Source organism: Acidovorax sp. Leaf73, assembly GCF_916855635.1.
Lineage (GTDB): Bacteria > Pseudomonadota > Gammaproteobacteria > Burkholderiales > Burkholderiaceae_C > Acidovorax > Acidovorax facilis.
In genome coordinates this window covers 1-648,916 of the sequence record NZ_CAKASI010000005.1, presented here as the reverse complement: position 1 = coordinate 648,916, position 648,916 = coordinate 1, and the positions used below count along the sequence as shown (strand labels likewise).

Annotated in this window: 623 protein-coding genes, 9 tRNA genes, 1 rRNA gene, 2 other RNA genes, 4 pseudogenes and 1 riboswitch; of the genes and pseudogenes, 245 read left to right on the top strand and 394 right to left on the bottom strand. The window is 63.2% G+C overall.

Annotated features, from left to right (window positions below; translation table 11 throughout):
• Nucleotides 1-165: 165 nt before the first annotated feature.
• The 3 genes and pseudogenes from LPA35_RS19715 (at nucleotide 166) to LPA35_RS19705 (ending at nucleotide 2,056) form a co-directional block, all read left to right on the top strand.
• On the top strand, nucleotides 166-681 hold the full coding sequence (locus tag LPA35_RS19715; RefSeq protein ID WP_228898408.1) for a hypothetical protein: 516 nt from the start codon (nucleotides 166-168) through the stop codon (nucleotides 679-681).
• 136 nt (nucleotides 682-817) lie between these two features.
• A pseudogene (locus LPA35_RS19710) lies at nucleotides 818-976 on the top strand (DUF4148 domain-containing protein); the annotation flags it as partial.
• Nucleotides 977-1,252: 276 nt separating this feature from the next.
• The gene (locus LPA35_RS19705) at nucleotides 1,253-2,056 is read left to right on the top strand and encodes a DNA/RNA non-specific endonuclease (protein WP_228898406.1); all 804 of its coding nucleotides are present in this window, start codon (nucleotides 1,253-1,255) and stop codon (nucleotides 2,054-2,056) included.
• A 647-nt stretch (nucleotides 2,057-2,703) separates the two neighbouring features.
• On the opposite strand, the gene LPA35_RS19700 is transcribed toward LPA35_RS19705, so the two are convergent.
• The 5 genes from LPA35_RS19700 to tolB form a co-directional block, all read right to left on the bottom strand.
• A tRNA-Lys gene (locus tag LPA35_RS19700) sits at nucleotides 2,704-2,779 on the bottom strand.
• A gap of 44 nt (nucleotides 2,780-2,823) precedes the next feature.
• Nucleotides 2,824-3,645 carry a ThiF family adenylyltransferase gene (locus LPA35_RS19695; protein ID WP_228898404.1) on the bottom strand — a complete coding sequence of 274 codons (822 nt, stop codon included), beginning with the start codon at nucleotides 3,643-3,645 and terminating at the stop codon, nucleotides 2,824-2,826.
• The gene (gene ybgF, locus LPA35_RS19690; protein ID WP_228898402.1) at nucleotides 3,645-4,436 is read right to left on the bottom strand and encodes a tol-pal system protein YbgF; all 792 of its coding nucleotides are present in this window, start codon (nucleotides 4,434-4,436) and stop codon (nucleotides 3,645-3,647) included. Before ybgF ends, LPA35_RS19695 begins: the two co-directional genes overlap by 1 nt.
• Entirely contained in the window at nucleotides 4,436-4,975 is a 540-nt protein-coding gene (gene pal, locus LPA35_RS19685) for a peptidoglycan-associated lipoprotein Pal (protein ID WP_055393955.1), read from the bottom strand. Before pal ends, ybgF begins: the two co-directional genes overlap by 1 nt.
• A 44-nt stretch (nucleotides 4,976-5,019) precedes the next feature.
• Nucleotides 5,020-6,339 (bottom strand): Tol-Pal system beta propeller repeat protein TolB, encoded by a 1,320-nt coding sequence (gene tolB, locus LPA35_RS19680; protein ID WP_218299858.1) that lies wholly within the window; start codon nucleotides 6,337-6,339, stop codon nucleotides 5,020-5,022.
• A gap of 187 nt (nucleotides 6,340-6,526) precedes the next feature.
• On the opposite strand from tolB, the gene msbA reads away from it, so the two are divergent.
• Nucleotides 6,527-8,332 (top strand): lipid A export permease/ATP-binding protein MsbA, encoded by a 1,806-nt coding sequence (msbA, locus tag LPA35_RS19675; protein WP_218299859.1) that lies wholly within the window; start codon nucleotides 6,527-6,529, stop codon nucleotides 8,330-8,332.
• A gap of 64 nt (nucleotides 8,333-8,396) precedes the next feature.
• Here the strand turns inward: msbA and LPA35_RS19670 are convergent, their stop codons facing one another.
• The 6 genes from LPA35_RS19670 to mltG all read right to left on the bottom strand — a co-directional run bounded on the left by LPA35_RS19670 (nucleotide 8,397) and on the right by mltG (nucleotide 13,097).
• Entirely contained in the window at nucleotides 8,397-9,071 is a 675-nt protein-coding gene (locus LPA35_RS19670; RefSeq protein ID WP_055393961.1) for an ankyrin repeat domain-containing protein, read from the bottom strand.
• Nucleotides 9,068-9,874: a TatD family hydrolase gene (locus LPA35_RS19665; protein ID WP_228898401.1), complete on the bottom strand. Its 807-nt coding sequence runs from the start codon at nucleotides 9,872-9,874 to the stop codon at nucleotides 9,068-9,070. Before LPA35_RS19665 ends, LPA35_RS19670 begins: the two co-directional genes overlap by 4 nt.
• Nucleotides 9,875-10,028: 154 nt before the next feature.
• Nucleotides 10,029-10,388 (bottom strand): PilZ domain-containing protein, encoded by a 360-nt coding sequence (locus LPA35_RS19660; RefSeq protein ID WP_010465538.1) that lies wholly within the window; start codon nucleotides 10,386-10,388, stop codon nucleotides 10,029-10,031.
• 17 nt (nucleotides 10,389-10,405) lie between these two features.
• Entirely contained in the window at nucleotides 10,406-11,416 is a 1,011-nt protein-coding gene (locus tag LPA35_RS19655; RefSeq protein ID WP_228898400.1) for a DNA polymerase III subunit delta', read from the bottom strand.
• Nucleotides 11,413-12,090, bottom strand: coding sequence for a dTMP kinase (gene tmk, locus LPA35_RS19650; protein ID WP_218299861.1), 678 nt, complete (start codon nucleotides 12,088-12,090; stop codon nucleotides 11,413-11,415). The genes LPA35_RS19655 and tmk overlap by 4 nt, the downstream gene beginning before the upstream one ends.
• A gap of 20 nt (nucleotides 12,091-12,110) precedes the next feature.
• Complete coding sequence (mltG, locus tag LPA35_RS19645; protein WP_370641471.1) at nucleotides 12,111-13,097, bottom strand: endolytic transglycosylase MltG; 987 nt, start codon at nucleotides 13,095-13,097, stop codon at nucleotides 12,111-12,113.
• Between the two features lie 45 nt (nucleotides 13,098-13,142).
• Here mltG and LPA35_RS19640 point away from each other — a divergent pair, with 45 nt between their 5' ends.
• Complete coding sequence (locus LPA35_RS19640) at nucleotides 13,143-14,051, top strand: folate-binding protein YgfZ (protein ID WP_228898398.1); 909 nt, start codon at nucleotides 13,143-13,145, stop codon at nucleotides 14,049-14,051.
• Nucleotides 14,052-14,116: 65 nt separating this feature from the next.
• Here the strand turns inward: LPA35_RS19640 and LPA35_RS19635 are convergent, their stop codons facing one another.
• From LPA35_RS19635 to LPA35_RS19625, 3 genes are all read right to left on the bottom strand, one after another.
• Entirely contained in the window at nucleotides 14,117-14,974 is an 858-nt protein-coding gene (locus tag LPA35_RS19635) for a YbgC/FadM family acyl-CoA thioesterase (RefSeq protein WP_228898397.1), read from the bottom strand.
• 7 nt (nucleotides 14,975-14,981) lie between these two features.
• Complete coding sequence (locus tag LPA35_RS19630) at nucleotides 14,982-15,902, bottom strand: alpha/beta hydrolase (RefSeq protein WP_228898450.1); 921 nt, start codon at nucleotides 15,900-15,902, stop codon at nucleotides 14,982-14,984.
• A gap of 104 nt (nucleotides 15,903-16,006) precedes the next feature.
• A complete protein-coding gene (locus LPA35_RS19625; RefSeq protein WP_228898396.1) occupies nucleotides 16,007-16,876 on the bottom strand; it encodes a 2-keto-4-pentenoate hydratase in 870 nt (289 codons plus the stop codon).
• Nucleotides 16,877-16,973: 97 nt separating this feature from the next.
• Between LPA35_RS19625 and LPA35_RS19620 the strand changes: the two genes are divergently transcribed.
• Both LPA35_RS19620 and LPA35_RS19615 read left to right on the top strand, forming a co-directional pair.
• Nucleotides 16,974-18,110 (top strand): iron-containing alcohol dehydrogenase, encoded by a 1,137-nt coding sequence (locus LPA35_RS19620; RefSeq protein WP_228898388.1) that lies wholly within the window; start codon nucleotides 16,974-16,976, stop codon nucleotides 18,108-18,110.
• 270 nt (nucleotides 18,111-18,380) lie between these two features.
• Nucleotides 18,381-21,215, top strand: coding sequence for an EAL domain-containing protein (locus tag LPA35_RS19615; RefSeq protein ID WP_370641476.1), 2,835 nt, complete (start codon nucleotides 18,381-18,383; stop codon nucleotides 21,213-21,215).
• A gap of 3 nt (nucleotides 21,216-21,218) precedes the next feature.
• Here LPA35_RS19615 and LPA35_RS19610 read toward each other — a convergent pair whose 3' ends face one another.
• The 3 genes from LPA35_RS19610 to LPA35_RS19600 form a co-directional block, all read right to left on the bottom strand.
• Nucleotides 21,219-22,424 (bottom strand): phospholipase, encoded by a 1,206-nt coding sequence (locus LPA35_RS19610; RefSeq protein ID WP_228898384.1) that lies wholly within the window; start codon nucleotides 22,422-22,424, stop codon nucleotides 21,219-21,221.
• A 44-nt stretch (nucleotides 22,425-22,468) separates the two neighbouring features.
• Complete coding sequence (locus tag LPA35_RS19605) at nucleotides 22,469-23,296, bottom strand: HDOD domain-containing protein (protein WP_055393979.1); 828 nt, start codon at nucleotides 23,294-23,296, stop codon at nucleotides 22,469-22,471.
• Nucleotides 23,297-23,377: 81 nt separating this feature from the next.
• A complete protein-coding gene (locus LPA35_RS19600; RefSeq protein ID WP_228898382.1) occupies nucleotides 23,378-25,747 on the bottom strand; it encodes a Tex family protein in 2,370 nt (789 codons plus the stop codon).
• A gap of 163 nt (nucleotides 25,748-25,910) precedes the next feature.
• Between LPA35_RS19600 and LPA35_RS19595 the strand changes: the two genes are divergently transcribed.
• Together LPA35_RS19595 and LPA35_RS19590 are read left to right on the top strand one after the other, a co-directional pair.
• Nucleotides 25,911-26,321, top strand: coding sequence for a hypothetical protein (locus tag LPA35_RS19595; RefSeq protein WP_121420358.1), 411 nt, complete (start codon nucleotides 25,911-25,913; stop codon nucleotides 26,319-26,321).
• A gap of 42 nt (nucleotides 26,322-26,363) precedes the next feature.
• Nucleotides 26,364-27,470, top strand: a complete 1,107-nt coding sequence (locus tag LPA35_RS19590; RefSeq protein ID WP_228898380.1) for a DUF72 domain-containing protein — start codon at nucleotides 26,364-26,366, stop codon at nucleotides 27,468-27,470.
• Between the two features lie 173 nt (nucleotides 27,471-27,643).
• Here LPA35_RS19590 and LPA35_RS19585 read toward each other — a convergent pair whose 3' ends face one another.
• From LPA35_RS19585 to LPA35_RS19570, 4 genes are all read right to left on the bottom strand, one after another.
• Nucleotides 27,644-28,846, bottom strand: a complete 1,203-nt coding sequence (locus LPA35_RS19585; protein WP_228898373.1) for a multidrug effflux MFS transporter — start codon at nucleotides 28,844-28,846, stop codon at nucleotides 27,644-27,646.
• A 98-nt stretch (nucleotides 28,847-28,944) separates the two neighbouring features.
• Nucleotides 28,945-29,967 carry a diguanylate cyclase gene (locus LPA35_RS19580; RefSeq protein ID WP_228898371.1) on the bottom strand — a complete coding sequence of 341 codons (1,023 nt, stop codon included), beginning with the start codon at nucleotides 29,965-29,967 and terminating at the stop codon, nucleotides 28,945-28,947.
• A gap of 280 nt (nucleotides 29,968-30,247) precedes the next feature.
• Nucleotides 30,248-30,520, bottom strand: a complete 273-nt coding sequence (locus LPA35_RS19575; protein ID WP_228898368.1) for a cytochrome C — start codon at nucleotides 30,518-30,520, stop codon at nucleotides 30,248-30,250.
• Nucleotides 30,521-30,756: 236 nt separating this feature from the next.
• The gene (locus LPA35_RS19570; RefSeq protein WP_228898367.1) at nucleotides 30,757-31,005 is read right to left on the bottom strand and encodes a hypothetical protein; all 249 of its coding nucleotides are present in this window, start codon (nucleotides 31,003-31,005) and stop codon (nucleotides 30,757-30,759) included.
• An 881-nt stretch (nucleotides 31,006-31,886) separates the two neighbouring features.
• Here LPA35_RS19570 and LPA35_RS19565 point away from each other — a divergent pair.
• Nucleotides 31,887-32,750 (top strand): Crp/Fnr family transcriptional regulator, encoded by an 864-nt coding sequence (locus LPA35_RS19565; RefSeq protein WP_228898366.1) that lies wholly within the window; start codon nucleotides 31,887-31,889, stop codon nucleotides 32,748-32,750.
• A gap of 183 nt (nucleotides 32,751-32,933) precedes the next feature.
• Here LPA35_RS19565 and LPA35_RS19560 read toward each other — a convergent pair whose 3' ends face one another.
• Together LPA35_RS19560 and LPA35_RS19555 are read right to left on the bottom strand one after the other, a co-directional pair.
• Nucleotides 32,934-33,533, bottom strand: coding sequence for a PAS domain-containing protein (locus LPA35_RS19560; protein WP_228898365.1), 600 nt, complete (start codon nucleotides 33,531-33,533; stop codon nucleotides 32,934-32,936).
• A 43-nt stretch (nucleotides 33,534-33,576) separates the two neighbouring features.
• Nucleotides 33,577-36,141, bottom strand: a complete 2,565-nt coding sequence (locus tag LPA35_RS19555; protein ID WP_228898364.1) for a chemotaxis protein CheB — start codon at nucleotides 36,139-36,141, stop codon at nucleotides 33,577-33,579.
• 229 nt (nucleotides 36,142-36,370) lie between these two features.
• Between LPA35_RS19555 and LPA35_RS19550 the strand changes: the two genes are divergently transcribed.
• Entirely contained in the window at nucleotides 36,371-37,231 is an 861-nt protein-coding gene (locus LPA35_RS19550) for a GGDEF domain-containing protein (protein ID WP_228898363.1), read from the top strand.
• Between the two features lie 133 nt (nucleotides 37,232-37,364).
• Nucleotides 37,365-38,000 carry a BON domain-containing protein gene (locus LPA35_RS19545; protein ID WP_228898362.1) on the top strand — a complete coding sequence of 212 codons (636 nt, stop codon included), beginning with the start codon at nucleotides 37,365-37,367 and terminating at the stop codon, nucleotides 37,998-38,000.
• Nucleotides 38,001-38,099: 99 nt separating this feature from the next.
• Here LPA35_RS19545 and LPA35_RS19540 read toward each other — a convergent pair whose 3' ends face one another.
• From LPA35_RS19540 to LPA35_RS19430, 23 genes are all read right to left on the bottom strand, one after another.
• On the bottom strand, nucleotides 38,100-38,801 hold the full coding sequence (locus LPA35_RS19540; protein ID WP_228898357.1) for a Crp/Fnr family transcriptional regulator: 702 nt from the start codon (nucleotides 38,799-38,801) through the stop codon (nucleotides 38,100-38,102).
• 283 nt (nucleotides 38,802-39,084) lie between these two features.
• Nucleotides 39,085-39,759, bottom strand: coding sequence for a Crp/Fnr family transcriptional regulator (locus LPA35_RS19535; protein ID WP_228898448.1), 675 nt, complete (start codon nucleotides 39,757-39,759; stop codon nucleotides 39,085-39,087).
• Between the two features lie 192 nt (nucleotides 39,760-39,951).
• Complete coding sequence (locus LPA35_RS19530; RefSeq protein WP_228898446.1) at nucleotides 39,952-48,597, bottom strand: GH36-type glycosyl hydrolase domain-containing protein; 8,646 nt, start codon at nucleotides 48,595-48,597, stop codon at nucleotides 39,952-39,954.
• A gap of 59 nt (nucleotides 48,598-48,656) precedes the next feature.
• Nucleotides 48,657-48,899 (bottom strand): hypothetical protein, encoded by a 243-nt coding sequence (locus tag LPA35_RS19525; protein WP_228898349.1) that lies wholly within the window; start codon nucleotides 48,897-48,899, stop codon nucleotides 48,657-48,659.
• Nucleotides 48,900-49,061: 162 nt separating this feature from the next.
• A complete protein-coding gene (locus LPA35_RS19520; protein WP_121506158.1) occupies nucleotides 49,062-49,622 on the bottom strand; it encodes a methylated-DNA--[protein]-cysteine S-methyltransferase in 561 nt (186 codons plus the stop codon).
• A 124-nt stretch (nucleotides 49,623-49,746) separates the two neighbouring features.
• Nucleotides 49,747-50,652: an SDR family oxidoreductase gene (locus LPA35_RS19515; RefSeq protein WP_228898347.1), complete on the bottom strand. Its 906-nt coding sequence runs from the start codon at nucleotides 50,650-50,652 to the stop codon at nucleotides 49,747-49,749.
• Between the two features lie 176 nt (nucleotides 50,653-50,828).
• Nucleotides 50,829-51,761, bottom strand: a complete 933-nt coding sequence (locus tag LPA35_RS19510) for a glutathione S-transferase family protein (RefSeq protein ID WP_228898345.1) — start codon at nucleotides 51,759-51,761, stop codon at nucleotides 50,829-50,831.
• Nucleotides 51,762-51,791: 30 nt separating this feature from the next.
• Nucleotides 51,792-53,462: an isovaleryl-CoA dehydrogenase gene (locus LPA35_RS19505; RefSeq protein WP_228898343.1), complete on the bottom strand. Its 1,671-nt coding sequence runs from the start codon at nucleotides 53,460-53,462 to the stop codon at nucleotides 51,792-51,794.
• Between the two features lie 9 nt (nucleotides 53,463-53,471).
• The gene (locus LPA35_RS19500) at nucleotides 53,472-53,936 is read right to left on the bottom strand and encodes a GNAT family N-acetyltransferase (RefSeq protein WP_228898341.1); all 465 of its coding nucleotides are present in this window, start codon (nucleotides 53,934-53,936) and stop codon (nucleotides 53,472-53,474) included.
• Nucleotides 53,936-54,952 carry an NADP-dependent oxidoreductase gene (locus tag LPA35_RS19495; protein ID WP_228898339.1) on the bottom strand — a complete coding sequence of 339 codons (1,017 nt, stop codon included), beginning with the start codon at nucleotides 54,950-54,952 and terminating at the stop codon, nucleotides 53,936-53,938. Before LPA35_RS19495 ends, LPA35_RS19500 begins: the two co-directional genes overlap by 1 nt.
• Nucleotides 54,953-55,047: 95 nt before the next feature.
• Nucleotides 55,048-55,479 (bottom strand): PaaI family thioesterase, encoded by a 432-nt coding sequence (locus LPA35_RS19490; RefSeq protein ID WP_121420368.1) that lies wholly within the window; start codon nucleotides 55,477-55,479, stop codon nucleotides 55,048-55,050.
• A 227-nt stretch (nucleotides 55,480-55,706) separates the two neighbouring features.
• A complete protein-coding gene (locus tag LPA35_RS19485; protein ID WP_055394014.1) occupies nucleotides 55,707-56,498 on the bottom strand; it encodes an SDR family oxidoreductase in 792 nt (263 codons plus the stop codon).
• Between the two features lie 387 nt (nucleotides 56,499-56,885).
• Nucleotides 56,886-57,095 carry a hypothetical protein gene (locus tag LPA35_RS19480; RefSeq protein ID WP_228898336.1) on the bottom strand — a complete coding sequence of 70 codons (210 nt, stop codon included), beginning with the start codon at nucleotides 57,093-57,095 and terminating at the stop codon, nucleotides 56,886-56,888.
• Nucleotides 57,095-58,948: an acyl-CoA dehydrogenase gene (locus tag LPA35_RS19475; RefSeq protein WP_228898335.1), complete on the bottom strand. Its 1,854-nt coding sequence runs from the start codon at nucleotides 58,946-58,948 to the stop codon at nucleotides 57,095-57,097. The genes LPA35_RS19480 and LPA35_RS19475 overlap by 1 nt, the downstream gene beginning before the upstream one ends.
• 55 nt (nucleotides 58,949-59,003) lie before the next feature.
• Nucleotides 59,004-59,486, bottom strand: coding sequence for a hypothetical protein (locus LPA35_RS19470; RefSeq protein ID WP_121420371.1), 483 nt, complete (start codon nucleotides 59,484-59,486; stop codon nucleotides 59,004-59,006).
• Nucleotides 59,487-59,841: 355 nt separating this feature from the next.
• Nucleotides 59,842-61,017, bottom strand: coding sequence for an acetyl-CoA C-acyltransferase (locus LPA35_RS19465; RefSeq protein WP_055394022.1), 1,176 nt, complete (start codon nucleotides 61,015-61,017; stop codon nucleotides 59,842-59,844).
• Between the two features lie 40 nt (nucleotides 61,018-61,057).
• Complete coding sequence (locus LPA35_RS19460) at nucleotides 61,058-63,157, bottom strand: 3-hydroxyacyl-CoA dehydrogenase NAD-binding domain-containing protein (protein WP_228898334.1); 2,100 nt, start codon at nucleotides 63,155-63,157, stop codon at nucleotides 61,058-61,060.
• A 189-nt stretch (nucleotides 63,158-63,346) separates the two neighbouring features.
• Nucleotides 63,347-64,042, bottom strand: coding sequence for an ABC transporter ATP-binding protein (locus LPA35_RS19455; protein ID WP_121420373.1), 696 nt, complete (start codon nucleotides 64,040-64,042; stop codon nucleotides 63,347-63,349).
• A 1-nt stretch (nucleotide 64,043) separates the two neighbouring features.
• Nucleotides 64,044-64,838, bottom strand: coding sequence for an ABC transporter ATP-binding protein (locus LPA35_RS19450; protein ID WP_055394028.1), 795 nt, complete (start codon nucleotides 64,836-64,838; stop codon nucleotides 64,044-64,046).
• A gap of 2 nt (nucleotides 64,839-64,840) precedes the next feature.
• A complete protein-coding gene (locus tag LPA35_RS19445) occupies nucleotides 64,841-66,169 on the bottom strand; it encodes a branched-chain amino acid ABC transporter permease (protein WP_121420374.1) in 1,329 nt (442 codons plus the stop codon).
• A 4-nt stretch (nucleotides 66,170-66,173) separates the two neighbouring features.
• Nucleotides 66,174-67,127, bottom strand: a complete 954-nt coding sequence (locus LPA35_RS19440) for a branched-chain amino acid ABC transporter permease (RefSeq protein WP_055394032.1) — start codon at nucleotides 67,125-67,127, stop codon at nucleotides 66,174-66,176.
• Nucleotides 67,128-67,195: 68 nt separating this feature from the next.
• On the bottom strand, nucleotides 67,196-68,428 hold the full coding sequence (locus LPA35_RS19435) for a branched-chain amino acid ABC transporter substrate-binding protein (protein ID WP_055394034.1): 1,233 nt from the start codon (nucleotides 68,426-68,428) through the stop codon (nucleotides 67,196-67,198).
• A 187-nt stretch (nucleotides 68,429-68,615) separates the two neighbouring features.
• On the bottom strand, nucleotides 68,616-70,259 hold the full coding sequence (locus LPA35_RS19430; RefSeq protein WP_228898333.1) for a 3-(methylthio)propionyl-CoA ligase: 1,644 nt from the start codon (nucleotides 70,257-70,259) through the stop codon (nucleotides 68,616-68,618).
• 216 nt (nucleotides 70,260-70,475) lie between these two features.
• Here LPA35_RS19430 and LPA35_RS19425 point away from each other — a divergent pair, with 216 nt between their 5' ends.
• Nucleotides 70,476-71,162 (top strand): Crp/Fnr family transcriptional regulator, encoded by a 687-nt coding sequence (locus LPA35_RS19425; protein WP_121420376.1) that lies wholly within the window; start codon nucleotides 70,476-70,478, stop codon nucleotides 71,160-71,162.
• Nucleotides 71,163-71,202: 40 nt separating this feature from the next.
• On the opposite strand, the gene LPA35_RS19420 is transcribed toward LPA35_RS19425, so the two are convergent.
• The gene (locus LPA35_RS19420) at nucleotides 71,203-72,909 is read right to left on the bottom strand and encodes a carboxylesterase/lipase family protein (RefSeq protein WP_228898331.1); all 1,707 of its coding nucleotides are present in this window, start codon (nucleotides 72,907-72,909) and stop codon (nucleotides 71,203-71,205) included.
• Between the two features lie 194 nt (nucleotides 72,910-73,103).
• Between LPA35_RS19420 and LPA35_RS19415 the strand changes: the two genes are divergently transcribed.
• From LPA35_RS19415 to LPA35_RS19390, 6 genes are all read left to right on the top strand, one after another.
• Nucleotides 73,104-74,153, top strand: a complete 1,050-nt coding sequence (locus tag LPA35_RS19415; protein ID WP_207401887.1) for an AraC family transcriptional regulator — start codon at nucleotides 73,104-73,106, stop codon at nucleotides 74,151-74,153.
• Nucleotides 74,154-74,214: 61 nt separating this feature from the next.
• Nucleotides 74,215-75,699, top strand: coding sequence for a YdiU family protein (locus tag LPA35_RS19410; protein WP_228898329.1), 1,485 nt, complete (start codon nucleotides 74,215-74,217; stop codon nucleotides 75,697-75,699).
• Nucleotides 75,696-76,109: a peptide-methionine (R)-S-oxide reductase MsrB gene (gene msrB / locus LPA35_RS19405; RefSeq protein WP_055394045.1), complete on the top strand. Its 414-nt coding sequence runs from the start codon at nucleotides 75,696-75,698 to the stop codon at nucleotides 76,107-76,109. The genes LPA35_RS19410 and msrB overlap by 4 nt, the downstream gene beginning before the upstream one ends.
• A 25-nt stretch (nucleotides 76,110-76,134) precedes the next feature.
• Nucleotides 76,135-76,683: a septation protein A gene (locus LPA35_RS19400; RefSeq protein WP_055394047.1), complete on the top strand. Its 549-nt coding sequence runs from the start codon at nucleotides 76,135-76,137 to the stop codon at nucleotides 76,681-76,683.
• 13 nt (nucleotides 76,684-76,696) lie between these two features.
• The gene (locus LPA35_RS19395) at nucleotides 76,697-76,957 is read left to right on the top strand and encodes a BolA family transcriptional regulator (RefSeq protein WP_055394049.1); all 261 of its coding nucleotides are present in this window, start codon (nucleotides 76,697-76,699) and stop codon (nucleotides 76,955-76,957) included.
• Between the two features lie 67 nt (nucleotides 76,958-77,024).
• On the top strand, nucleotides 77,025-77,810 hold the full coding sequence (locus tag LPA35_RS19390) for a peptidylprolyl isomerase (protein WP_055394051.1): 786 nt from the start codon (nucleotides 77,025-77,027) through the stop codon (nucleotides 77,808-77,810).
• A gap of 150 nt (nucleotides 77,811-77,960) precedes the next feature.
• Here LPA35_RS19390 and LPA35_RS19385 read toward each other — a convergent pair whose 3' ends face one another.
• The 4 genes from LPA35_RS19385 to LPA35_RS19370 all read right to left on the bottom strand — a co-directional run bounded on the left by LPA35_RS19385 (nucleotide 77,961) and on the right by LPA35_RS19370 (nucleotide 80,714).
• Nucleotides 77,961-78,755 (bottom strand): DUF1624 domain-containing protein, encoded by a 795-nt coding sequence (locus tag LPA35_RS19385; protein ID WP_228898327.1) that lies wholly within the window; start codon nucleotides 78,753-78,755, stop codon nucleotides 77,961-77,963.
• 171 nt (nucleotides 78,756-78,926) lie between these two features.
• Nucleotides 78,927-79,003: transfer RNA gene (locus LPA35_RS19380), tRNA-Pro, on the bottom strand.
• Nucleotides 79,004-79,210: 207 nt separating this feature from the next.
• Nucleotides 79,211-79,462 carry a translation initiation factor IF-1 gene (infA, locus tag LPA35_RS19375; RefSeq protein WP_010465645.1) on the bottom strand — a complete coding sequence of 84 codons (252 nt, stop codon included), beginning with the start codon at nucleotides 79,460-79,462 and terminating at the stop codon, nucleotides 79,211-79,213.
• 226 nt (nucleotides 79,463-79,688) lie between these two features.
• Entirely contained in the window at nucleotides 79,689-80,714 is a 1,026-nt protein-coding gene (locus LPA35_RS19370) for an HPP family protein (RefSeq protein WP_370641475.1), read from the bottom strand.
• A gap of 689 nt (nucleotides 80,715-81,403) precedes the next feature.
• Here LPA35_RS19370 and LPA35_RS19365 point away from each other — a divergent pair.
• From LPA35_RS19365 to asd, 7 genes are all read left to right on the top strand, one after another.
• Nucleotides 81,404-82,591: an ABC transporter substrate-binding protein gene (locus LPA35_RS19365; RefSeq protein WP_228898323.1), complete on the top strand. Its 1,188-nt coding sequence runs from the start codon at nucleotides 81,404-81,406 to the stop codon at nucleotides 82,589-82,591.
• Nucleotides 82,592-82,746: 155 nt separating this feature from the next.
• Nucleotides 82,747-83,388 (top strand): LysE family translocator, encoded by a 642-nt coding sequence (locus LPA35_RS19360; RefSeq protein ID WP_228898317.1) that lies wholly within the window; start codon nucleotides 82,747-82,749, stop codon nucleotides 83,386-83,388.
• Between the two features lie 21 nt (nucleotides 83,389-83,409).
• Nucleotides 83,410-84,273: a branched-chain amino acid ABC transporter permease gene (locus LPA35_RS19355; RefSeq protein ID WP_121420385.1), complete on the top strand. Its 864-nt coding sequence runs from the start codon at nucleotides 83,410-83,412 to the stop codon at nucleotides 84,271-84,273.
• Nucleotides 84,274-84,346: 73 nt separating this feature from the next.
• Entirely contained in the window at nucleotides 84,347-85,345 is a 999-nt protein-coding gene (locus LPA35_RS19350) for a branched-chain amino acid ABC transporter permease (protein ID WP_228898315.1), read from the top strand.
• The gene (locus LPA35_RS19345; RefSeq protein WP_228898308.1) at nucleotides 85,338-86,111 is read left to right on the top strand and encodes an ABC transporter ATP-binding protein; all 774 of its coding nucleotides are present in this window, start codon (nucleotides 85,338-85,340) and stop codon (nucleotides 86,109-86,111) included. The genes LPA35_RS19350 and LPA35_RS19345 overlap by 8 nt, the downstream gene beginning before the upstream one ends.
• Nucleotide 86,112: 1 nt before the next feature.
• Complete coding sequence (locus LPA35_RS19340) at nucleotides 86,113-86,826, top strand: ABC transporter ATP-binding protein (RefSeq protein WP_228898306.1); 714 nt, start codon at nucleotides 86,113-86,115, stop codon at nucleotides 86,824-86,826.
• Nucleotides 86,827-86,888: 62 nt separating this feature from the next.
• Entirely contained in the window at nucleotides 86,889-87,740 is an 852-nt protein-coding gene (gene asd, locus LPA35_RS19335; RefSeq protein WP_228898304.1) for an archaetidylserine decarboxylase, read from the top strand.
• Nucleotides 87,741-87,800: 60 nt separating this feature from the next.
• Here asd and LPA35_RS19330 read toward each other — a convergent pair whose 3' ends face one another.
• From LPA35_RS19330 to LPA35_RS19200, 28 genes are all read right to left on the bottom strand, one after another.
• Entirely contained in the window at nucleotides 87,801-88,010 is a 210-nt protein-coding gene (locus LPA35_RS19330; protein WP_055394068.1) for a hypothetical protein, read from the bottom strand.
• Nucleotides 88,011-88,140: 130 nt separating this feature from the next.
• Complete coding sequence (hutG, locus tag LPA35_RS19325) at nucleotides 88,141-88,959, bottom strand: N-formylglutamate deformylase (protein ID WP_228898302.1); 819 nt, start codon at nucleotides 88,957-88,959, stop codon at nucleotides 88,141-88,143.
• A gap of 21 nt (nucleotides 88,960-88,980) precedes the next feature.
• Nucleotides 88,981-90,363 (bottom strand): formimidoylglutamate deiminase, encoded by a 1,383-nt coding sequence (locus LPA35_RS19320; protein WP_228898301.1) that lies wholly within the window; start codon nucleotides 90,361-90,363, stop codon nucleotides 88,981-88,983.
• A gap of 3 nt (nucleotides 90,364-90,366) precedes the next feature.
• Entirely contained in the window at nucleotides 90,367-91,206 is an 840-nt protein-coding gene (locus tag LPA35_RS19315; protein WP_228898300.1) for an alpha/beta fold hydrolase, read from the bottom strand.
• Nucleotides 91,203-92,486 carry an imidazolonepropionase gene (gene hutI / locus LPA35_RS19310; protein ID WP_228898299.1) on the bottom strand — a complete coding sequence of 428 codons (1,284 nt, stop codon included), beginning with the start codon at nucleotides 92,484-92,486 and terminating at the stop codon, nucleotides 91,203-91,205. The genes LPA35_RS19315 and hutI overlap by 4 nt, the downstream gene beginning before the upstream one ends.
• 89 nt (nucleotides 92,487-92,575) lie before the next feature.
• Nucleotides 92,576-93,184: a HutD family protein gene (locus LPA35_RS19305; protein ID WP_228898444.1), complete on the bottom strand. Its 609-nt coding sequence runs from the start codon at nucleotides 93,182-93,184 to the stop codon at nucleotides 92,576-92,578.
• Nucleotides 93,185-93,226: 42 nt separating this feature from the next.
• Nucleotides 93,227-94,117 carry a phytanoyl-CoA dioxygenase family protein gene (locus tag LPA35_RS19300; protein ID WP_228898292.1) on the bottom strand — a complete coding sequence of 297 codons (891 nt, stop codon included), beginning with the start codon at nucleotides 94,115-94,117 and terminating at the stop codon, nucleotides 93,227-93,229.
• Nucleotides 94,118-94,178: 61 nt separating this feature from the next.
• Complete coding sequence (locus tag LPA35_RS19295) at nucleotides 94,179-94,973, bottom strand: amino acid ABC transporter ATP-binding protein (protein ID WP_304505259.1); 795 nt, start codon at nucleotides 94,971-94,973, stop codon at nucleotides 94,179-94,181.
• Nucleotides 94,970-95,638 (bottom strand): amino acid ABC transporter permease, encoded by a 669-nt coding sequence (locus tag LPA35_RS19290; protein ID WP_228898286.1) that lies wholly within the window; start codon nucleotides 95,636-95,638, stop codon nucleotides 94,970-94,972. Before LPA35_RS19290 ends, LPA35_RS19295 begins: the two co-directional genes overlap by 4 nt.
• A 29-nt stretch (nucleotides 95,639-95,667) precedes the next feature.
• Nucleotides 95,668-96,417, bottom strand: coding sequence for a glutamine ABC transporter substrate-binding protein (locus LPA35_RS19285; protein WP_228898284.1), 750 nt, complete (start codon nucleotides 96,415-96,417; stop codon nucleotides 95,668-95,670).
• A gap of 32 nt (nucleotides 96,418-96,449) precedes the next feature.
• Complete coding sequence (locus LPA35_RS19280; RefSeq protein ID WP_228898282.1) at nucleotides 96,450-97,196, bottom strand: IclR family transcriptional regulator; 747 nt, start codon at nucleotides 97,194-97,196, stop codon at nucleotides 96,450-96,452.
• 105 nt (nucleotides 97,197-97,301) lie between these two features.
• Nucleotides 97,302-99,026, bottom strand: a complete 1,725-nt coding sequence (gene hutU / locus LPA35_RS19275; protein WP_228898280.1) for a urocanate hydratase — start codon at nucleotides 99,024-99,026, stop codon at nucleotides 97,302-97,304.
• Nucleotides 99,027-99,065: 39 nt separating this feature from the next.
• Nucleotides 99,066-100,607, bottom strand: coding sequence for a histidine ammonia-lyase (gene hutH, locus LPA35_RS19270; RefSeq protein ID WP_228898278.1), 1,542 nt, complete (start codon nucleotides 100,605-100,607; stop codon nucleotides 99,066-99,068).
• Between the two features lie 65 nt (nucleotides 100,608-100,672).
• Nucleotides 100,673-101,485, bottom strand: coding sequence for a histidine utilization repressor (hutC, locus tag LPA35_RS19265; protein ID WP_228898276.1), 813 nt, complete (start codon nucleotides 101,483-101,485; stop codon nucleotides 100,673-100,675).
• 22 nt (nucleotides 101,486-101,507) lie between these two features.
• Nucleotides 101,508-102,287, bottom strand: coding sequence for an ABC transporter ATP-binding protein (locus LPA35_RS19260; RefSeq protein ID WP_228898274.1), 780 nt, complete (start codon nucleotides 102,285-102,287; stop codon nucleotides 101,508-101,510).
• Complete coding sequence (locus LPA35_RS19255) at nucleotides 102,284-103,120, bottom strand: ABC transporter permease (RefSeq protein WP_121506125.1); 837 nt, start codon at nucleotides 103,118-103,120, stop codon at nucleotides 102,284-102,286. Before LPA35_RS19255 ends, LPA35_RS19260 begins: the two co-directional genes overlap by 4 nt.
• Before the next feature lie 22 nt (nucleotides 103,121-103,142).
• The gene (locus LPA35_RS19250; RefSeq protein ID WP_228898267.1) at nucleotides 103,143-104,108 is read right to left on the bottom strand and encodes an ABC transporter substrate-binding protein; all 966 of its coding nucleotides are present in this window, start codon (nucleotides 104,106-104,108) and stop codon (nucleotides 103,143-103,145) included.
• Between the two features lie 395 nt (nucleotides 104,109-104,503).
• Nucleotides 104,504-105,916: a HAMP domain-containing sensor histidine kinase gene (locus LPA35_RS19245; RefSeq protein ID WP_228898265.1), complete on the bottom strand. Its 1,413-nt coding sequence runs from the start codon at nucleotides 105,914-105,916 to the stop codon at nucleotides 104,504-104,506.
• The gene (locus tag LPA35_RS19240) at nucleotides 105,913-106,641 is read right to left on the bottom strand and encodes a response regulator transcription factor (protein ID WP_228898263.1); all 729 of its coding nucleotides are present in this window, start codon (nucleotides 106,639-106,641) and stop codon (nucleotides 105,913-105,915) included. The genes LPA35_RS19245 and LPA35_RS19240 overlap by 4 nt, the downstream gene beginning before the upstream one ends.
• A gap of 17 nt (nucleotides 106,642-106,658) precedes the next feature.
• Entirely contained in the window at nucleotides 106,659-106,985 is a 327-nt protein-coding gene (locus LPA35_RS19235; RefSeq protein ID WP_055394234.1) for a hypothetical protein, read from the bottom strand.
• A gap of 17 nt (nucleotides 106,986-107,002) precedes the next feature.
• Complete coding sequence (locus LPA35_RS19230) at nucleotides 107,003-107,470, bottom strand: Spy/CpxP family protein refolding chaperone (RefSeq protein WP_055394104.1); 468 nt, start codon at nucleotides 107,468-107,470, stop codon at nucleotides 107,003-107,005.
• Between the two features lie 151 nt (nucleotides 107,471-107,621).
• Nucleotides 107,622-107,897: a hypothetical protein gene (locus tag LPA35_RS19225; protein WP_228898261.1), complete on the bottom strand. Its 276-nt coding sequence runs from the start codon at nucleotides 107,895-107,897 to the stop codon at nucleotides 107,622-107,624.
• Between the two features lie 40 nt (nucleotides 107,898-107,937).
• Nucleotides 107,938-108,141 (bottom strand): hypothetical protein, encoded by a 204-nt coding sequence (locus LPA35_RS19220; protein ID WP_228898259.1) that lies wholly within the window; start codon nucleotides 108,139-108,141, stop codon nucleotides 107,938-107,940.
• A 165-nt stretch (nucleotides 108,142-108,306) separates the two neighbouring features.
• Nucleotides 108,307-108,618: a hypothetical protein gene (locus tag LPA35_RS19215; RefSeq protein WP_055394110.1), complete on the bottom strand. Its 312-nt coding sequence runs from the start codon at nucleotides 108,616-108,618 to the stop codon at nucleotides 108,307-108,309.
• Nucleotides 108,619-108,767: 149 nt separating this feature from the next.
• Nucleotides 108,768-109,028: a hypothetical protein gene (locus tag LPA35_RS19210; RefSeq protein WP_228898258.1), complete on the bottom strand. Its 261-nt coding sequence runs from the start codon at nucleotides 109,026-109,028 to the stop codon at nucleotides 108,768-108,770.
• Between the two features lie 1,087 nt (nucleotides 109,029-110,115).
• Nucleotides 110,116-110,328, bottom strand: a complete 213-nt coding sequence (locus tag LPA35_RS26200; RefSeq protein ID WP_370641474.1) for a helix-turn-helix transcriptional regulator — start codon at nucleotides 110,326-110,328, stop codon at nucleotides 110,116-110,118.
• A gap of 367 nt (nucleotides 110,329-110,695) precedes the next feature.
• Entirely contained in the window at nucleotides 110,696-112,036 is a 1,341-nt protein-coding gene (locus LPA35_RS19205; RefSeq protein ID WP_228898256.1) for a type II toxin-antitoxin system HipA family toxin, read from the bottom strand.
• Nucleotide 112,037: 1 nt separating this feature from the next.
• Nucleotides 112,038-112,301, bottom strand: a complete 264-nt coding sequence (locus LPA35_RS19200; protein WP_228898254.1) for a helix-turn-helix domain-containing protein — start codon at nucleotides 112,299-112,301, stop codon at nucleotides 112,038-112,040.
• Between the two features lie 313 nt (nucleotides 112,302-112,614).
• Between LPA35_RS19200 and LPA35_RS19195 the strand changes: the two genes are divergently transcribed.
• From LPA35_RS19195 to LPA35_RS19165, 7 genes are all read left to right on the top strand, one after another.
• On the top strand, nucleotides 112,615-113,751 hold the full coding sequence (locus tag LPA35_RS19195) for a hypothetical protein (RefSeq protein ID WP_228898253.1): 1,137 nt from the start codon (nucleotides 112,615-112,617) through the stop codon (nucleotides 113,749-113,751).
• 5 nt (nucleotides 113,752-113,756) lie between these two features.
• A complete protein-coding gene (locus tag LPA35_RS19190) occupies nucleotides 113,757-114,569 on the top strand; it encodes a GSU2403 family nucleotidyltransferase fold protein (protein WP_228898250.1) in 813 nt (270 codons plus the stop codon).
• Nucleotides 114,570-115,057: 488 nt separating this feature from the next.
• Nucleotides 115,058-115,915, top strand: a complete 858-nt coding sequence (locus LPA35_RS19185) for a WYL domain-containing protein (protein WP_228898248.1) — start codon at nucleotides 115,058-115,060, stop codon at nucleotides 115,913-115,915.
• Nucleotides 115,897-117,363 carry a Wadjet anti-phage system protein JetA family protein gene (locus LPA35_RS19180; protein ID WP_228898247.1) on the top strand — a complete coding sequence of 489 codons (1,467 nt, stop codon included), beginning with the start codon at nucleotides 115,897-115,899 and terminating at the stop codon, nucleotides 117,361-117,363. Before LPA35_RS19185 ends, LPA35_RS19180 begins: the two co-directional genes overlap by 19 nt.
• On the top strand, nucleotides 117,360-118,052 hold the full coding sequence (locus tag LPA35_RS19175) for a DUF4194 domain-containing protein (RefSeq protein ID WP_228898245.1): 693 nt from the start codon (nucleotides 117,360-117,362) through the stop codon (nucleotides 118,050-118,052). The genes LPA35_RS19180 and LPA35_RS19175 overlap by 4 nt, the downstream gene beginning before the upstream one ends.
• Nucleotides 118,039-121,491, top strand: a complete 3,453-nt coding sequence (locus tag LPA35_RS19170) for an SbcC/MukB-like Walker B domain-containing protein (protein WP_228898243.1) — start codon at nucleotides 118,039-118,041, stop codon at nucleotides 121,489-121,491. The genes LPA35_RS19175 and LPA35_RS19170 overlap by 14 nt, the downstream gene beginning before the upstream one ends.
• Nucleotides 121,488-122,669 carry a Wadjet anti-phage system protein JetD domain-containing protein gene (locus LPA35_RS19165; RefSeq protein WP_228898242.1) on the top strand — a complete coding sequence of 394 codons (1,182 nt, stop codon included), beginning with the start codon at nucleotides 121,488-121,490 and terminating at the stop codon, nucleotides 122,667-122,669. The genes LPA35_RS19170 and LPA35_RS19165 overlap by 4 nt, the downstream gene beginning before the upstream one ends.
• A gap of 58 nt (nucleotides 122,670-122,727) precedes the next feature.
• Here LPA35_RS19165 and LPA35_RS19160 read toward each other — a convergent pair whose 3' ends face one another.
• The 5 genes from LPA35_RS19160 to LPA35_RS19140 all read right to left on the bottom strand — a co-directional run bounded on the left by LPA35_RS19160 (nucleotide 122,728) and on the right by LPA35_RS19140 (nucleotide 129,906).
• Entirely contained in the window at nucleotides 122,728-124,929 is a 2,202-nt protein-coding gene (locus tag LPA35_RS19160; RefSeq protein ID WP_228898241.1) for a DEAD/DEAH box helicase, read from the bottom strand.
• A 14-nt stretch (nucleotides 124,930-124,943) separates the two neighbouring features.
• Nucleotides 124,944-126,248: an ATP-binding protein gene (locus LPA35_RS19155; protein ID WP_228898240.1), complete on the bottom strand. Its 1,305-nt coding sequence runs from the start codon at nucleotides 126,246-126,248 to the stop codon at nucleotides 124,944-124,946.
• Nucleotides 126,245-128,791 (bottom strand): TerB N-terminal domain-containing protein, encoded by a 2,547-nt coding sequence (locus LPA35_RS19150; RefSeq protein ID WP_255669875.1) that lies wholly within the window; start codon nucleotides 128,789-128,791, stop codon nucleotides 126,245-126,247. The genes LPA35_RS19155 and LPA35_RS19150 overlap by 4 nt, the downstream gene beginning before the upstream one ends.
• A 251-nt stretch (nucleotides 128,792-129,042) precedes the next feature.
• A complete protein-coding gene (locus tag LPA35_RS19145; protein ID WP_228898232.1) occupies nucleotides 129,043-129,495 on the bottom strand; it encodes a DNA-binding transcriptional regulator in 453 nt (150 codons plus the stop codon).
• A 99-nt stretch (nucleotides 129,496-129,594) separates the two neighbouring features.
• Nucleotides 129,595-129,906: an HU family DNA-binding protein gene (locus LPA35_RS19140; RefSeq protein ID WP_228898230.1), complete on the bottom strand. Its 312-nt coding sequence runs from the start codon at nucleotides 129,904-129,906 to the stop codon at nucleotides 129,595-129,597.
• Between the two features lie 108 nt (nucleotides 129,907-130,014).
• On the opposite strand from LPA35_RS19140, the gene xseA reads away from it, so the two are divergent.
• The 3 genes from xseA (at nucleotide 130,015) to LPA35_RS19125 (ending at nucleotide 132,995) form a co-directional block, all read left to right on the top strand.
• Complete coding sequence (xseA, locus tag LPA35_RS19135; RefSeq protein WP_228898228.1) at nucleotides 130,015-131,754, top strand: exodeoxyribonuclease VII large subunit; 1,740 nt, start codon at nucleotides 130,015-130,017, stop codon at nucleotides 131,752-131,754.
• Nucleotides 131,755-131,757: 3 nt separating this feature from the next.
• On the top strand, nucleotides 131,758-132,087 hold the full coding sequence (gene xseB, locus LPA35_RS19130) for an exodeoxyribonuclease VII small subunit (protein WP_228898226.1): 330 nt from the start codon (nucleotides 131,758-131,760) through the stop codon (nucleotides 132,085-132,087).
• Nucleotides 132,088-132,221: 134 nt separating this feature from the next.
• Nucleotides 132,222-132,995, top strand: a complete 774-nt coding sequence (locus tag LPA35_RS19125; protein ID WP_228898224.1) for a DNA/RNA non-specific endonuclease — start codon at nucleotides 132,222-132,224, stop codon at nucleotides 132,993-132,995.
• A gap of 458 nt (nucleotides 132,996-133,453) precedes the next feature.
• Here the strand turns inward: LPA35_RS19125 and LPA35_RS19120 are convergent, their stop codons facing one another.
• From LPA35_RS19120 to LPA35_RS19110, 3 genes are all read right to left on the bottom strand, one after another.
• Nucleotides 133,454-135,232 (bottom strand): UvrD-helicase domain-containing protein, encoded by a 1,779-nt coding sequence (locus tag LPA35_RS19120; protein WP_228898222.1) that lies wholly within the window; start codon nucleotides 135,230-135,232, stop codon nucleotides 133,454-133,456.
• Nucleotides 135,232-137,370 (bottom strand): AAA family ATPase, encoded by a 2,139-nt coding sequence (locus LPA35_RS19115; RefSeq protein WP_228898220.1) that lies wholly within the window; start codon nucleotides 137,368-137,370, stop codon nucleotides 135,232-135,234. Before LPA35_RS19115 ends, LPA35_RS19120 begins: the two co-directional genes overlap by 1 nt.
• Nucleotides 137,371-137,867: 497 nt before the next feature.
• Nucleotides 137,868-138,983, bottom strand: coding sequence for an SH3 domain-containing protein (locus LPA35_RS19110; RefSeq protein WP_228898218.1), 1,116 nt, complete (start codon nucleotides 138,981-138,983; stop codon nucleotides 137,868-137,870).
• An 819-nt stretch (nucleotides 138,984-139,802) separates the two neighbouring features.
• On the opposite strand from LPA35_RS19110, the gene yhhA reads away from it, so the two are divergent.
• The 5 genes from yhhA to LPA35_RS19085 all read left to right on the top strand — a co-directional run bounded on the left by yhhA (nucleotide 139,803) and on the right by LPA35_RS19085 (nucleotide 144,677).
• On the top strand, nucleotides 139,803-139,997 hold the full coding sequence (yhhA, locus tag LPA35_RS19105; RefSeq protein ID WP_228898215.1) for a YhhA family cyclophane-containing RiPP: 195 nt from the start codon (nucleotides 139,803-139,805) through the stop codon (nucleotides 139,995-139,997).
• Entirely contained in the window at nucleotides 139,997-142,144 is a 2,148-nt protein-coding gene (gene yhhB / locus LPA35_RS19100; RefSeq protein ID WP_228898213.1) for a cyclophane-forming radical SAM/SPASM peptide maturase YhhB, read from the top strand. Before yhhA ends, yhhB begins: the two co-directional genes overlap by 1 nt.
• Before the next feature lie 246 nt (nucleotides 142,145-142,390).
• Complete coding sequence (locus LPA35_RS19095) at nucleotides 142,391-143,125, top strand: hypothetical protein (protein WP_228898211.1); 735 nt, start codon at nucleotides 142,391-142,393, stop codon at nucleotides 143,123-143,125.
• Nucleotides 143,126-143,190: 65 nt separating this feature from the next.
• Entirely contained in the window at nucleotides 143,191-143,604 is a 414-nt protein-coding gene (locus LPA35_RS19090) for a hypothetical protein (RefSeq protein ID WP_228898209.1), read from the top strand.
• 11 nt (nucleotides 143,605-143,615) lie between these two features.
• Nucleotides 143,616-144,677, top strand: coding sequence for a glycosyltransferase (locus tag LPA35_RS19085; protein WP_228898207.1), 1,062 nt, complete (start codon nucleotides 143,616-143,618; stop codon nucleotides 144,675-144,677).
• Here LPA35_RS19085 and LPA35_RS19080 read toward each other — a convergent pair.
• From LPA35_RS19080 to LPA35_RS19070, 3 genes are all read right to left on the bottom strand, one after another.
• Nucleotides 144,662-145,243, bottom strand: coding sequence for a class I SAM-dependent methyltransferase (locus LPA35_RS19080; RefSeq protein ID WP_228898205.1), 582 nt, complete (start codon nucleotides 145,241-145,243; stop codon nucleotides 144,662-144,664). The genes LPA35_RS19085 and LPA35_RS19080 overlap by 16 nt on opposite strands.
• A 569-nt stretch (nucleotides 145,244-145,812) precedes the next feature.
• Entirely contained in the window at nucleotides 145,813-147,243 is a 1,431-nt protein-coding gene (locus LPA35_RS19075) for a hypothetical protein (RefSeq protein ID WP_228898204.1), read from the bottom strand.
• Complete coding sequence (locus LPA35_RS19070; RefSeq protein WP_228898203.1) at nucleotides 147,240-149,000, bottom strand: VPA1262 family N-terminal domain-containing protein; 1,761 nt, start codon at nucleotides 148,998-149,000, stop codon at nucleotides 147,240-147,242. The genes LPA35_RS19075 and LPA35_RS19070 overlap by 4 nt, the downstream gene beginning before the upstream one ends.
• Nucleotides 149,001-149,184: 184 nt before the next feature.
• Between LPA35_RS19070 and LPA35_RS19065 the strand changes: the two genes are divergently transcribed.
• The 4 genes from LPA35_RS19065 to LPA35_RS19050 all read left to right on the top strand — a co-directional run bounded on the left by LPA35_RS19065 (nucleotide 149,185) and on the right by LPA35_RS19050 (nucleotide 152,947).
• Nucleotides 149,185-149,358 (top strand): hypothetical protein, encoded by a 174-nt coding sequence (locus LPA35_RS19065; RefSeq protein ID WP_228898202.1) that lies wholly within the window; start codon nucleotides 149,185-149,187, stop codon nucleotides 149,356-149,358.
• Nucleotides 149,359-150,008: 650 nt separating this feature from the next.
• Nucleotides 150,009-150,590, top strand: coding sequence for a restriction endonuclease subunit S (locus tag LPA35_RS19060; protein ID WP_228898199.1), 582 nt, complete (start codon nucleotides 150,009-150,011; stop codon nucleotides 150,588-150,590).
• Nucleotides 150,583-152,079, top strand: coding sequence for an N-6 DNA methylase (locus LPA35_RS19055; RefSeq protein ID WP_228898198.1), 1,497 nt, complete (start codon nucleotides 150,583-150,585; stop codon nucleotides 152,077-152,079). The genes LPA35_RS19060 and LPA35_RS19055 overlap by 8 nt, the downstream gene beginning before the upstream one ends.
• Nucleotides 152,080-152,266: 187 nt before the next feature.
• Nucleotides 152,267-152,947 (top strand): hypothetical protein, encoded by a 681-nt coding sequence (locus LPA35_RS19050; protein WP_228898197.1) that lies wholly within the window; start codon nucleotides 152,267-152,269, stop codon nucleotides 152,945-152,947.
• Nucleotides 152,948-153,496: 549 nt separating this feature from the next.
• Here the strand turns inward: LPA35_RS19050 and LPA35_RS19045 are convergent.
• The 16 genes from LPA35_RS19045 to LPA35_RS18970 all read right to left on the bottom strand — a co-directional run bounded on the left by LPA35_RS19045 (nucleotide 153,497) and on the right by LPA35_RS18970 (nucleotide 168,241).
• Nucleotides 153,497-153,739: a DUF2274 domain-containing protein gene (locus tag LPA35_RS19045; RefSeq protein ID WP_055402799.1), complete on the bottom strand. Its 243-nt coding sequence runs from the start codon at nucleotides 153,737-153,739 to the stop codon at nucleotides 153,497-153,499.
• Nucleotides 153,736-155,022, bottom strand: a complete 1,287-nt coding sequence (locus tag LPA35_RS19040; RefSeq protein ID WP_228898196.1) for a TrbI/VirB10 family protein — start codon at nucleotides 155,020-155,022, stop codon at nucleotides 153,736-153,738. Before LPA35_RS19040 ends, LPA35_RS19045 begins: the two co-directional genes overlap by 4 nt.
• Before the next feature lie 2 nt (nucleotides 155,023-155,024).
• Nucleotides 155,025-156,032 carry a P-type conjugative transfer protein TrbG gene (trbG, locus tag LPA35_RS19035; RefSeq protein ID WP_228898195.1) on the bottom strand — a complete coding sequence of 336 codons (1,008 nt, stop codon included), beginning with the start codon at nucleotides 156,030-156,032 and terminating at the stop codon, nucleotides 155,025-155,027.
• Nucleotides 156,029-156,736, bottom strand: a complete 708-nt coding sequence (trbF, locus tag LPA35_RS19030; protein WP_228898193.1) for a conjugal transfer protein TrbF — start codon at nucleotides 156,734-156,736, stop codon at nucleotides 156,029-156,031. The genes trbG and trbF overlap by 4 nt, the downstream gene beginning before the upstream one ends.
• A gap of 11 nt (nucleotides 156,737-156,747) precedes the next feature.
• Complete coding sequence (gene trbL, locus LPA35_RS19025) at nucleotides 156,748-158,121, bottom strand: P-type conjugative transfer protein TrbL (protein WP_228898192.1); 1,374 nt, start codon at nucleotides 158,119-158,121, stop codon at nucleotides 156,748-156,750.
• Nucleotides 158,122-158,126: 5 nt separating this feature from the next.
• Nucleotides 158,127-158,417 carry an EexN family lipoprotein gene (locus LPA35_RS19020; RefSeq protein ID WP_228898190.1) on the bottom strand — a complete coding sequence of 97 codons (291 nt, stop codon included), beginning with the start codon at nucleotides 158,415-158,417 and terminating at the stop codon, nucleotides 158,127-158,129.
• A 13-nt stretch (nucleotides 158,418-158,430) separates the two neighbouring features.
• The gene (gene trbJ, locus LPA35_RS19015; protein ID WP_228898439.1) at nucleotides 158,431-159,162 is read right to left on the bottom strand and encodes a P-type conjugative transfer protein TrbJ; all 732 of its coding nucleotides are present in this window, start codon (nucleotides 159,160-159,162) and stop codon (nucleotides 158,431-158,433) included.
• 23 nt (nucleotides 159,163-159,185) lie between these two features.
• The gene (trbE, locus tag LPA35_RS19010) at nucleotides 159,186-161,612 is read right to left on the bottom strand and encodes a conjugal transfer protein TrbE (RefSeq protein ID WP_228898189.1); all 2,427 of its coding nucleotides are present in this window, start codon (nucleotides 161,610-161,612) and stop codon (nucleotides 159,186-159,188) included.
• 22 nt (nucleotides 161,613-161,634) lie between these two features.
• Nucleotides 161,635-161,913: a VirB3 family type IV secretion system protein gene (locus tag LPA35_RS19005; protein ID WP_228898188.1), complete on the bottom strand. Its 279-nt coding sequence runs from the start codon at nucleotides 161,911-161,913 to the stop codon at nucleotides 161,635-161,637.
• Nucleotides 161,910-162,242, bottom strand: a complete 333-nt coding sequence (locus tag LPA35_RS19000) for a TrbC/VirB2 family protein (protein ID WP_228898187.1) — start codon at nucleotides 162,240-162,242, stop codon at nucleotides 161,910-161,912. Before LPA35_RS19000 ends, LPA35_RS19005 begins: the two co-directional genes overlap by 4 nt.
• A complete protein-coding gene (gene trbB, locus LPA35_RS18995) occupies nucleotides 162,239-163,288 on the bottom strand; it encodes a P-type conjugative transfer ATPase TrbB (protein WP_228898186.1) in 1,050 nt (349 codons plus the stop codon). Before trbB ends, LPA35_RS19000 begins: the two co-directional genes overlap by 4 nt.
• The gene (locus LPA35_RS18990) at nucleotides 163,272-163,742 is read right to left on the bottom strand and encodes a CopG family transcriptional regulator (protein WP_218299951.1); all 471 of its coding nucleotides are present in this window, start codon (nucleotides 163,740-163,742) and stop codon (nucleotides 163,272-163,274) included. The genes trbB and LPA35_RS18990 overlap by 17 nt, the downstream gene beginning before the upstream one ends.
• On the bottom strand, nucleotides 163,739-165,739 hold the full coding sequence (locus LPA35_RS18985; protein WP_228898185.1) for a conjugal transfer protein TraG: 2,001 nt from the start codon (nucleotides 165,737-165,739) through the stop codon (nucleotides 163,739-163,741). Before LPA35_RS18985 ends, LPA35_RS18990 begins: the two co-directional genes overlap by 4 nt.
• A 258-nt stretch (nucleotides 165,740-165,997) precedes the next feature.
• The gene (locus LPA35_RS18980) at nucleotides 165,998-166,882 is read right to left on the bottom strand and encodes a LysR substrate-binding domain-containing protein (protein WP_228898184.1); all 885 of its coding nucleotides are present in this window, start codon (nucleotides 166,880-166,882) and stop codon (nucleotides 165,998-166,000) included.
• Between the two features lie 68 nt (nucleotides 166,883-166,950).
• Entirely contained in the window at nucleotides 166,951-167,436 is a 486-nt protein-coding gene (locus LPA35_RS18975) for a limonene-1,2-epoxide hydrolase family protein (RefSeq protein WP_228898183.1), read from the bottom strand.
• Between the two features lie 46 nt (nucleotides 167,437-167,482).
• Nucleotides 167,483-168,241: an SDR family NAD(P)-dependent oxidoreductase gene (locus LPA35_RS18970; protein ID WP_228898181.1), complete on the bottom strand. Its 759-nt coding sequence runs from the start codon at nucleotides 168,239-168,241 to the stop codon at nucleotides 167,483-167,485.
• Between the two features lie 227 nt (nucleotides 168,242-168,468).
• Here LPA35_RS18970 and LPA35_RS18965 point away from each other — a divergent pair, with 227 nt between their 5' ends.
• Nucleotides 168,469-169,278: an AraC family transcriptional regulator gene (locus tag LPA35_RS18965; RefSeq protein ID WP_228898179.1), complete on the top strand. Its 810-nt coding sequence runs from the start codon at nucleotides 168,469-168,471 to the stop codon at nucleotides 169,276-169,278.
• A gap of 6 nt (nucleotides 169,279-169,284) precedes the next feature.
• Here LPA35_RS18965 and LPA35_RS18960 read toward each other — a convergent pair whose 3' ends face one another.
• Both LPA35_RS18960 and LPA35_RS18955 read right to left on the bottom strand, forming a co-directional pair.
• The gene (locus tag LPA35_RS18960; RefSeq protein WP_228898177.1) at nucleotides 169,285-172,752 is read right to left on the bottom strand and encodes an indolepyruvate ferredoxin oxidoreductase family protein; all 3,468 of its coding nucleotides are present in this window, start codon (nucleotides 172,750-172,752) and stop codon (nucleotides 169,285-169,287) included.
• Between the two features lie 440 nt (nucleotides 172,753-173,192).
• On the bottom strand, nucleotides 173,193-173,870 hold the full coding sequence (locus tag LPA35_RS18955; protein ID WP_228898175.1) for a glutathione S-transferase family protein: 678 nt from the start codon (nucleotides 173,868-173,870) through the stop codon (nucleotides 173,193-173,195).
• 462 nt (nucleotides 173,871-174,332) lie between these two features.
• Between LPA35_RS18955 and LPA35_RS18950 the strand changes: the two genes are divergently transcribed.
• Nucleotides 174,333-175,346, top strand: a complete 1,014-nt coding sequence (locus LPA35_RS18950) for an AraC family transcriptional regulator (protein WP_228898174.1) — start codon at nucleotides 174,333-174,335, stop codon at nucleotides 175,344-175,346.
• 114 nt (nucleotides 175,347-175,460) lie between these two features.
• Nucleotides 175,461-176,258, top strand: a pseudogene (locus LPA35_RS18945) (acyl-CoA dehydrogenase family protein); the annotation flags it as partial.
• 73 nt (nucleotides 176,259-176,331) lie between these two features.
• On the opposite strand, the gene istB reads toward LPA35_RS18945, so the two are convergent.
• Both istB and istA read right to left on the bottom strand, forming a co-directional pair.
• Entirely contained in the window at nucleotides 176,332-177,135 is an 804-nt protein-coding gene (gene istB, locus LPA35_RS18940; RefSeq protein WP_015015105.1) for an IS21-like element ISThsp10 family helper ATPase IstB, read from the bottom strand.
• Complete coding sequence (gene istA, locus LPA35_RS18935) at nucleotides 177,125-178,651, bottom strand: IS21 family transposase (protein WP_228898173.1); 1,527 nt, start codon at nucleotides 178,649-178,651, stop codon at nucleotides 177,125-177,127. The genes istB and istA overlap by 11 nt, the downstream gene beginning before the upstream one ends.
• Nucleotides 178,652-179,783: 1,132 nt before the next feature.
• Here istA and LPA35_RS18930 point away from each other — a divergent pair.
• Nucleotides 179,784-180,701: a LysR family transcriptional regulator gene (locus LPA35_RS18930; protein WP_228898172.1), complete on the top strand. Its 918-nt coding sequence runs from the start codon at nucleotides 179,784-179,786 to the stop codon at nucleotides 180,699-180,701.
• A gap of 258 nt (nucleotides 180,702-180,959) precedes the next feature.
• Here the strand turns inward: LPA35_RS18930 and LPA35_RS18925 are convergent.
• The 6 genes and pseudogenes from LPA35_RS18925 to LPA35_RS18900 all read right to left on the bottom strand — a co-directional run.
• Nucleotides 180,960-182,408, bottom strand: a pseudogene (locus LPA35_RS18925) (carboxylesterase family protein); the annotation flags it as partial.
• Between the two features lie 299 nt (nucleotides 182,409-182,707).
• Nucleotides 182,708-183,058: a TfoX/Sxy family protein gene (locus tag LPA35_RS18920; protein WP_228898170.1), complete on the bottom strand. Its 351-nt coding sequence runs from the start codon at nucleotides 183,056-183,058 to the stop codon at nucleotides 182,708-182,710.
• A gap of 152 nt (nucleotides 183,059-183,210) precedes the next feature.
• On the bottom strand, nucleotides 183,211-183,624 hold the full coding sequence (locus tag LPA35_RS18915; protein ID WP_228898169.1) for an MmcQ/YjbR family DNA-binding protein: 414 nt from the start codon (nucleotides 183,622-183,624) through the stop codon (nucleotides 183,211-183,213).
• A gap of 214 nt (nucleotides 183,625-183,838) precedes the next feature.
• Entirely contained in the window at nucleotides 183,839-184,828 is a 990-nt protein-coding gene (locus tag LPA35_RS18910; protein ID WP_228898168.1) for a zinc-binding dehydrogenase, read from the bottom strand.
• A gap of 95 nt (nucleotides 184,829-184,923) precedes the next feature.
• Nucleotides 184,924-185,280 (bottom strand): MmcQ/YjbR family DNA-binding protein, encoded by a 357-nt coding sequence (locus LPA35_RS18905; RefSeq protein WP_228898166.1) that lies wholly within the window; start codon nucleotides 185,278-185,280, stop codon nucleotides 184,924-184,926.
• 97 nt (nucleotides 185,281-185,377) lie between these two features.
• A complete protein-coding gene (locus LPA35_RS18900) occupies nucleotides 185,378-185,809 on the bottom strand; it encodes a nuclear transport factor 2 family protein (protein ID WP_228898164.1) in 432 nt (143 codons plus the stop codon).
• A gap of 103 nt (nucleotides 185,810-185,912) precedes the next feature.
• On the opposite strand from LPA35_RS18900, the gene LPA35_RS18895 reads away from it, so the two are divergent.
• A complete protein-coding gene (locus LPA35_RS18895) occupies nucleotides 185,913-186,890 on the top strand; it encodes an AraC family transcriptional regulator (protein ID WP_228898162.1) in 978 nt (325 codons plus the stop codon).
• Nucleotides 186,891-187,226: 336 nt separating this feature from the next.
• On the opposite strand, the gene LPA35_RS18890 is transcribed toward LPA35_RS18895, so the two are convergent.
• The 19 genes from LPA35_RS18890 to LPA35_RS18800 form a co-directional block, all read right to left on the bottom strand.
• Complete coding sequence (locus LPA35_RS18890) at nucleotides 187,227-188,009, bottom strand: enoyl-CoA hydratase/isomerase family protein (protein ID WP_228898160.1); 783 nt, start codon at nucleotides 188,007-188,009, stop codon at nucleotides 187,227-187,229.
• A 273-nt stretch (nucleotides 188,010-188,282) separates the two neighbouring features.
• Nucleotides 188,283-189,287 carry an aldo/keto reductase gene (locus LPA35_RS18885; protein WP_228898158.1) on the bottom strand — a complete coding sequence of 335 codons (1,005 nt, stop codon included), beginning with the start codon at nucleotides 189,285-189,287 and terminating at the stop codon, nucleotides 188,283-188,285.
• On the bottom strand, nucleotides 189,284-189,970 hold the full coding sequence (locus tag LPA35_RS18880; RefSeq protein WP_228898156.1) for a nitroreductase: 687 nt from the start codon (nucleotides 189,968-189,970) through the stop codon (nucleotides 189,284-189,286). The genes LPA35_RS18885 and LPA35_RS18880 overlap by 4 nt, the downstream gene beginning before the upstream one ends.
• Nucleotides 189,971-189,996: 26 nt before the next feature.
• Complete coding sequence (locus LPA35_RS18875; protein ID WP_228898155.1) at nucleotides 189,997-190,932, bottom strand: nitronate monooxygenase family protein; 936 nt, start codon at nucleotides 190,930-190,932, stop codon at nucleotides 189,997-189,999.
• 47 nt (nucleotides 190,933-190,979) lie between these two features.
• Nucleotides 190,980-191,813 carry an enoyl-CoA hydratase/isomerase family protein gene (locus LPA35_RS18870; protein WP_228898153.1) on the bottom strand — a complete coding sequence of 278 codons (834 nt, stop codon included), beginning with the start codon at nucleotides 191,811-191,813 and terminating at the stop codon, nucleotides 190,980-190,982.
• A gap of 31 nt (nucleotides 191,814-191,844) precedes the next feature.
• On the bottom strand, nucleotides 191,845-192,411 hold the full coding sequence (locus tag LPA35_RS18865) for a DUF2889 domain-containing protein (RefSeq protein ID WP_228898152.1): 567 nt from the start codon (nucleotides 192,409-192,411) through the stop codon (nucleotides 191,845-191,847).
• 124 nt (nucleotides 192,412-192,535) lie between these two features.
• The gene (locus LPA35_RS18860; protein ID WP_255669854.1) at nucleotides 192,536-193,741 is read right to left on the bottom strand and encodes a CaiB/BaiF CoA-transferase family protein; all 1,206 of its coding nucleotides are present in this window, start codon (nucleotides 193,739-193,741) and stop codon (nucleotides 192,536-192,538) included.
• Between the two features lie 28 nt (nucleotides 193,742-193,769).
• Nucleotides 193,770-194,756: a tripartite tricarboxylate transporter substrate binding protein gene (locus LPA35_RS18855; protein WP_228898150.1), complete on the bottom strand. Its 987-nt coding sequence runs from the start codon at nucleotides 194,754-194,756 to the stop codon at nucleotides 193,770-193,772.
• Nucleotides 194,757-194,993: 237 nt separating this feature from the next.
• The gene (locus tag LPA35_RS18850; protein ID WP_228898149.1) at nucleotides 194,994-196,052 is read right to left on the bottom strand and encodes a dipeptidase; all 1,059 of its coding nucleotides are present in this window, start codon (nucleotides 196,050-196,052) and stop codon (nucleotides 194,994-194,996) included.
• 89 nt (nucleotides 196,053-196,141) lie between these two features.
• Nucleotides 196,142-197,110, bottom strand: coding sequence for a tripartite tricarboxylate transporter substrate binding protein (locus LPA35_RS18845; protein WP_228898148.1), 969 nt, complete (start codon nucleotides 197,108-197,110; stop codon nucleotides 196,142-196,144).
• A gap of 94 nt (nucleotides 197,111-197,204) precedes the next feature.
• Nucleotides 197,205-197,924 (bottom strand): nitroreductase, encoded by a 720-nt coding sequence (locus tag LPA35_RS18840; protein WP_228898437.1) that lies wholly within the window; start codon nucleotides 197,922-197,924, stop codon nucleotides 197,205-197,207.
• A 31-nt stretch (nucleotides 197,925-197,955) separates the two neighbouring features.
• Entirely contained in the window at nucleotides 197,956-199,155 is a 1,200-nt protein-coding gene (locus LPA35_RS18835) for a CaiB/BaiF CoA-transferase family protein (protein WP_228898147.1), read from the bottom strand.
• Nucleotides 199,156-199,224: 69 nt separating this feature from the next.
• The gene (locus tag LPA35_RS18830; protein WP_228898146.1) at nucleotides 199,225-199,491 is read right to left on the bottom strand and encodes a hypothetical protein; all 267 of its coding nucleotides are present in this window, start codon (nucleotides 199,489-199,491) and stop codon (nucleotides 199,225-199,227) included.
• A gap of 39 nt (nucleotides 199,492-199,530) precedes the next feature.
• The gene (locus LPA35_RS18825) at nucleotides 199,531-200,322 is read right to left on the bottom strand and encodes an enoyl-CoA hydratase/isomerase family protein (RefSeq protein ID WP_228898143.1); all 792 of its coding nucleotides are present in this window, start codon (nucleotides 200,320-200,322) and stop codon (nucleotides 199,531-199,533) included.
• A 47-nt stretch (nucleotides 200,323-200,369) separates the two neighbouring features.
• Nucleotides 200,370-201,509, bottom strand: coding sequence for an acyl-CoA dehydrogenase family protein (locus LPA35_RS18820; RefSeq protein WP_228898142.1), 1,140 nt, complete (start codon nucleotides 201,507-201,509; stop codon nucleotides 200,370-200,372).
• Complete coding sequence (locus LPA35_RS18815; protein ID WP_228898136.1) at nucleotides 201,506-202,600, bottom strand: acyl-CoA dehydrogenase family protein; 1,095 nt, start codon at nucleotides 202,598-202,600, stop codon at nucleotides 201,506-201,508. The genes LPA35_RS18820 and LPA35_RS18815 overlap by 4 nt, the downstream gene beginning before the upstream one ends.
• Nucleotides 202,601-202,631: 31 nt before the next feature.
• Nucleotides 202,632-203,546 carry an SDR family NAD(P)-dependent oxidoreductase gene (locus tag LPA35_RS18810; RefSeq protein ID WP_228898134.1) on the bottom strand — a complete coding sequence of 305 codons (915 nt, stop codon included), beginning with the start codon at nucleotides 203,544-203,546 and terminating at the stop codon, nucleotides 202,632-202,634.
• A 60-nt stretch (nucleotides 203,547-203,606) separates the two neighbouring features.
• Entirely contained in the window at nucleotides 203,607-204,785 is a 1,179-nt protein-coding gene (locus LPA35_RS18805; RefSeq protein WP_228898132.1) for a thiolase family protein, read from the bottom strand.
• Nucleotides 204,786-204,860: 75 nt separating this feature from the next.
• On the bottom strand, nucleotides 204,861-205,658 hold the full coding sequence (locus LPA35_RS18800) for a citryl-CoA lyase (protein ID WP_228898130.1): 798 nt from the start codon (nucleotides 205,656-205,658) through the stop codon (nucleotides 204,861-204,863).
• A gap of 188 nt (nucleotides 205,659-205,846) precedes the next feature.
• On the opposite strand from LPA35_RS18800, the gene LPA35_RS18795 reads away from it, so the two are divergent.
• Entirely contained in the window at nucleotides 205,847-206,620 is a 774-nt protein-coding gene (locus LPA35_RS18795) for an IclR family transcriptional regulator (protein ID WP_228898128.1), read from the top strand.
• Nucleotides 206,621-206,695: 75 nt separating this feature from the next.
• Entirely contained in the window at nucleotides 206,696-208,375 is a 1,680-nt protein-coding gene (gene leuA / locus LPA35_RS18790; RefSeq protein WP_228898127.1) for a 2-isopropylmalate synthase, read from the top strand.
• Between the two features lie 454 nt (nucleotides 208,376-208,829).
• Here the strand turns inward: leuA and LPA35_RS18785 are convergent, their stop codons facing one another.
• The 10 genes and pseudogenes from LPA35_RS18785 to LPA35_RS18745 all read right to left on the bottom strand — a co-directional run bounded on the left by LPA35_RS18785 (nucleotide 208,830) and on the right by LPA35_RS18745 (nucleotide 216,013).
• A complete protein-coding gene (locus LPA35_RS18785; RefSeq protein WP_370641467.1) occupies nucleotides 208,830-210,653 on the bottom strand; it encodes a DUF3363 domain-containing protein in 1,824 nt (607 codons plus the stop codon).
• Nucleotides 210,654-211,259: 606 nt separating this feature from the next.
• Nucleotides 211,260-211,772: a S26 family signal peptidase gene (locus tag LPA35_RS18780; RefSeq protein WP_228898124.1), complete on the bottom strand. Its 513-nt coding sequence runs from the start codon at nucleotides 211,770-211,772 to the stop codon at nucleotides 211,260-211,262.
• Entirely contained in the window at nucleotides 211,769-212,299 is a 531-nt protein-coding gene (locus tag LPA35_RS18775; RefSeq protein ID WP_370641466.1) for a DUF2840 domain-containing protein, read from the bottom strand. The genes LPA35_RS18780 and LPA35_RS18775 overlap by 4 nt, the downstream gene beginning before the upstream one ends.
• The gene (locus LPA35_RS18770; RefSeq protein ID WP_228898122.1) at nucleotides 212,296-212,559 is read right to left on the bottom strand and encodes a chromosome partitioning protein ParB; all 264 of its coding nucleotides are present in this window, start codon (nucleotides 212,557-212,559) and stop codon (nucleotides 212,296-212,298) included. Before LPA35_RS18770 ends, LPA35_RS18775 begins: the two co-directional genes overlap by 4 nt.
• Nucleotides 212,556-213,260, bottom strand: a complete 705-nt coding sequence (gene parA, locus LPA35_RS18765) for a ParA family partition ATPase (protein ID WP_228898120.1) — start codon at nucleotides 213,258-213,260, stop codon at nucleotides 212,556-212,558. Before parA ends, LPA35_RS18770 begins: the two co-directional genes overlap by 4 nt.
• 257 nt (nucleotides 213,261-213,517) lie before the next feature.
• Nucleotides 213,518-214,342, bottom strand: a pseudogene (locus LPA35_RS18760) (replication initiator protein A); the annotation flags it as partial.
• A 27-nt stretch (nucleotides 214,343-214,369) separates the two neighbouring features.
• The gene (locus LPA35_RS18755) at nucleotides 214,370-214,672 is read right to left on the bottom strand and encodes an AlpA family transcriptional regulator (RefSeq protein WP_228898113.1); all 303 of its coding nucleotides are present in this window, start codon (nucleotides 214,670-214,672) and stop codon (nucleotides 214,370-214,372) included.
• A 92-nt stretch (nucleotides 214,673-214,764) separates the two neighbouring features.
• Nucleotides 214,765-215,361, bottom strand: coding sequence for a DUF2285 domain-containing protein (locus LPA35_RS18750; protein ID WP_228898111.1), 597 nt, complete (start codon nucleotides 215,359-215,361; stop codon nucleotides 214,765-214,767).
• Nucleotides 215,318-215,497 carry a hypothetical protein gene (locus LPA35_RS26195; RefSeq protein WP_370641473.1) on the bottom strand — a complete coding sequence of 60 codons (180 nt, stop codon included), beginning with the start codon at nucleotides 215,495-215,497 and terminating at the stop codon, nucleotides 215,318-215,320. The genes LPA35_RS18750 and LPA35_RS26195 overlap by 44 nt, the downstream gene beginning before the upstream one ends.
• A 174-nt stretch (nucleotides 215,498-215,671) precedes the next feature.
• Complete coding sequence (locus LPA35_RS18745; RefSeq protein ID WP_228898109.1) at nucleotides 215,672-216,013, bottom strand: DUF2958 domain-containing protein; 342 nt, start codon at nucleotides 216,011-216,013, stop codon at nucleotides 215,672-215,674.
• Nucleotides 216,014-216,161: 148 nt separating this feature from the next.
• Here LPA35_RS18745 and LPA35_RS18740 point away from each other — a divergent pair, with 148 nt between their 5' ends.
• Nucleotides 216,162-216,452, top strand: coding sequence for a helix-turn-helix domain-containing protein (locus LPA35_RS18740; protein ID WP_228898107.1), 291 nt, complete (start codon nucleotides 216,162-216,164; stop codon nucleotides 216,450-216,452).
• A 45-nt stretch (nucleotides 216,453-216,497) separates the two neighbouring features.
• Here LPA35_RS18740 and LPA35_RS18735 read toward each other — a convergent pair whose 3' ends face one another.
• The 5 genes from LPA35_RS18735 to LPA35_RS18715 all read right to left on the bottom strand — a co-directional run bounded on the left by LPA35_RS18735 (nucleotide 216,498) and on the right by LPA35_RS18715 (nucleotide 222,000).
• Nucleotides 216,498-216,845: a DUF2958 domain-containing protein gene (locus tag LPA35_RS18735; RefSeq protein ID WP_228898105.1), complete on the bottom strand. Its 348-nt coding sequence runs from the start codon at nucleotides 216,843-216,845 to the stop codon at nucleotides 216,498-216,500.
• A 670-nt stretch (nucleotides 216,846-217,515) separates the two neighbouring features.
• A complete protein-coding gene (locus tag LPA35_RS18730; protein WP_228898103.1) occupies nucleotides 217,516-217,824 on the bottom strand; it encodes a DUF736 domain-containing protein in 309 nt (102 codons plus the stop codon).
• Nucleotides 217,825-218,328: 504 nt separating this feature from the next.
• A complete protein-coding gene (locus tag LPA35_RS18725) occupies nucleotides 218,329-218,793 on the bottom strand; it encodes a thioesterase family protein (RefSeq protein ID WP_228898101.1) in 465 nt (154 codons plus the stop codon).
• 235 nt (nucleotides 218,794-219,028) lie between these two features.
• Nucleotides 219,029-221,077: a ParB N-terminal domain-containing protein gene (locus LPA35_RS18720; RefSeq protein ID WP_228898099.1), complete on the bottom strand. Its 2,049-nt coding sequence runs from the start codon at nucleotides 221,075-221,077 to the stop codon at nucleotides 219,029-219,031.
• Nucleotides 221,078-221,172: 95 nt separating this feature from the next.
• Nucleotides 221,173-222,000, bottom strand: coding sequence for a DUF932 domain-containing protein (locus LPA35_RS18715; protein WP_228898098.1), 828 nt, complete (start codon nucleotides 221,998-222,000; stop codon nucleotides 221,173-221,175).
• Between the two features lie 687 nt (nucleotides 222,001-222,687).
• On the opposite strand from LPA35_RS18715, the gene LPA35_RS18710 reads away from it, so the two are divergent.
• Nucleotides 222,688-222,885 carry a hypothetical protein gene (locus tag LPA35_RS18710; RefSeq protein WP_218299976.1) on the top strand — a complete coding sequence of 66 codons (198 nt, stop codon included), beginning with the start codon at nucleotides 222,688-222,690 and terminating at the stop codon, nucleotides 222,883-222,885.
• 286 nt (nucleotides 222,886-223,171) lie between these two features.
• Here the strand turns inward: LPA35_RS18710 and LPA35_RS18705 are convergent, their stop codons facing one another.
• From LPA35_RS18705 to LPA35_RS18695, 3 genes are all read right to left on the bottom strand, one after another.
• On the bottom strand, nucleotides 223,172-224,410 hold the full coding sequence (locus LPA35_RS18705; RefSeq protein ID WP_228898097.1) for a hypothetical protein: 1,239 nt from the start codon (nucleotides 224,408-224,410) through the stop codon (nucleotides 223,172-223,174).
• Nucleotides 224,411-224,468: 58 nt separating this feature from the next.
• Nucleotides 224,469-225,278, bottom strand: a complete 810-nt coding sequence (locus LPA35_RS18700) for an NYN domain-containing protein (RefSeq protein WP_228898095.1) — start codon at nucleotides 225,276-225,278, stop codon at nucleotides 224,469-224,471.
• A gap of 337 nt (nucleotides 225,279-225,615) precedes the next feature.
• Nucleotides 225,616-226,044, bottom strand: coding sequence for a hypothetical protein (locus LPA35_RS18695; RefSeq protein WP_228898093.1), 429 nt, complete (start codon nucleotides 226,042-226,044; stop codon nucleotides 225,616-225,618).
• Here LPA35_RS18695 and LPA35_RS18690 point away from each other — a divergent pair.
• From LPA35_RS18690 to LPA35_RS18650, 9 genes are read left to right on the top strand one after another with little or no spacing between them, the layout of a single operon-like run.
• Nucleotides 226,043-227,503, top strand: a complete 1,461-nt coding sequence (locus tag LPA35_RS18690; protein ID WP_228898092.1) for an aldehyde dehydrogenase — start codon at nucleotides 226,043-226,045, stop codon at nucleotides 227,501-227,503. The two genes, LPA35_RS18695 and LPA35_RS18690, sit on opposite strands and share 2 nt — an antisense overlap.
• Nucleotides 227,500-228,015 carry a hypothetical protein gene (locus LPA35_RS18685; protein WP_228898091.1) on the top strand — a complete coding sequence of 172 codons (516 nt, stop codon included), beginning with the start codon at nucleotides 227,500-227,502 and terminating at the stop codon, nucleotides 228,013-228,015. The genes LPA35_RS18690 and LPA35_RS18685 overlap by 4 nt, the downstream gene beginning before the upstream one ends.
• Nucleotides 228,016-228,018: 3 nt before the next feature.
• Nucleotides 228,019-228,585: a thiamine pyrophosphate-dependent enzyme gene (locus LPA35_RS18680; protein WP_228898090.1), complete on the top strand. Its 567-nt coding sequence runs from the start codon at nucleotides 228,019-228,021 to the stop codon at nucleotides 228,583-228,585.
• Between the two features lie 35 nt (nucleotides 228,586-228,620).
• Entirely contained in the window at nucleotides 228,621-229,424 is an 804-nt protein-coding gene (locus tag LPA35_RS18675; RefSeq protein ID WP_228898089.1) for an ABC transporter ATP-binding protein, read from the top strand.
• A complete protein-coding gene (locus LPA35_RS18670) occupies nucleotides 229,421-230,131 on the top strand; it encodes an ABC transporter ATP-binding protein (protein WP_228898088.1) in 711 nt (236 codons plus the stop codon). Before LPA35_RS18675 ends, LPA35_RS18670 begins: the two co-directional genes overlap by 4 nt.
• A 1-nt stretch (nucleotide 230,132) precedes the next feature.
• Nucleotides 230,133-231,014, top strand: coding sequence for a branched-chain amino acid ABC transporter permease (locus LPA35_RS18665; protein ID WP_228898087.1), 882 nt, complete (start codon nucleotides 230,133-230,135; stop codon nucleotides 231,012-231,014).
• Complete coding sequence (locus LPA35_RS18660; protein WP_228898086.1) at nucleotides 231,011-232,090, top strand: branched-chain amino acid ABC transporter permease; 1,080 nt, start codon at nucleotides 231,011-231,013, stop codon at nucleotides 232,088-232,090. The genes LPA35_RS18665 and LPA35_RS18660 overlap by 4 nt, the downstream gene beginning before the upstream one ends.
• Entirely contained in the window at nucleotides 232,087-233,328 is a 1,242-nt protein-coding gene (locus LPA35_RS18655) for an ABC transporter substrate-binding protein (protein ID WP_228898084.1), read from the top strand. The genes LPA35_RS18660 and LPA35_RS18655 overlap by 4 nt, the downstream gene beginning before the upstream one ends.
• Nucleotides 233,329-233,330: 2 nt before the next feature.
• Nucleotides 233,331-234,479, top strand: a complete 1,149-nt coding sequence (locus tag LPA35_RS18650) for an ABC transporter substrate-binding protein (protein ID WP_228898082.1) — start codon at nucleotides 233,331-233,333, stop codon at nucleotides 234,477-234,479.
• Between the two features lie 169 nt (nucleotides 234,480-234,648).
• Here LPA35_RS18650 and LPA35_RS18645 read toward each other — a convergent pair whose 3' ends face one another.
• Nucleotides 234,649-235,623, bottom strand: a complete 975-nt coding sequence (locus LPA35_RS18645; RefSeq protein ID WP_228898078.1) for a tripartite tricarboxylate transporter substrate binding protein — start codon at nucleotides 235,621-235,623, stop codon at nucleotides 234,649-234,651.
• A gap of 106 nt (nucleotides 235,624-235,729) precedes the next feature.
• Entirely contained in the window at nucleotides 235,730-236,566 is an 837-nt protein-coding gene (locus tag LPA35_RS18640; protein ID WP_228898076.1) for an IclR family transcriptional regulator, read from the bottom strand.
• A gap of 279 nt (nucleotides 236,567-236,845) precedes the next feature.
• On the opposite strand from LPA35_RS18640, the gene LPA35_RS18635 reads away from it, so the two are divergent.
• The 11 genes from LPA35_RS18635 (at nucleotide 236,846) to LPA35_RS18585 (ending at nucleotide 246,430) form a co-directional block, all read left to right on the top strand.
• Nucleotides 236,846-237,322 (top strand): cupin domain-containing protein, encoded by a 477-nt coding sequence (locus tag LPA35_RS18635; protein ID WP_228898075.1) that lies wholly within the window; start codon nucleotides 236,846-236,848, stop codon nucleotides 237,320-237,322.
• Between the two features lie 844 nt (nucleotides 237,323-238,166).
• Complete coding sequence (locus LPA35_RS18630) at nucleotides 238,167-239,219, top strand: dipeptidase (protein WP_370641465.1); 1,053 nt, start codon at nucleotides 238,167-238,169, stop codon at nucleotides 239,217-239,219.
• Nucleotides 239,220-239,236: 17 nt separating this feature from the next.
• Complete coding sequence (locus LPA35_RS18625) at nucleotides 239,237-239,986, top strand: RraA family protein (protein ID WP_228898073.1); 750 nt, start codon at nucleotides 239,237-239,239, stop codon at nucleotides 239,984-239,986.
• A 14-nt stretch (nucleotides 239,987-240,000) separates the two neighbouring features.
• Nucleotides 240,001-240,813, top strand: coding sequence for an amidohydrolase (locus tag LPA35_RS18620; RefSeq protein WP_228898072.1), 813 nt, complete (start codon nucleotides 240,001-240,003; stop codon nucleotides 240,811-240,813).
• A gap of 5 nt (nucleotides 240,814-240,818) precedes the next feature.
• On the top strand, nucleotides 240,819-241,478 hold the full coding sequence (locus tag LPA35_RS18615) for a glutathione S-transferase family protein (protein ID WP_057270342.1): 660 nt from the start codon (nucleotides 240,819-240,821) through the stop codon (nucleotides 241,476-241,478).
• Nucleotides 241,479-241,498: 20 nt separating this feature from the next.
• Complete coding sequence (locus LPA35_RS18610) at nucleotides 241,499-241,681, top strand: DUF1508 domain-containing protein (protein ID WP_057270341.1); 183 nt, start codon at nucleotides 241,499-241,501, stop codon at nucleotides 241,679-241,681.
• Nucleotides 241,678-243,219 (top strand): CoA-acylating methylmalonate-semialdehyde dehydrogenase, encoded by a 1,542-nt coding sequence (locus tag LPA35_RS18605; protein ID WP_228898071.1) that lies wholly within the window; start codon nucleotides 241,678-241,680, stop codon nucleotides 243,217-243,219. The genes LPA35_RS18610 and LPA35_RS18605 overlap by 4 nt, the downstream gene beginning before the upstream one ends.
• 405 nt (nucleotides 243,220-243,624) lie before the next feature.
• Nucleotides 243,625-244,506 carry an AraC family transcriptional regulator gene (locus tag LPA35_RS18600; RefSeq protein ID WP_228898057.1) on the top strand — a complete coding sequence of 294 codons (882 nt, stop codon included), beginning with the start codon at nucleotides 243,625-243,627 and terminating at the stop codon, nucleotides 244,504-244,506.
• Nucleotides 244,507-244,542: 36 nt separating this feature from the next.
• A complete protein-coding gene (locus LPA35_RS18595; protein ID WP_228898056.1) occupies nucleotides 244,543-245,430 on the top strand; it encodes an SDR family oxidoreductase in 888 nt (295 codons plus the stop codon).
• A complete protein-coding gene (locus LPA35_RS18590; RefSeq protein WP_228898054.1) occupies nucleotides 245,427-245,837 on the top strand; it encodes a GNAT family N-acetyltransferase in 411 nt (136 codons plus the stop codon). Before LPA35_RS18595 ends, LPA35_RS18590 begins: the two co-directional genes overlap by 4 nt.
• Complete coding sequence (locus LPA35_RS18585) at nucleotides 245,834-246,430, top strand: AacA4 family aminoglycoside N(6')-acetyltransferase (protein ID WP_228898051.1); 597 nt, start codon at nucleotides 245,834-245,836, stop codon at nucleotides 246,428-246,430. The genes LPA35_RS18590 and LPA35_RS18585 overlap by 4 nt, the downstream gene beginning before the upstream one ends.
• A 69-nt stretch (nucleotides 246,431-246,499) precedes the next feature.
• Here LPA35_RS18585 and LPA35_RS18580 read toward each other — a convergent pair whose 3' ends face one another.
• A complete protein-coding gene (locus LPA35_RS18580) occupies nucleotides 246,500-247,018 on the bottom strand; it encodes a helix-turn-helix transcriptional regulator (RefSeq protein ID WP_228898433.1) in 519 nt (172 codons plus the stop codon).
• 301 nt (nucleotides 247,019-247,319) lie between these two features.
• Between LPA35_RS18580 and LPA35_RS18575 the strand changes: the two genes are divergently transcribed.
• From LPA35_RS18575 to LPA35_RS18565, 3 genes are all read left to right on the top strand, one after another.
• Entirely contained in the window at nucleotides 247,320-247,988 is a 669-nt protein-coding gene (locus LPA35_RS18575; protein WP_228898050.1) for a metalloregulator ArsR/SmtB family transcription factor, read from the top strand.
• A 118-nt stretch (nucleotides 247,989-248,106) separates the two neighbouring features.
• Complete coding sequence (locus tag LPA35_RS18570; RefSeq protein ID WP_228898048.1) at nucleotides 248,107-248,862, top strand: MBL fold metallo-hydrolase; 756 nt, start codon at nucleotides 248,107-248,109, stop codon at nucleotides 248,860-248,862.
• A 7-nt stretch (nucleotides 248,863-248,869) separates the two neighbouring features.
• Nucleotides 248,870-250,147, top strand: a complete 1,278-nt coding sequence (locus tag LPA35_RS18565) for an MFS transporter (RefSeq protein WP_228898046.1) — start codon at nucleotides 248,870-248,872, stop codon at nucleotides 250,145-250,147.
• A 223-nt stretch (nucleotides 250,148-250,370) separates the two neighbouring features.
• On the opposite strand, the gene LPA35_RS26095 is transcribed toward LPA35_RS18565, so the two are convergent.
• The 5 genes from LPA35_RS26095 to LPA35_RS26190 form a co-directional block, all read right to left on the bottom strand.
• Complete coding sequence (locus tag LPA35_RS26095; protein ID WP_255669814.1) at nucleotides 250,371-250,502, bottom strand: hypothetical protein; 132 nt, start codon at nucleotides 250,500-250,502, stop codon at nucleotides 250,371-250,373.
• Between the two features lie 383 nt (nucleotides 250,503-250,885).
• Nucleotides 250,886-251,173, bottom strand: a complete 288-nt coding sequence (locus tag LPA35_RS18560) for a YciI family protein (RefSeq protein WP_228898044.1) — start codon at nucleotides 251,171-251,173, stop codon at nucleotides 250,886-250,888.
• A 47-nt stretch (nucleotides 251,174-251,220) separates the two neighbouring features.
• Nucleotides 251,221-251,817 (bottom strand): TetR/AcrR family transcriptional regulator, encoded by a 597-nt coding sequence (locus tag LPA35_RS18555; protein WP_228898042.1) that lies wholly within the window; start codon nucleotides 251,815-251,817, stop codon nucleotides 251,221-251,223.
• Nucleotides 251,814-252,911 carry an alkene reductase gene (locus tag LPA35_RS18550; protein ID WP_228898040.1) on the bottom strand — a complete coding sequence of 366 codons (1,098 nt, stop codon included), beginning with the start codon at nucleotides 252,909-252,911 and terminating at the stop codon, nucleotides 251,814-251,816. The genes LPA35_RS18555 and LPA35_RS18550 overlap by 4 nt, the downstream gene beginning before the upstream one ends.
• A 61-nt stretch (nucleotides 252,912-252,972) precedes the next feature.
• Nucleotides 252,973-253,335 carry a VOC family protein gene (locus LPA35_RS26190; RefSeq protein ID WP_370641472.1) on the bottom strand — a complete coding sequence of 121 codons (363 nt, stop codon included), beginning with the start codon at nucleotides 253,333-253,335 and terminating at the stop codon, nucleotides 252,973-252,975.
• Nucleotides 253,336-253,604: 269 nt separating this feature from the next.
• Here LPA35_RS26190 and LPA35_RS18545 point away from each other — a divergent pair, with 269 nt between their 5' ends.
• The 3 genes from LPA35_RS18545 to LPA35_RS18535 are packed head-to-tail and all read left to right on the top strand — an operon-like array spanning nucleotide 253,605 to nucleotide 258,318.
• Nucleotides 253,605-255,320 carry an SIR2 family protein gene (locus LPA35_RS18545; protein WP_228898039.1) on the top strand — a complete coding sequence of 572 codons (1,716 nt, stop codon included), beginning with the start codon at nucleotides 253,605-253,607 and terminating at the stop codon, nucleotides 255,318-255,320.
• Nucleotides 255,317-255,892: a hypothetical protein gene (locus LPA35_RS18540; RefSeq protein ID WP_228898037.1), complete on the top strand. Its 576-nt coding sequence runs from the start codon at nucleotides 255,317-255,319 to the stop codon at nucleotides 255,890-255,892. Before LPA35_RS18545 ends, LPA35_RS18540 begins: the two co-directional genes overlap by 4 nt.
• Nucleotides 255,889-258,318, top strand: coding sequence for an AAA family ATPase (locus tag LPA35_RS18535; RefSeq protein ID WP_228898035.1), 2,430 nt, complete (start codon nucleotides 255,889-255,891; stop codon nucleotides 258,316-258,318). The genes LPA35_RS18540 and LPA35_RS18535 overlap by 4 nt, the downstream gene beginning before the upstream one ends.
• 311 nt (nucleotides 258,319-258,629) lie before the next feature.
• Here LPA35_RS18535 and LPA35_RS18530 read toward each other — a convergent pair whose 3' ends face one another.
• From LPA35_RS18530 to ompA, 5 genes are all read right to left on the bottom strand, one after another.
• Entirely contained in the window at nucleotides 258,630-259,889 is a 1,260-nt protein-coding gene (locus LPA35_RS18530; protein WP_228898033.1) for a site-specific integrase, read from the bottom strand.
• A gap of 218 nt (nucleotides 259,890-260,107) precedes the next feature.
• Nucleotides 260,108-260,494, bottom strand: a transfer-messenger RNA (tmRNA) gene (ssrA, locus tag LPA35_RS18525).
• 12 nt (nucleotides 260,495-260,506) lie between these two features.
• A complete protein-coding gene (locus LPA35_RS18520) occupies nucleotides 260,507-261,172 on the bottom strand; it encodes an HAD-IA family hydrolase (protein WP_176886246.1) in 666 nt (221 codons plus the stop codon).
• A gap of 10 nt (nucleotides 261,173-261,182) precedes the next feature.
• Nucleotides 261,183-261,893, bottom strand: coding sequence for a bifunctional 2-polyprenyl-6-hydroxyphenol methylase/3-demethylubiquinol 3-O-methyltransferase UbiG (ubiG, locus tag LPA35_RS18515; protein ID WP_228898031.1), 711 nt, complete (start codon nucleotides 261,891-261,893; stop codon nucleotides 261,183-261,185).
• Nucleotides 261,894-261,987: 94 nt separating this feature from the next.
• A complete protein-coding gene (ompA, locus tag LPA35_RS18510; RefSeq protein ID WP_121506111.1) occupies nucleotides 261,988-262,626 on the bottom strand; it encodes an outer membrane protein OmpA in 639 nt (212 codons plus the stop codon).
• 224 nt (nucleotides 262,627-262,850) lie between these two features.
• Between ompA and gyrA the strand changes: the two genes are divergently transcribed.
• The 16 genes from gyrA to mnhG all read left to right on the top strand — a co-directional run bounded on the left by gyrA (nucleotide 262,851) and on the right by mnhG (nucleotide 281,779).
• Entirely contained in the window at nucleotides 262,851-265,517 is a 2,667-nt protein-coding gene (gene gyrA / locus LPA35_RS18505) for a DNA gyrase subunit A (RefSeq protein WP_228898030.1), read from the top strand.
• A 107-nt stretch (nucleotides 265,518-265,624) separates the two neighbouring features.
• On the top strand, nucleotides 265,625-266,734 hold the full coding sequence (serC, locus tag LPA35_RS18500) for a 3-phosphoserine/phosphohydroxythreonine transaminase (protein WP_121506109.1): 1,110 nt from the start codon (nucleotides 265,625-265,627) through the stop codon (nucleotides 266,732-266,734).
• Nucleotides 266,735-266,788: 54 nt separating this feature from the next.
• Entirely contained in the window at nucleotides 266,789-267,886 is a 1,098-nt protein-coding gene (pheA, locus tag LPA35_RS18495; RefSeq protein ID WP_218300002.1) for a prephenate dehydratase, read from the top strand.
• Nucleotides 267,887-267,898: 12 nt separating this feature from the next.
• A complete protein-coding gene (locus LPA35_RS18490) occupies nucleotides 267,899-268,771 on the top strand; it encodes a prephenate dehydrogenase (RefSeq protein ID WP_055402512.1) in 873 nt (290 codons plus the stop codon).
• 135 nt (nucleotides 268,772-268,906) lie between these two features.
• Nucleotides 268,907-270,949, top strand: coding sequence for a bifunctional 3-phosphoshikimate 1-carboxyvinyltransferase/cytidylate kinase (locus LPA35_RS18485; RefSeq protein ID WP_228898029.1), 2,043 nt, complete (start codon nucleotides 268,907-268,909; stop codon nucleotides 270,947-270,949).
• Between the two features lie 191 nt (nucleotides 270,950-271,140).
• Entirely contained in the window at nucleotides 271,141-272,841 is a 1,701-nt protein-coding gene (gene rpsA / locus LPA35_RS18480; RefSeq protein ID WP_304439398.1) for a 30S ribosomal protein S1, read from the top strand.
• A 122-nt stretch (nucleotides 272,842-272,963) separates the two neighbouring features.
• Nucleotides 272,964-273,314, top strand: coding sequence for an integration host factor subunit beta (locus LPA35_RS18475; protein WP_228898028.1), 351 nt, complete (start codon nucleotides 272,964-272,966; stop codon nucleotides 273,312-273,314).
• 121 nt (nucleotides 273,315-273,435) lie between these two features.
• A complete protein-coding gene (locus LPA35_RS18470) occupies nucleotides 273,436-273,765 on the top strand; it encodes a lipopolysaccharide assembly LapA domain-containing protein (protein WP_228898027.1) in 330 nt (109 codons plus the stop codon).
• Nucleotides 273,755-274,912 carry a lipopolysaccharide assembly protein LapB gene (gene lapB, locus LPA35_RS18465; RefSeq protein ID WP_228898026.1) on the top strand — a complete coding sequence of 386 codons (1,158 nt, stop codon included), beginning with the start codon at nucleotides 273,755-273,757 and terminating at the stop codon, nucleotides 274,910-274,912. The genes LPA35_RS18470 and lapB overlap by 11 nt, the downstream gene beginning before the upstream one ends.
• Nucleotides 274,913-274,952: 40 nt before the next feature.
• Nucleotides 274,953-275,417 (top strand): helix-hairpin-helix domain-containing protein, encoded by a 465-nt coding sequence (locus tag LPA35_RS18460; protein WP_228898025.1) that lies wholly within the window; start codon nucleotides 274,953-274,955, stop codon nucleotides 275,415-275,417.
• A gap of 115 nt (nucleotides 275,418-275,532) precedes the next feature.
• Nucleotides 275,533-278,499 carry a monovalent cation/H+ antiporter subunit A gene (locus LPA35_RS18455; protein ID WP_228898023.1) on the top strand — a complete coding sequence of 989 codons (2,967 nt, stop codon included), beginning with the start codon at nucleotides 275,533-275,535 and terminating at the stop codon, nucleotides 278,497-278,499.
• Nucleotides 278,490-278,855 carry a Na+/H+ antiporter subunit C gene (locus LPA35_RS18450; protein ID WP_063460563.1) on the top strand — a complete coding sequence of 122 codons (366 nt, stop codon included), beginning with the start codon at nucleotides 278,490-278,492 and terminating at the stop codon, nucleotides 278,853-278,855. The genes LPA35_RS18455 and LPA35_RS18450 overlap by 10 nt, the downstream gene beginning before the upstream one ends.
• A complete protein-coding gene (locus LPA35_RS18445) occupies nucleotides 278,852-280,579 on the top strand; it encodes a monovalent cation/H+ antiporter subunit D (protein WP_228898021.1) in 1,728 nt (575 codons plus the stop codon). The genes LPA35_RS18450 and LPA35_RS18445 overlap by 4 nt, the downstream gene beginning before the upstream one ends.
• The gene (locus LPA35_RS18440) at nucleotides 280,576-281,106 is read left to right on the top strand and encodes a Na+/H+ antiporter subunit E (protein WP_228898020.1); all 531 of its coding nucleotides are present in this window, start codon (nucleotides 280,576-280,578) and stop codon (nucleotides 281,104-281,106) included. Before LPA35_RS18445 ends, LPA35_RS18440 begins: the two co-directional genes overlap by 4 nt.
• On the top strand, nucleotides 281,103-281,381 hold the full coding sequence (locus LPA35_RS18435) for a K+/H+ antiporter subunit F (RefSeq protein WP_055402533.1): 279 nt from the start codon (nucleotides 281,103-281,105) through the stop codon (nucleotides 281,379-281,381). The genes LPA35_RS18440 and LPA35_RS18435 overlap by 4 nt, the downstream gene beginning before the upstream one ends.
• Nucleotides 281,378-281,779 carry a monovalent cation/H(+) antiporter subunit G gene (gene mnhG / locus LPA35_RS18430; RefSeq protein ID WP_228898018.1) on the top strand — a complete coding sequence of 134 codons (402 nt, stop codon included), beginning with the start codon at nucleotides 281,378-281,380 and terminating at the stop codon, nucleotides 281,777-281,779. The genes LPA35_RS18435 and mnhG overlap by 4 nt, the downstream gene beginning before the upstream one ends.
• Before the next feature lie 57 nt (nucleotides 281,780-281,836).
• Here the strand turns inward: mnhG and LPA35_RS18425 are convergent, their stop codons facing one another.
• Both LPA35_RS18425 and LPA35_RS18420 read right to left on the bottom strand, forming a co-directional pair.
• Nucleotides 281,837-285,481 (bottom strand): hydantoinase B/oxoprolinase family protein, encoded by a 3,645-nt coding sequence (locus tag LPA35_RS18425; protein WP_228898015.1) that lies wholly within the window; start codon nucleotides 285,479-285,481, stop codon nucleotides 281,837-281,839.
• 112 nt (nucleotides 285,482-285,593) lie between these two features.
• On the bottom strand, nucleotides 285,594-286,130 hold the full coding sequence (locus LPA35_RS18420; protein WP_055402539.1) for a winged helix DNA-binding protein: 537 nt from the start codon (nucleotides 286,128-286,130) through the stop codon (nucleotides 285,594-285,596).
• A gap of 187 nt (nucleotides 286,131-286,317) precedes the next feature.
• On the opposite strand from LPA35_RS18420, the gene LPA35_RS18415 reads away from it, so the two are divergent.
• The 5 genes from LPA35_RS18415 (at nucleotide 286,318) to LPA35_RS18395 (ending at nucleotide 290,640) form a co-directional block, all read left to right on the top strand.
• Nucleotides 286,318-287,301 carry a TRAP transporter substrate-binding protein gene (locus tag LPA35_RS18415; protein WP_228898013.1) on the top strand — a complete coding sequence of 328 codons (984 nt, stop codon included), beginning with the start codon at nucleotides 286,318-286,320 and terminating at the stop codon, nucleotides 287,299-287,301.
• Nucleotides 287,302-287,319: 18 nt separating this feature from the next.
• Nucleotides 287,320-287,829 carry a TRAP transporter small permease gene (locus tag LPA35_RS18410; RefSeq protein WP_228898012.1) on the top strand — a complete coding sequence of 170 codons (510 nt, stop codon included), beginning with the start codon at nucleotides 287,320-287,322 and terminating at the stop codon, nucleotides 287,827-287,829.
• Between the two features lie 17 nt (nucleotides 287,830-287,846).
• Nucleotides 287,847-289,151, top strand: a complete 1,305-nt coding sequence (locus tag LPA35_RS18405) for a TRAP transporter large permease (RefSeq protein WP_228898010.1) — start codon at nucleotides 287,847-287,849, stop codon at nucleotides 289,149-289,151.
• A gap of 118 nt (nucleotides 289,152-289,269) precedes the next feature.
• Entirely contained in the window at nucleotides 289,270-289,656 is a 387-nt protein-coding gene (gene crcB, locus LPA35_RS18400) for a fluoride efflux transporter CrcB (RefSeq protein WP_228898003.1), read from the top strand.
• 120 nt (nucleotides 289,657-289,776) lie between these two features.
• Nucleotides 289,777-290,640, top strand: a complete 864-nt coding sequence (locus tag LPA35_RS18395) for a TIGR00730 family Rossman fold protein (protein WP_055402549.1) — start codon at nucleotides 289,777-289,779, stop codon at nucleotides 290,638-290,640.
• A 39-nt stretch (nucleotides 290,641-290,679) separates the two neighbouring features.
• Here LPA35_RS18395 and LPA35_RS18390 read toward each other — a convergent pair whose 3' ends face one another.
• From LPA35_RS18390 to LPA35_RS18360, 7 genes are all read right to left on the bottom strand, one after another.
• Nucleotides 290,680-291,876 (bottom strand): MFS transporter, encoded by a 1,197-nt coding sequence (locus LPA35_RS18390; protein ID WP_228898001.1) that lies wholly within the window; start codon nucleotides 291,874-291,876, stop codon nucleotides 290,680-290,682.
• On the bottom strand, nucleotides 291,873-293,399 hold the full coding sequence (rmuC, locus tag LPA35_RS18385; protein ID WP_228897999.1) for a DNA recombination protein RmuC: 1,527 nt from the start codon (nucleotides 293,397-293,399) through the stop codon (nucleotides 291,873-291,875). The genes LPA35_RS18390 and rmuC overlap by 4 nt, the downstream gene beginning before the upstream one ends.
• Nucleotides 293,400-293,480: 81 nt before the next feature.
• Nucleotides 293,481-294,473 carry a D-glycerate dehydrogenase gene (locus LPA35_RS18380; protein ID WP_228897997.1) on the bottom strand — a complete coding sequence of 331 codons (993 nt, stop codon included), beginning with the start codon at nucleotides 294,471-294,473 and terminating at the stop codon, nucleotides 293,481-293,483.
• A gap of 170 nt (nucleotides 294,474-294,643) precedes the next feature.
• Nucleotides 294,644-296,056, bottom strand: a complete 1,413-nt coding sequence (locus tag LPA35_RS18375; RefSeq protein ID WP_228897995.1) for a sodium:proton antiporter — start codon at nucleotides 296,054-296,056, stop codon at nucleotides 294,644-294,646.
• 115 nt (nucleotides 296,057-296,171) lie between these two features.
• Nucleotides 296,172-297,392, bottom strand: coding sequence for a nicotinate phosphoribosyltransferase (gene pncB, locus LPA35_RS18370; protein ID WP_176886269.1), 1,221 nt, complete (start codon nucleotides 297,390-297,392; stop codon nucleotides 296,172-296,174).
• A gap of 230 nt (nucleotides 297,393-297,622) precedes the next feature.
• Nucleotides 297,623-298,108, bottom strand: a complete 486-nt coding sequence (locus LPA35_RS18365) for a thioesterase family protein (protein WP_228897993.1) — start codon at nucleotides 298,106-298,108, stop codon at nucleotides 297,623-297,625.
• Nucleotides 298,105-299,046, bottom strand: a complete 942-nt coding sequence (locus LPA35_RS18360; RefSeq protein WP_228897991.1) for a histone deacetylase — start codon at nucleotides 299,044-299,046, stop codon at nucleotides 298,105-298,107. Before LPA35_RS18360 ends, LPA35_RS18365 begins: the two co-directional genes overlap by 4 nt.
• Nucleotides 299,047-299,245: 199 nt before the next feature.
• Here LPA35_RS18360 and LPA35_RS18355 point away from each other — a divergent pair, with 199 nt between their 5' ends.
• From LPA35_RS18355 to LPA35_RS18345, 3 genes are all read left to right on the top strand, one after another.
• On the top strand, nucleotides 299,246-299,794 hold the full coding sequence (locus LPA35_RS18355) for a phasin family protein (protein WP_055402564.1): 549 nt from the start codon (nucleotides 299,246-299,248) through the stop codon (nucleotides 299,792-299,794).
• A gap of 420 nt (nucleotides 299,795-300,214) precedes the next feature.
• Nucleotides 300,215-301,267, top strand: coding sequence for an extracellular solute-binding protein (locus LPA35_RS18350; RefSeq protein ID WP_055402566.1), 1,053 nt, complete (start codon nucleotides 300,215-300,217; stop codon nucleotides 301,265-301,267).
• A gap of 115 nt (nucleotides 301,268-301,382) precedes the next feature.
• The gene (locus LPA35_RS18345) at nucleotides 301,383-302,141 is read left to right on the top strand and encodes a 3-hydroxyacyl-CoA dehydrogenase (protein ID WP_055402569.1); all 759 of its coding nucleotides are present in this window, start codon (nucleotides 301,383-301,385) and stop codon (nucleotides 302,139-302,141) included.
• 204 nt (nucleotides 302,142-302,345) lie between these two features.
• Here the strand turns inward: LPA35_RS18345 and LPA35_RS18340 are convergent, their stop codons facing one another.
• The 9 genes from LPA35_RS18340 to folC all read right to left on the bottom strand — a co-directional run bounded on the left by LPA35_RS18340 (nucleotide 302,346) and on the right by folC (nucleotide 311,582).
• Nucleotides 302,346-305,228 (bottom strand): EAL domain-containing protein, encoded by a 2,883-nt coding sequence (locus tag LPA35_RS18340; protein WP_228897989.1) that lies wholly within the window; start codon nucleotides 305,226-305,228, stop codon nucleotides 302,346-302,348.
• A 144-nt stretch (nucleotides 305,229-305,372) separates the two neighbouring features.
• Nucleotides 305,373-305,449, bottom strand: a tRNA-Asp gene (locus tag LPA35_RS18335).
• Nucleotides 305,450-305,501: 52 nt separating this feature from the next.
• Nucleotides 305,502-305,577: transfer RNA gene (locus LPA35_RS18330), tRNA-Glu, on the bottom strand.
• 30 nt (nucleotides 305,578-305,607) lie between these two features.
• A tRNA-Ala gene (locus LPA35_RS18325) sits at nucleotides 305,608-305,683 on the bottom strand.
• Between the two features lie 67 nt (nucleotides 305,684-305,750).
• The gene (gene gltX / locus LPA35_RS18320) at nucleotides 305,751-307,172 is read right to left on the bottom strand and encodes a glutamate--tRNA ligase (protein WP_121420429.1); all 1,422 of its coding nucleotides are present in this window, start codon (nucleotides 307,170-307,172) and stop codon (nucleotides 305,751-305,753) included.
• 118 nt (nucleotides 307,173-307,290) lie between these two features.
• Nucleotides 307,291-308,796, bottom strand: coding sequence for an amidophosphoribosyltransferase (gene purF / locus LPA35_RS18315; RefSeq protein ID WP_055402574.1), 1,506 nt, complete (start codon nucleotides 308,794-308,796; stop codon nucleotides 307,291-307,293).
• Nucleotides 308,797-308,874: 78 nt separating this feature from the next.
• Complete coding sequence (locus LPA35_RS18310) at nucleotides 308,875-309,363, bottom strand: CvpA family protein (protein ID WP_055402576.1); 489 nt, start codon at nucleotides 309,361-309,363, stop codon at nucleotides 308,875-308,877.
• A gap of 26 nt (nucleotides 309,364-309,389) precedes the next feature.
• Nucleotides 309,390-310,223, bottom strand: a complete 834-nt coding sequence (locus LPA35_RS18305; protein ID WP_218300020.1) for an SPOR domain-containing protein — start codon at nucleotides 310,221-310,223, stop codon at nucleotides 309,390-309,392.
• A gap of 33 nt (nucleotides 310,224-310,256) precedes the next feature.
• Nucleotides 310,257-311,582 (bottom strand): bifunctional tetrahydrofolate synthase/dihydrofolate synthase, encoded by a 1,326-nt coding sequence (gene folC, locus LPA35_RS18300; RefSeq protein ID WP_055402580.1) that lies wholly within the window; start codon nucleotides 311,580-311,582, stop codon nucleotides 310,257-310,259.
• Nucleotides 311,583-311,630: 48 nt separating this feature from the next.
• Between folC and LPA35_RS18295 the strand changes: the two genes are divergently transcribed.
• From LPA35_RS18295 to argG, 4 genes are all read left to right on the top strand, one after another.
• A complete protein-coding gene (locus LPA35_RS18295; protein WP_228897987.1) occupies nucleotides 311,631-312,017 on the top strand; it encodes an ArsC family reductase in 387 nt (128 codons plus the stop codon).
• A gap of 134 nt (nucleotides 312,018-312,151) precedes the next feature.
• Nucleotides 312,152-312,808: a glycine zipper 2TM domain-containing protein gene (locus tag LPA35_RS18290; protein ID WP_228897984.1), complete on the top strand. Its 657-nt coding sequence runs from the start codon at nucleotides 312,152-312,154 to the stop codon at nucleotides 312,806-312,808.
• A 152-nt stretch (nucleotides 312,809-312,960) separates the two neighbouring features.
• A complete protein-coding gene (locus tag LPA35_RS18285; protein WP_055402584.1) occupies nucleotides 312,961-313,278 on the top strand; it encodes a pyrimidine/purine nucleoside phosphorylase in 318 nt (105 codons plus the stop codon).
• 84 nt (nucleotides 313,279-313,362) lie between these two features.
• On the top strand, nucleotides 313,363-314,700 hold the full coding sequence (gene argG, locus LPA35_RS18280; protein ID WP_055402586.1) for an argininosuccinate synthase: 1,338 nt from the start codon (nucleotides 313,363-313,365) through the stop codon (nucleotides 314,698-314,700).
• Between the two features lie 129 nt (nucleotides 314,701-314,829).
• Here argG and murB read toward each other — a convergent pair whose 3' ends face one another.
• Entirely contained in the window at nucleotides 314,830-315,903 is a 1,074-nt protein-coding gene (gene murB / locus LPA35_RS18275) for a UDP-N-acetylmuramate dehydrogenase (protein WP_055402588.1), read from the bottom strand.
• Between the two features lie 74 nt (nucleotides 315,904-315,977).
• Here murB and LPA35_RS18270 point away from each other — a divergent pair, with 74 nt between their 5' ends.
• From LPA35_RS18270 to LPA35_RS18260, 3 genes are all read left to right on the top strand, one after another.
• Nucleotides 315,978-316,463, top strand: a complete 486-nt coding sequence (locus LPA35_RS18270; RefSeq protein ID WP_055402590.1) for a YajQ family cyclic di-GMP-binding protein — start codon at nucleotides 315,978-315,980, stop codon at nucleotides 316,461-316,463.
• A gap of 142 nt (nucleotides 316,464-316,605) precedes the next feature.
• Nucleotides 316,606-317,253: a TIGR02281 family clan AA aspartic protease gene (locus LPA35_RS18265; protein WP_228897982.1), complete on the top strand. Its 648-nt coding sequence runs from the start codon at nucleotides 316,606-316,608 to the stop codon at nucleotides 317,251-317,253.
• Between the two features lie 23 nt (nucleotides 317,254-317,276).
• Nucleotides 317,277-318,299 (top strand): HD-GYP domain-containing protein, encoded by a 1,023-nt coding sequence (locus LPA35_RS18260; RefSeq protein ID WP_228897981.1) that lies wholly within the window; start codon nucleotides 317,277-317,279, stop codon nucleotides 318,297-318,299.
• Between the two features lie 72 nt (nucleotides 318,300-318,371).
• On the opposite strand, the gene plsY is transcribed toward LPA35_RS18260, so the two are convergent.
• The 3 genes from plsY to LPA35_RS18245 form a co-directional block, all read right to left on the bottom strand.
• Nucleotides 318,372-319,037, bottom strand: a complete 666-nt coding sequence (gene plsY / locus LPA35_RS18255; protein WP_121420437.1) for a glycerol-3-phosphate 1-O-acyltransferase PlsY — start codon at nucleotides 319,035-319,037, stop codon at nucleotides 318,372-318,374.
• Between the two features lie 48 nt (nucleotides 319,038-319,085).
• Entirely contained in the window at nucleotides 319,086-319,577 is a 492-nt protein-coding gene (locus LPA35_RS18250; RefSeq protein WP_228897979.1) for an aminoacyl-tRNA deacylase, read from the bottom strand.
• A gap of 70 nt (nucleotides 319,578-319,647) precedes the next feature.
• A complete protein-coding gene (locus LPA35_RS18245; RefSeq protein WP_121506081.1) occupies nucleotides 319,648-320,607 on the bottom strand; it encodes a LysR family transcriptional regulator in 960 nt (319 codons plus the stop codon).
• 178 nt (nucleotides 320,608-320,785) lie between these two features.
• On the opposite strand from LPA35_RS18245, the gene LPA35_RS18240 reads away from it, so the two are divergent.
• Nucleotides 320,786-321,784, top strand: coding sequence for a tripartite tricarboxylate transporter substrate binding protein (locus LPA35_RS18240; RefSeq protein WP_228897973.1), 999 nt, complete (start codon nucleotides 320,786-320,788; stop codon nucleotides 321,782-321,784).
• Between the two features lie 19 nt (nucleotides 321,785-321,803).
• The gene (locus LPA35_RS18235; RefSeq protein WP_228897972.1) at nucleotides 321,804-323,219 is read left to right on the top strand and encodes a M20 family metallopeptidase; all 1,416 of its coding nucleotides are present in this window, start codon (nucleotides 321,804-321,806) and stop codon (nucleotides 323,217-323,219) included.
• Between the two features lie 69 nt (nucleotides 323,220-323,288).
• On the opposite strand, the gene LPA35_RS18230 is transcribed toward LPA35_RS18235, so the two are convergent.
• The 4 genes from LPA35_RS18230 to LPA35_RS18215 form a co-directional block, all read right to left on the bottom strand.
• Entirely contained in the window at nucleotides 323,289-324,350 is a 1,062-nt protein-coding gene (locus LPA35_RS18230; protein WP_228897971.1) for an aldo/keto reductase, read from the bottom strand.
• Between the two features lie 122 nt (nucleotides 324,351-324,472).
• Nucleotides 324,473-325,693, bottom strand: a complete 1,221-nt coding sequence (locus LPA35_RS18225; protein ID WP_228897969.1) for a dienelactone hydrolase family protein — start codon at nucleotides 325,691-325,693, stop codon at nucleotides 324,473-324,475.
• A 42-nt stretch (nucleotides 325,694-325,735) separates the two neighbouring features.
• Nucleotides 325,736-327,283, bottom strand: coding sequence for an NAD(P)/FAD-dependent oxidoreductase (locus LPA35_RS18220; protein ID WP_228897964.1), 1,548 nt, complete (start codon nucleotides 327,281-327,283; stop codon nucleotides 325,736-325,738).
• A 10-nt stretch (nucleotides 327,284-327,293) separates the two neighbouring features.
• Nucleotides 327,294-328,094 carry an SDR family oxidoreductase gene (locus LPA35_RS18215; RefSeq protein ID WP_228897963.1) on the bottom strand — a complete coding sequence of 267 codons (801 nt, stop codon included), beginning with the start codon at nucleotides 328,092-328,094 and terminating at the stop codon, nucleotides 327,294-327,296.
• A 245-nt stretch (nucleotides 328,095-328,339) separates the two neighbouring features.
• Here LPA35_RS18215 and LPA35_RS18210 point away from each other — a divergent pair, with 245 nt between their 5' ends.
• A complete protein-coding gene (locus LPA35_RS18210; protein WP_228897962.1) occupies nucleotides 328,340-329,380 on the top strand; it encodes an AraC family transcriptional regulator in 1,041 nt (346 codons plus the stop codon).
• A 7-nt stretch (nucleotides 329,381-329,387) separates the two neighbouring features.
• On the opposite strand, the gene LPA35_RS18205 is transcribed toward LPA35_RS18210, so the two are convergent.
• The 10 genes from LPA35_RS18205 to LPA35_RS18160 form a co-directional block, all read right to left on the bottom strand.
• Nucleotides 329,388-330,485, bottom strand: coding sequence for a CDP-6-deoxy-delta-3,4-glucoseen reductase (locus LPA35_RS18205; protein ID WP_370641464.1), 1,098 nt, complete (start codon nucleotides 330,483-330,485; stop codon nucleotides 329,388-329,390).
• A gap of 17 nt (nucleotides 330,486-330,502) precedes the next feature.
• Entirely contained in the window at nucleotides 330,503-331,222 is a 720-nt protein-coding gene (locus LPA35_RS18200) for an ABC transporter ATP-binding protein (RefSeq protein ID WP_228897960.1), read from the bottom strand.
• Nucleotides 331,219-331,977 carry an ABC transporter ATP-binding protein gene (locus LPA35_RS18195; RefSeq protein ID WP_228897957.1) on the bottom strand — a complete coding sequence of 253 codons (759 nt, stop codon included), beginning with the start codon at nucleotides 331,975-331,977 and terminating at the stop codon, nucleotides 331,219-331,221. The genes LPA35_RS18200 and LPA35_RS18195 overlap by 4 nt, the downstream gene beginning before the upstream one ends.
• The gene (locus LPA35_RS18190; protein ID WP_228897955.1) at nucleotides 331,974-332,969 is read right to left on the bottom strand and encodes a branched-chain amino acid ABC transporter permease; all 996 of its coding nucleotides are present in this window, start codon (nucleotides 332,967-332,969) and stop codon (nucleotides 331,974-331,976) included. Before LPA35_RS18190 ends, LPA35_RS18195 begins: the two co-directional genes overlap by 4 nt.
• A 1-nt stretch (nucleotide 332,970) precedes the next feature.
• Nucleotides 332,971-333,891, bottom strand: a complete 921-nt coding sequence (locus LPA35_RS18185) for a branched-chain amino acid ABC transporter permease (protein ID WP_228897953.1) — start codon at nucleotides 333,889-333,891, stop codon at nucleotides 332,971-332,973.
• Between the two features lie 36 nt (nucleotides 333,892-333,927).
• Nucleotides 333,928-335,139: an ABC transporter substrate-binding protein gene (locus tag LPA35_RS18180; protein ID WP_370641463.1), complete on the bottom strand. Its 1,212-nt coding sequence runs from the start codon at nucleotides 335,137-335,139 to the stop codon at nucleotides 333,928-333,930.
• A 44-nt stretch (nucleotides 335,140-335,183) separates the two neighbouring features.
• Entirely contained in the window at nucleotides 335,184-335,507 is a 324-nt protein-coding gene (andAb, locus tag LPA35_RS18175) for an anthranilate 1,2-dioxygenase ferredoxin subunit AndAb (protein ID WP_228898428.1), read from the bottom strand.
• Nucleotides 335,508-335,539: 32 nt separating this feature from the next.
• A complete protein-coding gene (gene andAd, locus LPA35_RS18170) occupies nucleotides 335,540-336,025 on the bottom strand; it encodes an anthranilate 1,2-dioxygenase small subunit AndAd (RefSeq protein WP_228897946.1) in 486 nt (161 codons plus the stop codon).
• A 12-nt stretch (nucleotides 336,026-336,037) separates the two neighbouring features.
• Nucleotides 336,038-337,318, bottom strand: a complete 1,281-nt coding sequence (gene andAc, locus LPA35_RS18165; protein WP_055402630.1) for an anthranilate 1,2-dioxygenase large subunit AndAc — start codon at nucleotides 337,316-337,318, stop codon at nucleotides 336,038-336,040.
• A 189-nt stretch (nucleotides 337,319-337,507) separates the two neighbouring features.
• Nucleotides 337,508-338,512 carry an AraC family transcriptional regulator gene (locus tag LPA35_RS18160; RefSeq protein WP_228897945.1) on the bottom strand — a complete coding sequence of 335 codons (1,005 nt, stop codon included), beginning with the start codon at nucleotides 338,510-338,512 and terminating at the stop codon, nucleotides 337,508-337,510.
• Between the two features lie 319 nt (nucleotides 338,513-338,831).
• On the opposite strand from LPA35_RS18160, the gene LPA35_RS18155 reads away from it, so the two are divergent.
• The 6 genes from LPA35_RS18155 to LPA35_RS18130 all read left to right on the top strand — a co-directional run bounded on the left by LPA35_RS18155 (nucleotide 338,832) and on the right by LPA35_RS18130 (nucleotide 345,588).
• Nucleotides 338,832-339,740, top strand: a complete 909-nt coding sequence (locus tag LPA35_RS18155; RefSeq protein ID WP_228897943.1) for an alpha/beta fold hydrolase — start codon at nucleotides 338,832-338,834, stop codon at nucleotides 339,738-339,740.
• 201 nt (nucleotides 339,741-339,941) lie between these two features.
• Nucleotides 339,942-341,046, top strand: a protein-coding gene (gene prfB, locus LPA35_RS18150; RefSeq protein ID WP_121420455.1) for a peptide chain release factor 2 whose coding sequence is annotated in 2 segments (ribosomal slippage) — nucleotides 339,942-340,022 and nucleotides 340,024-341,046 — 1,104 coding nt in all. Because the reading frame shifts where the segments join, the coding sequence is not laid out codon by codon here.
• A gap of 9 nt (nucleotides 341,047-341,055) precedes the next feature.
• Nucleotides 341,056-341,730 (top strand): HAD family phosphatase, encoded by a 675-nt coding sequence (locus LPA35_RS18145; protein ID WP_228898427.1) that lies wholly within the window; start codon nucleotides 341,056-341,058, stop codon nucleotides 341,728-341,730.
• Entirely contained in the window at nucleotides 341,714-344,470 is a 2,757-nt protein-coding gene (gene pepN, locus LPA35_RS18140; protein WP_228897941.1) for an aminopeptidase N, read from the top strand. Before LPA35_RS18145 ends, pepN begins: the two co-directional genes overlap by 17 nt.
• Before the next feature lie 23 nt (nucleotides 344,471-344,493).
• On the top strand, nucleotides 344,494-345,501 hold the full coding sequence (locus tag LPA35_RS18135; protein ID WP_228897940.1) for a class 1 fructose-bisphosphatase: 1,008 nt from the start codon (nucleotides 344,494-344,496) through the stop codon (nucleotides 345,499-345,501).
• An 11-nt stretch (nucleotides 345,502-345,512) separates the two neighbouring features.
• Nucleotides 345,513-345,588: transfer RNA gene (locus LPA35_RS18130), tRNA-Thr, on the top strand.
• Nucleotides 345,589-345,747: 159 nt separating this feature from the next.
• Here the strand turns inward: LPA35_RS18130 and LPA35_RS18125 are convergent.
• The 3 genes from LPA35_RS18125 to nirB are packed head-to-tail and all read right to left on the bottom strand — an operon-like array spanning nucleotide 345,748 to nucleotide 350,036.
• Nucleotides 345,748-347,055, bottom strand: a complete 1,308-nt coding sequence (locus tag LPA35_RS18125; RefSeq protein WP_228897938.1) for a nitrate- and nitrite sensing domain-containing protein — start codon at nucleotides 347,053-347,055, stop codon at nucleotides 345,748-345,750.
• 59 nt (nucleotides 347,056-347,114) lie between these two features.
• Complete coding sequence (gene nirD / locus LPA35_RS18120; RefSeq protein ID WP_228897937.1) at nucleotides 347,115-347,480, bottom strand: nitrite reductase small subunit NirD; 366 nt, start codon at nucleotides 347,478-347,480, stop codon at nucleotides 347,115-347,117.
• A 12-nt stretch (nucleotides 347,481-347,492) separates the two neighbouring features.
• Entirely contained in the window at nucleotides 347,493-350,036 is a 2,544-nt protein-coding gene (gene nirB / locus LPA35_RS18115; RefSeq protein ID WP_228897936.1) for a nitrite reductase large subunit NirB, read from the bottom strand.
• A 644-nt stretch (nucleotides 350,037-350,680) separates the two neighbouring features.
• On the opposite strand from nirB, the gene LPA35_RS18110 reads away from it, so the two are divergent.
• Nucleotides 350,681-350,884 carry a hypothetical protein gene (locus LPA35_RS18110; RefSeq protein WP_082437674.1) on the top strand — a complete coding sequence of 68 codons (204 nt, stop codon included), beginning with the start codon at nucleotides 350,681-350,683 and terminating at the stop codon, nucleotides 350,882-350,884.
• Between the two features lie 98 nt (nucleotides 350,885-350,982).
• Here LPA35_RS18110 and LPA35_RS18105 read toward each other — a convergent pair whose 3' ends face one another.
• The 10 genes from LPA35_RS18105 to thrS all read right to left on the bottom strand — a co-directional run bounded on the left by LPA35_RS18105 (nucleotide 350,983) and on the right by thrS (nucleotide 359,598).
• Nucleotides 350,983-351,282 (bottom strand): single-stranded DNA-binding protein, encoded by a 300-nt coding sequence (locus tag LPA35_RS18105; protein WP_218300046.1) that lies wholly within the window; start codon nucleotides 351,280-351,282, stop codon nucleotides 350,983-350,985.
• Nucleotides 351,283-351,476: 194 nt separating this feature from the next.
• Nucleotides 351,477-351,553 (bottom strand) — tRNA-Pro (locus LPA35_RS18100).
• 30 nt (nucleotides 351,554-351,583) lie between these two features.
• Nucleotides 351,584-352,024, bottom strand: a complete 441-nt coding sequence (locus tag LPA35_RS18095) for a MerR family transcriptional regulator (protein WP_055402676.1) — start codon at nucleotides 352,022-352,024, stop codon at nucleotides 351,584-351,586.
• Between the two features lie 97 nt (nucleotides 352,025-352,121).
• Nucleotides 352,122-352,448 carry an integration host factor subunit alpha gene (locus tag LPA35_RS18090; protein WP_035198379.1) on the bottom strand — a complete coding sequence of 109 codons (327 nt, stop codon included), beginning with the start codon at nucleotides 352,446-352,448 and terminating at the stop codon, nucleotides 352,122-352,124.
• 34 nt (nucleotides 352,449-352,482) lie between these two features.
• A complete protein-coding gene (pheT, locus tag LPA35_RS18085; RefSeq protein WP_228897935.1) occupies nucleotides 352,483-354,930 on the bottom strand; it encodes a phenylalanine--tRNA ligase subunit beta in 2,448 nt (815 codons plus the stop codon).
• Nucleotides 354,931-355,055: 125 nt separating this feature from the next.
• Entirely contained in the window at nucleotides 355,056-356,108 is a 1,053-nt protein-coding gene (gene pheS / locus LPA35_RS18080) for a phenylalanine--tRNA ligase subunit alpha (protein WP_228897934.1), read from the bottom strand.
• A gap of 111 nt (nucleotides 356,109-356,219) precedes the next feature.
• Nucleotides 356,220-356,579, bottom strand: coding sequence for a 50S ribosomal protein L20 (rplT, locus tag LPA35_RS18075; protein ID WP_121420463.1), 360 nt, complete (start codon nucleotides 356,577-356,579; stop codon nucleotides 356,220-356,222).
• 24 nt (nucleotides 356,580-356,603) lie between these two features.
• On the bottom strand, nucleotides 356,604-356,807 hold the full coding sequence (rpmI, locus tag LPA35_RS18070; protein WP_055402683.1) for a 50S ribosomal protein L35: 204 nt from the start codon (nucleotides 356,805-356,807) through the stop codon (nucleotides 356,604-356,606).
• A gap of 182 nt (nucleotides 356,808-356,989) precedes the next feature.
• Nucleotides 356,990-357,598, bottom strand: a complete 609-nt coding sequence (infC, locus tag LPA35_RS18065) for a translation initiation factor IF-3 (RefSeq protein WP_082437675.1) — start codon at nucleotides 357,596-357,598, stop codon at nucleotides 356,990-356,992.
• Between the two features lie 80 nt (nucleotides 357,599-357,678).
• The gene (gene thrS / locus LPA35_RS18060) at nucleotides 357,679-359,598 is read right to left on the bottom strand and encodes a threonine--tRNA ligase (RefSeq protein WP_228897932.1); all 1,920 of its coding nucleotides are present in this window, start codon (nucleotides 359,596-359,598) and stop codon (nucleotides 357,679-357,681) included.
• A gap of 565 nt (nucleotides 359,599-360,163) precedes the next feature.
• Here thrS and LPA35_RS18055 point away from each other — a divergent pair.
• The 3 genes from LPA35_RS18055 (at nucleotide 360,164) to LPA35_RS18045 (ending at nucleotide 363,614) form a co-directional block, all read left to right on the top strand.
• On the top strand, nucleotides 360,164-361,117 hold the full coding sequence (locus tag LPA35_RS18055) for a glycosyltransferase family 2 protein (RefSeq protein ID WP_228897930.1): 954 nt from the start codon (nucleotides 360,164-360,166) through the stop codon (nucleotides 361,115-361,117).
• Nucleotides 361,118-361,223: 106 nt separating this feature from the next.
• Nucleotides 361,224-361,619: a GtrA family protein gene (locus LPA35_RS18050; RefSeq protein WP_055402691.1), complete on the top strand. Its 396-nt coding sequence runs from the start codon at nucleotides 361,224-361,226 to the stop codon at nucleotides 361,617-361,619.
• 111 nt (nucleotides 361,620-361,730) lie between these two features.
• Nucleotides 361,731-363,614, top strand: coding sequence for a hypothetical protein (locus LPA35_RS18045; protein ID WP_228897928.1), 1,884 nt, complete (start codon nucleotides 361,731-361,733; stop codon nucleotides 363,612-363,614).
• A gap of 160 nt (nucleotides 363,615-363,774) precedes the next feature.
• Here LPA35_RS18045 and aceA read toward each other — a convergent pair whose 3' ends face one another.
• Entirely contained in the window at nucleotides 363,775-365,106 is a 1,332-nt protein-coding gene (gene aceA, locus LPA35_RS18040) for an isocitrate lyase (RefSeq protein ID WP_055402695.1), read from the bottom strand.
• Nucleotides 365,107-365,370: 264 nt separating this feature from the next.
• A complete protein-coding gene (locus LPA35_RS18035) occupies nucleotides 365,371-365,793 on the bottom strand; it encodes a gamma-glutamylcyclotransferase (protein ID WP_228897926.1) in 423 nt (140 codons plus the stop codon).
• Between the two features lie 38 nt (nucleotides 365,794-365,831).
• On the opposite strand from LPA35_RS18035, the gene LPA35_RS18030 reads away from it, so the two are divergent.
• Nucleotides 365,832-366,794 carry a DMT family transporter gene (locus tag LPA35_RS18030; RefSeq protein ID WP_255669774.1) on the top strand — a complete coding sequence of 321 codons (963 nt, stop codon included), beginning with the start codon at nucleotides 365,832-365,834 and terminating at the stop codon, nucleotides 366,792-366,794.
• 20 nt (nucleotides 366,795-366,814) lie between these two features.
• On the opposite strand, the gene rraA is transcribed toward LPA35_RS18030, so the two are convergent.
• Entirely contained in the window at nucleotides 366,815-367,330 is a 516-nt protein-coding gene (gene rraA / locus LPA35_RS18025) for a ribonuclease E activity regulator RraA (protein WP_228897923.1), read from the bottom strand.
• Between the two features lie 402 nt (nucleotides 367,331-367,732).
• On the opposite strand from rraA, the gene LPA35_RS18020 reads away from it, so the two are divergent.
• The 9 genes from LPA35_RS18020 (at nucleotide 367,733) to hemP (ending at nucleotide 375,385) form a co-directional block, all read left to right on the top strand.
• Nucleotides 367,733-368,053, top strand: a complete 321-nt coding sequence (locus tag LPA35_RS18020) for an SWIB/MDM2 domain-containing protein (protein ID WP_055402700.1) — start codon at nucleotides 367,733-367,735, stop codon at nucleotides 368,051-368,053.
• Between the two features lie 348 nt (nucleotides 368,054-368,401).
• Nucleotides 368,402-370,570, top strand: coding sequence for a TonB-dependent siderophore receptor (locus tag LPA35_RS18015; protein WP_228898425.1), 2,169 nt, complete (start codon nucleotides 368,402-368,404; stop codon nucleotides 370,568-370,570).
• Between the two features lie 161 nt (nucleotides 370,571-370,731).
• Nucleotides 370,732-371,415: a Fe2+-dependent dioxygenase gene (locus LPA35_RS18010; protein ID WP_228897921.1), complete on the top strand. Its 684-nt coding sequence runs from the start codon at nucleotides 370,732-370,734 to the stop codon at nucleotides 371,413-371,415.
• Nucleotides 371,412-372,545: an alpha-hydroxy acid oxidase gene (locus tag LPA35_RS18005; RefSeq protein ID WP_228897919.1), complete on the top strand. Its 1,134-nt coding sequence runs from the start codon at nucleotides 371,412-371,414 to the stop codon at nucleotides 372,543-372,545. Before LPA35_RS18010 ends, LPA35_RS18005 begins: the two co-directional genes overlap by 4 nt.
• Before the next feature lie 116 nt (nucleotides 372,546-372,661).
• Nucleotides 372,662-372,934 (top strand): bacterioferritin-associated ferredoxin, encoded by a 273-nt coding sequence (locus LPA35_RS18000; protein WP_055402706.1) that lies wholly within the window; start codon nucleotides 372,662-372,664, stop codon nucleotides 372,932-372,934.
• A 98-nt stretch (nucleotides 372,935-373,032) separates the two neighbouring features.
• On the top strand, nucleotides 373,033-373,722 hold the full coding sequence (locus LPA35_RS17995) for an energy transducer TonB (protein WP_121420470.1): 690 nt from the start codon (nucleotides 373,033-373,035) through the stop codon (nucleotides 373,720-373,722).
• Between the two features lie 39 nt (nucleotides 373,723-373,761).
• On the top strand, nucleotides 373,762-374,481 hold the full coding sequence (locus LPA35_RS17990) for a MotA/TolQ/ExbB proton channel family protein (RefSeq protein ID WP_055398135.1): 720 nt from the start codon (nucleotides 373,762-373,764) through the stop codon (nucleotides 374,479-374,481).
• Nucleotides 374,482-374,484: 3 nt separating this feature from the next.
• Nucleotides 374,485-374,895: a biopolymer transporter ExbD gene (locus tag LPA35_RS17985; protein WP_055398136.1), complete on the top strand. Its 411-nt coding sequence runs from the start codon at nucleotides 374,485-374,487 to the stop codon at nucleotides 374,893-374,895.
• Between the two features lie 268 nt (nucleotides 374,896-375,163).
• Complete coding sequence (hemP, locus tag LPA35_RS17980) at nucleotides 375,164-375,385, top strand: hemin uptake protein HemP (RefSeq protein WP_228897917.1); 222 nt, start codon at nucleotides 375,164-375,166, stop codon at nucleotides 375,383-375,385.
• A gap of 290 nt (nucleotides 375,386-375,675) precedes the next feature.
• On the opposite strand, the gene LPA35_RS17975 is transcribed toward hemP, so the two are convergent.
• Nucleotides 375,676-376,083, bottom strand: a complete 408-nt coding sequence (locus LPA35_RS17975; RefSeq protein ID WP_121420472.1) for a heme-binding protein — start codon at nucleotides 376,081-376,083, stop codon at nucleotides 375,676-375,678.
• 251 nt (nucleotides 376,084-376,334) lie between these two features.
• Here LPA35_RS17975 and LPA35_RS17970 point away from each other — a divergent pair, with 251 nt between their 5' ends.
• Nucleotides 376,335-377,030 (top strand): Bax inhibitor-1/YccA family protein, encoded by a 696-nt coding sequence (locus LPA35_RS17970; RefSeq protein WP_055398139.1) that lies wholly within the window; start codon nucleotides 376,335-376,337, stop codon nucleotides 377,028-377,030.
• A gap of 117 nt (nucleotides 377,031-377,147) precedes the next feature.
• Nucleotides 377,148-377,522, top strand: a complete 375-nt coding sequence (locus tag LPA35_RS17965; RefSeq protein WP_055398140.1) for a hypothetical protein — start codon at nucleotides 377,148-377,150, stop codon at nucleotides 377,520-377,522.
• 61 nt (nucleotides 377,523-377,583) lie between these two features.
• Here LPA35_RS17965 and rlmD read toward each other — a convergent pair whose 3' ends face one another.
• From rlmD to LPA35_RS17950, 3 genes are all read right to left on the bottom strand, one after another.
• Entirely contained in the window at nucleotides 377,584-379,047 is a 1,464-nt protein-coding gene (gene rlmD / locus LPA35_RS17960) for a 23S rRNA (uracil(1939)-C(5))-methyltransferase RlmD (protein WP_228897916.1), read from the bottom strand.
• A 55-nt stretch (nucleotides 379,048-379,102) separates the two neighbouring features.
• On the bottom strand, nucleotides 379,103-379,414 hold the full coding sequence (locus LPA35_RS17955) for a hypothetical protein (protein WP_228897911.1): 312 nt from the start codon (nucleotides 379,412-379,414) through the stop codon (nucleotides 379,103-379,105).
• A gap of 109 nt (nucleotides 379,415-379,523) precedes the next feature.
• Nucleotides 379,524-379,997, bottom strand: coding sequence for an Lrp/AsnC ligand binding domain-containing protein (locus LPA35_RS17950; RefSeq protein ID WP_228897906.1), 474 nt, complete (start codon nucleotides 379,995-379,997; stop codon nucleotides 379,524-379,526).
• Between the two features lie 139 nt (nucleotides 379,998-380,136).
• On the opposite strand from LPA35_RS17950, the gene putA reads away from it, so the two are divergent.
• A complete protein-coding gene (gene putA, locus LPA35_RS17945; RefSeq protein ID WP_228897903.1) occupies nucleotides 380,137-383,883 on the top strand; it encodes a trifunctional transcriptional regulator/proline dehydrogenase/L-glutamate gamma-semialdehyde dehydrogenase in 3,747 nt (1,248 codons plus the stop codon).
• A gap of 100 nt (nucleotides 383,884-383,983) precedes the next feature.
• Here putA and LPA35_RS17940 read toward each other — a convergent pair whose 3' ends face one another.
• A complete protein-coding gene (locus tag LPA35_RS17940; protein ID WP_121506036.1) occupies nucleotides 383,984-385,054 on the bottom strand; it encodes a DUF6352 family protein in 1,071 nt (356 codons plus the stop codon).
• A 400-nt stretch (nucleotides 385,055-385,454) separates the two neighbouring features.
• Between LPA35_RS17940 and LPA35_RS17935 the strand changes: the two genes are divergently transcribed.
• Nucleotides 385,455-386,357, top strand: a complete 903-nt coding sequence (locus tag LPA35_RS17935; protein ID WP_121506035.1) for a hypothetical protein — start codon at nucleotides 385,455-385,457, stop codon at nucleotides 386,355-386,357.
• Nucleotides 386,358-386,422: 65 nt separating this feature from the next.
• On the opposite strand, the gene LPA35_RS17930 is transcribed toward LPA35_RS17935, so the two are convergent.
• The 5 genes from LPA35_RS17930 to guaB all read right to left on the bottom strand — a co-directional run bounded on the left by LPA35_RS17930 (nucleotide 386,423) and on the right by guaB (nucleotide 391,498).
• Nucleotides 386,423-387,424: an acyltransferase gene (locus LPA35_RS17930; RefSeq protein WP_228897902.1), complete on the bottom strand. Its 1,002-nt coding sequence runs from the start codon at nucleotides 387,422-387,424 to the stop codon at nucleotides 386,423-386,425.
• Nucleotides 387,425-387,455: 31 nt separating this feature from the next.
• Nucleotides 387,456-389,075, bottom strand: coding sequence for a glutamine-hydrolyzing GMP synthase (gene guaA / locus LPA35_RS17925; RefSeq protein WP_121420479.1), 1,620 nt, complete (start codon nucleotides 389,073-389,075; stop codon nucleotides 387,456-387,458).
• A 12-nt stretch (nucleotides 389,076-389,087) separates the two neighbouring features.
• Nucleotides 389,088-389,522 carry a type II toxin-antitoxin system VapC family toxin gene (locus LPA35_RS17920; RefSeq protein WP_055398149.1) on the bottom strand — a complete coding sequence of 145 codons (435 nt, stop codon included), beginning with the start codon at nucleotides 389,520-389,522 and terminating at the stop codon, nucleotides 389,088-389,090.
• On the bottom strand, nucleotides 389,519-389,776 hold the full coding sequence (locus LPA35_RS17915) for a type II toxin-antitoxin system Phd/YefM family antitoxin (protein WP_228897900.1): 258 nt from the start codon (nucleotides 389,774-389,776) through the stop codon (nucleotides 389,519-389,521). The genes LPA35_RS17920 and LPA35_RS17915 overlap by 4 nt, the downstream gene beginning before the upstream one ends.
• A gap of 246 nt (nucleotides 389,777-390,022) precedes the next feature.
• Complete coding sequence (gene guaB, locus LPA35_RS17910) at nucleotides 390,023-391,498, bottom strand: IMP dehydrogenase (protein WP_228897898.1); 1,476 nt, start codon at nucleotides 391,496-391,498, stop codon at nucleotides 390,023-390,025.
• Between the two features lie 108 nt (nucleotides 391,499-391,606).
• Here guaB and LPA35_RS17905 point away from each other — a divergent pair, with 108 nt between their 5' ends.
• Nucleotides 391,607-392,146, top strand: coding sequence for a DUF4124 domain-containing protein (locus LPA35_RS17905; protein WP_228898424.1), 540 nt, complete (start codon nucleotides 391,607-391,609; stop codon nucleotides 392,144-392,146).
• Between the two features lie 22 nt (nucleotides 392,147-392,168).
• On the opposite strand, the gene LPA35_RS17900 is transcribed toward LPA35_RS17905, so the two are convergent.
• On the bottom strand, nucleotides 392,169-392,531 hold the full coding sequence (locus LPA35_RS17900; protein WP_228897896.1) for an RnfH family protein: 363 nt from the start codon (nucleotides 392,529-392,531) through the stop codon (nucleotides 392,169-392,171).
• Complete coding sequence (locus tag LPA35_RS17895) at nucleotides 392,524-392,964, bottom strand: type II toxin-antitoxin system RatA family toxin (RefSeq protein WP_121420481.1); 441 nt, start codon at nucleotides 392,962-392,964, stop codon at nucleotides 392,524-392,526. Before LPA35_RS17895 ends, LPA35_RS17900 begins: the two co-directional genes overlap by 8 nt.
• A gap of 118 nt (nucleotides 392,965-393,082) precedes the next feature.
• On the opposite strand from LPA35_RS17895, the gene smpB reads away from it, so the two are divergent.
• The 4 genes from smpB (at nucleotide 393,083) to LPA35_RS17875 (ending at nucleotide 395,579) form a co-directional block, all read left to right on the top strand.
• A complete protein-coding gene (gene smpB / locus LPA35_RS17890) occupies nucleotides 393,083-393,556 on the top strand; it encodes an SsrA-binding protein SmpB (RefSeq protein WP_055398252.1) in 474 nt (157 codons plus the stop codon).
• Between the two features lie 145 nt (nucleotides 393,557-393,701).
• Entirely contained in the window at nucleotides 393,702-394,073 is a 372-nt protein-coding gene (locus tag LPA35_RS17885; protein ID WP_199726981.1) for a hypothetical protein, read from the top strand.
• Nucleotides 394,074-394,106: 33 nt separating this feature from the next.
• Entirely contained in the window at nucleotides 394,107-394,652 is a 546-nt protein-coding gene (locus LPA35_RS17880) for an RNA polymerase sigma factor (protein ID WP_055398154.1), read from the top strand.
• Between the two features lie 9 nt (nucleotides 394,653-394,661).
• Complete coding sequence (locus tag LPA35_RS17875) at nucleotides 394,662-395,579, top strand: anti-sigma factor (protein WP_370449743.1); 918 nt, start codon at nucleotides 394,662-394,664, stop codon at nucleotides 395,577-395,579.
• 51 nt (nucleotides 395,580-395,630) lie between these two features.
• Here LPA35_RS17875 and LPA35_RS17870 read toward each other — a convergent pair whose 3' ends face one another.
• The 12 genes from LPA35_RS17870 to LPA35_RS17815 all read right to left on the bottom strand — a co-directional run bounded on the left by LPA35_RS17870 (nucleotide 395,631) and on the right by LPA35_RS17815 (nucleotide 412,323).
• The gene (locus LPA35_RS17870; RefSeq protein ID WP_121420482.1) at nucleotides 395,631-396,725 is read right to left on the bottom strand and encodes an enoyl-CoA hydratase/isomerase family protein; all 1,095 of its coding nucleotides are present in this window, start codon (nucleotides 396,723-396,725) and stop codon (nucleotides 395,631-395,633) included.
• Nucleotides 396,722-397,597, bottom strand: a complete 876-nt coding sequence (locus LPA35_RS17865; protein WP_121420483.1) for a DMT family transporter — start codon at nucleotides 397,595-397,597, stop codon at nucleotides 396,722-396,724. The genes LPA35_RS17870 and LPA35_RS17865 overlap by 4 nt, the downstream gene beginning before the upstream one ends.
• A 91-nt stretch (nucleotides 397,598-397,688) precedes the next feature.
• Entirely contained in the window at nucleotides 397,689-399,515 is a 1,827-nt protein-coding gene (gene typA / locus LPA35_RS17860; RefSeq protein ID WP_055398157.1) for a translational GTPase TypA, read from the bottom strand.
• Nucleotides 399,512-400,504 carry a tRNA pseudouridine(55) synthase TruB gene (truB, locus tag LPA35_RS17855; RefSeq protein WP_121420484.1) on the bottom strand — a complete coding sequence of 331 codons (993 nt, stop codon included), beginning with the start codon at nucleotides 400,502-400,504 and terminating at the stop codon, nucleotides 399,512-399,514. Before truB ends, typA begins: the two co-directional genes overlap by 4 nt.
• A 3-nt stretch (nucleotides 400,505-400,507) precedes the next feature.
• Complete coding sequence (gene rbfA, locus LPA35_RS17850; protein WP_010458038.1) at nucleotides 400,508-400,879, bottom strand: 30S ribosome-binding factor RbfA; 372 nt, start codon at nucleotides 400,877-400,879, stop codon at nucleotides 400,508-400,510.
• Between the two features lie 18 nt (nucleotides 400,880-400,897).
• Complete coding sequence (gene infB, locus LPA35_RS17845; RefSeq protein WP_121506026.1) at nucleotides 400,898-403,771, bottom strand: translation initiation factor IF-2; 2,874 nt, start codon at nucleotides 403,769-403,771, stop codon at nucleotides 400,898-400,900.
• A 24-nt stretch (nucleotides 403,772-403,795) separates the two neighbouring features.
• Complete coding sequence (nusA, locus tag LPA35_RS17840) at nucleotides 403,796-405,280, bottom strand: transcription termination factor NusA (RefSeq protein WP_121420486.1); 1,485 nt, start codon at nucleotides 405,278-405,280, stop codon at nucleotides 403,796-403,798.
• A gap of 79 nt (nucleotides 405,281-405,359) precedes the next feature.
• The gene (gene rimP, locus LPA35_RS17835) at nucleotides 405,360-405,956 is read right to left on the bottom strand and encodes a ribosome maturation factor RimP (RefSeq protein WP_121420487.1); all 597 of its coding nucleotides are present in this window, start codon (nucleotides 405,954-405,956) and stop codon (nucleotides 405,360-405,362) included.
• A gap of 276 nt (nucleotides 405,957-406,232) precedes the next feature.
• The gene (locus tag LPA35_RS17830; RefSeq protein WP_228897894.1) at nucleotides 406,233-409,607 is read right to left on the bottom strand and encodes a DEAD/DEAH box helicase; all 3,375 of its coding nucleotides are present in this window, start codon (nucleotides 409,605-409,607) and stop codon (nucleotides 406,233-406,235) included.
• 170 nt (nucleotides 409,608-409,777) lie between these two features.
• Nucleotides 409,778-410,176 (bottom strand): thioredoxin family protein, encoded by a 399-nt coding sequence (locus LPA35_RS17825; RefSeq protein ID WP_228897892.1) that lies wholly within the window; start codon nucleotides 410,174-410,176, stop codon nucleotides 409,778-409,780.
• 57 nt (nucleotides 410,177-410,233) lie between these two features.
• Complete coding sequence (locus LPA35_RS17820) at nucleotides 410,234-411,514, bottom strand: cytochrome c (RefSeq protein WP_228897889.1); 1,281 nt, start codon at nucleotides 411,512-411,514, stop codon at nucleotides 410,234-410,236.
• Between the two features lie 14 nt (nucleotides 411,515-411,528).
• The gene (locus tag LPA35_RS17815; RefSeq protein WP_228897888.1) at nucleotides 411,529-412,323 is read right to left on the bottom strand and encodes a c-type cytochrome; all 795 of its coding nucleotides are present in this window, start codon (nucleotides 412,321-412,323) and stop codon (nucleotides 411,529-411,531) included.
• Between the two features lie 166 nt (nucleotides 412,324-412,489).
• Between LPA35_RS17815 and LPA35_RS17810 the strand changes: the two genes are divergently transcribed.
• Nucleotides 412,490-413,977: a PLP-dependent aminotransferase family protein gene (locus tag LPA35_RS17810; protein WP_228897887.1), complete on the top strand. Its 1,488-nt coding sequence runs from the start codon at nucleotides 412,490-412,492 to the stop codon at nucleotides 413,975-413,977.
• Between the two features lie 188 nt (nucleotides 413,978-414,165).
• Here the strand turns inward: LPA35_RS17810 and LPA35_RS17805 are convergent, their stop codons facing one another.
• On the bottom strand, nucleotides 414,166-415,965 hold the full coding sequence (locus LPA35_RS17805; protein ID WP_228897886.1) for a methyl-accepting chemotaxis protein: 1,800 nt from the start codon (nucleotides 415,963-415,965) through the stop codon (nucleotides 414,166-414,168).
• A 334-nt stretch (nucleotides 415,966-416,299) separates the two neighbouring features.
• Between LPA35_RS17805 and LPA35_RS17800 the strand changes: the two genes are divergently transcribed.
• On the top strand, nucleotides 416,300-417,106 hold the full coding sequence (locus tag LPA35_RS17800; protein ID WP_228897885.1) for a triacylglycerol lipase: 807 nt from the start codon (nucleotides 416,300-416,302) through the stop codon (nucleotides 417,104-417,106).
• Nucleotides 417,107-417,292: 186 nt separating this feature from the next.
• On the opposite strand, the gene LPA35_RS17795 is transcribed toward LPA35_RS17800, so the two are convergent.
• Nucleotides 417,293-419,128, bottom strand: a complete 1,836-nt coding sequence (locus tag LPA35_RS17795; RefSeq protein ID WP_228897884.1) for a methyl-accepting chemotaxis protein — start codon at nucleotides 419,126-419,128, stop codon at nucleotides 417,293-417,295.
• 273 nt (nucleotides 419,129-419,401) lie between these two features.
• Nucleotides 419,402-419,938, bottom strand: coding sequence for an inorganic diphosphatase (gene ppa / locus LPA35_RS17790; RefSeq protein ID WP_055398170.1), 537 nt, complete (start codon nucleotides 419,936-419,938; stop codon nucleotides 419,402-419,404).
• Between the two features lie 259 nt (nucleotides 419,939-420,197).
• Here ppa and LPA35_RS17785 point away from each other — a divergent pair, with 259 nt between their 5' ends.
• Both LPA35_RS17785 and LPA35_RS17780 read left to right on the top strand, forming a co-directional pair.
• Nucleotides 420,198-422,279, top strand: coding sequence for a sodium-translocating pyrophosphatase (locus LPA35_RS17785; protein ID WP_228897883.1), 2,082 nt, complete (start codon nucleotides 420,198-420,200; stop codon nucleotides 422,277-422,279).
• Between the two features lie 110 nt (nucleotides 422,280-422,389).
• A complete protein-coding gene (locus tag LPA35_RS17780; protein ID WP_228897882.1) occupies nucleotides 422,390-424,765 on the top strand; it encodes a DUF1631 family protein in 2,376 nt (791 codons plus the stop codon).
• Between the two features lie 307 nt (nucleotides 424,766-425,072).
• On the opposite strand, the gene LPA35_RS17775 is transcribed toward LPA35_RS17780, so the two are convergent.
• The 3 genes from LPA35_RS17775 to LPA35_RS17765 form a co-directional block, all read right to left on the bottom strand.
• Complete coding sequence (locus LPA35_RS17775; RefSeq protein ID WP_228897881.1) at nucleotides 425,073-426,500, bottom strand: sensor histidine kinase; 1,428 nt, start codon at nucleotides 426,498-426,500, stop codon at nucleotides 425,073-425,075.
• Entirely contained in the window at nucleotides 426,497-427,171 is a 675-nt protein-coding gene (locus tag LPA35_RS17770; RefSeq protein WP_228897880.1) for a response regulator transcription factor, read from the bottom strand. Before LPA35_RS17770 ends, LPA35_RS17775 begins: the two co-directional genes overlap by 4 nt.
• 125 nt (nucleotides 427,172-427,296) lie before the next feature.
• Nucleotides 427,297-427,674 (bottom strand): PepSY domain-containing protein, encoded by a 378-nt coding sequence (locus LPA35_RS17765; RefSeq protein WP_121508650.1) that lies wholly within the window; start codon nucleotides 427,672-427,674, stop codon nucleotides 427,297-427,299.
• A gap of 117 nt (nucleotides 427,675-427,791) precedes the next feature.
• Here LPA35_RS17765 and LPA35_RS17760 point away from each other — a divergent pair, with 117 nt between their 5' ends.
• The 6 genes from LPA35_RS17760 to LPA35_RS17735 all read left to right on the top strand — a co-directional run bounded on the left by LPA35_RS17760 (nucleotide 427,792) and on the right by LPA35_RS17735 (nucleotide 432,760).
• Entirely contained in the window at nucleotides 427,792-428,196 is a 405-nt protein-coding gene (locus LPA35_RS17760) for a DUF1924 domain-containing protein (protein WP_176886357.1), read from the top strand.
• Between the two features lie 10 nt (nucleotides 428,197-428,206).
• The gene (locus LPA35_RS17755) at nucleotides 428,207-428,731 is read left to right on the top strand and encodes a diheme cytochrome c (protein ID WP_228897879.1); all 525 of its coding nucleotides are present in this window, start codon (nucleotides 428,207-428,209) and stop codon (nucleotides 428,729-428,731) included.
• A 16-nt stretch (nucleotides 428,732-428,747) separates the two neighbouring features.
• Complete coding sequence (locus tag LPA35_RS17750) at nucleotides 428,748-429,512, top strand: cytochrome b/b6 domain-containing protein (RefSeq protein ID WP_228897878.1); 765 nt, start codon at nucleotides 428,748-428,750, stop codon at nucleotides 429,510-429,512.
• 31 nt (nucleotides 429,513-429,543) lie between these two features.
• Nucleotides 429,544-429,708, top strand: coding sequence for a rubredoxin (locus LPA35_RS17745; RefSeq protein WP_055398177.1), 165 nt, complete (start codon nucleotides 429,544-429,546; stop codon nucleotides 429,706-429,708).
• A 107-nt stretch (nucleotides 429,709-429,815) separates the two neighbouring features.
• On the top strand, nucleotides 429,816-432,356 hold the full coding sequence (locus tag LPA35_RS17740; protein ID WP_228897877.1) for a cation-translocating P-type ATPase: 2,541 nt from the start codon (nucleotides 429,816-429,818) through the stop codon (nucleotides 432,354-432,356).
• 17 nt (nucleotides 432,357-432,373) lie between these two features.
• A complete protein-coding gene (locus tag LPA35_RS17735) occupies nucleotides 432,374-432,760 on the top strand; it encodes a VOC family protein (protein WP_121420501.1) in 387 nt (128 codons plus the stop codon).
• A 4-nt stretch (nucleotides 432,761-432,764) separates the two neighbouring features.
• Here the strand turns inward: LPA35_RS17735 and LPA35_RS17730 are convergent, their stop codons facing one another.
• Nucleotides 432,765-433,382, bottom strand: a complete 618-nt coding sequence (locus tag LPA35_RS17730; RefSeq protein WP_228897876.1) for a TetR/AcrR family transcriptional regulator — start codon at nucleotides 433,380-433,382, stop codon at nucleotides 432,765-432,767.
• A gap of 136 nt (nucleotides 433,383-433,518) precedes the next feature.
• On the opposite strand from LPA35_RS17730, the gene LPA35_RS17725 reads away from it, so the two are divergent.
• Nucleotides 433,519-434,340 carry a metal-dependent hydrolase gene (locus LPA35_RS17725; RefSeq protein WP_228897875.1) on the top strand — a complete coding sequence of 274 codons (822 nt, stop codon included), beginning with the start codon at nucleotides 433,519-433,521 and terminating at the stop codon, nucleotides 434,338-434,340.
• 22 nt (nucleotides 434,341-434,362) lie between these two features.
• On the opposite strand, the gene LPA35_RS17720 is transcribed toward LPA35_RS17725, so the two are convergent.
• Complete coding sequence (locus tag LPA35_RS17720) at nucleotides 434,363-435,244, bottom strand: bile acid:sodium symporter family protein (RefSeq protein WP_228897874.1); 882 nt, start codon at nucleotides 435,242-435,244, stop codon at nucleotides 434,363-434,365.
• 16 nt (nucleotides 435,245-435,260) lie between these two features.
• Entirely contained in the window at nucleotides 435,261-435,785 is a 525-nt protein-coding gene (locus LPA35_RS17715) for a DUF962 domain-containing protein (RefSeq protein WP_228897873.1), read from the bottom strand.
• 133 nt (nucleotides 435,786-435,918) lie between these two features.
• On the opposite strand from LPA35_RS17715, the gene LPA35_RS17710 reads away from it, so the two are divergent.
• From LPA35_RS17710 to LPA35_RS17685, 6 genes are all read left to right on the top strand, one after another.
• On the top strand, nucleotides 435,919-436,623 hold the full coding sequence (locus tag LPA35_RS17710; RefSeq protein WP_228897872.1) for a Crp/Fnr family transcriptional regulator: 705 nt from the start codon (nucleotides 435,919-435,921) through the stop codon (nucleotides 436,621-436,623).
• Between the two features lie 104 nt (nucleotides 436,624-436,727).
• Nucleotides 436,728-438,161 carry an aldehyde dehydrogenase family protein gene (locus LPA35_RS17705; protein WP_218300166.1) on the top strand — a complete coding sequence of 478 codons (1,434 nt, stop codon included), beginning with the start codon at nucleotides 436,728-436,730 and terminating at the stop codon, nucleotides 438,159-438,161.
• A 91-nt stretch (nucleotides 438,162-438,252) separates the two neighbouring features.
• Nucleotides 438,253-438,879 carry a DUF2889 domain-containing protein gene (locus LPA35_RS17700; protein ID WP_228897871.1) on the top strand — a complete coding sequence of 209 codons (627 nt, stop codon included), beginning with the start codon at nucleotides 438,253-438,255 and terminating at the stop codon, nucleotides 438,877-438,879.
• A 56-nt stretch (nucleotides 438,880-438,935) separates the two neighbouring features.
• Nucleotides 438,936-439,697, top strand: coding sequence for an SDR family oxidoreductase (locus tag LPA35_RS17695; RefSeq protein ID WP_146872364.1), 762 nt, complete (start codon nucleotides 438,936-438,938; stop codon nucleotides 439,695-439,697).
• A 330-nt stretch (nucleotides 439,698-440,027) separates the two neighbouring features.
• The gene (locus tag LPA35_RS17690) at nucleotides 440,028-441,002 is read left to right on the top strand and encodes a hypothetical protein (protein WP_228897870.1); all 975 of its coding nucleotides are present in this window, start codon (nucleotides 440,028-440,030) and stop codon (nucleotides 441,000-441,002) included.
• A complete protein-coding gene (locus tag LPA35_RS17685) occupies nucleotides 440,999-441,679 on the top strand; it encodes a hypothetical protein (RefSeq protein ID WP_228897869.1) in 681 nt (226 codons plus the stop codon). Before LPA35_RS17690 ends, LPA35_RS17685 begins: the two co-directional genes overlap by 4 nt.
• A 28-nt stretch (nucleotides 441,680-441,707) precedes the next feature.
• Here LPA35_RS17685 and LPA35_RS17680 read toward each other — a convergent pair whose 3' ends face one another.
• Complete coding sequence (locus LPA35_RS17680; RefSeq protein ID WP_228897868.1) at nucleotides 441,708-442,559, bottom strand: type IV pili methyl-accepting chemotaxis transducer N-terminal domain-containing protein; 852 nt, start codon at nucleotides 442,557-442,559, stop codon at nucleotides 441,708-441,710.
• Between the two features lie 169 nt (nucleotides 442,560-442,728).
• On the opposite strand from LPA35_RS17680, the gene moaA reads away from it, so the two are divergent.
• From moaA to LPA35_RS17650, 6 genes are all read left to right on the top strand, one after another.
• Nucleotides 442,729-443,865 carry a GTP 3',8-cyclase MoaA gene (gene moaA, locus LPA35_RS17675; protein WP_218300171.1) on the top strand — a complete coding sequence of 379 codons (1,137 nt, stop codon included), beginning with the start codon at nucleotides 442,729-442,731 and terminating at the stop codon, nucleotides 443,863-443,865.
• A 66-nt stretch (nucleotides 443,866-443,931) separates the two neighbouring features.
• Nucleotides 443,932-444,315, top strand: a complete 384-nt coding sequence (locus tag LPA35_RS17670; protein ID WP_218300172.1) for a DUF6713 family protein — start codon at nucleotides 443,932-443,934, stop codon at nucleotides 444,313-444,315.
• A gap of 30 nt (nucleotides 444,316-444,345) precedes the next feature.
• The gene (gene mobA / locus LPA35_RS17665) at nucleotides 444,346-444,990 is read left to right on the top strand and encodes a molybdenum cofactor guanylyltransferase MobA (RefSeq protein WP_228897867.1); all 645 of its coding nucleotides are present in this window, start codon (nucleotides 444,346-444,348) and stop codon (nucleotides 444,988-444,990) included.
• 15 nt (nucleotides 444,991-445,005) lie between these two features.
• Complete coding sequence (locus LPA35_RS17660) at nucleotides 445,006-445,551, top strand: GNAT family N-acetyltransferase (RefSeq protein WP_228897866.1); 546 nt, start codon at nucleotides 445,006-445,008, stop codon at nucleotides 445,549-445,551.
• A 19-nt stretch (nucleotides 445,552-445,570) separates the two neighbouring features.
• Complete coding sequence (gene glp, locus LPA35_RS17655; protein ID WP_228897865.1) at nucleotides 445,571-446,929, top strand: gephyrin-like molybdotransferase Glp; 1,359 nt, start codon at nucleotides 445,571-445,573, stop codon at nucleotides 446,927-446,929.
• Between the two features lie 162 nt (nucleotides 446,930-447,091).
• Nucleotides 447,092-447,424 carry a thioredoxin family protein gene (locus LPA35_RS17650; RefSeq protein ID WP_121505996.1) on the top strand — a complete coding sequence of 111 codons (333 nt, stop codon included), beginning with the start codon at nucleotides 447,092-447,094 and terminating at the stop codon, nucleotides 447,422-447,424.
• Between the two features lie 85 nt (nucleotides 447,425-447,509).
• Here the strand turns inward: LPA35_RS17650 and LPA35_RS17645 are convergent, their stop codons facing one another.
• From LPA35_RS17645 to LPA35_RS17630, 4 genes are all read right to left on the bottom strand, one after another.
• Nucleotides 447,510-450,668, bottom strand: a complete 3,159-nt coding sequence (locus tag LPA35_RS17645; protein WP_121420516.1) for an efflux RND transporter permease subunit — start codon at nucleotides 450,666-450,668, stop codon at nucleotides 447,510-447,512.
• A gap of 22 nt (nucleotides 450,669-450,690) precedes the next feature.
• A complete protein-coding gene (locus tag LPA35_RS17640) occupies nucleotides 450,691-452,139 on the bottom strand; it encodes an efflux RND transporter periplasmic adaptor subunit (protein ID WP_228897864.1) in 1,449 nt (482 codons plus the stop codon).
• A gap of 203 nt (nucleotides 452,140-452,342) precedes the next feature.
• Nucleotides 452,343-452,792 carry a ribonuclease HI gene (rnhA, locus tag LPA35_RS17635; protein ID WP_055398194.1) on the bottom strand — a complete coding sequence of 150 codons (450 nt, stop codon included), beginning with the start codon at nucleotides 452,790-452,792 and terminating at the stop codon, nucleotides 452,343-452,345.
• Nucleotides 452,789-453,637, bottom strand: coding sequence for a class I SAM-dependent methyltransferase (locus LPA35_RS17630; protein WP_228898417.1), 849 nt, complete (start codon nucleotides 453,635-453,637; stop codon nucleotides 452,789-452,791). Before LPA35_RS17630 ends, rnhA begins: the two co-directional genes overlap by 4 nt.
• Before the next feature lie 179 nt (nucleotides 453,638-453,816).
• On the opposite strand from LPA35_RS17630, the gene LPA35_RS17625 reads away from it, so the two are divergent.
• The 4 genes from LPA35_RS17625 (at nucleotide 453,817) to LPA35_RS17610 (ending at nucleotide 456,354) form a co-directional block, all read left to right on the top strand.
• Nucleotides 453,817-454,857, top strand: coding sequence for a site-specific integrase (locus LPA35_RS17625; RefSeq protein ID WP_228897863.1), 1,041 nt, complete (start codon nucleotides 453,817-453,819; stop codon nucleotides 454,855-454,857).
• 193 nt (nucleotides 454,858-455,050) lie between these two features.
• Nucleotides 455,051-455,647 carry a GspH/FimT family pseudopilin gene (locus LPA35_RS17620; RefSeq protein WP_228897862.1) on the top strand — a complete coding sequence of 199 codons (597 nt, stop codon included), beginning with the start codon at nucleotides 455,051-455,053 and terminating at the stop codon, nucleotides 455,645-455,647.
• 10 nt (nucleotides 455,648-455,657) lie between these two features.
• Nucleotides 455,658-455,966, top strand: a complete 309-nt coding sequence (locus LPA35_RS17615) for a hypothetical protein (protein ID WP_228897861.1) — start codon at nucleotides 455,658-455,660, stop codon at nucleotides 455,964-455,966.
• Between the two features lie 157 nt (nucleotides 455,967-456,123).
• Complete coding sequence (locus tag LPA35_RS17610; RefSeq protein ID WP_228897860.1) at nucleotides 456,124-456,354, top strand: hypothetical protein; 231 nt, start codon at nucleotides 456,124-456,126, stop codon at nucleotides 456,352-456,354.
• 24 nt (nucleotides 456,355-456,378) lie between these two features.
• On the opposite strand, the gene LPA35_RS17605 is transcribed toward LPA35_RS17610, so the two are convergent.
• From LPA35_RS17605 to LPA35_RS17500, 22 genes are all read right to left on the bottom strand, one after another.
• Nucleotides 456,379-456,567 (bottom strand): hypothetical protein, encoded by a 189-nt coding sequence (locus LPA35_RS17605; protein WP_228897859.1) that lies wholly within the window; start codon nucleotides 456,565-456,567, stop codon nucleotides 456,379-456,381.
• An 82-nt stretch (nucleotides 456,568-456,649) separates the two neighbouring features.
• The gene (locus tag LPA35_RS17600; protein ID WP_228897858.1) at nucleotides 456,650-457,543 is read right to left on the bottom strand and encodes a hypothetical protein; all 894 of its coding nucleotides are present in this window, start codon (nucleotides 457,541-457,543) and stop codon (nucleotides 456,650-456,652) included.
• 45 nt (nucleotides 457,544-457,588) lie between these two features.
• Nucleotides 457,589-458,137 (bottom strand): hypothetical protein, encoded by a 549-nt coding sequence (locus LPA35_RS17595; protein WP_228897857.1) that lies wholly within the window; start codon nucleotides 458,135-458,137, stop codon nucleotides 457,589-457,591.
• Nucleotides 458,138-458,156: 19 nt separating this feature from the next.
• Entirely contained in the window at nucleotides 458,157-458,360 is a 204-nt protein-coding gene (locus LPA35_RS17590; protein ID WP_228897856.1) for a hypothetical protein, read from the bottom strand.
• On the bottom strand, nucleotides 458,360-458,566 hold the full coding sequence (locus tag LPA35_RS17585; protein ID WP_228897854.1) for a hypothetical protein: 207 nt from the start codon (nucleotides 458,564-458,566) through the stop codon (nucleotides 458,360-458,362). The genes LPA35_RS17590 and LPA35_RS17585 overlap by 1 nt, the downstream gene beginning before the upstream one ends.
• Nucleotides 458,563-459,111: a lysozyme gene (locus LPA35_RS17580; RefSeq protein ID WP_228897853.1), complete on the bottom strand. Its 549-nt coding sequence runs from the start codon at nucleotides 459,109-459,111 to the stop codon at nucleotides 458,563-458,565. The genes LPA35_RS17585 and LPA35_RS17580 overlap by 4 nt, the downstream gene beginning before the upstream one ends.
• Nucleotides 459,108-459,419 carry a hypothetical protein gene (locus LPA35_RS17575; protein WP_228897852.1) on the bottom strand — a complete coding sequence of 104 codons (312 nt, stop codon included), beginning with the start codon at nucleotides 459,417-459,419 and terminating at the stop codon, nucleotides 459,108-459,110. The genes LPA35_RS17580 and LPA35_RS17575 overlap by 4 nt, the downstream gene beginning before the upstream one ends.
• A gap of 51 nt (nucleotides 459,420-459,470) precedes the next feature.
• Nucleotides 459,471-459,815 (bottom strand): hypothetical protein, encoded by a 345-nt coding sequence (locus LPA35_RS17570; RefSeq protein WP_228897851.1) that lies wholly within the window; start codon nucleotides 459,813-459,815, stop codon nucleotides 459,471-459,473.
• A gap of 10 nt (nucleotides 459,816-459,825) precedes the next feature.
• Nucleotides 459,826-460,200 carry a hypothetical protein gene (locus LPA35_RS17565; protein WP_228897850.1) on the bottom strand — a complete coding sequence of 125 codons (375 nt, stop codon included), beginning with the start codon at nucleotides 460,198-460,200 and terminating at the stop codon, nucleotides 459,826-459,828.
• Complete coding sequence (locus LPA35_RS17560; RefSeq protein WP_228898451.1) at nucleotides 460,197-461,024, bottom strand: hypothetical protein; 828 nt, start codon at nucleotides 461,022-461,024, stop codon at nucleotides 460,197-460,199. Before LPA35_RS17560 ends, LPA35_RS17565 begins: the two co-directional genes overlap by 4 nt.
• A gap of 212 nt (nucleotides 461,025-461,236) precedes the next feature.
• Complete coding sequence (locus tag LPA35_RS26120; RefSeq protein WP_304505258.1) at nucleotides 461,237-461,650, bottom strand: hypothetical protein; 414 nt, start codon at nucleotides 461,648-461,650, stop codon at nucleotides 461,237-461,239.
• A 558-nt stretch (nucleotides 461,651-462,208) separates the two neighbouring features.
• Nucleotides 462,209-462,649: a hypothetical protein gene (locus LPA35_RS17550; RefSeq protein WP_228897849.1), complete on the bottom strand. Its 441-nt coding sequence runs from the start codon at nucleotides 462,647-462,649 to the stop codon at nucleotides 462,209-462,211.
• A gap of 62 nt (nucleotides 462,650-462,711) precedes the next feature.
• On the bottom strand, nucleotides 462,712-464,514 hold the full coding sequence (locus tag LPA35_RS17545; RefSeq protein ID WP_228897848.1) for a hypothetical protein: 1,803 nt from the start codon (nucleotides 464,512-464,514) through the stop codon (nucleotides 462,712-462,714).
• A gap of 2 nt (nucleotides 464,515-464,516) precedes the next feature.
• Nucleotides 464,517-464,954 carry a hypothetical protein gene (locus LPA35_RS17540; protein ID WP_228897847.1) on the bottom strand — a complete coding sequence of 146 codons (438 nt, stop codon included), beginning with the start codon at nucleotides 464,952-464,954 and terminating at the stop codon, nucleotides 464,517-464,519.
• On the bottom strand, nucleotides 464,951-466,924 hold the full coding sequence (locus LPA35_RS17535; protein ID WP_228897846.1) for a hypothetical protein: 1,974 nt from the start codon (nucleotides 466,922-466,924) through the stop codon (nucleotides 464,951-464,953). Before LPA35_RS17535 ends, LPA35_RS17540 begins: the two co-directional genes overlap by 4 nt.
• The gene (locus LPA35_RS17530; RefSeq protein WP_228897845.1) at nucleotides 466,921-468,084 is read right to left on the bottom strand and encodes a hypothetical protein; all 1,164 of its coding nucleotides are present in this window, start codon (nucleotides 468,082-468,084) and stop codon (nucleotides 466,921-466,923) included. Before LPA35_RS17530 ends, LPA35_RS17535 begins: the two co-directional genes overlap by 4 nt.
• A complete protein-coding gene (locus LPA35_RS17525; protein WP_228897844.1) occupies nucleotides 468,078-468,761 on the bottom strand; it encodes a hypothetical protein in 684 nt (227 codons plus the stop codon). Before LPA35_RS17525 ends, LPA35_RS17530 begins: the two co-directional genes overlap by 7 nt.
• A 3-nt stretch (nucleotides 468,762-468,764) precedes the next feature.
• A complete protein-coding gene (locus LPA35_RS17520) occupies nucleotides 468,765-469,835 on the bottom strand; it encodes a hypothetical protein (protein ID WP_228897843.1) in 1,071 nt (356 codons plus the stop codon).
• A gap of 9 nt (nucleotides 469,836-469,844) precedes the next feature.
• A complete protein-coding gene (locus LPA35_RS17515) occupies nucleotides 469,845-470,651 on the bottom strand; it encodes a hypothetical protein (RefSeq protein ID WP_228897842.1) in 807 nt (268 codons plus the stop codon).
• A 63-nt stretch (nucleotides 470,652-470,714) separates the two neighbouring features.
• Nucleotides 470,715-470,960 (bottom strand): hypothetical protein, encoded by a 246-nt coding sequence (locus LPA35_RS17510; protein ID WP_228897841.1) that lies wholly within the window; start codon nucleotides 470,958-470,960, stop codon nucleotides 470,715-470,717.
• Nucleotides 470,961-471,018: 58 nt separating this feature from the next.
• A complete protein-coding gene (locus LPA35_RS17505; protein WP_228897840.1) occupies nucleotides 471,019-471,849 on the bottom strand; it encodes a hypothetical protein in 831 nt (276 codons plus the stop codon).
• Nucleotides 471,846-472,055, bottom strand: coding sequence for a DNA-binding protein (locus tag LPA35_RS17500; protein WP_228897839.1), 210 nt, complete (start codon nucleotides 472,053-472,055; stop codon nucleotides 471,846-471,848). Before LPA35_RS17500 ends, LPA35_RS17505 begins: the two co-directional genes overlap by 4 nt.
• Nucleotides 472,056-472,227: 172 nt before the next feature.
• Here LPA35_RS17500 and LPA35_RS17495 point away from each other — a divergent pair, with 172 nt between their 5' ends.
• Both LPA35_RS17495 and LPA35_RS17490 read left to right on the top strand, forming a co-directional pair.
• On the top strand, nucleotides 472,228-472,476 hold the full coding sequence (locus LPA35_RS17495; protein ID WP_228897838.1) for a hypothetical protein: 249 nt from the start codon (nucleotides 472,228-472,230) through the stop codon (nucleotides 472,474-472,476).
• A gap of 195 nt (nucleotides 472,477-472,671) precedes the next feature.
• Nucleotides 472,672-472,932 carry a hypothetical protein gene (locus LPA35_RS17490; protein ID WP_228897837.1) on the top strand — a complete coding sequence of 87 codons (261 nt, stop codon included), beginning with the start codon at nucleotides 472,672-472,674 and terminating at the stop codon, nucleotides 472,930-472,932.
• 2 nt (nucleotides 472,933-472,934) lie between these two features.
• Here LPA35_RS17490 and LPA35_RS17485 read toward each other — a convergent pair whose 3' ends face one another.
• The 31 genes from LPA35_RS17485 to LPA35_RS17335 all read right to left on the bottom strand — a co-directional run bounded on the left by LPA35_RS17485 (nucleotide 472,935) and on the right by LPA35_RS17335 (nucleotide 494,585).
• Entirely contained in the window at nucleotides 472,935-474,794 is a 1,860-nt protein-coding gene (locus LPA35_RS17485) for a hypothetical protein (protein WP_228897836.1), read from the bottom strand.
• A 236-nt stretch (nucleotides 474,795-475,030) separates the two neighbouring features.
• Nucleotides 475,031-477,391 carry a hypothetical protein gene (locus LPA35_RS17480; protein ID WP_228897835.1) on the bottom strand — a complete coding sequence of 787 codons (2,361 nt, stop codon included), beginning with the start codon at nucleotides 477,389-477,391 and terminating at the stop codon, nucleotides 475,031-475,033.
• A 71-nt stretch (nucleotides 477,392-477,462) separates the two neighbouring features.
• The gene (locus LPA35_RS17475) at nucleotides 477,463-478,134 is read right to left on the bottom strand and encodes a DUF6682 family protein (protein ID WP_228897834.1); all 672 of its coding nucleotides are present in this window, start codon (nucleotides 478,132-478,134) and stop codon (nucleotides 477,463-477,465) included.
• Nucleotides 478,135-478,137: 3 nt separating this feature from the next.
• Entirely contained in the window at nucleotides 478,138-478,509 is a 372-nt protein-coding gene (locus LPA35_RS17470) for a hypothetical protein (RefSeq protein WP_228897833.1), read from the bottom strand.
• Between the two features lie 82 nt (nucleotides 478,510-478,591).
• Nucleotides 478,592-479,005 carry a hypothetical protein gene (locus tag LPA35_RS17465; RefSeq protein ID WP_228897832.1) on the bottom strand — a complete coding sequence of 138 codons (414 nt, stop codon included), beginning with the start codon at nucleotides 479,003-479,005 and terminating at the stop codon, nucleotides 478,592-478,594.
• A gap of 64 nt (nucleotides 479,006-479,069) precedes the next feature.
• The gene (locus LPA35_RS17460) at nucleotides 479,070-480,173 is read right to left on the bottom strand and encodes a N4-gp56 family major capsid protein (RefSeq protein WP_228897831.1); all 1,104 of its coding nucleotides are present in this window, start codon (nucleotides 480,171-480,173) and stop codon (nucleotides 479,070-479,072) included.
• 162 nt (nucleotides 480,174-480,335) lie between these two features.
• A complete protein-coding gene (locus LPA35_RS17455; protein ID WP_228897830.1) occupies nucleotides 480,336-481,331 on the bottom strand; it encodes a hypothetical protein in 996 nt (331 codons plus the stop codon).
• Nucleotides 481,332-481,369: 38 nt separating this feature from the next.
• Complete coding sequence (locus tag LPA35_RS17450) at nucleotides 481,370-481,699, bottom strand: hypothetical protein (RefSeq protein ID WP_228897829.1); 330 nt, start codon at nucleotides 481,697-481,699, stop codon at nucleotides 481,370-481,372.
• 28 nt (nucleotides 481,700-481,727) lie between these two features.
• Nucleotides 481,728-483,860, bottom strand: a complete 2,133-nt coding sequence (locus LPA35_RS17445) for a genomic island protein (protein ID WP_228897828.1) — start codon at nucleotides 483,858-483,860, stop codon at nucleotides 481,728-481,730.
• A 5-nt stretch (nucleotides 483,861-483,865) separates the two neighbouring features.
• Complete coding sequence (locus LPA35_RS17440) at nucleotides 483,866-485,386, bottom strand: terminase (protein WP_228897827.1); 1,521 nt, start codon at nucleotides 485,384-485,386, stop codon at nucleotides 483,866-483,868.
• Nucleotides 485,358-486,050: a hypothetical protein gene (locus tag LPA35_RS17435; RefSeq protein WP_228897826.1), complete on the bottom strand. Its 693-nt coding sequence runs from the start codon at nucleotides 486,048-486,050 to the stop codon at nucleotides 485,358-485,360. The genes LPA35_RS17440 and LPA35_RS17435 overlap by 29 nt, the downstream gene beginning before the upstream one ends.
• 348 nt (nucleotides 486,051-486,398) lie before the next feature.
• On the bottom strand, nucleotides 486,399-486,611 hold the full coding sequence (locus LPA35_RS17430) for a hypothetical protein (protein WP_228897825.1): 213 nt from the start codon (nucleotides 486,609-486,611) through the stop codon (nucleotides 486,399-486,401).
• 228 nt (nucleotides 486,612-486,839) lie between these two features.
• Nucleotides 486,840-487,331, bottom strand: coding sequence for a hypothetical protein (locus LPA35_RS17425; RefSeq protein WP_156358668.1), 492 nt, complete (start codon nucleotides 487,329-487,331; stop codon nucleotides 486,840-486,842).
• 74 nt (nucleotides 487,332-487,405) lie between these two features.
• Nucleotides 487,406-487,672: a hypothetical protein gene (locus LPA35_RS17420; protein ID WP_228897824.1), complete on the bottom strand. Its 267-nt coding sequence runs from the start codon at nucleotides 487,670-487,672 to the stop codon at nucleotides 487,406-487,408.
• Nucleotides 487,669-487,947, bottom strand: a complete 279-nt coding sequence (locus LPA35_RS17415) for a hypothetical protein (RefSeq protein WP_228897823.1) — start codon at nucleotides 487,945-487,947, stop codon at nucleotides 487,669-487,671. Before LPA35_RS17415 ends, LPA35_RS17420 begins: the two co-directional genes overlap by 4 nt.
• Complete coding sequence (locus tag LPA35_RS17410; protein WP_228897822.1) at nucleotides 487,947-488,462, bottom strand: nuclease domain-containing protein; 516 nt, start codon at nucleotides 488,460-488,462, stop codon at nucleotides 487,947-487,949. The genes LPA35_RS17415 and LPA35_RS17410 overlap by 1 nt, the downstream gene beginning before the upstream one ends.
• Before the next feature lie 265 nt (nucleotides 488,463-488,727).
• On the bottom strand, nucleotides 488,728-489,180 hold the full coding sequence (locus tag LPA35_RS17405) for a DUF1367 family protein (RefSeq protein WP_228897821.1): 453 nt from the start codon (nucleotides 489,178-489,180) through the stop codon (nucleotides 488,728-488,730).
• Nucleotides 489,177-489,530, bottom strand: coding sequence for a RusA family crossover junction endodeoxyribonuclease (locus tag LPA35_RS17400; protein WP_228897820.1), 354 nt, complete (start codon nucleotides 489,528-489,530; stop codon nucleotides 489,177-489,179). Before LPA35_RS17400 ends, LPA35_RS17405 begins: the two co-directional genes overlap by 4 nt.
• Nucleotides 489,530-489,727 carry a hypothetical protein gene (locus tag LPA35_RS17395; RefSeq protein ID WP_228897819.1) on the bottom strand — a complete coding sequence of 66 codons (198 nt, stop codon included), beginning with the start codon at nucleotides 489,725-489,727 and terminating at the stop codon, nucleotides 489,530-489,532. The genes LPA35_RS17400 and LPA35_RS17395 overlap by 1 nt, the downstream gene beginning before the upstream one ends.
• Entirely contained in the window at nucleotides 489,724-489,897 is a 174-nt protein-coding gene (locus tag LPA35_RS17390; RefSeq protein ID WP_228897818.1) for a hypothetical protein, read from the bottom strand. Before LPA35_RS17390 ends, LPA35_RS17395 begins: the two co-directional genes overlap by 4 nt.
• The gene (locus LPA35_RS17385; RefSeq protein WP_228897817.1) at nucleotides 489,894-490,133 is read right to left on the bottom strand and encodes a hypothetical protein; all 240 of its coding nucleotides are present in this window, start codon (nucleotides 490,131-490,133) and stop codon (nucleotides 489,894-489,896) included. Before LPA35_RS17385 ends, LPA35_RS17390 begins: the two co-directional genes overlap by 4 nt.
• A 255-nt stretch (nucleotides 490,134-490,388) precedes the next feature.
• Complete coding sequence (locus LPA35_RS17380) at nucleotides 490,389-490,616, bottom strand: hypothetical protein (RefSeq protein WP_228897816.1); 228 nt, start codon at nucleotides 490,614-490,616, stop codon at nucleotides 490,389-490,391.
• Nucleotides 490,616-491,989 carry a DnaB-like helicase C-terminal domain-containing protein gene (locus LPA35_RS17375; RefSeq protein WP_228897815.1) on the bottom strand — a complete coding sequence of 458 codons (1,374 nt, stop codon included), beginning with the start codon at nucleotides 491,987-491,989 and terminating at the stop codon, nucleotides 490,616-490,618. Before LPA35_RS17375 ends, LPA35_RS17380 begins: the two co-directional genes overlap by 1 nt.
• On the bottom strand, nucleotides 491,976-492,884 hold the full coding sequence (locus LPA35_RS17370; RefSeq protein WP_228897814.1) for a hypothetical protein: 909 nt from the start codon (nucleotides 492,882-492,884) through the stop codon (nucleotides 491,976-491,978). The genes LPA35_RS17375 and LPA35_RS17370 overlap by 14 nt, the downstream gene beginning before the upstream one ends.
• Nucleotides 492,884-493,078: a neutral zinc metalloprotease gene (locus tag LPA35_RS17365; RefSeq protein WP_228897813.1), complete on the bottom strand. Its 195-nt coding sequence runs from the start codon at nucleotides 493,076-493,078 to the stop codon at nucleotides 492,884-492,886. The genes LPA35_RS17370 and LPA35_RS17365 overlap by 1 nt, the downstream gene beginning before the upstream one ends.
• Nucleotides 493,075-493,356, bottom strand: a complete 282-nt coding sequence (locus LPA35_RS17360) for a hypothetical protein (RefSeq protein ID WP_228897812.1) — start codon at nucleotides 493,354-493,356, stop codon at nucleotides 493,075-493,077. The genes LPA35_RS17365 and LPA35_RS17360 overlap by 4 nt, the downstream gene beginning before the upstream one ends.
• Complete coding sequence (locus LPA35_RS17355; RefSeq protein WP_228897811.1) at nucleotides 493,356-493,604, bottom strand: hypothetical protein; 249 nt, start codon at nucleotides 493,602-493,604, stop codon at nucleotides 493,356-493,358. Before LPA35_RS17355 ends, LPA35_RS17360 begins: the two co-directional genes overlap by 1 nt.
• Complete coding sequence (locus tag LPA35_RS17350) at nucleotides 493,604-493,795, bottom strand: hypothetical protein (protein WP_228897810.1); 192 nt, start codon at nucleotides 493,793-493,795, stop codon at nucleotides 493,604-493,606. Before LPA35_RS17350 ends, LPA35_RS17355 begins: the two co-directional genes overlap by 1 nt.
• Nucleotides 493,792-494,187 (bottom strand): hypothetical protein, encoded by a 396-nt coding sequence (locus LPA35_RS17345; protein ID WP_228897809.1) that lies wholly within the window; start codon nucleotides 494,185-494,187, stop codon nucleotides 493,792-493,794. Before LPA35_RS17345 ends, LPA35_RS17350 begins: the two co-directional genes overlap by 4 nt.
• Complete coding sequence (locus tag LPA35_RS17340) at nucleotides 494,184-494,336, bottom strand: hypothetical protein (RefSeq protein ID WP_228897808.1); 153 nt, start codon at nucleotides 494,334-494,336, stop codon at nucleotides 494,184-494,186. The genes LPA35_RS17345 and LPA35_RS17340 overlap by 4 nt, the downstream gene beginning before the upstream one ends.
• Before the next feature lie 3 nt (nucleotides 494,337-494,339).
• Complete coding sequence (locus LPA35_RS17335; RefSeq protein WP_228897807.1) at nucleotides 494,340-494,585, bottom strand: helix-turn-helix domain-containing protein; 246 nt, start codon at nucleotides 494,583-494,585, stop codon at nucleotides 494,340-494,342.
• Between the two features lie 232 nt (nucleotides 494,586-494,817).
• Between LPA35_RS17335 and LPA35_RS17330 the strand changes: the two genes are divergently transcribed.
• The 5 genes from LPA35_RS17330 (at nucleotide 494,818) to LPA35_RS17310 (ending at nucleotide 496,678) form a co-directional block, all read left to right on the top strand.
• Nucleotides 494,818-495,228, top strand: coding sequence for a hypothetical protein (locus LPA35_RS17330; RefSeq protein WP_228897806.1), 411 nt, complete (start codon nucleotides 494,818-494,820; stop codon nucleotides 495,226-495,228).
• A 35-nt stretch (nucleotides 495,229-495,263) separates the two neighbouring features.
• Nucleotides 495,264-495,464: a hypothetical protein gene (locus tag LPA35_RS17325; RefSeq protein ID WP_228897805.1), complete on the top strand. Its 201-nt coding sequence runs from the start codon at nucleotides 495,264-495,266 to the stop codon at nucleotides 495,462-495,464.
• A gap of 157 nt (nucleotides 495,465-495,621) precedes the next feature.
• The gene (locus tag LPA35_RS17320; RefSeq protein ID WP_228897804.1) at nucleotides 495,622-495,924 is read left to right on the top strand and encodes an ADP-ribosyl-(dinitrogen reductase) hydrolase; all 303 of its coding nucleotides are present in this window, start codon (nucleotides 495,622-495,624) and stop codon (nucleotides 495,922-495,924) included.
• Between the two features lie 8 nt (nucleotides 495,925-495,932).
• On the top strand, nucleotides 495,933-496,259 hold the full coding sequence (locus LPA35_RS17315; protein WP_228897803.1) for a BrnA antitoxin family protein: 327 nt from the start codon (nucleotides 495,933-495,935) through the stop codon (nucleotides 496,257-496,259).
• Nucleotides 496,260-496,378: 119 nt separating this feature from the next.
• Complete coding sequence (locus tag LPA35_RS17310; RefSeq protein ID WP_228897802.1) at nucleotides 496,379-496,678, top strand: hypothetical protein; 300 nt, start codon at nucleotides 496,379-496,381, stop codon at nucleotides 496,676-496,678.
• A 9-nt stretch (nucleotides 496,679-496,687) separates the two neighbouring features.
• Here LPA35_RS17310 and LPA35_RS26185 read toward each other — a convergent pair whose 3' ends face one another.
• A complete protein-coding gene (locus tag LPA35_RS26185; RefSeq protein WP_370641462.1) occupies nucleotides 496,688-496,963 on the bottom strand; it encodes a helix-turn-helix transcriptional regulator in 276 nt (91 codons plus the stop codon).
• Nucleotides 496,964-497,529: 566 nt separating this feature from the next.
• Here LPA35_RS26185 and LPA35_RS17305 point away from each other — a divergent pair.
• The 34 genes from LPA35_RS17305 to LPA35_RS17145 all read left to right on the top strand — a co-directional run bounded on the left by LPA35_RS17305 (nucleotide 497,530) and on the right by LPA35_RS17145 (nucleotide 514,677).
• Entirely contained in the window at nucleotides 497,530-497,763 is a 234-nt protein-coding gene (locus LPA35_RS17305; RefSeq protein WP_228897801.1) for a hypothetical protein, read from the top strand.
• A gap of 47 nt (nucleotides 497,764-497,810) precedes the next feature.
• Complete coding sequence (locus LPA35_RS17300; protein ID WP_228897800.1) at nucleotides 497,811-498,152, top strand: hypothetical protein; 342 nt, start codon at nucleotides 497,811-497,813, stop codon at nucleotides 498,150-498,152.
• A gap of 252 nt (nucleotides 498,153-498,404) precedes the next feature.
• Nucleotides 498,405-498,665, top strand: coding sequence for a hypothetical protein (locus tag LPA35_RS17295; protein ID WP_228897799.1), 261 nt, complete (start codon nucleotides 498,405-498,407; stop codon nucleotides 498,663-498,665).
• A gap of 254 nt (nucleotides 498,666-498,919) precedes the next feature.
• Nucleotides 498,920-499,267, top strand: a complete 348-nt coding sequence (locus tag LPA35_RS17290; protein WP_228897798.1) for a hypothetical protein — start codon at nucleotides 498,920-498,922, stop codon at nucleotides 499,265-499,267.
• 8 nt (nucleotides 499,268-499,275) lie between these two features.
• Nucleotides 499,276-499,452 (top strand): hypothetical protein, encoded by a 177-nt coding sequence (locus LPA35_RS17285; protein WP_228897797.1) that lies wholly within the window; start codon nucleotides 499,276-499,278, stop codon nucleotides 499,450-499,452.
• Nucleotides 499,453-499,683: 231 nt separating this feature from the next.
• Nucleotides 499,684-499,881, top strand: coding sequence for a hypothetical protein (locus LPA35_RS17280; RefSeq protein ID WP_228897796.1), 198 nt, complete (start codon nucleotides 499,684-499,686; stop codon nucleotides 499,879-499,881).
• The gene (locus tag LPA35_RS17275; protein WP_228897795.1) at nucleotides 499,878-500,267 is read left to right on the top strand and encodes a hypothetical protein; all 390 of its coding nucleotides are present in this window, start codon (nucleotides 499,878-499,880) and stop codon (nucleotides 500,265-500,267) included. Before LPA35_RS17280 ends, LPA35_RS17275 begins: the two co-directional genes overlap by 4 nt.
• A complete protein-coding gene (locus tag LPA35_RS17270; RefSeq protein WP_228897794.1) occupies nucleotides 500,260-500,577 on the top strand; it encodes a hypothetical protein in 318 nt (105 codons plus the stop codon). The genes LPA35_RS17275 and LPA35_RS17270 overlap by 8 nt, the downstream gene beginning before the upstream one ends.
• Nucleotides 500,574-500,759 carry a hypothetical protein gene (locus tag LPA35_RS17265; protein ID WP_228897793.1) on the top strand — a complete coding sequence of 62 codons (186 nt, stop codon included), beginning with the start codon at nucleotides 500,574-500,576 and terminating at the stop codon, nucleotides 500,757-500,759. Before LPA35_RS17270 ends, LPA35_RS17265 begins: the two co-directional genes overlap by 4 nt.
• Nucleotides 500,737-500,946, top strand: a complete 210-nt coding sequence (locus LPA35_RS17260; RefSeq protein WP_228897792.1) for a hypothetical protein — start codon at nucleotides 500,737-500,739, stop codon at nucleotides 500,944-500,946. Before LPA35_RS17265 ends, LPA35_RS17260 begins: the two co-directional genes overlap by 23 nt.
• Nucleotides 500,939-501,310: a hypothetical protein gene (locus tag LPA35_RS17255; protein WP_228897791.1), complete on the top strand. Its 372-nt coding sequence runs from the start codon at nucleotides 500,939-500,941 to the stop codon at nucleotides 501,308-501,310. Before LPA35_RS17260 ends, LPA35_RS17255 begins: the two co-directional genes overlap by 8 nt.
• Complete coding sequence (locus LPA35_RS17250; protein WP_228897790.1) at nucleotides 501,307-501,561, top strand: hypothetical protein; 255 nt, start codon at nucleotides 501,307-501,309, stop codon at nucleotides 501,559-501,561. The genes LPA35_RS17255 and LPA35_RS17250 overlap by 4 nt, the downstream gene beginning before the upstream one ends.
• Nucleotides 501,558-501,686 carry a hypothetical protein gene (locus tag LPA35_RS26090; protein ID WP_255669763.1) on the top strand — a complete coding sequence of 43 codons (129 nt, stop codon included), beginning with the start codon at nucleotides 501,558-501,560 and terminating at the stop codon, nucleotides 501,684-501,686. Before LPA35_RS17250 ends, LPA35_RS26090 begins: the two co-directional genes overlap by 4 nt.
• 57 nt (nucleotides 501,687-501,743) lie before the next feature.
• A complete protein-coding gene (locus LPA35_RS17245) occupies nucleotides 501,744-502,907 on the top strand; it encodes a hypothetical protein (RefSeq protein WP_228897789.1) in 1,164 nt (387 codons plus the stop codon).
• Nucleotides 502,904-503,665: an ERF family protein gene (locus LPA35_RS17240; protein WP_228897788.1), complete on the top strand. Its 762-nt coding sequence runs from the start codon at nucleotides 502,904-502,906 to the stop codon at nucleotides 503,663-503,665. The genes LPA35_RS17245 and LPA35_RS17240 overlap by 4 nt, the downstream gene beginning before the upstream one ends.
• Entirely contained in the window at nucleotides 503,662-504,315 is a 654-nt protein-coding gene (locus LPA35_RS17235; RefSeq protein ID WP_228897787.1) for a YqaJ viral recombinase family protein, read from the top strand. The genes LPA35_RS17240 and LPA35_RS17235 overlap by 4 nt, the downstream gene beginning before the upstream one ends.
• A gap of 8 nt (nucleotides 504,316-504,323) precedes the next feature.
• Nucleotides 504,324-504,755 (top strand): single-stranded DNA-binding protein, encoded by a 432-nt coding sequence (locus LPA35_RS17230; RefSeq protein ID WP_228897786.1) that lies wholly within the window; start codon nucleotides 504,324-504,326, stop codon nucleotides 504,753-504,755.
• Nucleotides 504,756-504,804: 49 nt separating this feature from the next.
• Nucleotides 504,805-505,284 (top strand): HNH endonuclease signature motif containing protein, encoded by a 480-nt coding sequence (locus LPA35_RS17225; RefSeq protein WP_228897785.1) that lies wholly within the window; start codon nucleotides 504,805-504,807, stop codon nucleotides 505,282-505,284.
• Nucleotides 505,285-505,301: 17 nt separating this feature from the next.
• A complete protein-coding gene (locus LPA35_RS17220) occupies nucleotides 505,302-505,886 on the top strand; it encodes a hypothetical protein (protein ID WP_228897784.1) in 585 nt (194 codons plus the stop codon).
• Nucleotides 505,886-506,092, top strand: a complete 207-nt coding sequence (locus LPA35_RS17215) for a hypothetical protein (protein ID WP_228897783.1) — start codon at nucleotides 505,886-505,888, stop codon at nucleotides 506,090-506,092. Before LPA35_RS17220 ends, LPA35_RS17215 begins: the two co-directional genes overlap by 1 nt.
• On the top strand, nucleotides 506,089-507,612 hold the full coding sequence (locus LPA35_RS17210) for a hypothetical protein (RefSeq protein ID WP_228897782.1): 1,524 nt from the start codon (nucleotides 506,089-506,091) through the stop codon (nucleotides 507,610-507,612). Before LPA35_RS17215 ends, LPA35_RS17210 begins: the two co-directional genes overlap by 4 nt.
• Entirely contained in the window at nucleotides 507,605-508,138 is a 534-nt protein-coding gene (locus LPA35_RS17205) for a hypothetical protein (protein WP_228897781.1), read from the top strand. Before LPA35_RS17210 ends, LPA35_RS17205 begins: the two co-directional genes overlap by 8 nt.
• On the top strand, nucleotides 508,131-508,493 hold the full coding sequence (locus tag LPA35_RS17200) for a hypothetical protein (protein WP_228897780.1): 363 nt from the start codon (nucleotides 508,131-508,133) through the stop codon (nucleotides 508,491-508,493). The genes LPA35_RS17205 and LPA35_RS17200 overlap by 8 nt, the downstream gene beginning before the upstream one ends.
• Complete coding sequence (locus LPA35_RS17195) at nucleotides 508,480-508,845, top strand: hypothetical protein (RefSeq protein ID WP_228897779.1); 366 nt, start codon at nucleotides 508,480-508,482, stop codon at nucleotides 508,843-508,845. The genes LPA35_RS17200 and LPA35_RS17195 overlap by 14 nt, the downstream gene beginning before the upstream one ends.
• Nucleotides 508,842-509,081 carry a hypothetical protein gene (locus LPA35_RS17190; protein ID WP_228897778.1) on the top strand — a complete coding sequence of 80 codons (240 nt, stop codon included), beginning with the start codon at nucleotides 508,842-508,844 and terminating at the stop codon, nucleotides 509,079-509,081. The genes LPA35_RS17195 and LPA35_RS17190 overlap by 4 nt, the downstream gene beginning before the upstream one ends.
• 24 nt (nucleotides 509,082-509,105) lie before the next feature.
• Complete coding sequence (locus tag LPA35_RS17185) at nucleotides 509,106-509,612, top strand: hypothetical protein (RefSeq protein ID WP_228897777.1); 507 nt, start codon at nucleotides 509,106-509,108, stop codon at nucleotides 509,610-509,612.
• A complete protein-coding gene (locus LPA35_RS17180; RefSeq protein WP_228897776.1) occupies nucleotides 509,609-509,965 on the top strand; it encodes a hypothetical protein in 357 nt (118 codons plus the stop codon). The genes LPA35_RS17185 and LPA35_RS17180 overlap by 4 nt, the downstream gene beginning before the upstream one ends.
• A 174-nt stretch (nucleotides 509,966-510,139) precedes the next feature.
• Nucleotides 510,140-510,292, top strand: coding sequence for a hypothetical protein (locus LPA35_RS17175; protein ID WP_228897775.1), 153 nt, complete (start codon nucleotides 510,140-510,142; stop codon nucleotides 510,290-510,292).
• 34 nt (nucleotides 510,293-510,326) lie between these two features.
• Complete coding sequence (locus tag LPA35_RS17170; protein WP_228897774.1) at nucleotides 510,327-510,839, top strand: HD domain-containing protein; 513 nt, start codon at nucleotides 510,327-510,329, stop codon at nucleotides 510,837-510,839.
• A gap of 76 nt (nucleotides 510,840-510,915) precedes the next feature.
• Nucleotides 510,916-511,848, top strand: coding sequence for a radical SAM protein (locus LPA35_RS17165; protein ID WP_228897773.1), 933 nt, complete (start codon nucleotides 510,916-510,918; stop codon nucleotides 511,846-511,848).
• A 2-nt stretch (nucleotides 511,849-511,850) separates the two neighbouring features.
• Complete coding sequence (locus tag LPA35_RS17160; protein ID WP_228897772.1) at nucleotides 511,851-512,054, top strand: hypothetical protein; 204 nt, start codon at nucleotides 511,851-511,853, stop codon at nucleotides 512,052-512,054.
• Nucleotides 512,051-512,299, top strand: a complete 249-nt coding sequence (locus tag LPA35_RS17155) for a pyocin activator PrtN family protein (protein ID WP_228897771.1) — start codon at nucleotides 512,051-512,053, stop codon at nucleotides 512,297-512,299. Before LPA35_RS17160 ends, LPA35_RS17155 begins: the two co-directional genes overlap by 4 nt.
• 84 nt (nucleotides 512,300-512,383) lie before the next feature.
• Nucleotides 512,384-513,160 (top strand): hydroxyacylglutathione hydrolase, encoded by a 777-nt coding sequence (gloB, locus tag LPA35_RS17150; protein WP_228897770.1) that lies wholly within the window; start codon nucleotides 512,384-512,386, stop codon nucleotides 513,158-513,160.
• Nucleotides 513,157-514,677 carry a transglycosylase SLT domain-containing protein gene (locus LPA35_RS17145; protein WP_228897769.1) on the top strand — a complete coding sequence of 507 codons (1,521 nt, stop codon included), beginning with the start codon at nucleotides 513,157-513,159 and terminating at the stop codon, nucleotides 514,675-514,677. Before gloB ends, LPA35_RS17145 begins: the two co-directional genes overlap by 4 nt.
• A 51-nt stretch (nucleotides 514,678-514,728) precedes the next feature.
• Here LPA35_RS17145 and LPA35_RS17140 read toward each other — a convergent pair whose 3' ends face one another.
• From LPA35_RS17140 to dnaX, 6 genes are all read right to left on the bottom strand, one after another.
• On the bottom strand, nucleotides 514,729-514,881 hold the full coding sequence (locus LPA35_RS17140) for a DUF3096 domain-containing protein (protein WP_082437438.1): 153 nt from the start codon (nucleotides 514,879-514,881) through the stop codon (nucleotides 514,729-514,731).
• 201 nt (nucleotides 514,882-515,082) lie between these two features.
• The gene (locus tag LPA35_RS17135; protein WP_228897768.1) at nucleotides 515,083-516,138 is read right to left on the bottom strand and encodes an ABC transporter substrate-binding protein; all 1,056 of its coding nucleotides are present in this window, start codon (nucleotides 516,136-516,138) and stop codon (nucleotides 515,083-515,085) included.
• Between the two features lie 188 nt (nucleotides 516,139-516,326).
• On the bottom strand, nucleotides 516,327-516,752 hold the full coding sequence (locus tag LPA35_RS17130; protein ID WP_121420522.1) for an MAPEG family protein: 426 nt from the start codon (nucleotides 516,750-516,752) through the stop codon (nucleotides 516,327-516,329).
• A 102-nt stretch (nucleotides 516,753-516,854) separates the two neighbouring features.
• A complete protein-coding gene (gene recR, locus LPA35_RS17125) occupies nucleotides 516,855-517,445 on the bottom strand; it encodes a recombination mediator RecR (protein ID WP_228897767.1) in 591 nt (196 codons plus the stop codon).
• 249 nt (nucleotides 517,446-517,694) lie between these two features.
• Entirely contained in the window at nucleotides 517,695-518,027 is a 333-nt protein-coding gene (locus LPA35_RS17120; protein WP_055398201.1) for a YbaB/EbfC family nucleoid-associated protein, read from the bottom strand.
• A 230-nt stretch (nucleotides 518,028-518,257) separates the two neighbouring features.
• Nucleotides 518,258-520,249, bottom strand: a complete 1,992-nt coding sequence (dnaX, locus tag LPA35_RS17115) for a DNA polymerase III subunit gamma/tau (protein ID WP_228897766.1) — start codon at nucleotides 520,247-520,249, stop codon at nucleotides 518,258-518,260.
• A gap of 98 nt (nucleotides 520,250-520,347) precedes the next feature.
• Between dnaX and ffs the strand changes: the two genes are divergently transcribed.
• Nucleotides 520,348-520,444: signal recognition particle sRNA small type (ffs, locus tag LPA35_RS17110), an RNA gene on the top strand.
• 116 nt (nucleotides 520,445-520,560) lie between these two features.
• On the opposite strand, the gene LPA35_RS17105 is transcribed toward ffs, so the two are convergent.
• From LPA35_RS17105 to LPA35_RS17095, 3 genes are all read right to left on the bottom strand, one after another.
• Nucleotides 520,561-521,886, bottom strand: a complete 1,326-nt coding sequence (locus LPA35_RS17105) for a TIGR03862 family flavoprotein (protein WP_228897765.1) — start codon at nucleotides 521,884-521,886, stop codon at nucleotides 520,561-520,563.
• A gap of 107 nt (nucleotides 521,887-521,993) precedes the next feature.
• Nucleotides 521,994-525,509, bottom strand: coding sequence for an exodeoxyribonuclease V subunit beta (locus LPA35_RS17100; protein ID WP_228897764.1), 3,516 nt, complete (start codon nucleotides 525,507-525,509; stop codon nucleotides 521,994-521,996).
• Nucleotides 525,506-528,112 carry a PD-(D/E)XK nuclease family protein gene (locus LPA35_RS17095; RefSeq protein ID WP_228897763.1) on the bottom strand — a complete coding sequence of 869 codons (2,607 nt, stop codon included), beginning with the start codon at nucleotides 528,110-528,112 and terminating at the stop codon, nucleotides 525,506-525,508. Before LPA35_RS17095 ends, LPA35_RS17100 begins: the two co-directional genes overlap by 4 nt.
• A 109-nt stretch (nucleotides 528,113-528,221) precedes the next feature.
• Between LPA35_RS17095 and trxA the strand changes: the two genes are divergently transcribed.
• From trxA to LPA35_RS17070, 5 genes are all read left to right on the top strand, one after another.
• The gene (gene trxA, locus LPA35_RS17090) at nucleotides 528,222-528,554 is read left to right on the top strand and encodes a thioredoxin TrxA (RefSeq protein ID WP_008906761.1); all 333 of its coding nucleotides are present in this window, start codon (nucleotides 528,222-528,224) and stop codon (nucleotides 528,552-528,554) included.
• A gap of 261 nt (nucleotides 528,555-528,815) precedes the next feature.
• On the top strand, nucleotides 528,816-530,078 hold the full coding sequence (rho, locus tag LPA35_RS17085) for a transcription termination factor Rho (RefSeq protein WP_055398205.1): 1,263 nt from the start codon (nucleotides 528,816-528,818) through the stop codon (nucleotides 530,076-530,078).
• 272 nt (nucleotides 530,079-530,350) lie between these two features.
• Nucleotides 530,351-530,605 (top strand): type B 50S ribosomal protein L31, encoded by a 255-nt coding sequence (locus LPA35_RS17080; protein ID WP_008906759.1) that lies wholly within the window; start codon nucleotides 530,351-530,353, stop codon nucleotides 530,603-530,605.
• A gap of 106 nt (nucleotides 530,606-530,711) precedes the next feature.
• The gene (locus tag LPA35_RS17075) at nucleotides 530,712-532,412 is read left to right on the top strand and encodes a hypothetical protein (protein ID WP_228897762.1); all 1,701 of its coding nucleotides are present in this window, start codon (nucleotides 530,712-530,714) and stop codon (nucleotides 532,410-532,412) included.
• A 21-nt stretch (nucleotides 532,413-532,433) separates the two neighbouring features.
• Nucleotides 532,434-533,801 carry an MATE family efflux transporter gene (locus LPA35_RS17070; RefSeq protein WP_228897761.1) on the top strand — a complete coding sequence of 456 codons (1,368 nt, stop codon included), beginning with the start codon at nucleotides 532,434-532,436 and terminating at the stop codon, nucleotides 533,799-533,801.
• On the opposite strand, the gene phoR is transcribed toward LPA35_RS17070, so the two are convergent.
• From phoR to pstS, 7 genes are all read right to left on the bottom strand, one after another.
• Nucleotides 533,755-535,098 (bottom strand): phosphate regulon sensor histidine kinase PhoR, encoded by a 1,344-nt coding sequence (phoR, locus tag LPA35_RS17065; RefSeq protein WP_218300288.1) that lies wholly within the window; start codon nucleotides 535,096-535,098, stop codon nucleotides 533,755-533,757. The two genes, LPA35_RS17070 and phoR, sit on opposite strands and share 47 nt — an antisense overlap.
• Nucleotides 535,099-535,215: 117 nt before the next feature.
• Complete coding sequence (gene phoB / locus LPA35_RS17060) at nucleotides 535,216-535,923, bottom strand: phosphate regulon transcriptional regulator PhoB (protein WP_029412769.1); 708 nt, start codon at nucleotides 535,921-535,923, stop codon at nucleotides 535,216-535,218.
• 21 nt (nucleotides 535,924-535,944) lie between these two features.
• Nucleotides 535,945-536,646 (bottom strand): phosphate signaling complex protein PhoU, encoded by a 702-nt coding sequence (phoU, locus tag LPA35_RS17055; RefSeq protein ID WP_055398209.1) that lies wholly within the window; start codon nucleotides 536,644-536,646, stop codon nucleotides 535,945-535,947.
• 11 nt (nucleotides 536,647-536,657) lie between these two features.
• A complete protein-coding gene (gene pstB, locus LPA35_RS17050; protein WP_055398210.1) occupies nucleotides 536,658-537,440 on the bottom strand; it encodes a phosphate ABC transporter ATP-binding protein PstB in 783 nt (260 codons plus the stop codon).
• Nucleotides 537,441-537,497: 57 nt separating this feature from the next.
• Nucleotides 537,498-538,352, bottom strand: a complete 855-nt coding sequence (pstA, locus tag LPA35_RS17045) for a phosphate ABC transporter permease PstA (protein ID WP_055398211.1) — start codon at nucleotides 538,350-538,352, stop codon at nucleotides 537,498-537,500.
• A 42-nt stretch (nucleotides 538,353-538,394) separates the two neighbouring features.
• Complete coding sequence (gene pstC / locus LPA35_RS17040; protein WP_228897760.1) at nucleotides 538,395-539,384, bottom strand: phosphate ABC transporter permease subunit PstC; 990 nt, start codon at nucleotides 539,382-539,384, stop codon at nucleotides 538,395-538,397.
• A 111-nt stretch (nucleotides 539,385-539,495) separates the two neighbouring features.
• Nucleotides 539,496-540,518 carry a phosphate ABC transporter substrate-binding protein PstS gene (gene pstS / locus LPA35_RS17035; protein ID WP_121420530.1) on the bottom strand — a complete coding sequence of 341 codons (1,023 nt, stop codon included), beginning with the start codon at nucleotides 540,516-540,518 and terminating at the stop codon, nucleotides 539,496-539,498.
• Nucleotides 540,519-540,804: 286 nt separating this feature from the next.
• Here pstS and LPA35_RS17030 point away from each other — a divergent pair, with 286 nt between their 5' ends.
• Together LPA35_RS17030 and LPA35_RS17025 are read left to right on the top strand one after the other, a co-directional pair.
• Nucleotides 540,805-542,283, top strand: a complete 1,479-nt coding sequence (locus tag LPA35_RS17030; protein WP_228897759.1) for a Ppx/GppA phosphatase family protein — start codon at nucleotides 540,805-540,807, stop codon at nucleotides 542,281-542,283.
• Between the two features lie 58 nt (nucleotides 542,284-542,341).
• A complete protein-coding gene (locus tag LPA35_RS17025; RefSeq protein WP_228897758.1) occupies nucleotides 542,342-542,875 on the top strand; it encodes a hypothetical protein in 534 nt (177 codons plus the stop codon).
• A 39-nt stretch (nucleotides 542,876-542,914) separates the two neighbouring features.
• On the opposite strand, the gene LPA35_RS17020 is transcribed toward LPA35_RS17025, so the two are convergent.
• The 5 genes from LPA35_RS17020 to LPA35_RS17000 are packed head-to-tail and all read right to left on the bottom strand — an operon-like array spanning nucleotide 542,915 to nucleotide 548,374.
• Nucleotides 542,915-543,379: a histidine phosphatase family protein gene (locus LPA35_RS17020; protein WP_055398215.1), complete on the bottom strand. Its 465-nt coding sequence runs from the start codon at nucleotides 543,377-543,379 to the stop codon at nucleotides 542,915-542,917.
• Nucleotides 543,376-545,544 (bottom strand): polyphosphate kinase 1, encoded by a 2,169-nt coding sequence (gene ppk1, locus LPA35_RS17015; RefSeq protein WP_370641461.1) that lies wholly within the window; start codon nucleotides 545,542-545,544, stop codon nucleotides 543,376-543,378. The genes LPA35_RS17020 and ppk1 overlap by 4 nt, the downstream gene beginning before the upstream one ends.
• 39 nt (nucleotides 545,545-545,583) lie before the next feature.
• Nucleotides 545,584-546,672 (bottom strand): glycosyltransferase family 1 protein, encoded by a 1,089-nt coding sequence (locus tag LPA35_RS17010; protein ID WP_228898416.1) that lies wholly within the window; start codon nucleotides 546,670-546,672, stop codon nucleotides 545,584-545,586.
• On the bottom strand, nucleotides 546,669-547,538 hold the full coding sequence (locus tag LPA35_RS17005) for a UDP-2,3-diacylglucosamine diphosphatase (protein ID WP_228897756.1): 870 nt from the start codon (nucleotides 547,536-547,538) through the stop codon (nucleotides 546,669-546,671). The genes LPA35_RS17010 and LPA35_RS17005 overlap by 4 nt, the downstream gene beginning before the upstream one ends.
• Nucleotides 547,538-548,374 carry a GNAT family N-acetyltransferase gene (locus tag LPA35_RS17000; RefSeq protein ID WP_228897755.1) on the bottom strand — a complete coding sequence of 279 codons (837 nt, stop codon included), beginning with the start codon at nucleotides 548,372-548,374 and terminating at the stop codon, nucleotides 547,538-547,540. Before LPA35_RS17000 ends, LPA35_RS17005 begins: the two co-directional genes overlap by 1 nt.
• A 274-nt stretch (nucleotides 548,375-548,648) precedes the next feature.
• On the opposite strand from LPA35_RS17000, the gene LPA35_RS16995 reads away from it, so the two are divergent.
• Nucleotides 548,649-551,546, top strand: a complete 2,898-nt coding sequence (locus LPA35_RS16995; RefSeq protein ID WP_228898414.1) for an EAL domain-containing protein — start codon at nucleotides 548,649-548,651, stop codon at nucleotides 551,544-551,546.
• Nucleotides 551,547-551,681: 135 nt separating this feature from the next.
• Nucleotides 551,682-553,907, top strand: a complete 2,226-nt coding sequence (locus tag LPA35_RS16990) for a bifunctional diguanylate cyclase/phosphodiesterase (RefSeq protein ID WP_228897754.1) — start codon at nucleotides 551,682-551,684, stop codon at nucleotides 553,905-553,907.
• Between the two features lie 256 nt (nucleotides 553,908-554,163).
• Here LPA35_RS16990 and LPA35_RS16985 read toward each other — a convergent pair whose 3' ends face one another.
• From LPA35_RS16985 to LPA35_RS16960, 6 genes are all read right to left on the bottom strand, one after another.
• Nucleotides 554,164-555,201: an amino acid ABC transporter substrate-binding protein gene (locus LPA35_RS16985; protein WP_228897753.1), complete on the bottom strand. Its 1,038-nt coding sequence runs from the start codon at nucleotides 555,199-555,201 to the stop codon at nucleotides 554,164-554,166.
• Nucleotides 555,202-555,226: 25 nt separating this feature from the next.
• Nucleotides 555,227-555,787, bottom strand: a complete 561-nt coding sequence (locus tag LPA35_RS16980) for a GNAT family N-acetyltransferase (RefSeq protein WP_055398222.1) — start codon at nucleotides 555,785-555,787, stop codon at nucleotides 555,227-555,229.
• 89 nt (nucleotides 555,788-555,876) lie between these two features.
• Nucleotides 555,877-557,211, bottom strand: coding sequence for a phosphoglucosamine mutase (gene glmM / locus LPA35_RS16975; protein WP_055398223.1), 1,335 nt, complete (start codon nucleotides 557,209-557,211; stop codon nucleotides 555,877-555,879).
• Nucleotides 557,212-557,312: 101 nt separating this feature from the next.
• Nucleotides 557,313-558,140 carry a dihydropteroate synthase gene (gene folP / locus LPA35_RS16970; protein WP_228897752.1) on the bottom strand — a complete coding sequence of 276 codons (828 nt, stop codon included), beginning with the start codon at nucleotides 558,138-558,140 and terminating at the stop codon, nucleotides 557,313-557,315.
• 116 nt (nucleotides 558,141-558,256) lie between these two features.
• Nucleotides 558,257-560,176 carry an ATP-dependent zinc metalloprotease FtsH gene (gene ftsH / locus LPA35_RS16965; protein WP_055398225.1) on the bottom strand — a complete coding sequence of 640 codons (1,920 nt, stop codon included), beginning with the start codon at nucleotides 560,174-560,176 and terminating at the stop codon, nucleotides 558,257-558,259.
• A 175-nt stretch (nucleotides 560,177-560,351) separates the two neighbouring features.
• Nucleotides 560,352-561,014: an RlmE family RNA methyltransferase gene (locus LPA35_RS16960; protein ID WP_055398226.1), complete on the bottom strand. Its 663-nt coding sequence runs from the start codon at nucleotides 561,012-561,014 to the stop codon at nucleotides 560,352-560,354.
• Between the two features lie 47 nt (nucleotides 561,015-561,061).
• Between LPA35_RS16960 and LPA35_RS16955 the strand changes: the two genes are divergently transcribed.
• Together LPA35_RS16955 and LPA35_RS16950 are read left to right on the top strand one after the other, a co-directional pair.
• Entirely contained in the window at nucleotides 561,062-561,535 is a 474-nt protein-coding gene (locus tag LPA35_RS16955; RefSeq protein ID WP_055398227.1) for a YhbY family RNA-binding protein, read from the top strand.
• On the top strand, nucleotides 561,535-562,320 hold the full coding sequence (locus LPA35_RS16950) for a hypothetical protein (RefSeq protein WP_055398228.1): 786 nt from the start codon (nucleotides 561,535-561,537) through the stop codon (nucleotides 562,318-562,320). Before LPA35_RS16955 ends, LPA35_RS16950 begins: the two co-directional genes overlap by 1 nt.
• A 39-nt stretch (nucleotides 562,321-562,359) precedes the next feature.
• On the opposite strand, the gene LPA35_RS16945 is transcribed toward LPA35_RS16950, so the two are convergent.
• The 5 genes from LPA35_RS16945 to carA form a co-directional block, all read right to left on the bottom strand.
• Nucleotides 562,360-562,818, bottom strand: coding sequence for a DUF4149 domain-containing protein (locus LPA35_RS16945; protein WP_055398229.1), 459 nt, complete (start codon nucleotides 562,816-562,818; stop codon nucleotides 562,360-562,362).
• A gap of 11 nt (nucleotides 562,819-562,829) precedes the next feature.
• A complete protein-coding gene (gene greA, locus LPA35_RS16940) occupies nucleotides 562,830-563,306 on the bottom strand; it encodes a transcription elongation factor GreA (protein ID WP_055398230.1) in 477 nt (158 codons plus the stop codon).
• Nucleotides 563,307-563,486: 180 nt separating this feature from the next.
• Entirely contained in the window at nucleotides 563,487-566,753 is a 3,267-nt protein-coding gene (carB, locus tag LPA35_RS16935) for a carbamoyl-phosphate synthase large subunit (RefSeq protein ID WP_228897751.1), read from the bottom strand.
• A 10-nt stretch (nucleotides 566,754-566,763) separates the two neighbouring features.
• On the bottom strand, nucleotides 566,764-567,189 hold the full coding sequence (locus LPA35_RS16930) for a hypothetical protein (protein ID WP_055398232.1): 426 nt from the start codon (nucleotides 567,187-567,189) through the stop codon (nucleotides 566,764-566,766).
• Nucleotides 567,190-567,209: 20 nt separating this feature from the next.
• Nucleotides 567,210-568,382: a glutamine-hydrolyzing carbamoyl-phosphate synthase small subunit gene (carA, locus tag LPA35_RS16925; protein WP_228897750.1), complete on the bottom strand. Its 1,173-nt coding sequence runs from the start codon at nucleotides 568,380-568,382 to the stop codon at nucleotides 567,210-567,212.
• 288 nt (nucleotides 568,383-568,670) lie between these two features.
• Between carA and LPA35_RS16920 the strand changes: the two genes are divergently transcribed.
• Nucleotides 568,671-569,486, top strand: coding sequence for a hypothetical protein (locus tag LPA35_RS16920; RefSeq protein ID WP_228897749.1), 816 nt, complete (start codon nucleotides 568,671-568,673; stop codon nucleotides 569,484-569,486).
• Between the two features lie 58 nt (nucleotides 569,487-569,544).
• Here the strand turns inward: LPA35_RS16920 and LPA35_RS16915 are convergent, their stop codons facing one another.
• The 16 genes from LPA35_RS16915 to rpsB all read right to left on the bottom strand — a co-directional run bounded on the left by LPA35_RS16915 (nucleotide 569,545) and on the right by rpsB (nucleotide 584,884).
• Nucleotides 569,545-570,318: an RNA methyltransferase gene (locus tag LPA35_RS16915; protein WP_218300311.1), complete on the bottom strand. Its 774-nt coding sequence runs from the start codon at nucleotides 570,316-570,318 to the stop codon at nucleotides 569,545-569,547.
• A gap of 12 nt (nucleotides 570,319-570,330) precedes the next feature.
• The gene (gene rnhB / locus LPA35_RS16910; protein ID WP_055398236.1) at nucleotides 570,331-570,957 is read right to left on the bottom strand and encodes a ribonuclease HII; all 627 of its coding nucleotides are present in this window, start codon (nucleotides 570,955-570,957) and stop codon (nucleotides 570,331-570,333) included.
• Entirely contained in the window at nucleotides 570,923-572,086 is a 1,164-nt protein-coding gene (lpxB, locus tag LPA35_RS16905; RefSeq protein ID WP_228897748.1) for a lipid-A-disaccharide synthase, read from the bottom strand. The genes rnhB and lpxB overlap by 35 nt, the downstream gene beginning before the upstream one ends.
• A gap of 10 nt (nucleotides 572,087-572,096) precedes the next feature.
• Nucleotides 572,097-572,885: an acyl-ACP--UDP-N-acetylglucosamine O-acyltransferase gene (gene lpxA / locus LPA35_RS16900; RefSeq protein WP_176886401.1), complete on the bottom strand. Its 789-nt coding sequence runs from the start codon at nucleotides 572,883-572,885 to the stop codon at nucleotides 572,097-572,099.
• 21 nt (nucleotides 572,886-572,906) lie between these two features.
• A complete protein-coding gene (gene fabZ / locus LPA35_RS16895; protein ID WP_010457855.1) occupies nucleotides 572,907-573,347 on the bottom strand; it encodes a 3-hydroxyacyl-ACP dehydratase FabZ in 441 nt (146 codons plus the stop codon).
• A 16-nt stretch (nucleotides 573,348-573,363) separates the two neighbouring features.
• Entirely contained in the window at nucleotides 573,364-574,347 is a 984-nt protein-coding gene (gene lpxD, locus LPA35_RS16890; RefSeq protein ID WP_228897747.1) for a UDP-3-O-(3-hydroxymyristoyl)glucosamine N-acyltransferase, read from the bottom strand.
• A gap of 24 nt (nucleotides 574,348-574,371) precedes the next feature.
• Nucleotides 574,372-574,893 (bottom strand): OmpH family outer membrane protein, encoded by a 522-nt coding sequence (locus LPA35_RS16885; RefSeq protein WP_121505967.1) that lies wholly within the window; start codon nucleotides 574,891-574,893, stop codon nucleotides 574,372-574,374.
• Nucleotides 574,893-577,190, bottom strand: a complete 2,298-nt coding sequence (gene bamA / locus LPA35_RS16880) for an outer membrane protein assembly factor BamA (protein ID WP_121420548.1) — start codon at nucleotides 577,188-577,190, stop codon at nucleotides 574,893-574,895. Before bamA ends, LPA35_RS16885 begins: the two co-directional genes overlap by 1 nt.
• 45 nt (nucleotides 577,191-577,235) lie before the next feature.
• Nucleotides 577,236-578,600 carry an RIP metalloprotease RseP gene (gene rseP, locus LPA35_RS16875; protein WP_228897746.1) on the bottom strand — a complete coding sequence of 455 codons (1,365 nt, stop codon included), beginning with the start codon at nucleotides 578,598-578,600 and terminating at the stop codon, nucleotides 577,236-577,238.
• A gap of 26 nt (nucleotides 578,601-578,626) precedes the next feature.
• Entirely contained in the window at nucleotides 578,627-579,808 is a 1,182-nt protein-coding gene (ispC, locus tag LPA35_RS16870; protein ID WP_228897745.1) for a 1-deoxy-D-xylulose-5-phosphate reductoisomerase, read from the bottom strand.
• A complete protein-coding gene (locus LPA35_RS16865; protein WP_228897744.1) occupies nucleotides 579,805-580,659 on the bottom strand; it encodes a phosphatidate cytidylyltransferase in 855 nt (284 codons plus the stop codon). Before LPA35_RS16865 ends, ispC begins: the two co-directional genes overlap by 4 nt.
• Before the next feature lie 27 nt (nucleotides 580,660-580,686).
• Entirely contained in the window at nucleotides 580,687-581,418 is a 732-nt protein-coding gene (gene uppS, locus LPA35_RS16860) for a polyprenyl diphosphate synthase (RefSeq protein ID WP_228897743.1), read from the bottom strand.
• Nucleotides 581,419-581,707: 289 nt separating this feature from the next.
• A complete protein-coding gene (frr, locus tag LPA35_RS16855) occupies nucleotides 581,708-582,268 on the bottom strand; it encodes a ribosome recycling factor (RefSeq protein ID WP_055398246.1) in 561 nt (186 codons plus the stop codon).
• 51 nt (nucleotides 582,269-582,319) lie between these two features.
• Complete coding sequence (pyrH, locus tag LPA35_RS16850; protein ID WP_010457839.1) at nucleotides 582,320-583,042, bottom strand: UMP kinase; 723 nt, start codon at nucleotides 583,040-583,042, stop codon at nucleotides 582,320-582,322.
• A gap of 56 nt (nucleotides 583,043-583,098) precedes the next feature.
• Nucleotides 583,099-584,025: a translation elongation factor Ts gene (gene tsf, locus LPA35_RS16845; RefSeq protein ID WP_228897742.1), complete on the bottom strand. Its 927-nt coding sequence runs from the start codon at nucleotides 584,023-584,025 to the stop codon at nucleotides 583,099-583,101.
• A 106-nt stretch (nucleotides 584,026-584,131) separates the two neighbouring features.
• Complete coding sequence (rpsB, locus tag LPA35_RS16840) at nucleotides 584,132-584,884, bottom strand: 30S ribosomal protein S2 (RefSeq protein WP_055398248.1); 753 nt, start codon at nucleotides 584,882-584,884, stop codon at nucleotides 584,132-584,134.
• Nucleotides 584,885-585,071: 187 nt separating this feature from the next.
• Here rpsB and LPA35_RS16835 point away from each other — a divergent pair, with 187 nt between their 5' ends.
• The 3 genes from LPA35_RS16835 to LPA35_RS16825 all read left to right on the top strand — a co-directional run bounded on the left by LPA35_RS16835 (nucleotide 585,072) and on the right by LPA35_RS16825 (nucleotide 589,338).
• The gene (locus LPA35_RS16835) at nucleotides 585,072-586,427 is read left to right on the top strand and encodes an amidase (protein WP_228897741.1); all 1,356 of its coding nucleotides are present in this window, start codon (nucleotides 585,072-585,074) and stop codon (nucleotides 586,425-586,427) included.
• Nucleotides 586,428-586,479: 52 nt separating this feature from the next.
• Nucleotides 586,480-587,712: an FAD-dependent oxidoreductase gene (locus LPA35_RS16830; RefSeq protein ID WP_228897740.1), complete on the top strand. Its 1,233-nt coding sequence runs from the start codon at nucleotides 586,480-586,482 to the stop codon at nucleotides 587,710-587,712.
• 84 nt (nucleotides 587,713-587,796) lie between these two features.
• A complete protein-coding gene (locus tag LPA35_RS16825; protein ID WP_228897739.1) occupies nucleotides 587,797-589,338 on the top strand; it encodes an NAD(P)H-hydrate dehydratase in 1,542 nt (513 codons plus the stop codon).
• Nucleotides 589,339-589,341: 3 nt separating this feature from the next.
• Here the strand turns inward: LPA35_RS16825 and LPA35_RS16820 are convergent, their stop codons facing one another.
• Entirely contained in the window at nucleotides 589,342-590,082 is a 741-nt protein-coding gene (locus LPA35_RS16820; RefSeq protein WP_228897738.1) for a helix-turn-helix domain-containing protein, read from the bottom strand.
• 130 nt (nucleotides 590,083-590,212) lie between these two features.
• Between LPA35_RS16820 and LPA35_RS16815 the strand changes: the two genes are divergently transcribed.
• Complete coding sequence (locus tag LPA35_RS16815; protein ID WP_228897737.1) at nucleotides 590,213-591,205, top strand: alpha/beta fold hydrolase; 993 nt, start codon at nucleotides 590,213-590,215, stop codon at nucleotides 591,203-591,205.
• A 93-nt stretch (nucleotides 591,206-591,298) separates the two neighbouring features.
• Here LPA35_RS16815 and rnr read toward each other — a convergent pair whose 3' ends face one another.
• Nucleotides 591,299-593,626, bottom strand: coding sequence for a ribonuclease R (gene rnr / locus LPA35_RS16810; protein ID WP_055394778.1), 2,328 nt, complete (start codon nucleotides 593,624-593,626; stop codon nucleotides 591,299-591,301).
• 19 nt (nucleotides 593,627-593,645) lie between these two features.
• On the opposite strand from rnr, the gene LPA35_RS16805 reads away from it, so the two are divergent.
• Nucleotides 593,646-593,730: transfer RNA gene (locus LPA35_RS16805), tRNA-Leu, on the top strand.
• A 186-nt stretch (nucleotides 593,731-593,916) separates the two neighbouring features.
• A tRNA-Leu gene (locus LPA35_RS16800) sits at nucleotides 593,917-594,001 on the top strand.
• Nucleotides 594,002-594,152: 151 nt separating this feature from the next.
• On the opposite strand, the gene LPA35_RS16795 is transcribed toward LPA35_RS16800, so the two are convergent.
• Entirely contained in the window at nucleotides 594,153-596,909 is a 2,757-nt protein-coding gene (locus tag LPA35_RS16795; RefSeq protein ID WP_228897736.1) for a DUF349 domain-containing protein, read from the bottom strand.
• A gap of 921 nt (nucleotides 596,910-597,830) precedes the next feature.
• On the opposite strand from LPA35_RS16795, the gene LPA35_RS16790 reads away from it, so the two are divergent.
• The 4 genes from LPA35_RS16790 (at nucleotide 597,831) to LPA35_RS16775 (ending at nucleotide 601,857) form a co-directional block, all read left to right on the top strand.
• Nucleotides 597,831-598,670 carry a lytic transglycosylase domain-containing protein gene (locus LPA35_RS16790; protein WP_055394774.1) on the top strand — a complete coding sequence of 280 codons (840 nt, stop codon included), beginning with the start codon at nucleotides 597,831-597,833 and terminating at the stop codon, nucleotides 598,668-598,670.
• A gap of 93 nt (nucleotides 598,671-598,763) precedes the next feature.
• A riboswitch (ZMP/ZTP riboswitch) is annotated at nucleotides 598,764-598,918 on the top strand.
• A 35-nt stretch (nucleotides 598,919-598,953) separates the two neighbouring features.
• Nucleotides 598,954-600,198: a serine hydroxymethyltransferase gene (gene glyA / locus LPA35_RS16785; protein ID WP_121420559.1), complete on the top strand. Its 1,245-nt coding sequence runs from the start codon at nucleotides 598,954-598,956 to the stop codon at nucleotides 600,196-600,198.
• A 17-nt stretch (nucleotides 600,199-600,215) separates the two neighbouring features.
• Nucleotides 600,216-600,665 (top strand): transcriptional regulator NrdR, encoded by a 450-nt coding sequence (gene nrdR / locus LPA35_RS16780; protein ID WP_055394770.1) that lies wholly within the window; start codon nucleotides 600,216-600,218, stop codon nucleotides 600,663-600,665.
• A 289-nt stretch (nucleotides 600,666-600,954) separates the two neighbouring features.
• A complete protein-coding gene (locus LPA35_RS16775; RefSeq protein WP_228897735.1) occupies nucleotides 600,955-601,857 on the top strand; it encodes a DMT family transporter in 903 nt (300 codons plus the stop codon).
• Between the two features lie 15 nt (nucleotides 601,858-601,872).
• On the opposite strand, the gene LPA35_RS16770 is transcribed toward LPA35_RS16775, so the two are convergent.
• Nucleotides 601,873-603,690, bottom strand: coding sequence for a bifunctional UDP-sugar hydrolase/5'-nucleotidase (locus LPA35_RS16770; RefSeq protein ID WP_228897734.1), 1,818 nt, complete (start codon nucleotides 603,688-603,690; stop codon nucleotides 601,873-601,875).
• A gap of 103 nt (nucleotides 603,691-603,793) precedes the next feature.
• The gene (gene aroC, locus LPA35_RS16765; protein WP_055394766.1) at nucleotides 603,794-604,891 is read right to left on the bottom strand and encodes a chorismate synthase; all 1,098 of its coding nucleotides are present in this window, start codon (nucleotides 604,889-604,891) and stop codon (nucleotides 603,794-603,796) included.
• A gap of 173 nt (nucleotides 604,892-605,064) precedes the next feature.
• Here aroC and LPA35_RS16760 point away from each other — a divergent pair, with 173 nt between their 5' ends.
• Nucleotides 605,065-607,299: an EAL domain-containing protein gene (locus LPA35_RS16760; protein ID WP_228897733.1), complete on the top strand. Its 2,235-nt coding sequence runs from the start codon at nucleotides 605,065-605,067 to the stop codon at nucleotides 607,297-607,299.
• 33 nt (nucleotides 607,300-607,332) lie between these two features.
• Here the strand turns inward: LPA35_RS16760 and LPA35_RS16755 are convergent, their stop codons facing one another.
• Nucleotides 607,333-607,785 (bottom strand): CBS domain-containing protein, encoded by a 453-nt coding sequence (locus LPA35_RS16755; protein WP_055394762.1) that lies wholly within the window; start codon nucleotides 607,783-607,785, stop codon nucleotides 607,333-607,335.
• Between the two features lie 157 nt (nucleotides 607,786-607,942).
• Here LPA35_RS16755 and LPA35_RS16750 point away from each other — a divergent pair, with 157 nt between their 5' ends.
• Complete coding sequence (locus LPA35_RS16750; RefSeq protein ID WP_228897732.1) at nucleotides 607,943-609,253, top strand: O-acetylhomoserine aminocarboxypropyltransferase; 1,311 nt, start codon at nucleotides 607,943-607,945, stop codon at nucleotides 609,251-609,253.
• Between the two features lie 2 nt (nucleotides 609,254-609,255).
• Entirely contained in the window at nucleotides 609,256-610,074 is an 819-nt protein-coding gene (locus LPA35_RS16745) for an alpha/beta fold hydrolase (RefSeq protein ID WP_228897731.1), read from the top strand.
• A 30-nt stretch (nucleotides 610,075-610,104) separates the two neighbouring features.
• Here the strand turns inward: LPA35_RS16745 and LPA35_RS16740 are convergent, their stop codons facing one another.
• Nucleotides 610,105-611,346: a DUF418 domain-containing protein gene (locus LPA35_RS16740; protein WP_370641460.1), complete on the bottom strand. Its 1,242-nt coding sequence runs from the start codon at nucleotides 611,344-611,346 to the stop codon at nucleotides 610,105-610,107.
• Nucleotides 611,347-611,477: 131 nt separating this feature from the next.
• On the opposite strand from LPA35_RS16740, the gene LPA35_RS16735 reads away from it, so the two are divergent.
• Nucleotides 611,478-611,816 (top strand): Mpo1-like protein, encoded by a 339-nt coding sequence (locus LPA35_RS16735; protein ID WP_121505948.1) that lies wholly within the window; start codon nucleotides 611,478-611,480, stop codon nucleotides 611,814-611,816.
• A 96-nt stretch (nucleotides 611,817-611,912) separates the two neighbouring features.
• Here LPA35_RS16735 and LPA35_RS16730 read toward each other — a convergent pair whose 3' ends face one another.
• Nucleotides 611,913-613,208, bottom strand: a complete 1,296-nt coding sequence (locus LPA35_RS16730) for a YihY family inner membrane protein (RefSeq protein WP_228897730.1) — start codon at nucleotides 613,206-613,208, stop codon at nucleotides 611,913-611,915.
• Between the two features lie 21 nt (nucleotides 613,209-613,229).
• On the opposite strand from LPA35_RS16730, the gene LPA35_RS16725 reads away from it, so the two are divergent.
• Both LPA35_RS16725 and LPA35_RS16720 read left to right on the top strand, forming a co-directional pair.
• The gene (locus LPA35_RS16725; protein WP_121505946.1) at nucleotides 613,230-613,652 is read left to right on the top strand and encodes a DUF2069 domain-containing protein; all 423 of its coding nucleotides are present in this window, start codon (nucleotides 613,230-613,232) and stop codon (nucleotides 613,650-613,652) included.
• 46 nt (nucleotides 613,653-613,698) lie between these two features.
• A complete protein-coding gene (locus LPA35_RS16720; RefSeq protein WP_228897729.1) occupies nucleotides 613,699-615,117 on the top strand; it encodes an FAD-binding oxidoreductase in 1,419 nt (472 codons plus the stop codon).
• Here LPA35_RS16720 and LPA35_RS16715 read toward each other — a convergent pair.
• Entirely contained in the window at nucleotides 615,114-616,208 is a 1,095-nt protein-coding gene (locus tag LPA35_RS16715; protein ID WP_228897728.1) for a hypothetical protein, read from the bottom strand. The genes LPA35_RS16720 and LPA35_RS16715 overlap by 4 nt on opposite strands.
• Before the next feature lie 227 nt (nucleotides 616,209-616,435).
• Here LPA35_RS16715 and LPA35_RS16710 point away from each other — a divergent pair, with 227 nt between their 5' ends.
• Complete coding sequence (locus LPA35_RS16710; protein ID WP_228897727.1) at nucleotides 616,436-616,903, top strand: GNAT family N-acetyltransferase; 468 nt, start codon at nucleotides 616,436-616,438, stop codon at nucleotides 616,901-616,903.
• A gap of 185 nt (nucleotides 616,904-617,088) precedes the next feature.
• Here the strand turns inward: LPA35_RS16710 and LPA35_RS16705 are convergent, their stop codons facing one another.
• From LPA35_RS16705 to LPA35_RS16635, 15 genes are all read right to left on the bottom strand, one after another.
• Nucleotides 617,089-617,559, bottom strand: a complete 471-nt coding sequence (locus LPA35_RS16705; RefSeq protein ID WP_228897726.1) for a GNAT family N-acetyltransferase — start codon at nucleotides 617,557-617,559, stop codon at nucleotides 617,089-617,091.
• Nucleotides 617,560-617,576: 17 nt separating this feature from the next.
• Nucleotides 617,577-617,852: a hypothetical protein gene (locus tag LPA35_RS16700; protein WP_228897725.1), complete on the bottom strand. Its 276-nt coding sequence runs from the start codon at nucleotides 617,850-617,852 to the stop codon at nucleotides 617,577-617,579.
• 75 nt (nucleotides 617,853-617,927) lie between these two features.
• Entirely contained in the window at nucleotides 617,928-618,962 is a 1,035-nt protein-coding gene (locus LPA35_RS16695; RefSeq protein WP_228897724.1) for a PfkB family carbohydrate kinase, read from the bottom strand.
• A gap of 28 nt (nucleotides 618,963-618,990) precedes the next feature.
• A complete protein-coding gene (gene xylB / locus LPA35_RS16690) occupies nucleotides 618,991-620,475 on the bottom strand; it encodes a xylulokinase (RefSeq protein ID WP_228897723.1) in 1,485 nt (494 codons plus the stop codon).
• A gap of 127 nt (nucleotides 620,476-620,602) precedes the next feature.
• The gene (locus LPA35_RS16685) at nucleotides 620,603-621,538 is read right to left on the bottom strand and encodes an AraC family transcriptional regulator (protein WP_228897722.1); all 936 of its coding nucleotides are present in this window, start codon (nucleotides 621,536-621,538) and stop codon (nucleotides 620,603-620,605) included.
• Nucleotides 621,539-621,567: 29 nt separating this feature from the next.
• Complete coding sequence (gene dalD, locus LPA35_RS16680) at nucleotides 621,568-622,959, bottom strand: D-arabinitol 4-dehydrogenase (protein ID WP_228897721.1); 1,392 nt, start codon at nucleotides 622,957-622,959, stop codon at nucleotides 621,568-621,570.
• 19 nt (nucleotides 622,960-622,978) lie between these two features.
• Complete coding sequence (locus tag LPA35_RS16675) at nucleotides 622,979-623,725, bottom strand: SDR family oxidoreductase (RefSeq protein WP_228897720.1); 747 nt, start codon at nucleotides 623,723-623,725, stop codon at nucleotides 622,979-622,981.
• Nucleotides 623,726-623,730: 5 nt separating this feature from the next.
• Nucleotides 623,731-624,774 (bottom strand): ABC transporter ATP-binding protein, encoded by a 1,044-nt coding sequence (locus LPA35_RS16670; RefSeq protein WP_228897719.1) that lies wholly within the window; start codon nucleotides 624,772-624,774, stop codon nucleotides 623,731-623,733.
• 46 nt (nucleotides 624,775-624,820) lie between these two features.
• Entirely contained in the window at nucleotides 624,821-625,666 is an 846-nt protein-coding gene (locus LPA35_RS16665) for a carbohydrate ABC transporter permease (protein WP_228897718.1), read from the bottom strand.
• 15 nt (nucleotides 625,667-625,681) lie between these two features.
• Nucleotides 625,682-626,545 carry a carbohydrate ABC transporter permease gene (locus tag LPA35_RS16660; RefSeq protein WP_069105336.1) on the bottom strand — a complete coding sequence of 288 codons (864 nt, stop codon included), beginning with the start codon at nucleotides 626,543-626,545 and terminating at the stop codon, nucleotides 625,682-625,684.
• 157 nt (nucleotides 626,546-626,702) lie between these two features.
• A complete protein-coding gene (locus LPA35_RS16655; protein WP_228897717.1) occupies nucleotides 626,703-628,034 on the bottom strand; it encodes a sugar ABC transporter substrate-binding protein in 1,332 nt (443 codons plus the stop codon).
• A 389-nt stretch (nucleotides 628,035-628,423) separates the two neighbouring features.
• Entirely contained in the window at nucleotides 628,424-630,907 is a 2,484-nt protein-coding gene (locus tag LPA35_RS16650; RefSeq protein ID WP_228897716.1) for a TonB-dependent receptor, read from the bottom strand.
• 316 nt (nucleotides 630,908-631,223) lie between these two features.
• Complete coding sequence (locus LPA35_RS16645; RefSeq protein WP_228897715.1) at nucleotides 631,224-632,309, bottom strand: FecR family protein; 1,086 nt, start codon at nucleotides 632,307-632,309, stop codon at nucleotides 631,224-631,226.
• On the bottom strand, nucleotides 632,306-632,818 hold the full coding sequence (locus LPA35_RS16640; protein WP_228897714.1) for a sigma-70 family RNA polymerase sigma factor: 513 nt from the start codon (nucleotides 632,816-632,818) through the stop codon (nucleotides 632,306-632,308). Before LPA35_RS16640 ends, LPA35_RS16645 begins: the two co-directional genes overlap by 4 nt.
• A 96-nt stretch (nucleotides 632,819-632,914) precedes the next feature.
• Nucleotides 632,915-633,436 carry a hypothetical protein gene (locus LPA35_RS16635; protein WP_176886432.1) on the bottom strand — a complete coding sequence of 174 codons (522 nt, stop codon included), beginning with the start codon at nucleotides 633,434-633,436 and terminating at the stop codon, nucleotides 632,915-632,917.
• Nucleotides 633,437-633,547: 111 nt separating this feature from the next.
• Between LPA35_RS16635 and LPA35_RS16630 the strand changes: the two genes are divergently transcribed.
• The 4 genes from LPA35_RS16630 to xth all read left to right on the top strand — a co-directional run bounded on the left by LPA35_RS16630 (nucleotide 633,548) and on the right by xth (nucleotide 636,444).
• Nucleotides 633,548-634,387, top strand: coding sequence for a thymidylate synthase (locus LPA35_RS16630; protein WP_228897713.1), 840 nt, complete (start codon nucleotides 633,548-633,550; stop codon nucleotides 634,385-634,387).
• A gap of 100 nt (nucleotides 634,388-634,487) precedes the next feature.
• On the top strand, nucleotides 634,488-635,087 hold the full coding sequence (locus LPA35_RS16625) for a DUF4337 domain-containing protein (protein ID WP_218300360.1): 600 nt from the start codon (nucleotides 634,488-634,490) through the stop codon (nucleotides 635,085-635,087).
• Between the two features lie 17 nt (nucleotides 635,088-635,104).
• On the top strand, nucleotides 635,105-635,593 hold the full coding sequence (locus LPA35_RS16620) for a dihydrofolate reductase (RefSeq protein WP_055400409.1): 489 nt from the start codon (nucleotides 635,105-635,107) through the stop codon (nucleotides 635,591-635,593).
• Between the two features lie 74 nt (nucleotides 635,594-635,667).
• Complete coding sequence (gene xth / locus LPA35_RS16615) at nucleotides 635,668-636,444, top strand: exodeoxyribonuclease III (protein WP_228897712.1); 777 nt, start codon at nucleotides 635,668-635,670, stop codon at nucleotides 636,442-636,444.
• 205 nt (nucleotides 636,445-636,649) lie between these two features.
• On the opposite strand, the gene LPA35_RS16610 is transcribed toward xth, so the two are convergent.
• The 12 genes from LPA35_RS16610 to rrf form a co-directional block, all read right to left on the bottom strand.
• Nucleotides 636,650-637,588: a PA2169 family four-helix-bundle protein gene (locus LPA35_RS16610; RefSeq protein ID WP_055397175.1), complete on the bottom strand. Its 939-nt coding sequence runs from the start codon at nucleotides 637,586-637,588 to the stop codon at nucleotides 636,650-636,652.
• 193 nt (nucleotides 637,589-637,781) lie between these two features.
• Entirely contained in the window at nucleotides 637,782-639,452 is a 1,671-nt protein-coding gene (ntrC, locus tag LPA35_RS16605; protein WP_228897711.1) for a nitrogen regulation protein NR(I), read from the bottom strand.
• 53 nt (nucleotides 639,453-639,505) lie between these two features.
• Complete coding sequence (gene glnL, locus LPA35_RS16600; RefSeq protein ID WP_228898411.1) at nucleotides 639,506-640,528, bottom strand: nitrogen regulation protein NR(II); 1,023 nt, start codon at nucleotides 640,526-640,528, stop codon at nucleotides 639,506-639,508.
• Nucleotides 640,529-640,620: 92 nt separating this feature from the next.
• Nucleotides 640,621-641,139 carry a hypothetical protein gene (locus LPA35_RS16595; protein ID WP_055397181.1) on the bottom strand — a complete coding sequence of 173 codons (519 nt, stop codon included), beginning with the start codon at nucleotides 641,137-641,139 and terminating at the stop codon, nucleotides 640,621-640,623.
• Nucleotides 641,140-641,351: 212 nt separating this feature from the next.
• Nucleotides 641,352-642,767, bottom strand: coding sequence for a type I glutamate--ammonia ligase (glnA, locus tag LPA35_RS16590; RefSeq protein WP_121420585.1), 1,416 nt, complete (start codon nucleotides 642,765-642,767; stop codon nucleotides 641,352-641,354).
• Between the two features lie 174 nt (nucleotides 642,768-642,941).
• On the bottom strand, nucleotides 642,942-643,763 hold the full coding sequence (locus tag LPA35_RS16585) for a molybdopterin-binding protein (RefSeq protein WP_228897710.1): 822 nt from the start codon (nucleotides 643,761-643,763) through the stop codon (nucleotides 642,942-642,944).
• Nucleotides 643,760-644,698 (bottom strand): EI24 domain-containing protein, encoded by a 939-nt coding sequence (locus LPA35_RS16580; RefSeq protein WP_228897709.1) that lies wholly within the window; start codon nucleotides 644,696-644,698, stop codon nucleotides 643,760-643,762. The genes LPA35_RS16585 and LPA35_RS16580 overlap by 4 nt, the downstream gene beginning before the upstream one ends.
• Nucleotides 644,699-644,736: 38 nt before the next feature.
• On the bottom strand, nucleotides 644,737-645,747 hold the full coding sequence (locus LPA35_RS16575; protein WP_228897708.1) for a sterol desaturase family protein: 1,011 nt from the start codon (nucleotides 645,745-645,747) through the stop codon (nucleotides 644,737-644,739).
• An 83-nt stretch (nucleotides 645,748-645,830) separates the two neighbouring features.
• Nucleotides 645,831-646,649, bottom strand: a complete 819-nt coding sequence (locus tag LPA35_RS16570; RefSeq protein WP_228898410.1) for a polysaccharide deacetylase family protein — start codon at nucleotides 646,647-646,649, stop codon at nucleotides 645,831-645,833.
• An 11-nt stretch (nucleotides 646,650-646,660) separates the two neighbouring features.
• Nucleotides 646,661-647,644: a YncE family protein gene (locus LPA35_RS16565; protein WP_121420589.1), complete on the bottom strand. Its 984-nt coding sequence runs from the start codon at nucleotides 647,642-647,644 to the stop codon at nucleotides 646,661-646,663.
• A 270-nt stretch (nucleotides 647,645-647,914) separates the two neighbouring features.
• Nucleotides 647,915-648,667: a 16S rRNA pseudouridine(516) synthase gene (locus LPA35_RS16560; protein ID WP_121505928.1), complete on the bottom strand. Its 753-nt coding sequence runs from the start codon at nucleotides 648,665-648,667 to the stop codon at nucleotides 647,915-647,917.
• Between the two features lie 87 nt (nucleotides 648,668-648,754).
• Nucleotides 648,755-648,867, bottom strand: a 5S ribosomal RNA gene (gene rrf, locus LPA35_RS16555).
• Between the last annotated feature and the right edge of the window lie 49 nt (nucleotides 648,868-648,916).

The window sequence follows — 648,916 nt, the reverse complement described above, 5'->3', positions numbered from 1 at the left end:
AAAAAAAGGAGGACCTACCGAAGCATCCACCCTATAGTTATCCACAGTTGGCTTCAAATGGAACCAGCTCTAGCCCCTGGTCAATGTTCGACTGGCACTGCTGATCACGTTTGCACTGGCACTAACACAATAACAACTGAATGTCCCAAAAAAGGCAGGATTCTGATGAGCATAGAGCTGGTTATTGCGATTGGTGGGTGGGCATTCAGTGTGGTTACGGCGGTGATCGCATACAAGGCAAGCACGCGTGTTCATAGTGAAACCACACGGGACAGTGACAAGGACATTTTCGTCGCCTCGGTCACCAACGAGCGCGCAAAGTGGCGCGAGGATCTCCGAAAGAACGTTGCCGAGTACTTGAAGCAGTGCGTCAGCCCCACTCCTGACATGCCTGAGCTGATTCGACTGAAAACCGACATCATTTTGAGACTTAACCCACGAGCCAGAGACTCCAGCATGGCGGAGAAGCACAAGTTCGATCTGCAAATCATGCAAGCCGTGAATGCGCTGTTCAATCAGGTGGCTCAGGCGCCGATCTCGCTGGCGAACCCGACGTTGGCTGAGCTGGAAAAGGCGACTCAGGAACTGCTGAAGCAAGAGTGGCAGAAGTCAAAGGATGAGGCTGCTACTGGCCGCGAGCGCAGCAGGACTCGCTCCAACACCAGCGCCAACCAAGTCTGAGCCTGAAGTGCGTCAGGTTGAAGGCGGCAGCACGACGAGCCTTTTACCCTCGCACATTGCGCACTCCGTTGGCTTGCTAACGTTTTGCTCGACGGCCAACGCCAACGTTTGCGATCCATGCTGACGGAAAGCGCTGAGTGAAGCCTCTAACGTGGCCCAGACCCGCAGCCAAGAGCCTGCTGGTTCGCGCGTGGTGACCTACAAGTCCAACGCCGACCGCGCTGCAGTGCGTGCCCAGGCTGCCGAAGCCGTGCGTACCGGCCAGATCCCCCACGGCGAATTCAGCGCCATGTAATTCGTAGACCAACTGCTTGAGTTGGATTGAAGCAGTTGCGGGACTTCCCATGGTGGTGGCACTTTGCATTTGCGGGTGCTGTTGCCATGGGGAGTGTTAACTGAACCGCAGGGGCGGGCAGGCAGAAAGGGCTCCCTTCGGGAGCCCTTTCTGTTTGTGGGCCCTATCTCTGCAAGCAGCTGTAAAACCCTGCGGGATCCGAGCATTCGGGCCAGGAGTGAGAGATGAACGGTGCTCCAATCGGGCTCCGTCAAATTCGACTCGAATGCTACTTCTGTGAATCGCTTGTTCTCTTGGCCAGGTCGCGTACGCCTGGCAGCGGTGCTGGCCCTGTCTCTCGTCAGCGTTGCTCTCCCGAATCTTTCCTGGGCGCGGTCTCCGCAGTTCGACAGTGCGGCCCTGCTCACTCCCGAGCCCACTTCGTTTGCGCAGTGTCCGCAGTTCTTTGCGAATGGCACACCACCCGCCATCACGCCCCGGCCGCAGTTGCGGGAGCTTTGCTATGAAGCTTTTGCGGTGCTGCACTCCGGAACCACCAAGACACCGGTGTTCGTAGCCCAGCGCCTGAACCGCAGGCTCATCGAGGATGCCGATGAGAAGCGGGCCAAACGGTTCTTTGCGGATGCGCGACTCCCAAGTGGCGAACGGGCGGAGCTGGAGGACTACAAGAACTCAGGCTACAGCCGGGGGCATATGGCGCCTGCGGGAGACATGCCGACGCCAACGGCCATGGCGCAGAGCTTCAGCTTGGCGAACATGGTTCCCCAAAACGCTCAGCACAACGGTGGCGCCTGGAACAAGATCGAGCAGGACACGCGGCACTACGTGAAGCGGGCCAAGGGGGATGTGTTTGTGATCACGGGGCCGGTGTTCACGGATGCAGGACCACGCATCGGGGCCAATGGGGTGAAGGTGCCGACCTATCTGTACAAGCTGGTGTACGACGCAACCACCCAGAGGGCCTGGGCGCACTGGCAGGAGAACCGTGATGGGGAGACGGTGGGGCGGCCGATCAGCTACCAAGAGTTGGTGAAGAGAACAGGAGTGGAATTTTTGCCAAGAATCGCACTGCAGCATTGAGTGGCCTCGGTCTTCGACGCGAAGCAAGATCTGGCTGCCGGCGAAGAAGTCACCACGAAGCCTATAGTCGAAAAATGGGCACCTGCACGAGCAAGCAAGTCGGCAACATTTTCGGCGCCGATGCCTAAGGACTCGTGAATTGCGCCTTACAGGCTTGCAGCAACAGCTAACAAGGTATGCAGCGAAGCCACTGTGGGCATTCGCACAAGCAGATCGGACTACCAGATTGCGAACGCTTCCCCAGCAGACCCTGCCTTGACCTCCGTCGTGCCACGTCCCTCACTCGTCCGCTGCGAGATGTGTGCCACGACGGTCCTGGCAGCGGAGCGGTCACTTGGATCGCGAAATACAGAGAGTATTAGCCGCACCCATAGCTTCGCTAAAACTGAATGGCAGCAGTCAGCCCAAACAGCCTCACCAGACCATCCAAGAACGCTCTCCTCTTGGCCCAGGGACAAGTGGTGCTGCTCAAAAATCGGTGGAGCTTTCACGGATGGCCCGGCCATACAGTTTTTTGACCCTAAGCATGCACGGAAAGATCACCTGGCAATGCGTCAAATTCTGGCAACGATCTGGCAACGACGTAACAACAAAAAAGCCTTGCTACATTTTCTGCAGCAAGGCTTTCACTGTTCACAAGGTGTTGGTGGTAGGACGTACAAGATTCGAACTTGTGACCAACGGATTAAAAGTCCGCTGCTCTACCAACTGAGCTAACGTCCCAACCGGTTGCAATCAATCATGACTGACTGCTGCAAAGCCTTGGATTATAGCGTCGTTTTTTCAGTGATTTTGGAAGTTGCGGCAAGTTTGTCCAATACCCACCCTGCAGCGCACTGACCAAAGGTCGCCGTCACTGCAACGACCGAACCGTATCCATGGCAGTTCAGAGAACCATCGCCATCCACATTGCAGGACGCATCGGGAGGCACCACGGCTTCTCTGCTGAAGACGCAGGTCACTCCGATTTTTTTGCCATCACGGGCCGCCCGATGGTGCTTGCGCAAGCGATAGCGCAGTTGCGCCAGCAGAGGATCGTGGGTCGTCAAAGCAAGATCATCCACATCCACTTTGTGCGCATGGCGCTTACCGCCAGCCGCCCCGACCGTGATATGCAGAGCCTTCTGGGCTTGAGCCCAGGCCGCGATGGTCGTTTTGGCCTGCACCTGATCACACGCATCAATCACCGCATCAACGGACTGAGGAAGCAAACCAAGCCAATTGTCTGCATCCACGAATTCCTCCACGCAGTGGACGCTGCATTGAGGGTGTATTTGCGCAATCCGATCGCGCATTGCAAGAACCTTGGCCTGGCCGACGGTATCGGTAAGCGCATGGATTTGGCGATTGATGTTCGACTCAGACACGTGGTCGAGGTCAATCAATGTGATCTGCCCTACCCCACTGCGTGCCAAGGCTTCAGCAGCCCAAGAGCCCACCCCCCCGACACCCACCACCACCACATGCGCCCGGCGGATACGCCGAGCGCCTTGTACGCCGTACAGCCGTTCCAGTCCGCCAAAGCGACGCTCCAGCGCTGCATCTTCAACATTCCCTGCCGGGGCTTGCAAAGGCGCTTCGCCGACCATTACTTCAATCGGGAAAGGCGCTCTTTGGCCGCCACAGCCGCCTCGGACTGCGGGTAGGCGCGCACAAGGTCTTCCAGGGTCTTGCGGGCAGTTCGCGTGTCTTTGAGTTCAATCTGGCAGTTGGCAATGGACAAAGCCGCCTCTGGCGCCCGCGCATGAGCCGGGGCATCAGACAGCATCAGCTTGAAATTACCAATGGCTTCCTTATAGTCCCGGGTAGCGTATTGGGCATTCCCAAGCCAGAAACGCGCAGACGGTACAAAGCCGCTGCGCGGATACTGCCGCACAAAGGCTGCAAATGCTGCCCCAGCTTCTGGGAACTTGCCTGAACGAAACACAGCCAGTGCGGCTTCAAAGTCCTTTTTCTCAGCAGGATCTGCCTGGAACTCCTGGCCGTCCAAGGTCACCTTCACAGGTTCAAACTGACGCAGGCGCTCGTCTACCCCCTGGGCGATGTCTTTCTGGCGCCGTTGCAGGTCGGCAGCATCGCGCAACAGCTGTTCGTTCTGGCCGCGAAGTGTGGACTGCTCCGTGCGCAGCGTGTCAATCTGACCTTGCAGATCCAGCAGACTGCGCCGCAGCTGGGCGTTCTCTTCACTGAGCCTGCGCACTTCCTCTGCGGACCGTTGCTGAGACAGTTGCATGCCATCCACGCGCTGCCGCATTTCGAGAATGGCGCGGCGGGCTTCGCCATCCTCAAAAATTGCGGCATAGCCCGTGGGCAGCAAGGCCACGGACAGCATCACTGCCGCCAGCGCCTTGAGCGGGTAGGACAAAGAAATCGTGCGCATCAACGATAGGACAGTTCAGCCCGGCGATTTTGGGCGTGCGCGTCTTCAGAATTGCCTTGGGCTGCTGGTTTTTCCTTGCCAAAGCTCACAGCTTCCATCTGGCTGTCCTGCACGCCGAGCAGAGCCAGCGAACGGCGCACTGCCTCGGCGCGCTTCTGGCCGAGCGCCAGGTTGTACTCACGACCACCTCGGTCGTCCGTGTGGCCTTCAATCATCAGCTTGCGATTGGTGCCGGCCTTGATGAAACGAGAGTGCGCCTCGATCAGCGACTGAAATTCGGGCTTGATCACGTAGCTGTCGTAATCAAAATAAACGATACGGCTCACGCCCACTGGGCCTGCAGCATCGCGGCCCGACTGGCCGAGGTCCACACCAGCAACACCGCTCTGCGCGGTATTGCCAGAGTTGGCGCCAGTATTACCACCCATGGTAGACGTGGCGTTCTTGTCTTCGACCGGCACATCGTCCAGCTTCACGCCAGAGCTGCATCCGGCAACGAGGGCGACAACGGTAAGGGCAAGGGTAAAACGTTTGATCATCCAAAATTCTCCTGAAAACTTGATACTTGAAAGTGCTGATAAGTTCATTGCTTTTGAAACGGGCCCCAATCGGGCTCACGGATATCGCCCGCCTGCCCCGCGAGCCGGGCCTTGATCTTGCCGTCCAGCGTGGTGGTCATGAGCGCTTCACGCCCTTGCTGCTGGGTGGCATAAACGATAAGGCGGCTATTGGGGGCAAAGCTGGGGTTCTCATCTGCCGTTGTGTCGGTGACCGCATTCACAGTGCCCGAGGACAGGTCCATCACGTGCAGTTTGAAGGCCCCACCGACACGGGAGATGTAGGCCAGCCAGCGGCCATCGGGGCTGACGCTGGGGGAGATGTTGTAGCTGCCGGTAAACGTCACACGTTCCGCGTTGCCGCCAGTTGTGGAGACCTTGTAGATCTGCGGCGCGCCGCCACGGTCGCTGACAAAGTAAATGCTGCGGCCGTCACCGGAGAACATGGGCTCCGTGTCGATGCCAGCGCTTTGCATGAGGCGGCGCGGCTCGCCACCGTTGGCGTCGATGGTGTAGAGCTGAGATCCCCCGTCACGGCTGAGCGTCACGGCGAGGGATCGACCATCCGGAGCCCAGGCAGGGGCACTGTTGGACCCCCGGAAATTGGCAATCAGACGCCTGCGGCCGGAGGCCACATCATGCACATAGACCACCGGCTTGCGCGATTCAAACGACACATAGGCCAGTTGCCCCCCGTTGGGCGACCATGCAGGGGAAATGATGGGCTCCGGGCTCGACAGTGCCGATTGGGCATTCTCTCCGTCAGCGTCTGCCACCCACAGGCTGTACCGGGAGCCTGTCTTGGTGACATAGGCGATACGCGTGGAGAAAATGCCGCGCTCGCCCGTCAGCTTTTCATAGATGAAATCCGCAATGCGGTGCGACACCAGGCGCAGATCGCCTTGGGTGACCACAAAGCTTTGGCCACCAAGGTCCTGCCCCTTCACCACATCCCAAAGGCGAAAGCGCACATCGAAACGCCCATCTGCCAGGCGCGTCACACTGCCAGTAGCCAGGGAGTCCGCACTCTTCTGGCGCCACAGTGCGACATCCGGGCGCGCGGTTTCGTCCAGCACCGCGCCGGAGGCGTCTACCGCGCGGAACTGTCCGCTGCGCTCCAGGTCGGCCTGGACGATGGCCGATATTTTCTGGGGAGACTGCGCCTCGCCCCGGAACGGCGCAATTGCGATGGGCAACTGGGTCAAACCAACACCCGTGACCTCAACGCGAAATTGCGCGAGGGCGGGGAGTGCGGGGGTCGAGATCAGCGCAGCCAGCATGTGGCGGCGCAAGGGATGCGGCAAGGCCGCAGGGGATGGGTGTGTTGGGATTCGATCTGTGGTCATTGGCATCCAGCGGTGGCCGAACAAATGCCGAAAGGCAAACCCGAATGTTACACACAGCGGGGAAACCCCTGTGACAAAACGTGCGACCTCCAAACCTATTCGCACCGATTTCTTGCAGTCCACAACCTGCTGCGCAGAAATATCTCACCGGCACCTTGACCGCCCACAACCGTAGAATCCGGGCCACATGCAAGCCACAGATACGGGCGCCGCGCCTCCCAACACTCCCTCCCCGCCCGCTGCAAGCCTGGCCACACGCCTGCGCCGACTGTCTGTCTACTTTGGCAACCAGCGAATGGCCTGGAGCCTTGCCGTTGTTGCCACCCTCGTCGGCGCGATCACCGAGCCGCTGATTCCCGCATTGCTGCAGCCCCTGCTGGACCGGGGCTTCACGCAAGGCACCCTCCAACTGTGGATGGTGCCACTGGCCATCCTGGGCGTGTTTTTTGTGCGGGGCGTTGCCCAGTTCGTCGGCCAGTACGCGCTGGCACGCATTGCCAACGAAGGCATGCTGACGCTGCGCCAGTCGCTGTTTGACAGGGTGCTGGCTGCCGAGATGGGCCTGTTCTCGCGTCAGTCGGCCAGCACGCTGTCCAACACCGTGGTGTACGAGGTGCAAACCGGCGCAACCCTGCTCGTACAGGCACTGCTAGGGGTGTCGCGCGACGGATTCACACTGGTGGCGCTGCTGGTGTACCTGCTGTACCTCAACTGGCAGCTCACGCTGATCGTCGCCGTGGTCGTGCCGGGCGTGGCGTGGATCATGAAGACCTTGTCCCGGCGCCTTTACCACCTTACCAAAAGCAGCCAGCAGGCCACCGACGAACTCGCCTATGTGGTGGAAGAAAACGTGCTGGCCCACCGCATGGTCCGGCTGCATGGCGCGCAGCCTGGCCAGGCCGGGCGCTTCGCCGCCTTGAGCCAGAGCCTGCGACGCCTGGCGATCAAGTCCACCATCGCCTCCGCCGCCATGACGCCGCTGACGCAGCTACTCGCCGCTGCTGCGCTCTCCGTAGTGATCTGCATTGCCCTGTGGCAGAGCCGTGGCACCGTGGACGCCAAGGATGTCACCGTCGGCGGCTTTGTGTCATTCATCACGGCCATGCTGATGCTTATTGCGCCCATACGCCGCCTTGCCGATGTCGCCAGCCCGATCACGCGGGGTGTTGCCGCCCTGGAGCGGGGGCTGGCACTGCTGGGAGACACCGGAGCCGAAGCGGGCGGCCAGTTCCGCAAGGACCGCGCCCAGGGGGCGCTGGAACTCAAGCAGGTCACGGTGTCATTTGGCCCTGATCACGCCCCTGCACTGGACCACATCAGCTTGCGCGTGGAGCCTGGCGAAATCGTCGCCCTGGTCGGCCCCTCCGGGGCAGGCAAGACCACGCTGGTCAACCTGTTGCCACGGTTTGTGACGCCCGCTTCGGGTGAAATCCTGGTCGACGGGAACCCGTTGCCAGAGTGGGACCTCGGATCGCTGCGCTCCCAATTCGCCATGGTGAGCCAGGACGTGGTGATGTTCAACGACACCATTGCGGCCAACGTGGCACTGGGACACGCGGTGGATGAAGCACGCGTGCAGGCGTGCCTGGCGGCCGCCAACCTGGCCGAACACGTGGCAGCACTCCCCCAGGGCATGCACACGGTGGTGGGTCACAACGCCACGCAGTTGTCGGGGGGGCAGCGCCAGCGGCTGGCGATTGCGCGGGCGCTGTACAAGGACGCCCCCATCCTGATCCTGGACGAAGCCACCTCGGCGCTGGACACCGAATCCGAACGGCTGGTACAGGACGCCCTGCAGCGCCTGATGCAGGGACGTACCACCTTGGTCATTGCGCACCGCCTGTCCACCATCGAGCATGCCAACCGGGTCATCGTCATGGAGCGTGGGCGCATTGCCGAACAAGGCACACACGCTGAGCTGATGGCGATGGGCGGACTGTACGCACGCCTGCAGGCCCGGCCTGCCTCGGGCGAAACCGCCGCATTGCACTGAACACGCTATTGCGTGCTATTGCGCGCCAATCGGCGCGCGACAACGGCCGATCCCAGCGCTACATCTACCACCGGCCCCGGTTGGGCTGGCGCTTGCGGATGGCTGCGGCGATTTTGTCGGCGGATTCGGTACGACTCACCCGCAAGGCAAAGTCGGCGGCCGTGAGCCCCAGCTGGTTCTTGAGCGTGGGGTCCGCGCCCTCATCCAGCAGCAGCTGAACGGCCTCGTTGGAACCGTATTGCGCCGCCATCATGAGGGGCGTGGTGCCGTTGGGTGATGTGGCATCGATGTAAGCGTGGTTTTCCAGCAGCAATGCGATGATGGCTACATGCTGGCGCGAACCTGCAGAGGCCGCATAGTGCAAGGGCGCCCAGCCTGTCTTGTTCACATCCGCATCGCGTGCCAGCAGCGCCTTTACGGCTTCCAGATTGCCCTTGAGGGCCGCCATCATCAAGGGACTTTCGTCCTGCGCATTGCGGGCCTCCACGTTCACCTGGCTGGATGCCAGCAAGGCTGCAAACGCTTTGGACGACCCATTCTGTAAAGCGATGGTCAGGCCCACCTGCCCTTTCGGGTCGCGCGTATTGGGATCAAAACCCCTGCGCAACAGCGCGGCAATGGCAGCATCGTCATCACGCAGGATGGCGACAAAAAAATCCTCATAGGCTCCGGCCCAGATGCCGGGGGCGGCAAGCCCCAGCGCCAGGGTGGCCAGCGCATTGCGGCGATGGCAAATCATGCGGTCACTCCCTTGAACAGAATGTCGAAGTTGCGGCTGGTGGCGTCGGCCACATCCTCCAACGTCAGCCCCTTGGTCTCGGCCACCTGCCGGGCCACATAGGGCACATACGAGGGATTGTTGGTCTTGCCGCGATACGGCACGGGCGCCAGATAGGGGCTGTCGGTTTCGATCAGCGTGCGGTCCAGCGGCACAAAGGCCGCCACGTCGCGCAGCTCCTGGGCGCTCTTGAAGGTCACGATGCCCGAGAAAGAAATGTAGTAGCCCAGATCCAGCGCCGCACGCGCCACCTGCATCGACTCGGTAAAGCAGTGGAAGACACCGCCTGCACGGTTTCCGGGGCCGTCCTCGCCCTCTTCGCGCAGGATGGCGAGGGTGTCGTCCGATGCGCTGCGCGTGTGGATGACCAGAGGTTTCTCACAAACCCGGGCCGCACGGATATGGTTGCGAAAACGGTCGCGCTGCCACTCCAGATCAGCGATGCTGCGCCCGCCCTTGCGGTCTTCCATGCCGTAGTAGTCGAGCCCCGTTTCGCCAATGGCCACTACGCGCGGCAGGGCAGCACGGTCCAGCAGGTCCTGCACCGATGGCTCGGCAATGCCTTCGTTGTCGGGGTGCACCCCCACCGTGCTCCAGAAGTTGTCGTGCGCCATGGCCAGGGCATGTACCCCGTTGAATTCTTCCAGCGTGGTGCAGATGCAAAGAGCCCGGGTGACCTGTGCCTCGGCCATGGCCTGGCGGATGGCGGGCAGCTGGCTCACCAGTTCCGGAAAATTGAGATGGCAGTGCGAATCAGTGAACATGCGGTTTCAAATTAGTCGTTTCTGGGGCGCAACGCGGGCCGTCAAAGGCGGCGCAGCGCTCTGGAGCAAAGATACGCCATCCGCTCCCTCGTCGTGGGCGCCCATAAAAAATGCCGACCAGCCTGCGCAGGTCGGCACGGTGGCGGCGCCAAACTCAGATGGTCTGGGTGGGCCGGTCTGACCCCAGGGATGTGCCCAGCAGCTCCTCGATCTTGGCCTTCAGCTGGCGCGACTTTTCGTCCTTGGGAAACTGGATGCCCACGCCCTGGGTGCGGTTGCCCGCAGCCCGTGCTGGCGTGACCCATGCCACGCGCCCCGCCACCGGATAGCGCTGCGTGTCGTCCGGCAGCGTGAGCAGCACATAGACATCATCGCCCAGCTTGTAGTCCCGCTGGGTGGGGACAAAAATGCCCCCTTCGGCAAAAAAGGGAATGTAGGCCGCGTACAGGGCCCCCTTTTCCTTGATGGCCAGCTGCATGACGCTGGGGCGGGGGGCGGTGGATGGACTGCTCATGGATGGATGGGTGCGGCTCAGTGCTTGGAGTGTAGGGTGTTTCGCGCCTGGGCGACAAGCGCCTCCAGCATGAGGCCAGCATTGAAAGGATGGTCCGCCGTGCGTGCAGCCTTGGCCAGTGCGCGCGACCAGCGGGTCAGAGCACCTAACGGCGGCACCGTCTTGGGCAGGTCTGCGGGTGCAAAGTAGCGCGGCGCGCCGCCTACGCTGGCCGCCAGCAGGTCATGGCAGAGTTTTTGCAGTGCGTCGATCACCTGCGCGGGCGACCAGTCTCCCAAGGCAGTCGCATCGCCCTTGGCCACCGCCTGCGGCAAGGCCGACCAGGCTTGTGGACTTCGGCCCGAGCGCGCCAGTGCCAACGCATCGTCGGGCCGCCCGCCTGCGGCCCGCAAAAACGACACAGCGGCATCCGCAGCGATGCCCTGCCCTTGCAGCCACTGCAGCATCTGGTCCTGTGCGGGCCAGACCATGGTGTGACCCAGGCAGCGGCTGCGAATGGTGGGCAGCAATTGGTGCGCCGCCTCGCTAGCGAGTACAAAGCGCACGTCACCCGGCGGCTCCTCCAGGGTCTTGAGCAAGGCATTGGCCGTGATGTGGTTCATCTGCTCGGCCGGGTACACCAGCACCGCCTTGCCTTTGCCGCGCGCCGAGGTGCGCTGCGAGAACTCCACCGCATCGCGCATGGCTTCCACGCGGATCTCGCGGCTGGGCTTGCGCTTCTTGTCGTCGATGTCCGCCTGGGCCTTTTCCGACAAGGGCCAGCCCAGCGCCATCATCTGCACCTCGGGCATCAGCACACACAGATCGGCGTGGGTGCGCACGTCGATGGCGTGGCAACTGCTGCATTGGCCGCACGCGCCCTGCTCTGTGGGCGCATCGCACAGCCAGGCCCGCACCAGCTCCAACCCCAAGGCGTACTGGCCCAGGCCCGATGGCCCCTGCAACAACCACGCGTGGCCGCGCTGGGCCAGCAGGCTGGTGCGCTGCGCGGCAATCCACGGCGCCAATGCCACTGTGGCCTCGCTCATTGCGGCCCCCCCTGGGACGCCACCATGATCGCCAGCCACCCCTTGCGCACAAACACGCTGGTGAGCTGCTGCCACACGCGGTGGCGGTCTTGGGCCGCGTCCAGGCGTGCAAAGCGCTGCGGCGCTGCAGCGGCGCGGTCGGCATAGCCCTGCGCCACGCGGCGGAAGAACTCGACGGGCTGGGCCTCGAAGCGGTCGGGCACACGCGCACCGGCCAGGCGTTCGGCCGCCACCTCGGGCGCCAGGTCAAACCACACCGTCAAATCGGGTTCACGCATCAAATCTGCCTCTGGCGCAAGTCCAGTCTGCGCAAGACGCTCCAATACTGATAGCACACCAAGATCAAAACCGCGCCCCGCGCCCTGGTAGGCAAAGGTGGCATCGGTGAAGCGGTCGCACAGCACCACGTCGCCCCGCGCCAGGGCGGGCTCGATCACATTGCGCAGGTGATCCCGGCGGGCCGCAAAGATCAGTAGGGACTCGGTGAGCGCATCCATCGGGTCGTTGAGGACCATCTCGCGCAGTTTTTCGGCCAGCGGCGTGCCGCCTGGCTCGCGGCTGACGGTGACAGCACGGCCCTGTGCCCGAAAGGCAGTGGCCAACCCCTCGATGTGCGAGGACTTGCCCGCACCGTCGATGCCTTCAAAGGTGATGAACAGACCGGGTCGTGACATGAAAACCTTGGTGGAAGAATCTACTGCTGGCCGCGTTGGTAGCGGTTGACGGCACGGTTGTGCTCCTCCAGCGACGTGCTGAAGTGGCTGGCGCCATCGCCCTTGGCCACAAAGTACAGGGCGCGCGTGGCGTCCGGCTGCACGGCGGCCAGCAGCGACGCCTTGCCGGGCATGGCAATGGGAGTGGGCGGCAGGCCTGCGCGGGTGTAGGTGTTCCAGGGCGTGTCCGTCTGCAAGTCGCGGCGGCGCAGGTTGCCATCAAACTTCTCGCCCAGGCCGTAGATCACCGTGGGGTCGGTCTGCAGCAGCATGCCCACGCGCAGCCGGTTGGCAAACACGCCCGCAATCTGGCCCCGGTCGCTGGCCTTGCCCGTTTCCTTCTCCACAATGCTGGCCAGAATCAGGGCCTCTTCGGCGGACTTGAGGGGCGTGTCCGCCGAGCGCTGCGCCCAGGCGGCTTCGAGGCGGCGGTCCATGGCATGCATCGCCCGGCGCAACACAGCGATGTCGCTGGAGCCTTTGGCGTAGGTGTAGGTGTCCGGAAAGAAGCGCCCCTCGGGTGGCACACCGGGGCGGCCCAGTTGGGCCATCAGCGCTTCGTCGGTCAGCGTGGCAACGTCGCGCTTGAGCTGATCTTCCTTGGCCAGCGCCTGGCGCACCTGGCGCCAGTTCCAGCCTTCGACCAGGGTGATGGCGCGCAGGCTCTCTTCGCCGCGCACCAGCTTTTGCAGCAGGCTGCGGGGCGTGGTGCCAGGGGGGATTTCATAGTTGCCGGCCTTGATGGCACGGTCCTGCCCCGAGAAGCGGAACCAGGCGTAGAGCATGCGGGCATCCACGCGCGCGCCAGCAGCCACCACATCGCGGGCGACGCCCCGGGGTGTGGTGCCGGGCTCGATGGCCAGCTCCAGAGGCTCGCTGCCGGTCACCAGCGGCTGGTGCAGCCACCAAAAAGCCGCACCACCGGATGCGATCAAAACCAACGCGATCAAAGCCAGTAAACGTCGCACAACCCTGCCGTCTGTGTGTATGAAACAGGGCATCATAATTCAGCGATGACTTACCCCCTGAACGGCATTGCCCCCCTGTCCCACCTGGGCGTGATTCGCGTGGAAGGCGAAGACGCCGCCAAGTTTCTGCACGGCCAGCTCACCCAGGATTTCGCCCTGCTCGGCATGGACCAGGCCCGCCTCGCAGCCTTTTTGTCGGCCAAGGGCCGCATGCAGACCAGCTTCATCGGCTTCAAGCGCAGCGCTACCGAGGTGCTGCTGGTGTGCAGCCGCGACCTGCTGCCCCCCATGCTCAAGCGCCTGTCGATGTTTGTATTGCGCGCAAAGGCCAAGCTGACCGACGCCACCAACGACTTTGCCCTGTACGGTCTGGCGGGAGACACCGTGCCCGACGGCAGCCAGCCCGCCTGGACCAAGGCCGATATCGGCACCGCTTCGGTGGTCCACCTGTACCCCGCCGATGGCCAGCCCCGGGCCCTGTGGGTGGCCCCGGCCGTTGACCCAGCCCCCGCAGGCCCCGCGCTGGATGCCGCACTGTGGCTCTGGAGCGAGGTGAAGAGCGGCGTGGCAACCCTGACCACGCCCGTGGTCGAGGCCTTTGTGCCCCAGATGCTGAACTATGAATCCGTGGGTGGCGTGAACTTCAAGAAGGGCTGCTACCCCGGCCAGGAAGTGGTGGCGCGCAGCCAGTTCCGGGGCACGCTCAAGCGCCGGGCCTACATCGCCCATGCGGCAGCCGAAGTGGCAGTGGGAGCCGAAGTGTTCAACACGGCAGACCTGGAACAGCCCTGCGGCACCGTGGTGCAGGTGGCTTCTGCGCCGAACGGCGGATTCGACACCATCGTGTCGCTGCAAATCAGCGCCGCGCAGGAAGGCAGCCTGCAGGTGGGTGCCACGGACGGCGTAGCGTTGGCCCTGCTGCCGCTGCCCTACGCGCTGCTCGAAGATATTTGAATAAAAATGGGCTCCAGCGCCTATCCATCATGCGCAAGCAGCTCATTTATTAATAGCAAAATCAACTACAACCGCTGCGCCATCGCAATGTGCGCGATGCCAGCCTCTTCGTAAGGCTCACCTACCACGGAGAAACCGGCGCGGCGGTAAAACCCCTCAGCGCTGCGCTGGGCGTGCAATTGCACCTCCGTGTCGCCCCGGGCGCTGGCGGCGGCGACCAGCGCATCCAGCAACTGCCGCCCCCACTGCGCACCACGCACCGAGCGGTCCACGGCCATGCGGCCGATGCGGCCCACACCCGGTGACTGCTGCAGCAAGCGGCCTGCAGCAATGGGCATTCCCAGTCGGTTGTAGAGCACGGCATGGCGGGCCGAGATGTCGTGCACATCGGCTTCGATTTCGGCGGGAATGCCCTGCTCGTGCACAAACACCTCCGTGCGCACACGGCCTGCATCGCGGCCCAGGGTGTTCCAGTCGCCCGTGCGCACCTCGGCCATGTCGGCACCGGCCTCAAAGCCCTCGAAGATGGCACGCAGCGCGGGTGGCACCGGGCGCGAGGTCTGCGTGGCCGGGTCGGCAAACACATAGACCAGTTCGGCCGAGATCAGCAACCGGTCGCCACAGAAAATGCCCGCCGTGAACAGGCACGACGAGTTGCCGATGCGCGTGCAGCGCAGGCCCACATCCAGCGTGTCATCGAGCCGCGCAGAGGCGTGGTATTCCACAGTGGCCTTCTTCACATACATCTCACCGCCCAGCACATGCATGCTCGCCTCGTAGGGCAGGCCCAGCGCGCGCCAGTAGTCGCTCATGGCCGTGTCGATGTACATGAGGTAGTGCGCGTTGAACACGATCTTTTGCATGTCCACCTCGGCCCAGCGCACGCGCAGGCGGTGGAAACAGCGGAATTCGTTGCGTTGCATGTTGTCTTCACTCCATTCCAAAGGCCAATCGCAGCGCACGGGCTGCGTCAGCATGGGCCTTGCGCGCCTCGGGGATGGCGCGGCCCATTTTGATGAATTCGTGGGTCACGCCCCGGTAGATGTCCAGGTCCACTTGCACGCCTGCCAGGCGCAGCTTGTCGGCGTAGGCTATGCCTTCGTCCACCAGCGGGTCACACTCGGCCAGACCGATCCAGGCGGGGGCCACACCATCGACATCCGGGGCATGCAGCGGGGCAAAGCGCCAGTCTTCGCGCTCGGCGCGGCTTTGCACGTAGTTGCCGAAGAACCAGCTGATAGCAGGCTCTTCCAGCACCAGGCCGCGCGCGAAGGTGGTGTGCGAAGGCGTGTCCTGGTGCGCTGCACAGCCGGGGTAGATCAGCAGTTGCAGCGCCAGCGGCAGGCCCGCATCCCGCGCCAGGATTGCGTTGACGGCGGCCAGCGTACCGCCTGCACTGTCGCCGCCCACGGCCAGCCGCTGGGTGTCGGCCCCCAGGCGCTCAGCGTTGGCAGCCAGCCACTGCAGCGCATCCCACGCATCGTTGCTGGCCGTGGGAAAGCGGTGCTCCGGGGCCAACCGGTAGTCCAGCGACACCACCATGCAGCGGCCCAAGCGTGCCAGTTCGCGGCACAGGATGTCGTGCGTGGCAACGCTGCCGATGGTGAAGCCCCCGCCATGCGTGTACAGCAGCATGGGCAGGCCCGCGTCGGTGCTCGGCGCATACAGCCGTGCGGGCAGCATGGCGCCGTCGCGGGCCGGGATCTGCAGGTCCTCCACCCGCGCCAGCGCGGCCTTGGGCACCTCCAGCACATCCGCGCCCCCCTGGTAAGCGATGCGTGCCTCCTGCGGCGTGCGCGTGTGCAGCGGTGGGTGCCCCGCGCGGGCCATGCGTTCGAGAACGCTGCGCATCTGGGGGGTGAGACGGGTGTGGTGGATGTGCAGGTCGGTCAACGGGTGGGGTCTCGGCAAGAAAAGAAAACGGCCCGCAAGGCGGCGGGCCGCTCATCGGTGGTTTACTTGAAGGTCACGCGCACCGGTGCGGCGCCGGGCAGGCCATCGTAGGTGGCCGTCACCGACAAACCGGCCTTGGGTGGCAGCAGGGGCGAGAACGAGCCCAGGCTGATCAGATCGCCCGGCTGCATGGCCAGGCCTTCTTGCGCCAACGCGCCCGCCAGCCACACCACGGCATTGAGCGGATGCTCCAGGATGTCGCTGCCCTTGCCACCGCCCAGGCGCGCGCCCGCACCATCGGTCAGCGACACGTTCATGTCGGCCAGCGCCTTCAGCATGGCAAAACGCTCGCCGCGATAGGCTGGCACAGCAATGGGCGTACCCGCCACGCCCAGGCGCGCGCCCACGTTGATGGCCGTCACGCCTGCGCCATTGAGCTTGTGCGGCGCCTGCACCATCAGGTCGGGCAATTCCATGAACGGGATGATCTGGTCCACGGCATCCAGCACGTCCATGGGGGTCTTGGCCTGGTTGATGGCGGCGCTTTTCACGCGCACCAGCATGTCGGCCTCGTACAGTGGGCGGGCACCGAAGGCCGCATCCACCGTGGCGCCGCTGGGCAGCACCATGCCTTCGTAGAGCTTGCCCCACACGGGTTTGTCGGTGTTGAAGCGCTTTTGCACAGCGGGGTTGGTCAGGCCCGCCTTGTAGCCAATCACCTTGCCCATGCGCTGTGCCAGCAAGGCGTTGACCTTGCCGCGTGTGCAGGCGCCGTCGGCGTCAGTGAGGTTCTCGGGGTTGGCGGCGGGGGTTTTGGCGACATAGTTGGCCACCAGGTCGGCGGCCTGCGCATCGGTCAGGCACTGGGCCTGGGCGCTTGTCACAGATGCGACGGCTACCAGGGCCGCCATCAGGGTTTGCTTCGTTTTCACGCGTGTCTCCTCCTTATAAAGTGAGCTCAGAACTCGTTTCAAGGGCTGGCGAGCTATCGTAATCGCTGGCACTCCCATTCACACATCCTGTTGCACCATGGCTTTCATCTACTACGTCACCCAGATCCAGTTTGAATTCGGCGCCGTCAAGCTGCTGAAACAAGAGTGCGAGCGTGTGGGCATTACACGTCCGCTGATCGTGACAGACCCTGGCGTGAAGGCCGCAGGCGTGCTGCAAAAGGCGCTGGACGCGCTGCCTGGCATGACCGTGGCGGTGTTTGACCAGACGCCGTCGAACCCCACCGAAGCCGCCGTGCGCGCCGCCGTGGCAATGTACAAGGCCCAGGGCTGCGATGGCCTGATCGCCGTGGGCGGTGGCTCGGCCATCGACTGCGCCAAGGGCATTGCGATTGCCGCCACGCACGAAGGTCCCCTCACCCACTACGCCACCATCGAAGGCGGCTCACCCCGCATCACCGAGCGCGCCGCACCGCTGATCGCCGTGCCCACCACCAGCGGCACGGGCAGCGAGGTGGCGCGAGGCGCCATCATCATCGTGGATGACCACCGCAAGCTGGGCTTTCACTCGTGGCACCTGGTGCCCAAGACGGCCATCTGCGACCCCGAACTCACGCTGGGCCTGCCCCCCACGCTCACGGCCGCCACGGGCATGGACGCGATTGCGCACTGCATGGAAACCTTCATGTCCGCCGCGTTCAACCCGCCCGCTGACGGCATCGCGCTGGATGGCCTCACACGCGGCTGGGCGAACATCGAACAGGCCACCAAAAACGGCAGCGACCGCGACGCGCGCCTGCACATGATGAGCGCCAGCATGCAGGGCGCCATGGCCTTCCAGAAGGGCCTGGGCGCGGTGCACTCGCTCAGCCACAGCCTGGGCGGCGTGAACCCGCGCCTGCACCACGGCACGCTCAATGCCATGTTCCTGCCCGCCGTGATCCGCTTTAACGCTACGGCCGAATCGGTGCAAAAGGAAAAGCGCCTGGAACGCATGGCACACGCCATGGGCCTGGCCAGCGCGGGCGACATCCCCGAGGCCATCCGCGACATGAACGCCCGCCTTGGCCTGCCCACGGGCTTGGCGGCCATGGGAGTGACCGAAGCCCTGTTCGACGACATCATCAAGGGCGCCATGGCCGACCACTGCCACAAGACCAACCCGCGCATTGCCACGCCCGAGGAATACCGCGACATGCTGGCGCAGTCGCTGTAAGGGCCTGCCCAAAGCGTATTGGTGATCTCCCTGCGGCGGCGCCACAGCACCTGGCGTGCCGCCGCCTCCAACGCACATAGAAGCCTTCCTGCCGTGGCCGCTCCTGCGGGATTGCGCTGTCCAAACCCATCTCACGCGATTCACTACGCGCTAGACTCCGACTCGTCAACAATTAATTAACAATTCATTACCCTGGTGGAGAGCCAGTTCAATGTCGTTCTGGCGCTGCCCGGAGACTTTGATCAGGCCCTGGGGGGAGGGCCACTGTCGATGCGCACCGGAAATCTCAGCACCTGGCTCCTGCGGGGCACCTATCCCCGGCTGTATGTGCCTATCGTGCTGATCATCGTGCTGGTCAGCACGGTGCGCTACCACTACCTGGTGGCCACAGAAACCGACGAGGTGCGCCGCCATGCCGCCACCGAACTGCGCCGTGCTGGCGATGCGCTGCTGCCGTCGCTGGCGGCCCTGCCCGCCTCGGACCGCCAGGCCCAAGCCACGCTGCTCAGCGAAGGGATTGCTAGCTTCGGGCCGGGCATCCATTCGCTGAAATGGCAGGTGGACAGCGAGCCCGCCACCGAAGCCCGCGCGCCCCGCCTGCCCGCCACCGCGCCAGACTGGTTTGCCCAATGGGTCAACATTGCACCGCCCTCGCAGCAGTTCAGCCAGGCGTTGTCCAGCGGCGGGGCCTCCGGGCGCCTGACGGTGACGCTGCAGGCGGCCCCCCTCGTCGGCCAGGTCTGGAGCACGGTGGTGGTGCAGTTGCGCATCTCGGCCCTCAACATTTTCACCATCCTGCTGCTGCTCACCCTGCTGCTGCGGGCCAATGCCCGCATGCTGCGCCGCCTGGCAGAAGCCACCGATGCGTTCCGCCAGGGCCGCCTGGACACGCGCATGGAGGTGACGGGCACGCTCGAATCGCGCGCCATGGCGGCCACCTTCAATGACATGGCGGGCAAGGTCCAGTCGCTGGTGCTGTCGCTGCGCGAAACCCAGCAGCAGCAAAGCGAACAACTGCACTTCACACGCCAGCTGATCGACGCCCTGCCCCTGCCGGTGTTCGTGCGGGATGCGAAGGGTGTCACCCTCGAAGTCAACTGCGCCTGGCAGCGGCTTTTTCATGCCCCTGCCGGTGCTGGCAGCGCTCAGGCCTCGCCACCCGCGTATCCCCAGGAGCTGTCGCCCGAGCGCTCCACCCAGATCGCCCAGGCGCAGGACAACGAGATCCGCGTGCACCCGGCCAACCACCAGCCCCCAAGGGACATGGCCTACTACGAGGCCCCATTCACCACCACCCGGGGCACGCTGGCCGGCACCATTGGCACCCTGGTGGATGTGACCGAACGCAAACGCGCCCAGGAGGCCCTGCGCGCCGAGAAGGAACGCGCCGAGGTCACGCTCGCCTCCATCGGCGACGGGGTGATCACCACCGACCCCTCGGGCTGCATCGAAACCATCAACGAGGCTGCACAGCTCATGACCGGCTTCACCGCCGACCAGGCGCTGGGGCGGCAGCTGGACGACGTGTTTCGCCTGTATGAAGAGCTTGCCAGCCGCAACGCCAGTTCTGCGGCCGAGCGGGACACCGTGCCCGGCGCGCTGCAGCCGGTCACGCACGAGGTGCTGATCCACCGCTCGGGCGAACGCTACGCCATCGAGTACACCGCGTCAGCGATCCGCCAGGGCGATGGCACGGCCGCAGGCTGCGTGCTGGTGTTCCGCGACGTGACCGAGACCCGCAACCTGCGCCACCAGATTTCATGGCACGCACGGCACGATCCGCTCACCGGGTTGTACAACCGCGCCGCCCTGGCCGAGCGGCTGACCCATGCCATCTTCGTGGCGCGGCAAAAAGGGCTGCTGCTGGCGGTGTGCATGCTCGACCTGGACCATTTCCAGACCGTGAACGACGCCCACGGAAACCGCGTGGGCGACCGCCTGCTCAAGGAAACCGCGCGGCGCCTGGGCGCCTTCATCACGCCGCAGGACGCCGTGGCGCGCATGGGGGGCGATGAGTTTGTGCTGCTGCTGGGCGAACTGCCCGACATACCCGCCATCGAGGCGCGTGTGGACGTGCTCATGCAGCAGCTGGCCGCCCCCTACGCCATCGACGACCGCGTGCTGCACACCACCGTGAGTGTGGGCGTGGCCGTGTTTCCGCAAGACGACGCCAACCCCGACACCCTGCTGCGCCACGCCGACCAGGCCATGTGCCAGGCCAAGGGCTTCGGCCGCAACCAGATGCATGTGTTCGACGTGCAGCTGGACCACGCCGTGCAGACCCAGCACACCCGCCAGACCCGCGTGGCCCAGGCGCTGCACGCGGGCGAGCTGGTGCTGCACTACCAGCCCAAGGTGAACCTGCGCACCGGCGAAATCCTGGGGCTGGAGGCCCTGCTGCGCTGGCAACACCCCGAGCAAGGCCTGCTGGGCCCGCAGCATGTGCTGCCCCTGATCGAGGATGCCGAGCTGGAGGTGGAAGTGGGCGAATGGGTGCTGCGCCAGGCCCTGGCCCAGATGCGGCAGTGGACAGACGCCGGCATGCTGTGGGAGGTGAGCGTGAACATCTCCGCACCCCACTTTCATCGGGCCAATTTTGTGGAGCGGCTCAAGGACATCCTGCACACTTGCCCCGAGGTGTCGCCCACCCGCCTGGAGCTGGAAATCCTCGAATCTGCAGCCTTGCAAGACATGCAGTACATGCGCCACATGATGCAAAGCTGCCAGGCGCTGGGCGTGCGTTTTGCGCTGGACGACTTCGGCACCGGCTTCTCCTCGCTGTCTTACCTGAAGCGCCTGCCGGCTGAAACCATCAAGATCGACCAGTCGTTCGTGCGAGGCATTCTGGAAGACGGCGACGACCTCACGCTCGTGAGCGCCATCGTCGCGTTGGCCGCCGCCTTTCACCGGCATGTGGTGGCCGAGGGCGTAGAAACCGCCGAGCAATGCGCCAAGCTGCTGGAGCTAGGCTGCGAGCGCGCCCAGGGCTTTGGCATTGCTCGGCCCATGCCTGCGCACGAGGTGCTGACCTGGGCCCGGGAGCACGCTGCTCGCCATGCGGCCCGAGCGGTGCAGGAGGCGGCGCGGCGGCCTGCCTCAACCTGAGTACTACAGCGGTTGCACTGCGTTCATGTCGGGCCGCGCCAGCCACGCCTGCCACTCGTCCACCAGCTGCTGGCTGGCCCGCGTAGCCGCAAGCCAGGCCTTGGCACGCGCGGCGCTGTCGGTGCCGTAGTGGGTGAAATCGTTGCGGTCGGGCAGCTTGGCGTTGGGCAAGGAGCGCACCCAGTCGGGGCTGGGCGACAGCACCACCATGTTGTCCAGCGACGGGGTGGAACGGTGGCGCCACTTGAGCCCCTTGTCCAGCCAGCCGGGCACCACCTGGTGCTGGAAATGCGGGTACAGCACCAGGCCGGGCGAGGCAGTCGGGCCAGAATTTGAGTTTTTTTGGCCGCCAGCGCTTGTTGGATAAGCGCTACCAGCTATTAATTCAATAGCATTCTGTGATTGCTGACCGTAGGACAGGTGCAGGTGGTAGTCGGTGATGCCCCCGTCCCAATACGCTCCACGGGGCGCACCCGGAATGTTGTGCACGGCCTGCAGCACAAACGGGATCGAGCAGCTGGCTTGCAGCGCTGGCATGAAGTTGCCGCCGTGCAGCAGCACCTGGCGCGTGCGGTAGTCCGAGGTGCCAAACGGCAATGCAGCGCACGCAGCACCAACGCTCACACCAACACCATCGGCCGTGGCTGCATCGGACGAGGAAAACACCACCCGCTCCAGCCACGCCCCCATCGCCTTGCGGTGCACCGTGTTCGTCAGAAACGCGCCCAGATAGCCCAGCGGCGTGGCCACGCGGTGCTCGCGCCCCAGCAGGTGCCGCCCGCGCGAGGTGACGATGTGCAGGCGGTAGCGCGGGTGGTTCAGCACCTCGTCGATGCGCCCACCATAAAACGCCTGCAGGTTCTGCCCAAACCGCTCGCTCACATGCGCGGCCGTGGGGCGCTTCTTGCCCGCCGGCAGGTCGTAGTGCTGGTGGATGTAGTCGTGCTCCAGCCGCTCGAAAGCCGCCACCGATTGCTGCAGGCAGGCCGTGGCCATGCGCCAGGCGCCGATCGAGGCGCCCACCAGGTGCACCGGCTGGCTGGACTGGGGCAGCCACTCCCCAAAGATGAAACGGTCCAGCGGACCCAGGATCAGGCCCTTGGGGCCCCCTGCCGCCGCAGGGATCACGCCCACATCGCCGGGCTGCAGCCCGTGGTTTTGAAGGTGTTGGCGGGCACGGGGGCCGGCATGGATGCGCAGGGCTTTCATGGGCGGCATTTTCGCAAAGCCGCAAGGCGGCTCAAAACCAGCTCTCACACCACGTAATCAGCAGCCTCAGGCTTCGCAGTCCAGTCAATAGGGTCTTGCTGCAGCACCATGTCGATGTCCAGCCCCAGGGCCAAGCCCACTTCGCCAGGGAACGACACGGCCAGTTCCTTTTCGCCCAGTTCTGCCTCACGCGCTCGGGCGCGCCAGGACGCCAGGTGGATCACGCCCGCGAGGGGCTCGTAGGCATTGTTGTCAAACGGCGCGCTCTGGTGGTGCAGGGCATCCACCACCACCTCGGGCAAACGCCAGCGGCGCGCCAGCCCGGCCGTCACATGACCATAGCAGTAGCCAAAGATGCGCTGCTCGATCTTGCCGCGCCGCAGGTCAAACGGGGCCACCAGTGTGTTGACCGACTGGGCTTTGTCCGGGTCGGCCAGGTGAATCACAAGCTCGCCCAGCGCGTGCAGCAGGCCGGTGGTGTACGCAGCAGTCTGGTTCTGGTGCACGATGCCCGCCAGCGACCGTGCCAGCTTGGCCGTGTTGAGGCTGTAGCGCCAGAACTGCTGCATGTGCACGCCGGGCACCGAGCGCGACGCGGTGCCCAGCGGTGCCGACGTGACCAGTGTGCGAACCTGGGCAATACCCAGCAGTGCCAGTGCTTCGGGGATGCCGGCAATCTGGCGCGGTACCTGGAAGGTGTGGGAATTGGCCAGCTCCAGCAGCCGCCCGGCCAGGGCCGGGTCGGTGCCAAAAAGCTGGTTCAGACGCCGCAGGCTGGGCTCTTCATGCGCCAGCTCGCTCATCAGCAATGCCACCGTGCGCGGAAGGCTGGGCAGAGCTACGGGTTGGGCCAGCAGTGCGTTCAGCTCCATGGGGTCAGGCACCAGAGTTGGGGTTGCTGGCGATTATGGCCCCCAACCTGCCGCAAACCCAGGCCATCCCGCCGCAATCCGTCAACGGCCCTTGGCCTGTTGCAACTTGGCAAATGCCGACGCCATGGCCGACTGTTGCACGGGCTCAGGCGCGCGGCGCTGGGGTTGTGCATAGCCGCGGCCAGCCCCCTCAAAGCGGTTGTCGCGGGGTGCACCCCGGTCGCCGCCCTGGCGCGGAGGCGCGTCGCCCAGCTTCATCGACAGGCCGATGCGCTTACGCTCCACATCCACTTCCATCACCTTGACCTTGACGATGTCGCCGGTCTTTACCACCTCACGGGCGTCATTCACAAACTTGTGGGCAAGCTGGCTCACGTGCACCAGGCCATCCTGGTGCACGCCCAGGTCGATGAAGGCGCCAAACTGGGCCACGTTGCTCACCGTGCCTTCCAGGATCATGCCTTCCTTCAGGTCCTTGATGTCTTCCACGCCATCGTTGAAGCGCGCCACCTTGAAGTCCGGACGCGGGTCGCGGCCGGGCTTTTCCAGCTCGGCCAGGATGTCCTTGACGGTAATGACACCGAATTTTTCGTTGGCAAACAGCTCGGGCTTCAAGGTCTTGAGCATGTCGGCGCGGCCCATGATCTCGGCCACGGGCTTGCCCGTCTTCTCCATGATCTGCTCTACCACGGGGTAGGTCTCGGGGTGCACGCCGGTCATATCGAGGGGGTTGTCGCCCCCCCGGATGCGCAAGAAGCCCGCGCTCTGCTCAAACGTCTTGGCGCCCAGGCCTGCCACGTCCATGAGCTGCTTGCGGCTCTTGAACGCGCCATTGGCCTCACGCCAGCGCACCACCGCCTTGGCCACGCTGCCCGACAGGCCCGAGACACGGCTGAGCAAGGGCACGCTGGCCGTGTTCAGGTCCACGCCCACCGAGTTCACGCAGTCTTCCACCACCGTGCCCAACGTGCGCGCCAGCTCGCTCTGGTTCACGTCGTGCTGGTACTGGCCCACGCCAATGCTCTTGGGGTCGATCTTGACCAGCTCGGCCAGCGGGTCCTGCAGGCGGCGTGCGATGGATGCCGCGCCACGCAGGCTCACGTCCACATCGGGCATCTCTTGCGAGGCGTATTCGCTGGCGCTATAGACCGAAGCACCGGCCTCGCTCACCACCACCTTTTCAATCACGCGGTCCACCTTGGCCGCCAGCTTGATCAGGTCGGCGGCCAGCTTGTCGGTCTCGCGGCTGGCCGTGCCGTTGCCAATCGCAATCAGGTTCACGCCGTGCTTCTCGGCCAGCTTGGCCAGGGTGTGCAGCGAGCCCTCCCAATCGCGGCGCGGCTCGTGCGGGTAGACAGTCGCGGTTTCCACCAGCTTGCCCGTGGCATCCACCACGGCCACCTTCACACCGGTGCGGATGCCCGGGTCCAGGCCCATCACCACACGCGGTCCAGCCGGCGCAGCCAGCAGCAGGTCGCGCAGGTTGTCGGCAAACACCTTGATGGCGACTTTTTCAGCGTCGTCGCGCAGGCGGGCGAACAGGTCGCGCTCGGTCGAGAGGCTGAGCTTCACGCGCCAGGTCCAGGCCACACACTTGCGGATCAGGTCATCGGTCTTGCGGCCCTGGTGGCTCCAGCCCAGGTGCAGGGCAATCTTGCCTTCGGCCATGCTGGGCTTGCCGGGTTCGGGCTCCACGGGCAGCACCAGCTTGGCTTCCAGAATCTCCAGGCCCCGACCCCGGAACACCGCCAGCGCGCGGTGCGAAGGCACGCGGCCGATGGGTTCGTCGTATTCAAAGTAGTCGCGGAACTTGGAGACCTCGGGGTCGTTCTCGTTCTTGGACTCGACCCTCTTGCTGCGCAGCAGCCCCTCGGCCCACAGCCATTCGCGCAGGTTTTGCACCAGTGCCGGGTCTTCGGCCCAGCGTTCGGAAAGGATGTCGCGCACGCCGTCCAGCACTGCGGGCACGGTCGAAAAGTCCGCGCCCGTCTTGCCATCGTCCAGCACCTCGGGCGGTTTCGTGAAGGCGGCAGCCTCCACGGCAGGGTCCAGCGTGGGGTCGGCAAAGAGCTTGTCAGCCAGCGGCTCGATGCCGAACTCGCGGGCCATCTGGCCCTTGGTGCGACGCTTTTGCTTGAACGGCAGGTAGATGTCTTCCAGCTCCTGCTTCGTTGGAGCTGCGGCAATGGCAGCACGCAGCGCATCGGTCAGCTTGCCCTGCTCGTCAATGCTCTTGAGCACCGCAGCGCGGCGGTCGTCCAGCTCGCGCAGGTAAGACAGGCGGGCTTCCAGCTCGCGCAGCTGGATATCGTCCAGCCCACCGGTGACTTCCTTGCGGTAGCGCGCGATAAAGGGCACCGTGGCGCCCCCGTCCAGCAGCTCCACCGCTGCGCGCACCTGTTGTTCACTAACCCTGATTTCTGCGGCCAACTGCCGGATGATCTGCTGCATGTGTGGGCAAACTCTCTGAGACTCGGTCAAACAAACGAACAAAAACGCGAAGCGCGGGAGTTTGCCACAGGCACTATTGGTAACAACCCGAGGGAACAACCGGCCTTGCCATGAGGGCGGGGTGGGCTGTCTAGAATGCTCCAGCCTCCAAGACCGCCCCTTCATGCAGCCCCTGCCCTTCCCCATCCGCACAGAATGCCCGCCGGGCGCTTGTGTCTGCGACCGGGATGCCCTGCTGCAATCCCCCGATGCCGTGCTGGAGGCACGCATCCTGCAGCTCACCCAGGCTGAAGAAAAGAAGTTGCTGCAGCGGCTGGAGAACATCACCAGCCTGAGCGACCTGCGGCGTTTGCAGGAGCGCATGGAGCAGCAGCTGGGCCTGCGCCTGACCATTGCCCCCAGCCCCAACGAAGTGCGCACCCTGCGCGGCATCACCATCCTGGTCCACGAGCAGCGCGGGCTGTGCCGCAAGACGCGCCAGGCCATCCCGGCCGCCATCAAGAAGGGCATGGACCAGCGGCCGGAGATCACGTACGAGCTGCTGAACGAAGGCGGGTTGTTCTCGGGGTTGTGACCCCGCGCATCCGTCTCTTCGCCCACCCGCCCTGCCCGCCGCATGCAAGACGACCTGTTCGGCAGCCCCGAAGCCCCAACACCTCCTGTGCCTTCGCGGCATTCCACCCGGCCGACCAAAGCCGATGCGCCCGAAGCCGCAGAACACGCCGCGCCGCCTGCCCCGCGCAAACGCTCCAGCCAGGTAGCCGCCATGGCGCGCGACGATGCGCTAACCTCCCTGGCCGCCGCCCTGCCCCGGCAGTTGCGCCTGGGCACCTCCAGCTGGACCTACCCCGGCTGGAAAGGCCTGGTGTGGGAGGGCGAACATTCCGACACGCAACTGTCCAAGCAAGGCCTGGCGGTGTATGCCCAGCACCCGCTGATGCGCACCGTGAGCATTGACCGCAGCTTTTACCGGCCGCTCACCGTGAGCCAGTACGAACGCTACGCCTCGCAGGTGCCCGACGACTTCCGGTTTGTGGTGAAGGCACCAAGTGTGGTGACCGACGCCCTGGTGCGCAGCGAAGACGGCCGGGGCCGCCAGGCCAACCCGGCATTCTTGAGCCCCGAACTGGCCCGCAGCGAGTGTGTGGAACCTGCCCTGCAAGGCCTGAGGCACAAGCTGGGCGCGCTGGTGTTCCAGCTCAGCCCGCTCCCGCTGGCGCAGCTGGACCGCATGCCCCTCCTGCTGGAGCGCCTGCGCGCCATGCTGCTCGCGCAGCCCGCACTGGCGCCACTGGCACCCGATGGCGTCATCGCCGTGGAAGTGCGCGACCCCGAATGGCTGACCCCCGACTTTGCCGCCGTGCTGCGCGAAGCCGGTGCCACCTACTGCCTGGGCCTGCACGCCAAGATGCCGCCACTGCAGCAACAGCTGCCCATGCTGCGCGCGCTGTGGCCCGGCCCCCTGGTGTGCCGCTGGAACCTGAACCCGGTGCATGGCCCCTATGGCTATGAAGAGGCGGAGCGCCTGTACGCCCCCTACGACCGCCTGCACCACCCCGACCTGCCCACCCGGGCGGAGCTGGCCAGCGTGATTGCGGGCATCACGCGCCGGGGGCAGAACGCTTTTGTGACCATCAGCAACCATGCTGAGGGCTGCGCGCCGCTGACGGTGCGCGGTGTGGCCGACGAAGTGGCTGCGGTGCTGACGGCAGCGCCACGCTGATGTGCTCGCGCACCAGCGACGTCCCTGCGGGTGAGTCTGAGCGCGGTGTGAGCCGGATGCGATGTACCGCTCTGGAAGGCGAAATACTCACATATTCATAGCTTCTAGCGCTTATCCATCAAGCGCTAGAGGCACTTTTTATTCAAATTTTCTGCAAGCGCTTGCGGCACGGACTAGGCATGCACCATCGCCCCGCGCCTGCCGCCCAGCGTGATCCACGCCAGCGCCACGCCCACCAGCGCCCCGGTGGCCATGCCGACTACCATGGGCAAGGGCTTGCCGGTGGCAAACAGGCCGACCACGCCCATGGCCAAGGCGCCCGTCAGCATCTGCAGTGTGCCCAGCAGGGCCGATGCCGTGCCGGCGATGGCGCCGTGTTTCTCCAGCGCCAGCACCGAGGTGGTGGGGATCACCAGCCCCATGAGCGCGCTGGCTACAAAGTACAAACCGATCAGCACGGCCAGGTCATCGCCGCCCAGCAGGTAGTAAAGCAGCAACGACGCCATGACCGCGCCCGAGGCCGTGGCCGCCGCCTTCACCACCCGCACCATGCCAAAGCGCTCACCCAGCGTGGCGGTGAATTGGGAGGCGCCGATGAACGCTGCCGCGTTAACCCCAAAGGCCAGGCTGTACTGCGTGGGCGTCAGCCCGTAGTGGTTGATGAGCACAAACGGCGAGCCCGCCAGGTACACAAAAAACCCGGCCATGGCACAGCCGCCAATGAACACCAGGCCCAGGTAGTGCCAGTCGCGCAGCAGCAACGCATAGGCGCGCAGGGCGCCGCCCAGGCTGCTTTCCACGCGGTCGGACGCGGGGCGCGTCTCCTGCAAGCTGCCGTACACCAGCGCCAGCCCCGCCACGGCGGCCACGGCCACCACCCAGAAGACGCCGCGCCAGCCGGTCAGGGCAATCACCCCGCTGCCCGCCAGCGGCGCCAGGATAGGCGACACGCTGAACACCAGGATCAGCAGCGACATCAGCCGCGCTGCATCGGTGCCCGTGTGCAGGTCGCGCACCACGGCACGCGGTATGGCCATGCCCGCCGCCGCGCCCAGGCCCTGCAAAAAGCGCAGGGCCACCAGGGTTTCGATGTCACTGGCCAGCGCACACCCCACGCTGGCCACCGTGAACAGGCCCAGGCCAAAGTACAGCGGCGGCTTGCGTCCCACCATGTCAGAGATGGGGCCATAGAACAGCTGGCCAGCCCCCAGCGCCAGGAAAAACGCCGTCAGGCTCCACTGCACAGCGCCCACCGACGCCCCCAGGCTGGCGCCAATGTCGGGCAGCGCGGGCAGGTACATGTCGATGGCAAAGGGGCCGATGGCCGAGAGCAGGCCCAGGATGAGGGCCATTTTGAGGAAGCGGGAAAAATGCATAGCCGCCCATTGTCACCATTTCGGTGCATGGACTCGGGTAAACCCTGAATGAATGGCCAAAAGCGCTACCCGGGCACGGCAGGTACTGCGCCCACCCTTCAGTCCGGAGCCAGTTCGATGCGGTTGCGCCCGGCCTGCTTGGCGCGGTACATGGCGCGGTCGGCGCGGCGCACCAGTTCTTCGGGGGCCTGGTCACGCTGGGGCACAAGGCTGGCCACGCCAAAGCTGACGGTCACGATGCCGAAAGGCGCGCCCTCATGCGGCAAGGCCAGCGCCTGGATGGCCTGCTGGATCTGGCGGGCCACTTCCATGGCAGCCGGCGCGTCCGACGCCGGCAGCAGCACCACAAACTCCTCGCCACCAAAGCGCGCCGCCAGATCACCGTCGCGGCGCCCGCCGGTTTGCGCCAGGGTGAGGGCCAGAGCCTGCAGGCAGGCATCGCCCGCCAGGTGACCATAGTGGTCGTTGAAGTGCTTGAACACGTCCACGTCCAGCATGATCAGCGAGAGCGGCGTCTGCGCCCGCTGAGCGCGGGCCCATTCGTGCGCCAGGGTCTGGTCAAAATGGCGGCGGTTGGCAATGCCGGTGAGCCCATCGGTGTTGCTGATCAGTTGCAGCCGCTGGTTGGCCTGCGCCAGGGCCTGGGTGCGCTCTTCCACCAGCGCCTCCAGCTCCAGGTTGCGCTGCTGCAGGCGGCCTACCGGGTACACCTCGCCGTCACGCGCCAGGCCGTAGGGGATGGAAATGCTGCTGTGGGCAATCTTCCAGTCGCCCTCTTCATGGCGAAACACCAGCACCAGCCGCGCGGTCTCGCGGGCAAACAGTGCGTCAGGAATGGGCAGCCGGATGTGGAAAAACGCCGTGACGGCCACCACGTCATCGCACAGTTCCTGGGGGAAGAGGTCTACCACGTCAATGCCGATGCGGCCGGGCACCTGGGCAAAGTCCTGCAAGGTGACGTCAACCCAATCGCTACGGCTCTTGACCAGCTGGTCGCTGCTGCCCGCAAAGCCGCTGAAGTTGTCGCTGAAACGGGTGACCAGCCTTGCATCCCGTGCGGCATACATTTCGATGTATTCATCAAACAACAGGCGGATCAGTCGCTGGCGTTCCGGTGACATGGGCGGGTTCCTCTGGAGCAGCGTTGGGGTGGTGCGTGCGGCCTGCTGTGCAGGCGGGGCTGGGCGCTCTGATGAATGTAGCACTGCGTGCGCGTGCTGTGCCCCCTGGACGGCCCGGAACACCCAACACTCTGACGACGCGGTTGCAAGCGTTGGGTACACGTGAAGGGCCCGTTGGAGTCGAAATCCTCGGGACTGCGCTCGCACTAGACGCTCAAGGCCCGAGAGGCGCCAGGCTCGGAATGCGGCCTCGGTTGCGCGATCAGGGATGCAGTTCGGTTCAGCGCGCCCACATAGGGCCCACGGTCGGCGATGTGGTCATCGCCGTCGCGCTGGGGAGGACAAAGTGATAAATGTTGTCGTTCAGATAACGCGCAACCTCAAGCACGTCGTCCTCGCCCCACGCCAGCTTGGCCTCGCCCTGCCACTTGCGCACCTCTGACCGCAGGCTCGTCCAGTCTGTGACGGCCTTGCTGGCGCGCCAATGCAGCTGCACGGTGTGACAGGCGCTGCAATGTGTCGCGTAGAGCAATTCGCCGCGACCCTGGGCCATAGCAGGGTTTGCAACCACTGCGATGCAGAACACAGTGCCAACAACAACCCCACGCAAGACCAATAGCTTCGATAGGTACGCTGTCATTCATCTGCTTTCAAAGGGTGAATCCCGCAACACCCGCAATGCCGATGGGCTGGGCGCCGCAGCCTACCGACGCGGCCACCCAGAAGGTTGCAGTGGCCCCGAACGATCACACGATCTCGGAACCATGGCGAGCACACTGCGGGGCGGGTTCAGGCCGCCCACGCGAACGAAGCGAGTAACAGCAAAACCGCGATAGCAGCCATGGTCGTCCAAAACCGATTCGCGATGATTTCGTTCATGGCCTTGACCTCGCTTCGGAGTAAAAAAAGCCGCCCGCGCGCGCGCCGACACTCCTTCACGTGCGTAGACAATTCGGCCAGTTCTGCGGGCGTCGGGCTGGGCATTTCACCGAATGCCGACGTGCTCCACTGAAGTGTTTGACGGTGAGAGGTTTGCATAAACTGCTCCAATCTTTGGGCGCAGGGTGTCCACGCCCGTGGTCAATCAATATGCGGCAGACCTGGAAAGAACGCCCATGCCAGCGCCATCGCGCCGCACCATCCACTCACATGGTTGAGCACTTGAGGCGAGGTGTACCGAGGGCGCATCAAGTCGCGCCAGAAGTTCCAGATGCGTCCCCCTTGGGCATCAGCGGATGCTGAACGAAGGGTGCGGACCGACGCAATTGCTCCAGTGCATCCAGGCACCCGTCAAGTACATCGCCAGGGGCTTGTAACCGAGAGGCCGCGCCATCGGGCGGTGCCCTCCCGCATGCCACCCGCGACAAAGTTTCGAGCGCAGCCCTGAACAACAGATCCCAATCCTCCGTTTCAAGGCCTGCGGCTGCGGGCTGAGGATCGGGCGCATTGGGGGGCGTTCGCACCGGCAAACTGGTCTCCGTCAGGCTGGGGGAGGCATCCACAAGGGGCCACGGCCTCGATAGCCCTCCCTGCGTTTCTTGCCGTTCGGTCAGAGACTTCGTGGAAAACAATGGAAAGGCTGATTGAAACCTGCTTCGCAAGGTCATCGCCTTCGACATGTCGGGTTCAGTCATTGTCATTGGATTGCTCCTATCAAAATTCTTCGCACTCACCATGCGTGCCCGTTGGGGGTGCACTTGCCACTTGCGCCAGATGGACACCCCAACAGCTTGTTTTTAGAACGCTGCCGCCTTTGCGTCTGTACGGTCGCGCACTCTGCCGAGCGCCGCAGATGTGCAGCCTGCGCGGGTGTAGGCAAAGTCGTCGATCCGTCAAAGTCGAGCTTGATCGGAAACTGACAGAGATCAAACAAACAGCAGCTATTCGTGTGATTGCGGACAACTCTTACGTTTCGGAACATGACGTTTTCTTGTGGGGTCGGATTACCGTTCTCCTGGTCGGTTTTCGATCTTTGCCGCCAGGCATCACCCGAAAGGAAAATCGTGATCTTTGATGCCTACCCCGCAGAAAACCTCTTGGTGAGCTCGCTACCGGATTCAGACCAGCGCCGCTGGCACCATCTGCTCGAACCTGTTGATTTGCAACTGGGCCAGGTGCTCAGTGAGTCTGGGCGGACGCCCAGCCACGTCTACTTCCCGACCACAACCATCGTGTCCATACTTCACGTCCTCCAGGATGGCAGCTCTACCGAGGTTGCGATGGTGGGCTGTGAAGGAGTCGTGGGCATTTCGTCCTTCCTGGGGGGCGTGACCACTCCGAGCCGCAGCGTCGTTCGAAGTGCCGGTCAGGGTTTTCGGCTCCCGGCCGGCCTGATCCAGGAAGAGTTCGAGCGGCATGCAACCGTCAAGCAGCTGATGCTGAAGTACACGCAGGCGCTGATGTGCCAAATGCTCCAAAACGCAGTCTGCAACCGACATCACTCCGTTGATCAGCATATCTGCCGTTGCCTTTTGGAAAGTCTGGATAGGCTGGGAGGCAATGAGCTGGTGATGACACATGAACTCATTGCGCAAATGCTCGGCGTGCGGCGCAGCGGGGTCACCGAGGCAGCGCTGAAGTTGCAGGCAGCGGGATTGATCCGTTACCACTCGGGCCACATCACGGTGCTTGACCGCCGTGGCCTGGAGCACCGCAGCTGCGAGTGCCACGCCGTCGTGAAGGGCGAATACGCTCGGCTATTGCCAGATTTGAGGGCGGCTTCAGACAGCTTCTCTCCAAGGGATAGCGCCCTGGTCCCTGACCTCCGTCTTGTTCGCTCTTGAGGTTTCCAGAATTCGTCACATCCCGTCCGCCGCTCACACCATTCACTGTGCATGCCGTTTGCCCTGAGCCTGTCGAGCGGCTTTCACGCACGGTGGCCGAGTCAAAACCTGCGCGAACAAGCAGGGCTGGTGGGTGGCACTGAACCTCAACGCCCTGCGGTGCGCTGCACCGAAGGCACCGCCCTAACTAGACGGCGCAGGCGCCAGGAGCACCAGGATGAAACGACCCGAAGACACTTCCTTGTCGGCGCTGCACAGGAGCGTCCGAGAGACGCCGCCCTGTGGCAAAAAATGCAACTCGCACGTCTGAGGTGCGGCACCCGCGCGCGCTTGTGCGAGCATGCTCTGCAACTGTGCGTTGCTGGCCGTAGTCAGGAAACTGGCGAAAGACTGGCCCAGCACACCATGGCTGGCAGCACCCAGCAGCCGGACGCCAGCGCGGTTGATTTCGCACACCACAGTGGTCTCATCGATGACCAGGAACGCTGCGGGCGCGCGCTGGACAAGGTTCGTTTGGCGCGCCAAGTGGTTCTCCAGGTCGGCCCGCGAAAGCCGAAGTTCCTCGTGCTGCATATCGACCTCGACCTGGTGGACCTGAAGCTCGTGCAGCAGCGCCAGGGCGTCACCGGCAGTGGACGGCGAAGACGCGAGCTTGTACAGAACTGCCATGGCCTCTGATGTGCTGGTGCGTGCAAGGTCGCTTCGGACGCCACCCGTTAACTGCCCCGTCGCTCGCTCGCGCAAGCTCGACAGATAGGACGAAGATTCTGCGAGGTGTGACATGAATGCTCCTGAAAAGAGTGTGCTATCCGCAGTCGCTCCGACTCTACCCCTTGCGAAGGCGAGATTCGAGCTCTTTCGCCGTGGTGATGTCGATGAGGGTGATGACCACGCCCTGGATTACGTCGGCGAGCGTTCTGTAGGGCTTGATACGCACCAAAAACCAGAATCCATCGGTCGTCGTGATTTCTTTTTCCGTCAATGTCAGCGTCTTCAGGGTTTGCCTGGCGTCGTCATTGAGCGCAGGGTAGTTCAGCGTGCTGGCCAGATCGGTCAACGGTCGGCCGATATCCCCTTCTCGCAGGTGGATGATGCGTGTGATCTGCTCGGTATAACGGCGCACGTTCAAGGCGCTGTCCAGAAACAGGGTGGCGATGTCCGTGCTGTTGAGCAGGTTTTGCATGTCGCTCTGGGCCAGCGCCAGATCGTCCAGTTTGGTTTGCAGCTCCTGGTTCAGCGTCTGAAGCTCTTCGTTCATCGACTGCGACTCTTCTTTGGAAGTGGTCAGTTCTTCGTTGGCAGACTGCAGTTCCTCGTTGGTGGACTGCAACTCTTCGTTGGCCGCCTGCAACTCCTCTGCCGAGGCCCTCATCTCTTGGCGCAGGGCTTGGATTTCGTCTTTGCAGCGCTGCAGCTCCTCGACCATCTGCGGATCAGCGGCACCTGCAGAGGCCCGGCGCCTGCGCTTGGCCAGGACCGGCGCAGCCACATCGCGAAAAACGATCATTGCCAGGCCAGCCAAGGAATGGGGTTCCTGCATCAGTTTGACGATCACATCCACAGAAGGCTGCGTGGGCTCTTCGCTCAGGCGCAGCCCGCGCACCTCCACGCGGCCTTTGTCCTGAACGGCTTGCCGCAGCGCCGCTGCAATTTGCGCCCTGATGGCAGGACGGGCCATCACATGGATGTTCCAGTTGGCCTTGCCGGACGCTGGCTCCAGGTATTTGCCCACGCTGCCGTTGATATACACGACATCGCCTTGGTCGGTGACCAACACGGCGGCGGGAGAGAATTCTTGAAGCAGCGCTTGCTCGGCGTGGGTCTGCAAACTGGAGGGAAGCACAACAGCCGAAGGGGACACCTTGAACTCCTGGGGAAGCCGGTTGGTCGCCCGGCGAAGGCTGATCGGAAAGTACGCCGAGCCAGCGTTGATTGAATTTTCAGTGCGCCAATAGAGCCGGGATTTCTGGCTTATCGGCGTAAAAAGCGCTTGCCAGGTGCCAATGGTCTCTGAACCTCCGAGCAACAACGCGCCGCCAGGGCGCAAGCTGTAGCTAAAGAGCGGCATCAGCCGACTTTGCAGTGCGGCATTGAAATAGATCATCAAGTTGCGGCACGAGAGCAAGTCGAGCTTGGTGAAAGGTGGGTCGAGAATCACGTCGTGCTGCGCAAACAGCACCATTTCCCGAACCTCCTTGCTGATCAGGAATCCGCCGTCCTGGCGTGTGAAGAATCTGGCCAACCTGGCCGGCTCCACGTCGTCCACGATCTTCAACGGGTAAAGCCCCTTGCGGGCCGCAGCGATGGCGTCCGCGCTCAGGTCGCTGGCGAAAATTTGCAGTGAACAGCGCTCAGCGACGGGGTGCTCCTTCACCGCCTCCCTGAAGACCATGGCCAGGGAGTAAGCCTCTTCGCCCGTGGAGCATCCCACCACCCAGGCCCGCAGACGGGCGCCCGGCGCGCAGCGCGCCAGCAGGGCGGGCATCACCACGTCCTTGAGCTCTCGCCAGACCGAGGGGTCACGGAAGAAACTGGTCACGCCAATGAGCATTTCCTTGAAGAGCAGGTCCAGCTCCTGCGGGTTCTCCTGCACGAATTTTTCATACGCATCGGTCGTGGTCAGGCCGTGTACGCCCAGGCGCCGCTGGATGCGTCGGCGCAACGTGCTGGGCTTGTAGTCGGAGAGATCGTGTTTGCAGCGATCTCTCAGCAGGCCCAGGATGGCGCCCAGCGCGTGCCCGCTGTGGTTGCCCGCGTCGTCTTCGGGCGGCGGGGCAGTGCCATGCTTTTCGTCGATGTAGCGCCCGATGCGATCGGGCAATTCAGCCGCAAGACCGATGATGTCGATGCACCCTGCCGCGATGGCACTTTGTGGCATGGAGTCGAACTGCGCGGACGCAGGCAACTGGGCAAGGGTCAGTCCGCCCTGCGACTTGATCGCCTGCAACCCCAAGGTGCCGTCGGACCCCATCCCCGAGAGAACCACGCCAATGGCCTGTTCACCCTGATCGCGCGCCAGCGACGCAAAAAGCAGATCAATGGGCAGTCTCATGCCGCGAGGCCGAGCAGGCTCTGCAAGGTGCAGCAACCCTCCCGCGACTGTCAGCTCCTTGTTGGGGGGTATGACGTAGACCACATCGGGCTCCATGCGCATCGTGTCAGTCGCTTCGAGCACCTCCATCGCCGTGCAGCGCTGCAGCAGCTCTGCAAGCATTGCCTTCTGCGTAGGATCCAGATGCTGGACAACCACGTAGGCAAGGCCACTCGACGGTGGGACGTGCGCCAGGAACTGCTCCAACGCGATCAGCCCCCCGGCCGATGCTCCCAACCCCACGGCACGAACTGCGCTCGAAGTGCGCGCCGCGATCCCGTGGCTTGAAGGTTGGTTCATGCCCGATTATCGGGGTACCCCTGCAGGGGGCGCCTGCGGGGGCTCACGGAGCCATTCAGCGCGCATACCGCCAAGGCGGCGTCCCATTTATGTACGCTGGCAGACAGAAACAACGCCCCTTCACCGGCCACACTGCGCCCCAAGCTCCTGTAGCAGTGCGCCAGTTCCCACGCCGCCGCTGCCCAGATATCCCCTCCGGCCAAGACAACGGCACAGAAAGGACCAGCGCATGGGCATCCCCGAACGACAAATCCTGTTCAGCAAGACACTCACCACCTCGTGGCCCAGTGCCGCGCAAATCCAGCACTGGACCCAGGTCTTGGGGACACTGCGAGCGCGGCTTCTCAAGCGGGAACTGCCGGGAGAATCGCAGCTCCCCTTCCAGGCACCCGCCATAGTCCCCAAGCCGGGGCCGGATTTGAATCTGCTCGAATGTGTCGCGGCTCTGGAGGAAATGCACCAGGCGCTGCAGCGCGAGACCGCCCAGCGACAGGAGTTGGAGCGCGCCTACCGCGGCACCCACAAGGCGCTCGCTCAGGCGGAGGCCGACCTCGCCTTCGTGCGCAGCGGCGAGTGCAAGGCACGCCACGAGGCGCTTCATGACGAGCTGACGGCCCTGCCCAACCGCCGTCACCTGCTGGAGCAACTGGGCCATGCCCTGGCCACGCGCCGCCCCGAACACGTGGGGCCCACGGTGATCTACATCGACCTCGACCACTTCAAGGCCGTGAACGACACCCATGGACACGGTGTGGGTGACGAGGTGCTGCGCATTACCGCCGCACGGCTGACTGCAGCGGTGCGCCACGGCGACCTGGTGGTGCGCCTGGGGGGCGACGAGTTCGCCTGCCTGCTGCAAGGCATGGCCGACGCTGCGCCGTTGCGCCAGCTGTGCGCCAAGTTGCTGGAGGCCGTGTCCCGCCCCATGAAGGTCGCCGACCTGCAACTGCTGGTTTGCCCCAGCATTGGCGTAGCCATGTGCCCCCAGCATGGCACGACGGCCAAAGACCTGATGGCATGCGCCGATGCGGCGATGTATGCGGCCAAGCGCGAACGGCGCGGATTCGCGTTCTACGGCGAAGTCGCGTGATCCTGCAAGCGCCCTCCTTACAAAGTAAAACACGCCCATGGGTACGGTTACGAACAGACCGCCACAGCGCACCATGGGACAGTGCAAACAACGGCCACCACCATTGGTGGCTGTCTCTCCAAAGGACTGCTCCATGCGCCACCCCTCACCCCGCCAGCTTTCCGGCGCCCTTCTGGGGGCGCTTGCTGTGATGTCGCTGCAGGGCTGCAAGCGCATCGACATGGTCACCGACTGGACTCCCGCCAGCCCCTCCCCCACCGCCTACTTGGAAGACAGCGTGCTGGCGTCGCGGGTCCGCGCCGCACTCATCCTGTCGCCGGTGGTGAACAGCTTCAACATTGGCGTCGAATCGCACCAGGGGGTCGTGCTGCTCAGCGGCATGGCGGCAGACCCCACGCAGATCGATCTGGCCGTGTTTGTGGCGCAAACCGTGCCCGGTGTGAGTTCGGTGGACAGCTTCATGTTTTCCATGGGAATGCCTGCCGTCCACGCCACCGAGGACAAGGGCTATTCAACCGACCCCGCTGCCTTGCAAGGCAAGAGCCCGCTGGGCAGCTTCCCGCACCCTGAACCTACGGGCATGGAGAACGGCCGTTCATCCGCCGTCTCCACCCCCGCCCCTCTTGCCCTGGCGTCGTTGAGTCATCCCCTGGCTTCAGAAGGCGGCCCCACCGCTGGCACTGCACCTGCGCAAAGCCGCTGGGTGAGCATGGCCCACCGCGTACTGGGCATTCGCAGCATTCAAGAAGAACTGTTGATCAAGCAGTAGGCGCTGCCCTTCCCCAGAAAGGGGCACAGCCGTGCGGGCCCGGCGCCCTCAGAGCCTCCTGAGGGTCTTCTGAGGGTCTTCTGAGGGTCTTTTGGATGGTCAGATTTTGGCCTTCATCAATCGCTGGTAAATCTGTTTGTCCGCGGCGTAGCAGCTGCAGGCCTCGGCCTCCAGCGCCTTGCGGTCAAGCACCGTGAGTTCGCCCCGGTGGTAGGCAATCAGCCCGGCGTCCTGAAAATGGCCGGCCGCCTCGGTCACGCCCACCCTGCGCACGCCCAGCATCAGGGCCATGAACTCTTGGGTCATGTGAAAACAATCCGAGTGCGAGCGGTCCTGCATCATCAACAGCCAGCGCGCCAGGCGCGGCGCTATCTGGTGGTAGCGCTGGCATGCCGCCGCCAGCGTCTGCTGGTGCAGGCGTGCCAGCAGGCAGGCCTGGAGCAAGGCCTCCAGTTCGGGAATCGCGTCGATCTGCGTGCGCAGCTGCTGGGCGCCGATGCGCCAGCTGGACCCGGCCCCCTGCACCAGCGCCCGCCAAGGTGTGGCCGCCAGCCCCAGAATCAGCTCCGACCCCAACATGGCCTCTGCCCCCACCATGCCGACTTCGAGTGGCGGGTGGCTGTCCACATCGATCACCAAAGACAGGAAACCTTCGATGGGAAAGTGGGCATGCTGCAGCGGCTTGCCCCGCACGCTCAGCTCTGCGGAAAGCACCAGCTCGAACGGCTCGCAATGGTCTAGCAACCGCTGGCGCACTGCAGGGGGCAATTTGTGAAGAAGGGCGTTTTCGGGGTGGTGCATCGGGGTGTCTCACGGGTCGGCCAGCGCCACTCAAAGAAGCAACATCATGGCAACCGCGCGGGGCGTGCCCAGCGCAGATCTTTGCCCAGTGTGGGCGGCCCCATGTACCGTGACTGTCTGCCAGCGTACACAGCGCCTTGCCGGACTGCCCTTGCTTTTCGAACCGGCTTAGAGCTACTCACAAAACTCAGCGCAGCGGCCCTGGCTAGGCGTTCCGTCGCAGGCAGTACAAGCGATACGACAAGACGGAACAACAACGCCAGGGGAGTTTTGTGAGCCGCTCCTATTTGGCAACGCCCTTGGGCAGCAAGCGGTCGTACTCTTTCTTGACAACCTCGTAGCACTCGCAGGTGCGCCCTTCCAGCCCCGGGCGATCCAGCACATTGATGCACCCCCGGGCATAGCTGATGAGCCCCGCACGCTGCAGCTTGAGGGCCGCCTCCGTCACGCCTTCGCGCCGCACGCCCAGCATGTTGGCGATCAGCTCCTGCGTCATCACCAGCTGGTTGCATTGCAGGCGGTCCAGGCTCAGCAGCAGCCAGCGGCACAGCTGCTGGTCCAGCGAATGGTGGCGGTTGCACACGGCGGTCTGCGCCATCTGGGTAATGAGTGCCTGCGTGTAGCGCAGCAGCAGGTGCATGACCGGCCCGGAGCGGGCAAACTCCAGCTTCATGGCGTCGGCGCGCATGCGGTAACCCGAACCCGCGCTTTGCACTACAGCCCGGCTCGGGGTAGAGCCGCCGCCCATGAAGATGGAGATGCCCACCAGGCCCTCAAAGCCCACCACTGCAATCTCTGCCGAAGCTCCGTCCTCCAGCACGTACAGCAGAGACACGATGGCGTCGGTGGGGAAATACACATACGGCATGGTTGCGCCGGATTCGTACAGCACCTGCCCCAACGCCAGTTCCACCGTCTCCAGCTGCGGCAGCCAGCGCTGCAACTCCACCTCCGGCAAAGCGGCCAGCAATTGATTCTGAAGGGGAGAGTCGGATCGTTTGATGGTGGCACCTTGTGGAACGCGGGGCGCACCACCATCGCGGTTGTGCCTGCCACGCTGGGCAAGTGACCAGTTTGTGGGGCCACGCCCTTCGGGTCTGTACGGTATCGCACATACACACATTTACCAAATGACTTCTGCCCATTCGCGCTACACGGCGCCCGCAACAGTGTCTGGCTGCCCCCGGACAGGGATCACACAGCAGAGGTCTGAAGGGAGATCGACCCAGCGCAGCCGCTCTCCCACCTGGAGCCAGCGTGCGCCAGATGGGGCACCGTCCGGCAACGCGGCAGGCTCCGCCCCTGGGGCCATCCGCACCAGGATGAACCGCAGCGTGCGCCCACCGCGCACGAGCGTCAACTCTGCGCCCGGCCAGTGCGATGGCAGGCAAGGGGTGAAGAACAGCTCCTGCGCGCCCATCTGCAACCCCACGATGGACTCCACCGCCGCCCGGTGCAGCCAGCCCGCCGCGCCGGTGTACCAGCTCCAGCCGCCGCGCCCCACATAGGGTGGCTGGCTGTAGATGTCAGCCGCCATCACATAGGGCTCCACGGCGTACACCGGCCCCCACACCGGGTGCTGGGCCCGGTGCGGCGGGCTCAGGTAGGTGAAGTAGCGGTAAGGCACATCGAACGCACCGGGGTGCTCAGGCTCCTGCAGGGCCAGTTCTGCAGCGGCCATCAGCGCCCACACGCCGCCATGGGCATATTGCCCGCCGTTCTCGCGCACGCCGGGCGGGTAGGCCTGGATGTAGCCCGCACTGGGCTCGGCATGGTGCAGCGGGGGCGCCAGCAGCTGGATCAAGCCTGCTGCGGGGTTGACCAGATGCGCCTCGACCGCGTCCATCGCATGGCGCTGCCGCACAGGCTTTGCTGCGCCCGAGAGCACCGCCCAGGCCTGCGCGATCAGGTCAATGCGGCCCTCGTCCCGCGTGTGGCTGCCCAGGGCCGTGCCATCGTCAAAAAAGGCGCGCTGGTACCAATCACCGTCCCACGCCTGGTTTTCCAGTGCGGCGCGCCAGCCGGTCAGGGCAGCGTCCCAGCGCTGCACCCGATCCAGATCGCCCTGATCGCTGGCGATCGGAATCCAGTCGCTGACGATGGCGCACAGGAACCACGCCAGCCACACCGATTCGCCGCGCCCACCATCACCCACGCGGTTCATGCCGTCGTTCCAGTCGCCGCCGCCCATCAGCGGCAGGCCGTGCGTGCCGGTGCGCAGGCTGCGGTCTATGGTGCGGGCGGCATGCTCGTACACGCTGGCCGTGGTGGTGCTGGCGCTGGGCGCTTCGTAGATGTCTTCCGCCCCTTCGGGGATCGCAGAACCTTCCAGGAACGCCACCTGCTCCTCCAGCAAGCTGTGGTCTGCAGTGCGTTCCAGGTAATGCGCGCAGGCAAAGGGCAGCCACAGCAGGTCGTCCGAGAAATGCGTGCGCACCCCGGCTCCGCCCGGCGTGTGCCACCAATGCTGCACATCGCCCGCTTCAAACTGGCGCGACGCGCACAGCACAATCTGGGCGCGCAAGGTGCCCGGCTGCGCCCAGGCCAGCGCCATGGCATCCTGCAATTGGTCGCGGTAGCCCGTGGCACCACCCGCCTGGTAAAAGCCCGCTTTGGCAAACAGGCGTGAAGACACCGTCTGGTACAGCAGCCAGCGGTTGACCAACACGTCGAACAGCGGGTCGGGCGTGGTCACCTGCGTGGCACCCAGCAGTTCGCTCCACCGGTCCAGCGTGGCCTGCTCGCGTGTCCGGGCCGCCAAGGCCATGGCCTCTTGCGCCAGCGAGCGTGCTGCAGCCTCGGTGGGTGCGTAGCCCATCAGGTACACGCGCTCGAAAACCGCCCCGGCCCGCAAGGTCACCAAACGCGACAGGGCTGCACAGGGGTCCAGCCCAAACCCGCTGCGCTGCCCCAGTTGCAGGGGTACCACCAGATTGCCCTGCGCATCGAAGAACTCGCGGCGGTCGCAAGTCCAGTCCAGGCTGTCGTTGGCACGGTCGTCCGTGCCCGGCCCAGCCGAGGCTTCGCAGAAAAAGGCCGTGCCCCCGCCCAAGCCTGCGGCCGCCTCGGTCTGCGTGCACAGCAGGCCCAGCAAGCGGGCATCGGGTAGTGGTGCAAAACACGGGGCGGTGGCCAGCGTGGCACGGTCGCCTCGTTTTTCGCCCATCATCCACTCCACCATGCCCACCAGGCGCAAGTGCTCGCGCCGGTTGCCCAGGTTGCGCACCTGCACAAACACCTGCTTGATGGCGGTGACGGGGTCCACACACCAGCGCACCTCCACCTCCAGCGCGCCTCTGCGGTGGCGGATGGTGGTGGTGCCCTGGGCGTGCTCCACGCGGTACGCCACATCGGCCGCACCCCAGGCCGAGGGCGTCAGGCCCCACACCTCACGCGTGCGGCGGTCCTGCAGCAGCAGCCATTCGGCGGGCGGGTCGGCCACCGGGTCGTTCGACCACGCGGTGAGCTGGTTCAGGCGGCTGTTGAGCGCCCAGGTGTTGCCCGCGCCAGTTTCCGACACCATGGCCCCCAGCTGGGCATTGGCCAGCACATTGACCCAGGGTTTGGCGGGCCGCAGCGCGGCCGACACATCAAACCCAAAGGTGCCTGTCACCGGTGCAAAACCGCCCACCGGCGCGGGCACCTGGGTGCTGCCCTGGTGCGTGGGCACTTCGTCCGTGGCGCCGCCGCGCCAGGGGCCGGCCATCGAGACGCCATGGGCCGCCACCCAGGCCTTTACCTGGTGCATGAGCGCATGGCCATCGGCCTGCAGGGTGATGCGGGCCAGGCTCACCAAGGTGCCCAGCTGCGCAGCCGACAGCTCATCCAGCCGTAGCACCCGCAGGCTGGTCACCGCCGGGCCGGTGTGTGTGGCCAGGTCGGCATCGTGGTGCTCGCGCAGCAGCGTCAGCTCGCGCTGCAGGGGCATGTGGTACGAGTGCGATTCACTGCTGAGCACCACCAGGTCGCAGGCCACACCGCCATGCGCCCATTCGCGCAGCGCCTGGGCCAGCGTGCGCAGCAAGCCCATGCCCTGGGGCGATCCGGCCATCACCAGCACAATGGGCCGGTCGCCTGAGAGGCCCAGTTGCCACAACGTGCGCCGGTCACACACGGGGTGGGCGGCCTGGGCCTCGGTCAGCACGCCCAGGTAGGTGGTGTGGACCTTGGGCAGCGTGTACACCAGCGCCGTGGTCAGTGCCTGCAGCGCGGGCAGGTAGTCGCGGTGCGGGCGGTGCGACGCCCACTGGATGCTGGCCAGCGTGGCCGACATGGCCGAAGCGCGCTCCAGATAGGTGGGCTGGCGGTACTTGTCGATGATGGCCAGCAGCGTGGCCGGGTCTTGCGATGCCGCCGTGGCAAAAGTGACGCAGGCCTGCGCACCGGGCGCAATGCGCAGCATCACGCCCAGCGCCGCCACAGGGTCCAGGCCCGTGTCCAGCGATGCAGGCACTTCAGGCACGCGGCTGAGCAAAGCCAACGGCTGGCCGGGCGTATGGTTGCGCCCCAGCCAGAGCTGCCGGTCTGTCTGGCAACGCAGGCCCAGCACGTGCCCTTGGGTATCTGCGACAAAGTGGGCGGCTTGCAGGGTGGTCTCGGTCTGCAGGCGGGGCGTTCGGATGAACCTCAGCGCCTGCTGTGCGGGCAGCCAGTCGGCGGCGACGAAAAGGTTGGAGAACGCGGGGTGCGCCTCGTCGGCCGCGTGGGTGGCCAGGGTGATGTCCAGGGCCGAAATCAGCTCCAGCTCGATCACCTCATCACCCAGGTTGCTCACCACCACCTTGCGCAGTTCAATGTCGTCTTCCGGGCTCACCCACACGGTGGTGTGCACGCGCAGCCCCGGCCACAGTGCGTCAAAACACACGCGGTCGGTGTGGAAGATGCTGCCATACACCGCACGCGCATCGGGCGCGGGGTGGCTGGTGACGGACGCGGGCACGCTGGAGCCCATCTGCCGCACATACAGAAAGCTGCCATGTGCATCCCGCAGCGCATCGTCGCGCCAGCGGGTGATGCCCGTCTGGTGCCAGCGACTCCACCCTGCCCCGTTGGCGCGCAGGGTAACGCTGTAGCGCCCGTTGCCCAGCAGGTGCGTGGGCTCCAAGACCTGGGCGCCCGGGGTGACGGGGCGCACATGGTCGGGCGTTTTTTGTTGGCGCGCATGCAGCGGCAGGCGCGGCGGTGTGGCCTGCAAGGTGGGCAGCTCGCGCGGTGCGCGCTCCTGCAGCAGCGGCAGCACGGCTTCGATGCGGGCATGCGCCGTACCCCAGCGCTGCGCAACACCACCCAGCAGCACGTTGGCCAGCGCCACGATGGTCATGCCCTGGTGGTGGGCCATGTAGGTGCTGACCAGCGTGAGCCGCTCGCCATGGGTCTGGCGTTCGGGCGTGAAGTCCAGCGCCTCGTAAAAGCCGTAGCGCCCCCGCGCCGACAGTGCGGCCAGCGTGCGGAAGTTGGTGCAGGCTGCGCGGGCATCCACCTGGGTGGCCAGCGCCGTGGCATAGGGGGCAATCACCAGCTCGCCCACGGGCGTGCGGCGCAAGGCCAAGCGGGGCACGCCCTGCGGCGCGTACTGGTAGGCCAGCGTGTGGTCGCGCCCGGCATAGGCGCATTCGGAAATGCCCCAGGGCATGTCTTTGCCCAAGGCCTGCACCAGCGCCACATGCTCACGCAGGGCGGACCGCCCTGCCTCGCCCAGGGCGCTGTGATACGGCTCGTCCATGACCAGCGTAGGCATCAGGTACTCGAACATTGAGCCCGACCACGAGCGCAGCACCGCATGGTGGCCGCTGGCAAAGAACGGCCGCCCCAGGGCCGCCCAGTGCTTGACGGGCAAGTCGCCCTTGGCGACGGCCAGGAGGCTGGTGGTGCGCGACTCGGACGCGAGTAGGTCGTAGAACGAGGTGTCCAGCTGCTGCTCGTCCACCCGGTAGCCAATGTGCAACAGGTGCCGACGGGGGTGGTATAGAAACCGGAAGTCGGCCTGCCAGGCCAGGGCATCCAACGCCTCTGCCAGCCCCATGAGGCGCCGCGTGGCCTCGGGTGCGCCGCCGTTGTGTGCGGCCTGCTGGTCGCGGTCCACCGACTGCAGTGTGGCCAGGTGGTCGGCCAGCAGCCACAGCAGTTCGTCCTGCGCCGTGGGCGGGCTGTGCACGATGGCCGGGTGGCGTGGCTGGGCCATGCTGCGCAGCTCGTCCTGCGCCTGCGCCAGCAGCGCGCGAAACGCCGTGGCCTCCGGCTGGTGCGCCGGGTCCGGCAGACGCATTCCCAGCAGACGGCTCAAGGCGGACGAGGGCTGCATCCCACGCAAGCCCGGGTGGTGGACGCCCAGCCGGGGCTGCAGTCGAGCCAGCGAGGTGCGGATGGCCTGCGCACCCGCCAGCGGTGACAGTGGCTGCGCCGCCAGCGCGCTGCAGGCCTGCGCCACGGCAACCAGGTGCGCGCAGAGATTGCCGCTGTCCACCGTGGACACATAACGCGGGTGCAGGGGCTGCAGGGTTTCGGTGTCGTACCAGTTCAGGAAGTGGCCCCGGTGCCGCTCCATGGCCTGCAGGGTCACGAGGGTGGCTTCGAGCCGGTCGAGCAGCTCCAGCGTGCCGATCCAGCCGAACTGGCGCGCACAGCTGGCGCTCAGCAGGTACAGCCCGATGTTGGTGGGCGAGGTACGGTGCGCCACCATTTCATACGGGGCGGTCTGGAGGTTGTCGGGCGGCAGATGGTGGTTGGGGGCATCCACACAGCGCTCGAACAAACGCCAGGTGTCGCGCGCCACGCCGTGCAGCAGGTCCTGGTCTTGTGCCGACAGTGTTGGGTTGCCCAGGCCAGACGGAACGCGGTTGGCCAGCCACACCAGCAGCGGCGACAGCGCCCACAGCGCCAGCAGCGGCCCCACCAAGGCCCAGGGTGCCTGGGTTCCACCGGCCCACAGCGCCACGCCACAGCCCAGCGCCAGCAAAGGTGCAGCCTTGTGTCTGCGCAGCGTTGCCGCCAGGCCTGTGATCAAGGTGTTCTGCGCAGCCTCGGCCGTGGTCCACTCCAGCAGGTGCCAACGGCTCACGGCCTGCCGGTGCACGGTGCGCACCACGGCATCGCCCAGCAGCAGCGCTTGCTGTGGCAGCAGGGCCAAGTGCCACACACCACTGGCCAGGGCCCTCAACAGGTCGCCCGATGCTTCGTGCACAAAACGCATGCCGACCAGCCCAAAACGGCTGGGCACCCAGCCCGCCAGTGCCCCCATCAAGGGCGCAGCCGCATAGGCCGCAACCACCAGCGCCAGCGTGCTGGCCAAGGGCAGGCCCGGGCCCGCCAGGGCCAGCACCACCAGCACCAGCGATGCGGGCGCCACGAGCGAGCGGCGCAGGTTGTCCAGCAGCTTCCAGCGGTTGATGGGCGAAAGGCCCCAGCGCTGGGCCTGGGCCAGAAAGGGCCACAGCTGCCAGTCGCCCCGCGTCCAGCGGTGCAGGCGGGCGGCTGCGGTGTCACTGTGTTCGGGCTCCGCCTCCACCAGCGTCACATCGCTGACCACGGCGCAGCGTGCCAGCGCACCTTCGAGCAGGTCGTGGCTCAGCACCTGGTCGGCCGGCAAGCGCCCGCCCAGCACGGCGTGCACCGTGGCCACATGCAGCAGGCCCTTGCCGGTGAAGCTGCCTTCGGCAAAAAAATCCTGATACACGTCGGACGTCATGGCGCTGTACGGGTCCAGCCCCTGCTGGCCCGCAAACAGCCATTGCCACAACGAGGTGGTGGCAGCGGTGGGCAGTGGCGCCAGCACCCGGGGCTGCAGGATGCCGTAGCCCTGTACCACGCGCTGGCCTGTGGCATCCAGCCGGGGCTGGTTCTCGGGGTGCTCGGCCACCCCCACCAGGCTGCGCAGGCGGCCCGGGGGCAGCTGCGTATCGCTGTCCAGCGTGAGCACATAGCGGGTCTGCGGTGCCAGGTGCGAGAGTTCGCCCAGGTCCAGGAAGGCGCCTTGCCCGCCAGTGGCGAGGGCCGCCACCAGCTGTTCGAGCTTGCCGCGCTTGCGCTCCCAGCCGATCCACTGCTGCTGCGTGGGGCTGTAGGTGCGGGTGCGGTGCAGCAGCAAAAACCGCGGGGCACCGCCCGTGATAGACGGGTGCTGGGCATTCAGGGCCAACATCAAGCCCTCGGCATGGGCCAGCAGCACGCCGTCTTCGGGCAGGTCTTGCACATCGGCATCCACACCGTCGGTCAGCAGCGCAAATTGCGCAAAAGGCTCGGGGTTGGCCAGGTAATGCAGGTGCAGGCGGTGCACCAGCCGCTCGATGGTGCCGGTGCTGCTGAGCAGGGCCGGGATCGCCACCAGCACACGTGCCGATACCGGAATGCCCGCTGGCAGCAGGTAGCGGGGCATGTAGGTCGGCCGGACGGATTCGCCAATGAGCCGGTTGACCACGGCCACCACGATCTCGGACACGGGCAGCAGCAACAAGACGGCGACCAGCGCCAAGCCCGCAAGATGGGCTGCGCTGGTATCGGGCCCCGCCTGCACACCCCACAGGGGCGCCATCAGCCAGGCCAGCAGACCGAGCGAGCCCAGCAGCAATGCGCCCAGGTACAACGGCACACGCGACAGACCCACCGCAGAACGCCACAGGGACAACACATCGGTGGCATGTCGGCGCACGCCCAGGGCATGCTCCAGCTGGCCGCGCCCGGCGCCTTGCAGCCAATAGCCTGCCAAGGCCTGCGCAGCTCCCGGATGATCTGGAGGCTCGCCGTCGGCACCCGACATCAGCACCAGCAGCGCCTGCGCCACGGCGGCCTCGCCCTGCCCGCTGCGGGCCGACAGGTTTTCAATGCCGTGCAAGGTGGTGTTGCGCGTGGCCTCGTCTTCGGCTGCAAACACGGGCGACTGCAGCATGGCGCGCAGCACCAGGCTGGTCTGGCTGATGATGTCGGACCAGTCGGCCGCGCCCACCCGCCGCAGCGCCGTGACGGCATTGCCCATGCTCAGCTGGTCGGCGGCCTGGTTGATCTGCTGCTGGGCCTGCAACGTAACCAGGTCAGGCACAGCGGTCAGCAACCACTGCTGTACGGGCGTTGGCGTGCCTGCAGCGGCATGCCCGCCCACCACGCCGCGCCCCATCATCGACTGCGCCAGGTGGGCCAGGAACACCGGTGCCACGCCACGCTGCTCCATGGCTGCGCAGGCGGCATCCAGCGTCAACACGTTCAGGTCCTTGCTGCGGGCGGCGCACAGGCTGGCCAGCTCCTGCGCGGCCTTGTGGCTGGCCAGGCGCTCGGCCAAGCGGCGCAGGTTTTCGATGAGCACCACACGCAGCGTGGTGGGCAACGCCCACAGCTCGCCCTGGCTCAGCTCGCGAGCCTCCTGGTAGGCATTGAGGTAATGCACCAGCAGCGATTCGTCAAACGCGCTGTCGGTGTGGGCCACAAACGACCACGCCACACCGTACACACGCGGCAGGCCCACCAGCGGGGCGTCTTTGAGCACCGGCAGCGAGCGGTAGTAACGCGGTGGCAGCCCGGCCCGGATCTCCTTGAGCTGGCTTTCGATCAGGTGGAAGTTGTCAAACAGCCATTCAGCGGCGGGGCTGATGGCATGCTCGTCATGTGGTGCATCGAACAGGTAGCGGTATGCGGCCCGCAGCGCGCGGATGTTGCTCTGCAGGCGTGGGTAAAAGGTGGTGCGGCCAAACGGTGCCTTGCCTGCGTCGTGGGACGCGCCCAGGTGCCGGCCATGCTCTTCGAAGCGGGCCACGCCAAACACTTCGGCCCGCAAGGGGTCCAGCACCAGGCCTGCCCGGGCATCGAGCATGCGGTCCAGCGCGGAAGGAACCCAGGGCCATGGTGTGCGTAAGCCCATGCGTGCGCCCCCTATCGCACCAGCGATACGGCCCCCACCAGCAACGTGATCAAGAGTGCAACGGTCACCACATGTTCGGCCACCAGGGTCTGCAGCCATGCAGCACCAGCGAGCAACTGGTCCACCGGCCCGCGCAAGGCGCCGCAGTGCGCCAAGTGTTCACCCAGGTGGGAAAGCTCCAGCAGCGATACGTCTGCCGGCTGCCCGACGCAAGACGTGTCCCACGCAGAGGCAAGGGTGGATGGATGGGACATAGGCGGCTCCTGGTACACAAGTGAATGGCGCCACTGCGTTGCGGCAGCGCTCTGATCCTCTTGTACAAGGGGCTGGGGCCGCGAGTCTGTACGCTGTCGAACAGACCACCAGAGAGGCCTTTATCAGCCCAAAGGCAACCCACCAAGAACTGAAACGATCAGTTACCAATCAAAGAGCGATGGTGTTCCACCCGGGCACGCGCCTTCAATCTGCAGCATGCGCAGCTTGGTCAGCGCGCCGCCTCCGGCCGAAAAGCCGCCCGGCCGGTCACCCGCAGCCAGCACCCGGTGGCACGGCACCACGGGCGCAAACGGGTTCAGGCCCAGCGCCTGCCCCACGGCGCGCGACAGGCCCTTGCTGCCGATCTGTTCGGCCACCTCGCCATAGGTGCGCGTGCGGCCCGGCGGTATGGCCCGGGCAATGGCATACACCTGCTGGTGAAACGGCGAAATGCCGGACATGTCGAGCGGCACCTCGCACAGGTCGCGGGGTTGCCCCGCCAGCAGCGCCTGGATGCCTTCGATGGCGCTGCGCACGGGTGCGGGGGGCTCCCCAGACTGCGCGCAGTGTGAATGGCTGCGCAGCAAACGCGCCCGGGTCGCCTCGGCATCCGCCTCGGGCAACTGCACGGCCACGATGCCGCCCGGGCCCCAGGCAATGCCGCAGGTGCCGATGGCGGTGTCGAACAGCGCATGGCCGTGGCCAGGGGTGGCATCAGGCACAGTGCGGGCCCCTCCTTGCAGGTTTGGTGCTCACTACTCTTTTTATAGCTACCAGCGCTTACTGGATAAGCGCTAGAGGCTAATTTTTCTCATATTTTCGGCACCAAAGCATGCGCGTGCGCCATCAATCGGCCCGCAGCGCCGCGCGCAGTTGCGCGCCCAGCTCGGGCTTGGCGGCAAACGGGTCGGTGGGGTTGCGGCCCATCATCACGTCTTCCATGCGCGTCTGCACCGAAGCCAGGGCCTTGGGGTGGCTGTAGATGTAGAACTGGCCTTGAGCCGCTGCGTCGAACACTTTTTGCGCTACCTCGGCGGCGGTCACCTTGCCGCTGCCCACGGCCTTGTCGCTCATGGCCTGGCCGATGAGCTGGCTCTTGGTGGGCTTTTCGGCAGGCAGGTCGCCGGGGCGGTTGCGGTGGCTTTGGTTGATGCCGGTGGGCACAAAGAAGGGGCACAGCACGCTGGCGCCGATCTGGTCAGTGACCAGCGACAAATCCTGGTACAGCGTTTCAGACAGGCTGACCACTGCGTGCTTGCTCACGTTATAGATGCCCATGTTGGGCGCCGCCAGCAGGCCCGCCATGCTGGCGGTGTTGATGATGTGGCCGCGCCAGACCGGGTCGGCCTTGGCCGCTGCCAGCATCATGGGCGTGAACAGGCGCACACCGTGCACCACGCCCCACAGGTTCACGCCCAGCACCCATTCCCAGTCCTTGACGGAGTTCTCCCACACCAGCCCGCCCGCGCCCACACCCGCGTTGTTGAACACCAGGTTCGGCGCGCCAAAGCGCTGCTGCACATCGGCGGCCAGCTGCTCCATCTGCGCAGCGTTCGATACATCCACCTTGCGGGCCAGCACCTGGCTGCCTGCGGCCTGCATCTCGGCAGCGGCGGCGTCCAGCGCGTCCTGCTGCACATCCACCAGCACCAGGTTCATGCCGAGGCGGGCACCGATGCGCGCGCATTCCAGGCCAAAGCCCGAGCCTGCGCCAGTGAGGACGGCGGTTTTGCCGGAAAAGTTGTCGATCATGGTTTTTGTCTCCTTGAGTCCGTAACAATTTAGAGCGTTGGGTTGAAACTGGCGGGGCCCACGCCGGGGACGCCGAGCAAGGGCCGCCGAGCCGCGTATGCGGCGCCTCGCTTGCGTGCGAGGGCGTCGTCCCCCTTCCCGGCGAAGCCGAGAGAAGGGGGAAGCGGCGCAGCCGCTCAGGGGGATGGTCTTAGAACATACCCAATGCGCGGGAAGTGCACATGCACCGTGCCCGCGCGCGGGTCGGTACGGCGCAGCGTGTAGCGGGTGCGGGTGGCAGCAATCAGCTCGCCCTCGGTGGGCTCCGTGCCAAAGCTCTCGGCGGAAATCGTGACCTGGCTGCCCAGCGGGATGCCGTGTTCGTCCTGGAACACGTCGTCCATCAGGGGCAAAGGGTCCATGCCCGCAGCCACCGTAATGGCGTCCTGAGCGCTGAACTTTTCCATACGACCATGGCCCAGCGCTGCGATGCGGTCCATCCACTCCAGCACGGCGGGGGTGGCGGCAAAGATGTCGGCCATCACCGGCACACACTGGCGCGTGAACCACAGCGGGTGGTAGGCCGCAAAGTCGGCCAGGCAGGGCTCAGCACCAAACAAAAAGTCGTGCTCCTCGGCCATGTGGGCGATGCGGCGCAGGTACGAGCGGTAGGCAGCCGTCGCGTCGGCCGGTCGCAGGCGCTGCATGCCCGCGCTCATCTCACGGCGGTCTTCGCCAAACACTTGCGCGGCGGCAGGCGGCAAGTTGGCAAACAGCACCGCAGCGCCTTTGGGCTGCAGGTTGTAGGCCATGGCGGCCCAGAACAGCGTGCTATCCGCCCACTGTGCAAACACACGCGCCACGCCCTTGAGGTGCGGCGGGTACAGCACCGGCTCGGGCTGTTCATGCTCCAGCACATCGCAGATGAGGGCCGAATCGCAATAGATGTCGGCACCGATCTGCAAGAACGGCGTCTTGCGGTAACCCCCCGTGAGCGCCACCACATCGGGCTTGGGCATGACGCTGGGGATGATCACGGACTTCCAGGCCAGCTGCTTGAAGCCGAGCACCGCGCGGATCTTTTCGGAGAACGGCGACGAGGGGTAGTGGTGCAGGATGAGGTGGGACATGGGGTTCTCCGCAAAATTCTGTAGGGTGAATCAGGCCGGGAGCGCGCGGGCCAGGATGGCGTCAAGGTTTACACCCGCGCCCAGCGTGCCAAAGCTGTAGCCCCAGTCGCCGGAGAGGCGAGAGTCGCAAAACGCGCGGAACACGGCACCGGGCGCACTGCGCAGCAGCAGGGCCGCCTGCACGGCCAGCGCCACATCCTGCGCGAGGCGCCGGGCCTCGGCCTCGGTGGTCATGGCGTCCACGCGCAGGGGCAACGCGCCGGCCAGACGGTCCAGCGCCGGATGGGCGCCGCGTGCGGGTGCCAGTTCGGCGTCCAGCGCGGCAGCGGTGTCGGCGCGGCGCACGGCGCGCATCAAATCCAGCGCCATGATGTTGCCCGCGCCTTCCCAGATGGAGTTGAGCGGCATCTCGCGGTAGATGCGGGCCATCACGCCTTCGCCGCCCTCTTCCACATAGCCGTTGCCGCCCAGGCATTCCATGGCCTCCTGCGCAAACACGCTGCCGCGCTTGCACACCCAGAACTTGGCCACGGGTGTGAGCAGGCGGGCCATGATGGCCTCGTGCTCGCTCTTGTCTTTGTGGTCAAAGGCGTTCGCAAGCCTTATGGAGAGAGCGGTAGCCGCTTCACTTTCAAGAGCAAGATCGGCCAGCACATTGCGCATGAGCGGCTGGTCGATGAGCTTCTTGCCAAAGGCCGAGCGCTGGCGCGTGTGGTGAAGAGCGATGCTGAGCGCCTGGCGCATGAGGCCGCTGGTGCCCAGCGCGCAGTCCAGCCGCGTCATGGTGCCCATCTCCAGGATCTGCGCCACACCCCGGCCCTCTTCGCCCACGCGCCAGGCCATCGCGCCGATGAACTCGACCTCGGAGCTGGCATTGGCGTGGTTGCCCAGCTTGTCTTTCAGGCGCTGGATGCGAATGGTGTTGACCGCACCTTCGCCACCATCGGGCAGCACGCGCGGCAGGAAGAAGCAGGTGAGCCCGCCGGGCGCCTGCGCCAGGATCAGGAACGCATCGCACATGGGGGCGGAGAAGAACCACTTGTGCCCCGTGATGCGATAGCGCGCGCCCCAGGCATCGTCGCCGTCGTGGACAGCCTGTGTGGTGTTGGCACGCACGTCCGATCCGCCCTGCTTCTCGGTCATGCCCATGCCCATGGTGAGCGCGGATTTCTGCGAGAACAGCGCGAGGCGCGGGTCGTACTGCGTGCTCGCCAAACCCTTGCTCCAGTCCGCCCATACCGCTGAATTGCCTCGCAATGCCGGGGTCACGGCGTAGCTCATCGACACGGGGCACAGCACCGAGGGCTCGGCTTCGGTGAACAGCATGAAGCCTGCGGCCCGCTCGGTATGCGCGTGGCCCGTGTCCTGGCGCGACCACGGCGTGCCGTGCAGGCCGTGGCGCAGCGCAGCGCCGATGAGCGCGTGGTAGCTGGGGTGGAACTCCACCACATCCGTGCGGTGGCCGAAGCGGTCGTGGGTGCGCAGTTGGGGTTTGTAGGTGTTGGCGAGCCGAGCATGGGTCTGCATTTCGGCCGATCCCATCTCCGCGCCCAGCGCCGCGAGGCCCGCCAGCGGCAGGCTGGGGGCATGCAGGCGCAGCGCGTCCTGCAGGGGCTGGTTGGCGGTGAAGAGGTTCACATCGGCCCAGGGCGTGCTCTGGTTGAACACCTCATGGGTGGCGGCAGGGCTGGCAGCGGTCATGGCGGCTCCTCAGGCGACGGGGCTGTCACCCCGTCTCAGCATTTCGATGTGGGGGATATCGTCTTCCAGATACTCATCGGACACGGCCTCAAAACCCAGGCTGCCGTAGAAGCCCTGCAGATGGGCCTGCGCGCTGATGCGGATGCCCCGCCCCGGCCATGCCTGGCTGCAGCGAGCGATGCCCTCGGCCATCAGCGCCCTGCCCGTGCCGTTGCCCCGCGCTTCCTTGGCGGTGACCACGCGGCCGATGGAGGGCTCGGGGTAGTTCACGCCCGGGTCCACCACGCGCAGACAGGCTTGCAGCGCACCCGCCTCGTCGTAGCCCAGCAGGTGGTAGGACTGCTTGTCCGCCCCGTCCGGGTCCTGGTAAGGGCCCTGCTCCAGGATGAACACCTTGCAGCGCAGCGCCAGCGCATCGTGCAGGGCGTGCACGCCCAGGTCATCGAAGCGGGCCCAGGTCCACCTCAGCATCATCAGATCAGCTTCACCAGCTGTTTGCCGAAGTTCTTGCCCTTGAGCAAGCCCAGGAAGGCCTCGGGCGCGGCGGCGATGCCCTGCGCAATGGTCTCGCGTGGGCGCAGCTTGCCGGTGCCGACCAGCGTGCCCAGTTCCTTGAGCGCATCAGGCCAGACTTCCATGTGCTCGCTCACAATGAAACCTTCGACTTTCATGCGGTTGATGAGCATGAGCGCGGGGTTGGCCATGGGCAGCGGCGCGCCGTCGTAGCCAGCGATCATCCCGCACAGGGCAATGCGGCTGAAGGCGTTCATGCGCAGCATGACGGCGTCCATGATCCAGCCGCCCACGTTTTCGAAGTAGCCATCGATGCCGTTGGGGCACGCTTCCTTCAGGGCTTTGGACATGGCCTTCACGTCGCTGTGTTCCTTGTAGTCGATGCAGGCGTCAAAGCCCAGTTCTTCCACAGCGTACTTGCACTTGTCGGCGCCACCGGCAATGCCCACCGCACGGCAGCCCCGGGCCTTGGCCAAAGCGGCAAAGGCGCTGCCCACGGCGCCAGTAGCGGCGCTGACCACCACGGTGTCGCCTTCCTTGGGCGCAATGATCTTGACCAGGCCGTACCAGGCCGTGACACCCGGCATGCCCACGGCGCCCAGGTAGTGCGACAGCGGCACATGGGTCGTATCGACCTTGCGCAGCGCGCCGGGCTGGTCGGCATTGACCACGCTGTATTCCTGCCAGCCGCCCATGCCCACCACCTTGTCGCCCACCGCGTACTTGGGATGCTTGCTCTCGGCCACTTCACCCACGGTGCCACCGATCATGACTTCACCCAGCGCCTGCGATGCGGCGTAGCTCTTGCTCTCGTTCATGCGGCCGCGCATATAGGGGTCCAGGCTCAGAAAGTGGTGGCGCACCAGCACCTCGCCGTCCTTGAGCGCGGGGGTGTCCGCTGCCACCAGCTTGAAGTTGCTGGCCACGGCTTCGCCTTGGGGGCGGTTGTCGAGAACGATTTGTTGGTTGCGTGGCATGAGAGGCTCCTTCAGAATGTCTATAACTATGAATTCAATAGCTGCCAGCGCTTATGGATAAAGCGCTAGGGGCCAATTTGGCTTAAAAATCTGACTCAATCGGTGGAAATGACCTTGAGGTCATTCACATTGCGCCCATCGACTGGCAGGCGCCGCACGTACTTGAACGTGCCGGTGGCATGGCAACACACCTTGCCCTGTGCGTCATACACCGTGCCTTCGGTAAAAGCCATGGTGGCCGTGCGGTGAATGAGCCGCCCCTTGGCCACCAGCGGCCCGCGTGCGGGCTGCATGAAGCTGGTCTTCATTTCAATGGTGACCACGCCCATGTCAGGCGTCTCGCTGCGCGCCGCCGTGGCCATGGTCACGTCCAGCAGCGTCATCGACGCACCGCCGTGGGTCACGGCAAACGAGTTCAAGTGCTCGGGCTGGGCTTCGTAATGCAGCTCAGACTCGCCGCCTTCCATACGCTGCAGCGTAAAGCCCAGGTGGTGGACAAAGGGAATTTCGACACCGAAACTTTTCAAGGGATTTCCTCAGTACACGAACTCAAAAACTGGCGCGGCCCAGACCAGGGCAGCCGAGCAAGGGCCGCCCCGCGGCGAGGGCTGCGTCCTCCTTCCCGGCGAAGCCGAGAGAAGGGGCTGAGGGCCGCGGCTCCAAGCCTGCCTGCTCAGGCTTGGACGTGCCCGAAGAGCTGCCGCCTCTGGCGGCCGCACCGAGGCGCACAGCGCCTCAGGGGGATGTACCGAATTCACCCTCCCGTGACAATACTCACGCCCCCGTCCACCGCCAGCCATTGGCCGGTGATGTGCTTGCCCGCATCCGACGCGTACAACGCGCACAGGCCCTTCAGATCTTCATCATCGCCGAGACGGCCCAGCGGGGCGTGGGCGGCCAGCGCTTCCTCGCCCATGGCCTTGAGCGTACCCACCGTCATTTTGCTCGGGAAGAAACCCGGGCAGATGGCGTTGACGCGGATGTTGTACGCGCCCCATTCAGCGGCCAGTGCCCGTGTGAAGTTGATCACCGCGCCCTTGGAGGTGTTGTAAGCAATGGTGTTCATGCCCTTGGGGTTGCCGCCCAAGCCTGCGATGGACGCTACGTTGATGATGCTGCCGCTGCGGCGCGCGATCATGCTGTGCTTGGCGATGTGCTGACTCAAGATGAAGTAACCGCGCACGTTGAGGTTCATCACCTTGTCCCACGCGTCCACGGGATGGTCTTCGGCAGGGGCCCCCCAGGCTGCGCCTGCGTTGTTGACGAGGATGTCCACATGGCCCAGGCGCTCCAGGGTCTCGTCGGCCAGGCGCCGGATGTCGTCTTCCTTGGCGCAATCAGCGGCGATCCACCGTGCGTCGATACCCGCAGCCTGCAGGTCGGCGGCAGCCTCTTCCAGGTCAGACGCCTTGCGCGAGCTGAGCATGATCTTGGCACCCGCTTCGCCTAGCGCGTGGGCCAGTTGCAGTCCCAGGCCGCGCGAGCCGCCGGTGACCAGTGCGGTCTTGCCGGTGAGGTCAAACAGTTGTTGGATGGTACGGGTCATGCTGAAAGTCTCCTTCGGTTTTGGATGGATCTGTCGTTGGGTGTTTGCCCCACGCGCCCGAGGATTGTGCGATGCAATGCGGGCGCTTTGTGTCGCGGGGGTGTCGGGTGTTCAGCTAAGAGCCTGTTCAAAATTTTTCTGGAGCCGCACAAGTGCCTTGCCGGGATGGGATGCAAGGCGCGGTGCGCCGCCGATAGCCCGTGCTATCGGCAAGCGCCGCAACGCCGTAGACCGCCCGGCAAGGCACTTGCCCGAAGGGTTGGAGTGAAATCGGGCGATTGGACGCCCCGGCTGCTTGCATGGGCATGAGCCCATGCGGCGCATCCGAAGCATCCACTCATCCCGATTGCACTCCAATGCGGTCTCCAAAAAGACTTTGAGCAGGCTCTAAGGGCCGGGGTCGGTGTGCAACCGGGCCCGCACCGGGATCAGCACCACACCCACCACGGCCAGCACCCCGCCGCCCACGATGAGGCTCCAGCCCAGAGCCTCATCGGTGCGGGCGGTGGCGATGCCCAGTATCAGCGTGAGCAACCCGCCGTAAATCAGCACCCAGATGAGCTTGTGCAGGCGTTGCAGGGTTAGTTGCGCCGCCATCAAAACGCCTCTTCAGGGAAGGCCGCGCAGGTGGCATCGCGCGTGCTCACCACCTGCAGCCAGGCACCGATCTTGGGCAACTCGTAGTGGAAGAAAAAGCGCATGCCGCCCATGCGTCCCACGCTCGCGGGCTGGGCCAGATCGGCATCCCGGGCCAGCGTGGCCAGGGCCACGTCCAGCCAAACCCAGGCGAGCACCGTGTGGCCAAAGGCCTGCATGTAGGGCACGGCATTGGCCAGCGCATCGGCAGGCTGGCCCGTGGCCCAGGCGGCCTTGGTGGCGGCGCCCACGTCCTGCAGCGCCTTGCCCAGCGCGTTGGCATGTGCCGCCAGCGCGGGCACCTGGATCGCACGCTCGATGGTGGCATTGATGCGCCCGGCCAGCAGTTGCAGGCCGCGGCCGCCTTCCATCAGCACCTTGCGGCCCAGCAGGTCCATGGCCTGGATGCCGTGCGTGCCCTCGTGGATCATGTTCAGGCGGTTGTCGCGCCAGTACTGCTCCACCGGGAAATCGCGCGTATAACCGTAGCCGCCATGGATCTGGATGGCCAATGAGTTGGCCTCCAGGCAGAACTCGCTGGGCCAGCTCTTGGCAATGGGGGTGAGCACCTCCAGCAGCAGGCGGGCTTCGTCGGCCGTCGCCGCGTCGCCCGTGTGCTGCTCGTCCACCAGCTTGGCGCAAAACAGGTTGAGCGCGAGCGCCCCTTCGCCATACGACTTCTGGGCCAGCAGCATGCGCTTGACGTCGGCGTGTTCGATGATGCGCACCTGGGGCTGGGCGGCGTCCTTGACCACGGCAGCGGCGCCATCCTTGGGTCCCTGCACCGGGCGTCCTTGGGGCCGGTTCTTGGCGTAGTCCAGGCTGGCGTAATAGCCCGCCAGCCCCAGCATGGTGGCGGCCATGCCGATACCGATGCGCGCCTCGTTCATCATGTGGAACATGCAGTGCAGGCCCTTGCCGGGCTGGCCCACCAGGTAGCCCACGGCCCCGGCCTTGCCCTCAACCGGGAACTTGCCTTCACCGAAATTAAGCAGCGTGTTGGTGGTACCGCGCCAGCCCAGCTTGTGGTTGAGGCCCGCCAGCGCCACGTCGTTGCGCACGCCGGTGAGCTTGCCTTCGGTGTCCACCAGTTTCTTGGGCACGATGAACAACGAGATGCCCTTGGTGCCCGGCACCAGCTTGCCGTCCGGCCCCGGGATCTTGGCCAGCACCAGGTGCACGATGTTTTCGGTCAGCTCATGGTCGCCCGAGCTGATCCACATCTTGTTGCCCGTGAGGCGATACCTTGCGCCCAATGGGTCGGCCTCGAAGCCATCGCCATCAGGCACTGCGCGCGTGGCCACATCCGACAGCGAGGAGCCCGCCTGCGGCTCGGACAGACACATGGTGCCCGACCAACGCCCGTTGAATTCATTGAGTGCAAACACCTGCTTTTGCGCCTCGGTGCCATGCACCATGAGCAGGTTGGCGTTGCCCGAAGTCAGCAGGTTCGAGCCGATGCTGATGGACGCCACCGCAAAGAAGCTGTTGGCGGCCGCCTCGACGGCATAGGGCAGCTGCATGCCGCCGACCTCGTAGTCCTGCGCGGCCGACAACAGGCCGGATTCTGCGTAGGCCTTGCGCGCCTCGTAGGTCGCCTGGGGCAGGATGACCTTTTCACCGTCGAAGTGTGGCTCCTCGATGTCTACGGTGCGGTTGAAGGGCGCGTACTTCTCGCGAGCGATGCGCTCGCAGGTGTCGAGCACCGCATCGAAGGTTTCGCGCGAGTGGTCTGCAAAACGCGTGCGGACCGTGAGGGACTGGGCATCGAGCCAGTCATACAGCAGAAAGTCGAGCGTGGAACGCAGGGTCATCAGAAGGTCTCCTTGTGGCTGCGTGCATGCCCGATCTCCAATGGCCTGATAGGGCTCAGCGTGCAGGCAGCACGATGTTCTTGAAACACCAGTAGTCCATGTCCGAATCGGGCTTGGGCTGGCAATTGGCTTCTCCGAGCTGCAGGCGTGTGGCACCTGCAGGCAGTGGCGGGAACGTGATCTTGACGAGCTTGTTGCGGCCGGGCTTGACCACATCCATCTTCACGTTGCAGAAAGACAGGCCTCCAATCGACAGCTGCGGCAGCACAGTGCCGGTGCCCAGGTCCTTGAGCGTGAACGCATCGGGCGAGCCAGTGGGTTGCGCACAGGCCTCGAACGATTCATCGGTGGTGTTCTTGACGGCAAGCGTCACCCGCGTCTGTTTGGCGTCCACCACGATGTCCTGCAAAACCACGTCAGAGTCCGACTCCAGCGGCAGCTGGAGCTTGTAGGTCTGGCTCTGGGCATGGGCACCGCATGCAACGGCAAGGGCCGAGAGGGCGACACAGTGGCGAAAGGAAGGAAGCAGACAACGCATGGGAGGTACCGGGTTCGGGATGGAGAAAGGAGACAGGTTCAGTGCCACAGGCAAGCCAGTGGTCGCGCGGATTCTGCCCGCGCCAACCGCGCTGACGGGCGCATCACGCCCCGGCAAAGCAACAATTTGTAGCCAGCGCCTCTTCACCCCCCCCCCGGCCCTGCTCGGCCCTGGTGTCGTCCTCTCATCCCCTTCTACCGGCAGTTCAGGCATCCATCTGAAATTTGCTGTGCGGAGAGCCAACGCATGTGGTCCGCCCATGGGCCACACCACCGCTGCTTGCGCCACCCACAAAGGGGCAAGCGCACAGGAAACACGTGAAGGTGCCGCCTGTTGCGCCGCCCCAAGCCAAGTTTTACAGCACTTCGAAAATGCCCGCAGCGCCCATGCCGCCACCAATGCACATCGTCACGCACACCTTCTTCGCACCACGGCGCTTGCCTTCGATAAGCGCGTGGCCCGTGAGGCGCTGGCCCGACACACCGTAGGGGTGGCCCACGGCAATCGCGCCGCCGTTCACGTTCAGGCGGTCGGCCGGAATGCCCAGCTTGTCGCGGCAGTACAGCACCTGCACGGCAAAGGCTTCGTTCAGCTCCCACAGGTCGATGTCCTGCACCGTGAGGCCCAGCTTTTTCAGCACCTTGGGCACGGCAAACACGGGGCCGATGCCCATTTCGTCGGGCTCGCAACCTGCCACCGCAAAGCCGAGGAAGCGGCCCAGGGGCTTGAGGCCCTTCTTGCTGGCGTACTCTTCGCTGGTCACCACACAGGCGCCGGCGCCGTCGGAGAACTGGCTGGCGTTGCCGGCAGAGATCAAACCGCCAGGCAGCGCCGAGCGCAGGCCGCTGATGGCTTCTACCGTCGTGCCTTCGCGTGTGCCTTCATCCTTGCTCACGGTGACCTGCTTGGTGATCAGGCCCAGCGTTTTGTCGGCCACACCGGCCGTCACCGTGATGGGGGCGATTTCTGCGTCGAACAAGCCAGCGGCCTGCGCTGCGCAAGCCTTCTGCTGGCTGGCGGCACCGTATTCGTCCATGGCTTCGCGGCCGATGTTGTAGCGCTTGGCCACTTGCTCGGCGGTCTGCAGCATGCTCCAGTAGATCTCGGGCTTTTGCTTGGCCAAGGCCAGGTCCTGGATCATGTGCAGGTTCATCTCCTGCTGCACGCAGGAGATGCTTTCGACACCACCGGCCACGAACACATCGGCTTCGCCAGCGATGATGCGCTGGGCGGCCATGGCAATGGTCTGCAGGCCCGACGAGCAGAAGCGGTTGACCGTGACACCGGAGGCGGTGATGGGCAGGCCGGCCTTCAGGGCAATCTGGCGCGCGATGTTGCTGCCTGTGGCACCTTCGGGTGTCGCGCAACCCATGATGACGTCGTCCACGTCAGCGCCATCAATGCCGGCGCGCAACACGGCGTGCTGCACGGCATGGCCGCCAAGGGTGGCGCCATGCGTCATGTTGAAAGAACCCTTCCAGCTCTTGGCGAGCGGCGTGCGGGCGGTGGAAACAATCACTGCGGAGGTCATGTGAATTCCTTTGATTCTGTGGATGGGTGCACGCGGCTATTTACTGGAAGGCCTTGCCTTCGGCGGCCAGCTTGGCCAGCAGCGGAGCGGGCTTCCAGAACGCTGCGTCATCCAGCGGGTTCTTGGCAAAACGGTCCATGGCCTGCACCACGTTGAACAGACCCACTTCGCTGGCGTAGTGCATGGGGCCGCCACGGTGGATGGGGAAACCGTAGCCGGTCAAGTACACCATGTCGATGTCGCCGGACTTGCTGGCGATGCCGTCTTCCAGGATGTGCGCGCCTTCGTTGACCAGGGCGAACACCAGGCGCTGCACGATTTCTTCGTCCGAAATCTTGCGCGGCGTGATGCCCAGCTCCTTGCGGTGGTCTTCGATCATCTTGTTGACCAGGTCGCTCGGGATCGCGTCGCGCTTGCCGGCCTGGTAGTCGTACCAGCCTGCGCCGGTCTTCTGGCCGAAGCGGCCCAGTTCACACAGCTTGTCGGCCGTGCGGCTGTACTTCATGTCGGCACGTTCGACGGAGCGGCGCTTGCGGATGGCCCAGCCAATGTCGTTGCCCGCAAGGTCGCCCATGCGGAACGGGCCCATGGCAAAGCCAAACTTTTCAATGGCCTTGTCCACTTGCTGGGGCGTGCAGCCTTCGTCCAGCAGGAAGCCAGCCTGGCGGCTGTACTGCTCGATCATGCGGTTGCCGATGAAACCATCGCACACGCCCGAGACCACTGAAGTCTTCTTGATCTTCTTGCCGATGGCCATCACCGTGGCCAGCACGTCCTTGGCGGTCTCCTTGCCACGCACCACTTCCAGCAGCTTCATCACGTTGGCAGGGCTGAAGAAGTGCATGCCCACCACGTCCTGCGGACGCTTGGTAAACGCTGCGATCTTGTCCACGTCAAGCGTGGAGGTGTTGGAGGCCAGGATGGCGCCGGGCTTGGCCACAGCGTCGAGTTGCTTGAACACGGCTTCCTTGACGCCCATCTCTTCGAACACGGCTTCGATGATGAGGTCGCAGTCCTTGAGATCGTCGTAGCTCAGCGTGGTGCTCAGCAGGGCCATGCGCTGCTCGTACTTGTCCTGCTTGAGCTTGCCCTTCTTGACCTGGGCTTCGTAGTTCTTCTTGATCGTGGCCACGCCACGGTCCAGGGCTTCCTGCTTCATTTCCAGGATCTTGACGGGGATGCCTGCGTTCAGGAAGTTCATGGAAATGCCGCCGCCCATGGTGCCCGCGCCAATCACGCCCACCAGCTTGATGTCGCGCTTGGGGGTGTCGGATGCGACATCAGGGATCTTGCTCGCCGCACGCTCGGCCATGAACAGGTGGCGCAGTGCGCGCGACTCCGGCGTCCACATCAGGTTGATGAAGATCTCGCGCTCGACCAGCATGCCTTCTGCGAACTTCTTCTTGGTGGCGGCTTCAACAGCGTCCACGCACTTGGCGGGTGCGGGGAAGTTCTTGGCCATGCCCTTGACCATGTTGCGCGCGAACTGGAAGTACGCGTCGCCTTCGGGGTGCTTGCAGGGGAAGTTGCGCACCAAGGGCAGCGGGCGGGCATCCGCCACGCTATGGGCAAACGCCAGGGCTTCTGGGGCCAGCGATTCGGCCGACGCTGCCATCTTGTCAAACAGCTTCTGGCCGGGCACGGCGCCAATCATTTCACTCTTGACGGGCTCGCCGCTCACGATGAGGTTGAGCGCGGCTTCCACACCAATCACGCGGGGCAGGCGCTGGGTACCGCCTGCGCCAGGGATCAGGCCCAGCTTGACTTCGGGCAGTGCAATCGAGCAGCCAGGCGCTGCGATGCGGTAGTGGCAACCCAGGGCCAGCTCCAGCCCGCCGCCCATGGCAACGCTGTGCATGGCAGCCACGACGGGCTTAGCCGAGTTTTCAATGGCGGCAATCACCGACAGCAGGTTGGGTTCTTGCAGCGACTTGTCGGTGCCGAACTCCTTGATGTCGGCGCCGCCAGAGAACGCACCACCGGCACCGGTGATCACGATGGACGTGACCGCTGCATCGGCATTGGCACGGCCAAGGCCTTCGACGATGCCCTGGCGGGTCGATAACCCAAGTCCGTTGACGGGAGGGTTGGCCATGGTGATCACGGCAACGGAGCCGTGGACTTTGTATTCAGCGGTCATGGTGCTGTTGTTCCTTGGAAAGTGAAAAAGAACGATCGTGCGTTTTTATTGTAGAGACTTCAAACCCATTTGGCGTGTCAATTTGTCCCGGGCGGGACAAGGGGGTTTGCAGTGCAACATTTGGTAGAGCAAAAAAAGAGGCGCCTTCAGCTATCGGGCGCCTCTTTAGCCATGGTTTTTCAGAAATCGTCAGACTTCAAGCCATTCCTTGCGGATGTAGTTGTCGGCTCGCAGGCTGTCCGGTGTGCCCTGGAACACGATCGAGCCATGCCCCATGACCAACGCGCGGTCCGAGATCTTCATGGCGATGGTCAGCTTCTGCTCGATCAGCAGCACCGAGATACCCCGCGCCTTGATGGTCTGCAGGTACTGCCCCACCAGCTCGACAATCTTTGGGGCCAGGCCTTCGGTGGGCTCGTCGATGATGATCAGGTCGGGGTCGCCCATCAGCGTGCGGCATAGCGTAAGCATCTGCTGCTCCCCGCCCGACATCACGCCCGCCTCTGTGTGCTGGCGCTCCTTGAGGCGCGGGAACATCTCGTACATGTCGTCAAACGACCAGCGGCTGCCCTTGCCTTTGCCTTTCTGGCCCAGCAGCAAGTTCTGGTGCACGGTGAGGTTGGGGAACACATCGCGGCTTTCGGGCACGTAGCCCACCCCCAGGTGGGCGATCTCGTAAGCCTTCTTGCCGTTGAGGTCCTGCCCCTTCCAGTTCAGCGTGCCCTCCCAGTCCACCAGGCCCATGATGGCCTTGGCGGTGGTGGAGCGGCCCGAGCCGTTGCGCCCCAGCAGGGCCACGATTTCACCGGGTTGTACGTCGAAGGTCACGCCATGCAGCACATGGCTCTTGCCGTAATAGGCGTGGAGATTTTCGATTTTCAGCATGTCAATGTCCCGCCCCTTGCTCGTCCGCAACGACAGAGCCCAGATAGGCCTCCTGCACGCGCTGGTTGGCGCGCACCTTGTCGGGCGTGTCATAGGCAATGACCTCGCCATAGACCACCACAGCAATCTTGTCCGCCAGGCCAAAGACCACGCCCATGTCATGCTCCACCGTCAGCAGCGTGCGACCTTCGGTCACTTCCTTGATGAGGTGGATGAAGCGCGTGGTCTCGGTCTTGCTCATGCCGGCCGTGGGCTCGTCGAGCAGGATCACGTTGGCACCACCCGCGATGGTGATGCCGATCTCCAGGGCGCGCTGCTCGGCATAGGTGAGGTTCATCGCCAGCGTGTCGCGCTTCTTGTCGAGCTTGATCATTTCCATGAGCTGCTTGGCGCGCTCATTGGCATCGTGCAGGTTCGACAGGAAGCGCAGGAAGGTGTACTTGTAGCCCATGCTCCAGAGCACACCGCAGCGCAGGTTCTCGAACACCGAGAGCTTGGGAAAGATGTTCGTGATCTGGAAGCTGCGCGACAGCCCCTTGCGGTTGATCTCATACGGCGCCAGCCCGTTGATGCGCTGGCCGTTGAGGATCACATCCCCGCTTGTGGGCGCAAAACGCCCACTGATGAGGTTGAACAGCGTGGACTTGCCCGCGCCATTGGGGCCGATGATGGCCACGCGTTCACCCGAGGCCACGGACAGGTTCACGCCACGGATAATTTCCGTCTTGCCAAAGCTCTTGCGCAGGTCGCGCAGTTCCAGGGCATAGGTGGTGTTGGTTGGGTTGTCAGCTGCCATGTTTACAGCGCCTCCCCACGCTTGATTTCATGTTCGATCTCTTCCTGGATCGTGCTCCACTGCCGCAGGAACTGGCGGCGGCAGAGTTCAAAAAGTCCAAAGCCCGTGACCATCACGAAAATGGCGCCAAACCAGCTCGTAAAGCCCGCGGCATTGAGCGTGGCCCCCAGGAACGTCAGTTCTGGCCCCAGGGCCGCGTTGAGCTGCAGGTGGTAGGTCATCTCGATCATGCAGGCTGCGCCCATCACCCCCACCAGCGCCGTGCCGCCCAGCGCCAGGTAAGAACTCCAGAGCTGACGCAGCTTGCCGTACTTGGCCAGCCGCAGGTTCATCATGATCAGGCTGGCAATCCCTCCGGGCGCATACATCACCATGAACAGGAACACCAGGCCCAGGTACAACAACCATGCCTTGGACAGTTCGGACAGCAACACCGACGCCAGCACCAACAGCACCGCGCCGATGATGGGGCCGAAGAAGAACGTTGCCCCGCCGAGGAAGGTAAACAGCAGATAGCCGCCGGAGCGAATCACGCTCAGGCTGTCAGCTCCCGTGATGATCTCGAAGTTGATGGTGGCCAGCCCACCTCCGATGCCAGCAAAAAAGCCCGCGATGATGAACGCGAAGTAGCGCACACGCTGCGTGTTGTAGCCGATGAACTCGACGCGCTCGGGGTTGTCGCGCACAGCGTTCAGGATGCGGCCCAGCGGCGTGCCGGTGAATGCAAACATGGCGGCAGTGCAGACAAAACAGTACGCTGCAATCAGGTAGTACACCTGAATCGCAGGCCCGAAACTGATGCCAAAGAAGGCTTTGCCATACACCCGGTCCGTGGTGATGCCGCCTTCTCCGCCGAAGAACTCGGGGAACATCAGCGCCATGGAGGCCACCAGTTCGCCAATACCCAGCGTGATCATGGCGAAGGTGGTGCCGGACTTCTTGGTAGTGACAAAACCGAGCAGGATGGCAAAAAATGCCCCTGCTAGGCCGCCCACCAGTGGGATGAAAACCAGCGGAATGTGCACAGAGCCCTTGGTGGCCATGTTCATTGCATGAATGGCGATGAACGAACCCAGGCCGGTGTAGACCGCATGGCCAAAGCTCAGCATGCCGCCCTGCCCCAGCAGGATGTTGTAGGACAGGCAGATGATGATCAGGTAGCCGATCTGCGAGAGCATGGTCAGCGCCAGGCTGCTGCGAAACAGCATGGGCGCCACGATGAGCATGACCGCGAACAACGTCCAGATGATGAGGCGCCCGACGTTCCAGGGCTTGAACCGGTAGTGCGACGTGGCGCTGGAAGCGACAGTAGTGGTTGTAGTGGAATTCATGGCATCAGTCCTCCCGCGTGCCCAGCAAGCCCTTGGGGCGGAAGATCAGGATCAGCACGAGGAACAGGTAGGGCAGGATGGGCGCGACCTGGGAAATCGTGAGCTTGAGCAAGGGGTAGCCGAAGGTTTGGTCCGTCACCGCCACGCCCACGGCCTTGAAGACATGGATCAGCGAATAGTCCAGCGCCACGGCAAAGGTCTGCACCAGACCGATGAGCAGCGATGCCAGGAAGGCACCTGCCAGCGAGCCCATGCCACCCACCACCACCACGACAAAGATGATGGAACCCACTGAGGCCGCCATCGCAGGCTCGGTGACATAGGTGTTGCCACCGATTACCCCCGCCAGGCCGGCCAGCGCGGCACCACCGCCAAACACCAGCATGAAGACGCGCGGCACGTTGTGGCCCAACGCCTCGACCATCTCGGGGTACTTGAGGGCGGCCTGGATGACGAGACCGATGCGCGTGCGTGTGAGCAGCAGCCACACCGACACCAGCATCAGCAGGGCCACGAGCATCACAAACGAGCGCGACTTGGGAAATTGCGTGCCATAGAGCGAAAACAGCGGACCCTGCAATTGCTCGGGCAGGCCATAAGGCACGGTGGAACGGCCCCAGACCAGTTGCACCACTTCCAGAATGAGGTAAGACAGGCCGAACGTGACCAGCAGTTCAGGCACGTGGCCGAACTTGTGCACCCGGCGCAGGCAATAGCGCTCGAACGCGGCCCCCAGCGCAAACACGACGAGGGGTGCCAGCACCAGCGCTGGCCAGAAGCCCACCACCCCGGAGATGGTGAACGCGAAGTAGGCACCCAGCATGTAGAAGCTGGTGTGTGCAAAGTTGAGCACGCCCATCATGCTGAAGATCAGCGTGAGGCCGGAACTCAGCATGAACAGCAGGAGCCCGTAGCTCACGCCGTTCAGCAAAGAGATCACGAAAAACTCAGGATTCATTGGAATTTTTCACTGCAGGGGTAAAAAAAAGGCCCGAGTGGTCGGGCCTCGAAGCGATTGCGCAAGGCTTACGGGCGCTTCATCTGGCACGACGTGGGCGTGCTCGCCACATAGGGCTCGTAGTACTTCACAGGCACAAAGGTGTAACCCGTGTTTTCAGAGTCGATCGGGAACTTGCCGCCAGCCTTCTCCCACTTGGAGATGAACAGGCCCTGCTGCAGTTGGTGATCGGTCTTGCGCATCTCGACTTCGCCATTGAAGCTCTTGAACTTCATGCCCTCGAACGCAGCAGCCACCTTGACCGGATCGGTCGACTTGGCCTTGGTAAAACCTTCGGACAGCATCGTGAACGCGTGGTAAACCGCGCCCGTGTACATGTCGTCGTTGAACTTCTTCTTGTAGTCCACCACGATCTGGTTCAGCGGCCCGGGCAGGTTCATGTGGGCATAGGCCACCATGTAGACGCGCCCTGCTGCGGCCGAGCCCATAGCGGTGGGGCTGCCAGTGACGGAGCCGTAGTAGGTGTAGAAGTTGACGTTGTTCAGGCCCGCGTCGTTAGCGGCTTTGATCAGCAGCGCCAGATCAGAACCCCAGTTGCCGGTGATCACGCTGTCGGCGCCCGACTGCTTGATCTTGGCAATGTAGGGAGAGAAATCACGCACCTGAGCCAGCGGGTGCAGATCGTCGCCGACGAACTGCACGTCAGGGCGCTTGCGCTGCATCATTTCCTTGGCGAACTTGGAGACCTGGTGGCCGTGCGAGTAGTTCTGGTTGATCAGGTAGACCTTCTTGACCTCGGGCATGTCCTTCATGTACGTGGTCAGGGCTTCCATCTTCATGGAGGTGTCAGCGTCCAAGCGGAAGTGCCAGTAGCTGCACTTGCTGTTGGTGAGGTCTGGGTCCACGGCAGCGTAGTTCAGGAACAGGACTTCCTTGCCAGGGTTGCGCGCGTTGTGCTTTTCCAGCGCATCCATGATCGCCAGTGCGGGGCCGGAGCCGTTGCCCTGCACCACGTAGCGCGCACCCTGGTCCATGGCCGAGCGCAGGGCGCTGGTGGTTTCCTGGGGACTGAGTTTGTTGTCGATGCCGATGATTTCGAATTTGACGCCTGCAGGGTTCTTCTTGTTGAACTCTTCTGCGATGAACTGGAAGCTCTTGAGCTGGTTCGTTCCCACTGCCGCCATCAGGCCAGACAGGGGGTCGAGCCAGGCGATTTTCACCGTCTCGCCCTTTTGAGCGAAGGCCCCGCCAGCGCTTGCCAAGATTACCGAGGCTGCTACAGCCTTAATAGCGAACTTCATGCTTTTGTCTCCTTGTAAATCGACACAACGCAGCGTACCGCGTTGCAACAAAGCGATGCTCAGGGATTGCCCCTACCAGCGTCGCACACGTGACTGGCGCAGCACTCCCCCGAGCGCGCACCAGCGTGGGGCAATGCAAAAAATGGCGTTCGCAAGCGATGCGCGCATGTGCACTGCCCCACCCTGATCACAGGCCTGGAAGCTTGTAATCCTTGAGCTGCTCACGCAGCTTGGTCTTGAGCATCTTGCCGGTGGCGCCCAATGGAATGGCATCAACGAACACCACGTCATCGGGGATCTGCCACTTGGCCGTCTTGCCTTCGTAGAAGGCCAGCAGCTCTTCGCGCGTCACCTCGGTGCCCGGCCGCTTGACCACGGCGACGATGGGGCGCTCGTCCCACTTGGGGTGGGGCATACCCACACAGGCTGCCATGGCAATTGCGGGGTGGGCCATCGCAATGTTCTCGATGTCGATGGAGCTGATCCACTCGCCACCGGACTTGATCACATCCTTGCTGCGGTCGGTGATCTGCATGAAGCCGTCGGCGTCGATGGTGGCCACATCGCCCGTGGGGAACCAGCCCCGGCCCTGCGCGTCTTTGACGAGTGGATTGCCGCCCTCGCCCTTGAAATAGCTGCCGACGATCCACGGCCCCTTGACCAGCAAATCCCCATAGGTCTTGCCATCCCAAGGCAACTCGCTGCCGTCGCCCCCCACGATCTTCATGTCCACACCGTAGATCGCGCGGCCCTGCTTTTGCAGGATCTTCATCTGGTCATCCTTGGACATGGCCAGGTGCTTGTTCTTCAAGGTGCACAGCGTGCCCAGCGGGCTCATCTCGGTCATGCCCCAGGCGTGCAGCACCTCCACGCCATAGTCTTCCTTGAAGGCATGGATCATGGCGGGCGGGCAGGCCGAGCCACCGATGACAGTGCGTCGCAGCGTGGAGAACTTCAGACCCGCGGGCTTCATGTGGCCCAGCATCATCTGCCACACGGTGGGCACGCCAGCTGCGTAGGTGACCTTCTCGCCTTCGATCAGTTCGTAAATCGACTTGCCATCCATGGCGGGACCAGGGAACACCAGCTTGCAACCCGTGAGTGCCGCCGAGTAAGGAATGCCCCAGGCATTGACGTGGAACATGGGCACCACCGGCAGCACGGAGTCGCGTGCGGAAAGGCACATCACATCAGGCAGCGCTGCCGCATAGGCATGCAGCGTGGTCGAACGATGGCTGTACAGCGCTGCCTTGGGGTTACCTGTGGTGCCGCTCGTGTAGCACATGCTCGACGCGGAGTTCTCGTCAAACTCGGGCCAGGCGTAGTCGGGCGACTGCGCACCGATCCAGGCTTCGTAACTGGTGAGGCCAGGGATGCCTGAATCCACAGGCAGCTTGTCGGCATCACACAGCGCCACCCACTTCTTCACCGTGGGGCACCTGGCATGCACGGCCTGCACGAGGGGCAGAAAGGTCACATCAAAACACAGCACCTGATCTTCGGCATGGTTCATGATCCACGCAATCTGGTCGGGGTGCAGGCGCGGGTTCACGGTGTGCAGCACACGGCCCGAGCCGCTCACACCAAAGTACATCTCCATGTGGCGGTAGCCGTTCCAGGCCAGCGTGGCTACGCGGTCGCTGAACTGCAGCTTCATTTCATCCAGCGCATTGGCCAGGCGGCGTGCGCGGACAGCCAGGTCGCGGTAGGTGTAGCGATGGATGTCGCCCTCGACCCGGCGGGACACGATTTCGGCGTCGCCATGGTGGCGCTCGGCGAACTCGATCAGCGACGAAATCAGCAACGGTTGGCTCTGCATCAGGCCCAGCATGTGTGCTCCTTGGATGTTGTAGTGAAGGGAACGATCATCGTAGCGCGGGGGTTCTCATGGCGGTGTCGCCCAGGCAAGCGGCCCCGCCAGACCGACACCCCCAACAGGGGTTCAGTGTGCGCGTGTCCAGCGTGCCTGCCAACACCTGTCGTCCCGTTGACAAAGGGCAAGGGAATACCCTGAACGTACGGCTCCCGAACAACGACAATCACGCCCATGCTCAGCTCCGCGCCGTCCGCACAGCGATTCATCGAAGCCCAGCCCTGGTTTGCAGGTGTCCCCGTGGCCCTGCAGGAGAGGCTGCGCGACGAGGTGTCCGTGCAGCACGCCGACAAGGGCACAGTCATGATGCCGGCCGGCAGCGCAGTGCAAGGCTGGCATGCAGTGTTGTCAGGCTTGGTGATGCTGCAAAGCCCCGCCAGCCAGGGCCGCGCCTCGGCGTTCATTGGAGTACCCGATGGCGAGTGGTTTGGCGAAGGCTCAGCCATGAAACCCGAGCCCCGCCGGTACCACGTGGTGGCGCTGCGGCCCACCACGCTGCTGTGCCTGCCTCTGCCACTGTTTGTCACGCTGCGCGAGACCAGCCTGGGCTTCAACCAGTTTCTGGTGCAGCACCTGAACATGCGGCTGGGCCAGGCCATGACGATCATCGAGGCCGGGCGCACGCAATCCCCCGAACACCGCGTGGCGCTGTACCTGAGCCGCCTGTTCTGGCGCAGCACACGGCGGCTGAACCTCACGCAGGAAGAGCTCGGCCAACTGGTGGGCCTGTCACGCCAGACGGTGAACAAGGTACTGCGTGTGCTGGAAGGCCGGGGCATCGTGTCGCTGGACTTCGGCCGTGTGGCTATCGTGGACGACGAGGCGCTGAACGCGTACCTCGCCGCCACTGCGGCACGCTGACGCACTGCAGAGTGCACAAACACGTTCACCCTCATCCCTCTCACTGCACGCTCAGGCGCATGGCCTTCTGGTCGGCGTCGAACACGAGCCGACTGGGCCATGGCGTCCAGTTTTGGTTGACCGTTGCGTTGTTCGGGTTGCCCGTGTGCACAAAGGCACGCATGGTGTCCATCATCGCGCGCGACAGCGCAAGTCTGCCTGGCTGATTGGCCGTGCTGTTGGTGGCCTTGGCAAAGACCGAAGGTCCAAAGTTGCCGAACAGGAACGGCAGGTCAAACGCATGCGCCGCGCCGTACACATCGTTCCAGGGCGCGGGCTGCTGGGCCCAGTTGAACTGGTAGCTCCATACCGTGGATTGCTGACTGCGCAGGGTATTGAGCAGGTTGTCGCGGCTCGGATCGATGAACACGCTGCCCAGCAGGCGGGTGCGCGCGTTGTAGCCCGTGCCGGGCGCCGTGACCGGCAGGTAAGAGGCATCCAGGATGTCGCCAGCCGTGAGCGTGGTGGGAGCATCGGGGTTGAAGTTCTGCATCATCACAAAGCGCTCGGCGTCGGAGATCTTCATGCCCGGCTTGCCGCCCAGCAGCGCCAGGAAAGGCGCAAACAGCTTGCCCTCCTCGCCCGTGTAGCCAGACAGCACGGGCACCTTGTGATAGCGGCCAGCGCCCATTTCGGCGATCGGATCTGCGGGCACCACCACGCCATCAGGGATGGGGCCCGAGCCCGTGAGACCGTTCTTGAGCACCGTCTGCAGCACTACCCGCGCGTCCTTGCCACGCAGGTAGCTGGCTACCTGCGCAGGGGGCCATCCCGCAACGAGCGCCTGTGCATCGGCAAGCGCAGGCGCCAGGCCATCAGCCAGCGCCAGATGCGCCAGCAGCATGCCCGCCTGCGCGGTGTACCGGGAGGCCGGGTTGAGCGTGGGAATCGAACCGGGCGGCAGGTTCGTCGCCAGCGAAATTCCGCCACTGACCGGTACGAGCTTGTGGAACAACCCCGCGGCCTGGGGCGCGACCAGCAGCGCCAGCGCGTTGATGGCGCCCGCGGACTGCCCCATCAGCGTGACATTGCCAGCATTGCCGCCAAAGCTGGCAATATTGTTCTGGATGAAGCGAAGTGCCTGCACGTTGTCGAGCAGCGCGTAGTTGCCGGTGTAGGGCTGCGTGCCGGTGTGCAGTGGCGGCATCTGGAAGTAGCCCAGAACGTCGAGCCGGTAGTTGGCCGTGACCACCACGGCGTTGGCAGACCGTGCCAGCGCAGCGCCGCCGTAGACGGGATCTGCCGTATAGCCCGAGATGGCACTGCCGCCATGGAGGAACAGCAGCACAGGCAGCTTGTCTTGCGAGGTGGCTGGGCGCCAGATATTGAGGGTCAGGCAGTCCTCGCTGCCTACCGGCGTGCCCAGGGTCTCGCCAATCGTGTTGTCAAACCGGTTGTTGGCACCGGGGCCGTAGATGCGGCCCATTTGCAGGCAGGCACTGCCAAAACGTGTGGCGTCACGCTCTCCGGACCAGGCGGCTGGGGCTGCGGGCGGTTGCCAGCGCAGCTCGCCCACGGGTGGCTTGGCAAAAGGAACACCTTTCCACGCGTAGGTGCCGGTCACCGCACTGTCGTCCACACCGCGCAAGGTGCCGTACACCGTCTCGCGCACCTCGGGCGCAGAGCCGGAACCACCGCCGCAGCCCACCATTGCTGCGGCCGAAAACACCGCTCCCAACCATTGCAAACGCCAGCGCGAATCGACCATGTCTTGTCTCCTTGGGGGTTTTCAGGAATGGGCCGGGCCTCTGTCTGCAGTCACACTACGGGCAGGGCACCACCTCGGAGGCGATTGTGGGAACCGGGTGGCGTTTGGCTACTATCGCAACCTTGCCAAAACACTGACTTCAGGCCACCACCGCGCGTAAACCCTGATCCGCCATTTCTTCTATTCGCCACCCCATGACTCCCCGCACAAGCTCTGCCGCCTGGGTGCGCGGCATCACCGACATGATGGCCGCCGAAGGCTTGCCTGCTGCCGAGTTATGCGCCGAAGCGGGCATCGATCTGGCGGCGCTGCAACTGCCACAAACACGTGTGGACGTGGACAAGATCAGCCGCCTGTGGGAGCTGGCGGTGGCACGTTCGGGCAAGGTGGCGCTGGGGCTGTGCCCGCAGCTCACGGCGCGCTACGGCAATGTGGATGTGGTGGGCTACGCGCTGGCGTCCGGCCCCAACCTGCTGGTGGGTTTTCAGCACCTCACGCGCCATATGGCGGTGATCTCGGACTGCACCACCTTCGCGCTGGATCACGATGCACGCGGCTACTGGATCTCCATCGCGCACATCGGCGCCACCCGCCCCATTCCGCGCCAGCGTGTCGAATACGCCCTGCTCACACTGTTCACGCTGTGCTGCTGGCTCACACGCCGGGAGCTTCGCCCTCTGGCTGTGGAGCTGACCACACCACAACCCGCCGCTACCGGTGAGGCGCCCTACCATGTGGCGTTTGGCATGCTGCCCCGCTTCGGGCAGGCAGCCAACCGGTTTTTGCTGGCCGAGGCCGATCTGCGGGCCGACATCCCCACACACAACCCCAGCCTGTGGGCCCTGCACGAGCGGCTGGTAGAGACCGAACTGGACCACCTGGGCCAGTCTCTCACCAGCACACGCGTGCGCACCGAGGTAGCCCGCATCCTGCACCGGGGCGAGCCCCGCCGCGAAGACGTGGCCGCGCGCCTGCACCTGACGGACCGCACGCTGCAGCGGCGCCTGCAGGCCGAATCCGTCAGTTACCAGCAGTTGCTGGACGACACCCGCTGTGAACTGGCACGCCAGTACCTCAGCGACGAGCGCCGAAGCCTGGCCGAGGTGGCCGACCTGCTGGGCTTTGCCGACCAGAGCAACCTGTTTCGGGCCTGCAAGCGCTGGTTTGGCCTTCCGCCGGGCCAGTACCGCGCGCAGGTGCTGTACCCCGAGGCCGAAGGCCAAGGCTCTACCCAGGCCGCATAGGCCGGGCCGTGGTCAAGGCCCTGCAAGCGCCGGGGCATCCGGGGTGGGAGACAATCCACCCATGAACCTGCCCGCCGAAAGCGTGACCCCCACCGCCGATATCGGCCTGGCCTGGAAGCACGGATTTGCCGCCCTGGGACCGGACTTTTTCACCGAACTGCGCCCCACCCCGCTGCCCACCCCGCACTGGGTGGGCACCAGCACTGCCGTTGCACAGCTGATCGGCCTGGACGCTGACTGGCTGCAGCGCGACGAAGCCCTGCAAGCCTTCACCGGCAATACGCTGCTTGCAGGCTCTCGGCCCCTGGCCAGCGTCTACAGCGGCCACCAGTTCGGCGTGTGGGCCGGCCAACTGGGTGATGGCCGCGCCATCTTGCTGGGAGAAACTGCGGCGGGCCTCGAAATCCAGCTCAAGGGCGCTGGCCGCACCCCCTACTCCCGCATGGGCGACGGGCGCGCTGTGCTGCGCTCCAGCATCCGTGAATTCCTGTGCAGCGAGGCCATGCATGGCCTGGGCATTCCGACATCGCGCGCACTGTGCATCACCGGTTCGCCCGCACCCGTGCGCCGTGAAGAGGTTGAGACGGCCTCCGTAGTGACGCGGGTGGCCCCCAGCTTTGTGCGTTTTGGCCATTTCGAGCACTTTGCAGCCAACGACCTGCAAGCACAGCTCAAGACCCTGGCCGACTACGTTATCGACCGCTACTACCCCGAATGCCGGGACACCCACGACTTCGGCGGCAACGCGTATGCCGCCCTACTACAGGACGTGAGCGAACGCACCGCACACCTGATGGCACAGTGGCAGGCAGTGGGCTTTTGCCATGGGGTGATGAACACCGACAACATGAGCATCCTGGGGCTGACCATTGACTACGGTCCTTTCCAGTTTCTGGACGCCTTTGTGCCCGGCCATGTGTGCAACCACAGCGACAACCAGGGCCGCTATGCCTACAACCGCCAGCCCAATGTGGCGTACTGGAACCTGTTCTGCCTGGCGCAGGCCTTGTTGCCGCTGATCGGCGACCCGGAGCTGGCAAAAGGTGCCCTGGAGTCCTACAAAACCGTCTTCCCGGAAGCGTTCATGGCCCGCATGCGCAGCAAACTGGGGCTGGCGCAGGCACGCGAGCAAGATCCAGAACTGATCGACGGCATCTTGGTGCTGCTGGCCCAGAACGCCGTGGACTACACCATCTTCTGGCGCCGCCTGTCGCACGCGGTGCAGCAGAACGATTTTGAGCCGGTGCGCGACCTGTTCGCCGACCGAACCACCTTTGACCGCTGGTTGCTATCATATTCAGAGCTATTAGCGCTTGATAATCAAGCGCTAGCGGCCAATTTGATGCTAAAAAGCAATCCCAAGTTCGTTTTGCGCAACCACCTGGGCGAGCAGGCCATCCGCGCCGCGAAACTTGGCGACTTCAGCGAACTCCAAACCCTGCAGCGGCTGCTGGAGCACCCCTTTGACGAGCACCCCGGGCACGACGCCTACGCAGCCTTCCCGCCCGACTGGGCCTCTTCCATCGAGATCAGCTGTTCATCATGACCTACCCCGTTCAGAAGTCCGATGCCGAATGGCAAGCCATCCTCAAGGACAAGGGCGCCGAGCCCGTCGCGTTGCAGGTGACGCGCCACGCCGCCACCGAGCGGCCATTCACCGGCAAATACGAAGCCCATTGGGCCGATGGCAGCTACCACTGCATCTGCTGCGGTGCGAAACTGTTCGATTCCGTCACCAAGTTCGACGCCGGCTGCGGCTGGCCCAGCTTCTCGCAAGCCATCCCCGGCGCCATCACCGAGATCGTGGACCGCAGCCATGGCATGGTCCGCACGGAGACCGTGTGTGCACAATGCGGGGCCCACCTGGGCCATGTCTTTGAAGACGGCCCCACCCCCACCGGCCTGCGCTACTGCATGAACTCGGCCTCGCTGGACTTCGAATCCGGCAAGGACTGAGCCCCGAGACCCGCCCCCTGACCCCATGAAAATTCTGATCGACTTCTTCCCCATCCTGCTGTTCTTCGGGGCCTACAAGTTCTATGGCATCTATGTGGGCACTGCGGTGCTGATGGGTGCCACGGTCGCTCAAATGGCGCTGATCTACGCCATCGACCGGCGCCTGCAGACCATGCACAAGGTCACCCTGGTGCTGATCCTGCTGTTCGGCACGCTCACGCTGGTGCTGCAGGACGACCGCTTCATCAAGTGGAAGCCCACGGTGCTGTACGGCGCCATGTCAATCGCCCTCGCGGTGGCGGTGTGGGCCATGAAGAAGAACTTCCTCAAGATGCTGCTGGGCAGCCAGCTGACGCTGCCGGAGAGCGTGTGGCACCGGCTGAACGTCGCCTGGATCGTGTACTGCGCCTTCATGTCGGCCATCAACGCGTATGTCGTCGTCAACTTCAGCACCGAGGCCTGGGTGGATTTCAAGCTCTGGGGCTACGCCTTCCCGCTGGTCTTCCTGGTGGGCCAGGGCATCTATGTGGCGCCCCACATCAAGGGCGACGAAGGCGACGAGCCTGCTGCCTGAAGGACAACCTGCCATGACCTCCCTCGCTCAGCAAATGCACCAGACCCTGGCGGACCGTCTTACACCCACCGCCCTGGAAGTGCTTGATGAAAGTGCCGCCCATGCAGGGCACGCGGGCGCCAACGGCACCGGCTTTGGCACCCATTTTCGGGTGCGCATTTCGTCACCTTTGTTTACAGGCAAGCCCCGCGTCGCGCAGCATCGCCTTGTGTATGATGCGCTGCAAGAATTTATTGACCAAGGCGTTCACGCCCTCGCCATTGAAGTTCTCTGAACCGGCCCCCATATCCTCTGTTGCCGGAACTCAGCTGGCAAACAACCTCTCATTTTTTGGATTCCGCATGAAGAAACAGCTCCTGTCCGGCCTCGTGGCCGCTGCCGTGCTGGGCACGTTGGCCCTGCCCGTTTCCGCCCAGAATGTCGCCATCGTCAATGGCAAGGCCGTGCCAAAAGAGCGCGTTGAAGCCCTCAAGCAGCAGGTGGAACGCTCGGGCCGTCCTGTAACGCCTGACATCGAAGGCCAGATCAAGGAAGAAGTCATCACCCGCGAAATCTTCATGCAGGAAGCGCAAAAGCGCGGCCTGGAAGGCTCGGCAGACTACAAGGCACAAATGGATCTGGCCCGCCAGACCATCCTGATCCGCGAACTGTTCGCCGACTACCAGAAAAAGAACCCCGTGACCGACGCCGAGATCCAGGCCGAGTACGACAAGTTCGTGGCAGCCAACAGCGGCAAGGAATACAAGGCCAGCCACATCCTGGTGGAAAAGGAAGCGGATGCCAAGGCCATCATCGCCTCCATCAAGAAGGGCGCCAAGTTTGAAGACATCGCCAAGAAGCAGTCCAAGGACCCAGGTTCTGGCGCCAAGGGTGGCGACCTGGATTGGGCCAATCCTTCGAGCTACGTGAGCGAATTCACGGAAGCCCTGGTCAAGCTCCAAAAGGGCAAGATGACCGACGCTCCCGTGAAGAGCCAGTTCGGCTGGCACGTTATCCGCCTGGACGACGTGCGCCAGGCAGAACTGCCCAAGCTGGAAGAAGTGAAGCCCCAGGTGGCCCAGCAACTGCAACAGCAAAAGCTGGCCAAGTTCCAGGAAGACCTGCGCGCCAAGGCCAAGGTCGAGTAACTGGCAAGGCAACTGCGCATCTGCTTTGGCAATGCACTCAAAAAACGCGGCCCAGGCCGCGTTTTTTTATGGGCGGGTGGAAAGCGCCCCACGGCGACCGGAGCGGCAGCGGGGCCTATGGTTGCAGATCCCAAAGCGGTCCCCGGCCCACTAACCCCTCGATATCCAGGCTACCGCCATCAGCAGCCCAATCATGACCGGCTGGTGCACCATGTAGTAGCTCAGGCTCCACCGCCCCAGCAGTGCCAGTAGGTGTAAGCCTTGAGGGAGCCGCCACCCCAGCCAGTGGCCCCGACCCGCAGCCATGGCCCATTGGCCGGCAGCCAGCCCCCACCACAACACCCCCAACCAAGGCAGCACGGGTACGTAGTCTTCGGTAAAAGGCTTGCGCGACACCAGACCCAGCCAGTTGAGCGCGCGCCCATTGAACCAGGGCGCAGCGTCGGCCCATGCACCCACCAAAAGCTGGTGCGCTACCGATGGCAACGCCACAGCCACCAACCCGGCAAGCCACAACCACCGACCCCACCCTGCGGTACACCGGGCAATGAGCAGCATTACGGCCATGCCATGCAGCACGCCAAAATGGATGAAGCTGTGGGGAAACATCACGAACGACCCCGCAGACACCAGCAGCGCGCAACCAGCGATCTGCAACCACCGCCGACCAAACCGAGCCCACCCCTGTCCCTGGTGCAGCGCAATGGCCTGCCCCAGCCCGGCGCAGAACAGGAACAAGCTCACGATCACCGTCCGCTGCGAGGTCCAGAATGGGTCGGCGCGGAAATTCTGCGGCCAGAAGCCCAGATGGCTCAGGTCAAAGCAAAAGTGGAAGACCGTCATCCACACCATTGCCAGGCCGCGCAATGCATCTACGCTGTCGTAACGTGGTGACGGCTGGAGCGAGGAGAACGGGGCAAGCGGCAAGGGAAGCGCACGGTTCATGGCAATACCAGCGGAAGGTGTCGGTGCGGGCACTTGCCCGCCCTATGGGCCCGATGGTACGCAAATCCAACTCCGTCTTGCCACGCGGGTCGAACCATACATTCCAACAAGCAAAAAGAATGCGGGCAAGAAAAAAGGCCTTGCAGCATGTGCTGCAAGGCCTTCAAACATTGGTCGGAGCGGCGGGATTCGAACTCGCGACCCTCTGCTCCCAAAGCAGATGCGCTACCAGGCTGCGCTACGCTCCGACAGCTCGTATTCTAACCCGGCAATTTCCTTGTTTTTGGTTCAACGCGTGCTTTTTGTGATTTTTTTAAAAGCACGGTGCGAAGACCTGAACCGGGAAAGCACCGCCTCTGGGAGAAACAGTGCGCTGATGAAGGAACACAAGAAACCGTTTGCCCCAAGAGCCGGAACAAGCAAGCGCCAGTCCGTGTCTCCCCGGGGGCCGAATATCAACGATTGCCCGAAGGGCCGGGACCGCGACCGGCCAGATGGCGGAACGTGATGCGTCCTTTGGACAAATCGTAAGGCGACATTTCCAGCGACACCTTGTCACCCGCCAGAATGCGGATGTGGTGCTTGCGCATCTTGCCGCCCGTGTAGGCGATCAGTTGGTGACCGTTGTCCAGCGTCACGCGAAAGCGCGAGTCGGGAAGGACTTCCGTCACGGAGCCTTGCATTTCAATGAGTTCTTCTTTGGCCATGTTCTATCTTTTCAAAACAAATATTCTGTGATCGGCACCTGACGCTTGTGCATCCACCACGGCAGCTACGGCGTGGTCGGTGCTCGACACACGGTGCATTGCGGGCGGTGGGAGTCGCTGCACCCGGGGCGCAGATCAGGCAGAGGGCCGGGGGAGACGGCTTCAATGGACAGGCATAAGCACTGTGCAAAGCCTGTCAATTGTACCGCGATGTACCGTGTCTTGCCTATGGGACAGCTTGCTCTTCGGTCGGCGCACGCCCGCGCACCGAGGTGGCACCCGCAGAGCCTCCCTCGTCGCGCCCTTGCACAGCTGCTGCCAACGTCCGCACAAGGTCCGTCTGTGTGATCACTCCTACCAGACGGCCCTCGCTCTCCACAATGGGAATATGGTGGTGCCCGCCCTGGGAAAACAGAGGGACGAGATCCATGGCGTGCTGCCCCACGTGGGCCACCTGGACCGGGTGCGACATGATTTCGCCCACATTCTGGGGCTGCCCCGTACGCCCCATAACCAGTGTCCGCAAACGCTGCCCCAAACCTTCATGCATATCCAGGTTGGCCAGCCGCATGAAGTCCGCCACCGTCACGATACCTACCACCAGGCGTTGAGCATCCACCACGGGCAGCGCCTTGATCTGCTGGGCACGCATCAACGCCCAGGCGTCTTTAAGGGAAATCCCCGCCTCCACCGCAAACGGTGGCCTTGACATGATGTCCGAACAGCGAACCTCCCCCAGCGTCCGCTGGAAGGCTGCACGGCCCGCCAAGTGCAACAGCCCTTCCAGATCGGCACGGCTCACGTCCAGCACCTGGTTGTAGTGCGCCAACGCTGTATCCACATCCGAGGCGGTAAAAGCGCCCTGAGCCATATCGGTTCGGGCCGCCATCCGCTGAGGATGGGGGTACCGGCGCCCTGTCAGGACGTTGTAGACCACGGCCGAGACCAAGAGAACGATCACATTGAACAGGATGGGAAATGCGGCCAGGTGCCACCCGTCCCCCGCGGTCAGGACGACATACAGCGCCATTGCTCCTCCCGGTGGATGCAGGCAACGCAAGGGCACCATCAGCGCAATAGCCAACCCCACCGCAACCGCCCCTGCAAGTGCCGGGTCCGGGATGAACGCGGAGCAAACGGCGCCCACCAGCGCAGACAAAGTACTTCCTCCCAGGACCGGCCAGGGCTGGGCCAGTGGACTGGACGGCATGCCAAACACCAGGACCGCACTCGCCCCCAGCGATGCCACCATCCAGGGACCTGCGCTGCTTCCCCCTGCCCACCAGCGGCTGAGCAATCCCGTCAGCAGTACACCGATCACGGCGCCCACAATGAAGCGAAGCCTTTCGCGTCCGTCGATACCTAACGGTGCGGGCCAGAAATGGCGCAACCACCGGGCTAGACGCACCCGCATGGATTGGGAAGTGGACGATGAAGATGGGGCTGATGAAAGGGGCATGAAGCAATCGGAAACATGCGGTTTGCCCGCCTTCCGGCGAGACGGGGCGCAGCCCCTTCAAGAGCAGGCAACACCGGCCTCCAGAGTTACCCATGCCTCCATTTTGCAGGGCATTGAAGCACTCCCATCCAGAGAGCCCCCACACTCGCGGCCAAACAACCCGTCAGGGCTTTCAGAACCGTGCCTATGCTCGAAACTACTGATACCGGAGGCTCAAATAGCTGCCCACAGCAAAAATCACACGATCTATACTGCACAAAAAATACAAAACTGCACTTTAATTCATAAATCTGTTTCTATGTCCGTCAAGCAGCCCCTGGTAAACCCATCATCGGCGAGCCTCTGCCGCCGGGCCCGGTTGCAGTCCTCGGGCACCTCGCAATGCGGGAGCCCCTTGCCCAACGGTACGGGTAACCCATAGGTATTCACCACCGAATGCTTGCAGTAAATTACTTTAAGCCTAAACAAAGGAGACAAGTCCAATGACCACCCGCCGCCTCGTCATCAGCCGTAGCGCCGCCCTCGTGGGTGCCGCATCTACAGGGCTGTTGCTGCCCTCCATCGTGCGTGCGCAAAGCGGCAAGGTGCGCGTGGGCTTCATGCTGCCCTACACCGGTACCTTTGCACAACTGGGGGTCGCCATCGAGAATGGCGTGCGCCTGGCCATAGACCAGCAGGGTGGCAAGCTCGGCGGTCGCGAGATCGAATGGTTCAAGGTGGACGACGAGTCCGAGCCCAGCAAGGGTGTCGAGAACGCGAGCAAGCTGGTGCAGCGCGACAAGGTGGATGTGCTGATTGGCACCGTGCATTCAGGTGTGCAGATGGGCATTCAGAAGGTGGCGCGCGATACGGGGGTTCTCAACCTGATTCCCAACGCCGGCGTGCATGCCGCCACGCGCGCACTGTGTGCCCCCAACGTTTTCCGTACTTCGTTCAGCAATTCCCAGCCCACGCTGGCCCTGGGCAAAGCCATGGTCGAAAAGGGCCACAAGAAGGCTGTGTGGATCACCTGGAAATACGCGGCAGGGGACGAAGCCTTCGAAGGCTTCAAGCAAAGCTACACTGCAGCCGGCGGCACCATCGTGAAGGAACTGGGTCTGCCCTTCCCCAACGTGGAATTCCAGGCGCTGCTGACCGAAATCGCCGCTCTCAAGCCCGACGCCGTGGCCTGCTTCTTCGCGGGCGGCGGTGCTGCCAAGTTCATCAAGGACTATGCGGCCGCAGGCCTCAAGGACAAGATTCCGCTGTACGGCTCGGGCTTCCTCACCGAAGGCGTGCTGGACGCTGCCGGCCCCGCTGCCGAAGGCATCATCACGACCATGCACTACAGCGACTCGCTGGACACACCGCGCAACAAGCAATTCCGCCTGGAATACGCCAAGGCCTTCCGCAGCCAGCCCGATGTGTACGCGGTACAGGGCTACGACACCGGCCTGCTGCTGGTGCAGGGCGCCAACGCCGTCAAGGGCGACCTGTCCGCCAAGGCTGCCGTCATCAAGGCCATGGAGAGCGCCACCATCGACAGCCCACGCGGCAAGTGGACCATGAGCAAGGCACACAACCCCGTGCAGGACATCTACCTGCGCCGCGTCGAGAACAAGGAAAACAAGGTGATTGGCATTGCCGCCAAGGCCCTGGCCGACAGCGGTGCCGGCTGCCGCATGGGCTGACGCGCTCACCCCACTGCCCGGGGCACGGCGCGTGCTGGACTTCGGGTCCGGTCCGCCCCGCAGCTTTGACACAATGCATTGATGGACTGCCGCCATGGCAGGCCTGTCTGCTGTGCGCCCGGACTTTGCGGCCACCTTGCCTTCCACCCAATCCTATGTCGCTCAGTATCTACCTGCTCTACCTTGCCGCAGTGGCCCTGCTGGTTCTTTCGCCCGGCCCGACGATGCTCATGTGCATGACCAATTCTCTGCAGCACGGCCCGCGCAAGGCCCTCGCCGCTGCTGCAGGCAGCGTGACGGCAGTGCTGGGCACCATGTTGCTTTCGGCCCTGGGCCTTGGCGCATTGCTGGCGGCATCGGAAACCGCCTTCTGGGTGCTCAAGGCTGCCGGCGCGGCGTATCTGATCTGGCTTGGCATCAAGACGTTTCGCAGCCAGACCACGGTGTTTGACGAGATGCCCGCCAACGGCACGCAGACCAAGGCCGTGGTGCCCGCGCGCAAGCTCTACATCCAGGGTCTGATCGTGGGCGGCAGCAACCCCAAGGCCCTGCTGTTCTTCACGGCGTTCTTCCCCCAGTTTCTGGACCCGACCGCCGCATGGGCGCCGCAGTTTTCCGTGCTGGCAAGCACCTTTGTGGCTTTTGAATTCACGGTTCTCACGCTGTGTGCACTGGGTGTAGCACGGCTGGCACCCGTTTTGCGCTCTGGCGCACGCATGCGCTGGTTCAACCGCATTTCGGGCGGCCTGTTCACGTTGATGGGCACCCTTTTGCTAGCGACACGCCGCGCTACCTGATCCCCTGTCTGTTTGCCCACCATGGACTTCGCCACTTTCCTGATCCAGTTGCTCAACAGCGTGCAGTACGGGCTGCTGCTGTTCATGCTGGCCGCCGGCCTCACGCTGATTTTCGGAATCATGGGGGTGGTGAATCTGGCGCACGGCAGCTTTTACATGCTGGGGGCTTATCTCGGCTATTCGCTGTCGGGCCACTTTGGCAGCCTCACGCTGGCCATCCTGGGGGGTGCCGTGCTGGCCGTGTTGTTCGGTCTGGCGCTGGAGTGGCTGCTGTTTCGCCACTTCTACCACCGCGACCACCTGGACCAGGTGCTGCTGACCTTCGGCCTCATCTACATCTTTGAGGAACTGCGCTCCATCCTCTGGGGGGACGACGTGCACGGCGTCCCGATTCCGGCGATGCTGGACTGGTCCATTCCGCTCACCGACACCCTTTCCTACCCGGTCTACCGGCTGTTCATCTCCGGCGTGTGCATGGCGCTGGCGCTGGGCCTGTACCTGCTGATCTCCAAAACGCGGCTGGGCATGAAGATCCGCGCGGGCGCCTTCAACCGTGACATGGCCGAATCGCTGGGGGTGAACATCAAGCTGATCCACGCCATCGTCTTTGCGCTGGGCGTGGGCCTGGCGGCCGTTGCGGGCATGGTGGCCGCGCCGGTATCCAGCGTTTATCCCAACATGGGCTCGTCCGTTCTCATCATGTGTTTTGTGGTGGTGGTGATCGGCGGCATAGGTTCCGTGCGTGGCGCCCTGATCTCGGCCCTGCTTGTGGGGCTGGTGGACACCTTTGGCAAGGTGTTGCTGCCGTCGATGGCCGGAATGCTGGTCTACATGCTGATGGCGGCCGTGCTGCTGTGGAAACCCGAAGGCCTGTTCAAACAATGATGACCCCGATGCTTGCCACTGTCACCTCGCGCTCTTCCCACTCCATACACGCTTCACAGCCCGGCGCCCCCCTATGAGCACCCCCCGCGCCCATATCGAAGTGCTGCCCCGCAGTGTGCAGTTTGCCCTGGCACTCGGGCTGGCTGCGCTGCTGCTGTTCCCCGTGGTGGGCAGCGACTTCTACGTGCAGATGGTCACACGCATGATGATCATGGCCATCTTTGCGATGAGCCTGGATCTGCTGCAGGGCGTGACCGGCCTGGTGTCGCTGGGCCATGCCGCCTACTTTGGCGTGGCGGGCTACGCGCTGGCCTTTCTCACGCCCGCCGATACGCCAGTGAGCCTCTGGTGGTCGCTGCCGCTGGCCGTTGCCGGTGCTGGGCTGGTGGCGCTGGTCATCGGCTTCTTTGTGGTGCGCACGCACGGCATCTACTTCATCATGGTCACCATGGCGTTCGCACAGATGGTGTTCTACCTGTTCTTCGACAGCAAGGTGCTGGGCGGATCGGACGGTCTGTACATCAATTTCCGGCCCGACGCCTCCATCTTTGGCTGGCTGCCCTTCGACCTCGAAGGCCGAAAGACCTTCTACTACTTCACGCTGGCGCTGGTGATCTTGGTTTACGTGCTGCTGCGCCGCCTGCTCTGGAGCCCGCTGGGCCGTGCCCTGTCGGGCATTCGCATCAACGAGCACCGCATGCGCGCCATGGGTTTTGGCACGCGCAGCTACAAACTCACCGCGTTCACCATGGCAGGTTCGCTTGCCGGGCTGGCAGGCTACCTGTGGGGCGCGCAGACAGGCTATGTGAACCCTGAGCTGATGGGCTTTCACATGAGCGCCCACGCCATCATGATGATCATCCTGGGTGGCATGGGCAATTTTGCCGGGGCCATCGTGGGCGCCTTTGCCTTTGAGTATCTCCTGCATGTGTTCAAGGACATCACCAAACACTGGCAACTGCTGATGGGCAGCTTCATCGTGCTGGTGGTGGTGGCAGCACCGCGCGGGTTGCTGGGCATGCTGGGGCAGCGCCGGGCCACCAAGGCGCAGGAGGATTCTCACCATGGCTGATGCTCTGCTCTCGGCCCGCAAGCTCACCAAACGCTTCGGAGGCCTGGCCGCTGTCAACGGCGTATCGTTGGACCTGTGGCGTGGTCAGATCCATGCCGTGATCGGCCCCAACGGCGCGGGCAAGTCCACACTGACCAACCTGCTCTCGGGCGACCTTCCACCGAGCGCGGGCCAAGTGCAACTTGGCAGCACCGATGTGACCGGCTGGGCGCCCGAACGCATCTCGCGCCAGGGCCTGGGGCGCAGTTACCAAAAGACCAACATCTTTCTGCCGCTCACCGTGCATGAAAACGTGCGCCTGGCCGCGCAGTCGCGCGATGCGCAGCAGCCCTGGAACCCGCTGCGCTGGTGGCAGGACACACGTGCAAACTCTATCAAAAACAGAGCTACCAACGCCCGCCTGGAAAGCGCTATCGAGCTTTCTGGCTTGAAAGACCGGCGCATGGCGATTGCCGGTGCCATGAGCCACGGCGAGCAGCGCCAGTTGGAGATCGCCATGACCCTGGCCACGGAGCCCCAGGTGTTGCTGCTGGACGAGCCCCTGGCGGGCATGGGCGTGGCCGAAGCGGAACGCATGGTCGAGCTGCTGCAGCGCCTCAAACCCGCCCACGCCATCATGCTGGTGGAGCACGATATGGATGCCGTGTTTGCGCTGGCTGACCGTCTCACGGTGATGGTCAACGGCGAGGTTATTGCGCATGGCACACCGCCCGAGGTGCGCGCCGATGCCACCGTGCAGGCGGCCTACCTCGGAGAGGACCACTGAGATGACCACTCCATGGATCGATGCCAAGGGCATCCACACCTTCTACGGCAGCAGTCACATCCTGCACGGCATTGATTTCACCGTGGGCCAGGGCGAGACCATCGGCCTTATGGGCCGCAACGGCATGGGCAAGAGCACCCTGCTCAAGTCCCTGATGGGCCTGGTCAAGCCCCGCTCTGGCAGCGTGGCCGTGGCGGGCCGCGATATGACGGGCAAGCCACCCTATGAGGTGGCGCGCCTGGGCATCGCGTACGTGCCGGAAGGCCGTGGCATTTTTGGCAACCTGAGCGTGGTCGAGAACCTGCAAATGGCCGCGCGCGCCGGCACACGCGGCCAGCGCGATTGGACCTACGAGCGTGTGCTGGAGACCTTCCCGCGCCTGCAGGAGCGCCTAAGCCACGGCGGCCAGCAGCTCAGCGGGGGCGAGCAACAGATGCTGACCATTGGCCGCGCGCTGATGACCAACCCCGACGTACTCATCCTCGACGAGGCCACCGAAGGCCTGGCCCCGCTGATCGCCCGCGAGATCTGGCGCATCTGCAGCCTGATCAAGGACAGCGGCATCAGCAGCGTCATCGTGGACAAGAACTGGAAACACGTCACGCAGATCACCGACCGCAACATCATCCTGGTCAAGGGCCAGGTGGTGTTCGAGGGCAGTTCGGACGCACTGCACGCGCAGCCGCAGTTGCTGGACCAGTACCTCGGGGTATGAGCATGCGGTCGATGGCGCCCCGCCGATAGAATCGTTCGCTTTCGTCTTCGAGGGGTTCGCCCGTGTCCGATCGCCTGGCAGTTCTGCCGCAATACCTCCTGCCCAAGCAGGCACTGACCACCCTGGCTGGCAAAATTGCGTCGGCCCAGTTGGGCGGACTGACCACCTCGGTGATCCGCCGCTTTGTGGCCCGCTACAACGTCAACATGGCCGAGGCCGCCAACCCCGACATCACCAGCTACGCATCGTTCAACGACTTCTTCACGCGTGCGTTGAAACCCGGGGCCCGCCCGCTGGCGGCGGCAGACCTGATCTGCCCCGTGGATGGCGCCATCAGCCAGTTTGGCCCCATCGCGAAGGACCAGATTTTCCAGGCCAAGGGGCACACCTACTCCACAACCGCCTTGGTGGGCGGCGATGCGGAAGCAGCAGCCCGTTTTGACAACGGCCACTTCGCCACGCTGTACCTGAGCCCGCGCGACTACCACCGCATCCACATGCCCTGCGCGGGCGAGCTGACGCGCATGGTGCATGTGCCGGGCGATCTGTTTTCGGTGAACCCGACCACGGCACGAGGTGTGCCCGGCCTGTTCGCGCGCAATGAACGCGTGGTGTGCTTTTTTGAGTCGGCCCAGGGGCCTTTTGTGCTGGTGCTGGTGGGCGCCACCATCGTGGGCAGCATGGCCACCGTGTGGCACGGGCAGGTCAACCCGCCACGCACGGGCACGCTGCGGCAGTGGGACTACGCCAAAGGTCAGGTCAGCCTGCAGCAGGGTGAAGAAATGGGCCGCTTCCTGCTCGGCTCCACGGTGGTGATGTTGTTTCCCCAGGGGCCACTGCAATTCAACCCGCAGTGGGCTCCGATGCGGGCGATTCAGCTGGGCGAGGCCATGGCACAGCGCGGGGCGGTCTGAGCGACCGCAGCCTTGCGACAGGCAAAGGGTGGTAAGCACCCTGCCCTGTGCACCAGCCCGTCAGATCCGGTCCGGGACACGCGTCAGCTGAAACGCGGTGGGGGCCAGTTGCAGGGTGTCGGGGTGCACCGCAGTGTCATTGCCCACCAAGTAGATCATCAGCGCATTGCGGCGGATGACCACATGGCTGACCGTTTCGCGCTGCTGCTTCCACTGGACGGAAGCGCCAGGCTTGAAATGGGGCATGTAGTAATAGGCGGTTGGATCCATGGGGTGCGGCTCCTTCCGCTTGAGTGGACCAACAGGGAGCCCCCTCAGCGGCCTGGTGCCGACCGCTGAGCCATGGTAGCACCGAACCCCCATCAACAGTGAGAGGGTTAGCTCACAAGCTTGAGCAAGCTCAAGCCTTTGATGCTGACGTGGCGAAGGCCAGCGCCGCAGTCAACATGCGCTGCAGATGGGGCTGGACGCGCGCCGCAACCTCCGGCAGAAAGTCAAATGGCAAGGCCTCCTGCATGTAGCTGCACTGTGTCATTTCCAGCTGGATGGCATGCACGCCTTGCTCTGGCTGGCCGTAGTGGCGTGTGATGTGCCCGCCCTTGAAACGGCCGTTGAGTACGGCGGTGTAGCCAGTGGCTTGTTGTGCAATCGACAGCAGTTCTTGCGCCAGGGCGGGGTTGCAGCTTTCGCCATCGGCCGTGCCCAGGTTCAGGTCGGGCAGCTTGCCCTCAAAAAAGCGTGGCAGTACCGAGCGGATCGAGTGCGCGTCCCACAGCACCGCCACGCCATGCTGGGCCCTGATCCGGTCCAGCTCGGCACGCAGTTGTGCGTGGTATGGCACCCACACCGCCTCCCGCCGCGCCGCCACCTCTGCATCATCCGGCACATCCCCTTGGGCGTAGATGGGCGTGTCATCAAAGGTATCGACCGGGCACAGGCCGGTGACGCTCTGGCCGGGGTACAGGCTGGTGCCGTCGGGCGGGCGGTTCAGATCGACCACATACCGCGAATGCGTGGCCACAAGAACAGAGGCACCCAAGTCTTTGGCAAAGCCATACAGCCGCTCCATGTGCCAGTCGGTATCGGGCACCTGGCGGGCCTCGTCGGTAAAGCGGGCCGCCAGCGCCGGGGGCACATAGGTGCCCGCGTGGGGCATGGACACCAGCAGCGGTGCGGTACCGGGGTAGAGAACATAAGGTGGTGGAGAGGTATCAGTCATCACAAATCCAAAGGTATGGGTTCAATCTGGCGCGATGGTGGCGGAACGCGCGGTCACAAACGCATGGGCAGCACCATCGTGCAGTGCGTGCCGGCCAGCAGCGATGCGCCGCTGGCCCGCCACCCACACGCTGTCAATGGCAGAGGTGCGGTGGCTGCCAAACACATGGGCCGACAGCATGCTGTGCGCGGGCAGATCGCGCAGCGCCACATGCTGCGCATCGAGCGCCACCAGGTCGGCCTGCTGCCCCACCGCGATGCCGCCAATGGCGCGCCCTGCGGCCTGCGACCCGCCTGCAACGGCCTGCAAGGTCATGGCCGTCGCAACCTCGGGCTGCGCTGCATTGGCCAGCACATTGCGCTGGCGCAGCGACAGGCGCTGGCCGTATTCGAGCATCAGCAGTTCCTCGGCCGCGTTCACGCAGGCATGGCTGTCAGAGCCCACGCCCCAGCGGCCGCCGTGCTGCAGCCACAGCGGCATGTCGAAGATGCCGTCGCCCAGGTTGGCTTCCGTGGTGGGGCAGATGCCAGCCACGGCACCCGTGCGGGCAGCATCGGCGTATTCCTGCGGCGTCATGTGCGTGGCATGCACTAGGCACCAGCGCTCATTCACTGGCGCGTGCTCCAGCAGCCACTGCACAGGGCGCTGGCCGCTCCAGGCAATGCAGTCATCCACCTCCTGCGTCTGCTCAGCAATGTGGATGTGGATAGGGGCCTCGGGGTTGAGCGCCGTGAGGCCCTGCACCGCAGCGGCCAGGCTGTCGGGCGGCACTGCACGCAGCGAGTGCGGTGCAAGACCCAAAACAGCCCCTTGCGCCTGTGCAGCGGGCGTGAGCCGCTCCAATAATGAGAGCATGTTGTCCGTGCTGCGGATGAACCGGGCCTGGTCTGCACGCGGCGGCTTGGCGCCAAACCCGCTGGTCTGGTACAGCACCGGCAGCAGCGTGATGCCCATGCCCGCGTTGCGCGCTGCGCGCAGCAATGCCTGCGACAGCGTGGCATCGTCGGCATACGGTGTGCCATCCTGGTCGTGGTGCACGTAATGGAACTCGCACACCGACGTGTAGCCAGCCTCCAGCATCTCCACATACAGCCAGGTGGCGATGGCCTCCAGAGACTCGGGCGTGATGCGTGCGGCAAAGCGGTACATCAGCTTGCGCCAGCTCCAGAAGCTGTCCTGGCTTTCCCCCCTGTACTCGGTGAGGCCCGCAAACGCGCGCTGGAAGGCGTGCGAATGCAGATTGGGCATACCAGGCAGCACAGGCCCTGGGGCCACGGGAGTGCCCTGTGGCACAGCGGCTTCCGGTGTGACGGTGCAAAGGCGCCCAGCCTCATCCCATTGCAGCAGTACATTGCGCGCCCAGCCGGTGGGCAGCAGGGCGTTCGGGACAAACAGCTCATTCATTGATCACGCTCCAGAAGGGTAGGCGCTGCGCCAGAAGGCTTCCAGTGCGTCGCAAAAAGCCTGCGGCGCCTCGTCAGGCCACATATGGGTGGCCTGATGCACCACCAGATGGCGCGCCTGCGGCACGGCACGCGCCGCAGCGCTGGCGACTTCGCCAAAGACGGGGCGTGTGTCACCGCCCTGGGCAATGCACACAGGCAGCGTGATGGCCGCCAGGTCGGTGGCAGACAGCGGCAGCGGCGGCGTCTGCGACATGATGCGCGGCAGCGTGTGCGCGTTGTCCAGTTGCAGGGCACGCCGCTCTGCAGGCTGGCGGTCAAAGTACCCCGGCGACTGGCCTGAGGCATCCATGAGGATACGGGTAGCAGCGGCCAGATCGCCCTGCAAAACGGCCTCGGCCAGCGGGCCGTACATGAGCTGTGCATCGGCCTGAAAGCGTGCCAGCGCTTCCGGCTCCTGCAGATAGGTCGGAAAGCCTGGCTCGTACACGAACACGCTGCGCAGCCGCGTGGCGTGGTGCCGCGCCATGTACAAAGCGGCATGTGCTGAATACGACCAGGCCACCAGATGCACCGGGCCCTGGCCCCATGCGTCGATGGCACGCACCAGGTCATCCAGATGCGCGGCCAATCCAAAGGGCGGGCCATCGTCGGGCCAAGCCTCCGTACCAAAGTAGCGCAGCGTGACGGCCAGTGTGTTCCAGCGCGCAGCCAGATGGCTCTGGTGGGCCGACCACATCCGCGCATCGGCCAGCGCACCGTGCACCAGCAGCACGGGCGCCCCCTGCCCTTGCTGGCGCCCGGGCATGGGGCCCAAGCGCAGTTCCGATACAGCCATGCTCATGCCTCACTCCTTGCCCTTGCAATACGCCCTTGCCGCACGATGGTGCAGTCGGGCTTTTGGCCCAGCCAGTAGGCCAGCTCGGCCGCATCCCCCACGGGCCACAGCACAAAATTGGCGGGCCGGCCCGCAGCGATGAGGCCGTGGGAATCTTGCAAGCCCAGCGCGCGCGCGGCATGGGTGGTGATACCGGCCAGCGCCTCGGGCACCGTCAGGCGGAACAGCGTGCAGGCCATGTTGGCCATGAGCAGCAGGCTGAGCGCGGGCGAGGTGCCCGGGTTGTGGTCGGTGGACACCGCCATGGGCACACCGGCCTCGCGCAGCTGCGCAATGGGCGGCAGGTGCGTGTCACGCAGCGTGTAGTACGCACCGGGCAGCAGCACGGCCACGGTGCCTGCGGCTTTCATGGCGGCGATGCCGTCGGCCGACAGGTGCTCGATGTGGTCGCACGACAGCGCGCCGTAGCGTGCTGCCAGTGCCGAGCCGCCCATGTCCGACAACTGCTCGGCATGCAGCTTGACGGGAATGCCCAGCTTTTGCGCAGCCTGGAAGACTTGGCTTGTCTCGGCCAGCGTGAAGGCGATGCGTTCGCAGAACACATCCACTGCATCCACCAGGCCTTCTGCGGCCAGTGCGGGCAGCATCTCGTTGCAGACCAGATCGACATAGGCTTGGCTGCGGCCTGCGTACTCGGGGGGCAGCGCGTGCGCGCCCAGGAAGGTGGTGCAGACAGTCACGCCAAACACCTCCCCCAGGCGGCGGGCCACGCGCAGCTGTTTGCGCTCATGTTCCAGCGCCAGGCCGTAGCCGGACTTGATCTCGACGGCGCACACGCCTTCATCGAGCAAAGCACGCAGGCGTGGCGCAGCCTCGGCAAAAAGTTCATCTTCCGACGCCGCACGCGTGGCCTTGACCGACGACACAATGCCCCCACCCGCCTTGGCCACTTCTTCATAGGTGGCACCGGCCAGGCGCATGGCGAATTCGTTGGCACGCTGGCCACCGTAGACCAGGTGCGTGTGGCAATCCACCAGCCCGGGCGTGGCAAGCGCGCCCCGCGCATCGTAGCGCGGCAATGCCTGGTAAGCGGCGGGCAACTGCGCCTCGGGCCCCACCCAGGCCATCTGGCCTTGCTGCACCACCACGCAGGCGGGCTGGCCCTCGGGCACGGGCACATCGGCCACCCACAGGCCGGGCGCGGGTTTCAGGTTCTGCCACACGCCATCGGCGTTCTGGCTGGCGGCCCATCCGTTGGGGTGACTGGGGTTGTCCTTGTGTTGCATCTGCCTGCCCACCCGTGGGCTCCGTGTTGAATGCTATATAAATAATAGCTACCAGCGCCTATCTATCATGCGGTGGCGGCCATTTTTATTCAAATTTTGGGGGCTGCACCGCGCTGCAAGGCGATCCAGACCAGTGCGGGCGCATCGGCGTCGGCCCCCGCATGCAGCGGCTCCAGTTGGCCCGGCGTTGCACCGCCCTCACCCGCCCACCAAAAGCCCTGCCCTGCCGCCAGCCCACGCGGCACGGCGCCCTGCACCACCCATTGCCAATCGCCCTGCAGCACCAGGCACAGGCCTGCGGGCGTGTCGCCGGGCGACTGCGCATCGCTCACCACCTGCAGCGGGCTCTGCCACAGACCCCGCCGTTGCATGAGGTTGAAGTCCTTAGAGGTGCCGCCCAGCATGGCGCCATCCACCGCGTCATCGCCCGAGAACGCAAACGGTTGCCAGCGCTGCTCCAGCCGGTGCTCCCAGCCAGGGCTGCGCAGGTGCAGGCCGTCACCGCCCAGCAGCATGATCTGGCGATCAATGGCCGGGAAGACCGAGAACGGCCCGGGCCGGTCCACCGTGGCCAGGCTCACGCGCCACTCAAAGCTGTTCATGTCCGCGCCGGGGGGCCAGCAGGCCAGCTCCTGCGTGCTGCCGCCGCCGTTTTTCCAGGGCATGCTGGGCGTGGTTGCCAGATCAAAAAATTGCATTGCCATCGGTGTCGTTTTCGTTGTTGTCGTCGTGTTCATCAATCAGGATGTTGCGGTGGTCGGCTCTGCGCCCGTGACCAGCAGCGGGAACAGCGGATGGTCCATCTCAGCGCCGGCGGGCAGCTCATCGGCCAGGCCCGGGAACTCGGGCGAGGTCTTCCAAGGCCGGGGCGCATGGCGCGTGTCGTCGCCCAGAAAGCGCACCGAGAACACGCGGCGGCGATTGCTGCCCTCCACCCCACCGGCGGCATGCAGCGTGAGCATGTGAAAACACACCACATCGCCGGGCTCGATTTCCCAGCCGACGATGGGAAAAGCATCGCGGTTGGCCTCCACATTGGGAAGGTCCTGCAGGCTGCCTTCGGGGAACCACTTCGCCTGGTTGTCCATGAAGGTGCGCGGCATGAGCCACGGCCCTTTGTGCGAGCCAGCCACGAATTCGAGCGTGGCGGCGCGGGAAACCGGATCGACCGGAATCCACATGCTGATGTTCTGATTGCCGTCGATGTTGTAGTACGGCTGGTCCTGGTGCCACGGCGTACGCTGGCGCGTGCCAGGTTCCTTCACCAGCAGGTGATCGTGGTACAGGCGCACCGTGCGCGACTGCATCAGACGCTGCGCGGCGAGCGCCAGCGGAGTTTCGCGGACAAAGCGGCCGAACTGCGGAATGTCCTGCCAGTTGCAGAAGTCCTCGAAGAAACGGCCTGGGTCATCGGGACGACTGGCCACCTTGGCCCGAGGGCTGGGTGCGGCCAGGTTGGCATCGATGCCATCGCGCAGCAGTGCCACCTCATCGCGCGTGAGCAACTGCTTGATGCAGATGGCGCCATCGCGGTCAAAGCGGGCAATGTCGTCTGCGGTCAGGCGCTCCTGCAAGCGCTGCTGAAAGCGTGCTTGCAAGGGTGTGTCCAAAGCAGATGAAGGCTGGGGCATCGGGGTTGTCTCCTTGATTGTTATTGACCATGGTGCACCACGCCGCTCCCAGCCTCAGGCCTCAGGCGCGCGTGAGCACGGCTTGCAGGAAAGAGCGCGTGCGCTCCTGCGTCGGGTTGGTGAAGATGGTGGCAGGCTCACCGGCCTCGATGATGCCGCCGCCGTCCATCACCACCACCACGTCGCCCACCTCGCGTGCAAAGTCCATTTCGTGCGTGACCACCATCATGGTCATGCCTTCGCTGGCCAGCAGCTTCATGACCTGCAGCACCTCGCCCACCAGCTCGGGGTCCAGCGCCGAGGTGGGCTCGTCGAACAGCATCACGCGCGGCTCCATGGCCAGCGCGCGGGCAATGGCCACACGCTGCTTCTGTCCGCCCGACAGGCTGGCGGGCATGGCCGTGGCTTTGTGCGCCAGGCCCACCTTGGCCAGCAGGGCCTGGGCACGCTCCTCGGCCTCCTTGCGCGACAGGCCGTGCAGCTTGCGTGGGCCCAGCGTCACGTTGTCAAGCACCGACAGATGCGCGAACAGGTTGAACGACTGGAACACCATGCCCACCTCCTCGCGCAGCGCGTTGAGGTCATGGTCGGGCAACATCCGGCCATCTTGCACCAGTGTGCGGCCACAAATCTCGACCGTCCCGCCCTCGGGCTGCTCCAGGCCATTGCAGCAGCGCAAAAAAGTGCTCTTGCCCGAGCCGCTGGGCCCGATGACCACCACCACCTGCGACGGCAGCACATCAAAGTCGATGCCATTCAGCACCACGTGGCTGCCAAACGACTTGCGCAGTCCGCGAATGCGCACGATGGGCTCGGCGGACGGGCTTGCTCCGGTCATCACAGAATTTTTCTTCATTGCACCATCCCCCCTGCACGCAGGCGCAGCTCCATGCGGCGCAGCACCAACGAAGTGACACCCGTGAGGATGAAATACACCACCGCAATCGCCAGGTACACCTCCAGCGAGCGGTACGACACACTGATGATCTTCTGCCCTTCGTGCATCAGGTCGTGGATGGTGAGCAGCGACACCAGCGCCGAGTTCTTGATGAGCGCGATGAACTCATTGCCCAGTGGCGGAATCATGCGCACCACGGCCTGTGGCAGCACCACCGTGCGCATGGCCAGGCCCGACGCCATGCCGATGGAACGCGCGGCCTCCATCTGTCCCTTGTCAATGGACTGGATGGCGCCGCGCACCACCTCGGACACATAGGCGCCCGAGTAGATGCCCAGGCCGATCACGCCACACACGAAGGCAGGCAGGAGGATGCCAAACTGAGGCAGGCCAAAGAACAGGATGAACAGTTGCACCAGCAGCGGCGTGCCACGTATCGCGGCCACGTAGGCGGTGCACAGGGCGTAGACCACGCGGCGCTTGGGGTTCAGGCGGCCAATGCCCACCAGCAGGCCCATGACGCAGCCAAGCAGCAGCGAGGCAGCCGTGATTTCCACAGTGACCAGCGCGCCCGCCAGCAACTGGGGCAACCCGGCCCAGACAGAAGAAAAATCGAGTTCCATGGCTCAGTTCGGCAACGTTAGGCTGCGGTTTACTTGGCAGCGCTGTTGCTGAACCACTTCTTGACGATGGCCGCATAGGTGCCGTCAGCCTTGAGCTTGGTGATGGCACCGTTGACGGCCTTCGTCAGCTCGGGCGTGTCCTTGCGCAGGGCCATGCCGTATTCCTCGGTGGTGAGCTGCTCGTCGAGCACGCGCAGACCCGGGCGGGTGCGCACATACTGGAACGCGGCGGGCTTGCCGGTCACGGCGGCGTCGGCGCGGCCGATGTCCACCAGGTTGAACATCTCCTGGTTCTTCTCGACCTCAACGCGCTGCACCTTGGGGAATTTTTCGGTCAGGTACGCCACCGACTTGGTGCCCACCTGCACACTGACCTTCTTGCCGTCCAGGTCGGCCAGCTTGTTGATGACCTTGTTGTCGGCCTTCACCATCACCACCAGGCCACCGGCGTAGTAGGAGTCGGTGAAGTCCACCACCTTCTTGCGCTCATCGGTGATGTAGATGGCCGAGACCGCCATGTCAAAACGCTTGGAAATCAGGCCAGGAATCAGGCCCTTGAAGTCGATGTCCACCCACTCGACCTGCTTGCCCATGGTCTTGGCAATGGCCTCCACCAGCTCGATGTCGAAGCCCGTGCGTTTGCCGTTCTCGACAAACTCCATGGGGGGGAAAGTGGCATCGGTGCCCACACGCAGGACGTTGTCCTGGGCCTGTACACCGGTGGTGCAGAAGGCTGCGGCGGCCAGGCTGGCCAGAAGAAGGTTGCGGCGAAGGTTCATGGGGAAAGCTCCTTGGGAAGGGGTGAGGGAAATCAGGGAGAAGTGAGCTGGCGGGAGATGCGCGCTGCGGCGACGACGGCCATGCCGGTGAGCGCGGCCTCCTGCCCCTGGGCTCGCAAGATCGGGGCCATCAGGGTGATGGCCCCTGCAGCCTGCCGGGGAGATCCGAACACGGGCACGCTGACACCCCAGACACCGGCATCCACTTCGCCGGAGCTGACGGCGTAACCCGCCTTGGCAATGCCCTCCAGCTCGGTCAGCGCCGCCTGGCGCTCAGCAGTGTCTGCGCCGTAGTGCAGGTCCAGAATGGCATTGCGCGTGGCCGGTGCCACATGGGCAAGCAGGCACTTGGCGGAGGCACCCGCGCGCAGCGGCACGCTGCGCCCTTTTTCAAACGAGCAGCGCAGGGCCTGCGTGCTGTCCACCATGTCCAGGCACACCACGCTGTCATTCACGGCCACCACCAGTCCCACGCTTTCGTGGGACTGCCGGGCCAGGGCCTGCATGTCCGGCCGCGCGTGGTGCACCAGATGCGACGCCATATCAAAGCCCAGGGCCAGTTGCAGGCTCAGCGGCCCGGGCGCGTAGTGCCCGCTGCTCTCCAGCACAAAGCCCCACTGCTTGAGCCGCGCCAACTGGCGGTACAGCGTGCTGCGCGCCAGGCCCGTGGCCTCCATCAACTCGGCCGCCGACATGGGCTGCCCATGTTGCGCCAGCACCGCCAGCACGTGCAGAACACGGTCGGCGGCGGCAACGGAGGTTGGTCCACGGGTGGGCATGGACTCAGTATCAAAGGATTGCAGCGGCATTCAAACCCAACATTCCCAACGACTGGGAATGCAGTTCCCTTTTTTCACATTCCTGTCATTCCCTCCCTCGCCCCTTCACTTCACCATGGGCAGCTTCAGGCCCTGCTTCTTGGCCGTCTCCACCGCCAGTTCGTAGCCAGCATCGGCATGGCGCATCACGCCGCTGCCGCAGTCGTTGACCAGCACGCGCGCCAGGCGCTCGGCCGCGTCATCGGTTCCGTCGGCCACGATGACCATGCCCGAGTGCTGCGAGTAGCCCATACCCACGCCGCCGCCGTGGTGCAGGCTGACCCAGGTGGCGCCGCCTGCGGTGTTGAGCAGCGCGTTGAGCAGCGGCCAGTCGCTCACGGCGTCGGTGCCGTCCTTCATGCCTTCGGTCTCGCGGTTGGGGCTGGCCACGCTGCCGGTGTCCAGGTGGTCGCGGCCGATCACGATGGGTGCCTTGAGTTCGCCGTTCTTCACCATCTCGTTGAAGGCCAGGCCCGCAATGTGGCGCTCGCCCAGGCCCAGCCAGCAGATGCGCGCGGGCAGGCCCTGGAAGGCGATGCGCTCACCCGCCATGTCGAGCCAGCGGTGCACGTGCTTGTTCTCGGGGAACAGCTCCTTGATCTTGGCGTCGGTCTTGCGGATGTCTTCCGGGTCGCCGGAGAGCGCCACCCAGCGGAACGGGCCCTTGCCTTCGCAGAACAGCGGGCGGATGTACGCGGGCACAAAGCCGGGGAAGTCGAATGCGTCCTTCACGCCTTCGTCAAACGCCACCTGGCGGATGTTGTTGCCGTAGTCCACCACCGGGGTGCCCATGTGCTGGAAGTCGAGCATGGCCTGCACGTGCACGGCGCAGGACTTGGCAGCGGCCTTCTTCAGCACCTCGTGCTGCGTCACGTCCTGCTGCGCGGCACGCCACTGGGCCACCGTCCAACCTTCGGGCAGGTAGCCGTTGACGAGGTCGTGGGCCGACGTTTGATCGGTCACCAGGTCGGGCTTCAAGCCACCGGCCTTGGCGCGGCGCACCAGCTCGGGCAAAATTTCTGCGGCATTGCCCAGCAGCGCAATCGACACCGCCTCTTTGGCTGCGGTGTGCTGCTGGATCAGCTCAAACGCATGGTCGATGTCGCGCGCCTGCTTGTCCACGTAGCGCGTGCGCAAACGGAAGTCGATGCTGCTTTGCTGGCATTCAATGTTGAGCGACACCGCTCCCGCAAACGTGGCCGCGAGCGGCTGTGCACCGCCCATGCCGCCCAGGCCTGCGGTCAGGATCCACTTGCCTTCGAGTGACCCGCCATAGTGCTTGCGGCCCGCCTCGGCAAAGGTTTCGTACGTGCCCTGGACGATGCCCTGTGTGCCGATGTAGATCCAGCTGCCCGCCGTCATCTGGCCGTACATGAACAGGCCCTTCTGGTCCAGCTCGCTGAAGTGCTCCCAGTTGGCCCACTTGGGCACGAGGTTGGAATTGGCCAGCAGCACGCGCGGTGCGTTGGCGTGGGTCTTGAACACGCCCACGGGCTTGCCGGACTGGATGAGCAGGGTCTCGTCGTCGTTCAGGTCCTTGAGCGAGGCAAGGATCTGGTCATAACACTCCCAGTTGCGTGCGGCGCGGCCGATGCCGCCGTACACCACCAGGTCCTGCGGGCGCTCGGCCACTTCGGCGTCCAGGTTGTTCTGGATCATGCGATAGGCCGCTTCGGTGAGCCAGCTCTTGCAGGTGAGCTGGCTGCCACGCGGCGCGCGGATCACGCGGCTGGCGTCGTGGCGGGGGTCGGTGTTGGAGGCGGCGGCGATGATGGCGTCGTTGGCATTCATGGTGGGCTCCTGTGAATCAGTGGGTGTGCGTGGAAAAAATCAGGCGAAGCTGGGCAGGCACTGCGTGAGCGCGGCAGGCCAGGTGGACTGCTGGGCCCATGCGCGCATGGCTTCGATGTCGGTGGCAAGGTAGCGGTCTTGCTCCAGGTAGGCCACACGCTCGCGGATGGCGGCGAACTGTGCTTCGACGAGCGGAGAGGATTTCAAGCTGCGGTCGAACTCCATGCCCTGCGCAGCGGCCATGGCCTCGATGCCCACCATCACGGCCGCGTTGCGCACCATGTCGCCCAGTCGGCGTGCGCCGTAGGTGGCCATGGAGACATGGTCCTCCTGGTTGGCCGATGTGGGCAGACTGGTCACGCTGCTGGGGTTGGCCAGGCACTGGTTCTCGGCTGCCAGCGCGGCAGCGGTGACCTGGGCGATCATGAAGCCCGAATTCACGCCGCTGTCGCGGATCAGGAACGCGGGCAGGCCCGAGAGGCCCGGGTCCAGCAGCAGCGACAGGCGGCGCTCGGAGATGGCGCCGATCTCGGCCACGGCGAGCGCAATGATGTCGGCCACAAAGGCGACCGGCTCGGCGTGGAAGTTGCCGCCGGAGATCACGTCGCCGTTGTCGAACACCAGGGGGTTGTCCGACGCGGCGTTCGCCTCGATGGTGAGCACGCGCGCGGCGTGGTGCAGGTTGTCCAGGCACGCGCCCATCACCTGCGGCACGCAGCGAATGGAGTACGGGTCTTGCACGCGGCCGCAGTTGGGGTGCGATGGGTCGATGGCGCTGCCGTCGAGCAAGGCGCGCACAGCGGCCGCCACGGCAATCTGCCCGGCCTGGCCGCGCGCTTCGTGGATGCGCGCATCAAAGGGCTTGACCGAGCCCTTGATGGCTTCGAGTGACAGGCAGCCCGCGACCAGCGCTGCAGCGAACACGCTCTCCGCGCCGAACAGCCCGGCCAGCGCGAGTGAGGTGGACACCTGCGTGCCGTTGAGCAGCGCCAGCCCTTCCTTGGGACCCAGCACAAACGGCTGCAAACCGATGGAGCGCATGGCCTCCGCCCCCGACACCACCTTGCCATCCACCTTGGCCTGCCCTTCCCCAATTAGCACACAGGCCAGGTGGGCGAGCGGCGCCAGGTCACCCGATGCTCCGACGGAACCCTTGGCCGGAATAACAGGAAGCACATTGGCGTTGGCCATGGCCAGCAGCGCATCCACGATCTCGGGCCGGATGCCCGAATGGCCACGCGCCAGGCTGATGGCCTTGGTCGCAAGGATGAGGCGCACCACATCGTCCGCAAGCGCATCGCCCGTGCCCACGCTGTGCGACAGCACCAGGTTGCGCTGCAGCTCGGCCAGGCGCTCGTGCGCAATCTTGGTGCTGGCGAGCTTGCCAAAGCCGGTGTTGATGCCATAGACGACCTGGTCTTCATCAACGATACGCTGCACCGTGGCCAGCGACGCCTGCATGAGGGCCCGCGCGGACGGGTCCAGCGACAATTGCACGGGCGCGGCATAGATGCTGCGCAGCGAGGCCAACGACACATGGCAGGGGAGCAGGGTCAGGGAGGAAGTGGTGGCTTTTGTCATGGCGTTGATCCTGTATATACAAGTAGGTACAAGCGAAAAAATTCTGAGCTTTTGGCGAAAAACTTTCAACCGGCGACGGGGTTGCCGTCGGCTCGGAAACGGCTGCCCAAACGGTAGCGGGTAGCGGGGTGCAGGCAGCGCACCACGGTGATGGGTACGCCGCGCGACCAGGTGCGGCGGGTGAGCAGCAGGCAGGGCTCCTGCGGCGACATCTCCAGCAGCGTGGCCTGCTCCGCGGTGGGCATGACGGCATCGACCACATGCTCGATCTGGTCGAAGGGCACGTTGCGCACCAGGTACTCGGAGGGTTGCAGCAGCGTGAAGTCCTGCGCGGCGAACTGAGGCACCTGGCGCGGGTTCACATGGCGGTCTTCGAGCTGCACGGGCAGGCCATCTTCGCGGTGGATGCACAGCGAGTGGAACACCGACTCGCCGGTGCGCAGGTCCAGCGCGGCGGCCACTTCGAGCGTTGCCGAGATGCGCTCTACCGCCAGCACGTCGCAGCGGTAGTCGTGCCCGCGCTGGCGGATCTCGCTCGCGAGGTTGGCGATCTGCAGCAGCGTGGACTGCGGCTTGTCTTCGGCCACAAAGCTGCCCACGCCCGCCACGCGCACGATGCGGCCCTGCTCTACCAGCTCGCGCAGCGCGCGGTTCACAGTCATGCGCGAGATGCCGAACTGGGTGACCAGCTCGTTCTCGGAGGGCAGGCGGTCGCCCGCTCGCCAGATGCCTTCCTGGATCTTGCGCGAGATGTGGTCCTTGACCTGCTCGTACAGCGCCATGGCCTGCGCGGGCGCAGCCACTGCGGCCACGGCCTTGGCGGGCGTGGCACTGCGGGGTGCAGTGGCGGCGGTGCGGCGGGAAGGACGGGCGCTCATGGTAGGAGGCAGTCAGTCAGGCTCAATGCAGATCCGCCGCCATGGATTCGGCGCGGATCTCTTCGGTGAGGCGCGCCTTGAGGTCCATGAACTCGGGGCTGGTCTTGATCGTGTAATGGCGCGGGTGAGGCAGGTCCACCGCCAGCTCGGTCTTGATGCGACCGGGCCGGGCGCTGAACACGGCCACGCGGTTGGCCATGAAGATGGCTTCGTCGATGTCGTGGGTGACGAAAAGCACCGTCTTGCGCTCGGCCTCCCAGATGCCCAGCAGCAGCTCTTGCATGAGCACGCGGGTCTGGTTGTCGAGCGCGCCGAAGGGCTCGTCCATCAGCAAGATCTTGGGGTCGTTGGCCAGCGCGCGCGCAATGGCGGTGCGCTGCTGCATGCCGCCCGACAGCTGCTTTGGAAAATGCTGCTCGAAGCCGCGCAGGCCGACCTTGGCTAGAAAATAGTCGGCGCGCTCTTTCTGCTGCGCCTCGGGCATGCCGCGCTCGCGCAGGCCAAAGCGGATGTTCTGCTCAATGGTGAGCCAGGGGAACAGCGTGTAGCTCTGGAAGACCATGCCGCGCTCGGCGCCGGGGCCTTCGACCGGCGCGCCATCCAGCAGAACGCGGCCGCTGGTGGCATGGTCCAGCCCCGCGACGATCCGCAGCAACGTGGACTTGCCGCAGCCCGAGGGACCGAGGATGGTCACAAAGTCGTTGTCCCGCACTTCAAAGTCCACCGGTTGCAGCGCCTGCGTGCGCTGGCCCTTGGCAGTCTCGAAAACGCGCGAGACGGCTTGAATGGAAACAGAGCTCATCGCACGAAACTCCAGGCAAACAGCCGGTGGTTGAGGGCCTTGAAGGCGAAGTCGGACACCAGCCCGATCAGGCCGATGACGATGATGCCGAAGATGATCTGGCCGGTGTTGAGCAGCGACTGGCTGTCGGTGATCATGTGGCCGATGCCGCTCGACGATCCGATCAACTCGGCCACGATCACATACGTCCAGGCCCAGCCCAGTACCAGGCGCAGGGTTTCCGCAATGTCGGGGGCAGCACCGGGGATGAGCACCCGCGTGACGATGCCCTTGTGGCCCGCACCCAGGGTGTAGGCAGCCTCCACCAGGTCGCGCCGCGCGCCGCCTACGGTCACGGCCACCATCAGCGTGATCTGGAAGACCGAGCCGATGAAGATGACGAGAATCTTCTGCGCCTCGCCAATGCCCGCCCACAGGATCAGTAGCGGGATGAAAGCCGAGGCTGGCAGATAGCGGCAGAACGAAATGAAGGGCTCAAAGAACGCCTCGATGCCCTTGTAAGCACCCATGGCAATGCCCAGCGGCACGGCGATGACTGCGGCCAGGATGAAGCCGCCGAACACACGCCACACCGTCATGCCGATGTCCTTGTGAAAGCCATACTCTGCAAACAGCAGCCAGCCCTCCTTGGCCATCGTGACAGGGCTCGCCAAAAACGTGGGCGACACATAGCCGCCCAGCGTGAAAAACGCCCACACCAGCACAAACAACACAAAAAAACCAAAGCCCAGCAACCAACGGGCGCGGGCACTCACAGGCTCCAGTGGAGCCAGTGAACGCCGCCGCACAGGGGCTTTTGGCGCGGTAACGGACAGGGGTTGTACGGCAGACATGGCGCGTTCTTCTTCCCGTTTCTTACTTGATGAAGCTCGCGTCGAAGGTGACCGCCAGGTCTTCATTCGCCTTGCGAATGATGCCGGCCTCCAGCAGGATGGCCGTGGCGTCCTTCATAAAAGCCTGCAGTTCGCCCGCAAAGAACTTCTGGTTGGCAGCCTTGTCCTGCCAGCGCAGGAAGGACGACGACTTGGCGAACTGCTCGCCCGTCTGCTTGACCGCAGCGCCCATGATTTCGTTGGACTTGGTCGGGTCGGCCTTGATCATGTCGAGCGCCTGGAAGTACGAGTTGGCGAGCGCCTGCGCGGCCTTGCCGTTGGCCTTGAGCCAGGTGGGGTCGCAGCCCACGGTGTCCATCACCATGGGGTAGTCGAGCGTGGTGGCCAAAATCTTGCCCGAGGCGGGGTTGTCGCGCACGGTGGACAGGTAGGGCTCATACGTCATGGCGGCGTCGTTCTGGCCCGCCACGAAGGCCTGCGCGGCCGCCTGGGGCGACAGCGTGGTGGTCTTCACGTCCTTGAGGCTCATGCCGTTCTTGCTCAGCATCCAGGCCAGGCCGAAGTAAGGCGCGGTGCCGGGCGCATCCACGCCGATGGTCTTGCCTTTGAGATCTGCAAAGCTCTTGATATCGCCACGCACCGCAATGCCGTCGGCGCCGTAGGACTTGTCCATCTGGAAGATCTGCACGATGGGCACGCCGTTGGCGTTCCAGGCCACATGCGTCTCGACCGTAGTGGCAGCGCACAGGATGGACTTGGAGGCCAGGGCCAGGTGGCGGTCCTTCTGCGGGATCATCTTGATCTCCACATCAAGGCCGTTCTTCTTGAAGATGCCGGCCTTGTCGGCGAGGGTGAGCGGCGCAAAGCCCGTCCAGCCGGACATGCCCAGCACAATCTTGGTGTCCTGCGCCTGGGCCGGTGCGGCCAGTGCCATCACGCATGCCGTTGCCGCTGCCAGCGACGTCCATTTCGCAACCGATCGAGTCATCATCTGCTCCTGTGTGAAGAAAGTTCGTTGGCCCACCCAGCCGGGACGCCTGCGTGCCGGTTGCCATGATGACAGCCGGAGCATACCTGTATATACAGGGTAAACGCTAGGCCCTCACCATGTGCGGAGGTAGTGCCAGGGTTTAGCAAGATCGGGGCCAGCTGATCTGGCTTGGCGGCTTGGGTCTCCATGGGCCTGGCAATTTCAATATTAAAATGATAGCTATTAGCGCTTACCCATAAAGCGCTAGCAGCCATTTCAGGCATTATTTTGACACCTACCGCAAAGCACAGGGCTGCCAGGGCGGGTTGGAGCAGCACCCGTTGCGCCATCTCGATGCAGGCCACAAGCGCACCAACCGTGTGCGCCAGATATCGGCGTGGACTGCGCCGCGCTCAGCCTGGCGCGCCAGCAGTTGTCTGTGCCGCACCGTCAGGACACGGCAAGCGCGCCGTGACTCTCAGGCCCGGTTCCGCATTGCGCACCAGCAGGGTGCCGCCGTGGGCCTGCGTGACCAGGCGGCACAGATACAGCCCCAGCCCTACCCCCCCTGTGGTGCGCTGGCGCGCCGTGTCGGGGCGGTAGAACGCCTGGGCCAGATGCGGCAGATGCGCAGGCGGCACGCCGGGGCCGTGGTCCCGCACTTCGATCTCCACCACGCCTTCGTTCATTCGCAGTTCGATCTGCGGCGGCTGGGCTGCGGGGTCGTTGTGGCGCAGGCTGTTGTCCAGCAGATTGCGCATCAGCAGGCGCACACGGGACCGGTCGAGCATGCAGGTGGGCAAAGTGCCGGGCACCAGCAGCGTGATCGCTGTTGCCCCAGGGTGGCGCACTTCCAGTTCCGCCACCACCTCACGCGCCAGCTCGGCCAGGTCAGTGGGCTCGCGGTGCAGGGCCGCATGACGCCCGGCCAGGCGCTCGCTTTCGAGCAAGTCGGTAATGAGCCGTGCCATTTCACCCAGGTCGCGCATCAGGGCTGCGCGCTGGGCCAGCACATCGGGCGATTCGGGCAACAGCTCGGTGTTCAGGCGCGCCCTCGTGAGCGGGCTGCGCAGCTCGTGGCTCATGGCCAGCAGCAGCGCCCGCTTGGCCTCCAGCATCTGGTGGATGTCTTCGCCCATGGTGTTGATGGTGCCCGCCAGCTGTCCCAGCTCATCGGGCCGGTGCGCGTGGCGCACCGGAATAGGTTCGCCAAAGTCACCATTGCCAAAGCGCCGCGCACCATGCCGGATGTCGTCCAGGGGCCGCAACAGGTGGCGCACATACACAAAGGCCAGCGCTGTGAGCAACAGCAACACCGTGAGCGTGCCCCAGGCGATGCGCGGGCGCTTGTCCCACGACAGCGCGTTCAGCCCGAATTCGATGTGGTGGCCATCGGCCGTGGTGCGCTGCAGAAGGCGGTAGCCGGTGTCATCGCGGCTCCAGTGGTCCTGGCGCTGGACCTTGTCACTCATCCAGTCCGGGCGCGGCCGATCGGGGTGCGAATCCCAGTGGATCTGCGGCCCGTCGATGCGCAGCGTCACCGGAAGCCGGTCGGCAATGGCCTGTGCCCGCTCGATGCTGGGCGGACTGCCAATCTCAGCCGTGAGGCGGTCCACATAGTCCATCAGCAGCGGACGTGCGGCCTCCTTCCAGCCCAGGGCAACCACCTTCTGCATGCCACCCATGAAGACCACGGCCACGGTCACGGCCAGTGCCATGAACACCAGCACCAGGCGGATGCGCAGCGAATACCCGACGGCATCGCGCGCACGTCGGTGCCATGGGCAGGCGGGATCGTGCCCGAGCTGTGAATCGGAGGGCTTCATGGCCAGGTCGATGCCGAAGAAGGGGCGCCAGGCGGAGCACTGGCCGCCCTGCGCAGTGCCAGCGAATAGCCCGCGTTGCGCAGCGTCTTGATGCAGTCCAGCGGCTCCAGCTTCTTGCGCAGGCGGCTGACCACAATATCGACCGCGCGCGTATACAGCTCGGCCTCATGCCCGCGCAGCTGGTTGAGGATGTCGTCGCGGCTGAACACCTTGCCAGGCTCCCGGGCCAACAGGTGCAGCAGGTCGAATTCGGTGCCCGTCAGCTCCAACGCCACCCCCTGGCGCAACACGCTGCGGCGGGCTGCATCAATGCTCAGGCCTTCAAACTCCAACGCGGCACCCGAGCCGTTCCCGGGCGCGCTGGCCCGGCGGCGGCGCAGCACGGTCTGCAGTCGAGCCACCAATTCACGCGGCTCAAAGGGCTTGGGCAGGTAGTCATCGGCTCCCAGCTCCAGCCCCACCACCCGGTCCATCACCTCGCCCCGGGCGGTCAGCATCACGATGGGCAGATCGCCCTGCTTGCGAATGGTGCGGCACAGCTCAAACCCGTCCATTTCGGGCAGCATGACATCCAGGATGGCGGCATCAAATCCGCCTGTCGCCAGCTGGGCGAGCCCGTCGCTCGGTTTGAGGGCATGGATCAACTCCAGCTCGAACCGTTGGAAGTAGGTGGCCAGTGGCGGGCCCAGCTGCGCGTCGTCGTCAATAAGCAGGATGCGGTGCATGCGCAATTCTCACACCGTCAGGCATCCGCTCCGTGGGCGGGCCCCCGAGCGCTGTCCACCACACGCAATGCGCGGTGTCGCACGATAAGTTTGCGCAGGCGGCCCTGGGCGCCGGAATGCAGCGTGTCAAAGTGGTCGGCGGCGGCCAGCAGCGCCGGCAGGGTCTGCGCTGCGGCTGCAGGCTGGCGAGCGACCAAGCCCAGCGCATGTTCGCGGTCAAAACGCGGCCCCCAGACCAGCGACATCAACTCGTCGTGGGGGTCGGGCATGCCCGCCAGCAGCGCAGGCCCATGTTTGCGCACGCCCTGTGCCAGGCGGTGGATGGGTTCCAGCGTAGGAGACATGTGAACGCCCCCCGCCATCAGCCGCGCGCCATCCAGCCCTTGCGCCTCTGCATCATCTCGCGCACTTTCTGCTGCTGGTCGGGGTTCAGGCTGTCGTAGAAATCGGCCAGTGCGCTGATGACTTCGGGGCTGTTGGCCTGGACCGCGCGGGTTTTCTCATCCAGCAAGGTCTGCGCCCGCGCGCGGTCAAACTTGGCGCCCGCCACAATGGCCTGCATTTCGGTGCGCGGGTCCGCAGTCTTGCCGATGAAAGCTGCCCGCTGGGCTTCCATCTTGTCGGCCAGCACATTGAGCTTCAGCTTTTGCGCCTCGTTCAGGTCCAGCTTGCTGCTGACGCGCTCCACCACTTTGCCACGCACCTCGGTCATCTTCTCGGGGCTCATCGGGCCGCGGTGATGGTGGCTGCTGGAGCAGGCCGTCAAGCCGCCCACGGCAATGGAGGCGCCGAAGATGCCCATCAGGGTTTTCTTGATCCAGGGTTTCATGGTGCAGTCCTTTCATGGACAGTGTTGAACATGACCCTTATGGTGCCGACAGACCCCGCCGATGGGGTCTCGACGCAGTTTCGGTTTATTTCATTTTGTTTCACCCCCGTGCTATACCACCCACCAGCCTGCAACATAGCTGCGAGTGCACTTAACGGACCACGGCGGAAAGCACAGCAAGCCGATTTGCCAACTCGGCAGCCTCAGTCCGCATCCGGTCGAGTGGTATGGAGCCGACGCTCCAGCCGCCATACCAGATATGGAAGGCAATCACCCCCGCGAAGCCTTGGCCCAAGCCATACGCCTCTATCGCCTCCTTGATGCCGGGGTGCAAGGTCGGAACACCGAGCAGAATTTTTCTGTCGAACACCCTTGCCAGATACTGCTGGGCACCTTCCGGGCGGATGTGCAGTGTCAGCACCGACATCGCTTTGCTCCGCAACCACCCATTTGCAGGCGAAAAGTCATCAGCCCATCGCCTGCGGCTCTTGACAGTCCAGATCGGCAAACTGCAACTCCCGCTCCGGGCCGTGGCTGTCGCTGCGGCCCAGAGGCAGGTTGTCGGTTTGCTGGCGTTGCAAGAGCCTGTCTGCGGGCTGGCCCATCTGCAGAGAGGGAGCCTCTGGGCAAGCTTCCAGGTGGTGAGAAAGCGTGGGATCGTAGGACAACATTTTTACTCCTGAGGCCGGGCCGATAACGGCCGGTAAAAAGATTGGCACATACCCATGCACGAGCGCATGTCAGAGCCCAGAGAACACGGATGTGGGACAGCGCATACACGTCAAGTGCGGAATACCAAGAGGCCGGGTTTGCAAGTGCCCTTGTCCGGAAGAGGACTACGCCGCCTTTTTCAACAAAGGAGACTCCCCCATTCCGAGTGCATCGCCTTCACCGGCCAGCAGACCAATGCAGTCCAGTGCTGTCGGGGAATCACACGGCTGTGCATACACACGCAATGCGATGTCCTGCGCTGCCGGGGAAAAGTACAGCCAGAGGTTGTCGTTCGCCTTGTCGTAGCAAGAAAAAAGTGCCCTGCCAGAACCTGGAGGACACATCAAGAACTTCGACATGAACATCTGCTGGATTCGCAAGGCAGGCTCAAAGGCCTCATCGTCGTTGCCAAGCGCCAATTTGTACCAACTGCTCATATGCACCTTTCGTCTGGCCGTGCCAGCAATACAGATGCTTCATCGTATTTTTGGCCTGCGACTATGGCCCTTCTGGTGCAGCGCAACACTCTGTAGGACGATTTCTCCCGGTGCCTAGAGTTTTTCCAGGAATCCCCCCACCAGGGCCCTCAGTCGTAGGAAGACTCCAGATCGCAATGCGATTCCCGGTGGTGTGTCTTGACGCGGGCTCCACAGGCTCGCAGGGTCGCACAACCTAGGCCAGTGACATACAGCACCTGCGCTTTCTGATGGGGTGAATCGACGGGCGGAAGCTGCACCTCCACCATTCCAGCCGCGCGCAGGATACGCAGCTTGTCGATATTGACGACATCCGATTCAATCAGTGGAAGCGCGTCGCGCTCCAGCGCCCTCAAGTACTCCATTGGCATGGCGGCCTCCGGCGTGAACGAGCGTGCATTGTGCGGCGTGAGCCCCTGAGGCTCAAGAACTGATACACGAAGCTACAACCTCGCGATCTAATCAGGCTGCGTCGTCCAGTGACAACCTGCGCCGCTTGACGATACGGTCCGTAGACCCAAAACCCATCTACACAACGCTGCGATTGCGATGTATGAAACAAGCGGCACTGCAGCCAAGAGCGGCGAACAAAACCTAGCGCAGCGGCCCGGGCTAGGCGTTCCTTCACAGCCAGAACAAGCCGAACAACAAGACGGGCGGCCGCCAGGGGAGTTTTGTTCGTCGCGCTAGAACCTTCAAACCCTGCTGACACGTCGGAGGCCCGTGTAAACCGTACATATTTCACGATTCACTGACCGGCCCATCGCACACCAATCGGAACCGGACTTAGGATGCACCTACCGTCAAATCTGGCGGTTCGCCCCTCCCCTGTGCGAGTGATGCAATGATTTAGCCCGCCTCGTGCGGGCTATTTTTTTCGAACCTCGCGGCTCTTGCCGCAGGCAAACAGCCCCTGCCGACCAATCTATCGCACCCAATTGCCAATATTTCCCAGGACATCGATGGTCAGCACACCAACCCCTGGGAGGCAAACAAGGATCTTTCGGTGCAGCAGTTTCTGGAAAGAGTCTTGGAATGCAAGGATGCAATAGCCCCCGAAGGAAACGCGGGAACAACTAGGCGCAGTCGGTGATTTTTCAGGTTTGTTCCCCCATCCGTTCCCCGGTTTAGCTGCGGCTACCAGCGAACTACAGCGCATGTCCATGCACCGTAAGTACCTGTTTTACCAATGAAAAAGGGCGTTCGCTGGAAATCAGCGAACGCCCTTGGACGTTATGGTGGTGGGCTGGCGTCAATTGAATGAAAGCTGTAAACCCGCATAGAAGCTGGATTTCACTTTTTATTTTTTTGAGTTGTTCCCCCGTTTGTTCCCCCACCTTGTTCACCATAAGTTGCCGCGTGAAAAACTCTGGATGGAGACGGCCCCGTGACCGATCAATTTGGGCAACCTAAGATGCCATCGCCACATCGTCAGCGAGCTCTACATTGCCCCATCGGCTACAGACCATCCACACGCTGCGCTATCCAGTTTCGTACCGCCTTGGCTGACCATGAGGTCGCACGCTCCCCGATCTTGATGGAACCCGGAAACTGCCCTCGCGCCATTTGGTCGTAAAGGGCCGAGCGGCACATCCCCGTCAAGCGCAGCACCTCTGGCAACCGCAGCAGGCGGTCTTCAACGCCTCCATCTTCCAAAGGCGGCCTTCGCATCGACTCACCACTCTCCAGCAGCGACAACGCCTGCCTCATCAACTGGGCAGCACGGTCGGTGATTTCTCTATCGACAGCCTCCCGTTGGTTCCCGCGGTCCTTGCGATTCTGTGCGGCTGGTCTCATATGGCTCCCTTTCCGATCCTGCGACACCTGTCGCCGATTCCGTAGAGTGCCAGGGACATCCGACCCATTCCATCCATGCAAGCGCAGCCCAGCGCACCAGGGCAAATACTTCTATGGCTGTTCATCCGGTGGGATTTCTCCGTGATCCCGAAGCGTGGCAACTCCAGCTCCCACACCCATTCGGATGCAAAATCTATTGAGACACCACATCCACGCGCGCTTGCCCCCCCTCTTCTACCGCTTACGGCGGCATCCCATCGAGTGTTCGGGCCGCCTTCTCAAGCCCGCCCAGGATGGCGTCAAGAACACGCGGTGAGAAGTCCTGTGGCAATTCGGCTTGCACCTCGGCGATGGCCGCAGGAGTCCGGGCAAGGATTTCTTCGATGATCGGCTCGGCGGTCGAGGCATAGCCGACCTTCTGCACGGTGCTATTGAAGTGCCTTCGCTGGATACCTTGCATCTCGTAGTGCCGGTTCTTGCCGAGCAAGGCCATCGCCAACTTGATTTCATGTGGCGACCACTGGTTCGGAGCGTTGCCCAACACCGGATAGACCGACATGACGTCGTACAGCGGGGCCAACTGGAAACGCCCACGTGGCAGAAGCTGGATGCTGAAATTCTTGGCATGGCCATCGGGTGCTCGCAGCAACCAGAACAACACCTGAGCCGCCATCAGCGTTTTCATGTCGGCTTCGGCATTCACCGATTGCCGCAGCGTGCCAAACAACGCCTTGAGCCCTGGGCCGCCGTCGTTCTCATATTTGCGCAATGGCGAGCAGCCCTCGACCTGGCAAAAGTCTTCCTGCGGCAGACGCATGAACCACTGCCCATTGGGTGCGATGCGCCTATCGAATCGCTCCACCACCAGCACGCGCTGTCCGCCAAAGGTCGCTATGCGAGCATCGGCCACCGGCAAGCCATAGGCCTGCAGCAGCCGCAAGCACAGCCATTCGTTATCGACGGACGTGCTGAAATCCGCCTGCCGCCCGCCCATCAGGCCGAGCGGGAGCTTGAAGATGTGGCTTGTCGGCGTGGCGCCACGCGGCACGAGCCATTGCCCACCCCACCACAGGAAGGCCGTCTTCTCCTGCGCACCGGCCAGCGAGATGCGGAAGTCCGCATCCGGGTCTCGTCCCGCAGCAAAGGCCTGCGGAGAAACGGTTTCGATCAGGTGCCGCTCGATAGCTTCCTCCGACAGGGGCTCGCCCTCGATCCGATCGAAACCGGTGGGCACCTCATCTTCATCCAGGATCTGGACGGCGCCCACGCAATCGCGCCCGATGGCCTTCAGCAACTCAAACGGCTCGGTCGAACCCGTCCTGAATCGCTCGGCCACACGGCGACGGATCACGTCACTGTCCGGAAGCAGGTTGTCGAAGTAGTTGGCGACCTTTTCCCCCTTGGCCGGCAGGTTCTGCAGGTTGAACGGCAGGGACAACGACAGCGGCCGGCCGATATCGGCAGCAAGCCAATCCGCGTCGTACTGCAACACCATCTCCCCGCGAGCGGGAATCGTCCACCGGCCCACGCGGACACCGTTGGTCCAGATAGACAGGCTGCGGCTGTGCGATCGACGTCCCATGTCACCAATCCGTGGTCGGCGCCGCCGATACCGCCGCGCTACCCCGGTTCCCAACGGCCAGTTCCAGGCCCAGCGCGGCACACCATGCAAGGAGTTGCTCCACGCTCAGCTCATGGGCGTTGAGTTCCAAATGAGAGACCCGTGACTGACTCAGGCCGATACGGCTGGCCAACGCCGACTGGGTCAACCCCTGCGCCTTACGCGCGGCCTGCAGCATCGACCCCAGTTGGCCGGCAGTGACCAGCGAATGTGATGTCGACGCCATGGTTGATACCTGGAATTCAGATAAACGCAAAATATCTCAAAAACAGATATTAGTCAAATACCTGAAAGTCAACTAATTCTGGTAAGCACAATGCGCTTCAAGGTGCGCTGATGCAACCTGATGGATGCTCATCACTCGATGGTGCCCAAGCCATGCTTGATCAAAAATGATCAGCGAACTGCCCGGTGCATTTTTTGCACTGACGAGAAAACCAGCCCCGATGAGCTGATCAGCACAATTAGCTGATGAATAACATGGCCACGGTTGACAACATGGACATGTTAAATAAAATGGCCATGTTAAGAACCACCATATGCGCGCACCCCTTTCACCCAACAAGCACGTGCATGCAGAGCAGTACGTGGCCAACTTCTTCCGGTCCAACGGTTGGTCTGTGGAGATGCAGCAAGAAGACTCGCTCAGCGCCGACTTGCTCATTCGGCACGGAAAGCACCGATTCATCGTCGAAATCAAGGCACTATCCGAAGGTCGCCCAGACCGCGTGCTGCCGGTTCTCTCTATGGCGATTCTCCAAGCCAAAGCTGCAGCCGAGCAGTCCGGCAATGCCCTACCCCTCGCAATCATCTTCGTGCCGGAAGCATCTCTGTCTTTGGCTAAGCATGTGGAGGTGTTTGCGCAGAAGTTCGCCAAAGATGTGCCTGTCGGCGTGATCTCGGGACGCGGCGAACAGTATTTCAGTGGTGAAGCATTCCAACAGCTGAACCGATTGCCAGAGGAGCCCAGCCGCTCCTCAACCGGCCGTCCATCACAGGCCATCAACCTGTTCTCGGACCTCAACCAGTGGATGCTGAAACTTCTCCTGGCGTGGGAATTGCCAAACGGCTTGCTGAACGCCCCCAAAAGGCAGTTCAAGAACGGCTCCGACCTGGCCGAAGCTGCGCAGGTGTCCGCCATGAGCGCTTCCCGATTCCTGCAGCAACTGCGCAGCGAAGGATATCTGAGCGACTCATCGCCTAATCTGAAGCTCGTTCGTCGCGAAGAGCTCTTCCGCCGTTGGGGCGCCGCCGCGATGCGCGCGCGTCCGGAGATGCCATGCCGCTTTCTTCTACGAGCCCCTGCTGCTCAGCAAATTCGAGGCTTGCTAAGCCACCATTCCCAAAGCGCTTGTCTGGGACTTTTTTCCGCTGCCGATGAGCTGGGCATCGGGCACGTCAGCGGTGTGCCTCCGTATATCTATGTTCCCAAGCTGCCCAAAGTGGGGGCATCGGACTGGCCAGGGTTGATGGCGTATCCATCTGATCGATCAGACTTGATCTTGCGGCAGGCATCTTTTCCGCAATCCACCTTCAGGGGAGCCGTCAATCACGACGGAATCCTGGTCACGGACATCCTCCAAGTATGGTTGGACGTGATGAACCACCCAACAAGAGGATCTGAACAAGCTGGTCTGATCTACAAGAAATATCTCCTGCCACTCGTCGGCAACTGACTCTGATGAACGATCTAGAAGCTTTCGCGAAACTGGTTCAGGCCCTGGCAGCCTGGCGCCAGCAGCTGATCTTCATCGGCGGTTGGGGCCATCGTCTCCACCGACTGGATCCAAGGGCCAACCGGCCTGACTATCAGCCTGTGTTCACTCGTCACACGGACCTCGCCTTTGCAAATAGGGAGCCGATTGAGGGAGACATCAAGCAATCGCTCCTGCAGCATGGCTTCCAGGAAGAGTTGAGTGGCGACCATCGACCACCTGCGGCCCATTACACGCTTGGCGACGAGGCCGGCGGCTTCTATGCCGAGTTCCTGACACCTTTGACGGGAAGCGGCCGTAAACGAAGCGGAGACGCGGATGCAACCATGACAAAGGCTGGGATCTCGGCTCAGAAGATCCGCCACCTGGACGTCCTTCTGGTCGATCCCTGGATCATTAGTCTGGGACAACAAGAGGGCGTTCCGCTGCCGGAACGAATTGATGTCCAGGTAGCCCACCCCTTGTGCTTCATGGTCCAGAAGTTCCTGATTCAGCAATATCGACCGGCGAACAAACGAGCCCAGGACGTGCTGTACATCTACGACACGATCGAACTCTTCGGTGCACTGTTGGACGAATTCAATGTGCACTGGAAGGCGCGAGTTGCCCCGGCGCTTGGTGGTCTGGCCGATGGCGTGCGAAAGATCAGCACGCAGACATTCGCTGAAGTCAACGACATGATCCGCGACGCCGCACGTATTCCTGCTGATCGCGACCTACCCCCTGAACAAATCCAGGCAACGTGCAGCTACGCCTTCGAGCGCATGTTGCGATCGTAGATTGTTCAATGCACGCACCGTCCCAACGCGAGCACGGCCGCGCAAACCATCAACTGAACGTGTTCAGCAATGGTTAGGACAAGGCCTCTGGGTGTTGCTCTTGGGCCATGTGCGTCGGCCATCCGTGCAGGGAAAAACAAGCTGACGACTGGTGTTCAATTGACAGCGTGAGTTCGGTGGTGAATCGACCGGCGATTCAGTGGCGGATGAAGGACTGCAATCACTGCGAAGTTGAGTCCGGGCCGCGTGCCCCCGGTGACCTTACGGCCCTGAGCATCAACCGCCTCGTTCACCTGTCTTTCGAGGATGACAGGGTTGACGGCTGCAGCACATCCTCGGTATCCACTCAACATAGACCAGCCTGGCCACGCGTCGAAAAGTATCCCTTCTACCCAGAGCGAGTGGCGGAAGCCATTCCGGTAGCACACCATCTTTAGATGGTATATATTTCTACATGATATATTTTTATACATCATGAAACCGACCTGATGAGCCTAGCCAATCTTTTCGAGAAAAACCGCTACAAGGTCATGCGTCGCATGGCTCTATGGGAAGGGCGGCTGAGCCGAGGTCGACTCATGGATGTCCTCGGACTGAGCGGCATTCGAGTGAGTCAGCTTCTTCGAGAAGTTCGAGAAGAAACCCCTGACTGGTTTGAGTGGGATAGTAAAAGCAAATCCTACTTTGTCACCCCTGGTGCCTACAAGAAGGCACAGGCCGACCTCAAGGCTGGCACATCAGACCTCACCCTGGCTGCCTACCTTGCAGAAGCTGACATCCATGCTGACCTCGCCCCAGGTGCTGGACCCGTCACCGTTGCTCCGTGGGGCTTCTCCCAGGTCAACCCCAATACCTTCTCCCGCATCCGCCTGGCAATCGAGCAAGGCACGCGCCTGAGCCTGGACTACCGGTCCATGCGCACACCTGAGCCACACTCGCGCACCGTAGAGCCGCACAGCCTGGTGCTGGCCGGTCGGCGCTGGCACATGCGTGGCTACTGCCTGGAGACCGGTGACTTCCGGGACTTCGTGCTGGGGCGTATCGCGAAGCTTTCCATGCTGGACCAAAAGGCCGAATCCACAGTCGCAGAAGACACAAAGTGGAACGCTGTGGTGAAGGTGCGCATCCAGGCGCACCCCAAGCTGACACCTGGCCAGCAGGACCTGGTCCGCAGCGAGTATTTCGAGGGGACTGCGGCGCGCGTGCACAGCTGCCGCGGCGCCCTGTTGCCCTACCTGGTCCAAGAACTGCGGCTGGCCCTGGACGTGGCCAAGGAATTGCCGCCTGAGTACCAACTGGCGGTGGAGAACGTCGCGGAGGTGCGCAAATGGCTGTTCCCAGCGTAACCCCCGCCTCCATGGCGCTGTTCCAGCGCATTCCGGAGCGCCTCTTCGGGCCCCTAGCCTCGCAAAACCGCCACGGCTACTGGGCACTTCTGTGCCACCTGCACCGCCGGCGTTTCGGCCCCGACGCGCCACTGCCGCCCAGCTACGGTTTCCTGCAGCGCGATGTCATCCAGGAAATCGAGGACCACCTCAAATACGCCGACGAATGGCAACCCGAGTCTGGCGATCAGCCCGACACGCCACTGAACATCCGTGCCATTGGCATCTTCAATCGCCTGGTCGATGCAGGATGGTTCCGCTTGGAGAGGTATGGCATTGAGAAGACCGTCAACATGGCGCCGGCCGTGGGCCAGTTGCTGACCCAGCTGATCAACTTTGCGGAGACGGGCCCGGTGTTCGTTTCCGGCAAGATCCGCGCGATAGATGCTGCCGTGGCCCAGGTGCACAAGGGCGAAGCCAGTGGCGACCTGCTGCGCGAGGCGGCCGAGCAATGCCGCAACCTATTGGTCTACATCCGCAACACCAGCACCAATGTGCGCGACCTGATGGCCGCCATCGGCGCCGAGCCCACCACCGCCCAGTACGTGCGGTCCTTCTTCACCTCCTACGTCCAGGAGGTCTTCATTGGGGACTACCAGGAACTGCGTACCCGGGAGCACCCCTTGTCCAAGCGCCAGCAGATCCTGGACGCCATCACCGAAATCGACACGCAGCCCGAGCAGCGCAGCCGCTTGCTGGACTGGTATGTGAACCGACTCTCCAGTGGGGATGACAAGAAGGGCCAGGCCGCATTCCAGCGGGACCTACAGCGCCTGTACGAGCTGGACCGGATCGAGGAGTACCTGGAGCGACTGGACGAAGAGATCCGGGTCGCCAACCGGCGCGCGCTGGCCTTCCTGGAATACAAGCTGCGCGCGATCCGCCCCATCGACAACCTGCTGCGGCAGACCATGGACCGGTTGATTGCCAATCCCGACATCGATGTCGCCCCCGTGTTCCCGCCGGATACCCTGATGGGCGGTGCCCGTCTGGCCCAGCCACGCAAGGAGGTGCCGCGGCTGGCGCCCACACCTTTGCGCCAAGTGATCATCTCCGACCGCACGCGCGCGATCGGCAACCTGGTGCGCCGCGCCCAGGAGCGCCGATCCATCACGCCCATGAAACTGCGCGCCTATGCCGAAAAAGTGCTGCAGGAAACGGCCGCTGCCGGCAGCGACGCCCTGCCTTGCGGGTCCATTGAGGACTTGCGAGCCTTTCAGGTCCTGACCAGCGTGGCCATGGCCACCAACTCGCGGATCCCTAGGCTGGAGATGGAAGGCCGGGCATCGGCCCCAGGCATGGAGCTGCGCTACACCAGCGACGAAGCCGCCGAGCACCCGTACTTGAGCGGCAAGCCATTCACACTGAGTTGGCGTAAGCGCCAGACCAAGAACAGGGAGACCAAATGAGCAACCCACGGGACTGGGAAGATCTGGCCAGCAGGCTAGATGGTGTCTATACCGTCGAAGACTTCGAGACCGCCGCCTACCGACTGGTGGCTGAGCAGGTGATTTACCACTCCGACCGCAGCAGCCGGGTGACGTATGGAATCCTGGACCTCTACGAGCGCGAGTTCTCCAAAGTGCTGGCGCCGCTGGGTGTGTCACTGTCGATCAACCGGCAGCTGCGCTATGTCACCGCCCTCCCGCGGCACGCCAAGGCAGCTACCGCGACCGTGGCTCAGACACTGTTTGCCTTGGTGCTGCGCGGCTTGTACGACGAAGGCGTGCGCGCCGGCGGACTTACCGAAGACGGCGAGGTCCTGTGCGACTACATCGAGCTGCAAGAGAAGTTCCACCTTATGACCGGGCGTGACCTGCCCACCCGCGGCGAGCTCGACACACTGCTGCGCTCTGCCAAGCGTTGGGGCATCGCTCGGCGTCTGGAAGACGATGATAGCGGCCACCTGACGCCCCTGCAGGAGCAGTCAGCCGGCGGTGTGGCCATCCGCCCGGCCATCGTCGACGTGCTGGGTGAGACGGCCTTGATTCGGCTGGCGCAGTGGGGAGTAGCCAAGGATGAGGCGCATATGGAGGGGGCTGCTGGCGAGCCAGTGGTGATCGAAGACAACCAGGGAATGAACAATGAAACGGCTTGAGAGCGTCAAACTGGTGCAGTTCCTGTTGTACGAGCAGCAGGAATTCCGTCTAGAAGAAATCACTGGTCTATTCGGCCGCAACGGCAGCGGCAAGAGCTCGGCGCTCGATGCGGTGCAGATCGCCATGATGGGCGCCAACAAGAATCAGATGCACTTCAATGCACAAGCCGACAACAAATCGCACCAGCAAAGCCGCACCCTGCGTTCTTATTGCCTTGGCCAGTACGGAGACACCATTGAACAGTGCGCGCGGCCGCAGGCCACCACTTACATCACACTGGTCTGGCGGGACACCGAGACCAATGAGCCGGTCTCCTTGGGTGTGTGCATTGAGGCTTCGCTGAGCAACGAGGCGGAGAAGGTGTTGGGCCGCTATGTCATTCGCGGCGTAGAGCTCAGCATGTCAGAGCACCTGCAGACGGTGGACGGTGCCACCATGCCCCTGCCCTGGAGCAGTTTCCGCCATCGGTTGCTGGAGCAATCCAAGGTCACTGGTGAAGAACCGCTGTTTGACGATGGCGCCAGCTACGTCAAGCAAGTGCTGTTTATGCTGCGTGGCAAGGCTGGCCCTGCGTCCTACGACGCGTTTGCGCGCGCCTTCCGCTTCGCACTGCGCATGAGCTTCTCCAAGTCGGTGGATCAGATTGTTCGCAATGATGTGCTGGAGGACCGCCCCACCAACATCGCCAGATTCAAGCAGCTGGTGGAGACCTTCAAGCGGATCAACCTATTGGTCGAGGGCGTCGAGCTCAAAATCAAGCAAGGCCAGGAGGTCAGTAAGAACTTTGAAGCTGCACTGGCCGAGGCGCGCAAATCCGCCACGTGGACGGGACTACAGGCCTCCGCGGCGTACGAGCTCAGCAACGCGGCCCACGAAATGCTGACGGGGCAAAAGTTTGACCAAGAGGGCGTGTTCGAAGAATGCACCAAGGCCAGCACTAAAGCCGATCAGGTGCTGGAGGCCTGGACCCGCGAAGTGGCTCAACTGTCAGGCCTGCAGCAAGCCCATGCGGACCATGCCGAGAACGCGGGCGCTCAGCAGGATCTGGCGCAGGCGCAGATAAAAACCGCCCGCCAGGAACAAGAGCTGAAGGCGGAACTGCGTAGCTTCCGACAGCTGCTCCAAAACGCCAGTTCCAACGACTTGCTGGCCCAGTGGCAACCCGCGCTTGCGCAGGCCGCACAGCAGCTTGGTGCGTTCTCATGGGAGCAGAACCAAGTCGACCAGGATGCGCTGGGCCAGATCATCCGGGACCTTGGAGAAACGCTAAAGGCCGCTGGTGCACACCTGACTGAGGAGCACGACGTCATCAAGGAGCAGCTACGGATCGCCAAAGAGCGTCTCAATACCATCGGCCTGGGCATGGAGCGCGCCAATACCAACCGCGCGCAGGTCAGTACCCCGACGGCTTTACTGATGCATGAGTTCGCGGACCACGGATTGCACCCCACCCCCGTCTGTGACCTGGTGAAGGTGACCGATCCCAAATGGCAGCCAGCGATCGAAGCTTATCTGGCCAAGAACGTGGAGGCCATTCTGCTGCGGGACTCGCAGGAGGAGGAAAGAGCCTTTGGCATCTACCAGTCCTTGCAGGGCAAACGCAGTATCTACGGCGTCAAGATCGTGCGCTCCGACCGAGCCCGGCCTGGGCAGGGCCAGCCGGCCGCCGACACGGCGGCCAGCCTGATACAGGGCAGCAACCAGGTGGCCGTGGCCTACCTACGTGGCAAGCTGGGCAACCTCAAACGCGCGAATTCCGCCCAAGAGGCGCTGCGGGGCGAGCGGACCCTGACCCTGGACGGCATGCTGGTGGGGCCCGGAGACTTTGAGCGGCTACGCCTGGTGCCAGAGGCGGACCTGCAGATCGGCGCCGGCGCCAAAGGCCAGGTCGACGGACTCAGGGCCGAATCCCGCAAACTGAACCAACAGGTTGCTGACCTTCAAGGGCGCCAGGGCGACATTGATCGGATCCGCCTGGCGGTGCAAAGCTTGTCGTCCCCTGAGACCCTGCGCCTCCTACTTGGATCTGCCCGCCAGCTGGGCGAAGCGCTCACCGAGAGAGAACTCGCAGAGAAACGTATCGCTGGAAGCACCAGTGCCGAGTACCAGGCCCTGTCCGCCAAACTACGGGAACTGCAGGCGCGCAAGCCTCAGCTGGACACAGATTCCCGCAAAGCCCGTGATGCCGTTGTGCGGGCCGAGACAGAACTGGAGAGATTGACCAGGGAATGCGGAGCCAAGCTGCAGGAGCTCCAGGGCAAGCGCACGGTGCACGAAACCTGCCGCAGCCATGCCGACTATGACCCGGAATATGCTTCCGATCGCTGGGACGCGCTGCTGGAGCAATATGGCGACGACTACCAAGCCATGGCCAACCAGTGCGAAACCCAGTCCAGACGCTGTAACACCGCCATGACGCGGCATCTGGGCCCGGCCCAAACGCTGCTTGGGACCTTCCTCACGGAGCACCGCGAAGCTATCAGCGATGAGGTGACGTCCGACTGGCGCAAAGCCAAGGAATGGATGGAGCAGCAAGTCAGCAGGCTGCAGAACACGGAGCTACCCCAGTACAAGGCCCAGGCGCAGGAAGCTTACCTTGCCTCGCAGAACACCTTCCGCCAGGACGTGGCATTGGCCCTCCACGCCAACCTCAAGTACCAGACCACAACCTTCAAGCGCTTGAATGCTGCGCTAAAAGCCTCCCCCGCCTTCACCAATGGGGAGCGGTACCAGTTCCAGGCCAAGGTGCGCCCAGACCTAATGCCACTGAAGAAGTTCATCGAGAACATCGCCGACTTCGGCGCCGACGGCAGTCTGTTTGGAGATGCCGGAGAAATCCCCACCCAGTTCGCGGAACTGCTGCGCGAGAAAACCACCACCGGCAATGCCGCGGTCAAGAGCCCGCTCGATGACTACCGGGAGTTCTTCGAGTTCGATATCGAGATTGAGACCGACGACCCGGTCACGGGTGTCACCAAGACCATCGGGCACCTGAGCAAGCGCATTGGCCCCGGCTCCGGTGGCGAGCACCGCGCGCCGCTGTACGTGATCGCCGGCGCGGCGCTGTCCTCCGCCTACCGCATGGATGAGAACAACCAGGATGGTTTGCGGCTCATCCTGCTGGACGAAGCCTTTGACAAGATGGATACGCCCAACATCGTGGCCACCATGCGCTATCTCGAAAAGCTCGGTCTGCAGGTGCTGCTGGCAAGTCCAGGGGAGAACCTGCCCACGCTGACTGCATTCCTGCACCGCTACTTCGAAATCATGAAAGACGAAACCCGCCATGTGATCCACGTGGAGGAGCGCCGGGTTAGCGAAGCCATGCGGGAGCAGTTCCGAGAGGATATGTGGGAGTACCACCCTGAGCTTCTGGCAACTGAGCTGTTGGCCGTCCGCCAGGAGTCCATTGCACAACCTGCTGATGCCACCCCATGAGTGCGGGCACCATCGCCGATGACCTGTTGGCCAAACTGTTGGATGCCGGCGACAAGCACGCTGCCGGAGCCCGTGCGCGCGCACCCGCGCTGACAGCCATGCACCTGAAGCCTTACAGGGAACTGCGGAGCTGGCATCAAAAGCAGGAATGTGATGAGACCTTCCTGGCAGCGCGCGACGCCGGCGCCGTGACGTTGCAGCGTGACAAGCTGAATCCGAAGGATGGATTGATTGAGCGCATTGACCTAGTGGACGTCCAGGCACTGGCTCGGTTCCTGGGGCGCAGCACCTATGCGGACCAATTGTCAAAGACCATTGGGCAGCTGGAGCCGCTGAAAGCAGAGTTCCCAGTGATTTTGGACGTAATTGGACTCTGGGCTGGCATGGCAAAGATACGCGGCTTGGGCCCGCAGGACGCGGGCGCTTGGATCGATGCGGCCAAGACAGTTCGGGCCTGCGCTGCACGTAGCCAGGATGCTATTGCCGCCCCGGTGCGTGAATTCAGTGCTCGCCTGTTTCTAGACAGCAAGCGGATTGAGGCACTCACACCGCAACTTGACATCCTGCTGAGTGGCAGCGTTGAGGACAGCCCAAGGGCGGCGGCCCAGGTTTGGCAGGAACTGGGCCTGTTCCGGGAAGAGCATCCCGTACTACTGGCTGGGCACGTGCACATCGCACGGGATCGCTCAACCGGCTTGATTGACGCGCCCTACATGGGACTACCGGCAGCAACCATTCTGGGAGCACGCAGTTTGGTCACTGAGGTCATCACCATCGAGAACAAGACCACGTTTCACAGTGAGGCCAAACGCCGGCAAGACGACAAGGTACTTCTGATCTATACGGCGGGCATGCCTTCTCCAGCTTGGCGAGCTATGTACGGGCGTCTTCTGGAGAGCCTGCCGCTGACCACTCCGATCTATCACTGGGGTGACGTTGATGAGGGAGGTTTTCGAATCGCTTCGACGATCGCAGCTACAGCCAGAGGTATGGGTTTTTCCCTGCAGCCGTATGGAATGTCGCCGGAGGATGTGCCATTGGAAATGCGGGTCAAAGCCTCAGCACGGACCTTGGAGCGCATTCACCACTTCGCGTGTGCGGCAGGATGGCACGAATTAGGGCAGGCAATGCGTGAGGCCGGGTTCGTTGCAGAACAGGAGGCTCTCGAACGGGAGTAAAAGATGGCGCGACGTGAAGGGTCTCTTTCAACTTTGGGCCAAAGTAAGGGTAGTCCGTTCAAGTACCAGAGAAATTCAAAGCCACCCACTTCTTGGCTTCCTCAACGTCCAGGTTGAGACTCGCATACGCCTTCTTGAGCAATTCAGGAGGCAGTGCCCAGTCCCATTTCTCTCGTTCAAGATTTCTCGCGCCCTCAAGCAGTTCGCTCACGGATGGCTGCTCTACGAGTGCAGCGTCGAGGAGTGCGTCAAGGATGTTGTCAATGGTGTGACCGCCTTTCACCACCTCTATGCCAGGGCCAGAAGGTGCTGCAGAGAAGCCTCGCTGGCTCATGAAGCAAGCCAACGCCTCGTTAGCGGCATCCCCGAGCCATGTGACTACGAGGAGTTCGTGCCCCTGGTCGACCAGGCACTCTGATGTCAAATTCAGTGCTCGGAAACTGGACCGAGCCTCCTCCAAGAAGCGCTGAGCCACCTCATCGATAAACACGATTTTTTCGGCCGACTCCAGCAGCTCCCGCATCCGCTGCCTCACCTTCGTGTGAACCCGCCCAGATCCTCCTGAAAACAAAGGCGGTGCGCCGCCGCTGGCGCGTTTGACGGTGATGACCTTCTGCGGTTCATCCACCATTTCCACAATCCAGGTCTTGCCTGCAAAGAGAATCCGCTGCCCTATGGACAGCATCTGAGAAACCGGCAGCGTCCCAAGTGTCCGGGTCCCGGCGACCAATCGAAACTCCTCGTCCGACGCAAAGGCTGCATAGAAGGTGTAATGGTTGACGAATTTCTCACCGAGAGGGCCGTGCAGCAGCAACCCAGATGAGTCCTGAACCAAAAGCTCTTTTGTTCCCAGGTGACGTACCAGCGACATGAAGTCTTCTTTGGTCGTTCCCTCGAACGGTGTTCCCGTAGCGCACAGCAGTGCGTACAACTGACCAATCGTGGCGCCACCGTTCTGGGCTATGGCGGATAACATCTGCTGCACCAGCGTGGAGAGATGGGCGCCCTGCGTGACAGGCGGCTCAAACCAGCCTTCAAGCAAGAGAGAAATCATTGCAACGGTCTGCACCAGCCCCAGGCGCAATCTCGTGCCAAAGCCCGAGTGCACATCAATCGCGTCCTCGATGCAGTAGCCTCGCAGAATGGCGGGTTCGCCCTTTCGCCGCCCAGACCTTCCCAGTCGTTGACGCAAACTGGCGACTGAGGGCGGTGGTCCAATCTGCACAACGCTCTTGACAGCTCCGATGTCGATCCCCAGCTCCAGGGTATTGGTACAGATGGCGGTGGCAGGCACTTCCTTCTGCTTGAGGGCGGCCTCGGTCTCTGCCCGGATCTCCTTGGATAGGCTACCGTGGTGCGGCCAAAACTCCTGAGGCACTTTGTTGCGCTCGCAAAGGCCGTTTAGCAGATTGGTGTAGCGCTCGACCTCGCGCCGGGAGTTCGGGAACACCAGGTTGTTGGAACTTCTCAGCGCCTTGTACATGTGCGCCGCGATGAGTCCGGGCGTGGCAGGCTCGGGCGCCTCTTCCTCATCACCCTTCCGCACAACCAAAGGCTCCTCATATCCCTTTACGAGGATCTTGAGCTCGTTTCCCCCAGAGGCGGAAACGACCATGCTGACGCCAGTTCCAAGTCCTGGCCGAAGAAAATCAGCGGCAAGGCCCATGTCACCCAAGGTGGCCGAGAGGCCCACTCTAGGTACGTTGCGGCGCAGGACATTCTCGATGCGGTGCATTAAGGATTGAAGCTGCTTTCCTCGCTCAGATCCAATAAACGCATGCAGCTCATCGACCACAAAAAAAGCGGTCATCTGAAACACAGCCGCGATAGATGTCCCTCGATTGCACAGCAATGCCTCGAGGGACTCTGGAGTGATGAGCAGGACTCCGTGCCGCTGCTTCAAGAACTTGGTCTTGGACGTTGCACCAATATCGCCATGCCAAGGCCAAACAGGGATATCCAGTTGTTCGCAAAGCTTGTCGAGTCGACCAAACTGGTCGTTGATGAGGGCCTTCAGCGGGCTGATGTAGACGATGAGCCGAGGTTCCTCGCTATGCAACAGGTGGGTGAGCGCTGGCAAAAACGCCGCCTCTGTTTTGCCTGCTGCGGTCGCCGCTGCCACGATGACGTCGCGGTCGGCATGGATGAGCAAGGGGATGGACTGCTCTTGGGCATCCCGCAGAGACTCCCAGCCCTCCGCCCAAATGAATCGCTGAATGCGCTCATCAAGAAGGTGAAAAGACGAACTCGCCCCGGACATGCAGCGCTCAGCGTTCAGAGCTTGAAGGAGGCAAACTCGTCACCCTCCTCAACCTCCACAGCCAGGTCTCCTGTTGCGCCTGTATCAGCCGCCACCTCCAGGCCGCCAAGCAGCGTTTGCCATTCAGTGCCTGGGTTTTGCTCCAAGACCGCAAGAAGGTTGATGAAGGAAGTAATGGTGGTGCGAGGCGTGCGGAAGTAGGTTTCGCCGATGCGCTTGGAACAGTGTTCCATGAAGCTAGCAATGCCTTGGTCTGGCAACAGGTACTTCGCCGTATCTCCTGCCGCATAGACGTGGCGCAGTTTCTGGAGGAGTACGTAGAAGTCCTCGGGGCTCAGGCTCGAAAGCCGAACCGTCGGGCCGCTGAAGTCGACGAGCTCACTGCTGGCAAACGTGTTCTGGGCCAAGCGACTTTGAAGTGCGGGGTAGCTGTAGAGACCGCGCCGAGTGTCCAGGAGAAACTCGGGTGTTCCTCCGAGGGTGAAACCCAGTCCAACTGCCGTACCTTGCAGCGAGTCATTCAGGATACGCAGGATCTGTTCGTAGTTGGAGTTGCGCGCCTGCGCATTGGCAAGTTTGTAAAGGTTGACCAGCTCATCAAGGCTGACAAGCAGGCCACTGAAGCCCGCAAGCCGCACGAACCTGGCCATCAATTTGAGCTGGTCATAGACTGCGGCGTCGTCTACATAGGTGCGCACGCCAAGGGCTGCCTTCGCATCGGTCTTGGTTGTGAACTCACCGCGCAACCAGCGCACAGCGTCGGACTTCAGTTGCTCATTGCCTTCTTCGAAGCCGCGGTAATAGGCAGCAATGACATCCGCAAAGTCATACCCATTGACCAGCTCCGTCAGATGCTCCAGTTTGTGGCGAATGACATCTTCGGTCGACCTGCCTGCCTCCTTGGCCTCTGACTTGGCCGTGGCAATGAACTTCTCGACAATGCCTCCGAGAGCCCCGCCTTCGGGCTTGGTGCGAGTTGCCAGATTGCGCATCAACTCAGCATAGAGAGATCGGGCCTGCCCGCCACTGGCATGCAGCCGACGGTCAGGGTTCAGATCGGCGCTGGCCACGACCAGCTTCTTTTCCATCGCAATGGAGCGGACCAAATTCAGGAAAAACGTCTTCCCTGCTCCATATTCGCCGATGACTAATCGGAACGATGAACCACCGTCGGCCACGCGAACCATATCGCTCACCAAGGTCTCAATCTCACGGATGCGCCCTACCTGGATGAGGTGCTGTCCCGTCCGCGGGACGACGCCTGCACGCAGGGATTGAACAACTGCGTCACGCTCTTTGGGGCGAATGGGTGCGTTCATGCTTCCAGCTTCTCCAAAATTTCAGGGTTCACATCGATAGGATCGTCGCCCTCAGTGAACGGTATGTCATGGGTGTCAAACGACACTTCATTGATGTGCTCTAGGGCGCCATCCAACATCAGGTCCAAGTCTGAGGAGACATCCAAGAGCTCCTCGCGAGTCCATTGTGGCCGCGACAGCAGCATGCGTGCAAAAGCCGAATGCGCCTCGTCCAGGCCGAACAAACCCGTAGCCGCTGCTGCCTCGGAGTCCAGAGGGGGTGCCGCCTCGGGAACGGTTGCTATGACGGTCGGCTGCGGAGATTCTTCCTTGAAGATATCGGCCAGCAACGCGGATACGCGCTCGGAATCCTTCTGCAGTGCCGCAATCTTTGCCGTGTCCAGCTGAAACCCCTTGGCCGCAGGCTGCGCAGCGATGCTTGGCTGAGGGCTTGTTCCGGCCGCAACCGCATGCACGTCTGTGAAGACCCTTTTGGTATCAAGTCCCAGCGTTTTGTAGACCTTCTCCAGCATCTTCACTTCCGCCGGCGTCACGGTGCCATCCGCTTGGGCAACGGTTGCCATGAAGGCAGCGATCGTTTCCTTGGACTTCGCGTCAAGCGGATCCAGCTTCTTCTTCAAGGAAGTGAGAGACACGGGGTCCACTGCCAACAGGCGTAGATGTGCCAACAGCCTAGCTGACTCTCCAGCAGTCAGATGCGACCAAGATTGAACCTGCTGACTCAGATGAGTCATCTCATGCTCACTGAACTCCCCGTCGGCCCCGGCTACGGATGACGCCAACTGGAGTGTGAGTGTCGCGGCCTGATAGGCGGCCGTTCGAACCGGTGCGCTATTCGACTCTGCTGCCGAGTAAAGCACCACGTGATCTTCGCCCTTTGGTGTTCGTGCTCCGCCCAGTACATCGGGTTCCATGCCAATGCCAACGGACTCCAGAGTCTTGGCCAGCGTTACGGCGCGTTCCTTGTTCAAAGCAGTCTTCGCCTGGAAAAGATCAAGCAGCTCCTGAAGCTTCATAACAACGAAGCCTTCCGAGACCCTGTCCCGCAGAGCCTCTAAGGCATCCCCCGCCGCATCAGGCCAAACTGTTGGCGGCAGCAACAGCAGGCCTTCCAGCGCATTGGGACTGTCTGGGTTACGGCCGAGATATCGGCTGTAGGGATCCAACTGGTCAGTGACAGCGTCTACGATCTTTTTCAGCTGCTTTTGTGGAGCCGTCAGAACCGTCACGTCCGGCGTGTCTCCGAAGGTCAACTTGATTTCGTTGACGCCCCTGAAACCAGCAGATGCTGGTTGGTACACCAGCTTCAATTTGGTCTTGTTGCGGGGAAGAACAATGCCCGGCTTGAAGGTTTCCGCATAGCGCTGCTGAAAGAGCTTGTCGAACTGCTCTGCGCACCTGGTGGCGGAAGTTCGCAAATAGCTGGCCGGGTCCAGGCGTGCCCAAGCCAATGCGAGATGGGGCGGCACTGGCACTCCATCCACTGCGGCGAGGCCAAGTGCAAGGCGAATGTAGAGCGGCACCTCGAAGGTCGTCGGGAAAGACGGAACGGGCTCGTTGTAGAGCGTCTTGGAGTAATGGGATACCTCCAGCCAACTCAAAAGCTCGCTGGCATAGCGCTTGAAAGAAAAGGATTTTTCGCCGTAGATCTCAAGGAGTCTGCGGACCTCCTGCGCAATCAGGGGCCAATCTCTCTGCGCCTGCGCGTCCTTCAATCCCTCTGCAATGGCCCTGCGCTCCAGGCCATAGAAGAAGAGAAAGACGTATCCAATATCGGCTTCGGGGTCGCGCCTCCCATCTGCCAGCCAGCTCAGGTAGGCCCTGCGAGCGCGAGGCGTGATTTCAGAGTAGGACGGCCAATAGCCAAACTCACGTTCGCTGATGTTGGCGTGCGCAGCGATGGACAGCGCGGGATTGACAAGACACGGGTCAGTTGAGCCCGAGAGGGATTTCAGTTCTCTACCCACATAGATCATCCCCCCGCTGATTTGGCTACCGCCAATGACGACGTCTTCTCCCGGAGGTATCCAGCGCCCGGGCCCTGTGTAGGCCTGAGGCTGAGTTGGCGCAGGAGGTATCGCGTAGTGCGCTGGCTTTGAAGGTTCCTTTGCGACGACAGAAACCGGAGCATCGTCATCCACGAATCGCCGGGGGGCAGCAGGAGGTGCTGGGTGCGGTGGCACGGCAGCTGTCGACAAAGGTGCCTTCTGGGCCAATGACACAGGGTGGTCATCTGGGACGAACCTAGAGGTTGCAACAACTGAGGCGGGCGGTGAACTGGACTCTGACACTTCAACCGTCTCAGCGCGCGACGTTGCTCGAGCCGAGGCTTCCAATGTCTTCGTTGTGGTGGCCGTCTTGGCTCGAGAAGGTGTATCAGCAATCGGCTGTTTCGACGCGTTGGAAAAAAACACTCGATAGGCCCAAATACCGCCGACGATGAAAACGATGTAGCCCCATGTGCTTCGGGGGAAAACGATACAAAGAACCAATGCGGCTATGGCCGCAATAACGCCGCTGCTTGTCTTTGTCTTTTCCGCCATCCCGTTCCCTCGCACTTGAAAGGCGCATCTGCGCTGACCCAAAAGAGTGCATTACGGTAACAGATTGTCATCTGCAGAGCGAAAGATTTCGGGCATACGCAAGCGGTCCAACTGAATCGCCCCAACATTCCTAGACACTTTTGAGCCGTTGGGGGCAACGGGCAATCTGACATTCGTCCCCGATTCTCTGCACAAGGCTTCAAGCAATCCTAGGGCGAACCGCAGCTAGGTTCGTCCCCCTCAAAAAAGCCTCACTCCTGCAACTTGGCCAACGCCTCCCGCTTCCCCATCTTGAACACCACCTGAATGCGCTCAAGCTGTTTCGCCCGTGGCATCGCCTTCCCGCCCTCCCAGCGCGCCACGGAAAGCGTTGAGGCCTCCAACAACGAAGCCATGGCCTGCTGCGAGAGGCCCAACTGTTCCCGCTTAGTCGCCAGCGCCTCGGCCTTGAACTGAAAGCGACGTCCCTGGCGTGCCGGGACTTCGGCGTCCTGGGCCTGTGCCTTGCCCGGAGCCGCCTGACGCGCTGCCGCCTTGTGTATCCCTTTCACCTGTGACACCAGGTCCTTCACATCCCGCTTGAGCGCTGCGATCTCGGAGCGCTGCGCCGTGACGGTCTTGCGCAGGCAGCCCAGTTCGCCCTTGATCTCCTTGCGCGCCATGCGCAGAACTTCGGCCCGGAATGCGTCGGAGAAAGCTGTCATCGTTGAACCCCGTGTGTGGAAGGCGTGGAGCTTAGCGGCCCCAACAAAAAACCGCCCGGGGCCAGGGCGCGCGGGCGGCTTGCGGATCGGTCTGGCGGCTTACCTGCCGGCCTTTTCGGCCTTGCGCTTGGCAACCTTGGGGTCCACCACGGCCTTGAACTTCGCACCGGATACGAACTTGGGCACTGTGGATGCGGGGATCTTGATGGCAGCACCCGTGGAGGGATTCTTGCCGGTGCGCGCAGCGCGCTTAACTGACTTGAACGTGCCGAAGCCGACCAGTTGCACCGCATCGCCCTTCTTCACGGCGGTCTGGATGGTCTCGATCAGTGTGTCAAGCACGGCGTTGGCGGCCGTCTTGGAGAGGTCGTTCTTTGCGGCGAGGGTTGCCACGAGGTCTGCGCGGTTCATGGTGTGGATGTTTGTGAGAGGTGGTGAATTCCGGTTTATAGCCGATACGCTCCGTGGCCCAAGCCCCTTGGTCCACAATGGCGCTGCCTCGCAGCCCCTTCACTTCCCATGTCCCGGCAGTACCTGAACGTTCCCTTCGCGCAGAAAGACGCCGCCAAGTCGCTGGGCGCGCGCTTCGATGGCGCGGTCAAACGCTGGTATGTCGATGATGGGCGGGATCTGGCGGTGTTCGCCCAATGGCTGCCGACGCCCGTAGAGGCGCCCTCCTCGCTCTCACCTTCGTCCACAGATCTGGCCCTGCCCTTGTCTGAAGAGGCACTCGCCCTCCCCCGCGCCAAAGGAATTCCGCTCTCGCGTCTGCTCAATGGCGTGGCCAGTGCGGTGGCCCAGGCGTTTTCCAAAGGGGTTTGGACCTTGGTGGAGGTGGTCGAGGCGCGGGTGCGCGGCCATGTCTATCTAGAGCTGTCCGAGCGCGATGGCAACGGCCAGCCCGTTGCCAAAGCCCGGGCCATGATCTGGAGCGCGACGGCCGCGCGCATCTTGCCGGAATTCGAGAAGGCCACAGGCGCGGTCATCGGCGCGGGCATCAAGCTGCTGGTGCTGGCGCGGCCGGTGTTCCATGCGCAGTACGGTTTCAGCCTGGAGATCGATGCCATCGATCCCGAGTACACGCTCGGGGACCTGGAGGCGCGCAAGCGCGAGATCAGGGAGCGGCTGCAGCGCGAGGGGGTGTTCGAGCACAACCGGCGCCAGGAGCCGCCCTGGGACTACCGCTGCGTGCTCGTGGTGGCGCCCGAGGATGCGGCAGGGCTGGGGGATTTCCGGAAGGAGTCGGAGCGGCTGGAACGCTTTGGGGTCTGCCGCTTCGTCTATGCCCACAGCCGGTTCCAGGGGGAAGGCGCAGCGCGGGAGATCGTCTCCGCGATGGTGCAGGCCCTGGAAGCGTTTCCGAAGGGGGCGCCTCCCGATGCGATCGCACTGATCCGCGGCGGCGGCGCGGTCAACGATCTGGCCTGGCTCAATGACTACGACCTGGCGCGCTTCATCTGCGACCAAGACATTCCCGTGCTCACCGGCATCGGCCATGAGCGCGACAACACGCTGCCGGACGAGGTAGCCCACCAGCGCTTCGATACGCCCAGCAAGGTGATCGCGGGCATCGAACACCAGATCCTGCAGCGCACGCGCGAGGCCCGCATGGCGGCCGAGGCGGTGTTCACGGCGGCGGGCCGTCTCACCCAGCGCGTGCGAGCCGACGTCGACCGCAGCGAGGCCCAGGTGCGCGCCGATGCCCAGGCCCATCTCGCCCGAGCCAGGCATGGCAGCACCCAGGCCATGGGCCAAGTGGAAGTGGCATCCATGCTGCAAGTGCACGAAGCTGCGGCGCGCAGCCTGGCGCGGTGGAACGAGGCCCAGGGCGAGGCCCGGCGGCATCTGGCGGCGGCCCGGCAGCAGGTGCCGGCCCTGCTGCACGATGTGCGCGCCCGGGCCCAGGCCAGTGTGGCCGAGGCGCGTGGCGGGTCGGAGCTTGCGCTCCATGCCGTGGTGGACCGCGGCCGCGCCGCGACCCGTGCGGCCAGCCAGGCCGTGGAGGACCGGCTGCAGCGGGTGGCTGAGCGCGCCCAAGGGAGCCTGCAAACGGCAAGAAATCAAGCCGAGGCGCTCATGCGCGAGGTCACCGGCCAGGGGCCGGAGAAGACCCTGGCCCGCGGCTTTGCGATCGTGCGCACGCTCGAGGGGAAGCCCGTGACGGACCAAGCCCAGGCACGCGCCCTCCCCGCCCTTGAGATCCAGTTCCGCGACGGGGTGGTGCCCGCCCGTCCGGACGACAGAAACCGGAAGGAATGAGTGATGGAAAGTTTTCGTGAAGCCTATGGCGTGCTGCAGCGGCATGCCCAAACGCTGCGCAACCAGGACGAGCCCAACATCGATGATCTGCTGACCATCGTCACCGAGTCGGTGAATGCGTACAAGGTCTGCAAGCAGCGCATCGATGCGGTGGAAGCAGCGTTGAAGACGGCTCTGGACGGAGCGGGCGTGAATGAGGCACCGGACCCCGCACCGGCACCTCCAGAAGCCAAGACGCGAGCCAGTACGCGCCCGGCCCCTGCCCCGGCGACGCCAACCTCGCCGCCCACGGCCTCGGGCTTTGATGACATGGACGACGATATTCCGTTCTGAAAACCAGGACTCCCCAGGACGAGAGCAGGCTCGGGGAATTTTTGCCGTGCTTACACAAGGACACCTGCACACTGTGATTCAATCCACGGCTTTGCCTGTTTGCCGTGGGCTGCATTTCTTTTCGGGGGCGCACGTTGCGCCCTGTCTTCGCAGCACTGGTCGCTACCGTTGCTGCCGTCTTTCTTTTCTTCGCTGCTCCCTCTGCTGATGCACGCTCCAACCGGGGCGAGGCACCGCGCGTCGAGCTACCCACACGTTTCTCACAGTGCCCGCAGTTCTTTGCGAATGGCTTGCCGCCCCAGGTACCGAGTCAGCCCGCGCTGCGCGAGCTTTGCTATGAGGCCTTTGCAGTGCTGCACAGCGGCTCCACTCGTACCCCGGTCTACGTAGCCCAGCGGCTCAACCGGCGCCTGATCGAGGACGCCGACGAGAAGCGTGCCGACCGTTTCTTCTCCGATGGGAGGCTACCACGCAATGAGCGCGCGGAACTGGAGGACTACAAGGGATCGGGCTATTCGCGCGGGCATATGGCGCCAGCCGGCGACATGCCCACGCCTTCGGCCATGACACAAAGCTTCTCGCTGGCAAACATGGTGCCGCAGAACATCCAGCACAACAGTGGGGCCTGGGCCAAGATAGAGCAGGATACGCGGCGCTATGTATTGCGCGCTCAGGGCGAGGTATTCGTGATCACGGGGCCGGTGTACACACGTGAGAGCGAGCGCATCGGGCCCCATGGCGTGAAGGTGCCCACCTACCCTTACAAGCTGGTCTACGACGCCACCACAGGCCGCGCCTGGGCGCACTGGCAAGCCAACAGCGCGGGGGAGCGCGTGTCGCAACCAATCAGCTACGCGGAACTGATGCAGCGCACGGGAATTAACTTCTTGAGCCTGCGGGTAGATTGAATATGCAGCAGCACAGGTGGCCATCGCTTGCATGGCCGTCGTGATGGAACAGCACCAGTCCATCAGCTAAAGCTGCAAACGATCCGTCGCAGCCTTTTCTGGATCGCAAGTCCAAGACGGCTTTGTAGCACCTGCTGCCGTCCGCGGCCGCGCCGTCAGGTCACGTTGTCTGCCCCATACCGGTCTTCGCGATATCAGCGCCTCCGCAGACCGAACGGCGGGTATCAAGTGGACAGCTGACGCAGGTGCCCAGGATCACTCTACTTCGTGGAAGTCTGCTGACAGCAGGCGCGAATAGGTGCTGCCGACCCGATGCTGCCGTTCGTACCGCCAAGGCGCATCCCCCGATAGCAGCCGTTAGCTGACTTTTGAGCCAATCACCTCGCTGGCGCGAACTCAGGTGCTGCAGGGAATGGACACAGGACTAAACCGCTCTTGCGGTAGATGCGCCGCCCTCACTATCCGTTGTAATCGAATTCACAGCGGGCCAAAACCTCGGTGGGCTGGTAGCTCCCATATCTTCCGCGTGAGCGACCGGCCTCCGAGATGAGGTGCAAGTGCTTTCGAGCGCGCGAGGCCAGGACATACAGCAACTTGCTGGCGGCGATATCGCCGTCGGAATCACTGAAGTGGGGCACCATGCCCTGAAGAAGACCGAACGCGATGACCACGTCAAACTCGGCGCCCTTGACCCCATGAATGGTCGACACGGTGATCCCAGTGCGTTCGCGGAACACCTTTTTGAAGAACGACAGATCGGTGATGTAGCTGGCACCAGAGTTCTGCAGCCTCTCCAGCCGCGCCTGGGAACTCGCAAAGAATGCCTCGCGATGCTCCACCAGCGCGGGGAAAGCATTCAGCTCGATCAGCAGGCGATCCAGTAACGCTGCGAACGCCTGGTCCAGATACGCCAAGCCGTCTGTCTCGGCAATGGCGAGAGAGTTGGACTCCCGCAGCAGCGAACGCTGCGTGATCCTGGACGTGTCGATGCCGAAATCGCGGAGGTCGGCAATGACGTCCCTGGCCCATCGCATGCGTCGCACGAGCATTTGGGGCGACGACTCCGTCAGCAAGATCTTAGAGAGCTTGAACCAAAAGTTGTCGGGATCATTGCTGAACGGCACCAATCCCGGACCGTCGAACTGCTGGTCGGGGAGCTGTGCCACAAGTTTTCGGGTGGTAGACGCCAGCAAGATCCACCACGGCGCCAGCACGCATATCTCTTCGGGTGCATGTCCGTCGGCCAAGCTCTTTTGGATGAGCCTGACGAGCTCATCGTGAAGATCTTCGTGCGCAACGACGCGGTTGTAGGAGACTTGGCTCGGAAAGCCAACCATCTTGCCAGCTCCCTCAATGTCGGTAGCGTGCACATTAAAGTTGGAGAAGTGCCCGATGATCCTCGCACTTGAGCGGTAGTTCAAACGCAGCGCCATCTCCCGAATTGGAATGTCCGTGAGCGCGCGAAAGTCCGCCGCTGAAATGGCATACCCGCCAAGTGATCCGTAAATCGCTTGATTGGGATCTCCTACGATGAACGTCTTGGTGCTACCGGCACCCGCCCGCAGGATGGCCCCCACCAAGTTGTATTGGATCCGCTTCGTATCCTGGTACTCATCGACGAGGACATATGAGAAGACTTGGGAGAGCAGCGCCGCGATATCCGGCTGATTTCGGATCAGCACCTGGGAGTACCGTAGGATCAGTTCGAAATCGATTCGTCTCGTGTCCGCCAGTTCTCGAAAGTAGGCCGCCAGCACCCTGTGGATTGTTTCATGCTTCCATGTGTCGGCGCACCCCAGCCGGTAATCGTCCTCTTCGAAGTAATAGTCGCAGTCATACAAGGTCACGCCGCGGTACGGTGCGCAGAGTCGCTCGAGCATCTTCTCCCGGTCGTGTCGATCCAAAACCGCGTACCCACGCGCCAGCTCCGGAACATAGATCCCGTATGGCTTGAGGATCCATTCGAGACAGAACGAATGGATAGTTCCGATCCACAGGGCGGTGGTGTCGACTCCAAGAGCTTCAATTCGCTCCTGAATCTCGTCAGCAGCCCGATGGGTGTATGTAATGGCCACGACGATGCGCTTGTCCGTGCGTCGGGACAGTTCGTAGGCGATCTTGTAGGTCAGCGTGCGCGTTTTCCCGCTGCCCGGACAAGCGACCAGGAAGACGCTCGACGGTTCTTCTACTGCAGCCGCTTGCTCGGGATTGAGCTCAGTGGCACCCCAGACAAACATCAGACCATCCCCGCCAGGAATGCATGGACCACGTCACCTGGCAATGCTGCTGCAGACGCGGTGCGAAGGGTCGGTAGATCGATCTCTGAGCGGCCAAAACGCTCCACCTCAGCATTGAAGACCGCCAGGCGCGGACGCGCAGCGCGATCGATATCCGACAGGCAGTTCATCCGGTGTCGGAGGATTCGCATGATCAGCGGTCGAGAGAACAGGCCATGCGCAAACAGGACGGCCTCTCGGATGTAGCCGGGCACCACTGCTTGGTGATCCAGCGTTTGAGCGAGCAAGATAGCGAACCACCCTTTGCCTTCTTGCTCGGCCATCGTCAAGGTCCGGTAACCACTTTGATGAATTAGGCCCGAGCGAAGGTCGGCCATTGCCTGCGTGATCGTCGCCGGCGCCTTGTAGACCTTGTCGACGGTGCGCACAAAGGCTTCATGATTGCCCGAGCCGACAAGATCCACCTCGAAGGTATGCGTGGCGTAGAAGCTCTGTACCCAGGCATTGCCCGCGGCAAACGCGTCCAAATCGATCTTTCGCTGCGCCCCAGCCGTCTGCGAGCCAATCGCCTTTCGCTTCCTGGCGGCAAAGACGCCGTCATCCGCCGGATTTGGCGTGGTGTCGAAGAAGATCGCATCCAAGTCAGTGACGATTGCACACCGCTTGCGAATCCTGAGGTCATGGAACAGGACCGCGACGTTCTTGAAGCCCGTGCTGCGGATGTTGATGACACTGATCCCCAACTCGTCCACGCTCAGACCCAGGACCCGCTTTACAAGCACTGGGATCAGGATCTCTTCCGCGTCCCCCTCCACCAAAATCACGCTTTTGGCGAACAGCAGGTTGCTACGGACTGCATCCAGGTATCGCTGGATGCTTGTCACTTGGGCAGGATCCAGTCCGGTCGCCGGCTGGTATGCCTCACAGAATGCGCCGCGTCGACCTAGGATGTTGACGTTGCTCACGTTGCTCACTTCGGAGATGTGTGTGGAGTGCGTCGTGTAGATGACCTGAGCATCCTCGTAGGCGATGCGATCAAATAGTGTTTTCTGGATATGGGTGTGGATATGCGCTTCGGGCTCTTCGATAAGCAGGAAGTTCGCGATTGCCATCTTTTCTCGCTGGTATTTGAACTCCAGCAGTTTGAGCGTCAGGTAGATCAAATTAGCACCGCCCAGACTGAGCTCGTTGATCGTCCCTTCATATCCGTCCTCCGACTCCCCTACGAACAGGCGCAGTGATTGGAACAGCTGCTCCGCATCCTCGGGTAGGTCCGACCGGATCGACAGCGAGGTCGGGGAGTAGGTTTCGCCGGCAGTATCCTTGATGGTCTCTCGGATGTGCTTGCGCACCGCCTGCACATCCTCAAGCCCTTCGATGGCGCGATTGAGATCGCTCACCTTGCCAACTATGGGGACAAGGGCCGCCGCGTCGATCTCGTCGCTCTTGCTCTTGAGCAGGGTAAGCAGCGGATTGGTGCGGTTGTTGTGAAACTCGGCCACGACGTCGCGAAGCGCCTGGATGAAGGTGAGTGACACCTCCTTGGTGACCGACAGGAAGCCGGGCACCTTCGCCCCAAGTTCAGGGAATTCGGTTTCGTCGTCGAAGGAGCATAAGTCGAAGTCTCCGACAATCCGTTGATACGTCGCCGGGTCGCTGAAATCAGCGCTGCTTCGGCCGGTGAAGATGCTCTCGTAGTCGTCGATAGTGATGCCATCCCGGATCGCCTTCAACTCCGCGAAGTCAAAGTCATCGAGAGCCGCCAGCTTCAGCCGGATCTCCTTCTTGGGGCGGAAGATCAGGTTGTAGGTGGCCTTGGCAATCGGTCCAGCGTGGATCCCGGCCGTGCCGTGCAAGAACAGCGCCTGGACCGCCTCATCGGGGCTGAGGTCCTCGAACTCCATGCTGATGATGATCCAGTGGCCCTTCCACTGATCCAGCGCGCGGCTGAAATCGGACTCTTCCAGCCGATAAGCTGCGCGGACCATGTTATCGTCCAGGAGCAGCCGGATGGCACGGAGGATGTTGGACTTGCCCGCTCCGTTCTCTCCAATGATGGTATTGACGCCAGGCTGAAACGTCAGACTGGTGTTCTTGAAATTTCGGTAGTTGACCAGCGTGAGTTTGGAGATGTGCATGTCTTTGGCCTTCGTGGTCGCTGGGGCGTCAGCGGCTATTTGTAAGCTATCGTAGTGTTGCAGTATCGACAGAGCACTTTCTAATGGCCGGTTGCCCAAACCCGCGAGCAGAGAATATGTAGAGAATGTGTGTCCACACTAGAGGGTTCGGTCGGAACGGGCGTTGATAGTGATAGCTGGGGACTGCGCAACGCGAAGACGCCGTTGGACCATCGGCGCATGAACTGGCGGCACGTGGCCATGCGGCGAGTCTGGCAGGCATTTATCGAGGTGCGTCAACGTCGGAAAGTATTGTTGGCTCTGAGACGGCTTTTTTTGCTCGAAGACGAGGCCGACATTCGGGCGCTGGTGGTTGAGTGGCTGCAGGAATGCGGCTACGTCCGACCTGTCCACATGACAGAGTGGCGCCTGCGCTGGCTCAATGGCCACAGGTGCAGTGGGTCCGAGGTTGTGTCGCATCAAACTGGCAGCAATCCAAGCCTAACCCGCTTCGCGGTCTACTTGAACTTTTCCAGGTAGCGCGAGAAAACCCAGCCCTGAATCTCAACACCTGCGTGCTTGTCCGCCCACACCACAAGAGTGAAGTCCCGCTCGGTCTTCACCACGCGCACGACGTTGCCGAACTTCAGGCGTGCGAGTTCAGGCGATTTGGCACGCGGGTTCATGCGGACGCTGACCGCCTTGCCCGAGATGAACCGCTGGTCGGCCAGAAACTCCGGGACGCTCACCGCAGCCTTGGCGGCTTCCTTGACGCTCTTTGTCGCCTCCTGCGGGCTCTGAGCGGGCACAGCCGTCATGTAGGTCGTGACGGCAACACTTATCGCGGTGCTCACGACCCCAGCGTAGATGTGATTTAACAGGGTGCGGAAGTGCACCCACAGGAACAGCCGCACGAACGGGTTCGGGTGGGCTGCCACCGCCTTGGCAATTTGTTCCGTCGCCGCCTGGAGGTCCGCCTGTTCGGATGCCGTCTGGGCGATGTCCTCAACCTGCGCCTCGGCCTCACGTAGATCCTCTTCCGACTCGCCCATTTGGCTGAAGTCGATGTCTCGGAATGTGGCGAAGATGTTGTCGAAGGACTTGCGAGCAGCTTCTATAGTGCTCAGCGCAGGATTCGCCTGCTCTAGCTGGCGCGCGTAGTCGGCGGTGGCCATTCCGCCTAATGCCTGGCGCCGCATTTGCTCCAGCAGGCGCTCGTACGACGACGTCTTGGGCATGGCGTCATCGAGCATCTTTGCGGTCAAGCTGCCGCTGAGACCGATGGCCCGCTTGAACGCTTCCGTGTCTGAGCCGAACTGGCCGATGGCTGACATCTTAGGAAAGTATGCGTCCATCAGCCGCTGTACCTGTTTGGTCGCAGACTCTTGCTCCATCATCTGGTGGATAAGGCTTGAGCCGCCGATAGACTTCAGCATGTCGCGCAGTTGCTGGTCGGGCGAGTAACGCCGAATCTCCGCCTCTATGTCCTTGAAGTGGCTGTATCCACCTAGCTGGTTGAGCACATTCTGGATGTCCCGGAACGGGCTCATTTGCCGGTCCAAGTCCTCCTGAAGCTTCTGCAGGGCTGTTTTCCTTGGGCGCTCTGGCGGCTCGGCGAGGTTTGAGATGTCCATCGCAACATTCTGCCGAAAATGCGTTTTCCATGGCACGCCTTGCCGCCTCCCCGCGACTCGACAACCCCCATGGGCGAGCGGCTGATCTGCGCAAAGCGGCGGCTGCTTTCGGTTGGGAGTGTCACTTCGTCCATGCGGAAACCGGTCCTTCAACCAGGGCTTTGCTCCATCCAGCGGCGAGTGTCCGGTGTCGAGGGTGAAGCTGTCGCTTCTGTGGTCACTGCCTGTATGACTGCTGGCGGGCTTCGCAACGATGCGGCACCGCCATCACCGAGTGACTCAGTCCAGCCTAAAACTGCCGCGCCAGAGGTCGGTTCTGCAGCGATTTCGGTCGGACGGCGTCGTTGGTCATTCGCGCGATGGCGGGCACACTGCGGTCATTCGCGCCCGCTGGGGCAAGATTTGGTCGACCGGTCTGGCGGCCGGAGCAGCCGTTCACGCCAACCCAGGCACGTTGGACACAGTTCTTTCAATCGAGCCAGCAGCGGGAGCTTTGTCGCCTTGCTTCTTGCGCTCGTGCGACTATGCATCATGGGTGGCGAGATGCCGAAACCTGTCTTGGAACCACGTCTAGACCGGAGTGCCCTCGCAGGATAAAAATCAGCGCAGTGGGGTCCGTGTCGGTGGGATCACATGTGCTTGAGAGCGTTTGACGTGCAGGCTACATAGCCAAATGGCATCCCCCTGCGCATGGTTCAGGGCGCGTCGATTCAATGGATGTTGGTGGTGGGCACCATTGCCGCGCCGTACTCCCGCTGGCGTCGCATTGCGCGCGATCGTTACAAGCTTTAATATCTGCGACACATGGAGGACTGACTAATGATTTCGAACACGATGCAGCAACCGCAGCAAGAGGATCTCGATCAAAAGAGCGAGGTGCGTGACGCGATTGCGCGCGGCCAGCATGCCAACCCGGCGCTGCAGCGCCTCCAGACACGAATCCTGAAGGTCACCGACGCCAGCGAGGTCATCACGAGCTACGACCGGATGCACCATCGACACAACCGCTCATAGTGGCTGTTCGGGCTGACGGGGTTCAACTCACCTCGTTCCTAGTCAAGGTCGCCTCCAGGTGCAATCTGGATTGTGACTACTGCTACGTCTACCACCACGCAGATCAGAGCTGGCGGTCGATGCCGCGGCTGCTCTCGCCAGAAAACCGTGAGGCGTTTGCGTCGCAACTGGCGTCTTATCTGCAGCATGCCGGGATACGGCGTTGTGTGGTCGTGTTCCATGGTGGCGAGCCGTTGCTCATGGGAAGCACCGAACTCGTGGCCTTTGCGGCCCAGCTTCGCGGTGCGGTGGGTACTCATGTGCAACTCGACATCGGCATGCAGACCAACGGCCTCTTGCTAACGCAAGAGGCGCTAGACGCGTTCGCTAGTGCTGCCATCGGCATCTCCCTAAGCCTCGACGGTCCAAAAGAGGCGAATGATCTGCATCGCACCTCCCGGCGTGGTCGTTCTAGTTTTGAGCAGACTTACCAGGCCCTACAGCTGCTGCGAAGCGCGCCTGATTTGTTTGCTGGCGTGATCGCGGTTATCGACCCGCGAACGCAGCCGCGGCAGCTGCTCGAATTCTTTAGCGAGCAGCAGGTGCCGCGACTGGACTTCCTTTTGCCGGATGCGCATCACCAGCGCCCGCCGCCGGGGCGGGTTGAACAACCTAACCTGTACGAGAAGTGGCTGATCGAGGCCTTTGACCTTTGGTTCGATGAATACCCCACCCTACAGGTGCGGACCTTCGAGGCTCTACTCGACGCCGTGGCCGGCATGCCTTCGCAGACCGATGCATTTGGCTTCGGCGATGTGAGCCTCATTACCGTCGAAACGGACGGTTCGTATCACGACCTCGATGTGCTCAAGGTGGTGTCGCAGGATGCGACTCGGCTCAACGGCGCTGTCACTGACACACCCATCTCAGAGGTGGCCGCCTCACCCGCCCTGGCAGCACATCGTGCACTACTGACGAAGGAAGGCCTGTGCACCAGCTGCCGAAGTTGCGACGTGGTCGACGTGTGCGGCGGCGGGTCGGTGCCGCACCGATTTGGCCTGAACGGGTTCAAGAACCCGACGGTCTACTGCAAAGAGATGCGCGCCCTGATCCGCCATGTGCAGGCGCGGGTCGCTGAGTCACTCGAGTTGGCGAGACCCGTCAGTGCTGCGGCCGGCTACACCGGCGACCTGCGTGAGTTTGAGAGTGCGGAAACGTCGCGCGAAGCTGTTTCGGCGCTTTGGGCCAGCGCCACGTCGGCGCAGTCGACAGGACTGCGAAGCGCCTTGCTTTGGCTCGAAAGCAGTTGCAACGAGCCCGAGGGAACTGCGGTGGCCAGGACGTTGCTCGAGTCGCCGTCCGCCATCGATCTCCTCGCACAGAAGCCCGGCGCGGTCGCATGGAGCAACGCAATACTGGCGAGGGATGCGGGCCGTCCCGTCAGCGCCGTTGACGGTAGCGCACTCGACCCTGACGTGTCCTATGCTCAGTGGATGCTAGCCGGCCTACAAGGCTCGCCCGAGGCGTCGCCCGTGGTCCATGCGACAGATGTTTGGCTGCGTCGCCCATTCGGCGGCGCCATCCACTTTGAAGACCAAGATGTGCTCCCGGCCGCGCTGCCGCTGCTGCAAGAAGCGCTTGGCATCCTGGACGCGTGGCGCCCGGCACTTGTGCGAGAGCTGCGCATGATCTGCCGCGCAGTCCAGTTCATCCGGGACCCCGCTGCCGATCCGGACAAGATTGTGTCTTTCAGCGACAACGCTGTGCCCGGAACGCTTTACGTCTCGGTGATGCAACGAGGTGGACTTATCGATGCCTACGACTTGGCGGACTCTCTCCTCCACGAGTATCGCCACCAGAAGCTATACCTGCTGGAGCGGATCGCGCCGGTGGTCGAGCCGACCACCCGCAAGGTGGTGTCACCGTGGCGCCAAGACCTGCGACCGCCGTCAGGTCTCTTCCATGCGATCTTTGTGTTCGTCGAGCTGCGCCGTTTCTGGAAGTACGTCAATTCGTTGAACCTTGACCGGCTTAACATGCGGGCCCAGAATCAACTGATGGATACCGATACGCGTCTGAGGGAAGCGTTCCAGACTCTGGCCAAGTGCCCGCTGACAGGGGTCGGCCGTTCCCTGGCGGCCGTGTTGGAAGCTGCGGCGCGGGAGTAGCGCGTGCGAATACCGAGAGGGCGGCTTCCCCAAGATCCTGCCCTCTGGCACGGGTACCTGCGGGACTACTTCTGCGACAAGGACGCGGTGGCAACGGAATCCGGCGGCGACGTCGACCTCGAACTGAATTGGCCTAGCGGAGCCGATCGGCATGTCGACCCCGCCCTCAACACTGGCCTGCGTTGGTGGGGCCGAAGCGTCTCCTTGGGATCCATGTGGTCGGCACGCTGGCGCGAGGGCCGCATCATGACCTCGCTGTACGACCAGTGGACAGTGCTGAGCTGGTGCGAGTGGCTGGCACGGAGGCCGTCCGGCACTGTCGAGCCAACCGTCGTCCTGCACGTGGACGACCACCGCGACCTGGGATCGCCACGGCTGTACCTGGCCAACGGCACCCTCGTTGACGCCATCACCAACGATGAAGTGAAGCTGAACGATCCGCCGACGGTACTGCGTGCGATCGAGAGCGGCGCCATCGGCATGGGCAGCTTCATGACACCGTTTTTGTGGCACTGCCCAGAGGCGGAAGTCCGGCATCTCTGTCAGCCGCCCAAGATACAGGCTGACGTGCGTCGAAAGTTCAAGCACAACTTGGTGGCTGACACCCTGCTCAACCCGAACGCCCAGCGGCTTGCCATTGACCTGGTCGACGGCGCGAGCGGCACAGGGGACTATCTCGGAACCAATGACGTGCACAGGTGGTCGGATGGCATTGAAGGACGTTCAGCGCTGGTCCATATTGACATGGACTATTTCAACAACCGCTACGACGGCGATTCGACTTGGTTCGAGCGCAACCCTCGGCTCGATCCGGACCTTCCAACGATGCTCTTGAGAGTCGATGACCTCGTGGAGGCATTGGCGGCCTCCAAGGCGAACATCGAGGACGTATCCATTGCTTACTCCCCCGGCTTCTTTCCCGCCGAGTTCTGGCAACCTGTTGATCGGCGCCTGCGGGCCGGTTTGGCGCGAATCCTGTGACAGTTCGTACCGCGACCCCGTCTAAGCGCAGGCGACCGGCCAGGGAGACGCCCAAACCGCGGTCCGTGAAGCCGCGCACGGACGCGTCGAAGGTTTCGGCCAGCGATGTACATCTGATCTCTGTCGCAGGCACGCCTAACAAAGGCAAGGGGCCCGGCGGCGAAAAATGGCGCATTGAGGTTGGAGGCACCCGTGCTGGCGAAGTCTACATCAACGTGATTGACGAGCCGCCGCTCGGGTGCCATGCGTCGTTGCAGATCTATCTCAACATCAAGAGTCAGGGTCTTGGCATTGGCCGCGTCGGGTACGCAAAAGCCTGCCAGTTGAGCGCCCACGAAACGATCTACGCCCACATGCGCCGGTCCAACATCGCTTCCCGGAAAGCTGCCGAGGCGGCGGGATTCGTGGACGCCACCCCCCCAGGATTTACCCAGCTCATCCTCCGTTGGACACGGCCGATGACGACCCCACTCGCGTGAGCAATCTGGCCATGGAGACATTCATCGTCATCCCATGCCTGAACGAAGAAGACTGCATTGCGGCGACGTGCGCGTCACTCGGGTTTGGCGATGGGCTGGAGCCATTCGGGCGGCTGGTCCTCGTGGACAACGGCTCGAGCGATGGAACGCTGGGGGCCCTGTCTGCGATCCAGCGCACGTCACCGCCGGGGCGGGTTCTGATCACTCAGGAGCACAGACGCGGCTATGTCCCCGCGCGGCGGGCAGGAATGGCGACAGTGCTGGCAGTGGCACAACGCGAACAACTCCACGAAGACCTCGTGCTGATCCTCCAGGCGGATGCCGACACGATCTACCTGCCAGGCTATGTCCAAACCATGGGCAACGCCCACCGTGGCGGACGAGGCCAGCTGCTGGAAGCGAGCGCCGTGACGAGCCGCGATTTCAACCTTGAGTTCCCTGCGTTCGCGAGGCTGTGTCGGGAGGTCGACAGCGAAATGGAGCATTGGTTCGCCCCCGAGGCAAACCAAGTCGTGGTGGATGACAAAGTGTGTGCGTTCCTGCTGGCCGACTACCTCGCATGGGGTGAACATCAGGACGAGATCGATGACTGCGGCAATCCGGTCTTGGCGGAGACAACAAGACTCTTCCTGCGCGCTAAGAGCGGCAGTACGGTCTGGCGAGACAGGGTAGATAGCGCTGAGGCGCTGCCGTCTCGCCGACGACTCAGGACGCAGGCACCCGGGCATTTCGCCTGCTCGGGCTTTCCCCGTCAGCGCCAATGGATTGAAGCCTGGGGTGCGCCTGGCGAAGCACAGCCCTTCCTGCGATCACCGAAAAGCTGGTCTGCCCTGAGCCGTCTTGTGCATTCGAGGCAAAGACACCAGGTGGCGCTCTTCGCCCTACTGCCTGCGGTCTACGAAAAGCACCCCAAAATACACCAGGGGCTGGCTACGCTTGCCGACACAGTCCGAACAAGTTATGCCGCCACGTCACCGGGCTTCTTGCTTGGACTGATGCTCAGGTTGGCCGACGATGAGCAGGGGCCGCTTGCGGCACTGCTGCGCAACGGAAGACGTCAGTCGTCTGGATAGCAGAGCACCGCCGCGGCGTGCCCGCAATGCGTCCCATCGGCCATGTCAATCTTAGGAACCTTGAATCGCTCGAGGACGACAGTACGGAAGCCAGGCAAAACGCGCGGGGGACCGTCGCCGAAGTGTGGATGGCAGAGCGCGCCCCCGTTTCTCACAAGGTGTCGCAATAGACCAGCCTCTCGCACCGGATCATCCGGCTCTTCGGTGTAGTTGAAGGGGTCATAGAAGACCAGATCGAAAGGCGCAGCCAACGGCGCGCTGCGCCAGTCTCCGAGGCAGGCAACCACTCCTCGATGGTCGCCCGCGAACCGCACAAGGTCAGCGTAGATGCCTGTGTCGATCTCGACTATGTGGTGCTCTGTAGGCTGTAGGCGCCGTTGGATGAGGTCCGCAGATATACCTAGTCCAAACCCGATCTCCAGCACGCGCTCCGGTCGCACAACCTGCGCGACACGCTCGAACAACTCATCAAAGTAAGGGGCTTCCGAACGAGACATCACAACCTGACCTTGCCATATCAGGCGGTCAGCAGTTTTGACATCGAATGTCAGGCTGGTATTCGTCATGTCGCGCGTACCGCAGAGCAATCGTCGCAGCTTATCTGCTTATCCTGGCGCAGCTGTCGAACAGCCGGGAATCTGTGGCGACACCGCCACAGGCACGTGGCGTGGGCAATACGAGGGATGAAACATGCTGCCGACACAATCTTCATATTCCTGCTTGCAATAATGACGCCTGCAGTCCTACCGGTGCCGGTTCTGTCCCGATCTCACCGTCAACCCGCCTCGGCACGCATCAGTCACAGATGGCGAGCAGCGTGCGGGTCACCGATAACCACCTAGTAATTACGAAGCGAAGGGCAGCTGCCGAGTGACAAGCGGTCGCGCCTCTTGTCAGCTCCGAGTGGCTGGTTTCGGAACGAGGTGCCGGCCACCGGCCCAAACTGACTGGCAGCAGTCAGCCTAGAACAGACCTATCAGCTTCTCATAGCATCACAGCGGCAATAGAAAAACGCCTCAGCTAAGGTCCAAAAAAACGGTTCAGATCTGTTGTGTGGCAACCTTCGGCTGTGCTGGGCGCGCGGCAGTGAGACAGCGCGGGGTGGAGTACACGTGCGTCCCACCGTGCCAGCATCTCAGCGCGCAACGGTCCTAGCGATAGCTTCGTCGATATTGTGGTACCGGTAGCGCACCTCGGCGTACTCGCTATCAGCGCGAACCGGACCAGGCAAAGTATGATTTCCACCGGCAGCAAGAACTGCCCCATGACGGACTAGGCGCAAACGCGAGGCAAGGCGATTGCGCTCTGAGCACAGTTGCGACTCGTTTGCGAACCACCGCTGCTCGATGTTGGCGATTTCCTGCTGCAGCCGCACCTCTTCTGCCAGGCGCTGCTGCGCTGGCAAGCGCGCGTAGTACATAGCCACCGGGAAGTCAAATGAGCATGCGGTCGGAGAGCCCAGGAATTGGGCATGCGAGTTGCCGTAGCCCCAAGCATCCCAGCGGGCGAACGCAGCATCCCAGAAGGGTTGCATCTTGCTATACCCCAACTGGTCGGCAACCTGAATGAGAATGTCGGCCAATCCCTCAGGGGAGCCCCGCCACGTCGATAACGCGACTGCTTCGATGAAGTCACACCACTGCGGCTCGTCGAGTTGGACCAGCGCCTCGGCTAGCGTGGCCCTAGCTTGCGCGCTACGTGCCTCGGGATACGCATAGGAGGCGTTGAGCCAACCCTTCCAGTGTGACGTCTTGGCGACCTGCAGCAGCAGATCCTTGAGAACACCGCCAGCAGTCACCCCAGAATTGGCGTTGGTCAAGCGCTCAAGCCAAGGGATGCTCAGGAACTTGAACGTCACGGACTGAACCTGCAACGCAAACAAGGGCGACTGTGAGCCAAGGATCGAGCAAACCATCATGGCAAACGTGAAGTCTCCGCGCTGATCAAGAAGGCGAGCAAGTAGCGCCGCATCAAGCTTCCAAAGAAGAAAAACTGCCGACCAGATATCTGGGCCGAAGTTAAGCTGCATTCCAGGCAGTGACTGCTGAAGGCTCTTGAAGTCGCCCGCGCTAATTCGTTCGGTAAGATCCTTAAGGGTTGCCTTTGAGTTTTCGTCCAACTCGCCTGGCAAGAACGCTAGGCGGGTCACTAGCGATGCAACGCTTGCCACGACGTGCGTGCCAGCGAAACGGTCAATGACGGCACCCACGCCTTCTCCGCCGACGTCCAAAATGCCTAGCGCGGCCAGCATTACCTGGAACCGGATAGCGTCTAGGTCAGAGTCGGTACGCGTCGCAACTATCGCATTAATCAACCAGCGGACGGCCTGAGCCCACACCTCCCGCTCATCTGGGCCAGGCTGGCGAGACTGGAATACCAACTGATTACGCCACGGAAACTCTGCGTCCAGAGCCTCCTCCAGCGTAGTCATATCTATGCCGGGGGTTTCGCTTTCAGAAGCGAGCTTCGCCAACGCCGCAGCCACGGCAGCAGGCTCGCGAACTGGCCCAGGCTGCGCGGCCTTTTCGAAGATGTCTTTGACCAGCGGAGACGCATCCGGATTCATTTGGACGCCCAAACCTTAAATTGTTCATCGTCGAGGCGATCCCATAGAGTGAGAAACGCGTTCTGGACCAGCTCTGGGTTGCTGACCTTCTGCAAAATGTGGTGGCTCGCGCCAAGGCTGTTGACCGATGTTCCGAGCGACCACGCGAGAGCGCGGCCTTCCTGCTGCGGGAAAATTAGGAAGCGGTCATGGAACTTCCAGCCCGCGCCCCGACGTCGCAGGCGAAACTGGAGCGTCAACCCCACCCGATTGCCGCAGTTGGCCTCAAGCACCTCGCGCTGCTCCTTCAGCCAGATAGCAGACTTGTCAACAGGTGCGGTGGCCGCAGCCGTTCGCCGGAACCACCCCGTCAAGCAGCTCCCCCACCGCTCCCTGCTAGAAGCGCCCGTCACAAGAGCCGAAGCAGGCGTTTGTGCAATAGCGTCATCCTCCTCATCGTCCTCAGAAGACTCGATGCGGTTCCCGTTGGAGAGCGCCCTCAAATCAGCGCCCTTGTGAGGGCTGAAGAAGAGCGTCTGTAAAACATCATCGGACTTGAGGAAGGGGTCCCAAAGCCACGCACCCAACGCGCCGTGCATCTCGATCAGAAAGCGGATGTCATCCAATGCGTCCTTGCGACCACGGCCAGTGAACTGTCCGTACTGGACGAACTCTTTTCGCTCCAATAGTTGCCTGGCAGAGAGTTTGAAAATACGTTCCGTACGCCAAGGCTCGCGCGGCTGCTCTGGAAGGCTGCCGACGAAATTGGGCTTCATTACCCGCTTGAGTTCAACTTTTTCGGATTTGGGCGCCGTACCCTTCACCGGAATCGAGAACTCCCGCCATGGCTCACCTGGGTCGTCAATGCTGGTTGCATGTATTGAGATACCGGCCCTCAGGAGGAATGTCTGTACGGGACTGGCACTCAACAGGACTTGGTTCAAATCGTCCCAGATGTAAGTGCGCGCGCCCCCCCCTGGCGAGCGCATCTTCAAGGCGCTGGCCTCCGGAGCGATGGGATGAGTACCCACCTGCTTGGAGTCAAAGGCATCGACTGTCGAGTCTTTATAGATTTCGCCAGAAATACGCAATGGCCTCGGGGTTGCCTTCTCGTGCCATGCAAGACGCACACCTTGGTCACCAACCTCTGAGCCTCGCATCCCGGTCGTGATGACAGTTACGGGCAGCTGGATGACGATGTTCCCAAGACGATCAGACAAGCCGTCAATGTCCATCAGGACGGTTGTGCGTACCTGCTCGGCAAGCTCGATCAGTAGCCTCGAGTCATTCAGCAGGAATCGCGCGGCATCCTTGGTCGTGTCGAAGAGCTCCAAGACGTGCGAGCCTTCGAAGAAGTTGTTCTTCAGGACCGCGTTCCACGGGTGCGGGTCATTAAAGTCAGGATGGACAAACTGCGGCACCACAGGCGCGAGCTTGCCTACCTTCAGCGGTTTAGAACCAATCTGCCATTCACCAGTTCTGGCAAAGCTCTCGATTGTGTCAATCAGGAACTGCGTGGGAACACGAGACCTGAAGACACCAAACTTGTAGTTGCTTCCCTTGAGCTCGATGCGATTGGGAGTGAGGAACTCGGGCTTGACAGGTCCTTCAGGAGCTTTGCCGGACTCGGCAACGAACAGGGTGAGGAAGTTGGTTGCTGTCCCATCCTTCTGGAAACCAACGATTTCTGTGATCTCAAAGCTCTCGTAAAAACCGATGACATCCGGCTTGAGCAGCCGCTTGAGCTCCTGCAGGAACTGCTCGATAGTCCACTTCACGTCACATCCCTCCTTAGACCTAGCGCTGATGAGACAGCACGGGTCGAATCAGAAAATTGTTATCCAAATTGCCATTAACAAGTGTCTGCGATTTGAGGAAGGCAGGTTTACATCTTCAAGGCAATTTGAAGACAGCAACATGGACGCTTACGGGTGCCAAGATTGCCTTCTTCATACCGCTCTCATGTCTGCTGTGGACTGCTATCTTCAAGCACCAAGTACCACGATTGCGCGCATGGCGTCCAGATTCTGGGTTGGTCTGAACAACATCATGGCTTGCGCCGCGAACGTTCTCGGCGACATGCACGGGGATCCAGAGGAGCAAGCCGTAGTCATTTACCTTGATATCGCAGCCTGACAAGACGCCCGGGCGTAGCTGATTGATGCGGTGTGTAGGGGGCTTGATGGGGCCAGCGCTGAACATGGCAAGTTCGTGTCGGTTTTTGACATCGCTTCCACCCGGTCGATTCACGCGCTGCGCGGTTTTCGGCATTGGTCGACGCTGCCGTACGCGATGGCATCTTCAGCGGGCTGCTCTGCAGCGCAAGCGGACGGTGAATAATCAATCTCAGTTCAACTGCTTGCTTGCACTTTGCGGACGTGCTCAACGTCTCAAGTCCAAAGGTAACGCACACAGCGATCCAATCGCCGTTCTGCACGCGCCTCCTGTTTCATCGAGTAGAGCTTGCAGATTCACCCATTCCAGCGCATGCCATCGAGATGCGATGCTGAGATAGCCCCCTGCGTTCGTAGTTCCCCGCAGGACGATGCGACTTCAGCGTCGCGCCCAGAAAATCCCCTGCCTGCACAGTCCTGCACCTCGTGTTGCAGCTTTCGGCCTCCGATCCAGCGAGGTTAGCCGTCAGAGGCCATGACATCGGATACCGCAAGTGCTGCCTCGGCAAGTGCGCAAGCCGTGCACATGCATGTTGCCATCTATTGAAGTACAACATTACGATTTGCAATCATTCAACCAAAATTGTAGAATTACGCCAGAAGTAGAACATTATGAAACTCTCGAGACTTGCCACCATCCGCAGCGCCCCGGTCTTTCGGGACAAGGCTCCGCAGGAATCCCTGCAGGGCAATGTCCGTGCGCTGACCATTCGCCACATGGTGCGGGGTAAGTCCATCGACTGGGCGGAGTTGCGCAAAGTCGAGGTCGAACCGCGTTTCCTTGACCACTGCCTGGCGCCGGGCGACATCATCATCGTGTCGCGTGGTGACCAGAACCCGGTATGGCTATTCGAAGGTGCGCCAGAACCCGTGTGCCCGGTTGGCCAGTTCCATATCATCCATAGCGTCGAAAATGTCGACCCTCGCTACCTAACTTGGTACCTCAACCGGCCGGCCACCCAGGCGAAAATCAAAGCGCGCGCCACGGGCACCGCCATCCAGGCCATCAACAAGAATGAATTGCTTAGTCTGGAACTGGAAATTCCTCCGGTCATGACGCAACGGCGTATCGCCGAACTGTACGTCACCACGCAGCAAGCTGTGGCCGCGCGCCTGCGCCTCAACACGCTGGACGAAAAAGAAGCGGCACGCCTGTCCGAGCTGTGGCTGCATGCGGAGGGCGACCATGCTTGATGCAGCACGCACCGCAGCTGTCGACGCGGTGACCCAGCACGCGTACAGCATCCTACGCCAGGGATCGTTGGATCTGGAGGGCTATCGCGACGTCGTCATCGGCATCCTAGCGTTGAAGTTCCTCAGCGACATCCAGGCCCCCGGCTGGGTGCAGCTCGGCCACGGTGCGGATGCTGCCGTGCCCAGCCCCTTGCGCCACCTGGAGCTGCCGACAACGGTCGACTTCCACGCACTGCTGGAGAACAGCGAGATGCCTGGCATCGGCGATCGGCTGGATGCAGCCTTCCATGCGCTGGCGGCAGCCAACCGCATGCATCTGGACGGTATCCAAGGACTGCGTTTCAGCTCGACCCGCCTGGGCGAAACGAAGGAGCGTGACCGCACCCTGGGCCGCCTCATGGCTGTCATAGGTCATGACTCGGCGTTGGATTTCAGGCAGGCGGACGCAAGCTCCTTCGCGGCAGCGGCATATGCTTGCGACACCTTGCTGACCACCATGGCTGGGACTCTGGGCAAACGTGGTGTCGAGTTCTTCACGCCTCCAGCGATCAGTCGGCTAATGGCGGAACTGCTGGAGCCTCGGGATGGCGAGTCCATCATGGACCCCTGCTGCGGCACCGGCGGAGCGCTCATAGCAGGCAGTCAACGCGCACGCCAAAACGGTGACGACGCAGGCTGCGAACTGTATGGCCAGGAGATCAACGGCGAGACGCTCGCACTTGCGCGGCTGAACATGGTTCTGCACAACGAGAATCGCACCTATCTGGCATGGGGTGATGTCCTGCAGGATCCCAAGTTCATCGCGCCGAACAACAAGCTGCGCACATTCGACGTAGTTCTGTCGAGTCCCCCGTACAACGTGGCTGGCTGGCAGCGCGAAGCCGGGAATGTGGACCCGCTCGGACGGTTCTGGCGGGGCATCCCGCCGGCGACCTCGGCCAACTACGCCTTCATCAGTCACATGGTCGAGTCCATGTCTATGACACACGGGCGCATGGCAGTGGTAATGCCGATGGGCGCTCTTTTCCGCGGTGGCGCCGAAGCGCAGATCCGGCGCAAGCTGCTGGAGGAAAATCTGTTCGATGCGGTGATCGCTTTGCCAGCCAAGCTGATGCCCAGCACGGCTATCCCGGTTGCAATTCTGGTGCTGCGCCGCTGCAAGCAGGATGAAAAAGTGCTGTTCATCGATGGCAGCAACTTCTTCGAATATGGCAAGACCCAGAATACGCTGGGACCGACCAACCTGCAGCGCATCGTGCAGACCTACCGCCAGCGACAACAGGACACGGCCTATTCACGGCTGGTGTCGCTGGGGGACATCGCGGACAACGAATTCAACCTCAATGTGGGTCACTACATTCAGGTCCAGACGCAGGAGGAGCAGGTGGACCTGGAGGCCTTGCGCGCCGAACGCCTGAAGCTACAAGCCCAACTCAGCGAACTCGAAATGCACCTGGCGGTGCTCAGACAGGACACCGCCTATGGATAAACCCCGCCCAACAGCCCTGGCACAAGGCCCTGGCATGACCGCCGATCCTGCCGGGCGTTCCTCGATCTGGAGCTACAAAAGGAAAAGCCCACCATAGGCGGGCTTTCCAAACTATCGTCTGTCCACGGGGGGAGGCTCGCGCCGACAAGTCCCATGGCTAGTGCTGTAAGTATAACTCGAAGAAAAAATGTCTACAACGCCCCCCGAACTGGCCATCCTGACAACACTGTCGCGCGCGCGCATGGCCACCTACGAAATCGCGACCACGCGCATTCCGCAGCAGTCCAATCCGGCCGACGCCTTGGCGCTCTACGGCTGGAACGCCCAGGTGTCCTCTGCACTCCTACTGCCGCTGCATATGTGCGAGGTGGCCATCCGCAATGCCGTCTCGGATGCACTGGAGCTCGTCTATGGTGCCAACTGGCCCTGGTCTACTGGCCTCCTGCGCAGCCTTCCCATGCCGCAGACCGGCTACCGCGCGCGCAGCGACCTGCAGGCAACCGGCGCCCGTTTTAACACGACGGGCAAGGTCATACCGGAGCTGAAATTCATCTTCTGGCAGACCATGTTCACGCAACGGTTTGACAAACGGCTGTGGACACCACACCTGACGGCAGTACTACCCCACCACGGCCAGTCCAAAAGCATTGCCGACGTTCGGGATGAGGTCTACAAGGACCTCGAAGTCGTGCGCCAGTTGCGTAACCGCATCGCGCACCATGAGCCCATCTTCAAACGCAACCTACTCGACGACCTGAGCAAGGTCGAGCAGCTCATCGGACTGCGCTGCCCGGCGACCGCCGCTTGGATGCGGGCCCAGGAAGACGCCAGCCGCATTATTGCGCTCAAACCCTGGACTACGCCCTAAAAGCCTCACTCGCACGGCATAGGTCGGAAGCAAACAAACCTCAGGCCCCAGACACTGCGCGAGACCGCAGACGCTTTGCAGCAGCCAAAGCCCGCAAGGGCGAGTCGCGACCTTCGAACAGTAGCTCCACGGAAGATCTGCGCGAATCGGCGGGATTTGTGCAGACCATACCTAAACAGAATGCAACAGTGGCACCCTCAGAATGACTCACCAGATGACACAATTTAGAGCCACACTTTTGAGGTCTGCTTAACCTTTTGCACTGGACTTTCGGGCCAAGACTCTTGGAGAAACACATGGCCTCGCTCGACCGTGGTTGGAACCGGTGCCACACGCAAATTGCGTGATGCGTCACCAGCCAGACCAAAGGCAATGGCCAACGGTCCGGAGTTACTGATGTAAGTGGCGCGGCCGTAATCCACGAAGCAAAATCAGTTACCTCACGCGGCAAGCACGATGCAGCCAGCATGTTGAGATTTGAGAGATAACGCCTAAGCGGCTGCACGCCTCCTAGACTCGTTAGCCTGGCATCTTTATCGCCGAGGACTGCTACTTCGCGGAAGTCATCCCGCTGGACGGACCAACTCTGCGGAACCCCCGGTCCCGCGCCATGAACGCCTCCAGCATATGCGGGACCAGCGCCATGGCATCCACCGCCTCACCATAGGTTTGCGCATGCAGCGCCGCATACCGGTCCAGCTCCGCCTTCAGACTTGCCGTGCACGTGAAAGTCAGTTTGACGCTCTCCGTCCTGGGCAGCGGCCCCAGCCGCAATTTCCTCGGAGTGCTCATCGCGCTCCTCCTTTGCCGCCACTGACGAACAACGGCTGATAAACCCGCAGCACCAGATCCCGGTTCACGATCACCCGCACCGCCAGCCCCGGTCGCGCTGTGAGAGTCGGTTGCAGGTTCAGGTTGCGACGCGTCATCTCCTGCCCTACCTGGTTCACGCTGTCCTGCAGTCCATCGCGCCCCGCAATCACCACGCGGTTGCCGTTCTGCCGGTTCTCGGGAGCAGCCAGTTCGGCGCCCACCCCCAGCAAGGTCGTCAGCGCCGCCCCCGCGATCACCCGTCTCCAGTGCCAGTCCACCCCGTCCTCCAGTCCAGCGCGCCCCGCTGGATCGGTGCCCACGAGGTTGTCGAGCGTGAGCGACGACGTGTCTGGCAGGACGATGCGGTTCCACACCATCTGCAACCGGCTCTGCCCATAGCTCACCTGGCTGTTGTAGCGCCCCAGGATGCGCGAGCCCTGCGGGATCAGCAGGTGCCTCCCAGTGGCCGTGTCGTAGACCGGCTCGGTCACCGTGGCAATCACGTCGCCCGGCAGGTCCGACTGGATCCCAGTCACCAGGGCCGCCGGAATCACCGTCCCGGCCATTACCTGGTAGGGTGAGGCAGGCATCTGCAGGTTTCCTGAATTCCGGGTTTCCGTGGATCCGCCTTTCAGGAAGGCGTCCTTCTGCTCCTGCCGGTTCTGAACGGCCGTGGGGTCCGCAGGCTGCGCCGCCGTCGAGGCAGGCCCCGCCGCCAATGGATCGAACCCCGCCAGCCCTGATGCCGCCGCAGGTGCTGCCATCGCCACGGATTGCACCGCACCCTGACCCGCCTGCGCTCCCCCCGTGCGGAAAAACACCGGCGAGCCCGCTGCCGCCTCGGCCTCCTTGCGCAGCGCATCCGCCGGATCATGGCCTGGTGGCGCGTAGCCCGGCTCCACCGGCCCCTGCGCTTTCACGATGGCCGGTCCAAGGTCCCCCGGCAACGGAGGCCCGAGCCGGGGCACTTCTGACGGCCGAAATCCGCCGTAGTCGGCCGGCAAACGGTCCAGCCCTTCGGACTTCGACACCCGATCGACGTTGTAAAGGTCCGAGGGATTCGCGCTACGCCGGTGGCTGCCCTGCAGCGACCAGATGGTGGCGCCCAGCACGGCGGCAGCCAGAGAACCCACGAGAACTGCCAGCATGCGCCGGTTCAACCGCGTCACGGGTCGCGGCGCAGCACGCAGCGCCACCGATTCGGGTGTGACCTTGGCGGGTTGCGATGGGGTGGCGGCGTTGGAAGATTCGCGGCTGTCCATGGTCACAGCCGTCCACCAACACCGTCGGTGCGCTCGATGCGCACCACGTCGCCGTCCCGGCCCCCTGCCCCACCCAAACGCAGCTCAGCCGCGCCGAACAACCGGTCCACGATGTAGTACGGCGGCCGAAAGCGGTAGTTCACCAGTTGCCCATCCCCCTGCGCCCCGATCACGAACAAGGGCGGCAGCTCGCCCTGGGCGATGCTGGTCGGGAACTGGATGTAGACCTTCTCACCGTCATCAAAGGCACGCAGCGGCTTCCAGGCCGGGTTGCCACCACCGATGGCGTAGCGAAAACGCAGCTTCTCCAGCGCCAAGCCGCTCTCGATGGGGGCCGCGGCCTGGGCCGCCTGCGCCTGGCGCTGCAGGGCCAGCATCCTGTCCTTCGGGTACTCCCAGGACACCGAAGCCATCCAGGCCTTCTCGGTGGAGGTCAATTCGACCAGGTAGGTGCGCCGGTTCGTGGTGATGACCAGGTTGGTCTTGAGGTCCGAGCGGATGGGCTTGACCAGTACCTTCACGCGCAGCGTCTCACCGGTCCCGCTGGCCGTGTCGCCCACGATCCAGCGCACGGTGTCTCCGGCGGCGACCGTCACCAGCTCCTCACCGGGCTGCAGTGCGATGGCCGTCACCCGGCCCGGTGCCGCATAGACCTGGTACAGCGCCCCGTCGGTGTACGGCCAGACCTGGATGGCGTTGACATAGCCCTCGCGGGTGGGCGCCACACGGGCCTCGGCGTTGGCGCGCGCCACGCGGGCCTTTTCGTCGTTGGGCTCGGGGGTGGGTCGAGCCTCACCGCCCTTGGGCAGGGGTTTCATCTGCGCTGGCATAGGCAGCACCTCGGGCACGGCCACGACCTCGATGGGCTTGGGCGGCGCGGGCAAGGCCTGGGCCTGGATGGGCTCATCGAGCGCAATCGATGGGGGAGGCTTGCGCTGGGTTCCGCAGCCCGTGGCCAGGACGGCCAGCAGAACCAGCGGCAGCGCGCGGAAGGGATTTCGTGCATTCATGGTTTCTTTACTCCTTCGCTGGCATCGAGTTCGCGGCTCCAGGACAGGCCGTTGACGTAGATGCCCAGGGGGTTCTTGCGCAGCCGCTCTTCGGTGCGAGGGGTCTGCAGCACGATGGACAACACCGCCGTCCAGCGGTCCAGACCTGCAGCCTCGCCATTGACGTAGCGCCGCTCGGTCCAGCGCACCTGGAACGAGGAATCGCTGGCCCGCACCACGCTGTTGACCTGCACAGCCACCGACTGCTGCCCGATCCGAGAGAACGGATCGTTGCTGCGCGCGTACTCGTTGAGGACCGCCGCTCCCTTGTCCGTGGCGTAGTCATAGGCTTCGAGCCAGCTCTGCCGCACCACGATCGGATCGATGGACAGCGAACGCACACCGCCGATGAACCTCGCCAGGTGAAACGCAATCTGCGCGTCCGCCGGCTTGTAGGGCGTGGCCGCCTCGCCCACAGCCCGCACCTGTCCTGCCTGGTCCACCTCAATCACGTAAGGCGTCACGATGGACTGCGCTGAGCGCCAGACCAGACCGCCCGCCATCAGCAAGGCCAGCGACAGAGAACCAAAGGCCATCAGCCGCCAGTTCTTGGCTTGAACACGCGCACTGCCGATACGCTCGTCCCAGACCTGCCCTGCGGCCTGGTAGGGGGTGATGGGCTCGGGCGTTTCCGAGTACCGCACCCGGGGTCGTTTGAATCGCATGGAGGTTCTCCTCAAGAGTTCGAGTCATCGCGAAGGCTCGGCCCCGAGCCACTGCCCCCGTGGTCGCCCGAGCGCAGCGCATGCGCCGCTGTGGTAGCCGCGTGCGTGGCCTGCTGCCGGCGCCGCATGCGCTGTGCCCAGGCGGGTTCAGTGGCGGGTGGGGACGTACTGGCCTCGAATGCGGTGTCAGCAGCCGCAGTGGAAGTGGGTGCTGCAGCCTCGCGGACAAAGCCTGCGACGCTGTCCTTGACGGCCTTCGCACTGGAGGCAACGCGCTGACCCATGGCAGAGGCTCCAGCCTTTGCGACGCTCCTCACGCCAGCGCCAGCAGCCCGGACGCCAGTGCCGCCCGAAGCCGCGACGCCCGCCTGGTAGCCCGACTTCGCACCGCTGGCCAGAGCACTGGCAGAGCGCGCAGCCGAAGCACCGCCACCAATGGCCGCCTTGGTGGCGCCGGGTGCCATGCGTGCCCCTGCAGCCATGGCCGAGCCTGCGCCTGCCACTGCGGCGCCGCCGGCGACAGCCAGCCCGGTGGCTCCAATGGCCGTACCCACTGCAGCCCCGGCACCCAGCTGCGGGGCCCCTGAGACCAGCCCCGTCGCAATCCCCGGCCCAAAGATCCCCAAGCCCAGCATCGCCAGCGCCGCCAGCATGATCACCAGCGCACGGTCGATGGAGGGCTCCGCCCCTGCCGATGTCCTGAACTCCGCAAACAGCCCCGAGCCAATCCCAACGATAACGGCCAGCACCAACACCTTGATGCCCGAGGAGATCACGTTGCCCAGCACCTTCTCCGCCAGGAAGGCCGTCTTGTTCCACAGCGCGAACGGCACGAGTACGAAGCCCGCCAGCGTGGTCAGCTTGAACTCGATCAGCGTCACGAAGAGCTGCACCGCCAGCACGAAGAAGCTCACGATCAGGACCAGCCAAGCTAGGAACAGCACGGTGATCACATCGAGGTTCGCGAACACCTCCGGAAACCCTGTCAACTCGCTGATCTGCGCCATGATCGGTCTGCCCGCATCGATGCCTACCTTGGCCAGTTGCCCCGGCCGCAGGAACTGAGCCTGGGTCATGCCGGACCCTGATGCGGTCAACCCCAACCCTGCAAACGACTGGAAGACGATCCCGGCGAGCCGGTTGAAGTTGCCGATGATGAAAGCGAACGCCCCCACATAGAGCACCTTCTTGATCAGCCGCGCAATCACATCGTCGCCCTGCCCCGAGGCATGGCCCATGGCCCAGAACAACCCGGCCAACGTCACGTCGATCACGATCAGCGTGGCGCTCAGGAATCGCACCTCGCCACCGAGCAGGCCAAACCCCGAATCGATGTAGCGCGAGAACACGTCGAGGAAGCGGTCGATGACCGCCACGTCGTTCATGGCGCTCAGTCCTTGGGGATGTCGCTGGAGGCCGCGCTTGCGGGCGACGATGCGGGCTGGGACACAGCCGGTATATGCGCTTTCCCGCCACTCATGAAGCGCTGGCGCGTGGCCTCGGCCACTGCGTTGCACTGCGCATCACCCACCTTGGCGTGGTCAGCCTTGCACTGAGCGCGCAGCTCCCGGAGCCGATCGGGGTTGACCACCAGCGACTCGACGGACTCGATGGCAGGCCCCTTGTCGCACGCGGACACCAGCAGCGCGGCAGACATGATCAGAACGTACTTGGACTTCATGGTTGTCCCCTCCTCATTGACCATAGAAGCCGACCGGCGCCACCGTGTACGGCGTCCCCTCGCCCTGGAAGCGCCGACGCACCTCGCGCGCCCGCTCCTGCACCGCCACCTGGCGTGCCTGCTCCAGTGCCACAGCCCGGTCCTGGGTGATCTGCAGCTGTTGCGCCTGCATGGACTGCCGCGACTGCAGGGCCAGCAACTGGTTCGTCGCCTGCATGGCCTGCAGCGCACCCACGGCCGACTGGCTGCGGTTGACCAGGTCCGTGAGCGTGCGCTCGTCGCTCGCGAAGTTCTGCACCGCCTGCGACTGCACCTGAGTCGCAGTACGCAGCGCCTCCAGCGAGTTCTGCCAACGCTGGCGCGCATCCAGAGCCATCTGGTTGCCCGAGATCGAGGCGGTGTAGGCCTGCGGGTACAGCCGCCGGAACTCGCCTTCCATCTGCTGCACGTTGAACGCCAGCCCCTGCGCCTGGCGTATCAGCTGGCTGGTCGCCTCAAGCGCCGCCCGCAACTCGCCCAGCGCGCTGGAATCCAGCTTGGCCAGGTTCAGCGCATCGTTCTGCAGTTGCCGGATCTGGTTGTTGATCTGCTCCAGCGTGCGCGCCGCCGTCAGAATGTTCTGGGAGAAGTTCGATGGATCGAACACGATGCGGCCCCCAAACATCTGGGCCTGCGCGGGCACGGTCGCGCCGAGGGTCAGCGCCGCAATGGCCGCCAGTGCCACGCGCCGCAGTTGAGACTTCATCTTGCAGTTCATGAAAACCTCCTTCAGTGGTTTGAAATCGCAGGAAGCGGTGGAAACGAAGGGATGAGATCCGCAGCCCATTCCAGGCCACGATGGCGCAGCCAGGCGGCCGCGAAGTCCTGGCGGGTCGCCGAGGCCACCTCGTCGATGTCCCGCTGGTGCTCCTGAGACGAAGCCCCTGCAAACGCCAGAGCCACGGGCCCCAGCCCAAGGTCGAACACCCGGTTGCCCAAACGGGACTGGTAGTAGTAGTCGCGCTTGGGCGTGGCCTGCGCGACGATGTCGATCTGCCGGCCGTTGAGCCCGAAGCCCTCGTAGATCACCCGGATCTGCGGCTCGGTCGCCTGCGGGTTCGGCAGAAAAATCCGGCTCGCGCAGCTCTCCACGATGGCGGGCGCAATGCTGGAGCCCTGGATGTCCGCCAGCGACTGGGTGGCGAAGATGACCGACACGTTCTTCTTGCGCAGCGTCTTGAGCCACTGGCGAATGCGCGTGGCGAACACCGGGTCGTCCAGGAACAGCCAGGCCTCGTCGAGGATCAACAAGGTTGGTGCCCCATCAAAACGCCGCTCGAAACGCGCGAACAGATAGGAAAGCACGGCCAAGGTCGCCGCCTTGCTGTGCATCAGTTCTTCCATCTCGAAGCACTGAACCGACGAGGACCCCAGCCGGTCTACGTCCGCATCGAGCAGCTTGCCGTGGGCACCGCCGAGCACATAGGGCTGCAGCGCCTGACGCAGGGCATTCGACTGCAGCAGCACAGACAGTCCAGTAAGGGTGCGCTGTTCCACCGGAGCGCTGGCTAGGCTGTTGAGGGCGGACCAGACCGCATCCTTCTCGGCCGGGCCCACAGCCACACCCTCGTGGATCAACCGACCTTCGACCCACTCAGAGGCCCATGCGCGGTAGCCCTCCTGGTCGATGCGCGCCAGCGGCTGAAAAGCGATCTCGCCGTCAAGTCCTAGGTCATAGTGCTCACCGCCGAGTCCCAGGACGGTGGCCCGCATCGAGCGCCCCATGTCAAAGGCCAGGATGCGCGAGTTCGGGTAGCGCCGGAATTGCAGCGCCAGGGTGGCGAGCAGCACCGACTTGCCCATGCCAGTGGGTCCGACGACTAGGGTGTGGCCCACGTCGCCAATGTGCGTGACCAGCCGAAACGGCGTGGCGCCGTCCGTGCGCGTGACGATCAGCGGCGGCCCGTCGAGGTGCCTGTTGCGCTCTTGACCAGCCCAAACTGCCGACACCGGCATCATGTGCGCCAGGTTCAAGGTCGAGACGATGGGCTGGCGCACATTGGCGTACGCGTTCCCAGGGATCGAGGACAGCCAGGCTTCGACCGCGTTCAGGGTCTCGGGGATGGTCACGAAGCCCCGGCCCTGGATGGTCCGCTCCACCGCGCGCAGCTTCTCGTCGGCGGCGGTCGCGTCCGCATCAAGCACCGTCACCGTCGCGGTGACATAGCCAAACGCCACCTGGTCGCTGCCCAGAGCCTGCAACGCAGCATCGGCGTCTGCTGCCTTGTTGGACGCATCCGAGTCCACCAGCGGGCTCTCCTGCTGAAAGATGGTCTCGCGCAACAGCGCCACAATGTTCTTGCGCTTGGCGAACCACTGGCGGCGAAGTCGGGTCAGTCCCGTCTCTGCTTCCGCCTTGTCCAGGCAAAGAAAGCGTGTGCACCAGCGGTAGGCGAAACCCAGCCGGTTCAGGTCGTCCAGCACACCCGGCCACGTCGACGTCGGAAACCCCCGCACCGACAGCGTGCGCAGATGCATTCCTCCCAGCATCGGCGCCAGTCCACCCACCAGCGGCTCATCCGCCAACAGCGCATCCAAGTGCATCGGCACCTCCGGCACCGACACCCGATGCCGACGCGTAGACACGCAGTCGTGCAGATAGGTCAGGGTCTGCGCGTCGTCCAACCACCCGATCTCCGGCATCACGCCGTCCAGCAGGTCCAGAAAGCGCAACGACTCGGACACAAATGCCTCAAGGCGATCGCGCCAGTCCACGCCGTCGGTCTTGCTGTTCTCATAGAGCAGCTTGGCGGCGCGCGCACGGCCCTCTTCGGGTGGCAGGTAGACCAGCGTGACGTGGTAGCGGCTCTCAAAGTGGCTCGCGTCCTCTTCAAAGGCAGAACGCCGCTCTTCGTCGACCAGCCAGGACAACGGTTCAGGAAACACAGACCGCGGGTAGTCACCCGCCTCCCGGCGCTCGGCCTCCACAAACAACGCCCAGCCCGAGCCCAGGCGCCGCAGCGCATTGTTCAGCCGCGCCGAGGTGGCAATCAGTTCGCCCTGCGTCGCACTGTCCAGGTCCGGCCCCCGGAACCGCGCCGTGCGCTGGAACGCACCGTCCTTGTTCAGCACAACACCGGGCGCAACAAGTCCGGCCCAAGGCAGCCAGTCGGACAGCAACGCGGGGCGCCGCCGGTATTCAGCGAGGTTCAGCATGGGGTGTTCTCCATAACTGGCCTCAGACATCCAGCAGCACACGGTGCTTGATGTGCCGCGCAAACACCTGCATGAACTGCGCATCCATGCGAACACCCCAGACCGCCAGTGAATGCCCGGCGATCCAGAGCACCAGGCCAGGAATCCACAGTTGCAGGCCGAGGCCCACCGCGGCGGCCAGGGTGCCGTTGGTGATCGCCACCGTGCGCGGTGCGCCGCCCATCAGGATGGGCTCGGTCAGGGACCGGTGCAGCGGCACTTCAAAGCCCGGCATAGAGTCAGCGATGGTGCTGCTATTCATGCCAGCACCGCCCCACCAGCGAACGAGAAGAACGACAGAAAGAAGCTGGATGCCGCGAATGCAATAGACAGCCCGAAGACGATCTGCACCAGCTTGCGGAAGCCGCCCGACGTGTCGCCAAACGCCAGCGTCAGTCCCGTCGCAATGATGATGATCACCGCCACGATCCGGGCCACCGGCCCCTGGATGGATTCGAGGATGGACTGCAGCGGGGCTTCCCACGGCATGTTGGAGCCAGCGGCATGGGCCGGCACGGCAATGGCCAGCAGTACGGCCGCCACGGCGGCAGCCTGCCAGAGAGGTTTTACGGAAACACGGAAATGCGTCATGGCGGTTCTCCAGAGGTTGAGGAAGAGGAAGCAGGGGAAGAGGAAACCCAAGGCAGTGGCCCCAGCGTGGTGTCCAGCTGGTAGCCCTGGCTGTCGTGCCCGGTGACGCGAGCGATCTCGCGCACGCGCCTAGCCCTCCCCCGCCCCGCAATGAAAACGATCACATTCACCGCCTCGGCAATCAGCGCGCGCGGCACGGTGACGGAGACTTCCTGCACCAGTTGCTCCAGACGCGTGAGCGCGCCCAGGGCGGAGCCCGCATGCACGGTGGCGATGCCGCCAGGATGGCCCGTGCCCCAGGCCTTGAGCAGGTCCAGCGCCTCGGCGCCGCGCACCTCTCCAACCACGATGCGATCCGGCCGCAGGCGCAGGGTGGCGCGCACCAGGTCGGCCATAGTGGTCACGCCGGGCTCGGAGCGCATGCCCACGTGATCGTCCGATCGGCACTGCAGCTCCATCGTGTCTTCGAGGATCAGCACCCGGTCCCGGGTCTGGGCGATCTCGTCCAGCAGCGCATTGGCCAGCGTGGTCTTGCCGGTGCTGGTGCCGCCCGCCACCACGATGTTCAGGCGCTCGTGCACGGCGGCACGCAGGAAGGCAGCCTGGGTCTCGGACATCACGCCATCCGCCACATAGTCGGCCAGGGTCAGGATGCGCAGCGCCCGCTTGCGGATAGCGAACGAAGGCGCTCGCACCACGGGCGGCAGCACCCCCAAAAAACGTTCCCCCGTCTCTGGCAGCTCGGCCGAGAGGATGGGCAAGCCTGCATGTACCTCGGCACGCACATGCGCAGCCACCAGCCGGATGATGCGTTCGGCCAAGGGTGCGGGCAGCGCAGCGCCAGCGGGCTCTCGCCCCGAGCCCAGCCGATCCACCCACAAAGAGCCGTCCGGGTTGAGCATGACTTCGACCACCTCCGGGTCTTCGAGGGCTGCAGCGATCTCCGGTCCTAAGGCCGTGCGCAGCATGCGGACGCGCCGGTCCAGAGAAACCGCCGCATTGCTGACGCCCTCGCGGCCCGATTCCTGGTCAGGCCTGCGCGCCATCGGCACTCCCGGTTTCAGGTTCTGGATCCGGGTCCGCGCTACTGCCTGCCGGCTCGATCTCCTCGTGGACCTCCCGCACCAGGCTGCGACCGCGCTGCAGGTGGCGGGCCAGCTGCTCGATAAACTGTGCGAAACGCGCTCGCCCCTGGGCCCGGGCCGCCTCCTGGTGCCCCTCGGGCACCGGGATCGAAACCGTGAGGAAGTAGCGGACGTAGAGCGCCACGGTCTCGATCAGGATGTTCTGGTCGCGCTCCAGGCGATCAAACTGCCGGGAGAGTCGGTCCAGCCGCTTGGCCATCGCCGCTTCGCGCTGGTCGCCGCCATCGGGCGAGAGGAACGAAGAGAGTGCTGCCGCGACTATCGCGGACTTGGATACGCCTTTGTGCACGGCCAGTTGGTCCAGCCGCTTGGCGTGCGCAGGCTCGATGAAGATGTTCAGGCGGGCGCGGCTCATAGCGCAATCCCGTCGTCCGGATCCAGCGCCGCCAGCCGTGCGGTGCGCATGAGCTGCCGGTCCACGTCCTGGGGCCGCAGTGGCACATCGTCATCATCGTCCAGCAGCATCAGGTCACCGGTGGAGGGCTCCTCCTTATCGACAGGTGCCATCTCCAGCTCGGGCTTGAGCTGATGTCCGCCTTCGTCGGACCCCCTCCCCTCTCCGTCGACGATCTCCGCTTTGGTCGCCACGGGCGGAGCCAACCCACTCCAGTCATCTTCCCGCACTGCAGGCCGATCTGCATACGCCCCTGCGACCAGCACCGGCGCCTTCAACACCCTGCCCGTGAAATTGCGATCCAGGTAATAGCGCAGCTTCTTGGCCTTGATGGGAGGGTGGCCGGAGACCATCACCACCTCATCCTCAGGCGGTAGCTGCATAACCTCTCCGGGCGTGAGCAAAGGGCGTGCCGTCTCCTGGCGCGACACCATCAGGTGGCCCAGCCAAGGAGCGAGCCTGTGACCGGCATAGTTGCGCTGGGCGCGCAGCTCGGTCGCGGTACCCAGCGCCTCAGATATCCGCTTGGCCGTGCGCTCATCGTTGGTCGCGAACGCGATGCGCACATGGCAGTTGTCGAGGATCGAGTGGTTGGGTCCGTAGGCCTTGTCGATCTGGTTCAGGGATTGGGCGATCAGGAAGGCTCGCAGGCCGTAACCGGCCATGAAGGCCAGGGCCGATTCGAAGAAGTCGAGGCGCCCGAGGGCTGGAAACTCGTCGAGCATCAACAGCAGCTTGTGCCGGCGCTCGATTCCGTCCGAGCCATCCAGCGACTCGGTGAGGCGGCGGCCGACCTGGTTGAGGATCAGGCGAATCAGTGGCTTGGTGCGGCTGATGTCGGAAGGCGGCACCACGAGGTACAGCGAGACCGGGTGCTCAGCCGAGATCAGGTCGGCAATGCGCCAGTCGCAGCGAGAAGTCACCTCGGCCACTGTGGGGTCGCGGTACAGGCCCAGGAAACTCATGGCGGTGGACAGCACGCCCGAGCGTTCGTTCTCGCTTTTGTTGAGAACTTCGCGGGCGGCAGACGCCACCACGGGGTGAACACTCTCCGCCAGATGGCGCGTGGTCATCATGCGGTGCAGCGTGACCTCGAAGGGACAGGCCGGGTCGGACAGGAAATTGGCGACGCCGCGCAGGGACTTGTCTTCACTCGCATAGAGCACATGCAGGATCGCACCGACCAACAGTGCGTGGCTGGTCTTCTCCCAGTGGTTGCGCCGCTCCAGCGCCCCTTCGGGATCCACCAGGATGTCAGCGATGTTCTGCACGTCGCGGACTTCATGGTCGCCGCGGCGGACTTCGAGCAGAGGGTTGTAGGCGGCCGACTTCGCGTCGGTGGGGTTGAAGAGCAGACAGTGCGAGAAACGTGACCGCCAGCCTGCGGTGAGGTTCCAGTTCTCACCCTTGATGTCGTGGATCACGGTGGAGCCAGGCCAGGAGAGCAGCGTGGGCACCACCAGCCCGACGCCCTTGCCCGAACGGGTGGGCGCGAAAGCTATCACGTGCTCCGGGCCTTCGTGGCGAAGGTAGGACTCCCCCTTGCCGGGAGCCTTACCTAGGAAAACCCCGGCAGGGTCCGTCAGGCCAGCCTTTGCGATCTCGTCCTGCTCAGCCCAGCGTGCAGAGCCATAGGTTGTGACCTGCCCGACCATCCGCGCACGCCACACGGCCAACGCAATGGCAGCTCCCGTGGCAAACATCCCGCTCGATGCCGCGATGATTCCGCCTCGCTCGAAGATCTCCGGTGCATAGGCGTCGTAGAAGTACCACCACTCGAACACCTTCCACGGCTCGTAGAGGGGGATGCCGAAAACATCGAACAATTCAGGGCCGAGCCTGGACTGGTAGCCCAGCGCATTTGCAGTCCACTGTGTGGCTGCCCACACGCCACCCAGTGCGACACCCAGCACAAGGAAAATTTGTCCGAACAGGATGCCGGTCGATACAGTCGGCATAAGGGGCCACCTCCTTGGCGTATGGATTCCAGCAAGCACGCTCCAATACGGCACGCAGGCATAGAGTCTGGAATCGAAACGCTGTGGATCACACCCGCTGGAGCGTGAAGCGGCGTACGCTGGCGGGATAGTTGGTTCGCGACTATTGGCGACTCTCGGCGCAAGCCGCCAAGCGGACAGAGCTTCGCAGCAGATGCGAGCTAAGTCCAAAGCCAATATTGCGAGTTGCCGGTGTGGGAGAGCCCATCACCGTAACTCTCATTGCAAAGATGTAGCGTGAGTAACGAACCGATGCAGAACTGACCGAGAGGCCGACTTCAAGGACTTGTGAACCACGTAAGTGGTGAAGTGGATTGGCTCAGCAAGTCGAACCACCACTATGTCTTCGCGATTCAGCGTTCGCATGTGATCTGCTCCGGCAATTCCCACACCCAGGCCGGCTGCCACTCGGGTGAGATAGCCGGTCAACGTACGTGCCTCGGCAACTGGCGTATGAGAAACAGAATACTGCTGAAGTACATTTCTCACCTGCTGGCACAGCCCCGGATGAGAGGCCGCTTGGCAAGCAATTGCGGGAAACCGAAGGAGTTCCGCGAGAGAAAGCACTTGATGCCCAGCAAGCTCATGCGTCGGCGACAGGATCGCCACACCCGGACTAACCCAAGCAGGCTGTTGAGAAATGGTGTCGTCATGCGGTAGGCCGAAAGAAAACCCCACGTCAAGCTCCTCACTTCGCAGAGCGGTGAGCAATTCCACTGCACCCATTTCTGTGAGTTCCAAAGGAACGTCTGGAGAAATTGTCCGCCAGCGGGCCAGACACTCTGCCAGTTTCGGTTGCGAGTAGCTTTCATCCACACCTATGCGCAATGGCTCTCGGTAGCGCGCATCCGTCTCGCGCACAACGCGTTTCGCGCGCTCCAAGCGTATGACAAGCCTACGTGCATGATCGAGCAGTTTGTCTCCTGCGGGGGTGAGTTCGAGCCGACGAGGCCTACGGACAAAAAGAACTACACCCAAGCGCTCTTCCAAATCACGGATGGCGCGCGATAGAGGCGTTTGGTCGATATGAACACGTTCTGCCGCTCTACGAAAATTCAGCTCTTCAGCAACCGCGATGAAATAGAGCAAATGTCGGATATCCATCGTCTTACTCCGTCAGTACGCGCTAACAGCGCATATCCAATCTGCGGCTTATATCGCTTAAGAGAAACCTATCGGTGATCTTTCGATATTTTTTTGGCGAAGTTGACATCGAAGTAGTCTCGCCAGGCGACGATGCAATCACCTTCCACCTCAAAGATACCCATCACCTTCACTGCGACGATCGCGCTCCCGTCTGAGCGTACGAAGCGATCCAGTCGCTCGGTTAGAACCAGGTTCCCATCCGCAGCGATGGCAAGCATGTCGAAATGGACGGCAGCTATGTCCGGCGATCTGCCGGGCCGCTCTAGAAAGGCAATGGCCTCTTCAATGCCCGTAGTAATCGATACGCCTTCATTGACCCAGACGGTTCGGTGAGTGAACCATCGCCGAATTGCGGCTTTGCCGTTGTCAACAGAGAAGGCGGCGCTGAAGGCGGTGACAGTTTCGAGGGGTGTTGGATTTTTTTTGCCCTTTGCCTTGCTAAATGTGTCGCACGTCTGAGACCAGGCACACGTGGAGAGCAATACGGCGGCGATTGCTAGCGCATACTTCATTTGAAAGATCTCTAAGTGGTTTTGGAGTGCAATGGGATAGGTGGGGTTACAGCAGCTGCCCGCCCGACACATCAAACGATGTGCCATTGGCCCAGGCCAAGTCGCTGGAAAGAATGGCCGCAACGGCTCGCCCGATGTCATCCGGTTGGCCCACACGGCCTAGTGCGATGCCCTGGGCCACATAGGCATTGATCCCCTCGTTGTCACGCACCGCCCCCCCCATGAAGTCGGTCGCGATAGCACCCGGTGCAATCGCGTTCACCCGGATGCGACGCTCGCCCAGTTCGACCGCCATGTAGCGAGTCAATACTTCGACGGCAGCCTTCACCGCTGCGTAAACGCTGTAGCCGGGTAGTGTGAAACGCGTGAAGCCCGTGGACATATTCAGGATGCTGCCGCCGTCTTCGAGAAGGGGCAGCAACCGTTGCGTCAGGAACAGCGGTGCGCGCAGATGAGCGTCAACCAGGGCATCGAACTGTGCTTCCGTCGTATCGGTAAAGGGGGCGTGCAAACCAATGCCAGCGTTATTGACGAGGTAGTCGAAGCGCGCATGTTGAAAGTGCTCTTGCAATGCAACGCTCACGGCTTCGCCGAACTGGGCAAAGGAGGTGGTGTCTGCGACATCCAGCCGGAGCATCACCGCCTTGCCGCCCTTTGCCTCGATCTCTCGTTGAAGCGCCTCAGCTTCATTCTGGCCGGTGCGATAGGTTCCGATAATGCCGACACCTCGTTCGGCCAGATGGAGGGCCATGTTGCGGCCAAGCCCACGGCTTGCGCCGGTAATCAGAGCAATTTTTGTAGTCATCAATGACCTCACTTCATTTGCGTGCTTGAAATGGCGGACATCGCCAAGAGCGCACAATTTATGGCGAAGCGCCTTTCAGGGCTTGCCCGATGCACTTGTTCTTTTGCACGATCGACTCAACCACTGACATACCCGCCGAGCCACCCATGGAAACCCACCTTTCGAGCCCACTGGAAACTGTGTTGCACAGCATCCGACCCGGTACCTTGAGATCAAGCATTCCCCGCATGGAGCTGCATGTTGATCAAGGGCAAGAAGGCGAGAACGCTTGCCAGTACCGCGCCATGGCCTGCTTCGTCCTGCAAGGAAGCAAGCGCGTCTCCTTCAGTGACAAGGTGCTGCGTTACGAGGCGGGCCACTATCTGGTAAGTGCGCTGGATTTGCCGCTCATGGGGCAGGTTTACAGCGATGCGCGCCGACGGCCCTACGTAGCTCTGACGCTGGTACTGGACCCTGTGCTGCTCAATGAGTTGATCCTGTCCATGCCTGCCCCGCGCGACGGCAAAAGCAGCGAGTTTGGGCTATCGACCGCACCCATGACTCGGGAGCTTGAAGATGTCTTGGCCCGTGCCTTGGCGCTAATGGATCGGCCTCAGGACATCCCCGTCCTGGCTCCGCTGGTGGAGCGAGAGTTGCTGTACCGATTGTTGTCGGGCCCCCACGGAACGCTGTTGCGCCAGATTGCCAGTGCGAAAGGACCGCTGCCGAAGGTCCGAAAGGCCATCGGCTGGATTGGCCAGAACTTCAACCGGCCCATCAAGATCGATGACGTCGGTGCAGCATGCGGGATGAGCCGTGCGAGTCTGAATCGAAGCTTTCGGGAAATCACAGGCCTCAGCCCGTTGCAGTATCAGAAGCAGCTTCGGCTACTCGAGGCTCGCCGCCTGCTGATCGGCGGCGAGCACAACGTGTCCGGCGCGGCTTTCTCTGTTGGATACGAGAGTTCATCGCAGTTCAGCCGTGACTACCTGAGGCACTTCGAAGTCAGCCCCAGCCAGGACCTGCGACGCGCTACGCATGTTAACTCTGGTCCTTAAAACTCGTCATTGGCCTATTACGTTGAATTCTGCAAACAGCTCCAATTGGCGAGTTTGAGCCGCAATTGCATTGCGCTCTTTAACATGTCCATAGCCTTTGATGCTCTGAGGAAGCTTCGCCAACGCGACCGCCGTTTTTAGTCGGTCTGCGGTCAGCTCACGCACCACGGATCGGACCAGAGCCTCGAATTCGTGAACAGCCGCACGTTCTGCCCGGCGTTCACTCGTATAGCCGAAGATGTCGAAAGGCGTGCCGCGCAGCCGCTTGGCACACGCCAACCACTTGAAGGCGCTACCAATCCAGGGGCCGTAGGCGCGCTTCACGAGATGACCGTTTTGGTCCCTGCGGGACAGCACCGGTGGCGCCAGGTGGAAGCGCAGTTGGAAATCACCCTCAAATTGAGCGGCCACCCGATCAAAGAAGCCCGTCTCCACGTACAGCCGCGCGACCTCATATTCATCCTTGTAGGCCATCAACTTATATAAGCTCACCGCCACTTCGCGCGACAGGCGATCACCGCCAACACGCTCACGTTCGACGGAGGCAATCTCACGCACGAAGGCTTCATAGCGCGCGGCGTATGCGGGATCCTGGTACTTCGTGAGCCTGCCGACACGATCTTCCACGAGGCGTTGCAAAGAGGGCAAACGCTCGGGCATCATCACCACAGACATGGGGCGGCCCAGGCCAGCAGCGCGCAGCACAGCTGGCTCATCCAGAACCGCTTGCCGCCCCCAGGCAAACGCAGCCTTGTTCATCGCTACCGCAGCGCCGTTGAGTTCAATCGCTCGCAGTAGAGACGGCTCCTGTAGCGGAATCAAGCCCTTCTGCCATGCGTAGCCGAGCAGGAACACGTTGGTCGCCACAGCGTCACCCATAAGAGCGGTCGCAATGGAGGTGGCAGCCAGTGCTCCAGTTTCTTGCGTGGTGTCCCGCACCCGTTGCAGCATCGCGTCCGCAGACGTGGACCACTCCGGGTCCAGAGCAAAGGCACCTGTCGGTGCGACGTCCGTATTCATGACGGCCCGGGTACGGCCGGGTGCCATCGTGAGCAAGGCATCTTTGCCGGCAGCGACCATGAGATCGCAGCCGAGCACCACATCGGCCTGCTGGGCCGGTACACGCGCAGCGGTTACCTCGTCCGGACTGGCGCACAGCCGAACATGCGACATCACCGCACCGCCCTTTTGCGCGAGACCGGCCATGTCCAGTACAAGTACACCCTTGCCTTCGAGGTGAGCTGCCATGCCGATCAGCGCACCGATGGTCACAACGCCGGTACCGCCCACGCCGGTGACGACGATGTTGCACGCCCCGACCAACGGCAACAATGTCGGCGATGGCATATCTGTCGGAGGCAAAATCGCCATCTTGGCGGCCTTCCGCAGCGTCCCACCTTCTACAGTGACAAAGCTTGGGCAGAAGCCTTTGACACAGGAATAGTCCTTGTTGCACGAGCTCTGGTCGATCGCTCGCTTGCGGCCCAGCGGCGTCTCCAGCGGCATGATCGAAACGCAGTTGGACTGCACGCCACAGTCGCCACATCCTTCACAGACCTCCTCGTTAATGACAACACGACGGGCCGGGTCTACAAGCTTTCCGCGCTTGCGCCGACGCCGCTTCTCGGCCGCGCAAGTCTGTGCATAGACGATTGCCGTCACGCCACGCTGGTCGCGCAAGCTCTTTTGCACGGCGTCGAGTTCGTCACGGTGGTTGACCACGACACCTGGCGGCAGGTCTGCGAGGTCTTTGTATTCCTCCGGTTCATCGGTGACCAAATGGACGCGTTCGATTCCCTCCGCCATGAGCTGCTGAAGGATCTGCGATACCGACAGCGCTCCTTCGACAGGCTGCCCGCCCGTCATTGCGACCGCATCGTTGACCAGGACCTTGTAGGTGACATTGATGCCTGCTGCCTTGGCCGCTCGAATTGCCAGCGACCCGGAGTGGGTGTAGGTGCCATCACCGAGATTGACGAAAACATGTTCCGTGGTCGTAAAGGGTGACTGGCCGATCCAGGTGGCACCTTCACCCCCCATCTGGGAGAAAGTGGCTGTGCGGCGGTCCATCCACTGGGCCATGAAGTGGCAGCCGATGCCAGCTAGCGCCCGCGAGCCCTCAGGCACCTTGGTGCTTGTGTTGTGTGGGCAGCCAGAGCAGAAGTACGGAATTCGCTGCTGGGCCTCCGGTACGGCCAAGAGGGACGCTCCCAGAGTCTGCTTATCGGTCAGTCGCTGCAGTCCGCACTGCGCAAGCTGGGCGACATCGAAGACCTGCACGATTCGCGCGCGGATGATGGCAGCGATCGCGGTGGGGGTCAGGTCCCCATCCTGCGGCAGCAGCGGTCCGCCTGCCGCGTCAAACTTGCCGACGACTCGCGGACGCCGCCCCTGTGGCGCGTGGTACAGCTGGTCCTTGATCTGGTCCTCGATGACGGGTCGTTTTTCTTCAACCACCAGTATCTCGTCCAGCCCTTGCGCAAACTCGCTGACACACTGTGGCTCCAGCGGCCACGGCATGCCAATCTTGAGCAATCGCAGCCCTAGCACCTGTGCGCGTACCTCGTCGATGCCGAGCATGGCCAGTGCCTCACGAACGTCAAGGTAGCTCTTGCCTGCAGTCACGATGCCCAGCTTCGCGCCTGACGCTTCCCAAGGCTGACGGTTCAGCCGGTTCAATCTGGCGTACTCCAGCACTGCGGGCATCCGCTCGCGCACCAACCGGCGCTCCTGCTCCAGCGGCGGGTCGGGCCAGCGAATGTGAAGTCCTTCGGACGATACCGCGTCGGCGTCCGGCAGCCGGATCTCCAACGACATTGGATCGATGTCGAATGAAGTCGAGGTCTCGATGGTGTCACTGACGGCCTTGAACCCGACCCAGCACCCCGAATGGCGGGACATCGCGAAGCCATGCAGGCCGAACTCGATGAATTCCCGCACGCCACTCGGGTAGAGAACCGGAATCATCGCTGCGATAAGCGCGTGTTCACTCTGGTGCGGCAAACTCGACGATTTGCACAGATGGTCATCACCAGCTACAACGAGTACGCCACCGTGCTTCGAGCAGCCAGCGATGTTGCCATGCTTGAACGCATCGCCGCTGCGATCCACGCCCGGCCCCTTGCCATACCAGAGGGAGAAAACACCATCGACGGTAGCGTTCTCGTCGAAATTCACCATCTGCGTTCCCCACACCGATGTGGCTGCCAGCTCCTCATTGAGCCCGGGGACGAACTTGATGCCATGCGCGTCGAGATGCTTGGCGGCCGACCACAACTCCTGGTCGACGGCCCCAAGCGGCGAGCCTCGATAGCCGGACACGAAGCCTCCGGTGTTCAGGCCTGCGGCAGTGTCGCGCTGCTTTTGTGCCAGCAACAGCCGTACGAGCGCCTGTGTTCCCGTCATATACACGCGGCCAGATTGCAGTGTGTACTTGTCTTGGAGGGTAACTGGCGAACGGGAGGAAATATTCATCTTCAGGTCTCAAAGTGTCTTGTGGTCTTGTGGTCTTGGCGGAAAGGCGGATGGCGCGGTGATCGCAGGCAACGTCCACACGTCGCGATAAAGTGGGCTGCGGCGTCACGCAGGCCTGGGCTGCAGTAACCAAAGGCGGGCCATTCGTGCAGCAGGCGGTGAAAGGCAAGTTCACATCCCAGTGGCGCCATTCCGACGTCGATGCACCAATAAGGCCCAGAAGCGAAAGCCACGGGGCTCTGGGTTACCGTGAAAGGTCGATTTGGTCCGGGTGCTCGTAGCGGTGGCTGTCCTTATTGGCGGCCGCGGTCAGGCCAAGCACCGGGCATTCGCGTCGGCACATCTGTCCGACCAGCGCCAAGCCACTGCCAGGCGCACGGCACGCGGTGTACTGGACCGGGCTCTCAAAGGACCGCAGCTCTGATTCGCCTGTTTCTCTTTCAATGTCCATCGGGAACCGTTTGGGGGGCAGGCATTGTCGATATTCCCTGTACCACCGCCGCCGCTTCCTGCGAGCGCATAGCGCGCAGATAGGCGTCCCGCTGCTGCAGACGCTCCCAGTACGCTGACACTGCAGGTGTGAATCGCTCGGCCAACCCGAGGTACTGCGCCAACATCAGTGCATAGCCCACGGAGACATCGGCGGCGGTAAAGCGCTCTGCACACAGGTATTCGTGATCGGCCAGCCGTGGTTCGAGCGTCCGCAACCTGGCCAGGAACCACTTCGCGTAGTCCTCGGCGACCCCTGGTTGCCTGCGTGACGGAGGCTCGAAGCGCGAATAGCGGAGCACGAGTGTTTGCGGGAATGTGAGCGTGGCCTCACCGAAATGCAGGTAGTTGAGGTAGGCGCCGAAATCGCGTTCGGATGGCAAGACTTGCAGCGGAGTCGGCGCGGCTCGCGCGCACAGGTACTGACAGATCGCAGCCGATTCCGTCATGTGCGTTGAGTCGTCCATGAGCAGCGGAATCGTGCCCAGAGGGTTGATGCCGAGGTACTCGCGGGCATGCATACGTGGCGGGAAGGGCAGCATCACCAGCTGGTATTCCAGTTGGAGTTCCTCCAGCATCCACAGCGGACGGAATGACCTTGCGCTCATGCAGTGGTACAGGATGATCATCGTGAAGCTCGCTTTGCAAGAAGGGCGCGGGTAACGCGCGAATGTGTTGTGTGCCCCACCGTGGCGCTGATCCAGGCCGAGTGATCCACCAATCGTTGGAGGTCGATGCCCGTCTGGGCGCCCAGACCGTGGAGCATTCGACCAACTCGACACCATCGGCCACCTGATCGCCCGCAGCGCAATGGAAGGCGTTGACGAGACCCCGGGCAGGCGCCACTAACGTGTTCCATCTTCATTGCCTCCACCACCAGCAGCGGCGCGCCGTTGTCGTGCATGAGCATCACTACCGATGCCTGGGGGATGCCCTGGAAATCAGCCGAGCGCGGGTTGGGTTTACAAGGGACGATTTGCAAAGTGCTCCTCAGTATTTGCCTGGATGCCTGGGGGGTAGCTTAGACAGCCCGCACAGGCAGCCTCGCCAAGTTCTTTGCAAATCCTGCCAATGGGTTGGATAATTTGACCATGAAGCCCGCTGCCGCAGTTACGCCGATCGCGTTCGCTGATTCGATCATTCGTGCTTACAAGCGCTACGGAGTAGATCCACAACACGCTTTGCGCGCCGCACAAATACAGCCATCAATCCTGGCGCGACCCGAGGGGCGTATAACCGCCGATCAGCTGGAGGCCCTTACCGATATCGCAATGCGAGAGCTAGATGACGAGGCGCTCGGTTGGTTTTCTCGGCGCCTGCCCTGGGGCACCAACGGCATGTTGTGTCGCGCAGCACTGCCGTCGGCCAACTTGCGAGTGGCGTTGTCGCGCTGGTGCCGCCACTACGCGATGCTGATCAACGACGTCCGTCTCGAATTTCGTGTCGAGGCAGGCGTGGCCCAACTGAACGTCTATGAACAAGTGGACCTGGGACTTCAGCGAGAATTTTGCTTGGTAAGCACCTTGCGCAATATTCATGGCTTTGCCTGCTGGCTGATCGATTCGCGCATTCCGCTGGCAAGTGCAACGTTTCCGTTTCCTGAGCCTGTGCACTCCAAGGCCTACGACCTGATGTTTCGCGCGCCCGTGGCTTTTGCAGAGCACCACACAGGCTTCAGCTTTGATGCTGAGTACCTGAAACTTCCCATTCGCCGGGACGATCGCGACTTGCGCCAAATGTTGCTACGCCCCCTGCCACTGATCGTGCTGCAGTACCGGCGCGACCGGTTGCTGTCGCAGCGCCTTCGTGACCTGCTGCGCACCCGCAGCCTTGAGCTGTCGAATGCCGACGCATTGGCGTTCGAACTCAATCTGTCGACACGCAGCCTGTATCGGCATTTGGCGGAGGAGGGTGCCTCGCTGCAGCGCATTAAGGACGAAGTGCGACGGGAGGTAGCCACCCATCTCTTGACCCGATCACACAAATCGCTCAAGCAGGTGGCCGCCGCAGCAGGATTCAGCAATGAGGCAAGTTTCAACCGAGCATTTCGGCAGTGGACTGGCCATAGCCCTGGCGAGTACCGGCAATCCATGAGTGGCGGATAGAGCGAGCGAGGCCCGTTGAGGGCCTGACACAAATTGGAAGTACTTTGGCACTCATTGTTGTGATCATGGCGTTTACTCCGAAGGAGAAAAACCATGCGGCAAAGGAGACGCACAATGATTCAAGTGCCAGGACTCATGTTCGAACTTGGTGAAACCATCGCGAGTGCTGCGCGAAACGGTCCGCCACTTCGCCGCCAAAGAAATTGCAACCCACGCCGCCGCCATCGACCACGACAACCTCTTCCCCTCGGATCTGTGGAAGAAGCTCGGTGACCTGGGGCTGCATGGCATCACGGTCAGCGAGGAATACGGAGGCACGGCCTTGGGGTACTTGGCGCATATCGTCGCCCTGGAGGAGATTTCGCGCGCCTCGGCATCCGTGGGCCTCTACTACGCGGCCCACTCCAACCTTTGCATCAATCAACTACGTCGCAACGGCACAGCCGCACAGAAAGAACGTTACTTGCCCCACCTGGTCAGTGGTGAGCACGTGGGTGCATTGGCGATGAGTGATCTCAACGCAGGCTCGGATGTCGTGTGCATGAAGCTTCGTGCCGATAAGCTGGGGATCACTATCTGCTCAACGGCTCGAAGATGTGACTCACCAACGGGGGGGCGCCGAGACGCGAGTGGTCTATGCAAAGACCGACCCGGATGCGGGGCCGAAGAGCATTACCGCGTTCATCCTGGAGAGGGGTTTCAAGGGCCTTCCGAGGATTGCGAGGTGCCTGAGGAAAGCGTCCTCAGCGGTGTCACCAATGGAGTCAAGGTGCTGATGAGGGGGCTGGACTACGAGCGAGCGTTCTGACCGGCGGGCCGCTGGGGATCATGGCCGCCTGCATGGATGTCATACTGCCGTACGCTCACGATCGCAAGCAATTCGGCCATAGCACAGGCGAATTCCAACTCATCTGTTGATTTCCACGCAAACCTAACCCACCATTTCCATCTCGATCTGACCCACCCTGGTTCGTGAGCTTCACGCTCACGTTGTGGATAAGTTCTTGGTCGCCTTCTCCTTCTTGGTGGTCTGTGGTGGTTGCTGTGCGGAGCTGTTCTTGAACCTGTAGCTGTCGTTGCCGGTTTCCAGAATATGGCAGTGATGCGTGAGTCGGTCCAGCAGTGCCGTGGTCATCTTGGCATCCCCGAACACACTGGCCCATTCGCTGAAGCTCAGGTTGGTGGTGATCACAACGCTGGTGCGCTCGTACAGCTTGGACAGCAGGTGGAACAGCAAGGCTCCTCCTGACGTGCTGAATGGCAGGTAGCCCAGTTCATCCAGGATCACCAGATCGGCATAGGCCAACCGGTGGGCCAACTGTCCGGGCTTGCCGTTGGCCTTCTCCTCTTCCAGTGCATTGACCAGCTCCACCGTGGAGAAGAACCGCACCCTGCGGTGATGGTGCTCAATGGCTTGCACCCCGAGGGCTGTGGCGATGTGGGTCTTGCCCGTACCCGGGCCACCCACCAGCACCACGTTGTTGGCGTTCTCCAAGAATTCGCAGCGGTGCAGCTGGCGTACCAGTGCCTCGTTCACCTCACTGTGGCCGAAGTCAAACCCAGCCAGGTCCCGGTACGCCGGGAACCTGGCCACCTTCAATTGGTAGGCCACCGAGCGCACCTCCCGCTCGGCGGTCTCGGCCTTGAGCAGTTGGGACAGGATGGGCTGCGCTGCGTCGAAGGCCGGCGCACCTTGCTCAGCCAGTTCCGCAACCGCCTGGGCCATGCCGTGCATCTTGAGCTCGCGCAGCATGATCACGATGGAAGCGATGGCAGGGTCATGACGCATAGCGCACCTCCCTCAATTGGTCATAGCGAAGCACGTTGGCCTGGGGTTCTACCGCCAGCTTGAGGGCCTGGGGCGATGTGACCGGTGCTGGGGCGGGCTTGCCGTCCAGCAGGCGGTGGAGCACGTTCAGGATGTGGGTCTTGCTGGCAGCCCCTGACTCCAGAGCCAGTTCCACTGCGGCGAGCACAGCTTGTTCGTCGTGGTGCAGCACCAGAGCCAGAACCTCCACCATCTCTCGGTCGCCGCCTGGCTGCTTCAAGAGAGCGGCCTGCAGGCGCTTGAAGGCCACTGGCAGTTCCAGGAAGGGAGCGCCATTGCGCAATGCCCCGGGCTTGCGCTGCAGCACCGCCAGGTAGTGGCGCCAGTCATAGACGGTCTGCCCAGCGCCATGGTGGTTGCGCTCGATCAGGCGCTGGTGTTCACAGATGATCTGGCCTTCGGCAGCGACCACCAGGCGGTCCGCGTAGACCCGCAGGCTCACAGGCCGGTTGGCATACGGCGCTGGCACGCTGTAGCGATTGCGCTCGAAGTGGATCAGGCAGGTGGGCGAGACGCGCTTGGTGTGTTCCACAAAGCCATCGAAGGGCCGAGGCATCGGCATCAAGGTTGCCTTCTCTTGAGCCCAGACATCCGCGACGGAGCCAGCCAGCTTGCCATGCTCGATCTCGTGCCACAGGGCCACACAGCGCTCCTCAAGCCAGGCATTCAGATCGGGCAGGCTCGGGAATGGCGGCACCACCTGCCACAGGCGATGGCGGGCGTCGCGCACGTTCTTCTCCACCTGGCCCTTCTCCCAGCCCGAGGCCGGGTTGCAGAACTCGGCCTCGAACAGGAAGTGACTCACCATGGCCGCAAAGCGCGCATTGACGTCGCGCTTCTTGCCACGGCGCACGCGGTCTACGGCGGTGCGCATGTTGTCGTAGATGCCTCGGCGGGGCACACCGCCCAGCACGACGAACGCATGGTTGTGGGCATCGAACAGCATCTCGTGCGTCTGCAGAAGATAGGCACGCAGGTAGAACGCCCGGCTGTGGCTGAGTTTGAAGTGAGCCACCTGCAGCTTGGTGCGCACACCTGCGAGCACTGCCCAGTCCTCGCTCCAGTCGAATTGGAACGCCTCGCCGGGGCCGAAGGCCAACGGCACAAAGGTGCCGCGGCCGGTGGTCTGCTGGGCCACCAGGCGTTGTTCTTGCCAGAGACGGGCAAAGGCCGCTACGCGGTTGTAGGAGCCGGTATAGCCCAGCGCCTGCAGATCGGCGTACATCTGCTTGACGGTGCGCCGCTGCTTGCGGGATCGGCCGGCCTCCGTCTTGAGCCAGCCCGAGAGCTTCGATGCGAAGGGGTCGAGCTTGGAAGGACTGACCCGCTTGGCGTAGTGCGGCTCGGCCTCGCCTGCTCGTAGGTACTTGCGGATGGTGTTGCGCGAGAGGCCCGTGCGGCGGGCGATCTCCCTGATGGACAGCTGCTCTCGCAGGGCCCAGCGCCTGATGACACTCAGTGTTGCCACGTCTATCACTCCTGGTCTCCTGCTGCTCAACAAAGCAGCAGGTTAGGGTTAGTACGTGGGTCAGGTTTGGATGGAAATCCTGGGGGTTAGTGGGTCACTTCTGCGTGGAAATCAACAACCTCCAACTCAAATGCGGCAGAGGCACCCCAAGAAGAGCCTCCTCGGAAGCAACTGCGAGACTTGACCGACTCGGCGCAGCAGATTGAGAGGCGATGTTCGCCTCGTCATCCACGCCGACACCTACGCCTCGAAGACGGCGTTCAGCAAAGAAGGCCTCCTCCGCCAGAATCGATTCTTCCTGCAGCGCCTCAATAAGGTCCAGATAGGCTTCTTGCGCTTCTCGGCGAGGTCACTCAACGTGGACTGGCAAAAGCAAGTCGTTGATGGAATGGCTTTCAAGTCGGAGCGTGCTGTCGCCAACCCCACATTGACCATAAGCCAGCCGGTTTTGCACAAGTACAAACGCCTTGGAGCATGAGTCTGGCCATGGAGCGCCAAAGGCAGGGCGCCGTGCCTCAGGAAGGTTGCTGCGGGCACGATTGGACACGCGGGATTGAGTTCGCAGTCGAATTCTGCGATTCATGGCGCAGAGCACAGTAGAGAGGCCAGCGAAAAGGAGGCGGAAGAGCCGGCACGGAACCGCCCGCTGCGAGTCGTCGAATTCGAGACGATTAGGCAAGGCAATGATCCGATTGGGTGCATCCGAGATTGCGTACTGACATATCGTCTGTGACACCAGCCGAGCACCGGCTTCTCTTTTAGACGCCCACATCCATTGCAAAACACCGTGATAAGTCAGATCTCCCTCATTCCCTGCGCCAGCAGCAGCCTTGGCCACACGTGGCTTGCAGCTCACTCAACCCGGTATTCACTTTAATGGCGTGGAGGAGCGTAGCGACCAAATCCATACGAGACCAGCCCATCAACCTCGCTTGATTTTTGCTATTAGAACGAGACCAGTGCCGCCGAGCGAGATGTGAATTCAGCACGGTCGGTACGGCTGCTTCCCCTCATGCTTTGGTAGTTCCAAAGGTCTCACACTTTCCAATCAACACTATCTGCGTGCGTGGCGATCGCGTCAGGCAATGCTGCGCTGTCAATCACCACAAGCAAGTATTCAATGGTTAGCTAAGGAGAGCCTATGGACCAGATACAGGCGATGCGAATATTTGTGCGAGTGGTGGAGGCTGGCACATTCACGAAGGCAGCAGGCTCACTGAGCCTGCCGAAGGCGACGGTCACCAAGCATGTGCAGGGGCTGGAGGAGCGGCTGCGTGTAAAACTACTCAACCGCACCACGCGCCGTGTCACCGTGACCCCCGACGGCGCCTCCTACTATGAGCGCACGATACGCCTCTTGATTGACCTCGACGACATTGAAGCGAGCATGACCACCGCCCGCTCGAACCCACGCGGGCGGCTGCGCGTAGACGTGGGCGCATCCACAGCGCAGCTGCTCATACTGCCGAACATCGGAGAGTTTCATACACGCTTTCCCGACATCCAGGTGGACCTGGGCGTGAGCGATCGCATGGTGGACCTGATCAGCGACAACGTGGATTGCGTGATCCGCGGCGGCGAGCTGACCGACCAGTCTTTGGTGGCGCGACGCATCGGAAATTTCGAGTTCATCACCGTAGCATCGCCCGAGTACCTGGCGCGCTACGGCACACCGACGCATCCACTGGCGATCGAAGAAAACCACAACATCGTGGTCTATTTCTCGCCAAAGACCGGGCGCCACTATCCCCTGGAATTCCGAAAGGGCGAGGAGTCGATCAGCATCAGTGGGCCCTATAAAGTTAGCGTCAATGAAAGCAATGCCTATGTGACGGCGGCCGTCTCGGGCCTGGGCATCGCCCAGATCACAAGCGATCAAGCCATGCACCACCTCGAGAACAAGACACTGGTGCGCATTCTTCCCGAGTGGACTCAACCTCTGCTGCCGATCTACGTGGTGTATCCGCCGAACCGCCACCTGAGCGCCAAGGTACGCGCGTTTGTGGACTGGACGGCAGAACTGACGCAGCGTAGCCCCCACCTGCAGCGCGCTACTTGAACGGTGCGTGGCCGAACCATCGGCCTGCCCGCTGCCCAAAGGAGTGTAGATACGGCGGTATCCGAAGGATGAGGGCTTTTTGGTCCGCTCGGACACGACCTAACGAGAACCAGTGCTCGCGATCGCGTAAGAGGACAGCAGGCAGGTCTGCTGGGACTCGTTCCCTTGGTGGAGTCGCGTTGCAGCCGACCCCTGGCACGGCGCTGGCATCGCCTGCCGATCCGCCCGCCCCCCCCGCTCACGTCCTTTTGGAGCAGCTCAGGTCCGTTCGATGCCCGCGAAGGTGCGCAGGACCTCGGCCGCATGGGCGGTAGGGTCGTACGGCGGGTTTCCGATGCCGTGTGAGGTAGGTTCCGTGGTGACGGAGTTCCAGAGCCGGTCGTGATTGCCTGCGGCGAAGTCGAGAAGGGCGTTGCGGACAAAGGTGTCCCGGCTGGCTTGCTCGTCGCTTTGTCCGGGGCGTTGCTGGCCAACGATGCCGTACATCTCGGTGCCGTGTACCGCGTGCGCACCCTCGACAGGGCCCACGGTGAGTAGGCGGGCGTTTCCGCCAGCGGCGGCGTGGGCGAGCGCCGCACGGGCGGCGGGAAGGGTGAAAAAATAATCCGTGAAGAGTGCCCCGCGGACCTCGACCGGAGTGCGACCGTTGACGTCGTAGGCGGCAACGATGCGCCGGGCGCGGCTGCGGGGGATGCGCGACTTCTTGACGAGCTCGTCGACCAAGTTGTCGATGCTGCCCGGGTCGAATTTTTGGGACGCGTTAAGGACCCACCAGTCCGCCTCGTTCGTCGCCGTGCTGAAGAGGACGTCGACGTCGCGGTGACGCCCGGATGCGAGGACACACAGCGGCGTCTCGGCGAGAACGGCCCCGGTCTGAAAGTGGTCGTTCACGATGCCGATCGTCGTGTTGTCGATGCCGTGTCGGTCGCCGATGTCGCGCGGACTCACCTTGATGAGTGTCTCGGCGAGGAGCTTCGCATCCAGAGTGAGCAGTTGTTCAGGATCGTCCGCAATGCCGAGTTCGGTGAGGAGCGTGATCGCGAGTTCTTCAGCCCACCAGGCCGGAACGATCCGGGATGCTCCACCGGAGAACGCGGCGAGGCGCTGGTAGAGGCCGTCGGCGGCCGGCGCGGCAAGGAGCGCAATCGTGGAGTAAGCGCCGGCGCTGTGACCGGTGACGGTGACGTTCTGCGGGTCGCCGCCGAAGCGGGCAATATTCTGCCGCACCCATCTGAGCGCGGTGATGATGTCCTGCAGGCCGAGGTTGGTGGCGTCCGCGAACGCCCCCCCGTACTGGGAGAGCGAGAGCCACCCGAACGGGCCAAGCCGGTAGTTCAGGGACACCCCAATGGCGCGCCCGGTTGCGGCGAGACCGGAGGCATTCGAGGTTGTCTGGGTATTCGCGCCGAGTTCGAAGCCGCCGCCGAAGATATAGACGACCACGGGGAGCAGTTCGTCGCCAACGTCTTCAGGTACCCAGACGTTCAGGTTCAGGCAGTCCTCGCTCAGGCAGTTGTCGGCCTCGAGCCAGCTCGTGTCGCCGGCTTGCATCGGGGCCGGCCCCTTCTGGTCGTAGGGCAGGTCCGGGTTGAAGGGCAGCAGGCTGGGGCGGCGAAAGCGTTCTGCGGTAGCGTAGGGGATACCCAGCCAGGATCGGATCGAGTGGGCAGCGGTGTTAGCGTTAGTCATGTGTTCAGTCCTTCCAGTGCGCGCGTGAAGTTGACGATCGGATCGTCACGAGGCTTGTGATGCGCCGAGTTACCCTGGGGAGAAACTCGCCACGCTTTCCGAAAGAGCTGATCGATGGCTGCAAGAATGCAGCCAGCGTCTTTCCAGAGTGTGCCGACGCGATCATTAGTACGTCTTTGCTGGTGCCGACGGCCGCATCGGCCGCTGCCTGCAAGGCCGTGGCAGATGGGAGTGCCTCGTTGAGCCAAGGGCGTGGCTGGCACAAATTGTTGGAGCGAACAGCTTGCAGTGACTTTCGATAGCGCCACCCTCGCCGATCACCCCTTAGCACTTTTGACCGCCGCGCGGTAGGCCCGCTCAGCCCACCGCTGCAGTTGTTCATGATCCTCTACCACGTCGGCGGGCACTTCCCAATAGGACTTCAGCGCACGCTCTTCTCCTTCGCTCTCGTAACCCAGGGCATGGGAGCCTGCGGCGTCGTATTTCTTGCGCGAGTCGTCATCAACCTTGAAGTAGATGCCTCCATGCCAAGCCATGGCAAAGACATGATCTTGCCGATAGAGTGCAACGGCACCGAATAGAGGCCGTGTCGTGATCTTTGCCCAGGACGAAAGCTGATCTACGTAGTGATCTGCAAATGCTTGGGTCTTCTGGGATTGCTGGGTCATTGCTGGGTTCCTTTTGCAGAGATGGCTTTTCCGGCGCAGCCGAGCCCAAGATTGGGGTCCAAAGCTCAACAGGATCGATACGTCGATGCTGCTCAGGTGATGCGCCTAGGCGCCAAGCACCTCGATAGTTGGAATCATTCTCTGGGCCTCGCTCACGCCGTGTCCTTCTTTGGCCTGTCCCGCACCGGCATCGTTTCGATGACCAACCTATAAGAGGTCTTGACCAGTTCAGTGATCAACTGCGAGGTAATGCCCCGACCCGCGCCGATGGAGATCCAGTGTCCCTTGTCTAGGTAGCGTCCAAAAGTCACCGTTTGGAAGTGATCGCGCAGCGCACTCGCATGGTCTGGATCGGCTTTTAGTGTGATGATTCTCTCGTCGGGATCATCGGTCACGATCATGAAAACTCTGTCGCCGACCTTGTACACGTCCAGCTTTTGCACGAACGGGCGGCCACGGCTTACGCCTGGCAGCGATGCCGCAACTTCTCGAGCCAGCGTCTGAAGCCGGCGCTGCGAAAGGCTTCTTGTGCCTGCCCTCTGGTCGCCGGAATCGCGCACGTTCATATAAACGCCTTTCTCCATGATCCCGTGTGACCCGAGTGTTTTCGTCCGAGGAGCGCCTTGGCGCTGCTCCATGCGTCTTTTGCCAGGAGGTTGTCCTTCCCAATTTCAGCACCCAAATCCTTCATTCCGACGGCAATGCAGGTTTCGTGACAAGACGCGCGTCAGGACTGCTTCACCACCGGAGACCCAGCGGCCTGAGTATCGTCCTTGTCGTTTAGTCGAGCACGACGACATGCTTGCCTGGTGTGTTGCCGGCCTCCAGATCGGATTGCGCATCGCGCACGCCTTCCAACCCTTGATAGACTTTGGCGACGCTGACCTTCATCCGTCCCGCAGCGATGGCTTCGAGCTGGCTGTTGAACACATTGGCAGGAAGATCAGTCGCCCTACCCCCGTAGCAGGTCAGCCGGACGCCGAATGGAATGACGGAGAACGGGTCAAAATCAGGGATCGTCCATTGGTCGCCCAGAGCCCCGGTGAAGCAGGTGATTCCATGAACGCGGACCGCCTTCAGTGTGTCGGGCAAAACGCCACAGCCGACAAGCTCAAGGGCGGCATCGACGCCCTCGGGAATGATCTTACGCACGGCGTCAGCGATGTTCCCGCCATCGACGACCACATGACGAACGCCGACGTTGCGTAGCATCTCGGCCCGTTCGGAATTGCGTGTCGTGGAAATCACCGTGGCGCCCATGGCCGCTGCAATGGTCGCGGCCGACAGTCCTACCGTGGAGGTTCCGCCCCGGATCAGCAGCGTTTGGCCCGCTTTCAGATCAAGCCCCTTGGTCAGAGACCCATAGGCCGCCTGGAACATTTCCGGCAAGGCGCCGACGACGTCCCATGGCAGGTCCGTATCGAACGGAATGACCTGGCCGACCGGCACGACGACATACTCGGCATAGGAGCCATCAAACGACCGCCCCATGCCGCCCATCATGGTGGCGACCTTCTGTCCCGGCTTCAGATCACTGTCAGCGGGCGCTTCATCAACCTCGCCGACGCACTCGATTCCGGGAATGCGCGGCAAGGTGACATCGGGGGAGGACAGCCCTTTGCGGGTGGTGACTTCGGATTCATTAACCCCGAAGGCCCTGATCCGGATCCGCACCCAGCCGGGTTTGATTTCCTGGACGCGATGCTCCTCCAGAACGAGGTTTCCGACTGGCCCGGGTTTGGAAAGGACGATTGCTCGCATCGTTTTCATGATGAGCTCCTCAATAGACAGGTCTTGAGCCGGCCTGCCTGACCCCTCCAAAGTCGGACGCTGCAGCTTTGGGTGGGTATGCGTCAGCGCCGGGGCTATTTGGTGAGTTCGTAGCTCTCATCGAGAAGGGCAAGGACCTCTTCCTTCGATACCGAGCCGTCAAGAACGGCAGTGAGCCAGTGTTCCTTGTTCATGTGATAAGCCGGCCGGAAGCCGGGTCTGGTCTTGAGGTCCTCGACCTTCGCCGGATGGCATTTAATGTCGAGGACATCGACCTCGCCTTCGCCTTTCAGTCCCAGCTTGCCTCTGGAGACGTTCATCAACAGCCCGAACCATTTGTCATCATCTGAATGACGTAGCACTGCATAACGGCGGTACTTCTCGAAAGGGTAATCTGGCTTGGCGTTGTACTTCTTTTCGGCGTAGTCGAAGATTTCAGAACGTTTGATCATGATCGATCTCCGTTAGTTAGAAACGTCGTCATGTGTCGGGTGAAGGCCGCTCTCGCCGCTACCGCCGGAAAAGTGCAGAACAGAATTGCCCACTAAACTAGGATGCGGTGGCGACGGTCATCGACTTCGTCAGCCCCCAGTTCGAATGCACGATGCGCCACGCGCCCGCGATCTTGCGGTAGACCTCTGTCGCGTTCCAGGCGCGTAGCAATTGCTCTGCGCCGTTGGCATCCGCGATATAGGTGCGCAGGTTGTAGCTCAGTACGGCCAAGTCACCTGCCTCGCTGGTGATCACGTGTGGATTGAGATACTCACTGCGCACAATATGCGGGTTCTTGTACAGCTTTTGGATGTGATCGACGACGGCATCGCGCCCCACGAGCAGGCACTCGAGAGCAGGATCAAAGTAGCTGATGTCCTGATGGTAGTTGTCTAGATAGCCGCGGTTGTCCCCTGCGCTCCACCGCTCATTCAGCGAGCGCTCCAGCTCAAACACTTCCTGCGTGATCTGTTGAAGATTGGTGCTCATCGCCGTATCCTTGTTGCTCATAAAATGACATTTTTTCGCACCCCAGGCAAAACATAAAGGCAGAAAGTGGCATTTATCTGATACTTTTCGGACAACATCAGTCGTGACGACGCTCGAGCTGGTTGTATGGGGAGTAAATGAAATGACGGAAATATCAAGGAATCAGATCCATGAAATTCGTTATCGGCCCGAAGGTTCGTACCCCTATGGTCTGGAGGTGTTCCGAGTCTCAGACTTGCGTCGAAGGACGAGCCAAGAAGGCATGCGCCGGACGTACGGCTATACCTTCTACATGTTGATACTCGTGACCGAGGGTCAGAGCAATCAAATGCTGGACTTCGAGCCCTGCTTAGGCGCGGCTGGAAGTCTGCTCATGGTTCGCCCTGGGCAGGCGCATAACTTTGGAGAGAGCGAAGATTGGGATGGCTGGATACTCTTGGTGCGTCCGGATTTTCTTTGGCCCGCGTCATCGCGTGAGGACCTTCGCTCGGGATTCGATATAGAGCGCTTTCCAGCCTGCATCCATATCGATGCCATGGGCCTGGAGCGTGCAGAATCCGTCATCCAATGGATGAGGAAGGACGCGGCGTGCAATGACGAAAGCAGTTCAGAGCATCCGCCGCATGACCTGGGCCGATCTACGCAATTTGTCGAGGACATGCAGTCTCATCTGCGATATGGCTTTTATGCGCTGGTTTCATGGCTTGCCATTACCTACAGGAACACGCACTTTGATGATCAGCGGAGGCGACCGACTCTAATGCGTTTCCATCAGTTCAAGGACTTGGTAGAGCAGCATTTCGTCGAATGGAAAAGCGTCTGTACCTACGCGAGGGAAATGGGGTGCACCGAGAGAAGCCTCACGCGTGCCGCCCTCGATGCGGAAGGCATCAGTGCAAAGGAATACGTCTTACGACGGCTTGGTCTAGAGGCGAAGCGTCTCCTGATACATGCGGATTGGCCCGTAGGGGTTATTGCCGATCATCTCGGCTTCCAGGAGGCCACGCATTTCAGCAAATTCTTCCGGCGCATTGCCGGATGCACGCCTCAGCAGTTCCGATCCGTGAATGGACATGAATGACACGGGCGCTATTAATAGCACGCCAGATCGAGCTGCACAGACTGTTGACAGTGAAGGTCGGCGTCTCGACTTCGCAACCGGCGTCAATGGTGGCCACACTGCTGAGGCAGCGTCCTCTTCACGCCGCGGGCATAACGCCATGGCCAATGGCGTCGGCGGCGCTCTAGGGCGGCTTTCACGGGCCGTGGCGGCTAGTTGGTGTTGGGTACGTACTTGAGCGCCTCACCGAAGGTGCCAATGGCGGTGCGGGCAGTTCAGACCACAAAGATGTCGCGTGAGGTCGTTAGCCGACGTACCGGGATCAGGAATCGAAAGTAAGTGCAACTCCAGGCGGACTTAGCGACCGGTGAAAGACGGCGTCTTCCGATTTCGGAAAGCTTCAACACCGATGCGGAAGTCGTCGCTGACAGCACAGGCCTGAAACGCGGCCGCCTCGGCGTCGAGTTGGTCCGCAAAGTCGCGGTTCTGGGAGCCGCGCATCAACCGGCGCAGGTGACCCAATGCCAGGGTTGGGCCGCTGGCCAACCGGTGGGCCAGCGCTAACGCCTCGACCTCAAGCTCTGCGGCCGGCACCACACGGTTGATCAAGCCCATGCGCTCAGCGGCGTCAGCATCGTACGTGTCGCAAAGTAACGCCAGCTCTAGAGCGCGTCTGAGCCCCACCCGGCGTGGCAGAGCCCAGGATGCGCCGACGTCGCAGCTGGCGCCGATATTCGCGTACGCGAGGTTGAAGCGTGTACCAGCGGCGGCCAGCACGAAGTCGGCCTGAAGCATCAGGCTCAGCCCCGCCCCGGCCGCTACGCCATGGACCTGCGCTATGAGCGGAGCGTTCATGGTGTCCAGTACACGCACTGCCTCATGCAGAGGTCCGATCAGCTCTGCCGCACCAAGCTGCGGATCGGCGCCGAGCACAGCTAGGTCGCCGCCGGCCATGAATCCTTTCCCAGCGCCGCGCAGGATGATGGCGCGCACGCTCGCGTCGGCGGCCAGTTCGCGCGCGGCGCTGAGGAGCGCTCGCGCCATAGCCGGATCGATGGCGTTGAGGGCCGACGGCCGGTTGAAGCAGATGGAGGCTACCGCGCCGTCGCGCTCGAGCAAGAGGGGAATATCAGTGGTCATGATGGGCTTTCTGGTCGGAAAAAGTGCCACGCGATGAGCAAGCTACCTTGTCGCATCTGACCGTCGTGCCAACAGGTGACTCGGACTCCCTGGTCCGCCCGTTGGACTCAAGTGCCCAGATCATGCCCTTGTCTATGGTGATTGAGGCCAAGGCTGCGGCGAATACCTGCTTGCGACGTGTATGCCTACTCCTGGACCGAGCAGGCATTGGATCTCTGAAATTGGTAGTTTCTACACTGAGTGAACGGCCGACTGTAGATTTGAAGGCGAGCGTCAAATGGGCGCCGCATCACCGTAACGGAACTCGTGGGTGATCATCTCCAGCTGGCCCAGAACTTGGTCATCTAACTTCGCATCCCCCGCAAGTAGCACCTGCGATAGCTGGGAAGCCCGACTCACCCCTAAGACCGCGCAGGTAACGCCTCGTTGAGCGAGCAACCAAGCCACCGCCAGCCGTTCAGGAGGCATGCCCACACTCTGAGCGACTTTCATGATCCGACCAACCGCTTCGAACTCTTTTTCATGCCAGTACCGCTGCCTGTAAGCAGCCGCAGTGCTGCCCGCGCCGAAGCGCGTCGCCGCATCAGGCAGCTCCCCATTAAGATACTTTCCCGTCAGCAAGCCACCAGCCAGGGGGTTGTAGCAGAGCGTCGCGAGGTTCTCCGCCTCGCACATGGGGAACAGGTCGCGCTCGCACTGGCGGAACAGCAGGTTATAGCGGGGCTGCACGGTAACGGGCTTCACCAGTCGAAGCGCCTCGCACCGCCCAAGCGCACGCGCTATGCGCCACGCTTCCCAATTGGAGACGCCGACGTAGCGTGCCCGGCCGCTGCGCACGATCGTGTCGATCGCCTCCAGCGTCTCGTCCAAGGGTGTGGCGTGATCGTCTCGATGCAGTTGAAACAGGTCGACGTAATCGGTACCAAGCCTGGCCAAAGACGCGTCGATAGCTCCGAGCAGGTGCTTGCGCGACGTGCCCGCATTCCACGGTAACGGGCCCATCGGGCCTCCGGCCTTCGTCGTAAGAATGAAGCGTTCCCGGCGACCTTTGAGCCATCTGCCGATGATCTCCTCGGTCAAGCCCTTGCGCTCGTCCGGCGCGTCGCTTGGGTAGCGGTTCGCGGTGTCGATGAAGTTGACGCCTGCCTCCGTGGCAGCATCAAGGATTGCGACAGACTCGCTTTCGTCGGCACTGGAGCCGAACGTCATTGTTCCTAAGCACAAGCGCGAGACGTGCAAGCCGGTGTTACCGAGGCGGATCAGATTGCCAGCGCTCATACGTTCTGCTCCTCAAACCCAACAAAAATGCTCGCCTCGGCGACGCTCTTGCGCTCGGAGATCACCGCGTTCGCGGGGAAGGTCTCGTCTGGCCAGCCGAGCGCAATGCTCTTCACGATCACCTGGTCGTCAGCGATGCCGGCATGCTTTCGCACCACTGGCGATTGCATGATGCCCTGGCTGTTGATCACGCAACCTAAACCCCGCGACCAAGCGACGTTCACAAGCGCTGTGGCCACGGCCCCGCAGTCGAAAAATGTATCATCGCTCCCGTCAAGCACGCGGTCGTAGGTGACGATGATGCAGACCGGCGCGTCAAACTGGCGAAAGCCGCGCATGACCCAATCGTGGCGCTTCTCCTTGTCGTCTCGATCGATGCCCATGGCCGAGAAGAGCTGCTTGGCGACTTCGATCTTTCGCTCACGGTGGGCACCTTCAAAAGCTGGGCCGGTTCGAAACTCCCGAGATTGCGGCACACCGGCCAGCATCCTCTCCGTGTTGCCAGTGCGGATGCGGGCCAGCGGCTCGCCGGTGACGACATAGAAGTTCCACGGCTGGGTGTTATTGGACGATGGCGCCTGCATGGCTAGTGCAATGATCTCCATGATCAATGCCTTAGGAACTGGATCAGGCTTGTAGCCCCGGATACTGCGGCGGCCGAGGATGACGTCGTCGAACTCCATGGTGCCCTTCGGTCCTTGGCTGAGCATCACGTCCCGTGGCGCCCGCACGCAGCCTGATATTCACGAACGAGCCGCGCGACCAGCGTGGCGACGTCGGGGATGTCGTCGATGAGATCGATGCCCTGCCCGCCGCTCCAGATGTCCCGCCACGGCCGAATGTCGTTCGGCAAATGATCAAAGCGTTCTGCGCCGGGCTTCGCGAGCGTCTCGATGTCGATCCCGCACCGCAGCAGTGAGGGCTTCAACCAGTTGGCCGACACGCCGGTAACGTTGGGCGTGTAGACCAGGTCTTCCGAGGTCGAGTCGACCAGCATCTGTTTGTAATCGGCGGGCGCATCGGCTTCCTTCGTGGCCACGAAGCGCGTCCCCATGTATGCGTAGTCGGCGCCCAGAACCTCCGCGGCCCGTACACCGGCACCCGTCGAGATGCCTCCTGCCATCACCAAGGGTCCCTTGAACGTCGTGCGGATTTTTTCAATCAAGGTCAGATGCGACAGAAGCCCAGAATGGCCTCCGCCGCCCAGACCAATGGCGATTAGACCGTCGACTCCCTGGCCGATCGCTTTCTTCGCGAACTCCACACTGATGACATCGTGGAACACGCCCATGCTCTTCCCATGCGCGACGCGCACGACCTCGCGCGGCCCGCCGCCCACACTGATGACAGTCTCCACGCCGTAGCGACCTGCAAGCGTCAACGTCTCCTCGAGTTCAGCCTTGGGCAGCTTTGCGGAGACATTGACCACGAGCGGTCCCACCTTGGTGAAACGAATCAGCGCCTCCTTACGCGCGGCTTGGATCGCATCCAGCCATTCCTCGAATTGCTCAAGAGTCCTTGCGTTGTGGCGCGGCAAAACACCCACCAGTCCTGCAAGGCAAGCTTCCCGCACCAGGTTGGGCCCGGTGACGAGGAACATGGGTGCGCAGATGGCGGGAATCGAAAGGCTGGAGCGGTCGAACATGGCTGATATGTTTTTTGTGCTGGTGAGGGAATTGGATGGGCAGTTCGTTATTTCGGCTGCGTCGGCTTGCGCCAGTTCCGCTCACTGAAGCCCGTGAACAAGAGCGGCGATTTGCCGACGAAACGCTGAACAGCATCAGCGTGGTAATCGGTGCCGATAGCGACGGCCTGAGCGAGCGCTTCGGCCTGCGCCATCGCCGTCTGGCTCGACTCGAAGGTCTGATTGAGCAGCTGCTTCGTAAGCCCCACAGCGGCCATGGACGCCAGCTTCATCTTGCGTGCAAGCTCGGTGGCGGCTTCGATGGCTTCGCCTTCGGGCACCAGGTCGTAGACGATTCCCATCGCCTTGGCCTCTTCGGCACCCAGGGCCCGCGCCGAGAACATCAGTTCCTTCGCGCGCTGCAATCCCACGATGCGAGGCAGCATGAAGAGGATGGACGTGTCCGGCACCAGTCCCATGCGGCCGAACGCTGCACAGAAGCTCGTCTTCGGCGTCGCAATGATGAAGTCGGCGGCCAGCGCGATGCTGAACCCAGCCCCAAAAGCAGGCCCGTCAACCGCCGCGATGACGGGCATCTCAAGCTTGAGTAGGTCACGAAACCAGTCCTGGATGTCCGTCATGCGGCTGTGAATCATCTGGCTCGTCTTCTTCGTGGCCATACCCTTCACGTCACCGCCGCCGCAGAAGGCGCCGCCGCGCCCACTGATCACCAAGGCCCTGACATCGAGTTCCTTGTGGTCGATCCCCTTGCGCAAGCGTCTGATGACGTCAGCGATCTCCACCCGCATCACGTCATCGAGCGCGTTCTTGGCCTCAGGCCGGTTCAAATACAAAAACGCGATACCGTCATCTATGTTGAATTCGATTGCTTCATAAGTCATGAAATTGCCTCAGCGTTTGATGGGAAGGCAGTCAGATCGACGTCTCAGGCTTCTCGCGCTGCAGGCGTGGCAACAGGCGAATAACCACCTCGCGTTTGGCCGCAAACGCATAACAGCTGTCCACATGAAATCGGCGTTGCGCGTCCTTTTCAGGATCGTCACTTGAGACAATTCGTAGCGGCGCGATGCCTTGCAGCACGGTCGTGGCCATCGGACCCAACAGCTCCACGATGTGCGTGCAGGACGCCACTCCTCCAAGTAGTTCGCGTACGCGCTTGTTCCAGCCGGCCCCGATGCTGAGACCCACAAGCTCCCGCAGCGCGTTTGCTGCCTCAGGGCAGATGTCGAAAGGCGTCGCCGACATCTTTGCATCCGCAGCGTGAAGCTGGAGTTCAGAGTCAACGACGAGGCGAACTGTGATGTCGTGCAGGGGGTGCCCTGGCGGAGCGTCTTCTTCAGCCAGCAAGCGACGAAACGGGTGCGTTTTGGTGTCGACCAAACGGCCTTCGACTTCGAACAGGCCGTCACTGCGACGGTAAAAACGCATGTCTACGCCACGGTTGTGCAATTCCTCGCGGGTCACTGCATCTGTACTCATGAAGGTCTCCGGCCTTTGATTGACGATAGACATCCGGTCCACCGGTCAAAGTTTAATGAGGCGAGTACAGCGGCGCGCCCCATGCGTCCACAATGTGAACGGCTCGAGGAAAAAAGAGGAAGCTCTATGGCGCAGCACCACTGGTCCATGGCGGGTGGCTTTGCCCCGTTTTCGTAAAACCGGTAAGGGCATCCAACCCAGACAATTCTGTCCGGCCTTGCATCGTCCGCAATACCGTTTTCTCGAGCACGATGGGATTGCGAATTCCGAATCCGTCCGTCGTCGACTGGATGGCGCCGACCTCCTGTGTCAACTTCTCATTTGTCACCGCTGCATAGTCTTTTACGAGCCCAGCAAGTAGACCGTGAGCCTGCAGAAGCGAGACCCACTCGGCAGCCCCTCGCGCAGCCAACCTCTTCTCGATCATGGCTGTCAACGCGGCACGATTGAGAACCTTCAGCGGCCCCGTTAAGAAGCGCGGGTCCTCAAGCAGTTCCGGCGCTTCAATCAAGGCCACGAATTTTTGCCAATGCGCATCGATATAGGCGGAGATAACCACTTCTCCATCAGCGCATCGAAATGAATCCGCCGGTGCGGACAGCGGCGCACTGTTACCGCTTCGTTCAGGTTGCACACCTGTCATCAAGTATTCGACAATTGGACCAGTCTGCAGGTGAAGCGCCACGTCGTACAGGCTGACACGGACCACCTCGCCTCGGCCCGTGCGCTCGCGCCGCAACAGCGAGGCCAGGATCCCGTGGCATAGAGCGTGTCCGCATGCCGCATCCACCACCGTAAAGCCAACCTTCGTAGCAGGCTGCCCGGGAAATCCTGTGGTGGACATCATGCCGCTCTCGGCTTGTACGACCATGTCTACGCCACCAAGTTTTGCTCCAATTTCACCGCGCCCAAAACCGGAGACGGATGCATAAACGAGCCTGGGATTTCGGGCCAGCAACGTGTCAGCCCCCAAACCCAGACGCTCCATGACGCCTGGGCGCGCGGATTCGATAAATACGTCGGCCTCCTCAATGAGCCGAAAAACCTGCTCACGACCAGCTTCGGTGCGAATATCAAGCTGCGCGATGCGCTTGCCGCGGTTGTAGCCCACAAAGACCGGTGACTCAGCCATTGAGGCCGCAGCCGCAGAACGTAGTTTTCGGCACGTGTCGCCAGAAGGTGGCTCCAGTTTGAGGACATCGGCCCCATAGTCCGCGAGCAACAGGGCTGCCGATGGCCCAGCGATCATCTGGGCAAGCTCGACCACTCGAAATCCCTCAAGCGGTCGCTGCTCGCTCGAATCTTGCAGCCCCGCGCCATGCGAAGACATTGACGAAGGTGAATTTCTCATCACGGGGTCACTCGATGACAGTCCCGGACTTTATTATGATCGGCCCCCATTTATCAATTTCCGCCTTCACAAACTTGCGGAAATCCTCGGCATTCAATTTATTGGAAGCTCCTCCAAGCCTTACGATTTGCGCTAACACGCTCGGATCAGTCAAGCTTTCGGAGACTGTGGAAGACAGCTTTTGAACTACCGTCTCAGGCGTCCCTTTTGGTGCCATCAAGCCCTGCCACGAATAGGCCTCGAACCCGGGAAATCCAAGCTCGGCTACTGTTCGAATATCAGGAAGCGCGGGCGCTCGTGATGGACTCGTCACCGCCAAAGCCCTCAGCTTTCCGCTGGCAATATGCGGCAAAGCTGACGGCAAATTGTCGAAAATAGAATCTACCTGTCCTCCCATGACGTCTGTTAATGCAGGCGCACTACCAGGATAAGGGATATGCAGCATTTCGACTTTTGCCATTGTTTTAAAGAGCTCGCCCGCCAAGTGCTGAGAAGAGCCACTGCTTCCAGAAGCAAACGTCAGCTTGCCTGGGTTTTTTCTAGCGAAATTCAGGTAGTCATCAAACGTTTTAAACGGCGAAGACGCTGAGACAACGAGCACATTCGGAACAATTGCAATTCCGGCAATCGGAACAAGATCTTTCTGGATATCAAACGAAAGATTTTTGTAAGCGGTGACATTCGTCGCATTCGCCACAGTTGCTAGCAACAATGTGTAGCCATCGGAAGCCGCTCGCGCAACTGATGCCGTGCCGATATTGCTGCTGGCTCCTGGTCGGTTGTCAACAACAAAAGATTGGCCGAGACGAGCAGCTAATTCTTTCGCCATGAGTCGACCCATCATGTCAGTGGTTCCACCGGCAGGAAATCCCACAACAAGACGCACGGATCGATCTGGATAACTGTCTTGCGCAGATGCAGGCAGAACCTGCCACGCAGTTGCGCCAGTAACCGCGAAGCAAAAATTTCGTCTGGCAATCATCGATGTCTCCATCACAGGTGAGGTAGAGATGCAGAGCATCCCCAAAATTCTTGGAGGAAATCCATTTATCCACATTGTGATAATTTCGTATTAACCCCCGCGTTCAATTTCGACGCAGCCGCATCGGCAGTACTGTTGACCGGTCTTGATGAAAGATCCGGACTGGTTCTGGATCAAATATGCGGAACAATTGGTGATGCACGTGCCGTTGCGGGACTCAGCACAGTTCTTTGGAGCCAACAGAATGGGTCATCCCACCGCAGCGCGAAAGATGCGCGTGTAATTGCCCCCGGCAATCTTTCCGGCCTCTTCCGCCGTAAAACCCCCGCGCAACATTGCAGCGATGAGGTTGACCCACTGCGAATAGTCTTGCAACACGCCAGGGGCGACCTGTTGATCGGTCCCTACGCAGACATGGTCCACTCCTATGACATCGGCCATCTCCTTCAGTCCCTCGACGTATTTGTCGAGGTCAGGAAAGATGGCCCAGATCCCGATGACGCCGCCGGTATCTGCGATCGCCCTCGCATGATCCGGGCTCACGCACCGGGCCGCCAATCGGGTCGATGCCATGGCCCTTGAACCGGCGAGCGCTGTATGGGATAGCAGCAGCGGCTTGGAGGAGACTTTCGCCGCCGTCTTGGCCATTTTTTCGGAGGCATGCGCAACATCAACGATCATTCCCAACCGATGGCACTCGCGGATCACCTCGGCGCCGAATTCGGTCAACCCGTCGTGCGTCACCACGCCCATCTGAAAGTCACCAATATCGTTGGGGGTGAAATGAACAAGCTGAGCAGAGCGGATGCCGCGCTGGTGGGCTTCTTGCAGCCGCTCCAGTTGGCCTTCCATGAAGTCCAGGCCCTCAACGCCCCCGATCACCGACGGCTGACCTGCAGCGTGGGCCGATTCAAGATCGGCTGCCGTCAGTGCGCGCTGCAAGCCATGGTGCGCCACCAACTCGTCAGCCCAGGCGAGGCGTTCAAGATGGTGTCGATAGAGCTCACCCGGCCTCGGCAAGCGCGTGAGGCAGGCGACCCCGGCTGCATTCCTGCCAAGAAGAGGCTCGTCCGGGATTTCCGACAGGCACACGGCAGCAAGGGAGCCGGCTCGCATCCCGGCGGCAAGGCTGCCGTTGGGCGGCGCCGGAGAGTAGATACCCTGCGGACCGCCATGCGTGTGGACATCCACCGAGATGGATCTGCGCAGAACCTCAAGCGCTTTTGCACCATCCTCGGCGACCCTGGCAGCATCGGTTGAGCCGTGGGGTCCAACACCGCCACTCACCACGGCATGCACCGACGCCATCTGCGTGCTCCAGATCGAATGACGGCAAGAGGTGCCAAAGGTATGAAAATGACCACAGCACATAGCTTGTCAGGCGGTAACGGGCGGACTTAGCCGGGCTTGGCGCCGGAGATGTCGACCATCCGCTTCCATTTTGCAAATTCGCTCTGCATATTGCCGCGCATCTTGGCCGAGTCTTGCAGATCCATCACGTAGCCCAGCCTATCGGCTACTTCCTTGAACTCTGGCGTACTAGCGGCCTCAAGCATGATTCGCGAGATTTCCGAGACTGTGGCTGCTGGCGTTCCGGCACGCGTGACCGCGAATATGGGCGAGGTCACATCGTAGCCGCGCAGACCAGACTCATCCAAAGTAGGAACATTGCCGAGTGCCGGGACGCGTTTTGGGGTCGTGACGGCCAGGGCACGCAACTTTCCAGCTTGGATCATCGACATTGCTGTCGAGGTGCCGGTGAGTCCCATTTGAAGTTGCCCACCTATCACATCAGTCATCACTTGCGAGGCATCTTTATAGGGTATGTGAACGATGTCAGCTCCTGCCATGTGCCCGAATTGAGCGCCCGCCATGTGGGTGGGCGAGCCGACACCCGCCGAAGCAAAGCTAATCGTTCCAGGCTTGCGCTTGGCTTCGCTGATGAGGTCCTGAATCGTCTTGAACGGTGAATTTGTCGCCACTACGACTGCAAATCCGCCCTGAACGAATTGGGCGACTGGAACCAAGTCGTTTACGGGATCAAACGGCAATTTCGTGTAAAGGTAAGGGTAGGTGAAATGAGCACTCGTGGTTATCAGGATCACCGTACCGTCCGGCGGCGCCTTGGCGGCAAAGTCCGTCGCAATCTGGCCACCGGAGCCGGCCTTGTTTTCAACCACGACTGGGGAGTTCCACTGCTTCGCCATGTAAGACGCGAAGAAGCGTCCCAACACGTCAGTGCCTGGGCCAGGCGAATTCGGAACAATCACCTTGATGGTCTGTGACGTGAATGGCGCCGCCATGGCGAAGGGCGGCAATGCGAACGCGGCCAGGCCAAATTGGGCAAATTGACGACGAGAAATCATGTTGTCTCCAGTTATAAAAATTGAACCGACACTCTAGAAATTCCAAGAGACCTGCACTAGCCACATATCCATAATGTGGTCAGAGGCGCGTCAATCAGACCCAGTGCGTGAAGCTCTCCACCGTCTCTCGCGGCGTCCTGTATGCGTTCACTGGCGCTGACTCGTCTGCATAGCCAAGCGCCATGCCACAAACCAACATTTCACTAGGACTCGCGCCGACTAGCGGCATCACAATTTTTGCGTAGTTGTTCCACGCCGCTTGGGGGCATGTGTGCAGGCCAAAGGCGCGTGCCGCCAGCATTAATGTCTGCAAGAACATGCCGTAATCGATGAGAGAGCCTCGGCCCATCACACGGTCGATTGAGAACATGAGGCCCACGGGCGCGTCGAACAACCGATAGTTCCGCTGTGTCTGCGCGTGCATCTTGTCCTTGTCGCCCTTACCAATTCCGAGAGCACCGTACAGGCCCCAACCGTTGTCACGCCGCCTGTCGATGTAGGGCGAGATCCAAGTGGCTGGGTAGTAGCCGGCCACCTCTCCGTATTCGGCGGCAAGTGCGGGATCGGCCTGCGTCGCATCGTGCGCAGCACACACCTTCTCGACAAGTTCATCACGGCGCTCCCCCTGCAGCACATACACCCTCCACGGCTGGGTGTTCGTGCTGGACGCCGAGCAACTCGCGACCCGCAGAATCTCATCGATTTGATGGCGCGCGACGGGTTTGTCGCGCAAGAACGCTCGGCAGGAGAAGCGACTCTCGATTGCCGAGAGCACGCTCGCTGAATCCTGAATGACTGTCTTTACCTGGGACATGGTCATTGGTGCCTCCATGGAGTTCACTCCCTCAGACTGTGCCCGCTTGGCGCAGCTCGGCAATCTGCTCAGCCGAGAGCCCCACCAATTCACGCAGTATCTCGTCGGTGTGCGCACCCAGAGCGGGCGCCGGCTTGATCTGCGGCGACGGTGTCCCACTGAAGCGGGGCTGTACAGCGGGCATTTTCAGTTCACCGATCTTCGGGTGCTCGACGCTGGCGATGCTGCCCCTGGCTTCGTAGTGCGGATCGGCAACAATGTCCTTGATCGAGTAGATCAAGGAGTAAGCGAGACCCTTCTCTTCGAGGATGCTGCACACCTCCAGCACCGGCAGCGACTTGATCCATGCGGCGACGATGACGTTGAGCTCTTCAACGCAAGTCGTTCGTTTCGCGTGGGTCGAATAGCGCTCTTCCCGGCCCAGGGCCGGAATCACTTCGCACAAGCGGCCGAACATGCGGTCGTTGGACACGGTCATAACGATGTAACGTCCGTCGCAGGTTTCGAAATGGTCTCCCGGGGCTGCAGCGAAGTGCAGGTTGCCAGTGCGCTCGCGCGGTAGCCCCATCTTCTCGTACGCCGTCACCATCACGTCGGTGAAGCGGAACACCGTCTCGTACAACGAGAGATCGATCTGCTGACCTTCGCCACCGCGGGTATCGCGGTGGTAAAGCGCCACCATGATTCCGTAAGCGCCAAACAACGCGGTCGAGTAGTCCGCCATCGCCGTACCCAGCTTGACCGGCGCGCGGTCCGGATAGCCTGTAGCATTCAGCGTGCCGCCCATGGCAAGGGCAATTCGGTCGTATCCTGCGCGACTTGCGTAAGGGCCGGTCTGACCGTAGCCGGACACACTCAGCATCACGAGCCTTGGATTCACCTGCTTCAGGTGTTCCCACGACAGGTTCCATTTGCCCAGGATCCCGGGGCGGAAGTTCTCCACGAGCACATCCGCGTGCTTCAACATTTCCTTCAGGATCCGCTGACCTTCTGGATGGTGCAGATCGAGTGTCACGGACTTTTTATTGCGCCCCTCGACGTTCCACCAAAGACTCTCGCCTTCCACCGCCGGTCCGATGTGGCGCAGTGAGTCGCCTCGGCCCGGCTGCTCGATCTTGATGACGTCAGCGCCCAAGTCTGCAAGCAGAGTCGCGGCTACCGGTCCCGCCACCATTGTGCCGATATCGATCACACGCACGCCGGTCAGCGGCCCTTTGTCTTTCGGTTCCATACTATTAAATCCTTTAGTCGTCGGTATCAGTCGAACTGCCTCAAGCCAGGGCGGCGGGAGAAGACTGCGCTAGCTCAGTCGTCCCTTCGCCCGGACAAGGTTGACAACACGTCCCCACTTCGCCTGCTCCTGGTTCTGAAAGCGGACAGCGTCGGCAGGGGCCCCGGGGAGCGGCTCAAGTCCTTTGGCACGCATGGTGGAGGCATGCTTCGGGTCGCGCAGGTAGGCATCTTTTCCCTGCGCGCTAATCAACGCCGGAAGAAATGACGTGCCGCTCAGAGTCCGCAAAATAAGGTTCATTGCATCCCGCCGGACGCATTCCCAGTTAGTCTTCACAGTTGTCTCCTTCTTATTGGTGTCTCAAGTGAAGTAGGACTATTTGCCCGTGAACTGCGGAGGGCGCTTTTCCTTGAAGGCCGCCAGCCCTTCAATGCGATCCGCCGAGAAGTGGTGCAAGTTGCTCAGGGCGCGCTCGTAGCGCAACCCGACGGACACCGGCTGGTCCAGCGCGTCGTTGAGAGCCTGCTTCATGCGGCCCAACACGAGCGGGCTCTTGGTCCCGAGCTTCTTGGCCAGCGCGGTCACAGAGTTGATGAAGTCAGCATCAGCGACAACCATGTTGACAAGGCCAAGCGCCTTCCATTCGCTGGCCGGATGCATGTCGCCCGTGAACATCAGGAGCTTTGCGTTGTTCAGTCCCACCTTTCTGGGCAAGCGCACGGTGGCGCCTGCGCCAGGAAACAGGGCGTAATTCGAATGAGCATCGCCAATCCGGGCTGACTCGGTGGCGACAACGATGTCACAGGCGAGCACGAGCTCCAATCCACCGGCGACCGTAATGCCGTTGAGCGCGGCGATGACTGGCTTCGTCGAAGCCTCGATCAGTTCGGTTAGCGCGCCGATGGCCTTCACGAACTCGGCGCCACTTTCGGGACGGCTCCTGGCGGGATCCTTCAGGTCAGCGCCAGCGCAGAAGGCGCGGCCTTCGCCTGTCAGAACAATGACGCGGACTTCTGGGTCGCTCTGAGCATCTTCGATCGCTTGCGTCAATGCGCTGACGAGCGAAAGTGTCAGTGAGTTCAACGCCTGCGGTCGATTTAGCTTCAACCACAGTACGGCATCGCCCTGTTGTCGAATAAGTTCTTCTGTATTGATTGCAGTTTCCACTTGCGGCCTTTCGGAATATCTGTCTGTGAGTTGGATCAGGGGGCTGCTTACCGAAGTCCAAGGGACTTGGCGACTATGCCGCGCAGCACTTCCTTCGTGCCGCCGCGGATCGTGCAGGAGGGTGCATGGAGGATGACGTTGGCCAACGCCGCGCTGTACCCGTCGTTCGACCCAGGTTCAGGCTCGGTCGGCAGAACCAACCGAAGGGTTTCGGGAATTTCTTGCTCGAAGCAAGTACCGAGGTCCTTGAGCAGGGCAGCGTGCAAAGCAGCGTCCTGCTCTTCGGTGATCATGGTGGCGATCGAGCGCGACATACGACGCAGCGTCGACAGATGAGCGACCAACCGCCCCACCGTACGGGCTCCTTCCACAGATGGCTGCTGTTTGAGGGCGGTGACAAATTCCTCGACAGCGCCCATGTGGGACATGAACCGGTCAGGCCCGCTTCGCTCGAATGTCAACTCGCTCGTGACCTGCTGCCAGCCTTGGCCTTCAACGCCAATGAGGGCATCGTCAGAGAGGAATACGTCCTGAAAATGGACTTCGTTGAAGTCGTCGTCTCCGGCGATGTTGACGATGGACCGGCATGTGACGCCGGGTGTCTTCATGTCGACCAGGAACTGGCTCAAGCCGGCCTGGCGCACTTCACTGGTAGGCGCCGTACGGCACAGCAAGACCATGTAGTGTGTGCGGTGCGCGCTCGACGTCCAAATCTTGGCACCGTTCACGCGCCAGCCTCCGTCGACTTTGATGGCCCGGGTGCGTACTGATGCAAGATCCGAACCTGAGTCCGGTTCGCTCAAACCGATGCAGAAGTAGCACGTACCGGCGGCGATCCTGGGGATGATCTCTTCGCGCTGACGCTCATTGCCGAAACGTAGCAGCAGCGGCCCGCTCTGGCGCTCGGCCACCGCATGCGCAAAGATCGGCGCGCGAACGGCAAGCAGTTCTTCCAGAACGACGAGACGCTCCACCAGTCCGTACCCACCGCCGCCATAGCGCTTGGGAAAGCCCATGCCGATCCAGCCGCGCTTTCCAAGGGCTTCGCTGAAGGCGGGATCGAAGCCGCTGAAGGCAGCAGCGCCGTGCCGGTTGCCGTGCCAGCCGTCGATGAACTCGCGCACTTCGGCCCGCAACCGCTCACCGATCTCGGACGGCTGCGGACGCGCAAAAGAAAGATAGTTCATCGTGCTGCTCCTGCCTTTTCTTCGACTGCCGCAGCAGTGGTGGGCGCCGCCATCGGCACCATGGCGCGCCAGAGGGACTGCCCGGCGTCACCGACCAGGATGCGCTCACCCAGCTCACGCGACCAGAAAGCCTCGTTACCGCACTCGTCTCGCCAGGACCACAGCCGCTTGGTGAACTGGTGCAGTTCGTGCTCTTCGGTGAAGCCAATGGCGCCGAACACCTGGTGCGCGATTGCACAAGCCTGGCTTGCTGCTTCACCGGTTCGGATCTTGGCGCTGGGAGCCGCAATGCTTTGCGTAAGGGGCACTCCCGCCCCGCCCAGCCATTCGTCGATCGCATCGCTGCCAGCCTCGGCAGCTGCACGCGCGGCTGCTGCCTGCGTCGCAAGAAGGGCAATGTTCTGCTGCACCGCCTGAAACTTGCCGATCGGTCGTCCGAACTGAACGCGCAGGTTGGCGTACTCGACTGAAAGAGCGAGAGCGCGACCGATAGCTCCCGCCATGAGTGCACTGCGCAGGATGGCCGCAAGGGAAAGCAACTCGCGCGCATCGAAGGGCGCATTGACCACAGCCTGCGGCACCACGCCGTCAAGTACCAACGTGTCGCGCGGCTCGCCGGCGAGATTGCGGCCGGGTGTGATGGATACGCCAGCCGTTTCGCGGGCTACCACGATCAGCTGCGCGGCCGTGCCTGCGCCGACGATGAAAGCGACATGCGTGCAGAACTCACCCCATGGCACACGGCAAAGCTTGCCACTCACCCGTTTGCCGTCGTATCCCATGCCCACTCGGATCTCATCGGGCCGCACTGATGACGCTATGGTCGGCGTGCCCGCCCCCTCAACACCGGCATGGTCCAACAGCCAGTGTCCGACCATCGCCTCGGCCAGCGGAACAGCCGCAGCATGTTCGCCGGCGAGCGACAGCAGCCCACAGGCGTCTGCCCAGCTAACGCCAGCGCCGCCCTTGCTTTCGGCCAACAAGGCTTTGTCAAATCCGGACTCCTGCAGAACTGCCCACAGATTCTGGGGCTTGTCCGAGAATATCCGCAACGCCGCTTCATGCAGCATGTCACGCGTGTCATCACTCATCGCTAGTCTCCTGATGGTGGAATATGTCCCGTCAAACGGGGTCCCAGGTAAAGACATCCCGCGAGTTGTCCAGCGGGAAGAACGATGGCTTCATCATGGGCAGTGCGACTTCAAGGCAGGTGTCGACGGTCCAGCCCTCGCTGCGGTGGGCGGTGCGGATCGGGCGCGGCTGCGAAAACAAGTAGATCTCGTTGCTGCGAACGCCAAAGATCTGCCCGGTCACGCTAGCGGCTTCGTCGGTCAACAGCGCGCAGGTGAACGGCGCGATCTTGGCCACCTCCATGCGCTGGTTAACCAGCGTGCGTGCCATTCCCTCGGGCGTGTCGGTCGGGATCGAGCTCACCATGCGGGTGAACGCGAAGGGCGCAATACAGTTGGACCGCACGTGAAAGCGAGCCATGTCCAGCGCAATGGACTTCGACAAACCGACAACGCCCATCTTTGCGGCGGAATAGTTGGCTTGCGCAAAATTCCCGATCAGCCCCGAAGTTGAGGTCATGTGCACTATGGAACCCGACTCCTGACTCTTGAAGTGCGGCGCCACGGCGCGGGCCACATTGAAACAGCCCTTCAGGTGCACCTTCACCACTGCGTCGAAGTTTTCCTCCGACATCTTGTGAAAAATGCCGTCACGTAGATTACCGGCGTTATTCACCAGACCGTCGACCCGTCCGTACAAATCGAGTGCTTGCGTCACGATCTGTTGCGCCGAATTCCACTCGGCCACGCTGTCAGTGTTTGCGGTGGCCTCGCCGCCTGCAGCACGGATTTGATCAACCGTTTCCTGAGCCGGCCCAGCGCTGCCGCCGACGCCGTCCATGCTCACGCCTAAGTCGTTCACGACCACCCTCGCGCCCTGGCGCGCCGCTTCCAGCGCGATTTCCTTCCCTACTCCGGCACCTGCGCCGGTCACCACAATTACCTTGCCCAGCAGTCGCTGTGTCATGTCAGTCTCCAGATGTTTGTATCAATCGTGTGGATATGCGCGTGAGGATCACCCACCGACTTAGGCAGTGAGGATGGTCACCACCGCTGCGGCCGAGTCACCGCCGACCTGACCGCCCGAGTTCTGAGCCAATCCGACCTTGGCTGCCGGGCGCTGACGTTCGCCAGCCTCGCCGCGCAGTTGTTGCGCCAACTCGAAAATCTGAGCCGTGCCGGTAGCCCCAATGGGATGACCCCGGCTGATCAATCCACCGCTTGGATTGATTGAGACCTTTCCTCCAAGGCCTGTTGCACCGCTTCGAAGCAAGTGGACTGCTTCACCGGGTGCGCAAAGCTGCAAGGTTTCGCAATTGATCAGCTCGCTAGGCGCAGCCCCATCGTGCACCTCGACAACATGGACGTCGCGCGGATCGATTGACGCCGCTTCATAAGCAGCCTTGGAGGCACGGGCCGAAGCGTTTGGTCCTTCCGTATTTGCCGAGCCTGAAACCAATGTAGAAGCCGCCACCCATACCGGTCGGATGCCCGTCAGTTGCGCAGCAACGCGGCTCGAACACAGGATGATTGCAGCTGCACCGTCGCCAATCGACGAGCACATCGGAAGCGTCAACGGGGTGCTGATCATGCGAGCCGCCAGCACCTCTTCAACGGTTGTAGGCTTGCGGAACTGGGCAAATGGATTGAGGGACGCTGCATGCCGGCTCTTGACCACGATCTGGGCAATGTCAGCCGACGTCACACCCGTCGCTTCCATGTAGCGGCGCGTTCTTTCTGCGTAGATGTCCATGAAGATCGAACCGCTACCCGATCCAATGTGGTCGGGCAGCTTCTCTTCCATGTCCACCGCGGCTCCAAATGCGGCGAAAGACACCGCCTTGTCGGCGTGGGACAGCTTTTCAGCACCGACGACCAGGACGATGTCCGCTTGCCCGGCTTGCACGCACTGCCACGCCAGATGGAATGCGGTACTGCCCGTGGCACATGCGTTCTCGGTGTTGATCATCGGCTTGCCCATGAGCCCGGTGAATCTCAATGCCGCCTGGGCGCGGACCATTTCCTGGCCGGTGACGAGACCCGCCGCAGCGTTACCGAAGTAGACGCGGTCAACCCGGTCGGCGGTAATGCCGGCATCTTCCAGTGCGTTCTTTACCGCCTCCTCAGAAAGACTTCTGACCGAGCGATCGAGAAACTTTCCGAAAGAAGTCATGCCGATGCCAGCGATTGCGACGCGAGCGGTCATATGTCTCTCCAATTCATGCAAGTTTGAAAAAGGAAGCCGCAGCCAGGTTGCGGCGGCTTGGGATAGAACGATCCGTCAAATGGCGGGGCCGTCGTTGGTCCGGCGGGCGGGGCCGTCGTACTCAACCTGGTCCAGCGTGATCTGGCGCCAACCGGGCTCGCGCACCGACTCTTCGAAGGCGTGGGCGAACAAACCCGCCGTGCGTGGCACGACGATGAAGGCGCGTGCTAGCCGCCAGTCGATGCCAAGATCCGAGATGATTGCTCCGACCGCCGCGTCGATGTTGGCCAGCAGCGGCCGGTTCTTCTTCTTGATCAGCGCCTTCTCCAGCTCGCGGGTCATTCGGATGTGGTCACCCGCAAGCCCGTACTCTTCAGCCAGTGCGAACAGCCTCTTGCCGCGTGGATCGCCCTCGGGATGCTGTGGATGCCCGAAGCCATCTAACCTCTTGTGCTTGCTGACGTACTCGATTGCCACATCTTCATAGCTGCGTCCACTGGCGGCGGCATCGGACACCAGCTCCTGGATGTAGCGCGAGAACTCTTCGCCCGCGCCGCCATGCACGTCGCCGAACATCATGGCGCCAGCTGCCACCGAGCACTGGATCGGCACGCCGGCTGCCTGCACAAAACGTGTGACCGTTGACGACGGCGAGATGCCATGGTCCGCCACCGAGATGAACATCGCATTGATGATCTTCGCCTCGTTGCCCTTGGGCAGCTCGCCCTTGTAGAGCAGATAGACCATCGCTCCGAAGTCGATCTTGCCGACGAGATCCGTGAGGACGTCGTAGCCCCTGACCAGAGTACCTTCGTGCGGTGAGGGGTCAGCGATAGCGGTACGCCAGTATTTGCGGTCAGCCGTTTTGGTCATTCATTGCTCCGTGCAGAGGGGTATGGGCAATCGAGATAGGTCCCGAACTTGCGAGGACAAATCGTAATTCCGTGATTTGCGAAGCAATAGATAGACGTCCACAATATGGATATTTTTGAAATTTCAACGCCTAAAACATGGGGTTTCTACGGCTATCGAACCATTCACGTCCACACTATGATCAAAATATGATTCAAACGGATGGACGCGGGACGCAGAGCATTGACCGCACGGTTGGGGTTTTGAAGCATGTGGTTGCCAACGGCTCTCACGGATTGACAGTGGCCGATCTCGTGGCGCTCAGCGGCCTTGAACGCCCCACCATGCATCGGATAGTCCAGGCCCTGGAGAGGCAAGGGCTGTTGAAAAGACCCGAGGGTTCGAAGCGCTATGTGTTGGGCGACTACTGCCGCCAGATGGCGGCTGCTTTTGCTGACCGTGCAGACTTGAGGACGGTGTGTGAACCGGTCCTGAGGGGCGTTTCGGAGGACACCGGAAACAGTGCCTTTCTAATTGGCCGCATGGGTTTTGAGTCAATCTGTCTGGCACGTGTAATTGGCTCCTACCCAGTTCAAGTCCTCACCGTCAACGTCGGTAGCAGACAACCCCTGGGGACGGGAGCAGGAGGACTGGCCATTCTGTCGACACTGTCGGATACCGAACGAAATGAGTGCATCCGGGCAAACGCGAAGCGCATCGGTAGTTATGGGTCGCTGACCGAATCGACACTGCGCGCTCTCATTCGCTCAACCCAGGGCCGCGGACACGCCATCATCGGCCACTACAGCGTGCCTGGCGTCATTGGGATAGGAGTGGCAATGCGCAATGCGACCGGAGTAGTTATGGGCGCGATCACAACAGCTTCAATCGATAACCGAATGTCCAGGGAAGACCAACAGATTGCCGCTGCCTCCATAAAGAAGCACATTGCGCGCATTCAGCCATCGTTAGACATTCTTTGAGTCAATGTGGCACGGATGTCTGCCTCTACAGCCATTTCCCCCCGCGTTGACAATCTTTTCTCAATGGAATTCCCAATGCTTAAGAATCCTGAAACCAAGTACCGTCAATTCCCTCCGGTCGGACTCACCAGCCGGACTTGGCCCGATGCCGTTATTACTTCTCCGCCGATTTGGTGCAGCGTCGATCTGCGCGATGGCAACCAGGCCCTCATTGAGCCGATGAACATCGAACGCAAGCTCCGGATGTTTCAACAGCTGGTGGCCATCGGGTTCAAGGAGATCGAGGTAGGATTTCCTTCTTCTTCTCAAATTGAGTTCGACTTCGTGAGAAAGTTGATTGAAGAAGACCTGATTCCTCAAGATGTCACGATCCAGGTACTCACACAAGCCCGTGAGCCGCTCATCCGGCGTACGTTTGAGGCTGTTCAAGGGTGCGGAAATGCCATTGTCCACCTGTACAACGCAACAGCACCGATCATGCGCAAGGTGGTTCTTGGCCTTGATGAAGATGGCATTGTCGAACTGGCAACATCGAATGCTCGTCTGTTTTTGGAGCTTGCATCGCAACAACCCAGGACACGATGGACGTTTCAGTATTCGCCAGAAATGTTCTCTGGTACTGAGCTCTCCTTCAGCAAGCGTGTAGTGGATGCCGTTACGGCGGTATGGGCACCAACACCTTCACATAAGTGCATCATTAACTTGCCTTCAACTGTCGAGCATTCCACGCCGAATATCTTCGCTGACATGGTCGAGTGGATGCATCGGAATCTGGAGCGCCGTGAAAGTATCGTGCTGTCCATCCATCCGCACAATGACCGGGGTACCGGAGTGGCTGCCGCCGAGTTTTCGCTCATGGCAGGCGCGGACCGGTTGGAAGGGTGCCTCTTCGGCAACGGCGAGCGCACTGGTAATTTGGACCTCGTCAATGTGGCGCTGAACATGTATTCGCAGGGCGTCGATCCGGGGCTGAATTTTTCCGATATCGACGAAATCCGCAGAACTGTCGAATACTGCAATCAGTTGCCTGTCCACCCTCGTCATCCGTATGTGGGGGATTTGGTCTACACCTCCTTTTCGGGTTCTCATCAGGATGCCATAAAGAAAGCTCTTTCGGCTCGGCGCGAGGGGGATATCTGGGAGATGCCCTACCTCCCTCTTGATCCGAAAGATTTGGGTCGGTCCTACGAAGCTGTGATTCGAGTGAACAGTCAATCCGGTAAGGGAGGCATCACATACTTGCTGGAGAGCGAATACGGACTGGAACTTCCAAGACGACTGCAAATCGAGTTCAGCCAAGTTGTGCAGATGGCGATGGATGCCAGTGGCAAGGAATTCTCCGCGCATGACATATTTGATGTATTTCAGAGCGAGTATCAATTTGCCGCAGCTGCTCCGGTGTATACCGTAGACCAAGATAAGTCGAAAGGATTGGCTGCGAGGGAAGTGAAAGCTGATGTGGTGCTTGGTTCGATACCTGCAACGGTGACTGGCTCGGGCAACGGTCCCATAGATGCCTTCGTGAACGGGCTGGCGCAAGCCCTGGAGAAGGACATCCGAGTGCTGAACTATCACGAGCATTCGATCGGCTCGGGGTCAGACGCGCAGGCCGTCTGCTACATGGAGTTGCGCGTCGGCGAAAAATCACTCTTCGGTGTAGGTACGGATTCAAATATTGTCACGGCATCGATCAAGGCGATAGTTTCAGGCGTTACGCGGGCAACTGAGCGCGAGCCTATTCGGGAGCACAAATGAAGAGCCCAGAAGCTCGACAAGCACAACTGACGCTATCGCCAAAAGGCCCATCAGAAGGGTTCAAGCCCCAATAGATTGAATAACGTGCGAACTCGCAAGCTGGCTTTTGGTGTGCCTGAGGAGATCCCCGTAGCTTATCCCCACAGTCTTCGAAACGGTTCAGCCTGTCCGGTACGCGACTAGCCAATTCCCGGTTTGGAGATCCGGATTGAGCATTCATAGCTCAAACTAGACCAACTGAATCGCCCGGCGCGATTTGACCTTAACGACTGGCTTTTCAGTGCAGCACGGCAATGCCGGTTTGCTCATGTGCATAGATACTTGCCGACAAACTAAAGCAAAGGGTAGAAATGAGGACTTTTAGCCACTCGGCACGGAAATCTTCACAGACTCCTTTCTCTTGGTGCGCCCCTGACCCCTATCCGTGCAGTCGGAAGCACGGGTAGGCGCGAACTTATAGCCCCATTCCCCGCGGACGTGTCAAGTTCCAATTGACATTCGCTCCTCTAATTTCGGCGCTAAGTCGCTGGCCTAACCGCTGATCGATGACGGACCTCCACGGAACAAGACAAAACGCCGTTCCCTCATCCAGCATGGCAAACCGGCCACTGGCTAACTGGGTGGACCGGCGATAAATACCGCTGACGGTTTCGCCATGCCGTACAGGCCGCCACATCTTTCCAGTTTCCTCTTGAATTTTTTGGCCCACCAGAGCAAGTTCGCGATCCCGCAGCGTTGCCAACAAATCGCGCGCCAACGTCATTCGCTGCCCAATGCGCTCGGCGAGCCCCTCCTCCACAAGGAAATCAATTCGCCGAGACGTCGCGTCCCTCACCTGCGCCCCGAACCCTTGGGTGGATGGAAGGGGCCGACCGCTCGCCACCAGTCCTCGGTCCAGCCAGGTGGACCCCACGGCCTTGATCTGCTGCTCCAGGGGCAGGTGCGATCGCAAATCGGCGGTGTACTCAGCGTCCTTTTGCACCCCCTTTTGCTGAACCCTCTGCAGCAAGTCCGCCGGCACGGTCCAGACACCATCGGCTACGCGCTCCACAATCCCTTTGCGACGCAGCGCTTCCAGCCTGCGCACGTGGACCTCGACCATTGCCTGCGGATCCTCATTCCCGGCCTGCAATAGCTGTGCGAGATGATGGACCGTGGTGTAGACCCCGTCCTTTGCTACCGCCATCATCGTGCGGTCCACCGCACGCTCCAGCGCCTGCGGTTTGCTTTCAACAATACCGCCAACCGGCAGCTCCGCCAGATCGGTGTTTGCCTGCAGCCGGAGGTAATGCGCCCGACCGTCGATACCATCCACTACCAAGTAGGGCCGATCGTGCAGTTCGCCATCCAGCCCCTTGGCCGCAATGCGCCCCACCACGGTTACATCCACCGGCAAATCGGTCACCAGTTCCCTCTGCTCTCCCTTCATCGCCCGGTGCATGGTGCGCAGGATGTCGCCGCGATCCCCCATGGCCACGAGCGCCTGCTCCATCCGCGGCACCAGGCGCCACCGGTGGGCATCAAGGCGCTCGGCCAGTGCCATGGCTTCAAGGCGCTGCAGCCGGACGCGCAGCAGGTTGAGGCGCTGCGTTCCCAGGGGTACAGGGATACGGCCGAGAGTCTCCGTCAGGTCCACAACATCCGCCACAGCCTGGCGCTGCAGTTGCCGATCCAGCCCTGTCCATCGCTGCTGGTCCACTTCGCGCTGCTGGCTCTGCCGCATCTCCAGTTCGGTGCGCGGCCCCAGCCATTCCGTGGCCAGCTCGCAGGCACGCTGGCGCATCCCATGGGCCATGTAGTCGGGCGCGATGACTAGGTCCGCTCCCCTGCCCTCGCCCGAACGCCCGCGCAGCACGACGTGGGTGTGCGGGTTGTCCGTATCCCAGTGGTCTACGGCCACCCAGTCCAGGCGGGTTTCCAGATCGACGGCCATGCGCGCCATCAGCGTGCGCGTGTAATCGCGCAGGTCTTCAAGCTCCCCGGCATCCTCCACTGACACGATGAAGCGGAACTGGTGGCGGTCCCCTTGGCCCCGCTCCTCGAACGCCTGCAGGTCTGCGGCATCCGTGTCCGCCCCGTAGGCCTGCCCCTTCTGTCCATCTCGGGTCGTGCCGTCGCGTTCGATGTAGCGCAGGTGGGTGGAAACCGATCGAGTCCCCGCTTTCTTGAGCACAACAAAGCGTGACTTGATGACCACACGCCGTGCGTTCCTGTCCAGTCCCTGGCCCGCGATGCCGGCCGCCACGCGCCCCCGACCGAACGTGGACGCAGGACGCATGCCCTGTGTCCCTGACGCCTTGGCCCCGGCCCTGGAAACCTCCTTCAGCACCCGGCTGATCAGGCGCGGCGACCGTGGTCCAGGACGCGACTTCGGCGCGCCCGGCCGGACCCTGAACCGCCCCTCCTCCGGTCCGACCTTACGCGTGGCCATGGAGCCCACTCCAGCGCGCATGGGCGCAAGGGATCGGGTACGGCACGCGCCAAGCACCCGCTGCTGGCCGAGTCCTGCCCCGGCACGGCACTGCATGCGACCAGCCTGGTGCCGTGCCCAACCCACGTGCAGACTGGCTTGGGGGGCGCATACGTGCCGTCCCTTTTATCTTGCCCTCCGTCTCCGCCTCCCGCATCCGCTCCCGGCTCCGCCCCGCCGCCAGCCACGCGCCGAGTTCGAAACGCTGCCCCAAAGGCAGCGAAGGTGCAGCAGGCGCTGCACGCTGGCGGCAAAAATTTTGCACGGTGGTGTGCAACCCAAGCACGTGTGTCGGTGCAATTCGGCAGCATCTGCGGCGTAGTAAAGAGCACGCTCGCAATGCAGGCTGAGTACAGTCCCGCACCAGACGTGGACGCACCACACAGTTTGCGCAGACGCGAAAAATAGTACCGTTCATGGCGTACCCCAGGTCCACAACGGATGCGCGCTGCCAATCACTGCTGACGCATCGACAGGACCGAAGTAGCGGCTATCGAACGACGCCGGATGGACATTGCTGAGCAGGAAAAACTCCCCAACGGCAAGCGTTCGGCACTGTGCCCAAGGCGACAGCAGCCGGCCCGTACCATCCTCCGCAAGCACCGCCGCCACGGCCATGCCATCGATGCGCACACCCCCTGCCCTCACGCACACCGACTGCGGAGCCACAGCGCCTATCCGCTTGAGCAAAGGAACGTCCGCAGACAGGTATCCGCGCTGCGCCGCGAGGGCCGCCACACCCGCAGGAAGGCGGGCCAGCACGACGCCACCGACATGCAGCGAGTCAGGCGATCCAATGCGGTACCAGCCACGGGGCACGCTGTCGCTGGAGTTGTAGACCATTCGCAGCGGGAATTGCACCACCGCTGGAGCACACAGCGCAGCGACGCCGATGCTCATGCAGGCCAAGGCCATGCGGCGATTCATCGCAGCGCCTCGCGCGCAAGGTGCGCCGCATGCCGCTCGGTCGTATACACCGGCAGCGGTTGGCGTGCAGCCAATCGGTTGCCCACTGTGCGCCAGTAGGTGGCGGCAACGGTGCAGGGGTTTATGCCCAGTACCTCGATGGCATCAATGGCCGCAAGCACCGCCTTGACCTGCCTCTCGCCATCAGCACGCAGCAGTATGCGCGCGCCCGGCAGCACACCCGCTACGCGCTGCACGTCTTCGAAAGGCGTCGGCGCCTGCATCACCAGGAGCTGCCAGAGCACCGTTCCATAGATGTTGCCGATCCACTTCACACGACAGCACACGGTACCCGGCATGAACATGGCCACGCGTCGCCAGCGATCCAGCACGATCTCCACCGTCGGCTGACCAAACCGCAGCCAGACGTTCACCCGGTCCTCGACGAATGCGAGAGAAACGCGCATGCGGGTGGGGCGCTGCGGCACCCTCGCCTGCAGCGAAATCTGCCGGATAGCTGACACCGGATGGAATCCCGGCGCCGTCATGCCCCGTCCTCCGGATACTCGCGCTCCAGCAGCTCGCGCAGCATGTCCGCTGCTGTGATGCCGCGCCGGAACGCAACCATCTTGATGCGCCCGCGCAGCGCTGGCGTCACATCGATGGTGAGCCGCGCGGTGTAGATGGAGGCCTTGGCGGGGATCTCGGGAGCATCCGCCTGCCGCACCCAGGTTGATGCAGGATCCGCACCGGGCCTGCGTCCGATCGGTGCCCGGTGCGGCTTTGCCGCTGGCTGGGGGATGGTCATCGCAGTACCTCCCGCACGGCCTGAGCGAGCGCCACGATCTCGCGCGCAGCCGCGCACTGCGGCGCGACTTCGCATGCCAGCCGCCCTGCGGCCACGCTGTCGGCGAACACGATGCGCTGCGAGACTTGAGTCTCCAGTGCGGCGAAAGGCTGGTCCGCGAGCGCTGCACGCGCTTCACGCCCGATCACCGTGCCGACCACGCGCCGGTTGATCACGAAAGCCGCGCGCAGTTGCGGCCGGAACACCCGGGCCTCCGTGATGAGCTGCACCATCTCATCGCTGGCCCACACGTCGTAGGCGCTGGGCTGCACCGGGATCAGCACCAGGTCGGCAGCCAGCAGCGCGGAGCGCGCAAGCGCCGCGACCCTTGGCGGCCCGTCAATGACCACAAAATCCGCCTGCAGGGCGATCTGCGGGGCTTCCTGGTGCAAGGAGTCCCGGGCCAGCCCGAAGACGCCATAGAGCCGCTCCTGACCGCTCTGGAGCCGCCGTTGCGCCCAGTCGAGGGCGGAGCCCTGCGGATCGGCATCGAGCAGCGTCACGCGGTTGCCGTCCAGGGCCAGCTCGCCCGCCAGGTGGGTGGCGAGCGTGGTCTTCCCCGCCCCACCCTTCTGGTTGAGCAGGGCTATCACTTTGCCAGGGCGATTGCCTTGCTTTCCTGGTGGAAAGTTTTGGGGTTCTGGATCTGCCTGATTTGCCATCGCAGAACCATTGCTCAAATCTTGAGCACCTGCTGTTCGCGCGCGCGTGACTTCCATTTATGTATCCCTTTAGATGTTTAGGGAGCGCCCAAACCGTTGCTAGGCGTGGCTTTCCGGTCGATCGGTGCGGGCGATCCACCGATACTTTTGCGAGTGATCCCCCGAGTGCCGTGCGGGTGATCCACCGACCCCGTCCCCAAGCCATCCACAGGTTCTTCAACAGAATCTGTGGACAACTCGCTTCGGGGTCGGTGGTCCGGATCGGGCAGAAAGGCCAGCCACTCGATGCCACCACTGCGCTCGATGGACAGCCAGTAGCCCGGCAGCGCTTGGCGCCGCGCCAGGTGGCGTACCTGAATTGCAAAGTCGGAGGGGCGCTGCAGGCTCCCGGACTTCAAGTGCAGGTGGCGCATGTCGAAGCGCCATCCCGTCTGCTGTCGCCCACCGTGCTTGCGCACCAGTCGGTACAGCCAGCGCTCAATCCCCCCGGAAAGCCGGAAATACGTCGGATCGAGCGTGAGCACCAGCCCCTCGTCCATCACGCCGGTAAAGAACCAGTCAGCCAGAATGAGTTCGATGCCGTCGGAACGCCCCCCGGGCTGGACATACTCCTTCCACTCGTTGATCCAGGAGAAGCGGTGCACGCGCATGGCACCGTTCGGGCGCTCGCGCTGGCGCAGCGTCGTGGCGACGGTGGTGGACTGCAGCCGGTCCAACGCTGCGCGCAGCGCCAGGTAGTCGCTGCGGCCGGTTCCCCGTTGCGCGAAGCGCAGGATCTCGTAGGGCGTGGCCACCATCAGGCGCGAAGGCGCAATGCCTTCCTTCTTGGCCTGGATGATCTGGCTCGCAGCCCAGATCAGCACATCGGCATCCCAGATGGTGGCGATGCCGTGCTCGGGCACGCCCTCGACCGTGAGAGAATTTCCCCCCGCTTCAAATCGGATCGGCACAATGCGCGGCGACTTGGCAAGCGAGAAGAACGGATAGGCCATCAGGTCCTGCGCGTCGCGCAGCGCCATGTCGCCGCCCGGCAGCGCGCGGAACAGCGAAAGCTGCTCGCGTTCGTTCGGGCGCTTTGACATCCGTGGTGCCTCTCTCGTCCGGTCAGATCAACGGACGGAGTCACGCTGCACGTAGCCGGGGTCCGAGGTCATGCCGTAGGCACGGCCATCGGCCCAGGCACGCAGGTCAGTGGCCGCATAGACCACCCGTGCGCCGAACTTGCGGAAGCGCGGACCTCCCCCCAGAACGCGCTGCTTCTCCAAGGTACGCGGAGAGAGCCGCAGAAAGGCGCCCGCTTCTTCGGTGGTCAGGAACTCAGGATTTGCAGAAGCTGCAGGGACAGCCGCGGTAGTGGACTGCGGCGCAGCCAATGCAGCTGCACGGGACTGAAAAGAACTGCCAACGGCCATGACGGACTCCATCGCTGTCGATAGGCCGCAAACCATTCGCGGCCCGATGGAAGCAGTCTCGGAAATCGGACCCGATCCAGGCAGGGAGAGATTCAGCGCACCGGTTCGTCTCCGGGCGCCCTTGCAGCGGGATCCAGCACACCCGCCAGAGACAGGTACCCGCCGTTCATGAAAGATTCGGCCCGCCGCAGCAGGTGGCGCACCTGCGCACGCAGTTCGCCATCCTCGTGCCAGCGCAGTACGACGGCTTCGAGGCCGAACAGGGCCTGGGCGATGTCGCGATGCGACGCTCCTGACTGTGAAGCATCGAGCGCCTGGAGGGCGCGCAGGTGCAGCAAAGCGGCACGGGTGGCCGCCCGCACGTGCGAGATCTGAGGCGCATGGCCTTCCAGGGCCTGTGCCTGTTCGCGGTACCCGTCGAGCTGACCGCGAAGACCCGGAGTCAGTGGCACAGCGCCCGCATAGGCATCACCATCCTCCAGCATGCCTGAGAGCGACAAGCGCATGCGCAGCGCGCTGATATCTGCGGTGAGTGCCAGGTCGTGGCCGTCCATCGCCAGGCGCTTGCGCCCCGGGATGCGCCACAGATCGAACCGACGGGTTGCGGCACCGTGCGCATGCACGGCACGCACATGCAGCAGCCCGTCAGGGGACGACAGCCACAACGGGTGCGCAACCCGCCCGTCCAACGCAGGATCTTCGGCGACATCGCAACCCCCAGCGGGCAAAGGACACCACGCGCTTGCGTCGGGCCCAATCCGCGCTGTAGCCGGGGTGGCGACGCAGGTACTCCCACGCGAGGGCTGGAGCGTCGAGGTCCAGCACGTAGAGATATGCGGCTGACACACCCCACGGGGCATGGGGAAGATCTTCGGGGGTGGGTGTGGTCACGGAATCCTCCAGCAAAAAGGGGAAACCTGCCACAGAGGGAAAGTTACAGGGTCGCTATCTCGGCGACGTCACGTCGCGCACCGGGCGATCGAGAAAGGACTGTGTCAATCAGTCGTTGATCGAACCGTCGCGCTGCGCATCAGACAGGTAGCCAGAGAGCGTCTGGCGGGGCTTGAAATGTGGATCCACCACGATGCGCATGCCTCGTGGACCCCGGACACCCTCCAGGGAGAAGAGGCTGACATGCCCCAGTTCTGGACTCCCAGTGCCTGCATCGCACAGTCCGAACGCTCGGTCTCCATCGACATCCAGCTCGGTCAGCAACCACACGGCCCCAGCATCCAGCGTGTAGAGCTTGACGACCGGCAGGGGATCCAATGCCTCACCACGCGCACGCGCTGCGCCGTTGGTCAACATCTGGCTTTGCTGTTCGTTGGTAAGAAATGTCATTAGAGGTATCCGTATGGCGGAATACTACTTCGACTGTTCGTCGGCCCGAGTCGGTGAGAACGCAATTGAGTGCGCGCCCTGCAAAACTCATTTTAATGAGTTAAAGATAACGTGGTTTTAATTGCTGTGAAACACAAAGCTCCCTGGCATGCAAAAGCCAGGAGTACAGCGCGGGCGCCCCACCGGCGCGACGACGTTTGACGCAGGTCCCGCACGGGCCTTCGGCGACGCCGTGCGCCACCTGCGCACTCTGGACGGCACCGCTCAAGAAACGCTGGCACACCTTGCCGGTATTGAGCGATCGCACATGGGCAAGATCGAGCGTGGGGAGCACATGCCAACGCTGGCGTTGATCCTAAAAATCGCGCGGGCGCTAGGCCGTAGCGCCAGCGAACTGATGCAAGAAACCGAAGCCCGTTTGCCCATAAGCAAGGCATGAAGCGATATTGGCCGTTCGCACCCGCTGGCGGCCAACGCGTTCCGGCTACGCCACAATCCGCCCCGCAAGACCCGCCTCACGCGCGTAGACACTCAGCCGCTTCTGCGGAGTGAAGTGCAGGTCCCGCTCCACTGGAAGCCCCAACCGGCCGCGCACGGTCGCAAGTTCTGCCAGGCTGACCCAGCCCAACTCGGGATAGCCCAGACCCAGGTCGCACAGCCCAAACACATGGTCGTGATCGTCGGGGTCCATCTCGATCAGCAGCCAGGTCGCACCGGCGTCCGGGGTGAACAGCTTGACCACCGGAGCGGGGTCGAAGTTTTCCTGTTCGAGGGACTGCCGGCCATTGACCAGCAGTTGCGCGCGCTGTTCGTCCGTGATGAGCTTCGTCATGGTCTTCTCCTTGGAAGGAATCAGGGCGGGATTGCCCCAGACCGGAAGCAGCACGGCGCAGCGCAGCCGTCAGGGTTCGAAGACGGCCGCCAGGACGCCAGCGTGCACCGCACGCGCAGACCTTGACGACGAGAACGGCGTGATACGGTGAAGGGAACAGCAAGCCAGCCCCGCCCGCCAAACAAGTCGGTCATCGGAGACACCGTCCTCCCTGCCGATCCGGCGAGCCGGTTCGGCGGTATCGAAGGGGGCGCCAAGCCCGGCGCGGCGGGGATGGGCCGCAGGTCGATCCCCAGGAGGCAAGCACAGCGCGCAGCACCGCAGGGGCGAAGGCGTCAGCGATGAAAGCCCGTAGGGACGAGACGCCACCAGCGGCTCGGTGCACAGCACGCCAGCGCGGTCCGGCCAGGCCGGAGACGCACAACTCAGTAAAGCCACAAAGACACATTGACGCAAAACCCCAGTCCCGAGAACCCATAACGACGGATATACGGAAACCCGCAAAGCAGCAAATACACAGATCCAACAATGCGCCCATCCGCAAACACGGATGAACGCTTTGTCGTACTTCCGTACTTCCGTACTACCGGGCGAAACAACGCACGCACCGCCCTCCCCTCCAAAGAGACGGGACAAAAGCGCCCCGCTGCGCGGGGCGCCAAGGACGACGTCAGTCGCCCTTGCTGCGCGACCATATCAGGTTGTGCGCACCATCCTCGCCTTCGACCAGGCGGGCATAGAGGGTGGCAGGGAACGACGGATCATCCAGGGTCACGGACACGTAGGGGCGCTCCGCCTTGCTGAGTTTCTTCCACGCTGCGCCGATCTTCAGTCCGTTGCTGGCGACGACACGGTAGTCCGGAGCGTTCTCGCTGGCCTTGTCGCTGGGCACGAGCCGGACCTTGACGTTGAGCGTCAGGGTGCGAACCGTGCCGGTGTAGCTGCCGTTCTGTGTGGTGAAGGTGCCGATGTTGGCCATGATGAAGTCCTTTCGAGGTTGTCTAGGTCGCGCCCATCGCGGCCTTGGCGTGATCCGATGGGCGAGGGTCGGGCGCGCCGCATCCCGCAGCGAAGCAAAGGGGCCGCAGCGCAGCGAAGGACCGGGAGGCCCGAGAAATTTGCCGCGCGAGGAATCCGCGCAGCGGAGGGGAAATTTGTCGGGCCGGACGGTTGCGGCGAAGAAGCCCGAGGCGGTGCAAACGAAGTGCAGCACCGCCGTGCCCGAGCCAGGATTCAACGCAAATACAAGGCTGCTGTGGGTGTGATCCTGTACCGAAAGGGTTCATGGCCCCGGCACCTGATCAGTTCACAGTCGCGCAGCGCTTGCGGCACAGCGCCCGAAGCGATTCACGCCAGCCGTCACCGACGCTCAAGCGCCGGGCGATTCACGTTCCGAAAAACCCAGCAGCTCGTCCTGCGCACGGCCGCGGGAGAAGGTCAGGAAGTCGTCCTGGCAGTACGGACGCATGCTCGCATCCACGGGCTATCGCGCCATTCCCATGTGCAGGTGCACACGCTGAAGCGCCTCGACCTTGGCCGCAATGTGCGTCTCGATAGCCGCCCGCTGCACCGCCACCAGCGTGACAGTGGCCTCGCACACGACTTCGCCCGTGTCGCAGGCCTGCACACGGAACGTCGCGCTCCGCTCCCCCATCCGTTCCAGCCATCCGCGCAGCCGCACAGAGGATCCTGGCGGGATCGGTCCTCGGTGGTCGATGCGGATCGTTCGGCCCACCACCACCTCAGCCGCATCGACATGCTGCTGCATTTCCCGGATGCAGATGGATTCGATCACCGCCACCAGGTACCCCGTGGCAAGGCATTCAATCAGCCGCTCGGCATAGCCGCTGCCGTGTGGCAGCCGGGCAAAGAGCGACTTCGCCGTCTGGTCCGCCGGTACGGTATAGGACTCTTCAAAGAATATCTCGCTGACGCCTTGGTGGTTCATGGGTTGTCCGGGGTGTTGTCACAAGCCAGATCAGCGCAGGATTGCGAGTGATCGGTGCTGGTCGATGCTCCCTTGACCCGCAGACTCCTCCCACCCACCGCAGCAAGTTCTGGCGTACCCCGTCGCTCTGGGCGCAGCGGGCCTGGTGTGCCGGAAGTCCCAACGCGCGCGGCAGACCTGCCGCGCGCGTCGCGCCTATGCGAAAAGCCCCGGTCCACCGGCCGGGGCTTCATGCTCACGCCACAGCGTGTGCGTCCTCGTGGACCTCCGAATCGGCACTGCCGCTGGCATCGGCGCTGACATCGGCATCACCCCCGACCTCGCGCCCCGCCCCTGCCTCGACTTCGACAGCCGCTTCCTGCCCCCGGAACATCACCGGCAGCCACCCCGCCCCCGCAGCCAGCCGCTCGGCCTCGCTCGCAATCTCGGCCTTCCTGAGCTTGCCCAGCCGATTCACCTGATCGGGCGCAAACACCTGCACCGCTTCCAGCGCCTTGGCTTTCGAGACATGCTCGAAGTAGCCTGCGGCAGTCGGGGTCCACCAGTCGTGCATGTCGAGGTTCACCGCCTGCGCGAGCGCAGTGGCGGGAATTTCTCCCTCCTGCGAAGCCAGGGCACTGACTGTTGAAGCCACGCACACCGCCAACAATGACAGCAGTTCCTGCTGCGGGAAAGCCAGCAGTTCGGCGAACAGCGCGTCCGAATCGTTGGACAGGCGATGGGCCCAGGCCTCCCGCACCTTGCGCATGCCCACAGCTGCGGGGGCGTCGGCCATGTCGGGCGCATACAGTCCAAGCCCATCCTGCGGCGTCGCGGAAACATTGACTGCCGAGTCCCCCACCCCGTAGCTCTCCACGATCACCCGCAGCGCAAGGCGGTGCACCAGGGCCACCAGCGCAACGTGGGGATGCCGAGCCACCTCGGCCTGCAGCGCTGCCGTGCGGTGCGCGCTGAGGCGCTTGGCCAGCTTTTCCGAGATTCCTGACTTGGCGGGCTCGTCGGTGTCGGCATCCGGGTTGCCACCCGCCCCGCCCTCTTCCTGCCGAGCCTGTTCCCGCAGGGCCTTGGCCTGTTCATCCCGCAGCAGGCCACGGTGCACCACGACCCCTCCCATGTGATCGACCGACACCACGGCTCCGGCCAGCGTTACCACGGCAGCCGGGTATTCGACCAGTTGGCGTTCCACGGCCTCCAGCTCATTGCCGAGTGCGTCCATGGCGTCCTGCAGCGCCTGCGCCTGCTCGTCGGTCATGTCCTCGTTGTCGTCGTCCAGTTGCTCCTGCAACTTCGCCCGCTGGTCTTCCAGCTTGGCAATGCGCTTGGCCTCGGTCTTGGTGGGTTCCCGGCGTGTACAGCGCGCCCGCTGGAACTGGTAGAGGTCGGATGCGGTGGCACGCGGCGCCAGATCCACCCAGGCCCAGCCTTCGGCACGCAACTGCTCGGCCAGCGGAGCGAGTTTGTCCCGCGCCAGCGCCTCCAGCAGCGCGCCATCGGTCAGGAAAATGTCATTCTGCTCATCCGCGAACAGGTCACGCCGGATGGCACCGCCCGCCTGCTCGTAAGCCTCCAGCCCGACAAAGCGCGCCACCGCATCGCGGCTGGCGTCGATCTCTTCGCTGGTCAGGTGGTCGCGCAGCGCGTCCGGGCTGCGCTGCCATTGCGGCGAGTCGTAGAACGCAGCTTCCTGCGCCGCATGGTCGTCGGTGATGGCCAGCGCCATCAACTGCTCCAGCGTCACGGCCTGCGTCCCGAAGTCGGCCAGCAGCCGGGGCGACACATTGGCAAGCTTCAGGCGGCGCTGCACCACCAAGGGTGTCACACCGAAATCAGCAGCGATGTCCTCCAGGGGCCTGCCTTCAGCCACAAGGTCTTTCCAGGCAAACAGTTCTTCGATGGGGGACATGGCCTCACGCTGGACGTTCTCGGTCAGGCTCACGGTGCGCGCTGCATCATCCTGCACCAGCAGGCAATGGACTTCATGGTCCTTCGCCAGCTTGCGGCGCTTGACCAGCAGCTTGAGCGCTGCAAGGCGCCGCCGTCCGGCCACCACTTCGCAATGCTCGCCATCGGGCGCGGCCACCATGGTGAGGTTTTGCAGCAGGCCCACACGGGCAATGCTGGATGCGAGTTCGGGAATCGACGTGCCGCCACTCTTGCGGACATTGCGGCTGGAGGGCCGCAGCTTGGACAGTGGAATCAGCAGCAGTTCCTGCGAAGCCGCCATGGCGGCGGCGGTGCTGCCCGTGGCGATAGCTTGAGTTTCTTGAAAGGTAGCGGTGTTCATGATGAAGCTCCTATCGGTCAAAGAAAGGGAATGAGAAAAAGGGAAGCGAGAAAAACAAGGAATGGCAGGAGGGGCGGCGCCCCTCCGAACGAAGCTCAGGCCTTGAGCTGGCGCATGCCATCGGCCAGCAGCCACAGGGCGCGGTTCAGGCGCAGGTTCTGGTCAATGCCCTGCACGGGCCGGGTGCTCTGGCGGCGTCCGTTGGCGGCGCGGGCGCGCAGGCCGCCCTTGATGAGGTTTTCTTGGGTGCGGTTGAACACGCTCCACAGGTCGCGGCGGTCGTCGTCCGTGCGGCGCGGCATCAGGATTTGCGTTTCCGTGATGGGTGCGGGCTTGGCCGGGTCGTCGTACTTGAGGGTCAGCGCTGCGCGGGCGAACACCTCCGACTCCCTGGCGTCCAGGGTGATCGCCTGCATGGATTCGCGGGATTGCTGCGCCTGACCGAAGCCATTCAGGACTTCATACGCGCCCTCGATGACCTGCCCCGCCACATCGCCCTTGTGGGGCACGCGCACATCGGCAACTGTGTCGCCGCACACCAGCCCGTTCTGGCAGACGAAGCGGAACATGCCCGCAAGCATCTGGTAGCTGCTGGTCCCGTCATGGGAGTTGAGCAGGATGATTTCGTTGGCTTCGCGGCCATTGATCTGGCTGGCATGGCGCAGCCGGATCATGTGTTTGGTGAAGTCGCGCCGCCCTTCCTGGCGCACACGGGTCTGGCAGACCATGAAGGGTTGGAAGCCCTCCCCTCTCAATTCTTGCAGTACGGTGGCCGTGGGGATGTAGCTGTAGCGCTCGGAGCGACTGCCGTGCGGGGCCTGCGCAAAGATGGACGGGGCCACGGCCCTGATCTGGTCATCCGACAAGGGATATTCGGAGCGAAGTACCGGCGATTGCGGTGTGAAACGGGATGCGAGTTGCATGGTGATTTCTCCTGACGAAGTTGGCTGTTGAAAAAGCCTCACCGGATTCCTAGATTCAGAGCCCTCTTCGGGCTTCCGGTGGGGTCGGCACGAAGAACCCGGTTGGCCTCGTTGCCACCGTCTTTCCTGAGTTCATCGCCCGCGACGGTCAGGAGCGCGCGGCCGGGTGCCGTCAAGGAGACAAGCGCAGGGTTGGTGCGGCCCGCAGGCGCAGCCGAGGACACGGCCCTGCGCGCCTTGACGGCACCCGGCCGCGGGCTACAGTCGCGAGCAAGGTGATGGATTCAGGAAAGATGGCTGGACAGGCAACGGCCCGCTTTCCACGCCGACCCCACGCAAGCGAAGCGCGCAGCGCCGCAGGCGCGAAGGCCGATCCGGCACAGCCGGTTCGGCGGTGTCCCAGGGGCGCCAAGCCCAGCGCGGCGGGGATGGGCTGCACAGCCGATCCCCTGGAGGCAAGCGAAGCGCGCAGGCCCGGTTCAACGAGCCGGGCCGAAGGCGTCAGCCGAGCGAAGTGAGGGAACGATGGAAGCCCGTAGGGGGCGAGACGCCGCAGGTGGCTCGATGCGCAAGCACGACAGCGCGATCGGCCAGAGACGCACAGACCATGCATCCAGCTCCCTACGATATGGGACCATGGCCTTATGAGAGTCACTTGCTCTCCGCCTAGGCACAATGACACCTGCCATGGAAATACAAGAATTGCAGGACGATGAACTGATTGCCCAAGCCCAAGAATGGCGGCTGCGGGCACTGCGCGGGGAGAAGGAAGCACGCGGCATGGCGCACGAGCTGGAGCGCGAAGTGCGCAGGCGGTTCGGCAATCCCCAAGCCGAGACGCAGCACTCACTCAAAGAGGTGCGCGTGCTGGGAGAGCTACCGTAAGGACTGAGCAGCGCCGAGTGCCTTGAACCACTGCATCCCCCACATCAGCAAAAGACCAGCGCAGCCAGGAACAGCCGATCACCAGCCAGTCGATGCCTCGGCAATCATCAGGCTCGACGGGAACAGACTTCGCAGAGACCCGCCCCGTCACCTGAGAGCAACCCATCCAGGGCTTGCAACCAGGCGCCGGAGCAGGCGGATGCCCGGACCTCAGGACATCTCGTACGGGAGAGCACTGGACTCCAATCCGTTCCGCAGAGGTGCACAAGGAAAACCCCAGAAAACCTCACTCGGGCCACCACAGCGGCCGATCCGGCGCCGCGCCTTCGGCCCGCAACGCGTCGGCAAGCCCATGCACGGGATCCTTGAGACTGCCGCGCATCAGGGCGATCCATGTATGCAGGGCCTCGTCCTCTGACCTGTCGCCTGCGATCACCTCCAGGCGGGACAACATGTCCAGGACACGGTGATAGTCTCCAAGCGCCTCCACAACGGCAAGGGCGCGCGGTAGCTGGGATGCCCGGGCTTCCCGACGCTCGGCGCGGGCCTCTTCGGCAGCGGCCGTGATACGGCGCGCAAGATCGGCTTCCTGCTGCGCCTTCGCCCGCATCGCGGCTTCCTCGGCCACAAGCTTCGAGCGAAGCGCCTCTGCCTCAGGAAATGCGATCAGAGCCTGGGTGATCTCGGGGAGGCGTTTCTCCATCTGCTCCCGGGTCCCCGACCACTGGCGGGCAATGGCGCTCCAGTCTCGCTCCAGCTTCAGCTTGTAGGCATCAAGGGCCCTGTACTCCGCAGGCTCATAGAGGACGCCCTTGCGCGGGGGCTTGATGATTTTTTCCGCCTGCTCGGCGAAGTTCAGGCAAATCGAACCTCCCGCCCTGCGGATCTCAACCGTGTTACGAGAACCCTTGCCGCTGGCAACGATCTGGCAACCTCCCGCGATAAGTCTGCGAAGCAGCGCCTCGTGGAAACGAAGAATCCAGTCAATGTTGGCCGTCGTGGCGGTGATGCGCAGGCAACCTTCGTCGGTGATGTACCGTCCCATCGACATATGGTGTCCTGTGATGCCGCCGAAGAAAGGCCGCCCCTGAGCCGCAGCACGTTCCCTGTCCCGTGCCCGCTTCTGCTCCTCGCGCTCGATGGACTGGAAAAAGCGTGCCGTCTTGGCCACCAGCGGATGGCAGTTGTCGAGTGAGGTCGGTATTTCGATGGGCGACACGGCAATGCCGTGTTTCGCGCGTGAGAAGGTTTGCCGGACCTGCTGGAGTCTCGTCGCGTCCTCCGACCGTGCCACCGTCGCGCCCTCTTCCGGCAAACGGATCACGGAATCCACATCAGCCGGCGGCAACGGTGTGGGGAGACTGGGCTTTCCAGCCGCATGGCGGGTCCAGAAGCCGACAGGCGGCACAGGAATGTTGTACCTGCGGCAGAGCTTGGACAGGCCGACGTCCGACAGGCCCAATTGAGGCCCCAGATGCCGGAGCGGTGTTTTCCAGACCAGCCCATAAAGTTCTGAACGCTTCACCGATACCTCCTCGGTTACGACACGAAAGAACGCACCAGCGCTGACCCAAGCCAGAGCCCTACACGCGCGGTGCCTCCATCTCTGGGGCACTCTCCGTCTTGGGCTGCAGGCTCACCGACCAATGCCCTCCCGGCTCCTGCTGCGGCGCCAGCAGGTCGTACGTCTTGACCATGTTCAGCAACCCGGAGTGCCCGTACGTCTGTGGAGAGAAGGCCGGATCGGTGCGCTTGAGGTATTGGCCGAGGGCGCCAAGGCCCACCTTGCCTTCCGAGGTGTCGCTGGCAAGAAGCGCCACGGCCTCCACAAGGAAGCGTGGCCTCCGCTTGACCACGGACTTGGGAGGCTCCTGCTTGGACTGATCGGCGTGGGGCGGCTCTGGCTTCGCCGCGGGCTTTTGAGCAGAGTCGAGGACCTGCTCGGCGGGCGGCGCGGGACGTATCCATTCGAAGAACTGGTCGCTGGCATTGCGCAGCGCATCGGGCGTCTTGGGCTCACCGACGATGCACACCGTCGCTCCACGCTCTCGCAGCTTGCGGCACAGGTAGGCAAAATCGGAATCGCTGGTGACCAGGCAGAAGGTGTCCGCTCTTTCATCGAAGAGCGCTTCCAGCGCGTCCAGTGCCAGGGCGATGTCAGCGGTGTTCTTTCCGGCCGCGTACTGGTACTGCAGGCACGGCGTGAACGCCAGGCGCACCAAGGCATCCTGCCATTTGTTCGCCAGTGTGGCCTGGTTTCCATAGCCGCGACGCAGCACGACACGACCAAACTGGGCCACCATGCGCAGCGCGTGTTCAAGGATTTCAGGCGAGACGTTGTCGCAGTCGACCAGCACTGCAACGCGGGTCTCTGTGGTGGGGCTGTTACTCATCCGGAATGCTATGCAGGAATTTTGACCCCACACGGTAGCCGATTTCAAGCGCTTCCCCGTGAATGTTCGGTCTGATCTCTGGGTTGGAAATCGCATTTGAATTGGGCTCCCATTGATCTCAGCCGTCGCTTTCAGGCTGAGCTGAGTCATTCGCGGACGTAGGCCTGGACGACGGCGACCTTGAAACTGCGGTCATTGAACGTCGATTGGCTCGACCGACTGCATCTGCCTCAACACCTGCCGCTCGACCGTGGAGTTCGAGAGACGTAGTTCCATGAGGCTTCGATCTGCATAGGAAATCCTAGCCGACTGACTGCGGGCCCTACACGATTGCCCATCAAGCAATCCAAATACATGTGCGCAGACCTTGAATCAACACCGAAAAGGGATTGCAAGAGGCTTCGATCCATACGTACTTGACCTGGACGTGCAGCATTGTCTTGATCGCAAGCAGGGAGCTTCCGGCCTGAATGGTGAAGCCAGCGTCACGTGCGTTCCCACCCGACCGCTCGTTCCATCGACCGATAAAAACCGGCGCCTCATGGGTTTTCCAGAGTGGTTTCGTAGCAGTTCTTCGCTTGATGCTGTCGACGTTCCTGTCGAGCACAAGGTGCAAACATTGCGTGATTTCGTCCATGCAGAGCTTTCCACGCTCGGAAAAGCCTTCCACGTAGGTCCAATATTCGGAACAAATTTCATTCAGCTTGGAAGAGGTTGCCGGGTAAAGCACATTACCCGTCACCAAAAGTCCGAATGATGGAATCATGTCTGAACAAATCGAAGTAGTGCGATTCCCGATGCAGATCGGTGGAAAGGCGCACAACCCGTGCGGTGGAGAGTGGATCGGTTCGCTGAATCCGGCAACCGAAGAAGTCTGGGCAATGATTCCCCGCGCAGGAGCGGAGGATGCCGAAATGGCTGCAGCGGCCGCGCATGAGGCGCTGCGCGGCGCATGGGCGAAGCTGACGCCCACCCAACGCGGTGCCCTGATGTTCCGCCTTGCGGACCTCCTGGAACGGGACGCGGAGCTGCTCGCGCAACTGGATGCACGCGACAATGGCAAGCCCATATCCGAGCTGCGCAAGCAATACGCCTACCTGCCTCAGCATTGGCGTTACTTTGGGGGCCTGGTTGACAAGCTTGAGGCCCAAGTCATCCCGGTCGACCGCAATGGGGTTTTCAACTTCACGCGCCATGAGCCCGTGGGTGTGGTCCTCGCCATCACCCCCTGGAACTCCCCGCTTGTCATCGCCTCGTGGAAGATTGCTCCTGCCCTTGCTGCAGGCTGCACGACCATCGTCAAGCCATCTGAGCATGCGTCGATTTCCACGCTGCACTTTGCCAAGCTGGTGGCTGAGGCCGGGTTCCCGGCCGGTGTAGTGAATGTGGTGACTGGCTACGGGCACGAGGTCGGCGAGGCACTGGTCGCTCACGCGAAGGTCGCGAAAGTCTCCTTCACAGGGGGGGAAGCTGGCGGGCGCGCCGTCTCAACCCTCGCGGCGAAGCACCTCAAACCCACGGTGATGGAGCTGGGCGGGAAGTCGCCGGTCATCGTCTTCGACGATGCGGACCTTGACCGGGCGGTTTCGACGGTTGCCGCCGGCATCTTTTCTTCCAGCGGTCAGTCCTGTGTCGCAGGTTCGCGGCTCCTGCTGCAGGCGGGCATCTACGACGAGTTCCTTAGACGTCTCATCGACCGGGCTCGTGCCATCGTCGTCGGCGATCCTCTTTCGGCCGAGACGGCGATGGGACCGATCACGACCCGCGCCCAGTTCGAAACAATCCAATCGCACCTTTTCGATGCGCACGAGCAGGGAGCAATCTGCGCGTTCAAAGGGGACCGCTCTTCGAGTTTCCCTACTGGTGGCTTGTTTCTGCCCCCTCATATTTTTACCGGCGTTACCCCGCTGATGCGAGTGTGGCGTGAGGAGGTCTTCGGGCCCGTGCTTGCCGTAATGCGCTTCGAAACAGAAGCGGAAGCGGTCGCAATAGCCAACGATTCCCCCTTCGGTTTGGCGGCCGGATTGTGGACCCGCGATCTGGACCGCGCGTTGCGGCTGCACAAGGAACTCGAGGCGGGGACGGTCTGGATCAACAGTTACCGCGGGGTGAGCAGCATGACCCCGCTGGGCGGCTTCAAGAGATCCGGCTTCGGCCGCGAGAACGGGCAGGAGGCTGTGCGCGAGTTCCTGCAAACCAAGAGCGTATGGATGGAGTACCAATGAACGACACAACCCAGCTTCGGGGCGCATCCATCCTGAACGCCCTGAAGGGCGCAGGAATCGAGTACGTCATTTCTGTCCCCGACCTGACCACCTCCGAGGGTGTCCTGCGCCCGCTCGCCAAAGATGCACATCTCAAGCTGGTCCGGGTATGCCGCGAGGAAGAAGCCATTGGCATTTGCGCGGGGCTCCTGGCGGGCGGCAAGCGCGCGGCCATTTTGATCCAGTACACGGGATTCATGGCGTCGATGAACGCGATACGCGCCATCGCAATGGAGTACCGCCAACCAATCTGCATGTTGGTGGGCCTGCTGTTCGCGGACGCTCCCGAGGATCCCAGGCAGTCCGTGAACTACGGGGTCAACCGAATGATCCCGTTGATCGAAGCGCTGGGTATGCCGTATCAACTGGCGAGGAACGACGACGAAGCCGCCGCCATTGCACCGGCTCTCACGCAAGCTTTCGAACGCAGTGAACCCCTCACCGTCCTCATTACCCGCTATCCCAGTGCCTAAGCCATGAAACGTGACGCTTGCTTCCGGCTGCTTGCCGATCTTCTGCCCCACGACATAGTGGTGTCCACCTACTCGTCTGCCTTCGAGTGGCTCGCGATTCGGCCCCACCCTCTGAACTACGTGGCCGTGGGCGCGATGGGCTTGGCGTCCTCCCACGCGCTGGGCCTGGCGCTGGCCATGCCGCAGCGGCGCATCGTGGTGCTCGACGGAGATGGCAGCTTGCTGATGAACCTTGGAACGCTGGTCACCATCGCGGCGGCCGCGCCGAAGAACCTCATCCACTTCGTCTCGCGCAACGGAAGCTACGAAGCGAATGGTGGGCACCCCATCCCGGCACAAGGCGTTCTCGATTTTGTCGGGATTGCGCGCAGCGCGGGATACCGCCATGCCGAATCGTTCTCTGCGCTACCGGCCTTTGCAGCCAGGGCCGAGTCGCTGTTGAGCGCACCCGGTCCGACGTTCGTCGAGCTTCATCTCGAAGCGGGTGATACCTCACCTGCACCTGACTATGAGCACATTCATGGCGAACGCGCACGCCGCGAATTTGCTCAGGCCCTCAGAAGTAGCTGACCCATCTCGGCTTGACAAAAAGAAGGAGACAAAAAATGACATCACCGATAAATGCAGCAGCGGTGGCCCTGCCATCACCACTGCTGGAGGTGAGACAGGTCGGCGTGCGTTTCGGCGGCGTGCAGGCGCTTGCGGACGTGAGCTTGGCACTGCAGCCGGGCGAGATCTGCGGACTCATTGGCCCAAACGGAGCCGGCAAGACCACGCTATTCAATTGCATTACGCGCCTGTGCGGGATCGCTGGCGGCAGCATCCTCTTCGAGGGGCGCGACATCGTAGCGCTGCACCCGCGCCAGGTGATTGCAGCCGGCATAGCGCGTACTTTCCAGAACGTCGGCCTGTACCCCGGTATGACTGTTCTTGAGAACGTGATGCTGGGTGCGCACCACCACGCCCGCCAGGGCCTGATCACCAGCCTGTTCCAGCCGCGTCGCACGGCGCGCGCCGAGCGAGAACTGGCCGAGCGCTGCCATGGCATCCTTACTGAACTGGACCTGCAGGCGCTTGCGGCGGAGCCAGCTGACGCGCTTCCGTATCCCACCCAGAAGCGCGTGGAGATCGCGCGGGCGCTGGCCTCTGAACCGCGCCTGCTGCTGCTGGACGAACCGGCAGGCGGTTTGACGCACGGCGAGGTAGCGCAGTTTGGCGACTTGGTGCGGCGCATCTGTGCGAGCCACCGTCTCACCGTGCTGCTGGTGGAACACCACATGGGATTGGTGATGAACTTGTGCCACCGGATCGTCGTCATGAACCTGGGGCGCAACCTGGCCCAGGGTGACCCGGCGAGCGTCCGCGCCAATCCGCAAGTGGTGGCCGCGTATCTCGGGAGATCGGCATGAGCCTTCTGCAAGTCCGTGGCCTGCATGCGGGCTACGGTGCCACGCAGGTGCTGCGTGGCATCAGCATCGACGTGCATGCCGGTGAGATCGTCGCGCTGCTCGGTGCCAACGGCGCCGGCAAGACAACCACCTTGCGCGCACTGTCCGGGCTGCTTCCGACGCGCGGGCAGGTGCTTTTCGACGGTCTCGACATTGGCACTATCCCCCCGGCGCGCCGAGTTGCGCTCGGCCTGGCGCATGTGCCCCAGGGGCGTGGCACCTTTGGCGACTTCACGGTCGAGGACAACCTGGCGCTGGGTGCCTACACCGTGCCATCACGCCGCCAGATTGCCACCGACATGGAGCGTTGGTTCGAGGTATTCCCTCGGCTGCGCGAGCGGCGGCGGCAACGCGCCGCCTGGCTGAGCGGCGGCGAGCAGCAGATGCTGGCGATTGCCCGCGCCCTGATGTCGAGGCCGCGCGTGCTGATGTGCGACGAACCGTCACTCGGCCTGGCGCCCGCCGTCACGCAGGAAATGTTCCGTGTGTTCGATCGCATCAACCGTGAGCATGGAACCACGCTTCTCATCGTGGAACAGAACGCCGACCTCACGCTGCGCCTGGCACAGCGTGCCTATGTGATGGAAACCGGCGAGATCACGCTGCAGGGCAGCAGTGACGAGTTGCTGGTGTCGCCCGCCATCCAGCAGTCCTATCTTGGAGCCTGATATGCAGTTACTCATGCAACAGATCGTCGACGGCCTGGCTGTCGGCGCCATCTATGCGGCACTAGCGCTAGCGCTGGTGTTGATTTTCGGTGCCACGCGCATCGTCAACTTCGGACAGAGTGAGATGGCGACCTTCTGCGCCTTCCTGGCTTGGCAGCTGTGCGAGTGGGGCATGCCCGTCGCGCTGGCCCTGGCGGTTTCGGCGGTGCTGGCGTTCGTGCTCGGCGCTGCAGTGTTCCAACTGGTGGTGCGTCCGGTATCGCGCGCCTCGGTGGAAACCGTGGTGGTGGTGACGCTCGGCCTGTTTCTCGCGTTCCAGGCGCTGTGTCTGTGGCTGTGGGGGGCCGACCAGCGGACCTTTCCCGCATTGTTCCCGGCCGGTGGCTGGACAGTGGCGGGCGTGCGCTTTACCGCCTACAACCTGGGTGTGCTGGGCGTGCTGTGCGCCCTGGCGCTGTCGCTCGCCGCGCTGTTCCGCTTCACCCGCCTGGGTCTCGGGCTGCGCGCCGCGGCAGCCGATGCAGACAAGAGCACGATTGTCGGTATCCGGGTGGAGGCGATGCTGATGCTCGGCTGGGGCCTGGCCTGTGTGGTCGGCTTCCTCGCTGCCGTGCTCGTCGCGCCGCGCCTGTTCCTGAGCCCCATCATGATGGCTCCGGTGCTGGTGTATGCGCTGGCGGCCGCCACGCTCGGCGGCTGGACCAGCGCTATCGGAGCCGTGGTGGGTGGTCTCTTGATCGGGGTCGCCGAGAGCGTGGGTGCGACCTTTTTGCCCTTCATCGGCTCAGAGCTTCGCCTGCTGATCCCGTTGGTGCTCACGCTGGCAGTGCTGCTGCTGCGCCCGCAGGGACTGTTCGGTCAAGTGATGGCGGTGCGAGTATGAATACCTTGCGACCTGCTTCTGCCGCACGTTTCGATCCGACACGATCTACTCGCTTTGCCATGGCGCACTGGGCCAAATCTGCTCCGCTCGCGCTGGTCCTGCTCGTGATTGTGCTGCTCCCCCTGCTTCCGAACTTCTTGCTCATGCAGGTGAGCACGGCCCTGACTTTCGCGCTCGCCATCCTCGGTCTCAATCTGTTGCTCGGCTTCGCCGGCCAAGTGTGCCTGGCGCAGGGCGCGCTGTTTGCCTGCGGTGCTTACACCACGGCCATCCTGGTTGCGCAGGGGGGCTGGCCGGCGCTCGCGACGCTGCCTGCTGCAGCCGTCGTCACCGCGATGGCCGGTGTCGTGATCGGCCTGCCTGCATTGCGCCTGGGCGGGCTGCAGCTGGCCATAGTCACCTTCGGTGTCGCGGTGCTCACGCCGCAGCTGATTCTGAAGTTCGACCGCCTGACCCGCGGGGTGACCGGCATCACCTTCGATCCACCGGCGCCGCCAGCGTGGCTGCCGGTAGGGCCCGACCTGTGGCTGTATGCGCTGTGCGTGGCTGCGACCGCCGTTTGTACCGTGCTTGCGCTGCGCATGGCGCGCGGCGACAGCGGCCGCGCACTGCAGGCCCTGCGCGACAACCCGCTGGTCGCTACCTCACTCGGGGTGGACCTGGTTCGGGCGCGGCTGGCCGCTTTCGCCGTCAGTTCCGCCTTCGCCGGGCTGGGCGGCGGGCTGTTCGCCATTCTCAACGGCTACGTGAGCCCGCAGTCCTTCCTGGCCGCGCGCTCGATCGAGATTCTGATCGGCGCCATCGTGGGGGGCATCGGCAGCGTCAGCGGCGCTTTCCTCGGTGCACTGTTCGTGGTGTTCGTGCCGGAGTGGACCGCCGAACTCAGCCCGGCGCTAGGGGGGCTGATCTACGGCGCCTGCTTGATCGCGATGATGCTCGTTGCCCGCGATGGCTTGGTTGGCCTGGCACGGCGCATTGCGCCCACCGTGTTCTCACTCGCCCGTAAGGGCCTTCCCCCTCGGCCGGCTGCTACGGCCACCGCTCCCCACGACAACAACCAGGAGACATCCCCATGACCTCTCTTTCCCATGTGAATCGCCGCCGCGGCGCTCAGCGCATCGCAGCCGTCGTGTTCAGCTTGGCCGCTGCCGTGGCGCAGGCGGCCGAACCCGGCATCACCGACAAGACCATTCGCATCGGCATATCAGCGCCGCTCACCGGGCCGGTCGCTGGCGTCGGTGCCGTGTCGGAAGGCATACGCACCAAGGTCGCCGCAGTCAACGCAGCCGGTGGCGTCAAGATGGGCGACGGCATGGCTCGCACGATCGAACTGGTGATCCAGGACGACGCGATCGATCCGCAGCGCACGCTTGCCAACGTGCGCAAGATGGTGGAGCAGACGGAGGTGTTCGCGCTGGTAGGTGTGTCCGGCACACCGAACAACCAGGCGATTGGCCGTTACGTAGAGCAGCGCAAGGTGCCCAACCTCTTCATGTATTCGGGCGTGCAGGAGCTGGCCGAGGGACCCAACTGGATGATCGGGCTGGTGCCGTCGTTCACCACCGAGGCTGCGGTGTTCGCCGAGTACCTGAAAACAAGCAAGCCGGACGCCAAGGTGGCGCTGCTGTTCCTCAACACCGAGACTGGCCAGACCTTCAAGGCCGCCTTCGCCAATGCACTGAAGGGCTCGCGCGTGCAGATTACGGCCGAACAGGCGGTGACGCCGGTCGATCCCACCATCGACACCCAAATGATCAACCTCAAGGCATCTAGTGCAGACACGCTGGTCATCATCGCGCCACCGCGCCAGGGCGCGCAGGCGGTGAAGTTCGCCAGCGAGAGTGGCTGGAAGCCGGAGACACTGCTCTCATACATTGCCTCCTCGGTCGCTGCCCTCAGGCCTGCGGGCCTTGCCAATGCCAAGGGGCTGGTCACCAGCCAGTTCGTGAAGCCGGTGGAAGCAGCCGATTTTGCAGACGACGCTGGAGTCAAGCGCTACCTGGCCGACCATGCGGCGGCCAAGCCACGCTTCGACAGGACCGATTCGCAAGGACAAGTCGGCTACCTGACGGGCGAAGCGCTGGTGCGCGTGCTGGAGCTGATGCGCCAGCCGACGCGACAGGCCATGCTGGACGCCGCGCGCAACCTGGACAGGGTTGAACTGGGCATGCTGCTGCCCGGCATCACGCTGAGCACGCGCGCGGGCACCGATCCCTATCCCATCGAGAGCCTGCAGCTGATGCGCTTCGACGGCGAGACCTACCAGCCGTTGGGCAAGCTGGTTTCGTTCGAGGCCCGTACCCCCAAGCACTGAACATGGCCGCGTCTTTCACACGCCGCCATTGGCTGCAAGGCTTGGCGGCAGTTGGGTCCTGCACCGTGGCTCCAGCATTGCGGGCTGCGGACGATGTGGGCAACGCGATCCGGATCGGGCGCGTGCTGCCGTACGGAGTTCCGGCTTTCGCCAGCATGGCCCGGCAGCGCGCGCAAGGCGCCGACGCCTGCATGGCGCACACCAACGCGAGCGGAGGCATCGCCGGCCAGCGCATCGTTGTCCTCGACCGCGACGACGGTTACGACACTGCACGGGCCGCACGCGAGACGCAATCGCTGCTGTCGCAGGATGGAGTTTTCGCCCTGCTCGGCGCCTTCGGCACGCCGACCGTGCCGGCAGTGATCGAGGTGGCCGAACGCATGGGCGCGCCACTGGTGGGCGCCTCCAGCATCGCCAACGATGCACGCCAGCCGCCGCGCCGCTGGATATTCCCGGTGCGCGTCTCGGCCATCGAGGAAGCGGCCGCCACCGTGCGGCATCAGATGACGCTGGGCGCGCAGCGCTTCATGGTACTGACGAGTCGCGAGGCCTACGGCCCTTCCGGCGCAGCGGCGTACACGAGCGCGCTGCACCGAGCGGGCCGGAAGTTCGGCGAACTGGCGTTTGAAGCGAGCGACGATGCGAAGCGGGTGGCGGCGCAGTTGCTGCAGGCGCGACCCGAAGTCATCTTCATCTCGGTGCTGCCCAAGCCGTTCGCCGGTGTGCTGCGCGCCTACCGCGGGGGCGGCGGCGCGGCCCGCATCTTCGGCCTCTCGGTCATTCGCGCCGAGGACCTGCGGGCCGAGCTCGGTCCGCTGGCCGTGGGCATTGGGCTTTCGCAACCGGTTCCGGCGCCCACCAGCCCCACGTCGGCGCTTGCCGGCGAATACCGCGCGCATCTGGCCCGCCTCGATCCTGCGGCACAGCCGTCCTTCCACGGTCTGGAGGGCTATTTGGAAGCTCGTGTACTGGTGGAAGGCCTGCGGCGAGCCGGACCACGCGCCACACGCGAACAACTGGTGCGCGCGCTGGAGTCGTTCCGACCACTGGAGCTGGGTGGACTGTTGGTGCGCTATGGCGCAGGTGACCGTACGGGCAGCAACTTTTCGGAACTGGTGATGCTGGGTTCGGGCAGGTCCATCGTGCGCTAAGCCAATGGGCATAGCATCGCTCCGATCCACAATGTCGATCCCTCGGAATGGCCTGTTCTGACGCTTAAAAGCTTACAGTGCAGGTTGATCGGAAATACCTTTGTGCCAGACTATTCTCGCCCGGCGCAGCACCGACTGACGCGAAAACGCTCATGCGTCTGCGTCAGCATCAGCCCGCCTCCAACCTGATGTTCGCGTCGCTGATGATTCTGCGGTACAGCGCGATCTGCTCCTTCCAGTAGTGGGCGAACTCGTTCGGCGCCATGGGAGCCCCCTCAGCACCGAACTCCTGCAGCTTGGCCATCAGTTGCGCCGAGCCCGCCGCCTTGCGGATTTCCGCAGCCAGTCGGTCCACAATTGGCCCCGCAGTGCCGGGAGGCGCAAACACGCCGGTCCAGAAGGGCAGGTCGTAACCCGGCAGCACTTCAGCCATGGCCGGCACGTGAGGCAGCACGGTACTGCGCTGCTGCGATGTGACTACCAGCGGCCTGACCCTTCCGGCTTTGATATGGCCCGACTGTGGCGGCACGCCGTCGAACAGCATGTGAACCTGGCCGGACATCAGATCGGGCATCACCGAAGCCGTTCCTTTGTAAGGGATGTGCAGGATGTGCACTTTGGCGAGCAGCTTGAACCACTCGGCAGCCAGGTGAGTGCCTGTGCCGACGCCGGCCGAGCCATAGGTGTACTTCGTCGGGTTGGCGCGCAGCAGTGCGATGAACTCGCGCAGGTTGCCAGCCGGAATCGCGGAGTTCACCACCATGACGAGGGGGAAGCGTGCAGCCATGGAAACCGGCGTGAGCGCATTTGCGGCGTCGAACGGCAGTTTGGGCAGCGACGCAGCATTCACCGCCGCGGTTGTGGCTTGGAAGATCAGCGTGTAGCCGTCGGGCGCGGCCCGGGCGAGCATCCCCGAGGCGATGGTGCCGCCGGCACCGCCTACATTTTCAACCACGAAAGGCTGTCCCATCTGCTCGGACAGCCGCTGTGCGAACATGCGAGCCAGTTGGTCGATGCCGCCACCAGCTGTGGACGGCACGAGCAGGCGCACCGGCTTGCCAGGATAGGGCTCCTGCGCATGAACGGCCGCAGCTGGCGCGCAGCCGGCGGCTACCATGGCCTGGGTGAATTGGCGTCGCTTCATGTTGTGGGGCCCGGGTAAATTGAGGGTCCAAAAATATGGACCGTTAACGCGCCTCAATCTTCCCGCTCCTGGGACTTCAACGGCAACACTTCAGTTTATTGTTCCATTACTTGGACCTCTTGTGGGCGGTCTGCTTTCCCTCGGCGGCGCGGAAACGCCGTACGCTGCCAGTTCCCGTGCCACTTTCGGCAGTAGCAATGCGTTGCTCGACGTGGTTGGCATGGATACGAAGGATCCGCACGATCTCCGAAATGCGAGACGGTGGCAAGCGGTCGTTGATGGCTGCGGTTCCGATACCTGCGATGGGTCGGCCCGCGCCGTCGCGGATCACGACGGCAATGCCGCGCACACCTTTGAGCATAAGGCCGTCACTCAGTGCGTAGCCAGCCTGCTGTGCTCGCTGCATGGCCTCCCGAATCTGCCGCAGCCCCGCGTCGGGAAAGCGGGCCAGGCTCCCCTTGACGGCGTCCAGCACAGTCTCCGCCTCGTCCGGAGACAGCGCTGCCAGCAGGGCCACCCCGGTGGCGCCAATGCCCAGCGGGCGGCGAGTTCCTACCTCCACCGTGAAGGCCTTCACCGGATAGGCGCCGGCCTGCCGGTCGATGCAGACCGTCTCGGTACCGCTGCGGATCGAAAGGAACGCAGTGTCGCCGGTCTTCGCAGCGACCGCCCCAAGGTCCTCCGCGGCGAGCTCCTTGAGGTCGTAGACCGTGCGGTTGGCCGACCACCCCAGCACCGCCATCTCCTGGCCCAGTCGATAGCGCCGGCTGTCCTCCACTTGCTCGACCATCCCTTGTTGCTTCAGGGTGCCGAGGATGCGGTGCACCGTCGGCTTGGTCAGGCCGGAAGTTTGCTGCAAATCTACAAGACGGTAGCCTTCAGCGCCACCCGCTGCCAGGATGCGGATCAGCCCGATTGCGCGCTCGAGTGTCTGGGTGCTCATCAGTGGGTCCAATTTACGGAACAGTACCTGCGATTCTGCCTCATTGACCACCCATGCACCAGTCACCGCCGCCCATGAAATGGGTCCAAATAATGGAACATAGTGGCAAAGACTTGTAGCCCGTCAAGTTCTGACTAGCATGGCAACACCGAAGCGAATGCAGCAACGGTTGCGTGCGGTCGTGCGCATCCATCACCGTAGACGGGCCGTGCACCATCTTCCACTTGGTGCCGGGCTCATTGCGTAGTTCATATCAAAAATCTCAGGAGACAAATCACCATGGATCCCACCGATCGGTCCGCCTTCTTCATCGAACCTGCCAGTTACCCGCGTCCACTCCAGGTCGTCGGCGTGAGCGTGACGGTCCTTGCCTCGGCCAAAAAGACCGGGGCATATGAAGCCTTGTTGCAGGACGGTGTGGAAGGCAGTGGTCCGCCGCCGCACCATCACCCGTGGGATGAGACCTTCTATGTCACGCGCGGCGAAATCGCATTCAAGTTCGGCTCCGGCGATCAGGAGCAGCAGATTGTCGCCCGAGCCGGGACTCTCGTGCACTTGCCCGGGGGCACGGTTCACTCGTTCCGTTTTGGCGAAGGTGGCGGTCAGATGTTCAATATCGGCAGCCGTGAGGCGCTCGAGCCGTTGTTCGAGCATCTTGATCGTGAAATTTCACCTGCCTCGCCTGACTTTGAGCGCCTAGTGGCTATCTCGGCCGAACATCAGTCGATTTTTCAGGTACCGGGCAAGCATCCCTGAACGACCTGCTCGTCACGTTGGCTTAGCGGGTGAATGAATACATGGGCGCGGTGCCTGCGATGTCTGGCTCGTCGTGGCCTCTGACCCATGTCACTCTGCTGTGGGGCAGTCCACGGAGGCGATGAGCAGCGCCTCAATACCTACCCGTCCACTGTGTGTCGAACGTGAGGAGAACGACAGCGGGCGCGTCGGAATCGTATCGCTCACATGAAATCCGGCCTCGGAGAGGCATGAGCTCGAACGTGTCCATCGCAGCCAGCGCCACAGCAAAGTGCCGCTCGCGCAAGTGTGTGGACTCACCCGCTTGCGCCGCGCGCAGGCGTCGGCATTCTCGATAAGCGCGCGCCGACCTCGGCCTGCAGTTCGGCTCCTTTCTCGTGCCGAGGGCGCCTTGAGGCAATTGGAAAGTGCGCGAGTGCAGCCCGTCCCGCGCCATGGCGTTCTGCGTAACGAGCCGCCACTTCAGCAGCGCGTTGGCTAGGCGCGTCGGTTAGGCGCGTCGGCTAGGCGTCCAGCCCTCGCACCCTCGGCGAGGAAGTCCTCCCGCAAGCAGTAAACGACCACGCCACGGCCGGTTGGCAGCGGCACTAAGCCCATCGCCTACACGAACACCCAGACGGAACGCGGGCGGAGTGGTCTCGCGGCAGCACCAGGCGCCGGATCAAAGGGTGAAGCTCCACCTTGTGGCGCTGTGGCCGCGTCATTCTCCGCGCCCCGTGGCATAGCACAACTCGACGGGCCCTCCGCACCAGGCGATGGGCAAGGTAGGCCGTTGTCTTGAAGAAAAGCCATTGAAACTTCAAGGCAGAAAATACAGAAGGTTCACATAACGGACCATGCAAGCATGTATTTGCGTAGATTTTACGTGCCAATGAAAATTCTTTCGTCGCAAAGGTCCATTTGGTGGATCGACGACCTGAACCAACCCGAAACATCTATGTTCAAAATCTTCGATCTCCTCAATGGGTCGCGCCTGACAGCTCCATACGTCGAGAGTTGCCTGGCAAATGGCGTGGAAGCTATTCACGTCACGCTCAACAACTTCCAGGGCATCAACCCCGTTCCCGACCTTCGCCACTCGCTCAACCAGTTGGCCAACTACCGCGCGCATCTGCGTACGCTGGGCGGGTTGGTAAGGATGGTGGAGTCGGCCGACGACTTCGAACGCGCACGCGCCGACAAGAAACTCGCTGTGGTTCTGGGTTACCAGAACGTCCCTGGCGTCGAACGCGACCTGAACCTGCTGCGCCTGTTTCATGACGCCGGCGTGCGAGTGATCCAGATCGCACACAACATCCGCAACCTCTACGGCGACGGGTGCGCGGAACCTGCCGACGCAGGCCTGTCGTCCTTGGGGCGCGAACTTGTCGTGACCTTGAACGAGCTGGGCATCGTGATCGACCTGTCGCACGTCGGCGACCGTTCGGGCGTCGAGGCGACGAAGCTGTCCAAGCATCCCGTCGCCGTCACGCATGCCAACGCATTTACGGTCTGTCCGAACATGCGCAACAAGTCCGATGCCCTGCTCGACGCGCTGAAGGACAACGGCGGCGTGATCGGCATCACCTACCTCCCGCCGTTGGTGCGCATGCCCACGGAAGGCGCGCCCTCGGCCAAGGACGTCATCGCCCATATCACCCATTGTGCCCAGCGCATAGGCGCTGAGCACGTGGGAATCGGCTCCGACTTCATCACCGACCAGCCCGCGGAGCGCTACCAGGAGTTCATGAAAAAGCCCGAGGTGTATGGCACCTGGCCCTGGCGTTTTCCGGTGGACAACTTGCAACAGCAGCAGGAACTGCTTGAGTCCCTTCTCGCGCAGGAGTTGACCCGGGCCCAGGTTGAAGGCATCGCGCAAGGCAACTTCATGCGCCTCTTTAAGACCGTCCTTTCATAAAAAGCCAAGGAGCACACATGACGAAGCAACCCCTGGGAAAGATTCCGCGCGAAGCGATCCTGCAGCTGAGCATCCCGCGCTATGACCGGGAAATCATCGACGGCTTCCACCAGCTGGAAGACCTCACTGGCACGGTCTCCGATGCATTGGACGAAATGGGAATCGACACCGTGGTGCCCGGCTGCAACCTGCCGCCCAACTTCTCCTCTGCCAGGATCGTCGGTCCCGCCCTCACGCTTCGCAATGTCGAACAGCGGGACAACTCCTACCGCGGGGCGAAGGAGCGGGTCTCGAAGATGGCGGAGATCGAAGCGCACAACCTGGCCGAGCCTGGCGATGTCCTGGTGATCGAGGGCGTGGTGGGCATCTCCAATATGGGCGGACTCTCCGTCACCATCGCACAACGCCAGGGCGAGGTCGGCGCGATCATCGACGGCGGCATCCGGGACGTCCAGCACGCACGCGAACACCAGTTCCCAATCTGGTCGCGGGGGGCCAGCTCGATCACTGGGAAGTGGCGGCTGGAGACGGTGGCTGTGAACGGAACCGTAACCATTCTTGGCGTCCAGGTGCGGCCTGGTGACCTGGTGGTGGCTGACGAGGGGGCCGTCTGTTTCGTCCCACGGGATGCGGTGCAAGCCGTACTCCAGCGCGCCCACGAAATCGCGGCCGGCGAGGCCAAGCGGTACGCGGACATTCGCGCAGGCGTGCCTGTGCCGGAGCTGGCCCAGCGTACCAACGTCTACAAGTTCAACCCGCAGCAATGACGAGGACTGAAAGCATGACCGAGGTCACAGGCGTGGCGGAGCTGCCTTTGGTGGACACGCACGCCCATATCTATACCACCGCGATGCCGTTGGCCAAGGATGCGTGGCGCGGGGTCGAGAAGCCTGCCCTGGTCGAGGACTTCCTGTCCACGCTGGACGCGCACCACATCCCGTTTGGAGTGATTGCTGCGGCCAGCATGTTCGGTGAGTACAACGAGTACACGCTCCAGTCCCTGCGGGCGTCGTCGCGGCTGCGCGGCACGGTCATCGTTGCACCGACCGTCGATCCCTACATCCTGCGCCGGATGCGAGACGACGGGGTGGTCGGTGTCCGATGGGTGTGGTTTATGCAGCAAGACCTGCCGGACCTCCGTTCAGCCGAGTACAGGCTGTTCCTGACACGCCTGGCGGATCTGGATATGCACGTCCAAATCTTGCTGGGCGGCGAGCGCCTCGGACCGGTGCTGGAAGCGCTATCGGACTGCCCCGCGAAGGTGGTCGTCGACCACTTCGGATTCCCGGCCCCCGAGCTCGGAACCCAGTGCCCTGGTTTCCAAGCGGCGGTACGCGCCGTGGACAACAAGCGCACCTGGGTCAAGATGGCCGCCTGGCACCGCCTTGGGGACATCGGCCCGCAAGTTGGCGCCGCATTGCTCTCTTCCGTCGGCACGGAGCGCGTGCTCTGGGGCAGCGACTGGCCATTCGTCGCGGCGCATGAGGGCTACGCCTATGGCGAAGCGGTCAAGTCCTTCCTGGACGCGGTCCCCGACCCACTGCAGCGGCGGGAAATCTCTGAAACAGCCCTGCGGCTGTACTTTGGCCATTGAATCTCATGAACAAACTTTTCATCACCCCTGCCTCGCACTTCACGCGCAAGTGCCGCGTCACGCTCATCGAACTGGGTCTGGAAGACCGCTTCGAGTTGATCCCCACCAACTGGCCTCACAACTGGGGGACCGAGACCACCCCGTATCGGGAGGATTTTCTCGACGCATCCCCGATCGCCAGGATTCCAGCATTGCTGACCGAAGACGGATTGCGCTTGACCGACTCGTCAACGATTTGCGAGTACCTGAACGACGAACTCGGCAACTTCCGGTTGTGCCCTCAGACGGGAAGGGAGCGCTGGGAGATTCTCTCCGTTGTCTCCATCGCCACACATGGCTTGATGGAGGCCCAAGTGCTGCGGCGCGCAGAGATGCTGCGCAAGCGCGAAGGGTCGCCCAATCCGCAGGAATTTTCGGGCAGCTTCGTGCGCAAGATGATGGACCGACAGGACCGCTGCTACGAGTACCTCGACAAGATCTGCGGCGACTTTCGAGATGAGCCGGATCTGGGCCAGATCGCGGTGGCGTGCGCCTGCGCCACATCCGACTTCCGCTTCCCGGAGGACGACTGGCGCAATCCAGCGCCACACCTGGCCAAGTGGTACGACCAATTTGCCCAGCGGCCATCCATGCAGCAAACGATGCAGGGTGAGACCCCGCGCTAATCCCCAGGAGCAAAGACCCCATGAAATTCATCTATTACCGCGAAGAAAGCTCAAACCTCTGGCGTTGGACCCTTTACGGGGAAGACCGCCGCAAGGTCGCCGAGAGCGTCGAGAAGTACTACAACGCCACCGACTGTCTGGCCGCCATCGAGCTGGTCAGGAACTCCAAAAACGCAGAAATCACCCAACGCCAAACGCCATGACTCCAACCCGCAGTAACGCTGATACCCCAGTTGCGCATAGCGTCGGCCATTGGATCGACGGCCAGGTCACCCCGGTCGCTGACATCAAGACCTCGCCTGTTTTCAACCCAGCAACGGGCGCCATTGCCGCGCGTGTTTCGCTGGCGACGAGTGAGGATGTCGACCGCGCCGTCGAATCCGCCGTGCGCGCCTTTCCCGCCTGGTCGCAGACGCCTCCCATCCGCCGCGCGCGCGTGCTGTTCAAGTTCCTGGAGCTGCTGAACCGGCATCGTGACGAGTTGGCTGCTGCCATCACCCGCGAGCATGGCAAGGTGACGTCTGATGCCCAGGGCGAGGTGACGCGCGGAATCGAGATCGTTGAGTTCGCGTGCGGAATTCCTCAACTGCTCAAGGGGGATTTCACTGACCAGGTGTCTACCGGTATCGACAACTGGACCTTTCGGCAACCGCTGGGCGTCGTGGCCGGTGTCACCCCATTCAATTTCCCGGTCATGGTGCCGATGTGGATGTTCCCCGTCGCGATTGCGGCGGGCAACACCTTCATCCTCAAGCCCAGCCCGCTGGACCCCACTCCCTCGATCATGCTCGCGCAGCTGCTCAAGGAAGCCGGCCTGCCCGATGGGGTGTTCAATGTAGTGCAGGGAGACAAGGCAGCCGTGGACGCGCTCCTGGAACACCCCGACGTCAAGGCGCTGTCATTCGTCGGTTCCACTCCGGTGGCGCACAAGATCTACATCGAAGGCGCCAGGCAGGGCAAGCGAGTGCAGGCGCTGGGTGGCGCGAAGAACCACATGGTCGTCATGCCTGACGCAGACATGGAACAGGCAGCGGACGCCTTGATTGGTGCAGCGTTTGGCTCTGCAGGCGAGCGGTGCATGGCCCTTTCCGTCGCCGTCCTGGTCGGCGACGCAGCCGAACGCATCCTTCCGATCCTGACGCAGAAGACTCGTGCGCTGAAGGTCAGAAGCGGAACGGACCCTGAGGCGGAGATGGGGCCGATCATCACCAGCGCCGCGCGGGAGCGGATCGCCGGCTACATCGCGCTAGGACAGACCGAGGGTGCGAAGCTGCTGGTGGATGGGCGCGAGTTCACCCATGCAAGTGCGGGCGCGGGTTGCGACAGCGGGTTCTGGTTGGGTGGCACGCTGTTCGACCAGGTGACCCCTGAGATGAGTATCTATAAGGAAGAGATCTTCGGCCCGGTACTCGGCTGCCTACGCGTTGCGACGCTGAATGAAGCTGTTGATCTGATCAACGCCCATGAGTACGGGAACGGCGTGTGCTGCTACACCCGCGACGGTGGCACCGCCCGTGAATTCGCCCGCAGGATCGAAGTGGGCATGGTCGGGATCAATGTCCCGTTGCCCGTACCGATGGCCTGGCACGGTTTCGGTGGATGGAAGAAGAGCCTGTTCGGCGACATCCACATCTATGGCGAAGAGGGCGTGCGCTTTTACACCAAGCAGAAATCCATCATGCAGCGCTGGCCGGCGGGCAAACGCACGGGCGCTGAGTTCAGCATGCCAACGGCGGTTTGACCCCAGGAAAGGACGCGGATTTCTCCTCCGACGCCAGTGAGTACGGCTGGCGTCGAGGGACGCCTGGGCCAACAAGCCCCGGTGGGTTAGGTTTGTGTGGAAATCAACATACTGCGCCTCGTTTATTGGCAGCTGTGCGCTCCCAGGTCGTCAGGACCAGCGACCGCTTAGTGGCAGTCAGCGTGAGTACGGACTGCGGCAGCGAAGGACAGCAACCGCTGCTGAGCAGACTGTGCAGGGGCTGTTCGAGGCTAGCTTCAGTCGACTGAGCTGGCGTCTTGAACGCGCGGTCTGGGCCACGTTGGAGTCGTCCCGATTCTGGTCTTCATTTTCGACATCTTGCACTTGTCGATGCTGCGGCTAGACTGCCGCCACCGGTCGCCCCCATCTCCCATACTCGTTGTAGTGACCGAGCTGCAGATGCCTGAACGCCTATTCATCCGACTGCCAGAAGACCCGTTGTGCGCGCCTGGGACCACCGTCCCTGCGAGCACGTTGACTGAGTTTTCCGTGCCGGCCGCCCTGCAACCAGCGGTGGCCCATGTCATGGCCTACGAGGAGCGGTTCGCCCCTGATCGAGAGGTCGTCGAGCGTGTGCTGCCCGACGGGGCCTCCCGTCTGCTCATCGTGCTGCACGACGGGGCGGCATCCATTCACGTCGCTGGGGCACGAGCCAACCCAGTCTTGCTAACGATGAGTGGCCATATGCACGGGCTCTCGGTCACGCTTACCCCCGGGGCAACACTGGGCCTGTTCGGCATTCCGGCCAACGAATTGGCGGGTCTCACCGTGCAATGGGACGAGATCGCCACCAAGGCATATCGCGACGTACCCGAGCAACTGGTGGCCGCAAACGACGACGCCACGCGCGTTCAGCAGGTTCTGCAGGTTCTCCAGTCGCTACAGGCAATGCAGCGCCCCCCAGACTCCTCGCGCCAGTTGTTGGAGTACGCCGCGAGACGCCTTGGCCCCAAGATGGGCGATGTCTCTGTGCGGGAACTGGCCGCAGAGTTGAACCTCAGCGAACGGCGCGTACAGCAGCTGTTCGCTTCGCACATCGGTTTGGCGCCCAGTGTCTGGCGCCGCCTGCAACGCCTTCACGGAACGCTGCGCTTGTTGCGGACGGCCGAGACGCATCAATGGTCCGAGGTTGCCCTGCGTGCTGGGTACTACGACCAGTCACACCTGATTAACGAGTTCCGCGCCCTGTGCGGCCTGACGCCGAAGCAGCTTCTGCAACGCGCCGTTTCGGATTCTTCCAATACAACGAACCGCGACACGACCTAAAGTCGCGGATTACCAGAATCCACCTCCACCATGCACATGAACAGCCTCACCAATTGCGTCGCCGTTGTGACGGGCTCCAGCCGGGGCGCTGGTCGCGGATGCGCGACAGAACTGGGCGCGGCTGGCGCCACCGTGTACGTGACCGGACGCAGCCGACGCGAGCAAGCGGCACCGGGCTACGAACAGATCTCATCGCTGTCGAACCTAGAGCGGGTGCCGGGCAGCATCGACGAGACGGCCGAAGAGGTGACACGGGCGGGCGGCCAGGGCATTGCGGTGGCCTGCGACCACACGGATGAAGCGCAGGTCAAGGCGCTCTTCGAACGTGTGCGTCGCGAACAGGGTCGCCTAGATCTTCTCGTCAACAACGCCTGGGGCGGACACGGGTCCTTCGATGGTGTGTTTCAAGCGCCCTTCTGGGAACGCCCGATGGTGCACTGGGATGCGATGTTTGATCGTGGCGTTCGCAATCACCTCCTCTCCAGCAGGCTGGCCGCACCGATGCTCGTGCGTCAGGGCCGGGGACTGATCGTGACCACGACGTTTTGGGACCGCGACCGCTACATGCAGGGGAACCTGTTCTACGACCTTGCCAAGGCCGCGATGACGCGGTTGGCTTTCGGCATGGCGCAGGAGTTGATGCCATATGGGGTGGCCTCGGTGGCGGTGTCCCCGGGCTGGATGCGCACCGAGTTCGTCCTGGCCGGTCACCAGACCGACGAGGCCCATTGGCGCGAGCGACCGGAGCTCACCCGCACGGAGTCGCCCCGCTACCTCGGGCGTGCGGTTGTGGCCCTTGCCAGCGATCCCCGGGTGCTGGAGCGAAGCGGCCAAGTGCTTCGCGTGGGCGACTTGGCACGGGTTTATGGCTTCACCGACATCGATGGCCGTGTGGTGCCTCCATTTGAGCTGGGGACGCCATGACAGCCGCCGTCTGCACACGTGAATCGGACTTGCCCCTGGAGGCGTTCCGGCGCATATTGCTTGAGTCGGGGCTGGGGGCGACTCGGCCGATCGACGACGGACCGCGATTGCGGCAGATGCTGGCCGGTGCGAGTCTCGTCGTATCGGCCCGAGCGCCCGACGGGAACTTGTTGGGTGTGGCACGCTGCCTGAGCGACGGGGCCTGGGTGGCCTACCTGGCCGAACTGGCGATATCGCGAAGTGCGCAGGGCAAGGGCGTGGGCCGACAGCTCCTGCAAGCAGTCCGTGCCGAACTAGGCCCCCGCGTGACGCTGGTGCTGTCCTCAATGCCAGACGCGGTTGCCTTCTACGAAAAGGTGGGTATGCCACGAATGGCCGATGTTTTCTTCTACTCTCGCCAACAATGAATGCGATACAGAAAGACGTCCTTGCACCGCGAGGCAAAGGTGCTGAAGTCACACTCCGCCTGATGACCGAGGCCGATCTGGAGATGCTTCACGAGTGGCTCAATAGGCCACACATTGTCGAATGGTGGGGCGGAGAAGATGCACGTCCGAGTTTGGAAGAAGTCCAGCAACACTATCGCCCGAGTGCGCTCGCCGTTGAAGGAGTCACCCCATACATCGCGATGATCGGATCAGAACCGATCGGCTACGCGCAGTCCTACATCGCAATGGGCAGTGGGGATGGTTGGTGGGAAGAAGAGACCGATCCCGGTGTGCGAGGCATCGACCAATCGCTCGCAAACCCCGCTGACTTGAACCAAGGACTCGGGACCGCACTGGTGCGGGCACTGGTCAGCCATCTGTTCTCCGATCCGGCCGTGACCAAGGTTCAGACCGACCCATCACCGGACAACCCTCGCGCGATACGCTGCTATGAGAAGGCAGGCTTCGTTCAGAAAGGCACCATCGTTACCCCCGATGGTCCCGCCGTGTACATGGTTCAGACCCGTGAGGTCTACGAACTGGCACGCCGCTCTGCCTGTCGAGAACCTTAGGCAGGAGCTAGCCGCTCCGCGTACTGCATTTCGCCTTGAGTACTGATTTGGGTTAGGTTTACGTGGAAATCAACAGTGTCGGTTCAAAGGCTGATTGGATTCAGTCGTAGCCGAAGATTTGAACGACCGATGTGATCGTCGCCGATCGTTCCCCGGGTAGTTGCAGTTTGGCGGCTGTCCGTCTGCGCTACGTGCTCGCTGTCGAAATGCAGGAGCCAACATGTGTCCCGTCACCGCGCGGGGGACTGTCGATCCTGTGCACACGCGTGGAGCGCGTTGTTCACTTGAGCTCAACGGCTTGCTGGCTGTCCTGAGCACGTACTGCCTGGGCGACTGCCCCCCATGCCGACTGAAGGCCGTGCTGAACGTACTGGTGGACGCATAGCCGACCCGCTCGGCAACCTGGGCGATGCCCAGCCCCTTGCGACGCAAGACGTCCCGCGCAATCTCCATGCGCCAGGCAAGCAAGTACTCCATGGGAGCCACGCCGACGATTCGGGTGAACCGATCAAAGAACGCTGAGCGGGACAGCGCGGCCAAGGCTGAAAGCTGCGCCACGATCCAGGTGTGATCGATCCGGGCATGCATCTGCTTCAGGGCAGGCGCCAACCGCTCGTCACCCAGGCCCCGCAGCAGGCCCGAAGGCGCATTGCGCGAGGTCGTCGAACGCATGTCCTTCAGCGCAGCAACCTACAGCGTTTCATCCCTTTCGCCCTCCGATCTATTCACTTGCCCTGAAGTCGGAAACGACCAACCAGACTCTGCCAGTGCGCACACTCCTCTCGGGGTGTTCGCACTGTATGTGTCCAGGCTTTCAAAAACTCTGTTGCCTCCAAGTGGCCCAGTTTTGAAACTTCCCATTCATTCAAACAATCATTAGAATGAATGCATGAGAGAACTCAAGAACCAGCTCTACGAGCAAGTAGCCCGTATTGGCAAAGCCATTGCCAGCCCGAAGCGCCTGGAACTCATCGAATTGCTGTGTCAGGGCGAGAAGACCGTCGAAACCCTGGCGACCCAAGCCGATATCAGCGTCAAGCTCGCCAGCGCCCACCTGAAAGAACTGCGGTTGGCTCGTTTGGTGGATACCCGCAAAGACGGCAAATACGTTGTGTATCGCCTGGCTAGCACCAGCGTGGCCGACCTGTGGGTCACCCTGCGCACAGAGGCTGAGGAGCGTCTGGTCGATTTGCAGATGGCGCTGGCATCCATTTCAGAGCCAGGCGCCGACATTCAAGGCATTGACCGCAGCGAAATCCTGCGCCGGGCCGCTGCAGGAGAAATCACCGTCCTGGACGTTCGGCCTGAGGAGGAGTTCAGCGTGGCGCATCTACCGCACGCCCGCTCGGTTCCCCTCGAAGAACTCAAACAGCGCCTGGCCGAGCTGCCCAAGGATGTGCCCGTGGTGGCATATTGCCGGGGCCCGTTCTGCTTGATGGCCAAGGCCGCCACAGAACTGCTGCGCAAGAAGGGATACCAAGCTTTCCACCTGTCCGACGGGGTGGCGGAGTGGCGCGCTCGCGGACTACCCGTTGCCAGCCCGTCAGAGCTTGCGTGAAGAGATGGACTCCGGGGCGCATCAACCGACTCCTTGTCCGCGCCCCGGTCCGGGCTACTACTAAACCACCTTCCATATCCCCGACAGCAACGGCACGGGGCCCCTCCAGGAGACCACCATGTTCTTTCGCCAACGCCTTGCCGCTAACGCCACGTTGTCTTACTTCTTCGGCTGCGCCGGTCTTCAAAAGGCTGTCGCAGTCGATGTCGTAGCCGGCGATGAGAACTGGTTTCTCCAAGAGGCTGAAAAAGCTGGTGTACGCATCGCGCACGTCATCGACACCCACGTTCACGCCGACCATTTCTCGGGCGGGCCGGAGCTTGCACGCCTTGCTGGTGCCAGCTACCACCTTCATGAAAGCAACCTTGGGAGGACGGCCTTTGCGTTCTCCCCGCTGCGCGACGGGCAGCGGTTGGAGTCTGGCAACGTGCTGGTGGATGTCATTCACACCCCTGGCCACACGCCCGACAGCGTGTGCCTGCTGGTCCGAGACCTGCGACGTGGCGATGAACCCTGGTTCGTCATCACAGGCGACACGCTCTTTGTGGGGGCAGTCGGCCGTCCCGACCTGGCAGGACACGAGCGTGAAATGGCTGCGCAGCTCTACGACACGCTTCATACCAGGCTGCTGTCGTTGCCCGCCGAACTCGAAATCTACCCAGGCCACCAAGCAGGAAGTAGCTGCGGTGCAGGGCTGTCCGGCAAACCCGCATCCACCATCGGCTTTGAAAAGCGTTTCAATCCCATGCTTTCGATGTCCAGGGATGCCTTTGTCTCTGCATTGACTGCCGACATCCCACCGCAGCCCGCCGACATGGAGCACATCGTGCAAGCCAATCTGCGTGGCGCGGTTCCAGTCGCAGCAACTGTCTGAGCAGGCGATGAGTTTCGGTATCCGCGCCAATCTCGGTCAGTTTCTGCAGCAGCTGCTGCAGGTGCTGCTGGTGGGCATGACCATTGGCATGATGCGCAATGTCGTGCCCGCGCTGGCCGAGACCGAGTTCGGCGTTCCGCGCGGATCGTTCATGCTGCTGGTGGCGTTTGTGGTGGCTTTTGGCTTCGTCAAAGGCACGATGAACTTCGCCGCAGGGCGCCTGGCCGAGGAGCTGGGGCGCAAGCGTGTCCTTCTGTTCGGCTGGCTGGTGGCCTGGCCCATTCCGGCGCTGATCTACTTTTCGCAGAGCTGGTCCTGGGTGGTCTTCGCCACGGTTTTGCTGGGCATCAATCAAGGACTGACCTGGTCGATGACACAAACCGCCAAACTTGACTTCACCCGCGCCGACCAGCGTGGCCTTGTGATCGGCCTCAATGAGTTCTCAGGCTACCTGGGGCTTGCCATCGCCGGTGTTGCTACTGGCTATCTCGCCTCAATACTGGGGCCGCGCGTGGGCCTGCTGTGGTTTGGCGGGGCGGTCATCGGTCTGGCGACATTTCTGGCATGGACCTCCGTTGCTGAAACGCTGCCCTGGGCGCGCGACGAGGTGAAAAAGCACCAAGGAGCTGGCGCCACAGTGTTTCGACCACGGTATCCCGAGGCAGTGAGCGAGCATCCATCAACGGCAGAGATGTTTGCCCTGATGAGCTGGCGCGACCGGCGCATGGCGAGCCTTTGCCAGGCCGGACTGGTCGAGAAATTTGTGGATGCACTCGTCTGGGCCTTGTGGCCGATCTACCTGCACCAGCAAGGGCTGAGTCTGCCGGGCATTGGATGGATAGTGGGCGTCTACGGTTTCACCTGGGGCGCCGCGCAGTTCTTCACAGGCAGGCTCTCTGATCGTGTTGGGCGGCACCTGCTGAATGTATGGGGAATGTGGGTTTGCGGAGCCGGGGTTGCGCTCATGCCGCTTGGTAGCGGCTCGTTATGGTGGAGCCTGTCCGCAGCCATAGCCGGTCTCGGAATGGCCATGCTGTACCCGAATCTGAGTGCTGCGGTGGCCGATATTGCCCATCCTCGTTGGCGCGCTTCTGCCATCGGTATCTACCGGTTCTGGCGCGATCTTGGTTATGGCATCGGCGCGCTGGGCCTGGGCGCAGCCGCAGCATTGGGAGGTGGACTAGAAAACGCCTTCTGGTTCGTCGCCGTTGCCATGCTGGTCTCCGGTGGCATCCTTCTGCACTGGGGCGAAGAGACTCACCCAAGGCTCAACCCCGCAGTGTGAGGGCGATGAATACAGACTGACTCGGGCGCATCGGAACTCTGGTTTCACGAACTGGTGCCGTGATCGGGTCCGTCCCCACTGTGACGGTAGCCTCTGGGTTGCTGAACTTGTTTGGCCGTAAAGCGCTTGCGTTTTGGTCGCCAAACTCGCATGTCCTAGGAACAGAAAAAAGGGTCAGCATCCATGGACGCCGACCCTTCATGCAGTAGCTAGGTGCTAGCTATCAATCGCAGCAGCCCAACATTTCCAGGCAGCACTCAGCGAGTTCTGAGCAGCAATCGGTTTGGGCCATGGCCACGCCTGCAATCGATAGCAGGAGAGCGGCCACACTGAACTTCAAAAGTTTTTTCTTCATAGGAATGTTCCTGTTTAGGGTTGGATGGAAATTGAGAAATCAACCCAACCCTAGTCAGGAGGTCGCCACACCGATGCCCGCCAAGAAGCCCAGTCCTTCACAGAGCCGTCGGGCATGCCTGTGGACTGAGGTGAATCCGACATGCGGGACAGCGCGGAGGCCATCAGGTGCAAGCCGCAGGGTTGGCAGCCTGGAACGGCGCACCCATCCATATCACCGCATTCGGTAATGCAGCAATTCCCATAAGAAGAGACACTTGCCGATACCGTCTGGGTCAGGAAAACGCTACCCAGCAGTATCAGAAAAATGACGAGGATTTTTCGCACAACGGAACTGTACCGCAGGAGCCAACCGGCCACGAGAGACCCTCTGAAGTCCCAAATCTAGGCAAGCAGCGGAGCGAATTCCTCAGTCATTCGCGACGGCGCAATGCTGATGATCTCTGGCTCCACAACGTGGTGCTTCACAAAAGGGTCTTCTTCAACCCGAGCGGTCACCTCGGCCTTGTTGAGCTTGACTGCCAGCAGCGCACCGCCTTGCGAATTCTCCAGAGACCCGGCGAGCAAGAACACCCCATCGTTGATCCCCTTTTCAATCCACTCCTTGTGTCCGGCCATCCACTGCGCGGCTTGCGAACGATTGGGCCCGAACTTGAGCAAGACAATGTGCATGAGAACTCTCTCCTATTGATAGCGATATCAGAGTTGGAATCTGTAATCTACTTTTGCGACGCGCCTTGACCCGCTGCATCCAGCACCCAGGCTTCGATCTGCTTGACCTCATGACGGATGAAGGCCTCGTCATGGAAGGCGTTGGCCAAGGAAGCAATGCCTTGGCTTCGCGCCAACAGGTGCATGGCCAGAACATCGGCATCCTTGATGCGACCCAGCTCTACAAACTGCTGCGCCAGCCAACGTCGGAACTGGCCAAAGATCATTCCCGCCTCGCCTTGTGAGGGATGTTCGAGCTTTGCCAGTTCGGCGCACAGCGTTCCTACCGGGCAGCCGAAACGCTGAATGTCCTTGCGGTTGTCAATCAGCATCTGCGCAAAGCACTTCAGCCTATCGGAAGGCGTGCGCCCCTTGAGTGCCCAGGTGTCCAGCATCCCTTGCGTCTTGGTCGCCCTGTGGGCAATGACTTCTTTGAGAATGTCGTCCTTGGTTTTGAAGTGGTAGTAAAAGTTGCCGCGCGAGATACCCACTGCATCGGCAATGTCGGCAAACGAGGTGTTCTCAAAGCCGCGTTGATAAAACAGAAGATCGGCTTTCTCGACGATCTCCCGCCGTGTACTTGGTTTGGGGGCAGCGGATTTCATGCTGCCGCCATTGTTGAGAGCGATTGCTCAGTGGCCGTTTGATAGTCCGTGTATCCACGCTCGTCTCCGCCATAGAACGTCGCCGAATCAGGAGTTGCGAGAGGCAGATCATGTCGAAGCCGCGTGACCAGGTCTGGATTCGAAATGAACGGCTTGCCGAGGGCGATCAAATCGGCTGAACCTTGCTCAATGGCCGCCATGGCCCGGGCTCTGCCGTATCCATTGTTGGCAATGTAAGTGCCGCCAAAGCGGCGTCTCAGATCACCATAGTCCACCAGAGGCTCAGCGGCCGACATGTCGCCCTCCAGTACATGAAGATATGCCAAGTGCGATTTGGAAAGCTCTTCGGCGTAGTACCCAAAATGCGCTGCCGGGTCGCTGTCGCGCATGTCGTTGAAGCAGTTTTCTGGACTGAATCGCACGCCCATACGGCCCTTCGGCCAGATCTCGCCGACTGCCGCCACGATCTCCAGCAGAAACGTCAACCGCTTTGCGGGTGATCCTCCATATCGGTCGCCTCGTTGATTGCTTCCATCCCGAAGGAACTGATCAATCAGGTAGCCATTCGCTGCGTGGATCTCGACACCGTCAAAGCCTGCGGCTTTCGCCAGTGCGGCGGCCCTCTTGAACTGGTCCACCACTTGAGGGATCTCCGCGGTGGTCAGCTCTCTTGGCGTCAAGAACGGCTGCATTCCACCGTATGTGACCGCCAAGCCTTCGGGCTTGATCGCTGAAGGGGCGACGGGTAGCTCTTCGTCCACCTGAAGACTGGGGTGTGAAATACGACCACAGTGCTGTAGCTGAGCAAAGATGTGCCCGCCTTTGGCATGGACCGCGTCCGTGACCTTCCGCCATCCCTGCGCCTGCTCCTCCGTGTAGATCCCGGGAGTTCCGGGATATCCAACCCCCTGAGCCGACACAGGAGCAGATTCCGAGATCACAAGCCCGGCGTCTCCACGCTGTCCGTAGTGGATCGCCATGAGAGGGGACGGTATGCCATCTGGTGCTGCGCGGTTGCGCGTCATCGGCGCCATGACGATCCGGTTGCTGAGCAACATGTCACTCAGCATGAAGGGGGCAAAAAGCTCATGCATGCAAGACTCCGCAGATTTTGGTCATTTGTCCTAATATCCTAGGACAAATGACCTATTTATGTCAACACGCGCTTGAATGCTTGACCAGTTCAAGCCGGTAACCATCAGGGTCGGCCACGAATGCAATTTTTTTTGGAACCTGGCGTTGCCGGCCTGAATGCGTCATGTGACCAGGCGCGCGGACGACCTGCACGTTGGCCTCGGCCAGGTACTTGCAGGTCCGCTCAACGTTCGCAACCCTCAGGGCAACATGCCCAGAGCCCATAGACGGCCGGCCGTCGCCTAGGGGCGGAGTGGGTTCTTGGAAGTTTGCCGACTCGATCGTCGGGGCGGCTCTTACTGGGGTGGGGAGCTGTGGCTCCCATGTAAGAGTTCGCGCGAGCGTCCGATTCCTGGGCTGACCTAGAAATTTGCCTGCTAGCATCGAGAGGACGCAACCGCCGTGGACCAGCCGATTGCAACGGCTACGGCAGCACCAGGCTGGGAGCGGGCCTTCAGTCTTGCAGCGCAAACAGCAGCTTACGACCCTGAGCGGCCGGTCATGTTTCGCCAAAGCTGCCTTTCGCTCGGGCTTAAAGTAATTCGAGTTGCGCGACAAACGGGCAGCAAACGGCATCTCTCCCGCTGCAAGCGTTTTCATCGCTGTTCGAGCGGTCCATAATGAAATCAAATAGGAGAGAGGAGAGGCTACCAATGGCTGCCTTTGACATCAGCGTGCGTGACACGCTGAAACTGCTCGACGGCTCGTTCGAGCCCTTTGCAGCCGGCGTGTCGAACGGGCTCTACGCATTCTGGTTGGGGTCAGGGATTTCATTCGGACGCGCGCCGAGTCTGCGCATCCTCGTCGGTAAAGTCGTTGAGTTCGTACGCTCGCACATTGACCACGCGGATCCGAACTGCAAGTTCGCCCGTACCCTGCAAGAGATTCTCAATTTGGCCAGCGCTTCAGCGGAAGAACGTACGCGGTCGAAGTTGGATGAGCCTTTTGCCAACTGGCCGGATCAGGATGCCATCGCTTGGCGTTTGGTAAACAACTATTCCAAGCTGCTCGGCCTCACTGTTGATGGCGAGGACATGGACTATCTCTTGTGGAACGTCATCGACGTCGGCGCAACGTTCGCGGACCCCGCCATGACCCCCGACGTGGAGCATCTCTGCCTGGCGGCCTTGAGTCTGGAGGGCACGACCCCTGAGATGCTCTCGGCCAACTGGGATCCGCTGGTCGAAAGGGCCATGGACACGCTGACGGATAGCAATGCGGCGTTGAGCCCAACGGTCGTCGCCCGTCCCGCTGACCTTCAGTTACCCCGCAACAAGACCCGCCTCATTAAGTTCCACGGCTGCGCCGTCAAGGCTCAAGGTGACCCGGTCCAGTACCGCCAATGGTTGGTGGCGTCAAACGATCAGGTCGCCGCCTTCTGTACCCAGGCGAAAAATCAGGGGCTGGTCACTGCTTTGACTCACATCGTCGGGAGCAAGCGTACTCTGATGCTTGGCCTGTCAGCCCAGGATGCCAATATCCAAAGCATCTTTAACAAGGCGGCTAACGAGTTGACTTGGCAGCTTGGCGATTCACCTCCGAGCTACGTGTTCTCGGAGCAAGACCTGGGCATGGACCAGCGATCGCTTCTGAAAAACGTCTACCGTGACCAAATCACGCCAGCGAACCTGAAGGCAGTCTTTGAGGCGGCGCGCATCCAGGTATACGCAAAACGGTTGTTGACCGCGCTGCTGCTGGACGTGTGGTCGAGAAAGCTGCAGGCGCTCATCTCTCTCGTGCCAGGCCTGCTTCTGCAGGCGGAGCGTCAAAACCTGTGTTCTGGCATCGTGTCGCTTCGTAACCATCTGGCAGATGCGGCAGAGCCTACGCTTGAGTTCATCGATGCGCTCCTTGATCGATTTGGCCGCGCCTCCAAGCTGCTGCGAGACGGTCAAATCGAACACTCGAATGTCAGGTTTGAGCCGATCACAAGTGACGTCGTTACAGCGCTTGCTGGTAACCCCGCCCTGGGTGCCCTCGGATTGCGCGAGGCCGCTGTAGCACTGGGCCTGTTGGGGATGGGTTTGAGCCGCGGCCACTGGATAGTGGAAGCCGAGTCTCTGGATAGGGATTCGGGCGTGCTGGCGGTCACCGGGAAAGGGGCAGCAGCGGCCCGTACCAAGGTGTACCTGACGGCCAGCGCGTCCGGCGCCGCGCTGCTTCGCAGTGAGGGCCACCTGATGGAGGCAGAAAACCCTCTCTTGCTCCAGTCGCAGAAGCTGGCAGTACCAATGCCCCGATCTCCGAGAGGGGCAGCAGGGCGGACAGGGGTGCCGAAAGCACGCGAGGTAAGCATATCGACGCTGCTGCAAACCTACGCTACCGCTGACGATCTGTATGAAGCATTCCGACAGGAGCTTGCGCTATGACTGATTCAACGCCTGTAGGTCGGGTCGCGGTGGCGCTCGAGGATGCCGGGTACCAGCGTATCGCCAACGGCCTCCAAGTTGGCGCGCTGAAGTTCCAATTTCCAGCCGCATTCGTGAAAGCGAAGAGTTCGGCCGAACTGATTCTTGTCGCCGACATCGCGAGCGAGAGCGAGACGCAGTTGACACGTAAGGTCGACGGCGTGGCTCGCGCGCTTGACATCGCATCCTCAACACGGTCTCTTACCCTGGTGGTGACCGGTCCCCGGCCCAGTGCTTTCGCCCTCGAATCATTGGGCCGGGTCTGCCGAGTCCTCCCCACCGGCAACATCATGGGGGATGACGGCGACCAGGTCCTTAAGAACTGGCTGGCGGTGCTGTTGCCTCTGTCGTTGCCTCAACCCGAGTCGGTGGTGGGTAACTCCCTGGCCCGCATCCGCGCCGCCGCACAAGAGCTAGACGAAGCAACCAGGAGGCTGATCGATGCTGCGTCGTTGGGGGAGGGTGCTGTCAGCAAGGAGCTGTACTCGATCATTGACGCCGCTGCGGTCCAAGCCAAGGAGAAGACCATATGACACCGCGCATCGTGTCCCTCACGGCTACCGACTTCCGCAGTCTTCGTGGGACCGTCACTATCCCTATGGACAGTCCTGTTGTGCTGATCCATGGCCGAAATGGCGCTGGCAAGACCAGCTTGTTGACGGCAATGGAAGTTGGCCTGACTGGCAACCTGGCATCGCTATCTCGGCTGGACCCGCAGCTTCGGGAGCATCTGGTTCATAAGGAGGCGGTGTCCAAAAAGGCGTCGGTGTCGATCGGCGTCCACGGGCTTGGTGTCGAGTTTCCTGCAGGACATTTCGACATCCACGACCATAAGTTCACCGGCAGGGCGGCGCTCGATCCCATCCTGACAAGGCACTTTTCGGAGCGCTGTTACCTGGCGCAGTCCACCCTGGCCAGGCTGCTGGAGTTATACGAAGACAAATCGGCGAATGGCACGGCACTGACGCGATTCGTCAAGGAGCTGCTCGGGCTGGATGCGCTGGATGCCCTCATCGATGGCTTGTACGACGCAGGCGATGTCCGCCGGCTTCGCGGTCATGCCGAGACCTTCTGGGACATGCGTGAGCAACTCCCGAGCTTGGATGACGAATTGAGCCGCTTGGCCAATGAGCTCGCTGCCGCCGAGGGGCAGGCAACGCAGCTAACACAGTCCGCACTGGAACGACTCACACCACACTGGCCAGAAATCGCCAGTCTCTCGGTTCAGCCGATGCTTGAGCTGTTGAAGGAGCAGTCACAGGAGCCCGAGCTGCAGCGTTTGACGCAGCTTCGGCGGGAGCTTAATGACACGGTTTCGCAGAGCCAGCTAGCGGTATCCGCCATGGTTTCCGACCGGCGCGATGCGATCGAAACCGCCGCTGGCGCCGCGGACGCGGCACTACGCGGTTGGCTGGATACCAGCGGCAAGCGCATGACGGAGCTTTTCGACAAGCTTGGCGGCTACTTCTCCGATTTGCCGTCCCCCATTCAGAACCAACCTGAGTACGCTCGCGCCTATGCCTATCGGGCAGTGTCCAATGAGGTGGTGCGATGCCAGCAGATTCAAGCCAAGGATCAAACAGCGCAAAAGCAGGTGTCGACGCTTCTGGCTGATCGGAAAGGCCTCGCCACTCGGCTGGCAGATATCGACAAGCAGATCGTGCAGCATTCGGGCGAGGCCGGCCAGCTTGCGCAGGCGCTGTCCGCCCTGGTTCCGCATGTACACACTGATGAATGTCCGGTCTGCAGTCGGGACTTCGGTGAGGTTTCGTCTTCGCCTCTGCTGGGGCATCTCACGGCTCAGATTTCGTCTCTGACTCAGTCGGCTGGCCTTCTCTCAGCGTTGTCGCAGGAGCGGACGAACACCGTCAGCGCCGTCGCGGCTCGAGATCGAGAGATCGGTGTCGCTCAGGCGCAAGTGCTCACGGCCGAAGCGAGAACGGAATACGTGCAAAGGCTTGCAGCCCTTGAGCAGGTCTTGCAGGATTTGGCGTCTCTGGAAGGGCAAGCCAAGGCTGGCGAAACCCTTTTCGGGCAAGCGGCCAACGCCGCGCAAGCTCTAGTATCGGCTCGCGCCGTCGATCAGCAATCAGCGGCCATTCGGGACGCTGCTGGTCGGTATGCCAGGCTGCTCGCCGTGGACCCTATTGGCGTTAGCGAGCCTTTGCAAGCGGCGCTGCAGCGGTTCCTGGCTGAAGTCATTGCGCGGTTGGAGCAGCTGTCGGCGAAGGAGTCGGCACGCCGCGATGGCGAGGTAGCACTGAGGGAACTGCTGCTAAAGCAGCAAAACATTGAAGCCATCAAGGCGCGGCAGATGGAGCGGAGAACTGCGCGTCGAGGCCTGCACGCGGCGAAGCAGGCTGGTGAGCGCATGATGGAACAGGCGCGCGATCTTCTCAAGCTAGCTCAGATCGAGCGTTCCCGTGTTGTGGGCCAGGTGTTTAATGATTCCTTGAATGCATCATGGCGAGACCTCTTCGTCCGCCTGGCACCGGACGAGCCGTTCATCCCCGCCTTCGCTTTGCCCCAGGCGACAAAGGGCGACGTCGAAGCGAGGCTGGAAACCTACTATCGAGATGGCCGTAAAGGCGGAAATCCAAGGGCCATGCTCAGTGCTGGGAATCTCAACACGGCCGCGCTGACGCTGTTCCTTTCGCTCCATCTGTCCGTGAAACCGCAGTTACCGTGGCTGATCATCGACGACCCGGTACAAAGCATGGATGAGGTTCACATCTCGCAGTTCGCTGCTCTGTTACGAACACTCTCAAAGCAGCATGGCCGTCAGGTCATCATCGCCGTGCACGAGAAGCCGCTTTTCGACTACCTGTGCCTAGAACTCAGCCCCGCGTTCGAGGGCGACCGATTGATCACAGTAGAGCTGGGGCGTGCGCCGAATGGCGAGTCGGTGGCGAATACTGTGGTTAGAGACTGGAAGCAAGATCTTGCGATTGCAGCGTAGACGTTCGTAGTCCTTCTAGTAGACCCTTGATCTGGTGCGGCCGAGTGCGTGGTACGAGGTCTTTGCCTACGATACGAGCGGCTCGGCTTTGCCGTCGAACGACTGGTGTCAGCCAGTTCGGCGAAGGGCCGCTCCTGGCCGATGGTACGCATTCGCCAAAGATCGCTGGATGACCGCAACCGCTGCAGAACGTCCATTTACACCGCTAAGCTCACACGCTTTGCCGACAGGGTCTCAACATTCAATTGAAGAGAAACTGCCATCGATTCATGGCAAACCACCGCAATGACCAAGTCCAGCGAAATGGCAGATCAGGTACTTGCATCGTCAAGAGTTTTGGAAGTCGTCTTGCCTGCTGCGTTGCCTTCCCTCAGTCTGTCCAGATAGTCTGCCCACCGCTGCATCATTTTCGTTCGATGGGCTAGGTACTGTGTCCTGTTGTAAGCGCGCCCATTGGCGTCCTTCACGGCGTGAGCCAGCTGCGCCTCAATCACCAGCGGGTCCACATCCAATCGCTCCGCCAGCATTGTTCGCGCCGTGGCGCGAAAGCCATGCCATGTTTGGATCTCCGGCGTATAGCCCATGGTGATGAGCGCGGTTCGCACTGAGTTCTCTGAAATAGGTCGACTGTGGTTGCGCTCACCGGGAAACACCAAGGCACTGTGGCCCGTCAATGGATACAGCTCCCGCAACACTTTCACAGCCTGGGTTGAAAGAGGCACCAGATGTGGATCCCCGTTCTCCTTCCCGTCCTTGCCCCGCTTCATCCGGGCAGCCGGAATCGTCCAGAGGGCAGCATCCAGGTCAACCTCGGCCCAAGCTGCACCGCGCAATTCGCCGGGACGCTGAAACAACAAGGGTGCCAACTGTAGTGCCGCCCGCACGATCGGCCCGCCCTTGTAAGCCTGGATAGCACGTAGTAGCTCACCCAGCTTGACCGGTTGGGTAATGGCAGCGAAGTGCTTACCCCGGTACGGAGACAACGCGCCTTTGAGGTCTCCCGTGATATCCCGCCCCACCCTACCGGTGGCGACGCCATAGCGCCAGACCTGGCGAGCCAACATCAATCCACGATCGGCCGTCTCTACAGCCCCGCGCTCTTCCACCTTACGCAGGGTTGCCAGCAGTTCCACCGGCTCAATCTCAGCTAGGCGACGACCCCCTAGCCAAGGAAAGAGATCACGCTCGAACTGGCGCAGCGAGCGCTCGGCATGAGAGTCACTCCATAGAGGCTTCTGTTTGTCGTACCACTCCAGAGCGACAGCCTTGAAGGTATCCCCGGCACTGGCAGAAGCCTTCAGCCTTTCCACCTTTCTGGCATGCACAGGATTTATTCCTGTCGATTTCTGCAGCCTGGCGGTATCACGAGCCTTGCGAGCCGCCGTCAGGCTGACCGAGGGATAGCTGCCCAGAGCCATGCGCCCTTCCTTGCCCTCATGCCGATACTTCCAGAACCAGCGCCTCGATCCCCCGGGAGCGACTTCCAGGTACAAGCCTCCCGAATCCGATAAACGCTCCCGCTTCGATGTGGGGGAACAGACGGCGTTGCGGCACTGTGCGTCGGTCAACATGGGGGAACACCTCCAGAGGTTTCACTAGGATTTCCCCTCTGAAACGGGGGAACAAATGCCGCCAGTCTAACCTTTTCGGATTTTGTTCCCCCGTCTGTTCCCCCGCCTCAGCCTGGCTGCCAGGAGATCGCCCCGGACGTCTCCACACCGTAACCCATTGATTTACCAAAGAAAAAGGGCGTTCACCGGATGTTGGTGAACGCCCTTGGACGTCGTAATGGTGGAGCTGGCGGGAATTGAACCCGCGTCCGCAAGCCTTCATCGGGCAGATCTACATGTTTAGCGATCTGATTTGAGTCTCGCCGTCTGTGTCGCGCAGTCGCACGCTACACAGGCCGCCAGCACCCTATTTTCTCGCTCCAACCCAAGGTACCCGGATCAGAGCCAGCCCATGTAATTATCCTTGCAGCCGGGAGGCACTGATTGCTCAGAACCCCCTTGCCCAGCCCATCGGCCAACTGTTGCAAGGCTCACTGGCAATTAAGCAGCGAGTGCGAAACGTTCGTCGTTTGCAGTTAGTTTTTTAAATCGAGATTTACGAGCGTGACTCAAGCTCGACATGCACCACACCGATTCCGAACCCACGTCGAAACCAGGACAGCCCCAGACCCTCTATTTTAGGTGCGTACAAGCAATTGCAAGAGCTCGACCGGAGATTTAATTGCAGCATGGGCGCCCCACTCCGCCGGATTGGTCTTGGCCCCCAGGTATCCGTAGGTTGCTGCGACAGTTCCCATGCCCGCAGCGAGGCCTGCAAGAATGTCGCGCTCATCGTCCCCCACATAGATGCACTGCCCCGGCTCCAGTTTCAAGCGCGACGCCGCTTCGAGCAAAGGGGCTGGATGGGGTTTTGCATGGGGAGTGGTATCTCCGCTGATCACCGCTCCTGCGGTCGCAAACAGTGGAATGGCGCGGGTCAGAGGGTCCGTAAAGCGGGTCGCCTTGTTGGTCACCACGCCCCATGCCAAATTGCGGCGGAGGATCTGGGATACCAGCTCCGGCACCCCCTCAAAAATGCTGGTGCGTTCTGTCATGCACGACTCATAGTTCACGAAGAACTCCTCGCGCATGGTCAGAAAGTCGGGATGGTCGGGCGCCATGCCAAATGCCTCGCCCAACATGCCACGGGCGCCAGCACCGGCCATCGGACGATAGCGCTCCAGCGGCAGGGAGGGCAAACCACGGTCCGTGCGCATCTTGTCGGCAGCAGCACCTAAATCAGGGGCACTGTCAATCAGTGTTCCATCCAGGTCAAACAGCACCGCGCGGATATTCTGAAACATTGGCTGGGCCTCAGGCTGCGCGCCGCGTGGCAAACAGGTAGTTCACACTGGTGTCGCTGCTCAACCAGTAACGTTGCGTAAGGGGGTTGTACTCCAGGCCTCGGGTGGTCTGCACGTCAAGGCCCGCACTGCGGCAGCTGGCGGCCAGTTCGCTGGGTCGAATCATCTTGGCGTATTCATGCGTTCCACGGGGCAGCATGTTTAATACATATTCAGCGCCCACAATGGCCAGCATGAAAGCCTTGGCACTTCGGTGTATGGTCGAAAAGAATACCCATCCGCCCGGCTTCACGAGCTCAGAACAGGCTCGCACAACCGATGCAGGATCAGGCACATGCTCAAGCATTTCCATGCAGGTCACCACGTCAAAGCTGGCGGGTTGCTCTTTGGCGAGCGCCTCCACACTGACTTCCCGGTACTGGATATTGGTGGTCTGGGCCTCCAGCGCGTGCAACTGGGCCACTCGCAGCGCCTTGGAAGCCAGGTCAATACCCAACACGTCCGCGCCTTTGCGGGCCATGGAATCGGCCAAAATACCGCCGCCACAGCCAACATCCAGTACACGCTTGCCTGACAGGCTGCACTGCGCATTGATCCAGTCGAGCCGCAAAGGATTAATCTGGTGCAAGGGGCGAAATTCACTTTCGGGATCCCACCAGCGATGGGCCAATTCCGAAAACTTGGCCAGTTCGGCCGGATCTGCATTGACGATTTCACTCATGCACTGATTCTCCACGACGAAAGGCAATGGACAAAAAACCCCAGACGCAAAAAAGCCCCGATAACGGGGCTTTTTTTGGGAAGCAATCCGAGGATTACTTGGAAGCGCGGGTACCGACCACTTCGATTTCCACGCGACGGTTCTTCGCACGGCCTTCGGCAGTCTTGTTGTCAGCCACGGGTTGCTTTTCGCCCTTGCCTTCGGTGTAGACGCGGTTCTTTTCGATGCCCTTGGACACCAAGTAAGCCTTCACGGCTTCGGAACGACGCACCGACAGCTTCTGGTTGTAAGCATCGGAGCCCACGGAGTCGGTATGACCCACGGCAATGATCACTTCCAGGTTGATGCCCTTGACCTTGGAGACCAGGTCATCCAACTTGGCCTTGCCTTCTGGCTTCAGCACCGACTTGTCGAAGTCGAAGAATGCGTCAGCAGCGTAGGTCACCTTGGTGGCCACAGCAGGAGCTGGAGCGGCAGGAGCTGGAGCAGCGGCAGCAGGAGCTGGGGCAGCAGCAGGAGCGGCAGCAGCAGGAGCAGGAGCGGCGATAGCGCCATCGCAGCCAGGAGCAGCCGTTGCAGGCGTCCAGTTGGCATTGCGCCAGCAGTATTCGTTGGTGCCGTTCTTCCAGACGATGCCAGAAGCGTTTCTCCAGTTGTCAACGGTTTGTGCGCCAGCGGCGGTTGCGAGCGCTGCAGAGGCAAACAACATCGCCACTTTGTTCAGTTTCTTCATGGTTCTCCTCTTGGGGAAAAAGCCGCAGCCGCGCTGCGAATCAGGACGCTTGGAGTGACCATCACCCAAAGCGTTCAAACGATTGTGCCATACGTAACAGGGCAAAAGCGGGGGCACCCGCCTGGGGCCCGTAGGACAAAACCGGAATTGCTTCGATATGTTGCGTGGTCGCTACACGGTCTTACCTCTAAAATGGTTCTCCTTCGCCGCCACCGCAGTCCCCAATGACCCAGTTTGCCAAAGAAACCCTGCCGATCAGCCTCGAAGAAGAGATGCGGCGCAGTTACCTTGATTACGCGATGAGCGTGATCGTGGGCCGGGCCCTGCCCGACGCGCGCGACGGCTTGAAGCCAGTGCACCGCCGCGTGCTTTTTGCGATGCACGAGCTCAACAACGATTGGAACCGGCCTTATAAAAAGTCGGCCCGTATCGTAGGCGACGTGATTGGTAAATACCACCCGCACGGTGATTCCGCCGTATACGACACCATCGTGCGGATGGCACAGGATTTTTCGCTGCGCCATATGCTGGTGGACGGCCAAGGAAATTTCGGATCGGTGGATGGCGATAACGCCGCAGCGATGCGGTATACCGAAATCCGCTTGGCCAAAATTGCGCATGAAATGCTGGGCGATATCGACAAGGAAACCGTCGATTTCGGCCCCAACTACGACGGCAGCGAAAAGGAACCGCTGGTATTGCCCAGCAAGCTCCCGAATCTGCTGGTCAACGGTTCGGCCGGTATTGCCGTGGGCATGGCCACCAATATCCCGCCCCACAACCTCAACGAAGTGGTCGATGGCTGCCTGCACATGCTGCGCAACCCCGATGCCACGGTTGATGAGCTGATGGAGATCATTCCCGCGCCCGACTTCCCCACGGCCGGCATCATCTACGGCATCAACGGCGTCAAAGACGGTTACCGCACGGGGCGCGGGCGTGTGATCATGCGCGCCAAGTGCCACTTTGAGGACATCGACCGGGGCCAGCGCCAGGCCATCATCGTCGATGAACTGCCCTACCAGGTCAACAAAAAGACACTGCAGGAGCGCATGGCCGAGCTGGTGCACGAGAAGAAGATCGAAGGCATCAGCCACATCCAGGACGAGTCTGACAAGTCGGGCATGCGCCTGGTGATCGAGCTCAAGCGCGGCGAAGTCCCCGAGGTGGTGCTCAACAACCTGTACAAGCAGACGCAGCTGCAGGACACGTTCGGCATGAACATGGTGGCGTTGATCGACGGCCAGCCCCGCCTGTGCAACCTGCGCGACCTGATCAGCGTCTTTTTGCAGCACCGCCGTGAAGTGGTCACCCGCCGCACGGTGTTTGAGCTGCGCAAGGCGCGCGACCGTGGCCACGTGCTCGAAGGCCTGGCCGTGGCGCTGGCCAACATCGACGACTTCATTGCCATCATCCGCAACGCCCCCACCCCGCCGGTGGCCAAGGCCGAGCTGATGGCCCGCCCGTGGGACAGCAAGCTGGTGCGCGAGATGCTCACCCGCACGCGTGCCGACGGTGGCGTGATCAATGCTGACGACTATCGCCCCGACGGCCTCGAAAAAGAATTCGGCATGGGACAGGACGGCCTGTACCGCCTGTCGGAAACGCAGGCCCAGGAAATCCTGCAGATGCGCCTGCAGCGCTTGACCGGCCTGGAGCAAGACAAGATCGTGGCCGAGTACAAGGAGGTCATGGCGGTCATCGAAGACCTGCTGGACATCCTGGCCAAGCCCGAGCGCGTGTCGGTCATCATCGGCGACGAACTCACCTCCATCAAGACCGAGTTTGGTCAGCACAAGCTGGGGGCTCGCCGCAGCATCGTCGAGTACAGCGCGCAGGACCTCTCCACCGAGGACCTGATCACCCCCACCGACATGGTGGTGACGCTCAGCCACACCGGCTACATCAAGAGCCAGCCACTGTCCGAGTACCGCGCCCAGAAGCGCGGCGGGCGCGGCAAGCAGGCCACAGCCACCAAGGAAGACGACTGGATCGACCAGCTCTTCATCGCCAACACGCACGACTACATCCTGTGCTTCTCCAACCGAGGCCGCCTGTACTGGCTCAAGGTATGGGAAGTGCCCGCCGGCTCGCGCGGATCGCGTGGCCGCCCCATCGTGAACATGTTCCCGCTGCAAGACGGCGAAAAAATCAACGTCGTGTTGCCACTGACCGGCGACATGCGCACTTTCCCGGCCGACCGCTATGTGTTCATGGGCACCAGCATGGGTACCGTGAAGAAAACGGCGCTGGATGAATTCAGCAACCCGCGCAAGGGCGGCATCATCGCCGTCAACCTGGATGATGGCGACTACCTGATCGGCGCCGCCCTCACCGATGGCAAACACGACGTGATGCTGTTCAGTGATGGCGGCAAGGCCGTGCGTTTCGACGAAAACGACGTGCGCCCACTGGGCCGTGCGGCACGTGGCGTACGCGGCATGATGCTGGAAGACGGCCAGAGCGTGATCGCCATGCTGGTCGCCGAGGACGAAACCCAGAGCGTGCTCACCGCCACCGAAAACGGCTATGGCAAGCGCACCAGCATCACCGAATACACCCGCCACGGCCGGGGCACCAAGGGCATGATCGCCATCCAGCAAAGCGAGCGCAATGGCAAGGTGGTGGCCGCCACGCTGGTGCATGCTGACGACGAGATCATGCTGATCACCGACAAGGGCGTGCTGGTGCGCACCCGCGTCTCCGAGATCCGCGAACTGGGCCGCGCCACGCAGGGTGTCACGCTGATCGCATTGGACGAAGGCTCCAAGCTCAGCGGGCTGCAACGTATTGTTGAAAACGATGCCAATGTGGCTGAGGGCGAAATCGAAGGCAACGCCAACGACGGAAACCCGCCAGCCGCCGAAACCCCGGAACCACCAGACGCTTGAGTCAGACCAGCGGGTGCTGCCCCGACGGCGCAGCACCCATTGCGCTATTAAAACTGAAGCTGCTAGCGCTTATTTGATAAGCGCCAGCAGCCTTTTTGACCAAAAAAATGAAACGCCCATATAACTTCTCGGCCGGCCCGGCCGCCATACCCACCGAAGTCCTGGAGCAGGCCGCCGCCGAGATGCTGGACTGGCATGGCAGCGGCATGGGCGTGATGGAAATGAGCCATCGGGGCAAAGAGTTCCTGTCGATCTACGAACAGGCGGAAGCCGATCTGCGCGAGCTTCTGGCCGTGCCCGCCAACTTCAAGATCCTGTTCATGCAAGGCGGTGGCCTGGCCGAGAACGCGATCGTCCCGCTCAATCTTTCACGGGCCGGTGTGGTTGATTTTGTGGTGACTGGCAGCTGGAGCCAAAAGTCGCAGAAGGAAGCGCGCAAATACGCATCCGAAGTGAACATCGTGGCCTCCTCCGAAGACACCGGCTTCACCACCGTGCCCGACCCGGCCTCCTGGACGGTGAGCCGGGGCGCGAGCTATTTGCACATCTGCAGCAACGAAACCATCAATGGCACCGAGTTCCACGAGTTGCCCGACCTGAAGGCGCTGGGCAGCGATGCACCGCTGATCATCGACTTCTCTTCCCATGTCGCATCGCGGCCGGTGGACTGGTCACGTGTCGGACTTGCCTTTGGCGGTGCGCAGAAGAACCTCGGGCCTGCGGGCCTCACGCTGGTGATCGTGCGCGAGGACCTGCTGGGCCACGCCCTGCCCGCCTGCCCCAGCGCGTTTGACTACCGCGTGGTGGCAGAAAACCAATCCATGTTCAACACCCCCCCCACCTGGGGCATCTACGTTGCAGGCCTGACCTTTCAGTGGCTCAAACGCCAGACCGAAGGGGCCTTGAGCGGTGTGGCAGCCATGGAGCAGCGCAACATGGCCAAGGCGGATCTTCTCTACAAAGCCATCGACAGCTCGCAGTTGTATGTAAACAAGGTGGCTGCCAACTGCCGCTCGCGCATGAACATCCCGTTCTTCCTGCGCGACGAAAGCCGCAACGAAGCCTTCCTGGTCGGCGCCAAGGAGCGCGGACTGCTGCAGCTCAAGGGCCACAAGTCCGTGGGCGGCATGCGCGCCAGCATCTACAACGCCATGCCCCTGGCGGGCGTGCAGGCGCTGGTGGACTACATGCGAGAATTTGAACAAAAACACGCCTGAGCGGACTACGGCCCACCCACGTTTTCGCGACAGCGCACCGAAATTTTCCCATCCATGAACACTCCGCAAGCCTCACCCGACCTCGCCAGCCTGCGCGTGCAGATCGACAGCATCGACCAGCAACTGCTCACGCTGCTGAACCAACGGGCGCTCGTGGCCGAACAGGTGGGTGAAGTCAAGAAGCGCGAAGGCACGCCCTTTTTCCGACCCGACCGTGTAGCCCAGGTCATCGACAAGATCACCCATGCCAACCCTGGGCCGCTCAAGGGTGCGCACGTCGCTGCCATCTGGCGCGAGATCATGTCCGCCTGCCTTGCGCTCGAATCGCCCCAGCGTGTGGCCGTGCTCGGCCCCGAGGGCACGTTCTGCGAGCAGGCAGCGATCGAGTTCTTTGGCGGCGCGGCCGACCTGATGTACTGCGCCAACTTCGACGAAGTGTTCCACGCCACAGCCGCTGGCAGCGCGCAGTACGGCGTCGTGGGCGTGGAGAACTCTACCGAAGGCGTGGTCACCCGCTCGCTCGACCTCTTCCTGCACACCCCCACCCACGTGGTGGGCGAAGTCAGCCTGCTCGTGCGCCACAACCTGCTGCGCACCAGCAACTCACTGGATGGCATTGAGGTGGTACTGGCCCATCCGCAAGCGCTCGCACAATGCCAGGCATGGCTGTCCAAGCACCTGCCGCATGCCGAGCGCCGCCCGGTGTCCAGCAATGCCGAAGGCGCACGCCTGGCCACCACCAACCCTGCCTGGGCGGCACTCTCCAGCGAACGCGCAGCCACTCAGTTCGGCTTGCACATCGTCTCCCACGCCATTCAGGACGACGCCTACAACCGCACCCGCTTCGCCATCATCTGCCTGCCGCACACGCTGCAGACGCCACCGCCCTCGGGCAAGGACTGCACCAGCCTTGTGGTGTCGGTGCCCAACCGCCCTGGCGCCGTGCACGACCTGCTGGTGCCACTCAAGACGCACGGTGTGTCCATGACGCGATTCGAATCGCGCCCCGCCCGCACCGGCCAGTGGGAGTATTACTTCTACATCGATCTCGACGGCCATCCTGCCCAGCCCCATGTGGCCAGGGCGCTGGAAGAACTGCGCAGCCTGTGCGCGTTCTACAAGGTCCTGGGCACCTACCCTGTCTCGTCATAAGGAGCCGTCGCCATGTTCGAACAACTGGGACTGATCGGCTGCGGGCTCATGGGAGGCTCATTCGCCCTGGCCATGAAGAAGGCCGGCCTGGTCAAACGCGTGGTGGGTTACAGCAAATCACCTTCCACCACCGACCGCGCCCGTCAGCTGGGTGTGATCGATGTCGAGGCGCCGTCCGCCTTGCTGGCCGTTGCTGGCGCTGACATTGTGCTGGTGGCCGTGCCCGTGGCCGCCACCGAAGCCACGCTCAAGGCCATCAAGCACCTGGTCACCCCCCAGATGCTGATCATGGACGTGGGCTCGACCAAGGCCGATGTGGTGCAGGCCGCACGCCGCGCCTTGCGCGATCAGGTGGGCTCGTTTGTGCCCGCACATCCCATCACCGGGCGCGAAGTGTCGGGCGTGGAACACGCCGAGGCCGACCTCTACAGCGGGCGCCAGGTGATCCTGACGCCCACCGAACGCACCTTCACCGCGCAGCTGCAAAAAGCCCAGGACATCTGGACGGCCCTGGGCAGCCGTGTGACCAGCATGTCGCCCGAGTCGCACGATGCGGCGTTTGCAGCTGTCAGTCACCTGCCCCATGTGCTCGCCTTTGCGATGATGAACAGCATCACGGGCCAGGACACCGGAGACGACTTCCTATCGCTGGCGGGCCCGGGGTTCCGGGACTTCACGCGCATCGCGGCCAGTGATCCCAAGGTGTGGCGCGACATCCTGCTGTCCAACCGCGACGAGCTGATCGCCCAGTCCAAGCTGTTCCAGCAGGCACTGCACACCATCGAGCAGGCCATGCAAAAGGGCGATGCCCAGGCGCTGGAAGACATGCTGACGCTGGCCAGCGAGACCCGGGCGCATTGGCGCATGGGTGCGAAGAGAAAATAACCCCCTGAGTCGCCTGCGGCGCCTTCCCCCAAGGGGGACGCACCCAGTGGCCTGGCAAAGCCAGTTCCACGGGTGCACTGGGATGGGCCTGCGCCAGTAATGACGGGCGCTTGGACCAATGGACGAAAGATACCGATGTACAGCACCGCATTTATTGACCTGCCCCCCTTGCAAGCCGCTGCAGGTGAAGTCCACCTGCCGGGCTCCAAGAGCATCTCCAACCGGGTGCTGCTGCTGGCGGCGCTGAGCAATGGCACCACCACCGTGCACGACCTGCTGGCGTCCGACGACACCCGCGTCATGCTCGACGGGCTGCGCCAGATTGGCTGCACCGTGGACGAGGCGGGCAGCACCGTGCACATCACGGGCCTGGGCGGCCGCGCACCGCAGTCGCCGGCCAAGCTCTTCATGGGCAATGCTGGCACTGCCATGCGCCCGCTGACGGCCGCACTGGCCTTGCTGGGCGGTGAATTCGAGCTGTCGGGCGTCCCGCGCATGCACGAGCGCCCTATTGGCGACCTGGTGGATGCACTGCGCCAGCTGGGTTGCCAGATCGACTACCTGGGGAACGACGGCTACCCGCCGCTGCGCATCGCCCACGCCAATGGCGTCCCTGCGCTGGCACTGGCAGAGCCAATCCGCGTGCGCGGCGATGTGTCCAGCCAGTTCCTGACCGCTCTGCTCATGGCATTGCCACTGGCGGCTGGCACCCAGAACATCGTGATCGATGTGGTGGGGGAATTGATCTCCAAGCCCTACATCGCCATCACCCTCCAGCTTCTGGCGCGCTTCGGCATCGTGGTCGAGCACCAGAACTGGCAGCGGTTCACGATTGCGGCGGGCAGCCGCTACCAGTCGCCCGACACCATCCACGTCGAGGCCGACGCATCATCTGCTAGCTATTTCATAGCGCTTGGCGCAATCACATCAAGCGCTGACGGCCAGAATGGCATCAAAATTCAAGGCGTGGGCCTCGATTCGATCCAGGGCGACATCCGCTTTGTCGATGCCGCCCGCGCCATGGGTGCCGTGGTCACCGGTGGCCCCAACTGGCTGCACATCCAGCGGGGTGAACCGGGCCAGGGCTGGCCGCTCAAGGCCATTGACCTGGACTGCAACCACATCCCCGATGCCGCCATGACGCTGGCCGTGATGGCGCTGTATGCCGAGGGCACCACCACGCTGCGCAACATCGCCAGCTGGCGCGTGAAGGAAACCGACCGCATCGCCGCCATGGCCAACGAACTGCGCAAGCTCGGCGCCACGGTGGAAGAAGGGGCGGACTTCATCCGCGTCACGCCACCTGCCCAAGCCCAAGACTGGAAAGCGGCCAGCATTCACACCTACGACGACCACCGCGTGGCGATGTGCTTCTCGCTGGCGGCGTTCAACCCAGCGGGCCTGCCCGTGCGCATTGAAGACCCCAAATGCGTGGCGAAGACCTTCCCGGATTACTTTGAAGCCCTGTTCTCGGTGGCAAGCACTGCCACTGGCCACATCCCGGTGATCTGCATCGACGGCCCCACCGCCTCGGGCAAGGGCACCGTGGCGGCTGCGGTCGCGCAGCGCCTGGGCTACCGGTTCCTGGACTCTGGGGCGATGTACCGCATCACGGCCCTCGCCGCCCTGCGCGCTGGCCTGGCCATCAGCCCCGAGCACGAGGCCCGCATTGCCGCCTTGGCGCAGACGCTGCCCGTGCGTTTCGAAGGGGGCCGGGTGTGGCTGGGCAGCGACGATGTAACGGAAGCCATCCGCACCGAAGAGGCCGGCATGAACGCATCCCGCGTCTCTGCCCTGCCCGCCGTGCGGGGGGCGCTCGTGGATCTGCAACACAGCTTCCAGCGTCTGCCGGGGCTGGTGGCCGACGGCCGGGACATGGGCACGGTGATCTTCCCGGACGCCCCTTTGAAGGTCTATTTGACGGCCAGCGCCGCCTGCCGCGCCGAGCGCCGTTATAAACAGTTGATTTCAAAGGGTTTTTCGGCTAGTATCGCAGACCTCCGCGCAGATCTGGAAGCGCGCGACGCCCGGGACAGCACCCGCAGCGTTGCACCTCTCAAGCCCGCGCAGGACGCTCTGGTCCTGGACAACTCCGATTTGACGATTGAACAAGCCGTTGAAAAGGTGCTGGCCTGGTGGCAAGAGCGTCAACCTTTCGCAGGGTCTGCGCAGGGTTGAAACGTGTGGAGCCTTTTTTAGAACGGGCTCCACAGGCAATGCTGAAAGGCCTTGCCACAGGCCCACGCAACTCCTCTCGCGCGCCAGCGCACAGGTTGTGTGGATCGATAACCTAACCCGCGGTTCTACCGCAAAAAACCACCGCAAGCAGCTATAAAAACAGTAGCAATGGTGCTACTGGAATCCTGTTTGTGGCAAGGAAACACATGTCCGAATCTTTTGCCGCCCTTTTTGAAGAATCTTTGCAGCGCACGGAAATGCGCCCAGGCGAAGTCATCACCGCTGAAGTCGTGCGCGTTGAGCACAACTTCGTGGTCGTGAACGCTGGCCTCAAGTCCGAAGCCTACGTACCGCTGGAAGAGTTCAAGAACGACAAGGGCGAAGTCGAAGTCCAAGTGGGTGACTTCGTGTCGGTGGCCATTGGCTCCATCGAAAACGGCTACGGCGACACCATCCTGTCGCGCGACACGGCCAAGCGCCTGGCTTCGTGGATGAGCCTGGAAAAGGCCCTCGAATCCGGCGAATTCGTCACTGGCACGACCAGCGGCAAGGTCAAGGGCGGTCTGACCGTTCTGGTCAACGGCATCCGCGCATTCCTGCCCGGTTCGCTGATCGATACCCGTCCGATCAAGGATCTGACGCCGTACGAAAACAAGACCATGGAATTCAAGGTCATCAAGCTGGACCGCAAGCGCAACAACGTGGTGCTGAGCCGCCGCGCTGTGGTGGAAGCCTCCATGGGCGAAGAGCGCGCCAAGCTGATGGAAACCCTGAAGGAAGGCTCCATCGTTCAAGGCGTGGTCAAGAACATCACCGAATACGGTGCGTTCGTGGACCTGGGCGGCATCGACGGCCTGCTGCACATCACCGACATGGCATGGCGCCGTGTGCGTCATCCCTCCGAAGTGGTGACGGCTGGCCAGGAAATCACGGCCAAGATCCTGAAGTTCGACACCGAAAAGAACCGCGTGTCCCTGGGTCTGAAGCAAATGGGCGACGACCCATGGATGGGCGTGAACCGCCGCTACCCCCAAGGCACCCGCCTGTTCGGCAAGATCACGAACATTGCCGACTACGGCGCGTTCGTCGAACTCGAACCCGGCATCGAAGGCCTGGTGCACGTGTCTGAAATGGACTGGACCAACAAGAACATCGCTCCCGCCAAGCTGGTTTCGCTGGGCGACGAAGTCGAAGTCATGGTCCTCGAAATCGACGAAGACAAGCGCCGTATCAGCCTGGGCATGAAGCAGTGCAAGGCCAACCCGTGGCAAGAATTCGCACAGGACACGAAGCGCGGCGACCGCGTGAAGGGTCCTATCAAGTCGATCACCGACTTCGGCGTGTTCGTGGGCCTGGCTGCCGGCATCGACGGCCTGGTTCACCTGTCTGACCTGTCGTGGAACGAAGCTGGCGAAGCCGCAGTTCGTAACTACAAGAAGGGCCAGGAAGTGGAAGCCATCGTGCTGGCCGTGGACGTGGACCGCGAACGCATCTCGCTGGGCATCAAGCAGCTCGACGGCGACCCATTCACGACCTTCGTGACGGTGAACGACAAGGGCCAGACGGTGACCGGCAAAGTCAAGACCGTGGACGCCCGTGGCGCTGAAATCGACCTCGGCGAAGACATCGTGGGTTACCTGCGCGCTTCGGAAATCTCCCGCGACCGCGTGGAAGATGCCCGCAACGTGCTCAAGGAAGGTGACGAAGTCACGGCCGTGGTGGTCAATGTGGATCGCAAGACCCGCAACATCCAGCTGTCGATCAAGCAAAAGGACATGGCTGATGAACAAGGCGCCATGGCCAACCTGAGCCAGCAATCGAGCCGCGAAAGCGCCGGCACGACCAGCCTGGGCGCCCTGCTGCGCGCCAAGCTGGACAACTCGGAAAAGTAAAGCGCTGACCCGTTGAGGAGCCTCAGCGCACATTGCGCGGTAAGCTCCTTGTACGGTCAGACAGCGGGCGCCTCGGCGCCCGCTCTTTTTTCAGCAAAGACCTGCCCACCCGCAGCCTGCCCATGCCCCAAGATTCCATGACCCGCTCAGACCTCGTTGAAGAACTGGCCGCGCGCTTTGGTCAGCTCACCCATCGCGATGCCGAATACGCCGTCAAGACCATCCTGGACGCCGTGGGCGAGGCCCTGGTGCGTGGGCACCGCATCGAGATCCGGGGCTTTGGCAGCTTCTCGGTAAACCACCGCCCACCCCGCATGGGACGCAATCCGCGCAGCGGCGAGGCCGTGGCCATCCCTGAAAAACGGGTGCCCCATTTCAAGCCTGGCAAGGCCCTGCGTGAAGCCGTGGACAAGCGCACCGCCGAGATGGAAGAAAACTCGGGTGCCGCCAGCAGCACAACCGTTCAAAAATAATAGCTGCTCGCGCTTTACAGATAAGCGCTAGAGGCCTATTTGACTTGAATTCTTATCCTGCAAGGGCCATGCGGCCCAGCAGGCACAAGCTCTTAGAATCGCCCCACCACTGGGGAGACCGATGAAATACCTCCTGTGGCTGCTCAAGGCAGCCATTTTTTTTACGCTGTTTGCCTTCGCGCTGAACAACCAGCAGGACGCCACCGTGCACTTCTTCTTTGGCACGCAATGGCGCGCGCCGTTGGTGCTGGTGGTGTTGACCGCATTTTCAGCGGGCCTGGCCGTGGGAGTGCTGGGCATGGTGCCGCGCTGGTGGAGGCACCGCACCGCAGCGCGACGCGCCCATGCAGCGGTGGCAGCGCCTGCGCCCGTGGCATCCTCCGCAGCAGCAGGCTCCATGCCCCCCGCCCCGCCACCACCGCCCGACCTGCCTTCAGCCCATGGAATTTGACCTGACCTGGATCCTGCTGGGTCTGCCCGTGGCCTTTGTGCTGGGCTGGCTGGCTTCGCGTTTTGACCTGCGCCAACTGCGTGCAGAAAACCGCCGCGCGCCCAAGGCCTACTTCAAGGGCCTGAACTTCCTGCTCAACGAGCAGCAGGACCAGGCCATCGACGCCTTCATCGAGGCCGTGCAGAACGATCCCGATACGTCTGAACTGCACTTTGCCCTCGGCAATCTGTTCCGCCGCCGGGGCGAATACGACCGCGCCGTGCGCGTGCACGAGCACCTGCTCTCGCGCGGCGACCTCTCCCGCACCGACCGCGAACGTGCCCAGCACGCGCTGGCGCTCGACTTCCTCAAGGCCGGCCTGCTCGACCGCGCGGAAGAAGCCTTGCACCGCCTGGAAGGCACCCCCTTCGAGGCCCAGGCCCGCCTGGCGCTGCTGGCCATTTATGAACGCTCACGCGACTGGCCCCACGCAGCCAACATCGCTCGAAAGATGCACGACGCGGACCAGGGCGACTTCAGCACCCGCCAGGCCCACTACCTGTGCGAGCAGGCGCTGGCGCTGAGTGCCCAGGGCGACCTGCCCGGTGCCCAGACCTTGCTGGAACAGGCCGTGGCCGCCGCCCCTGAAGCCGCACGCGCGCGCATTGAGCTGGCGCGCCTGCAGCGCCTCATGGGCCAACCGGCGGCAGTGCTGGCCACGCTCAAGGCGCTGGGCGAGCGCAACCCCGCAGCGCTGCCCCTGGCCGCCCCGCTGATGGTCGAGGCTGCCACCGCTACCGGCCGCACCCAGGAAGTACATGCCCTTTTGCAGGCGCACTATGCGCAAGCGCCTTCGCTGGACGTGCTGGAAAGCATCGTGGCCATGGAAGCCGCCGACAAGACCACCCGCCCATCCGCCCGCCAGCGTTATGTGGAGCACCTGGACAAGGAGCGCTCGCTGGTCGCCGCTGCCAAATGGCTGGCCACCGAAAAGCTGGAGCACGAGGAGTTCCACCCCCAGGTCCAACGGGCGCTGGAGCATGCCGTGAAACCCCTCACACGCTACCGCTGCGCGGCCTGCGGCTTTGAGGCGCGCCAGCATTTCTGGCAATGCCCCGGCTGCCAGACCTGGGACAGCTACCCCGCGCGCCGCGTCGAAGAACTCTGACCCGCCATTCCAGCCCTCCACGCCAAGGACACCCGCCACCATGCTGAAGACACTGCTGACCCTGATCGCCACCTTGCTGCTGGCCACCACCGCCGCCTTCGCCGCCGTGGACGTGAACACCGCCACCGAAGCCGAACTCGACGGCATCAAGGGCATCGGGCCCGGCCTGTCGGGCCGCATCCTGGAAGAGCGCAAGAGCGCCCCCTTCAAGGACTGGGCCGACTTCATTGGCCGCGTGGGTGGCGTGGGCAACAAAAGCGCCGTGAACTTCTCCAAGGAGGGCCTGACCGTCAACGGCAAGAAGTACAGCGCAGCGGCCGCCGCCAAGGCGGAAGCCAAGAGCAAACAGAAAGAGAAAGAAAAAACCGCCAGCCACCAGGGCACCGAACGCAAGGCCCGCAGCAGCGCAGACAAGACCGCCGCAGCACCAGCCACACCACCAACAGCGGCACCTGCAGCCCCCGCCCCTGCCGCTACCCCAGCAGCCAGCGCTAGCAAAAACTAAGCAGACTTCACAAGCAGCAAGCCCGCTCCAGCGGGCTTTTTTTTTGCACCCACCACAAGCTCGGCAGCAAGGGCTGGTCAGGGTTTTTAGGGGCTGCCCCTAAAATTGTTCGCGCATGCCCCTGATCACCCTTATCCTCCTCCCCTTCATCGGCAGCCTGCTGGCGGCAGTGTTGCCCGCCAATGCCCGCAACACCGAGTCCACGCTCGCCGGGCTCATTGCCTTGTTCTGCACCGTGCAGGCGGCGCTCTACTTCCCGCAGATTGCAGACGGCGGCGTGCTCCGGCAAGAGCTGGCCTGGCTGCCCGCCTTGGGCCTGAACCTCGTCATCCGCATGGATGGCTTTGCCTGGATGTTCTGCATGCTGGTGCTGGGCGTGGGCAGCCTGGTGGTGCTGTATGCGCGCTACTACATGTCGCCCGCCGACCCGGTGCCGCGCTTCTTTTCGTTTTTTCTGGCGTTCATGGGGGCGATGGCGGGTGTGGTGCTGTCGGGCAACATCGTCCAGATTGCATTCTTCTGGGAGCTGACCAGCCTGTTCTCGTTCCTGCTGATCGGCTACTGGCACCACCGCAAGGATGCGCGGCGCGGCGCACGCATGGCGCTCACGGTGACGGGCACAGGCGGGCTGGCCATGCTGGCGGGCATGCTGGTGCTGGGCCACATCGTGGGCAGCTACGACCTCGATCACGTGCTGGCCGCAGGCGCGTTGATCAAGGCGCACCCGCTGTACCTCACCGCACTGGTGCTGATCCTGCTGGGCGCGCTCACCAAAAGCGCACAGTTCCCGTTCCACTTCTGGCTGCCCCACGCCATGGCTGCGCCCACGCCCGTGTCGGCCTACCTGCACTCGGCCACCATGGTGAAGGCCGGTGTGTTCCTGATGGCCCGGCTGTGGCCCGCACTGTCGGGCACGGAAGAGTGGTTCTGGCTGGTGGGCGGTGCGGGCCTGGTCACGCTGCTGGTGGGCGGTTACGCGGCCATGTTCCAGAACGACCTCAAGGGCCTGCTGGCCTACTCCACCATTTCGCACCTGGGCCTCATCACCCTGCTGCTGGGCCTCAACAGCCCGCTGGCGGCCGTGGCCGCCGTGTTCCACATCATGAACCACGCCACCTTCAAGGCCTCGCTGTTCATGGCCGTGGGCATCGTGGACCATGAAAGCGGCACGCGGGACATCCGGCGCCTGTCAGGCCTGCGCAGGATGATGCCCATCACCGCCACCCTGGCCATGGTGGCCAGCGCGGCCATGGCGGGCGTGCCGCTGCTCAACGGCTTCCTGTCCAAGGAAATGTTCTTTGCCGAGACGGTGTACGTGAACACCACGCCATTGCTCGAATGGCTGCTGCCGGTGGCGGCCACCGTGGCCGGCATGTTCAGCGTGGCGTATTCGCTGCGCTTCACGGTGGATGTGTTCTTTGGCCCACCCGCTACCGACCTGCCGCGCCCGCCCCATGAGCCGCCGCACTGGATGCGCGTTCCTGTCGAACTGCTGGTGCTGGCCTGCCTGGTGGTGGGCACGCTGCCCGCCTGGTCGGTGGGTGCCTACCTGGCCGCCGCCGCACGGCCCGTGGTGGGGGGCGAGCTGCCCACGTACAGCCTGGCGGTGTGGCATGGCTTTAATACCCCGTTTGTAATGAGCCTGGTGGCATTGGGCGGTGGCATTGCGCTGTATGCCCTGCTGCGGCGCCAGCGCGCGCGCGGCACGCTGGATGCACCGCCCCTCATGCACCACCTGAGCGGCCAGCGCATGTTCGAGCACCTGCTGGCTGCGCTCACGCTGGCGGGCCGCAACGGCCGCCGCCTGCTGGGCACCAGCCGCCTGCAGTGGCAGATGCTGTGGCTGGCCACAGCGGCCCTGGTGGCGGGTACCCTGCCCCTGTGGGCACGCGGCCTGCCGATTGGCGACCGGGTGCAGCTGCCCCTGTCGCCCGCCTTCGCCCTTTTGTGGCTGCTGGGCGCCGTGTGTGCCGTGGCGGCGGCCTGGCAGGCCAAGTACCACCGGCTGGCCGCCCTCACGCTGCTGGGCGGTGCGGGCCTGTGCGTGTGCCTGACCTTCCTCTGGTTCTCGGCCCCCGACCTCGCGCTCACGCAGATCGTGGTGGAAATCGTGACCACCATCCTCATCCTGCTGGGCCTGCGCTGGCTACCCCGCCGCGACGAAAGCCTGCGTGTGCCCACCCTGGCCGAAGAGCGCCGGACCCAGCTGCGCCGCTACCGGGACCTGGCACTGGCGTTGAGCGCGGGCGCAGGCATGGCACTGCTGTCGTTCGCGATGATGAGCCGCCCTTTCCCCGACAGCACCTCCACCTTCTTCCTGGAGCGCGCACTCACCGAAGGCGGCGGCACCAACGTGGTCAATGTCATGCTGGTGGACTTCCGGGGCTTTGACACCTTTGGCGAGATCGTGGTGCTGGGCATCGTGGCGCTCACGGTGTATGCGCTGCTGCGGCGCTTCCGCCCCGCGCGCGAAGTGATGGACCTGCCACCCCAGCAGCGCGCCCTGCCCGCCGATGTGGACACCGACCTGACCAACCCGCGCCAGACCGCCGACACCGCCGTCGGCTACCTCATGGTGCCTGCGGTGCTGGTGCGGCTGATGCTGCCCTTTGCCACGCTTGTCGCGGTCTACCTCTTCATGCGCGGCCACAACGAGCCCGGTGGCGGCTTTGTGGCGGGGCTGGTGTTCTCGGTGGCGCTGCTGCTGCAGTACATCGTCTCGGGCACGTCATGGGTCGAGGCGCATCTGCCCCTGTACCCACGCCGCTGGATCGGCGTGGGCCTTCTAGCCGCGCTGGCCACCGGGCTGGGCGCACTGGCCTGGGGCTATCCGTTCCTGACCAGCCACACGGCCCATTGGCACCTGCCGGTGGTGGGCGAGATCCATGTAGCCAGCGCGCTGTTCTTCGACATCGGCGTGTTCACCCTGGTGGTGGGCTCCACCATGCTCATCCTCACCGGCATTGCCCACCAGTCGGTGCGAAGCCACCGCTACAACAATGCGCGCGCCGACGACGAGGCGGCAGAACAGGCCGCTGCCGCCACGGTGCCCACCACCCGGGGAGAAACTGCATGGAACTGATACTGGCCCTGGCCATTGGCGTGCTCACCGGCTCGGGTGTGTGGCTGCTGCTGCGCCCACGCACCTTCCAGGTCATCATGGGCCTGTCGCTGCTGTCGTACGCCGTCAACCTCTTCATCTTCAGCATGGGCCGCCTGGGCCTGGCGATTGACAAAGAGCCCGTACTGCAGCCCGGCCTGCCGCAGGACCTGGCCCACTATGCCGACCCCATGCCCCAGGCGCTCACACTCACGGCCATCGTGATCGGCTTTGCCATGACGGCGCTGTTCCTGGTGGTGCTGCTGGCATCGCGTGGCATGGCGGGCACCGACCATGTGGACGGCACCAAGGGTAAAGACGTGCAGGAAATGCCATGACGGGAGGCACCAGCATCACCGCATCGATCACCGCGTGGTTGATGCCGCACCTGATCCTCGCGCCCATTGCGCTGCCCCTGCTCACGGCGGGGCTCATGCTGCTGCTGCGCGAAGAGCGCCAGCGCGCCAAGGTCACGCTCAACATCACCTCGACCTTTCTGGGCCTGGTGGTGGCCGTGCTGCTGCTGGCGCAGGCCAAGGACCCGAACCTGCCCGGCGGCCTGGGCGTGTACCTGCCCGGCAACTGGCCCGCGCCCTTTGGCATTGTGCTGGCCATCGACCGGCTCTCCGCGATGATGCTGGTGCTGGCAAGCACCGTGGCGCTGGCCACCGTGCTGTTCTCTGCGGCGCGCTGGCACCGCGCGGGCGTGCACTTCCACCCGCTGTTCCAGTTCCAGCTCATGGGGCTGGCCGGTGCCTTCCTCACCGCCGACCTGTTCAACCTGTTCGTTTTCTTCGAGATCATGCTGGCCGCCTCCTACGGGCTGCTGCTGCATGGCTCGGGGCGCCCACGCGTGTCTGCCGGGCTGCACTACATTGCCATCAACCTCGCAGCCTCCTCGCTGTTCCTGATTGGCGTGTCGATGCTGTATGGCATCACCGGCACGCTCAACATGGCCGACCTGGCGCAGAGCATTGCAGGCATCGCGCCCGCAGACCGGGGCCTGCTGCATGCAGCGGCGGCCATCCTGGCGGTGGCTTTTCTCATCAAGGCCGCTGTGTGGCCGCTCAACTTCTGGCTGGTACCCGCCTACAGCGCGGCCACGGCGCCCGTGGGCGCACTGTTTGCGCTGATGACCAAGGTGGGCGTGTACAGCGTGCTGCGGCTGTGGACGCTGTTGTTTGGCCCCGAGGCCGGTGAATCGGCCCAGTTTGGCAGCCAGTGGCTGATTGGCGGCGGCCTGCTCACCATGGCCTTTGGCGCCATCGGCATGCTGGGCTCGCAGCGCCTGGGGCACCTGGCAGGCTTCAGCGCCGTCCTGTCGTCGGGCACGCTGCTGGCGGCCGTGGGCTTCGGCCAGAACCTGCTCACAGGCGGACTGCTGTACTACCTGCTCAGCTCCACGCTGGCGGTGAGCGCCCTCTTCCTGCTGACCGACCTGATCGACCGCTGGCGCAACGACGGCTCCAACCTCGCACCCTACGAGCAGACCGACGACGCGCCGTTCCTGTCGGCCGATCTGGTGCCCACCGAAGGCATGAACCTCGACGACAAGGAGGAGGCGCTCATCGGCGAGGTGATCCCTGCGGCCGCTGCCTTCCTGGGCCTGGCCTTTATCGCCTGCACGCTGGTCATTGCAGGCCTGCCACCGCTGCCAGGGTTTGTGGGCAAGTTCGCCATGGTGCATGCGCTGCTCAACCCGCTGGGGCTGGGCGCATCCAGCGGGTTCCAGCTGGGCGCGGCGGGCTGGACGCTGGTGGCCCTGCTGGTGGCCTCGGGCCTGCTGGCGCTGGTGGCCTTGACCCGTGCAGGCATCCGCCATTTCTGGGCCGCACATGATCGGTCGGCCCCCAAGCTGCTGGTACTGGAAGGCTTGCCGATTGCCCTGCTGCTGGGTGCCTGCGCGGCGCTGGCCTGGCAGGCCGGCGCCGTGATGCGCTACACCCAAGCAACGGCCGACGCATTGCACGCGCCCGCTGGCTACATGCGCGCGGTGATGACCGCTGAGCCCGTGCCCAACCCGCCCCAGCCTGCCACCACACCGGGGGGCAACCTGCCATGAAGCCAGAGCCCCTTCCCACATCCACATCGCCCCGGCCCTTCAAGCGGCTGGTGCCCGCGCCCCTGCTGTCGCTGGCGCTGCTGGGCCTGTGGCTGCTGCTCAACCGCAGCCTGAGTGCCGGGCATTTTGTGCTGGGCACCGTGCTAGCGCTGGCGATTCCGCTGCTCACGGCCGGACTGCGCCCGCTGCCGGTGCGCGTGCGCAAACCGGGCGCCGTGCTGCGCCTGGCCTTCACGGTGGTGGCCGACACCACCCGCTCTAACCTGGCCGTGGCCCGCCTGCTGCTGGCGCCCGGCCGCAGGCGCCACCCTGCCGGGTTTGTGCACATCCCTCTGGATGTGCGCGACCCCAACGCGCTGGCCGTGCTGGCGATGATCGTCTGCATCACCCCTGGCACGGCCTGGGCCGAGCTGTCGCTGGACCGCAGCGTGCTGCTGCTGCATGTGCTGGAACTGGACGACGCGACCACCGTGATCGCCGACGTGAAGCGGCGCTACGAGGCCCCTTTGATGGAGATTTTTGAATGACCCCGATACTGGATTGGGCCCTCCCCATCGCCCTGTTCATGCTGGCCCTGGCCATGGGCTGCGCGCTGATCCGCCTGCTCAAGGGCCCCTCCGCACAAGACCGGGTGCTGGCGCTCGACTGCATGTACCTGAGCGGCATGCTGGTGATGCTGGTGCTGGGCCTGCTGTATGGCAGCAAGAACTACTTCGAGGCCGCGCTGCTGCTGGCGCTGTTCAGCTTTGTGGGCAGCATGGCCATGGCCAAGTTTCTGCTGCGTGGCGAGGTGATCGAATGACCGAAGCCGCTACCACTGCCGCCGCCGTGCTGCCGCTCTGGCTTGAAATCATCGTGGCCTTGCTGGTGCTGGCGGGCGCCGGGCTGGCCCTGCTGGGCTCCACCGGCCTGCTGCGCCTGCCCACGTTCTTCGAGCGTGTGCACGCCCCCGCCATCATCGCCACGCTGGGCTGCTGGCTGATCATGCATGGCACGGTGCTGTACTTCTCGGTGGCCGACCGCAGCCTGGCGCTGCATGCGCTGCTGATCGCCGTGTTTGTGGCGATCACGGTGCCGATCATGTCCATCTTCTTGATGCGCGCGGCGCTGTTCCGCGCGCGGCAGATGGGGCTGGATGTGCCTCCCAGCCTGAGCCAGCCCAAGGCATCTGCAGCGCCTGCAGATGCCAAAGACTCCTGATTTGGTAGCTGCTTGCGCTTGATGGACGCGCGCAAGCAGCCATTTTTAGCACCATTTTTAACCTGAAGACCCGAATCCGCCGCCGCCCGGTGTGTGGATTTCGAACACATCGCCCGACTGCATCTCGGCCTGGCCAATGTGGTCGAGCAGTTCCACCCGGCCATCGCTGCGCACCACCTTGTTGATGCCCACGGCCCCCGGCTGACCACCCGCCATGCCAAACGCGCCATGGTGGCGGCCGTTCGACAGGATGCTGGCCGTCATCGGCTCCAGGAAGCGCACACGGCGCACGCCGCCGTCGCCACCTTTCCACTGCCCGGCACCGCCCGATCCCTTGCGGATCTCATAGCCCTCCAGCCGCACCGGAAAGCGGAACTCCAGCACCTCGGGGTCCGTCAGGCGCGAATTGGTCATGTGGCATTGCACGACGCTGGTGCCTGCAAAGCCACCGGTGAGCTGCCCGTTGGAATCCCACACGCCGCCCGCGCCGCTGCCCCCCGAGATGGTCTCGTAGTACTGGTAGCGCGTGCTGCCAAAGGTGAAGTTGTTCATGGTGCACTGCCCCGCCGCCATCAGGCCCAGTGCGCCATACAGCGCATTGGTGATGCAGGTGGAAGTCTCCACATTGCCCGCCACCACCGAGGCTGGTGGGTTGGGGTTGAGCATGCTGCCGGGCGGAATGATCACGTTGAGCGGCTTGAGGCACCCGGCGTTGAGCGGAATGTCGTCATCCACCAGCGTGCGGAACACATACAGCACCGCCGCCATGCACACCGCCGTGGGCGCGTTGAAGTTGTTCGTCTGCTGCGCGCTGGTGCCGGTGAAATCGATGGTGGCACTGCGGCTTTGTGCATCCACCTTCACGGCCACGCTGATCTGCGCGCCGTTGTCCAGCGGCAGCGTGAACGCGCCGTCCTTCAGGCGCGTGATGACGCGGCGCACGGACTCTTCGGCGTTGTCCTGCACATGGCGCATGTAGGCCAACACGACATCGAGGCCAAACTCGGCCACCATGCGGCGCAGCTCCTGCTGGCCCTTCTCATTCGCTGCAATCTGCGCGCGCAGGTCGGCCATGTTCTGTTGCGGGTTGCGGGATGGATATTCGCCGCTTTCCAGCAGCGCGATCATCTCCGCCTCACGCAGCACGCCGCGCTCGACCAGCTTCACGTTGTTGATCTGGACGCCCTCTTCCTCGATGCGCGTCGAGAACGGTGGCATGGAACCCGGCGTGGTGCCGCCCACGTCGGCATGGTGGCCCCGGCTGCCCACATAGAACGTGGGTGTCGCTTCATCGGCAATGTAGACCGGCGTGATGACCGTGATGTCCGGCAGGTGCGTGCCGCCGTGGTACGGGTCGTTGAGCACGAACACATCGCCGGGCTGCATCTTGCCCGCGTTCTCCCGGATCACGGTCTTGATGCTCTCGCCCATCGAGCCCAGGTGCACGGGCATGTGCGGCGCGTTGGCGATGAGGTTGCCTGCGGTGTCAAACAGCGCACAGCTGAAGTCCAGCCGCTCCTTGATGTTCACCGAGTACGCCGTGTTCTGCAGCTGCAGGCCCATCTGCTCGGCGATGTTCATGAACAGGTTGTTGAACACCTCCAGCAGCACCGGATCCACCGTGGTGCCCACGGCGTGTTGCACGGCACGGGCCACGCGGCGGTTGAGCAGCAGGTGGTCCAGGTCAGTCAGCTCGGCCTCCCAGCCGGGCTCTACGATGGTGGTGGCGTTCTTCTCGGCAATGATGGCCGGGCCGGGAATCACATCGCCGGGGCGCAGATCCTCGCGCACCACCAGCGCGGCGTCGTGCCATGCCGCAACGCCATCGATGCCGCCGGTGTACATGCGCACAGTGCTGCGGCGCGGCACCTCGCGCGCAGGTTGCAGCGTGTGGCGCGGCTCCACGGGCGCATCGCCGGGCACCACGGCCTCGACGGAAACGGCCTCCACCACCAGGCCCTTGCCCTGCATGAGGAACGCAAAACGCTGGCGGTAGGCGTTCTCGAACGCGGCGGTGATTTCGGCCAGCGAGCCAAACGGCACGATGAGCGCCGAGTCGCTGCCCTCGTAGCGCACATGCACGCGGCGGTGCACCACGGCTGTGCCAACACCCACCTGCTGGCGCTCCAGCTCGGTGCGCGCGGTGGTGGCGAGTTGGTCCAGCGTGGCTTCGATGCCTGCGAGCGCTTCGGGCGCAAGCTTGGTTTCCACCGCCTGTTCGCGGATCACATTCTGGTCGGCGAGGCCCATGCCATACGCGCTGAGCACCCCCGCCAACGGGTGCACAAACACGCGCGTCATGCCCAAAGCATCGGCCACCAAACACGCATGCTGGCCGCCCGCGCCGCCAAAGCATTGCAGCGTGTAGCGCGTCACGTCATACCCGCGCGCTACGCTGATCTTCTTGATCGCATTGGCCATTTGCTGCACAGCGATCTGGATAAAGCCGTGGGCCACATCCTCCGCGCTGCGGCCAGTCTGCGTGGCGAGGTCGCCAAACTTCTGCGCCACGGCATCGCCATCGAGTGCCTCATTGGCCGCATGGCCAAACACCTTGGGAAAGTGCGCGGGCTGGATCTTGCCCACCATCACGTTCGCATCCGTCACGGCCAGCGGGCCGCCGCGGCGGTAGCTGGCCGGGCCAGGGTTGGCACCCGCGCTTTCGGGGCCGACGCGGAAACGTGCGCCATCAAAACCGAGGATGGAACCGCCACCGGCCGCCACGGTGTGGATGCTCATCATGGGCGCCCGCATGCGCACGCCCGCCACCTGCGTCTCGAACTCGCGCTCGAACTCGCCCGCGTAGTGGCTCACGTCGGTGCTGGTGCCCCCCATGTCAAAGCCGATGACCTTGTCGTAGCCTGCCAAACCGGCGGTGCGGGCCATGCCGACGATGCCGCCTGCGGGGCCCGACAGGATCGCGTCCTTACCCTGGAACACCTGCGCATCCGTCAGGCCGCCCGACGACTGCATGAAGAACAGCTTCACGCCTGGCATTTCGCTGGCCACCTGGTCCACATAGCGGCGCAGGATGGGCGACAGGTACGCATCCACCACCGTGGTGTCGCCCCGGCTCACCAGCTTCATCATGGGGCTGGTGGCGTGCGATGCACTCACCTGCGTGAAGCCCGCTTCGCGCGCAATGCGGGCGGCGGCTTCTTCGTGTGCGGTGTAGCGGTAGCCGTGCATGAACACGATGGCCGCGCTGCGCAGGCCTGCGTCGTAGGCCGCCCACAGGCGTTCTTTCAGGTGGGCTTCGTCCAGCGGCTCGATCACCTCGCCCCGCGCACCCACACGCTCCTGCGCCTCGATCACGCGCTCGTACAACAGCTCCGGCAGCACGATGTGGCGGTCGAACAGACGCGGGCGGTTCTGGTACGCAATGCGCAGCGCGTCCTTGAAGCCCTTGGTGGTGATGAGCAGCGTGGGCTCGCCCTTGCGCTCCAAGAGCGCGTTGGTGGCCACGGTGGTGCCCATCTTCACGCATTCCACCAGCTCGGGCGTCACAGGTTCGCCGGGCTTCAAACCGAGCAAGTGGCGGATGCCCGCCACGGCGGCATCCTTGTACTGCTCGGGGTTCTCGGACAGCAGCTTGTGCGTGACGAGCGTACCGTCCGGGCGCTTGCCCACCACGTCGGTGAAGGTGCCGCCCCGGTCGATCCAGAACTGCCAGCGGGACATGGGAGAGGGTTGGTTGGACATATAAATGCTACTCATTTGATAGCTATCAGCGCTTTACAGTCGAGCGCAAGAGCCGTTTTTTATTCAGATTTCCGGGCCATACAGGGCACCGAAGCCACTCAGGCCGCCAGCGTCACAGCGACGCGGCCGAGCGCGCCGCCTGGTCGTACATGCCTGAGAGCACACGCAGCAACCGGGCCAGCTCGCCGATGTCGCGGTTCAGCGCGTCGTCGGCTTTCAGGGCGTCGATCAGGCAGCTCTCGCGGATCTCGCGGTAGCGCTGCACATAGGCGCGGCCCACATCGGTGGCAGCGTAGGTCACTTCCTTGCCGTTCTTTTGCGAGGCCACGACGCCCAGGTTCTGCAGCTTTTTCAGCGCATAGTTCACCAGGTGCGTGTCTTCCACATTCATGATGAAGCAGATGTCGGCCAGGCGTTTGTCGCGCGCGCGGTGCGTGACATGGTGCAGAACCACCACGTCGAGCGGCGTCAGATCCTTGAGCCCCGCCGCCGCCATGCAGTGCACCACCCAGCGGTGGAACGCATTGCCCGCCACGATGAGACCGAACTCGAACTCACTCATCTCGGCACTTTGCGCCGACACCAGATGCGCCGAAGACACGATGGGGCCGGAGTCGGTTTTGGCCTTGGGCTTGGCGTCAGATTTCATGGCGGGTTCGGGCCTGTGGGTTCTGTCATTGGCACGGGATATGCATGGGGCATTGTAGGCAAGTCGATGGTAATTTGTTGGCAATTTGTCAGCGTTTAGGCAAAACACCTATCGCAATCGGGTCGGCTTCCGATACAGTGATTTGTTACATCCAACCTTGTACATCCAACCCTGCGGAGCAATATCCATGAAGCGTCGAATCTTCCCCGTGACCGCACTTGCCCTGACCCTGGCGGCAGGCCTGTCTGCCACCTCGGCATTCGCCCAGACCAAGTGGGATCTGGCAGCCGCCTACCCAGCCACCAACTTCCACACCGAGAACATGGTGCAGCTGGCCGGCGATGTAGACAAGGCCACGGGCGGCAAGCTCAAGATCACCGTGCATGCCAACGCCGCGCTGTTCAAGGCCCCCGAAATCAAGCGCGCCGTGCAAGGCGGCCAGGCGCAGATGGGCGAGATCCTGCTGGCCAACTTCCAGAACGAGTGGCAGCTGTTTGGCGTGGACGGCCTGCCCTTCCTGGCCGACAGCTACGACGCCTCCAAGAAGCTCTATGCCGCGCAAAAGCCTTTCCTTGAAAAGAAGCTGGCCGAACAAGGCATGGTGCTGCTGTATGCCGTGGCTTGGCCCCCGCAAGGTATCTACACCAAGAAGCCCCTGGCCTCGGCCGCCGACCTCAAAGGCATCAAGTGGCGCGCCTACAGCCCCGCTACGGCCCGCATTGCCGAGCTGGTGGGCGCCCAGCCCGTGACGGTGCAGGCCGCAGAGTTCTCACAAGCCCTGGCCACGGGCGTGGTCGAATCGACGATGACCTCGGGCGCCACCGGTGTGGACAGCAAGCTGTACGAGCACCTCAAGTTCTACTACGACACCCAGGCCTGGCTGCCCAAGAACGCCGTGCTGGTGAACAAGAAGGCGTTTGACGCGCTCGACAAGCCCAGCCAGGACGCCCTGCTCAAGGCCGGTGCCGACGCGGAAGCGCGCGGCTGGGCCAACAGTGCCAAGGTCAACACCGACACCATCGCCAAGCTCAAGGCCAATGGCATGGCGGTAGAAGCGCCGCCCGCAGCCCTGAAGGCCGACATGGCCAAGGTGGGCGAGACCATGCTCAAGGAATGGCTGGACAAGGCCGGCCCCGAAGGCAAGGCGCTCATCGACGCCTACCGCAAGTAAGCCAAGACACCCACGCACATGCGTCGTCTGCTGGACTTTCTGTACGACAGCGCCGCCGCCCTGGCGGCGCTTTTTATGGTCGGCCTGCTGGGGATGGTGCTGCTGTCCATCGCCAGCCGGCAGTTCCACTTCCACGTGCCGGGCACGGATGCCTATGCGGGTTATCTGATGGCGGCGGCGGGTTTTCTGGCGCTGGCCCACACCTTGAAGCGCGGCGAACACATCCGCGTCACGCTGCTGCTCAACTTTCTGAAGGGCGGCGCCAAGAAGGCCTTTGAGATCTGGGCCCTGGCCATTGCCTCGCTGCTGGCGCTGCTGTTTGCGGTGTACAGCTGCAAGCTGGCCTGGCAGTCGCACGAGTTTCACGACATCTCCACCGGCAGCGACGCCACGCCGCTGTGGATTCCACAAATCGCCATGGCCGTGGGCACGGTGATTCTGGCGATCGCGTTCGTGGATGAACTGGTGCTGGAGATGATGGGCAAGCGTGTGGATGCCCCATCCGGCGAAGCATTGCGCAATGAATAAACCCGGCACTACCTACCATGAGTGATCTCGCCATAACCGGCCTGCTCGTACTGTCGCTGTTCCTGATCCTGGGCAGCGGCGTATGGATCGGGCTCACCCTCTCCGGCGTCGCCTGGATCGCCATGCAGCTGTTCTCTGCGCGCCCTGCGGGCGATGCAATGGCGGTGACCATCTGGGGCAGCGCCTCCAGCTGGACGCTGACCGCCCTGCCGCTGTTCATCTGGATGGGAGAAATTCTGTTCCGCACCCGCCTGTCGCAAGACATGTTCAAGGGCCTGGCCCCCTGGGTGCAGGCGCTGCCGGGCCGGCTGCTGCACACCAATGTGGTCGGCTGCACCATCTTTGCCGCCGTGTCGGGCTCCAGCGCGGCCACCTGCGCCACCATCGGCAAGATGACGCTGCCCGAGCTGACGCGCCGGGGCTACCCCGAGCACATGGTGGTGGGCACGCTGGCCGGGGCCAGCACGCTGGGCCTGCTGATACCGCCCTCGATCATCATGATCGTGTACGGCGTGTCGGCCGAGGTGTCGATCTCGCAGCTGTTCATTGCAGGCGTGCTGCCGGGCATCTTGCTGGCGGCGCTGTTCTCGGGCTACATCATGGTCTGGGCGCTGCGCCACCCCGAGCAGGTGCCTGCCGCCGACGTGCGCATGACCTTCATGCAAAAGCTGTCGGAATCGCGCAGCCTGATCCCCGTGGTGCTGCTGATTGCGGCCGTGCTGGGCTCCATCTACACCGGCTTTGCCACCGCCACCGAGGCGGCTGCCGTGGGGGTGGTGGGCTCGCTGGTGCTGTCGGCCGTGCAGGGCTCCATGACCTGGGGCACCTTCAAGGACTCGCTGATGGGCGCCACGCGGCTGTACTGCATGATCGCGCTGATCCTGGCGGGGGCCGCGTTCTTGACGCTGGCCATGGGCTACATCGGCCTGCCGCGCCACCTGGCGGAATGGATTGCCTCGCTGGGCTTGAACCAGGCCCAGCTCATCGTGGCGCTGGCCATTTTCTACATCATCCTCGGCTGCTTCCTCGACGGCATCTCGATGGTGGTGCTGACCATGGGCGTGCTCATGCCCACAGTGCAAGCCGCTGGCATCGACCCCATCTGGTTCGGCATCTTCATCGTGCTGGTGGTCGAGATGGCGCAGATCACGCCGCCTGTGGGCTTTAACCTGTTCGTGCTGCAAGGCATGACAGGCCGTCAGCTCCCCTGGATCGCGAAAGTGGCCATGCCCATGTTTCTCCTCATGTGTGGTGCCGTGGCGCTGATCTACGTGTTCCCCGGCATCGTGACCTGGCTGCCGCAGCAGATGTCAGCGCGCTGAGCGGTCAGCATCCACAACGCGGGCGTGGTCCAGGCCAGGGCCGCCCCGCATAGCTCGTTGGGGGATGGCGCGCAACAACGCAGGGAGAGAGGGCTCCATTTGCTGTGACAATCCCCCCATGGTCAATGTTCTAGCCATCTGCATCGGCGCCTGTGTGGGCGCATTGGCGCGCTGGCGCCTGGGCCTGTGGCTCAGCCCCGGCGGCCTGATCCCCTGGGGAACGCTGGCCGCCAACCTGGTGGGCGGCTATCTCATCGGCGTGTGTGTGGCCGTTTTTCACGCCCTGCCCCAGATCGATCCTGTCTGGCGGCTGGCCTTGGTCACGGGTTTTCTGGGCGCACTCACCACGTTCTCCAGCTTCTCGGCCGAGGTGGTTGAAATGTTGATGGTGCAACGCTACGCCATGGCCCTGGGCACTACAGCACTGCACCTGTTCGGGTCGCTATGCCTGACGGCGCTTGGCATACAAAGTGCTTCATATTTCATAGCAGCTCGCGCATTGTAGACTTGCCCACGGGCCCATTTTCTCTACACCTCATCCTCCATTGCATTACGCTGCCCAAGCCGGTGGCCGCAGCATTCGCCCTACCCCTTTTCCCCTACAGACCGACACGAAGAGTCTCTTATGGACGCCAATACCCAACTCAACGAACGCCGCCTGGCCGATGCCTGGGCGGAACTGCAGAACCACGCAGTCAACGGAAACCCCTTGCACGCAGACGCTTATCGCCTCGCGTTTGCCGACCCGGAATTCCTGTTCCGCCGCGAGACACGCGGCATCCGCTTTCAGCTGGAAATGCTCAAGCCCGACCTGGGCCAGGCCGAGCAAGGCATCGAGAACACCGTGGTGGTCTACGGCAGCGCCCGGTTTGTGGCACCCGACGAGGCCGCAGCCCAGTTGGCCGAGGCCGAGGCCAGTGGCGACGAGGTGCGCCTGCAGCGTGCCCAGCAGGCCGTGCGCAACGCCCGCTACTACGACCTCGCCCGCCAGTTCGCCAAGGTGGTGGCGGAATACAGCGAGCACCAGCGCCCCGCAGACCGCATCTACATCTGCACGGGCGGCGGCCCCGGCATCATGGAGGCCGCCAACCGGGGTGCCCACGAAGCCGGTGCACTGAACGTGGGCCTGAACATCGCCCTGCCCCACGAGCAAAGCGGCAATCGCTTCATCTCGCCCTCGCTCTCCTTCAAGTTCCACTACTTCGCGCTGCGCAAGATGCACTTCATGATGCGCGCCAAGGCATTGGTGGCCTTCCCGGGGGGTTTTGGCACGCTGGACGAACTGTTCGAGGTGCTCACGCTGGTGCAGACCAAGAAAGCCAAGCCCGTGCCCATCGTACTGTTTGGCACCGACTACTGGAGGCGGCTGATCAACTTCGAGGTGCTGGTGGAAGAAGGCACGATCTCCGCCCAAGACCTCAAGCTCTTTCACTACACCGACGACCCGCAAGAAGCGTGGGAGCTGATCAAGTCGTTCTACCAGCTGTAGGCCTTTCTTTGCCTACTGGCTCCGCACGGCAAGCGGCACTCAGCGCGGCCCCTGCCCCGGCTGTTTTTTCTCGCCCCCGATGCGCCACGCCAGCCGGGCGCCGCCCAGGCCTGCGGCGCCCACCCCCCAGAACAGGCCGCTCACGCCAATCACCGCCCCGGCCGATCCGAACATCAGGGGCATCAGCACGCTGGATGCGTTGATGGCCATGAGGCGCAGACCCAGAGCTTCGCCCTGGCGATGTGAGGGCGTGATCTGGTGCAGCAGGCTCATCACCATGGGCTGCCCCGTGCCCAGCACCAGGCCTAGCAACACCGAGCACAGCCCCATGGCCCAGGCGCTTTGCAGCATGGGGTACACCGCAAACAACACGGCCGTCACCAGCATGGCGCCGGCCATTACGCCCCGCTCGCGCAAGTGCTTGGCCACAAAGGGCATGAGCACGCGGATCACGGTGGCCGCAATCGCAAACGCCCCGAAGATGGTGCCAATGACCGCCGCCGACAAGCCGCGCTCATGCCCCAGCAGCGGCACCGCAAAGGCATGCACATCCCAGCACGACGAGATGAGCCAGTTCACGATGAGCAGGCGGCGAAACGGTGGGTCGTTCAGCAGATCCCACGCGCGCTGTGGCGGGCCATCTTTGGCGGAGGCTGCAGCCGCAGCGGGCAGATCCTGCGTGCTGCGCACACACCACCAACTGACCAGGGGCAGCAACGCCAGCAACGCAAAGGCCGCGCGGTAGCCTTCCAGGCTGCCCGGGGTGGTACCCGCATGGTCGATGGCCAGCCCCGCCGCAAATGGGCCGATGAAGTTGGACACCGCCGGGCCTATCGACAGCCAGCTGAACACCTGCTTGAGTTCGGTGGCGTCATGCACGGCGCGGCCCGCGTGGCGCTGCACGGCAATGGTGGCGCCCCCTGCGCCCGCCCCTGTCATCAAGGCCGCAACGCACAAGACCGAATAGGTCGGAAACACCACCGCCAGCCCTGCGCCCATGCACGCCACAGCCACCGAATAAGCCATCGGACGCTTGAGGCCGTGGCGGTCTGCAAACCGGCCCGCAGGAAGGGCCAGAAACACCTGGGTGAGCGCGAACAGCGCCACCAGAAACCCCACCGCCGCCACACTGTAGCCCTCGCGCAGCGCGAGCAGGGGCGCGGCCAGCCGCATGCCAGCCATGCTGCCGTGCACACAGATCTGCGCGGCAATCAGCCGGGCCAGTGCCCAGTTCACAGCGGATCGTCCTCCGGGTCCAGCCCCGGCAACGGCACGGTGGTAGCCGCTGGCGCGGGCAGGTCCTGCACATCCCGCAGGCGTTTCTGGATGGCGCGGGTGCGCACGCCCACCTCGTCAAACTTCTTGGCGGCGGCGTCGATGGATTTTTTGGTGGCCTCGACCACGTCGCCAAACTTGGCGAACTCGGTCTTGACCATGCCCAGAAGGCTCCACACTTCTGACGAGCGTTTTTCAATCGCCAGCGTCTTGAAACCCATCTGCAGGCTGTTGAGCATGGCGGCCAGATTGGCCGGGCCGGTGATCATCACGCGGCAATCGTTCTGCACGGCCTCGACCAGGCCCGGACGGCGCATGACCTCGGCAAACAGGCCTTCGGTGGGCAGGTAGAGCACGGCAAAGTCGGTGGTGTGCGGGGGCGAGACGTACTTGGCGAAGATCTTCTTGGCTTCGAGCTTGATCGACGTTTCAAACGCATTGCCCGCAGACAAGATGGCCGCCTTGTCGGCCGCGTCCTGCGCATCCATCAGGCGCTGGTACTGCTCCACCGGGTACTTGGAGTCGATAGGCAGCCACACGGGGTGCTCGTCGCTCTTGCCCGGCAGGCGGATGGCAAATTCCACCAACTCATCGCTGCCTGGCACGGTCTTGACGTTGCGCGCGAACTGCTCGGGGGTGAGCACGTTGTCGATGATGGCGCCGAGTTGCATTTCGCCCCAGGTACCGCGCGACTTCACGTTGGTCATCACACGCTTCAAGTCGCCCACGCTGCCCGCCAGGGTCTGCATCTCGCCCAGGCCCTTGTGCACTTGTTCGAGCCGGTCGCTCACCAGCTTGAAGGATTCGCCCAGGCGCTGCTCCAGCGTGGCGTGCAGCTTTTCGTCCACCGTGCGGCGCATTTCCTCGAGCTTGGTGGCGTTGTCGGCCTGGATGGCGGCCAGGCGCTCGTTGAGCGCGGTGCGCAGTTGTTCGGCATTGTGCTGGCTGCCCTGCACCAGCCCGGTGAGCTGCTGCGACACCGCGTCTTGCAACACCGCAAACTGGTTCTTGATCTGAAAGCTGTTGGCTTCGAGCTGGTCTTTAAGCGCTTGCGACATCACCCCCAGCTGCGACTGGGTGTCGCTCTTGAGCGAATCGAGCGTGAGGCGCGTGGCTGCGTCCAGGGCCGTGAGGCGCTGCTCCAGCCGCGCCTCGAACACGCCAAAGGCGGCCAACAGCTCGGCACGGCCGTTGCGCGATTCGGCCACCGCCTGCGTCAAACGCTCATCGACCGCGTGGCGCAGCCCCTCCAGCGTGGTCTGCGTGGTTTGGGTGAAGCCGCGCAGTTGCTGGCCCATGCCATCCAGCGCGCCATCGTTCTTGGCCACGGCCAGCTGGGTGGCCTGGGTGGTGCGCTCCAGCGCCTGCAGGCGGGCCAGCCATTCGGGCGGCAAATCCACGCGGGGGCGGCGCAGCGCCAGCAGCGCGAGCGCGATGAACACCAGGGCCAGTGCGGCCAGCAGAACGAGGGTATCGGTAGTCAAGGAAGAATTACTATGGTTTCGATAGCTGCTAGCGCTTATCTATCAAGCGCTAGCGGTCAATTTCTCTTAATGAATCCGGCGTTACTCCGCCCGCAGGCCAGGCACGGGCTGGTTCACCGGAGTGAGGGGGGCACGCCCGCCCAAAAAGGCGATCAGGTTGTCCGCCGCCAGGTTGGCCATGGCGCGGCGCGTGGGCACCGTAGCGCTGGCGATGTGGGGCGTGAGCACCACGTTGGGCACGGTGAGCAGATCGGGGTGCACGCTGGGCTCACCCTCAAACACATCTAGGCCCGCCGCGGCAATGCGGCCTTCGCGCAGCGCCACGGCCAGCGCCGCGTCGTCCACAATGCCGCCGCGCGCAATGTTGATCAGGGTGGCCGTGGGCTTCATCAGCGCCAGCTCGGCCGCGCCAATGGTGTGGTGCGAGGCTGCGCTGTACGGCACCACCAGCACCACATGGTCGGCTGTGCGCAGCAAGTCTTCCTTGCCCACGTAAGTGGCCTTGCATTCGGCTTCCAGGTCAGCCGACAGGCGCGAGCGGTTGTGATAAACCACCTTCATGCCAAAGCCATGCGCGCCGCGCTTGGCAATGCCCTGCCCGATGCGACCCATGCCGATGATGCCCAGCGTGCTGCCGTGGATGTCGCTGCCCGCGAACATGTCGTAGCTCCACTTCGTCCACTTGCCAGCGCGCAGGTAATGCTCGCTCTCGGTCATGCGGCGGGCCGTGGCCATCAAGAGCGCAAAGCCAAAGTCGGCCGTGGTCTCGGTCAGCACGTCGGGGGTGTTGGTGCCCAACACGCCCACCGCCGTCATCGCGTCCACATCAAAGTTGTTGTAGCCCACGGCCATGTTGGCGCAGATTTTGAGGCGCGGCGCCGCAGCCAGCAGTGCGGCATCCACACGCTGGCTGCCGGTGGTCAGCACTCCGTCCTTGTCCGCCAAGCGCGCGGCCAACTCGGCTGGGGTCCAGATCACGTCGTCGGGGTTGTCCTCCACATCGAAGTGCGCGCGCAGGCGGTCCACGATGTCGGGGAAGATCGCTCGCGCGACCAGGATGCGGGGTTTGCTCATGAATCTTCAGTCTCCAATGTATCGATACGGCTGCCGTACCTTGCAACTGGCGCGGCCCGCACCAGCGGCCACCGTGCAAGGGCAGCCCCGCCGCACTGGTGGCGTCCCCCTTCCCATCGCGCAGCGATGAGAGAAGGGGGAAGCGGCGCAGCCGCTCAGGGGGATGGTCACTACCTAAACCAGATGAAAGTCATCACGATGAACAGCGGCACCAGGATGCCCCCCGACCACAGCATGTAGCCAAAGAAGCTGGGCATCTTCACGCCCCGGTCTTCGGCGATGGCCTTGACCATGAGGTTGGGCGCGTTGCCGATGTAGGTGTTGGCGCCCATGAACACCGCGCCCGCCGAGATGGCGGCCAGTGTGGGCGCCAGGGTGGTCATCAGCACCGCTGGGTCGCCGCCCGCAGTGTTGAAAAACACGAGGTAGGTGGGGGCGTTGTCCAGGAACGAGCTCAGGGCACCCGTGGCCCAGAAATACATGGCCGGGTCGGGCGAACCATCTGCGCGGGTCACGGCCGACACAACGGCGCCAAACGGGCCGTTGACGCCCGCCTTGAGCATGGCGATGACCGGGATGATGGTGAGAAAGATGCCCGCAAACAGCTTGGCCACCTCTTGCATCGGCCCCCAGCCGAACTGGTTGTCTTCATGCACCTTCTTGGGCGTGAGCCACAGGGATACAAAGGTGACGATGACCAAACCGACGTCGCGCACGATGCCAGGCAGGCCAACGTCGGTGCCCGCGATGTTGAACACCACCGACGACTTCCAGAAGCCGCTGACCAGCACCAGCGCCACCACCACGCCCAGCAGGGCAAAGTTGACCTTGCCATCAAAGCCGATGGCCCGGCTGTCGGGTGTGGGGTCGGCCGTGATCACTTCTTCGCTGCGGCGGTAGTACCAGGAATCGAGCACAAAGAAGATGGCCAGCAGCGCACCCACGAGGAAAAGCGTTTCCTGGAAGATGTGGCTCACCGTCCAGAAGAAATCCACGCCCTTCAAGAAGCCCAGGAACAGCGGCGGATCGCCCAGCGGCGTGAGCGAGCCCCCGGCGTTGGACACGATGAAGATGAAGAACACCACCACATGCGCCACATGCTTGCGGTTGTCGTTGGCGCGGATCAGGGGGCGGATCAGCAGCATGGACGCCCCGGTGGTGCCCATGAAGCTGGCCAGCACGGCGCCAATGGCCAGGATGGTGGTGTTGAGCCCCGGGCTGCCGTGCAGGTTGCCGCGAATGAAAATCCCGCCCGCCACCGTGAACAGCGCAGTCAGCAGGATCACAAACGGGATGTACTCCGCCACCAGCGCATGCACCAGACTCACGCCCGCCATGCCGGGGCCGAATGTGATGGCAAACGGCACCAGAAACGCCAGCCCCCAGGCTGCCGCCACCTTGCCAAAGTGGTGGTGCCAGAAGATCGGCGCCAGGAGCGGCATGAGGGCAATCGACAGCAGAATGCCCGCGAATGGAACGCCCCAGAGGACGGACAGCGTGCTGCCATCGATGTCGGCGGCCAGGGCCCAGCCGGGCAGTGCCGCCAAAAGACCGGCCACTGCCAGCCCGCGCGAGAGTTTCATGGGTTGTGTCTCCATCCAGTTATAAAAATCGGTGCGCCTCACGGCGGTTTGACGTACTTCACAGCACATCGTGGCACTTCACGGAACCTCTGGGCGCTTCCGAGCGCCAGCGCGGCTACGCTGTCGCAGGGATATCAAACACCTGCCGCAGGTAGGCGAGGTATTTCTCGTCATCACACATGCCCTTGCCCGGCGTGTCCGACAGCTTGGCCACAGGCTGGTCGTTGCAACGCGTCATCTTGATGACCACCTGCAGCGGCTCGTGCGCTGGCGGGCTGCCCAGGTCATTGGTGAGATTGGTGCCAATTCCAAACGCCAGCTGGCAGCGGCCCCGGAACTGCTGGTACAGCTCGATGGTGCGCGGCACCGTGAGCGCATCGCTGAAGATCAGCGTCTTGGTCAGCGGGTCCACGCGGTTCTTGCGGTAGTGGTCCAAAAGGCGCTCGCCCCAGGCGAACGGATCGCCGCTGTCATGCCGCGCGCCGTCAAACAGCTTGCAAAAGTAAAGGTCAAAGTCGCGCAGGAAGGCGCTCATACCGTAGACGTCCGACAGCGCAATGCCCAGGTCCCCCCGGTACTCCTTGGCCCACATTTCAAAGCCAAAGACCTGGCTGTCGCGCAGGCGCGGGCCCAGCGCCTGGCAGGCCTGCAAATATTCGTGCGCCATGGTGCCCAACGGCGTCACGCCCAGCTTCATGGCATAGAGCACGTTGCTCGTGCCCGCAAACTGGCCCGGGCCTGCCGGTGCGCCGGGGCGGCGGTCGCCCGTGCCCAGGCGGGCCACCAGCACACGCAGCACTTCTTCGTGCCAGGCGCGGCTAAAACGTCGGCGCGTGCCGTAGTCGGCAATCTTGAGGTCCGACAGGCCGTCACCCTGCAGCAGCGCAATCTTGGCATCCAGGCGGCGGCGGCCTTCCAGGAAGTCGGGCACTTTCTGCGTGTTGCGAAAGTAGACCTCATTGACAATGGCCAGCACCGGGATCTCGAACAGGATGGTGTGCAGCCACGGCCCCCGGATGGAGATTTCGATCTCGCCGTTGTGCTGGGGCGTGACGGTGATGTATTTCTCGTTGAGCTTGAACAGCCCGAGAAAATCCACGAAGTCGCTCTTGATGAAACGCAGGGATCGCAGGTAGGCCAGTTCGGCATCCTGGAACTGCAGGCAACACAGCGACCGGATCTCGTCGCGGATTTCGTTGGCAAACGGTGCCAGTTGCACGCCGGGGTTGCGGCACTTGAATTTGTATTCGACCTGCGCCCCCGGAAACTGGTGCAGCACGACCTGCATCATGGTGAACTTGTACAGGTCGGTGTCGAGCAGGCTGGTGATGATCATGGACAGGGCAAGCCTCAGAAATCGCGAACACGTTCCCAAGGCCTCAGACCGGGCAACGAAGCCACAAAGTGTAGGCCATCGGGGCCCCTGGCTCCGCGCAAGGCCAGCGGCGTCAGCCAGGTTTCAGCCGCCGCACAGCGCCTGGCCCGGTTGAGTGCCCTGTGGTGCGCCAGCGCTTATCTGTGTTGCGTTACGCGCTATCAAAACCATATCAGGCAATTTGTACGCGGTCAGCCGGGCACCACCAGAGCCTGCAGCACGGTGCGCAGCGCCTCGGGCACGGGCACCGGCCGGCGGGTTTCACGGTCCACATACACATGGATGAAATGGCCAGCGGCAGCGGTCAGTGGCTCACCTTGGGCAAACAGGCCCACCTCATACCTGACGCTGGAGCCGCCCAGCCGTGCCACGCGGATGCCCGCCTCCACCGTCTGCGGAAACGCCAGCGGGGCAAAGTAATTGCACTGGGTTTCGATCACCAGGCCAATGGTGCCGCCCGCATGGATATCGAGCACGCCCTGGTCGATCAGGTGGGCATTGACCGCTGTGTCAAACCAGCTGTAGTACACGACGTTGTTCACATGGCCATACACGTCGTTGTCGGCCCAGCGCGTGGTGAGGGAGCGAAAGGCCTGGTAGGCGCTGCGCGGCTGCGGGGACGGGCGGGCGGCCGGTGCGGACGCAGCGGCAGGGGTGGTGCTGGCGGCAGAAGTCATGGCCGCACATTCTGCCAGCGCTGGTGGTACTGCCAGGCCACGCGCCAGGTGTTGAGCTGGGCCAACACCGTGTCGTCCAGGTTGCGGCCGTAACCTCCGGCCATGGCAAAAACCAGGGGGATGCGCCGCTGCCACGCCCAGTCGAACACACGCCGGTCGCGCGCCTCCAGCCCGTCGTGCGTCACCGCCAGCCGCCCCAGGCGGTCACCCTCATGGGGGTCGGCACCTGCCAGATAGAAGATGAGCTGGGGCGCAAACCGCTGCTCCAGGGTATCGAGCGCCTGCTCCAGGGCCTGTAGATAGTCAGGGTCCGTGCAGCCATCGGGCAGCTCGACATCGAGGTCGCTGGGCTCCTTGCGGAACGGAAAGTTGCGGGCCCCGTGCAGCGACAGCGTGAACACGCTGTGGTCTCCCCGGAAGATGTGCGCCGTGCCGTTGCCCTGGTGCACATCCAGGTCAATCACCGCCACCTGAAGCGGCCGGGCGGCGCGCCCGCCGCCTCCCCGCGCCCATTCCACCTGCATCAACCGGGCGGCCACCGCCACGTCGTTGAACACACAAAACCCGCTGCCCTTGTCGGCATAGGCGTGGTGGGTGCCCCCCGCGAGGTTACCCGCCACCCCTTCGCGCAGCGCCACGCGGCTTGCGGCCACGGTAGCGCCCACAGAGCGCCGCGCGCGCTCGGCCATGGCCTCGCTCCAGGGGAACCCAATCTCGCGCTGGGCCAGGGGCGGCAGCGTGCCGTCGGCAATCGCATCGATGTAGTCGGGCGCATGGGCCAGCGCCAATTCGCGGTCGGATGCGGGCAAGGCCACCTGGAGCGAGACCCCGGGCAGGTGCTGCGCAATCCGGTCGCGCAGCAGTCTGTACTTGGCCATGGGAAACCGATGGCCTTCGGGCAAGGGCAGCACAAAATGGTCTGCGTAATAGGCGTGCATGACGCGATTGTGGCGAAGGGCGGATTTCTGGGTGGCCGTCCCTAATTTGCTGCACCGCAACAAAAAACCCTTGCAATCGCGAACGAAGCCCCTAAAATTCAACACATGCTGCACTGCAACATGACTTACCGAGTCAGGGCCAGCGCAGATGTCTGTGAACCACCTGGCCTTCAAGGCCCTCATTTTTAGGAGATATGACATGACGCTGACCGCTGAACAAATCCTGGCCTCGCACAAAGCCAACATCGAAACCCTGTTTGGTCTGACCACCAAGGCCTTCGAAGGCGTGGAAAAGCTGGTTGAACTGAACGTGACCGCTTCGCGCGCCGCTCTGTCGGAAGCCGCTACCCACACCCAGGCTGTCCTGGGCGTGAAGGACGCACAAGAACTGCTGGCCCTCCAAGCCGGCCTGTTCCAGCCCCTGGCTGAAAAGACCGCCGCCTACAGCCGTCACCTGTATGACATCGCTTCGGGCACCGGCGCCGAATTCGGCAAGGCTTTCGAATCGCAAGCTGCTGATGCTCAGAAGAGCTTCACCAACCTGGTCGACAGCGCCGCCAAGAACGCACCTGCCGGCTCCGAAACCGCTGTGGCCGTGATGAAGAGTGCCGTCTCTGCCGCCAACAACGCTTTTGAATCCGTTCAAAAGGCCGTCAAGCAAGCGTCTGACGTAGCCGAAGCCAACTTCAACGCCGTGGCAAATACCGCTGCCAACGCCGCCAAGACTGCAGCTCCCCGCAAGCGCTAAGTCCAGTACCTGCGGTCTGGAGTGCAAACTCTAGGCCGCATTCAGGGAATACCCTGATAATTCAACCACGCGCTGCGGACACCCTCCGCAGTGCACCAGTTGTCTCCTTGGATCCTCTCGAAACCCCCGTTTCAGGGATCCTTTTAAAGCCCGGTTCATGACCGGGCTTTTTTTTGCCTGGACCTTCGCGCAGCGCACTGGAACTGGCTCTGCGCTGCTTCAGTGGCCGGTTCGGCGGGCGGCGGGGCCCCGTTGTGGCGGCCTTGTCGGGAATTCCCGCCCCGTCCTTCTCGACGTGCAGACTCGCCTTTGCGCTGCATCAGACGCTCGCACCAAATCCCGCTCTCTCTTGGGCGTTTATTAAGAATAATTCGTGTTTGCTTTATCATTGGCGGAGTTACAACCCCGAAAGATGCATCCATGTCGAAGACTGTGAAAGCCTTGCTGAGTGCTTGTGCCCTGGCCGCCGCTGCAGGCGTTGTCCATGCCCAGGAACAAGTCGTCAACCTCTACTCGGCCCGCCACTACTCCACCGACGAAGCGCTGTACAGCGGCTTCACCAAGGCCACTGGCATCAAGATTAACCGCGTGGATGCCGACGACGCCGGCATCCTGGCGCGCCTGAAGGCCGAGGGCGCCGCCTCGCCAGCGGATGTGATCCTGCTGGTGGACGCCGCACGTCTTTACAAGGGCGAAGTTGACGGTCTCTTCCAGCCCATCCAGTCCAAGGTGCTAAACGACGCCATCCCCGCCAACCTGCGCAGCAAGCCAGCCGCTGACGGCGGCATTGCCTGGTTCGGCCTTTCCACCCGCGCCCGCGTGATCGTCTACAACAAGGTCAAGATGCAAAAGGCGGACATCGATACCTACGAAGAGCTGGGCGACCCCAAAAACAAGGGCAAGCTGTGCATCCGCTCCGGCTCGCACCCCTACAACCTGAGCCTTTTTGGCGCCGTGACAGAGCACATGGGCGAGCAGAAGGCCGAGGCCTGGCTCAAGGGCCTGGTGGCCAACCTGGCGCGCCCTCCCAAAGGTGGCGACACGGACCAGATCAAGGCAGTGGCTGCTGGAGAATGCGATATCGCCGTGACCAACAGCTACTACCTGGCCCGCATGATGCGTTCTACCAAGCCTGAAGATGTGGCTGTGGTGAACAAGGTGGGCGTGGTGTTCCCCAACCAGGAATCCTGGGGCACCCACCTGAACATCGCGGGCGGCGCTGTGGCCAAGCACTCCAAGAACCAGGCCAACGCGGTCAAGTTTCTGGAATACCTGGCCAGCCCCGAAGCACAGAACTACTTTGCCAACGGCAACAACGAGTGGCCTGCCGCAAAGGGTGTGACCCTGGACAACCCTGCCCTCAAGGCCATGACGGGTGGACAGCCTTTCAAGAGCGAGACCATTCCTATCAGCGCAGTGGGCGCCAACACCACGAAGGTGCAGCAGATGCTGGACCGCGTCGGCTTCCAGTAAGCCCGCCCGGCTCCTGACAAGCCCGGCCTGGCCGGGCTTTTTTTCGCCTGCAGAAAGTCGGCCTCGATGCGCCATAATTGACGTTTACGTTAACGTCACTTACAGGAGACAGCACATGGACATCAAGGGCAAGGTATTCATCGTCACCGGCGGCGCATCGGGCCTGGGTGAAGGTACGGCACGCATGCTGGCGGCCCAGGGCGGCACCGTGGTCATTGCCGACATGCAGGCCGAAAAAGGCGAAGCCGTGGCCAAGGAGATCGGCGGCGCCTTTGTGAAATGTGATGTGAGCAACGAGGCCGATGGCCAGGCGGTAGTGGCCAAGGCGGTTTCGCTGGGCAAGCTCATGGGCCTGGTCAACTGCGCTGGCATTGCCCCCGCAGAAAAAACAGTGGGCAAGAACGGCGCCCATGCCCTCGCGCTGTTCAGCAAGACCATCACGGTCAACCTGATCGGCAGCTTCAATATGATCCGCCTGGCCGCCGAAGCCATGAGCAAGAACGAACCCGAATCCACCGGCGAGCGCGGTGCGCTGATCTCGACGGCCAGCGTCGCGGCCTATGACGGCCAAATTGGCCAGGCAGCCTATGCCGCATCCAAGGGCGGCGTGGTCGGCATGACACTGCCGATCGCCCGCGACCTGGCGCGCAACGGCATCCGCAATATGACAATTGCCCCCGGCATCTTCGGCACACCGATGCTGTTTGGCATGCCGCAAGAAGTTCAGGACGCGCTGGCCGCTGGTGTGCCCTTCCCCAGCCGCCTGGGCACGCCGCAGGACTATGCCAAGCTGGTGCAGCACATCTTTGAGAACGACATGCTCAATGGCGAAGTAATTCGCCTCGACGGAGCCATCCGCTTGGCACCACGCTGAAACAATGGCCTGTGGCGCCGACAGCGTCACACCTTATTTGCTATTAAATATATAGCAAACAATGCTTTCATATAAAGCGCTACAGGCCATTTTCTTCAAACTTCCACCTTTCGCACCTCCTGAGGAGGAGGTTGTCATTGCCAGGAAGGTAGACGGCTGTCATCAGCAGCCTGTTCACGGTTTCGCACGGTCGTAAGCAGGCTCTCAAACCAGGGTGACGCGACGCTCTGTCATCCAGGCATCCAGTTGCGCCGCCGGAACCGGCCGACTGAAGTAATACCCCTGGCCGGTATTGCAACCCAAAGATAGCAAAGCTTCACACTGCGTGGCCGTCTCGACCCCTTCGGCGATGGACTCCAGGTCGAGGCTGTGCGCCAAGCCGATGATGGCGCGCACGATGTGTTGGGCGCTGCCGTCTTCGCCAAGATGGCGCACGAAGGACTGGGCAATCTTGAGCTTGTGAACCCGCAGGCGCTGGATGTAGCTGAACGACGAGTAGCCTGTGCCAAAGTCGTCAATGGACAGCTGCACCCCCAGGTCGAACAGCTGCTGGACAATGGCGATCACCTTTTCAGGGGCGTCCATGGCAATGCTCTCGGTCAACTCCAGCTCCAACATCTGAGGCGACACCCCGCTGTCAGCCAGTGCCTGCTGCACCATCTCGACCAAACCGGGATGGCGAAACTGAACCATCGACAGATTGACCGCCACCGTAAACCCGGTATGGCCCGCTTCGCACCACGCGCGTGCCTGTGCCAATGCCGTGCGCAATACCCATTCCCCAATGCCCAGAATCTGCCCACTGCTTTCCGCCACGGGGATGAACTCTGCGGGGCTGATCAAGCCGAGCTCCGGATGGGTCCAGCGCAGCAATGCCTCAACCCCGGTGAGCCTGCGGTCGCGCAAACGGATCTGGGGCTGGTAGTGCAACGCCAACTGGTTTTGCACCACCGCACTGCGCAACGCATTTTCTATCTGCAACACCCGCAATGAATGGGCTTGCATATCGGCAGAGAAAAACCGGTAGGTGTCACGCCCCGTCTCCTTGGCACGGAACATCGCCGCATCAGCACGCTGTGCCAGGGTTTCAAACTCACGGCCATCCTCTGGATACAAAGCAATGCCGATGGACGACGTCACCACCAGCTCATGGTGGCCCAACCTGCAGACCCGGCGCACCTCCGACTGCAGGCTCTCGGCCACATGGGCTGCATGCTGCGCATCCGCCAATGGCAGCACGATGATGAACTCGTCTCCCCCAGGGCGCGACACGGTATCCTCCTCGCGCAGCACCAACTGCAGCCGGTGTGCGATCTCCACCAGCAACTCATCGCCCACCTGGTGGCCCAGGGAGTCATTGACATTCTTGAAATGGTCCAGATCCAGGTACAGCAATGCAAGATGCTGTCCGCTGCGCTGGGTCAGCGCAAGCGCCTGGCTGAACCGCGACGCAAACATCGTACGGTTGGGCAAGCCCGTCAGCGCATCAAAGTTGACCAGCTTGCGGATACGCTCTTCATCGCGCTTGCGTTCGGTCACATCTTCTTGCACGGCCAGGTAGTGCGTGATCCGCCCTTGCTCATCGTGCAGCGGCGAAATGATGGCCGACTCATAGTACTCACGACCGTCCTTGCGGCGGTTGAGAAACTCGCCGCGCCAGGCACGCCCCGATGACAGATGCGCCCAAAGGTCGGCATAAACAGACAGCGGGGTTCCCCCCGCGCTGAGCAGACGCGGGTTGCGCCCGACAACTTCGGCAAGGCTGTATCCGGTGGTGACGGAAAAAGCCGGATTCACATATTCAATGTTGCCGTCGGCTCCAGCGATGAAGATCGAATTGGGAGCCTGTTCTACGGCATGGCGCAGTTTGCGCAAAGTATCGAGCGTCTGCACCCGCTGCGTGATGTCACGGGACAACACCACAAAATGCGCCTCTGACGCCTCATCCATCACTTTGCGGGCCACGGAGAGTTCGAACCAGTGCTTGCCATCTGGCAGATCGAGTGTGTACTGGAAATCACGGGCAACCCCGTGCTCGGCAGCCGCGTCAATGGCACGCTGTGCCACCGCAGCAGCCTGCGGTGGAAGAATGTCGTGAATGGTGCGCCCCAAAACCTGTTCGGCCGGCAACAGCAGCAACTCGGGCTGGCGCGTATGGATCTCGACATAACGACCACCGCGCGTCACCTCGAACATGAGATCGGGAACCGCGTCCAGCACCGCACGCAAGGCCTTGTCGGACTGCTTCAATGCGCGGTATGGCGCCTCAATAGTGCCCACAAAAATGGCCCGGTACAGATAGTAGTAACCCACCACCTTGTAGACATGGCCCAGCAGGTTGAAAGGATCCGTGGCGGTAACGTAGAAAGTGAAAAAGAACTCGCTCAGGGCCATCACCCAGACCGCAGCGAAAAGGCGAGCCACATCAAACGATGTACGCTCTCTCGCCAGACGCAACAAGAGAGCCAGCGACGCGGCATACAAGGCAATCACGCCATATTCAGCCGCAATCTTGAACGGGGTAAGGCCTGTTGATCCGTAGGTTTCGGGATACCAGTGCGGGTACCAGAAAACCAGCACGTGAACCGCTGCGACAACGCCCAGGACCAGCGCCAGCACGGCAAATCGCCCCGGCCCCGCAGATGCCGGATCCCCAGGCGCATGCCAGTGCAGCCCCAGCGCCCACAGCAGGCTTACAGCCACCAGGTAACGCGCAGGCAGCCAGAAATTGATGCCCTTGGCCACCGAATTGGCCGTGACGTAATCGGGCATGCCGGCATACGACAGCATGTGCGAAAAATCCAGCAGGGCCACACCCAAAAACCCGCAGGCGAGGATGAACACGTTCCGCTGAGGATTGATGCTGTGCGCCTTCCAGCCCACCGCAAAGACCAGTGCCGACACCACAATAGAGAGCGTTTCCAGCCCCTGGTGAAGTACCAGGAAATGCCGCACTCGTTCGGGAGTCGCCATCGAGAAATATGCCCAGGCGGCAATCGCCGCCCCGGTCAGCAGCCACAACACAGGAGCCACACTTCTGAAGCTGGCGATATGTTGGGAATGGATCTGCCACCGGGAGGGTGTCATGGGCACCTTGTCTCTTTGATGTGCCCCACCCTCAGTGCGGCCATATTGTTACACATTCTTGCACAACCCATTTTCAGCCACAAATGGGGGACCGCAGGCACAAAAAAAAACCGCTGCAGCCTTGCGACTGCAGCGGTTGATGACTGGCGGAGTGGACGGGACTCGAACCCGCGACCCCCGGCGTGACAGGCCGGTATTCTAACCAACTGAACTACCACTCCTGGCAGGCAGCTTTTGCTTGCATCTTTTCAACACAAGCCAAGCGCTACAACTTGGCGACCCTACGGGGATTCGAACCCCGGTACTCACCGTGAAAGGGTGATGTCCTAGGCCTCTAGACGATAGGGTCAAAACCTTGGAACTAACCGTTAACAAACTTTGGTGGAGGTAAACGGGATCGAACCGATGACCTCTTGCATGCCATGCAAGCGCTCTCCCAGCTGAGCTATACCCCCCCACTTAATGACCCCAACCACACTGTGTTTGTTGTCATCATCTGAGCCTTGAATTATAGACAGATTTTCAGCGGTTTCGCAAACGCGCTACAACTTTTTCACGTCCGACCAATTCCAGCACGGCATCCACCGAGGGCGTGTGGGCCGTACCCACGGTCAGCACCCGTGCGGGCATGGCCAGCTGGGGCATCTTCAGGCCCTGGCTAGCCAGCACCTGCTTAAACGCAGCGCTGATGGAAGCCTTGTCCCATGCACAGGCCGACAGCGCATCGGCCAAAGCATCCAGCGCGGGTGCAATGGCTTCGGTAACGTGCTGGCTGCGCTCCGCATCCACGGGCGTTACTTCACCGTAGAAGACATGTGCCCAATCGGCGAGCGCCACTGTGGTGTCGCAGCGATCCTTGAACAGGGCGCAAATCCGCGCAAGCCGTCCATCTGCCAGCGCTTCGGCAGATACACCCCGCTGCTGCAGCTGAGGCGCCACCAGCGCGGCCAGTGCATCGTCGGCCATGGCCTTGAGGTGCTGGGCGTTCACCCAACGCAGCTTGGCTTCGTCGAACTGGGCCGCACTGCGACCCAGGTGGTCGAGGTTGAACCATTGCAGGAATTGCTCGCGGCTGAAGATCTCATCGTCGCCGTGGCTCCAGCCCAAGCGCGCCAGGTAGTTCACCATGGCATCGGGCAGATAGCCTTCATCGCGGTACTGCGTGACGGGCTTGGCACCGTTGCGCTTGCTCATCTTCTCGCCTTGCTCGTTGAGCACGGTGGGTAGGTGGGCATACACCGGCGGCTCCTTGCCCAGAGCGCGGAAGATATTGATCTGGCGCGGCGTGTTGTTCACGTGGTCGTCACCCCGGATCACGTGGGTGATGGCCATGTCGATATCGTCCACCACAACACAGAAGTTGTAGGTGGGTGTTCCGTCTGGGCGCGCAATCACAAGATCGTCGAGCTCGTCATTGCTGATCTCGATGCGGCCTTTGACCTTGTCGTCCCACGCCACCACACCGCCTTGCGGGTTCTTGAAACGCAGCACGGGCAATACCCCCTCGGGCACGGGCGGCAGGGTTTTTCCAGCCTCGGGGCGCCAGGTGCCGTCATAGCGGGGCTTTTCCTTGGCGGCCATCTGCTTCTCTCGCAAGGCATCCAGTTCGGCCACGCTCATGTAGCAGGGATACACATGGCCTGCGGCCTGCAGCTCTGCCAACACAGTCTTGTAGCGGTCCATGCGCTGCATTTGGTAGAACGGGCCTTCGTCGTGGTCCAGCCCGAGCCATGCCATGCCTTCGATGATCACGTCTACCGCCGCCTGGCTGGAACGCTCCAGGTCCGTGTCTTCAATGCGCAGGATGAAATCGCCGCCCGTAGCACGGGCAAACGCCCAGGGGTACAGCGCAGAGCGGATGTTGCCCAGGTGGATAAATCCCGTGGGAGACGGGGCAAAACGGGTGCGCACGCGGCCCGCGCCGGAAGCAGTGGTATCAGTCATGTCAATAAGTTCTGGCCCTCGCGGGGCCAGTTTCAAGATTCAATCAATCCAGAGAGCGGGGGCAAAGCTTGCTGCCAGGTCGCCATCCAGGACAAGGCGACCTGCAACGATCCTATGCCTAAACCTCTTGGGCATTCGGCAGCGCCAGGCGGGAGGTGTCTTCCTCTCCCTCCTCCACCCCCACCCGCCCCTCGTTCAGGCTGGCGATGCCCTCGGCGGTAATGTCTCCGGTCACATAAACACCGTCAAAGCAGGACGCATCAAACCCTACGATGGCGCTATTGAGGGCGCCCACCGCCTTTTTCATGCCGTCCACATCCTGATAAATCAGTGCGTCGCAGCCAATTGCCTGGCGAATCTCTTCCACCGTGCGGCCATGGGCCACCAGTTCGCTGCTGGTGGGCATGTCAATACCGTACACGTTGGGGTAACGCACCGGCGGTGCAGCGCTGGCAAGGTACACCTTGCGCGCGCCGGCGTCGCGTGCCATCTGCACGATCTCGCGGCTGGTGGTGCCACGCACGATGGAATCGTCCACCAACAACACGTTGCGGCCCTTGAACTCGCTGCCGATCACATTGAGCTTCTGGCGCACCGACTTCTTGCGCACACCCTGCCCCGGCATGATGAAGGTTCGGCCCACATAGCGGTTCTTGACGAAGCCTTCGCGGTATGGGATGCCCAGCAGGTGAGCCAATTGCGTGGCACTGGGGCGGCTGGACTCGGGGATCGGGATGATGACGTCGATTTCGTTGGGTGGCACGGTAGACACCACGCGCTTGGCAAGGGCCTCGCCCAGGTTCAGACGCGCCTGGTACACCGAAATGCCGTCGAGCACCGAGTCCGGGCGCGCCAGATACACGAATTCGAAGATGCAGGGGTTGAGCTGCGGGTTTTCGGCGCATTGGCGGGCATGCACCTGTCCGTCGAGCGTGATGAAGATCGCCTCACCGGGGTCGATGTTGCGCTCGAACACATGCGATGTGCCCTCCAGGGCGACGGATTCGCTGCCCACCATCACAGTTCCATCCTGGCTGCGCCCCATGGCCAGCGGGCGAATGCCGTGCGGATCGCGGAAGGCCAGCAGGCCGTGGCCTGCGATCAGCGCGATCACGGCATAAGAGCCCTTGATGCGTTTGTGTACCGCACGTACCGCAGTGAAGACGTCTTCAGGCTGCAGCGGCACACCCCGGGTGGCGCGCTCCAGCTCGTGCGCGAACACATTCAGCAGAACTTCAGAATCGCTTTCCGTGTTCGTATGGCGGTGGTCCGTCAGGAACAGCTCGGTGCGAAGTTCGCGCGCATTGGTCAGGTTGCCGTTGTGCACCAGCACGATGCCGAACGGTGCATTGACATAGAACGGCTGCGCCTCTTCTTCGCTGTAGGCGTTGCCTGCGGTGGGGTAGCGCACCTGGCCCAGACCCACATTGCCAGGCAACGCGCGCATGTTGCGCGTGCGGAACACATCGCGCACCATGCCCTTGGCCTTGTGCATGAAAAACTTGCGGCCCTGCTGGGTCACGATGCCCGCTGCGTCCTGACCACGGTGCTGCAAGAGCAGCAAGGCGTCATAGATCAGCTGATTGACGGGCGCTGGACTGACGACGCCGACGATTCCACACATAGTTGTATTCCATCCGTTTGCGGGAACAGCCCCGCGGCAACCCAGCGGCAACGGCTTCTGGCCGCAACCGCATCGCTATCAGGAAGGCAGATGCCTTCCAAATTCTTCCGGCAGCGCCGGTTTCAAGCCCCGAAGCACTTCAGCCAGCACCGGGGCGCCTTGGGACTCCTGCCACCACAAGGCTTCGTGCAGGGGCGTGAGGCCCGCCACCACGGCCACCGCCAGCAGCAAAACCACCCCGCGCAACACCCCGAAGGCCGCCCCCAAAGTACGATCTGCAGGCCGCAGGCCGATGGCATCCACCAGCTTTTTTGCCAGCCATGTCAAAAAACCGCAGGCAAACACCGACGCAACAAACACCACCACAAACCCTGCGGCATAGCGCAATGCTTCGGCCGACTCGCCCATAGGCAACAACGCCGCCATGTCCTCGGCAAACCACTGCGCCACAAAAAAAGACACCACCCAGCCCACCAGAGACAGCACCTCGAACACCAGCCCGCGCCAGGCTCCTACGAGCATCGATGCCAGCAGCACCGCCGCAAAAATCCAGTCCAGCGCAGCCATGGATACAAAAACCCCTTGGCGCTGGCCTACAGAGTCAGCACAGAGGCCGACAGATCCAGCGCCTTGATGCGCGCCGCAGCCTTGTCCGCCTCAGCCCGGTTGGTGAAAGGCCCCACACGAACCCGTGTGCGCTTGCCCTCCTTGGTGTCCACCACCTGGGTGTAGGTTTTCATGCCCGCACGCTCCACTTTGGTACGCGCTTCACGGGCTTTGTCTGCGTCTGCGAAAGCACCCACCTGCACAATGAACCGGGCTTCCTCGGCGGTGGCAGCCGCAGCCGCGGGCTCTGCCGACCGGCCTTCCAGCAGCGCACGCGCGCGGGCAGCCTCGTCCGGGCGCTGCACAGGCTTGGGCTCGCTGGGCACCGGCGGCTTGGGCTCTGGCTTCGGTTCGGGTTTTACTTCCGGTTTGGCTGGCGCTGCAGGGGCGGGTTTGGAAGCCGCGGAACGCGATCCTTGCACCAGTTCCTCGCCATCCGCGAGGCCATTGCCCACCGCACTGTTGTTGCGCTGGGGCGTGGGGCGCGGTGCGGTGGCCACGTCCTGCGAAGACGGGGTCGAAGGCTTGGCAGCCGCTGGCGCCTCAGCAACCGGAGCGGGCACCACCAAGGGCGCCACCTTGTTGCGGTCGGGGATCTCGATGGGAATATCCACCGGAATCGGCCGGGGTTGGGTGTCAAACAGCATGGGGAAACCGATCACCCCAATCAGCACCAGCACTGCGGCGCCGATCAACCGATGGCGAGCACGCCGCCGCATCACCTCGATGCTCTCGGCCTGCGGGGTGCGCGGGCGCTTGGACGGCTTTTCGGCCTGAGCTTGTTCACCCTGACCGGGCCACCGAAACTTGAAAAATGCCATGGAGTAACGACTCGTTCGGACCTCAGAACCTGTCTATTGGCCCAGATGTTTGGCGTGCAGGCGAGGTGTTCCGTTGATCAGAACACCACCCACCGTGTAAAACGAGCCAAAGACCACGATTCTATCAGCGGGGTCTGCCGCAGCGACCGCCGCCTCCAGGGCCTCCATGGGGTCTGCGTGCAGACTGGAGGTCACATCGCGGCGCCCGCCCGCCACCATCTGCACGGCGTTCCACTTCTGCTGCAGGACGGCGGCAGTCTCGGCGCGTGGGGTCGGCAGGTTGGTGAAATACCAGCGATCCACCAGCGGGCCGACCTTGGCGAGCATAGGCCCCAGGTCCTTGTCGGCCATGGCGCCGAACACCGCATGCGTCGTGGGGAAAAACCCCATGGCATCCAGATTGGCAGTGAGTGCAGCCACTGAATGCGGGTTGTGCGCCACGTCGAGCACCAGCGTAGGCTGGCCTGGCACGATCTGGAACCGCCCCGGCAGCTCCACCAATGCCAGCCCGTTGCGCACCGCCTGAGCCGTGACGGGAATGCGCTCGCGCAGGGCCTCCAGCGCGGCCAGCACGCCCGAGGCATTGATCAGCTGGTTGGCGCCGCGCAGCGATGGATAGGCCAGCCCCGCATAACGGCGGCCCCGCCCTGCCCAGCTCCACTGCTGTTTGTCGCCCGAGAAATTGAAATCCTTGCCGAAGCGCCACAGGTCGGCACCGATTTCCAGCGCATGGTCGATGACACTCTGGGGAGCCATCGGATCGCCCACGATCACCGGGCGGCCCGTTCGCATGATGCCGGCCTTCTCCCGGCCGATGCTCTCGCGGTCTGGTCCCAGGAATTCAGTGTGGTCGATGTCGATGCTAGTGATGATGGCGCAGTCGGCATCAATGACGTTGGTAGCATCCAGGCGCCCGCCGAGCCCCACTTCGAGGATGGCCAAGTCCAGCCGCGCATGGCTCATGAGGCGCAGGATGGCCAGCGTCGTGAATTCGAAGTAGGTGAGGGAGATTTCATTGCCATTTTGGACCCTGGCGCTTTCCACAGCTTCGAAGTGCGCTATCAAATCAGAAGCATTGACAATTTCACCATGAACGCGGCAGCGCTCCTCGAAGTGCACCAGGTGGGGCGATGTGTACACGCCTGTGCGGTAGCCCGCCTGCTGCGCCACCGCCTCCAGCATGGCGCAGGTAGAGCCCTTCCCGTTGGTGCCGGCCACGGTGATCACGGGGCAGTCAAACCGCAGCACCATGCGGCGTGCCACTTCACGGACACGGTCCAGGCCCATTTCGATGTTGCGGGGATGAAGCTGCTCGCAGTGGCGGAGCCAGCCTTCCAGAGTGTGGATTTTGGTATGCATACAGGGCGGGATTGTCGCCCAGCCACAAGTTCGAGGATGATGCGCGGCATGACAACCTCACTCATCACCGTTTACGGTATACCCAACTGCGACACCGTCAAGAAATCCCGCACCTGGTTGACTGAACAGGGCGTGGACTACCAGTTTCACGACTTCAAGAAACAAGGGGTGCCCGCCCACCGCCTGCCCGACTGGATGGCGGCAGCAGGCTGGCAAAAACTGGTCAATCGGCAGGGGACCACATGGCGAAAGCTGGACGCGCAAACCCAGGCAGCTGTCACCAACGACGATAGCGCCAGCGCCCTGATGCAGGCCCAACCTAGCGTCATCAAACGCCCGGTGGTGGAGTGGCAGCACGGTGGCCAGGTGCACATTTCCGTGGGTTTTGCTCCCGACCAATGGCAGATGTGGTTAGGCCGGGCTGCAGGCACGTGAATCAATCGCCCGGACCGGAGAAATTGCACAAATCTTTACGCAGATTTACGGCGGGCAGGCCCTGAATTGACCGTGCGGGCCTAAACTTTTCTGCAGTCTGGTGCGTTATGTACCGACCCGAAAGGAGTTTCTCCATGAAAAAGATCGTCATTTTTTACGCCATGGCAGCCATCGCCACCATGGCCAGTGCCCAGGAACAGGGCCGCGTGCTCTCGGCCACCCCCATCGTCCAGCAGGTCGCCACGCCGCAGCAGGTGTGTGGCAACGAGACCGTCTATAGCGGTAACCGCACCACCGGAGCAGGCGCCGTGATGGGCGCGATTGCGGGTGGCGCAGCCGGCAACGCCATTGGCAAAGGCAGTGGCCGCGCCGCCGCCACAGCCATTGGCCTGATCGGTGGCGCCGTGATCGGCAACCAGATCGAAGGTGGCCAGCCGCAGTACCAGAACGTACAGCGCTGCACGACCGAGACATATTACGAGAATCGCACAGTGGGCTACGACGTGGTGTATGAATATGCAGGGCGCCAGTACACCACCCGCACCCAGAACGATCCAGGCCGCTGGATCCCGCTGAGCGTGCAGCCTGCAGGCCAGACCTATTCCACCCAGCCTGATCCTTACGCCTCACAAGGTGTGTACAGCCAGCCGGGCGTGGTGACCTCGACCTACCCTGCGCAACCGGTGTACCAGCAGCAGCCCACTTATGTGACGCCGCCCGTCACGGTAATCGAGTACGGCTACGACAGCCGTCCTTATTACCCGCACCACCGCAACCCCTACTGGCGCTAAGCCCGGGCATGCCAGCATCACCAAGAGCCCTTCGGGGCTCTTTTTTTTTGCGCCCAACGGCTGATGGGGATTTTTCAGAGGCCCGCTTTGGCGGCGCTCCCCGCCCCCTGCCCTAAAATCCCGTGTTTCCCTCTACCTTATCCAGCGCACCCATGACCACCGAAAAAATTGACGGCGTGTCCGTCACCACCCAGGCCAATGTGTACTTTGACGGCAAGTGCGTGAGCCACGGCATCACGTTTGCCGACGGCACCAAGAAGTCGGTGGGCGTGGTGTTGCCCGCAACGCTGACCTTCAACACCGGCGCGCCCGAGATCATGGAATGCGTGGCAGGGTCCTGCGAATACAAGCTCGACGGCACCGACGCCTGGGTCAAGTCTGCGGCGGGCGACAAATTCAGCGTGCCCGGCAACTCCAAGTTCGACATCCGCGTGACCGAGGCCTATCACTACATCTGCCATTTCGGTTGATCTGACGGCCGAAATTTGACTGTTTTTGGCTTCTAGCGCTTATCCAATAAGCCCGAGCAGCTATCATTTTTGAACAAGCATTCCATGGCAACCATCCTCCAGAACCTTCCCCTCGGCCAAAAGGTCGGCATCGCATTTTCCGGCGGCCTGGACACCAGCGCAGCCCTGCACTGGATGAAGCTCAAGGGCGCCGTGCCCTACGCCTACACCGCCAACCTCGGCCAGCCCGACGAGCCCGACTACGAAGCCATTCCGCGCAAGGCCATGGAATACGGCGCAGAGAAGGCTCGCCTGGTGGACTGCCGCACACAGCTGGCGCACGAAGGCATTGCTGCCCTGCAGGCCGGCGCCTTCCATATCAGCACCGGCGGCCTCACCTACTTCAACACCACGCCCCTGGGCCGCGCTGTGACCGGCACCATGCTGGTGGCTGCGATGAAGGAAGACGACGTCAACATCTGGGGCGACGGATCGACCTTCAAGGGCAACGACATCGAGCGCTTCTACCGCTACGGCCTGCTGACCAACCCATCCCTCAAGATCTACAAGCCCTGGCTGGACCAGCTGTTCATCGACGAGCTGGGCGGCCGCGCCGAGATGTCGGCGTTCATGACACAAGCCGGCTTTGGCTACAAGATGAGCGCCGAGAAGGCCTACAGCACCGACAGCAACATGCTGGGCGCGACGCACGAGGCCAAGGACCTGGAGTTCCTTTCCAGCGGCATCCGCATCGTGAACCCCATCATGGGCGTGGCATTTTGGAAGGAAGAAGTCGCCGTCAAGGCCGAGGAAGTGTCGGTCCGCTTTGAAGAAGGCCAGCCCGTCGCCCTGAACGGCGTGGAGTTCAACGACCCGGTGGAGCTGATCCTCGAAGCCAACCGTATCGGCGGCCGCCACGGCCTGGGCATGAGCGACCAGATCGAAAACCGCATCATCGAAGCCAAGAGCCGCGGCATCTACGAAGCCCCGGGCCTGGCGCTGCTGCACATCGCCTACGAGCGCCTGGTGACGGGCATCCACAACGAAGACACCATCGAGCAGTACCGCATGAATGGCCTCAAGCTGGGCCGCCTGCTGTACCAGGGCCGCTGGTTCGACCCCCAGGCCATCATGCTGCGCGAAACCGCCCAGCGCTGGGTGGCCCGCGCCGTGACCGGCACCGTGACGCTGGAACTGCGCCGTGGCAACGACTATTCGCTGCTGAACACCGAATCGCCCAACCTGACCTACGCGCCCGAACGCCTGTCGATGGAGAAGGTGGAAGACGCACCTTTCAGCCCGCTGGACCGCATTGGCCAGCTGACCATGCGCAACCTGGACATCTCGGACACGCGCGACAAGCTGGGTGTGTATTCGCGCGCTGGCCTGCTGTCGCTGGGTGGCAACGCGGCACTGGCGCAGCTGGAAAACGACCGCAAATAAACCTTGGACCCAGAATATGGGTTAAAATGGCTCTAGCGCTTACCCATCAAGCGCTAGCAGCTACATATATATGAGCAAAGCCACCGGAAACGGTGGCTTTTTTCTTTGTGGAGAAGGTTGGCTGCTGGTCTAAACCACCACCGGCTCGGGCTCCAGCCGGATGCCAAAGCGCTCGTACACGCTGGTCTGGATGGCCTTGGCCAGGGTCATCACCTCGCCGCCCGTCACGCTGTCGGCGCCGTGCCCCCTGTTGACCAGCACCAAGGCCTGCTTTTCGTACACCCCCGCCTTGCCGATGGACTTGCCCTTCCAGCCGCAGGCATCAATCAGCCAGCCCGCCGCCAGCTTGATGCTGCCGTCGGGCATGGGGTAATGCACGATCTTGGGCTCGCGCGCGATGATGTCGGCGCACTGGTCGGGCGACACCGTGGGGTTCTTGAAGAAGCTGCCTGCGTTGCCCACCACGGCAGGGTCGGGCAGCTTGGCGCGGCGAATGTCGCAGATCCAGTCAAAAATCTGCTGGGCACTGGGGTGCTCCACGCCCGCCTCGGCGCGGCGGCGCTCCAGATCGAGGTAGCCCAGCACGGGCTTCCAGGGCTTGGGCAGCCGAAACCGCACATGGGTGATGACCGCGCGCCCCGCCAGGCCCATGCCGCGCGGCATCCCGCTGCCGTCGGGTGCTTCAGACGGCGCATGCTTGAAGACGGAGTCGCGGTAGCCAAAGCCGCACTGCGCGGCATCCAGGCTGAACGACTGGCCGGTGGCCAGATCGAGGGCGTCGAGCGATTCAAACCGATCCTGCAGCTCCACGCCATAGGCACCGATGTTCTGCACGGGCGAGGCGCCCACCGTGCCCGGGATGAGCGCCAGATTTTCCAGCCCCGGGAACCCGTGCGCCAGCGTCCAGGCCACAGCATCGTGCCAGACCTCACCCGCACCCGCCTCCACGATCCAGGCCTTGGGGGTTTCCTCCACCAAGCGCAGCCCCTTGATCTCCATCTTGAGCACGATAGATTTCACATCGCCGGTCAGGATGATGTTGCTGCCCCCGCCCAGCACAAACTTGGCTGCGGGGGCCAGCTCCATATCGGCCAGAACGGCCTTCAGATCCGACACGGAGCGCACACGCACCAGGGTTTGGGCACGCGCAGCAATGCCAAAGGTGTTCCAGGGCTGCAAAGGGGCGTTTTTCTCGACTACCATTGGCCCGATTGTCGCACCCGCCCTTTCGGGCCCCTGCGATCTGTAGCTGTATTCCCTGAGATTGAGAGCCATCCATGCCATCTTTTGACACCGTCTGTGAAGCCAACCTTGTTGAAGTGAAAAACGCCGTCGAGAACACCGCCAAGGAAATCGCCACCCGTTTCGACTTCAAGGGCACATCGGCCAGCATCGAGATCAAAGACAAGGACATCACGCTGATCGGCGACGCCGACTTTCAGCTCACCCAGATCGAGGATGTACTGCGCAACAAACTCACCAAGCGCAACGTGGACGTGCGTTTTCTGGACATGGGCGATGTGCAGAAGATAGGCGGCGACAAGGTCAAGCAGGTCATCAAGGTGCGCAACGGCATCGAGAGCGAGCTCGCCAAGAAGATCCAGAAGCTCATGAAGGAAAGCAAGCTCAAGGTGCAGGCAGCCATCCAGGAGGACAAGGTGCGCGTGACGGGTGCCAAGCGCGACGACCTGCAGGCGGCCATGGCGCTGATCCGCAAGGATGTAACGGACGTTCCCCTGTCGTTCGACAACTTCCGCGACTGAGATGGCGCACCCCCTGAGTCGCTTCGCGCCTTCCCCCTCCAGGGGGACGACGCCCTCGCTGCGGGGCGGCCCTGGCTTGGCGTCCCTCGCCTGGGCCGCGCCAGTTCCGAGGTACGGGGGAGGCGCACAACGCCATCAACGAATGACGATCCACTCCTTTGCCCTGGCCGCGCTGGTTACTCTGTGCTTGGCTCCGTCCTGGGCTCATGCGCAGGCGGTGGCGCTGGCGGGCATGCTGGGCAGCAAGGCCTTGCTGGTGGTGGATGCCAACCCACCCAAGGCGGTGGGTGCTGGGGATGAGTACCAGGGTGTCAAGGTCATTGCCGTCACCAAAGAAGAAGCCACCATCGAAGTCAATGGCACGCGACGCGTGCTGCGGCTGGGCGAGGCCCCGGTGAGCGTTGGCGCCCGTGGCGGAAGCGGCAAGCGCGTCGTATTGATGGCCGACAGCCGTGGGCATTTCATCAACAGCGGCACCATCAACGGGCGTGTGATGCAGTACATGGTGGACACCGGTGCTTCCACCGTGGCCATCGGGCGGCAGGATGCTGAGCGCATGGGGCTCAACTACCAGAACGGCCAGCCCGTGCGCATGAACACGGCCAATGGTGTGGCGCAAGGGTGGCGCATGAAGCTGGACTCAGTGCGCATCGGCGATGTCGAGGTGTTCGGGGTCGAGGCCATCATCACCCCGCAGCCCATGCCCTACGTGCTGCTGGGCAACAGCTTTCTGACTGAGTTCCAAATGACACGCATCAACGACCAGATGGTGCTGGAAAAGCGCAACTGAGCCTGACCGCTGCACACACCACCATGTCTGCCCACCACTCCACCGGCACCCCACACCACGCCGAAGGCGAGTACGAGGACTTGCTGGGCCTGTGGTCAGACCTGGAATCAGCGCTGTCGGTGCTGCTGTCGCGACCTCTGCAGGTACAGGATTTTGCCGCCAAGGTGCGCCAGTTCGATGGCTGGATGCAGGACCTGGTGGCGCACGACATCGACGCAGCGCTGTACCTGATGTTCCAGCTGGCGTCCACATCCACCGTGGGCTATAGCGCCTCCCATGCGCTGGTGTGCGGCACCTTGTGCCACATCATGGCGCACGAACTGCAGCTGGCACCCCGCGAGCGCGACAGCCTAGTGCGCGCGGCCCTCACCATGAACATCGGCATGACGGCCCTGCAGGATGAGCTGGCCGAACAGCGTGAACGCCCGACACCGGTCCAACAAGAGGCCATCAAGAGCCACCCGGAAGAAAGCATGATGCTGCTGGAGCGCCTGTTCATCAACGATGCGCTCTGGCTGGACGTGGTGGGACAACACCATGCCACCGTGGCCGACCGTGTGCCGCTGGCCAACCAGGACCCCGTGGACCGGCTCACACGCGTCCTGGGCACCATCGACCGCTATGCAGCCATGATCAGCCCACGCAAGTCCCGTGCAGGCCGCAGTGCCACCGACTCGGTACGCGCCATCGTCGGGCAGGAGATCGACCAGCGCGATGAGGTGAGCTACACCCTGGTGCGCTCCATCGGCCTTTGCCCGCCAGGGACTTTTGTGAAGCTCGACAACGGCGAGACCGCCATCGTGCTGCGCCGCAGCGAAAAAGCCAATCATCCGCTGGTCGCCAGCCTTCTGGACCGCACCGGCACCCACCACGCGCAGCCCAGCCTGTACCAGACGGCCACCGGAAAACCCCGCATCCAGTCCGCTCTGGCCCGATCGGCCGTGAGCCTGGAGCTCAACCACCGCACCATGGTGCGCCTGGGCCTCTATGCCGCCCAGCACAGCGCCGGGCTCCGGGGGCTGATTTCAGGGCCAGGTTCGCTGTAGAACCTGTCCGTAGAAGAAGCTGAGCAGACGGCACGTGCACCGCAGTCAGCGCGGCGTGCCTTCCCCCTGCGTTTACTTTGGCGACTTGCCTGCACCCTCGGCGTTCGGCTTGGCCTTTTTGCTGCCCAGTCGCGACTCCTTGCCTTCGATCAGGCGCTGGATGTTCTCCTTGTGGCGCCAGGCCAGCAACATGGCCATCACGATGATGGAGCCCGCAATCGTGCCCTCGGCATACCACACCACCCCATCCACCAGCAGGTAATACACCGGCGCAAAGGCGGCAGCCACCAGCGAGGCCAGGGACGAGTAGCGGAAGAAAAACGCGATGATGAGCCAGGTCGCAGCCGTGGCTAGCCCCAGCCAGACGCTGATGCCCAACAGCACGCCCAGCGCAGTGGCAACGCCCTTGCCACCTTCAAATCGGAAGAACACAGGCCACAGGTGGCCCAGAAAAGCCGCCAGCCCCACCATGGCGACCGTGCCGTCGTCCAGCCCATAGGGCTGACCAAACCACATCACCAACGCCACAGGCAGCCAGCCTTTCATGGCGTCCAACAGCAGTGTGACGATGGCTGCCGCCTTGGAGCCCGAGCGCAGCACGTTGGTGGCGCCGGGGTTCTTGCTGCCATAGGTGCGCGGGTCGCTCAGCCCCATCACACGCGTCACGATGACGGCGAACGACAGCGAGCCCAGCAAGTAGGCGGCCACAGCGGCAAGGATGGGATACACGGCGGTCAAAGTAACTCCTCAAAAATCGGGGGACGGCGGACGGTCTGCCGTGGCGGCCTATTCTGCCAGCGCGCAGTGCACCGGTTTAGCACCCAGCAACTGCACGCACACCTGCGGATCGATCTGCACCAGAAAGCCCCGGCGCCCGCCATTAATGGCAATGCGCGGCAGCGCGAGGATGGTTTCTTCGATGTACACCGGCATGGCGCGCCGCGTGCCAAAGGGCGACGTGCCGCCCACCAGGTAGCCGCTGTGGCGGTTGGCGACCTCCGGCGCGCACGGCTCGACCGACTTGGCGCCGATCTGGCGCGCGAGGTTTTTGGTGGAGACCTTGCGATTGCCATGCATCAGCACCAGCAAGGGCTTGGCATCCTGGTCCTGCATGACCAGGGTCTTGACCACCGTGAGGGGGTCGAGGCCTAGCACCTCGGCGCTGTGCATGGCGCCGCCGTGCTCCAGGTATTCGTAGGGGTGCTCAGTGAATGCCACCTTGTTCGCCTTGAGCAACTGGGTGGCTTGGGTCTCGGAGACGTGTTCTTTCTTGGCCATGGTGCAATCTGGGTAGGGAACGAATGGTATCCAGTTGCGCGCCCCCACTGCGAACGGCAGGCAGCCCGAATCAAGGCACCTCGATCACCCGCGCTGCTGTCGTCTTGCGCCGCCCCACCTTGCGCTTGCCGTACTGCTCAATGGCAGCCACCAGCGCCTGCGTGAACTGCTGCACCAGCGCCGACGGTGCCCGCCCTTCCACGGCCAGCACCTGCAAGCGTCGCTGCTGCAGTTGCACCTCGTCAAACGGCCGGGCCGCCAGCAGGCCCGCCTCCACCCAGCGCGCCGCCGTGAGGTAGCTGGCCAGCACCACGTCCTGCCCGCTCAGCAGCGGCAGCAGCGCCGATGAAAAATTGCTCTCCACCGCCGGCACATACCGCAGGCCCTGCACTGCACAGCTCAGGTCAAACAGCTGCCGCCCGGTCGTGTTGCCCGCACCCAGCAGCAGCGGATAGCGCACTACATCGGCCACGCTCACGCTGCGCTGGCGGGCCAGCGGGTGCTGTGCGGGCATGATGGCGTAGATCGGGGCAATGGCCGAATGCAGCACCTGCAAACCTTTCTCGGGCGCCACGCTGTACTTCAGCGCCAGATCAACGTCTCCGCGCTGCACCAGGGCCGACACTTCCTGCGGCACGTCCACCAGCAACTGCAGCTGCACCTGTGGGTGCGTCTGCCGGAACACCGACATCACCAGCGGCATGAAGCTCGCGGCAAAGCCTTCGGTGCAGGCCACCCGCACACGCAAAGCCTGCTGGGCCGACAGCCCTTGCAGTTGCTCGACCAATTCTGTGGCCTGCGCATCGTGTGCCGTGGCATGAGCCAGCAGCCGGGTGCCCGCTTCAGTCAGCGCCATGCCACGTGCTTGGCGTTCGAACAGCGTCACGCCCAGGCTATCTTCCAGCTTGCCCAACTGGCGGCTCACCGCCGATGCCGCCACGTACAGGCGCTGCGCCGCCTGATTGACAGAGCCGGTGCGCGCCACCTCCAGAAAGTAACGCAAGGGCAGGCTGAGCAGTGAAATGGGCATCGTGTACCTACTAACCAAAAGGCAACGCTCAGTTGCCAAATCTCTATCCAGAGCAATGGTAAACCGGCTCCCATCTTGCATGGTTTAAGGCTCCAATTCACCCATGGCTGTGGGTTTCAGCGCTATCGCCTTTGCAGCAGTGCTACCACCACCCCTCGCATCAACCTCTGGAGCCTGCATGAAAAGCCTTGTCCGAGTCTCTTTGCTGTCCGCCGTCCTGGCCACCTTCGCCAGCGCCAGCACCTTGTCCCTTGCCCAGACGGCTGCGCCCTCGGAGGCGTGGCCCCAGCGCACTGTGCGCCTGGTCGCGCCCTTCCCCCCCGGTGGCGGCACCGACGCCGTAGCCCGCGCGCTGGGCCAAAAGCTGTCCACACGCCTGGGCAAGCCCGTGGTCATCGACAACAAGCCCGGCGCCTCCACCATCATTGGCACCGACAGCGTGGTCAAGGCCGAGCCCGACGGCTATACCTTGCTGGTGTCGGGCTCCACCAGCTACACCGTGAACGCTGCGCTGCGGCCCAAGCTGCCGTACGACCCGCTCAAGGACTTGGCACCTGTGGCCATCGTTGCCCGCGCACCTCTGGTGATCGTGGTCAGCGCTAGCTCACCCCACAAGGACCTCGCCACCCTGCTGGCCGCCGCAAAGGCAGCGCCCAAAACTATCAACTACGCCACTTTCGGCTCCGGTTCGGCCCCCCACCTGGTCGGCGCACTGTTGGAGCAGGCCGCTGGCGTGCGCCTGCAGGACGTGCCCTACCGGGGCAGCGCACAGGCCATGATGGGGTTGATCGGCGGTGAGATCCAGATGGCCATCGACACCGTGGCCAGTGCCGCACCGCATGTGCGCTCAGGCAAGCTGCGCGCACTGGCCATTGCAGGCAACGAGCGCGCCCGCGCCCTGCCCTCCGTTTCTACTGTGCGGGAACTGAAGCTGCCAGACGCAGCCTTTGACGGCTGGTACGCCGTGGCAGCCCCGGCGCGCACGCCCGCGCCCATCGTGGACAAACTGGTGAAAGAAGTCGAGGCCGCCATGCGCGATGTCCAGCTGCAAGACCAGATCCGCGCCCAAGGCATGGAGCCCGTGTTCGTGGGCCCCAAGGCCATGCACGCCGCCATGGAAGACGAGATCGGGCGCTACCGCGCGCTGGCCCACCGTGCACAGATCGTGGTGGAGTGACCCCAGCAAGGAGAAAACGATGAACCGAGAGCAACTGATCAACAACGTCCACCACTACTTCGATGACGGCCGCTTTGCCGATGACCTGCGCCGACGCGTGGCCTGGCGCACCGAAAGCGACACCGGGCAAGTCCCCCCCACGCTGCGCACCTACCTGACCGACGAAATCGTGCCTTGGCTGGAGCCGCTGGGCTTTGACTGCCAGGTGCTCGACAACCCCGATCCCAAGGGTGGCCCGCTGTTGCTGGCCCGCAGGGTAGAAGACCCCGCCTTGCCCACCGTGATGACCTATGGCCACGGCGACGTGGTCAACGGCCAGGACAGCCAATGGCGCGAAGGTCTTTCGCCCTGGGAGCTGACCATTGAAGGTGACCGCTGGTATGGCCGTGGCACCGCCGACAACAAGGGCCAACACACCGTCAGCCTTGCCGCGCTGGCGCACACGCTGGAGGCACGCCAAGGCCGTCTGGGCTACAACGTAACGCTGCTCATGGAGATGGGCGAAGAAGCCGGTTCACCCGGCCTGGCCGCATTCTGCGAACAGCACAGGGATGCGCTGAAAGCCGACCTCTTCGTGGCCAGCGACGGCCCCCGGGTGAACGCGGCGCGCCCCACGCTCTTTCTGGGTTCGCGCGGTGCCATCAACTTTTCGCTCGCGGTGCGCAGCCGCGACAAGGCCTACCACTCGGGCAACTGGGGCGGCGTGCTGGCCAACCCGGCCACCGTGCTCACGCACGCGCTGGCCACGTTGGTGGACGCCCAGGGCCGCATTCTGGTCGACGGCTTGCTACCGCCTGCCGTGCCCGACAAGCTGCGCACGGCACTGAAAGACGTGGTGATCGGCGCAGGTGCCGATGACCCTGCGCTCACGCCCGGATGGGGCGAACCCGGCCTCACGCCCGCCGAACAACTGGTGGGCTGGAACACTCTGGAAGTGCTGGCTCTGGGTGCGGGCAACGCCCAGCGCCCGATCAATGCCATCCCTTCCCAAGCGGTGGCCCATTGCCAGCTGCGCTTTGTAGTGGGCACCGACTGGAAGAACGTGCAAGCCACGCTGCGCGCGCATTTGGACGCGCATGGTTTCAGCCAGGTGGAAATCACCATGGGCATGGTGTGCGGCGCCACCCGGCTCGACCTGCACAACCCCTGGGTGGACTGGACGCTGGCGTCGCTGCAAGCCAGCGCGGGGCAGCCTGCCACCTTGCTGCCCAACCTGGCGGGCTCTCTGCCCAACGATATCTTTGCGGACCAGCTGGGCCTGCCCACCATTTGGGTGCCCCACTCGTACCCGGCGTGCGCGCAACATGCGCCCAACGAGCACCTGCTGGCACCTGTGGCCCGCGAAGGGCTGGCCGTCATGGCAGGGCTGTTTTGGGACCTGGGTGAGGCGCAGGGCACACCGTGGAAGGAAGGACGCATCACCGCCGTTGCATAGACACCAGCCGTTCTGAACGACGTAAAAAAAGGGGCGGTTCAGCCCCTTTTCGCTATCTGTGCACAGTGATCACAATGCCGGGTCGCGCAGCTCCCAGCGGATGGCGTCGATCTCCTTCAAAACCTCTGGCGACAGCGTGGTTCCCCACGCATTCAGGTCTTCATCCAACTGCGCCACCGACGTCACGCCGATGATGGTGCTGGCCACCTGCCACTTGGTGTAGCAGAACGCCAGCGCCATTTGCGTAGGCGTCATGCCATTGGCACGGGCCAGGGCGTTGTAGCGGCGCGATGCCGTGAGCGCCTCGGGGCGGCCCCAGCGCTGCTTGCGCACGGATTCATACGTGGCAATGCGTGCGCCCTGGGGTGCAGATGGGCCGGTGATGCCGCTTTCGTCGTACTTGCCCGTCAGCAGGCCAAAACCCAGCGGTGAGTAGGCGAGCAGCGACACGTTCAGCCGGTGGCAGGTTTCGTCCAGGCCGTTTTCCCAGGTGCGGTTGATCAGGCAATACGGGTTTTGCACCGTAGCCACGCGCGGCAGGCCGTGCTGCTCGGCCAGGCGCACGAATTCATGCACGCCATAGGGCGTCTCGTTCGACAGGCCGATGTACCGCACCTTGCCCGCCTTCACCAGCCCCGACAAAGCTTCGAGCTGCTCGCGAATGGGGGTGGTGGAGGTTTCTTTGGAAGGGTCGTAGTAAAGGTTGCCAAAGGCGGGCACATGGCGCTCGGGCCAGTGGATCTGGTAGAGGTCGATCACATCGGTCTGCAGGCGGCGCAGGCTGCCCTCGCACGAAGCAACGATATCGGCCGCAGCCATGCCCTTGCCCTCGCGCACCCAGGGCATGCCGCGCGAAGGGCCCGCCACCTTGGTGGCCACCACCAGTTTCTGGCGCGCACCGGGGTTCTTGGCGAACCAGTTGCCGATGATGGTTTCGGTAGCGCCAAAGGTCTCAGCCTTGGCTGGCACCGAATACATCTCGGCCGTGTCGATGAAGTTCACCCCCCTTGCCAGCGAGCGGTTGAGGATGTCGTGGGAATCAGATTCGTTGACCTGTTCACCAAAGGTCATGGTGCCCAGGCAGATGGGGGTGACGTGCAGGTCGCTCTGACCGAGTTGGATATTGTTCATGCGGACTCCGTTGGCAAGCCGCGCAGTTTACGGGTTGCCAGCAAAGTCTGCAGGCCTGGGCTTGCACACCCGCCTCACAGGGTTTGCTGCACGCGCCATGCGGCAAACCCTGCGGTGTTTTTCTACCGTTCCATCAGCCCGTTCGACGGCAGCGTTTCATCCAGCAGTTTGCGCGCTGTCTCCACCCCTGCCACGGGCAGGCCGTTGGGATCCAGCAACCCCACCTGCACAAGCACACTGGCCTGGTCCCAGTAGATATGCTCGTGGTAGAGCTTGTCGCCGCGAAACTTGACCACCGCCAGCAGCGGTATTTCTACACGCCGCCCCGTGGGCGCGACGCCGGGCAGCATCCAGGGGATCTCGGTGGTATGGGTGAAACAAAACAGCATTTCATCCACCACCTGCGTGGCGCCCACCGTGCGCGAGATGGGGGTCAGACTGGTATCCGGTGGGTTGCTGTTGACAAAGTGACGGGTGTAGAAGTCGTGCAGATGCCGGTAGCCCACACCGCCCGTCATGGTGGGGATGTGGTTCACATAGGGCTCCGCCACCATGGTGGACATGGTGGCGTCCACATCGCGCGTGGCGAACTCATATTCGCAGTGTTTGTCCCACAAAGCCGAGAGGTCGTAGTGTGGCCCCATTGCGCGTCGCAAGGCAGCCACGCTGCGCTGGTGTGCCATCAGGGCCGACGGCTTGTGGAAGTGGTCGCCACCCACGCGTGCAAACGCATGGTCGGTGCCGGGGTAGATGTACAGCTCCACATTCTCGCGGCCAGAAAGGGCCTGCACGATGGCCTCGCGCGCGGGCGGAGGGCAAAAACCGTCAAGCTCAGCGATGTGCAGCACCAGGCGGCACTGGATATCAGCGGCTTCAGCCAGCGCAGCTTCTATGCCGACGCCGTAGTAGCCCACCGCCACGTCGGCATCGGTACGGCAGGCCGCCAGGTAGGCCAGCTTGCCGCCCAGGCAGAAGCCCAGCACACCCACCTTGCCGCCCTGCGTGCGGACCTCGGGGCGCGCACGCAGCGCCGAGATGGCTGTCTGCAGGTCCTGCAGGCCCTTGGCTTCGTCAAAGCCCTGGTAGAGCACAAATGCGCGCGGCATATCCTTCGCTGCATCGAGTTCCACCGCCGGCTCCTGGCGCCAGAAAAGATCGGGTACCAGCACCACATACCCTTCCTCTGCGTAGTAGTCGGCGACGTCACGCATGGTGCCGTTCACTCCAAAAATTTCCTGTGCAAGCACCAGCCCTGGTCCGCCGCCACTGGCGGGTGTGGCGAGGTAAGCGCGAAAGCTGCCGCTGCCGTCTGCGGCTTCGAGGGTGATCCATTGTCCTGGCATGTTCGGGATCCTTGTAGAGGGTATTAGTGGTTTCAGGAGGGTTCAGGAAGCCGCAGCCCCCGAGGTGGCTTGGGGCGCTGCCACAGCCACGGTGGCATTCGCATGCCGCGCCAGCAGTTGCCGGGTGACCACCGCATAGTCCGACGGATCCACTGGCCCCAGCCACTGCTTGAAGCGGGTGAGCACACCAAGCGGCAGCCCCATGTCCTGCAGCAGTTCGTCAATGTTGTGCACCGAGAACGGGATGATGTTGGTGCCTTTGGAATGCTTGCCGTCGGTGCGCTCCTCCATCCAGGCCAGGCGCCGGTCGATCTGCGCGTTCATCTGGTCCGGCCGCGGCAGCTGCAGCCCACCGCGCAGGTGGTTGGCCAGCCACAACGCACCGATCTCGCAGTTGAGCTGGCTGAAGAACGAGGAGTTGTAGCCGTTGAACGCCAGGCGCGGCATGCCCACAGGCAGGATGGACCGGTACAGCCGGAAGTTGCCGCGCGCATCGGTCACACGCTGCACCACACTGATGTCGAAGAACGGCACCTGCTGGTGCCAGCCCGTGCCGCAGACCACGATGTCGGCAGGCACCGTTTCACCGTTGCTCAGCACCGCCTGTCCGGGCTTCAGGGTCTGGATGCTCACGCCTTTGCGCACGCCCAATTCGCCAGCGGCCACCTTCTCGTAGAAACCGTCGGTCACCAGGCTCACGGTGCTGCGGGCGATGGTTTCGAGAGGCGTGCCCGGGTGCAGGCCGATCTCGCGGAGCTTGAGTTGGCGCGTGACCACCGATTCCACGCTGCCCAGCATGGAGTTGCGCACCGGCAGGCCCGGGCCGTGCAGGAATTTCTCGAAACCCTTGGGCTCGATGTACTTGAACAGCGCCTCGCCCATGCGCGTGAGCAGCAGGAACTTGAAGTTCAGCACGTTCATGAACTTCTTCGGGATCTTCCAGATGAGGTGGCGCGCAAGTACCGTGGTGCTGGCACTGTCGGCCGCGATGGCATTGGCCACGTCGCACGACGACTTGCCGTAGCCCACCACCAGCACATGCTTGCCGCGCGCCTCGCCCGCATCGTTGAACTGGCTGGTATGGCACACACGCCCGCCTGCGGCCACAAAGGCATCCACCCCCGGGTACTGCGGCACTGCAGGCTCGCTGAAGATGCCGTTGCACACCACCAGGTAATCAAAGCGATACACCTCGGCCGGCAAGGCGCCGCCCTGCCCCGTCGCTGCGCGGCGCGCCTGCACGGTCCACACACCGGCCTCTTCATCGAGCACCGCGCTCTCCACCGTGGTGGACATGCGCAGGAATGGCACCAGTCCGAAGTGCTCGGCATATGACTGCAGGTAGGCCTGCACCTGCTGGCCCGAGGGCCACTCGGGGTAGCTGGCTGGCATCGGAAAGTCCGACAGCGCATAGGTGGTGCGCGGGTTCTGCGTGGTCAGGCCCGGGTAGCGGCGCGAGGCGGCCCACACGCCACCCACGTCAGGCTCCTTCTCGAACACCGTCACCTCAAAGCCAAAGGCGCGTAGCACCTTGGCGGTGGAAAGGCCGGCGAAACCGGCACCGATGATGCCTACAGATCGAATGGTCATGGCTGCTCCTTCACGACATGAGTTTGGGGATGGCCGGCTCGTACGACTCGGGCCCCATGGCCGAGTAGCCGCCGTCGCAGGCATAGTCGGCGCCGGTCACGAAGCTGGCCAGGTCCGAGCACAGGAAGAGCACCACGTTGGCCACCTCGGCCGGGTCGCCCACGCGGCGCAGCATGTGGAAGGGCGCGGCCACGCGGTCGGTCTTGGCGCGGTCGCCCCCGGTGAGCTGGTCCATGATGGCCGACCAGGTCCAGCCGGGCGAAACGCTGTTCACGCGCACACCCTCGCCCGCCAGGTCCATGGCCATGCTGCGCGTGAGCTGCACCATGGCCGCCTTGCCCACCGGGTAAAGCCAGCGCCCGGTCTGCGCCACACCCGAGGAGATGCTGGTGAAGTTGACCACCGCCCCGCCGCCCGCGCGCTGGAAATGCGGGCGCACGGCCTTGAGCACCATCACCGCGCTGACCAGGTTGACGTTGAGCGAGGCCAGCCAGTCCGCGCGCGGCGAGGCGATGCCGTCGTCCAGATAGGAACATGCCAGGTTCACCAGGTAGTTCACCCCGCTATGGCGCGCGGCGGCCAAGGCCACGCAGGCGGCCACCTGGGCGTCATCGGTGATGTCCGTGCGGCTGAACAGCACCCCATCGCCCAACTCGTCCGCCAGGGCCTGTCCGGCCTCGGCATTGATGTCGGCCACCACCACCCGCACCCCAGCCTGGTGCAGTGCACGCACCACCCCGGCACCGATGAGGGTGGCGCCCCCGGTCACGATCGCGCTCTTGCCGCGCATGCCTTCAAATCCCTGGACCATGCTGACTCCTGTGCTGACTGAAACATGTTGCGGCGCAGCAGCGGTAACACGCCGTCACATCCGCCCCCATGCACCCGGTGCTAACGCTCTTGCGCAGCACCCGGGGCATGCACAAGAATAGAAAAGCAGCCCGCGCATCCACATCCCGAAAGCGCAGGGCGTATCCCACAAACGCATGTTTTCGCGCCCCTGCCGTGGCGTGTTTCGTGCTTGCCCCAAAACCAACACACCACCGGCCAAATCGCATGCACACCGCCCAGCAGAACAGCACCGCGCACCCGCTACCGCTGGAGCGCTATCGCCTGTTCGACAGCCACGACCTGGACGAGGCGCGCGAATTCGTGGGCCGCGTGTTCTGCCCGCATGACCTGGCCACACTGCGCCCGGGCGCGCAGCTTGACGCCTGCCACCACAGCGTGCCCCTGCACCGCGACGCAAGCCTGAACTACGTGCAGTACGGGCCGGCGGTGCGCATTGAGCCTGGCCATTTGGGAGGCTTTTACCTGCTGCAGATTCCGCTGCGCGGTGGCGCCATGGTGCGGTGCGGCAGCCAGGCCGTGGAATCGCATGCACTCATGGCCTCGCTGCCATCGCCCACTGAAGCGCTGTCGATGCGCTGGCATGACGACAGTCCACAATTCATCGTCAAGATAGACCGAGCGGCTATGCAATCACGCTTGTCTGCACTGCTGCAGGCGCCCTTGCACCAGCCGCTGGTGTTTGACCTGGGGGTGGACCTGACCAACCCGGCGCTCTTGGGCATGACGAGCTTCATTGCCTACCTGCGCTCTGCGGTAGAAACCAATGCCATCCTGCTGGGACACCCGGTGCTGGCCGAGCAGGCCGAGAACCACCTGCTCACCAGCCTGCTGCTCAGCACGGGACACAACTACACAGCGGCACTGGCCTCAGGTGCATTCAGTTCTGGCGCAGTGCCCACGGTGCTGCCGCGCGTGGTCAAGCGTGCGCAGGAGTACATGCACAGCCAGTTGGAACAACCCATCACCCTGGCCGATGTGTGCGCGCATGTGGGCGTCAGCGCCCGCTCGCTGCAGCAGACCTTTGCGCAATGCACGGGTAAGAGCCCCATGGCATTCCTTCGGGATTTGCGGCTTGATGCCGCCCGCACGGCACTGCAAAGCAAGTTTGCAGAACGTACACCGCAGGTGTCGGATATCGCCGCGCGCTATGGCTTCTTCCACCTCGGCCACTTTGCAGAAGGCTACCGCCGGCGCTTCGGCGAGACGCCCTCAGAGACACGCCAGCGCCTGGGCCCACCGCACTGATCCCCGCTCACCCCGGCTGTGCCACGAAGGCATCTGCAAAGAACAGGGTGGACTGCATACCGGCCAAGGCCATAAAGTCTCGCCGCGCGGCATTCACCATGGCGGGCGCACCGCAGGCATACACCTCATGCTGCGACAAATCTGGATGGTCTTGCAACACGGCCTGATGTACCCAGCCCCTACGCCCCGTCCAACCATCGGCTTCGGAGGAGTCTGACAGCACCGGCACATAGGTCAGACGTCCTTTCCAGGCCTGTTCCCATTCCTTGCAGAGGTCATGCAGATACAGGTCCTGCCGCACGCGGCCGCCCCAGTACAGGGTGATTCGGCGTCCACTCCCCGCGACAAGGAGCTGCTCCACCAATGCCTTGATAGGCGCAAAGCCTGTTCCGCTCGCCAGAAGAATGGCCGGGGCATCGGTGGCGGTGTGCATGCCGAAGGTACCAAACGGCCCCTCAATGCGCAGCACATCGCGCATCTTGAGTTTGCCGAACACCTGGTCCGTGAAAAGGCCGCCCGGCAGGTGGCGGATGTGCAGTTCCAGCAGGTCAACGCCCTCACGCGCCGGGGTGGCCAGCGAATAACTGCGACGCCGGTTGCCAGGCAGCAGCACATCCACATACTGGCCCGCCGCGTAGTGCAGGCGCTGGCCTGCGGGCGGTTGCAACTGCACGCGCATCACATCGGGGGCAAGACGCTCCATGGCCGCCACCCGCACCGGTAGCTTGCGCACATCGATACCCGGAATGTGAGGGATCTCGGCACACTCCAGCTGCAGGTCACCCGCCGCTGCCGAGCAGCACAAAAGGCGTTGGCCCTGGGCCAGGTCTTCAGCCGTCAGCGCGGAGGGTAAGGCCCCAGCAATATCCTGGACCGGCCCATGCAGCACCTGCGCCCTGCAGGCGCCGCAGCTGCCCGTTTTGCACTGGTGAGGCAAGCGGATGCCTGCGCGCGCAGCGGCGTCCAGCAGACTCTCGCCAAGCTGCGCCACAAACATCTTGCCGGCCGGCAGCAGCGTGACGCGGTGCTCCTGCGCACGGAGTTCAGCGTATGCCTGCGCAGATGGCGATTTCTGTAGATCCAAGTCCACATCACAGTCCAGCATGGTCGGCCCTTCAACCCTTACACCGTAAGGTAACGCGCCCACAGGCTGCGGTCTGCATTGAGCGCAGCAGAGTCGCCCTGCCACACCACCCGCCCGCGCTCCAGGATCACATGGCGGTCTGCCAGGTCCACCAGGCGGTGCACGTATTTGTCCACCACGAGAATGGTCTGCCCAGCGGCCTTGAGCGTGGCCAGGCAGCGCCAGATCTCCTCGCGGATCACGGGCGCCAGGCCTTCGGTGGCTTCATCCAGGATGAGCAGGCGCGGGTTGGTGGACAGCGCTCGGCCAATGGCCAGCATCTGCTGCTCGCCCCCCGATAGCTGGTTGCCCAGATTGTTCTGCCGCTCCTTCAGGCGCGGAAACACGCCGTAGATGCGCTCCAGGTCCCACGCATCGCGCAGGCCATTGCGGTGGTCGGCAAAGGCCACCAGATGCTCGCGCACGGTGAGGTTGGGAAACACATGGCGCCCCTCGGGCACGATGGCCAGGCCCAGACGGGCGATGGCATCGGTCTTGAGCCTGCCGGTCGCCTCCCCCGCAAAGCGGATGCCACCGGCTGTAGGGCGCAGCGCACCGACCAGGGCTTTGATCGTGGTGCTTTTGCCCATGCCGTTGCGGCCGAGCAGCGAAACCACTTCGCCTGCCGCGATCTGAAGGTCAATACCAAACAACACCTGGCTCACGCCATAGCCGGCCTCCAGGGCCTGGCAACTCAACAAAGGCTCTGGCGTGCTCATGCAGTGGTCTCCAGGATTTCGGTGCCCAGGTACACAGCCTGCACCTCGGGATGGTTGCGGATCTCGTCGGGCGTGCCAGCGGTGAGCACGCGGCCATACACCAGCACCGAGATGCGGTCGGCCAGGCGAAACACGGCCTCCATGTCATGCTCGATGAGCAGCACCGCCATGTCCTTGCGCAGCGCCTCGATGAGCTGCACCATCTGTTGCGACTCATCTGGCCCCATGCCCGCCATGGGCTCATCCAGCAGCAGCAGCTTGGGGCTCGCAGCCAGTGCCAGCGCCACATCCAGCGCGCGCTGTGCGCCATGCGGCAAGGCACCCGCCGTCTCGGCAAGGCTGTGCTGCAGCCCTACGCGCTCTGCCAGTTGGTCTGCCTTGGCGTACAGCTCAGCGGCTTGCGAACGTGGCTGCAGGAAACGAAAGCTGGAGCCACTGTGCGCCTGCACCGCCAGCAGCAGGTTGTCACGCACGGTCTGCGCAGGGAAGATGCGCGTCACCTGGAAGCACCGCGACAGCCCGTGGGCCACACGGCGGTGCATGGGCTGCGGAGTGATGTCCACGCCGTCGAGCAGCACGCGCCCTGCATCGGGCTGCAGCAGGCCCGATATCTGGTTGACCAGCGTGGTCTTGCCAGCGCCGTTGGGGCCAATCAGCGCATGAATCTCTCCCCGCTCCACCGACAGGCTCACATGGTCGGTGGCCAGCAGGCCTCCAAAGCGCTTGACAAGGCCTTCGACTTGAAAAAGGCTCATCGGGCACTCCTTGCGCGCCGGTCTGCCAGCGCCGCCAGGCCCTGGGGCGCATACAGAGCGGTGACGATCAACAGCGCCCCCAACGGCATGTGCCAGTAGTCGGTATTGAGCTTGAGCACCTCTTCGAGCGTGAGCCACACCGCAGCTCCCACTGGCCCGCCCCAACGTCGGCCCAGGCCACCAATCACCACCATCACAATGAGCGTGGCCGATTGCGTCCAGTGCATCATCGACGGGCTGACGAAGCTGTTGCCAGTGGCCAGCAACGCACCAGCCAGTCCCGCCACCGCCCCCGCCAGCACAAATGCAGTCAGCTGCAGCAGATACACCGGGTAGCCTAACGCCCGCATGCGCGTTTCGTTGTCGCGGATGCCCGTGAGCGCTGCACCAAAACGCGAGGCCGTGGCCCGGTCAAGCCACCACAGCACCAAAGCCACCAGCGCCAGCACCACCCAATACAGCGTGGACTCATCGGCCCCGTTGAGGCCCAGGCCCAGCAGCGGCCGCATGGGCAGGGTGTAGCCGTCGTCGCCGCCATAACTGCGCAGTGACACAAACACGAAATACAGCATCTGCGCAAAAGCCAGCGTGATCATGATGAAGTACACGCCCCTGGTGCGCAGCGATACAGCGCCAATCAGCAACGCCGCCAATGCCGCCAATGCCATGGCTGCAGCCCACACAACCCAGGCCGATGTCACGCCCGCATCCGAGAGCATGACCACCGCATAGGCCCCCACGCCCGCGAACCCGGCATGACCCAAGGCCACCATGCCACCAAAGCCCATGATGAAGTTCAGGCTGGCAGCAGCCAGGGCCACCACCAGCACGCGGCGCACAAAACCGATGTAGAAATCCAGACCCAGGGCCGATGCCACCAGCGGGAACAGCGCCAGCGCCCCCAGCAAGGCCAGCGGCAGCAGTGCGCCACGCCAGCGCGGCGCCGCAGCGGGCTGCAGCACGGTAGATGAAGAAGTCAGAGAGGCAGACATCTCAGCCCTTGGCAGAAAACAGCCCCGCAGGGCGAAAAGACAGCACTGCGGCCATCAGCGCGTACATGGCCACCTCGGCACATAGCGGCCCCAGGTCGGCAGCCACGGCGGGCGGCAAGGTGGCGCGCAGCAGCAGCGGCAGGAAGGCTCGGCCAATGGTGTCCACCAGGCCCACCAGCAGCGCGGCCACAAAGGCGCCCCGCACCGAGCCAATGCCGCCGATGACAATGACCACCAGCGCAGGAATCAAAATGGACTCACCCATGCCCACCTGCACGGCCATGATGGGTCCCATCAGCGCACCAGCCAGTGCGGCCAGTGCAGCACCCAGCAGAAAGATGCCACTGAACACGCGCTTGACGCGCACGCCCATCAGCTCGGCCATCCACCGGTCGGATGCCCCCGCCCGCACCAGCATGCCCACGCGGCTGTGGTTGACCAGTAGGTACAAAAGCCCTGCCACCAACACCCCTGCGCCCAGCACCACCAGGCGGTACGAGGGGTAAGGCAGCCCGGCAAACAGCTCCACCGGCCCCGCCAGGGCTGTGGGCGTGGGGGCCATGATGGGGGACGGGCCCCACACCATCTTTACGGCATCGTCGGCCACCAAAATCACGCCGAACGTGGCCAGCACCTGGGCCAGGTGGTCACGCCCATACAGGCGGCGCATCAGCGTCACCTCCAGCAGCACCGCCACCAGCATCGTGGCCGCTATGGCCACCAGCACGGCGCCTGCCAGCGAGCCGCTTTGCACATGCACGGTGGCCGCCACATAGGCCCCCACCATGAACAGCGAGCCATGCGACAGGTTCATCACGTCCATGATGCCGAAGACCAGCGTGAGGCCCGCAGCGATGAGGAACAGCATGAGCCCATAGCCCGCGCCGTTGAGCAACTGCTCGAAGACAAGTATCGGATTCATGGTGCGCAAGGGCCTGTTCAAGTGGGCTGCCAACGATCACTTCAACGGGCACTGGCTGGCATAGGCATCGCCGTAGTTCTCCAGCACCGTCTTGATGGTCTTGTTGGTCACACGGCCTTCAGCGTTCTTGCCGATGGTGCGCAGGTAGAAGTTCTGCACCGGGAAGTGGTTGTTGGCGTATCGGAACGTGCCACGCACCGAGGGAAACTGCGCCTTGGCAAAGGCCTTGATAAGAGCCTCCTTGTCGCTCACCTTGCCGCCCACGGCCTTCACAGCGGCGTCCATGGCGGCAATCACGTCATAAGCCTGGGCTGCGTAGATGGACGGATAGCGGCCGCCGTACTCCTTGCGGAAAGCCGACACAAAGGCCTTGTTGGGCGCGTTGTCCATGTCATGCGCCCAGTGTGTGGTGTTGAACAGGCCCAACATCGGTTCGCCCACCGCACCGATGATGTCTTCGTCGGCCGAAAAACCGCTGGTGACCAGCGTGATGTCCTTGGACAGGCCTGCGCCCACAAACTGCTTGATGAAGTTGATGCCCATGGCACCTGGCAAAAAGAAATACACCGCATCAGGCTTGGCCGCGCGCAGCTGGGCAAGTTCGGTGGCGTAGTCGATCTGCCCGACCTTGGTGTAGATCTCGTCGGCCATCTGGCCCTTGTACTTGCGCTTGAAGCCGGTGACGCCGTCCTTGCCCGCCGGGTAGTTGGGCGCCATCACCACCATGCGGCCAAATTTCTGATCGGCAGCAAACTGCCCAGCTGCCTCGTGGAACTGGTCATTCTGGTAGGCCGTGCCGAAGAAATACGCGTTGCACTGGGCGCCTGCGAGCTGGCTGGGACCGGCGTTGTTCGAGAGGTAAGGCACCTTGGCCGCGAACAGCGAAGGCGCCACCGCCAGCGCCACGTTCGACGCGATGGGGCCGGTGAAAAGGTCGATCTTCTCGCGCTGCACAAAGCGGTCCACCAGCTGCTTGGCCTGGTCGGGGCTGCCGGCCATGTCGGTTTGCACAAACTCGACCGGTTGGCCGCCCAGCTTGCCCCCGAGCTGCTTGATCGCCAGGGCAAAGCCGTCACGCGCCTCGGCACCGGGGCCTGCAAATGGGCCCGAGATATCGAGCGCCATGCCGACCTTGATGGGGCCGGACTGCGCAATCGCAGATACGCAGCTGCAGGCCGCCAGGGCCACCAGAGCCGTCAGGCGTGCCACAACGTGCACGCGAGAGGATGAGCGAAATGTGAGAGACATCTTCAGTCCTTGTCTAACAACGTTCAAAAGAAAATCGGTGTGCACTACACGCCCACCTCGACCCGCCCCGCCACCACGCGCACCGGGAACGTGCGCACCGCTTCGGTGACCGGTGCCTTGCAGGGAGCGCCCGTGCGGATGTCAAAGGTGCCCTGATGCAAGGGGCATTCCACACAGCCGTCTTCCACGTAGCCATCGGACAACTTGGCGGCACCGTGGGTGCACAGGTCGTACAGGGCGTACAAGCCCTCTCCTTCGCGGAACACCGCCACGGGCAGTCCGCCCACCACCACGGGCCAGACGGCGCCGTCCGGGAAGTCATCGGGTTCGCCCACGTCGTGCCAGGCGGCGCAGGTGCGCCCGGTGATTTCAATGTCTGTGGTTGTTTGCATGGTGGATCTCAGATGGGGGTGGCCAACAAGGTGGGTACGCGCAAGGTGTCGTACACCACCCGCTTGCTGCGGTAGCGCCACTCGCCTTCGTGTTGCACCACCTCATCGAGGTAGGTGCCCGCCTGGTACACGGTGGAATCACCGGCCTGGCCGGTGATCACCACGATGTAGCTCGACTGCGTGCGCACCACGCCGTCCTCCACACTGGTGATGACCAGGCCCGACGTGGCGTGGCGATAGGCATGGTCCTCAAAGATGTTGGCGTGGCGCAGGGAGAGCACACGGTCGCGCAACATGCCGGCGTTGCGGCAGTACACGATGGGCGCAGGAAAACCCGCATCGAAGTTCTCCTTGGGGATGATTTCGTAGCGGCAGTCCTCCACAAAAAAGCCAGGCCAGTCTTCCAGCCGGTTGGTGTCCAGCGCGCTCACATAGCGGTGCTGCAGCTCCAGCAGCTCGGTCCACAGTTGCAGTCGTTGTAGTTGTGGTGTCATCTCGGTGGTTCCTCAATAGCCCATCAGCTTCTGGTAGCCCACCCAGAAGCGGCGGATCAGGTTTTCGGTGATGACGGTGTCTTGCTGGTCTGGCGCCTCGCGCGCCATGGCGATGTAGGAGTGCTTGTCGCCATCGCGCACCGTGCCCCGCTGCACCAGCTCGGTGGCCTCGGTGTCTTCCATCGAGATATAGCCCGCAGGCCCCACCAGGTTGGCCTGCAGCAGGCGCAGCTCGCGCATCTCGGGCGTGTCGTCCTCGTAGCCAAAAAAGTGAAACACCAGCTCGAAGTTGCTGGGCCCCTTGGGCAGCAACTGGCGCGCCACCAGCGTGTTGTGGATTTGCTGCACCACCAGCTGGGGAAAGATGGGCTGGATGTGGTTGGTGGTCATCTCATCGAACTCCTTGATCTGCCCCAGCAGCGTCGGGTCTTCGAGCGCAAAGCCTTCGTCCATCGAGCGGATGTTCTGCGCGCTGTAGGCCGCAGCGGTATCCGTCTCCACCTCAGGCTTGGTCACGGTGATGATGCTGTGCAGGCCATGGTTCGCATCGGGGATCGAGCGCGCCTTCATCCCCACGCGGAAGATGTTGAAGGTGGTGTGGAACAGGTGCAGCAGGCTCGCGTGGTACGGGTCCTTCACGTTCTCGAAGTACAGCTTCCAGTTCGACTTGGAGTACTGCCGCGTGCAGCCCAGGTAGACGATGGGCTTGTGGAAGATTCGGTCGATCCATGGGCGCATCTCGGCGCCCAGGTAGTCAGGCAGTGGTGGGGTTTCGCCGCTGAAGGTGGCAAACAGCAGCCCCTTGTAGCTGTCCACGCGCAGCTTGTGCAGGTTGTGTTCTTCGGGCTTGAAGTCCTTGGGCATGCCCACCATGCCCTTTTGGCCCCGGCGAAACGGCACACCCTGCAGGTCGCCATTGGCCGCAAAGCTCCACTGGTGGTACACGCAGGTGTGGCTGGCGGCATTGCCGCGCTTTTCGCGGCACACCATGGCGCCACGGTGCGCGCAGCGGTTGACCCAGCACGAAAGGCCTTCAGGGGTGCGGGTGACCACCACGGGCGTATCGCCAATGAACGTGGATTTGAAGTCACCCACATTGGGGATCTCAGCCTCCAGGCCCAGAAAGCTCCACACGGGGCCACGGAAGATGCGCTCCTGCTCGCGGTCATAGACCTCTTGCGCGCTGAACACCCGGTACGGCACGTTGGAGCCATCAGGCTGCGGGAAAAACACCTGACGCTGGGCCTTCAGCGAGGCGGGTGGTGCGACTTCAACAACCGGGATTTCAGACATGGGCAACACCTCTTGGATGGGGATACCTCCATGCTAAAAATCGAAGCACACTCGCGCTATCCAGTATCGGCACAGTGCGCGCAATGCCTGTCCGGTTCTTGCAAATCTGATGCGAGTTGTGCAACGCCGGAGCATGCGGCAGCCCCTGCGCCACGCAGGCGACTGCAGCAGTCGTGGTGGCCAGTGAAACTACGCGCCAGCCGTCTGGCTCGGCAGCTCGCCGAAGCGCTCTCGGTAGTAGCTCGAAAAGCGGCCCAAGTGGCCAAAGCCAAATTCCAGCGCGGTATCTGTCACGCAGTGGCCCGGCTGCTCCAGCAGCCGCGCACGCACGGCGTCCAGTCGGCGGTTGCGCAACAGCACCATGGGGGACTCGCCATGGTGGCGCTGGCACAGCATGTTCAGCCCGCGCACGCTCACGCCAGCGGCACGCGCCAGGTCTTCCAGCGCCACGGGGGCGCTGAGGCGGCTGCGCATGTAGTCATCCAGCCGCTCCAGGCGGCGCGGGTCGCCTGCGGCAGCGGCACTGGAAGGCAGTTCGATCTGTGGCACCGTAGGCTGCATAGGTACCGGCATGCCGTGCGCACACGATGCAAGGAACAGCGCCACACTACTCTCCATGTGATCCACCCAGCGCACATGGGCTGCGCTCTCCACCGTCTGCTGGCTCACGTGCAGCAGGGACTGCATCAGAAAATGCCACTGCTGCCCCTGCACCGAGGACAGCGCAACGATGGGGTGCACAAAACGGGTGTCGTTCTGCAGAGATTCGGGTGCCCAGGCCCTCAACAACTGGCACGGCACCTTGAGGATGAGCTGGCGCGCGCCCTGCTGCCAGCGCATGTGCAGGTCGCGGCGCGGCGCGATGAGCGCAGCGGCCCCCGCAGGCAGGCGGATCGGTACCCCATCCGACACCATCTCGGCCACGCCCGACAGCGACAGATGCACCAGGACAAAATCATCGAAAGGGCGCGGGCGGATTTCCACCTCTGCACCGTATTGCAGCATGAACATCTGCAACTGGCGGATGCGCACCTTGGACAACGCAGTGTCCACCGCACCACTGCACCATTTCAGGCCGTGGTCCGAAAACTCGCGGGCCACCAGATCATGGGAATCCACCCGCGCGTCCGAGGTGAACACCGGCCGCCGCTGCAGGGCGGACAGGTCCAGAGACAAGGCAGACGGGGACGCCATCGGATAAGACCTCTTCGTGGGAATAGGCGCAGCACATTCGACGATGCGCTGCTTGATATGCGTCAAAACAGCAATTTCCATACCCAAGGGGTCTTATCCGTCCTTTGTCCGTTGCAGGCCCTTTGCCTGGAGGGGCACATCCCATCGCGCTCCCTGGCTTTCGCTGCCTGCGCAGCCCTCACTACCTTGAGCCACCTAGGCGACAGGCCCCGCCCCACGGCTGGCTGGCACCCGACGTAACATTGCCGCCACACCGGATGCGTGCTTTGCAGCCACCTGCGCAGCCCCACCCCACACTGACCGCTCTGCCCTTCTCTCCATGTACCAAGCCCTCAAGCCCTCCCGCAGCAGCACGCTGCCATTGCGCCACCTCGATTACCACGTCCGCCACTGGGGCCCTGAGCAGAGCGATCTGCCCACGCTGGTGCTGGTGCACGGCTGGATGGACGTGAGCGCCTCCTACCAGTTCACGGTGGACGCGCTGCAGCAAGAGCGGCGCATCATCGCGCCCGACTGGCGCGGCTTCGGGCTCACGTCCAGCGCGCAGGCCGACCATTACTTTTTTGCCGACTACCTGGCCGACCTGGACCTGCTGCTGGACCACTACGCACCCGGCGAGGCCATCGACCTCGTTGGCCACAGCATGGGCGGCAACGTGGCCATGATGTACGCCGGTGTGCGGCCCGAACGCGTGCGCAAGCTGGTCAACCTCGAAGGCTTCGGCTTGCCCGCCACGCGGCCCGCGCAGGCGCCCACGCGCTATGCGCAATGGATCGACGAAATCAAGCAGCTGCACCAGGGCAACAAGGACCTCAAGACCTACGACAGCGCCGATGGCGTGGCGCGCCGCCTCATGAAGACCAACCCGCGACTGTCGGAAGACAAGGCGCAATGGCTGGCCCAGCACTGGGCTCGACCCAACGCGCAGGGCCTGTGGGAGATCCTGGGCGACCCTGCGCACAAGATCACCAGCGCCCAGCTGTATCGCGTGGACGAAGCCCTGGCCATCTACGAGCGCATTACCGCCCCCGTGCTGGCCATAGAGGCCAGCGGCGACAGCCTGGGCCAGTGGTGGAACGGCCGGTACACGCTGGACGAATACCACCAGCGCCTGACCCATGTGCGCAACTGCCGCACCGCTGTCGTCGCAGACGCGGGCCACATGCTGCACCACGACCAGCCCGAGCAGGTGGCGCAGCTCATGGAGCAGTTCCTGAACGAAGCGTAGCCCGAATTTGAGCCCAATTGGCCGCTAGCGCTTACCCAACAAGCGCCAGCAGCTATCATTTTTGAAATTTTGTCCCCACAGATTCTCCGTTTGGCAAGCCCTCTGTCAGTCCAGTTGCCCAGCCAGGGGGCATTGAGGGGGCCGTGGCCCATCCCATGAGAAAATCGCGGGTTATTCCACCGAACACTCAGGACAAGAATCATGGACGCAGAACGTATCAACCTTATCGGCACCACCCTCAGCGACCTGGCTCTGCGCACGCAAGAGTTACGGAGGTATCTTTGACTTCGATGCCAAATTTGAACGCCTGCGCACGGTAAACGCATCGCTAGAAGACCCTGCGGTCTGGAACGACCCCAAGAAGGCCCAGGAGCTGGGCAAAGAACAAAAGTCTCTCTCCAGTGTGGTCGTCACGCTCGACAAGCTCACGCGCGAGCTGGCCGACAACGCCGAGCTGTATGAGATGAGCAAGGAGGAAGGCGACGAGCCGGGCCTCATGACCATCGAGGCCGAAACCGCCAAGCTGCGCCCGCTGATCGAAGAGCTGGAGTTCCGCCGCATGTTCAGCAACGAGGCCGACCCGCTCAACTGCTTTGTGGACATCCAGGCCGGCGCCGGCGGCACCGAGGCCTGCGACTGGGCGAGCATGCTGCTGCGCCAGTACCTCAAGTACGCCGAACGCAAGGGCTTCAAGACCACGGTCGAGGAAGAAACCCCGGGCGACGTGGCCGGCATCAAGAGCGCCACGATCAAAGTTGAGGGCGAATACGCCTATGGCCTGCTGCGCACCGAAACCGGCGTGCACCGCCTGGTGCGCAAGAGCCCCTTCGACTCGTCGGGCGGCCGCCACACCAGCTTTGCCAGTTTGTTCGTCTACCCCGAGATTGATGACTCGATCCAGATCGACATCAACCCGGCCGATGTGCGCACCGACACCTACCGCGCATCCGGCGCGGGCGGCCAGCACATCAACAAGACCGACTCGGCCGTGCGCCTGACGCACATTCCCACGGGGATCGTGGTGCAGTGCCAGGACGGCCGCAGCCAGCACGGCAACCGCGACATCGCCTGGCAACGCCTGCGTTCGCGCCTGTACGACCACGAGATGCGCAAGCGCCAGGAAGAGCAGCAAAAGCTGGAAGACACCAAGACCGATGTGGGCTGGGGCCACCAGATCCGCTCGTACGTGCTGGACAACAGCCGCATCAAGGACCTGCGCACCAACGTCGAAATCTCGGCCACGCAGAAGGTGCTCGATGGCGACCTGGACGCCTTCATCGAAGCTTCGTTGAAGCAAGGCGTCTAAGCGATGCGGATGCGCACCGACGCCATCATCTTCGACATGGACGGCACCATGATCGACTCCATGCCCTGGCACGCCCAGGCGTGGGTCGAGTTTGCACGCCGCCGTGGCATGGACATTGACGTGCCCGATCTCATGGCACGCACCACGGGCCGCAACGGCACCGAGTGCATCGTGGAGCTGCTGGGGCGCCCCGTGTCGCAAGACGAGGCCGACGCGCTCACGCACGAAAAGGAAACCATCTACCGCGAACTGTTCGCCCCCCGCTTTTCTGAAGTGGCGGGTTTTCGCCAGTTCGCAACCCAGGTGCGCGCGCGCGGGCTCAAGGTGGCCGTGGGTACTGCGGGCGACATCGGCAATGTGGAATTCGCTCTGGGCCACCTGGACCTGGAACCGGCCCCACAGGCCATCGTGCGCGGCGACGAGGGCCTGCCTGGCAAGCCCCAGCCCGCCATCTTTCTGGAGGCGGCACGCCGCATTGCGGCAGCCCCCGAGCACTGCATCGTTTTTGAAGACGCGCCTTTTGGCATTGAGGCCGCACGCCGCGCCGGCATGCGCGCCGTGGCCATCTGCAGCACCCACACGCCCGAACAACTGGCCGGGCCCCATGTGCTGGCTGCCGTGCGCGACTACACCGAACTCATGAACACCGACTTTCTGGAGAGCATCCATGTTGCAACTGCATAGCGCAGACGGAAGCGGAGACGGCGCAGGCCCGGCCGCCGCCATCCGCCGCGAGGACTACAAGGCCCCCGCCTACTGGATCGACAGCGTCGAGCTGACCTTCGACCTGGACCCCAACAAGACCCGCGTGCTCAACCGCATGACGCTGCGCCGCAACCCCGACGTGGCGGCGCAGCCGCTCAAGCTCGATGGCGATGACCTGAACCTGGCACGTGTGCTGGTCAACGGCCAGGGCACCTCGTTCAAGATGGAAGGCGCGCGCCTGGTGCTGGAGAACCTGCCTGAAGGCTCCGAGCCCTTTGCGCTCGAAATCTTCACCACCTGCTGCCCCGCCAAGAACACGCAGCTCATGGGCCTGTACGTGAGCCAGGGCACCTTCTTCACGCAGTGCGAGGCCGAGGGCTTTCGCCGCATCACCTACTTCCTGGACCGCCCGGACGTGATGGCCAGCTACACCGTCACGCTGCGCGCCGACAAGGCCCAGTACCCGGTGCTGCTGAGCAACGGCAACCTGGTGGACAGCGGCGACCTGGAAGACGGCCGACACTTTGCCCAGTGGGTGGACCCGCACAAGAAGCCCTGCTACCTGTTCGCCCTGGTGGCGGGCAAGCTGGTGGCGCGCGAGCAGAAGATCAAGAGCCGCTCGGGCGCCGACCACCTGCTGCAGGTCTACGTGCGCCCCGGCGATCTGGGCAAGACCGAACACGCCATGAACTCGCTGATGTACAGCGTGGCCTGGGACGAAGCCCGCTTCGGCCTGCCGCTGGACCTGGAACGCTTCATGATCGTTGCCACCAGCGACTTCAACATGGGCGCGATGGAGAACAAGGGCCTGAACATCTTCAACACGAAGTACGTTCTGGCGAGCGAATCAACTGCCACCGACACCGACTTCGCCAACATCGAAAGCGTGGTGGGCCACGAGTACTTCCACAACTGGACGGGCAACCGCGTCACCTGCCGCGACTGGTTCCAGCTGAGCCTGAAGGAAGGCCTCACGGTCTTCCGCGACCAGGAGTTCAGCATGGACCTGGCGGGCAGCCCCTCTGCCCGTGCCGTCAAGCGCATCGAAGACGTGCGCGTGCTGCGCACCGCCCAGTTCCCCGAAGACGCGGGCCCCATGGCCCACCCGGTGCGGCCCGACAGCTACGTCGAGATCAACAACTTCTACACCGTCACCATCTACGAAAAGGGTGCGGAAGTGGTGCGCATGCAGCACAACCTGGTAGGCCGCGAAGGCTTTGCCAAGGGTTTGAAGCTGTACTTCGAGCGCCACGACGGCCAGGCCGTGACCTGCGACGATTTTGTGCAGGCCATCGCCGATGCCAACCCAGGCAGCCCGCTCACGCAGCATCTGGCCCAGTTCAAGCGCTGGTACAGCCAGGCCGGCACGCCCCGCGTGCGCGCCACGGGCCGCTACGACGCGGCCACGCGCTGCTATGCGCTCACACTGTCGCAAAGCTGTGTCCCTACGCCCGGCCAAAGCGAGAAGCAGCCTTTCGTCATCCCGGTCGAGCTGGGCCTGATCGATGCCACCACCGGTGCCGCCCTGCCCTTGCACCTCGCGGGTGACGGCGCTGCAGAAGGCGCAGCCCCCACCACCTCGCGCGTGGTGGTGCTCACCGAGGCATCGCAGACCCTAACCTTCACCAACCTGGACGCCGAGCCGGTGCCGTCGCTGCTGCGCGGTTTCAGCGCCCCGGTGGTGCTGGACATCGACTACACCGATGCGCGGTTGCTCACTCTGCTGGCGCACGACGCCGACGCCTTCAACCGCTGGGAAGCAGGGCAACGCCTTGCGCTTCGCACCGCTATCAATGCAATAGCTGATAGCGCAATGGGAACAAGCGCTAGCGGCCAATTTGACCATCAAATTCTTGCTGCGGAATTTGTGGATGCCATGCGCAGCGTGCTGCGCAACCCAGCGCTCGACGCGGCTTTCAAGGAGCTGGTGCTCACGCTGCCATCCGAAACCTACATTGCAGAGCAGCTGGCGGTGGTGGATCCACAGCGCATCCATGCCGTGCGTGACGCCATGCGCGAGCAGTTGGCCCTGTCGCTGCAGGCCGACTGGGAAGCGGCCTGGGAGCAGAACCAGGACACCGGTGGCTACAGCCCCGATCCTGTGTCCTCGGGCCGCCGCGCACTCAGCGGGCTGGCGCTGCACATGCTGTGCATCGCCGCGCAGAAGACGGGCGACGTGGTCTGGCCCGGCAAGGCGTACCAACGCTTCAAGGTGGCCACCAACATGACGGACCGCTTCAACGCCCTGACTGCCCTGGTGGCCAGCGGCAGCGAACTGGCCACACCCGCCCTCGCCCGCTTCCATACGCTGTTCAAGGACGAGCCCCTGGTCATCGACAAGTGGTTTGCGCTGCAGGCCGGTGCGCCCGACCGTGGCGGCAACGTGCTGCCCGCAGTGCGCCAGCTCATGGCGCATCCAGACTTCAGCCTGAAGAACCCCAACCGCGCACGCAGCGTGATCTTCAGCTACTGCAGTGCAAACCCCGGCGCCTTCCACCGGTCGGATGCCGCAGGCTACGTGTTCTGGAGCGACCGTGTGATCGAGCTGGACGCCATCAACCCGCAGGTCGCTGCCCGCCTCGCGCGCGCGCTCGACCGCTGGAAGAAGCTGGCAGACCCCTGGCGCAGCGCCGCCCGCGAAGCCATTGCCCGCGTAGCCGCCAAGCCGGATCTGTCCAACGACGTGCGCGAGGTGGTGACCCGCGCACTCGCCGAATAAACCACGACCGAGAAGAGACTGACATGGCAAAAAGCATCAGCCTGACCCGCTACCTTGTTGAACAGCAACGGGTGGACGGACTCATCCCCTCGCAACTGCGCCTGCTCCTGGAAGTGGTGGCACGCGCCTGTAAGAGCATCAGCCACGCCGTGAACAAAGGCGCGCTGGGCGGCGTGCTGGGCACGGCCAGCAGCGAAAACGTGCAGGGCGAGATCCAGAAAAAGCTCGACATCATCGCCAACGAGGTGCTGATCGAAGCCAACGAATGGGGCGGCCACCTGGCGGCCATGGCGTCCGAGGAAATGGACGGAATCTACCTGGTGCCCAACCGCTACCCGCAAGGCGAATACCTGTTGCTGTTCGATCCCCTGGACGGCTCCAGCAACATCGACGTGAACGTGAGCATCGGCACCATCTTCAGCGTACTGAAAAAGCCCGATGGTGACCGCGGCGTGGAGGAAGGCGACTTCCTGCAGCCCGGCACCCGGCAAGTGGCCGCAGGCTACTGCATCTACGGCCCGCAGACCACGCTGGTGCTCACCGTGGGCGATGGCGTAGCCATGTTCACACTCGACCGCGAACAGGGCTCCTTCGTGCTGACCGAAGAAAACGTGCGCATTCCCGAGGACACCAAGGAATTTGCGATCAACATGAGCAACATGCGCCACTGGGACGAGCCCGTGAAGCGCTACATCGACGAATGCCTGCAGGGCAAGGACGGCCCGCGCGGCAAGGACTTCAACATGCGCTGGATTGCCAGCATGGTGGCCGATGTGCACCGCATCCTGACCCGTGGCGGCGTCTTCATGTATCCCTGGGACAAGCGCGAGCCCAACAAGCCCGGCAAGCTGCGCCTGATGTATGAAGCCAACCCCATGGGCTGGCTCGTCGAGCAAGCTGGCGGCGCCGCTACCAACGGCAAGCAACGAATCCTCGACATCCAGCCCACCCAGCTCCATGAGCGCGTCAGCGTGATCCTCGGCTCAAAAAATGAGGTCGAGCGCGTGACCAGCTACCATTCCACGCTATAATTCGAGGCTAAGCCGGTGTAGCTCAGTCGGTAGAGCAGCTCATTCGTAATGAGAAGGTCGGGTGTTCGATTCATCTCTCCGGCACCAAACGAAAGCCCCTGATTCGCAAGAGTCAGGGGCTTTTTGCCTGCGCTTGCTGCGCAAATCCTTGTCGCACTACATCGTGGCGTAAACGTTGTGACACCGGTCAGCAACGCCACCGACAAGACCAGGCAGGGCTCGCAATCATCCTGCGCCCAGCCAAGGTCAGGGCTTGGGATCCCTCTGCCCCTGTTGCGCGAATGCGAGGTCCGGCAGCGACAACGTGGCCTCAGCCACCTCCAGCAGGCGGCGGTTCTGGTCCATCGAGGTTTTTTGCAACACCCTGAAGGCGACCTCCTCGTTCATGCCAAGTCGGGCCATCAACACTCCTTTTGCGCGCTCTATGACCTTGCGCTCGTTGAGCGTGCGGCGCGCAGCATCCAGCTCCGCTTCCATGCTGGCCATACGGGCCGTCTGGGTCTGCAGCAGCTCCATGAGAGATGCGGGTTCCCCCGCTTGGGCGCCACCCGGAGGTGCTGGCACTACAGTGGGCGCCAGTGCCATGTCAAAAAACCGATCCACGGCATGCGTACGCTGCGGCGGGTTGTCGCGCAGTCCGCGCAGCAGGCCTTTGGAGTCCTGAAGGTCTTGCTGAGCTTCGAGGATGCGCGCCTCGCAGTCCGCCCGCAAGCGTTTGACCAAATCGACCTGGAGGTGCCACAGCGCATTGATGCGCTCGGAACAAACATCGAACCAGATGTCACTGAGATCGCCGTCCAGCGCAGCGTCTGGCCGAGCCACACACAGCGTTCGGCGCAAGCGCTCCAACTTGGCCACACCGGGAGATAGCTGTTGTTGCTCCCATCGCACGCGCAGTTCTGGCTCGGCGAACTCGGCGAAGACACGCAGGCTACGCTCCTGCGCATCGATGAGGTGAATCACACGCTGCTGGTGCGCTTCGTTGCTGCGGCCGGAGGCATACAGCAAGGCTCCCAAAGCCCGCTCCTGGCCCGCCTCCTCCTCCGCTTGCACGAGGTGCAGCAACGCCACCAGCAGGCGAGACACGCTGGGCAAACCCGCCGCATCGGCTACATGGAAGACCAACTCGATCAGCCCTGCAATGAGGTGGCTGTATGCGGCGACAGAATCGTTGGCACTCATTGCCTGGCGTTCGATCTGGGTGCGCAGCGCTGGCAACGACTCCATCCCGAGCAGCGCCCATGCCATCAGCGACAGCGCCTTGGCAGTGGCGCCCTGTGCAGGCTCGATGTGCTGAGCAAACACTTCACGCAGCCGGGCCTCCAAGGGGCCCACCTCTTCGACCACCCGCAGGCGCATGTCGGCAAAACGCTTTGCCTTGGAGGCCAGGAAGGCCCCTGACGCGCCCCGCTCGCGCTGCAGGCCCTGGATCAGTTGCCCGATCACATCCACCAGTTCAGCCCGACTGGCCAGATGGCGCACAGCATCAATCTCCAGTTGCTTGGAACGCAGGACAAGGTTCGATACGGACAAGGGCGCCGCGAGGTCGGGCATGCAGGTTTCCTGGGTTGTTTAGGGCGCAGCCGGAGTGCCGCGACGTGGATGCGATTGTGTCAGGCTGCCGGCGCGCCAGCCACGCTGACACGACCACGTACGGCACGCACGCTGTAGGTGCGAACCGAATGCTCCGGCATTTCCAGGCATTCGCCCGTCTGCAGGTCAAAGTGGTTCTTGTACAGCGGTGAAGCCACCACCACGCGGCCGCTCAGGCTGCCGATCAGCCCGCGCGACAGCACACTGGCGCCTGACTTGGGATCCACATTGTCAATGGCGAAGAACTGGTCGCTGCCAGTGCGGAAAACCGCCACGTGGAGATCGGCGACCAGGGCGCAGACGCCGGTGTTGGGGAGGATGTCATCCACCGCACAGATGTCGGTCCAGTCGAGGGAATCGGTGCTGTTCATGGGGAGTGCACTCATGGTCTATTCCTTTCAGGCCGCCTGGCGGATGGGGATCACTCTGGCCGACACAGGGCCACGCTCATCGGCGCGCGCCGGGCGGATCTGGCCGCGCTCTTCGACGAAGAGCACGTTCTCATCGGCCTGGTCGCTGTTCACGAACGAGCGGAAGCGCTTGCGCGTCTCGGGGTCGGTCACGGCCGCCTTCCACTCGCACTGGTAGGTGTTCACCACGTTTTGCATCTGCGATTCAAGCTCGGCGCACAGGCCCAGGCTGTCTTTTTGCAGCACGTCCTTGAGATAGTCGAGGCCCCCTTCGAGGTTTTCGCGCCAGGTGCTTGTGCGCTGCAACCGGTCTGCCGTGCGCACGTAGAACATCAGCACGCGGTCGATCATGCGCACCAGTTCTTCCTTCGTCAGGTCGGAGGCAAACAGCTCGGCGTGGCGTGGCTTCATGCCACCGTTGCCGCAGATGTAGAGATTCCAGCCCTTTTCAGTGGCAATGACGCCAATGTCCTTGCCCTGCGCCTCGGCGCATTCGCGCGTGCAGCCCGACACGCCGAACTTGATCTTGTGCGGGGCACGCAGGCCCTTGTAACGGTTCTCCAGCTCCACGGCCAAGCCCACGCTGTCCTGCACTCCGTAGCGGCACCACGTGGAGCCCACACAGCTCTTCACGGTGCGCAGCGACTTGCCGTAGGCGTGGCCGGATTCAAAACCGGCGGCGATCAGCTCTTCCCAAATCAACGGCAACTGCTCCACCCGCGCACCAAACATGTCCACGCGCGCACCGCCCGTGACCTTGGTGTACAGCCCATATTTCTTAGCCACCTGGCCCACGGCGATCAGGCCGTCGGGTGTGACTTCGCCACCGGGCATGCGTGGCACCACCGAGTAGGTGCCGTCCTTCTGGATGTTGCCCAGGAAGTAGTCGTTGCTGTCCTGCAGGCCGGCCAGCTCCTTCTTGAGCACAAATTCGTTCCAGCACGAGGCGAACACACTGGCCGCCACGGGCTTGCAGATATCGCAGCCCATGCCTTTGCCATGCTTTGCCAGCAGGTCCTCGAAGCTCTTGATCTGGCCCACACGCACCAGGTGGTAGATCTCCTGGCGCGAGTAAGCGAAGTGCTCGCAGATGTGGTTGTTCACGGCCATGCCACGGCGCGCCATTTCCGCCTTCATGACCTGGGTGACCAGGGGCACGCAGCCGCCGCAGGTGGCACCCGCCTTGGTGCAGGCCTTCATCTCGGCAATGGTGCACGCCCCATTGCCCACGGCTTCGCAGATGCCACCCTTGGTGACGTTGTTGCACGAGCAGATCTGTGCCGTGTCGGGCAGGGCCTCCACGCCCAATCCGTGCTTGGCCTTGCCGTCGCTGGACGGAAAAATCAGGAACTCGGGGTCATCGGGCAGCGTGATGCCGTTCAGGGCCATCTGCAGCAACGTGCCGTATTCGGACGCATCGCCGATCAGCACGGCGCCCAGCAGCTGCTTGCCATCCTCGCTGATGACGATCTTTTTGTAGACCTGGCGACGCTCGTCCACGTACTGGCAGGTGCGGCTGTGCGGCGTTTTCCCATGCGCGTCGCCAATGCTGGCTACGTCCACGCCCATGAGCTTGAGCTTGGTGCTCATGTCCGCACCGACGAAAGCCGCGTCGGTCTCACCCGCGATGTGGCGGGCGGCCACACGCGCCATGTCGTAGCCGGGCGCGACCAAGCCGAAGGTCTGCTCGTTCCACGAGGCGCATTCGCCGATGGCGTAGACATCGTGGTCGCTGGTACGGCAGGCACTGTCAATGGCCACACCGCCGCGCGAGCCAATGGCCAGCAGGCTTTGGCGCGCCAGCTCGTCACGTGGGCGGATGCCAGCGGAGAACACGATCATGTCGGTCTCCAGCCAGGTGCCGTCAGCAAACACCATGCGGTGGCGTGCGCGGGCGCCATCGGTGATCTCCTGCGTATTGCGGCCGGTGTGCACCTGCACGCCCAGTTCTTCGATCTTGGCGCGCAGCACGCGGCCCCCGCCCTCATCCACCTGAACAGCCATGAGCCTGGGAGCGAACTCGACCACATGGGTTTCGAGGCCCATGTCGCGCAGCGCCTTCGCGCATTCCAGGCCCAGCAGCCCCCCGCCCACGACCACGCCGGTCTTCGATTTGGCACCCGAGGCCTGCATGGCCTCCAGGTCCTCGATGGTGCGGTAGACAAAGCAGTGATCGCGGTCGCGTCCGGACACCTGGGGCACGAAGGGATTGGAGCCGGTGGCCAACACCAGCTTATCGTAGGTGAGCACTTCGCCATCCGCCGTGGTCACGGTGCGGATGCGACGGTCCACCGATGCAGCGCGCGCGGCCAGGCGCAACGTGAAGCCGGTGCGCTCGAAGAAGCCGGGTTCGACCAGCGAAAGTTCATCGGCCGAGGTGCCACTGAAGAAGGCCGACAGATGCACCCGGTCGTAGGCAGGGCGCGGCTCCTCGCACAGCACGGTGACCTCGACACCAGTCATGCCGGTTTCGGCCAGACTTTCGAGGAACTTGTGGCCGACCATGCCGTGGCCAATGAGAACGATTTTCATGCTTGCTCATCCTGCAAGAACCCGGGGAACCGTTTCGAGGGGTGCAGGATGTGCCATGCCAGCGGCACAGCACACCCTCCGCGGAACCACGGGCGTGGGTTGGAACTACCAAGCGGGCGACTGCAAAAAAAGCCGCAACTCACTCGGGTGTTCCGCCATCATTAGCGGAGGGTATCGATCAGTCCGCAGGCAGCTTCACCAGCAGACACGGAAGGGGATCGCAATATTCATGCCGCACCATCCGAGGCCATGCCAAGCCCCTGTGGGCGGACCAGGTAGGGCTGACCGGATCGTTCTCTGGAGTACCGCCCGGTGGCGGAATGCATCAATGCAGTGCAGCACCTCACCAAATCAGGGCAATCACCCATACCGGTAGCGAGCTGCAAGGACTGGAGTCGCCAGGCTTTGGCAAAGGCTTGGGCGGTGGACACCTTGGAATCTTCCGATTCACCAAGGCATCTGCAGTGTCACCCTTGCAACCCACCTTGCCTTGCGGTCATCTTTTCATTTCCAAACAAAGCGAGCTCCGGCAGACTGGCACGGCAGGACGGAGGCGACTGACAACCACCGAGCATCACGTTCATGAAGCACCGACAGCCCCAGCCCCCATCAATACCCATGACCCCACCAGCATGAGCACCAGTATGAACACCGACCGGAGAGTCAACACCGACAGACGCAACGGGCAGGACCGCCGACAAACAGAAAAAGGCCCTCCCAGCAACTACGAACGCAGGCGTGCCGTGGAGGCACGGCAACCGGAATTGACGGAGCTGCATCTGGACGAAGAAGAACTCAAAGCGCTGGGATTTATAAAAACCACATCCATGCCACAAAGCCCGACTTGATATCTGCGGTGCCCCACAAGCGCCTGAAGCCGGTTGCCCAAACCCACAGGGATACACCGTTGCCCCGCTTCAGGTCCGCCACTCAGCAGCGTCCTGTTTCAATCTCCGTGGAGCGCAAGCAGACGGTGCGCCACCATGTCCAATGCAGGCCGGGTGTTGCCCTGCTTGTCCGTCCAGACTCTCGGTGTGATGCTGCCCGAAAGCGCGAGTGAATCCCCATCGCGCAGGTGATGAATGGCAGCGCAAACACCCACCTCAAACGCAATCACATTCACAAAAAGCAACTCGCCATCCGCCGTGTTTGCACGCACCTTGGCCACAGTGAAAGGCTTTCCAGCCTTGTCGGTACGCTGCTCGGAATCACCGTAAAGCCTTCCGGCCACGAGTCCATCGATCATGAAAGTCCTCCGCCCCGGCGGGCCATCACCTGTTTTCGATCAGCACACAGCGCGCTCCCTGGCGGCCAGCCCGCACAACAAGCCCTAAGAGTGCAGCGGTCAGGAGGCATGGCACAAATCATTCAGGGATACCTCTGAGCGCCCTCTCAAGCAAAAAAGCCCAGAACCTTTCGATTCTGGGCTTTTGCTATCAATGGTCGGCGTGGCGGGATTCGAACTCGCGACCCCTTGCACCCCATGCAAGTGCGCTACCAGGCTGCGCTACACGCCGACAAGACTTAGATTATATGCACAAAAAACCTCAGTTCAGAGAAAGCAGCGCACGAATCTCAAATAATTCTTTGCGCACCGCATTGGAGTCCAGGGTGAACCCCATCGCCTCGATGGAAAGGTCACGCGCGCTATCCACCAGCATGCTGGGCATCTGGGAATCCAGGCCATCACCATTCAATGCAGCGTCGGTTCCGGAATCATCGCGGGCCGGATGCGCAAGCTCCTGCAGACGATTGCGTGCACCACTGATCGTGAACCCCTGGTCGTACAGCAGATCGCGGATGCGGCGGATCATCAACACCTCATGGTGCTGGTAATAGCGCCGATTGCCGCGCCGCTTCATGGGACGCAACTGCGTGAACTCCTGCTCCCAATAGCGCAAAACATGGGGCTTGACGCCACACAACTCCGCTACCTCACCAATCGTGAAGTAGCGCTTGGCAGGGATGGAAGGAAGCGGGGTGCCCATGGGTTGTGGATTCAAACCGAACAGCCGACTAGCGTACTGCAGACGCGCACAGACCGCCAGCCATCGGCAACATTCTGGTCACAAAAAGCGCACAAATTCACGAGGCAGCGGCCGTCTGGATCTGCTCCTTGAGCTTGCTGCTGGCATGAAACGTCACGACCCGGCGTGCTTTGATCGGAATGGCCTCGCCCGTGCGCGGATTACGACCAGGTCGTGGAGCCTTGGTCCGAATCTGAAAGTTGCCGAAGCCCGACAACTTGACATCCTTGCCCTCCACAAGGCTCTGGGAGATCAGGTCAAAGAACGCATCGATCATGTCCTTGGACTCGCGCTTGTTCAGGCCGATTTGGTCGAACAGCAGATCGGCCAGCTGCGCCTTGGTCAGCGCTGGGGTCTCCAGGCTTTCGACGGCAAATTCGATCATGGCGTCACTCCCCTTTTGGGCAATATCGTTGTCATCAAACACGTAGTCGCGCACCGGTGCGCAGCACCAGCTGATCAGCGACGGCCTGTACGGCCGCCTCAATCTCAGCCTCGGTCAGGGTCGCCTCGTCACGAGCCAAGGTCAAGCGCACTGTGACGCTCTTCTCACCCTGCGCAAGGCCGCCGGCCGGTACTTCTTCGCCTTCGCGCAGAGGCTTGGGGCGGTACACGTCGTACAGCACCGCCGAGCGCAACATACCGCCGGGCACCGCCTGCTGCACTACCGAGATGATGTCGTCGTGCGTCACGCGTTCGGCCACAATCACGGCCCTGTCTCGTTCGACGGCCTGATGCTTGGCGACCGGTTTGAACTGTGGCACTACGCGTTGCAGTACAGCGTCCAGCTCCAGCTCGAACATCACAGGCGCCTGTGGCAAATCCCACGACTGGCGCCACTGAGGGTGCAACTCGCCCACAAAACCAATGGCACGCCCATTCACCAGCACGCGCGCACACCGGCCCGGGTGCATGGCAGGATGGATCGCAGGCTCAAACATGGCCTGCACAGGCGCCAGGAGCGCCTCCAGATCGCCCTTCACGTCAAAGAAGTCGATAGCCTGCTCTTTGCGGCCCCATTGCAAGGTGTCGTTCGGGCCATACGCCAGGCCTGACACTCGCATAGGCTGATGAAAGCCTTCCACGGTGGTGTCCGTGTTGCGCACACTCGCGTCGCGCAGGAACACGCGGCCCAATTCGAACATCCGCACACGCTGTGCTTTGCGGTCCAGGTTGAACTTCAAAACTTGTAGCAGAGAACCCAGCAAGGTAGAGCGCATCACGCTCATCTGGCTTGCAATGGGGTTCAGCAGCTTGATGGGTTGTGTGTTGGCGGCCAGTTCGTGCTCCCAACGCTCTTCCACAAAACTGAAGTTGATCGTCTCCTGGTACCCCAGGCCTGCCAATGAACGGCGCACCGCAAACGGGCTGCGCGTGGCCTCGGCCGGCAACTTGGGCGTAATGGGCGCCAGCGGTGGGGTGGTGGGGAGGTTGTTGTAACCCACCATGCGCGCAACTTCTTCGATCAGGTCTTCCTCGATCGTGATGTCGAACCGGAACGACGGTGGCGTGACGGTGAGCGTACCCTCGCCCTGCACCACGGGCAGCCCCAGACGCTGCAATGCATCAGCGCATTGCGCCTGGGTGAGGGGCATACCGATGACCTTGGCCGCACGTGCGACACGCAGTGCGACCGGCCGGGGTACCGGCAGATTCACCGCCTGATCATCCATGGGGCCACATACCGTGTCAGGCGTACCGCAGATATCAATCACAAGCTGTGTGATGCGCTCAATGTGCTCCACCGTCAGGCTCGGGTCCACACCCCGCTCAAAGCGATGGCCTGCGTCGGTCGAGAAGTTGAAGCGGCGCGAGCGCCCTGCCACCGCCTTGGGCCACCAGAAGGCGGCCTCAATGTAAATGTGCTGGGTATCGTCGGAAACTGCCGTGGCGTCGCCGCCCATGATGCCGGCCAGCGACTCGACTTGGCTGTCGTCGGCGATCACACCCACCTTGTCGTCCACGGTGATGGTGTTGCCGTTGAGCAGCTTGAGCTGTTCACCGGGCTTGCCCCAGCGCACATCCAGGCCGCCGTGGATCTTGTCCAGATCAAAAATGTGAGACGGGCGCCCCAGCTCAAACATCACGTAGTTGGAGATATCCACCAACGGCGACACACCACGCTGGCCGCAACGGGCCAGGCGATCCAGCATCCATTGGGGCGTGGCAGCCCGCGTGTTCACGTTGCGCACGATGCGGCCGGAGAAGCGGCCGCACAGGTCAGGAGCGCTCACCTTGACCGGCAACCGGTCGGCAAGCTTGGTAACAACGGCGGGGAACGAGGGTTGCTGCAGCGGCACCCCGGTCAGTGCGGACACTTCGCGCGCAATCCCATAGACGCTAAGGCAATGCGCCAGGTTGGGCGTGAGCTTGAGGGTGAACAGCGTGTCATCCAAGTTCAAGTGTTCACGGATGTCCTGGCCCACCGGCGCAGAAGCATCGAGTTCGAGCAAACCGCCATGGTCCTCGGACAGCTTGAGTTCGCGCGCCGAGCACAACATGCCCTGGCTTTCCACACCGCGCAGCTTGCCCACCTTGATGAGGAACGGCTTGCCGTCGTCACCCGGCGGCAGTTCGGCCCCCACCAGCGCACAAGGCACCTTGATGCCCACACGGGCGTTGGGAGCACCACACACGATATTCAGCAAGGCCCCCTGCCCCACGTCCACTTGGCACACGCGCAAGCGGTCGGCGTCCGGGTGCTGAACGGCTTCCTTGATTTCGCCGACCACAATTTTCGTGAAAGGCGGCGCCACGGGCCGCAATTCTTCAACTTCCAGACCCGCCATGGTCAGCGTGTCGGCCAGTTCTTGGGTGGTCAGCGGTGGGTTGCAAAATTCGCGCAACCAGGACTCAGGGAATTGCATAGTGAAGAGATTCTTTGGCGTTTGCTCTGAAAAAAATAGCTGCTTGCGCTTGTCTGTTCTTTATTTCAATGTCAAAAGGCGATGAAACCCATTGAAATCAAGCGCTAGCAGCTCACTTTTTTGCTTTATTGGAACTGCGACAGGAAACGAATGTCGCCGTCGAAGAACAGGCGCAGGTCGTTCACGCCATAGCGCAACATGGTCAGGCGGTCCGGTCCCATGCCAAAGGCGAAGCCGATGTACTTTTCGGGGTCGAGGCCCATGTTGCGCACCACGTTGGGGTGCACCTGGCCCGAGCCTGCCACCTCCAGCCAACGGCCGGCCAATGGGCCCGTCTGGAACTGGATGTCGATCTCGGCGCTGGGCTCCGTGAAGGGGAAGAAGCTGGGACGGAAGCGCAGCACGAGGTCGTCACTCTCGAAGAACGTGCGGCAAAAATCCGTGAAGATGACCTTCAGATCCTTGAAACTCACGTTTTCGCCAACCCACAGGCCTTCGCACTGGTGGAACATGGGCGAGTGCGTGGCGTCACTGTCCACCCGGTAGGTGCGGCCCGGCGCAATGACGCGGATCTCGGGCATCGCTTGGCCGGCATCCAGCGCGGCACGGTGCTTTTTGACATGCTGCACCGCGTGGCGGATCTGCATGGGGCTGGTGTGCGTGCGCAGCAGGTTGGGGGCAGTGGCAGTGCCGCCCTCGACATAAAACGTGTCATGCATGGACCGCGCAGGGTGGTCTTCCGGCGTATTCAATGCGGTGAAGTTGAACCAGTCGGTTTCGATCTCGGGGCCTTCGGCGACGTCAAAACCCATGGAGCCAAAGATGCCCTGGATGCGTTCGAGCGTGAGGGACACCGGGTGAAGACCACCCTGCCCGCGCTGGCGGCCTGGCAGGCTCACATCCAATGCCTCGGCCTTGAGCTGAAGCTGCAATTCTGCGTCGGCCAGCGCCTGGCGCCGTGCGGTCAGTGCGGCTTCAATGGCTTGCTTGGCCACATTGATGGCTGCGCCACGGGATTTTTTTTCCTCGACGGACAGCTGCGCCATGCCCTTCATCAGCTCGGTCACGCGGCCCGACTTGCCCAGAAACTGCGCCTTGGCGTTTTCCAGATCAGCGGGGGTGGCGCTTTGGGCAAACAGTTGCGTCGCGCTCTCGACCAGGGAATCCAACTCGTTCATACGACTCTTTATCGCTCGTGAAAAATAAACAAGGGCTAGCGCCTTTTCAAGCTCTAGCCCTTGCTGTTATTGCGCAAGCAGCTATCAGAACGATAGCCGCTCATCGTGATCTCAAGCAGCCAGCTTGGCCTTGACTTGGTTCACGATGCTGCCAAAGGCAGCCTTGTCGTGCACGGCGAGGTCGGCCAGCATCTTGCGGTCGATCTCGATGGATGCCTTCTTCAGGCCGTTGGCGAACTGGCTGTAGGTCAGGCCCAGTTCACGGGCAGCGGCGTTGATACGGGCGATCCACAACTGGCGGAACACGCGCTTCTTGGTGCGGCGGTCACGGTAGGCATATTGCCCAGCCTTCATTACCGCCTGTTTGGCGATACGGTAGACATTACCGCGGCGACCACGGAAGCCCTTGGCAAGGGCGAGAACTTTCTTGTGACGGGCACGGGCCGTTACACCACGTTTGACGCGAGGCATGTATGTACTCCTTGTTCGTCGTTATTAAAGGCCAGCACTGGGCAGCATTTGTGCGATCGAGCCCATGTTGGTCTCATGCACAGCAACTGCACCACGCAGGTGGCGCTTGTTCTTGGTGGTCTTCTTGGTCAAGATGTGACGTTTGAAGGCTTGACCGCGCTTGACGGTGCCACCGGGACGAACGCGGAAACGTTTTTTCGCGCTGCTCTTGGTCTTCATTTTGGGCATGTGAATGCTCCTTTTGTTTGTGCTCGTGAGGCGTTTGCAAACCGATCTGCAAACTTGTTGGCCCCGAGCCACTTTTATCGAAGGGTTCGCACCCTTCGCTCAGCAGTGCCGAAACACTGCCTTTTTGAACCCTGCTCCGGTAAAGGAGCAGCATTCAAAATCTCATACCAACCCGCACAACTTCAGGCTGCGGTGCCCGTTGCCGGAGCAACCTCTGCTGCTGGCTTGGCGCCAGCAGGCTTTTTCTTGCCCGGGGCAATCATCATGATCATCTGGCGGCCTTCCAGCTTGGGAAACTGCTCGATGATGATGCTGTCTGCCAACTCGTCACGAATCCGGTTCAGCAAAGCCAAGCCCAGTTCCTGGTGCGTGATTTCGCGCCCCCGGAATCGCAGCGTGATCTTGCATTTGTCGCCATCCGCCAGAAAACGGCGGATGTTGCGCATCTTGATGTTGTAGTCGCCATCGTCCGTGCCCGGACGGAACTTGACTTCCTTGATCTCAATGACCGTTTGCTTGGCTTTGGCTTCCGCCGCACGCTTTTGCTCTTGGTACTTGAACTTGCCGTAGTCCATGAGGCGGCACACTGGAGGGTTCGCCGTAGCGGCGATTTCCACCAGATCCACATCCAACTCGCCCGCCATGCGCAGGGCTTCCATCAGACTGACAACCCCCAAAGGCTCGTTATCAGGACCCGAAAGACGGACCTCCGGAGCCATGATTTCACGGTTCAGGCGGTGCTTGCGCTCTTCACGGTGGCGACGATCACGAAATTCAGTAGCGATGGCTATCTTCCTTCAATCAAAATACTACAAACTTTGTAGCTACAACCGTACACATGGCAGGCGCCGAAGCATGTTTTCACTAAAAATCAGGCTTTGGTGGCAATGTCTTGGGCGATCAGCTCAGCGAACGCTTCAACAGACATCACGCCGAGGTCACGATTGCCCCGGCCGCGCACTGCGACGGCTCCTGCGGCCTTTTCCTTGTCGCCCGCGACAAGGATGTACGGCAGCTTTTGCAACGAATGCTCGCGTATTTTATACGTAATCTTTTCGTTGCGCAGATCGACCGCCACCCTAAGGTCTTGATTCGGAAGTGCTTTTTGCAGTTTTGCGGCAATTTCGCGACAGTAATCGGCCTGTGCGTCGGTGATGTTGAGCACCGCAACCTGCACCGGAGCGAGCCAGACCGGGAACGCCCCGGCATAGTGTTCGATCAGCATGCCAATGAACCGTTCCATGCTGCCCACGGTTGCACGGTGCAGCATCAGTGGGCGCTTGCGGCTGCCGTCTTCGGCCACGTATTCGGCGTCCAGACGCTCGGGAAGGTTGGGGTCGATCTGCATCGTGCCGCACTGCCATTGACGGCCCAGCGCGTCCTTGAGCGTGTACTCGATCTTCGGACCATAGAACGCACCTTCGCCTTCGGCAATCTCGAACTCGCAACCCGAATGGCGCAGGCCATCCATCAGCGCCTTCTCCGCGCGGTCCCACGACTCGTCCGTGCCAATGCGTGCCTCGGGCCGTGTGGCCACCTTGTAGATGATGTCGGTAAAGCCAAAGTCCTTGTAGACCTTCTGCACCAGCGCCGTGTAGTTGGCGCACTCTTCCAGCACCTGCTCTTCCGTACAGAAAATGTGCCCGTCATCCTGCGTGAAGCCGCGCACGCGCATGATGCCGTGCAGGCCGCCCGTAGGCTCATTGCGGTGGCAGGCACCGAACTCGCCGTAGCGCAATGGCAGGTCGCGGTAGCTCTTGATCCCCTGCTTGTAGATCAGGATGTGGCCGGGGCAGTTCATCGGCTTGAGCGCGTACTCGCGCTTTTCCGACTCGGTCGTGAACATGTTGTCGCGGTACTTGTCCCAGTGGCCCGTTTTCTCCCACAGGCTCTTGTCCAGGATCTGCGGACCCTTCACCTCCTGGTAGCCGTTATTGCGATAGACGCGGCGCATGTACTGTTCCACCTCCTGCCACAAAGCCCAGCCCTTGGGGTGCCAGAACACGGTGCCGGGCGAATGCTCATCCATGTGGAACAGGTCCAGTTCACGACCCAGCTTGCGGTGGTCGCGCTTTTCGGCCTCTTCCAGCATGGTGAGGTACTGCTGCAGTTCTTCTTTGGAAGTCCAGGCCGTGCCATAAATACGCTGCAGCATCTCGTTGCGGTGGTCGCCACGCCAGTAGGCGCCCGCTACCTTCATGAGCTTGAAGAACTTCAGCTTGCCCGTGCTGGGCACGTGGGGGCCACGGCATAGGTCTTCGAAATTGCCTTCGCGGTACAGGCTCACGTCTTCATTGCTGGGGATGCTCGCAATGATCTCAGCCTTGTAGTGCTCGCCCAGGCCCTTGAAATAGGCCACGGCCTCGTCGCGCGGCAGAACGCGGCGTACCACGGGCTCGTCCTTGGCGGCGAGTTCGGCCATGCGCTTTTCGATGGCCACCAGGTCCTCAGGCGTGAAGGGGCGCTTGTACGAGAAATCGTAGAAGAAACCGTTCTCGATCACCGGGCCGATGGTCACCTGGGCTTCCGGGAACAGCTCCTTGACGGCATAGGCCAGCAAGTGGGCTGTGGAGTGGCGAATGACCTCCAAGCCATCGGCATCCTTGGCCGTAATGATGGACAGCGGGCTGTCGGCCGTGATCTGGTAACTGGTGTCCACCACCTTGCCGTCAATCTTGCCGGCCAGAGCCGCCTTGGCCAGACCGGTGCCGATAGAGGCCGCCACTTCGGCCACCGTGACAGGACCCTGGAATTCGCGCTGCGAGCCATCAGGAAGCGTGATGTGAATCATGGGAGTAACTCTTTCTTTTCAATCAGTGCAATGGATGCGGGCACGCGCCAGGCCCAGAAACAAAAAAGCGCGGAACGGGTCCGCGCTTTCTGGATGAGGAGTGCAATCTCGTGCAGGCGCGAACAGCCAGCCTTAACGGCCAGTCAACATCTCCGATGTAGTTCGCGGTGTCATAACCAGATTGCCTTTCTCGCTCTTGTAAGTGGAATTTTTGGCATTTTACCCCCGCCCCGGGATCGATTGCCCAGACAACGCGCTTGCGCACATCATCAAAGACGTTTCGCTTACACAACTGGAGCACCCATGAACACGCCCGCCCCATGAGCAAAACTGTGCGATGATTTTTGGCGGTAGTCAATCTGGCAACTACAGTCGGTGCGTCGAAATGTGAGAAAGTCCTGCACTAGGGCGTCACCAAGCCAGGCGTCCCGGTAACACGGGCGTCAAGCAACAGCACCCCGCTAGCACCGATTGCGCAGCCACACCCCAAGGCAGCACTTCGGTACACCCCCCCACACTGGCTCGTAGCTGATCTTCGGCCAGGATCGGCTTTATGAGAATGTTTATGCACCCTGAGATTTCCGTTGTCATCCCTGTCTATTGTGAAGAAGCCGGCATCCGCTTCACCTTGCGGGAGGTCGAGAAATTTCTGGCTGTGTCAGCCTCCACCTGGGAAATCGTGGTGGTGGATGATGGGTCCAAAGACAACACATGGAATGAAATTACCGCCATCTCTCAAACCATGGCCCGGTTGCGGGGTCTGCGCCTGAGTCGCAATTTTGGCAAGGAAGCGGCGGTGTCGGCGGGCCTGGAGGCGGCACGAGGCAAGGCGGTGATCATCATGGACGGCGACATGCAGCACCCTCCTTCCCTGCTCCCGACCATGATCGAAACTTGGCGCACTGGCGAGTTCGACATCGTGGAAGCGGTCAAAACCAGCCGGGGCGACGAATCCAGCCTCTCTGCTGCACGGGCAAAACTGTTTTATCTCATTTTGCGGGCGTTCTCCGGCCACGACTTGAACGGCGCGTCCGACTACAAACTGCTTGATCAACGGGTCATCGAGGCGTATCGCACGATGAAAGAACGCAACGTCTTCTTTCGCGGCATGATCAGCTGGATGGGGTTCCGGTCTACGCAGATCCCTTTCGAGGTGGAGCCCCGCATCGCTGGAGATTCGGGATGGTCTGTCTTTGGCCTGATTCGCCTTGCGGCCGTTGCCGTCACAAGTTTCAGCACTTTTCCACTGCACCTGATCACAATCTTTGGTGTGCTCTTCTTCGCATTTTCCGTCATGCTGGGGATGCACACGGTGTACATGAAGTTATCGGGAGCGGCGATCAACGGCTTTACCACCGTCATCTTGCTGCTACTGATCATCGGCAGCTCGCTGATGATTGGCCTCGGAATCATCGGGGAGTATCTCGCGCGCATCTATGACGAGGTCAAACAACGACCCCGCTACATCGTCTCCCAGAAGCTGCCTCTGAACCAACCCGACAACCCCGCTAGCCCTTGATCCGGCAACGCAGGCCGCACGCCTGAGCGCTCCATGGCGCACTGACCCTTCTTTCTCCACCACGCGGGGGTCACGGCACCGCTATTTCACATTCACCACTGCCCTCATGCCCTCCTTTTCCAAACTGCTTCGCTATGGCGTTGTGGGTGTTATCGGTGCCGTGGTGCACATGTCCACCCTGTTCCTGCTGGTGGAGCTTGGCTTAACAGGGCCGGTCGTTGCCACCACCACAGGGTTTGTATTTGCACTGCTGATCTCCTACGGAATGAACAGGATCTGGACCTTTGGATACGTTGGCAGCTACTGGGCTTCGCTGATCAGGTACTGCATCGTGTCGCTGATCGGCCTGGGGCTGAACATCCTCATCATCAAGCTGTTCACGGATTTTCTGGGCCTGTGGTACGGCTGGGGGGCGTTTGTAGCTGTGGGCGCCGTGGCACTGAACAATTTCCTTCTCAACAACGCCTGGACCTTCACGCACAAGACCTCGGACATGCCCTAAACAAGCTCTGGCAACGGCCCATCACACCCCGCGCAACAGGGGTCTTGGGCTCTCTTGCCCTTCGAGGAACAGGGCGCAGCCCCCGGCAACAAGACGATCAAAAGGGTAGACATGCAGACAGCCGCTTTGATGACCCGCCAGCGAACATCAAGCTACTGGATAGCGCTGATCTTTGTCGCCATCCTGGGGGCCATACAGGTCTACTTCTTTGACATTACATTCCACGGCCCTGACCAGATCCGCGACGTGGAAATAGCACGCAGACTGATCCATCACCGGGAATGGCCGCTCAACGGTCCTCCGCTGTTCGGGGAACGTTTCAACCTGCCGCCAGGTTTTTACTACCTGCTCGCCCTGCCCCTTCTGGTCAGGGACACCGAGGCTGCGATCTTCATCACATTCGGCGCTCTGTTTGCGCTGTCGGTCTGGTATCTGCTCCGCGTCATCCACGCACAGTTGGGTTCCAGATGTGCACTTGCCTATGCAGTGCTGGCATTCCCCGTCTTTGCGTCTTTCTACACCCACAGCGCCTGGAATCCTGCTCTGGTGATGACATTGAGCAATGTGGTCCTGGGGTTGTTCATCAGCCTTGCGCAACAGCACCGTCACGATGGGCTGTTGCTTCCGCTTGCGGCATTCCTGCTTGTACAAATCCACCCCTCTGCAGCGCCATTGTTGCTGGGCCTGGGAATCTACGCACTGCTGAACTACCAGGTTCTCCTGAACCGTAGAACGCTGGCTTCCCTGCTCCTCATTGCAGGGCTGACAGCCGTGTGGGGAAGTCAATCAGGGGCCGTCTCGAAGCTGTTGTCGCCCGCGCCTGCGTCGGCCGCCACAGCCTCCGGCCATGGCTGGCTCAGCAATCTGTTGGACATGGACAAATGGCGTGACGTTTTCCTGATGCCCTACAGCGCCATTGAGAGCATCCAGCCGGCCATCAGTGGACTGGGCGCACTGACGGCCTTTCACCTGACTCTGATGCTGGGAGGGGTGTTGCTGGGCATCGTCTTTGCAGCAAAAGAGCGGGCCCTCCGCTGGATATTGCTCACCACGGTGCTGTGGTTCATCGTTTCCATGGCTTTTCTAAGCCAGGGCGCTTTTTGGCACCTGGACGTGGTGCACCCGTGGCTTGCAGTATTGGCGGCCTATGGTTTGGCGCGCGCCAGCGAAAAAGCGTCACTTTCGACCGGGCACTTCAATGCCCTAGCCACAACATCCTTGGTCCTCGTTGTCGTCGCCCATCTGAACCTTTACCTTCAGTTCGAGAAAAGGGGCAAATACGATCTCCTGCTCGCGTCGCTGTTTTTCCCCAAACTCGAACCCCTGGAATACAAGATTCCGGGGTACACATTCAAGTACCTGCATGCGATGCGCGACGGCCTGTCGAGCCGAGGGATTTGCCAGGACCAAGTCATCGGCCTGGACCCCATGGTGATGGGCAACGCCGTCAACCGGACGCTCGACGCGCCTTGCCCCTCTCCGGCTACGACGGAGCAGGTTTCGCAGACCCTTTATTTCATCGCCAACGATCAGGATGCACTCCGGTTCGACTTCACCAAAGGCTTGCAGGCCATGACCACAGTGGGCGCCAGCGCGATTTATGCAGTCCGCAACACTGGTGCGCTGGTCAATGGCAAGGCAGAAAACAATGTCCTGTCCAACAAAAAGATCGACTACATGACCTTCCTGCCAGCACGACTCGCAGAAGGCCTGACCCTCACCCTCCCGCCTGCGCCAGAAACCATCGTGCGTGTTGCCTTGCGGTGCGGCAGGGACTACCCCATCGAACAACAGGCCCATTGGAAGGTGCAGGGCGCCGAGTACAAAAAACCCCTGACCACCGCGCACGCCCGGTACCTTGGTTCCAACTACTACGATCTGGAGTGGACACTGACCATGCCCGCAAGCCAAGTCTACGGCGCCACCATTTCGTCGACGCTGGGCCCACTGGACTGCGACGTTTCGGCAATTACCCGTCCCATCACTGCGCACTGAGGGGGCGAACTCCCCGGAAAGACCACGCAAAGCCCATGTGCGCGTACCGCCCGGCCCCGATGCGTCCCACACCAAACGAAAGAGAGAGATGAAAAAAGCCACCCCGCAGGGTGGCTTCTTGTCTTGCCGTAACTCCATCCCCTGTGCGGGGGATTTCAGATCAGTGGAACTGCTCTTCTTCGGTCGAACCCGTCAGGGCCTTCACGGAGGACGAGCCGCCCTGGATCACCGTGGTCACGTCGTCGAAGTAGCCTGCGCCCACTTCCTGCTGGTGCGACACGAAGGTGTAGCCCTTTTCGCGTGCTGCGAATTCTGGCTCTTGCACCATCTCGGTGTAGTGCTTCATCCCTTCGCCCTGGGCGTATGCATGGGCGAACTGGAATGTGTTGAACCAGTTGATATGGATACCGGCCAGCGTGATGAACTGGTACTTGTAGCCCAGGGCCGACAGGTCTTCCTGGAACGAAGCGATCTGCTTGTCGTTGAGGTTCTTCTTCCAGTTGAACGAGGGCGAGCAGTTGTACGACAGCAGCTTGCCGGGGCAGGCGGCGTGCACAGCTTGCGCAAATTCACGGGCGAAGCCGATGTCTGGCACGCCGGTTTCGCACCACACCAGATCGGCGTAGGGGGCGTAGGCCACGCCACGGCTGATGGCTTGCTCCAGGCCGTTCTTGACGCGGTAGAAGCCTTCTTGCGTGCGCTCGCCAGTCAGGAAGGGCTTGTCGTTGGCGTCGTGGTCGGACGTGATCAGGTTGGCTGCTTCAGCGTCGGTACGGGCCAGAACGATGGTGGACACGCCCATCACGTCGGCCGCGAAACGTGCGGAGATCAGCTTTTCGCAGGCTTCTTGCGTAGGCACCAGCACCTTGCCACCCATGTGGCCGCACTTCTTCACGGCGGCCAGTTGGTCTTCAAAGTGAACACCAGCAGCGCCCGACTGGATCATGTTCTTCATCAGTTCGAACGCGTTCAGCACGCCTCCGAAACCGGCTTCAGCGTCAGCCACGATAGGCAGGAAGTAGTCGATGAATTCCTTGTCGCCGGGGTTGATGCCACGGCCCCACTGGATTTCGTCAGCGCGCTTGAAGGTGTTGTTGATGCGGCGAACCATGGTGGGCACCGAGTCGTAGGCATACAGCGACTGGTCGGGATACATGGTTTCGCTGGTGTTGCCGTCGGCGGCCACTTGCCAGCCCGACAGGTACACGGCTTCGAGGCCTGCCTTGGCTTGCTGCATGGCCTGGCCGGCGGAGATGGCGCCGAACGCGTTGACGTAGCCCTTCTTGGCGCCGCCGTTGATCTTGTCCCACAGCTTTTCAGCGCCGCGCTTGGCCAGCGTGTGCTCAATGGGCAACGAGCCGCGCAGACGCACCACGTCGGCAGCGGAGTAGCCGCGCTTCACGCCCTTCCAGCGGGGGTTGGTCGCCCAGTCTTTTTCCAGGGCGGCAATTTGCTGTTCGCGGCTCAGTTGTTCGTTGAGGGATTGGGGCATGAGATCACTCCAGAGGTTGGTTGAAAACGCCGGGCTGCTTGTGCCGCCCTTGGAGACAACTTTAAGTCTTCTATAAGACTTGCGCAAGCTCTTATGTCTTATAGAAGATATAAATTTTCTCTTTGAAAAACAACAACTTAACCACAGCATTTCTCAATACAGAAATTGATTTCTCATATCGAGAAAAAATGCGGCAATGCAACATCTATCGTATTCCACATTGAGGAATTAAAATTCCGCATTACAAAAAGAACAGGCCAGCATTCACAACGCGGCCAAGGGCGGCGCTTGCAGCCAGTCCCCCCCGGCAATCCGGGGTGCAGAGACTACATGCCGGGGATTGATCTCATAGACCAGGCAAGGCACGCCCTGCCCGCCCACATCAACCACGATCTCGCGCTTCACATACTCGTCACTGGGGGTCGCCCCCAGGTCCTCGATCTCGTCCAGTACGGCTTCCAGCGCTGGCTCAATGGCATACACCTCCCCGTGCACCACCCCCAGGGGCCCGCCCAACGCCATGCCGGGATAGGCCCCCAGGTGGTAGAGCACCCCAGGCACCTGGGCGGCCCCCATGAATCTTGGCGCCGGGCGAAGGCGGGTGATGTCATTGGATCCGCCGCGCCGCAAGGTGCCATAGACAAAGACATGGCGTGCAGGGCTGGCGGGCGGGGTTTCGTCGGGCATGATGCGCACCTCATTTTCGTTGAGCGATCACCAGTCTAGTGAATACCACTCCCAGCCGCCCCTTTGCCTACCTGTGCCTGGCCCTCAGCATGGCGCTGGTGGGCAGCTACGTGGCGCTGTCCAAACCGCTGGCCGCCGTGCTGCCGGTTTTTCTGCTCGCATGGATGCGTTTTGGCATTGGTGGCATAGCCATGCTGCATTGGCTCCGCAAACCTGTGGATGAGCCGCCCCTCGCCCCACAAACCCGGCGGCTGTTGTTTCTACAGTCGTTTCTGGGCAATTTCCTGTTCACCATCTGCATGATCTATGGCGTGAGCCTCACCGATGCGGTCACGGCCGGAGTGACCCTGGCCGCGATTCCCGCCGCGGTGGCGGTGATGGGCTGGCTCTTTTTGCGCGAACGCGTGGCGCCACGCACCTGGGCCGCCGTGATCTGTGCCGTGGCGGGTATTGCCTTGTTTTCGCTATCAAAACAAGAGCATTCAGCGCATATTGGACAAGCGCTAGGCACCCAAAATACTCAAAACCTTGCATGGTTGGGGCCCTTGCTGCTGCTGGGCGCGGTGGTGTGCGAAGCTGCTTACACGGTGATCGGCAAGAAGCTCACCAGCAGTCTGGGCCCCAAGCGCATCACCTCGCTCATCAACCTGTGGGGCTTTGTGCTGTCCACGCCGTTCGGGCTGTACGCCGCCTGGCATTTTGACTTTGCCGCCGTAGGCTGGGGCACCTGGACGCTGCTGGTGTTCTACGCGCTGGCCGCCTGCGTGTGGACGGTGTGGCTCTGGATGACCGGGCTCAAGGCCGTGCCGGCTGCTCAGGGCGGCGTCTTCTCGGTCATGTTGCCAGTGAGCGCGGCCCTGGTCGGCGTGCTGGTGCTGGGCGAATCACTGACCGTCTGGCAATGGGCGGCGTTTGCCATCGCGCTGGCCAGCATGCTGCTGGCCACCCTGCCCTCACGCACAGCGCTGCGTGTCGGCCGACGCGACAATCAAGCAGGGTGACGATAGCCCGACCGCGATCGCTACGCAGCCAAGGGCTCTGTGCTGACCACGATGCCATCCGCATCGGCATACAGCCAGTCGCCCGGCCGCACCCAGACCCCCTGGATCTGCACGGCCACATCGCGCTGCCCCTCGCCACGGCGCTCGGTGGGCAATGGCATCAACCCCAGCGCACGAAGGCCGACGGCTGCGGCGTTCAGTTCGGCCACGTCACGCACGCAGCCATCCACCACCAGGCCGGCCCAGCCATTGCGCGCAGCGGCAGCCGCCAGATTGCCACCCACCAGCGCGCGGCGCAGCGATCCACCCCCATCCACCACCAGCACGCGGCCCTCACCCGGTGACTCCACAGCAGCCTTGACCTGCGTGTTGTCCTCATGGCACTTGACGGTGCTTACGGGGCCCGCAAACGCGGCCACACCGCCAAAACTCTGGAAAACGGGGGGAAAAACGCGGAAAGACCCGCTCATATCACCCTTGTGCTCGTCGCAAAAATCACAGGTGCTGAAGGGGGTGGAGGAAGGTGCAGCAGTCATGTTTCGAAAGCCTTTCAGGCGGAATGAACAACAGGGAAAGCGGCTAGGAGGCTGCGCGGCAGAAGGAACATCGGCTGCAACGTGCGATAAACCGGTCTCGCGCGGTTCGCTTCGATGCCTTCTACCGCGAAGCCTCCTAGCGCCGGGCCACGCAGGTTGCCCCGCATTGTCATACAGCCCCAGGGGCAGGCCCTCAAACGCGGCCCGCGCAGGCCGCTTTGTCAAGGCAGGAGCGCAGCGTGGGCAACTTATTGGCCTGCACGCGGCACCACGGCTACAAATCGAGGCAAAAAAAGCCGTTTCTCCCTTGGAAACGCGTTTTTTTCCCAGTAGCATCAGCCTGCCAGTGGGAAAGCCTAGTTTTCGCTGGTGAAAATTTACTTCCAACAAGGAAAACCCAACATGGCAACTGCAAAAAAAGCTCCGGCAAAAACAGCCCCCGCAGCCAAGACGGCTGCTGCCCCCGCCAAGAAGCGCACCCCCAACGCTGCTTTCATGAAAGCGCTCACGCCCAGCCCCGCGCTGGCCGCCGTGGTGGGCTCGGCACCGCTGCCACGCACGGAGATCATCAGCAAGCTGTGGGTCTACATCAAGGCCAACAACCTGCAGGACGCCACCAACAAGCGCAATATCAACGCCGATGCCAAGCTCAAGGAGCTGTTCGGCAAGCCCCAGGTCTCTATGTTTGAGCTGGCTGGCCTGATTGGCAAGCACGTCAAATAATCCCCGCACCTGGTGCACCAAAGAAGCCGGCTCAGCCGGCTTTTTTTCGCCTGTACTCCGGCAGACTGTGGCGCATTAACATCAATGCAAATGAGAATGACCCGCATTTGATGTAACATAATGAAGCAAGTCGAAGCACAGCCATGTTGACCTAGCCACTGCCTCTCGCCTGCGCCTGGCGCCCCGCGCGCCATCAGCACATCCCCACCGACGGAGGCCATCTTGGCAAAACCACGCGCTCAGCGCCGCAGCTCCGTGCTGCGCCCACAACAATCTTCTCCTTCCTTCGTGTCCACCACACCGCGCGGCCTGTCGTCCGACAAGGCCCTGCTCCCGCTGGGCGCACTCATGTTGGCTGCCTCTGTGGGCGCCATGGCACAGACCACCCCCGAGAAAACGCTGGCCCCCGTGGTCGTCAAAGAACGTGCCGAAGCCCCCGAGGGCAAAGACAGCGTGCGCGCCACCGAGACCACCATCGGCAAGGGCAAGCAGCAGCTGCGTGACATTCCACAGTCCGTCACCGTGGTCACCGAACGCCTGATCGACGACCGCAACCTCGACACCGTCAAGGAAGCCCTGAAGAACACCGCTGGCATCACCTTCCTGGCGGCAGAAGGCGGCGAGGAAGACATCCGCCTGCGCGGCTTTGCGCTGCAAAGCACGGGTGACATGTTCATCGACGGCATGCGCGACCCCGCGTTTTATGACCGCGACACCTTCAACCTGGACCGCGTCGAACTGCTGCGTGGCTCGGCGTCGATGCTGTTCGGCCGGGGCTCCACCGGCGGCGCGGTCAACCAGGTGAGCAAGGCCCCGCGGCTTATCGATTCACACCAGGTCGACCTGACCCTAGGCAGCCACCAGTACCGCCGCATCACGGGCGACTTCAACATCCTCACCGGCGAAAACGCTGCCCTGCGCCTGAACGCGATGAGCACCACGGCCGACAACAACGGCTCGGGCAGCAGCATCGAGAAGAAGGGCATTGCCGGCACCTACGCCTTTGGCATCGGAACGCGCGACGAGTTCTCCGTGAGCCTGTACCACCTGGACAACAAGAACGGCATGAACTACGGCATGCCCTGGATCCGCCGCAGCGCAGGCGCGCCCGCCAGCGACACCACGCTGCTGCCCCTGGACCCCAAGGCCTACTACGGCGCCGCCAGCGACTACAACGCCGGCAGTGCAAGCTTTGCCACGCTGGGCCACATCCACCGCTTTGACGGCGATGCCGAGCTCAAGACGCAACTGCGCGTGGGCCGCTTCGAGCGTGACCAGCGCGCCGGCGCCATCCGCCTGGCAGCGGCCGCCCAGCAACCCGGCGGCGTGGCTGCCACGCTGGAGAACTTCGGCCCGGCCACGCGCCTAACGCGCGGCACGCACCTGAAGATCCAGGACATGGACACGGTGCACCTGCAAAGCGACTTCAGCAAGAAATTTGAAGCCCTGGGCTACAAGCACGAATTGCTGGCAGGTGCAGACTTTTCCCACGAAAAGAAGACCGTGTATGGCGCACGCACTGCAGCGCAAGGGGGCGTCAATATCACGAAACCGCCAACCACCGTGGGCACACCGAACGACGGCGTCGGCGTGGACGAATCCCTGCGCGTGCTGCGCGACACCAGCAACTTTGAAGCCAAGGGCTTTGGCATCTATGCCCAAGACCTGATCCAGATCGCTCCGCACTGGAAGCTGCTGGCCGGCCTGCGCTACGACAACATGGACGGCCGCTACAACACGTTCGGCATTCCTGCCGATGCGCCAGGCCCCGTCACCACCACCAGCTACCGCCAGAAGATTTCCGAGTGGAGCAAGCGTGCAGGCGTGCTGTACCAGCCCAACGACCTGCAGTCGTACCACTTCTCGTACGGCACGTCGTTCAACACCTCGGGCGACACGTATTCGTACAGCGCCGCCACGGTGAACACGCCCCCCGAATCGAGCCGCAACATCGAAATCGGCGCCAAGCTGGACTCGGCCGACAAGCGCTTCACCACACGACTGGCCGTGTTCCACTCCACCAAGTACCGTGAGCGCAACACCGACCCCGACCTGAACATCGCCGTACTGTCGGGCAAGCGCCACGCCGCGGGTGCCGAGATCGACATCACCGGCCGCTTGACGTCCAAGTGGGAGATCTATGGCTCGTACATGTGGATGCCCAGCGCAAAGATCGACATCGGTGCTGAAGGCGCCGAAGGCCAGGGCACACGCCCCTCGCTCACGCCCCGTCACAGCGGCACGGTGTGGACCACCTACCAGATCACACCCGAACTGCGCGTGGGTGGCGGCCTGAACTTCCGCAGCTCGCAAACCCCCAACCGCAACCCCGGCTGGGAAGTGCCCGGCTACGTGACCGCCGACCTGATGGCCGAATACGCCATCAACGAGCGCTACACGATCAAGGCCAATCTGAGCAACGTGACGAACAAGCTCTACGCCGACTCGATCTACAGCGGCCACTACATTCCGGGCGCGGGCCGCGTCTTCCAGGTCACGGCAAGCATGAAGTTCTGACAGGGCTCACGCAGACATAGATGGCAACCTGCAGTTCCAAGGGGCAGGCAGGTGGCAAACCTCTGTTTTGCGCGAGTTATCTCTGACCGGCGTCACAACGTTTCTTCAAGGTATTTGCCGCCCCCTTACCGGGGCGGCTTTTTTGCTTTACAACCCCCGCCATGCTCCTCACGCTCCCCGATCTTCTCTCGCCGCATGACCTGCAGACCGCCCGCCAGCTGCTGCGCAACGCCCCCTGGGCCGATGGCAAGGACAGTGCGGGCACGCAGGCGCGCCAGGCCAAGAACAATGAACAGTTGCCCCGCGACTGCGAGGCTGCGCAGCGCATTTCAGCCCTGGTGATGGCGTCGCTGGACCGCAGTGCGCTGTTCCTGACCGCCACCCTGCCCAAGCGCGTCTTCCCCCCGCGCATCAACCGCTACGGCGGTGGGGCCAACCACTACGGCGACCATGTGGACAGCGCCGTGCGCCAGATGGCGGACCGGCGCGAACGCCTGCGCACCGACATCTCGTGCACCGTGTTTCTGTCCGAGCCCGACGAATACGACGGCGGCGAGCTCTGCATCGACGACACCTTTGGTGAGCAACGCGTCAAGCTGCCCGCAGGCCACGCGGTGATCTACCCCGGCACCAGCGTGCATCAGGTGAGCCCCGTGACCCGTGGGCACCGTATGGCCTGTTTCTTCTGGGTAGAAAGCATGGTGCGCAGCGACGAACAGCGGCGTCTGCTCTACAACATGGACATGGCACTGCTGCGCCTGCGGCAAGAGCACGGCGAATCGCCGCAGACCGTGGCCCTGACGGGGACATACCACAACCTGCTGCGCATGTGGGCGGATACGTGAGCCAGCCTGCCTCCGATCCCCGCACCGTCCTGCCGCCTGGTATCGTGAACCTGGCGGACCACGAAACCCATGCCGCCACCCACCTGGAGCCTGGAGCCTGGGCCTATTTCAACGGGGCTGCGGCCGACGAGATCACGCTGGCTGCCAACCGCCATGCCTGGGACCGGATGGGTCTGCTGCCGCGCGTGCTGCGCCCGCTGGCGGGCGGGCACACGCGGGTGGAACTGCTCGGCCGCACGCTGGCCCACCCCATCCTGCTGGCCCCCGTGGCCTACCAGCGCATGGCCCACCCCGATGGCGAACTGGGCGCCGCCTATGCCGCAGCCGCCCTGGGCGCAGGCATGGTGCTGAGCACCCAGGCAAGCACCCGGCTGGAGGCCGTGGCCAATGCCATCCGGGACGACGTGGGGCGAGGGCCATTGTGGTTTCAGCTGTACCTGCAGCACGACCGAGACTTCACCCGCGAACTGGTCGAACGGGCCGAGCGCGCGGGCTACGAAGCCCTGGTACTGACGGTAGACGCCCCCTGCCATGGCGCACGCGACCGCGAGCGCCGTGCCGGGTTCCGCCTTCCGACCGGCATCACCGCCGTCAACCTGCTGGGCATGCTGCCGGCGCCGGAAGTCCCGCTCGCCCCCGGCCAAAGCGCACTGTTCGACGGCCTTCTGCACCACGCCCCCACCTGGGCCGATGTGCAGTGGCTGCAGTCCATCACCCGGCTGCCCGTGCTGCTGAAAGGCGTGCTGCACCCCGACGACGCCCGCGAGGCCACCAACCTGGGCGTGGCGGGGATCATCGTCTCCAACCATGGTGGGCGCACGCTGGACACCACGCCCGCCACCGCCACCCAGCTGCCGCACGTGGTCGAGGCAGTCCGCGCGGTGAGCCCAGCGATGCCTGTGCTGGTGGACGGAGGCATCCGGCGCGGCACCGACGTGCTCAAGGCCATGGCCTTGGGAGCCAGCGCCGTGCTGGTGGGGCGCCCCGCCGTCCACGGCCTGGCCAATGCCGGCGCAGCTGGCGTGGCCCACGTGCTGCGTCTGCTGCGCGATGAACTGGAGATCGCCATGGCGCTCACCGGCTGTGCCACCCTGGCCGACGCGTCCCCGGCGCTACTGGTGCCGCGTTGAGGACCTGCTCGCTCCGTGGGCCTTGTCCCCGTTGCGGGAAATGATTTATTGCAAATGCGATAGATTCGTATTTATAATAAGATCACCTTCAACAGCCAGCCACACTGCCTGCCGCCATGATCGTCTGTGTTTGCCGCCGGATTTCCGACCGTGAGATTGCCCGCCACGCACGTGCAGGCATGAGCTTTGACGAAATCCAGTTCGAACTGGGCGTGGCCACCCAATGCGGGTGCTGCGAAAGCTGCGCCCGGGATGTGGTGGCGCAGTGCAGTGCATCGAGTCCGGTGGCCGCCCTGCACAATGAGGCAGCGCCGAAAACGATCCAGCTTGCCAGCTCCATCCTGGAAAGCAAGTCATGGAACTCCTCTCTACACTCGCAGGCAGCCTGATCCTCGTCGCAGGCTCGGCCTGGTGGATCTTTCGCAAATAATCGAGGTCTTTTAGGGCGCTAGCGCTTGATTTACAAGCGCTAGCTGCTATCATTTTTATGTCTCACCCAGATCGATTTGCCACCCCCGGGGGCCTCAGCCGCAATACCGTGATCGTGGGCTCCGTCGTCGCACTGCATGTTGCGGGCCTCTGGGCCCTGCAATCGGGCCTGCTGCGCAAGGCCGCCGAAGTCATCGTGCCAGCAGAACTGCTGACCGAATTCATCGCGCCCCCCGCTCCGCCCAAGGTCACCCCCCCGCCGCCAGCGCCACCCCCACCGCCCAAGCCCGCCCCCAAGGTGGCTCCACGCCCTGCACCCATGCCCGTGGCCATTGCCGACCCCACCCCGGCTCCCAACGCCCCCACGGGCATCACCACACCCCAGCCACCTGCGCCGCCCATTGAGGCGCCCGTCGCCCCGCCTGCGCCTGCGCCAGCCCCCCCGGCTCCGCCCGCACCGCCCAAGATCGAGCTGCCGTCGAGCGACGCCGCTTACCTGAACAACCCCAAGCCCAGCTACCCCGCCATCAGCAAACGCATGGGCGAACAGGGCAAGGTGGTGCTGCGCGTACTGATCGGCATCGACGGCACCCCGCAGAAGGTGGAAATCAACAAGTCCAGCGGCTTCGACCGCCTGGACCGGCAGGCCCAGGAGGCCGTCATGCGCTGGCGCTTCGTGCCGGGCAAACGCAACGGCGTGCCCGAGACCATGTGGAACCTGGTCCCTGTCAATTTCGTTCTCGAATAACCGCATTCACCACCAATCATCGCTTTAGGGAGTTTTCTCATGGAATCGCAATTCGGCATCGCCAACGTCTGGATCCAGGGTGACTTTGTCACCCGCGCCGTCGCCATCCTGCTGCTGGCCATGTCGCTGGCCTCGTGGATCGTCATCCTCATCAAGGCGCTGGACATCATCAAGTTCAAGAAACACGCCCGCGCCGCCCAGGATTTCTGGCACAGCGAAGACTTTGCCGCCGGGCTGACCAAGCTGGGCGCCGACCCCACCAACCCCTTCCGCCACCTGGCGCTGGAAGGCCGCGAAGCCACCGCCCACCACCGCAACACCAAGGCCCACCTGCACGACAGCCTGGACGTGAGCGACTGGGTCACCCGCTGCCTGCGCAACTGCATTGACGAGTTCACTGCACGCCTGCAATCGGGCTTGGCCATCCTGGCCTCGGTGGGTTCCACCGCCCCGTTCATCGGCCTGTTCGGCACCGTCTGGGGCATCTACCACGCACTGCTGGCCATTGGCACCTCGGGCCAGTCCACCATCGACAAGGTGGCCGGCCCCATCGGCGAGGCGCTGATCATGACCGCCCTGGGCCTGGCCGTGGCCATCCCTGCCGTGCTGGGCTATAACGCGCTGGTGCGTGGCAACAAGTCCATCCTGGGCGGCCTCAACAGCTTTGCGCACGACCTGCATGCCTACTTTGTGACCGGCGCCCGCGTGAATGCGCCCGGCGAGCAAGGCAAGGTCCTGCCCATGAAGAAAGGTGGCTAAGCCATGGCCTTCGGAACCCAAGACGATGCCGATGACGTGATGAACGAGATCAACATGACGCCCCTCGTGGACGTCATGCTGGTGCTGCTCATCATCTTCATCATCACCGTGCCGGTAATGAAACACTCGGTGAACGTGGACCTGCCCCGCGCCACCAACCAGCCCGAGAACATCAAGCCCGAGACCGTGCGCCTGTCGGTGTCGGCCGATGGCAAGTACTTCTGGAACGAATTCGAGGTCACGGAGGAAGAACTCTTCCCCCGACTGCAGACCGAGGCCGCCAAGGAACCCCAGCCCGACCTGCACATCCGGGGCGACAAGAACGTGCGCTACGAGTTCGTGGCCCAGGCCATGGCCGCAGCGCAGCGGGCCGGCGTGCGCAAGATTGGGTTCGTGACCGAGCCCCAGTCCTGAGTGGGTCGGGCTTTACAGGCGCAGTGAATCCATTTCGCCCGAATCAGCACCGCCTGCAGGTCACTTTCAAGAACGTTTTCACGCCTGTGCCCGGTGCAGCAACGCTGCCCGGGCACAGGCGTTGAAGGCCCTCAGAACCTGTTCAAAGTCTTTTCAGGGTCGCACAGGCCATAAAAAACAACAAAAAGAAACACCAAACCCGCTTGACTCGTAATTGCGAATCGTTATCATTAACAAAACGCACTGCAACGCAACAGGAATACTCTTCATGCAAGCCACACTGACCGCCGCCTCGCTCTTGCGTACTGCCCCTTCAGACTTGCCCGTGCCACGCACGGATCGGGACACGCCCCACCCTGCCGACACAGTGGCAGGCGCCGTGGACAGCAGTGCCCTGCTTCAGGGTCAGAAAGCGGTAGCGATCAGCCACAACGGCTCGGTGTATCGCCTGCAGGCCACCAAGCTGGGCAAGCTCATCCTCACCAAGTAATTGCACCAGGAACCAAGTTTCATCGTGGGGCGACTCCCGGGCTTGCAACAAGCTCGAAAGGGTCGTTTTTGCCAGCCAACGGGTTCGCCCGCGTAGCCAGGCTTTTTTTCTCCCCAGCTCTCCTCGCCCCAGGATTCATCGAACCCCATAAAAAAACCGGCCAGTGGCCGGTTTTTTTATGGGAGATGCTGGTTTGCAATGAAAGCTTAAAGCTTTTTTGGTTGCTAGCGCTTGATGGAAAAGCGCTAGCAGCTATTAAGTCTATAGCAATCTCCAGCAACCCGCGGGTATCAAAGCCCCAGCGCTGCAATCCCGGCGCGGGCAATCTGCGCATCTTCCGTGGACTTCACACCGCTCACGCCCACGGCGCCCAGGCACTGGCCGTCCTTGAGGATCGGCACGCCGCCTTCGAGCAGGCCGTCGATCGTGGGGGCGCTCAGGAAGGATGTGCGGCCACCGTTGATCACGTCCTCGTACACCTTGCTCTCACGGCGCCCCAAAGCGGCCGTGCGCGCTTTGGACGGGGCGATGTGGGACGACACCGCTGCGGCGCCATCCAGGCGCTGCAGCCACAGCAGATGGCCGCCGTCATCGACGATGGCGATGGTCACTGCCCAGTTGTTCTTGAGGGCTTCGGCTTCGGCCGCTGCGGCGACGGCCTTGACATCGGCCAGTTCGAGTTCGTGTTTGGTTTTCATGGTGCGATCCGAGAAATGGAAAAGTAGAGAAACAGAGAGATGAAATGGAGGCTGTGCGGGCTGCCAACGGGCCAGCCCGGCACAAGAAGCGGCAAGCATAGCGGCATCCCAACCGCGCTTCACCCCCAACCAGGGTGAAAGAACCCTTACCAAAAGTAGGTGACCGGATGCGGGTATTGCAGGGCCAAAAACCATCACCACCTAAAATTTGTCATGTCTGCGTTGTGCAGGCCAACAAGGAGAGACACAAGATGAATGACCAAGTCACCACCCTGGGCCACTCTGCGGGCTATGGCATCTCGCAGGAAGAGCGCCACAAGGTGCTTCGCAATACTTACTGGCTGCTCGCACTGAGCATGATCCCCACGGTGCTCGGCGCCTGGGTGGGCGTTGCCACAGGCATCACCCAGTCGCTGCGCGGCGGCGTGGGCCTGATCGTGTTCCTGGGCGGCGCGTTCGCTTTCATGTTCGCGATCGAAAAGACCAAGCGCTCGGCCGCTGGCGTGCCTGTGCTGCTCGCCTTCACGTTCTTCATGGGCCTCATGCTCTCGCGCCTGATCGGCATGGTGCTGGGCTTCAAGAATGGTACCGACCTCATCATGACGGCGTTTGCCGGCACCGCAGGCGTGTTCTTCGTGATGGCCAGCCTGGCCAGCGTGATCAAGCGCGATCTGTCGGGCATGGGCAAGTGGCTGATGGTGGGCGCTCTGGTGCTCATGGTCGGCGCTGTCATCAACGTGTTCGTGGGCTCCTCGGTCGGCATGATGGCGATCTCGGTGGCGGCCATCGGCATCTTCAGCGCCTACATGCTGTATGACTTGAAGCAGATCCTGGACGGCGGCGAAACCAACTACATCAGCGCTACTCTGGCTCTGTATCTGGATATTTTCAATGTGTTCCAGAGCCTGCTGGCCCTGCTGGGCATCATGGGCGGGGAGCGCGAGTAACCCGCGCACCTGCAAGCAGGTGATTTCCCTCAAAGGCTCCTTCGGGAGCCTTTTTTCTTGCGGCTTTGCACAGCCCGGGGCTCAATAGCGCGCACGGCGTGCCGATAATGCAAGTACATGTATCGCAAACCTTCCTCCACCGCACTACGGCTGCTGGCTCTTTCCAGCATCCTGCTGCTGACTGCCTGCGACAAGATTCCCGGCCTGGGCCCCGATCCGCGCGTCGCCCAGCGTGAGGAGGAAGCCAAGGCCATCGGCGGCGCCTGCCGCCACGCGCTGCGGGGCCTGGAAGACTGCTACACCTTGAACCCCAAGGCCCCCAAGGCCTCGGTGTTTGCCGGGTGGAAGGACATGGACGCCTACATGCGCGAAAACAAGATCGAAGGCGCACCGTCAGTGCTCGGCAAGGTCGAGAAACCCGAGCGCACCGAACGATCCAGCGACATCGAAACCGAGCCACGCGACCCGGCTGCCAGCCGCAATCGCAGCTAGTCCGTCCCGCAATCGACACCTGAGGAGGCAGGCAGCGCCGTTGTCGGCCTCCCCCCTTCGCTCAGTCGCGCTCGAACACCGCCATGCTCTCAACGTGTGCCGTGTGCGGGAACATGTTCACCATGCCCGCCGCCGTGCACCGGTAGCCTGCCAGGTGCACGAGCAGCCCGGCGTCGCGCGCCAGTGTGGCGGGGTTGCAGCTCACGTAGACGATGCGCTTCGGCGGGGCCCAGCCCTCCGCCCCTGTTGGCAGCGGGCCCGCGCCTTCGGCGCCGATGCGCGCCTGCTCGATGTCGGCAAGGGCCTTGGCCAGGGCAAACGCCCCTTCGCGGGGTGGGTCCACCAGCCATTTGTCGGCAGATCCATCGGCCACCAGCATTTCCGGGGTCATCTCGAACAGGTTGCGCGCTACAAAATCAGTAGCTGCTAGCGCTTTATGGTCAGGCGCCACGGCCTGATTCAATGCATAGTTTTCGCGCGAACGGGCTACCAGGGCCTCGCTGCCTTCGATGCCCAGCACCTCGCGCGCCTGTGTGGCCAGTGGGAGCGTGAAATTGCCCAAACCGCAAAACCAGTCGATCACGCGTTCGTGCGGCTGCACATCCAGCAGGCGCAGCGCACGCGACACCAGCACGCGGTTGATGTGCGGGTTCACCTGGGTGAAGTCGGTGGGCTTGAACGGCATGGTGATGCCAAAGTCCGGCAGCGCATATGACAGCAGCTCGCCCCCTTCGTCCAGCAGCTTCACCGTGTCGGGCCCCTTGGGCTGCAGCCACCATTGCACGTGGTGTTCGGCCGCAAAGGCGCGCAACCGGGCGAGGTCATCCGCACTCAGCGGCTCAAGGTGCCGCAGCACCAACGCGGTTACGGTGTCGCCGCAGGCCAGTTCGATCTGGGGGCAGGTGTCGCGCGCATCCATGCCGGCAATCAGCGCGCGCAAGGGCATCAGCATGGCGTCCACATGGGGGGGCAGCACGGGGCACTGCTGCATGTCGGCCACATAGTGGCTCTTGCGTTCGTGAAAGCCGATCAGCACCTGGCCCTTCTTGATCACATGGCGCACTGACAAACGGGCGCGGTAGCGATAACCCCAGGACGGGCCTTCGATGGGCCGCAGCATGGTCTGGGCCTTGACCTTGCCCAGGTGCCAGAGGTTGTCTTCGAGCACGCGCTGCTTGACGGCAACCTGGGCGCCCACGTGCAGGTGCTGCATCTTGCAGCCACCGCAGGCACCGGCGTGCAGGCCAAAGTGCTGGCAGCCGGGGCGCACACGCTGCGACGATTCGCGGTGAATCGCCACCAGGCTGGCCTGCTCCCAGTTGTTCTTTTTGCGGTGGGTGTTGGCGGTGACCAGCTCGAACGGCAGGGCACCGTCGATGAAGATCACCTTGCCGTCGGGCTTGCGGGCAACGCCCTGGGCATCCAGGTCCATGGACTGCACTTGCAGCCAGCCTTCGGGCAAGTCGCTCTGGGAATCCTGCGCGGTGGGTTCAAACGAGGGGGATAGTTCTTTCGGTTCGCTCATCCCCCGATTGTCTCAGGCCCGGGACAGCCCCCGCACGGGCCGCTGAACCGGGCGCTCAGCTGCGGTCTGCACGGGCGGGACGACCGCCCATGCCCATGGAACCCGTAGCCCCTTGAGCAGACGCCAGGGGCAGCTTGTTGATGGGGAGGTCGCAGTTGTGGTTGTCAGGCGAGAACACCAGTGTGGAGCCCGGGGCAACCTGTGGCAGGGTCTGGTGGATCTGGTAGGACAGGTCCACCGGTGGCTGGGGGGCGCGGTACACGATGTCCTGGTCGGGGCCGTAAACCACGTAGCACGAGGCTGCAGCCGACTGGCTGAAAAAGGCCGCCGCCAGCAGGGCAGCAGCAGCGTATGGAAAGCGGATCATGGTTCTTCTCCTCAATCTGACAGGTCTGCCGGGCATTATGCGGGCTTTGGCAGGCAACGCCAATGTGGCCGCTGGAGGCTGCGGCGCGGCATCACGAACCCCGTGGCATTCACCGCAGATGCAGATGGTTGGTGTGCTTGACCTCTTCCATCACCGCATAGGTCCGCGTCTCGCGCACGCCGGGCAGTTGCCACAGCACGTTGCCCGCAAACAAGCGGTAGGCATTCATGTCGGCGGATCGCGTCTTGAGCAGGTAGTCGAACCCGCCCGCCACCATGTGGCATTCCATGATTTCGGGGTGCACCTGCACGGCGGCCTTGAACTGGTCGAACACATTGGGCGTGGTGCGGTCCAGCAGCACCTCCACAAACACCAGCATGCCCGCGCCCAGCTTCAGGGGGTTCAGGCGCGCCTCGTAGCCGAGGATGAAGCCATCCCGCGTGAGGCGCTGCACGCGCGCCAGCACGGCCGTGGGCGACAGAGCCACCGCCTCGGCCAGCTTGAGGTTGGCAATGCGGCCGTCTTCCTGCAGGATTGACAGGATCTTGCGGTCAATCCGGTCGAGATCGGGTTCTGCTTGCATCTTGATTAGCGATTAATTTGGTGTAGAAGCCAATTTTCGACCATTTATTCACCACCAACCCAAGGATCATCGCCAATAACGCGCCCCACCAACACTTTCCCCCGTGTTGGGCCCCGCCAAACCTCTGAAAGACTCCGTCATGACGCAGCCCTCCGCCCCGTTTGCAGACTTCGCGCCCCGCACGCCGCTCTCCAACCCGCTGCGCGCAGCCATCACCGCCGCTACCCGCCGCCCCGAGCCCGAAGCACTGGCCCCACTCCTGGCCCAGGCCCGCCTGCCTGCTGATCAAGCAGCGTCGGCCCAGCAACTGGCCCTGCGCATTGCCAAGGCACTGCGCGAACGCAAGGCCAGCGCCGGGCGCGCGGGCATCGTGCAGGGGCTGCTGCAGGAGTTTTCGCTGTCGTCGCAAGAAGGCGTGGCGCTGATGTGCCTGGCCGAGGCCCTGCTGCGCATCCCCGACAAGGCCACACGCGATGCGCTGATCCGCGACAAGATCAGCCACGGCCAGTGGGATGCCCACCTGGGCAAGAGCCCGTCGCTGTTCGTCAACGCCGCCACCTGGGGCCTGCTCATCACCGGCAAGCTGGTGGCCACGCACAGCGAAGGCAGCCTGGGCAACTCGCTCAGCCGCCTGATCGGCAAGGGCGGCGAGCCCCTGATCCGCAAGGGCGTGGACATGGCCATGCGCATGATGGGCGAGCAGTTTGTGACCGGCGAAACCATCGACGAAGCGCTGCGCAACGCCCGCGCGATGGAAGCCGAGGGCTTTCGCTATTCGTACGACATGCTGGGCGAGGCCGCGCTGACCAGCGCGGACGCGCAGCGCTACTACGCCTCGTACGAGCAAGCCATCCACGCCATTGGCAAGGCCTCTGCCGGGCGCGGCATCTATGAAGGCCCGGGCATCTCCATCAAGCTCTCGGCCCTGCACCCGCGCTACAGCCGCGCACAGTTTGGCCGTGTGATGGACGAGTTGTACCCGCTGGTGCTCCGCCTCACGGCCCTTGCCAAGCAGTACGACATTGGCCTGAACATCGACGCGGAGGAAACCGACCGCCTGGAGCTGTCGCTGGACCTGCTGGAGCGCCTGTGCCACGAGCCCACCCTGACGGGCTGGAACGGCATTGGCTTCGTCATCCAGGCCTACCAAAAGCGCTGCCCGTTCGTCATCGACTACGTGGTGGACCTGGCCCGCCGCACCCAGCGCCGCCTGATGGTGCGCCTGGTCAAGGGCGCGTACTGGGACAGCGAAATCAAGCGCGCCCAGGTTGATGGGCTTGAGGACTACCCCGTCTACACCCGCAAGGTGCACACCGACATCTCGTACATCGCCTGCGCCAAGAAGCTGCTGGCCGCGCCCGAGGCCGTGTACCCCCAGTTCGCCACCCACAATGCCGAGACGGTGGCCACCATCTACCAACTGGCAGGCAGCAATTACTACGCGGGGCAATACGAGTTCCAGTGCCTGCACGGCATGGGCGAGCCGCTGTATGAGCAGGTGGTGGGGGCCATCACAGCGGGTAAATTGGGACGCCCGTGCCGCATCTACGCCCCCGTGGGTACGCACGAAACCCTGCTGGCCTACCTGGTGCGCCGCCTGCTGGAGAACGGCGCCAACACCTCGTTCGTGAACCGCATTGCCGACGAAACGATTGCACTGGATGAACTGGTGAAGAGCCCCGTGGAAGTGGTGGACCAGCAAGCTGCCGTGGAAGGCGCCGCTGGCCTGCCTCACCCCCGCATTGCAACGCCCCAGGGCCTGTACGGCGCGCACCGCGCCAACTCGCGCGGGCTCGACCTGTCGAACGAGAACACGCTGACCGAACTGACCGCCGCCCTGCAAGCCACGGCGGCCCATGCCTGGAAGGCGACTCCCTTGCTGGGCACAGATGCCCCTGCAGGCCCCAACCAGCCCGTGCGCAACCCTGCCGACCACAGCGACGTGGTGGGCAAAGTTCAAGAGGCCACCACTGCCGACGTGGACCAGGCCCTGGCCCATGCCGAGGCCGCCGCAGCCCCCTGGGCGGCCACACCGCCCGCCGAGCGTGCTGCCGCGCTGCTGCGCACGGCCGACTTGCTGGAGGAGCGCATCCAGCCCCTCATGGGCCTGCTGATGCGCGAAGCAGGCAAGAGCGCCAGCAACGCCATCGCCGAAGTGCGCGAAGCCGTGGACTTCCTGCGCTACTACGCAGCCCAGGTGCAAAGCACCTTCGACAACGCCACCCACATCCCGCTGGGCCCCGTGGCCTGCATCAGCCCCTGGAACTTCCCGCTCGCCATCTTCATGGGCCAGGTGGCGGCCGCGCTGGCCGCTGGCAACCCCGTGCTGGCCAAGCCGGCAGAGCAAACCCCGCTGATCGCCGCCGAGGCCGTGCGCCTGCTGTGGCAAGCCGGTGTGCCCCGTGCGGCGGTGCAACTACTGCCCGGCCAGGGTGAGACCGTGGGCGCGCGCCTGATCGGTGACGCCCGCGTTATGGGCGTTATGTTCACTGGCTCCACCGAAGTGGCGCGCATACTGCAGCGCACCGTGGCGGGCCGACTCGATGCCGCAGGCCGCCCCATCCCGTTGATTGCCGAGACGGGCGGGCAGAACGCGATGATCGTGGACTCGTCCGCGCTGGTGGAACAGGTGGTAGGCGATGCCGTGTCGTCCGCCTTTGACAGCGCAGGCCAGCGCTGCTCCGCCCTGCGCGTGTTGTGTGTGCAGGAAGACGCCGCCGACCACGTGTTGGAGATGCTGCAAGGTGCCATGGGTGAACTGCGCGTGGGCAACCCTGGCGAGCTGCGCGTAGACGTGGGCCCGGTGATCGACGCCGAAGCACAAGCGGGCATCGCCCAGCACATCGAGAAATTCAAGGCCCAAGGCCACCGCGTGTTCCAGCACCCGAATCATGTTGCTGCAGTCAGCGCACAGGGCACTTTTGTACCGCCCACCCTGATCGAACTGAACCACATCGGCGAGCTGCAACGCGAAGTTTTCGGCCCTGTGCTGCACTTGATGCGCTACGCGCGCAACGACCTGGATCGCCTGCTCGACCAGATCAACGCCACCGGCTACGGCCTGACGCAAGGTGTGCACACCCGCATCGACGAAACCATTGCCCGTGTGGTGAACCGGGCCCACGCTGGCAACGTGTACGTCAACCGCAACATGGTCGGCGCCGTGGTGGGCGTGCAGCCCTTTGGCGGCGAAGGCCTGTCGGGCACGGGGCCCAAGGCAGGTGGGCCGCTGTACCTGCTGCGCCTGCTGTCGCAGCGCCCGGCCGATGCGCTGGCGCGCACCTTTGCCGACGCCGACCGCACTACGCCGCCCGAGGAGGCAGTGCGCGAGCGCCTGCTGGCGCCTCTGGCCACCTTGCAGCAATGGGCGCAGCTCCAGGGCAATGCAGCCCTGGCCAACACCTGCCAACAGTTTGCCCTGCAAACCCAAAGCGGCACAGCCCGCACCCTGCCCGGCCCCACCGGAGAGCGCAATGTCTACACCCTGGCCCCCCGTGGCCGCGTGCTGTGCCTGGCGCAAAGTGTTAACGACCTGCTGGTGCAGACGGCCGCCGTGCTCGCCACCGGTGGCACCGCCCTGTGGCCCAACGCCCAGGCCCACCTGCGCACGCCATTGCCCACGCTGGTGCAGGCGCAGATCCAGTTGCAGGACAACACGCTGAACGACGGCACGCTGGAGCTGGATGCTGTGCTGCACCACGGCGACGCCCCCTCGCTGCAGGCCGTGTGCACCGCCCTCGCCCGCCGCGCGGGGCCTATCGTGGGCGTGACGGCACTGCAGCCCGGTACCACGGACATCCCGCTGGAGCGCCTGGTGATCGAGCGCGCGCTGAGCGTGAACACAGCCGCAGCTGGCGGCAACGCGAGCCTGATGACCATTGGATGAGGGCCCAGCATCGGGCCATCATCCAACCTGGAGAAATTTGAATAAAATTGGCTGCTAGCGCTTATTCATCAAGCGTTAATAGCTATTAATTTAATAGCACTCAAGATACCGATGCCAGCGGCAGATTGAGCAACAGGTTCTGCGGCTTGATGCGCACCACGCCCTCGGCGTTGGTCGCCAGCCCCAGGTACACCGGCTTGCCCGCCACATCGGCACGCATCTCGGCCGGGTTGGCAAAGGTCAGCGTGAACAGGCTCACCAGCCGCGCCATGCGCTCGCCATCCACCGGCCGATCCTGGTATAGGTCGTTAAGGATGGCGGTGGACTCCACATCCAGCCCCACATGCCAGCGCCACGCGCTGTCGGTGACCTGGTGCACAGGCTCGATCTGCACTTGCACGCCCAGCAAGTGGCCGACCCAGCGCTCCAGCACCCGCGCCAGCGCCTTCAGGCCAGAACGGGCGCGGGTCATCTTGAAGGTCAGGCCATGGCTCAGGTCCTGCGTCAGCTCATGGGTCAGGTCGAGCAGAAAGTGGTGGCGGTCGCTCTCCTGCCAATATTGCGCCGCATTGTCGGCCGACAGCACCTTGACCTGCGCCGTGGGCTGCAGTGCACCGCTTTGCAGCAGCAAGCGGCCCACCTCGCCCAGGCCCGCGGTCTCGTTGAGCATGTCGAGCGTCGCCCGGTCGCCTGCCAGCATTTGCCCATCTTGCAAGGTAATGCGCTGCGACCGAAACAGCATTTCGGCAGCGCGTGCTTCGAAGGCGTCGTTGCAGTTGTCCAGCAGGTTGCGCAGCAGGGCCTGCACCACGGCGTCGATGAACACGGCGGGCACGTTCACCACCCCACTGCGCATGAGCTGCAAGTAGTACGCCTCCAGCGTGCCGGCGGCCAGCAGGCCATCGCGAAAACGCAGGAACACGGTGTAGTTTTCGCGGGCGTCGTCGTCCTGCACCGCTGCCAGTTCGGCCGACAAAACCACCCGTGCAGGCGATAAGGCCAGAGATTCGTGCAGGGCGATCTCGGCCGCGCAGGACTCTGGCACCAGCGCCAGTTCAGGCCGGGCAAGCAGCCACTGCAGGTATTCATCGGAAGGCACCAGCCAGCCGCGCGCATCCCGGGCCAGCGCCTGAAAGCCACATCCGGGCCAGAAATCAGCAGCTGGCGTCATGTGAAGGACCTCTGCCCCAGGAAGAAGAACGTTGTGGCGGCGCGGTGGGAAGCGTCAAGGGTCGGACCATGGAAGACGGGAGGTGAATGCTGGGGTGAATGTGGGTGGGCAACAAGTGGCTTCACGGGAAGGTGCGACGCGGCGTTGACACAGTCCGTGAGTGTAGTTGTCGCACTCCTCACGCCTTACGCTGTGTGCGAACGCCTCTCGCTACCGATACCGCCCCATGGACGCAAAGGGGCCCCCTCCTCTCGAAAAGCACCGTTTTTCCGCTGCTTACCCCGGGATTGGCCTGATCGAATTCAGGGACTATCAAGGCAACGTCCACAGAACCCCCATCGGCCCGGTGATCCACCCGATGCCACACCATGGACTGCCAGATCACCCGAGGAGTCGCAACATGCTCGATATTTCACAAGCCACCAACATGCTGACGTCCCTGGGCGTCTCCAGTTCCATGGCGGCCAAGGCGGCAGAGCGCACGGCCCAGAACCACGCGGGCGCGGACCCTGTCACCTTTCTCAAAGAATTGCAGACCACGCTGGAACAACTGTCTGCCGAGGCTGCACAGGGAAAAGCGACTGGCACCAGCACCGCAGGGGCCACCACGGTGGACGCACAAACCAAACCCTACCAATCCACCGCCGCCCTCTACAGCACCAAAGATGCGGTGGACACCGGGACCACCGAGGCCGCAGTCAAGGCGCCCTTCAGCAACCTGGAAGAATTCCGCGCCTGGGAGCGTGGCCTGGGCGATACGTTTGCCGAAGACTACGAAGTGCCGGACTATGTGCGGATGACAGCGATGTCTTTGAGCGGAGGCGACCAGGAGGTGGTTGGCCGCTACATGTTCTTCAAGAACCACCCCGAGTTTGCGGCGGACTACGAAGCCATTCGCAGCGGCAAACTGTCGCAGTTCCCAACGGATGGCTCGACGCTCGTCAAAAGCGACCTGACCGCAATGCCGTCGGAGACCGCCTCGTTCTACAAGAAGAACCCCGACATGCTGCTGGCGGCCGAAGGGTTCAACATGGACCCGACACTCGCCAAGATGCGCACGGACGGGACCGTCGCAACGCCCGAGGGCGTGAACCCCTCTGAATGGCTGATGAGCAATAAATGGACGGCTGATGGGGTAGTCCCCCAAGACAACCGCTTGGTTCTGGCCCAAGCGCCCTACATCGGTCTGGACGGCAAAGGTGCCGACACCTACCGGCTGACCACTTACGACTCGGCCACAAACAGCATCATCAACTTCGACGGAACCGCCTACGACCCTGTCACCGGTGAAGCCAGGGCCTGACCGCAGCCTGGCCTGGGGTTTGCCGTCTTCCCAGGGCGGGGAAGACGTGGTCCACCATGATCTTCCTAAATGAGCCGTTTCAACCAGGGGGTACGGTGGAACACCAGCGCCACCACCAGCGCGCCACCAAACACCACAGCGGCCACAAGCGGCACCGTGAGCAGCGGCGCGTGGTCCTCAGGCTTGAAACCGTATTCCCTGAACGATTCCAGCAAAATCGGGTGCACCAGATAGACGCCCAGCGTTAACGGAGCAACCCTCTGAACGCACTGCGCCCATCCCCCCGCCAACGTGCATTGTTTGAGCATCAGCATCAAGCTGATCGACATGGGGATGACGGAAAAGCTCAGGTAGCCATAGAAATACAGTCCCCTGTCCAGCCCCTGCGCGCGGCCCAGCCAGTAGCAGCCCACGGCGGTGACCGCCACAGCCAACCCAAAGACCGCCATCAACACAGCCAGGGGGATTTTCCTGTCTCTGGTCTGGATCAGGTAGCCGCAGAGGAAATACGGCAGGTACGGCAGAAACCAATTGATGAAAAGGCCCGCCCCATCGCCAGAAAAGACGCGGGAAAACTCGTTCACGCCAGACAGCACAAACATCAAGGCCACAAGCCACCACAGATCGCGCCGGCTTGTGTTGCGCACCAGCGTCCTCAGGAAGGGAACGAACAGGTACAGGCACAGGATCATGTACAGGAACCACAGGTGGTAGTGAGGCCACCCTCTGGCAACGCTGTGCAAGACATCCATCGCGCGCAGCTCGGCCAGGGCACCCCGGTGGTTCCAAAGAATGTAGACAGCACTCCAGAAGGCAATTGGCAGCAGGACCCGTGCCGCCCGCTTGCGGTAGAACTCGGCCACGCCCTCGGTCTTGCGCGGGTCGAGCAACAACGCGCCGCTCACCATCACGAACACCGGCACACACCAGCGCACGAGGGCGTCGTACAGATTGCCGTACCACCAACCAGGGGAACCCAGCGCCGCCACGGTGACCACGCTGCCGACCACGTGCAGGACCACCACGGCCATGATGGAGACGACCCTCGCTACATCAAGCCAGATCATTGTTTCTAGGTCTTTGGCGTGACAGTGCTTGTTATTCCCACTCGATCGTCGCTGGCGGCTTGCTGCTCACGTCGTACGTTACGCGGTTGATGCCGCGGACTTCGTTAATGATGCGGCCTGACACCTTCTTGAGCAGCGCATAGGGCAGTTCAGCCCAGTCGGCGGTCATGAAGTCGCTGGTCTGTACGGCGCGCAGGGCCACCACGTAATCGTAGGTGCGGCCATCGCCCATCACGCCCACGCTCTTGACGGGCAGGAAGACGGTGAAGGCTTGGCTGGTGAGGTCGTACCAGGTCTTGCCACTGGCTTCGTCACGGAAGTTGCGCAGCTCTTCGATAAAGATCGCGTCGGCACGGCGCAGCAGGTCGGCGTATTCCTTCTTCACCTCGCCCAGAATGCGCACGCCCAGGCCGGGGCCAGGGAAGGGGTGTCGGTAGACCATTTCGGGCGGCAGGCCCAGGGCCACGCCGAGTTCGCGCACTTCGTCCTTGAACAAATCGCGCAGGGGCTCCAGCAGCTTGAGGCCCAGTTGCTCGGGCAGACCGCCCACGTTGTGGTGGCTCTTGATGGTGACGGCCTTCTTGCTCTTGGCCCCGCCGCTCTCGATCACGTCGGGGTAAATCGTGCCCTGCGCCAGGAAGGTGGCACCCTTGTGGCCCCCGTCGCCCGCCTTCAGTTTCGCGGCTTCCGCCTTGAACACGTCCACGAACAGGCCGCCGATGATCTTGCGCTTGGCTTCGGGGTCACTCACGCCCGCCAACTTGCCCAGGAAGAGGTCGCTCGCATCCACGCGGATCACTTTGGCGTGCAGCTTGCCGACGAACATGTCCATGACCATGTCGCCTTCATTCAGGCGCAGCAGGCCGTGATCGACGAAGACGCAGGTCAGCTGGTCGCCAATGGCGCGGTGGATGAGCGCGGCGGCCACGGACGAATCCACACCGCCCGAGAGACCGAGGATCACTTCTTCATCACCCACCTGCTGGCGGATCTGCTCCACAGCTTCGGCGATGTGGTCACGCATCACCCAGTCGGGACGGGTGCCGCAAATGCCGAGCACGAAACGGTCCAGCAACGCCCTGCCCTGCACGGTGTGCGTGACTTCGGGGTGGAACTGCACGGCGTAGAAGCGGCGATCTTCGTCGGCCATGCCGGCGATGGGGCAGCTGTCGGTGCTGGCCATGAGCTTGAAGCCCGGGGGCAGCTCGGTGACCTTGTCGCCGTGGCTCATCCACACGTTGAGCATGCCGTGGCCTTCAGGCGTGGTGAAGTCGGCGATGTCCTTGAGCAGTGCGGTGTGGCCGCGCGCGCGCACGGCAGCAAAGCCGAACTCGCGCTTGTGGCCCATTTCGACCTTGCCGCCCAGCTGCTGCGCCATGGTCTGCATGCCGTAGCAGATGCCCAAAACGGGCAAACCCAGATCGAACACCGCTTGCGGCGCGCGGTCGGTGGTGTCTTCGGTCACGCTGGCGTGGCTGCCCGACAGGATGATGCCCTTGAGCGAGCCGTCCTTGGCATAGTCGCGCACCCATTCGTCAGTCACATCGCAAGGGTGCACTTCGCAGTACACATTGGCCTCGCGCACGCGGCGGGCGATGAGCTGGGTGACTTGCGAGCCGAAATCGAGGATGAGGATTTTCTGGTGTTGCATGGTGGTGGTCCGTCAGAGGCGGGAGAGGTCGAGAAGTGGGACACCGCTGCGCCGTGCAGCAGCGGCCTGTTGGGGATCAAAGGTGGCCAGGGGCAAGCGCAGCGAGCGGGCGAGCCACAGATAGGCCGCATCAAAGGTGGGCAGGCCGGTCTCCAGTGCCACGTCGAGCACGGCCTTGTGCTGGGCAGGGGCCAATTCATGGAGCTCCACCCGGTGGCGGATGGCTTCGAGTACGCCCCATAGGCCTTCGACAGATGTGGCGGGGATGCGCCCGCTGTTCACGCCACTGGCCAGGATGTTGTGGCACTCCCAGTGCCAGAGGTTGGGCGCCTGGGGCTCCACCTCATCGCGGCGGATAAGGGTGTAAAGACGGCGGGTATGTTCGCTAGCACTGTCAGGCAGCAGCCAGGCGGCGGTGACCGAGGCATCCAGCACGAAGGCGGTCATGCAGTGCTCCGCCCTGTACGGCGCAGGCTATCCACCGTCGATGAACCTGCAGGTTGAATGCTGGCATGCAGCGCATCCATCTGGCCCAGCTCGCGCGCAATCTGCTCGTCAGAAATCACTGGGCGCCGGCGCACAGGAAGCATGCGCACCACCTCTTTGCCATGGCGGGTGATGCGCACTTCCTCGCCCTGCTCGACCAGTTCGATCAAGGCAGAGAACCTGCTTTTCGCTTCGTAGATGCCAACGGACTGCATAAATAAAAAAGTCTGGCCTGAATGGTGAATTCAGACCAGACTATATCAGTCTGACCAGATTTTTTCAATCAGGCCAGACTCGGTATCTCCCAAGGTAGATCAGACCCATGCCCTGCTAACGCCCGCGATCCAGGCTAGGGCAGCCGTGCAAGGGCCGCCCCGCCGCACTGGCTGCGTCTCCCTTCCCGAATGGCGCAGCCATTCGAGAGAAGGGGGAAGGCGCGAAGCGACTCAGGGGGTTGTCCCTTAATCAGCGCGGTAGTTCGGCGCTTCCTTGGTGATCTGCACATCGTGCACATGGCTTTCGCGGATACCAGCCGTGGTGATCTCGACGAACTCGGCCTTGTTGTTCATCTCTTCGATGGTGGCGCAACCGCAGTAGCCCATGGAGGCACGCACGCCGCCAGCCATCTGGTAGACGATGCTGACCATGGAGCCCTTGTAGGGCACACGGCCTTCGATGCCTTCAGGCACGAGCTTGTCAGCGTTGGGGTTGCCGGTGCTCGATTCCTGGAAGTAGCGGTCGGCACTGCCCTGCTGCATGGCGCCAATGGAGCCCATGCCGCGGTAGCTCTTGTAGCTGCGGCCCTGGAACAGGATGACTTCTCCGGGCGCTTCTTCGGTGCCTGCAAACATGCCGCCCATCATCACCGTGCCGGCGCCAGCGGCCAGGGCCTTGGCGATGTCGCCGCTGTAGCGGATACCGCCGTCGGCAATCAGTGGCACGCCTGTGCCCTTCAGGGCCGTGGCGACGTTGTCGATGGCCATGATCTGGGGCACGCCCACACCGGCCACGATGCGGGTGGTGCAGATGGAGCCAGGGCCGATACCGACCTTGACGGCATCCGCGCCCGCCTCGACCAGCGCCAGGGCCGCCGCGCCGGTGGCGATGTTGCCGCCGATCACGTCGATCTGCGGGTAGTTCTGCTTGACCCAGCGCACGCGGTCGATCACGCCCTTGCTGTGGCCGTGGGCCGTGTCCACCACGATAGCGTCCACACCGGCTTTGACCAGGGCTTCGACGCGTTCTTCGGTGCCCTCGCCCACACCTACCGCTGCGCCTACGCGCAGGCGGCCTGCGGCATCGCGGGCCGCATTGGGGAAGCTGGTCTGCTTGGTGATGTCCTTCACCGTGATCAGGCCCTTGAGCTCAAAGGCGTCGTTCACGACCAGGATGCGTTCGAGCTTGTGCTTGTTGAGCAGCGCCTTGGCTTCGGCCGGCGTGGTGCCCTCTTTTTCATTGACCGTGATGAGCTTCTCGCGCGGGGTCATGATCTGGTGGACCTTGACGTCGTAACGGGTCTCAAAGCGCAGGTCGCGGCCGGTGACGATACCCACCACCTTGCCGCCGTCGCACACGGGAAAGCCTGAGATGCCCAGTTGTTCGGACAGCTGGAGCACCTGCAGCACCGTGTGCTCGGGGGTGATGACCACGGGATCACGCAACACGCCAGACTCATAGCGCTTGACCTTGGCCACATGAGCAGCCTGCTCCTGCGGCGTGAGGTTCTTGTGCACGATGCCGATGCCGCCCTCCTGGGCAATGGCAATGGCCAGACGCGCCTCGGTCACGGTGTCCATGGCGGCGGACACGAGCGGCAGGTTCAGCTGGATATTGCGGGAGAGTTTCGTCGCGAGGGACGTGTCCTTGGGCAGGACCTGGGAGTACGCTGGCACCAGCAACACATCGTCGAAGGTGAGCGCTTTTCCAAGAAGGCGCATGAGAAAGCTCCAAAAGACGGATTGTACCCGCGCCGCGTGTGGTGAAAACGCGCCCGCCCGTCTTCAACGCACTGGCGGGGGGTGAGTCACATGGATAAACTTGTCCGCATGAAAATGCACAAGCTTCTCCTGCTGGCCGTGGCCTGCACCTGGGCCATGGGCGCGGCGGCGCAATGGCAGTGGATCGACAAGGACGGCCGCAAGGTCTTCAGCGACCGCCCTCCACCCCAAGATACCCCGGAAAAGAACATCCTGAAGCAGCCCGGTGGCGGGGTTCCGCGTTCAGCACCCGCTCCAGTGGCAGCCGCGCCAGCGGAAGGAACCCCTGCGGCCGCAACCACCGCTGCCGCCTCGGCCACCAAGCCTGCCGCCAGCGCGCCGGGTACCGGCAAAGATAAAGCCCTGGAAGAGAAAAAAGCCCAGGCAGAAGCGGCCGAAGCGGCCAAGAAAAAAGCAGACGAAGAAAAGCTGGCCAAGGCCAAGGCAGACAACTGCACGCGCGCGCGCCAGGCCAAGGCAGCGTTTGACTCGGGCAAACCCATCACCCAGTCCAACGCACAGGGCGAGCGCATCTTCCTCGACGAAGCTGGCCGGGCGGCGGAATCCAAACGCATCGACGGCATCATTGCCGCCGACTGCAAGCGCTAACCCGAGCCCCCCCAAGGCGACCTCAGTAGCCCGACTTCCCCCCGGGCCGCTGGCGTGCAAAAAGCCCCGTGGTCCGCGCGCCCTGCCGTGCAAAACGTTCACGGCGGGCCACCTTGGGGTCCACTTTCAGTGGGCGGTAGACCTCCACACGGTCCAGATGTCTAATTGCGGCGTCAGGCAACACTGCACGCCCCCAGATGCCCAGGGTCGGCCGGTGGTCTGCACTGCCCTGCGGCCCCAGTGCGCCATCCGCCCCACACGCCCGCAACGCATCAGCCACGGTGGCACCTTCGGGCAGTTGAAGTACCCATTCCTGCGTTTTGCGAGGAGCAATACAGACCACCACCGTGACCTGCACAGTGCTCCCCGGCACCCGCTCAGCCATACACCTGCTCCGCACGCTTCACAAAGGCATCGACCATGCTGCCAGCGATGCGGTCAAACACCGGGCCTACGAGCGCCGCGAGCGTGGCACTGTCAAAACCGTAGTTCAGCAGCAATTCCACCTTGCATGCGCGCTGCGAACCGTCGCCCACCGGGTGGAAGTGCCAGTCGCCATCCAGGCGGGAGAACGGCCCTTTGATGAGATGCATCTGCACGCGCCGACCTGCCTCGTGGGTATTGCGCGTCACAAAGGTCTGGCGGATGCCGCTGAACGCGATGCCCACTTCGGCGGTCATGCCGTCCTCGGTCTGCTCAAGCACGCCCGCGTGATCGCACCATGGCAGAAACTGGGGGTAGTGTTCCACCCCGGTGACCAGGGCAAACATTTCTTCGGGGCTGTACCAAATGAGGACGGACTTGTGAACGGTTTTCATGCAGACTGTGCCTGGCATCGGTGTGCGCCAAGCGGAGGAAATTAGAATCGCTGCCAGCGACACCCACACATTGTAGGGAGGCCTTTTAACTCCCGGTTTGTGCCGCATCTACCTCTTCATGGCCAAAAAACCCGATCCTACGTCCCGCATTGCCGACAACAAGAAAGCGGCTTACAACTATTTCTTCGAGGAACGCCACGAGGCGGGCATGGTGCTGCACGGCTGGGAGGTCAAGGCCCTGCGCGAGGGCAAGGTGCAGCTGACCGATGGCTACGTGCTGATCCGCGATGGCGAGCTGTATCTGCTCGGCTGCCTGATCCATGCGCTCAAGACCGCCTCCACCCACGTCAACCCCGAATCGGCGCGCACCAAGAAACTGCTGCTCAAGAAAGACGACATCAAGCGCCTGATCGGCAAGGTCGAGCAAAAGGGCTACACGCTGGTGCCGCTCAATCTGCACTGGAAAAACGGCTTTGTGAAATGCGAAATTGCCCTGGCCAAGGGCAAGGCTGAGCATGACAAGCGCGACACCATCAAGGACCGCGAAGGCAAGCGCGAGGTGGAACGCGCCATGAAAAGTCGCAGCCGCTGAGGCATGCGTGCGATGCGGTCTGCGCTCACCCCGCCCAGCCCTTGAGATTTTTTTGTGACGCCGTGGAATAAACCGCTGCGCCCATGTGTTTGTCCTGGTGCAAGGCAGCATTCGCCTCCGCCTGCACCACACCCTGGAGAAACCCATGAAAAAACTGATCTCGATGGCCGCCTTCGTCGCAGCAGCCGCACTGGCCGGCTGCGCCACCATGAACGACTCGCCCGTGAAGACCATGGACGGCGTACTGGTCGGAGCGGGCGGCATGACGCTGTACACGTTCGACCGCGACGCGGCAGGCAGTGGCAAGTCGGTGTGCAACGGCCCCTGCGCCACCAACTGGCCACCGCTCATGGCCAGCAAGGCACCCGGTGGCGACTACAGCGTCATCACCCGTGACGATGGCAAGACCCAACTGGCCTACAAGGGCAAGCCGCTCTACTACTGGATCAAGGACACCAAGCCCGGCGACAAAACCGGCGACGGGGTGAACCAGGTCTGGCGCACCGCACGGCCCTGAGAACCCTTCAACGCCGCACAGGCCCCACACGGCATGAACCGCACCCAGGTCATCGAACAACTGCCCGGCCTGCGCCGGTACGCGCGGGTGCTCACAGGCGATGCCTGGGCGGCCGATGATCTGGTGCAGGACACGCTGGAACGTGCCTGCAGCAAGTGGTTGCTGTGGCGCACGGGCAGCGACCTGCGCGCGTGGTTGTTCACTCTGATGCACAACCTGTACCTCAACCAACGCCGTGCGCTGCCCGCGCTGGCGCAGGTGGACATCGACGACATTCACGACCAGTTGCCGGGTGCCCGCGCTCCCTCGGATGACGCCCTGGATCTGGAGCGCTGTCTGCAGCGCCTGCCCGCCGACCAGCGGGCCGTGCTGCTGCTGGTGGCCATGGAGGACATGAGCTACGAGGACACCGCGCGCATTCTGGGCATTCCGGCAGGCACTGTGATGTCACGCCTGTCCCGCGCCCGCACGCGCCTGCGCGCGCTGATGGACCGAGAGCCCGCGCCCAGCCCTATACCGGCTGCCCACGCAGACGCACCCGCAGCAGGCGCTGTGCCTGTGCTGCGTCGCCTCAAATAAAAAAGAGCCATGACCCGCCCCCCCACCATGGACCCGATCCACCCTGCCCCCCACCCACGCGCTGGCGAAAGCAGCACCTGGCACGCCCTCGTGGACGGCCAATTGCCGCCCGCACGGGCGCAGGCGCTGCGCGAGCAATTGCAGGATGATCAGGAAGCGCAGGCCACACTGGCGCACTGGCAGGCACAGCGAGAGCAGCTACACGCCCTGCACCAGGACCTGCTCCACGCCCCCGTGCCCGATACGTTGATGGCCGCAGCATTGCGGGCCACGGACCGCCGGGAGCAGCAGGCGCAGTGGTGGCGTTGGAGTGGCATGGCCGCCTCCGTGTTGCTGGCCTTTGTGCTGGGGTGGACGGGACGCGGCCAGTGGCCCGCCGTGGCGCCCGGCAAAACGCTGGCGACGGGCAACGGCACCACGCTGCTAGCTGCCGAACCGGCACAACGCTTCGCCCAGCAAGCCGCAGTCGCCCACGCGGTGTACCAGCCCGAAGTCCGCCACCCCGTGGAAGTTACAGCCGCCCAGCAGGACCACCTGGTGCAATGGCTGTCCAAGCGGCTGGACCGCCCGCTCAAGGTTCCCGCGCTGGGCGCGCAGGGTTATGAACTGGTGGGCGGTCGCTTGTTGCCTGGCGACACCGGGGTGCGCGCGCAGTTCATGTACCAGAACAGCGCAGGCCAGCGCATCACGCTGTACCTGGGCGCCTTGGCTGCGGCATCCACCAGCCCTGGCCCCGCCAGCGACAACACGCCCCGTCCACAGCCACCGACCACCGCAAGCGCGACCGCATTCCAGTTCACGCAAGAAGGCCCGGTGCCAGGCTTTTACTGGACGGACGCGGGCTTTGGCTACGCCTTGAGCGGACAGCTGTCGCGCACCGAGCTGCTGAGCTTGGCGACAGCGGCGTACCAACAGCTGAACCCCTGACGCGCCGCCAGGGACTCTCCGGGTGGACTGCCCGGCTACAACCTTTGCCGATCAGGACAAATGGGCCAGCGGGTGGGCGTGTGCAGGCCAGGGACTGGTGAAGAACTGCGCCACCATATCGGGCGTCACGTCTTCGATGCGGCCAGGGTTCCATTGGGGCGCATGGTCTTTGTCCACGGCCAGGGCTCGGATGCCCTCCACCGTTTCGCTCTGGCCGGGGCGCAGAAAGAAGCAGTGGCGCACCATGTCGCGCTCCATGCGCAGGTCGTCGGCCAAGCCCATGTCCCGTGCGCGGCGGATTTGTTCCAGCACCACGTGCAGCATGAGGGGCGAGCGCTTGCGCAGCGTGGCCGCCGTGGCGCGTGCCCAGTCACTGTCGGCCGCTTCAAGCGCCGCCACGATCTCGCCCACGCTGCCCAACGAAAAATATTGGTCAATTTGGCCCCTAGCGCTTTTCTGCAAAGCGCTAGCAGCTACAAATTTAGAAGCAACATAGTCTTTGACGGCAGCACCGCTGGCAAAGCTCTGGGTGCCCAGCGCCTCCCACACGGCCGCTTGCTGGTCAACAGGCAGACAACCGTCCGCCAACCGGTTTTCGATGGCATCACCGGCGCCAATGGTGTCGCCGGTGAGCGCCAGCCATTCGCCCACACGACCGGGACACCGGCTCAGAAAATAGCCGCCCCCCACATCCGGGAACAGGCCAATGGCCGTCTCCGGCATGGCCATCTTCGTGCGCTCGGTCACCACGCGCAGGGCGGCGCCCTGGCTGATGCCCATGCCGCCGCCCATCACGATGCCGTCCATGAAGGCGATGTAGGGCTTGGCGTAGTTGTGGATCAGGTGGTTGAGCGCGTACTCCTCGGTGAAGAAGTCCTCGATCAGCGGGTTGCCCTGGCTGCCCGCCTGGTGCAAAAAGCGGATGTCTCCACCGGCGCAGAAGGCACCAAACGGGCCTTCCTTGTTGCTGCCACGGATGGCCACGGCCAGCACCCGCGCATCGTTTTTCCATGCCAGCAAGATGCCCATCAGGTCACGCACCATGCCCAGCGAGAGGGCATTGAGCGCACGCGGGCGGTTCAACGTGATGAAGCCCACCTGGCCTCGCACTTCACTCAACACATCAGGCAATACCGTCTCCGTCATTTTTGTTCCTTCCAACCCAACAGTTCATTAAAAACCAGCGCGCCGATCACGAGCACGCCTCCCGTCAGCACCGCCGGAGCAGGCTTTTCGCCTGCGCCCAGCCAGGCCAGCAAAATTCCAAAGATGACTTCGAGCAAGCCGAGCAACGCCATCTCTGGTGCCTTGAGCACCCGGCCGCAGCGCACGGCCAGCACACAAGGGATGGCCAATTGCACCACGCCCAACAGCGCCAGCAGGGCCAGGTCATGCCCTGAAGCCTGAAAAGGCAGCGCCAGCGGCAACGTAGCCACCACCGAGATCACCGCGCCGACCAGCACCGCAGGCACCAGGTCCACCGCATGGCCGTGGCGCTGCGAATGCTGCACCACCGTCCAGTTGATGGCGGCTGCCACCGGCACACACAGCGCCACCAGCGTACCTGCCAGGGGCAGGCCCGCCATCTGCGAACCATACATCCACCCAATGCCCAGCCCCGCCACGGCAATCGCGGCCCAGGTGCGCGGGGCGATGTGGTGGCCAATGAAAACCCTTGCAAACAGCGCGGTGAGCAGCGGCCCCACAGCCATCGTGACCAGCACATTGGCCACCGGCATGAGCACCAGCGCCACCATGAATGCCGTGAACATCACGCTCCAGCACACGCCAGAGATCCACAGCGCACGGCCGCTGTGGCGCATGGAGGCGAACACCGCCCTGCCCTGCAGCGCAGGCAGGATGACCAGCAGCGACAGCAGCGTGAAGAAGCTGCGCCAGAAGGTCACCTCAAAGCTCGCCGCATGCTCCAGGTGGCGCGTGACCACACCGGCAATGGACCACATGAGGGTCACGGCCACCATCAGCGCCACGGCACGGGAATGTGTCAATTTCAACAGAGGCTCCAGGATTCAGACGGCAAAAAGGCCACTGCGTCGCAGTGGCCCCTTTTTGAACGTGCTCTGAGCGCTTCTCTGAACGCTCCGCCGATCAGGACCGTGCAGCGCGCTTGCGCTCGTTCTCGGTCAGGTGGCGCTTGCGCAAGCGCACAGACTTGGGCGTGATCTCGACCAGTTCATCGTCCTCGATGAATTCCACGCCGTATTCCAGCGTCAGGTCGATCGGGGGCGTGATCTTGATCGCGTCTTCCTTGCCAGAGACACGGAAGTTGGTCAGCTGCTTGGTGCGCGTGGCGTTCACGATCAGGTCATTGTCGCGGCTGTGAATGCCCACGATCATGCCTTCGTACACGGGGTCGTTCGCCTTCACGAACATGCGGCCACGGTCGTCCAGCTTGCCCAGGGCGTAGGTGAAGATTTCACCATCGTCCATGGAGATCAGCACACCGTTCTTGCGGCCACCGATGTCGCCCTTGTGCGGCTCGTAGCTGTCGAAGATGTTGGAGATCAGGCCGGAACCACGTGTCAGGTTCAGGAATTCGTTGGTGAAACCGATCAGGCCACGTGCGGGGATGCGGTATTCGAGGCGTACGCGGCCACGGCCGTCGGACTCCATGTTCACCAGCTCGCCCTTGCGCTCGCCCAGGGCCTGCATCACGCCGCCCTGGTGGCCTTCTTCGATGTCCACCGTCACCAGCTCGATAGGCTCGTGCTTCACGCCGTCGATGTCCTTGAACACCACGCGGGGCTTGGACACGGCCAGCTCGTAGCCTTCACGGCGCATGTTTTCCAAGAGGATGGTCAGGTGCAGTTCACCCCGGCCCATCACTTCGAAGATACCTTCTTCATCGGTCTCGGACACGCGCAGGGCCACGTTGTGCTGCAGCTCCTTTTGCAGACGGTCCCAGATCTGGCGGCTGGTTACGAACTTGCCTTCGCGGCCGGCCAGGGGCGAGGTGTTCACGCAGAAGTTCATGGTCAGCGTGGGCTCGTCCACCTTCAGCATGGGCAGCGGCGACGGGTTGGCGGGGTCGGTAACGGTCACGCCGATGCCGATGTCTTCGATGCCGTTGATCAGCACGATGTCGCCAGGGCCCGCCAGCGGCGTCTGCATGCGATCAAGGCCCTGGAAGGTCAGCACCTGGTTGACACGGCCCTTGACGGACTTGCCATCAGGGCCTTCCATGACGAGCACATCCTGGCCGGGCTTGATGGTGCCCTGGCTGATGCGGCCCACGCCGATGCGGCCCACAAAGGTGGAGAAGTCCAGCGCCGAAATCTGCAGTTGCAGCGGAGCGGCTGGGTCACCCGTGTTCGGTGGAACGTGCGAGAGGATCGTGTCGAACAGGGCCGACATGTCGGGACCCCACTGCTCGCCCGGCGCGCCTTCTTCCAGCGACGACCAGCCGTTGATGCCCGAGGCGTACACCACGGGGAAGTCGAGTTGTTCGTCGGTGGCACCGAGCTTGTCGAACAGGTCGAAAGCGGCATTCACCACCTTGTCGGGGTTGGCGCCGGGCTTGTCCACCTTGTTCACCACCAGGATGGGGCGCAGGCCCAGAGCCAGGGCCTTCTTGGTCACGAAACGCGTCTGGGGCATGGGGCCTTCTTGCGCGTCGATCAGCAGCACCACGCTGTCCACCATGGACAGCGCACGCTCCACTTCACCGCCGAAGTCCGCGTGGCCGGGGGTATCCACGATGTTGATGTGTGTGCCCTTCCAGCTCACGGCGCAGTTCTTGGCCAGGATGGTAATGCCACGCTCTTTTTCAATCGCGTTGTTGTCCATCACGGTGTCAACGACCTTTTCGTGGTCGGCGAAGGTGCCGGACTGGCGCAGCAGCTGGTCGACCATGGTGGTTTTGCCGTGGTCAACGTGGGCAATGATCGCGATGTTGCGGATTTGTTTCGTCGTCATAGTTTTTCCAATGTGCCGCTGGCTTGAGGGTGCGGCATGCCTTCCAAAATTTGTTGAATTTCCAGCGGACTCAGGAGCCTGTCCGGCACCAGCTCCCCGCCCACGATGTGGCCCACCCCCAGCAGTGCCGGAGGATTCTCGCCGAACACCGCCACGGCACTGGCATCGGGCCAGGTGCCACGGCGACGCACGCCCGACAGGAATCGGGCTGCATTCTCGCCGTCCAGCGTGACACGCACGTGTTGTGCCAGCAGCGACTCGGGCGCCTCCAGGCTGGCCAGGCGCTCCGCCTCCGGCATGGCTTCCAGCTGGGCAAGCGTGACGCAGCGCTCCACACCGATTCCACCCGTGTCGATGCGGCGCAAGAAGGTCAGGTGCGCGCCGCAACCCAGCGCCGCCCCGATGTCTTCGCCCAGCGTTCGGATGTAGGTGCCTTTGCTGCAAGTTACTATAATTTTAATAGCTGCTTGCGCTTTATCTGTCTGCGTCAGGGTCAGTTTTAATGCATGAATGACGACATCGCGCGCTTCACGCTCTACCGTGACACCTGCTCGCGCGTACTCGTACAGCGCCTTGCCGTCTTTCTTGAGCGCACTGTGCATCGGCGGCACCTGGCGAATAGGGCCGGTGAACTGCTCTTGCACGGCCGCAAGACGCTCAGGGGTCAGCTGTGCCAAGTCCACATCACAGCGTTGCACCACATCGCCTTCGGCGTCGCCGGTGGTGGTGGTGGTGCCCAGCAGTGCAACGGCTTCGTAGGTCTTGGGCGCATCCAGCTGCAGCTGGCTGAACTTGGTGGCCGCGCCAAAACACAGCGGCAACACGCCGGTGGCCAAGGGGTCCAGCGTGCCGGTATGGCCCGCCTTTTCGGCGCGCAAGAGCCATTTCGCCTTTTGCAAGGCGTCGTTGCTCGAAAGGCCGAGCGGTTTGTCGAGCAGCAACACCCCATGCACAGGGCGCCGCTGCACCCTGGTGCGAGGCGCGTGCATGGACTACTCCTCTTTTGCGCGGGAAGAAACTGCCTTGGCGATCAAGGCGTTCATGTCGGCCGCACGCTCGGAGGTGCGGTCGAACACAAAGTGCAGCGTGGGCACCGTGTGGATGTGCAGGCGCTTGAACAAGCCGTTGCGCAGGAAACCCGCAGCCTGGTTGAGCGCCGCCTGTGTCTCCACAGGGTCGCCCGTCAACAGGCTGAAGAACACCTTGGCATGTGCGTAGTCTGGAGTGACCTCCACACCCTGCAGCGTCACCATGCCCACACGCGGATCTTTCAACTCGCGCGCGATCAACTCCGTCAGATCGCGCTGGATCTGATCGGCGACCTTGAAGGCGCGGTTAGGGGTGGAAGATTTCTTCGCAGCCATGTCGTCGTCACCGATGCCTTACAGCGTCCGCGCGATTTCCTTGATGTCAAAGAATTCGAGGTGATCGCCTTCCTTGATGTCGTTGTAGTTCTTGAGCTTGATACCGCACTCAAAGCCTTCCTTGACATCCTTGACATCGTCCTTGAGGCGCTTGATCGAATCGACTTCGCCGGTGTAGACCACCACGTTGTCGCGCAGCAGGCGGAAGCGTGCGTTGCGATGGACCATGCCCGAAGTGATGTACGAACCGGCAATCGTGCCGATCTTGGTCGCAACGAACACCGTGCGGATCTCGGCGGTGCCGATGATCTCTTCGCGCTGCTCGGGGGCCAGCATGCCGGACATCGCCACACGCAGCTCGTCCACAGCGTCGTAAATGATGCTGTAGTAGTGCAGATCGACGCCATTGCCCTCGGCCAGCTTGCGCGCACCGGCATCGGCCCGCACGTTGAAGCCGATCACGATGGCCTTGGAGGCGATCGCCAGGTTGATGTCGGACTCGCTGATGGCGCCCACGGCGGCGTACACCAGCTGCACCTTGACTTCGTCGGTCGAGAGCTTGAGCAGCGACTGCGCCAGCGCTTCCTGCGAACCCTGTACATCGGCCTTGACGATGATGGGCAACATCTTCACTTCGCCCGCCGTCATGTCGGCAAACATGTTTTCCAGCTTGGCGGCCTGTTGCTTGGCCAGCTTGGTGTTGCGGAACTTGCCGGCACGGTAGGTCGCGATTTCGCGGGCACGGCGTTCGTCCGTGAGCACCATGAATTCGTCGCCGGCCTGCGGCACTTCCGTCAGACCCTGGATTTCCACCGGGATCGACGGGCCTGCTGTCTTGGCGACCTTGCCGTTTTCGTCCAGCATGGCGCGCACGCGGCCATAGGTCTGGCCAGCCAGCACAATGTCGCCCACCTTGAGCGTGCCGGACTGCACCAGCACCGTGGCCACAGGGCCGCGGCCCTTGTCGAGCTGGGCTTCGATCACCAGACCCTTGGCCAGTGAATCGACCGGTGCCTTGAGTTCCAGCACTTCGGCCTGCAGCAGCACTTGCTCCAGCAGGGTGTCGATGCCCATGCCGGTCTTGGAAGACACCGGCACGAAAGGCGAATCGCCACCGTACTCTTCAGGCACCACCTCTTCGACCACCAGCTCCTGCTTGACGCGGTCGGGGTTGGCATCGGGCTTGTCGGCCTTGGTGATCGCCACCACGATAGGAACACCAGCCGCCTTGGCGTGCTTGATGGCTTCCTTGGTCTGGGGCATGACACCGTCATCGGCCGCCACCACCAGGATCACGATGTCCGTGGCCTGGGCACCACGGGCACGCATGGCCGTGAAGGCCTCGTGGCCCGGGGTGTCAAGGAACGACACCATGCCGCGTGGTGTTTCCACGTGGTAGGCACCGATGTGCTGCGTGATGCCACCGGCTTCACCCGCAGCCACCTTGGCGCGGCGAATGTAATCGAGCAGCGAGGTCTTGCCATGGTCCACGTGGCCCATGACGGTCACCACAGGAGCACGTGGCAACAATTCCACGTTCTGCTGGGTCGTATCGTCGTCGGTAAAGGCTTCTGGATCGTCCAGCGCTGCCACCACCGCCTTGTGGCCCAGCTCTTCCACCACGATCATGGCGGTGTCCTGGTCCAGCGGCTGGTTGATGGTGACCATCTGGCCCATCTTCATCAGTGCCTTGATCACTTCAGACGCCTTGATCGACATCTTGTGTGCCAGCTCTGCCACCGTGATGGTTTCGGGCACATGCACTTCAATGATGCGCGCCTCGACCGGTGCAGACTGCTGGTGATCGTCGCGATGGTCGCGGCTGTCGCCACGGCGGCCACGCGGGCCACCACGCCAGTTGTTGCGACCGACACCGCCGCTGCTGTCGCCACGGGTCTTGATTTCTTTTTTCTTGGCGGTGTCGTTGGCCCAGCTGGAGGACAGCTTGGCCGACTTCACTTCCTTGCCAGCGCCTGGCGCACCTGCGCCTGCCCCGGCAGTGGCGGGAGCGCCTGCGCGCGCCACACCGGTGCCAACAGCCGGCTTGTGCAGGGTGCCCTTCTTGGCATCCCCCACGGCAGCGGGCTTGGCCACTGGCTTGGGTTCTTCTGGCTTCTTGGCCACCATGACCGCCTTCTTGGGCGTGGCCATCATGGACCGGATCGCAGCAGCTTCCGCTTCGGCCTTGCGGCGACGGGCGTCCAGGTCAGCAGCGCGCGCGGTTTCCTCGTCGGCGCGTGCCTTGGATTCAGCGGCAGCCTTTTCGCGGGCTTCGGTTTGGGCTGCATTGCGTGCAGCGGCTTCGGCCGCTTGCTCGCGGGTGGCCTCCTGCTTGACAGCAGAGGCTTGTGCCTTCTTCTCGGCTTCCTGGGCGGCATAGGCGGCAGCGCGCTCTTCAGCTTCACGCTCGCGCTTCTCACGCGCTTCGCGCTCGGCACGCTTTTCGGCCAGCTCCGTCTCCTGGCGGCGGATCAGCTCGGCCTGGCGGCGCGCTTCTTCCTCGCGGCGGGACAGTTCCAGGTCTTCGCTGGAAACAGCGGCCTCTTCCGCAGCGGCGGGCGCGTGGGATTCGGCAGATGCCTCGGCACCTTCGTCGCGCTGGATGAACGTGCGCTTCTTGCGCACTTCCACCTGGATCGTGCGGGCCTTGCCCGTGGCATCCGCCTGCTTGATCTCGCTGGTGGACTTCTTCACCAGCGTGATCTTCTTGCGGTCGGCCGAAGCCGTGCCGTGGCTGGCCTGCAAATAAGCAAGCAGCTTTTGCTTGTCCGACTCGGTCAACGCGTCGGAAGGGGCGGCCTTGCCCACGCCCGCAGCTTTGAGCTGGTCGAGCAGGGTTTCAGGCGATTTTTTGAGTTCGGTTGCAAACTCGGCGACAGTATTACTGGACATATGTGGTTCGTGCCTCCCTGACCTTTACTCTTGCCCCGCGAACCAGTGTTCGCGCGCCTTCATGATCAAGGCTTTGGCATCTTCTTCAGACTGTCCGGTCAGGTCGGTCAGTTCATCAATGGCCAGATCGGCCAGGTCGTCACGTGTGTGCACACCGCCTTCAGCCAACTTGGCAATCAGCTCGGGGGTGAGGCCTTCGAGGTCGCGCAGGTCCTGGGAGACCTCTTCCACGCTTTCCTCACGGGCGATTTCCATCGTGAGCAGCGCATCCTTGGCACGGGCACGCAACTCGTTGACGGTGTCTTCGTCGAAGCTTTCGATCTCCAGCATTTCCTGCAGCGGCACATAGGCCACTTCTTCGAGGCTGTTGAAGCCTTCGGAGATCAGGATGTCGGCGATTTCCTCGTCCACATCGAGCTTTTCCATGAACAGCTTGCGGGCCGTGTCGGTCTCGTTGGCCTGCTTTTGCGCGCTTTCGGCGGCGTCCATGATGTTGATCTTCCAGCCGGTCAGATCGGACGCCAGACGCACGTTCTGACCACCACGGCCAATGGCGATGGCGAGATTTTCCTCGTCCACGACCACATCCATGGCGTGTTTTTCTTCATCGACCACGATGGAGGACACGTTGGCCGGGGCCAGGGCTCCGATCACAAACTGTGCGGGGTCTTCGGACCACAGCACGATGTCCACGCGTTCGCCAGCGAGTTCGTTGGTCACCGCATTGACGCGGGTGCCACGCACACCGACGCAAGTGCCAATGGGGTCCACGCGCTTGTCATGGCTCAGCACGGCGATCTTGGCGCGCGAGCCGGGGTCACGGGCGCAGGACTTGATTTCCAGCAGGCCTTGTTCGATCTCAGGCACTTCGTTGCGGAAGAGTTCGATCATGAACTCGGGGGCCGAGCGCGACAGGATGATGGGAGCGCCGCGCAGCGTCAGGTCCACTTCCATGATCATGGCGCGCACACGGTCGCCACTGCGCAGGTTTTCCTTCGGGATCATCTCGCCACGGCGCAGACGTCCTTCCACACGGCCGGATTCGACAATGATGTCACCCTTGTCCATGCGTTTGACGGTGCCGGTAAAGATTTTCTCGCCGCGCGACATGAAGTCGTTGAGCAGCATTTCACGCTCGGCGTCGCGGATCTTCTGCAGGATGACCTGCTTGGCAGCCATGGCGCCGATGCGGCCGATCGGCACGGACTCGACACCTTCTTCGATGTACTCGCCCACTTCGATGTCCGGAATGCGGTCCTTCGCATCCATCAGCAGCTCTTCGGCCTCGGGGTTTTGCAGGCCGGCATCATCGGGCACCACCAGCCAGCGACGGAAAGTCTCATAGTTGCCGCTGTCGCGATCTACGGACACGCGAATGTCCACCTCGCCCTGGTACAGCTTCTTGGTAGCCTGGGCCAGGGCCGACTCCACGGCGCCCAAGACCACATCACGCTCCACGTTCTTTTCGCGCGAAATGGCCTCAACCAACATCAACAATTCGCGATTCATGCGACGACTCTCCTGTTTCAATCACCCGAAGGCGGAGGCTGCGCGCGGCTGCCACCCACCCCAATTTTTCAGCAGCCACTCAGGCGGGTGCCGCCCCAGCCTTGCCTGCACGCCCCTTGAAATCCACGATGGGCGCCAGGCGCACATCCCGAACCTCGTCCAAGGTAAAGCCCAGCGCCTGCAATGGGGCGGGCACACGTTTCTTGCTGACCCTTTGACCTGGCTTGACCGGCGGCTCGTCACTCCAGACAATCTGCCACCCCCCAGCCTCGGCGCGCTCCAGCGTGCCGCGAAATTTCTTGCGGGTGGCATTGACCTGCCCCGCCGCCGCCGCAACGCCGATGGGCGCCTTCAGGGTGACGTCAATGACCGAACCCTCGAAGCGAACAAAGTCTTGCTCATGGCGCAGAGGGCGATCGATGCCGGGGGACGACACTTCGAGGCGCTTGTACTCGACGCCATCGACCTCCAGCGCAAACTGCAGCTGGCGCGTGACCTTCTCGCAATCCTCGACGGTCACGAACTGATCAATCACGGGCTGGGGCGCATCAGCGGCCGGCTGCACCCAGGACAAGTCGATGGTGACGCGCAGCAAACCGCCAGCGGAGCGTTCGATCTCCACCAGGTCATACCCCAGGCCCGTCACAATTTGTTCAACGACTTGCTGCAATGCCACGTGTTCAGTTCAATCCCGGAAAAACAAAAAACCCGATAACCCCCGGAGACTCTTCCCCGACAGCTTCGAGCTCCAAAAGCGTTCGACCAAAAAAAACGGGCGGTTGGTACCCGCCCGTTTGGTCGTGAGAGTCGTATTGTAGCGCGCAAAGTGTTGATTTGCAAAGGCGCGGACGGGCAAAACTGTTGTCAACGCGCCCAGGCCAGTGTGCATGCGGCCTGCCGGACGATGTGGTGCCAAAACGGCACCTGGCGCTTATCCAATCGGCGCGAGCAGCTATGACAGTGATAGCGGCTGCAGCAGCTCAGCCAGATCGCCCTCGGTGAACAGCGGCTCCTTGCGTGCAGCGGAGTCGCTGTACAGACTGCCCGCCAGCTGCGCCTTGCGCTCCTGCAGCGCCAAAATTCGCTCTTCAATCGTGCCCTGCGCCACCAGTTTGATCACCCATACGCTCTGTGTCTGTCCAATGCGGTGGGCGCGGTCGGTGGCCTGGTTTTCCACCGCCGGGTTCCACCAGGGGTCGTAGTGAATCACCGTGTCGGCCTGCGGCAGGTTCAGCCCCACCCCGCCCGCCTTCAGGCTGATCAAAAACAGCGGCACCTGCCCGCTGGTGAACTGTTCGATGATCGCGTCGCGCTTCTGGCTCTGCCCCGTGAGCTTGACCCAGGGCAGGTTGCGTTTTTTCAGCTCGGCCTCGATCAGCGTGAGCATGCTGGTGAACTGCGAGAACAGCAAAATGCGCCGCCCCTCGGCCAGCATCTCGGGCAGCAGCGCCATCAGCTGGTCCAGCTTGGCCGATGTCTTGACCTTTTTGGCGGCATCTAGCGGCACAAGTTGCGGGTGGCAGCACACCTGGCGCAGCTTGAGCAGCGCATCGAGGATGGTGATCTGCGACTTGGCCAGCCCCTTGGTCTGCAAGGCTTCGCGCACGGTTTTTTCCATACCCAGGCGGATGGTTTCGTACAGATCGGCCTGCGTGCCGGTCAGTTCCACGGGCATCACCGACTCGACCTTGGGCGGCAGCTCGCCCGCCACCAGGGCCTTGGTCCTGCGCAGCATAAAAGGCGTGATGCGCGAGCGCAGCTGCGCCATGCGCGCGCCGTCGCCCTGCTTTTCGATGGGCGTGCGAAACACCTCCTTGAAGCGTGTCTGACTGCCCAGAAAACCTGGCATCAAAAAGTGAAACAGGCTCCAGATCTCGCCCAGGTGGTTTTCCATGGGCGTGCCCGACAGGCACAGCCGGTGGCGCGCCTGCAGCTGGCTGACCACCTGCGCGGCATGCGTGCTGGCGTTCTTGATGTTCTGCGCTTCATCCAGCACCACCAGGTGCCACTGGTGCGCCAACCAGCGCTCGCGGTCGCGCTGCAGCAGCGAATACGGGGCAATGACCAGGTCATGCTCGGTGACTGTATCTGCCATGCCGTGTCGGCCGGCGCCATGCAGCACCAGACAACGCAGCCCAGGGCAAAAGCGGGCCGCCTCGCGCTGCCAGTTGCCCATGAGGCTCACGGGTGCAATGACCAGCGCAGGTGCGGTCAGCCGCCCCGCGTCTTTTTCGACCTGGATGTGTGCCAGGGTCTGCAGCGTCTTGCCCAGGCCCATGTCGTCGGCCAGCACCCCGGCCAGTCCGTGGGCACTCAGAAACTGCAGCCAGTTCAGCCCCTGCTGCTGGTACGGCCGCAAGGTGGCCCGCACGCTGGCGGGCAAAGGCACCTCCGGCAAGGCGCCAACGCCCTGCAACTGAGCCACCATGGCGCGCAAGGCATCGGCGCCCTGCCACACCGCGCCCTCGCCCAACGCGGCGCTGGTGCGCAGCGCGTCCATGCGCGAGAGCTTGAGGCTCTCGCCCCTGAAATCGTGCGCGCGGTCGCCCACCAGGTCCAGCAAGGCGGCCATCCAGGGGCGCAGCGCGTCGGTCGGCACCCGCACAAAACCCGATGTACCCACACCCCGCAGGTAAGCAAACGGCGGCAGCTGCGGCTGTCCAGTGACGGGGTCGGGCGGCTGCTGGGCGGCAGCGGCGATCAGCAGGGGCAGCAACGGCAGGATGTTGTGGCGCACGCCGTTGATTTCCATGCCCAGCGACAGCGCAAACCAGGGCGATGTGGCCTCATCTTCGCCACTGGGTTGCAGTGACACGTCCAGCGTGTCGGCATGGGTGATCCAGCCGTCCAGCGCCGCGTCCTGCCTAAGCACAAAACCGGCCTCGCGCAACACAGAAAACCCGTTGTCAAACCAGTGCATCCAGTCGTCCTGCGATTCCTCGCCGGGGATGCCGAACAGGCCATCGTCGGTGGCCAGCAGGCCCAGGTCCATCAGGCGTTCAATGGCATCCAGCTCGGCCGCCGCGTCGCGCTGCAGCAGCACCTGACTGCCGTCGGCGCCAGTCACCAGCACACTCAGGTCCTGCCCGGCCCACCAGCCCACATGGCCCTGGTAGTCAAAGCGCAACTGGGCGGTGATGAGGCCCAGGCCCGGCACATCGGCTTCGGGCACGGGCGCCAGGTGCAGGCGCGCCACGGGCCTGACGCCCTGCACGCGTGTGAGAGGGCTGAGCACCGGCGGCAGCGGCAGCATGCCCCCAAGGCGGCTCGCCACCTCGGCATGGTGTTTTTGCAGCGCGGCGGCGGCGAGCGGAGGCGCCTGCAGCAACAGTTCCAGTTGTTCGGGGCTCAACCCCTCGGCCGACACGGGGCCGCACAGGCCCTGGGCGACATCGAGGTACAGGGGCGGGTGGTTAGCACACAGCGTGGCGCTGGGGCTGGGCAGGCGGGCCTGCAAGGTCCAGGCGTTGTCGCCACCGTCGCCACCACCGGACGCGACTTTTTCTTTCCAGGCCCAGGCAATGGGCAGCGGATCGCCCCAGCGCAGCGGCACGCCCACCGTGGAGCCGCCTGCATCCACAAACAGACGCCCCGTGGCAGCCGCCTGCTGCAGTGCCAGCAGGCCTACAGCTCCCTCCAGCACACCCGTCGGCGCGCCGCTGTAGGCCGAGTAGTAGCCCACGCTGCGCGGCATGGCACGCAGCAGTTGCAGCAGCTGGCGGTCCGCATCCGTGGCGCGGTCATACACCGCCTGGCCGGGTCCAGGTTGGGTCCGGACGGCCTTGGGCTTGGCCCAGCCGCCGGTGAGCTTGGGGTAGGACACCACGGCCTCGATCTGCAGCTGTGGCGCGCCATTGCGCAGGCGCCCGATGGTGGAGAGCAGGTAGAGGTAACACTCCGGCCGGTCTGCCCGCGCGCCAGCCAGTGGCGGCGCGGCGTTGTCTGCCGCCAGATCCCAGTCGTTCAGCCAACGCACCAGGCGGGCCTCGGCCTCTGCGCGGGCCTGGGCGGCAACGCGCTCCTGCATAGCCTGCAGCGCTTGCGCGGCCTGCGCTGTAGGGGGCGAACGGGGGGCAGGCTCTGCGCCTGGGCGCATGTCCAGGGCCTTCAGCGTCAGGGCTACGGCGTGTTTGCAGTCTTCGCCCACCGGGCAGGTGCATTCGCCCGTCCAGGAGCGGACCTGGCCGTTGGGCGCCAGCACCAGCTCTACCGACAGCGCGTACGGCTCGGGTTGGGTGCCCTGCACTTCGCCGCCGATGCGCCAGACGCCTTTGCCTTCCTCTTCAACGTCGATGCGGACGACGGCGGACTGCCGGAAAAGTCCCATACCGCGCGACCATGCGCCTTGGTCGCAGTGGGCCTGCAGCGAGCTGAGGGAAAAGGACGGAGCAGTGGGGGAAGACACAAATAAAAGCGGAAAGTGGCCCTAGCGCTTTACTATCAAGCGCTAGCAGCTACTAAAAAATGAGCATTGAGTGAGTATTTAGAACGCGACGCTTACCGGCTGCGCGCGGCGCGCACGCGCTCAAAAACGCCCTGGGCCTCGCTGCCCGCCCCTGCGCTGCCAGGGGCAGCCTGTAGGCTGGCCAGCAGCCGGGCCAGCACGGGCGCCTGGGGCAGCAAGGGGCCCAGGAACAGCGCGCGCTGGCCGTCGGCAATCAGCAGGGTTGGAAAGGTTTCCACGTCCAGGTCGCCAGCCAGATCGGACTCGTCTTCGATGTCCACCCATTCAAAACGCACCTCCGGATGCGCGCGGGCCAATTCGTTGAACAGGGGGCGGTAGATGCCACAGGTGCCACACCACGCAGCGCACAAGCACACGGCCCACCAGCCACCGGGCGTGGCGGCCGCAGGGCTTGGGGGGGTGGACGGGGGCAGTGCGGCGGGGCTGGACATCAAACGGGCTCCTGGGGCTGGCGTGGCGGGAGCCCTGTGAAAACAGCAGGCCCCGCGCTACAAACCGCGTCGTTCGCGGGCGCGGTAAACCTCGATGGTACCCACACCCGGCGCCTGGTTGCCCCAGCTGTTGCGCACAAAGGTCGTCACCGCCGCCACGTCCTCGTCGGACAGAAACTGCTGGAACGGTGGCATGCCATGCGGGCGCGGGTTGCCCGCCGTGGCAGGCAGGTAGCCACCCTGCAGCACCACACGCACCAGGTTGGTGGGGTCGGCCAGCGTGACGGCGCGGTTGCCCGCCAGCGCGGGGAAGGCGCCGAGCTCGCCCTGCCCCTGGTCGCCGTGGCATTGGGCGCAGTGCTGTTCGTACACCTTGGCGCCGCGCGCCAGGGCGCTGGCCGGGGGCGCGGCCCCGGCAGCAGGCACTTTGTGTTCTTGCTGCGGCAGCACCTGCAGATACACCGCCATGGCACGCGCATCGGTATCGCTCAGATACTGCGTGCTGCGGAACACCACCTCGGCCATGGGCCCCAGCACTGAGCCCTGCGGGGCCACGCCGGTTTTCAGCAAGGCCACCACGTCGTCGGTCGCCCACTCCTTCACGCCCGCCTCATGCGCGGCATTGAGCGCAGGGGCATACCAGTTCTGCACCGGGATCAGCCCGCCGGTAAAGGCCTTGGCGTCGGTGGAGGCGCCCAATGCGTTGCGCGGCGTGTGGCAGGCGGTGCAATGGCCCAGGCCGTTGACCAGGTAAGCGCCCCGGTTGTATTCAGCCGACTGCGTGGGTTCGGGTTGAGGCGCCCCGGGCGTGAAGAACAGCGCCCGCCAAACACCCAGCGCCGCCTGCGTGTTGTACGGAAAACGCAGCGCGTGGTCGCGGTTGGCTTCAGCGGCGGCGGGCAGGCTGTGCAGGTAGGCAAAGACGGCGTCCGAATCCTCGCGCGTCACCTGCGTGTAGTTGGGGTATGGAAAGGCCGGATACAACAGCCGCCCGTCCTTGCTGCGGCCGTGGTGCATGGCGCGCCAGAACTCGGCAGAGGTCCAGCTGCCAATGCCATGCGATTTGTCGGGCGTGAGGTTGGAGCTGTGCACCACACCAAACGGCGTCTCGATGCCGCGGCCGCCCGCAAACGGCGCACCGCCCTGCGTGGTGTGGCAGGCCATGCAGTTGCCCACGCGGGCCAGGTACTCGCCACGCTGAATCAATTCAGGTGTGCTCTGCAGTGTTTCGCCAGCGGGCATAGGCTCTTCGCCGCGCAAGTTCAGGCTGATCAGCAGTGCTGCCGCAATGCCCAACGCGGCCAGAATGGAAGAGATCGTCCAGAGGATGCGTTTCATCGGTGCATCCCTTCTCAACGTGCAGCCGCAGCGGCCACGGGCACTTCGGCCACACCACCGCAGCGCGCGGGCATCGCAGCGGGCAAGGTGCGGGCGGGCTTGCCCCCCGCCACCACGGGCTGGGCGGCCAACCAGGCCGAGACAGCACTCACATCGTCGGGCGTGAGCTGGCGGGCAATGTAGGCCATGCAGTCGGGCAGATGCGCCCGGCGCTGGCCGGTCTTCCAGGCACCCAGCTGGCTGTTGAGGTAGTCGCGCGGCAGGCCTAGCAGGCCGGGTATGGACGGGGTCACACCCGTCATGGCTGCGCCATGGCAGGCCACGCAGGCGGGGATGTTGCGGGCCCCATCCCCCCCTTGCACCAGCTTGCGGCCTTGCTCCAGCACAGCGGCGGGCGCTTGTGGTGCGGGCGGCGGCGGGTAAGGCAAGTCCAGCGCTGCAAAGTGCTCGGCCATCTCGCGCAGGTAGTCGTCGGTCAGGTGTTCAATCAGGTAAGTCATCTGCGGGTAGCTGCGCCGCCCGTCCCGAAAGTTGAGCAGTTGGTTGGCCAGGTAGCCCGCCGGTTTGCCCGCAATGCGCGGAAAGTACCCATCTGGCGTGGCCCGGCCCTCTTTGCCGTGGCACGCGGTACAGGCCAGCACGCGCGAGGACATGGACGACACGGGCACCGTGGCCGCAGGGGTGGCAGGAGGCGTGCTGGCGGGCACCGTCTGGGCCGCAGCGCCAGCCGTCAACGCCAGCGCCACCAGGGCAGCCGCGCCGGGTGCGGAAAAAACAGGGCGCAGCAAGCCGCGCAGGCAATCGATCATGGGGATTTTTCCGTGGGGAAACGGTCGGCGGGCACCTACAAGCCGTGCGCTCGGGGCATGCACCAACACAAGCCGACACTCTACGCCCAGCGGCAAAAACAGTACAGATTCAGTTTCCTGTTAAAAATACAGATCAGTTTGACAAGCAGCCAGCCCCACCACCCCAATGAAACGCTACGAACGCCACGCTGACACCATCGCGCAGCTCATCCACAGCGGCGCGCTGCGGCCTGGCGACCGCGTGCCTTCGGTGCGCGAGGCCAGCCGCACGCGGGGCATCAGCCCGTCCACCGTGTTCGAGGCGTATTACCTGCTGGAGGCACAGGGCCTCATCCACGCCCGCCCGCGCTCGGGCTACTACGTGAGCGCCCGGCTGCCCAGTACGGCCGAGGCCCGCCCCGCCGAGCCCCTGCCCTCGCAGCCCGCCGCCACCTCCACCGGCGTGGCCATCAGCGACCTGGTGTTCGAAGTGCTGGGCCTGGCCCGTGACCGCGACCTGGTACCGCTGGGCTCTGCCTTCCCGGGGCTGGAGCTGTTTCCGCTGGACCGCCTGGCGCGGTGCCTGGCCAGCGGCATGCGCAAGCTCGACCCGTGGAACATCGTGCAAAGCCTGCCACCGGGTGACGAACGCCTGCGCCAGCAGATCGCACTGCGCTATGGCCTGCACGGCATGGCGGTGGATGTGGAAGAAATCATCATCACCAACGGCGCGATGGAGGCGCTCAACCTCTGCCTGGAGGCCGTCACCCAGCCGGGCGATGTGGTGGTGGTCGAATCGCCCACCTTTTACGCCGCGCTGCAGGCCCTGGAGCGGCTGAACCTGCAGGCGCTGGAAATCGCCACCCACCCGCGCGACGGCATTGACCTGGCCGCGCTGGCCGAGGCGCTGGAGCGCCAGCCCCCCCACCAGCACATCAAGGCCTGCTGGCTCATGCCCAGCTTTCAAAACCCTCTGGGTAGCCTGATGCCGGAGGGAAAAAAGAGCGAACTGGTCGCCCTGCTTGCCCGCCACGGCGTGCCGCTGATCGAGGACGACGTGTATGGCGAACTGCACTACGGCCCCCAGCGCCCGCCGCCTGCCAAGGCGTTTGATGGCACGGGGCTGGTCATGCACTGCAGCTCGTTCAGCAAAAGCCTGGCGCCCGGCTACCGCGTGGGCTGGGTGGCGGCGGGCCGCTTTGCCACGGCGGTGCAACGGCTCAAGCTGATGACCACGCTATCAGCCGCCACACCTTCGCAGCAGGCGCTTTCCGAATACCTGGCCCAGGGCGGCTACGACCGGCACCTGCGCGCGCTGCGCCGCAGCCTGGAACAGCAGCAGGCGATTGCGCTGGAGGCGGTGGCCAAGCACTTCCCGCGGGGCACGCGCGTGTCGCGGCCCGAGGGGGGCTACTTTTTGTGGGCAGAGCTTCCGCAGGAGGTCGATGCACTGGCGCTGCATCGCCAGGCACTCGCGCAGGGCATCAGCCTGGCGCCCGGGCAGATTTTTTCGGCCGACCGGCGTTTTGCGCACTGCGTGCGCATCAACTACGGGCACCCGGCACACGACCGCCTGCAACCCGCCCTGGAATGCGTGGGCCGCCTGGCCACTGTGCTGGCGGCCGAGGGTGCGCGCACACCCCCTGGTGAGCGCACCAACAACTCAAATCTATAGAGCGGCGACGCAGCACAACCTGTCCGGCACAGACACGGGCCTGAGCCAGGGCGAAAACAAAAAAGCACGCTGAGGGGCATCCTCAGCGTGCTTTACTTTTGATAGCTACCCGCGCTTGATGGGAAAGCGCCAGGGCCTGTTTTTATCCATATCCCTCGTCGTTATCCCTCAGGCGGGGGCATACCCGCTCAGAAGCTCTCCCATTCGTCGTCGTTGCCGCCCTTGGCTGCGGCTGCAGGCGCTGGCGCGCTGGCAACCGGGGGCCTGGTGCTGGCTGCAGGGGCGGCTGCGCTAGCCTTGGGCGCTGCCAGGCTGGCCTGGGGTTTGGCGGGCTTTGCGCTGCCGATCTTGCTGGCACCTTTGGTCGCGCCTGCACCGCGTTGGGCGGTGAATGCCGGGGCAGCGATGGGCGCTCGGGGTGCCGGTGCTGGCGCGCTGCGCATGGCGTTGGCGTCGAGCTTGAACACGGCCACGGCGTTGACCAGTTCGCCGGCCTGGGCGTTCAGGGCGCTAGCGGCGGCCGCCATTTCTTCCACCAACGCTGCGTTTTGCTGCGTGGCCTGGTCCATCTGCGTGACCGCTTCTCCCACCTGGCCCACCCCTGCGCTTTGTTCGCTGCTGGCGGCGCTGATCTCTCCCATGATGTCCGTCACCCGGCGGATGGAGGCCACCACTTCGGTCATGGTGGCTCCTGCCTTGTCCACGAGGGCCGTGCCTTGTTCCACGCGCTCTACGCTGGCGGTAATGAGGGCTTTGATTTCCTTGGCGGCTTCTGCGCTGCGCCCTGCCAGGCTGCGCACTTCACCGGCCACCACCGCAAAGCCCCGGCCTTGTTCTCCGGCACGGGCGGCTTCCACGGCGGCGTTCAGGGCCAGGATGTTGGTCTGAAAGGCGATGCCGTCGATCACGCTGATGATGTCGGCGATCTTTCTGCTGCTGTCGTTGATGCCTTTCATGGTCTCGACCACTTCGGCCACCACCTCGCCGCCTTGCACGGCCACGGTGCTGGCGCTCACCGCCAGCTGGTTGGCGGCCCGGGCGTTGTCGGCGTTCTGGCGCACGGTGGAACCCAGCTCTTCCATCGAGGCTGCCGTTTCTTCCAGCGCGCTGGCCTGCTGTTCCGTGCGTGCCGACAGGTCGTTGTTGCCCGAGGCAATCTGTGAGCTCGCCGAGGCAACCCCTTCCGCGTTCTGGCGCACCGAGCCCACGGTGTTCACCAGGCTTTGCTGCATGCGCTGCAAGGCGCCCAGCAGGTGGCCGGTTTCGTCCTTGGAACTCACGGTGATCTGGCCACTGAGATCGCCGCTGGCCACACGGTCGGCAGCCTCCACGGCCTGCGCCAGGGGGCGGGTGATGGAGCGGATGATGGTGATGGCGAGAAAGACGGCAATCGCAATGGCGAGCACGCCAGCGATCAACACATCCCGTTGCAGCGCAGCGGCGGCGGCCTCGGCACGTTCGCCCGCTTTGACCGTGGTCTGGGCCTGAAACTCAACCTGCTCCTGAATAGCCGCCTGGTAGGCAAGCTGCGCGGGGCGATACTGCTCTTCCAGCAGCTTGGTGGCTTCGTCCTTCTGCCCTTGCTGGATCATGGTGAGGTACTGCACGCCAATCTTTGCAAAGTCTGCGCGCCGCTGTTGCATGCGCGCCAGAATTTCTTTGCCTTTTTCCGAGACGATCAGCGCGTCAAGGGTTTTGTACTGCGCGTCCACTTCCGCCCTCGACGCGGCAATCTGGTCCATGGACGACTTAGTCACGGCCTCGGTCGTGAAAATCGCCAGATTGCGCACCTGGATGGCTTGCACATTCACCCGGTCGGTCAACGTGCCCAGTGCTTTAGTGATGGGGATGCGAACGTCAATCACATCCTTCAGCTCTGCGCGCTGGCTCGCAGACTGGATCAGGCTGACCGCCCCCAGCGCGATGAGCAACAACACCATGACGGCAAACGCTACGGTAAGTCGGGTTGATATCTTCAGCTGATTCATCCTGCTTCTCCTCTGGACTGGTGGTGGTTTGAAGGTGGTTTTTTTGGCTGTCACCACCTTAGCCGTGAGCGATCTTTGTCACCAGTGCTATTTCGCCGCGGCGCAGCAACTCCGACCTGGGCGCCACAGATCACCCTGCACTCGCCCAGGCATTTATTGACAAAACGCCGCATCCGGTCGGTTCAGTGCGTTCCCCACCCCGCCGCAGCCCCGGCCTGCCCGGTTGGGATTGGAGAGCTAGCTCCAGTCCCAGCCCCGGTGCGCAGGCAAAAAAATGCTACCTTCCACAGCGGCCCTACCGCAGGTGCGCCCTCCGCTTTTGACTGACGATCCGATGCCCCTTTTCAGCAACAAAGAAACCGATCCCAACCACATCCCCGCCCCGAGCCTGCCCCTGCTGGCGCTGGAGCTGCGGGCGCCCTGGGAGTTTGGCGCGGTGCTGCCCGCCTGGCCGGTGCTGCAGCGCGCCCCGCTGGGCGACGGCCACACGGTGATCGTGTTCCCGGGCCTCACGGCAGGTGACGCCACCACCGTGCCGCTGCGCCGCTACCTGGATTCGCGCAACTACGACACCCTGGGCTGGGGCCAGGGCCTGAACCTGGGCCCCCGCGATGGCGTGCTGGAAACCGCCAAGCGCCAGCTGCAGGAGGCCGCCCAAGCCAGTGGCGGCAAGGTGAGCCTGGTGGGCTGGAGCTTGGGCGGCGTCTATGCCCGCGAACTGGCCAAGGAGATGCCCGACCTGGTGCGCTGTGTGATCACACTGGGCACGCCATTCGCAGGGCACCACACCTCGACCAATGCCTGGCGCATCTACCAGTTCGCCAGCGGCCGCAACATCGAGCGCGAAACCGAGAGCTACAACCTGCCCGAAGCGCCCCCCGTGCCCACCACCAGCATCTACTCGCGCACAGATGGCGTGGTGGCCTGGCGCGGCAGCATCCAGGCCCCGGCGGCGCACAACCCGCACACCGAAAACATCGAAGTGGTGGCCAGCCACTTTGGCATCGGCCTGAACCCCAGCGCCTGGTGGGCCGTGGCCGACCGCCTGGGGCAACCGCATGGGCCGCAAGTGGTGTGGCAGCCTTTTCAGCGCCCCCGGGTTCCGGGCTTGCACCTGGTGTATCCAGACCCCCACCGCTAAGCGACTTGCGCGGGGCTATGCAGCCAATCAGCCCACAGAAATAGAAAACATAAAACAAAAAAGCACGCTGAGGATGCCCCTCAGCGTGCTTTTCTTTTGATAGCTACCTGCGCTTTATGGGCAAGCGCCAGGTCCTGTTTTTATCCATATCCCTCGTCGCTATCCCTCAGGCGGGGGCATGCCCGCTCAGAAGCTCTCCCATTCGTCGTCGTTGCCGCCCTTGGCGGCGGCTGCAGGCGCTGGCGCGCTGGCAACCGGGGGCCTGGTGCTGGCTGCAGGGGCGGCTGCGCTAGCCTTGGGCGCTGCCAGGCTGGCCTGGGGTTTGGCGGGCTTTGCGCTGCCGATCTTGCTGGCACCTTTGGTCGCGCCTGCACCGCGTTGGGCGGTGAATGCCGGGGCAGCGATGGGCGCTCGGGGTGCCGGTGCTGGCGCGCTGCGCATGGCGTTGGCGTCGAGCTTGAACACGGCCACGGCGTTGACCAGTTCGCCGGCCTGGGCGTTCAGGGCGCTAGCGGCGGCCGCCATTTCTTCCACCAACGCTGCGTTTTGCTGCGTGGCCTGGTCCATCTGCGTGACCGCTTCTCCCACCTGGCCCACCCCTGCGCTTTGTTCGCTGCTGGCGGCGCTGATCTCTCCCATGATGTCCGTCACCCGGCGGATGGAGGCCACCACTTCGGTCATGGTGGCTCCTGCCTTGTCCACGAGGGCCGTGCCTTGTTCCACGCGCTCTACGCTGGCGGTAATGAGGGCTTTGATTTCCTTGGCGGCTTCTGCGCTGCGCCCTGCCAGGCTGCGCACTTCACCGGCCACCACCGCAAAGCCCCGGCCTTGTTCTCCGGCACGGGCGGCTTCCACGGCGGCGTTCAGGGCCAGGATGTTGGTCTGAAAGGCGATGCCGTCGATCACGCTGATGATGTCGGCGATCTTTCTGCTGCTGTCGTTGATGCCTTTCATGGTCTCGACCACTTCGGCCACCACCTCGCCGCCTTGCACGGCCACGGTGCTGGCGCTCACCGCCAGCTGGTTGGCGGCCCGGGCGTTGTCGGCGTTCTGGCGCACGGTGGAACCCAGCTCTTCCATCGAGGCTGCCGTTTCTTCCAGCGCGCTGGCCTGCTGTTCCGTGCGTGCCGACAGGTCGTTGTTGCCCGAGGCAATCTGTGAGCTCGCCGAGGCCACGCCTTCCGCGTTGCTGCGCACGCCGGACACCACGTGCGCCAGGTTGGCACGCATGTCACCGAGCGCGGTGAGCAACTGGCCCATTTCGTCCTTGCCGCCAGGCGGCACCTCGGTGGTGAGGTCGCCCTCGGCAATTGCGCGGGCCGCCCGCACAGCATGGTGGGCCGGCCGGGAGACGGTGCGCGTAATGCCCACACCCAGCAAGGCCGCCAGCACCACACACACCGCCAGGGTGCCCAGCAGCCACAGGCGCGCCGTGGCGAATACTTCACGCCCTTCGGCACTGGCTTGCAACGCGGCCTCGGAATTGATCTTCTGCAGTTCGCCCAGCGTTTCTGCCGCGGCGACAAAAGCGGCTTCCGACTCGCCCGCATAGAGCATGCCCAGGGCGTCGCCGGTGAGTTCCAGCGTCTCGGCGTTGGTGAAGTCCACGCCCGAGGCGATCTCCAGCAATTTGGCCTGGAGCTTGATGTATTCGGCTTTGCGCTGCTTGTAGGCGGTATAGACCTCGCGCTCCTTGTCCATGTCGATGAGGGCCTCGTACGCAACCTCGACCTTGTCCAGATCCTTGTGGCGCAGGGTTACCTGCTCGGAAAACGCCTTGACTTCCGCCACGCTGCGCGAGGTGACCACCCCCGCCTCGGAGCGCCGCATGCGGTTGAGCAACACGCGCAGCTCCCCCGTTTGCGCCACGCTGGGCAGCAAGTTGGTGGCGATCTGGTCCGCCCCCTGGTGGATGCGGGACATCTGCACCAGCGCCATCACACCCAGCAAGGTGGTGAACAGCACCACCGCCAAAAATCCCGCTCCCAGCTTGACGCCGATGCGCAGATCGGAAACTCTCATGGATCACCCTTCACATTGCGTTTGCCCAAAAGGCACTTCGACGCATGCCAATCTGTATTGCTCAGCACCGCATACTTGTAACCAAATGCAGTCTAGCAGTGCCTGCCGCGCTGCAAAGTGGGCTTTCCCCTTACAGAACAACACCGCGCTGCCAAAAAAAAGCATGCGGGCTTGTGGCGCGCATGCTTTGTCGGGGACGCTGGAAGGCTATTGTATTTGTAGCTACACCTGCTTTACCCAAAAGCCCTGAGGCTATTTGATGCCCAATTTTCTTCAGGCGTTCGACTTCTTGAAAGCCTCGATGCCGTCCGTGATTTCCTTCTTGGCGGCGTCAATGCCTTCCCAGCCCAGCACCTTGACCCACTTGCCCTTTTCCAGGTCCTTGTAGTGCTCGAAGAAGTGGGCGATGGCGTTGCGGCGCATGGCATTCACGTCGTCGATGTTCTGCCAGTGGTCGTACATGGGCAACACTTTGGAGGTGGGCACGGCAATGACCTTGCCATCCACACCGGCCTCGTCTTCCATCATCAGGATGCCCAGCGGGCGGCACGGCACGACCACACCGGGGTGCAGCGCGTAGGGGGTGATCACCAGCACATCCACCGGGTCGCCGTCGCCCGACAGCGTCTGTGGCACGTAGCCGTAGTTGGTGGGGTAGTGCATGGCCGTGGTCATGAAACGGTCCACGAAGATCGCGCCCGATTCCTTGTCCACTTCGTACTTGATCGGGTCAGAGTTCATCGGGATCTCGATGACCACGTTGAAGGCTTCGGGGACGTTCTTACCTGGGGGGACGTTGTTGAGGGACATGTCTTTGGAGAGTGGTTTGTTGACGGTAACCCGCGAAGCGGCCGACGCTGACACAGCGCAACGAACCGTCGGGATTAACCCTGATTTTAGGCGCACGCCCCTTTCTGCCCGCTTGCAAACCGGCGTTTGCCTGTAAATTGGGTCTGTTGGCCAATCGACTCCTTGCCGCGAAAGCCTGGGGAGCACGAGGAAGCAACGCAGCGGGGATGCCACCGATGCGTTGGTCCCCCTCCGTGCAACACAACCCTAGGAGAATTGAATGGCTGCAAGTTCAGCACTGACATCCCCTCTCATCCTCGCCCTCGTTTGCGGGCTCATCGCGGTGGCCTACGGCATCTGGGCCCGGGGCTGGATTCTTTCCAAAGACCCGGGCAACGCCCGCATGCAGGAGATCGCCGCCGCCATCCAGGCCGGCGCGGCGGCCTACCTTGCCCGCCAGTACAAGACCATCGCCATCGTGGGCGTGGTGCTGGCCATCCTGATTGGCATCTTTCTGGACATGACGACGGCCGTTGGCTTCGTGCTGGGCGCCTTTCTGTCGGGGGCCTGTGGCTTCATCGGCATGAACGTGTCGGTGCGCGCCAACGTGCGCACCGCGCAGGCGGCCACCCACGGCATTGGACCGGCACTGGACGTGGCGTTTCGCGGCGGGGCCATCACCGGCATGCTGGTGGTGGGGCTGGGCCTGTTGGGCGTCACGGGCTTTTACTGGTTCCTGGCCGGCAATGGCAACCTCACACCCACGGCCAACCTGGCCACGCTGCTCAACCCGCTAATCGGCTTTGCGTTTGGCTCGTCGCTGATCTCGATCTTTGCGCGCCTGGGCGGCGGCATCTTCACCAAGGGCGCCGACGTGGGCGCCGACCTGGTGGGCAAGGTGGAGGCCGGCATTCCTGAAGACGACCCGCGCAACCCCGCCGTGATCGCCGACAACGTGGGCGACAACGTGGGCGACTGCGCCGGCATGGCGGCCGACCTGTTCGAGACCTATGCGGTGACGCTGATCGCCACCATGGTGCTGGGCGCGCTGCTGGTGGCCACCGCCCCGGTCAACGCCGTGGTGTACCCGCTGGCGCTGGGGGCCGTGTCCATCATTGCATCCATCATCGGCTGCTTCTTCGTGAAGGCCTCGCCCGGCATGAAGAATGTGATGCCCGCGCTGTACAAGGGCCTGGCGATTGCGGGTGCGCTCTCGCTCGTCGCCTTCTACTTTGTCACCGTCTGGATCATGCCGGACAACTCCATCACCGCCACCGGCAGCCAGATGAAGCTGTTCGGTGCCTGCGCCACCGGGCTGGTGTTGACGGCTGCTCTGGTGTGGATCACCGAGTTCTACACCGGCACGCAGTATTCGCCGGTGCAGCACATCGCGCAGGCATCGACCACGGGCCATGGCACCAACATCATTGCAGGACTGGGCGTTTCCATGCGGTCCACCGCCTGGCCGGTGATCTTCGTGTGCCTGGCCATCCTGTCGGCCTACCAGCTCGCCGGGCTGTACGGCATTGCCGTGGCGGCCATGTCCATGCTGTCCATGGCGGGCATCGTGGTGGCGCTGGACGCCTATGGTCCCATCACCGACAACGCCGGCGGCATTGCCGAAATGGCCGAGTTGCCCAGCAGCGTGCGCGACATCACCGACCCGCTGGACGCCGTGGGCAACACCACCAAGGCCGTGACCAAGGGCTACGCGATTGGCTCCGCCGGCCTGGCCGCGCTGGTGCTGTTTGCCGACTACACGCACAAGCTGGAGAGCTACGGCAAGGCCATCACGTTTGACCTGTCCGACCCGCTGGTCATCGTGGGCCTGTTCATCGGCGGGTTGATCCCCTACCTGTTCGGCGCCATGGCGATGGAGGCCGTGGGCCGCGCGGCCGGGGCCGTGGTGGTGGAGGTGCGCCGACAGTTCCGCGATATTCCTGGGATAATGGAGGGCACCGCCAAGCCTGAATACGGCAAGGCTGTGGACATGCTGACCACCGCCGCCATCAAGGAAATGGTGATCCCGAGCCTGCTGCCTGTGGTGGTGCCCATCGTGGTGGGCCTGCTGCTGGGGCCCAAGGCGCTGGGCGGCTTGCTCATGGGCACCATCGTCACCGGCCTCTTCGTTGCCATCAGCATGTGCACGGGCGGCGGCGCGTGGGACAACGCCAAGAAGTACATCGAGGACGGCCACCATGGCGGCAAGGGCAGCGAGGCCCACAAGGCCGCAGTGACCGGTGACACCGTGGGCGACCCCTACAAGGACACGGCCGGCCCTGCCATCAACCCGCTGATCAAGATCATCAACATCGTGGCGCTGCTCATCGTGCCGCTGGTGGTCAAGTTTCACGGTGGGTGAAGCCACAGCCCCGGTCTGACAAGCAGGGAATCCAGGTAAACAAGGGGCCGCGGGCCCCTTTTTGCCGCGTACCATGGCGGGCACCGGTTCCCGTCCTCCCAGAAGAAGCCTTGAAACACACCACACCGTCGGCCCCGGCCCCCTCCCCCAGCGATGCCACGCCCCACGGGCACATCGTCCGCGACGTGCTGGCCCAGGCCCAACCCCTGATGGAGCGCGTCGCCGACGCCACGCGCATGTCCCTGCTCACGCGCCAGGACCAGGCCCGCACACCGGGCGAACACAACGCCATGCACGAAGCGCGGCAGCAGCTGTCGCGGCTCGCTTCCGTGATGGGCGAGCGCTACCCCGATGCGCTGCGCAAGGCAATCGACCAGGAAACGGCACAGAACGCGGAAAAGCCCACGCACTCCCTGTTCACCGTCCATTTCGACGACCTCGAACTGATGGACGAGGCGCAGATCAACGACAGCGTGGAGCGCGCCCGTGCCCGTCAGGTGCTGATCTCGGCCGTGGAAGGGCCGCTGGCCGATCTCGACGCCCTGGTGTGCGCGGCCCTGGGCCTGGCCCGCGTTCAGCCGGAGCACAACCCCCTGCGCCCCGAAGTCTTTCTGCAGGCCATGCAAACCGTGGTGTCGCAGATGCAAGTGACGCCGCAAGTGCGCAACGACTGGATGGGCCCCATGGCCCAGGCGCTGGGCACGGAGCTGCGGGGGCTCTACCTGGCGCAGATTGACAGGCTCAAGCACAGCGGCGTGCAGCCCGTGGGCTATGCGATGCGCCAGGCCGATGGTCAGGTGGTCTATGTGGCACCCACCGAAGGCGGCGCGTCCCCCGGCTTTGCAGCCGACAACGACCTGTCCGCAGCCGCGGGCCAGGCCGACCCGCTGCTCACACTCGACCGCCTGCGCCGCCTGCTGCTGGGCGAGTTCAGCGAGAACCCGGCCCCCACGTCGGCGCCAACACACACGCCCTCCCCCCATTCAGACGAGAGCTTCGCGGACCAATTCGCACGCGAGTTCGATAACCCCAACCAGCTGCCCCCCATCGACCCACCCGCCACGGACTTCGCAGCCACCGTGCCCGCCGCCTTCGAAGCGCTGCAGGCCATGAACCAGGTCGGCCACATGATGGAGCGACTGGGGGGCCAGCGCCCGCAGCAGGTCGGCAGCAGCACAGAGGGCAGCCCTGCAGCCCCGCCGCGCAAACATTCCGGCGGACTGGGAGAGGCCTTGAGCATGGAGGTGGTGGCGCTGATGGTGGACAACATCGCGCGCGATGGTCGGCTGCTGTGGCCGGTGCAACAGTTCATCCGCGCGCTGGAGCCGGCCTTGATACAGCTGGCCGTAGCCGACCCCCGTTTCTTCAGCCACAAGGAGCACGCCGCGCGCCGACTGCTGCAAGACATCACCGACCGCAGCCTGGCCTTCAACAGCCCCGAAGCCCCCGGCTTCCAGAGCTTTATGCGCTCGCTCATGAACATCGCGGGCCCGCTGGCCACCGCCACCATCGACGGGCCCGACGATTTCGAGCACGTGCTCCAGCAATTGCACGCCAAATGGGCAGAAAAGGACCAGCAGCGCAAACAGGAACGCCAGCGCGCCATCGAGGCCTTGCAGCACGCTGAACAGCGCCACCTGCTGGCCGCCCGGATTTCGCGCGACCTCTCGCTGCGGCCTGATTTCGGCAAGGTGCCCGACGAAATTTCCCGTTTTCTGCTCGGCCCCTGGTCCCAAGTCATGGCCCAGGCGCGCCTGACCGACACCACCCGCAGCGCCGACCCAGGCCGCTACGAGGAGCTGGTGGACGCCCTGATCTGGAGCACGCAGCCCGCCTTGACCCGCGCGAACACAGGCCAGCTGGCGCGCCTGCTGCCCAAACTGCTGGCCAAGCTGCGCGAGGGCCTGGCGTCCATCGACTACCCGGCCGCCCGAACCGAGGCCGTCTTCGAACTGCTGATGGAACTGCACCAGCAAGCCTTCAAGCCCGGGCCCCGGGTGGCCACCAAGCCCGCCGCCCCGCCGCCCCAACCACCGGCTGTGGCGCAGCCCGCCCCGCTGGAGGATGACGATCCGTGGGTCGCCCCGTCCGAGGCCAAGGAATCCGGCTATGTGGACATCTCACAGTCCCCGGTATCGGAGAGCGCCGAGCTTGTGCCCGAATCCACCAGCACCACCAGCGGCCCGGCCACTTTGCCCCACCTGGCCTCAAGCGCGCCCTTGGCCCCATTGGCTGTTGGGACCTGGGTCAACCTGCAAGTGGCAGGCCAGTGGGAACGCACCCAGCTGTCCTGGATCGGCTCGCAAGGCCAGCTTTTCCTCTTCACCAGCGCATCGGGCCGGACCCAATCGATGACTCTGCGGCTGCTGGAGCGGCTCTTCCACCAGGGCGCCGTGCAGGTGTTAACCGAGCAGACCGTGGTGGACGGCGCCCTGGACGCCGTGGCACAGGCGGCCATGCGCAACAGCGTGGAGAGCAGGCTATGAATTTACTCCTAAAAAAATAGCTTATAACGCTTGATGGATAAGTACTAGAGCCCATTTTCAATCAAAATTAATATCCCATCTCCTTGGCCATCCGGCCAAGGCCCGCCACCTTCGCGGCACACCCTGGTGTTCCCCGGGTAGTCAAACTCCAACGGGGGTGCTACGCTGGGGGCGTCCAGTCCAAGGCTTTGCGACATTCGAGAGATTGAAGGGATTTGTCAGGGCCTTAGCCCGCTTCGGCGGGCTTTTTTACGTCCTTCTGCTTCGGCGGGCTTTTTTACGCCTCTCTCGCTGACAGGCGGGCTTTTTACGCCGTCTCCCGAGCGGCGGGCAACACAAGCACCACACGCAGGCCGCCCAGGTCGGCAGGCTCCAGATCCAGCCGCCCGCCGTACAGGGCCGCCAGGTCCTGCACGATGGCCAGGCCCAGCCCCGTGCCCGGCACCGTTTCGTCCAGCCGCACGCCACGCTCCACCGCCTGCGCACGCTGCGCCGCACCGATGCCGGGGCCGTCGTCCTCGACACTGACGACCATCTGGGACGGCTGCCCGCCAAGGACCTGCGCCTGCAAGCGCACGGTGGACTGCGCCCATTTGCAGGCGTTGTCCAGCAGGTTACCCAGCATTTCCTGTAGGTCCTGCGCCTCGCCCGCAAAGAACAGCGGGGCATCGGGCAGCGCCACCGTGATGTCCACCCCGCGCCCGGCATGCACCTTGTTCATCACGCGCACCAGTCCGCCCACCACCGACTCCAGCGCCGTGCGCTGGCCCGGCAGGTGTGCCGATGCAGCCACGCGGGATCGCGCCAGGTGCCAGTCGATGTGGCGCCGCGCCACCTGCACCTGCTCGCGCACCAGTGCAGCCAGCGCTGCGCCATCACTGGGTGCTGGCGCGCAGGCCGCGTTCTCCAGCACCGAAAGCGGGGTTTTCAGGGCATGCGCCAGATTGCCTGCCTGGGTGCGCGCGCGCTCCACCACTTCTGCATTGCGTTCCAGCACGGCGTTGAAGTCATCCACCAGCGGCTGCATCTCGGCAGGGAATGCGCCCTGCAACCGTGTGGTGCGTGCCTGCTGCACATCCTGCAAGCCCCGCTGCAACGCCTGCAGAGGCCGCAGGCCCACGGCCACCTGGGCCCACGCGGCCGCTGCCAGCAGCACCAGCAGGGCCGCCAGCGACAGCGCCAGCACGCGCGTGAACTGCGCGGTGGCCGCTTGGGTGGCCTGCAGATCGGCCGCCACGATCAGGCGCCAGCGTGCTGCATCCACGCCCTCGGCACGCACAGTGCGCTCCAGCACCAGCAACGGCGCGCCCTGCGGGCCTGACACTTCGTGCATATGCACGGCACCGTCAGCCAGCGCATCCACCTGGAGCGTCAGGCTGGTGTCCCACAACGAGCGCGAACGCAGCACCCCGGCCCGACCACGCCCATCGGGCGCCATGGCGTCCACCTGCCAGTACAGGCCCGAATAGGGTTTGAGCCAGCGCGGGTCCGACAGCGACTGGGCAGCAATCACCGGCTGGCCCTGGGCATCAAACTCCAGCCGCGCCGTGACCTGGTCCAGCTGCTGCACAAGGGCCGCCTCGAACTGGCGCTGCACATGCTCGCGGAACAGCCCACTCAGCACCAGGCCCGCCAGCACCACCGCCACCGTCAGCCCCGCCACGGTCACGGCCAGCAGCCGAAATCGCAGGGAGCGTGACCAGTGCAAACCGCCCCGATTCGCGCCCCGGTTCATGGCGGCACCAGGCGGTAGCCCATGCCACGCACCGTCTCGATACGGGCCGCGCTGGCCGACGGCGACTGCAGTTTTTTGCGCAGGCGCCCCACAAAGACTTCGATGGTGTTGGAGTCCCGGTCAAAGTCCTGCGCGTAGATGTGTTCGGTCAGCTCGGCGCGTGACACCAACACGCCAGGCCGGTGCATGAGGTAGTCGAGTACCTTGTACTCGTGCGCCGTGAGTGCCACGGGCTGCCCTGCGCAGGTGACGCGGCCGCTGCGGGTGTCCAGCAACCAGTCGCCACACTGCAGCACCGCAGACGCCTGCCCGCTGGCGCGGCGGATCAGCGCGCGCAGGCGTGCCAGCAGCTCTTCGAGGTGAAAGGGCTTGGTCAGGTAGTCATCGGCACCCGCATCAATGCCCGCCACCTTCTCGTGCCAGTTGTCCCGCGCGGTGAGGATCAGCACCGGCATGTTGCGCCCCTCGGCCCGCCAGCGCTTGAGCACCGTGAGCCCGTCCACCACCGGCAGGCCCAGGTCCAGCACCACGGCATCCACGGCCTCGGTGTCGCCCAGAAACTGCGCGTCGCGCCCGTTGTCGGCCTCGTCCACGGTGTATCCCGCGCCTTGCAGCGCGGTGCGCAACTGGGTGCGCAGCTGCGTGTCGTCTTCTACGAGGAGGATGCGCATGGGCTATAGAACCTGTTCAGTGTCTTTTTAGGGTCGCACAAGTACCTTGCCCGAAGGGTTGGAGCGAAATCGGGCGATTGGAAGCCTCGTCTGCTTGCATGGGCACGAGCCCACGCGGGGCAGTCTTAGCGGTGTTCTCGGCCGGTACGTTGATCGTCGCGCGATTTGACGCGCAGCACCTCGCCCGTGCGTGCATCAAGCTTGACCTTGGTCAATTGCCCCGCAGGTGTGAGCAGCTTGATCTCGTAAATCCAGCGATCCCGCTCCTGCTCCAGCTCCACTTCGAGCACCTGGCCGGGCACTTCACGCTGCAGGCGCTCCAGCACTGCAGGCAGCGGCAGCACCTGGCCCGCCTGCACGGCCTGGCGGGCGCGGTCGTGGTCGTCCTTGCCGCTGGCCAAGGCGTTTGGCGCGATTACCGCTGCCGCCCACAGCAGACAAGCTGCCGCACCCCAGCGCATGGCGTGGCAGCGCTCTGAAGCACGGTGGGGGGAAAAAAGCATGGGTGCATTGTCCCGCGCAGTGTCTGAACGGCCGATGAACAGCCCTTTCACGCGCCGTTCAGGCTGGGGTTTCAACAATGGCTGCACACCACAACAAACACCCACAAGGACACCGCGATGACAACCGTTCGCACTCTGGCCCTGGCTGCACTGTGCCTCTGGGCTGCGGCCAGCCCCAGCCACGCCGCCGACACCACCGCCGCCCAGCAGCTCGCGCACTGGAGCGCACAGGCAGGCAGCCCCGGCAATGCCGACAAGGGCAAGGTGTTCTTCACCACCCGGCACGGCGGCGAGTGGTCTTGCGCATCCTGCCACGGCACGCCGCCCACCGCGCAGGGCAAACACGCCAGCACCGGCAAGTCGATAGCGCCTCTGGCCCCCGCCTTCAACCCCAAGGCCTTTACCGACACCGCCAAGGTGGACAAGTGGTTTCGCCGCAACTGCAACGACGTGCTGAGCCGCGAATGCACGGCTGTGGAGAAGGCCGATGTGCTGGCGTACCTCAACGCCCTCAAGCCCTGAGACCGACACCATGAAAAAACCTGCCCCCCTACGCCCTGCGGCCCTGGCCACCGCTGTGTGCGCACTGACCCTGCTGTCAATCTCCAGCGCCCATGCGGACAGCGGGCGCGCCATGCCCCGCAACGTGCCCAGTGCTTTCACGCAGGAATGCGCCGCCTGCCACACCGCCTACCCACCCGGGCTGCTGCCCGCCGCGTCGTGGAACCGCGTGATGACGGGGCTCGACAAGCACTATGGCACCGATGCATCGCTGGACGCGGCCACCGTGCGCCAGCTCAACCAGTGGCTGCAGGCACACGCCGGCACCTACAAGCGCGTGAACGAGGAGCCCCCCGAGGACCGCATCACCCGCTCAGCCTGGTTTGAGCGCAAACACCGAAAGATCGAGCCCGCCGCCTGGAAGCTTGCCAGCGTGAAAAGCGCCGCCAACTGCGCGGCCTGCCACACGGGTGCCGACCAAGGGCAATTTGACGACAACGACCTGCGCATGCCCGCGGGGCTGGATGCCCGATCACGCCGCGCCTGGAACGACTGAACCCAAGGAAAAAACCATGCAAACCACCCCCTCCTTCGACCCGGTCCGCGCCACAGCGCAGCCAGCGACTGCCCAAACGCCCAGCCGCCGGGTCACCGACGCGCCCACGCGCATGTTCCACTGGCTGTTTGCGCTCTGCTTTGTGGGTGCCTACGCCACCGCCGATGGCGAGCACTGGCGGCTGCTGCACGTCACGTTGGGCTACACCATGGCGGGCCTGCTGGGCTTTCGCGTGCTGTACGGAATCTTTGGCCCGCGGACTTCGGGCCTGGGCCTGCTGTGGCGCAAGCTGGCCGGGGCTCCCGCATGGCTGCGCCCCCTGTCCCAAGCACGCTCTGCCAGCCAGGTGAGCCAGGTGAACTGGCGCCAGGGGCAAAACATGCTGATGACACTCGCGGTGGTGCTGCTGCTGGTCCTGGTCGTTCCTATCACCTTGAGCGGCTATGCCACCTACAACGATTGGGGCGACGTGTTGGGTGGCGACTGGATCGAAGAAGTGCACGAGTTCTTCGGAGAAGCCATGCTGTTTGTCGTGCTGGCCCACCTCGCATTGATTGCCGGCCTGAGCATGCTGTGGCGCAAGAATCAGGCGCTGCCCATGCTGACCGGGCGCGTGGAAGGCCCCGGGCCCAACCTGGTACAGAAAAACCGCACCTGGCTGGCGGCCGCGCTGCTGCTGGCAGTGTTGGCCTTTGGCGCATGGGAGTGGCAGCAATCGCCCAATGGTTTGATTGCCAGCGGCACGACGAGCGAGCGCAGCAGACACCACGATGACGACTGAAGCCCGTCAAAACAACTTTCAGGATCAACCCATGAAAATCTATATGTGTGTGGTCTGCGGCTGGATCTATGACGAAGCTGCAGGCTTGCCCGATGAGGGCATTGCGCCAGGCACCCTGTGGGCCGATGTGCCCGACGATTGGCGGTGTCCTGAGTGCAATGTGGGCAAGGCAGACTTTGTGCTGTGCGAGGTGTGAGGTGTGAGGTGCAAGGTGTGATCTGGGAAACAGCTGCACCAGCACACTGACACTTTCACCGATCAAAGGTATAAGAAAGATCGCCTCAAGACTCCCCACGCCCCCAGATGCCCGCACAACCCCCACAGACTGGCCTTGACCCGGCCGTTGCCGCCCAGCGCCTGCGTGAAGAAGGCCCCAACGAACTGGGCATCAGCCAGCGCCGCACGCTGCGCGACATGGCCTGGGACGTGGTGCGCGAGCCCATGTTCTTGCTGCTGCTGGGCGCAGGCGGCATCTACCTGGCAATGGGCGACGCGCACGAGGCCCTGATCCTGCTGGGCTTTGTGGTGATCATCATGACCATCACGGTGCTGCAGGAGCGCCGCACCGACAACACCCTCAACGCCCTGCGCGACCTCTCCAGCCCCCGCGCGCTGGCGCTGCGAGGCGGCACCATGGTGCGCATCGCAGGCCGCGATGTGGTACGCGAGGACCTCTTGATGATTGCCGAGGGCGACCGCATCCCGGCTGACGGCACCCTGCTGCAGGCGCACGAGCTGGCCGCCAACGAGTCGATGCTGACCGGTGAATCCGAGCCCGTGGCCAAGCAGATTGCCAATAAGGTATTTGCAGGCACGCTGGTGGTCAGCGGGCAGGGTCTGCTGCAGGTGACGGCCGTGGGGCGCCATACCGAGCTGGGGCGCATTGGCCAGTCGCTCGACACCATTGCGCTGCAGGCCTCGCCCTTGCGTGAAGAAATGGCACGGCTCACCCACAAGCTCGTGCTGATCGGCCTGTCGCTGTGCGTGCTGCTGGTGGCCCTGTTCTGGGCACTGCGCGGCGACGCATTGCAAGCAGTGCTGGCAGGCATCACCCTGGCCATGGGCATCCTGCCGCAAGAGCTTCCGGTGATCATGATCGTCTTCCTGGCCCTGGCTGCACGGCGGCTGGCGGCGCAGCAGGTATTGACGCGGCGGCTCAACGCCATCGAAACGCTGGGGCAGACCACCGTGCTGTGCGTGGACAAGACCGGCACCCTCACGCAAAACCGCATGGCCGTGGCCGCACTGTGCATTGCGGGCGAGGAGCTGGATGTGCAGAACCTGCCCGAAAAAGCAGCCGAAGCAGGTGGCACGGCGCTGCCAGAGGCCTTTCACGAACTGCTCGAATACGCCGTGCTGGCCAGCGAGATCGAACCGCACGACCCCATGGAGCAGGCCTTTCACCGCATGGCGGGGAATCATCTGGCAGGCACTGAGCACCTGCACCCCGCCTGGTCGCTGGCGCGCGAATATGAGCTCTCGCCCCAGCTGCTGGCCATGAGCCACTTGTGGCGCGACGGCACATCCGCGCACGATACCGTGGCCACCAAGGGTGCGCCTGAAGCCGTGGCCGACCTGTGCCATCTGTCTGACGCCGAGCGCGCCACCGTCAGCGCCCAGGCCGCCCGGCTGGCCGATCGGGGCCTTCGGGTGCTGGGCGTGGCCAAGGCCCGGCACCGCGTGCAAGACGAATGGCCAGGCATTCAGCACGACTTTGACTTTGAATGGCTGGGCCTCGTGGCCCTGGCCGACCCCCTGCGACCCGAGGTGCCCCAGGCGATTGCAGAGTGTCACCAGGCGGGTATCCGCGTGGTGATGATCACAGGCGACCACCCCCGCACCGCACGCGCGATTGCAGCCCAGGCGGGCATCGCCCACGACCAGGTCGTCACCGGCGATGAAATGGCCTTGATGTCCCCCGACATGCTCACCGGCAAAGTCCGGCAGGTCAGCGTGTTTGCACGCATCAAGCCGCACCAGAAGCTGGCGCTGGTCGAAGCACTCAAGGCCCAGGGTGAGGTGGTGGCCATGACGGGCGATGGCGTGAACGACGCCCCCGCCCTCAAGGCCGCCCACATCGGCATCGCCATGGGCCAGCGCGGCACCGACGTGGCGCGCGAGGCCGCAGCGCTGGTGCTGCTGCACGACGACTTCGCAGCCATTGTTCAGGCCATCCACCGGGGGCGGCAGACCTTTGCCAACCTGCGCCAGGCCATGGTCTACACGCTCGCCGTGCATGTGCCCATCATCGGGCTGGCGCTGCTGCCGGTGCTGTTTGGGCTGCCGCTGGTGCTGGCACCGCTGCACATTGCGTTTCTGGAACTGGTCATCGACCCGGCCTGCTCCATCGTCTTTGAGGCCGAGGAAGGTGCGGCCGACCTTATGCAGCAGCCGCCGCGCCGCGCCGATGAACCCTTGCTTTCAGCCCGCCACATCCTGCTGAGCCTGGTGCAGGGCGGCGTGGTGACGGCTGCCGTGGTGGGCCTCTATGCCTGGCTGCTGGGCCAGGCCGCGCATGCCGCCACGGCCAGCACGGTCGCCTTCGTGGTGCTGGTGTCTGCCAACGCAGCGCTCATCCTGCCCAGCCGCAGCAACCAGACGAGCTGGCGCAGCCTGTGGGCGGGCCTCACACCCGTCAGCCTGTGGGTGCTGGGCGGCACACTGGCGGCGCTGACTGCCATCACCACAGTACCTTGGCTGGCCTCAGCCTTCAAGTTTGCGCCGTTGCCGCCCCTGCATTGGCTCATGGCGATGGTGGCCGGGTTGACATTGACAGGGCTCTTTGCAGCCAACAAACGATGGCTCCGCCCCACAACGCTGGCGCACAATCATCCGACCGTCTGACCACCCCGCCACACGCCATGCCCATTGTTCTGGAATCGCTCGACCACGTTGTACTCACCGTTGCCAGCATTGAAAAAACCATCGCGTTCTATGAGCGTGTGCTTGGCATGACTGCGCGGGAGTTCAAGCCCCGGCGGTATGCGCTGCACTTCGGCGATCAAAAGATCAATCTGCACGAAGTAGGCACGGTGGTGGACCCGAACGTGCGACATGCCACCGCGGGTTCTGCCGACCTGTGTTTTCTCACGCAAACCCCGTTGGAAGAAGTGGTGACACATCTGCAAGCTGAAGGCGTCTCCATCGTGCAAGGCCCGGTGGGTGCTACGGGAGCGTGCCACAAGTTGCTGTCGGTTTACATCTATGACCCGGACGAAAACCTGATCGAGATCGCCAACGAAGTGTGAACGGTCAAAGATCCGTCGAGGTGGCCGCGCGCAGCAGCGATGCAGCGGGCGCCACCAGCTCCTGCAGCTGTCCGGCGCGCCCCTGCTCGATGGACTGGAGCACCATCTCGTTGATACCTCCCACCACCGCCATGGCCATCATGGGCTGCAGCGGGGCCTTGCGCAGGGGCGCCCCCGGGCGGTTGTTCACCACCTCCAGCATCAGGTCCACCAACTGCTGGTTGACGCGCCGCCGCGCGGCCAGGCCGGGCATGCCCAGGCCCAGGATTTCAATGAACAGAGTGCGCAGCAGAACCGGATTGCAGGCCAGCGCACCAAAGTACGCCGACAGCGCCTGCTCCACCTGGGCCTGCCAATCGCTTTGGGGGTTGATGGCACCACGCAGCACCGCCAGTGCGTTGCCGCTGGCCGATTCGTACAGCGCTGTCAGGCATTCGGCCTTGTCGGCAAAGTTCTCGTAGAAAGTACGCCGCGAGACGCCAGCCTCGCGCACGATGTCTGCAATCGTGGTGTCGGCATAGCCTTTGGTCGCCACGGCGCGGGCCATGCCCTGCAGCAGGCGATCCCGATGTTCCCTACCCTCGGTGGCGCCAGGTCGGGGGGCGGCTTGCAGTGCGGTCATGCTGGCAGATTCCCTCGGGGTTAACAGGTACTTGACAGTACCACATGCGCACCCCATGATCCCTCACCACTGGTACTACAACGTACCAAACCACAAAGACGTTATCTTTTTACCGAGCTCCCGGAGATCCATCCCCATGACCGAACTCGTCGTGCGACGCCTGCTCATTGACCTGGAAACGCCTTTTGACCGCCACTGGTGCGGCGGCGATGCGTTTCGCACGGCGTTCTTCAATGCGCTGTCGATGAGCTTCCCGGTGGGCGAGCAGTTCTTCATCGACGCTGTGAAGGGCGGGCACAAAGCCATGTCGCCCGAGCAACACGCGCAATTTGCCGACGAGGTGCGCGGCTTCGTCGGGCAAGAGGCCACTCACCGCCGCATCCATGCGCTGTTCAATGGGCACCTCGAAAAGCAGGGCCTGGTCAACGAATGGGCGTCCCGCGCGCAGGAGCGCATGAAGCTTTTTGCCGGAGCCGACCCACGCCACCCGCTGGCCGTGACGGCTGCCAACGAGCACTTCACCGCGCTGCTGGCCGAATGGCTGCTGGCCCACCCGGAAACACTGGCGGGCGCCGAACCCCGCCTGGCCACCATGTGGCAATGGCACTGCGCCGAAGAGGCCGAGCACAAGAACACGGCGTTCGACATCTACCAGGCGCTGGGCGGCAACCACGAGTGGCGCATCACCTGGTTCCGCCGCATCACCCTCGTCTTCTTGGGCGACGCCCTGCGCCAGACGGTGCTGAACCTGCGCCGCGACGGAACGCTGTGGAAATGGACCACCTGGGCCAGTGCGGCGCGCACGCTGTTTGGCAAGGGCGGCCTGGTGCGCGAAACCTGGCGCCCATGGCGCGAATACCTGCGCCGCGACTTTCACCCCAGCCAGCACGGCACGGACCTGTCACAGCAGTGGCTGGCTCAGCACAGCGACGCCTACGTGCCCGTGGGCGCACGCTGAGCCACAACGCCAGAATGCGGTTTCAGGCGCTGACGGCGGCCGCTGGCTGGGCACCACGCCGCAGCACCAGACCACCAAACAGCGTCGCCAGTATGTACATGCTGACCGAGTAGATGGCCGCAGGCAGTGCCAGCTGAAAGTTGCCCAGCACCGACAGCGCGATGAAGATGGCCAGCGTGGAGTTGTGGATGCCGATCTCGAAACTGATGGCCGTGGCCATGGACTTGTCGAGCCCCGCCGCCCGCGACAGGTAGTACCCCGACGCAAGACTGATCGCATTGAACAACAACACGGCCGGACCGATGCCCGCGAAGGACTCGACCAGCGCCGTCCACTCCTTGGCAATCGCAATCAGCGCAAAAGCGGCCAGCACCACGGCGCTGAAAATCTTCATGGGCTTTTCCATGCGGGCGCTGAAGGCCGGCGCGCGCCGGTGCACCGCCATGCCCAGCACCACCGGCACGAGCACGATGATGATCACCTCGACCACCTTGCCAAACTGCAGCGGCACCACCTGGCCCGTGTGCGCAAAGGTGTTGATCGCCCAGTTGGTGATGAGCGGCAGGCTCACGATGGACAACACGGTGTTGATGGCGGTGAGCGAGATGTTCATCGCCACATTGCCACCAAAAAGATGGCTGAACAGGTTGGCCGACACCCCACCCGGTGAAGCCGCCAGCAGCATCAGCCCCACCGCGTAGAGCGGCGCCACGCCCAGCAGCACGATGAGGGCGTAACAGGCCACTGGCAGCACCAGCACCTGCAGCACCAGGGCCAGCACCACGGCACGCGGATGCTGCAGCAGGCGCTTGAAGTCGCCCACCGTGAGCGAAAGGCCCAGGCCGAACATGACCAGCCCCAGGGCGATGAACAACAAGGTGGGAAGTATGGAAACAAAGCTCATGGGTCACGCGCGGGGCTTATGCAGGTGCCTGGCCGGTGCGCAGTCGCACCGGGCCGCTGCGCTGCTCGATCGCCGCCTGCACTTCCTTGCGCAAACCCAACGCAAAGGCCCACTCGGCCACCACAAACAGCGGGCCGACGATCAGGCCCACCAAGTCGTCCACAAACGCGGGCTTGCGACCTTCGTAGTAGTGGCCCACGAACTGAATCACCCAGCCGACGGCAAACAGGCCAATGCCCGTGGCCAGCCACACCGCCATGCTCTGCAAAGCTACCCACTGCCCCCCCACCAGCATGGCCGCCAGCAGGGTCGCCATGGCCAGGCCAAAACGCATATCCAGCCGGAAGTAGAAGACGCTGGCCGCCAGCGCAGCGACCAGCGCAGGGCTCAGCGGCAAGGCGCCCGCCATCCAGGTCGGGCGCGACAGCAGGATGACCACCGCGAACATGATCATGGGCACGCCCACAAAATGGGTGTGGATGTTGCGAGGATCGCGGTGGTAGTCGGCGTACTGCGCAAGGTGGTCGATCAGGGTTTTCATGGGTGTCTCCGGCTGTTGTTTTGAGCAGCATCAATACTCGCCCCGGGGCATTGCCAGCGTCTGTCGTGCAGACGACAAAAAGGCACACTCCCACGGCACCGCCCCACCCTGCCTCGCGCCCAATCTGCACTGCATGACCGACCCCGCCACCTATCTGCCCGTCCTCCAGTCCGGCCGCTGGTTTGCCCACCTGCCGCCCGACTTTGCCCAGCCGCTGCTGGCCATGGCACAGGTGCGCCATTTGCAGACGGGCGAAGTGCTGTTTCTGCGTGGCGATGCGCCCTGCGGGCTGTATGCGGTGGTGCGCGGCGCGGTCAGCATCTCGGGCACGGGCGGCCGGGCCGACGAGGCGCGGGCCGCGCTGCTGATCCGCCTGGAGCCGCCGCACTGGTTTGGCGAAATCTCGGTGTTCGACAACTCTGCACGCACGCACGACGCGCAGGCCACCGAGCCCACCACGCTGCTGCACATTCCGCACGAGCGGCTGCAGGCGTGGCTGCAGGCCCACCCGCAGCACTGGCATGCGCTCGCGCTGCTGCTCACCGACAAGCTGCGCTCGGCCTTTGTGGCCATGGAAGAGCTGGCCCTGTTGCCTGCGCCACAACGCCTGGCGCGCCGCCTGGTGATGATGGCCGAGGGCTACGGCCAGTGGACGGCCGAGGGGCGGTCGCGCCGCGTGCTGTCCATCTCGCAAGAGCAGTTGTCGCTGATGCTGGCCATCTCGCGCCAGACCACGAACCAGATCCTCAAGGACCTGGAATCGCGCCACCTGGTGCGCGTGCAACGCGGCGAGCTGGAGATTCTGGACCTGGCGGCGCTGCGCGCCACCTGCCATTGAATTGCTATTAAATATATAGCTAATAGCGCTTTACCAACAAGCGCCAGAAGCATTTTTTACTTAAATAATAAGCACACATTTCATTTCCGGGCAAAATGACGGCCATGCAACTGAACTACATCGCCAACGCCTCGGTGCCGTCCGCCTCGGGCCGCACGATTGCCATGATCGACCCGTCCGACGGCCAGCCCTTCGACGAGATCCAGCGCAGCAACGCCGACGACATCGACGCGGCGGTGCATGCGGCCCGCCAGTGCTACAACGCGGTGTGGCAGAAGCTGGCCCCGGTGGAGCGCGGCCGACTGCTGCAAAAGCTCTCGGCCAAGATCCTGGAGCATGCGGACGAGCTGACGGCGCTGGAGCAGCGCGACTGCGGCAAGCCCACCAAGCAGGCACGCGCCGACGCGATTGCGCTGGCGCGCTACTTCGAGTTCTACGCCGGTGCGTGCGACAAGTTTCACGGCGAGACGATCCCCTACCCCGACGGCTACAGCGTGCTGACCTGGCGCGAGCCCCACGGCGTGACGGGCCATGTGATTCCCTGGAACTACCCCATGCAGATCTTCGGCCGCAGCGTGGGCGGCGCGCTGGCGGCAGGCAATGTGTGCGTGGTCAAACCGGCCGAAGATGCCTGCCTCTCGCTGATCCGCGTGGCGCAGCTCGCGGCCGAGGTGGGCTTTCCCTCCGGCGCGCTCAACATCGTCACCGGCTACGGCCATGAGGTGGGCGACGCATTGGCGCGCCACCCCGGCATAGACCACATCAGCTTCACCGGCAGCCCCAAGATCGGCACGCTGATCCAGCAGGTGGCCGCCGAGCGCCACTGCCCCGTGACGCTGGAGCTGGGCGGAAAAAGCCCGCAGATCATCTTTGCAGATGCGGACCTCGATGCCGCCATCCCCGTGGTCATCAACGCCATCGTGCAGAACGCCGGGCAGACCTGCTCGGCGGGCTCACGGGTGCTGATCGATTCGCTGATTTACGAACCGCTGCTGGAGCGTCTGGGCAAGGCGTTTGAAAAGTTGCGCGTCGGCCCCGCCGCCATGGACCTGGACGTGGGCCCGCTGATCCGCCAGACGCAGCAGCAGCGCGTGTGGGATTTCCTCTCCGACGCGCAGGTGGCAGGCATCCCCATGGTGGCCCAGGGCGTGGTGGTGGACGAAGCGCCCGAGACCGGCTACTACCAGGCCCCGACCTTGCTGCGCGATGTGCCCGTGGGCCATCGACTGGCACAGGAAGAAGTCTTCGGACCCGTGCTGTCGGCCATGGCCTTCCAGGACGAGGACCACGCGGTCGAGCTGGCCAACGCCACACAATTCGGCCTGGTGGCCGGCATCTGGACGCGCGATGGTGCGCGCCAGTTCCGCATGGCCAAGCGCGTGCACAGCGGCCAGGTGTTCATCAACAACTACGGCGCGGCCGGCGGTGTGGAGCTGCCGTTTGGCGGCGTCAAATCCAGCGGCTACGGGCGCGAAAAGGGCTTTGAGGCGCTGTACGGCTTCACCACCTTGAAGACCGTTGCCATCAAGTACGGTTGAAGAGGCATTGCAGGGTGTCCCGCTGGCGCGCGACGGTGCTGGCAGGCCCCAGTAACCTTGGCCGCTTCTGCACGACGATTTTTCTTTTTCCATGCCCCTGAGTCCCCCCGCCCCCCGCACCCTGAAGCATGTCCGCCGGGTGAACTACCAGGGCTTTGAACGCGACGATGGCCTGTGGGACATCGAAGGCGAGCTGCACGACAGCAAGGCCTACGACGCCCCCTCGCACCGCGACCCGACGCGCACGCGCCTGGCGGGCGAAGCCATCCACCACATGTGGCTGCGCGTGACCGTGAACCGCCAGCTGGTGGTGCAGGCGGTGGATGTGTCCATGGATTCACACCCGCTCAAGGGCTGCACCGAGGCCCAGGCAGCGCTGCAGCGCATGGTGGGCTGCAGCATGGCACGCGGCTGGCGCCAGGCCATCCAGAAGCACCTGGGCGGCGTGGACAGCTGCACGCACCTGCGCGAACTGCTGTTCAACCTGGCCACGGCGGCGTTCCAGTCAGTGCCTGCCGTGTTTGCCGCCAGCCACCCCGACGAGCCACCGCGCCACCTGGGCCAGTGCACGGGGTGGGACTTCAACGGCAACGGCGTCAAAGAGTTCTTTCCGCAGTTCTATGGCCGGGAGCCCAAGGCACCCGCCCCGGCGGCCCCTGCGGCCGATACAGTTTCGGCCACTGAAATTTCAGCCCCATCGGGCGCTAGCGCTAGCTGAATATGCGCTGGTAGCTATCAATTTTGATATATCACCACAACCCATCGGAGACACCCATGCGTGTGCAGAACAAATCCATCATCGTCACCGGCGCTGGCAACGGCATTGGCGAAGGCATCGCCAAACGCCTGGCCGCAGAGGGCGGCAAGGTCATCGTCAACGACATCAATGAAGCCGGTGGCCAGCGCGTGGTGGCTGAGATCACGGCCGCCGGCGGCACCGCCGCGTTCTTCAAGGCCGACGTGACGAAGTCCGCCGAAGTGAAGGCGATGGTCGACGAAGCCGTGCGCCTGTACGGCCGCCTGGACGTGGTGGTGAACAACGCAGGCTGGACGCACCGCAACCGCCCCATGCTCGAAGTGAGCGAGGACGAGTTCGACAAGGTCTATGCCATCAACATGAAGAGCATCTACCTGTCGGCCATCCACGCCGTGCCTGCATTGCGCCAAGCCGGTGGTGGCAGCATCATCAACATCGCCTCCACCGCCGGGCTGCGTCCGCGCCCGGGCTTGACCTGGTACAACGGCTCCAAGGGCGCCGTCATTATCACCAGCAAGTCCATGGCGGCCGAGCTGGGCCCGGACAACATCCGCGTGAACTGCATCAACCCCGTGTTCAACCCCGACACCGGACTGGCCGCCGAGTTTGCGGGCGGCCCGGTGGACGATGCGCGCCGCGCCAAGTTCCTGGCCACCATTCCGCTGGGGCGCTTCTCCACCGCGCTGGACGTGGCGAATGCGGCGCTGTACCTGGCCAGCGACGAGGCATCTTTCATCAGCGGCGTGTGCATCGAGGTGGATGGCGGGCGCTGCGTGTAAGCTGGCGATCGTCCAAGCCCCCCAATCCGCACCAAGCCAGTGCGGATTGATTTGACGGTCTTGTCGCTGCTGCCTATAGTGCCGCCGATGTTTGCGAGCCAGCCTTCCGTCACTGTTGCCAGCGCGACCGCGCCGCTGCGCCGTGCCGCGCGCTCGCAGGCCACGCTCCAGGCCGGTGACCGCGCTCTCTGCACCCTCGCTGCAGATTCCTGAGCCCGGCGACACCCCCTCCCCTTCGCATTCTTTTCGCGCACCTCCTGTCGCCGGGCCCCACGCCCAGCGCCAGCTTGCGCCTTGGCCACGGCCGGGGCGCGAACGCCAGGAGTGTCCATGCCCCCGTTCCCTTCGGGCGAGATTTCGCTCGCCCCGTGCGCCCCTGCGCGCAGCCTGCCCGCCGATGAGGCCATCGCCAGCGCGGCGGTCGCCCCCGACATCACCCGCAACTTCATCCGTGCCAAGCAGCCCTGCGCCGACGGCTACCGCTGGTACCTGCGCCGCCAGGAGGGCGCCAGCAACTACCAGGCGCTGCTGGACGACCTGGTGCGCGAAGGTCGCGTGGAAGACGCTTGCTGGATGCTGGACCAGTTCGGCCCCACCAACGATGTGCTGGAAATAGACCACCTGGAGGCCGACGCGCTGGTGTTTGCCGGCAGCGTGCGCTGCCGGGGCCACGCCGACGTGGAGGGTGTGCTGCGCACGGGCCGCAGCCTCAGCGTGCTGGGCGGCCTGCGGGTGGGTAGAGCACTGCGCGTGGGCGAAGACCTGCGCGTGGCGGGCGCAGTGCGCTGCGAGGGCAGCGCGCGGCTGCACGGCGATGCGCGCGTGGGCTGGTCGCTGACAGTGGCGCAGCGACTGCAGTGCACAGGCAGCCTGCGTGTGGGCGGCGAGCTGGACTGCGGGGCTGCCGCCCACGTCGGTGGCCACTGCCGGGTGACCCAGGATCTGCGGGTGGTAGGCGACCTGGGTTGCGACGGCGGCATCAAGGTGGGTGGCCACTTGCAAACCGATGCTGCCGTGCAGGCTGCCCGGGGCGTGTGGGTAACGGGCGACGTGGACTGCAAGGGCCACCTGCAAGCGGGCTGGGGTGTGCGGGCCGGTGGGCACATTCACGCCGGAGGGGCCATCCGTGCGGGCGAGAGCCTGTGGGCGGGCGAAACCATTGCGGCGGGTGAGGCCTACGGCGTATACGCAGGCCTGGTGGTGCCGCTGCCCGACTGGCCCCACAGCGCCCAGGTGTGCGCCCGCGAACAGCCTGCACGCCTGCTGAGCGGCTGCTGGACCGATGGCCAGGGGAACACGCCATGATGGCCATCGCCTGCAGCCTGTGCGACCCACGCGACGCCACCTTCATCGCCAATACGTGGCCCGGCCAGGGCTTGCTGGGCCGGTGGGCCCAGCGGCTGACCGAACTGCGCATCGACGTGGATCTGTCGGGCCGCGACATCCAGCGCGAGTTCGAGGCGCTGTACGACCGCATCCGCACCAACCACCGCACGCGCGATGCGATGCAGCCGTTGCCCTTGCATCTGCATGGGCTGGTGTTTCGCCTGCGCGAGGCCGACGGCGAATACTTTGTGTATGCCATCGACCCGCAGCGCAACCGCATCGTGGCCTACACCGTGTTCAACCGGCTGGTCGAGGTGGACCGCCGCACCGACCGCCACCTGCGTGCGCCCCACACCAAGGTGGTGGACGGCTACCGCCGCATGGGCATTGCATCAGCCATCTACCGATGGTGGCTGGACTCAGGGAGGAGCCTGATAACAGGCGCACGCCAGTCGGCTGGCGCCCATGGCCTGTGGATGGCCCTGGCACGCGACTACGAACTGGCAGCGGCGCGCATCGACACCCACAAACGCGTCCAGCAGCTGCCGCTTCCACCTCCCCCAGGGTTTTTCAACGCGCTGGACACCCGGCTGGTGCTGGTGGGGCGCGATTGCCGCCTTGCGGACTTCATGCAGCATGCGGCCTGGGGCGGCTGATCGGGTGACCCCGGCCGTTCCGTGCCTCTCAGCCCAGCACCTCGCGCAGGGCAGCGTCGTACAGGCCGGTGAGCTTGTCCATCACCCCCAGCAGGCGTTCGCTGGTGGTAGCCACGGCGTTCAGCCCCGCGTCATCGGCCGGGCGGCGCAGCGCGGATTCAAAAAACAGCCACTGTGAGTCGGCCAACTCCAGCTCGTTGCGGATGGACGATGTGGACACGGGCGCCGCCTTCAATGTCTGCAAGGCCTGGCGGAAGTCCGCCGCATCGGACGCCAGCTGCGCCTGCACCACCTTGGAATCCACCTTGGCAGCACTCAAAAAGTAGTTCTTGGCCAGGCGCTGCGACAGCATGCGCTGGCGGCCCGCCAGGTTCACCAGGCGGGCACTGGGGGCCTGTGCCAATTTTTCGATGGCCTCGGTCACGGCCTGCGCAATGAGCAGCGTTCGATCGGCCTGTTCCGATGCCGCCGCTACCAGGGCCGTGGTGGTGGCGGGCGCCGAAGTCATCTGGTTGAGCAGGGCAAACTGCTTTTGCACTTCTGCCAGCTGCCGCCCGACTTCTGCAGGCCACTGGCCCGACTGCATGCCTCGGGCCAGTTCGCCGCTACCCGTCTGCACCATCTTGCGCGCCAAACCCATCACATCCACCGCCGCAGCAGGCAGCACCTGCAGGTACTGCTGGCAATAGGCCTTGGCCATGCGCTGCGACAGTGCGCGAAACCAGCCCGCATAGTTGATGGCCCCCGACAACCCCATCTGCGCCTGGGCTCCTGTCGCCCAAGTTGCCCAGGTGGGCAGCAGAACACCCGCCGCCACCCGCTGAAGGGCCACACGGCGCTGGCATGGCACGGCATCGGCAGAAAATTCGCGCGTCAACATGGGAATCCCCTTGAAATCGAATGGGCAGATTGTTGCAACGCAGCAAACAGAACGCCCTGCGCCATGTCAAAGGCGGGCCATACCAGCGCCTGGGCAAAACTTGACCGCGATCAACTCCGCGCGCAGGGGCTTGCCCCCTCTGCAGGCCCCCTTGCGGCAAAATCACGCCATGGCCGAACGTGTGATTCCTCTGGTGGACCAACGCATCGCCGCTCTGGCGGCGCGGGTGCCCACACACCCCGTGGCCCCCACCGGCCTGCTCACCGACACCCGGGGCCGCCCGCTGCGCGACCTGCGCATCAGCGTGACGGACCGCTGCAACTTCCGCTGCAACTACTGCATGCCCAAGGAAGTGTTCGACAAGGACTACCCCTACCTGCCCCATGGCGCGCTGCTGAGCTTTGAAGAGATCACGCGGCTGGCAAAGCTCTTCCTGGCGCATGGCGTGCGCAAGATCCGCCTGACCGGTGGCGAGCCCCTGCTGCGCAAGAACCTGGAAGCGCTGGTGGCGCAACTGGCCCAGCTGCGCACGGTGGACGGGCTGGCGCCCGACCTCACGCTGACCACCAACGGATCGCTGCTGGCGCGCAAGGCCAAAGCGCTGAAAGACGCGGGCCTGAACCGCGTGACCGTGAGCCTCGACGGCCTGGACGACGCCGTGTTTCGCCGCATGAACGATGTGGACTTTCCGGTGGCCGACGTGCTGGCGGGCATCGAAGCGGCGCACGCCGCCGGGCTGTCGCACATCAAGGTCAACATGGTGGTCAAGCGCGGCACCAACGACCACGAAATTTTGCCCATGGCCCGCCACTTCCGGGGCACGGGCACCACGCTGCGTTTCATCGAATACATGGACGTGGGCGCCACCAACGGCTGGCGCATGGACGAAGTGCTGCCCTCGGCCGAGCTGATCGAGCGCCTGCGCGCCGAGCTGCCGCTGGTGCAGCTCGACCCGAGCAGCCCCGGCGAAACCGCCGAGCGCTGGGGCTATGCCAATGCCGCAGGCCAATATGACCCCGCCCTGGGCGAGGTGGGCGTGATCAGCAGCGTGACCCAGGCCTTCTGCCACGACTGCAACCGCGCGCGCCTGTCCACCGAAGGCAAGTTGTACCTGTGCCTGTTTGCCTCCGAAGGCTACGACCTGCGCACCCTGCTGCGCGGCGGCGCCAGCGACGAAGCGATCGCCTCGGCCATCGCGCCCATCTGGCAGCAGCGCGCTGACCGCTACTCCGAGCTGCGCAGCACCCTGCCGGCAGACAATACGCCAGGGGTGCGGCGTGTGGAAATGAGCTACATCGGCGGGTAAGCAAAGTGCCGACTTTTTAGGGCACCATCGGTGGCTTCGGTCCTCGCGTTGTCCTTACAGCCACCCATGTCCCTTCAACCCAAACACCGCGCACTGTTTCTGGCCAACGCTGCCGTTCTGGTCACCCACCAGATCGACGCCGCGTACTGGCACGAGTGGGAGCTGTTTCACATCCCCGGCGGCAACCAGGTCAACCTGCTGCTGAACCTGCCCATCATTGCGCTGGTGCTGTACGCGCAGTCGCAAGTGGCCCGTGGCGAGGATTCAGCGGCCCTGATGTTCTACAAACTCATGCCTTGCCTCGGTGCCTTGACCGTGGTGATCCACGGGCTGTTTTTTGCCCTGGGACATGAGGCCTTTGTACAACCTGTGTCCCTGGGCCTGCTGGTCGGCACGGCTGTCCTTTCCTGCCTGCAGTTGACCGCGCTGCGTACCCGGCCGCTGCGGTAGCCCTCTATTTCACGCTCCATCGCGCGCACCATGACCAAGATTGACACCCAAGACATTACCGGCATCGTCCTTGCCGGCGGCCGCGGCTCCCGCATGGGTGGGGTCGACAAAGGCCTGCAGAACTTTCGGGGCCTGCCCCTGGCCCTGCACACCCTGATGCGACTGCAGATGCAGACCGGCGCCACCATGGTCAACGCCAATCGCAATCTGGCCGCCTACGAAGCCTTCGGCGCACCGGTGTGGCCCGACGTGCTGAGCGACTATGCCGGGCCGCTAGCGGGTTTTTTGACAGGCCTGGAGCGTTGCGAAACGCCCTGGCTGTTGACAGTGCCCTGCGACACCCCGCTGTTCCCCCTGGACCTGGCCCAGCGCCTGGCGGCGGCGGCTGACGCCCAGGACGCCGACATCGCCATGGCCGCAGCGCCCGAGGACGATGGCACGGGCCGCACCACCGTGCGCCCCCAGCCGGTGTTCTGCCTGCTGCGCGTGGACCTGCTCGAAAGCCTGGTCGCTTTCACCCAGGCCGGTGGCCGCAAGATTGATGCATGGACGGCACAGCACCGCTGCGCCATCGTGCCGTTTGACCAGCCCGGCGACGACCCCAAGGCCTTTTTCAACGCCAACACGCTGGCTGAGCTGCACGCGCTGGAAAGCGCGAGCGCACCGCAGGCCTGATCACGCACCGCTGCGATGAACGCGCACACGCCTGCGGTCGCCCGTGCAGTGTCGATCCGCCCGTTGGTCGCATCGGACGCTGTGGCCTACAAAGCCCTTCGCGACGAGGCTTTGCGCACCGCGCCGGATGCGTTCACGTCCGACTACGAATCCTCGGTGGGCCGCGATGCCAGCGAGTACGTGGCGCGTTTTGGCGCGCCGGAGTCGGGTCAGTTCTTCCTCGGTGCCTTCGATGCCGCAGGCCAGCTGGTCGGCTGCCTGGGCTGTGAGCGCGAGCAGCGCACCAAGCAGCGGCACCTCGCCACGCTGGTAGGCATGATGGTTGCGCCACAAGCCCAGCGCCAAGGCATCGGCCAGCAGCTGGTAGCCGCCTGTGTAGAGGCCGCCAGCCGCGTGCCCGGGCTGACCCAGCTGGTGCTGACGGTCACGGCCTCCAACACGCATGTCGTGCGCTTGTACGAGCAGGCCGGGTTCCGCGCCTGGGGCCTGCTGCCCCACGCCATCGTGGTGGACGGCGTGGGCTTTGACAAGCTGCACATGGTGCGCGTGCTGCACGACTGATTGAAAGTTACTGAGACCCATGAAAACCATTGCCCAGATTGCCGCCGAACTGCAAGGCTACGACCCGCAGGCCCTGAGCGCTGCCGATGTGAACACGTTCTTGGAACGGCTGGTCGAGCCCGTGAGCGCCACCGAAGACTTGCCCCTCTTCAGCGCCCTGGGACGCGTGCTGGCGCAGGACGTGATTTCGCCCATCAGCGTGCCACCACACGACAACTCGGCCATGGACGGCTATGCGTTTGCCGGCGACCAACTGGTCGCAGGCCAGCCTCTCACGCTGCGCGTGGTGGGCACGGCGCTGGCGGGCAAGGCCTGGGTGGGCACCGTGGCGGCGGGCGAGTGCGTCAAGATCATGACCGGCGCCATCATGCCCACGGGCCTCGATACCGTGGTGCCGCAGGAGTTCACCACAGCCGCCGCAGCTGACGGCCACATCACCATCGCGGCCGATGTGCTCAAGACCGGCGACAACCGCCGCTTCAAGGGCGAAGACTTGATGGAGGGTAGCGTGGCGCTGGCCAAGGGCACGCTGCTGGCGCCAGCTGCGCTGGGCCTGGTCGCCAGCCTGGGCCTGCCCACCGTCACGGTGTACCGCCGCCTGCGCGTGGCGTATTTCTCGACCGGCGACGAGATCCTGAGCCTCGGCGAACCACCCCGCGAAGGCGCCGTGTACGACAGCAACCGCTACACCGTGTTCGGCCTGCTCACGCGGCTGGGCGTAGAGGTGATCGACCTGGGCGTGGTCCGCGACGAGCCGGAACTGTTGGAGGCCGCATTTCGCAACGCAGCGCAGCGCGCGGACGCCATCATCACCAGCGGCGGCGTGAGTGTGGGGGAGGCCGACCACACACGCACCATGATGAAGAAGCTGGGCGACGTGGCCTTCTGGCGCATTGCCATGCGGCCGGGCCGCCCCATGGCGGTGGGGCGCATTGCCACCACAGAAAATCAAGCAAAATTGGCCTCCAGCGCTTATCCATCAAGCGCTAACAGCTATCAAAATGATACCAATCAACCCCACAGCGGTGCGGTGTTGTTCGGCTTGCCTGGCAACCCCGTGGCCGTGATGGTGACGTTCCTGGCCTTTGTGCGCCCCGCACTGCTGCGCATGATGGGCAGCACACAATCCGCCCCGCCGCTGCTGCGCGCCATCAGCACCGAAGCCATGCGCAAAAAGCCGGGCCGCACCGAATACCAGCGCGGCACCGTGACCACCGCAGCCGACGGCACGCTGCAGGTGCGCACTACGGGCAACCAGGGCTCCGGTGTGCTCAGCTCGATGGTGCAGGCCAACGGACTCATCGTGCTGCACCACGGCCAGGGCAACGTGGCCGTTGGCGACACGGTGGATGTGATGGTGTTTGACGGCGTTATCTGACCCCCTGAGTCGCTTTGCACCTTCCCCCCAGGGGGACGGCCTTCACTGCGGGGCGGCCCTTGCTAAGCATCCCTCACAGGAGCCGCGCCCGTGGCACCCCGCGCGGGCGAAGCACAGCACAATGGCTCTTTTCATTTGCACCCGTTTGGAAATCTTGCGCCCATGCCCTACACCGCCCAGCACCTTGCGCAACCCCCATCCCGTGACGAGGTGGACCGCCTGACAGGCGCCGCCGTTGTGGAATTTGGCACCCCGTGGTGCGGCCACTGCCAGCGCGCGCAGCCACTGATCGAACAAGCGCTGAAGGACCGCGCAGACGTAGCGCACATCAAGGTGGAAGATGGCCCCGGCCAGCGCCTGGGTCGCACCTTCGGCGTCAAGCTGTGGCCCACGCTGGTGGTCTTGAAGGACGGCAAGGAGGTCGCTCGCCTGGTGCGGCCGCAGGGGCAGCAAGACGTTCTGGACGCCGTAAACACCGTCTCGGCACCTGAATGAGGCACGCGTCCGACTCCGAATAGAAAGAAGCCCCATCGGGGCTTCTTATTGGGTCGCACCGCTCCGCCGTTGGGGCTCCGCATGGCTACTTGGCCACGTAATCGTGCGGCGGGTGCAGCGGATGCTCAGGCTCCTCGGCAGCCACGGCCGTGTTCGCACCCGGCACTGCCTTGCGCGCAAACAGGGTGTACATGGTGGGCACCACAAAGATCGTGAGCAGCGTGCCCAGCGACATGCCTCCCACAATCACCCAGCCGATCTGCGTGCGCGTCTCGGCGCCAGCGCCTGAAGCCAGCGCGAGCGGGATGGCTCCCAGCACCATGGCGCCGGTGGTCATCAGGATGGGGCGCAGGCGCTGGGCCGAGGCCTTGACGAGCGCATCCACCATCTCCATGCCTTGCTCGCGCAGCTGGTTGGTGAACTCCACGATCAAGATGCCGTGTTTGGTGATGAGCCCCACCAGCGTGATCAGCCCGATCTGCGAATACACGTTGAGCGAGCCGCCGCTCCACTTGAGCGCCAGCAGCGCACCAATCATCGACAGCGGCACCGAGACCATGATCACCAGCGGGTCGATGAAACTCTCGAACTGCGCGGCCAGCACCAGGAAGATAAAGACCAAAGCCAGTACGAAGACGATGCCCAGCGCCCCTTGCGAGCTCTTGAACTCGCGCGAGGTGCCGTTGAGTTCGGTGGTGTAGCCGGGCTTGAGCACTTTCGCCGCCGTGGCGTCCATGAAGCTCAGCGCCTCGCCCAGCGAGTAGTCAGGCGACAGGTTGGCCGTGATGGTGGCCGAGCGGCGCTGACCAAAGTGGTTCAGCTCGCGCGGGCTCACGCTTTCGCGCACGTTGACCAGGCTGGACAGCGGGATCATGGCTTCGTTGCGGCCGCGCACGTAGATGGTGTCGATGTTCTCGGGCGTGGTGCGGCCCCTGGCCTCGGTCTGCACGATCACGTCGTACTGCTCGGCATCGCGCTTGTAGCGCGTCACTGTGCGCCCTCCCAGCATGGTTTCGATGGCCTTGGCCACCACATCCACGCTCACGCCCAGGTCGGCGGCGCGTTCGCGGTTGACTTCGATGCGCAGCTCGGGCTTGTTCAGCCGCAGGTCCACGTCGGGGCCGACGATGCCGGGGTTCTGCGCGATCTCGGCCATGAAGGCGTTGGTGACGGCGTTCAGGTTTTCGTAGCTGTCCGAGGTCTGGATCACGTAGGTGAGCGGACGCGAGCGAAAGCCCTGACCCAGCGACGGCGGCGTGATGAGAAAGGCGTTGACGCCAGGCAAGCCCGACACCTTGGGCTGCAGTTCGCGCGCCAGCTCCAGCGTGGTGCGGTCACGCTTCTCCCAATCCACAGTGCGGTAGATCACGCTGCCCTGGGCCACGGTGGGGTTGCCGATGTTGGCGAAGATGCGGTCGAACTCGGGGTAGTCCTGGCCGATCTTTTCCAGCTCCAGTGCGTAGCGGTTGGTGTAGTCCAGCGTGGCGCCATCGGGGGCGGTGACGCTGGCCAGGATGGTGCCCCGGTCTTCCAGCGGCGAAAGCTCTTGCCGCATGCTGGGGTACACCACCACCAGCGCCGCACCACTCACCGCCATCACCGCCAGCACGATCCAGCGGGCCTGGAAGATGGCGCCGCGCACGCCCCCGCGCTCGCTGCCCTTGGACGACCAGCGGGCCGTCACCAGCCATCGCAAAAGGCGGCCATAAGCGTCTGACAGAGACGTGAGCCAGCGCTCCATCGAGCGGTCGAACCAGTTGGGCTTCGGGTTGTGCTTGAGCAGCAGCGAACACATCATGGGTGACAGCGTCAGCGCCACGAAGCCGGACACCACCACCGCGCCCGCCAAGGCCAATGCGAATTCCACAAACAACCGGCCCGTGCGGCCCGGGGTAAAGGCCAGCGGGGCATACACCGCCACCAGCGTGAGCGTCATGGCCACGATGGCAAAGCCGATTTCGCGCGCGCCCTTGATGGCGGCTGAGAACGGGTCCAGCCCTTCCTCGATGTGGCGGTAGATGTTCTCCAACATCACGATGGCATCGTCCACCACCAGGCCGATGGCCAGCACCAGCGCCAGCAGCGTGAGGGTGTTGATCGAAAAACCCGCCAGCGACATCAGCGCAAAACTGCCCACCAGGCTCACCGGGATGGTGATGATGGGAATGATGGACGCGCGGAAAGTACGCAGGAACACGAAGATCACCAAGGCCACCAGCACCACGGCCTCGGCAATGGTGGTGTAGACGCTTTTGATGGACCGGTCGATGAACAGTGAGTTGTCGTTGGCAATGTCGATGCCGATGTCAGGTGGCAGATCTGCCTTGAGCGTAGGCAGCATGGCGCGCACGCCCTGCGACAGCTCCAGCGGGTTCGCGGTGGCCTGGCGGATCACGCCCACGGAAATGGCTTCGCGCCCGTTCAGGCGCACGCGGCTGCGGTCGCTGGCGGCGCCCTCTTCCACCCGCGCGACGTCGCGGATACGGACCGGGAAGCCGTTCACGGTGCGGATCACCACCTCGGAAAACTGCGACGGCGTGGCCAGGTCGGTCTGCGAGGTGACGCTGAACTCGCGCTGCTGCGACTCGATGCGGCCTGCGGGCAGCTCCAGGTTGTTGCGGCGGATGGCGTCTTCCACGTCCTGCGTGGTCAGGCGGTAGCCCGCCAAACGCTCGGGGTCCAGCCACACGCGCATGGCGTATTTCCGCTCGCCGTAGATGGGCACATCGGCCACACCGGTCACCGTCTGCAGCCGCGGCTTGACGATGCGGTTGATGAGGTCGTTGATCTCCAGCGGTGTGCGTGTCTCGCTGCTGAAAGCCAGCCACATCACGGGCGAGGCATCGGCCTCCACCTTGGCGATCACGGGCTCATCCACGGCATCGGGCAGGCGGTTGCGCACCCGCGCGGTGCGGTCGCGCACCTCGGCGGCGGCGTTGTCGGCGTCTTTCTCCAGCCGAAAGCGCACGCTGATCTGGCTTTGCTCGGCCCGGCTGATGGAGGTGATGACGTCTACCGCGTCAATGCCCGCAATGGAGTCTTCGAGCGGCTTGGTGACCTGGGATTCGATCACCTCGGCCGACGCGCCCGCATAACGCACGCTGACGGTGACCACGGGTTCGTCGATCTTGGGGTATTCGCGCACCGACAGGCGCGTGAAGCTCACGGCGCCGATCAGCAGCACCAGCAGCGAGAGCACGGTCGCAAAGACCGGTCGGCGTATCGATATTTCAGCGAGTTGCATGGCAGTCCTGGAACTTCATCGATCACGCAGGATGGCGTGGGCTGCCTTGTGGTGCGCGGCCGGGCGTGCCCGCAAGCTGGCAAGGGTTGGGGCCCGGCAAGGGCGCCACCACGGCATTGGCAGATGCCGCAGCGGCGGCGGTAGCAGCATTGGCAACGGGTGCGGCTGCCATCGGCTGCGCCGCTGCCCGGGAGCTGCTGGCGCTGCCAGCCCCGGTGGGCGCTGGTGCATCGGTTGGTGCCACGGCACCTGCAGCACGGTCTGCACCTGCCGCCCCGGCCGAGGCGGCTGCGCGCGCGGGTGATGGCGCACCGCCATTGCTCTGCTTGCCTGGCTTGCCCAGTTCCACCACACGCACTGGGGTGCCATCCTTTTGGATGCGCTGCTGGCCTGCAGTCACCACCACATCTCCCATGACCAGACCATCCACCACTTCCACAAACCCGGGGGTGCGCGCACCCAGCTTGACAGGTGTGCGCCGCGCCACGCGGCTGCCAGGCTCCTTGCCATCCACAATCTTGAACACATACGGGCTGCTGCCGTCGGGCACGATGGCTTCCTCGGGGATCACCCGGGCATCGCTGCGCTCTGAAAACACGGCCGTCACGCGCGCAAACATGCCGGGGCGCAGTTGCAGGCGCCGGTTGTCAATGCAGCCGCGCACCACCACCGAGCGGCCATCGGCGTCAATCTGGGGGTTGATGGCCTGCACCACGGCGCTGTAGCGCACGCCGGGCAAGGCGTCGAACGCCACCTGGGCGGTCTGGCCCGTGCGGACCTTGCTCTGCAAACGCTCGGGCAGGCGGAAGTCCACATACACCACATCCAGGTCTTCGACATTGACGATGTCGGCACCGTCCTTGAGGTAGTCGCCCACGTTCACCCCGCGAATACCGGCGATGCCGTCAAACGGCGCCACGATCTTCAGGCGCGAGGCCGTGGCCTGCGCCAAGGACAATTTGGCCCGCGCCACTTCGAGGTTGGCGGCACTTTCATCGACCGAACGCTGGCTGATGAAGCCCTGGGCCACCAGTTCCTGATTACGTTTGTGGTTGGCCTGGGCGATGGAGAGCTCGGCTTGGCTCTGCTGCACCTGGGCGCGGGGCAACTGGTCGTCAAACTGCACCAGCACCTGCCCGCGCCGCACGCGCTCGCCGTCGCGAAAGTTGAGCGCCGTGATGCGACCGCTCACCTCGGGGCGCAGCACCACGCTCTGGCGCGACCGCAGACTGCCCACGGCCTCGGCATCGTCGCGCAAGGCCATCTGCCGCACGGCCACGGCCTCTACCGCCACGGGGCGGCCTGCGCCCCCACCCTTGGCCGCCGCACCAGCCGGCGCGGCGCTACCCCTGCCGTCGGCAGGCGCCTCGCTACGCACGGACTGGGCCGGTTTCTGAAGCCACCAGGCTGCGCCCGACGCGGCAGCGATGCCGATGACAGCGAAAACGATGTATTTGTTCTTGGACGCCATGGGTCGATGAAGCGGGTGATGTGGGGAAGGCAGCTAAACAATGTATCAGTGCGTGTCTTGCGCTGCAGCAAACCTTGGCATACCCACAAGGGCAATTGCGGCAGATTTACGCAGGCTTTACATGCTGCAGAGACAAAAAAAGCCCCGGAGGGGGCTTCTGATGCCGTGGTGCACAGACGCTGCGCACCGATAGACGCCCACCGTCACCCACGCCCCAGGGCTTTTTCGACACCCCGGTTGGCCAGTGCATCGGCCCGCTCGTTGCCTGGATCGCCCGAATGCCCTTTCACCCAGCGCCATTCGATACGGTGGCCAGCCGTGCTCACCAGCGCGTCCAGCCGCTGCCACAGCTCCACGTTCTTGACCGGCTGCTTGGAGGCCGTGCGCCATCCCTTGGCCTTCCAGCCGTGAATCCACTCGGTGATGCCCTTGCGTACATATTCGCTGTCGAGGTACAGCGTCACGGCGCAGGGGCGCTTCAAGGCCGACAGCGCCTCGATCACGGCCATCAGCTCCATGCGGTTGTTGGTGGTGCCCAGCTCACCCCCAAAAAGCTCTTTTTCTGTCGATCCCGAACGCAACCATGCACCCCATCCCCCAGGGCCGGGGTTGCCCTTGCAGGCGCCATCTGTGTATATCTCTACCTGGTTCAAACTGTGTTCCTGTCTCTGTCGTCGCTGTCTGTGAATATGCGCGAGGTGCTACCCGTTGCACCCGCCGGGCCTGCCCGGTTGGCAATGGGCACTGTGGAGGCGGCACGCTGTCGGCTGGACCGCCAGGCGGGCTCCAGCAAACGCATGCCGTGAACCCGCTTGACCGCCACCAGAAAATAAGCCGCGCCAAAAATAGGCCACCACCGCTCGCCCAACGGGTCCATGAAGCCAAAACGCTCCAGCCACTGGGTGCTGCGCACCGCCGGACGATAACAGCCAAACCGGGCCGACTCGACCTCAAAACTCAAAAGCCTGAGCCAGTCGCGCAGGCGCCGGTAGCCAATGAACTCGCCCACATCCGGCAGGTACAAAGTGCCCCCACCCAGACGCTGGATCATGCGGGCACGCCACTGGCGCAGCCCCCACAGGCTGGTCGGGTTCAGCCCGCTGATGACCACCCGGCCCTCGGGCACGAGCACGCGCTCCACTTCACGCAGGGCGGCGTGGGGGTCAATGCTCAACTCCAGGGTATGGGGCAGCACCAGCAGATCGAGGCTCGCCGCCGCAAACGGCAAGGCCACGGGCTCTGTCAGCAGATCCACCGCGCGGCGCTGCAGGGGGGCATCGCTATTACCGGTCTCTAGAAAGGCGATGGAACCCCGCACCGCCTCCTGCCCCAGCGCCAGCCATTGGTGCGGCATGCGGTTGGTGCGGAGGCCATCCAGCAAGGGCATTCCAAGCTGCAGGCTGTGGTAGCCAAAGATATCGGCCACCGCCTCATCGAAGCGCGCCTGCTCCCACGCCAGCAGGTACCGGCCCGGCGGGGAATCGAACCAGTGGTGCAAACCTATAATTTCCACACAGCTCCTGAACCACCGGGCACAATCCGGCATTTATCGTTACGGATCAACATCTTATGATGCGTTTGTGGTGTGACAGCAACCACATGAAATCACCTTTTGGCACATCAAAGCACTTTCCGGTGTGACAATCGGTGTGACAAAACCGCCCTGTCACACCGCACATGCCTACGATCCGCCAGCGCAACGACCGCTTTCAAGCCCAGGTACGAATCAAAGAGGATGGCCGCATTGTCCATCAGGAGAGTGCGACCTTCGACACCCGCGCCCAGGCCCAGGCTTGGGCCTCAGCGTTGGAAAAGCGCATTGCAAAGACCGGGGTGCAGGCCAGAAAGCAGGGGCAGATATCCCTGGCTGACCTGATGGATATGCACGTCAAGATGCTCAAGAAGATCGGGCGCGAGTACGAAGCTGTCGAGCACAGGTTCAAGAACATCCGGGCCTATCCATTCACCGAAAAGCCGGTGGACACCGTCACATCGGCGGATTTCATTGACTGGGCGGTGCAGCACTCGGAGGGGCGCTCCCCAGCCACACTGCTGAACCACATGATGGCCGTGCGGGCGGCCTACCGGGCGGCGCCAGTGGCACACGGTATACCGCTGGACATGGCCGTGGTGTCGAACGCCCTGGATCACCTGCGCCGAATGCAGGTGGTGGCGCCCAGTAAGCGCCGGGACCGCCGCGTGACGGACGCCGAGATGGACATGATTGATGCGTGGTGGCGCAGGCTGGAAGGGACCATGATCCCCCTGCCGACGATCCTGCGGTTTCTGGTGGCCCTGCCCCGGCGCCGCGAGGAAATCATGAACGCCAAGTGGGCGGACTACAACACCAAAAACCACACCCTCACGCTCAGGGACACAAAACACCCGACCATGCCACGGGATGAGGTTGTGCCGGTGCCGCCAGCGGCGCAATCCATCCTGGCGGGGATGCCGCGCACCGAAGGCCGGATCTTCCCGTTTCTCGGTACGTCGGTCAGTGCGGCTTTCCAGCGGGCGGCCAAGCTGCTGGAGCTGGAAGACATCACCCTGCACGACCTTCGGCACGAAGGGATCAGCAGGCTTTTCGAGGCTGGACTGTCCATCCCCGAGGTGTCTTTGATTTCAGGCCACACCAGCTGGGAATCGCTCAAGCGGTACACACACATTCAGCCAAAGCATGTGCTGGAGAAACTGGGCGGGGTCCGTGTTGTCAAATGAAACGCCTGGCCATCCATCCCCCTGCCGCCTACCGCTGATCCGTGTAGACGGCACGTTCCTCCCGGTGTGCGCTATTCCACACACTCGCCGGGCCTATTTTTGGGCAGAATCAAGTCTTTGGTGCTGGATTGCGCCGGACTTCCTGCGCCCGCATACCAAACCAGCACACGCTGACTCTTTTCAAGGGTGATTCATGCTTCACACTTCATCGCCATCCCATCCACACAAACAGACCGGGTTCACCCTCGTCGAGGTCTTAATGGTGGTGAGCATCTTGGGACTGCTGGTTGCCCTGGCGCTGCCGAGTTTCCAACCACTGATCGAACGCTGGCGAGTTAAAACAACGATTGAGGAACTGCAGGGCAGCCTGTATTTCGCCCGGTCCAAGGCGATTGCCATCGGTGGCAACATCGCCATCGTCAAGAACGACGTTTCGGGCAGTTGTGTGTCCACCGGAAATGATGATTGGACTTGCGGCTGGCGGATCTTTGTTGACGCAGACAGAAATGGAACGCAAGCCGCGTGCACCCCAGCCGACCCAACCGAATGCACCATTCAAGAAATGAGCCCTTCGCCGCACACTCTGTTGGTTGTCGCGCCGAATGACGGTGGAGCCCTTTTCATGGACAGAGGCGGCAGGATCACAAAAAAGAATGGGTTTGACACAATCGCGAATGTCTCTGTTGACGTGATCGCAAAAAATAAAACCCTGACCGACTTGAGCACCCGCCGACTTTGTATTTGGGGTGCTGGGCGTTTAAAGCAAGTCAAAGGCTCTGAGTCCTGCTAAGGAGTTCACCATGATGCAAGAAACCGATTTCTCGAACCCCATCAACCGGGCCAAAATGTCCGTGCTGATTGCCGTCACCGTCAGCGCGATTGGCGCGTTCATGCTGTTCATCTGTGCGGCATTGGGCAGCGAGCTTGCAATGAATTCGCTGATGAACCTGACGCTGCCGAGGTTCAACGTCTTCGCAAACTTCCTGCCGGTTGACCTGTCCGAGGTGAAAAATGGCCTTCATCTGGCTATGGGCGTGGTGATTCTGCAAAGCGCCTTGTTTCTGTCGGTGGTGATTTTCTTTGCATGGTCGTTCATGCGGAAAGACTAAACCCCACAGCTCCCAAGAAGCCCGCCGCGTGCGGGCTTTTTCATTGGCGCTGTCTGCGTTTTATTGTTTTTCAGCTACCCAGGATAGATGGTCACGACGGCACAAAAATACCATTTGACTACTACAACAAGAACCCGGCACAAAATGAAAGCTCCTCATGAAAAATGAAGAACAAGCCCAACGCGACAATGAGTATGAGCAGGCTTGGCAAGCTGCGGTGAATCGCATCAAGCCCAAGTTGACGCCTGAATTTTTGGGCACGCTGGCCGAAGTTGCCAAAACTTACGGGTGGGAAGGCGACTACCACGAGGTGGGGAAATTTGTAGAAAAAGTCTACACAGACTTTGCCGGTGTGCCTGCCCCAGACTTGAACCCCTACAAATACTGAGCCTGTCCAAATCAAAGGTCACCGTCACGACGGCAACCGATCCCCGCTCTCATACCCTTCCCTGCCGTCCAAGCTGTTGTGCATCCACATGTCCGGCTCTTCAACATCCTCGACCGGCCTGCACCAGCACTTGCTTGTGTAGTCGTGCGGGCGGTAGTCGTCCATCGGCGTGACGTGGATTCCATCGTCGGTGGAGGCGACAAGCCAGGTCATGGTGGTGTGTGGTTGGGTGTCGGCCTGGCTGGGCGAACCACTTGGCCATCCCGGCGCACCGGGGCGGGCCTTGCCGACGTGATCAGACGCCCGGGAAGTCGGGCCGTTTTGGCGCTGCACTTGCAGGAGCTGGGCATTCGCTCCAGAAGGCGTCATGCAGATGGTTGAATGCGCGGTTGACGGCAAAGTTGAAACCTGGGTGCAGCGTTCCAAGCTCTGCCATGGCGCGCTCAATGGCCGGATACAGGACGGCTGATGCGTGGGAGTCTGTGGGCGCGGCCCCGCAACATCCTGCCGATGGTCCGCATTTCGCGTAATCCTCTGCCGTAGGCTTCCATCCTTGCGCCTCTCCGGCCTCGTCAATGCATTCGCGGGAATGGGCATAGCCATTTGCTGCGCTTGCCATGCAGCGCTCGCCTTTGCATCCGCTGTGATGGCTGTTGGCCTGAATCTCGCTCTCAATGTAGGCGGTGCCGTGATCCAGCACAGGCGGCGGCGCGATAGCCACCGGATGTGGCGCAACCGGCGCCAGTTCATCCAGCACCGTTTTGATGCCCTTGGCGATGGCGGCTGCATTTTCTGGGGCGTGCGCGATCTGGGCAGATGCGCCCGACAGCAACACACGCTCCAGTTCCTCGCGGTGGGTTGGCTGGCGATACTCACCGCCCTTTGCAAGCACCTGCTCGGCCGCATCAGTCTTTGCGGCTTGGCCCTTCTGGTAGGGCATCCACTCGCAATAAGTTCCGGGAGGTGTGCCGTTTCCTTGCCACATCGTCACGCTGGTGCGTGAGTGAGCAAATCCACTGGCATCAAAGACGGTGAGGTTCACCTTGTCGCAATGGTCGAACACGCGTGCAATGATGGCCGCGTACGGCTGACCATCTTGATGACGAGCGAAAGTTGCTTCGCCGGTTAGTTCGCTTGGGTGAAACCAGACAACGCGGCCCACAGAGGGCTTGATAAATTGGGGGCTCATGGTCTTCTCAGTGTGTTGACCCGGCAACCGGCCGGGGCGGCTCGGTCAGGGCGCCATCAGCGCCCGGTCTGCATCAATCTGTCCGCGCTGCAGCACTACTTCTGCGTCGCGCCGGGCAAGAGCTTCTCGGTGTTCTGCAACCACTCCTGCCCCCTCGACAATGTGGCGGTCGAAGGCTTCAAGTCGATTTGCGAGATCGCGGCGGGCAGCGTCGTCGGCTTGGGCTTGCGCGCGATAAGTGGCGGCTCTGCGGTCTGCGTCGAGGCGCAGCCGCTCAACGCGAGCAAGGTCAGCGCGAGCAATGGCATCGCGCACAGGTTGCGAAGTGGTGAAGGCATCGGAGTTCTCCTGTGTGGCGGTGGCATGGGCGGATTCCTTGCCTGCCGTTTTCGTCTCGTCGGCGCGCGCGGCTTCGGAGCGCTTGAGGCTGGCCTGAGTGGCGGTGGTGATCAGCTTCTGGTGCGCAAGCTGTTCGAAGTGCAGGCGGCCGGTCTGAACCAGCAGAAGCCCGCCAGCCGCGATTGCTGCGACCATCCAGCCATAGGCTTTGAGTTGGGCAAAGATCACCGCCACGCCCTCCACCAGAACCACCACATGGCTATCAGGATGGGGTTCATCGCGTGCCCCTGCGCTTCCAGCGCTTCACAGCAAAGACGATCAGCGCCACGATTGCGGCCAGCAGCAGCGCGTCGCACGCCCACCCGACAGGCGTCAGCAGGAAGAACATCAGCGCCTCGCCCCACCACGGCAGATAGAAGCCGCTTGCCAGGGCTGCCCCGGGTAGCAACGCGAAGATGGCAAGGGCTAGGGCGCGCATCAGATGCTCCCCTTCTCTCGCTGGATGCCAGCCTTCACGCCCAGCCCAAAGAAGTGCCGCGCCATCTGCTCAAGCTGGCGCTCAGACCACGGCGTGCAGCCAACTTCGGCGCACTCCTTGGCGTCGGCCTCGGAGACTTCAAGGCCCTTGGTGGTGGCGCAGCCGGTGAGGACAAGGGCGATCACGGCAACAGCTAGCGATTTCATAGCAAGTCCTTTCGACTGCACATGACCATTTCAGCCTTGCGCCGGTTGTGCAGGCCCGGTACATAGACGGCCTTGCCGTTCTCGGTCACGAACGACCAGTTGGGGTCTCCGGATGGCGTGAAGGCCAGCGCGCGGCATCCTTCTTCAAGTCGCCCGGCGTTGATCAGGCCCAGCGCCTTGCTGGCGCAGGTGTTGCCCACACCAACGTTGTGCGCGTGGCTGCTCAGGGCGTCGAAGGTGCTTTGGCTGATCCGGGTCTTGACGCAGTCCAGCAGCTTGAGCTGGGTCTTTTCGACCACCATGCGGTTGACTTCGTCGCAGCGCTCCTGGCTCCAGACGTCGCCCACGATGACGGGGTAAGGGCTGGTGGCGTTGGTGATGCCATCGCAGACGGTCGGGATGCCGCGCGCCAGGCGGTCGGCGTAGACCTTGGTGGCTTGCTTCTTGTCGGCTTCCCAGTCGTGGAGGAATGTCGCGAGGCCTGAGCTGGCGAGCACCAGCGGCACGCCGAACTTGATGACGACCTTGCGGACCGCCTCTTTCATTTTGGGTTCACCCCAGACTTCCAGGCCGTCCAGAGTGCGGCGACTGATGCCAAGGCTCCGACGATGTACCCGAGGGGTTTGGCGAGCCGCCCGATGTACTCAAACACCCGGAACGCGCCTTTGAAGGAAGTGAACAGGTCAACCAGTTCTGCGGTACTGGCCGCTGTTTGCTGGGTGGCCGCTGTGTTCGCGGCCAGATCCTGTTCGATACGCCCCATGCGGGCATCACCAGCATCGAGGCGCACTTTGATCTCGGCGATTTCTTCCGAGTGGGCCGCTGGGGCGCCTTGAGTCTGTGCTTGATCCATGAGCCCGGATGATCCGGGCCATGAAACATGCGCGCGAACCCTACTGGGGGTCTAGATGTGGTCCCCGCTTGGGTCAAACTGGTCCAGCAATTGCTCGGCCCACACCGCAACGGCTTTGCGCCAACCAGAGCTGGTCTTGTTGTGGCGCTTAAGGCGACTGGTTACAGTGAGTTCGCGCGGAAGTTCCACGAGGATGATGGTCAAGATGAACACGTTGCAGATCAAGTCAAGCACCAACCCAACGAAGAGCAGCGGGTAGCCGAAGAACTTGGGCCAGAACGTCAGCGTGTTCGCAGTCTTGCCGCGCTTGAGGTTCATGACCGCGAGGTACACCACCCACAGGGCGTACAGCAGCAGCAAGGCATAGACAGGCGCGAGGATGATTGCTTGAGACATTGCAGGCCCTTCAGGTGATGAGGTACTGGCGAAGCGTGGCGATTTGCTCTTCACATTCCTTGAGCAACCGATAGCCTTTGTTCTTGGCGCGCACATATTCCAGAGGCACGTTCTGAGCTTTGGCCTGCGACTCCACCATCAAGATCAACCCCTCGCGCACGATGCGCTGTGGCGATCCGCTAGCCTGCTCAAGCTCTGCGATCAGCGCCAGGGCGACTTCGGGCGTGGGTGGATCGGCGGGCTCTGGAACGTTGCCCGCTGCAAGCCATGCTTCGTAGGCCAGTGTTTCGGGGTGCGGGTCAATGCCCGGAACCTTCGCCGTTGGCACATTCGTGTCGCCATCCTTGACGACGTAGCCTTCATGGGTGAGCTGGTAGGTGGTCATGCGTACTGCCCCCCAGTGGCCGTTGATCCGGCTGAGTTACCTGGCAGAAAGGTCGCGCCTGCACCGAAGGTGTTTAAGACCGAGTTGAGCGTCACGCTGTAGCGCGCACCTGTTGCTGACCCGGAAAACGTCACGGACTGAATCGCGGCGAGAGCCAGGGAGTCCAAGCTAGCGAACGTTGTGAAAGCCGGGGTGCCTGTCAAGGTGATCGTGATCCCACCGGCGACGAACGAACTGCCGTTCGCTATTTGCAGATGTGTCGGCGCGCCGCCGCTGATCGTGCAATTTGCGGAGTAGCGGGCAAATCCGCCTGCACCAACAACAACATGACCGCTCGCGCAGGCTCCGAAATCAATGTTTCGCAGCTCGACGTTGGATGTTTTACCGCTAGGGAAAACCGCATATCCGCTGGTGGTGGTCTGCAGCTTCATGCCCGTGATGCGCCACAGGCCGCACTCCACACCTGCAAAGCAGTTGTTGCTCGTGACGCTCATCACCACATTCGAGGGGGTTGTGGTGTCACCGAGAAGTATGGCGACGCCGCCGCCTGTGACGTACTTTTTCAGGGTGAGCGCTGCCGTCCGCGTTCCGGGACCAATCTGCACCGTGCAGTCGTACAAGCTGAGGTCCAGGGAGCAGAGTGTGTCGATGCCTTTCTGCACCGTCAGGAAGGCCCCGCCAGCGGAGTCCACCAGCCCGGTATTGCTGTCGCTGCCATCCGTGCGCACGTAGTATGTGCGGGCGGCCGTGAGTTTCTCGCGGAACAGGCCCTGGAAGTATGCAAGCAGCGTTGCCTTGAGGTTCGCCCAGGTGAGCTTCTTCAAGACATTCGAAGCGGCACTGTCCACCAAGCCCAGTTCATCGGCATCAACCGGCGTTGCCTTGCTGGTGGTCGCGTGAATCTCTGCAGCGATGTCTGCAGCGCCACCCGTCGCCCCGGTTGCTCCGGTGGCACCCGTTGCACCAGTGGGACCAGTCGCCCCCGTGGCGCCTGTCGAACCCGTAGGGCCGGTTGCGCCCGTTGCCCCGGTTGCGCCTACAGGCCCATCATTCCCATCAACACCGTCCGCGCCGGTAGCTCCCGTTGGACCTGTTGCACCAGTTGGACCTGTAGCTCCGTCTGCGCCATCATTCCCCGTCGCGCCTGTTGGCCCGGTGGCACCGGTACTGCCAGTTGGGCCGGTCGCTCCATCTGCACCGTCAGCACCATCATTGCCGGTGGCCCCGGTTGGACCTGTGGCTCCTGTTGCACCAGCCGCACCATCGGCCCCGGTAGCGCCAGTCGGACCAGTTGCGCCCGTGGCGCCATCGCTACCTGCAGCGCCATCTGCGCCGGTTGCCCCTGTGGGTCCGGTAGGCCCAGTTGCTCCTGTGGCTCCCGTAGCGCCTTGAGCGCCATCGGCACCGTCACTGCCCGTAGCACCAGTTGCGCCGGTAGGTCCTGTCGCACCGGTACTACCGGTTGCACCCGCAGCCCCTGCGGCCCCATCGTTACCCGTGGCTCCTGTCGGGCCAGTAGCGCCGGTGCTTCCAGTCGCGCCCGTTGATCCGGTAGGCCCCGTGGCGCCAGTGGCCCCAGTCGCTCCGGTTACCCCTGCTGCGCCGTCACTTCCGGTAGCTCCTGTGGCGCCCGTGGGGCCAGTTGCTCCCGTCTCACCCGGCGCGCCAATAGGGCCAGCATCAATCCATCCGTCGTCGGTATAAGCCCAGACTCTTTCCTGAATGATGTAGGCGTCGCCAAAATTTGCTGTTGGCGGCAGAAGCCCGGTATTTGCAAGTTCGCCCAGCAGGTTGATGCCGGTGCCAGATGCGCCTGTCGCCCCGGTAGGCCCTGTGGCCCCGGTCGCGCCTGTAGCTCCACGCAGGCCGGGAACGCCGCGAGTGACAACCACAGTCTCTGGAACTGGCTGCTCAACAACGACGGTTCGGCCTTCTGGGACTTCGACAACCACAGAACTGACGCTCTGAACAACCAGAGCATCAGGCGTGCCAGGCTGCACCACAGTGCTCAAGGCTCGCTCCAAGGCAACAGAGATACGGTCAGTTCGTACTGCGGTTCAACCGCTCCACTGGGCCGCGTGACCGTGATGCGGACGATGCACTCGCTCCATGCCGGAGGTGTTTCTCCAAGCTCCAGCGCGGCCGTGTACGCGGCATCCATCACCAGCGTCAGCGTGTCGCCATCCAGGATGATTTCGTCGTCTGCGCTGGTCAGCTCAAAGATCACCTCTTCGGGGTCGGAGCCGCGAAGAAACTGCGCCACCGCAGAACAACCCGTGTAGTCCTCTGGCGTCTTGTCCGCATCTGGAACTACTGCGCCAGAGCAGGCGTCCACCAGTCGTCCGCACTCCCACCGCGTTTTATACGGAACGGTATAGCGAGGCAGGGGCGCCTCATAGGACGTGCCCTGATAAATCGGTAGCAGCGCGAAGCGGGCCGGATTGGTCATGCCCCGCAGTGTTCCGGCGCCCGCCCTTTGGCGCCAACCCTACTGGGGGTTTCGCGCCAGGGTCAAATCGTCTGGCTGAGCGATGCGCTGCCGCTGATCGAAGCATTCGCGCTGACCATGGCCCATGCACTGGCCAGGCGCTGCGATGACGTGGTGAGCCCCACCTTCGCGGCCTCCATACGGGCATCGTTGGCGTGCAGCACGGCGTCGGTGTTGGCCTTGGCAACCTGGGCGGCAATGCTCTTGCCTGCCTCGTATTGCCTGATGTTCGACTCCCAGACGCGGGAGACAGCACCGGCCTGAGCCTCTGCGGCACTCGCCCCGGCGCGGTAGCCGTCCACCATGACAGCGGATTTACGCGATGCTGCTTCGACCTGGGCGGATGCTGCTGCCAGCTGGGTTTTCCAGCCATCCCACTCCAGCCCCTTGGCCGCAAGCTTGACCTGCAGCTTGGCAATCTCCACGCGCGCGCGCTCGGCCTGGGCACCCACCTTCGCACCGTAGGCGCGGGCCAGGGTTCCAACAGCTTCGACCTTGGTAGCCTCGGCGCTGATCGTGGCCTTGTACATCTCCGACTTTGCGGTTTCGGCATTGACCGTGGCGACAAAGGCTTTGACCTGCTCGGCCCCGGCCTGGATGCGTGTACCCTCCAGTTCCACAAGCGTCTTTGCGGCTCCAACGCGGGCTTGGTAGATTTGCACGGCGGCCATAGCGCCTTCGATCTCGGCCTTGAATCGCTCCACCAGGGACCGGTTGATGTCGGCCTTGGTCTGCTCGGCTTGCAGCAGAGCCTTGAACACCTCGACCTTGTTCAACTCGGCCTGGATGACAGTCTGATAGGCGGATGCATAGGCCTGATACCCCGCCAGCAAGGCCTTGTACTGCTCCAGCGCTGCGTTGTGGCAGGCAATGGCGTTGTCGGCGGCGGTCTTGGCAAGATCCACGGCCAGCACTTCCAGCTTGTAGGCGTCATCCAAAAGAGTGGATTCCAGCTGCAGCGCCAGGGTCGTCGCCTGCTGCAGATTGGCCTGCTCAAGCTCGGCTTGCTTGATGGCGACATCGCGCGACAGGCCGGACAGCTTGTCGTTGTACTCGCGGCGTGCATCTGCCAGTTGCCCGGCCAGCACACCCGATGGCAGCGCGAAGCCCAGCGCTTCGGATGCGCGCAGAACCTCCTGCTCTTTCGCCAGGGCAATCTGCGTTTCGCGGTCGCGCGAGCGGTCCCAGATTGCCTGCTCCACAGCAGGGGCCAGTCCGGTCCCGCCCTGGATTCTGGCGTTCAGCGTCGCCTTGAGGTTGTCCAGCAACTGGCTGGCGTACCGCGCGCCGGGCGAATAGGCGAACGGCGCGGGCTGCAGAACCGACAGTTCCGGAATGTCGTCCAGCTTGTCAAGCCAGTCTTCGTGCAGGTTGATCCCGCCGAAGCTGTGGGCCTGCAGCGTCAAGAATTCCGGCGCATCCGGCAGGATAACCGTGGGGGCATCTGGCAATGCCACATCCCGCACCTCGGGCAGCACCGGGGCCGTGCCGATATTCAGAGTGGGCGCCACGCCAAAATTCAGCGTCGGCATCTCCACATCGAAATCATCAATCGTCACATTGCCCACGGTGTCCGTCAGCGTGGACGGCATCCCGCCCGGGATGGCCAGCGCAATCTCTGGCAACTCGGGCAGGTCCGGGATGGGTGGCAGTACAGGCGCGGCCAATGTGTTCCACACAAAGCTCATGGTGGGCGGTTGGTACACGCTGGCATTCAGCGCCGCCTGGAACCCCTCCACCGCAGCCGTAGCGGCGTTGGCCAAATCAATGGACCTGTCGTATTTGTCGTTAACGATTTCTGCTGCGCTGCTGGTTGCGTCGGCCATGGTTAGACCCTCCGTGATTTCGATTGACGATTGAGGACTTCAACGCGATCGAGCGTGAAAGCCTGCCCGGCCGGATTGCTCAGGCCAAAGCCCAGATAGTTCTCGCGGATGCCTCGCCCCACGGGGCACCGCGTCTGCCCGCTGGACCGCATCGGGAACGGGTAATGCCAGCTTTGCTGGGCGCCATGCACCGTGAACCGCGCGCTCCCGCAGCCGCGCATGGACAGGTAGACCATCTCCAGCGCATGTTTCAACGTGGACTCGCGCAGCGTGGCGGGGAGTTGGATGTTCGACACGATGGCCAGGCCGTCGTCGGCCTCGCCACCGAACGCATAAAGCCCGGTTGCAGAGCCGCCGTGTGTGGGGGTGATGCTCTGAAAAGCGAAGCGCGTGTACTCTGTAACTGCCCCGCTGATCGTGTTGCAGACAATGGCATTCATGGCTTTATCTTTCCCGTTGCGATGAGCGCGCGGATGATGAATTGCTCTTGCGGCGCCAGCGCACCGTCGGGCACCCAGCGGGCCGCCTTTGCAGTGTCAAGCTTTGAACGACCGCCGCTCCACAAATGCGCGGCGCCCAGGTAGTGGTCGTCAGACTGCACCTGCGCTGGGTTTGCTGCGCCTGGCAGACCTTCTGCAATCACCACAGCCGATGGCGCGCGCGAAGGCTCCGACGAAACCACGGGCGAGACGAAGTTCGCGGACCAGTTCGCCTGCACAAGGCTGGTGATGGCATTTGGCGCGGACCATGTATCCCACGCCGTGCGGCGCTGCGTGAAGGCACCGGCAATCCGCACGCGCTCGGTTGCCACGTTGTCGCGGACCAGGGGCGTGTCGATGTAGACCCCGCCATCCCGAATCCAAATGCTGTCGCGCACCATGATGTCCGGGCATGTCACCCATTCATATTCCCCGGTGCGCCAGTCTTGAATCAGGTACTCAAACACCACCACGGTGATTTGCGCGCCAATGGGTACGAAGGCGTCTGACGCCACCACCAGACCGGGCGCTGAATCTGGAACCAATCGCGTCGAGGTGAAGTAGCCGGGCGAATAGGTCACGCTCACACCGCCCAGGCCCGGCGGCGCCACCAGGAAGTTTTCCGAGGTGATCTGCGCGGCGTAGTACCGCTCGACGTGCGAGAACTGGCCGTTTGCCGTCCACCCAAACAGGCACTCGGGCGGCATGAAGTCGCGGCGCAGGATGTGCGCTGGGTAGAGGTCGGCTGACGGTGCGTCAAAGATCGGGAAGATGGTGTGCGGCTGCGCATTGGTCAGCGTGGACCGATAGCCGCGCTGCGTCGCTTCCACCACCCATTCATGCGTCACCGAGCCGCCAGAACCGACAGGAGGCTCCGTGCGGTACGCCACGTTGTAGGGGAACGAGAGAATGCGCGCCGTCAGATGGCGGTCGCCAATGCCGGTGAGCAGATGCGCTTTGACGTTCTGCACCTGGCCCGGCCGTGCCGCTTTGCGGATATCCAGCACAGGCCACCATGGGCGCTGCAGGGCCAGGAGTGCGTCACGTTCTGCAATCCAGTCCGCCAGGCGGTCGGCGTAGGTCAGGGATTCTTCTACCCATGCCGCGTGGGCGGCTTCCCATGCAGATATAACACCTGCGTTGTAGGCGGCAGCGGCAGCGGCAGCGGCCTCGTACAGCCCTGCAACACTTGTCCGCGAGGGTGTGACTGGAGTGATGTTGCTGCCATCGATATCCTGGTTGTAATATTCAAGGTCGCCAGCTACAAGGTTCTGAACCGTCACAGACTCGTAAAAGTCGCTCCCCGTGTAATAGTTGGTGCGGACATGCCGGTAGTACCCATAGTCAACAGACTCATTGGTAACCCGGCCAATTTCCGTGACAATCCATGAGCCCTCCGCAACCAGGGTTGGTTCGTCGGTCAGTAATCCCCACCCGATGTACAGCTTGACGACACGATGCAACCCTACCGGGAATGTCACCGGTAGGCCCGTCGTCGTCGCAGTGGAATATGCCGATGCAAGCGGCGGATACGCAGGCTCTGGCCCAGGCGGCTCCGGCTTCGGAGGCAGATCGTCATACGGAAAATCAACCACCGGCCGCTCCCAGATGGGAAGGTGCGCAGAGTTGAAGAACGCCGTCCACGCGATGAATGGTCCGCCCCCACCACCCACCGGCCAGAGCAGCATGGTTTGCACCGTGCCCACCACGTTGATTTCGTAGCGCGAGCCATCGGGCAGAAAGCCACCTTCTCGCGGGTTCGGAACCGATGACAGCCGTGCGCGGGTGCAAAACTGGTGGAACACCTTCTGTGCCATGTCCAGCTGCTCGGCCGTGGCGCGGCCCTCCATCACGCGCAGAACAGGCGGCGCCGCGCCCGGCATGGCTTGGCCGGTCGGCGTGAAGGCAAACGGGTTCCAGATGTTGCTCATTGCGGAACCGCGATGTACTGGGGGATGCCGTCAATCTCGCGGAAGGTCGCGCACACCTCGGCGGCTGCCGTCTTGTAGCGGTCGCCGGTCAAACTGGAGGTCTGCCCACCGTTGAATCCGGCCACCACCTCGCCACCAGCAATGCACAGCATGGCATCACCGGCTCCAGTGCCGTCGCCAAGTTTCAGGCGGTCGCCCGGGGCTGAGACTCCGGAACCATGCACCACGGGGCCGCGACGGGTCGGCACATGGGCCAGGGTGTCCCAGGTGGTGCCAGCAAGGAAAATCAAGTCCTTTTCGGTGCCCACATAGATCCCGTCGTCCACGGGCTGCACTGCGGTGATGTCGCCCACCAGGCGTTTGAAGTCGCGCCAGTCAGACAGGTGCAAAGCCGAAGGGCGGCAGGCCCAAAGCGTGTCGCCTACGGCCGTGAGAACCCGGCCGCGCCAAAACGCCGTGTAGGTGCCCACCGGGAACGGCCGTGCTCCCAGTGTTCGGCATGGCAGCACCAAAGCCGCGTTGTTGCCGGTGTACTCAAAACTTCCCGTGGCTGTGGTGCCCGCAAGGTAGCCGCCCTCCCCGTCCAAGCCGCTGAGGTAGACATTGATGGCGTGGCCATCCATCTGCGGCAGGCCGTCCAAGCGGAATCCGTTGTTGATGGAGATGGGTTCAGAACTGATGGCCGGGCTTTCCAGCCGGTCCGACAGACGCACATGCGTCAGGTGGTAGCGGTAGGAGCCCGGGAACAGGTCGCCAAATGCCTCATCAGGAAAACCCAGTGATGCTGGCGCCGGAACGCTGCGGTCCCAGCCGGTGAGCCCATCGGTCACGCCATGGATCAGCCCGTTGGTGTACGTTGTCTGGCCGTCTGGAAGATTGCAATACCAGACGCGGCCGGGCCCCAGGGCCGGGTGAATCACATGCTGCGCTCCGCCCGGGTGGATTGCGACCAATGCGCTCCCCGTGGTGGCAAGCATGAATCCTGCGGCCTCATGGATGTTCTTGTGGCAGGTGTCGGATTCCTCGGTGAACCCATAGCGGCGCGAGATTTCGCCGGTCAGGCCGATATTCACATCGGTCGCCGCAATGAGGTCTGCGCCTGTCAACCGATGCGCAGGCAAGACGTTATTGATGCCCGTGAAAGCCTCAAAGGTCAGCATGTAGCACCTCGGCTGATGGATGGCTTGCCAAGCTGCATTGGGAAGCAGGAGCGCCCGCGAGTGGCGGTTCCGAGATTGCCGGTGTCACCAAACTCCAATGGGTAGGCGCTGACGCCTTGGGTGGCCATGGCGTCCATCAGGGTTCGCCCGACACCAAACGTGGCGAGATCGAGACCAAGCACAGCCATGGCAAAGGCCGACGACGGCGCGCCCAGTTCCAGCGGCGTGGCACTGGCGCCTGTTGTCATCACTGCGGCCGTGTCAATGTCGCCCAGCTCCAAAGGCGTTGCAGACACTCCGATCACCACGGCCTCGGCCACGATGTCGCCCATTTGCAAAGGAGCAGCGCTGGCACCGGTTGTCGCGACTTCGCCAGAGGTTGTTGGCGCGCCAAGCTCCAATGGCCTGGCACTCACCCCGACAGACACGAAGTCCGGGTCTGGCTGCGCAATGGTCGACACGCCCACACCAAAGCGGGCCAGGTCGATCCCCCAGGGCGTAGCCGCGACATCAACACCCACCTGGCCCGTGACGGCGCCAAACTCCAGCGGCGTGACAGACACGCCCAGCGTCGTGACGACAACCAACCCAACGCCAGCATTGACAAGGTCAATGCCTTTTGTAGTTTGTTCCTCGGCACCGTTGATGAGCGCGCCGTTGATGAGGGGGTAGCTCATGCTTTACAGAGCGGTGTTCGTCTCGATGAAGAAGCCGCGCCAGTAGAAGCGGCCCAGGAAGCGCCCGCCCGTGGCGGCTGTCTCCACCTTGAACCTCAATTGCTCGCCAGACAGCAGCGCGCCACCCGCAGAAATTGGGATGCGGTGGATCTGGCCGTTGCCGCTGATCTGGGACAGCGTGACGTTGTTGGCGAACCGTGTGGCATTGGCGCCCGTGCCGATGGAAACGGCAGGGTTTGCCGAAGCAGTGGCCACGTGAGCGATGAACCCAACCTCAGTGACTACCAGCCCCGAAAACGTGTCCGTGCCGACGTCAATGGGTTCCTCTGTGGGAAACCACCAGCCAGACGCAGAGGCAACACCGCCGCCAGGGCCGTCGAACACGGGTTCTGTGGCATCTAGCGAGCTATCGACGTCCAGATCCTCAATTTCCAACCAGTATTGATACCCGTCTGGCGTTGTTGGGCGCACAACAGAACCACGGTAGAAATCGGTTGCACTCCATGTGGTCGGCACGCCAAGGTCAACAGGTACAGACCCGCCGACAGATTCAAAGCCAAGGTTGCGATCAGTGCCCGTACCGTTGGTGGTGGACCGTGTGATCTGGAGATACGGATAACCGGCCAGCAGCACCGAGTTCGCGATGCGAGATCGGCCGCCAAAAGCAAGCGCGCCTGAACCCCGGGCGTCTGCGCCCATCGTCCCGGAAAGCGCAAAAGCGCTGCCGCCGCTCGGGTTGCTGACTTGCTTGGACGTTGGATCGCGTTGCAGGAATGTGCCCAGCATATTTGCCGTGATTCGGGCCTCTACCTTGGTCCCGATGGGCCATGCTTGTACGGTCCCCTCGGTTTCGCGAACCACGGTCCAGTCCACGCCATCGGTTTCCACGATGGCCACGACCTCATAGAGCCCCGCAAGGTCCGGGTGCGTGAGGGTCGCGAGCTGCTTGTTTCCGTCACCCGCGCCGATGACCTGGAACAGCGTTGCACTGGCAACCTGCATGTTGATGTCGCCAGAGTCCGCATCCAGCGCCGCCGCTAGCGTTGTCTCCGCGTTGTTGGAAAAGAGGTGCATAGCGCCTCCTTAAGCCGGGATCAGGCTGAAAATCTTGGTGGCGCCGTTTGGCCACTGGTGCGACAAGGCGAAACCATTCGTTCCCAGTGGCAGACCCACCGCGTAGTCAGAGGTGAGCCGGATCAGCAGTGGCGAAGTGCTCGGCGTGCCGGTGTCCTTGTAGATCAGGTAGGAGCCGATGGTCGAGCCCGAAGCAATGGCGCCAAAGCTCGGATCGGCAGCATCAAAAACGCCGTCAGCAATGGTCTTGCTGGTCAGCGTCTGGGCTGTGCCAATCACCGCCGCAATGTCGTCAAGGAATTCATGGGCGTCGTCGTAGACATAGCTGGTGGGCAGTGGCACAACCTTGATCGTGTCGGCGCTGAAATTGATCTCGCCCGCCAGAACCTTCTGCGCGCCCAGCGGGTAGAACGGGGCAGTGATACGGGCAATCTTCTTGACGCCGTTGTCCCATGGAACAGTCAGCGCGCCGCCGTTGGTGTCGAACGGGAAACCGGCCACGGTGTCGTAATAGAACAGGACGGGTGCCGTCGAAGTGTTCCCTGTGTCCTTGTAGATTGCCATCGCCTTGACGGTGCTCCCGGGTGCCAGGGTGCCAAAAGCAAGATCATCAGCATCCAGCACACCTCCGGTAATCGACTTGCCAGTCAGGGTCTGGTCGGTGCCAACGCCGGTTCCCAGGCTCGCCACAAACTCATGCGCGGTGCTGAATGTGTAGGTGCTGGGCAGTAGACGTGCCTTGATGGTGTCGTCAGCAAAATCAATCGAGGCGCCCAGCATCTTTTGGGCACCCTTGGGGTATGAGGTGTTGGCCATGGCCGGAGCTCCTGCAAGGTGGATGCATTGCAGTGTTCCGGGAATGGGGGAAAGGCGCGAACCCTACTGGGGGGCGCGAATTCCTGGTGTTTGCAGCACCGCCATGCCTTTGTCGCCAATCTGGAGGCATAGCCGCGAGACGTTTTGCGGGTCTTCGTCGTAAACCGCGCGCCATGCGTCACCGGGGTTGTCGTGCCCGATCAGCCGAACGGCGGTGAGCGTCTGTCCGCTGGGGTGCACTAAACGGTCGCCGTGGCGAATGGGGCGGCCTTCGAAGTCTGTCCATGGGCACAGGTCTGGGTCAGCCATCACGCGGCCCTCGGAACGGTGATGACCATCCACCAATTGCTCCATCGTCCGGCCATGGTCAACCCTCCCCTTCTGGCACCAGGCGCAGGAACGTGAGATTGTTCTCGGCGCAATACCGTCGGAAGGCGGCCTCGTGCCTTTCACCAACTCGCACCTCGGTGCTGTGACCGATCGTTCCGCCTTTCCAAGACCCTTTGCGCGGCCCGACATCCTTTGCGAATGTGAGATCCAAAGAGGTGCGCACTCGCGGCCGACGGAAAAAGCTCATCCACTTGCACCAGCCCGTCCCGAAGCGCCATTCGCGTTCTTCAATGTGGGTCTTGGCCTGGATCACCTCGCCGTCGAAATCCTTGAACTCGAAAACCACTTTGGGCAGGGTCTTTTCGAACTCCCAACGCCAATCACGTTGAGCCTTTGCCACCTCGCGGTGACTGGTGTCAAACAGTTCTCCAAGCACTTCCCCATCTGGGCCGTACCAACTTTGGCGGACGTGCCGCCACTGTGTCCAAGGAAGAAAACAACTCCAGCTCTGGGTTGTTGTGCTGTCGCCGGTTTGCGCGCCCAAGTAAACGTAGAAATGCCCATCAAAGATGTAGAAGCCATAGGCCCTTGGCGAGAATGTGTCGTAGTAGTTCCGCCCAAGGCGCGCCACGGTTGCTGTATCCCAGTTGGCCTGATGACGCTCGCGGAATGGCTTGAGCAAGGCCGGGAAGTACACGCGCAACAGCCACTTAGAGACCTGCAGATGCAGAACGTTGAACTTGGCATCACTGTCTTCGTCAGTGCATGCCTCGTAGTAGGCTGCTGCGGTGCGTCCGCCTTCAGACTTAGCCCAAAGAAACGGCCCCCAGGTGTGGTCGTTGTCTGTGTAGCGCTCACGGCGGGTCATGGCTGCACCTCCAGGCCAAGCAGGCGCTTGAGGTCCGCCACCGGCCATGCCAGGCGGCCGCCGATGTTCAGCGGCTTGATAGGGCCGCTGTTCAGGCAAGCCCACCCACGAAGCGTTTGTGGACGGCGGTTCAGGTAATAAGCGGCAGCGACTGTATCCACTGCGGGCCTGGTTTCATCTGCCAATGGCGGGAAAGTCTTTTCCATGTGCATCACCTGCTGGTGTTGTTGAACATGGAAGCCCATTGTTCGCATGCGCTGGAAATCACCGAACCCTACTGGGGGGTCCGCAAAAAAGCCCGCCGAAGCGGGCCGGAAGAAGAAAGCCCCCTCGGGCTACGATGGAGTTCTCACACAACCATCACCCGAAGGGGCTTCTATGACCAATCCTACTCCTGAGCAGCAGATCAATACTTCGTCGTTGGACTTCCAGGCCGCTCTGGCGATCACTGCGCTGGCGGCTGCCCTGTGCAAACAGCCCGGCATCGACGGACAAAAGCTACGGCTTGACTTCCTAGACGCACTCGAAGGGATTGCAAATTCTCCAGAAGGCGTTGGGTCCATCGGCCGCGATATTGCGTCGGTGATGTCATCAGTTTTAGACGCTCGCGCTGCAGGTATTGATTGATCAAGCTGCTGCAGACTTCAACTTTCTGCTGCTCCGCCGAAATGGCAGCGCTGCTGCTCACCATTGCCCACGCGCTTGCAAGTCGCTGAGACGATGCGGTAAGCCCGGCTTTTGCAGCCCGCATGCGTGGGTCATCTGCCATGTCTTCGCTTGCCATTTTTTGCTCCTTTTGCCATTTGGCGTAACATTTGGGGAATGGCCCAGTTCGATCCACTCAAAAAGCCCATGTCTCTACAAGAGTCAGAAGACCTTTTGAGCGGTCGAAATAGCGACGAAGAATTCATCTCTTTCTGGGGCAGCTTACTCAAAGGCATTGTCAAGTTGGCCGCCTACGGCGTTGTTATAGCGCTGGTAACTTGGCTGTGCATCTCCGTGCCCGCCATTGGGTGGCTTGCTGCTGTGGTCGTGTTCATTTACGGCATTGGTCAGATAGCACAGGCAGGCAACAAGAAATAGCGCTACTGGCGCTGATCTTCGCGCGCTGTAGCTGCTAGAGCGGCCCCCGATAGGGCTGGGTTCATGGTGGTGCGCTCTGCCAGACCTCGCACAGCCCGCTCTGAGGTCAATCCTCTGGCCAGCGTATTTGCCGCTGCAGGGGCTGCAAGAGCACTCGAAATCATCACCGGATTCCCGGTCGCCAAACCGCCGATCAGCGTGCTGGCCCAGGCCCCCAAACCGATCTGTCGCGCTGTCCCCGATGGGTTCGCAAACACCTGCGCGCCCTCGCGCCGGTTGGCGGCCATCTTCCCCATGGTCTGGATCTTCTGCTCCAACCCCGGGAACCCGGAGTTCGAGAAAAGCGCACGCCGCGCAGGCAGAGACATTGCCGCAAGGTTGGTCAGGAATGTCTCGCTGCTGAAGGCGTCTCCCATCTCGTTCTGGCTGGAGTTCTTGGCCCGGCCCAGGCGCTGCAGGACGGCGGCGGCCACCTCGCGGCGGTTTTCCTCGGGCATGGACTTCATCAGGCGGTTGATTTGGGTCCCGCCATCCGATAGGCCCGTGGTTGCGGCCTTGAAAATCTTCTCCGGCGCATCCCTGTTCACGATGGTTTCGAGCTGGTCCAGCCGCTGCATACTGCCCCGCGTGTACTGGTTCGCCCGGCTCCATGCCTGCTGAGCCTGCGGGCCTGCAGCTTCGGCCGCCGTGCCCAGGTCGTCGCTCAGTGCGGCGTAGAGCGCGCGCCACTTGCTGCGTGGCACGTCCGAGGTCAGGGAGTTCTCGGAGATTTCCTGGCCCACCAATGTGCGTAGCTTCTGGATGGCTTGGTACGGCAACTGGCCTGCAGTGGGCGTCACACCCGTGGACGACATGCCGGGCGGTACGTTGGCCAGAGTGGCGCCTTCCACGTCCTTGAGCATGGCGCGCTCGATGTTGCCGATCTTGGCATTGCGGAAGAACTGCGAGATGTTGGGCGCGCCTTCGATGCCCTCGTTCAACGCCTTGAGTGCTTCCTGCGTGCGATTGACGCTGACAGGCGTGTTCGCCGGGATGAACTCGTCCAGCTTGCCATAGAGCTGCTTTTGCGTGGTCTTCACGCTGTCCTTGAAGGCGTTTACACCCTTGGTGATGGCCTCGCCTGCGCCCCACCCCGAGGCATCCGGCGCCAGCTCGCGCGACAGCGCCTGAACCGAATCCTCCAGCGCCTTTGCCTGCACCTCGCCACGGCGTGCCATGAGTCCAGATCCACCAATCACGTTGGACAGCCCGGTCTCTGCCGCCTGCAGCGTGCGCGACTGCGTGGCCTGGCCCATGGTGGGCACCGTGCCAGATGCTTCCTCAAAGATCTTGATGTTCTCGGCCACACGCTGGCGGCCAGCCTCACCGCCGCGCAGCGCGCCACGTACGGCAGACTGGGCGACGAACGGAACGACTGATGGCGCCAGAGAACCGGCGATGTTGGCGGCGAACTGCGCGCCCTCTCCGCCACCGCCTTCGCGCGTAAGTCCTTGAGCCCCTGCGCCGGATGCCCCACTGGCAACCTGGGCGAGTGGGGCGGCAGACAGAGTCTTACCCACCGCCTGGGTCACTCCACCTGCGGCATTTGCCAGCCCGGCGCCAGTAGCAATTCCAGTCAATGCAGAAGCACCGCCCCGGTTGATGTCCTGAACCACTCGCTCACCGGCCGTCTCTGCCGTGGGTAGCCCCGCCCTTGTCAGCAGGTCGCCAGCGGCTTCACCCAGCATCTTCATGCGCGGTCCCTGCCCTTCGCCCATGACGGCATTCAACCCGGCGTTGATGGGTTTGGCGATCAGGTTGTCAGTGACCATGGCGGGCAGGTCGGTCAGGCCCTGCACTGCGCCGCGCACACCGATGCCCAAGCCGCGGGCCGCGCTATCAACCAGGGAGCGTTGGGGTGCTGCTGGCTCTGCCGCAGAGGCTGGTTTTGCACCAGGCGCTGGGCGCACCACCTCGTCGTTGTCCCATGGATTCGCAGAGGCTTGCGGCTTTGCTTCGGTGATTGGTGCAGCTGTTGTCGCGGTCGAAGATGCAGCCGGAGCTGGCGCAGTCCCTGCAGCTGGCCGAACGATCTCGTCATTGTCCCAAGGGTTGGCCATTATTGCTTCCTCCGCACATCACCGGATGGCGTCTTGTAGTAGGAGCCAGAAGGCACTGCGTCATATCCAGCAGCATCAGTCACTGCAGGCAAGTACTTGATGTTCAGGCTCTCGATGGTGTCCATCGCGGCCTTGCGTTGCTCGCGCGGGATCGTTGGGTCGCCAATCTGACCCGCCATCTCGCGATACAGCTGCACATCCTTGTCAGATTGCGGGCCGGACATCTTGGGCATCTTCGACACCAGTGCGCCCTGTAGCGCTTGGAGCTGGGCGGTAGCTTTGGCCCCGTCCGTTGCTGCTCCGAATGTCTGAGCAACCTTGTCCAGAGCAACGCCGCCGTAACTGCCCGTGGCGTTCGCCATCAGAGGACGCGCCTCATTCAGAATCGAGAAAATATCCTGGGTGTCCTTGCCTTGCTGCACGCCTTCCTTGTTCTGGCGAAGGTCAGCGGGGCCGCCAGGGATGGCCTCCATGTTGCCGTTTGCCGTGAAGCGGTAGCCAGGCGGGGCTTTGCCCTCCTGTTGCGCTCTCAGGCGCGCAGCCTCGGTCGATGCAAGCGCAGTGATACCGGCCCGCGTGTTGTTCCCGCGCTCTGTGATCAGCGTGCGGTCCATAGCGCCACGCTCCGAAGCCAGGGCCTGCGCCGCAAGCCCACGCTCGCGCATAGAAGATCGGTTTGTCTCGCTGTTTTCTTTCATGGCAGCAGCGGCGAGACCTGGTTCGGAAGCCTGCAGTGCGTTGTCGGTGGCCAGAGCCGATTGGTAGGCCAGCGCCGCAGGATTACGTCCGCGCGTCTGGTCGAAGCGCCCACCGTTGTTGGTTATCGAGGACGCACTTACAAGGGCATTGCGCAGGTCATTGCGCGCCTGCCAGTCGTTGCCGCTGTGGCGCACCATCGGGGCCTGCACGTTCGTTTGCTGTGGCGCTGGCATCGAGGCCATTGCGTCAGCAGCACCACGGCGCGCTAGGGAGTCGGCTGCGGCCATGTTCTGCGCGCTGATTGCGCCACCGCCTGGCGCTTGTCCGTTGACGGTGATGTCGCCGCTGATGTTCGCGGAGCCGGTGTAGCTGTTGCCGGTGCGGGTCACTGCGTTGTTGGGCATGGAGCCCATGGCTTGCGCAGCAGGCGTTATAGGATCTGGATTCACGAACCCACGCCCAGCCCCAGCGGCACGGGTCAGGGCACCAGCGGGTTGCGTTGGGGCGGGAGCCGGTGCGGGCGCAGCCTGTGGCGCCTCCCAGCTGCCCGTGACACCGCCAGCTCCACCACCACCTCCAGAACCTCCGCCGCCGCCTGTCCAGCCAGGAGGGGCGCTTGATGGGATCTGCATCAGCCGCTTTTGCAAGTCATCCTCCACCATGCCGCCATCCGCATACCGGCGCCACTCTGGCCGGTTGGTGATGGATGCAGCGCCTACGTCTGCGCTGCGCTGATCCTGTCGGGCCTGCCACCCCATCGGTGCTGCAGCTGGTGTTGCAGGGCTTGGCGCGGCCGCCATGCGCTGCCATGCTGGATTTGCAACATTGACCGTAGTGGGCTGTTGGCCTGCAGGCGCTGGGGCTGGGCGTGGCTGCGATGGAACAACGCTCATCCTCCCATTGGCGGGCTGGTAGCCTGCGCCAATCTGCGTAACGCCAGGGTCACGCGCGGCTGCAGCGGCATCACCAAAGCTATTGGGGCGGTTGGGGTCCACCATCCCACCGTCTGCGAACATCTGCTCAGGCATCTGCGCCATGCGATCGGCAGGGTTGAAGCCACGGGCGCCGTCGTCGTCATCACCTTCCACCTCGGCATCAGTCTGTCCGCCGTCTTCGCCGTTCACTGGCGTGTGTGTGGCGTCCTTGTACAGCTTGAGCACAGCAGCGCCCAGCGCCATCACTTGCTCAGGCGGGATCTTGAATTCGCCATCGCTCAGCCGCACAGGAACCGTGCCCATCTTCTCCAGCGCGCTTGGGCCGATTGCGGCCGTGGAGTCAGCGGGCATGATGTACGTGCCGGGCTCGGCTTCGTCGGGGATGCTGTCACTGGTTCCAGTGCCGGGGCCGCGCACCATGCCGCCACGGGCCAGCATCTGCGGCTTCTGCTTGAACCCCATGGCTTCCATCTGTGGGATCATCGCCATCAATTGGGCAGCGCGTGGATTGGACACCGGGGCCGGTGCTGGCGCAGGCACTGCGGCTTGCTGTGGGTAGCCCATCGCGGCCACCTTGGGCACCATGTCGCGCAACTGGCTCAGGCCACGAGCGCCAAACGCAGCAGGCCCAGCATCGGCGCTTTTCATGCGCGCAACCAGGCCGCCACCAGCATATTGGTCAGGGAGTTGCGCTAGGCGGCGCGCGGCTGGCATTTGTACTTGCATGGATGGCCTTTCGGATCAATGCAGGCAGTTTTCCCGCACGCGGCTGGCACGTCGAACCCTACTGGGGGCGCCTACCAGTTGCTGCGAACCAGTGGCGGGCGTTTGTCGCGCTGCTTGCGTTGCACATTGGCATCGGGCCGCGCGCCGAACGAGCGCTCAAATGATGCTTCAAACTCGATGGCCTTGGACTTGTCGAAAGCGTCTGCGTCCTGCTTGAGGTAGGCGCAGCGGTAGACCCAGTCTTTCAGGCGCTCGTGGAACCGCTCAGGCAATTCAGGCTTTGCCGTTCCAATGTCCACAGTCAGCTTCTTGAGAGCTCCGCGATTGACGGTCAGCGCAATGGTGCCCGCGCTGGTCGGTGTTGGCCACAGGCGCACCCTTGCCGGAGAACCGCCGCTGGCCTGCTCGAAGATGTACCGGCGCGGCTCTCCAGAACGGCTCTCCCAGTTCGAAGACTCGGCATCCATTTCTTCCACGCTGGTTTCAACTAGGGGGCGGCCAAGGTAGGTGATCCGCTTGATTCGGATGACCGAGGGGTGAAGGCTGTAGGTTGACACACCGGCCGTCAGCGTGATGCTGCAAACGGCCGGTGTAGCCCGGTCCTCGGTCAGGAACGCCCGTTCATTCGCCTCCTGTACCGCGTCGTTGAGGTAGCGGACGATGTCGGCATCACTCCACAATTCCCCGTCAACATCGTCCCGAAGGTCGGCACGAAAGGCGGCGATGAACTCGGCGACGTTCATGGATTACGCTGCGTCAGGTGCTGCGTCGGGAGCCTTGGACACCTCAGCCCAGACGGCATCAGCTTCTTCACGCTCTACCTTGAAGCCCACGCGGGCCTGCAGCTTGCGCAAGTCGGGTTTTCCGTTGTTGGTGAAGTCGTCTTCGTTGCCGCCATCCAGCATTGCATTGATGGCATCGGTCACGACCTGTTTGCGATCAAATCCACCTACAGGGGCCGTTTCAGGCGCGGTAATGGAGCTAGGGATGGCGCCACGCGAAATGGCTTCGCGGTGGAACATCTGCGGGATCTCGTCGCCTTCAGGGGAGATGGTGCAGGTGTGACCAGTCGTCAGAGCCACATGTAGAGGCTCGTCAGTGGGGGAGCGAAATTTCATGATTTTGTCCTTCAAAAAACCCGGTGGTGATCAAGCCACCGGGTACAAAAGGCCGTTTCCGGCCTGACCACTGAGAAAGGGTTTAGCCCTGGGTGAAGGCTGCGCGGCCGTCCACGATGTAGAGCACGGTCAGACGGCCCACGCCTGCAGATGGCGCAGTGCCGGTGCCATTCCAGACGACGCCCACAGTGCTGGGCTCGCTGTACTTCTTGCCCGTAGCAACGATGGGCACGGCGCCGACAGCAGTGATGTCTGCCGACAGTGCTGCATAGGTGTCCTTGGTGGCAGAGGCGGAGCCCACCTTGTCACCAATGGAGAACTTGTCGTCCGTGGCAGAGTTGAACAACGTGGTGATGGCCAGATGGCCGCCAACTACGATGGCGCCGCCGGGCAGATCAACGGCAGCCATGTAGGTGTCGTCGGTCACGTCGGCATAGGTGAAGTCGGCAGTGGCCGCGATGACTTCCTGGCGGCCGGAGAGTTTGGTGATGGGCATGATGAGATTCCTTCAACATCAGGGGAATGGATGAGCAGGGCCGGAGCCCCGCCCGCTTGGCTGCTTACTGCAGGTAGTGGTCGATGGAAACCACCGAGAAGTCTTCAAGCGACTTGTCGTAGATGCTGTAGAACTTGGGCTTGAGGAAGCCCAGCATCTTGTCGATGTTGATACCGACGCTGGAGTCGTACTGGAACTTCTTCTCGACCCAGTCGCCTTCACCCAGGTCGGCCATGCCCAGGGCCTGAGCGCCGCACAGCAGGGTGCGCGAGCCGTCCACCACACCACCGGAACCCCACTTCGAGCCCGATGCAGCGCCCTTGGTGTTGTAGACCAGGTTGTGTTCGTGGATCACAGCGCCGTCCACCGTCACGGTTGCGCCAGTGAACCATGGCGAGTCGGTGCCACCCTTTGTGGCCACTGCCACCACAGCGCGCTGGTAGTCGGGGTCTTTTTTCAGGGCCGCCAGCGTCTGGGGATGCACAAACATCACGTAGTACTCCTTGCCGCCCGAGCGGATAGGCTTCACGTAGTGCGACTTCGCGTAGGCGATGGCGTCCACGATCATGGTGTACTTCGGCACGTAGGACGAAGTGATCGATCCGGTTGCCGACACAGCCAGGCTGGTGCCGTCGAACATCAGGGAGCGCTTAGCCGAAGGCGCCGAAACGTCGGCGGCGAATTCCAGGTTCGGGAATGGCGAATTCACGCGTGGCGCGCCGTTGTTCTGGAAGGCATAGCTAATGCCAGAGAGTGTCAGGAAGGCAAGCTGGTCCATCCTGGAGCCCAGCCACTGCGCCAGCTTGTCGCGGCCTTGTTCGCGGAAGTTGATGACAGAACGCTGATCGGACATCTTGCCCTTGTTGCGCACACTGTGAGACATCAGATCAATCGAGATGATCTGCTCATAGTTCTTCATCGTTTCTTCGTTGCCTTCGCGCTCGTTGTCCCCAACCACGCCGTCATCAGTGAGGTCGGCCACGAGCTGGAAGAGCATCTGATCGCCCTTCTCAGTCTTGGTCAGTTCGGTGATCCGGTGGATCACGTTGTTGTCGCCAGAGCCGGTGAATTTGGTGATGAATGCTTGATCGCGCGCGGCCTTCCATACCACGCGGCTCCACAGCACTTTTTGCTGCGAGTTCAGTTCGGAAAAGGCGGTAAATGCCATGTCATGCTCCTTGGGTTCGTGTCTCGGGACATGACGCCGCCCAGCTGCGAGGAACATGACTTTTGAGGCGGTCAAGAGCGCCGGGGCTTAACGTCCCCCAGACGGAATCACCTGTTTACTGAGCCTGCGGGGCGGTGGTTCCCCGCAGGACTTGGCTATGGCTTAGGCGTTACCCAGAGCCTTGCGCAATTCATCCTTTGGCACTGCTGCAAGCTGGTCTTCATCCAGTGCTTTCCAGTCAATGCGGTTGGGCGTTGCGCGGTTGCCGATACCAGCCTGCGCTGCCGCTGGCTGCCGATCTGAATCGGTAAGCCCGCGAGCGATTGCTGCTGGTGTGCGCAAGTCTTTCGCAGGTTCTTGCTTTTCAGAAACCCTACTGGGGGTATCCGAGTCGGGCGCGAACTTCGGGGCGATCTTGTTGACGGCTTCGATAAGGGCCAGATGGGCTGGCATCCCCTTGCTGATGCGCTGATCACGGGCGGCCAGGATCAAGTCCAGGGCGTCCGCGCCCTCTGGATCGTTGAGCCATGGGTACGCCGCCACTGCCGTCTGCACAGCTGCCTGCAGAAGGGTCTTGGACTCTCGGGCCGTGAACTCGGTAGCTGCAACTTCGCGGGCCTGGGCCGTGGCCTGCTGCACCAACTGCGCGTTGATCTCACGGCGAATTGCGGCAGCCTTCTTGCTGTCACCGGCATACAGAGCTTCTGTGTATTCCTGCTCCTTGGCGTCGATGTCGGTGTCATCAGACGCGGCTGCAGGCGATGCGGATGGCGCTGGGGCCGTTGCTGCCGGTTTCTCAGTTGCCGCGCGCAGGCGCTTCAACTCTTCTTCGGCCGCTTCTAGTTTGCGCAGGGCCTCCTTGCGCTCTTCATTGACCTCGTTGAAACGGGCCTTCGGAATGCCTACCGAGCGCTTCCCGCCCTGGCCGTCTGCACCGTCTTCACCATCGGCTTCGGCGTTGTCATCGGTTGGCGTATCACCAGCGCCACCGCCGTCTGCGGCAGCCGCTTGAGCCTCGATTGGCTCTGGGTCCAGGTCGTTGCCCATGTCGGGCTTTTCATCGGTGGCAGTGCCGCCACCATCTGCCCCACCATCTTCTGCGGTCTTCATGTAGCCGCTGTAGGGTTGCAGGCGTCGCTTGAGTTCACGAATGTTCATGGTTGCTTCTCCAATGGTCTATGGTTGTGGTTGGGTGATCAGTCGCGGGTCTGCTCGCGCGCAATGGCGTGCACAACCCCGTGGAACACGTAGGCTGCCGCGCGTTGGCTGGCCGACAGCACGGCCACAGCCGGGCCATGCTGGGCGGTCGGATGCAAGTCGGGGTTGTTCAGGAACGCCGTCACCTTGGCCAGGACGTGCGCGCGCTCGCTATCTGGCAGGCGCTCCCAAGGTGGCGTGGAATAGTCGCCGTATGCCGTGTTGTGGGCGGCCACGGTTTCATGCGCCACGCGTGCGATGGCTTTCACCAGGCCGTCGTCTGCGGTGTTGGCGGCTTCTGTGGCCGCGTGGTTTTGCTGGGTGGTCATGGTCTTCCTTTCTCAGTGGTGGTCTTGTTCATTGCCCAATCTCTGGCTGCATACCGTCCGCCTCGGGCGTCTCGATGCCGTCCATGAACCCTTGAGCTGGGCTGGCGGGAGTGAGTGGGTCGGTGTTCTGTGGTATGTCCATACCCATGGCTTCGGCTGCGGCACCTTGTGGTGGCGGTTCCACGTAGGGCGCGGCGTCTTGATCCTCAAAGCCGATGGTTCCCAACAGCTGGTCGGCAGCTGCAGTGACTTGGGTGTTGCCTGCGACGACCTGGGCACTCTGCATCGTGCTGTAGAGGGTTTCGCCACGCTCCTTGATGGTCTCGGTGCGGACCTTGTCCGTTTCCGCCTTCGTCTTGTCGGTCTTGGCCGCAGTGAGTGCTGCCTCTGCCTCGGCGCGCGGGTCTGGCGCTGGCGCACCGGCTCCGGCCATCTCTTCGAGAATCGCCTGCTTGTCCGTCAGGTTGGAATAGCGCACCGCAGCCGTTGGGGGCAACGTAACGCCAGCCTTCATCATTTCCATCACTTGCTGGAACTGGCTGTTCTCAAACGTCACCTGCATCGGCTGCTCGGAGATCACCACGTCGTAGGTGCCCACGGTCACATCGTTGATGTACGCGCCGGTTTCGGGGTCAAGCTTGTTGATCTCCAGCACCTCTTCCTTCGGCTTGCCCGTCATGGGGTCCGTCTCTGTGATGCGGAAAACACGGTAGCTGTCGTAGTAGCGCTGGATCAGCTTGAGGATGCGTGCGCCCAACAGCTTGCGGGTGTATGCCAGGTTGTCTAATGGCGTTGCCAGCTGTTGCTGGCTGGCGAACTGCTTGGATTGGATGGCCACACCGGCTTCATCGTTGCCGCCCATGCCGCGCATAGCCTCGGGCACGGTAACGTCCTTCAGGGCCTGGGTTGCGCGGTCGATCAGGCGGTCAACGCCGGTTGGCACCTGGTTGGGCTGAATCTTTTGGGGTGCGGTTGTTCCCTTGGCGAACTCCAGCACCAGCCCAGTCTGCGCGCCCACAGTCTCCAGATCCTCGGTGTCCATGTTGGTCAGCGAGTTCTCTTCCACCACCCAGCCGCTGTTCGCGCTGGTGTTGATGATGTGCACGAACTGGCTCACGCCCTTGTTCAGAGCCTCCTGCGGCCCAATGGCGTTGTCCACCATGCCGCGCGTCTTTCCACGGCGGAAATAGGCGAAATACGGCACCACGGTGAAGTGCTCGTAGGGGCTGAAATCGTCATGCAGCGTCTTGCTGAATGTGGATACGGTCCACTTCACACGGCGGCGCATGCGCTTTGTCTGGATGGCGCCCTTTGCCAGTGCGTCCTGAATGGAATCGGCGGCCATGTTCGCCATCACATGGACATCCCCGGTGTCTGGGAAAACCAGGCAATCGGTCATGGCATAGACGAAGCGCTGGCGGTCGATGACGCGATAGCGGTTGATGCCGTCGCCCTCTGAGCTGTAGGCGTCGTACAGACCCGTGTCGGTGTTGCCGAACTTGTTGCGGCGGCCGTCGTCGTCGGTTTCTCCGAAGTCCTGCCCGGCGTCGTTCGATTTCTCGGCTATCACGCGGGCAGGCTTCTTGTACAGCTGCTCGATCTCGTCAAGCGTCAGCCAGCGCGTGATGATCACATCGCCCCACTTGTCGGGGTCGTAGCTCTTGGCGTCCGGGTCCGGGATAACGTCGCGCGGGTCCAGGTCGCTGACGGTGATCTCGCCCTTGATGTTGTTGTCGTAGTCGATGCGGATGTCGTAGTAGCCGCGTTGCTCGATCAGCCCATCACTGAATACCTTGGTCTCAACCCAGTGCAGGCTGGATGCGTCGGCAATCTGCATCGCCACCTTCTGCAGGATGGTCGCCACCTCCATGTCACCTTTGGCCCCGCGCGGCTTGAAAGCGATGTCCATGCGGTTCTGGATCTGATAGCCGATGGCGCTGTTGACGCTGGGCAGGATCTCGTTGAACTCATAGAACGGGCGCTTCTGTGCATTCAAGATGGCCTTATCGGCGGCACTCCACTGCTCGCCGCCGCCCAAGTACATACCCTCGCACTTGGCGGCCTGCTCGGTGTATTCGATGTGCCCACGGTCCTTGCCGTAGCAGTAACGCTGCCAGTTGTCGCGCGCTGCCTGATCTTCTGAGGTGGTAAGGGTTGCCATGGTGTTCAAGCGGCCTGAGCCGATCCGTTCGATTTGTTCTTGATGCCGAGGCGGTCGCGCCAGCTCTTGGCAGGGCTGCTGGTGGTGGAAGCGATGGGGCTGGCAAAGGTCAGCAGCAGCGAGTCGGCGCAGTCAGGGCTGGAGAGCCCGCGCGCCTTCATGTCGTCCTTGCTCTCCACGACGATGCGCATACGGTTGTCGTAGCCGTACTGCGGGCCCGTCAGGTCTGTTTCCATCTCCGGGTCTTCAGGCAGACAACCGCCCTCAGTCAGCCAGTCCTTGCCCAAGCTCCACAGCTCGGAGCGCTTGTTCCAGTAGCGCTGCTCGTTCAGGGCCTTCTCCCCCACCTGAACGGGGAACACCAGCTTTGTGAAGCCCATCTGGCGCAGGCGGTCGATCAGTCCCCAGCCAAGGCCGGTGGCGTCAACGAAAACGGCGTCTGGCTTGAATTCGTGGATTTCACCGGCCACCACGTCAGCCAGCTCCATCAAGTCTTTGATGCGGTACTTGCGCTGGGGCCAGACATGATTGGCTTGTCGGCGCGTGGTCACAGACTGGTCATCGCCATGGCGGGCAACGTCCACACCCATGACCCTGGCGAAGTGCTGGTAACCCTCCGCCTTGCGGCGCATGGCGGCCGAAACGATGTCCAGCCCGATGAACTGCAGATTCCCGGCGCGCGGGAAGACACCACGGACACGCACGCGCACAAAGTCGTGGTCTTCGCCGTAGTCGTCGATCCACTTCTGGATCTGGGCTTTGTTGGCCATCTTGGCCGTTCGGCTGTCAATCTGCCGCGTGGCCCAGCGGTGCTTGAACTTGCCGAAGCACTGCGCAAATCTGCCTGTGGTCTGCGTTGGGTTGCCAAAGGCCAGCCACATCGCTCCAGGCGTAGTCATGGCGCCCTCGGTCACTTCCCAAATCTTGTCAGCAATGGCTGAGGCTTCGTCGAACACCACCAATACATGCTTTTCGTGGGTGCCTGCGAATGCTTCACTGTTGTGCTCGGTCCAAGGGATGGCAGCAGCGAACCAGACTTCGGGGTACAGGACGTGCGCGAACTTCGTGGCCGTCCAATCGAACCAATCTCGGTTGATGGCCAGCTTGTGCCACTTGGAAAGCTCGCGCCAGGTCTTCGTGGTCAGCTGAGTCTTGGTGTTCGCCGTGACCACCACCTGCGGAAACTCGCGGGTGGACATGAACCACAAGATGATCCAGGCCACAAAGCCAGTCTTGCCGATGCCGTGGCCGCTGGAAACAGCGATCTGGATAGCGGTCTGCAATGCCTTGTCCGCGCTATCTCCGGCCAGCAGCGCGGAGCGGATCTCACCCATGACATCGCACTGCCATGTGTCGGGCCCGGTTTCGTTGGCCAGTGGCGTGCCAGCTTGCCCCCAGGGGAAGACGTACCGCACGAACCCCTCGGGATCGTTGTAGAACGCGGCAATGTCCTCAATCAGCTCGATGTCGAGCTTCGTGAGGCTGGAGAGCCGTGACTTAGCGGTTTGCTGCGCGGGCGCGGGCATTCAGCATGGCCTCCAGGAATGATTTGTCGCCACCCTCGCCTTCTGGCGCGTCATCCAGCCCAAAGGCTTGGCGTTCCAGACCAATGAGCACGCGCAGCGTCTCGCCTAAGTCCTTCATGGTCTTGGCGCGGCCTGGCAGAGAAATGACCTTCTGGTAAAGGTCGTTGAGCTTGTCCACGCCCTTGTCGTCTTCCTTGCGCAGGAGAACACCCAGTTCCTCCAGTAGCGTGGCGTTCTCCGGGCCGGTCTGAAGCTCCAGCTCGTCCAGCAGGCGCATGACGATGGAACGGCCGCGCTTGATGTCTTGGCGATGGGACAGCCGGACGCGGACGATTGCCTCGGCGTTGGCGTCCACGACTTGGCGTTCAGTCGCTTGGCGCTCTTTGGAAACTTCGGTGGAAACTGCTCGTTTGGAAACCTCGGCTTCAGCCTTGGCTTGGATCTTTGCCTTCAGATCGCGCACCCAGTTTTCAGCCTTCGCCCGCTTGTTGATCGCAGTGTGGGAAACGCTGTGCGCAGTGGCGATCTCCCTTACAGAGAGGATTCCCACACGGAAGTCACGCTCTATGGCTTCCCAGTCGGTTTTCCGCTTGGGCGCGACTTCACCGCCGGGCGTAGCGCCCTGCTCTGGTAGTTGCTTGCTGTCTTGGGTGTTGGTTGCCATTGCCCCGGCATGTTTCCGGAACTGGCAACTTCAAGCGAACCCTACTGGGGGGCTGTTACTGCGGTGGCGACCACTCGCCTATCTTGTGCGCTAGCGCGTTGCACGCCAGGGCTGAATGAATCCAGGCGCCCTTCCCCCGGATGGCTTGTGGGACTTTCACCCCATGTGGTGGCCGGTGGCGGGACCGGCGCGACAAGCGGATTTGCAGTCCACCTTAGAACGCCCTCAAGCTGGCCAGCCTTCTGGGTCGTGTCGCATTCGTTCGCAAAGCTCGGCAGTCCGAGCACACACCATCGAGGCCGGAATGTCCAGCCAGCACAAAACATGATGCCGCGCTCTGCGGTGGTGTCAAGCCTTCTTGATGACCGTGGCGGCGATGGGAACAGTAAACCCATCGACCGGCCCCGCCATGTGGCGCGCCATCGTCTCGTCCATGGTTTTGTGCACAAAGTTGCGCAGGGCTTCGAACATGGTGGATTCCAGCACGCGCGCGAACTCGATCTCTTGCTCTGGCGTTTGGGGCCGCCACGTTGTGCCGGTCGGGGTGGCTTCATCTGGCATAGCGGCCTTTCAGGTGTGGTGGGTAGGGGAGCGGGCGTGGGGTGAGATGACTCGGCACACCTTGCGGCAAGCCAGCGGATGGGGTGATTCTGAACCCGTCATCTATCACCCCAAGCTCTCCGCGAAACAGCGGTGCGCCGGTTTGTTGCGCGGTCCCATCGCCACGCAATTCGGCCATCAATGCTTCGCCGTCGTCTCTTGGGACAAACAAGAAGTAGCAATCGGTGCTCATGCCGCCTCCAGCAACGCCAGCTGCGCCGGGTTCGTGGCGATTACCGTGCGCAGCCCGTCCACCTGGCGCTGGAGCTTGCGGACCTGCTCCAGCAGCTGCAGAGTGTGGTGTGTGGCCTCAATCACCGCCGTCTGCGCGGATGCCCCGGCCGCGAACGGCGCCACCTGCAACCGCCACTCGTGCGGCGTGAACTCCATAACGGTGTCGCCCTTCTCCAGCTTCACATGGCCGGTTGGCATAGCGATCAGGATCACAGACTCGCTGGGTTCGTGCCGCAGGCTGGGTTTATAGATCCCCCGGGCCGGTGAAAAAATGTCACCGCGCTCCTTGAGCTCCTTGATGCAGTCGTTCACCGTGACCACCTTCAATCCGGTGTGGCGGACCAGCGCGGACACGTTGATCTCCATCTCTTGATCGTTCAAGGCGTGCACAGCTTCCAGCACCTGCACACGGCTGCTGCGCTTTTCACTGAGGTTCTTGTCGGTCATCATCATCTCCCGGTAAAATCTGATTGCTCAGGTCAGATGGACCGGGATCACCGCCTTCGGGCGGTTTTCCTTTTTCAGGGGCTCCAAATCGAGTGCAGCTCCGGCCGCAGTCGAATCGCCTTGGCCACGGTGGTTTCGAGATGCGGCGCTACCTCGGCCGCCAGGGTGTAGTGCGCCACTTTGTCGATGCAGGTGGAGGTGGCATGGCCTGTCTCCATCAGGAACACCATGGCTTTGTGGACGGCGTTGTAGTTCAGCCCAGTCTTGCGAGACAGATCCATGCGGGTCATGGTTTCGTCTGTGGATAGGCAGTTGTGCACCTTGCGCTGGTTGGGGGTCATGCTTCCCTCACAAATCTAAGATTGCCTACTGCGTTGCACTCCAAGCGGCGCAGGCGCACCAGTTGCTCTATGTCGGATTGGGCGGAGGTCCGAGACTTCCAGCCGAAGTGCTGCGCAATCACTGATGTGGACGGGAGTTGGTCGTTCTCTGCGAAAAAATCGCGCATGAACTCCAGCACCTGCTGCTGGCGTCCGGTCAATGGACGGCAGGCGAGGCTGCGGCGAACTTCGGCACGATGCCCGCTCACAGAGTAGGAAAGGCTTTTCGCGCTCATTACCCGTTACCTCCTGGTGTTGCGTTCAACAGCCCTAGCGCCCAAAGCGCGGCACCCCGGTCGCGTGGCGAGCTGTTGGTGTCAAAGGCGATGGCGCGCCACTCCAGCACCTGTGCCAGATGGGCGGACATGAACGCGGCGGCCTTCTGCGCGCGCGGTGCGGCCCCCTGATCCAGCCATTGATGGCAAGCCGCGCAGCCCCACACGCTGTAGTGATCGTCCGCCTTGCGGGCTCCTGCCTTGCCGTGGATGCTCAGGTTGCTGTGGCAGCACACCACCGTGGCGCGGTCCTGGGTGCAGACACCTGGCACGCGCAGCAGGCAGGGCATACCTCGGGCCATTTCGCGTAGGTGGGCGTTACGGTGGGCAGCCGACTTCGGCGCAGCTACCGGCGCGGCAACCACCGACTGCGGCGCGCGGAATGCTCCCGGCGTCACGGTCGGAGTGGCACGAACGCGGTCTGGGTCGCGTGGCTCGCGGCAATGCGCGCGGGGTTTGAATCCGGTGCGCTTCATTCTGCAGCCCTCAGCGAATCCCCTGGCAGGCTTGGATTCCAGGGCCCGGGGATGCTCCATGTCTCGAATGGGAGAGGCATGGCCGTCAGGAAGTGGACATACGCCTCACCGCGCTTTGAAAGCCGCACGGCGTCCAAGTTGACCGGCTCTTGCACCAACCCCTCCTGGCGGAACCAGGACATAGCCTCAGAGGCGGCTGGGCTCCAGTTCTCAAATGGGGACCGGATGCAGTGAAAGTGCAGCATCATTTGGATTTGCAGCGGCGTCATGCCCAACCCTCCACTATCATTTCCATCAGGTGCTCCGCTGTATCGCGCGGCATGGTCGGCAAGATGACTTGCAGCACACCATCAAGCGCGGCGCTGTAGAACTTCTCGAATGCGTCCTGGTCCATGGCGTCATAGCTGACGCTGTGCAGCACCGGGATGATCTCGCCCGTGCGCGGGTCCGGCATTGGGTCGAAGTACCCCGCAGCCAGCTTCACAGCCACCAGCGCCTTTTCTGGCGTGCTGTAGGTCTCGCTGTTCTCTGCCACCAGTTGCAGCAGGGCGAACATCTTTCTGTGATGGGAGCCGTTGCGCGGGCGACTCCACTCCATTCGCAGCCAGGTGCCGGGCTTCATGGTTTCGAGGCGGCGCTTGAACTTGGCCCAAGCATCTTGATCTGCGGGCGTGCTGCCCACCAAGCCCTTTGGGGAACGGATGAGGACGGCTTTCACGCTGTCACCTCCTGCACCGACACGCGCAGCATCCCGCCGATAGACCCGCGCTCAATGCTCAGGCTGTCGATCTGCTGGTCATCCAGCCACACACCGGCGTGTGTCAGTGCATCCAGCGTGCTCTTGAGCAGGTTGTCCAGGTCGCGGTGCCGCTGGTCTGGGACATGGGCGGTGATGGCCACGGCCAGGCGCCCGGCGAACAGCTTGGCGCCGCGCTGGATCAGCACCTGGTCGGCAACTGCTGCGCGGTACTGGCGGCCCTTCTCGCTGATCAGGGTCTTGCCCTTCACGTTGCGGTAGTAGGTGTTGACCGTGGGGGGCCATGGCAGAGTGAGAAGCAATGGAGCCATCACCGCACCTCCCCGTGGAACCTGCGCACCGGCAGCGGCGTCAACTGGCTTGCATGGAGCAAGATGGGCGCGTGCAGCGGGTACAGCAGGTCGTGGTCGATGCGCGCCACTTGCACGACCTGGGCGCCGTTCTCGTAGGCCAGGTATTCGTTCTGGCCGCACTGGTAGCGCTGGCCTTGGTGGACTTGGTGGGTCATGACACAATCCCGTAAATCCACTTCGTCGGGCTGTACGCCGATGCCCCGAGAAAGAATGCCAACAGGAACCACCAGCCGCTGCGACCCAACGCGAACACGGCGTAGCCGCAACCGCCAAACACCAGCGACTCCCAAAACATGATGTAGATCAGATAGGTGACGTACTTCATGCGACCTCCTTCTGGACCCGGGCAAATCTCCATTTGCCGACAAGGTTCTTTTCAATGAATCCCTTGCGTGCAAGCGCCATGACATGGCTTGTCGCGGCATTGATGGAAGCAAACTCAAACTTCTCCTGAATCGCATGAATGGGAGGGATTTGGTCGTTATCCAAAAAGAACTCCCGCATGAATCCAAGAACCTGCTGCTGACGACTGGTCAACGGTCTCTGTTTTCGTGCCTTCATCCCCTTACCCCTTCCTTCCTTGCGGCTCCACCTGCCACTCGGCACGCTTTGCCATTGATCTGATTTCCGCCTCTGGCAAGCCAAGCGATAGAGCCTGGGATAAAGCGGAGCGCCATCTCTGCCTCTTCGCCGAAACTGGCAAAGAAAGGCTGCGTTCGATGTACTGGAGACGTCTCGCTGCACAGTGCAAGCACCCCTCTGCAAATAGGCGTGAGTGCGCTGGTGTAGTACGGGCGTCGTTGCATGCTTCGCATGTCATGCCACCTTCCGTTCCTTGCGATCGCGCTCGACCATGTGGGGGCGCAGCGTGTCCGCAGCCTTTGCCACTTCGTCATGCGTGCCCAGTCCGATAAGCAAGTAGTCGTTGCTGCTGTTGGTTAGGAAGAACGTGCGGCCCTTGCGAACCGTGTCCGTCAGTGGTTCAACATGAAAGCAGTTGCTGCGCTTGCTCCACAGCAGTGCATATGCGTCTGTCGTGTTCATCAGACCTCCTCGGTGTATGAGTTGGTGCGCCCCATTTGCTTCGTGAGTGGCGCGAGCGATTCGGTGGATTCGGTCCAGCGCTGGTGCGGACCTTCGAAGTGCAGGGCAAACTCACCAACCCGGCCTTGACGGTTCTTTGGAACTGCGCAGCCGATCGTGTTGGCAAACTGGCCCACCTTGTGGCGCCACAGCATCAGCACAACATCGGCGTCTTCTTCGATCGCGCCGGATTCCTTGAGGTCCGACAGCACAGGGCGCCCACCGGTCCGCTTCTCAACTTCGCGGTTCAGCTGGGACAGAGTCACGATCGAGATGTCCAGCTGCTTCGCCAATGCCTTCAGTCCCCTGCTGATTTCCTCGATCTGGTGGTGGCGGCTTTCCGAAGCCTTGCCGCTTGAGCACAACTGCAGGTAGTCGATCGCCAACAGCTTGAGGTTGTGTTTGCGCTTGAGCGAACGGGCGCGGGAGACGATGTCTCCAAGACTGAGGGCGGGCTGTTCGTCAAAGAACAGTGGCAGAGCGCGCATGGATTCGATCGCCTCGCTCACGCGGCCCCATTCGCCTTCGTCCAGCTTGCCGTTGCCGATAGCGTCCAAACGGATGCGGCCCAGGTTCGCCACAGTGCGATCGGTCAGCTCTGCGCAGCCCATTTCCATGCTGAACATCGCGGCGGCATGGCCCTGTTGCGCCACGTTCAGGCACAGCTGCTGGGCCAAAGATGACTTGCCCACAGACGGGCGGGCCGCGACGATGATTTGCTTTCCGCCCTTGAGCCCGCCGCCCAGCATGTGGTCCAGGGTCGGGATCTGCGTGGGGATGCCGGGTTGCACCTTGCCGTCTGCGATGTCTTGCAGCCGGTCAATGAACCCCGTCACGAACGTGTCAACGCACTTCGGCTCAGACTTGGCAGCTGGCTGGGAAACCTTCTCCAGAGTCGTTTGCGCGGTGGCGATCCGATCCTCCACGGTCATCGTTTCGTCTGCCGCGATGCCTTTGATCTCACCGGCAGCGCGCTGCAGAGACCGGGATGCTGCTTTCTCCGCGACGATCTCAGCATGCTGGCGCAGCACGCGCATACCGACATAGGCCGATGTGCAACGGTTCAACTCCACCAGGGTTTGGGCCGCATCCTCATCGACCCCGCGCAACGCTTCGTACACGCTGACGAGGTCAACCGTCTTACCGGCCAAAACCTGGGACTCGATCGCGGCATAGGCGCTGGCGAACAGTCCAACGGCGAACGAATCGCTTTTCAGCACGTCGCCCACGGCGTCGTAAGCCTCAGCGCCAGCGACCAGCAGGCCACCAATCACGCCAGCCTCAGCTTCTGGCGACCAGTGCATGAGTTCTTCTGGCAGGTCAAGCATGTTCATTTGCAGACTCCTTTTCAGCGCGGCGGGCGTCCGCCACTCGTTTTTCTTGCAGCCCTTTGGTCGTCCAGTTCGCAGGGCCTTCTGCGTTGCACGCCCACAGTCCGTACCAGGACGACTTCACACAGTTCGCAAAGGTCTCGGGCCAGTCGATGTACCGCTTGGACTTGCGGGCGCCGGTCGTGTGTTCTTCGCGGAATCGCAGCCAGGCGATCGCAGTCATCTCGTCAGTGATACCGGCGTCTGCGCAGTAGCGGCGGATGTGGTGGTCGTTCGGGATCGCCTTCACGCCGAGCGCTTTGCAGGTGTCGAGGTAGGCGGCCAGGGTGACGGTTCGGGATTTCTGTTTTTCAGGAACGGGAGAGGTAGCGGGCTCGCCCGCGCTCTTCTCCTGCTCTTGGTCATGATCCTGCTCTTGGTCATGCTCTTGTTCTTGGCTTCCAAGGCCCATTGAAGGGGCTTGGAAGGGGCTTGCCTTGGCTTCCTCAACAGGCAGATGAAACGCTACAGAATAGATAGCTGCAAACGCTGATTTCAAATGCGCTGACCCAATGTTTGACCACTCACGTTCGACACCCTTCACGCGGTTGTCGCCGGGCTTCAGAGACTCGGCCACTTGATATGCGGCCATGCGATGCACAAAGACGGTCTCTGAAGCCTCGTCGTAGGTGCAATACCCGGCTTCGATGAGGCTTTGAAGGGCCTTTGAAGCCCCTTCCATGCCCAGCCCGGTTTCGTGTGCCATGTACAAAACAGGGCAATGAAATACGCCGATCATGTTGGCGTGCGGGCAGGTCATCAGGTACAGCGCCAAGACCTGAGCAGGGGCGTTCCCGCGCAGTGCCTTGCCTGTCTCCCCAATCCAGAACTTGGGGGAAACGACGCCGTAATCGCGCATCAGTGGCTCGCTTCCCAGGCTGCGAACTTGGCACCTTGGCGGGCCAGGGTCTGTGCCTTCTGTTCGTCCATAGCTCTGCGGGCGGCATCACGGTCGCCAAGGGCCATTGCGATTTCCAGGTCAACACCAGCCAGCTTTGCGGCCAGCTCGCGGCGCTTGTCGATCAGCTGGGCGAGTTTGTTGTCGGTGCTCATACAGCCTCCCAAACCCGAGCGCCACCACGAACCAGATCCTCGCCACCACGCTGCACAACACGGACCCGGCCAGCCTTGAGCAATTCAGGCAAACGTCGGTCGATTTGCACCACGGTCAATCCGGTGGTGCATTGCATTTCGTGGGGGGTGGCTTGGCCGCGCTGCTTGAGGTCGGCCAGGATGCGGTCGCAGTGGTTGCCCGCGAACTTGATGGCGGCTTCTGCAGCCAGGACGCTGGTGATGGGGTCGCGCGCGCGAACAAGATGTTGGACTTGCATCATTTCGTCCCTGCCTTGCTGATAGCTGCGCGCCGGTCACGGCTTGCCTGGCCCTGCTCGCGGTTTTCGATGGTGATAGAGCCCAGCACCCGGGGCGGCAGAGCCACCGTTGCCCGCCCGTTGCGATCAAGAGCGCGGATAGGGCCGTCCATGGGGGCGTGGCTGGTGTTTGTCTTGCGTGGTGGTACTGCGGGGATGTCGAGGTCTTGGCCGCGTGGTCGAACCAGGGTGAATGCGTTTGCTGCCATCACGCCACCTCCAGCACACGTTCAACGTGCATCTGAGCCTCGCGCTCGCGGTAGGCGGTATTGAAGGTGTCCCACTCAGCAGAGCCCACGCAGTAGTCGTTGGCTTCCCGCAGTGGAATGTGATGCTCTGCGGCCTCGCGGGCCATGGCCTTGATGTCGGCGGTTGTCAGGGGGCGGATTTGCTGGGTCATGCTGCCAACCTCAGATCACGAAACAGGCGGCGTTCAACTTCGCGCTCGGCCTTGAGTTGCTGCAGTTCTTCGGTGGCTTCGCGCAACTTGCGCTCGGTCTCCGTTTCCTGGCGGCGCAGGCTGGAAAGGTCGTAGCCGCGAGCGGCCAGCATCCATAGCAATGGGGCGTCGTTGCCGCAGAAGTCCATCAGGGCCTCGAACTTGGGCCAGATTACGCCCTCAGTGCCCGACTCCCAGCGAGACCACTGGGCCTTGTCCATCTTGAGTTTGTCGATGGCTTCTTTGGGTTCGTAGCCAGCAGCCTTGATGCAAAGGCCGATGGCGCCGCCCAATGTCTTCTCGCGGGCCAGCTCTTGGGCCGACACGGCAGAGGGGAATCCAAGCTGGTTCACAACTTCGCTCCAATCAGTTGAGTGGTGTTGAGAGGCTTGCGCGGCGAAAAATAAGCGCCATGCAAAACCTGAAAAGAAAAGCGCTCCAGGCCGAAGCCCAGAGCAAAGGCCGCTGCGAAGCGACTACGGAGGGAATGGGTGCGGGCCATGGGTTAGGCCTGGGCGGTTGTCGGCTCGGCGGAGACGACGGAAGGCAGTTCGGCGGAGCCGTAAACGTGATCGAAAGTGATGACCAGGCCATTTGCAGCGCAGAAGTCGATGACCTTGCGCGCCATGTCGGGCGGCAGGGTTTGACCGCGCTCGTAGTGGCCCACATTCCCCTGAGTGCAACCGATACCGTCTGCCAGGGTCTGCTGCGTCACGTCGAGACGTTCGCGAATGGTCTTGAGGTTGTGCATGCCTAGATTATTAGTCCGACTGATTCTTATGTCAACAGTCCGACTGTTTGATTCGAAGTAGTCGCACTAATACGCTCCGCCCATGCCAGCCCAACCCCTATCGCCTGAGCAAAAGGCCGATGCACAACGCCTACAGACTTTGTTTACAGCCTGGAAGACAGACCGAAAAAGTCGAGGCGAGCCAAATTCCCAAGAATGGGCTGCTGACCAGTTAGGTTTTGGGCAGAGCGCCTTGAGCCAGTACCTGAACGGGCGCATCCCGCTGAACAACGCGGCCGCTGCGAAATTCAGCAAGCTGCTGGGTTGCAAGATCTCTGATTTCAGCCCGATGCTGTCAAACACCCTGGCCGAGCTTGCGGGTGTAGCAACTGCTGACCAAGTACAGGAAGACCGCCCAAGCGGCCCCATGGATCTAACGTCACTCCATCGGTTGGAGTTGCATCTGGTGCTGCTTTTCAGGGACCTGTCGGCTGACGGGAAAGATGAGGTGCTCGCGCTTGCGAACAAACTTCACAACGTGGTCAAGCCGGTCAAGTCCGAGGCCAACCCATGGGCACACGTCGCACCGCCCCCAACTATTGCACCTGCCCCTAAGCCAGTCGGAAAAGCCAAGGGCAAGGGGCGGGCAGATGTGAATCACTGACAGCTACCCCAGAGTTACTAGATCAAGGAGCGCCCATGAATCTCTCCACAGAAATCGAAGCCCTGCGCACGGTCTTGGAGACTGTGATGGATGGGCACCCAGACCCTGACCTGGCCGTCGCCCAGGTTGACGCGCTCATCGCAGAGATGCGGAAGAACATGGCCGGGAGCCTTCAACTCCAGGCGGCCGACCCGCTGCGGGTGGCCGTGGAGAACATCAGGGCTACGCTGGTTTGATCATAGAAGTGCGCAATTCGGGGTGAATGAGTAGTTCTATGAGTGGCCGTAGGGGATGGGGAATCGTGCCTGGTACGGCCAAACTCAGCGTCTCAAAACTGCCACTTTAATTGCGGAACTCTAGCTTTCCGCTCCGCTCTGTATATACAATGCATATATGCGCATGTTCATATCGCCAGCAACAAGGGCCAAGCTGGCAAAGCCAGATCACAACGTAACCGATCTTGAGATCATCCAATGCTTCGCGAACAGGGATCGAAAGTTCCTGACTGATACACGCCCAGAGCACCAGACCCCGATCCCTACACAGTGGTTTGTGTCGGAAACGGACTACGGCAGAAAACTCAAAATCGTCTTCATCCTCGACACGAAGAGCGGCATTATTGACATCAAAAGCGCCTACTCAGCCACCGCAGAAGTGGAACGAATTTATACCAAGCACGCAGATTTACTGACCTAGGAGAGAACATGAATGAAGACCGCGAGATCGACTATGACAGCGTTGGCACGAGCGATGCCTATGTTGCCGTCGCTCCGGCAGAGCTGTCGGTAGCACTAGACGACGCACTCGACCTGCAACCAATTTCCATCAGGCTGCAGCGCGACCTACTGGACAACCTGAAGGCCCTGGCAAAGCTCAACGGGCTGGGCTATCAGCCACTGATTCGCCAAGTGCTTACGCGCTGGGTGGATTGCGAGTTGAAGCATATGCTCAGAGAGAGGGCTGCGGCCGCGCAACCACAACCAGAAGTTGAGGGTGAAGATCTGCATGTAGAGCTGCGCAAAGCCGCCTGAAATCACTCCTTGCGCCCAACCCGAGAAACCGCCCACCGAGGCGGTTTTTCTTTGCCCACTCGCCCAACTAGGGCGTTACCCCTTGCGGCCCCGATGTACTGTAAATTTCCACAGTACACATGTCGCCCATCCACATCTCCAGCCCCATCAAGGCCACGGTCCTGACGCTCTACGTGCGCGGCGGCAGGCACCCGTTTGCCAGCAAGGTACATGAGCACACCGGGGATCTGACCGTCGTGCGCCTGGAGGGCCGGTTCGGCACCGTCCCTGCCCTGCACCTGGACTGCTTTCACCCTCAACGCCTGTTTGAGCCCCGCATCGTGGACATGGTGTCCGGCGAGCTGGAGATCCACGGCATGGAGCGCACCAAAGAAGGCGACTGGGTGGCCCAGGCCTGGCGGCTGCGAATCGGCGGCTGAGCGGCCACCTCAGCCCGCCAGAAAGCCAACACGCCCCGGCATCAAGGCGGCGATGCTCAGAGGCTTGTAGGCCTCGCCAAACAGCAGGGTGTGGGCGCACACGCAGTACAGCGCCGACAGCTCTGCAAGCTGCGTAGCTGATGGGCAGCTAGCGCCAGTTTCCCAAGCAGAAACCGACTGGCGCGTAACACCAATGGCGCCAGCTACGTGATCTTGTGACTGGCCCGCCGCCATCCGCGCGGCCCTCAATCTAACCCCAAGCAGCTTCTTTCGTTGTTCCTTCATCGCTGACCTCGATACTGTGTTTGCATACAGTCTTTCACAGATTGTCAGTAGTCGCAACAGCAAATTGCGCGTGCGCAAGCCACGTTTGCGCACGTCAGATTTGCACATCCTCGAAAGCCCCGTCGCTACGCGGTGTCGCGCTATCAAAGAAAAAATTAGCGAAATAAATTAGTCGGACTGTTGACAACAATATCACTCGGACTAATAATTCATCCATGCCGCAAACAAAGCGGCATCGGGTGCCAAGTGATCGAGCCGAGCACCGACACGCAGACCAACGCAGGTGCCGGGTGAACCGGTGTGTATCGGATACGAGTCCGGGGATCGCGTGCATGGGCACGGACGATGGAGCAACTCGGTAAGGCCGACCTAGCCCCAAAAGCTTTGAGACACATAGACGCTTTCAACGTCGCGCGCTGGGTGCCGTATCCAGCGAAATCAAAAAGATCGGGCGCTGTTCTGGGCGCGCCAAGTGCAGATGAGGTAGGCCCCGCCAAGAGCAGGAAGGGGCCAAACCCAAAGCCGCTTCACAGAGGCTGCTTTGGATTTTTCAACAGGAGCAAACCATGCAAGCAAACATCCACACACCTGAGCGCCTCGTTGGCGAAACCATGGACCAGTACCGCGAGCGCCGCAAGGAATCGCAACGCCGCCAGCATCTTGGCCGGTACATCACCTTTCGTGGCAACTACACCAACCCGGCCCGCGCCGCCATCAGAAAGCTGGTGAAAACCTGCGGCGGTGTGCGCCAGTTCAAGAAGGCGCGCCGCGCAGGTGCTTTTGATCCTGTGCTGATCTAACCCCCACCAGCGCCTCAGAGGCGCTTTGTTTTCAACTAGGAGTAGAGATGGCTACCAAAACCACAGGCGCTGAGCTGAAGCGTTTCTACGCTGACAAGGAGTTTTGGCCGGATAGCGGCGATGTGTACCACGACGATGAATACATCACCGTCGATGGCGCCGACATTCCGGAATTCTGTGACATTGACCAGATACCAGATTCCGCAAAAGTTACCGTGGCTGATGGCATGGTATTCGGGGTCAGCGATGGTGACGATCCGAGCTTTGAGAGCTATTTCAAGAAGTGGCGAAAGAAGCAGAAGACGGCCTCATTTGTGGTCGAGTGCGACATCGCCAAGAAAGATGAATTGGTTGCGCTCATCAAGGTGCATGGCGGCAAGGTTGTGTAAACCCCCCCCACCCCACAGGCTATCCAGGGGTGATTGCTTTGATGGGCGGCGGCGTGGAAGCCAGTTCCTTTGATGCTGGAGACAGCGGAGGACGAGACACGCACCATAGCCAAGTGGTAGACGGACTCCCTGGGTGGCACTGGGGCGCGACAAAGGCATAAAGCCCGGAGTTGCGTGATTAGCCGTATCGCAGAGGGTAGCGCCCTGCCCGCCTTTCAAAGCAATCACCAATCAACGAACAGGAGAGAGAGCATGGCAACACAAGCAGATCATGACAAGCGCTGCCCTGCAGCTTGGGACACCAGCGTGAAGTGCAATTGCGGCGCTCAGGCGGCGGAAGATGAGATTGCGCTGATTGAGAAGACGCTGGAGCGCGTGGGAATCACCAGCCTGCTGAATCACGGCGCCGCATCGTGCGTGTTCACTGAAGGATGCTGCGGCGTCAGCCAGGAGCACATCGTCGCATACACCAGGGAAATTGCGCTGCATTGCGCTGTGGCGCTCAGTGCCTAACCAACTCCACAGGCTGCGGGCTCGCGGCTGGTGCGGATGGAAGCTCCGACAACCTCCTGGGTGAAAGGCCCAGGGCCATCAGGCGGGCGTGCCAGAAAACGAAGCCGGAAGCTGTCTGCAGCAGTGAATGGCGGGGCAGAGTAAGGACGCCCACCTGGTGGTGAATGAATTACCGCGCCGGTAGAAGTCCGGGGCCACCAACCCACCCACCCACCCTAGCCGCCCTCTGAGGCGGCTTTTTCATGGAGGCAGCAATGTCAAACGACCTCAGCTATTGGAACGAATGCATCGAAATCGCCGCAGAAGAATGCGGGCTGACCATGACTGCGGAGCAGCGTTCGGCGATTGCTGAAAACGTCTCTAACTGGCATGAGAACTACGGGATGGCCTTCTATTCGCCGCCTTCAAGTGAGCGCTACGACGCCATCGAGCGGGAGTGGAAACAAAAGTATGAAGCCCTGAAGGCCGAGTTTGAAGCGTACCGGGGCAACGCTGAAAAAGCTGTCCACCGCGCATTCCGACTGCACCGCGACACGACAGTGTCTATTGGCGCACATGGGTCAGTCGAAGGTCACGACGGGCGGTCTTTCAACATCCAGTAGGTGAACAAATGAACGACCACGTACAGCCCGACATAGCCGACTGCCTGCGCGGTCACTTCAACATCCCGCCAGAGTTTGACTTCTTTGCCCGCGAAGAAGCAAAGCGTGAACAAGCACTGGAACGCCGGATGCGCGAGCACCCGGATAGCAGAGACCCCGACCATCCTGGAGAAGATGATGAGTGAGCCTGAAATGATTCCATGTCCATTCTGTGGCGGGCCTGCTGAGTACGACGCCTGTGACCGACTGATAAACATCGGCTGCACGCCGTGTGGCTACAAGCGCTATTTCCCCGGGCTACTGCAGACCAAGGAAAGCCCAGTGCGCGTTAGCGACCATGAGTTTTATCACCGACATGCGGGCTCCGAAGCAAAACGAGCATGGAACCAGCGCGCCACCCCACCAAAGGCCAAGCCATGACCAGAGCACTCAAAGACCTCCCAGCAGCACGGAAGGCAAGCGCTGAGGCGCAGGCTAAGGTGAAGGCGGAGAACTCCGAAGCACACGATCTTGCTTTCCAGCTTCTATCGGCTGCCAACTACATCGACGCTCTTGGTGGAGATAGCAAGAGCTACCGCGCAGCAATCTCCAAAGCACAAGGAGCACAGCAATGAGCGCAAGGCGCGGCTACACAGTACGGTGTGTCTGCAGTTTCCCAGGCTGCAAGGAAACATCGTTCTATCACTACGACACGCAGCGAGAACTCTGCGAGGGTACTGCCGCGGCACAGCAGCGCGCAGGGAAGTGGCTGTGTGTGAGGCATACAAGCCCCGCAGAAGTGCTGGCAGAAAACAACCCGACAACCAGCCACGTGCTGGTCAATGTGGAGTTGGAGCACGGACGATTCTGGCGCCAAGAAGGCCATGAGCAAGTCGGTGGCAGCGGGTTCGTTTTCGGCAATGGATACAAAGCCTATGCCAAAGATTTTCCACCAGGGACTCGGCTCACCATCACGGCAAAACTTGAGCTGCCATCCCAACAAGGAGAACCACATGAGTGACATGCAGTGTCCGTACTGCGGCGCCGACCAAGACGTTTGTCACGACGACGGCGCGGGCTATGCAGAAGACGTGCGCCATGAGCACACATGCCGCGAGTGTGAAAAGACTTTTGTCTTTAACACCTACATCAGCCTCGACTACACACCGCGCAAAGCCGATTGCCTGAATGGCGCCCCGCACGAGCTTGAAATGAGCAAGAGCTACCCGCGCAGGTATTCAAAGATGCGCTGCCGACACTGCGACTACGAACGCACTCCAACAGCCGATGAACTCGCTGCTGCTGGTATCGACCTGGAGAACACCCCATGAACCGACTTCACCCCAACTGGGGCACATTCTTCAAAACAGCCGCATTGATTGCGGCTTTTTTCATTCTGACGCACTACATGGACGGCCCGCCAGATTGGCAGGCTGAGGAAGATTCAGCCGCAAGCCTTCGGGATGCTGTGGCGCAAGCAAGGATGAACTATGACCCCGCACCCAAACGCTGACCTGCTGCGCGCCCTGGCTGATGGCAAGCAGGTACTGGTCAAGTTCTCAGACAACGGTGATGAATACCCAGTCCTGCACTGCAGCGAGAAGGTAATTCTGTCGCTGATAGATCCTGAATCAACGCCGCAAGACCACTACTGGAAGTTTCGCATTGAACAACAGACCAAGGAGGATAGCCATGATTGAAGCAAAGCCGACACCGGGGCCTTGGGTGATTCACCCAACGGCTTTGCACCCGGCCGTAAGGTCTGTTGGCACAGGAGAGATTGGCCCTCGCCGCATCTGCACGGTTGGGAGCATGAATGGGAATCCTGTGGATAAAGCAAACGCCAGCCTTATCGCTGAAGCCGGAACAGTGTTCCACACCACCGGCCTCACACCAAGCCAGCTTGTGGAGCGGGTGAAGGAGCTGGAGGAGGCGCTGCACAAGCTCGCCAAAAGCTATGAGCGGGGGATGCAGTTGGGGGCGCCGCCATCTGATGCACTCAAAGCAGCCCGCGCCGCCCTCTCCAAGGCCCGCCCCAACACAGCAGAGGGGGAGGCGAAATGACACCTTATCCAACTGGCAGTGTGGTTCGTGTCAAAGACTCCGAATCCTGGCTCGCAGACTTTGGCCGCAAGGTAAAAGACCGCGACGCAATCGTTCTGAAAGCCATCCTTGACTGGGGCTACGGCTCAGACAGCGAAAAGCGTTTTCGTGGCCGATTGCTGATCGAGTTTCAAAAGCGCAACGGGCGCGGGAAGGTCTTCACCGAGGTCATGCACCAGCGAGACCTAGTTTTGAAGGAGCCATCCACATGACAGAAGACGAACTCAACGACGACTACTGCCAGTCAGACAGCGCTCTGTTCTGGCTTGTTATCGCTATCGCATTCTTTGCAGTGACCGGCTTTGCGGCTGGTGTGCTGTATCCGTTTTACATGTGAGGGCACCTCGCACTTGCTTTTGTGCGGGGTATTCAACACCGATTTATTGAGGACGCTATGAGCGAAACAATCGACCAGCCAACCATGGCTATTGCAGAGTATTCCACCACCGCTGCAGCGCTTGCCGATTTGCGCGGACGGCTCGCTGGTGTGGCTTATGACCTGTCCACAGGCAAAGGAATGGAGATTGCCAAAAAGGACCGCGCGGAGGTACGCAGCCTGCGTGTAGCGCTGGAGGCAAAGCGGGTTGAACTCAAGGCCCCGGCGCTGGAGCGCAGCCGCCTGATCGACGCGGAGGCCAAAGCGTTGACCGCTGAGCTGGTGGCGCTGGAGAAACCCATTGATGACCAGATCAAGGCGGAGGAAGCCCGCAAGGAGGCAGCGAAGGCAGCGCGCGAAGCTGCAGAACAGGCGGCCCGCGCGGTCATACAAGAGCGCATCGACGCGATCCGCGCCTATCTGGTGATCCCTGCTGGCGTGAAGGCTGCGGGTATCTACGTTGCCATGCAGAACCTGCAAGCAACGGAAATCACCCTGGATGCTTACGGCGACCGCGCAGGAGAGGCGCAGCAGGTCAAGGCCGGAACACTGGCCGCCATGGAGGAATTGCACGCCGCCGCCGTCGCCCATGAAGCAGAGCAAGCCCGCCTAGAAGAAGAACGCGCCGAATTGGCCCGCCAACGTGCAGAGCAGGAAGCCCGCGAAAAGGCAGAGCGCGAACGTCTGGCCGCCGAGCAGAAGGACGCCGCCGAGAAGCTGGCTGCAGAGCGCGCAGCCTTCGAGAAGGAGCAAGCTGCAGCCCGCGCCGAAGCCAAGGCCCGCGAGAATGCCGACCGCGCCCGCCGCGATGAAGAAGACCGCAAGGCCCGCGAAGCTCGTGCCGCAGAGGACAAGCGCATAGCTGATGCCCGCGCCGCAGAAGAAGCCAAGGCCGCCGCAGACCGCAAGGCAGAGCAGGACGCGCTGGACGCTGCAGCCGCAGCCGAGCGCAAGCGCCTGGACGACGAGGCCGCAGCAGCGCGGGCAGAACAGCAGCGCAAGGGCGAAGAACGCGAACGACAAGAGGCCGCACGGCAGCGGGTTCGTGATGCATCTCCAGCGATGCACGACGCCCTGCGCCAATGGCGCGCAGCAGAGCAAGCCGAAGACGCTCAAGAACTTGCCAACGCCCGCGCAGCCCGCGATGAGGTACTGGCGCAACTGGAAGGAATCGAAGCATGACCACCGATGTGATCGAAATTGAACCGCGCGCCCCCGGCGCCGCCCTGACAACCACCACCGAGGCACAGGGCGGCCCCCTGGCCATGGCGATGCAAGCCATGAAGGCTGGCATGAGCATTGCCGACATGCGCGGAATGCTGGATTTGCAAAAGGACTGGGAAGCGAACGAGGCCCGCAAAGCCTACGTGCAGGCCATGTCTGAATTTAAGCAAAACCCGCCTGAAATCCTCAAGCGCAAGGAAGTCGCTTTCAGTGGCACCCAGTACATGCACGCCACACTGGGCGATGTGACCCAAGCAATCATGCAGGCGCTGGCGCAGCACGGCATCAGCCACCGCTGGGACACGGTGCAGAGCAATGGGCAAATTACCGTGACCTGCATCCTGACCCACAAGATGGGGCATAGCGAATCGACCACACTGGAGGGCGCACCAGACGACAGCGGGAAGAAGAACCGCATCCAGCAGATGGCGTCAACTGTCACCTACCTGCAGCGCTACACGCTCCTGGCGGCTACCGGCCTGGCAACCAAGGACATGGAAGACGATGACGGGCGCGGCGGCGGTGATGGGCGCGACAGCGCGGCGCTACTGCAGGAGTGGATCGGCAAGGCCAACGCAGCGGTGAATCTGGAGGCACTGAACCAGACACGCAAGATGGCAGGCGCCGAATTTGAAGCCGCGCGCGACGTAGAAAGCTGGAACGCCTTCAAGATGGTCGTGGACGCCAAGCGCGCAGCACTTGGGGCAAAGTCATGAGCCGGTTCATCGTCAGCCCGCACGCCCAAGGCACCGATGAATGGCGCCGGGACCGGCTGGGCCGCGTCACTGGTTCATCTTGCGCTGCAGTGTTCGCCACCGTTAAGTCTGGTGAGGCTGCGACCCGTGCCAATTTGCGAATGGACTTGGTGCTGGAGCGCATCACAGGCATGCCAACCCCGCAGAGCTTCAAGGAAACGGAAGACATCGCTTGGGGCAAGGAGCAGGAGCCGCACTCGCGGATGGCTTACGAATTGGCGCGCGACCTTGTGATTGAAGAACAGGGCTTCGCGTACCTGCCGGAGATCATGGCAGGGTGCAGCGTGGACGGAGTAATCAAAGACGGTGGGCGCACTGGCTTCTGGGAATCCAAGAGCCCGAAGTCCAAGAACCACTACAGCTACCTGCGCGCAGGAGTGGTGCCCAGCGAATACATGCCCCAGGTGATTCATTCGTTCTGGGTTACGGGCTTCGACTTCTGCGACTTCCAATCATTTGACCCGCGCATGCCCCCCAAGCTGCGCACCTTCATCACCCGCATCGAGCGCTGCGACGTGCTTGATCGGATCGAAGCCCACGAACGTGGTGTTCTGCAGTTCCTCATGGAAGTAGACGCCGAAGAAAAGCAAATGCGGCTGCTGGCCGCCTGAAAGAAACCATGGCAACTCTCACCGGACTATTCACCCTTGGCCGCGATGCCGAAACGCGCACCACTCAAAGCGGCACCACTGTCGTGCAGTTGGCCGTGGCCTACAACTACGGGCGTAAAGGCGATGACGGAAAGAAGCCCACCCAATGGGTGCGCGCCTCCATGTTTGGCAATCAAGCTGCTGCTCTGGCGCCGCATTTGACAAAGGGCAAGCAGGTTTCATTGGTCATTCGCGATCTGCACATCGCCACGTTCCAGAAGCAGGATGGCAGCACCGGCACCTCATTGGAAGGCGTGGCCGACTTTGACGACTTCGCGCGCGGCCAGCAACAGGGCACGGCGCCCCCGCCACCTGCCGCCCCTGCGCCAGCACCCCGCCCAGCGCCCGCACCACCGGCTGGCAGTGGATTTGACGACATGGACGACGACATCCCGTACTGACCTCCACCACCCCACCCAAAGGCCCGCAGTAGCGGGCTTTTTTACGACCATGACGACCCTAGAAACATTGCTTAGCAAATGCCAGGAGGATGCAGATTGCCTTGTTTGGACTGGAAGTCTCAGCAAGCGATCAGGGCATCCGAAGTACAACAACAAAGCAGCGCGCCGTGTGGTTTATGAGCTTGCCAAAGGCCCGATCCCAGAAGGCCGACTGGTAACCACGACATGCGGTTGCGCAAGGTGTGTCAATCCGGCTCATTTGGCGCTCACCACCAAATCAGAAGCCGCTGTAAAGGCCAAAGCCTGCCCGACAGTCCGGCTCAGGAAAGCGATTGCAAGCGCGAAAGCCAACCGCCCGAACGGGAAGCTCGACATGCAAAAGGCTAGTGTGATCCGTGATTCGTCAGAAGGAATTGACGAACTAGCGGCTCTGTACGGCGTTGATCGAACCTTGATCAGCAAGGTCCGCACCGGGGCCGCGTGGCGAGAGATGAAAGCAACCCCATTCCAGGGCCTTGGCGCCCGCTAACACCACATGGAGGCCGTATGGCTGACGACACGAATACAGCAGAGCGCGATTTGGTACGCATTGCCGAATGCGCTGCAAGATTGGTAGAGCATGCAGACTTTCGCCTGGGCGGCGTACTAAGCGCAGACAGCAAGACGAGAGACATTCCAAGCCGTGCATGCTCCCAAGTGAAATCAAGGCATTTGGCGGCGCTGCGTGACGCATTGGCTGGCCGCGCCTCTCTCGCAGCAAGTGCGGGGAGTGAGCCTGACAACGCTTTCCCGCTTGCGAGCAAGATTTACAAGCGAGGCGAAGAATGGGTGCTTGAGGTTAGCGGCACCATCAACGACTGCCACTTTACCTGCAGACATACACAGCCAGGGGGGCTGCAACCAGAGGATGTGGCCGGACTGCCGACGCTCTACACCCACCCATCTCCCCCAGAGGGAATGGCAGGGTGGAAGCTGGTGCCGATTGAGCCAACGCTTGATATGGGCTGGGCATACCTCGACGCCGCTAGGGGATCGGAGCCGCTGAGAACGCACTCGTTCAATCACGCTGGCTACCGCGCAATGATCGCCGCCGCCCCACCCCTTCCCGCATCTGAGGCAAAGGAGCTGTGATGGCCTGTGACATTTGCGGAAAGACAGGAACGCCATTGAGCGACCTGCGCGAGATCTACCAGACCGATGAAATCAAGGTCATGTGCCCTGACTGCGAGAAGGTCGTGAACAAGCAACTGCGCTCTATCCAGTCCATGACTGGACGTTTGCAACGCGCTTTGCTCCAACGCTTCATGGGCGAGCGCAAAGAAAGGATTACGAAATGACCCCCACCCAAGGCGAACACGCCCAGACAGCGCTGGCACACGAACTATTCGCAGCCGCACAGCTTGCCCCAGGCGAAGGCATTGAAGATGCTGTAAACCGGATTGCTGCGGCACTCACAGCAGCGCCCCAGGGCGTGGCCTATGCGGAGCTGCCTGACGAGCGCAAAGCGTTTGAGGCGTGGGCATCTCGAAGCGTCGGGCGAGTCTGGCGAGACACAGCGCCAGGACGCACAGAAGACTATCAAGATGCGTCTACCAATCTCTGCTGGCGTGCATGGCAGGCCCGCGCATCCAATGGGCAAGCACCAGCCGGGGCGTACAAAGACAGCACGCCGGGTTTGCATGTCGGTGATAGCTCGTTTGAATCCTGGTATTCAGGCTACAAGCTCGACCCGACGAGCATCAAACAGATAGCGCGTGACGCCTACGCGGCAGGTATGGGTGACCCACTGGTTATGTCCGCCTCCACGGCACAGGCGGCACCAGCCGCTGGCGCAGTAGCGGGGCCGAGCGAGACTCTGGCGGAATGGGTATTGCACGCCACACCGGCCGAGTTCAATGCCAGGAATTGGGAGGCAGTTCATCAGGGGCTGCTCAGGGCGCGGGAAACACTGAATGCAACCGGAGTTTCCCACTCTTGGATTGGCCCTTACATCGACATTGCTCGGCAAGAAAGCCAGCGCGTTCTGCCCGCAGCGCCCACCCCAGCCGCCCAGGCAGACAGCGTGAGGGCACCAGCGGGTGGAGCAGTAGCGGGGCCGACAGTGACAAGAGAATTCACCAATGAGTTGGGCAATGCAATCCGCATAACCGTAGAGGGGCCGAATTCGATGCACGAAAACATAGTGACTCCAATGGAAGCGGAGCAGTTTCGCAGTGCGCTCAACGAACACGCCATGCGCGCAGCCGACACCACATGGTGCGCATACATGGCCGGAATGATCTGCACCTACCTGAAAGAAGATGCCGAAGGGGACAAGGCAACAGCGATAGCTGGGATCATTGAGCGCAGATTGATGTTTTTGAGTCGCTCAACAGCACCAATGGACCGCGACACGCTGTACTTGTTGCGAAGACTGCTATCAAACCAATTCACATTCACTGCTTCTGAATTCCGTGCAGAGCTGGAAAAGATCGTCAACGAAGCCCACACCCAGGCAGACAGCATCACTAAGGAGCGCCTGAAAGAGCTTCTGGGCAAGCCTGAGACGGTGCACCTGAACATGCTGCACGGCCACATTGCGGTCATCACCATGGAGCAGTGCGCGCACCTGCACGGAGAGGAAATGCAGCGCAAGTGGGCGGCGGCAGACAGCGTGCTGGAGGATGCGGCGCGGTGGCGCCGACTGGTCAACGCAAGCGAGATGGCGTTCCCGGTAGCGGCCATCGTGGACGACCCCGAGAACGACGCCATGAAGGTCTACGGGCGCAAGCGAATGGAGGCCCTGATCGACATGATGGACGAGATCCCGGGCACCTACATGGACGCAGCCCGCAAGCAAGGAGGCAAACATGACTGAGCAAACACAGCCCACGGATGCGGCGCTTGAAGCGCTTGCGAAAGACTTGCGCGAGCGAGCAGCCCGCTGCGATGCCCCGGGGAATGAGCTGTACGTACTGGGCCTGCGAGAAGCTGCAGAAGCGGCCATTAATGCCAAGTGGGGCACACCTGCAGGGGCGGGAGAAGTGGTGGCGTGTGGGGCGATTGCAGAAGTAGTGATGGCGGCACGCCCAGCGAAAGCGTCACCGGCATGGCTGCCCCACAAAATCATTCACGCATCTTTGCAATGGTTAGACAGCGTTCCAGTTGGCACCAAGCTCTACACCACCCCGCAGCCCACCCAGGCGCAGGCCGGGGCGGTGCCGCTGACGGATGAGCAGTGCGACGCGATCTATGAAGCGCTGGATGAGTTTGGTCGTGAGGTTGACCACTACGAATACGGGCTGCCCTATTGCACAAGCGACGGCGAAACACTTGCCAAACCGGAAGCCAGAGAGGTGATTCGACAGGCCGCTCAAAACATCAAAGGAGCCGACCATGGCTAATCCCGCAATAGTCAAGCAATCCTTGACACTTCCAGACTTCACCGAACTTGGCGCCCGCAAGCTGGCCGACTTGCTGGAGAAGGGCTTCGTTATCACCGGCGTCTGCTTTGAGCGGCAAGTAGAGGGAACACAGCCTCAGCGGGGGTTTGTGGATTTTGCCGGGTTTGTGGGGTGGTGGCGTCCAGAGATGCAGCCCAGCAATCCGCTGACGCCAGCGCAAGTTAGTGGGCTTGCAGAGTCCGCTGGCTACTGGAGCGGGGACTCTGGAAAGGCAGACTTTATCAACGGCATTCGGTACGCAGAATCCGCCCATGGCGTGGCGGATATGAAAGGAGGACAGGATGTTGAGCGATGAACAAATCGACGCGCTTTGGCGCGGCAAAGATCTCAGCGTGCCACAAATTGTCAATCGCAGAGAGCTGGCCCGCACCATCGAGGCCGAGGTTCGCAAGGATGACGAATCGCTTATCAGGCAGATGCTGGAGGCGCTGGAAAAGAGCAATCTCAAATGGAAAGAGCTGGCCGACTCTGGGGACACTGGTTACTGGAAAGCAGAAGAACAGGAGCACTACCAGCAATCAGAAGCAGCCATCACAGCCGCCCGCGCCCACCTGCTCGAATCCGACCTATCCACCCTCACCGAGCGCGGAGCAAAGGCATGGGCCGGTGTTGATCCGCAGAAGCTGCGGGAAGGGGGTGCGCTTTGACCGCACTGCAATGGTTGAACAGCCTGCGCCCAGCCCTGCCACTGAGCATAGAGCGCGGCGAAGACAAGACTGAACCACACAGGCCAATGAGCAATGGAGAACTCCGGCGCCACATCCAGCAAGGTGCCGTACTAGTGAACGGAGAGCGAGTGACACCGCAGGAGGAAATCGACTTCCCGGTTTTCTCTCTGGTGTTTTTCCCGAAGTCGGCTGCGCGCCGTACAACCCTGGTGTGATTGCACGCCAACCAAGGAAGCACCATGACCAAACACACTGATTTGATTGAGCGGCTACGCTGCTTTGACCGCGTGACATGCAACGACGCAGCCGACGCCCTGGAAGCGCAGGTGCGGGAGATGGCCGAACTCAAAGCCCAGCTATCGGCCACGGCAAAGAATGCATTCGAAGCCATGCCACACGATATCCTCCGGCGCATGAAAGACGCCATCTGCGAGGAAACGGGATGGTCTGGAAGCATGGTCAGCCGGATGTACACCGAACTGCGCAAGGCTTTCACCGGCGAGCCGTACAAGGCGAATGAAGACCTGGACGCGGCGCTGCTGGAGATTGAGGGGTCGCGCAAGGATGCAGGGCGGTACAAATTTCTCCGCAAGTGTCACTGGACAGACAGCCCGCCAACCTACGTGGTGACAACCTTGGAGGGCCTCAAGCTTAACGCCATGACATACAGCGATGACCGGTTAGATGAAGTTCTAGACGCTCGCGTTGCGGCCAATTCCACAGCGACGCAGAAAGGCCAACCATGACCAAAGATGTGATTGAACTTGCGCGAGAGGCAGGGATGAAGTTCGCCCCTGCGCAGTTTTCTGGCGTGCTGGAAACGGAGACAGACGAGTTCACGGTCGCCAGCTTTGCCGCCCTTGTGGCTGCGCGAGAGCGGGAGCGGCTTAACTTCCTGTGCAGCACTGATCGCATGCGAATGATCGAGCATATCGAGGGCTTGTGGAGGGTGTACCAAGACGAAGCACCTGCCGAGGCCGAGCACCAGCATTGGCAGGCAATGACCAGCATTTACTACACGACACCAGAGAGCGCCATCGACGCCGCTATCCGCGCCCTCAATACCGAAGGAGAAGGACATGACAGACCAAGCACATAAAGGAGGGTTCTTCAACCTGCCTTCTAGCGAGACGTGCCGCCATCCTGAGCACAATTTCCCCAATGGGTTGTACATCCCAGAAGGGAAAGGCTACACGCATGTTTGTCCGGCATGTGGGAAGCCCTCGACGGTAACCAACCCACCGCGCCTGTCACTCAAGTCGGAGATTTTCCAATGAGCAAACGCGCCCGTGACTACCGCGAAGCCTACGAGGCCAAGCACTACCCAGAACGCTGGGAGGCTACAGACTGGCGAAAAGAGCGGGATGAATCCGACAAGGCACCACCGGAGCCGGAGGAACCGGAGCCGATTCACACTTTTCACTAGCCGCCACTGAGCGGCTTTCTTTTTGGGGAACGATATGGATTTGGCATTCAAGGCAATGGAGTTCGCGAGGCGAGCTCACGCAAAGCAGGTGCGCAAGTACACGGGCAACCCGTATGTTGACCACCTTGCTGAAGTCGCTGGCATCGTCGCAACAGTGCAGCACGAATTCATGGTGCCGCCCGGCGTAATGCTGGCGGTGGCTTGGCTGCATGACTGCGTGGAAGATCAGGGCGTTAGTTTGCAGGAGATTGACGACCGATTCGGTTGCACGGTTGCAATTGGCGTGTCTGGGTTGTCGGACCTTGAGGAAGGCAATCGCGCCGAACGCAAGGCTGCAAGCCGCGCACGATTGGCCGACTGCACCAGCTGGATTCAGACCATCAAGTGCGCCGACCTGATCAGCAACACCAGCAGCATCGTGATGCACGACCCAAAGTTCGCCGTCACCTACTTGGCGGAAAAGCGCGCATTGCTTGATGTGATGACCAAGGCAGACCCACGGTTGCGCGCGCTGGCCTACTCGCAAAGTAAGTGGCCTGTGGCCTAACCACCCACCACCGCCTAACAGGCAAACACACCACACCAGGGCTCCGAGAGGGGCCTTTTTTATTGGGGAAACGAATATGCAAGTGAAGCGGATTGACTCCAGCGACGAGAACGTGAGCAAGTACGTTTTCGATTTCGGCAACGCGGTGGCAGAGGCGGTGCTGTACAAGTACCCGACCTACGAAGAGCGCACCGTGATCTGCTGTAGCACGCAAAGCGGGTGCCCGGTGGGGTGTCGGTTCTGCGGCGCAGGTGATGCGTTTGTGCGCAGCCTGACCGGCGACGAGATCGTGGCCCAGGTGCAGCACTTGTTTGCAGATCGCGGCATTAACCCCGAGGCCGTGCAGCGCTGCCAGATCATGTTCATGAGCATGGGGGAGCCACTGCTGAACTTCGGCGGGCTGTCGGACGCCATCCGCAAGCTGCACGCGCTTTACCCGCGTTTCGCCCTACTCATCAGCACCTCAGCGCCTGCGGTCGATTACGAGCGGGTGCGCGCGCTGTCGGTAGAGGTGCCAGCGGTCGGCCTGCAGTTCAGCGTGCACGAGAGCACCGACGATGCCCGCAATGCATTGATCCCCTTCAAGGCCAAGTTGGACTTGGCGCAGATCGCAACGGAAGGCGAGCGCTGGTTTGCCGCCACTGGGCGCCAGCCGTTCTTCAACTATTGCGCCAACGAAGGCAATACGTCAGCGGATGACGCCGCGCGCATCTATAACCTGTTCAATCCTGCGGCTTGGCAGGCCACCATCAGTGTCGTGTGTGAGCGCGAAGAATCGGTGGCGGCGGCCAATGTGCGCCAGCGTCAACTGGCGCAGGACTTCATGCAGAAGCTGATGCACTACGGCTACAGCACGCGCTGCTTCGACCCGGCAGGACAAGACGACATTGGCGGCGGTTGCGGACAACTTTGGTTTGTGCAGGACTGGATGCGCAACAACCCAGAGTTGGCGCGCCCAAGTGTTGGACGGTCTATCCCAATCGTGCACGCGCCGCGCTGCACAGCCTGACCATGAAAGCCGGAATCGCCCGCATCTACTACGGCGGCGGCCGCCGCTGGTTCACCCTGCGCGCGGCCTGCCATGCCCACGCCCGCGCCGTCGTCAAAAAGCGCCTTCGCAGCCAAGACTTCGAGCGCGGCGACGAATGGCCTGCCGAACGGATCAAGCGCCTGGCGCGCCGACTGGAACGAGAACACAGGAGAAAGACACCATGACCGACACCAAGAACATCCTCGGGGAAGACATGCTGCCCCTGAACGACATTGCCGAGCAGGTGTTCAACATCACCCCACGGATTGCCCAGCGCAAGGCGGCGACCAACACCCTGCCAATCCCGGCATTCCGCATCAACGGCACCCGCAAGGGACCGCTCTACGTGCTGCGCGATGACCTGGAGAAGTGGATCAAGGACCGCGCCGACCGTGCCAAGTCGCAGCATCGTAAGATGCAGGCCGTTTGATTTTCTGCCACGCCGGTGTGACGCCCGGTGTGACAGATGCCCTTCTACAGAGGGAGATGCGTCGAACCTATAATTTGATCGCTCATGAACTTGCTGCCGCTGCCCGCCTTTACCGACAACTACATCTGGATGCTGCACGACGGCCGCCAGGCGATCGTTGTGGACCCGGGAGATTCCGCGCCTGTGCTGCAGGCCCTGCAGCACCTTGGCGTGCAGTTGAAGGCCATTCTAGTCACGCACCACCATGCCGATCATGTCGGCGGTGTGGATGCCCTGCGCAGCGCCACCGGCGCCGTGGTCTACGGCCCCGCACGCGAGAAAATCCCCGAGCCGCTGCACCGCCTGGCGCACGGTGATGCTGTGGAAACCATGGGGCTTCGGTTCGAAGTCATGGATGTGCCCGGCCATACCGCTGGCCACATTGCCTACTACTGCCCCGACATCGGCGGGGAGCCCCTGCTGTTCTGCGGCGACACGCTTTTTTCGGGCGGCTGTGGTCGGCTGTTTGAAGGCACGCCCGCCCAAATGCTGAACTCCCTGGACCAGCTGGCGGCGTTGCCCGGCAACACCCGCGTATGCTGCACCCACGAGTACACCCTCTCCAACCTGAAATTTGCGCGGGCCGTGGAACCCGGCAATGCGGCATTGCTCCACTACAGCAGCCAATGTGAAGCACTGCGGGCCCGCCACCAGCCCACACTGCCGTCGCGCATGGCCCTGGAGCAAGACATCAACCCCTTCCTGCGCGTGCGACAGCCTGCAGTGGCCCAGGCGGCCCATGGCTACGACGCAAAGGTGAATCAAGACGATGCCGTGGCGGTACTGGCCGCACTGCGTCAATGGAAAAACGAGTTTCGATGAAAATTTTGCACATCGCCTGCCTGGCGTGCGCGCTCTGGCTCACGGGCTGCGCCACCACCGGGCCTTCGCAGGACAGCGCGGCTGACAGCGCCCCCTCCACACCCACCGGTGCACCACCCCGGACCGCACACACCCCCGTCATCCCCAACGGCCCGCTCAGGCCCATCACCGCCGCGCAGGCCTCCAGCGGCGAGGTCGCATCGCTCTCGGCCCCCGCCGACCTGTGGGACCGCATCCGCCGAGGCTTTGCCATGCCCGACCTGCAGCACGAACTGGTGCAGGACCGCGAACAGTGGTACGCCACGCGACCCGACTACATGCAGCGCATGACCGAGCGCTCCAGCAAGTACCTTTTCCATATCGTTGAAGAGCTGGAGCGACGCGGCATGCCCACCGAGCTGGCGCTGCTGCCCTACATCGAAAGCGCGTTCAACCCGCAGGCTGTGTCCAGCGCCAAGGCGGCCGGCATGTGGCAGTTCATGCCCGCCACCGGCAACTATTTCGACCTCAAGCAGAACGCCTTCCGCGACGACCGCCGCGATGTGCTCGCATCCACGCGCGCTGCACTCGACTACCTGCAAAAGCTCTACGGCATGTTTGGCGACTGGCACCTGGCCCTGGCCGCCTACAACTGGGGCGAAGGCAGCGTAGGCCGGGCCATTGCCCGCAACCAGAAGCAGGGGCTGGGCACCAGCTACACCGACCTGAACATGCCGGCCGAAACCCGCATGTATGTGCCCAAGCTGCAGGCCGTGAAGAACATCGTAGCCAACCCCGAGGCCTTCCGCACCGAGCTGCCCCTCATCGAAAACCACCCCTATTTCCAGACGGTGGACATCACCCATGACATCGACGTTGCGCTGGTGGCCACGCTGGCAGGCATTCGCGAGGAAGATTTCCGCGCGCTGAACCCGTCGTTCAACAAGCCTGTCATTCTGGCTGCCGGTACACCACAAATCCTGCTGCCCTGGGACAACGCCAAGGTGTTCCAGCGCAACCTTGAAGCGCGCCGCGAGGGCCAGTATGCAAGCTGGACCGTGTGGTCCGTGCCCTCCACCATGACGGTCTCCGAAGCCGCCCAGCGGGCAGGCATGAGCGAGAACGACCTGCGCAGCATCAACAACATACCTCCCCGCATGCTGATCAAGGCAGGCTCGGCGTTGATGGTCCCGCGTTCATCCGCCATCCGGCAGGACGTCTCCTCGCACCTGGCAGACAACGGCCAAGTCGCTTTCTCGCCAGAGATCGTGACCCGTCGCACCACGGTGCGAGCCCGCAAGGGAGAAACCGTGGCCAGCATTGCCCGGCGCTACAAGCTCAGCGCTGCCAGCGTGGCCGACTGGAACGACGTGCGCGCCAGTGCGGCCTTCAAGCTGGGCGAGCAGGTGGTCGTATACCTGCCCGTGCGACAGGCCACGCAGGCGCGTGGCACGGTGGCCCGCTCCGGTTCTGGCAAGCGCACGGCTGCTGCGCCTGTACGCCGAGGGGGAACCCCCTCCAAGGTCAAGCGCCGCTAAAACGCCATTGGAACGCCGCGGGCAACGCGCAAGAAGGCGTCACCAGGCGCCTCAGAACTTCAGCGAGTGCATGCCCAGAAGCCCCAGAATGCCCATGATGATGAGGTACAGCGCCACGATGGTGCTGAGCAGACGGGGCATGACGAGGATGAGAATGCCCGCGATCAAAGAGACAAGCGGGCCGATGCTGAGGGTAAAAGACATGGAGCAATCCTGGTGAGGTAGATGACTGGTAGGCCGAGGCTACGGCAAACCGAACGCCGACGAATGTAAGCCATCTTCCCGACCCGGATGCCGACGCATTGCGACAGTGCGCGGCATCCACTGATCAATCTGGGTCCTGCACTGCCACTGCTCCCCTGCGGTCACCCCCAAAGTGGCCCAGCGAGTATCCGGTGCGCAAGCTCAGACGTTGAATTTCTGCCGCGCCTTGCGCACGAAATCGTTGGTGTAGGTGCGTGCCAGCTCCACCTTGAAATCCGCCAACTCGGGGTGCACGCGCGAGAGCACGCGCAAGGCCGTGGCTGCGCCATCATCGGGCATCATCCCGTGGGTCGAATAGGTCTCGCGCACCCGGCTGAAGGCCGCCAGGTACAGCCCCCGGTCTCCCATCAGGTAGCCCGGAGGCACCGCCTTGACAAGGTCTGCCGGGGCAGCGGTCTGCAGCCATTTGAGGGCATGCACGATGCCGTTGGCCAGTGCCTGGGCCTGGGCGGCATGTTTTTGCAAGAAGGGCTGCGGCGCATAAAGACAGCTGGCTGGCAGGGCGCCGCCAAACATCTCCTGCGCGGCCTTGAGTGAGCGCATGTCGCCCGCAATGCGTGTGTCTGCCTTTTGCTCCAGCAGCGTCATGATCGGGTCGGCATGGCACAGCGCATGCACCTGTCCGGAACGCAGCGCATTCATCGCGGCTATACCAGATCCCACGCCCACAAACGCCACATCACGCGGCCCCATGCCCGCTCGGGCCAGCACCACGCTGGCCGCCAGGTGCGTAGACGAACCCACCGATGACACGCCAATGCGCCGTCCCTGCAGATCCGCCAGATCCTTGTACGCAGGCAGCGAGCGTTGCGAAACCCCCAGCGCCAGTTGAGGCGCACGCCCCATCACCACCAGCGAGCGGTAGGACTGGCCACGCACCTGCTGCCGGATGGTGTGCTCGAAGGCTCCGGCACAGACATCGGCCCCCCCCTCCTGCACCGCTTGCAGGGCCAGGGCGCCGGCCGAAAAATCGCGCACCGTCACGTCCAGACCTTCCGCCTTGAAGTAGCCCAGCTGGTCGGCCAGCGCCAGCGGCAGGTGGTAGAGCACGCCCTGTCCGCCCACGGCAATGGTGACGTTGCCCAACGCAGCTGCCCCCTCTGCCTGCGCCCGCACAATGGCAGGCGCAAACACCCCGGCCGCCGACAGGGCGGAGACGGCGCCAAAGGCGCGACGGGTGAGCAAGGGGCGGGTCATGGAAATCCGTGAGAATCAGTGGAAGCAGCAATGCTGCATTGCAACAATCGTGCCCCAGAGCCCACAAACCCGCATCAGGGGGAATCCCTGCGGGTTTCTACGTACCAGGGTTGAAAGAAACTAGAGCCCGACCGGCAGCCCCCGAAAGAGTGACGCCAGCCCTTCTTCAAAGGCCGAGCTGGCAAAGATCAGCGGTAGCCGACGAACAGGATGCCGATATTGACCAAAAACGCTGCGGCCCAGACCACACTGCGCACGGTGGGCATGTCGGACACGTACATCATGATGTAGAAGATGCGCAGCATGACGTACAGCAGCGCCAACATGTCCAGCAACGTCTGCCCCGCCCCGAGCAGGTGCGCGATGATCACGGCACCGATGAAGAACGGCAAGCCTTCGAAACTGTTGGCCTGCGCCGCATTGGCGCGGGCCCGCCAGTCGGTCTGCCGAGCCATCCAGGCGCGGGGGTCGCGGTTGTCAAAGCCACCGTCCTTGCGCGACTTGCCGAAGCTGCCACTCTTGGCCAGCCAGGCGCAGCCCATGGGAAGCAGGGCTGCGATCAGCACGCACCAGTAGGCCACTGTGAACCGTGCGACATGCATGGTGGTATTCATTTTTAAGCCTTTTTTGGCTCTAGCGCTTGATACACAAGCGCTAGCAGCTATTAAATTGTGAGTATTCTAGCCGCCGCAGGCACAAATTTCGCGAACAACCACCTAGCGGCGATCCACCAGTGCATGCGCAATCGTGCCCAGGTCCACATACTCCAGCTCGCTGCCCACGGGCACGCCGCGCGCCAGCCGCGTCACGTGCAGCCCCCGGCTCCTGAGCGCCTCGGTGATCACATGGGCCGTGGCCTCGCCTTCGGCATTGAAGTTGGTCGCCAAAATGACCTCTTGCACCGTGCCATCGGTGGCCCGTTCCATGAGCTTTTGCAGGCCAATTTCCTTGGGGCCAATGCCATCGAGGGGGCTCAGCCGCCCCATCAGCACAAAGTAAAGCCCCTTGAACGCCCCCGTGCGCTCCAGCGCCGACTGATCGGCCGGTGTCTCGACCACGCACAGCCGCGTCGCATCGCGCTCAGGGTCCAGGCAGGTACTGCACACCTCGGCCTCGGTGAACGTGTGGCAGCGCGCGCAATGGTGCACGGTGCCCACCGCATCGCCGAGCGCCCGCGACAAGGCCAGCGCCCCCTCCCGATCATGCTGCAGCAAATGAAACGCCATGCGCTGCGCAGACTTCACCCCCACCCCCGGCAAGCGGCGCAGCGCCTGGATCAGAACGTCGAGGGAGTTGGTGATGGACATGGACAGACTAGATGCGATGCGCGTGACGTTGTAGGGAGCGGCGGAGCCAGGCTTCGACAAGCTCAGCCCAAACGGATGTAGGGAAGACAAACAGGTGCTCGCCCTCTGCCTTCAAACCCCACCCTCAAGGGCGTAGCGAGCGGGATGAGCTGCTAGGCGGACGGAGCACAGGAACCGGAACGTACTTCCTGTACGTGAGGATTCCGAGCACCGCCCAACGACGCAGATCGCCCGCTCGGTAGCCAACCCTCAGAAAGGGAATTTCATGCCGCCGGGGAGGCCTGGCATGCCTTGGGTGAGCTTGCCCATCTTCTCCGAAGAAGTCTCTTCCGCCTTGCGCACCGCAGCATTGAACGCCGCAGCAACGAGGTCTTCCAGCATGTCCTTGTCTTCGGCCAGCAGGCTCGGGTCGATGGTGATGCGCTTGACGTCGTGCTTGCACGTCATCACCACTTTCACCAGGCCCGCGCCCGATTCACCTTCCACCTCGATGAAGGCCAGCTCGTCCTGCGCCTTCTTGAGGTTGTCCTGCATCGCCTGGGCTTGCTTCATGAGGCCTGCAAGTTGTCCTTTGTTGAACATGGTGTGGTTTCCTTTGCTTTCTTTCTGGTTGATCGATTCCCACGAAGGGAGAGAGATTCGGTATCCGAGATGCACGGTATTGTGCTGTGCAATGTCAGCGGCCCTCGAAACTGGCACACGCCAATCCAGTGCACTCGTGGAGCTGGCTTTGCCAAGCCACCGAGTGCGTCCCCCTCCCGCGAAGCGAGAGAGGGGGAAGGCGCCGCAGGCGACTCAGGGGGCGCTTCATCTCACGCAGGCTTGATGCTGCCCGGCACGATTCTCGCGCCATAGTCGCGCACCAGCGACTGCACATAGGGGTCGTTGTTCACAATCTCCTCAGCACGGCGCTGCCGCTCGGCAGCGGCAGCGGCATTGCGGCGGGCAGGGCTGTCAATGACGTGGCCCACCTCCACACTGATCTGGGTGGCATGGCCAGCAGCCTCCAGCGCGGCGCGCAGGCGCTCGCGTGCAGTAGGCTGGTTCAGCGATTCACGCTCCACACGCAGCAACCAGTGCCCCCCATCGCGCGCCACCAGTTGCGACTGCAGAGCCAGTTCGCGCACCAGGGCGGTAATCGATTCTGCCGCCACCATCTGCTGCACAGTGGCATGCCAGACATCGCCCTCCTCGGTGGGCGTGTAGCGCGCAGAGACGGGCGTTGGCGCAGAAAGCGGCAACGGTTGCAGACGCTCCCCTGGTTCGGGCGATTCACGCACCGGGATTGCTACATATTCAGGAGCGCCTTGCGCATGCTGAGGTTGCGCTGGGTGCTTATTTTGTCCAAATCTCTCGGGCGTACGCACCGGCAGTGTCGTGGCGGCGGAGTTTGCAGGTGATGCAGCACCCGGCTCTTCCGAGCCTGGCCAGGGTGGTGGCTCCGAAGAGTCCACGGATTCGGCGGGTTCTGCTGAAATCTTCGGTGGCAATGCTGGCGAAGCACCTGCTGCAGGCACCGCTGGTGGCACCTGAGGAGCAGGCGCGGGCGTCGGCGCCGTTCGCGCCACGGGGGCTGGCACCACCACGGCTGCCGCTGCGGGAGCGGCAGAAACCGCAGCTGGTGGGCTGGAAGACGCCGCTTCAGCCCGCGTCAGAGTTTTTTTTTCAGCCGATTCGCCAACGCCGCCAACACCGCTTACAGGCTTGAACGCCAGCAAGCGCAGGAGCACCATGGTCAGTGCCGCGTACTCATCGGGCGCCAGACCCAGTTCACCGCGCCCGTGCAGGCACAGGCTGTAGAGCAGCTGGGTTTCGTCAGCAGGCATCAGCGCGGCAAGACGGGTCGTTTCTGCGGCCTCGGGGTCGTCGGCATCCACGGCGCCTGCCATCTGGGGCACGGCCTGGAACACCGCCATGCGCTGCAGCACGGCGCTCATTTCTTCGAGCGTAGAGGCGGCCGACAGGCCATTGAGACGCAGCGTGTCCGAGGTTTCCACCACGGTCTTGCCGTCGCCCTCGGCCAACGCGCCGATGAGGCGGAACACGTAGGAGCGGTCCACCGCGCCCAGCATCTGGCGCACGGCGGCTTCCTGCAACTGGCCGCTGCCAAAAGCGATGGCCTGGTCGGTGAGCGACAGTGCATCGCGCATGGAGCCCCGCGCGGCGCGCGACAGCAGCCGCAGGGCCTGGGGCTCGGACGATACGTTTTCCGACGCCAGCACCTGCGTGAGGTGGCTCAGGACCGTCTCGGGCGCCATGGGCCGCAGGTTGAACTGCAGACAGCGGCTCAGCACCGTCACCGGCACCTTCTGCGGGTCGGTCGTGGCCAGCACGAACTTGAGGTATTCAGGAGGCTCTTCAAGCGTCTTGAGCATGGCGTTGAACGCCGTGTTCGTGAGCATGTGCACTTCGTCGATCATGAAGACCTTGAAGCGGCCCTGCACTGGCTTGTAGACCGCCTGCTCCAGCAGGCTCTGCACCTCATCCACACCCCGGTTCGATGCAGCATCCAACTCGGTGTAATCCGGGAAGCGACCACTGTCGATATCCGTACAGGCCGAGCACACGCCGCAGGGTGTGGCGGTGATGCCGCCCTGACCGTCGGGCCCCTGGCAGTTGAGCGATTTAGCCAGAATGCGCGACACCGTCGTCTTCCCCACACCCCGCGTGCCTGTGAACAGGTAGGCATGGTGCAGGCGCTGTGTGTTGAGCGCATTGGTGAGGGCCTGCACCACATGCTCCTGCCCCACCATTTCGGTGAAATTGCGGGGGCGGTACTTGCGGGCGAGCACGAGGTAGGACATTCGGCAGATTCTACGGGCTGTGCCGAGTGTCCTTCCAGCGCCCACGGCAGCGGGGCTGTTCAGAAAAGTGCATCCGCATCCGTCGTACAATCGACGGTGACGGGCCTCCTCGCATGGTGAAGCGGCCAACCGGGTCAGGTGGGGAACCAAGCAGCCCTAACTGTGGAGTCAGTGCCGGGGGTAAGGCTCGTCAACTTCTTTTTTGCGCTGTCGCGCAGCCCCCTCCCATAGGCGACATCCTTCGCGATGTCCTCTTGCCTGGCGAGGCCAGGCCCTTCGCCTCAGGCGCAAGCACCTTTCGTTCAGCGTGTTCAAGTTCCGGCAGCTTGGCGCAGCCAGTGCAGCGCGCCCAACCCCGCCACGCGGCCACTGGCCAAGCTGGCCGTGAGCAGATAGCCCCCGGTGGGCGCCTCCCAATCGAGCATTTCGCCCGCGCAGAACACGCCCGGTAAGGCATGGGCCATGAGGTGCGTGTCCAGCGCCTCAAAAGCCACACCACCGGCGGTGCTGATGGCTTCGTCGATGGGCCGTGTGGCCACGACCGTGATGGGCAGTGCCTTGATGGCGTGTGCCAGAGCCACCGGGTCGTTCATGCCGTCCTTGCCCAAGTGTTCATACAGGATGCCCGCCTTGATGCCATCGAGCCCCAGACGGCTCTTGAGGTGGCTGGACAATGAACGTGATCCGCGTGGATGGCGCACTTCCACCAGCACGCGTTCCGGCGTGTGGTCGGGCAGCAAATCCAGATGAAAAGTGGCATGGCCGTGGGCCTCGATCTCATCGCGCAGCAGGTGCGATGCGGCGTAGACCAGGCTGCCCTCGACGCCTGTCGCTGTGGCCACGAATTCACCTCTGCGGCTGAACGTGCGGCCCTGGCTGTCGGTGAAAGCCAGCGCCACCGTCTTGAAGGGCTGGCCGGCAAAACGCTCGACAAAATGGGGCGTCCAGCCCACAGCGGGAACGGGGGTGCGGCCGATCAGCTCCTGCAAGAACGCGCGGCGCGTCTCACCCGCCGGCGCATCGGCGCGCAGCACGTCAAAACCACAGTTGGAGGGCCGCAGCGGCGCCACAGCCACACCGCGCTGCGCCAGCAGCGGCACCCAGGCACCATCCGACCCCAGGCGTGCCCAGCTGCCGCCGCCCAGCGCCAACACCACCGACCTGGCGGCCACAGGCACCTCGCCCGCAGGGGCTGCAAAACGCAGGGCACCATCGTCCGACCAGCCCAGCCAGCGGTGTCGCATGTGGAACACCACGCCCTGCCCGCGCAGGCGCTGCAACCAGGCGCGCAGCAAGGGCGCGGCCTTCATGTCAGCGGGGAACACGCGGCCGGAGGTGCCCACGAAGGTCTCCACACCCAGGCCTTGCGCCCAGGCTCGGACCTCGGGCCCGCCAAATTCCTGCAGCAAAGGTTCGAGCTGAGGCTGGCGCTCTGCATAGCGGCTGACAAACGGAGCATGGGGCTCGGAATGTGTGAGGTTGAGCCCGCCCTTGCCCGCCAGCAGAAACTTGCGCCCCACCGAAGGCATGGCGTCGAACAGATGAACGGCCACCCCCGCCTGGGCCAGCACCTCGGCCGCCATCAGGCCCGCCGGGCCACCGCCGACGATGGCCACATCGCACCGCAAAGTCCCCATAGGCAGGGCTGGTGCGACGGGTGAATCGGAAGGAGAAAGGGTGTGAGACACAGGAGAACCTTGCTAAAAATGGGGGCGTTGCGCGGGTTGGAAGCCCTGGGTGCGGGTCAAAACAAAGAGCCTTGCGCAGAATCTGCAGGCCCCGGCGCGGGGCGTGGACGCTCGGGCTTTGCCGGGGCAGCGGGGGCAGCGGGGGCAGCGGGGGCAGCGGGGGCAGCGGGGGCAGCGGGGGCGAGAGTATGCCCGACGGCGGCAGGGGTGGGCCCGCCGCCTGCCCGCACCAAACGCCCATCGCCTGTGAGGAAGGCCGCGTGCACGGCCTCGCCCGGCATCAGGGCCTGTACGGCTTCTTGGTAGCGCTGCAGTTGCGCCACCAGCGCTTGCTGGCGCTGAGGCTGGGCGGCGCTTTTGTAATCGAGCACCCACCAGCCTGCCACGGCATCATCTGCAGACAGGGCACGGCGTAGCACCAGCCGGTCGATGCGCAGGCTTTGACCCTGGTAATGCAGCGGGGCTTCGTTGATGGCGGTCTGCACCTGCTCCGGGTCCCACGCCCAGGCGCCCTCCCCGGCCAGGATGCCCTGTGCCATGCGGGCTGCCAACTCGGCCGCTGCAGGGGCAATGTCGTGGTCGCTGGCCAGCCGGGCGATGCGCGCAGCAGGCCAGCCGTGGGCGCGCAGGTCGGCCAGCGGGGCACCGGCCACACCGGCCTGCTCCAGCAGCTGGTGCATGGCGTCACCCTGGCGTGACAGGGGGGTGGACTCCGCGTCGCCAGGCATGGCAACGGGCGTAGCACTGGTGGGGTCGGCGGCTGCAGCACCCGGTTTGGTGCGGGCGCTTTGCAGGGCTTCGGGCAGGGGGTGCAGCGCGGCGATGGTGAAGGTGTCGGGGGTCGCACCGGCTTCAGCGGAAAGCGCAGGGGCCGTGCCCGCATCCACCTCGGTCACCAGTGGTGCCAGTCGATTCCACCAACTGCCCGGCGCCGAATTGCTGGGCAACACGGACGACAGCGCCAGGCAATGTTTGGCGCGCGTCATGGCCACGTAGAGCATGTTCAACTCCTCGCGGCTGCGGGCCTGCTGCTCGGCGGCCAGCGCGGCCTCTGCACTGGGCGGCGGGTTCGATTCGCTGGCCAGAAAGACGAAGGCCGATGGCACTGCCTGCTCGCCAGGCCAGTCCACCAGCACGCCCATGGTCTCGGCCTTTTGCGGGCGGGTGTCGGTGTCGAGCAGCAGCACGCAGTCGGCCTCCAGCCCCTTGGCGCCGTGCACCGTCAGCAGGCGAACGGCCTGCGCATCGGCCCGGCCAGGCGCGCGCACGCCGCCCTTCTTCATGGCCCGCACAAACGCATAGGGCGTGAGGTAGCGGCCGCCGTCGTGCTGCAGCGATGCCGCCAGCAGCGCGCGCAGGTTGGCCTGCACTGCCTGGCGCTGGGTGACCGGGGCGGCGGCGGCAAAGCGGGCCAGCACATCGCCATGTTCGTAGATGGCATGCAGCGCATCATGCGGCGGCAGGCTGCCCACCCAGGCCTGGTACTGGGTCAAAACAGCCCCTACCGCCTGATGGTCAAGCCCTAGCAGCTCATTTTTTGATAGCAAATCAAACCAGCTGCTGCCCGCATGCTCGCTCTGGCGGCGCAGCGTGGCCAGGGCCACCAGGGCCTCGTCGCCCAGGCCGAACAGGGGCGACTTGAGCGCGCGGGCCAAAGACAAGTCATGTGTGGGCGAAACCAGCACGTCAAGCAGCGCCACCATGTCCTGCACCTCGGGCGCGTCGAACAGGTCGGCCTTTTCGGGCTGCACACAGGGCAGGTGCAGGGCACGCAGGGCGTCTTGCATGCTGGCCAGGCGATCGCGCTTGCGGGCCAGCACCAGCACCTCTTTGGGTAGCGTGCCGGCGGCAATCTGCGCAGCCACCCAGGCGGCGGCCTGCGTGCACTCGCGCATGCGCTGGGTTTCTTCAGCCTCGTGGCGGGGTTCGGTCAGGCTGTCGCGCCAGGCCAGGGGGTCACGGTCTGCGCCTTGGCTGTCGTCGTCCGCATCGGTGATGGCGGGCAGGCGCAGCAACTGGCCGGGGTGTTTCGATTCGGTGGTGTGGTCGCGGAAGCCAGTGGTCTCGTTCTGCGCCTGGGCCTGGCCCATGACGGCGTTGACCGCGGCAATCACGCCCTGTGCGTTGCGGCGCGTGTGGTCGCAGCTGAGCAGGTCGCCGCGCAGCCCATCGCGCACAAACGCCTGCGCAGCGATGAACACCTGTGGTTCGGCGCGGCGAAAGCGGTAGATGCTCTGCTTGGGGTCGCCCACGATGAACACGCTGGGCGCGGCCGAACCACCGCCCGAGCCCGCATAGCCGGACAGCCACGCGTGCAGCGCCTGCCACTGCAGCGGGTTGGTGTCCTGAAACTCATCGACCAACAGGTGGCGGATGCGCGCGTCCAGCCGCTCCTGCACCCAGCCAGAGAGCACCGGGTCGGCCAGCATGACCAGGGCCGTGCGCTCCACATCGTTCATGTCCACCCAGCCGTGCTGCTGCTTGACGGCCACAAACTGCGCAATCAGGCAGCGCGCCAGCCGGGCCATGCGCTGCTGGTGCTGCCAGGCCTCGTGCTGACGGCGAGCGGTGAGCAGGCGCTGCAACTCGGGCTCGGCCTCCTGCGCGGCGGGGAATTTCTCCAGGTTCTTGGAGAGGCGGTCTTCCTTGGCGACGAACATGGCTTTGCGGAGCATGTCCAGGCGCTGGTTCAGGTCGGTGCAGGCCAGCGCGTCGATGATGGCGTCCGCCGCCTTTTGCGGGGTCTTGTTGGCCTCGGCCCCCAGGGCGCTGGCACGGCCGCGCCAGCGCTGCAGGGCGGCTTCGGTCTGCAGGGCCTCGGCGGGCTCGGCCAAGGCAGCCAGGTCCAGGTAGGCCTGCTGAAAGGGCGGCACGGACGCATCGACCACGCCGGCCTCGTCCGCCAAGTCAAACTCCACCCGCTTGGCCAGTGCCGCTGCCAGCGCCTTGTGCGTTTGCGAGCGGCCATGGCGGGCTACCACGGCTTCGTAGTCGGCGCGCAGGCTGGCGCTGTCGGCCACGGTCTGCAAGAACGGCGGCCACACCTCGCGCACGGCCTCGGCGTCGTCTTCCAGCAGCTCAAAGTGCGCGGGCAGGCCTTGCTGTTGCAACAGCGCCAGCGGGGCCGTGCCCAGCAGCGCGGCAAACCAGCTATGGAATGTGCGGATCTGCACCGGGCGGCCAGCCTCCAGCAACTGGCGGTATAAATTTTGTAGCGCCTCGCGCTTGTCCAGTGAGCCCTGGGGGCTGATTCCGCGTGCAGTCAGCTCTGCCGTCAGCTCCTCCAGCGGCTTGTGGCTGAACTGTTCCAGCCACTCTTGCAGGCGCTGGCGCATTTCGCCTGCGGCCTTTTTGGTAAAGGTGATGGCCAGGATTTCGTGCGGCGCGCAGTCGTCCAGCAGCGCCCGCAGCATGCGCGAGACCAGCATCCAGGTCTTGCCCGCGCCCGCGCAGGCTTCCACCGCCACGCTGCGGGCGGGGTCGCAGGCAATGGCGTAGAACGCCTCGCGGGAGACGGGGCGGCCGTTGTGTTCGTAGGCGGCCTGGGTGGCCTGGAGAATGCTCTCGGTCATGGCGTCTCTGGCACGGGCAGCACCTGCTCGGCGTCTGCCCAATAGTCTTTGCGGCACAGGCCGCGCACGGCGCAGAACTCGCACACCGAGCCCTCACCCAGCGCAGGCAGCGGGGCCCCAGCGGCGATGCGGGCCATGTCGTGCTGGATGCCTTCGATCAGCACATCGCGCAGGTGCACCACTTCGTCCTGTTCGTGTATCTGTGTCTCGCCGCGCTCGCCCACGTTGACGTAGGCAGCGCGCAGGGTGTCGTGGCTCAGCAGGGCGGCGTAGAAGGCCAGTTGCGTGTCCTCCGCTCCGCTCTTGATGCGCTGGCGGGTCACGCTGTCGCTTTCGGTTTTGTAGTCAATCACCAGCACCGTGGGCTCGCCGGTAGACGAGACACCATCGATGCGGTCGAGGGTGCCGACCAGCTCCAGATCGCCCAGCGGCTGGCGCGCCTTGACCTCGGCCTGGCGGAAGGTGGCGCCCTGCTGCTCGTGCCCTGCCAGCCATTGCAGGTAGCCGTCGCGCAGTTGCGCCCAGCCTGCGGCAAAGGGCAGAAAGTCTCCGTCTTGCAGCCGCTGTTCGCGGGTGACAGCCTCGGCGGCGGCGTCCATGCGGGTGCGGCGCTCGTCCGGGTGGTCGGTGGGCTCAGCCAGCAACGCCTCGTGAAAGTACTGCAGCACGGCGTGCAGCCAGTTGCCAAAGTCGCGCTTGTCCACTTCGGCATCCAGTTCGTCGGCCTCGCGCAGACCCAGCTGGCGCTGTGCAAAGAAGCGGTACGGACAATGGCGCAGGTCGGAATACGCGGTGGACGACAGGTGCGCCACCGGCAACGCCTGGCCCACGGGCTGGGGACGCAGCGTTGGGGCGGCGGCCACGGCACGGGCCGCACGGTCGTCCGTGCCGGGTGTAGCGGCGCCATCCAGTTGCAGGGCCAGCACCAGGGCGCTGGCCAGCAGGGGCTCGCCGCCCTCATCGCCGGTGCGCCACAGCACGTCCACCACGGGCGTGCGCAGGGCGTGGGCCCAGGCGGCCCGCTGGGCGGCCTCCAGCGACTGGCGTGTGGGCAGGCCCCAGGCCTCGCGCTGAGCCTGCGACCAGTCGCCCGCAGGCTCCGGCGCGGCTTGCAAACGCTTTTCATCGCAGCCCGGCAGCACGGCGGCGGCAAAGGGACGGGCCAGCAGTTGCGGCAGGGGCACCACCACCACGGGCGCATCGGCGGTCTGCGCGGCCACGTAGCGCCCGGCTTCGAGCACGTCCTTGGCCCAGCGGGTGAATTCGGCCAGCGTCATGCGCCGGCCCGCGCTGTCGCCCCAGGCGTCCAGCTCGGCCTGCTGGCCGTCTTGCAGGCGCAGGGCCGCCAGCACACGCATGCCGGCCGGGTCGGCCGAGAGTCCCTGCCACTGGCCGGCTTGCTCCAGCACGGCGCGCAGGGCGGGCAGCCACTGCGCCAGGGGGCGCGCGGTGCGCAGGGTGTCGCGCCAGGCCTCCACCGTGGCCACGGTGCGGGCCAGGTGGGGCTGGGCACTCAGGTCGCGGGCAGCAGCAGCGCTCCAGTGCTGCACCACGCCCTTGCGCAGCCATTGCTCCAGCCGATTCACCTCGACCGGCATCAGCGCAGGGGTGTGTTTGATCCAGTCCAGCACCGCGTTGGAAGAGGCGTTCCACGCCGCAGCCTGCAGCGCGGCCATGACCCGCGAAGCGGCGCGTGTGGTCGAGAGAATCCAGCCACTTTCATCACGCACCAGCACGCCGCTGCTGTCCAGGTGGGCGAGCACGCGGCGGATCAGTGCGCGGTCGGTGGCGGCCAGCGCGACGGGCACCCGGCCATCTCGCACATGGGCCAGCACGCAGGCAGCGGCGCGGTGGGCTTCGTCTTCGGCATCGGTGGCGGCATGCAGAGAGCGTTTTGGCGGCGCGGGAGCTTCATCGACCAACGCTGGCAGCGCAACACAAGCCCCCCACTCGCCCCAATGGGACAGCAGGGCCTGGGGCAGCGCGTCGGATTGAAAGCCTTCGAGCACCACCAGCGCATCCACCGCCGCGCGCACACCGGGCTCGAACAGCACATCGGTGGCGTGGCGCGAGGCCAGCACCCATTCCAGCGCCAGACGCGCCACCAGGGCCTCGTAATGCAGGCTGCTGCCCTCGTCGGCGGTGGCCAGCAGTTTGCGGGCCTCGTCGCCCCAGGCCGCGCGCTGCGCCGGGGGCACAGCGGCCAAGGCGGGGGCCAGTTGGGCGGCGGCTTCTTGCAGGGGCGTGGCCAGCATCTCGCGCTGAGCGCCCTGCCCCACACGATCGAGCAAGGCGCGGGCCGTGAGGGTGTCGCGCGCCACGTCGCCCGCAAAGTCGTCGGCCGAAGGCTCAAACACCTGCAACTGGCGGGCCCAGTTGCGGGTGGTTTCAAAGCGCGGCGCAAAGCCTTGCGGAAACTGCAGCGCCCAGTGGCGCTGGGCCCAGGGCATGAGCTGGGCGTAGGGCACCAACACCACTGTGCGCGCCAAATGGGCGCCATGGGCCTGGGCATGTGCGGCCACCTGCGCCAGAGCACGTTGCCACAAGGCGGTGCTGGCGACAGCAAACCCACTGGTTTGATCGCTTTTCGCTATGACTGTCATAGCGTCGCAAGGCCCGGCCACACCGGTGAACGTGGGATTGGTTTCTGTCACAATGCCCAGACTTTAAACGTACACCGGTCACAACCCGCTCAAAATCAAGGAATCCGCCATGGCCAGCGAACTCATCAAACATGTCTCTGACGCCAGCTTTGAAGCCGACGTGCTGCAACCCGGCTCCGCCGTGCTGGTGGACTACTGGGCCGAATGGTGCGGCCCCTGCAAAATGATTGCCCCCATCCTGGACGAAGTGGCAGGCACCTACCAGGGCAAGCTGCAGATCGCCAAGATGAATGTGGACGAAAACCGCGAGATCCCCGCCAAGTTCGGCATTCGCGGCATTCCCACACTGATGCTGTTCAAGGACGGCCAGCTGGCCGCCACCAAGGTCGGCGCCATGAGCAAGGCGCAACTGACCGCCTTCATCGATCAGCAACTGGCCTGATCCGCACCCACAACCCCGCGCCTGCCCATGCACGCGGGGTTGTTTGTTTTCACGACACCACTTGCAGCGCCAGACACAGACCGAATTCGGATCCCGTGAATCTCCCGCTTTTTTTCCTGTCATAATTCCCTCAGATCACCGGCCTGCACGCATTGGCAGCCGGACCGAGATCCCCGGCGAGCCAGACCTGCAAACAGCAGCCCATCTGGCACCAGCCCTCCTCCCCCAAGATTCATACCAGCTCCGCCAAGGAGTCATTCCATGCACTTAAACGAACTCAAGGCACTGCACGTGTCTGAAGTCCTGAAGCAAGCCGAAGAACTCGAAATCGAAAATACCGGCCGCATGCGCAAGCAGGAGCTGATGTTTGCGATCATCAAGAAGCGGGCCAAGACCGGGGAACAAATCATTGCCGATGGCGTGCTGGAAATTTTGCCCGACGGTTTCGGCTTCCTGCGCAGCCCGGACACGAGCTTTACCGCCAGCACGGACGACATCTACATCAGCCCGAGCCAGGTGCGCCGTTTCAATCTGCACACCGGCGACATGATCGAAGGTGAAGTCCGCACACCCAAAGACGGTGAGCGCTACTTCGCCCTGAACAAGCTCGACTCCGTCAACGGCGGCCCGCCGGAGCAGAACAAGCACAAGGTGATGTTCGAGAACCTGACGCCCCTGTTCCCCAAGGAACAGATGAAGCTGGAGCGCGACTTCAAGGGCGAAGAAAACATCACAGGCCGCATCATCGACATCATTGCGCCCATCGGCCGTGGCCAGCGCGCGCTGATCGTCGCCCCGCCCAAGAGCGGCAAGACGGTGATGATGCAGCACATCGCCCACGCCATCACGGCCAACAACCCCGACGTGCACCTGATGGTGCTGCTGGTGGACGAGCGCCCTGAAGAAGTGACCGAAATGCAGCGCACGGTGAAGGGCGAGATCATCGCCTCCACCTTCGACGAGCCCGCCGCCCGCCACGTGCACGTGGCCGAGATGGTGATCGAGCGCGCCAAGCGCCTGGTCGAGCTGAAGAAGGACGTGGTCATCCTGCTGGACTCCATCACCCGCCTGGCGCGCGCCTACAACAACGTCGTGCCCTCCAGCGGCAAGGTGCTTTCGGGCGGTGTGGACGCCGCCGCACTGCAGCGCCCCAAGCGCTTCTTCGGCGCCGCGCGCAAGGTCGAAGAAGGTGGCTCGCTCACCATCATCGCCACCGCGTTGGTCGACACCGGCAGCCGCATGGACGAAGTGATCTTTGAAGAGTTCAAGGGCACGGGCAACTGCGAAATCCACCTGAACCGCCGCCTGTACGAAAAGCGCGTGTTCCCCGCCATCGAGCTCAACAAGAGCGGCACGCGCCGCGAAGAGCTGCTGCTGGCGCCCGAGATCCTTCAAAAGACCCGCATCCTGCGCCAGTTCATGTACAACATGGACGAGATCGAGTCGATGGAGCTGATGATCAAGAACATGAAGGCCACCAAGACCAATGTGGACTTCTTTGACATGATGCGAAGAGGAGGGTGACAACCCTCTGAGGCGCTTTCGCGCCTTCCCCCTTCTCTCGAATTGCTGCGCAATTCAGGAAGGGAGACACCGCCAGCGCGGCGGGGCGGCCCTTGCGCGGCGGTTCTGGCCAAGGCCTTGCCAGTTTCAGCCGTTACGGGCCGTCGCGAAAATGCCATCAAACCGCCTGTGCAATAATAGAGGGCTTTTTCTGCGGAAAGTACGTTGGATGTTCCACGGCGCAAAGGTTGCTCCGGGTTCAGCGCGGCTCCCGCACTTGACAAGGATTGATCATGAAAGAAGGCATTCACCCCAACTACCGCGAAGTCCTGTTCTCGGACCTGTCCAACGGCTTCAAGTTCGTGACCCGTTCGTGCGTGAACACGAAGGAAATGGAAACCTTCGAAGGCAAGGAATACCCGCTGTTCAAGCTGGATACATCCTCTGAATCGCACCCCTTCTACACCGGTACGCAAAAGTCTGTGGACAACATGGGTGGCCGCGTGGAGCGCTTCCGCAACCGTTTCGGCAAGACCGCAGCGAAGTAATTCGCCCTTGCGTTCCCGCCAAAAAGGCAGCCCGGGCAACCGGGCTGCCTTTTTCTGTTGGTTTTGCCCTTATTCTCGGTGGCTTCGCTTTGCCGCCCTCTGACGCGTGAATCCACCGACCCCCGCCATCGTTACCCAGAACGCTGTCAGCCCCCTGCCACGCTGGGCACTGGTACTGCTGTGTATTGCCTATGTCGTGCCTGGCTTCGTGGGGCGCGACCCGTGGAAAAGTGCGGATGTCACGGCGTTTGGCTACATGCTGGAGCTGGCCCACGGGCGCACGCCCTGGCTGAGCCCCCTGCTGGGCGGCATGCCCCCGGAAACCGAAGGACTGCTGCCGTACTGGCTGGGCGCTTGGGCAATTCAGCTGGCGCCCCAGTGGGTTTCTGCCGAGATGGCGGTGCGCCTACCCTTCGCACTCCTGCTGGTCATCACCCTCATTGCCACGTGGTACGCCGTCTACTACCTCGCCCGCAGCCCCGGCGCCCAGCCTGTGGCCTTTGCCTTTGGGGGCGAAGCCAATCCACCCGACTACGCCCGCGCCATTGCCGATGGCGGGTTGCTGGCCTTGATTGCCTGCCTGGGCCTCGCGCAGCTCTCGCATGAGGTCACCAGCTATCTGGTGCAGCTCAGTTGCACGGCGCTGATCTTCTTTGCGGTTGCAGCCATGCCCCACCGCACCGTAGCCCCTGCCGTGGCGCTGGCCGCAGGCATGGTGGGGCTCACGCTGGCAGGCGCTCCGGCGCTTGCAGCATTGCTGGGACTGGGCAGCATGGTGGTGGTGGTGTATGCGCCAGGCAGCCAGACAGACCATCGCCTGCGCTGGGCCCTGGCCCTCGGGGCAATCACGTTGGCAGCAGCGCTGATCGCCTGGGGGCTCGATCTCTGGCGCTGGCGAATTGTGGATTCCGGCTCAGGCGGCAAGGAATGGCAGAGCCTGGCGCGGCTACTGCTGTGGTTTGGATGGCCCGCCTGGCCCCTGGCCCTGTGGACGCTATGGCGCTGGCGCAAGCAGATCATCAGCCGCCAAGGGCACAGGCACCTGCTGCTCCCGCTGTGGTTCTCGGCAGTCTCCATTGCCGCCACCATCACCACCCAACCCGCAGACAGGGCCCTGCTGCTGGGGCTGCCGGCCCTGGCGGCACTGGCAGCGTTTGCACTGCCCACGCTGCGGCGCAGTGTGGGGGCGCTGATCGACTGGTTCACGCTGCTGTTCTTCACCGTTTCTGCGCTGGCGATCTGGGTGATCTGGATTGCCATGCAAACGGGCGTTCCCGCCAAGCCTGCAGCCAATGTGGCCAAGCTGGCCCCTGGTTTTGTGCCGCAGTTTTCCGCACTGGCACTTGTCGTGGCCCTGGCGGCCACCGTGGGCTGGTGCAGCTTGGTGTGGTGGCGCGCCGCGCGCAACCGGGCGCCCATCTGGAAGAGCCTGGTGCTGCCAGCCAGCGGCGCTGCGCTGGGCTGGCTGCTGCTGATGACTTTGTGGCTGCCGCTACTGGACTACGCCCGCAGCTATCGCCCCCAGGTTCGCAGTGTGATGGCCGCACTGGGCCCATCCCCGGGCTGTGTGCAGACGGTAGGGTTGAACCGTGCCCAGGTGGCGGCTCTGCAGTACCACGGTGGCCTATCGCTGCAGAGGGCGGGCCTGCAGGACGAGTGCGACTGGCTGGTGGCTGACATCGCCTCCTGGCCTCCGTCCGAGCGCATGGTGAATGTGGCGCGCTGGGAAGCCCGGGCCACCATTCCACGCCCCACTGACAAGAACGATCACCTCCTGGTGTTTCACCGTGCGGGGCCTGCACGCTGATGCCCGAATGATGCCGGAGTAATGTCGGAGCTTTCGACCATCTCGCGCCACGCCATCACGGTGCTGGCCGGGCAACTGGCGGTGATGGCGTTTGGCGTGACAGACACCATCGTCGCCGGGCGCCATGGAGAAGCCTCGCTGGCGGCACTCTCGGTGGGCAGCGCCATCTTCATCAGCGTGTATGTGGCGCTGATTGGCGTGCTGCAGGCGCTGCTTCCGGTGTGGGCCGAGTTGCGCGGCGCCCGGCAGACCGACGGCCTGGGCCGGTCTCTGCGGCAGTCGCTGTACCTGTGCGGCGCGGCCTCGCTGGTGGGCATGGCCATCCTGCTGTCCCCCGCACCTCTGCTGCGCTGGACCGAGGTGCCGCCAGCCCTGCGCACCGAGGTGGAGAGTTACCTGGCCGTGCTGGCCCTGGCACTGCCGCCTGCCCTGCTTTTTCGCATCTACAGCACCTTGAACCAGGCACTGGGCCGCCCCAAGCTGGTGACCTGGCTGCAGGTGGGCTCGCTGTTCATCAAGCTGCCACTGTCGATCTGGTTCACCTTTGGCGGCGCAGGGCTGCCTGCGCAAGGCGTGGTGGGATGCGCGTGGGCCACCCTGGTGGTCAACGGCAGCATGCTTGCGCTGGCCATCTGGCTGCTGCGCACGCAGGACATCTATGAACCCCTGCGCATCTGGCGCCGTATGGAGCCCCCGCACTGGCCCACCATTGCGGGCTTTGCCCGCCTGGGCATCCCGGCCGGTCTGGCTGTGATGGTGGAGGTGACGTCGTTCACGCTGATGGCGTTGTTCATTGCACGCCAGGGCACCACCGCATCGGCGGCGCACCAGATCGCGGCCAATGTGGCGGCTGTGCTCTACATGGTGCCGCTGTCGCTGGCGATCGCCACAAGTGCCCGCGTCAGCTACTGGCTGGGCACTGGCGATCCAGCACGCGCGCGCAAGGTGGTTTTTATAGGTTTTAGGCTTTCAGCGCTTATTGGTATTGCGCTAGCAGCTATATTATTGATAGCAAAAAATCACATTGGCGGTTTGTATTCCACCAACACCGGCGTGGTGGCCCTGACGGGCGGGGTCATCGCGTGGGTCGCTGCGTACCACGCAGCCGATGCACTGCAGACGCTGTGCGTGTTTGTCTTGCGCTGCTACCGCATCACCGTGGCGCCGCTGGTGGTGTATTGCGTGTTGCTGTGGGGTGCGGGCTTGGGGGGCGGCTACCTGCTGGCCTACCGGGGCCTGGGGCCTTGGGCAGCGGAGCCATCGCCCACACCCTTCTGGGCCGCAAGCGCGGTGGCGCTGTGGCTCACTGCCGCGCTGTTCCTGGCCATGCTGTGGCGTGCGGTCAGACCGGCAGCGAAAACCCGCGCAACCGGTTCGCAGGGAAGGTGACCGAGAACACCGAGCCCTTGCCCAGGGTGCTGGCAATGTCCAGCGTGGCACCGTGCCGCTGCAGCACATGCTTGACGATGGCCAGCCCCAGGCCGGTGCCACCGGTCTCGCGGGAGCGGCTGCGGTCCACGCGGTAAAAACGCTCTGTCAAACGCGGAATGTGTTCAGGTGCGATTCCTGGGCCTGTGTCCTGCACCGAGAAAACTGCGCAGCCATCTTCCATGCGGTGCCACGCCACCGTGATCACCCCACCCGCAGGCGTGTAGCGCACCGCATTGCTGATGAGGTTCGACAATGCGCTTTGCAACTCGGTGGGCACGCCTGCAATGTCGCCCTCGGCATGCAACGCGTCCTTCGACGGAAACACCATGACATGCTGGCGCGGCTGGTTTTGCGAGAGCACGGCCGACAGTGCACGCCCCTCCTCCTCGCACCGCTGCATGAGCGCCTGCACGGGCGTCCACTCCGCCATGCCCGGTGGCGGACTGCCCTCCAGGCGCGACAGGGTCAAAAGGTCTTGCACCACACTTTGCATGCGCAGCGCTTGCTGGGCCATCATGCCCAGGTAGCGCGAGCGCTCGTCGGCACTCAGGGGCAAGGTCTGCAGCGTTTCGACAAAACCGGTCAGCACCGTCAGGGGCGTGCGGATCTCATGGGACACATTCGCCACGAAGTCGCGCCGCATGGCCTCGGCCTGCTCCAGCGCCGTGACATCGCGCGACAGCAGCAGGGTGCGCCCGTCGCCATAGGGGTGCAGATGCACCGAGATGCGCACCGGCCGCGATGGCGTACTGAATCGCCCCTCAAGCACCACGTCGTGGTTGAAATCCTGGGCGGCATAGTAGGCCGTGAACTCGGGATCGCGCACCAGGTTGCCGATCGACTGCATCACATCGCGCTGGGCGTCAAAGCCGAACTGGCTGGCGGCCATCTGGTTGCACCACTCGATGCGGCCTTGCGCATCCAGCAGCACCACCCCATTGGGCGTGGCCTGCAGCGCGGCCAGGATCTCCTGCAGCCGGTCCTGGCTGTCGCGGATCTGGGTCTCCTGTCTGCGCAAAAGGCGCCGCGCACGGTCTGCCGCCTCACCCCAGATGCCGCGCATGGCCGGGACTTCGGACAGGTCACCCGTGCGCAGCCAGCGCAGCACACGCGCGCCACGCAGCAGATCCCAGACAAACCAGGCCCACGCCGCCAGGGCGGCGCCCAGGGCTGCGCCCCAGGGACCACCCTGCCACCATCCCAGCCCGCCACCCGCTATCTGCCAGAGCAGGAAATACGAAATACGCCACAGCATGCGGTCAGCAACGCCTTCTCAGAAAAACAGGGGCGCATCCTGTGCGCCCCATCGACAACATCAGGCCCGCGCCCTCAGCACCTGTTCACTCTATCGCTGAAGATCATCACCAGGCTCTCAGGCCTGCAACTGCACCTGGGGCTGGGCGGTGAGCCGGTAGCCCGCGCCACGCACGGTTTCCACCATCACGGAGGCGGCGCCCAGGGCTTCGCGCAGGCGCTTGACGTGCACATCCACCGTCCGCTCCTCGATGAAAACATGGTCACCCCACACCTTGTCGAGCAATTGTGAGCGGCTGTGCACACGTTCGGCGTGTTTCATGAGAAAGTGCAACAGCTTGAACTCGGTGGGGCCCACCTTGAGCGGCTGCCCCTGGAAGGTCACGCGGTAGGTGCCGGCGTCGAGCACCAGCTCGCCAATGGTCACGCTGTCGCTGACCTGCTCGGGAGCACGACGGCGCAGCACGGCGCGGATCCGCGCCAGCAGCTCCTGCGTGGAGAACGGCTTGGTGATGTAGTCGTCGGCACCCGCATCGAGCCCGGCGATCTTGTCGGGTTCATCGCCCCGGGCCGTCAACATCAGGATCGGGATCGGCTTGGTGCGGCTGTCCGCACGCCACTTGCGTGCCAGCGACAAGCCGCTTTGCCCCGGCAGCATCCAGTCGAGCAGGATGACATCCGGCAGCACGGCATCCAGCTCGCGCTGGGCCGAGTCACCGTCTTCCGCCCAAAAGGGCTGGAATCCGTTGTGGCGCAGATTGACTGCAATCAACTCGGCAATCGCAGGTTCGTCCTCAACGATGAGGACGCGTGGGAGCTTTCTCATAGTTTTGCCAAAGCTCTTTTTTTACAGAACGGCTGACTCGATCTCATCGAGGGCAGTGTGGCGCACATCCTTGCCCTTGACCAGATAGATGATCAACTCAGCCACGTTCTTGGAATGGTCGCCGATGCGCTCAATCGCCTTGGCCAGGAACAGCAGGTCCAGGCTGGGGGAGATAGTGCGCGGGTCTTCCATCATGTAGGTGATGAGCTTGCGCACGAATCCATCGAATTCCTTGTCGATCAGGTCGTCTTCCTTGAGGATGGCCACCGCCGCCTTGACGTCCAGGCGCGCAAAAGCATCCAGCGTCTTGCGCAGCAGGCCCGACGCCAGCTCGGCTGCCGTGCGCAGGTCGCTCGACGGCAGCGAGCGCGGTGCACCACTCTCGATGATGGAGCGCACCATACGGGCCATCTTGTTGGCCTCATCACCCATGCGTTCGAGGTTGGCTGTGGCCTTGGAGAAGGCCAGCAGCAGGCGCAGGTCGCGCGCCGTCGGCTGACGGCGGGCGATGATGGACGACAGCTCCTGGTCGATCTCGACTTCCATCGCATTGATACGGGTTTCCATCGAGGCGACGGTCTCCACGGCCTCCAGGCTGAACTGCGACAGGGCGTATACCGCCTGGCGAATCTGCGATTCCACCAGGCCACCCATCTCCATCACACGGGCGGAGACGCTGTTGAGTTCGCTGTCGAACTGGGACGAAAGGTGTTTATCGGGCATCTGCTGTCTCCTTAGCCGAAACGGCCGGTGATGTAGTCTTCGGTTTCCTTGCGCTCGGGCTTGAAGAAGATCTGCTCGGTGGCACCGAACTCGATCATTTCGCCCAGGTACATGTAGGCCGTGTAGTCGCTGCAGCGGGCAGCCTGCTGCATGTTGTGCGTCACGATGGCAATCGTGTAGTCATGCTTGAGTTCGTCGATCAGCTCTTCGATCTTGGCAGTGGACAGCGGGTCCAGCGCCGAGGTGGGTTCGTCAAGCAGCAGCACAGAAGGCTTGACCGCCACGCTCCGTGCAATGCACAGGCGCTGCTGCTGTCCGCCGGAGAGCGACAAACCGCTTTGGTGCAGCTTGTCCTTCACCTCGGTCCACAAGGCGGCCTTGGAGAGCGCCCATTCCACGCGGTCGTCCATCTCGCTTTTGCTCAGGCTTTCGTAGAGCTTCACACCGAAGGCGATGTTGTCGTAGATGGACATGGGAAACGGCGTGGGTTTCTGGAACACCATGCCGATGCGGGCGCGCAGAAGGTTGATGTCCTGCTTGGGGTCCAGGATGTCCTGGCCGTAGAAGTTGATGGTGCCTTCGGCACGCTGGCCCGGGTACAGGCTGTACATGCGATTCAAAGTCCGCAGCAGGGTGGACTTGCCACAGCCCGAGGGGCCAATGAAAGCAGTCACCTTGTGCTCGGCAATGTTGAGGCTGACGTTGCGCAGCCCCTGAAACTTGCCATAGAAGAAGCTGAGGTTGCGAAGTTCCAGCGCATTCTTGCTGGGGGTGACGGTAGCGGTGGCGTTCATTGTCAAATCCTGAAAATGGAGGCTGTCTGGGTGGTGTCTGCGTAATGGGCCGACAGATCAGGCACGGCTCTTCTCGCGCAGGAAAACCCGCGCCACGATGTTGAGGATCAGCACCGACAACGTGATGAGCAAAGCCCCACCCCAGGCCAGGCGCACCCAGTTTTCGTAAGGGCTCAGGGCAAACTGGAAGATCACCACCGGCAGGTTGGCCATGGGGGCATTCATGTTGGTGCTGAAGAACTGGTTGTTGAGCGCCGTGAACAACAGCGGCGCAGTCTCGCCGCTGATGCGGGCCACAGCCAGCAGCAAGCCCGTCATCACGCCACTGCGCGCAGCACGCAGGGTGACCATGGTGGACACTTTCCAGCGTGGTGCACCCAGTGCAAAAGCAGCCTCGCGCAGACTGCCGGGCACCAAGCGCAGCATGTTCTCGGTGGTACGGACCACCACAGGCACGGCGATCAGCGACAAGGCCAGGCTACCGGCCCAACCTGAGAAGTTGCCGACCGTCGCCACGGCAATGGCATAGACGAACAGGCCCAGCACAATGGAGGGCGCGGACAACATGATGTCGGTCACAAAGCGGGTGAGTTCAGCAGTCTTGCTCTGGTCGCCGTATTCCGCCAGGTACACGCCAGCCAGTACACCAATCGGTGTGGATACCAGCACGGTAAAACCTACCATCATGAGGCTACCGACGATGGCATTGGCCAGCCCGCCGCCTTCCGATCCGGGCGCCGGCGTGGACTGGGTGAACATGTTCCAGTCCAGCGCAGCAAAGCCGTTGGACAGCAGAACGCTCAGGATCCAGAGCAGCACGAACAGACCCAGCACCATCGCCCCCAGGGAAAGGGTTAGCCCGATGGCGTTGGAGCGCTGGCGCTTTTTGTAGAGTTGTTGGTTGAATTCCATGGAGCTTGTCTCAAAAGAGGTTCATGGTCAGGGCATGAGGACTCAAAGGCCCTTGGCCTTTTCAGCACGCAGCATCAGGATCTTGGCGGCCGAAAGCACCACGAAGGTGATCACGAACAGCAGGAAACCCAGCGCGAACAACGTGGAAAGATGGAAGTCAGCCGCCTCGCCGAACTCGTTGGCCAGCGTAGAGGCAATCGAGGTTCCCGGCGAAAAGAGGGATGTCGGCATGCGGTTGGCGTTGCCGATCACAAAGGTCACAGCCATGGTCTCCCCCAGAGCGCGGCCCAGGCCCAGCATGATTCCGCCTATAACGCCCTTCTGGGTGTAAGGCAGCACCACGCGGCGCACCACTTCCCAGGTCGTGCAGCCCAGGCCATAGGCAGACTCGCGCAGGATGGGCGGAACAATCTCGAACACGTCGCGCATCACCGCCGCCACAAACGGCAGCACCATGAACGCGAGCACGATACCGGCCGCCAGGATGCCAAAGCCGTTGGTGCTGCCGCCAAACAGAAAGCCCACCAGCGGCATGGAGCCCAGCAGCTTTTGCACCGGCATCTGGAAGTAATCGGCAAACAGCGGGGCAAAGACGAACAAACCGAACATGCCGTAGATGATCGAGGGAACGGCCGCCAACAGCTCCACTGCGGTGCCCAGGGGGCGCCTCAGCCAGACCGGGCAGGTTTCCGTCAGAAAAAGGGCAATGCCAAAAGCCAGAGGCACCGCAATCAGCAGCGCAATGCCAGCACTGGCCAGGGTGCCGACGATGGCAATCGCAGCACCGAACTCTTCATTGATGATGTCCCATTCCACGCGCCAGATGAACTGGACACCGAACTTATGGAACGTCGGCCAAGCGTAGATGAACAGAGAGACGATGATCCCCAGCAGCGCCGCCAGCACCAGCAGCGAAAGACTTTGGGTCAACCGATGAAAAAAGATGTCCTGAAGACGCTGCCGCCTGGCAATCGATACCATCGACTCCGTAGGGGCGTCCGTCTTTTTGGCGGACCCGGGTTGCGAACTCATGGTGGTTCCCACGCTCATGTTGACTCCCATCTGGCTTCTGGAGATCCCCACAAACCAGCACCCATCGGCCAGCCAAGGCGGCCGATGGGGGGTATTCTGGGGCAGACTGACTTACTTCTTGATCTGCGACCAGACTTTGGAACGGATCTCGGCGGTCAGGCTGTCAGGCAGCGGCACATAGTCCAGCTCCGTGGCCATGCCTTTGCCATTCTTGAACGCCCAATCAAAGAACTTCAGAACTTCAGCCGACTGCGCCTTGTCCGCAGGGTCCTTGTACATCAGGATGAACGATGCGGTGCTGACAGGCCAGCTTTCTGCACCCTTGGCATTGACCATCGAGATGCCCATGCCAGGAACGCTGAACCAATCAGCGCTGGCTGCGGCTGCGGCAAAGGTCTTGTCATCAGGGCTTACGTACTTGCCGTCAGCGTTTTGCAGCTGCAGGAAGTTCATGTTGTTCTTCTTGACGTAGGCGTATTCCACATAACCTACAGCGCCCTTCACGCGGGTCACGTTGGCGGCCACGCCTTCATTGCCCTTGCCACCCACCGACGACGCAGCAGGCCACTTCACGGCAGCGCCCTTGCCCACGGAGTCTGCCCATTCCTTGCTGACAGCAGACAGGTAGTCGGTCCAGTTGAACGTGGTGCCCGAACCATCAGCGCGGTGAACCACGGTGATGTTTTGGTCAGGCAAGGTCTTGCCCGGGTTCAGTGCGGCCAGCTTGGCGTCATTCCACTTAGCGATCTTGCCCAGGAAGATTTCTGCCAGCACAGGGCCCGTCACGCGCAGCTCGCCGGGCTTGAAGCCTTCGAGGTTCACCACCGGCACCGTGCCACCAATGATTGCAGGGAACTGCACCATGCCGTCCTTCTCCAGATCAGCACCGGAAACTGGCGCATCGGATGCACCAAAGGCCACGGTCTTGGCACGAATCTGGCGGATGCCGCCGGAAGAGCCGATGGACTGATAGTTCAGCCCCGTGCCCGTTTCCTTTTTGTAGGCTTCAGCCCACTTGGCGTACATGGGGAACGGGAAGGTTGCGCCAGCGCCGGTGATATCCGCCGCAAAAGCACTGCCTACAGCCATGGAGGCCAGTGCTACAGCGACGGTTTTGAGAAATGTGCGTTTCATTATTCAGTACCTTTTGGCTAGGGTTGACAAGAACAGGCTGAACTCTAGGGCTCCAAGATGACAATTCAGTGACACAACCCTCCCCCATCCCAGCAACTGCAACACAGGCATTCCACCCCCGTCCAACATCAGTAACGTCGTCATTGATTTGTCATACAAGCCGCAGACACTGGCGAAGATCACAGTCTCACGACCAGCCCTCCCGCCGTCTTGGTGGCGATGCGCTTTGCGCGGGCGCACCCAACGCTCGCGGTACCATGCCGAACGAAGCTCCAATCAGAAAAACATGCAGAACGGCACACGCCTCGCCGCAGTCGACCTCGGCTCCAACAGTTTTCGCCTTGAAATCGGGCGTTATGAGTTCGGTCATATCCAGAGGGTGGAATACCTCAAGGAGACCGTGCGCCAGGGCAATGGCCTGGACGAAGACCGCAATCTGACCCGAGACGCCATGGAGCGCGGCTGGGCCTGCCTGGCGCGATTTGGAGAGCGCTTGGCTGGATTTCCGCGCTCGCAGGTTCGCGCCGTGGCCACCCAGACCCTGCGCGAAGCACGCAACCGGGAAGAGTTTCTGTCACGCGGGAGCGAAGTGCTTGGCTATCCCATCGACGTCGTCTCCGGCCCCGAAGAAGCGAGGCTGATCTACCAGGGCGTCGCCCGCCTGCTCCCGCAGTCCGACGAGCGCCGCCTGGTGGTGGACATCGGGGGGCGCTCCACCGAACTCATTTTGGGCCAGCAATTCACGCCCCACGCCGTGGCCTCGTACCGCGTGGGCAGCGTAGCGTGGTCGCAGCGCTACTTTGCCAATGGCGAGTTCACCACGCAGGCGTTCCTGGCTGCCGAAATTGCAGCCAAGGCCGTGCTGGACGAAGCGCTGGAAACCTTCCAGCCAGATGCCTGGGAGGTGGCCTACGGATCATCCGGCACAGCTGGCGCCGTTGGCGACGTGCTTGCAGCTGCGGGCGGCCCCCAAGGCGTCATCACCCGCGAGGGCCTCAACTGGCTGCAGGAACGCCTGCTGCGCGCCCAATCTGCGGATCGCATCCGCCTGGAAGGCCTCAAGGAAGAGCGGCGCGCCGTCATTGGCGGAGGGATCAGCGTACTGCGCGCCGTGTTTGATCTGCTGGACATCGAGCAGATGCAGGTGGCCCAGGGCGCCTTGCGCCAAGGCGCACTCTACGATCTACTGGACCGCGAACAACCCGGAACCGACCTGCGCACCGCCACCGTGAACGGCCTGATGCAGCGGTTTGGCGTGGACATGGAGCACGCGGAACGGGTTGCGCGCACGGCCTGTACGCTGTTTGACCAGGCTACGCCTTTTGGAAGTGAGCGAGCATCGCGCAAGCTCGACTGGGCGGCCCGGCTTCACGAAATTGGTTGCCTGATATCCCATAGCGATTCCCACCGCCATGGCGCCTACATCCTCGACAACACCGACGCAGCCGGATTTGCAGTCCCTGAACTGCACCGCTTGGGCATCTTGGTTCAAGGTCAGCGCGGCAAGGTCCGCAAGCTGGAAGCGGACCTGCAAGACCCCGTCTTCGTGCTTCAACTGCTGAGCATGCGGCTGGCTGTGGCACTGTGCCACGCCCGCCGCGACCCCGACACCCAGGGCTTGTCACTGCAGACTCAAGGCCACCGTTTCATTCTGAAAGCCCGCGCTGGCTGGGCTACGGCGTTTCCACAATCTGCACACCTGCTGCGTGAAGAAATCCAGGCATGGCAGAAGACCCCTTGGGAACTGGTGGTTGACCTTCCCTGAGCATTGGCAATAAACTATATAAACTGTTTATACCGTTTATTGAAAGCGTTTGATTGCCATGACCACTTCAAGCCCCGCCCTGCCCGCAGCCCCCTCGCCCAGCCCCGCCCCCACCACAGTGGCAAAGTCGGTCAAGCCGGCTGCGGCGGCCACCAAGGCTCCCGCCAAAACGGCTGCGGTCGCCAAGCAGCCCCAAAAAGCAGCCCCAAAGCCTGCCTTGGCTTCCAAGAAAAAGGCGTCCACCGCCACGCAAGTGCCACCGAAATTGACCAAGACCCCCCCCGCTCCAGCCGCCGCCCGGGATACCAAGGCCAAGAAGCCCAAGCTGGTGCGCGACAGTTTCACTATTCCCAAAGATGAATACGCAGTCATAGAAACCCTGAAACAGCGCTCGGCTGCTCTCGCCCAGCCCGTGAAGAAAAGCGAGCTGTTGCGCGCGGGCTTGAAGGTCCTGGCCGCCATGTCTGACGCCGCCCTGCGCAGCGCGGTACAGGCAGTACCTTCCATCAAGACAGGTCGCCCCAAGGCGGAAGCCGCGCCTGCGGTTCCGGCGCCCTCCACCAAGACGTCGACCAAAGCCTCGCGCAAGTAACCCCAGCTGTACCGAGGCATACCCTCGGCACAACAGGTCTCAAAGAAACTCGGGGGACTGGACGGTGATCAACAAGGTCTGGCTCTGGTCCAGCCGCTGCCGCTGCCTCAACCACCAGACAGCTCCCTTGCGCACAGCGCATTCCGAAGCCTGCAGCCCCATCAGCTGCGCAATGGTCTGGCCCAGCATGGGTTGATGGCCCACAACCAGCACCGTCCCCTTGGCACGCGGCCACTGCACAAGGTCCAGCAGATCTTGCGGCGTTCCACCAGGCAACAGCTCGGCGCGCATCTTGAACTTGCGCCCCAGGGCGTTGGCCGTTTGCTCGGTGCGCCGGGCCGGACTGGCAAGCACGCGCAAGCCCTCGGGCAATTGCCGGTCCAGCCAGGCCGCCATGCGCGCTGCCTGCTTTTCCCCGCGCGACGTCAAGGCCCTCGCCAGATCATCGCCCGCCTCTGCGAGCTCCTCTGCTTCCGCATGGCGCCACAGGATGAGGTCCATCATGCCGCCCCCTGGTCCATGCGCGTCCCCGACGGGGCTGGACCGTAGCGAACCATTAAAGCGTTCTGGGCGCCCAACCCATCCTGCGGACGGGGGGCTCGGCTGTAGGAGCCGTCAGCGTTCAGCGTCCATGCATCCCGGTCGTCATGCAAATAGGCGACCAGGCACTCGTCCACAATCTGCTGCCGCAGGCGCGGGTCTGTCACAGGCCAGGCCAACTCCACACGCCGCATCATGTTGCGGTTCATCCAGTCGGCGCTGGAAAGGTACAGATCTTCCTCCCCCCCGCTGCGGAAGTAGAAGACACGTGTGTGCTCCAGGAAGCGGCCGATCACCGACCGTACACGGATGTTGTCGGTCACCCCAGGCACTTGGGCTGCCAGCATGCAAGCTCCCCGCACGATGAGATCAATGCGCGCACCGCGCTGGCCGGCCACGATCAGAGCACGCATCAGGGCCTCGTCGGTCAGGGCATTCATCTTGGCCACGATCCGAGCATCCTCTCCCCGGCTGGCCGCCAGACCCACTTGTTCGATTTTCTCCAGCATTCGCCGGTGCAGATGGAACGGCGCCAGCATCAGCTTGCGCAGCTTGGGCGGGCGGTTCTGGCTCGCAAGGTGATTGAACACCCCGTCCATGTCGGCCGTGGTTTCTTCGTCGGCCGTAAGGTAGCTCAGATCGGTATACAGCCGTGCAGTACGTACGTTGTAGTTACCCGTCGATAGGTGCCCGTAGCGCCGCAGTTTTCGCCCTTCCCTGCGTGTAACCAGCAGCATCTTGGCGTGCGTCTTGAGACCCACTACCCCGTAGACCACCTGGGCGCCAATCGACTCCAGGGCCTCGGCCCAGTTGATATTGGCCTCTTCATCAAAGCGCGCCTTGAGTTCCACCACCGCCATGACCTCTTTGCCGCGGCGTACGGCCTCGGTGAGCAGGTCCATGAGTTCGGAGTCCGCGCCGGTGCGGTAGATCGTCTGTTTGATGACAAGCACATCAGGGTCATTGACGGCTTCACGCAAAAAGGCAAGGAGCCCGTCAAAACTCTCGAACGGCTGGTGGATCAGCACGTCGTGCTTGCGCAGTTGTTCCAGGATGGACACGCCGGATTGCAGCTGCCGGGGCCACGCGGAATTCCAGGGTGGAAAGAGCAGTTCCGGCGCATCCACCAGATCCACCAGCTGCGTCAAACGCACCAGGTTCACCGGGCCATGCACCCGGTACAAGGCAGCGGCCGGCAAAGCAAACTGCGCCAACAGAAAATCCGACAAAAACTGCGAACACCCGGAGGACACCTCCAGCCGTACCGCCTGCCCATAGTGCCGGTGTTGCAAGCCCTGGCGAAGGGCAGTCCGCAGATTGCGCACATCCTCTTCGTCCAGTGCCAAATCGGAATGGCGTGTCACGCGGAACTGCGAGAATTCCGTGACCTCCCGCCCCGGGAAAAGATCCTCCAGATGCGCGCGAACAATGCTGGAGAGGCTCACGAAAAGAGCCTCCCCAGGCGCCACGCGAGCGGGCATGCGGATCAGCCTTGGCAGCGCACGCGGCACCTTGACGATGGCAATCTCGTTCTCCCTGCCGAAAGCGTCGTGGCCCTTCAGGCGAACAATGAAGTTCAGCGATTTGTTGGCCACCTGTGGAAACGGATGGGCCGGATCCAGCCCCACTGGAATCAGCAGTGGCCGGACCTCGTTCACAAAATAGTCGTGGACCCAGCGCTTTTGGGCGGGTGATCGCTCGCCATACCCCACGATGCGAATCCCGTGCGCGGCAAACGCAGGCACCAGGGACTCGTTGTACAGCGCGTATTGCCGCTCCACCAGGCTGTGTATTTTGGCGGCCATGGCTTCGAACGATGCCGTCGAATAGAGCCCTTTGGTCTCACCTTTTTGCGCGGCGGTAATGTGCGGCGCAGCACGGACCTCAAAAAATTCGTCGAGATTGGACGACACGATGCACAGATATCGCAATCGTTCCAGTAGCGGCACATCCGGCCTCACAGCCCAGTCGAAAACACGCTCGTTGAAAGCCAGGATGCTGTGGTCCCTGTCCAGAAACATGTGAGGGGGCGCGCTGGCGGACTGTGAGGATCCTCCGCTTGTGCCACTGTCCGGCGACAGGGAGGCGTTGGCATGCACGAGAGCATCATCGGAAGGCAAAGGCAACATGGGTACGCAAACGCGGCTAGTGCAGGATGGCAGCAGTATTTAACGCCCAGATGACAAAGATGTGACAGATTTTGTGACAGTCACACGAGGCGAGCCCTGCGCTTGGGCGGGAACCAGATACTGCTCGAACAGCCGGGCGGCATGCGCCCAGGTGAAATCGAGTGCCCGTGCGCGCGCTTCGGACCGGGGTATCGCCAGTGCCTGCTGACTTGCCACGAGCAAATCGTTGTGCAGCACGCCCCCTCTGGACGGCTGACCTGAATGCGCCCCCAGCACCTCCATCGGGCCGTCCTCAGGGTAGGCGGCCACCGGCGTCCCGCAGGCCATTGCCTCCAGCATGACCAAGCCGAAGGTTTCTGACCGGCTGGGAAACACAAACACATCCGCAGCCGCATACACCTGTGCCAGCGCGGCACGGTCCAGGATGCCCAGCCAACGGACCTGCGGATACTTGGCCTTGAGGCGAGCTTCCAGTGGACCGACCCCGCACACCACCTTGGAGCCTGGTATGTCCAGCTGGAGGAAAGCTTCGATGTTTTTCTCGTACGAAATCCGCCCGACATACAAGGAGACGGGGTGCGCCAAAGCACCCGTGAGCGGGCTCTGGATGGTTGCACCGTGGAACGGAAAAGCCCGTGTGTCCACCCCATGGGTCCATGGGCGCAGATTGCGAAAGCCCCGTCGCTCCAGCATCTGCAAAACGCCTTGCGTAGGCACCATCACCCCCGAAGATGGCCGGTGAAAGTGCCTGAACAGCGCATACCCCCATCGCAGTGGCACGCGCAGCGCTGCATGCAGTATTTCCGGAAATCGCGTGTGGAAAGCGGTAGTGAATGCCAACCCCTTGCACAGGCAATAGCGGCGCCCTGCCCAGCCCAACGGCCCTTCCGTGGCAAGGTGAATGGCATCGGGTTTCATCGCGTCCAGCATCGTCGTCACCCGCTTCGCCGGGCGCACTGCCAAGTCGATGCCAGGATAGCCGGGGCACGGACGGGTTGCGAACTGGCCGGGGTGCAGCACCTGCACCTCGTGCCCGGCCGCTTCAAGCTCCTGCACCAGTTCCAGCAAGGTGGTAACCACCCCATTGACCTGAGGCAGCCAGGCGTCTGTCAACAAGGCAATTTTCATACAACGGCAGCCGACTCGGCCCGGGAAATATTGGCGACAGGAGAAGCCGGCCACTGCAACAGTTCCAGCCTGCCGTCCATGTGCTCGACCAAGGCGGTGTGGCTTTCCACCCAGTCGCCGTCATTGCAGTAAAGCGTCCCACCGATCTCGCGCATCTCGGCACGGTGGATATGGCCGCACACGACGCCGTCATGCCCCCTGCGGCGTGCTTCAGCCGCAACAGCCACTTCAAAGTCGGTGACGTAGTTCAAGGCTTTTTTGACCTTGCCTTTCAGGTAGGCCGACAAAGACCAGTAGGGCAGCCCCATGCGGGCGCGCAGGGTGTTGAGGTACCGGTTGAGTTTGAGCGTGAATTCATAAAGGTTGTCGCCCAGATACGCCAGCCACTTGGCACACTGGATGACTCCATCAAAATGGTCGCCGTGCGTGACCCAGAGGCTGCGGCCATCCGCCGTGGTGTGCACCGCATCGGCCCGCACCTCGATGCCGCCAAAAGAGTGATCTACGAACGCGCGGGCAAATTCGTCATGGTTGCCCGGCACAAACACCACACGGCACCCCTTGCGCGCCCGGCGCAGCAGCTTTTGAACCACATCGTTGTGGGCCTGTGGCCAGAACCACTTGCGGCGCAATTGCCAGCCATCGACGATGTCGCCCACAAGGTAGAGGTGATCGCTGGGGTGGTGCTTGAGAAAGTCCAGCAACGCAACCGCCTGGCAACCCGGCGTGCCCAGATGCAGATCAGAAATAAAGACCGCGCGGTACCGACGATGACCGGCGGCTGAGGCATGTGCGTCTTCGGCCGCGTCCTCGTGGCCCATGGGTGGCTCCATCCAAGGCCCCAGGGCATCGAATGCGGCGCGCATCAGGCCCCCAGAAAATGCTTGCGATAGCGAGGATGCAGGTCTGCCAGGCGCATCAGCATCGGCAGGTCTGCCGTGTTGAAGTCTGGATCCCAAGCCGGCGCGCCCAGCACGCGGGCCCCGAGCCGCAGGTAGCCTTTGATCAGCGCCGGTGGTTCCACCGTGATGGATCCGTCAAGTTGCTCCACGGGCAAGGGCAAACGGGGAAGCACGTGGTATTCGATGGGGGCGAGGTGTGTCTTTCGCACCTGCTGCCAGATGCTGGCGGCCGCATCGCCGCTGACAACGCCGTTGTGAAGCATGGGGATGCTCGCGCAACCGATCATCGTGTCCAACTGGTTGCGCACCATAAAGTCCGCCAGCGCGCTCCACAAAGCCATGATCACGCCACCGTGGCGGTGGTCGGGGTGCACACAGCTGCGCCCCAACTCCACCATGCGAGGGCGTAGCGAACGCAGCCGCGTCAGGTCAAACTCGGTATCGCTGTAGGTACCGCCGACGCGCCGGGCCTGGGCCGGTGTGAGCACCCTGTAAGTCCCAATGACTTGCTGGCTCTGGACATCGCGCACCAACAGGTGCTCGCAGTAATCGTCAAAAAGGTCCACGTCGTGGCCGGCAATGGGGGTCGTCAATCGAGCGCCCATTTCCGCCGCAAACACGTCGAACCGCAGCCGCTGCGCCTGGCGCACTTCATCTTCATGGCGCGCCCAGGCCACCTCAATAGCGCCGCGTTCCGAAATCGGATGCGCAGCACCCGTCAAAGTGCCCACCCCTTGAAGCACTCTCGGGGAAGCAACTTCGGCAGACAGCGGTGGTGTCAAGGTGGGCAGTTCATTCATGGTGCAACATCTCCTTGCATGAGGATGGGTTGGGCTGAAGGCACCAACCATGGCCGGGAATCTTTTTTCCCTGCGAGCAAGTGTGGAATTGGGACGTGACGTCGCCATGTCGGAGGCGTGTCAATGCCGTGACAGCCGTTCACGCAGAAGCACCAACGCTCGCCATCGTGCGGACTGCATAATTGATTCAGGAACCCGCACCGTGCATGCCCCCTCCCCCGCTCGCCCCCGGAGCCCTGTTACGGGCCCACTGGTCGTGTTTGTTCTGGCGGCGATGTGCGCAGGGGTGATGGTGTGGGCGCTGGAGCGCCAGGAGCATGCACAACAGCGCACCCAGGTGGCGGACATGGCTGGCGACCATGTGCAGGCCCTGCAACGCGCCATCGAGCTGGCCCTGTCGGCCAACAACGCCCTGGTGGCCCTCGTGCGCCAGGGAAAAGGCCAGGTAACGCAGTTTGAAGAGATCGGCACCCAGATGCTGCCGTTCTATCCGGGCATCGCCGCCATGGGGCTGTCACCCAACGGGGTGGTCAGGCACGTAGTTCCGCGCCAGGGCAACGAAAACTCCATCGGCTTCGATCAGCTCAACGACCCACGCCAAGGCCCCGAATCCGCCAGGGCACGGGAATCAGGCCGACTGACCCTGGCCGGCCCCATGGAACTGGTGCAAGGTGGCTTGGGAGTGGTGGGGCGCCAGCCTGTTTATCTGGAAGACACACAGGGCCACCGTGCCTTTTGGGGCTTTACCTACGTCACCATCCGATTGCCCGAGGTGCTGGCAGCCGCCCGACTGCCGCAATTGACCCAGCGGGGATACCACTACAGGTTGTGGCGCATCCGGCCCGACACGGGGGAAGAACAGACGATCGCAGCCTCGACCCCACCCGCTGGCCCCGACGCCGTGGGCCGTTCCTTGACGCTGCCCAACGGACAATGGACGTTGAGCCTGGTCCCCATCAAAGGCTGGGGAGACCCGGGCGTGCTGGCCATGCGATGCGCGGTGGCCTTGCTGTTTGCGCTGCTGATGACCTACCTCGCCCGGCTGCTTTTCGAGCTGAAGGCGCATGAGCGCGGTCTGGCCTACCAGGTGGCGCAGCGCACCTCCGAGATCCAGGCCACCCAGCAGCAGTTGCGTGCCACCATCGATGCCATCCCGGACCCGCTTTTCGAGCTTGACCTGGACGGCTTGTACTGCAGCGTGCACAGCCAGCGCGCTGAGTTGCTCATGGCACCCGCAGACATGCTGGTCGGGCACAACGTGACCGAGGTACTGCCTGCGGTGGCCGCACTGTCGGTGATGGACGTGCTGAACGAAGCCCACGCCCAGGGCTGGTCCACCGGTCGGCAGATCGTGCTTGATCTGCCCAGTCTGGGCGCCACCTGGTTTGAGTTGTCTGCGGCGCGCAAGGCCACCTCCCCCAGCGCAAAGCCCAGGTTCATTGTGCTGTCGCGCGACATCACCGAACGCAAGCGGTCCCAGGAGCAGCTGCAACTCACCGCCCAGGTGTTTGACCAGAGCAGTGAAGCCATCGTGATTGCCGACGCGGCCCATACCATCGTGCGCATCAACCGGGCATTCACACGGATCACCGGGTACACGGAAGCCGAAGCGGTAGGACAGTCCGTGCGTCTGCTCACGGTCGCCGGAGCCGACGATGACTTCCACGCCGATACCGTCTACGCACAGTTGCCGCAGGGCGGAAGCTGGGAGGGCGAAGCCTGGGGGCGCCGCAAGGATGCATCCACCTACCCGCAGTGGCTGTCGGTCAGCAGCGTGCGAGACGGCAATGGCGTTGTCACGCATTCCATCACGCTATTCCGCGACATCACCCAGCAGCGAGAGGCCCAGGACCGCATTCAACGGCTGGCCCACTTCGACCCGCTCACCAACCTTCCCAACCGCGCGCTCCTGGCGGAACGCGCCCACCGCCACATTGCCGACGAGCAGGCGCGCGGCGGTACGCTGGCCATGCTGTTTCTGGACCTGGACCACTTCAAGAATGTCAATGATTCGCTGGGCCACAGAATCGGCGACATCCTGCTCGTGGCTGTCGCACAAAGGCTTCAGTCTCTCCTGAGGCCCCAGGACACGGTTTCGCGCCTGGGTGGGGACGAATTCCTGCTACTGCTCCCCGCCACTTCCGCCGCTGCCGCCGCCGACATGGCCACGCAGCTGCTGGCCGCCGTGGCCCAGCCCTTCCAGATTGACCCCTACGAACTCACCACCACCTTGTCGATCGGCATTGCGATGTACCCGGCCGACGGGGAATCGTTCGACACGCTGTACCAGCGGGCAGACGCCGCCATGTACCGTGCCAAGCAGAACGGACGCAACCGGTACGGATTCTTCACCGCCGATCTTGAAGCCCGCACCGCCCGTGCCCTCCAGATCGAAAATGCGCTGCGCCGTGCGCTGGAGCGCAACCAGTTTGAGCTGCACTACCAGCCGCAGGTCTCGCTCACCACGCGCCAGGTGGTGGGTGCCGAAGCCCTGCTGCGCTGGCGCCATCCCGAACTGGGCCTGGTGTCGCCAGCCGAGTTCATCCCCGTGGCCGAGAGCAGCGGCATGATCGTGGCAATTGGCGAATGGGTCATCCACACAGCGGTGAGGGACACCAAACGCTGGCTGGATCTGCACCTGCCCCTGCGGGCCGTTTCCGTGAACGTTTCCGCCGTGCAATTCAGGCACCCCCAGTTGCCCGAGATGGTGACCCGCTGCCTGGAACAGGCTGGCCTGCCTGCCCGCAGGCTGGAGCTGGAGCTGACGGAGGGTGCCGCCGTGGACGATCCCGCCGCCGCACTGGCGATGATGGACCAGCTGCACGACCGGGGCGTGCGCCTGTCGATGGATGACTTTGGCACCGGGTACTCATCGCTGAGCTACCTCAAGCGTTTTCAGATCTACAAACTCAAGATCGACCAATCGTTTGTACGCGACCTCGAAGAGGATGCCAACGACCGCGCCATCGTGAGCGCCATCATCCGCATGGCGCAGGCGCTGGGTATGCAAACCACGGCCGAGGGGGTGGAGACCGACGGGCAGCTTGAATTTCTGCGTGCGCAGGGCTGCGACGAAGCGCAGGGCTTTTACTTCAGTCGCCCCCTGCCCGCGGATGCCTTCGAGGCCTACTTGCGCCAGCAGCAGGAGCAGCAGTCGTCGTCGTCAGGCTAGGCACTTGCACGCCGTTGGTTGCGGGCGGCATTGGGGCGGTTACCGAAGGTGCCCCCATGGGCTTGTAAGGGAGCGCTGCTACACTTTGGTACAAATTACCCAGGCCGCCAGGCCCTACAGCCCGTACCGGTCTCCATGTTTGCGCCGTACAGCACTCCAGAATCGCAGCGTCCTGGAATTGCCACCGACACTCCCTTGCAACGCGCGCTGCGCGAACAGCAAACCCTGCTCGACAGTGCGGGCGTAGGCATTGTGTTCCTGCGCCAGCGCAGTGTGGTGCGCTGCAACCAGCGGTATGCCGAAATTTTTGGCCATGCCAGCCCCGAGAGCCTGGTCGGGCTGAACACCGAAACCTTCTACCCTTCGCGCGAGGCGTTTCGCGATCTGGGCCGCACCGCCTACCCAGTCCTAGCCGAGGGCCAGGCGTTCCGCGTCGAGCGCCAGCTGCGCCGGCGCGACGGCAGCCTGTTCTGGGGCAGCCTGACCGGGCGGCTCATCAACCCGCACGACACAGCCGAAGGTTCCATCTGGATTCTGGACGACATCGACGAGCAAAAGCGTGCGCAGGCTGCACTGGGCGCAGCGGTGCGTGAAAAGCAGCTGCTCTTTGACAGCGCGATGGTGGGGATCGTGTTCCTGCGCGACCGGCGCCTGACCCGCTGCAACCACCACTTCGAACAGATGCTGGGCTACGAGCCCGGTGAACTGGTGGGCAGCCCCTCGCGCCGGTGGTACGCCAGCGACGCTGCGTGGGAAGAGGTCGGCCGCCGATGCTATCCGCAGCTGGCCGCGGGCCACTCCTACGAGGGCGAGCTGGAGCTGTGCCGCAAGGATGGGACCCCCGTGATCTGCGAGGTGCGCAGCAAGTCCATCGACCCAGCCGATCCATCGCAGGGCTCCATCTGGATCACGATGGACATCACGGAGCGCAAGCAGGCGCAGGCCGTGCTTGCCAGTGCCCACGAAGACCTCGAAAGGCAGGTGCAGGACCGCACCCGCGAACTGCGCGAGACCGTGGACAACCTGCACCGTGAGATCAACGACCGCAAGGCCGATCAGGAACGCATCTACTGGCTGGCCCACTACGACGCCCTGACAGGCCTGCCCAACCGCACGCTGCTGGCAGAACGGGCGCAGGAGGCCATCCGCGTCGCCCAGGAGGGCAACACGCCGCTGGCCCTGATCTTCCTGGACCTTGACCACTTCAAGCATGTGAACGACTCGCTGGGCCACCGCGTGGGCGATACCCTGCTCGTGGAGATCGCCAAGCGGCTGCGGGCCGTGGTGCGCGACAAGGACACCGTGTCGCGCCTGGGCGGCGACGAGTTCATTTTGCTGCTGCCGGGCGCCAATGCCCATGGTGCCGCCCGCGTGGCCGGCAAGCTGCAGGAGGCATCGCGCCAGCACTACCAGATTGACCACCACGAGCTGACCATGGCGCCGTCCATGGGCATCGCGCTGTTCCCGCAGGATGGCACGGACTTCGACACGCTGACGCAGTCGGCCGATGTGGCCATGTACCGCGCCAAGCTCGACGGGCGCAATACCTTCAAGTTCTTTACCCCCGAGATGCAGGCGCAGTCGGTGCGCGCCTTGCAGCTTGAAAACGCCCTGCGGCGTGCGCTGGAGCGCAACCAGTTCCACCTGCACTACCAGCCGCAGATGAGCCTGACCAACGGCTCCGTGCGCAGCGTGGAGGCATTGCTGCGCTGGCAACACCCGCAGTTGGGCGCAGTATCGCCGGCAGAGTTCATTCCCATTGCCGAAGACAGCGGGCAGATCCTGCAGATTGGGGAATGGGTGCTGCGCACGGCGCTGTCACAGCTCAAAACCTGGCGCACGAACGGATTCCCACACCTGACGATGGCCGTAAACCTGTCAGCCATCCAGTTTCGCCAGCCGCAGCTGCCGGAGCTGGTGAGCCGCATGCTGGCCGAGTTCAGTCTGCCGCCCGACTCCCTGGAGCTGGAGCTGACCGAGGGCGTCGCCGTGGACGACCCCCATGCTGCCGTGGCCACCATGGACCAGTTGCACGCACGCGGCGTGCGCATGTCGATGGACGACTTTGGCACCGGCTACTCATCGCTGAGCCAGCTCAAGCGCTTTCAGATCTTCAAGCTCAAGATCGACCAGTCGTTCGTGCGCGACCTGGGTGATGACGGCAACGACCGCGCCATCGTCAGCGCCATCATCCGCATGGCCCAGGCGCTGGGCATGCGCACCACGGCAGAAGGCGTGGAGACCGAAGGTCAACTGGCCTACCTGCGCGAACAAGGGTGCGACGAGGCGCAGGGCTACCACTTCAGCATGCCGCTGTCCGCGCCCGAGCTGGAAGCCTTCATGCGGCGGCAGTTGCATTGACCGACACTGCCCCATGCTGGTCGAAGGGCTCGTGCAGCGGCCAAGGAATGCACCGGTGGACGCAGCAGGGACAGCAGCCCATCGGCTCGAAAATAACATGAAAACCGGGCCTAACGCTTGATGGTAAAGCGTAAGCAGCTATAATTTCAGTAGCAAATACACCCAGTCTGCAGGACCGAGGCTCTTGGGGCTGTGCGGGCTTTCAGCAGTCAGCACCCCATGCATCGTCGCCCAGGTCAGTCCCTGCAAGCGCAGTTCAGCGGATCGGAAACGCGTACATCAGGCCCTGCTTGCTCCACAGGTTGTTGAGGCCGCGCGGCAGCCCCAGCGCCGACTTTTGACCGACGTTGCGCTCGAAAATCTCGCCGTAGTTGCCGGTGGTCTTGAGGGCGCGCAGCAACCAGTCCCGGTCCAGCCCCAGGAGCTTTCCGGTATCTTCCGAAGTACCCACCATGCGCTGCACCACCGGGTGGGCGCTGCTGGCTTTCAGCGAATCCGCATTGGCTTGCGTCACACCATACTCTTCGGCTTCGATCAGGCCGTAGATCACCCACTTGACCACGGCAAACCACTCGTCGTCGCCCCGCCGCACCAAGGGCCCCAGGGGTTCCTTGGAGATGAGTTCCGGCAAGATGGTGTGTATTGCCGCGCCTTGCGAAACACCGCTGCGCAAGGCTGCCAGGCCCGATGCATCGGTGGTGAATGCGGTGCACCGGCCCGCCAGATAGGCAGCCGTTGCAGCATCTACCTTCTCAAACATCACGGGTTTGATGTCGAGGCCGTTGGCACGGGAATAGTCGGCCAGGTTTTTTTCGGTGGTGGTGCCCGACTGCACACACACGGTCTGCCCCTTGAGCTGGCGGATGCTCCTGATCTTGCTCTTGGCAGGCACCATGAAACCCTGGCCGTCGTAGTAGGTAACGACCGTCTGGTGCAGACCCATCGATGCATCGCGCGCCAGCGAAAAGGTGGTGTTGCGCGAAAGCACGTCCACCTCGCCGGATTGCAAGGCTGTGAATCGCTGCGGCACGTCCAACGGCACGTACTTGACTTTCTGGCCGTCGCCCAGCACAGCGGCTGCAATCGCCCTGCAGACATCCACGTCAAGTCCGGACCACTTGCCGCTGGAGTCTGCCATCGCAAACCCGGCCAGCCCTGTATTGACGCCACACACCACCTGCCCGCGCGCCCTGATACCGTCGAGAGTCTTGCCCGCATGGGCCACGGGAGCGGCCAGCAACGCGGCCACAACGATGGCGCCCATTGCGGCGATCTGGCCAAACACTGTCTTCATGCGGTCAGGTCTCCGGGAGGGTGATTCACGGTGCCGCCAATGGCGCAGGCCCTGCCCCATCCAGCATCTTCTGCAGAAATTGCGCCTGCCCCATGCTGGGGTCCAGGGTGTAGGCAGCAAAGCCTTCCCGTTCGTACGCGCGCATTGCACTGTGGTTGCCCGAAAGCACTTCGAGCGTGAGCTTGCAGGCACCGCGCTCGCGGGCCAGCGCTTCCACCCGGTGCAGCATGCGCTGTGCGATGCGGTGGCCGCGCCAGCCGGGTGCCACCACCACGTCATGCACGTTGACCAGAGGCCGGCAGGCAAAGGTCGAAAAGCCCTCCAGGCAATTGATCAGCCCCACGGGCACCTCGCCGTGTGGCGCCAAAGCGTCCGCCGCCCAGGCCATCACGCTGAAAGCCTGCGGCCGCTGGCGCAGCGCCTCGGGCAAGCCCCGCTGGACCTCGGCGCTCAGTGGAACGCCACCACCCGCCACGTCCCTTGCATAGCCGTCGAGCAGTTCGACCAACGCCCGCGCTTCGCGGGCATTGCCGTAGTCCACGGAACGGACGGTGATGGTGGAAGGTATGTCAGTGTTTGAAGGCATCTATGGGGTTCCTGGTCGGCGGCAAAGGCCGCAGCGTAGCGGATCGTGCGGCGCGCCAACGGTGGAAGGAGCTCTCGGCGGGATCACCATCAGCCAGCACGGGCCGCGTCGGCCAACCTTTGCGCGCAGGAACTGGCCATTTGCGCATCACGGGCCTCCACCATCACCCGCAGCAGCGGCTCGGTACCACTCGCGCGGATCAGCACGCGGCCTGACGCGCCCAGTTCCTGCTCGACGGCTTGGGTCGTGTCAGCCAGCAAGCGGTTGGCCTTCCAGTCCTGGCCAGGGGCCAGCCGCACATTCAGCAGCACCTGCGGATAGAGCGTTATGTCGGCCAACAGTTGCGCCAAGGTACGGCCACTGCGCACACAGGCCTGCAGCACCTGCAAAGCACTCACCAAGCCGTCGCCGGTGGTATGGCGGTCCAGCGCCAGCAGATGGCCCGAGCCCTCGCCGCCCAGCACCCACTGGTGCCGCGCCAGCTCTTCAAGCACATAGCGGTCCCCCACCTTGGCCCGCACAAACTTCACGCCCTTTGCCTTCAGCGCCACCTCCACTGCCATGTTGGTCATCAGGGTGCCCACGACACCCGGCACATGCTCATCGCGGCCCATGCGGTCCGAAGCCATCAGGTACAAAAGCTCGTCGCCGTTGTACAGGCGCCCCGTGGCATCGACGATCTGCAGGCGGTCCGCGTCGCCATCGAGCGCAATGCCATAGTCGGCGTGGTTGGCGCGCACGGCCCGCACGAGCGCATCAGGATGGGTGGCTCCCACCTCGTGGTTGATGTTGAGGCCGTCGGGTGAGCAGCCAATCGACAGCACTTCGGCACCCAGCTCGTGGAAGACCTTGGGTGCCACCTGGTAGGCCGCGCCATGCGCGGCATCGACGACGATCTTGAGGCCCTTGAGGGTCAGGTCTTGCGGAAACGTGCTCTTGCAGAACTCAATGTAGCGGCCCGCCGCATCATCGAGCCGCCGCGCCTTGCCCAGGCTGGCCGAATCGGCCCACACCGGGGGTTCGCCCAGGGCCGCTTCCACGGCCTGCTCCCACGTGTCGGGCAACTTGGTGCCCTGTGCACTGAAAAACTTGATGCCGTTGTCGGGATAGGCGTTGTGGCTGGCGCTGATGACCACCCCCAGGCTGGCGCGTTGTGCGCGGGTCAGGTAGGCCACGCCCGGGGTGGGCAAAGGACCCAGCAGCACCACATCCACGCCCGCGGAGTTGAAGCCTGACTCCAGCGCGCTTTCCAGCATGTAGCCTGAAATGCGGGTGTCCTTGCCGATAAGCACCGTGGGGCGCTCCTCGGTCCTGCGCAACACTCGCCCGACGGCATGGGCCAGGCGCAGAACAAAATCCGGGGTGATGGGTGGCTGCCCGACGGTGCCACGAATGCCATCGGTTCCAAAGTATTGGCGCGTCATGTTCTAGCGTCTCCTCGTGTGAATCTCATTGTTTGTTATCCATCGCCAAAGGGTCTGGCATGCGCCCATCCATACAACGCCCCAGCCTCCGGAAGACCCCGTCAGACCGCTTGCATTGCACGCCACACCGCGAGCGCCGCCACGGTTTCGCGGACATCGTGCACGCGCACCACAGAAGCTCCACGCTCCACGGCCAACACCGCCGCCGCCACGCTGGGCACCATGCGCTGCTCTACCGCCAGGCCCGTCACCGCGCCCAGTGACGACTTGCGGGACCAGCCTGCCAGAAGAGGATAGCCTGCAGCCCGCAGCACCGACTGGTGCGCCAGCAGCGCAAAATTCTGTTCCACCGTTTTGCCAAAACCAATACCCGGGTCCAGCACAATCCGGTTCTTTTCGACCCCTAGCGCTTGCAGGTCAAGCGCAGAGCGCTGCAAAAAGTATAGTACCTGCTGTACCACATCGCCCTCCATCGGGGCCACCTGCATGGTTTGGGGGTCGCGGTGCATGTGCATCAGGCACACCCCACATTGCGGGTGCGATGCCACCACCTCTGCGGCACCCGGCTGGCGCAATGCCCAGATGTCATTGATGATGTCCGCGCCCAGGTCCAGCACCGCGCGCATGACCTCGGGCTTGTAGGTATCGATGGAGATAGGCACCCCCAGGGACACCGCGCCCTGCACCAGAGGCACCACCCGCGCCAGCTCTTCGTCCAGCGGCACCGCCGGACTGCCGGGGCGCGTGGACTCCCCGCCAATGTCCAGAATGTGTGCACCGTCGCGCAGCAAATGCTCGCAATGCCGCAGGGCCGCAGCGGTGGAGCCATGCCGCCCGCCGTCGGAGAACGAGTCCGGCGTGACATTGACGATGCCCATCACGCGGGGCTCGGCCAGGTCAATAGAGAAACGGGAGGTCTGCCAGATCATGGGGGGATCGAGAAAAGGTCACAGGCGCCTTCCTGGTGGAGGTCGGGAGGCAGCACAACACCACCCATGAAAAACGGGGCACAAGGCCCCGTGAGAACGGATGGACCGGCCAGCAATCAGGCGGCCGATGGTGCGGTGTCCGTCGTCACCGCAGGCGTGCCGCCGCTGGAGTTGTCGCCGCCCGAGGGAGGTGTACGGGGCGTCCAGTCCTTGGGAGGACGGGGCTCCTTGCCAGCCATGATGTCGTCCAACTGCTCGGTATCGATGGTTTCCCATTCGAGCAAGGCCTTGGCCATGGCGTGCATCTTGTCGCTGTTCTCTTCGATCAGGCGGCGGGCCAGGTTGTACTGCTCATCGATGATGCGGCGCACTTCCATGTCCACCTTTTCCATGGTCTGCTCGCTCATGGTCGTGGTCTTGGTCACCGAACGGCCCAGGAACACTTCGCCTTCGTTCTCGGCGTAGACCATGGGCCCCAGGGCATCGGTCATGCCGTAGCGGGTGACCATGTCACGGGCAATATGCGTGGCACGCTCGAAGTCATTGCTGGCCCCAGTGGTCATCTGATTCATGAACACTTCTTCAGCGATGCGGCCACCAAACAGCATGCTGATCTGGTTGAGCATGTATTCGCGATCGTAGCTGTAGCGGTCCTGGGCAGGCAGGCTCATCGTCACGCCCAGGGCCCGGCCACGGGGAATGATGGTGACCTTGTGCACGGGGTCGCACTTGGGCAGCAGCTTGCCAATGAGGGCGTGGCCAGACTCGTGGTAGGCCGTGTTGCGGCGCTCTTCCTCGGGCATGACCATGCTCTTGCGCTCGGGGCCCATGAGGATCTTGTCCTTGGCCTTCTCGAAGTCCTGCATCTCGACGGTACGGGCGTTGCGGCGCGCGGCCATCAGGGCAGCTTCATTGCACAGGTTGGCCAGATCGGCACCGCTCATGCCAGGGGTGCCACGGGCAATGATGCCAGGGGCCACGTCCTGACCAATCGGGATCTTGCGCATGTGCACGTTCAGGATCTGCTCGCGGCCACGGATATCGGGCAGCGTCACATAGACCTGACGGTCGAAACGGCCAGGGCGCAGCAGGGCGGCGTCCAGGATGTCGGGGCGGTTGGTGGCAGCCACCACGATCACGCCCAGGTTGGTTTCGAAGCCGTCCATCTCAACCAGCATCTGGTTGAGGGTCTGTTCGCGCTCGTCGTTGCCACCGCCCAGGCCAGCACCACGCTGGCGGCCCACGGCGTCGATTTCATCGATGAAGATGATGCACGGAGCGTTCTTCTTGGCGTTGTCGAACATGTCGCGCACACGGGCCGCGCCCACGCCGACAAACATTTCCACAAAATCGGAGCCCGAGATGCTGAAGAACGGCACCTTGGCTTCGCCTGCGATGGACTTGGCAAGCAGGGTCTTGCCGGTGCCAGGGGGGCCCACCAGCAGCAGGCCGCGTGGGATGCGGCCACCCAGCTTTTGGAATTTCTGCGGATCTTTCAGGAAGTCCACAACTTCCTTGACTTCTTCCTTGGCCTCGTCGCAACCCGCCACGTCCGCGAACGTGACCTGGTTGTTGTTTTCGTCGAGCATGCGCGCCTTGCTCTTGCCGAAGCTGAAGGCACCGCCCTTGCCGCCGCCCTGCATCTGACGCATGAAGTACACCCACACGCCGATCAGTAGCAGCATGGGGCCCCAGCTGACCAAGAGGGTCATGAGCAGGGAGCCTTCTTCACGGGGCTTGACGTCGAACTTGACGTTGTTGTTGATGAGATCGCCCACAAGGCCACGGTCCAGATAGGTGGCGGTCGTGCGGATCTTGCGGTCGTCATTGGTGACGGCCACGATCTCGGTGCCGCCCTGGCCTTCCTGGATGGTCGCGCTCTTGATGCGGTTGCTGCGGACTTCCTCCAGGAACTCCGAGTAGCCGACGTGGCCTGCGCTGGCTCCGGCACGGGTGTCAAACTGTTTGAACACCGTGAACAGCACCATGGCAATAACCAGCCACACGGCAATTTTTGAAAACCACTGATTGTTCAAGCGGGGCTCCAGTTGCGGGAAACAGAAAACGGACACACTGCCGTCATGGCACGCATGTGCGGCCCATTTTAGGTGTTTCAAGCCACCCGGCCATCCCTATTCCCCCTAGCGGCCATGGAAACAGCACGGGCTTTAGGGTCGAAATTCACGGATTCTTGACCTGAGGCAAGCCCGTTCAGGCGGTCTTCTTGAGGCCCATGCCCACCAGAAAGGTCTCGGACGATTTGTCGCGGGAGGCCTTGGGCTTCAACGGCTTGACCACTTTGAAGGTCTGTTTGAACAGCGTGACCAGATCGCTGTAGCCGCTGCCATGGAACAGCTTGACCACGAGGGCCCCATCCGGTTTCAAATGGTTGCAAGCAAACTCCACAGCCAGTTCGACCAGATGGGCAATGCGCGCAGCGTCGGCCGATTCGATACCGGACAGATTGGGAGCCATGTCCGAAACGACAACATCCACCACCCGACCATCCAGGGCCTGCTCCAGGCGCTCCAGCACCTCCGCCTCACGAAAATCACCGTTGATATAGGTAACACCCTCGATGGGCTCCATGGGCAGAAGGTCTAGCGCAATGATGGTGCCGTTGAGTTGGCCCGCTGCAGCCCCCCCGGGCGACATGCGCCTGCGCAGGTACTGGCTCCAGGCGCCCGGCGTGGAACCCAGATCCACCACGGTGTAACCGGGTTTGATGAGACCCAGCTGTTCGTCGATTTCCTTGAGCTTATAGGCGGCGCGTGCCCGGTATCCCTCTTTCTGGGCCAATTTGACATAGGTGTCGTTGACATGGTCGTTCAACCACGCCTTGTTGACCTTCTTGCTTTGGGTTTTGACTTTCATACCGCTCCATTGTCTCTCGACAATCAGCACCGCCGATAATACGGCCCATGCCCCAAATTCAACTGACTCCCGCCGAGCGCCGGGAACAACGCGCCAATGCCCACCACCTGGACCCCGTCGTCCTGGTCGGCGGCGATGGACTCACCCCTGCGGTCAAGAAGGAAATCGACGCCGCCCTGAACGCCCATGGCCTGATCAAGGTGCGCGTTTTCAACGATGACCGCGTGGCGCGCGAGCTGATGTACCAGGAGCTGACCGCCGAACTCAACGCAGCCCCCATCCAGCACATCGGCAAGCTGCTGGTACTGTGGCGCCCCCAGCCCGTCAAGGAACGTACGGTCGATGAGGACCGCATGCCCGGCCCACGCGACGTCAAGGTGCTCAAATACAGCAAGCGCGGCGGCCAGCGCCCCGAGATCAAGCAACTGCGCGTGCTGGGCAACCAGCGCCTCACTTCGGGCGGCCAGATCAAACGCGCCAAGCCCAAGCAAAAATCAATCAAGAAGCGCCAGGCAGACTGATGAGCCACGATGCAGGTTCGGCAGTACCTGCAAACTTTGCAGCACCTGCCGGCATGGCGCCCGTCCGCCACATCCTCTGCATGAAGTGGGGCACGAAATACGGCCCCGAATACGTCAACCGGCTGTATGCCATGGTGCGCAGGCACCTGAGCGGGGATTTTCGCTTTGTCTGCCTGACCGATGACAGCACGGGCATCCGCAGCGAAGTGCAGTGCCTGCCCATCCCCGCACTCGATCTGCCACCCGGCATCCCCGAGCGGGGCTGGACCAAGCTGGTCACTTTCAGCAAGGACCTGCACGGACTTCGAGGCACGGCCTTGTTCCTGGATGTGGACGTGGTCATCACCGGCAGCCTGGACGATTTTTTCACCCAGCCGGGTGAATTCCTGATCATCCACGACTACAAGCGCCCCTGGCGCATCACGGGCAACTCCTCGGTCTATCGCTTTGAGCTGGGAGCTCACCCCGACGTGCTGGAGCACTTTCGCGCGCATTTCTCAGAAATTCGTGAGCAGTTTCGCAACGAGCAGGCCTACTTGTCGGACTTCCTGCACCGGCAGGGCAAGTTGCAATACTGGCCTGCGGCGTGGTGCCCGAGTTTCAAATACCACGGGATACCGCCCTGGCCGACCAACTACTGGCGGCCGCCGTTTGTGCCAGCGGGCGCACGCATCGTGATCTTTCATGGGGAATGCAATCCCCCCGATGCTTTGGCCGGGCGGCGCAACCGGCGGTTTCGCTTCATTCGTCCGGCCACCTGGGTGGCGGAGCACTGGCGCGAATAGGCGGTTTGGAGGCAGCGCTGGTTGCGACCAGCGCTCGGTTCAGTCGTCTGCAGTGCCGTCAGGCCCGACCGGCAACAACGGCGGCTTCTGAACCTGGCGCAGTGTTTGCCACAACACGGCCAGTGCGCAGCACCACTGCAGCACATACATCACCGTCCCCACGCTGTGCCACAGGCGCAAATCCTGCCGCGCCACGATACGCGGCGCCACGCCAAACTGCGTGAGCAACGCCAGCAGCATGCCACCGAGTATAAAAACCATAGCAGCTTGCGCCCATGGATACTGCGCTATCGCCTGTTTTGGCCTTGAAATCAGCAGCAGAACCAGACAGCAGGCGACCGCCACCCAGGTCTGCGCCGCAAACAGCTTGGCCGCCATGTTGCCCGCCACCATGGGCGACGGAAGGTGGGCAAACAGCATGGGAACGACCAGAAACCCGATGGTAGTCAGGCTGCCCCACCAGAGCGCAGCGACCAGGGCAGGAAGGCGGTGGAACATGCCGTTCCCGCTCACTGGTAGCTGACCGCCACCACTTCGTAGCGGCGAATCCCGCCGGGAGCCTGCACTTCGGCGGTATCGCCCTCTTCCTTGCCGATCAAGGCGCGGGCGATTGGGCTCGAGATATTGATGAGCCCTTGCTTCAGATCCGCCTCGTCCTCGCCCACGATCTGGTATTTCACGAGGTCGCCAGACTCTTCGTCTTCCAGTTCGACCGTGGCGCCAAAGACGACCTTGCCGCCGCCATCCACGGCGCTGGGGTCGATCACCTGCGCCACCGACAGCTTGCCCTCGATCTCCTGGATGCGGCCTTCGATGAAGCCCTGGCGGTCCTTGGCGGCGTCATAGTCAGCGTTTTCGCTGAGGTCGCCCTGCGCGCGCGCTTCGGCAATTGCCGTGATCACAGCGGGGCGCTCTACGGTCTTGAGGCGGTGCAGTTCTTCCTTGAGCTTTTCAGCACCGCGCTTGGTAATCGGAATGGTGGCCATCGTGTTGCGTCTCCATAAATCAAAACGGTGAAAGCGCCAGAAGCACTTCCACCGGTCAATCGCCAGGCATGCCCGCGCTGCGCTGGGCGATGCGAATGGCAAGTCTACAAAAGGAAACCGCCGCACGTTGCCGCGCGGCGGTGTCTGTTCAGGCGGCAATTATGCCGCTTTTGCCGATGCTCAGGCAGCCAGTTGGGCGTGCAGCTCCTGCACCGAGTACACGTCGAGCTTGTCCAGGTACTTCATGCCCTCCACCGCCGCCTCGGCGCCAAAGATGGTCGTGAACGTGGTCACGCGGGCCAGCAGCGACGAGGTGCGGATCGCACGCGAATCGGCAATCGCATTGCGACGCTCTTCCACGGTGTTAATGACCATGACGATCTCGTTGTTCTTGATCATGTCCACGATGTGCGGGCGGCCTTCGGTCACCTTGTTGACCACGCCCACAGGCACGCCAGCTTCGGCAATCGCAGCTGCAGTGCCCTTGGTCGCCACCAGCTCAAAGCCCAGCGCCACCAGTTGGCGGGCGATGTCCACGGCACGCGGCTTGTCGGCATTCTTCACGGTGAGGAACACCTTGCCCGATGTGGGCAGCTTGGTGCCCGCGCCCAGCTGGCTCTTCACAAAGGCTTCGCCGAAGGTCTTGCCCACGCCCATGACCTCGCCAGTGGACTTCATCTCTGGGCCGAGGATGGTGTCCACGCCAGGGAACTTCACGAACGGGAACACGGCCTCCTTCACGCTGAAGTACGGCGGTGTCACTTCCTTGGTGACGCCCTGCGAGGCCAGCGTTTGACCCGCCATGCAACGCGCCGCGACCTTGGCCAGCTGAATGCCCGTGGCCTTGGAAACGAACGGCACCGTGCGCGAGGCGCGGGGGTTCACTTCCAGCACGTAGATCACGTCCTTGCCGTCCATCTCCTGGATGGCGAACTGCACGTTCATCAGTCCCACCACGTTCAGGCCCTGGGCCATGGCGGCGGTCTGGCGCTTGATCTCGTCGATGGTGGGCTGCGACAGGTAGTACGGGGGCAGTGAGCAGGCGGAGTCGCCGCTGTGCACGCCCGCCTGCTCGATGTGTTCCATGACCCCGCCGATGAAGGTGACGCCCGCCGAATCGCGCACGCAGTCCACGTCGCACTCGATGGCGTTGGAGAGGAAGCGGTCCAGCAGCACGGGCGAGTCGTTGCTTACCTTCACGGCCTCGCGCATGTAGCGCTCCAGGTCGCGCTGCTCGTGCACGATTTCCATCGCGCGGCCGCCCAGCACGTAGCTGGGGCGCACCACCAGGGGGTAGCCCAGGGCGGCGGCCTTTTCCAGGGCTTCGGGTTCGGTGCGTGCCGTGGCGTTGGGCGGCTGGCGCAGGCCGAGTTCACCCAGCAGCTTCTGGAAGCGCTCGCGGTCTTCAGCCGCGTCGATCATGTCGGGGCTGGTGCCGATGATCGGGACGCCAGCAGCTTCCAGACCCAGGGCAAGCTTCAAGGGCGTCTGGCCGCCGTACTGCACGATCACGCCGATTGGCTTTTCCTTGTCCACAATCTCCAGCACGTCTTCGAGCGTCACGGGCTCGAAGTACAGGCGGTCGGAGGTGTCATAGTCGGTGGAGACGGTCTCGGGATTGCAGTTGACCATGATGGTCTCGTAGCCGTCCTCGCGCATGGCAAGGGCCGCATGCACGCAGCAGTAGTCGAACTCGATGCCCTGGCCGATGCGGTTGGGGCCACCGCCCAGCACCATGATCTTCTTGTTGTTCGTAGGCTCCGACTCGCATTCGGCGACACCACCGTGGGTGGCGACTTCGTAAGTGGAGTAGAGGTACGCGGTGTTGGTAGCGAACTCAGCCGCACAGGTGTCCACACGCTTGTACACGGGGCGCACTTTGAGCGCACGGCGTGCGTCGCGCACCGCCTTCTCGGTGGTCTTGAGCAGCTTGGCCAAGCGGCGGTCGGAGAAGCCTTTTTGCTTGAGCGTGAGCAGCGTGCCGGCATCCAGCGCCGCCAGGGCACCGTCACCCTTTTCGGCCACCAGCTTGTCGATGTCCAGCTCGATCTTCACGATCTGCTCAATCTGCACCAGGAACCATTTGTCGATCTTGGTCAGCTCGAACACTTCGTCGACCGAAAGACCCATGGCAAACGCATCGCCCACGTACCAGATGCGCTCAGGGCCGGGCTCGCCCAGTTCTTTTTCGAGCGTCTCGCGGTCCTGGGTTTTCTCGTTCATGCCGTCCACGCCGACTTCCAGGCCGCGCAGGGCTTTCTGGAAGGACTCCTGGAAGGTGCGGCCCATGGCCATGACCTCGCCGACCGACTTCATCTGCGTGGTCAGGCGGCTGTCGGCCGTGGGGAATTTTTCGAACGCAAAACGTGGGATCTTGGTGACCACGTAGTCGATCGAAGGCTCGAACGATGCGGGCGTGGCGCCGCCCGTGATTTCGTTCTTGAGCTCATCCAGCGTGTAGCCCACGGCCAGCTTGGCGGCAACCTTGGCGATGGGGAAACCCGTGGCCTTGGACGCCAGCGCCGACGAACGCGACACGCGCGGGTTCATCTCGATGACGATCATGCGGCCGTCCTTCGGGTTGACCGAGAACTGCACATTGGAGCCACCCGTGTCCACACCAATTTCACGCAGCACTGCCAGCGAGGCGTTGCGCATGATCTGGTATTCCTTGTCGGTCAGCGTCTGCGCGGGGGCCACGGTGATCGAGTCGCCCGTGTGCACACCCATCGGGTCCAGGTTTTCGATGGAGCAGATGATGATGCAGTTGTCCGCCTTGTCACGGACCACTTCCATCTCGTACTCCTTCCAGCCGAGCAGCGACTCTTCAATCAGCAGCTCGTTGGTGGGCGACGCTTCGAGGCCGCGCTTGCAGATGGTCTCGAACTCTTCAGGGTTGTAGGCAATGCCGCCGCCGGTACCGCCCAGCGTGAAACTGGGGCGGATCACGGTGGGGAAACCCACGGTCTTTTGCACGGCCCAGGCTTCGTCCATGCTGTGGGCGATGCCGGAGCGCGCCGAGCCCAGACCGATCTTGGTCATGGCGTCCTTGAACTTCAAGCGGTCTTCGGCCTTGTCGATGGCTTCAGGGGTGGCGCCGATCAACTCGACCTTGTACTTGTCGAGCACGCCGTTGTGCCACAGGTCCAGCGCGCAGTTGAGCGCTGTCTGGCCACCCATGGTGGGCAGGATGGCGTCGGGACGCTCCTTGGCGATGATCTTCTCGACCGTCTGCCAAGTGATGGGCTCGATGTAGGTGACGTCGGCCGTGGCCGGGTCGGTCATGATCGTCGCAGGGTTGCTGTTGATCAGGATGACCTTGTAGCCCTCTTCGCGCAGGGCCTTGCAGGCCTGTACGCCGGAGTAGTCGAACTCGCAGGCCTGGCCGATGATGATGGGGCCAGCGCCGATGATGAGGATGCTTTTGATGTCTGTGCGTTTTGGCATGGTGCGTCGATCAGTCGATCGTGGGTTCGGCTGCCTGGGGGCTGGGGGTTGGGGCAGAGGCTGCTGTTGCATCTGCGGGCAAACGCCGCTGGGTCAACTTGGCAAGCAGCGCCTCGGCGCGTGCGGGAGGAAGGTTCTTCTGCATCAGCTGCAGCAGGCCGTCGCCCTGGATCAGTGGGCGCAAGACTTCTTCTTCCGCGTCATAAAACGTCACTTCCCACTCCTGCAGCAGCTCTGCAAAGGCGGCATCGTCCAGCGTCTTGCCCTTGGCCACGAGCGTGACGAGCGGCATGGCCTTGTTCTCGACGAACGCTTTCTTGTAGGGCTTTTGCGCCCAACGTTCCGTGAACCACTCACGGTGGGGCGAAGGCAGGGTCAGGACACGCTTGTGGATCGCCTTTTCCAGCGATGCAAGGGGGAAGCTGAACAGTTTCATGGTGCTGTTTCCTTCCGCGCTTAACCGGCTTTTGCCGCGCGCATGGCGTCGGTGAAGCGGTCAAAGAGGTATGCGATGTCGTGCGGACCTGGGGATGCCTCAGGATGCCCCTGGAAACAGAAAGCGGGCTTGTCCTTGTGGACCAGCCCTTGCAGCGTGCCGTCAAACAGGCTGACGTGCGTGGCGCGCAGATGGGCGGGCAGCGATTCCATGTCCACCGCAAAACCGTGGTTCTGGCTCGTAATGCTCACGCGGCCCGTATCCAGGTCCTTCACCGGGTGGTTGGCACCATGGTGGCTGTGGGTCATCTTGAAGGTCTTGGCACCAGCAGCCAGGGCCATGATCTGGTGCCCCAGGCAGATGCCGAACGTGGGCATGCCACTGTCCACAATCGTGCGGGTCGCGGCGATGGCGTAGTCGCAAGGCTCTGGGTCGCCAGGGCCGTTGGACAGAAAAACACCATCGGGCTTGAGAGCCAGCACATCAGCGGCCGGCGTCTTCGCGGGCACCACGGTGACCTTGCAGCCACGTTCCGCCAGCATGCGCAGGATGTTCTTCTTCACGCCGAAGTCGTACGCCACCACGTGAAACTGTGGGGCCGACAGTTCGCCGTAGCCAGTACCCAGTTTCCACTCTGTCTGCGTCCACTCATAACGCGCTGCCGTGGTCACCACCTGGGCCAGGTCCAGCCCGGCCATGTTGGGGGCCGCCTTGGCCTTGGCGATGGCTTCGTCGATGAGCGCCTGCGTGATAGCCTGCCCTGCGGCAAGGCCGATGATGGTGCCGTTTTGCGCACCCTTGCTGCGCAGCAGGCGCGTGAGCTTTCGGGTGTCGATGTTGGCGATGGCAACGGTCTTCTCACGCACGAGGTACTGCGAGAGCGTTTCCGTGGAGCGGAAGTTGCTTGCCAGCAGCGGCAGGTCTTTGATGATCAGGCCTGCGGCGTGGACCTTGTCGGCTTCGATGTCCTCCACATTGACGCCGTAGTTGCCGATGTGCGGATACGTGAGGGTCACGATCTGCTGGCAGTAGCTCGGGTCGGTGAGGATTTCCTGGTAGCCGGTGATGGCGGTGTTGAACACCACTTCGCCGACGGTGGTGCCGGTGGCACCAATCGAATTGCCGATAAAGACCGTGCCGTCTGCGAGCGCCAGGATGGCGGGCGGGAAGTTTCCCTGTAGAGACAAAAGCACTGGGTTCTCCGGATGGTTACGGTCGCCCGGCGCCTGCAGTCCACTCGTGCACGCAAAGGTACGCAAGTGCTGGTGGCTGCTCTCAGATGGGTTGTTGCTTTGGGTGCGGTCGGGCGACGCTGTTGCGAGAAAAGCTCCCGATTATATCCTTCATGGCGCGCTCACCAACAAATGCGCGTCTTGCATAACCTTGTTACGTAAGCAAGTGTTCCAGGCATTTCAGAGGACAACAGGCGCCCTAGACTTCGCCCCGTTTCCCCACCGCCCCCACTCCAAAGACTGATCCCGATGCGCATTTTTCTCCGACCCCTTGCCCTTTCCCTGGCGGGCCTGTGTGCCGCCATGGCCGCTCAGGCCCTGGAGCTGGCGAAATACCCCCAGGTCTTCGTGGCGCCCCAGGGCGTTGAAGTCGTGCTGGCTCCCACCGCAGACGGCAAGCAGGCCCTGGTGCGAGTGAGTGGCATCAACGACCCCATCGATCAGGTCGTCTTCCTGAGCCAGTTGGAGCAACGGGGCTCGGCGCGCGAGGTATACGCCACCACGCTCGATGGCCGCAGCTACGGTCTGCTGCAAAAGCAGAACCAGGCTTATCGCAATGGCGACCACTATTTGGTGTACCTGCCAGGCAAGCGCGATGGCGTGCCACTGGCCTTCAGCGAAGAAAAGAGCAAGGCCTTCAAGCTGGCAGACCTGCTGGCCAGCTACAAAGGCCAACAAAAGCAGGGCCTGCAGGACAAGCTGGCCCGCTTTGACCGCAACAAGCGCCTGGCCAGCGTGCAGGCCGAACTGGCCAAGGCCGACCAGGACGCCACCGCTGCATGCGGTACGCCAGTGAAGACCAACGTTGACTGGGCCACGATTGACGACGAGAAACTCCAGTCGCTGAGCATCGGCAGCTTCTGCGGCGTGGTGGCATCAGAGCTGGAGTCCATGTGCCGCAACACCCCCGCCTTCAAAAGCACGGCACCCGGCCTGGGCGTGGTGCAATGCAAGTTCGCGCCGCAGCTGAAAATCCGGGTGGAGAACCAGCAGGTGCTGTTCAGCACGGAGAAGGACGCCCCCAACCAGGAAGAATTCGTGCGCCAGTTCCTGCGCAATCTCTAAAAAAGTGAGGCGCTCCGCCCCCCTGAGATCTGCTGGAAACGATCAAGAAGCGGTGGCTTCAGCGCCCGGCGCCGCTCGCATGCAGGCAGATCGCTGCAGCGGCCGCCACATTGAGCGACTCTTCGCCGCCCGGTTGTGCAATGCGGATGCGCAGAGCGGCACGCTCTTCCAGTGCAGGGGAAACGCCCTGCCCTTCGTGGCCCAACACCCATGCACACGGCCAGGGCAAGGCGGCACGGTGCAACCAGTCTCCGGCGTGCGAGCTGGTCACAAGCATGGGCACCTGCAGCGATTGAAGCTCGCCGTGCTCTACGCCCTCGATCAGGTCCAGCGCGAAATGCGCACCCATGCCCGCCCGCAGCACCTTGGGGGACCACAATGCGGCGCTGCCCTTGATAGCCACCACCTGCCGGAACCCGAACGCGGACGCACTGCGCAGGATGGAGCCCACATTCCCAGCGTCCTGCACACGGTCCAGCACCACGGTCGCCGCACCCGGATGCACCGCAGCGGGCGCGGGCAAATCCATGATGAAACCCATCCGAGCGGGCGACTCCAGCCCACTGATGTCGGCAAACAGTGCGTCAGCAATTACTATGATTTTCATAGCATTTTGCGCCCACTCTACCTGCGCCAGCGGCCAAAAAGACTCTGAAAACACCGCAATGGATGCGCGCTGGCCACGCTCCAGGGCCGCGCGGCAGAGGTGATCGCCCTCCAGCCAAACCCGGCCTTGCTTGCGGTAGGCCGTGGTGTCCTGCGCAAGACGGCGCAGGTCTTTCACGAACGTGTTGTCCCGCGAATGGATGGTGGTGATCGAGGAGGATGTCATGGGTGGGCAGGTTCAGCCGCGCAGATTCTGCGCCACGGGCGCAAAGGAACGCCGGTGGTGGACGCACGCGCCGTGCTCGCGCAGGGCCGCCATGTGCACCGCCGTGCCATAGCCTTTGTGGCCCGCAAATCCGTATTGGGGAAATTCTTCATGCACCTGCACACACCAGCGGTCACGGTGCACCTTGGCCAGGATGGACGCGGCCGAGATGGCCGGCACCAGCGCATCGCCCTTGACGATGGCCTCAGCCTGAATGTCGAGCGTGGGCAGCCGATTGCCATCGACGAGGACCATGACGGGCTTCAGGCGCAGCCCCATCACGGCCCGCCGCATGGCCAGCATCGTGGCCTGCAGGATGTTGAGCTGATCGATCTCTTCCACGCTGGCCTCGGCAATGCTGCAGCACAGCGCCTTGGCGCGGATTTCGTCGTAGAGCTTTTCGCGCCGGGCGGGCGTGAGCTTCTTGGAGTCAGCCAGGCCTGCGATGGGATGCAGATCGTCCAGGATGACTGCAGCAGCCACCACAGGCCCCGCCAGCGGGCCACGGCCCGCTTCATCCACGCCGGCCACAAGGCCTGGCGGGTGCCAGGGCAGGCAGGCCTGTTCAGGCAGCGGGATGGAGGATTTTCTGGATCGCATCGGCAGCCAGTTGGGGAGTGTTGCGGCGCAGGCTCTCGTGCAGCGCCGTAAAGCGCTGCTCCAGGGCCGCGATTTTTTCGGGATGGTGCTGGCGGGCATCCAGCCATTGGAGTGTTGCCGCACAAAGCGCCTGGGGTGTCGCGGCATCCTGGATCAGCTCGGGCACCACGAAGTCGCCACACAGGATGTTGGGCAAGCCCACCCAGGGCTGCAACTGCTTGCGGCGCATAAGCCACCAGCTCAATGGGTGCATGTGGTAGCCAATGACCATGGGGCGCTTGAACAGGGCCGCCTCCAGCGTGGCGGTGCCACTGGCGATCAGCGTGGTGTCGCAGGCTGCGAGCACGGCGTGGGATTGCCCGGAAACGATTTGCACCACACCGCCCAGCCCAGCGGCCTGCGCTGCCTGCACGATGCGTTCGCGCAGCGCTGGCACGGCAGGCACTATCAATTTAATAGCTGGTCGCGCTTTTCTGACAAGCGCTGCAGCCTCAAAGAAGGGTTGAGTGATGTAGGCGATCTCCGAAGAACGGCTGCCCGGCAGAATGGCCAGCACCTCGTCCGTATCCTGCAGCCCGAGCTGCGCACGGGCCGCAGCGCGGTCCGGCACCATGGGAATCACACCTGCCAGCGGGTGCCCCACGTAGGTGGCGGCGATGCCATGCCGCGCGAGCAGTTCAGGCTCGAACGGAAAGATACACAACACATGATCAGCGCTGCGGCGAATCTTCTCGACGCGTTCCGCGCGCCAGGCCCAGATGGAGGGGCACACGAAATGCACCGTCTTGATGCCCGCAGCGCGCAAGTCAGCTTCCAGCCCCAGGTTGAAATCAGGGGCATCCACACCGATGAAGACATCCGGGCGGTCCTTGAGCAACCGCTCACGCAGTTGCTTGCGGATGCCCAGCAACTCGCGCAGGCGGCGCAGCACTTCCATGCTGTAGCCATGCACGGCCAACTTCTCGCTGGGCCACCAAGCATCAAAACCCCGGCGTTGCATTTGCGGGCCACCAATGCCGCAGGTCTGCAGGTCTGGCCAATGGGCCTGCATGCCGTCGATCAACAGACCAGCCAGCAGATCGCCCGATGTCTCGCCCGCCACCATGGCGACGCGGGGGGAAGCAGCCATCACCCAGCCCTCAGCGCGCTATGCCGCGCGTGGCGTCGGCCAGGAACCGCTCCATCATCGCGGCATCCTCGCTGGCCTGCGGTGAGGACTGCACCAGCTCAGCAATGGCGGCACGTGCAGCCTCCAGCGTAAGGCCCTGACGGTAGATCAGCTTGTGCATCTGCTTGACAGCAGCAATGCGCTCAGGCGAGAAGCCGCGGCGGCGCAGCCCCACCACGTTATAGCCCCGCACGGCCAGCGGGTTGCCATCCACCAGCATGAAGGGGGGCACGTCCTGCGACACTGCGCTGGCAAAGCCCACCATGGCATGCGCCCCGACCTTGACGAACTGGTGGATGCCGGTAAGCCCGCCCACCGTCACCCAATCGCCCAGGTGGACATGGCCTGCCAGGGTGGTGTTGTTGGCCAGCGTGGTGTGGTTGCCCACATGGCAATCATGGGCGATGTGGGTGTACGCCATGATCCAGTTGTCGTCCCCCACCGTGGTGATGCCACCGGCCTGGGGCACACCGAGGTTCAGGGTGCAGAACTCGCGGATGGTGTTGCGGTCGCCGATGACCAGTTCGGTAGGCTCGCCCGCATATTTCTTGTCCTGCGGGATGGCGCCGATGGAGTTGAACTGAAAGATGCGGTTGTCGGCGCCAATCGTCGTGCGCCCGTCAATGACGCAATGTGCGCCGACCGTCGTGCCAGCACCGATCGACACATGCTCACCAATAACCGCATACGGTCCCACCGTGACCGAAGGGTCCAGGCGTGCGCCGTCCGCAACAATGGCAGTGGGATGAATATTGCTCACGATCCAACAGGCCCGGGTCGGTCAACCCACGCTGCGCATGGTGCACATGAGTTCGGCCTCGCAGGCCACCTCTTCGCCCACGCTGGCCACGCCCTTGAACTTCCAGATGCCGCCACGAACGCGATCGATGGTGATGCTCAGGATCAACTGGTCGCCGGGCTCCACCGGGCGCTTGAAACGCGCGCCATCAATGCCCACAAAGTAGTAGATATTGTTCTCATCGGGCACCTTGCCCATGGCATCAAACGCCAGCAAGCCCGCAGCCTGGGCCAGCGCTTCCAGGATCAACACACCCGGCATCACGGGACGTCCGGGGAAATGCCCCATGAAATAGGGCTCATTGAACGTCACGTTCTTGATGGCCTTGATGCGGGTGTTGCTCTCAAGCTCGATCACTTTGTCCACCAGCAGGAACGGGTAGCGGTGGGGCAGTTGCTTGAGAATTGCGTGAATATCCATCATCGAGTTGTTCTTCCGTTCATGCTGCCTTGAGAGCCTGCTCAAGCGCCTTGATGCGCTCCCGCAAGCTGTGCAGTTGTTTGAGTGTTGCAGCGTTTTTTTCCCAGCGCGCATTGTCGTCGATGGGAAACATGCCCGTGTATTGCCCAGGCCGCGTGAGCGAGCGTGTGACCACCGTAGCTGCCGAGATATGCACGTTGTCGGCCAGCTCCAGATGGCCCAGCACAATCGCCCCGCCGCCCACAGTGCAGTGCGCGCCAATGGTCGCGCTGCCAGCCACCCCCACACACCCAGCCATGGCCGAGTGCTTGCCGATGCGCACGTTGTGGCCGATCTGGATCAGGTTGTCGAGCTTGACACCATCTTCGATGACCGTGTCCTGCAGCGCGCCCCGGTCGATGCAGGTGTTGGCGCCGATCTCGACGTCGTCTCCGATGCGCACGGCACCGAGCTGTTCGATCTTGACCCACTGCCCTTGCTCGGGCGCAAAGCCAAAACCATCCGCGCCGATCACCACACCGGCGTGCACGATGCAACGCGCGCCGATGGTGCAATCCTCGCCCACGGTCACACGCGACTTGAGGATGGTCCCCGCACCCACCTGCGCTCCACGCTCCACCACACACAGCGGCCCAATGGTCGCAGTGGGGTGCACCTGTGCCGTGGGATCTACCACGGCACTGGCGTGTACCCCCGCGCGCTGCGCTGGCGCATTGCGTTGCCGCCACAACTGGGTGGCACGCGCGAAATACACGTAGGGGTTGTCCGACACGATGCAGGCACCACGTGCCAGAGCGGCATCGCGCATGGCAGGCGCCACAATGACACAGGCCGCCCGGGAGGCGGCCAGTTGCTGTTGGTAGCGGGGGTTGCTCAGGAAACTGAGATCTCCCGGCCCGGCAACCTCCAGGGGCGCGATGCGGGAGATGACGACATCCCGTGTCACACCTCCTTCCAGCGAGCCACCGAGCGCATCAACTATGTGCCCAAGAAGCAAGCTCACGCGCCACCTGTCCAGGGCTGTGGCTTACTTGCCAGCAGAGGCATTCAGCGCCTTGATCACCTTGTCGGTGATGTCATGCTTGGGGTTGATGTAGACGGCCTCCTGGAGGATCACGTCGTACTTCTCGGCTTCAGCCACCTGCTTGACCACCTTGTTCGCACGTTCGAGCACCTGGGACAGCTCCTCGTTCTTGCGGGCGCTCAGGTCTTCCTGGAACTCGCGGCGCTTGCGCTGGAATTCACGGTCCTGGTCCACCAGCTGGCGCTGGCGGGTCGTGCGCTGGCTTTCAGCCATCGTGGGGGCTTCGCGTTCGAATTTCTCTGTGGCGGTCTTCAGGGTACTGCCCATGTCCACCAGTTCTTTCTCGCGACGGGAGAACTCCTGCTCCAGCTTGGCCTGTGCAGCCTTGGCAGTGCTGGCCTCACGGAAGATGCGGTCTGTATTGACAAAACCGGCTTTGAACGACTCTTGAGCTTGCGCAGGGGCAGCCACGGCCAGGGAGCCAAGCAGCAGAGCCAAAGAGATATGGCGAGAAATGGATTTCATTAGAAAGACGTTCCAATCTGGAATTGCAGTTTCTGGATTCTATCGCCGGCGAACTTGCGCACCGGTTGCGCAAAAGCCAGACGCAAAGGACCGAGCGGGGAAATCCAGCTCAAGCCCAGGCCCACGGAAGAACGCATGTCACTGAAGGTAACTTTTTCGTTTTCTCCGTACACATTACCCACGTCAAAGAAGGTGAATACACGCAGCGTCCGGTCGTTCCCTGCACCCGGGAACGGCGCGATCAGCTCCGCGTTCAGCGTCACCTTCTTTGGCCCCCCCAAAGAGGCCCCCGTCACGTCGCGCGGACCCAGGGTACCCTGGTCAAAGCCACGCACCGAGCCCAACCCGCCCGAATAGAAATTCTTGAACACCGGGAACGGCCGGCCATTCATGCCCTTGCCGATACCCACCTCGCCATTGAAGGCGATGGTGAAACGTTTGTTCAGCGGTACGTACTGCTGGTACTGGTAGTTGGCCCGCACATAGCGAGCATCCCCAGCCACCGACCATTCTGAATTGAGGCGCTGATAGCGGCCGGAATTCGGTGCCAGAGCGCTGTCGCGGTCGTCCCGCGACCAACCGATCGTCAGAGGAATGGAGGTGCTGCTGTAGCCAAACTGGTCGGCATAAGCCAGGTAGGTGGCGGGAATGTTCGTACCCGCCTTGATCTTGGTCTGCTCCAGCCCACCGCCAAAGAACACGGTATCGGTTTCACTGAACGGAACACCGAATCGCACCGACGTGCCGGTGGTCACCAACTCGTAGTTACCGCCCTGGTCTTCGTATGGCTTGTCCGTGCGGTAGTACACGTCCAGCGTGCGAGAAATGCCGTCGGGCGTGAAGTACGGATTGGTGGTGCTGAACACGAGCGTGCGGCGGTACTTGCTGGTGTTGACATCAATGCCCAGGTAGTTGCCAGAGCCAAAAATGTTCTCTTGCTTGATACCAAACGACAGCGACACCTTTTCGGCGCTGGAAAAACCCACTCCCATCTGCAGCGACCCGGTGGGTTTTTCTGCCACGTTGATCACCAGGTCCACCTGGTCTGGAGAGCCCGGGACCTCCTGGGTCTCCACATTGACCTCGGTGAAGAAGCCCAGGCGGTCCACGCGATCACGCGACAGGCGGATTTTTTCACCGTCGTACCAGGAGGCTTCGTACTGGCGGAACTCGCGGCGGATCACTTCGTCGCGTGTGCGGTTGTTGCCGCTCACATTGATGCGGCGCACATAGGCACGGCGCGAGGGCTCCGCCTGCAGAACAAAAGCAACGCGGTTGTTTTCGCGGTCAATCTCTGGCACGGCTTCTACCCGCGCGAACGCAAAGCCAAACCGGGAGAAATACTCGGAAAACGCCTTGGTCGTTTCAGTGACCTGGTCCGCGTTATAGGGTTCACCAGGGCGAATGGTGACCAGGGACTTGAACTCATCTTCACGGTCCAGGTAGTTGCCTTCCAGCTTCACGCCAGACACCACATAGCGCTCACCTTCGGTCACATTGACAGTGATGGAAATGTCCTGCTTGTCGGGCGAAATAGCGACCTGGGTGGAATCGACACGGAATTCCAGATAGCCGCGCTGCAGGTAGTAGGAGCGCAGGGTTTCCAGATCGGCGTTGAGCTTGGCACGTGAATAGCGGTCCGACTTGGTGTACCAGCTGAGCCAGCCACCGGTGTCCTGATCAAACAGGCCTTTGAGCGTGGATTCGCTGAAGGCCTTGTTGCCAACAATGCGTACTTCCTTGATGCGGGCGGGATCGCCTTCGACCACGGTGAAAGTCAGGTTGACACGATTGCGCTCGATCGGGGTCACGGTCGTGACGACCTCGGCGCCATAGAGGCTCTTGTTGATGTACTGGCGCTTGAGTTCCTGCTCGGCACGGTCGGTCAGCGCCTTGTCATAGGGACGACCTTCGGTCAGCCCGACATCGCGCATGGCCTTCTTCAGCGCGTCCTTGTCAAACTCGCGGGTCCCGGCGAAATCCACGTCGGCCACAGTGGGGCGCTCCTCCACCACAACCACCAGCACATTGCCAGTCGCCTCCAGGCGCACGTCCTTGAACAGGCCCAGACCGAAAAGTGCGCGAATGGCAGCTGCGCCCTTCTCGTCGTTGTAGTCGTCACCAACCCGCAGTGGCATGGAGGCAAACACGGTGCCGGGCTCGACGCGCTGCAGCCCCTCGACGCGGATGTCCTGCACCTTGAAAGGCTCCAGAGCCCATGCCGCATTGGCGGCAAAAATCATGGCTGCAACGGCCGATGCGGTACGCACGCCCAGGCGATTGATGTGTTTTTTCATGAATGAAGCTGGCGCCGCAGTTGCAGGGCAAGCGCGGCAAAAGTGTTAGCCAAAAAGCCGAGTGATATCGTTGAACAGGGCAATGGACATCATGAGAAGCAAGACCGCAACGCCTCCACGCTGCAGGCGCTCCATCCACGCGTCTGAAACCCCCCTGCCTGTGACACCCTCCCAAAGATAATACATCAGGTGCCCTCCGTCCAAGACGGGCAGCGGCAGGAGGTTGAGCACGCCCAGGCTCACGCTGATCAGGGCGAGGAAAACGAGGTACTGCGTCAGGCCCAGGCTGGCAGAACGCCCAGCATAGTCGGCGATGGTCAAGGGCCCGCTGATGTTCTTGAGAGATGCCTCACCAATCACCATGCGGCCCATCATGCGCAGCGTCAATACCGACACATCCCAGGTCTTGACCACACCGGCCCAAGCCCCTTCCAACACGCCATATTCAACGGTCACGAAATCAGGTGGAGCGCCAACGTAGGCCCCAATGCGGCCTATGGTCGCGCCCAGTTCCGGCTTGGCCTCCGGCAAAACATCCAAGGTCAGCACCTGCCCCGCGCGATCCACGCGCCAAGGCTGGGCCAGTGGCTCGCTGCCACGCACGGACTGCCGGATCAACTCGCGCAGCTGCTGGCCATCCACCACATCGATGGCGCCAATCTTGAGCACCACATCTCCCTGGCGCAATCCGGCGCGCGCAGCGGCTCCGTCAGGCATGACCTCGCCAAGCACCGGACGTGTCCATGGCCCCAGAATGCCTATTTTGCGAAACAGCTGGGCGTCTGCTTCGCGGCTGTCGATCTTCGACATGTCCAGCACAATTTCCCGGTGTGCAGCCCCCGACTGTGGCTGCACATCCAGGCGCACGTTCACCCCCTCCAGGGCACCGCGAGTAAGCAGCCAGCGCAAATCTTCAAACGACCGCACGGGTTCCAGGTCGTCAGAACCCAACGCTGCCTGCACGACCAGTTCACCGCCACGCAGGCCCGCGCTCTGCGCCACGGAACCAGCCACCGGGCTGGCCAGGACCGCCTTGGGCTCCTCCACCCCGTTCCAGTTGACGATGGAATACAGCAGCACGGCCAGCAGCAGATTCGCAACGGGGCCTGCGGCCACGATGGCAGCGCGAGACCGCAGAGGTTGGGTGTTGAAGGCCAGATGCCGCTCTTCGGGGGGCACAGGCGCTTCCCGCTCGTCCAGCATGCGCACGTATCCACCCAGCGGAAACGCCCCCAGGACAAACTCCGTGGGCGAGCCCTTGGGTTGCCAGCGCAGCAGCGGGTTGCCAAAGCCCACCGAGAAGCGCAGCACCTTCACTCCGCACGCCACGGCCACCCGGTAGTGGCCGTATTCGTGTACGGCAATCAGAAGGCCGAGGGCCACGATGAAGGCAACGATGGTGAGGAGCATGTGCGGGTCCGTGTTGCGGTGGAAACTCAGGCCGCCAGGCGGTCTGCAGCTTGCTCAGCGGCATTGCGTGCTCGGCTGTCCAGGTCCAGCAACGCTTCGAGCGAATTGGGCTTGGAGGGGGAAACCGCCTCCAAAGTTGCAAGATTCACGGCATGAATATGGTCAAAACGAAGCCGCCCAGACAAGAACGCTCCCACAGCCACCTCATTGGCAGCATTCAATACGGCCGTCGTCCCCTCGGCGGCTTTCAGCGCTTGCCAGGACAGGTGCAAACCCGGGAAGCGGTGGGCATCAGCATCTTCAAACGCCAGCGCGGACAGGGTCGAAAAATCCAGTGTGCTCGCACCACTCGCAATGCGCTCCGGCCAGGCCAGGCCGCAGGCAATGGGCACGCGCATGTCGGGCGTTCCCAATTGAGCCAGGATCGATGCATCCTTGAACTGCACCATGGAATGGATGATCTGCTGCGGATGGATCACCACCTTGATCTGGTCCGGGTGCAGATCGAACAGCCAGCGGGCCTCGATGACTTCGAGCGCCTTGTTCATCATCGTGGCCGAATCCACCGAAATCTTGCGCCCCATCGAGAAATTGGGGTGCGCACAGGCCTGGGCAGGTGTGATCTCAGCCAGCGTGGACGGGTCGCGTTGCCGAAACGGCCCCCCGGATGCCGTCAGCAAAATGCTGTCCACCCGTTGCGCCCAAGTGGCAGGATCTTCTGGCAGGCACTGAAAGATGGCGGAGTGTTCGCTATCGATGGGCAACAGCGTCGCCCGACCCTCGCGCACCGTCTGCATGAACAACCCGCCGCCAACCACCAGCGCTTCCTTGTTGGCCAGCAGCAACCTCTTGCCCGCGCGCGCAGCCGCCAGACACGGTGCGAGACCCGCAGCGCCCACAATGGCCGCCATCACCGCATCTACTTCATCGTGTGACGCTATCAATTCAAGAGCATCTTGCGCTTGAAGGACCTGCGTTGGAAGGCTATTGGCCACTAATTTTTCAGCCAGAAGCGCCGCATGAGGCGTGCTCGCCATCACCGCGAAGCGAGGACGGAACTGTGCACACTGCGCCAGCAGAAGATCGACCTGGGTGGCAGCGCTGAGCGCAAAAACTTCGAAGCGATCGGGATGGCGGGCCACCACATCCAGCGTGCTGGTGCCAATGGAGCCGGTGGAACCGAGGACGGTGATTTGTTGTTTCTTCATGGAGTCGTCAGGCTCGTGAGCATCATGGCCAGGGGGAGCGTGGGCAGCAGAGCATCCACGCGGTCGAGCACACCACCGTGTCCGGGCAACAGGCCGCTGCTGTCCTTGACACCGGCGCTGCGCTTGATGAGGGACTCCACGAGATCTCCCGACACACTCATGGCCACCATGAACACCGCGGCAAGCACCAGCATCCACCAGCCTTGTAGCGCCATTCGGCTGTAAAAACTGGGCACAGCCGCCTGCCAGTGCGCATCGGCCGCTACCCAGACGAAGGCCATGACCACCACGCCCGCCAAACCGCCCCACACGCCCTCCCAACTTTTGCCAGGACTGATCGAAGGGGCCAGCTTGCCTTTTGTGAAGCGCAGGCCAAAAGCGCGGCCAGCGAAATAAGCAAAGATGTCTGCGACCCACACCAGGAGCAGCACCGACAGCAGAAAATTGATACCCACATTGCGCGCCTGCACTACGGCGAGCCAAGCGAGCCACAGCGCCAATACCCCGGCCACCAGGCGCACTCCACCCGGAATGCGGGGCCAACCAGGCACCCCTGCCTTGAGCAGCCAGGCAGCCGCCAAGACCCACAGCCCCCCGCCCACCACCCACAGGGCGGTCAACGGACGATCGACCCAGCCCAGGGCCCACGAACCCGCACACAGTGCGACACAAGCAGCGCCCACGGTGAGAGAGCCGGCCTGGCCAAAACCGCTCAGACGCCCCCACTCCCAGGCACCCGCCGCCATGAGCACCAACACGACCACGGTGAAGGGCACCGTGGATGGGTAAAAAAGCGCCGGCAGCAAAATGGCCAGCAGGACAAGGGCTGTGATAACGCGCTGCTTGAGCATGGGGCCTTTCAGAACCTGTTCAGGTTCTTAGCCCGGCATCGGCTGGGGATGCGCGGACAGGATTTGTTCGGAGGTTTTGCCAAAACGGCGCTCGCGGCTACCGAAGGCAGCAATCGCCTCGTCCAGCGCCGACTCATCGAAATCCGGCCACAACCGGTCGCTGAAGAAAAACTCGGAGTATGCGGCCTGCCACAGCAAAAAGTTGCTGATCCGCATTTCCCCGCCGGTGCGAATCACCAGGTCCGGATCGGGCACATGGGCCATGCCCATCGCACCCTGCAGGCTGGCCTCGGTGATAGGCTCACCCCGTGCCGCCAGCGACGCTGCTGCCTGGGCAATGTCCCAGCGGCCACCGTAGTTGAAACACACGTTGAGCACCAGGCGGGTGTTTTCAGCCGTAGCGGCTTCTGCCTGCGCCAGGCCATCGCGGACCTTCTGCGAAAGACCCGCACGCTCACCCACGAAATACAGGCGCACGCCATCCTTCTTGAGTTGCGGCACTTCGCGCGCCAGCGCCATCGCCAACAGTTCCATGAGGCCAGAGACCTCGTCGGCGGGGCGGTTCCAGTTTTCGGAGGAGAACGCAAACACCGTGAGTACAGCCACACCGCGCTGCACGCAGGCGCGTGCACAGCGGCGCAGTGAATCTACGCCTTGCTTGTGGCCCGCCAGGCGCGGCAAAAAACGGCGCGTGGCCCAGCGGCCGTTGCCATCCATGACGATGGCAATGTGGTGCGGCACCAACGAAGAGTCAGCCATGTGAATGTTCAAGCCCTGGGGCCTAGAGCGTGTGATGCACTTTTAAGTGCCCGCGAAAGTCGGGGAAAGGCCCGGCAACTAGGCGCAGGACGCGCCGCGGTATGAATACCGCAAGCGGCTTGCAACGACGTAGCCGGGCCTTTCCCCGACTTTCCCAAAGGGTTGGCCCCACACGCAGGCACTCGCGGTGCTGCAGCGCTTGCCAAGGCCGGGGCCTTGCCTGCGCACCGCGCCTTGCGATCACCTGCGTGTGGGGCCAACGCGGGTACGTAAAAGCGCATAACACGCTCTAGACCGCCATGATTTCCTGCTCTTTGGCGGCCACCAGCGCATCGATCTCGGCGATATGCTTATCGGTGAACTTCTGCACGTCGGTTTCGGCGCGCTTCTGGTCGTCCTCGGAGGCCAGCTTGTCCTTGACGAGCTTCTTGACGGACTCGTTGGCATCGCGGCGCAGGTTGCGCACGGCAATCTTGGCGCTCTCGCCCTCGTTGCGGGCGAGCTTGGTCATTTCCTTGCGGCGCTCTTCGCTCATGGGGGGCATGGGCACGCGGATCAGGTCGCCCATGGAGGCAGGGTTCAGGCCCAGGTCGCTTTCGCGGATGGCCTTCTCGATCTTGGCGCCCATGCCCTTTTCCCAGGGCTGCACGCTGATGGTGCGCGAATCGATCAGCGCCACGTTGGCCACCTGGCTCAGGGGCACCAAGGAGCCGTAATACTCGACCTGGACGGTATCGAGCAACGCCGGGTTGGCACGGCCGGTGCGGATCTTCTGCAGGTTGTTCTTGAAAGCCGAGATGGACTGGTCCATCTTGGTTTCTGCATTTTTCTTGATGTCGGCAATCGTCATGTTTTCTCCTGGGCGCCCGCCTGCATCGTGGGCAGGCCTCGGCCATTGTCGTCAAGCGTAAACCAGCGTACCTTCGTCTTCACCCATCACCACACGCTTCAGGGCGCCGTGCTTGATGATGGAGAACACCCGCACGGGCAGCTTCTGGTCGCGGCACAGGGCAAACGCGGTCGCATCCATGATGCCCAGATTGCGGGACATGGCCTCGTCAAAGCTGAGCTTCGTATAACGCGTGGCCGTGGGGTCCTTCTGGGGGTCGGCAGTATAAACGCCGTCCACCTTGGTGGCCTTGAGCACCAGTTCAGCACCGATTTCGGCACCGCGCAACGCTGCGGCGGTGTCGGTGGTGAAGAAAGGATTGCCTGTGCCGGCCGCAAACACGACGACCTTGCCCTCTTCAAGATACTGCAGCGCCTTGGGGCGCACATAGGGCTCAACCACCTGCTCGATGGCAATGGCGGACATCACTCGGGCCACCAGGCCCTGCTTGTCCATGGCGTCTGCCAGGGCCAGGGCGTTCATCACGGTGGCCAGCATGCCCATGTAGTCGGCGGTGGCACGGTCCATCCCGACCGAGCCCCCGGCGACACCACGGAAGATGTTGCCCCCACCGATCACCACGGCCACCTGGACACCCAGGCGGGTCACTTCGGCGATCTCCTCGACCATGCGCACGATGGTGGCGCGGTTGATACCGAAGGCGTCATCCCCCATCAGCGCCTCACCAGACAGCTTGAGCAAAATGCGCTTGTGGGCTGGTGCAGCGTTGGACATGGGAAATTTCTCCGGTAAGTGGTACGAGGCTTTGGTGGGGTGGTTACAGGGAACGATCAGGCAGCAGCCTTGGCAGCAGCCACCTGGGCAGCCACTTCGGCAGCAAAGTCGTCCACCTTCTTCTCGATGCCTTCGCCCACCACGTACAGCGTGAAACCCTTCACGTTGGTGTTGGCAGCCTTGAGCATCTGGGCCACGGTTTGCTTGCCGTCGGCAGCCTTCACGAAGACCTGGTCGGCCAGCGAGACTTCCTTGAGGTACTTCTGCACAGCGCCGTCGATGCGCTTGGCCGTGATGTCAGCGCTTTGTGCAGGCTTGCCGGCAGCCACGAGCTCCTTGTTGGCTTCGTCGGCCTTGCCTTCTGCGACCGAGCGCTCCTTGGCGATCAGGTCGGCAGGCACGTCGGCGCTGGTCAGCGCAACGGGCTTCATGGCGGCCACGTGCATGGCAACGTCCTTGGCGGCGGTGGCGTCACCGTCGAACTCGACGACCACACCGATGCGCGAGCCGTGCAAGTAGGCTGCCAGGTTGGAGCCGCTGAAGCGCTTGAAGCGGCGGAAGGACATGTTCTCGCCGATCTTGCCGATCAGGCCCTTGCGCACGTCTTCCAGCGTGGGGCCGAAGCTGTCTTGGCTATAGGGCAGCGCGCCCAAGGCTTCGACGGTGGCGGGGTTGTGTTCAGCCACCAGCTTGGCAGCGGCGTTGGCCATGGCGATGAAGCTGTCGTTCTTGGAGACGAAGTCGGTTTCGCTGTTGACTTCCACCAGGGCACCGGTGGTGCCGTCGATGTAGCTGGCGACCACGCCTTCAGCCGTGATACGAGATGCAGCCTTGCCAGCCTTGGTGCCCAGCTTGACGCGCAGCAGCTCTTCAGCCTTGGCCATGTCGCCGTCAGCTTCCGTCAGCGCCTTCTTGCATTCCATCATCGGAGCGTCGGTCTTGCCACGCAGTTCAGCAACCATGCTTGCGGTAATTGCAGCCATCTTTGTTCCTTCAGTGTTCAGTTCAGTCAGTTCAGATTCGGGCTAAAAAAAAGGGGGCTCACCAGGGGCCCCGCTTTTGTTCGCGACGGATCGCGCAGCCGGGCTATCAGGCAGCGGCTTCTTGCACTTCCACGAATTCGTCGGTGCTCTCTGCAGTAGCAGCCTTCACGACTTCATTCACGGCGTTGGCACGGCCTTCGATGATCGCGTCAGCGATGCCACGGGCGTACAGCGTCACAGCCTTGGCCGAGTCGTCGTTGCCAGGGATCACGTAGTCGATGCCTTCAGGCGAGTGGTTGGTATCGACCACACCAATCAGCGGGATGCCCAGCTTCTTGGCTTCGGCAACGGCGATCTTGTGGAAGCCCACGTCGATGATGAAGATGGCATCGGGCAGAGCAGCCATGTCCTGAATGCCGCCGATATCCTTTTCGAGCTTCTCGATTTCGCGGGAGAACGTCAGTTGCTCCTTCTTGCTCAGGCTGTCGAGGCCAGCTTCTTGCTGGGCCTTCATGTCCTTGAGGCGCTTGATCGAGGTCTTCACGGTCTTGAAGTTCGTCAGCATGCCGCCCAGCCAGCGCTGATCCACGAAAGGCACGCCAGCGCGTTGCGCTTCGGTGGCCAGGATTTCACGGGCTTGGCGCTTCGTGCCGACCATCAGGATCGTGCCGCGGTTGGCAGCCAGTTGCTTGGCGAACTTTTGGGCTTCCTGGAACAGTGGCAGCGACTTTTCCAGGTTGATGATGTGAATCTTGTTGCGATGGCCGAAGATGTAGGGGGCCATCTTGGGGTTCCAGAAGCGGGTTTGGTGACCGAAGTGGACACCGGCTTCCAGCATTTCGCGCATGGTAACGGACATAAAAATACTCCAAAGGTTAGGTCTAAAATCAGCCCCAATATTTGCAGTGCCGTGATCTTCACGAACACCGCAACACCTTGACAGGGCTGCTTTGCGATTGGTCTTGCCGCAGCGGCCACGCTGGTTGTGCAAACCTTGCACCACTGCGCTACTGCTCCCAGCAAAACCCAAAGATTCTAGCACACCCATGCTCTCTGACCTGATCGCCACCCGTGAGCAACTGCGGGACGGCGCCACTACCGCGCCCGCCGAGCTGGAACGCTGCATCGACGCTGCCCAGGCCACCTCCAACACCCACAGCTTTGTGCGAACCCTGTTCGACGAGGCTCGCACCACAGCGGTGCAACCGGGCGTAGCCCAGTTGCCTCTGGCCGGGCTGTCGGTGTCGGTGAAGGACCTGTTTGACGTGGCCGGCCAACCCACCCCGGCGGGCTCCACCGCACTGGCGGGGGCTCCCGCAGCAGCTAAAGACTGCCCGGCCGTGGCCCGACTGCGCGCAGCGGGTGCCAGCCTGATTGGCCGCACCAACATGGTGGAGTTCGCTTTCTCGGGCGTGGGCATCAACCCCCACTACGGCACGCCTGCTGCCTGGGACGCCCGTTTTGGCGCCGTGCCCGGCGCACCCCGGGTGCCCGGCGGGTCTTCGTCCGGCGCCGGGGTGTCGGTCGCCACTGGCGCCGCGTTCATCGGGCTGGGGTCGGACACCGGTGGCTCCATCCGCATTCCTGCAGCGCTCAACGGCATCGTGGGCTTCAAGAACACCGCCCGGCTGGTGCCTACCGCTGGCGCCTTGCCGCTGTCCACCACCCTGGACACTGCCTGCGCCATGACGCGCACCGTGCGCGACGCCATCGTGGCGCACGAGGTGTTGGCCGCCCGGCGCGTGACGCGCAGCCTGGCGCCGCTGTCGCAGTACCGGCTGGCGGTGCCGTCCACCCTCTTCCTCGACGGGCTGGATGCCACCGTGGCGCGCGCCTTTGAGCGCAGCGTGGAAGCCTTGCGCCAGGCCGGCGCCCAGATCGACACCATCGACCTGCCCGCCGTGCTGGAGCAGCCCGCCTATGGTTTTGCCGCCCCCGAAGCCTACGCCTGGCACCGCGAGCTGCTGCAGCGCGCAGGCGACCGCTACGACCCCCGGGTGCGCATGCGCATTGAAAAAGGCGCCACGCTGATGGCCTGGGAATACATCGACCTGGTGCAGGCGCGCCAGCGATGGATTGCACGCATGCTCTCCGACATGGAGCGCTATGACGCCCTGCTGTCCCCCACCGTTCCCATCGTGGCACCGCTCATTGCCGATGTCGCGCCGGCCGATGGACTGGACAAAGTCCAGAACGCCGCCCGCGACGCCGAGTTCTTCCGCGTCAACAACCTGCTGCTGCGCAACACCAGCGTGGTCAATCTGCTGGATGGCTGTGCGCTGTCGCTGCCTTGCTATGTGCCAGGGGAACTCCCGGTCGGGCTGATGGTCTGGCACGGAGCGCTCAGGGACGACACGGTGCTCAACGTGAGCCTGCAGATCGAACAAATACTACAAAAATAATAGCTGCTCGCGCTTTACCAACAAGCGCCAGAAGCCAAAAACACCCATATTCATGAAGATTGCTATCGTGGGCGCCGGCATCATCGGCGTCACCACCGCATACGAGCTGGCCAGCGACGGCCACGAAGTCACGGTGTTCGAACAACGCAGCGCAGCCGCCGAGGAAGCCAGCTTTGCCACTGCAGGACTGCTCGCACCCTACCTGCTGAGCCCCTGGGCAGTGCCGGGCTTTGGCCAGCCGCTGCGACTGATGGGGGCACAGGCCACCCTGCGGATGGCGGGCGGCCTGACCCTCGCCAACTGGGCCTGGTTGCGCCGCTGGCGCAGCATGGCCCGCAGCCACAGCGCCCCGGCTACAGCCGTCGAGCGCCTGGCGCAGTACAGCCAGACGCGCCTGCAATCCATCGCCAGCCAGCACGAGCTGGATTTCGAAGCCAGCGATGGCCGCCTGGTGCTGCTGCGCACTGAGGAAGACCGCACGCGCCTGCAGCCCGCACTGCAGGTGCTGCGCGACAGCGGCGTGACCTTGCGCGAGATCGACGCCGATGTGGCCCGCCAGATCGAGCCCGGCCTGTCGCCCGAGGCGCCGCTGGCAGGCGCCATCCACTTGCCCGACGCGCGCGCGGGCAACTGCCGCCTGTTTGCCCAGCTGCTGCGCCAGGGTATTCAGGGCGGTGGCGTGCAGTTTGTGTTCAACACCCGCGTGGACCGACTGGGCAGCAGCCCCACCGGCGTGGTGCTGCAAGGCGAAGCGGAGCTGCGTCGATTTGATGCCGTGGTGCTGTGCGCGGGCATGGCATCAGCCACGCTGCTGCCTGCGCTGGGCTTGGGCCTGCCCATGGCGGCCGTGTATGGCTACTCCGTCAGTGCCCCGCTGCGCGAATCCACCCACGCCCCGCGCGCCAGCGTGGTGGATGCGGGTCAGCAGATATCCATCACCCGCCTGGGCCAGCGTGTGCGCATTGCCGGTGGTGCTGAACTGGCCGGGGCCGATGCCGAGCACCACACCCCCACACTGCAGCGCCTGTACCGCACGCTGAACGACTGGTTCCCCGGCGGCGCGCAGCTGTCATCCAACCTGCAGATCTGGCGCGGCGCCCGCACCATGCTGCCCGACGGAGCACCGGTGGTGGGCGCCAGCGGCGTGCCGGGCTTGTGGATCAACACCGGCCACGGCGCAAGTGGCTGGGCTCTGGCCTGCGGCAGCGCCCGGGCGCTGGCCGACCTGATCGCGCAGCGCGAGCCCGAGGTGTCGCTGGACGGGCTGGGCATGCGTCGGTTCTAAGAGCCTGCGCTTTGCCCCCACGGGGTGTCGGCGCACAATGGCAGGCGCGCTGCCACTGGCAGCAGCCCTTGCCCCCTGCAGCCCATGCACCGCATCACCGCCCACCAGCCTTATCCCCTGTTCAACACAGCCGCCACCCGCCGCCTGGAAAATGCGGCGGCGGCCGCCCTGCCCCTACACACCCTCATGCAACGCGCCGGCCTGGCCGTGGCGCAATTGGCCCAGGCGCTGGCCCCCCACGCACGCACCGTGTGGATTGCCTGCGGGCCCGGGAACAACGGAGGTGACGGACTGGAGGCTGCCATGCACCTGCAGCGCAGTGGCCGCAAAGTGGTCGTGACCTGGCTGGGCCAGCCCGATACGGCCCCGGCCGATGCCAGGGCCTCGTGGCAGCGGGCGCGGGATGCGGGCGTGGTCTGGGCAGACACCGCACCCGGCGATCTGGGGGCCAACGACCTGTGCATTGATGCGCTGCTGGGCATTGGCGTCTCTTCTTCACCCCACAGCCCCGCACGCCCGCCCGACGCAAGGCTCCAGGCCTGTCTGCAAGCCCTGCACCGCAGTCCGGCCCCCGTGCTGGCTGTGGACCTGCCCAGCGGGCTGGACGCAGACACCGGCCAATTTGCTGCAGGCCTTGCGCCCGACACCCCAACCCACCAGCACTACCACCTGCACCACCAAGCGCCCCCGCCACGCCACACGCTGAGTCTGCTCACCCTCAAGCCCGGCCTGTTCACCGCCGCCGGGCGGGACGCAGCAGGCCAGGTCTGGCTGGATGATCTGGGCGTAGAACCCGGGCACGAGCCGCCCAACGCCTGGCTTTCCGGCCCCGCCCTGCCCGCCCCCCGCGCCCATGCCAGCCACAAGGGCAGCTATGGCGACGTGGCTGTGGTGGGCGGCGAAGGACTGGCGGCGCGGGGCATGGGCATGGCGGGCGCCGCTCTGCTGGCCGCTTCGGCCGCTCTGCACAGCGGCGCGGGCCGGGTGCTGGTGGCTTTGCTCGACAACGGTCAGCAGCAACTCGACCCACAGCAGCCCGAGTTGATGTTCCGCCGCTTTGACGCACTGGCACTGGAACAGCTCACCGTGGTCTGCGGCTGTGGCGGCGGGCAGGCCATCGCACGCGTTCTGCCCGAGGTCATCACCCGCGCAGCCCGGCTGGTTCTGGACGCCGATGCGCTCAACACCATCGCCACCCAGGCCGCTTTGCACGCGCTGGTGGTGGCGCGCGGCCAGCACGGGCAAGCCACGGTGCTCACACCACACCCGCTGGAGGCCGCCCGCCTGCTGGGCCTGACCACCGCCGAGGTCCAGGCCAACCGGCTTGGGGCCGCGCAGCAGCTGGCAGACCAGTTCAACTGCGTGGCCGTGCTCAAGGGCTCGGGCACCGTGGTTGCCGCACCCGACCGCGTGCCCGCCATCAACCCCACGGGCAATGCGCGACTGGCCACGGCAGGTACAGGCGATGTGCTGGCAGGCATGGTGGGCGCCCACCTGGCCGCCGGTGCCAGCACCTTGCGCGCTGCGAGTGAAGCGGTGTACCAGCATGGCCAGGCGGCTGATGATTGGCCAGCGCGCCAGGCGCTGACGGCCAGTGCGCTGGCGCGGCGCGTGGGCGGAAGCTGAGCCTCAGGCCAGCAAGGTCACCGTCTTGAGCGGCTTGAGCACGCTCGACGGTGTCATGCCAAAGGTCTGTCGGAACATGCGGCTGAAGTGGGCCGAATCAGAAAACTCGCCGTGCAACGCCGCGTCGGTCAGGCGCGGACTGACCGCCAGCCCCGCCATCGCCAGCCGCACCTGGGACCAGACCCGATAGGTGCGCAAGCTCACCCCCATTTCGGCGCGAAACAGGTGGTTGAAACGCGACGCTGAAAGCTGGACGCCCGAGGCCAGGTAACCCCGTGCCACCCGCCCCGCCTGCGGATGGCGCAGCACACGCAGGCTGCACGCCACGCGCGGGTCCAGCGGCGCCACCTCGCTATCGAGCGGGCAACGCAGCAAGGCGGGCAGGTCGAAGTGATGCAGATAACCCTCCATGGCGCTGCGCGCCCCCACGGAGACTGCGACATCCAGTACCACGCCACCCTCTTGCTGGAGAAGACCGCGCAACCCCCGTGCTTCGCGCGAATCGGGCTCCAGGTACACCAGGGCAACCGTCTCGCCGCAAGGGTCGAACAGGTGCTCCACGCCCGCGTCCACCAGCGCGCTGTGGCAGGTCTCCACACGCCCTGCCCCCCAGTGCACCGCGAACCGCCCCGAGAGCCCCATCAGAAGCACCGGCGACGCATGGCAGTGCCAGCCCGTGGCCGGGATCTCTCCGACGTAGAGCGCCCGGTCAGTGCCCAGGGTCAGTGTGTTGCGTGCTGGCATAGCCCAAACCTACAAGTATTTTTACCGCGTTCTCCGTAGCCTTGCCTCTCCCGCCAGGGGCCGAGCGTGTGTTGACACTTGAAGCAGCAGTCCCTGGCATGCACGCAGCCATACCCTTGGAGAACGCTTCTTGAAACGCATCGTTATTTCTGTCGCAACGGCACTGGTACTGGGCACGGTCGGCCTCTACTACTGGGCACCTTCGCTGTTCAAAGAGCCCCTGCTCAGCGCCAATCGCCATCTGTCCGGCCTGGAAGAAAAAACCGCCGATGCGGCCATGCACACCATCCACTACCTGGACAACGACACGCCCCCAAACCCCGCGCCGGGCCACGGCAGTGGCACACCCATCGTTCTGCTGCACGGCATTTTTGCGGAGAAAGACCATTGGGTGGATTTTGCGCGACCGCTCACCGGCCAGTACCGGGTGATTGCCCCAGATATCCCGGGCTTTGGCGAGAGCACACGGCGGGACGACCAGCCCTACGACTACGCCGCCCACGTCACGCGGCTGGCCGCGTTTCTGGACGCGCTCGGCCTTGCGAAAGTGCATCTGGCGGGCAACTCAATGGGCGGCACCATCGCCGCTCTCTTTGCTTTGCAGCATCCCGAGCGCGTGGCCAGCGTGGCGTTCATCGGCGCACCCCACGGCATTCACTCGCCCCAGCCCAGCACCATGGACCGCCTCATCGACACCGGACAACGCCCGCTGGTAGCCTACGATGCCGCAGCCTTCGGCGCCATGATGGATCTGGTGTTTGAAAAGCGCCCCTTTTTGCCCTACCCCATCCTGCACGCGTCTGAACAAGAAGCGCTGCGCAACGCCACCTCCAACACGCGCCTGTGGGACGCGCAGCTCAAAGACCGCTACCTGCTGGAGCAACGACTGAGCACGTTGCAGCACCACCCCATCCTCGCCCTGTGGGGCGAGAGCGACCACGTGTTCGACCACTCTGGACTGCAGACTTTGCAGAAGCTGTTGCCCCACGCCCATGCCGAAGCACTGCCCGGCATTGGCCACCTGCCCATGATGGAGGCGCCCAAAGAGACGGCGCAGCGGTACGCCCGCTTCTTGGGCGTTGTGGCCACGACCCCGCGCGAGACCACCCCGAAAATCCAATAAAAATAGCTGCTAGCGCTTATCCATAAAGCGTTAGCAGCTATTAATTAGTGAGCAATAGCTTGAGCGTGATTTTGTACGCCGTCCCCGCTTGTGTCAGCCCCGGCGGGGCTTGCGCGCCTTGCTCTTGCTGGATTTTCCCGCAACCGCCTTCTTGACAGATGCTTTCAGAGACTGGATCGGTGAACGCGCGGCCCGCTCACGCGAAAGGCCCGCTTGCTCCGTGGCAGATGGGGTTGGGCCCTTGTCGGACTTGCGTCCACCGGACCGGCCACCCGCCTTGCGGGCGCCACCAGCGCCTTCTGTGCCCAGGCCCTTGTCTTTCAACGCGCGGCCCAGCAACTCTTCGCCCTCGCGCACCAGGCGGAAGTCGATCTTGCGTCCGTCCAAGTCCACACGGCTGACCTGCACCCGGACCCGCGCGCCGATAGCGTAGCGGATGCCTGTGCGCTCACCCCGCAGCTCCTGGCGCGCCTCGTCGAACTTGAAGTACTCGCCGCCCAGTTCGGTGATGTGCACCAGGCCTTCGACATACATCGCGTCCAGCGTGACGAAAATGCCGAAGCTTGTCGCTGCGCTGACCACGCCGCTGTATTCCTCGCCCAGGTGCTCGCGCATGTACTTGCACTTGAGCCAGGCTTCCACATCGCGGCTGGCCTCGTCGGCACGGCGTTCGTTGGCACTGCAGTGCAGGCCTGCGGCCTCCCAGGCCTGGGTGTCGCGGCTTGGTGGTGCCACATCCTTGCGGGGCTTGGTGCCGGGCGCCGCCACGCGGGCCGCCAACCGCTTGGCCAGCTTGGCATGGGCTTCGCCGGGTGTGGGCAAGGACGGCAGCGCGTACTTCGTCTTGCTCAGAATGGCCTTGATGACGCGGTGCACCAGCAGGTCGGGGTAGCGCCGGATCGGGCTGGTGAAATGCGTGTAGGCATCGAATGCCAAGCCAAAGTGCCCACTGTTGACGGGCGTGTAGATGGCCTGCTGCATGGAGCGCAGCAGCATGGTGTGGATCTGCTGAGCGTCGGGCCGGTCCTTGGTTGCCGTGGCGATGGCCTGGAAGTCACCGGGTTTCGGGTCGTCGCCAATCGTCATGCCCACGGCCATGGCCTTGAGGTAGTTGCGCAGGATTTCCTGCTTCTCGGGCGTGGGGCCTTCGTGCACACGGAACAGGCCGGGCTGCCCGCCCTGGGCGATGAAGTCAGCGCTGCACACGTTGGCGGCCAGCATGGCCTCTTCGATGAGCTTGTGCGCATCGTTGCGGGTGCGCGGCACGATCTTCTCGATGCGGCCGTTTTCGTCGCAGACGATCTGTGTTTCGGTGGTCTCGAAGTCCACCGCGCCGCGCGCCTGGCGAGCGATGAGCAGCGCGCGGTACACGTCATGCAGGTTGAGCAGGTCCTTGACGCGGTCCTTGCGCTTGCTGGCCTCGGGGCCGCGCGTGTTGGCCAGGATGGCCGCCACTTCGGTGTACGTGAAGCGCGCATGGCTGAACATCACTGCCGGGTAGAACTGGTAGGCATGCACCTCGCCCTTGGCGGTGACCAGCATGTCGCAGACCATGCACAGGCGTTCCACCTCGGGGTTCAGAGAACAGAGCCCATTGCTGAGCTTCTCGGGCAGCATGGGGATCACGCGGCGCGGGAAGTACACGCTGGTGGCGCGGTCGTAGGCATCGATGTCGATGGCACTGCCCGTCTCCACATAGTGGCTCACGTCGGCAATCGCCACCAGCAGGCGCCAGCCCTTGCTGCGGCCGACCTTGGCGGGCTCGCAGTACACAGCATCGTCGAAGTCGCGCGCGTCTTCGCCGTCGATAGTGACCAGGGGCACGTCGGTCAGGTCCACGCGGCGCTTCTTGTCCTGCGCGCGCACCTTGTCGGGCAGTTCCTTGGCCTGGGCGAGACACTCGGCCGAGAACTCGTGTGGCACACCGTACTTGCGCACGGCGATTTCGATCTCCATGCCGGGGTCATCGACCTCGCCAAGCACTTCGGTGATGCGTCCCACAGGCTGGCCGAACAAGGCCGGCGGCTCGGTCAGCTCAACCACCACGACCTGCCCAGGCTTCGCAGCGCCCGTGGCGCCCTTGGGGATCAGTACATCCTGACCGTAGCGCTTGTCTTCGGGGGCCACGAGCCACACGCCGCTTTCCTGCAGCAGTCGGCCAATGATGGGCTGGGGCGGACGCTCAATGATTTCAACAACACGCCCTTCGGGGCGGCCACGGCGGTCCTGGCGGACGATGCGCACGCGCACACGGTCCTTGTGCAAGACTGCGCGCATTTCGTTCGGGGGGATATAGATGTCGCCTTCGCCATCGTCACGGATGACAAAACCGTGTCCATCACGGTGCCCTTGCACGCTGCCTTCAATCTCGTCCGACAAATGCGTGGACTGCGTGCCGGGGGTGGTTTTTTTGATATACAATCTTAGACTTTCCTGAAATGCCCAGGTGGCGGAATTGGTAGACGCACTAGTTTCAGGTACTAGCGAGTAACATCGTGGAGGTTCGAGTCCTCTCCTGGGCACCAAGTTTAACGAGAACCAGCGATGGTTTTCAAAATATCGAAGCCGCTGTACACACAGCGGCTTTTTTATTTGCCGATACGTTTTGCACCTTCTGTTGCGGCCAAAGAATTTTGAACCGACGGTACATTTTTTTGAAAACTCTCCAGAAGCCTGAGTTTCTTGTCCTATAATTCGAGGCTGATCTGAAAGCCCAGGTGGCGGAATTGGTAGACGCACTAGTTTCAGGTACTAGCGAGTAACATCGTGGAGGTTCGAGTCCTCTCCTGGGCACCAAACACATTAAAAGCCGTTGCAGTTGCAACGGCTTTTTTGTTTTCTGGCCGCCAAAGAAAAACGAGACCACCAGCGATCTCGTCTTGCGTGTTGCGGTAAGCGCTGTGGGCACACACACACCGCAGTGCACATGCCCACCCGCCACATCACGTCACTTGCGCAGCAGTGTTTTCAGCACGTTCTGCAAACGGCGTGCGCTGCCTGCATCGCTGGAGCTGGCCAGCACGCGCGCCACATCCTGCCCCCAGGTCTGTGCAGGCGCAGGATCATTGCGGCGCGTCAGCAGCTGCAACTGCAGCATGCGACGGGCAGCGATGTGCTCCGCCGGAGTGGGCGCCTCAGCCGCCATCTCCAGGCGCAGCAGCGCTTCTGCCGCATCACCCTTGGGGGCAGCCGTCAGCGCTTGCGTCCAGGCGCTGCGCACCGATGCCGTCACACCCGAACCCAGATCTTGCGTGCCGGGCACCAGCGCTGCATCGCGCTTCTCCCAGGCCGTCAACAACTGGGTCAGCGCCTCGCCGTGGGCCTGAGCCGCCAGCTTCTTCAAGGCCAGCTGGGCGTGCTCCATGGCTTCGCGCTGGGCGCGGAACGCGGTGTCACCCAGGCGGGGGCCGCGGTCCTCGAACGCTGGGCGCTCGCCAAATCGGCCGCCACGGTCAGCACGGTCGCCCATGCGGCCATCGCCACGCGGGCCACGGGCGCCATCGCGATCACCCGGACGACCATCGCGGCGGTCGCCTGGACGCGTACCACGGCCAGCGGCCGCAGGCGCATCCTTCTTCATGCCGGGGCGGTCGTCACCGCGCACTGCCACCACAGGCCGGGCAGTAGGCTTAGGTGCTGCGGGCGCTGGCGTGGCAACCTCGGCAACTTCACCACCATCGGGGGTTTCGGCAGATTCACCGGCGCCACCCTCGGTAGCAACCGGGAGAGCGCCTGCCTGCGCCTCTGAATGCGCCTGAGCATCCTTTTGCGCCGTGGCCACAGCTTCTGCCGCCTGGGCCTGACCGCGCAGTGCAGCTTCCAGCGCCTGCATGGCCGCGCGAATCTGCTGCGCATCACCGCTGGCATTGGCAGCCTCCAGGGCCTTCGAAGCCTCCAGCACCACGCGATCGCGTGCGCTCAATTCGGTCACCGCGCGCTCGCGGTCTGCCGACTTGCGGTTGAAGGCTTCATCGATGGGTTTGCGAAACGCATCCCACAGCTTCTGCTCGTGCTTGCGGTCCAAGGGCACGGTTTGCGCCTCAGCCTGCCAGCGCTGCTGCAGCGCCTTGACCGCATCGATGCGCAAAGTGGGGGCCGCACCAAGGGCCATGGCCTCATCAATCATTGCATGACGGCGGGCCAGGCTTTCCTTCTGTGCAGCTTCCAGGGGAGCAGCTGCCATGGAAATCGCCTGCTTCCAAAGGGGTTGCAGTTCCGCAAACAGCTTCTCGCCCACATGGCCGCCTTCGCGCCAGCGATCACCAAACTGGTGGAGGGCACGGTTGATGGCTTTCCAGTCGCCAGAGTTGGCATGTTCCTGCGCCCACGCCTTGACCTCTTCGATCAGCGCCAGGCGTTGGGCCTTGTGCTCAGCGGCTTCGGTGCGGATCTTGTCAAGCCACGCCTCCACCACCTTGTGCGCAGCGTTGCAGGCTTCGTCGAATTTCTTCCACAGGCTGTGGTTGGGAGCCCCGCCCTGGTCTGCCTGTTTCCACTGCTCGCGCAGGTTGCGCAGGGTTTCCTGCATCTTGCGGCCGCCCAGGGCCTGGCCCTCAGGGCGGTTGAGCAAGGCCTCAGCCTTGGCCACCAGGTCTTCGCGCACCTGGTCTGCGCTCCAGCGTTGCCAGCCTTCCAGCTCACCAGCCGCCACCAGGGCCGTATGCACCTGCTGCTCCAGGGCGCTATCGATGTGTTTGCCATGCACCTTGAGCACGGCGCGCAGCGCGGCTGCAGCCCCGGCACTGGCCTTCCCATGACCCTCGGCAGTTTCCTTTTCGAGGACCGCCAAGGCCTCCCGCACACTATGCGCAGCCTTTTCAATCACTTCCGGCGCGACTTTGGGCTTGGCAACACGCGCAGGCTTGGCGGCCGCAGCGGCAGCAGCAGCCTCCGTGGGCAGGCCGCGCGCGGTACGCAGCTCATCCGCCCAGACGGGCACTGGCGGCAGCGGTGCATTGACATCTTCGGCGGCCGCCACAGCCTGGGCCAGTGCGGGCTGGAATGCCTCCCACACCACCAGCAGCTGGGTGCGCGACGCATCGAGCAAGGGGGGGAAACGTGCCTCCACACTGGCCCAGCTGGCATCGCCAGTCAATTCCTGCGCCTGTTCTTGCCAGCGGGCCACATCGGCACGCAACAGCTCCAGCGCCGCCTGAGCGTCACGCCAGGACTTGGTGGAAAGCACTTCGATGCGCTGGGCCAGCAGCACAGCCGCCTCACGCTGCACCTGAACGCGGTGCTGCAGATCCTCGATCACCTTCACGCGATCCGCGACCTGTACCTTGAGCACAGACAAGGGCTCGCGGGACAGCGGTGCGCCCGCCTTGGCGGCATCACGCTGCCATGCCAGGGCATCGGCAATGTTGAGCTTAGGGGCTGCAAGCAGCACCTGCGCTTTTTCAGCCCACTCGGCGGCAATGACCTCCTGGCCCTTGGCGCGGCGGATTTCATCGAGGCGCTCACGCACCGCGCGCGCGGCGCCCTTGTCACGCCCGCTCAATTCTTTGAAAACCTCCTGCAACTGCTCGTGGTCTGGCTGGGTAGCCAGCCAGTCACGAATGCGGGAGGCGCGCTCGCCTGAGGTAGCGGCAGAAAAAGCGCCACCGGTCAGCGCATCAAGCGGATGCGGCTCATGGGTTTTGGCCGGGGCCGGATTCACTTCAGGTGCGTCGGACATTTTGCTGCGGGAAAAAAATGGAAACATGGATCCAATGGATAACAAAGGCGGCCCCGGGCGCACTGCCTGAAGGCCTGCCCCGGCAACTGCGCTGCACGCGCGCCAGAGCAACAAAGCGGCTATTTTCACCGGGTTTGGCAAACAGGCCGCAGCATGGCGGTGTGCCAAGCCCTGGGGGTGATCTGGCACAAGGCTTTGCCAGACGGGCTGACATGCTGCGGCCCTGCAAGGGCGCCGCCGCTCTAGGGAACAGCCCCCATTATCTATATATAAGGGCCAAGAGCCCAAAAGCACGCCACGCCACAAACAAGAAAGCCCGGCAGACAGGGCCTCAAGGCCTGCCTGCCGGGCTTGACGGCTGACACAACGGTCTTTGCCATCGGTCGCGATGCGGAGATGAAGGTCCACATGGCGAGGAGGCAAGGTATTGCCTCCAGGGGTTTGCCGTAGAAGCCGCATCTGCTGCACCAGGACACTGAATGCCCTCGGAGGGAGACTTGGCTTCGTCTGGCGATGCCTGAAATCTACAGGCAACGCAACCTTACCAAAGGCGCCGCCGCAACTCAAACTGGATTCTCAATGGCAAAAAGACCAGCGATTGAATTTGACATACGCACGTAACAACAGCTCGCAAAGTCCCAAGCGCCAGGTCGGCGCACACCCCCTAAAACCTGTGATTTTTTACATACTTTTCATAACTTAATGATCTTAAAAATCAAGATGTTAGTATTGACTAAGCATTTAGTGAACTTCTAGAATCCGCCAGCCCCAAAACGGGCTAGTAAAAACCCCAACCTCGCTGCCGAACCCGGCTAAGTCAAAGCAGGCCCCAAGCACACCAAAGACGTGCGGCCTCACTTGATGGCGTACCAATCCAGGCGATCCGCCGAGACGAGACAGTCCCCGACGACTGCCCGGCTCACTGTGGCGCCTCAGAAAGGAAGAGCTATGACAGCGTCAGGAAAAATAGTCTCCGGCGTGCGGACCTTCGTGGCCGACGTGACCGAAGGTTTTCTTGAAATCACCCACAACAGCTTTGCCCTCATCGGCCTGGCTGTCGCCTTCGTCGTGATCACCCTCACGGCCCGCCCGGACTTGCGCCAGGCTGGTGAAGCACAGTTGATGAACTGGCTGCAGGCCCGCCAAGTGGAAGTGCTTGGCATGCCCATCGAACCAGAAGCCAGTGAGCGCGCCACGGCGGGCAACCCCAAGGACCTGCCCAAAGAGCAGGCTGCCGTCGCCTTCTGGCTCAGCAAGAAGTACCGTGTCGCCCCTGAGCCGCTGAGCGTGCTGGTGGCCGAGGCCTATGAAATTGGCGCAAAGTCCAAGATCGACCCGACGCTGATCCTTGCCATCATGGCCATCGAGTCGAGCTTCAACCCATTTGCACAAAGCGCCGTTGGCGCCCAGGGGCTGATGCAGGTGATGACCAATGTGCACACCGACAAGTACCAGAACTTTGGCGGGCACTTTGCTGCCTTTGACCCCGTGAGCAATCTGCGTGTGGGCGTGAAGGTTCTGCAGGAGTGCATTGCGCGCGCCGGTTCGGTGGAGGGCGGGCTGCGCTTTTATGTCGGCGCAGGCAATCTTGCCGACGATGGCGGCTATGCGGCCAAGGTGATGGCCGAGCATTTCCGGCTGCGCCAGGTCGCCGGTGGCCGGGCCATGCCCACCACGCCACCACCCAACCTCTCTACCCAGGCTCCCGCACAGGTCATCCCGGTGGCCGCACCGCCCGCAACGCCTGCCGCCAGCGGTGACAAAGTGGCCCTGCTCTCCGGGCTCTGACAAGGTTCGCGAGCCCCTGGGGGTAGAAACATCCCTCGGACACACCGCCTCCCATTTCCCTGGCACCTTTGCGCGCGTCACGTCAGCTACACTAGCGAGGTACGCGACTGGCGATAGGCGCGGCATCCAACACAGGGTGCTGCCGCTGACGTGGAAACCGACAAGGGCCTGCCTCTTGTGAACCACTGGGAAGCGTGCCGCACGGGGTTTATCCCTTCTGCGTTCAGCCGTTCGCCTGGGCAGCCCTTGTTTCAAGGGACACAAGTTCATAGGACTGCCAATCATGTACGACCGCAATATTCTTGTCGAACAAACCGACCCCGAACTGTTTGCCGCCATCCAGGCTGAAAACGCCCGGCAAGAGCACCACATCGAGCTGATCGCCAGCGAGAACTATGCCTCCCCCGCCGTGATGTGGGCGCAGGGCACGCAGCTGACCAACAAATACGCCGAAGGCTACCCCGGCAAGCGCTACTACGGTGGCTGCGAGCATGTGGACGTGGCCGAGCAACTGGCCATCGACCGCGTCAAGCAGATCTTCGGCGCCGAAGCCGCCAACGTGCAGCCCCACTGCGGCGCCTCTGCCAACGAGGCCGTGTTCCTGGCCTTCCTCAAGCCCGGCGACACCATCATGGGCATGAGCCTGGCCGAAGGCGGCCACCTCACACACGGCATGCCGCTGAACATGTCGGGCAAGTGGTTCAACGTGGTCTCCTACGGCCTGGACGCCAACGAAGCCATCGACTATGAAGCGATGGAAAAGAAGGCCCACGAGACCAAGCCCAAGCTCATCATCGCCGGTGCATCGGCCTACAGCCTGCACATCGACTTTGCGCGCTTTGCCAAGGTGGCCAAGGACGTGGGTGCGATCTTCATGGTGGACATGGCCCACTACGCTGGCTTGATCGCAGCTGGCGTGTATCCCAACCCCGTGCCCCACGCCGACGTGGTCACCTCCACCACGCACAAGAGCCTGCGCGGCCCCCGTGGCGGCATCATCCTGATGAAGGCCCAGCACGAAAAGGCTATCAACAGCGCCATCTTCCCCGGCCTGCAAGGTGGCCCGCTGATGCACGTGATCGCCGCCAAGGCCGTGGCCTTCAAGGAAGCTCTGCAGCCAGAGTTCAAGGCCTACCAGGAGCAAGTAGCGAAGAACGCCAAGGTGGTGGCCGAGACGCTGACCGCACGCGGCCTGCGCATCGTGAGCGGCGGCACGCAAAGCCACGTGATGCTGGTGGACCTGCGCGCCAAGGGCATTACCGGCAAGGAAGCCGAGGCCGTGCTGGGCGCCGCCCACATGACCATCAACAAGAACGCGATCCCCAACGACCCTGAAAAGCCGATGGTGACCAGCGGCGTGCGCATTGGCACCCCCGCCATGACCACGCGTGGCTTCAAGGAAGAAGAAGCCCGCATCACGGCCAACCTGATTGCCGACGTGCTGGACAACCCGCGCGACGAAGCCAACATCGCTGCGGTGCGCGCCAAGGTCAATGCCCTGACCGCCCGCTTCCCCGTCTACGGCTAAATCCACAGCCGAAAACCATGAAGTGCCCCTTCTGCAGCCACCTCGAGACGCAAGTCGTTGAAACGCGGGTGTCTGAGGATGGGGTCTTCATCCGCCGCCGCCGCCAGTGCGGCGCGTGCGACAAGCGCTTTACCACCTACGAGCGGCCGGAAGTGAACTTCCCGGCCATCGTCAAGAAGGACGGGCGCCGCATTGAATACGACCGGGGCAAGCTGCTCGCCTCGTTCAACCTGGCTTTGCGCAAGCGCCCCGTGAGCACAGACCAGATCGACAGCGCCATCGAGCGGATCGAGGAAAAGCTGCTCAACCTGGGGCAGCGCGAGGTGATCTCCAGCCGCATTGGTGAGCTGGTGATGCGCGAGCTCAAGAAGCTCGACAAGGTGGCCTACATCCGCTTTGCCAGCGTGTACCGCAGCTTTGAAGACATCGACGACTTCCGCGCCATGGTCGACGAAGTGCGCAAGTAAAAGCCTTCGTATTGCTGTCTGCACCGGTGCCGGCTACAGGGCCGGACGATCTCAGGCGATTTTGGCCTCTAGCGCTTATCACACAAGCGCTAGCAGCTATAAATATTATAGCAACCACATCCACGGGCAACGCATGTGGACCTGAGCGGGCAATCGCTGTCGCGCGTGCTACACCGCAGTATGCTCCAAAATTAATAGCTACCTGCGCTTTCTGGATAAGCGCTAGGTGCCAATTTGGCTTGAAAACTGGCTTGGTGCGAGCCAGCGCGCGACTCGCCTGTACTCCACAATGCGCCCGGTGAAAACCCGCCACTTCCTGCAGCTGGTGCTGCTGTCCGCCCTGTGGGGCGCCTCCTTTCTTTTCATCCGCATTGCCAGCCCCGTGCTCGGGCCCAACGTGATGGCCGCGCTGCGCATTGGCCTGGCCACGTTGACGCTGATGGGCATCATGCGGGTCGCCAACGAACCCTGGCCGTGGCGACATTGGCGCGAGCTGTTCGGGCTGGGCACGCTCACCGTCGCACTGCCTTTTCTGCTGTATGCCTGGGCGGCCTTGCACCTGCCCGCCGGCTACAGCTCGCTGCTCAACACCATGGCCGTGCCCTTTGGTGTGATTGCCGCCGCGTGGATGAAGGAGGACACACTGAGCACGCGCAAGTGGCTGGGTTGCGTCTGCGGCTTTGCGGGGGTGGCGCTGATCGTGCAGCTGGGGCCCGTGGAGCCCACGCCTGCTTTGCTGATGGCAGCGGCGGCCTGTGTGGCAGCGTCTGCCTGCTATGGCATCTCTACGACGTGGATGAAGCGCGCCACGACGCGAATGTCCCCGTTGTCGATTGCCGCAGGCATCCACGCCGCCGCACTGGTATTGCTGATGCCGGGCGCTGCGTGGAGCTTGCCCGAGGCCCGTTTCACACCGGGGGCACTGGCTGCGGTGGCCGTGATGGGCATCGTGACCTCGGGCCTGGCCTACTGGCTCAACCTGCGGGTGCTCAAACATGTCTCGCCCGTGGCAGCGATGAGTTCGGCCTTCATGATCCCGCTGTTCGGTGTGGCCTGGGGCCACGTCTTTCTGGGCGAGGCCTTGGGCCCCGGGATGGTGTGGGGCGGAGCGCTGGTGCTGGTGGCCACCGGGCTGGTGACAGGATTCAACCCGCTGCGCTGGCTGGCGGCAATGCGCCCGGGGCGCAGCTAAGAACCAGCACGCGCCTCAGCGGGCCCCGCGCGTGATGCGGTCCGTGGCGGGCACCGGCACCGGGCTGTGGGCGCGGAAGTAAGCCTCCAACGCGTCCAGGTCCAGCCCGCCCACCACGCGGTCGCGGCCTTCGGCCAGCACGGTGAAGTTGTCCCCGCCGCTGTCCAGGTAGCTGCTCATCACCACGCGCACCTGCGCATCGTCGTGCAGCGGTGTGCCGTTCAGCACCATGTGGCTAATACGCGCACCCACTGGCTGGGTGAGGTCATAGCGGTACGAAAACCCTGCAGACACCAACAGCACCCGGGGCCGCTGCACGGTGTTGCTGCCGCTGGCGAACTGCTGCTCCAGCGCCGCCTTGATCTGCGCGCCCGTGAAGGTCTTGACGACCAACTGGTTGCCGAAGGGCTGCACCGCATAGAGCTGGCCATAGCGCACCAGCCCTTGTTCATCGGGCACCAGATCAGCGCGCAGGCCACCCGGATTCATCAAAGATAGCTGCGCCCCACCCTGCTCCGGTGCACGCGTGGCGTGGAGTTGGGCATCGGCCACCAGGTTGCCCAGCGCGCTTTCGAGCGACGGGGCCGGTGTGCGCCGCAGGGCGCCAGCGGCCTGCCCCACGGGGCGCTGGGCCAGCGGCACGGCAGCCGCGCGGTAGGTGTCGATGACCTTCTGCACCTGCGGATCGGCCGCAAAGGACGGCACGGCCGAGGTCAGGGGCACGTGCCCCTGGCTGCCCGTGAACGCCTCGCCCTGCACGATGACATTGCGCGCAGCTTTGTGCACCACGCGGCGGGTGCGCGTGTCCACCCGCAACTGGATGTCCGTGAGCAGCGTGCCGTACTGGCCCGCGCTGGTCAGCAGAAAGGGCTTGGCTGGGTTCACGCGGCCGTAGTCGCAAACATAGGCCTGGTGCGTGTGGCCCGAGACCACCACGTCCACGGCCGGGTCCAGCCGCTCCAGGATGGGCACGATGTCGCCCGAAAGGCCCGCGCAGCTGGTCTCCTGCACGCCGGCCGTGGTGCCGCCGCCCTCGTGGATGACCACAGCGATCACATCGGCGCCCTGGGCACGCAGCTGCGGAATCAGCGCGTTGGCCGTGGCCGCTTCGTCCTCAAAGCGCAGGCCCGCCACACCCGAAGGGCTGACCATGGTGGGCGTGGCCTGCAGCGTGAGTCCGATCACGCCCAGGGTGACGGTCACTCCACCCTCGGTAAATCGTTTGATGCCGGTGGCAGGCAGCAGCGTGCGCCCATCCTCGGTGCGCACGGTGTTGGCGGCCAGAAAGCCGAACCGCGCCCCAACGAAGGGCTGGCTGATCTGGCAGGGCTGGCGCGCAGTGAACTTCTCGCAGCCGCCGTGCTGCAGGCGCAGCAGTTCGCGCCAGCCCCGGTCGAACTCATGGTTGCCCACGGCATTGAAGTCGATCTGCATGGCGTTGACCGCCTCGATGGTGGGCTCATCCAGGAACAGTGACGACAGCAGCGGCGATGCACCCACCATGTCCCCCGCCGAAACCACAGCGTGGTGCTGTCCCCGGGCCTTGAGCGCCGCAATGGCGCTGGCGAAATAAGCCATGCCCCCGGCAGGCACCGAGACCGGCCCCGCCGCAGTCTGGACGGTATGCGCCATGCGCGGCGGCTCCAGGTTGCCGTGCAGGTCGTTGAAGCCAATGAGCGTGATGTCGATGTGCTGAGAGGTTCGCCCATCGCCAGTTGGCAAAGCCGTGCCGCAGCCCGCAAGCAGCGCACCCAGTGTGGCCACCATCGCGAGTGCGACCTTGCGGCGACCTCGCTGCGATCCCATGAAACCCTGTGCCAACAAGCTGCGCATGGACTACCTCATTCAATCCAAGAAAAAAGGGCGCGCATCGCTGCACGCCCTCTGCGTCACCAGCACCGAAAGCCCGTGCTCCACCCGCAGCGCAGCGCGCCCGTTACAGGAACGATGCCTGTATAGGCGGCACCGGGGGCACCACGTCGCCACACTGCGCGCGGTGGCGCAGGGCGTGGTCCATGACGACCAGTGCCAGCAGCGCTTCGGCAATGGGCGCCGCGCGGATGCCCACGCAGGGGTCGTGGCGGCCCTTGGTGATGACCTCGGTGCTGTTGCCATGCACATCGATCGATTCACGCGGGCTGATGATGGAACTGGTGGGCTTGATCGCAATGCTCACTTCCAGGTCCTGCCCGGTGCTGATGCCGCCCAGCACACCACCGGCGTTGTTGGTGCGAAAGCCCTGGGGCGTCATCGAATCACCGTGCATGGTGCCCCGATGGGCCACGCTGGCAAACCCAGCGCCGATTTCCACGCCCTTGACAGCATTGAGGCCCATCATGGCGTGGGCAATGTCGGCATCGAGCTTGTCGTACAGCGGCTCACCCAGGCCCACCGGCACGCCGGTGGCCTGCACGCGGATGCGGGCACCGCACGAATCACCGGCCTTGCGCAGGGCATCCATGTAGTCCTCGTACTGCTGCACATCGGCCACGGGGGCGAAGAAGGGATTGCTGCGCACATGCTCCCAGCTCTCGAACGGGATGGCCAGCTCGCCCAGCTGCGTCATGCAGGCGCGAAACTGTGCACCGTATTGCTGGGCCAGCCACTTCTTGGCCACCGCGCCCGCAGCCACCGTGGGTGCCGTCAGCCGGGCCGACGACCTACCACCGCCACGCGGGTCGCGGATACCGTACTTGTGCCAGTAGGTGTAGTCGGCATGGCCGGGGCGAAAGCTCTCGGCGATGTTGCTGTAATCCTTGCTGCGCTGGTCGGTGTTGCGGATCAGCAGGGCGATGGGCGTGCCTGTGGTCTTGCCCTCATACACGCCGGAGAGGATTTCCACCGCATCGGGCTCGTTGCGCTGCGTGACGTGGCGGCTGGTGCCAGGGCGGCGCCGGTCCAGGTCGGCCTGGATGTCGGCCTCGGACAGCGGCATGCCGGGCGGACAACCGTCGATCACGCAGCCAATGGCCGGGCCGTGGGATTCACCAAAATTGGTGACTGCGAATAGGGTTCCGAAGGTGTTGCCGCTCATGGGGCGGGATTATCCCAGAGCGGCGTGCGCCGCCGTCGCTGGACCCCACCACAGAGCACGCCCCACCCAAGAATGAGAGGCACAACATGGGGTTCAGATGAATACTTGCCACAAACGCGCTTGGCAGTGCGGCGCGCACTTGCTAGCATCCATGGACGATCTTTGGGACATCCATGCCCGTTTCAGCCCCGCACACTTCCGGCCCTCCTTCCCACCACGGCATCCTGCCGCCAGCACCTTTGGCCGATGCCCCGTTGCGCAGGGCACTGGATGCCAGCGACAACGCCATCGTGATGAGCAACAGCACCCGGCACGTGGTGTATGTGAATGAAGGATTCACCCGCCTGTTTGGGTTCAGCCCTGCGGAGGTGCTGGGCAAATACCTCAGCGACGTGCTGCTGGGCCCACACTCCGACCCCGGGCTGCTGAGCGAAATCCGTGATGGCATCGACCAGCAAGGGGGCTTTCATATAGAGACGCTGCTGTACAGCAAGGCTGGCCAGCCACGCTGGGTGTCGATGATGATCAATGCCTCGAACGAGGCCTCCGGCGGACCGGGGGGCAGCATCACGGTGCTGACCGACATCACTCTCACCAAGATGCACGAGGTGCTGCAAAAGCGCGTGCTGGAGGGCATGGTCAACGAATTGCCGCTCGCCGACCTGATGGCTCTGGTGTGCCGCGAAGTGGAACGCATCGCCCCCGAAGTCACGGCCTCCATCCTGTCCGTGGACGAGCTGGGCCTGCTGCACCCGCTGGCAGCGCCCGGGCTGCCCCCCGCCATCTGCCAGGCGCTGGACGGGGTTCCCGTCGGCCCTTGTGTCGGTTCGTGTGGCACTGCGGCCTTCCGGCGGGCGCCTGTTGTGGTCACCGACATCACCACCGACCCCTTGTGGGCCGACTACCGCACCCTGTTTGAGCCCAGCGGCATGCGAGCCTGCTGGTCCAGCCCGATCTGTGACCACGCAGGCAAGGTGATTGGCACCTTTGCCTTTTATTTTCGGGAGCCGCGCGCGCCCGACGCGCTGCACCATCGGCTGGTGGACGTGTGCCTGCACTTGTGTGCGCTGGCCATTGAACGCAACGCCACACGCCAGCGCATTCACCAGCTCGCCTTTTTTGATGAACTCACGGGCCTGCCCAACCGCGCCATGTTCCGCAGCAGTGCGGAGCGTGCGCTGGCCAGCCTGCGGCAGGAAGACCACCCTGGTGCGGTGCTTTTCATCGACCTGGACCGCTTCAAGCAGGTCAACGACACCCTGGGCCATGCCGCAGGCGACGCGCTGTTGTGCGAAGTGGCCAAGCGACTCACGCAGTGCCTGCGCGCGCGCGATCTGATCGGCCGGCTGGCGGGTGATGAATTCGTGCTGCTGTTGTCCGAGTGCAGCACCGGGCAAGTCGTGCAGATGGCCCAGAGCATCCTGCAAGAGATGGCCCGCCCCATGGACCTCCACGGGCAAGCCCATGTCTGCCACGCCAGTATTGGCATTGCGATGTTTCCGGACGATGGCGATGCGATCGACACGCTGCTGCGCCACGCTGACCAAGCCATGGTCCAGGCCAAAAGCGACCACAGGCACAGTCTGCAATTGTTCAGCGCCGAAATGAACCGGCGCGCACAGGAGCGCGCCGCCCTGGAACGCGCCTTGCGCCAGGCGCTGGCCGACCACAGCCTGAGCCTGCACTACCAACCCCAGGTGCTCAGCAGTGCGCCTGGCACCCTGCACGGTGTGGAAGCGCTGGCGCGCTGGCAACATCCCGAATGGGGCATGGTGCCCCCCAGCCGGTTCATCCCAGTGGCCGAAGAGGCCGGCCTCATTCACGAACTGACCTTGTGGCTGCTGGACGAAGCCTGTGCGCAGCTGTCGGCCTGGCGTGCAGCTGGCCACAGCGTGCCCTGCGTGGCCGTGAACCTGTCAGGACGCAGTTTTCACCAGGCAGAGTTTGCGCAGCAGGTCTGCGACGCGCTGGAGCGCCACGGCCTGCGCACCAACGATGTGCTGCTGGAGATCACCGAAAGCGTGATGATGGATGCACGGCCGGTAACGCTGGCCAACATCGAGGCGCTGCACCACAAGGGCTTTAAGCTGTCGCTCGATGACTTTGGCACCGGCTACTCCAGCCTGAGCTACCTGCACCGCCTGCCCATCAGCGAACTCAAGCTGGACATGGCGTTTGTGCAGGACCTCACCACCAGCCCCACCGCACGCGCGCTCACGGTATCGGTGCTCAGCATTGCCCACAGCCTGGGCATGGTGGTGGTGGCCGAAGGGGTGGAAACTACAGGTCAGCAGCAATGGCTACAGGCCCACGGTTGCCCTGTGATGCAGGGCTATCTGTTCGGCAGGCCCATGCCACCAGATGAACTGGAAGCCTGGCTTTGCGCGCCTGCGCGGGGCGTGAGTTGAGAACAGCGCTCGGTGTCGCAGACGTCGCAGCGTTCAGCCGCTGCGGGACTCGTCTTCCGGCCAGTCGCGGATATAGGCCTTGAGCATCTTGTTCTCGAAGTTCTGGCTATCCACGACGGCCTTGGCCACGTCGTAAAAGCTGATCACGCCCATCAGCATGCGGCGGTCCATCACGGGCATGTAGCGCGCATGGCGGTCCAGCATCATGCGGCGCACTTCGTCCATGTCGGTTTCGAGCGTGCAGGTCAGGGGCGCGTCGTCCATGGCCGAGCGCACCAGCATCGTGCCCACGCTGCCCCCGTTTTTGACCAAGGCCTGGATCACCTCGCGAAAGGTAAGCATGCCCACCAGGTCGCCATGCTCCATCACCACCAGCGAGCCAATGTCGCGCTCGGCCATCAGGCTCACGGCACCCGCCAGCGGCTCGTCCGGCGATGCGGTGTAAAGGGTGTTGCCTTTGACGCGAAGGATGTCGCTGACTTTCATGGTGCGGAGTCTCCGGGGGATCGGGAAGAATCGGAAAGAGTATGTGTGAGCCCGCACACACCAGCACATCCGCTGGGGTTGCCCAGGTGCTGCAGGCTGTTTGTCAGCAAATATAGCCCACAATGCCCGCCTGCATTGACAACATGGGAGACACAAGATGCCCGGTTACTCCGACCCCGGCTTTGACACGCTGGCGCTGCACGCAGGCGCGAGCCCCGACCCCGCCACTGGCGCGCGCGCCACGCCCATCCACCTGACCACGTCGTTCGTCTTCGAGTCGAGCGACCACGCGGCTTCACTGTTCAACCTGGAGCGCGGCGGCCATGTGTACAGCCGCATCAGCAACCCCACCAACGCGGTGCTGGAACAACGCGTGGCAGCACTGGAAGGCGGCGTAGGCGCGATTGCCACCGCCAGCGGCCAGGCCGCGCTGCACCTGGCGATTGCCACACTCATGGGCGCGGGCAGCCACATCGTGGCCAGCACGGCGCTGTATGGCGGCTCGCAGAACCTGCTGCACTACACGCTGTCGCGCTTCGGCATCGAGACCACGTTCGTGAAGCCCGGCGACATCGACGGATGGCGCGCTGCCGTACGCCCCAACACCAAGCTGTTCTTTGGCGAAACCGTGGGCAACCCCGGCCTGGATGTGCTGGACATTCCCACCGTATCCTCCATCGCGCACGAGGCCGGCGTGCCACTGCTGGTGGACTCCACGCTCACCTCGCCCTGGCTCATCAAGCCCTTCGAGCATGGCGCCGATCTGGTCTACCACTCGGCCACCAAGTTCCTGTCGGGCCACGGCACCGTGGTGGGAGGCATCGTGGTGGACGGCGGCAGCTTTGACTGGGACGGCCCCAAATCGGCCGGCAAATTTGCCGAGCTGACCCAGCCCTACGACGGCTTCCACAACATGGTGTTCACCGAAGAGAGCACCGTGGGCGCTTTTTTGCTGCGCGCGCGGCGCGAGGGCCTGCGCGACTTTGGCGCCTGCATGAGCCCGCACACGGCCTGGCTCATCCTGCAAGGCATTGAGACCCTGCCACTGCGCATGGCGCAGCACATGCGCAACACCGAGAAGGTGGTCGAATTTCTGGCCGCGCAGCCGTTTGTGTCGCGCGTGGGCCACCCCTTGCTGGAGTCTCACCCCAGCCATGCCCTCGCGCAAAAGCTGCTGCCACGCGGCGCGGGCTCGGTGTTCAGCTTCGACCTCAAGGGCAACCGCGAGCAGGGCAAGAAGTTCATCGAAACCCTCAAGGTCTTCAGCCACCTGGCCAATGTGGGCGACTGCCGCAGCTTGGTGATCCACCCGGCCAGCACCACGCATTTCCGCATGAGCGACGAAGCGCTGGCGGGCGCAGGCATCAGCCAGGGCACGATCCGCCTGTCCATCGGCCTCGAAGATGCCGACGACCTCATTGACGACCTGAAACGCGCGCTCAAAGCCGCAGAAAAGGCGGGGGCCTGACCATGCACATCCAAGTCAACGGCGCCGCCATCTACTGCTACACCGGCGGCAAGGCATTTGATGCCGCCAAACCGACCGTGGTGTTCATCCATGGCGTGCTCAACGACCACAGCGTGTGGGCCCTGCAAAGCCGCTACATGGCCAACCACGGCTGGAACGTGCTGGCCATCGACCTGCCCGGCCACTGCCGCAGCAGTGGCGAGGCGCCCGCCACAGTGGAGCAAGGCGCGGACTTCATCGGTGCGCTGCTCGATGCCGCCGGTGTGCAGCGCGCAGCGCTGGTGGGCCACAGCTGGGGTTCACTCATTGCCATGGAGGCGGCCGCGCGCCTGAAGGACCGCATCAGCCACCTGGTGCTGGTGGGCACGGCCTTCCCGATGAAGGTCTCGCCCGCACTCATCGAAGCGTCACAGACCGACCCCGAGAAGGCGATGCGCATGGTCAATGTGTTCTCACGCAGCACCTTGTCTGCGCCCCCGTCGGCCCTGGGCCCTGGCACCTGGGTGTTTGGCGCAGGCATGGCGCTGGGGCGCAAGGTGCTGCGCAGCAATACGGCGATCAACGTGTTCCACCGGGGGTTTGTGGCCTGCGATAGCTACACCGGCGGCGAAGCCGCCATGGCGCAGCTGACATGCCCGGTGCTGTTTGCGCTAGGCAGCCAGGACCAGATGACACCGCCCAGAGCCGCGCAGGGCCTGGTGAATGCGGCACGCGCAGCAGGCAAATCCGTGTCGATGGCCAACCTGCCGGTGGGCCACAACCAGATGACCGAGGCGCCGGAAGAAACGCTGTTCGCGCTGCGCGACTTTCTGGCCCGCTGAGCAGCGCTCCGCACGCGTCCCGGCCTGCAGTCAGGCCGGGACGCGCCGCCATGCGGGCCACTGCCACTGCGTGAAAGCACGCAGCAGCCATTCCACCGGACCATAGGCATGCATGGCCATCCAGCGGCGGCTCCACGCCAGCTGGGTGGCGTACAGCACCAGCACGCCCAGCACCACCCACCCTGGCGACACCTGGCCCACCAGCGCCAGGCCATAGGCCGTGAAGACCAGCGCCCCCACCAGCGACTGCAGCAGGTAGTTCGACAGCGCCATGCGCCCCGCAGGCTCCAGCGCCGCGCCCAGCCGCTGCCCGGCAGGGCCGCGCTGCAGAAGCCACAGCAGCAGCGCAACATAGCCGAAAGTGAGCAGCGGCGCGGTGGCCAAATCCACCGCCAGCGCGGCCAGGCCCACCTGCTCAGGCTGCTGGGCCCCGCTGGCCCCAGACTGCACCGAGGCATAGAACAACGCGCCCGCCACACCCACAGGCAGGCAACACGCCATCCAGCGGCGCAGCCGCGCAGGCTGCCGCGCCACGGTGGCTAGGTGGCCGGTGCGGTGCGCCGCCAGCCCCAGCAGGAACATGGCCAGCGCACACGGGCCCTGCACGAATACCAGCACAAACCACACGCCCTCGGCCATGTCCCGCCCACGCTGCGCAATGGCCTCCAGGGCACTGGCGCGATACGCCTGCGCGGCCTGCTGCGCCTTCGCGTGCAGCTCGGCCAGGGGCAGGTCCATCGGCGGCACCTGTGCCACCAGCCAGGCCAGCAGGCCCCAGCCCCCGGCAGTGGCGCCCAGCAGCGCCAGTGCCAGCACCACCGCCATGGCCGGGCGCACGCCCCGCCACGCGAGCAGCAGCAGGCCCAGCAGCGCGTAGGTGACCAGGATGTCGCCCGCAAACAGCAGCCATGCGTGCGCCAGCCCCAGCAGCAAGAGCCCCAGCAGGCGCCGCAGAAAGCGCGGAACAAAAGCGCTGCCGGCGCGCTGGGCGGCGTCCATCTGCAGCGCAAAGCTGTAGCCAAACAGCAGCGAGAACAGCAGGTAGAACTTGGTCTCGAAGAGGAAGCTCACCAGCCAGCGCACGGCGTGGTCCACCGGCCGCGAGAAGGCCGGGTCAGACACCCCCACGCCAAAGTAGGTGGAGGCAAAGCTGCCCGCATTGACCATGAGGATGCCCAGCAGCGCAAAGCCGCGCAGCGCGTCGATGGCGTGTTCGCGGCCCCCTGCGGGGGCAGCGAAGGACGGGGTGGTTGTGGATTCCGTGGAAGTCATCCTGGCGATGGTGACAGAACCTGTTCAACGACAGCCCACGGCATCTCATGTCCACAGTGGCACTGCATTTTCAAGGGCTTGGGCGTATAAAGCGTTTGGCATCAGGTAGCCCCACCCCCAAGGAGACAACGATGGACATCAGTGCCCCCCACACCACGACTACCGACCCGCGCACCTTCAAGCGTTTCGCCGAGTTCTACCCCTTTTACCTCGGCGAACACAGCAACCGCACTTGCCGCCGCCTGCATTTTGTGGGCTCCACGCTCACCCTGGTCTGCCTGGCCATGCTGGTGGTCACGGGCAAACCGCAGTACCTGCTGTATGGCCTGCTGTGCGGCTACGGCTTTGCCTGGGTGGGTCACTTCGGCTTTGAGAAGAACAAGCCCGCCAGCTTCAAGCGGCCGCTCTACAGCTTCATGGGCGACTGGGTGATGTACAAGGACATCTGGACGGGGAAGGTGCCGTTCTGAAGCGGTGATTCACCACAGCTGCCACGGCGATAAACTCAAGTAAAAACAGGCCCTAGCGCTTATCCAACAAGCGCAAGCAGCTATATTTTCGATAGCTTACACCGACCCTGCCCGCAGCGCGCCCTGGGCGGGGTCAGCACCAGCACCCGGCTGCAGCACATCCTCCAGCAGCAATCCGTCCAGCCGGGCCTGTGACCACAGCGGCTGCAGGCTCTCGGCGCGCTCCAGCAGCAGGCGCTGCACCAGCGGTGCGAGGGGTGTCGCGCCCGGGTTGGCCAGCAGCACATAGCGGGGCTCGGGCACATCCGATGCGTCCACGGCCGCATCGTTGACCTGGCCCACCCAGTCCAGCGCGGTCAGCGCCTCCAGCACCGGGGCCAGCTGCAGCACGTCCACCCGCAGCAACTGGGCGAGCTGGCCGGGGCGCAGGCCTTTGAGAGGCTGGTGGCGCACGCGGTGCAGCTGCTGCAGCACCTCCACCGCCAGCTGAAACGTCCAGCCCGCCACCGTGCTGCGCCGCGCCACACCGGCCAGCAAACTGGGCAGGTAGGCCGTGACCACCGCCCCCAGCAGCACGATGACCCAGGCCACATAGATCCACACCAGCAGGATAGGCAGCGTGGCAAACGCGCCATACACCACCGAATAGGTGGGCACCTTGCCCAGGTACAGCGCCAGCACCTTTTTGGCCAGCTCGATGCACACCGACACGAACAGCCCGCCCGTCCAGGCATGCCGCCATTTGACCGGCGTGTTGGGCACATAGTGGTACAGCGACGCCATGCCGCCTGCGAGCACCACGAACTGGATCGAATCGAACAGCAGCTGCACACCATCGGGCAGGCGCTTGACCAGCCCGCCCGAGGCCGACATCACATACGACGTGAGCGCCAGGCTGGCCCCCATGAGCAGCGGGCCGAGCGTGATGGCGGCCCAGTAGATCAACACCCGCTGGCCCAGCGGCCGCAGCCGCTGCACGCGCCAGATGTCGTTGAGCGTGCGGTCGATGGTCAGGATCAGCGCCAGCGCCGTGGCCAACAAAATGCTGAAACCCGCCACCCCCAGGCTGCTGGCCTTGGCAGCAAACTGCGTGAGGTAGCCCAGCACCTGTCGGGAGATGCTGTCGGGCACCAGGCTGTTCACCAGCCAGCCCTGCAGCGCATCCTGCAGCTTGCCGAAGATGGGGAAGGCCGTGAACACTGCCAGCGCCACGGTGAAGAAAGGCACCAGCGCCAGGATGGTGGTGAAGGTCAGGCTGCTGGCCGTGAGCCCCAGATGGTCCTCACGAAAGCGCTCACGCAGCGTCTGGGCCGTGGTTTTCCAGGGGAAGTGCGACAGCTCGGTCACCAGCGCCTCCGCGCGCTGGGCCACTGCCTGTAAGGACAAGGACATGGCCGATATGATGCCACCCCAATGACCGCATCACCTTCTGCCCCGCCCGCCCTCCCCGTTCCCGCAGACAGCGCTGTGGAATCCACGCGCTGGCTGGCCACTTGCAGCCTGCTGGCGCTGATTGTTCTGTGCCTGGCCTGGGAGCTGGTGCTGGCCCCGTTGCGCCCTGGTGGCTCATGGCTCGCACTCAAGGCGCTTCCGCTGTGCATCCCGCTGGCGGGCATTCTCAAGAACCGCATGTACACCTACCGCTGGGTCAGCCTGGTGATCTGGCTGTATTTCACCGAAGGCGTGGTGCGCGGCTGGAGCGACAAGCCCCCGTCGCAGTGGCTGGCCTGGGCCGAGGTGGCCCTGTGCCTCGTGTTGTTCACCGCCTGCACGCTGCATGTGCGGCTGCGCCAGCGCAATGCCAAGGCGGCTGCAGCCGCCTCTGCTGCATCCTGATGCCAACCTCCTCTTTTCATCGCCTTGAAGAAGAAACTCCTTGACCATGACCACTCTGCTTGACACCCTGCGCGCCATCGTCGGCCCCGCCCATGTGATCACCGAAGGCGACCTCACTGCCTGGGAGCAGGACTGGCGCCGTCGCGTGCGCGGCAAGGCCCTGGCCGTGGTGCGTCCCGCCAGCACGCAGGAAGTGGCGGCTGTGGTCAAGGCCTGCGCAGCAGCAGGCACCGCCATCGTGCCCCAGGGCGGCAACACTGGCCTGGCCGTGGGCTCCACGCCCGACGACTCGGGCACGCAGATCGTGCTGAGCCTCACCCGCATGAACGCGGTGCGCAGCGTGGATACCGACAACCTGACGATGACGGTGGAAGCTGGCTGCATCCTGCAGAACCTGCAGGATGTGGCGCAGAACGCGGGCGTACTCTTCCCCCTGAGCCTCGCGGCCGAAGGCAGCTGCACCATCGGCGGCAACCTGGGCACCAACGCGGGCGGCACACAGGTGGTGCGCTACGGCAACGCGCGCGACCTGTGCCTGGGCCTCGAAGTGGTCACCGCCCAGGGCGAGGTGTGGGATGGCCTGAAAGGTCTGCGCAAGGACAACACGGGCTACGACCTGCGCGACCTGTTCATCGGTAGCGAAGGCACGCTGGGCATCATCACCGCTGCGACGATGAAGCTCTACCCCCAGCCCGCCGCCAACCTCACGGCCTGGGCCGCCGTGCCGTCGATGGAACACGCCGTGGCCTTGCTTGGCCTGGCGCACAAGCAGCTGGGGGCGGGCCTTACGGGCTTTGAGGTGATGGGCCAGTTTGCGCTGAGCCTGGTGGGCAAGCACATGCCGCAGCTGCGCGTGCCCTTTCTGGGCGACGACAACGCGCCCTGGTGCGTGCTGCTCGAAAACTCCGACAGCGAATCCGAAGAACACGCGCGTGCACGGTTTGAGTCGCTGCTGGAGACCGCGTTTGAAATGGGCTGCGTGACCGACGCCGTGGTGGCAGAGAACCTCACGCAGGCCCACCAGCTCTGGCACATCCGCGAAAGCATTCCGCTCGCCCAGGCCGAAGAGGGCCTGAACATCAAGCACGACATCTCGGTGCAGATCTCGCGCATCCCCGCCTTTGTGGCCCACACCGACGCGGTGCTGCAGCGCGAGATCCCCGGCGTGCGCCTGGTCAACTTCGGCCACCTGGGCGACGGCAACCTGCACTACAACGTGCAGGCGCCCGCCGAGGGCGACCCCAAGGCCTTTCTGCGCGAGCACGAAGCCCATGTGAACCACCTCGTCTATGAGGCCGTGGCCGAGTTCGGCGGCTCGTTCTCGGCCGAGCATGGCATTGGCGAACTCAAGGCCGACAAGCTGGAGAAGTACCAGTCGCCTGTGGCCATGGGCATGATGCGCGCCATCAAGCAGGCGCTGGACCCGCAGGGGATCATGAACCCGGGGCGGGTGCTGAAGGTCTAACGCCGCACGATGTGTAGCCCGCACACGGCCAGCAGCTCGTGCATCTGGGGCAGCAGCCCCCTGCCAAACGCGTCGACCTCGTACATTGCATAGCGCTCCAGGGCGCGTTGCGCGAAGTCAGGGGCGTTGACTGCAGCAGCCACCAGCAGATCGGGGTGGTAGTTCAGCAAGCGGTAGTCGCTGCGTTGGCGCAGGCCCACGAAGGGGCATTCTTCATCCGGCACGCGGTTGGCCCATCTGTCCAGATCCTCCAGGCTGTGCAGCTGGTCCAGCCAGTCCAGCACGGCCCTGTCGTACAGCGCCGCCAGCTCATCCCGGCGCGTGGCAGCACTGTCTGCGCTGCCCATGGGCAACTCGTAGATCACCCCTCCCGCCTGTTTTTGGAACAGTGCCGGTGGCTCCAGATAAGTGAAGGGCAGCCTGTGCATCTGCGCGAAGTGCTGCAAGGACACCTTGAAGGCCGGCCCGCCATCGCTGTCAAGAGCGGGCTGCAGGTGGGAGGGCAATGCAAGGCGTATCCACACGCCGTGGTGCAAGGTGTCCCGCACCATGTCCGAGTACACCAGCGCCTCGCCCACAGGCAGCTTTTTCTTGAACCAGAATTCGCCCCGCAGCTTGCGCCAGCCCCGTTGGGTGAACAGGGGCTCCAGCGATTGCTGCACCCAGCGGCCGCGCGCCGAAGGCGAAGTATCCAGCTCAGGGAGCACAGGCACATCCTCCACGGCTGCAACAGATCCCATGGGGCCCATCACCTGCCCCGAAGGGGTGTGCACCTCGCCGCTCTGCGGATCAAAAACCACCCACCCCAGCTGGCGGGCCACGCACTCGATCACCGGCAGCACCACCTCCAGCTCGGCCACGTCAGGGCTCAGGCTTTGCACCAACGCAAACGGGTCTGGCTCCGGGATTTCGGTCCAGTAGTCTTCCGGCGCTCCCTCCGGGGGCAGCGCGGATGCGATGGCCTCCAGCAACTGGCCCGCCGCAGCATCGGGGCTGAAGCTCAGTTGCTGGCGCAGGTCGTGAAGCGTGGCTCGCGCATCCTCGCTGGAAACAGGGACCGGATGGCGCCAAAGGTGCAGGACATAGCTCATGGGCGGGCAGTGGAAGGTTGGAGACGGGATGCCAACGAGCGCACATCGTAGCCACGCCCACGGCACCGCAGCCCAGGCCGTCGCGAGAAACCCACAGGGCCCTGCGTTCGCTGCTGTTGAGTGCCCGTCACGACCCCGGAGCCGTGCCTTGCGGTGCGCTGGCACTGACACCCATCCCTTTCCACCACCTGCACAATCAGGGCTCCAGCAACACCGCCAGGCCGACCATGAGTTCCACTTTGACCGTGCGCCCCGTCCAGCCCGAAGACTATGCCGCATGGCGCCCGCTCTGGGACGGCTACAACGCGTTCTACGGCCGCTTTGGCGCCACAGCGCTGCCCGAACACATCAACGCAACCACCTGGCAGCGCTTGCTGGACCCGGCAGAGCCCGTCTTCTGCCTCGTGGCGCACGACGCTGCGGGCGGCAAGATCCTCGGGCTTGCGCACTACCTTTTTCACCGCAGCACAACACGCATCGATCCCATCTGCTACCTGAGCGACCTGTACACCAACGAAGCCGCACGGGGCCGGGGCGTGGGGCGTGCGCTCATCGACGCCGTGTACAGCGCAGCGCGGGCAGCCAAGGCATCGCGCGTGTATTGGCAAACCTACGAAACCAATACCACCGCGCGACTGCTGTACGACAAGATGGCCAAGCACCATGGGTCCATCGTCTACTCGCAGGAGCTCTGATCAACGCCTGCCGGCCACGCCGAGATTTACTATGAAAACAATAGCTGATTGCGCTTACACATCAAGCGCCAGGGCCATTTTTTATAAAAATTCTCGCTTCCAACAACTGCCACAACCCTGATGAGCAGGGCACTCGGCGAGGTCGTGGCTCTGGGCATCGCGTTCCACGCGGCCCAGAGCCCCCTTCAGAACACCTTGCGCATCGGCTGTGCCTGCAGCCCTGCCCAAGACTGCACTGCACCTGCGGGTTCATAGCCATTGCGGCGGTAAAAAGCCTCCGCCGTTCGCGTGCTCTCCAGCCCCAGTGCCGCCAGCCGCGACTGCCGCGCGTGAGCCTCGGCCTCACGCAGTAGGGCGTGGCCTACGCCCTGGTGCAAGGCCTCTGGCACCACATAGCACAACGCCAACGTGGCCCTCGCCAGCAGCGCAAAGCCCACCATCGTTCCGCCCCGGTATGCGCCCCACACCGCAGCGCCCGGCGCGGACATCCACGCAGCAAGGTTCTCGGGCGTCTTGTTGGCCAGCCAGGCCGTCAGGATAGCGGGGTCATTGGCATGGTCGAGCACGCAGCAGTGGGTGATAGACCGACGGATGACCGTGCAGGCGGCTTCTGCCGCCTCGGGGCCCACCGGGATGATCCGTGTGTCCTGGGGCACTGCTGCGCTAACCGCAATCACGCCGAAACCAGCCCTGCAAGCGCGACAGCCAGCACAGCGAGCACCCCATAGAACAACAAGCCCACGAATATCAGGCCATTGGTCGTCACCACACGTTGTCCTTCATGCCGGAACGACAGTGCGCCCGCTGCACTCCAGGTCCGCGCTTCGTTGCTGCCCCAGCGCTCAGAGCGCCAGCGGCCCAGGCCGACCACCCGCACCACCTGCGCCCCCGTGCAGACGATCAGCACTTCAACCACTGACCACAGCATCGCAACCAGAAACTCCGTCATCGGCATCCTCCGCAAATCAGCGACGGGAAATGATAGACGGCCTGCCACTCCAGAGACGGTGACCGAACCCCCATGTCAGCGCGGGTCTTGGGCTGCGGGATGCTGCTGGCTCCACACGAGGGCGGCCTCCCAGCCCGGTGGCACGCAGCCTTGCTCCATCACGCACAAACTGGCGCTGGCCAGCGCATGACGCAGCGCCTGCTGGCACGCATCGGCCGCCAGCGCTTCGACAAACCCCACAAAGCTCGCACCACCGGCAGCCTGCGATTGCCGCAGCAAATGCGCCAGCAGCCCGGCCAGAAAGCTGTCGCCCGCGCCCACGGTGTCCACCACTGGCAGCGGCTGGGCCTCTTTGGCGAAACGCTGCACGCCGTTACGGTGCAGCAGCCAAGCGCCTTCCGCGCCCAGCGTGAGCGCCAGCAGATGGGCCTGTGGGTTGGCGGCCAGCAGGTGCTGTGCGCGGGCCAGGGCATCCACACCAGGCACAGCCAGATGCTCCAGGTCTTCGTCGCTGGCCTTGATGATGTGGGCATGGGCCAGCGCGGCGTGCACCGTGGTGCGGTACGCCGCCAGGTCGGGCATGACGGAGGGGCGCAGGTTGGCATCAACCACCACACAGCGGCCTGCGGCTCGCTGGGCGGCCAGCCACGGCAGGTAGATGGCAGTGTCACGCGCGTCGAGCGCCAGCGCGCCGGTGCACACCAACTGCAGCGCGGGCAGCACGGCGCAGCTATCGCCCAGACCTGCGGCAGACACGGCACGGTCTGCCACGCCTTCGCGGTAGAAGGCGTAGTCAGGGTGGCCATGTGCGTCGAGGTTGACCACGGCCAGTGATGTGACCTGCAGCACAGGCTCGGGCTGTGCCAGCACCACGCCGTCAGCCACCAGTTGCGTCGCCAGTTCGCGCCCAAAACGGTCGCGCGACAGGGGGTTGAGGTACTGGGTGCCCACACCCTGTCGCGCCAGCGCGCGGCACAGGTTGTAGAGCGCGCCGCCCAGGCACGGCAGGTAGCTGCCATCGGGGCGGCGGATCAGGTCGATGAGGGCCTCGCCGGCAATGGCGGCGTGGATGGGCGCTGTGCCGTTGGAAATCGTGGATGCGGAAGTCATGGACGTTTGGAAGGAAGCAGACAGTGCGTCAGAACTGCGATTGCAGCGCGGGGTAGAGCGCGACAAAGCGGGCATAACGTTCGGCCAGCTGGGTTTGTTGTGCGGGCTGTGGCATGAAGGTGGCGTCAGCGGGCAGGGGCTGGCACCAGTGGGCTTCGTCACCACCGCAGGCCATGGCCGCCAGGCGCGCCGCCCCCAGGGCGGCTGCGGCGTGTGCGCCCTGCGGGCGCTGCAGCGGGGTGCCCAACGCGCTGGCCAAGAGCTGCGCCCAGGGGTTGCTGCGGGCACCGCCACCGACCAAGGCCAGGGCTGCGTCATCCCGGCGGGCAGCACCACCCTGCCCGGCCCCGGCAGCACGCATGGCATTGAGGCCATCGAGCAGGCCAAAGCCCACGCCTTCCATCACCGCATAGGCCAGGTCGGCCGCTTCGTGCTCGGCCCGCAGGCCCATGAATACGCCGGAGGCAGCCGCGTTGTTGTGCGGTGTGCGCTCGCCACTCAGGTACGGCAAAAACAGCGGCGCCTGCGCCTGGCGGGTGGTGTTGAGGACGCTGACGGCGTCAGACAGTTGCGCCTCGTCGCCACGCCCCGTGAGCCGGGTGACCCAGCCAAACGCACTCGCTGCACTGAGCATGACGGACATGTGGTGCCAGCGCTGCGGCAGCGCATGGGCGAAGGCATGCACGGCGCGCTCGGTGGCAGGCGCAAAAGCGTCCGTCACGCGAAAGACCACACCCGAGGTGCCCAGCGACACAAAGCCCTGCCCCGCAGTGCGGGCGCCCACGCCCACGGCACTGGCGGCGTTGTCGCCCGCGCCAGCAGCCACGACGATGCTGTCACTGAGCCCCCAGCGGCGCGCCACATCGCTGCGCAGCGTGCCTGTGGGCGCACTGCCTTCGGCCAGCGCGGGCATGTGCGATGTATCGAGCCCGCAGGCCTGCAGCATGGCAGGGCTCCAGGCGCGGGCCTGCACATCCAGCCACAGCGTGCCCGATGCGTCGGACATGTCGCTCACCGCATCGCCCGTGAGCTGCAGGCGCAGCCAGTCCTTGGGCAGCAGCACCGTGCGGATCTGGTCGAACGCGGCGGGCTCGTGCGTGCGCAGCCACAGCAGCTTGGGCGCGGTGAAGCCGGGCATGGCGAGATTGCCGGTGATCTGGCGCGAAGTGGGCACAGCCGATTCCAGCTGCGCACATTCGGCGCTGGCGCGGCCGTCGTTCCACAAGATGGCCGGGCGCAGCACCTGGCCCTGCGCGTCCAGTACCACCGCGCCATGCATGTGGCCCGAGAGGCCGATGCCCCGCACCTGCGCCCACGCTGCGGGAGCCTGCGCGCGCAACTGCGCCACGGAGGTCTCCACAGCGGCCCACCAGTCGGTGGGTTGCTGTTCGCTCCAGGTAGGCTGGGGGCGCAGCTGAGGCACGGCGGCATCTGCCGTAGCGACCACAGTGTGCGCATCGTCCAGCAGCAGGAGCTTGACACCCGAGGTGCCTAAATCGATTCCGAGGTACATGGGTGATGGACAGATGTCAGTGATTCACAGTGAAAGCCATGGCCCGGCCTTTGCCTTTGGCGGGCTGCGTGCAGGGGTCACGCAACAAGGGCCTCCCCCCCTCTCGGGGTGCAGATCCGGCCGGGGATCAGGAAGTCTTTCCAAACCTTCCCGCGCCCTGCTTGCGGTACTCGCTGGGCGTCATGCCCTTGATGTCCAGAAAGCGGCGGTTGAAGTTGGCCATGTTGTTGAAGCCCACGTCATATGCAATGTGGGTGATGTAGCGCTCGGTCTCCATCAGCAGCTGGCACGCGCGGTTCACGCGCACCAGGTTCACGAAGTCGGTGAAGGTATTGCCCGTGGCGCGGCGGAAGAAGCGCGAAAAGCGGCTCTCCGTCATGCCCAGCTCTTGCGCCAGGTCGGCCGCCGACAGCGGGTCGGCCAGGTGGTCGGTGATGCGGCTCACGATGGCGTTGATCTGGTCCAGTTGCGCATCGTTGTCCTCGCTTTGCAGCTGCGTGCTCGACAGCAGGCGAAAGTCGGTGCAGCGCGCCAGGTCGCTCATGAATTCGCAGAACGCGCCGAACCGCGCCAGACCCTGACGCGCCTTGATGCGGTGCCAATGCTCTTGCGCCTGCGCTTCCATGCCAAAGAACTCGACGCCGTGGCGCGCGCGCTCCAGCAGGGGCAGCACCTCGCGCAGCTCGGGGATGGTTTCGCTGCTGGCCACCAGCGGCGCGTGCGAGAACTGGATCACCAGGTCGCGCAGCGGCACGCCGCCTTCGGGCAGGTCCATGCTGATCCAGTTGTGCGGCAGGCGCGGCCCGGTCAGCACCAGGTGGCCGGGCTGGAACTGACCGATCCAGTCCCCCACAAAGACCTTGCCCGAGGTCGCGGTGATCAGGTGCAGCTCGTACTCGTCGTGGTAATGCCAGCGCGCCAGCGGCGTGGGAAACCCGTGCGACAAACAACGGATGAAGCCCGCCGTCTCGGGCGACTCGTAGCCCAACGCGGGCGAGCGCACATAGTCGTGCTCCAGCTCGGGCTTGGTCTGGCGCGGGGCGATGGGCATCTTCACGGTCATGGCGGTAGTGGGCTCAAATTACACCAGCATCAGGCGCCTGTCCGCTCTGCCACAAAAGCCAACACGCGAGCATAGGCTTTGCGCAACGCGTCTACGAGTCGGGGGTGGCCGGCCATCTCGCCCCACAGGGTCGTGTCGGCCGCATAGGCCGCCACGGGGTCAGCGGCATCGCAGATGGCATGGGCCACGGCGGGATCCATGGCCTGGTCCTGGTAGCTGTAGGGGATTTGCCCCGCGTGCCAGCGCTGCAGGTAGGCCAGGAACAGTGCTGGCAGCATGGCCACGCTGTCGAACGACGTGTTGCGCGCGATCTTGTCGCGGATGGTGGGCGCAATCATGCCGGGGATCTTGGAGAACGCATCCATGGCCACGCGCTGGTTGGTGTCGGCGATGGCGGGGTTGCCGAAGCGGTCCAGCACCACGTCGCGGTACTGCTCCAGGTTGATGGGGCATGGCTGCAACACGGGGATCGCGTCGTCGGTGACGTAGTCGTAGGCCATCTGGCGAATGGCCGCGTCGTGTGTGCCTTCGTGGATGTACTGGTAACCCGCCAACGTGCCCGCCCAGGCAATGCAGCTGTGGGTGGCGTTGAGCAGGCGGATCTTGGCCTCTTCGTGCGCCTGCACCGACTGCACCATCTCGACACCGACCGTTTCCCACGAAGGGCGGCCTGCGATGAAGTCGTCTTCGACGACCCACTGGATAAAGCTTTCACCCATGAGTGCTGCCTTGTCATCCCAACCTGTTGCAGCCTTCACGCGCTCGGCCACATCGGGCGTGGGGCGCGGCGTGATGCGGTCCACCATGGCGTTGGGGCTGGTGGTGTTCTGCTCCACCCATTCTTTCAGTGGCGCATCGCCCAGCGCCTCGATGAACTGCAACAGCCCGCCGCGCGAGCGGTCGCCGTTGTGGCGCAGGTTGTCGCAGTTCATCAGCGTCACAGGGCCTGCACCGGCTGCCCTGCGTGTGCGCAGGATGCTGACCAGGCCGCCGTAGATCGTGTGGCCTGCCTGCCCCGCCTTCACGGCCGCCAGGTCGGCCCGCAGGTCGGCAAACGTGGGCCAGTCGAGCTGGTTCTGGGCATCCAGGTAGTAGCCCGCTTCGGTCACCGTGAAGCTGATGATGCGCGTGGCAGGGTCGGCCCCCATGGCAATCAGCGGGGCCAGGTCATCCTGGTAGGGGATCACCCGCTGGATCGACTCGATGACGGTGTAGTTGCGCTCGCCTTGGGGAGTGACGGTTTCGAGCGTGTAGCGCCCATCCTGCGCTTGCAGCGCCGCGATGGTGTCGGCCATGTCGGGGCGCAGGTTGCCCCCTGCGATGGCCCAGCCCGTGTCGCCCTGCTGGCGCAATGCGTGAACGTAAACGGCCTGGTGGGCGCGGTGGAACGAGCCCAGGCCCAGGTGCAGGATGAAATTCATGGTGCGTGACTGCGGGTTTCTAGAGATCAAAATTGGTGGGCATCATCACGACGTCGCGGATGGTCATGCCGCGCGGGCGGGTGAGCATGAAGAGCACCACGTCAGCCACTTCAGAGGCCTCGATGAGGCTGCCGCTGGCCTTGGCCTCGGCAAGCTTCTCCGCGGGCCAGTCGGCCAGCAGCGAGGTGATGACGGGCCCGGGCGAGATGGAGCCCACGCGGATGCCGTGCTTGAACACCTGGCGGCGCACGGTCTGCACAAAGCAGTTGACCGCCCACTTGGACGATGCGTAGACAGGCTCCCACGGCGTGGGGAAATGCGCGGCCAGCGAGCTGGTGACGATGATGTCGCCCGTGCCACGCTCGATCATGTGGGGCAGCACGTTGTGCACGTTCTTCATCACCACGTTGACGTTCAGGTTGAGCATGCGGTCGATAGCGTCGGGGTCGGCATCCACCAGGTCGCCGCCCACATACAACCCAGCATTGGCGTGAAAGATGTCGAGCTGACTAGCCAACGCCAGCGTGCGCTGCAGCAGGCTGGCGCATTGCCTGGCATCGAGCAGGTCCAGCACCAGCGGCAAGGCGACGGGGCCGAGGGCTGCACACGCCTTGGTCAGCGCGGCCTCGTCACGATCGATCAGCACCACACGCGCACCAGCGTTGGCCATGGCTTGGGCACTGGCAAAGCCGATGCCCGATGCGGCGCCGGTAACGGCCGCCACCTTGCCTTGAAGTTCTTGTCCGGGGGGCATGGAAGCAGTCATGGCGGTCATGCGGTCTGGCGGGCCACCACGCGGCCGTTCGGGTCGAACCAATGGGCTTGCGAGGCATCGATGTCCAGGCAAACCGCATCGCCCGCACGCAGGCCTGTGCGGTCGTTCTGGCGCGCCACAAACTGCGCGCCGCTGGGCGTGCTCACGTAGATCAGCGTCTCTGCGCCCAATGCTTCCACCAGGTCCACCTGGCCCGGCAACAGCGTCGTGCCGGTGTTGCGTACCGTGATGTTCTCGGGGCGCAGGCCGATGGCGCCGCCCTCCGCCCCGACGGGTGCCTGCTGCTGCACGGGCGATGGCAGCTGCGGCAAGGGCACCACGTTCATCTGCGGCGTGCCGATGAACTGGGCCACGAACTGGTTGGCAGGCTTGTCGTACAGCTCCAGCGGCGTGCCCACCTGCTCGATGACGCCATCGCGCAGCACCACCACGCGGTCGGCCAGCGTCATGGCCTCGACCTGGTCGTGCGTGACGTAGATGGTGGTGGCCCCAAGGTCGCGGTGCAGCTTGGCGATCTCCACACGGGTCTGGCCGCGCAGCGCCGCGTCGAGGTTGGACAGTGGCTCGTCAAACAGGAACACCTTGGGCGCGCGCACGATGGCGCGGCCGATGGCCACGCGCTGGCGCTGCCCGCCCGACAGTTCCTTGGGCGTGCGCTGCAGGTACTGCGTGAGGTTGAGGATGCGCGCGGCGTTCTGCACCTTCTCGTCGATCACCTGCTTGTCCACCTTGGCGAGCTTGAGCGCAAAGCTCATGTTCTCGTACACGCTCATGTGCGGGTACAGCGCATAGCTCTGGAACACCATGGCCAGGTCGCGCTTGCTGGATGGCTGGTCGGTGATGTCGCGGCCGTCCAGCATCAGGGTGCCACCGTCGATGTTTTCGAGCCCCGCGATCAGCCGCAACAGCGTGGACTTGCCGCAGCCCGAGGGGCCGACGAAGACGATGAACTCGCCTTGCTGGATGGTGAGGTCGATGCCCTTGATGGCGCGGTGTTCACCAAAGAATTTCTCGATGCCGCGCAGTTGAAGGTAGGCCATGGAATCGGGTTCCTGAAAACTTGAAAACTGGGAGGAAAACTACGGCTTACTTGACCGCACCAAACGTCAGGCCCTGCACCAGCTGCTTCTGGCTGAACCAGCCAAAGACCACGATGGGTGCAATGGCCATGAGCGAGGCGGCGGACAACTTGGCCCAGAACAGGCCCTCGGGGCTGGAGTACGACGCGATCAGTGTGGCCAGCGTGCCGGCCTTGGCGGCGCTGAGGTTCAGGCTCCAGAAGGCCTCGTTCCATGACAGCACCAGACACAAGAGGCCGGTGGACGCCAGGCCACCCATGCCCAGCGGCAGCAGCACCAGGCGCACCTCCTGCCACAGCGTGGCACCGTCCATGCGCGCGGCTTCCAGAATCTCGCGCGGGATGTCCTTGAAGTGCGAATACAGCATCCAGACCATGATGGGCAGGTTGGACAGCGCGAACACGATGATGAGCGCAAGCTGCGTATCGAGCAGGTGGCTCTTTTGCGCCAGCACATAAATGGGTACCAGCGCGCCCACGGCGGGCATCATCTTGGTGGAGAGCATCCACATGAGGATGTCCTTGGTGTACTTGCCCTTGAAGAAGGCCATGGCGTAGGCCGCAGGCGCGGCCAGCATCAGGCCCACCAGGGTAGAGACCACGCTGGTGATGACCGAATTCTTGGCGTACAGCAGGTAGTCGCTGCGCTCCTGCACCTCGTGAAAGTTCTCGAGCGTGGGGATGAAGAACAGCTGCGGCGGCACTGCGATGGCCTGCAACTCGGTCTTGAACGCAGTGAGGAACAGCCAACCCAGCGGAAAGAACAGCAGCAGGGCCACGCCCCAGGCAGCAGCGGTGCGCAGGGCCAGCAGGCCCAGCGGGAAGCTGGAGCGGCGTCGTTTTGTCGTTGTCATGAGCGTTGCCCCGTCTTACTTGTCAAGGTTCTTGCCGACCATGCGGATCAGAAACACCGCCGCGATATTGGCCAGCAACACTGCGAACAGCGCCCCGGCCGAGGCCACGCCCGCGTCGAAGTTGAGCAGCGCCTGCTTGAAGATCAGGAAGGTGACGTTGGTGCTCGCATCGCCCGGCCCGCCACCCGTGGTGGTGTAGATCTCGGCAAAGATGCTGAGCAAAAAGATGAGTTCGATCATCACCACCACCGCCACCGAGCGCGCCAGGTGTGGCACATACAGGTAGCGCAGCTGCTGCAGGTAGTTGGCGCCGTCCATGCGCGATGCTTCCAGCTGTTCGTGGTTCATGCTCTGCAATGCGGTCATGAAGATCAGCGTGGCAAACGGCAGCCATTGCCACGACACCATGACGATCACCGAGAACAGCGGGTGGTCGGTAAGCCAGTCCACCGGCTGTGCGCCAAAGAACATCCACACCTGGGCGAGCACGCCGTAGATGGGGTTCATCATCATGTTCTTCCACATCAGCGCGTTCACCGTGGGCATGACGAAGAACGGCGAAATCAGCAGCACCCGCACGATGCCACGGCCCGCAAACGGCTCGTTGATGAGCAGCGCAATCGCAATGCCGAACACCACCGTGATGAGAATCACACTACCCAGCAGCAAGATGGTGTTGACCACCGCCGTGCCGAACGAGGGGTCGGTGACGAAATACTCAAAGTTCTCCAGCCCGGCAAAGCCGGTCTGGTCCGGCTGCATGAGGTTGTAGCGGATGAGCGAGAAGTAGATCGTCATCACCAGCGGCACGATCATCCACAGGAAGAGCGTGGCCATGGCTGGCGTGAGCAGCAGACGGGGTAGCAGGCGGCGGTTCATGGGAATTCCGATACAGACTTACACAGCGCAGTGAGGCAAGCGCCCTGTGGGCGTAGCGAGCGGCCCGAGGTGGGGGTGCTGTACCGCAGTCGTACTCCCGTACGGCGAGGAACACCGCCCCCAGATCGGGCCGCGCAGTAGCCCAATGGGTGCTTGCCTATTTGTAGTAGCCGGCCTTCTTCATTTCGCGGTCAGCCGACACCTGGCTGGCCTTGAGCGCGGCGTCCACCGTCGTCTTGCCCGCCAGTGCTGCGCTCATCTGCTGACCCACCGCGATGCCGATGGCCTGGAATTCAGGAATGGCCGCGAACTGCACGCCCACATACGGGCTCTTGGGCAAGGTCGAATCCGTGGGGTTGGCCGAGTCGATGGCCGTCTTCTCAGCGGCCGCAAAGCGCGCTGCCTTCTGGAACTCGGGCGATGCGTACGTGCTCTTGCGCGTGCCGGTGGGCACATTGGCCCAGCCGTTGGTCTTGGCCACGAGCTGGATGTATTCCTTGCTGGTGGACCAGGTGATGAACTTCTGCGCGGCGTCCACCTTTTTGGAACCAGCCGGGATGGCCAGATTCCACGACCACAGCCAGTTGGCGCCCTTGGACGTGTTCATGGTGGGCGCCTGGGCAAAGGCCATCTGGTCGGCCACCTTGGACTGCTTGGGGTCCGCCACGAACGATGCCGCGATGGTGGCATCCACCCACATGCCGCACTTGCCCGAGTTGGTCAGCGCCAGGATCTCGTTGAAGCTGTTGGCGGCAGAGCCGGGCGGGCCGTAGTTCTTGAGCAGGTCCACGTAGAAGTTGATCGCGTCCTTCCAGGGCTTGGACTCGAGCTGCGGCTTCCACTGCATGTCGAACCACTGGCCGCCGAAGGTGTTGACCAGCGTGGTCAGGAAGGCCATGTTGTCACCCCAGCCCGGCTTGCCGCGCAGGCAGATGCCGTACACCCCGTTCTTGGGGTCGTGCATCTTGGCGGCCAGGTCCTTGATCTGCGGCCAGGTGGGACGCTCGGGCACCTGCACGCCCGCCTTGTCGGCCAGATCCTTGCGGTACATGAGCATCGAGCTTTCGCCGTAGAACGGGGCGGCGAACAGCTTGCCGTCGATGGACAGGCCGTTGCGCACGGCGGGCAGCAGGTCGTCCACGTCGTAGGCGGCGTCGGTCTTGAGCTCCTGCAGCCAGCCCTTCTTGCCCCAGATGGGCGCCTCGTACATGCCGATCGTCATCACGTCGAACTGGCCGCCCTTGGTGGCGATGTCGGTGGTCACGCGCTGGCGCAGCACGCCTTCTTCCAGCGTGACCCACTTGAGCTTGATGTCGGGGTTGGCCTGCTCGAAGTTTTTGCTGAGCTTTTGCATCTCGATCATGTGGCCGTTGTTCACGGTGGCAATGACCAGCTCGGTCTGCGCGCTGGCGGCGCCGCACAGCGACAGGGCCAGTGCAGCGGCCAGGGCGAGGCGCTGAGGAGCAAAAACACGGGGGGAATGTGGCATCGGAATGTCTCCTTCGTAATTGGTATGGGATCGACCGTTCAACGCCAGTGCAGGCATACGGCATTGACGAACTGAACGATACCGATGCTGCAATGCTCGATTGGTACTCCAGATGCCTCCACAAATACTAATTTGCACCAGATACTCAGGATTTATACCTAGAGGCGTCAACAGGGTATCTAACCGACCAGGAAGAGAGGGGCCGGACCCCCAGCACGGTTAGTCGCGGATGCCCCAAATCACTATCAAATCAATAGCTTTTGGCGCTTATCTATCAAGCGGTAGAGGCCCATTTAATCCATATTTCGTGCACCAAGGCCCACCGGGGAAGACACCACTACCCCCTCCTCCATCCATTTGTCCGTCCGCCCACGGCAGCACTGCTCCCGTCAGAAATCCACCGTGGCAGAGAGAGTCACCGTGCGAGGACTTCCCACATACAGCCAGTTGCCGGAGCCGCTGGACCAGTAGTTGCGGTTGAACAGGTTGTCCACGCCCGCGCGCAGCACCAGCGGCCGGCTCCACGCCCGGGTCTTGTAGCGGGCACCGATGTCCCAGCGCGTCCAGCCCGGAATGCGCCGTAGGTTGGCGGCGTCCACATGCTGCGCGCTGCTGGAGATCATGCGGGCCGACAGCGTCAGTCCTGGAACGGCAGCCACGTCGTGGTCGCTGCCCAGGTTGAGCTGCCAGCGCGACACATTGGGTGCGGCGTTGCCGTTGTAGGTGCCGCCTTCGGTTTTGGTCAGCCGGGCATCGTTGAAGGTCACGCCGCCCAGCAGGCGCGTGCCCCGGGCCACCTCGCCGAAGACATTGAGTTCAACGCCGCGGTTGCGCTGCTCTGCACCGACCTGGTAGGTGAACGTGCCATCGCCGTTGGACGCCACCAGCCCGCTCGGCTTCTGGATGTGGAACAGGCTCGCCGTGGTGCTGAAGCGGCCCCAATCGGCCTTCACGCCCACCTCCCGCTGCTTCGTCCGGACCGGCGGAAACACCTGTCCGGCATTGGTGGTGCCCAGTGGCGCTGAATCGCCCTGGACCAGCCCTTCGATGTAATTGCCGTAGAGCGATACGTGCGGCTGTAGCTTGAACACCGCCGCCAGCGCCGGCGTCACCGCGTGCTCGTCGTACGCGGTGCTGCCGGCCCCGGTGGTGGTGTCGTACTTGACGACCTTCACGCGCTGGTAGCGGGCACCCAGGGTGACGGCCAGGCGGTCTTGCCACAGCGAGACGGTGTCTGACAGCGCCACAGACGGCAACTGCAAGGAATCGGTCTGTGGCGGCCGCGATGAGAAACCGTCGATGGACGGACGCGCGGTAGCCGCGGGCGCATACATGTTCGTGGCGAAGCTGTCGAAGCCGTAGTACTGCGCCGTGAAGCCGCTGTCCTTCTTCAGGTACGACGCATGCAGGTGGATGCGGTGCGTGAGCTCGCCGGCACGCACCGTGCCTTGCAGGCCGCCTTGCACGGTGCGGTAGTTCGTCCAGTTGGGCCAGAAGTACGCGGTGGCCTGCGCATCGCCCTGCACGCTGGTCACGAACACGTCGGTGGCGAGGTAGCGAGACCGCGTGTGGCTGCCACCGGCCGCCGCAGAGAGCGTCCAGTCCGGGGTGAGGTCGTACTCGGCTTTGGCCAACAGGTAGTTGCTCTGCGACCTGGCGAACTCCCAGTCCTGCGCGATGCGATGGCTTGCCCGGGGCGGCCTGGGGATGTCAATGGCGTCGTCGATGCCGAAGCCCGCGGCGCCTTGCGGCGCTTCGTTGTTCATCGTCTGGTGGCCGGCATCTACCGAGGCCCGCAACTGGCTGCCCCGGTAGTCCACGGCCAGCGCCGCAGCGCCCAGCTCGACGGACTGGCCCTGGGTGGCGGTCTTCCCGTCACGGTAGACGCCGTTGAAGCGCACACCCCACTGGTGGTCGTCGCCGAACCGGCGGCCCACGTCCAGGTGGCCGCCCAGGTTGCCCTTGGACAGGTAAGTGGTAGTCAGGCGGGTCAGCGGCACATCGCCCGCCCGCTTGGGCACCAGGTTGATGGCGCCGCCCACCGCGCCGCCCGCCCCAGGCGCCATGCCGTTGAGCAGCGCGTTGGGGCCCTTGAGCACCTCGACGCGCTCGGCCGCTTCGACCGCCACGGCACGGTTGGTGGCGATGCCGCCGATGCCGTCGAACAGCACGGAGTCCTGCACCGAGAAGCCGCGGATCAGAAAGATGTCGCCCCCCGCAGCAGCGTTCGTCAGGCTGTAGGACACCGTGCGCACGGACGGGTCGTTGGCCAGCACATCGGCCACGGTGATCGCCTGCTGGTCCTGCATGAGTTCGGCCGTGTAGCTGGTGATGTGAAACGGCGTGTCCATCAGGCTCTGCTGACCCAGCATGCCGACCCGGCTGCCCGTGGCGACCTGGCCGCCGGCATAGGCGGGCAGCAAATCGCCGGGCGCTGACTCGGCGCTGGCCGTCACGGTGACGGCGCCCAGGGTGGCGGCATCGCTGAGCCGGGGTTCCTGCGCTGCAGGGCGCGATGCCTCGCGCACCGTGAAGACGCCGCCCGTGGCCTGCCGCAGCTCCAGCCCCGAACCCGCCAGCGCGCGGCGCAGTGCCTCGGGTGCATCGAAGCGGCCGCGCACGGGCGCCGCGTTGCGGCCTTCCACCAACTGCGCATCGGCGGTGAGGGCCAGGCCTGCGTCGCGCGTGATGCGGTTGAGGGCCGCCCCCAATGGCCCGGCGGGCAGGTCGTAGTCGCGCACTGCCGCAGCGCTGGCCGTGGCCACAGGGGCCTCTGCCGTGGCTGGCTGTGCGGCCACGACAGAGGCCCCCAACGCGAGCAGCAGCGCCGCGGCGCAGGGGTTCAGCGGGAAGGGGAGAACAGCAGAGGGCATGGGTCAGACTCCGAAACGGTCACGTCAGAAAAGAGGGGCAACCGCGCCGATGCACGGTCTCTGTCTGATTGCCGAACGGGTGCCGAAAAGTGAGAGGGGGCCGGGACAATTTCTTTTTCGGGCCGGCATCGTTGGTGGATGGGGTGCCAGCTGGCAGCGGCGATCTGGGTTGATCTGCTTCGGCGGGTTGATCTGGGTTGATCTGGGTTGAACTGAATGGAAACGTCGATCAGCCGCACCAAGTCACTCATTTTTTGATAGCTGCCAGCGCTTGCCCATCAAGCGGTAGCGGCCGATTTTCCTTATATTTTCCTCCTCAGGGCGCAGCACGCGGCTTGAGCGTGACCCACCAGCGCGTGGTCCAGACCACCTCCACCGGCACGGCCGCGGTCAGCGCCAGCAGGGCCTGGTCGGTGTCCGCCAGGGGCAGCGTGCCCGTCACACGCAACCCGGCCACACGGGGGTCGACACCCAGGTGGCCGACCCGGTGCCGCGCCAGCATGGCCACCACCTCGCCCAAGGGTTGGTTGTCCACGACCAGCATGCCGTCCTTCCAGGCGTCGGCATCGGGCGGGGCCACCCACGGGTCCACCCGCCCGCCCTCCAGCCGCGCGCCCTGCCCGGCCGACACGATGCGCTCGGCACTGCACGGCTCGGACGCTGCTGCCGCACAGTTCGCCGGGCGGGCCGCAACGGCCGACTGGGTGACCGCGACCTCGGTGGCGGGCGCGCCACGGCCCTGCGCCCCATCGCTGCCAGCGGTGTGCGCCTGTGTCCAGCGGCGCACGGTGAAGCGGGTGCCCAGGGCGCGCAGGCTGCCGTCCTCGGTCAGCACGACGAACGGGCGCCGCTCAGCCGGGTCGGCATGGCTGGTTTCCACGGCCACCTCGCCCGCGCGCAGGTGGATGGCGCGCTGGTCTTGGCTGAACACGATGTCCACAGCGCTGCGGGTGTTCAGGTGCAGCACAGTCTGGTCGGGCAGCACGATGGTGCGGCGCTCGCCGGTGGCGGTGCGGTGGTCGGCCAGCAGTTGGTCCACGGGCTGGTAGCGGTCCAGCACCAGCACCCCGCAGGCCACCGCCAATGCCAGTCCCAGCACGGCGCCCGCCACACGGGCAGAACGGCGCCGGCGCGGTGGCAGCAGCAACGCTGCGCGGGCTCCGGGACCTGCGGCGGCGCGGGCCAAGTGATGGTCGATGTCGCCCAGCTGGCGCCAGGCGCGGGCATGGTCGGGGTGTGCGGCCAGCCAGTCGGCCAGGGCTTGGGCGTCCGCCGGCGAGTTATCACCCTCGCCCTGGCGCAGTTGCCAGCCGATGGCGGCCTCCAGCACGGCAGGCGGCACGGGGTGGTCGTCGCCTGCACCGCTAGGTGGGCCGCCCGTGGTCCAACCCGCACTGCTCACGCCGCGCCGCCAAAACGCAGGTGGTAGGCGTGGCGCATGGCGTTGGCCAGGTATTGGCGCACGCGGGGCACCGACACCTGCAGTCGCTCGGCAATCTCTGTATGCGTGAGGCAATCGAGCCGGTTCATGAGCCACGCTGCGCGCGTCTTGGGCGTCAGGCCCTGCAGCAATGCATCGACCGCGTGGAGCATCTGCACGGCGGCCAGGCGCTCTTCGGGGGATGGCTGCAGCACCTCGGGCTGCAGGGCCAGGTCTGCCAGGTAGGCGCGCTCCAGTTCACCCCGGCGCCAGAAGTCCACCAGCAGCCCGCGTGCCACCGTGGTCAGGTAGGCGCGCGGCTCGCGCATCGCGTCGGGGGCGATGGCGGTCGGCCGTGCGAGCAGGCGCACGAAGGTGTCCTGCGCCAGGTCGGCCGCATCGTCGGCACAACCGAGCCGCCGGCGCAGCCAGGACTGCAGCCATCCGTGGTGGTGGCTGTAGAGCGCGTGCAGGGGATGAGCGGCAGACATGGCGTGACGGCCTTTTTGAGAATGATTCTCGATTATAGAAACACATTCCCGCCCAGATCCTGGGCACGCCACCACGCGGACAGGTCGGCTGCGCGCTCAGCGCCGCGCGTTTTCCATCATCGTGGCAACGTGGGCCGGCAGGGTCTTCGGGGTCCCCAGGTCCTGCACGTCCCATTCCTCCCCGCCGGTCAGCAGCCATACGCGTACCGTGTCGGTGGCGGCGTGGATCACGATGGCGGCGGCCGCCGTGTCGCCTGCGTCCGGCCGGTTGCCGGTGATGTAGAGCATGGAGCCGTCTTGCCGCAGCGGCCCACTCACCTGCAGGTTGTCCAGCAGCACGTTGTAGTTGGCGAGACCGAGCAGCCCACGCAGCCGCTCGGCCAGCGGGCCGGCACGCAGGAAGTCTGAGCCCCCGACCGGATAATTGCCTACCTGGGTTTGCAGGTTCCCCCAGGGATTGGCGGGCGCGGCAGGTACGTCGTTGGGCACAGGACGCGCGACCTTGCGCGGCGCAGTGGGCGCGGTGGGTACCGTGCCCACGCAACCCGGCAGCAGCACCGCCAACGCAAGAGCGGCCAGCACGGCGCGTGACAAAGGGGCTGGAGAGACAGGGCGCATGATCGGGGGCTTCTTTCTAAAAAGGGCAGCTGGGCGAAAAGGTCTGCGAGCTTAGCCGGTTCCTGCCGACAGCCGCCCCCCTAAAATCGAGTCTTTCGCCTTCCAACCGCCATGACAGAACACGCCCGCCCCGTCCGCTCGCAATACGAAGACTTCATGCGCCACGTGTTCACCCATGGGGCGCACAAATCCGACCGCACCGGCACCGGCACCACCAGCGTGTTCGGTCATCAGATGCGGTTTGATTTGAAAGAAGGCTTTCCGCTGGTCACCACGAAGAAGGTGCACCTCAAGTCCATCATCCAGGAGCTGCTGTGGTTCCTCACGGGCTCCAGCAACAACAACTGGCTGAAAGAGCGCGGAGTCACGATCTGGGACGAGTGGGCGCGCGAGGACGGCGACCTGGGCCCGGTGTACGGCGTGCAATGGCGCAGCTGGCCCACGCCGGACGGCGGCCACATCGACCAGATCAGCGACGTGATCAATACGCTCAAAACGAATCCCGACTCGCGCCGCATCATCGTGAGCGCCTGGAACGTGGCCGAGCTGCACAAGATGGCGCTCATGCCCTGCCATGCGTTCTTCCAGTTCTACGTGGCCCCGGCACAAGAACCCGGCGGGCGCGGCACGCTGAGCTGCCAGCTGTACCAGCGCAGCGCAGACATCTTCCTCGGAGTGCCCTTCAACATCGCCAGCTATGCACTGCTGACCCACATGGTGGCCCAGCAGTGCGACCTGGATGTGGGCGACTTCATCTGGACGGGCGGCGACTGCCACATCTACAGCAACCACCACGAGCAGGTGCAGACCCAGCTGGCGCGCACGCCCTACCCCTACCCGGTCTTGAACATCAAACGCAAGCCCGACAGCATCTTTGACTACGAGTACGAAGACTTTGAAGTGCTGGACTACCAGTGCCACCCCGCCATCAAGGCTCCTGTGGCCGTTTGATCAGCCGACACCCCTCTTTGGTACCCCCTACCTCTTGAGTCCCAAGGGCAGAGTCAACAGCGCCTTGCCCGCTTCCACCCAACACCACGAGCTTTTATCCATGTCTTCCGGCGGATTTCACGTACACGGCCCCCACGACCACGCGGTGGAGCATGCCACCCACGGCGACCACGCTGCAACGCATGGCACCGACAGCAACTCGTCGATGAACAAGATCGCCATGTTTACCGCCATCGTGGCCACGGTGGGTGCCATCTTTGCCTACATGGGCGGCGCCACGCAAGCCAATGCCGGCCTGCTCAAGAACGACGCAGCCATCAAGAAGACCGAAGCATCCAACCAGTGGAATTACTTCCAGTCCAAGAGCACCAAGCAATCCCTGGCCGAGCTGGCCCGCGACCTGGCGCCCGATGACCGCAAGGCGGGCTACCAGACCAAGGTGGAGCGCTACGAGGCCGAGAAAAACGAGATCAAGGTGGTGGCCGAAAAACTCGAAGCCGACGCCCATGAGTTCGACCGCAAGAGCGAGGCCCAGATGCACCAGCACCACCGCTGGGCACAGGCCACCACGGCGCTGCAGGTGGCGATCGCCCTGGCCGCCATTGCGTTGCTGACCAAGAAAAAATGGCTGGAGTACGGCATGTACGGCGTGGCTGCCGTGGGCCTGGGCGTGGGCGCCCTCGCCGCCTTGCATATCTGAAACAAGGAAGCCCCACCATGCCCCTGCACCTCATCTACGCCCGCGCCGCCAACGGCGTCATTGGCAAGGACAACACCATCCCATGGCACATCCCGGAGGACATGGCGCACTTCAAGCAACTCACGCAGGGCTGCGCCGTCATCATGGGCCGCAAGACCTGGGACTCATTGCCCCCGCGTTTTCGCCCCCTGCCCGGCCGCACCAACATCGTGGTCACGCGCCAGGGCGACTGGCAGGCCGAGGGCGCCGTGCGCGCCACCAGCCTGCAGGATGCGCTGCAGCAGGCACCTGCCGATCAGACGGTGTGGGTGATAGGCGGCGCGCAGATCTACGCCGAGGCCCTGCCCCTGGCCGACCGCCTGGAAGTGACCGAGATCGACCAGGATTTCGACGGGGATGCCTACGCGCCCACGCTGGGTGCGCCGTGGACAGAATCCGCACGCAGCCGCCACGTCAGCACCAAGGGGCTGCCCTTCAGCTTTGTGACCTACGTGCGCGCAGGTTGACACGGCTCCGGAACGCAAAGCTCATCAATTGATAGCACTTAGCGCTTACCCATCAAGCGCTGGAGGCAAAAAACATGCAAATCGCCACCTGGAATGTCAACTCCCTCACCATCCGCTTGCCCCAGGTGCTGGCCTGGCTCGCGGCCAACCCGGTCGATGCGCTGTGCCTGCAAGAGCTCAAGCTCACCGACGACAAATTTCCGCACGACACGTTCAAGGAGGCAGGCTATGAGGCCGTGACTTTTGGCCAGAAGACCTACAACGGCGTCGCTATCCTGAGCCGCCACGCCATGCGCGACGTGGTGCGCAACATCCCCGGGCACACGGACGAGCAGGCCCGCGTCATTGCCGCCACGCTGGACACGCCCGACGGGGAACTGCGTCTGGTGAACTGCTACTTCGTGAACGGCCAGGCCCCGGGATCGGAGAAGTTTGCCTACAAGATGCTGTGGCTTGCGGCGCTGCATCGCTGGCTGCGTGAAGAGCTGCTGGCCCACCCGCGCCTGGCGCTGCTGGGTGACTTCAACGTAGCGCCCGAAGACCGCGATTCGTTCGACCCGGTGGGGCTCAAAGACACCATCCACCACACGGTGGAAGAGCGTCAGCATTTCCAGGACCTGATTGCCCTGGGCCTGACAGACACCTTCCGCATGTTCGAGCAGCCCGAGAAAAGCTACTCATGGTGGGACTACCGCATGCTCGGGTTTCAGAAGAACCGGGGGCTGCGCATTGACCACATTCTGGTAAGCGATGCACTGCGTGCGAGTGTGACCGCCTGCACGGTAGACCGCGCCCCCCGCAAGAACCCACAACCCAGCGACCACGCGCCCGTGGTGCTCACCATGGCATAACAACCCTTGGCGACGCGGGCCGTGCGACAACAAGCTGGACGCCCGGCATACACAAAAGGCTGCAAGGAAAATCCTTGCAGCCTTTGTTTTTGGGGAATCGGCGCGCAAGAAACCTGCGTCCAAAAGTCCCTGGCGGCCTATGGCCTATGACTTGCGACGCGCCGTGAGCCCCTGAACGAAACCCCAGCGCGCAAGCTGTGCCCTATCAGCTATTGGCGAACGTGTCGCGCAGGCCACGTACTTCATCGTGGTTGCGCTGCGCGCCCTGCGACTGGCGCTCTACCAGGGCCCGCACATCCAGCGGCAGGGTGGCCTTCAGGGCCTTGCGGTAACGGGCCACGGCAGCGTCCTCGCCGCGTTCGCATTCCTGCAGCACGGCCTTGTCGTCGTGCACAGACAGTGCGGATTTCACCGAAACCCAGCCGCGGTGCAGCGCGCCAGCCACGGTGCCGCCTGAAGCAGGCTCGCCCCCCAGGCGACGCACCTCGTGCTCCAGTTCGACAGCGGCGGCCGCACATTCGCGCGCATGGCGCTGGAACACGCTCTTGAGCTGGGCAGAGTCGGCATGCTCGGCGCAGGCGGTGAAGCCGTATTCGCCATCGCGGGACGACTCCAGCAGGTCGTTGAGAACATCCACCACGTCTTCGTTGTCCACGACATCCATAGGGCGGTCGTCGTTCAGGCTGGAGCGCGAGACCCGTTCCCAGGCGGCGCGGGCGGCGGGGCGGGCATCCGTCCAGGCCAGGCCGTCCGAATGGCGCGCCCGCCAGTCATCGGCCAGGCGGGGTTCCACCGCCTCAAAATCGCCTTCATAGCGGCCCACCGACGACCAGCCCAGTTCGTAGGCAGGGCGGTATTGTTCGTAGGTGCGGCCACCCACGTAATAAGGCTCGCGGTGGAAGCTTTCGCGCCAGTAGGCATCTTCCTCGGTGGGGTTGACAGCCTCGGCGGCAGCCTTGCCCGCCAGGCCGCCGGCTACCGCACCGGCCACGCCGCCAATGGCTGCGCCGACCGGGCCGCCAAAGGCACCTGCTGCGGCACCCGCAGCGGCGCCACCCAGGGCAGCACCGACCCCGGTTCCGACGGGATGGGAACCCGGTTCATTGGTCAAAGGGTCACGGTTGGCATCGTTGAAATCCGACATAGAAGCTCTCCGGTTGGTTGACAGTGCCTTCATTGTTGAAGTCACTCCCGGAGGGCTGGGTCGGCCCAAGGAGGGCCTGCTTGTAGGACATTGGGAGGTGTGCCTGCCCCGACATCCGCCAAGACAGACCCACCTCGAGCACTACAAAATTTATAGCTCCTAACGCTTTACCATCAAGCGCTAGAGGTTATTTTTATGCCTCATCGGGCGCATCCAGGCCCAGCTCCTGGATCTTGCGTGTGATGGTGTTGCGACCAATGCCCAGGCGCTGCGCGGCTTCCATGCGGCGCCCATGGGTGGCGGTGAGCGCGGTGCGGATCAGGCGCGATTCGAACCGCCGCGTAAGGGCGTCCCACACTTCGGGCTGGCCGCCCGCAAGCAGCTTCTGCGCCTCGGTCTCCAGCGCCTGCTCCCAGGTCGCCGCAGTGCCAACGGTGGCAGCTATGCCGCCCGAACCCGTCGCCATCTGCGCCTCGGCGGGCCAGTGGGGCGTAGCGCCCAGCGCCGGGGTGGCAGAGGCCGCAATACCGCCCACCAGGGGCTGCGTGGCGACAGTGGCAGATTGTGGCAGCCCTCCCACCAGCTCCACCGCCGGCGCAGGGGTTGGCATTGGGGCAGCAACGGCGTGCACGGCAGTTACCGCCGCAGACGGATCACTGCCGGGTCGGGGAGCGGGTTGGTAAAGGGGCGCCTCCAGCACTTCGGGCGGCAGATCCTGCAGCGAGATGACCTGGGCGGGCGCCATCACCGTGAGCCAGTGGCAGATGTTCTCCAGCTGGCGCACATTGCCCGGAAAGGCGAACTGCTCCAGCCGTGCGATGGCCGAGTCGGCAATGCGCTTGGGCTCCACACCCAGTTGCCGCGCGCTTTGCTGCAGGAAATGGCGGGTGAGCACAGGCACGTCCTCGTGCCGCTCGCGCAGCGCGGGCAGGCGCAGGCGGATGACGTTGAGACGGTGGAACAGGTCTTCGCGAAAGCCCCCCTCCTTCACGCGCCGCTCCAGGTCCTGGTGGGTGGCAGCGATCACGCGCACATGGGCCTTCACGGCCGCATGGCCGCCCACACGGTAGAACTGGCCGTCCGACAGCACACGCAGCAGGCGCGTCTGCAGGTCGAACGGCATGTCGCCGATTTCATCGAGGAACAGCGTGCCGCCCTCGGCCTGCTCGAAGCGGCCGCGCCGCTGCGTCTGTGCGCCGGTGAAGGCGCCGCGCTCGTGACCGAACAGTTCAGATTCGAGCAGGTCCTTGGGGATGGCCGCCGTGTTGATGGCGACAAAGGGCCCGTCTGCGACCGGCGAGTGCTTGTGCAGCGCGCGTGCCACCAGTTCCTTGCCCGAGCCCGATTCGCCGGTGATGAGCACAGTGACCTGGCTTTGGCTTAAGCGGCCGATGGCGCGGAACACGTCCTGCATGGCGGGCGCCTGGCCGAGCATCTCCGGGGCTTCGGCCTGGCGCTCTTCGGTCACTTCCTCGCGCTGGCTTTCTTCGACCGCGCGGCGGATGAGCTCCACCGCCTTGGGCAGGTCAAATGGCTTGGGCAGATACTCGAACGCGCCGCGCTGGAAGGCCGACACGGCGCTGTCCAGGTCGGAGTACGCCGTCATGATGATGACGGGCAGGCCTGGCTGCAGTTCGCGCACTTTTTCCAGCAGTTGCAGGCCGGAGCCGCCAGGCATGCGAATGTCGCTTACCAGGACCTGGGGGCCTTGCCGCGCCGGGTCTCCGGGGGTGATATCGGCCAGCGCGTCCAGCACTTCGCGGGGGTGCGTGAAGCTGCGCGTGGGCAGGTTCTCGCGGGCCAGCGCCTTTTCGAGGACGAAGCGGATCGAGGGGTCGTCATCTACTATCCAGATCGGCTTCATATGTTTTTCTTACCTTCCCTGTGGTTGCGTGTCAGGGACCGTCATGCGTTTTTTTAAGGCAAGGGAATCAGGATTCGGAAGTCGGTGCGACCCGGCGCGCTGTCGCATTCGATCAACCCGTGGTGGCGTTGCACGAAGGTTTGCGCCAACGTGAGCCCCAGCCCTGACCCGCCATCCCGACCCGATACCAGAGGGTAAAAAATCCGCTCTTTGATCGCATCAGGCACGCCCGGTCCGTTGTCGATGACATGCAATTCCAGTGCCAGCCGATAGCGCTGGCGACCAAACGTTACTTGTCTCGCAACACGGGTGCGCAGTGTGATCGTCGCCTCACCCTCTGCGATGCGCTCGGTCAGCGCCTGGGCTGCGTTCTGCACGATGTTCAACAGCGCCTGGATGAGCTGGGCGCGGTCGCCCCGGAACTCAGGGATCGAGGTGTCGTAGTCGCGCAGCACCTTGAGGCCCTGGGGGTACTCCACCAGCACCAGAGACCGCACGCGCTCGCACACCTCATGAATATTGACGTCACCCACCAGGTGGGGATGGCGATGGGGTGCCAGCAACCGATCTACCAGGCTTTGCAAGCGGTCGGCCTCGTGGATGATGACCTGGGTGTACTCGGTCAGTTCGCGGCTTTCAAGCTCCATCTCCAGCAGTTGCGCAGCACCGCGAATCCCGCCCAGCGGGTTCTTGATCTCGTGGGCCAGGTTGCGGATCAACTCCTTGTTGGCCTGGGCTTGGTCCAGCAAGCGCTCCTCGCGGTCCTGGCGGGCCTGCTGCTCCAGCGGCCACAGCTCCACCAGGATTTCGCCGACCTGCTCGGCATCGGCCACGCTCACATGCACGGGCACCGGGTCCTGGTGCTGGCGCTTGAGGCTGGCTTCATACCGCAGGGCCGCGAAGTCCTTGCCCCGCGTGCCCGCCAATGCGGTCTGTAGCAAGGCGGGGTCGGTGAAGAAGGTGGAGAAGTCCACCCCCTCCAGGGTGCGGCGCGACAGGCCGAGCGCGTTCTCCAGCGCTGCATTGGCGAATTGCACGGCACCATCGGCGCGCAGCACCGCCACCAGGGTGGACATCAGGTCCAGCGAATGAAAGCGCCCCGTGTCGGAGGCTGGGGCTTCTGTGAAGGGTGAGGAACTCACACGCGTGCCAAACGAGGGAAAGAGATTCAGTTGGCCGGAAGACGGGCGATTTCGCGCTTGATGCCTGCGATATCGCTTTCGCTGCGGGCGACGCTGGCCTTGAGTTCTGCCGTGCGCTCCATGTAGCGCTGCGGGTTGCGCAGGTCGAGCGCATTGCGCTCCGGCGCGCCACCGTTGTATTCCTTCACCAGCTCGGCGTGGCGCGCCTCGGCCTTGCGCAACTCGGATTCGAGGATGGCACGGGCATCGGCATCGCGGGCCTTCTGGTCGTTGGTGGCGACACGGGGTGCAGACGGGGGAGATGCGGCGGGAGCTGTGCCCGCCCCAGCCCCGGTTCCCGCCGCTGGCGCTGCCGTTGCTGCGCCTGCAGGTCGGGTGCCCTGGACCACGGTGACGTTGCCTCCCTCAACCAGCTTGCAGCCGCGCTCCTTGGCCTGCTGGGCGTTGTTGGTGTATTCGTTGCCGCAACGGTAGATGCGGTCTTGCGCCCATGCGGCGGGAGCCGTCGCGGCGATCAGTAACAGGGTGATGAGCGTTTTCTTCATTCGGTTTCCTCGCACTGCCATGCAGGGGTTCGGGGAGTATCCCCCAATCACCACACATCGCCAATCCAACACCAGCAGCCCCGCACAGGGCTTTGTACAAGGATGCAACGGCCCAGCCAGTGGTTCCGTTTCAGCGAAACCCGATCCTTGAGCGCAATAAAAAAAGGCGGCCGGGGCCGCCTTTGTGAGGGTATTGGCCTGCAGGCAGGCGATTACAGGGAGTAGTACATGTCGTACTCGACAGGGTGAGGTGCCATGCGGAAACGCGTGACTTCGCCCATCTTGAGTTCGATGTAGGCATCCAGCATGGAGTCGGTAAAGACGCCACCCTTGGTAAGGAAACCACGGTCCTTGTCCAGATACTCGAGCGCTTGGTCCAGGCTGTGGCACACGGTGGGCACCAGCTTGTCTTCCTCGGGTGGCAGGTGGTACAGATCCTTCGTGGCGGCTTCGCCGGGATGGATCTTGTTTTCCACACCGTCCAGGCCCGCCATCATCAGTGCCGAGAAGCACAGGTATGGGTTGGCCGATGGATCGGGGAAACGCGCTTCGATGCGGCGGCCCTTGGGGTTAGCCACGTAAGGAATGCGGATCGAGGCCGAGCGGTTGCGGGCCGAGTAGGCCAGCTTCACAGGGGCTTCAAAGCCAGGCACCAGGCGCTTGTAGGAGTTGGTGCCGGGGTTGGTGATGGCGTTCAGGGCACGTGCGTGCTTGATGATGCCGCCGATGTAGTACAGCGCAAAGTCGCTCAGGCCGGCATAGCCGTCGCCAGCGAACAGGTTCTTGCCGTCTTTCCAGATGGACTGGTGCACGTGCATGCCGGAGCCGTTGTCGCCAGCATAGGGCTTGGGCATGAAGGTGGCGGTCTTGCCGTAGGCGTTGGCCACGTTCCAGACCACGTACTTCAGGACCTGCGTCCAGTCGGCGCGCTCGACCAGCGTGCTGAAACGCGTACCGATTTCGTTCTGCCCAGCGCCCGCCACTTCGTGGTGGAACACTTCGACCGGGATGCCCAGGGATTCGAGGATCAGGGACATCTCAGCGCGCATGTCTTGCGTGCTGTCGACGGGAGGCACTGGGAAGTAGCCACCCTTGACGGTGGGACGGTGACCACGGTTGCCGCCTTCGAGCTTGGCGCCCGAGTTCCAGGGGGCTTCGTACTCTTCGATCTCGAACATGACCTTGCCGGGTTCGTTGGACCAACGCACGCCGTCGAAGATGAAGAATTCTGGCTCTGGGCCGAAGAACGCCGTGTCGCCCAGGCCGGAGGCCTTGAGGTAGGCTTCAGCGCGCTTGGCGATGGAGCGTGGATCGCGGTCGTAGGCCTTGCCGTCACCGGGTTCGATCACATCGCACTGCAGGAACAGTGTGGTTTCTTCAAAGAAGGGGTCGATGTTGGCGGTGCTGGGGTCGGGCATGAGTTGCATGTCCGAGGCTTCGATGCCCTTCCAGCCGGCTACCGAGGAGCCATCAAATGCATGGCCGGACGTGAACTTGTCTTCGTCGAAGTGGGACACAGGCACGGTCACGTGCTGTTCCTTGCCACGGGTATCGGTGAAACGGAAGTCAACGAACTTGACTTCGTTCTCCTTCACCATCTTCATCACGTCTGCAACGGTCTTGGCCATCAGGTTCTCCTGGATAAAGCGCTTGTTGAAAAAAGGAATTTGCTGAAATAAAAGCAGTTTGCGTGCCAGCTGGGTGCAGCCGCCGCACTATGAAGGAGCACTAAGGACTGCAGTCCGAGGGCGCACCCACCGAACCGCACCAATTTAGGGCAAACCTGCTATCAACCCAGGGCATCACAAGCTGCGCACCAATTCAGGGCCGCAATTTGCACCAAATTCGTGCAACCCCCGTTTCAGATCCTGCCATGCAGCAGGAACGAGGGGGGCAGGACCTTTGACACCCAGTTCAATATGCCGCCCGTATTGTGGATGATCCACGCTGGGCAAACTGAACACCCGAATGTTCGGGTGCGTTTTTTCGATGCGCTCCATGAGGGGCGTCAAAGCCGCTTCCATGGCCCCATAGACCACCACCGACTGCTCGGTCTGTGGCGTGCGGTTGAACAACGCTGCGTAGTGCTGGTCCAGCACCCACTCGATCATCGGCCAGGCCATGACAGGGAATCCAGGAACAAAATGCACGGCCCCTCCACGACTGCCCTCGCAACTGAACCCGGGGATCTTGTTGTAAGGGTTGGGAATGATGTGGGCACCTGCCGGAAACACCCCCATGTTGAGCCGGTGCACGTTGTCGGGACGGCCCGGCTCATACGTCACACCCTGCTCCTGGGCCACGTCCTGCATGCGCTCGCGGATCAGAGCCTCAGCGTCGGGGTGTAGTACCAGGTCCCGGCCCAGGGCGCGCGCGGCGCATTGGCGGGTGTGGTCGTCCGGCGTTGCGCCAATGCCACCGCAGGAAAACACCACGTCACCCGACGCAAAAGCGCGCTGCAGCGTGGCCGTGATGCGGTCCGGGTTGTCGCCCACGTAGTCGGCGTAGGTCAGCGAAAGCCCTCGCGCTGACAGCAGTTCAATGACCTTGGGCATGTGCTTGTCGGCACGCTTGCCAGACAGGATTTCATCACCCACGATGATCAGACCGAAAGATGGGATCATGGTGCAGGGCTTCCGTTGGCAGGAGATGGGGGGGCAGAAAGAACAGCAGTGGGCGACGCCGCAGGCGGCAGCGCGGAATGCGCGGGCTCCCCCGCGTCTGCAGCCTTCGGTGTAGACACTTCAACGGGTGTTACCCCTGTGCCCTCTGCGCGCAAGCGCTCCAGGGCTGCCAGGCAATAGTGGGTGAACCAGAGGGAAGAGAACGCAAAAACCAGGGTGTAGATCCAGATCGCAAGCGGCACCAGAATGAAAAAAGCCGCAGCAAAGACCACGCCTGAGGCCCACACGATGCTAGGCGCCGCCCCGAGGTAGCCGGTGAGAATGCCAATACCCAGCAGGCTGCTGCGGTGGCGGCGGAAAATCTCTTGCCGCTCTTCCTTGCTGGCATGGTCAGCCAGCGCATCAAACACCATCACGCGGTAGGTCAGCCACCCCCAGATCAAGGGGGGCAGGATGAGCACCAGGGGTGGCACCAGCCACAGGGGCACCGACACCACCAAGGCAATCAATGCCAGCACGGTGGAGCTGACCGACCAGGCCACGCTGGCGATGAAGGAGCCACCCTTCTTGCGCTCCAGCACAGGGAAACGCCGATCCGCCACCAACGCCACCAATGCGGGGGTCATGAGGACCGCGACCACCAGCAGCGAGACCACCACCAAAGCCGGAGCCACCGCCAAAACCACCATGAGGGGCGCCACGACGGAGGTGACATCACCCAACCCCCACCCTTGCAGCCAATTCCAGAAGCTGGCCAGAAGCGGAGAGGCATCCAGCAGCGCGCGCATGCCCTGCACGGCTCCGTCCCAATAAAAATAGCCCAGCCCCAACGCCAGCCCCACCATCAGCAGCAACGGCAAAACGGACAGGGCCATGACGCGGGGCCGCAGGCAATAGGCCGCAGCACGCCAGAAAGAATCAAGCAAAAGTCCCATGCCGACAAGCATACCTTCTTGACCGCGTGGAGGGTCTTTCAGGCCTTGCCCAGCAGCCTAAGAACACCCCGCCATTGCTGCGACCAAAAGCCCTTGCCATAGTCGCGCAAGCGCCCGTCTGGCCCCGGCTCCACCTGATCGCGCACGCCCGTGGGATCAAAACGCAATTCAAAGTTGGCCGTGCGCATCAGCATGTCCCACCAGGGCAGCAATACGCCGAAGTTGTGCCCGCCCAGCACCACGCGGTATCTGGCGCCCTGCGCAGCAGCCTCCCCTGACAATGGCTTGACGGTCTCATGGCCAATTCCGATGCTGTGGTGCAGCCGGTGAAACCGCGGACTGATCCACAGCCGCTCGCCCCAGCGCCCAAACCACAGGCGCACATTGGCGTGCTGAAAGCTCTCGCTGAGCTGCGTGATGGCCACGATAGCGATGAACTGTCCAGGTGCCACACCGATGAGCTGCGCCACCACCACCAAGATGGTGTCGCGCAGCACGTCGTCCAGCAGATGGTTGCGGTTGTCGCTCCACATGGTCATCTGGCGCTGCGCGTGGTGCAAGGAATGCAGGCGCCACCACCATTCAAAGTGGTGCTGCCCCCGGTGAATCCAGTAGTCCACGAAGTCGAACACCACCAGGTACAGCAGCAGGCTGACCCAGGGTACGTCGGTGAACCCAGGCCAGAGGCCATCAAGCTGGAAGGTGCTGATGCCAGCCACTCGCAATGCCCCAAAGATGGAATCCATCAACGGGTCCACCGCGAGGAAGAGACCCAGGCGAAACAGCCCCAGCCGGTGAATCAGCGTGTAGAGAATGTCGGTGCGGATCGTCGCGCGGTCGGTCACCGCCTCCACCGGCCGCCAATGCTGCAATGGGCCAATCACTGCCGCGATCACCACCAGCTGCAGCAGCCCCACCAGAATCCATCCAGAGGCCTCATAGCCACTTTCGAGCTGGTTGCCCAGGCCTACAGCGAACATCACCGGCTGCAACAGGCTCTCGAAAAGCCATTGCTGAGCCGCATCAAACCCATTGCCTAGCCAACCCATTCCGTCATGCTCCGTCTATCTCTCACCACACACGCCCTTGCTCCGAACGGCCCCCACGATTTGCCTCGCCTCCACCACTGCATTCAGCGCCTCACCAACGGCGCGTAGTCAGGGTGTTCTCGCAGCGTGCGAAAGCAGAATCCGCGCTCCTTCAGCCCGACGATCAGCGGCTCCAGCACGGCAGGCGCCCAGGGATCCTTGCGTGACCAGATCCCCAGGTGCGCAAGCAGAATGTCGCCGCTGCGCACATCCCGCAAAGCCTTGTTCAGCAGCGCGGTGTTGCTGGCCTTTTCACTGGGCAACTCATCGCCCAGGAATCCCGCCGGTGACCACCCCACATGCGTGTACCCACATGCGCGGGCACTGGCAAGCAACTGCGGCGAAGTCTTTCCACCTGGGGCGCGAAACAGGGGCAAGGGTGTTTTGCCGGTCACGTGTTTCAACCGATCTGCGGCCCGAGCGATTTCCTCACAGTAACCGGCTGCCGTCAGCACAAAATCCTGCCCAGCGCGCGGCCCGGCCGACGGTCGAACGCGGAACGAAGGGGCCTGAGCCGATCCCAGATCCGCGCGCCAATAGGTGTGGTCCCAGGTGTGGGATGCAAATTCGTGTCCCTCTGCGGCCCGTGCGCGCCACCAGGAAGCCCAGTGGTCGCCCAGGCTGCCATCGCCTTCCTGGGTGCGTTCGTTGGCGGCGAAAAACGTCACGCGTACCTGCTGGCGTGCGAGAACGTCGGCGACCAAAGGCGCCACGGCCATATGGCCAGTATCGAAGGTCAGATAGAGAGGCTTTTTACAGTCTTTTTGAGCACTAGCGCTGGATACAAAAACGCTAATAGCTACAAAATAAATAGCAAAAGAAAATCGCAGAGACACTCCCCTGCGAGGCGCCGACGCCCGCATACCATCGCCAATCAGCGGGGCGCGTGTTGCAACGTCCATACGCCATGGGGCGACTTGCCCACAGTGACCTGCCGCACGACCTTCTTCGCCTCGGTATCCACCACAGAGAGCTTGCGAGCCCAGCGGGAACTCACATAAATGAAGCGGCCATCGGCCGACACTTCCATACAGTCCGGCCCACCGGGTACCGGATAGGATTCGACAACCTGCTGGGTAGTCATGTCGATCTTGCTGATGGAATTGGCTACCCGGTTGCTGACATACAGGTGGCGCCCGTCGCCGGCTGCGCGAAAGGCGTGGGCACCGTTGCCCGTTTTGATCTTCTTGATGCTCACGGGCTCGCGTCCCGAGACGTCAAATACCTCCACGCTGTCGCTACCGGTCAGGCCCACAAAAAGGCGCTTGTCGTCTGGGCTGCCATATACGTCCGCCGGCATAGCACCCGTCTTGGTGCGCCACTTGATCGTCTGCGTTGCGATATCGATGGCCACCAGCTCATCGCTATCCTGCATGGTGGAATACACCGTGGTGCTGCGACTGTCGATCCACAAATGGCTGGGAGTCCGGGAGGTGGCCACCCGTTGGACGAGGGTCAACTCCTTCCCGTCCCAACGGTAAAAATCCACATGGTTCAAACGATTGGCAGCGGTGATAAACCACTTCATGTCGGGTGTGAACCGCAGGTGGTAGGGGTCCACAATGCCCCGCACCGTGCGTTGAATCTGCGCAGTGCGCGGATCCAGGAACGTAAGCGTATCCCCCAACGCATTGGCCACAATGATCGACTTCTCATCCGGCGTGAGATACAGATGGTGCGGCTCCTTGCCCGTCGGAATGCGGGCCGTCTCGGTCCATGTCACCGGGTCAATAACACTGACATTGGCTTCGAGGGAGTTCAGCACAAACAGTGGAGGCGCGGCAGCCAGTGCCCCCCCTATTGAGATCCACAGCCCACCCAAGACAGCGCACGCGCGTGCAATCGAGAAAATCTTCACAGAACCACTTTCAACACAGCCAAGAAGTGTAGCTGTGCACTTACCAATACCTTGGGGGAGAACACGTAACATTCTTGATGTGGAACGAATTTCGACGAGCAAAAGAGCACCTCACTCGACTGGCAACCACTGGGGCTCATCATGGATTCGTCAAGTCAGCGCATTCGCCACCACGCTCTCGTCATCATCGGATCTCTTCAGAGGTGTAACGGTCGCTTCGCTTAGCCAGATCGCGCACCAAGCAGCGCTTCACCATCGGGTCCATACCCTTCAGGACGACTGAACCAGCAAGGACAGATCCTCCTGACTGAGCCATTTCCATGCCCCAGGAGGCAGGTCAGCGGGCAACACCAGAGCACCGATCTGCGACCGATGCAATCCCTCTACACGATTACCGACGGCAGCAAGCATGCGCTTGACCTGATGGTACTTGCCTTCGGTCAGGGTGAGGTCCAGCCGATGGCTCGCAGTCTGCTCACAAGCCGCCGCTTTTACAGGCTTGGGGTCATCGTCCAGAACCACCCCCGCCAACAAGCTCGATATCTGTTTTTCATCGACTGGATGTTTGGTAGTGACCTGATAAACCTTGGGCACATGTTTCTTGGGCGAACTCATGCGGTGAATGAATTGCCCGTCATCGCTCAACAACAGCAACCCGGTGGTGTCTTGGTCCAGCCGTCCTACGGCCTGCACCCCTTGCACCGCGCTTTTTGTTGGCCGCTGCCGCAAAGGGGCTGGCAACAAGGTATAGATGCTGGGATAGGTTGAGGGTTTTTGAGAGCACTCTGTCCCCGCCGGCTTGTGCAGCAGCACATAGGCTTTAGCGTGGTAGGGCCAATTGATGCCTTGTACCTGCAACTGCAGGCCTTCTGGGTCCAGCTCAGCGGTCGCATCGACGCACGGCTCGTAATCCTGAGTATCAGATGATGACCCGCGTATAGAAACCCAGCCCTGCTGAACCAGCCCCGCACAGACACGGCGGGTGCCAAAACCTTGGGAATACAAAATATCCTGGAGCTGCATAGAAAGGGGCAGGAAAAAGAATTCTTGAGTCACAAAGCAAAACGCCCCTCTACTCGATTGAGCAGAAGGGCGATTTGGGCTGTAAGAGCCTGACGATGACCTACTTTCACACGGGAACCCGAACTATCATCGGCGCAAAGTCGTTTCACTGTCCTGTTCGGGATGGGAAGGAGTGGTACCAACTTGCTATGGTCATCAGGCATAACTTGGTGCTGGGCTGTTCGAGGAACAGCTCGGCGAATTCATAGA

Bases quoted from the DNA above. Each gene is read 5' to 3' on its own strand.
- LPA35_RS19715 (WP_228898408.1), top strand. From the start codon at position 166: ATGAGCATAGAGCTGGTTATTGCGATTGGTGGGTGGGCATTCAGTGTG.
- LPA35_RS19695 (WP_228898404.1), bottom strand. From the start codon at position 3,645: ATGGTCGGCGAAGCGCCTTTGCAAGCCCCGGCAGGGAATGTTGAAGAT.
- ybgF (WP_228898402.1), bottom strand. From the start codon at position 4,436: ATGCGCACGATTTCTTTGTCCTACCCGCTCAAGGCGCTGGCGGCAGTG.
- pal (WP_055393955.1), bottom strand. From the start codon at position 4,975: ATGATCAAACGTTTTACCCTTGCCCTTACCGTTGTCGCCCTCGTTGCC.
- tolB (WP_218299858.1), bottom strand. From the start codon at position 6,339: ATGACCACAGATCGAATCCCAACACACCCATCCCCTGCGGCCTTGCCG.
- msbA (WP_218299859.1), top strand. From the start codon at position 6,527: ATGCAAGCCACAGATACGGGCGCCGCGCCTCCCAACACTCCCTCCCCG.
- LPA35_RS19670 (WP_055393961.1), bottom strand. From the start codon at position 9,071: ATGATTTGCCATCGCCGCAATGCGCTGGCCACCCTGGCGCTGGGGCTT.
- LPA35_RS19665 (WP_228898401.1), bottom strand. From the start codon at position 9,874: ATGTTCACTGATTCGCACTGCCATCTCAATTTTCCGGAACTGGTGAGC.
- LPA35_RS19660 (WP_010465538.1), bottom strand. From the start codon at position 10,388: ATGAGCAGTCCATCCACCGCCCCCCGCCCCAGCGTCATGCAGCTGGCC.
- LPA35_RS19655 (WP_228898400.1), bottom strand. From the start codon at position 11,416: ATGAGCGAGGCCACAGTGGCATTGGCGCCGTGGATTGCCGCGCAGCGC.
- tmk (WP_218299861.1), bottom strand. From the start codon at position 12,090: ATGTCACGACCCGGTCTGTTCATCACCTTTGAAGGCATCGACGGTGCG.
- LPA35_RS19640 (WP_228898398.1), top strand. From the start codon at position 13,143: ATGACTTACCCCCTGAACGGCATTGCCCCCCTGTCCCACCTGGGCGTG.
- LPA35_RS19635 (WP_228898397.1), bottom strand. From the start codon at position 14,974: ATGCAACGCAACGAATTCCGCTGTTTCCACCGCCTGCGCGTGCGCTGG.
- LPA35_RS19630 (WP_228898450.1), bottom strand. From the start codon at position 15,902: ATGCGCAGCGTTCTCGAACGCATGGCCCGCGCGGGGCACCCACCGCTG.
- LPA35_RS19620 (WP_228898388.1), top strand. From the start codon at position 16,974: ATGGCTTTCATCTACTACGTCACCCAGATCCAGTTTGAATTCGGCGCC.
- LPA35_RS19615 (WP_370641476.1), top strand. From the start codon at position 18,381: ATGCGCACCGGAAATCTCAGCACCTGGCTCCTGCGGGGCACCTATCCC.
- LPA35_RS19610 (WP_228898384.1), bottom strand. From the start codon at position 22,424: ATGAAAGCCCTGCGCATCCATGCCGGCCCCCGTGCCCGCCAACACCTT.
- LPA35_RS19605 (WP_055393979.1), bottom strand. From the start codon at position 23,296: ATGGAGCTGAACGCACTGCTGGCCCAACCCGTAGCTCTGCCCAGCCTT.
- LPA35_RS19600 (WP_228898382.1), bottom strand. From the start codon at position 25,747: ATGCAGCAGATCATCCGGCAGTTGGCCGCAGAAATCAGGGTTAGTGAA.
- LPA35_RS19595 (WP_121420358.1), top strand. From the start codon at position 25,911: ATGCAGCCCCTGCCCTTCCCCATCCGCACAGAATGCCCGCCGGGCGCT.
- LPA35_RS19590 (WP_228898380.1), top strand. From the start codon at position 26,364: ATGCAAGACGACCTGTTCGGCAGCCCCGAAGCCCCAACACCTCCTGTG.
- LPA35_RS19585 (WP_228898373.1), bottom strand. From the start codon at position 28,846: ATGCATTTTTCCCGCTTCCTCAAAATGGCCCTCATCCTGGGCCTGCTC.
- LPA35_RS19580 (WP_228898371.1), bottom strand. From the start codon at position 29,967: ATGTCACCGGAACGCCAGCGACTGATCCGCCTGTTGTTTGATGAATAC.
- LPA35_RS19575 (WP_228898368.1), bottom strand. From the start codon at position 30,520: ATGGCCCAGGGTCGCGGCGAATTGCTCTACGCGACACATTGCAGCGCC.
- LPA35_RS19570 (WP_228898367.1), bottom strand. From the start codon at position 31,005: ATGCAAACCTCTCACCGTCAAACACTTCAGTGGAGCACGTCGGCATTC.
- LPA35_RS19565 (WP_228898366.1), top strand. From the start codon at position 31,887: ATGACGTTTTCTTGTGGGGTCGGATTACCGTTCTCCTGGTCGGTTTTC.
- LPA35_RS19560 (WP_228898365.1), bottom strand. From the start codon at position 33,533: ATGTCACACCTCGCAGAATCTTCGTCCTATCTGTCGAGCTTGCGCGAG.
- LPA35_RS19555 (WP_228898364.1), bottom strand. From the start codon at position 36,141: ATGAACCAACCTTCAAGCCACGGGATCGCGGCGCGCACTTCGAGCGCA.
- LPA35_RS19550 (WP_228898363.1), top strand. From the start codon at position 36,371: ATGGGCATCCCCGAACGACAAATCCTGTTCAGCAAGACACTCACCACC.
- LPA35_RS19545 (WP_228898362.1), top strand. From the start codon at position 37,365: ATGCGCCACCCCTCACCCCGCCAGCTTTCCGGCGCCCTTCTGGGGGCG.
- LPA35_RS19540 (WP_228898357.1), bottom strand. From the start codon at position 38,801: ATGCACCACCCCGAAAACGCCCTTCTTCACAAATTGCCCCCTGCAGTG.
- LPA35_RS19530 (WP_228898446.1), bottom strand. From the start codon at position 48,597: ATGCTCGATGCCCGGGCAGGCCTGGTGCTGGACCCCTTGCGGGCCGAA.
- LPA35_RS19525 (WP_228898349.1), bottom strand. From the start codon at position 48,899: ATGTCCCATCCATCCACCCTTGCCTCTGCGTGGGACACGTCTTGCGTC.
- LPA35_RS19515 (WP_228898347.1), bottom strand. From the start codon at position 50,652: ATGATCGACAACTTTTCCGGCAAAACCGCCGTCCTCACTGGCGCAGGC.
- LPA35_RS19510 (WP_228898345.1), bottom strand. From the start codon at position 51,761: ATGTCCCACCTCATCCTGCACCACTACCCCTCGTCGCCGTTCTCCGAA.
- LPA35_RS19505 (WP_228898343.1), bottom strand. From the start codon at position 53,462: ATGACCGCTGCCAGCCCTGCCGCCACCCATGAGGTGTTCAACCAGAGC.
- LPA35_RS19500 (WP_228898341.1), bottom strand. From the start codon at position 53,936: ATGATGCTGAGGTGGACCTGGGCCCGCTTCGATGACCTGGGCGTGCAC.
- LPA35_RS19495 (WP_228898339.1), bottom strand. From the start codon at position 54,952: ATGCCACGCAACCAACAAATCGTTCTCGACAACCGCCCCCAAGGCGAA.
- LPA35_RS19485 (WP_055394014.1), bottom strand. From the start codon at position 56,498: ATGACCCGTACCATCCAACAACTGTTTGACCTCACCGGCAAGACCGCA.
- LPA35_RS19480 (WP_228898336.1), bottom strand. From the start codon at position 57,095: ATGGCGGCGCAACTAACCCTGCAACGCCTGCACAAGCTCATCTGGGTG.
- LPA35_RS19475 (WP_228898335.1), bottom strand. From the start codon at position 58,948: ATGACCCTGCGTTCCACGCTCGACTTTCTGCTGTATGACTGGCTCGAT.
- LPA35_RS19470 (WP_121420371.1), bottom strand. From the start codon at position 59,486: ATGCGTTGTCTGCTTCCTTCCTTTCGCCACTGTGTCGCCCTCTCGGCC.
- LPA35_RS19465 (WP_055394022.1), bottom strand. From the start codon at position 61,017: ATGACCTCCGCAGTGATTGTTTCCACCGCCCGCACGCCGCTCGCCAAG.
- LPA35_RS19460 (WP_228898334.1), bottom strand. From the start codon at position 63,157: ATGACCGCTGAATACAAAGTCCACGGCTCCGTTGCCGTGATCACCATG.
- LPA35_RS19455 (WP_121420373.1), bottom strand. From the start codon at position 64,042: ATGCTGAAAATCGAAAATCTCCACGCCTATTACGGCAAGAGCCATGTG.
- LPA35_RS19450 (WP_055394028.1), bottom strand. From the start codon at position 64,838: ATGGCAGCTGACAACCCAACCAACACCACCTATGCCCTGGAACTGCGC.
- LPA35_RS19445 (WP_121420374.1), bottom strand. From the start codon at position 66,169: ATGAATTCCACTACAACCACTACTGTCGCTTCCAGCGCCACGTCGCAC.
- LPA35_RS19440 (WP_055394032.1), bottom strand. From the start codon at position 67,127: ATGAATCCTGAGTTTTTCGTGATCTCTTTGCTGAACGGCGTGAGCTAC.
- LPA35_RS19435 (WP_055394034.1), bottom strand. From the start codon at position 68,428: ATGAAGTTCGCTATTAAGGCTGTAGCAGCCTCGGTAATCTTGGCAAGC.
- LPA35_RS19430 (WP_228898333.1), bottom strand. From the start codon at position 70,259: ATGCTGGGCCTGATGCAGAGCCAACCGTTGCTGATTTCGTCGCTGATC.
- LPA35_RS19425 (WP_121420376.1), top strand. From the start codon at position 70,476: ATGCTCAGCTCCGCGCCGTCCGCACAGCGATTCATCGAAGCCCAGCCC.
- LPA35_RS19420 (WP_228898331.1), bottom strand. From the start codon at position 72,909: ATGGTCGATTCGCGCTGGCGTTTGCAATGGTTGGGAGCGGTGTTTTCG.
- LPA35_RS19415 (WP_207401887.1), top strand. From the start codon at position 73,104: ATGACTCCCCGCACAAGCTCTGCCGCCTGGGTGCGCGGCATCACCGAC.
- LPA35_RS19410 (WP_228898329.1), top strand. From the start codon at position 74,215: ATGAACCTGCCCGCCGAAAGCGTGACCCCCACCGCCGATATCGGCCTG.
- msrB (WP_055394045.1), top strand. From the start codon at position 75,696: ATGACCTACCCCGTTCAGAAGTCCGATGCCGAATGGCAAGCCATCCTC.
- LPA35_RS19400 (WP_055394047.1), top strand. From the start codon at position 76,135: ATGAAAATTCTGATCGACTTCTTCCCCATCCTGCTGTTCTTCGGGGCC.
- LPA35_RS19395 (WP_055394049.1), top strand. From the start codon at position 76,697: ATGACCTCCCTCGCTCAGCAAATGCACCAGACCCTGGCGGACCGTCTT.
- LPA35_RS19390 (WP_055394051.1), top strand. From the start codon at position 77,025: ATGAAGAAACAGCTCCTGTCCGGCCTCGTGGCCGCTGCCGTGCTGGGC.
- LPA35_RS19385 (WP_228898327.1), bottom strand. From the start codon at position 78,755: ATGAACCGTGCGCTTCCCTTGCCGCTTGCCCCGTTCTCCTCGCTCCAG.
- infA (WP_010465645.1), bottom strand. From the start codon at position 79,462: ATGGCCAAAGAAGAACTCATTGAAATGCAAGGCTCCGTGACGGAAGTC.
- LPA35_RS19370 (WP_370641475.1), bottom strand. From the start codon at position 80,714: ATGGTGGCATCGCTGGGGGCGAGTGCGGTCCTGGTGTTTGGCATGCCG.
- LPA35_RS19365 (WP_228898323.1), top strand. From the start codon at position 81,404: ATGACCACCCGCCGCCTCGTCATCAGCCGTAGCGCCGCCCTCGTGGGT.
- LPA35_RS19360 (WP_228898317.1), top strand. From the start codon at position 82,747: ATGTCGCTCAGTATCTACCTGCTCTACCTTGCCGCAGTGGCCCTGCTG.
- LPA35_RS19355 (WP_121420385.1), top strand. From the start codon at position 83,410: ATGGACTTCGCCACTTTCCTGATCCAGTTGCTCAACAGCGTGCAGTAC.
- LPA35_RS19350 (WP_228898315.1), top strand. From the start codon at position 84,347: ATGAGCACCCCCCGCGCCCATATCGAAGTGCTGCCCCGCAGTGTGCAG.
- LPA35_RS19345 (WP_228898308.1), top strand. From the start codon at position 85,338: ATGGCTGATGCTCTGCTCTCGGCCCGCAAGCTCACCAAACGCTTCGGA.
- LPA35_RS19340 (WP_228898306.1), top strand. From the start codon at position 86,113: ATGACCACTCCATGGATCGATGCCAAGGGCATCCACACCTTCTACGGC.
- LPA35_RS19330 (WP_055394068.1), bottom strand. From the start codon at position 88,010: ATGGATCCAACCGCCTATTACTACATGCCCCATTTCAAGCCTGGCGCT.
- hutG (WP_228898302.1), bottom strand. From the start codon at position 88,959: ATGACTGATACCTCTCCACCACCTTATGTTCTCTACCCCGGTACCGCA.
- LPA35_RS19320 (WP_228898301.1), bottom strand. From the start codon at position 90,363: ATGAATGAGCTGTTTGTCCCGAACGCCCTGCTGCCCACCGGCTGGGCG.
- LPA35_RS19315 (WP_228898300.1), bottom strand. From the start codon at position 91,206: ATGAGCATGGCTGTATCGGAACTGCGCTTGGGCCCCATGCCCGGGCGC.
- hutI (WP_228898299.1), bottom strand. From the start codon at position 92,486: ATGCAACACAAGGACAACCCCAGTCACCCCAACGGATGGGCCGCCAGC.
- LPA35_RS19305 (WP_228898444.1), bottom strand. From the start codon at position 93,184: ATGCAATTTTTTGATCTGGCAACCACGCCCAGCATGCCCTGGAAAAAC.
- LPA35_RS19300 (WP_228898292.1), bottom strand. From the start codon at position 94,117: ATGCCCCAGCCTTCATCTGCTTTGGACACACCCTTGCAAGCACGCTTT.
- LPA35_RS19295 (WP_304505259.1), bottom strand. From the start codon at position 94,973: ATGAAGAAAAATTCTGTGATGACCGGAGCAAGCCCGTCCGCCGAGCCC.
- LPA35_RS19290 (WP_228898286.1), bottom strand. From the start codon at position 95,638: ATGGAACTCGATTTTTCTTCTGTCTGGGCCGGGTTGCCCCAGTTGCTG.
- LPA35_RS19285 (WP_228898284.1), bottom strand. From the start codon at position 96,417: ATGAACCTTCGCCGCAACCTTCTTCTGGCCAGCCTGGCCGCCGCAGCC.
- LPA35_RS19280 (WP_228898282.1), bottom strand. From the start codon at position 97,196: ATGCCCACCCGTGGACCAACCTCCGTTGCCGCCGCCGACCGTGTTCTG.
- hutU (WP_228898280.1), bottom strand. From the start codon at position 99,026: ATGAATGCCAACGACGCCATCATCGCCGCCGCCTCCAACACCGACCCC.
- hutH (WP_228898278.1), bottom strand. From the start codon at position 100,607: ATGACAAAAGCCACCACTTCCTCCCTGACCCTGCTCCCCTGCCATGTG.
- hutC (WP_228898276.1), bottom strand. From the start codon at position 101,485: ATGAGCGCCCGTCCTTCCCGCCGCACCGCCGCCACTGCACCCCGCAGT.
- LPA35_RS19260 (WP_228898274.1), bottom strand. From the start codon at position 102,287: ATGAGCTCTGTTTCCATTCAAGCCGTCTCGCGCGTTTTCGAGACTGCC.
- LPA35_RS19255 (WP_121506125.1), bottom strand. From the start codon at position 103,120: ATGTCTGCCGTACAACCCCTGTCCGTTACCGCGCCAAAAGCCCCTGTG.
- LPA35_RS19250 (WP_228898267.1), bottom strand. From the start codon at position 104,108: ATGACTCGATCGGTTGCGAAATGGACGTCGCTGGCAGCGGCAACGGCA.
- LPA35_RS19245 (WP_228898265.1), bottom strand. From the start codon at position 105,916: ATGAAGCCCTCCGATTCACAGCTCGGGCACGATCCCGCCTGCCCATGG.
- LPA35_RS19240 (WP_228898263.1), bottom strand. From the start codon at position 106,641: ATGCACCGCATCCTGCTTATTGACGACGACGCGCAGCTGGGCCCGCCA.
- LPA35_RS19235 (WP_055394234.1), bottom strand. From the start codon at position 106,985: ATGTCTCCTACGCTGGAACCCATCCACCGCCTGGCACAGGGCGTGCGC.
- LPA35_RS19230 (WP_055394104.1), bottom strand. From the start codon at position 107,470: ATGAAACCCTGGATCAAGAAAACCCTGATGGGCATCTTCGGCGCCTCC.
- LPA35_RS19225 (WP_228898261.1), bottom strand. From the start codon at position 107,897: ATGTCGGTGCTGACACTGCACATCCGCCCGGAAGGTGCCCAGCAGTAT.
- LPA35_RS19220 (WP_228898259.1), bottom strand. From the start codon at position 108,141: ATGTTGTCCTACGATCCCACGCTTTCTCACCACCTGGAAGCTTGCCCA.
- LPA35_RS19215 (WP_055394110.1), bottom strand. From the start codon at position 108,618: ATGAGCAGTTGGTACAAATTGGCGCTTGGCAACGACGATGAGGCCTTT.
- LPA35_RS19210 (WP_228898258.1), bottom strand. From the start codon at position 109,028: ATGCCAATGGAGTACTTGAGGGCGCTGGAGCGCGACGCGCTTCCACTG.
- LPA35_RS26200 (WP_370641474.1), bottom strand. From the start codon at position 110,328: ATGCGAAGGCCGCCTTTGGAAGATGGAGGCGTTGAAGACCGCCTGCTG.
- LPA35_RS19205 (WP_228898256.1), bottom strand. From the start codon at position 112,036: ATGGGACGTCGATCGCACAGCCGCAGCCTGTCTATCTGGACCAACGGT.
- LPA35_RS19200 (WP_228898254.1), bottom strand. From the start codon at position 112,301: ATGGCGTCGACATCACATTCGCTGGTCACTGCCGGCCAACTGGGGTCG.
- LPA35_RS19195 (WP_228898253.1), top strand. From the start codon at position 112,615: ATGCGCGCACCCCTTTCACCCAACAAGCACGTGCATGCAGAGCAGTAC.
- LPA35_RS19190 (WP_228898250.1), top strand. From the start codon at position 113,757: ATGAACGATCTAGAAGCTTTCGCGAAACTGGTTCAGGCCCTGGCAGCC.
- LPA35_RS19185 (WP_228898248.1), top strand. From the start codon at position 115,058: ATGAGCCTAGCCAATCTTTTCGAGAAAAACCGCTACAAGGTCATGCGT.
- LPA35_RS19180 (WP_228898247.1), top strand. From the start codon at position 115,897: ATGGCTGTTCCCAGCGTAACCCCCGCCTCCATGGCGCTGTTCCAGCGC.
- LPA35_RS19175 (WP_228898245.1), top strand. From the start codon at position 117,360: ATGAGCAACCCACGGGACTGGGAAGATCTGGCCAGCAGGCTAGATGGT.
- LPA35_RS19170 (WP_228898243.1), top strand. From the start codon at position 118,039: ATGAAACGGCTTGAGAGCGTCAAACTGGTGCAGTTCCTGTTGTACGAG.
- LPA35_RS19165 (WP_228898242.1), top strand. From the start codon at position 121,488: ATGAGTGCGGGCACCATCGCCGATGACCTGTTGGCCAAACTGTTGGAT.
- LPA35_RS19160 (WP_228898241.1), bottom strand. From the start codon at position 124,929: ATGTCCGGGGCGAGTTCGTCTTTTCACCTTCTTGATGAGCGCATTCAG.
- LPA35_RS19155 (WP_228898240.1), bottom strand. From the start codon at position 126,248: ATGAACGCACCCATTCGCCCCAAAGAGCGTGACGCAGTTGTTCAATCC.
- LPA35_RS19150 (WP_255669875.1), bottom strand. From the start codon at position 128,791: ATGGCGGAAAAGACAAAGACAAGCAGCGGCGTTATTGCGGCCATAGCC.
- LPA35_RS19145 (WP_228898232.1), bottom strand. From the start codon at position 129,495: ATGACAGCTTTCTCCGACGCATTCCGGGCCGAAGTTCTGCGCATGGCG.
- LPA35_RS19140 (WP_228898230.1), bottom strand. From the start codon at position 129,906: ATGAACCGCGCAGACCTCGTGGCAACCCTCGCCGCAAAGAACGACCTC.
- xseA (WP_228898228.1), top strand. From the start codon at position 130,015: ATGTCCCGGCAGTACCTGAACGTTCCCTTCGCGCAGAAAGACGCCGCC.
- xseB (WP_228898226.1), top strand. From the start codon at position 131,758: ATGGAAAGTTTTCGTGAAGCCTATGGCGTGCTGCAGCGGCATGCCCAA.
- LPA35_RS19120 (WP_228898222.1), bottom strand. From the start codon at position 135,232: ATGTTTGTCTGGGGTGCCACTGAGCTCAATCCCGAGCAAGCGGCTGCA.
- LPA35_RS19115 (WP_228898220.1), bottom strand. From the start codon at position 137,370: ATGCACATCTCCAAACTCACGCTGGTCAACTACCGAAATTTCAAGAAC.
- LPA35_RS19110 (WP_228898218.1), bottom strand. From the start codon at position 138,983: ATGGACATCTCAAACCTCGCCGAGCCGCCAGAGCGCCCAAGGAAAACA.
- yhhA (WP_228898215.1), top strand. From the start codon at position 139,803: ATGATTTCGAACACGATGCAGCAACCGCAGCAAGAGGATCTCGATCAA.
- LPA35_RS19095 (WP_228898211.1), top strand. From the start codon at position 142,391: ATGACCTCGCTGTACGACCAGTGGACAGTGCTGAGCTGGTGCGAGTGG.
- LPA35_RS19085 (WP_228898207.1), top strand. From the start codon at position 143,616: ATGGAGACATTCATCGTCATCCCATGCCTGAACGAAGAAGACTGCATT.
- LPA35_RS19080 (WP_228898205.1), bottom strand. From the start codon at position 145,243: ATGACGAATACCAGCCTGACATTCGATGTCAAAACTGCTGACCGCCTG.
- LPA35_RS19075 (WP_228898204.1), bottom strand. From the start codon at position 147,243: ATGAATCCGGATGCGTCTCCGCTGGTCAAAGACATCTTCGAAAAGGCC.
- LPA35_RS19065 (WP_228898202.1), top strand. From the start codon at position 149,185: ATGTCTGCTGTGGACTGCTATCTTCAAGCACCAAGTACCACGATTGCG.
- LPA35_RS19060 (WP_228898199.1), top strand. From the start codon at position 150,009: ATGAAACTCTCGAGACTTGCCACCATCCGCAGCGCCCCGGTCTTTCGG.
- LPA35_RS19055 (WP_228898198.1), top strand. From the start codon at position 150,583: ATGCTTGATGCAGCACGCACCGCAGCTGTCGACGCGGTGACCCAGCAC.
- LPA35_RS19050 (WP_228898197.1), top strand. From the start codon at position 152,267: ATGTCTACAACGCCCCCCGAACTGGCCATCCTGACAACACTGTCGCGC.
- LPA35_RS19045 (WP_055402799.1), bottom strand. From the start codon at position 153,739: ATGAGCACTCCGAGGAAATTGCGGCTGGGGCCGCTGCCCAGGACGGAG.
- LPA35_RS19040 (WP_228898196.1), bottom strand. From the start codon at position 155,022: ATGGACAGCCGCGAATCTTCCAACGCCGCCACCCCATCGCAACCCGCC.
- trbG (WP_228898195.1), bottom strand. From the start codon at position 156,032: ATGAATGCACGAAATCCCTTCCGCGCGCTGCCGCTGGTTCTGCTGGCC.
- trbF (WP_228898193.1), bottom strand. From the start codon at position 156,736: ATGCGATTCAAACGACCCCGGGTGCGGTACTCGGAAACGCCCGAGCCC.
- trbL (WP_228898192.1), bottom strand. From the start codon at position 158,121: ATGAACGACGTGGCGGTCATCGACCGCTTCCTCGACGTGTTCTCGCGC.
- LPA35_RS19020 (WP_228898190.1), bottom strand. From the start codon at position 158,417: ATGAAGTCCAAGTACGTTCTGATCATGTCTGCCGCGCTGCTGGTGTCC.
- trbJ (WP_228898439.1), bottom strand. From the start codon at position 159,162: ATGAAGTCTCAACTGCGGCGCGTGGCACTGGCGGCCATTGCGGCGCTG.
- trbE (WP_228898189.1), bottom strand. From the start codon at position 161,612: ATGCTGAACCTCGCTGAATACCGGCGGCGCCCCGCGTTGCTGTCCGAC.
- LPA35_RS19005 (WP_228898188.1), bottom strand. From the start codon at position 161,913: ATGAATAGCAGCACCATCGCTGACTCTATGCCGGGCTTTGAAGTGCCG.
- LPA35_RS19000 (WP_228898187.1), bottom strand. From the start codon at position 162,242: ATGACGCATTTCCGTGTTTCCGTAAAACCTCTCTGGCAGGCTGCCGCC.
- trbB (WP_228898186.1), bottom strand. From the start codon at position 163,288: ATGGCGCGCAGGCCTGACCAGGAATCGGGCCGCGAGGGCGTCAGCAAT.
- LPA35_RS18990 (WP_218299951.1), bottom strand. From the start codon at position 163,742: ATGAGCCGCGCCCGCCTGAACATCTTCATCGAGCCTGCGCACGCCAAG.
- LPA35_RS18985 (WP_228898185.1), bottom strand. From the start codon at position 165,739: ATGCCGACTGTATCGACCGGCATCCTGTTCGGACAAATTTTCCTTGTG.
- LPA35_RS18980 (WP_228898184.1), bottom strand. From the start codon at position 166,882: ATGGATATCCGACATTTGCTCTATTTCATCGCGGTTGCTGAAGAGCTG.
- LPA35_RS18975 (WP_228898183.1), bottom strand. From the start codon at position 167,436: ATGAAGTATGCGCTAGCAATCGCCGCCGTATTGCTCTCCACGTGTGCC.
- LPA35_RS18970 (WP_228898181.1), bottom strand. From the start codon at position 168,241: ATGACTACAAAAATTGCTCTGATTACCGGCGCAAGCCGTGGGCTTGGC.
- LPA35_RS18965 (WP_228898179.1), top strand. From the start codon at position 168,469: ATGGAGCTGCATGTTGATCAAGGGCAAGAAGGCGAGAACGCTTGCCAG.
- LPA35_RS18960 (WP_228898177.1), bottom strand. From the start codon at position 172,752: ATGAATATTTCCTCCCGTTCGCCAGTTACCCTCCAAGACAAGTACACA.
- LPA35_RS18955 (WP_228898175.1), bottom strand. From the start codon at position 173,870: ATGATCATCCTGTACCACTGCATGAGCGCAAGGTCATTCCGTCCGCTG.
- LPA35_RS18950 (WP_228898174.1), top strand. From the start codon at position 174,333: ATGAAGCCCGCTGCCGCAGTTACGCCGATCGCGTTCGCTGATTCGATC.
- istB (WP_015015105.1), bottom strand. From the start codon at position 177,135: ATGCGTCATGACCCTGCCATCGCTTCCATCGTGATCATGCTGCGCGAG.
- LPA35_RS18930 (WP_228898172.1), top strand. From the start codon at position 179,784: ATGGACCAGATACAGGCGATGCGAATATTTGTGCGAGTGGTGGAGGCT.
- LPA35_RS18920 (WP_228898170.1), bottom strand. From the start codon at position 183,058: ATGACCCAGCAATCCCAGAAGACCCAAGCATTTGCAGATCACTACGTA.
- LPA35_RS18915 (WP_228898169.1), bottom strand. From the start codon at position 183,624: ATGAACGTGCGCGATTCCGGCGACCAGAGGGCAGGCACAAGAAGCCTT.
- LPA35_RS18910 (WP_228898168.1), bottom strand. From the start codon at position 184,828: ATGAAAACGATGCGAGCAATCGTCCTTTCCAAACCCGGGCCAGTCGGA.
- LPA35_RS18905 (WP_228898166.1), bottom strand. From the start codon at position 185,280: ATGATCAAACGTTCTGAAATCTTCGACTACGCCGAAAAGAAGTACAAC.
- LPA35_RS18900 (WP_228898164.1), bottom strand. From the start codon at position 185,809: ATGAGCACCAATCTTCAACAGATCACGCAGGAAGTGTTTGAGCTGGAG.
- LPA35_RS18890 (WP_228898160.1), bottom strand. From the start codon at position 188,009: ATGACCACTGATATTCCCCTCTTGCTCGAGCGCGACGGCGCGGTAGCC.
- LPA35_RS18885 (WP_228898158.1), bottom strand. From the start codon at position 189,287: ATGAGCGCTGGCAATCTGATCCGCCTCGGTAACACCGGCTTGCACGTC.
- LPA35_RS18880 (WP_228898156.1), bottom strand. From the start codon at position 189,970: ATGGAGTTCGACGACGTCATCCTCGGCCGCCGCAGTATCCGGGGCTAC.
- LPA35_RS18875 (WP_228898155.1), bottom strand. From the start codon at position 190,932: ATGTTCGACCGCTCCAGCCTTTCGATTCCCGCCATCTGCGCACCCATG.
- LPA35_RS18870 (WP_228898153.1), bottom strand. From the start codon at position 191,813: ATGACTTATGAAGCAATCGAATTCAACATAGATGACGGTATCGCGTTT.
- LPA35_RS18865 (WP_228898152.1), bottom strand. From the start codon at position 192,411: ATGAGTACAGATGCAGTGACCCGCGAGGAATTGCACAACCGTGGCGTA.
- LPA35_RS18860 (WP_255669854.1), bottom strand. From the start codon at position 193,741: ATGTCTTCGCATGGCGCGGGGCTGCAAGATTCGAGCGAGCAGCGACCG.
- LPA35_RS18855 (WP_228898150.1), bottom strand. From the start codon at position 194,756: ATGGAGACATCGATGATTGCCAGACGAAATTTTTGCTTCGCGGTTACT.
- LPA35_RS18850 (WP_228898149.1), bottom strand. From the start codon at position 196,052: ATGGCGTCGGTGCATGCCGTGGTGAGTGGCGGTGTTGGACCCCACGGC.
- LPA35_RS18845 (WP_228898148.1), bottom strand. From the start codon at position 197,110: ATGATTTCTCGTCGTCAATTTGCCCAATTTGGCCTGGCCGCGTTCGCA.
- LPA35_RS18840 (WP_228898437.1), bottom strand. From the start codon at position 197,924: ATGTCCCAGGTAAAGACAGTCATTCAGGATTCAGCGAGCGTGCTCTCG.
- LPA35_RS18835 (WP_228898147.1), bottom strand. From the start codon at position 199,155: ATGGAACCGAAAGACAAAGGGCCGCTGACCGGCGTGCGTGTGATCGAT.
- LPA35_RS18820 (WP_228898142.1), bottom strand. From the start codon at position 201,509: ATGAACTATCTTTCTTTTGCGCGTCCGCAGCCGTCCGAGATCGGTGAG.
- LPA35_RS18815 (WP_228898136.1), bottom strand. From the start codon at position 202,600: ATGAGTGATGACACGCGTGACATGCTGCATGAAGCGGCGTTGCGGATA.
- LPA35_RS18810 (WP_228898134.1), bottom strand. From the start codon at position 203,546: ATGACACAGCGACTGCTGGGCAAGGTAATTGTGGTGACCGGCGCAGGT.
- LPA35_RS18805 (WP_228898132.1), bottom strand. From the start codon at position 204,785: ATGACCGCTCGCGTCGCAATCGCTGGCATCGGCATGACTTCTTTCGGA.
- LPA35_RS18800 (WP_228898130.1), bottom strand. From the start codon at position 205,658: ATGACCAAAACGGCTGACCGCAAATACTGGCGTACCGCTATCGCTGAC.
- LPA35_RS18795 (WP_228898128.1), top strand. From the start codon at position 205,847: ATGATTCAAACGGATGGACGCGGGACGCAGAGCATTGACCGCACGGTT.
- leuA (WP_228898127.1), top strand. From the start codon at position 206,696: ATGCTTAAGAATCCTGAAACCAAGTACCGTCAATTCCCTCCGGTCGGA.
- LPA35_RS18785 (WP_370641467.1), bottom strand. From the start codon at position 210,653: ATGCGTCCTGCGTCCACGTTCGGTCGGGGGCGCGTGGCGGCCGGCATC.
- LPA35_RS18780 (WP_228898124.1), bottom strand. From the start codon at position 211,772: ATGAATCGCCGCATGGCCTTGGCCTGCATGAGCATCGGCGTCGCTGCG.
- LPA35_RS18775 (WP_370641466.1), bottom strand. From the start codon at position 212,299: ATGACGGCGCCGGGATTCCATCCGGTGTCAGCTATCCGGCAGATTTCG.
- LPA35_RS18770 (WP_228898122.1), bottom strand. From the start codon at position 212,559: ATGACCATCCCCCAGCCAGCGGCAAAGCCGCACCGGGCACCGATCGGA.
- parA (WP_228898120.1), bottom strand. From the start codon at position 213,260: ATGGCAAATCAGGCAGATCCAGAACCCCAAAACTTTCCACCAGGAAAG.
- LPA35_RS18755 (WP_228898113.1), bottom strand. From the start codon at position 214,672: ATGGCCGTTGGCAGTTCTTTTCAGTCCCGTGCAGCTGCATTGGCTGCG.
- LPA35_RS18745 (WP_228898109.1), bottom strand. From the start codon at position 216,013: ATGACATTTCTTACCAACGAACAGCAAAGCCAGATGTTGACCAACGGC.
- LPA35_RS18740 (WP_228898107.1), top strand. From the start codon at position 216,162: ATGCAAAAGCCAGGAGTACAGCGCGGGCGCCCCACCGGCGCGACGACG.
- LPA35_RS18735 (WP_228898105.1), bottom strand. From the start codon at position 216,845: ATGACGAAGCTCATCACGGACGAACAGCGCGCGCAACTGCTGGTCAAT.
- LPA35_RS18730 (WP_228898103.1), bottom strand. From the start codon at position 217,824: ATGGCCAACATCGGCACCTTCACCACACAGAACGGCAGCTACACCGGC.
- LPA35_RS18725 (WP_228898101.1), bottom strand. From the start codon at position 218,793: ATGAACCACCAAGGCGTCAGCGAGATATTCTTTGAAGAGTCCTATACC.
- LPA35_RS18720 (WP_228898099.1), bottom strand. From the start codon at position 221,077: ATGAACACCGCTACCTTTCAAGAAACTCAAGCTATCGCCACGGGCAGC.
- LPA35_RS18715 (WP_228898098.1), bottom strand. From the start codon at position 222,000: ATGCAACTCGCATCCCGTTTCACACCGCAATCGCCGGTACTTCGCTCC.
- LPA35_RS18710 (WP_218299976.1), top strand. From the start codon at position 222,688: ATGGAAATACAAGAATTGCAGGACGATGAACTGATTGCCCAAGCCCAA.
- LPA35_RS18700 (WP_228898095.1), bottom strand. From the start codon at position 225,278: ATGAGTAACAGCCCCACCACAGAGACCCGCGTTGCAGTGCTGGTCGAC.
- LPA35_RS18690 (WP_228898092.1), top strand. From the start codon at position 226,043: ATGTCTGAACAAATCGAAGTAGTGCGATTCCCGATGCAGATCGGTGGA.
- LPA35_RS18695 (WP_228898093.1), bottom strand. From the start codon at position 226,044: ATGATTCCATCATTCGGACTTTTGGTGACGGGTAATGTGCTTTACCCG.
- LPA35_RS18685 (WP_228898091.1), top strand. From the start codon at position 227,500: ATGAACGACACAACCCAGCTTCGGGGCGCATCCATCCTGAACGCCCTG.
- LPA35_RS18680 (WP_228898090.1), top strand. From the start codon at position 228,019: ATGAAACGTGACGCTTGCTTCCGGCTGCTTGCCGATCTTCTGCCCCAC.
- LPA35_RS18675 (WP_228898089.1), top strand. From the start codon at position 228,621: ATGACATCACCGATAAATGCAGCAGCGGTGGCCCTGCCATCACCACTG.
- LPA35_RS18670 (WP_228898088.1), top strand. From the start codon at position 229,421: ATGAGCCTTCTGCAAGTCCGTGGCCTGCATGCGGGCTACGGTGCCACG.
- LPA35_RS18665 (WP_228898087.1), top strand. From the start codon at position 230,133: ATGCAGTTACTCATGCAACAGATCGTCGACGGCCTGGCTGTCGGCGCC.
- LPA35_RS18660 (WP_228898086.1), top strand. From the start codon at position 231,011: ATGAATACCTTGCGACCTGCTTCTGCCGCACGTTTCGATCCGACACGA.
- LPA35_RS18655 (WP_228898084.1), top strand. From the start codon at position 232,087: ATGACCTCTCTTTCCCATGTGAATCGCCGCCGCGGCGCTCAGCGCATC.
- LPA35_RS18650 (WP_228898082.1), top strand. From the start codon at position 233,331: ATGGCCGCGTCTTTCACACGCCGCCATTGGCTGCAAGGCTTGGCGGCA.
- LPA35_RS18645 (WP_228898078.1), bottom strand. From the start codon at position 235,623: ATGAAGCGACGCCAATTCACCCAGGCCATGGTAGCCGCCGGCTGCGCG.
- LPA35_RS18640 (WP_228898076.1), bottom strand. From the start codon at position 236,566: ATGAGCACCCAGACACTCGAGCGCGCAATCGGGCTGATCCGCATCCTG.
- LPA35_RS18635 (WP_228898075.1), top strand. From the start codon at position 236,846: ATGGATCCCACCGATCGGTCCGCCTTCTTCATCGAACCTGCCAGTTAC.
- LPA35_RS18630 (WP_370641465.1), top strand. From the start codon at position 238,167: ATGTATTTGCGTAGATTTTACGTGCCAATGAAAATTCTTTCGTCGCAA.
- LPA35_RS18625 (WP_228898073.1), top strand. From the start codon at position 239,237: ATGACGAAGCAACCCCTGGGAAAGATTCCGCGCGAAGCGATCCTGCAG.
- LPA35_RS18620 (WP_228898072.1), top strand. From the start codon at position 240,001: ATGACCGAGGTCACAGGCGTGGCGGAGCTGCCTTTGGTGGACACGCAC.
- LPA35_RS18615 (WP_057270342.1), top strand. From the start codon at position 240,819: ATGAACAAACTTTTCATCACCCCTGCCTCGCACTTCACGCGCAAGTGC.
- LPA35_RS18610 (WP_057270341.1), top strand. From the start codon at position 241,499: ATGAAATTCATCTATTACCGCGAAGAAAGCTCAAACCTCTGGCGTTGG.
- LPA35_RS18605 (WP_228898071.1), top strand. From the start codon at position 241,678: ATGACTCCAACCCGCAGTAACGCTGATACCCCAGTTGCGCATAGCGTC.
- LPA35_RS18595 (WP_228898056.1), top strand. From the start codon at position 244,543: ATGAACAGCCTCACCAATTGCGTCGCCGTTGTGACGGGCTCCAGCCGG.
- LPA35_RS18590 (WP_228898054.1), top strand. From the start codon at position 245,427: ATGACAGCCGCCGTCTGCACACGTGAATCGGACTTGCCCCTGGAGGCG.
- LPA35_RS18585 (WP_228898051.1), top strand. From the start codon at position 245,834: ATGAATGCGATACAGAAAGACGTCCTTGCACCGCGAGGCAAAGGTGCT.
- LPA35_RS18580 (WP_228898433.1), bottom strand. From the start codon at position 247,018: ATGCATGCCCGGATCGATCACACCTGGATCGTGGCGCAGCTTTCAGCC.
- LPA35_RS18575 (WP_228898050.1), top strand. From the start codon at position 247,320: ATGAGAGAACTCAAGAACCAGCTCTACGAGCAAGTAGCCCGTATTGGC.
- LPA35_RS18570 (WP_228898048.1), top strand. From the start codon at position 248,107: ATGTTCTTTCGCCAACGCCTTGCCGCTAACGCCACGTTGTCTTACTTC.
- LPA35_RS18565 (WP_228898046.1), top strand. From the start codon at position 248,870: ATGAGTTTCGGTATCCGCGCCAATCTCGGTCAGTTTCTGCAGCAGCTG.
- LPA35_RS26095 (WP_255669814.1), bottom strand. From the start codon at position 250,502: ATGAAGAAAAAACTTTTGAAGTTCAGTGTGGCCGCTCTCCTGCTATCG.
- LPA35_RS18560 (WP_228898044.1), bottom strand. From the start codon at position 251,173: ATGCACATTGTCTTGCTCAAGTTCGGGCCCAATCGTTCGCAAGCCGCG.
- LPA35_RS18555 (WP_228898042.1), bottom strand. From the start codon at position 251,817: ATGAAATCCGCTGCCCCCAAACCAAGTACACGGCGGGAGATCGTCGAG.
- LPA35_RS18550 (WP_228898040.1), bottom strand. From the start codon at position 252,911: ATGCATGAGCTTTTTGCCCCCTTCATGCTGAGTGACATGTTGCTCAGC.
- LPA35_RS26190 (WP_370641472.1), bottom strand. From the start codon at position 253,335: ATGCTAGCAGGCAAATTTCTAGGTCAGCCCAGGAATCGGACGCTCGCG.
- LPA35_RS18545 (WP_228898039.1), top strand. From the start codon at position 253,605: ATGGCTGCCTTTGACATCAGCGTGCGTGACACGCTGAAACTGCTCGAC.
- LPA35_RS18540 (WP_228898037.1), top strand. From the start codon at position 255,317: ATGACTGATTCAACGCCTGTAGGTCGGGTCGCGGTGGCGCTCGAGGAT.
- LPA35_RS18535 (WP_228898035.1), top strand. From the start codon at position 255,889: ATGACACCGCGCATCGTGTCCCTCACGGCTACCGACTTCCGCAGTCTT.
- LPA35_RS18530 (WP_228898033.1), bottom strand. From the start codon at position 259,889: ATGTTGACCGACGCACAGTGCCGCAACGCCGTCTGTTCCCCCACATCG.
- LPA35_RS18520 (WP_176886246.1), bottom strand. From the start codon at position 261,172: ATGTTTCAGAATATCCGCGCGGTGCTGTTTGACCTGGATGGAACACTG.
- ubiG (WP_228898031.1), bottom strand. From the start codon at position 261,893: ATGAGTGAAATCGTCAATGCAGATCCGGCCGAACTGGCCAAGTTTTCG.
- ompA (WP_121506111.1), bottom strand. From the start codon at position 262,626: ATGAAGAAACTGAACAAAGTGGCGATGTTGTTTGCCTCTGCAGCGCTC.
- gyrA (WP_228898030.1), top strand. From the start codon at position 262,851: ATGACCCAGTTTGCCAAAGAAACCCTGCCGATCAGCCTCGAAGAAGAG.
- serC (WP_121506109.1), top strand. From the start codon at position 265,625: ATGAAACGCCCATATAACTTCTCGGCCGGCCCGGCCGCCATACCCACC.
- pheA (WP_218300002.1), top strand. From the start codon at position 266,789: ATGAACACTCCGCAAGCCTCACCCGACCTCGCCAGCCTGCGCGTGCAG.
- LPA35_RS18490 (WP_055402512.1), top strand. From the start codon at position 267,899: ATGTTCGAACAACTGGGACTGATCGGCTGCGGGCTCATGGGAGGCTCA.
- LPA35_RS18485 (WP_228898029.1), top strand. From the start codon at position 268,907: ATGTACAGCACCGCATTTATTGACCTGCCCCCCTTGCAAGCCGCTGCA.
- LPA35_RS18475 (WP_228898028.1), top strand. From the start codon at position 272,964: ATGCCCCAAGATTCCATGACCCGCTCAGACCTCGTTGAAGAACTGGCC.
- LPA35_RS18470 (WP_228898027.1), top strand. From the start codon at position 273,436: ATGAAATACCTCCTGTGGCTGCTCAAGGCAGCCATTTTTTTTACGCTG.
- lapB (WP_228898026.1), top strand. From the start codon at position 273,755: ATGGAATTTGACCTGACCTGGATCCTGCTGGGTCTGCCCGTGGCCTTT.
- LPA35_RS18460 (WP_228898025.1), top strand. From the start codon at position 274,953: ATGCTGAAGACACTGCTGACCCTGATCGCCACCTTGCTGCTGGCCACC.
- LPA35_RS18455 (WP_228898023.1), top strand. From the start codon at position 275,533: ATGCCCCTGATCACCCTTATCCTCCTCCCCTTCATCGGCAGCCTGCTG.
- LPA35_RS18450 (WP_063460563.1), top strand. From the start codon at position 278,490: ATGGAACTGATACTGGCCCTGGCCATTGGCGTGCTCACCGGCTCGGGT.
- LPA35_RS18445 (WP_228898021.1), top strand. From the start codon at position 278,852: ATGACGGGAGGCACCAGCATCACCGCATCGATCACCGCGTGGTTGATG.
- LPA35_RS18440 (WP_228898020.1), top strand. From the start codon at position 280,576: ATGAAGCCAGAGCCCCTTCCCACATCCACATCGCCCCGGCCCTTCAAG.
- LPA35_RS18435 (WP_055402533.1), top strand. From the start codon at position 281,103: ATGACCCCGATACTGGATTGGGCCCTCCCCATCGCCCTGTTCATGCTG.
- mnhG (WP_228898018.1), top strand. From the start codon at position 281,378: ATGACCGAAGCCGCTACCACTGCCGCCGCCGTGCTGCCGCTCTGGCTT.
- LPA35_RS18425 (WP_228898015.1), bottom strand. From the start codon at position 285,481: ATGTCCAACCAACCCTCTCCCATGTCCCGCTGGCAGTTCTGGATCGAC.
- LPA35_RS18420 (WP_055402539.1), bottom strand. From the start codon at position 286,130: ATGAAATCTGACGCCAAGCCCAAGGCCAAAACCGACTCCGGCCCCATC.
- LPA35_RS18415 (WP_228898013.1), top strand. From the start codon at position 286,318: ATGAAGCGTCGAATCTTCCCCGTGACCGCACTTGCCCTGACCCTGGCG.
- LPA35_RS18410 (WP_228898012.1), top strand. From the start codon at position 287,320: ATGCGTCGTCTGCTGGACTTTCTGTACGACAGCGCCGCCGCCCTGGCG.
- LPA35_RS18405 (WP_228898010.1), top strand. From the start codon at position 287,847: ATGAGTGATCTCGCCATAACCGGCCTGCTCGTACTGTCGCTGTTCCTG.
- crcB (WP_228898003.1), top strand. From the start codon at position 289,270: ATGGTCAATGTTCTAGCCATCTGCATCGGCGCCTGTGTGGGCGCATTG.
- LPA35_RS18395 (WP_055402549.1), top strand. From the start codon at position 289,777: ATGGACGCCAATACCCAACTCAACGAACGCCGCCTGGCCGATGCCTGG.
- LPA35_RS18380 (WP_228897997.1), bottom strand. From the start codon at position 294,473: ATGAGCAAACCCCGCATCCTGGTCGCGCGAGCGATCTTCCCCGACATC.
- LPA35_RS18375 (WP_228897995.1), bottom strand. From the start codon at position 296,056: ATGAAACTCTCGCGCGGGCTGGCAGTGGCCGGTCTTTTGGCGGCACTG.
- pncB (WP_176886269.1), bottom strand. From the start codon at position 297,392: ATGATCATCACCAGCCTGCTCGACACCGACCTGTACAAGTTCACCATG.
- LPA35_RS18365 (WP_228897993.1), bottom strand. From the start codon at position 298,108: ATGACTTCTGCCGCCAGCACCACCCCTGCCGCTGCGTCCGCACCGGCC.
- LPA35_RS18360 (WP_228897991.1), bottom strand. From the start codon at position 299,046: ATGCACGCCTATTACGCAGACCATTTTGTGCTGCCCTTGCCCGAAGGC.
- LPA35_RS18355 (WP_055402564.1), top strand. From the start codon at position 299,246: ATGACGCTGACCGCTGAACAAATCCTGGCCTCGCACAAAGCCAACATC.
- LPA35_RS18350 (WP_055402566.1), top strand. From the start codon at position 300,215: ATGTCGAAGACTGTGAAAGCCTTGCTGAGTGCTTGTGCCCTGGCCGCC.
- LPA35_RS18345 (WP_055402569.1), top strand. From the start codon at position 301,383: ATGGACATCAAGGGCAAGGTATTCATCGTCACCGGCGGCGCATCGGGC.
- LPA35_RS18340 (WP_228897989.1), bottom strand. From the start codon at position 305,228: ATGACACCCTCCCGGTGGCAGATCCATTCCCAACATATCGCCAGCTTC.
- gltX (WP_121420429.1), bottom strand. From the start codon at position 307,172: ATGACTGATACCACTGCTTCCGGCGCGGGCCGCGTGCGCACCCGTTTT.
- purF (WP_055402574.1), bottom strand. From the start codon at position 308,796: ATGTGTGGAATCGTCGGCGTCGTCAGTCCAGCGCCCGTCAATCAGCTG.
- LPA35_RS18310 (WP_055402576.1), bottom strand. From the start codon at position 309,363: ATGGCTGCGCTGGACTGGATTTTTGCGGCGGTGCTGCTGGCATCGATG.
- LPA35_RS18305 (WP_218300020.1), bottom strand. From the start codon at position 310,223: ATGGCATTTTTCAAGTTTCGGTGGCCCGGTCAGGGTGAACAAGCTCAG.
- folC (WP_055402580.1), bottom strand. From the start codon at position 311,582: ATGCATACCAAAATCCACACTCTGGAAGGCTGGCTCCGCCACTGCGAG.
- LPA35_RS18295 (WP_228897987.1), top strand. From the start codon at position 311,631: ATGACAACCTCACTCATCACCGTTTACGGTATACCCAACTGCGACACC.
- LPA35_RS18290 (WP_228897984.1), top strand. From the start codon at position 312,152: ATGAAAAAGATCGTCATTTTTTACGCCATGGCAGCCATCGCCACCATG.
- LPA35_RS18285 (WP_055402584.1), top strand. From the start codon at position 312,961: ATGACCACCGAAAAAATTGACGGCGTGTCCGTCACCACCCAGGCCAAT.
- argG (WP_055402586.1), top strand. From the start codon at position 313,363: ATGGCAACCATCCTCCAGAACCTTCCCCTCGGCCAAAAGGTCGGCATC.
- murB (WP_055402588.1), bottom strand. From the start codon at position 315,903: ATGGTAGTCGAGAAAAACGCCCCTTTGCAGCCCTGGAACACCTTTGGC.
- LPA35_RS18270 (WP_055402590.1), top strand. From the start codon at position 315,978: ATGCCATCTTTTGACACCGTCTGTGAAGCCAACCTTGTTGAAGTGAAA.
- LPA35_RS18265 (WP_228897982.1), top strand. From the start codon at position 316,606: ATGACGATCCACTCCTTTGCCCTGGCCGCGCTGGTTACTCTGTGCTTG.
- LPA35_RS18260 (WP_228897981.1), top strand. From the start codon at position 317,277: ATGTCTGCCCACCACTCCACCGGCACCCCACACCACGCCGAAGGCGAG.
- LPA35_RS18250 (WP_228897979.1), bottom strand. From the start codon at position 319,577: ATGGCCAAGAAAGAACACGTCTCCGAGACCCAAGCCACCCAGTTGCTC.
- LPA35_RS18245 (WP_121506081.1), bottom strand. From the start codon at position 320,607: ATGCCCATTTCACTGCTCAGCCTGCCCTTGCGTTACTTTCTGGAGGTG.
- LPA35_RS18240 (WP_228897973.1), top strand. From the start codon at position 320,786: ATGAAAAGCCTTGTCCGAGTCTCTTTGCTGTCCGCCGTCCTGGCCACC.
- LPA35_RS18235 (WP_228897972.1), top strand. From the start codon at position 321,804: ATGAACCGAGAGCAACTGATCAACAACGTCCACCACTACTTCGATGAC.
- LPA35_RS18230 (WP_228897971.1), bottom strand. From the start codon at position 324,350: ATGAACAATATCCAACTCGGTCAGAGCGACCTGCACGTCACCCCCATC.
- LPA35_RS18225 (WP_228897969.1), bottom strand. From the start codon at position 325,693: ATGCCAGGACAATGGATCACCCTCGAAGCCGCAGACGGCAGCGGCAGC.
- LPA35_RS18220 (WP_228897964.1), bottom strand. From the start codon at position 327,283: ATGACCATTCGATCTGTAGGCATCATCGGTGCCGGTTTCGCCGGCCTT.
- LPA35_RS18215 (WP_228897963.1), bottom strand. From the start codon at position 328,094: ATGGTCCAGGGATTTGAAGGCATGCGCGGCAAGAGCGCGATCGTGACC.
- LPA35_RS18210 (WP_228897962.1), top strand. From the start codon at position 328,340: ATGCACACCGCCCAGCAGAACAGCACCGCGCACCCGCTACCGCTGGAG.
- LPA35_RS18205 (WP_370641464.1), bottom strand. From the start codon at position 330,485: ATGCTGGACTGTGATGTGGACTTGGATCTACAGAAATCGCCATCTGCG.
- LPA35_RS18200 (WP_228897960.1), bottom strand. From the start codon at position 331,222: ATGAGCACGCCAGAGCCTTTGTTGAGTTGCCAGGCCCTGGAGGCCGGC.
- LPA35_RS18195 (WP_228897957.1), bottom strand. From the start codon at position 331,977: ATGAGCCTTTTTCAAGTCGAAGGCCTTGTCAAGCGCTTTGGAGGCCTG.
- LPA35_RS18190 (WP_228897955.1), bottom strand. From the start codon at position 332,969: ATGTCTGCCTCTCTGACTTCTTCATCTACCGTGCTGCAGCCCGCTGCG.
- LPA35_RS18185 (WP_228897953.1), bottom strand. From the start codon at position 333,891: ATGAATCCGATACTTGTCTTCGAGCAGTTGCTCAACGGCGCGGGCTAT.
- LPA35_RS18180 (WP_370641463.1), bottom strand. From the start codon at position 335,139: ATGTCTCTCACATTTCGCTCATCCTCTCGCGTGCACGTTGTGGCACGC.
- andAd (WP_228897946.1), bottom strand. From the start codon at position 336,025: ATGACACCACAACTACAACGACTGCAACTGTGGACCGAGCTGCTGGAG.
- andAc (WP_055402630.1), bottom strand. From the start codon at position 337,318: ATGTCTGAAATCCCGGTTGTTGAAGTCGCACCACCCGCCTCGCTGAAG.
- LPA35_RS18160 (WP_228897945.1), bottom strand. From the start codon at position 338,512: ATGGCGTCCCCGTCTGCCTTGTCTCTGGACCTGTCCGCCCTGCAGCGG.
- LPA35_RS18155 (WP_228897943.1), top strand. From the start codon at position 338,832: ATGTACCAAGCCCTCAAGCCCTCCCGCAGCAGCACGCTGCCATTGCGC.
- LPA35_RS18145 (WP_228898427.1), top strand. From the start codon at position 341,056: ATGCGCACCGACGCCATCATCTTCGACATGGACGGCACCATGATCGAC.
- pepN (WP_228897941.1), top strand. From the start codon at position 341,714: ATGTTGCAACTGCATAGCGCAGACGGAAGCGGAGACGGCGCAGGCCCG.
- LPA35_RS18135 (WP_228897940.1), top strand. From the start codon at position 344,494: ATGGCAAAAAGCATCAGCCTGACCCGCTACCTTGTTGAACAGCAACGG.
- LPA35_RS18125 (WP_228897938.1), bottom strand. From the start codon at position 347,055: ATGCCCGACCTCGCGGCGCCCTTGTCCGTATCGAACCTTGTCCTGCGT.
- nirD (WP_228897937.1), bottom strand. From the start codon at position 347,480: ATGAGTGCACTCCCCATGAACAGCACCGATTCCCTCGACTGGACCGAC.
- nirB (WP_228897936.1), bottom strand. From the start codon at position 350,036: ATGAAAATCGTTCTCATTGGCCACGGCATGGTCGGCCACAAGTTCCTC.
- LPA35_RS18110 (WP_082437674.1), top strand. From the start codon at position 350,681: ATGAACACCGACCGGAGAGTCAACACCGACAGACGCAACGGGCAGGAC.
- LPA35_RS18105 (WP_218300046.1), bottom strand. From the start codon at position 351,282: ATGATCGATGGACTCGTGGCCGGAAGGCTTTACGGTGATTCCGAGCAG.
- LPA35_RS18095 (WP_055402676.1), bottom strand. From the start codon at position 352,024: ATGGGCACCCCGCTTCCTTCCATCCCTGCCAAGCGCTACTTCACGATT.
- LPA35_RS18090 (WP_035198379.1), bottom strand. From the start codon at position 352,448: ATGATCGAATTTGCCGTCGAAAGCCTGGAGACCCCAGCGCTGACCAAG.
- pheT (WP_228897935.1), bottom strand. From the start codon at position 354,930: ATGCAATTCCCTGAGTCCTGGTTGCGCGAATTTTGCAACCCACCGCTG.
- pheS (WP_228897934.1), bottom strand. From the start codon at position 356,108: ATGAACGAGTTGGATTCCCTGGTCGAGAGCGCGACGCAACTGTTTGCC.
- rplT (WP_121420463.1), bottom strand. From the start codon at position 356,579: ATGCCTCGCGTCAAACGTGGTGTAACGGCCCGTGCCCGTCACAAGAAA.
- rpmI (WP_055402683.1), bottom strand. From the start codon at position 356,807: ATGCCCAAAATGAAGACCAAGAGCAGCGCGAAAAAACGTTTCCGCGTT.
- thrS (WP_228897932.1), bottom strand. From the start codon at position 359,598: ATGATTCACATCACGCTTCCTGATGGCTCGCAGCGCGAATTCCAGGGT.
- LPA35_RS18055 (WP_228897930.1), top strand. From the start codon at position 360,164: ATGCACCCTGAGATTTCCGTTGTCATCCCTGTCTATTGTGAAGAAGCC.
- LPA35_RS18050 (WP_055402691.1), top strand. From the start codon at position 361,224: ATGCCCTCCTTTTCCAAACTGCTTCGCTATGGCGTTGTGGGTGTTATC.
- LPA35_RS18045 (WP_228897928.1), top strand. From the start codon at position 361,731: ATGCAGACAGCCGCTTTGATGACCCGCCAGCGAACATCAAGCTACTGG.
- aceA (WP_055402695.1), bottom strand. From the start codon at position 365,106: ATGCCCCAATCCCTCAACGAACAACTGAGCCGCGAACAGCAAATTGCC.
- LPA35_RS18035 (WP_228897926.1), bottom strand. From the start codon at position 365,793: ATGCCCGACGAAACCCCGCCCGCCAGCCCTGCACGCCATGTCTTTGTC.
- rraA (WP_228897923.1), bottom strand. From the start codon at position 367,330: ATGACTGCTGCACCTTCCTCCACCCCCTTCAGCACCTGTGATTTTTGC.
- LPA35_RS18020 (WP_055402700.1), top strand. From the start codon at position 367,733: ATGGCAACTGCAAAAAAAGCTCCGGCAAAAACAGCCCCCGCAGCCAAG.
- LPA35_RS18015 (WP_228898425.1), top strand. From the start codon at position 368,402: ATGTTGGCTGCCTCTGTGGGCGCCATGGCACAGACCACCCCCGAGAAA.
- LPA35_RS18010 (WP_228897921.1), top strand. From the start codon at position 370,732: ATGCTCCTCACGCTCCCCGATCTTCTCTCGCCGCATGACCTGCAGACC.
- LPA35_RS18000 (WP_055402706.1), top strand. From the start codon at position 372,662: ATGATCGTCTGTGTTTGCCGCCGGATTTCCGACCGTGAGATTGCCCGC.
- LPA35_RS17995 (WP_121420470.1), top strand. From the start codon at position 373,033: ATGTCTCACCCAGATCGATTTGCCACCCCCGGGGGCCTCAGCCGCAAT.
- LPA35_RS17990 (WP_055398135.1), top strand. From the start codon at position 373,762: ATGGAATCGCAATTCGGCATCGCCAACGTCTGGATCCAGGGTGACTTT.
- LPA35_RS17985 (WP_055398136.1), top strand. From the start codon at position 374,485: ATGGCCTTCGGAACCCAAGACGATGCCGATGACGTGATGAACGAGATC.
- hemP (WP_228897917.1), top strand. From the start codon at position 375,164: ATGCAAGCCACACTGACCGCCGCCTCGCTCTTGCGTACTGCCCCTTCA.
- LPA35_RS17975 (WP_121420472.1), bottom strand. From the start codon at position 376,083: ATGAAAACCAAACACGAACTCGAACTGGCCGATGTCAAGGCCGTCGCC.
- LPA35_RS17970 (WP_055398139.1), top strand. From the start codon at position 376,335: ATGAATGACCAAGTCACCACCCTGGGCCACTCTGCGGGCTATGGCATC.
- LPA35_RS17965 (WP_055398140.1), top strand. From the start codon at position 377,148: ATGTATCGCAAACCTTCCTCCACCGCACTACGGCTGCTGGCTCTTTCC.
- rlmD (WP_228897916.1), bottom strand. From the start codon at position 379,047: ATGAGCGAACCGAAAGAACTATCCCCCTCGTTTGAACCCACCGCGCAG.
- LPA35_RS17955 (WP_228897911.1), bottom strand. From the start codon at position 379,414: ATGATCCGCTTTCCATACGCTGCTGCTGCCCTGCTGGCGGCGGCCTTT.
- LPA35_RS17950 (WP_228897906.1), bottom strand. From the start codon at position 379,997: ATGCAAGCAGAACCCGATCTCGACCGGATTGACCGCAAGATCCTGTCA.
- putA (WP_228897903.1), top strand. From the start codon at position 380,137: ATGACGCAGCCCTCCGCCCCGTTTGCAGACTTCGCGCCCCGCACGCCG.
- LPA35_RS17940 (WP_121506036.1), bottom strand. From the start codon at position 385,054: ATGACGCCAGCTGCTGATTTCTGGCCCGGATGTGGCTTTCAGGCGCTG.
- LPA35_RS17935 (WP_121506035.1), top strand. From the start codon at position 385,455: ATGCTCGATATTTCACAAGCCACCAACATGCTGACGTCCCTGGGCGTC.
- LPA35_RS17930 (WP_228897902.1), bottom strand. From the start codon at position 387,424: ATGATCTGGCTTGATGTAGCGAGGGTCGTCTCCATCATGGCCGTGGTG.
- guaA (WP_121420479.1), bottom strand. From the start codon at position 389,075: ATGCAACACCAGAAAATCCTCATCCTCGATTTCGGCTCGCAAGTCACC.
- LPA35_RS17920 (WP_055398149.1), bottom strand. From the start codon at position 389,522: ATGACCGCCTTCGTGCTGGATGCCTCGGTCACCGCCGCCTGGCTGCTG.
- LPA35_RS17915 (WP_228897900.1), bottom strand. From the start codon at position 389,776: ATGCAGTCCGTTGGCATCTACGAAGCGAAAAGCAGGTTCTCTGCCTTG.
- guaB (WP_228897898.1), bottom strand. From the start codon at position 391,498: ATGCGCCTTCTTGGAAAAGCGCTCACCTTCGACGATGTGTTGCTGGTG.
- LPA35_RS17905 (WP_228898424.1), top strand. From the start codon at position 391,607: ATGAAAATGCACAAGCTTCTCCTGCTGGCCGTGGCCTGCACCTGGGCC.
- LPA35_RS17900 (WP_228897896.1), bottom strand. From the start codon at position 392,531: ATGGCTGAGCGGGTGCCGGGGAGCACTGTGCAGGTCACGGTGGTGGTC.
- LPA35_RS17895 (WP_121420481.1), bottom strand. From the start codon at position 392,964: ATGAAAACCGTTCACAAGTCCGTCCTCATTTGGTACAGCCCCGAAGAA.
- smpB (WP_055398252.1), top strand. From the start codon at position 393,083: ATGGCCAAAAAACCCGATCCTACGTCCCGCATTGCCGACAACAAGAAA.
- LPA35_RS17885 (WP_199726981.1), top strand. From the start codon at position 393,702: ATGAAAAAACTGATCTCGATGGCCGCCTTCGTCGCAGCAGCCGCACTG.
- LPA35_RS17880 (WP_055398154.1), top strand. From the start codon at position 394,107: ATGAACCGCACCCAGGTCATCGAACAACTGCCCGGCCTGCGCCGGTAC.
- LPA35_RS17875 (WP_370449743.1), top strand. From the start codon at position 394,662: ATGACCCGCCCCCCCACCATGGACCCGATCCACCCTGCCCCCCACCCA.
- LPA35_RS17870 (WP_121420482.1), bottom strand. From the start codon at position 396,725: ATGACGGAGACGGTATTGCCTGATGTGTTGAGTGAAGTGCGAGGCCAG.
- typA (WP_055398157.1), bottom strand. From the start codon at position 399,515: ATGACGACGAAACAAATCCGCAACATCGCGATCATTGCCCACGTTGAC.
- truB (WP_121420484.1), bottom strand. From the start codon at position 400,504: ATGCACGCGCCTCGCACCAGGGTGCAGCGGCGCCCTGTGCATGGGGTG.
- rbfA (WP_010458038.1), bottom strand. From the start codon at position 400,879: ATGGCTGCGAAGAAATCTTCCACCCCTAACCGCGCCTTCAAGGTCGCC.
- infB (WP_121506026.1), bottom strand. From the start codon at position 403,771: ATGTCCAGTAATACTGTCGCCGAGTTTGCAACCGAACTCAAAAAATCG.
- nusA (WP_121420486.1), bottom strand. From the start codon at position 405,280: ATGAATCGCGAATTGTTGATGTTGGTTGAGGCCATTTCGCGCGAAAAG.
- LPA35_RS17830 (WP_228897894.1), bottom strand. From the start codon at position 409,607: ATGGGACTTTTCCGGCAGTCCGCCGTCGTCCGCATCGACGTTGAAGAG.
- LPA35_RS17825 (WP_228897892.1), bottom strand. From the start codon at position 410,176: ATGTCCAGCCCCGCCGCACTGCCCCCGTCCACCCCCCCAAGCCCTGCG.
- LPA35_RS17820 (WP_228897889.1), bottom strand. From the start codon at position 411,514: ATGAAACGCATCCTCTGGACGATCTCTTCCATTCTGGCCGCGTTGGGC.
- LPA35_RS17815 (WP_228897888.1), bottom strand. From the start codon at position 412,323: ATGATCGATTGCCTGCGCGGCTTGCTGCGCCCTGTTTTTTCCGCACCC.
- LPA35_RS17810 (WP_228897887.1), top strand. From the start codon at position 412,490: ATGAAACGCTACGAACGCCACGCTGACACCATCGCGCAGCTCATCCAC.
- LPA35_RS17805 (WP_228897886.1), bottom strand. From the start codon at position 415,965: ATGAATCAGCTGAAGATATCAACCCGACTTACCGTAGCGTTTGCCGTC.
- LPA35_RS17800 (WP_228897885.1), top strand. From the start codon at position 416,300: ATGCCCCTTTTCAGCAACAAAGAAACCGATCCCAACCACATCCCCGCC.
- LPA35_RS17795 (WP_228897884.1), bottom strand. From the start codon at position 419,128: ATGAGAGTTTCCGATCTGCGCATCGGCGTCAAGCTGGGAGCGGGATTT.
- ppa (WP_055398170.1), bottom strand. From the start codon at position 419,938: ATGTCCCTCAACAACGTCCCCCCAGGTAAGAACGTCCCCGAAGCCTTC.
- LPA35_RS17785 (WP_228897883.1), top strand. From the start codon at position 420,198: ATGGCTGCAAGTTCAGCACTGACATCCCCTCTCATCCTCGCCCTCGTT.
- LPA35_RS17775 (WP_228897881.1), bottom strand. From the start codon at position 426,500: ATGAACCGGGGCGCGAATCGGGGCGGTTTGCACTGGTCACGCTCCCTG.
- LPA35_RS17770 (WP_228897880.1), bottom strand. From the start codon at position 427,171: ATGCGCATCCTCCTCGTAGAAGACGACACGCAGCTGCGCACCCAGTTG.
- LPA35_RS17765 (WP_121508650.1), bottom strand. From the start codon at position 427,674: ATGCTTTTTTCCCCCCACCGTGCTTCAGAGCGCTGCCACGCCATGCGC.
- LPA35_RS17760 (WP_176886357.1), top strand. From the start codon at position 427,792: ATGACAACCGTTCGCACTCTGGCCCTGGCTGCACTGTGCCTCTGGGCT.
- LPA35_RS17755 (WP_228897879.1), top strand. From the start codon at position 428,207: ATGAAAAAACCTGCCCCCCTACGCCCTGCGGCCCTGGCCACCGCTGTG.
- LPA35_RS17750 (WP_228897878.1), top strand. From the start codon at position 428,748: ATGCAAACCACCCCCTCCTTCGACCCGGTCCGCGCCACAGCGCAGCCA.
- LPA35_RS17745 (WP_055398177.1), top strand. From the start codon at position 429,544: ATGAAAATCTATATGTGTGTGGTCTGCGGCTGGATCTATGACGAAGCT.
- LPA35_RS17740 (WP_228897877.1), top strand. From the start codon at position 429,816: ATGCCCGCACAACCCCCACAGACTGGCCTTGACCCGGCCGTTGCCGCC.
- LPA35_RS17735 (WP_121420501.1), top strand. From the start codon at position 432,374: ATGCCCATTGTTCTGGAATCGCTCGACCACGTTGTACTCACCGTTGCC.
- LPA35_RS17730 (WP_228897876.1), bottom strand. From the start codon at position 433,382: ATGACCGCACTGCAAGCCGCCCCCCGACCTGGCGCCACCGAGGGTAGG.
- LPA35_RS17725 (WP_228897875.1), top strand. From the start codon at position 433,519: ATGACCGAACTCGTCGTGCGACGCCTGCTCATTGACCTGGAAACGCCT.
- LPA35_RS17720 (WP_228897874.1), bottom strand. From the start codon at position 435,244: ATGAGCTTTGTTTCCATACTTCCCACCTTGTTGTTCATCGCCCTGGGG.
- LPA35_RS17715 (WP_228897873.1), bottom strand. From the start codon at position 435,785: ATGAAAACCCTGATCGACCACCTTGCGCAGTACGCCGACTACCACCGC.
- LPA35_RS17710 (WP_228897872.1), top strand. From the start codon at position 435,919: ATGACCGACCCCGCCACCTATCTGCCCGTCCTCCAGTCCGGCCGCTGG.
- LPA35_RS17705 (WP_218300166.1), top strand. From the start codon at position 436,728: ATGCAACTGAACTACATCGCCAACGCCTCGGTGCCGTCCGCCTCGGGC.
- LPA35_RS17700 (WP_228897871.1), top strand. From the start codon at position 438,253: ATGCCCCTGAGTCCCCCCGCCCCCCGCACCCTGAAGCATGTCCGCCGG.
- LPA35_RS17695 (WP_146872364.1), top strand. From the start codon at position 438,936: ATGCGTGTGCAGAACAAATCCATCATCGTCACCGGCGCTGGCAACGGC.
- LPA35_RS17690 (WP_228897870.1), top strand. From the start codon at position 440,028: ATGCCCCCGTTCCCTTCGGGCGAGATTTCGCTCGCCCCGTGCGCCCCT.
- LPA35_RS17685 (WP_228897869.1), top strand. From the start codon at position 440,999: ATGATGGCCATCGCCTGCAGCCTGTGCGACCCACGCGACGCCACCTTC.
- LPA35_RS17680 (WP_228897868.1), bottom strand. From the start codon at position 442,559: ATGTTGACGCGCGAATTTTCTGCCGATGCCGTGCCATGCCAGCGCCGT.
- moaA (WP_218300171.1), top strand. From the start codon at position 442,729: ATGGCCGAACGTGTGATTCCTCTGGTGGACCAACGCATCGCCGCTCTG.
- LPA35_RS17670 (WP_218300172.1), top strand. From the start codon at position 443,932: ATGTCCCTTCAACCCAAACACCGCGCACTGTTTCTGGCCAACGCTGCC.
- mobA (WP_228897867.1), top strand. From the start codon at position 444,346: ATGACCAAGATTGACACCCAAGACATTACCGGCATCGTCCTTGCCGGC.
- LPA35_RS17660 (WP_228897866.1), top strand. From the start codon at position 445,006: ATGAACGCGCACACGCCTGCGGTCGCCCGTGCAGTGTCGATCCGCCCG.
- glp (WP_228897865.1), top strand. From the start codon at position 445,571: ATGAAAACCATTGCCCAGATTGCCGCCGAACTGCAAGGCTACGACCCG.
- LPA35_RS17650 (WP_121505996.1), top strand. From the start codon at position 447,092: ATGCCCTACACCGCCCAGCACCTTGCGCAACCCCCATCCCGTGACGAG.
- LPA35_RS17645 (WP_121420516.1), bottom strand. From the start codon at position 450,668: ATGCAACTCGCTGAAATATCGATACGCCGACCGGTCTTTGCGACCGTG.
- LPA35_RS17640 (WP_228897864.1), bottom strand. From the start codon at position 452,139: ATGGCGTCCAAGAACAAATACATCGTTTTCGCTGTCATCGGCATCGCT.
- LPA35_RS17625 (WP_228897863.1), top strand. From the start codon at position 453,817: ATGCCTACGATCCGCCAGCGCAACGACCGCTTTCAAGCCCAGGTACGA.
- LPA35_RS17620 (WP_228897862.1), top strand. From the start codon at position 455,051: ATGCTTCACACTTCATCGCCATCCCATCCACACAAACAGACCGGGTTC.
- LPA35_RS17615 (WP_228897861.1), top strand. From the start codon at position 455,658: ATGATGCAAGAAACCGATTTCTCGAACCCCATCAACCGGGCCAAAATG.
- LPA35_RS17610 (WP_228897860.1), top strand. From the start codon at position 456,124: ATGAAAAATGAAGAACAAGCCCAACGCGACAATGAGTATGAGCAGGCT.
- LPA35_RS17605 (WP_228897859.1), bottom strand. From the start codon at position 456,567: ATGACCTGGCTTGTCGCCTCCACCGACGATGGAATCCACGTCACGCCG.
- LPA35_RS17600 (WP_228897858.1), bottom strand. From the start codon at position 457,543: ATGAGCCCCCAATTTATCAAGCCCTCTGTGGGCCGCGTTGTCTGGTTT.
- LPA35_RS17590 (WP_228897856.1), bottom strand. From the start codon at position 458,360: ATGCGCGCCCTAGCCCTTGCCATCTTCGCGTTGCTACCCGGGGCAGCC.
- LPA35_RS17585 (WP_228897854.1), bottom strand. From the start codon at position 458,566: ATGAAATCGCTAGCTGTTGCCGTGATCGCCCTTGTCCTCACCGGCTGC.
- LPA35_RS17580 (WP_228897853.1), bottom strand. From the start codon at position 459,111: ATGAAAGAGGCGGTCCGCAAGGTCGTCATCAAGTTCGGCGTGCCGCTG.
- LPA35_RS17575 (WP_228897852.1), bottom strand. From the start codon at position 459,419: ATGGATCAAGCACAGACTCAAGGCGCCCCAGCGGCCCACTCGGAAGAA.
- LPA35_RS17570 (WP_228897851.1), bottom strand. From the start codon at position 459,815: ATGTCTCAAGCAATCATCCTCGCGCCTGTCTATGCCTTGCTGCTGCTG.
- LPA35_RS17565 (WP_228897850.1), bottom strand. From the start codon at position 460,200: ATGACCACCTACCAGCTCACCCATGAAGGCTACGTCGTCAAGGATGGC.
- LPA35_RS17550 (WP_228897849.1), bottom strand. From the start codon at position 462,649: ATGACCAATCCGGCCCGCTTCGCGCTGCTACCGATTTATCAGGGCACG.
- LPA35_RS17545 (WP_228897848.1), bottom strand. From the start codon at position 464,514: ATGGCCGACGCAACCAGCAGCGCAGCAGAAATCGTTAACGACAAATAC.
- LPA35_RS17540 (WP_228897847.1), bottom strand. From the start codon at position 464,954: ATGAATGCCATTGTCTGCAACACGATCAGCGGGGCAGTTACAGAGTAC.
- LPA35_RS17535 (WP_228897846.1), bottom strand. From the start codon at position 466,924: ATGAGCAACATCTGGAACCCGTTTGCCTTCACGCCGACCGGCCAAGCC.
- LPA35_RS17530 (WP_228897845.1), bottom strand. From the start codon at position 468,084: ATGCTGACCTTTGAGGCTTTCACGGGCATCAATAACGTCTTGCCTGCG.
- LPA35_RS17525 (WP_228897844.1), bottom strand. From the start codon at position 468,761: ATGAGCTACCCCCTCATCAACGGCGCGCTCATCAACGGTGCCGAGGAA.
- LPA35_RS17520 (WP_228897843.1), bottom strand. From the start codon at position 469,835: ATGCACCTCTTTTCCAACAACGCGGAGACAACGCTAGCGGCGGCGCTG.
- LPA35_RS17515 (WP_228897842.1), bottom strand. From the start codon at position 470,651: ATGGCCAACACCTCATACCCCAAGGGTGCCCAAAAGATGCTGGGCGCC.
- LPA35_RS17510 (WP_228897841.1), bottom strand. From the start codon at position 470,960: ATGGCTGACCCAGACCTGTGCCCATGGACAGACTTCGAAGGCCGCCCC.
- LPA35_RS17505 (WP_228897840.1), bottom strand. From the start codon at position 471,849: ATGACCCGCCGTGAGCGCTACACAGACAACGACCACACCTGGGGGCCG.
- LPA35_RS17500 (WP_228897839.1), bottom strand. From the start codon at position 472,055: ATGGAAAAGACTTTCCCGCCATTGGCAGATGAAACCAGGCCCGCAGTG.
- LPA35_RS17495 (WP_228897838.1), top strand. From the start codon at position 472,228: ATGACCAATCCTACTCCTGAGCAGCAGATCAATACTTCGTCGTTGGAC.
- LPA35_RS17490 (WP_228897837.1), top strand. From the start codon at position 472,672: ATGGCCCAGTTCGATCCACTCAAAAAGCCCATGTCTCTACAAGAGTCA.
- LPA35_RS17480 (WP_228897835.1), bottom strand. From the start codon at position 477,391: ATGCAAGTACAAATGCCAGCCGCGCGCCGCCTAGCGCAACTCCCTGAC.
- LPA35_RS17475 (WP_228897834.1), bottom strand. From the start codon at position 478,134: ATGAACGTCGCCGAGTTCATCGCCGCCTTTCGTGCCGACCTTCGGGAC.
- LPA35_RS17470 (WP_228897833.1), bottom strand. From the start codon at position 478,509: ATGAAATTTCGCTCCCCCACTGACGAGCCTCTACATGTGGCTCTGACG.
- LPA35_RS17465 (WP_228897832.1), bottom strand. From the start codon at position 479,005: ATGCCCATCACCAAACTCTCCGGCCGCCAGGAAGTCATCGCGGCCACT.
- LPA35_RS17460 (WP_228897831.1), bottom strand. From the start codon at position 480,173: ATGGCATTTACCGCCTTTTCCGAACTGAACTCGCAGCAAAAAGTGCTG.
- LPA35_RS17455 (WP_228897830.1), bottom strand. From the start codon at position 481,331: ATGAACATTCGTGAACTCAAGCGACGCCTGCAACCCTACAGCGGCTAC.
- LPA35_RS17450 (WP_228897829.1), bottom strand. From the start codon at position 481,699: ATGACCACCCAGCAAAACCACGCGGCCACAGAAGCCGCCAACACCGCA.
- LPA35_RS17445 (WP_228897828.1), bottom strand. From the start codon at position 483,860: ATGGCAACCCTTACCACCTCAGAAGATCAGGCAGCGCGCGACAACTGG.
- LPA35_RS17440 (WP_228897827.1), bottom strand. From the start codon at position 485,386: ATGCCCGCGCCCGCGCAGCAAACCGCTAAGTCACGGCTCTCCAGCCTC.
- LPA35_RS17435 (WP_228897826.1), bottom strand. From the start codon at position 486,050: ATGGCAACCAACACCCAAGACAGCAAGCAACTACCAGAGCAGGGCGCT.
- LPA35_RS17430 (WP_228897825.1), bottom strand. From the start codon at position 486,611: ATGCCAGATGAAGCCACCCCGACCGGCACAACGTGGCGGCCCCAAACG.
- LPA35_RS17425 (WP_156358668.1), bottom strand. From the start codon at position 487,331: ATGACCGACAAGAACCTCAGTGAAAAGCGCAGCAGCCGTGTGCAGGTG.
- LPA35_RS17420 (WP_228897824.1), bottom strand. From the start codon at position 487,672: ATGACCCCCAACCAGCGCAAGGTGCACAACTGCCTATCCACAGACGAA.
- LPA35_RS17415 (WP_228897823.1), bottom strand. From the start codon at position 487,947: ATGAGCGCGAAAAGCCTTTCCTACTCTGTGAGCGGGCATCGTGCCGAA.
- LPA35_RS17410 (WP_228897822.1), bottom strand. From the start codon at position 488,462: ATGAAGCGCACCGGATTCAAACCCCGCGCGCATTGCCGCGAGCCACGC.
- LPA35_RS17400 (WP_228897820.1), bottom strand. From the start codon at position 489,530: ATGGCTCCATTGCTTCTCACTCTGCCATGGCCCCCCACGGTCAACACC.
- LPA35_RS17395 (WP_228897819.1), bottom strand. From the start codon at position 489,727: ATGACCCACCAAGTCCACCAAGGCCAGCGCTACCAGTGCGGCCAGAAC.
- LPA35_RS17390 (WP_228897818.1), bottom strand. From the start codon at position 489,897: ATGAAGTACGTCACCTATCTGATCTACATCATGTTTTGGGAGTCGCTG.
- LPA35_RS17385 (WP_228897817.1), bottom strand. From the start codon at position 490,133: ATGAAGGCACGAAAACAGAGACCGTTGACCAGTCGTCAGCAGCAGGTT.
- LPA35_RS17380 (WP_228897816.1), bottom strand. From the start codon at position 490,616: ATGAACACGACAGACGCATATGCACTGCTGTGGAGCAAGCGCAGCAAC.
- LPA35_RS17375 (WP_228897815.1), bottom strand. From the start codon at position 491,989: ATGAACATGCTTGACCTGCCAGAAGAACTCATGCACTGGTCGCCAGAA.
- LPA35_RS17370 (WP_228897814.1), bottom strand. From the start codon at position 492,884: ATGCGCGATTACGGCGTCGTTTCCCCCAAGTTCTGGATTGGGGAGACA.
- LPA35_RS17365 (WP_228897813.1), bottom strand. From the start codon at position 493,078: ATGAGCACCGACAACAAACTCGCCCAGCTGATCGACAAGCGCCGCGAG.
- LPA35_RS17360 (WP_228897812.1), bottom strand. From the start codon at position 493,356: ATGCAAGTCCAACATCTTGTTCGCGCGCGCGACCCCATCACCAGCGTC.
- LPA35_RS17355 (WP_228897811.1), bottom strand. From the start codon at position 493,604: ATGGCAGCAAACGCATTCACCCTGGTTCGACCACGCGGCCAAGACCTC.
- LPA35_RS17350 (WP_228897810.1), bottom strand. From the start codon at position 493,795: ATGACCCAGCAAATCCGCCCCCTGACAACCGCCGACATCAAGGCCATG.
- LPA35_RS17340 (WP_228897808.1), bottom strand. From the start codon at position 494,336: ATGGCCCGCACCCATTCCCTCCGTAGTCGCTTCGCAGCGGCCTTTGCT.
- LPA35_RS17335 (WP_228897807.1), bottom strand. From the start codon at position 494,585: ATGCACAACCTCAAGACCATTCGCGAACGTCTCGACGTGACGCAGCAG.
- LPA35_RS17325 (WP_228897805.1), top strand. From the start codon at position 495,264: ATGAATCTCTCCACAGAAATCGAAGCCCTGCGCACGGTCTTGGAGACT.
- LPA35_RS17320 (WP_228897804.1), top strand. From the start codon at position 495,622: ATGCGCATGTTCATATCGCCAGCAACAAGGGCCAAGCTGGCAAAGCCA.
- LPA35_RS17315 (WP_228897803.1), top strand. From the start codon at position 495,933: ATGAATGAAGACCGCGAGATCGACTATGACAGCGTTGGCACGAGCGAT.
- LPA35_RS17310 (WP_228897802.1), top strand. From the start codon at position 496,379: ATGTCGCCCATCCACATCTCCAGCCCCATCAAGGCCACGGTCCTGACG.
- LPA35_RS26185 (WP_370641462.1), bottom strand. From the start codon at position 496,963: ATGAAGGAACAACGAAAGAAGCTGCTTGGGGTTAGATTGAGGGCCGCG.
- LPA35_RS17305 (WP_228897801.1), top strand. From the start codon at position 497,530: ATGCAAGCAAACATCCACACACCTGAGCGCCTCGTTGGCGAAACCATG.
- LPA35_RS17300 (WP_228897800.1), top strand. From the start codon at position 497,811: ATGGCTACCAAAACCACAGGCGCTGAGCTGAAGCGTTTCTACGCTGAC.
- LPA35_RS17295 (WP_228897799.1), top strand. From the start codon at position 498,405: ATGGCAACACAAGCAGATCATGACAAGCGCTGCCCTGCAGCTTGGGAC.
- LPA35_RS17290 (WP_228897798.1), top strand. From the start codon at position 498,920: ATGTCAAACGACCTCAGCTATTGGAACGAATGCATCGAAATCGCCGCA.
- LPA35_RS17285 (WP_228897797.1), top strand. From the start codon at position 499,276: ATGAACGACCACGTACAGCCCGACATAGCCGACTGCCTGCGCGGTCAC.
- LPA35_RS17280 (WP_228897796.1), top strand. From the start codon at position 499,684: ATGACCAGAGCACTCAAAGACCTCCCAGCAGCACGGAAGGCAAGCGCT.
- LPA35_RS17275 (WP_228897795.1), top strand. From the start codon at position 499,878: ATGAGCGCAAGGCGCGGCTACACAGTACGGTGTGTCTGCAGTTTCCCA.
- LPA35_RS17270 (WP_228897794.1), top strand. From the start codon at position 500,260: ATGAGTGACATGCAGTGTCCGTACTGCGGCGCCGACCAAGACGTTTGT.
- LPA35_RS17265 (WP_228897793.1), top strand. From the start codon at position 500,574: ATGAACCGACTTCACCCCAACTGGGGCACATTCTTCAAAACAGCCGCA.
- LPA35_RS17260 (WP_228897792.1), top strand. From the start codon at position 500,737: ATGACCCCGCACCCAAACGCTGACCTGCTGCGCGCCCTGGCTGATGGC.
- LPA35_RS17255 (WP_228897791.1), top strand. From the start codon at position 500,939: ATGATTGAAGCAAAGCCGACACCGGGGCCTTGGGTGATTCACCCAACG.
- LPA35_RS17250 (WP_228897790.1), top strand. From the start codon at position 501,307: ATGACACCTTATCCAACTGGCAGTGTGGTTCGTGTCAAAGACTCCGAA.
- LPA35_RS26090 (WP_255669763.1), top strand. From the start codon at position 501,558: ATGACAGAAGACGAACTCAACGACGACTACTGCCAGTCAGACAGCGCT.
- LPA35_RS17245 (WP_228897789.1), top strand. From the start codon at position 501,744: ATGAGCGAAACAATCGACCAGCCAACCATGGCTATTGCAGAGTATTCC.
- LPA35_RS17240 (WP_228897788.1), top strand. From the start codon at position 502,904: ATGACCACCGATGTGATCGAAATTGAACCGCGCGCCCCCGGCGCCGCC.
- LPA35_RS17235 (WP_228897787.1), top strand. From the start codon at position 503,662: ATGAGCCGGTTCATCGTCAGCCCGCACGCCCAAGGCACCGATGAATGG.
- LPA35_RS17230 (WP_228897786.1), top strand. From the start codon at position 504,324: ATGGCAACTCTCACCGGACTATTCACCCTTGGCCGCGATGCCGAAACG.
- LPA35_RS17225 (WP_228897785.1), top strand. From the start codon at position 504,805: ATGACGACCCTAGAAACATTGCTTAGCAAATGCCAGGAGGATGCAGAT.
- LPA35_RS17220 (WP_228897784.1), top strand. From the start codon at position 505,302: ATGGCTGACGACACGAATACAGCAGAGCGCGATTTGGTACGCATTGCC.
- LPA35_RS17215 (WP_228897783.1), top strand. From the start codon at position 505,886: ATGGCCTGTGACATTTGCGGAAAGACAGGAACGCCATTGAGCGACCTG.
- LPA35_RS17210 (WP_228897782.1), top strand. From the start codon at position 506,089: ATGACCCCCACCCAAGGCGAACACGCCCAGACAGCGCTGGCACACGAA.
- LPA35_RS17205 (WP_228897781.1), top strand. From the start codon at position 507,605: ATGACTGAGCAAACACAGCCCACGGATGCGGCGCTTGAAGCGCTTGCG.
- LPA35_RS17200 (WP_228897780.1), top strand. From the start codon at position 508,131: ATGGCTAATCCCGCAATAGTCAAGCAATCCTTGACACTTCCAGACTTC.
- LPA35_RS17195 (WP_228897779.1), top strand. From the start codon at position 508,480: ATGTTGAGCGATGAACAAATCGACGCGCTTTGGCGCGGCAAAGATCTC.
- LPA35_RS17185 (WP_228897777.1), top strand. From the start codon at position 509,106: ATGACCAAACACACTGATTTGATTGAGCGGCTACGCTGCTTTGACCGC.
- LPA35_RS17180 (WP_228897776.1), top strand. From the start codon at position 509,609: ATGACCAAAGATGTGATTGAACTTGCGCGAGAGGCAGGGATGAAGTTC.
- LPA35_RS17175 (WP_228897775.1), top strand. From the start codon at position 510,140: ATGAGCAAACGCGCCCGTGACTACCGCGAAGCCTACGAGGCCAAGCAC.
- LPA35_RS17170 (WP_228897774.1), top strand. From the start codon at position 510,327: ATGGATTTGGCATTCAAGGCAATGGAGTTCGCGAGGCGAGCTCACGCA.
- LPA35_RS17165 (WP_228897773.1), top strand. From the start codon at position 510,916: ATGCAAGTGAAGCGGATTGACTCCAGCGACGAGAACGTGAGCAAGTAC.
- LPA35_RS17160 (WP_228897772.1), top strand. From the start codon at position 511,851: ATGAAAGCCGGAATCGCCCGCATCTACTACGGCGGCGGCCGCCGCTGG.
- LPA35_RS17155 (WP_228897771.1), top strand. From the start codon at position 512,051: ATGACCGACACCAAGAACATCCTCGGGGAAGACATGCTGCCCCTGAAC.
- gloB (WP_228897770.1), top strand. From the start codon at position 512,384: ATGAACTTGCTGCCGCTGCCCGCCTTTACCGACAACTACATCTGGATG.
- LPA35_RS17145 (WP_228897769.1), top strand. From the start codon at position 513,157: ATGAAAATTTTGCACATCGCCTGCCTGGCGTGCGCGCTCTGGCTCACG.
- LPA35_RS17140 (WP_082437438.1), bottom strand. From the start codon at position 514,881: ATGTCTTTTACCCTCAGCATCGGCCCGCTTGTCTCTTTGATCGCGGGC.
- LPA35_RS17135 (WP_228897768.1), bottom strand. From the start codon at position 516,138: ATGACCCGCCCCTTGCTCACCCGTCGCGCCTTTGGCGCCGTCTCCGCC.
- LPA35_RS17130 (WP_121420522.1), bottom strand. From the start codon at position 516,752: ATGAATACCACCATGCATGTCGCACGGTTCACAGTGGCCTACTGGTGC.
- recR (WP_228897767.1), bottom strand. From the start codon at position 517,445: ATGTCCATCACCAACTCCCTCGACGTTCTGATCCAGGCGCTGCGCCGC.
- LPA35_RS17120 (WP_055398201.1), bottom strand. From the start codon at position 518,027: ATGTTCAACAAAGGACAACTTGCAGGCCTCATGAAGCAAGCCCAGGCG.
- dnaX (WP_228897766.1), bottom strand. From the start codon at position 520,249: ATGTCCTACCTCGTGCTCGCCCGCAAGTACCGCCCCCGCAATTTCACC.
- LPA35_RS17105 (WP_228897765.1), bottom strand. From the start codon at position 521,886: ATGGGGACTTTGCGGTGCGATGTGGCCATCGTCGGCGGTGGCCCGGCG.
- LPA35_RS17100 (WP_228897764.1), bottom strand. From the start codon at position 525,509: ATGACCGAGAGCATTCTCCAGGCCACCCAGGCCGCCTACGAACACAAC.
- LPA35_RS17095 (WP_228897763.1), bottom strand. From the start codon at position 528,112: ATGACAGTCATAGCGAAAAGCGATCAAACCAGTGGGTTTGCTGTCGCC.
- trxA (WP_008906761.1), top strand. From the start codon at position 528,222: ATGGCCAGCGAACTCATCAAACATGTCTCTGACGCCAGCTTTGAAGCC.
- rho (WP_055398205.1), top strand. From the start codon at position 528,816: ATGCACTTAAACGAACTCAAGGCACTGCACGTGTCTGAAGTCCTGAAG.
- LPA35_RS17080 (WP_008906759.1), top strand. From the start codon at position 530,351: ATGAAAGAAGGCATTCACCCCAACTACCGCGAAGTCCTGTTCTCGGAC.
- LPA35_RS17070 (WP_228897761.1), top strand. From the start codon at position 532,434: ATGTCGGAGCTTTCGACCATCTCGCGCCACGCCATCACGGTGCTGGCC.
- phoR (WP_218300288.1), bottom strand. From the start codon at position 535,098: ATGCTGTGGCGTATTTCGTATTTCCTGCTCTGGCAGATAGCGGGTGGC.
- phoB (WP_029412769.1), bottom strand. From the start codon at position 535,923: ATGAGAAAGCTCCCACGCGTCCTCATCGTTGAGGACGAACCTGCGATT.
- phoU (WP_055398209.1), bottom strand. From the start codon at position 536,646: ATGCCCGATAAACACCTTTCGTCCCAGTTCGACAGCGAACTCAACAGC.
- pstB (WP_055398210.1), bottom strand. From the start codon at position 537,440: ATGAACGCCACCGCTACCGTCACCCCCAGCAAGAATGCGCTGGAACTT.
- pstA (WP_055398211.1), bottom strand. From the start codon at position 538,352: ATGGAATTCAACCAACAACTCTACAAAAAGCGCCAGCGCTCCAACGCC.
- pstC (WP_228897760.1), bottom strand. From the start codon at position 539,384: ATGAGTTCGCAACCCGGGTCCGCCAAAAAGACGGACGCCCCTACGGAG.
- pstS (WP_121420530.1), bottom strand. From the start codon at position 540,518: ATGAAACGCACATTTCTCAAAACCGTCGCTGTAGCACTGGCCTCCATG.
- LPA35_RS17030 (WP_228897759.1), top strand. From the start codon at position 540,805: ATGCAGAACGGCACACGCCTCGCCGCAGTCGACCTCGGCTCCAACAGT.
- LPA35_RS17025 (WP_228897758.1), top strand. From the start codon at position 542,342: ATGACCACTTCAAGCCCCGCCCTGCCCGCAGCCCCCTCGCCCAGCCCC.
- LPA35_RS17020 (WP_055398215.1), bottom strand. From the start codon at position 543,379: ATGATGGACCTCATCCTGTGGCGCCATGCGGAAGCAGAGGAGCTCGCA.
- ppk1 (WP_370641461.1), bottom strand. From the start codon at position 545,544: ATGTTGCCTTTGCCTTCCGATGATGCTCTCGTGCATGCCAACGCCTCC.
- LPA35_RS17010 (WP_228898416.1), bottom strand. From the start codon at position 546,672: ATGAAAATTGCCTTGTTGACAGACGCCTGGCTGCCTCAGGTCAATGGG.
- LPA35_RS17005 (WP_228897756.1), bottom strand. From the start codon at position 547,538: ATGCGCGCCGCATTCGATGCCCTGGGGCCTTGGATGGAGCCACCCATG.
- LPA35_RS17000 (WP_228897755.1), bottom strand. From the start codon at position 548,374: ATGAATGAACTGCCCACCTTGACACCACCGCTGTCTGCCGAAGTTGCT.
- LPA35_RS16995 (WP_228898414.1), top strand. From the start codon at position 548,649: ATGTGCGCAGGGGTGATGGTGTGGGCGCTGGAGCGCCAGGAGCATGCA.
- LPA35_RS16990 (WP_228897754.1), top strand. From the start codon at position 551,682: ATGTTTGCGCCGTACAGCACTCCAGAATCGCAGCGTCCTGGAATTGCC.
- LPA35_RS16985 (WP_228897753.1), bottom strand. From the start codon at position 555,201: ATGAAGACAGTGTTTGGCCAGATCGCCGCAATGGGCGCCATCGTTGTG.
- LPA35_RS16980 (WP_055398222.1), bottom strand. From the start codon at position 555,787: ATGCCTTCAAACACTGACATACCTTCCACCATCACCGTCCGTTCCGTG.
- glmM (WP_055398223.1), bottom strand. From the start codon at position 557,211: ATGACGCGCCAATACTTTGGAACCGATGGCATTCGTGGCACCGTCGGG.
- folP (WP_228897752.1), bottom strand. From the start codon at position 558,140: ATGATCTGGCAGACCTCCCGTTTCTCTATTGACCTGGCCGAGCCCCGC.
- LPA35_RS16960 (WP_055398226.1), bottom strand. From the start codon at position 561,014: ATGAAAGTCAAAACCCAAAGCAAGAAGGTCAACAAGGCGTGGTTGAAC.
- LPA35_RS16955 (WP_055398227.1), top strand. From the start codon at position 561,062: ATGCCCCAAATTCAACTGACTCCCGCCGAGCGCCGGGAACAACGCGCC.
- LPA35_RS16950 (WP_055398228.1), top strand. From the start codon at position 561,535: ATGAGCCACGATGCAGGTTCGGCAGTACCTGCAAACTTTGCAGCACCT.
- LPA35_RS16945 (WP_055398229.1), bottom strand. From the start codon at position 562,818: ATGTTCCACCGCCTTCCTGCCCTGGTCGCTGCGCTCTGGTGGGGCAGC.
- greA (WP_055398230.1), bottom strand. From the start codon at position 563,306: ATGGCCACCATTCCGATTACCAAGCGCGGTGCTGAAAAGCTCAAGGAA.
- carB (WP_228897751.1), bottom strand. From the start codon at position 566,753: ATGCCAAAACGCACAGACATCAAAAGCATCCTCATCATCGGCGCTGGC.
- LPA35_RS16930 (WP_055398232.1), bottom strand. From the start codon at position 567,189: ATGAAACTGTTCAGCTTCCCCCTTGCATCGCTGGAAAAGGCGATCCAC.
- LPA35_RS16920 (WP_228897749.1), top strand. From the start codon at position 568,671: ATGCGCATTTTTCTCCGACCCCTTGCCCTTTCCCTGGCGGGCCTGTGT.
- LPA35_RS16915 (WP_218300311.1), bottom strand. From the start codon at position 570,318: ATGACATCCTCCTCGATCACCACCATCCATTCGCGGGACAACACGTTC.
- rnhB (WP_055398236.1), bottom strand. From the start codon at position 570,957: ATGCGATCCAGAAAATCCTCCATCCCGCTGCCTGAACAGGCCTGCCTG.
- lpxB (WP_228897748.1), bottom strand. From the start codon at position 572,086: ATGGCTGCTTCCCCCCGCGTCGCCATGGTGGCGGGCGAGACATCGGGC.
- fabZ (WP_010457855.1), bottom strand. From the start codon at position 573,347: ATGATGGATATTCACGCAATTCTCAAGCAACTGCCCCACCGCTACCCG.
- LPA35_RS16885 (WP_121505967.1), bottom strand. From the start codon at position 574,893: ATGAAATCCATTTCTCGCCATATCTCTTTGGCTCTGCTGCTTGGCTCC.
- bamA (WP_121420548.1), bottom strand. From the start codon at position 577,190: ATGAAAAAACACATCAATCGCCTGGGCGTGCGTACCGCATCGGCCGTT.
- rseP (WP_228897746.1), bottom strand. From the start codon at position 578,600: ATGCTCCTCACCATCGTTGCCTTCATCGTGGCCCTCGGCCTTCTGATT.
- ispC (WP_228897745.1), bottom strand. From the start codon at position 579,808: ATGAAGAAACAACAAATCACCGTCCTCGGTTCCACCGGCTCCATTGGC.
- LPA35_RS16865 (WP_228897744.1), bottom strand. From the start codon at position 580,659: ATGCTCAAGCAGCGCGTTATCACAGCCCTTGTCCTGCTGGCCATTTTG.
- uppS (WP_228897743.1), bottom strand. From the start codon at position 581,418: ATGGCTGACTCTTCGTTGGTGCCGCACCACATTGCCATCGTCATGGAT.
- frr (WP_055398246.1), bottom strand. From the start codon at position 582,268: ATGACGATTGCCGACATCAAGAAAAATGCAGAAACCAAGATGGACCAG.
- pyrH (WP_010457839.1), bottom strand. From the start codon at position 583,042: ATGTCCAACGCTGCACCAGCCCACAAGCGCATTTTGCTCAAGCTGTCT.
- tsf (WP_228897742.1), bottom strand. From the start codon at position 584,025: ATGGCTGCAATTACCGCAAGCATGGTTGCTGAACTGCGTGGCAAGACC.
- rpsB (WP_055398248.1), bottom strand. From the start codon at position 584,884: ATGTCCGTTACCATGCGCGAAATGCTGGAAGCCGGTGTCCACTTCGGT.
- LPA35_RS16835 (WP_228897741.1), top strand. From the start codon at position 585,072: ATGCTCTCTGACCTGATCGCCACCCGTGAGCAACTGCGGGACGGCGCC.
- LPA35_RS16830 (WP_228897740.1), top strand. From the start codon at position 586,480: ATGAAGATTGCTATCGTGGGCGCCGGCATCATCGGCGTCACCACCGCA.
- LPA35_RS16825 (WP_228897739.1), top strand. From the start codon at position 587,797: ATGCACCGCATCACCGCCCACCAGCCTTATCCCCTGTTCAACACAGCC.
- LPA35_RS16820 (WP_228897738.1), bottom strand. From the start codon at position 590,082: ATGCCAGCACGCAACACACTGACCCTGGGCACTGACCGGGCGCTCTAC.
- LPA35_RS16795 (WP_228897736.1), bottom strand. From the start codon at position 596,909: ATGTTTCCATTTTTTTCCCGCAGCAAAATGTCCGACGCACCTGAAGTG.
- LPA35_RS16790 (WP_055394774.1), top strand. From the start codon at position 597,831: ATGACAGCGTCAGGAAAAATAGTCTCCGGCGTGCGGACCTTCGTGGCC.
- glyA (WP_121420559.1), top strand. From the start codon at position 598,954: ATGTACGACCGCAATATTCTTGTCGAACAAACCGACCCCGAACTGTTT.
- nrdR (WP_055394770.1), top strand. From the start codon at position 600,216: ATGAAGTGCCCCTTCTGCAGCCACCTCGAGACGCAAGTCGTTGAAACG.
- LPA35_RS16775 (WP_228897735.1), top strand. From the start codon at position 600,955: ATGCGCCCGGTGAAAACCCGCCACTTCCTGCAGCTGGTGCTGCTGTCC.
- LPA35_RS16770 (WP_228897734.1), bottom strand. From the start codon at position 603,690: ATGCGCAGCTTGTTGGCACAGGGTTTCATGGGATCGCAGCGAGGTCGC.
- aroC (WP_055394766.1), bottom strand. From the start codon at position 604,891: ATGAGCGGCAACACCTTCGGAACCCTATTCGCAGTCACCAATTTTGGT.
- LPA35_RS16760 (WP_228897733.1), top strand. From the start codon at position 605,065: ATGCCCGTTTCAGCCCCGCACACTTCCGGCCCTCCTTCCCACCACGGC.
- LPA35_RS16755 (WP_055394762.1), bottom strand. From the start codon at position 607,785: ATGAAAGTCAGCGACATCCTTCGCGTCAAAGGCAACACCCTTTACACC.
- LPA35_RS16750 (WP_228897732.1), top strand. From the start codon at position 607,943: ATGCCCGGTTACTCCGACCCCGGCTTTGACACGCTGGCGCTGCACGCA.
- LPA35_RS16745 (WP_228897731.1), top strand. From the start codon at position 609,256: ATGCACATCCAAGTCAACGGCGCCGCCATCTACTGCTACACCGGCGGC.
- LPA35_RS16740 (WP_370641460.1), bottom strand. From the start codon at position 611,346: ATGACTTCCACGGAATCCACAACCACCCCGTCCTTCGCTGCCCCCGCA.
- LPA35_RS16735 (WP_121505948.1), top strand. From the start codon at position 611,478: ATGGACATCAGTGCCCCCCACACCACGACTACCGACCCGCGCACCTTC.
- LPA35_RS16730 (WP_228897730.1), bottom strand. From the start codon at position 613,208: ATGTCCTTGTCCTTACAGGCAGTGGCCCAGCGCGCGGAGGCGCTGGTG.
- LPA35_RS16725 (WP_121505946.1), top strand. From the start codon at position 613,230: ATGACCGCATCACCTTCTGCCCCGCCCGCCCTCCCCGTTCCCGCAGAC.
- LPA35_RS16720 (WP_228897729.1), top strand. From the start codon at position 613,699: ATGACCACTCTGCTTGACACCCTGCGCGCCATCGTCGGCCCCGCCCAT.
- LPA35_RS16715 (WP_228897728.1), bottom strand. From the start codon at position 616,208: ATGAGCTATGTCCTGCACCTTTGGCGCCATCCGGTCCCTGTTTCCAGC.
- LPA35_RS16710 (WP_228897727.1), top strand. From the start codon at position 616,436: ATGAGTTCCACTTTGACCGTGCGCCCCGTCCAGCCCGAAGACTATGCC.
- LPA35_RS16700 (WP_228897725.1), bottom strand. From the start codon at position 617,852: ATGACGGAGTTTCTGGTTGCGATGCTGTGGTCAGTGGTTGAAGTGCTG.
- LPA35_RS16695 (WP_228897724.1), bottom strand. From the start codon at position 618,962: ATGACTTCCGCATCCACGATTTCCAACGGCACAGCGCCCATCCACGCC.
- xylB (WP_228897723.1), bottom strand. From the start codon at position 620,475: ATGTACCTCGGAATCGATTTAGGCACCTCGGGTGTCAAGCTCCTGCTG.
- LPA35_RS16685 (WP_228897722.1), bottom strand. From the start codon at position 621,538: ATGACCGTGAAGATGCCCATCGCCCCGCGCCAGACCAAGCCCGAGCTG.
- dalD (WP_228897721.1), bottom strand. From the start codon at position 622,959: ATGAATTTCATCCTGCACCTGGGCCTGGGCTCGTTCCACCGCGCCCAC.
- LPA35_RS16675 (WP_228897720.1), bottom strand. From the start codon at position 623,725: ATGACTGCTTCCATGCCCCCCGGACAAGAACTTCAAGGCAAGGTGGCG.
- LPA35_RS16670 (WP_228897719.1), bottom strand. From the start codon at position 624,774: ATGGCCTACCTTCAACTGCGCGGCATCGAGAAATTCTTTGGTGAACAC.
- LPA35_RS16665 (WP_228897718.1), bottom strand. From the start codon at position 625,666: ATGACAACGACAAAACGACGCCGCTCCAGCTTCCCGCTGGGCCTGCTG.
- LPA35_RS16660 (WP_069105336.1), bottom strand. From the start codon at position 626,545: ATGAACCGCCGCCTGCTACCCCGTCTGCTGCTCACGCCAGCCATGGCC.
- LPA35_RS16655 (WP_228897717.1), bottom strand. From the start codon at position 628,034: ATGCCACATTCCCCCCGTGTTTTTGCTCCTCAGCGCCTCGCCCTGGCC.
- LPA35_RS16650 (WP_228897716.1), bottom strand. From the start codon at position 630,907: ATGCCCTCTGCTGTTCTCCCCTTCCCGCTGAACCCCTGCGCCGCGGCG.
- LPA35_RS16640 (WP_228897714.1), bottom strand. From the start codon at position 632,818: ATGTCTGCCGCTCATCCCCTGCACGCGCTCTACAGCCACCACCACGGA.
- LPA35_RS16635 (WP_176886432.1), bottom strand. From the start codon at position 633,436: ATGCGCCCTGTCTCTCCAGCCCCTTTGTCACGCGCCGTGCTGGCCGCT.
- LPA35_RS16630 (WP_228897713.1), top strand. From the start codon at position 633,548: ATGACAGAACACGCCCGCCCCGTCCGCTCGCAATACGAAGACTTCATG.
- LPA35_RS16625 (WP_218300360.1), top strand. From the start codon at position 634,488: ATGTCTTCCGGCGGATTTCACGTACACGGCCCCCACGACCACGCGGTG.
- LPA35_RS16620 (WP_055400409.1), top strand. From the start codon at position 635,105: ATGCCCCTGCACCTCATCTACGCCCGCGCCGCCAACGGCGTCATTGGC.
- xth (WP_228897712.1), top strand. From the start codon at position 635,668: ATGCAAATCGCCACCTGGAATGTCAACTCCCTCACCATCCGCTTGCCC.
- LPA35_RS16610 (WP_055397175.1), bottom strand. From the start codon at position 637,588: ATGTCGGATTTCAACGATGCCAACCGTGACCCTTTGACCAATGAACCG.
- ntrC (WP_228897711.1), bottom strand. From the start codon at position 639,452: ATGAAGCCGATCTGGATAGTAGATGACGACCCCTCGATCCGCTTCGTC.
- glnL (WP_228898411.1), bottom strand. From the start codon at position 640,528: ATGTCCACCCTGGTGGCGGTGCTGCGCGCCGATGGTGCCGTGCAATTC.
- LPA35_RS16595 (WP_055397181.1), bottom strand. From the start codon at position 641,139: ATGAAGAAAACGCTCATCACCCTGTTACTGATCGCCGCGACGGCTCCC.
- glnA (WP_121420585.1), bottom strand. From the start codon at position 642,767: ATGGCCAAGACCGTTGCAGACGTGATGAAGATGGTGAAGGAGAACGAA.
- LPA35_RS16585 (WP_228897710.1), bottom strand. From the start codon at position 643,763: ATGATCCCATCTTTCGGTCTGATCATCGTGGGTGATGAAATCCTGTCT.
- LPA35_RS16580 (WP_228897709.1), bottom strand. From the start codon at position 644,698: ATGGGACTTTTGCTTGATTCTTTCTGGCGTGCTGCGGCCTATTGCCTG.
- LPA35_RS16575 (WP_228897708.1), bottom strand. From the start codon at position 645,747: ATGGGTTGGCTAGGCAATGGGTTTGATGCGGCTCAGCAATGGCTTTTC.
- LPA35_RS16570 (WP_228898410.1), bottom strand. From the start codon at position 646,649: ATGCGGGCGTCGGCGCCTCGCAGGGGAGTGTCTCTGCGATTTTCTTTT.
- LPA35_RS16560 (WP_121505928.1), bottom strand. From the start codon at position 648,667: ATGCAGCTCCAGGATATTTTGTATTCCCAAGGTTTTGGCACCCGCCGT.